At 59.8% G+C, this 913,551-nt stretch carries 850 protein-coding genes, 2 tRNA genes, 7 pseudogenes, 3 riboswitches and 1 other annotated feature (1 of these 863 only partly in view); of the genes and pseudogenes, 437 read left to right on the top strand and 422 right to left on the bottom strand.

Going from position 1 to position 913,551, the window contains the following annotated elements; genetic code table 11:
* The 3 genes from ACP39K_RS04295 to ACP39K_RS04285 form a co-directional block, all read left to right on the top strand.
* Positions 1-21: the 3' end of a hypothetical protein gene (locus tag ACP39K_RS04295; RefSeq protein WP_016927170.1), read on the top strand. It extends 180 nt beyond the left edge of the window; 21 of the gene's 201 nt are visible here — the last part of the coding sequence; the start codon falls outside the window, past its left edge; the stop codon is at positions 19-21.
* A gap of 76 nt (positions 22-97) precedes the next feature.
* Positions 98-496: a type II secretion system pilot lipoprotein GspS gene (gene gspS / locus ACP39K_RS04290; protein WP_033639944.1), complete on the top strand. Its 399-nt coding sequence runs from the start codon at positions 98-100 to the stop codon at positions 494-496.
* A gap of 114 nt (positions 497-610) precedes the next feature.
* Positions 611-2,044 carry an EmmdR/YeeO family multidrug/toxin efflux MATE transporter gene (locus ACP39K_RS04285; RefSeq protein WP_004935263.1) on the top strand — a complete coding sequence of 478 codons (1,434 nt, stop codon included), beginning with the start codon at positions 611-613 and terminating at the stop codon, positions 2,042-2,044.
* Positions 2,045-2,053: 9 nt separating this feature from the next.
* Here ACP39K_RS04285 and ACP39K_RS04280 read toward each other — a convergent pair whose 3' ends face one another.
* The 4 genes from ACP39K_RS04280 to pqqU all read right to left on the bottom strand — a co-directional run bounded on the left by ACP39K_RS04280 (position 2,054) and on the right by pqqU (position 7,290).
* Positions 2,054-2,233 (bottom strand): hypothetical protein, encoded by a 180-nt coding sequence (locus ACP39K_RS04280; protein ID WP_015378373.1) that lies wholly within the window; start codon positions 2,231-2,233, stop codon positions 2,054-2,056.
* Positions 2,230-2,415, bottom strand: a complete 186-nt coding sequence (locus ACP39K_RS04275) for a hypothetical protein (protein ID WP_346418318.1) — start codon at positions 2,413-2,415, stop codon at positions 2,230-2,232. Before ACP39K_RS04275 ends, ACP39K_RS04280 begins: the two co-directional genes overlap by 4 nt.
* A gap of 216 nt (positions 2,416-2,631) precedes the next feature.
* Complete coding sequence (locus ACP39K_RS04270; protein WP_497008314.1) at positions 2,632-5,004, bottom strand: glucose/quinate/shikimate family membrane-bound PQQ-dependent dehydrogenase; 2,373 nt, start codon at positions 5,002-5,004, stop codon at positions 2,632-2,634.
* 147 nt (positions 5,005-5,151) lie between these two features.
* Entirely contained in the window at positions 5,152-7,290 is a 2,139-nt protein-coding gene (gene pqqU, locus ACP39K_RS04265; RefSeq protein ID WP_497008313.1) for a TonB-dependent receptor PqqU, read from the bottom strand.
* Positions 7,291-7,595: 305 nt separating this feature from the next.
* Here pqqU and ACP39K_RS04260 point away from each other — a divergent pair, with 305 nt between their 5' ends.
* A complete protein-coding gene (locus tag ACP39K_RS04260) occupies positions 7,596-8,585 on the top strand; it encodes an aldo/keto reductase (RefSeq protein WP_033639947.1) in 990 nt (329 codons plus the stop codon).
* Here the strand turns inward: ACP39K_RS04260 and ACP39K_RS04255 are convergent.
* Complete coding sequence (locus ACP39K_RS04255; RefSeq protein WP_497008312.1) at positions 8,582-9,475, bottom strand: LysR family transcriptional regulator; 894 nt, start codon at positions 9,473-9,475, stop codon at positions 8,582-8,584. The genes ACP39K_RS04260 and ACP39K_RS04255 overlap by 4 nt on opposite strands.
* Positions 9,476-9,647: 172 nt before the next feature.
* Between ACP39K_RS04255 and ACP39K_RS04250 the strand changes: the two genes are divergently transcribed.
* Positions 9,648-10,043: a (R)-mandelonitrile lyase gene (locus tag ACP39K_RS04250; protein WP_089184774.1), complete on the top strand. Its 396-nt coding sequence runs from the start codon at positions 9,648-9,650 to the stop codon at positions 10,041-10,043.
* A gap of 6 nt (positions 10,044-10,049) precedes the next feature.
* Here the strand turns inward: ACP39K_RS04250 and ACP39K_RS04245 are convergent, their stop codons facing one another.
* From ACP39K_RS04245 to gabD, 3 genes are all read right to left on the bottom strand, one after another.
* Positions 10,050-10,418 carry a glyoxalase superfamily protein gene (locus ACP39K_RS04245; protein WP_497008380.1) on the bottom strand — a complete coding sequence of 123 codons (369 nt, stop codon included), beginning with the start codon at positions 10,416-10,418 and terminating at the stop codon, positions 10,050-10,052.
* 22 nt (positions 10,419-10,440) lie between these two features.
* Positions 10,441-10,854 carry a GyrI-like domain-containing protein gene (locus ACP39K_RS04240; protein WP_197833525.1) on the bottom strand — a complete coding sequence of 138 codons (414 nt, stop codon included), beginning with the start codon at positions 10,852-10,854 and terminating at the stop codon, positions 10,441-10,443.
* Positions 10,855-10,953: 99 nt separating this feature from the next.
* Complete coding sequence (gene gabD, locus ACP39K_RS04235; protein WP_033639951.1) at positions 10,954-12,429, bottom strand: NADP-dependent succinate-semialdehyde dehydrogenase; 1,476 nt, start codon at positions 12,427-12,429, stop codon at positions 10,954-10,956.
* Between the two features lie 214 nt (positions 12,430-12,643).
* Here gabD and ACP39K_RS04230 point away from each other — a divergent pair, with 214 nt between their 5' ends.
* The gene (locus tag ACP39K_RS04230; RefSeq protein ID WP_004935234.1) at positions 12,644-12,859 is read left to right on the top strand and encodes a glycogen synthase; all 216 of its coding nucleotides are present in this window, start codon (positions 12,644-12,646) and stop codon (positions 12,857-12,859) included.
* Positions 12,860-12,896: 37 nt separating this feature from the next.
* On the opposite strand, the gene ACP39K_RS04225 is transcribed toward ACP39K_RS04230, so the two are convergent.
* Positions 12,897-13,811, bottom strand: a complete 915-nt coding sequence (locus tag ACP39K_RS04225; protein WP_212562766.1) for a PNPOx family protein — start codon at positions 13,809-13,811, stop codon at positions 12,897-12,899.
* Between the two features lie 4 nt (positions 13,812-13,815).
* The gene (locus tag ACP39K_RS04220) at positions 13,816-14,442 is read right to left on the bottom strand and encodes a glutathione S-transferase family protein (RefSeq protein WP_115116837.1); all 627 of its coding nucleotides are present in this window, start codon (positions 14,440-14,442) and stop codon (positions 13,816-13,818) included.
* A gap of 98 nt (positions 14,443-14,540) precedes the next feature.
* On the opposite strand from ACP39K_RS04220, the gene ACP39K_RS04215 reads away from it, so the two are divergent.
* The 5 genes from ACP39K_RS04215 (at position 14,541) to ACP39K_RS04195 (ending at position 19,435) form a co-directional block, all read left to right on the top strand.
* A complete protein-coding gene (locus tag ACP39K_RS04215; protein ID WP_033639955.1) occupies positions 14,541-15,476 on the top strand; it encodes a LysR family transcriptional regulator in 936 nt (311 codons plus the stop codon).
* A 124-nt stretch (positions 15,477-15,600) separates the two neighbouring features.
* Complete coding sequence (locus tag ACP39K_RS04210; protein WP_048795078.1) at positions 15,601-16,398, top strand: alpha/beta hydrolase; 798 nt, start codon at positions 15,601-15,603, stop codon at positions 16,396-16,398.
* Between the two features lies 1 nt (position 16,399).
* Positions 16,400-16,771, top strand: a complete 372-nt coding sequence (locus ACP39K_RS04205; protein ID WP_033639957.1) for a RidA family protein — start codon at positions 16,400-16,402, stop codon at positions 16,769-16,771.
* Positions 16,772-16,829: 58 nt separating this feature from the next.
* Positions 16,830-18,017 (top strand): amino acid aminotransferase, encoded by a 1,188-nt coding sequence (locus tag ACP39K_RS04200; RefSeq protein WP_497008311.1) that lies wholly within the window; start codon positions 16,830-16,832, stop codon positions 18,015-18,017.
* Between the two features lie 20 nt (positions 18,018-18,037).
* Positions 18,038-19,435, top strand: coding sequence for an amino acid permease (locus tag ACP39K_RS04195; protein ID WP_048795079.1), 1,398 nt, complete (start codon positions 18,038-18,040; stop codon positions 19,433-19,435).
* Between the two features lie 39 nt (positions 19,436-19,474).
* Here ACP39K_RS04195 and paaY read toward each other — a convergent pair whose 3' ends face one another.
* From paaY to paaA, 13 genes are all read right to left on the bottom strand, one after another.
* Positions 19,475-20,071 carry a phenylacetic acid degradation protein PaaY gene (gene paaY / locus ACP39K_RS04190; RefSeq protein ID WP_016927186.1) on the bottom strand — a complete coding sequence of 199 codons (597 nt, stop codon included), beginning with the start codon at positions 20,069-20,071 and terminating at the stop codon, positions 19,475-19,477.
* Between the two features lie 12 nt (positions 20,072-20,083).
* Positions 20,084-21,022, bottom strand: a complete 939-nt coding sequence (gene paaX, locus ACP39K_RS04185) for a phenylacetic acid degradation operon negative regulatory protein PaaX (RefSeq protein WP_016927187.1) — start codon at positions 21,020-21,022, stop codon at positions 20,084-20,086.
* A gap of 79 nt (positions 21,023-21,101) precedes the next feature.
* Positions 21,102-22,409, bottom strand: coding sequence for a phenylacetate--CoA ligase PaaK (gene paaK / locus ACP39K_RS04180; RefSeq protein ID WP_016927188.1), 1,308 nt, complete (start codon positions 22,407-22,409; stop codon positions 21,102-21,104).
* Between the two features lie 15 nt (positions 22,410-22,424).
* On the bottom strand, positions 22,425-23,630 hold the full coding sequence (gene pcaF / locus ACP39K_RS04175; protein ID WP_048795614.1) for a 3-oxoadipyl-CoA thiolase: 1,206 nt from the start codon (positions 23,628-23,630) through the stop codon (positions 22,425-22,427).
* Positions 23,627-24,067: a hydroxyphenylacetyl-CoA thioesterase PaaI gene (gene paaI, locus ACP39K_RS04170; protein WP_048795615.1), complete on the bottom strand. Its 441-nt coding sequence runs from the start codon at positions 24,065-24,067 to the stop codon at positions 23,627-23,629. The genes pcaF and paaI overlap by 4 nt, the downstream gene beginning before the upstream one ends.
* The gene (locus ACP39K_RS04165) at positions 24,064-25,596 is read right to left on the bottom strand and encodes a 3-hydroxyacyl-CoA dehydrogenase (protein WP_033639966.1); all 1,533 of its coding nucleotides are present in this window, start codon (positions 25,594-25,596) and stop codon (positions 24,064-24,066) included. Before ACP39K_RS04165 ends, paaI begins: the two co-directional genes overlap by 4 nt.
* A gap of 2 nt (positions 25,597-25,598) precedes the next feature.
* Positions 25,599-26,390 (bottom strand): 2-(1,2-epoxy-1,2-dihydrophenyl)acetyl-CoA isomerase PaaG, encoded by a 792-nt coding sequence (paaG, locus tag ACP39K_RS04160; RefSeq protein ID WP_015378353.1) that lies wholly within the window; start codon positions 26,388-26,390, stop codon positions 25,599-25,601.
* Between the two features lie 3 nt (positions 26,391-26,393).
* Positions 26,394-27,167, bottom strand: coding sequence for a 2,3-dehydroadipyl-CoA hydratase PaaF (gene paaF / locus ACP39K_RS04155; protein WP_033639967.1), 774 nt, complete (start codon positions 27,165-27,167; stop codon positions 26,394-26,396).
* An 8-nt stretch (positions 27,168-27,175) separates the two neighbouring features.
* Positions 27,176-28,234, bottom strand: coding sequence for a 1,2-phenylacetyl-CoA epoxidase subunit PaaE (gene paaE, locus ACP39K_RS04150; protein ID WP_049300292.1), 1,059 nt, complete (start codon positions 28,232-28,234; stop codon positions 27,176-27,178).
* Positions 28,235-28,247: 13 nt separating this feature from the next.
* Positions 28,248-28,745 carry a 1,2-phenylacetyl-CoA epoxidase subunit PaaD gene (paaD, locus tag ACP39K_RS04145; RefSeq protein WP_033639969.1) on the bottom strand — a complete coding sequence of 166 codons (498 nt, stop codon included), beginning with the start codon at positions 28,743-28,745 and terminating at the stop codon, positions 28,248-28,250.
* A gap of 9 nt (positions 28,746-28,754) precedes the next feature.
* Complete coding sequence (paaC, locus tag ACP39K_RS04140) at positions 28,755-29,513, bottom strand: 1,2-phenylacetyl-CoA epoxidase subunit PaaC (protein WP_016927195.1); 759 nt, start codon at positions 29,511-29,513, stop codon at positions 28,755-28,757.
* A gap of 8 nt (positions 29,514-29,521) precedes the next feature.
* A complete protein-coding gene (gene paaB, locus ACP39K_RS04135; RefSeq protein WP_004935173.1) occupies positions 29,522-29,809 on the bottom strand; it encodes a 1,2-phenylacetyl-CoA epoxidase subunit PaaB in 288 nt (95 codons plus the stop codon).
* A 21-nt stretch (positions 29,810-29,830) separates the two neighbouring features.
* Positions 29,831-30,769, bottom strand: coding sequence for a 1,2-phenylacetyl-CoA epoxidase subunit PaaA (paaA, locus tag ACP39K_RS04130; RefSeq protein WP_346418313.1), 939 nt, complete (start codon positions 30,767-30,769; stop codon positions 29,831-29,833).
* 316 nt (positions 30,770-31,085) lie between these two features.
* On the opposite strand from paaA, the gene paaZ reads away from it, so the two are divergent.
* Complete coding sequence (gene paaZ / locus ACP39K_RS04125; RefSeq protein ID WP_497008310.1) at positions 31,086-33,152, top strand: phenylacetic acid degradation bifunctional protein PaaZ; 2,067 nt, start codon at positions 31,086-31,088, stop codon at positions 33,150-33,152.
* Positions 33,153-33,195: 43 nt separating this feature from the next.
* On the opposite strand, the gene kdoO is transcribed toward paaZ, so the two are convergent.
* Together kdoO and ACP39K_RS04115 are read right to left on the bottom strand one after the other, a co-directional pair.
* Positions 33,196-34,089, bottom strand: a complete 894-nt coding sequence (gene kdoO / locus ACP39K_RS04120; protein ID WP_212562770.1) for a Kdo hydroxylase KdoO — start codon at positions 34,087-34,089, stop codon at positions 33,196-33,198.
* Between the two features lie 478 nt (positions 34,090-34,567).
* Positions 34,568-36,121, bottom strand: a complete 1,554-nt coding sequence (locus ACP39K_RS04115; protein WP_161544849.1) for a sensor domain-containing diguanylate cyclase — start codon at positions 36,119-36,121, stop codon at positions 34,568-34,570.
* A gap of 160 nt (positions 36,122-36,281) precedes the next feature.
* Here ACP39K_RS04115 and ACP39K_RS04110 point away from each other — a divergent pair, with 160 nt between their 5' ends.
* Positions 36,282-36,476 carry a hypothetical protein gene (locus ACP39K_RS04110; protein WP_016927199.1) on the top strand — a complete coding sequence of 65 codons (195 nt, stop codon included), beginning with the start codon at positions 36,282-36,284 and terminating at the stop codon, positions 36,474-36,476.
* A 15-nt stretch (positions 36,477-36,491) separates the two neighbouring features.
* Here the strand turns inward: ACP39K_RS04110 and yjdN are convergent, their stop codons facing one another.
* Positions 36,492-36,911, bottom strand: a complete 420-nt coding sequence (yjdN, locus tag ACP39K_RS04105; protein WP_016927200.1) for a VOC family metalloprotein YjdN — start codon at positions 36,909-36,911, stop codon at positions 36,492-36,494.
* A 176-nt stretch (positions 36,912-37,087) separates the two neighbouring features.
* Positions 37,088-38,008: a Kdo(2)-lipid IV(A) acyltransferase gene (locus tag ACP39K_RS04100; protein ID WP_497008309.1), complete on the bottom strand. Its 921-nt coding sequence runs from the start codon at positions 38,006-38,008 to the stop codon at positions 37,088-37,090.
* Between the two features lie 628 nt (positions 38,009-38,636).
* Between ACP39K_RS04100 and ACP39K_RS04095 the strand changes: the two genes are divergently transcribed.
* The 3 genes from ACP39K_RS04095 to ACP39K_RS04085 all read left to right on the top strand — a co-directional run bounded on the left by ACP39K_RS04095 (position 38,637) and on the right by ACP39K_RS04085 (position 39,585).
* Positions 38,637-38,834 carry a glycine zipper domain-containing protein gene (locus ACP39K_RS04095; RefSeq protein WP_004935148.1) on the top strand — a complete coding sequence of 66 codons (198 nt, stop codon included), beginning with the start codon at positions 38,637-38,639 and terminating at the stop codon, positions 38,832-38,834.
* Between the two features lie 14 nt (positions 38,835-38,848).
* Positions 38,849-39,097, top strand: coding sequence for a GlsB/YeaQ/YmgE family stress response membrane protein (locus ACP39K_RS04090; protein WP_004935146.1), 249 nt, complete (start codon positions 38,849-38,851; stop codon positions 39,095-39,097).
* A gap of 95 nt (positions 39,098-39,192) precedes the next feature.
* Positions 39,193-39,585, top strand: a complete 393-nt coding sequence (locus ACP39K_RS04085; protein WP_048795622.1) for a YidB family protein — start codon at positions 39,193-39,195, stop codon at positions 39,583-39,585.
* Positions 39,586-39,588: 3 nt separating this feature from the next.
* On the opposite strand, the gene ACP39K_RS04080 is transcribed toward ACP39K_RS04085, so the two are convergent.
* On the bottom strand, positions 39,589-40,521 hold the full coding sequence (locus ACP39K_RS04080; RefSeq protein WP_497008308.1) for a LysR family transcriptional regulator: 933 nt from the start codon (positions 40,519-40,521) through the stop codon (positions 39,589-39,591).
* 110 nt (positions 40,522-40,631) lie between these two features.
* On the opposite strand from ACP39K_RS04080, the gene ACP39K_RS04075 reads away from it, so the two are divergent.
* Entirely contained in the window at positions 40,632-41,684 is a 1,053-nt protein-coding gene (locus tag ACP39K_RS04075; RefSeq protein WP_115116844.1) for an SDR family oxidoreductase, read from the top strand.
* Positions 41,685-41,728: 44 nt separating this feature from the next.
* On the opposite strand, the gene ACP39K_RS04070 is transcribed toward ACP39K_RS04075, so the two are convergent.
* The 3 genes from ACP39K_RS04070 to ACP39K_RS04060 all read right to left on the bottom strand — a co-directional run bounded on the left by ACP39K_RS04070 (position 41,729) and on the right by ACP39K_RS04060 (position 43,990).
* The gene (locus ACP39K_RS04070; protein ID WP_033639979.1) at positions 41,729-42,736 is read right to left on the bottom strand and encodes an NAD(P)H-quinone oxidoreductase; all 1,008 of its coding nucleotides are present in this window, start codon (positions 42,734-42,736) and stop codon (positions 41,729-41,731) included.
* Positions 42,737-42,889: 153 nt separating this feature from the next.
* Complete coding sequence (locus tag ACP39K_RS04065; protein ID WP_004935132.1) at positions 42,890-43,099, bottom strand: hypothetical protein; 210 nt, start codon at positions 43,097-43,099, stop codon at positions 42,890-42,892.
* Between the two features lie 513 nt (positions 43,100-43,612).
* Positions 43,613-43,990, bottom strand: coding sequence for a hypothetical protein (locus ACP39K_RS04060; RefSeq protein ID WP_060444600.1), 378 nt, complete (start codon positions 43,988-43,990; stop codon positions 43,613-43,615).
* A 377-nt stretch (positions 43,991-44,367) separates the two neighbouring features.
* Between ACP39K_RS04060 and cspE (ACP39K_RS04055) the strand changes: the two genes are divergently transcribed.
* The gene (gene cspE, locus ACP39K_RS04055; RefSeq protein ID WP_004935122.1) at positions 44,368-44,580 is read left to right on the top strand and encodes a transcription antiterminator/RNA stability regulator CspE; all 213 of its coding nucleotides are present in this window, start codon (positions 44,368-44,370) and stop codon (positions 44,578-44,580) included.
* A 320-nt stretch (positions 44,581-44,900) separates the two neighbouring features.
* Positions 44,901-45,101 (top strand): protein DsrB, encoded by a 201-nt coding sequence (dsrB, locus tag ACP39K_RS04050; protein WP_033639981.1) that lies wholly within the window; start codon positions 44,901-44,903, stop codon positions 45,099-45,101.
* Positions 45,102-45,318: 217 nt separating this feature from the next.
* Here dsrB and rcsA read toward each other — a convergent pair whose 3' ends face one another.
* Positions 45,319-45,948: a transcriptional regulator RcsA gene (rcsA, locus tag ACP39K_RS04045; protein ID WP_004935115.1), complete on the bottom strand. Its 630-nt coding sequence runs from the start codon at positions 45,946-45,948 to the stop codon at positions 45,319-45,321.
* Positions 45,949-46,745: 797 nt separating this feature from the next.
* Here rcsA and ACP39K_RS04040 point away from each other — a divergent pair.
* Positions 46,746-47,387: a GNAT family N-acetyltransferase gene (locus ACP39K_RS04040; RefSeq protein WP_265260272.1), complete on the top strand. Its 642-nt coding sequence runs from the start codon at positions 46,746-46,748 to the stop codon at positions 47,385-47,387.
* Positions 47,388-47,400: 13 nt separating this feature from the next.
* On the opposite strand, the gene ACP39K_RS04035 is transcribed toward ACP39K_RS04040, so the two are convergent.
* On the bottom strand, positions 47,401-48,816 hold the full coding sequence (locus ACP39K_RS04035; RefSeq protein WP_497008307.1) for a pyridoxal phosphate-dependent decarboxylase family protein: 1,416 nt from the start codon (positions 48,814-48,816) through the stop codon (positions 47,401-47,403).
* Between the two features lie 101 nt (positions 48,817-48,917).
* On the opposite strand from ACP39K_RS04035, the gene ACP39K_RS04030 reads away from it, so the two are divergent.
* Complete coding sequence (locus ACP39K_RS04030) at positions 48,918-49,793, top strand: LysR substrate-binding domain-containing protein (RefSeq protein WP_033639982.1); 876 nt, start codon at positions 48,918-48,920, stop codon at positions 49,791-49,793.
* Here the strand turns inward: ACP39K_RS04030 and ACP39K_RS04025 are convergent.
* Both ACP39K_RS04025 and ACP39K_RS04020 read right to left on the bottom strand, forming a co-directional pair.
* Positions 49,790-51,175, bottom strand: coding sequence for a CoA transferase (locus tag ACP39K_RS04025; protein ID WP_048795627.1), 1,386 nt, complete (start codon positions 51,173-51,175; stop codon positions 49,790-49,792). The genes ACP39K_RS04030 and ACP39K_RS04025 overlap by 4 nt on opposite strands.
* A gap of 61 nt (positions 51,176-51,236) precedes the next feature.
* On the bottom strand, positions 51,237-51,398 hold the full coding sequence (locus tag ACP39K_RS04020; RefSeq protein ID WP_162883457.1) for a hypothetical protein: 162 nt from the start codon (positions 51,396-51,398) through the stop codon (positions 51,237-51,239).
* A 433-nt stretch (positions 51,399-51,831) separates the two neighbouring features.
* On the opposite strand from ACP39K_RS04020, the gene ACP39K_RS04015 reads away from it, so the two are divergent.
* Both ACP39K_RS04015 and mgtA read left to right on the top strand, forming a co-directional pair.
* Positions 51,832-52,530 carry an MgtC family protein gene (locus tag ACP39K_RS04015; RefSeq protein WP_025303346.1) on the top strand — a complete coding sequence of 233 codons (699 nt, stop codon included), beginning with the start codon at positions 51,832-51,834 and terminating at the stop codon, positions 52,528-52,530.
* A 243-nt stretch (positions 52,531-52,773) separates the two neighbouring features.
* Positions 52,774-55,473: a magnesium-translocating P-type ATPase gene (gene mgtA, locus ACP39K_RS04010; protein ID WP_497008306.1), complete on the top strand. Its 2,700-nt coding sequence runs from the start codon at positions 52,774-52,776 to the stop codon at positions 55,471-55,473.
* 48 nt (positions 55,474-55,521) lie between these two features.
* Here mgtA and ACP39K_RS04005 read toward each other — a convergent pair whose 3' ends face one another.
* The 4 genes from ACP39K_RS04005 to ACP39K_RS03990 form a co-directional block, all read right to left on the bottom strand.
* Positions 55,522-56,295: a DUF3307 domain-containing protein gene (locus tag ACP39K_RS04005; RefSeq protein ID WP_048795628.1), complete on the bottom strand. Its 774-nt coding sequence runs from the start codon at positions 56,293-56,295 to the stop codon at positions 55,522-55,524.
* 2 nt (positions 56,296-56,297) lie between these two features.
* Entirely contained in the window at positions 56,298-56,894 is a 597-nt protein-coding gene (locus tag ACP39K_RS04000) for a hypothetical protein (protein WP_015378329.1), read from the bottom strand.
* A gap of 213 nt (positions 56,895-57,107) precedes the next feature.
* Entirely contained in the window at positions 57,108-57,287 is a 180-nt protein-coding gene (locus tag ACP39K_RS03995; RefSeq protein ID WP_004935085.1) for a hypothetical protein, read from the bottom strand.
* 95 nt (positions 57,288-57,382) lie between these two features.
* Complete coding sequence (locus ACP39K_RS03990) at positions 57,383-58,492, bottom strand: YbdK family carboxylate-amine ligase (protein WP_048795629.1); 1,110 nt, start codon at positions 58,490-58,492, stop codon at positions 57,383-57,385.
* Positions 58,493-58,643: 151 nt separating this feature from the next.
* Here ACP39K_RS03990 and ACP39K_RS03985 point away from each other — a divergent pair, with 151 nt between their 5' ends.
* The 3 genes from ACP39K_RS03985 (at position 58,644) to arsC (ending at position 60,769) form a co-directional block, all read left to right on the top strand.
* Positions 58,644-58,970, top strand: coding sequence for a metalloregulator ArsR/SmtB family transcription factor (locus ACP39K_RS03985; protein ID WP_016927219.1), 327 nt, complete (start codon positions 58,644-58,646; stop codon positions 58,968-58,970).
* A gap of 69 nt (positions 58,971-59,039) precedes the next feature.
* A complete protein-coding gene (locus tag ACP39K_RS03980) occupies positions 59,040-60,329 on the top strand; it encodes an arsenic transporter (protein WP_497008305.1) in 1,290 nt (429 codons plus the stop codon).
* Between the two features lie 14 nt (positions 60,330-60,343).
* Complete coding sequence (gene arsC, locus ACP39K_RS03975; protein WP_497008304.1) at positions 60,344-60,769, top strand: arsenate reductase (glutaredoxin); 426 nt, start codon at positions 60,344-60,346, stop codon at positions 60,767-60,769.
* A gap of 32 nt (positions 60,770-60,801) precedes the next feature.
* Here the strand turns inward: arsC and ACP39K_RS03970 are convergent, their stop codons facing one another.
* From ACP39K_RS03970 to fdhD, 3 genes are read right to left on the bottom strand one after another with little or no spacing between them, the layout of a single operon-like run.
* Positions 60,802-61,764 (bottom strand): Dyp-type peroxidase, encoded by a 963-nt coding sequence (locus tag ACP39K_RS03970; RefSeq protein ID WP_016927222.1) that lies wholly within the window; start codon positions 61,762-61,764, stop codon positions 60,802-60,804.
* Between the two features lie 34 nt (positions 61,765-61,798).
* Positions 61,799-62,716 carry a bestrophin family protein gene (locus ACP39K_RS03965; protein ID WP_016927223.1) on the bottom strand — a complete coding sequence of 306 codons (918 nt, stop codon included), beginning with the start codon at positions 62,714-62,716 and terminating at the stop codon, positions 61,799-61,801.
* 58 nt (positions 62,717-62,774) lie between these two features.
* Entirely contained in the window at positions 62,775-63,617 is an 843-nt protein-coding gene (fdhD, locus tag ACP39K_RS03960; protein ID WP_033639988.1) for a formate dehydrogenase accessory sulfurtransferase FdhD, read from the bottom strand.
* 294 nt (positions 63,618-63,911) lie between these two features.
* On the opposite strand from fdhD, the gene umuD reads away from it, so the two are divergent.
* Together umuD and umuC are read left to right on the top strand one after the other, a co-directional pair.
* Positions 63,912-64,346 (top strand): translesion error-prone DNA polymerase V autoproteolytic subunit, encoded by a 435-nt coding sequence (umuD, locus tag ACP39K_RS03955; RefSeq protein WP_033639989.1) that lies wholly within the window; start codon positions 63,912-63,914, stop codon positions 64,344-64,346.
* Between the two features lie 2 nt (positions 64,347-64,348).
* Entirely contained in the window at positions 64,349-65,665 is a 1,317-nt protein-coding gene (gene umuC, locus ACP39K_RS03950) for a translesion error-prone DNA polymerase V subunit UmuC (RefSeq protein ID WP_033639990.1), read from the top strand.
* Between the two features lie 27 nt (positions 65,666-65,692).
* Here umuC and aceE read toward each other — a convergent pair whose 3' ends face one another.
* On the bottom strand, positions 65,693-68,368 hold the full coding sequence (gene aceE, locus ACP39K_RS03945; RefSeq protein WP_330764977.1) for a pyruvate dehydrogenase (acetyl-transferring), homodimeric type: 2,676 nt from the start codon (positions 68,366-68,368) through the stop codon (positions 65,693-65,695).
* A 154-nt stretch (positions 68,369-68,522) separates the two neighbouring features.
* Between aceE and ACP39K_RS03940 the strand changes: the two genes are divergently transcribed.
* Positions 68,523-68,960 carry a MarR family winged helix-turn-helix transcriptional regulator gene (locus tag ACP39K_RS03940; RefSeq protein WP_028128123.1) on the top strand — a complete coding sequence of 146 codons (438 nt, stop codon included), beginning with the start codon at positions 68,523-68,525 and terminating at the stop codon, positions 68,958-68,960.
* Here ACP39K_RS03940 and ACP39K_RS03935 read toward each other — a convergent pair whose 3' ends face one another.
* Positions 68,961-70,040 (bottom strand): transketolase-like TK C-terminal-containing protein, encoded by a 1,080-nt coding sequence (locus ACP39K_RS03935; RefSeq protein ID WP_244757675.1) that lies wholly within the window; start codon positions 70,038-70,040, stop codon positions 68,961-68,963. It lies immediately after the preceding gene.
* 305 nt (positions 70,041-70,345) lie between these two features.
* Here ACP39K_RS03935 and ACP39K_RS03930 point away from each other — a divergent pair, with 305 nt between their 5' ends.
* Positions 70,346-71,695: a colicin-like pore-forming protein gene (locus tag ACP39K_RS03930; protein WP_342148584.1), complete on the top strand. Its 1,350-nt coding sequence runs from the start codon at positions 70,346-70,348 to the stop codon at positions 71,693-71,695.
* Between the two features lie 52 nt (positions 71,696-71,747).
* Here ACP39K_RS03930 and ACP39K_RS03925 read toward each other — a convergent pair whose 3' ends face one another.
* From ACP39K_RS03925 to ACP39K_RS03910, 4 genes are all read right to left on the bottom strand, one after another.
* Positions 71,748-72,164, bottom strand: coding sequence for an RbsD/FucU domain-containing protein (locus tag ACP39K_RS03925; protein WP_016927234.1), 417 nt, complete (start codon positions 72,162-72,164; stop codon positions 71,748-71,750).
* A gap of 49 nt (positions 72,165-72,213) precedes the next feature.
* Entirely contained in the window at positions 72,214-72,978 is a 765-nt protein-coding gene (locus ACP39K_RS03920; protein WP_497008303.1) for an SDR family NAD(P)-dependent oxidoreductase, read from the bottom strand.
* A gap of 21 nt (positions 72,979-72,999) precedes the next feature.
* Positions 73,000-74,295 carry an MFS transporter gene (locus ACP39K_RS03915; protein WP_170913135.1) on the bottom strand — a complete coding sequence of 432 codons (1,296 nt, stop codon included), beginning with the start codon at positions 74,293-74,295 and terminating at the stop codon, positions 73,000-73,002.
* Positions 74,296-74,505: 210 nt separating this feature from the next.
* Entirely contained in the window at positions 74,506-75,540 is a 1,035-nt protein-coding gene (locus ACP39K_RS03910) for a LacI family DNA-binding transcriptional regulator (protein ID WP_033639995.1), read from the bottom strand.
* Between the two features lie 295 nt (positions 75,541-75,835).
* On the opposite strand from ACP39K_RS03910, the gene kynA reads away from it, so the two are divergent.
* Positions 75,836-76,678: a tryptophan 2,3-dioxygenase gene (gene kynA / locus ACP39K_RS03905; RefSeq protein ID WP_033639996.1), complete on the top strand. Its 843-nt coding sequence runs from the start codon at positions 75,836-75,838 to the stop codon at positions 76,676-76,678.
* Positions 76,679-76,700: 22 nt separating this feature from the next.
* Positions 76,701-77,168, top strand: a complete 468-nt coding sequence (sbmC, locus tag ACP39K_RS03900) for a DNA gyrase inhibitor SbmC (protein ID WP_115116855.1) — start codon at positions 76,701-76,703, stop codon at positions 77,166-77,168.
* Between the two features lie 187 nt (positions 77,169-77,355).
* Here the strand turns inward: sbmC and ACP39K_RS03895 are convergent, their stop codons facing one another.
* The 32 genes from ACP39K_RS03895 to ACP39K_RS03740 all read right to left on the bottom strand — a co-directional run bounded on the left by ACP39K_RS03895 (position 77,356) and on the right by ACP39K_RS03740 (position 115,177).
* The gene (locus ACP39K_RS03895) at positions 77,356-79,284 is read right to left on the bottom strand and encodes a type VI secretion system Vgr family protein (RefSeq protein WP_497008302.1); all 1,929 of its coding nucleotides are present in this window, start codon (positions 79,282-79,284) and stop codon (positions 77,356-77,358) included.
* A gap of 145 nt (positions 79,285-79,429) precedes the next feature.
* Entirely contained in the window at positions 79,430-80,875 is a 1,446-nt protein-coding gene (locus tag ACP39K_RS03890) for a serine/threonine protein kinase (RefSeq protein WP_161544836.1), read from the bottom strand.
* A gap of 49 nt (positions 80,876-80,924) precedes the next feature.
* Complete coding sequence (tssH, locus tag ACP39K_RS03885) at positions 80,925-83,579, bottom strand: type VI secretion system ATPase TssH (RefSeq protein WP_147882189.1); 2,655 nt, start codon at positions 83,577-83,579, stop codon at positions 80,925-80,927.
* 56 nt (positions 83,580-83,635) lie between these two features.
* On the bottom strand, positions 83,636-84,706 hold the full coding sequence (gene tssG, locus ACP39K_RS03880; RefSeq protein ID WP_060444616.1) for a type VI secretion system baseplate subunit TssG: 1,071 nt from the start codon (positions 84,704-84,706) through the stop codon (positions 83,636-83,638).
* On the bottom strand, positions 84,703-86,589 hold the full coding sequence (tssF, locus tag ACP39K_RS03875; RefSeq protein ID WP_089184749.1) for a type VI secretion system baseplate subunit TssF: 1,887 nt from the start codon (positions 86,587-86,589) through the stop codon (positions 84,703-84,705). The genes tssG and tssF overlap by 4 nt, the downstream gene beginning before the upstream one ends.
* 4 nt (positions 86,590-86,593) lie before the next feature.
* Positions 86,594-87,169 (bottom strand): type VI secretion system baseplate subunit TssE, encoded by a 576-nt coding sequence (locus tag ACP39K_RS03870; RefSeq protein WP_016927249.1) that lies wholly within the window; start codon positions 87,167-87,169, stop codon positions 86,594-86,596.
* Between the two features lie 2 nt (positions 87,170-87,171).
* Positions 87,172-87,993, bottom strand: coding sequence for a type VI secretion system accessory protein TagJ (locus ACP39K_RS03865; protein WP_314733551.1), 822 nt, complete (start codon positions 87,991-87,993; stop codon positions 87,172-87,174).
* A gap of 15 nt (positions 87,994-88,008) precedes the next feature.
* Positions 88,009-88,995, bottom strand: coding sequence for a type VI secretion system-associated protein (locus ACP39K_RS03860; RefSeq protein WP_161544834.1), 987 nt, complete (start codon positions 88,993-88,995; stop codon positions 88,009-88,011).
* Between the two features lie 28 nt (positions 88,996-89,023).
* On the bottom strand, positions 89,024-89,797 hold the full coding sequence (locus ACP39K_RS03855) for a PP2C family protein-serine/threonine phosphatase (protein WP_015378289.1): 774 nt from the start codon (positions 89,795-89,797) through the stop codon (positions 89,024-89,026).
* A complete protein-coding gene (gene tagH, locus ACP39K_RS03850; RefSeq protein ID WP_048795130.1) occupies positions 89,797-91,527 on the bottom strand; it encodes a type VI secretion system-associated FHA domain protein TagH in 1,731 nt (576 codons plus the stop codon). The genes ACP39K_RS03855 and tagH overlap by 1 nt, the downstream gene beginning before the upstream one ends.
* A gap of 103 nt (positions 91,528-91,630) precedes the next feature.
* Positions 91,631-92,020 (bottom strand): T6SS amidase immunity protein Tai4 family protein, encoded by a 390-nt coding sequence (locus ACP39K_RS03845; RefSeq protein WP_042705409.1) that lies wholly within the window; start codon positions 92,018-92,020, stop codon positions 91,631-91,633.
* A 45-nt stretch (positions 92,021-92,065) separates the two neighbouring features.
* Positions 92,066-92,419, bottom strand: a complete 354-nt coding sequence (locus ACP39K_RS03840; protein ID WP_042705545.1) for a T6SS amidase immunity protein Tai4 family protein — start codon at positions 92,417-92,419, stop codon at positions 92,066-92,068.
* Between the two features lie 12 nt (positions 92,420-92,431).
* Positions 92,432-92,890, bottom strand: a complete 459-nt coding sequence (locus tag ACP39K_RS03835) for a T6SS amidase immunity protein Tai4 family protein (protein ID WP_016927257.1) — start codon at positions 92,888-92,890, stop codon at positions 92,432-92,434.
* Positions 92,887-93,390: a type VI secretion system amidase effector protein Tae4 gene (locus tag ACP39K_RS03830; protein ID WP_071525932.1), complete on the bottom strand. Its 504-nt coding sequence runs from the start codon at positions 93,388-93,390 to the stop codon at positions 92,887-92,889. Before ACP39K_RS03830 ends, ACP39K_RS03835 begins: the two co-directional genes overlap by 4 nt.
* Before the next feature lie 50 nt (positions 93,391-93,440).
* On the bottom strand, positions 93,441-93,923 hold the full coding sequence (locus ACP39K_RS03825; protein WP_004961372.1) for an Hcp family type VI secretion system effector: 483 nt from the start codon (positions 93,921-93,923) through the stop codon (positions 93,441-93,443).
* A 304-nt stretch (positions 93,924-94,227) separates the two neighbouring features.
* Entirely contained in the window at positions 94,228-95,733 is a 1,506-nt protein-coding gene (tssC, locus tag ACP39K_RS03820) for a type VI secretion system contractile sheath large subunit (RefSeq protein WP_016927259.1), read from the bottom strand.
* Positions 95,734-95,736: 3 nt separating this feature from the next.
* Complete coding sequence (gene tssB / locus ACP39K_RS03815) at positions 95,737-96,273, bottom strand: type VI secretion system contractile sheath small subunit (protein WP_016927260.1); 537 nt, start codon at positions 96,271-96,273, stop codon at positions 95,737-95,739.
* Positions 96,274-96,394: 121 nt separating this feature from the next.
* Positions 96,395-97,426 (bottom strand): type VI secretion system protein TssA, encoded by a 1,032-nt coding sequence (tssA, locus tag ACP39K_RS03810; protein ID WP_197788077.1) that lies wholly within the window; start codon positions 97,424-97,426, stop codon positions 96,395-96,397.
* A gap of 23 nt (positions 97,427-97,449) precedes the next feature.
* Positions 97,450-98,169, bottom strand: a complete 720-nt coding sequence (tagF, locus tag ACP39K_RS03805) for a type VI secretion system-associated protein TagF (protein ID WP_048797257.1) — start codon at positions 98,167-98,169, stop codon at positions 97,450-97,452.
* An 18-nt stretch (positions 98,170-98,187) separates the two neighbouring features.
* On the bottom strand, positions 98,188-101,823 hold the full coding sequence (gene tssM / locus ACP39K_RS03800) for a type VI secretion system membrane subunit TssM (protein WP_497008301.1): 3,636 nt from the start codon (positions 101,821-101,823) through the stop codon (positions 98,188-98,190).
* The gene (locus ACP39K_RS03795) at positions 101,823-103,025 is read right to left on the bottom strand and encodes a DotU family type VI secretion system protein (protein WP_016927264.1); all 1,203 of its coding nucleotides are present in this window, start codon (positions 103,023-103,025) and stop codon (positions 101,823-101,825) included. Before ACP39K_RS03795 ends, tssM begins: the two co-directional genes overlap by 1 nt.
* 21 nt (positions 103,026-103,046) lie before the next feature.
* A complete protein-coding gene (tssK, locus tag ACP39K_RS03790; protein WP_028128110.1) occupies positions 103,047-104,393 on the bottom strand; it encodes a type VI secretion system baseplate subunit TssK in 1,347 nt (448 codons plus the stop codon).
* A 40-nt stretch (positions 104,394-104,433) separates the two neighbouring features.
* Positions 104,434-104,964: a type VI secretion system lipoprotein TssJ gene (gene tssJ, locus ACP39K_RS03785; protein ID WP_042705419.1), complete on the bottom strand. Its 531-nt coding sequence runs from the start codon at positions 104,962-104,964 to the stop codon at positions 104,434-104,436.
* Positions 104,965-104,993: 29 nt separating this feature from the next.
* The gene (gene tagV, locus ACP39K_RS03780) at positions 104,994-105,494 is read right to left on the bottom strand and encodes a type VI secretion system accessory protein TagV (protein ID WP_033640008.1); all 501 of its coding nucleotides are present in this window, start codon (positions 105,492-105,494) and stop codon (positions 104,994-104,996) included.
* A 48-nt stretch (positions 105,495-105,542) separates the two neighbouring features.
* Entirely contained in the window at positions 105,543-105,935 is a 393-nt protein-coding gene (locus ACP39K_RS03775) for a DUF4150 domain-containing protein (protein ID WP_004934933.1), read from the bottom strand.
* Between the two features lie 16 nt (positions 105,936-105,951).
* Positions 105,952-106,587 (bottom strand): DUF3540 domain-containing protein, encoded by a 636-nt coding sequence (locus tag ACP39K_RS03770; protein ID WP_089184743.1) that lies wholly within the window; start codon positions 106,585-106,587, stop codon positions 105,952-105,954.
* Positions 106,588-106,617: 30 nt separating this feature from the next.
* Positions 106,618-107,685 carry a pentapeptide repeat-containing protein gene (locus ACP39K_RS03765; RefSeq protein WP_147827173.1) on the bottom strand — a complete coding sequence of 356 codons (1,068 nt, stop codon included), beginning with the start codon at positions 107,683-107,685 and terminating at the stop codon, positions 106,618-106,620.
* Positions 107,682-110,234 carry a DUF2169 family type VI secretion system accessory protein gene (locus ACP39K_RS03760; RefSeq protein ID WP_089184742.1) on the bottom strand — a complete coding sequence of 851 codons (2,553 nt, stop codon included), beginning with the start codon at positions 110,232-110,234 and terminating at the stop codon, positions 107,682-107,684. The genes ACP39K_RS03765 and ACP39K_RS03760 overlap by 4 nt, the downstream gene beginning before the upstream one ends.
* Positions 110,235-110,405: 171 nt before the next feature.
* The gene (locus ACP39K_RS03755) at positions 110,406-110,906 is read right to left on the bottom strand and encodes a hypothetical protein (RefSeq protein WP_033640012.1); all 501 of its coding nucleotides are present in this window, start codon (positions 110,904-110,906) and stop codon (positions 110,406-110,408) included.
* 86 nt (positions 110,907-110,992) lie between these two features.
* Positions 110,993-111,382 carry a DUF3592 domain-containing protein gene (locus ACP39K_RS03750; protein WP_016927272.1) on the bottom strand — a complete coding sequence of 130 codons (390 nt, stop codon included), beginning with the start codon at positions 111,380-111,382 and terminating at the stop codon, positions 110,993-110,995.
* A 10-nt stretch (positions 111,383-111,392) separates the two neighbouring features.
* Entirely contained in the window at positions 111,393-113,732 is a 2,340-nt protein-coding gene (locus tag ACP39K_RS03745) for a type VI secretion system Vgr family protein (protein ID WP_033640013.1), read from the bottom strand.
* Between the two features lie 512 nt (positions 113,733-114,244).
* Complete coding sequence (locus tag ACP39K_RS03740; RefSeq protein ID WP_049299114.1) at positions 114,245-115,177, bottom strand: LysR family transcriptional regulator; 933 nt, start codon at positions 115,175-115,177, stop codon at positions 114,245-114,247.
* A gap of 97 nt (positions 115,178-115,274) precedes the next feature.
* Between ACP39K_RS03740 and pcp the strand changes: the two genes are divergently transcribed.
* Positions 115,275-115,922: a pyroglutamyl-peptidase I gene (gene pcp / locus ACP39K_RS03735; RefSeq protein ID WP_033641394.1), complete on the top strand. Its 648-nt coding sequence runs from the start codon at positions 115,275-115,277 to the stop codon at positions 115,920-115,922.
* 45 nt (positions 115,923-115,967) lie between these two features.
* Here pcp and curA read toward each other — a convergent pair whose 3' ends face one another.
* The 3 genes from curA to ydgT form a co-directional block, all read right to left on the bottom strand.
* Positions 115,968-116,999 carry an NADPH-dependent curcumin/dihydrocurcumin reductase gene (curA, locus tag ACP39K_RS03730; protein ID WP_115116865.1) on the bottom strand — a complete coding sequence of 344 codons (1,032 nt, stop codon included), beginning with the start codon at positions 116,997-116,999 and terminating at the stop codon, positions 115,968-115,970.
* 84 nt (positions 117,000-117,083) lie between these two features.
* Complete coding sequence (gene uspC / locus ACP39K_RS03725) at positions 117,084-117,503, bottom strand: universal stress protein UspC (protein WP_016927278.1); 420 nt, start codon at positions 117,501-117,503, stop codon at positions 117,084-117,086.
* A 197-nt stretch (positions 117,504-117,700) separates the two neighbouring features.
* The gene (gene ydgT / locus ACP39K_RS03720; protein ID WP_004934895.1) at positions 117,701-117,916 is read right to left on the bottom strand and encodes a transcription modulator YdgT; all 216 of its coding nucleotides are present in this window, start codon (positions 117,914-117,916) and stop codon (positions 117,701-117,703) included.
* A gap of 1,344 nt (positions 117,917-119,260) precedes the next feature.
* Here ydgT and flhD point away from each other — a divergent pair.
* The 15 genes from flhD (at position 119,261) to ACP39K_RS03645 (ending at position 135,299) form a co-directional block, all read left to right on the top strand.
* Positions 119,261-119,611 carry a flagellar transcriptional regulator FlhD gene (flhD, locus tag ACP39K_RS03715; RefSeq protein ID WP_004934891.1) on the top strand — a complete coding sequence of 117 codons (351 nt, stop codon included), beginning with the start codon at positions 119,261-119,263 and terminating at the stop codon, positions 119,609-119,611.
* Positions 119,611-120,195: a flagellar transcriptional regulator FlhC gene (gene flhC / locus ACP39K_RS03710; RefSeq protein WP_016927281.1), complete on the top strand. Its 585-nt coding sequence runs from the start codon at positions 119,611-119,613 to the stop codon at positions 120,193-120,195. Before flhD ends, flhC begins: the two co-directional genes overlap by 1 nt.
* A 145-nt stretch (positions 120,196-120,340) precedes the next feature.
* On the top strand, positions 120,341-121,231 hold the full coding sequence (gene motA, locus ACP39K_RS03705) for a flagellar motor stator protein MotA (protein WP_015378266.1): 891 nt from the start codon (positions 120,341-120,343) through the stop codon (positions 121,229-121,231).
* The gene (motB, locus tag ACP39K_RS03700) at positions 121,228-122,292 is read left to right on the top strand and encodes a flagellar motor protein MotB (protein ID WP_016927283.1); all 1,065 of its coding nucleotides are present in this window, start codon (positions 121,228-121,230) and stop codon (positions 122,290-122,292) included. The genes motA and motB overlap by 4 nt, the downstream gene beginning before the upstream one ends.
* Positions 122,289-124,310, top strand: a complete 2,022-nt coding sequence (gene cheA, locus ACP39K_RS03695; RefSeq protein WP_497008300.1) for a chemotaxis protein CheA — start codon at positions 122,289-122,291, stop codon at positions 124,308-124,310. The genes motB and cheA overlap by 4 nt, the downstream gene beginning before the upstream one ends.
* A gap of 32 nt (positions 124,311-124,342) precedes the next feature.
* On the top strand, positions 124,343-124,843 hold the full coding sequence (cheW, locus tag ACP39K_RS03690) for a chemotaxis protein CheW (RefSeq protein WP_025303271.1): 501 nt from the start codon (positions 124,343-124,345) through the stop codon (positions 124,841-124,843).
* 194 nt (positions 124,844-125,037) lie between these two features.
* Positions 125,038-126,708, top strand: a complete 1,671-nt coding sequence (locus ACP39K_RS03685; protein ID WP_004934873.1) for a methyl-accepting chemotaxis protein — start codon at positions 125,038-125,040, stop codon at positions 126,706-126,708.
* Between the two features lie 76 nt (positions 126,709-126,784).
* Positions 126,785-128,401: a methyl-accepting chemotaxis protein gene (locus ACP39K_RS03680; RefSeq protein ID WP_033640017.1), complete on the top strand. Its 1,617-nt coding sequence runs from the start codon at positions 126,785-126,787 to the stop codon at positions 128,399-128,401.
* A gap of 37 nt (positions 128,402-128,438) precedes the next feature.
* Positions 128,439-129,311, top strand: coding sequence for a protein-glutamate O-methyltransferase CheR (cheR, locus tag ACP39K_RS03675; RefSeq protein WP_025159837.1), 873 nt, complete (start codon positions 128,439-128,441; stop codon positions 129,309-129,311).
* The gene (locus ACP39K_RS03670) at positions 129,311-130,360 is read left to right on the top strand and encodes a protein-glutamate methylesterase/protein-glutamine glutaminase (protein ID WP_015378262.1); all 1,050 of its coding nucleotides are present in this window, start codon (positions 129,311-129,313) and stop codon (positions 130,358-130,360) included. The genes cheR and ACP39K_RS03670 overlap by 1 nt, the downstream gene beginning before the upstream one ends.
* A gap of 102 nt (positions 130,361-130,462) precedes the next feature.
* Entirely contained in the window at positions 130,463-130,852 is a 390-nt protein-coding gene (cheY, locus tag ACP39K_RS03665) for a chemotaxis response regulator CheY (RefSeq protein ID WP_004934862.1), read from the top strand.
* Between the two features lie 10 nt (positions 130,853-130,862).
* Positions 130,863-131,507 carry a protein phosphatase CheZ gene (gene cheZ, locus ACP39K_RS03660; RefSeq protein WP_004934858.1) on the top strand — a complete coding sequence of 215 codons (645 nt, stop codon included), beginning with the start codon at positions 130,863-130,865 and terminating at the stop codon, positions 131,505-131,507.
* A 165-nt stretch (positions 131,508-131,672) separates the two neighbouring features.
* Complete coding sequence (gene flhB, locus ACP39K_RS03655; RefSeq protein ID WP_033640021.1) at positions 131,673-132,824, top strand: flagellar biosynthesis protein FlhB; 1,152 nt, start codon at positions 131,673-131,675, stop codon at positions 132,822-132,824.
* Entirely contained in the window at positions 132,817-134,895 is a 2,079-nt protein-coding gene (flhA, locus tag ACP39K_RS03650) for a flagellar biosynthesis protein FlhA (RefSeq protein ID WP_016927291.1), read from the top strand. Before flhB ends, flhA begins: the two co-directional genes overlap by 8 nt.
* Positions 134,895-135,299 (top strand): flagellar protein FlhE, encoded by a 405-nt coding sequence (locus ACP39K_RS03645; RefSeq protein WP_243810301.1) that lies wholly within the window; start codon positions 134,895-134,897, stop codon positions 135,297-135,299. The genes flhA and ACP39K_RS03645 overlap by 1 nt, the downstream gene beginning before the upstream one ends.
* A gap of 2 nt (positions 135,300-135,301) precedes the next feature.
* On the opposite strand, the gene ACP39K_RS03640 is transcribed toward ACP39K_RS03645, so the two are convergent.
* The 5 genes from ACP39K_RS03640 to flgA all read right to left on the bottom strand — a co-directional run bounded on the left by ACP39K_RS03640 (position 135,302) and on the right by flgA (position 137,770).
* Complete coding sequence (locus ACP39K_RS03640) at positions 135,302-135,604, bottom strand: helix-turn-helix domain-containing protein (RefSeq protein ID WP_212562495.1); 303 nt, start codon at positions 135,602-135,604, stop codon at positions 135,302-135,304.
* Positions 135,597-135,971 (bottom strand): type II toxin-antitoxin system RelE/ParE family toxin, encoded by a 375-nt coding sequence (locus ACP39K_RS03635; protein ID WP_033640023.1) that lies wholly within the window; start codon positions 135,969-135,971, stop codon positions 135,597-135,599. Before ACP39K_RS03635 ends, ACP39K_RS03640 begins: the two co-directional genes overlap by 8 nt.
* 230 nt (positions 135,972-136,201) lie before the next feature.
* Positions 136,202-136,636, bottom strand: a complete 435-nt coding sequence (locus ACP39K_RS03630) for a flagella synthesis protein FlgN (protein WP_016927294.1) — start codon at positions 136,634-136,636, stop codon at positions 136,202-136,204.
* A gap of 39 nt (positions 136,637-136,675) precedes the next feature.
* Positions 136,676-136,987, bottom strand: a complete 312-nt coding sequence (gene flgM, locus ACP39K_RS03625) for a flagellar biosynthesis anti-sigma factor FlgM (protein WP_016927295.1) — start codon at positions 136,985-136,987, stop codon at positions 136,676-136,678.
* Positions 136,988-137,116: 129 nt separating this feature from the next.
* Positions 137,117-137,770, bottom strand: coding sequence for a flagellar basal body P-ring formation chaperone FlgA (gene flgA, locus ACP39K_RS03620; protein ID WP_048795391.1), 654 nt, complete (start codon positions 137,768-137,770; stop codon positions 137,117-137,119).
* Positions 137,771-137,930: 160 nt separating this feature from the next.
* Here flgA and flgB point away from each other — a divergent pair, with 160 nt between their 5' ends.
* The 11 genes from flgB to flgL all read left to right on the top strand — a co-directional run bounded on the left by flgB (position 137,931) and on the right by flgL (position 148,086).
* The gene (gene flgB / locus ACP39K_RS03615) at positions 137,931-138,344 is read left to right on the top strand and encodes a flagellar basal body rod protein FlgB (RefSeq protein WP_015378256.1); all 414 of its coding nucleotides are present in this window, start codon (positions 137,931-137,933) and stop codon (positions 138,342-138,344) included.
* Between the two features lie 5 nt (positions 138,345-138,349).
* Positions 138,350-138,754 carry a flagellar basal body rod protein FlgC gene (flgC, locus tag ACP39K_RS03610; RefSeq protein ID WP_004934826.1) on the top strand — a complete coding sequence of 135 codons (405 nt, stop codon included), beginning with the start codon at positions 138,350-138,352 and terminating at the stop codon, positions 138,752-138,754.
* A 12-nt stretch (positions 138,755-138,766) separates the two neighbouring features.
* Positions 138,767-139,444, top strand: a complete 678-nt coding sequence (gene flgD / locus ACP39K_RS03605; protein ID WP_016927297.1) for a flagellar hook assembly protein FlgD — start codon at positions 138,767-138,769, stop codon at positions 139,442-139,444.
* A gap of 54 nt (positions 139,445-139,498) precedes the next feature.
* A complete protein-coding gene (gene flgE / locus ACP39K_RS03600; RefSeq protein WP_016927298.1) occupies positions 139,499-140,722 on the top strand; it encodes a flagellar hook protein FlgE in 1,224 nt (407 codons plus the stop codon).
* A gap of 12 nt (positions 140,723-140,734) precedes the next feature.
* Positions 140,735-141,490, top strand: coding sequence for a flagellar basal body rod protein FlgF (locus ACP39K_RS03595; RefSeq protein WP_448175123.1), 756 nt, complete (start codon positions 140,735-140,737; stop codon positions 141,488-141,490).
* Positions 141,491-141,508: 18 nt separating this feature from the next.
* The gene (gene flgG, locus ACP39K_RS03590) at positions 141,509-142,291 is read left to right on the top strand and encodes a flagellar basal-body rod protein FlgG (RefSeq protein WP_004934819.1); all 783 of its coding nucleotides are present in this window, start codon (positions 141,509-141,511) and stop codon (positions 142,289-142,291) included.
* Positions 142,292-142,374: 83 nt separating this feature from the next.
* On the top strand, positions 142,375-143,076 hold the full coding sequence (gene flgH / locus ACP39K_RS03585; protein WP_004934817.1) for a flagellar basal body L-ring protein FlgH: 702 nt from the start codon (positions 142,375-142,377) through the stop codon (positions 143,074-143,076).
* Positions 143,077-143,086: 10 nt separating this feature from the next.
* Entirely contained in the window at positions 143,087-144,187 is a 1,101-nt protein-coding gene (locus ACP39K_RS03580) for a flagellar basal body P-ring protein FlgI (protein WP_004934816.1), read from the top strand.
* On the top strand, positions 144,187-145,131 hold the full coding sequence (gene flgJ / locus ACP39K_RS03575) for a flagellar assembly peptidoglycan hydrolase FlgJ (protein WP_049299127.1): 945 nt from the start codon (positions 144,187-144,189) through the stop codon (positions 145,129-145,131). The genes ACP39K_RS03580 and flgJ overlap by 1 nt, the downstream gene beginning before the upstream one ends.
* A gap of 286 nt (positions 145,132-145,417) precedes the next feature.
* Positions 145,418-147,067: a flagellar hook-associated protein FlgK gene (gene flgK, locus ACP39K_RS03570; protein WP_016927301.1), complete on the top strand. Its 1,650-nt coding sequence runs from the start codon at positions 145,418-145,420 to the stop codon at positions 147,065-147,067.
* A 59-nt stretch (positions 147,068-147,126) separates the two neighbouring features.
* Positions 147,127-148,086, top strand: coding sequence for a flagellar hook-associated protein FlgL (flgL, locus tag ACP39K_RS03565; protein WP_016927302.1), 960 nt, complete (start codon positions 147,127-147,129; stop codon positions 148,084-148,086).
* Between the two features lie 272 nt (positions 148,087-148,358).
* Here flgL and sra read toward each other — a convergent pair whose 3' ends face one another.
* The 14 genes from sra to fliF all read right to left on the bottom strand — a co-directional run bounded on the left by sra (position 148,359) and on the right by fliF (position 159,589).
* Positions 148,359-148,493, bottom strand: a complete 135-nt coding sequence (gene sra / locus ACP39K_RS03560) for a stationary-phase-induced ribosome-associated protein (RefSeq protein WP_087763075.1) — start codon at positions 148,491-148,493, stop codon at positions 148,359-148,361.
* Positions 148,494-148,845: 352 nt separating this feature from the next.
* A complete protein-coding gene (gene fliR / locus ACP39K_RS03555; protein WP_033640028.1) occupies positions 148,846-149,628 on the bottom strand; it encodes a flagellar biosynthetic protein FliR in 783 nt (260 codons plus the stop codon).
* 2 nt (positions 149,629-149,630) lie between these two features.
* On the bottom strand, positions 149,631-149,900 hold the full coding sequence (fliQ, locus tag ACP39K_RS03550) for a flagellar biosynthesis protein FliQ (RefSeq protein WP_004934803.1): 270 nt from the start codon (positions 149,898-149,900) through the stop codon (positions 149,631-149,633).
* 21 nt (positions 149,901-149,921) lie between these two features.
* Positions 149,922-150,683, bottom strand: coding sequence for a flagellar type III secretion system pore protein FliP (gene fliP / locus ACP39K_RS03545; RefSeq protein WP_004934802.1), 762 nt, complete (start codon positions 150,681-150,683; stop codon positions 149,922-149,924).
* On the bottom strand, positions 150,680-151,084 hold the full coding sequence (gene fliO, locus ACP39K_RS03540) for a flagellar biosynthetic protein FliO (RefSeq protein WP_033640029.1): 405 nt from the start codon (positions 151,082-151,084) through the stop codon (positions 150,680-150,682). Before fliO ends, fliP begins: the two co-directional genes overlap by 4 nt.
* Entirely contained in the window at positions 151,084-151,500 is a 417-nt protein-coding gene (gene fliN / locus ACP39K_RS03535) for a flagellar motor switch protein FliN (protein WP_004934799.1), read from the bottom strand. Before fliN ends, fliO begins: the two co-directional genes overlap by 1 nt.
* Complete coding sequence (gene fliM, locus ACP39K_RS03530) at positions 151,493-152,497, bottom strand: flagellar motor switch protein FliM (RefSeq protein WP_004934798.1); 1,005 nt, start codon at positions 152,495-152,497, stop codon at positions 151,493-151,495. The genes fliN and fliM overlap by 8 nt, the downstream gene beginning before the upstream one ends.
* Before the next feature lie 5 nt (positions 152,498-152,502).
* Positions 152,503-152,988 carry a flagellar basal body-associated protein FliL gene (gene fliL, locus ACP39K_RS03525; RefSeq protein ID WP_016927307.1) on the bottom strand — a complete coding sequence of 162 codons (486 nt, stop codon included), beginning with the start codon at positions 152,986-152,988 and terminating at the stop codon, positions 152,503-152,505.
* A 165-nt stretch (positions 152,989-153,153) separates the two neighbouring features.
* Positions 153,154-154,383 carry a flagellar hook-length control protein FliK gene (locus tag ACP39K_RS03520; protein ID WP_060444637.1) on the bottom strand — a complete coding sequence of 410 codons (1,230 nt, stop codon included), beginning with the start codon at positions 154,381-154,383 and terminating at the stop codon, positions 153,154-153,156.
* Positions 154,380-154,826, bottom strand: a complete 447-nt coding sequence (gene fliJ / locus ACP39K_RS03515; RefSeq protein WP_016927309.1) for a flagellar export protein FliJ — start codon at positions 154,824-154,826, stop codon at positions 154,380-154,382. The genes ACP39K_RS03520 and fliJ overlap by 4 nt, the downstream gene beginning before the upstream one ends.
* A gap of 21 nt (positions 154,827-154,847) precedes the next feature.
* Entirely contained in the window at positions 154,848-156,209 is a 1,362-nt protein-coding gene (gene fliI, locus ACP39K_RS03510) for a flagellar protein export ATPase FliI (protein WP_004934781.1), read from the bottom strand.
* Positions 156,209-156,913: a flagellar assembly protein FliH gene (gene fliH, locus ACP39K_RS03505; RefSeq protein WP_016927310.1), complete on the bottom strand. Its 705-nt coding sequence runs from the start codon at positions 156,911-156,913 to the stop codon at positions 156,209-156,211. The genes fliI and fliH overlap by 1 nt, the downstream gene beginning before the upstream one ends.
* Entirely contained in the window at positions 156,906-157,898 is a 993-nt protein-coding gene (gene fliG / locus ACP39K_RS03500) for a flagellar motor switch protein FliG (protein WP_004934775.1), read from the bottom strand. Before fliG ends, fliH begins: the two co-directional genes overlap by 8 nt.
* Positions 157,895-159,589 (bottom strand): flagellar basal-body MS-ring/collar protein FliF, encoded by a 1,695-nt coding sequence (gene fliF, locus ACP39K_RS03495; RefSeq protein WP_197788088.1) that lies wholly within the window; start codon positions 159,587-159,589, stop codon positions 157,895-157,897. The genes fliG and fliF overlap by 4 nt, the downstream gene beginning before the upstream one ends.
* A 315-nt stretch (positions 159,590-159,904) precedes the next feature.
* Between fliF and fliE the strand changes: the two genes are divergently transcribed.
* Together fliE and ACP39K_RS03485 are read left to right on the top strand one after the other, a co-directional pair.
* Complete coding sequence (gene fliE, locus ACP39K_RS03490; RefSeq protein WP_234722537.1) at positions 159,905-160,219, top strand: flagellar hook-basal body complex protein FliE; 315 nt, start codon at positions 159,905-159,907, stop codon at positions 160,217-160,219.
* Between the two features lie 316 nt (positions 160,220-160,535).
* Positions 160,536-162,554, top strand: a complete 2,019-nt coding sequence (locus ACP39K_RS03485) for a glycosyl hydrolase family 28-related protein (RefSeq protein ID WP_145957358.1) — start codon at positions 160,536-160,538, stop codon at positions 162,552-162,554.
* Between the two features lie 50 nt (positions 162,555-162,604).
* On the opposite strand, the gene ACP39K_RS03480 is transcribed toward ACP39K_RS03485, so the two are convergent.
* Positions 162,605-163,204, bottom strand: coding sequence for an FMN-dependent NADH-azoreductase (locus tag ACP39K_RS03480; RefSeq protein ID WP_089184733.1), 600 nt, complete (start codon positions 163,202-163,204; stop codon positions 162,605-162,607).
* A gap of 128 nt (positions 163,205-163,332) precedes the next feature.
* Here ACP39K_RS03480 and ACP39K_RS03475 point away from each other — a divergent pair, with 128 nt between their 5' ends.
* A complete protein-coding gene (locus ACP39K_RS03475) occupies positions 163,333-164,250 on the top strand; it encodes a LysR family transcriptional regulator (protein ID WP_089184732.1) in 918 nt (305 codons plus the stop codon).
* 43 nt (positions 164,251-164,293) lie between these two features.
* Here ACP39K_RS03475 and ACP39K_RS03470 read toward each other — a convergent pair whose 3' ends face one another.
* The 5 genes from ACP39K_RS03470 to fliD all read right to left on the bottom strand — a co-directional run bounded on the left by ACP39K_RS03470 (position 164,294) and on the right by fliD (position 169,659).
* Positions 164,294-165,589 (bottom strand): hypothetical protein, encoded by a 1,296-nt coding sequence (locus tag ACP39K_RS03470; protein ID WP_049299135.1) that lies wholly within the window; start codon positions 165,587-165,589, stop codon positions 164,294-164,296.
* 707 nt (positions 165,590-166,296) lie between these two features.
* Positions 166,297-167,145: a helix-turn-helix transcriptional regulator gene (locus tag ACP39K_RS03465; protein WP_243810299.1), complete on the bottom strand. Its 849-nt coding sequence runs from the start codon at positions 167,143-167,145 to the stop codon at positions 166,297-166,299.
* Between the two features lie 308 nt (positions 167,146-167,453).
* Positions 167,454-167,822 (bottom strand): flagella biosynthesis regulatory protein FliT, encoded by a 369-nt coding sequence (fliT, locus tag ACP39K_RS03460; RefSeq protein WP_016927319.1) that lies wholly within the window; start codon positions 167,820-167,822, stop codon positions 167,454-167,456.
* A complete protein-coding gene (fliS, locus tag ACP39K_RS03455; RefSeq protein WP_004934758.1) occupies positions 167,822-168,232 on the bottom strand; it encodes a flagellar export chaperone FliS in 411 nt (136 codons plus the stop codon). The genes fliT and fliS overlap by 1 nt, the downstream gene beginning before the upstream one ends.
* Before the next feature lie 26 nt (positions 168,233-168,258).
* Positions 168,259-169,659 carry a flagellar filament capping protein FliD gene (gene fliD / locus ACP39K_RS03450; RefSeq protein ID WP_015378237.1) on the bottom strand — a complete coding sequence of 467 codons (1,401 nt, stop codon included), beginning with the start codon at positions 169,657-169,659 and terminating at the stop codon, positions 168,259-168,261.
* 281 nt (positions 169,660-169,940) lie between these two features.
* On the opposite strand from fliD, the gene ACP39K_RS03445 reads away from it, so the two are divergent.
* The 7 genes from ACP39K_RS03445 (at position 169,941) to tcyN (ending at position 175,945) form a co-directional block, all read left to right on the top strand.
* Positions 169,941-171,023: a flagellin FliC gene (locus ACP39K_RS03445; protein ID WP_021504080.1), complete on the top strand. Its 1,083-nt coding sequence runs from the start codon at positions 169,941-169,943 to the stop codon at positions 171,021-171,023.
* 183 nt (positions 171,024-171,206) lie between these two features.
* On the top strand, positions 171,207-171,929 hold the full coding sequence (locus ACP39K_RS03440; RefSeq protein ID WP_016927322.1) for an RNA polymerase sigma factor FliA: 723 nt from the start codon (positions 171,207-171,209) through the stop codon (positions 171,927-171,929).
* 54 nt (positions 171,930-171,983) lie between these two features.
* Positions 171,984-172,493, top strand: coding sequence for a flagella biosynthesis regulatory protein FliZ (fliZ, locus tag ACP39K_RS03435; RefSeq protein ID WP_004934751.1), 510 nt, complete (start codon positions 171,984-171,986; stop codon positions 172,491-172,493).
* A gap of 125 nt (positions 172,494-172,618) precedes the next feature.
* Entirely contained in the window at positions 172,619-173,611 is a 993-nt protein-coding gene (locus ACP39K_RS03430; RefSeq protein ID WP_016927324.1) for a D-cysteine desulfhydrase, read from the top strand.
* Between the two features lie 115 nt (positions 173,612-173,726).
* Positions 173,727-174,527 carry a cystine ABC transporter substrate-binding protein gene (gene tcyJ / locus ACP39K_RS03425; RefSeq protein ID WP_016927325.1) on the top strand — a complete coding sequence of 267 codons (801 nt, stop codon included), beginning with the start codon at positions 173,727-173,729 and terminating at the stop codon, positions 174,525-174,527.
* Positions 174,527-175,189, top strand: a complete 663-nt coding sequence (gene tcyL / locus ACP39K_RS03420; protein ID WP_016927326.1) for a cystine ABC transporter permease — start codon at positions 174,527-174,529, stop codon at positions 175,187-175,189. The genes tcyJ and tcyL overlap by 1 nt, the downstream gene beginning before the upstream one ends.
* Before the next feature lie 3 nt (positions 175,190-175,192).
* Complete coding sequence (gene tcyN / locus ACP39K_RS03415) at positions 175,193-175,945, top strand: L-cystine ABC transporter ATP-binding protein TcyN (protein WP_060444642.1); 753 nt, start codon at positions 175,193-175,195, stop codon at positions 175,943-175,945.
* Between the two features lie 29 nt (positions 175,946-175,974).
* Here the strand turns inward: tcyN and ACP39K_RS03410 are convergent.
* A pseudogene (locus tag ACP39K_RS03410) lies at positions 175,975-176,073 on the bottom strand (type II toxin-antitoxin system HicB family antitoxin); the annotation flags it as partial.
* A 197-nt stretch (positions 176,074-176,270) separates the two neighbouring features.
* The gene (gene putA / locus ACP39K_RS03405; RefSeq protein WP_161544828.1) at positions 176,271-180,242 is read right to left on the bottom strand and encodes a trifunctional transcriptional regulator/proline dehydrogenase/L-glutamate gamma-semialdehyde dehydrogenase; all 3,972 of its coding nucleotides are present in this window, start codon (positions 180,240-180,242) and stop codon (positions 176,271-176,273) included.
* A gap of 570 nt (positions 180,243-180,812) precedes the next feature.
* Here putA and putP point away from each other — a divergent pair.
* The 6 genes and pseudogenes from putP to ACP39K_RS03375 form a co-directional block, all read left to right on the top strand.
* Positions 180,813-182,297 carry a sodium/proline symporter PutP gene (gene putP / locus ACP39K_RS03400; protein ID WP_015378228.1) on the top strand — a complete coding sequence of 495 codons (1,485 nt, stop codon included), beginning with the start codon at positions 180,813-180,815 and terminating at the stop codon, positions 182,295-182,297.
* A 243-nt stretch (positions 182,298-182,540) separates the two neighbouring features.
* On the top strand, positions 182,541-183,386 hold the full coding sequence (gene efeU, locus ACP39K_RS03395; protein WP_016927330.1) for an iron uptake transporter permease EfeU: 846 nt from the start codon (positions 182,541-182,543) through the stop codon (positions 183,384-183,386).
* 20 nt (positions 183,387-183,406) lie between these two features.
* The gene (efeO, locus tag ACP39K_RS03390) at positions 183,407-184,543 is read left to right on the top strand and encodes an iron uptake system protein EfeO (RefSeq protein WP_497008299.1); all 1,137 of its coding nucleotides are present in this window, start codon (positions 183,407-183,409) and stop codon (positions 184,541-184,543) included.
* A gap of 11 nt (positions 184,544-184,554) precedes the next feature.
* Positions 184,555-185,859, top strand: a complete 1,305-nt coding sequence (gene efeB / locus ACP39K_RS03385) for an iron uptake transporter deferrochelatase/peroxidase subunit (protein ID WP_497008298.1) — start codon at positions 184,555-184,557, stop codon at positions 185,857-185,859.
* A 717-nt stretch (positions 185,860-186,576) separates the two neighbouring features.
* Positions 186,577-187,365 carry a phosphate starvation-inducible protein PhoH gene (phoH, locus tag ACP39K_RS03380; protein ID WP_015378226.1) on the top strand — a complete coding sequence of 263 codons (789 nt, stop codon included), beginning with the start codon at positions 186,577-186,579 and terminating at the stop codon, positions 187,363-187,365.
* Between the two features lie 44 nt (positions 187,366-187,409).
* Positions 187,410-188,582: pseudogene (locus ACP39K_RS03375) on the top strand (replication endonuclease); the annotation flags it as partial.
* Positions 188,583-188,846: 264 nt separating this feature from the next.
* On the opposite strand, the gene ACP39K_RS03370 reads toward ACP39K_RS03375, so the two are convergent.
* On the bottom strand, positions 188,847-191,330 hold the full coding sequence (locus ACP39K_RS03370) for a DEAD/DEAH box helicase family protein (protein ID WP_497008297.1): 2,484 nt from the start codon (positions 191,328-191,330) through the stop codon (positions 188,847-188,849).
* Between the two features lie 370 nt (positions 191,331-191,700).
* Positions 191,701-192,669, bottom strand: a complete 969-nt coding sequence (locus tag ACP39K_RS03365; RefSeq protein WP_015378220.1) for a phage portal protein — start codon at positions 192,667-192,669, stop codon at positions 191,701-191,703.
* A 292-nt stretch (positions 192,670-192,961) separates the two neighbouring features.
* Between ACP39K_RS03365 and lpxO the strand changes: the two genes are divergently transcribed.
* Complete coding sequence (gene lpxO, locus ACP39K_RS03360; protein ID WP_015378219.1) at positions 192,962-193,864, top strand: lipid A hydroxylase LpxO; 903 nt, start codon at positions 192,962-192,964, stop codon at positions 193,862-193,864.
* Positions 193,865-193,900: 36 nt separating this feature from the next.
* Here the strand turns inward: lpxO and chaA are convergent, their stop codons facing one another.
* Positions 193,901-195,004: a sodium-potassium/proton antiporter ChaA gene (chaA, locus tag ACP39K_RS03355; RefSeq protein WP_004934723.1), complete on the bottom strand. Its 1,104-nt coding sequence runs from the start codon at positions 195,002-195,004 to the stop codon at positions 193,901-193,903.
* Between the two features lie 294 nt (positions 195,005-195,298).
* Positions 195,299-196,117, bottom strand: a complete 819-nt coding sequence (locus ACP39K_RS03350) for a siderophore-interacting protein (protein ID WP_497008296.1) — start codon at positions 196,115-196,117, stop codon at positions 195,299-195,301.
* Positions 196,118-196,247: 130 nt separating this feature from the next.
* On the opposite strand from ACP39K_RS03350, the gene chaB reads away from it, so the two are divergent.
* The 10 genes from chaB to ACP39K_RS03300 all read left to right on the top strand — a co-directional run bounded on the left by chaB (position 196,248) and on the right by ACP39K_RS03300 (position 207,390).
* On the top strand, positions 196,248-196,475 hold the full coding sequence (gene chaB, locus ACP39K_RS03345) for a putative cation transport regulator ChaB (protein ID WP_016927335.1): 228 nt from the start codon (positions 196,248-196,250) through the stop codon (positions 196,473-196,475).
* Between the two features lie 252 nt (positions 196,476-196,727).
* The gene (locus tag ACP39K_RS03340; RefSeq protein WP_016927336.1) at positions 196,728-197,423 is read left to right on the top strand and encodes a gamma-glutamylcyclotransferase; all 696 of its coding nucleotides are present in this window, start codon (positions 196,728-196,730) and stop codon (positions 197,421-197,423) included.
* A 300-nt stretch (positions 197,424-197,723) separates the two neighbouring features.
* On the top strand, positions 197,724-198,677 hold the full coding sequence (gene cbl, locus ACP39K_RS03335) for an HTH-type transcriptional regulator Cbl (RefSeq protein WP_004934716.1): 954 nt from the start codon (positions 197,724-197,726) through the stop codon (positions 198,675-198,677).
* A gap of 174 nt (positions 198,678-198,851) precedes the next feature.
* Positions 198,852-200,420 (top strand): ABC transporter substrate-binding protein, encoded by a 1,569-nt coding sequence (locus ACP39K_RS03330; protein ID WP_060444646.1) that lies wholly within the window; start codon positions 198,852-198,854, stop codon positions 200,418-200,420.
* Entirely contained in the window at positions 200,420-201,475 is a 1,056-nt protein-coding gene (locus ACP39K_RS03325; protein ID WP_033640041.1) for an ABC transporter permease, read from the top strand. Before ACP39K_RS03330 ends, ACP39K_RS03325 begins: the two co-directional genes overlap by 1 nt.
* Positions 201,472-202,341: an ABC transporter permease gene (locus ACP39K_RS03320; RefSeq protein ID WP_033640042.1), complete on the top strand. Its 870-nt coding sequence runs from the start codon at positions 201,472-201,474 to the stop codon at positions 202,339-202,341. Before ACP39K_RS03325 ends, ACP39K_RS03320 begins: the two co-directional genes overlap by 4 nt.
* A complete protein-coding gene (locus ACP39K_RS03315; protein ID WP_016927340.1) occupies positions 202,331-203,173 on the top strand; it encodes an ABC transporter ATP-binding protein in 843 nt (280 codons plus the stop codon). The genes ACP39K_RS03320 and ACP39K_RS03315 overlap by 11 nt, the downstream gene beginning before the upstream one ends.
* Positions 203,170-203,841 carry an ABC transporter ATP-binding protein gene (locus ACP39K_RS03310; protein WP_033640043.1) on the top strand — a complete coding sequence of 224 codons (672 nt, stop codon included), beginning with the start codon at positions 203,170-203,172 and terminating at the stop codon, positions 203,839-203,841. Before ACP39K_RS03315 ends, ACP39K_RS03310 begins: the two co-directional genes overlap by 4 nt.
* 132 nt (positions 203,842-203,973) lie before the next feature.
* Positions 203,974-205,548 carry an ABC transporter substrate-binding protein gene (locus tag ACP39K_RS03305; RefSeq protein WP_497008295.1) on the top strand — a complete coding sequence of 525 codons (1,575 nt, stop codon included), beginning with the start codon at positions 203,974-203,976 and terminating at the stop codon, positions 205,546-205,548.
* 231 nt (positions 205,549-205,779) lie between these two features.
* On the top strand, positions 205,780-207,390 hold the full coding sequence (locus tag ACP39K_RS03300; RefSeq protein WP_497008294.1) for a hypothetical protein: 1,611 nt from the start codon (positions 205,780-205,782) through the stop codon (positions 207,388-207,390).
* On the opposite strand, the gene ACP39K_RS03295 is transcribed toward ACP39K_RS03300, so the two are convergent.
* Entirely contained in the window at positions 207,387-208,055 is a 669-nt protein-coding gene (locus ACP39K_RS03295) for a prepilin peptidase (protein WP_033640046.1), read from the bottom strand. The two genes, ACP39K_RS03300 and ACP39K_RS03295, sit on opposite strands and share 4 nt — an antisense overlap.
* Before the next feature lie 429 nt (positions 208,056-208,484).
* On the opposite strand from ACP39K_RS03295, the gene ACP39K_RS03290 reads away from it, so the two are divergent.
* Entirely contained in the window at positions 208,485-209,996 is a 1,512-nt protein-coding gene (locus tag ACP39K_RS03290) for a YchO/YchP family invasin (protein WP_048795323.1), read from the top strand.
* On the opposite strand, the gene narL is transcribed toward ACP39K_RS03290, so the two are convergent.
* Positions 209,993-210,643: a two-component system response regulator NarL gene (narL, locus tag ACP39K_RS03285; protein WP_016927346.1), complete on the bottom strand. Its 651-nt coding sequence runs from the start codon at positions 210,641-210,643 to the stop codon at positions 209,993-209,995. The two genes, ACP39K_RS03290 and narL, sit on opposite strands and share 4 nt — an antisense overlap.
* Before the next feature lie 10 nt (positions 210,644-210,653).
* Entirely contained in the window at positions 210,654-212,438 is a 1,785-nt protein-coding gene (narX, locus tag ACP39K_RS03280) for a nitrate/nitrite two-component system sensor histidine kinase NarX (protein ID WP_060444650.1), read from the bottom strand.
* Between the two features lie 349 nt (positions 212,439-212,787).
* On the opposite strand from narX, the gene ACP39K_RS03275 reads away from it, so the two are divergent.
* From ACP39K_RS03275 to ACP39K_RS03145, 27 genes are all read left to right on the top strand, one after another.
* Positions 212,788-214,182, top strand: coding sequence for a NarK family nitrate/nitrite MFS transporter (locus ACP39K_RS03275; RefSeq protein ID WP_033640048.1), 1,395 nt, complete (start codon positions 212,788-212,790; stop codon positions 214,180-214,182).
* Positions 214,183-214,953: 771 nt separating this feature from the next.
* Complete coding sequence (locus ACP39K_RS03270) at positions 214,954-215,853, top strand: winged helix-turn-helix domain-containing protein (RefSeq protein ID WP_033640049.1); 900 nt, start codon at positions 214,954-214,956, stop codon at positions 215,851-215,853.
* Positions 215,854-216,032: 179 nt separating this feature from the next.
* Positions 216,033-216,995: an NAD-dependent epimerase/dehydratase family protein gene (locus tag ACP39K_RS03265; RefSeq protein ID WP_016927350.1), complete on the top strand. Its 963-nt coding sequence runs from the start codon at positions 216,033-216,035 to the stop codon at positions 216,993-216,995.
* 174 nt (positions 216,996-217,169) lie between these two features.
* Positions 217,170-218,219, top strand: a complete 1,050-nt coding sequence (gene wecA, locus ACP39K_RS03260; RefSeq protein WP_033640050.1) for a UDP-N-acetylglucosamine--undecaprenyl-phosphate N-acetylglucosaminephosphotransferase — start codon at positions 217,170-217,172, stop codon at positions 218,217-218,219.
* 45 nt (positions 218,220-218,264) lie between these two features.
* Entirely contained in the window at positions 218,265-219,398 is a 1,134-nt protein-coding gene (locus tag ACP39K_RS03255) for a polysaccharide export protein (RefSeq protein ID WP_028127497.1), read from the top strand.
* Between the two features lie 27 nt (positions 219,399-219,425).
* The gene (locus tag ACP39K_RS03250; protein WP_016927353.1) at positions 219,426-221,606 is read left to right on the top strand and encodes a polysaccharide biosynthesis tyrosine autokinase; all 2,181 of its coding nucleotides are present in this window, start codon (positions 219,426-219,428) and stop codon (positions 221,604-221,606) included.
* Positions 221,607-221,610: 4 nt separating this feature from the next.
* Positions 221,611-222,909, top strand: a complete 1,299-nt coding sequence (locus tag ACP39K_RS03245) for a flippase (protein ID WP_497008293.1) — start codon at positions 221,611-221,613, stop codon at positions 222,907-222,909.
* Positions 222,890-223,738, top strand: coding sequence for an ATP-grasp fold amidoligase family protein (locus ACP39K_RS03240; protein ID WP_028127496.1), 849 nt, complete (start codon positions 222,890-222,892; stop codon positions 223,736-223,738). Before ACP39K_RS03245 ends, ACP39K_RS03240 begins: the two co-directional genes overlap by 20 nt.
* 6 nt (positions 223,739-223,744) lie before the next feature.
* Entirely contained in the window at positions 223,745-224,899 is a 1,155-nt protein-coding gene (locus tag ACP39K_RS03235; RefSeq protein WP_161544824.1) for a hypothetical protein, read from the top strand.
* Between the two features lie 3 nt (positions 224,900-224,902).
* Positions 224,903-225,808, top strand: coding sequence for a glycosyltransferase family 2 protein (locus ACP39K_RS03230; RefSeq protein WP_033640053.1), 906 nt, complete (start codon positions 224,903-224,905; stop codon positions 225,806-225,808).
* A 1-nt stretch (position 225,809) separates the two neighbouring features.
* Positions 225,810-226,865: a glycosyltransferase family 4 protein gene (locus ACP39K_RS03225; protein WP_033640054.1), complete on the top strand. Its 1,056-nt coding sequence runs from the start codon at positions 225,810-225,812 to the stop codon at positions 226,863-226,865.
* A 7-nt stretch (positions 226,866-226,872) separates the two neighbouring features.
* Positions 226,873-227,616, top strand: coding sequence for a glycosyltransferase family 2 protein (locus tag ACP39K_RS03220; protein ID WP_015378195.1), 744 nt, complete (start codon positions 226,873-226,875; stop codon positions 227,614-227,616).
* 11 nt (positions 227,617-227,627) lie between these two features.
* The gene (locus tag ACP39K_RS03215; RefSeq protein WP_497008379.1) at positions 227,628-229,487 is read left to right on the top strand and encodes a carbohydrate binding domain-containing protein; all 1,860 of its coding nucleotides are present in this window, start codon (positions 227,628-227,630) and stop codon (positions 229,485-229,487) included.
* Positions 229,488-229,779: 292 nt separating this feature from the next.
* The gene (locus tag ACP39K_RS03210) at positions 229,780-233,541 is read left to right on the top strand and encodes a nitrate reductase subunit alpha (RefSeq protein WP_497008292.1); all 3,762 of its coding nucleotides are present in this window, start codon (positions 229,780-229,782) and stop codon (positions 233,539-233,541) included.
* Positions 233,538-235,082, top strand: a complete 1,545-nt coding sequence (gene narH / locus ACP39K_RS03205; RefSeq protein WP_049295806.1) for a nitrate reductase subunit beta — start codon at positions 233,538-233,540, stop codon at positions 235,080-235,082. Before ACP39K_RS03210 ends, narH begins: the two co-directional genes overlap by 4 nt.
* On the top strand, positions 235,079-235,801 hold the full coding sequence (narJ, locus tag ACP39K_RS03200) for a nitrate reductase molybdenum cofactor assembly chaperone (RefSeq protein ID WP_016927362.1): 723 nt from the start codon (positions 235,079-235,081) through the stop codon (positions 235,799-235,801). The genes narH and narJ overlap by 4 nt, the downstream gene beginning before the upstream one ends.
* A gap of 2 nt (positions 235,802-235,803) precedes the next feature.
* The gene (gene narI, locus ACP39K_RS03195; protein ID WP_033640058.1) at positions 235,804-236,481 is read left to right on the top strand and encodes a respiratory nitrate reductase subunit gamma; all 678 of its coding nucleotides are present in this window, start codon (positions 235,804-235,806) and stop codon (positions 236,479-236,481) included.
* Between the two features lie 273 nt (positions 236,482-236,754).
* Positions 236,755-237,762 (top strand): 3-oxoacyl-[acyl-carrier-protein] synthase III C-terminal domain-containing protein, encoded by a 1,008-nt coding sequence (locus tag ACP39K_RS03190; protein ID WP_060444655.1) that lies wholly within the window; start codon positions 236,755-236,757, stop codon positions 237,760-237,762.
* Positions 237,759-238,775, top strand: a complete 1,017-nt coding sequence (locus ACP39K_RS03185) for an NAD-dependent epimerase/dehydratase family protein (RefSeq protein WP_033640060.1) — start codon at positions 237,759-237,761, stop codon at positions 238,773-238,775. The genes ACP39K_RS03190 and ACP39K_RS03185 overlap by 4 nt, the downstream gene beginning before the upstream one ends.
* The gene (locus ACP39K_RS03180; RefSeq protein ID WP_016927366.1) at positions 238,768-239,574 is read left to right on the top strand and encodes an MBL fold metallo-hydrolase; all 807 of its coding nucleotides are present in this window, start codon (positions 238,768-238,770) and stop codon (positions 239,572-239,574) included. The genes ACP39K_RS03185 and ACP39K_RS03180 overlap by 8 nt, the downstream gene beginning before the upstream one ends.
* On the top strand, positions 239,571-240,857 hold the full coding sequence (locus tag ACP39K_RS03175; protein WP_212562509.1) for a F390 synthetase-related protein: 1,287 nt from the start codon (positions 239,571-239,573) through the stop codon (positions 240,855-240,857). Before ACP39K_RS03180 ends, ACP39K_RS03175 begins: the two co-directional genes overlap by 4 nt.
* The gene (locus ACP39K_RS03170) at positions 240,854-241,471 is read left to right on the top strand and encodes a phosphatase PAP2 family protein (RefSeq protein WP_497008291.1); all 618 of its coding nucleotides are present in this window, start codon (positions 240,854-240,856) and stop codon (positions 241,469-241,471) included. The genes ACP39K_RS03175 and ACP39K_RS03170 overlap by 4 nt, the downstream gene beginning before the upstream one ends.
* Positions 241,468-242,601, top strand: coding sequence for a sterol desaturase family protein (locus tag ACP39K_RS03165; RefSeq protein ID WP_048794872.1), 1,134 nt, complete (start codon positions 241,468-241,470; stop codon positions 242,599-242,601). Before ACP39K_RS03170 ends, ACP39K_RS03165 begins: the two co-directional genes overlap by 4 nt.
* Positions 242,594-243,676 (top strand): fatty acid desaturase family protein, encoded by a 1,083-nt coding sequence (locus tag ACP39K_RS03160; RefSeq protein WP_048794873.1) that lies wholly within the window; start codon positions 242,594-242,596, stop codon positions 243,674-243,676. Before ACP39K_RS03165 ends, ACP39K_RS03160 begins: the two co-directional genes overlap by 8 nt.
* Positions 243,673-244,758 carry an acyl-CoA desaturase gene (locus ACP39K_RS03155; protein WP_497008290.1) on the top strand — a complete coding sequence of 362 codons (1,086 nt, stop codon included), beginning with the start codon at positions 243,673-243,675 and terminating at the stop codon, positions 244,756-244,758. Before ACP39K_RS03160 ends, ACP39K_RS03155 begins: the two co-directional genes overlap by 4 nt.
* A 106-nt stretch (positions 244,759-244,864) precedes the next feature.
* Complete coding sequence (locus ACP39K_RS03150; protein ID WP_079449823.1) at positions 244,865-245,089, top strand: hypothetical protein; 225 nt, start codon at positions 244,865-244,867, stop codon at positions 245,087-245,089.
* Entirely contained in the window at positions 245,086-245,352 is a 267-nt protein-coding gene (locus ACP39K_RS03145; protein WP_079451498.1) for a hypothetical protein, read from the top strand. Before ACP39K_RS03150 ends, ACP39K_RS03145 begins: the two co-directional genes overlap by 4 nt.
* A gap of 9 nt (positions 245,353-245,361) precedes the next feature.
* Here the strand turns inward: ACP39K_RS03145 and ACP39K_RS03140 are convergent, their stop codons facing one another.
* Genes ACP39K_RS03140 through ACP39K_RS03130 form a run of 3 tightly spaced genes read right to left on the bottom strand, consistent with a single transcriptional unit; the run spans position 245,362 to position 247,939 of the window.
* Complete coding sequence (locus ACP39K_RS03140) at positions 245,362-245,514, bottom strand: DUF2474 domain-containing protein (protein WP_004934619.1); 153 nt, start codon at positions 245,512-245,514, stop codon at positions 245,362-245,364.
* Between the two features lie 14 nt (positions 245,515-245,528).
* Positions 245,529-246,536, bottom strand: a complete 1,008-nt coding sequence (gene cydB, locus ACP39K_RS03135) for a cytochrome d ubiquinol oxidase subunit II (RefSeq protein ID WP_016927375.1) — start codon at positions 246,534-246,536, stop codon at positions 245,529-245,531.
* Between the two features lie 2 nt (positions 246,537-246,538).
* Positions 246,539-247,939: a cytochrome ubiquinol oxidase subunit I gene (locus ACP39K_RS03130; RefSeq protein WP_016927376.1), complete on the bottom strand. Its 1,401-nt coding sequence runs from the start codon at positions 247,937-247,939 to the stop codon at positions 246,539-246,541.
* A gap of 144 nt (positions 247,940-248,083) precedes the next feature.
* Here ACP39K_RS03130 and ACP39K_RS03125 point away from each other — a divergent pair, with 144 nt between their 5' ends.
* From ACP39K_RS03125 to ACP39K_RS03100, 6 genes are all read left to right on the top strand, one after another.
* Positions 248,084-249,502, top strand: a complete 1,419-nt coding sequence (locus ACP39K_RS03125; protein WP_004934613.1) for an aminotransferase-like domain-containing protein — start codon at positions 248,084-248,086, stop codon at positions 249,500-249,502.
* A 187-nt stretch (positions 249,503-249,689) separates the two neighbouring features.
* Positions 249,690-251,345 (top strand): ABC transporter substrate-binding protein, encoded by a 1,656-nt coding sequence (locus ACP39K_RS03120; protein WP_079449821.1) that lies wholly within the window; start codon positions 249,690-249,692, stop codon positions 251,343-251,345.
* A gap of 48 nt (positions 251,346-251,393) precedes the next feature.
* The gene (locus ACP39K_RS03115) at positions 251,394-252,350 is read left to right on the top strand and encodes an ABC transporter permease (RefSeq protein ID WP_004934604.1); all 957 of its coding nucleotides are present in this window, start codon (positions 251,394-251,396) and stop codon (positions 252,348-252,350) included.
* Between the two features lie 4 nt (positions 252,351-252,354).
* Positions 252,355-253,302, top strand: a complete 948-nt coding sequence (gene opp4C / locus ACP39K_RS03110; protein WP_497008289.1) for an oligopeptide ABC transporter permease — start codon at positions 252,355-252,357, stop codon at positions 253,300-253,302.
* On the top strand, positions 253,302-254,288 hold the full coding sequence (locus ACP39K_RS03105; RefSeq protein WP_497008378.1) for an ABC transporter ATP-binding protein: 987 nt from the start codon (positions 253,302-253,304) through the stop codon (positions 254,286-254,288). Before opp4C ends, ACP39K_RS03105 begins: the two co-directional genes overlap by 1 nt.
* A complete protein-coding gene (locus tag ACP39K_RS03100) occupies positions 254,278-255,246 on the top strand; it encodes an ABC transporter ATP-binding protein (protein WP_048796591.1) in 969 nt (322 codons plus the stop codon). Before ACP39K_RS03105 ends, ACP39K_RS03100 begins: the two co-directional genes overlap by 11 nt.
* Before the next feature lie 2 nt (positions 255,247-255,248).
* Here ACP39K_RS03100 and ACP39K_RS03095 read toward each other — a convergent pair whose 3' ends face one another.
* Positions 255,249-256,223, bottom strand: coding sequence for an alpha/beta hydrolase (locus tag ACP39K_RS03095; RefSeq protein WP_497008288.1), 975 nt, complete (start codon positions 256,221-256,223; stop codon positions 255,249-255,251).
* Between the two features lie 658 nt (positions 256,224-256,881).
* On the opposite strand from ACP39K_RS03095, the gene ACP39K_RS03090 reads away from it, so the two are divergent.
* From ACP39K_RS03090 to ompC, 6 genes are all read left to right on the top strand, one after another.
* Positions 256,882-258,096 (top strand): aspartate aminotransferase family protein, encoded by a 1,215-nt coding sequence (locus ACP39K_RS03090; RefSeq protein ID WP_015378175.1) that lies wholly within the window; start codon positions 256,882-256,884, stop codon positions 258,094-258,096.
* A 52-nt stretch (positions 258,097-258,148) separates the two neighbouring features.
* On the top strand, positions 258,149-259,183 hold the full coding sequence (astA, locus tag ACP39K_RS03085) for an arginine N-succinyltransferase (RefSeq protein ID WP_004934585.1): 1,035 nt from the start codon (positions 258,149-258,151) through the stop codon (positions 259,181-259,183).
* On the top strand, positions 259,183-260,655 hold the full coding sequence (gene astD, locus ACP39K_RS03080) for a succinylglutamate-semialdehyde dehydrogenase (protein WP_497008377.1): 1,473 nt from the start codon (positions 259,183-259,185) through the stop codon (positions 260,653-260,655). Before astA ends, astD begins: the two co-directional genes overlap by 1 nt.
* Positions 260,656-260,707: 52 nt before the next feature.
* On the top strand, positions 260,708-262,048 hold the full coding sequence (gene astB, locus ACP39K_RS03075) for an N-succinylarginine dihydrolase (RefSeq protein ID WP_049299161.1): 1,341 nt from the start codon (positions 260,708-260,710) through the stop codon (positions 262,046-262,048).
* A 10-nt stretch (positions 262,049-262,058) separates the two neighbouring features.
* Positions 262,059-263,042 (top strand): succinylglutamate desuccinylase, encoded by a 984-nt coding sequence (gene astE / locus ACP39K_RS03070; protein WP_048796589.1) that lies wholly within the window; start codon positions 262,059-262,061, stop codon positions 263,040-263,042.
* A 568-nt stretch (positions 263,043-263,610) separates the two neighbouring features.
* Complete coding sequence (ompC, locus tag ACP39K_RS03065; RefSeq protein ID WP_016927387.1) at positions 263,611-264,693, top strand: porin OmpC; 1,083 nt, start codon at positions 263,611-263,613, stop codon at positions 264,691-264,693.
* 82 nt (positions 264,694-264,775) lie between these two features.
* Here the strand turns inward: ompC and ACP39K_RS03060 are convergent, their stop codons facing one another.
* A complete protein-coding gene (locus tag ACP39K_RS03060) occupies positions 264,776-265,000 on the bottom strand; it encodes a biofilm development regulator YmgB/AriR family protein (RefSeq protein WP_497008287.1) in 225 nt (74 codons plus the stop codon).
* 123 nt (positions 265,001-265,123) lie between these two features.
* Positions 265,124-265,315, bottom strand: coding sequence for a YdfD/YebW family protein (locus ACP39K_RS03055; RefSeq protein ID WP_004934567.1), 192 nt, complete (start codon positions 265,313-265,315; stop codon positions 265,124-265,126).
* Between the two features lie 228 nt (positions 265,316-265,543).
* Here ACP39K_RS03055 and lysM point away from each other — a divergent pair, with 228 nt between their 5' ends.
* From lysM to ACP39K_RS03030, 5 genes are all read left to right on the top strand, one after another.
* Positions 265,544-265,990 (top strand): peptidoglycan-binding protein LysM, encoded by a 447-nt coding sequence (lysM, locus tag ACP39K_RS03050; RefSeq protein ID WP_016927389.1) that lies wholly within the window; start codon positions 265,544-265,546, stop codon positions 265,988-265,990.
* A gap of 265 nt (positions 265,991-266,255) precedes the next feature.
* Positions 266,256-266,411, top strand: coding sequence for a hypothetical protein (locus tag ACP39K_RS03045; protein ID WP_016927390.1), 156 nt, complete (start codon positions 266,256-266,258; stop codon positions 266,409-266,411).
* 23 nt (positions 266,412-266,434) lie between these two features.
* Complete coding sequence (locus tag ACP39K_RS03040; protein WP_004934557.1) at positions 266,435-266,599, top strand: hypothetical protein; 165 nt, start codon at positions 266,435-266,437, stop codon at positions 266,597-266,599.
* Positions 266,600-266,704: 105 nt separating this feature from the next.
* The gene (locus tag ACP39K_RS03035; protein ID WP_497008286.1) at positions 266,705-267,646 is read left to right on the top strand and encodes a pirin family protein; all 942 of its coding nucleotides are present in this window, start codon (positions 266,705-266,707) and stop codon (positions 267,644-267,646) included.
* A 427-nt stretch (positions 267,647-268,073) separates the two neighbouring features.
* On the top strand, positions 268,074-268,427 hold the full coding sequence (locus tag ACP39K_RS03030) for a DUF1304 domain-containing protein (RefSeq protein ID WP_033640074.1): 354 nt from the start codon (positions 268,074-268,076) through the stop codon (positions 268,425-268,427).
* Positions 268,428-268,448: 21 nt separating this feature from the next.
* Here the strand turns inward: ACP39K_RS03030 and ACP39K_RS03025 are convergent, their stop codons facing one another.
* The gene (locus ACP39K_RS03025) at positions 268,449-268,835 is read right to left on the bottom strand and encodes a helix-turn-helix domain-containing protein (RefSeq protein WP_004927697.1); all 387 of its coding nucleotides are present in this window, start codon (positions 268,833-268,835) and stop codon (positions 268,449-268,451) included.
* Positions 268,836-269,281: 446 nt separating this feature from the next.
* Positions 269,282-269,494, bottom strand: coding sequence for a YccJ family protein (locus tag ACP39K_RS03020; RefSeq protein ID WP_004927694.1), 213 nt, complete (start codon positions 269,492-269,494; stop codon positions 269,282-269,284).
* 184 nt (positions 269,495-269,678) lie between these two features.
* Here ACP39K_RS03020 and ACP39K_RS03015 point away from each other — a divergent pair, with 184 nt between their 5' ends.
* The gene (locus ACP39K_RS03015; RefSeq protein ID WP_004927692.1) at positions 269,679-269,918 is read left to right on the top strand and encodes a DUF2766 family protein; all 240 of its coding nucleotides are present in this window, start codon (positions 269,679-269,681) and stop codon (positions 269,916-269,918) included.
* A 40-nt stretch (positions 269,919-269,958) separates the two neighbouring features.
* Here ACP39K_RS03015 and ACP39K_RS03010 read toward each other — a convergent pair whose 3' ends face one another.
* Positions 269,959-270,192 carry a YobH family protein gene (locus ACP39K_RS03010; RefSeq protein ID WP_004927690.1) on the bottom strand — a complete coding sequence of 78 codons (234 nt, stop codon included), beginning with the start codon at positions 270,190-270,192 and terminating at the stop codon, positions 269,959-269,961.
* 176 nt (positions 270,193-270,368) lie between these two features.
* Here ACP39K_RS03010 and mgrB point away from each other — a divergent pair, with 176 nt between their 5' ends.
* Both mgrB and ACP39K_RS03000 read left to right on the top strand, forming a co-directional pair.
* Positions 270,369-270,512: a PhoP/PhoQ regulatory lipoprotein MgrB gene (mgrB, locus tag ACP39K_RS03005; protein WP_016927395.1), complete on the top strand. Its 144-nt coding sequence runs from the start codon at positions 270,369-270,371 to the stop codon at positions 270,510-270,512.
* Positions 270,513-270,593: 81 nt separating this feature from the next.
* Positions 270,594-270,869, top strand: coding sequence for a YebO family protein (locus tag ACP39K_RS03000; RefSeq protein WP_497008285.1), 276 nt, complete (start codon positions 270,594-270,596; stop codon positions 270,867-270,869).
* Between the two features lie 39 nt (positions 270,870-270,908).
* Here the strand turns inward: ACP39K_RS03000 and fos are convergent, their stop codons facing one another.
* Positions 270,909-271,316, bottom strand: coding sequence for a fosfomycin resistance glutathione transferase (gene fos, locus ACP39K_RS02995; protein ID WP_015378164.1), 408 nt, complete (start codon positions 271,314-271,316; stop codon positions 270,909-270,911).
* Positions 271,317-271,486: 170 nt separating this feature from the next.
* Here fos and ACP39K_RS02990 point away from each other — a divergent pair, with 170 nt between their 5' ends.
* The 3 genes from ACP39K_RS02990 (at position 271,487) to ACP39K_RS02980 (ending at position 273,637) form a co-directional block, all read left to right on the top strand.
* Positions 271,487-271,789, top strand: a complete 303-nt coding sequence (locus tag ACP39K_RS02990) for a phage protein NinX family protein (protein WP_016927397.1) — start codon at positions 271,487-271,489, stop codon at positions 271,787-271,789.
* 74 nt (positions 271,790-271,863) lie between these two features.
* On the top strand, positions 271,864-272,100 hold the full coding sequence (locus ACP39K_RS02985) for a DUF4060 family protein (RefSeq protein WP_004927680.1): 237 nt from the start codon (positions 271,864-271,866) through the stop codon (positions 272,098-272,100).
* A gap of 175 nt (positions 272,101-272,275) precedes the next feature.
* Positions 272,276-273,637 carry an amino acid permease gene (locus ACP39K_RS02980; RefSeq protein WP_016927398.1) on the top strand — a complete coding sequence of 454 codons (1,362 nt, stop codon included), beginning with the start codon at positions 272,276-272,278 and terminating at the stop codon, positions 273,635-273,637.
* 46 nt (positions 273,638-273,683) lie between these two features.
* On the opposite strand, the gene ACP39K_RS02975 is transcribed toward ACP39K_RS02980, so the two are convergent.
* On the bottom strand, positions 273,684-273,974 hold the full coding sequence (locus ACP39K_RS02975; RefSeq protein ID WP_033640076.1) for a hypothetical protein: 291 nt from the start codon (positions 273,972-273,974) through the stop codon (positions 273,684-273,686).
* Positions 273,975-274,194: 220 nt separating this feature from the next.
* Between ACP39K_RS02975 and ACP39K_RS02970 the strand changes: the two genes are divergently transcribed.
* The 3 genes from ACP39K_RS02970 (at position 274,195) to cspE (ACP39K_RS02960) (ending at position 276,279) form a co-directional block, all read left to right on the top strand.
* Complete coding sequence (locus ACP39K_RS02970; protein ID WP_497008284.1) at positions 274,195-275,229, top strand: MBL fold metallo-hydrolase; 1,035 nt, start codon at positions 274,195-274,197, stop codon at positions 275,227-275,229.
* A 682-nt stretch (positions 275,230-275,911) separates the two neighbouring features.
* The gene (locus ACP39K_RS02965) at positions 275,912-276,028 is read left to right on the top strand and encodes a DUF2627 domain-containing protein (protein WP_002211058.1); all 117 of its coding nucleotides are present in this window, start codon (positions 275,912-275,914) and stop codon (positions 276,026-276,028) included.
* A 41-nt stretch (positions 276,029-276,069) separates the two neighbouring features.
* On the top strand, positions 276,070-276,279 hold the full coding sequence (gene cspE / locus ACP39K_RS02960; protein ID WP_002221949.1) for a transcription antiterminator/RNA stability regulator CspE: 210 nt from the start codon (positions 276,070-276,072) through the stop codon (positions 276,277-276,279).
* Between the two features lie 52 nt (positions 276,280-276,331).
* Here cspE (ACP39K_RS02960) and pgeF read toward each other — a convergent pair whose 3' ends face one another.
* A complete protein-coding gene (gene pgeF, locus ACP39K_RS02955) occupies positions 276,332-277,048 on the bottom strand; it encodes a peptidoglycan editing factor PgeF (RefSeq protein WP_033640077.1) in 717 nt (238 codons plus the stop codon).
* A gap of 161 nt (positions 277,049-277,209) precedes the next feature.
* On the opposite strand from pgeF, the gene rlmA reads away from it, so the two are divergent.
* Entirely contained in the window at positions 277,210-278,028 is an 819-nt protein-coding gene (rlmA, locus tag ACP39K_RS02950; protein WP_033640078.1) for a 23S rRNA (guanine(745)-N(1))-methyltransferase, read from the top strand.
* 62 nt (positions 278,029-278,090) lie between these two features.
* Here rlmA and mntP read toward each other — a convergent pair whose 3' ends face one another.
* From mntP to manX, 5 genes are all read right to left on the bottom strand, one after another.
* Positions 278,091-278,660 (bottom strand): manganese efflux pump MntP, encoded by a 570-nt coding sequence (mntP, locus tag ACP39K_RS02945; protein ID WP_025159822.1) that lies wholly within the window; start codon positions 278,658-278,660, stop codon positions 278,091-278,093.
* Between the two features lie 11 nt (positions 278,661-278,671).
* Positions 278,672-278,854, bottom strand: a riboswitch (yybP-ykoY riboswitch).
* A gap of 218 nt (positions 278,855-279,072) precedes the next feature.
* A complete protein-coding gene (locus ACP39K_RS02940; RefSeq protein WP_016927403.1) occupies positions 279,073-279,531 on the bottom strand; it encodes a DUF986 family protein in 459 nt (152 codons plus the stop codon).
* 54 nt (positions 279,532-279,585) lie between these two features.
* Positions 279,586-280,428, bottom strand: a complete 843-nt coding sequence (locus ACP39K_RS02935; protein ID WP_015378157.1) for a PTS mannose transporter subunit IID — start codon at positions 280,426-280,428, stop codon at positions 279,586-279,588.
* 15 nt (positions 280,429-280,443) lie between these two features.
* Positions 280,444-281,244: a PTS mannose/fructose/sorbose transporter subunit IIC gene (locus ACP39K_RS02930; RefSeq protein ID WP_015378156.1), complete on the bottom strand. Its 801-nt coding sequence runs from the start codon at positions 281,242-281,244 to the stop codon at positions 280,444-280,446.
* 56 nt (positions 281,245-281,300) lie between these two features.
* Positions 281,301-282,260 carry a PTS mannose transporter subunit IIAB gene (gene manX, locus ACP39K_RS02925; RefSeq protein ID WP_004927601.1) on the bottom strand — a complete coding sequence of 320 codons (960 nt, stop codon included), beginning with the start codon at positions 282,258-282,260 and terminating at the stop codon, positions 281,301-281,303.
* A gap of 562 nt (positions 282,261-282,822) precedes the next feature.
* Here manX and ACP39K_RS02920 point away from each other — a divergent pair.
* On the top strand, positions 282,823-284,367 hold the full coding sequence (locus ACP39K_RS02920; protein ID WP_016927405.1) for a TerC family protein: 1,545 nt from the start codon (positions 282,823-282,825) through the stop codon (positions 284,365-284,367).
* A gap of 16 nt (positions 284,368-284,383) precedes the next feature.
* On the opposite strand, the gene ACP39K_RS02915 is transcribed toward ACP39K_RS02920, so the two are convergent.
* From ACP39K_RS02915 to pabB, 4 genes are all read right to left on the bottom strand, one after another.
* Positions 284,384-285,970, bottom strand: a complete 1,587-nt coding sequence (locus ACP39K_RS02915) for an EAL domain-containing protein (protein ID WP_048796580.1) — start codon at positions 285,968-285,970, stop codon at positions 284,384-284,386.
* A gap of 268 nt (positions 285,971-286,238) precedes the next feature.
* A complete protein-coding gene (gene sdaA / locus ACP39K_RS02910) occupies positions 286,239-287,603 on the bottom strand; it encodes an L-serine ammonia-lyase (protein ID WP_004927589.1) in 1,365 nt (454 codons plus the stop codon).
* 446 nt (positions 287,604-288,049) lie between these two features.
* Positions 288,050-288,628, bottom strand: a complete 579-nt coding sequence (locus ACP39K_RS02905; protein WP_497008283.1) for a CoA pyrophosphatase — start codon at positions 288,626-288,628, stop codon at positions 288,050-288,052.
* On the bottom strand, positions 288,625-289,998 hold the full coding sequence (gene pabB, locus ACP39K_RS02900) for an aminodeoxychorismate synthase component 1 (RefSeq protein WP_497008282.1): 1,374 nt from the start codon (positions 289,996-289,998) through the stop codon (positions 288,625-288,627). Before pabB ends, ACP39K_RS02905 begins: the two co-directional genes overlap by 4 nt.
* 522 nt (positions 289,999-290,520) lie before the next feature.
* On the opposite strand from pabB, the gene ACP39K_RS02895 reads away from it, so the two are divergent.
* Positions 290,521-291,522: a glycosyltransferase gene (locus ACP39K_RS02895; protein ID WP_028127489.1), complete on the top strand. Its 1,002-nt coding sequence runs from the start codon at positions 290,521-290,523 to the stop codon at positions 291,520-291,522.
* Positions 291,523-291,592: 70 nt separating this feature from the next.
* The gene (locus tag ACP39K_RS02890; protein ID WP_033640082.1) at positions 291,593-291,832 is read left to right on the top strand and encodes a YoaH family protein; all 240 of its coding nucleotides are present in this window, start codon (positions 291,593-291,595) and stop codon (positions 291,830-291,832) included.
* Positions 291,833-291,866: 34 nt separating this feature from the next.
* Here the strand turns inward: ACP39K_RS02890 and purT are convergent, their stop codons facing one another.
* Entirely contained in the window at positions 291,867-293,045 is a 1,179-nt protein-coding gene (gene purT / locus ACP39K_RS02885) for a formate-dependent phosphoribosylglycinamide formyltransferase (RefSeq protein WP_049299172.1), read from the bottom strand.
* A 246-nt stretch (positions 293,046-293,291) separates the two neighbouring features.
* Between purT and cspE (ACP39K_RS02880) the strand changes: the two genes are divergently transcribed.
* The 5 genes from cspE (ACP39K_RS02880) (at position 293,292) to yebF (ending at position 296,221) form a co-directional block, all read left to right on the top strand.
* Positions 293,292-293,501 carry a transcription antiterminator/RNA stability regulator CspE gene (gene cspE / locus ACP39K_RS02880; protein ID WP_004927572.1) on the top strand — a complete coding sequence of 70 codons (210 nt, stop codon included), beginning with the start codon at positions 293,292-293,294 and terminating at the stop codon, positions 293,499-293,501.
* 147 nt (positions 293,502-293,648) lie between these two features.
* The gene (gene dbpA / locus ACP39K_RS02875) at positions 293,649-295,031 is read left to right on the top strand and encodes an ATP-dependent RNA helicase DbpA (protein ID WP_028127486.1); all 1,383 of its coding nucleotides are present in this window, start codon (positions 293,649-293,651) and stop codon (positions 295,029-295,031) included.
* A gap of 88 nt (positions 295,032-295,119) precedes the next feature.
* Positions 295,120-295,443, top strand: a complete 324-nt coding sequence (locus tag ACP39K_RS02870; RefSeq protein ID WP_033640085.1) for a YebG family protein — start codon at positions 295,120-295,122, stop codon at positions 295,441-295,443.
* Between the two features lie 39 nt (positions 295,444-295,482).
* Positions 295,483-295,791 (top strand): N(4)-acetylcytidine aminohydrolase, encoded by a 309-nt coding sequence (gene yqfB, locus ACP39K_RS02865; RefSeq protein ID WP_004927562.1) that lies wholly within the window; start codon positions 295,483-295,485, stop codon positions 295,789-295,791.
* 70 nt (positions 295,792-295,861) lie between these two features.
* Positions 295,862-296,221 (top strand): protein YebF, encoded by a 360-nt coding sequence (gene yebF / locus ACP39K_RS02860; RefSeq protein WP_016927415.1) that lies wholly within the window; start codon positions 295,862-295,864, stop codon positions 296,219-296,221.
* A 57-nt stretch (positions 296,222-296,278) separates the two neighbouring features.
* On the opposite strand, the gene ACP39K_RS02855 is transcribed toward yebF, so the two are convergent.
* The 5 genes from ACP39K_RS02855 to mdtH all read right to left on the bottom strand — a co-directional run bounded on the left by ACP39K_RS02855 (position 296,279) and on the right by mdtH (position 300,970).
* Positions 296,279-296,842 carry a lipoprotein gene (locus tag ACP39K_RS02855; protein ID WP_016927416.1) on the bottom strand — a complete coding sequence of 188 codons (564 nt, stop codon included), beginning with the start codon at positions 296,840-296,842 and terminating at the stop codon, positions 296,279-296,281.
* 152 nt (positions 296,843-296,994) lie between these two features.
* Positions 296,995-298,635, bottom strand: a complete 1,641-nt coding sequence (locus ACP39K_RS02850; RefSeq protein WP_197788290.1) for an ABC1 kinase family protein — start codon at positions 298,633-298,635, stop codon at positions 296,995-296,997.
* Positions 298,636-298,667: 32 nt separating this feature from the next.
* Entirely contained in the window at positions 298,668-299,315 is a 648-nt protein-coding gene (gene grxB / locus ACP39K_RS02845) for a glutaredoxin 2 (RefSeq protein ID WP_048794910.1), read from the bottom strand.
* A 127-nt stretch (positions 299,316-299,442) separates the two neighbouring features.
* Positions 299,443-299,691, bottom strand: a complete 249-nt coding sequence (locus ACP39K_RS02840) for a hypothetical protein (RefSeq protein WP_016927419.1) — start codon at positions 299,689-299,691, stop codon at positions 299,443-299,445.
* A gap of 73 nt (positions 299,692-299,764) precedes the next feature.
* Entirely contained in the window at positions 299,765-300,970 is a 1,206-nt protein-coding gene (gene mdtH, locus ACP39K_RS02835; RefSeq protein WP_033640091.1) for a multidrug efflux MFS transporter MdtH, read from the bottom strand.
* A gap of 346 nt (positions 300,971-301,316) precedes the next feature.
* Here mdtH and rimJ point away from each other — a divergent pair, with 346 nt between their 5' ends.
* The 4 genes from rimJ to murJ all read left to right on the top strand — a co-directional run bounded on the left by rimJ (position 301,317) and on the right by murJ (position 305,113).
* Complete coding sequence (gene rimJ / locus ACP39K_RS02830) at positions 301,317-301,901, top strand: ribosomal protein S5-alanine N-acetyltransferase (protein WP_028127485.1); 585 nt, start codon at positions 301,317-301,319, stop codon at positions 301,899-301,901.
* Between the two features lie 9 nt (positions 301,902-301,910).
* Positions 301,911-302,558 carry a YceH family protein gene (locus ACP39K_RS02825; protein WP_049190758.1) on the top strand — a complete coding sequence of 216 codons (648 nt, stop codon included), beginning with the start codon at positions 301,911-301,913 and terminating at the stop codon, positions 302,556-302,558.
* Entirely contained in the window at positions 302,551-303,471 is a 921-nt protein-coding gene (locus ACP39K_RS02820) for a Gfo/Idh/MocA family protein (protein WP_033640093.1), read from the top strand. Before ACP39K_RS02825 ends, ACP39K_RS02820 begins: the two co-directional genes overlap by 8 nt.
* 106 nt (positions 303,472-303,577) lie before the next feature.
* Positions 303,578-305,113, top strand: coding sequence for a murein biosynthesis integral membrane protein MurJ (gene murJ / locus ACP39K_RS02815; protein WP_033640094.1), 1,536 nt, complete (start codon positions 303,578-303,580; stop codon positions 305,111-305,113).
* A 62-nt stretch (positions 305,114-305,175) separates the two neighbouring features.
* Here murJ and argS read toward each other — a convergent pair whose 3' ends face one another.
* Entirely contained in the window at positions 305,176-306,906 is a 1,731-nt protein-coding gene (gene argS, locus ACP39K_RS02810; RefSeq protein ID WP_016927425.1) for an arginine--tRNA ligase, read from the bottom strand.
* A gap of 829 nt (positions 306,907-307,735) precedes the next feature.
* Here argS and ACP39K_RS02805 point away from each other — a divergent pair.
* Positions 307,736-308,302, top strand: a complete 567-nt coding sequence (locus ACP39K_RS02805) for a VOC family protein (RefSeq protein WP_033640096.1) — start codon at positions 307,736-307,738, stop codon at positions 308,300-308,302.
* Here ACP39K_RS02805 and ACP39K_RS02800 read toward each other — a convergent pair.
* The gene (locus ACP39K_RS02800) at positions 308,299-309,447 is read right to left on the bottom strand and encodes a MalY/PatB family protein (protein WP_497008281.1); all 1,149 of its coding nucleotides are present in this window, start codon (positions 309,445-309,447) and stop codon (positions 308,299-308,301) included. The two genes, ACP39K_RS02805 and ACP39K_RS02800, sit on opposite strands and share 4 nt — an antisense overlap.
* Positions 309,448-309,548: 101 nt before the next feature.
* On the opposite strand from ACP39K_RS02800, the gene cutC reads away from it, so the two are divergent.
* The 3 genes from cutC to ACP39K_RS02785 all read left to right on the top strand — a co-directional run bounded on the left by cutC (position 309,549) and on the right by ACP39K_RS02785 (position 312,983).
* Positions 309,549-310,307 carry a copper homeostasis protein CutC gene (cutC, locus tag ACP39K_RS02795; RefSeq protein ID WP_004932400.1) on the top strand — a complete coding sequence of 253 codons (759 nt, stop codon included), beginning with the start codon at positions 309,549-309,551 and terminating at the stop codon, positions 310,305-310,307.
* A 430-nt stretch (positions 310,308-310,737) separates the two neighbouring features.
* Positions 310,738-311,142: a YuaE family lipoprotein gene (locus ACP39K_RS02790; RefSeq protein ID WP_033640098.1), complete on the top strand. Its 405-nt coding sequence runs from the start codon at positions 310,738-310,740 to the stop codon at positions 311,140-311,142.
* On the top strand, positions 311,139-312,983 hold the full coding sequence (locus ACP39K_RS02785; protein ID WP_497008280.1) for an FKBP-type peptidyl-prolyl cis-trans isomerase N-terminal domain-containing protein: 1,845 nt from the start codon (positions 311,139-311,141) through the stop codon (positions 312,981-312,983). Before ACP39K_RS02790 ends, ACP39K_RS02785 begins: the two co-directional genes overlap by 4 nt.
* Before the next feature lie 36 nt (positions 312,984-313,019).
* On the opposite strand, the gene cmoB is transcribed toward ACP39K_RS02785, so the two are convergent.
* From cmoB to ACP39K_RS02760, 5 genes are all read right to left on the bottom strand, one after another.
* Positions 313,020-313,991, bottom strand: coding sequence for a tRNA 5-methoxyuridine(34)/uridine 5-oxyacetic acid(34) synthase CmoB (gene cmoB / locus ACP39K_RS02780; RefSeq protein ID WP_033640100.1), 972 nt, complete (start codon positions 313,989-313,991; stop codon positions 313,020-313,022).
* Entirely contained in the window at positions 313,988-314,731 is a 744-nt protein-coding gene (gene cmoA, locus ACP39K_RS02775; RefSeq protein WP_033640101.1) for a carboxy-S-adenosyl-L-methionine synthase CmoA, read from the bottom strand. Before cmoA ends, cmoB begins: the two co-directional genes overlap by 4 nt.
* Before the next feature lie 102 nt (positions 314,732-314,833).
* Positions 314,834-315,229, bottom strand: coding sequence for an MAPEG family protein (locus tag ACP39K_RS02770; RefSeq protein ID WP_004932387.1), 396 nt, complete (start codon positions 315,227-315,229; stop codon positions 314,834-314,836).
* A 102-nt stretch (positions 315,230-315,331) separates the two neighbouring features.
* A complete protein-coding gene (locus ACP39K_RS02765; RefSeq protein ID WP_497008376.1) occupies positions 315,332-316,147 on the bottom strand; it encodes a DUF72 domain-containing protein in 816 nt (271 codons plus the stop codon).
* Between the two features lie 53 nt (positions 316,148-316,200).
* A complete protein-coding gene (locus ACP39K_RS02760; RefSeq protein ID WP_497008279.1) occupies positions 316,201-316,779 on the bottom strand; it encodes a hydrolase in 579 nt (192 codons plus the stop codon).
* A gap of 215 nt (positions 316,780-316,994) precedes the next feature.
* On the opposite strand from ACP39K_RS02760, the gene ACP39K_RS02755 reads away from it, so the two are divergent.
* From ACP39K_RS02755 to ruvB, 7 genes are all read left to right on the top strand, one after another.
* On the top strand, positions 316,995-317,225 hold the full coding sequence (locus ACP39K_RS02755) for an FmdB family zinc ribbon protein (protein WP_320204121.1): 231 nt from the start codon (positions 316,995-316,997) through the stop codon (positions 317,223-317,225).
* Between the two features lie 74 nt (positions 317,226-317,299).
* On the top strand, positions 317,300-319,084 hold the full coding sequence (gene aspS, locus ACP39K_RS02750; protein ID WP_147827250.1) for an aspartate--tRNA ligase: 1,785 nt from the start codon (positions 317,300-317,302) through the stop codon (positions 319,082-319,084).
* Positions 319,084-319,530, top strand: a complete 447-nt coding sequence (gene nudB, locus ACP39K_RS02745) for a dihydroneopterin triphosphate diphosphatase (protein WP_004932373.1) — start codon at positions 319,084-319,086, stop codon at positions 319,528-319,530. Before aspS ends, nudB begins: the two co-directional genes overlap by 1 nt.
* Positions 319,531-319,549: 19 nt before the next feature.
* Positions 319,550-320,293, top strand: a complete 744-nt coding sequence (locus ACP39K_RS02740) for a YebC/PmpR family DNA-binding transcriptional regulator (RefSeq protein WP_115116912.1) — start codon at positions 319,550-319,552, stop codon at positions 320,291-320,293.
* Between the two features lie 57 nt (positions 320,294-320,350).
* Positions 320,351-320,872, top strand: coding sequence for a crossover junction endodeoxyribonuclease RuvC (ruvC, locus tag ACP39K_RS02735; protein WP_004932367.1), 522 nt, complete (start codon positions 320,351-320,353; stop codon positions 320,870-320,872).
* Between the two features lie 112 nt (positions 320,873-320,984).
* Positions 320,985-321,599: a Holliday junction branch migration protein RuvA gene (gene ruvA / locus ACP39K_RS02730; RefSeq protein ID WP_016927436.1), complete on the top strand. Its 615-nt coding sequence runs from the start codon at positions 320,985-320,987 to the stop codon at positions 321,597-321,599.
* Positions 321,600-321,618: 19 nt separating this feature from the next.
* Positions 321,619-322,623, top strand: a complete 1,005-nt coding sequence (gene ruvB, locus ACP39K_RS02725; protein WP_016927437.1) for a Holliday junction branch migration DNA helicase RuvB — start codon at positions 321,619-321,621, stop codon at positions 322,621-322,623.
* A 61-nt stretch (positions 322,624-322,684) separates the two neighbouring features.
* Here the strand turns inward: ruvB and znuB are convergent, their stop codons facing one another.
* Positions 322,685-323,470: a zinc ABC transporter permease subunit ZnuB gene (gene znuB / locus ACP39K_RS02720; RefSeq protein ID WP_016927438.1), complete on the bottom strand. Its 786-nt coding sequence runs from the start codon at positions 323,468-323,470 to the stop codon at positions 322,685-322,687.
* Positions 323,467-324,225 (bottom strand): zinc ABC transporter ATP-binding protein ZnuC, encoded by a 759-nt coding sequence (gene znuC, locus ACP39K_RS02715; protein WP_004932357.1) that lies wholly within the window; start codon positions 324,223-324,225, stop codon positions 323,467-323,469. The genes znuB and znuC overlap by 4 nt, the downstream gene beginning before the upstream one ends.
* A 78-nt stretch (positions 324,226-324,303) precedes the next feature.
* Between znuC and znuA the strand changes: the two genes are divergently transcribed.
* The 3 genes from znuA (at position 324,304) to lpxM (ending at position 327,712) form a co-directional block, all read left to right on the top strand.
* On the top strand, positions 324,304-325,248 hold the full coding sequence (gene znuA, locus ACP39K_RS02710; RefSeq protein ID WP_028127478.1) for a zinc ABC transporter substrate-binding protein ZnuA: 945 nt from the start codon (positions 324,304-324,306) through the stop codon (positions 325,246-325,248).
* A gap of 21 nt (positions 325,249-325,269) precedes the next feature.
* Positions 325,270-326,592 carry a murein DD-endopeptidase MepM gene (gene mepM, locus ACP39K_RS02705; RefSeq protein ID WP_028127477.1) on the top strand — a complete coding sequence of 441 codons (1,323 nt, stop codon included), beginning with the start codon at positions 325,270-325,272 and terminating at the stop codon, positions 326,590-326,592.
* A gap of 151 nt (positions 326,593-326,743) precedes the next feature.
* The gene (gene lpxM / locus ACP39K_RS02700) at positions 326,744-327,712 is read left to right on the top strand and encodes a lauroyl-Kdo(2)-lipid IV(A) myristoyltransferase (protein ID WP_016927441.1); all 969 of its coding nucleotides are present in this window, start codon (positions 326,744-326,746) and stop codon (positions 327,710-327,712) included.
* A gap of 49 nt (positions 327,713-327,761) precedes the next feature.
* Here lpxM and ACP39K_RS02695 read toward each other — a convergent pair whose 3' ends face one another.
* From ACP39K_RS02695 to ACP39K_RS02685, 3 genes are all read right to left on the bottom strand, one after another.
* Positions 327,762-328,643: a leucine-rich repeat domain-containing protein gene (locus tag ACP39K_RS02695; protein WP_016927442.1), complete on the bottom strand. Its 882-nt coding sequence runs from the start codon at positions 328,641-328,643 to the stop codon at positions 327,762-327,764.
* A gap of 85 nt (positions 328,644-328,728) precedes the next feature.
* The gene (pyk, locus tag ACP39K_RS02690; protein WP_004932339.1) at positions 328,729-330,171 is read right to left on the bottom strand and encodes a pyruvate kinase; all 1,443 of its coding nucleotides are present in this window, start codon (positions 330,169-330,171) and stop codon (positions 328,729-328,731) included.
* 189 nt (positions 330,172-330,360) lie between these two features.
* Positions 330,361-331,233 (bottom strand): MurR/RpiR family transcriptional regulator, encoded by an 873-nt coding sequence (locus ACP39K_RS02685; protein WP_016927443.1) that lies wholly within the window; start codon positions 331,231-331,233, stop codon positions 330,361-330,363.
* Positions 331,234-331,680: 447 nt separating this feature from the next.
* On the opposite strand from ACP39K_RS02685, the gene zwf reads away from it, so the two are divergent.
* From zwf to mdtI, 4 genes are all read left to right on the top strand, one after another.
* Entirely contained in the window at positions 331,681-333,156 is a 1,476-nt protein-coding gene (gene zwf / locus ACP39K_RS02680; protein WP_028127476.1) for a glucose-6-phosphate dehydrogenase, read from the top strand.
* A gap of 150 nt (positions 333,157-333,306) precedes the next feature.
* Positions 333,307-333,948 carry a bifunctional 4-hydroxy-2-oxoglutarate aldolase/2-dehydro-3-deoxy-phosphogluconate aldolase gene (locus ACP39K_RS02675; protein WP_033640104.1) on the top strand — a complete coding sequence of 214 codons (642 nt, stop codon included), beginning with the start codon at positions 333,307-333,309 and terminating at the stop codon, positions 333,946-333,948.
* Positions 333,949-334,500: 552 nt separating this feature from the next.
* Positions 334,501-334,869, top strand: a complete 369-nt coding sequence (gene mdtJ, locus ACP39K_RS02670; RefSeq protein ID WP_025303118.1) for a multidrug/spermidine efflux SMR transporter subunit MdtJ — start codon at positions 334,501-334,503, stop codon at positions 334,867-334,869.
* Positions 334,856-335,185: a multidrug/spermidine efflux SMR transporter subunit MdtI gene (gene mdtI / locus ACP39K_RS02665; protein ID WP_016927446.1), complete on the top strand. Its 330-nt coding sequence runs from the start codon at positions 334,856-334,858 to the stop codon at positions 335,183-335,185. The genes mdtJ and mdtI overlap by 14 nt, the downstream gene beginning before the upstream one ends.
* Positions 335,186-335,246: 61 nt before the next feature.
* On the opposite strand, the gene ACP39K_RS02660 is transcribed toward mdtI, so the two are convergent.
* A complete protein-coding gene (locus ACP39K_RS02660) occupies positions 335,247-335,591 on the bottom strand; it encodes a RidA family protein (RefSeq protein ID WP_015378124.1) in 345 nt (114 codons plus the stop codon).
* Between the two features lie 133 nt (positions 335,592-335,724).
* On the opposite strand from ACP39K_RS02660, the gene yoaA reads away from it, so the two are divergent.
* The 5 genes from yoaA (at position 335,725) to rnd (ending at position 342,214) form a co-directional block, all read left to right on the top strand.
* Entirely contained in the window at positions 335,725-337,641 is a 1,917-nt protein-coding gene (gene yoaA, locus ACP39K_RS02655) for a DNA repair helicase YoaA (protein ID WP_028127475.1), read from the top strand.
* Between the two features lie 79 nt (positions 337,642-337,720).
* Positions 337,721-338,422: a tRNA (adenosine(37)-N6)-threonylcarbamoyltransferase complex dimerization subunit type 1 TsaB gene (gene tsaB / locus ACP39K_RS02650; protein WP_497008278.1), complete on the top strand. Its 702-nt coding sequence runs from the start codon at positions 337,721-337,723 to the stop codon at positions 338,420-338,422.
* Positions 338,423-338,522: 100 nt separating this feature from the next.
* Positions 338,523-339,113, top strand: a complete 591-nt coding sequence (locus ACP39K_RS02645; RefSeq protein WP_021503867.1) for a Slp family lipoprotein — start codon at positions 338,523-338,525, stop codon at positions 339,111-339,113.
* A 209-nt stretch (positions 339,114-339,322) separates the two neighbouring features.
* Positions 339,323-341,011 carry a long-chain-fatty-acid--CoA ligase FadD gene (gene fadD / locus ACP39K_RS02640; RefSeq protein WP_089184702.1) on the top strand — a complete coding sequence of 563 codons (1,689 nt, stop codon included), beginning with the start codon at positions 339,323-339,325 and terminating at the stop codon, positions 341,009-341,011.
* Between the two features lie 81 nt (positions 341,012-341,092).
* A complete protein-coding gene (gene rnd / locus ACP39K_RS02635) occupies positions 341,093-342,214 on the top strand; it encodes a ribonuclease D (RefSeq protein ID WP_497008277.1) in 1,122 nt (373 codons plus the stop codon).
* 237 nt (positions 342,215-342,451) lie between these two features.
* On the opposite strand, the gene minE is transcribed toward rnd, so the two are convergent.
* The 3 genes from minE to minC are packed head-to-tail and all read right to left on the bottom strand — an operon-like array spanning position 342,452 to position 344,258.
* Positions 342,452-342,721 carry a cell division topological specificity factor MinE gene (minE, locus tag ACP39K_RS02630; RefSeq protein WP_004932303.1) on the bottom strand — a complete coding sequence of 90 codons (270 nt, stop codon included), beginning with the start codon at positions 342,719-342,721 and terminating at the stop codon, positions 342,452-342,454.
* A 3-nt stretch (positions 342,722-342,724) separates the two neighbouring features.
* Positions 342,725-343,537 (bottom strand): septum site-determining protein MinD, encoded by an 813-nt coding sequence (gene minD, locus ACP39K_RS02625; protein WP_016927452.1) that lies wholly within the window; start codon positions 343,535-343,537, stop codon positions 342,725-342,727.
* 25 nt (positions 343,538-343,562) lie between these two features.
* Entirely contained in the window at positions 343,563-344,258 is a 696-nt protein-coding gene (minC, locus tag ACP39K_RS02620; protein ID WP_497008276.1) for a septum site-determining protein MinC, read from the bottom strand.
* Between the two features lie 136 nt (positions 344,259-344,394).
* Between minC and ACP39K_RS02615 the strand changes: the two genes are divergently transcribed.
* From ACP39K_RS02615 to ycgN, 4 genes are all read left to right on the top strand, one after another.
* A complete protein-coding gene (locus ACP39K_RS02615; protein ID WP_004932294.1) occupies positions 344,395-344,667 on the top strand; it encodes a YcgL domain-containing protein in 273 nt (90 codons plus the stop codon).
* A gap of 28 nt (positions 344,668-344,695) precedes the next feature.
* Positions 344,696-345,718 (top strand): lytic murein transglycosylase, encoded by a 1,023-nt coding sequence (locus ACP39K_RS02610; RefSeq protein ID WP_060444672.1) that lies wholly within the window; start codon positions 344,696-344,698, stop codon positions 345,716-345,718.
* A gap of 58 nt (positions 345,719-345,776) precedes the next feature.
* Positions 345,777-346,433, top strand: a complete 657-nt coding sequence (locus ACP39K_RS02605; protein ID WP_016927455.1) for a fumarylacetoacetate hydrolase family protein — start codon at positions 345,777-345,779, stop codon at positions 346,431-346,433.
* A 122-nt stretch (positions 346,434-346,555) separates the two neighbouring features.
* Positions 346,556-347,002, top strand: coding sequence for a cysteine cluster protein YcgN (ycgN, locus tag ACP39K_RS02600; RefSeq protein ID WP_004932284.1), 447 nt, complete (start codon positions 346,556-346,558; stop codon positions 347,000-347,002).
* A 113-nt stretch (positions 347,003-347,115) separates the two neighbouring features.
* Here ycgN and ACP39K_RS02595 read toward each other — a convergent pair whose 3' ends face one another.
* The 3 genes from ACP39K_RS02595 to nhaB form a co-directional block, all read right to left on the bottom strand.
* Positions 347,116-347,877 carry an aspartyl/asparaginyl beta-hydroxylase domain-containing protein gene (locus ACP39K_RS02595; RefSeq protein WP_197818087.1) on the bottom strand — a complete coding sequence of 254 codons (762 nt, stop codon included), beginning with the start codon at positions 347,875-347,877 and terminating at the stop codon, positions 347,116-347,118.
* Between the two features lie 701 nt (positions 347,878-348,578).
* Entirely contained in the window at positions 348,579-349,109 is a 531-nt protein-coding gene (dsbB, locus tag ACP39K_RS02590) for a disulfide bond formation protein DsbB (protein WP_033640107.1), read from the bottom strand.
* A 119-nt stretch (positions 349,110-349,228) separates the two neighbouring features.
* Positions 349,229-350,794 carry a sodium/proton antiporter NhaB gene (nhaB, locus tag ACP39K_RS02585; protein WP_016927458.1) on the bottom strand — a complete coding sequence of 522 codons (1,566 nt, stop codon included), beginning with the start codon at positions 350,792-350,794 and terminating at the stop codon, positions 349,229-349,231.
* 243 nt (positions 350,795-351,037) lie between these two features.
* Between nhaB and fadR the strand changes: the two genes are divergently transcribed.
* Positions 351,038-351,757: a fatty acid metabolism transcriptional regulator FadR gene (gene fadR, locus ACP39K_RS02580; RefSeq protein WP_025303107.1), complete on the top strand. Its 720-nt coding sequence runs from the start codon at positions 351,038-351,040 to the stop codon at positions 351,755-351,757.
* 58 nt (positions 351,758-351,815) lie between these two features.
* Here fadR and ACP39K_RS02575 read toward each other — a convergent pair whose 3' ends face one another.
* Positions 351,816-353,351, bottom strand: coding sequence for a SpoVR family protein (locus ACP39K_RS02575; RefSeq protein WP_016927460.1), 1,536 nt, complete (start codon positions 353,349-353,351; stop codon positions 351,816-351,818).
* Between the two features lie 297 nt (positions 353,352-353,648).
* On the opposite strand from ACP39K_RS02575, the gene zinT reads away from it, so the two are divergent.
* On the top strand, positions 353,649-354,299 hold the full coding sequence (gene zinT / locus ACP39K_RS02570; protein WP_016927461.1) for a metal-binding protein ZinT: 651 nt from the start codon (positions 353,649-353,651) through the stop codon (positions 354,297-354,299).
* A gap of 46 nt (positions 354,300-354,345) precedes the next feature.
* Here the strand turns inward: zinT and ACP39K_RS02565 are convergent, their stop codons facing one another.
* Positions 354,346-354,663: an antibiotic biosynthesis monooxygenase family protein gene (locus tag ACP39K_RS02565; RefSeq protein ID WP_016927462.1), complete on the bottom strand. Its 318-nt coding sequence runs from the start codon at positions 354,661-354,663 to the stop codon at positions 354,346-354,348.
* 539 nt (positions 354,664-355,202) lie between these two features.
* Between ACP39K_RS02565 and ACP39K_RS02560 the strand changes: the two genes are divergently transcribed.
* Positions 355,203-356,507 carry a D-amino acid dehydrogenase gene (locus tag ACP39K_RS02560; protein WP_028127472.1) on the top strand — a complete coding sequence of 435 codons (1,305 nt, stop codon included), beginning with the start codon at positions 355,203-355,205 and terminating at the stop codon, positions 356,505-356,507.
* Between the two features lie 76 nt (positions 356,508-356,583).
* Positions 356,584-357,657 carry a catabolic alanine racemase DadX gene (gene dadX, locus ACP39K_RS02555; protein WP_497008275.1) on the top strand — a complete coding sequence of 358 codons (1,074 nt, stop codon included), beginning with the start codon at positions 356,584-356,586 and terminating at the stop codon, positions 357,655-357,657.
* Between the two features lie 8 nt (positions 357,658-357,665).
* Here dadX and ACP39K_RS02550 read toward each other — a convergent pair whose 3' ends face one another.
* From ACP39K_RS02550 to ACP39K_RS02540, 3 genes are all read right to left on the bottom strand, one after another.
* Entirely contained in the window at positions 357,666-358,859 is a 1,194-nt protein-coding gene (locus ACP39K_RS02550; protein ID WP_016927465.1) for a multidrug effflux MFS transporter, read from the bottom strand.
* Positions 358,860-358,936: 77 nt separating this feature from the next.
* Positions 358,937-359,497, bottom strand: a complete 561-nt coding sequence (locus tag ACP39K_RS02545; protein ID WP_004932251.1) for a 3'-5' exonuclease — start codon at positions 359,495-359,497, stop codon at positions 358,937-358,939.
* Between the two features lie 305 nt (positions 359,498-359,802).
* Complete coding sequence (locus ACP39K_RS02540; RefSeq protein WP_033640110.1) at positions 359,803-360,285, bottom strand: hypothetical protein; 483 nt, start codon at positions 360,283-360,285, stop codon at positions 359,803-359,805.
* Positions 360,286-360,510: 225 nt separating this feature from the next.
* Between ACP39K_RS02540 and ACP39K_RS02535 the strand changes: the two genes are divergently transcribed.
* Complete coding sequence (locus ACP39K_RS02535) at positions 360,511-360,804, top strand: hypothetical protein (protein ID WP_016927468.1); 294 nt, start codon at positions 360,511-360,513, stop codon at positions 360,802-360,804.
* 265 nt (positions 360,805-361,069) lie between these two features.
* Here ACP39K_RS02535 and ACP39K_RS02530 read toward each other — a convergent pair whose 3' ends face one another.
* A complete protein-coding gene (locus ACP39K_RS02530) occupies positions 361,070-361,246 on the bottom strand; it encodes a GhoT/OrtT family toxin (protein ID WP_015378105.1) in 177 nt (58 codons plus the stop codon).
* Between the two features lie 828 nt (positions 361,247-362,074).
* Between ACP39K_RS02530 and ACP39K_RS02525 the strand changes: the two genes are divergently transcribed.
* A complete protein-coding gene (locus tag ACP39K_RS02525; RefSeq protein WP_497008274.1) occupies positions 362,075-362,467 on the top strand; it encodes an alpha/beta fold hydrolase in 393 nt (130 codons plus the stop codon).
* Between the two features lie 91 nt (positions 362,468-362,558).
* Here ACP39K_RS02525 and ACP39K_RS02520 read toward each other — a convergent pair whose 3' ends face one another.
* The 3 genes from ACP39K_RS02520 to yeaG all read right to left on the bottom strand — a co-directional run bounded on the left by ACP39K_RS02520 (position 362,559) and on the right by yeaG (position 366,462).
* Entirely contained in the window at positions 362,559-362,789 is a 231-nt protein-coding gene (locus tag ACP39K_RS02520) for a biofilm development regulator YmgB/AriR family protein (RefSeq protein WP_004932237.1), read from the bottom strand.
* Positions 362,790-363,126: 337 nt separating this feature from the next.
* Positions 363,127-364,395, bottom strand: a complete 1,269-nt coding sequence (locus ACP39K_RS02515) for a YeaH/YhbH family protein (protein ID WP_016927471.1) — start codon at positions 364,393-364,395, stop codon at positions 363,127-363,129.
* A gap of 132 nt (positions 364,396-364,527) precedes the next feature.
* Positions 364,528-366,462 (bottom strand): protein kinase YeaG, encoded by a 1,935-nt coding sequence (yeaG, locus tag ACP39K_RS02510; RefSeq protein ID WP_016927472.1) that lies wholly within the window; start codon positions 366,460-366,462, stop codon positions 364,528-364,530.
* A 42-nt stretch (positions 366,463-366,504) separates the two neighbouring features.
* On the opposite strand from yeaG, the gene ACP39K_RS02505 reads away from it, so the two are divergent.
* Positions 366,505-366,780, top strand: coding sequence for a hypothetical protein (locus tag ACP39K_RS02505; RefSeq protein WP_153297016.1), 276 nt, complete (start codon positions 366,505-366,507; stop codon positions 366,778-366,780).
* A 108-nt stretch (positions 366,781-366,888) separates the two neighbouring features.
* The gene (locus ACP39K_RS02500; RefSeq protein WP_015378103.1) at positions 366,889-367,653 is read left to right on the top strand and encodes a MipA/OmpV family protein; all 765 of its coding nucleotides are present in this window, start codon (positions 366,889-366,891) and stop codon (positions 367,651-367,653) included.
* Positions 367,654-367,747: 94 nt separating this feature from the next.
* On the opposite strand, the gene ACP39K_RS02495 is transcribed toward ACP39K_RS02500, so the two are convergent.
* The gene (locus ACP39K_RS02495) at positions 367,748-368,623 is read right to left on the bottom strand and encodes a D-hexose-6-phosphate mutarotase (RefSeq protein WP_016927473.1); all 876 of its coding nucleotides are present in this window, start codon (positions 368,621-368,623) and stop codon (positions 367,748-367,750) included.
* Between the two features lie 206 nt (positions 368,624-368,829).
* Positions 368,830-369,825, bottom strand: a complete 996-nt coding sequence (gene gapA / locus ACP39K_RS02490; protein WP_016927474.1) for a glyceraldehyde-3-phosphate dehydrogenase — start codon at positions 369,823-369,825, stop codon at positions 368,830-368,832.
* 348 nt (positions 369,826-370,173) lie between these two features.
* Between gapA and msrB the strand changes: the two genes are divergently transcribed.
* Both msrB and ACP39K_RS02480 read left to right on the top strand, forming a co-directional pair.
* Positions 370,174-370,587 carry a peptide-methionine (R)-S-oxide reductase MsrB gene (gene msrB, locus ACP39K_RS02485; protein ID WP_004932219.1) on the top strand — a complete coding sequence of 138 codons (414 nt, stop codon included), beginning with the start codon at positions 370,174-370,176 and terminating at the stop codon, positions 370,585-370,587.
* A 63-nt stretch (positions 370,588-370,650) separates the two neighbouring features.
* Complete coding sequence (locus ACP39K_RS02480) at positions 370,651-370,923, top strand: YeaC family protein (protein ID WP_004932218.1); 273 nt, start codon at positions 370,651-370,653, stop codon at positions 370,921-370,923.
* 45 nt (positions 370,924-370,968) lie between these two features.
* On the opposite strand, the gene chiD is transcribed toward ACP39K_RS02480, so the two are convergent.
* From chiD to sppA, 4 genes are all read right to left on the bottom strand, one after another.
* A complete protein-coding gene (gene chiD / locus ACP39K_RS02475; protein WP_048794922.1) occupies positions 370,969-372,246 on the bottom strand; it encodes a chitinase ChiD in 1,278 nt (425 codons plus the stop codon).
* A gap of 233 nt (positions 372,247-372,479) precedes the next feature.
* Positions 372,480-373,112, bottom strand: a complete 633-nt coding sequence (pncA, locus tag ACP39K_RS02470; RefSeq protein WP_060444678.1) for a bifunctional nicotinamidase/pyrazinamidase — start codon at positions 373,110-373,112, stop codon at positions 372,480-372,482.
* 22 nt (positions 373,113-373,134) lie between these two features.
* Positions 373,135-374,151, bottom strand: a complete 1,017-nt coding sequence (gene ansA / locus ACP39K_RS02465; protein WP_016927477.1) for an asparaginase — start codon at positions 374,149-374,151, stop codon at positions 373,135-373,137.
* Positions 374,152-374,244: 93 nt separating this feature from the next.
* The gene (sppA, locus tag ACP39K_RS02460; RefSeq protein ID WP_048794924.1) at positions 374,245-376,101 is read right to left on the bottom strand and encodes a signal peptide peptidase SppA; all 1,857 of its coding nucleotides are present in this window, start codon (positions 376,099-376,101) and stop codon (positions 374,245-374,247) included.
* 160 nt (positions 376,102-376,261) lie between these two features.
* Here sppA and ACP39K_RS02455 point away from each other — a divergent pair, with 160 nt between their 5' ends.
* From ACP39K_RS02455 to ACP39K_RS02435, 5 genes are all read left to right on the top strand, one after another.
* Positions 376,262-376,813 (top strand): NAD(P)H nitroreductase, encoded by a 552-nt coding sequence (locus ACP39K_RS02455; protein ID WP_004932204.1) that lies wholly within the window; start codon positions 376,262-376,264, stop codon positions 376,811-376,813.
* Between the two features lie 157 nt (positions 376,814-376,970).
* Positions 376,971-378,014: a selenide, water dikinase SelD gene (gene selD / locus ACP39K_RS02450; protein ID WP_049191625.1), complete on the top strand. Its 1,044-nt coding sequence runs from the start codon at positions 376,971-376,973 to the stop codon at positions 378,012-378,014.
* 8 nt (positions 378,015-378,022) lie between these two features.
* Complete coding sequence (gene mnmH, locus ACP39K_RS02445; RefSeq protein ID WP_048794888.1) at positions 378,023-379,132, top strand: tRNA 2-selenouridine(34) synthase MnmH; 1,110 nt, start codon at positions 378,023-378,025, stop codon at positions 379,130-379,132.
* The gene (locus ACP39K_RS02440; protein ID WP_016927481.1) at positions 379,132-381,057 is read left to right on the top strand and encodes a DNA topoisomerase III; all 1,926 of its coding nucleotides are present in this window, start codon (positions 379,132-379,134) and stop codon (positions 381,055-381,057) included. Before mnmH ends, ACP39K_RS02440 begins: the two co-directional genes overlap by 1 nt.
* A complete protein-coding gene (locus ACP39K_RS02435; protein WP_033640115.1) occupies positions 381,054-381,350 on the top strand; it encodes a YnjH family protein in 297 nt (98 codons plus the stop codon). The genes ACP39K_RS02440 and ACP39K_RS02435 overlap by 4 nt, the downstream gene beginning before the upstream one ends.
* A 21-nt stretch (positions 381,351-381,371) precedes the next feature.
* On the opposite strand, the gene ACP39K_RS02430 is transcribed toward ACP39K_RS02435, so the two are convergent.
* From ACP39K_RS02430 to ACP39K_RS02400, 7 genes are all read right to left on the bottom strand, one after another.
* On the bottom strand, positions 381,372-381,773 hold the full coding sequence (locus tag ACP39K_RS02430; protein WP_033640116.1) for a pyrimidine (deoxy)nucleoside triphosphate diphosphatase: 402 nt from the start codon (positions 381,771-381,773) through the stop codon (positions 381,372-381,374).
* Positions 381,774-381,817: 44 nt separating this feature from the next.
* Complete coding sequence (gene xthA, locus ACP39K_RS02425; RefSeq protein WP_004932192.1) at positions 381,818-382,624, bottom strand: exodeoxyribonuclease III; 807 nt, start codon at positions 382,622-382,624, stop codon at positions 381,818-381,820.
* 101 nt (positions 382,625-382,725) lie between these two features.
* A complete protein-coding gene (locus tag ACP39K_RS02420) occupies positions 382,726-383,298 on the bottom strand; it encodes an LOG family protein (protein WP_004932190.1) in 573 nt (190 codons plus the stop codon).
* Between the two features lie 195 nt (positions 383,299-383,493).
* Positions 383,494-383,578 (bottom strand) — tRNA-Tyr (locus ACP39K_RS02415).
* 213 nt (positions 383,579-383,791) lie between these two features.
* Positions 383,792-383,876 (bottom strand) — tRNA-Tyr (locus tag ACP39K_RS02410).
* A 175-nt stretch (positions 383,877-384,051) separates the two neighbouring features.
* Positions 384,052-384,900, bottom strand: a complete 849-nt coding sequence (purU, locus tag ACP39K_RS02405) for a formyltetrahydrofolate deformylase (RefSeq protein WP_016927485.1) — start codon at positions 384,898-384,900, stop codon at positions 384,052-384,054.
* 68 nt (positions 384,901-384,968) lie between these two features.
* Entirely contained in the window at positions 384,969-385,433 is a 465-nt protein-coding gene (locus ACP39K_RS02400; protein ID WP_048794771.1) for a YchJ family protein, read from the bottom strand.
* A 118-nt stretch (positions 385,434-385,551) separates the two neighbouring features.
* On the opposite strand from ACP39K_RS02400, the gene rssA reads away from it, so the two are divergent.
* The 5 genes from rssA (at position 385,552) to ACP39K_RS02375 (ending at position 391,106) form a co-directional block, all read left to right on the top strand.
* Positions 385,552-386,454, top strand: coding sequence for a patatin-like phospholipase RssA (rssA, locus tag ACP39K_RS02395; RefSeq protein ID WP_016927487.1), 903 nt, complete (start codon positions 385,552-385,554; stop codon positions 386,452-386,454).
* A gap of 103 nt (positions 386,455-386,557) precedes the next feature.
* The gene (gene rssB, locus ACP39K_RS02390; RefSeq protein WP_261267370.1) at positions 386,558-387,571 is read left to right on the top strand and encodes a two-component system response regulator RssB; all 1,014 of its coding nucleotides are present in this window, start codon (positions 386,558-386,560) and stop codon (positions 387,569-387,571) included.
* Positions 387,572-387,784: 213 nt separating this feature from the next.
* Positions 387,785-388,702, top strand: coding sequence for a UTP--glucose-1-phosphate uridylyltransferase GalU (gene galU, locus ACP39K_RS02385; protein WP_015378094.1), 918 nt, complete (start codon positions 387,785-387,787; stop codon positions 388,700-388,702).
* A gap of 40 nt (positions 388,703-388,742) precedes the next feature.
* Positions 388,743-390,086 (top strand): UDP-glucose dehydrogenase family protein, encoded by a 1,344-nt coding sequence (locus tag ACP39K_RS02380; RefSeq protein WP_028127468.1) that lies wholly within the window; start codon positions 388,743-388,745, stop codon positions 390,084-390,086.
* 9 nt (positions 390,087-390,095) lie between these two features.
* Positions 390,096-391,106 (top strand): NAD-dependent epimerase, encoded by a 1,011-nt coding sequence (locus ACP39K_RS02375; RefSeq protein ID WP_197788957.1) that lies wholly within the window; start codon positions 390,096-390,098, stop codon positions 391,104-391,106.
* 186 nt (positions 391,107-391,292) lie between these two features.
* Here the strand turns inward: ACP39K_RS02375 and hns are convergent, their stop codons facing one another.
* Positions 391,293-391,700: a histone-like nucleoid-structuring protein H-NS gene (hns, locus tag ACP39K_RS02370; protein WP_004932170.1), complete on the bottom strand. Its 408-nt coding sequence runs from the start codon at positions 391,698-391,700 to the stop codon at positions 391,293-391,295.
* 699 nt (positions 391,701-392,399) lie between these two features.
* On the opposite strand from hns, the gene ACP39K_RS02365 reads away from it, so the two are divergent.
* Positions 392,400-392,984 carry a thymidine kinase gene (locus tag ACP39K_RS02365; RefSeq protein ID WP_015378091.1) on the top strand — a complete coding sequence of 195 codons (585 nt, stop codon included), beginning with the start codon at positions 392,400-392,402 and terminating at the stop codon, positions 392,982-392,984.
* A gap of 119 nt (positions 392,985-393,103) precedes the next feature.
* Here ACP39K_RS02365 and adhE read toward each other — a convergent pair whose 3' ends face one another.
* Complete coding sequence (adhE, locus tag ACP39K_RS02360; RefSeq protein ID WP_016927492.1) at positions 393,104-395,776, bottom strand: bifunctional acetaldehyde-CoA/alcohol dehydrogenase; 2,673 nt, start codon at positions 395,774-395,776, stop codon at positions 393,104-393,106.
* Between the two features lie 531 nt (positions 395,777-396,307).
* On the opposite strand from adhE, the gene ACP39K_RS02355 reads away from it, so the two are divergent.
* The 7 genes from ACP39K_RS02355 to oppF all read left to right on the top strand — a co-directional run bounded on the left by ACP39K_RS02355 (position 396,308) and on the right by oppF (position 405,024).
* Positions 396,308-396,952 carry a YchE family NAAT transporter gene (locus ACP39K_RS02355; RefSeq protein WP_015378089.1) on the top strand — a complete coding sequence of 215 codons (645 nt, stop codon included), beginning with the start codon at positions 396,308-396,310 and terminating at the stop codon, positions 396,950-396,952.
* Positions 396,953-397,648: 696 nt separating this feature from the next.
* A complete protein-coding gene (locus tag ACP39K_RS02350) occupies positions 397,649-399,286 on the top strand; it encodes an ABC transporter substrate-binding protein (RefSeq protein WP_016927493.1) in 1,638 nt (545 codons plus the stop codon).
* A 147-nt stretch (positions 399,287-399,433) separates the two neighbouring features.
* A complete protein-coding gene (gene oppA, locus ACP39K_RS02345; protein WP_016927494.1) occupies positions 399,434-401,071 on the top strand; it encodes an oligopeptide ABC transporter substrate-binding protein OppA in 1,638 nt (545 codons plus the stop codon).
* 83 nt (positions 401,072-401,154) lie between these two features.
* Positions 401,155-402,075 (top strand): oligopeptide ABC transporter permease OppB, encoded by a 921-nt coding sequence (oppB, locus tag ACP39K_RS02340; protein WP_089184696.1) that lies wholly within the window; start codon positions 401,155-401,157, stop codon positions 402,073-402,075.
* A 14-nt stretch (positions 402,076-402,089) separates the two neighbouring features.
* The gene (gene oppC, locus ACP39K_RS02335; protein WP_004932149.1) at positions 402,090-402,998 is read left to right on the top strand and encodes an oligopeptide ABC transporter permease OppC; all 909 of its coding nucleotides are present in this window, start codon (positions 402,090-402,092) and stop codon (positions 402,996-402,998) included.
* Positions 402,999-403,009: 11 nt separating this feature from the next.
* Positions 403,010-404,026: an ABC transporter ATP-binding protein gene (locus ACP39K_RS02330; protein ID WP_016927496.1), complete on the top strand. Its 1,017-nt coding sequence runs from the start codon at positions 403,010-403,012 to the stop codon at positions 404,024-404,026.
* A complete protein-coding gene (gene oppF / locus ACP39K_RS02325; RefSeq protein ID WP_004932143.1) occupies positions 404,023-405,024 on the top strand; it encodes a murein tripeptide/oligopeptide ABC transporter ATP binding protein OppF in 1,002 nt (333 codons plus the stop codon). Before ACP39K_RS02330 ends, oppF begins: the two co-directional genes overlap by 4 nt.
* A gap of 73 nt (positions 405,025-405,097) precedes the next feature.
* Here oppF and ACP39K_RS02320 read toward each other — a convergent pair whose 3' ends face one another.
* Both ACP39K_RS02320 and cls read right to left on the bottom strand, forming a co-directional pair.
* Positions 405,098-405,421 (bottom strand): HI1450 family dsDNA-mimic protein, encoded by a 324-nt coding sequence (locus tag ACP39K_RS02320; RefSeq protein ID WP_004932139.1) that lies wholly within the window; start codon positions 405,419-405,421, stop codon positions 405,098-405,100.
* Positions 405,422-405,477: 56 nt separating this feature from the next.
* Positions 405,478-406,938 carry a cardiolipin synthase gene (gene cls / locus ACP39K_RS02315; RefSeq protein WP_004932137.1) on the bottom strand — a complete coding sequence of 487 codons (1,461 nt, stop codon included), beginning with the start codon at positions 406,936-406,938 and terminating at the stop codon, positions 405,478-405,480.
* A gap of 242 nt (positions 406,939-407,180) precedes the next feature.
* On the opposite strand from cls, the gene ACP39K_RS02310 reads away from it, so the two are divergent.
* Positions 407,181-407,357 (top strand): YciY family protein, encoded by a 177-nt coding sequence (locus ACP39K_RS02310; RefSeq protein ID WP_025159792.1) that lies wholly within the window; start codon positions 407,181-407,183, stop codon positions 407,355-407,357.
* A gap of 45 nt (positions 407,358-407,402) precedes the next feature.
* Here the strand turns inward: ACP39K_RS02310 and ACP39K_RS02305 are convergent, their stop codons facing one another.
* Entirely contained in the window at positions 407,403-407,894 is a 492-nt protein-coding gene (locus tag ACP39K_RS02305) for a Dps family protein (protein ID WP_004932132.1), read from the bottom strand.
* Between the two features lie 200 nt (positions 407,895-408,094).
* The gene (gene smfY / locus ACP39K_RS02300) at positions 408,095-409,567 is read right to left on the bottom strand and encodes a multidrug efflux MFS transporter SmfY (protein WP_497008273.1); all 1,473 of its coding nucleotides are present in this window, start codon (positions 409,565-409,567) and stop codon (positions 408,095-408,097) included.
* Positions 409,568-409,694: 127 nt separating this feature from the next.
* Here smfY and ACP39K_RS02295 point away from each other — a divergent pair, with 127 nt between their 5' ends.
* Positions 409,695-410,258: a TetR/AcrR family transcriptional regulator gene (locus ACP39K_RS02295; RefSeq protein WP_016927499.1), complete on the top strand. Its 564-nt coding sequence runs from the start codon at positions 409,695-409,697 to the stop codon at positions 410,256-410,258.
* A gap of 142 nt (positions 410,259-410,400) precedes the next feature.
* Here the strand turns inward: ACP39K_RS02295 and ACP39K_RS02290 are convergent, their stop codons facing one another.
* The 5 genes from ACP39K_RS02290 to ACP39K_RS02270 form a co-directional block, all read right to left on the bottom strand.
* Positions 410,401-411,408 carry a substrate-binding domain-containing protein gene (locus tag ACP39K_RS02290; protein WP_033640121.1) on the bottom strand — a complete coding sequence of 336 codons (1,008 nt, stop codon included), beginning with the start codon at positions 411,406-411,408 and terminating at the stop codon, positions 410,401-410,403.
* Positions 411,409-411,441: 33 nt separating this feature from the next.
* A complete protein-coding gene (locus tag ACP39K_RS02285) occupies positions 411,442-412,419 on the bottom strand; it encodes an ABC transporter permease (protein ID WP_016927501.1) in 978 nt (325 codons plus the stop codon).
* A gap of 76 nt (positions 412,420-412,495) precedes the next feature.
* On the bottom strand, positions 412,496-414,001 hold the full coding sequence (locus ACP39K_RS02280) for a sugar ABC transporter ATP-binding protein (RefSeq protein ID WP_016927502.1): 1,506 nt from the start codon (positions 413,999-414,001) through the stop codon (positions 412,496-412,498).
* Positions 413,998-415,515, bottom strand: coding sequence for a xylulokinase (xylB, locus tag ACP39K_RS02275; RefSeq protein ID WP_197829048.1), 1,518 nt, complete (start codon positions 415,513-415,515; stop codon positions 413,998-414,000). Before xylB ends, ACP39K_RS02280 begins: the two co-directional genes overlap by 4 nt.
* 4 nt (positions 415,516-415,519) lie before the next feature.
* Positions 415,520-416,554 (bottom strand): NAD(P)-dependent alcohol dehydrogenase, encoded by a 1,035-nt coding sequence (locus ACP39K_RS02270; protein WP_004932112.1) that lies wholly within the window; start codon positions 416,552-416,554, stop codon positions 415,520-415,522.
* Between the two features lie 228 nt (positions 416,555-416,782).
* Here ACP39K_RS02270 and ACP39K_RS02265 point away from each other — a divergent pair, with 228 nt between their 5' ends.
* Together ACP39K_RS02265 and ACP39K_RS02260 are read left to right on the top strand one after the other, a co-directional pair.
* Positions 416,783-417,337 carry a D-lyxose/D-mannose family sugar isomerase gene (locus ACP39K_RS02265; protein ID WP_028127467.1) on the top strand — a complete coding sequence of 185 codons (555 nt, stop codon included), beginning with the start codon at positions 416,783-416,785 and terminating at the stop codon, positions 417,335-417,337.
* A 71-nt stretch (positions 417,338-417,408) separates the two neighbouring features.
* Positions 417,409-418,410: a LacI family DNA-binding transcriptional regulator gene (locus tag ACP39K_RS02260; protein WP_028127466.1), complete on the top strand. Its 1,002-nt coding sequence runs from the start codon at positions 417,409-417,411 to the stop codon at positions 418,408-418,410.
* Between the two features lie 23 nt (positions 418,411-418,433).
* Here the strand turns inward: ACP39K_RS02260 and ACP39K_RS02255 are convergent, their stop codons facing one another.
* Entirely contained in the window at positions 418,434-419,390 is a 957-nt protein-coding gene (locus tag ACP39K_RS02255) for a DMT family transporter (RefSeq protein WP_033640123.1), read from the bottom strand.
* 91 nt (positions 419,391-419,481) lie between these two features.
* Between ACP39K_RS02255 and ACP39K_RS02250 the strand changes: the two genes are divergently transcribed.
* On the top strand, positions 419,482-420,336 hold the full coding sequence (locus tag ACP39K_RS02250) for a LysR substrate-binding domain-containing protein (RefSeq protein WP_048796454.1): 855 nt from the start codon (positions 419,482-419,484) through the stop codon (positions 420,334-420,336).
* A 109-nt stretch (positions 420,337-420,445) separates the two neighbouring features.
* On the opposite strand, the gene ACP39K_RS02245 is transcribed toward ACP39K_RS02250, so the two are convergent.
* Complete coding sequence (locus tag ACP39K_RS02245; protein WP_016927508.1) at positions 420,446-420,742, bottom strand: YciI family protein; 297 nt, start codon at positions 420,740-420,742, stop codon at positions 420,446-420,448.
* Between the two features lie 175 nt (positions 420,743-420,917).
* Between ACP39K_RS02245 and ACP39K_RS02240 the strand changes: the two genes are divergently transcribed.
* Together ACP39K_RS02240 and tonB are read left to right on the top strand one after the other, a co-directional pair.
* Positions 420,918-421,571, top strand: coding sequence for an epoxyqueuosine reductase QueH (locus ACP39K_RS02240; RefSeq protein ID WP_015378073.1), 654 nt, complete (start codon positions 420,918-420,920; stop codon positions 421,569-421,571).
* Between the two features lie 236 nt (positions 421,572-421,807).
* Positions 421,808-422,557 carry a TonB system transport protein TonB gene (tonB, locus tag ACP39K_RS02235; RefSeq protein WP_060421040.1) on the top strand — a complete coding sequence of 250 codons (750 nt, stop codon included), beginning with the start codon at positions 421,808-421,810 and terminating at the stop codon, positions 422,555-422,557.
* A gap of 68 nt (positions 422,558-422,625) precedes the next feature.
* On the opposite strand, the gene yciA is transcribed toward tonB, so the two are convergent.
* Together yciA and ACP39K_RS02225 are read right to left on the bottom strand one after the other, a co-directional pair.
* Positions 422,626-423,054, bottom strand: a complete 429-nt coding sequence (yciA, locus tag ACP39K_RS02230) for an acyl-CoA thioester hydrolase YciA (protein WP_004932085.1) — start codon at positions 423,052-423,054, stop codon at positions 422,626-422,628.
* Positions 423,055-423,130: 76 nt separating this feature from the next.
* Positions 423,131-423,670 (bottom strand): septation protein A, encoded by a 540-nt coding sequence (locus tag ACP39K_RS02225; RefSeq protein ID WP_033640129.1) that lies wholly within the window; start codon positions 423,668-423,670, stop codon positions 423,131-423,133.
* A gap of 221 nt (positions 423,671-423,891) precedes the next feature.
* On the opposite strand from ACP39K_RS02225, the gene ACP39K_RS02220 reads away from it, so the two are divergent.
* The gene (locus tag ACP39K_RS02220; RefSeq protein ID WP_147827264.1) at positions 423,892-425,595 is read left to right on the top strand and encodes a SulP family inorganic anion transporter; all 1,704 of its coding nucleotides are present in this window, start codon (positions 423,892-423,894) and stop codon (positions 425,593-425,595) included.
* 53 nt (positions 425,596-425,648) lie between these two features.
* Here ACP39K_RS02220 and ACP39K_RS02215 read toward each other — a convergent pair whose 3' ends face one another.
* Both ACP39K_RS02215 and ACP39K_RS02210 read right to left on the bottom strand, forming a co-directional pair.
* Positions 425,649-426,401, bottom strand: a complete 753-nt coding sequence (locus ACP39K_RS02215) for a YciC family protein (protein WP_115436143.1) — start codon at positions 426,399-426,401, stop codon at positions 425,649-425,651.
* Positions 426,402-426,435: 34 nt separating this feature from the next.
* Complete coding sequence (locus tag ACP39K_RS02210; RefSeq protein WP_028127465.1) at positions 426,436-426,876, bottom strand: YkgJ family cysteine cluster protein; 441 nt, start codon at positions 426,874-426,876, stop codon at positions 426,436-426,438.
* Between the two features lie 286 nt (positions 426,877-427,162).
* On the opposite strand from ACP39K_RS02210, the gene ompW reads away from it, so the two are divergent.
* On the top strand, positions 427,163-427,795 hold the full coding sequence (gene ompW / locus ACP39K_RS02205) for an outer membrane protein OmpW (protein ID WP_016927514.1): 633 nt from the start codon (positions 427,163-427,165) through the stop codon (positions 427,793-427,795).
* A gap of 44 nt (positions 427,796-427,839) precedes the next feature.
* On the opposite strand, the gene ACP39K_RS02200 is transcribed toward ompW, so the two are convergent.
* The 6 genes and pseudogenes from ACP39K_RS02200 to ACP39K_RS02175 form a co-directional block, all read right to left on the bottom strand.
* Entirely contained in the window at positions 427,840-428,154 is a 315-nt protein-coding gene (locus ACP39K_RS02200; protein WP_016927515.1) for a BON domain-containing protein, read from the bottom strand.
* Between the two features lie 217 nt (positions 428,155-428,371).
* Positions 428,372-429,178 carry a tryptophan synthase subunit alpha gene (gene trpA / locus ACP39K_RS02195; protein WP_089184689.1) on the bottom strand — a complete coding sequence of 269 codons (807 nt, stop codon included), beginning with the start codon at positions 429,176-429,178 and terminating at the stop codon, positions 428,372-428,374.
* Positions 429,178-430,368, bottom strand: a complete 1,191-nt coding sequence (gene trpB, locus ACP39K_RS02190) for a tryptophan synthase subunit beta (protein WP_033640132.1) — start codon at positions 430,366-430,368, stop codon at positions 429,178-429,180. Before trpB ends, trpA begins: the two co-directional genes overlap by 1 nt.
* Positions 430,369-430,409: 41 nt before the next feature.
* Positions 430,410-431,771, bottom strand: coding sequence for a bifunctional indole-3-glycerol-phosphate synthase TrpC/phosphoribosylanthranilate isomerase TrpF (gene trpCF / locus ACP39K_RS02185; RefSeq protein WP_497008375.1), 1,362 nt, complete (start codon positions 431,769-431,771; stop codon positions 430,410-430,412).
* Between the two features lie 3 nt (positions 431,772-431,774).
* Positions 431,775-433,371 (bottom strand): annotated as a pseudogene (gene trpD / locus ACP39K_RS02180) (bifunctional anthranilate synthase glutamate amidotransferase component TrpG/anthranilate phosphoribosyltransferase TrpD).
* Positions 433,371-434,933 (bottom strand): anthranilate synthase component 1, encoded by a 1,563-nt coding sequence (locus ACP39K_RS02175; RefSeq protein ID WP_497008272.1) that lies wholly within the window; start codon positions 434,931-434,933, stop codon positions 433,371-433,373. The pseudogene trpD and the gene ACP39K_RS02175 overlap by 1 nt, the downstream one beginning before the upstream one ends.
* A gap of 24 nt (positions 434,934-434,957) precedes the next feature.
* Positions 434,958-435,061 (bottom strand) — a sequence feature (Trp leader region).
* A gap of 239 nt (positions 435,062-435,300) precedes the next feature.
* On the opposite strand from ACP39K_RS02175, the gene rnm reads away from it, so the two are divergent.
* The 5 genes from rnm (at position 435,301) to rluB (ending at position 439,331) form a co-directional block, all read left to right on the top strand.
* Positions 435,301-436,182, top strand: a complete 882-nt coding sequence (gene rnm / locus ACP39K_RS02170) for an RNase RNM (protein WP_497008271.1) — start codon at positions 435,301-435,303, stop codon at positions 436,180-436,182.
* Between the two features lie 47 nt (positions 436,183-436,229).
* Entirely contained in the window at positions 436,230-436,850 is a 621-nt protein-coding gene (locus ACP39K_RS02165; protein WP_016927522.1) for an L-threonylcarbamoyladenylate synthase, read from the top strand.
* Positions 436,851-436,965: 115 nt separating this feature from the next.
* A complete protein-coding gene (locus ACP39K_RS02160; RefSeq protein WP_016927523.1) occupies positions 436,966-437,325 on the top strand; it encodes a Rap1a/Tai family immunity protein in 360 nt (119 codons plus the stop codon).
* A 149-nt stretch (positions 437,326-437,474) separates the two neighbouring features.
* Positions 437,475-438,272: an alpha/beta fold hydrolase gene (locus tag ACP39K_RS02155; protein WP_033640137.1), complete on the top strand. Its 798-nt coding sequence runs from the start codon at positions 437,475-437,477 to the stop codon at positions 438,270-438,272.
* Between the two features lie 162 nt (positions 438,273-438,434).
* Positions 438,435-439,331: a 23S rRNA pseudouridine(2605) synthase RluB gene (gene rluB, locus ACP39K_RS02150; protein ID WP_015378049.1), complete on the top strand. Its 897-nt coding sequence runs from the start codon at positions 438,435-438,437 to the stop codon at positions 439,329-439,331.
* Positions 439,332-439,370: 39 nt separating this feature from the next.
* Here rluB and cobO read toward each other — a convergent pair whose 3' ends face one another.
* Together cobO and ACP39K_RS02140 are read right to left on the bottom strand one after the other, a co-directional pair.
* Entirely contained in the window at positions 439,371-439,961 is a 591-nt protein-coding gene (cobO, locus tag ACP39K_RS02145; protein ID WP_016927525.1) for a cob(I)yrinic acid a,c-diamide adenosyltransferase, read from the bottom strand.
* Between the two features lie 13 nt (positions 439,962-439,974).
* Positions 439,975-440,736: a YciK family oxidoreductase gene (locus ACP39K_RS02140; protein ID WP_016927526.1), complete on the bottom strand. Its 762-nt coding sequence runs from the start codon at positions 440,734-440,736 to the stop codon at positions 439,975-439,977.
* Positions 440,737-441,095: 359 nt separating this feature from the next.
* Here ACP39K_RS02140 and sohB point away from each other — a divergent pair, with 359 nt between their 5' ends.
* Positions 441,096-442,142 (top strand): protease SohB, encoded by a 1,047-nt coding sequence (sohB, locus tag ACP39K_RS02135; protein ID WP_016927527.1) that lies wholly within the window; start codon positions 441,096-441,098, stop codon positions 442,140-442,142.
* Between the two features lie 51 nt (positions 442,143-442,193).
* Here sohB and ACP39K_RS02130 read toward each other — a convergent pair whose 3' ends face one another.
* Complete coding sequence (locus ACP39K_RS02130) at positions 442,194-442,445, bottom strand: YciN family protein (protein WP_004930700.1); 252 nt, start codon at positions 442,443-442,445, stop codon at positions 442,194-442,196.
* Between the two features lie 427 nt (positions 442,446-442,872).
* Between ACP39K_RS02130 and topA the strand changes: the two genes are divergently transcribed.
* From topA to cysB, 3 genes are all read left to right on the top strand, one after another.
* Entirely contained in the window at positions 442,873-445,470 is a 2,598-nt protein-coding gene (gene topA / locus ACP39K_RS02125) for a type I DNA topoisomerase (RefSeq protein WP_004930691.1), read from the top strand.
* A 5-nt stretch (positions 445,471-445,475) separates the two neighbouring features.
* The gene (locus ACP39K_RS02120) at positions 445,476-445,610 is read left to right on the top strand and encodes a hypothetical protein (protein ID WP_255253503.1); all 135 of its coding nucleotides are present in this window, start codon (positions 445,476-445,478) and stop codon (positions 445,608-445,610) included.
* 221 nt (positions 445,611-445,831) lie between these two features.
* Positions 445,832-446,806, top strand: coding sequence for an HTH-type transcriptional regulator CysB (gene cysB, locus ACP39K_RS02115; protein WP_004930690.1), 975 nt, complete (start codon positions 445,832-445,834; stop codon positions 446,804-446,806).
* Between the two features lie 65 nt (positions 446,807-446,871).
* Here the strand turns inward: cysB and ACP39K_RS02110 are convergent, their stop codons facing one another.
* Entirely contained in the window at positions 446,872-447,729 is an 858-nt protein-coding gene (locus tag ACP39K_RS02110; protein WP_147882138.1) for a DUF6216 family protein, read from the bottom strand.
* A gap of 301 nt (positions 447,730-448,030) precedes the next feature.
* On the opposite strand from ACP39K_RS02110, the gene acnA reads away from it, so the two are divergent.
* A complete protein-coding gene (gene acnA / locus ACP39K_RS02105) occupies positions 448,031-450,703 on the top strand; it encodes an aconitate hydratase AcnA (protein WP_033640140.1) in 2,673 nt (890 codons plus the stop codon).
* A 56-nt stretch (positions 450,704-450,759) separates the two neighbouring features.
* Here the strand turns inward: acnA and ribA are convergent, their stop codons facing one another.
* Positions 450,760-451,353, bottom strand: coding sequence for a GTP cyclohydrolase II (ribA, locus tag ACP39K_RS02100; RefSeq protein WP_004930678.1), 594 nt, complete (start codon positions 451,351-451,353; stop codon positions 450,760-450,762).
* Between the two features lie 279 nt (positions 451,354-451,632).
* Between ribA and pgpB the strand changes: the two genes are divergently transcribed.
* The 3 genes from pgpB (at position 451,633) to lapB (ending at position 454,177) form a co-directional block, all read left to right on the top strand.
* Positions 451,633-452,397, top strand: coding sequence for a phosphatidylglycerophosphatase B (gene pgpB / locus ACP39K_RS02095; protein WP_016927531.1), 765 nt, complete (start codon positions 451,633-451,635; stop codon positions 452,395-452,397).
* Between the two features lie 298 nt (positions 452,398-452,695).
* A complete protein-coding gene (locus tag ACP39K_RS02090) occupies positions 452,696-452,998 on the top strand; it encodes a LapA family protein (RefSeq protein ID WP_004930650.1) in 303 nt (100 codons plus the stop codon).
* A gap of 6 nt (positions 452,999-453,004) precedes the next feature.
* On the top strand, positions 453,005-454,177 hold the full coding sequence (lapB, locus tag ACP39K_RS02085) for a lipopolysaccharide assembly protein LapB (RefSeq protein ID WP_016927532.1): 1,173 nt from the start codon (positions 453,005-453,007) through the stop codon (positions 454,175-454,177).
* A gap of 76 nt (positions 454,178-454,253) precedes the next feature.
* Here lapB and ACP39K_RS02080 read toward each other — a convergent pair whose 3' ends face one another.
* Positions 454,254-454,553, bottom strand: a complete 300-nt coding sequence (locus tag ACP39K_RS02080) for an Arc family DNA-binding protein (protein ID WP_004930644.1) — start codon at positions 454,551-454,553, stop codon at positions 454,254-454,256.
* 174 nt (positions 454,554-454,727) lie between these two features.
* Complete coding sequence (gene bhsA / locus ACP39K_RS02075; RefSeq protein ID WP_016927533.1) at positions 454,728-454,988, bottom strand: multiple stress resistance protein BhsA; 261 nt, start codon at positions 454,986-454,988, stop codon at positions 454,728-454,730.
* Positions 454,989-455,317: 329 nt separating this feature from the next.
* Between bhsA and pyrF the strand changes: the two genes are divergently transcribed.
* Together pyrF and yciH are read left to right on the top strand one after the other, a co-directional pair.
* Complete coding sequence (pyrF, locus tag ACP39K_RS02070; RefSeq protein WP_004930640.1) at positions 455,318-456,046, top strand: orotidine-5'-phosphate decarboxylase; 729 nt, start codon at positions 455,318-455,320, stop codon at positions 456,044-456,046.
* Positions 456,047-456,056: 10 nt separating this feature from the next.
* Positions 456,057-456,383 (top strand): stress response translation initiation inhibitor YciH, encoded by a 327-nt coding sequence (gene yciH, locus ACP39K_RS02065; protein ID WP_016927535.1) that lies wholly within the window; start codon positions 456,057-456,059, stop codon positions 456,381-456,383.
* A gap of 188 nt (positions 456,384-456,571) precedes the next feature.
* Here yciH and osmB (ACP39K_RS02060) read toward each other — a convergent pair whose 3' ends face one another.
* From osmB (ACP39K_RS02060) to ACP39K_RS02045, 4 genes are all read right to left on the bottom strand, one after another.
* A complete protein-coding gene (osmB, locus tag ACP39K_RS02060; RefSeq protein ID WP_004945176.1) occupies positions 456,572-456,790 on the bottom strand; it encodes an osmotically-inducible lipoprotein OsmB in 219 nt (72 codons plus the stop codon).
* Between the two features lie 271 nt (positions 456,791-457,061).
* Positions 457,062-457,808 (bottom strand): DeoR/GlpR family DNA-binding transcription regulator, encoded by a 747-nt coding sequence (locus tag ACP39K_RS02055; protein ID WP_004930631.1) that lies wholly within the window; start codon positions 457,806-457,808, stop codon positions 457,062-457,064.
* 50 nt (positions 457,809-457,858) lie between these two features.
* Positions 457,859-460,291: a formate C-acetyltransferase/glycerol dehydratase family glycyl radical enzyme gene (locus tag ACP39K_RS02050; protein WP_060444699.1), complete on the bottom strand. Its 2,433-nt coding sequence runs from the start codon at positions 460,289-460,291 to the stop codon at positions 457,859-457,861.
* A gap of 4 nt (positions 460,292-460,295) precedes the next feature.
* Positions 460,296-461,195 (bottom strand): glycyl-radical enzyme activating protein, encoded by a 900-nt coding sequence (locus tag ACP39K_RS02045; RefSeq protein WP_497008270.1) that lies wholly within the window; start codon positions 461,193-461,195, stop codon positions 460,296-460,298.
* 149 nt (positions 461,196-461,344) lie between these two features.
* Between ACP39K_RS02045 and fsa the strand changes: the two genes are divergently transcribed.
* Positions 461,345-462,010, top strand: a complete 666-nt coding sequence (gene fsa / locus ACP39K_RS02040) for a fructose-6-phosphate aldolase (protein WP_015378028.1) — start codon at positions 461,345-461,347, stop codon at positions 462,008-462,010.
* Between the two features lie 48 nt (positions 462,011-462,058).
* Here fsa and ACP39K_RS02035 read toward each other — a convergent pair whose 3' ends face one another.
* On the bottom strand, positions 462,059-464,125 hold the full coding sequence (locus ACP39K_RS02035; protein ID WP_048796266.1) for a carbon starvation CstA family protein: 2,067 nt from the start codon (positions 464,123-464,125) through the stop codon (positions 462,059-462,061).
* Between the two features lie 385 nt (positions 464,126-464,510).
* Here ACP39K_RS02035 and ACP39K_RS02030 point away from each other — a divergent pair, with 385 nt between their 5' ends.
* Both ACP39K_RS02030 and ACP39K_RS02025 read left to right on the top strand, forming a co-directional pair.
* A complete protein-coding gene (locus ACP39K_RS02030; RefSeq protein WP_497008269.1) occupies positions 464,511-465,674 on the top strand; it encodes a M20 aminoacylase family protein in 1,164 nt (387 codons plus the stop codon).
* 30 nt (positions 465,675-465,704) lie between these two features.
* Positions 465,705-467,015, top strand: a complete 1,311-nt coding sequence (locus ACP39K_RS02025) for an MFS transporter (protein WP_033640153.1) — start codon at positions 465,705-465,707, stop codon at positions 467,013-467,015.
* Positions 467,016-467,089: 74 nt separating this feature from the next.
* On the opposite strand, the gene ACP39K_RS02020 is transcribed toward ACP39K_RS02025, so the two are convergent.
* Both ACP39K_RS02020 and gloA read right to left on the bottom strand, forming a co-directional pair.
* Positions 467,090-469,024, bottom strand: coding sequence for an exoribonuclease II (locus ACP39K_RS02020; protein WP_048796268.1), 1,935 nt, complete (start codon positions 469,022-469,024; stop codon positions 467,090-467,092).
* 187 nt (positions 469,025-469,211) lie between these two features.
* A complete protein-coding gene (gloA, locus tag ACP39K_RS02015) occupies positions 469,212-469,739 on the bottom strand; it encodes a lactoylglutathione lyase (protein WP_016927543.1) in 528 nt (175 codons plus the stop codon).
* Between the two features lie 99 nt (positions 469,740-469,838).
* Between gloA and ACP39K_RS02010 the strand changes: the two genes are divergently transcribed.
* A complete protein-coding gene (locus ACP39K_RS02010; RefSeq protein WP_033640155.1) occupies positions 469,839-470,693 on the top strand; it encodes a LysR family transcriptional regulator in 855 nt (284 codons plus the stop codon).
* Positions 470,694-470,708: 15 nt separating this feature from the next.
* Here the strand turns inward: ACP39K_RS02010 and ACP39K_RS02005 are convergent, their stop codons facing one another.
* Positions 470,709-473,015 carry an FdhF/YdeP family oxidoreductase gene (locus tag ACP39K_RS02005; protein ID WP_016927545.1) on the bottom strand — a complete coding sequence of 769 codons (2,307 nt, stop codon included), beginning with the start codon at positions 473,013-473,015 and terminating at the stop codon, positions 470,709-470,711.
* Between the two features lie 282 nt (positions 473,016-473,297).
* Between ACP39K_RS02005 and dacD the strand changes: the two genes are divergently transcribed.
* Both dacD and ACP39K_RS01995 read left to right on the top strand, forming a co-directional pair.
* Positions 473,298-474,467: a serine-type D-Ala-D-Ala carboxypeptidase DacD gene (gene dacD, locus ACP39K_RS02000; RefSeq protein WP_079449779.1), complete on the top strand. Its 1,170-nt coding sequence runs from the start codon at positions 473,298-473,300 to the stop codon at positions 474,465-474,467.
* A gap of 65 nt (positions 474,468-474,532) precedes the next feature.
* Positions 474,533-475,438, top strand: a complete 906-nt coding sequence (locus ACP39K_RS01995; RefSeq protein WP_016927547.1) for a LysR family transcriptional regulator — start codon at positions 474,533-474,535, stop codon at positions 475,436-475,438.
* A gap of 88 nt (positions 475,439-475,526) precedes the next feature.
* On the opposite strand, the gene ACP39K_RS01990 is transcribed toward ACP39K_RS01995, so the two are convergent.
* Both ACP39K_RS01990 and ACP39K_RS01985 read right to left on the bottom strand, forming a co-directional pair.
* Positions 475,527-476,075 carry an inclusion body family protein gene (locus ACP39K_RS01990; RefSeq protein ID WP_015378018.1) on the bottom strand — a complete coding sequence of 183 codons (549 nt, stop codon included), beginning with the start codon at positions 476,073-476,075 and terminating at the stop codon, positions 475,527-475,529.
* Positions 476,076-476,537: 462 nt separating this feature from the next.
* Positions 476,538-477,722, bottom strand: a complete 1,185-nt coding sequence (locus tag ACP39K_RS01985) for a CMD domain-containing protein (protein WP_497008268.1) — start codon at positions 477,720-477,722, stop codon at positions 476,538-476,540.
* Between the two features lie 17 nt (positions 477,723-477,739).
* On the opposite strand from ACP39K_RS01985, the gene ACP39K_RS01980 reads away from it, so the two are divergent.
* A complete protein-coding gene (locus tag ACP39K_RS01980; RefSeq protein ID WP_033640157.1) occupies positions 477,740-477,997 on the top strand; it encodes a hypothetical protein in 258 nt (85 codons plus the stop codon).
* Between the two features lie 146 nt (positions 477,998-478,143).
* On the opposite strand, the gene sapF is transcribed toward ACP39K_RS01980, so the two are convergent.
* The 5 genes from sapF to sapA are packed head-to-tail and all read right to left on the bottom strand — an operon-like array spanning position 478,144 to position 483,441.
* Complete coding sequence (gene sapF, locus ACP39K_RS01975; RefSeq protein WP_004930589.1) at positions 478,144-478,956, bottom strand: putrescine export ABC transporter ATP-binding protein SapF; 813 nt, start codon at positions 478,954-478,956, stop codon at positions 478,144-478,146.
* 1 nt (position 478,957) lies between these two features.
* Positions 478,958-479,950 (bottom strand): putrescine export ABC transporter ATP-binding protein SapD, encoded by a 993-nt coding sequence (gene sapD / locus ACP39K_RS01970; RefSeq protein WP_016927551.1) that lies wholly within the window; start codon positions 479,948-479,950, stop codon positions 478,958-478,960.
* Positions 479,950-480,840: a putrescine export ABC transporter permease SapC gene (gene sapC, locus ACP39K_RS01965; RefSeq protein ID WP_004930580.1), complete on the bottom strand. Its 891-nt coding sequence runs from the start codon at positions 480,838-480,840 to the stop codon at positions 479,950-479,952. Before sapC ends, sapD begins: the two co-directional genes overlap by 1 nt.
* Positions 480,827-481,792 (bottom strand): putrescine export ABC transporter permease SapB, encoded by a 966-nt coding sequence (gene sapB / locus ACP39K_RS01960; RefSeq protein ID WP_016927552.1) that lies wholly within the window; start codon positions 481,790-481,792, stop codon positions 480,827-480,829. The genes sapC and sapB overlap by 14 nt, the downstream gene beginning before the upstream one ends.
* The gene (sapA, locus tag ACP39K_RS01955) at positions 481,789-483,441 is read right to left on the bottom strand and encodes an ABC transporter substrate-binding protein SapA (protein ID WP_033640158.1); all 1,653 of its coding nucleotides are present in this window, start codon (positions 483,439-483,441) and stop codon (positions 481,789-481,791) included. Before sapA ends, sapB begins: the two co-directional genes overlap by 4 nt.
* 204 nt (positions 483,442-483,645) lie before the next feature.
* Between sapA and folE2 the strand changes: the two genes are divergently transcribed.
* From folE2 to zigA, 3 genes are read left to right on the top strand one after another with little or no spacing between them, the layout of a single operon-like run.
* A complete protein-coding gene (gene folE2, locus ACP39K_RS01950) occupies positions 483,646-484,572 on the top strand; it encodes a GTP cyclohydrolase FolE2 (protein WP_497008267.1) in 927 nt (308 codons plus the stop codon).
* Positions 484,562-485,122 (top strand): LbetaH domain-containing protein, encoded by a 561-nt coding sequence (locus tag ACP39K_RS01945; RefSeq protein WP_016927555.1) that lies wholly within the window; start codon positions 484,562-484,564, stop codon positions 485,120-485,122. Before folE2 ends, ACP39K_RS01945 begins: the two co-directional genes overlap by 11 nt.
* 10 nt (positions 485,123-485,132) lie before the next feature.
* Entirely contained in the window at positions 485,133-486,320 is a 1,188-nt protein-coding gene (gene zigA, locus ACP39K_RS01940; RefSeq protein ID WP_060444709.1) for a zinc metallochaperone GTPase ZigA, read from the top strand.
* A 194-nt stretch (positions 486,321-486,514) separates the two neighbouring features.
* Here the strand turns inward: zigA and pspF are convergent, their stop codons facing one another.
* On the bottom strand, positions 486,515-487,522 hold the full coding sequence (gene pspF, locus ACP39K_RS01935) for a phage shock protein operon transcriptional activator (RefSeq protein ID WP_049299379.1): 1,008 nt from the start codon (positions 487,520-487,522) through the stop codon (positions 486,515-486,517).
* 184 nt (positions 487,523-487,706) lie between these two features.
* Here pspF and pspA point away from each other — a divergent pair, with 184 nt between their 5' ends.
* The 7 genes from pspA to tyrR all read left to right on the top strand — a co-directional run bounded on the left by pspA (position 487,707) and on the right by tyrR (position 493,704).
* Complete coding sequence (gene pspA, locus ACP39K_RS01930) at positions 487,707-488,372, top strand: phage shock protein PspA (RefSeq protein ID WP_004930555.1); 666 nt, start codon at positions 487,707-487,709, stop codon at positions 488,370-488,372.
* A 63-nt stretch (positions 488,373-488,435) separates the two neighbouring features.
* Positions 488,436-488,663: an envelope stress response membrane protein PspB gene (gene pspB / locus ACP39K_RS01925; protein WP_004930553.1), complete on the top strand. Its 228-nt coding sequence runs from the start codon at positions 488,436-488,438 to the stop codon at positions 488,661-488,663.
* On the top strand, positions 488,663-489,022 hold the full coding sequence (pspC, locus tag ACP39K_RS01920; RefSeq protein ID WP_015378011.1) for an envelope stress response membrane protein PspC: 360 nt from the start codon (positions 488,663-488,665) through the stop codon (positions 489,020-489,022). The genes pspB and pspC overlap by 1 nt, the downstream gene beginning before the upstream one ends.
* A 94-nt stretch (positions 489,023-489,116) precedes the next feature.
* The gene (gene pspD / locus ACP39K_RS01915; RefSeq protein ID WP_173890227.1) at positions 489,117-489,383 is read left to right on the top strand and encodes a phage shock protein PspD; all 267 of its coding nucleotides are present in this window, start codon (positions 489,117-489,119) and stop codon (positions 489,381-489,383) included.
* Positions 489,364-490,761, top strand: coding sequence for a YcjX family GTP-binding protein (locus tag ACP39K_RS01910; RefSeq protein ID WP_049188991.1), 1,398 nt, complete (start codon positions 489,364-489,366; stop codon positions 490,759-490,761). Before pspD ends, ACP39K_RS01910 begins: the two co-directional genes overlap by 20 nt.
* On the top strand, positions 490,758-491,819 hold the full coding sequence (locus tag ACP39K_RS01905) for a YcjF family protein (protein WP_004930545.1): 1,062 nt from the start codon (positions 490,758-490,760) through the stop codon (positions 491,817-491,819). The genes ACP39K_RS01910 and ACP39K_RS01905 overlap by 4 nt, the downstream gene beginning before the upstream one ends.
* Before the next feature lie 313 nt (positions 491,820-492,132).
* On the top strand, positions 492,133-493,704 hold the full coding sequence (tyrR, locus tag ACP39K_RS01900) for a transcriptional regulator TyrR (protein ID WP_033634193.1): 1,572 nt from the start codon (positions 492,133-492,135) through the stop codon (positions 493,702-493,704).
* Between the two features lie 57 nt (positions 493,705-493,761).
* Here the strand turns inward: tyrR and tpx are convergent, their stop codons facing one another.
* A complete protein-coding gene (gene tpx, locus ACP39K_RS01895; protein ID WP_016927561.1) occupies positions 493,762-494,265 on the bottom strand; it encodes a thiol peroxidase in 504 nt (167 codons plus the stop codon).
* A 225-nt stretch (positions 494,266-494,490) separates the two neighbouring features.
* Here tpx and ycjG point away from each other — a divergent pair, with 225 nt between their 5' ends.
* The gene (ycjG, locus tag ACP39K_RS01890; protein ID WP_033640164.1) at positions 494,491-495,465 is read left to right on the top strand and encodes an L-Ala-D/L-Glu epimerase; all 975 of its coding nucleotides are present in this window, start codon (positions 494,491-494,493) and stop codon (positions 495,463-495,465) included.
* Positions 495,466-495,468: 3 nt separating this feature from the next.
* Here ycjG and mpaA read toward each other — a convergent pair whose 3' ends face one another.
* A complete protein-coding gene (gene mpaA / locus ACP39K_RS01885; RefSeq protein WP_028128339.1) occupies positions 495,469-496,176 on the bottom strand; it encodes a murein tripeptide amidase MpaA in 708 nt (235 codons plus the stop codon).
* A 206-nt stretch (positions 496,177-496,382) separates the two neighbouring features.
* On the opposite strand from mpaA, the gene ACP39K_RS01880 reads away from it, so the two are divergent.
* Positions 496,383-496,733 (top strand): hypothetical protein, encoded by a 351-nt coding sequence (locus ACP39K_RS01880; protein ID WP_015378006.1) that lies wholly within the window; start codon positions 496,383-496,385, stop codon positions 496,731-496,733.
* A 157-nt stretch (positions 496,734-496,890) separates the two neighbouring features.
* Complete coding sequence (locus ACP39K_RS01875) at positions 496,891-498,525, top strand: peptide ABC transporter substrate-binding protein (protein ID WP_033640165.1); 1,635 nt, start codon at positions 496,891-496,893, stop codon at positions 498,523-498,525.
* 159 nt (positions 498,526-498,684) lie between these two features.
* Here ACP39K_RS01875 and ACP39K_RS01870 read toward each other — a convergent pair whose 3' ends face one another.
* The 3 genes from ACP39K_RS01870 to ACP39K_RS01860 form a co-directional block, all read right to left on the bottom strand.
* Entirely contained in the window at positions 498,685-498,933 is a 249-nt protein-coding gene (locus ACP39K_RS01870) for a hypothetical protein (RefSeq protein WP_004930507.1), read from the bottom strand.
* A gap of 194 nt (positions 498,934-499,127) precedes the next feature.
* Positions 499,128-500,219, bottom strand: coding sequence for an alpha/beta hydrolase family protein (locus tag ACP39K_RS01865; RefSeq protein WP_147827280.1), 1,092 nt, complete (start codon positions 500,217-500,219; stop codon positions 499,128-499,130).
* Positions 500,171-500,869: a hypothetical protein gene (locus ACP39K_RS01860; protein WP_497008266.1), complete on the bottom strand. Its 699-nt coding sequence runs from the start codon at positions 500,867-500,869 to the stop codon at positions 500,171-500,173. Before ACP39K_RS01860 ends, ACP39K_RS01865 begins: the two co-directional genes overlap by 49 nt.
* A 155-nt stretch (positions 500,870-501,024) precedes the next feature.
* Here ACP39K_RS01860 and zntB point away from each other — a divergent pair, with 155 nt between their 5' ends.
* Positions 501,025-502,008: a zinc transporter ZntB gene (gene zntB, locus ACP39K_RS01855; protein WP_016927567.1), complete on the top strand. Its 984-nt coding sequence runs from the start codon at positions 501,025-501,027 to the stop codon at positions 502,006-502,008.
* Between the two features lie 218 nt (positions 502,009-502,226).
* Here zntB and ACP39K_RS01850 read toward each other — a convergent pair whose 3' ends face one another.
* From ACP39K_RS01850 to nifJ, 3 genes are all read right to left on the bottom strand, one after another.
* On the bottom strand, positions 502,227-502,625 hold the full coding sequence (locus ACP39K_RS01850; RefSeq protein ID WP_004930496.1) for a VOC family protein: 399 nt from the start codon (positions 502,623-502,625) through the stop codon (positions 502,227-502,229).
* 146 nt (positions 502,626-502,771) lie between these two features.
* The gene (ttcA, locus tag ACP39K_RS01845; protein ID WP_004930494.1) at positions 502,772-503,710 is read right to left on the bottom strand and encodes a tRNA 2-thiocytidine(32) synthetase TtcA; all 939 of its coding nucleotides are present in this window, start codon (positions 503,708-503,710) and stop codon (positions 502,772-502,774) included.
* A gap of 232 nt (positions 503,711-503,942) precedes the next feature.
* Positions 503,943-507,476, bottom strand: coding sequence for a pyruvate:ferredoxin (flavodoxin) oxidoreductase (gene nifJ, locus ACP39K_RS01840; RefSeq protein WP_261267360.1), 3,534 nt, complete (start codon positions 507,474-507,476; stop codon positions 503,943-503,945).
* A gap of 237 nt (positions 507,477-507,713) precedes the next feature.
* Between nifJ and ssmE the strand changes: the two genes are divergently transcribed.
* Positions 507,714-508,046 (top strand): multidrug efflux SMR transporter SsmE, encoded by a 333-nt coding sequence (gene ssmE, locus ACP39K_RS01835; RefSeq protein WP_497008265.1) that lies wholly within the window; start codon positions 507,714-507,716, stop codon positions 508,044-508,046.
* 477 nt (positions 508,047-508,523) lie between these two features.
* Entirely contained in the window at positions 508,524-508,778 is a 255-nt protein-coding gene (locus ACP39K_RS01830) for a DUF333 domain-containing protein (protein WP_016927569.1), read from the top strand.
* Between the two features lie 23 nt (positions 508,779-508,801).
* Here ACP39K_RS01830 and hslJ read toward each other — a convergent pair whose 3' ends face one another.
* The 3 genes from hslJ to ACP39K_RS01815 all read right to left on the bottom strand — a co-directional run bounded on the left by hslJ (position 508,802) and on the right by ACP39K_RS01815 (position 510,706).
* Entirely contained in the window at positions 508,802-509,230 is a 429-nt protein-coding gene (hslJ, locus tag ACP39K_RS01825) for a heat shock protein HslJ (protein WP_497008264.1), read from the bottom strand.
* Between the two features lie 50 nt (positions 509,231-509,280).
* A complete protein-coding gene (locus tag ACP39K_RS01820) occupies positions 509,281-510,273 on the bottom strand; it encodes a 2-hydroxyacid dehydrogenase (RefSeq protein WP_016927571.1) in 993 nt (330 codons plus the stop codon).
* A gap of 142 nt (positions 510,274-510,415) precedes the next feature.
* A complete protein-coding gene (locus ACP39K_RS01815; RefSeq protein ID WP_016927572.1) occupies positions 510,416-510,706 on the bottom strand; it encodes a putative quinol monooxygenase in 291 nt (96 codons plus the stop codon).
* Positions 510,707-510,845: 139 nt separating this feature from the next.
* On the opposite strand from ACP39K_RS01815, the gene ACP39K_RS01810 reads away from it, so the two are divergent.
* From ACP39K_RS01810 to ACP39K_RS01795, 4 genes are all read left to right on the top strand, one after another.
* Positions 510,846-511,670 (top strand): LysR family transcriptional regulator, encoded by an 825-nt coding sequence (locus ACP39K_RS01810; protein ID WP_197754945.1) that lies wholly within the window; start codon positions 510,846-510,848, stop codon positions 511,668-511,670.
* A 324-nt stretch (positions 511,671-511,994) separates the two neighbouring features.
* Positions 511,995-514,607: a YdbH family protein gene (locus ACP39K_RS01805; protein ID WP_244757602.1), complete on the top strand. Its 2,613-nt coding sequence runs from the start codon at positions 511,995-511,997 to the stop codon at positions 514,605-514,607.
* Positions 514,604-514,801, top strand: a complete 198-nt coding sequence (locus ACP39K_RS01800) for a YnbE family lipoprotein (RefSeq protein WP_004930472.1) — start codon at positions 514,604-514,606, stop codon at positions 514,799-514,801. Before ACP39K_RS01805 ends, ACP39K_RS01800 begins: the two co-directional genes overlap by 4 nt.
* A gap of 8 nt (positions 514,802-514,809) precedes the next feature.
* A complete protein-coding gene (locus tag ACP39K_RS01795; RefSeq protein WP_048796882.1) occupies positions 514,810-515,133 on the top strand; it encodes a YdbL family probable chaperone protein in 324 nt (107 codons plus the stop codon).
* A 119-nt stretch (positions 515,134-515,252) separates the two neighbouring features.
* Here the strand turns inward: ACP39K_RS01795 and azoR are convergent, their stop codons facing one another.
* Complete coding sequence (gene azoR / locus ACP39K_RS01790; protein ID WP_016927576.1) at positions 515,253-515,858, bottom strand: FMN-dependent NADH-azoreductase; 606 nt, start codon at positions 515,856-515,858, stop codon at positions 515,253-515,255.
* A 269-nt stretch (positions 515,859-516,127) separates the two neighbouring features.
* Between azoR and hrpA the strand changes: the two genes are divergently transcribed.
* Complete coding sequence (hrpA, locus tag ACP39K_RS01785) at positions 516,128-520,015, top strand: ATP-dependent RNA helicase HrpA (RefSeq protein ID WP_497008263.1); 3,888 nt, start codon at positions 516,128-516,130, stop codon at positions 520,013-520,015.
* Here the strand turns inward: hrpA and ACP39K_RS01780 are convergent.
* On the bottom strand, positions 519,993-521,150 hold the full coding sequence (locus tag ACP39K_RS01780; RefSeq protein WP_497008262.1) for an MFS transporter: 1,158 nt from the start codon (positions 521,148-521,150) through the stop codon (positions 519,993-519,995). The genes hrpA and ACP39K_RS01780 overlap by 23 nt on opposite strands.
* Before the next feature lie 101 nt (positions 521,151-521,251).
* Between ACP39K_RS01780 and ACP39K_RS01775 the strand changes: the two genes are divergently transcribed.
* A complete protein-coding gene (locus ACP39K_RS01775; protein WP_330764912.1) occupies positions 521,252-522,028 on the top strand; it encodes an AraC family transcriptional regulator in 777 nt (258 codons plus the stop codon).
* Positions 522,029-522,066: 38 nt separating this feature from the next.
* Here ACP39K_RS01775 and ACP39K_RS01770 read toward each other — a convergent pair whose 3' ends face one another.
* From ACP39K_RS01770 to asr, 3 genes are all read right to left on the bottom strand, one after another.
* Complete coding sequence (locus ACP39K_RS01770; protein WP_016927580.1) at positions 522,067-522,879, bottom strand: trypsin-like serine peptidase; 813 nt, start codon at positions 522,877-522,879, stop codon at positions 522,067-522,069.
* A 127-nt stretch (positions 522,880-523,006) separates the two neighbouring features.
* Complete coding sequence (gene ydgU, locus ACP39K_RS01765) at positions 523,007-523,138, bottom strand: small membrane protein YdgU (RefSeq protein ID WP_016927581.1); 132 nt, start codon at positions 523,136-523,138, stop codon at positions 523,007-523,009.
* A 35-nt stretch (positions 523,139-523,173) separates the two neighbouring features.
* The gene (asr, locus tag ACP39K_RS01760; protein ID WP_033640174.1) at positions 523,174-523,449 is read right to left on the bottom strand and encodes an acid resistance repetitive basic protein Asr; all 276 of its coding nucleotides are present in this window, start codon (positions 523,447-523,449) and stop codon (positions 523,174-523,176) included.
* A gap of 184 nt (positions 523,450-523,633) precedes the next feature.
* Between asr and ACP39K_RS01755 the strand changes: the two genes are divergently transcribed.
* The gene (locus ACP39K_RS01755) at positions 523,634-524,539 is read left to right on the top strand and encodes an alpha/beta fold hydrolase (RefSeq protein ID WP_049299368.1); all 906 of its coding nucleotides are present in this window, start codon (positions 523,634-523,636) and stop codon (positions 524,537-524,539) included.
* 168 nt (positions 524,540-524,707) lie between these two features.
* Here the strand turns inward: ACP39K_RS01755 and ACP39K_RS01750 are convergent, their stop codons facing one another.
* The 4 genes from ACP39K_RS01750 to folM all read right to left on the bottom strand — a co-directional run bounded on the left by ACP39K_RS01750 (position 524,708) and on the right by folM (position 529,066).
* Positions 524,708-526,207 (bottom strand): carboxypeptidase M32, encoded by a 1,500-nt coding sequence (locus ACP39K_RS01750; protein WP_033640176.1) that lies wholly within the window; start codon positions 526,205-526,207, stop codon positions 524,708-524,710.
* 34 nt (positions 526,208-526,241) lie between these two features.
* Positions 526,242-527,546, bottom strand: coding sequence for a two-component system sensor histidine kinase RstB (gene rstB / locus ACP39K_RS01745; protein ID WP_033640178.1), 1,305 nt, complete (start codon positions 527,544-527,546; stop codon positions 526,242-526,244).
* Positions 527,543-528,268, bottom strand: coding sequence for a two-component system response regulator RstA (gene rstA / locus ACP39K_RS01740; protein ID WP_048795003.1), 726 nt, complete (start codon positions 528,266-528,268; stop codon positions 527,543-527,545). Before rstA ends, rstB begins: the two co-directional genes overlap by 4 nt.
* Positions 528,269-528,343: 75 nt before the next feature.
* Positions 528,344-529,066, bottom strand: a complete 723-nt coding sequence (gene folM / locus ACP39K_RS01735) for a dihydromonapterin reductase (protein ID WP_016927586.1) — start codon at positions 529,064-529,066, stop codon at positions 528,344-528,346.
* A gap of 184 nt (positions 529,067-529,250) precedes the next feature.
* Here folM and ACP39K_RS01730 point away from each other — a divergent pair, with 184 nt between their 5' ends.
* Complete coding sequence (locus tag ACP39K_RS01730; protein ID WP_161544781.1) at positions 529,251-529,661, top strand: hypothetical protein; 411 nt, start codon at positions 529,251-529,253, stop codon at positions 529,659-529,661.
* Between the two features lie 168 nt (positions 529,662-529,829).
* Here ACP39K_RS01730 and ACP39K_RS01725 read toward each other — a convergent pair whose 3' ends face one another.
* From ACP39K_RS01725 to ydgH, 3 genes are all read right to left on the bottom strand, one after another.
* Positions 529,830-530,315 (bottom strand): DUF2753 family protein, encoded by a 486-nt coding sequence (locus ACP39K_RS01725; RefSeq protein WP_497008261.1) that lies wholly within the window; start codon positions 530,313-530,315, stop codon positions 529,830-529,832.
* Between the two features lie 215 nt (positions 530,316-530,530).
* The gene (locus ACP39K_RS01720) at positions 530,531-531,922 is read right to left on the bottom strand and encodes an amino acid permease (RefSeq protein ID WP_033640180.1); all 1,392 of its coding nucleotides are present in this window, start codon (positions 531,920-531,922) and stop codon (positions 530,531-530,533) included.
* A gap of 244 nt (positions 531,923-532,166) precedes the next feature.
* The gene (gene ydgH, locus ACP39K_RS01715) at positions 532,167-533,117 is read right to left on the bottom strand and encodes a DUF1471 family protein YdgH (protein WP_004938291.1); all 951 of its coding nucleotides are present in this window, start codon (positions 533,115-533,117) and stop codon (positions 532,167-532,169) included.
* 537 nt (positions 533,118-533,654) lie between these two features.
* On the opposite strand from ydgH, the gene pntA reads away from it, so the two are divergent.
* Together pntA and pntB are read left to right on the top strand one after the other, a co-directional pair.
* Complete coding sequence (gene pntA / locus ACP39K_RS01710; protein ID WP_028128335.1) at positions 533,655-535,184, top strand: Re/Si-specific NAD(P)(+) transhydrogenase subunit alpha; 1,530 nt, start codon at positions 533,655-533,657, stop codon at positions 535,182-535,184.
* Between the two features lie 10 nt (positions 535,185-535,194).
* Entirely contained in the window at positions 535,195-536,589 is a 1,395-nt protein-coding gene (gene pntB, locus ACP39K_RS01705; RefSeq protein WP_033640182.1) for a Re/Si-specific NAD(P)(+) transhydrogenase subunit beta, read from the top strand.
* Between the two features lie 55 nt (positions 536,590-536,644).
* On the opposite strand, the gene uspE is transcribed toward pntB, so the two are convergent.
* From uspE to ACP39K_RS01640, 13 genes are all read right to left on the bottom strand, one after another.
* A complete protein-coding gene (gene uspE / locus ACP39K_RS01700) occupies positions 536,645-537,607 on the bottom strand; it encodes a universal stress protein UspE (RefSeq protein ID WP_004938281.1) in 963 nt (320 codons plus the stop codon).
* Positions 537,608-537,733: 126 nt separating this feature from the next.
* Positions 537,734-538,498, bottom strand: a complete 765-nt coding sequence (gene fnr / locus ACP39K_RS01695) for a fumarate/nitrate reduction transcriptional regulator Fnr (protein ID WP_004938278.1) — start codon at positions 538,496-538,498, stop codon at positions 537,734-537,736.
* A 280-nt stretch (positions 538,499-538,778) separates the two neighbouring features.
* On the bottom strand, positions 538,779-539,303 hold the full coding sequence (gene ogt / locus ACP39K_RS01690; protein WP_004938274.1) for a methylated-DNA--[protein]-cysteine S-methyltransferase: 525 nt from the start codon (positions 539,301-539,303) through the stop codon (positions 538,779-538,781).
* A 219-nt stretch (positions 539,304-539,522) separates the two neighbouring features.
* The gene (locus ACP39K_RS01685; protein ID WP_016927593.1) at positions 539,523-539,834 is read right to left on the bottom strand and encodes a YmdA family protein; all 312 of its coding nucleotides are present in this window, start codon (positions 539,832-539,834) and stop codon (positions 539,523-539,525) included.
* Between the two features lie 305 nt (positions 539,835-540,139).
* The gene (locus ACP39K_RS01680) at positions 540,140-540,994 is read right to left on the bottom strand and encodes a tagatose bisphosphate family class II aldolase (protein WP_048795608.1); all 855 of its coding nucleotides are present in this window, start codon (positions 540,992-540,994) and stop codon (positions 540,140-540,142) included.
* A 9-nt stretch (positions 540,995-541,003) separates the two neighbouring features.
* Positions 541,004-542,170 carry an SIS domain-containing protein gene (locus tag ACP39K_RS01675; RefSeq protein ID WP_497008260.1) on the bottom strand — a complete coding sequence of 389 codons (1,167 nt, stop codon included), beginning with the start codon at positions 542,168-542,170 and terminating at the stop codon, positions 541,004-541,006.
* A gap of 26 nt (positions 542,171-542,196) precedes the next feature.
* Positions 542,197-542,967, bottom strand: coding sequence for a transcriptional repressor AgaR (agaR, locus tag ACP39K_RS01670; protein ID WP_016927596.1), 771 nt, complete (start codon positions 542,965-542,967; stop codon positions 542,197-542,199).
* A 332-nt stretch (positions 542,968-543,299) separates the two neighbouring features.
* Positions 543,300-544,205 (bottom strand): ROK family protein, encoded by a 906-nt coding sequence (locus ACP39K_RS01665; protein ID WP_497008374.1) that lies wholly within the window; start codon positions 544,203-544,205, stop codon positions 543,300-543,302.
* 18 nt (positions 544,206-544,223) lie between these two features.
* The gene (locus ACP39K_RS01660) at positions 544,224-545,507 is read right to left on the bottom strand and encodes a Gfo/Idh/MocA family protein (protein WP_497008259.1); all 1,284 of its coding nucleotides are present in this window, start codon (positions 545,505-545,507) and stop codon (positions 544,224-544,226) included.
* Between the two features lie 20 nt (positions 545,508-545,527).
* On the bottom strand, positions 545,528-546,640 hold the full coding sequence (locus ACP39K_RS01655) for an ABC transporter ATP-binding protein (protein WP_016927599.1): 1,113 nt from the start codon (positions 546,638-546,640) through the stop codon (positions 545,528-545,530).
* Between the two features lie 21 nt (positions 546,641-546,661).
* Positions 546,662-547,480, bottom strand: coding sequence for a carbohydrate ABC transporter permease (locus tag ACP39K_RS01650; protein WP_016927600.1), 819 nt, complete (start codon positions 547,478-547,480; stop codon positions 546,662-546,664).
* A 10-nt stretch (positions 547,481-547,490) separates the two neighbouring features.
* The gene (locus ACP39K_RS01645) at positions 547,491-548,432 is read right to left on the bottom strand and encodes a carbohydrate ABC transporter permease (protein ID WP_015377976.1); all 942 of its coding nucleotides are present in this window, start codon (positions 548,430-548,432) and stop codon (positions 547,491-547,493) included.
* A 78-nt stretch (positions 548,433-548,510) separates the two neighbouring features.
* Positions 548,511-549,764 (bottom strand): ABC transporter substrate-binding protein, encoded by a 1,254-nt coding sequence (locus ACP39K_RS01640; RefSeq protein WP_497008258.1) that lies wholly within the window; start codon positions 549,762-549,764, stop codon positions 548,511-548,513.
* 465 nt (positions 549,765-550,229) lie between these two features.
* Between ACP39K_RS01640 and ACP39K_RS01635 the strand changes: the two genes are divergently transcribed.
* From ACP39K_RS01635 to ACP39K_RS01620, 4 genes are all read left to right on the top strand, one after another.
* The gene (locus tag ACP39K_RS01635; protein WP_497008257.1) at positions 550,230-551,900 is read left to right on the top strand and encodes a DUF4091 domain-containing protein; all 1,671 of its coding nucleotides are present in this window, start codon (positions 550,230-550,232) and stop codon (positions 551,898-551,900) included.
* 155 nt (positions 551,901-552,055) lie between these two features.
* On the top strand, positions 552,056-553,777 hold the full coding sequence (gene olsF, locus ACP39K_RS01630) for an ornithine lipid synthase OlsF (RefSeq protein ID WP_048794990.1): 1,722 nt from the start codon (positions 552,056-552,058) through the stop codon (positions 553,775-553,777).
* Between the two features lie 101 nt (positions 553,778-553,878).
* Entirely contained in the window at positions 553,879-554,661 is a 783-nt protein-coding gene (locus ACP39K_RS01625; RefSeq protein WP_016927605.1) for an N-formylglutamate amidohydrolase, read from the top strand.
* Positions 554,662-554,737: 76 nt separating this feature from the next.
* Positions 554,738-555,451: a flagellar brake protein gene (locus ACP39K_RS01620; protein WP_097101956.1), complete on the top strand. Its 714-nt coding sequence runs from the start codon at positions 554,738-554,740 to the stop codon at positions 555,449-555,451.
* A 43-nt stretch (positions 555,452-555,494) separates the two neighbouring features.
* On the opposite strand, the gene ACP39K_RS01615 is transcribed toward ACP39K_RS01620, so the two are convergent.
* Genes ACP39K_RS01615 through ACP39K_RS01605 form a run of 3 tightly spaced genes read right to left on the bottom strand, consistent with a single transcriptional unit; the run spans position 555,495 to position 557,308 of the window.
* Complete coding sequence (locus ACP39K_RS01615) at positions 555,495-556,337, bottom strand: PfkB family carbohydrate kinase (protein WP_147827294.1); 843 nt, start codon at positions 556,335-556,337, stop codon at positions 555,495-555,497.
* Positions 556,338-556,340: 3 nt separating this feature from the next.
* Complete coding sequence (locus tag ACP39K_RS01610; RefSeq protein WP_497008256.1) at positions 556,341-557,057, bottom strand: glutamine amidotransferase; 717 nt, start codon at positions 557,055-557,057, stop codon at positions 556,341-556,343.
* Positions 557,054-557,308, bottom strand: coding sequence for a hypothetical protein (locus ACP39K_RS01605; RefSeq protein ID WP_016927608.1), 255 nt, complete (start codon positions 557,306-557,308; stop codon positions 557,054-557,056). The genes ACP39K_RS01610 and ACP39K_RS01605 overlap by 4 nt, the downstream gene beginning before the upstream one ends.
* Before the next feature lie 66 nt (positions 557,309-557,374).
* Between ACP39K_RS01605 and ACP39K_RS01600 the strand changes: the two genes are divergently transcribed.
* On the top strand, positions 557,375-558,679 hold the full coding sequence (locus ACP39K_RS01600; RefSeq protein ID WP_497008255.1) for an aminotransferase class I/II-fold pyridoxal phosphate-dependent enzyme: 1,305 nt from the start codon (positions 557,375-557,377) through the stop codon (positions 558,677-558,679).
* Positions 558,680-558,934: 255 nt separating this feature from the next.
* Here the strand turns inward: ACP39K_RS01600 and pbpG are convergent, their stop codons facing one another.
* From pbpG to ACP39K_RS01570, 6 genes are all read right to left on the bottom strand, one after another.
* A complete protein-coding gene (gene pbpG, locus ACP39K_RS01595) occupies positions 558,935-559,771 on the bottom strand; it encodes a D-alanyl-D-alanine endopeptidase (RefSeq protein WP_089184661.1) in 837 nt (278 codons plus the stop codon).
* A 232-nt stretch (positions 559,772-560,003) separates the two neighbouring features.
* The gene (locus ACP39K_RS01590) at positions 560,004-560,990 is read right to left on the bottom strand and encodes an MsnO8 family LLM class oxidoreductase (protein ID WP_497008254.1); all 987 of its coding nucleotides are present in this window, start codon (positions 560,988-560,990) and stop codon (positions 560,004-560,006) included.
* Between the two features lie 265 nt (positions 560,991-561,255).
* Positions 561,256-562,341, bottom strand: a complete 1,086-nt coding sequence (locus ACP39K_RS01585; RefSeq protein ID WP_048795462.1) for an acyltransferase family protein — start codon at positions 562,339-562,341, stop codon at positions 561,256-561,258.
* 163 nt (positions 562,342-562,504) lie between these two features.
* On the bottom strand, positions 562,505-562,930 hold the full coding sequence (gene nudI / locus ACP39K_RS01580; RefSeq protein ID WP_115116971.1) for a nucleoside triphosphatase NudI: 426 nt from the start codon (positions 562,928-562,930) through the stop codon (positions 562,505-562,507).
* Between the two features lie 120 nt (positions 562,931-563,050).
* Entirely contained in the window at positions 563,051-563,965 is a 915-nt protein-coding gene (ppk2, locus tag ACP39K_RS01575; RefSeq protein WP_016927613.1) for a polyphosphate kinase 2, read from the bottom strand.
* A 26-nt stretch (positions 563,966-563,991) separates the two neighbouring features.
* Entirely contained in the window at positions 563,992-565,602 is a 1,611-nt protein-coding gene (locus ACP39K_RS01570; RefSeq protein WP_016927614.1) for an inorganic phosphate transporter, read from the bottom strand.
* A gap of 186 nt (positions 565,603-565,788) precedes the next feature.
* Between ACP39K_RS01570 and ACP39K_RS01565 the strand changes: the two genes are divergently transcribed.
* Positions 565,789-566,817: a transporter gene (locus tag ACP39K_RS01565; RefSeq protein WP_016927615.1), complete on the top strand. Its 1,029-nt coding sequence runs from the start codon at positions 565,789-565,791 to the stop codon at positions 566,815-566,817.
* Here ACP39K_RS01565 and ACP39K_RS01560 read toward each other — a convergent pair whose 3' ends face one another.
* The 9 genes from ACP39K_RS01560 to ACP39K_RS01520 all read right to left on the bottom strand — a co-directional run bounded on the left by ACP39K_RS01560 (position 566,818) and on the right by ACP39K_RS01520 (position 574,251).
* Positions 566,818-567,351 (bottom strand): SRPBCC family protein, encoded by a 534-nt coding sequence (locus ACP39K_RS01560; protein WP_016927616.1) that lies wholly within the window; start codon positions 567,349-567,351, stop codon positions 566,818-566,820.
* 3 nt (positions 567,352-567,354) lie between these two features.
* Positions 567,355-567,702 (bottom strand): ArsR/SmtB family transcription factor, encoded by a 348-nt coding sequence (locus ACP39K_RS01555; protein WP_004938187.1) that lies wholly within the window; start codon positions 567,700-567,702, stop codon positions 567,355-567,357.
* Positions 567,703-567,785: 83 nt separating this feature from the next.
* Complete coding sequence (locus ACP39K_RS01550; protein WP_197787716.1) at positions 567,786-569,012, bottom strand: Zn-dependent hydrolase; 1,227 nt, start codon at positions 569,010-569,012, stop codon at positions 567,786-567,788.
* Positions 569,009-569,500, bottom strand: a complete 492-nt coding sequence (locus tag ACP39K_RS01545; RefSeq protein WP_033640201.1) for an L-2-amino-thiazoline-4-carboxylic acid hydrolase — start codon at positions 569,498-569,500, stop codon at positions 569,009-569,011. The genes ACP39K_RS01550 and ACP39K_RS01545 overlap by 4 nt, the downstream gene beginning before the upstream one ends.
* 18 nt (positions 569,501-569,518) lie before the next feature.
* On the bottom strand, positions 569,519-570,628 hold the full coding sequence (locus tag ACP39K_RS01540) for a branched-chain amino acid ABC transporter substrate-binding protein (RefSeq protein WP_370531000.1): 1,110 nt from the start codon (positions 570,626-570,628) through the stop codon (positions 569,519-569,521).
* Between the two features lie 76 nt (positions 570,629-570,704).
* A complete protein-coding gene (locus tag ACP39K_RS01535) occupies positions 570,705-571,418 on the bottom strand; it encodes an ABC transporter ATP-binding protein (RefSeq protein WP_016927620.1) in 714 nt (237 codons plus the stop codon).
* Complete coding sequence (locus ACP39K_RS01530; protein ID WP_033640204.1) at positions 571,411-572,181, bottom strand: ABC transporter ATP-binding protein; 771 nt, start codon at positions 572,179-572,181, stop codon at positions 571,411-571,413. Before ACP39K_RS01530 ends, ACP39K_RS01535 begins: the two co-directional genes overlap by 8 nt.
* Complete coding sequence (locus ACP39K_RS01525; RefSeq protein ID WP_033640205.1) at positions 572,178-573,290, bottom strand: branched-chain amino acid ABC transporter permease; 1,113 nt, start codon at positions 573,288-573,290, stop codon at positions 572,178-572,180. Before ACP39K_RS01525 ends, ACP39K_RS01530 begins: the two co-directional genes overlap by 4 nt.
* A 10-nt stretch (positions 573,291-573,300) precedes the next feature.
* Complete coding sequence (locus ACP39K_RS01520) at positions 573,301-574,251, bottom strand: branched-chain amino acid ABC transporter permease (RefSeq protein WP_060444732.1); 951 nt, start codon at positions 574,249-574,251, stop codon at positions 573,301-573,303.
* 169 nt (positions 574,252-574,420) lie between these two features.
* Here ACP39K_RS01520 and ACP39K_RS01515 point away from each other — a divergent pair, with 169 nt between their 5' ends.
* Both ACP39K_RS01515 and ACP39K_RS01510 read left to right on the top strand, forming a co-directional pair.
* Positions 574,421-575,353, top strand: coding sequence for a LysR substrate-binding domain-containing protein (locus ACP39K_RS01515; RefSeq protein ID WP_033640207.1), 933 nt, complete (start codon positions 574,421-574,423; stop codon positions 575,351-575,353).
* A gap of 78 nt (positions 575,354-575,431) precedes the next feature.
* A complete protein-coding gene (locus ACP39K_RS01510; protein ID WP_060444733.1) occupies positions 575,432-575,734 on the top strand; it encodes a cupin domain-containing protein in 303 nt (100 codons plus the stop codon).
* Here the strand turns inward: ACP39K_RS01510 and ACP39K_RS01505 are convergent.
* Positions 575,731-576,321 carry a TetR/AcrR family transcriptional regulator gene (locus ACP39K_RS01505; protein WP_016927626.1) on the bottom strand — a complete coding sequence of 197 codons (591 nt, stop codon included), beginning with the start codon at positions 576,319-576,321 and terminating at the stop codon, positions 575,731-575,733. The two genes, ACP39K_RS01510 and ACP39K_RS01505, sit on opposite strands and share 4 nt — an antisense overlap.
* Before the next feature lie 140 nt (positions 576,322-576,461).
* Here ACP39K_RS01505 and ACP39K_RS01500 point away from each other — a divergent pair, with 140 nt between their 5' ends.
* From ACP39K_RS01500 to ACP39K_RS01490, 3 genes are read left to right on the top strand one after another with little or no spacing between them, the layout of a single operon-like run.
* Positions 576,462-577,517, top strand: a complete 1,056-nt coding sequence (locus tag ACP39K_RS01500; RefSeq protein ID WP_089184653.1) for a sugar phosphate isomerase/epimerase family protein — start codon at positions 576,462-576,464, stop codon at positions 577,515-577,517.
* A 26-nt stretch (positions 577,518-577,543) separates the two neighbouring features.
* The gene (locus ACP39K_RS01495) at positions 577,544-578,437 is read left to right on the top strand and encodes an alpha/beta fold hydrolase (protein WP_497008253.1); all 894 of its coding nucleotides are present in this window, start codon (positions 577,544-577,546) and stop codon (positions 578,435-578,437) included.
* Positions 578,427-579,329 (top strand): alpha/beta hydrolase, encoded by a 903-nt coding sequence (locus tag ACP39K_RS01490; protein WP_497008252.1) that lies wholly within the window; start codon positions 578,427-578,429, stop codon positions 579,327-579,329. The genes ACP39K_RS01495 and ACP39K_RS01490 overlap by 11 nt, the downstream gene beginning before the upstream one ends.
* Before the next feature lie 48 nt (positions 579,330-579,377).
* On the opposite strand, the gene ACP39K_RS01485 is transcribed toward ACP39K_RS01490, so the two are convergent.
* Positions 579,378-580,811: an NAD-dependent succinate-semialdehyde dehydrogenase gene (locus ACP39K_RS01485; RefSeq protein ID WP_016927630.1), complete on the bottom strand. Its 1,434-nt coding sequence runs from the start codon at positions 580,809-580,811 to the stop codon at positions 579,378-579,380.
* 197 nt (positions 580,812-581,008) lie between these two features.
* On the opposite strand from ACP39K_RS01485, the gene ACP39K_RS01480 reads away from it, so the two are divergent.
* On the top strand, positions 581,009-581,836 hold the full coding sequence (locus tag ACP39K_RS01480; protein WP_016927631.1) for an AraC family transcriptional regulator: 828 nt from the start codon (positions 581,009-581,011) through the stop codon (positions 581,834-581,836).
* 98 nt (positions 581,837-581,934) lie between these two features.
* The gene (locus ACP39K_RS01475; protein ID WP_497008251.1) at positions 581,935-582,903 is read left to right on the top strand and encodes a DMT family transporter; all 969 of its coding nucleotides are present in this window, start codon (positions 581,935-581,937) and stop codon (positions 582,901-582,903) included.
* Positions 582,904-582,930: 27 nt separating this feature from the next.
* On the opposite strand, the gene fusA is transcribed toward ACP39K_RS01475, so the two are convergent.
* Together fusA and ACP39K_RS01465 are read right to left on the bottom strand one after the other, a co-directional pair.
* Positions 582,931-585,036: an elongation factor G gene (gene fusA, locus ACP39K_RS01470; protein ID WP_089184651.1), complete on the bottom strand. Its 2,106-nt coding sequence runs from the start codon at positions 585,034-585,036 to the stop codon at positions 582,931-582,933.
* Positions 585,037-585,273: 237 nt separating this feature from the next.
* Positions 585,274-585,522, bottom strand: coding sequence for a CsbD family protein (locus ACP39K_RS01465; protein ID WP_016927634.1), 249 nt, complete (start codon positions 585,520-585,522; stop codon positions 585,274-585,276).
* Positions 585,523-585,743: 221 nt separating this feature from the next.
* On the opposite strand from ACP39K_RS01465, the gene ACP39K_RS01460 reads away from it, so the two are divergent.
* Positions 585,744-587,240, top strand: a complete 1,497-nt coding sequence (locus ACP39K_RS01460; protein ID WP_115116978.1) for an alpha/beta hydrolase — start codon at positions 585,744-585,746, stop codon at positions 587,238-587,240.
* Between the two features lie 32 nt (positions 587,241-587,272).
* Here the strand turns inward: ACP39K_RS01460 and ACP39K_RS01455 are convergent, their stop codons facing one another.
* The 3 genes from ACP39K_RS01455 to ACP39K_RS01445 are packed head-to-tail and all read right to left on the bottom strand — an operon-like array spanning position 587,273 to position 590,940.
* Positions 587,273-588,310 carry an ABC transporter ATP-binding protein gene (locus ACP39K_RS01455; protein ID WP_060445117.1) on the bottom strand — a complete coding sequence of 346 codons (1,038 nt, stop codon included), beginning with the start codon at positions 588,308-588,310 and terminating at the stop codon, positions 587,273-587,275.
* Entirely contained in the window at positions 588,307-589,890 is a 1,584-nt protein-coding gene (locus tag ACP39K_RS01450) for an ABC transporter permease (RefSeq protein WP_033640216.1), read from the bottom strand. Before ACP39K_RS01450 ends, ACP39K_RS01455 begins: the two co-directional genes overlap by 4 nt.
* Positions 589,891-589,923: 33 nt before the next feature.
* The gene (locus tag ACP39K_RS01445) at positions 589,924-590,940 is read right to left on the bottom strand and encodes an iron ABC transporter substrate-binding protein (RefSeq protein ID WP_016927639.1); all 1,017 of its coding nucleotides are present in this window, start codon (positions 590,938-590,940) and stop codon (positions 589,924-589,926) included.
* A gap of 411 nt (positions 590,941-591,351) precedes the next feature.
* On the opposite strand from ACP39K_RS01445, the gene ACP39K_RS01440 reads away from it, so the two are divergent.
* The 5 genes from ACP39K_RS01440 (at position 591,352) to ACP39K_RS01420 (ending at position 596,296) form a co-directional block, all read left to right on the top strand.
* Positions 591,352-592,971 (top strand): ABC transporter substrate-binding protein, encoded by a 1,620-nt coding sequence (locus tag ACP39K_RS01440; RefSeq protein ID WP_243810246.1) that lies wholly within the window; start codon positions 591,352-591,354, stop codon positions 592,969-592,971.
* Between the two features lie 141 nt (positions 592,972-593,112).
* Positions 593,113-593,286: riboswitch (M-box (ykoK) riboswitch) on the top strand.
* Between the two features lie 75 nt (positions 593,287-593,361).
* Complete coding sequence (locus tag ACP39K_RS01435; RefSeq protein WP_033640218.1) at positions 593,362-594,384, top strand: magnesium transporter; 1,023 nt, start codon at positions 593,362-593,364, stop codon at positions 594,382-594,384.
* A 129-nt stretch (positions 594,385-594,513) separates the two neighbouring features.
* Positions 594,514-594,606, top strand: coding sequence for a protein MgtS (gene mgtS, locus ACP39K_RS01430; RefSeq protein ID WP_004938109.1), 93 nt, complete (start codon positions 594,514-594,516; stop codon positions 594,604-594,606).
* A 107-nt stretch (positions 594,607-594,713) separates the two neighbouring features.
* Positions 594,714-594,893, top strand: a complete 180-nt coding sequence (locus ACP39K_RS01425; RefSeq protein WP_004938106.1) for a hypothetical protein — start codon at positions 594,714-594,716, stop codon at positions 594,891-594,893.
* A 26-nt stretch (positions 594,894-594,919) separates the two neighbouring features.
* Positions 594,920-596,296 (top strand): cation diffusion facilitator family transporter, encoded by a 1,377-nt coding sequence (locus tag ACP39K_RS01420; protein WP_079452096.1) that lies wholly within the window; start codon positions 594,920-594,922, stop codon positions 596,294-596,296.
* Here the strand turns inward: ACP39K_RS01420 and ACP39K_RS01415 are convergent.
* Entirely contained in the window at positions 596,239-597,084 is an 846-nt protein-coding gene (locus tag ACP39K_RS01415) for an inositol monophosphatase family protein (protein ID WP_497008250.1), read from the bottom strand. The two genes, ACP39K_RS01420 and ACP39K_RS01415, sit on opposite strands and share 58 nt — an antisense overlap.
* A gap of 179 nt (positions 597,085-597,263) precedes the next feature.
* Between ACP39K_RS01415 and ACP39K_RS01410 the strand changes: the two genes are divergently transcribed.
* Together ACP39K_RS01410 and ACP39K_RS01405 are read left to right on the top strand one after the other, a co-directional pair.
* A complete protein-coding gene (locus ACP39K_RS01410; protein ID WP_497008249.1) occupies positions 597,264-600,368 on the top strand; it encodes an efflux RND transporter permease subunit in 3,105 nt (1,034 codons plus the stop codon).
* A 22-nt stretch (positions 600,369-600,390) separates the two neighbouring features.
* A complete protein-coding gene (locus ACP39K_RS01405; RefSeq protein WP_028127437.1) occupies positions 600,391-601,023 on the top strand; it encodes a TetR/AcrR family transcriptional regulator in 633 nt (210 codons plus the stop codon).
* Here the strand turns inward: ACP39K_RS01405 and ACP39K_RS01400 are convergent.
* Both ACP39K_RS01400 and ACP39K_RS01395 read right to left on the bottom strand, forming a co-directional pair.
* Positions 601,013-601,438, bottom strand: a complete 426-nt coding sequence (locus ACP39K_RS01400; RefSeq protein WP_497008248.1) for a GNAT family N-acetyltransferase — start codon at positions 601,436-601,438, stop codon at positions 601,013-601,015. The two genes, ACP39K_RS01405 and ACP39K_RS01400, sit on opposite strands and share 11 nt — an antisense overlap.
* Before the next feature lie 47 nt (positions 601,439-601,485).
* The gene (locus tag ACP39K_RS01395) at positions 601,486-603,216 is read right to left on the bottom strand and encodes an ABC-F family ATP-binding cassette domain-containing protein (RefSeq protein ID WP_048794566.1); all 1,731 of its coding nucleotides are present in this window, start codon (positions 603,214-603,216) and stop codon (positions 601,486-601,488) included.
* Positions 603,217-603,664: 448 nt separating this feature from the next.
* On the opposite strand from ACP39K_RS01395, the gene ACP39K_RS01390 reads away from it, so the two are divergent.
* Positions 603,665-606,094, top strand: a complete 2,430-nt coding sequence (locus ACP39K_RS01390; RefSeq protein WP_042706499.1) for a DUF3772 domain-containing protein — start codon at positions 603,665-603,667, stop codon at positions 606,092-606,094.
* 48 nt (positions 606,095-606,142) lie between these two features.
* On the opposite strand, the gene ACP39K_RS01385 is transcribed toward ACP39K_RS01390, so the two are convergent.
* Positions 606,143-606,310, bottom strand: a complete 168-nt coding sequence (locus ACP39K_RS01385; protein WP_227944600.1) for a hypothetical protein — start codon at positions 606,308-606,310, stop codon at positions 606,143-606,145.
* A gap of 129 nt (positions 606,311-606,439) precedes the next feature.
* Here ACP39K_RS01385 and ACP39K_RS01380 point away from each other — a divergent pair, with 129 nt between their 5' ends.
* A complete protein-coding gene (locus ACP39K_RS01380) occupies positions 606,440-607,288 on the top strand; it encodes an alpha/beta fold hydrolase (RefSeq protein ID WP_497008247.1) in 849 nt (282 codons plus the stop codon).
* A 4-nt stretch (positions 607,289-607,292) separates the two neighbouring features.
* On the opposite strand, the pseudogene ACP39K_RS01375 reads toward ACP39K_RS01380, so the two are convergent.
* A pseudogene (locus ACP39K_RS01375) lies at positions 607,293-609,343 on the bottom strand (TonB-dependent siderophore receptor).
* Between the two features lie 474 nt (positions 609,344-609,817).
* Between ACP39K_RS01375 and ACP39K_RS01370 the strand changes: the two are divergent.
* The 5 genes from ACP39K_RS01370 to dsdA all read left to right on the top strand — a co-directional run bounded on the left by ACP39K_RS01370 (position 609,818) and on the right by dsdA (position 614,363).
* A complete protein-coding gene (locus tag ACP39K_RS01370) occupies positions 609,818-611,260 on the top strand; it encodes a GGDEF domain-containing protein (protein ID WP_161544757.1) in 1,443 nt (480 codons plus the stop codon).
* A 104-nt stretch (positions 611,261-611,364) separates the two neighbouring features.
* Positions 611,365-611,715, top strand: coding sequence for a DUF1428 domain-containing protein (locus ACP39K_RS01365; protein ID WP_016927653.1), 351 nt, complete (start codon positions 611,365-611,367; stop codon positions 611,713-611,715).
* 11 nt (positions 611,716-611,726) lie between these two features.
* Positions 611,727-612,200, top strand: a complete 474-nt coding sequence (locus tag ACP39K_RS01360) for a VOC family protein (RefSeq protein ID WP_015377932.1) — start codon at positions 611,727-611,729, stop codon at positions 612,198-612,200.
* Positions 612,201-612,226: 26 nt separating this feature from the next.
* Complete coding sequence (locus tag ACP39K_RS01355; RefSeq protein WP_033640227.1) at positions 612,227-612,916, top strand: VIT1/CCC1 transporter family protein; 690 nt, start codon at positions 612,227-612,229, stop codon at positions 612,914-612,916.
* 109 nt (positions 612,917-613,025) lie between these two features.
* On the top strand, positions 613,026-614,363 hold the full coding sequence (dsdA, locus tag ACP39K_RS01350) for a D-serine ammonia-lyase (protein ID WP_048795058.1): 1,338 nt from the start codon (positions 613,026-613,028) through the stop codon (positions 614,361-614,363).
* 48 nt (positions 614,364-614,411) lie between these two features.
* Here the strand turns inward: dsdA and ACP39K_RS01345 are convergent, their stop codons facing one another.
* The 4 genes from ACP39K_RS01345 to tet(41) all read right to left on the bottom strand — a co-directional run bounded on the left by ACP39K_RS01345 (position 614,412) and on the right by tet(41) (position 619,302).
* On the bottom strand, positions 614,412-615,848 hold the full coding sequence (locus ACP39K_RS01345; protein ID WP_497008246.1) for a 6-phospho-beta-glucosidase: 1,437 nt from the start codon (positions 615,846-615,848) through the stop codon (positions 614,412-614,414).
* A 128-nt stretch (positions 615,849-615,976) separates the two neighbouring features.
* On the bottom strand, positions 615,977-616,711 hold the full coding sequence (locus ACP39K_RS01340) for a MurR/RpiR family transcriptional regulator (protein ID WP_016927659.1): 735 nt from the start codon (positions 616,709-616,711) through the stop codon (positions 615,977-615,979).
* Positions 616,712-616,970: 259 nt separating this feature from the next.
* Positions 616,971-617,927, bottom strand: coding sequence for a sulfonate ABC transporter substrate-binding protein (locus tag ACP39K_RS01335; protein ID WP_016927660.1), 957 nt, complete (start codon positions 617,925-617,927; stop codon positions 616,971-616,973).
* A 196-nt stretch (positions 617,928-618,123) separates the two neighbouring features.
* A complete protein-coding gene (gene tet(41), locus ACP39K_RS01330; protein WP_497008245.1) occupies positions 618,124-619,302 on the bottom strand; it encodes a tetracycline efflux MFS transporter Tet(41) in 1,179 nt (392 codons plus the stop codon).
* A 64-nt stretch (positions 619,303-619,366) separates the two neighbouring features.
* Between tet(41) and tetR the strand changes: the two genes are divergently transcribed.
* The 5 genes from tetR (at position 619,367) to ACP39K_RS01305 (ending at position 624,914) form a co-directional block, all read left to right on the top strand.
* Positions 619,367-620,008 carry a tetracycline resistance transcriptional repressor TetR gene (gene tetR, locus ACP39K_RS01325; RefSeq protein WP_033640232.1) on the top strand — a complete coding sequence of 214 codons (642 nt, stop codon included), beginning with the start codon at positions 619,367-619,369 and terminating at the stop codon, positions 620,006-620,008.
* Between the two features lie 175 nt (positions 620,009-620,183).
* Entirely contained in the window at positions 620,184-620,657 is a 474-nt protein-coding gene (locus tag ACP39K_RS01320) for a (2Fe-2S)-binding protein (protein WP_033640233.1), read from the top strand.
* Complete coding sequence (locus ACP39K_RS01315) at positions 620,654-622,912, top strand: xanthine dehydrogenase family protein molybdopterin-binding subunit (protein ID WP_497008244.1); 2,259 nt, start codon at positions 620,654-620,656, stop codon at positions 622,910-622,912. Before ACP39K_RS01320 ends, ACP39K_RS01315 begins: the two co-directional genes overlap by 4 nt.
* A 28-nt stretch (positions 622,913-622,940) precedes the next feature.
* On the top strand, positions 622,941-624,239 hold the full coding sequence (locus ACP39K_RS01310) for a c-type cytochrome (RefSeq protein ID WP_497008243.1): 1,299 nt from the start codon (positions 622,941-622,943) through the stop codon (positions 624,237-624,239).
* 69 nt (positions 624,240-624,308) lie between these two features.
* A complete protein-coding gene (locus ACP39K_RS01305; RefSeq protein ID WP_033640238.1) occupies positions 624,309-624,914 on the top strand; it encodes a nitroreductase family protein in 606 nt (201 codons plus the stop codon).
* A 210-nt stretch (positions 624,915-625,124) separates the two neighbouring features.
* Here the strand turns inward: ACP39K_RS01305 and ACP39K_RS01300 are convergent, their stop codons facing one another.
* Complete coding sequence (locus ACP39K_RS01300; RefSeq protein ID WP_497008242.1) at positions 625,125-626,021, bottom strand: DMT family transporter; 897 nt, start codon at positions 626,019-626,021, stop codon at positions 625,125-625,127.
* 129 nt (positions 626,022-626,150) lie between these two features.
* Between ACP39K_RS01300 and ACP39K_RS01295 the strand changes: the two genes are divergently transcribed.
* Both ACP39K_RS01295 and ACP39K_RS01290 read left to right on the top strand, forming a co-directional pair.
* Complete coding sequence (locus tag ACP39K_RS01295) at positions 626,151-626,720, top strand: helix-turn-helix domain-containing protein (RefSeq protein ID WP_033640241.1); 570 nt, start codon at positions 626,151-626,153, stop codon at positions 626,718-626,720.
* A 122-nt stretch (positions 626,721-626,842) separates the two neighbouring features.
* The gene (locus ACP39K_RS01290; protein ID WP_033640243.1) at positions 626,843-628,768 is read left to right on the top strand and encodes a DUF3857 domain-containing protein; all 1,926 of its coding nucleotides are present in this window, start codon (positions 626,843-626,845) and stop codon (positions 628,766-628,768) included.
* A gap of 67 nt (positions 628,769-628,835) precedes the next feature.
* Here the strand turns inward: ACP39K_RS01290 and ACP39K_RS01285 are convergent, their stop codons facing one another.
* From ACP39K_RS01285 to ACP39K_RS01275, 3 genes are all read right to left on the bottom strand, one after another.
* Entirely contained in the window at positions 628,836-631,130 is a 2,295-nt protein-coding gene (locus tag ACP39K_RS01285; protein WP_497008241.1) for an FdhF/YdeP family oxidoreductase, read from the bottom strand.
* 205 nt (positions 631,131-631,335) lie between these two features.
* Positions 631,336-633,009, bottom strand: a complete 1,674-nt coding sequence (gene ggt, locus ACP39K_RS01280) for a gamma-glutamyltransferase (protein WP_033640258.1) — start codon at positions 633,007-633,009, stop codon at positions 631,336-631,338.
* Between the two features lie 161 nt (positions 633,010-633,170).
* A complete protein-coding gene (locus tag ACP39K_RS01275; protein ID WP_033640260.1) occupies positions 633,171-634,034 on the bottom strand; it encodes a LysR substrate-binding domain-containing protein in 864 nt (287 codons plus the stop codon).
* A gap of 143 nt (positions 634,035-634,177) precedes the next feature.
* Here ACP39K_RS01275 and ACP39K_RS01270 point away from each other — a divergent pair, with 143 nt between their 5' ends.
* Both ACP39K_RS01270 and ACP39K_RS01265 read left to right on the top strand, forming a co-directional pair.
* Positions 634,178-635,317 carry an agmatine deiminase family protein gene (locus tag ACP39K_RS01270; RefSeq protein WP_060445130.1) on the top strand — a complete coding sequence of 380 codons (1,140 nt, stop codon included), beginning with the start codon at positions 634,178-634,180 and terminating at the stop codon, positions 635,315-635,317.
* Positions 635,318-635,393: 76 nt separating this feature from the next.
* The gene (locus tag ACP39K_RS01265; RefSeq protein ID WP_048797238.1) at positions 635,394-636,089 is read left to right on the top strand and encodes a class I SAM-dependent methyltransferase; all 696 of its coding nucleotides are present in this window, start codon (positions 635,394-635,396) and stop codon (positions 636,087-636,089) included.
* On the opposite strand, the gene ACP39K_RS01260 is transcribed toward ACP39K_RS01265, so the two are convergent.
* Entirely contained in the window at positions 636,086-636,754 is a 669-nt protein-coding gene (locus tag ACP39K_RS01260; RefSeq protein ID WP_261280419.1) for a TetR/AcrR family transcriptional regulator, read from the bottom strand. The genes ACP39K_RS01265 and ACP39K_RS01260 overlap by 4 nt on opposite strands.
* Before the next feature lie 82 nt (positions 636,755-636,836).
* Here ACP39K_RS01260 and ACP39K_RS01255 point away from each other — a divergent pair, with 82 nt between their 5' ends.
* The 5 genes from ACP39K_RS01255 to ACP39K_RS01235 all read left to right on the top strand — a co-directional run bounded on the left by ACP39K_RS01255 (position 636,837) and on the right by ACP39K_RS01235 (position 644,707).
* A complete protein-coding gene (locus ACP39K_RS01255; protein ID WP_497008240.1) occupies positions 636,837-638,351 on the top strand; it encodes an MDR family MFS transporter in 1,515 nt (504 codons plus the stop codon).
* A gap of 120 nt (positions 638,352-638,471) precedes the next feature.
* Positions 638,472-639,614: an efflux RND transporter periplasmic adaptor subunit gene (locus ACP39K_RS01250; protein WP_048797236.1), complete on the top strand. Its 1,143-nt coding sequence runs from the start codon at positions 638,472-638,474 to the stop codon at positions 639,612-639,614.
* 1 nt (position 639,615) lies between these two features.
* The gene (locus tag ACP39K_RS01245; RefSeq protein ID WP_497008239.1) at positions 639,616-642,753 is read left to right on the top strand and encodes an efflux RND transporter permease subunit; all 3,138 of its coding nucleotides are present in this window, start codon (positions 639,616-639,618) and stop codon (positions 642,751-642,753) included.
* Position 642,754: 1 nt separating this feature from the next.
* Entirely contained in the window at positions 642,755-644,197 is a 1,443-nt protein-coding gene (locus ACP39K_RS01240) for an efflux transporter outer membrane subunit (RefSeq protein WP_289526236.1), read from the top strand.
* 156 nt (positions 644,198-644,353) lie between these two features.
* Positions 644,354-644,707, top strand: coding sequence for a DUF1493 family protein (locus ACP39K_RS01235; protein ID WP_033640270.1), 354 nt, complete (start codon positions 644,354-644,356; stop codon positions 644,705-644,707).
* A gap of 6 nt (positions 644,708-644,713) precedes the next feature.
* Here ACP39K_RS01235 and ACP39K_RS01230 read toward each other — a convergent pair whose 3' ends face one another.
* The gene (locus tag ACP39K_RS01230; protein WP_004937978.1) at positions 644,714-645,283 is read right to left on the bottom strand and encodes a DJ-1/PfpI family protein; all 570 of its coding nucleotides are present in this window, start codon (positions 645,281-645,283) and stop codon (positions 644,714-644,716) included.
* A gap of 336 nt (positions 645,284-645,619) precedes the next feature.
* On the opposite strand from ACP39K_RS01230, the gene ACP39K_RS01225 reads away from it, so the two are divergent.
* Positions 645,620-646,609 (top strand): ankyrin repeat domain-containing protein, encoded by a 990-nt coding sequence (locus tag ACP39K_RS01225; protein WP_413712653.1) that lies wholly within the window; start codon positions 645,620-645,622, stop codon positions 646,607-646,609.
* A gap of 67 nt (positions 646,610-646,676) precedes the next feature.
* Here ACP39K_RS01225 and ACP39K_RS01220 read toward each other — a convergent pair whose 3' ends face one another.
* Positions 646,677-647,951, bottom strand: coding sequence for a Glu/Leu/Phe/Val family dehydrogenase (locus ACP39K_RS01220; protein WP_025302877.1), 1,275 nt, complete (start codon positions 647,949-647,951; stop codon positions 646,677-646,679).
* Positions 647,952-648,568: 617 nt separating this feature from the next.
* On the opposite strand from ACP39K_RS01220, the gene ACP39K_RS01215 reads away from it, so the two are divergent.
* Both ACP39K_RS01215 and ACP39K_RS01210 read left to right on the top strand, forming a co-directional pair.
* Entirely contained in the window at positions 648,569-650,026 is a 1,458-nt protein-coding gene (locus ACP39K_RS01215) for an amino acid permease (protein WP_033640271.1), read from the top strand.
* Between the two features lie 111 nt (positions 650,027-650,137).
* Positions 650,138-650,758 (top strand): helix-turn-helix transcriptional regulator, encoded by a 621-nt coding sequence (locus ACP39K_RS01210; protein ID WP_048797232.1) that lies wholly within the window; start codon positions 650,138-650,140, stop codon positions 650,756-650,758.
* 67 nt (positions 650,759-650,825) lie between these two features.
* Here the strand turns inward: ACP39K_RS01210 and ACP39K_RS01205 are convergent, their stop codons facing one another.
* Positions 650,826-651,740, bottom strand: coding sequence for a LysR substrate-binding domain-containing protein (locus ACP39K_RS01205; RefSeq protein ID WP_033641411.1), 915 nt, complete (start codon positions 651,738-651,740; stop codon positions 650,826-650,828).
* Between the two features lie 175 nt (positions 651,741-651,915).
* On the opposite strand from ACP39K_RS01205, the gene ACP39K_RS01200 reads away from it, so the two are divergent.
* Positions 651,916-652,692 carry an SDR family NAD(P)-dependent oxidoreductase gene (locus ACP39K_RS01200; RefSeq protein WP_033640272.1) on the top strand — a complete coding sequence of 259 codons (777 nt, stop codon included), beginning with the start codon at positions 651,916-651,918 and terminating at the stop codon, positions 652,690-652,692.
* 176 nt (positions 652,693-652,868) lie between these two features.
* Here ACP39K_RS01200 and ACP39K_RS01195 read toward each other — a convergent pair whose 3' ends face one another.
* Positions 652,869-655,058 carry a TonB-dependent siderophore receptor gene (locus ACP39K_RS01195; protein ID WP_161544737.1) on the bottom strand — a complete coding sequence of 730 codons (2,190 nt, stop codon included), beginning with the start codon at positions 655,056-655,058 and terminating at the stop codon, positions 652,869-652,871.
* A 201-nt stretch (positions 655,059-655,259) separates the two neighbouring features.
* Between ACP39K_RS01195 and fes the strand changes: the two genes are divergently transcribed.
* Genes fes through entS form a run of 4 tightly spaced genes read left to right on the top strand, consistent with a single transcriptional unit; the run spans position 655,260 to position 666,726 of the window.
* A complete protein-coding gene (gene fes / locus ACP39K_RS01190; protein ID WP_497008238.1) occupies positions 655,260-656,567 on the top strand; it encodes an enterochelin esterase in 1,308 nt (435 codons plus the stop codon).
* 30 nt (positions 656,568-656,597) lie between these two features.
* Positions 656,598-656,822, top strand: coding sequence for an MbtH family protein (locus tag ACP39K_RS01185; RefSeq protein WP_004937955.1), 225 nt, complete (start codon positions 656,598-656,600; stop codon positions 656,820-656,822).
* 51 nt (positions 656,823-656,873) lie between these two features.
* Positions 656,874-665,384: an amino acid adenylation domain-containing protein gene (locus ACP39K_RS01180; RefSeq protein WP_497008237.1), complete on the top strand. Its 8,511-nt coding sequence runs from the start codon at positions 656,874-656,876 to the stop codon at positions 665,382-665,384.
* Positions 665,385-665,442: 58 nt separating this feature from the next.
* Positions 665,443-666,726, top strand: coding sequence for an enterobactin transporter EntS (entS, locus tag ACP39K_RS01175; RefSeq protein ID WP_086579855.1), 1,284 nt, complete (start codon positions 665,443-665,445; stop codon positions 666,724-666,726).
* A 4-nt stretch (positions 666,727-666,730) separates the two neighbouring features.
* Here entS and ACP39K_RS01170 read toward each other — a convergent pair whose 3' ends face one another.
* Positions 666,731-667,090, bottom strand: coding sequence for a winged helix-turn-helix transcriptional regulator (locus ACP39K_RS01170; protein ID WP_060445139.1), 360 nt, complete (start codon positions 667,088-667,090; stop codon positions 666,731-666,733).
* A gap of 101 nt (positions 667,091-667,191) precedes the next feature.
* Between ACP39K_RS01170 and ACP39K_RS01165 the strand changes: the two genes are divergently transcribed.
* Positions 667,192-667,746, top strand: a complete 555-nt coding sequence (locus ACP39K_RS01165; protein ID WP_115117001.1) for an NAD(P)H-dependent oxidoreductase — start codon at positions 667,192-667,194, stop codon at positions 667,744-667,746.
* 91 nt (positions 667,747-667,837) lie between these two features.
* Positions 667,838-668,488 carry a LysE family translocator gene (locus tag ACP39K_RS01160; RefSeq protein WP_028127429.1) on the top strand — a complete coding sequence of 217 codons (651 nt, stop codon included), beginning with the start codon at positions 667,838-667,840 and terminating at the stop codon, positions 668,486-668,488.
* Positions 668,489-668,503: 15 nt separating this feature from the next.
* Here ACP39K_RS01160 and ACP39K_RS01155 read toward each other — a convergent pair whose 3' ends face one another.
* Positions 668,504-669,280, bottom strand: coding sequence for an NAD(P)H-dependent oxidoreductase (locus ACP39K_RS01155; protein ID WP_161544734.1), 777 nt, complete (start codon positions 669,278-669,280; stop codon positions 668,504-668,506).
* An 84-nt stretch (positions 669,281-669,364) separates the two neighbouring features.
* Here ACP39K_RS01155 and ACP39K_RS01150 point away from each other — a divergent pair, with 84 nt between their 5' ends.
* The gene (locus tag ACP39K_RS01150; RefSeq protein WP_497008236.1) at positions 669,365-670,258 is read left to right on the top strand and encodes a LysR family transcriptional regulator; all 894 of its coding nucleotides are present in this window, start codon (positions 669,365-669,367) and stop codon (positions 670,256-670,258) included.
* Positions 670,259-670,285: 27 nt separating this feature from the next.
* Here the strand turns inward: ACP39K_RS01150 and ACP39K_RS01145 are convergent, their stop codons facing one another.
* The 3 genes from ACP39K_RS01145 to ACP39K_RS01135 form a co-directional block, all read right to left on the bottom strand.
* Positions 670,286-670,447 (bottom strand): hypothetical protein, encoded by a 162-nt coding sequence (locus tag ACP39K_RS01145; protein WP_016927696.1) that lies wholly within the window; start codon positions 670,445-670,447, stop codon positions 670,286-670,288.
* Between the two features lie 141 nt (positions 670,448-670,588).
* On the bottom strand, positions 670,589-672,655 hold the full coding sequence (locus ACP39K_RS01140) for a TonB-dependent copper receptor (RefSeq protein ID WP_476659515.1): 2,067 nt from the start codon (positions 672,653-672,655) through the stop codon (positions 670,589-670,591).
* Positions 672,656-672,816: 161 nt separating this feature from the next.
* The gene (locus ACP39K_RS01135; RefSeq protein ID WP_497008235.1) at positions 672,817-673,281 is read right to left on the bottom strand and encodes a DUF2946 domain-containing protein; all 465 of its coding nucleotides are present in this window, start codon (positions 673,279-673,281) and stop codon (positions 672,817-672,819) included.
* Between the two features lie 229 nt (positions 673,282-673,510).
* On the opposite strand from ACP39K_RS01135, the gene ACP39K_RS01130 reads away from it, so the two are divergent.
* Positions 673,511-674,119 (top strand): class I SAM-dependent DNA methyltransferase, encoded by a 609-nt coding sequence (locus ACP39K_RS01130; RefSeq protein WP_497008234.1) that lies wholly within the window; start codon positions 673,511-673,513, stop codon positions 674,117-674,119.
* Positions 674,120-674,159: 40 nt separating this feature from the next.
* On the opposite strand, the gene ACP39K_RS01125 is transcribed toward ACP39K_RS01130, so the two are convergent.
* Both ACP39K_RS01125 and ACP39K_RS01120 read right to left on the bottom strand, forming a co-directional pair.
* The gene (locus ACP39K_RS01125; protein ID WP_033640286.1) at positions 674,160-675,461 is read right to left on the bottom strand and encodes a PQQ-dependent sugar dehydrogenase; all 1,302 of its coding nucleotides are present in this window, start codon (positions 675,459-675,461) and stop codon (positions 674,160-674,162) included.
* Between the two features lie 10 nt (positions 675,462-675,471).
* Positions 675,472-675,897 (bottom strand): DUF2231 domain-containing protein, encoded by a 426-nt coding sequence (locus tag ACP39K_RS01120; RefSeq protein ID WP_033640288.1) that lies wholly within the window; start codon positions 675,895-675,897, stop codon positions 675,472-675,474.
* Positions 675,898-676,066: 169 nt separating this feature from the next.
* Between ACP39K_RS01120 and ACP39K_RS01115 the strand changes: the two genes are divergently transcribed.
* A complete protein-coding gene (locus ACP39K_RS01115) occupies positions 676,067-676,525 on the top strand; it encodes a YbaK/EbsC family protein (protein WP_033640290.1) in 459 nt (152 codons plus the stop codon).
* A 68-nt stretch (positions 676,526-676,593) separates the two neighbouring features.
* Here the strand turns inward: ACP39K_RS01115 and ACP39K_RS01110 are convergent, their stop codons facing one another.
* The 3 genes from ACP39K_RS01110 to pdxR form a co-directional block, all read right to left on the bottom strand.
* Entirely contained in the window at positions 676,594-676,983 is a 390-nt protein-coding gene (locus ACP39K_RS01110; RefSeq protein WP_147827331.1) for a hypothetical protein, read from the bottom strand.
* Positions 676,984-677,044: 61 nt separating this feature from the next.
* Positions 677,045-677,959: an NAD-dependent epimerase/dehydratase family protein gene (locus tag ACP39K_RS01105; RefSeq protein WP_497008233.1), complete on the bottom strand. Its 915-nt coding sequence runs from the start codon at positions 677,957-677,959 to the stop codon at positions 677,045-677,047.
* 177 nt (positions 677,960-678,136) lie between these two features.
* Complete coding sequence (gene pdxR, locus ACP39K_RS01100) at positions 678,137-679,546, bottom strand: MocR-like pyridoxine biosynthesis transcription factor PdxR (protein ID WP_033640294.1); 1,410 nt, start codon at positions 679,544-679,546, stop codon at positions 678,137-678,139.
* 170 nt (positions 679,547-679,716) lie between these two features.
* Between pdxR and ACP39K_RS01095 the strand changes: the two genes are divergently transcribed.
* The 3 genes from ACP39K_RS01095 (at position 679,717) to ACP39K_RS01085 (ending at position 681,150) form a co-directional block, all read left to right on the top strand.
* Positions 679,717-680,172 carry a carboxymuconolactone decarboxylase family protein gene (locus ACP39K_RS01095; protein WP_033640296.1) on the top strand — a complete coding sequence of 152 codons (456 nt, stop codon included), beginning with the start codon at positions 679,717-679,719 and terminating at the stop codon, positions 680,170-680,172.
* Between the two features lie 75 nt (positions 680,173-680,247).
* On the top strand, positions 680,248-680,685 hold the full coding sequence (locus ACP39K_RS01090; RefSeq protein ID WP_065426207.1) for a cupin domain-containing protein: 438 nt from the start codon (positions 680,248-680,250) through the stop codon (positions 680,683-680,685).
* A gap of 3 nt (positions 680,686-680,688) precedes the next feature.
* A complete protein-coding gene (locus ACP39K_RS01085) occupies positions 680,689-681,150 on the top strand; it encodes a carboxymuconolactone decarboxylase family protein (RefSeq protein WP_497008232.1) in 462 nt (153 codons plus the stop codon).
* A 14-nt stretch (positions 681,151-681,164) separates the two neighbouring features.
* Here ACP39K_RS01085 and ACP39K_RS01080 read toward each other — a convergent pair whose 3' ends face one another.
* Positions 681,165-681,962 carry an SDR family NAD(P)-dependent oxidoreductase gene (locus tag ACP39K_RS01080; protein ID WP_016927707.1) on the bottom strand — a complete coding sequence of 266 codons (798 nt, stop codon included), beginning with the start codon at positions 681,960-681,962 and terminating at the stop codon, positions 681,165-681,167.
* A 113-nt stretch (positions 681,963-682,075) separates the two neighbouring features.
* On the opposite strand from ACP39K_RS01080, the gene ACP39K_RS01075 reads away from it, so the two are divergent.
* A complete protein-coding gene (locus tag ACP39K_RS01075; RefSeq protein ID WP_033640301.1) occupies positions 682,076-683,011 on the top strand; it encodes a GlxA family transcriptional regulator in 936 nt (311 codons plus the stop codon).
* A 220-nt stretch (positions 683,012-683,231) separates the two neighbouring features.
* Here the strand turns inward: ACP39K_RS01075 and ACP39K_RS01070 are convergent, their stop codons facing one another.
* The gene (locus tag ACP39K_RS01070) at positions 683,232-683,609 is read right to left on the bottom strand and encodes a VOC family protein (RefSeq protein WP_016927710.1); all 378 of its coding nucleotides are present in this window, start codon (positions 683,607-683,609) and stop codon (positions 683,232-683,234) included.
* 204 nt (positions 683,610-683,813) lie between these two features.
* On the opposite strand from ACP39K_RS01070, the gene ACP39K_RS01065 reads away from it, so the two are divergent.
* Positions 683,814-684,194 (top strand): nuclear transport factor 2 family protein, encoded by a 381-nt coding sequence (locus ACP39K_RS01065; protein WP_497008373.1) that lies wholly within the window; start codon positions 683,814-683,816, stop codon positions 684,192-684,194.
* Between the two features lie 150 nt (positions 684,195-684,344).
* Here ACP39K_RS01065 and ACP39K_RS01060 read toward each other — a convergent pair whose 3' ends face one another.
* Positions 684,345-684,731 carry a GrpB family protein gene (locus ACP39K_RS01060; RefSeq protein WP_497008231.1) on the bottom strand — a complete coding sequence of 129 codons (387 nt, stop codon included), beginning with the start codon at positions 684,729-684,731 and terminating at the stop codon, positions 684,345-684,347.
* Between the two features lie 310 nt (positions 684,732-685,041).
* Here ACP39K_RS01060 and ACP39K_RS01055 point away from each other — a divergent pair, with 310 nt between their 5' ends.
* A complete protein-coding gene (locus ACP39K_RS01055) occupies positions 685,042-685,704 on the top strand; it encodes a hypothetical protein (RefSeq protein ID WP_161544727.1) in 663 nt (220 codons plus the stop codon).
* Positions 685,705-685,738: 34 nt separating this feature from the next.
* Here the strand turns inward: ACP39K_RS01055 and ACP39K_RS01050 are convergent, their stop codons facing one another.
* Entirely contained in the window at positions 685,739-686,761 is a 1,023-nt protein-coding gene (locus tag ACP39K_RS01050) for a LacI family DNA-binding transcriptional regulator (RefSeq protein ID WP_497008230.1), read from the bottom strand.
* 317 nt (positions 686,762-687,078) lie between these two features.
* Here ACP39K_RS01050 and ACP39K_RS01045 point away from each other — a divergent pair, with 317 nt between their 5' ends.
* The 3 genes from ACP39K_RS01045 to ACP39K_RS01035 all read left to right on the top strand — a co-directional run bounded on the left by ACP39K_RS01045 (position 687,079) and on the right by ACP39K_RS01035 (position 690,197).
* Complete coding sequence (locus ACP39K_RS01045) at positions 687,079-688,002, top strand: substrate-binding domain-containing protein (protein WP_033640306.1); 924 nt, start codon at positions 687,079-687,081, stop codon at positions 688,000-688,002.
* A gap of 67 nt (positions 688,003-688,069) precedes the next feature.
* Positions 688,070-689,245: a Gfo/Idh/MocA family protein gene (locus ACP39K_RS01040; RefSeq protein ID WP_147827337.1), complete on the top strand. Its 1,176-nt coding sequence runs from the start codon at positions 688,070-688,072 to the stop codon at positions 689,243-689,245.
* Positions 689,246-689,255: 10 nt separating this feature from the next.
* Positions 689,256-690,197 (top strand): sugar phosphate isomerase/epimerase family protein, encoded by a 942-nt coding sequence (locus ACP39K_RS01035; protein WP_048795022.1) that lies wholly within the window; start codon positions 689,256-689,258, stop codon positions 690,195-690,197.
* 43 nt (positions 690,198-690,240) lie between these two features.
* Here the strand turns inward: ACP39K_RS01035 and ACP39K_RS01030 are convergent, their stop codons facing one another.
* On the bottom strand, positions 690,241-691,326 hold the full coding sequence (locus ACP39K_RS01030; RefSeq protein ID WP_497008229.1) for an NAD(P)-dependent alcohol dehydrogenase: 1,086 nt from the start codon (positions 691,324-691,326) through the stop codon (positions 690,241-690,243).
* Between the two features lie 293 nt (positions 691,327-691,619).
* Between ACP39K_RS01030 and ACP39K_RS01025 the strand changes: the two genes are divergently transcribed.
* Positions 691,620-692,033, top strand: coding sequence for an energy transducer TonB (locus ACP39K_RS01025; RefSeq protein ID WP_072009664.1), 414 nt, complete (start codon positions 691,620-691,622; stop codon positions 692,031-692,033).
* A 30-nt stretch (positions 692,034-692,063) separates the two neighbouring features.
* On the opposite strand, the gene ACP39K_RS01020 is transcribed toward ACP39K_RS01025, so the two are convergent.
* The gene (locus ACP39K_RS01020) at positions 692,064-692,378 is read right to left on the bottom strand and encodes an ArsR/SmtB family transcription factor (protein WP_089184616.1); all 315 of its coding nucleotides are present in this window, start codon (positions 692,376-692,378) and stop codon (positions 692,064-692,066) included.
* Positions 692,379-692,569: 191 nt separating this feature from the next.
* On the opposite strand from ACP39K_RS01020, the gene ACP39K_RS01015 reads away from it, so the two are divergent.
* Positions 692,570-692,986 carry an MAPEG family protein gene (locus ACP39K_RS01015; RefSeq protein WP_232065837.1) on the top strand — a complete coding sequence of 139 codons (417 nt, stop codon included), beginning with the start codon at positions 692,570-692,572 and terminating at the stop codon, positions 692,984-692,986.
* The gene (locus ACP39K_RS01010; protein ID WP_042706934.1) at positions 692,983-693,360 is read left to right on the top strand and encodes a thioredoxin family protein; all 378 of its coding nucleotides are present in this window, start codon (positions 692,983-692,985) and stop codon (positions 693,358-693,360) included. Before ACP39K_RS01015 ends, ACP39K_RS01010 begins: the two co-directional genes overlap by 4 nt.
* Here ACP39K_RS01010 and ACP39K_RS01005 read toward each other — a convergent pair.
* The 5 genes from ACP39K_RS01005 to ACP39K_RS00985 all read right to left on the bottom strand — a co-directional run bounded on the left by ACP39K_RS01005 (position 693,320) and on the right by ACP39K_RS00985 (position 700,126).
* Positions 693,320-694,855, bottom strand: a complete 1,536-nt coding sequence (locus ACP39K_RS01005) for a phospholipase D family protein (protein WP_033640323.1) — start codon at positions 694,853-694,855, stop codon at positions 693,320-693,322. The two genes, ACP39K_RS01010 and ACP39K_RS01005, sit on opposite strands and share 41 nt — an antisense overlap.
* A gap of 177 nt (positions 694,856-695,032) precedes the next feature.
* Complete coding sequence (locus ACP39K_RS01000; RefSeq protein ID WP_197787743.1) at positions 695,033-695,227, bottom strand: Rossmann-fold NAD(P)-binding domain-containing protein; 195 nt, start codon at positions 695,225-695,227, stop codon at positions 695,033-695,035.
* Positions 695,220-698,330, bottom strand: coding sequence for an efflux RND transporter permease subunit (locus ACP39K_RS00995; RefSeq protein WP_497008228.1), 3,111 nt, complete (start codon positions 698,328-698,330; stop codon positions 695,220-695,222). The genes ACP39K_RS01000 and ACP39K_RS00995 overlap by 8 nt, the downstream gene beginning before the upstream one ends.
* Positions 698,327-699,436 (bottom strand): efflux RND transporter periplasmic adaptor subunit, encoded by a 1,110-nt coding sequence (locus tag ACP39K_RS00990; protein WP_060445156.1) that lies wholly within the window; start codon positions 699,434-699,436, stop codon positions 698,327-698,329. Before ACP39K_RS00990 ends, ACP39K_RS00995 begins: the two co-directional genes overlap by 4 nt.
* Positions 699,437-699,511: 75 nt before the next feature.
* Positions 699,512-700,126, bottom strand: a complete 615-nt coding sequence (locus tag ACP39K_RS00985) for a TetR/AcrR family transcriptional regulator (protein ID WP_033640327.1) — start codon at positions 700,124-700,126, stop codon at positions 699,512-699,514.
* A 156-nt stretch (positions 700,127-700,282) separates the two neighbouring features.
* Between ACP39K_RS00985 and ACP39K_RS00980 the strand changes: the two genes are divergently transcribed.
* Positions 700,283-701,179, top strand: a complete 897-nt coding sequence (locus ACP39K_RS00980) for an NAD(P)/FAD-dependent oxidoreductase (protein WP_060445157.1) — start codon at positions 700,283-700,285, stop codon at positions 701,177-701,179.
* A 41-nt stretch (positions 701,180-701,220) separates the two neighbouring features.
* Here the strand turns inward: ACP39K_RS00980 and ACP39K_RS00975 are convergent, their stop codons facing one another.
* From ACP39K_RS00975 to ACP39K_RS00960, 4 genes are all read right to left on the bottom strand, one after another.
* Entirely contained in the window at positions 701,221-702,012 is a 792-nt protein-coding gene (locus ACP39K_RS00975; protein ID WP_033640329.1) for an AraC family transcriptional regulator, read from the bottom strand.
* Positions 702,013-702,369: 357 nt separating this feature from the next.
* On the bottom strand, positions 702,370-702,687 hold the full coding sequence (locus ACP39K_RS00970; RefSeq protein ID WP_015377878.1) for a cupin domain-containing protein: 318 nt from the start codon (positions 702,685-702,687) through the stop codon (positions 702,370-702,372).
* 315 nt (positions 702,688-703,002) lie between these two features.
* Entirely contained in the window at positions 703,003-704,049 is a 1,047-nt protein-coding gene (locus tag ACP39K_RS00965) for an NAD(P)/FAD-dependent oxidoreductase (protein ID WP_049299221.1), read from the bottom strand.
* Between the two features lie 17 nt (positions 704,050-704,066).
* The gene (locus tag ACP39K_RS00960) at positions 704,067-705,239 is read right to left on the bottom strand and encodes an MFS transporter (RefSeq protein ID WP_227944603.1); all 1,173 of its coding nucleotides are present in this window, start codon (positions 705,237-705,239) and stop codon (positions 704,067-704,069) included.
* Positions 705,240-705,420: 181 nt separating this feature from the next.
* On the opposite strand from ACP39K_RS00960, the gene ACP39K_RS00955 reads away from it, so the two are divergent.
* A complete protein-coding gene (locus ACP39K_RS00955) occupies positions 705,421-706,284 on the top strand; it encodes a LysR substrate-binding domain-containing protein (RefSeq protein ID WP_497008227.1) in 864 nt (287 codons plus the stop codon).
* A gap of 49 nt (positions 706,285-706,333) precedes the next feature.
* Here ACP39K_RS00955 and ACP39K_RS00950 read toward each other — a convergent pair whose 3' ends face one another.
* The 3 genes from ACP39K_RS00950 to ACP39K_RS00940 form a co-directional block, all read right to left on the bottom strand.
* Positions 706,334-706,741 carry a DUF2000 family protein gene (locus ACP39K_RS00950; protein ID WP_016927731.1) on the bottom strand — a complete coding sequence of 136 codons (408 nt, stop codon included), beginning with the start codon at positions 706,739-706,741 and terminating at the stop codon, positions 706,334-706,336.
* 53 nt (positions 706,742-706,794) lie between these two features.
* Positions 706,795-707,643, bottom strand: coding sequence for an AraC family transcriptional regulator (locus ACP39K_RS00945; RefSeq protein WP_033640332.1), 849 nt, complete (start codon positions 707,641-707,643; stop codon positions 706,795-706,797).
* A gap of 71 nt (positions 707,644-707,714) precedes the next feature.
* Positions 707,715-709,595 carry a diguanylate cyclase domain-containing protein gene (locus ACP39K_RS00940; protein WP_016927733.1) on the bottom strand — a complete coding sequence of 627 codons (1,881 nt, stop codon included), beginning with the start codon at positions 709,593-709,595 and terminating at the stop codon, positions 707,715-707,717.
* Positions 709,596-709,771: 176 nt separating this feature from the next.
* Positions 709,772-709,847: riboswitch (Fluoride riboswitch) on the top strand.
* Between the two features lie 40 nt (positions 709,848-709,887).
* On the opposite strand from ACP39K_RS00940, the gene ACP39K_RS00935 reads away from it, so the two are divergent.
* From ACP39K_RS00935 to eno, 3 genes are read left to right on the top strand one after another with little or no spacing between them, the layout of a single operon-like run.
* Entirely contained in the window at positions 709,888-710,853 is a 966-nt protein-coding gene (locus ACP39K_RS00935) for a DHHA2 domain-containing protein (RefSeq protein WP_147827343.1), read from the top strand.
* A gap of 3 nt (positions 710,854-710,856) precedes the next feature.
* Entirely contained in the window at positions 710,857-711,285 is a 429-nt protein-coding gene (locus ACP39K_RS00930; RefSeq protein WP_048795432.1) for an adenine nucleotide alpha hydrolase family protein, read from the top strand.
* A gap of 16 nt (positions 711,286-711,301) precedes the next feature.
* Positions 711,302-712,585 carry a phosphopyruvate hydratase gene (gene eno, locus ACP39K_RS00925; RefSeq protein WP_497008226.1) on the top strand — a complete coding sequence of 428 codons (1,284 nt, stop codon included), beginning with the start codon at positions 711,302-711,304 and terminating at the stop codon, positions 712,583-712,585.
* Here eno and ACP39K_RS00920 read toward each other — a convergent pair.
* Positions 712,582-712,989: a MerR family transcriptional regulator gene (locus ACP39K_RS00920; protein WP_033640336.1), complete on the bottom strand. Its 408-nt coding sequence runs from the start codon at positions 712,987-712,989 to the stop codon at positions 712,582-712,584. The two genes, eno and ACP39K_RS00920, sit on opposite strands and share 4 nt — an antisense overlap.
* Before the next feature lie 70 nt (positions 712,990-713,059).
* Between ACP39K_RS00920 and ACP39K_RS00915 the strand changes: the two genes are divergently transcribed.
* The 3 genes from ACP39K_RS00915 (at position 713,060) to ACP39K_RS00905 (ending at position 717,656) form a co-directional block, all read left to right on the top strand.
* Entirely contained in the window at positions 713,060-714,280 is a 1,221-nt protein-coding gene (locus ACP39K_RS00915) for an NADH:flavin oxidoreductase/NADH oxidase family protein (RefSeq protein WP_033640337.1), read from the top strand.
* Positions 714,281-714,785: 505 nt separating this feature from the next.
* Entirely contained in the window at positions 714,786-716,168 is a 1,383-nt protein-coding gene (locus ACP39K_RS00910) for a diaminobutyrate--2-oxoglutarate transaminase (RefSeq protein WP_004937838.1), read from the top strand.
* A gap of 18 nt (positions 716,169-716,186) precedes the next feature.
* Positions 716,187-717,656: a pyridoxal phosphate-dependent decarboxylase family protein gene (locus ACP39K_RS00905; RefSeq protein ID WP_033641419.1), complete on the top strand. Its 1,470-nt coding sequence runs from the start codon at positions 716,187-716,189 to the stop codon at positions 717,654-717,656.
* A 70-nt stretch (positions 717,657-717,726) separates the two neighbouring features.
* Here the strand turns inward: ACP39K_RS00905 and ACP39K_RS00900 are convergent, their stop codons facing one another.
* Together ACP39K_RS00900 and ACP39K_RS00895 are read right to left on the bottom strand one after the other, a co-directional pair.
* Complete coding sequence (locus ACP39K_RS00900) at positions 717,727-718,254, bottom strand: carboxymuconolactone decarboxylase family protein (protein ID WP_033640338.1); 528 nt, start codon at positions 718,252-718,254, stop codon at positions 717,727-717,729.
* Between the two features lie 3 nt (positions 718,255-718,257).
* Entirely contained in the window at positions 718,258-719,046 is a 789-nt protein-coding gene (locus ACP39K_RS00895) for a cyclase family protein (protein ID WP_033640340.1), read from the bottom strand.
* 127 nt (positions 719,047-719,173) lie between these two features.
* Between ACP39K_RS00895 and ACP39K_RS00890 the strand changes: the two genes are divergently transcribed.
* Both ACP39K_RS00890 and ACP39K_RS00885 read left to right on the top strand, forming a co-directional pair.
* Complete coding sequence (locus ACP39K_RS00890) at positions 719,174-719,980, top strand: helix-turn-helix domain-containing protein (RefSeq protein WP_227944604.1); 807 nt, start codon at positions 719,174-719,176, stop codon at positions 719,978-719,980.
* 69 nt (positions 719,981-720,049) lie between these two features.
* Complete coding sequence (locus ACP39K_RS00885) at positions 720,050-720,982, top strand: LysR family transcriptional regulator (protein WP_251683962.1); 933 nt, start codon at positions 720,050-720,052, stop codon at positions 720,980-720,982.
* 7 nt (positions 720,983-720,989) lie between these two features.
* On the opposite strand, the gene ACP39K_RS00880 is transcribed toward ACP39K_RS00885, so the two are convergent.
* The gene (locus tag ACP39K_RS00880; protein ID WP_161544715.1) at positions 720,990-721,631 is read right to left on the bottom strand and encodes a TetR/AcrR family transcriptional regulator; all 642 of its coding nucleotides are present in this window, start codon (positions 721,629-721,631) and stop codon (positions 720,990-720,992) included.
* Between the two features lie 93 nt (positions 721,632-721,724).
* On the opposite strand from ACP39K_RS00880, the gene ACP39K_RS00875 reads away from it, so the two are divergent.
* The 8 genes from ACP39K_RS00875 to pqqF all read left to right on the top strand — a co-directional run bounded on the left by ACP39K_RS00875 (position 721,725) and on the right by pqqF (position 729,173).
* Positions 721,725-722,387: an O-methyltransferase gene (locus ACP39K_RS00875; RefSeq protein ID WP_033640344.1), complete on the top strand. Its 663-nt coding sequence runs from the start codon at positions 721,725-721,727 to the stop codon at positions 722,385-722,387.
* Between the two features lie 81 nt (positions 722,388-722,468).
* Entirely contained in the window at positions 722,469-723,518 is a 1,050-nt protein-coding gene (locus ACP39K_RS00870; protein ID WP_161544714.1) for a dipeptidase, read from the top strand.
* Positions 723,519-723,635: 117 nt separating this feature from the next.
* The gene (gene pqqA / locus ACP39K_RS00865; protein ID WP_004937827.1) at positions 723,636-723,713 is read left to right on the top strand and encodes a pyrroloquinoline quinone precursor peptide PqqA; all 78 of its coding nucleotides are present in this window, start codon (positions 723,636-723,638) and stop codon (positions 723,711-723,713) included.
* A gap of 58 nt (positions 723,714-723,771) precedes the next feature.
* Positions 723,772-724,683, top strand: coding sequence for a pyrroloquinoline quinone biosynthesis protein PqqB (gene pqqB, locus ACP39K_RS00860; RefSeq protein ID WP_033640348.1), 912 nt, complete (start codon positions 723,772-723,774; stop codon positions 724,681-724,683).
* Positions 724,684-724,692: 9 nt separating this feature from the next.
* Positions 724,693-725,448, top strand: coding sequence for a pyrroloquinoline-quinone synthase PqqC (gene pqqC / locus ACP39K_RS00855; protein ID WP_015376769.1), 756 nt, complete (start codon positions 724,693-724,695; stop codon positions 725,446-725,448).
* Positions 725,448-725,726 (top strand): pyrroloquinoline quinone biosynthesis peptide chaperone PqqD, encoded by a 279-nt coding sequence (pqqD, locus tag ACP39K_RS00850; RefSeq protein WP_016927749.1) that lies wholly within the window; start codon positions 725,448-725,450, stop codon positions 725,724-725,726. The genes pqqC and pqqD overlap by 1 nt, the downstream gene beginning before the upstream one ends.
* On the top strand, positions 725,719-726,855 hold the full coding sequence (pqqE, locus tag ACP39K_RS00845) for a pyrroloquinoline quinone biosynthesis protein PqqE (protein WP_033640350.1): 1,137 nt from the start codon (positions 725,719-725,721) through the stop codon (positions 726,853-726,855). The genes pqqD and pqqE overlap by 8 nt, the downstream gene beginning before the upstream one ends.
* Before the next feature lie 2 nt (positions 726,856-726,857).
* Positions 726,858-729,173: a pyrroloquinoline quinone biosynthesis protein PqqF gene (gene pqqF, locus ACP39K_RS00840; protein WP_497008225.1), complete on the top strand. Its 2,316-nt coding sequence runs from the start codon at positions 726,858-726,860 to the stop codon at positions 729,171-729,173.
* A 139-nt stretch (positions 729,174-729,312) separates the two neighbouring features.
* Here pqqF and ACP39K_RS00835 read toward each other — a convergent pair whose 3' ends face one another.
* Positions 729,313-732,348: an autotransporter domain-containing protein gene (locus tag ACP39K_RS00835; protein ID WP_072009665.1), complete on the bottom strand. Its 3,036-nt coding sequence runs from the start codon at positions 732,346-732,348 to the stop codon at positions 729,313-729,315.
* A 907-nt stretch (positions 732,349-733,255) separates the two neighbouring features.
* On the opposite strand from ACP39K_RS00835, the gene ACP39K_RS00830 reads away from it, so the two are divergent.
* Positions 733,256-735,349, top strand: a complete 2,094-nt coding sequence (locus ACP39K_RS00830) for a putative bifunctional diguanylate cyclase/phosphodiesterase (protein WP_497008224.1) — start codon at positions 733,256-733,258, stop codon at positions 735,347-735,349.
* Here the strand turns inward: ACP39K_RS00830 and ACP39K_RS00825 are convergent.
* Entirely contained in the window at positions 735,346-736,542 is a 1,197-nt protein-coding gene (locus tag ACP39K_RS00825) for an MFS transporter (protein ID WP_033640357.1), read from the bottom strand. The two genes, ACP39K_RS00830 and ACP39K_RS00825, sit on opposite strands and share 4 nt — an antisense overlap.
* A 149-nt stretch (positions 736,543-736,691) precedes the next feature.
* On the opposite strand from ACP39K_RS00825, the gene ACP39K_RS00820 reads away from it, so the two are divergent.
* The gene (locus tag ACP39K_RS00820; protein ID WP_197818158.1) at positions 736,692-737,609 is read left to right on the top strand and encodes an ABC transporter substrate-binding protein; all 918 of its coding nucleotides are present in this window, start codon (positions 736,692-736,694) and stop codon (positions 737,607-737,609) included.
* Between the two features lie 55 nt (positions 737,610-737,664).
* On the opposite strand, the gene ACP39K_RS00815 is transcribed toward ACP39K_RS00820, so the two are convergent.
* Positions 737,665-739,440 carry a sigma-54-dependent Fis family transcriptional regulator gene (locus tag ACP39K_RS00815; RefSeq protein ID WP_261280432.1) on the bottom strand — a complete coding sequence of 592 codons (1,776 nt, stop codon included), beginning with the start codon at positions 739,438-739,440 and terminating at the stop codon, positions 737,665-737,667.
* Between the two features lie 275 nt (positions 739,441-739,715).
* Here ACP39K_RS00815 and exaC point away from each other — a divergent pair, with 275 nt between their 5' ends.
* Complete coding sequence (exaC, locus tag ACP39K_RS00810) at positions 739,716-741,236, top strand: acetaldehyde dehydrogenase ExaC (RefSeq protein ID WP_497008223.1); 1,521 nt, start codon at positions 739,716-739,718, stop codon at positions 741,234-741,236.
* A gap of 55 nt (positions 741,237-741,291) precedes the next feature.
* On the opposite strand, the gene adhP is transcribed toward exaC, so the two are convergent.
* The 3 genes from adhP to ACP39K_RS00795 form a co-directional block, all read right to left on the bottom strand.
* A complete protein-coding gene (gene adhP / locus ACP39K_RS00805) occupies positions 741,292-742,308 on the bottom strand; it encodes an alcohol dehydrogenase AdhP (protein ID WP_016927758.1) in 1,017 nt (338 codons plus the stop codon).
* A gap of 197 nt (positions 742,309-742,505) precedes the next feature.
* Positions 742,506-743,795, bottom strand: coding sequence for a bifunctional sulfur transferase/dioxygenase Blh (gene blh, locus ACP39K_RS00800; RefSeq protein ID WP_033640361.1), 1,290 nt, complete (start codon positions 743,793-743,795; stop codon positions 742,506-742,508).
* 16 nt (positions 743,796-743,811) lie between these two features.
* Positions 743,812-744,723, bottom strand: a complete 912-nt coding sequence (locus ACP39K_RS00795) for a sulfite exporter TauE/SafE family protein (protein WP_227944605.1) — start codon at positions 744,721-744,723, stop codon at positions 743,812-743,814.
* A gap of 65 nt (positions 744,724-744,788) precedes the next feature.
* On the opposite strand from ACP39K_RS00795, the gene ACP39K_RS00790 reads away from it, so the two are divergent.
* Both ACP39K_RS00790 and ACP39K_RS00785 read left to right on the top strand, forming a co-directional pair.
* Positions 744,789-746,027, top strand: a complete 1,239-nt coding sequence (locus tag ACP39K_RS00790) for an NAD(P)/FAD-dependent oxidoreductase (protein WP_497008222.1) — start codon at positions 744,789-744,791, stop codon at positions 746,025-746,027.
* A 127-nt stretch (positions 746,028-746,154) separates the two neighbouring features.
* Positions 746,155-746,448, top strand: a complete 294-nt coding sequence (locus tag ACP39K_RS00785; protein ID WP_004928553.1) for an Rdx family protein — start codon at positions 746,155-746,157, stop codon at positions 746,446-746,448.
* A 6-nt stretch (positions 746,449-746,454) separates the two neighbouring features.
* Here the strand turns inward: ACP39K_RS00785 and ACP39K_RS00780 are convergent, their stop codons facing one another.
* Positions 746,455-747,396 carry a LysR family transcriptional regulator gene (locus tag ACP39K_RS00780; RefSeq protein WP_161544709.1) on the bottom strand — a complete coding sequence of 314 codons (942 nt, stop codon included), beginning with the start codon at positions 747,394-747,396 and terminating at the stop codon, positions 746,455-746,457.
* A 97-nt stretch (positions 747,397-747,493) separates the two neighbouring features.
* Here ACP39K_RS00780 and ACP39K_RS00775 point away from each other — a divergent pair, with 97 nt between their 5' ends.
* The 7 genes from ACP39K_RS00775 (at position 747,494) to ACP39K_RS00745 (ending at position 752,104) form a co-directional block, all read left to right on the top strand.
* The gene (locus ACP39K_RS00775; RefSeq protein ID WP_161544708.1) at positions 747,494-748,693 is read left to right on the top strand and encodes an MFS transporter; all 1,200 of its coding nucleotides are present in this window, start codon (positions 747,494-747,496) and stop codon (positions 748,691-748,693) included.
* 94 nt (positions 748,694-748,787) lie between these two features.
* The gene (locus ACP39K_RS00770; RefSeq protein ID WP_025302805.1) at positions 748,788-749,282 is read left to right on the top strand and encodes a TIGR00645 family protein; all 495 of its coding nucleotides are present in this window, start codon (positions 748,788-748,790) and stop codon (positions 749,280-749,282) included.
* Positions 749,283-749,470: 188 nt separating this feature from the next.
* Positions 749,471-749,926, top strand: coding sequence for a 3-hydroxyacyl-ACP dehydratase FabZ (gene fabZ, locus ACP39K_RS00765; protein WP_004928563.1), 456 nt, complete (start codon positions 749,471-749,473; stop codon positions 749,924-749,926).
* Between the two features lie 30 nt (positions 749,927-749,956).
* Positions 749,957-750,745, top strand: a complete 789-nt coding sequence (locus ACP39K_RS00760) for a spermidine synthase (RefSeq protein ID WP_016927766.1) — start codon at positions 749,957-749,959, stop codon at positions 750,743-750,745.
* An 80-nt stretch (positions 750,746-750,825) separates the two neighbouring features.
* The gene (locus ACP39K_RS00755; protein ID WP_004928567.1) at positions 750,826-751,020 is read left to right on the top strand and encodes a ribbon-helix-helix protein; all 195 of its coding nucleotides are present in this window, start codon (positions 750,826-750,828) and stop codon (positions 751,018-751,020) included.
* 146 nt (positions 751,021-751,166) lie between these two features.
* Positions 751,167-751,568, top strand: a complete 402-nt coding sequence (locus ACP39K_RS00750) for a VOC family protein (protein WP_015377846.1) — start codon at positions 751,167-751,169, stop codon at positions 751,566-751,568.
* The gene (locus tag ACP39K_RS00745) at positions 751,568-752,104 is read left to right on the top strand and encodes a dihydrofolate reductase family protein (protein ID WP_187181758.1); all 537 of its coding nucleotides are present in this window, start codon (positions 751,568-751,570) and stop codon (positions 752,102-752,104) included. Before ACP39K_RS00750 ends, ACP39K_RS00745 begins: the two co-directional genes overlap by 1 nt.
* Here the strand turns inward: ACP39K_RS00745 and ACP39K_RS00740 are convergent.
* The 3 genes from ACP39K_RS00740 to ACP39K_RS00730 all read right to left on the bottom strand — a co-directional run bounded on the left by ACP39K_RS00740 (position 752,089) and on the right by ACP39K_RS00730 (position 755,426).
* Positions 752,089-753,483, bottom strand: coding sequence for an MFS transporter (locus ACP39K_RS00740; RefSeq protein WP_497008221.1), 1,395 nt, complete (start codon positions 753,481-753,483; stop codon positions 752,089-752,091). The two genes, ACP39K_RS00745 and ACP39K_RS00740, sit on opposite strands and share 16 nt — an antisense overlap.
* Positions 753,484-753,596: 113 nt before the next feature.
* Positions 753,597-754,664, bottom strand: coding sequence for an oxidoreductase (locus ACP39K_RS00735; RefSeq protein WP_016927769.1), 1,068 nt, complete (start codon positions 754,662-754,664; stop codon positions 753,597-753,599).
* Between the two features lie 12 nt (positions 754,665-754,676).
* On the bottom strand, positions 754,677-755,426 hold the full coding sequence (locus tag ACP39K_RS00730; protein WP_016927770.1) for a DeoR/GlpR family DNA-binding transcription regulator: 750 nt from the start codon (positions 755,424-755,426) through the stop codon (positions 754,677-754,679).
* A 149-nt stretch (positions 755,427-755,575) separates the two neighbouring features.
* On the opposite strand from ACP39K_RS00730, the gene ACP39K_RS00725 reads away from it, so the two are divergent.
* Positions 755,576-756,451, top strand: a complete 876-nt coding sequence (locus ACP39K_RS00725) for an alpha/beta hydrolase (protein WP_060445231.1) — start codon at positions 755,576-755,578, stop codon at positions 756,449-756,451.
* On the opposite strand, the gene ACP39K_RS00720 is transcribed toward ACP39K_RS00725, so the two are convergent.
* Positions 756,378-757,595, bottom strand: a complete 1,218-nt coding sequence (locus ACP39K_RS00720; protein WP_497008220.1) for an MFS transporter — start codon at positions 757,593-757,595, stop codon at positions 756,378-756,380. The genes ACP39K_RS00725 and ACP39K_RS00720 overlap by 74 nt on opposite strands.
* Positions 757,586-758,752: a serine hydrolase domain-containing protein gene (locus ACP39K_RS00715; protein WP_497008219.1), complete on the bottom strand. Its 1,167-nt coding sequence runs from the start codon at positions 758,750-758,752 to the stop codon at positions 757,586-757,588. Before ACP39K_RS00715 ends, ACP39K_RS00720 begins: the two co-directional genes overlap by 10 nt.
* Before the next feature lie 121 nt (positions 758,753-758,873).
* Here ACP39K_RS00715 and ACP39K_RS00710 point away from each other — a divergent pair, with 121 nt between their 5' ends.
* From ACP39K_RS00710 to ACP39K_RS00685, 6 genes are all read left to right on the top strand, one after another.
* Positions 758,874-759,761: a LysR family transcriptional regulator gene (locus tag ACP39K_RS00710; protein WP_060445175.1), complete on the top strand. Its 888-nt coding sequence runs from the start codon at positions 758,874-758,876 to the stop codon at positions 759,759-759,761.
* Positions 759,762-759,986: 225 nt separating this feature from the next.
* Complete coding sequence (locus ACP39K_RS00705; protein ID WP_497008218.1) at positions 759,987-761,291, top strand: MmgE/PrpD family protein; 1,305 nt, start codon at positions 759,987-759,989, stop codon at positions 761,289-761,291.
* Between the two features lie 19 nt (positions 761,292-761,310).
* A complete protein-coding gene (locus tag ACP39K_RS00700; protein ID WP_048795820.1) occupies positions 761,311-762,648 on the top strand; it encodes an LLM class flavin-dependent oxidoreductase in 1,338 nt (445 codons plus the stop codon).
* Between the two features lie 17 nt (positions 762,649-762,665).
* Positions 762,666-763,580 (top strand): ABC transporter substrate-binding protein, encoded by a 915-nt coding sequence (locus ACP39K_RS00695; RefSeq protein WP_497008372.1) that lies wholly within the window; start codon positions 762,666-762,668, stop codon positions 763,578-763,580.
* The gene (locus ACP39K_RS00690) at positions 763,577-764,482 is read left to right on the top strand and encodes an amino acid ABC transporter permease (RefSeq protein ID WP_033640380.1); all 906 of its coding nucleotides are present in this window, start codon (positions 763,577-763,579) and stop codon (positions 764,480-764,482) included. The genes ACP39K_RS00695 and ACP39K_RS00690 overlap by 4 nt, the downstream gene beginning before the upstream one ends.
* Positions 764,479-765,240, top strand: a complete 762-nt coding sequence (locus ACP39K_RS00685) for an amino acid ABC transporter ATP-binding protein (protein WP_060445177.1) — start codon at positions 764,479-764,481, stop codon at positions 765,238-765,240. Before ACP39K_RS00690 ends, ACP39K_RS00685 begins: the two co-directional genes overlap by 4 nt.
* 39 nt (positions 765,241-765,279) lie before the next feature.
* Here ACP39K_RS00685 and ACP39K_RS00680 read toward each other — a convergent pair whose 3' ends face one another.
* The 3 genes from ACP39K_RS00680 to ACP39K_RS00670 all read right to left on the bottom strand — a co-directional run bounded on the left by ACP39K_RS00680 (position 765,280) and on the right by ACP39K_RS00670 (position 766,608).
* Entirely contained in the window at positions 765,280-765,417 is a 138-nt protein-coding gene (locus tag ACP39K_RS00680; RefSeq protein WP_016927779.1) for an AcrZ family multidrug efflux pump-associated protein, read from the bottom strand.
* A gap of 193 nt (positions 765,418-765,610) precedes the next feature.
* Positions 765,611-766,081 (bottom strand): Rrf2 family transcriptional regulator, encoded by a 471-nt coding sequence (locus tag ACP39K_RS00675; RefSeq protein WP_016927780.1) that lies wholly within the window; start codon positions 766,079-766,081, stop codon positions 765,611-765,613.
* 131 nt (positions 766,082-766,212) lie between these two features.
* Positions 766,213-766,608: a DUF427 domain-containing protein gene (locus ACP39K_RS00670; protein ID WP_048795822.1), complete on the bottom strand. Its 396-nt coding sequence runs from the start codon at positions 766,606-766,608 to the stop codon at positions 766,213-766,215.
* A 230-nt stretch (positions 766,609-766,838) separates the two neighbouring features.
* Between ACP39K_RS00670 and osmB (ACP39K_RS00665) the strand changes: the two genes are divergently transcribed.
* A complete protein-coding gene (gene osmB / locus ACP39K_RS00665; protein WP_004940700.1) occupies positions 766,839-767,051 on the top strand; it encodes an osmotically-inducible lipoprotein OsmB in 213 nt (70 codons plus the stop codon).
* A 154-nt stretch (positions 767,052-767,205) separates the two neighbouring features.
* Here osmB (ACP39K_RS00665) and ACP39K_RS00660 read toward each other — a convergent pair whose 3' ends face one another.
* Positions 767,206-768,831 (bottom strand): methyl-accepting chemotaxis protein, encoded by a 1,626-nt coding sequence (locus ACP39K_RS00660; RefSeq protein ID WP_392391985.1) that lies wholly within the window; start codon positions 768,829-768,831, stop codon positions 767,206-767,208.
* A gap of 338 nt (positions 768,832-769,169) precedes the next feature.
* On the opposite strand from ACP39K_RS00660, the gene ACP39K_RS00655 reads away from it, so the two are divergent.
* Positions 769,170-770,408, top strand: coding sequence for a hypothetical protein (locus ACP39K_RS00655; RefSeq protein WP_103086402.1), 1,239 nt, complete (start codon positions 769,170-769,172; stop codon positions 770,406-770,408).
* Between the two features lie 46 nt (positions 770,409-770,454).
* Complete coding sequence (locus tag ACP39K_RS00650; protein ID WP_033640386.1) at positions 770,455-770,853, top strand: SRPBCC family protein; 399 nt, start codon at positions 770,455-770,457, stop codon at positions 770,851-770,853.
* Positions 770,854-770,859: 6 nt separating this feature from the next.
* On the opposite strand, the gene ACP39K_RS00645 is transcribed toward ACP39K_RS00650, so the two are convergent.
* Together ACP39K_RS00645 and mrdA are read right to left on the bottom strand one after the other, a co-directional pair.
* Positions 770,860-772,578 carry a penicillin-binding transpeptidase domain-containing protein gene (locus ACP39K_RS00645; RefSeq protein WP_016927785.1) on the bottom strand — a complete coding sequence of 573 codons (1,719 nt, stop codon included), beginning with the start codon at positions 772,576-772,578 and terminating at the stop codon, positions 770,860-770,862.
* Between the two features lie 107 nt (positions 772,579-772,685).
* Positions 772,686-774,611 carry a penicillin-binding protein 2 gene (gene mrdA, locus ACP39K_RS00640; protein WP_497008217.1) on the bottom strand — a complete coding sequence of 642 codons (1,926 nt, stop codon included), beginning with the start codon at positions 774,609-774,611 and terminating at the stop codon, positions 772,686-772,688.
* 294 nt (positions 774,612-774,905) lie between these two features.
* Here mrdA and ACP39K_RS00635 point away from each other — a divergent pair, with 294 nt between their 5' ends.
* Positions 774,906-775,187 carry a YjcB family protein gene (locus ACP39K_RS00635; RefSeq protein WP_033640391.1) on the top strand — a complete coding sequence of 94 codons (282 nt, stop codon included), beginning with the start codon at positions 774,906-774,908 and terminating at the stop codon, positions 775,185-775,187.
* A gap of 36 nt (positions 775,188-775,223) precedes the next feature.
* Here ACP39K_RS00635 and ACP39K_RS00630 read toward each other — a convergent pair whose 3' ends face one another.
* Complete coding sequence (locus ACP39K_RS00630) at positions 775,224-775,670, bottom strand: MarR family winged helix-turn-helix transcriptional regulator (protein WP_033640393.1); 447 nt, start codon at positions 775,668-775,670, stop codon at positions 775,224-775,226.
* Positions 775,671-775,921: 251 nt separating this feature from the next.
* Here ACP39K_RS00630 and ACP39K_RS00625 point away from each other — a divergent pair, with 251 nt between their 5' ends.
* The gene (locus tag ACP39K_RS00625; RefSeq protein ID WP_004940721.1) at positions 775,922-777,121 is read left to right on the top strand and encodes a multidrug efflux MFS transporter; all 1,200 of its coding nucleotides are present in this window, start codon (positions 775,922-775,924) and stop codon (positions 777,119-777,121) included.
* Positions 777,122-777,292: 171 nt separating this feature from the next.
* Here ACP39K_RS00625 and ACP39K_RS00620 read toward each other — a convergent pair whose 3' ends face one another.
* The 4 genes from ACP39K_RS00620 to ACP39K_RS00605 all read right to left on the bottom strand — a co-directional run bounded on the left by ACP39K_RS00620 (position 777,293) and on the right by ACP39K_RS00605 (position 779,878).
* On the bottom strand, positions 777,293-777,784 hold the full coding sequence (locus tag ACP39K_RS00620; RefSeq protein WP_033640394.1) for a nuclear transport factor 2 family protein: 492 nt from the start codon (positions 777,782-777,784) through the stop codon (positions 777,293-777,295).
* Between the two features lie 9 nt (positions 777,785-777,793).
* Entirely contained in the window at positions 777,794-778,246 is a 453-nt protein-coding gene (locus tag ACP39K_RS00615) for a MoaF-related domain-containing protein (RefSeq protein WP_028127408.1), read from the bottom strand.
* Between the two features lie 310 nt (positions 778,247-778,556).
* Positions 778,557-778,991, bottom strand: coding sequence for a VOC family protein (locus tag ACP39K_RS00610; protein WP_016927791.1), 435 nt, complete (start codon positions 778,989-778,991; stop codon positions 778,557-778,559).
* Between the two features lie 17 nt (positions 778,992-779,008).
* Positions 779,009-779,878 carry a helix-turn-helix domain-containing protein gene (locus ACP39K_RS00605; RefSeq protein ID WP_147882031.1) on the bottom strand — a complete coding sequence of 290 codons (870 nt, stop codon included), beginning with the start codon at positions 779,876-779,878 and terminating at the stop codon, positions 779,009-779,011.
* 181 nt (positions 779,879-780,059) lie between these two features.
* Here ACP39K_RS00605 and ACP39K_RS00600 point away from each other — a divergent pair, with 181 nt between their 5' ends.
* Positions 780,060-780,977, top strand: a complete 918-nt coding sequence (locus ACP39K_RS00600) for a DMT family transporter (RefSeq protein ID WP_108680696.1) — start codon at positions 780,060-780,062, stop codon at positions 780,975-780,977.
* Between the two features lie 54 nt (positions 780,978-781,031).
* On the top strand, positions 781,032-781,928 hold the full coding sequence (locus tag ACP39K_RS00595; protein ID WP_048797249.1) for a PhzF family phenazine biosynthesis protein: 897 nt from the start codon (positions 781,032-781,034) through the stop codon (positions 781,926-781,928).
* A 193-nt stretch (positions 781,929-782,121) separates the two neighbouring features.
* Here ACP39K_RS00595 and ACP39K_RS00590 read toward each other — a convergent pair.
* The 6 genes and pseudogenes from ACP39K_RS00590 to ACP39K_RS00565 form a co-directional block, all read right to left on the bottom strand.
* A pseudogene (locus ACP39K_RS00590) lies at positions 782,122-782,372 on the bottom strand (RHS repeat-associated core domain-containing protein); the annotation flags it as partial.
* A gap of 134 nt (positions 782,373-782,506) precedes the next feature.
* Positions 782,507-782,830, bottom strand: a complete 324-nt coding sequence (locus tag ACP39K_RS00585) for a hypothetical protein (protein ID WP_497008216.1) — start codon at positions 782,828-782,830, stop codon at positions 782,507-782,509.
* A gap of 70 nt (positions 782,831-782,900) precedes the next feature.
* Positions 782,901-783,713: pseudogene (locus ACP39K_RS00580) on the bottom strand (RHS repeat-associated core domain-containing protein); the annotation flags it as partial.
* 44 nt (positions 783,714-783,757) lie between these two features.
* A complete protein-coding gene (locus tag ACP39K_RS00575) occupies positions 783,758-784,369 on the bottom strand; it encodes a hypothetical protein (RefSeq protein WP_145957351.1) in 612 nt (203 codons plus the stop codon).
* Between the two features lie 10 nt (positions 784,370-784,379).
* Positions 784,380-788,645, bottom strand: coding sequence for an RHS repeat-associated core domain-containing protein (locus tag ACP39K_RS00570; protein WP_497008215.1), 4,266 nt, complete (start codon positions 788,643-788,645; stop codon positions 784,380-784,382).
* A gap of 31 nt (positions 788,646-788,676) precedes the next feature.
* The gene (locus ACP39K_RS00565) at positions 788,677-789,108 is read right to left on the bottom strand and encodes a DcrB-related protein (protein ID WP_016927810.1); all 432 of its coding nucleotides are present in this window, start codon (positions 789,106-789,108) and stop codon (positions 788,677-788,679) included.
* A 234-nt stretch (positions 789,109-789,342) separates the two neighbouring features.
* Here ACP39K_RS00565 and ACP39K_RS00560 point away from each other — a divergent pair, with 234 nt between their 5' ends.
* Both ACP39K_RS00560 and ACP39K_RS00555 read left to right on the top strand, forming a co-directional pair.
* A complete protein-coding gene (locus tag ACP39K_RS00560) occupies positions 789,343-790,347 on the top strand; it encodes an alpha/beta fold hydrolase (protein WP_048796981.1) in 1,005 nt (334 codons plus the stop codon).
* Between the two features lie 69 nt (positions 790,348-790,416).
* On the top strand, positions 790,417-791,067 hold the full coding sequence (locus ACP39K_RS00555) for a dihydrofolate reductase family protein (protein WP_212562383.1): 651 nt from the start codon (positions 790,417-790,419) through the stop codon (positions 791,065-791,067).
* A gap of 42 nt (positions 791,068-791,109) precedes the next feature.
* Here ACP39K_RS00555 and ACP39K_RS00550 read toward each other — a convergent pair whose 3' ends face one another.
* Positions 791,110-792,726 (bottom strand): serralysin family metalloprotease, encoded by a 1,617-nt coding sequence (locus tag ACP39K_RS00550; RefSeq protein WP_016927813.1) that lies wholly within the window; start codon positions 792,724-792,726, stop codon positions 791,110-791,112.
* Positions 792,727-793,137: 411 nt separating this feature from the next.
* Here ACP39K_RS00550 and ACP39K_RS00545 point away from each other — a divergent pair, with 411 nt between their 5' ends.
* Complete coding sequence (locus tag ACP39K_RS00545) at positions 793,138-793,491, top strand: protease inhibitor Inh/omp19 family protein (protein ID WP_016927814.1); 354 nt, start codon at positions 793,138-793,140, stop codon at positions 793,489-793,491.
* Positions 793,492-793,495: 4 nt separating this feature from the next.
* Here the strand turns inward: ACP39K_RS00545 and ACP39K_RS00540 are convergent, their stop codons facing one another.
* Positions 793,496-794,017 (bottom strand): chromate transporter, encoded by a 522-nt coding sequence (locus ACP39K_RS00540; RefSeq protein ID WP_028127817.1) that lies wholly within the window; start codon positions 794,015-794,017, stop codon positions 793,496-793,498.
* On the bottom strand, positions 794,014-794,580 hold the full coding sequence (locus ACP39K_RS00535) for a chromate transporter (RefSeq protein ID WP_016927816.1): 567 nt from the start codon (positions 794,578-794,580) through the stop codon (positions 794,014-794,016). The genes ACP39K_RS00540 and ACP39K_RS00535 overlap by 4 nt, the downstream gene beginning before the upstream one ends.
* A 103-nt stretch (positions 794,581-794,683) precedes the next feature.
* Here ACP39K_RS00535 and ACP39K_RS00530 point away from each other — a divergent pair, with 103 nt between their 5' ends.
* Positions 794,684-795,598: a LysR family transcriptional regulator gene (locus ACP39K_RS00530; RefSeq protein ID WP_244758200.1), complete on the top strand. Its 915-nt coding sequence runs from the start codon at positions 794,684-794,686 to the stop codon at positions 795,596-795,598.
* Here the strand turns inward: ACP39K_RS00530 and licT are convergent.
* The 3 genes from licT to ACP39K_RS00515 are packed head-to-tail and all read right to left on the bottom strand — an operon-like array spanning position 795,583 to position 799,714.
* A complete protein-coding gene (gene licT, locus ACP39K_RS00525; RefSeq protein ID WP_089184583.1) occupies positions 795,583-796,425 on the bottom strand; it encodes a BglG family transcription antiterminator LicT in 843 nt (280 codons plus the stop codon). The two genes, ACP39K_RS00530 and licT, sit on opposite strands and share 16 nt — an antisense overlap.
* A 20-nt stretch (positions 796,426-796,445) precedes the next feature.
* Positions 796,446-797,861: a glycoside hydrolase family 1 protein gene (locus tag ACP39K_RS00520; RefSeq protein WP_048796985.1), complete on the bottom strand. Its 1,416-nt coding sequence runs from the start codon at positions 797,859-797,861 to the stop codon at positions 796,446-796,448.
* Complete coding sequence (locus tag ACP39K_RS00515; protein WP_016927820.1) at positions 797,858-799,714, bottom strand: beta-glucoside-specific PTS transporter subunit IIABC; 1,857 nt, start codon at positions 799,712-799,714, stop codon at positions 797,858-797,860. The genes ACP39K_RS00520 and ACP39K_RS00515 overlap by 4 nt, the downstream gene beginning before the upstream one ends.
* Positions 799,715-800,275: 561 nt before the next feature.
* On the opposite strand from ACP39K_RS00515, the gene ACP39K_RS00510 reads away from it, so the two are divergent.
* Positions 800,276-801,445 (top strand): cupin domain-containing protein, encoded by a 1,170-nt coding sequence (locus tag ACP39K_RS00510; RefSeq protein WP_033640408.1) that lies wholly within the window; start codon positions 800,276-800,278, stop codon positions 801,443-801,445.
* A 37-nt stretch (positions 801,446-801,482) separates the two neighbouring features.
* On the opposite strand, the gene ACP39K_RS00505 is transcribed toward ACP39K_RS00510, so the two are convergent.
* From ACP39K_RS00505 to ACP39K_RS00465, 9 genes and pseudogenes are all read right to left on the bottom strand, one after another.
* Entirely contained in the window at positions 801,483-802,787 is a 1,305-nt protein-coding gene (locus tag ACP39K_RS00505) for a c-type cytochrome (RefSeq protein ID WP_497008214.1), read from the bottom strand.
* A gap of 11 nt (positions 802,788-802,798) precedes the next feature.
* Entirely contained in the window at positions 802,799-803,257 is a 459-nt protein-coding gene (locus ACP39K_RS00500; RefSeq protein ID WP_497008213.1) for a (2Fe-2S)-binding protein, read from the bottom strand.
* On the bottom strand, positions 803,257-805,479 hold the full coding sequence (locus ACP39K_RS00495) for a xanthine dehydrogenase family protein molybdopterin-binding subunit (protein ID WP_497008212.1): 2,223 nt from the start codon (positions 805,477-805,479) through the stop codon (positions 803,257-803,259). Before ACP39K_RS00495 ends, ACP39K_RS00500 begins: the two co-directional genes overlap by 1 nt.
* A gap of 200 nt (positions 805,480-805,679) precedes the next feature.
* The gene (locus ACP39K_RS00490) at positions 805,680-806,504 is read right to left on the bottom strand and encodes a M55 family metallopeptidase (protein ID WP_161544687.1); all 825 of its coding nucleotides are present in this window, start codon (positions 806,502-806,504) and stop codon (positions 805,680-805,682) included.
* 16 nt (positions 806,505-806,520) lie between these two features.
* On the bottom strand, positions 806,521-807,576 hold the full coding sequence (locus ACP39K_RS00485; protein ID WP_033640413.1) for a P1 family peptidase: 1,056 nt from the start codon (positions 807,574-807,576) through the stop codon (positions 806,521-806,523).
* Positions 807,577-807,899: 323 nt separating this feature from the next.
* Entirely contained in the window at positions 807,900-809,999 is a 2,100-nt protein-coding gene (locus ACP39K_RS00480) for a peptidase domain-containing ABC transporter (RefSeq protein WP_048795306.1), read from the bottom strand.
* Complete coding sequence (locus ACP39K_RS00475) at positions 809,992-811,266, bottom strand: HlyD family secretion protein (protein ID WP_497008211.1); 1,275 nt, start codon at positions 811,264-811,266, stop codon at positions 809,992-809,994. Before ACP39K_RS00475 ends, ACP39K_RS00480 begins: the two co-directional genes overlap by 8 nt.
* A gap of 261 nt (positions 811,267-811,527) precedes the next feature.
* Positions 811,528-811,805, bottom strand: a pseudogene (locus ACP39K_RS00470) (hypothetical protein).
* Between the two features lie 314 nt (positions 811,806-812,119).
* A complete protein-coding gene (locus ACP39K_RS00465) occupies positions 812,120-812,863 on the bottom strand; it encodes a sulfite exporter TauE/SafE family protein (RefSeq protein ID WP_048796054.1) in 744 nt (247 codons plus the stop codon).
* Between the two features lie 107 nt (positions 812,864-812,970).
* Between ACP39K_RS00465 and ACP39K_RS00460 the strand changes: the two genes are divergently transcribed.
* Complete coding sequence (locus tag ACP39K_RS00460; RefSeq protein WP_261280445.1) at positions 812,971-813,852, top strand: LysR family transcriptional regulator; 882 nt, start codon at positions 812,971-812,973, stop codon at positions 813,850-813,852.
* Between the two features lie 6 nt (positions 813,853-813,858).
* Here ACP39K_RS00460 and ACP39K_RS00455 read toward each other — a convergent pair whose 3' ends face one another.
* From ACP39K_RS00455 to ACP39K_RS00440, 4 genes are all read right to left on the bottom strand, one after another.
* A complete protein-coding gene (locus tag ACP39K_RS00455) occupies positions 813,859-817,428 on the bottom strand; it encodes a molybdopterin cofactor-binding domain-containing protein (RefSeq protein WP_497008210.1) in 3,570 nt (1,189 codons plus the stop codon).
* The gene (locus ACP39K_RS00450; RefSeq protein ID WP_033640422.1) at positions 817,421-817,963 is read right to left on the bottom strand and encodes a (2Fe-2S)-binding protein; all 543 of its coding nucleotides are present in this window, start codon (positions 817,961-817,963) and stop codon (positions 817,421-817,423) included. The genes ACP39K_RS00455 and ACP39K_RS00450 overlap by 8 nt, the downstream gene beginning before the upstream one ends.
* 85 nt (positions 817,964-818,048) lie before the next feature.
* Positions 818,049-818,522: a MarR family winged helix-turn-helix transcriptional regulator gene (locus ACP39K_RS00445; protein WP_028128198.1), complete on the bottom strand. Its 474-nt coding sequence runs from the start codon at positions 818,520-818,522 to the stop codon at positions 818,049-818,051.
* Positions 818,523-818,588: 66 nt separating this feature from the next.
* Entirely contained in the window at positions 818,589-819,647 is a 1,059-nt protein-coding gene (locus tag ACP39K_RS00440; protein WP_025302742.1) for a 2,5-dihydroxypyridine 5,6-dioxygenase, read from the bottom strand.
* Positions 819,648-819,973: 326 nt separating this feature from the next.
* Here ACP39K_RS00440 and ACP39K_RS00435 point away from each other — a divergent pair, with 326 nt between their 5' ends.
* The 5 genes from ACP39K_RS00435 (at position 819,974) to ACP39K_RS00415 (ending at position 824,776) form a co-directional block, all read left to right on the top strand.
* Entirely contained in the window at positions 819,974-821,125 is a 1,152-nt protein-coding gene (locus tag ACP39K_RS00435; protein WP_033634195.1) for an FAD-dependent monooxygenase, read from the top strand.
* Positions 821,122-821,916, top strand: coding sequence for an alpha/beta hydrolase (locus ACP39K_RS00430; protein WP_033640424.1), 795 nt, complete (start codon positions 821,122-821,124; stop codon positions 821,914-821,916). The genes ACP39K_RS00435 and ACP39K_RS00430 overlap by 4 nt, the downstream gene beginning before the upstream one ends.
* Before the next feature lie 15 nt (positions 821,917-821,931).
* A complete protein-coding gene (locus ACP39K_RS00425) occupies positions 821,932-822,684 on the top strand; it encodes a maleate cis-trans isomerase family protein (RefSeq protein WP_016927838.1) in 753 nt (250 codons plus the stop codon).
* 9 nt (positions 822,685-822,693) lie between these two features.
* Positions 822,694-823,323: an N-carbamoylsarcosine amidohydrolase gene (locus ACP39K_RS00420; protein WP_033634448.1), complete on the top strand. Its 630-nt coding sequence runs from the start codon at positions 822,694-822,696 to the stop codon at positions 823,321-823,323.
* 142 nt (positions 823,324-823,465) lie between these two features.
* Positions 823,466-824,776 carry an MFS transporter gene (locus ACP39K_RS00415; protein ID WP_016927840.1) on the top strand — a complete coding sequence of 437 codons (1,311 nt, stop codon included), beginning with the start codon at positions 823,466-823,468 and terminating at the stop codon, positions 824,774-824,776.
* A 125-nt stretch (positions 824,777-824,901) separates the two neighbouring features.
* Here ACP39K_RS00415 and ACP39K_RS00410 read toward each other — a convergent pair whose 3' ends face one another.
* Positions 824,902-826,317, bottom strand: coding sequence for an aldehyde dehydrogenase family protein (locus tag ACP39K_RS00410; protein WP_497008209.1), 1,416 nt, complete (start codon positions 826,315-826,317; stop codon positions 824,902-824,904).
* A 105-nt stretch (positions 826,318-826,422) separates the two neighbouring features.
* On the opposite strand from ACP39K_RS00410, the gene ACP39K_RS00405 reads away from it, so the two are divergent.
* Positions 826,423-827,319 carry a LysR family transcriptional regulator gene (locus ACP39K_RS00405; protein WP_244758194.1) on the top strand — a complete coding sequence of 299 codons (897 nt, stop codon included), beginning with the start codon at positions 826,423-826,425 and terminating at the stop codon, positions 827,317-827,319.
* A 108-nt stretch (positions 827,320-827,427) separates the two neighbouring features.
* Here the strand turns inward: ACP39K_RS00405 and dcp are convergent, their stop codons facing one another.
* Entirely contained in the window at positions 827,428-829,629 is a 2,202-nt protein-coding gene (dcp, locus tag ACP39K_RS00400; RefSeq protein ID WP_033640427.1) for a peptidyl-dipeptidase Dcp, read from the bottom strand.
* 315 nt (positions 829,630-829,944) lie between these two features.
* Between dcp and ACP39K_RS00395 the strand changes: the two genes are divergently transcribed.
* The 9 genes from ACP39K_RS00395 (at position 829,945) to ACP39K_RS00355 (ending at position 841,572) form a co-directional block, all read left to right on the top strand.
* Positions 829,945-830,220, top strand: coding sequence for a hypothetical protein (locus ACP39K_RS00395; protein WP_126186697.1), 276 nt, complete (start codon positions 829,945-829,947; stop codon positions 830,218-830,220).
* Complete coding sequence (locus ACP39K_RS00390; protein WP_125460888.1) at positions 830,217-830,504, top strand: E492 group microcin; 288 nt, start codon at positions 830,217-830,219, stop codon at positions 830,502-830,504. The genes ACP39K_RS00395 and ACP39K_RS00390 overlap by 4 nt, the downstream gene beginning before the upstream one ends.
* A 77-nt stretch (positions 830,505-830,581) precedes the next feature.
* The gene (locus tag ACP39K_RS00385) at positions 830,582-832,108 is read left to right on the top strand and encodes a hypothetical protein (RefSeq protein WP_050072187.1); all 1,527 of its coding nucleotides are present in this window, start codon (positions 830,582-830,584) and stop codon (positions 832,106-832,108) included.
* An 18-nt stretch (positions 832,109-832,126) separates the two neighbouring features.
* A complete protein-coding gene (locus ACP39K_RS00380) occupies positions 832,127-832,576 on the top strand; it encodes a toxin-activating lysine-acyltransferase (protein ID WP_025302733.1) in 450 nt (149 codons plus the stop codon).
* Positions 832,577-832,593: 17 nt separating this feature from the next.
* Positions 832,594-836,400 (top strand): AMP-binding protein, encoded by a 3,807-nt coding sequence (locus ACP39K_RS00375; RefSeq protein WP_089184574.1) that lies wholly within the window; start codon positions 832,594-832,596, stop codon positions 836,398-836,400.
* Positions 836,400-840,545, top strand: coding sequence for a non-ribosomal peptide synthetase (locus ACP39K_RS00370; RefSeq protein WP_497008208.1), 4,146 nt, complete (start codon positions 836,400-836,402; stop codon positions 840,543-840,545). Before ACP39K_RS00375 ends, ACP39K_RS00370 begins: the two co-directional genes overlap by 1 nt.
* Positions 840,546-840,789: 244 nt before the next feature.
* Complete coding sequence (locus ACP39K_RS00365) at positions 840,790-841,050, top strand: hypothetical protein (protein ID WP_016927848.1); 261 nt, start codon at positions 840,790-840,792, stop codon at positions 841,048-841,050.
* 24 nt (positions 841,051-841,074) lie between these two features.
* The gene (locus ACP39K_RS00360; RefSeq protein WP_016927849.1) at positions 841,075-841,242 is read left to right on the top strand and encodes a hypothetical protein; all 168 of its coding nucleotides are present in this window, start codon (positions 841,075-841,077) and stop codon (positions 841,240-841,242) included.
* Between the two features lie 42 nt (positions 841,243-841,284).
* Positions 841,285-841,572 carry a hypothetical protein gene (locus tag ACP39K_RS00355; protein WP_025302730.1) on the top strand — a complete coding sequence of 96 codons (288 nt, stop codon included), beginning with the start codon at positions 841,285-841,287 and terminating at the stop codon, positions 841,570-841,572.
* A 186-nt stretch (positions 841,573-841,758) separates the two neighbouring features.
* On the opposite strand, the gene ACP39K_RS00350 is transcribed toward ACP39K_RS00355, so the two are convergent.
* The 3 genes from ACP39K_RS00350 to ACP39K_RS00340 all read right to left on the bottom strand — a co-directional run bounded on the left by ACP39K_RS00350 (position 841,759) and on the right by ACP39K_RS00340 (position 846,489).
* Complete coding sequence (locus ACP39K_RS00350) at positions 841,759-843,858, bottom strand: peptidase domain-containing ABC transporter (RefSeq protein ID WP_089184572.1); 2,100 nt, start codon at positions 843,856-843,858, stop codon at positions 841,759-841,761.
* A complete protein-coding gene (locus ACP39K_RS00345; RefSeq protein WP_016927851.1) occupies positions 843,851-845,137 on the bottom strand; it encodes an HlyD family secretion protein in 1,287 nt (428 codons plus the stop codon). Before ACP39K_RS00345 ends, ACP39K_RS00350 begins: the two co-directional genes overlap by 8 nt.
* A 437-nt stretch (positions 845,138-845,574) precedes the next feature.
* On the bottom strand, positions 845,575-846,489 hold the full coding sequence (locus ACP39K_RS00340) for a LysR family transcriptional regulator (protein WP_089184571.1): 915 nt from the start codon (positions 846,487-846,489) through the stop codon (positions 845,575-845,577).
* 103 nt (positions 846,490-846,592) lie between these two features.
* On the opposite strand from ACP39K_RS00340, the gene ACP39K_RS00335 reads away from it, so the two are divergent.
* Positions 846,593-847,759: an MFS transporter gene (locus tag ACP39K_RS00335; RefSeq protein WP_089184570.1), complete on the top strand. Its 1,167-nt coding sequence runs from the start codon at positions 846,593-846,595 to the stop codon at positions 847,757-847,759.
* On the opposite strand, the gene guaD is transcribed toward ACP39K_RS00335, so the two are convergent.
* Entirely contained in the window at positions 847,741-849,057 is a 1,317-nt protein-coding gene (gene guaD / locus ACP39K_RS00330; protein ID WP_197788535.1) for a guanine deaminase, read from the bottom strand. The genes ACP39K_RS00335 and guaD overlap by 19 nt on opposite strands.
* A 428-nt stretch (positions 849,058-849,485) precedes the next feature.
* On the opposite strand from guaD, the gene fecI reads away from it, so the two are divergent.
* From fecI to ydfG, 5 genes are all read left to right on the top strand, one after another.
* Entirely contained in the window at positions 849,486-850,010 is a 525-nt protein-coding gene (gene fecI, locus ACP39K_RS00325; RefSeq protein ID WP_033640439.1) for a ferric citrate uptake sigma factor FecI, read from the top strand.
* On the top strand, positions 850,007-850,963 hold the full coding sequence (fecR, locus tag ACP39K_RS00320) for a ferric citrate uptake sigma factor regulator FecR (RefSeq protein ID WP_161544678.1): 957 nt from the start codon (positions 850,007-850,009) through the stop codon (positions 850,961-850,963). The genes fecI and fecR overlap by 4 nt, the downstream gene beginning before the upstream one ends.
* A 114-nt stretch (positions 850,964-851,077) precedes the next feature.
* Entirely contained in the window at positions 851,078-853,429 is a 2,352-nt protein-coding gene (gene fecA / locus ACP39K_RS00315) for a TonB-dependent Fe(3+) dicitrate receptor FecA (RefSeq protein ID WP_497008207.1), read from the top strand.
* A gap of 199 nt (positions 853,430-853,628) precedes the next feature.
* The gene (locus ACP39K_RS00310) at positions 853,629-854,150 is read left to right on the top strand and encodes a GNAT family N-acetyltransferase (RefSeq protein WP_004938571.1); all 522 of its coding nucleotides are present in this window, start codon (positions 853,629-853,631) and stop codon (positions 854,148-854,150) included.
* A 125-nt stretch (positions 854,151-854,275) separates the two neighbouring features.
* Positions 854,276-855,025: a bifunctional NADP-dependent 3-hydroxy acid dehydrogenase/3-hydroxypropionate dehydrogenase YdfG gene (gene ydfG, locus ACP39K_RS00305; protein ID WP_033640443.1), complete on the top strand. Its 750-nt coding sequence runs from the start codon at positions 854,276-854,278 to the stop codon at positions 855,023-855,025.
* A 36-nt stretch (positions 855,026-855,061) separates the two neighbouring features.
* Here ydfG and ACP39K_RS00300 read toward each other — a convergent pair whose 3' ends face one another.
* Positions 855,062-855,388, bottom strand: a complete 327-nt coding sequence (locus tag ACP39K_RS00300) for a YnfA family protein (protein WP_048796260.1) — start codon at positions 855,386-855,388, stop codon at positions 855,062-855,064.
* Between the two features lie 148 nt (positions 855,389-855,536).
* Between ACP39K_RS00300 and ACP39K_RS00295 the strand changes: the two genes are divergently transcribed.
* The gene (locus ACP39K_RS00295; RefSeq protein WP_004938560.1) at positions 855,537-855,905 is read left to right on the top strand and encodes a DUF1283 family protein; all 369 of its coding nucleotides are present in this window, start codon (positions 855,537-855,539) and stop codon (positions 855,903-855,905) included.
* Positions 855,906-855,994: 89 nt separating this feature from the next.
* Positions 855,995-856,294 (top strand): DUF1161 domain-containing protein, encoded by a 300-nt coding sequence (locus ACP39K_RS00290; RefSeq protein WP_004938557.1) that lies wholly within the window; start codon positions 855,995-855,997, stop codon positions 856,292-856,294.
* A 56-nt stretch (positions 856,295-856,350) separates the two neighbouring features.
* On the opposite strand, the gene ACP39K_RS00285 is transcribed toward ACP39K_RS00290, so the two are convergent.
* Positions 856,351-857,838 (bottom strand): MDR family MFS transporter, encoded by a 1,488-nt coding sequence (locus ACP39K_RS00285; RefSeq protein WP_497008206.1) that lies wholly within the window; start codon positions 857,836-857,838, stop codon positions 856,351-856,353.
* A 508-nt stretch (positions 857,839-858,346) separates the two neighbouring features.
* Here ACP39K_RS00285 and ACP39K_RS00280 point away from each other — a divergent pair.
* From ACP39K_RS00280 to clcB, 5 genes are all read left to right on the top strand, one after another.
* A complete protein-coding gene (locus ACP39K_RS00280) occupies positions 858,347-859,063 on the top strand; it encodes an ABC transporter permease (protein ID WP_004938551.1) in 717 nt (238 codons plus the stop codon).
* A gap of 64 nt (positions 859,064-859,127) precedes the next feature.
* On the top strand, positions 859,128-859,985 hold the full coding sequence (locus ACP39K_RS00275; RefSeq protein WP_227944616.1) for a glycine betaine ABC transporter substrate-binding protein: 858 nt from the start codon (positions 859,128-859,130) through the stop codon (positions 859,983-859,985).
* A gap of 8 nt (positions 859,986-859,993) precedes the next feature.
* A complete protein-coding gene (gene osmW / locus ACP39K_RS00270; RefSeq protein WP_004938544.1) occupies positions 859,994-860,644 on the top strand; it encodes an osmoprotectant ABC transporter permease OsmW in 651 nt (216 codons plus the stop codon).
* Positions 860,641-861,780 carry an osmoprotectant ABC transporter ATP-binding protein OsmV gene (osmV, locus tag ACP39K_RS00265; protein ID WP_497008205.1) on the top strand — a complete coding sequence of 380 codons (1,140 nt, stop codon included), beginning with the start codon at positions 860,641-860,643 and terminating at the stop codon, positions 861,778-861,780. Before osmW ends, osmV begins: the two co-directional genes overlap by 4 nt.
* A 125-nt stretch (positions 861,781-861,905) precedes the next feature.
* Positions 861,906-863,207 (top strand): voltage-gated ClC-type chloride channel ClcB, encoded by a 1,302-nt coding sequence (clcB, locus tag ACP39K_RS00260; RefSeq protein ID WP_016927862.1) that lies wholly within the window; start codon positions 861,906-861,908, stop codon positions 863,205-863,207.
* Here the strand turns inward: clcB and ACP39K_RS00255 are convergent.
* Positions 863,204-863,596 carry a helix-turn-helix domain-containing protein gene (locus ACP39K_RS00255; protein WP_089184565.1) on the bottom strand — a complete coding sequence of 131 codons (393 nt, stop codon included), beginning with the start codon at positions 863,594-863,596 and terminating at the stop codon, positions 863,204-863,206. The genes clcB and ACP39K_RS00255 overlap by 4 nt on opposite strands.
* Before the next feature lie 69 nt (positions 863,597-863,665).
* Here ACP39K_RS00255 and ACP39K_RS00250 point away from each other — a divergent pair, with 69 nt between their 5' ends.
* Positions 863,666-864,160, top strand: a complete 495-nt coding sequence (locus ACP39K_RS00250) for a DUF2938 family protein (RefSeq protein WP_089184564.1) — start codon at positions 863,666-863,668, stop codon at positions 864,158-864,160.
* A gap of 6 nt (positions 864,161-864,166) precedes the next feature.
* On the opposite strand, the gene bioD is transcribed toward ACP39K_RS00250, so the two are convergent.
* From bioD to ACP39K_RS00235, 3 genes are all read right to left on the bottom strand, one after another.
* A complete protein-coding gene (gene bioD, locus ACP39K_RS00245; protein ID WP_033640451.1) occupies positions 864,167-864,832 on the bottom strand; it encodes a dethiobiotin synthase in 666 nt (221 codons plus the stop codon).
* Positions 864,833-864,976: 144 nt separating this feature from the next.
* Complete coding sequence (mlc, locus tag ACP39K_RS00240; RefSeq protein ID WP_016927865.1) at positions 864,977-866,194, bottom strand: sugar metabolism global transcriptional regulator Mlc; 1,218 nt, start codon at positions 866,192-866,194, stop codon at positions 864,977-864,979.
* A 159-nt stretch (positions 866,195-866,353) separates the two neighbouring features.
* On the bottom strand, positions 866,354-867,244 hold the full coding sequence (locus ACP39K_RS00235) for a LysR family transcriptional regulator (protein WP_049298953.1): 891 nt from the start codon (positions 867,242-867,244) through the stop codon (positions 866,354-866,356).
* 147 nt (positions 867,245-867,391) lie between these two features.
* Between ACP39K_RS00235 and ACP39K_RS00230 the strand changes: the two genes are divergently transcribed.
* Positions 867,392-868,660, top strand: a complete 1,269-nt coding sequence (locus ACP39K_RS00230) for an MFS transporter (protein WP_031300458.1) — start codon at positions 867,392-867,394, stop codon at positions 868,658-868,660.
* A gap of 51 nt (positions 868,661-868,711) precedes the next feature.
* Here the strand turns inward: ACP39K_RS00230 and ACP39K_RS00225 are convergent, their stop codons facing one another.
* On the bottom strand, positions 868,712-869,998 hold the full coding sequence (locus ACP39K_RS00225; RefSeq protein WP_199559162.1) for a glycoside hydrolase family 10-like protein: 1,287 nt from the start codon (positions 869,996-869,998) through the stop codon (positions 868,712-868,714).
* Between the two features lie 126 nt (positions 869,999-870,124).
* Entirely contained in the window at positions 870,125-871,921 is a 1,797-nt protein-coding gene (locus ACP39K_RS00220) for a glycoside hydrolase family 3 protein (RefSeq protein WP_089184562.1), read from the bottom strand.
* Between the two features lie 277 nt (positions 871,922-872,198).
* Here ACP39K_RS00220 and tus point away from each other — a divergent pair, with 277 nt between their 5' ends.
* Positions 872,199-873,137, top strand: coding sequence for a DNA replication terminus site-binding protein (gene tus, locus ACP39K_RS00215; RefSeq protein ID WP_497008204.1), 939 nt, complete (start codon positions 872,199-872,201; stop codon positions 873,135-873,137).
* On the opposite strand, the gene ACP39K_RS00210 is transcribed toward tus, so the two are convergent.
* The 4 genes from ACP39K_RS00210 to ACP39K_RS00195 all read right to left on the bottom strand — a co-directional run bounded on the left by ACP39K_RS00210 (position 873,127) and on the right by ACP39K_RS00195 (position 876,432).
* Positions 873,127-873,495, bottom strand: a complete 369-nt coding sequence (locus ACP39K_RS00210) for a VOC family protein (RefSeq protein WP_033640462.1) — start codon at positions 873,493-873,495, stop codon at positions 873,127-873,129. The genes tus and ACP39K_RS00210 overlap by 11 nt on opposite strands.
* A 90-nt stretch (positions 873,496-873,585) precedes the next feature.
* Entirely contained in the window at positions 873,586-874,275 is a 690-nt protein-coding gene (locus ACP39K_RS00205; RefSeq protein ID WP_089184560.1) for a helix-turn-helix transcriptional regulator, read from the bottom strand.
* 61 nt (positions 874,276-874,336) lie between these two features.
* Positions 874,337-875,734 (bottom strand): class II fumarate hydratase, encoded by a 1,398-nt coding sequence (fumC, locus tag ACP39K_RS00200; RefSeq protein ID WP_016927873.1) that lies wholly within the window; start codon positions 875,732-875,734, stop codon positions 874,337-874,339.
* Between the two features lie 230 nt (positions 875,735-875,964).
* Positions 875,965-876,432, bottom strand: a complete 468-nt coding sequence (locus tag ACP39K_RS00195; RefSeq protein WP_497008203.1) for a hypothetical protein — start codon at positions 876,430-876,432, stop codon at positions 875,965-875,967.
* Between the two features lie 322 nt (positions 876,433-876,754).
* On the opposite strand from ACP39K_RS00195, the gene manA reads away from it, so the two are divergent.
* Entirely contained in the window at positions 876,755-877,933 is a 1,179-nt protein-coding gene (manA, locus tag ACP39K_RS00190; protein WP_147882011.1) for a mannose-6-phosphate isomerase, read from the top strand.
* A 140-nt stretch (positions 877,934-878,073) separates the two neighbouring features.
* The gene (locus tag ACP39K_RS00185; RefSeq protein WP_089184558.1) at positions 878,074-879,606 is read left to right on the top strand and encodes a YdgA family protein; all 1,533 of its coding nucleotides are present in this window, start codon (positions 878,074-878,076) and stop codon (positions 879,604-879,606) included.
* A gap of 45 nt (positions 879,607-879,651) precedes the next feature.
* Here ACP39K_RS00185 and ACP39K_RS00180 read toward each other — a convergent pair whose 3' ends face one another.
* On the bottom strand, positions 879,652-880,806 hold the full coding sequence (locus ACP39K_RS00180) for a serine hydrolase domain-containing protein (protein ID WP_497008202.1): 1,155 nt from the start codon (positions 880,804-880,806) through the stop codon (positions 879,652-879,654).
* A gap of 102 nt (positions 880,807-880,908) precedes the next feature.
* On the opposite strand from ACP39K_RS00180, the gene ACP39K_RS00175 reads away from it, so the two are divergent.
* A complete protein-coding gene (locus ACP39K_RS00175) occupies positions 880,909-881,814 on the top strand; it encodes a LysR family transcriptional regulator (protein WP_197821824.1) in 906 nt (301 codons plus the stop codon).
* Between the two features lie 29 nt (positions 881,815-881,843).
* Here the strand turns inward: ACP39K_RS00175 and blaSRT are convergent, their stop codons facing one another.
* On the bottom strand, positions 881,844-882,980 hold the full coding sequence (gene blaSRT / locus ACP39K_RS00170; RefSeq protein ID WP_033640466.1) for an SRT/SST family class C beta-lactamase: 1,137 nt from the start codon (positions 882,978-882,980) through the stop codon (positions 881,844-881,846).
* 206 nt (positions 882,981-883,186) lie between these two features.
* Here blaSRT and ACP39K_RS00165 point away from each other — a divergent pair, with 206 nt between their 5' ends.
* Positions 883,187-884,068 carry a LysR substrate-binding domain-containing protein gene (locus tag ACP39K_RS00165; protein ID WP_497008201.1) on the top strand — a complete coding sequence of 294 codons (882 nt, stop codon included), beginning with the start codon at positions 883,187-883,189 and terminating at the stop codon, positions 884,066-884,068.
* Here the strand turns inward: ACP39K_RS00165 and ACP39K_RS00160 are convergent.
* Positions 884,065-885,096, bottom strand: coding sequence for a Mal regulon transcriptional regulator MalI (locus ACP39K_RS00160; RefSeq protein ID WP_033640467.1), 1,032 nt, complete (start codon positions 885,094-885,096; stop codon positions 884,065-884,067). The genes ACP39K_RS00165 and ACP39K_RS00160 overlap by 4 nt on opposite strands.
* Before the next feature lie 223 nt (positions 885,097-885,319).
* Between ACP39K_RS00160 and malX the strand changes: the two genes are divergently transcribed.
* Positions 885,320-886,939 (top strand): maltose/glucose-specific PTS transporter subunit IIBC, encoded by a 1,620-nt coding sequence (gene malX, locus ACP39K_RS00155; RefSeq protein WP_033640468.1) that lies wholly within the window; start codon positions 885,320-885,322, stop codon positions 886,937-886,939.
* Positions 886,932-888,113, top strand: coding sequence for a MalY/PatB family protein (locus ACP39K_RS00150; RefSeq protein WP_197821822.1), 1,182 nt, complete (start codon positions 886,932-886,934; stop codon positions 888,111-888,113). The genes malX and ACP39K_RS00150 overlap by 8 nt, the downstream gene beginning before the upstream one ends.
* Positions 888,114-888,144: 31 nt before the next feature.
* On the opposite strand, the gene ACP39K_RS00145 is transcribed toward ACP39K_RS00150, so the two are convergent.
* Both ACP39K_RS00145 and ACP39K_RS00140 read right to left on the bottom strand, forming a co-directional pair.
* A complete protein-coding gene (locus ACP39K_RS00145; RefSeq protein WP_015377760.1) occupies positions 888,145-888,513 on the bottom strand; it encodes a hypothetical protein in 369 nt (122 codons plus the stop codon).
* Entirely contained in the window at positions 888,510-889,106 is a 597-nt protein-coding gene (locus ACP39K_RS00140) for an NUDIX domain-containing protein (RefSeq protein WP_497008200.1), read from the bottom strand. The genes ACP39K_RS00145 and ACP39K_RS00140 overlap by 4 nt, the downstream gene beginning before the upstream one ends.
* A 96-nt stretch (positions 889,107-889,202) precedes the next feature.
* On the opposite strand from ACP39K_RS00140, the gene ACP39K_RS00135 reads away from it, so the two are divergent.
* The 3 genes from ACP39K_RS00135 to ACP39K_RS00125 all read left to right on the top strand — a co-directional run bounded on the left by ACP39K_RS00135 (position 889,203) and on the right by ACP39K_RS00125 (position 891,747).
* Positions 889,203-889,958 (top strand): DeoR/GlpR family DNA-binding transcription regulator, encoded by a 756-nt coding sequence (locus ACP39K_RS00135; protein ID WP_033640472.1) that lies wholly within the window; start codon positions 889,203-889,205, stop codon positions 889,956-889,958.
* A 136-nt stretch (positions 889,959-890,094) separates the two neighbouring features.
* Positions 890,095-891,093 (top strand): adenosine deaminase, encoded by a 999-nt coding sequence (gene add, locus ACP39K_RS00130; RefSeq protein WP_016927887.1) that lies wholly within the window; start codon positions 890,095-890,097, stop codon positions 891,091-891,093.
* A 108-nt stretch (positions 891,094-891,201) separates the two neighbouring features.
* The gene (locus ACP39K_RS00125) at positions 891,202-891,747 is read left to right on the top strand and encodes an AAA family ATPase (protein WP_033640473.1); all 546 of its coding nucleotides are present in this window, start codon (positions 891,202-891,204) and stop codon (positions 891,745-891,747) included.
* Between the two features lie 11 nt (positions 891,748-891,758).
* On the opposite strand, the gene ACP39K_RS00120 is transcribed toward ACP39K_RS00125, so the two are convergent.
* Positions 891,759-892,763 (bottom strand): bile acid:sodium symporter family protein, encoded by a 1,005-nt coding sequence (locus ACP39K_RS00120; RefSeq protein ID WP_016927889.1) that lies wholly within the window; start codon positions 892,761-892,763, stop codon positions 891,759-891,761.
* Between the two features lie 72 nt (positions 892,764-892,835).
* Positions 892,836-893,876 carry an oxidoreductase gene (locus ACP39K_RS00115; protein WP_033640475.1) on the bottom strand — a complete coding sequence of 347 codons (1,041 nt, stop codon included), beginning with the start codon at positions 893,874-893,876 and terminating at the stop codon, positions 892,836-892,838.
* A gap of 222 nt (positions 893,877-894,098) precedes the next feature.
* On the opposite strand from ACP39K_RS00115, the gene ACP39K_RS00110 reads away from it, so the two are divergent.
* The 4 genes from ACP39K_RS00110 (at position 894,099) to rsxC (ending at position 898,250) form a co-directional block, all read left to right on the top strand.
* Complete coding sequence (locus tag ACP39K_RS00110) at positions 894,099-894,539, top strand: DUF2569 domain-containing protein (protein ID WP_016927891.1); 441 nt, start codon at positions 894,099-894,101, stop codon at positions 894,537-894,539.
* A 135-nt stretch (positions 894,540-894,674) separates the two neighbouring features.
* The gene (gene rsxA / locus ACP39K_RS00105) at positions 894,675-895,256 is read left to right on the top strand and encodes an electron transport complex subunit RsxA (protein ID WP_004938443.1); all 582 of its coding nucleotides are present in this window, start codon (positions 894,675-894,677) and stop codon (positions 895,254-895,256) included.
* A complete protein-coding gene (gene rsxB / locus ACP39K_RS00100; RefSeq protein ID WP_004938428.1) occupies positions 895,256-895,828 on the top strand; it encodes an electron transport complex subunit RsxB in 573 nt (190 codons plus the stop codon). The genes rsxA and rsxB overlap by 1 nt, the downstream gene beginning before the upstream one ends.
* Positions 895,821-898,250 carry an electron transport complex subunit RsxC gene (rsxC, locus tag ACP39K_RS00095; RefSeq protein WP_497008199.1) on the top strand — a complete coding sequence of 810 codons (2,430 nt, stop codon included), beginning with the start codon at positions 895,821-895,823 and terminating at the stop codon, positions 898,248-898,250. Before rsxB ends, rsxC begins: the two co-directional genes overlap by 8 nt.
* A 33-nt stretch (positions 898,251-898,283) precedes the next feature.
* Here rsxC and ACP39K_RS00090 read toward each other — a convergent pair whose 3' ends face one another.
* Positions 898,284-899,177: a helix-turn-helix domain-containing protein gene (locus ACP39K_RS00090; protein ID WP_497008198.1), complete on the bottom strand. Its 894-nt coding sequence runs from the start codon at positions 899,175-899,177 to the stop codon at positions 898,284-898,286.
* A gap of 365 nt (positions 899,178-899,542) precedes the next feature.
* On the opposite strand from ACP39K_RS00090, the gene rsxD reads away from it, so the two are divergent.
* The 5 genes from rsxD (at position 899,543) to dtpA (ending at position 904,722) form a co-directional block, all read left to right on the top strand.
* Positions 899,543-900,628 carry an electron transport complex subunit RsxD gene (gene rsxD / locus ACP39K_RS00085; protein WP_033640478.1) on the top strand — a complete coding sequence of 362 codons (1,086 nt, stop codon included), beginning with the start codon at positions 899,543-899,545 and terminating at the stop codon, positions 900,626-900,628.
* Between the two features lie 9 nt (positions 900,629-900,637).
* Entirely contained in the window at positions 900,638-901,267 is a 630-nt protein-coding gene (gene rsxG, locus ACP39K_RS00080; protein WP_004938412.1) for an electron transport complex subunit RsxG, read from the top strand.
* Positions 901,264-901,962, top strand: a complete 699-nt coding sequence (locus ACP39K_RS00075) for an electron transport complex subunit E (RefSeq protein ID WP_004938409.1) — start codon at positions 901,264-901,266, stop codon at positions 901,960-901,962. Before rsxG ends, ACP39K_RS00075 begins: the two co-directional genes overlap by 4 nt.
* Entirely contained in the window at positions 901,962-902,603 is a 642-nt protein-coding gene (gene nth, locus ACP39K_RS00070) for an endonuclease III (protein WP_004938407.1), read from the top strand. The genes ACP39K_RS00075 and nth overlap by 1 nt, the downstream gene beginning before the upstream one ends.
* A gap of 604 nt (positions 902,604-903,207) precedes the next feature.
* Positions 903,208-904,722, top strand: coding sequence for a dipeptide/tripeptide permease DtpA (dtpA, locus tag ACP39K_RS00065; protein ID WP_033640480.1), 1,515 nt, complete (start codon positions 903,208-903,210; stop codon positions 904,720-904,722).
* Between the two features lie 75 nt (positions 904,723-904,797).
* On the opposite strand, the gene ACP39K_RS00060 is transcribed toward dtpA, so the two are convergent.
* Together ACP39K_RS00060 and ACP39K_RS00055 are read right to left on the bottom strand one after the other, a co-directional pair.
* Positions 904,798-906,891 (bottom strand): prolyl oligopeptidase family serine peptidase, encoded by a 2,094-nt coding sequence (locus ACP39K_RS00060; protein ID WP_497008197.1) that lies wholly within the window; start codon positions 906,889-906,891, stop codon positions 904,798-904,800.
* 194 nt (positions 906,892-907,085) lie between these two features.
* Positions 907,086-907,649 (bottom strand): helix-turn-helix domain-containing protein, encoded by a 564-nt coding sequence (locus ACP39K_RS00055; protein ID WP_033640484.1) that lies wholly within the window; start codon positions 907,647-907,649, stop codon positions 907,086-907,088.
* 115 nt (positions 907,650-907,764) lie between these two features.
* On the opposite strand from ACP39K_RS00055, the gene ACP39K_RS00050 reads away from it, so the two are divergent.
* A complete protein-coding gene (locus tag ACP39K_RS00050; protein ID WP_497008196.1) occupies positions 907,765-908,952 on the top strand; it encodes a benzoate/H(+) symporter BenE family transporter in 1,188 nt (395 codons plus the stop codon).
* 100 nt (positions 908,953-909,052) lie between these two features.
* Positions 909,053-909,556: a cupin domain-containing protein gene (locus tag ACP39K_RS00045; protein ID WP_004938395.1), complete on the top strand. Its 504-nt coding sequence runs from the start codon at positions 909,053-909,055 to the stop codon at positions 909,554-909,556.
* Here the strand turns inward: ACP39K_RS00045 and ACP39K_RS00040 are convergent.
* Positions 909,521-910,366, bottom strand: coding sequence for an aminoglycoside phosphotransferase family protein (locus ACP39K_RS00040; protein WP_370446670.1), 846 nt, complete (start codon positions 910,364-910,366; stop codon positions 909,521-909,523). The two genes, ACP39K_RS00045 and ACP39K_RS00040, sit on opposite strands and share 36 nt — an antisense overlap.
* A 187-nt stretch (positions 910,367-910,553) precedes the next feature.
* On the opposite strand from ACP39K_RS00040, the gene ACP39K_RS00035 reads away from it, so the two are divergent.
* Positions 910,554-910,934 (top strand): RidA family protein, encoded by a 381-nt coding sequence (locus ACP39K_RS00035; protein ID WP_028128181.1) that lies wholly within the window; start codon positions 910,554-910,556, stop codon positions 910,932-910,934.
* A 7-nt stretch (positions 910,935-910,941) separates the two neighbouring features.
* On the opposite strand, the gene ACP39K_RS00030 is transcribed toward ACP39K_RS00035, so the two are convergent.
* Both ACP39K_RS00030 and ACP39K_RS00025 read right to left on the bottom strand, forming a co-directional pair.
* Complete coding sequence (locus tag ACP39K_RS00030; RefSeq protein ID WP_497008195.1) at positions 910,942-911,106, bottom strand: hypothetical protein; 165 nt, start codon at positions 911,104-911,106, stop codon at positions 910,942-910,944.
* Positions 911,107-911,139: 33 nt separating this feature from the next.
* Positions 911,140-911,322 (bottom strand): nuclear transport factor 2 family protein, encoded by a 183-nt coding sequence (locus ACP39K_RS00025; RefSeq protein ID WP_497008194.1) that lies wholly within the window; start codon positions 911,320-911,322, stop codon positions 911,140-911,142.
* Positions 911,323-911,598: 276 nt separating this feature from the next.
* Between ACP39K_RS00025 and ACP39K_RS00020 the strand changes: the two genes are divergently transcribed.
* A complete protein-coding gene (locus ACP39K_RS00020) occupies positions 911,599-911,868 on the top strand; it encodes a hypothetical protein (RefSeq protein ID WP_004938382.1) in 270 nt (89 codons plus the stop codon).
* Here the strand turns inward: ACP39K_RS00020 and ACP39K_RS00015 are convergent.
* Positions 911,865-912,257: a nuclear transport factor 2 family protein gene (locus tag ACP39K_RS00015; protein ID WP_497008193.1), complete on the bottom strand. Its 393-nt coding sequence runs from the start codon at positions 912,255-912,257 to the stop codon at positions 911,865-911,867. The genes ACP39K_RS00020 and ACP39K_RS00015 overlap by 4 nt on opposite strands.
* A 202-nt stretch (positions 912,258-912,459) precedes the next feature.
* On the opposite strand from ACP39K_RS00015, the gene ACP39K_RS00010 reads away from it, so the two are divergent.
* A complete protein-coding gene (locus tag ACP39K_RS00010) occupies positions 912,460-913,155 on the top strand; it encodes an HD domain-containing protein (protein WP_016927902.1) in 696 nt (231 codons plus the stop codon).
* Between the two features lie 95 nt (positions 913,156-913,250).
* Complete coding sequence (locus tag ACP39K_RS00005; RefSeq protein WP_004938373.1) at positions 913,251-913,514, top strand: YjbD family protein; 264 nt, start codon at positions 913,251-913,253, stop codon at positions 913,512-913,514.
* The last annotated feature ends 37 nt before the right edge of the window (positions 913,515-913,551 follow it).

The following is a 913,551-nucleotide window of genomic DNA, read 5'->3' as shown; positions in this document are numbered from 1 at the left end:
GTCAGCAGCGGCCGGCGCTAAGCGCGCTGCCCGCCTTGCCGCCCGGCATCCGCTCACCTAAGATCATTGCATCACCCACAGGTTTCCGGGAGCGTCCATGTCTACTCTGTTTCGCACGTCTCTTTGCGGCGCGGCGGCGTTGCTGCTGCTTGCGGGTTGTCAGCAGACGGCGCATCGACCGGCGCCGCCGCTGCAGGCGCAATTGGATCACATCGCTCTGATGCTGGCCGGCGGGCATTTCCTGCGCGTGGACTGCGGGCGCAGCGACGTGCCGGACGACGTGAAATTGCAACGCACTGCGATGCGTGCAGCGCAGCACCGCGGCTGGGATACGCATGCGGCAGGGTATCGGCAGTTGCCGGCGCTCACCCAGGCGCGTTACCTGACTCTGCAACAGGATAATCAGCTGCTGACGGACAAATGCGCCACGCTCAGCCGCAGCACCGCGCGCTTTATCGCGGCGGCGCAGGCCGATCAGGAAGACTACATGGAGTAGCGCTACGGTGTGCCTGTCGGGCGCTCGCCACGGGCGCCCAAAAATTCTTTGCAGGATAACGATTTATCGATCATCATTTGAAATGATGTTTCACTTTTATCCATCGAGCCCACCTTGAACCTGTATGCCGCACTGCGTCAGCGCGTGGAAAATACGCCTTGGTACGCCAAACGGAAAAGCTACCGCGTGCTGTTCTGGCGCGAAATCACGCCGCTGGCGGTGCCGATCTTTCTGGAGAACGCCTGCGTTCTGTTGATGGGGGTGCTGAGCACCTTTCTGGTGAGTTGGCTCGGCAAAGAGGCGATGGCCGGGGTGGGGCTGGCGGACAGCTTCAACATGGTGATCATCGCCTTTTTCGCCGCGGTGGATCTCGGCACCACCGTGGTGGTGGCCTTCAGCCTCGGCAAGCGGGATCGCCGGCGCGCGCGGGCGGCGGCGCGTCAGTCGCTGGTCCTGATGACCGGTGTGGCGTTGCTGTTGGCGGCGGGCATTCATCTGGCGGGTGAGCCTATCATTGATGTGATCGCCGGTGCGGCCTCGCCGGAAGTGAAAGCGCTGGCGCTCTCTTACCTGCAAACCACGGTGTGGAGCTACCCGGCGGCGGCGATTGCGCTGATTGGCAGCGGCGCGTTGCGCGGCGCGGGCAACACCAAGATCCCGCTGCTGATCAACGGCGGCATGAATATCCTCAATATCATCATCAGCAGCATCCTGATTTACGGCATGCTGGGCTGGCACGGGCTGGGCTTCGTCGGCGCCGGGCTGGGGCTGACGATTTCCCGCTATATCGGCGCCATCGCCATCCTCTATGTGCTGGCGATCGGTTTTAATCCGGCGCTGCACATCACGCTGAAAAGCTATTTCACGCCGCTGAAGATGAGCATCCTGTGGGAAGTGCTGGGGATCGGCATTCCCGCCAGCGTCGAATCGGTGCTGTTCAACGGCGGCAAACTGTTGACGCAGATGTTCGTCGCCGGCATGGGCACCAACGTGATCGCCGGTAACTTCATCGCCTTCTCCATCGCTTCCTTGATCAACTTGCCGGGCAACGCGCTGGGCTCGGCTTCGACCATCATCGTCGGCCGGCGGCTCGGCAAAGGCGAGATCGGTCAGGCGGAACGGCAGCTGCGCCATATTTTCTGGCTGTCTACCCTTGGGTTGACCGCTATCGCCTGGGGCACGGCGCCGTTGGCCGGGGTATTCGCCGCGTTTTATACCTCGCAGGATGACGTGAAAACGGTGGTGAAAACCCTGATTTGGCTCAACGCCGCCTTTATGCCGATCTGGGCCGCTTCCTGGGTGTTGCCCGCCGGGCTGAAAGGCGCGCGCGACGCCCGCTTTGCCATGTGGGTGACGATGCTCGGCATGTGGGGCTGCCGCGTGGTGGCGGGCTACGCGCTGGGTATCGAACTGGGCATGGGCGTGGTGGGGGTCTGGTTGGGGATGTTCCTCGATTGGGCGGTGCGCGGCGCCTTGTTCTACTGGCGCATGGTCAGCGGACGCTGGCTGTGGAAATATCCGCGGGCCAAACGCCGGGAGGCCGGGTAACCGGCCGCCTCAGTATAAAAGCGTCATCGCGCTGAAGAACAACAGCGTCAAGGCGATGATGATGAGGTTTTGCGTGGCTTTGCGCACCAGTTTACTGGCGCTCAGGCGGCTGTCGATGACGTAGAGCAGCGGCACCATCAGCAGCACGTAGGCGAACATCAGCATGGCGGTAAAGGGTTGCAGGTTCATTCTCGCCCCTCCTGTGCGCCATCATGGCCGACCAGGTGCACCAGCACGGCCTTCGGCTGATGGGGCAACGCAATAAAGGGCGGGGTGGCTGGGGAGTCCGCCGCGAACGGCAGACCGGCGCGCTGCGTCCTCACCGCCGCTTGCAGAATTTTCTTTCGATGTTTCCGAGTATGGTCGACCATGCGCCTCCGAATAAGGCCGCCGGCAGGCGGCCGATCGCTGTATTGCAAGGATTACAGGCCGCTGCCGGGGCCATGCATTCATAATATTGCGAATGATAACCATTATCAATGGTGGGGGGTGAAAAAATTAAGGGTATTGCAAGAGGGCATCGGGCGGTGGCGTAAAAAGAAAAAGCACGCCTTGCGGCGTGCTTTGCGGGGTACTAACGGCGGTGGTTACTTCTGATCGGGCAGAGCGTAAGCGACCACGTAGTCGCCCAGCTTGGTGCCGAAGGAACCGTGGCCGCCGGCGTAGATCAGCACGTACTGCTTGCCGTTGACCTCATAGGTCATCGGCGTCGCCTGGCCGCCGGCCGGCAAGCGCGCTTCCCACAGTTTTTCACCGTTGGTCACGCTGAAGGCGCGCAGGTAGTTGTCTGCGGTGGCGCCGATGAAGAACACGTTACCGGCGGTGGTCACCGGGCCGCCCAGCATCGGCATGCCCATTTTGAACGGCAGCGGCAACGGTGAGCTGTCGCGCACGGTGCCGATGCGTTTTTTCCACACGATGTCGTTGGTTTTCAGATCCACGGCGGAAATGTAACCCCAGGCCGGCTGTTTGCATGGCAGACCAAACGGTGACAGGAACGGGTTCAGGGTGACGCCGAACGGCACGCCATACTGCGGCTGTACGCCGGATTCGGTGCCGCTGCCGCCTTTGTCGCCTTCCGGCGGCTCAATCGGGTTGCCTGGGCCGCGCGGGATCAGTTTGGAGACGAACGGCAGCGCGATCGGGTTGGCGATGGCGATTTCGCGATCGGTATCGACGGCCAGGCCGCCCCACTCGAACATGCCCAGGTTGCCCGGGAACACCAGCGTACCCTGCTCGGATGGCGGGGTGAAGGTGCCTTCGTAGCGCAGGCTGTGGAACATCACGCGGCAGACCAGCTGATCATAGATGGTCGCGCCCCACATGTCGGCGCCGGTCAGTTTCTTCTCAGGACGGAAGGTCAGCTCGGAGAACGGCTGGGTCGGTGACAGGCGATCGCCTTTGGCCGGGCCCTGCGGTACCGGTTTCTCCGGCGCCGGCACCACCAGTTCGCCGTTGGTGCGGTTCAGTACGAAGATGTTGCCGGTTTTGGTCGGCACGTAGATGACCGGCACTTTTTTACCGCTCTTGTCGGTAATGTCCGCCAGGGTCGGCTGCGCCGGCACGTCCATATCCCACAGGTCGTGGTGGACGGTCTGATAGAACCAGGCCAGTTTGCCGGTGGAGGCGTTCAGCGCCAGCAGGCCGCTGGCGTAGCGCTCCATTTCCGGGGTGCGGTTGCCGCCCCAGATGTCCGGCGTGGCGACGCCCATCGGCAGATAGACGATATCCAGCTTGGCGTCATAGGCGGCCGGCGCCCAGGAGTTCGGCGAGTTCGGCACGAAGTGATGCTCATCCGCCGGGATGGCGTTCGGATCTTTCGCGCCCGGATCGAAGGCCCACAGCAGCTTGCCGCTGTTGACATCGAAGCCGCGGATCACGCCGGAAGGCTCACGGTTGGAGTAGTTGTCGGTCACGGCGCCGGCGACGACGATCACGTTATCGGTGATCACCGGCGGCGAAGTCGGCTCGTAGTGGCCCGGTGTGGCATACGGCATGTTGCTCTGCAGGTTCAGCTCGCCGTTGTTGGCGAAGTCCGGGCACGGTTTGCCGGTTTCGGCGTCCAGCGCAAACAGGCGGCCGTCGTTGACCGGCAGAATGATGCGGCGTGCGCACATCACCGGTGCGGCATCGCCGGCGGCGCCCGCGGCTGCAGCGGTTTCGTGGTAAGACACGCCGCGGCAGGTGATGTGCTGGAAGGTCGGGTTGTACTTCAGCTGCGGATCAAATTTCCACTTTTCTTTACCGGTGGCGGCATCCAGCGCAAACAGCTTCTGGTGCGGCGTACACATGTAAAGGGTATCGCGGATTTTGATCGGCGTGACTTCGTTGGTGATCTCACCCGGATCGTTGGCGGTCTTCAGATCGCCGGTCTGGAAGCGCCAGGCTTCTTGCAACTGGCCAACGTTTTTGTCGTTGATCTGGCTCAGCGGCGAGTAACGGGTGCCTTCCTGGGTGCGGCCATAGGCCGGCCAGTCGGACCCGGTGGCGTCTTTCGGCTGTACCTGAGCGGCGTCGAGCGTGCCGTTGATCTCTTGCGGATCGTTGAATACGGCATAGGCCAGCGCGATGACGGTGATCGCCAGCGCCGCGCTCAGCGCGCCGTAGGCGAACTTGCCGTTGGCCACCAGCTTACGGTAGATAAACGGCAGCACCAGCCACAGACCGAAGAAGAAGGTGACGTCCAGGCGCGGCGTCAGCGCCCAGAAGTCCGGGCCCACTTCCCACAGGGCCCAAATGGTGGTGCCCAGCAGGAATACCGCGTACAGCAGCAGCGCGGTGGCGCGGCGGCGGAACAGCAGCCAGGAGGTCGCCAGCAGCACCAGCCCGGCGATGATGTAATACAGCGAACCGCCCAACTTGGCCAGCCAGATGCCGCCGCCGAGCAGATAAAGCCCGCTCAGCGCGGCAAACAGCGCCGTTATGACGATAAGCGGCGATAGTGACGCTTTATTTTGCATAGCAATACCCTTACCAAAAATGAAAGTCCCCGATTTAGAGATTAAGCCAAATCGGAAAAAACACGCGGTTTCTCCCTACTATTTCAGCGAGAAGCCGCTAGGGTGACGTAAAACCCATCCCGTTTTTTAACCTTAAGGTGCTTTGCCTTATTCAAAGCGATAAGACAAGGTGGCGCCGCCACCCCAGTTGCGCCCCGGCGCCGGCTCGAAATAGCGGCCGTTGCCTTCGTTGACGATCACCGAACCGACGTATCGGCGATCGAAAACATTGTCCACCCGGCTGAACACGTCCAGTGCCCAGCGGTCCCAGGTAAAGCGATAGCCGGCGTTTACGCCGGCCACGGTGTAAGCGGGGGCCTGCGCGCTGTTGGCGTCATTGGCCTGAATGTCGCTCATGTAGCGCAGTTCCGCGCCGGCGTGCCAGCCTTCCGGCGGCGCAAACGCCAGCGAGGCGTAGCCCATGTTGCGGGCGATGCCCGGCAGGCGATTGCCGGCGGGGGTGCAGCCGGCTTTGCCGCACATTTCGCTGCGGTAGGTGGCGTCCAGCAGCGTCCAGGCCATATGCAGCCGCCAGTCCAGCGCAAACTCCTGATCCAGCGCCAGCTCCAGGCCGCGCCGCCGGGTTTTGCCGGCGTTGGCGTAGGTAGTATTTGTGTATTGGCTTTTCGCCACCACCAGCTCGTTGTCGGTATTGGTCTGGAACAGCGCGGCGCTCACCAGGCCGTTGCCGAGGCGCAGTTTGCTGCCCAGTTCAACGGTATCGCTGGTGGACGGCTGCAGGCCGAGATTGAGGCCTGGCTGGCCGTCGGGGCGGTAGGAGAGTTCGGTGGTGGTGGGGGTTTCAAAGCCGCGGCCGGCGGAGAGATAAACGTTCCACGCCGAGTTGATCTTGTAGTTGAGCGAACCCATAGGCAGCCACTGGTGGTAGCGTTTGCTGCCGCTGTCGTCGCCGTTGCGCGGCGTGATGTAGTAATCGGTCGAGTCGAAGCTGACCGTGCTGTAGCGCAGGCCGGCGTCCAGCGTCCAGTGTGGCGTCAGTTGCCAGGAGGTTTGCAGGTAAGGATCCAGGTTCCAGATGCGGTTCTTCTCGTTGCGCCGCTGGTCGCCTTTCTCGCCGTAGTCCACTGTGCCGTCTCGCAGAATAAAGTTTTCGAACCCCTGGCGGCGTTCGGTCATGGTTTCATAATCCAGACCGCCGATCAGTGTTACCGGTAACGATGCGAGAGTATCCTCATGCTTCCAGCGAGTGTCAATGCCCTGATATTTTCTTTCCAGCACGATCACCCCGCCGGCGTGGGTGGGGTTGAGCTGCGGCCCCATCGGGATCGATTGGTACTGCGTGGTGTGGCGTTCGCCGTGGTAAGCGGTCAGCGTCAGTTCGTCGCGCTCGCTCATCTGGCGCTGATAGCGCAGGCCGGCCTGGGTTTGATCGAGCGATTTGCGGGTGTTGTATTGATCCGCGCGCGGCGCCTGGCGCGGGTTTTCCTTCCATTCCGCTTCGGTCAGGCCGCCCGGATCGCCGGCGTCAATCGAGACGCTGTTGAACATCAGCGTCAGGGTGCTGACGTCGTCCAGCCGCACGCCGAGCTTGCCGTTGCCGAGGTTTTTCCGCGCGGCGCTGTGATCGCGGTAGCCCTGAGTGGTGAAGCGGGTGCCCGAAATGGCGTAGTTGACGTCGCCGGCCTGGGTGCCGTCGCCGGTGGCGCCGGTCGCTTTCACCCCGTAGCGCCAGGTGTTGTCGCTGCCGAAATAGCCGCCGGCCTCCAGCGTCGGCGGCTGGGTGCCGGTAATCGTATCAACATTGATCACCCCGCCCGAGGCGTTGCCGTACAGCGCGGAATAGGGGCCGCGCAGCACCTCGATGCGTTCGACGGAATTGATGTCGATATTGGAGGTTTGTCCCTGGCCGTCGGGCATGGTGGCGGGAATGCCGTCGACGTACATGCGCACGCCGCGCACGCCGAACATCGAACGGCTGCCGAACCCGCGTATCGACAGCTGCAGATCCTGCGCATAGTTTTGCCGGTTTTGAAGCTGCAGGCCCGGCACGCTGCCGAGGTTTTCCGACAGGTTAATCTGCGGGGCGGCGTTGCGCAGGTCCTGGCCGTCGATCACGCTGACGGACACCGGCGATCCCAGCTCGGTCAATCCGGTGGGTTGCGCCATCACCACCAGGGTGTCGCTTTTCTCTTCATTATTTTCTGCCGCCAGCGCCTGGCTGGCAAACATGGGATGTAGCAATAGCATTGCCGCCGGGGTCAGCACGGCGCTTTTCTTATTGGTCATGGAATAAATCTGCCACTGGTATTGAAAGGGAATCGCAGGTCGATTCAGAGTTAGCCATCTGTCGCTCCATCTACATGACGCTAAACGAAAAGGGTAAGGCATCCTGACATCAGTATAGAGTATCTCGGGCAGGAACGTTCCCGCAAAAACTCCGCTCCCAGCGACGGTTAACGGATTCATGAGCCTGGCTCATAAGCCCAAGCGTATTTCGCCCCATAGTCATGGCGGCAGTCGCGTTTTACAGTCACCACACCGGAGCGGCTCCGCGTCAGGCGGGGCCGGTATCAATCAGCGGGAGAATGAAGATGCAAACACGCAAGTTGGGGCGCGAAGGACTGGAAGTCTCGGCGTTGGGGTTGGGCTGCATGGGGCTGAGCTTTGGCTACGGCCCGGCCACCGACAAACGGCAGGCGATCGATCTGATCCGTGCTGCGGTCGACGAAGGCGTGACGTTCTTCGATACCGCGGAGATTTACGGCCCGTTCACGAACGAGGAGCTGCTGGGCGAAGCGCTGGCACCGGTGCGTGATAGGGTCGTCATCGCCACCAAATTCGGTTTCGATCTGCCGCAGCCGGCGGGGCAGCAGGTGTTGAACAGCCGTCCGGAGCATATTCGCCGGGCGGTGGAAGGCTCGTTGAAGCGCCTGCGGATAGAGACGATCGATTTGCTGTATCAGCACCGCGTCGATCCTGAGGTGCCTATCGAGGAGGTGGCCGGTACGGTGCAGCAACTGATTCGCGAAGGGAAAGTGAAGTATTTCGGTCTGTCGGAAGCCGGCGCGCAAACCATTCGGCGAGCTCACGCGGTACAGCCGGTCACGGCGCTGCAAAGCGAATATTCGCTGTGGTGGCGCGAGCCGGAGCGTGAAATCTTGCCGACGCTGGCAGAACTGGGCATCGGCCTGGTGCCGTTCAGCCCGCTCGGCAAGGGCTTTCTCACCGGTGCCATCACCGAGGACACCACCTTTGACAGCGGCGATTTTCGCAACCTGGTGCCGCGCTTCAGCGCCGAAGCGCGCCGGGCCAATCAGGCGCTGGTGAGCGTGCTGGGGCAGATAGCGCAGCGCAAGTGCGTGACGCCGGCGCAGATCGCCCTGGCCTGGTTGCTGGCGCAGCAGCCGTGGATCGTGCCGATCCCGGGAACCACCAAGCGTCACCGGCTGGAAGAAAACCTTGCGGCGGAGTCGGTGGTGTTGGCGGCGGACGAACTGGGCGAGATTGAGCGTGCGCTCTGCGCTATCGACGTGATCGGCGAGCGCTACCCGGCGTATCTGCAGAAGAACGTCGGGCGCTAAGCCCCGCGTCGCAGCGCCTCAATCAGCAGCGCAAAGGCGGTGGTGTGCTGCCTGCGGCTTGGATAATAGAGGTAATAGCCGGGAAACGGCGGGCACCAGTCCTCCAGCGCCATCTGCAACCGCCCGTCGGCCAGCGGCTCGGCGACGGTATCTTCCGGCACAAAGGCGATGCCGAGGCCGAGCTGCGCGGCGTCGATCCGCTGGCGCAGGCTGTTGAAGGTCAGTTGCCCCTCCACCCGCACTTTAATCTCCCGGCCATCGCGGGCAAATTCCCAGGCGTACAGCCCGCCGAGGGTGGGCAGGCGCATGTTGATGCAGCGATGGTTTTGCAGTGATTGCGGTGTGGCGGGGCGGCCGCAACGGGCGAAATAGGCCGGGGAGGCGACCGGCACCATGCGCATATCCGGCCCGATGCGCACCGCAACCATGTCCTTCGCCACCTGTTCCCCCAGCCGGATGCCGGCGTCGAATCGCCCGGCGACGATGTCGGTCAGGCTGTTGTCGACGGTGATTTCCACGTTGATATCCGGGTAATCGACGAGAAAAGTGCGCAGCACCGGCCACAGCACCGCATCCACCGCGTGTTCGCCGGCGGTGATGCGGATGTTGCCGGCGGGCCGATCGCGCATTTCACCCAGCGCGTTCAGCTCGTTTTCTATCTCCGCCAAGCGTGGACCGATGTTGTTGAGCAGCCGTTCACCGGCCTCGGTGGGGGCGACGCTGCGGGTGGTGCGCGTGAGCAAACGCAGCGCCAGGCGTTCTTCCAGGCCGCGAATGGCGTGGCTGAGCGCCGATTGGGAAACGCCAAGCTGCGCCGCCGCTTTGGTGAAGCTGCGTTCCCTGGCGACCATCAGGAAAGCGATCAGGTCGTTAACGTTTTCTTTCAACATACCGGCACCGGAGAGCTAGGTTGGGGCGCTGCCGCGCGTAGATTTATGAATTGAGCTCATAGCTCCTTGCGCATTTTACCCGCTAGTCGCCGGAAAAACACGGCGCTATCTTGGCATCACTGACTCATAACTATCAGCGTCGGTTGGAAAGCCGACGTGGAGGACACGACAGATGAAAATACAACGCAGCGGTTCTATCCCATCACAGCGCGGTTCGGCGGATTACTTTACCGGGCAGGTACGCATTGACGCACCCTTCGCCGGTGACGCGCCGGCCAGAGTGGGCGGCGCGACCGTCACCTTCGAACCCGGCGCCCGCACGGCCTGGCATACCCATCCGCTCGGCCAGACGCTGATCGTCACTCAGGGGCGCGGGTGGATCCAGATGTGGGGCGAGGCCACGCAGGAAATGCATCCCGGCGATATCGTCTGGATCCCGGCAGGCGTCAAACACTGGCACGGCGCGACGCCGGACACCGCCATGACTCATATCGCCATCGCCGAAGCGCTGGACGGCACTCCGGTGACCTGGCTGGAGCCGGTCAGCGAGGCGGAGTACCGGCAATAACGGCGCTCAGGACCTGCGGTTCTGTTCGCAGAACCGCAGGCGGTTGCCGAACGGATCGGTGAGGTTCAGTTCCTTGCCCCAATCGACAATCTCCAGGCCCGGCCGTGCATAGCGGTAGTTTTTGGCCGTGAGCTCCCGGTGCAGCGCATCGATGTCCTGCATCGGAATGAAAATGGCGGCGCCGGGCGTGCTGTCGCCGTAGTGTTCGCTCAGGTGCAGCGTCAACCCGGCGCGGGCAATCTGCATGTACAGCGGCAGGTCTTCGCTGAAACGGTGCTCCCATTCCAGCGTGAAACCGAGAAAATCCAGATAAAACTCTTTGGCCTTGTCGACTGAAAAGATACGCAGAATCGGAATGGCGGGGGAGAGCGTCATCATTGTTGACCTCACTGTCGCGTTAGCGGCAGCCGATATGGATATCGACCGCGTCGGGGCCGGTATAGGCTTCGAAGTCGGTCAGGAAGCGACGTTCGATTTCCGGGTGTTGCTCGAAGTAGGTCCAGATGGCTTGCCAGCCTTCGATGACCGCCGCCGGCATGGCGCCTCGGGCCTGGAACACCAGATAGCGGCCAGGTTGGATGTGCAAACCGCTCTGTGCCTCACTGCCAGCGGTGACATCAAACGGCCCGCTGGCATCGGAGGCGTAGTTGGAGTAGACCCCGTAAACCGGCATGGCGGGCGAGGTGGCGAAAAAGTCTGACCACAACGCCGGGATTTTAGCCGTCTCGGGCCGGGTTTCGTCCTGATTGGTGGTTCTGATTGTCTGGCCGGCGACGTAAAAACCGGGCAGGTGTACCGAGAGGGGCTGCATAGAGGCATTTCCTTTTAACCGGTGAAAAGATGCCTAAAGGTAGCAAAGGCTCCCCAAAACCGCCAGACAGGGCCCCCGCAGGCGCGGAGGCCCCTCACATCAGGCGCCCAAACCGCCAAGGCACAGGTATTTGATCTCGAGATAGTCTTCGATGCCGTATTTTGAGCCTTCGCGGCCCAAACCGGAGTGCTTCATGCCGCCGAACGGCGCCACCTCGGTGGAAATCAGCCCTTCGTTGATGCCGACAATGCCGTACTCCAGCGCTTCGGCCACGCGCATCACCCGGCCGATGTCGCGGCTGTAGAAGTAAGCGGCCAGGCCGAATGGCGTGTCGTTGGCCATCTCGACGGCGTCGGCTTCCTGGCTGAAGCGGATCAGGGGCGCCACCGGGCCGAAGGTTTCCTCGCGGAAGATTTTTGCCGTGCGCGGCACGTCGGTCAGGATGGTCGGGGTGAAGAAATTGCCGCCCAGCGCGTCAGGCTTGCCGCCCAGCAGCACCGAGGCGCCGTGCTCGACGGCGTCGGCGATATGCTCGCGCACTTTCTCCACCGCGTCCGGGTTAATCAACGGGCCGATGGTGACGCCGTCATCCAGGCCGTTGCCGACTTTCAGCTTGGCGACGGCGGCTTTCAGTTTGGCGGCGAAGGCCTCGTACACGCCGTCCTGCACCAGAAAACGGTTGGTGCAGACGCAGGTCTGGCCGGCATTGCGGTATTTCGAGGCGACCGCGCCGGCCACGGCGGCGTCCAGATCGGCGTCGTCGAACACGATAAACGGCGCGTTGCCGCCCAGCTCCATGCTGGTTTTCTTGATGGTGGGCGCACACTGTGCCAGCAGCTGCGCACCGACTTCGGTGCTGCCGGTGAAGGAGAGTTTGCGCACGTCTGGGTTGGCGGTGAGTTCGCCGCCGATGCCTTTGCTGGGGCCTGTTATCACGTTGCATACCCCGGCGGGCAGCCCGGCGCGCTCCGCCAGCACGGCGATCGCCAGCGCCGAGAACGGGGTCTGGCTGGCGGGGCGGATCACCCCGGTGCAGCCTGCGGCCCAGCCGGGGCCGGCTTTGCGGGTGATCATCGCCGCCGGGAAGTTCCACGGGGTGATGGCGGCGAACACGCCGATCGGCTCTTTTTGCACGATGATGCGGCGACCGGCCTGGGGCTGTGGAATGGTGTCGCCATACACCCGTTTGCCTTCCTCGGCGAACCATTCGATAAAGGAGGCGGCATAGGCGATTTCACCGCGGCTTTCGGCCAGCGGTTTGCCCTGTTCCGCCGTCATGATGCGCGCCAGATCTTCCTGATTTTCCATCATCAATTCAAACAGCCGCCGCAGCTTGCCGGCGCGCTCTTTGGCGGTCAGCGCGCGCCAGGCGGGCAGCGCTTTTTTGGCGGCGGCGATGGCGCGTGCGGTTTCTTCGGCGCCGAAGGCCGGCACATGGCCAACCAGCTCGCCGTTGGCGGGGTTATGAATGGCGATCGAACGGCCTTCCTGGGCCGGCAACCATTGCCCGTCGATGTAGTTGGCCTCGCGGAACAGCGCGGGATCCTTGAGGGTAGCGCAGATGCTGGTGCTCATGAGTCTCTTCCTTCTTTGCTGAGTTCAACAGAGTGGTCTATCCCATACGGCTACCCTTTACCCTAGCAAATTTTGCCGCCGCCGTTTGCCCGCGCGGCAACAAGATGATCGTTTTCTTTATGCGCACCTTCTGTACAAAAAATATCCTCCGCCGGGACGATACTGAAAGAGCAGGCATATGACCCTTTTCGATGTAATTAAAAGGAGTGTGCGAATGATGAAATCAGTGGACAGACATCTCGCGGCCTACGGCAGCGAAATGGATTTTTTGGCGTCGAGCATCGCTCTGATGGAATGGCAAGGGCGGCAGATTGACGCCGGGCAGGTGGCCGGCAATATGTCGGAGCAGCAAAGCCGCCTGTTCTTTGCGCGGTTGAATTATTTTCGTCAGCTTTATCAGGCCGCATCGGCGGCCGAACACAGCCTGTAATTTCCGATCCAGCCCCGCCGCAGCGGGGCTTTTCATTTCAGCGCTGCCACACCCCGGTCGCCAGCGTCGCCGGCGAATACTCCAGATTGCGCCCCCGCCACGGCAACGCCGCCTTAAAACGCCAGGCGCGGCGAACGTCAAACCGCCAATAGCGTTCCGCGCCTTCAACGGCGGGATGCCCCTCCGCTTGCCAGAGGATCTGCGTTTCCCCCTGCAGATGCAGCACGTCGCCGCGTTCAAAATCGATGAACAGCAGCGCCGCCCGCGGTTCGGCCAGCAGATTGCCCAGCGTGTTCATATAGCGGTTGCCGCGAAAGTCCGGCATCCACAGCGTGTCACCTTCCAAGTGGATAAAGCCGGGGCGGCCGCCGCGATGAGAAATATCGACGCCGCCCTGCGCCAGTGCCAGGTGCGCGCAGCTGGCAACGAAGCTGGTATCCGCGGCGCGGATCAGCGCCTGCGCCGCCGCATCCAGCGAGGCTAAATGCTCAACCGGCTGTGGCCGGCTGTCCACCGGGTAGAGTTCGCGGCGCTGAATGTACTGCGGGCAGTTACCGAAGCTTTGTTGAACGACGATCTCCACCCGGTTTTTGTCGGTGCGGCCGACGGTGCCGTTGGCGCGGTTGCGCCGCCGGTTGCTGAAGTCGAGCCCGAGCGCGCCGATCGGTTTGCCGGGCAGCAACAGCGCCTGGGCGGGATCGTCGCTGCGACGCGGCGCGCTGATGCGTAAATGCGTGTCGTCCGGCGCGCGTAAAAATCCGGGCGGGCCGGTGAACAGGGTGGCGATCGGCCAGCCTTGTTCATCCAGCGTGGCGACGAACAGGTAGGGCAGCGCGGCGAAAAACGCGCGGTGCTGATCCGGCATCGCGGGATAGATACCGCCGCCTACGCCGCCAAACCCGGCCAGCGTCTGCGCGCGCAGCTCGTCGGGATGGAACAGTTGCGGGATCATGGCTTCAGCTCCCCGCCGGTGCCGCCGGTGCCGGCAGGGCCGGCATGGCGAAGAAGCCGGGAAGCGCCGCGATGCGCGCCGTCCAGCGGCGTATCGCAGGGTAAGGCGCCAGCGAAATGCCGCCTTCGGCCGCGACCGCCACGTAGCTGTGGCAGGCCAGATCGGCGATGGTCGGGTGTTCGGTGGCCAGGTAGTCGCGCTCGCTCAGGTGCTGTTCCATCTGCGGCAGGAAACGATCGCTGACCGCCCGCGCCGCCTGATAATCCTCCGGCACGGCGAATTGGGCGATCAGTCGGCAAGAGGCCGGGCCGTAGCGAACTTCACCGGCGGCTTTGGAAAGCCAGGCTTGCACTCGCGCCGCCGCGGCCGGCTGTTCCGGCAGCCAGTGGCTGTCCGGCGCATAGCGCTTCACCAGATAGACCAGAATGGCGTTGCTGTCGGCCAGCGTCAGATCGCCGTCCTGCAAGACCGGGATCTGGCCTAACGGGTTGAGCCGGCGAAAGGCTGCGCTCTGCCGCACCTCTGCCGAGGCTTCTACCCATTCATAGGGCAGCGCCAGCATGCGCAGCAGCAACGCTACGCGGTGAACGTGGCCGGAAAGCGGGGTGCCGTAGAGAGTGATGGCGGACATGGCGTTTCTCCTCAGTGCTTTTTGTCAGCATACTCTTGCGCTGAGTGAGCGGAATACGGCAATGTGGAAATTGATAATTTCACTTTTCGGAAGAATTTATGGATCGGCTAGACGAGTTGGCCATCTTCGTGGCGGTGGTGCAGCAGGGCAGCCTGGCGGCGGCCGGGCGCAAACTGCGGCGTTCGGCGCCGGCGATCACCCGGGCGATCGCCGCGCTGGAACAGCGTTTTGGCACCCGGCTGGTGGAGCGCACCACCCGACGGCTGGCCCCCACCGAAGCGGGTATGCGGCTGTTGGAACGCGCGCAACAGCTGCTGCAGGATTATCAGGCGGTGGTGCAGGATACCGCAGAAGCGCAGCTGAGCGGCTTGCTGCGCGTTACTTCGCCGGTGCAGTTCGGCCGCCGCTACGTGGCGCCGGTGGTGATGGCGTTTCTCGATGACTACCCGCAGATGCAGATCGAAATGGTGTTGAACGATCGCAATCTCGATCTGATTGACGAAGGGTTGGATATCGCGGTGCGCATCGGTCATCTGCAGGACTCTTCCCGCGTGGCGCGGCGGCTGGGGCAGGTCAGCCGGATGACGGTCGCCAGCCCGGATTACCTGGCGCGCTGCGGCGAGCCGCGCTCGCCGGCGCAGCTGGCGGAGCATGCCACCATCGTCGGCACCCAGCGGCCGTCGCTGCGCGAATGGCGCTTCGGCCCGCAGGAAAACGGCGAACGGGTGCGATTGGCTCCCCGGCTGTTGCTGAATGATGTGGAAGCGCAGCTGCTGGCGGTGCGCGCCGGCAAGGGCATCGCCCGGTTGCTCTCTTATCAGGTGGCGGACGATTTGGCCGCCGGTACGCTGGTGCGGCTGCTGGCGGATCATGAGCCGCTGCCGATGCCGGTGCAGCTGGTGGCGCAGCAGGCGCAACGCATGCCGCTGAAGGTGCGCGCCTTCTGGGATTATGCGTTTGAACGGCTCAGCGCATTGCCGCAAATTCAGCCGGACGGAAGGGGGGAAATAAGCGCAAAAAGTTTCATTGGTTAAACTTTTTCATTATTCTTCAGGTTTTATTTTACCGGGCGCGCATTGCTGATGCGCCCGTCTTGACAATAATTTTGTCGGTGTTAATAGTTAACTCATATTTTAAATAATAAACGAAGTTTAATATATGAGACATCTTGCGGGAAGCTATGATAACGGCGCTGCGGTGGATAATGAAGAGGCTGTTTTGACTTCATTTCAAACCCGCAGTGCAGATATTTATCATCAGGCAAAGCATGAAAAGAATATTGCGTATGGCGACAGCGAACGCGAAACATTTGATTGGCTCTATTCTGCAAAGCAGCACCAGGGGACGTTAATTTTTATTCACGGCGGCTATTGGCAATTCTGCGATAAGGCGGATTTTGCCTTTATCGCCGCCGAACCGTTGGCGTTGGGTTTTGACGTGGTGCTGGTGGAATATGCGCTCGCGCCGGCGGTGGATCTTGACGAAATATGCCGACAGATCGGGGTGGCGTTGAATGCCATTCAGCGCCGCCTGCCGCCGCACTATGCCCATCCGGTTTATCTGTGCGGCCATTCCGCCGGCGGGCATCTGGCGGCGTTCTGGCAGCAGCATGCGTTGGTGGATGCTGTCTTTCCCATCAGCGGCCTGTTCGAGCTGGCGCCGCTGCAACAAAGCTATGTCAATCGGGCGCTGCAGCTGAGCGCGCGGCAAATTGAAACGCTCAGCCCGGCGCGCCGCCTGCCGACGCGCGGCAAGCCGCTTACGCTGTATTACGGCGCATTGGAGCTGCCGGAACTGAGAGGTCAGTCGCAACACTATCATGCGGCGCTGCGCCAACGCGGGTTGCCGGCCGACCTGGTCGCGGTGCCCGGCGCCAATCATTTTACCATTCTGGATGCGTTGTTCGCCGCCGACGGCGCGCTGCTTCGCCAACTTAACCACCACGGGAACCACTGACATGCGCGAGATCGTAGAAACCGGGCTGCCGGAGATCGGCCAGCCTTTTTCCTGGGCCACCCGGGGCGGCGGCATGCTGTTTACCGCTCACGGCCCGGTGCGGGCGGACGGCAGCATCGACACCGGCGCGCCGGAGCGACAGATTACGCTGACCTTCGATAATCTGGCGCAGACGCTGAAGGCGGCGGGCAGCCACAGCGATAAGGTTCTGCAGGTGATCGTGTATCTCACCGACGTCAATGACGTTAAATTACTCGATGATATTTACCGGAAATACTTTAATTATCCTTATCCCAATCGCTCCACGGTCATTGTCGAAAAATTGGTAGTGCCGGGAATGAAAATAGAAATTACCGTCAGCGCCATCGCCTGATTTAATTTCTTCTTAAGTCAGTCTTAATATTAATTCAATAACGAGTTAAGGATGAGTCATGTTTAAACAGATTACACCTTCCGCCGCCGATCCTATTATGTCGCTCATGGAGGCCTATTTGCAGGATCCCAATCCGAAAAAAGTGAATTTAGGCATTGGGCTGTATTACGACCGACAGGGGAATATTCCGCTGATGCAGGCGGTTGAGGCCGCCGAGCAGCGGTTGCTGGCGCTGCGTCGCTCACACGGTTATCCGCCGATCGAAGGTTCGCCTCAGTTCGCTCGCCAGGTGCAGACGCTGCTGTTCGGTGAGCAACAGGCGGCCGAGATCGCCACGGTGCAGACCGTCGGCGGCTCCGGCGCGTTGAAGCTGGCGGCGGATTTTTTGCGCCACTTTCTGGCGCGCGGTGAAATTTGGGTGTCCGATCCCACCTGGGCCAATCACTGGGCGATTTTCGAAGGCGCCGGGCTGCGGGTGAATACCTATCCCTACTTTGATGAAGCGGCGGGCGGCCTGCGTTTCGCCGCCATGCTCGACGCGTTGGACAGCCTGCCGCCCGGCAGCGTGGTCCTGTTGCATCCTTGTTGCCATAACCCGACCGGCACCGATCTGACGGCGGAGCAGTGGCGCGCCACGCTCGCGGTGCTGCAGCGGCGTAACCTGCTGCCGCTGTTCGATATCGCCTATCAGGGCTTCGGCGATGGGCTGGAGGAGGACTGCTTTGCGTTGCGCGAAGCGCTGAAAACCGAGCTGCCGTTTTTAGTCTGCAACTCGTTTTCCAAAAACGTCGCGCTGTATGGCCAGCGTCTGGGCGCACTGTCGGTGCGTTGCGCCGATGCGGAAAACGCCGTCAACGTCAAAGGGGCGTTAAAAACGCTGATCCGCCGCAGCTACTCCTGCCCGCCAACGCACGGCAGCCAGATCGTGGAAGCCCTGCTCGGTGACGCCGAACTCGGCCGGCTTTGGCGCAATGAGCTGGCGGAAATGCGCGTGCGCATCAAGCAGATGCGTGAACAACTGGCCGCCGGCCTGGCGCAGGGCGGTTCTTCGCTGGATCATCGGCGCATACGCGATCAGCGCGGCATGTTCAGCTATACCGGCCTGAACGAAGCGCAGCTGCAGACTCTGCGACAGCGCTACGCCATCTATCTGGTCTCACCCGGCCGCATGTGCTTGCCGGGGCTCAATCCCGGCAACATTGACTACGTGACCGCCGCCATTCTCGACGTCACCCGTACCGCCTAACTCCGCCCGGGAGCACAGCCATGCCACAGATGAATGATTTTGAGCATATCGCCCGCCGTCAGGGCGGGTTGAACAAGCATCTTACCGCCGGACAGATGTCGATGCTGGCGATCGGCGGCGCCATCGGCACCGGGCTGTTTCTCGGCAGCGCCTACGCCATTCAGATGGCGGGGCCGTCGGTATTGTTGAGCTACCTGATCGGCGGCGTCATTGCGCTGCTGCTGATGGGGAGCCTGGCGGAAATGACCTCCGAACACCCGACGCCCGGCTCGTTCGGCGATTACGCTGAATTCTATCTCGGCCCGCTGTTCGGTTTTCTGGTGCGTTATTCTTACTGGTCCTGCGTGGTGTTGGCGGTGGGCACCGAAGTCACCGCCATCGGCATGTACATGCAGTTCTGGTTCCCGGCGACGCCGACCTGGTCGTGGGTGCTGCTGTTCTCGGCGGCGGTGATCGTCGTCAACGTGATCGGCGTGAAGTCGTTCGGTCAGGTGGAATACGCGCTGTCCACCGTCAAAGTGACGGCGATCGTGGCGTTTATTTTGATCGGCATCGGCATTTTGGCATTCTCGGGCAACCCGGCCTACGGCCTGCGCAACCTGACCGCCGGCGGCTTCATGCCGTTTGGCGTCAAGGGCATGTGGTTCGCTGTGATCGTGTCCATCTTCAGCTACCTGAGCATTGAAATGATCGCGGTGGCCGCCGGCGAGGCCAAGAATCCGGTGATTGCGGTGAAGGCGGCGTTCAAGGGCACCATCGTGCGGTTGTTCATCTTCTACATGCTGTCGATCGCCCTGATGCTGGCTATTGTGCCCTGGCGCCAATCCGGCACCGGCGAAAGCCCGTTCCTGATGGCGATGAACGTGATCCATCTGCCCGCCGCCGCCGGTATTTTCAACTTTATCGTGCTGGTGGCGGCGCTGTCGGCGATGAACAGCCAACTGTATATCACCACCCGCATGATGTTCTCGCTGTCGCGCGCCGGGCAAGCGCCGGCGGCGTTGGGGCGCGTCAGCCGGCGCGGCATTCCGGTCAATGCGTTGGCGATGTCGTGCATCGGTATCGTAGTGTCTATCGTGCTGAGCCTGGTGGCGCCGGAGACTTCGTTTGCCGCCATGATGTCTATTTCGGTGTATGGCGCCTGCTTTACCTGGCTGATGATTTTTGTCACCCACCTGTTTTTCCGCCGCCGGCATCGGCTGACTCACCTGAAGTTCCGCATGTGGGGGTTCCCCTATACCACCTTGCTGGGCGCCGGGCTGATGGCGGCGCTGATGATCTCGACCGCGTTTACCGAATTTTTCCGCATGACGTTGTGGTTCGGTATTCCGTTCACCCTGTTGCTGGTGGTGGCTTATCACTTCCAGAGCCGCCGCGCGGCTGCGCCGTCGCCGCTCAAGGCGCCGGAAGTGAAGTAATGCGGGGGAGGGGCTGAGGCGCGCCTTCAGCCCTTGCGACTACAGCTGGCTTTTCGGGATCAGGTGGTCGCCGAAACTCAGGCGTTGGCGGCCCGGTTCGATTTCAGCCAGCGGCGCCACTTCGTGCAGCGAGGATTTGCAGCGCTGCACCAGATCCTGATACTCGCGGGTGCCGGCGATCTTCCAGGCCAGCTCCTGTTCGGTCAGATCGCGCAGCACGCGCGCCGGGCTGCCGACCACCAGCTTGTTGGCTTCGATCACCGCCGCGGCTTTGACGAACGCCATCGCGCCGACGATGGTGTTCTCGCCGATCTCCGCACCGTCCATCACCACCGCGTTCATGCCCACCATCGCGTTGCGGCGAATGCGGCAGCCGTGCAGGATGGCGCCGTGGCCGATATGGCCGTCTTCTTCCACCACCGTGTCCTGCTGCGGGAAGCCGTGCATCACGCAGTTGTCCTGAATGTTGGCGCCGTCGCAGATCACCAGGCGGCCAAAATCGCCGCGCAGGCTGGCGTTCGGGCCGATATACACGTGCTTGCCGACGATCACGTCGCCGATCAGCACCGCGGTCGGGTGCACGTAACTGCTGGGGTCAACGACCGGCGTCAGGCCGTCAATCTGATACACAGGCATAGCGTGAGTTCCTTAATATGTAGGGTCGCGCGGCAGGCCGCCGAAGCGCCGATAGTAGCCGGCGGCCGGCGCGGGCAGGGCGCCGATGGTGGTCTCCGCCAGCGCGCTGACGTATTCCGTCGCGGCGCGATCGACCTGCTGATAGAGATTGATGCACAGGTTGCGGGCGATCTGGCCCTCCCACTGCGCGGGCAGCAGCGCGTCCGGCAGCAACGGATCTTTCAACACCACGCGACGGAAGAAGTGAATCAATAATAGCTTAATCTGGAAGCAGCGCAGCGGCGTCAGCGCCGCCGGGTCGACTTCGCGCAGCAGCGCCATCAGCGGCCGGAATGAGACGATAAACTCGTGATAACCGGCCGCCACGTCGCTGAGCGACCAACAGTCGGCCACCAATTTCTGCAGGGTTTGCTCGGAGCGGTTATAGGGGTAATCGGCGCGAAAGTAGATCACCTGCTCGCTGGCGTTCAGTTCGCCGAGCAGCGCCGTCACGTCGGTCTGCGCATGGGTGGGGGCGGCCATCAGATTGTTGGCGATTTGCCCGAACCCGAGCCAGCCCAGCTCTTTTTTCAGCCGCGCGCGCGCGTTTTTTTCGGCGCATTCCAGCAGCAACAACTCCCACTTGCCGTCCCAAGCGGGCTGCTCGCGCAGATAGATCTTCGATTCGGCGTGGCGGAACTGGCGCATTCCCTGCTCGGTCACGCGGTAGAAGCTGCGGCGGCCGATTTTCTCCACCGCCAGCCAACCTTCTTTTTGCAGGCGGAACACCGAGGTGCGCACGAAACGATCGCCGAAACCGAAGGCCTCCAGCAGCGCGCTCAGGCTGCCGAGCCACACTTCGCCGCCGCGGTGGCTGAGCGCGTCGCCGTACAGCGAAATGATCAGCGAGGTGCCGCTGATCGGCTGCGCGTCGACGGCATGGCGAATGAACTCATCCAGTTTATGTTCCATATTTTTCCATGGGTTAGCCTTCGATGAGCCACAACATTACGCCTAATTTGGGGCGGCGTCATCCGTGACGCCGCGCGCCTCAGCGCGGCCGCAGATCGACCACGCGCTGCGCCTTGCCTTCCGAGCGAGGAATATCGCCGCAGTTGGCGATGCTGACGTCGGTGCTGACGCCCACGATCGATTTAATGTGATGGCGCAGCTGGTGGCAGATATCGCAACGCTGTTGATGGCTGAGGCTGAGCGCCGATTCTTTCAGTTCGACGCGCACCGCCAGCGTGTCCAGATGCCCGCTGCGGCTGACCTGCAGCTGATAGTGCGGCGACAGCTGCTCGAACTGCATGATCTGCTCTTCCACCTGCGACGGGAAGACGTTGACGCCGCGAATGATCAGCATGTCGTCGGAGCGGCCGGTGATCTTGCCCATGCGGCGCATCTGGCGCGCGTCGCCCGGCAGCAGCCGGGTGAGATCGCGGGTGCGGTAGCGGATCACCGGCAGCGCCTCTTTGGTCAGGGTGGTGAACACCAGTTCGCCGTGTTCGCCGTCCGGCAGGGCGATGCCGGTCTCCGGACAGATGATCTCCGGCAGGAAGTGGTCTTCCCAGATGGTGGGGCCGCCGCCGCTTTCCAGACACTCCATCGCCACGCCCGGCCCCATCACTTCCGACAGGCCGTAAATATCCAGCGCCTTGATGCCCATGCGGGTTTCGATTTCGTGGCGCAGGGCTTCGGTCCAGGGTTCGGCGCCGAACACGCCGAGCCGCAGCGAGCAGCCGCGTGCGTCGCCGCCCATTTTGCGTTCCAGTTCGTCGATCAGCGTCAGGCAATAGGACGGCGTCACCATGATGATGTCGGGTTTGAAGTCGAGGATCAGCTGCGCCTGGCGTTCCGTCTGGCCGCCGGACATCGGGATCACCGTCGCGCCGAGCCGCTCCGCGCCGTAGTGCGCGCCCAGGCCGCCGGTGAACAGGCCGTAGCCGTAGGCGACGTGCACCTTGTCTTTGGCGGTGGCGCCGCCGGCGCGCAGGCAGCGGGCGACGATATCGGCCCAATTATCGATGTCGCGCTGGGTGTAACCGACCACCGTCGGGCGGCCGGTGGTACCCGAGGAGGCGTGGATGCGCACCACCTGCTCCATCGGCACTGCGAAGGTGTCGAATGGGTAGTTGTCGCGCAGATCCTGCTTGGTGGTGTAGGGGAAGCGTGCCAGATCGCTCAGCTGTTTGAGATCGTCGGGGTGTACGCCGGCCTGGTCGAATTTGCGTTTGTACATCGGCACATTGTCGTAGGCGTGGTGCAGCGTCCACTTCAGACGCGCCAACTGCAACGCTTCAATCTCATCGCGCGAGGCGAATTCGATCGTTTCGAGGGGCTGTGGATTTATTGTCATGGTTAGCCTCAGGGGTCAGACACGCTCAATGATCATGGCGATGCCTTGGCCGACGCCGATGCACATGGTGCAAAGCGCATAGCGGCCGGCTCGCCGTTCCAGTTCAAACAGGGCGGCCAGCGCCAGGCGCGCGCCGCTCATGCCCAGCGGGTGCCCCAGAGCGATCGCGCCGCCGTTGGGGTTAACCTGCGGGGCATCGTCCGGCAGGCCAAGCTGGCGCATCACCGCCAACGCCTGGGCGGCGAACGCTTCGTTCAGTTCGATGACGTCCATCTGCGCCAGGCTCAGCCCGGCGATCTCCAGCACCTTGCGGGTGGCCGGCAGCGGGCCGATGCCCATTAGGCGCGGCTCCACGCCGCAGGTGGCGGTGGCGACGATGCGCGCGCGCGGCGTCAGCCCCTGGCGCGCCGCCATCGCTTCGGAGGCGACGATCAACGCCGCCGCGCCGTCGTTCAGTCCCGAGGCGTTGCCGGCGGTGACGCTGCCGGGCTGACGGAACGGGGTTTTCAGCGCCTGCAACTGCTCGAAGGTGGTGTCGGCGCGCGGGTGTTCATCCTGGCTGAACAGGGTGACCGCGCCTTTTTTACCGGTGAGGCTGACCGGGGCTATCTCCTGCGCCAGGTGGCCCAGCGCCTGCGCCCGGGCGGCGCGCTGCTGGCTGCGCAGCGCAAAGGCGTCCTGATCGGCGCGGCTGATATTGAACTGCGCCGCGACGTTTTCGGCGGTCTCCGGCATCGAATCGGTGCCGAACTCGGCCTGCATCCGCGGATTGACGAAGCGCCAGCCGAGGGTGGTGTCGTACAGCTGCGCCTGGCGGCTGAAGGCGCTGTCGGCCTTGCCCATCACCAGCGGCGCGCGGGTCATCGATTCCGCGCCGCCGGCCAGCAGCAGCCCGGCGTCGCCGGCCTTGATGCTGCGCGCCGCCATCGCCAGCGCATCCAGGCCCGAACCGCACAGGCGGTTCACCGTAGTGCCGGAAACGCCGACCGGCAATCCGGCCAGCAGCAGCGCCATGCGCGCCAGATTGCGGTTGTCTTCCCCGGCCTGGTTGGCGCAGCCGAGGATCACGTCGTCCAGCTGCGCCCAATCCACCTGCGGATGGCGCTCCAGCAGCACGCGCAGCGGCAGGGCGGCGAGGTCGTCGGCGCGCACCTGGGCCAGCGCGCCGCCATAGCGGCCGATCGGGGTGCGCACGCCGTCGCAGATAAATGCCTGATTCATGCCTGATCTCCTAAAATGCTGTGACCGAGGCGGTGCGCGCGGCCACGGAACCAGGCGACGGTTTTGCCCAGCTGGTTAACGATCTCGACGTCGTACAGCCCGGTGGCTTTGCCCTGGTGGCGCACCGCCGCGCTGGCGGTGAGGCGATCGCCGGCCAGCGCCGGGCGGACGAAGTCGATGCTGCAGCCGGAGGCCACCGCCGCCAACCCCTGGCTGTTGCAGGCGTAGGCGAAGGCGGTGTCCGCCAGGCTGAACAGCTGGCCGCCGTGGCAGGTCCGGTGGCCATTGAGCATCTGCGGGCCGACGGTCATGCTGACCTGAGCGTACCCGGCGTCGACGGCGTCGATATGCATCCCCATCGCCTGAGCGCAGGTATCTTGCTGGAACATCTGTTCGGCGCAGCGCTGAGCCAGCGCGCGCGGCGTATTGGCGTTCATCGTTCGGCTCCTGAGAAAGAGGCGGGGGAAGCGTAGCGGCGCAGCAGCGGCATCGGGCGATAGCGCGCTTCGCCGTAATAGCGTTGCAGGTTTTCCAGCGTCGTCAGAATGTGGCGCCAGCCGAGTGCGGCGCCCCAGGCCAGCGGGCCGCGCGGATAGTTGACGCCGCGCAGCATCGCCAGATCGGTATCTTCGGCGCCGGCGACGCCTTTGTTCACCACGTCGAGCGCTTCGTTGGCCAGCATGGCCAGAGTGCGCATCGTCAGCAGGCCGGGATAATCCGGCAGTTGAATGACCTGCTTGCCGAGGGACTGCAGCAGGCGAATCGCGTTGGCATTGTGTTGCGCGCCGTTTTGCGCCGCGCAGCTGATGGCGATGGCGGAGGCATGCGCATAGTCGGCACAGAGATCGAACAGCACCACGGGCGTTCCACGTTCGTCGGCCAGTTGGCCGGCGGTTTTACCATTGGTTAACATCAGTGTAACGTCGTCGATCGTGAGGTACGGGCTGGTCTGGCCAGGTTGTTTGATCGCCCCCGCATTTTCGATCAACAGTTCCGCCAAATCGGCCAGCGAAGACCAGTCGCCGTGCAGCGTGACGCGTTGCGGCGGCGCGGCCTGCGCCGGCGGCGCAAAGGCGATCATCTCTGCGGCGGGGCGTTGCGCGTCGTAGCGGTAGAAGCCGCGGCCGGATTTGCGGCCGAGATGTCCGGCGGCCACCAGCTCCTGCTGCACCAGTGAGGGGGTGAAGCGCGGATCCTGGTAGAAGGCCTGATACACCGAGTCGGTCACGGCGTAATTGACGTCCTGGCCGATCAGATCGGTCAACTGCAGCGGGCCCATGGCGAAGCCGCCGGCATCGCGCATGACTGCATCCAGGGTGGCGGCGTCGGCCACCCGTTCCTCCAGCGCGCGCAGGGTTTCGGCGTAGAATGGCCGCGCCACGCGGTTGACGATGAATCCCGGCGTTGAGCGGCATACGACGCTCTGCTTACCCCAGCGCTGCGCCAGGGCCTGCAGCGCGGCGAGGGTCTCGGCCCCGGTCTCCAGACCGCTGACGATCTCCACCAGCTTCATCAGCGGCGCCGGGTTGAAGAAGTGCAGCCCGGCCATGCGCGCCGGGTGTTGCAAGGCGCCGGCGATGGCGGTGATTGACAGCGAGGAGGTATTGCTGGCGAACAGCGCCGTGGGCGAGCAGACCGCTTCCAGATCGCGGAACAGGCTCTGCTTGATCGCCAGATTTTCCGCCACCGCTTCAATCACCAGCGCGCAGTCGGCCAGTTGCTCGAGCGAGTCGGCGCGTTCGAGGCGCGCCAGCAGCGCCTCGGTGGCGTTTGCGTCGGCCTTGCCGCCGTCGACCCGCTGCCGCAGGCGGCGAGCGAGTTCGTCGATCGCGCGCTGGGCGGCGGCGGGCGCGATATCGAACAGCCGTACCGGGTGGCCGGCGGCGGCGGCCACCTGGGCGATGCCGATGCCCATGGTGCCGGCACCGATCACCGCCACCTGGCCATTAAGAAGGGGCGCGTTCATGGCTATTTCCCGCTGAAATTTGGCGTGCGTTTGGCGAAGAACGCGCTGACGCCTTCGCGATAGTCGTCGCTGCGGCCCCCCAATCGCTGCAGATCGCGTTCCAGATCGAGCTGTTGATCGAGGCTGTTGGTGGCCGAGCTGTAGATGGCTTTCTTGATTAGCCCCAAACCGTAGGTCGGCTGGGTGGCCAGATGGCGCGCCAGCGTTTGCGTGCGGTCGGCCAATTCATCCGCCGGCACCACCTGCCAGATCATGCCCCACTCCAGCGCCTGTTGAGCGCTGATTTTGTCACCCAGCAAGGCCATGCCCATCGCGCGGGCGTGGCCGGCCAGCCGCGGCAGGAACCAACTGCCGCCGGAATCAGGCACCAACCCCAGACGGCAGAACGACTGAATAAAGCCGGCGTTGTCGGCGGCGATGACGATATCGCACGCCAGGGCCAGCGCGGCGCCGGCGCCGGCCGCCACGCCGTTGACTGCGCATACCACCGGTTTCGGCAGGGCGGTCAGGCGGCGGATCAGGGGGTTGTAGAAACGTTCGACCGACAGGCCGAGATCCGGCGCCTGTTGATCGGCGCTGACGTTGCGATCGTTGAGATCCTGCCCGGCGCAGAAACCGCGCCCGGCGCCGGCGATCAGCAGGCAGCGCACGCTGTCGTCGCGCTCGGCTTGCGTCAGCGCTTCGCTCAGCTGGCGATGCATCTCGTCGTTAAAGCTGTTGAGCCGATCCGGCCGGTTGAGGGTCAGCGTCAACACGCCGGCGTCGAGATGGCTGAGAATCAATGCGTTATCCATAAATCAGCGCCCCTGATAGTTTGGCGTACGTTTTTCGAAAAAGGCGGCGATGCCTTCGCGGCGATCGTCGGTGGCGGCCAGGGTGACAAATTGCTGACGCTCCATCGCCAGCCCCTGGCTAAGGCCGATTTCCTCGGCCTGTTTCAGCGCCTGTTTGGCGGCGCGCAGCGCCAGCGGCGCCTGACGGCTGATGCGATCGGCAATCTGCTGCGTGCGCTCCAGCGTCAGGGCATCGACACATACTTCGCTGATCAGGCCGGCCTGCAGCGCGGTGCGGGCGTCGATGGCTTCGCCGGTCAGCACCATCTGGCTGGCGCGCGCCTTGCCGACGCAGCGGATCAGGCGCTGGGTGCCCCCGGCGCCCGGCATCAGGCCGAGGGTGATCTCCGGCAGGCCGAAGCGGGCGCTTTCGCCGCCGATGACGATGTCGCAGGCCAGCGCCAGCTCGCAGCCGGCGCCCAGGGCATAACCGTTCACCGCCGCCAGCAGCGGTTTGCTGAACTGCGCCAGCCGCTGCCACAGCTGCGGACGGCGATCCGCCAGCGTGGCCGGCAGATCCTGCTGTTGCAATTCGCGCAGATCGGCGCCGGCGGCGAAGAAGCGCGCCGCGCCGGCGATCACCACGGCGCCCACGCCGCTGTCGGCGTCGGCCTGCTCCAGCCGGGCAACCAGCTGTTCCAGACACGGCGTGCTCAGGGCGTTACGCGCCTCCGGGCGATGCAGCGTCAGCGTGACCACGCGGTGTTGCTGCTGATGCAAAATAAAGGGGGTGTCCATCGCGGCTCCTAGACGTCGAAGTCCAACACCACGCCGTCGCCTTTCGGCCACGACTGGCAGCTCAATACATAGCCCGCCGCCAACTGATCCGGCTCCAGGCTGTAGTTGACGCCCATCTCCACCTGGCCGGCCTTGAGACGGCATTTGCAGGTGGCGCACACGCCGCCTTTGCAGGCGTAGGGCAGATCGGCGCCCTGGCGCAGCGCGGCATCGAGAATGCTGTCGTCCTGTTCGCCGACCTCGATATCCAACCGGCGGCCGTCGAGCAGGATCGCCACCCGGGTGGCGTTGCGATCGCCGCTGTGGCGCGGGCGGGTGACCAGGCCGCTGGTGTTGAAGCGTTCGCTGTGGATGTGATTGGCCGGTACGCCGGCCTGCTCCAGCACGGTCTGCGCGTCGTCCATCATCGATTCCGGCCCGCAGATAAAGGCGTGGTCATAGTCGCGGAAATCCAGCAGCGCGCCGCCGATCGCCGCCAGGCGTTCACGGTCGATGCGGCCGCTGAGCAGCGGGCTGTCGAGGCTTTCCTGGCTGAACAGGTACAGCGGCTGAAAACGTTGCGGATAGCGGTTTTTCAGATCCGACAGCGCCTCTTTGAACATCATCGAACGGCTGTTGCGGTTGCCGTAGATCAGGGTGAAACTGCTGCCCGGTTCGAACTGCAGCGTCGCCTTGATGATCGACAGCATCGGCGTGATGCCGGAGCCGGCGGCGATCGCCAGGTAGTTGCCGTGGCGCTCCGCCTGCGGCTGATAGCCGAAGCGCCCCTGCGGCACCATCACTTCCAGCGCATCGCCGACTTTCAGCATGCGGTTGACGAAGCCGGAGAAACGACCCTGATCAATCGCTTTTACGCCGATCTGCAGCAGGCCTTCCTGCGGCGAACTGCAGATGGAATAGCAACGCCGCAGTTCTTCGCCGTTGACTAGCGCCTTGAGCGTCAGGTGCTGGCCGGGGGTATAGCGGTATTGGTTTTGCAGCTCTTCGGGCACCCGCAGGGTGATGGCTACGGCGTCCGGCGTTTCGCGCTCGATGGCGGCGACGCTCAGGCGATGAAAGACCGTCATGGTGTCAGCGCTCCTATATGCATTTGAAATAGTCGAACGGTTCCCGGCAGTCGCAACAGCGGTACAACGCTTTACAGGCGGTGGAGCCGAACTCGCTGATCTTCTCGCTGTGGGTGCTGCCGCAGCGCGGGCAGGCTACCGGGCCGTGGGCATGCTGCCGATCGCAGGTGTGGCCCTGCGGCGGCGCTACGCCGTATTGCCGCAGCCGTTCGCGGGCGTCGGCGTTCATCCAATCAGTGGTCCAGGCCGGGCTGAGACGGATGTCCACCTGCACCGGGCTGAAGCCGGCGGCCGTCAGCCGCTGCTCAATGGCGTTGAGCAGAAATTCGGTGGCCGGGCAGCCGGAATAGGTTGGGGTGAAGGTCACGCGCCAGCCGCTGCCGTCGCGGGCCACGTCGCGCACCATGCCCAAATCGGTGATCGACAGCACCGGCAGTTCGGGATCGCTGATCTGTTGCAGACAGTGCCAAATCTGCGGGATTTCAGCGGGTTGCAAACGAGTGACGTTCATCGCAGCCTCCTACCATTGGCCGTTTGGATAGGCGCGTTGCAGGAACTGCATCTCCGCCAGCAGCGGGCCGAGGTGTTCACTGTGTCGGCCTTGTTTGCCGCCGTGCCGGAACGCCTGCTCGGCGGGCAGCGTCAACGTCGCCTGGCGCAGCGTCTCCTCCACCTGCGCTTGCCAGGGAGCCTGCAGCTGGCGCGGATCGACGGCGATGCCCTGTTCCGCCAGCTCAAGCTCCAGCGCGTCGGCGTGGAACAGCTCGGCGGTGAAGCGCCACAGGTTATCCAGCGACTGCTGGATCTTGCGGTGGCTGATGTCGTTGCCGTCGCCGAGGCGGATCATCCAGCCGCGGCTGAAGCGCAGGTGGTAATCGGCCTCCTTCAATGACTTGGCGGCGATGGCGGCGATCTGCGCATCGCCGCTGCGGCTCAACGCCTGATGCAGCTGCACGTGGTAGACGTCGAGCAGGAACTGGCGCACCAACGTGTCGTTGAAACCGCCGTTCGGCTGTTCCGCCAGCAACAGGTTATGAAACTGGCGTTCGTCGCGGCCGAAGGCCAGGCTGTCTTCGCTGCAGGGCGGCCCGGCCAGTTCGGCGGCGTAGCTCAGGAAGTTGCGCGCCTGGCCGAGCAGATCGAGCCCGATGTTGGCCAACGCCAGATCGATTTCCAGCTCGGGCGCGTGGCCGCACCAGGCGCACAGACGCTGGGCGAGGATCAAAGGCGTGTCGCCCTGGCGGAGCAAATAGCTGATGCGCGGATCGTTAACCGTCATGGTCGCCTCTACATGTTCTTGATGCCGTCGGGAATGGTGTAAAACGTCGGATGACGGTAGATCTTGTCTTCGGACGGATCGAAGAAGGCGCCGCGGTCTTCCGGCTGCGAGGCGATCAGATGGCGGGATTGCACCACCCAAATTGAGCAGCCTTCATTACGGCGCGTGTAGGCGTCGCGGGCGTTTTCCAGCGCCATTTGGTCGTCGGCGGCGTGCAGGCTGCCGACGTGGCGATGCGCCAGCCCTTGTTTGCTGCGGATAAACACTTCATACAGCGGCCATTCAACGTGGCTCATGATCTCGGTTCCTTATGTTGGCTATGCGGCGGAAGCGGCGTTTTTCGCGGCGTGGGCCATGGCGCCGTCACGCACCCAAGCGCCGTCTTCCCAGGCGCGGCGTTTGGCCTGCAGGCGTTCGTGGTTGCATTGGCCACGCCCTTTGATCACCTCATGCAGCTCGCTCCAGTCGATCTCGCCGAAGCGATAGTGGCCGGCGGCGGCATCCCAGTGCAGATCCGGATCCGGCGCCGTCATGCCCAGCGCTTCCAGCTGCGGTACGGTGTTGTCGACGAACTTCTGCCGCAGCTCATCGTTGCTGTGGCGTTTGATCTTCCACGCCATGCTCTGGGCGCTGTGGGGGGAGTCGGCGTCGCTCGGGCCGAACATCATCAGCACCGGCCACCAGAAGCGATCGATGGCGTCCTGCAGCATGGCGCGCTGCGCATCGCTGCCGTTGGCCATCGCCATTACCGCCTCGTAGCCCTGGCGCTGGTGGAAGCTTTCCTCTTTGCAGATCTTCACCATCGCCCGCGCATAGGGGCCGTAGGACGCGCGGCACAGCGCCACCTGGTTGACGATGGCGGCTCCGTCGACCAGCCAGCCGATCACGCCGATATCCGCCCAGTTGAGCGTGGGGTAATTGAAGATGGAGGAGTACTTCATCTTGCCGTCGAGCATCTTTTGGTAGATGTCCTGGCGCGAACAGCCGAGGGTCTCGGCGGCGCTGTAGAGATACAGACCGTGGCCGGCCTCATCCTGCACTTTGGCCAGCAGCACCGCCTTGCGGCGCAGCGTGGGGGCGCGCGTCAGCCAGTTGGCTTCCGGCAGCATGCCGATGACTTCCGAGTGGGCGTGTTGGCCGATTTGCCGAATCAGGTTCTGACGATAGGCGTCCGGCATCCAGTCCTTGGCCTCAATGGCGATATCCGCCGCGATCTTGTCGTCGAAATGCTGCTGATACTGTGCGTCAGTTGTCATGCTTGCCTCTTGGTGATTCGTATTTTTCACATTAAATATAAAAATGTGAATCACTTTAACTAACCATAAGGCTACAAACTGATAACAAAAAGATCAAACGAGATTTATGTGGTTTTGCGAGCTCACTCACAAGTGTTTGTATTAACTTTTTGATTATATTTAATAAATAAAAGCAATGACTCCGTGTTAACGCCGGGAAATCGGCTTGAAAGCGCTTCTTGTTCTCTTTTTGTTAAAATTGAGTTTGGCGTCGACTGGCATTTATGTGATACGTAATTAAGCTGTATGGTGAAAATTTATGAATTCCGGAGGGCACATGCAGCAGTTACACAGTTATCTTTCTGGCGCCTGGGTGTACGGGCAGGGAGAGGCGCGCGAGATCCGTCACGCCGTGACCGGCGAAGCGCTGTACCAGGTCTGCTCCGACGGCCTGCCGTTAGCGGCGAGCCTGAGCTATGCGCGCAGCCACGGCGGCCCGGCGCTGGCGCACATGACATTCCAGCAGCGCGCCCAGATGCTGAAAGCGGTGGCGAAACACCTGCTGGCGCATAAAGAGGCGCTGTATCAGATTTCCTATCAAACCGGCGCGACGCGCGGCGACGGCTGGGTCGATATCGAAGGCGGCATCGCCACGCTGTTCGCCTATGCCGGCATGGCCGGCCGCGATCTGCCGGATGATACGCTGTGGCCGGAAGATGAGCTGATCCCGCTGTCGAAGCAGGCGCAGTTCGCCGCCCGCCACGTATTGACCTCGCGCCCCGGCGTGGCGCTGCATATCAATGCCTTCAACTTCCCTTGCTGGGGCATGCTGGAAAAACTGGCGCCGACCTGGCTGGCGGGCATGCCGGCCATCATCAAGCCGGCCACCGCCACCGCGCAACTGACGCAGGCGATGGTCAGGCTGATCGTCGACAGCGGGCTGGTGCCGGAAGGGGCGCTGCAGTTGGTATGCGGCGGCGTCGGCGACATGTTTGCGCACCTGGATTACCAGGATGCGGTGACCTTTACCGGCTCGGCGCAGACCGGGCAGCGGCTGCGGGCGCATCCGCGCCTGTTGGAAAAATCGATCGCGTTCACCATGGAGGCGGATTCGCTCAACTGCTGCGTGCTGGCGGAAGACGTGACGCCGGAGATGCCGGAATTTGCGCTGTTTATCAAAGAAGTGTGCCGTGAAATGACCGCCAAGGCGGGGCAGAAATGCACCGCGATCCGCCGCATCATCGTGCCGGCGGCGCAGGTGGCGACGGTACGTCAGGCCTTGTTGCAGCGTCTGGCGGGAGTGACGGTGGGCGACCCGCAGTTGGAGCAGGTGCGCATGGGGGCGCTGGTCAGCCACGAGCAGCGTGATGATGTGCAAAGCAAGGTGGAGTTCCTGCTGCGCAACGGCTGCGAACCGCTGTGCGGCGCGTCGCTGGATAAGCTGGAAGTCATGGGCGACGGCGCGCGCGGCGGGGCGTTTTATCCGCCGACCCTGCTGTATTGCGCCGATCCGCTCACCCATCAGGCGGTGCACGGCACTGAGGCCTTCGGCCCGGTGGCGACGCTGATGCCGTATGCGGATACCGAGCAGGCGATCGCGTTGGCGTTGCTGGGGCAGGGCAGCCTGGCGGGATCGCTGGTGACCGCCGATCCGGCATTGGCCAAGCGATTCATTCGCGCGGCGGCGTGCGCCCATGGCCGCATGTTGATTTTGGATGAACAGGCGGCGGCGGAGTCCACCGGCCACGGTTCGCCGCTGCCGATGCTGGTGCACGGCGGCCCGGGGCGCGCCGGCGGCGGTGAAGAGCTGGGTGGACTGCGCGCGGTGAAGCACTATATGCAGCGCACGGCGATCCAGGGCAGCCCGGCGATGCTGGCGGCCATCGGCGGCGAATGGGTGCGCGGCGCGCCGGTCGCCGAACACCCGGTGCACCCGTTCCGGAAATACTTCGAGCAGCTGCAGCTGGGCGACAGCCTGTTGACCGCGCGCCGCACCGTGACCGAAGCGGATATCGTCAACTTCGCCTGCCTGAGCGGCGACCACTTTTACGCGCACATGGACAAGATCGGCGCTGCCGATTCGCTGTTCGGCGAGCGGGTGGCGCACGGTTACTTTGTGGTGTCCGCCGCGGCTGGGCTGTTTGTCGACGCCGCCGTCGGGCCGGTGATCGCCAACTATGGCATGGAGAATCTGCGCTTTATCGAACCGGTGAAGATCGGCGACACCATTCAGGTGCGGCTGACTTGCAAAAAGAAAATCCGCAAGCCGCAAAAAACCGCCGAAGATCGGCCGCACGGCGTGGTGGTGTGGGATGTTCAGGTGTTGAATCAGGAACAGCAACCGGTGGCGCTGTACAGCATCCTGACGCTGGTGGCGCGCCAGCAAGGGGACTTCGAGGCATAATGCGCGTTTCGCCGCCGCCGGCATCCCGGCGGCGGCGAGTCATTCAGATCAGCGGCTGCCCGCGCAGCTGTTCCAACACTTTCAGCGGCGAACGCTGCGGATCCTGCATCTTGTTCACCGGCAACAGGAAGGTCTGTTCCAACATAAACTGGCCGCCCATCGCGGCGTGCGGCGTTTGATCCGAGAAGCAAATCCAGCTGCTGCCCGGCGGGAATTCCAGCGCCAGCTGCGGACCCCGTTGCTGATAATCACCGTCGGCCTTCATGGCGTCATGCAACTGCAGCATCAGGTGGTCATAATGGCTGCGCCGGGTTTTGGTGATGCGCACCTGGTGCTGCAGCCAGCTGCTGAAGGCGGAATAGCGAGCGAGGCGCGGCATAAAGCGTTGCGCAAGTTCAGGGAACGGCTCGCCGACGCGCCATTGGCGATGCTCGCCGTGCGGGTTGATGTTGGTGAAAATGCGCAGAATGCGTTCGCCGTAGTTCGGGCGCGACGGGAAAGCGTCAACGTGCAGGCGGCTGTCGTCTTTGCGCCAGGAACTGGTCGCCCGCCAGGTGGAAACCGGGTGCAAACGCAGGCTGCCGGTGGGGTGGTGCAGCGCCTCCTGATACTCGGGCAACAGCCCGGCGATCAGCTGGCGGCAAGATTGATAATAGCGCTCCAGCAGTTGCTGAACCTGTTGCCGGCGTTCCGCGACGGCCACGCCGCTCAGTTTGCCGGACAGCGGTTGATAGCTGATGTTTTTGCGCTTCGGATCGACCAACGTTGGATCCAGCAGCGGCATTTCCTGCTCAGATAGAGTGAAGGCCAGCTCGGGCAGAAACAGCACCTTGCCCTGTTCCAGTTCGCTGACCGCGCTGGATGCTTCCGCTGCCGCCCATTGTCGCAACGGCAGCGTCAGGACGGCCTGTTCACGCATAATATCGCCAGTAGGCATGAGATCTCCTCGCAAATCTATATCGCTTTATTCCCGCTTTCAGGTTGCCGCGTGGTTGGCTGCACTGGCTTGCGCCGTGGCTGGCTGGAGCGGCGTCAACAGGCCGCCCAATTGCAACGTGAAATTTGTGGGTTCTATTATGGATGTATCAGCAGGGCGCAGTGCGCCGAAGCGTGCGATGGCTTCCTGATATAGAGAATAGTCCTGATAAGAGTATCACCGGCAATACCAATGAAAAGTAAACGAGGGCTAAACGGAGCTGCGTGTAGGCACGAATAATCAAAAATGGCACGAATTGTCTGCGGAATGGCGAGTTTTTATCTCATTGAATTTTAATAGAAATAAATATTGCGCTTATTATTGGCGTTATTTTATCCAGAGCGCAGGGTAAACCGGGGAAATAATGTTGCGGAGGGGAATTATTTCATTTGGGTTGGTAATAAATCGGGCCGCCAAATTTTGGTGGCCCGATTAATGATTAAGCGCCGTAAATGCAGTTTTTGCCTTTTTTCTTGGCCTGATACAACGCGCTGTCCGCCTCATTGATAAAGCTGATCGGCGTATCGTTATACATATGCGGCACTTTGGCGCAGATACCGATGCTGATGGTGACGATGCCGTGCGGATTACCCTGATGCGGAATTTTCAGATCGCGCACCGCGTTGATGACGCGTTCAGCGAAAATCAGTGCGCCCTGGACGTCGGTATCCGGCAGGATAATCCCCATCTCTTCGCCGCCGTAACGCGCCAGAACGTCGTTGCTGCGGCACGCCAACCCTTTGAGCGTTTGGCCGATCTGCTGCAGGCATTGGTCACCGGCGACGTGGCCATAGCTGTCGTTGTACTGTTTGAAATAGTCGATATCCAGCATCAGCAGCGCCACGCTGCGGTAGTTGCGCGAAGCCCGCGCCAACTCGTTCTTCAGCGCGATATCAAACTGGCGGCGGTTGGCCAGCCCGGTCAGGCCGTCCAGCAGCGCCAGCTCTTCGAGCATCTGGTTGATGCTGGTCAACTGATCGCGGGTACGCATCAGCTCAGCTTCGGTTTGCATGCTGTGCTTGATTTGCCGCAGCAGCACCATGCCCATCGCCAACAGGATCACCAGCAGCGAGAGGCCGCCGGCGGCGAACAGCCCGGCGTCGGTGCGCCAGTCCGCCAGCGCGTCGCGTTTCGACAGCCCGGCGGCGATCACCAGCGGAAAGCGGTTGACCCGCGAATAACCGTAGATGCGCTCTACTTTATCGTACAGCGAGGTGATGGTGGCGTTACCGAATTCCGAATGCGGCAAAATTTCGCTGAACAGCACGCCCTTGGCGATGTTTTTACCGATCGACGCCGCCGAGTAAGGGCGGCGGTAAAGGATGGTGCCGTCCGCCAGCAGCAGGTTCAGTGAGGCGTCGGTGTTGAGGGCGAAGCTGTCGTAAAACTGGCGGAAATAATCGATGTACAGCGTCGCCAACACCACGCCGCCAAAGCTGCCGTCCGGGTTGTTGAAACGCCGCGAAACGGGAATGATCAGATCGCCGGTGGTGCGGCTGCGGATCACCTTGCCGATGTACAGGCCGCCGTCGTCGCGGTTTTGATGGTATATGAAGTAATCGCGATCGGCATTGTTGGCGTTCTTGATGAATTTGCCCGAGGAGGTCGCCAGCCAGCGGCCGTGCGCATCGTAGAGAAACAGCCCATGCAGCTGCGGCAGGTTGCCGACCTGCGTTTGCATCACCCGCTGCAGCCGGGTCAATTGCGAGGGCCCCAATCCGTCGTTCTGGAGACGTTCGGTCAGATCGAGCAGATTGCCGTCCACCTGCATGAAAGTATCGTCGGCATGCTGCGCCAGCGAGCGGGCGAGGTTGGCGGATTCATGCTCGGCGCTGCGCAGATCGCGCTGGTGTGCGTTCCAGATTTGCCAGCTGTTAAAGAGGATCAGCGTGGCGGCAACGATGATGACAAACACGCCGGCCTGAAATAATAATGGGGAGCTTTTAACGCTGCGCGCCGGCACGGCATCCTGTATGGGTTGCTGCTGAGTCATGTCACCCTTGTTGTGTGATTACTATTCAGTTTGAGTTAAGAGCAATCTTATATTTTATGCATAAATGCGCCAGACCTCTAGCCTTTAACGAGGCGATAAGGCGAAAGGTCGATCGCAGCCCGCATCAGCGGCGGTGTGAGCACCTCGGAGTGAAAGAGCAATGTCTGATTACATCATTATCGCTTTACTGACGCTGGCGGTGTATTACCCCCTTACGCTGGGAACGCTGGCGGTGATGATGTATTTCGCTTGGCGCCGCCGCCGGTCGCCCTATTGGCGGTTGGGATTGGCGCTGTTGGCGCTGCTGTTCGCGCTGTTCGCCAAAGCGGCGTATGACTGGCACCGCTACAGCTAGCGGCGCCATGCGGGGTTATTCGACGTTGATCATCCAGTTGACGCCGAATTTGTCGGTCAGCATGCCAAAACCTTTGGCCCAGAAGGTAGCTTGGTAAGGCATCGTCACCTGGCCGCCCTGCGCCAGATTGTCGAACAGTTTGCGTCCTTGTTCCGCATCGCTGGGGTTCAGCGACAGCGAGAAACCTTTGTGGGAAGCACCGCCGCTGTCATCTTGCGGACAGCCGTCGGAGGCCATCAGTACGCCGTCGCCGATCAGCAGGCGCGCATGCATGATCGCTTCAGGGTTGACGTCCTCCGGCCCGCCTTGGCGGGCTTCTTCGGGCATGTCTTTGAAGCGCATGACCATTTCAATTTTGGCATTCAACTGCTGTACATAGAAGTTAATCGCTTGCTCACAGTTGCCGCTGAAGAACAAATAGGGTTGTACCAGCATGACATTGACCTCGGTTGTGGCCCGACAGGCAACGACCGGCCCTCGGGCGGGAAGAAATGATTGCTGGCGGCAATAATTGCCGTCGGTGACTTATTAGTGTAGTCCCCCTGACGTAGAATGCTCGTGCGAGGTGAACGCCTTCGCCGCCGGTAGGACGGGCAAAGGCGCGAACGCGGTTAATACAGCGACGGCTCACCGGGTGGGCGGGTTTTAAAGCGGCGGTGCAACCACATGTATTGATCGGGCGCCAGCAGCACCTGTTCTTCCACCACGCGGTTCATCATGGCCGCCGCACGCGTTTCATCATCCAGCGGGAAGTCCGTCAACGGCGGCTGCACGATCAGCTCATAGCCCTGAGCGTTTGGCAGGCGGCGCGGCACGAAAGGCACGATCGACGGCCGCCCCATGCGCGCCAGGATAAAGGTGCCGGTGGTCGTGGCGGCATTTTCCACGGCGAAGAACGGTGTGAATACGCTACTTTGCGGCCCATAATCGTGATCCGGCGCGTACCACAGGATTTCGCCCTGTTTCAGGTTGCGGATCATGCCTTTGATATCTTTACGATCGATCATGAATTTATTCGAGCGCAGCCGGCCGCGGGTCTGTACCCATTCCATCAGCTTGTTGTTGTGCGGGCGATGCACGCCGATGCCGGGGTTTTGCATGCCGAAAATGCGCGCGCCCAGTTCCAGCGTCAGGAAATGCAGACCGATCAGCAGAACGCCTTTGCCGTCCTGACGCGCCAACCGCATGTTTTCCATGCCGCTCACCTTGAACCAACGGGCGATGCGCCAGTCGGGCCAGAACCAGGCCATGCCGACTTCGAACAGCCCCATGCCGACGGACTCAAAATTTTTGACGATCAGCGCCTCGCGCTCGGCGGCGGGCATCGCGGGGAAGCAGAGTTCTAAATTGCGGCGCGCTATTTTTACCCGGCGTTTCATTAGGCGCATGGCTATTCTGCCAAGGCCGTGTCCGAGCCGATAAATGAGCGGGTAGGGCAGTAATACCAAGAGATAGAGTATTCCCAGTCCTATCCACAACAACCAATAACGAGGGCGCAAGAATTCGCGCTCAAAGAGTTGGTTAGAAAGCATTTTTCCTGTTATTCCTTTTCTTTCCCAATGGGACCTTAACCCAAATTTCCATAAGGAAGATGATAGAATATTTTGTGCTAAACAGGATTTTCCATTAATGCTTTTTTTACGCTTTATTTAAACGCAGGCGAAAAACGAAGCGAAATAGGATTTTTACCGAGGAAGGAGGGGATATTTTCCGCTATTTCAACCGGCTGGCGAAATTGAAAAATAAAGACACAATTAAGCGCATCGCAAAAGTGACAACGGCTATGTAACCTCAATGAAACAGTAACGCCGCGGAACCGTCCCAAGCGGCGGCCAGTGCGTACAGTAGCGCGAGGATCAGGACAACGGGGGCATTGAACATTGGCGTTTCCTCCAGGAAGATGTGTTTAAAGTTTAGCCTTGCAAGATGACAGCGGGATGAAATCAGATCGTTTTTTGTATGGTGAAATTCAGACGGACGGAAATGGGTAAACCGCTGATTTTTTACTATAGTCATAGTGTGAAGTTGTGCGTTTGCCGCCGGACGCCTCCGCATTGAGCGGCAGCGGGCAGATTGCCCAGAGCAAGATCGCGGAGCGGACGGCGCCTGGCGCGAAACATGTGACGAAATTCTCAGAGAGTTGGTCTGTAAGGGTTTGACATGTCATATGAAAATGACGATCTAAACGGTGTTGAGCAACCGAGCGACTACGTGAAAACCACCGCCTGCGAAGTGAGCAGCGGTGTAAAAGCAGCGCTCGAGCAATCATGTGCCTGCCTTAAGGATAACCCTTGGGCGGGGATAGGCGCCGGCGCCGTCGTGGGCCTGGTAATAGGATTTCTGTTAGGCAAAAGGTAATAGGGAGAGTAAAGATGGGCATCATTTCCTGGATCATTTTTGGTTTAATCGCCGGTATCCTGGCCAAGTGGATTATGCCGGGCAAAGACGGCGGCGGCTTTATTGTGACCGTTATATTGGGGATCGTGGGCGCCGTCGTCGGCGGCTATATCAGCACCTTCTTCGGTATGGGCCGCGTTGACGGTTTTAACCTGGGCAGCTTTGTGGTGGCGGTAATCGGTGCTCTGGTGGTGCTTTTTGTCTACAGGAAGATCAAAGGCTAAGCAGCCGTTGCTCAACAGGGTCGCCGCGGCGGCCCTTTTTCGTGAAATCAATCCGGCGGTGCGGCGCGGGCCGTACCCGCTGAAAGGGGAATATCATGGGTCTGTTCGATAGCGTATTGGGTAACATTCTGGGCGGCGGCGCCAACGGTGGTAAAGGTATCGACTACATCGCCATTATGCAGTGGATCGAGCAACAAGGCGGCCTGCAGGCCATTTTGGACAAGTTCCGTCAGGGGCAGTTCGGCGATATCGTCGGTTCCTGGCTCGGCAATGGCGAAAATCAGTCGATTACCGGCGACCATGTGCAGCAGGCGTTGGGTAGCGACGCCATCAACCAACTGGCTGAAAAGCTGGGCATCGATCCGGCACAGGCGTCCAGCACCATTGCGCAGTTCTTGCCAACGGTCGCGGATGCCGCCTCACCAAACGGTGAAGTTCAGCAAGACAGCAACGAGCTGGGCGATATGGTCGGTAAACTGTTCAAATAATGATTAGGCTCCCGGCGCCTGGCCGGGAGCCTTCACTCCGCTAATTCCCTCGATCGCCGTCAACGCCTGCTGCAGATGCGCCACCCAGGCGCGCACTTTCTCCGGAATAAAACGTAAGGCGGGATAGACCGCGTGCAGCGCCATGGGCGGGTAGCGGTATTCCGGCAAAACGGGCACCAGCGCCCCCGTCGCCAGCTGCTCGGCGATTAACGGCCGTTGGGCGCCGCCGATACCGGCTCCAGCCTCAATGGCGGCCAGCAGCGATAGCGTATTGTTGGCGCGGAACGTGGGCCGCACAGTAACCATCTCGGGGCCGTGCGGCCCGAACAGAGTGAGCGTATCGCCGTCGTTCAAACCGCTGTAACGAATGTGCGCATGTTTAGCCAGCTCCGCCGGCGAACGGGGCGTGCCATGTTTGTCCAGATAGGCCGGTGACGCCACCAGCAGGCGTTGCAGCTCGCCCAAACGTTTCGCCACCATGCCGGGCGCATGCAGTTCACCGAAACGCAGCGCTACGTCGATGCCTTCGCCGATCACGTCGGCGCGACGATCGTCCAGCAGCAGCTCGATGGCGAGGCTCGGATAACGTTGCTGGAAAGCGATGGCCAGCGGCGTGACGTGCAACTGCCCGAACCCGGTCGGGGCATGAATGCGCAGATTGCCCTGTAACTGGTGGCGCTGGCCGCGCAGCGCTTCTTCCGCTTCGTCGACCGCCGCCAGAATCGGTTTGAGGCGCTGATAATAACTGCTGCCGGCATCGGTCAGGGTGACCGCCCGGGTGCTGCGAAACAGCAGTTGGGCCCCGAGTTGCTGCTCCAGGCCGGCGATTTGCTGACTGACCGCCGGCTGCGTCAAACGCAGATCGCGAGCGGCGGCCGACAGGCTGCCCAGCTCCGCCACCCGCATAAAGGTTTTCATGGCGTTCAGCTTATCCATGTCGATCTTGCCTCTAGATTTTTCTTATAAGTGTTAGTGGAAAGTCTCTTCTACCGCAAGCATTGCTAATCAATGACACTCAGGGCATCGATAACCCGAGGAGTGACAAGATGAATGCAAAGCGGCAGGCATTGGTGATCGGCGCCAATGGCGTGATTGGGCGCCGATTGATTGAGGAACTGGCCGGACAGGGCTGGCAAGTGGTGGGGGTCTCGCGGCGGGGTGGGCAACCGGCGCCGGGGGTGCGCCACCTTCAGGTTGATCTGCTGGATGCAGCGGCGACGCGCGACGCGCTGCGGCCGCTGAGCGCGATTAGCCACGTTTTCTATGCCGCCTATCAGGATGCGCCGGACTGGGCGGGGCTGGTGGCGCCGAACCTGCAGATGCTGCAACACGTCGTCGAGGAGCTGGAGCCGGTCGCGCCGGCGTTGGAACATATCAGCCTGATGCAGGGCTATAAGGTGTATGGCGCGCATTTGGGGCCGTTTAAAACGCCGGCGCGCGAAAGCGACGCCGGGCATATGCCGCCGGAGTTTAACGTGGCGCAGCAGCAGTATCTGGCGCAGCGGCAGGCCGGCAAGCGCTGGCGTTGGAGCGCCATCCGTCCAAGCGTGGTGGGGGGCTTCTCCCTCGGCAATCCGATGAATCTGGCGTTAAGCATCGCGGTTTACGCCTCGATCAGCAAAGCGCTCGGGCTGCCGTTGCGCTTCCCGGGTAAACCGGGCGCTTACCACAGCCTGCTGGAAATGACCGACGCCGGGCTGTTGGCGCGCGCCACGCTGTGGGCGGCGACCGAGCCGGCGGCGGCCAATCAGGCGTTTAATATCAACAACGGCGATCTGTTTCGCTGGAGCGAGATGTGGCCGAAAATCGCCGCTTACTTTGGGCTGGAATGTGCGCCGCCGCTGCCGATGCCGCTGGAGAGCATGATGCCGGACAAAGCGTCGCTGTGGCGGGAGTTGGCGCAGCGGCACCAATTGGCCGAACCGGACTATCGCGCGGTGGCCGGCTGGCGTTTCGCCGATTTCGTTTTTTCCTGGGACTATGACATGTTCGCGGATGGCAGCAAGGCGCGGCGCTTCGGTTTCCACCAGTTTGTCGAAACCGAAGCCATGTTTTTCTCGCTGTTCGATGAGTTCCGCCGCCGCCGCATCATTCCCTGAGTGCGGCATCGGTTTCCCCGCAGCACCGGCCGCGGGGAATAGGCTCAGAACGTCAGCATGATCTTGCCGATGTGCTCGCTGGACTCCATCAGCGTATGCGCGGCGGCGGCCTGCTCAAGCGGGAAGGTTTTGAAAATTTGCGGTTTCAGCACGCCGCGCTCCAGCAGCGGCCAAACCTTTTCGCGCAGATCGGCGGCAATCTGCGCTTTGTCCGCCACGCTGCGCGAGCGCAACGTCGACCCGGTATGGGTCAGGCGTTTCAGCAGCAGCGGCATCAGATTGAGCTCTTTCACCACGCCGTTTTGCGTGCCGATTTGCACGATGCGGCCTTCCATCGCTGCGGCCTGATAGTTTTTGGCGACATAATCGCCGGCGATCAGGTCGACGATGACGTCGGCGCCTTTACCGTTGGTGGCGTCTTTGGTGCGTGCGACAAAGTCTTCGCTGCGGTAATTAATCGCCACGTCGGCGCCCAGCGCCAGGCTGGCCTGACGTTTCTCTTCGGAGCCGACGGTGGTGATCACCTGGGCGCAGAAGGCCTTCGCCAGCATGGTGGCGACCGTGCCGATGCCGGAGGTGCCGCCATGGATCAACACGGTTTCGCCGGCTTTGAGATGACCGCGCTGGAACACGTTGACCCAGACGGTGAAGAAGGTTTCCGGCAGCGCGGCGGCCTCGGTCAGGCTCAGCCCCGCCGGCACCGGCAACGCATTGCTTTCATGCACGGTGCAGTATTCCGCATAGCCGCCGCCGGCGATAAGGGCGCAAACCCGATCGCCGAGCGCGAAGTGGGTCACGCCTTCACCGATGGCCACCACTTCGCCGGCAATTTCCAGGCCGGGGATATCCGAGGCGCCGGGCGGCGGGGCATAGTTCCCCTGGCGCTGCAGCACGTCGGGGCGGTTAACGCCGGCGGCGGCGATTTTCACCAGCAGTTCGCCCGCTTGCGGAACGGGCACCGGGCGTTCGGTAACGACCAGAACGTCGGGAGCGCCCGGTTGGCTGATTTCAATCGCTTTCATCGTGCCGGGCAGCGCTGCATTTGTTGACATGGTTACTCTCCTCATCGTGGCGGACGTGATTATCAGGCGAAACGTCCGCAATAAAGTCTGCTGTTAGCTTAGCGAAATCGAATGAGGCGCGTGTGGTTGAATAGAGCGGTTTTGCGAGGAAGGGGCGAAGCCGCCGCGATGGGCGGCTGGGCATTAATCGTTAGGCGGGATGCGGAACCCTTTCAACGAGACGATGAAGTGTTCTTTTCCTTTGGAGATTTTGGCGCCTTTATCGCACCACAGGCTGGCAAGCTGGAAGAAGTCGTCGCTGCCGATATCGTAGGCCAGTTCGATTTTCTTGGCGGTGCCGGCGCGGATGAGTTTTTCTGCTTCCTGATGGTTTGCAGCTTTAATTATGGTCATGGGCGAAATCCTTGGTGTTAAGCCAGAGCGGATAAACGCGAATCATCATATGGCCATAATGTGACAATTTTGTGATGAAAGCATGACAGCCCGCGAAGGCGCGGCGTGCGATGTGCCGGGCCTTCGCGGTGAAAGCGCGTTGTCGGTTACCGATCGTGCGGGCGGACGAGTGTGCTTTTTTTCTGAGATTTTAAATGCTTGTAGAGGGCGAAGCCCGCAATGCCGGCCAAGACGGCCAGGAGGGCAAGGGATCCTGTGGCCATGAACGTTACCTCCGAATAAGAATGGCAAGGAGGCGTATTTGTGACATTCATCACTTTGTGGGGCAATGAGAGCAATCTGTAATCGGAAGACGCTTTGAGGGATAGGCCCCAAAAAAAAAGCGCCTATAGGGAGGCGCATAAAGATTTGCAACACAGCTTGTTGTGTTCAACACCAGGAGGAGTGGTGAACTGAGGCATATTCTATGCAGCGGCAAAGGAGGCTGATATAGGCATTACTCCGAAAGCGCCACTACCACTCATAGCCCAACTGAATGTTGTAATCGGGATCCTGATTGGTGGAATAAGGATCAGACTGGCGGCGGCGATCGGTTTTCTTCACCGGGCCTTCATACGCGGGATAAGGTTTGGCGCGCGGTTTGCTGCAGCCAGGATGATCGCACTCAATATCGACGCGAAAACCGCTTTTATCTCTCGCCTCTGTCCAAGCGATCGGCGGTTTTCCCGTTTTGGTGGCCGGCTCAGAGGGGGCAGGCGGCTTGGGCGCGGGAGCCATGCTGGGGTCGGGGGCTTGATAATTGAGCTCCAGTGCACTCTGCGGAGCGCTGTAAGCGGCAAAGGCCAGCAGGGCGGCGGTACTGACAGCCGGTAATGTAAGCCATCTCGGCATGGTGAATCTCCCTGAATGATTTCGTCAGGCAACTATAAAACAGCAGAACGAGAATTACTATCATTTGCCTTGGGCGTTACGGGCGAGTCAGGCGGCGGCCCTATCGGCAGACAGGGTCAAATCCTGTGCGTTTAGCCGAGATTAGCGCCCCATTGCGGCGAAAAAGGTTGCTATTGCCGCTCGCTCATGAGTTAATGATGTCGGCCTGTGGTACAGACCTATTTATGCACGACATTTTGAGTAAAGTAGTTCAAATTTAAAGCGTTATCCCGGATAGCCCTTCTCTGACGAATTTCCTTTCCAGTGCCTCCATAAGTAACTGATGACCGGCTACCTCGCCCATGGCGGCTTACATTTATTATTGAAGGAAATTAGACATGTCTAACATGATCAAAGGTCAAGTGAAGTGGTTCAACGAAGCTAAAGGTTTTGGTTTCATCACCCCAGCAGACGGCAGCAAAGACGTATTCGTACACTTCTCTGCTATCCAGGATCAAGGCTTCAAGACCCTGGCTGAAGGCCAGAACGTACAGTTCTCTATCGAGAACGGTGCGAAAGGTCCATCTGCGGCTAACGTTACCGCTATCTAATTGGCGCCTGGCGCTGATTGAGAAAAACCCGCTGCGGCGGGTTTTTTTATGCCTGCAATTCAGCGGTGCGCAAAAAAAAGCCCGCAAGTCTGCGGGCAAAAGTTCCTTGTTACTTCTTCATTTGCGAGCGCTTCTCTGGGGGGGAAACGCCTGAAGACAGGCTACGCGAGACCGGCTTAAGATTCTGCGGCCAAACCGTTAAGAAAGTGAAAATCCAGGCGGCTGCTACGCTGATAGCAGAGGCCGGCAGGGCTGGAGCGGTGTCCATCGCCTCCGGTTTTGTAATACACTGACGGCAATCGCAAATAATGGAGAAGGGTATGCAGGTTAACGATCGAGTGACGGTAAAAACAGACGGCGGCCCGCGGCGTGAAGGCGTCATTCTGGCCGTAGAGGTGTTCAACGAAGGCACCATGTACCTGGTTTCTCTTGACGACTACCCGGCGGGCGTCTGGTTTTTTAATGAAATCGACAGCCGTGACGGCACGTTTGTGGAGCCCTGTCGCGAGCACGGGCACTAACTTAGGCTAATCTCATTAATTTGCTAATGAAATTGTCCATTTTGAGATTATTTCATTGCGGTAAGATTTTTTTTATCGACGGCAAAAAAATACCCGTTGCGCTAGCGGGGGATAACGCAGCAGGTATTTTTTTGTGGTTCCAGCGGCTGCTATCCAGATGACATTATCACCGGGTATTTAACGGCTGGTAAAACAGAGCGGGGGCGTTCTCTGTGGTTCAGCGGCTATTGACGAATATTCCACTGGTCAATGTATCGGTCAAACGAACAACGTGATAAATGATCTGCTTGTTGTGCGTTTTTATTTTCCGCTTGATGTTTCCCTTGTGGGAAGAGACCGTTTTGGCCTTTATTTGCATCTGGTCTGATATCTGGATGGTGCCTTGACCGGACATCCACATGCGTAACATGTTTGATTCAGTCTGGCTCAGCGTTACCGGCGTTTGATCCAGAGAGGATTTCTCCGTACGCAGAGACGTTCTCTCGAGATAGTGACTAAGTAGCTGATTCATAGTCTCTGGCTTGATGGATTTTGACGATATGATGACGTTCTTGCGAACATATAAATAATCGTCGAAATGTACGTTGGTAATGGCCATGAAGATGAAGAATAACGTATCCGGGTGCAGTGAAATGACCCGTTTTATTCGCTCGGTGGCGTTTGCTTCGTGGATGAAGCAGTCCTCGTTAATAAACACCAGGCTCGGATTCAACTTGCTGCATTTTTCATGCAGGCTGTCAATGTCCTCGATGGCATTAATATGGCGCTTCTTCACGCCATGCGAAGTCAGATAGTCGGTTAACCCCAATCTGGTATAGCTACATGAATCCATGATAATCGTTGGCATATCGCACCCCCACTTAAATCCGTTTTACTGCGGTAATATGAGAAAAAGCCTAAAAAGCCGAAAGGCAAAATGGAGCAATAATTCAGTGTAGCGAGTGTTCTATCAATAAACACGGCGTCACTCAATGATATTTTCATACTAAACTTATTAATTGCATGAATCTATAAGTTTGGCTTAAGTCAGAGCGATCTGCTGCTCGTCCAGCTTCGGCATGTTGAGCCTGATCTGCGCTTGGCGCCCGTGCCTGTCTGCATTGCTTGCCGCGAATCTGTTCATCATGTCACGAAACAAAATTTTAGTTTGCTAGGAAAAGTCTTAAAAAAAATTCATGTGTCGTTTTTTTGACGTCTTTCAGCGCATTTTTTGAGTGGACAAAAAACGCTCTCTCTGATGTTTTTCGTTTTTTTTATTTAAATATCATTAAGTTATGGTGTTTTTCCGCTTTCCATGCTAATGATTAGCACTTCTTTTTTTATCATAACGGCAAACGAAAGTTAACATTATGGCCGGAATGTGTAGCTTATTTGTTGCTATAAATCACCGTTTTACAATGAGTTATCTGGATATTTATTTTACATGAAATAGTTTTCGTGAATGTTTAACGGTGATTCAGTGATTTCTCTAAACTATCATCCTGCGGCCCGATCCGCAGGGGAGGAATGGCAGGTCGGAGTTGTCTCTGGCTCGCGTTGGTTTTAACTTGCCTCTCCACCTTTCAAAAACAGGATGTCGCGGTGAGACGGAATCAGTATGGGCAGCCGATTGGCGAAGCCCTCCCTCATTGGCAGCCGGCAGGCATGCCCGGGCACTCGCCGCTGCAAGGGCGGTTTTGCCGCCTCGAACCGCTTAACCTCGCGCGCTGGGGGGAGGCGCTTTATCAGGCTTATCAATCCGCCGAGGACGATCGCGACTGGACTTATCTGTTTTGGGAACGGCCGCAGTCGCGCGCAGATTTCCAGCGTTATCTTGAGGCTCAGGCGTCCAGCGCTGACAGAAACACGATGGTAGTGATCGATCAGTCAAACGGGTGCGCGGTGGGAAGCTGCGCTTTTTTGCGCATCGATCCTGCCAACGGCGTGGCCGAACTGGGCACCATCAACTGGTCGCCGCTGATGAAGCGCAGCGCGCTGGGCAGCGAGGCGATTTTCCTGATGCTGCGGCATCTGTTCGACGATCTTGGCTACCGGCGCTGCGAATGGAAATGCGATAGCCTCAATCTGCCTTCACGCCAGGCCGCCGAGCGCTTGGGTTTCCGCTATGAAGGCACGTTCCGCCAGGCCATCGTCGTCAAAGGACGCACGCGCGACACCGACTGGCTGTCGATCGTCGACGGGGAATGGCCGGCGCGGCGCGCGGCGTTTGCCGCCTGGCTGTCGCCGGATAACATCGGCGATGACGGGCGGCAAGAACGGCGTTTGCAGGCCTTCCAACTCGGGTAATACGCCGCGCGCGCTAGGCCGTTTCCGCCAGGCAATGGCGCAGCGAGTCCAACGCCAGCCGGATGTCCTGTTCCTCCGTCATCCAGTTGACCAGCGCGGCGCGGATCCCCGGCTGACCGTTATAACGCGTAGGGGTGCAGCGCACCACGCCGTGCCGGCTCAGGCGCTCGAGAAAGCGATCGCGCGCCGCCTCGCTGTCGCCCTGTGGATGGCTGAGTGCGAAGCACACCACGTTCAAATTCACCGGCGCCAGCAGCTGGAAACCGTCATCGGCTGCCAGCGCCGCCCCCAGCGCCTGCGCCAATCGGACGTTGCGCTCGACGATATCCCGTATGCCGCTGCGGCCATAGGCTTTCAGCGTCAGCCAAAGCGGCAGGGCGCGGAAGCGGCGCGAATTTTCCGGCGTCAGATGCAGATAGTTGTCTGGCCGCAATGTCGGTGCTTCCAGGTAGGCCGAATGGTTCTGAAATACCTGCATTTGCAGATCCAAATGGCGGGTAAATTGGATCGCGCTGTCATAAGGCACGTTCAGCCATTTGTGCGCGTCGACAGTGATGGAATCGGCATGCTGCCAGCCCTCAAGTCTTGGAGCGTAGAGCGGCGAGCAGGCCGCCACGCCGCCAAATGCCGCATCGACATGCAGCCAAAACGGATAACGCTCCCGCAGCGCCAGCAGACGCGGCAGGTCGTCGAAAGCGACGGTGTTGACCGTACCGGCGCTGGCCAGTACCAACGTTGGCTGGCCGGCGCCGGCGGCGAGCTGCCGTTCCAGTGCTTCCATATCCATGGCTTCAGACTCCGGCAGGCTGGCGACGCTCGTCAGCGCCTCGCGGCCGATACCGAGCATGCTGAGCGCCTTCACGCTGCTGGAATGTGGATTGGCCGACAATACCCGGATGGAACCCAGCGCCGCCAGGCCCTGTTGGGCGATATCCACGCCGTGCTGTTGTCCCAGCCACTGCCGGCCAATGGCCAGCCCGGTGAAATTGGCCATGGTCGCGCCGCTGACCAGGCTGCCGCTGAACGTTTCCGGCAGGCCCAGCAGGGATTTCAACTGCGTCACGGCCGCCAGCTCGATCGTGGCTGCGATGGTATCATGGCTGAGCAAGCTATTTTGGTCTGTCACGCTAACCAGCCAGTCCGCTGCGACCGCCGCCGGGGTGCCGCCGCCGGTGACGAAGCCGAAATAACGCGGGCCGGCGCTGGCGGAAATGCCGGCCTGATAACGTTGCCAAAAGCGCTCCAGCGCTGCCAGGGCGCCTTCGCCGTTTTCATCTAGTCGATCGTCGCCCGGTTGCAGCTGCTGATGCTCGAGCGGCGGGCAGACCGAGCGTTGCTGCAGCCCGGTCAGGAAATCTTCCGCCAACTGGCGGGTGTGGTCGAGGATCTGCGGAAACTGCGCGAGATCCTGTTGTAAACATGGGTGCATGGTGGCTCCGAAAACGTCAGGGATGATGGGGTAAACATAGAACATTTGCCTGCTGGTCAAAATCGATGAAAAATAACCTTTTTGGATAGCCTGGTTAACCAATGATGAATGAACGCATTCCCCTGCATGTCTTGCCGACCTTTGCGATCGCCGCCAGGTTGGAAAATTTGCGCGCTACGGCGGAACAGGTGCATTTGACGCACGGTGCGGTCAGCCAGCAAATTCAGCTGCTGGAGCAGGCGGTCGGCTATCCGCTGTTTGAACGGCGCGGGCGCGGCGTGCGCCTGAATGCCGCCGGGCGAGAGTTGCTGGCGGCGGTAGAGCCGGCGCTGCAGGCGCTGCAGCAGGGCGTCGCCCGCGCCCGGCGTGCGGCGACAAGCCAGACGCTGCGCATCAGCGTGTTACCGTCTTTTGCCCATTATTGGCTGTTGCCGCGTCTGCCTGCTTTTCATGAGGCCTGCGCCGATATTGCGCTGGATATCGATGCGTCGCTGGCGCTGCAGGATCTGTCGCAGCGAGGGTTCGATGCGGCGATCCGCATCGGCAGCGGTCAATGGGCGGGGCTGCAGGCGCAGCGCATCGCGTCGGGTGACGTGCTGCCTGTCGCTTCGCCGGATATGGCGCGAGAATGGGGGGCGGCGTTCGAGAACGGTGGCGATATTCCGTTGCTCGAGCACGACGTCAGTCCCTGGCGCGACTGGTTCAACGCGCAGGGGCGGCCGTTATGCGGGCGGCAACAGGCGTTGTTCAACGATGCCGGGTTGTTGATTCGCGCGGCGGAGCAAGGGTTTGGCATCGCGTTGGCGAAAAAGCTGCTGGTCCAGGATGCTCTCGACGCGGGGAGACTGGTGGCGTTGGCCGCGCCCCGTCGTCTGAGCGATGACGACGTTTATCTGGTGTGGCCGCAGACCGCCGGGTTGACGCCGGCGGTCACCCGCTTGCTGCAGTGGCTGCAGCAACAGTTGGCGGCGATTTAGCGGCGTAGCCATTCCGGTTGCGAGGTGCCGAGCGTAGTCGCCGGCAGCGCCCACTGCAGCGCCGTGCCCTGCAGGCTTAACGGGGCGCGCAGGCGTTGCGCGGCCCCCCAGTAAGTCAATTCCGTTTCCGGATTCTCGTCGGCGGTTCCGGCTGGCGCCAGCGGTTCCGGCCGATAGTCTGCCGAACAGGGATGCGCCAGCAGCAACTGCGCCGTGCGCGCCAGCGACAGCCGCGCGTGGTAGCCGGTGCCGCGGCTCAGGCGCTGCGCCATACCGGTCAGCACCGCCGCCGCCATCAAATAGCCGGTGGCGTGATCCAGCGCCTGTACCGGCAACGGCACCGGCAAACTGGCGCTGCGCCAAACCATGCCCGCCTCCGCCAACCCGCAGCTCATCTGTACCAGGCTGTCGAAACCGCGCCGGGTGCGCCACGGCCCGCTCCAGCCGTAGGCATTCAGGCAGACGTCTATCAGGCCCGGCGCCAGCGCGCGTCTTTCCTCCGCGCCATAGCCCAACTTCTCCAGCGCACCGGCACGGTAGCCGTGCACGATCACGTCGGTGTTTCTCAGCAGATGTTCAAACGTATGGCGATCGTGCGCATTGGTCAGGTTGAGGCGCGCGCTGCGTTTGCCCAGCATGACTTCATGTTCAACGCCGGGCTCATCCCAACCGTAGGGATCGATGCGCAGCACGTCGGCGCCCAAACCGGCAAGAAAACGCGTGGCGATCGGCCCGGCGAGAATGCGCGTCAGGTCCAGCACCCGCACGCCGTGCAGCGGCCGGGCGACGGGTAGCGCCCAGCCCGGCGGTGGCGCTTCCGGCTGCAGCGAGGCGTGGATTAGCGGTTCGAGCGCCACGCTTTTGCCCTGAATATGTTGTCGCCACGCGGCCGCCGAGCGCATTTGGGCCGCGCAGCCGCCGGCCTCGATCACCGCTTCCTCCAGCTCGCTTTTTTTCCAGCCCAGCACGCGTTCCGCCAGCGTGCCTTTATCCGATGCCGAACCCAGCACCTGCTCCACCGCTCGCCGATGGTGCGGCGCATTGGTATGCAGGCGTATCCAGCCATCCGCCGTCGCATAGTCGCCGGCCAGTGCATCCCAGGCCGCAGGCAGCGTCCACCCCAGCGGACGCAGCGTCCAGCCGAACCAGAGCGAGGCCAGGCGTTGATCGATCCAGACCTGCGGCGCGTCGGCCGCCTCGCGGCGAAGCAACTCGGCGCAGGCCAAACCGGCGGCGCCCCAGGCGGCGGTAGCCAATTCGGTCACGGGAAACGCCGAAGGCAATGCGCCGGTGCCGCTTACGGTTAGCCGGTCGGCGGGGGCGGGGCGCTGCCCCAGGCTTTGCCAAATTTCGTCGAGCAGAGTGTGGATCAGAGGCGTCATCGGCCACTCCTTGCGGGTCGTCGGAAATATAGCCTAGCGTAGCCCACCGCCGGCGACCTTGCTAAGGCGCAACGTCGAACGTGCGGCCGTCGGCCAGTGTGGCGCGCAGGCTGTGGGCCGCGATGCCGGCGAAAGGCTGCGCGCTGAAATTGGCGGTCAGCGCTTTGTCCCACAGGGCCTGATGCAGCGGCCGGAAGGCGGCGTCGGCGCCCAATGTCGCCATCTTCTATTCGTGACATCGAAATATCATCGCCGTATTCCAGTTTATTTTTCGTTTAATAAATTAGCCTTTACTTCATTATCCGACGTCACTATACTCAGCCAAAATTTCGGTGGAGAAACCCAATTGGACAGTTGTAGTTGTAATAAAACAAATAAGGCAAGCTGACCAATTCTCTTCTGATTTGTTGCTTGCCGTTATCGGCGGGCAGCACCCCTCTCCAGTTATTTCTGAGCTGTGCATACCCGAGTAATAAACGTTTCCTGATGCCTGACGGTTTCAGGTGAATCGAGTTGGACGTTATTATGGTATTTTACAGCCACAGCCTTTTCCCTCCAGGCACGACACGCTGATTCGCTGATTTATTTTCAGCGCGCTTTCGCGTGTGCTAAACAGCACATGATTTTATCTCCTGCGGTTAATTAAGGGGACAGTCATGGCGATGACTCCTTTCGTTTTAAATTTATTGCTGGCGATGTGCCTGGGCGCGGTAATTGGCGCTGAGCGCCAGTGGCGCCAGCGCATGGCCGGCCTGCGCACCAATGCGCTGGTGGCGACCGGTGCGGCGGTCTTTATTCTCAGCTCCATGTCCACCGATCCGGCCAGCGCCGGCCGGGTGGCCGCGCAGATCGTATCCGGTATTGGTTTCCTCGGCGCCGGCGTTATCATGCGTGAAGGGCTGAACATTCGCGGCCTCAACACCGCCGCCACGCTGTGGTGTTCGGCGGGGATTGGCGTCCTGTGCGGCCTGGGCCAGCATTGGGATGCGGTGGTCGCTACGCTGGTGATCCTGTGCGCCAATATCCTGCTGCGCGAAGCCGCGCAGCGCATCAATCTGCAGCCGCATCAGCAGGCGACCGATCTGGAACTGTGCTACCGCATTCAGGTGACCTGCGGCGAGCAGGACGAAATTCTGGTGCGCACCCTGATCCTGCAGGCGCTGAACGGCGTCGCCTTGCGGCTGCAATCCTTGCGCAGCGCCGATATTTCCAGTCCGGGGCAATTGGAAGTGTGCGCGGAAATTACCGCCACCCCGGCCGCGCAAAAAGAAATCGAAGGTATTGTTTGCCGCGTCAGTCTGGAAAAAAGCGTGAGTGCCGTTCGCTGGCGCGTCGCGTCCGAATTACCGGTCTGAATAATAATATAAATATTGATTAACTTGATTATATGTTCGGTTTTATTCATGAGCACCTTGAATAACGTGGGGCATTAAGGAGGCGTTATGGACGATGACCCCGGAAGGGAAATGATTCTTGCGTGGCTGACAGGGTAATTCCGCCATTTAGTCACGCTAATTAAAAATTCCACTCTGCGCAGAATCACCTGTTTATCGGGCGGGATATCCCTGTGCGTAGAACGAAAATAAGAGAATAGCGTTATGACTCAGATTAATGAAAGAATGCGTCGCCGTGATAAAGATGCGGCGGCCTACGCCATTGCGCAAGAGGCGACCAACAGCATCGCCCAAACGCTGGCGAACCTGAAGTGCAACCGCAACGGCTTGACTCAGGACGACGCCGATGAGCGGCTGGAGCAGTTCGGCGCCAATCAGGTCGCCCATGACAAGGCGCCGCATGCCCTGATCCAGCTGATCAAGGCCTTCAACAACCCGTTTATCTTCGTACTGATGGTGCTGGCTGCGATCAGTTTCTTTACCGACTATTGGCTGCCGCGCCAGAACGGTGAAGAAACTGAACTCACCGGCGTCATTATCATTCTGACCATGGTCACGCTGAGCGGGCTGCTGCGTTTTTGGCAGGAATACCGGACCAACAAAGCGGCGGAAGCGTTGAAGTCGATGGTGCGCACCACCGCTACTGTGCTGCGCCGCAGCAGCTACAGCGCGCATCCGCTGACGCTGGAAGTGCCGATCCGCGAACTGGTGCCGGGGGATATCATTCAGCTCTCCGCCGGTGACATGGTGCCGGCCGACGTGCGTCTTATCGCCTCGCGCGATCTGTTCATCAGCCAGGCGATTTTGACCGGCGAAGCGATCCCGATCGAGAAATACGATGCCATGGGCAACGTGGCGCAGAAGTCGAGTGAAGGGGAAGTGTCCAGCGAGAACGCGCTGCTTGAGCTGTCCAATATCTGCCTGATGGGCACCAACGTCGCCAGCGGCACCGCCACGGCGGTGGTGGTGGCAACCGGCGGGCGCACTTACTTCGGCTCGCTGGCCAAGTCGATCGTCGGTTCGCGGGCGCAAACCGCGTTCGATCGCGGGGTGAACAGCGTCAGCTGGCTGCTGATTCGCTTCATGCTGGTGATGGTGCCGGTGGTGTTGCTGATCAACGGCTTCACCAAAGGCGACTGGAGCGAGGCGGCGCTGTTCGCACTGGCGGTGGCGGTCGGCCTGACGCCGGAAATGCTGCCGATGATCGTCAGCTCCAACCTGGCGAAAGGGGCGATCGCCATGTCACGCCGCAAGGTGGTGGTGAAGCGCCTGAACGCCATTCAGAACTTCGGTGCCATGGACGTGCTCTGCACCGACAAGACCGGCACCCTGACCCAGGATCGCATCATTCTCGAGCACCACATCGACGTCACTGGCGCCAGGGATAACGAGGTGTTGCACCTGGCCTGGCTGAACAGCTTCCATCAGAGCGGCATGAAGAACCTGATGGACCAGGCGGTGATCCGTTTCGGGCGCGGCAAACCGGGAATCGAAGCCCTGGGCCGTTTCAGCAAGGTGGATGAGCTGCCGTTCGATTTCGTGCGCCGCCGTTTGTCGATCGTGGTGGCGGACGAAAATGGCAAGCAGCAGCTGATCTGTAAGGGCGCGGTAGAGGAGATGCTCGAGATCGCCACCCACGTGCGTGAAGGCGACAAAACGCTGGAACTGGACGACGCGCGCCGTGCGGCGCTGCAGGCGCTGGCCCGCGAGTATAACGAAGACGGTTTCCGCGTGCTGGTGCTGGCGACGCGCGAGCTGGATGCGAAGCGCCCAACCGAACCGTTGAGCGTGGCCGACGAGCGCGACATGGTGGTGCAAGGGCTGCTGACTTTCCTCGATCCGCCAAAGGAGAGCGCGCAGCAGGCGATCGCCGCACTGCAGGAAAACGGCGTGACGGTGAAGGTGCTGACCGGCGACAACCCGGTGATCACCTGCAAGATTTGCCGCGATGTCGGGCTGGAGCCGGGTGAGCCGCTCTCCGGGCTGCAGATTGAACAGATGGATGACGAAGAGCTGGCGCGCGAAGTGGAACAACGCACGGTCTTCACCAAGCTGACGCCGCTGCAAAAATCGCGGGTGCTGAAAATGCTGCAGGCCAACGGCCATACCGTCGGCTTCCTCGGCGACGGCATCAACGATGCGCCGGCGCTGCGCGACGCCGACGTCGGCATCTCGGTCGACACCGGCACCGACATCGCCAAGGAATCGGCGGACATCATCCTGTTGGAAAAGAACCTGATGGTGCTGGAAGAGGGGGTGATCAAAGGGCGCGAAACCTTCGGCAATATCATCAAGTACCTGAACATGACCGCCAGCTCCAACTTCGGCAACGTGTTCTCGGTGCTGGTGGCGAGCGCTTTCATCCCGTTCCTGCCGATGCTGGCGATCCACCTGTTGATTCAAAACCTGATGTACGACATTTCCCAGCTGTCGCTGCCGTGGGACAAGATGGACAAAGAGTTCCTGCGCAAGCCGCGCAAGTGGGATTCCAAAAACATCGGGCGCTTTATGCTGTGGATTGGGCCGACCTCGTCGATCTTCGATATTACGACCTATGCGCTGATGTGGTACGTCTTCGCCGCCAACAGCGTAGAACACCAGGCGCTGTTCCAGTCCGGCTGGTTCATTGAGGGGCTGCTGTCGCAAACGCTGGTGGTGCATATGCTGCGTACCCAGAAGATCCCGTTCATTCAGAGCACCGCGGCGCTGCCGGTGTTGCTGACCACCGGGTTGGTGATGGCGCTCGGCATCTACATTCCGTTCTCGCCGCTCGGCGCCCTGGTTGGCCTGCAGCCGCTGCCGTGGGAATACTTCCCGTGGTTGGCCGCTACGCTGGTCAGCTACTGCGTGGTCGCCCAGTTGATGAAGCGTTTCTATATCCGCCGCTTCGGCGAGTGGCTGTAAGCCGCCTCGGCGTTCACTCCAGGGGCGAAATTCTTCGCCCCTGCACCGCTACAGCAGTTTGTTGACCAGCAGGCCGAGCATGATGGTCAGCGTGAAGGAAAACAACGTGCCGAGCAGCACATACTCGGTACGCATCTTATCATCGCTCTGGCGCAGATCGCCGAAACGGAAGATAGATTTGGCCGCCAGCAAAAAGCCGATCGCCGGGATTTGCCCCAGCAGCACAAAGGTCAGGATCAGCGTTCTCTCCAGATAGCCAATCTGTTTGCCCGCGCGCAGCAGCGAGTCGTTGTCGGCCTTGGCCGAAGGCGGCATTTGCGGCGTCCAGTGCGCCAGCAGTTGCCCGATCAGCAGGCTCATCGGCAGATAAATCAGGCTGTAGGCCACCAGCACCAGCCCGGTTTGCCAACGCCCCAGCTGCCGCCCCAGCGCGGCGAGCAGTTCACCGGCGTTCGGCGTTAGCCCCAGCCACAGCAAGGCGATCACCGCCAGATGCAATCCCTGATCGAGCAGGAAACTGCGGGCCGGGCTCAGGCGGTTCATCGCGGTGACTTTCAGCAAATCGATCAGGTAGTGGCTGACGGCGATGGCCAGCAGGCTGGCCAGCACCTGCAGTGAAGAAAGCCCGCCATGCAGCAGGCCGAAACCGGCCACCGCCCAGGCGGCCAGCACCCCGTGCAGCAACGCGTGCAACACCAGAAAACGCGAACGCGCGCGATGCCGAATTTTATCTTCCACCCAACTCAGCGGCTGCAGCGGAAAATCCGCCAGCAGATGGACGAGCAACAGCCAGGCCAGCAAAGGCGCATAGGTCAGATCCATGGTCAGACGATCCTGTTAATGGCGTGAATAAACCGCATGATTTCCTCGTAGGCCGCGCGTTTCAGCGCGGCGGAGACCGTGGAGGCGGCTTTTTGCAGCTGGTCCGCCACGGCGGCGCCGCTGTCGGCGAACATTCTCGCCTGAACGATGCGCGCTTCGGCCTGTGACAGGCGGCCAATCACATGATCTAACATCGGCAGCAGATCGCTGACAATGGCGTTTGTCCGATCGTTGTCGGTTTTCAGAGCCAGCCGGCAATTTTTTGCCATGGCGTCCAGCGCGCTGCCGGAGTTGATAAAGGCGCTGCCGTAACCGGCGGCGTCGGGCCGTTGGCTGCCCAGCCCGACGGCGATGCGCGCATCCCAGTGCGCGGCGCCCATCGCTCGCAGCGCGAGGCGAATGTACACCGCCAGCAACAGCCCGTCCTCCGGGGCGGCCTGCGCCTGGAAGGCATCGCCGCGAAAGATTTCCACCTGATGCAGCCGCCCGTCACGCCGCAGTCGATCGAGCAGGTTATGCAGCCCATTGAGGTAGTTGACGGTGTCTGATCGGCGGGAATCCACCAGATCGCCGCTGATTACGCTGATTGGCGTCGGCATGGCGCGTTCCATTGTTTGTGGAGAGATAACTATAAATTCGCACCTGGATACGAATATGTCAATAATTCGCCTATGAGTGCGAATTTATGGGGTTTTCGCCTGTGGGGACGAAATGAGGCAGGATGAGGAACGGGGAATGAACGGCCGGGAATGCGCGGGCCTGTCAGGCTCGCCACCGGCGGCGTAGAGGGAAAATGGCCGGCAACCGGCTGTTCAGAAGCTTTTAACCAGCACGTCACGCGGCATTTCGCTGCCGTGTTTCAGCAGATGCTCAAACGATCGCTCGCTGCTTTTCAGCTGCTGCAAAAATTCCTGCGGCGACAGATCGTGTTTTTTGCCGCTCATGTAAGCCAGCGCCAGTTCTTTTGCCTGATAGCGGGAGAAGTTGTACATGGTGTCCTCGATACGGTGAATGTCAGTGCTCACGATTGTAGCGAAAGAGCACATAATGAACAGCGGCTTTGGCGTATGGAATCGATAGCCGAAACTTAACTTGCCGGTTGCAACAGCTCATCGCACAGGCGCTTGATCACCTGAGCTTGCGGCAGGCCGTTGTGCAACATCTGGCGGATATGCTCCGAATCGCTGATGCCCTGGCGGACATGGCGCTCGACGGCCTGCAGCAGGGCACGATCCTCCCGTCGCTCGGCAAAACCGCTCAGCGCTTCGAGAGTGTGCAGGATGTGGGCGGTCAGGCTGCTGCGGCGCAGCGTCGCGGGATCGACGTATTCGGCGGCAAAGCCGCTGCGATAGGCGTTGATCTTGTTGTAATTGGTGAAGGCATCGTATTCCGGCGCGATCGGCGAACGGCGCTGCAACAGAAAATCGGCCAGCAGGCGGCAGTAACCGACCAGCAGCACGGCGTGGGTGAGGCGCAGCGGCGTATCGCAGATGCGGATCTCCACCGTGCCCAGCTCCGGTTTTGGCCGCGCATCCCAGTAAATATCCTTGACGCTTTCAATCACGCCGGCGGCATTCAACCGTTCGTAGTAGGCGTTGAATTCATGCCAGCTGTAGATGTGTTCCAGGCATCCGTAGTTGGGGAAGGAGTTCTGAGCGCTGAAGCGGGAACTGGCAAAGCGCGTGTCGACGCCCTGATACAGCGGCGACGAGGCGCTGAGCGCGATCAGCTGCGGAAAGTAGGGCGTCAGCGCATGGCACAGGTACATCGCCTCGTCCCCGTCGTTAACGCCGAGGTGAATGTGTTGGCCGAACACGCAGGCCAGCTTGGAGAGATAGCCAAAACGGCTGGCCAACTGCCTGTAGCGCGCGTTGTCGCTGATGACCTGCTTGCGCCAGTCGTTGCTCAGGTGACGGCCACCGCCGCAGACGTCACAGCCCAGGCGCTGCGCGCAGCGCCGGACGGTATGGGTCAGGGCGCGCAGCTCGGTGTGCAGCTCATCGAGATCGCGGTGCACCGAGCTGTTCAGCTCCACCATCGATTTGGTGAGCTCATGCTTGACGCGCCGGCGGTCGCCGACCGCGCTGACCACCCGATCGGCTCGATCCGTAAGATCGTAGTGCTCGGCATCGACCAGCTGTAACTCTATTTCGGTGCCGATGGAGAGCCTTTCCGAACGTTTGAATGTGAGCGGCATGGTACCTCCTTCCTGCAAGAACGGCATAAAGATAAGTATATGTCTCGGTGAGGAGGGCAACGTTTTGCATTTTATATTTGTTTTTTCGAATGTGAAGCTGGTATCTTCACGAGCGAGCTGTGATGAAGAGAAAGGTTAACGGGAGTGTGACATGCCGTCATTGACGCCGCTGAAGCTGTTTAAAAACCTGTCTGACGAGACGCGCCTGACCTTGGTGCTGCTGTTGCGCCACGCCGGTGAACTGTGCGTGTGCGAGCTGTCGGGCGCACTGGCGCTGCCGCAACCCAAGATTTCAAGGCATCTGGCGATGCTGCGTGAAAGCGGGCTGCTGCTCGATCGGCGCGATGGCAAATGGATACATTATCGCCTGTCGCCGCATATGCCGGCCTGGGCGGCGGCGATTATTGAGCAGGCTTATCAGTGCCGGCCAGAACAGATGTCGGAGTTAGCGCAACGCGTGGCGAAAGGTTGTCCGTAACGGTAAAAAATTTACGCAAACACATATGAAAAATCGAATATGTAAACTTAAAAGGGCGGAAGGGCAGCAATGATAGTGGCAGGGGCGATCTTTATTCTGACGTTGATCTTGGTCATCTGGCAACCGAAAGGGCTGGGTATTGGCTGGAGTGCGTCGATCGGGGCGGGATTGGCATTATTGAGCGGCGTGGTGCACGTCGGCGACATCCCCGTGGTATGGCAGATAGTCTGGAATGCGACTGCGACCTTTATCGCCGTCATCATCATCAGCCTGTTGCTGGATGAAAGCGGCTTTTTCGCCTGGGCCGCCTTGCACGTCGCGCGCTGGGGCAACGGCAGGGGCCGCTGGCTGTTTACCTATATGCTCCTGTTGGGCGCGGCTGTGGCGGCGCTGTTCGCCAATGATGGCGCCGCGTTAATCCTCACGCCGATCGTGATCGCCATGCTGTCGGCGCTCGGTTTTCGTCCTGCTGCGGTGCTGGCTTTCGTCATGGCGGCGGGCTTTATCGCCGATACCGCCAGCCTGCCGCTGGTGGTGTCCAACCTGGTGAATATCGTTTCGGCGGATTTCTTTCACTTGGGCTTTACGGAGTATGCGGCGGTGATGGTGCCGGTCAACCTCGTCGCCGTGGCGGCGACGCTGGTGATGTTGCATCTGTTCTTCCGCAAGGATATTCCGCCGGGCTATGCGCTGACGCGTTTACCGGCGCCGCGGGAAGCGATTCGCGATCGCGCGACGTTTCGAGCCGGTTGGGCGGTATTGGCGCTGTTGCTGATTGGCTTTTTCGCCCTGGAACCGCTCGGCGTGCCGGTGAGTTTGGTCGCCGCCAGCGGCGCGCTGGTGCTGCTGGCGGTTGCGAAACGCGGGCGGGCGATCGATACCGGTAAATTGCTGCGCGGGGCGCCCTGGCAGATCGTGATTTTCTCGCTGGGCATGTATCTGGTGGTCTATGGGCTGCGCAATGCCGGCTTGACCGATCTGCTGTCCGGCGTGCTGGATGCGCTGGCGCGGCAGGGGCTGTGGGCGGCGACGCTCGGCACCGGCTTCCTGAGTGCGTTTCTCTCTTCCGTCATGAATAACATGCCGACGGTGCTGGTGGGGGCGCTGTCGATCGACGGCAGCGGCGCGGAAGGCGTCATCAGGCAGGCGATGATTTACGCTAACGTCATCGGCAGCGATCTCGGCCCTAAAATCACCCCGATCGGCAGCCTGGCCACGTTGCTGTGGCTGCATGTGTTGGCAAGGAAAAACATCGTCATTACCTGGGGCTATTATTTCCGCGCAGGACTGGTGATGACGCTGCCAATTCTGTTCGTCACCCTGGCAGCGCTGGCGCTGCGGCTGTCCGTTTTATCCTAACCGGAGAAACCGTCATGAGCAGTATCAAGATTTATCACAACCCGGCCTGCGGCACGTCGCGCAATACGTTGGCGCTGATCCGCAACAGCGGCGTTGAGCCGGAGGTGATTCTGTATCTGGAAACGCCTCCCAGCCGCGAACGGTTGATTGCGTTGCTGGCCGACATGAACATGCCGCCGCGCGCGTTGTTGCGAAAAAACGTCGAGCCTTACGCCGAGCTGCAGCTGGACGACAGCGCCTGGAGCGACGAACAACTGATCGACGTCATGGTGCAACAGCCGATCCTGATCAATCGCCCCATCGTGGTGACGCCGCTTGGCACGCGCCTATGCCGTCCGTCGGAGGCGGTGTTGGAGATTGTGCCGGATCCGCAGCGCGGCGCCTTCAGCAAAGAAGACGGCGAGCCGGTGATCGACGCGCAGGGCCGCAGGATCACCTAAGGCTGATCGCTGCGGCCCCGCATTTCGGCCAATCAGTGCAGTTCGGCGCCGCTGCGATCGGCCAGCGCTTCCAGCAGCGGGGCGGAAGGCACGAAGAACAGGGTGCCGGTCACCGCGCGGCTAAAATCGAGCAGCCGATCGTAGTTGCCGGCCGGGCGGCCGATAAACATGTTTTCCAGCATCTGCTCGATCGGCTGCGGGGAGCGCGCATAGCCGATAAAGTAGGTGCCGAACTCGCGCAGGCCGGGGCGGCCGAACGGCATGTTGTCGCGCAGAATTTTCACCTCGTTGCCTTGCTCGTCGGTGATGGTGGTCAGCGAACTGTGCGACGACGACGGTTTGACCGCTTCATCCAGCTCGATGTTGGACTGCTTATGGCGGCCGATGATCTTCTCCTGCGTTTCCACGCTGAGCGAATTCCAGCCCTGCATGTCGTGCAGGTATTTCTGCACCAGCACATAGCTGCCGCCGCTGAACGCCGCGTCTTCGTCGCCGATCACCGTGTAGTCGAAGGCTTCGTGCCCTTCCGGGTTCTCCGTGCCGTCGACGAAGCCGATCATGGCGCGCTGATCGAAGTAACGGAAGCCGTGCACCTCCTCGATCACCGTCACGGCGTCGCCGAGCTTGGCGGTCAACTGAGAGGCCAGTTCAAAACACAGATCCATTTCATCGGCGCGGATATGCAGCAGGATGTCGCCAGGCGTGGCGACGGCGACGCGTTCCCCGCTGCCGATCGGGCTGAACGGATGCAGCTGGCGAGGGCGCGGCGCGCCGAACAGCGTATCCCAGGCCTCGGAGCCGAAGCCGCAGACGCAGGTGAGGTTGCCCGCCGGCGCGCGTTTGCCGACCGAACGCACCACGGCGGCGATGTCGCCGCACCAGGCGCGCACCGCCGCCAGATGGGCGGGAACGGGCGACAGGGTGGCGACGATAAAGATGGCATGGCGCGTCACCGGCGTGAATACGGCTTGCGGCAGGGGGGTATTTGCATTCATTGCATTCGGCTCCAGTGTGTTCGGGTGAAATAGATCAGATCAAATTAAAGTGCTCGTCGGGTTTCATCGGCGGTGGCAGCGGGCTTTGGTCATTCATTTCCAGCAGGTTGCGCTCGATGGTGTTGCAGATGGCGTTTAACGGCAGATGGTTGGCCGACACGCCAAACGGATCCTCCAGCTCTTCGGCCAGTGAGTCCCAGGATAAGAAGGTATAGGAAATGAACACCGAAACAAACGGTGTCATGTAATGCAGGTCGGTCACCAGGGCAAAAGGCAACAGGCTGCAGAACAGGTAAACGGTGCGCTGCAGGATCAGGGTATAGGCGAACGGCACCGGCGTGCTGGCGAGCCGTTCGCAGCCGCCGAGGGCGTGGGACAGTTCGCTCAGCTTGTTGTCGAGCAGCTCGAAAGTGATGTCGCTCAGCAGCCCCTGTCGGCGCAGCTTGCCGATCTCCTGGCCCAGCATCAGCAGGATGCGGTTGGTCGGCATCGGGCTGGCGATCACCTCGGCCAGCTCTTTGCTGCTGAGATTGTGGTACAGATCGGCGGTGGGATCGGTGGCGCGCAGTTGATGCTTCAGGCTCCAGCTGAAGGCGATCAGCAGCTTGGCGACCTTTTGCTGCACCGCCGGTTCGTCCGGCAGCAGGCTTTTGATCTGTCGCAGCAGGGATCGCTCGGTAATCAGCAACGAGCCCCACAGGTTGCGCGCTTCGACAAAGCGGCTGTAGCCGGCATTATTGCGAAAGCCGAGAAAAATCGCGATGGCGATGCCCAGCAGGCTGAACGGCGCGATGGTTAAATGCACGCCGAGCTGTTCGTACCATTGGTAGCTGATCACCGCCACTATCGACATCAGCACGTTCAGCGACAGACGAAAGGTGATCTTTGACAGCACGGAACCGTGCCAGGCGAACAGGCGAAAAAACCAGTTCTGGTGCGGGCGAATTATCATGACGTGGATGCTTCCTGGTGTCCTGCTATTGAGAATAGTCGATTCTTATCCGGCGGCGTTAGGCCGCCGTTGTCGATTGCCAGAGCCGCTGCGGGTGCGTATAGACGGTGGCGCGCCCCGGCTTGCTGAAGCCCACCAGCGTCAGGTTGCTGCGCTCGGCCACCTCCACCGCCAGGCGGGTGGCGGCGGAAACGGCGAACAGGATCTCGACGCCGCACATGGCGGATTTTTGCACCATTTCATAGCTGGCGCGGCTCGACACGAGCGCCGCACCCTGCAGCCACGCCTGTTGGCTGCGGTAGCCCAGCAGCTTGTCGAGCGCCACGTGGCGGCCGACGTCTTCACATCCGCCGCTGAGCGCGCCGTCCGGCTGGATCCAGGCCGCCGCGTGGGTGCAGCCGGTCAGTTTCCCCACCGTTTGCACGTCCTGCAGCTGCGCCAACGCCCGGTCGAGCAGCGCCAAATCGAAACGTTGCGTGAAAGGCAGCGGCGCGATGGGCTGAGCAACCTCCTGCAGCTGTTCCACCCCGCAGACGCCGCAGCCGGTGCGGCCGGCCAGGCTGCGGCGCTTCTCTTTCAGCTGCATAAAGCGGCGGCTCGAGAGTTCCACATGCACTTCAATGCCGTTGCAGGCCGGTTGCTGGCGGATGTCGTAGATGTCGTCGGGGGAGGCGATGATGCCTTCGGACAGCGAAAAACCGATGGCGAAGGCCGCCAGATCTTTCGGCGTCGCCATCATCACCACGTGGGAAATGCCGTTGTACACCAGGGCGACCGGCACTTCTTCCGCCAGCCAATCCTGATGCGCCTGTGCCAGATCGTTGCGCTGCCAGACCGCGTGGCGCGACAGGCATTCCTGTTTGATATCGTCGGTTTCTGCGAGGAGTAGGTGCTTGTTCATAACGTTCTCGTGACCGTCGGTGACGAGGCGCCGACGAGGATGAATTCTTATTAGCAGGTGTGGGGATTATACAGGATTCTGATCCCGCTCGCGTAGGGAATCACGCCCTGCAGGTTATCCACAGTTTTGGTGGATAACGTGTGTGCAAGGGGCAGTGAAACACTTAGCAGGCGTAAAAAAAAATCGCTCAGAAAATTATTATATTACGCGACAAAGCGCGATCCGCAGGGGGATAGGGGGTTGCACGCGTTCGCGTTTTGTTTATGCTTTACTGTATAAATATACAGTTTGGTTATGATTATGCTGAGCAATTCAAGGTTGTATGCTTTTTCACCAGGTGAGCCCCTAACGTTACCGCTGTTTGCCGATCGCGTGGCCTGCGGTTTTCCTTCCCCGGCGCAGGACTACGTCGAAGGGCGGCTGGATATCGGCAGGCTGCTGGTGCGGCACCCCAACGCCACCTATTTCGTGCGCGCCAGCGGCGAATCGATGATCGACGGCAATATCCGGGATGGCGATTTGCTGATTGTCGACAGCGCCCTGACGCCGGAGCACGGCAATATCGTGATCGCCGCGGTGGACGGCGAATTCACCGTCAAAAAACTGCAGCGCCACCCCGATGTGCGGCTGTTGCCGATGAACCCCGCCTACGCGCCGATCGTGTTCGACGACGAAGCGCAGCTGGAGATTTTCGGCGTGGTGACCTTTATCGTCTACGCGGCGCGGTAGCCATGTTCGCCCTGGTAGACGTCAACAGTTTCTATGCTTCCTGCGAGACCATCTTTCGGCCCGACCTGCGGGGGCGACCGGTGATTGTGCTGTCCAACAACGACGGCTGCGTGATCGCCCGCAGCGCCGAGGCGAAGGCGTTGGGCGTGCCGATGGGCGCGCCTTATTTCAAAATCAAAGCGGAGATGCGCCGTCGCAACGTTGCGGTGTTCTCCTCCAACTACGCGCTGTACGCCGATATGTCCCGCCGGGTGATGGACACGCTGGAGGAGATGGCGCCGGCGGTGGAGATTTATTCGCTGGACGAAGCCTTTCTGCGGCTGGACGGCGTGGCCCACTGCGAGGCGCTGGAGCCGTTCGGCCAGCGGGTGCGCGATCGCATCCGGCGCGAGCTGCATTTGACGGTCGGGGTCGGCATTGCGCCGAGCAAAACGCTGGCCAAGCTGGCCAACTTCGCCGCCAAGAAATGGCGCGGCACCGGCGGCGTGGTGGATTTATCCGATCCGGTGCGCCAGCGTAAATTGCTGGCGTTGCTTCCGGTGGAAGAGGTGTGGGGCGTGGGGCGCCGCCTGACTCGCCAGCTGCAGGCGATGGGTATTCACACCGCGCTACAGCTGGCGGACTGCGATACCCGGCTGGCGCGTAAAACCTTCAGCGTAGTGCTGGAACGCACGATACGCGAGCTGCGCGGCGAGTCATGCCTGCAGTGGGAAGATGAGGCGGCGGCGAAAGAGCAGATCATCTGTTCCCGTTCGTTCGGCCAGCGGTTGACGCATTATCCGCACATGCGCGAGGCGATTTGCAGCTACGCCGAACGCGCCGCCGAAAAGCTGCGGCAGGAAAAGCGCTACTGCCGCAACGTCTCGGTGTTTATCAAAACCAGCCCGCATTCGGCGGGCGAAGGGTATTACAGCAATATGGGCACCGCCCGGCTGCAAACCCCGAGCAACGACAGCCGCGACATCATCGCCATGGCGGTGCGCGCGCTGGAGAGCATCTGGCAGGAGGGGCGACGTTACCTGAAGGGCGGCGTGGTGCTGGGGGATTTCAGCGCCGCCGCCATGGCGCAGATCGACCTGTTCGACGACTGCCCGCCGCGCCGCAACAGCGAACGGCTGATGGCGACTCTCGATCGCCTGAATCAGGAAGGGCGCGGGCGCGTATGGTTCGCCGGGCAGGGGATCGTCAAGCCGTGGCAAATGAAGCGCGACATGCTGTCGCCGGCCTACACCACCCGGCTGGCGGATATCCCGGTGGCGCGGCTGGGGGAGCGGGCGCCGCGCACCGCTGAATCGAAGGAAGAAAAACGCCGCGGGTGACAACCGGCGGCGTGGGTAGGCCGAGTGTTACTTCACCGTCGCCGGATCCGGCTTATCGGGGGCGATGCCATACAGTACCATGGCGCGGTTGACCTCGCTGCGGGCGATACGGCCTTCGTCAGCCAGCAGCTTCAACGCGGCGAGCGCGATGAAATGGCGGTTGACCTCGAAGAACTCACGCAGCGCCTCGCGGGTGTCCGAGCGACCAAAGCCGTCGGTGCCCAAGGCGATAAAAGTACGGTCGGGCAAGAACGGTTTGATCTGATCGCCGACGATCTTCATATAGTCCGTTACCACCACCACCGGGCCGGGATGCGCCGCCAGCAGGCTCTGAATATAAGGAACTTTCGGCGGATCTTCCGGATGCAGCAGGTTCCAGCGTTCGGCCGCCATGCCGTTGCGGCGCAGCTCGCTCAGGCTGGTGGCGCTCCAGATATCGCTGGCGACGCCAAAGTCCGCCGCCAACAGCTCCGCCGCCGCCAGCGCCTCGCGCATGATGGCGCCGCTGGCGACCAGTTGAGCGCGCGGGCTCTCTTGGTTTGCCGCTTCGTTCCGTTTGAGCAAATAGGCGCCCTGGATAATCCCGTCCTCCACGCCCGCCGGCATCGACGGCTGCGGGTAGCCCTCGTTGAGCAAGGTGATGTAGTAGTAAATATCCTCTTGTTCAACGAACATTCTGCGCATGCCGCTCTGGACGATCACCGCGAGTTCATAGGCATAGGTCGGATCGTAGGAGACGCAGCTGGGGATCACCGAAGACAGCACGTGGCTGTGGCCGTCGTCATGCTGCAAGCCTTCGCCCATCAGGGTGGTTCTGCCGGAGGTGGCGCCGAGCAGGAAACCCTTGGTGCGCGCGTCGGCCGCCGCCCAGGCGAGATCGCCCACCCGCTGCAGCCCGAACATGGAGTAGAAGATATAGAACGGGATCGTCGCGACATCGTGGTTGCTGTAGGCGGTGCCGGCGGCGATCCAGGTCGATATTGCGCCGGATTCGTTGATGCCTTCCTGCAAAATCTGGCCGTCTTTGGCCTCTTTGTAGTAGCTGAGCTGCCCGGCGTCTTGCGGGGTATACAGCTGGCCGAGCCAGGAATGGATGCCAATCTGGCGGAACAGGCCTTCCATGCCGAACGTGCGCGACTCGTCCGGCACGATGGGCACGATCAGTTTGCCGATGTTGGCGTCTTTGAGCAGCGTGCCGAGGATATTGACGAAAGCCATGGTGGTCGACATGTTGCGTTCGCCGCTGCCTTTCAGGAGGCCCTCGAAGCGCGATAGTTCCGGTATCGCCAGCGGAGCGGATTGGCCGAAGCGGGCAGGAATGTAGCCGCCCAGCGCAGTGCGCGTCGCGGTGATGTACTTCGCCGCCGCGCTGTCGGGTTCGGGCTTCAGGTAAGGGATTTCTGCCAGTTGGGCGTCGGAGATGGTCAGCCCTAATCGGTCGCGGAAGGCTTTCACCGCATCCTGGCTCATTTTTTTCAGCTGGTGGTTGATGTTCTGCCCTTCACCGGCTTCCCCCATGCCAAACCCTTTGACGGTTTTGGCCAGCACCACCGTCGGTCTGCCCGTGGTATGCACCGCCTGATGGTAGGCGGCGTACACCTTTTGCGGATCGTGGCCGCCGCGGTGCAGCGCCCAGATCTCATCGTCGCTCAGGTCGGCGACCAGCTCGAGCAATTCCGGGTACTTGCCGAAGAAATGCTCCCGCACATAGGCGCCGCTTTGCGACTTGAAGGTTTGGTAATCGCCGTCGACGCACTCCATCATGCGCTGCATCAGCAATCCGGAGCGGTCTTTTTGCAGCAGTTTGTCCCAGCCGCTGCCCCAAATTACTTTGATCACCTGCCAGCCGGCGGCTTTGAAGGTGCCTTCCAGCTCCTGAATAATCTTGCCGTTGCCGCGCACGGGGCCATCCAGCCGTTGCAGGTTGCAGTTCACGACGAAGATCAGGTTATCGAGTTTTTCTCGCCCACCCAGCGCAATCGCCGCCAGCGATTCCGGCTGATCCATCTCGCCGTCGCCGAGAAACGCCCACACCTTTCTCCCCTGGTGCGGTTTCAGTTCGCGGTATTCCAGATAGCGCATGTAGCGCGCCTGGTAGGCGGCGGTCAGCGGCCCCAGCCCCATCGAAACGGTGGGATATTGCCAGAAATCCGGCATCAGCCGCGGGTGCGGGTAGGAGGAGAGGCCGCGGCGTGTGGATTCGCGGCGAAAGTTGTCGAGCAGTTCCTCGTCGATGCGGCCTTCGAGATAGGCGCGGCCATAAATGCCGGGGGCGGAATGCCCCTGGATATACACCATGTCGCCGGCGAAATCATCGGTGCGCCCACGGAAGAAATGCGTGAATCCCACATCGTAAAGCACTGCGGCCGACTGGTAGGTGGCGATATGCCCGCCGACGTTGGAATGTTTGCCGGCGCGCAGCACCATCGCCATGGCGTTCCAGCGAATAAACGCATTGATGCGCGCTTCAGCGGCCAGATCGCCGGGATACGTCGGTTGCTTATAGGCCGGGATCGTATTCACGTAGGGCGTGGTGACCAGGCTGAAGAAATCACCGTGCTTGCGCTGATCGGCCTCGGCCATTCTTTCCAACAAAAAATGCGCGCGTTCACGGCCGTCGATGTCAGTGACACCTTCAAATGCCTCAAGCCATTCAGCCGTCTCCTGTGGGTCAAGATCTGCTTTTACCGCGGGTTGGTTCATAAAGGCTCCAAATGTACTTACCTGATAAGGCGCTGAGCGATACAGGGGTTTAGTAAGTTGCAAGTGCAAGAATTGCAAATGCAACAATAGCGAAAGCCACTCTATCCCTTTACAATTGCAATTGCAACTCACCGGTTTTGACGAGAAAAATGACATGACAGATAAACAACCCGACCTGTGGTTCTCCTTTGTGCGCGCGCATCGGGCGATGATCAGAAAGATAGAGGCGAAGTTGTCGGAAGCGGGGCTGCCGGTTTACGCCTGGTATGACGTGTTATGGGGATTGGAAAGCGGGGAAAACGGCACACGCCGCATGCATGAGCTGGCGGACGTGTTGGTGATTGAGCGTTACAACCTGACCCGCCTGATGGATCGCCTGGAAAAAGAGCGGTTGGTCACGCGTTTTCGATCGGATGACGATCGCCGGGCCTCCTTCGCGACTATCACAGAGGAAGGCAAGGCCCTGCGGAAAAAGATGTGGGAGATCTACCGTTCGGTGGTCAACACCCACTTTCTCAACCAGTTCAGCGAAGAAGAGATCGCACGCTTCTCCGACGCGTTGAACAATGCGATGCAGCTGGCCAGAGAATGATCAGGCATCGGGCGTGATGTGCAGAACGCGCAGCGCATCGGCGATCAGCGCCGAAGGGATTTTCTGCTCGTCGGCCAGCAGTTTGAGGGCGCAGAGCGCAATCCATTCCGCCTGCGGGTAGTGGATTTCGCTGCGCACCCGTGAATCTGAGCCCACCGCGGCAAAGCGTGCGGGAATGAATCGCTTGAGCTGATTGGCAATCAGGTGCGAGTAGTCGGTGACGGCGACGACGGGGGCATTCCCGGCACCCAGGCACGTTTTCAGATGGCATTCGCCGCCGGTGTCCTGGCGTTGCATGTCGGCGAGTTCGGCGTCCTGCGCCAACCGCGTGTAGCTGGGGCAGCTCCAGATTTCAGACGCAATCCCCCAGTTTTTCAACACCTCGGCCGCTTGCTGAACGCGGGCGAGCGCACGGCCGGCGCCGCACAGACGAACCTGCAACGGCGAGTCCGCCGCGGCGGCAACGCGATACATTCCCCTGAACGCCTGTTCTGCGACAAACGGCTCCCCTGAAGAGAGGGGGCCATTGTCTGCGTTGGTCGCGAGATACACCATCTTCCTCGTTCCCTCCAGATAGAGCGCGCGCAGGGCGTGATGGAGTATCGCGCCGGTTTCTCTGGCATTGGCCGGATCGAAAGGCAACCAGCCCGGCATGGCCGTGAGCTGAAGCGGGAACCAGGCCTGAACGCCTTTCGGCAAATCGGCACTGCCGGTATCTGCATCGCTGATGAAAATCCCCTTGCGATTGGTTTCCGGCTCAAGCCCGCGGAGCATGTCCACCGAGGGCGTGTTGACGAAGTAAAACAACGGCTTCTCATAACGCTCCGATTGATGGCCAAACCAGAGCGGCCAGGCGGTGGCGTAGCGGGAGCTTGGCGGCTCGGCGCGCCTTCTGCCGTCGATAAGCCAGATGTCGCCGCTGGCGTTGAGTTCGCCCAGCGTTTGCGCCGTCCAGGCGCTGGAGGAAGGGCGCGAAGCGCCGGCTTTTTGGCAGACGGAGGTCATCTTGCGGATACAGGTTTCGGCCAGGGTTCTGGTCCTGGCCGAGGCGGCGGGCAGTGTTATACGTTGAGGCGACATGCGGAGCATTCCCTTTAAGTTGCAAGTGCGATGATTGTAATTGCAATTCATGGCGTGTGCCAATGACTTCTGAACAAGTCGCAGCCATCCAGGCGTGACCCGCGGCGATATATTCAGGTTCTGCAGACGCGATCCTATTTGTTTCACCGACCAGACAGCCGCCATCCGTTGTCCTTATTTCTGCGGTTTTTTATAAATGACGGGCAGCTAAAAACGGTTTGCCGATAGGGATAATGCGCGTGTCAATCCGCGTTAAACGAGAATATCGGCATCTTAAAAATAAAACGAAATAAGGATGAAAGCATATGCCTGGATTTAATTATGGCGGTAAAGGAGATGGGACTAACTGGAGTTCTGAACGCGGTACGGGCCCTGAGCCGGGGGGCGGCGATAAAGGCCATTCCGGCGATCGCGATCGCGGCGGCGCCGGCGCCGGCAACAGCCCGGAACAGCAACAGATAGCGGCGATCCAAAACGATCCGGCGCTGCGCATGAAGCTGGAGGCGGTGATTAAGGCGGCGCGCAGAATTAACCCGGATGCGAAATTGCATATTGAAAGCGTCAGCCCATCCGGCACGCTGAGCCTTTCCGCCACCGGTTTGACGGCCGATCAGGCGAAGCACATTGGCCTGGGAGGGCTGGTGATGGGGGTCAACGCCAAGGGGGTGACAGTGGCGATCGGGGATATCGAAACCGGCCATGCGCGCAAGCCCTCACCCCCTGGCAAAGGCGGCAACAATGGCCTGAATGCCGGGCAGATCGGCGCCTCTTCGTTAGGCAGTTTCGTGACAGACTCGCATCGCGATCGGCCCGTCAGCGGTTGGCATGGCAACGGCAAAACCGGCGAATTCTCGACGACCCGCACGACCGGGAGTTACTACGGTTTTCATCATTTAAAGGTGGAAAAGCAAGACGGAGTGGCGACCTACAACCTCTACTATAAGGCCAATAAGAACCGGCCCGCGTTTATCGCCGTGGTGAGAGGGGATAACCTGAATGCCATGGAGGTGAAATATGCCAACGGCAAGCCGGTAAAATCGCCCGGCTCGGTAAAAACGATCGTTAAGGAATTCGTCGAATATCAAAATGCGGAATTAAAAGCCATCAAGGATGGCGTCAGCCTGGCCGCAGGTATCAATAAAGATATCGCGGAAAAGATCGGCGTGAAATACGCCAAACTCGCCAAAGATTTGGAGGCGGGAATTCAAGGAAAATATATCCGCAACGTGCAAGATGCGGAGAAAACCTACGAGCAATTGACGAAGGGCCTGAACAAAAAGCTCAAGGCGCAGGACAAAGCGGCGATTGTCGCCTGGCTGAAAATGATCGATGCGGAACAGTATGCCCGCAATGCGCGGGTATTGGGCAAGGTCTTCACCGGGGTGGACTGGGCGATCAAGGGCGCGGATCTGGTAAACGCCGCGATTGAAGGTTTCTCAACCGGCAACTGGAAAGCGTTCCGCAACCAGCTCGAAGCGCTCGGGTTGTCGATCGGCGCAGGGTATACGCTTTCCGCTATCGCCGCGTTTTTCGCGCCGACGCTGGTGTCGTCGACGGTGGGCATTTTCGCCTTCGCTTACCTGTTTGGCTGGGCCACCAGCTATATCGATGCGGAACGTGCGGGGGAGCTGGAGAAGTGGGTCGCTGACCTGTAACGGCATGAGGGGGCTGGCCCCCTCATTTTACCCCTCACACCCTCTACCTCTTTCACACCACCGGCGCCACCGTCAGCAGCAGGTTGGCGAAACGGCGTTGTTCGCCGGAGGCGATCACCAGCAGCGTCCGATCCGATTTAACCGCGGCGTAAAACGCCTCGCGCGGCAGGTATTCGATCGGGCAATGCTCTGGCAGCAGCTGCCGGTATTCGGCTTCGATGGTGTTGGTGAAGTCCGGCGGGCAGGCCATCAGCGCCGCGCTTTCCACGTTGATGCAGGCCAGCAGTTTTTCCAGGATCGGCGGGGCGGCGAGCGTGCCGGGCGCCAGGTTCAGATAGACCACGGTGGCGTCTTTCGGCGCGTGGGTCACGCAGGCGTAGTTGCCGTCGGCGATCAATACCTGGGTTTTATGCCCGCATTGCGCCAGCGCGGCAAGCAGCGGCGGGTGAGTGATGGCGGATTTGATCATAAAGCGATTCCTGAATGGGCGGGCGGCAAGCGCGCCGCCCGCAGCTGAATTACATGCGGTAGACGCCGCCGTTGATGTCGAGAGTCGCGCCGGAGATGAAGCCGTCGTATTCCGCCGCCAGGAAGGCGATGGCGCGCGCCACGTCGTCCGGTGCGCCTGCGCGGCCCAGCGGGATGGCGCGAACGGTTTCCTCCGCCGATGCCTGGGTAGTGTGGCGATTGTGGAAACGGGTGCCGAGGATCAGGCCGGGCGCGACCGCATTCACCCGGATGCCGTGCTCGCCCAGCTCCGCCGCCAGCGAGCGCGTCCAGGTGAGTACCGCGCCCTTGGTGGCGGAATAGACCAGCGAGCCGGAGTGCCCGCCGGCGCGGCCCGCCTGTGAGGCCAGGTTAACGATGCTGGCGCCGTCCGGCGCCGCTTTCAGATGCGGCAGCGCGCTCTGGGTGACGTTCAGCATGGTGGTCATGTTCACGTCGATCACGGTTTGCCAGAAGGCGCGGTCGATCTCGCCCAGCCATTTGCGCCCGACGATGCCGCCGACGTTATTGATCAGGATATCGATGCCGCCGAGAAACTCGGCGCCGGCCGAGACGCAGCGCTGCGTTTCGTCGGTATCGATGAGATCGGCGTAGCCGTAAGCGGCCTTTTGCCCCAATGAATGGGCCAGCGCCACCAGCGCTTTGGGGCCGCTTTCGTCGCTGTGATAGTGAAAATAGATGTCGCAACCGGCCTTGATCAGCCGCTCCGCGGTGGCGCGGCCGATGCCCTGTTCCGCCCCGGTGATAAAGACCTTTTTGCCCGCAAGATCGCCCATGATTGACTCCTTATTGGTTCGTTAAGAATTGATGACGCCTTCACGCTGTTTGGCGCAGTAGAAAATGCAGATCAGCCCGGTGGCCAGCAGGCACGAGGCCAGGAAAAACAGCCCCGGCGCGCTGCTGCCGGTCAGATCGTTCAGCACGCCCACCGCATAGGGTGCGACGAAACCGCCGATATTGCCGATGCAGCTGACCACCGCCAGCCCGGCGGCCGCGGCCGCGCCGGTGGAGATATTGGCGGGCATGGATAAAAACGGCGGCACGGCGGTGTAGATGCCGATGGCGGCGATGCACAGGAACGACAGCGCGACGAGCGGGTCGTATTTAAAAAACGTCACCGCCCCCATCAGGCCGATGGCGGCGACCACCATGCTGAGGCCGGCAAACACGCCGAGTTTTTTGGTTTTGCTGGCCCACAGGCTCCACGGATACACCAACAGCGCGGCCAGGCCGTAGGGAATGAGCGCCAGCAGGCTGACGCGGAAGATATCGCCGCCGGAGAGGGCGCTGATGATCGACGGCAGCCAGGTGCCGAAGCCGTAAATGCCGCACACCATGCCGAAGTTGAGCAGCGCGTAGAGCAGGTATTTCTTGTTTTTAATCCCCTTGAGGAAGTCGGCCAGCGTGATTTTAGAGCCGGATTTGGAGCGGCCGGCGTTGCTCATCAGCCAGGCCTTTTCCTCCACGTTCAGATAGCCGACATCCTTGGGCGAGTTCTTGATCAGGAACGGGATCAGCAGGCCGATGACGATCGGCGGCAACCCTTCGAGGATGAACAGCAACTGCCAGGGGGCGAAGCCGAACCAGTCATGCTGAATATTGAGAATAAAGCCGGAAATCGGCGAGCCGACCGCGTTGGACAGCGGCTGGACGATGATGAACATGCCGAGAATTTTAGTGCGGTACTTTTCCGGGAAGAAGACCGTGAAGTAATACACCACCGAGGGAAAGAAACCGGCTTCGCACACGCCCAGCATAAAACGGCAAATATACAGCTCCAGCGGCGTGCGCACAAAACCGAGCAGGGTCGCGAAGATGCCCCAGGAAATTAATATTCTGGCGAACCAGATGCGCGGGCCAAATTTAATGGTGCCGGCGTTGCTGGGTATTTCAAACAGGAAATAGCCGATAAAGAAAATTCCGGAGGCGAAGCCGAAAGCCGAGGCGGTCAATCCCAAATTATCTTCCAGCGCTTTGGCGGCGTAGGCCATATTGTTGCGGTCGAGAAAGGCCAGGAAATACAACAAGATCATGAGGGGCACAATATGCAGCGTCAATTTCCTGATGGCGCTGCGTTCAATATCCTTTGGCATTGTTTTTTTCATCATGGTTTTTCCCATGTGGTTAATCGGAATAATAGCGTCCCGGCCCAAAGCCATGAGCGGAGAGCTGAATAACAACGTTGCGTGCATAAAAGCGTCGCGCCGTTTATTTATTGCGACGATTCTATTTTTTCTGATTTTGGCTGCGGCGAGCCGGACGATGCTATCTGCGCATCGTCTGGGTAAGCCGTTTGTACCGTATTAACCGGCGGCTTTGACCGAGCGCCGGCTGATGACCGTCGGCGGAAAGAGAAACTCGCCGGGCGGTTGTGAATCATTGTTGATGCGGCCGATCAGGCGTTCGACCATCAGCTGCGCCATCTCCGCCAGCGGCGGGCCAATCGACGTCAACCCCGGTTCGGCCAGGCCGGCCAGCGCGATATTGTCGATGCCGATCACCGAGATGTCTGCGGGCACCTGGACGCCGGCGGCGCGCAGCCCCACCATCAGCCCGATGCCCAGCGCATCGTTAATCGCCACGATGCCGTCCGGGCGCGGCGCCAACGCGAGAACGCGCGGCGCCAGCGTCAGCCCCAATTCGAACATTTCCGTGTCGCCGTAGGCGCTGGTGGCTTTGCCTTCGATCACCCGTTGGCGTTCGCTTAGGCTGTGCCCCAGCGCGCTCAGAAAACCGTCGATCTTGTGGCTGCGCCCGACGGTCAGCGTCGCTTCGGTGGCGAACACGATGTGTCGGCAGCCGCGCTCGAGCAGGTGCTGCGCGGCCAGGCGCCCGGCGGCGATATTGTCCATCGACACGCTGTCGAACAGTCGGGTATCGGTGGCCATCGGCTCGGCGAACGGGCTGTCGTAGCTGACAATCTTCATGCCTCGCTCGGCGGCCCGAACAAAATGAGTCTGGCGAATGTCGCTCGCCGCTACGATGATGCCGCGCACGCCGTGCAGGAACATATCGTCGATAAACGCGGCTTCTTCCTGTTCCTGGCGGTAGGCGTTGCCGAGCAAGACGCGGTAACGGTGAGTCCGCGCCGCGCCGTCGACCGCATGCGCCAGCGCCGAAAAGCTCGGGTTGACGATCGACGGCAGCAGCAGTCCGATGATCTTCGCCTGCGGCGCGGGCGCCGCCGCTCGGGCCGGCCGGTATCCCAGGGTTTCCATCGCCCGTTCGATGCGCTCACGGGTCTGCGCGCTCATCTGGTGGCTGCGATTGTTCAGCAGGTTCGACACGCTGCTGATGGACACGCCGGCCAACCGCGCCACATCACGAATATTTGCCATTTGCCGATACCTTGCTGCCTGCCGTTAGCCTGCAATCTATAAGGGAAGCCGGCCGCAGGCAAGCCGCAACCGGGGCGCCGCGCGCATGGGATCGCGCATTTGTGAGAGTCGTCAGGCGGCAGCCGTGTTGTTTACTAAACAACAAAGGGGCAGGGGGCATGTGTTAACGCAGATGAGTGAGATCTGCGAAGCACCTCTCGTTTATCGTCCTTCGGGGCGGCGGGTTCTGTACTATTGTTTTCTCTTTGCGGCACATTCCAGGCCGATGGGGCGCTGGGCGCAACGGAGATCACAGATGAACAAACGGGACTTAGAAAGCGCGATTGTCACCGATTTTTCCAAACGCATGAGCTATGGCGACTACCTGTGCCTGGACTCGCTGCTGGACTGCCAGCACCCGCTCTCCAACCCGCCGCATCATGACGAAATGCTGTTCGTGATACAGCACCAAACCTCCGAACTGTGGATGAAGCTGATGCTGCACGAGCTGCAGGCGGCGTTGCGGCTGGTGCAGCAGGACAAACTCAGCCACTGTTTCAAAATCCTCGCGCGCGTCAAACAGATCCAGCGGCTGCTGTTCGAGCAGTGGGCGGTGCTGGAAACGCTGACGCCGTCGGAGTACGTCGAGTTTCGCGACGTGCTGGGCAGCTCATCGGGCTTCCAGTCGCACCAATACCGGTCGATCGAGTTTCTGCTCGGTAACAAGAATGCGGCGATGCTGGCGGTGTTCAGCAACGACGCGGAAAAGCACGCCGCGCTGAAGGCGATCCTCGAAGCGCCGAGCCTGTACGACGAATACTTGCTGTACCTGGCGCGCCACGGCCTGCCGATCCCGCAGGAGTGTCTCGAGCGCGACTGGACGCAGCCCTACCAGCGCAATCCGGATCTGCTGCCGGCGTTTAAAGTGATCTACGACAACCCGCAAACCTACTGGGAAGCCTATGAAATGGCGGAGAAGCTGGTGGATATCGAGGAGAGTTTTCACCTGTGGCGTTTCCGCCATATGAAAACGGTGGAGCGGATCATCGGCTTTAAGTCGGGCACCGGCGGTTCCAGCGGCGTCAGCTTCCTGAAAAAGGCGTTGGATCTGACCTTTTTCCCCGAACTGCTGGACGTGCGCACCGAAATCGGCGCCTGAGACATTGTGAGGGGGAAGGGCGATGAGCGTGAGGATTATCGATAAGGCGGCGGAGAAGGTGGTGGGGGTCAGAGTCGTGGGGCCGTATCCGCAGACCATCCCGCAGGGCTCGCAGCAACTGCTGGCATGGCGGCAGCGCCACGGCGTGCCGTTTGGCAAATGGCTGGTGCTGTATTGGGACGATCCGGCGGAAGTGGCGCCGGAAAAGCTGCGCGCCGACGTGGTGATGAGCGTGGCGGACGATTTCGCGCTGCCGGCGGGCAGCGAGGGCGTCACCGTGCAGACGCTGCCCGCCGGGCAGTACGCGGTCTACCACGTGCGCATCAGCGATGGCGATTTCGAGCGGGTGTGGGGCGAGTTCTATCAGAAGCTGCTGCCGGCCAGCGGCTACCAGCCGGTTGAGGGGGTGAGCTATGAGCACTATCTCAACGACTGCGAAGCCGACGGCTATTTCGACCTCGAGATTTACCAGACGGTGAAGAAGTGGTGAAGGGGAAATGATAAAGAAGGCTGAATCGATGGGCGGTACAGATTCAGCCCGTTGTGTTGGCTTAACGTCAGTAATTTTGCCGCCAGCCTATTCATCTCCTTGCCAAAAGGGGTTACAGCGGACGGCGTTTTGCCGGTACTGCCGCCCGAGGGGCGGCGTTAACCGGCTTTCCCGGCGTACTAATTACCTACTCTTTAGGGAACAGCTGATCGACGGCGCTCTGGATCGCCGCCTGATGGCCGCCGCCCGGTGCGGCGGTGCGCGCGGCGCCGCCGGGCTGGTTGAGATCCAACTGGCCGCCGGTGTTGATCGCCCCATCCTCTTTCACCGTGATATTGAAACTGGTGCCGGTGATGTTGATTTGGCCGTTCGCCAGTAGCTCGATCACGCTTTCGCCGCACTCCAGCCGCAGCGATTCGCCGGAGCCGAGGGTAAAGGCGTTGACTACGGCGTCGCTGCGCGTTTTGCCGGTCAGCGCGGAGGATTCACCTTTGACACCGGTCGCCTGATTGAGCACCACCCGTTTGATCTGGTTGCCGCCCACCAGGTGGGTGTGGTCATTATCGATGGTGTGGCTCTCATCGTTTTTCACCTGGGTGTCCATGTTGCGTTCCGCCTGGATCCACACCTGTTCGGCGCCGGCCTTGTCTTCGAAACGCAGGGCGTTGGCGTTGTCGGCTGTGCCGTCTTTGGTGCGGCTCATAAAGCCCATCTGGGTGGCGGCGGCCGGCAGCGCCCACGGCGGCATGCTGGCTTCGTTATAGACGCGCCCGGTGACGATCGGTCGATCCGGATCGCCGTTGATAAAGTCCACCACCACTTCGTCGTTGACGCGTGGGATCTGCACGCCGCCATAGCCCTGGCCGGCCCAGGCGCTGGAGACGCGCACCCAGCAGGAGCTGCCGTCGTCTTTTGGCCCGAAGCGATCCCAGTGGAATTTCACCTTGATGCGGCCGTATTTGTCGGTCCAAATCGATTCGCCGGCCGGGCCGACCACCCGTGCGGTCTGCGGCCCGTGGGTTTTCGGCCAGGTGGCCTGCTGCGGCGGGTGCCAGGGCACGTCCGCCGGCAGCACGATGAAGTCGATACGGTGTTCGCTGCTCTGATCGTCGCCGCTGGCATAGCGGTTCTCTTTCAGATGGTAGTTGGCCTGCAGCGTCAGGTACTCGCGATTGTCGTCGGCGTGCGGGGCGTTATACAACGTAAAGGTGCTGCCGGGAGCGATGCCCAACGCGGTGGCGGTACCGCGGATCTGCTGATGCTCGGCCTGCCAGGCCTCCTGGCGCACGCGGGCGTAGAACTCCCCCTGCTGATGCTCGGTGTAGCGGCCTGGCCAGTCGTAAAAGTCGATCTGCCCCGGCGTCGGCGAGACCGGATTTTGCCGCGCCTGGAACAGCCAGGCGTTTGGTTTGCGAAAATCGTAGTCGTCCAGGCTGTAGATGCCCGGCGTGACGCGATCGGATAACGTCCACTGGCTGATGCCTTCCTCGCTGGTGCTGCCGCCGGATGGCGTCAGGTGGTAGGGGATCATCTCGTAGCCGGGATAGGGCTGGTGATGGTGGGGGGCGTCCCCGAGCACCAGCGTGTGTTTGCCCATTTCGTGTTTGAAATAGTAATAGATGCCCTCCTGCTCCATCAGGCGGCTGATGAAGTTGAAGCTGCTTTCGTTGTACTGCACGCAGTAGCCCCACAGGCGATAGTCGCCGGTCAGCTGATCTTCCAGCTGCACGTTGTGCTCCGCCAGCAGGGTCTTGACGATCTGCGGCACCGTCTGTTCCTGGAAGATGCGGAAGTTGCGGTCTTTGGTCATCGGCCACAGATCCGGCTGCACGTGCAGGTTATACACCGCGTAGCGCGTGCCGCCGATCTCTTCGCTGCTGACGGCGATGGCGGTGATCTTGCCGTTCAGGTAGCGCGGGGCGCTGAGAAAGCCCTGGGTCGGGATCTCCAGCGTCAGCGGTTGGCCGAGCAGCGCTTTGCGATCGAGCCGCGCATCGGTGCTCAGCAATTCAATAGAGAAGTCGAAAGGAGTGGAAAGCGCTTCGATGCCGTCCAGCGAGCGGAACAGCAGTTGCTCCTGGCCCAGCGGCGTGTGCGCAATAATGCGATCCAACATGAGAACGTCCTCTGTGATTGACGTCATGCCCTGCATACTCCGGCGTTGCAGCGGCTTTGTGCCGTGCGGCCAATGAGGATGGGCAGTGGTGCGCCAGTCTCATGAAATAGGGAAAACCCCGCCGCGGCGGCGTTTCAGAACGGGATTAACCGGCGGTGGCCGGGTTGACCAGCCAGGTTCCGGCGGTGTCGATGCTGAGCTGTTGGCGGCGCAGCCGATCGTTGTGGCGGATCTCCAACTGATAACGGCCCGGCGCCAGGTTCAGGCTGGCAAAGCCATTTTCGCCCGCAGTGACCTGCTGCGGCTTGCCGTCGAGGCTGACCTGCTCACCCGGTTGCAGTTTGAAGTACACCAGCGCCACCGGCTGCGGTGGCGGCGCCGCTTTTTCAGGTTCCGCCGCGGCAGGCTGCGCGGCTTGCGGCGCGCTCGGCTGCTCCGTCAGGGTTTTCTGCGCCGGTGACGCCACGGTGTTTTGGGCGACGGTCTGGGCGTCGTCCTTGCCGCCGCTCAGCCAGGCGACGGCGCCGATCACCAGCAGCGCGGCGACGCCTGCGCCGGCCATCATCGGGCGCGAGAATTGGGTGCCGCGCGCGGTAACGGCGCCGGCGGCAGCCGCAGCGGCGGCCGGGTTGGCGGCGACCAACAAGTTCTCCGGCGCGGCGGCCGGGGTGCTGATGATTTCGTTTTCATCGGCGATCGGCAGATGCAACAGCTCGGCCATTTCATCGATGGTCTGCGGGCGGTCTTCCGGCTTCAGCGCCAGCGCGCGATCGACGGTGCGCAACAGCTCCGGCGAGTAGCCGGCGGGACGGCGCTCGGCCAGCGGCTGGTAGCTGTCTTCGATGCTGCGCACCACGCTGACCGGCGGCGGCGAACCGACGATCAGCGTGTGCAGCACGGCGCCCAGCGCATAGATATCGGTCCACGGCCCCTGTTCGCCGTCGCTGTTCTCGGTGTACTGCTCGATCGGCGCGAAGCCCGGTTTGAGCATGATCTCCGTTTCGTCCGACAGGTTGCCGATCTCTTTGCGCGCCGATCCAAAGTCCAGCAGCACCGGCAGCTGGCTCTCCTGGATCTGGATGTTATCCAGCGAAATGTCGCGGTGCAGATAGCCTTCCTGATGGATGGTGTTGATGGCGCTGAACAGCGGCGGCAGCAGCCGCCGGATCCACGCCTCGTCGATTTTCTCCGGCTGCTGCGCCTGCAGGTTTTTCAGCGTGGTGCCGCTGTAAAACTGGGTGCCCATGTAGGCGGTGCCGTTCTCTTCCCAGAAGCGCAACACGTGCAGCAGGCCGGGATGCGAGAAGCGGGCCAGCAGGCGCGCCTCCTGAATAAAGCTGTTCAGCCCGGCCTGGAAGGTTTTGCCGAAGCGCTCGCCGCGCAGCCCGATGCTGAGATCGTCGTTGCGTTTCGCCAGCGAGGTCGGCATGTACTCCTTGATGGCGATGGTGCGTTCCAGTTGGTGATCGTAGGCGCGGTAGACGATGCCGAAGCCGCCTTCGCCGATCGCTTCCTGGATCTCGAATTCGTTGAATCGATAGCCGCTCGGCAGGCTGTTCGAATTCGGTTTGGTTATCCCGGTTCCCGACATAGTGATGACTCTCTGTATTCAAAGGGCCGCCGTTTCGGCGGCCGCGGCGTTATGCCTGAAATTGACAAATGAATTCGTGGTTCTGCAGCGCGATGTGCAGCTGGCGATAGCGCTGGTCGTTGGCGCTGCCGGTCAGCAGGGTGTGGCTGATCTGTGGCAGCAGGGTGTTGGTCAGGATGGCGTCGACCATGCGGCCGCCGGACTCCACTTCGGTGCAGCGGCTGACGATCTGCTCGATGACCGCGTCGTCGAAGGTGCAGACGATGTCGTGATTCTCCGCCAGGCGACGCTGGATGCGCCCCAGCTGCAGGCGCACGATGTTGCCCAGCGTGGCGTCGGTCAGCGGGTAATACGGCACCACCAGCAGGCGGCCGAGCAAGGCGGCCGGGAACACCGACAACAGCGGCTGGCGCAGCGCGCCGCTCAGCGCTTCCGGCTCCGGCAGCAGCTCCGGATCGCTGCACAACCCGGCGATCAGATCGGTGCCGACGTTGGAGGTCAGGATGATGATGGTGTTGCGGAAATCGATATGGCGGCCTTCGCCGTCCTCCATCCAGCCCTTGTCGAACACCTGGAAGAAGATTTCATGCACGTCCGGGTGCGCCTTCTCGATCTCGTCCAACAGCACCACGCTGTATGGACGGCGGCGCACCGCCTCGGTCAGCACGCCGCCTTCGCCGTAGCCGACATAGCCGGGGGGCGCGCCTTTCAGCGTCGAAACGGTGTGCGACTCCTGGAATTCGCTCATGTTGATGGTGATGACGTTCTGCTCGCCGCCGTACAGGGTTTCCGCCAGCGCCAGCGCGGTTTCGGTTTTGCCGACGCCGGACGGCCCGGCCAGCAGGAACACCCCGACCGGCTTGTTCGGATCGTCCAGCCGCGCCCGCGAAGTGCGCACCCGGCGGGCGATCAGATCCAGCGCATGGCGTTGGCCGATCACGCGCTGGTTCAGGGTGTCGGAGAGCTGCAGCACCGCTTCAATCTCGTTTTTCACCATGCGGCCCAGCGGGATGCCGGTCCAGTCGGCCACCACCGCCGCCACGATGTTGGCGTCGACGGCGGCGAAGATCAGCGGCGCTTCGCCCTGCAGCGCGCTCAGCTGCTGCTGCAGTTCGCCCAGCTGGGTGCGCAGCGCGTCGGCGTCAGGGGCTGCCTCCGTTTCTTCGCCGGCAGGCTCCGCTTCCTGCTGGTGCAACTGCGCGCGCAGCGTGATGATCTCTTGGATCAGCGCCAGCTCCTGCTGCCAGCGGTCGGTCAGCTGTTCCAACTCCTGGCGCAGCGCGGTCAGCTGGGTTTCAATCTCCTGCGGGCGCAGGGGATCGCCAATGCCGACCTTGGCCTCGCGGCGGGCGATATCCAATTCGATCTGCAGCGCATCGATGCGGTGGCGGCAGTCTTCGACCTGGGCGGGCTCGGCGTGTTGGCTGACCGCCACGCGCGCACAGGCGGTATCCAGCAGCGCTACCGCCTTGTCCGGCAACTGGCGGGCTGGAATATAGCGATGGGACAGCCGCACCGCGGCGTCCACCGCTTCATCCAGCAGCAGCACGCGGTGGTGTTGCTCCAGCGGGCTGACGGTGCTGCGCAGCATCAGCAGCGCTTTGTCTTCGCTCGGTTCGTGCACCTGCACCACCTGGAAACGGCGGGTGAGCGCCGGGTCTTTCTCGATGTATTTCTTGTATTCCGACCAGGTGGTGGCGCCAATGGTGCGCAGTTGGCCGCGCGCCAGCGCCGGTTTCAGCAGGTTGGCCGCGTCGCCGGTGCCCTGGGCGCCGCCGGCGCCGATCAGGGTGTGAATTTCGTCGATAAACAGGATGATTGGCGTCGGGCTGGACTGCACTTCGTCGATCACCGCCTGCAGCCGTTTTTCAAACTCGCCCTTAACGCCGGCGCCGGCCTGCAGCATGCCGATGTCCAGCAGGCACAGCTTCACGTCGCGCAGCTGCGGCGGCACGTCGCCGGCCACGATGCGCAGCGCCAGGCCTTCCACCACCGCGGTTTTGCCGACGCCGGCCTCGCCGGTCAGCAGCGGGTTGTTCTGGCGGCGGCGCATCAGGATATCAATGATTTGCCGGATCTCCTCATCGCGGCCGGCCACCGGGTCGATTTCGCCGTCGCGCGCTCTGGCGGTCAGATCCTGGGCATACTGCGCCAGCACGCTTTCACCGCTGCGCGCCGCGCCGGATGCGTTCTCGGCGCGGCTTTCCGCCGGCGCATCCTGGGCGTTTTCCGCCGAGTGAGCGGTAATGGCGGCGAACTGCTCCATCAACAGATCGGCGTTGATGCGCTCGAACTGCGGGGAAATGGCCTTCAGCAGATGGCGCAGGCTGTAGGTTTTCAGAATGCCGAGCAGCAGGTGGCCGCCGCGGATGCGCGATGCGCCGAATTTCAATGAGCCATAGACCCAGGCGCGTTCTACCGCGCTGTCGATGTGCTCGGACAGATCGGAGATGGCGCTGGCGCCGCGCGGCAGGCGATCGAGCGCCTCGACGATGTCGCGCGCCAGCTGCGCTTCGTCCAGCGTGAAGTGGCGAACGATCTGCTGCAGATCGCCGTCCGGCGATTGCATCAGCTGATGCAGCCAGTGCGCCAATTCGACGTAGGGGTTACCGCGCAGCTTGCAAAACGCCGTCGCACTTTCCAGAGAGGTGAATAACAGGCTATCCAGTTTGCCAAATAATACCGAGCGGCTGATTTCAGACATGGTTTTCCTCAGGTCTCAGGGTGGCCTGACGCCGCGGGGCGTCGGCCGAAATAGGGTCAGAACGGATTTTCCAGCGGTTCAGGGCTGAAGATCAGATCGTCGAGATCGCGCTGTCGCCGATGGTTGGCCAGCCAACTGCTCAGGCCCAATCGCTGCGCGCCGCCGAGCTGGGTGCCGTGCGCCTGTTCCTTCGCCAGGATCAGGCGCACTTCCCAGACGAACTCGATGCCCAGATATTGGCGCACCCAGTCGCGCAGTTGCCGGCACAGGTCTGCGCCCGGCAAGAAACGGTCATAGTCCTGCTGCGGCATCGGCCCCAGCTCGATGCGGAATTTGTGCTGAATATCGCGCACCGCGATGCCGAGAAAGGCCGACTCGCCGAGCCGCGGCGCACCGCGCCCGGCCTTGAGCCGCGCCTGCTCGCGCGGCTCCACCCGCAGCCAGTGCGGCACGTTTTCGACGATGCGCACCGGCACCTTGAAATACTGCTGCAAAATTTTGCTCAGGCCTTCCGGATCGCGGCTGTGGCGAATCAGATGACCGGCCATAAAATGCTTGGCGTGGGCGTTGATGCTGTCGCGTTCCTGCTGCGCCGGCTGGCCGATGCCGATCAGGCTCGACAGGTAATCGTCGAAGCGCCGGTTGTCCGGGCGATCCAGCGATACCGTCGGCTGCGCGTCGGCCCAGGCACGGTAAAACAGCAGCGTCAGGCGGTGATGGAACAGGTTGGTAAACGCCAGCAGGGTGGTGTCCTGATGGTGATACACCCGTTCGCGCACGTATTCGGTCAGGTGCAGCGGCAGCGGCCCGTTGGGGCCGAACAGGCCGAAACTGAAGATCGAAACGTCGTGCAGCGGGCCGTTGGCGCGCGGCGTCACCTGCGCCAGCGTGGAGGGCGCGAACGACAGCGACGGCTCCTGGCCCAGGCGCAGCATCTCGTGGCGCGGCAGCGGCGCGCGCCCCAGCAGGTAGGGCTGGCCGCCCTGGGCGTCGATGCGCCGCAGCAGCTGAAACAGATCGTGCTTGTAAGGCGCGCTGCGCAGCCGCGGCCAGAAGTCGTCCGGCAGGCGATACAGCGCGTTGATCTGCGGCGGCGCCAGTTCGGTGGCGATCATCTCCGCGCTCATATCAGCGTCCTTTTGCCCATGCGCGCCTGCCAGTGGGCGATCTCGCCGCGCTGCTGGCTGGAGAGCGTCATCTCGGTGAAGGTGTTCATCGCCACCAGGCGCGAGAACAGGCGCTCCAGCACGCTGCCGAGCAGGTAAGGGCTGTTGCCGGAGAACGCCTGCTCATCGACCGTCAGATCGATGGCGATGCCGCGCGCGAATACGATGGGGCCGGGTTCAGGCACTCGCCGATAGACCGGCCGCAGGTTGCAGTGGCGCACGCCCTGGATCTGTTTGGCGATCGCCGGCTCGCTCAGGTTGCCGTACAGTCCCAGCAGCTGGCGCAGGCTGGCGGCGCCCTGTTCCGGATCGCCGTCCATCATGCTGAGGTAATTCAGCTGCAGCTGACTGATCAACCGCCAGGTGATCATCCCTTCGGCCAGCGCCGGGCGTGGCGGGGTGGGGCCTTTGCGCAGCGAGACCTGCTTGATCGGGATCGAATCGGGCATCACGAAGTTGCCCTGATCTTGCTGCAGCAACATCAACGGCAGGTCGCGGCTGGTGCACAGCACGTCGGCGGTGAGGTATTTCAGATCGCTGTGCCACGGCGATTGCCGCTCGTCTACCAGCGACACGAACACTTCCGAACCGGCGTAGCCGGTGCGAGTGCCGTAGCGGCGGGCGTGCTCCGACAGCGTGCGCTGTTCACGCCGCAGCGAGAAGTAGGCGCCATAGTTGCCGTCGTCCGCGCTCAGGGTGCTGTAAAACGGCCGAAACTCTTGCTCGTAGCGTTTTTCGCTAGCGCTGCCGCCGAGCCGCTGCACTGAAAACACTTCGTAATCCAGCGGCCGGATATTGTCGACCACCAGATGGTATTCGTGGTTTTTTTCGTTGATCGCGATGCGTTCGGCGACCTTCGGAAACAGGTTGATCACCGGCGTGCAGTGCAGCGCCAAATGGGCGGCGTCGACCACCCGTTCCAGCGCGGCGTCATGCCGATCCAGCAGCACCACGATCTCGAACTGGCGCAGCCCCTTTTTCCCTTCGCGCACGCTCTGCAGCAGCGGACGCAGGCCGTTGACGCTGAAAAACTGGAAGCGCGCCGGGAAAGCGAAATACTCCTGCAGCAGCCGGTAGCCTTCAAAGTTGCGCAGGTCGTTGGGCAGCAGCGCCTGCTCGGCGGCGAAGCCCTCCTGCCGCAGCCCGTCCAACGCCAGCGCCCGCCGCTGCGGTTGCGGTTCCACCGTTTGGCAGATCAACCCGACGCTGTGCTGCATCAGCAGTTCCAGCAGCTGCTGCGCCTGCATGTCCGGCCCGGCCAGGTAAAACATTAGCTGATCCAGCTGCAGGTTGTTGAGCGTCACGCTTTCGTAGCACTCGAGACGAATGCGCAGCGCGCTGACGCAGCCGCTGTGCTGCAGCCCCAGCGAGGCCAGCGGGATATCAGCCGGAATGCCGCCCAGCTCGACGCCGGCGATGCGCACCGGCTGCAGCGTGACGTCATGCGCCGTGGTGTAACTGCAGGTGATACCGCTTTTCTTCAGCGTCTGGCTGTCCATCATGGTGCCGCGCGGCACCACGAAGCCGTTGCTGATGTCGCCTTTGCTGCTGTCCGGCTGCAGCTCGGCGATCGCCATCGACGGCGTCGGTGACAGGTAGTTGGGGTAGATGATCTCCAGCAAGCGCTGAGAGAAACGCGGGAATTCGGCGTCCATTTTCAGCTGCACGCGCGAGGTGAGGAAGGCGAAGCCCTCCATCAGGCGCTCGATATAAGGGTCCGCCACGTCGATGCCGCGCATGCCGAGGCGGCCCGCAACCTTCGGGTACTGTTCGGCGAACTCGGCGCCCATCTCACGCAGATAGGCCAGTTCGCGGTTGTAATAATCTAACAGTTTACTGTCCATCGCCTTACCCTATGTCTTTCAGATCGAAGTGGCCGTTTTCCAGATCCACGTCGGTACGGAACAGAAACTCCAGCGGATAGGGCACGCACCACAGACGGCCCTTGATTTCGATCGACAGCACATTATGCAGCTCCAACGAGCCGGTATCCGAGATGCAGCGCACCTGTAGCCCCTCGGGCAAAATGCGCGGCTCGAAATGGAGAATGGATTCGGTCAGCGCGCGCTGAATGTCGAGCCATTCGATGTCCGACATGCGCTTGCCCGCCAGCGAGGCGATGCCGTAATTCAGGGTGGAGCGCCGCACCTGCGGAAAATCGCCGAGATCCAGATTGGATTCGCTGTTGACGCAGTTGAACAGCCACTGCAGATCGCGCAATACCCGGCGGCGCAGCTCGCTGTGCGACACCAGGTTGCGCGCCTGCGCCTCCTGCTTTTTCTGCGGTTCGTCGTCGGTCAGCATATCGAGCAGCACCGGCTGCATTTTGTCGCGCGAGGTCAGGCGTTCGCTGTCCTGACGATAGCGATAGCCCTGGTGGCGCAGATCGCCGCCGTCGTAGTGGGGTGGGCGCTTATCGTTCATGGTCAGGCGCTCGCGTCGAAGCTCAGCTGCCGCAGGCTGTGCAGTGGGAATTCATCGCTTTCGCTGAGCCAGGTTTTCAGGCCCAGCCCCGCATAGTGGGTGCCATCGCCCAGCGGTTGCCATTCGGTGCGCTTGCCCAGCAGCAGCGCGTCGTCGCTGCCCTCTGCCAGCGGATAACGGGCGGGCAGTTGGCACACCTGTTCGCGGCCATCGGTCAGGCGCACCAGCGCATGGCTCCACACCAGGTCGATGGCGCTCTGCGGCGCCTGGAACTGGATCGCGGCGATGTCGGCAAACGGCAGCCAGTAGTAAACGCCGTTCAGCGCCAGTTCGCATACCGGCCCGAGGCGGCCGTCACCGTCGGTCAGCCAGTCGAAACGCAGCTGCCGTTCTTGGTCGTCTTCGGCCAGCGTTAACCGCCCTGCGCCGGCCGGGGCGGCCTCCAGCGCTTCATCGCGCAGCGCCTGGGCCTGTTCGGCCGCCCCTTGCGCATCCAGATGCAGCGCCTGCACCATCAGTTTCAGCCAAGGCTGATCCTGCCGCAGCAGCGCCGGTGCGGCCGTGCCGGCAAACACCGCCTGGCGTTGCAGCTCGGCGTCGACCGACTGCATCAGCAGCAGCGTGGTCGGTTGGGCGATCGGTTTCAGCGCCTGCCAGGATTTCAGCTGCGCGTTGGCGCGCGTCCAGTTGCCGCTCAGACACAGCAGTTGCACCAGCGCGGCGCGCAGGTCGGCATCCGCCGGTTTCGCCTTGATATCGTTTTCGACGGTGGTGATGGCCGCGCCGATCGACTGGCCTTGCAGCATGCTTGCTAATGATTTCACAGGCTTTCCTTATAATCAGTGAGGGGCGCCGTTAACCGACAGGTAGCTGCCGCTGGCGGGATCAACGCGGTCTGCGGCCAGCTTTTCCACCAGCTTGAAAGTCAGCGGGGCGGGGGCGCTCAGCAGCGGCTGCCAAGCGGTTTGCGCCTGCTGCACGCGCTGTTTGATCTTGTTCTCATCGGCGGCGTCGACGCGCGGCATTTCAACGATCGCTTCACCGTTGAACGCCCAAGCGTGCAGCTTCGGTTCGAAGCTCAGCAGCAGGAAGCTGCCCGGCGCCTGCGGGTTGCCGCCCAGAACCAGCCGTTGGGCGTTGGCGCTGACGACGGTCAGCGCGCGATCGCCGCCGTTAACCTGCGCCAGCGGGTAACCTTGCAGGAACCACAGCGTCGGCGAGAGGGTTTGGCCGCCTTGTTGCAACGTGACCGCGCCGCGGCCCTGCAGCCAGCCGTCCTCGCCGCAGCGCAGCGCCGCGCCGGCGGGAATGAACAGCGCGCTGCCGTTGGCCTCGTCACTCCAGTAGGTGCGGAAGTGGCAGCCCTGCGGCAGGCTGAAACGCTGAGCCGGCGCGCTGTCCGCCTGCGGAGACGTCACGGCCACCGCCGCAGGGATCGCCGGTTGCGGTGGGGTTTCCGGCGGCTCGGAGGCCTCTTGTTTGACCACCGGTTTCCAGCCGCGCGCTTTGGCGGCTTCGCCGCTGGCCAGTTTCTCTCCACGCTTGTCGGTCAGCGTCCAGGGCAGGTGGCCGGCTTTCGGGCACTGCTTTTCCAACAGATTGCCGACGCGCGGCAGAAAGTCGTTCAGTACCGCCGGATCCTGGCTTTGCGCCGAGACGATGCGCAGCGGGATGCTCTTGCCGCACCAGCTTGCCGGATTGCTGTTTTTGACGTCATCGATAAACACTTCCAGCTTCTGGCTGGGGGAGTAAACCAGGCGATAGTTCATCGCCTGCGCGGTCGGTACCGCCATCAGGGCGACGAGCCCCGGCATCCAATATTTCATAGTGAACCTTGCTGTGAATGTGCGCTGCTCAGTCGCGGCTCAGAAACCGCTCCGCATCCGCCAGCGAATGCAGCAGGGTGGTTTCCTGCGGTGAGCCAATCCAGACGGCGATAGCGCTGTAGTTATCGCTGTTATTGTTTTTCTTCCATGCCTGCTGCATCAGGGCGATCCACTCGCTGGGGGAGTTGACCATGTGCAGCGACTGTTCCAGTTCGGCCTGGCTGAAGCTGTGCCAGAAGCCGTCGGTGCACAGCAGGAAAACGTCGCCGTCTTCCAGCTGCAGCACGTCGCTGTAGGTGGCGTCGCGCTCTTCGTTGAGCCCCAACGCGAAATACAGCAGGTTGCTGTTGATGCCGTTGGTCTGATAGCCGGCGTCCTGCATCTGTTGGATCAGGCTGTGGTCGGTGGTGACGGCATGCAGGTAGCCGCGGCGGAACAGGTACAGGCGGCTGTCGCCGGCGTGCGCCCAGTAGGCCAGCTGGTAATCGCGATCGATAAACAGACTGACCAGCGTGGTGCCCATCTTGCTGTATTCGTCCGACTGCCGCTGCTGCTGGTGGATGGCGGCGTTGGCGCGCGTGATGTGCTGACGAATGCTCTGGGCGTTCAGGTGCTTTTCGCCGTCAAAGTTTTGCAAAATGGTGTCGCGCGCCAGTTTGGCGGCGATATCGCCGCCCGGAAAACCGGCGATGCCGTCGCACACCACGAAGCAGGCGGCGCGGTTGCCGAGCACCTCGCCGGTCTGATCCTGGTTGGAGGCGCGGCCGCCCTGGTTGGAAGTAGAGGCTATGGTGATATTCATTACGCGTCCGGTTTGGTCTGTGAGTCTTTGTATTGATTCACTTCAACGTCATAGGCGTGCAGGAAGGCTTCGCCAAACAGGGTGTGGAAATCGTCCTCGATCTCGCCGGAGGTTTGCTGATAGTTCTTCACGAAGTAGTCCCACAGCGCAGCCTTGCGGTTGGCGGGCAGCGATAGGCGCGGCGCCACGCCTTCCTTGCGCGCCTCCTCTTCGAGGCGCTCCGGGTTGAACGACTGCAGCATGGCGGCGATGATGGCGCGAATACCGGCGATCATCCCCAACTGGTGCGCCTGCAGGTCGATCAGCGCGTCGCGCACCGCTTGCTCCGGCGGCATAAAGCCCGGCATCTGGCTGCCGAACATCTGCATCAGCACCGTTTTTCCCGAAGGCAGCAGCTTGAACGGGTTGTTGGCTTCGTCGAGGATCATGGTCATCTCGGCTTTCACGCCGCGCTTGAGGATCGAGCGGGATGAGAGCAGGGCGACGGTGCCTTGCGAGAACAGGCTCAGCAGGCGACCGGCCAGGCGGATCTGCTGTTCGTCAAAGTGCGGCTGCGGTTGCAGATCGTCGAGACCGATGCCTTGCAGCAGCGCCGCCAGCAACGGCCCCTCCAATGCGTCGCCACTCGGCGCGGCGGCGTGCTGCCGCTGGGCGGACTGGTAGGCGACCGGATCGATGCCCAGGCGGTTGCCCTGGCGCGGGCGCGGAGGTTGCGCAGGCGGTTCCTGCTGGCTGAACTGCGGTGCAGGTTGGGGCTGTGGCTCAGGCGTCTGCACGGGTGGCGGCGTCGGCTGCGGGCGCGGCGCTTGTGGTTGTGCGGCCATCGGTGGCGGAGACGGCGGCGCGGGCGGCTGTACCGGCTCCTCCGGCTGGGCCAGTGGCACGGCGCCGCCCATCAGCAGCCCCAGCGGATCGTTGCTGTTTAACGTCTCTGGCGAAGCGGGCGCGGATGAACCGCCGAACAGCGCCAGCGGATCCAACTCCTGCTCCGGTTGCTGCGCATTCCGGGCCGGAGTTGCCGGACGCGGCGGCGCAGCCTGCTCCGCCAGCAGCGCGCTGGGGGTGGTATCGGCCAGAATGTGTTCGCGTTCAAAAGTGGTGTCGGTGTTGAACAGCGCCGCCGGATCGGTTTGTTGCTGTTGCAGCTGGCGCAGATCGACCTCGCCCGCCAGCTGCGCCAGCGGATCGGCTGGGTTCAGCTCGCGAGCGGGGGTGTCCAACAGCGGATGGCTGTCTGGATTGGCGGCCGGCGGCGGCGTGACGGCGGCCGGCGCATTCGGCGTAAATTCTTCCACCAGGCTGTCCCAGATTTCGTTGGGGATTGGCGCGGCGGATTTTTCTTTGGCGGCGGCGGCAGGGGGCGCAGCAGCGGCAACAGCCTTGGCCACCGGTTGAGCCTGTGGCGCGGCGTGCTGGTGCAGCGCGCTGACTTCAATCTGGTAATCGTCGATGCCGAGTACGTCGCCGTCCTGCAGTTCAACCTGGCGGCCACGTTCCAGCGGAATGTCATTCAGCAGCACGCGGGTAACGTTGCCGCGGTTGGTGATGCGGCATTCGCCGTCAGCGGAAATATGCACGATCGCCTGCAGGCGGGAAATGGCGCGCTCTTCGTCCGGCAGCACCAGGTTGTTGTCCACGCTGCGGCCGATGGTGCCGCCCGGCGGCAGAAAATCGCAACTGCTCTGCGGCGGAACCTGGCCGCTTTTATTTTTTACAATGGAAAATCGCATAAGGCATTCCTGCTGATTAGGAGGTAGTGCAATAATTAATGATTCGATCTTTGGCTTGCCAAAATTGGCGGGTATTTTGGCAAGCCGTAAAGTGATTTTGTGACTAAGGTTTATTGTTTTCTTTCGCTGCGTGAATTGCTTTATTCTTGATGAAGATTTTATGAGCGTCTTTTGATTGGGATAAAGCGAGGCATTCAAGCGTATGATAACTATCAGTGGTAGCCGCTTGACGCTCTTGTGTTAAATAACTCTCCACCAGCTTCTCACCCTCTTCAAACGCGGAAAGGGGCAGCTTGCTAAATTCCAGATAAGCGCTGGCGCTTCTAAACGCGTCTTTCCTAGTGTTTTCTGAATCTGTAAACTTTCCCAAACAACGACTGATTAACCAATTTTTATACAATGTTTCTTGCGGTAGAGAGTCAACAGAGGTTTCAGCAAAGGCCATCTGACTTGCGAGCAGTAGAAACACCAGAAAGTTATTGTGTTTTCTCATCCAAGATCACCTTTAAGAAAATCCCTCGTTTAATAACCCCGGATATCAATTATCGTCTTTTCCATGATATTTTTTGATGATGGCTTGCAGTGCTTGGCTATGTACAAGATCGATGCACTTTGCCATCGTCATCGGCTCCCCAGACATGCTGTCATAGTGCTTTGCCAGAAATTCTTTTGCCAGCGTCCTGACAGCGGTATGCGCTTCCAGAGAATAATCGCCGAACTCCATGTAACCCCTGGCGGTGGCGGTGGCATCGTTTTTGACTTCTTTTGCTGAGTACCCCTCGGCGATACAAACGCTAAGCGCGTAGTTTTTGAGGTACTCGGCAGGGGAATAGTCAATTTCTGTCGCTGCATTGACGTTCAACGTTGCGGCGATGGCCACAGTCAGTGAGATTTTTTTCACTGATTATTTCCGAGGAGGGTTTTCATTTACTCTGTCCGGATTGTCTTTCACCCAATTATCATTAGGGCGCTGTACATAATCTTTCGCAAGTTTATCAAGCTCTTCACTGTGGTACATATCCATGCACTTCATTAAGTCTAAGCGGCTTTTCCCATCCTTAGCATTGTAATTCTTTTGCAAATACTGCTTTGTCAGCTTGATGATAGGGGATTCTTCATCACGAATTGCATAGTATGACCAAGCATCGATACCATTCGATGAGGCAATTGCATCTTTGCTAGCCTCTGGTGATGTCTTATAAGCGACGGAAATGCAGTAGGTCAGAGCAATATCCTTGTAGTTTTGCAAATAGTTTCGGTACGCCGCTTGCGGTGGCCACTTTTCAATGGGTTCTTCTTGGTTTTTCTGTGCTATAGCACAAGTAGCATATATACAAAGAAAAGAGATAAGGATTTTTTTCATCTCAATACCCAAAAGTTAGCGTAATTTGTTGTATAGCGAGCTTCTGGTTCATTGAAATAACAATGATCATAACAATCGCCGTTCCCATTCCAAAGCGTAGCATGTCCTCCAGCATCGCTCCAACCTGCAATTTCAAACAGTATGATCCCTTTCTTTCCGGCTAATTCACCACCACCTGGAGGAGGGAATTTGACTCGAAGGTCGGGTTTGCCCCAGATCTTTGTCAGATAAGCGATAAGATCTTTAACTCTAAAAAAATACCATTGACGATCGGCGCCTGATACGGTCTGATCTTTTACATAAGGAATGGGGAAGCCAGATTTATTCAAGATGTAGCTCATACGCACAGCGCAGGTGTTTTCCCACTTTCCATTGGGCGCAATATTCATGGCGACACGCCCGCCGATAATCTTGGCAACATTTTGAGCTGAATATTGCGCGTTATATATTTTAGTGCTTGCAGCCCATGCTGCTGAAAAAATGGGGCGATTATTATTCATTGTTATTTCCCTATATTAATCCCCCCGGCCGTAACCGGGGGGAATGCAGATTAAGCTTCGCGGTTTTCCTTGATGTTCCAACCTGCGCTGCTTTCGGCGCCTTTGCCGCCTTTATCGCTCTGCTCCCAGTACTGCTGTTTCACTTTCGCCGCCTGGAAGGAGTAGGTGACGCCCACGGTGTCTTCGCCGCCTGCACCAGTGTACTGCACGGCGGTGACCAGCACGTCGTCCAGGGTGATTTTAACGTACTCAACCTGAGTACCGCCCGCCTTGCAGACAGACAACTCAACCTTGGTCAGGTGCTTACCGCTGGAGCAGTGCTTCAGCAGCGCCGGGGTTGACTTGTCGACCAGCGCGTTGACGTGCAGATCGTTGAAGCACACTTTACCGGCGCCACCGCCGCCGCCAACGCCCATATTGCCCGGTTGAGAAGCGCCCCAGGAGAAAGAAGTAATGTCGGTCCAGCCTTTGTGATTCGAATCTTTAGATTCGCCGCTGGCACCTTCAACTTTCAGGAACATATCAATAGCCATAGTTTCTTCACTCTTTATTAAGGGTTAACAGTAGTATTAACGTTACGTTGAAAAACTCAGGTAATAGCAGCAGGAATTGCAAGTGTGGTAATGCATTACCAATTTATATCCTTGTGCCATGCACCTTCTTAAATACCGAAAACTATCGGTACGGGTTACCGAGCCACTATTAAGTGCTAATGGCTCAATGCTTAATTATTTCGCGTTATCTTGGTTCCACATGCGATCCGGGTTTTCTGCGATAGGCTGACGATGAGGTTGATGTATCAGCCAGGCCGCACTACCGCGGCCTGACTTCAGCCCATCAGGACGCGTCGTTTTGTTTCAGCGAAGGCAGCTTCGACACCAGGCGCAGGGAGACGGTCAGACCTTCCAGCTGGTAGTGCGGGCGCAGGAAGAACTTGGCGCTGTAATAGCCTGGGTTGTCTTCGATCTCTTCCACCTGCACTTCCGCCGCGGCCAGCGGTTTGCGCGACTTGGTTTCCTGCGAGGAGTTGGCCGGATCGCCGTCCACGTAGTTCATGATCCAGTCGTTCAGCCAGCGCTCCATGTCGTCGCGCTCGCGGAAGGAACCAATTTTGTCGCGCACGATGCACTTCAGGTAATGCGCGAAGCGGCAGCAGGCGAACAGATACGGCAGGCGCGCGGAAAGCTGGGCGTTGGCGGAGGCGTCGGCGTCGTAGTATTCCGCCGGCTTCTGCAGCGACTGCGCGCCGATAAAGGCGGCGAAGTCGGAGTTTTTGCGGTGCACCAGCGGCATAAAGCCGTTTTTGGCCAGCTCGGCTTCGCGGCGGTCGCTGATGGCGATCTCGGTCGGGCACTTCATGTCCACGCCGCCGTCGTCGCTCGGGAAGGTGTGGCACGGCAGGTTTTCCACCGCGCCGCCGGACTCCACCCCGCGAATGGCGGTGCACCAGCCGAACTCTTTGAACGAACGGTTGATGTTGGCGGCCATGGCGTAGGCGGCGTTGGTCCAGGTGTAGTTGCCGTGGGTCGCGCCGTCGGTGTCTTCTTCGAAGTCAAACTCGTCCACCGGGTTGGTGCGGATGCCGTACGGCAGGCGCGCCAGGAAGCGCGGCATCACCAGCCCCAGGTAGCGCGCGTCTTCCGACTCACGCAGGCTGCGCCAGGCGGCGTACTCGGTGTTCTGGAAAATCTTGGTCAGATCGCGCGGGTTGGAGAGCTCCTGCCAGGACTCCATCTGCATCACGCTCGGCGCGGTGCCGGCGATGAACGGGCAGTGCGAGGCGGCGCCGATCTTGGCCATTTCGCCCAGCAGCTCCACGTCCTGCGGGCTGTGATCGAAGTAGTAGTCGCCCACCAGGCAGCCGAACGGTTCGCCGCCGAACTGGCCATACTCTTCTTCGTAGACTTTCTTGAAGATCGGGCTCTGATCCCAGCCCACGCCTTTATAGCGCTTCAGCGTGCGGCCCAGCTCCTGCTTGGAAATGCTCATGAAGCGGATCTTCAGCATCTCGTCGGTTTCAGAGTTGTTGACCAGGTAGTGCAGGCCGTGCCACGCGCCTTCCAGCTTCTGGAAATCGTCGTGGTGAATGATCTGGTTGATCTGCTGCGACAGCTTTTCGTCGATTTCCGCGATCAGCGCCTGGATGGTGCGGTAGGCGTCGGAAGAAACGGTGACGGTATTTTCCAGCGCCTGCTGCGCCAGGGTTTTCACCGCGTTCTCGACGGCTTCTTTGGCCTGGTCGGTCTTTGGCCGGAACTCTTTGTTCAACAGCGCGCTGAATTCATCGCTGGAAAAAGTCTCGGTGGTTTGCAACGCATTCTGTTGCTGAGGCGAGTTGCTCATCGATTAATCCTCACGCTCGTTGTTGTCATCGTTAACCGCCGGCTTCGGCGCGTCGGTCAGGGATTGCAGCAGCGCCGGGTTTTGCAGGATCTTGGAGATCAGCTCTTCGGCGCCGTTCTTGCCGTCCATGTAGGACAGCAGGTTGGAAAGCTGGGTGCGGGCGTCCAGCAGATTGTCCAGCGCGTCGACCTTGCGGGCGATAGCGGCGGGGGAGAAGTCTTCCATGCTTTCGAAGGTCAGATCGATGTTCAGCTTGCCTTCGCCGGTCAGGGTGTTGTCAACCTGGTAAGCGACGCGCGGTTTCAGCGACTTCATACGCTCGTCGAAGTTGTCGACGTCGATTTCCATGAATTTGCGTTCTTCCACGCTGGCTTGCGGATCGACCGCTTTCCCCACCAGATCCGCCATCACGCCCATCACGAACGGCAGCTGGATTTTGCGCTCTGCGCCATAAATTTCGACATCGTATTCAATCTGTACGCGCGGCGCGCGGTTGCGGGCGATGAATTTCTGCCCGCTGCGGGATTTCGAGTTTGACATGATTTACTCCATCTAATGGCGATTGGGAACGCGCCTCATCCGGCTGGGAGAGTCAGGTTCTGATTCGGGTCTGCGCAGGGGCAGACGGTATCGGATGCGTCAAGAGAACAAAGGTCGGCGGCTAGCTGTTCTCCTCGTTGTCGGGGCGACCGAGAATGGTCTCCAGTTGGTTAAGCCCATCGGGCGCCAAATCGCGGACGATTTGCATAAAGTCCAGCGTAATCAACCGCTGGACCCGATCGATCATCAGCGGCGCCGGGTGGCTCGGCTCATGAAGACGGAAATAATTTTTCACCTTATCCAGCATCAACTGGGCATCGTCGCGCGACTGGATCTGCGCGCTGCGCCAGTTGAGCGGGGCAGTGGCGCTCTGTACGGAGGCCGGTTGCTGCATGGCCGCCGTTTCAGGCGTCGCGTCCGCTTCGGCGGCGGCGGGCGCCTCGCTCTGGCCGGCGAGCGCCACCAGAGAAAACACCTTGGTCAGCGCGCTCATTTCCGGCAGCGCGCTTTCCCCCAGATGGCGGGTCACTTCGCTGCGGATGGCGCTCAGGGTGTTGGCGATGCGCGTCACCAAGGCGCCCTCGGGGCGATCCTGCTGCGCCAGTTCATCCTGCAGCCGCGCGCGGCCACCGGGAAAGTTGGGGCACTCCTGCTTGCTGCCGTCGAGCAGGGCGCCGGCATCGCGCAGCGAGATTTCTCCGGCGGCGCTTTTCAGCAGCGGGGCGGCGCGCACGCTGGCGGCCAGCGCGGCCTTGTCGCCAAGGTCGGCCAGCGCGTTGATGCGAAACAGCGGGTCGGCTTCCCCATCGAACTCCAGCGGCGGCTGCAGGGTGTCCCAGTAACGGGTCATCGACTGGTGGACCAGCGTCAGCCCGTCGGCGTAGCCCGGCAACCCGCGCAGCTGGGTCCAGGCGCGGGTGAGATACAGCATGACGCGCAGGTCTTTGGTGCGCGTCAGCAGCGAGGTCGCGAGGCGCTCGACCTGCACCCAGTCCGGCGCTTCTTCCGGAATGATGGTGCTGCCGAACTGTTGTTCGGCCTTGCCGGTGGCGGCTTGTTCCATCGCCAGAAAGTCGGCGTCGTATTCCAGGTTGTCGCCGCAGGGATTGTCCGCGCCAACCGGGGCCAGCAGGGTATCGGTATCGATAGCCATAAAATTTCCTTCAACGAACGATGTTAATCAAACATTTGCGGGTACTGGCCGCCACGGCCAGGGCGCGCCCAGCCGTTGGGCTCGAACAGCAGTGAAAACAGCTGCACGGTGAGGTTGCCGCTGTGCACGTGGGTGTAGAGCGGGTGTCCGTCTGCCTGATTGGTCCACCAGAAGCTGGTGTACTGCGCCGGATCGAAGCAGTCGGCGGCCTGTTGCCAGCCGAGGCCCGGCACGTCCGGATGCTGGAAACCGATAATCGACAATATTTCGGAATCCGCTTCCGCCGGCGGGCTGGGCAGCACCGGGATCGCCTGCAGCGCGCGGTCGATCTGCTCGGCGGAGAAACCGTTGCGCACGCCGTTCAGCAGGGTATGACCGAGCTGTTGGTACCAACTCGCCGCCATGTTCAACTGTTGCGATCGCCAATCCTGCTGGCTGAACAGGCGCAGCGCGCAGATCGGGTAGCGCCGCCCGACGCGGTCGCGCGCCGGCAACAGGCAGCCCATCTGCACGTACTGGCTGCCGAGCGTGGCGGGGATCACGAAGTTCCACACCGGCGCGTTGCTGAATGGGTGATCGTTAGGCCCTTGCGCATCGCGCTGCAAATTCACCAGCCCGTTATGGAACCAGTGGGCCCAGTTGTTGACCACCGGATCGGGCAAGCGGCGTTGCAGGAAATCGCCGGCGGAGGGGAGTTTGCCGTACCAGCCAATGCTCGTCGGGGCGCTTGAATCAGTGCTCATGGTCATGTCCTTTCGGGGCTACGGGCACGAGAAGGCCGGCAGTTGGAACGGATTGCGGATGCTGTTGGGCGTAAACTCCAGCGTGACGCGGTGGCCGTCGAGATTGAAGGTCGCCTGGCGGCCGAGGCCGGCGGTGCCCGACGATTGCGCCATGTCCACCAGACGGTTCAGCGCCCACGGCCCGCTGGTCACCAGACTGGCCGTGGTGCCGTTGGCCAGCGCCAGCTGCAGATGCACCTGGTTGGTATTGCGGGTGCCCGGCCAACTGACCACCAGCGGCACCTGTGGGCCGTGGCTGTATTTGAACAGCTGCCCGTCGATATCCAGCGTCAGGTTGAGGATGTCGTTATCCATCCGCACCGGCCGCACGGTCACGCGGTAAGAGGGCGTCGCGGTGCCGTTGGCGAAAAAGGCGTCGCGGATGCGCTGCGCCTGCTGGAACGAGCGCAGGATGCCTTCGCCGCCGGGCAGCGTCTTGCCGTCCACGCCGGGGGTGAAACGCCAGTTGGCGCGGGTGGTGTCGACCTTGCCCTGCAGGTTGTCGCGGAAGAAGCTGTCCATCAGCCCGCTGTTCGGTGCGAACATGCGCGCCAGATCGTCCGGCGTCACTTCCTGGCGCGCCCGGGTCACCAGCGGATAACGCCCGGCGATCGCCTGGCGGCAGAAGCTGCCGACCTCGAAGCTGATGCGTTTTTTCACGTTCTCCATCTCTTTGCGCTGGGTGTCGCTGCTGGCGCCGATCGCCAGCGACAGCAGCATCTGTTTGAACGGCACCGGCAAGCGGCCGGACTCGGCCTGCAGGCGCGGGATGATGTCGCTCGGCGGCGCCGACATGCCGCTGTTGGCCGCGCCCTGAACCGCCGTCAGATAGCTGTACAGCTCATCGACCTGCTTCAGCACGCTGTCGAAAGGGATCGCCTTATTGCCTTCGCCCTGGCTTTGCGCCAGCTCCAGCAGCGGCGCGAAGTGCGCCATCACCAGCTGCTCCGGCTGGGCCGACACGTCGCCGTCGGCGTTGGCCGGCCGGTTGGTGAACAGCGCCTCCAGCGTGCGGTTGGCGTTTTGGTTCAGCCTGTCTTCGGTTTTGGCCAGCAGCGAGCGGGAGTCGGCGTCGCTTTTCTCGTCGCGCAGGGTGACGTTTTTGCTGACGTTGACCAGCAGGTTGCGCATCGGCGACGGATTGCCGGACAACAGGCGCGCGCTGCTGATGCGCTGGGTCAGGTTGCCGATGTTGGCCAGTTGGATATCCCCCAGCAGCTCATCCCAGGCGCTGATGAAGTCCTGCATGTACAGCTGGCGGATGGTCTTGGTCAAATCGGCGCTCTTCTGCTCCGGCGTCTGGCTGTTCAACACCCAGACGTCTTCCTTGCGCAGGGTGTCGGTCACCGGGTCGATGTTGTCGTTGAACGCTTTCCAGTACCCTTGTGAGGTGAACAGGCCCGGCACGCCGTCGGTGACCGGTTTGCCGCTTTTGCGGCTGAACGCCAGCTCGGTTTGCGGGCCGGCCAAATCGACCAGGCTGACCGGCTTGATGTCGGTCTGTTTCAGCAACAGGCGCTTGAGGCGGCCATAGACGCGCTGCGACAGCGGTGCCCGGTTGATGGCGGCCTGCGCCTGCGCCACCAGCTGTTCGTCTTTGGCGTAGGGCGAGGCCTGGATCTGCGCATCCAGCAGTTGGCTCAGGTGCCATTCGATCTGTTGCAGCTGTTTTTGGGTGCTGCCCTGCGGCAGGTTGCGCTGCAGGTTGAGCATCACCCAGGCGCGCAGGAATTTGCCGTCGTACTGCTTCGGCAGATACAGCATCTGGTAGGCCTTCAATGCTTCATAGCTGAAGTCCGCGTCGCCGTGGTTGTCGTTGCGCAGCGTGGTGGCGATCTGTTGCGCCACCTGCGGCAGCAGCAGCTCTTTCAGCGCTTTTTGGTACAGGGCATTGCCGGCGTCACCGACCTGATCGCCGCGGAACAGCCCCATGCGGTAGGTGAACGGCGGATCGTCCAGCGAAAAGTTCTGGCTGTCCGGCAGGTGCAGCAGGCTGTTGAGGAACGGCAGCAGCGAGAACATGTCGCCGTTGCCCACCTGCGTCAGGTTTTGTCCCTGGCGCTCGACGCCGGGCACCTTGGCGGCCACTTCCGCCAGATAGGCCTTGTTGTTGCCGTAGCTGGTGAACCAGAGCATCGCCAGCACCGCCAGGACCACCGCCAGCGCGATGTACCCCGCCCAGTGCAGGGCGCGGTTGCGGTATTCCCACCAACGGTTGCTGCCCGCCAGCCCGGACTCCTGGAAGACCACCGATTCCAGCGTCTCTTTCAGGAAGAAGCTCTGGCCCTTGGCCGCCGGGATTGGCGTTTCCTGGCCCACGCTGTCCCAGGCGGTGTTGGCCTGCGCCCCTGAGTTTGCCGTTGGCAGCTGCAGGTAGCGGTTCAGCTCGCCCATCACTCGGTCGAACGGCAGGCCTTCCTGGGTGCCGCTGGTGAAATAGATGCCGCGCGGGGTAAAGCGGGTTTCAAAACTGGAGGTGGCGAACACCTGATCCAGATAGTGGCTCAGCAGCGGGCGCAGCGCGGCGAATTCCTGCGGGAACAGGTAGCTTTCGGCGCGCTGGCGCGCGTCGTGTTCCATCAGCAGCGTATCCGGCAGCGCCGCGTCCAACCGCTGTTGCAACAGGGCGTAGTGCTGTTCGAAGGCGGCGTTCAGGTTGAAGTCCGGCTGCCGCGAGCGCTCGTAAGGGAAGGTGAACCCCCAGATCTGGTCGCGCTGCGCTTTGTCGAAGCTGCCGAAATAGGCCATAAAGCCGTTGAGCAGGTCGGTTTTGGTCACCAGCACATAGACCGGGAAGTGAATGCCCAGCTGTTCATGCAGTTCGATCAGGCGTTTGCGCAGCGCGCTGGCCTGGGCGGCGCGCGCTTCGGCGCTGTCGCTCAGCAGATCGGCGACGCTGATGGTGACCATCACGCCGTTGATTGGCTGGCGGGTGCGATATTTTTTCAGCAGCGCGACGAAGCTTTGCCATTCGCCGGCGTCTTCTTCGCGCTGGCTTTCCTGGGTGGTGTAGCGGCCGGCGGTGTCGAGCAGCACGGCGTCGTTGGTAAACCACCAGTCGCAGTTGCGGGTGCCGCCCACGCCGCGCAGCGCGGATTTGCCGAAGCGATCCGCCAGCGGGAAGTGCAGGCCGGAATTGACCAGCGCGGTGGTTTTGCCGGCGCCGGGCGCGCCGATGATCACATACCACGGCAGCTGGTAGAGGTATTGGCGGCTAAAGCGGGTCATCCAGCGGTGTTTGCCGTCGCCCTGGCCCGGTGCGAAGCGCGCCTTTTTCAGCAGCTGCGCCGCTTCATCGAAGCGCTGCGCCAGCTGATCGTCTTGTTTAACCTCGGGCTTGCCGTCTTCCGCCGGCACCGTTTCGGCGGCGCGCAGGTTGCTCAGCAGGCGGCTGTTGAACCAGGCGCTGTAGAGGCGCGGGATCAGGCGGCACAGGAACCAGATCAGGTAGATGACGCCAATGGCGATCTGGCGGTTGAGTTCCGGCTCCAGCGGGCGATAGTCGCCGATGGCCACCAGCGGGCCGATCATCCAGATGATGAACGCCAGCGCGGTAATGCCGACAAAGCCCCACAGCAGGCGGCTGGTGATGATGGAGAATAACGTACTGAGCATTACTTTCCGGTTCCTTGCGGCAAGCCGTTGATTTCCGCCTGGGTGTTTTCCGGGGCGACCAACAGCGTAATTTCTACCCGGCGGTTCAACGCGCGGTTCACTTTGTTATCGTTCGGCGCGACGGGGTTGCTCTCGCCGCGGCCCTCGGCCTTGACCCGCTGCGGGTTGGCGAGGTGTTTTTGCAAGCGGGCGCTGACCGCTTCGGCGCGCGCCAGCGACAGCTCCCAGTTGGAGGCGAAACGGGCGCTGCGGATCGGCACGTTGTCGCTGTAGCCGGTGACCAGGATCTTGCCGCTGACGCCGTTCATGGCGGCGGCGATGCGGTCGATGACCGGGATATAGTTGGCGCGCACCGTGGTGGCAGCGGAGTCGAACAGCCCGTCGCCTTTCAGGATCACCACGCTTTGCTGCGCTTCGTCGCGCACCACCACCAACCCTTCGGCGATCTCTTTGCGCAGGAAGCTTTTCAGGCTCAGCGTCGGCGGCGCGGCCGGCGCCGGGTTACCGATCGCCACCTGCGGCAGATTGGTTTGGTAAATCGCCGCCAGCACCGGGCTGGTGTTGTCGCCCAGCCGCCAGTTGAGGGCGATAAACAGCAGCGAAGCCAGGAAGCCGGTCAGCGCCACGCAGGCCCACAGCGGCACCAGCGGGCGCCACAGTTTTTGCTGTACCGGCAGATCCAGCGCATGAGGCGACAGGGGAGGGGCGTAGCCGCCGCGCACCGTCCGGATCAGCTGCAGCAGACGCTGTTTCATGGTTTCCAGCTGAGAACGGCCGTTTTCCATGACCCGATAGCGGCCTTCAAAGCCCAGCAGCAGGCAATAATTGATCAGCTCCAGCAGGTTGATGTGCTCACGCGGGCTCTGCGACAGCTTGGCCAGCAGCTGGAAAAACTTTTCGCCGCCCCAGGTTTCGTTATGGAAGGTCACCAGCAGCCCGCTGCCGGACCACACGCTGTTGCTGCCCCACGGGGTCAGCGCCGCCGCTTCATCCAGCGCGGTGCACAGGCAATAACGCGCGCCGATGATCACTTCGTACGGCAGATTGGCGCGTTGGCCGCGGATCTCGAAGCGGCGCATTTCGTCGATCAGCTGTTGGCGCAGCTGCGCCGGGTTGGCGTGCGTAGCCGACTGGCGGATCTGCGAAATGGCGTTCAGCAGCGGGTTGGCGGCGTCCACCAGCGGATTGGCCGCCGGCGCCATGCTATTTTCCTGAGTCATAGGTTACCGGTCCGTATGGCTGCGAATCGCCCAAAATTCCATGTCCAGCCCCGGGAACTCGCCGGCCAGGTGCAGGGCGAAGGCGCTGGATTTTTCCATCTGTTTCCACAGGTCGCCGCCTTTTTCCAGCTCGAAATAGGTGTAGCCGGCGTGATAGGGGATCTGACGCGGCGCGGCGGGCATGGTGCGCAGGCCGATGCCCGGCAGCTGTAGCTGCACCAGATCGCGGATGCGCGTGACCGGGGCGATCTTCATCTGCGCCGGGAAGTGGGTCAGCAACACCTCGGCGGCCACGTCGGCGCGCACCGCCAACACGAAGCCGAAGTCGCGCATCATTTTGGCGTCCTGCACGGTGGCGACGTTCAGCCCGTGGGATCGTTCGACCAGCGTCAGCTGAATGGCGTTGTCTTCCAGCACCACCGACAATCCTTGACGCAGCAACAGCATCAGCTTGCCGAAGCACAGCGCCAGGTTGTCGTGGTCGTACACCGGCAGGCGGCCTTCCGGGGTGCGCTGCGCCGAGAAGCTGGCGAGCTCGGTGGCGAACTGCAGCCAGTCGGCGAACAGGCGCTCCGGGTGCAGATGGTCGAGGTGATAGGCGTGACTCACCTGGCCAAGATGGCGGTTGATCAGCTGCAGCAGCATGAAATCGACCATTTCGGAACTGCCGCCGCGCCCCGGCTGCAGCAGGCGCTGGCTCATCTGCTGGCTGCGCTGCTGCAGCAGGCCCTGCAGATCGTTGATGAAGGTTTTCAGTACCGGGTTGCCCTGGCAGTTCAGCATCGGCGGGATTTGCGCCGTATCAAGACGCAGGCTGTTGTCGCCGCGTTTTTCCAGCACGCGGGTAACGCCGAGCGCCGTCCATTCGGCGTTGAGTTCACTCTCCAGCATCAGCCGCAGGCGCAGGCGGCCAAATTGCAGCGCCGCGCTGCCCACCGAGACGGCATTGAGATCGTCGACTTCGTTCTCGTAAGCCAGATAGCGCGCCAGCGCCTCCGGGCTTTCCTGAAAGATCACGTCTTCACGCCCTGCGCGGTAAGTCGGCAGGGCCAGCACCACGTTTTCACCGGTCTTGTTTTCGGCGATGCTCAGCGGCGCGGGCGCCTGCTGGGCGCCGGCAAAGCGAAACGGCGTGCCGTCCGGCATGATGCCGCTGGCGGCGTTGAGCGCAATCTTGCCCTGGCGCAGTAGCGTTTGGTCCAGATCCAGGGTGAGGAACCCCCAGAAACAGCCGCTGTGGGCCTGACCCCAGTTGCGCATATAGCCTTCGAGATAGTTTTCCGCCTGCTGGAAATGGTGAGGGCGCAAAAACATCCCCTCAGTCCAGACAACCTTATGAGCATCTTTCATCATCACACCTATAGTTACTTCGCTTCAGCGCAGCGGTAGGTCAGTCGACCTTTTTTACGGGACGCAGGCCATTCACGCCCGCGACGATATGCGCTTCCAGCTCATCCGGCGAGAATTGCCATACCTTGTAGAAATTGGTTTCGGTGGGCTCCGGCAGCGGCAGCGAAATGCGCCAGGTCTTGCCGTCCAGGTTTTGATACTCGGCGATTACGCCGATGTAACGTGCGTCCAACGCGCTTTGCCCGCCGAGCGTCTTGCCGGTCTGGCCCGGCGTCAGGAAGAACTGATCGCTGTCCAGCAGGCTATTGCCGAGCACGCTTTTGGCGTCGTTTTGCAGACTGAAGAAGTCGGCATCCATGAATTCCGCATCCGAACGCAGCAGCAGCACGCGAATTTTTATCGGCGCCGGTTGCGCGCCGGCGGCGGCGTTGACCTGGCGATCGGCATCGAACACCAGGCTGTAGCGCGACGGCACGCTTTTGGCGGAAGACATGCAACCGCCGAGCGCCAACGCGCCCAGCAGCAGAAACAGCATCCCGCACCAGCGGGAAGCGATAGGGGTCGTCATCATGGGAATCTCGTCGCCCGCAGGCGTACTGACTACTGGAGGATCCAGGTGGCTGAGCCGGCGTTTTTACACGCCTTGCTGTCGCCGCCGACTTTGACGCAGTCCTGTTTGGCGGCGCGCGCGCGGCGCGGCAGATCTTTGCGCAGCGTCGATTTGTAGCGCGCTTCCGGCACGCCGGCGTTGGCCTGGATATAACCCACCAGATCGCCGCCGCGGATGGCGGAGATCGCCAGCCAATTGTTTTCCACTTCGCCCAGCGCGTAGAACGCGGCGGCGTTGTCCAGGCTGCCGACGGCGGTGCCGGTATAATCGGGGCTGCTCATGATGCTGGCGGCGTACAGGCTGCGGTATTCCTCACCGATCGGTTTGAACTGTTTCGGCGTGCTCACCGCGGCGCGGTGCTTTAGCGTGACGCCATTGACTTCACTGCTGACGATGGCGTCGTTATTGAGCGCCGGCGGCGGTGGCGGAGGGGTGGAGCAACCGGCAAGCGTCAGGGCGGTCAGCAGCGTCAGGGTAATCCGTGTTTTCACAATATCCTCTTCTTCTTGATTGAATGGCTGTGTAATAAGGCGCCGTCATCAGGGCGCAAGCAGCAACACTTTTAATTGGCTCGGCACGATGCGCATGCCGAGCGCGTTGGTGGAATTCTGCAGGCTGAGGCTGGTCAGCCGGGTGGCCGGGGTGCCTTTGAGCAGCACGGTAAAGGCGCCGGTCAGGTGGCGGGACGGCCCCATCACCGTCCCGGAAGCGACCCCGGTGGCCACGCCGGGGTTGTCGCCGTTGGTCAGCGGCGTCACCGTCGCCATGTTGTGCGCCGGGGTGCCGACGAACAGAATATTGAATGCGTTCGGGATGGCGGTCGGCGCGAGGGCGATATCCGGGTAGGGCACGGGCACCGGCGCCGGGCTTGGCGTCAGACAGACGTCGGGAAACGCCAGGTCCACGCCGATCATTTGGCTGTTGGCAAACATAAAAGGCCTCCGCAGGTTATCCGACGTGGATTTGTTCCGAATCCAGCTTGGTGATGTCTTTCGAGGTAATCAGCGTGTTGCGGGCATGAATGCGGGCGTAATCTTCCGCCTGGTAATCCAGCTGCCCGGCGCGCACGTGCTCGGTTTGGCGCACTTTGCGGAACAGCGAATGGCTGATCTGGCTGACTGAATGCCACAGCGACTCGCAGCGTTTGCCGACCAGACGGCTGAGGCTGACGAAGGCCGACAGCTCTTCGCCGCTGTATTTCATCTTGTCGACGTGGCAGTCGCCGCTGTTCGCCTGCAGCGTCATGGCGTCGCCGCTCAGGTTCAGCGCCTGCGCGCCGTGCAGCGACAGCGAACCGTTCGGCGTTTCAATGTGCAGATCGCCTGCGACGCAGAGCCGCGCCGCGCTTTGCGGTTCCGCACGTTCGAGGACGGCGATCGCCCACAGCTGGTGGCCGCAGCCGGCGACCAGCACGTTATCGCCGAGGGCCGGCGTCAGCAGGCAGCTCGCCGCCCGGCGGCAATGCCAGCCGCGGCCTTCGCACTCCACCACCAGGCTGCCGTCCGGCAACAGGTTGACGACCTGGCCGGCGGCCTGCTGGGGCGGCGCGATGTTGACGGCGCGAGTAGTGTTGACAACGCTCATGGTGATCCCCTCGTGAAGTGGTCAATGCATTCAGATTCGGCTCTGGCGCTGTGCGCTCCAGGTTTCAGCGGCGTACAGCTCTTCGTCGCGCTCGAGAATGCCGCTGCGATCGCCCCAGCGCGTTTGCTGCTGGTGGGCGCGGTGCATGCGGGTGCGCATAAAACGCGCGCGCCGGAAATCGGCGGCGCCGATGTCGGCGTAACAGAAGTCGGCGTAGGTCAGGTCGCTGTCGCTGAAATCACAGCGCGCCGCGCGGCTGCGCTGGAACACGCATTGATACAGGCGCGCCTGGCTAAAGTTGGCGGCGTCCAGCGTCGCTTCGCTGAAGATCGCCTGATCGAACTGCCCGCTGCGGCACTGCGCGTGGGTCAGATTGGCCTCCAGCCACAGTGACTGCTGCGCTTGCACACCCGTCAGGTTGGCGCGCCGCAGCGAAGCGCCCTTGAAGTTGCTTTGGCGCAACGTCGCCTGGCTGAAATCGACGTCGTCCAGTTGGTTATCGGTAAACTGGCAGGCGATGAGACGCTGCCCGGCGTAACTTTTGCCGCGGTGGTCACATTCGAAAAACGTGACGCGGTCGAAATCAACCCCTTCAAACCTTGTTTCACAGAGATTTAATCGAAAGAATGTGACAAGTGACAGCCTCGTATGGCTTAAATCTGCGCCGTCGAGCGGGCTTTCGTAAAAGGTGGTGCGATCGTGCTGAGTGGCGGAAAAATTCGCGCCGGCCAATTGGCATGACATCCAGTGGCTTTGGTTGAGCGACAGCCGGCTGAAGTCGCTCTGTTCAAGCCGGCAGTCGTTGAACATCGTCAGTTCGATATGGCTCTCGCTGAAGCGGCCGCCCGCCATGACGCACTGATTGAAGGCCGTTTGCTTCAGGTTCGCCCGCGCAAATTGAGCGTGTTCGAGCCGGCAATCGCTGAAGACGCTGTCGCGCAGATCGCAATCGGAGAAGTTCACGCCGTTCAGGTTCAGTTCGTTGAACATGCCGCCGGCCAAATCCATACCGGCGAATGACAGGCCGTGCAAATCCTCACCGGCAATCAGCTCGCCGCGTTTCACGCGCTGGCGTATCTGCTCAGGTTTTGACGTCATACTTCCTTCCCGTTATGGCGAGGCAATGTTTTCACCCTGGCGGTATAGGCACCGTCGAGCCGGGTCGCCTGATCCACTTGCGACTGCGACAAATCGGCCCGGAACAGATTGGCGCCCTGCAGGTCGGCGCCTGACAGCACGCATTTTTGCAGGATCGCCGCGATGAAATTGGCGTCGCGCAGGTTGGCCTGGGACAGATCGCAGCGAATGAACAGGCTGCCGCTGCCGTTGGCCTGACGGAAATCGGCCTCGTTCAGCCGGGCTTCCGACAGGTCGCAGTTGTCGAGGCGCGCGCGGTTGAAATTCGCCCGCTGCAACGGCATCTGGCGCAAATTGCACTGGTTCAGCGTCGCGTCGCTGAAATCCGCCTGCGGCAACAGCGTCTTGGCCGCGAAGGCGCAGGCGGTGAGGCGTGCGGCGCGGAAGCTGAGGCTTTGCGTCTCGGTATCAACCCAGGCGCAGCTCTCTAGCCGCGCCCGATCGAAGTTCACCGCCAGCAGCCGGCATTTGACGAAGCTGACTTTGTCGAGCCGGGCGTGGCTGAATGTCAGCTGCTCCAGTTGCAGCTCCATCAGCGTAATGTTGGCCAGCGTGGCGCGGTTGAAGTCACACTGCCCGAGCAGGGTTTCGTATCCCAGCAAGTCGCGTAACGACGCCATCGTGAAATCGCAGCGTTGAAACAACGTTTGCTGAATGTTGGTTTCGTGCAACCGCGCGCCGCCGAAATCCGTCGCTTCGCATTTCGCCAGGGCCAAGGAGGCGTGGCTCAAATCGGCCTGCTGTAAGACGGCGCCGCTGAGATCGGCGCGCGCCAACATCGCCTCGCGAAGATCGCAACCCACCAATTGGGTTTGGCGCAGATCGGCGTTTTCCAGCAAAGCGCCGCGCAAGTTAGCCTGGCAGAGATCCATGCCGGACAGATCGGCGCCGGTGAGATCAAGACCGCTGAGATCCTTATCGCGCAGCATGGCGGCGGCGACTCGTTGGCGAATGATTTGCGCCAGATCGCCACGCAAACGCAGTGCAGGGCTTTGCGCCTGCGCCGACATTAAATACATTTGATGCAGCGCGCGCTCGCTTTCCCCACGCTGTTTAGCGCTAAACGCGTCGGGATGGCGGCGCGCCTCCTGGAACAGCAGATCGCGTTGCTGCTGGTAGCTTTCCGCACCGGATGGCGGCACGTGATCCCCACCGGGGTTGAGCGGATCGATGCCCTCGGCTTGCGTCAGCTTGAGCATGTCCTGATACTGCGCCTCGGCCTGGTTTTCCAGGCGCTCGACGAATTCGGCGAGCTGGTCAAGCTTCGGCGGCGCCTCTTGCGACGGGCGCGGGAAAAGTTCATCGATGTCTTGCCCCTCGCGCAGCAGACGCTGGCGATGCTCTTCGCGTTGCTGGTGCTCGTAGGCGGCGATATTTTCCGCCATCGGGCTTTGCTGCGTCGGCGTTTCCGTATCCAGCCAGGCGCCGATGCACGCCTCCGGCAGCAACTCTTGTTCACGAAAAGCGTGCAGAGCACCCCGTTCTTTATCCAGCCGCTGGGCCAACACCTGCCGATAATGCGCGGTGGAGCGGGGCTCGCCTTCGGTTTCCAGGGCCGGCATCAGCTGCATCACGTCGGCGGCATCGTCTTCATTGATGCGTGTGCTGCCCTGATAAATCAGCAGCATCTGTTCCCGATGTGGGAAGAACCAGACGGTGGTGTGGCGCATCGCGATCTCTTCGAAATGCGTTTCGCCGCCGCGCAGCCGGTTGATGAAACAGCGCGCGCGCCACGGCGGCAAATGCCCTTGCTGCACCGGTTCTGAAGGGTGCATGTTCCAAATCCGATAGGCGGCCCGGGGCGGCAAGCTGTCGCGTTGAGGAAACTGCTGATCGCTTTCCGCCATGTTGAACAGGCGCCAGTCGATATCGTTGGCGAAGCCGGGAAAGCCGTTTTTCAACCAGTCTGCGTCGTAGTTTTTGCCGATGCGGGAGAAGCGGCGCGGCCAGGTGATATCCAACGCGTCAAAGCTTGCCGGTTGCGCGCTTTGCCGAGAAGACGCAAGGCGCCCCTGCAGGGGTTCAACATTGGGTAGGCGATGGATGCGGCCTTGCGGAAATGTTTCTGGGGTGGCGCCGATGCCGTGCGGATTATCGGCGAACTGTGCGCCGCCGTAAGCCCGGCGCCAGTCCAGACGCATCTCTGCAAAAGGGAGGGGAGTAGAGGGGCGATCGTTGATCCAATGGCGATCGCCGAAAACCACCAGCGTTTTTTCCAGCGAATCAAGCTGGATCTTCACGGCGCAAGCGGTTTTGTCTTGTTGATGATGGGTGTAGGCGTTGCCGGTGGCGAGAAACTCCGCGCAGGCTTTTGGGATAGCCAAATCGAGCACGCCGCCGCTCAACGTGAGTTCGTCGGCGGCCAACTGCCACAACTCCGGTTCGGGACGCAGGCGCGGGGCTGCCCCCATGTCGGCCAAGGCCAAAACGGAAACGCCCAGATGGTTTTGCCCTTGCCAAGAGAAGGGTCGATGAAGCGCGCTGAGGCGCAGAGGTTTTACGACTTTCATTGTGTGTGTAAAGCTTCCTGTGGATATCAGCCGGCAGCCAGGCTGCTTGCTCAAAAACAATCCGTTTTTCGGTTTAATAGATATCAGGCTATGTCACAACAGATGAAGAAAACGATGCGGCGTTCAGAGCCGATCGCCAATGCGGGGAGCGCCCCGCTTCGAAATGGATGATCAAGAGGACAGTGCGTTGTCCTTTCCGCTTATTCCACGAGCCAGCAGGACAGCCGCCACGGACAACGCCGCGGCGATCGCCTTGGCGAGCAATTGGCCGGCGCTCTCCAGGTGATAGGGCGCAAAGAAGCCGACGTCGGCGGTGCCCAGGATCAGCAGCGCGGCGAGCGCCGCAAAACAGGGCAGCTCTATCGCCAGCGCCAGGCGGCCGGTGGGCGCCGTACCCAGGTAACTCATCAAAAAGCCGGGAAAAATCAGCAATCCGATCAGTTCTGCGGGGGCATTCACCGCAGACATCACCTGCTGGTTGTATTTCAGGAGCGCCAGCATCAGCGCGACAAAGATCAGCAGCCGCAAAGGCAACGTGGCCGCTCGGTTGGCCGACAAAAAGGTTTTGCCGATCGCAGCGAGCAATACGCAGCCAACCAGGATGCCAAAGAAGGTAAACAGGATTTGTCCCCAGAGGCTGTCCTGCGTCGAAAAGGCAATGAACGTGCCCATCGTGACACTTCCTTATGCAAGGTGATTTCGCGAACTGATGAACGATAAGCCGTTTCGGATCGCGTGATTGAAGGGATGCTTTTCGCTCAAAGCCGGGAAAGCTCTTCGATCACCGCTTTTTTGGGATTCTTCGGATCGTACTTTATCGCGATGAAATGGCCCGGCTGATAACGCGGCAGATCCACGACGCTGATCGGGCCTTTCGCCACGGCCGTACGGTTTTTCCCGTCTTGGGCGATGTACTTGACTTCGACTTCGCAGACCGGCCGATTCCCGTCCCACAGGTTGGTCTGGCGAATGCTGACGATTTGCCCTGAGGCGGAAATACCGTTCTCCATCACGCTGAGGGAAGAACCGATATGTTTGAAATAACCCCAGATATCGACCGTGATGAATTTGAAAAAGCCCACCAGGCTGAGAATGGGAGCCAATAAAATCAAACCGATAACGGTGAAAACATTTTTGGCCTTCGACATGGGTGTCCCTTTACAAGAAGATCGCCAGCGCCTTGGTGCTCAATCGTAAGGCACCGTTGGTCACCAGCGCGCCAAGCTGCGTGAACGTCATGGGATCATTACTGAGCTTGAAATTGGTTTTGCTGATCGACAGCGGGTTGTGCGAGATATCGAGCATCGTGTGTTTCAGGCTGGCCCCTGTCAACGCAAGATTTGAACCGTAAAAGGCGAAGTTGGCCCCGGTCGCCACCCATTTCAAGCCATGGCAGTTGTCTTTCCAGCTCGGTGTTTGCACCGATACGCCGTCGCTGCTGGTGATATTGATCGTTTTCGCTTTGATGGTCAGGGTACCGGTGATCGTTGTGCTCTGATCGTTTTTGTAGGTCTCGGTGACATTCCCGGTTACGGTGGCGGTTTGGCCGCCGCCTTTAATCGTCAATTCCTGCCCGCCGGCGGAGATGGTGGTGTGCTGCCCGCCGGAAGTGATGTTGACCGTTTGCCCTTGTTTGATGGTGCTGGTTTGTTGCCCCTCGGTAATGTCGAGGGTCTGGTTGCCTTTGACCGTGACATGCTGGGTTTGCGTAATGTTTTGCGTCTGCGCGCCGTCGAGCTTGAAGGACTGATTGCCGGTGATGTCGATTTTATCGCCGCCGTCGATAATCGTCAGGTCGCGGCCGCCTTTGATGTTCACCGTCTGATGAGCGTTCAGGTTGGCGGTTTCCAGCCCATTGACCGTCGTGGTGCGTTTCGCTTTGTACAGGAACGTGGCGTCGCCGGTGACGGTGTCGTCCTGCTGGCGACCGATGATGGTGGTGCGACTGCCGTCAATATTGACGTTCTTGTCGTTTTCCACCGTCATGTTCATGTTGCGTTCGGCGTGCATATCGAAAGATTCGTTGCCGGGCGAGTCTTCCAGGAACAGGAAGCTGGCGTTGTCGACGCCGCCGCCTTTGCTGCGGCTCATAAAGCCCATTTTGGTGGCGTCGCCGGGCAGATCCCAAGGCGGCATGCTGTCTTCGTTGTAAACGCGGCCGGTGATGATGGGGCGATCCGGATCGCCATTGATAAAGTCGACCACCACTTCCTCACCGACGCGCGGGATCTGGATCCCGCCGTATTTCCAGCCGGCCCAGGCGCTGGAGACGCGCACCCAGCAGGAGCTGGTTTCGTTGCCGCTGCCGTGGCGATCCCAACGGAACTTGAGTTTCACCCGGCCATATTTATCGGTCCAGATGCTTTCGCCTTCCGGGCCCACCACTTCGGCAGTTTGCGGGCCATGGGTTTTCGGCCAGGGCGTGGTGCGCGCCGGGCGCCAATTGATGTCCGCCGGAACGACCTGAAATTCGGTTCGCTGCTCGCCGACGTCGTTATCGTTGCTGGCGTAGCTGTTTTCCTGCATGAAGTAATGCGCGCTGACCACCAGGTAGGCGCGGTTGTCTTCCATACGCGGCGCCTGGGTCAGTTGAAAACGGTAGCCGGGCGCAATGCCCTGCGAATTGCCTTCGCCGCTCATCTGCTCATGCTGCGCTTCGAACTCCTGTTGGCGAACCTTGACGTAAAACTGGCCATGGGCGTGATCGGTATAACGGCCGGGCCAGTCGAACACCTCGGCTTTGTCCTGCGCGAACGAGGCGGGATTTTGCCGGGCTTCCAGCAACCGCGCGCGCGGCTTGCGAAAATCGTAGTCATCCAGGCTATACAGGCTGGGCGTGATGGCGTCAGAAACGCTCCAGCTATTGATGCTGTCTTTGTTTTCCACCAGGCCGCCTTCCGCGAGCTGATAGGGAATGCTGGCGTAGCCGGCGAGTTCCTGATGCGCCGCCGGCGCGTCAGCCAGCACCAGCGTATGGCCGTCTTGCTGGTGCGTGAAATAGTAATAGATGCCTTCGTGTTCCATCAGACGGCTGATGAAATCGAAATCGCTCTCCTGGTACTGCACGCAGTACCCCCAGATGCGGTAGTCGTAACTCAGGCGGTTATCGATTTTCACCTGATACTGCCCCAGCACCTGAGTCAGGATGTCGGGAACGGTCTTTTCCTGGTAGATGCGAAAATCGCGGTTTTGCGTCAGATACCACAGCGTGGGGCGCAGCACGGCGCGGTAGATATAGTAACGGTTGCCGCCGGCTTCTCGCCCGGAGAGGGTCATGCGCGTGATATTGCCGTTGAGATAACGCGGCGCCAACGGATTGCCCCGCAGCTCCAGCGTGATTTTTTGTCCCAGCAGCGCTTTCAGATCGAGCCGATTGTCGGGGCTGAGCAGCTCGACGTCGAATTCGAACAGGCCGGCCAGTTTTTCCTCACCGGAAAGGCTTCTGAACAACAGCTGATGGGCGGGCAAAGGCGTGTGCGCAATGATAAGACGATCCATACTATTCCCCGGTTTAGGCATAGCTACCGCACGAGAATTGACGCGCGATCCCGATGGCGTATCTGTCACGAATGGAGACAGGAACTGACGAAAGATTTAACAAAGTTTACACAAAGGCACGATTTGTGCAGTCTACAATAGAGCACTGCATTTGCAAAATAGCCTTGTGGATCAATGCTCAATTCGTTAACTTGCTCACGATCTTGTTTTTTATCATTTAAAACATATGGATGCGGGTAGATCATTTTTTATCTCAAATTATTGGGCAATTGGTAATACCAAAAAATAAATGTGTAACACATAAGTCAACGTGCTTATAAAACAACTCTTTTTTTACGTAAAAAAAGTCACTGACTGTTTTTTATCCTTACCATTTGCCAGTTAAAGATGATCAAATATATAAATTTGGCGAATGTTAATTCGGATGATTCCTATTTGGTGGGCGTCCCAGGGCCCGCCGACGGGCCTGGGAACATGCGTTTGAACGGTTGAAAATGCAGCGAATGCCGCCGTTAGCGTGGAGAGGAGGCGAAGGAGAGTTGACCGATCAGCTCGCAGAGCCAGATTAAAGCCGGGTCGCGTTGCGCCTGCCGGCCGGCGATCAGCTCAATGGGGAAAGGCGCGATGGCCAACTCGTCAGGCAGCGGGAGAATGCGTACGCGTTGCGGATCGGAAAAATGCCGGGCCGCGCTGGCGGCCAGCGTGGCGATCAGATCGCTGTCGGCGACCACGGCCGGCAGAGCGGCAATGTGTGAAAAGGTCACGGCAACGCGCCGTTGGCCGCCGATTTCCGCCAGACGCCGGTCGACCAACCCTCTGGCAGAGCCGTCGTCTGCCGGTGCGTACAGCCCATGCGGCAGGCTGAGGTAGCGCGCCAGATCCCAGCGGCCGTCCGCCAGCTGTGGGTGTGAACGGCTGGCGATACACACCAGATGTTCTTCAAACAACGTGCGCACATAGTGGCTTTCCGCACCGGAAAGGTGCCCTCCCAGCGCGATATCCACCTCACCGCGATCCAGCTGCCGGTAAATATTGTGGCGATCCAGGCGCGAAACGCGAATATCGATGCCGGGGGCAGTCTGACGCAACCGGCTGATGATGGCGGGCAGCAGCAAGATATCGGCATAGTCGCCGGCCGCCAGCGTAAAACGCCGCTGCCCGGCGGTGGCCGGGTCGAAACGGGCAGGGGGCGCCAACGCCAGATGGATCTGTTCAAGCACCCGCTGTATTTGCGGCATCAACTGGTGGGCGCGCGGCGTGGGCGCCATGGCGCCGCCGCTGCGAATAAACAGCGGATCGTTCAGAAGAATGCGCAGCCGCGCCAATGCATTGCTGACGGAAGGTTGCGCGCGGTTAAGACGCCGGCCTGCGGCGGTGACGTTGCGCGTCTGATACAACGCCTCAAACACCACCAGCAAGTTGAGATCGACGCTGGATAAATTCATTTCATGAATACCCTATATAAAGATAATCCATTTCCAGAATCATACTGCGTTCTTTAGGCTGGAAGTACACGAATTTAGCCTTCAATCAGGGGAAATGATGAACAAAGTCTTGATCACCGGCATTGAGCCGTTCGATGGTGATGCGGTGAATCCTTCCTGGCAGATTGCGCAGGCGTTGGCCGGTGAACATATTGCCGGCGCGGAGATCGTGGTGCTCGAGCTGCCCTGCGTATTGGGCGTGGCCAATCAGCAGTTGATCGCGGCGATTGAGGCATTGCAACCGCTGGCGGTGATTTGTCTGGGGCTGGCCGGCGGCCGGGCCGAGATATCCCTGGAACGGGTGGCCATCAATCTGATCGATGCCCGCATTCCCGACAATGCCGGTAAACAGCCGATTGACGTGCCGGTGGTGGCCGGCGGGCCGGTGGGCTATTTCAGTACGCTGCCCGTCAAGGCCGCGGTGCAGCAACTGCGCCGGCAGGGGATCCCCGCGGCGGTCTCTTATACGGCAGGCACCTACAACTGCAACCATATTTTTTATGGTCTGCGTCACTATCTGGAGACGCATCACTCGCGGGTTAGGGGCGGGTTCGTGCATATTCCGTACAGCCATGAACTGGCGGCAGCGCACCCAGGCAAGCCGAGCATGGCGCTGGCGACGATGGTGGAAGCGGTGCGCACTGTCGTGCAGGTGACGCTGACGGTAGAGGAAGATGTGCGATTCGGCGATGGCGCCGTACATTAGCCGTACATTAAAAGCAGGGCGTGGCGTACCACGCCCTGCTGCGGGTTATTCGTCGGCGACGCGGATCACCAGTTTACCGAAATTTTTGCCCTGCAGCAGGCCGATAAACGCCTGCGGCGCCTGCTCCAGCCCGTCGACGATGTCTTCGCGGAACTTGATTTTCCCCTGTTCGACCCAACTGCTCATTTGTTGCAAGAACTCGTCAAAGCGAGCGCCGTAGTCGTCAAAGATGATAAAGCCCTGCATGCGGATGCGTTTGCGCAGGATCAGCCCCTCCAGCAGCGGCAAGCGGTCCGGCCCCGCGGGTAATCCGGTGGCATTGTAATGGGCGATGATGCCGCATACCGGAATGCGCGCTTTGGTGTTCAACAGCGGCAGTACGGCGTCGAACACCGCCCCGCCGACATTCTCGTAATAGATGTCGATACCCTGTGGGCAGACAGCGGCCAACCGTTCGGCAAAGTCTGGGGCGCGGTGATCGATACAGGCGTCGAAACCCAACTCTTCCACCACATAGCGGCATTTTTCCGCACCGCCGGCGACGCCGACGACGCGGCAGCCTTTCAGTTTGCCGATTTGGCCGACCACCGAACCAACCGCACCGCTGGCGGCGGCCACCACCAGCGTTTCACCCGCCTGCGGTTGGCCGATGTCGAGCAGCCCCATGTATGCGGTAAATCCCGGCATGCCGAGCACGCCCAGCAGGCGGGAAGGGTGCGGCAAATGCGGGCCGAGGTTGCGCAGGCCGCTGCCGTCGGACAGCGCATATTCCTGCCAGCCGTCATATCCCAACACCCAATCGCCGACGTTGAAATCGGGATGCTGTGAGGCCGCCACGCGCGATACCGTACCGCCCACCATCACCTGGCCGATCTCCACCGGCGGCGCATAGGAGGGGGCATCGCTCATGCGTCCGCGCATATAAGGATCCAACGACAGATAGACGGTGCGCAGCAGCAGTTGGCCGGCACCGGGTTGCGGTGCGGGGGCGGTATCGAGACGGAAGTTCGCCGCCGTCGGTTCGCCGTGCGGACGCGAGGCCAGCAGGAAGCGGCGGTTCTGTTGAGAAGGGGACATCGAAAGCTCCTTTGTGTTGCGGCAAACAAGGTCCGTTAAGCCTAGTCCAGGGGCGCTAAGGGGACGTGACCGAATGTGCTTAGCTCAGAGCGGAACGATCAGCACGTCGATATGACTGATATTGATAAAGCGGGCGGCGGAACAGGAGACTTTGTTCATCATGCTGTCTCGGTGATTGCCGCAGAGCAGCAGGTCAAACGGTTGACGGCGGCTGGCGAATGCCAGGCTGTCACCCAGTTCGCCATGCACGATCAGCGTATCGGCGATAGGGTAGCCGGCGCGTTGGCGCAGTTCTTCCATAAACAGCCGGGTTTCCTCTTCCATCAGCGAGCGCAAATCGCCCAGCATCGGCCCGGCGAAATTATTGTACATTTCCGGATTGGCGAGGGTGCTTAACAGGGTGATGCTGCCGCCGTAAGGGCGAACGATGGAGACGGCCTTTTCCACCAGGCGGTGGCTGTCAGGGGCAACGGCGACGGTGACCAGAACGTTTTGATACCCCATATCCGACTCCTTGTTGTATCCATCGTGTTTCAGGCTGCCGCATCGGCGGCCTTGGTGGAAGCACTGCGTCGGATAAAGGGTAGAACCTGGTGAGCCTAATAAATGTGTTTCATATCACGCGCGGCAATAAAAGCTGAATTTACCCCGGTTATATAGCAATAAAAGATAAAACCGTTGCCGCACGTAATTTCACTGAATTAAAGCACCTGTGCCCACAGCGTTTTCGGCACCTTGCCCAGATCGAACAATTTACCGGCAACCAGCTCGGCGCGACGGTGGTCGGCGGCACGGTACATATTGCTCATTTCCGTATCGTTTTCAATGGAGTAGTTCAGTTTGTCGTACACCTTCTCCAGGCTGTCCAAAGAGGAGCATTTACGAAATGTCAGCAGATATTCGAGCGTATCGGTCATGATTAAAATATAGCCTGTTAATAGTTAAAGCCGGGTGAATAACACATGGCGACTCACGGCGACGCCGTCGAGGCAGCGATGTACGACCTGACAAAAATCATTTCAATTAGATAAATTGCACTGGGTAATGATGTCACGCCGCCCGTAGCGGCGCTTTGATAAATCATAATATGCCAGTGCGCCGTCAGCAATCTCAGCCTGCTGATTAATGGAGAAATAGGGAAAGTCTCAGGGCGGTTGACGGCCGACGCGTCGTCATTCGTGCTGTGCACCAGCGCGCGGTGCCGTGCCGGGCCTCTTTTGCGGTGATTTTTTCACCCGGCCGTGGCGCCGTCGCGGCATTGGGCGGTGTTTGTCGCCGCTGCTTGCGTTGAAAAACCGTTTTTTCGATGACGAAATATCAACAGTAAAACAAAACTGCGTTTTATTTTATGACAATGAAGTGATGAAAGCCAAAGCCATGTAAATAATCTCTGGGGTGATGGGGAATTATCTCGGCGTCAAAAAAAGAAATAAAAAGCATTAAAGTTTTATGAATTGCCGCCGATATAACGTTTTGGGGAAATTTAACTCAAAAAAAGCATTCTTGCATCGTGCTAATACGGAAACATATCGTTACGTCTGTTAGCTTGTTCACTACGCCTGCGAATCATTGATAAGCCATAATCACCTGATGTTGAAAATTAGAACAGCCTCAGGCGGAGGGCTTAAGTCAAATCCGATAGCTAATAACCTTATAGTTTACATTGGTTATTTTTCAGCTTGGATATTTTTTAGTAACTCAAATGGTTATTTATACTGAGTTTGTTGCCTATATGCAGATTTTTGTTCTGTTATTTTGGTTTGGTGATGCTTTTGTTCGAATTGATCTAAAAAAGATAATTTTTTGGCGGATAAACATTGTTTTTAAGACGTTTTTTTACCTATGGCTGTTTTATGAGCAAATTGGCGGTCAATAAATGAACGTATTTGGGTGTATTTGGCTTAATTATTTTTTATTTTTGTGATCTATGTCACATTGTATTTAAAATTGCCTCTCACTTACATTGTGTGTGCTAATGGTTCGGGGGTAGAGTTGCGCTGCTTTAGGAATAATCTTATTAAATTTGTAAAAATAGTTTCATGGTGACTAAACACTATCGAAGCAGAATGCTGTACATCCATACACGTTGGTTTACGCTCGTAGCAAATACTGAACAGTGGTCGAATTTAGCGATTGTCGAAAATTATAGCAGTCGTTTTTGAGAGATTAATTTGCCAACTTTGGGAAACAACCCAAGTCACGGGCGATAAAATTTATCACCCAGCGTATGTTTTTAAACATAGTCTGTCGGGATGGGGAATATGGGTACGTCTGAATTACTTAAGCATATTTATGACATCAATCTGTCATATTTACTTTTAGCACAGCGTTTGATCAACGATGAAAAAGCGTCCGCAATGTTTCGCCTGGGTATTGATGAAACCATGGCCGATGCGCTGGCGCAGCTGACTTTGCCGCAAATGGTTAAACTGGCCGAGACCAACCAGCTGGTTTGCCACTTCCGCTTTAACGAAAGCCAGACCATCGAGCGCCTGACCAAAGAGTCTCGCGTCGACGATCTGCAACAAATCCATACCGGCATTTTGCTATCAAGCCATTTACTGCAAGAGCTATCGAGTAAAGACGCTAGCCCGACGAAGAAAAGAGCCTGATGATGGTTGAGAAAAGTATCGTTCAAGAAGCCAAGGACATTCAGCTCGCCATGGAGCTGATTTCGCTGGGAGCCCGATTGCAGATGCTGGAGAGTGAAACCCAGCTCAGCCGCGGGCGCTTGATTAAACTTTACAAGGAGTTACGCGGCAGCCCGCCGCCAAAAGGAATGTTACCGTTCTCAACCGACTGGTTTATGACCTGGGAACAAAATATTCACTCGTCGATGTTTTACAACGCTTACCTGTTTTTGATGAAAAGCGGGCAGTGCAGCGGGGTGGAGGCGGTGATCAAAGCCTATCGCCTCTATCTCGAGCAGTGTCCGCAGCAGGCCGGCGAGGCGCCGTTGCTGGCGCTGACCCGCGCCTGGACGCTGGTGCGCTTCGTCGATAGCGGCATGTTGCAGCTTTCCGCCTGCAGCTGCTGCGGCGGCGCATTTATCACCCACGCGCACCAGCCGCTGAATGGTTTCATCTGCAGTTTATGCCAACCCCCATCCCGCGCCGTAAAAAGACGTAAACTTTCGCCGCAACTGGCCGATATTATTCCTCAACTGCTGGACGAGCAGGTCAAACGCGCCATTTGAGCCGCCACATTGCCGGCTCTCGGCAATGAATACCGACGTGTGATACGCAGGGGCGGCATGCCGCCCCCAGACATGCAGCCTGGTCTGTCGCGCCAGGGCGCGTTTGCCCCACCTTCCATCCACATTGTTAATTTAAGGAATGCGTGTGCTAGTTATTTTGGGTTATCTCGTGGTATTGGGCGCGGTGTTTGGCGGCTACCTGATCGTGGGCGGTCATCTCGGTGCGCTATATCAGCCGGCGGAGTTTCTGATTATCGGCGGGGCGGGGGTCGGCGCTTTCATCGTCGGCAACAACGGCAAAGCGATCAAAGCCACGCTGCGCGCCCTGCCGCGCCTGATGCGCCGTTCCAAATACAACAAAGATCTGTATATGGATCTGATGGCGTTGCTGTTCCGTCTGCTGGCCAAATCGCGTCAGCAGGGCATGCTGTCGCTCGAGTTCGATATCGATAATCCGCAAGAAAGTGAAATTTTCTCTAATTATCCGCGCATCCTTGCCGATAACACCCTGGTGGAGTTCATTACCGACTATTTACGGCTGATGGTGAGCGGCAATATGAATGCGTTCGAGATCGAAGCGCTGATGGACGAAGAGATCGAAACCTACGAGCAGGAAAGCGAAGTGCCCGCCGGCAGTCTGGCGATGGTGGGCGACTCCTTGCCGGCGTTCGGCATCGTCGCGGCGGTGATGGGGGTGGTGCACGCCCTGGCTTCGGCTGACCGTCCGGCCGCTGAACTGGGCGCGCTGATCGCTAACGCCATGGTCGGTACTTTCCTCGGCATTTTGTTGGCCTACGGCTTCATCTCGCCGCTGGCGACGTTGCTGCGCCAGAAGAGCGCCGAAAACGTCAAGATGATGCAATGCATCAAGGTCACGCTGTTGTCGAGTCTGAACGGTTACGCGCCGCAGATCGCAGTCGAGTTTGGCCGCAAAACGCTGTATACCACCGAACGTCCTTCTTTCGTTGAGCTGGAAGAACACGTGCGCCGCGTGAAAGCGCCGGCGCAGCAGGCGACGGAAGAAGAAGAAGCATGAAACAGAATCATCCGGTCGTTCTGGTCAGAAAGCGCAAATCGCATCATGCCGCTCATCACGGCGGCTCCTGGAAGATCGCTTATGCCGACTTTATGACGGCGATGATGGCGTTCTTCCTGGTGATGTGGCTGCTGGCGATCGCCAGCCCGCAGGAGCTGACGCAAATCGCCGAATATTTCCGTACGCCGCTCAAGGTCGCCCTGACCAGCGGCGACAAGAGCAGCTCCGAGAGCAGCCCAATCCCTGGCGGCGGCGACGATCCCACGCAGCAGCACGGCCTGGTGAGAAAACAGGTCGATTCGCCGGACGCGCGCGCCGAAGAGCTGCGCCTGAACAAGCTGCGCGAAAAGCTGGATGAGTTGATTGAGTCCGATCCGCGCCTGAAGGCGCTGCGCCCGCATCTGCTGATTAACATGATGGACGAGGGGTTGCGTATTCAGATTATCGATAGCCAAAACCGGCCGATGTTCAAAACCGGCAGCGCGCAGGTCGAGAGCTACATGCGCGATATTCTGCGGGCGATAGCGCCGATCCTCAACGACTTGCCGAACAAGATCAGCCTGTCCGGCCACACCGATGATATCCCTTACGCCACCGGCGAGCGCGGCTACAGCAACTGGGAATTGTCGGCCGATCGCGCCAACGCCTCCCGACGTGAGCTGATCGCCGGCGGCCTGGCGGAAGGCAAGGTGCTGCGGGTGGTGGGCATGGCGGCCACCATGAGCCTGAAACAGCATGGCGCCGATGACGCGATTAACCGACGCATCACCGTGTTGGTGCTGAACAAGCAAACGCAAGAGGGCATCGAGCACGAAAATGCCGAAAGCAACGCGCTGGATATCGCCCAACCGGACAGTCTGAAGCAGCTGGCGCCGTCGGCGACCGCGCCGGCCAGCCAAACGCCGGAACCCTCGGCGACAGCCCCGGAACCGGTGGCGCCAACGCCAAGCGCTCCACCGCAGGCATCCCCGGCGATAGCACCGGCCGATCAGGCGCCGGAACAACCGGCTTCCGCACCCGCACCGACTAACCGCGACTCACAGCCAGAGGTGACCCCGTGAGCATGGACATTAGCGATTTTTATCAGACCTTCTTTGATGAGGCAGACGAGTTGCTGGCCGACATGGAGCAACACCTGCTGGAGCTGGATCCGCTGGCCCCCGATATCGAGCCGTTGAACGCCATCTTCCGCGCGGCGCATTCGATCAAGGGCGGCGCGGCGACCTTTGGTTTTTCGGTGCTGCAGGAAACCACCCACCTGCTGGAGAACCTGCTGGACGGTGCAAGACGCCAGGAAATGAGCCTGAGCACCGAGATTATCAACCTGTTTCTGGAAACCAAAGACATTATGCAGGAGCAACTGGACGCCTATAAAACCTCGCAACAGCCTGACGCTGAAAGCTTTGAATACATTTGTCAGGCGCTGCGCCAGCTGGCGTTGGAAGCGCAACAGCAGCAGGAGGCGCCTGCGGCTCAACCGGCCGTTCAGCAGTCTGTCGTTAAGCCATCGGCCGCGCCGGCGGCGATCGAGGGCGGCATGCGCATCAGCCTGAACGGGCTGAAAGCCAGTGAAATCCCCTTGATGTTGGAAGAGCTGGGCAACCTCGGCGAGGTTAAAGACCCGCATCAGACGGAACACAGTCTGGACGTGACGTTGCTCACCTCCGCCAGCGAAGATGACATCAGCGCCGTGCTGTGCTTCGTGCTGGAACCGGAACAAATCAGCTTCTCGACGCCGCCTCAGAGCGAACCGGCCATCGCAGAAGCGGGCTTACCGGAAGCGGTCGCCGTGCCGGAGCCTGCGCCTGCGGCGGTCGCGAACGCCGCGCCGCCTGCCGCCAAACCGGCCGCGGCAGCGGCCGAAGCGCCAAAAGCGCGCGCCAAGGCGAGCGAGTCCACCAGCATTCGCGTGGCGGTGGAAAAGGTGGATCAGCTGATCAACCTGGTGGGCGAGTTGGTGATCACCCAGTCGATGCTGGCGCAACGCTCCGGCACGCTCGATCCGGTGAACCACGGCGATCTGCTGAACAGCATGAGCCAGCTGGAGCGTAACGCGCGCGATCTGCAGGAGTCGGTGATGTCGATCCGCATGATGCCGATGGAATATGTCTTCAGCCGCTACCCGCGCCTGGTGCGCGATCTGGCCGGCAAGCTGAACAAACAGGTGGAACTGACGCTGCAGGGCAGCTCCACCGAACTGGACAAGAGCCTGATCGAACGCATTATCGATCCGTTGACGCACCTGGTGCGCAACAGCCTCGATCACGGCATCGAAGAGCCGGCCACCCGCATCGCCGCCGGCAAGTCGGCGGTGGGCAATCTGGTGCTGTCGGCCGAACACCAGGGCGGCAACATCTGTATTGAGGTCATCGACGACGGCGCCGGCCTGAACCGCGAAAAAATTCTCGCCAAGGCGGCTTCGCAAGGGCTGGCGGTCAGCGACAGCATGAGCGACGAAGAGGTCGGCATGCTGATCTTTGCGCCGGGCTTCTCCACCGCCGAACAGGTGACCGACGTTTCCGGCCGCGGCGTCGGCATGGACGTGGTGAAAAGGAATATTCAGGAGATGGGGGGCCACGTCGAGATCCGTTCGCAGGCCGGTAAAGGCACCACCATCCGCATCCTGTTGCCGCTGACGCTGGCGATTCTCGACGGCATGTCGGTCAAGGTGAACGACGAAGTCTTTATCCTGCCGCTGAACGCGGTGATGGAATCGCTGCAGCCGCAGGCGGAAGATCTGCATCCGTTGGCCGGGGGCGAACGCGTGCTGCAGGTGCGCGGCGAATACCTGCCGCTGGTGGAGCTGTATCGGGTATTCGAAGTGGACGGCGCCAAAACCGACGCCACGCAGGGCATCGTGGTGATCCTGCAAAGCGCCGGCCGCCGCTATGCGTTGCTGGTAGATCAACTGATTGGCCAGCATCAGGTGGTGGTGAAGAATCTGGAAAGCAACTACCGCAAAGTGCCGGGCATCTCCGCCGCGACCATTCTGGGCGACGGCAGCGTGGCCTTGATCGTTGATGTCTCGGCGTTGCAAACCTTGAACCGTGAAAAGCGTCTGACGGACGCCGCCGCATAATAATGAGTTTATTGATTTAAAAGGTGAATGATATGGCAGGATTGGCAGCCGTCAGCAAATTGGCTGGCGAAACGGTAGGGCAAGAGTTTCTGATTTTTACCCTGGGCAACGAGGAGTATGGCATCGATATCCTCAAGGTGCAGGAAATTCGCGGCTACGATCAGGTGACCCGCATCGCCAACACCCCGGCGTTCATCAAGGGCGTCACCAACCTGCGCGGCGTGATTGTTCCCATCATCGATCTGCGGGTGAAGTTTTCGCAGCAGAGTGTTTCCTACGATGAGAACACCGTGGTGATCGTGTTGAACTTTGGCCAGCGCGTGGTGGGCATCGTGGTTGATGGCGTCTCCGACGTGCTGTCGCTCACCGCCGAACAGATCCGTCCGGCGCCGGAGTTCGCGGTGACGCTGGCGACCGAATACCTCACCGGCCTCGGTTCGCTGGGCGAGCGCATGCTGATCCTGGTGGATATCGAAAAGCTGCTGAGCAGCGAAGAGATGTCGCTGGTCGACAGCGTGGCGAAAAGCGTCTGATTTCAGACTCAAGGGGCGGGGCGCCGCCCCCTTTAACCTTCACTTTCCCTGATCTGTCGCGATGGCCTCAGCCGCGCCCGGAACCCCCACTAAAAATAGTTACTTTCCCGCATAAAGTTTTGCCGCACGACGCCGATAACTCTCACATTCAACGTCATCAGAGCCTGTCTGCGCGGGCTTCAACAAGGGAAATCATGTTAAATCGTATGAAGGTGGTCACCAGCCTGTTGCTGGTGTTGGTGCTGTTTGGCGCCTTGCAGTTGATTTCGGGCGGACTCTTTTTCTCCTCGCTGAAAAGCGATAAGGAAAACTTTACCGTCCTGCAAACGATCCGCCAGCAGCAGCTGCAGCTGAGTGAAAGCCGCGTTGACCTGCTGCAGGCGCGTAACTCCCTGAACCGCGCCGGTATTCGCTACATGATGGATACCAACAAGATCGGCAGCGGCGCCACCATTGATGAACTGCTGGCCAAAGCGAAGGAAGAGCTGGGTGAAGCGGAAAGACACTACGCCGCGTACGAGAAAATTCCTCAGGACCCGCGCCAGGATCCTCAGTCGGCGGAACGCCTCAAGCAGCAGTACGATGTGCTGTACGGTGCGCTCTCCGAGCTGATCCAACTGCTGGGCGAAGGCAAAATCAACGCTTTCTTCGATCAGCCTACGCAGAGTTACCAGGACAACTTTGAGCAGAGCTACAACGTTTATCTGGAGCAAAACGGCAAGCTGTACCAAATCGCGGTCGACGGCAGCAACAGCTCCTACAACTCGGCCATTTGGACGCTGATCGTGGTGCTGGTGGTGGTGCTGGCGGTGATCGTACTGGTCTGGACCGGTATCCATCACATCCTGGTGCGCCCGCTGAACCGCATGATCGACCACATCAAACAGATCGCCGCCGGCGACCTGACTCAGCAGATCGTCGTCAACAGCCGCAACGAAATGGGCGTGTTGGCGGCCAGCCTGAAACACATGCAAAGCGAACTGATCGAAACCGTCAGCGGCGTGCGTCAGGGCGCGGACGCCATCTACAGCGGCGCGTCAGAAATCGCCGCGGGCAACAACGATCTCTCCTCCCGCACCGAGCAGCAGGCCGCGTCGCTGGAAGAGACCGCCGCCAGCATGGAACAGCTGACCGCGACGGTGAAACAGAACGCCGAAAACGCCCGTCAGGCTTCACAGCTGGCGCTGAGCGCCTCCGAAACCGCGCAGAAAGGCGGTAAGGTGGTGGCCAACGTGGTGCAGACCATGCACGACATCGCCGGCAGTTCGCAGAAGATCGCCGATATTACCGGCGTGATCGACGGCATCGCCTTCCAGACCAACATCCTGGCGTTGAACGCCGCAGTGGAAGCGGCGCGCGCCGGCGAACAGGGCCGCGGCTTCGCGGTGGTGGCCGGTGAAGTGCGCAACCTGGCGCAGCGCAGCGCGCAGGCGGCGAAAGAGATCAAAGGCTTGATCGAAGACTCGGTCAGCCGCGTCGATATGGGCTCCGTGCTGGTGGAAAGCGCCGGGGAAACCATGGGCGACATCGTCAACGCCGTCACCCGCGTGACCGACATCATGGGCGAAATCGCCTCGGCTTCGGACGAGCAGAGCCGCGGCATCGATCAGGTTGGCCAGGCGGTAGCGGAAATGGACCGCGTCACCCAGCAGAACGCCTCGTTGGTGGAAGAATCCGCCTCGGCGGCGGCGGCGCTGGAAGAACAGGCCAGCATGCTGACCCAGTCTGTAGCGGTATTCCGCTTGAGGTCGGAAGGCCAGGAAGAGTTTAAGGCGCCTGTCACCAGCAAGGCGCCGGTAACACCGGTAATCAATCATAAGAAAATGAACGCCAGCGATCTGCAGGATAACTGGGAAACGTTCTGACCGGTATCGGGCCTCTCTCGCAGAGGCCCTTTTCCCTACGTAGGCCGGTCGCCGGCCGGCTGCAAGGAGGTTCACAGTGTTTAACCGAATCCGTATCTCTACCAGCTTGTTCCTGTTGTTGATGACCTTCTGCGTTCTGCAGTTGGCCAGCAGCGGCCTGTCGTATTCCGCGTTTCGCTCCGATAACCACAACCTCGACATCATCACCCTCGGCAGCCAGCAGCGCGATTCGCTCAGCCTGAGCTGGGTGTCGCTGTTGCAGGCCCGCAATACGCTGAACCGCGCCGGCACCCGCGCGGCGCTGAAACTGCCGCAGGAGCAGGTGAACGAATTGATGAGCAGCGCCCGCAGTTCGCTGCAGAAGGCCGACCTCTATTTCAATCAGTTCATGGCGGTTGAACGCAGCAGTGAACAGCAGAACCAGCAGACGGCCACCACCAAGGCCAGCTACGAGCGGCTGCGCGGCGCGCTGCGTGAACTGATCGGTTTCCTGGAAAAGGGCGAGCTGCAGGCGTTTATGGATCAGCCGACGCAGAAAACCCAGGACCTGTTTGAGGCTGACTTCGTGCAGTATTTGCAGTTGGTCAACGGCGACATCAGCGAGGCTCGAGACGCCAACCAATTCTCCTTCACGCTGGCGGGCCTGATGCTGGCGGGGGCGGTCTTGATGCTGATCGTGGTGACCGGCAGCGCCATGTGGTGGTTGCGCACCATGTTGGTACAGCCGCTGAACCAAATCCGCAGCCACTTTGAACGCATCGCCGCCGGCGATTTGGCGACGCCGATTCAAGTGTATGGCCGCAATGAAATCAGCATGTTGTTCGCCAGCCTGCAACGCACGCAGCAGTCGCTGATCGGCACCGTCGGCGCGGTGCGCGACGGTGCGGAGTCGATTCTGATCGGCCTGCAGGAGATCGCCGAAGGCAATAACGATCTCTCTTCCCGCACCGAGCAGCAGGCCGCTTCGCTGGAAGAAACCGCCGCCAGCATGGAACAGCTGACCGCGACGGTGAAACAGAACGCCGACAATGCGCGGCAGGCCTCTCAGCTGGCGCGCGACGCTTCGGCCACCGCGGCCAAGGGCGGCGAACTGGCCGGGGACGTGGTCACCACCATGCACGATATCGCCAACAGTTCGCAGAAAATCGGCGCCATCACCAGCGTGATCGACGGCATCGCCTTCCAGACCAACATTCTGGCGCTCAATGCGGCGGTGGAAGCGGCGCGCGCCGGCGAACAGGGGCGGGGTTTCGCCGTGGTCGCCGGCGAGGTGCGCAACCTGGCGAGCCGCAGCGCGCAGGCGGCGAAAGAGATCAAGGTGCTGATCGACGAATCGGTCAGCCGCGTCAAACACGGCTCGGTGCTGGTGGAAAATTCCGGCGCCACCATGCAGGACATCGTGCGTTCGGTGACGCGCGTAACCGACATCATGGGCGAGATCGCCTCGGCATCGGATGAACAGAGCCGCGGCATCGAGCAGGTGACGCAGGCGGTGACCCAGATGGATCAGGTCACCCAGCAGAACGCCGCGCTGGTGGAAGAATCCGCTTCTGCCGCCACCGCGCTGGAAGAGCAGGCCATTACCCTGGCCGACGCAGTCGCGGTATTCCGTCTGGCGGACGATAACTTCGTCGCGTCAGGTAACAGCAGCAACGCAGTTTCACCCGTGGTAAAGGAAGCCCAAGATTGTTAAACCGCATAAGCAGCACGTTTTTCTCCGGTGAGGCGGCATGAAACAGGCGCCGTCAACTTCTAACCGGGATACAGCGTCGATGTTGACGCAAATGGTGCAGCGTCTGCCGCTGTCGGACGTGCATTTTCGCCGTATCAGCCAGTTGATTTATCAACGCGCCGGCATCGTGCTGGCGGAGCATAAGCGCGAGATGGTTTACAACCGCCTGGTGCGCCGGCTGCGGCTGTTGGGATTGCACGATTTCGGCGACTACCTGGCGCTGCTGGAAAGCGATCCTAACAGCGCGGAATGGCAGGCGTTCATCAACGCGCTGACCACCAACCTGACGGCCTTTTTCCGCGAGGCGCATCACTTCCCGATCCTGGCGGAACATGCGCGCTCGCGGCCGAACGGCTACAGCGTCTGGAGCACCGCGGCCTCGACCGGCGAAGAGCCGTATTCGATCGCCATCACGCTGAGCGATGCATTGGGTCAGCGGGCCGGCAGTTGCCAGGTCTGGGCCAGCGACATCGATACGCAGGTGCTGGAAAAAGCGGAGGCGGGCGTTTACCGCCAGGAAGATCTGCGCACCCTGACGCCGACCCAAATGCAGCGCTATTTTCTGCGCGGCACCGGGCCGCATCAGGGGTTGGTGCGCGTGCGGCCGGAGTTGGCGGCGCGAGTGAACTTTCAGCCGCTGAATCTGCTGGCGCCGGAGTGGGCGCTGCCGGGGCAATTCGACGCCATTTTTTGCCGCAACGTCATGATCTATTTCGATAAGGCGACGCAGGAGCGCATCCTGCGCCGCTTCGTTCCCTTGCTTAAGCCGGGGGGGCTGATGTTCGCCGGCCACTCCGAGAATTTCAGCCAGATCAGCCGGGATTTCTACTTGCGTGGGCAGACCGTGTATGGGCTGACCAAGGAGAGGTAATGAGTAAAATCAGAGTGTTATGCGTAGACGATTCGGCACTGATGCGCCAGCTGATGACGGAAATCGTGAACGGCCATGCCGACATGGAAATGGTGGCGACCGCGCCGGATCCGCTGGTGGCGCGCGATCTGATCAAAAAATTTAATCCTCAGGTGCTGACGCTGGACGTCGAGATGCCGCGCATGGACGGGCTGGATTTCCTCGAGAAGCTGATGCGCCTGCGGCCGATGCCGGTGGTGATGGTCTCTTCGCTGACCGGAAAAGGCTCTGAAATCACGCTGCGCGCGCTGGAGCTGGGCGCGGTGGACTTCGTCACCAAACCGCAGCTCGGCATTCGCGAGGGCATGTTGGCCTACAGCGAGCTGATTGCCGAGAAGATCCGCACCGCCGCCAGAGCGCGCCTGCCGCAGCGCTCCAGCAGCCCGGCGCCGGCGATCCTCAGCCATGCGCCGCTGTTGAGCAGTGAAAAACTGATCGCCATCGGCGCTTCCACCGGCGGCACCGAAGCGATTCGCCAGGTGCTGCAGCCGCTGCCGGCCACCAGCCCGGCGCTGCTGATCACTCAACACATGCCGCCGGGATTCACCCGTTCGTTCGCCGAGCGGCTGAACAAGCTGTGCCAGATCACGGTGAAAGAAGCGGAGGACGGCGAGCGCGTGCTGCCGGGCCACGCCTACATCGCACCGGGGGATCGCCACCTGGAGCTGACGCGCAGCGGCGCCAACTATCAGGTGAAGCTGCATGACGGCCCGGCGGTCAACCGCCATCGCCCGTCGGTCGACGTGCTGTTCCGCTCGGTGGCGCAATACGCCGGCCGCAATGCGGTGGGGGTGATCCTCACCGGCATGGGCAACGACGGGGCGGCGGGGATGCTGGAGATGCACCGCGCCGGGGCTTATACCCTGGCGCAGAACGAGGCGAGCTGCGTGGTGTTCGGCATGCCGCGCGAGGCGATCGCCAGCGGCGGCGTCAGCGAAGTGGTCGAGCTGGACAGAATGAGCCAGCGCATGCTGGCGCAGATCGCCGGCGGCCAGGCATTGCGCATTTGATTTTAGTCCGCAGGGCCTACCCGGCGGCGATATGACCCAGGTTCGCCGCGCGGCGGCCTGCGGTGTTGCATCATTAAACGGTTAACTATTTCAGGAGTAACAATGGCAGACAAAAACCTCAGATTTCTGGTTGTGGACGACTTCTCCACCATGCGCCGCATCGTCAGAAATCTGCTCAAAGAGTTGGGCTTCAACAATGTCGAAGAGGCTGAAGACGGCGCGGATGCGCTGAACAAGCTGCGCGCCGGCGGTTTCGACTTCGTGGTGTCCGATTGGAACATGCCGAACATGGACGGACTCGAGCTGTTGCAAACCATCCGCGCCGACAGCGCGCTGGCCGCGATGCCGGTACTGATGGTGACGGCGGAAGCCAAGAAAGAAAATATCATCGCGGCGGCGCAGGCCGGCGCCAGCGGTTATGTAGTGAAACCATTTACGGCGGCGACGCTGGAAGAAAAGCTCAACAAGATTTTTGAAAAATTGGGCATGTAAGGAGAGGGCGATGAGAGACATTCCAATGCCTGCCAGCGATGCAGCGACCGCGGGAGAGATCATATCCCGCATCGGCCAACTGACCCGAATGCTGCGCGACAGCATGCGCGAACTGGGGCTCGATCAGGCGATCGCCCAGGCGGCAGAGGCGATCCCGGATGCGCGCGACCGTCTTGACTATGTCGTAACCATGACGGCGCAGGCGGCGGAACGGGCGTTGAACTGCGTGGAGGCGGCGCAACCGCGCCAGGCGGAGCTGGAATCCGGCGCCAACGCGTTGAAAGGGCGCTGGGACGAGTGGTTCGCCAATCCCATCGAACTGGACGACGCGCGTTCTCTGGTCAACGACACGCGTCAGTATCTGGATCAGGTGCCGGGCCATACGGCCTTTACCAACGCCCAGTTGCTGGAAATCATGATGGCGCAGGACTTCCAGGATCTGACCGGTCAGGTGATCAAGCGCATGATGGACGTGGTGCAGGAGATCGAAAAGCAGCTGCTGATGGTGCTGATGGAAAACATGCCGGAGCAGCCGGTGAAGGAAAAACGGCCGAACGACAGCCTGCTGAACGGCCCGCAGCTCGACCAGAACGGCGTCGGCGTGATCGCCAACCAGGCGCAGGTCGACGATCTGCTCGACAGCCTCGGTTTCTGAGGCTTTTCGGGGCGCGCGACGGCGCGCCCCGACAACAAGCCACGCAGTTTTCGTCTCATCCCCTAAATAACCCGCCTTTTTCCCCGTTGTTCCGCCAATGACATCGCCAATTTTTTGGCATGCTGACCGCCATTCTTTACCCTCCCGATACAGGAACGGCGTTTCGTGGCTGAAGACAGCGATCTGGAAAAAAGCGAGGCCCCCACGCCCCACAGGCTGGAGAAGGCGCGTGAAGACGGCCAGATCCCGCGCTCCCGCGAGCTGACCTCGGTGCTGATGCTGCTCTCCGGCCTGGCGATTATCCTGATGTCCGGCAGCAACATGGCGCAACAGCTGGCGGCGATGCTCACGCAAGGTCTGAACTTTGACCACGGCATGGTCAGTAACGACAAGCAGATGCTTCGCCAGCTCGGCATGCTGTTGCGACAGGCGGTGCTGGCGCTGCTGCCGATCATGGCGGGATTGGTGCTGGTGGCGCTCGCCGCGCCAATGCTGTTGGGGGGCATTCTGTTCAGCGGCAAGTCGATTAAATTCGACATGAAGCGGCTAAACCCCCTGTCCGGGTTGAAGCGCATTTTTTCCAGCCAGGTGTTGGCCGAGCTGCTGAAAGGGATCCTGAAAGCGACGTTGGTCGGTTGGGTCACCGGTCTTTATCTGTGGCACAACTGGGCGGCGATGCTGCATCTGATGACTCAGCAGCCGCTCGATGCGCTGGGCAATGCGCTGCAGATGATCCTGTTCTGCGGTTTTCTGGTGGTGCTGGGGCTGACGCCGATGGTGGCGTTTGACGTGTTCTACCAGCTGTGGAGCCACTTCAAAAAGCTGAAGATGACCAAGCAGGATATTCGCGACGAATTCAAAGACCAGGAAGGGGACCCGCACGTCAAGGGGCGCATTCGTCAGCAGCAGCGGGCGATCGCCCGGCGCCGCATGATGGCCGATGTGCCCAAGGCGGACGTGATCGTCACCAACCCGACGCACTACGCCGTCGCGTTGCAGTACAACGACAAAAAAATGAGTGCGCCGAAAGTGCTGGCCAAAGGGGCCGGTGAAATCGCGCTGCGCATTCGCGAGCTCGGTGCGGAGCACCGCATCCCGATGCTGGAAGCGCCGCCGCTGGCGCGTGCGCTGTATCGGCACAGCGAGATCGGCCAGCATATTCCGGCCACCCTGTATGCCGCGGTCGCCGAAGTGTTGGCCTGGGTATACCAACTGCGCCGCTGGCGGCGCGAGGGCGGCCTGATCCCGAAAAAACCTGAACGTTTACCGGTGCCGGAAGCACTGGATTTTGCAAGAGAGAGTGACTCTGATGGCTAATTTGGCCTCCCTGCTTCGTTTGCCGGGCAATTTTAAAGATACGCAGTGGCAGGTGCTGGCCGGCCCGGTGCTGATCCTGCTGATTCTGTCGATGATGGTGTTGCCGTTGCCGGCGTTTATCCTCGACCTGCTGTTTACCTTCAACATTGCGCTGTCGATCATGGTGCTGCTGGTGGCGATGTTCACCCAGCGCACGCTCGAATTCGCCGCTTTCCCGACCATCCTGCTGTTCTCCACGTTGCTGCGTTTGTCGCTCAACGTCGCGTCGACGCGCATCATCTTGCTGGAGGGACATACCGGTTCCGCCGCCGCCGGCCGCGTGGTGGAAGCCTTCGGCCACTTCCTGGTGGGCGGCAACTTCGCCATCGGCATCGTGGTGTTCATCATCCTGGTGTTAATCAACTTCATGGTGATCACCAAGGGGGCGGGGCGTATCGCCGAAGTGGGCGCGCGTTTCGTCCTGGACGGCATGCCGGGTAAACAGATGGCGATCGACGCCGATCTGAACGCCGGCCTGATCGGTGAAGACGAAGCGAAGAAACGCCGCGCCGAAGTGACCCAGGAGGCCGACTTCTACGGCTCGATGGACGGCGCCAGTAAATTCGTGCGCGGCGACGCCATCGCCGGCCTGATGATCATGGTGCTGAACGTGGTTGGCGGCCTGTTGGTCGGCGTGGTGCAACACGGCATGGAACTGGGGGCGGCGGCGGAAAGCTATACGCTGCTGACCATCGGTGACGGCCTGGTGGCGCAGATCCCGGCGTTGGTGATCTCCACCGCCGCCGGCGTTATCGTCACCCGCGTCGCGACCGATCAGGATGTCGGCGAGCAGATGGTGGGCCAGCTGTTCAACAATCCGCGCGTGATGCTGCTGAGCGCCGGGGTGCTGGGCCTGCTGGGCCTGGTGCCGGGCATGCCGAACCTGGTGTTCCTGCTGTTTACCGCGGCTCTGCTGGGCCTCGCCTGGTGGCTGCGCGGCCGTGAACAACAGGCGCCGAAAACGGTGGAAGATCCGGTGATGCCGGAGAATCCGCAGGCCGCCGAGGCCAGCTGGGCCGACGTGCAGTTGGAAGATCCGCTGGGGATGGAAGTGGGCTACCGGTTGATTCCGATGGTCGACTTTCAACAGAACGGCGAGCTGCTTGGGCGTATCCGCGGGATCCGCAAGAAATTTGCCCAGGACATGGGGTATCTGCCGCCGGTGGTGCACATTCGCGACAACCTGGAACTGCCGCCAGCCAGCTACCGCATCCTGATGAAAGGCGTCGAGATCGGCAGCGGTGAAGCGCAGCCGGGCCGTTGGCTGGCGATCAACCCCGGCAATGCCGTTGGGGAGCTGGCGGGAGACAAAACCGTCGATCCGGCCTTTGGGCTCGAGGCGGTGTGGATCGACAGCGCCTTGCGCGAGCAGGCGCAGATCCAGGGCTTTACCGTGGTGGAAGCCAGCACCGTGGTGGCGACACACCTCAATCACCTGATCGGCCAGTTTGCCAGCGAGCTGTTCGGCCGCCAGGAGACCCAGCAGTTGCTGGATCGCGTGTCGCAGGAGATGCCTAAACTGACCGAAGACTTCGTGCCGGGCGTGGTGTCGCTGACGACGTTGCACAAGGTGCTGCAAAACCTGCTGGCCGAACGCGTCTCTATCCGCGATATGCGCACCATCGTCGAAACGCTGGCGGAACATGCCCCGGCGCAGAGCGATCCTTATGAGCTGACGACCGTGGTGCGGGTGGCGCTGGGCCGGGCGATCACGCAGCAGTGGTTCCCGGGCAACGGCGAGATTCAGGTTATCGGGCTGGATACCCAGCTGGAGCGCTTGTTGTTGCAGGCGTTGCAGGGCGGCGGCGGCCTGGAGCCGGGGCTGGCCGATCGCTTGCTGGATCAGGCGCGCCAGGCGCTGCAGCGGCAAGAGATGCTCAGCGCGCCGCCGGTGCTGTTGGTTAACCATGCGCTGCGTCCTTTACTGGCGCGCTTCCTGCGTCGCAGCCTGCCGCAGCTCGTGGTGCTGTCCAACCTGGAGATTAACGACGATCGCCAGATTCGCATGACCTCGACCATTGGAGCCGCCTGATGAAACGCTGTTTGTTCGTATTTTGTTTGCTGGCGCCGCTCGCCGCCTATGCGGTGTCCGGCTCCTGGGTGGCCGAAGGGGCGGGCGTGACGCTGGAACAGGGCGGCATGCGTGATGAATCCGCCGCTTTGCGGCCGCCGAACGCGCTGCCGGATGCCCATGCGCGCATCACCCGCGTTAGCTGGCACTACCGTTTGCTGGGGCCGGAGCCAGTGGGGCTGCAGGCGCAGCTGTGTACGGTGAACCGCTGCATTCCACTGGGCGGCGGCAGCGGCAGCAGTGACGGTCTGCAGGGCGAGCCGGCCAATGCGGAATTGCGCTTTATCTATTACGTGCAGTCGCAAGGCGGGTTGAACCCGCCGCTGCGGGTGATTGGCAATCAGGTGATCGTCAATTATCAGTAACATCAGGCCAGAATTTGCAGGCCGTTGCGTTCCACCAGCGTCAGCAGTTTCATCGCGGCGGAGTTCGGTTGCGCTTCGCCGCGCTCCCATTTCTGCACCGCTTTTTTGCTGACGTTGAGATACAGCGCAAATACCGGCTGACTGACGTTTTCCCGTTCGCGCAGCGCGCGGATCTCGGCCGCCCCGAACTGCTTCACCGGCCGCAGGCACAGCATGTCGAAGGTGCGCATGGTCACGTCGTCGACGAAACCGGTGCGGTGCAGCCCCTGAACTTCCTGGTGGATCTCGGCAAGAATTTTACTCATCGCTTAGCCTCCGTAACTCCCTGTTGTTGACCAGCTGGTAGAGTCTGAATGGCGAATAATCCAGATACAGCGCAGCCAGATGTTTCAATCCCTGTAACTCATCCGTACTGATGTTTTCTCTCTCACTTTTGGCAAAGCCGCGCATAAAAAACAGGCGTTCTTCATCGCGAAAAACGATCAGTACCCGATAGCCGCCACGTTTGCCCGCACCAGCCCGAGCGATGCGCTTTTTGTATACGCAACCGCCAAGATTGGCGTCGTACAGCTGATGTTGCATCTCTCGCGCCGCTTTCACTATCGTGGCATCACTGATGCGCTCGCGTGCGGCAAAACCCTGAAAGGTTTTGGTGAGATAAATGTCGACCATTCGCTCTCCCTGCGAATCTATACCCGTTAAGGGTATATTTCAAGTGGTTTAAAAATAACCACAGGGTGACAAGCGGCCAAAGGGAAAGAAACAGCCAAATTCACGCCATGCGCAGCCTGGCGCAAAGTCTTAAGTGAATTCAAAGAGTGATAGGGAGAAAATGCGAGGGGATGCGCTGAAGCCGGTTAACGCGCGCCCGGTGATAGGCTCACCGGGCGAAATGAGTCAGGTCAGACGCCGATTTTTCTGCCGAGCAGACTGCCGGCGTGCGACTGGCCATCTGGGCCATACAGCGATTTGTTGTTTTTGCTGAGGATGGCCAGCGCCTGCGCGTTATGGTCGATCTGCTGATTGAGCAGCAGACCGTTGTGCTGGTTCTTTTCGCGCAGCGTTTGGCTCAGCAACTGAACGCGCTGCCAACGATCGGCCAGGGGCGCTTGGCTGGCATAGGGGGCGCGTTGCCCGCAGGTTTTTTCCTGCCCCAGGCGCTGTTGCTCGAGGTAAGCGACCGTCGCCAGCAGTTGGCTTTTGGCATCGGTGACGCGCTGCAAGGCCACGCCCGGCAACTGGCCGGAGCACAGCAAGTCGTGCTCTTCCTCCAGCACGCCGTTGAGCGCCTGCAGCGTTTCCAACAGTTTGTCCAGCAGTTGTGCCAGGTTTTCCATAGTAATGACTTATCCTTTACCGCTACTCGCCGCGCGCTGTCAGTCGCGTCCGGCGATCCATTGAACATCGCTCTGCGCGTCTTGCAGCAGCGCATCGGCGATTTTGCCGGCGTCCATCTTCAGTTCGCCGTTGCGGATCGCCTGCTTGATGGCCTCGACCCGACCCATATCGATATCCTGGGTGCCCGGCTGCATCAGGCGCGCCTGCGCCTCGCTCAGTTTGACCTGCGTGCCGCTGACGGCGGTTTCCGCCACGGCGGCCTTGCGCGATTGGAGCGGGTTGTCGGCCGGGGTTTCTCGCGGTTGCACAGTGGAAACCGGCTGTAACCGCTGGGTGCGATCGATACTCATGGTCCATCTCCGTTTACGCCGTGACCGCTCGCGGGCGACGACGCTGCAATGAAAGTTTTGCGGCCCTGGTGGCCAATAAAATGCTGCTTGATTTGTCTTATCGGCAAGGTTTGCGGAACCTTTACTTTTTTATAACGTAATGCGGATCGCGCCGTCGTCCCCGACCACGCCGCTGACGATCTGCCCGGAGGCCATGCGCACCCGCACGCTGTCTTCGGCGGCGGCGTTGTTCATCGCCTTGCCCGCACCGCTGATGCTGAATCCTTCGCCCTGTGCGTTGACCTGCACCGGTTGCCCTGCCTTGATAATCCAGGCGCGGCGCAGCATGGCGAGGGTCAGCGGCTGACCGGGGCTGATGTTGCGCAGGCTGACGGCGCCCAACGCTTTGCCCGCTTCGGTCAGCGCGCGCGGCGGCAGGGTATCGAGCCGGCCTGCTTTCAACGCCAGATCCGCCGCCGTCAACCGGCTGCCGGCGCTGATGCCGCGCGCCGAAACGAGATAGCGGCCGAACACCTGCACCTGCGTCTGGATAAAACGCCGCTCCTGGCCACAGCGCGCCGAAATGCTGACGTTGCCGCCGATCCGCGCGTTGGGCGGCAGCGACAGCTGCGGCAGTTCGCAAGCGGGCCATTGGTTCGGCGGCGTGCGCACCCGCACTTTTACCTGTACCGGTTCACCGCTGAACTTGCCCTGGATGAAGCTTTCGATTTGCGTCGCCAGATCGTCGGCGCGCGCGTTCAGACTGCACAGCAGGCCGATAAGCAGCAGCATTTTACCTTTCATCGTCATCTTCTCAAGCTTCATCGGGATACGCGTAAGTGTACCCGCAGCGCGCGCAGGCTAAGCAGATAAATAGCGCCCCATTTTGCGTTTATTCCCGCGATAGGGTGGCGCAGGGGGCGTTTATGCTGTCGACTCCAAATTCTAACCTCGCGGAGGGAGCATGCTCGACAAACTGGACGCGGCTCTGCGCTTTGGCCAAGAGGCGCTGAACTTGCGCGCCCAGCGGCAGGAAATTCTGGCCGCCAACATCGCCAACGCAGACACGCCGGGTTATCAGGCGCGGGATATCGATTTCGCCAGCCAATTGAACAAGGTGCTGGAGCAGGGGCGCGTCAGCGGCAACGGCATGGCGCTCAACCTGACGGCGGCGCGCCACATCCCGGCGCAGACCCTGCAGCCGCCACAGCTCGATCTGCTGTTCCGAGTGCCGGACCAGCCGTCGATGGACGGCAACACGGTGGACATGGATCGCGAACGCACCAACTTTGCCGATAACAGCCTGAAATATCAGACCGACCTGACGCTGCTCAATGGGCAGATCAAAGGGATGATGTCCGTGCTGCAACAAGGATAAGGCGCATGTCTTTACTGAATATTTTTGATATCTCCGGCTCGGCGTTATCGGCGCAATCCCAGCGCATGAACGTCAGCGCCAGCAACATGGCCAATGCCGACAGCGTGACCGGCCCGGACGGCGAACCTTACCGCGCCAAGCAGGTGGTGTTCCAGGTCGCGGCGGCGCCGGGGCAACCGACCGGCGGCGTGCGCGTCGCCCAGGTGGTGGACGATCCGGCGCCCGAGCGTCTGGTGTATCAGCCGGGCAACCCGCTGGCGGACGCCAAGGGGTATGTGCGCATGCCGAATGTCGACGTGGTAGGGGAAATGGTCAACACCATCTCCGCTTCCCGCAGCTACCAGGCCAACGTCGAGGTGCTCAACACCACCAAGTCGATGATGATGAAGACCCTGACGCTGGGTCAGTAACCGGAGCTTCCCATGGCTATTGCCGCAACCACCAACGAGTCGTTGGATAACACCGTCATCGGTAACAACAGCAAAAATACCAACAGCCAGGATCTGCACAACAGCTTCCTGACGCTGCTGGTGGCGCAGTTGAAAAACCAGGATCCGACCAATCCGATGCAGAACAACGAGCTGACGTCGCAGCTGGCGCAGATCAACACCGTTCAGGGTATCGAAAAGCTTAACACCACGCTGGGGTCGATCTCCGGCCAGATCAACAGCAACCAGTCGCTGCAAGCCACCGCGCTGATCGGTCACGGCGTGATGGTGCCAGGCAACAACATTCTGGTCGGCAGCAAGGATGGCAAGGTCAGCACCACGCCGTTCGGCGTGGAACTGGAGCGCGCCGCCGATCAGGTGACCGCCACCATCACCAACGCCAGCGGGCAGGTGGTGCGCACCATTGAAATCGGCGGCCTGACCGCCGGCGTGCACGCCTTCACCTGGGACGGCTCGCTGGATGACGGCTCCACCGCGCCCGACGGCGCCTACAAAGTGGCGATTAACGCCAAAGGCAACGGCGAGCAACTGGTGGCGCGCAGCCTGCACTTCGGGCTGGTGAACGGCGTGATCCGCGACGGCAACGGTGCCAAGCTGGATCTCGGCCTGGCGGGCAACGCCACCCTGGAAGACGTGCGACAGATCTTATAACCCCAAGCATCAGGCTCAATCGGACGATAGCCTGACCACTATTCGGAGAATAACATGGCCTTTTCTCAGGCAGTCAGCGGCTTGAACGCGGCAGCAACCAACCTGGACGTGATCGGTAACAACATCGCCAACTCCGCGACTGCGGGCTTCAAATCCGGCAGCGTCTCCTTCGCCGACATGTTCGCCGGTTCGCAGGTCGGGCTGGGCGTCAAAGTGTCCGGCATCACCCAGAACTTCAAGGGCGGCACCACCACCGGCACCAGCCGCGCGCTGGATGTGGCCATCAACGGCAACGGCTTTTTCCGCATGCAGGATAAAGATGGCGGCATCTTCTATACCCGCAACGGCCAGTTCAAGCTGGACGAGAACCGCAACCTGACCAACATGCAGGGTCTGCAGCTGACCGGCTACCCGGCGGCCGGCTCTCCGCCGACCATCCAGCAGGGCGCCAACCCGGTGCCGCTGAGCATTCCTGAAGGCATGATGAACGCCAAGGCGTCCACCTCCGGCGAGATGGTAGCCAACCTGAAGTCCACCCATAAAGTGCCGGAGAACAAGACCTTCGATCCGACCAAACAGGACAGCTACAACTACGTCAACACCATCACCGCCTACGACTCACTGGGCAACGCGCACAACATCAACGCCTACTTTGTGAAGACCGAAGACAACAAGTGGCAGGTCTACACCCAGGACGGCAGCGCGGCTCCGGTGGATGCCGGCACCATGGAGTTCAGCACCAGCGGCAACCTGGTCAAAACCACCAGCACCAACGGCGCGCCGGGCGAGTTCAGCATGGTGATCCCGATGGCCGCCAAAGACGGCGCGCCGGCGCAAAACTTCACCCTGAGCTTCGCCGGCAGCATGCAGCAGAACGTGGGCAGCGACTCGGTGAGCAAAGTGGCGCAGGACGGCTATGCCGCCGGTGAATACACCAACTTCCAGATCAACAACGACGGCACAGTGGTGGGCATCTATTCCAACCAGCAGACTCAAGTGCTGGGCCAGATCGTCATGGCCAACTTCTCCAACCCGGAAGGGCTGGCGTCGCAGGGCGATAACGTGTGGCAGGAAACCGGCGCGTCCGGTCAGCCGCGCGTCGGTCTGTCGGGCGGCGGCGGCTTCGGTAAGCTGACCAGCGGCGCGCTGGAGTCTTCCAACGTCGATCTGAGCCAGGAGCTGGTGAACATGATCGTCGCACAGCGTAACTACCAGTCCAACGCCCAGACCATCAAGACGCAGGACTCCATCCTGCAGACGCTGGTTAGCCTGCGCTAATAGGGCCGAGTTATGGATCACGCGATTTATACCGCGATGGGCGCGGCGCGCCAAACGCTGGAACAGCAGTCCATTACCGCCAACAACCTGGCCAATGCGTCGACGCCGGGCTTTCGCGCCCAGCTCGCCGCATTGCGCGCGGTGCCGGTCGACGGGCCGAGCCTGGCGACCCGCACATTGGTAACCGCGTCGACGCCGGGCGCCGACATGAGCCAGGGGGGGCTGAACTACACGGCGCGCCCGTTGGACGTGGCGCTGCAGCAGGACGGTTTCCTGGCGGTGAGCCTGCCGGGCGGCGGTGAGGCCTATACCCGCAACGGCAACATTCAGATTTCCTCCACCGGGCAGTTGACGGTGCAGGGGATGCCGGTGATGGGCGACGGCGGCCCAATCGAGGTGCCGCCGTCGGCGGAGATCACCATCGCGGCCGACGGCACCATTTCGGCGCTGAACGCCGGCGATCCGCCGAACACCATCGCGCAGATCGGCCGCCTGAAGCTGGTGAAGGCCGATGCACGCGAAGTGATGCGCGGTGACGACGGGCTGTTCCGCCTGACGCCGGAAACCCAACAGCAGCGCGGCAATCAGTTGCAAAACGATCCGCAGGTGCGGGTGATGCCCGGGGTGCTGGAAGGCAGCAACGTCAAGCCGATGGAGACCATGGTCGACATGATCGCCAACGCCCGCCGTTTTGAAATGCAAATGAAGGTCATCCACAGCGTGGATGAAAACGAACAGCGTGCCAACTCACTGCTCTCAGTGAGCTAAGCAGCAAGGAAATAACCGATGATTCCATCCTTATGGATTGCCAAAACCGGTCTGGACGCGCAGCAGACCAACATGGACGTGATCGCCAACAACCTGGCGAACGTCAGCACTAACGGCTTCAAGCGCCAGCGTGCGGTATTTGAAGATCTGCTGTACCAGACCATGCGTCAGCCGGGCGCGCAGTCCTCCGAGCAGACTACGCTGCCTTCCGGTCTGCAGATCGGCACCGGCGTGCGTCCGGTGGCGACCGAGCGTCTGCACAGCCAGGGCAACCTGTCGCAGACCAACAACAGCAAAGACGTCGCCATCAAGGGACAGGGTTTCTTCCAGGTGATGCTGCCGGATGGCACCCAGGCCTACACCCGCGACGGGTCGTTCCAGATCGATCAGAACGGCCAGTTGGTCACCTCCAGCGGTTTCCAGGTGCAGCCGGCGATCACCATTCCGGCGAACGCGCTGTCCATCACCGTCGGCCGCGACGGCATCGTCAGCGTCACCCAGCAGGGGCAAACCGCCGCCCAGCAGGTGGGCCAACTGACGCTGACGACCTTTGTCAACGACAGCGGTCTGGAGAGCGTGGGCGAGAATCTGTATCAGGAAACCGAAAGCTCGGGCGCGCCGAACGAGAGCACGCCGGGGCTGAACGGCGCCGGTCTGCTGTATCAGGGCTACGTGGAAACCTCCAACGTCAACGTGGCGGAGGAGCTGGTCAACATGATCCAGACTCAGCGCGCTTACGAGATCAACAGCAAAGCGGTATCGACCTCCGATCAGATGCTGCAAAAGCTGACGCAACTGTAATCTGTCCTTGACGGGCCCGGCATGCCGCGCCCGTCATTCTCTTTCGTGAAACAAAGGCGATACCCGTGGTAACCACATATTCGATGGCAATCCTGCCGCGGCAGGGACAACGCTGGCTGGCGGGAATGGTGATGCTGACGCTGAGCGGCTGCGCTTATATTCCGCACAAACCGCTGGTGGACGGCGCGACCACGGCGCAACCCGCGCCGGCCAGCGCGCCGATGCCGAACGGCTCGATCTTCCAGACGGTGCAGCCGATGAACTACGGCTATCAGCCGCTGTTCGAAGACCGCCGGCCGCGCAACGTCGGCGACACCCTGACCATCGTGCTGCAGGAAAACGTCAGCGCCAGCAAAAGCTCCTCCGCCAACGCCAGCCGCAACGGCGCCAGCAAGTTCGGCGTCGCCACCTCGCCGCGTTACCTCGACGGCCTGTTGGGCAATGCGCGCGCCGATATGGACATTTCCGGCGACAGCACCTTCGGCGGCAAGGGCGGCGCCAACGCCAACAACACCTTCAACGGCACCATCACGGTGACGGTCAACCAGGTGCTGGCCAACGGCAACCTGCACGTGGTGGGGGAAAAGCAGATCGCCATCAACCAGGGCACCGAATTCATCCGCTTCTCCGGCGTCGTCAACCCGCGCACCATCAGCGGCAACAACTCGGTGACCTCGACGCAGGTGGCGGACGCGCGTATCGAATACGTCGGCAATGGCTATATCAACGAAGCGCAGACCATGGGCTGGCTGCAGCGCTTCTTCTTAAATGTTTCACCGTTCTAAGGATTGACTGATGCTGAAAAAATGGTTTATCGCGCTGTGCGTCGGGCTGGTGTGCTTGCCGGCGGCGGCGGAGCGCATCCGCGATCTGGTGACGGTGCAGGGCGTGCGAGACAACGCCCTGATCGGCTACGGCCTGGTGGTGGGGCTGGACGGCTCCGGCGACCAGACCATGCAGACGCCGTTCACCACCCAAAGCTTGAGCAACATGCTGTCGCAGCTGGGCATCACCGTGCCGCCGGGCACCAACATGCAGTTGAAAAACGTGGCGGCGGTGATGGTGACCGCCAAACTGCCGCCGTTCTCACGCGCTGGGCAGAACATCGACGTGGTGGTTTCTTCGATGGGCAACGCCAAGAGCCTGCGTGGCGGCACCTTGCTGATGACGCCGCTCAAAGGCGTGGATAATCAGGTCTATGCGCTGGCGCAGGGCAACGTGCTGGTCGGCGGCGCGGGCGCGGCGGCCGGCGGCAGCAGCGTGCAGGTCAACCAGCTGGCGGGCGGGCGCATCAGCAACGGCGCTACCATCGAGCGCGAGTTGCCGACCACCTTCGGCAGCGGCGGCGTTCTCAACCTTCAGCTGAACGACGAGGATTTCACGCTGGCGCAGCAGATCAGCGACGCCATCAACCGCCAACGCGGCGGCGGCACCGCGACGCCGCTCGACGCCCGCACGATCCAGGTGCTGGTGCCGCAGGGCAACAGCTCTCAGGTGCGCTTCCTGGCGGAGATTCAAAACATCACCGTCAACGTCGGGGCGATGGACGCCAAAGTGATCATCAACTCGCGCACCGGTTCGGTCGTGATGAACCGCGATGTGATCCTCGATTCTTGCGCCGTCGCCCAGGGCAACCTGTCGGTGGTGGTCGATCGGCAGAACACCGTCAGCCAACCGACGACACCGTTCGGCGGCGGCCAGACGGTGGTGACGCCTAACACCCAGATCTCGGTGCAACAGCAGGGCGGATCGCTGCAGAAAGTGAACGCCAGCGCCAACCTGAACAACGTGATCCGGGCGCTGAACGCGCTGGGCGCCACGCCGATCGATCTGATGTCGATCCTGCAGGCGATGCAGAGCGCCGGCTGCCTGCGCGCCAAGCTGGAAATCATCTGATGGCCGGCGATCTGATGGCGATGTCGGGCGCGGCCTATGACGCCCAGGCGCTGAACGGCCTGAAGCGCGACGCGGCGGCCGACCCGCAGGGCAACCTCAAGCAGGTGGCGCAGCAGGTAGAAGGCATGTTCGTGCAGATGATGCTGAAAAGCATGCGTTCCGCCTTGCCGCAGGACGGGGTGTTGAGCAGCGACCAAACGCGGCTGTATACCTCGATGTACGACCAGCAAATCGCCCAGCAGATGTCGCAAAAAGGGCTGGGGCTGGCCGACATGATGGTCAAGCAGATGAGCAACGCCAACGCGGTGCCGAGCGAAACGGCGGGCCTGTCGCCGATGGCGCTGGACAACGAGGTGCTGCAAACGCTGCCGAACCAGGCGCTGGAGCAGATGGTGCGCCGCGCGATGCCGAAAGCCCCGCCGGCCGCCGCGCCGCTGTCACTCAACAACGGCAACTTCGTCGCTCGCCTGTCGATCCCGGCGAAGGTCGCCAGCCAGCAGAGCGGCATTCCCCATCAGCTGATCGTCGCGCAGGCGGCGTTGGAGTCCGGCTGGGGGCAGCGCGAGATCCCGACCTCAGACGGCACGCCGAGCTACAACCTGTTCGGCATCAAGGCCGGCGGCAGCTGGAGCGGACCGGTGACGGAGATCACCACCACCGAGTTCGAACAGGGTGCGGCGAAGAAGGTGAAGGCGAAGTTCCGCGTCTACGGTTCCTATGTGGAAGCGATCGCCGATTACGTCAAGCTGTTGACCAACAACCCGCGCTACGCCGATGTGGCCGCTGCGCGCAGCCCGGAGCAGGCGGCGCATGCGCTGCAACGCGCCGGGTACGCCACCGACCCGCAGTACGCCAGCAAACTGGTCAGCGTGATTCAGCAGATGAAGAACGCGGGGGAGCAGGCGGTGAAAGCCTATACCCACGATCTGAACGATTTGTTCTAAATCCCCCGTCATTCTTGACGCTGCAGCGGCGTTGATTGCACAAGCTCGCCCCGGTCACTTGGCTTAACCAAGCTCCCGGGGTCTCCCTTGCTTGTCGTCTTGCTGCGGCGCCAATTATTTAGGGGATAGGCGGTAATGGAGGCTCGCTGGATGCTGACCGCATTGCCGCTTTTTTTCCTCAAGTTCTTCTCATTTTTGCCGATAACCGAAACAGGCTGAGCGAACAGGCTCAGCAGCTCAATTAAGAACCCTGTGGGCCACCGGCGCCGCAGCATAAGGAATTCCGATGTCCAATAGCTTAATCAATACCGCGATGAGCGGGCTGAATGCGGCTCAGGTGGCGCTCAGTACCGTCAGCAACAACATCTCTAACTACAACGTGGCGGGCTACAACCGCCAGACCGCGATCCTGGCGCAGAATGGCGGCATGGCCACCATGAGCGGCTTTATCGGCAACGGCGTGACCGTCACCAGCGTCAACCGCGAATACAACCAGTTCATCACCAACCAGCTGCGCGGCGCACAAAGCGCGTTCGGGGCGCAAAACGCCTATTACGAGAAGATTTCACAGATCGACAACCTGTTGGCGAGCAAGACCAACCCGCTGTCGACCAACATGCAGGACTTCTTTACCAACCTGCAGAACCTGGTGAGCAACGCCGGTGACGACGCCGCGCGCCAGACGGTGCTGGGCAAGGCTAACGGCCTGGTGAACCAGTTCAACAATACCGATAAATTCCTGCGCGACATGGATAACGGCGTTAATCAGCAGATCAGCGATACGGCGCAGCAGATCAACAGCTACGGCCAACAGATCGCCAAGCTGAACGACGAGATCACCCGTTTGCGCGGCAGCGCCGCCGGCGAGCCGAATGCGTTGCTGGATCAGCGCGATCAGCTGGTCACCGAATTGAACCAGCTGGTGGGCGTACAGGTCACGCAACAGGACGGCGACGCCTATACTGTCTCCTTCGCCAACGGCTTGACGCTGGTGCAGGGCAGCAACACCTATCAGGTGGAAGCCGTGCCTTCCAGCAGCGATCCTTCCCGTCTGACCATCGGCTATAACCGCGGCAACGGCGCCAGCGAAGTGCCGGAAGGCCAGATCACCAGCGGCACGCTGAGCGGCGTGCTGAAATTCCGCAGCGAAACGCTGGACGGCGTGCGCAATCAACTGGGCCAGTTGGCGCTGGCGATGGCGGACAGCTTTAACCAACAGCATCGCGCCGGCTTCGATCTGAACGGCGATGCGGGCGGCGACTTCTTCAGCTTCAGCGGCGGCCGGGTGGTGGATAACACCCGCAACACCGGCGACGCGTCGCTGTCGGTCGCTTACACCGATACCGGCAAGGTGAAGGCCAACGATTATCGCGTCGAGTTCGACGGCAGCAACTGGCAGGTCAGCCGCCTGCCGGACAACGTGAAAGTCAACGCGACGCCGGGCACCAGCGCCGACGGCAAACCGACGCTGAACTTCGACGGGTTGGAAGTGAGCATCGACGGCAATGCGCAAGCCAAAGACAGCTTCACCGTGAAACCGGTCAGCGACGTGGCGGGCAACCTGAAAGTGGCCATCACCGATTCGTCCAAGATCGCCGCCGCCGGTAAAGACGACAGCGGGCGCGGCGATAACGAAAACGCCAAGAAGCTGCTGGATCTGCAGACCAAAAACCTGGTGGACGGCAAGGCGACCCTGAGCGGCGCTTACGCCGGCATCGTCAGCGGCGTCGGCAACCAGACCGCTGCCGCCAAGGCCATCGCCACGTCGCAGGCCAAGATCGTCACGCAACTGGGCGCGCAACAGCAGTCGATGTCCGGCGTCAACCTTGACGAAGAGTATGGCGAGCTGCTGCGTTTCCAGCAGTACTACATGGCCAACGCGCAGGTGATTCAGACCGCCAGCTCGCTGTTCGACGCGCTGCTGAATATTCGTTGATTTCATTGTTAATCGGCGCCGATAACGGCGCCGGTCGCTCAGAGTAAGGAACCCACAGCATGCGCATGAGCACCAGCATGATGTACCAACAGAACATGAACGGCATCACGGGCAACCAGTCGCTGTTCATGAAGGCGGCCGAGCAGCTTTCTTCGGGCAAGCGGGTGATCAACCCGTCCGACGATCCGCTGGCGGCGTCACGCGCGGTGATGTTGTCGCAATCGCAGGCGGAAAACAGCCAGTACACGCTGGCGCGCACCTTCGCTCGTCAGAACGTGTCGATGGAAGAAACGGTATTGGCCGGCGCGACCTCCACCATCGCGGACATGAAGGCGCTGATCGTCAACGCCGGCGGCACCGAAAGCGATAACGATCGCCAGTCGCTGGCCACCCAGCTGCAGGGGCTGAAAGATCAGCTGCTGAATCAGGCCAACAGCACCGACGGCAACGGCCGCTATATGTTCGGCGGATACGTGAACGACAAGGCGCCGTTCGTCGATAACGGCGGCACCGTCAGCTATCAGGGCGGCGACAAGACGGTTCAGCAGAAAGTGGACGCCAACCGCACCATGACCATCGGCCATACCGGCAACGCGGTGTTCATGTCGTTGACCAGCAACCCTAAGCCCGAGCCGGACGGCAGCGCGCCGGTCAGCAACGTATTCGAGAGCATCGATATCGCGCTGAACGCGCTGAAAACCCCGCTGCAGGGCGCCGACGAGGCCACCAAGCAGCAGGTGAACGATGCGCTGGCGAAAGCCAACCGCGGCCTGGACAACTCCTACAACAACGTGCTGAGCGTGCGCGCCGAGCTGGGCAGCCAGCTGCAGGAGATGGATCAACTGGACAGCATCGGTAAAGAGCGTGACATGACCAACCAGATCCAGATGAGCGCGTTGACGGATGCCGACCTGGCCGAGTCTATCTCGTCTTATTTCATGCAGCAGGCGGCGCTGCAGGCGTCGTATAAAACCTTCAGCGATATGCAGGGTATGTCGCTGTTCCAGATGAATCGTTAAGAGCAATACCCCGTTGCCTGACCGCGACGGGTTTCCCTTTAGTGCGCTTAGAAAACGCCTTCTCCGCCCCGCGGGGAGGGAGGCTTCTTGAAACCGGGCGCACTCGTTTGGCGCGTCACTCGTTCTCCCACTACTGACTGAGTGACGCGCCGTTTTTTCATCAGGAAAGTAATAATAAGATTGTCACCGCTGTTTAATGCGTAACGGCATTATTGAAATCAGCGGTGGAAAAATCGCGATAGATATTATTTTCCTGACGATAAATAGCGCTGCTATTTCTTTTTCTTCTCCACTTTCCATTTTCCGCCGTCGGCCGTCTCGGTAAACGAAACTCTAAACTTGTTGCTTTTCCAGTGGGTCAAACCGAATAACCGGCGTGCTTTGCGGTTGCTTTTCGCTTTAATCATGAACTCGCTCCTGTGGTTAGCAAAGGTCGATGCTGCGCCCTGCAGCCGGCGGGCGCCGGACGCATTTATTCAGGGTGTAAGTTATCTGTCGCGCATTTAACCCTGCGTGACTGCGTTATTTTTTATTTTCACTTGGGAGTCAACGTTTTTATCGCCGCTGATGGCTAGCGTGGTACAAGCGATATTTCTGTTGCCGGGTCTATTCTAGGTCGGGGTTTTATTTATTCAAGCCGCCGGAGACATTTGAACCTTAATCCGGATAAAAGCCGTTTCTCAGGCTTTTGTCCCAAGAAAGCGTTTTTATTGCCATTTTGTCTTAGGCGGAAGAGGGGGAAGGAAGGGGCCGCCGGATTCAGAAGGTCATGCCGCCGATCACCGCCGCCAATCGATCGAACACTTCGCCGAACAGGTGTTCGCAGAACGGCGCCAGCATCGGCATCATCATGCCCAGCGTCATGATGCCGAAGGTCATGGTGACCGGGAAGCCGATCACGAAGACCGACAGCTGCGGCGTCATGCGGTTGAGCAGGCCGAGCGCCATGTTGAGCGTCAGCAGCAGGCAGATCAGCGGCAGCGCCAGCATCATGCCGTTGATGAAGATCAGCGAGCCGACCTGAGTCAGCACCAGGAAGCCGTTGCCGTTCAGCGGCTGCGTTTGGACAGGCAGGGTGTGGAAGCTGTCCGCCAGCAGCGAAATCAGCCACAGATGGCCGTCAAAGCTGAGGAACAGCAGCATCGCCAGCAGGTTGAGCAGGCGCGCCAGCACCGGCATGTTTGGGCCGCCGCTGGGATCGAAGAAGGTGGCGAATGACAGGCCCATCTGCATGCCGATCACTTCGCCCGCCAGGCGCACCGCCGCGAAGGCGAACTGCATGGTCAATCCCAGCGCCACGCCGATCAGAATCTGTTGGATCGCCAGCCACAGGCCGGCGGCGGAGAAGATCGGGATATTGCTGGCGGGCAGCGTCGGCGCGATCAGGATGACGATCAGTCCGCCAAGGCCGATTTTGACCTTTTTGCTGATCTGCTTTTCGCTGAATATCGGCGCGGTACCGATCAGCGCCAGAATGCGCAGCAGCGGCCAAAAATAGTGGCTGAGCCAAACGGTGAGTTGGGCGCTGTCGAAGGCGAGCACGGTCAGCCGATCAGGGTAGGCAGGTTGCTGAACAGGGTGCGCATGTAGTCCAGCAGCAGGTTCAACATCCAGGGGCCGGCGATGATGATGGTGGCCACCACCGCCAGAATTTTAGGGATGAACGACAGCGTCATTTCGTTGATCTGGGTGGCGGCCTGCAGCAGGCTGACGACCAGGCCGCTGATCAGCGCCGCCAGCAGCAGCGGGGCGGCCAGCGCCAGCGCGACTTTCATCGCCTCGGTGCCGAGCGCCATAACCGATTCAGGTGTCATCTCGCGTTCTCCGGTCAGGGGTTACGAATAGAAGCTCTGCGCCAGCGAGCCGAGCAGCAGCTGCCAGCCATCGACCAGCACGAACAGCATCAGCTTGAACGGCAGCGAGATAGTGGCCGGCGGCACCATCATCATCCCCAGCGCCATCAGCACGCTGGCGACCACCAGGTCGATGATCAAGAACGGAATAAACACCGTAAAGCCGATCTGGAAGGCGGTTTTCAGTTCACTGGTGACGTAGGCGGGCAGCAGGATGCGCATCGGCACCGCTTCCGGGCCGGCCAGCGGCGGCTGATTGGCCAGTCTGGCGTACAGCGCCAGGTCGGTTTCGCGCGTTTGCCGCAGCATGAATTCGCGCAGCGGCTGCGCGCCTTTATCCAGCGCGACCTCCAGCCCGATCTTGTCCTGGCTGAACGGCAGATAGGCGTCCTGATAAACCTTGTCGAACACCGGCGACATGATGAAGAAGGTCAGGAACAGCGCCAGCCCCAGCATCACCTGGTTCGGCGGCGCCGACGGCGTGCCCAGCGCGTTGCGCAGCAGGCCGAGCACGATGATGATGCGGGTGAAGCTGGTCATCATCAGCAGCATGGCCGGCAGGAAGGTCAGTGAAGTCAACAGCACCAGCGTCTGCACCGGCAGCGACCAGCTTTGGCCGCCATTGGCCAGCGGCTGGCTGATCAGCCCCGGCAGTTGTGCAAAAGCCGCCGGGCTGATCAGCAGCAGGGCGGCGGGGAGCCAAACCGCCGGGCGGCGGACGAGGGTATGAAGAGTCGAGGTCATGCCGATTTTTCCGGGCGTTTCAGAACTTTTTGCATCAGTTGACGGAAGTCCGCCGGTGTCGCCGCGTCGGCCGCGCCCTCGTCTTTCGGCGGGGCGGGCAGGGTGTGCAGCGGGGTGATCTGCTGGGCGGTGACGCCCAATACCAGCAAGGTGTCGTCGACTTCCACCACCACCACGCGTTCGCGCTGCCCGACCTGGCAACTGGCGCGCAGGTTGAGCAGTTTGTTGTTGCGCGCCTGCGGGGCGAAACCCAGCCGACGGAACAGCCAACCGGCCAGCAGGATCAGCAGCAGAATGCCGCCGAGCGCGCTGCTGACCTGCATCAACACCGAACCGGCCGGCAAGGCCGGCGCGGCGGGGTGTTGGGTGCTTTGGACGGTAACGGGCGCCGCGGCGGTCATCAGCGGCTCAGTCGACGCATGCGTTCGGAGGGGGTGATGATGTCGGTGATGCGCACGCCGAACTTGTCGGCCACCACCACCACTTCACCTTGTGCGATCAGGTAACCGTTGATCAGGATATCCAGCGGTTCGCCGGCCAGGCCGTCCAGCGCCACCACTGAGCCTTGCGACAGGCGCAACAGCTCTTTGATGGTCATCTTGGTGCGCCCCAGTTCCACGGTCAGCTTGACCGGAATATCCAGGATCAGGTCGATATCCTGCAGGCTGCCGAGCGCATCCTGAGCTTCCAGCGACTTGAACACCCCTTCGGTGCTCGCGCCGGATTTCTCTGAAGACTGCTGCTCGTTAAACGCATCAGCCCACAGATCGTCTACGGATTCCTTTCCTTCGCCAGACGGTTGCTTAGGATCACTCATTGGGCTGTTCCTCACTCAGAGCATTCAAAATAGGGTTAATCAAATGTTCAACACGCAGGGCGTATTGCCCGTTCAACGTGCCGTATTGGCTGGTCAGAACCGGTACGCCGTCCACATGGGCGATCAGGCGTTCCGGCTTGTCTATCGGTAATACATCGCCCGGTTGCAGCTTCAGGACTTTCGACAGCCGCATCGGGATATCGACGAAGTTGGCGATCAGTTCCAGTTCGGAATGCTGCACCTGCTTCACCAGGGTTTCGCGCCAGTGGCTGTCTTCCTGCCGCGAGTTTTCCAGCGGCGGGTTGGTCAACAGCTCGCGCAGCGGTTCGATCATCGCGAACGGAATGCAGATGTTGAACTCGCCGGTCAGCGCGCCGATCTCCACCTGGAACGGCGTGGTGACCACGATGTCGTTCGGCGAGGTGGTGATGTTGGTGAACTTCACCTGCATTTCGGCGCGCACGTATTCCACGTCGATTTTGTAGATGGCGCTCCAGGCGTCGCCATAGGCGTCCAGCGCCAGGCGCAGCATGCGTTTGATCACCCGCTGTTCGGTCGGAGTGAATTCGCGGCCTTCGACCTTGGTCGGGAAGCGGCCGTCGCCGCCGAACAGGTTGTCGACGGCGATGAACACCAGACTCGGCGCGAACACGAACAGGGCAGTGCCGCGCAGCGGATTCAGATGCACCAGGTTCAGGTTGGTCGGCACCGGCAGGTTGCGGGCGAACTCGTGATACGGCTGGATTTTGATCGGGCCGACGGTAATGTCCGGGCTGCGGCGCAGCAGGTTGAACAACCCCATGCGGAACTGCCGGGCAAAACGTTCGTTGATGATTTCCAGCGCGTGCAGACGCTCGCGCACCACGCGGCGCTGGGTGTTCGGATCGTAAGGCTTGACCTCGCTCTCTTTGCCGACCACCGCCTCGGGTTCATCACCCGCGCTGTCGCCGTTGAGCAAGGCGTCGATCTCTGCCTGTGAAAGAATGCTATCGCCCATAGTGATTACCGCAGTATGAAGGCGGTGAACAGCACGTCGCTGACCACCTGCTTCGGTTGTCCCTTAACCAGCGGCGGGCTGAGCACGTCCTTAATCTGCGCCACCAGCTGTTGCTTCCCTTGTTCATTGGCCAACTGGCTCGCTTCCTGGCGGGAGAGCAGCATCAGCAAGCGGCTGCGCACTTCCGGCAGAAAATCGTTCAGCTGACGGCGGGTACTTTCGTCCGGCAGACGCAGCGTGAGGCCGATGTACAGCACGCGATCCGGGTTGTTGTCCGGCGTCACCAGGTTGACGGTAAAGGTGTCGAGCGGCATGAACACCGGCGCGGCCGGCGGTTGCTGTTTGGCGGCGGCCGGTTCGGCGCCGTTTTTATGCTGTTGCAGCAGCCACCAGCTGTAGCCCGCGGCGCCACAGGCGACGACGCTGATCAACACCAGCAGGATGACCAGAAGGGAGCGTTTCGGTGCTGCCGGAAGGGTGTTCTGAGACATAGCCAAATCTAATTCCTGTTGTTCCACCCGCGGCCGGCGAGGCGGCGGGCATGGCGCGCGGCAAAGCCGCACGCATGACATGTAAAGGTATTATCGCGTCTATCGCGGCGTGCAATAGCCTGAATAGACGCGCAAATGGGTGCCAGCTTGGGCGTTTGCGGCGGCTCAGGCGAAAATATCGACGCCGTTGACCGCGCTGGCCATGCGCTGCAGCGCCATCGGCGCGCTGACGCCGTCGGCGGCCGCAGCCTCATCGCCAGGGTGTTCAGCATAGCTGGAACGCCCCTGGCTGTTGGAGGCCTGCTGCTGCGCCTGTTGCCATTGTGGCGTGGACTCGCCGCCCACGCTGCTCTGCCCCAGGTTGATGCCGCTCTCCGCCAGCGCGTGGCGCAGCTGCGGCATCGCCGCTTCCACCGCCGCGCGCACCTGGCCGTGAGCGGAGGCGATGTGCAGTTGCGCCTGCTGATCGTCCAGTTTCAACGTGATCTGCAAGGCGCCCAGCTCCTGCGGATGCAGACGCAGCTCGGCGCTTTGCTGGCCGTTGCGATGGAACATCAGCACCTGTTGGTTCAGCGCCTGCTGCCATTCCGGGCTACCCAACTGCGCGTTTAACTGCGGCGTAGGCGGCGCCGTCACCAGTGAGCCGGCCGGGGCGGCCGTTTGCGTTGGGCTGGCGGCGGCCAGGGCGACGGCGTGATTGAGCGTCGGCTGCTGCTGGGTATCGCCCGCCGGCAGCGGCTGTGCGGCACTTGCGCGCTCGCCGCTGGTCGATTGCGGGAGCGCCGCCGTGGCGTTATCGCCATCGGCTGCAGGCGTTTTCGTGCCTGTTCCTGTCGGAGCAGGGGATGCCGATGAACGCGCGGCGGTGTTATCACCGGCCGCCGCAATGTTCAGCAGGCCATTGCCGGTCTGCAGCGCGGCCGCATCGTCAGCGTTTTCCACCGGCAGCGGCCGTTGGCCATCGGCTGGCTGAGGCTGGGCGACGATCGCGGCCGGCAGCATGGCATACAGCGCCTGCAGCGTCGCGGCATCCAGCTCTTTGGCGGCGGCGATCGGCGGCTGCGCCGGTTTATCGCCGGCCACGAGCGTCTCGCTCTCGGTGCCTTCAGGTGAAAGCGCGTCGGCTGGGGTTGCCAGACCCGGCAGCAGGCCGCCGCGCTCGCCGAAGGTGGCCAGCAGTTGATTGAGCTGATTGCGGCTCAGGGCCGGGGCGCGTTCATCGTCCGCGCTCAGCGCGACCGGCGGCTGTTTGCCGTCGGCGGCGGGCGCGAAACGTGCGCCGAGCAGTTGGGCGAAAGCGGATGACAGCTGGCTCTCATCCAGCGCCGACGTCAGTTCGGCCAGACCGCCGGCATCGCCGGGTAAGGCCAGGCCGGGCAGGGCGTTCAGATTCATGGGTTGATATTCCTTTGTGCACTGCGTTGAGCGAACTCATCCATCAGTTTTTGATCCCGTTTATTCTCCTGCTGCTGCTCCGCATTTATGGCGCGGGTATGCAGAGTCTCGAAAGCGTTCAGCCGCTGTTGTTTGTCTTGCCATTGCTTCACCGCATGATCCACTTTCTGCCCCCACTGCAGCAGCTGCTGGCGGTGCTGGTCGATGGCCTGTTCCAGCGTGCCGATAAACTGCTGGTAGTTTTGCCAGCGAGAGCTGTCCATGCCGTCGCAAAGCGTATGATTCAGCTTCTGGCGATATTCGTCCTGATAGTTGAGCAGCATCGACAGCTGTTGCTCCGCCGCCTGCTGCGCCTGCCGCACCTGGCCAAGCTGTTGCGCGGCCTGTTCCACCGCATCCTGCGCCAGATCGCGCAGGGTAATCAGGGGGGATTGTGATTTCATCGCTGTGCGCCTCTGGTGACGTTAAACAATCAACTGCTGCAGCTGTTGACAGGCTTCATCGTAGCCGCTGCGTTCAAAGATGCCCTGTTGCAGGTACGCTTCCATCTGCGGGTACAGCGTCATCGCTTTGTCCAGCAACGGATCGCTGCCCGCCGCGTAGGCGCCGACGCTGATCAGATCGCGGTTGCGCTGATAGCTGGCCAGCATCTGCTTGAAGGTGCGTACCCGGCGGTAATGCTCTTCGTCGATCAGCGACGTCATGGCGCGGCTGATTGACGCTTCGATGTCGATCGCCGGGTAGTGGCCGGCTTCCGCCAGGCGCCGGGACAGCACCACGTGGCCGTCGAGGATGGCGCGCGCCGAGTCGGCGATCGGATCTTGCTGATCGTCCCCTTCGGTCAACACGGTGTAGAAGGCGGTGATGGAGCCGCCGCCGCTGATGCCGTTGCCCGCGCGTTCCACCAGCGCAGGCAGCTTGGCGAAGACCGAAGGCGGATAGCCTTTGGTCGCCGGCGGTTCGCCGATGGCCAGGGCGATCTCACGCTGCGCCATGGCGTAGCGGGTAAGGGAGTCCATGATCAGCAACACGTGCTGCCCGCGATCGCGGAAATCTTCGGCGATGCGGGTGGCGTAGGCCGCCCCCTGCATGCGCAGCAGCGGCGACACGTCCGCCGGCGCAGCGATCACCACCGAGCGCGCCCGGCCTTCGGCGCCGAGAATGTTCTCGATAAAGTCTTTGACCTCGCGGCCGCGCTCGCCGATCAGGCCAACGACGATCACATCCGCCTGGGTATAACGGGCCATCATGCCGAGCAACACGCTCTTGCCGACGCCGGAGCCGGCGAACAGGCCCATGCGCTGGCCGCGACCGACGGTCAGCAGACCGTTGATGGTGCGCACCCCCACGTCCAGCACCTGCTCGATCGGCGTGCGCTGCAAGGGGTTGAACGGCGCGGTGATCAGCGGCGCGCGGTAACCGGTTTCCGGCGAAGGCAGGCCGTCGAGCGGTTTAGCGCTGCCGTCCAGCACGCGCCCCAGCAGCGCCGGGCCGAGCGGCAGCTGTTTGCCGGCGCTTTGGCCTTCCGGCGCGATGCGGGCGTAAACCCGCGCGCCCGGCACGATGCCTTCGACCTCTTCCAGCGGCATCAGGAACAGCCGTTGGCCGTTGAAGCCGACCACTTCGCTTTCCACTTCCTGCACCTCACCGGCGTCGTGCCGTTCGATGAGGCAGGTCGCCCCGAGCGGCAGCTGCAGGCCGGTAGCCTCCAGCACCAACCCGGTGGCGCGGGTCAGGCGACCGTAGCGGCGCACCGTCGGCGCGCGGGCGATGCGTTTTTCCAGCGTATCCAGAGAACTCAGCCAGCGGCCGAGACGCGCGGTCATCAGACTTCTCCCGGTGCCGCCAGGCGGCACAGTTCATGCCAGCGCGTCGCCAGGCTGGCGTCGAGATCGCCTTCCTCGGCGCTGACCTTGCAGCCGCCCGGATGCAGTTCGCCGTCCGCCAACAGGCGCCAGCCGTGCAGGCTGAGGGTAACCCCCAACTGCTGCTCGACGCGTGGATAGTCGTCCGGGTGGACCCGCAGCTGCGGCTTGCCGTTGAACATCGGCTCCTGTTGAATCAGCTGTTGGATCTGCGCGAGCAGGGCGGTGCCGTCGCACACCGGCGGCTGGCCCAGCACCTGTTTGGCGGCGGTCAACGCCAGTTGCATCAGCCGCGAAGCGATCACGCTGTCGAGCGCGTCCAGCGTGTGCTGGAATTCGGTAACCAACTGCTGCCAGTGGGCGGTCAGCGGCTGTTGCTGCTGCTGCGCTTCCAGCAGCCCTTGCTGACGGCCTTCTTCCAGACCGGACTGAAAACCGGCTTCATAGCCTTTTTGCTGGCCGTCGGCATAGCCCAACTGCTGGCCCTGTTGCTCGGCCTGCAGCCGCAGCGTCGCCAACTGCTGCTGCAATTCGGCCTGCGCGTCCGGCGACGGATCGCTTTGTTCGAGATCAGGCAGCGGCGGCAGTTCGAACGCCGGTTTCTGTTCGCCCAAATCGTTGAGCGACCAGGGCTGCCAGGGCAGGGTGTTAATGCGATCAGACATAGGTGTCCTCGCCGCCGCCGATGATCATTTCGCCGGTTTCCGCCAGGCGTCTTACCACCAACAGGATGGCTTTCTGCTCGTTCTCCACCTGCGACATGCGCACCGGCCCACGGTTGGCCAGATCGTCGCGCAGGATGTCGGCGGCGCGTTGCGACATGTTCTTGAGGAACTTCTCGCGCAGCGGCTGTTCGGCACCTTTCAACGCGATCAGCAGCGACTCGCCTTCCACTTCCTGCAGCAGGCGCTGGATGCTGCGATCGTCGACTTCCACCAGGTTTTCGAACAGGAACATCTCGTCGATGATCTTCTGCGCCAGCTCGCCGTCGTATTCGCGCATCGCGTCGATGACCGCTTCTTCCTGCTGGGTTTTCATCAGGTTGATGATCTCGGCGGCGGTGCGCACACCGCCCATTTTGCTGCGCTTGAGGTTCTGGCCGTCGAGCAGGTTGTTCAGCACTTCGGTCAGCTCCGCCAACGCCGCCGGCTGCACGCCGCCGAAGGTGGCGATACGCAGCATCACGTCGTTGCGCAGGCGTTCGTCGAACAGGGCCAGGATGTCCGCCGCCTGGCCGCGTTTGAGGTGCACCAAAATAGTGGCGATGATCTGCGGGTGTTCGTCGCGGATCAGATCGGCGGCGCTCTGCGGCTCCATAAAGTTGAGCGTTTCCATGCCGGTGGTGGTCTCGCGCGATTCGAGAATGTCTTCCAGCAGGCTGGCGGCGCGCTCTTCGCCCAGCGCCTTGACCAGCACCGAGCGCAGGTAGTCGCTGGCGTTGACGCTCAGCGCCGCGTATTGCTCGGCGTCGTCTTCAAACTCGGTCAGTATTTCGCCGAGCTGTTTGTGTGAAACCTGGCTCATGCCGGCCATGGTGCCGCTCAGCAGCTGTACTTCGCGCGAGGAGAGGTGTTTGAACACCTCCGCCGCGCGATCTTCACCCAGCGTCATCAGCAAGATGGCGCTTTTGTCGGTTCCGGTCAGGCTCATATCTCGTTACTCATCCATTGGCGGATTACCAGAGCGACCACGCGCGGGTCTTTGTCAGCCAGATCGCGGATCCGCTGGCTCTGGACTTCTGCGCTGACGCGCTGCTGCGATTTGCGACGCTGCGCCAGCTCCTCGTTGCTCGGTTTGTTGCTGTCGACCGCTTTGGCGGCAGGGGCGTTGGCGGCGGCGATGGCGGCCTGTTGCGCGGCCTGGCGCTGTTGCAGCTGCGGCCGCACCAGTTTGCGCCACAGCAGCCAGGCCACCAGCAGCACCAGCAGATAGCGGCCCGCGTCGATCAGGCGATCGATAAACGACTGGCTTTGCCAGAACGGCAGTTCGCCACCGGTCACCTGAGTGTCGGTAAACGGCGTATTGACCACGTTCAGGGTATCGCCACGGCTGCTGGAGTAGCCCATCGCTTCACGCACCAGCGCTTCGATCTGCGCCAACTGCTCTTTGCCCATCGGCTGCGGTTTGCCGTCTTTACCGGTGCCCAGGTAGTTGACCACCACGGCGACCGACAGACGCTGCACGGTGCCGGCTTTGTGCTGGGTATGGCGGATGGTGCGATCGAGCTCGTAGTTGGTGGTCGCGTCGCGTCGGGTATTTTGCGGCACGCCGCTGGCCGCCGCGTTGCGGGTGGTTGCGGCGTTTTGCGCGGTGGCGTTGGCATTGTTGCCTGCCGCGGGCTTGGCGGTTTCAATCGGCGCGGTGGCCGGCGCGCTCGGTTGGTTGGACAGCGCGCCTGGCACGCCACCCACCTGCGGCCCGCCGATCTGTTCGCTCAGGCTGGTTTGCTGGGAGCGGATAGCGGCTTTGTCCGGCTGCTGGTTCGGCTGGTATTGTTCATCGGTTTGCTCGCGCGTGGCGAAGTCGATCTGCGCTGTGACCTGCGCACGCACGTTGGCGCTGCCGACCACCGGGGCGAGGATCGCTTCGATGCGGCGCTGGAAGCCGTTTTCCACTTCGTTGGCGTATTTCAGCTGCGAAGCGTTGAGATCGCGCCCGGTGCCGTCGGACTGGGTCAGCAGGCGGCCGGCCTGATCGACCACGGTCACGTTGCCCGGCGGCAGGCCGGCGACGCTGCTCGACACCATATAAACGATGGCGTTGATCTGGCCGTCGTCCAGCGCACGGCCGGGTTGCAGGGTGAGCGTTACCGAGGCGGAAGGGGATTTCTGTTCGCGCACGAACAGCGAAGGTTTAGGCAGCGCCAGGTGAACGCGGGCGTTTTGCACCGGCCCCAGCGATTCGATGGTGCGCGACAGCTCGCCCTCGAGGGCGCGCTGATAGTTAATCTGCTCGCTGAACTGGCTGATGCCGAATTTTTCCTGATCCAGCAGTTCGAAGCCGACGGCGCCGCCTTTCGGCAGCCCTTGCTGCGCCAGACGCAGACGGGTTTCATGCACCTTTTCCGCCGGGATCAGCAGCGCCGCGCCATTCTCGGCAAAGCGGTAAGGGATGTTCATCTGCGTCAGTTGGGTGACGATGGCGCCGCCGTCGCGGTCGTTCAGATTGCTGTACAGCACGCGGTAGTCGGGGCTTTTCACCCACAACAGCAGCGCGACGACGATCGCGATCGCGGCGGAAGCGGCGACCAGCAACGGAATTTTCGGGTTGGCGCGCAGACGGTTCCAGATGGCCTGCAGGCCGTTGTCGCGGCTTTCGCCGGCGGTTATCGAAGCACTCATTTTAGGTCTCGTCCTTCAATGGCGCTCACGATCCCGTACGGGCCGCTGAGCAGCTCCCTGCCAGGCTGATGAACGGTATGGTTAGCGTTGTGTGACAAAACAGACTCCCTGATACACATATCTTCTAAATAGCGGCGCTCCCATTTCTGGGCAGGCCATTATTCGCCTTATCAGACAATTCCGATTGCCCGATAAGCCGGGTTTTTTGCAGTTAATTAACCGCTTTAGGTCCGAAAACGCTGTGCTAGGGTGTGCATCATTGGAGAAGTGCAGGGTGAAAACGTCACCCGGCGAGACGAGATGATTGAGGACCAGATGGCGATTCAGGGCATTGAAGGGGTGCTGCAGCAGATGCAGACCATGGCGGTTCAGGCCGGCAAGATGGGGCAGAATGCGGCGCCGCAGGGCGTCAGCTTCGCCAGCGAACTGACCGCGGCGCTCGGCAAGATCAGCGATACCCAGCAAACGGCGCGCAAGCAGGCGCAGGATTTCGAGCTGGGCGCGCCAGGCATCAGCCTGAACGATGTGATGGTCGATCTGCAGAAATCGTCGGTGTCTTTGCAGCTGGGCGTGCAGGTGCGCAACAAGCTGGTGGCGGCCTACCAGGATATTATGAATATGCCGGTGTGATACTACGCGACATCAGCGTGGTTTCACCTGCTGAGAGCGGCCTGACTGGGAGGTGGTAGGCCGCTTTATGGCTTTAACCCTTTCTTATCTGTGCTTACACCTCTCTGTATATAGCGATATAGCGCTCCCCATTTTTATCGTAAACACCCATTATTCGGTCAATAGCGGATTTCCCCGTTTGGCAGCGGTCCTGTAGTACCTGAAACAGCGGTTCTAACTCTGTGACTCTGAGAATTCTTGATACGTTCATTATACGGCACGCTGCCGTAGTCTGCGCTCGTTATTTCCATTCTTCTGAATATACACCGAGGTGTTTATGAATAATTTAAGTGCCACTGCCACCGTAATTAATGATACTGATGTAACTTCGCAATTAGGCAGCATTAATAATGGCTATACCAATGTGCATGCGCAACTTGGCGTGACGCTATCGCGATTCGGAGCCGATCCTACGGGCAATACCGATTGTCGTGAAATATTTCAGCAGGCATTGGATTATGCGGCGACAACGCAGCATAAAACCGTCTGGATCGATGGAACCTTTCTTATTACCGGCGATGTTTCGTTAAAAGTACCTGTTGGGGTCACCGTCAGAGGTTATCGAACTGGGCGAAATCAAAGCATAATGACAGCTGGTTTTAATCCTAAAGCTGAACCTTCGGTGTTGTTAGTGCGTACAAAACCAGCAACACAGGGGGAACCAGGAACTAATCTATTCGAATGTACAATCAGTCCTTCATTTGATGGCTTCGTGATCTATTACGATGAACAGCCAAAGAATATCACCGATCCGGCAATGTTTATTCAGTATGGTTATACTTTTCACACCGTAGGGCGTTCATGTTCAGTTACCAACATCCTATATGCTGGTGCCTGGAATTTTTTCTCGCAGCAAGGTGAGGCGCCGTTCTGCCAAAACATTTATGGTTTTGCTTATGGCATCGATTTTCATGTGGAGAAGTGCGCCGATGTAGGGGTTTTTGATAATATACATTGCAATCCGAATGTTGTTCGGCCTAATTTTAGTACTATCACCGCGGCGGCTAAGCTGGAAACAAGCATTATGTTTGATTTTTCAGAGCATGACGGCATGATGCTGAGCAATATTCATGGTTTTGGTAAAGGAGTTGTGTTCAATAATGATCAAAAAGGGACCACGCGGCTAATGACCCTGTCAGGTAGCAATTTTCTTTTTGATAAATGTGGCACTCTCGTGAATTCGAATGCTTCTGGTGCAAGAATTGTGGACTTCTTTGGCGGAACATTCATTCATGACTATGCACGCTTAAAGGGCATGATGACGCTAAGTAACTCGACCCAAACACAGATAGCGCAATATTATCTCAATGGATGGAAATTCCAACTGGGTTCTCCCTTACTGGGGGATAGCACTGACACCTTCTTTTACTTTGCTGACCCTGCGGGTTGCAGTTTGATTCTGAACTCAGCGATTTTGCCATCAAAGGGAACATTAGAATTAAATAACCCATTAAAAAGCAATATGATGAATGGTGACATTACCATCGGAAGTCGGCGGATTAATCTTGAAAGAACCTATGGTAGTTATATTCCCAATTCCCGTTTGCTGACTGTTGACCAGAATAACGGGATGCCTATGGGTTTTAATATTTCCGGTAACGGTGTTAAGGTTGTTGCGCAAGAGGTGACCAGCAGTAATACTGCGACGTCCTATTATTCCGGATTATTAAATAGGACCTTTGATGTCAACCAGACCGGTACGATGACCGTTATGGCTTATGCAACTGCTATCGGCGATTCTCCGGGTATCCGGGTGACGGCAACCGATGATAACTATACTGAGGCGACAAAAATAGAGAAGAAAATTCCGTGGACGATTGAAGGTGGCTATTATGTGGCGCGTATTACCATTGAAAGCACCCCTCTTTATTCTATTTGGGATATCTGCTGTGCAGCGCCATCGATATCGGGCGGCGCATTGCGGATGCATAGTGTGTCGTTGATACCTTCACCGGTATTTAACTACTCGTCTGAATTGAGAGAGCCGCCTTTATTAAAGTCACAGGTGGGTAGTATGGCAACAACGATGTTGCTTCAAGCGAACACGCCTACGATGCTTCAACGTTCAGTGTGGGGGAAAACAAGTGGAGTAGCCAGAGTTTATTTAAAAACTGACACCACGGTTGCGATATTTACATTATATAAATTGAAAGATAGTGAACCTGTCACTGTCGTTAAAGATGTTTACTATCAAGATGGTGATGATGTTTTAAATCTTACGTGGCCCACTGGCGGCCGCTTAACACTTTCAAGCAGCGCCGGTGGGAATATACAAATACGCATTGATGGCGCTTAGGAAAATAAATTAGGCAATGGACTGCCTTTCCTTCTATTGATATTTTTGCGTCAGCCCACTAACTCCACGATCCGCTGGTGGGCATTCGCCAGCCCCTGCGCGAGGCCGTGCGGTCTCATATCCAGCCCTTCGGCATAGATAAATTGCACGTCGCCGATCCCCATCAACCCCAGCACCGAACGCAGGTAGGGCGTTACGGCATCGGTCGGGTGCCCGGCGTGCATGCCGCCGCGTGAACTGAATACCAGCGCATTGACGCCTTCCACCAGCCCCACCGGGTAGGTGGCGGTATAGTTGAAGGTCATCCGGGCGCGGGCCACCAGATCGAACCAGTTTTTCAGCTGGGTCGGGACGTTGAGGTTGTACATTGGCGCGCCGAGCAGCAGCAGATCGCTCTCTTTCAGTTCGGCAATCAGCCGGTCGGAGAGCGCCACCGCCGCTTTGGCGCGTGGGCTGATGTTTTCCGCGCCGCGCAGCGCACCGAACAGCTCGCCGTCCAATACCGGCAGATCCAACGCCGTCAGATCGTGTTCGACGATCCGATCTTCGTGTCCTTTCGCCTTACGCGCCGCCAGATAGCGGTCAATCAGGTTATTGGTCTGCGAGTCATTTCCCATAATGCTGGATTTGAGTACCAGTATTTTTTTCATGCTGTTGTCCTCTGACGGTCATCTGTGGTTTTCACCGGGGATTCGGAATGACTGCAGGTTATCATTGCTTGATGTTCACCAGTGGTGATAGGTTTTCACCAAATTGATTCCAATTTGGAAGCATTAAGATGAAAAGCGATCTCAGCGCACTGCCGGCGTTTGTCGCCGTGGCGGAAGGCGGCAGTTTCGCCGCCGCCGCAGAGAAACTGCATCTGACGCGCTCTGCGGTCAGCAAAATCGTATCGCGTCTCGAGGCTCGGCTTGGCGTGATGTTGTTTATGCGCACCACGCGCAGCCTGAGCCTGACGGATGAAGGGGCGCTGTATTATGAGCACTGCCGGCAGGCGTTGGCAAACGTTCAGGCGGCGGAAAACCAGCTCGACAGCGGCAAGATGCAGGTCAGCGGCCGGCTCAGAGTCTCGGTGCCGGTGCTGTTCGGCCATTTGTGCATTGCGCCCGTGTTGACGGCGCTGGCGAATGAACATCCCTTGCTGACGCTTGAAATTTCATTCAGCGACCGCAGGATCGATCTGATCGACGAGGGGTTCGATCTGGCGGTTCGCATTGGCGAGCTGGCGGACAGCGGCAGCCTGGTTGCCCGGCGCTTGGGCGAACACGGCATGCTGCTGTGCGCCTCGCCCGATTATCTGCAGCGCTGCGGCGAGCCGAGAACGGTAGAGGCGTTAAGCCGACATCAGGCGGTGGGGTATCTGCACGCCGGCGCCGTGCTGCCCTGGCAGCTTCGCGGCGAAAACGGCGAGCTGCGGCCGTTCAGGCCACCGGCCAAGATGATGATGGATGACATGCAGGGGATTGTCGATGCGGTGTCCGCCGGCGCCGGTATTGCCTGGCTGCCGGAGTGGCTGGTGCGCGAGCGCTTGATGGCGGGGACGTTGGTGGAGATCATGCGCGGTGGGTCCAGCCTCAGTTTCCCGGTGAACGTCGTGTGGCCCTATATGCCTTACCAGCCGCTCAAGGTGCGGCTGGCGGTAGACAAACTGGTGGCGGAGCTGCCTGGCAGGCTGACGCGGTTCGCGTCGGCCTGAGCGTGTATGTGGTGGCAAGCGGTCCAAGGGACGCTTGCCGATGTCAGAGCGCGCGCTGTTGCGTTGATCGTGGCAGTGACGGCTGTGTTTTCCCTGTCAACAGGCAACTGAAAATAAGAACCCAAATGAACCCGTAAGAGTAATCGGGGTTGGCGGCGCAGGAGCCCAAAAATGCGGAGAAAAGCATAAATTTAAGCATGGAATGGGCTTCGTTGCCGGCGACGTTATATTGCGAACGAATAAGCTTGGATACGATAAAACCGACTAACAGTATCGTCCCCAATATTCCGAAGTTAGCAAGTAGGGACAGAGGCAGAGAAGATATTCTTGCGCTACCGATACCGACGCCCAAGCCAAAGGTATTATACATAATTTCAAGGGCATTGTAGTTGGAGGCGGAGCGCACGAGGTGAGAGATCGTTTGCGCTTTTTTATCCGCGTAATCGGTTATTTTCTCCAGGAAAAAGATAAATGTGAGCTTTGATACGATGACCAAAGCCAGAGAAAATAGAGCTTTCTGTATCAGGCTAAAACGCGTACTGAAAATGAATGTGCCGCACAGCGACGTAAGCAGGGTAAAATAGCCCGATGTAGAGCCGTTTTTAACCAAGAGCAGCACCATCAATAGGGCCACTAGCTTCAGTCGCAACCCCTTGGCAACCAAAAGAGGCACGATGGTTGCGCCAATAAAGATACCGGCGAATGACGGTTCACCGAAGGTACCGCTCAGTCTGGATTCAAAAATGGCATTGGCGTTATGCATGCTGTTATACATCAAAATCTGAATCGCATTCGCCAGCGGCCTGGCAAGGAGCCAAATCAGACAGTAAGCGGAGAAAACCAGCGTCGTGAAAATGATGGTTTTCAGTGCATATTCAGGCGTGATTTCACGCCGCTTGACGTAAATGACATACAGCGTTATCAGGTTCAGCGTGATTAGAATCAGTTGCTTGATGTTGTTATTGCCCCACACAAGCGAGATACCTTTTTTGGCGTAATTATTTTCAAAGCTATAAGCCGGTGAATAAACTCTTACCCCTTCAAATAGGTGGGTTAACGCATAGGTAAAGAACCAAAAAAGAACAATTATTACCAGCGATTGCAGAAATACCCGGTGTTTTAAGTTCCAGACGGATGTGCTGTTTTTTGAAGTGAAAAAAAACCGGGTTATTAAAACCAGCTCGATAAAGTAAAATATAGGTAGGCTATTACTCCCTGTGTTAATAATAGCGCTTGATTGAAAGATGGATGCGAGAATCAACAGGGCGAAAATGGTTCTGTGGTGTAGGAAAAAAGTGGCGAAAGCGAGAGCTAGCCAAACAAAACTTAATATATTCACATTATATTCCCTAAGTTACTTATCCTATATGGCATCGTCTGGCTTCAGATTAAAGTAGTTATAAAAAACCAGCGCATTTCCGCGCGCTATCATACAATAAGAAGGTGGGATGGTCTAGCTGCAAGGGTAGTATATTCATGGGGTTATAGAATTAGACTGCAAGTATATGCTATTCTTATAATTAACGAGCTAATTAAGTCGCGCGGGTTTTGCGTTTGGGATAGTGACGATTGGCCCTCGGAATTTGCCGTGGCAGCAGGAAACAGGCCACCGGTGCAATTAATTCAGCAATAAAATAAATAAATAAAATTAATTAAAAATCACCGAGGAGCAACGACCATTGCAATGCGTAATAAAGCAGCAACAAGAGACAGCTGGCAAGCACCAGCTTTTCACCAGCTTGCTTAAGCTTGGCTTTAACGTTGTTTCTTTGCCGCATTTTTACGTTCTCGCTTTAGACAGTCAGATAGAAAAGCAGTATAGCAAGCAAATTTTAGGCGTCGGTCAAAATAGGAAAATACTTAATGCTTTGGTGGAGAACCGAGCAGTGGGTTGTGCGGGATAAATAGCCAGCGGCAGGAAGAGAACAACCAGGAAAAGGTGCCAGCGGTCGCTGGCGGATACGTCAAGATAGGTTGCTCGGCACGCCCACATCATTGCGATGCCATCGTTTATCCGGGCTAAATTGCAGTGTTTGCCGCCATTGATTAGCCGGAACCGTAATGCTGGTCAAAGGCAGGTTCCATTATTCTCTGATGACCGCGAATGGCGGTAGGGGCGAAACCGAAGCGTTTGCGAAAACGTTCGGCGAAACGCGAGGCGCTTTCATAACCCACATGTTGCGCGATGGCGGAGATCGGCCAGTCGGTCGACTGCAGCAGGGCCAGTGCGCTGCTCATGCGCACGTCAATCATCAGGTTGCGCAACGCGGTGTTTTCCATCGACAGTTTGCGGCGCAACATCACTTCACTCATCGACAGGCTCTCCGCGACTTTGGCCGCCGTCCAAATGCTGTGCGGATCGGTCGCCAGGCAGCGGCGCACGCGCTGCGTCAGATCCTTGGCTTCGTTGTGAATAAAGCGAATGCCGAATTGGGCCAGCCACAACAGAATTTCCAGCATTTTGTGCCGCACGATGATGGTGGGAAAGCGTTGCCGCAGCGTCAGCGCCAGGCCGGTGGTTTCAAAACTGTGCTTTAGGGCGCAGGGCAGGTTGCGCAGCGCCAGGACGGCATCGAACGGCATCGGCGCCGGCGTTTCCTCGGCCGGAGGTTGGACGGTGAGCAACAGGGGATCGCAGGTTAGCAGTTGGCAACTGAATACGCCGTCTTCGGACGGGCCGTTAATAATGTCCACCGTTTGCCCGCCGTCGATAATCAACAGCTCGCCGGGATGAGCGACCACTTCGTGTTGTTGCCAGCGTACGCGCTTATGGCCTTGTTGTATCAGATACAGATGTGGTTGCTCAAAATAGACTGAAGGGAATAATAATTCAGTATACTGAATGATGTGCGCTGAGGCGCCAATTCCAGGACAGAGATTAATTGTACGTTCCATCGATATTCATTTCGCAGCCATTATCTGGGAATATCTTTACGCTTTGATCCGCGCTGGAGCAACATTTTTCCATGGGCCGTGAAACACAGCGGCGAGTTTTATCTATCAAAAATCAATTTCCTGCTGAACAGAAAACGTCCGTGTCGGGATGATGTTTATCCATTAAAGTGAGAGCCAGGCTCGAAGCGCGCATTTTACCAATTACCCATAAGCTGAATAATTCAAATGCCATAGATTAATATCCTAACGTAACCCGAGAGTAATAGCGCATAGTGCTATTTAATCCATTTTCGTCAGTATTGTCGATCTTATCGGACCTGTGGTTCCCCCAGCAACAGCGCACGATCATGAAACTGGCCGTAGGCATTGTTGACCACGTTCTGGCGCGTGGACTGTTCGATCAACATTTTCAGCTCATCCATACGCTGCTGTAACAGACGTTTGAGTTCGGTTTCGTTGTCGAGGATCTGTTGCAGCTTATTGCGCAACATCTCCTGCAGCGCCATGGACGGGCCGGCTTGCCCGGTAAAGGCGGCGGTTTTTTCCACCGCCGTCACGTAAGCGAATTCGAGCTCGACGAGCTCCTCCCAGCGCCCGGTTTGCGCCAGCGCGATCATCTGGCTGCTCAGGCTGTAAATTTGTTGATAAGCGGCTAACAGCTGCTGTTGACGTTCCATTACACGGCGTCCTGCGAAGGTTGGTAGTTAGGGCCGATCTGGCGCCAGGCGTCGGCGATGTTTTCCAGCAGTTTAACCACTTCGGCGATCGCCGCTTCGTCGTTGTGTAGATTGGCCTGCATCAGCCGACGCTTCATGTAGTCGTACAATGCCGCCAGATTTTCGGCGATCTCGCCGCCCTGTTGAGGGTCGAGGCCGCTTTTCAGGCCGTTGTCGATGATATTGATGGCTTTGGACAGCGCCATGCCTTTGCCGGCGATATCGCCCTGGTTCATCAGGATGCGTGCGCGAAGCAGGGCGCTGAGCGCCCCGTCGAACAACATCACGATTAACTGGTGCGGGCTGGCGCTCATGGCGCCGCTTTCCAGACTGACCTGTGCATAGGCCTGAGTGCCGCTACGGTTATACATGCTGTTTTCTTTACCTTGTTAAAGGGTTACTTGAACTGTTGAGCCAAATAGTTACTGGTGCCGTTCATTTTCGACATCATGGTATCCAGCTGAACGAACTGTTGTTTATAACGATCGATAGTGTTCTGAATGCTGGCGGTGACCGTCGTGATCTGGCTGTTCAGGCGATCGAGGTTGGTGTTGATGCTTTTGGTCGAGTTTTCGATGATGCCGCCGGATTTGATGTAGCTCTGGATCTCGTTGTGGATCTCGGTGGCCATGCCGGTGTCTTTGCCGTTACCGACGAAGAAGTTGCTGACTTGATCCGGCTTCTCATCCATCGCTTTCTTCAGCTTGGCGCTGTCGATTTCCAACTTGCCGGTTTTGGTGTTGGTGGAAATGCCGAGGTTGCCCAGGCCTTTCAACTCCGGGTTGTCCTGGGCTGCGCTCAGCGCGCTTTTGATCGACGACTGAATGCCGCGCAGGGTGTTGTCGCCCAGCAGCGGGCCGTTGGTTGGGTTTGGCGCTTCGCCGGTTTTCACCGGGGTGAACTTGGACAATGCGTTGAAGGTGTCCAGCAGGGAGTTATAGCTGTCGACCCACTCTTTGATCTTGTCGGTGGTGCCGGCGGTGTTGGTGCTGATCACCAGGTGTTGCGGTTCATCGGTTTTGGTTTTGGTTTTCAGATCGATGGTGACGCCCTGCAGGGCATCGCTGATCGAGTTGGTGCTGCGCTTGATAGCGGTGCCGTTCACCGTCAGCTCCGCATCCTGCGGCGCGACCGTCTGCTTCATGGCGGTGCCGGTGCCGCGGGTGGCGTTGTAGTTCAGGATATCGCCCAGTTGGTCGTCGTTATCGACCTGCAGAGAAATCTTGTTGTTTTCGCCGGTGGTGGAAGAGCTGACCGCCAACTGATAGTCGTTGTCGCCAACGCGCATGATGCTGGCGGTGACGCCGGCTTTGGCGCCGTTGATGGCGTCACGCAGCTCAACCAGCGAGGTTTGATCGTCGCTGAGCGGGATTTTGGTTTCTTTCGGCGGGTTGCCGGCGGTGATGGTCAGGGAGCGGTCGGTGACGCCTTCAGCGCCTAATTTAGCGCCTTGATCGCTGACTTTCGCCTGCGTGGTCAGCGTTTGCGCCTGCGCCAGTTTGTTCACTTCCACCACGTAGTTGCCCGGCACCGCCTTGGCGTTGGTGGTGATCTTGAAGGCGTCGTGTTCGGTGGCGGTGGTGGCCTTGAAGAAATCTTCTTTCGCCATCTCTTTGCTGAGATTGTCGAATTTTTCCAGTGCGCCTTTCAACGTGCCGTAACCGGTCAGCTGGGCGTTGTAGCTGGATTGCTTGGTGGTGTAAGGGGTCAGACGCTGTTGTTCCGCTTTGGTCAGCTTATCCAGCAAGCCATTGAGGTCGAGCCCTGAGCCGAGACCTAATGAACTGATCGTTGCCATGAGTAATTCTCCTTGATGATGACTTTATTCGCTTTACGCGTTATCGGCCCAGTGGTGAAAAAGTTTACCGAAAAAAACAAAAAAACGATGGCGCAATAGAGGAGGGAAAAACCGCGTTATTTCCGCCATTGCAGCGGGCGCAAAAAATTTTAAAAAATTGCTAAAGGTTGTTAGGGGAGGGCCGATACCTGAGGGGACGGTGGTTGACGCCGTGGGCAAACAAGCCCGAACCTTTTAACCGTGTTGCGAAGAACGCAACTGACTCGTAAGGAAAGCAAACAATGGCACAAGTAATCAACACTAACAGCCTGTCTCTGATGGCGCAGAACAACCTGAACAAATCTCAGTCTTCTCTGGGCACTGCGATTGAGCGTCTGTCTTCCGGTCTGCGTATCAACAGCGCGAAAGACGATGCTGCGGGTCAGGCGATCTCCAACCGTTTCACCGCTAACATCAAAGGCCTGACTCAGGCTTCCCGCAACGCCAACGACGGTATCTCTCTGGCGCAGACCACTGAAGGCGCACTGAACGAAGTTAACGACAACCTGCAGAACATCCGTCGTCTGACCGTACAGGCGCAGAACGGTTCCAACTCCACCAGCGACCTGAAATCCATCCAGGACGAAATCACTCAGCGTCTGTCTGAAATCAACCGTATCTCCGAGCAGACTGACTTCAACGGCGTGAAAGTGCTGAGCAGCGATCAGAAACTGACCATCCAGGTTGGCGCTAACGACGGTGAAACCATCGATATCGATCTGAAAAAGATCGACGCTAAAGAGCTGGGTCTGGATACCTTTAATGTGACGACCAAAGGCAACAAAGTTGGTTCTCAGATCGCTGATGGCGCAACTATCAAGTATGACAACGCAGGTACCGTTGGCGATGCTAAAGTTGACGCATCTGGTCTGAAGGCGAATGAGAAGCTGGTATCAGGTTCTGATAAAGATGGCAAAACCATCTACATGGTCGAAACCACTGCCACCGACGGTAAAAAATCTTACGTTTCAGCGACTCCAACCTTCACTGCAGGTACTGGCGGTGCAGCTGATACCGTGAAATTTGCTGCAAGCACCACTGCAGTGGACATTCCTGATCCGCTGGCTACCCTGGACAAAGCGCTGTCTCAGGTTGACGGCCTGCGTTCTTCCCTGGGTGCGGTACAGAACCGTTTCGATTCTGTTATCAACAACCTGAACAGCACCGTGAACAACCTGTCCGCTTCTCAGTCCCGTATCCAGGATGCTGACTACGCGACCGAAGTGTCCAACATGAGCCGCGCCAACATCCTGCAACAGGCTGGCACCTCTGTTCTGGCACAGGCTAACCAGTCTACTCAGAACGTTCTGTCCCTGCTGCGTTAATCGTCTCTCCCGATTAACTGTCGCAAAGAAACCCCGCTTCGGCGGGGTTTTTTTTATGCTCGCGCCCCGCGCGGTTATTACATGGCGCAAATAAAGCCTGTTTTGTGCGACTGTTCTGCCGATTGGCATTTCGCCCCCTACGCATAATAGCGCTGACTCTCTTATCCGCAGGTTTAAGACATAGTGAGCGATCTGTATACCGCCGAAGGCGTGATGGACAAAAATTCTCTCTGGTTGCGCTACGTGCCGTTAGTGCGCCACGAGGCGTTGCGCCTGCAGGTCAGGCTGCCCGCCAGCGTGGAGCTTGACGACCTGCTGCAGGCCGGGGGAATCGGGCTATTAAACGCCGTTGAGCGTTATGACGCCCTACAGGGAACCGCCTTTACCACCTATGCGGTGCAGCGCATTCGCGGCGCGATGCTCGACGAGTTGCGCAGCCGCGACTGGGTGCCGCGCAGCGTGCGGCGCCACGCGCGCGAGGTCGCGCAGGTGATGCGGCAACTGGAACAGCGTTACGGCCGCCCGGCGAGCGAAACGGAAGTGGCGCAGACGCTGAACATCTCGCTGGATGAGTACCGTCAAATTCTGTTGGACACCAATAACAGCCAGCTTTTCTCCTACGACGAATGGCGCGAGGAGCATGGCGAGAGCGCGGAACCGATGCTGGAAGGGCATGAGGAGGCCAACCCGCTGCATCACCTGTTGGAAGGCAGCCTGCGCCAGCGGGTGATCGACGCCATCGAGGCGTTGCCGGAGCGCGAAAAAATGGTGCTGACGCTGTATTACCAGGAAGAGTTGAATCTCAAAGAGATCGGCGCCGTGCTGGACGTCGGGGAATCCCGCGTCAGCCAACTGCACAGTCAGGCGATCAAACGGCTGCGTGCGCGGCTGGCGAACGATACCTGACGGCGGAGCGCCGCCCCCAACTCGATGACTCATGCGACAATCGGACTGCCCCTTATGCCAGGAATACTGTTGAAGAAACGGCCGCTTAGCCGTTACCTGAAAGATTACAAGCACAGCCAGACCCATTGCTCCCAGTGCGGCAAACTGTTGGACCGCATGGCGCTGGTGTTTCGCGGCAAGATAATCAATAAAGAAGCCATCGCGCGCATGGATCAGCCGATCGACGATGCGGTCTGGCAAAACGTGCAGCACGAGCTGACCGCGCTGTGCCGCTTTTGCAGCGAGATTTCCTGCAACAGCCACCCGAGTTATTTCGACATTATGGCGTTCAAGCAGTATCTGTTCGAACAGACCGAGATGAGCCACAGCACCATTCGCGAGTATGTGGTGCGGTTGCGCCGTCTGGACGAAATGCTGGTGGCGCGGAATTACCCGGCGGACAAATTCGCCAACAGCGCCAGTCATCAGCGCATCATCGACGATCTGCCTACCGCGGCGCACAACAACTACCGCATTGCGCTGCGCAAGTACGATCAGTATCTCGCCTGGCAGCGCAGCTACTGAGACTTTCCCCGGCCGCTGGGCCGGGGTCTGCCGTATCCCCCCGTGATAAAGGATGATTATTCAGTTCACATCTGCTAAATCTATCGGTTATCAGATGTTGATATTCGATTCCCTGGGGGGAAGTAGTGAACCTGCAACAACAACTGGCGCAATTTCCGCGTCTGGATCTGGTTGGCGTCGCCACACCGCTCGAAAAGCTGTCCCGTCTCTCCGATTACCTCGGCCGCGAAATCTACCTTAAACGTGACGATGTCACGCCTATGGCCATGGGCGGCAACAAGCTGAGAAAGCTTGAGTTTTTGGCCGCCGACGCGCTGCGACAAGGCGCCGATACGCTGGTCACCGCCGGCGCCATTCAATCCAACCACGTGCGCCAGACGGCGGCGGTGGCGGCGAAACTGGGCCTGCACTGCGTCGCGCTGCTGGAAAACCCCATCGATACCCGTGCGGAAAACTACCTGACCAACGGCAACCGCCTGTTGCTCGGCCTGTTCAACGCCGAGGTGGTGATGTGCGAAGCGCTGCACGATCCGCAGCAGCAACTGGCGGAACTGGCGACGCGCCTCGAGGCGCAGGGCTTCCGGCCTTACGTGGTGCCGGTGGGCGGCTCCAATGCCCTGGGCGCGCTGGGATACGTGCAGTGCGCATTGGAAATCGCCGAACAGAGCCGGCGCAGCAACGTGGCGTTCAGTTCGGTGGTGGTGGCGTCCGGCAGCGCCGGCACTCACGCTGGGCTGGCGGTGGGGCTGCAACAGCTGCTGCCTGAAACTGAGCTGATTGGCGTGACGGTCTCGCGCACCGTGATCGATCAACTGCCGAAGGTGGAGCAGATCCAGAAAGCCCTGGCCTGTTCGCTGAATATCGACGAACTGGCGCCGATAGCGCTGTGGGACGATTATTTCGCGCCGCAGTACGGCATGCCGAACGAAGAGGGCATGGCGGCGGTGCAGCTGCTGGCGCAGCAGGAGGGCGTGTTGCTGGATCCGGTATACACCGGCAAAGCGATGGCCGGTTTGATCGACGGCATTGCCCAGCGGCGTTTCCGCGACGAAGGGCCCATCCTGTTCGTTCACACCGGCGGTGCGCCGGCGCTGTTCGCCTACCATCCGCAGGTGTAAATACCGCTTGTTATTCCATTTTGAACTATATTTATAAGGTTATATTCCTTTATGCGGGCGGTTGCACTGTTAAAGTGCTGATATCAAAAAAGATAAACAACATACAGGGGTGTTTATGATGTTTGCAAAAGTTCGTCGCCAATGGTTATTGGGCGTGGTGGGCGTTGCGTTGGCCGCCGGTTTGACGACTCAAACCTACGCCGCCGACAATCTGCTGCAGCAGGTGAAGCAGCGCGGCACGCTGATCGTCGGGCTGGAAGGCACCTATCCGCCGTTCAGCTTCCAGGGGGAAGACGGCAAGTTGACCGGTTTTGAAGTGGATTTCGCCAACGCGCTGGCGGAACATCTGGGCGTGAAAGCCAAGCTGAACCCGACCAAGTGGGACGGTATGCTGGCTTCACTGGATTCGAAGCGCATCGACGTGGTCATCAATCAGGTGACGCTCTCCGATGAGCGCAAGAAGAAATATGACTTCTCCACCCCTTACACCGTTTCCGGTATTCAGGCGCTGGTGAAAAAAGGCAACGAAGGCACCATTACCAAGCCGGAAGACCTGAAGGGCAAAAAGGTCGGCGTTGGCCTGGGCACCAACTATGAGCAATGGCTGCGCGAGAATGTGCAGGGCGTGGACGTGCGTACCTACGACGACGACCCGACCAAGTATCAGGATCTGCGCGTCGGCCGCATCAACGCCATCCTGGTGGATCGCCTGGCGGCGTTGGATCTGGTGAAGAAAACCGGCGATACGCTGGCGGTGGCCGGCCCGGCATTCTCCCGCCAGGAGTCCGGTGTGGCGCTGCGCAAAAATAACCCAGAGCTGCTGGCCGCGATTGACCAGGCGATCGCCGAGATGCAAAAAGACGGCACGCTGGCGAAGATCTCCGAAAAATGGTTTGGCGCGGACGTAACTAAATAATGCACGAAAGTATTCAACTGGCGCTGGATTCAGCGCCATTTTTATTGAAGGGCGCCATACTGACGCTGCAGCTGAGCCTGGGCGGTATGGCGCTAGGCTTGTTGCTCGGTTTTCTGTTGGCGCTGATGCGCCTTTCGCCGCTGTGGCCGCTGTCGTGGCTGTCGCGCATTTACGTGTCGCTGTTCCGCGGCACGCCGTTGATCGCCCAGCTGTTTATGATCTATTACGGTCTGCCGCAGTTCGGCGTTGAATTCGATCCCTTCCCGGCGGCGCTGATTGGCCTGTCGCTCAATACCGCCGCCTACACCTCAGAAACGCTGCGCGCGGCGATTTCGTCGATCGACAAAGGGCAGTGGGAAGCCGCCGCCAGCATCGGCATGACCCGTTGGCAAACCCTGCGCCGGGTGATCCTGCCGCAGGCGGCGCGCACCGCCTTGCCGCCGCTGGGCAACAGTTTTATCGGCCTGGTGAAGGACACCTCGCTGGCCGCCACCATTCAGGTGCCGGAACTGTTCCGCCAGGCGCAGCTCATCACCTCGCGCACGCTGGAAGTGTTCACCATGTACCTGGCGGCATCGTTGATTTACTGGGTGATGGCGACCCTGCTTTCCGCACTGCAAAACCGTCTGGAAGCCCACGTTAATCGCCAGGATCAGGAGTAACGCATGAGTGCCATTGAAGTTAAGCAATTGACCAAGCAGTTCAAAGGTCAGACGGTGCTGCATGGGATCGATCTGGCGGTGGACGCCGGTGAGGTGGTGGCGATCATCGGCCCGAGCGGCTCAGGGAAAACCACCTTGTTGCGCTGCATCAACCTGCTGGAGGAGCCGGATTCCGGCACCATTCGCGTCGGCAATATCCTGATCGACGGCAGCAAGCCGCTGAGCAAACAGAAAAATCAGGTGCGCGCGCTGCGCCAGCAGGTCGGTTTCGTGTTCCAGAACTTCAACCTGTTTCCGCACCGTTCGGTGCTGGAAAACATCATCGAAGGGCCGGTTATCGTTAAAGGCGAGGCGAAAGCCAGCGCCGAACAGCGCGCTCGTGCGTTGCTGGCCAAGGTGGGGCTGAGCGGCAAAGAGGCGGCTTATCCGCGTCGGCTGTCCGGCGGGCAGCAGCAGCGGGTGGCAATCGCGCGCGCGCTGGCGATGCAGCCGGAGGTGATTTTGTTCGATGAGCCGACGTCGGCGCTCGATCCCGAGCTGGTGGGGGAAGTGCTCAATACCATGCGTTCACTGGCGGAAGAGAAACGCACCATGGTGATCGTCACCCATGAAATGAGCTTCGCCCGCGACGTGGCCGATCGGGTTATCTTTATGGATCACGGCCGCATCGTCGAACAGGGCCCGGCCAAAGCGCTGTTCGCCAATCCGCAGCATCAGCGTACCCAGCAATTCCTCGATAAGTTCCGGAATCAATAAGGCGTCGGGGGCGTTTCCCCCGACCGCATTCACTCCGCTTTCAACCATTCATTGCGCGCGGCGGCGGCGAGAAATCCGCTGCGGCTGCCGTATCCCGGATGTTGCCGAACCAGAGAGTCAATGCGTCTCGTAGCGCTCTGATGCGGCTTTCAAGCAGAGTAATCCGTCTATGTTGTGATCGTCCATGAGCGACGCCCCACCCTGTAAGGATAACAAGGCGCTAACGGCCGATCGGGCTGCGGACAATAAAAAACCCTGCACGAGCGCAGGGTTTGCGTAGCGGCGAGCAAATCAGGCGGCAATGGATTGCCGCCTTGAGGATGCGTTAACCGATGGTCATCAGGCTGGCGTTACCGCCGGCGGCGGCGGTGTTGACGCTCAGCGAACGTTCGATCAGCAGGCGTTCCAACAGAATGTTGGTTTCACCGTGGGCGAAGCCCTGCACCGAGACGATGGCGCCGCCGCGCTGCGCGATCTGCTCGCACAGGGTGCGCAACTGGTCGGCATCGCCGTGGTAGATGGCGGCATCGAACTCGATCTTGTCCTGCTGCCAGTCTTTGCTGAAGGCGATGCGCGCCTGCACATCGTTTGGCAAGCGGCGGAACAGATTGCGTTGCAGTTCCGCTTCCGGCCACAGCGCGCAGCTGCCAACCGCCAGCACGGCGGCCAGCTGGATCAGCGCGTCGGCTTCGTTATCCGCCAGGCACAGCACGCGTTCACGCGGCAGCAGGGCATAGGTGTTGCGCTCGCCGGTCGGGCCCGGCAGCGGACGTACGGTGCCGCCCTGGCCCAGTTCCGCATAACGTTGCGCCAATGCCGCCAGTTCGCCGTGCTGGCTGGTGACCGCCCATTTCTCCAGCGATTGCAGCGCCCCCAACAGTTGCGGCCGCGCGGTGGCTTCCATCGGACGCTCTTCGTCCTGACGGTGCAGCGTACGTTGCAGCGCGTCGTCCGGACGGTTGGCCAGCAGACGGTACAGGTACAGCGGGCCGCCGGCTTTCGGGCCGGTGCCCGACAGGCCTTCGCCGCCGAACGGCTGCACGCCGACCACTGCGCCGACCATGTTGCGGTTGACGTACAGGTTGCCGACCTTGGCGCGTTCGGTCACCCGGGCGATGGTTTCATCGATACGGGTGTGAATGCCCAGCGTCAGGCCATAACCGGCGGCGTTGATCTGATCGACCAGCGCGTCCAGATTGTTGCGCTGGAAGCGCACCACGTGCAGCACCGGGCCGAAGATCTCTTTCTGCAGCTCGTCGAAGCTGTCGAGTTCGATCAGCGTCGGCTTGATGAAGGTGCCGCGCGCCCACTCTTTCTCATCCTGCGCGCTGCCTTTGGCGGCCTGGTACACCTTGCGGCCTTTGGCGCGCATCGCCTGGATGTGGCGTTCGATGCCGGTTTTGGCTTCGGCGTCAATCACCGGGCCCACGTCGGTGGACAGGCGCTCCGGGTTGCCCATGCGGCATTCGGCCATCGCGCCGCGCAGCATTTGCAGCGTGTGCTCGGCCACGTCTTCCTGAATGCACAGGATACGCAGCGCGGAGCAGCGCTGGCCGGCGCTGTCGAAGGCGGAGGCCACCACGTCGGTCACCACCTGCTCGGTCAGGGCGGAAGAGTCGACGATCATGGCGTTCAGGCCGCCGGTTTCGGCGATCAGCGGCGTCGGCCGGCCTTGCGGATCGAGACGACCGGCGATGCTGCGCTGCAGAATGCCGGCGACGTCGGTGGAGCCGGTGAACATCACGCCGCGGACGCGGGCGTCGTTGACCAGCGTCGAGCCGACGGTTTCACCCTGGCCCGGCAGCAGCTGCAGCACGCCTTGCGGAATGCCGGCCTCCAGCAGGATGCGCACCGCCTGCGCGGCCACCAGCGGCGTTTGCTCGGCCGGTTTGGCCAGCACGCTGTTGCCCGCCGCCAGCGCGGCGGCGATTTGGCCGGTGAAGATCGCCAGCGGGAAGTTCCACGGGCTGATGCAGACCACCGGGCCCAGCGGGCGGTGGCTGTCGTTGGCGAAGTCGTCGCGCACCTGGCCGGCGTAGTAGTGCAGGAAATCGACCGCTTCACGCACTTCGGCGATGGCGTTGTTGAAGGTTTTACCCGCTTCACGCACCAGAATGCCCAGCAGGCTTTGCAGCTGGCTTTCCATCAGTTCGGCGGCGCGTTCGAGGATCGCGGCGCGTTCCGTCGGCGGCGTAGCGAACCAAATTGGGCCGGCGGCCGCGGCGGCGTCGAGCGCGCGGCTGACTTCGCCTTCGGTGGCTTCACGCACGTAGCCGACCACATCGCCCGGCTCGGCCGGGTTGATCACCGGCTGCTCCACGCCCTGATCCAATTCGGCGTCGATAATCGGTTCCGCGCGCCACGGATGGCTGGCGCTGGTGAGCAGGGCGCTGGAGAGCGAGGCCAGACGCTGTTCGTTGGACAGATCCAGACCGCTGGAGTTAACGCGTTTCTCGCCGTACAGCTCGCGCGGCAGCGGGATGCGCGGATGCGGCAGGCCAATCTGACCTTCGTTGGCCGCCAGCGCTTCCACGGCGCTGACCGGATCGGCCACCAGTTCGTCGAGCGGCAGGGTGGCGTCGGCGATGCGGTTGACGAACGAGGTGTTGGCGCCGTTTTCCAGCAGGCGGCGCACCAGGTAAGCCAGCAGCGTTTCATGGGTGCCGACCGGTGCGTAGATGCGGCAAGGGCGGTTCAGTTTGCCGTCGGCCACTTTACCCACCACCTGTTCGTACAGCGGCTCACCCATGCCGTGCAGGCACTGGAATTCATACTGGCCAGGGTAGTAGTTGTTGCCGGCCAGGTGATAGATGGCGCTCAGGGTATGGGCGTTGTGGGTCGCGAACTGCGGATAGATCAGGTTCGGCACCGACAGCAGCTTGCGGGCGCAGGCCAGGTAGGAAACGTCGGTGTACACCTTGCGAGTGTATACCGGGTAGCCTTCCAGGCCGTCCATCTGGGCGCGTTTGATTTCGCTGTCCCAGTAGGCGCCTTTCACCAGACGGATCATCAGGCGGCGGCGGCTGCGTTGCGCCATGTCGATCACCGCGTCGATGGCGAACGGGCAACGTTTCTGATAGGCCTGGATCACGAAGCCGATACCGTTCCAGCCGGCCAACTGCGGCTCGAAGCACAGCTTCTCCAGCAGATCGAGCGAGATTTCCAGGCGGTCGGCCTCTTCGGCGTCGATGTTGATGCCGATATCATACTGGCGCGCTTGCAGGGTCAGCGACAGCAGGCGCGGATAAAGCTCTTCCATCACGCGTTCGTACTGCGCGCGGCTGTAGCGCGGGTGCAGGGCGGACAGCTTGATGGAGATGCCGGGGCCTTCATAGATGCCGCGGCCGTTGGAGGCTTTGCCGATGGCGTGGATCGCCTGCTGGTAGGAAACCAGGTAGGCCTGCGCGTCGGCTTCGGTCAGGGCGGCTTCGCCCAGCATGTCGTAGGAATAGCGGAAACCTTTTTCTTCCAGCTTGCGCGCGTTGGCCAGCGCTTCGGCGATGGTTTCGCCGGTCACGAACTGCTCGCCCATCAGGCGCATCGCCATGTCCACGCCTTTGCGGATCAGCGGTTCGCCGCTCTTGCTGATAATGCGGTTCAGCGAACGGGACAGATTGGCTTCGTTATGCGTGGACACCAGCTTGCCGGTGAACAGCAGGCCCCAGGTCGCGGCGTTGACGAACAGCGACGGGCTGCGCCCCAGGTGCGAGTGCCAGTTGCCGTTGCTGATCTTGTCGCGGATCAGGGCATCGCGGGTCGGTTTGTCCGGAATGCGCAGCAGCGCTTCCGCCAGGCACATCAGCGCCACGCCTTCCTGCGAGGAGAGGGAGAACTCTTGCAGCAGGCCTTGCACCATGCCGGCGCGGCCGTTTGCACTTTTTTGGTTACGCAACTTCTCGGCGATGCCATAGGCCATTTTGTGAGTGGCCTGTGCAAGATCGGCGGGTAATCGCGCCTGTTCGAGCAACATCGGCACCGCTTCGGTCTCTGGGCGGCGATAGGCGGCGGTGATGGCGGCGCGGGTCACCGACTGAGGCAGAATTTGTTCGGCAAAATCGAGGAATGGCTGGTGTGACTCTTCCTGCGCTTGCGGCATAATGTCGTCCGCTTCAGGCTGGCCCGCTGCGGCCAGCGCTGGAATTTCAGGAATATCGGTACCGCTCTCGAGACGCTCGAGGTAATTAAAGATGGCCTGCTTGATGAGCCAGTGCGGCGTGCGATCGATGCGCTGCGCGGCGCTCTTGATCCGGTCGCGTGTTGCCTCGTCGAGTTTCACGCCCATTGTGGTAGTGCCCATGCCTGTCCAACTCCTGTGTTTAGAACCTATCCCATCAGGCTAGACAAACAGCAGGCCGGAAAGCCTGTTGGGATAGGTTCGTGAGATGTGTGGGTTAAGAATGCAGACAATATCCTGCATGTTGCAACTTTGTGCAACCTTGTTAAATCAGGCTGATGAGCGAAGTGTGAGTTTCATCGATTTTTTAACACGGGCAGTTGGCATGAATGTTGCGTTATTGAGCGAATGCGGCAGGGTTTATTACGCCGCAGGCGCTTTACCTTGCGGTATATAAGGGTAATAGCAAGGTGCAACTCATTTTGCTTGTCGTGAGTGCAACCTTTGAGCCCGGTAAATGTGACGCAGGGTAAACTTTGTGTAACTTTGTTGTTAAATATCTTGTTGGTTGATGAAAGGCTCATCTAGGATAACCGACGGTCAACAATTACGGGCAGAAACTATTTTACCTGCACTCGCTAGCAGGCTGCGCCACGTTCCGGCGCGGCGGCCAGTGAAATGCATTGCGCGTGGGTTTACCGGCGCCGGCATGGCCGGAGCGAAACGCGAATAATAATGAAAGTGGAGAATTAAATGACAATGAGCACACCTATGCTGGTGACCTTCCTGGTGTACATTTTCGGGATGGTGCTGATCGGCCTGCTTGCCTACCGGGCAACCAATAACTTTGATGACTATATTCTCGGCGGCCGCAGTTTGGGCAGCGTGGTGACCGCGCTGTCCGCCGGCGCTTCCGACATGAGCGGCTGGTTGCTGATGGGCCTTCCGGGCGCCATCTTCCTCTCCGGCATCTCTGAAAGCTGGATCGCCATCGGCCTGACCATCGGCGCTTACCTGAACTGGAAGCTGGTGGCAGGAAGGCTGCGCGTGCATACCGAAGCCAACAATAACGCCCTGACGCTGCCGGACTATTTCACCAGCCGTTTTGAAGACAACAGCAAGCTGCTGCGGGTGATCTCGGCCATCGTCATTCTGGTGTTCTTCACCATTTACTGCGCCTCCGGCATCGTGGCCGGCGCGCGCCTGTTCGAAAGCACCTTCGGCATGAGCTACGAAACCGCCCTGTGGGCCGGCGCCGCGGCGACCATCCTGTATACCTTTATCGGCGGTTTCCTGGCGGTGAGCTGGACCGACACCGTACAGGCCAGCCTGATGATTTTCGCGCTGATCCTGACGCCGGTGATCGTGATCTTCGCCGTCGGCGGCATCGATACGTCGATGCTGGTGATCCAGGCGAAGAACCCGGCCAACCTCGACATGCTGAAGGGGCTGAACTTCGTCGCCATCCTGTCGCTGCTGGGTTGGGGCCTGGGCTACTTCGGCCAGCCGCACATCCTGGCGCGTTTCATGGCGGCGGATTCTCACCGCACCATCCGCAGCGCGCGCCGCATCAGCATGACCTGGATGATCCTGTGTCTGGCCGGGACCATCGCCGTCGGTTTCTTCGGCATCGCTTACTTCGCCAATAACCCGGATCAGGCCGGCAACGTGTCGCAGAATGGCGAACGCGTGTTCATCGAACTGGCGATGTTGCTGTTCAACCCATGGGTGGCGGGCGTGCTGCTGTCGGCGATTCTGGCGGCGGTCATGAGCACCCTGAGCTGCCAACTGCTGGTGTGCTCCAGCGCGATCACCGAAGACCTGTACAAGGCGTTTCTGCGCAAGGGCGCCAGCCAGCGTGAGCTGGTATGGGTCGGCCGCGTGATGGTGCTGGTGGTGGCGCTGATCGCCATCGCATTGGCGGCTAACCCGGAGAACCGCGTACTGGGCCTGGTGAGCTATGCCTGGGCCGGTTTCGGCGCCGCCTTCGGCCCGGTTGTGCTGATCTCGGTAATGTGGTCGCGCATGACCCGCAACGGCGCGTTGGCCGGTATGCTGGTCGGTGCGGTGACGGTGATCGTCTGGAAACAGTACGAATGGTTGGGCCTGTACGAAATCATCCCTGGCTTCATCCTGGGTTGCCTGGCCATCGTGGTGGTGAGCCTGATGGGCCGCCAGCCATCCTCAACCATGACCGAACGTTTCGATCAGGCGGAAGCCGAATACAAAACGGTATAACGCCGTTCGATGTCAGTCGGCAAGGGGCGCGCAGAGCGCCCCTTCTTTTTGCCTGTTTGCCCGTCATTCGGCTGTAACACCTGGCGACATTTGATTAGAAAAAATCACGCTTGCGCCTCTTGTATTTCTTTTTGCCAGAATGATAATCACTCTCGTTGTATTTTACGTTTCTTTACATACTCGCCGCGGCTCATTTCGAGCCGGTTTGCTCTGCCGCCGCGGTCTTTTCAGGGGTGATTAGTTATGTTCGTTCCCTTTCTTATCATGTTCCGTGAGGGGCTGGAGGCCGCGCTGATCGTCAGCCTGATCGCCAGCTACCTGAAGCGCACGCAGCGCAGCCAATGGCTGGGCGCGGTGTGGATCGGCGTAATTGTCGCCGCGGCGCTGTGTCTGGCGCTCGGTATCTTCATCAATGAAACCACCGGCGAGTTCCCGCAGAAGCAGCAGGAGCTGTTCGAAGGCATCGTGGCGGTGGTGGCGGTGCTGATCCTCACCTATATGGTGTTCTGGATGCGTAAGGTGTCCAAATCGGTCAAGGTGCATCTGGAAGGGGCTATCGATCAGGCGCTCAGCGCCGGTAAAGGGCAGGGATGGGCGCTGGTGGCGATGGTGTTCTTCGCCGTGGCGCGCGAAGGGCTGGAGTCGGTGTTCTTCCTGCTGGCGGCGTTTCAGCAAGACGTGGGTGCCGCGGCGCCGATCGGCGCGGTGCTCGGCCTGGTGGCCGCCATCGTGCTGGGCATGATGATTTACTGGGGCGGGGTGAAGCTGCACCTGGCCAAATTCTTCAAATGGACCAGCCTGTTTATTCTGTTCGTCGCCGCCGGCCTGGCCGCCGGGGCGATCCGCGCCTTCCACGAAGCCGGTCTATGGAACCACTTCCAGGATATCGCCTTCGATTTCAGCAGCACCCTGTCGACCCATTCGCTGTTCGGCACCCTGCTGGAAGGCATTCTCGGTTACCAGGAAGCGCCGACGGTCAGCGAAGTGGCGGTCTACTTCCTGTATCTGATCCCGGCGCTGATTTTCTTTTTCCTGCCGCAGCGCGCGGAGCCGGCAGCGGCCCCGGCGCAACGTAAAATCAATCATTAATGTTTAATAGGGAATCTCGTATGTCTACTCCGTTATTTCGCCGCAAGGCGTTGCACGCAGCATTACTGGCTATCCCGGCGTTTGCGCTGAGCCTCGACACCTTGGCGGCGGACGTGCCGCAGGTCAAGGTTACGGTTAACGACAAGCAGTGCGAACCGATGCAGCTGACTGTCCCGGCCGGCAAGACGCAGTTTGTGGTGCACAACACCAGCCAGAAAAACGTCGAATGGGAAATCCTGAAAGGGGTGATGGTGGTGGAAGAGCGCGAGAACATCGCGCCGGGCTTTACCCAGAAAATGACCGCCACGCTGGAAGCGGGCGAATATGACATGACCTGCGGGCTGCTGAGCAATCCGAAAGGCAAACTGATCGTCACCGCAGCGGCCAACGGCGCCACCGACGGCAAGCCGAACGCACTGGACTTGGTTGGCCCGATCGCTGAATACAAGGTTTACGTCACCAAAGAAGTCGATGGGTTGGTGAAACAGACCAAGCTGTTTACCGACGCGGTGAAGGCCGGCAACGTGGAGCAGGCGCGCAAGCTGTATGCGCCGACCCGCCAGCACTATGAGCGCATCGAGCCGATCGCCGAGTTGTTCTCCGATCTGGACGGCAGCATCGACGCCCGCGAAGACGACTACGAGAAGAAAGCGGCGGACCCGAACTTCACCGGCTTCCACCGTCTGGAGAAGGCGCTGTTTGCCGACAACTCGACCAAAGACATGGGCAAATATGCCGATCGTCTGTATCACGACACCGTTGAGCTGCAAAAACGCGTGAGTGAACTGACCTTCCCGCCGAGCAAGGTGGTGGGCGGCGCAGCCGGGCTGATCGAAGAAGTGGCGGCCAGCAAGATCAGCGGTGAAGAAGACCGTTACAGCCGCACCGATTTGTGGGACTTCCAGGCCAACGTCGACGGCGCGCAAAAGATAGTCAATCTGCTGCGCCCGCTGCTGGTTAAGGCCAATAAGCCACTGCTGGACAAGATCGACGCCAACTTCAAAACCGTGGACACCATTTTGGCGAAGTACCAAACCAAAGAGGGTTATGAGTCCTATGAGAAGCTGACCGATGCCGATCGCAATGCGTTGAAAGGGCCGATCACCACGCTGGCGGAAGATCTTTCCCAGCTGCGCGGCGTATTGGGTCTGGACTGAGGCATACGGTTATGAGCAACAAGGCAGGCCCGCATAACGGGCCGCATCCGCAATCGCAGGGGGCGGCATCGCCTTCGCGACGCCGTTTGCTGCAAGGGCTGGGGCTGGGGCTGGGCGCGCTGGCGCTGGGCGGCAGCCGCCTGGCTCAAGCGGCGGGCAACGCGGCGGAGCCGTTGGCGACGCCGCAGGATGAGCGCTGGCAGAAACAGCCGTTTTATGGCCGCCATCAGGCTGGGGTGCTGACGCCGCAACAGGCGGCGATGATGCTGGTGGCGTTCGATGTGCTGGCGACCGACAAAGCGGGGCTGGAGCGCCTGTTCCGGCTGCTGACCGATCGCATCGCCTTCCTGACTCACGGCGGCAAGGCGCCGGAGGTGGACGCCAAGCTGCCGCCGCTCGATTCCGGCATCATGGGGCCGGAGATTTACCCGGACAACCTGACCATCACCGTCTCGGTCGGCGCATCGCTGTTTGATGAACGCTTTGGTCTGCAGGCGCAAAAACCGCTGCGGTTGCAGAAAATGACCCGCTTCCCCAACGATGCGTTGGACGCCGCGCTTTGCCACGGCGACCTGCTGCTGCAGATCTGCGCCAACACCAACGAAACGGTGATTCACGCGCTGCGCGACATCATTAAGCATTCGCCGGATCTGCTCAGCGTGCGCTGGAAGCGGGAGGGGTTCATCTCCGCGCACGCGGCGCGCAGCAAAGGCAAAGAGACGCCGATCAACCTGTTGGGGTTCAAAGACGGCACTGCGAACCCGAAAACCGACGACAAACCGCTGATGGATAAGGTGGTGTGGGTCGGCGACAACGTCGGTGAGCCGGCGTGGACGGCGGGCGGCAGCTATCAGGCGGCGCGCATTATTCGTTTTCGCGTCGAGTTTTGGGATCGCACGCCGCTGCAGGAGCAGGAAACCATCTTCGGCCGCGAGAAGCACAGCGGGGCGCCGCTGGGCATGAAGCATGAACATGACGAGCCGGACTACGCGAACGATCCCGACGGCAAGGTGATCCCGATGGATGCGCACATCCGGCTGGCTAACCCTCGCACGCCGGAAAGCCAAAGCAACCTGATGCTGCGGCGCGGCTACAGTTATTCCCTTGGCGTCTCCAATGCCGGGCAGCTGGAAATGGGGCTGCTGTTCGTCTGCTATCAGGCCGATCTGGAGAAAGGCTTCCTGACGGTGCAAAAAAGGCTGAACGGCGAAGCGCTGGAGGAATACATCAAGCCGATTGGCGGCGGGTATTTCTTCGTGTTGCCGGGCGTGAAAGAGGGCGGCGATTATCTGGCCAGCGGCCTGCTCAAGGCCTGAAGCCGGAATGACGAGGCGGGATCTTCCGCCTCGTTTTACGTTTGTCTTACCCGCTGCAGGGGGGCAGTGAACGATGAAGCGCAATTCAATGCTTTGCCGGCAGATTAAAAAACACGCAGTCATGCTGTTTTTGATTGCGCAAAATTTAATCGGGAAACCAAAGTGTCATTCGCGGGTTTTAATTGTAATGCATTGATATTTATTGATTATAATTTTCTATGGAATGACGTCTTGGGCGTGATATAGTGTTTTTGCGTTAACTGAAAACAAAAAATATTAAATTTTTTTACATTTTAGTAACGCCGTGGGATTGAATGTCATTATACTGTAATCATCTGGCGGTAGTTTTCACACGGTGCACAGCTGAAGCTGTAAATATCACTGCGGGGATCGCTAATGGTAAAGTCCTTGGTTGGGCTGGAAAGAAAAAATAACACATCTCCCCTGATTTCTCGTTGTAACGAGGGTTCTCTCTCCGACTCTCTTTTACCGGCAACTCCGCACTCTTATCGCTACAGAATCTCATCGCTTTTTACTCCACGTTTATTGATGCAGTCCGCGTTGTCCCGTGAAGACACGGCGCTTAAGCGTTGCCGTCGATTCACTTTGTCCCTTGGCTCTTATTGGCTCGGAGGAGGCCAAAACCTAATACGTGTGTGAAACATAATCGCGCGGCCTGGCCGTTGCGGTAGGTGAAACAAACTGTAAGGTGCCACTATGGGTAGACAGAAAGCAGTGATCAAAGCACGTCGTGAAGCGAAACGCGTTATTCGTCGTGACGCTCGTAGTCATCGCCAGCTGGAAGAAGAGTCTGTGACCTCGCTGGTGCAAATGGGGGGAGTCGAGTCTATCGGCATGGCGCGAGACAAGCGCGATAGCTCACCCATCGAGGCTAGAACCGAAGCTCAGGGTCATTACTTATCAGCCATAGAGAATAAGCAGCTGATCTTCGCCACCGGCGAAGCCGGCTGCGGCAAAACATTTATCAGCGCCGCCAAGGCGGCGGAGGCGCTGATCCATAAAGAGGTGGATCGGATTATCGTTACCCGTCCTGTTTTGCAGGCGGATGAAGACCTCGGTTTCTTGCCGGGGGATATCTCCGAGAAGTTCGCGCCTTATTTCCGCCCGGTGTATGACATTCTGGTACGCCGTTTAGGATCTTCCTTTATGCAGTACTGCCTGCGCCCGGAAATCGGCAAGGTGGAGATTGCGCCGTTCGCTTATATGCGTGGGCGCACCTTCGAAAATGCGGTCGTTATCCTGGATGAAGCCCAGAACGTGACCGCCAGCCAGATGAAAATGTTCCTGACCCGCCTGGGGGAAAACGTGACGGTTATCGTTAACGGCGACGTGACCCAGTGCGACCTGCCGCGCGGCGTGAAATCCGGCCTCAGCGATGCCCTGGAACGCTTCGAAGAGGACGAGATGATCGGCGTTATCCGCTTTGAAAAACAGGACTGCGTGCGTTCCGCTCTGTGCCAGCGCACGCTCAACGCTTACAGTTAACCTACCCGCTACTGAAAAGGCCGCTTCGGCGGCCTTTTTCTTGCCCGTCTAAATATCACCCGACGCGCGTTGTTGGCAAAGAAGGGGCTGAAAAAGTCCAGTTTAACCACAATTGGGATGCAGAGGCTTTCTCCCCAAAAGACGGCCAGCGTTATCTGGTGCGCATCTGGAGCAAAATGCGCACCGCGTTTAAAAACAACGGCCTGAGCGTTTACGGTATGCGTGTCGTTGAACCTCACCATTACGGTACGCCGCACTGGCATATGATGCTGTTCTGCGAGCGTAAACAACGTCAGGACGTCATCGACATCATGCGTCGGTATGCGCTGAAGGAAGACGGTGACGAGCGCGGTGCAGCAAAGAATCGGTTTGAAGCCAAGCACATGAATAAAGGCGGCGCTGCGGGGTACATCGCTAAATACATCGCTAAAAATATCGACGGTTATGCGCTCGACGGCCAAATTGACCACGATACCGGCAAACCGTTACGCGATATGGCTGCGGCGGTGACCTCATGGGCGTCAACATGGCGTATCCCTCAGTTTAAGACTATCGGAATCCCTACCATGGGAGCTTATCGAGAATGCCGGGCCGCCTGTTTACGCCACATCAGCCTTGCTGAAACTTTTGATGAGCGTGTCGAGGCTGTGCGCGCGGCTGCCAGCGCTGGAAATTTTGCCGCCTATATGGCTGGACAGGGAGGCGCAAACGTCCCGCGCGACGTGCAGACCGTTCGAGTCGCGCGCAAGGTGGCTGATGAGCTGAACGCTTATGACGAAGAGGTGCAAAAGGTTGTCGGCATCTTTGCACCGCACCTTGGCGCGGGTCATATCCACGAAACCCGAACAACAGAATGGCGCATTGTCCGCAAGGCCATTGACCTTGATGTTGATCCTTTGACTTTAAAAAGCGCCTCTGGCGCGCCTCGGAGTCCTGTCAATAACTGTGGGGAGGTTCAGCGAGAACCTGAGCCAGATATGCAGGTAGCAACGCCTGAGTATGTCACTGCGGTGATGAATTTGATTGAGAGCGGGGATGTTAGCTGGAATGACGCGGACGTCGCCAAGACGCTTAGAGACGCAATAAGGGGGCAGTCACCGAAGGATAATCACCAAGAAATCGCCCAGAACCGGAATAAATCTCGAAATGATGCGCCGTCGGCGCGGCTGACTTCGGCAGAACGGGGGATAGTTCCGCGAACTCGGATTGAACTCTAACGCTATGTATTAATTTAGGTTTATTGTAATCCATAGAGTTAGCTTGGGGCAGTGATGGCTTATAACGGGTAACCAATAATATATCCGTTTGTTGATAGGTTAATTATTGGTGCCTCGTGCTATGTGGGTTTTATTGATTAAATTAAAATATAATTACCCATTGGTGTTATATTGAGGTGGCGGTTGTTGAATGTAATGGTGTTGATATTGCATGTGAGTAGGTAAAATAAATGCCATCACCTAAAAGTGATGGCATTTAACCGGTTATCTAAAATTCCTAGTGTAATTTTCGACTATATCAGATGAGCGGAGTTTGCAAGATATCAATCGCTCTCGTATAAAGATCTCATCATGCTTTTTGTCGCTAGAGCAAATGGCAGTTATAAAACTAAGGATCGATGTCTTTAGATTATCTAGATCCCTTATCGTCATTATTCTAGAGCCTTGATTCAAAGTTGCTGCATGTTCTGGGAAGATAGAGTGGTGTATCATTACTGGATGAAATGTTGCAGTTTGGTCATACATGCTTTTAAACCAAGCGCCAGAACCATTCAACTGATTGCAGTCATGTTTGCTAATTTTCTCAGCAGTTGCACCATTCTTGCATTCAATTACAAGATAATGATTGTCTCCTAAGGACCATAGGTTATCAGGTCCTTTACCTGTATCATTTTCAGGGCGATGGCTTCTAAATCCAATTAAATTCGCGATTTTATCAATGGCGTTCTCAAATGGATTGGATGTTCCTTCTGAAAACACAAGGCTTTCTAAAATTGAATTGGTATATACAATAATTTCATTTGAACTTTTAAATGCACTCCTTAAATAAGTGCTGCATTCTTTTGCTTGTTCTAGAGCTGCACCATTAAGTCTATTGTAAGTTACGCCAATTAATGGTTTCAATACACGATAGTTATCATTTGAGGCAGATTGAAGTAAAACTTGAGCCTCTGTTTCATCATAAAGGTTAATGTATTCGGCAGCGTGCTCTTTCAAAAAACCCTTATAAATTTTATCTTCAGTATTACTATCATCAACTAAAATTCTAGCAGCTTGTGGCATCATGTTCCTGGACGCCAAGTCATACGCTCGTCTTTTATTTATTGTATGTGGGTTGACCTTGGTCTCTGCTGTAGTTAAACCTGCTAATACGCCTTTACTCATGGATGTCCAATCCTGTTTCCGTAATAGACAATAGTCAAGTGCTCCTTTAATCGAGTTTATTGTTAAATCAGGAAGTATTTGAACCAGTTGCTGGGAAAGTTGGATTTGCGCTTTGGTTGCTGGTGAGAATTTTTCTAAAGAAGAACCAAGGAAAACAGCTCCATTTAATGCCTTGCCAAGTAGAATTACGCCGCAGAAATCATCACTGGAGCGTACGCCGCGCCCCATCCCTTGTTCTATTTTTTGAATTATCTCATCCTTTGTTCTTTCACTACCTAATAGCATGCTTTGCGTTATTTTATCTGTTAGTCTGCGGACGTCAGGGAGACCATCTATGACTAGCAACCGACACGCAGTATTAGGTAAATCTATTCCATCGTATCTATTTATTAATACAACCAAGCCTACATGTTGAGATCTTAATTCTTGAACTCCGCGGTATATCGTATCTTTGTCTAATATTCTATCTGCTACATCCTGCCAAAATTTAGCTCTGTAATCTGATGGGACTATTACCACGACGTTATGGTGAGTGGATATCTCTTTACACATGGCTTTGATATCTAAATCAGTAAGGTCAGGGTTAATGACCTGAGGCATGAGGATCATCCGATCCCCGATATCACCAATTGCTTTAGGAGTTATTGGGCTGGACAATGATTCATCTGTAATTCCAAAGTGGCTTGCTAGAATAGACTCATCAACAAGAGTAGCAGTCATGAATATTTTTCTTCTAGCATTTGAAAGGCTTGGTATCATTTGTATGGGTATGCAGTGGGGGGATATTTCAATTTTTTTTGCGCTAACCACGCATTTTGATAATACTAAATTCTCCTTGATTAAAGGCCATTTAAAACTTAAGTCATCATGGTCTTTGTTTTGAAGTAAGGTTTTTGTTATGTCATTTATGTTTTTCTGCCAGTTCCAAAATGGAACTCTAACATAGGCATTTTTATCACCATCTTTTATTTCTAGTGTCTTGGCGCTTGCTTGTGTTATTAGGGAATTTTCAAATATTCTAAACAAGTCATTATATGCGTGGTTATTGTTGTTGATGCTGACAGTGAATTGATCCTCAATAGATGAAAGGCAAGCATGGGCATCGTCGATAATCAAAGACCCGATAGATATTTTCTCTCCTTCATCACCAACCCCAAATACTGACCTTCCGTTAACAAGTTTGAATATATTTGTGACGAGAATCTCTTTTCCAGCGATGAATTTTTGAGATTTTTCATCTTGGGTTACAGGTATTCCGAGCTGTTTTGCTTCGGACATGACCTGTTCAACCAAGTAGTTGTCAGGAACTATATATACTGCTGGTCCAACCCCTTCGTTTATGCAGCTTTTTAAAATTATTAACCCAACCGATGTTTTTCCACTGCCAGTGTTCATTTTTATAATAGTGGTCTGGTTATTTCTTGCGTCATACCACTTTTCCCAAACCTCAGATTGGACGTCTCTTGGGTATTGGTATTTTGTGTCTTTGTTTGGTAGTGCTGTAAATATATCCCGAGGAGGGATTGCTGAGTCACTATTTATACCTGCAGATAGTTTAGTTAAGTCAAGGGAAAATCCAGACATTTCCAATCTCCTCATTAAATATTATCATTGCTGTTTGCGAAGACTGATCAATATCATAAGTTGCATTTTGTTGCATCATATTGCATTCATAAATGTAACTGGCTTACAGGGCACTAGAGTTGGTAGGGCGTGGCTGTGCAGCTCTGCAACAGTGCATTAAAAGCGACCCATGAAGCGGGCAGGCGTGGCGGGGATAGTATTGCGCGCAGGCATGTATTTAATTATCAAAATTGACGGCGTCAGCGCGTCGTGGTGACGTTCTGTTGCGCTGGTTTGATTCGCGGGCATGTACGAGCGAGAGGGCTGTGGTGGGCGTGAGAGGGCGTTTGGTGGCGGGTGTAAAAAAGCCGCCAATCTGGCGGCCGGTTTATCATTCGTCGTCGTTTTCGAGGTTGTACTTTTTAAACCGGATGACCTCGACGCCGACCCAGTCGTTCACTTCTTTGATGCGCTGCTGGAGCGGTGTTAGCTCATTGCGGACAAACACCTTTGCGGCCTTTTCCACGTCACCTACTGACCCGACGTTCTCCGGCTTGCCGCCCATCAGCTGGTAGGGGATGCGGTGGGCGTCCAGCAGGTCGGCGGCGCTGACCTTTTTGATGTTGAAGAAATCATCCTTCGTTGCCACTTCGCTGAGTGGCACAATCTTGATACCGTCGGGCTTCCCGTTCGGCGCGTAGAAGAACAGGTTTTTAAAGTTCCCCATGCCTTTAGAGTCGCTCATCGCTTCGCGCAACGCCTCAACATCGGTATTGTTCTGCGCTGCGTCGGTCACATACATGATATAGCCCGCGTGTGCGCCGTTCTGGTAATACTTGCGGCGGAACAGCGTGGCGGACTCGTTCAGCCACGCGGAATTGAGCGCCGACAGATATTCTGGCATCCCATACAGCTCTTGATTGATATCCGGCTCCAGCAGGTGAAAAACGCTGTCGGGCGCGAACGGATGCGGCTCAGCGAACGATTGCACGAACCAGTAAACGCTCGGGTCAACGCCGCGCCGGGTATATTTGGCCGGTGAGGTCTCCAGCTTCAACAGCTTGCCGGTCACGCTGAAACGCTTTTCTAAAAAGGCGTTGCCGAACACCAGATAATCCAGCACAAACCGGCTGAAATCCTGCTGTGACAGCAGCGGGTGCGGGATGTAGGTGCTCGCCAAAATATTGCGCTTCACGTAAATGGGTGAGCTGTGGTGCACGGCGGCGCGCAGGCTTTTTGCCAGCCCGGAAAAGCTGACGGGCGGCTCAATCCATTTACCGTTACCGACGCATTCCGTGTAATCCAGAATGTCACGGCGATCCAACACGGCCGACGGCTCACCAAAGGTGAACGCCTGCATTTTCTGGTTGTGAGGCCGGCGTTAGCTCACACATTAGGGTCTGCAAAGCATGCTGATGTAACCGAACGAAAAACTACCGGAAATCCAGGGCCTTTTTTATCTCCGCAATTTCCCCTCTCGTTTAACCTTTGTGTAAATTATTGTGGTTTTCTGTATAGATTTTCGTTGAGTTAGCGTTAATGATTAATGGGTTCCAGATTGGCGCGCAATTTGCCTGTGCCGCCAAAAGGACATTATCTGGGGTGTGCGCCGCGCGGCGCATAGCGTGTGGGTTCCTTGATGCGATTCAAACATGAAATACATCATTCTGCTTTTGCTTATTTTATGCGTCGTCTATGTGCATTACCGCGGGCGGGTGCGCTACAACGTGTGGCGTCAGCTGTCTGACCATTCCACCTTTACCGCACCGCTGAACGTCTTCATGTATCTGTTTTCCCGTGTGCCGACCACGCCGTACCTGAAGCCGGAGCAGTTTCCTGAGCTGGCGGTACTGCGGGAGAACTGGGAAACCATCCGCGACGAAGGACAGAAGCTGATGGAGATCCAGCAGATCAAGGCGTCCGATCAATTCAACGACGCCGGCTTCAACTCGTTTTTCAAGACCGGTTGGAAACGCTTTTATCTGAAATGGTATGAGGACAGCCATCCGTCCGCCATGACCCTGTGCCCGCAGACCACGGAACTGCTGCGCAGCTTGCCTTCGGTCAAGGCGGCGATGTTCGCCGAACTGCCGGACGGCAGCCGGTTGCCGCGCCACCGTGACCCTTACGCCGGTTCGCTGCGTTATCACCTGGGGCTGATTACCCCCAATGATGACCGCTGCTTTATTGAGGTGGACGGTGAACGCTACAGCTGGCGCGACGGTGAAGGCGTGATGTTCGATGAAACCTATCTGCACTACGCGGAAAATCAGAGCGGGCAGAATCGTCTGATCCTGTTCTGCGACATCGAACGGCCGATGCGCTACCGCTGGGCGCAGGCGGTTAACCACTGGCTGGGGCGCAATCTGATGAGCGCCGCCACCGCGCCGAATGAAGAGGGCGATCGTACCGGCGGCGTCAACAAGATGTTCAAATACATCTATGCGATACGCCGGGTGGGGAAACGCCTGAAGGCCTGGAACCGTACCGGTTATTACATCATCAAGTGGATTTTGTTCGGGGGGATCGCCGCGGCGATATTCTTCTCGGTATAACGAAGGCAGGGGCGCACAGAGTGCGCCCCTTTTTGATCAGGCGAAGATCGTCATCATGTAGGCGGCGAACAGCGCCAGGTGGGCGGTGCCGTTCAGCACGTTGGTGCGGCCGGTCGAGAACGACAGCTGGCACAGCAGCAACACCGTCAGCATCACCACGATATGCGGCGTTTGCAGGCCGAAGATCAGCGTCTGCCCGGTCAGGGTGGCGATGATGGTGACCGCCGGCACGGTCAGGGAGATGGTCGCCAGCACCGAACCGAAGAACAGGTTCATGGCGCGTTGCACCTGGTTGTTCAACACGGCGCGCAGCGCGCCCAGGCCTTCCGGCGACAGGATCAACAGCGCCACCAGGAAGCCGGTGAACTGCGCCGGCGCATTCATCTTGGTCAGCAGGCCTTCGAGCGGATTGGCGTTGAACTTGGTGACGGCGATAACCGCGATCAGGTGCACGATGAGCCAGGCGGCGTGCCAGGCGCTGCTGTGCGAAGAAGGCTTGCCGTGATGCGGATCGCCATCGTCGTCTTCATGCTCGTACACGAACAGGCTTTGGTGGGTTTTGGTCTGGATCACCAGGAACACGCCATACATGGCGGCGGAAATCAGTGCCACCAGCAGCGCTTGCCCGGTGCTGAAGTTGCCGCCCGGCAGCGCGCTCGGGAATACCAGCACAATCACCGCCAGCGGGAAAATCGCCATCAGATACTGCTTTATGCCGCCGAGGTTGACGTACTGGGTGGCGAACTTGCGCCCGCCGAGCAGCAGCGCAAAGCCGACCAGGCCGGCGGAAACGATCATGATGATGGAATACAGCGTGTCGCGCATCAGCGCCGGCGCGGCGTCGCCGGTGGCCATCAGCGCGGAAATCAGGCTGACTTCGAGGATCACCACGGACAGGCTGAGGATCAGCGAGCCGTAGGGTTCGCCCAATCGGTGGGCCAGCACGTCGGCGTGGCGCACCACGCTGAAGGCGCTGCTGAGGATCCCCACCAGCGCGAGAATATTGATGCCGACAATCAGCGGAAAGTTAGCGGTGCTGCCCCATAAATTCAACACCACCAGCGCGGCGATGGGGAAGATCAGCGAGTATTCGGTGTGGCGAGACTTGGTGGATCGGCCAGGATCGTGTTGCGACTTCATGAGGGTGGCACTCCTTCTCAAACAGCGTAGCCCGTCAGCGCCGGTCGCCGTGATGCGGCAACTCTGCGTTTCCAGTAGGTATTTTATATTAGGATACACCCGCGGCGCCGGTGTGATGTTGTTTTTATCTGAGAAAGCAATTGCTTGCTTTATGTGATCAGGGTAACAAAAAAACCGCACGGGGTGCGGTTTTATTTACTTACTTTTACGCAATAACGCTAATTTTTAACGTTAGATTTGAGAAAAGTCGTGTTTACTTGTTTACTGCTCGGTTAATCAAGGAGAATGGGACGGTCAGTCGTCAATATTATCCATGATTTCATGCCGTTTATTGTGGTAACCCTCTTCATTTAGCCCCTCACGCCAGTAAGGCACGGCATAAAGACGATTACGATCGCATTGACGTTCGCGCCGCAGGTAACGGCGCAACTCTACTACCAGGCGATCTTCACCGGCGAGCCAGAAGTGCGCTTCACCCTGCGGCACGGACTGCGCGCGGAACCGAGCGACCAATTCGTCGGTTTTCTCTGTGCCGCCGACGACCCAATTCACCTCAACGCCGGTAGGCTTTTTCAGGTCAATCACGTCGGCAGTGCTATCGACGCGGACGAAAGCGCGCCCGGCGCCGTGCGGCGGCAGGTTTTCCAGCAGCGCGGCCAACGCCGGCAGGGAGGAAGGATCGCCCGCCAGGCAGTAGAAGTCGGCGGCCGGCAGCATCGGTTTGGGGCCGCCTGGATTGCTGATGCCGATTTTATCGCCAATTTTCGCCTGGCGCGCAAAGTCGACCGCCGGTCCCTGGTGATCGTGAATGGCGAATTCGATGTCCACTTCCGCCTGTTCCGGGCGCACGGCGCGAATGGAATAGGTGCGCACGATCGGGCGCACGGCATCGGCAGCCCAGCGCGGGCCGTTTTCAGTCAGCGTCGGCAGATCCGGCTGCGTTTGGCCGGCGAGCGGCAAAAAGACCTTGATGTGCGCGGCGGCGGCGTTGGCCGGGTAGTAGCGCAGATCGGGCGCGGTAAAGGTGATGCGGCGCAGGTGCGGCGTAATGTCCTGTACGGCGCTGACGGCGATCAGGTAGGGGGCGCGTGAGCGAGGGGATTCGGTAGTCACGGGGATCTCCTTATAGGTCGTTTGGCGGTGAGTATACCATGCCGTTTGATAATGAGAATTGTTTGCTCATTGAGGCGTAACCGCGTGTGGGCTAGGCTTAAGGTTCACGCAATACGCACGGGAGGATGTGATGCCATACCAAGACACGAACGACTTGCCGGACAATGTGAAGCATGTGCTGCCGGAACATGCGCAGGCGATCTATAAAGAAGCGTTTAACAGCGCCTGGCAACAATACCGGGATCCCGACGATCGGCGCGGTGACGACAGCCGGGAGGAGACGGCGCATAAAGTAGCCTGGGCGGCGGTCAAGCAAAGCTATCGCAAGGGCGACGACGAACGCTGGCATAAAAAGTAACGCCTCTATGCCCCGGTAAGAATCGCGCAGACGTTATGCTGACCTCGGCAATTAATATTGTTGCTGCTCAGTACAAATACTTTTCCACGTTAACGCCGCTTTGCAACTTGATTGCGCGGCGGGAAAAGAATATGGTCATTATTAATCGGCGCGGTTATTGAATTAATAAAATTCCGCACCAAAAAATAAAATTGCAAAGGTTCAGTAGTGGCGAGGGAGGACGAGAAATCGTATTCCCGGGAGGTTGTAACAGTGTTAACGCGAGATTTTCTGCAAAAAGCGGATTGCAAAACCGCCTTTGGCGCTATTGAGGAGTCGCTGTTGCTGACGCCTGAACAGCGCGCAGCCTCGTTGGAATGCACGCTATCGCGCCGGCCGGATCACAGCCCGGTATGGGTATTCGGTTACGGTTCGCTGATGTGGAATCCGGTTTTCGAATCTGAAGAAGTGCGGCCCGCCATGCTGCAGGGCTGGCATCGGGCGTTCTGCATGCGTTTGACCGCCGGGCGCGGCACGCTGCACCAGCCGGGGCGCATGCTGGCGCTGAAAGAGGGCGGCCAGACCACCGGATTGGCGTTTCGTCTGCCGGAAGGCAAGCTGCGTGAAGAGCTGGAGCTGCTTTGGAAGCGCGAAATGGTGACCGATTGCTACGTGCCGACCTGGTGTGAACTGCAGTTGGATGGCGGAGAGACCGTCACGGCGCTGGTGTTCGTGATGAACGCGCAGCACCCGCTGTTTGAAGCAGACACCAGCCACCAGGTGATCGCGCCATTGATCGCCAGCGCCAGCGGCCCGCTGGGCACCAACGCGCAATACCTGTTTGCGCTGGATAACGAGCTGAAGCACCACGGCATGCAGGATGATTGCATCGGCGATCTGGTGCGCTATGTACAGCAATGGTTGCAGCAGAACCGCACCGGCGGCATCGGCAGCGAGGCCACCGCCTGAGGCTGCTGCGGGAATGCGAACGGTGAGGGGCTCAGCATGCTGGGCCCTTTTTTATATCTAATGCCTCTATTTAATAACTTTATTCTGCATGATGACTTAAGTCGCTTTATTTGTGTGGTTATTTATCTCTTTATTTTTAAAGCCATTCATCATTTTCCCCCGTCCTCATCCCCCGAGAGCCACGATAAATAATTCACTTAGTATTAAATTGCATAAGTAAAGGTTATTTCTTATTTGTTCAGCCCCGCAGGACTCCGTATCAATATGGCAGACGCTACTGCAAGAAACAGGGAGACGGGGATGAACTTTCAACAATTAAAAATTATTCGCGAATCGGCGCGCTGCAACTACAACCTGACCGAGGTCGCCAATACCTTATTTACTTCGCAGTCCGGCGTTAGCCGGCATATTCGCGAGTTGGAAGAAGAGCTGGGCATCGAAATATTCATTCGCCGCGGCAAACGGCTGCTGGGCATGACCGAGCCCGGCAAAGAGCTGCTGGTGGTGGCGGAGCGCATTCTTAACGACGCGAACAACATCCGTCGCCTGGCGGATGTCTTCAGCAGCAATGATTCGGGGCAGCTGCATATCGCGACGACGCACACCCAGGCGCGCTATAGCCTGCCGGGGGTGATCAAAGAGTTTCGCGCGCTTTACCCACGGGTGCGGGTGGTGCTCAATCAGGGCAGCCCGGAGGAGATCGTCTCGATGCTGGCCGCCGGTGAAGCCGACATCGGCATTGCCAGCGAACGGCTGATGAGCGACGAGTCGCTGGCGGCGTTCCCTTACTACCGCTGGCATCACACCATTCTGGTGCCGGAAGGGCACGAGTTGACGCGGCAGCCGCAGGTGACGCTGGAGATGCTCAGCACCTTGCCGCTGATCACTTACCGCCAGGGCATTACCGGCCGCGCGAAGCTGGATGCGGCGTTCAAATCGGCGGGCCTGACGCCGGACATCGCGCTCAGCGCGCAAGATTCCGACGTGATTAAAACCTATGTCGAGCTGGGGTTGGGCGTGGGCGTGCTGGCGGACATGTCGTATGAAAAAGAGCGCGATCGCGGGTTGGTCAGCCTCAACGCCGAGCATTTGTTTGAACCCAATACGGTCTGGCTGGGCCTGAAACGCAGCCAGCTGCAGCGCAACTATGCCTGGCGCTTTATTCAGCTGTGCAACCCGACGTTGTCGCTGACCGAAATCAAAGACAAGGTCTTCTCGTCGCAGCTGGATGCGGTGATTGACTACCAGATTTAATCGATAGCGGCAGGCAATGCCTGCCGCACATGCTGCATCGCCTGCCTAATAATCAAAATCCCATCTATATACATAAAAAGAATATCTATAGTGATTTAAGTACCTTCAGCTGCCGATCGTGCTCGCATACACTCGCAAAATTATTATAAATTCCATCCGCTTGGAGAGTTTCAGATGAAAGCGCTCGTTCCTTCTTTGCTGTTTTTGGCCGTGGCGGCCAGCGTAAACGCACAGGCGGCGACGCCGGCCAACACGCTGGTGATCGCGCAATCTATCGATGACGTGGTCAGCTTTGACCCGGCCCAGGGATTTGAGTTAACCACGGTGCAGTCGTTCAACAGCCTGTATCAACGTCTGATCCAGTCAGATCCGCACAATCCCATCGATCTTAAACCAACCCTGGCCAGCAGCTGGAAGGCCGGCGCCGACGACCGCAGCCTGACTTTCAGCCTGCGCCCGGACGCCACGTTCGCCAGCGGCAATCCGCTGCGGCCGGAAGACGTGATCTTCTCGCTTTCACGGGTGGTTAAACTCAATCTCGAACCGTCGTTTATCCTGACGCAGCTGGGCTGGAACGCGAAGAACGTGGAGCAACACCTGAGCAAGGTGGACGAACATACGGTAAAAATCAGCTGGAGTGAGAACGTCAGCCCGGCCTTCGTGCTCAGCCTGCTGTCGGCGCCGGTATCCTCGATCGTTGACGCCAAAGAGGCGCTGGCGCACCAGCAGGGCGACGATCTGGGGCATCAATGGTTGAACAGCCACTCCGCTGGCAGCGGCCCTTACAAAATCCGCACCTATGTGCCGCATGAAGTGGTAGTGCTGGACGCCAATCCCGGCTCGCCGGAAGGGGCGCCGACGCTGAAAACCATCCTGATCAAAAACGTGCCCGATCCGGCGGCGCGCCGTTTGCTGATCGAACAGGGCGATGCCGATATCGCCCGCAACCTGGGGGCGGACCAGATGGCGGCCCTGAAGGGTAAGCCGGGCGTCAAACCGTTGGCCATTCCTTACGCCTCGCTTTATTTCCTGCAGTTCAACGCCAAGGCGTCGCCGGCGCTCGGCAATCCGGCGTTCTGGGAGGCGGCGCGCTGGCTGTTCGATTACCAAGGCATCGCCGACGATCTGCTGAAAGGGCAATTCCAGAGCCATCAGGCATTCCTGCCGGACGGTTATCTGGGCGCGCTCAAGGATCAGCCGTACAGCTTCAATCCGCAGAAAGCCAAAGAAATACTGGCCAAAGCGGGGCTGAGCAACGTCAGTTTCCGCCTGGACGTCAACAACCAGCCGCCGTATCTGGATATCGCCCAGGCGCTGCAGGCCAGTTTTGCCCAGGGCGGCGTGAAGGTCGAACTGGTGCCGGGCATCAGTTCGCAGGTCTCCACCAAGGTGAAAGCGCTTAACTACGATGCGACGCTGACCTCCTGGGGGCCGGATTACTTCGACCCTAACACCAACGCCGCCGCCTTCGCCTACAACCCGGAAGACGGCAGCAAGACGCTGGCCTGGCGCGCCAACTGGCAGATCCCGGCGCTGAGCAAGCTGACGCTGGCCGCCACCGCGGAAAATGACACCGCCAAACGGGTGGCAGACTACCAGCAACTGCAAAAACAGGTGCAGCAAAGCTCGCCGTTTGTCATCGGCCTGCAGGCGCGCAGCCTGATTGCGGTGCGTGACAACCTCAAGGGCTATGTGCAGGGCATCAACCCTGACATGGTGTTCTACAGCAAGGTCAGCAAGTAATGGCCGCTGACCTGTCCGCCGGCGCCGGGGCGGCCCGGCGGTATTGGCGCTGGGGCGGGCGGCTGCTCGGCGGCGCGCTGTCTCTGGCGCTGACGTTGCTTGGCCTGCTGCTGTTCACCTTCATGCTGTCGCACCTGGCGCCGATCGATCCGGCGCTGCAGGTGGCGGGCGATCACGCCAGCGAAGCCACCTATGCGCAGGTGCGGCACGAGCTGGGGTTGGATCAGCCGCTGCCGGTGCAATTTTGGCGTTACCTGGTGCACCTGGCGCACGGCGATTTGGGCATTTCGCGTATTACCGCGCAGCCGGTGTTGAGCGATCTGTTGCGCACCTTCCCGGCGACGGTGGAGCTGGCCACCTGCGCCATTATCCTCGGCGCCCTCGGCGGCATTACGCTGGCGTTTCTGGCGGTGCTCAAACCGGGCAGTTGGCTGGATAACGCGGCGCGTCTGCTGTCGCTGATCGGTTATTCGGTGCCGATTTTCTGGCTGAGCCTGCTTGGGCTGTTGCTGTTCTACGCCACGCTGCATTGGTCGGCGGGGCCGGGGCGGCTGGACGACATTTACTTGTACAGCATGGAGCCGCGCAGCGGTTTCGTGTTGATCGACAGCTGGCTGTCCGGCGATCGTGAAATGTTCTACAACGCCATCGGCCACCTGTGGCTGCCGGTGGTGGCGTTGGCGCTGCTGTCGATGGCGGGCATCACCCGGCTGCTGCGGGCGGCGATGCTGGAAGAGTGCAACAAGGAATACGTGACGCTGGCGCGTTCCAAGGGCGCCGGCCGCCTGCGCATTCTGCTGCGCCATGTGTTCCCCAACGTGCTGGGCACGCTGATCACCGTACTGTCTCTCTCCTACGCCAGCCTGCTGGAGGGCGCGGTATTGACCGAAACGGTGTTCGCCTGGCCCGGCGTCGGGCGTTACCTGACCTCGGCGCTGTTTGCCGCCGACACGCCGGCGATCCTCGGCGCCACGCTGCTGATCGGCGCCTGTTTCGTGCTGTTGAATGCGCTGGCCGACGCCTTGACCTATTTAGTGGATCCGCGAACCCGATGAGCCAATATCTCTCTGAACACGAACCGCAAAGCGAGCCGGTCGTCGGTTACCGCCGCGGTCGACGTCTGACCACGCTGACGCTGGGCGCGGCGCTGGTGGCGATCCTGATCGTCACCGCGCTGCTGGCTCCGTGGCTGGCGCCTTTCGATCCCAATCTGCAGCATATCGAGCTGCGGTTACTGCCGCCTTCCGCCGCACATTGGCTGGGCACCGACGGCTTTGGCCGCGATTTGCTATCCCGCGTGATTTACGGCGCGCGGCCGACGCTGATCCTGGTGTCGCTGATTCTGGTGTTGACCATTCCCATCGGCCTGCTGGTCGGCATTTGCGCCGGTTACCTCGGCGGCTGGGTCGAGCGCATTTTGATGCGTCTGACCGACATTTTCCTGTCGCTGCCGAGTCTGGTGATCGCGCTGGCGTTCGTGGCGGTCATGGGACCGGGGCTGATGAACGGCGCGCTGGCGCTGGCATTGACCAGTTGGCCGGCCTTTGCCCGCCAGGCGCGGGCCGAAACCCTGGCGCTGCGCCGCAGTGACTACCTGGCGGCGGCGCGCATGCAGGGCATCAACGGGTTGCGGCTGATGGTCGGCCACATTTTGCCTTTATGCCTGCCGAGTGCGGTGGTGCGTGCGGCGCTGAGCCTGGGCGGCATCATCCTGTCCGCCGCCGGTCTGGGGTTCCTCGGCATGGGCGTCGCGCCGCCGACCGCCGAATGGGGGTCGATGGTGGCCGAAGGCAGTAAAGTGATTTTCGACCAATGGTGGGTCGCCGCCGCGCCAGGCGGGGCGATCCTGTTCGCCAGCCTGGCGTTTAACCTGCTGGGCGATGGCCTGCGCGACAAAATGGATCCTCGTCATGGGCACTGATAACACGTTATTGACCGTTGAACGGCTGGCGATCGGCGTGCCGGGGCCGCAGCCGGCGGCGCTGGTGAAGAATATCTCGTTCAGCATGGGGCGGGAGCGGCTGGCGCTGGTCGGCGAGTCCGGTTCCGGCAAATCGTTGACCGCGCGTGCGCTGATGGGGCTATTGCCGCCGCCGTTGCAGCTGCAGGCGCAGCGCCTGACGCTGGGCGACGAAGACTTGACGCGCCTGAGCGAGCGCCAGTGGAGCCGCCTGCGCGGCGACCGGGTGGCGATGGTGATGCAAGATCCCAAGCATGCGTTGAATCCCAATCAGCCGATCGGCCGTCAGGTGGAGGAACCGCTGGTGTTGCATGCCAAGCTGAGCCGCGCCGAGCGGCGTGAAAAAGTGCTGGAGATGCTGGCGGCGGTGGGATTGCCCGATCCGGCGGCGCTGTGCGGCCGTTATCCGCATCAGCTCTCCGGCGGCATGGGGCAGCGGGTGATGCTGGCCATTGCGTTGATCAACGATCCGCAGCTGTTGATTGCCGATGAACCGACTTCGGCGCTGGATCACCAGATGCGCGATCAGGTGCTGCAACTGATAGACAATCTGGTGGCGCAACGCAACATGGGGCTGATCCTGATCAGCCACGATTTGCAGCAGGTGGCGCACCACTGCGAGCGGGTGCTGGTGATGTACAAAGGCGAGCTGTTGGATCAACTGCCGGCAGCAGAGCTGGCGCAGGCCACGCATCCTTATACTCGCACGCTGTGGGCGTGCCGGCCGAGCCGCGAGACGCGCGGCAAACCGCTGCCAGTGCTGGACCGCGCGCTGTTGGAGACGTTGAAATGAGCGTAATTGCACTGGAGAACCTGAGCGTCAGTCACCGCCAGGGCTACGAGCTGCGCACCGTGGTGCATGAGGTTAACCTGCACATCGAACCGGGTGAGTGTTTCGGGCTGGTGGGGCCTTCCGGCTGCGGCAAGTCCTCGTTGCTGTGGGTGCTGGCCGGGCTGAATGGCAACTGGCAGGGCGGTTTTGAGCTGCTGGGGCGGCGGCTGCAACCGGGGCAGGCATTTACCGGCGAACTGCGGCGCGAGGTGCAGATGGTGTTTCAGGATCCCTATGCTTCGCTACACCCCAAGCACCGGCTGTTGCGTACGCTGTCGGAACCGCTCAAATTGATGCAGGAAAGCGACATCGAACGCAAGATCAGCGCGGGCTTTCGCCAGGTGGGGTTGGATCCGCGCCTGCTGGATCGCTACCCGCATCAGCTGTCGGGCGGCCAGCGGCAGCGCGTGGCGATCGTGCGCGCATTGTTGCTGCGGCCGAAGTTGCTGCTGCTGGATGAACCGACTTCGGCGTTGGACATGTCGGTGCAGGCGGAGATCCTCAATCTGCTCAACGAGCTGAAACAGGCGGGCGATCTGACTATGGTGCTGGTCAGCCACGATGCGGACGTGATTGACCACATGTGCGATCGTTCGGTGGCAATGGCGCACGGCCGCATCATCGTTTGACCCAATGCCCGCCAATGCGGCGGGCATATCCATCTTGGTAATAAATAAAGCAATTTATCGTCGTTCTTCTGTTAATTCTTACCCCCTACACTCGAAAAACAACGCAACCGCGTGATTGTGGAGAGTGTATCGATGAAACGGTTAATCCCAACCTTATTGTATGGCGCGCTGGCGGCCGCTTTCGGTGTGCAGGCTGCCACCCCGCAGGATACCTTGGTGGTGGTCAGTTCGTTGGAGGGCATTATCAGCCTCGATCCGGCGGAGAGCTTTGAAACCGTCAGCTCGGCCAATCTGGTCAACCTCTATCAGCGCCTGGTGGCGCCGGATCGCGCCGCGCCGCAAAAGCTGGTGCCGGACGCCGCAGGCAGTTGGCAAGCGGGCGCCGATGGCCGCAGCCTGACCTTTACCCTGAAACCGCAGCAGCGTTTCGCTTCCGGCAATCCGCTGCGGCCAGAAGATGTGATTTTTTCGCTGGTTCGCGCGGTGAAGCTGAACAAGGCGCCGTCGTTTATTCTCGGCGAGTTTGGCTGGACGCCGGATAACGTTGAGCAGCAGCTGAAGAAGGTGGGAGATAACCAGGTGCAACTCAGTTGGCCCGCCAACATCGGCAGCGAATTGGCGCTGCGGCTGCTGACGGCGAATGTGGCTTCGATCGTGGATGAAAAGCTGTTGAACGAGCACGCGCAGCAGGGGGACTACGGTAACGCCTGGCTGCGCAGCCATTCCGCCGGCGGCGGCCCGTATCGAGTGAATAACTATGTGCCGCATGAAGCGCTGCTGTTTGGCCGCAATGAGTACGCCCCGTCGCCGGCAAGGTTGAAAACGGTGTTGTTCAAGAACGTCAGCGACGCCGGCACCCGCCGTTTGCTGTTGCTGAAAGGGGATGCCGACGTGGCCTACGATCTGGGCGCCGACCAGTTCGACTCACTGCGCAACGCGTCTGGCGTGCGCATCGAGCAGGCCGATGCGCCCCGGATCTATTACCTCGGTTTCAACACCGGCAGCAAAGACAATCCGGCGCTGGGCAATCCGGCGTTGTGGCAGGCGGCGCGCTGGCTGGTCGATTATCAGAGCATCGCCGAGCAACTGCTGAAAGGGCAATATCGCGTGCATCAGGCCTTCTTGCCGCAGGGATTGGACGGGGCACTCGACGATCGGCCGTTTAAGCTCGACGTGGACAAAGCCAAACAGATCCTGCGCGATGCCGGCATCGCTGAAGGTACGCGCATCGATCTTATCGTCATCAACCAACCGCCGTATACCGACATCGCGCAGGCGCTGCAGGCCAGTTTTGCGCAGGCCGGGCTGCGGTTGGATATCCATCCGGTGGTAGAAAGCGATCTGTGGGGCAAGATGCGCGGCCGCGATTTTCAGGCGATCTTCACCTACTGGGGCGCCGACTACCTGGATCCGAACACCAACGCCAGCGCCTTTGCCTATAACGTGCCCGGTGGGCCGAAAACCCTGGCCTGGCGCACCCAGTGGGGCATTCCCGCCATCAGCGCGGAAACGCGCGCCGCGGCTGCGGAGGGGAACAGCGCCGCGCGCAGCGCACGTTACGTCACGTTGCAACGGGAATTGCAGGCCAGCTCGCCCTATGTGGTGGCGCTGCAGGGGCAAACGCTGGTGGCATTGCGGGACAACGTCGAAGGTGCCCGGCTGGATATCGCCAACAGCATGCTGTATCTGGATCGGGTCAGCAAGTAGCGGCAACGCCGCGCGCCTGGCCGAGCTTTCTGTCGCACCAAAGGCCAACAGCGAGTGAAATCGCTTGCTGTTGCCACCTCGAATCGCGAGATGTTGTGTCAGGGTGAAATAAAATGAAATTTCATAACGCGCTCATATGACGGTGATAGATTGGCACTGAAAGGCGGCGTTGTTTACGCCTTTCACCGCGGTCGTCCGCAATGATGCGGACACATCACGTCAGGAGATATTATGGACAATAACGAAAACGCTTCAGGAGCGCGCGCAGCAAGCTTGCTCGCCGCCGGTGAGGTTGTTACGCCGGAACAGTTTTATCAGGACAGCGACGGAAGCAACTGGGGGCCGGCGATCAACAAAGCGGCGGCGGCGGCGCTGCAAGCCGGCGGTACGCTGTCCCTGGGGAAGCGGGTGTATACGGTCGCTGGACATGTACTCATTCAGACGACAACGGACATCTACGGCGGCATCGGTTTGCGGGTGGTCGGATTGGGGCGGGCGACCAAAATTGTCAAGACTGCGGACAGCAGTTACACCAACGAACAGGGCGAAACGAAGAAAGCGGTGATCGTGGTGAAAGGCTTCGCCAATCTGACGCTGCACGGCTTGACGCTGCGGGATGATACCGGCGTAGATGACACCCACGGCGTGTGGTTCAGCGATCGCAACATGACGAAGTTTGATATTCGCGACATCTACACCAAGGTCGGCGGTTATTCGCTGTTTGTCTCGGGCGACATGTTCATTAACTGGCTGGTGAACGTGCAGATGGAGGCAAATGCCAATCGCCCGGGCGATGGGGTGCTGTGGATGGACAAGTCCGGCACCACCAATTTTATAGACGGCCTCTACGCCGCTCGCGCCAAGGGGACTGCGTTCAGAATTTCAGGGTTTTACTCTACTATCGGCTCGTTGGCTGCGGATGACTGCATCGGCGATATCTACTCTTTCAAAGATTTTAACGGCACGATCAATTCGTTGGGTTGCGAGAACCGCAATACGCAGCGCGCCGCCAATGTCAGCGTGTTGTCCACCAACTTTGCCCAGGGCACGATAGGCAATATCAATATCCAGGACGCGCAGAATGTGGAGAGTAGGGGCGTGTTGTGCCGATTCATCAACGAATCTCGTTGGGATATCGGTCAGTTGACTCTTTACAGCGGTTCTAAGACGCCTTTCCCGGCGGCGATCGCCGCCTGCAGCAACAATACCGAGGTAACCTTCAGTAACGTATACAACGGCGGCGTCCCGGTGGCCGGCAAAAGCACCGTCGATGTGACATCGTTTTTAAGCGGGGTCGAAGCGATGTACAGTCTGGGCGAGCGGGGAATTGCCCCTTCCGCCACCAGCAACCATTTGCCGCGCAATATCTCGAAACAGCAATCGTGGACTTTTTTAGGCACCCTGACCGCGCCGGATCGGCAACCTACAACGCGCATTACTCTTCAACAGGGCGTAAGCACCAAGGTGCTGGCGTGCGATTTATATATCACGTTCGATCTGTCTTCGCAGGCGACCGCCTTTGTCGTCAATAAAGGCAGCTATAGCGCGAAAGGCGCCTTTATGTTGCGGCGCACCGGGCCGTTGAGCTGCGAAATATATTACCGCGTCGAGAAAGATTTCGGCTTTGGCAGTTATCAGGTGCAGACTACGCGCGGCAGTTACTGGCGGCCGGACGGCGTTTCATTGAGCACGCCCCCCTCCGATGCGTTGGAAATCCGCAGCGATGAGGTGTTATCCACGACCAGGCTCGCGGTGATCCAGCCACTGGCCAATCCGACAACGGCCAGCACGGCGGAAGTGGCCGGATTGCTCAATCGGCTGATCGAGACACTGAAGAACTAACCGAATAACGCCGGCGCGTTCTGGCCGGCGTCCATCAAGAGCAACAGCCAGCCGGCGGCCGCCAAGGCGATGCCGAAAGGTTGCCGCGTTCGCCAGGCGCGGCGGTTGCGTCGGCCGCGGGTCAATGCCATGCCTAATCCGAACATGGCCGCCAGACAGACCAACAGCGGCAGCATCGTCCAACCGAGCCAGGCGCCCAGCGCCGCCAGCAGTTTGAAATCACCCTGGCCGATGCCGTCACGCCGCCGCACTTGCCGATAAAGCGCGTTGAGTAGCCACAACCCCCCGTAGCCGGCGGCGGCGCCGATAACCGCGTCGCTCAGCGTCGCCCAGCGAGCGTCAAGATTGCACAGCATCCCGCCCCACAGCAGCGGCTGGGTCAACCGGTCCGGCAGCCACCGGTGGCGCCCGTCTAGCCAGGCCAGGGCGATCAGCAGCGCCGCGGCCGGGGGCAACCACAGCCGGTGCGCTGCCGGCAGGTCGAAGGGCAGCGCCGTCAACGCCAAACCGAAGGCCGTCAGCAGCAGGCTGCGGCGGCGCAATCTCGGTGGGCTGGCGCGCACGGCCACCGTTCGCTCCAACCGGGTGATGAGCGCGAAGGCGACCATACCTGCCGACAGCAGCGCGGTGAAAAACAGCGCGGGCCACAGTAAGGAAAGAAACATCGAGACTCCGTCAGTCGTGAAATAGATGTTTAAAATAACGGCAAAATGCGTATTTCATCGGGGTGAAATGCGGTGAGTGGCGAGGAATGCGCAGTCGTACGCATCGCCACTTCACGTATTGCAGAGTGATGCAATGTCATGCGCGGAGGCGCGCAGCAGTGGGGTGTTGCGTTGTTTATCGGCAAAATCGGCGCTGAAATAGTGTGAATTCACCTGGCGGCCGGAATGGATCGGTAAATGGCGTAAGTGACGGCGTCACTGGGGAGCAATTGGGGTTTATCCTATTGTTTCTGTTCGTCAAGCCGTTAGGCTTTAAGGGAGAGGCGCCCCGGCCTTGATGGGGCGTAGGGTATCCAGATCTGCCGCGGGAAAGGCGACAGCAAAGCAGTGGGTTGGCACGCTCCAGGAGGGAGGGTGGCCAACGGTGCCATGAAAGACGAAATTCAGGCGGGACTCATCAAAACCAAAAAACGACTCTGGCACAGCCGCCAGACGGTGTGGCTGACCGGGACGCTGGTGTGGCTGGCCGGCGCGGCGCCCGCATGCGCCGAATCCCCGCCGGCGCCGGCGAGCGTTGTCTCTTCCGAACCGGCCGCCGCAGATCCGGTCGCGAATTTGCCCGAACTGGGCGGCGCGCCCGATGACGCCGCGCGCGAGAAGCAGTGGGCCGAGATGGCCAAGCAGTTCGGCGAAAAAGATCTGAATAACGTTTCCCGTCAGCAGATGCGCAGCCGCGCCGAGGATTATCTGCTGGGCCAGGCGACCGGCGCGCTGCAACAGCAGGCGCAGGCGCTGTTGTCGCCGCTGGGCACCGCCCGGTTATCGCTGAAGATGACCGGTGAGGGGGACTTTACCGGCAGCAACGGGCAGTTATTCAGCCCGCTGTACGACGTCGACGGATTGCTGACCTATAGCCAGATCGGCTGGTTGCAGCAAAGCGCCGGGGCGCTCGGTAATTTCGCGCTGGGGCAGCGCTGGATCGCCGGTGACTGGCTGCTGGGGTACAACACGGCGCTCGACAGCGATTTCGCCCGGCAGCGCAATCGCGGCAGCGTCGGCGCGGAGGCCTGGGGAGACTACCTGCGTTTCTCCACCAACTATTACTACCCGCTGTCGGCGCTGGCGCAACAGCCTGGCGATGGCGTGTTTTTCAGCCGCCCGGCGCGCGGTTACGACATCACGACGCAAGGCTATCTGCCGTTTTATCGCCAGATCGGCGGTTCGCTCAGCTATGAACAGTATCTCGGCGATAATGTCGATCTGTTCGGCAGCGGCAAAAAACAAAACGATCCGCGCGCGATGCAGCTGGGGCTCAATTACACCCCGGTGCCGCTGGTGACGATGAAGGCGCTGCATAAGATTGGCGCGGGCGGGCAGAGCCAGGATCAGGTCGAGCTGGCGCTGAGCTATCGGCTCGGGGTGCCGTTGGTGAAGCAGATTTCGCCGGAGTATGTGGCGCAGGCCAAGTCGCTGCGCGGCAGCCGCTACGATCCTATCGAACGCAAGAACGTGCCGGTGCTGGAGTTCCGCCAGCGCAAAACGCTGCAGGTGTTCCTGGCCACGCCGCCGTGGAGCCTGCAGGCGGGGGAAACCGTGCCGCTGGTGTTGGAAATCAAGGCGCTGAACGGCATCGCTCACGTCAGTTGGCAGGGGGATACGCAGGCGCTGAGCCTGACGCCGCCGCACAACGCCAACGATCCGCAGGGCTGGACGGCGATCGTGCCGCCGTGGGACGACGCGCCGGGCGCCGCCAACAGCTACCGGCTATCGGTCACGCTGGAGGACGATAAACAGCAGCGCGTGACGTCCAACTGGATAGAGCTGAAAGTGGCGCCGCCGCTGACGGCGACCGCCGGTGATGAAGCGGGCCTGCCGCCGATCAAAACCCTGACGCCGCCGCCGATCCCGGCGCAAACCGGGCCGCTGTACGGCGGCGATTAACCGTTTTTACCCTGCAGCACCCACACGGCGGCCTCGACGCGGGATTTGAGCTTCATCTTTTTCAGCAGGTGTTTGACGTGCACCTTGACGGTGCTTTCGGTGATGGTGAGGCGGCGGGCGATCAGCTTGTTCGGCAGCCCCTGGGCGATCAGCTTCAGGATATCCCGTTCGCGCGGCGTCAATTGCTGAATATCGCGATCGGCGCTGGGGCGGTTTTCCCGCAGGCTGGCGGCGAGGATCGGCGTCAGCGTTTCGCTGAGCACCATCTGCCCGGCCGCCGCCTGATGCAGCGCCTTCAGCAGATCCTCCGGCTCCATGTCTTTCAACAGATAGCCGTCGGCGCCGCGTTTGAGCGCGCTGACGACGTCGTCTTCATGGTTGGACACGCTGAACACCACAACGCGCCCCGACAGGTCGGTCTGGCGCAGGCGATCCAGCGTTTCCAGCCCGTTGATGCCGGGCATGTTGAGGTCGAGCAGGATCAGATCCGGATCGTGCTGCTCCGCCAGCGTGACCCCTTGTTCTCCGTTGCTGGCTTCGGCGATGACCTGCAGGCGAGCGTCCATGCCAATCAGCTGTTTTACGCCGTTGCGCAGCATCGGGTGGTCGTCGATCAGTAAGATTGTGGCGGCGGTTTCTGTCGTCATGGTGTCTCCGTTAGTCGATGGCGTGGTTATCCGGCGTGAAGCTGACCCGCACCTCGGTGCCGCCGCCGCTGCGCGGTAAAATGTCGCAACGGCCGTGCAGGCTCTTGGCGCGATCGCGCATGATGATCAAGCCGTAATGGTCGGGGCGAGACGTCTCGGCCGGCAGGCCGCGTCCGTTGTCGCATACGCTCAGGGTCACTTCGCCCCGTTTATTGATGACCTGAATGCTCACCTCGCTGGCGGCGGCATGCTTAAGGATGTTGCTGAGCGCCTCGCGGGCGATCTGCAGGAGGTGAATGGCTTGATAGGCGGGCACCGTGCGCGGCCCCAGTTGGTAATCGAGGCTGATGTTCAGGCCCAGTTTGGGATTGAACTCCGCTACCGTCGATTGCAGCGCCGCCAGCAGGCCCGGCTCGGTCAGCTGCAGGCGGAAGGTGGTCAGCAGCTCGCGCAGCTGGCGATAGGCGCCGTTCAGCTCTTCGCGCATCTGCTGCACCAGCGCCTGGCTGGCGGGCGAGAGCGTTTCGCCCTGCATCTGCAGGCAGGCGATCTGCATTTTCAGGCAGGAGAGCGATTGGGCGATGGAGTCGTGCAGCTCGCGGGCGATCGCCGCCCGTTCTTCCATCAACATCAGCTGCTGCTGGTGGTCTACCTGACGTTCGATGGCCAGCACGCTGGTCAGTTGCTCCACCAAAGTGTTGACCAGCTGGCGGTGCTCATCGTTCAGCGGCTGTTGCGGCGCATGTTGCGCCACGATCACGCCGTAGTCGCCAAGCTTGTCGCTCAGGCTCCAGCTCAGCGACGGGCTGTCGGGATGCTGGCGGTCGCTGTCGTGCAGGCAGGCGCTGCACACCGGATTATGGCAATGCTCCGGCCGCAACGGCTGGTTGCCGCTCAGCTGCAGCAGCGGCTCCCGGCTGTCGTTTTCATACAGCCGCACCTGAATGGCGCGCAGCGGCGTCAGGATTTGCAGTTGGTTGAGCAGCGGCGTCAGGCGGCTGCACAGCGGCTCGCTGGCGTGCAGCAGGCGGCTGGCGCGATAGAGAAAGCTCAGCATCTGATTTTTTTGCTGCAGGTCCGCGGTCTTCTCGGCCACGCGCTGCTCCAGCCCGCTGTAGGTGGCCGACAGTTCGTCGGACATGGTGTTCAACGCGCCGCCGAGCGACGCCATTTCATCCTGATGGCCGCGCTGCGCGAAGCGGCGGCTAAAATCACCGCGGCCCACCGCCAACGCCATTTCCACCAGCTGTCGCCACGGATGCAGCAACCGGCGGCGCAGGTAGCAGGTGGTGCCGATCAGCAGCAGCAGGGTCAGCGCGATAAAGCCGGCCTGCACCAGCGTCACCATCAGCAGGCGGCGCTCGGTTTGCCTGTCGATATCCGACACCAGCTTATCCAACAGCTGCACGAAGTGCGCCACCTGCGGCGCGGCGTCGGCCGGGCGCTGCGCGCTGCGCAGGCGAGGTTGCAGGGTCTGTTGCCAGTAGTCGCGCAAGGCGTCGAAAGGTTGCGTCAACCCTTCCTGTTCCACCGAACGCTGCAGGTCGGGGCTGTTTTCGTCGCGCTCCAGTTCGCGGATCAACGCTTCATGCCGTTCATCCAGCGGCACCTGCGCCAGCAGACGGTAGCTTTGCATACGCAGCGAGCCGGCCTTGTTGATGGCATGCGCGTTGCCCTGAATGCTTTGCGACATCCAGGCGGAAATCCCCATGCCGGCCACGCCCAGAATGCCCGACAGCAACATCAGCAGGGCGACCTGATTCACGATCGAAAGCGGGGCCAACAGGCGTTTCATAAGCGCGGGTTCCTGGCATTTGGCGCCGCTGAAGCTCAGGGGCGAAGGCGGCGACGGGGTAAACAAGTAACGATTCAGCCGTATTTTTGATTATCCCTGAGCATAACCCCATACCTCGAATGAAGTACCCATTAGTTTCCAGGGGGGCGGCGAAGCGGTGAGGATGACGAAGTGCTTCATTCTAATTTATTGATTGTAAATGATTTAATTTTTATCCGGAACGTACCCCTAAGGGGATGAAGGCGCTATTTGTGCCGCCAACTACTTGCATTCGGGTTGATATACATCAACTTTGCCGCCGGGGCCGCCCCCTAGGGTGTCGGAATAATCCCCCGTGTCTGAGGTTTTTATGTCGCAACTTGCAACGCCTTCATCAAAGAAAACCGGTGCGCTGATTCAGGATTGGCATCCTGAAGACAGCGCCTTTTGGCTGCAGCGTGGCCATCGCATCGCCACCCGCAACCTGTGGATTTCCATTCCCTGTCTGCTGCTGGCCTTCTGCGTCTGGATGCTGTTCAGCGCCGTGGCGGTCAACCTGAACAAGGTTGGCTTCAACTTTTCCACTGACCAATTGTTCCTGTTGACAGCGCTGCCGTCGGTCTCGGGCGCTATTTTACGCGTGCCGTATTCCTTCGTGATCCCGCTGTTTGGCGGCCGTCGCTGGACCGCTATCAGCACCTGCTTCCTGCTGGTGCCGTGCCTGTGGCTGGGATTCGCGGTGCAGGACAGCAGCACGCCGTACAGTGTATTCGTCATCATTTCCCTGCTGTGCGGTTTTGCGGGCGCCAACTTTGCCTCCAGCATGGCCAATATCAGCTTCTTCTTCCCGAAAGCGCGTCAGGGTGGCGCGTTGGGTCTCAACGGCGGGTTGGGGAATCTGGGCGTCAGCGTCATGCAACTGGTCGCGCCGTTGGCGATCTCTTTCAGCCTGTTTGGTCTGTTTGGCGGCACGGCGCAAGATCAGGCAGAAGGGGGGCAGCTGTGGCTGGAAAATGCCGCCTGGATCTGGGTACCGTTCCTGCTGGTCGCCACCTTGGCGGCCTGGTTCGGCATGAACGATCTGGCGGCTGCCAAGGCATCGCTGCGCCAGCAACTGCCAGTGCTCAAACGTGGGCATTTGTGGATGCTGAGTTTGCTGTACCTCGCGACCTTCGGTTCTTTCATCGGTTTCTCCGCCGGTTTCGCCATGCTGTCGAAGACGCAATTTCCGGAGGTCGTGATCCTGCATTACGCTTTCTTCGGGCCGTTCCTCGGTGCGCTGGCACGGCCGGTCGGCGGCGCGCTGTCTGACCGTTTCGGCGGCGTGCGGGTGACGTTGATCAACTTTGTGGTGATGGCCGTGTTCGCCGCGCTGTTGTTCCTGACCTTGCCGACAGCGGGCGAGGGCGGTTCGTTTATCGCCTTCTACGGCATCTTTATGGTGTTGTTCCTCACGGCGGGGCTGGGCAGCGGATCGACTTTCCAAATGATCGCCGTCATTTTCCGTAAAATCACTGTCGATCGCGTGAAAGCGGCCGGCGGCAGTGACGAGAGCGCACAGCGTGAAGCGGTGACGGACTCCGCCGCCGCATTGGGCTTTATCTCAGCGATCGGCGCCGCAGGCGGTTTCTTTATTCCCCAGGCATTCGGCACCTCGCTGGCGCTGACCGGTTCGCCGGCGGGGGCAATGAAAGTATTCCTGGTGTTCTATATCTTGTGTGTGGTCATCACCTGGGCGGTGTATGGCCGCAAGAAAAAGGCCTGAGTATCAAACCGCTTTCTCAATCCCTCCCGACAGGGGAGGGATATTTCTCTCATTCCGAGTCATCTCTCCTCGCCTCCTCAGTGAAATTTTCTGCCTTTAGGTAAAATTCTCATCTTCGCTTGCCGTTTTTTTCTTTTTTTATAGCACTATCTCTCAATGTGGGAATATTTTCGCCAAAACGGATTATATTATTTGCACGTTTTTTTCGTTTTATTGAGAGTATTCTTACATTAAGGCGTTAATGTCTTTTCGCAGATTAAATGAAATTTCCGGGAGGGGAAGGCATAATTAGTGCGATTGTTATAAAATCAGTAATAGGGTTTTGTCTTAGATGCTGCACACGCCGAGTGGAATGTGTGACGGGGTTAAATCAGATAACTCTCATTCTGTTTTTTTCGGCTTTTTGTAGTCTATCTGACAATCAGATTAGGTGGGAAAACACAATGAATTCACGGATAAGAATGAAATTTCACAATTTCATTCGATTAACAATCGAACAACATGGTTAGTTTTTCCTTTTTAAATCAATGAGGTGTTCATTTGAATTTTACGGTGACCATGAAAGAAATCCATGTTGCCAACAGGGAAAAAGAGTCATTTGGATAAACGGAACATCCTTAATATGGCCTAATGTAAAAAATGAAATCAGAAAATTTTTATAAAGGCCAATATCCGATGAATGCAACCTGTTGAGTTTACATTTAATTTCTTGAACATTTTTTGATATTTCTATACAAAGTGTGCAGGACAGGCACGCTAAGGAAATTAAAAGTGAATCTTGATAAAAGAATAAAGATTAGGAATCTCGATGTTCTGACTCCTGCCGGGGAGAAATTTCGTCTGCGTTGGAAGGAGTATCAAATTCTTTCGCTGCTTGTCGCCAGATCACCAGAACTGGTTACCCGAACGGAAATTATAGAAAATATCTGGAAAGGAACCTATTGCTCAGATTCAACGATAAATCAAACAATTAAATCTATTCGCCAAAAGATTAGCGACACGGAACACACGCTTATCAGAACCATTCCTCGTTTGGGTTACAAGGTGGAAAATCAAGCGGCTTTTCACTTTATATCCGAGGATGAAGACTACGCTGATGATGATATATTAAATGGCGGTGAAGATATTGGTGTTGATATTCAAGCGGAACTTTCTGAAAGTGAAAGTGAGTCGTCTGAAACAAACGATGAAAAAATAGATAAGCTGCATAAATCGACGCTGGTTGCTGCGCCTGTTGCAACGGTGGAGTCATCCAAAGAACCGGTGCGTGAAAAAAAGTCGGCGGCGGTGCGTCGCTTTTTCAGCATACCCGCCAGCCGTGTAGTGAAATACCTGACGGTATTCGCCTCTTTGCTGGTTATTTCACATTTTTCATATGTGCTCGGCAACCAAACCCGCCCCCCGGTGATCAATGATATTCAGAACAACACGCGCGTGGTGTTGACGCTGACGCTGAATAACCCCCATACCAACAGCCCGCAAACTCTGCTCTGCCTTTACCAGGGAGAGAACATGGATCAAGCCACCATCGAATGTGTCGATCCTAAGCAAGGGCAGCTTAAATTGCCGGTAAAATATGAGACCTCTTCGACGCCGGGCAAAGGTCGGATTAATCTCATATTGCCGAATAAAACCTTGCAATATCAAGTTGCTTACGATGTTAAAAATTAGCGCTGAATGAGGTTTTATCTTTAGCGATAATTTTACATTTGATGAAATCTTTTATTTCATTATTTGTTATTTGAAAGCCAGGTTCGATTTGTCCAGTCTGGAACTCATTACCTAACGCGTATTAGCGTCCTGTCCCAATGGTGCGACAGGAATAATGAGAACCTGCTGAGTGACAAATTATGGATAAGCGTAAAGTAGCTATTATCGGGGGTTCCGGTTTTATCGGAACACGCCTGGCGAAACGTCTCAGTGCGCGCGATGATCTGACGTTGGTCATCGTGGATAAGCAACCCAGCGCACATTTTCCCGCGCTCTATCAGTATGGCGATGTGACGCAACCTCAGACTTTGCAAGAACCGCTGACGGGCTGCGACGCCATCATTAATCTGGCGGCGGAACATCAGGACAACGTCGATCCCATTTCGCTCTATTATCAGGTCAATGTCGAAGGCGCGCGGCATGTCTGCATGACAGCCTCCGCCCTGAATATCCGCCAAATCATTTTCACCTCCTCCGTCGCTGTTTACGGCTTCGTCAAACAGGAAACCGGCGAAGAAGGAAGTTTCGAGCCTTTCAACCATTACGGCAAGTCCAAGCTCGAGGCGGAATACGTTTATGAAGCCTGGCGCAAGGCCGATGTGGAAAATCGGTTGACTATCATCCGTCCAACGGTGGTATTCGGCGAAGGCAACCGCGGCAACGTGTATAACCTGTTCCGTCAGATCGCCAGCGGACGTTTCGTGATGATTGGCAGCGGCAATAATATGAAGTCGATGGCCTACGTTGAAAATATTGCCGCGCGGCTGGAACATGCGCTGGATCAACAGTCAAGTTATCAGGTCAGCAACTACGTCGATAAACCGGACTTTACGATGAATCAATTGGTCGACGTAATTTCCTCTTCATTGGGGAGAAAAAATAAGACAATTCGCATTCCTTATGCCGTAGGCATATGCGGCGCAACCGCATTGGATGTTGTGAGTAAAATAAGTCGAAAGAAATTCCCAATAAGCCGCGTCAGAGTACAGAAATTCTGCGCCAGAACGCAGTTTAAAAGTAATGTGCAAAATAATTTCGTGGCGCCTGTTGAACTTGATTCGGCAATCGAAAGAACCATTAAACATGAGTTTTCTGATAGATAACTTAACCGCGCGCTGACGTTATTTACTTATTTCCGCCGACAAGCGGATAAATCTGTATTTTTCAGGATTAATTCATGCTGACTTATATCCTGGCAGGATCAATTTTGTTTTTGTTAATAGCGCATTGGGAGCTGTAACTCAAGGGCGGTAGCGTGCTTATTCGCTGGAGGAACGATGTTATATCAACTGAGCGTGATATTTGTGCTGGCGGTCGCGTGGATCCTTATTGCCCGCCGGGTCGCCTTGACGGTGGGATTAGTGGATAAGCCCAATGCGCGCAAGCAACATCTGGGACATATTCCGTTGGTCGGCGGCATCGCCGTGTACCTGACGCTGATGCTGATGGCGCTGTGGCAACCCGCCTGGCTGCCCGACAGCACCGTCTATCTGCTGTGCATTACGGCGCTGGTGGTGTTGGGCGTGCTGGATGACCGCTTTGATCTGCCCGTGGCGCCGCGCGTCATGGTGCAGGGAGGGATCGCGCTGGCGATGATGCTGGCGGCAGGGATGCAGCTTTCCTCATTGGGCCATGCCTGGGGCCATCAGGAAGTGATGCTCGGTTATGGCGCGTTGCTGCTCACGCCGCTGGCGGTATGGGGAGCGATCAACGCCTACAACATGGTGGATGGCATCGACGGGCAACTGGGCGCCTTATCCTGCGTGACCTTCATTGCGCTGGCCATCGTGTTCGGACTGGGTGGCCGGGGAGATCTGGCGCTGTGGTGCCTGGGCATGATCGTCGCGCTGGCGGCTTATCTGCTGTTCAACCTGAGCCTGTTCGGCGCGCGTAACAAAATCTTTATGGGGGACGCCGGCAGCATGGTGATCGGCTTCAGCGTGCTGTGGCTGGTGTTGCTGGCGACGCAGGGGCAGCAGGCGGTAATGCGCCCGGTCACCGCGCTGTGGCTGATCGCCATTCCGCTGATGGACATGGTGACCGTGATGGTGCGCCGCCTGTTGCGCCGCCAAAGCCCCTTCAAAGCGGGCCGCGATCATTTGCACCATATTCTGATGCGTCGCGGACTCAATGCGCGTCAGGCGCTGGCAATGAGCACCATGCTGGCGGTGACGCTGGCCTGCATCGGCATTTGCAGTGAAGTGTTGCAACTGCAGGAAAGCCTGATGCTGGTGGCGTTTCTGTTCTGTTTTTGCGGTTATTTCGCCATGTTGCGCGAACCGCGTCAGGCGACGATGCTCAGCGATAATCCAACCGTCGGGCGTTAATCCTCTCACGGGCTGCGGCAGCAGCCCGTTTATCACGGTACTTCCATGAATTTTCATTTGCCTCTTTTGATGCCGTTGGCCTTCACCTCCGCGTTATTGAGCGGTTGTACGGTGGTTCCCGGCTCACATTTACCGACCAGCGGAAAAGCCATCGTCGTGCAACAAGACGACGATTTCGATTTGAACAGCCAGGTACAGGTCTACCGCATGTCACCGATGCTGCTGCAGAAAATGCGGCGCGTTGAACCGGTCGCCCAGCCGAATCCGGCGCTGGACCAGCGGTTGCAGAGCTACCAATACCGTATCGGCGTCGGCGACGTGTTGAACGTCACCGTCTGGGATCACCCCGAGTTGACCACGCCGGCCGGGCAATATCGCAGCGCCAGCGACACCGGTAACTGGGTGCATGCGGATGGCACGATCTTTTACCCCTATATCGGGCGCGTGGCGGTGGTGGGTAAAACCGTCACCGAAGTGCGCAGCCTGATCGCCGGCCGTCTGGCGCAGTATGTGGAAAGCCCGCAGGTGGATGTCAGCATCGCCGCGTTCCGCTCGCAGAAGGCTTATGTGACCGGTGAGGTGAAAACCTCCGGTCAGCAGGCGATCACCAACGTGCCGCTGACCATTCTGGATGCGATCAACGCCGCCGGCGGCCTGACGGACAATGCCGACTGGCGCAACGTGGTGCTGACGCATCAGGGCAAAGAGCGGGCCATCTCGCTGCAGGCGCTGATGCAGCGTGGCGACATCAGCCAGAACGCGCTGCTGCAGCCGGGCGACATCCTCTACATTCCGCGCAATGACAACTTGAAAGTGTTCGTGATGGGCGAGGTGGGCAAGCAAACGACGCTGAAGATGGATCGCAGCGGCATGACCCTGACCGAAGCCCTCGGATCTTCCGAAGGGATCAGCCAGACGGTGGCGGATGCGACCGGGGTGTTCGTGATCCGGCCGAGCGGCGGCAACCCCCCGCAGCGGCTGGCGACGCTGTATCAGTTCGATCTCTCCGACGCCAGCGCGCTGGCGATGGGCGCTGAATTTCAGCTGCACCCTTACGACGTCGTGTACGTCACCGCGGCGCCTATCGCGCGCTGGAACCGTTTGATCAGCCAGCTGGTGCCGACCATCAGCAGTTTTAACGATCTCAGCGAGGCTACCTTGCGCGTGCGCAACTGGTAACTCCGCAGGGTGAATAAGGAACAGAAGATGAAAAACAATGCGCTGTCCGTGATGGTGGCCGAACAAGATGAAAAGCTGGAGTGGGAGCGTCTGGTAGGGCCGCTGTGGGATAACCGCTGGCGGATCGCCGTCGTGACCGGCGTGGCCGGTGCGCTGGGCGTCGCCTACGCCCTGTTGGCTACCCCGGTGTATCAGGCCACGGCGGTGGTGCAGGTGGAGAATCAGCTGTCCGGCGATTCGCTGCTGCGTGAAACGCTGGACAGTTCGCTGGGGCAAAATTCGACGACGCAGGATGAGGTGACGCTGGTCAAGTCGCGCTACGTGCTCGGCAAAACGGTGGATGCCCTCGGCCTGACGGTGCGCGTCGAACCGGACTATTTCCCGGTATTCGGTAAAGGTTTCGCCCGACTGAGCGGTGAAAAGACGCCGGTATTGGACATCGGTACGCTGACAACGCCGGCGGACATGCAGGGCGAAGCGCTGACGCTGACGGTGCGCGATGGGCAACATTACGAGCTGAGCCATGACGGCGCCAAATTGTTCAGCGGCGTGGTTGGGCAACCGGTGGCGCAGGGCGAGTGGAGCATGACCGTTTCGGCGCTGGATGCGGCGCCGGGCACCAGTTTCACCGTGGTTAAAGTCGCGCGTCAAGAAGCGGTGGACGATCTGCGTAAATACCTGGGCGTAGTGCCGAGCGGCAAGGACAGCGGCATCATGACGTTTACGCTGCCGAGCGAAGATCCGCAGCGTGCCGAGGCGGTGCTGAAGAACATCACCGATAACTACCTGCAGCAGAACGTGGATCGCAAAACGGAAGAGGCGCAGAGAATGCTGGCCTTCCTGCAGGAGCAGCTGCCGCAAACGCAAACCTCGTTGAACAACGCCGAAAACCAGCTCAACCAGTTCCGCCAGCAAAACGATTCGGTGGATCTGTCGCTGGAAGCCAAGTCGGTGCTGGACACTCAGGTGCAGCTCGAAGCCCAGCTCAACGAGCTGACCTTCAAGGAGGCGGAGATTTCCAAGCTTTATACCCGCGTGCACCCGGCTTACCGGGCGCTGATGGAAAAGCGCGCCACGCTGGAGGCGGAAAAGGCGCGGCTCGGCAAACAGGTACAGACGCTGCCGAAAATGCAGCAGGAGATCCTGCGTCTCACCCGCGACGTGCAGGTGGATCAGCAGGTTTACATGCAACTGATGAACAAACAGCAGGAGCTGAGCATCAGCAAGGCCGGCACGGTGGGCAATATTCGCATCGTCGACGAGGCGGAAACCGCTATCCGACCGATTCAGCCGCAAAAGATGCTAATCGTGTTGTTGGCGTTGATACTGGGCGCTGCGGGCACCGCGGCCGTGGTGCTGCTGCGCACCGCCTTCCATCGCGGCATCAATGATATCGATACGCTGGAGAAGCGAGGCATCAACGTCTACGCCACCGTGCCGCTGTCGCCATGGCAGGCGAAACGCAATCGCGAACAACGCCTGCTGTTGCCCAAATCCGGCGGTCGTCGCCTGCCGATCCTGGCGGCGGTTGAGCCGGCGGATCTGTCGGTGGAGGCCATTCGCAGCCTGCGCACCAGCCTGCATTTCGCCATGCTGGAGGCCAAAAACAACATTTTGATGGTCTCCGGCGCCAGTCCGGAAAGCGGCAAGAGTTTTACCAGCACCAACCTGGCGGTGGTGGTGGCGCAGGCCGGGCAGCGGGTGCTGTTGATCGATGCGGATATGCGTAAAGGATTTTTGCATCGTTGGTTATCGGACGACGCTCATCAAGGGCTGTCCGACATGCTGGTGGGCAAAGTGATGACGGAACAGGCGGTGCGGAAAACCGCCATCGCCAATCTGGACTTCGTGCCACGTGGTCAGGTGCCGCCGAACCCGTCCGAGCTGCTGATGCATCGCCGTTTCGCCGATTTCCTGCGCTGGGCCGGGCAAAACTACGATCTGGTGCTGATCGATACGCCGCCGATTCTGGCGGTGACGGACGCGGCCATCGTCGGCAATCACGCCGGTACGTCACTGTTGGTGGTGCGTTTTGAGGTGAACACCGTCAAGCAGATCGAAACCAGCATGCGCCGTTTCGAACAGAATGGCGTGGCGATCAGAGGCGTAATCCTCAACGGCATCGTGAAAAGGGCGGCGACCGACATGAGCTATTACAACTTCGCCTATCCAAGCCATCGGGAAGATCAGCGGCAGGCAGAGGAATAAGCGGGTGAAGGCCATTATCACCAATGCCCTGTGGCTGATGCTGGAACGCGTTTCGCTCAGCCTGTCCGGCATCTTCGTCTCCATTTACGTTGCGCGCTATCTGGGGCCCGCCCAGTTTGGCGCTCTCAACTATCTGTTGGCGACGATCGCCATTGTGGTGCCGCTGGTGCAGCTGGGCGCCGACAGCATCATTTTCAACCGCGTCGCCCGCCGCCCGCCGAGCGGCATTCGCCTGATGTTGGCTTCGATGCGTTTGCGCCGCCGGCTGTTCCTGGTGGTGGCGCTGCCGATGCTGATATGGAGCTATTTCAGCCAGCTGCCAGCCGGTCAACTGATGACGCTGTTGCTGCTTATCAGTGCCTATTTCTCGATTCAGGACGTGTACAAAATTTATTACGATGCCCGCCTGCAGTCGAAACGCAATACGCTGATCAACAACCTGGCGCTGCTGTTGTCGATCGGACTGCGGCTGGCGCTGGTGAGCGCCGCGCTGCCGCTGGTGTGGTTCGCGGTACCCTACATCCTCAGCAGCGCCGTACCTTATCTGGTGCGCCTCTGGCTATTTCGTGGGGAAGCTGCGGCCTCGCCGCGGGTTACGCCGCGCCAGGCCGGGCGCTATGGCCGTTATTTGCTGAAAGTGGGCCTGCCGTTGGCCATCTCCAGTCTGGCGATAGTGATTTATACCCGCATCGATCAAATCATGCTGGGCAATCTGGTCGGCGAGCAGGCGGTGGGCTGGTTCAGCGCCGCGACCACCCTCAGTCAGGGGTGGGTTTTTGTGCCGATGGCGCTGATCACCTCGTTGATGCCGGGTATTGCCAACTGTCGCGACCCGTTGGAGCAAGAGTACCGCATCCGGGTGCTTTATCTGGTGGTATTGGGCCTGTCGTTGCCGGTGCTGCTGGGTCTGTGGTGGTTCGCCCACCCGGCTATTGCGCTGCTGTATGGCGCCGCTTTTCAACCGGCCGCCGACATCCTGGCTATTTGTACGCTGACCTCGCTGTTCTCAGTGATGGGGACGGTTTCGTATCGCAGCATCGTGCTGTTCGCCGGTTATCGCTTTATCGCCATCAAGATGCCGTTGGTGGCTCTGCTGAACGTGGCGATGAATCTGCTGCTGATCCCGCGTTACGGCCTGACCGGCGCTGCGGTGTCTACGCTACTGGCGGAATTCATTTCGTTCTTCGTTCTGAACAGTTTATTCCGTGGCGGGAAAATTACCCGACTGCAGCTGACCTGTTTTTACTGCCTGCCGCGTCTTGTCAGCAAATTAAGGAGAGAGCATGTTAAACACCCTGGTTAAAAGCATTTCCAAGCGCCTGCCCGATGCCTGGCACCATCAGGTTAAATACGCGCTCTATTTCAAAAAATTGCCGCACCTGTCAAAACCGACCGGCTTCAGCGAAAAGATCATGCGCCGCAAAATTTATCCGCGCAGCATCTACACCACCTTGTCGGACAAATACAAGGTCCGCGAATTTATTGCCGGCCTGTGGGGCGAAGAGTATCTGGTGGAGCTGTATGCGCATGGCACTGAACTCAGCTACGACACGTTCAGGCAGTTGCCAGACGCCTTCGTGCTGAAGGCCAACCATGGCAGCGGCTATAACCGGTTGGTGTTCGACAAGCAACAGGTTAGCTACGCGGAATTGTACGATCTCAGCAGTTCGTGGATGCGCAGCAACTTTTACGAGCAGAGTCGCGAAAAGCATTATCTGGACATCGAACCCTGCATCATGGTGGAACGCATGTTGCTGGATGGTGAGCAGGTGCCGAACGATATCAAATTTCATTGTTTCAACGACAACCATGAAATTCGCATGTTTATCCAGGTGGATTACCAGCGTTTCGGCACCCATCGGCGCGATATTTTTGATCTCGACTGGAACCGCACCGAAATCCGCATCAACTTGCCGAATGCCGACGAACCGATGCCGCGACCTACGCGGCTGGAAGAAATGACGCGTTTGGCTCGCCAGGTTGCGCAGCAGTTCTCTTATGTCCGCGTGGATTTCTACCAGGTCGGTGAGAAGGTCTATTTCGGTGAATTGACGTTTACGCCTGGTGCGGGATTAAGCAAGCTTAAGCCGGAAAACATCGAGCAGGAATGGGGCAGTTATTTTACTGAGTAAACGCTTATGCAGAGAGTCGCCTCCAATTTTCACATGCATGCCAATGTTGGTTATAATCAGTCGCGGGATTTGGTCAATCAATCAATCATATTGACCTTCCTGTTGATCTTTTTCGTGAAAACTTTCCTGACCTCGGGATCGTTCAACAGCGAGCTGATTAATAAAACCGTGATGGGGCTCAATGCCCTGATGTTGCTCTATGTCGGCTATGCATTTTTCATCGCTACGATGGCGGAAAAAGCGGTTGCGGGTTTTTTGGTTCTGCTGTTTCTGGTTAATATCGCCACCGGACATGGCGATTACCTTTTTGGCGCGGTATTCAGCTCTGCGGTGATAATTTTATTCCGCCGCATCGAGATGGTGCGCGGCGCTGAAATGTTCGCTATCGCTTTTGTGGTTGCCGGGCTGTTGATGGTTATCCCTTATACCTTTTACACCAATGGATTTGTTTACCTTGATGAGCGCTATGGCAACAGATTAACGCTGGGTTTCGATAACCCGAATACCTTGGCGTATTATTCTTTTGCCTTGTTCGCCATGCTGCTGTGCCTGATCGACCATGCGAAATTAACGCGTGGAATGAAAAATATCGCCTCACTGGCGGTGTCGGCGTTAATTATCCCGGTGCTGATGTATTCCTATTCCCGCACCTGTTTTATGTTGGCACTGTTGATGTTGTTACTGTTCTGGTTGGCGCCGCTGTTGCGTTTTACCCCCAATAGAAAAGTCTGCATTGCGCTGACGTTGGTCATCGTAGGCTTCCAGTTCGCCAGCGTTATACGCTGGGGGAGCAATCCGGCATTGGATGCGCTGTTGAATCAGGCGTTGACCGGGCGCATCTGGTTCTCCTGGCAGATGTTTCAGGCGGTGGGGCTACCCAATCCGCTGTTCGGCATGAATATCGAACCCTATAAGCCGGTCGATTTCTTCTTCATCGCCATGTTTTATTCGGCTGGTGGGATCGCCTCTGTTGTCATGCTTTTTTGTTATTTTCACCTGTTGGGTAATATGCGCAGGCTGAGTCGATTCATGCGCTGGGTGGTGGTTGTCTTCCTGCTGACAACTTTAACGGAAACCTATTTTTTGGTCCCGGTATTTAACGTGTCATTATTGCTGCTTTGCCGTGGAAAAGAAATGATAAATTCTAAGTTGGAGGGTTAAGAAATGGATTTCTCGATCGTGATCCCTATTTATAATAGTGCGCGTTACCTGCCTAAAACTCTGAAGCGGATTTTCAGCGCTTGCCAAGGGTTCGACTATCAGGTGATTTTGGTTGATGATTGCTCTGACGAGGATGATATCAAATATATTCGCCAGATAGCGGCGACTAATAGCAACGTGATGCTACATGAGAAAAAACAGAAGAGCAATGCGGCGGTATCGCGCAACCTGGGCGCCAATTTAGCGCAATCGGAGATCGTGTTTTTTCTCGATTCGGATGATTACTTTACTACCAACTATATTATTCGCCGCATGAAGAAGCATGAAGATCGCCATATTGATATTATCTTCGGTAATTATGCAGAGGTGAGCGGCGATTCGGTACGTGACTTCAACTTTCACTACAAATCCGGTTCTTCCGGCGAGGATTTTCTTTTTCTGGAAATGGGCGATATTCGATCATCCACCATCAGCATGCGTAAAAAAAGCGATCGCCGCTTTTTATTTCCCGAGTTTCTCAACAAGCATCAGGATTGGGGCTTTCTGGTCAACGCCACCAATTTGGGCGCGCAAGTGGCGTATGACGCCGGTGGCGGGGTGTTTCTCGACGTGGGGCGTTACGGACGCATGACGGCGAAGCTTAATCTGGAGGCCAGCGACCGCTTTATCAATACCTTCCTCAGTCCCAGCGATCGCCATATCAGCGGATTCGCCTGCAAGCACCTGCTGGCCTCGCTGTATTCGGAAAACGCCCAGGCGTTCAATTATTACTCGTCGCGCATCGTGCGGCACAGCCTGAGCGGCAAGTTCAAGATGATCAAATGGTATGGCGATTGTCTGACGCGGCTGGGGTTGTTCTCGGTTGGCGGCCGGCTGTTGCGCAATGTGCGCCAGGGATTCAGGAGATGATATGCAAGCACGCAAGGTAATCATCGTCATCGAAAATATGGCGGGCAAGGGCGGCACTGAACGGGTCGCCAGCGGTTTGGCCAATGCGCTGGCGCGTCTGCCGAATTACGAGGTGGCGGTGTTTTCGCTGTGTGGCGAGCGGAGCTTCTTTCCGCTGGCGAGCGACGTCCGGCTACGCTGTGGCGGCGGCGATTCGCTGTTCTGGCCATGGCGGCTGGCGTTGGCACTGCGGCGCGAACGCGCGGACGCGATCATTACCGTTTCCATGGGAAAACTGTCGGTGGTGATGACGCCTTTTCTACGTTTGTTCTGTGCCCGCAGCCGGCTGTTATTGAGCGAGCACGTCAGCTTTCACCAGTATCCGCGCGTATTTAAATGGCTGAAGTTGTTGGTTTACCGGTTGGGCGATCGCGTGATTTTCCTGACGCGGCAAGATCGCGACGCCATCGCTCGCTGGGTGGGCGCCGGGAAATGCCGGGTGATCGAGAACGTTTCGCCGTTCGGCGCACAGGCGCCGACGCCGGCGCTGCAGGAAAAGGTGGCGCTGGCGGTGGGGCGGTTGAGCAATCAGAAAGGCTTCGATCGTCTGATCGCGCTGTGGCGCGGGGTGGCGGCGCAAATGCCGGATTGGCGGCTGTTGATTATTGGCGACGGCCCTGAGCGTGACGCACTGCGGCGGCAGATTGAAGGCGCCGGGCTGGAGCGGCAGGTGAGCCTGCTGCCGGCCACCGCCGACGTGGCGGCCTATTATCGCCAGGCCAGTCTGTATTTGATGACGTCGCGCTATGAGGGGTTGCCGATGGTGCTGATCGAAGCCATGAGTTTCGGCCTGCCGTTGGTGGCCTACGATTGCAAGACCGGCCCGGCCGAGCTGATAGACAACGGCGTCAACGGCTATCTGGTGCCCGATGACGATGCCGCCGCCTTCAGCGAAGGCGTGCTCGAACTGATGCGCGACCCGGACCTGCGCGATCGCTTTTCTGTCGCCGCGCTAGATAAGTCTCGCCGTTTTTCTCCCGAACGTATTTATCCCCAGTGGCAACAGCTCATTGAGTGAGGACAGAATGGAAAAGATATCCGTGATAATGCCCGCCTACAACGCGGCAAACTCTATCAAAGAATCGATCCTTGGCGTGCTGAACCAGCAATTTACCGACTATCACCTGTATGTGATCGATGATGCGTCCACCGACAACACCGCCGAGGTGGTGCGGCCGTTTATCCACGATCGCCTCACCTATATACGCAATGAGCATAACCAGGGCGTGGCGGAAACGCGCAACATCGGCATTGAGGCGGCGAGCGGGGACTATATCGCCTTCTGCGACAGTGATGACGTATGGCTCCCCAACAAGCTGTCGCGCCAGGCGAGCATTTTGCAAACCCGCCGCTATGACGTGGTGTGTTCCCATTATTACACCTTCGAAGACGACCTGAAATTGATCAAAAACACCCGTGGTGCGGATGAGCTTATCGGCTATCAGGACATGTTGAAAAGCAACTGGATCGGCAATCTCACCGGCATCTATAACCAGAAGCGCATCGGTAAGGTGTATCAGCAAAAAGTGGGGCATGAGGACTACTTGATGTGGCTGGCGGTGCTGCAGAAGGCGCGTAACGGCCTGGCCTACTGCATTCCCGAACCGCTGGCCTGTTACCGGTTGTCTACCCATTCGCTGTCGGGCAACAAAATCCGCGCTGCGGACTGGCAATGGCGGATTTACCGTCAGCATTTGGGGCTGTCTTACCAGAAATCCTGCTATTTGTTCGCCACCTATCTGTTCAATGCCGTGGTGAAAAGGAAATGACCATGAGGGGGATGTATCAGCGGGCGGCTCTGGGCTGTTGCGCCTTGTGGGGCGCAGCGGCTCTGGCGCAGAACTGCCAACCCAATCTGTTGACCAACCCCGGCTTTGAGCAAGGGCTCAGCGGCTGGCGAGCGCAGGGCGCGCAGGCCGACGGCGATACGCACAGTGGCAGGGGGAGTCTGCGTTATGACAATGCAGATATCGCGCGATACCGTACCTTCAACCAGGCGCTGCAGGTTGAGCCCGGACAGACGATAGATTTCGGCGTCTGGCTCAAGACCCGCGGCGTGCGCGGGCAAAGCCGCGACGGCGGGGCTGGGGTTTATCTGCAGAGCTTTGATGCGCAGGGGCGCTTTCTGGAAGGCAGTTATCCGGCTGGGGTGACCGGCGACAGCGGCTGGCGGCACGTGAACGCCAGCTATACCGTGCCGCCGCAGGCGGCGCGAATCACTTTTGGCGTTTATCTGCGTAAGGGGAGCACCGGTACCGCCTGGTTTGACGACGCCTATGCGTGTGCTCGCGCGTCTATGCCGGCGTTGTATCAGCTCGGCGCGTCGGCGCAGGGAAAGGTCGACACGCTGGTCGTCACTGCGCAGCCGCAGCATTTGCAGGTCGACAGCGAATTGCTCAATGCCGAGGGGCAGGTTGTTCACCGTAGCCGCGACCGTTATCAGGTTGAAGGGCAGCGCCGTATCGAATACCAACCGCCGGCCGGCCTGGCCCAGGGGGAATACCGCCTGCGTCAGCAGGTCACCGGTCAGCAATCCCAGCCGGCACAGGGCAGCGAGCTGTCTTTTCGCGTCGGGCAGCCTGCGGCCAAAGTCGCGATCGACAGCGAAGGCTTTACCCTGCGCGATGGTCAACGGCTTTTCCCGTTGGGCATTTACGCCAACGTGGCTACCGATGAGCATTTGGCGCGCATCGCCTCGGCGGGATTCAACACGGTGCTGAATTATGATTATGGGGAAAAGAAAGATCCTTACGCCTTTTTCCGCAACGCAGGCAAGCGCGGGCTGCTGGTCATTTACTCCGTCAAAGATCAGTACCGCGGCAGCCGCTTCGCGCCGGCCGCGCGCGGTGGCGACTACGCGGCGATGACGGCCTGGTACGTGCAGCGCTTGCGCTCTCAGCCCAACCTGCTCGCCTGGTACATCAACGATGAACTGGGGCCGGAATATCTCGATAAGATCGAGGAAAAAAACCTGCAAATAAAGCGGCTTGACGGCGATCATCCCACCTTCCAGGTGTTGAACAAAACCGGGGAGTTGGACGCCTACTTTAACAGCAGCGACATTTTGGCGACCGACCCTTACCCAGTGGGGAACGATCGCGATCTGACGCGCACGACGCGTTATACCGAACTGACGGTGCAGGCCGCCCGCCAGGCACGCGGGGCCTGGGTGGTGATGCAAATCATGGATCACGCCGCTTATGACGCCCGCCGCAAGCCACATCCGCCGTCAGAGGCGGAAATTCGCAATCAGGCCTGGCAGGCGCTGATCGGCGGCGCCAAGGGGCTGTTGTTTTATTCTTATACCGATCTGTTTTATAAGCGTAAAACCGGCCGCTTCGACCAACGGGAGTTTGACGCCACCTGGCGTGGCGTGGCTGCCGTGTCGCAGCAAATCGCCGCCTTCACCCCTTATCTGCTGACGGGAAAATCGACGCCGCTGGCGGGAAGCGACCCGCAAATGCCGGCGCGGATGTTTATTCTGGGCGATCGCGCCTTGCTGCTGGTAGCCAATCCTTACTATCGAGAGGGGAGCACCCGCTTGCGCCTTCCGGCGGGTTGGCGGCAGCAGGGAGAGGGCACGGAGGTCAAGCTGACGTTGCCCGCCGTGGGTACCGCGACGCTGTGGCTTCAACGCTGAAAGCGACGAGTCAGCATCACGCGGGAGGTTTCTCCCGCGTCCTACCCCCAAATACCCCGCCTTGCCTCCCAGCTGTCCCCCTTCATCTTGATATTCTCCTTTATTCATTTTAATTCAATTAATTAACCTCATTTATCGCACCTATACTTTGGTGGTATTTCACCCCTGACGCGCGCGTCGCCTCCCGCTTTCTCTTGATCGCAATCAATTTGCCGCCGGTTGGCCGTCAGTAGGCTGGCGGCAGATTGAGCATGTCTTCTTATAACGACAAGAGCCTTCAGGAGCATTCCGGATGAGCAAATTTTTAGACCGTTTCCGCTATTTCAAGCAGTTGGCGGAGCCTTTTTCTGGCGAGCACGGCCAGACCTTGAACACTAACCGCGACTGGGAAGACGGCTACCGCAGCCGTTGGCAGCACGACAAAGTGGTGCGTTCCACCCACGGCGTGAACTGCACCGGTTCCTGCAGTTGGAAAATCTACGTGAAGAATGGTCTGGTGACCTGGGAAACCCAGCAAACCGACTATCCGCGCACCCGTCCCGATCTGCCCAACCATGAACCGCGCGGCTGCCCGCGCGGCGCCAGTTACTCCTGGTACCTGTACAGCGCCAACCGGCTGAAATACCCGCTGATGCGCAAGCGTCTGCTCAAACTGTGGCGCGAAGCGAAAGCGCAGCACAGCGATCCGGTCGCGGCCTGGGGCTCTATCGTCGGCGATGCGGAAAAAGCCAAAAGCTACAAGGTGGCGCGCGGCCGCGGCGGTTTCGTCCGTTCCAGCTGGCAAGAGGTCAATGAACTGATCGCCGCCGCCAACGTCTATACCGCCAAAACCTTCGGCCCAGACCGCATTATCGGCTTCTCGCCGATCCCGGCGATGTCGATGGTGTCCTACGCCGCCGGCGCCCGCTACCTGTCGCTGATCGGCGGCGCCTGCCTGAGCTTCTACGACTGGTATTGCGATCTGCCGCCGGCCTCGCCGATGACCTGGGGCGAGCAGACCGACGTGCCGGAATCCGCCGACTGGTACAACTCCTCCTACATTATCGCCTGGGGCTCCAACGTGCCGCAGACGCGCACCCCGGACGCCCACTTCTTTACCGAAGTGCGCTACAAGGGCACCAAAACCGTGGCGGTGACGCCGGACTATGCCGAAGTCGCCAAGCTGTGCGACCACTGGCTGAATCCGAAGCAGGGCACCGACAGCGCGATGGCGCTGGCGATGGGCCACGTAATGCTGAAAGAGTTCCATCTCGATCGCGAAGTCGGCTACTTCCGCGACTACGTGCGCCGCTATACCGACATGCCGATGCTGGTGCTGCTGGAGCCGCGTGAAGGCGGCCACTACGCCGCCGGCCGCCTGCTGCGCGCCGCCGATCTGGTGGACGGATTGGGCCAGGAAAACAATCCCGAGTGGAAAACTGTCGCTATCGACAGCCGCAGCGGCGATCTGGTGGCGCCGCAGGGCTCCATCGGCTTCCGCTGGGGCGAGAAGGGCAAGTGGAACCTGGAACAGCGCGAAGGCAAATCGCAACAGGAAGTCGAGCTGCAGCTCAGCCTGTTGGGCATGCATGACGACGTCGCCGAGGTGGGTTTCCCGTACTTCGGCGGCGCCGACAGCGAGCATTTCAACAGCGTGGCGCTGGACGAGATCCTGCTGCACAAGCTGCCGGTGAAACGCCTGCGGCTGGCGGACGGCAGCGAAGCGCTGGTGACCAGCGTGTACGATCTGACGCTGGCCAATTACGGCCTGGAGCGCGGGTTGGGCGACGCCAACTGCGCCGCCGACTATGACGAGGTCAAGGCTTACAGCCCGGCCTGGGCCGAGCAGATCACCGGCGTGTCGCGCCACAACATCATCCGCATTGCCCGCGAGTTCGCGGAAAACGCCGAGAAGACCCACGGCCGTTCGATGATCATCGTCGGCGCCGGCGTCAACCACTGGTATCACATGGACATGACCTACCGCGGCCTGATCAACATGCTGATCTTCTGCGGTTGCGTCGGCCAGAGCGGCGGCGGCTGGGCGCACTACGTCGGCCAGGAAAAACTGCGGCCGCAAACCGGCTGGCTGCCGCTGGCGTTCGGCCTCGACTGGCAGCGCCCGCCGCGCCACATGAACAGCACCTCGTTCTTCTACAACCATTCCAGTCAATGGCGCTATGAAACCGTCGGCACCGACGAGCTGCTGTCGCCGCTGGCGGACAAATCGCGCTTCGGCGGCAGCCTAATCGACTTTAACGTGCGCGCCGAACGCATGGGCTGGCTGCCGTCGGCGCCGCAGCTGGGCGCTAACCCGCTGCGCCTGGCGGAGCAGGCACGCGCGGCCGGCCAATCGCCGGTCGAATTTACCGTCGACAGCCTGAAGAACGGCTCGCTGGGCTTCGCCGCCGAGCAGCCGGACAATCCGCAGAACTTCCCGCGTAACCTGTTCGTCTGGCGATCCAACCTGCTGGGCTCCTCCGGCAAGGGCCATGAGTACATGCTCAAATACCTGTTGGGCACCGAAAATGGCATCCAGGGGAAAGATCTCGGCCAGCAGGGCGGCGTGATGCCGCAGGAAGTGGAATGGCGCGAGCAGGGCGGCGAAGGCAAGCTGGATCTGGTGGTGACGCTCGATTTCCGCATGTCGAGCACCTGCCTGTACTCCGACGTGGTGCTGCCGACCGCCACCTGGTACGAAAAAGACGACATGAACACCTCCGACATGCACCCGTTCATTCATCCGCTGTCGGCGGCGGTCGATCCGGCCTGGGATTCGAAGAGCGACTGGGAAATCTACAAGGGCATCGCCAAGGCCTTCTCCGAGGTGTGCGTCGGCCATCTGGGCCAGGAAACCGACGTGGTGACCCTGCCTATCCAGCACGACTCCGCCGCCGAGCTGGCGCAGCCTTACGGCGTACAGGACTGGAAGAAGGGCGAATGCGATCTGATCCCCGGTAAAACCGCGCCGCACATCATCGCGGTGGAGCGTGATTACCCGGCCACCTACGAGCGCTTTACCTCACTGGGGCCGCTGCTGGACAAACTGGGCAACGGCGGCAAGGGCATCAGTTGGAACACCCAAACCGAGGTCGACTTCCTCAAGCAGCTTAACTACGTCAAGGCCGACGGCCCGGCGGCGGGGCGGCCGAAGATCGAGAGCGCGATAGACGCGGCGGAAGTGATCCTGTCGCTGGCGCCGGAAACCAACGGCCAGGTGGCGGTGAAAGCCTGGGAAGCCCTGAGCAACGTCACCGGCCGCGATCATCGGCACCTGGCGCTGAACAAGGAAGACGAGAAAATTCGCTTCCGCGACATTCAGGCGCAGCCGCGCAAAATCATCTCCAGCCCGACCTGGTCCGGTCTGGAGGACGAACACGTTTCCTATAACGCCTGCTACACCAACGTGCACGAGCTGATCCCGTGGCGCACCCTCAGCGGCCGTCAGCAGCTGTATCAGGACCATGAGTGGATGCGCGCCTTCGGTGAAAGCCTGCTGGTATACCGGCCGCCGATCGACACCCGCGCCGCGCAGCCGCTGCTGAACAGCAAGCCGAACGGCAACAAGGAGAAGGCGCTGAACTTCCTGACGCCGCACCAGAAGTGGGGCATTCACTCCACCTACAGCGACAACCTGCTGATGCTGACGCTGTCGCGCGGCGGGCCGATCGTCTGGCTGAGCGAAGACGACGCCAACGATCTGGGCATTGCGGACAACGACTGGATCGAGGCCTTCAACGCCAACGGCGCGCTGACGGCGCGCGCGGTGGTGAGCCAGCGTATCCCGGCCGGCATGACCATGATGTACCACGCACAGGAGCGCATCGTGAATCTGCCGGGCTCGGAGATCACTCGCCAACGCGGCGGCATCCACAACTCGGTGACCCGCGCCTGTCCGAAGCCGACCCATATGATCGGCGGCTATGCGCAGTTGGCCTACGGCTTCAACTACTACGGCACCGTCGGTTCCAACCGCGACGAGTTCGTGGTGGTGCGCAAGATGAACCGCATTGATTGGTTGGACGACGAAGGCAACGACTACGCGCAGGGCAGTCAGCAGGAGAACAGCAAATGAAAATTCGTTCGCAAGTCGGCATGGTGCTGAATCTGGACAAGTGCATCGGTTGCCACACCTGTTCGGTCACCTGCAAAAACGTCTGGACCAGCCGCGAGGGTATGGAGTACGCCTGGTTCAATAACGTGGAAAGCAAGCCGGGCGTCGGGTATCCGCACGCCTGGGAAGATCAGGAAAAATGGAAGGGCGGTTGGATCCGCAAAATCAACGGCAAGCTGGAACCGCGCATGGGCAGCCGCGTCGGCGTGCTGGCGAAAATCTTCGCCAACCCGGATGTGCCGGCGCTGGACGACTACTACGAGCCGTTCGATTACGACTACCAGCATCTGCACACCGCCAAACAGGGCAAGCACCAGCCGGTGGCGCGCCCGCGCTCGCTGATCACCGGGCAGCGCATGAACAAGATCGAAAGCGGCCCGAACTGGGAAGAGATCCTCGGCGGGGAGTTCGAAAAACGTTCGCAGGACAAGAACTTCGACAACCTGCAGAAGGCGATGTACGGCCAGTTCGAAAACACCTTCATGATGTATCTGCCGCGCCTGTGCGAGCACTGCCTCAACCCGGCCTGCGTCGCCACCTGCCCGAGCGGGGCGATCTACAAGCGCGGCGAAGACGGCATCGTGCTGATCGACCAGGACAAGTGCCGCGGCTGGCGCATGTGCCTGACCGGCTGCCCGTACAAGAAAATCTACTTCAACTGGAAGAGCGGCAAGTCCGAGAAGTGCATCTTCTGTTACCCGCGTATCGAAGCCGGGCAGCCGACGGTCTGTTCGGAGACCTGCGTGGGCCGCATCCGCTACCTCGGCGTGCTGCTGTACGACGCCGATCGCATCGAGCAGGCGGCGGCGGTGGAGAACGACAAGGATCTGTACCAGAGTCAGCTCGATATTTTCCTCGATCCGCATGATCCGAAGGTGATTGCTCAGGCGCTGGCGGACGGCGTGCCGCAGGGCGTCATTGAAGCCGCTCAGCAGTCGCCGGTGTACAAAATGGCGATGGACTGGAAGCTGGCGCTGCCGCTGCACCCGGAATACCGCACGTTGCCGATGGTGTGGTACGTGCCGCCGTTGTCACCGATTCAATCGGCCGCCGACGCCGGCGAGCTGGCGCACAGCGGCGTATTGCCGGACGTCGAGAGCCTGCGCATCCCGGTGCAGTATCTGGCGAACCTGTTGACCGCCGGCGATACCGAGCCGGTGCTGCTGGCGCTGAAACGCATGCTGGCGATGCGCCACTACAAGCGGGCGGAAACCGTCGACGGCGTGGTGGACACCAGCGCGCTGGAGCAGGTCGGTCTGAGTGAAGCGCAGGCGCAGGAGATGTATCGCTACCTGGCGATCGCCAACTATGAAGATCGCTTCGTGGTGCCGTCGAGCCACCGCGAGCTGGCGCGCGAAGCCTTCCCGGAAAGCAAGGGGTGCGGCTTCAGCTTCGGCGACGGCTGCCACGGCAGCGACGGCAAGTTCAATCTGTTCAACAGCCGCCGTATCGATGCCATCGACGTGACCGCGAAAACCGCGCGGCCGGAGGATGCCTCATGATCAGCCTGAAAGTGATCGCCCGCCTGCTGGATTACCCGGAGCAGGCGCTGTTTGACCATCAGCAGGCGCTGATCGAAGCGCTGGAGCCGGCCAGCGAGCTGGATCTGCACCACAGCGCGCAGCTGATTCTGTTTATCCGCCGCCTGTGCGCGCGCCCGTTGCTGGACGCGCAGGCTGACTATTGCGAACTGTTCGATCGCGGCCGCGCCACCTCGCTGCTGCTGTTTGAGCATGTGCACGGCGAGTCGCGCGATCGCGGCCAGGCGATGGTTGACCTGATGGCGCAGTACCGCGCCGCCGGGCTGGAGATCGACAGCCGTGAGCTGCCGGACTTCCTGCCGCTGTACCTGGAGTATTTGGCCAGCCGCAGCGCGGCGCAGGCGCGGGAAGGGCTGCGGGACATCGCGCCGATCCTGGCGCTGCTGGGCGCGCGTCTGCAGCAGCGCGAAAGCCCGTACGCGGTGCTGTTTGATCTGCTGCTGGCGCTGTCCGGTAGCGAGGTGCAGGCCCAGGCGCTGGAGACGCAGGTGGCGCAAGAGGCGCGCGACGATACGCCGCAGGCGCTGGATGCGGTGTGGGAAGAGGAGCAGATCAAGTTTCTCGGCGAACAAGGCTGCGCCTCCGCCCAGCAGACGGCGCACCAGCGGCGCTTCGCCGGCGCGGTAGCGCCACAGTATCTGGACCTGACGGATGCGTTAACCGGAACCAAAGGACGCTAATCATGCAATTTTTGAATCAGTTCTTCTTCGATATCTACCCTTATCTGGCCGGCGCGGTGTTCCTGATCGGCAGCTGGCTGCGTTACGACTACGGGCAGTACAGCTGGCGCGCCGGCTCCAGCCAGATGCTGGATAAAAAGGGCATGCGGCTGGCGTCCAACCTGTTCCACATCGGCATTATCGGCATCTTCGCGGGCCACTTCCTCGGCATGCTGACGCCGCACTGGATGTATGAGGCCTTCCTGCCGATCGACGTGAAGCAGAAGCTGGCGATGATCGCCGGCGGCGCCTGCGGCCTGATGACGCTGATCGGCGGCGCGCTGTTGCTGAAGCGCCGGTTGACCAACCCGCGGGTACGCGCCACCAGCAGCTTCGCCGACATCATGATCCTGACGTTGTTGGTGGTGCAGGTGTGTCTGGGGCTGCTGACCATTCCGTTCTCCGCCCAGCATATGGACGGCAGCGAAATGATGAAGCTGGTGGCCTGGGCGCAGGCGGTAGTGACCTTCCACGCCGGCGCCTCTGCGCACCTGGCAGGGGTGGCGATTATCTTCAAACTGCACATGGTGCTGGGCATGACGCTGTTCGTGCTGTTCCCGTTCTGCCGCCTGGTGCATATCTGGAGCGCGCCGGTAGAGTACCTGACCCGCCGTTATCAACTGGTGCGCAACCGCCGCTGAGCCTGACCTCGCCGCCGCCGATCGCCAGCGGCGGCGCTATTCCGATAATTCCCCCGCCGTCTGCCCATTCTCGCCGCCTTGTCGTAAACTAATTATCTCAGTCATGTTACGCTTATGCTTCCGCCGACGGACGTCGGCCCGTGGTAGCCGATAACAAGAGATACCGCCTTGATGAAAGGCTTTTTGGGACATAAAAACCGGGGATGATCCGCGTGGCCTTCGTGCCGTGCGGGAGAATCGCTTTATGGATAGTCAGGTTAATCAATAACAATAATGACCACACAATGTCGCTCACCCGAGCTGTTGCCTCTGAAGATCATCGCCACCGGGGCCGCATTGCCGCCCAACCGCGTGGCCTCCTCTACGCTCGACGCTCGCCTGGGGAAACCGGCCGGTTACGTTGAAAAACGCTCGGGCATCGTTTATCGCTATTACGCCGCCGACGACGCCAGCCAGGCCGAGCTCGCCGCCGCTGCGCTGCAAGATGCGCTGGCTCGCCGCGCCATTCCGGCAGACTCGATCGATCTGCTGATCTCCGCCTCGGCGATTTCGGTGCAGGCATTGCCGTGCACCGCCGCGCATATTCTCAAGGTGGCGGGGCTGGCGGCGGGCACGCCGGGCTTCGACATCAACAGCAGCTGCGTCAGCTTTATCTCTGCGCTGCAGGTGGCGGCGGGGCTGCTGAACGCCGGAACGTATCGGCGTATCGCCATCGTCTCAGCGGATCTCGCTTCACGCGGCATCGACTGGCAGCATGAAGAGTCGTCGCTGATCTTCGGCGACGGCGCCGCCTGCGCCATCGTAGAGCGCGGCGACGGCGCCAGCGGCATCCTCGCCAGCCTGGTGGAAACCTACCCCGCCGGCAGCGAACTTTGCGAGATCCGCGCCGGCGGCACGCGCCGCAACCCGCGCGCCGGCATGTGCGAACAAGACTTCCTGTTTCATATGCAGGGCAAGCCGCTGTTCCGTCAGGCGTCGGCGCTGATTGAGGGCTACCTCGATCGGCTGCTGAGCGCCAGTGGCTTGACCCTGGCGCAGATCGCCACCGTGGTGCCACACCAGGCCAGCCATTTGTCGCTCGAACACATGCGCAAGCGGCTGCACGTTTCGAGCGAGGCGCTGGTAGATATCTACCGCCACCACGGCAACCAGGTGGCGGCGTCCATCCCGACGGCGCTGCATGCCGCCGTGGCCACCGGGCGCTTCAACCCCGGCCAGCCGGTGATGCTGATCGGCACCGCCGCCGGGCTGGCGTTGGCCGGCATGGTGTTGCTGCCATGAGGGTGCTGGTCACCGGGGCGACCAGCGGGCTGGGGCGCAACGCGGCGCAGTGGCTGCTGGAGGCCGGACATCAGGTGCGCGCCACCGGCCGCGATGAACGGGCCGGCGAAGCGTTGCGTCAGCTGGGCGCCGAGTTTTGCGCGCTCGATCTGGCGCAGGCGACGCCGCAGCAGTGCCGGCAGCTGGTGACCGACTGCGAGTGGGTGTGGCACTGCGCGGCCAAGTCTTCCCCCTGGGGCGGCAAAGCGGAGTTTCACCGCATCAACGCCGCGGCGACGGAGAAGCTGGCGGAGGCGGCGGGGCGCTGCGGCGTGCGGCGCTTCGTGCATATCTCCACGCCGGCAATCTACTTCGATTTTCAGCCGCATTACGATCTTGACGAGGGTTACCGTGCCCGGCGCTTCGCCAATCACTATGCCGCCAGCAAGCACGCCGCCGAACAACGCCTGTTGGCGCAGGCGAAGATCTATCCGCAAACCACCTACATTATGCTGCGGCCACGCGGCCTGTTTGGCCCGCACGATCGGGTGATCGTGCCGCGGCTGTTGCAGCAGCTCGAACGCGATCGCGGCGTATTGCGATTGCCCGGCGGCGGACAAGCGCTGCTGGATCTGACCTTTGCCCCCAACGTGGTGCACGCGATGGATCTGGCCAGTCGGCAGCGCGGATTGCCGTCCGGCGCCGTGTACAACATCACCAACCACCAACCGCAGCGGCTGGCGGAGATGCTGGATGCGCTGCTGCGTCAGGAACTGGGGCTGAGTTACCGGCTGCAGGCCGTGCCCTATCCGCTGCTGCATACGCTGGCCGGCGGCATGGAGCTGTGGGCGACGCTGAGCGGCAAGGAACCGCTGCTGACGCGCTACAGCGTGGCGGCGGTGCATTTTGACATGACGCTGAACCAGACCCGTGCGATCGAAGAGTTGGGCTATCGGCCGCGTTATTCGATGGAACAGGGCATTCGTCTGACCGGCGAGTGGCTGCGGCGGCAAGAAGGCGGACAGCATGGCTAAGGTCACCGTTTTTGAAGTGGGTTATTGCACGCATATCGGCTGCATGGCGCTGCGCGGCGCCGGGTTCCGGGTATGCAAATTCCCGGCGCGCGCCTATCTGCTGGAGGTGGGGGAGCGCCGCTGGCTGTGGGATACCGGCTACGCGCGTTATTTTCAGCAGCACACGCAGTCGGGGGTGTTCAGCCTTTATCGCCGCATGACGCCGGTCTATTTCGATCCCGCCGAGTCGTTGGCGCACCAACTGCGCGAAGCCGGTTACGCCGAGGGCGATATTCAGGCGCTGATCGTCTCGCATTTTCACGCGGACCACATCGCCGGGCTGCAGGATTTCAGCCAACTCGACTTTATTTGCTCCGGCGAAGGCTGGCGGCAAACCCGTGGATTGCGCGGTTTCGCGGCGCTGAAGCGCGCCTTTATTCCCGGCCTGATCCCGGCGGATTTCGAGAGCCGCCTGCAGTTTATGGAGGCTTTTCCCTCGGTGGCGTTGCCCGCGCTGTTGGCGCCGTTCGATCGCGGTTACGCGCTGCCGGGCAGCGAAGGGCAGATCGTGCTGGTGCCGCTGCCGGGGCATGCGGCCGGCCATATCGGCGCCTTTATTCTCACCGACGCCGGCTGGACGCTGCTGGCCAGCGACGCCGCCTGGTCGCCGCAGAGTTACCAGACGCTGCGCGGGCCTTCGCGCCTGGCCAATCTGGTGATGGACGATGCGGCGGCGTACACCCGCACGCTGGAGCGGCTCAACCAGCTGTGGGCGGGCGGGCAGGTCAACATTTTGCTGTGCCACGAGGGGGATCTGTGATCCCTTTCATGACCCTTTGGCACTATTTCCGCGCCAGGCGCCTGCGCTTTGGCGATCGTGCAGCGCTGGAGGCGCATCAGGCCCGGCAGCTTGAGAGCTTTGCCCGCCGGGTGCTGAGCAAGAGCCCCTATTTTCAGCGTTTCAGCCGCCGGCCGTTCGCCGAATGGCCGCAGATGGACAAGGCGTTGATGATGGCGCAGTTCGACCGGATGAACACCGCCGGGCTGCAGCGCGATGCGGTGCTGGCCTGCGCGCAGCGCAGCGAGGCGGATCGCGATTTCACGCCGAAGATCGGGCGCTACAGCGTCGGATTATCGTCCGGCACCTCCGGGCAGCGCGGCGTGTTTGTCGTCAGCCCGCGCGAGCAGCAGGTGTGGGCCGGCGGCATGCTGGCGAAGATGCTGCCGGACGGGCTGTTGGCCGGCGAGCGCGTTGCGCTGTTTCTGCGGGCGGACAATAATCTCTATCACAGCGTGAACAACCGTTGGCTGAGCCTGGCGTTTTACGATCTGCTTGCGCCGTTCAGCGAGCATTTGCCCGCCTTGGAACGGCAGGCGCCCAGCATCATCGTGGCCCCGGCGCAGGTGCTGCGCGCCTTGGCGCTGGCGGTGCTGGCCGGGCAGGTGAGATTGCCGGTCAAAAAAGCGATCTCGGTGGCCGAGGTGTTGGAAGAGCAGGACCGCCGCCTGCTGCTGCAGGTATTTCCGGCGGTCGGCGAAGTGTATCAGGCCACCGAAGGATTTCTTGCCGCGACCTGCGCGCACGGTACGCTGCATCTGAACGAAGAGTTTTTGCATATCGAACCGCAGTGGATCGACGAACGGCGTTTTACGCCGTTGATCACCGACTTTACCCGCAGCACGCAGCCGATCGTGCGTTATCGGCTGGACGATGTACTGGTGCTGCGCAAGGAACCCTGCCCGTGCGGGCAACCGACGCGGGCGATCGCCCGTATCGAGGGGCGGCGCGACGATCAGCTGATGCTGCCCGATGCGCAGCGGCAACCGCAGGCGGTGTTCGCCGATGCCTGCAGCCGAACGATCGCCAATGCGCTGCCGCTGACCAGCGATTACCGCCTGATCCAGCGCGGCGAACGGCGGTTGGAATTGATTGCCGATTGCAGCCCGGCGGCGTTGGCGCATTGTCAGGCGCAGCTGATCGCGCTGTTCGCTCGCCAGGGCATCGCCACCGAGCGCCTCGAATGGCGGCTGACGGCGCAGACGGTACTGCCGCAGTTCGATCGCAAGCGGCGGCGCATCGTTCGCCAGGCGGAGGAAACATGAAAAATACGCTGTTCAGACTAGGGCACATGTTGCTCGGCTGGGGCACGGTCGGGGTGGTGTATAGCCTGACCGATCGCTTGCAGGGAGCGGGAACCTTGCTGCCGTCGTCGGCGCTTGACCGGGCGATCCCGTTCAGCCCCACGGCCATCTGGCTCTATCTCTCTTTCTTCCTCATCGTTCCGGCGGGTTATCTGCTGGCGCCGCTGCAGCGGGTCACATGGCTGACGCGGGCGATGCAGCTCACCGCGCTGGGCGCCGGGGCGGTTTATCTGCTGTGGCCGACCACCATGGCTTATCCGCAGAACGATGGCGTCGGGATCAGCGCGCAACTGCTGGCGGCGTTAACCCAGGTGGACTCGCCGCAGAACTGCCTGCCTTCGCTGCATATGGCGCTGACGGTGCTGGCGGTGTGGGCGCTGAGCGACGGCGAGCGCAAAGTGCGCACGGCGCTGTGGATGCTGTGGGGCGTGGCGATCGCGTTCTCGATTCTGCAACTGCGCCGGCATTTGTTTGTCGATTTGGCCGGCGGCGCGCTGCTGGCGCTGTTCGCCGGCTGGCTGGCCCTGCGCATGAACACCCTGCGCCGGCGCGCGGTTAAAGGAGAAGTGGGATGAGCGATCTGGCATTGCCGATAGTGTTCATGCTGTTCATCGTGGTGGCCGAGGCGGTGGCGCTGCAGTGGGGGCGTCGCGAGCCGGTCAACTGGCACGATCTGGTGTTCAACCTGAACTCCGGCCATATCATGCTGTGGCTGTTCCGCGGGCTGGAGATCACCTGCTACGGCTACGTGGCCGCGCATTTCAGCCTGGGGCTGCTGGACGCCTGGCCGCCGCTGTTGATGTGGCTGTTTGCTTTGCTGGCGTGGGACTTCGGTTTTTACTGGCTGCACCGTCTGCATCATCGTTTCCGCCTGCTGTGGGCGGTGCATGTGGTGCACCATCAGGGCGAGCATTTCAATCTGTCGCTGGGGGTGCGCAACTCCTGGTATTCGTCACTGACGTCCATCCCGTTCTTTTTGCTGCTGGCGCTGGCGGGCGTGCCATTGCCGGTGTTCGTCGCGGTCTCGATTTTTCACTACAGCATTCAGCTGTTCAATCACAACGCGCTGACGCCGAAGCTTGGCGTGCTGGAAAAAATTCTGGTCACGCCGGCGCACCACCGAGTGCATCACGTCAAGGACATGGCCTATTCCAATAAGAATTTCGGCGGCAGCTTTATCTTCTGGGACAAGCTGTTCGGCACCTTCTGCCCGGCGTTGCCGACCACGCCGTTCAGCTATGGCGTCAGCGGCGACAGGCCATCCGCCAACCCGTTCTGGGCGAGCAATCTGCCGTTCCTGCGCTATTTCCGTCTGGCATGGCGCCCGGCGCCGGGCCGGCCACGCGACCGCCGTTCGGCGCTCAGCGTATTCAGCGGCGCCATGCTGCTGTTCTCGCTGGTGGTCGGTTACGTCTACCAATACGGTTACGGCTACGGCGACATCAGCTGGCCGCAAATGGCGCTGCTGGTGCTGCTGGCGTTGGGCTCGGTGGCGCTGGGCGGCATGACGGAAGGGCGATCTTGGGCGAGCGCCGTCTGGTTGCTGGTCGCGTTGGGCATGCCGCTGCTGTTTATCGGCTATCTTGGCTGGCCGCAGCGCTATTGGCATATCGCCATGGCCGCCGTGGCGTTGCATGCTCTGTGCGTCGCGCTGGGCTGGGGACGGGGGGCCGCATCGGCCGCCGTGGAGGAACCGCATGGCTGAGTCATTGCCGCCGCTGCGTTTTCCCGCCGATGGCGAGCAGGCGTTTCATCGCGATCTCAAGCGCGCGGCGCACGCCTGCCTGGCGGGCGATCATCGCTATGCCGATGCCGCGCGGCTGGTCAAGGCCGCGCTGTTGTTGGCGCTGTGCGCCGGGTTTTACGCGCTCAGCCTGATGCAGCATCAGCCCTGGGCGTTTTTCCTCTGCTATTTCCTGTTCGTGACCATGGGCATGCTGCTCAACGTCAACGTCAACCACGATGCTTCGCATAACGCCTTCCTGCGTGCGCCCTGGGCGAATCGCCTGGTGGGGCGACTGGTGACGCTGCCGCTGGGCGTCGATCCGGACTACTGGCGCACACGGCATGTGGATTACCACCACGTTTACGCCAACGTCGAACACTACGATCTGGATACCGAAGAGAACGGGTTTTTCCGCCAGACGCCGTTCCAGCGCTGGCGGCCCCATATGCGCTATCAGCATCTGTACTGGCCGCTGATCGCCGCGCTTTCCTTGCCCTATATCGCCTGGATTTTCGATTGGTCCGATCGGCTCGATAAAACGCCGCTGCGGGAAAAATGCGTGCTGGCGGGGCGCGGCGGTTGGGCGCTGTTTGTGCTGTGCAAGCTCGCGCATCTGGCGCTGGTGCTGGTGGTGCCGCTGATCGTGGGCCACCTGCACGGCATCGGCTGGGGCTGGGTGCTGTTGGCTTACGCGCTCAGCCAGATGTTTGCCTCGCTGCTGGTGGTGTTCCTGCTGCTGGGCACCCACTGGGCGCAGGCCGAGTTTTACCCGGCGCCGACGGGCGACAGCATGCCGCAAGGCTGGTACCGGCACAATTTCGCCACCGCCTGCGACTGGCAGCCCGAACCGCGCTGGCTGGAGCACCTGACCGGCGGGCTGAACTATCACCTGACCCATCACCTGTTTCCCGGCTGGAATCACCGCCACTATCCGGCGCTGGCCGCCGCGGTGGCGGAGATCGCGCAGCGGCACGGCATGGCATACCGCTGCATCGGCTATCGCGAACTGCTGGCGCAACAACAGCGCTTCTTGCGCCGGATGGGGCAGCCATGAAACCGCTGCGTCCGTTAGCCTATCGGCGCGACGACAGCGGGTTGCACCGCGCGCTGATGCAGGCCGCCCAGCACTATCTGGCGGCCAACGGCGATCACCGTTTCGCCGACGGGGGCATGCTGGCGAAGGTGGCGCTGTTGTTGGCGCTGTGCGGCTTGTGTTATGGGCTGAGCCTGCAGCAGCAAAACGGCTGGGCGTTTTTCGCCTGCTATTTCGGCTTTATCTTTATCGGCATGTTCCTGACGGTGAACGTGGTGCACGACGCCTCGCACAACGCGTTTTTCCGTCGGCCCTGGGCCAACCGTTGGCTGAACGCCCTGGTGAGTGTGCCGCTGGGACTGGACCCCGACTGCTGGCGCGTGCGCCACGTGCTGTTCCATCATGCCCATAACAATATCGAACATTACGATCCCGACATCGACGCCAACGGCGTGCTGCGGCAAACGCCGTTCCAGCGCTGGCGGCCCTTTATGCGCGCCCAGCGTTACTATTGGCCGCTGGTGGCGGCGTTGACGTTCCCGTACTACATCTGGCTGTTCGATTGGCTGGACCGAGCGGGCCGCACCCGCGTGGCGGCGCGCATGGCGCAGCAGGGCACGCGCGGCTGGTGCGGGTTTCTGGCGGGCAAGGCGGCGCACCTGCTGCTGGCGCTGGCGATCCCGTGCTGGCTGCTGCCGCCGGCCATCGGCATCGGGCAAATTCTGCTGGTCTACTTGCTGAGCCAGATGCTTTCTTCATTGCTGTTCGTGATGTTGATCATCGGCACCCACTGGGCCAAAGCCAACTTTTATCAGGCGCCGGCGCAGGGGGCGATGCCGCACGGCTGGTATCACCACGTGTTCGCCACCACCTTCGACTGGCTGACCCGGCCGCGCTGGCTGGGATACTGGCTCGGCGGGGCGAACCTGCATTTGACGCATCATCTGTTCCCGCACTGGAGCCACCGCCATTACCCGGCGCTGAGCCGCATCATCGGCGAGGTGGCGCCGCGTTTCGGCATCGACTACCGCCTGCTGGAACTGGAGGAGCTGCTGCGCCTGCAGCAACGTTTCCTCAGCGCGATGGGGCGCAAGCCGCAATAGCGTTGCATGCGGATTGTGCGAGGCGTTACGCAGTTCACTAATTGAACGATATTTGCCCTTCCAGTAGACTTTCACTCGGTGAATCAACGACCACAGGAGGTGGAGTATGCGCAGCTTGCCGATTCGGTTATCCAATGAAATCGACGACAGTCTGAACGATATCGCCCGGCGTCACGGGATGGCCAAAACCGACGTCATTCGCCTGGCATTTTCTTTAATGACGATTGCTGATCGGGAGTGGATGAAACAGGATGGCTCCCGCCTCGGTATCGTACGTGAAAGCGAAGAGGGACTGGAGGCGGTCGCCGTGGTGGTGGGGATTTTTCCATGAAGCCGTACAATGAGCGCCCACAGGTTGATGCTGAAACGTTGTATTTGGATCCTTCGCTGGTCTTCGACGAAATGGAGCGGCTGCGCCTGGCGCGCCAGGTGCTGTGCGGGATATTCGCGGTCAGCGTGGGCGTATTCGCCGCCCACGCGTATTGGGAGAAAAACGAAGCGCTCGGACAAGTTTTCGAACTGGTGAAGATCGGCGCCTTGCCGCTGGTCACGCTGGTGGTCTCTTTTTACTTTCCCAACAGCGCGTCCAGATAAGGCGCCGCGTCAATGCGACTTCATGCCCGCCGCGGTCATCAGCAGGCGGAACAGCGAGGCGACCACGAACAGCCCCAGCACGCTGGCGCTCCAGATGATCACCAGCCAACCGATGCGTTTCCACCAGGGCGCCGGAGCGGCTGCTGCCGTTTTATCTTGCATAGCGTCCTCCCTCCTCAGTGATAGCCGTGTTCATGGCTGATCTTGCCGCGGAACACGTAGTAGCTCCAGAAGGTGTAGACCAGAATGATCGGGATGATGAACAGCGCGCCCACCAGCATAAAACCGAGGCTCTGCGGCGGCGCGGCGGCGTCCCACAGGCTGATGGCCGGCGGGATCAGGTGCGGCCAGATGCTGATGCCAAGCCCGCTCAGGCCGAGGAACACCAGCAGCAGCGTCAGCATGAACGGCGAGTAGTGCGCGCCGCGTTTCACCCCGCGGTGAATGCCCCAGGCGCTGAGCAGCACCAGCAGCGGCACCGGCAGCAGCCAGAACAGGTTAGGCAGCGTAAACCAGCGGGCGGCGATTTCCGGATGGGCGATCGGCGTCCAGACACTGACCGCAGCCAGCACCAGCAACAGGATCGCCAGCAGCGGCGTCGCCAGGTGATACATGCGCGCCTGCAGATCACCGGCGGTTTTCATCACCAGCCAGGTGCAACCGAGCAGGGCGTAGGTCACCACCAGCCCCAGCCCGCAGAACAGCGCGAACGGTGTCAGCCAGTCCAGTGCGCCGCCGGCGTAGGTGCGGCCTTCGACCGGGAAGCCGTTGATCACGGCGCCCACCACCACACCCTGGCTGAAGGTGGCGAACAGTGAGCCCCAGATAAACGCCTTGTCCCAGATATGTCGCTTCTCCGGCGTTGCTTTGAAGCGAAACTCGAAGGCCACGCCGCGGAAAATCAGCCCAATCAGCATCAACGTCAGCGGGATCGCCAGCGCGTCGAGGATCACCGAATAGGCCAGCGGGAAGGCGCCGAACAGCGCCGCGCCGCCCAGCACCAGCCAGGTCTCATTGCCGTCCCACACCGGGGCGACGGTGTTCATCATCAGATCGCGGTCGCCGCTCTCTTTCACCCACGGAAACAGGATGCCGATGCCCAGGTCGAAACCGTCCATCACCACGTACATCATGGTGCTGAACACGATGATGACAAACCAAATCAGCGGAAGATCGATACCCATGTTCAGCTCCTGTCGTCCAGAGTGTCGTTGACCGCGGACAGCGGACGCGCCGGGCGGCCCTCGGTATTGTCTTCTTGGTGTTCATGCGGCTGCGGCCCTTTGCGGATCAGGCGCATCATGTAGGAATACCCCACGCCGAACACCGAGCAGTAGACGATAATGAACGCCAGCAGGCTGATGCTCATGTGCAGATCGCCGTGCGCGGAGACCGCATCCTTGGTGCGCAGCAGGCCATACACCACCCACGGCTGGCGGCCTATCTCGGTGGTGAACCAGCCCGCCAGCAGCGCCAGCAGCCCGGAAGGGCCCATCCACAGAATGAAGTACAGGAACGGACGCGACTGATACAGCCCGCCGCGCCAGCGCAGCCACAGGCTCCACACCCCGGCCAGAATCATCAGCATGCCCAGCCCGACCATGATGCGGAACGACCAGAACACCACGGTGGAGTTGGGGCGGTCCTCCGGCGGGAAGGATTTGAGCGCCGGCACCTGCTCGGTCAGGCTGTGCGTCAGGATCAGGCTGCCGAGATAGGGCACCTCCAGCTTGAAGCGGGTCTCTTCACGCTGCATGTCCGGCCAACCGACCAGGATCAGCGGCGTGGCTTCGCCCGGCGGGTTTTCCCAGTGGCCTTCGATGGCGGCGATCTTCGCCGGCTGATGTTTCAGCGTATTCAGGCCGTGCGCATCGCCGATCATCGCCTGCACCGGCGCGACGATCAGCGCCATCCACATCGCCATCGACAGCATTTTGCGCATCGCCGGGGTATCGCGGCCACGCAGCAGGTGCCAGGCGGCGGAGGCGCCGACGAAGAACGCCGAGGAGAGGAAGGCGGCGGTGGACATGTGCAACAGGCGGTACGGGAAGGACGGGTTGAAGATCACCTTCAGCCAGTCGACCGGCACCACCTGGCCATTGATGATTTCATGCCCCTGCGGCGTCTGCATCCAGCTGTTGGAGGCCAGGATCCAGAAGGTGGAGATCAGTGTGCCGAGCGCGACCATGCAGGTGGCGAAGAAGTGCAGCCCTGGGCCGACGCGGTTCCAGCCGAACAACATCACGCCGAGGAAACCGGCTTCGAGGAAGAAGGCGGTCAGCACTTCATAAGTCAGCAGCGGCCCGGTAATGCTGCCGGCAAACTCGGAGAAGAAGCTCCAGTTGGTGCCGAACTGATAGGCCATCACCAGCCCGGACACCACGCCCATGCCGAAGTTAACGGCGAAAATCTTTGACCAGAAATGGTAAAGCTCACGGTAGGCTTCATTGTGCGTTTTCAACCATAATCCTTCCAGCACCGCCAGATAGCTGGCTAAACCGATGGTGATGGCGGGGAAGATGATATGGAAAGACACGGTGAAGGCGAACTGTATTCTGGCGAGTTCCAGTGCATCAAGACCCAGCATGGCGCCTCCTAGGGTTGAACATAAATTAACCTCTTGAGTATAGCTGTCATTTTTATGTGAAAAGCTTGGCGTTAAGTTAATCACGAAGTACAGTGACTATAATAGTGACAGTTATTTTACTTTTTCATATAACAGTTAATGGTTATGACCCGATACGAGCAGCTTGCGCAGCAGATTAGAGAACAGATCCAGAACCGGGTGTGGCGGGCGGGCGACAAGCTGCCTTCGCTGCGCGAGAGCGGCAAACGCGCCGGATTAAGCCTGATGACGGTGGTGCAGTCTTACCAACTGCTGGAGAGCCAGGGGTGGATCGTCGCCCGGCCGCAGTCGGGTTACTACGTGGCGGCGCGTCCGCAGCCGCTGCCTCAGCCTTCGCGCGGCGAGAAACTGTTGCTGAGCGAGCAGGTGGACATCAACGCCTTTATTTTTGACGTGCTGCAGGCCTGCAAGGATCCGGACATCGTGCCTTTCGGTTCGGCGTTTCCCGACGCCACGCTGTTCGCCCAGCCGAAGCTGGCGCGGGCGCTGAGCAGCGTAGCGCGCAAGTTCACGCCGCACAGTTCGCTGGCCAACCTGCCGCCGGGCAACGACGCGCTGCGGCGGCACATTGCCCAACGTTATGCGCTGAGCGGCATGCAGGTTGCGCCGGACGAAATCGTCATCACCGCCGGGGCGATGGAGTCGCTCAGCCTCAGCCTGCAGGCGGTGACCCAACCGGGCGACTATGTGGCGATCGAGTCGCCGGCGTTTTACGGCGCGTTGCAGGCGCTGGAACGGCTGCGGTTGAAGGCGGTGGCGATCGCCACCCATCCGCAGGACGGCATCGATCTGGACGCGCTGCAGCAGGCGGTGGAACAGTATCCGATCAAAGCCTGCTGGTTGATGACCCACTTCCAGAACCCGCAGGGCGCCACCCTGCCGGAAGCCAACAAACAGCGTCTGGTGGCGCTGCTGCGCGAACGTCAGATCTCGCTGATCGAAGACGATGTCTACGGCGAGCTGTACTTCAGCGCCGAACGGCCGTTGCCGGCCAAGGCGCTCGACAGCGGCGGCCAAATCCTGCATTGTTCGTCGTTTTCCAAATGCCTGGCGCCGGGCTTTCGCGTCGGCTGGGTGGCGGCGGGGCGTTATGCGCAGCAGATCCAGCGTTTGCAGCTGATGAGCACCGTTTCCACCAGCGTGCCGACCCAGATGGCGCTGGCGGATTATCTGCTGCATGGCGGCTACGACACCCACCTGCGGCGGTTGCGCCGCCTGCTGGCCCAGCGCCAAAGCGCGATGCGTCAGGCGATCGCCCACCATTTCCCGCCGACGGTGAAGGTCAGCCAGCCCGACGGCGGTTACTTCCTGTGGCTGGAGCTCGATCCGGCGCTGTCGTCGATGGAGCTGTACCGGCGGGCCCTTTCCCGGGGCATCAGCATCGCGCCGGGGCGCATGTTCACCACCGGCGACCATTTCAACCACTGCTTCCGTCTCAACGCCTCTTTTGAATGGAATGACCGCTTTGAAGAGGCGATAAAAACCTTAGCCAAACTTATCCGGGGGCTGGCGGCGGCCGGCTGAATCGCATTTTTCCCGCCGCTTCGCCCCAGAAAAATTCATAATGCTTTTTTCGGCAATGGAATGCCGGTTTCGTTGTTAGACAGCCCTCCAGCCGCCCATTACTCTGCGATAAATTTTGTCACATTTTTATCAACGGGTAGACGAGGGGCAGTGGGTGAGTAGAATAAAAAACAAGCTAAACAAACTGTTGCGTTATCGGTTGACGCCGCTGGCGTTGATCTGCGCGCTGGGATTGAGCGCCGGCGCGCAGGCGGAAACGCTGGCCGAAGGCATCACGCCGGCCAGCGACATCAGCCGGGTGCCGGCAGCCGCCAAGCTGCGCAAAGACACCGTGGTGGCGGGCATCTCGGAACCGCAGGGGATTTTCAACCCGTATCTGTTCACCAACGGCTGGGACGAGAACGTGACCGACGTGATCTTCAGCCGCCTGATCGGCCTGGACAGCCAGGGCAAGCCGGAAGGGCGTCTGGCGGAATCCTGGCAGGTCAGCCCCGATAATCTGACCTATACCATCAGGCTGCGGCCGAATCTGGTCTACAGCGACGGCTCGCCGCTGAAAGCCGACGATATCGCCTTTACCCTGACGCTGCTGCACGATCCGGCCTATGACGGCGACACCGATATCACGCCGGCGCACATCCAGGGCGGCGCCGAGTATAAAAACGGTACCGCCGCCGGCATCAGCGGGCTGAAGGTGATCGACGATCGCACCATTCAGATCGTCACCACCCAACCGGGCGCGACCACGTTGCAACTGATTGGCGGGCCGGTATTGTCGCGGGCTTACTACGGCAAAGACTATCAGCGCGGCAAGCTCGACAGCGTGCGCGCCTTGAACGGCAAGCCGCTCGGCAACGGCCCCTATATTTACGACAAGTACGTGCCGGGGCAGGAGATCCGCTTCCACGCCAATCCGAACTTCTACCTCGGCCCGCCGCCGATGGCGCGCTTTATCTACCGCGTCACCAACCCGGCCACCAACTTCCAGCTGTTCCAGACCGGTGAGACCGACTACGACGCCTTTACCGCCAAGCCGGACGATATCGAACAGCTCAAGCTGCTCGGCTTCGCCAATATCAACCTTTACAGCTCAAGCGATTACAGCCGCGTTGATTTCAACCTCAGACGCCCGGCGCTGCAGGACAAGCGGGTGCGTCAGGCGCTGATTTACGGCCTGGATCGGCAAAAACTGATCGCCGTGGTGTACCAAGGGTATGGCAAGGTCGCCAACCAGCCGATTTCGCCGATCTCCTGGGCTTACGACGCCAACGGCATCAATCCTTACGCTTACGATCTCGATAAGGCCAAAAAGTTGTTGGACGAGGCTGGCTGGCAGGTGGGTGCTGACGGTATCCGGCAGAAAGACGGTAAAAAGCTGGAGTTGACGCTGCTGGTGACCAAAAAGCTGATCAACGACGCGCTGGTGCCGATCGCCAAGGATAACTACCGCCGGCTCGGCGTGGTGCTGAAACCGCAGGTATTGGATTTCAACGCGCTGCTGGCGCAGCGCAAGGCGGGCAATTACGACCTGGCGTCCCTCAGTACCAGCACGCTGAACGATCCGCACGACGGCGTGCGCGATTTCATCAGCCGCGAGAGCGAGACCGGCTACCACAACCCGCAGGTGGATGCGCTGATCGCCAGGGCCAACGCCACGCTGGATATCGCCCAGCGCAAGCCGCTGTACCACCAGCTGTATCAGGCGCTGTCGGACGATCCGCCGGTGATCCTGCTCGGCAACCGCGAGATTTTGAGCGCCAGCAGCGCGCGCGTCACCGGCTTTAAACCGGATATCTACAACGGATTGGTCGGCAGCCTGCCGAACGTCAAACCGGCGCCGTAACGCCCTGACGCCGCCGCGCCATTCCGGGCGGCGGCGATGGAACCCGCGATGAGAAACTTTATCTTGCGCCGTCTGTTGCAGACTATCCCGATGCTGTTGTTGGCTTCCTTGCTGATTTTTTGCATTTTCGCCCTGGCGCCCGGCGACTTTATCGACGGCAACATCAACCTGACCGCGCAACGCGCCGCCGAGCTGCGGGCGCTGTACGGGCTGGATCAGCCGTTGTTCAGCCGCTATCTGCACTGGCTTGGCCGGCTGCTGCAGGGCGACCTCGGCTTTTCACTGCAGTACCAGATCCCTGTCAGCACGTTGCTGAACCAATACATCTGGAACTCGTTCCTGCTGGCGGCGGTGGCGATGGTGTTGTATTGGGGCATCGCGCTGGCGGTAGGGGTGATCTCGGCGATGAAACCCTATTCGCTGTTCGATCATCTGATCACCGTGGCGGTGTTCGCCGCCATGTCGTTTCCGACGTTCTTCCTGTGCCTGTTGCTGATCAAATGGTTCGCCGTCGATCTGCACTGGCTGCCGGCGGGCGGCATGCTGCGCACCGGCAGCGAGGCGAGCGGGCTGGCCTGGGCGCTGGAGGTGGCGGCGCACCTGCTGTTGCCGGTGCTGGCGCTGGTGATGCTGCAGGCCGGCAGCCTGACGCGCTATTTCCGCGCCAGCATGCTGGAGGTGATCCGCATGGACTATATTCGCACCGCGCGCGCCAAAGGGCTCAGGGAGAAAACGGTGATCCTCAAACACGCGCTGCGCAATGCGCTGTTGCCGATCATCACCCTGCTGGGGTTCGAGCTGCCGGGATTGTTCTCCGGCGCGCTGATCACCGAAAAAATCTTCAACTGGCCGGGCGCCGGACATATCCATATCGATTCGCTGGCGGCGCGTGATTACCCGGTATTGATGGGGTTCACGCTGTTTCTGGCCGCCTTGACCATTCTCGGCAATCTGCTGGCGGACATTCTGTACGCCTACGCCGATCCACGCATTCGCTTGAGGTAACACGATGTTGGCTACGTTGTTTTTCGGCCGCCGTCGCCGCTGGCGCCAGGCGCAACTGCCGGCGCTGGCGCAACTGTCGCCACCGCCCGCGGCGCAGGCCTGGCGACGGCTGCGCCGCCACCGGCCGGCGATGATTTCGCTGGCGTTGCTGGTGCTGTTGGCGTTGCTGTGCCTGATTGGGCCGTCGTTGTCGCCGTGGCGCGACGATGCCGGCGATGTGCTGAATATCAATCAGGCGCCCAGCGGCGCGCACTGGTTGGGCACCGACTTTCTCGGCCGCGATATCTGCACCCGGCTGCTGCTGGCGGGGCGGATATCGCTGACCATCGGCCTGGTGTCGATGCTGCTGTCGGTGACGCTGGGCTACGTGCTGGGGGCGCTTTCCGGTTATCTGGGCGGCGTGGCGGACCGGCTGATCATGCGCTTCGCCGATCTGCTGATGACCATTCCCGGCCTGCCGCTGTTGATCATCATGGGCGCGATGCTGACCGAACTCGACGTGTCGCCGGACTACCGCATCTACATGGTGATGATCATGCTGAGCCTGCTGGGCTGGCCGTCGCTGGCGCGGCTGGTGCGCGGCCAGATCCTGTCGCTGCGCGAGCGGGATTTCATGTTGGCCACCGAAGTGCTGGGGCTCTCCACCCGGCGGCGCCTCTTCGGCCATCTGTTGCCCAATACCGTGCCGATTTTGGTGGTGGTCGCCACCATGGCGGTGGCCAACGCCATCCTCAGCGAGTCGGCGTTGAGCTACCTTGGGCTGGGCGTGGTGCCGCCGACGCCGTCGTGGGGCAACATGATGGACGCCGCCAACAGCCTGATCGACTTTCAGCGCCGCCCTTGGCTGTGGATGCCGCCGGGGCTGGCGATCTTCGTCACCGTGGTGGCGATCAATATCTTGGGCGACGGCCTGCGGGACGCGCTCGATCCGAAAATGAGCGGGGTAAAATGATGAGTCAACCGCTGGTGGCGTTCGACCGACTGTCGGTGTCGTTTCAGGGCGAGCAGGGGCCGGTGCGGGCGGTGCAGCAGGTCAGCCTGGAACTGCAGGCCGGGCAAACGCTGGGGATCGTCGGCGAATCGGGCTGCGGCAAAAGCGTGACCGCCATGACGCTGATGGGGCTGTTGCCGCAGCCGCTGGCGCAGGTAGACGGCGGTGAGATTCGCTTTGAAGGGCAAAACCTGCTGTCGCTGCGGGCATCCAAGATGGCGGATCTGCGCGGCAACCGGCTGGCGATGATCTTTCAAGAGCCGATGAGCGCGCTTAATCCGGTGCTGACGCTCGGCGAACAACTGGTGGAGCCGCTGATCAGGCACTTGCTTCTGTCGCCGAAAGCGGCCTGGCGTCAGGCGGTGCAACGGCTGGAGGAGGTGGGGTTGGCGCGCGCGGAGGCGCTGATGCGCTGCTACCCGCACCAGCTTTCCGGCGGCATGCTGCAGCGCGTGATGATCGCCATGGCGATAGGGTGCCGGCCGGCGCTGCTGATCGCCGATGAACCGACCACGGCGCTCGACGTCACGGTACAGGCGCAAATCCTGGCGTTGCTGCGCGAGCAGAGCCGGCGACACAATATGGCGATGATCTTGATCACCCACGATCTTGGGGTGATCGCACAAATGGCGGATCGGCTGGCGGTGATGTACGCCGGGCGCGTCGTCGAGCAGGGCACGACGCGGGAAGTGCTGGCCGAACCGCGGCACCCTTATACTCAGGGGCTGATCGCCTCGCGGCCGGTGCCGGGACAGCGGCGTCGCCGTTTGTACTCCATTCCCGGCCAGGTGCCGGATCTGGCGCGGCTGCCTGAACACTGCGCGTTTGCCGAGCGCTGCGCGCAGGCCACCGCGCGCTGCCGCGATGGCATTCCGCCGCTGTACGGGACTCAGCAGCGCCAATCCGCCTGCTTCCTCAACGCCGGAGGGCGCCCGCATGTCGACTGAACCCTTGGTGGAAGTGAAAGGATTAAAGAAATATTTCCCGCTGCGCGACGGGCTGTTCGGGCGCACCACCGGCCAACTGAAGGCGGTGGACGACGTCAGCTTCAGCATCCGCAAGGGCCGCGTTTTCGGACTGGTGGGCGAGTCCGGCAGCGGCAAAACCACCGTCGGCCGCACGCTGCTCGGCCTGCACGATAAAACCGCCGGCGAGGTGCTGTTCAAAGGGCAGGCGCTGGATAGTCTCAACAAAGACGCGCTGCGCGCCCTGCGGCCGAAAATGCAGTTGGTGTTTCAGGATCCGTACAGCTCGCTGAACCCACGTCTGCGCGTGGGCGACGCCATCGGCGAAGCGCTGTTGCAGCACGGCCTGGCGAGCAAGGCGGAACTGCGCGAACGGGTGCTCGATACCCTGGCGATCTGCGGGCTGTCGCCGCAGCATTACGGGCGGTTTCCACATGAGTTTTCCGGCGGCCAGCGGCAGCGCATCGGCATCGCGCGCGCGCTGATCCTGCAACCGGAATTTATCGTCGCCGATGAACCGATATCGGCGCTCGACGTGTCGATCCAGGCGCAGATCATCAATCTGTTTTCCGATTTGCAGGAGCGGCAGGGGGTGACGCTGCTGTTTATTTCGCACGATCTCGGCGTGGTGGAGCATCTGTGCCAGGACGTGGCGGTGATGTATCTGGGGCAGATCGTCGAGAGCGCCGACCGCGATTCGCTGTTTCGCCAACCGCTGCATCCCTACACGCAGGCCTTGTTGGCGGCGGTGCCGACGTTGGATGTGCAACGTTCGCCGGCGTGGGCGGCCGGCGGCGAGCCGCCGAACCCCGCCAACCCGCCGCGCGGCTGCCGTTTCCATCCCCGCTGCCCGCTGGCCACGGCGCAATGCCGTGAACAGGCGCCGCATCTGCGCAGCGTGGCGCCCGGCCATCAGGTGGCTTGCCACGTGGTTGGCTAGCGTCAGGACAGATAGTGCTTCAATGCGCGCCCGGCCTGGTGTATCGCCGAATGCACCGCCGGGACGTGGGCGAGCGGATTCAACAGGCCGTAATCGTGGATCAGGCCGTTGTAGCGGGTGGCGGTGACCTCGACGCCGGCGGCGTCAAGCAGACGCGCGTAAGCTTCCCCTTCATCGCGCAACACGTCCAGCTCGGCGGTTTGCACCAGCGCCGGCGGCAAGCCCCGCAGCTGTTCCGACGTGGCGTTGAGCGGCGAGGCGTAGATGTTTTTGCGCTGCGCCTTATCGGGCGCATAGCTGTCCCAAAACCACTTCATCATGTTGCGGGTCAGGAAATGGCCTTCGGCGAACTGATGATAGGAATCGGTATCAAAATGGGCGTGCGTGACGGGCCACAGCAGGATCTGGCAACGCAGCGCCGGTATGCCTTTCTCTTTGGCCATCAGGCTGACCACCGCCGCCATATTGCCGCCGACGCTGTTGCCGACCACCGCCAGCCGTGACCCATCGACGTTGATTTTTTCGCCGTACTCGGCCACCCATTCCGTGGCGGCATAGGCCAGATTGATCGCCTGAGGGTAGTGCGCTTCCGGGGAACGGGGGTAGTTGACGAACACCGCCGCCGCGCCGGAGCTGTAAACCAGATCGCGCACCAGCCGTTCATGGGTGGGGAAATCGCCCAGCACCCAGCCGCCGCCGTGAAAGAACATGAATACCGGCAACGCCTCCTTGACCCTGGCCGGTCGCACCAGATGCAGCAGAATATCCTGGCCCTCAACGTGGATGGTTTTCTCGCTGATTTCCACCTCGCGCAGCGGCACCTCGACGCTGCGTTGCGCGCCCTCCAAAACCCTGCGCGCCTCTTTGGGCTTCATCTGCTCCATGGGTTTACCGCCGGCGGCATTCAGCGCGTCGAGAAACGCGCGGATGTCGTGTTGGGCGTGCGGCTGGCTGAGATCGACGGTTTTCTTGGGCATGGTGGCTCCTTGTGCGCAGAAGAGAAGGGGCGGTCAGGATCACAGTGTAGTCGCTGGCGTACAAAGCAGGAACCGTGGTCAACGCGGCTCCTTTTGCGCGAGCATAGCGGGTGGCGTCGCTGCCGCGTTGCACCATGCTGGCGCGCCGCCGCACCCGATGGGGGCAAAAAGTGTGATAGCGAGCAAATTGGGTGAAATTATTTTTGCGAGCCCGATCAGAAATCCTGAAGTTTTTCGTAATTGAATAGGATTTCGCACGCAATGATGATTTTAGGCCTTATTTTTTAATTTATGCATTACCAATGCATAGAAAATGAATAAATATTCATTATAAGCCGTTGTTTTAACGTAAAAAATAGCAAAATCCGGCAAAAATCCCGTTTTGGCACGATAGCTGCTCTACACTCTTTATCAAACGACATGTATTTTAACTGCTCGTTAACATTTACTCCCCGCTCAGGGACCGGATATACGCCATAAATAGTGAAAAACCGATTTTATGTAACAGATTTGTTTCTAAATCAGCGGTGAGGGGCAGCATTTTCTCCGCCGCGAAAGTCGGTTTTGAATAACGGTTTTTTTGCATCGTGGCGGTCTAACCGGGCTTGAGCGGCCCTTACAGTCAAAATTCAGCCTTTGCTGAGATTATGAGGTCACTATGGAACAGCCAATCGCAGTTACCCGCCAGTCTTTCGATGACTGGATGGTCCCGGTTTATGCCCCTGCCGATTTTATTCTGGTGCGTGGCGAAGGATCGCAGGTGTGGGATCAGCAGGGTAAGTCTTACATCGATTTCGCCGGCGGCATCGCGGTTAACGCGTTGGGCCATGCGCACCCGGCGGTCAAGGCGGCGCTGGTGGAGCAGGCGGGCAAACTGTGGCATCTGGGCAATGGTTATACCAACGAACCGGTACTGCGTCTGGCCAAAAAACTGATCGACGCCACGTTCGCCGACAAGGTGTTTTTCTGTAATTCGGGTGCAGAAGCCAACGAAGCGGCGCTGAAACTGGCGCGCAAGCATGCGCACGACCAACACGGCGCCGGTAAAGATCAGATTGTGGCGTTCAACAACGCGTTCCACGGCCGTACGCTGTTCACCGTTTCCGCCGGCGGCCAGCCGAAATATTCGCAGGATTTTGCGCCGCTGCCGGGCGGCATCACCCATACGCCGTATAACGATCTGGCCGCAGCGGCCGAGCTTATCAACGATCGCACCTGCGCGGTGATCGTCGAGCCGATCCAGGGCGAGGGCGGCGTGCTGCCGGCGGAGGCCAGTTTCCTGCAGGGGCTGCGTGAACTGTGCGATCGCCATAACGCGCTGCTGATCTTCGACGAAGTGCAGACCGGCGTCGGCCGCACCGGCCACCTGTATGCCTACATGCAGTACGGCGTGGTGCCGGACGTGCTGACGACCGCCAAAGCGCTGGGCGGCGGCTTCCCGATCGGCGCGATGCTGACCACCGATGCGCTGGCGAAAACGCTGGGCGTCGGCACCCACGGCACCACCTACGGCGGCAACCCGCTGGCGACGGCGGTGGCGGGGGAAGTGTTCTCCATCATCAACACGCCGGAAGTGCTGGAAGGCGTCAAGCAACGTCACCAGTGGTTCATCGACGGGTTGAACGACATCAACCGCCAGTACCCGATCTTCGCCGAGATCCGCGGGGGCGGTTTGCTGATCGGCTGCCAATTGAAGAAAGATTATGCCGGCAAAGCGAAGCAGATCACCCAACTGGCCAACGAAGAAGGCGTTATCGCGCTGATCGCCGGCCCGGACGTGGTGCGTTTCACGCCGTCGCTGATCATCCCTGAGCAGGATGTGAAAGAGGGGCTGGCGCGATTCGCGCGCGCCGTGGCGCGCATTTGCAGCTAATCAGCGGGCTGCGCCTTCACCGGCGCAGCCTGATTCAGAAGAGGTTCGCATTATGATGATTATTCGCCCTATAGAGCGTCGCGATCTGGCGGATTTACTGACGCTTGCCGGTAAATCCGGCATCGGTCTCACTTCACTGCCGCAGAATGAAGATACCTTGTCGGCACGCATTGAGCGGGCGTTAAAAACCTGGCAAGGCGAACTTCCGCAAAGTGACCAGTGTTATTTGTTCGTGTTGGAAGACAGCGAGCGCCGGCAGGCGGTGGGGGTCTGCGCGATCGAAGTGGCCGTCGGCCTGGCGGAACCCTGGTACAGCTTCCGCGTCGGCACGCAGGTGCACGCTTCCAAACAGCTGAACGTCTATAAATCGGTGCCGACGCTGTTCCTCAGCAACGACCATACCGGGCATTCGGAACTGTGCACGCTGTTCCTCGATCCGGATTATCGCCACGGCGAGAACGGCAAACTGCTGTCGAAGGTGCGTTTCCTGTTTATCGCCGCGTTCCGTGAACGCTTCTCCCGCCGTCTGATCGCCGAGATGCGCGGTTTCTCCGATGAAAACGGCCGTTCGCCGTTCTGGGAGAGCGTCGGCCACCGTTTCTTCTCCATCGAGTTCGCCAAGGCGGACTACCTGAGCGGCACCGGGCAAAAGGCGTTTATCGCCGAGCTGATGCCGAAACACCCGTTGTATGTCGATTTCCTGGCCGAAGATGCGCAGAAAGTGATTGGCGAAGTGCACCCGCAAACCCTGCCGGCGCGCCGGTTGCTGGAGGCGGAAGGCCTGAGCTATCAGGGCTACGTCGATATCTTCGACGGCGGTCCGACGCTGGAAGCGGAGATCGACCATATCCGCGCGGTCAAGCAGAGCCGCCTGGTGAAAGTGGTGCTGGATGACACGCCGATGCGCGCCGATGCGCCGGTGCATCTGGTGGCCAACGACAACTATCAGAATTACCGCGCACTGTTGGTCAATGCCGATCTGTATGACGACCGCCTGCATATCAACGCCGCCACCGCTGCGGCGCTGGGCGTCGAACAGGGCAGCCCGGTGCGGGTGCTCCCCCTTATTGCACAGGAGAAAGCATGATGTCCCATCCTGCTCTGTTGATTAACGGCGTCTGGCGGCAGGGCCGCGGCGCCGAGTTCGGCAAGGCCGATCCGGTCGGCAACCAGCCGCTGTGGCGCGCTAACGCCGCCGACGCCGACGACGTCGCCGCCGCCTGCGAAGCCGCGCGCGCCGCGTTCCCCGCTTGGGCGCGCACGCCGTTCGAGCAGCGCGAACAGCTGGTGAAACGCTTCGCCGCCTTGCTGGAAGAACACAAGCAGTCGCTGGCGGAAACCATCAGCCGCGAGACAGGCAAGCCGCGTTGGGAAACGCTGACTGAAATTCAGGCGATGATCGGCAAAGTGGGCATTTCGCTGCAGGCCTATCAGACGCGCACCGGTTTTAGCCAGACGGCGATGGCCGACGGCGCTTCGGTGCTGCGCCACCGTCCGCACGGCGTGCTGGCGGTGTTTGGGCCTTACAATTTCCCCGGCCATCTGCCGAACGGCCATATCGTGCCGGCGCTGTTGGCCGGTAACTGCGTGGTATTCAAACCGAGCGAGCTGACGCCGTTGACCGCCGAGGAGACCCTGAAACTGTGGCTGCGGGCCGGTCTGCCGGACGGGGTGATCAATCTGGTGCAAGGCGGCCGCGAAACCGGCGAAGCGTTGGCGGCCAGTGCGGATATCGACGGTCTGCTGTTCACCGGCAGCGCCGGCACCGGCTATCACCTGCATCGCCAATTGGCGGGGCAGCCGGAGAAGATCCTGGCGCTGGAGATGGGCGGCAACAATGCGCTGATCGTCGACGGCTTCGAGGATCGGGACGCGGCGGTCAACCTGGCTATCCAGTCGGCGTTTATCTCCGCCGGCCAACGCTGCACCTGTTCGCGTCGCATTCTGGTGAAGCAAGGGGCGGAAGGCGACGCATTTATCGCGCGTTTGGTTCAGGTGGCGGGCGAACTGCGCGTCGGCCGTTGGGATGCCGAACCGCAGCCTTTCATGGGCGGGGTGGTGTCGGCGGCCGCGGCGGAAAACATGCTGAAAGCGCAGCAACGCTTGCTGGCGCTGGGCGGCAAATCGCTGCTGAGCATGCGTTTGCTGGAGCCGGGCAGTTCGCTGCTCAGCCCGGGCATCGTCGATCTGACCGGCGTGGCCGGCGTACCGGACGAAGAGTATTTCGGGCCGTTGACCACCATCGTGCGTTATCGCGATTTTGACGAGGCGCTGCAGCTCGTCAACCGGACGCGCTACGGCCTGTCGGTGGGGCTGGTATCGCCGCAGCGCGAGCTGTTCGAGCGGCTGTTGCTGGAAGCGCGCGCCGGCATCGTCAACTGGAACAAGCCGCTGACCGGGGCCTCCAGCGCGGCGCCGTTCGGTGGCGTGGGGGCCTCCGGCAACCATCGCCCAAGCGCCTTCTATGCGGCGGACTATTGCGCCTGGCCGATGGCTTCGCTGGAAAGCGAAAGCCTGTCGCTGCCGGCCACGCTCTCGCCGGGCTTGTCGTTCCGTTAATCGTCTGCGGCGGCGCGATGGCGCTGCCGCACGCTATCCCCAGGGGATAAACATGTCAGGATATGAAGTCAATTTCGACGGTTTGGTGGGGCCGACGCACCACTATGCCGGGCTGTCGTTCGGCAACGAGGCGTCAACGCTGCATCAAAACAGCGTATCGAACCCGAAGCTGGCGGCGAAACAAGGTTTGCTGAAAATGAAGGCGCTGGCCGATCTCGGTTTCCAGCAAGGGGTCTTGCCGCCGCAGGAGCGGCCGCATTTGCCGATGCTGCGGCGCCTGGGTTTCAGCGGCAGCGATGAGGCGGTGCTGGCGCAGGCGATGCGTCAGTCGCCGCGCTTGCTGTCGGCGCTCAGCTCGGCGTCGTGCATGTGGACCGCCAATGCGGCCACCGTGTCGCCTTCGGCGGACAGCGCCGACGGCAAGGTGCACTTCACCGCCGCCAACCTGAACAACAAATTCCACCGCGCCATCGAAGCGGAAACCACCACCGCCGTATTGCGGGCGATGTTCAGCGACGATCGGCATTTCGCCCACCACGAGGCGCTGCCGCAGGTGGCGTTGTTCGGCGACGAAGGGGCGGCCAACCATAACCGTTTGGGCGGTGATTACGCCAAGCGCAGCGTGCAGGTGTTCGTCTATGGTCGTCAGGAATTCGGCGGCGAAACGGCGCCGGCGCGTTATCCGGCGCGCCAGACGCGCGAAGCCGGCGAGGCGATCGCTCGCCTGCACCAGTTGGATGAACAGCATACGGTCTTCGTGCAGCAAAACCCGGCGGTGATCGATCAGGGCGTGTTCCATAACGACGTGATTGCGGTCAGCAACCAGAACGTGCTGTTCCATCATCAGCAGGCGTTCTACCGCCAGCAACAGGCGTTGGATGAAGTGCGCCGCAAGATGGCGACGCTGGACAGCGAGCTGGTGGCGATCGAAGTGCCGACAGAGCGCGTCTCGGTAGCGGACGCGGTGGCGACCTATCTGTTCAACAGCCAAATTCTTACCAAACCGAACGGCAAGATGATGATCGTCGTGCCGGAGGAATCGCGTCAGCACGCCGGCGTGTGGCGTTACCTCAACGACATGGTCGGCAGCGGCGGCCCGATCGATGAAATCCGCGTGTTCGACCTGCGTGAAAGCATGCGCAACGGCGGCGGCCCTGCCTGCCTGCGGTTGCGGGTGGCGCTCAACGAACAAGAGCTGAGAGCGGTCAATCCGCGCGTGATGATGAACGATCGGCTGTTCGCAACGTTAAACGAGTGGGTCGATCGTCATTACCGCGACCGCCTGACGCAGGATGACCTGGCCGATCCGCTGCTGCTGCGCGAAGGGCGCGAGGCGCTGGATGCGTTGACGTCGATCCTCGGTCTCGGCGCCATTTATCCGTTCCAACGCTAAGGGAGGCTGCATGATCGATCTACTGCCCCTGACGCTGGAAGGGAACGAACCCGTCGAATGGCAAGGTGAAACACCGCAGCTGCGGTGGCGCTGGCAGGGGGAAGGGGTGCTGGAGCTTACGCCACGACAGCCTTACCGCCAGGCGATGGTGATGTCGGCGGGCGTGCACGGCAATGAAACCGCGCCGATTGAGCTGCTCAATCAGCTGGTCGGCGATCTCCTTGCCGGCCGGTTGCCGCTGACGGCGCGACTGTTGGTGGTGTTGGGCAACCCGGCGGCGATGCGGGCCGGCAAGCGTTATCTGCACAGCGATATGAACCGCATGTTCGGCGGCCGCTACCGCAACTTCGCCGCCAGCGGCGAAACCGTGCGCGCGCAACAGTTGGAGCGTGCGCTCGCCGCCTTTTTCGATGGGGAGCAGGCGGCGCGTTTCCATTACGATTTGCACACCGCCATCCGCGAATCGCGTTTGCCGCGTTTCGGTATTCTGCCCTTTCAGAAACGCCCGTACAGTGAGCCGATGTTGAAGCTGCTGGATGCCGCCGATCTGGATGCGTTGGTGGTACACAGTGCGCCGGGCGGGACGTTTAGCCATTACTCCAGCGAACATCTCAATGCGGCGAGCTGTACGCTCGAGCTGGGCAAGGCGCGGCCGTTCGGCAGCAACGATCTGCAGCAGTTCGCCGCCATCGATCGCGCTCTGCGGGCGGCGGTCAGCGAAGGGGCGCTGCCGGCGCGTGCGGGCGCCGAGATTCGGGTTTTCCGTGTGATGCACTCGTTGATCAAGCACAGCGAAGATTTCAAACTGCATCTGGACGATGACACGGCCAACTTCACTGAGCTGGAACCGGGTATGTTGCTGTGCGAGCAGCCGCAGGAGGACTATCGCGTCGGCCAGGAGGGGGCGTGGATACTGTTCCCTAACCCCAGCGTGGCGTTGGGCCTGCGTGCCGGCATGTTGTTGAGCGAAGTTTCCCGCTCTACGCTGTATTGATTTATCCACGGTGGCGCCGTCAGCGCGCCGCCGTTATTCCTTTCATTATTTTAATCTGCTATTTCCCGCTATTTTTATTCCCGTAAGGCGAGTTTTATTCGTCACGAATCCGTGTCTTTATGCGAATGAATAGAAGGCAGTGTCAGATCGTTATCTGAAAGCCTTAATTGCCTGGTGAGTTTGTTAAGATAAAAATGTGAAATAAGTAACGTTTTTAATAACCATGCTAATTTTGTTGTTACTTTTGAATCGCGCAGAAAGCACGCAAAACGAAACTGAATTGCACCATAATGGTGCATTGCACCGTTTTGGTTATAACTTATGTGATAAAAAATTCTTATATTCAATGAGTTGAGTGATTTCTTTTTTGTAATATTTGGTTACACATAAACATGCTTTCTCCTCGTTGTTTCATGAACTTTTTGATTTTAAGTTTTGATTCATGATGCTAATGTCACATCACCCCAGCATTAGGGGATCTCATAAAATACCAAAAGATAAAATCACAGCCCAAATTATAAATTGGGCGTGACGGGCAGGGTTCTAATTATAATATCTAGGAAAATAAATGATGAAACGCAGTGTATTAGCCTTAGCTGTCGCCCTCGGGGCGATCACCTCCTTTGCCAACGCGGCTGAAATCTACAATAAGGATGGCAATAAACTCGACCTGTACGGCCGCGTTAACGCCAAGCATTATTTCAGCGACAGTAAGTCCAACGACGGTGATATGACCTATGTTCGCCTGGGCTTCAAAGGCGAAACGCAAATCAATGACCAGTTGACCGGCTACGGCCAGTGGGAATACAACGTCCAGGCCAATCACGACGAAGCGCAGGGCACCGCTGGCACCAAAACGCGTCTGGGCTTCGCGGGGCTGAAATTCGGCAACTACGGTTCTTTCGACTACGGCCGTAACTACGGCGTGGTGTATGACGCCGAGGCATACACCGACATGCTGCCGGAATTCGGCGGCGACTCCTATAGCTATACGGATAACTTTATGACCGCCCGTTCCAACGGTTTGGCCACCTACCGCAACCGTGATTTCTTCGGTTTGGTGGAAGGCCTGAACCTGGCGGTGCAGTATCAGGGTAAAAACGACGGTGACGGCCGCAGCGTGACCAAGCAAAACGGCGACGGTTACGGCCTGTCTCTGGACTATCAGGACATCGGCGGCACCGGCATCGGCGTAGCGGCGGCGTTCTCTGATTCCAACCGCACCAGCAAGCAAAAAGAGCTGCAGTATGGCAAGGGTGACAGCGCCACCGCCTGGACCACCGCAGTGAAATACGACGCCAACCAGGTTTACCTGGCCGCGATGTATGCCGAAACCCGTAACATGACGCCGATCAGCGTCAACGGCACTTCCGGCTTCGCCAATAAAACGCAAAACTTCGAAGTGGTGGCTCAGTATCAATTCGAGAACGGCCTGCGTCCTTCCGTGGCTTACGTGCAGTCCAAAGGCAAGGATATCGAAGGGATCGGTGATGCCGACCTGGTGAAATACGTGGAAGTGGGGGCGACTTACTACTTCAACAAAAATATGTACACCTACGTCGATTATCAAATCAACCAGCTGAGCGACGATAACAAACTGAAACTGGCCAACGATGATATCGTTGCCGTCAGCCTGACGTATCGTTTCTAATTCTGCAATTTCATTACCTTCATCCTGTGTCGGGATTGGTAATCAGGCAGGGCGCAAGCCCTGCCTTTGTTTTATCGGGAGCTCAGCCTTTAGGCGCCAACCCGACCAGCTCAATGGCGGAACGCAGCGCGGCGAAACGTTGCTGATCCTGCTCCCGCTCTATTTCGGTCACCAGCTGTGAAAGAATATTGCCGCCGGATACCTTTTTATGGTTTTTGATTAACTGCAACACTGCGTCGCCTAACGCCAGGCTGACGTCGCGCAGCAGAGTTTCATGTTGCTCGTTGGAATGAGCCGATGCTGGCATGACCTTTCTCTGTCTCTCTCTTCTTCGGGAGCCGCAATTTAGCAAAACAGCGGCCTTATGCCTCGGAGGAAGACGAAGTTTCCGATGAAATCAGAAATTCCTCAGCATCGCGCGGGGAGGAGGTTAAAAATCGGAATATTCGCTGGCTGGCAACCAGAAGCCGTCGATAAACTCTTCCATGGGATAACAGCCGGCGTGTCGCAAGTTCTGTTCCTTCATCGCGACCAGGCATTGCGGCTCGTCGCGCAATATATCGACCACCATTTCACTGCAGCCGCCATCCAGATAACAGACAAACATCACCAATGCGTACATCGTTGCACGCCTCCTTCGTCGAGTTGCCTTGTCTGCAACAGTGTAGGTAGAAAAGCGCGATTTTTCAGCATCATTGCGCGATTAATCGCCATGGAAACGCCGCTGACGACACTTTCGGAATACTCTACCCGTTTCTGACGCCGTAAGCGGATGGCATATCCTTTTGTCGATGCTAAGCTTAACAAGCCTTACTTAAACGCATTACTGCAACCATCAAAAGGAGTGAATATGGGCTTGTTTAACTTCGTCAAAGAAGCGGGCGAAAAACTGTGGGATACAGTCACCGGCAATGCCTCCGCCGAAGATCAAAGCGCCAAACTCAAGGAACATCTCGATAAGAGCGGCCTGCCGGGCACCGACAAAGTTGATGTGCAGGTGGTCGATGGTAAAGCCGTAGTGACCGGCGACGCCGTCAGCCAGGAGTTAAAAGAGAAGATCCTGGTGGCTATCGGCAACGTGGCGGGGATCAGCGGCGTGGAAGACAAGGTGGCGGTAGCGCAATCCGACGCCGAGAGCCGCTTCTATACCGTGAAGAAGGGCGATACGCTGAGCGCGATCTCTAAAGAGATGTACGGCAACGCCAATCTGTACAACAAGATTTTCGAAGCCAACAAGCCGATGCTGTCGAGCCCGGACAAGATTTATCCGGGGCAGGTGTTGCGTATCCCGCAATAACGCATCGCTCTACCCAGGCCCGGTTATGTACCGGGCTTTTTTTTGTCCTCTGCAATAGGCGTCTCTTATTTTCCTGCGATCTCCATTCCAGTTACATCTCCCCTGTGTACTTGCTCGCTCGCCGGCGGGCGCGGTGTTGACCCTGATGGGGAAAATTGATAGCGTCATCCCCCGGTTGAGGCCGGAGCGACCAAGTCAGCGACGTTGGCGCCTTATTCTGAGGGGATGTTTTGCCCCGTCAAACAGCAATGCAGCAGTTGAACGAGTGAAAACCGATTTAGTGAAACAACAGCGTAACGCCTCAACGGATAAAAATTATCGAGAAACCTTGGGTGATGCGCAATTTGCGATCGTCGTGTTGGCGGTGGCGTCCTGCTCACTGATTATCTTTACGCTGGCGGTCACGCTGTGGGTGACCTGACGCGATTAACTAGGGGAGATAAAATGGAGCCTAATCTCCATGATGAAACCAAACTGCTGGCGATCATCGGCCTGTTGGTGTCCGTGCTGCTGGTGGTATCAATTCTCTTTGGCGTGACCTATTTCTCCGATCTCAGGCACGCGCATGACGATATAGACATCAAGAGCTGCTATATCAAAGCACCCTGAACCGCGCGGACGTGCCTGCACGTCGTCGCTCTGCGGGGGAGCTGTCCTGTGTTAAGCTTGGGCGGTTACCCTTGGCGAATCGGCGCCATTCAGGAGGTCTTTGCGATGAGTCAGCCACGTCCTACGCTCTCTTCACCTTCACGCGAGTGCCCCGTCGTTGACGGCGTGCGCCAGATACAACGTATTGCCGTGCGTAACGCCGAAGTGGGGGGCATTCCGATCAACCGTGCGTTGCCAACCCGGGAGCGGCGCACCGTCGGCGCCTGGTGTTTTCTCGATCACGCCGGGCCGACGGTGTTCAACGGCACTTCGCCCGGCATGGATGTGGGGCCGCATCCGCACACCGGGCTGCAAACGTTCACTTGGATGATAGAGGGGGAGGTGCTGCACCGAGACAGCCTCGGCAGTGAGCAGGTGATTCGCCCGGGGCAGGTTAACCTGATGACCGCGGGGCACGGCATTGCGCATACGGAACAGTCGGTGGGCGAGCAGCGGCGGTTGCATGCTGCGCAATTATGGATCGCGCTGCCGGCCGAACATGCCGACATGGCGCCACGCTTCGATCATTATCCTGACTTGCCGCAATGGCAGAGTAACGGCGTGAATCATCGTTTGTTGGTCGGGGAATTTGGCGCTTATCGTTCACCGGTGTTTACTCTTTCGCCATTAATCGCCATTGATCTGGAATGGGAAGAAGCGGCAAGAATCGAATTGCCGTTGCGCGATGATTATGAAATCGGCTTTTTGCCCCTTATTGGTGCATTTGAACTTAATGGTGAAATCTTTTCACCTGATGAATTCGCCTATTTGGGCATGAAGAATAACTCTATTGGGTTAAATGCACAGAAGGGGAGCCGGGGATTACTTATCGGTGGGGCGCCATTAAACGAAGAGATCCTTATCTGGTGGAATTTCGTTGGCCATACCAAGGCTGAAATTACTCGGGCTCAGCATGATTGGGAACAAGGCGCGCCGCGTTTCCCGACGGTTAGCGGTTATTCTGGTGAGCGCATGACCGCACCACGCCTGCCTTGGAACGATGTTTGATAGCGTTAGGATATAATCGCCGCGATTATTCGGCTTATTTCGCTCTAATAAGGCGTAATTAATGTGATCGCGGCTCCAGCTTTACGACAATATAAGGGTTCTCGGCGGAAAAGTGATCTGGCGCATATAACGACAGGGAGAAGAAGTTTAGGATAATCCTCAGGAAGTCAGGTTGTCTCCCGTTAGTCAGATGTCAGTGAGGTCATTATGAGCCAGGTACTTTATCGTGCAAGATTGTCCCATGTCGTGGTTGCCACGGCGCTGTTTTGGGTCTCTGTCGCGGCATTGTTGGTCGCCGTATTAAACTAACCTCAAAAAATGACTCCTGCATAAACCCGCTTCGGCGGGTTTTTTTATCTCCGCCGATAGGGTGGTGAGCGAAGGAGTTTATAATTGATGACATCTTCAATAAACGACTGGAACCACCATGAAGTTCTTTGCCGATATTTTGCTGCTGCTCATCGCAGCGCTCCATCTTTATATCCTGGTGTTGGAAATGTTCCTGTGGCGTACGCCACTCGGCAGGCGCGCATTCGGCACAACGGCGGAGTTCGCCGCAGCCACGCGGGTGTTGGCCGCCAATCAGGGGCTGTACAACGGCTTTCTGGCCTTGGGGTTGGCATGGAGCTACTGGCGTGAGGATATGGCACTGCAGCTGTTCTTTCTCGGGTGTGTGCTGGCGGCCGGGGTGTTCGGCGGGTTGAGCGCCAGCCGCAAAATTCTGTGGGTGCAGGCGCTGCCGGCCGCGATCGCGATGCTGGCGGTCTGGGGGGCGCGTTAACCCGCCGATTTGCGGCGGGCTTCAGGCGGATTTTTGGTGAATGACGTGCAGCGGCGGATCGATGTGCAGATCAACGCTCAAATCCTGGCGGAAATCATAGGGTGTGATATTAAAACGCTTTCTGAACATGTAGGTGAAGTGGGACTGAGAACCGAAGCCAAAGTCCAGGGCGATGTCGAAGATCGACGCTTCACTGCTGCGCAGTTGATAGACCGCGCCGGCCAGACGGCGTTCGCGAATGTATTTACCGAGCGAAATCCCTGTCGCTTCTTTGAACAGCTTCTGCATGTGCCACAGCGAGTAGCCGGAGTACTCGGCCAGCTCTTCGAGATGGATCACTCGTCCGAGGTGAGTTTCGACCCATTTGCTGAGGGCGCAGACCAACGAGAGGTGGTGTTCTTGTATCATCAGTGCGTCAGTGTGAGACCTACATAGCGGTGAAGTATACACAACTTGCCGCCGTGGACAAAAATGCCGCCGGTGACGGGGGGCAATTATTCGGAAAAACCGTTTGACCGCTGCTTGTCAGCCGAAAGGAAAAACGGCTAATCTGGGACTGTCGCCGCCGCGGTGGGGGACGCAAAGAAAGCCGCAGCAAGAACCGCCAAAACAGAGTCAGCCGTAACAACTCAACGTTGATGGGGTGATCGCATGTTAATGACAGTGATTATTACTCTGGTTGTAATCGTGGGCGTCGGCGCTTTTATGGCGACGCCGGTGATGAGCATGAAAAATGCGGAAGGTGTGGGAGGTGAAGAACCGTGAGAGCAAGAAGACAGGCACGCCGCTGAGCGGGGCGAGCGCTAATCGGGAAAGCCTGGGTCAGAAACCCGGGCTTTTTGTTGCGTAACCGCTCAAACGTTTTTCCGCTCGACGGTTTCCTCTCCCCAATAAAGCTGGTCGGCGGTGGTTTTGGCAAAGGCCTTCTCCAGCGCCTCATCACTGCCTTCTTCCCAGATTTTCTGCGCCAACACTTCATCGTTCCCTGCCAGCTCAAAAATGGCTTCGGCGATTTCCACCGAAGTTTCACGCACTGTCGCCCAGGATTTCACATTGTGATTCGCCATAACTTTCTCCTGTTGGTTGTGGCTTGCGGGTGGTTTTTACCACCGCCATGCAGCAAGTATAGGCCAATCCGCCGCAGGCTTTTGCCCGCCGGTGCGCAGAATGGGGAAAAAGACGGGGAGAGCGGGCAATGGCGCGGACGCCATGCTATTCTGTGCGGCGTTTGAATCAAGAAGGAAATTTATTATGTCTGACATGCTGAGCAACGAGCAGGAACTGGCTTCCGATCTGGTCGCTTGCCAACTGGTCATCAAACAGATTCTGGACGTTATCGACGTGATTGCGCCGACCGAAGTGCGCGACAAGATGGCGGGTCAGCTCAAAAGCATCGATTTCTCCACGCATCCTGCCGGCGCCGATCCGGTGACCCGCCGAGCGATTGACAAGGCGATTGCGCTGATCGAGATGAAGTTTACCCGCAACTGAGGCGGGGCCGCCGCAGAGCGGCGGCGTCGGGCGGTGGCGGTTAATCCACCACCGTTTCGATTTTCTTGAACAGCGGGCAGTCGGCTACGCCGATGAAACCGTTGTCGCCATTCACGTACTGGGCGATCGCCACGTTGCGCGCCGTCAGGTATTTGCACTGCAATCCCAACCCGCCAACGTTTTTGTTGCTGCCGATCAGCACGCCGTAGCCCGAGATCAAAAAGCCGCCGTAAATGACCGCCAACACCAATACCCACTTAATCAATTTGCTCATCGTATTTCCTCGTTATCCCTGAGGGTTCATCTAGCCACGGCGCCTATGCGAGGGCAAGGGTAACAGTCTGAAAACCGGGCGATAGCCAGAAATCTAAACGGAAAGTTAAACTTCGTTTAACTTCGCTGTGATAACATGCGCGATAGATTACCAAGATAACAATGAGGCTGCTAAATTTGTTGCGAAAAAAAATCCTCGTGATAATGACGGCCGTCGCTGCCTGCCTGTTTTTCTACCTGCTGGCGCTGGACAGCTATTGCGACGATGGTGGAAATTTTGCGTTGGGCATCTGTTCGGTGACCCGCTTCGTGCCCTGGTAAGCAATTTTTGGCAGGGATGTTCGCACGGCCGCCGCGAGTGTTAAGATGGCGGCCTGAATTTCGCAGTAGATAGGGTTGTCCATGTACGATTTAGGTTTTGGCCAGAACGGCCTGTTGTCGCTGGCCCTCGCCGCCGTGGCGTTGCTGGCCGGGCTGTGGGTCTGGTTCCTGGTGAACCGCGCCAGCGTGCGCGCCAACGAGCAGATTCGCCTGCTGCAGGAGATTGCCGAGCAACAACGCCAGCAAACGGCGCTGTTGAAGCGTATGGCGCACCGCCCCGGCGCAGACGGCGCCGCTGCTGCTGACGACGATCTCAACCCCGCGCTGGATTTCAAAGGTTTCATCCCCGAACGTTGAGCATGATGCCCCGGCCGACGGCTGCGTCGCCGGGGCGCCTCAGTAAAACACCATGCCCTGATACGGCTTTTCCCGGCATGCCGCCAGGCGGCTGGCCAAATCGCCGGCATGGATCTCCAATTGATGCCCATCGGGATCGAGAAAATAGAGTGATTCGCCTTCGCTGCGATTGCTTTTCCACTCTTCGACGCCGGCCTGGCGCAACCGCTCGCTGACCTGCTCAATGTGTTCCGGCGCAACGCTGAAGGCGTAATGGGTGTAATCGCGCTCGCGTTGTTGCATGCGCGTTTCATCCAGCGACAGGCATAGCCACAACGGCCCTAACGAAAGATAGGCGCCGCCTTGCCAGCGGGCGTGCGGGATAAATCCCAACAGATGACGATAAAAATCGAAGCTGCGATCGAGATTGCTGACGGCGAGCGTCAGATGGTTAAGGCCTGTCAACATACATGCGTTCTCTGGGCGCTGAACAGGGCGAAAAGTTTACGCAGGCGCTAAGGAAAGATAAAGGGGACAAAGCATTAGTAGAGATAATGTGAAAACCGGCGGCGCTGTCATAAAACTGTCGTACAGACATCGTAATGTAGCGCGAACCTTACGAAAGATGGATGAAGCCGATGATTAAATGGTACGAAGAAAGCGATGCCGAAGTGAACCGCAGCATTGCGCTGCTGACCGGAGAGAACCCGGACAAGTGGTATCCCTACGGTGGTGTGAAAGGTAAAGATTACTGCAAGAATCCCTCCGATGCCTGGCCGATCATTTGCGCCAACAAAATCAGTCTGAACCCCGACAACCAAAGCGACAGCCCGCAGTGGCAGGCGCGCATGAGCACTCAGGGCGGTGAATGGCAGGCGGACAGCGCCAGCCCGCTGCGCGCGGCGATGATCTGCTTCCTGATGAGCCGACAGGTTAACTGAGTCGAACAATACCGGTGATTGGTAAGAGTTTCTCCTTTTTCTAATAACAGAGCTGTCGTTGGCGGAGGCTGTTTATGAAGCGCATTATCAAAGGTGATAAAAACTTGTCTCATCTGGTGATTGCCCATGCGGCGATCGATCGCCATGCCGAAAGCTTCGGCCAGCGCCGTCAGGGCTGGCCCTCGACCTACCTGATAAAATATCAAAACGATCGCGTGGCGGTGGAAGTGGTCACGCGTAGCCAATCTTATGTCGCCACGCTGATGATCGGCGCGCGCAATCTGACCAAACTGTGCGGTATGCCTGGCTGAACGCTGCCGTTATCCGCTTTCTCGCGGTAAAAAAATCGCGCTCCGGCCTGCCGTCTCGGGGCGCTTCTCCTTGATGCTCACGGGGTTAAGTGTTAAAAAGCCGCCCGCAGATACATTTATTGATTGGTGAAATCTTGGCCGATAGCGGCAAGGGTATACGCCATATGAGGATAAGATGGGCGGTCAGCATCAGGATACTCCGCTAAAACGCGGTTTAAAAAACAGACACATACAGCTTATTGCCCTCGGGGGCGCCATCGGCACCGGTTTATTTCTCGGCATTGCGCAAACCATTAAAATGGCCGGCCCCGCCGTGCTGCTGGGCTACGCCATCGGCGGTTTTATCGCATTTTTGATCATGCGCCAGCTGGGCGAAATGGTGGTGGAGGAGCCGGTCGCCGGCTCTTTCAGTCACTTTGCCTATAAATACTGGGGCGATTTCGCCGGCTTCCTTTCCGGCTGGAACTACTGGGCAATGTTCATTCTGGTCGGCATGGCGGAATTGACCGCCGTCGGCATCTACATTCAGTACTGGTGGCCGGAGATCCCCACCTGGGCCTCCGCCGCGCTGTTTTTCGTGCTGATCAATCTGATTAACCTGGTGAACGTGCGCCTGTACGGCGAAACCGAGTTCTGGTTCGCCATCATCAAGGTGGTGGCGATTGTCGGCATGATCGTCTTCGGCGCCTGGCTGTTGGCCAGCGGTAACGGCGGGCCGCAGGCCAGCATCACCAACCTGTGGCAGCAGGGCGGCTTTATGCCGCACGGCTTCTCGGGGCTGGTGATGGCGATGGCGGTGATCATGTTCTCGTTTGGCGGCCTGGAAATGGTCGGCATCACCGCGGCGGAAGCCGCCGATCCGCGTCGCAGCATTCCCAAAGCCACCAATCAGGTGGTGTACCGCATCCTGATCTTCTATATCGGCTCGCTGACCGTGCTGCTGTCGCTCTATCCGTGGGGGCAAGTGGTGGAGGGCGGCAGCCCGTTCGTGCTGATCTTCCATGCGCTGAACAGCAATCTGGTGGCAACGGTGCTCAACGTAGTGGTATTGACCGCCGCGCTGTCGGTCTACAACAGCGGCGTTTATGCCAACAGCCGCATGCTGTTCGGGCTGGCCAGCCAGGGCAATGCGCCGAAGGCGCTGACGCGCGTGAATAAACGCGGCGTGCCGGTGTTGTCCATCGCGCTGTCGGCGTTGATTACTTCGATCGGCGTGCTGATCAACTACCTGATGCCCGGCAAGGCGTTTGAGCTGCTGATGGCGCTGGTGGTCTCAACGTTGGTGATCAACTGGGTGATGATCTGCCTGGCGCACCTGAAATTCCGCGCCGCCAAGAACCGCCAGGGCGTCATTCCCAGCTTTAAGGCGCTGTGGTATCCGTTCGGCAACTACCTGTGTCTGGCGTTCCTCGGCCTGATTCTGGTGATCATGTATTTCAGCGAAGGGATCCGCATTTCGGTGTTGCTGATGCCGGTGTGGGTTGCGGTGCTGTGGTGCGGGTTTATGCTGACGCGCCGCAAAGGCGGCAAGCGTTAATCCGTGTGCTGCGGAGGCGTATGGCGCGCCTCCGCTCCTTTTCTCGTTAGCCGCGCGGCATAAAGGCGCGGCCCTCACCGTGACCCCGCCCCAGCAGTTTCCGACACAGCAGCAGCAGAGTGCTGATCACGTCGATGGCGACTACGCTGAGCATCAGCAGAGTCAACATGAAGAATCCAAGCAGCGAACCGCCCAGCAGCACCAACGGTGCAGGCACGCGCAGCCGGCGCAACTTCATGGCGAAATACATTTTCCAGTATTGCTTCTGCGCCAGCAGCGCGCTGCGAATACGGCGCCCCAGGCTTGAGCCTGATTTGCGGGATGTAGAACGACTCATAACTTCTCCTTTTCTGTATGCCCTACAAGTCAATCACAAAGATCTTAAGAGAGTCTTAACGGGCTCTTGGCGGCCCTGGCTGTCTCACCGGAGTGAGACAACAGCATACGGCAAAAGGTCCCGAGATGCAGCGCACGGCTGACAAAGTGCGAGCTTCATCGGGTTTGTTACACTGAAAGTCATGCCCGTGCAGGGCGCAGTGGTCGGGAGAAAAGGCTGGATGAAAATAATCAACCGTTATTACGACGCGGCCAAGGCGCATCATACGCCGGAGGGATTTCGCAACCTGGAACCTTCGCGGCGTCAGGAGGGCGATCTTCAGCGTTGGCAAGATGAACGCAAGCGGCAGGGGCTGCCCAGACCGCCGCAGCAGGGCTACGCACAATTTACCGAACGCTGGTGGCAACCTGCCGATCTCAGCGGCAGCGACGACTGCGTTTGGTGGTTGGGGCATGCCTCGATGCTGCTGCGGTTGAGCGGGCGCTATATCCTGATCGATCCGGTGTTGTCCGAACGCGCATCGCCACTGAGCTTTTACGGCCCGAAGCGCAGAACGCCGCCGCCGCTGACGGTGGAGCAGCTGCCGGCGGTGGATGCGGTGCTGATCTCCCATAACCATTATGACCACCTTGACAGGCGCACGGTGCGGCAATTGGCGCGGCGTTTCCCTCAGGCCGAGTTCATCGTGCCGCTTGGCTTGAAGCGCTGGTTCCGCCGTTATCGGCTGAAGGCGCATGAGCTGGACTGGTGGCAGAGTCTGCCGTTGGGCGAGCTGACGGTCTACGCCACGCCGGCGCGGCACTGGAGCATGCGCACGCTGTGGGATCGCAATCGTTCGCTGTGGTGCGGGTGGGTGATCCACCATCCGGCGCTGCGGTTTTATTTTTCCGGCGACAGCGGTTATTCGGAACGGCTGGCGGAGATCGGTCAACGGCTGGGGCCGTTCGACGTGGCTGCGCTGCCGATTGGCGCCTATGCGCCGCGCTGGTTTATGCAGGAGCAGCATATGGATCCGCAGCAGTCGGTGGCGCTGTATCGCGAGCTGAATCAGCCGCGCGCCATTCCCATCCATTGGGGGGTATTCGAACTGGCGGATGAATCGCTGGACGAACCGCCGCAGCAGTTGAACCTGGCCCTGAGCGAGGCGGGGTTGGAGCAGCATCAATTCCTCCCGCTGAAGATTGGCGAGCGCATCGCGTTGCAGGATGCTCAGCAAGCGTTGTCTCTTCGCCCTGCGGTACAGAGGAAAGAATAAGAGCAACGGTTTGAAAGCGCGGCAGTAATTAGCAAAATTGATAAGATCGGGGGGTGATTCAAATAACCACCCGATCTTCAGGATTTAATTCAACGCCACACTTTTGCTATTCATAAGATTATTCCGGCTATTGGGGATAATGACCTTCGGATTATTTATGATGGAACCACAGGCAAGCGGGAGAGGCGTCTGGACGTTGCATGCTTATGCAACCGTTGTGCAGGACGGTAACATCATCGCCCGCCTGTGTGCTGCTCCTGCTCGCGCGGTGTGGCGGCAGGGCTGAAAGCCGATGATGAATGGGCTTTCCGGCGGTAAATGGTCGGAGGAGCGATGAATAAATTGGCCCCCGTTCATCGATATTCAGATGTTGCATATCAAATTCCATAAAGATTCAAATTTTTTAACGCTATAAGCGGCAAAAAAGCGGAAATGATGAGACGGAAAAGCGTCAATACGATGAAAGTTTTGTTAAAACTCCAGCAGAATGCGGGGTCTGGCGCAGTGATTTTGGCAAGCAGAAAATAGCCGATGCTTCAACATCTTTTGGCCTATTTAAGCAAATGTGGCGCTCGACCGTTTCAAATATGTGCGACATGTCGTTCAGTGATTAAAAATGGCTTGCCATCGCATACAGAGTATGTGATAACGCATCTGGGTAAAACGAGGTACAGTTCTGTATATGTGTGGCATTTTCAGTAAAGAAGTTCTGAGTAAAGACGTTAGCGTTGAATACCGCTTCTCTGCCGATCCTTATCTTAGTGCCTCAAGCAGTAACGACTCTAGTTTGTCTATGTAACGCCCTCGGGCGGTTTAAACAATCCAAAGGAAATACTCAAGATGGCAAAGATCAAAGGTCAAGTTAAGTGGTTCAACGAGTCTAAAGGTTTCGGTTTCATCACCCCGGCTGACGGCAGCAAAGACGTGTTCGTACACTTCTCTGCAATCCAGGGTAACGGCTTCAAAACCCTGGCTGAAGGCCAGAACGTTGAGTTCGAAATCCAAGATGGCCAGAAAGGCCCATCTGCAGTAAACGTTACTGCTATCTAATCAGCGTCAGCTGTACAAAAAGCCCGCCTTCGCGCGGGCTTTTTCGTTTCCGTTATCCGGCGGCGATGATGATGCCGGCGTACTGGTTGCGGCCTTTGATCCCCGGATGCGTCGGATCCTGCGCGCGCCGGTGGCTGTTGCGGCGATAGCTGGTGTATTTGAAGCGCTGCGGCCGCTGCGGGTCGACGTCCGGCGTGCAGATGGTGCAACTGCCGGCGCGGTCAACGGCGGCGAAGCCGAGCGCCGCCAGCTTGTATTCGGCAATTGCGGCCAGATCCAGATGCCGGTAATGCGGGCTGATCAGCGTGGCGGGCAGCGGCAGGCGCTGTTTAAAACTTTCCACCAGCGCTTCATCGACTTCGTAGCAGCACGGGCCGGCGGCAGGGCCGATGGAGACGACCCAATCGGCGGTGCCGCCGTCCTGGCGAATGCGCGCTGCCATCTGTTCCAGAATGCCGTCAAGCAGTCCGCGCCAGCCGGCGTGAACCGCTGCGATGGCGCCGCCGTCACGGCGGCTGAACAGCACCGGCAGGCAATCCGCCGTCAGTACGCTGAGCAGAATGCCGGGCTGGCGAGTGTAGAAACCATCGGCTTCACCGCACGCCTGCGCCGGCTGCAGCACGTCGACGATGCGGGTGCCGTGCACCTGCTTCTTTTCCGGCAATGTGGCGCTGTAGGGCAGCAGGTGCCCGGGTAGCAGCGCGAGTTTGCTGCCGAAGCCGTGCTGAATATGGGGCACCGCATCGAGCAGCGCGGAACGATCGCTCATAAGTTATGTTCACCTGCGTGAGAAAACAGACTCTCAGTGTAGCCAGCTTTTTCCCCGCTTGGCCAGGTGTTGTTGGCGGCGAAAGCGAGCGGGGATGCGCCTTGCATCAAGCCGACGCCTTCTTTAGACTAGCCGCGCCCTGTCTTTCTGGAAGCCCATTCATGTCTTATCAATGCCCTCTGTGTCATCAACCGCTGTATTTTTCATCACAACACTGGCGTTGTGACGGCAATCATCAGTTCGATCAAGCCAAAGAAGGCTACGTGAATCTGCTGCCGGTGCAGCACAAACGATCGAAGCAGCCGGGAGACAGCGCGGAAATGATGCAGGCGCGGCGAGCGTTTCTCGACGGTGGATATTATCAGCCGTTGCAAGCGCAGGTGGCCGAGTGGCTGGATTTGGCGCTGGCGGCCGATGCAGGCACGTTATTGGATATCGGCTGTGGGGAAGGGTATTACACCGCCGCCGTGGCCGCCAGGCTGGCGCAGGAGCGCACTATGGCGGTCTATGGGCTGGATGTCGCCAAGGTGGCGATCCGCTATGCCGCTAAACGTTATCCGGCGGTCTCGTTCTGCGTTGCCTCCAGTCACCGTTTGCCGTTCGCCGACGGGGCGCTGGATGCGGTCTTGCGCATTTATGCACCCTGCAAGGCGGAGGAGCTGGCGCGAGTAGTGAAGCCGGGCGGCGTGGTGCTGACGGTGTCGCCGGGCCCGCGTCATCTGTACCAGCTGAAAGAGCAGGTGTACCAGCAGGTGCAGCTGCATGCCGAACAGGATGAACAGTTCGACGGATTCGACTGCGAGCGCAAAGAGGCGCTGGCCTATACGATGACCCTACCGGGCGCGCAGGCCGCCAATCTGCTGCAGATGACGCCGTTCGCCTGGCGCGCTACGCCGGAGGTGCAACAGCGGTTGGCCGAGGGCGGCGAGTTTGTGTGCGAGACGGATTTCGTGCTGGCGTTGTACCGACGTCGCGCTTAAGGGGCCTTGAACTCAGAAACAAAAAAACCTGCCGCGGCAGGTTTTTTTGCAGTTCAGTCACCTCAGGCCAGGTAGCCGAGGTGCTCCAGCAGGATGTTGACGCCGATACCGATCAACACCACGCCGCCGAGGATTTCGGCGCGTTTGCCCAGCAGCGGGCCGATAAAGCGGCCGATCATCATGCCCAGGGTCGCCATGATCATGGTGGCGCAGCCGATGGCCATCGCGGTGTGCACGATGTTCACCTGCAGGAAGGCCAGACCGACGCCGATCGCCATGGCGTCGAGGCTGGTGGCGATGGCGGTGGCCACCAGCAACCAGAAACCATGACGTTTGACCTTCTCTTCTTCGTCGGGCCTGTTGCGCACCCCTTCGACGATCATGCGCATGCCGAGAATAAACAGCAGCGAGAAGGCGACCCAGTGATCCCATTCCATGATGTATTGGCTGGCGAACAGGCCGATGGCCCAACCGATGAGCGGGGTGATCGCTTCGACCACGCCGAAGATCAGGCCGGTGCGGATCGCTTCGCGAAAGCGCGGTTGATGCAGACTGGCACCTTTGCCGATCGAAGCGGCGAAAGCATCCATGGACATGCCGAAAGCGAGAATAAGCGTTGCTGAAAGGTTCATGTGAAATAGCCTCGGCCGGGTGGCTCCATATACACGTAACCCACCCCCAACCAAACGACGGAGTTACGTGTCTATGGTCTCGCCAACCTTACCTGGCTGCCCGCACCACGTTTCATACGGCGAAACGAGTATGTTGATACGGGCGTTTCTGGTTTTTATTCTCCAGAAACCGGCTACTCCCCAATGACGGCGCAACCATACCATATTATTTCCGGTGCCGACAACTTTATTCTGGCGTGGTTTTTGTTCTTAATTGAGACTCGTTTTCATTAATCTGAGTTCATGGGGGAATATAATGTAGACGCGGGTAACAATGTTGCGGAAATAATAGTCAGAAAGGAAATGGCGCTGCCGATTAATTATCCACAAGCAGCGCAAGGTTTGAGCGAAAGTAAAATGAGTTTTTCTTTATTTATTGATTATCAATGAAAAAGTGGTAAATCTTCTCCAGGTCGTCCAAGTGCGTCACCTGAACCAACAGCCGGCGCTGTTCCAGGTCGACGGCCAGAATGCCGTCCTCCGATAAATTCATGGCTTTAATGCGGTTATATTCGACAAACACATTGGCGAAGAAAAATCCGTGCGCTTTAAACACCATCTTGGGCGCGCGAATATAAGAAACATAGATAGCGAGCAGCGCCAAAGAAATAAGCAGATAGGTGGTTAATACCGCGCCGTTGTCGGTGACATTGCGGTAAATCAGAATGGCGATCAGGCCGACGAAAATCAGGCTGTCGAGGCGGTTACGGCGTTTGAGCGGCACTTTGAGCCGCGTTTTGCCTTTCAGCAGATCCATGCCGAATTCGTCATACAGCGAATACAGCAACAGCAGGGCGATAAACAGCATCAGTACGGCGTCGGTCAGTGACATCTCTTGCTCCACACATAAAAAAGCCGGGGGTTGCCCCCCGGCCGTTTCGAACGATTACAGGCCCAGCAGGCCAATCCAATAGCCAAAGATGCCAATGACGAAGAAGCCGATAATGATCCACAGCGCGTTGACTTTCTTGCGCAGCAGCCACATACAGGCGAAGGTCAGCAGCAACGGCACCAGGCCCGGCATCAACTGATCGAGGATGGTCTGCACCGTGGTGACGTTGGTATGCCCGGTCTGGTCGGTTATCTTGGACACCACCAGCGGGATATTCACGTGCGTCCACTTGTTGACCAGCGCCCCCATGACAAACAGGCCGAGAATGGACGCTCCTTCCGTCAGTTTCTGCAGGAAGCCGCCGCCCATGTCGTTGACGATATCGACCCCTTTGCGGTAACCGTAGGCCACGCCGTAGTAGCGGGTCAGCAGGCGCACCAGGTTGAACAGCACGAAGAACAGGATCGGTCCAAGCAGGCTGCCGCTCATGGCGATGCCCGCCCCAAGCGCGGCGAATACCGGCCGCACGGTGCCCCAGAAGATCGGGTCACCGACGCCCGCTAGAGGCCCCATCAAACCGACCTTGATGCCGTTGATTGCGGCGTCGTCGATCGGCGCGCCGTTGGCGCGTTGCTCTTCCATCGCCATGGTCACGCCGAGCACCGGCGCCGCCACGTAAGGGTGGGTGTTGAAGAACTCCAGGTGACGCTTGATCGCCTGTTTGCGATCGTCATTGTTTTCCGGATACAGGCGACGGATCACCGGCACCATCGAGAAACAAAAACCCAGCGCCTGCATGCGTTCGAAGTTCCATGAACCCTGGAACAGGTTCGAACGCAGGAATACGCCGCGAATATCGGCCGGCGTGAGTTTCTTTTGAGCAGTCGTATCAACCATTTCTCTCACCTATTCCTAGTCGAGTTCGTTATCGAGATCGTTCGCGTTAGCCGGGCCGGCCTGGACAACCTGAGACTTGTTGTATTTCGGGCTGAGCTGGATATACAGCACGGCCATCACCACGCCGATGACGCCGAGCGCCACCAGGTTGAAGTTGGTGAAGGCGGCGGTAACGAAACCGAGATAGAAGAACGGCATCAGGTAGCCGGCGCGCATCATGTTAATCACCATTGCGTAACCGACCACCACGATCATGCCACCGGCGATGTTCAGGCCGCTGGTGACCACTTCCGGGATCGAGTTGAGCAGGGCGTGCACCCCAGCGGTGCCCACCGAGATGGCGACGATGACCGCCGGGATGGCGATACGCATCGCCTGCAGCAGCAGGGCACCGACATGGATCCAGCTAATGGCGCGCAGGCTGCCGCGCTCCGCCGCGCTGTCCGCTGCGTGCTGGAAGGCCACGGTGAGGGTTCGCACGATGATGGTTAACACCTGGCCGGCCGCCGCCAGCGGAATGGCCAGGGCGATACCGGCGCCGACGCTTTGCCCACCGGCAATGACCAGGATGGTCGAGATGATGGACGCCAGGGCGGCATCCGGCGCGACCGCCGCGCCGATGTTCATCCAGCCGAGCGCGATCATTTCCAGCGTACCGCCGATGATGATGCCGGTTTTCATATCGCCGAGAATGAAGCCGATCAGGGTACAGGCGACCAGCGGACGGTGGAACTGGAACTCGTCGAGGACGGAACCCATCCCGGCGATACAGGCAACGATAAATATCAGCACAATCTGAAGAGTGGTGATCTCCATTGCACTTCTCCTATGACCAAAAAAGCTCTGAGTAAAATAATCAGCGGCTGGCGCCACTAATTGAGTTTGTTAATCAGGTCCATCATTTTTAGCCGGCTGTCGGACGAGACCTTACGCACCTCCAGCTCGATACCGCGATCGTTCAGTTTCTTAAACGCTTCGATATCTTTTTCATCGACGGAAACGGCGTTGTTCACCTGGGTTTTCCCCTGGCGGAACGCCATGCCGCCGATATTGACGGATTGAATATCCACGCCGCCCTCCACCAGACGCCAGACGTCGGTCGGATTGGTAAACAACAGCATCACGCGGTCGTTGGCGTATTTGGGGTTGTTCCAGACGCGGATAGCCTTCGCCACGTCCACCACGTGGGCAGTGACGCCCGGCGGGGCAACCTGAGTCAGCAGGGTTTTGCGCACATGGTCGGCGGCGACTTCATCGCTGACGACGATAATACGGCTGACGTTGGTCTCTTTGGTCCAGCGGGTAGCGACCTGGCCGTGGATTAAGCGATCATCGATGCGCGCCAGGCCGATTTTCATGTGGTCGTTCGGCCCCAACGGCGCCTGAGGGGCAGCGGCTTTGGCGACGGGAGCTGCGGGTTTTGCGGGTTCTTCCTGCGGTTTTTTCAGCGCTTTCACGCCTTCTCGGCCGGTTTCCAACGCCAGCGCCACCAGTTCATCGAAAGCGGGGTTGTCGTCCCGCGCCATGAAGGTTTCCACCAGCATCGGGATGTTGACCCCGGTGACGACCTCATAGTTTTCTTTGTCGACCGCAATGCGGCTGGCGGCGTTGAACGGGCTGCCGCCCCAGGTATCCACCAGGAACAGCACGCCGCCGCTGGTATCCAATCCACTGATTTTCTCGTTGTACTTGACGATTAACGTTTCGGCATTCTCACCGGGAACGAAGTCTATAAAGGCGACGTTGTCCTGCTCGCCCAATAGCATCTCCGCCGTTTTCAGCAGTTGTTCCGCTGCAGCCCCGTGTGTGCCGATGATAATAGCTATTGCCACTCGCTACCTCCTCGTTGAACTCCAGACGCGGTTTGTGTCGTTTCTCCGCGCCGTCTTGGCAGTCACTTCCGCGGTTCAGATACATTATGGTAGAAAAAAAGAAACGCACGCCTAACATTTCTCACGCAGTTTCAAATGCCTGTGCGTGATACTTCACGAACGCGAGATTTATTTTAGTGAGTGAAAAAATATTTTTTGTGACGCTGCTCCGCTATTGAATGCTCGGAGAAATCTTAGCTGTCGCAGACGATATGGCGTGGCGTCACCCTAAACCGCCGTTGAAAAAGCCGCTTTGTCCCCCAGAAAAATCCTGATACAGTAATTTCCTCTTTCATCACTAAGGAGTGAAGGGCCTCAGCCCTCCCTATGGACTGTCACCGAAGTAACTGTTTTTCCAGGTTTCACCCGCCACCTGCTGGCGTTGCATATGCTGTTCGGCCCTTCGGCCATCTCCCGGTAATCCCATCCCGTCACTTTGCTATTGTCGACTGCGCCCATGCAGCGGCGGCATCGTCACGTTTGAGCGGCGTGCGCTCATTCCCACTTTTCTCTGGAGTCTGATATGGAATTTTTAATGGACCCCTCTATTTGGGCGGGGTTGCTTACGCTGGTGGTGCTGGAAATCGTGTTGGGCATCGACAACCTGGTGTTCATCGCCATTTTGGCCGACAAACTGCCGCCTAAGCAGCGCGATAAGGCGCGCGTCATCGGTCTGTCGCTGGCGTTGCTGATGCGTTTGGGCCTGCTGTCGGTGATCTCCTGGATGGTAACCCTGACCACGCCGCTGTTCAGCGTCGGCGATTTCAGCTTCTCCGGCCGCGATCTTATCCTGCTGTTCGGCGGGGTATTCCTGCTGTTCAAGGCCACCATGGAGCTGCATGAACGGCTGGAAGGGCAGACGCACCAGGATGGCGCCAACCGCGGTTACGCCAAGTTCTGGGCGGTGGTGGTGCAAATCGTGATCCTGGACGCGGTGTTTTCGCTCGATGCGGTGATTACCGCCGTAGGCATGGTGAACGATCTGCCGGTGATGATGGCGGCGGTGGTGATCGCGATGGCGGTGATGCTGCTGGCGTCCAAACCGTTGACCAACTTCGTCAACGCGCACCCGACTATTGTGGTGCTGTGCCTGAGCTTCCTGTTGATGATCGGTCTGAGCCTGATCGCCGAAGGCTTCGGCTTGCATATTCCTAAAGGCTATCTGTACGCCGCGATCGGCTTCTCGATCCTGATTGAATTGTTCAATCAGATCGCGCGTCGCAACTTCATCAAGCATCAGGCGCGTCGCCCGATGCGCGAGCGCACCGCGGAAGCGATCATGCGCCTGATGGGGCAGCAGCGCGCGCAGCAGGCGGACGATGAGGTCGCCTTGCCGCGGGATGAAACCTTTGCGGCGGAAGAGCGTTATATGATCAGCGGCGTGCTGACGCTGGCCTCGCGCTCATTGCGCAGCGTGATGACGCCGCGCACGGATATCTCCTGGGTCGACTGCGAGCGCTCCCGTGAGGAGGTGCGCGCACAGTTGCTGGATACGCCGCACAGCCTGTTCCCGGTGTGTCGCGACTCGGTGGATGAGATCGTCGGCGTGGTACGCGCCAAGGATCTGCTGGTGGCGCTGGAGCAAGGGGAAGATATCGCCGAGTTTGCCGCGCGCACGCCGCCGATCGTGGTGCCGGAAACCATGGATGTCATCAAGCTGCTGGCGGTGCTGCGCCGCGCCAAAGGGCGCCTGGTGGTGGTCACCAACGAGTTCGGCGTGGTGCAGGGGCTGGTGACGCCGCTGGACGTGCTGGAAGCGATCGCCGGCGAGTTTCCGGACGAAGATGAAACGCCGGACATCGTGGCGGAAGGCGACGGCTGGCTGGTCAAGGGCGGGACCGACCTGCACTCGCTGGAACAGGCGCTGGCCTGTGACGACCTGGTCAGCCCAACCGCAGACTACGCCACTCTGGCGGGGCTGCTGTTAGCCCACTACGGCCAGATGCCGGTGGTGGGGGACACCATTGAACTGAACCACCTGCGTTTCGATATTGTCGAGGTCTCCGACTATCGCATCGAGTTGGTGCGTGTCACCCGCGCCGTCTTCGACGAACCGGCGCATTCGTAACCCACCCGTCGGAGGCTTAGGCCTCCGGCGGATGCTCTTCCGTTTTCCTCACGCGCGATTCGTACTGCTGCAACCACAGCGGGAAAACGTGGATCGGCATCGGCTTGGCAAAATAATACCCCTGCAGGGCATTGACCTCGCGTGAGCGCAGATAGTCGGCCTGTTCCGCCGTTTCTACCCCCTCAGCCACCAGCTTCAGTTTCAGCCGCTGCGCCAGCGTAATGATGGTATCGGTCACCGTGGCGTTGACCGCGTCGGTGCCGATGGCCGCGGTAAACCCGCGGTCGATCTTTAACACGTCGGGGCTAAGGTTCTTCAGGTAGCTCAGCGAGCTGTGGCCGGTGCCGAAATCGTCGATGGCCAGCATGATCCCCATGTCTTTCAGCGTCCGGATCTGGTCATGCTGGATCGCCGACAGCGCGGTGCGCTCGGTCAGCTCCAGCATCAGTGACGGCATCGGATGCGCCGGCAGCCAAATCCGGCGGATATCGTCGATGATGTTGAGCGTTTTAAAGTGTTCGGCGGCGACGTTGATGCTGATGTAGAACGACGGTCGCGGCGGGAACAGCTGCAGATTTTCCGTCACGGTGTTCATCAGATAACGGGTCAGCGGAATGATCAGCTCATGCTGCTCGGCCAGCGGAATAAACACGTCGGGGGAGATCCACCCTTGACGCTTCTTTTTCCAGCGCAGCAGCATTTCGACGCCGGCGCAGCGCCCGGTGTCGCTATGAATGATGGGCTGGCAATAGACGCGGAACTCACGATGGGTGATGGCATGGCCGATGTGATAAGACAGGCTCATGCGGTTAGCGGTGAGCAGATAGACCACATAGGCGGCCAACAGGCTGATCAGCAGCGCCAGCGGGATATGGCGCGGCAGTGCGGAAAGCGCCAGCATGCCGATCTGCGGGCCGAACAGCGAAATCGAGAACGGGTATAGCGCAGAGCCGGCGGTGTAGCGCAGATCGTTGGTCAGGGTGTCGCGGCTCAGGATTTCGCGTCGGCCGTATTCCAGGCTGCTGTCAGCCACGTTCAGCACCACGCGCTGAACGTAAGGTTCCTGCGGCTCGAGTAAAAAGTTGGACAGCAGCTCGATATTAAACACGTGCAGCACGCCACTGGTTTTATCGCGGGGGGATGGCGTCCACATCACCAGCGTGGGCAGGCCTTTGCTCACCGCCAGCGAGGGGCGCAGCGCCAGCCTGGCGTTGCTGTTGACGAAGGTCGGCATGACCGCGGCCAGCTGATAATGACGGGAACCAAACAGGCTGGAGCAGTAAATAATGCCGTTTTTTACCAGCAACATGGCGCGTAGCGCCTGATTCTGCGCGGCGCGAAAGCGCAGGGTCGACGAAACGTTCTCGCAGGGCTGGTCCAGCATGTCCATGCTGCGCTCTGCCTGCAGCTGAGCCGGTGTCAGCAACTGGTTGAGCTTGCCGACGGTGCGGGTGGCCAATGTCTGTTGGCTCAGCTCGATACTTTTGACCTCTTGATAATAACGGGTATACAGCGATACCAACAGAATAGCCGCGCCCACCGCTCCGGCCAGCAGCCAACGGTAATAACGATATCGGGACGCGGCGAGGTGGGTCATCAACATCCGGTAAATCCTTGTTCGGTAATCCAGCCCCGAGTCACGGTCAGGTCATAGATCCTTAAGTTGCGCTCGGCTAATTCTAGCCTGAGGTTATACAAGATTGATGGTAACTCAGTAAATTATTTCGATTTGGCAAAACAGAAGGTCAATTTGCAGGCTAACCGCCGGATCGATGAGAGAAATGCAGGATTTTTTCTGGTGACATTGTCACAAAAAGCGGCCAATGAATTGATTACCCATAAAAAACCCCGCCGGATGGCGGGGTTGTCTGTCAGTCGCATTGCACCTTGATTGCCAGGCCGCCGCGTGACGTTTCGCGGTACTTGGCGTTCATGTCTTTGCCGGTTTCGTACATGGTCTCGATCACCTTATCCAGCGAAACGCGCGGCTCGCTGGTGCGGCGCAGGGCCATGCGGGCGGCGTTGATCGCCTTGACCGAGGCGATGGCGTTGCGCTCGATGCACGGCACCTGCACCTGGCCGGCGACCGGGTCACAGGTCAGACCCAGGTTGTGTTCCATGCCGATTTCCGCCGCCACACAGACCTGCTCAGGGCTGCCGCCCAGCAGTTCGGCCAGACCGGCCGCCGCCATGGAGCAGGCAACGCCGACTTCACCCTGGCAACCGACTTCGGCGCCGGAAATGGAGGCGTTCATCTTGTACAACGCGCCGATGGCACCCGCCGCCATAAAGTAGCGGATGTAGATATCCGGGCTGACGGACTCGATGAAGTGATCGTAGTAAGCCAGCACCGCAGGCACGATGCCGCAGGCGCCGTTGGTCGGCGCAGTGACCACGCGGCCGCCGGCGGCGTTTTCTTCGTTAACCGCCAGCGCGAACATATTGACCCAGTCGATCACGTTCATCGGATCGCTGGACAGTTTGTCCGACGCCACCAGCATGCGGCGCAGCGCGGAGGCACGGCGCGGTACGCGCAGCGGCCCCGGCAGTACGCCTTCGGTGTTCAGACCGCGATCGATACAGGCGCGCATGGTTTGCCATACGTTGCCGAAGTAGGTCTCGATCTCTTGCTTGCTGTGCAGCGCCAGTTCGTTCTGCATCACCATGCCGGACAGCGACAGGCCGGTCTCGCGGCAGTGGTCGAGCATTTCGCGCGCGGAGTTGAACGGATATGGCATTTGCAGTTCTTGCTCGGCGGCCTTGCCGAAATTCTCCTCGTCGACGATGAAACCGCCGCCGATAGAGTAATAGGTCTTGCTGTACACTTCTTTATCGCCGGCGAAGGCGTGGATCTGCATGCCGTTTTCGTGCAGCGGCAGGTTGTCGCTGCGGAAGACCATGCCGCCGTCGCGAGGGAAATCGACTTCATGCAGGCCGTTGGCCAGCATCAGGCGTTGACGTTGTTCTACATCGCGAATAAAACCCGGAATGCTATCGATATCGACGGTGTCCGGCATGTTGCCGGCAAGGCCGAGAATGATGGCGATATCGGTATGGTGACCTTTGCCGGTCAATGAGAGTGAGCCGTAAACGTCTACGGCAACACGCGTGATAGAAGGCATCAGGCCTTTATTTACCAGATCGTCGACAAACTGTTTGCCGGCTTTCATCGGTCCAACCGTATGAGAGCTGGACGGGCCGATGCCGATCTTAAACATGTCGAAAACGCTAATCACGCTAAAACTCCTTAAAGAGACGTATTGTTATGGCTGCGGCGGTCAAAAACCGCGCAGGGAACAGCGATATTGTAAAAGGGCCGTGCGGGTTCGGCTGCCTTTTTCGCATGAAATTAAATAATCCGTGGTGTCGCTTTTTTTACTGATTACCCGGGGCGAACCCTTGTGCGGGGTATCCGCTTTCGCCCAAGCTCCATTAGCGGTAATCGCGCCAGCTTTCCGTGCTGAACGCCGCCGGCTTAATCCCTGTTTCTACAGTGGTTTATCTCGGACGGTGGTATTTTACAGGTATTTCGTAAGGTTTAAGAGAGGGTTTACAGTTTTTTTAAAACCATTCAAACGGAACGGTAGTTGAAAAAGCGATCAAATGAAGTGATAGCGATCGCTTTACCCGCCGAGGAGGCCGGCAACCGTGCCAGATTGCGAGTCAGATCACGTAATGTGGGCTAAATACTGACCTGTTGCGCCAGGCGCCGAATGATGGCGGCGGTCAGCCCCCAGATAAACTGGCTGTGATACCAGGAGAGGTAGATGCGGTGGGTATGGCCGGCGCGATGAATATCCAGCGGATAGTAACGCGACAGGGTCAGCGCTTCCCACAGGGGCATCTCGAACACGTCCGCCACTTCGCCTTCATTGGCGTGGAACTGCACGTCCGGCGGGATGAGGCCGACGATAGGGGTAACCTGAAATCCAGTGCTGCTGTCGAGCGGCGCCATTTGGCCGAGGACAGTCACCGCTTGCGGCGGTATCGCCACTTCTTCCTGCGCTTCTCGCAGCGCCGTGACGATCGCCGATCCGTCTTCGGCGTCGGTTTTTCCGCCGGGGAAGGCCACTTGACCAGCATGTTTGCGCAGCGAGTCGGCACGGCGGGTCAACAGCAGCGTCGGCTCGGCGCGGCAGACGATCGGGATCAGCACCGCCGCCGGGCGCACATTGTGCGAAATCTGCGTCGCCTGCGGCAACTGCAGTTGAAAGCGGCTGATAAAGGCGTGCAGTGAGGCCGGTGAGTTCGATGGGATCACGACAGGGCATACTCCCCTAGCTGCGGCAAAATGCGGCCAACCTTGTCGAAGGTCTCCTGGTATTCCGCCTGCTCCTGGCTGTCCGCCACGATGCCGCCGCCGGCGGAGCAGTGGATGCGACCGTTTTCGGTGACGAGCGTGCGAATGGTGATATTGGTGTCCATGGTGCCGCAGGCGCTCAGGTAACCGATGCTGCCGCAATAGGCATTGCGGCGCTGCGGCTCCAGCTCTTCGATGATTTCCATCGCTCGCACCTTGGGCGCGCCGGTGATCGAACCGCCGGGGAAGCAGGCGCGCAGCAGTTCGGCCGCCGAGGTATGATTTGGCAGGGTCGCGGTGATGGTGCTCACCAGGTGATGCACAGCGGGGAACGGCTCCACGGCGAACAGTTCCGGCACCCGTACGCTGCCTGGTTGGGCGACGCGGCCGATATCGTTGCGCAGCAGATCGACGATCATCAGATTTTCAGCGCGATCCTTGGGTGAATCGGCCAAACGGCGAGCCTGCGCGGCGTCCTGTTCCGCGTCCGCCAACCGCGGCAGCGTGCCCTTGATCGGGCGGGTTTGGATGCGTTGCTGCTCCAGCCACAGGAAGCGCTCGGGAGAGACGCTCAGTACGCTGTTGTGCGGCAAGCGCAGGAAGGCCGAGAATGGCGCGCGGTTGCAGGCGCTCAGGCGGCGGAACGCCTGCCATTCATCCCCCAGATAGTCGGCGGAGAACCGTTGTGCCAGATTAATTTGGTAACAGTCGCCGCTGCGCAGGTAGTGCTGAATACGTTGGAACTTCTCGCCGTATTGCCGCCGGCTCATATTGGCGCGCCAGTCGCTCAGCAGCGTGAAAGGGCGTTCTGTAGGCGCAGTTTGGCTATTGAGCCAGCGCCAGCGCTGTTCGACATCGCCATAGCTGAGCAGCGTCAGGGTTTGCAATTGGTGGTCGGCGATCACTGCCCAGTCATAAATGCCGACTGCCATATCCGGCAAGGCGAGGTCGGCTTCGGCCAACTGCGGCAGGGTTTCCACCCGGCGCCCGAGATCGTAGCCGAACAGCCCCAGAGCTCCGCCCTGAAACGGCAGGTCCGGATTAAACGCCGGCTGCCAGCCTTGCGCCGCCAGTTGCTGCTGCAGCAGGGAGAACGGATCTTCCTGCGACTGAATGGTGACGCTGTCACTTTCAATTGTCGTGCCGGCACCGTGGGTGGTGAGTGTAACGCGCGGTTGTGCGACCAGGATATCGAAACGGTTATGCGAATGGTCGGCGAAGCCCGAATGCAGCAGCATCGCCCAAGGTTGCGATGAAAGCGGGGCGAAAAGCGTCATCAGGGCACGGCGGCTGTAGGGCAAAGATTTTATGTTTGGGGCGGTTATGCTCATGAACGTCAATAAACCTGGCTGTGAGGACGGCGATATCTGGCGGCTAGTGTGCCATAGACGGTCACGTCATGCATGTTTTGCCATGCGCGACATGCAGCACAGTTCACATAAACGGCAGTTCAATAAACCTGAAATAAGGCATTTTTTGCGCCATTGATTATACTTCGATATGTTAAAAATTTAACATCAAATGCACTGGAAGCCTATTTATCGAGGGCGCAATACCCGAGAAATATAAAAAAAGATTCGTTAATTTCATAAATTTATTATTTCTGCTTGTTATTAGAAGCGGGAGAGATGTTGTTATGCCCGATTTTAGCCAACGTCGCCGCCCTTTGGAATTAATGGCTTAATTACTCAGCGCTTTTCTGGCGCTGGTTTGAGAAAGAAAGGCCGGTTCGGTCCCATTAGTCACCGCGGGAATTTGCAGGTTTCACGCCTATCCCAAGCGTACGCTGACCGAATGAGCCTTTTAGAAAAATAAAATTATTATTTTGTTACATTATCATTGAAGAGCTGACTATGTCGTTAATGCTGAGCGTGATCGTCCCGATGCACAATGCGGGGGAGTTATTGGAGCCTTTCCTGGCCTCGCTGCTGGCCCAGCGTGAGCAACGGTTGGAGGTGATCATCGTCAATGATGGTTCCACTGACGGTTCAGGAGAGATCGCACATCGTTACGCGGCGGTTCATCCGCATATTCGTGTGATCGATCAGGCCAATGCCGGTGTTTCTAACGCGCGTAATGCCGGGCTTGCCGTTGCCCAAGGCAAATATGTGGCGTTTCCCGATGCCGACGACTTGCTGGCGCCGGAGATGTATTCCACGCTGCTGGAACAGGCGGAACAACATCAATTAGACGTGATGCAATGTAATGGCGAACGCTATTTTACCAGCCAAGATGAATTGCAGCTGATTTTTCCTGAGGCGCGTTTGCGCACCACCGACGTTATCACCGGCGTGCAGTGGTTTGAACGTGCGCTGAAATCGCGAAAGTTTATTCACGTTGTATGGCTGGCAATATATCGCCTCGACTTTATTCGCCAGCATCGGCTTTATTTCGAGCCGGGATTACATCACCAGGATATTCCCTGGACGACGGAAGTCATGTTTAATGCCAAACGGGTCAAATATTTAAGTACGCCGCTGTACCGTCAACGGGTGCACGACAAGTCGATCAGTAACCGTCGCCGCATCGGTAAGGCGAACGTGGAGTATCAACGCCACTATATGAAAATCGTCGAAATGCTGGAGCGGCTCAATCAGCGCTATGCGGGCACTGTCGCCATTCGTCCGGCTTTCCATTGGCAAATCACCCGCGAAGCGCTGGGCATTTGCCACAGCATTCGTCGTGAGCCGGAACCGGCCGCTCAGAGTCAGATCACCGAAGAATTCTATCAGCGCGGCATCGACAGAGCGATGTTCGCCAATGCGCGCGGCCTGAAGCAGGGGTGGCATGTCATGCTGTGGCGGCATCGCCTGAAGCAGTGGCGCAACGATAACGGCTGTTCGCAACCGGCCTGAGGCACCAGACGTTGGGATCCGCCGCGTTAGCGCGTATACTCCTTCTCCCTTTTGCCGGAGAGAACGACACATGCATGCAGGTATGCCATTACTGAATCACGCGGAGCAGCAGGAAGCGGCGGATCGCATCCATCAACTGATGGAGCAGGGCATGAGCAGCGGTGAGGCCATTGCTCGCGTTGCGCAGGAAATTCGCGAGAAGCATCAGGGCGCTCAGGTTGCGGTACTGTTCGATGATGAAGACGAGCAGCATGAGGCCGCACCGGAGGCGTCGCCGGATGACGATGCTGAAGAAGACGAAGACTATTGACGTTATCGGGGCCGCGCAAGCGGCCCCGTGAGTATCAGCCGTTGACCGCCACGGCGGCGGCGGCTTGTTTCGCTTGCTCCACCGCCAGTTCCGTCGTGCTCGCCGTCGCCAGCGCCACGCCCAGGCGACGCTGCCCGGCGATCTCCGGTTTGCCGAACAGACGCAGCTGGTTGTGCCCGCGCAGCGCATTTTCCAGGCTGCTGAAACGCACATCGCTACTGGTGAGCTGCGGCAGGATCACCGCTGAAGCGGAAGGGCCGAACTGGCGGATGGCGCCAATCGGCAACCCGAGAAACGCGCGAACGTGCAGGGCGAACTCGGACAGGTCCTGTGAGATCAACGTAACCATGCCGGTATCGTGCGGCCGCGGAGATACTTCGCTGAAGATCACGTCGTCGCCGCAGACGAACAGCTCCACGCCGAACAGTCCGAACCCGCCCAGGGCTTTCACCACCTTCTCCGCGATAGCCTGAGCACGGCTCAACGCCGTGGCTGACATGCGCTGCGGTTGCCAGGATTCGCGATAATCTCCGTCTTCCTGACGATGGCCGATCGGCTCGCAGAAATGTACGCCGTCCACGGCGCTGATGGTCAGCAACGTAATTTCAAAATCAAATCTTACCAACCCTTCGACGATCACCCGGCCGCCGCCGGCGCGTCCGCCCTGTTGCGCGTAATCCCAGGCGCTTTGCAGCTGCTCAGGCGTGCGGATCAGGCTTTGTCCTTTGCCGGAAGAACTCATCACCGGTTTGACGATGCACGGGTAGCCGATGTGCTCGACCGCTTGCCGGAAAGTCGCTTCGCTGTCGGCAAAGCGGTAGCTGGAGGTGGGCAGGCCAAGTTCTTCCGCCGCCAGACGGCGGATGCCTTCGCGGTTCATGGTCAGGCGCGTGGCTTCGGCGCAGGGCACCACGCGGTGGCCCTGACGTTCAAGTTCGACCAGCATGGCGGTGGCGATCGCTTCGATTTCGGGAACGATATAGTCCGGCCGCTCTTGTTCGATAACGGCTTTCAGCGCGTCGCCGTCCAGCATATTGATGACGTGACTGCGGTGCGCCACATGCATGGCGGGGGCGTCGGCATAGCGATCGACGGCGATCACTTCCAGGCCGAGGCGCTGGCATTCAATGGCGACTTCTTTACCCAGCTCCCCGGAGCCGAGCAACATGACGCGGGTGGCGGAAGGGCGCAGGGCGGTTCCAATCGTTAACATAGTTTCGTACCTGGATCGGTGAAAGTAAGCGGATTGATGATCGGCGGGCAGTATATACGAAAACGATTGCGTTCACAGCCGCCACGCCAGGTTTGTTGCTAACTTACTGTTTTTATAACAAGCAGAAATATTTGCCCTGCTTGGGCGATTGTGCGTTAATAAGCGACGGCGAAAGAAGGCCTATATATAGCAAGGTTTTCGCGTCTCGTGCCGTCAAGGCAGGTTTATCAAGTAAAGGAAACACAAATGAGCAAGATCACTGGTCACGTTAAATGGTTCAACGAAAGCAAAGGCTTCGGCTTCATCACGCCTGCCGACGGTTCTAAAGACGTTTTCGTTCATTTTTCCGCTATCGTTAGCGATGGTTTCAAGACCCTGGCTGAAGGCCAGCAGGTTGAATTCTCCATCCAGGACAGCCAACGTGGCCCTGCCGCAGCCAACGTCGTTGCGATTTAACGACTGCGTTGCCAAGAAACCCGCCGCCGGCGGGTTTTTTTATGCCCGCAGCCCGTAACGCCGCCCATCTCTGTTATCATTTACCGCTGATTCGGCGCCAACCTGCGGGCGCGCCGCCATTCCATTCGTCATATAAGAGTTATCGCCGTGAGCACAGTTTCTTTTTCTTCCCTGCCGCTGCCAGCCGAACAGTTGGCCAACCTCAACGAACTGGGGTACGCCGAAATGACGCCGGTGCAGGCCGCCGCGTTGCCCGCTATCCTGCAAGGGCGAGACGTGCGCGCCAAGGCGAAAACCGGCAGCGGCAAAACGGCGGCATTTGGCATTGGCTTGCTGAATAACATCGTCGTTACGCAGGTTGCCACACAGGCGCTGGTGCTCTGTCCCACCCGCGAGTTGGCCGATCAGGTGAGCAAAGAGCTGCGTCGCTTGGCGCGTTTCACGCAAAACATCAAAATTCTGACGCTGTGCGGCGGCCAACCGATGGGGCCGCAGCTCGATTCGCTGGTGCATGCGCCGCACATCGTGGTGGGGACGCCGGGCCGTATCCAGGAACACCTGCGCAAGAAAACGCTGCAGCTGGACGAGCTGAAGGTGCTGGTGCTGGATGAGGCCGATCGCATGCTGGACATGGGGTTCGCCGACGACATTGACGATGTGATCAGCTATACGCCGCCGCAACGTCAGACGTTGCTGTTTTCCGCCACGTACCCGGCAGGCATCGAGCGCATCAGCGCGCGCGTTCAACGCCAGCCGCTAAGCGTCGAGGTGGACGATGGCGAAGCGCAGACCTCCATCGAACAACGCTTTTATGAGACTACGCGCGATCAGCGCCCAGCGCTGCTGGTGTCGGCCATTCGCTATCATCAACCTGCGTCCTGCGTGGTGTTCTGCAATACCAAACGCGACTGTCAGACGGTGCTTGAGGCCCTGGAGGCCCGCGGCATCAGCGCGCTGGCGCTGCATGGCGATCTGGAACAGCGCGACCGCGACCAGGTGTTGGTGCGTTTCGCCAACCGCAGTTGCCGGGTATTGGTGGCGACCGACGTCGCCGCACGCGGGCTGGATATTAAAGAGCTGGAGCTGGTGGTCAACTACGAACTGGCGTTCGATCCCGAAGTGCATGTGCACCGTATCGGCCGCACCGGCCGCGCCGGCATGAGCGGGCTGGCGATCAGCCTGTGCACGCCGCAGGAAATGGCGCGTGCGCACGCGATTGAAGACTATCTGCAGATGAGCGTCGACTGGTCGCCGGTGTCCGAGCTGAGCGGGGCGGCCAACGGCTCGCTGGAGGCGGAAATGGTGACGCTGTGCATCGACGGCGGCCGCAAGGCGAAGATTCGTCCCGGCGATATCCTTGGCGCGCTGACCGGCGACGCCGGGCTGACGGCGGCGGAAGTGGGCAAGATAGACATGTTCCCGGTGCATGCCTACGTCGCGATCCGCAAAGCCAGCGCGCGCAAGGCGCTGCAACAGTTGCAGCAGGGCAAAATCAAAGGCAAAAGCTGCAAGGTGCGGCTGCTGAAATAAGCCGAAGGCGGGCGGCGGTTTGCCTTCCCGCCACGATCTATTTATACTGTATATAATTACAGTAATTTGAGTATTTGAGGACGCACGCATGGCGGTTGAAGTTAAATATGTGGTGGTGAGAAACGGTGAGGAAAAAATGACTTTCGCGAGCAAGAAAGAAGCCGACGCCTACGACAAAATGCTGGATCTGGCGGACAACCTTGGGGAGTGGCTGCTGCAGGCGCCGCTGAACCTGGATGACGAGCAGCGCGAAGGGCTGAGCTTCTTCCTGGCGGAAAATAAAGATGCGCTGGGTCTGATTCTGCGCGGCGCATCGCCGGCGGAAACCCTCAAGACACCGGCGGAAAGCAAAGCGAAAAAAGCGGCCTCTAACCCAAAAGAGGGATCTGCGTCAGAAAAGCAGGCGGCATAATGACTTATGTTGCGGTGTTGTGATGAAAAAGGATCTAAAATGAGCCGTGAAATAACTTTCTTCAGCCGCTTTGAGCAAGACATTCTGGCCGGGCGCAAAACCATCACCATTCGGGATGCCAGTGAGTCGCATTTCGAACCGGGCGAGGTATTGCGCGTCAGTCGCAATGAGGACGGCGTATTTTTCTGCTTTATCGAAGTGCTGTCGGTAACGCCGGTGCGTCTGGATGCGCTGACCGAACGCCACGCGCAGCAGGAGAACATGTCGCTCGGCGAACTGAAGCAGGTGATCAAGGAAATCTATCCGGGCCTGGATGCGCTGTTTGTCATTGAGTTCGTCAAACGGTAACCCTTTGCCGACGCCCTGTTGTGAGCCAGGGATGGGCGCCCGGATAGCGCTAATCACAACGGGAGGACATATGAAAAAAACGGGTTTGGCTATCGCCTTGTTGGCCATGATGGGAGCATCGACGGCGGTGTGGGCGCAGGATCACGAACAGCGCGCCGCCAAGGTAGGCCAGTGTGCGGGTCTGCAACCGGCGGATATCGCCGCCCAGGTCAAGCGCGACTTCTTGCAGAACCGCATTACGCGCTGGGAGTCGGACAAAAAGCTGCTGGGCACCGCAACGCCGATCGCCTGGGTTAGCCCGGATGCCATCAGCGGCAAGGATCAGATATGGCAGGTGCCGTTGACGGTGCGTGGCACCAAGGCAGATAAAACCTACAACGTGACGCTCAACTGCAATACCGGTGAAATCGCCTACAGCGCCCCGCAGTAACGCTTTCCCGGCAATAAAAAGCCCGCCGAGCGGCGGGCTTGATGTCCTCAGACTGCGTCAGTCGCTGAATGGGATCACCAATTCACCCGGTTTCACTTCCAACCCTTTCGCCAGTTTTTTCGCCAGCGCTTCGGTTTTGCTGTTGTCAGGATTCAGCACATAAGCCGGCTTTTGGTCGAAGTAGGATTTCAGCGACTGGTTCAGATACGGCGTCAGCGCTTTCATTACCGTCTGCATTTTTTCCGGCTGCACGCTGTAATCGGTCAGCTCCATGTCCTTCAGGAAAATGGCGCCCTGCGCCCGGTCGTAGACCGGCTGCGCCTTCAGCGTCAGCTTCAGATCCGCGGTCTGCGGGCCGAGAATCGACGTGATGTTGACCTTGGCGTCGCCGGAAAGGGTGACTTTACCCGGTTCGCTGCGGCCGATTTGGCTTTGCAACTGAGTCAGCACGATGTTGGCGTCCAGCAGGCCGGGCACGCCGATCTGCTTCTGGTAGTCGTTATGTTTCTGCAGGTAATCATTCACTTCCTGCTCGCTCAGGGTGTACTGGGTCAGTTGATTGCAACCGGCCAATACGCCGGCGAACAGCAGGGCGGCTGCGCCCATCAGGATCTTCTTCATTAATGCCTCATTGCGACTGCTGGCGAAAAGTGCTGCAGATAATTGATTAATCATTATAAACGTTCCGCCTGCGCGTGAAAACGGCAGGCGGCGATGTGCAGAGGATAGTGCGCGCAAAAGCGGGCGACACCTATCGGATAACGCCGAAAGCGTCAGCGCCGCAATCGCAGCGCCAAGAGGATCACGCCGGCCAGGCAGGCCGCGCCCCCCAACAGCGGGAACAGCGGAATGCCCCACAGCTGCAGTGAGGAGTGCATCAGATAAGGCGCTAGGCCCAGGGCAAAAGCGGCGGTGACAATGGCGATAGCCAGGGTGACGGCGGCGCGTTCCAACGCCTTGCTCAACTGGCCGAGATTACTGACGTTGATATCGGCATTGAGCTGCCCGCGTTTTAGGCGGCGCACTAACAGCCGCAGGGTTTGCGGCAGTTCTTCCCCGGCGTCGAGCGCTTCCCCGCCCAGGGCCAACAACCGCTGGCGCACGGCGTCAGGGGCATAGCGTTGCAGCACCGTTTGTTGCAGCATCGGTTTGAGGGTGGCGACGATGTCGAAGGCCGGATCCAATCGGTGCAGCACGCCGTCGGCGGTGATTAACGCCTTGAACAGCAGCACCAGATCGGGCGGCAGCGCCAACTGGTGTTCACGCGCCATCACCAGCAGGTCGGTCAGAGCCTTGCCCAACGTCAGGGTGGCGGCGGCCTGTTTGTCGAGAAAGTTTTGCGCCGCCAGCTCCAGATCCATCAGATCCAGCGGCTCGCTGTCCGACCAGGCGATCAGCGTGTTGACGATGCCTTCGGACTGACGATCGGCAATGGCCTGCAGCAGCAGGAGCAGCTGGTTGCGCCGCCGTTCGGACAGCTGGCCCACCATGCCGAAGTCGATGAAGCCGACGCGGTCGCCGCTCAGCGCCATCACGTTGCCGGGGTGCGGATCGGCGTGATACAGCCGGTGCTCCAGCACCATGCTCATAAAGGCGCGGGCGCCGCGCTGCGCCAGCAGCGGGCCGTCAAAGCCCGCTTCCGCCAACTGCCGGGGGTTCTCCGGCGCGGTGCCGGGCAAGTACTCCTGCACTAACAGACGCGGGGAAGACCATTGCCAATAGATTTTTGGCACGACCACGTCGGGTTCACGCGCGAACATGCCGGCGACGCGATCGCAGTTATGCCCTTCATGGGTCAAATCCAGTTCATGATTGAGCGCCGTCGCTAGCGCTCTGACCATCTGCCGTGGTCGATAGCGCGCCAGCGCCTGACTCTGCTGCTCTACGGTTTCCGCCAGCGAGGCCAGCAGCCGCAAATCGGCATGAATGGTTTTCGCCAGGCCGGGCCGCAGCACTTTCACCACCACTTGTTCGCCGCTGTGCAGGCGCGCGCGGTAGATTTGCGCCATCGACGCCGCCGCCAGCGGTGTGCGATCGAATTCGGCAAACAGTTGCTCGGGATCATCGCCGAGATCGGCAACGATCTGCGGCGCCAGCGTTTCCCATGGCAGCACCGCCGCCTGGCTGTGCAGGCGATCCAGTTCGTCGGTCCAGGCCGGATCCAACAGGTCAGAACGCGTGGCCAGGATCTGGCCGAATTTGACGAAGGTTGGGCCTAGCGCCTCGAGCGCTTCGCGCAGCCGCTCGGGCAGGGTTTGGGCGTCCAATTGGGCGGGTTCAGCGCGGGCGCCGCGCAGCAAAGCCCCCAGGCCCAGCAGACGCAGAACGTCTTGCAGGCCGTAACGAATCAGAACGGAGGTAATTTCCTTCAGCCGCGCCCGATCGCGAGCGGTGGCGAGCACCATTTTCAGCATCAGTACGCCATATCCTTTGGGTTATTCAAACGTTATTGTTCCATGTCCAGCAGCAACGGCACTTCGCTGCGTTGCGCCATGCGGTTGCGGTAGGTTTCCACGTTGTCCGGCAGCGCAACCCCGGCGACGATCGACAACGAGCGCAGCAGCGGGAACAGGTGGATATCGTCCTCGGACAGCTCGCCGTTTACCGCTTCGGCGGAGACGATCAGCGGTGACAGGGTTTGCAGATCGGCCTCCAACTGGGCGATCAGATCGGCGCTGTTGGCGAGATGCTCGGCGAAATCACCGATTGACGCCTGCTTTTTATCGATAAAATAACGGCGGGCGCTGTCGGTGGCGAACTCTTCGAAATCGGCATGCGCAATACGCGGCAACAGCAATTTTGCGCTGTACTCGCCGACCCGCTGCAGCCACTCGGCAATGGCGGGGTTGGTGCGGCCGGTCAGCACCGGCTTGCCGTCCAGATTATCGACATAGCGTACGATATCCAGGCTTTCCGGCATCGCTTCGCCGTCGTCTTTGACCAGGATAGGCACCATTTTTTTGCCGATCAGGTTGAGCGGGGTCGTCTCATCGTCGTTGAGCAACGTGACCAGGCGAATCGGCAGACGTTTCAGGCCGAAAATCATGCGGGCTTTAACGCAGAATGGGCAATGATCGTAAATGAACAGTTTCATGCTTGCTCCGGGTTGTCAGGTTTTAACAGCAATAGTTACCACAGCTTATCGAGGCTGTCTTGACGTGCGTGTGTTGGATGGTGCGTTATTGCGATATCGCCCGCGCACCGGCGCGGGCTAGGGGGCGTTATTTCTTGGCCGGTACCGAGTTGAGCACATCGATCAGGTGAATGCGAGCTTCTTCCAAGTCGATTTTGTCACGTTCGTTGGTGGCGGTGACGACCTGCAGCTGTTTGATAATATCGTTTTTCAGGCCGGCGTCGCTGGCGAGGATATGGGCCAGGGCCTTTTCCACCAGGGTGGAACGCGCATAAATCATGCGCAAGTTCAGTATCATATGTTCGAGTAGTTGCGGTAATTTTGCTTCTTCGTTCATGCCGACGGGCTCCTGTGGGTGTTTTTACTAACAGGATAGCAGCTGTTGCCGATTCGGCCGGATTTCTATGGCGTTAACCGCCGCGCAGCATCATCGATGCACTGCGCCGCGGGCTGAACTGCCAGTACAGCGCCAGCAACGTAGCGAAGCCCACGGCTCCAAGCAGCAACCAGGGTAACTCCGGCATGTTCATCGTCCGTCCGGTATCGTACATCCAGCCGCCGCCGGTGTAACCTAACGCGCCACCCAGCGCCAGACCAAGGCGGCTGAAGCCCATATAGCTGCCACGCGCACGTGGATCGGCCAGCGAAGCGCTCAGCGTCTCGCGCGCCGGTTCGGCGATGATCGATCCCAGATAGAAGCAGCAGATCAGCGTGAACACGCCCTGCAAGCTGGTGGCGAGACCGATCGGCAACAGGCTGAGCGTCATCAGCAACAGGCCCGCCATCAGGCGCTGCTCAAGCCGGAAGTGTTTCTCTCCCCAACGCGCCAGCGGATAGAGCAGCGACAACGACAGCGCCGCTTCAATCGCATACATCCATTTCACCGCCGCCGGTGAGCCGGCGATTTCGTTAACCACGATCGGCATCATCAGCATCACCTGTACCGCCAACATGTAATAACCGGTCAGCGTCAGGACATAGGTGAGGAAGCGGCGATCGCGCACGACCCGCAGCATGCCTTCCTTCATCGGTATACGCACGGTAGAGATGCGGTAAGCCGGCAGTAGCCAGGCGTTCCAGCCAGCGGCGAGCACGAAGATCGCCGCCCCCACCCAGCAGACAAAGTGGAAATCGTACTGCAGCAGCCAACTGCCGATCAGCGCGCCGACCACTGCACCTGCGCTGTCCTGCATCATCAGCAGCGAGAAAAAACGGCCGCGTTCATGCGGACGGGTCAGTTTGATCACCAAAGCGGTGCGCGGCGGATCGAATAACGTGCCGCCCAGGGCGGACAGCGCGCAGGAGAACCACAGGATCCAAGGCTCATCCGCCATCGCCATGGTAGCGAAACCGGCGGCGCGCAGCAGCATGCCGGTGACGATCATCGGCTTGGCGCCGAAGCGATCGGCGATGGCGCCGCCAAAGATGCCGAGCCCTTGTTGCAGCAGCTGGCGCAAACCCAGCGCGATGCCGACGATCAGCGCCGCCCATCCTAATTGATCGACAAAGCGGATCGAAATAAGCGGGAACACGACAAAGAAGCCTAAAACCACCAGCAGGTTGTCGAGCAACAGAAAATATTTACCCAAGCTGCGCGCTTGCGACACCAGAGACATGCATCACCATGAGCAATTAAGAGAGAGGGGGAAGGCAACTCCACCATTCTCTACCCAATTGTCGGACGGCGACAGGGGCGGAGTAGATAATATTTTTTTATCGTCAAGGTGTTACCTGCGCTGCAAAATGGGCGGAAAAACGCCGTAAAACGCGTATTCGGTGATTTACTGAGCGACCGGGATTTTACCTCGAGGGCGGGCTACGGTTATATTGAATGCAGGGAAGTGCGGTTCTGAGGCGCTATTGGCTAAATAAAGTCATGGCATTAGATCGGCGCCGGATAATTAACCATGCGACTTCCCAATAAATACTTCTTATCGAACCGTTTTGACTGCGGGGGAAATGATGTTCGGCTACCGCTCTGCATCGCCAAAAGTACGTCTTACTACCGACCGGATGGTGGTCCGTTTAGTGCATGAACGGGACGCCTATCGTCTGGCGGATTATTATGCCGAGAACCGAGCCTTTCTCAAACCCTGGGAGCCGGTGCGCGACGAAAGCCACTGTTATCCTTCCGGCTGGCAGGCGCGTCTGGGCATGATCGCTGAAATGCAAAAGCAGGGCAGCGCCTACTATTTTATCCTGCTCGATCCGCAAGAGCAGGAAGTGCGAGGCGTGGCGAACTTCAGCAACGTGCTGCGCGGTTCGTTTCACGCCTGTTTCCTCGGTTATTCGCTGGGGGAGAAATGGCAGGGACAGGGGCTGATGTTCGAAGCCTTGCAGTCCGCCATCCGCTATATGCTGCGCCAACAGCGCATGCACCGCATCATGGCCAACTATATGCCGCACAACCAGCGCAGCGGCGCATTGCTGACGCGTCTGGGATTCGAACGCGAAGGTTACGCCAAGGATTACCTGCTGATCGACGGCCAGTGGCAAGACCACGTTTTGACGGCATACACCAATAAAGAGTGGCTCCCCCCACGTTGAGGCCAAACGATGAAATATGAATTGAACGCCAGAGAGGCTCGGGTTATCGGCTGCCTGTTGGAAAAACAGGTCACGACCCCGGATCAATACCCGCTTTCGCTGAATGCCATTACGCTGGCATGTAACCAAAAAACCAACCGTGAACCGGTGATGGATCTGAGCGAAAGCGAAGTGCAGCAGCTCCTCGATCTGTTGCTGCGCAAACATTTCCTGCGCACCCTCAGCGGGTTCGGCAACCGGGTAGTGAAGTACGAACAGCGGTTTTGCAACTCCGAGTTCGGCCAACTGAAACTTTCGCCCGCCGAACTGGCGGTGATCGCCACTTTACTGCTGCGCGGCGCGCAAACGCCCGGCGAGCTGCGCACCCGTACCAATCGGATGCACGAGTTCAGCGATGTCAGCGAGGTCGAACAGGTGTTGCAACAGCTGGCCACGCGAGAAGATGGCCCGTTCGTGGTGCGCCTGGCGCGTGAGCCGGGCAAGCGCGAAAGCCGATTCATGCATCTGTTCAGCGGCCAGATTGATGAAGCGCCGCCCGCGGCGTTCGAATCCGAGGACGACGGCGAACTGAGCGCCAGGGTTAGCGCATTGGAAAGCGAAGTGGCGGAACTGAAACGGCAGTTGCAACACCTGTTGGTGAGGGATGCGAATGACTAAATTGCGTGTAGGCGTGGTGGGATTGGGCAGTATCGCGCAGAAGGCTTACCTGCCAATCCTCGGTCAGGCGGCGGATTGGACTCTGGTGGGCGGTTTTTCGCCCAATCAGCAAAAAGCGCAGCCGCTGTGCGACAGCTACCGCATGGCCTGTTTCTCCCGGCTGGACAGCCTGGCCGAACAGTGCGACGCGGTCTTTGTTCACAGCAGCACCGCCAGCCATTTTTCGGTCATTGGCGAGCTGCTGAACCGCGGCGTGCACGTTTACGTCGATAAACCGCTGGCGGAGACGCTGGAGCAGGGCGAGCAGTTGCTTGAGTTGGCCGAGCGGCGGGGCAAAACGCTGATGGTGGGGTTCAACCGCCGTTTCGCACCGCTTTACCGGCAGCTCAAGCAGCAAATGAATCAGCCGGCCTCCATTCGCATGGATAAACATCGAGCGGACAGCGTCGGCCCGCACGATCTGCGTTTTACCCTATTGGATGATTACCTGCACGTGGTGGACACGGCGCTGTGGCTGGCGGGCGGAGGCGAGCAACTGCTGAGCGGCAGCGTGCGCGCCAACGCCGCAGGCGAAATGCTGTACGCCGAGCACCACTTCGCCTGCGGCGACACGCAGGTGACGACCAGTATGCATCGCCGCGGCGGCAGCCAGCGCGAAAGCGTGCAGGCGGTGACCGACGGCGCGCTGTATCAGTTGACCGATATGCGCCACTGGCTGCGTGAAGATGCGCAGGGCGAGTTGGAACAACCGGTGCCGGGCTGGCAAAGTACGCTGGTGCAACGCGGCTTCGACGGTGCGGTGCGGCATTTCCTTGATGCCGTCGCCAATCAGAGCGCGCCGGAAACCGGCGGCGAACAGGCGCTGCTTGCCCAGCGGGTGGTCGAGCGTTTGCTACGGGATAACTCTATGTAACATATGGCGGTAGCTATTCTTTTCCGGATGCGTAAACTGAGCCGATTGTTTCACTGACGCCTGCTGTTGCAGGCGTTGATATTTACGGTACCTATCAGACAACCACATGAACCTACTCAAATCCTTGGCTGCCGTCAGCTCGATGACGATGTTTTCGCGGGTGTTGGGCTTTGCCCGCGATGCGATCGTCGCGCGGGTGTTCGGGGCCGGCATGGCAACGGACGCCTTCTTCGTGGCGTTCAAACTCCCGAATCTGTTACGCCGTATCTTTGCCGAAGGCGCGTTTTCGCAGGCCTTCGTGCCGATCTTGGCCGAATACAAGAGCCAGCAGGGTGAAGAAGCGACGCGCACCTTTATCGCCTATGTCTCCGGGCTGCTGACGCTGGTGCTGGCGGTGGTGACGGTACTGGGGATGTTGGCCGCGCCCTGGGTTATCTATCTCACCGCGCCGGGCTTTACCGATACGCCCGACAAGTTTGCCCTGACGTCGGCGCTGCTGCGCATCACATTCCCCTATATTCTGTTGATCTCGCTGGCGTCGCTGGTGGGGGCGATCCTCAATACCTGGAACCGCTTCTCGATCCCGGCCTTTGCGCCAACGCTGCTTAACGTCAGCATGATTGGCTTCGCGCTGTTCGCCGCGCCGTATTTCCACCCGCCGGTGCTGGCGCTGGCCTGGGCGGTGGTGGTAGGCGGCGTGCTGCAACTGGGCTACCAGCTGCCGCACCTGCGCAAGATCGGCATGCTGGTGCTGCCGCGCCTCAAATTGGGCGATGCCGGAGTCTGGCGGGTAATGCGTCAGATGGGGCCGGCGATCCTTGGGGTGTCGGTCAGCCAAATCTCGCTGATCATCAACACTATCTTCGCATCGTTCCTGGTATCCGGCTCGGTGTCCTGGATGTACTACGCCGACCGCCTGATGGAATTTCCTTCCGGCGTGTTGGGTGTGGCATTAGGCACCATCCTGCTGCCGTCGCTGGCCAAAAGCTTCTCAAGCGGCAACCACGACGAGTATTCGCGCCTGATGGATTGGGGGCTGCGCCTGTGTTTCCTGCTGGCGCTGCCGAGCGCCATCGCGCTGGGCATTTTGGCCAAACCGTTGACCGTCTCGCTGTTCCAGTACGGCAAGTTCAGCGCCTTTGACGCGGCGATGACGCAACGCGCGCTGGTGGCTTACTCGGTGGGGCTGATGGGGCTGATCGTGGTTAAAGTGCTGGCGCCGGGCTTCTATTCGCGGCAGGACATCAAAACGCCGGTCAAGATCGCTATCATCACGCTGATCATGACGCAGGTGATGAACCTGGCGTTTATTGGTCCGTTGAAGCATGCCGGCCTGGCGCTGTCGATCGGCTTGGCGGCTTGCCTGAACGCCTCGCTGCTGTATTGGCAGCTGCGCAAGCAGAAGATTTTCCAGCCACAGCCGGGTTGGGCGCTGTTCCTCACTAAGCTGGTGATCGCCGTGCTGGCGATGTCGGCGGTGCTGATTGGCGTGATGTGGCTGATGCCGGCTTGGGATCAGGGCAATATGCTGGAACGTTTGCTGCGTTTGGCTGCGGTGGTGGTGGCCGGTGTGGTGGCCTACTTTGGCGTGCTGGCCGGGTTGGGCTTCCGCCCGCGTGATTTTGCGCGCCGCGTCGCCTGAGCCGAATGCAAGAACAAAAAAAGGTCGCCTTGGCGACCTTTTTACTTTCCGCGCGGTGCGGCTTACATGCGTTCGACGGTTTCGATGCCCAGCGTGTCCAGGCCGGTTTTCAGCGTTTTAGAGGTCAGCAGCGCCAGCTTCAGGCGGCTCTGACGGGTTTCTTCGCTGTCGGCGTTCAGGATCTGGCAGTGCTCGTAGAAGCTGGAGAACAAGCCGGCCAGATCATACAGGTAGCTGCACATGACGTGAGGCGTGCCTTCACGTGCAACGGTGGTGAGCACCTCTTCGAACTGCAGCAAACGGGTAGCCAGCGCAATTTCACGCTCTTCGGTCAGCGTCAGCGGCAGTGTCAGGCTGCTTTCGTCGATCCCGGCGCGCTTGAATACCGATGCCACACGGGTATAGGCGTATTGCATATAAGGCGCGGTATTGCCCTCGAAGGCCAGCATGTTGTCCCAGTCGAAGACATAGTCGGTGGTGCGGCTTTTCGACAGATCGGCGTATTTCACCGCGCCGATGCCGACCACGCGGGCCACGGTCTTCATTTCATCTTGCGGCATGTCCGGGTTTTTGCCGGCGATCAGCTGTTCGGCGCGTTCGATGGCTTCATCTAGCAGATCGGAGAGCTTCACCGTGCCGCCCGAGCGGGTTTTGAATGGCTTGCCGTCTTTGCCCAGCATCATGCCGAACATGTGGTGCTCCAGCGAGACGGACTCCGGCACGTAACCGGCCTTGCGCACGATGGTCCAGGCCTGCATCAGGTGCTGATGCTGGCGGGAGTCGATGTAATACAGAACGCGGTTGGCGCCCAGAGTTTCGTAGCGATACTTGGCGCAGGCGATATCGGTGGTGGTGTAGAGGTAGCCGCCATCCTTTTTCTGGATGATGACGCCCATCGGGTCGCCGTCCTTGTTCTGGTATTCATCGAGGAACACCACGGTGGCGCCTTCGCTTTCCACCGCCAGCCCTTTGGCTTTCAGATCGGCGACGATGCCCGGCAGCATCGCGTTATACAGGCTTTCGCCCATCACGTCGTCTTCGGTCAGCGTGACGTTCAGGCGGTTATAGGTCAGCTGGTTTTGCGCCATGGTGATGTCGACCAGCTTGCGCCACATTTTCAGGCAGTACTGATCGCCGCCCTGCAGCTTCACGACGTAAGCGCGCGCGCGCTCGGCGAACTCGGCGTCTTCGTCGTAGTGTTTCTTGGCTTCGCGATAGAACTGTTCCAAATCGGACAGGCCCATATCGCTGGCGTTTTCGTTCTGCATTTTTTCCAGGTAGGCAATCAACATGCCGAACTGAGTGCCCCAGTCGCCGACATGGTTGGCGCGGATCACTTTATGGCCCAAAAACTCCTGGGTACGCGCCGCGGCGTCGCCGATGATGGTGGAGCGCAGGTGGCCGACGTGCATCTCTTTCGCCACGTTCGGCGCGGAGTAGTCGATAACAATGGTTTGCGGTTCAACCGGCGCAATGCCCAATTTCGGTGCGTTCAGCACCTGATCGGCCTGGCGGGCGACCCAGTCGCTGTTCAGGAAAATGTTGATAAAGCCGGGACCGGCGATTTCCACTTTACCGGCGACGTCGCCGAGATCCAGCAGTTGCACCACTTTTTCCGCCAGCTGACGGGGCGGCATGCCCAGCTTTTTGGCGACTGACATCACGCCGTTGGCCTGGTAATCGCCAAACTGCGCCTTGGCGGAAGGGCGGACCTGCGCTTCGCAATCGGCTGGCGCGCCAGCGGCGATCAGCGCCTGGCTGACTTTATCTGAAAGAAGAACCTGAATATTCACCGGGTTACCTTAATGACGAACGAGGGGCTGAAGCCAGCCCCTGCGGGATTCAACGGTGGCGGGCGCGATGGGCGACCGCCACAAAACAGCCTGTAATTGTAACCGATCTGACGAAGCCCGTCAGCAGTTGGCGCGGCCGCTGCGATGAAACAGTTGTCGGGTGCGGCGCGTTGATTGCCGGAAGGTGAAAGCAGAATGACCTGAACAGAATGTACGAAGGGGAGAGTTGCGAAGCTAGCGTTTTTTATTGCGGCGACCAGCATCAAGCGTGTTGACGCTGCGTGATTTGAAATGACGGTAGATGGCGTATACGGCGATAATTATCAACACCAAGGATATCGTCAGCAATAACATAATGATCATCTCGAATTTAAATTTCCTCCAAAGTAGCGGAGTTGTCTTGGTGAATCAATTGTCTGGGGGTAAATTAAGATAATCCTTAGCTTCCCATCAATTAATGGGGTTTATTTTCTTTTTTTACAATAGGTTGTGCTTATGGTTTTATGTGGCTTCGATAAGTGAATCAGGTTTGATTAAACCAGACTATTCAATCGACTTGGCCAATGGAGTGCAGAGGGTTTTGTGCAAAATAACTTAAATCATAACGTCATGAAGAGAAGGTATAATGGCTTGCGAAAAATCTTATTTTTTATTTTTCTGTTGCTTTAATAAGCTGTCATCTTAATAAGAAACTGGTTTTTATTCTCCCCGTCCGCAACCAAAAAATCATTCTGAACCGCCGCCGAAAAACGTCGCCACGGTGGCGAGCGCTGCCGCCACCGTGTAAATTACGGCGTTTAACTTTGCGCTCCGTTGTTTTGAGGTTTCTATGACCACTCCCTTGCAGGCCGTTGCCGAGCTTGACGATCTGACGCTCGATTTGCCGCGTTTCGAGCAGGCGCTGCATCAATTTGCCGCCAAATTGCGGCTTGATCTGGCCGCGTTTACCGCCGATCACATCTCCCTGCGCTGTCACCAGAATGCCACCGCTGAACGTTGGCGCCAGGGGCTGATGCAGTGCGGGACACTGCTATCCGAATCGATGATCAACGGGCGGCCTATCTGCCTGTTCGATTTGTCTCAGCCGCTGGCCGTAGGGCCGTGGCGGATAGACTGCATCGAACTGCCGTATCCAGGGGAGAAACGCTATCCGCACGAAGGCTGGGAACACGTCGAATTAGTGCTCAGTGGCGATCCTCAGACGCTGTACGCTCGGGCGTTGAGCCACCTTGCCGATGAAGCATTGTTGGCGCCAGGGATCAAGCTGAAGCAAAGCTCGCCAAAAGGTGAGGGCGAGCGGCTACCGAACCCGACGCTGGCCATCACCGACGGAACGGTCACGATCAAGTTTCATCCGTATTCCATTCGAGACATCGTCGCCAGCGAACAAGGTTAGCCAGGCAGCGCCGCACAGGCTCGCGCCATGCGATCGAGCGCTTCATCGAGCAGGGCCCATCGGCAACCAAAGTTAAGCCGCACAAAGCGTCGATCGCCGAAATCCAAACCGGCGCTTAATCCAACGCCCGCGCGCTCGAAGAACTGATGCGGATTGTCCACCGGCAACGTGCCGCAGTCGATCCAGGCCAAATAGGTGGCTTCAATCGGCAACAACTTCAATCCCGGCATGGCGTTGATGCGTGCTGTCACCCGATCGCGATTGGCGCGCAGATAAATCAACTGCTCGTCCAGCCAGGGTTGCCCGTATTGATAGGCCGCCTGGGCGGCGACCAGTGCCAGCAGATTGACCTCCGGCACGATGCCGCTGCGCGCGCGTTTCAGCTTTTGTCGCAGCGCTTCGTTGGGGACGATCGCCATCGAGGCGCCGAGCCCGGCGAGATTAAACGTCTTTGACGGTGACATCAGCGTCACGCTGCGTTGGGCCGCGTCTTCATTCAGGGTGGCGAAGGGGATATGGCGCGCGCCGGGCTCAAGCAGCAGTTCGCAGTGAATTTCATCCGAACAGACGATTAAATCGTGTTCGCGAGCGAACCGGTGGTGCTGCAACAGCTCCTCTCGGCGATACACGGTGCCACCGGGGTTCTGCGGGTTGCACAGCAACAGGAGTTTTTCGTTGCCGTTGAGCCGATCATGCATCGAGGAAAAATCCAGCCCCCAACGCTGGTTGACCGCTGTTAGCGATACCGAAAGGTGTTTACGCCCGGCGAATTTGGCCGCTTTGCGAAACGGCGGATAAATGAGCGAGGGAGCCAGCGTGCTCTGATGTTCTTCGGTGCAGGCTCGCACGCACAGGTTCAGGCCGCACACCAGGCCAGGCAGGAAAATGATCCATTCAGGCTTGATGTGCCAATCGTAGCGCTCTACCATGCGGCGGGTAAAAACCTCAATAAGATCAGGGGATGGGTGGGTGTAGCCGAATACGCCGTGTGCTATGCGGCGCTGCAAGGCTTCGATCACCGCCGGCGGTGAGGTGAAATCGCTGTCGGCGACCCAAAGCGGGATGATGTCGCTGCCGCGATATTTATCCCACTTAACGCTGTCACTGTGACTGCGGTCTACCCATTGATCAAAATTGAATGCCATAGTGATAACCCTGAGCCGGTTTATGCCTATGCATGAGCCTACGTGAGAAATGAAGAAATGAACAATTGCCGCCGTATGTTGGCCGTTATCTGGGGGTGACAATGATAAAACTGGAAGTTTGTTGCTTTAGCGTCGACTGTGCGCTGACGGCCGAACGGGCGGGCGCCGATCGCATCGAGTTGTGCGCCAGCCAGAGCGAAGGGGGATTGACGCCGAGCTATGGCACGCTGCGTCTGGCGCGTGAGCGGGTTTCGATCCCGGTGCATCCGATCGTTCGCCCGCGCGGTGGCGATTTCTGCTACGGCGCGGTGGATTTCGAAGTGATCAAACAAGATATCCGCCAAATTCGCGAGATGGGGTTCCCCGGCGTGGTGGTTGGTATGCTGGACGACGAAGGGCACATCGATCTGCCGCGCATGCGCGAAGTGATGAGGCTGTGCGAAGGCATGGCGGTGACGTTCCATCGCGCGTTCGATATGTGCCAGAATCCGATGGTGGCGCTGGAGCAACTGACCGAGCTGGGTGTGGCGCGCATTCTGACCTCCGGCCAGCAGCAGAGCGCCGAACTTGGCCTGCCGTTGCTGCGCGATTTGCGCCAGGCCAGCCAAGGCCCGGTGATCATGGCGGGTGCCGGCGTGCGCCTCAGCAATCTGCATAAGTTTGTCGATATCGGCCTGCATGAACTGCACAGCTCTTCCGGCCATCTGGTGCCGTCGACCATGCGTTATCGCAAGGCGGGCGTCACCATGTGCTCCGATAACGAGTTTGACGAATTTAGCCATTATTGCGTGGATGGCGAAATGGTGGAGGCGATGAAAAACGCGCTGGCCTTGGTTGATCCTCTGGCGCAAAGCGCATAAACACGCAGTTAGCCGCGTTTGACAACCGGTTTCCGGGCCGTAAGACCCCTTTGCGTGTCACTGAGCCCTCGGCGATCACGCAAGTACCAGGCCCCGGCGTTTTGCCGGGGCTTTTTTTATGTTTTGTTAAGACCATTAGCCCGTTTCAACGCGGTATCTCGGTCGACCAACCCCCCATCTCTTCTTGCGATCGTCATGCCCTGCTGATAAGTTTGTGAATTAAAATCCTTTAAATATCATAATATTAAATGATTTTTTGATATGCATTGATGCAGTGAATTGTTGGCGCCATGCCTCTCAATGCTGCGTCTGCATTTTCATGTCCGAACACGGCTTGGCTGATGGCCGGAACATCACAGCATCAATGAGGAGAGCCGTCAGCTCGACTGCAGAGCGCGTTGGCGGCGGACTTAACAAGGAGATAATGATAATGACCCGAACGGCACACAGTTGGACCGCTGCGCTTTTACTGACGTTGGCCCTGACCGGCTGCCAGACCGCCAAGCGGCCCGTTTCTACATTGAGTAAGCCGCCCAGCGCAGAAGAAGTTGCGGAGCAGGATAAGCGGCAGCGTGAGGCCGAGCGCATGCAGCAGTGCCAACGCGAACTGGATGCCATGCGCGGCATGGATAACGAGAAATATCAGAAATTCAAACGCGAGTTCGATACCTTGATGAGCGGTGCGGCGCAGTATGCCGGCGTGCGCCAGCGGATCAATACGGGCACGCAGGAAACCGTCGATGCGCTGTATCGTTATCGCACCAGCCGTCTCTGCGCTGACATCAGTTCTGCCATGATGACCGGTCTGGCTGAGCGCGGAGAACGCGCCCAATGATCCCTCGTGCGAGAAAGGCACTGCTGAGCCTGATGATATCGCTGGCGCTTGCGCCAACGCTGGCCGTGGCGGATGACGATGTGCCTGCATTATTGCAGTTTGCCGAGCGCTACCAGCAACAGGATGCACCGGCGGCTGACGCCGCGGTTACCCCGCCCCGGGAAATCCAAAAGCCGGCGTCCCGGCCGGTTCAACTTCGTGAAACGGCTGCGCAGAGAAAGCAACTGACGCAGTTGCAAAAGGCGCTGCGTGAGAAAGAGACTCGATTGGAACAACAGCAAGCCGCTATTCAATCACTGCAGCAGGAGCTGACCGCGCTGCGCGTTGCGTCATCCCTGACGGCTGCCGATAAACCGGCACCGGCTCCCGATCTGAGCGCGTTGAGCGACTTCGCCAGCGGCGTGCGACAGGCGCTGAACCTGACGCCGCAGGAGCGCAAGGCTCAGGCGCAGATCGCCGAGGTGCAAGCCGCGTTAGCGCGGCAAAAGCAACAAACCGCGGAGCGAGATCGGCGCATTGCCTTGCTGGAACAGCGGCTGGCGGCCTTGCCCAAACAGGCGGAAAACGTTCGGCAGCAGGTTTGGGAGGAGAAGCTGGCGGTGGCGCAAACCGCCAATGATAAAGCGCGTCAGCGTTATGAGCAGGACAAAAAAGCGGCCGCCGCTGAGCTGGAACGACAAAAGGTCGAGGCCGCCAAGTTGACGGATGAACTGCAGCGGCAGCTGGCGCAGCTGCAGAAAGAACAGGGCGTCCAACGACAGCAGGAGGGGCAACAAGAGAAAAGCCTGAAGACGGCGCTGGAACAACAAAAAGCCGAAGCCGCCAAGGCGGTGGGCGAGCTTCAACAGCAGCTGGCGCAGCTGCAGAAAGAGCGTGATGACCAACGTCGGCAGGCCGAGCAACAAGAGAAAAGCCTGCAGGCGTCGTTGGCAAAGCAGGCGATAGAAGCCGCCAAAGCGACGGAGGAACTGCAGCGGCAGTTGGCGCAACTGCAGGAAAAAAACAAAGCGCAAACCGAGCAGGCCAAAATGCTGGAACAACGTCTGGCGGCGGTGACGGCGGAAAGCGCGCAGGCAGCGCAGAAGAGGGATGAAGCGACGCAACGGGCGGATAAAACGGCAGCGGAGCTGGCTGCCGCCCATCAGGCTCAGCAAGCTTTGCAAGACGAACTGAGCGGGCTGAGATCGCGGGCCAAATGGTTGCCGGAAGTGAAAACGCTGAAGAAAAAACCGGAGCAACAGAGCTATGCTGCCGGCGTCGCCTTGGGGCGCGATATCCAAACGATGCTGGCTGAGCGTAAAAATTGGGGCATCACACCCGATAAAACCATGTTGCTGGCCGGCGTGATCGATACCTTCAACGGCCATTACCAGTTGAGCGATGCGCAGCTGACCCGCGCGCTGGCGGAGTCGGAAAAAGCGGTGAGTGACGCCAGAAACCAGGCGGCGAAGACGCAGACCAGCAAGGGTGAGGCGTTCGTTGCCGAGTTCAAAAAGAAGAAGGGCACGCAGAAATCGCCTTCCGGCTTCTGGTATCGCATCGATTATGCGGGTGATGAAACCATTGCGGAAAACGCGCGGGTAGACATCGTGGTGAAAGAGAGCTTAACCGACGGCAGCGTGATTCAGGATATGGATCGCAGTGGAAAGGTGATGTCTCAGCCGCTCTCCGCCTATCCGCCGTTGTTCCGCGAGGCGATCGGTCATCTGAAAAATCACGGTTCGCTGACGATGGTGGTGCCGCCGGCGTTGGCGTACGGTGAAACGGGCTATGCGCCGCAGATCCCGCCGAACGCGACGATGGTGTATGAGCTGCGGATTGTCGATGCCAGCAACGGGTAAGTAGGGGCCGGCGCAGGCCGGCCCGATTAGCGAGCGCTAGGGTTTTTTTGCAGTCAGCACGGCGCGCAGGGGCGCCGGATAGCCTTCCACCGTTTTGCTGCGATCGTTCGGATCGAGGAATTCGGCCAGTGATTCGCTGGTCATCCAGTCGGTGCGGCGCTGCTCTTCGAGACTGGTGACGCACATATCGGCAATCTTCACGTCGACGAAACCGCACTTCTCCAGCCAGCATTTCAGCGCCTCGGCGGAAGGGATGAAATACACGTTGCGCATCTGCGCATATCGATCGCCCGGCACCAGCACCTGGTGGCGATCGCCTTCCACCACCAACGTTTCCAGCACCAGTTCGCCTTCAGCTACCAGCTGATTTTTCAGTTGATACAGATGATCGAGCGGCGAGCGGCGGTGATACAGCACCCCCATTGAGAACACGGTGTCGAACGCCGCCAAATCCGGCAATTGCTCGATGCCGAGCGGCAGCAGGTGGGCGCGCTGATCGCCGCCCAACAGCTTGCGCACCGCTTCGAACTGGCACAGGAACAGTTGCATCGGATCGATGCCTACGGCGAGATGTGCGCCGGCGCCGATCATGCGCCACAGGTGATAACCGCTGCCGCAGCCGACATCGAGAATGGTGCGTCCGGCCAGCGGAGAAATGTGCGGCAGCACGCGATCCCATTTCCAGTCGGAATGCCATTCGGTATCGATATCGATGCCATACAGCGAGAACGGCCCTTTACGCCACGGCATCAGGGTGCGCAGCATTTTCTCGACGCCTTCAAGCTGGCCCGGCGACAGGCCGGGCTCCATCTCAGCGCGCACGCCGTGCAGCAGATCGAGACGGGTGGGGGTCAGCGTCGGCAAATGTTCCACCGAGTTGAACCACTGCTTGAATTTGCCGTGCAGCGATTCGCGTTGCCAGGCGCTCAGCTGTGCGGGCAGCGTATCCAGCCAGTGGCTGAGAGGGCTCTTGGCAATGCGCTGATAGAAATCACCGAATTCGATCATTGCGCATCCCCCGCTTTCAGAGCGATCAGCGAACCGAAGTTGAAGCACTGGAACCACACCTCAGCATGCTCGAATCCGGCCTGTTGCAGACGCGCTTTGTGCGCTTCCACTGAATCGGTCAGCATCACGTTTTCCAGCATGCTGCGTTTTTGGCTGATCTCCAGCTCGCTGTATCCGTTGGCGCGTTTGAAATCGTGGTGCATGTTGAACAGCAGCTCGCCGACTTCGGCGTCTTCAAAGCTGAATTTTTCCGACAACACCAGCGCACCGCCCGGGCGCAGGCCACGATAGATTTTCTCCAGCAGGCGCAGGCGATCGGCCGGCTCGAGGAACTGCAGCGTAAAGTTCAGTACCACCATCGAGGCGTCTTCGATGTCGATGTCGCGAATGTCGGCTTCGATGACATCAACCGGCGTGTCGGCGCGGAAGGCGTCAATATGGCGGCGGCAACGTTCCACCATCGCCGGCGAATTATCGACGGCGATGATAGTGCAGCCGGGCACCTTGATATTTCGCCGCATTGACAGCGTCGCTGCGCCCAGCGAGCAGCCCAGGTCATACACTCGGCTGTCGGGGTGCACAAAGCGTTCGGCCAGCATGCCGATCATCGAGATGATGTTGGAATAGCCGGGAACCGAGCGTTGGATCATGTCGGGGAACACTTCGGCGACGCGTTCGTCGAAGGTCCAGTCGCCCAATTTGGCGATGGGAGCGGAGAAAAGGGTATCGCGGTTTGGCATAGCGGCAAATCAGTTCAGAATTCGAAGCTGCGTAGTCTAACAGAAAAGCGCAAAAAAGCGGAGCGGAAGCAGGCGGCGCGGCCGCCTGATGATAAAACGGGATCAGTGCAGGCTGAAAATCAGATCCCAAGGCAGATAGAAGATATTTGCCAGAACCATCAACAACAAAGAGATATAGGTCGCGGCCATGCCGGAACGGCGCCAGCGAACCTCACGGTTGCGTAAACCGTAGTAATGCACCAGCCGCCCGGCCATCAGCATCAGGCCGCAGAGGTGAATCATCCAGATTTCCGCGCCGTTCATTTCCATGATCACCAGCAATACGGCAGCGATAGGAATGTATTCAACGGCGTTGCCATGCACGCGTATGGCGGTCTGCAATTCGTAGAAACCGCCGTCGCCGTAGGCTACGCGGTACTGCATCCTTAATCTGACTACGTCATAAGAGAGTTTGATCAACAACAATGCGCCGAGCACCACATAAAGCGCGCTTACCATTTTTAACTCCGTTCCCTAACCAAAACTGGCAGTCAGCATCATAGCCGTCATTGTATTCACTGTCGCGGGGAAATATTTGATGTTATTGGTCAGATTAATAGGTCAAAACAGTGCATCTTGTTCTGGCCAGTCTGGCGGCGCAGGCAAATCAGGGATCGCCAGGCGCAACTGCTGCCAAATTTTTTGCGCCTGCTGGGGCGAATCGCCGTTGTCCGGCGTATGAATAAACAGATAGGGCTGATGCTGTTGCTGCCACTGCGGCAGTTTTTGCTGCCAGGCTTCGAACCAGCGCAGGTTATCGGCCAACTGGCCACCGCCGATAAAGCGCACTAACGGTTGGTCGGCGGTGACCAGCGCGTGTACCGGCAGCTTCGGTTTTTTCTGCTGGGCATCGCGTACGGCAGCGGTGTTGGGGGCGGCGTGATGCACCGGGCGGCTGTCGAGGATCACCCGATTGATGCCGCGCTGGTGCAACCCCTGATTCAACGCGCGCTCTTCCTCGCCCTTGGCGAAAAACGCCGGATGACGCACTTCTACGCCGTAGGTGAATTCCTGCGGCAGGCTTTCGAAGAACTGCCACATGCGCGGCAGCTCATCGGGGCCGAAGGCGGCGGGCAGCTGCAGCCACAACTGGCCGATGCGCTGATGCACCGGGCTCAGACAGTGGTAAAACGCCTGCAGCTCGGCGGCGCAGTTGCGCAGGGCGGCCTTGTGGCTGATGTCCGACGGGAATTTGAAGCAGAAGCGAAAATCGTCGCCGGTCATGTCGCGCCAGCGCTGCACGATGTCCAGTTTCGGCAGCGCGTAGAAGGTGGTGTTGCCTTCCACGCAGTTGAAGTAGCGGCTGTAATCCGCCAAATCACGCAGCCCGATACGGTTCCAGGCTGCATGTTGCCACTGCGGCAGTCCGATGTAGATCACGGCGTCGTCTTCCTTTACTTGTGCTTGGATTATCAGGCTACAACTTAACGTTACCGGTCGAGCGCGGCAAGAATTTCGCCGGTGTCGCGCACCCGCGCCAAACGCGGGAAGATGTGTTCGAACGCGAAACGGTGCATTTCCGCGTTCTGCGCGCTGCAGACGTCTTCGGCGATCACCAGCTCATAGCCGTGTTCCCAGGCGGCGCGGGCGGTGGACTCCACGCCGATATTGGTGGATATGCCGCCCAAGACTACGGATTTGATGCCGCGACGGCGCAGCTGCAAGTCCAGATCGGTGCCGTAGAAGGCGCCCCATTGGCGCTTGGTGATCAAAATATCGTTGTCGCAGACCGCCAGCGGCGCGGGGAACTCCCACCAGGTGGCCGGCAAACCGCCGGCGGGCGCGGGAGCCGGTTTATCCACCGGTTGTTTCAGCGCCTCGGCGAAGGAGTCTGACCAACCGACGCGCACCAACAGCACCGGCGCGCCCAGCATGCGAAAACGCGCGGCCAGCAGGGCGGCGTTCGCCATCACCTGGTCGGCGCCGTGCGGGCCGCCGGCGTAGGGCAGAATGCCGTTTTGCAAATCGATCAGCACCAGAGCGGTGGTTTGGGCGTCAAGTTTCAGCATGGATTTCATCTCGTTGCGAAGTGGATAAAAACTGTTCGGCGCGTCGGACGAGCTGCGTTCGGCGCAAAACCGGGGGAGAATCAGGCTACGTGAAAAAACTGTCGCAGGTTAATGGGAAATTTGTTAACCGATGTGTTGATTCGGACAAAAACGCGCCATTTAGTGCAGTAACAATGCTGTGTTCGCACTTATCGGGCGGATGAATTTCCTTTATAATGACTCCCTTTTTTCAACACTCTTTAATCCAACGACCTATGCCGATTTATGAATATGCATGTGGTGCTTGCAACCATCGGTTAGAGAAATTGCAAAAATTTTCCGATGCGCCGCTGGCAGACTGCCCGGCGTGTGGGCAGCCCGCGTTGACCAAGTTGATCTCATCCTCCGGCTTCCAGCTTAAGGGCACCGGCTGGTATGCGACGGATTTTAAACCGGGTAACAAGTAGAATTTATCAGATAACAGCCGCGCGACAGGGGCGCAGTAGCCCGGCGCGGCATCGGCTGTGTAAAAGGATAGCGTATGCGTACTGAATATTGCGGGCAGTTGAATCTGTCCCACGTGGGCCAGGAAGTCACTCTGTGTGGTTGGGTCAATCGTCGTCGCGATCTGGGCGGCCTGATCTTTATTGATATGCGCGACCGCGAAGGCATCGTGCAGGTGTTCTTCGATCCGGACCAGAAAGTGGCGTTCGACAAGGCCTATGACCTGCGCAATGAATTCTGCATCCAGATCGTCGGCACCGTGCGTGCGCGTCCGGACAGCCAGATCAATAAAGATATGGCCACCGGCGAAGTGGAAGTGTTCGCCCACGCGCTCGAGATCATCAACCGATCCGAGCCGCTGCCGCTGGACTCCAACCAGGTCAACAGCGAAGAAGCGCGCCTGAAATACCGTTACCTCGATCTGCGTCGTCCGGAAATGGCCGAGCGTCTGAAGACTCGCGCCAAAATCACCAGCTTCGTGCGCCGCTTCATGGACAGCCACGGCTTCCTCGACATCGAAACGCCGATGCTGACCAAGGCGACGCCGGAAGGCGCCCGCGATTACCTGGTGCCGAGCCGCGTGCACAAGGGCAAATTCTACGCGCTGCCGCAGTCTCCGCAGCTTTTTAAACAGCTGCTGATGATGTCCGGCTTCGATCGTTACTACCAGATCGTCAAATGCTTCCGCGATGAAGATCTGCGTGCGGATCGTCAGCCTGAATTCACCCAGATCGACGTCGAAACCTCCTTCATGACCGCCGAGCAGGTGCGTGAAGTGATGGAGAAACTGGCGCGTGAACTGTGGCTGGACGTGAAGGGCGTGGAACTGGGCGATTTCCCGGTCATGACCTTCGCCGAAGCGATGCGTCGCTTTGGTTCCGACAAGCCGGACCTGCGTAACCCGCTGGAGCTGGTGGACGTGGCCGACCTGGTCAAGGACGTCGAGTTCAAAGTGTTCTCCGGCCCGGCCAACGACGTCAAAGGCCGCGTGGCAGCGATCCGCGTACCGGGCGGCGCACAGCTGACCCGCAAGCAGATCGATGAGTACGGCGCTTTCGTCAACATCTACGGCGCCAAAGGCCTGGCCTGGCTGAAGGTCAACGACCGCGCCGCCGGCATGGAAGGCGTGCAGAGCCCGATCGCCAAATTCCTCAGCGCGGAAGTGCTGGAAGCTGTCCTGGCGCGCACCGACGCGCAGACCGGCGACATCCTGTTCTTCGGCGCAGACAGTTTCAAGATTGTCACCGATGCGATGGGCGCGCTGCGCCTGAAGCTGGGACGCGATCTGGGGCTGACCCAACTCGACAGCTGGGCGCCGCTGTGGGTGGTCGACTTCCCGATGTTCGAAGAAGACGAAGAGGGCGGCCTGGCGGCGATGCACCACCCGTTCACCTCGCCGCGCGACATGAGCCCGGAAGAGCTGGCCGCCGCGCCGGTCAACGCTATCGCCAACGCCTATGACATGGTCATCAACGGTTACGAAGTGGGCGGCGGTTCGGTGCGTATTCACCGCAGCGAAATGCAGCAGACGGTATTCAGCATTCTGGGCATCGACGAACATGAACAGCGCGAGAAGTTCGGCTTCCTGCTGGACGCGCTGAAGTACGGTACGCCGCCGCACGCCGGCCTGGCCTTCGGCCTGGACCGTCTGGTGATGCTGCTGACCGGCACCGACAACATCCGCGACGTCATCGCCTTCCCGAAAACCACCGCGGCGGCCTGTCTGATGACCGACGCACCGAGCTTCGCCAACCCGGCGTCGCTGCAGGAGCTGGCGATCAGTGTGGTAAAGAAAGCCGGTGCGGAACAAGAGAGCGAGTGATGAGTTACAAGCGCCCTGAATCTATCCTGGTAGTGATTTACGCGAAATCCAGTGGTCGGGTGCTGATGTTACAGCGGCGCGACGATACCGAGTTCTGGCAGTCGGTCACCGGCAGCCTGGAACAGGATGAGTCGCCGCCGCATGCCGCACGGCGTGAGGTCATGGAAGAAGTGGGCATCGATATCGAAGCAGAGCACCTGCCGTTGTTCGATTGCCAGCGCTGCGTGGAGTTTGAACTCTTTGTCCATTTGCGACATCGCTATGCGCCGGGAACCACGCGCAATAAAGAGCACTGGTTCTGTCTGGCGTTGCCCGAGGAGCGCGATCCGGTAATTACCGAGCATCACGCTTACCAATGGCTTGAGGCGGCCGAGGCCGTGAAGTTGACCAAGTCGTGGAGCAATCAGCAGGCGATTGAAGAGTTCGTGATCAATTCAGTCCAGTAGTTTTTTTCGGAGATTTTTTATGGCAGGTCATAGTAAGTGGGCCAACACAAAGCACCGTAAAGCGGCGCAGGACGCCAAGCGCGGTAAAATTTTCACCAAGATTATTCGTGAGCTGGTCACCGCCGCGAAGCTGGGCGGCGGCGATCCGGATTCCAACCCGCGTCTGCGCGCGGCGATGGACAAGGCGCTGTCGAACAACATGACGCGCGACACCATGAACCGCGCGATCGCGCGCGGCGTGGGCGGCGATGATGATACCAATATGGAAACCATCATCTATGAAGGTTACGGCCCTGGCGGCACCGCCGTCATGATCGAATGCCTGAGCGACAACCGCAACCGCACCGTGGCGGAAGTGCGTCACGCCTTTACCAAATGCGGCGGCAACCTCGGCACCGACGGTTCTGTGGCTTATCTGTTCACCAAGAAGGGCGTAATCACTTACGCACCGGGCCTGGATGAAGACAGCGTAATGGAAGCGGCGCTGGAAGCCGGTGCGGAAGACATCGTGACCTATGACGATGGCGCCATCGACGTGTTCACCGCCTGGGAAAGCCTGGGCGCGGTGAAAGACGCGCTGACCGTGGCGGGCTTCGAAGCTGAAGCGGCGGAAGTGTCGATGATCCCATCGACCAAGGCCGACATGGACGCGGAAACCGCGCCTAAGCTGCTGCGCCTGATCGATATGCTGGAAGACTGCGACGACGTGCAGGAAGTTTACCATAACGGTGAAATCTCCGACGAAGTGGCGGCGACGCTGTAATCCGGTAAAACGGGCGCCGCCGTTCGGCGGCGCCGTGCATGCAAGGTGGATGTAGATATGGCGATCATACTCGGTATCGATCCCGGCTCGCGCGTCACCGGCTATGGCCTTATCCGCCAGCAGGGGCGTCAGTTGAGCTATATCGCCAGCGGCTGCATCCGCACGGTGGTGGACGACATGCCGACGCGGCTGAAGCTGATTTACGCCGGCGTCAGCGAGATCATCACCCAGTTTCAGCCCGATTTCTTCGCCATCGAACAGGTATTTATGGCCAAGAACCCGGATTCGGCGCTCAAGCTCGGTCAGGCGCGCGGCGTTGCGATTGTCGCGGCGGTGAATCAGAATCTGGAAGTGTTCGAATATGCGGCGCGGCAAGTCAAACAAACCGTGGTCGGCACCGGCGCAGCCGAAAAGGCGCAGGTGCAGCACATGGTGCGTTCGCTGCTCAAACTCTCGGCCAACCCGCAGGCGGATGCCGCGGATGCCTTGGCCATCGCCATCACCCATTGTCATCTCAGCCAGAACGTGCTGCGGATGAGCGAAGGGCGGTTGAACCTGGCGCGCGGGCGTTTGCGCTGACGCGAAGCGATGATTGCTCAGGCTGGATATTCATCCAGCCTTTTTTATGTTATAAGCTTTACCAGCAACGGCATGGCAGGGCGCCATGCCCGGTCATTCCGCAGGAGGGTAAATGATAGGTCGTCTCAGAGGAAATATTCTGGAAAAGCAGCCGCCGCTGGTGTTACTGGAGGCGAACGGTGTGGGTTATGAAGTGCACATGCCGATGACCTGCTTTTACGAGCTGCCGGAACTGGGGCAAGAGGCCATCGTGTTTACCCACTTCGTGGTGCGTGAAGATGCGCAGCTGCTGTACGGTTTCAACGACAAGCAGGAGCGCGCGCTGTTCCGCGAGCTGATCAAGGTCAACGGCGTCGGGCCGAAACTGGCGCTCGCCATCCTGTCAGGCATGTCCGCGCAGCAGTTCGTCAGCGCGGTGGAGCGCGAAGAAATCACCGCGCTGGTCAAGCTGCCGGGCGTAGGCAAGAAAACCGCCGAGCGCCTGGTGGTAGAGATGAAAGACCGCTTCAAAGGGCTGAACGGCGATCTGTTCAACAGCAGCAGCGAGATCAGCCTGCCGTCCGCCGCGGAGAAAGCGCCTGAGGCTGACGCGGAGGCCGAAGCGGTCTCGGCGCTGGTAGCGCTGGGCTATAAGCCGCAGGAAGCCAGCCGCATGGTCAGCAAAATTGCCAAGCCGGGTGCCGACTGCGAGACCCTGATCCGTGACGCGTTGCGCGCTGCTTTGTAAGGCCGCTAAGAGGTAGATAATGATTGAAGCCGATCGCCTGATCTCCGCCGAACCGATCAATGAGGAAGAAGTCCTCGATCGCGCCATTCGTCCCAAGCTGCTGACCGAATACGTGGGTCAGCCGCACGTACGCGAGCAGATGGAGATCTTCATCCAGGCGGCCAAGCAGCGCGGCGACGCGCTCGACCACCTGCTGATCTTCGGTCCGCCGGGGCTGGGGAAAACCACCCTGGCCAATATCGTGGCCAACGAAATGGGCGTGAATCTGCGCACCACTTCCGGCCCGGTGCTGGAGAAGGCGGGCGATCTGGCGGCGATGCTGACCAACCTCGAACCGCACGACGTGTTGTTCATCGACGAAATTCACCGTTTGTCACCGGTGGTGGAAGAAGTATTGTATCCGGCGATGGAAGACTATCAGCTGGATATCATGATCGGCGAAGGGCCGGCGGCGCGTTCGATTAAGCTCGATCTGCCGCCGTTCACGTTGGTGGGAGCCACCACCCGCGCCGGTTCGCTGACCTCGCCGTTGCGCGATCGCTTCGGCATTGTCCAGCGGCTGGAGTTTTATCAGGTGGCGGATCTGCAGCACATCGTCTCGCGCAGCGCCGGGTGCCTGGGGTTGGAGCTGTCCGACGAGGGAGCCCATGAAGTGGCCCGCCGCGCGCGCGGCACGCCGCGTATCGCCAACCGCCTGTTGCGCCGGGTGCGTGATTTCGCTGAAGTGCGCGCCAACGGCGTGATCAGCGGTTCGGTGGCGGCGCAGGCGCTTGATATGCTCAACGTCGATGCCGAAGGCTTCGACTATATGGATCGCAAACTGCTGCTGGCGATTATCGACAAGTTTACCGGCGGCCCGGTCGGGTTGGACAACCTGGCGGCGGCGATCGGTGAAGAGCGCGAAACCATCGAAGACGTGATTGAACCGTTCCTGATCCAGCAGGGCTTTATCCAGCGCACGCCGCGCGGCCGCCTGGCGACGCAGCATGCCTACCGGCACTTTGGTCTCGAACGCGAAGAGTAAATTTTTAATCCGCCAATAAGAAAGGGCCGCAGATGCGGCCCTTGTCATATCCCGGCTTTAATCAAGCCTGCTGTTTTTTGAACAGACTCAGCGTGAACAGTACGGCGGCGCTCAGCACCACCGAAGGGCCGGCCGGCGTATCGTAAAACGCCGAGAAGGTCAGGCCGCCGGTGACGGCCACCATCCCGAGCAGCACCGCGACGCCGGCCATCTGTTCCGGCGTGCGCGCGAAGCGGCGGGCGGTGGCTGCAGGGATGATCAGCAGCGAGGTGATGATCAGCGCGCCGACGAATTTCATCGCCAGGCCGATGGTCAACGCGGTGACCAGCATCAACACGGTGCGCGCCCGCGCCAAATTGACGCCATCGACGTGCGCCAGCTCCGGGCTGATGGTCATCGACAGCAGATCGCGCCATTGCCACCACAGCACCAACAGCACCACGGCGACGCCGCCGGCGATCATCACGATGTCGCTCAGCGTGACCGACAGCAGATCGCCGAACAGGTAGGCCATCAGATCGACCCGCACGTTGGACATCAACGCCACCACCACCAGCCCCAGCGACAGGGCGCTGTGGGCCAGAATGCCGAGCAGCGTATCCACCGAAAGCTGCGGGCGGCGTTCCAGCCACACCAGGGCCAAAGCCAACAGCAGCGTAATGGCGATCACCGCATAGAAGGGATTGATGTCGAGCAGCAGACCAAAGGCGACGCCGAGCAGCGAGGCGTGCGCCAGGGTGTCGCCGAAGTAGGACATGCGGCGCCAGACCACGAAGGAACCCAGCGGCCCGGCGGCGCTAGCCAACAACACGCCGGCCAGCCAGCCGGGAAGTAACAGTTCAATCATGCTTCGCGGCTCCCGGTTTTCTTCAAGACAATTCTTCCCTGCAGATCGTGGCGGTGATTGTGATGGTGGCGATACACCGCCAGCTGCTCTGCGCCGCGGTTGCCGAACATGGCGATGAATTCAGGATGCATCGACACCACCTCCGGCGCGCCGGAGCAGCAGATGTGCTGATTGAGGCACAGTACCTCGTCGGTTTTCGCCATCACCAGATGCAGATCGTGCGACACCATCAGCACGGCGCAGCCCAGCTCTTTACGCAGCTGATCGATCAGATCGTACAGCGCCAGTTGACCGTTGACGTCCACCCCTTGCGTGGGTTCGTCCAGCACCAGCAGCTGCGGTTTGTTCAGCAGCGCTCGCGCCAGCAGCACGCGCTGGTTTTCACCGCCGGAGAGCTTTTGCATCGGCTGGTCGAGCAGGTGGGCGGCGTGCACGCGCTTGAGCGCCGGCAGAATGTCGGCTTTCTTTACGCCAGGTTTAAGACGCATAAAACGGCTGACGGTCAGCGGCAGGGTGGCGTCGAGGTGCAGCTTTTGCGGCACATAGCCGATGCGCAGATCGGGCTCACGCTCCAGCGTGCCGGCGGTCGGTTTGACCAATCCCAGCACCACGCGCACCAGCGTGGATTTGCCCGCGCCGTTCGGGCCAAGCAGCGTGAGAATACGGCCGGGTTGCAGGCTGAGGGAAATGTTCGACAGCACCTTGCGGCTGCCGAAGGCGACGGAGATATTTTTTAGCGTTATCAGTGTAGACATCTCGAGATTACAGGTTGCAGAACGAAGCGAATGTTATAATATCACGCCTTGTTGATGAAAACGATGGGATTACTGATGATGGCAAAGAAAAATAAATGGCTGCAGCGTACGCTGTTGGCCAGCGCACTGTTGATGGCCGGCCCGCTGAGCAGCGCTTCCGCTGCGGTGGTGACCTCGATTCGCCCATTAGGCTTTATCGCTTCGGCCATCGCCGACGGCGTGACGCCGACCGAAGTGTTGCTGCCGGACGGCGCTTCGCCGCACGATTTTGCGTTGCGTCCTTCGGATATCCAACGCTTGCGTTCCGCTGATCTGGTGTTGTGGGTCGGTCCGGACATGGAAGCGTTCCTGAACAAGGCGCTGGTGCCTATCTCGGCGACCCGAAAGCTGGCTGTCAGCGAACTGCCGGCGGTGAAGCCGTTGCTGATGAAAGGCGAAGAGGACGACGATCATGATCATGCAGGCGAAGCGCATAACCATGCCGATGACGATCATGGGCATCATCACGGCGAGTACAATATGCACGTTTGGTTGTCGCCGGAGATAGCAAAAGTGACCGCGATCGCGATTCACGACAGATTGTTGGAACTTATGCCGCAAAATAAGGACAAATTAGACGCAAACCTGCGCCAGTTCGAGAATCTGCTGACGCAAACTGACAAAAATGTTGGTAACATGCTTACGCCTGTGCAAGGTAAGGGTTATTTTGTTTTTCATGATGCTTACGGCTACTTTGAGAAACACTACGGTTTGAGTCCGCTGGGCCATTTCACCGTCAATCCCGAAATTCAGCCTGGAGCACAGCGCCTACACCAAATTCGAACACAGTTGGTTGAGCAGAAAGCGGTATGCGTTTTTGCTGAGCCACAATTCAGGCCGGCCGTAATCAATGCCGTCGCCAAGGGTACCAAAGTGCGTTCCGGAACGCTGGACCCGCTGGGCACCGGCATCGCGCTGGGGAAGGACAGCTACGGGAAATTCCTGGCTCAGCTGTCAAACCAGTACGTGAGCTGCCTGAAGTAAAGCTTATGAGGATAATATCGAGTGCAGCAGATAGTCCGAACTATCGCTCTGGCGTATAACAACCTGCCACGGCCCCACCGCGTCATGCTGGGGTCGCTGACAGTCGTCACATTGGCCGTCGCTGTTTGGCGGCCTTTTGTTTACCACCCAGAACACAATCCCATCGCCAAGAGCGTCGAGTTAGAATCCAGCCAGATGCGGTCATTGCTCCCCGAAGCCAGTGAACCGATAGATGCCGACCAACCCACCCCCGATGACGAAATCCCGCAGGATGAGCTGGATCAGAAAGATGCCGGCGACGACGGCGTGCATGAATATGTGGTTTCCACCGGTGACACCCTTGGCAGCATTCTGACGCAGTACGGCATCGATATGTCGGATGTCACCTTGCTGGCTTCGCAAAACCGCGATCTGCGTAATCTGAAGATCGGCCAACAGCTGTCGTGGACCGTGAACGATGCGGGCGATCTGCAGCAGTTGACCTGGGAAGTTTCGCGCCGCGAAACCCGCACCTATGACCGCGTCGGCAATAGCTTCAAAGAGTCTAAAGAGGCGCAGCAGGGCGAATGGCGCAACAATGTGATCAGCGGCCGGGTCAACGGCAGCTTCGTCAGCAGCGCCGGCGACGCCGGGCTGAGCCGTAACGAAATCAATGCGGTGATCAAGGCGTTGCAGTGGCAGCTCGATTTCCGCAAGCTGCGCAAAGGCGACCAGTTCTCCGTGCTGATGTCGCGTGAGCATTTCGACGGTAAGAAATCGCAAAGCCAGCTGTTGGGCGTGCGTCTGCGCACCGGCGGCAAGGATTACTATGCGATCCGCGCCGAAGACGGCAAATTCTACGATCGCCAGGGCTCTGGCCTGGCGCGCGGCTTCATGCGTTTCCCGACCATGAAGCAGTTCCGCATCTCCTCCAACTTCAACCCGCGCCGCGTGAACCCGGTGACCGGCCGCGTGGCGCCGCACAAGGGCGTCGATTTCGCCATGCCGGTCGGCACGCCGGTGCTGGCGGTCGGCGACGGTGAAGTGGTGATCGCCAAGCGCAGCGGCGCAGCGGGCAACTATGTGGCGATCCGCCACGGCCGCCAGTACACCACGCGTTATATGCACCTGAAAAAACTGCTGGTGAAACCAGGGCAGAAGGTGAAACGCGGCGATCGCATTGCGCTCTCCGGCAACACCGGCCGCTCCACCGGGCCGCACCTGCACTTTGAACTGTGGACCGGCCAACAGGCGGTGAACCCGCTGACGGCCAAACTGCCGCGTTCCGAAGGGCTGGGCGGCAAAGACCGCAGCGATTATCTGGCGCAGGTGAAGGAAGTGGTTCCTCAGCTGCAGTTGGATTAACGTCCCCCTTTTTTCCGGCGCTCCGGCGCCGTTAATTTCATCGGCCTGATTGCGGGCCGATGCTGTTTTATCTGGGCGGTTCGCGGTTGTTAATTGCAAAATTGGTGATGGCAATTATGATTAGCCGAATCGCTAAGCGAAGAGCACGTGCATGCAAAACGAGAAGAAATCGAACGTAGAGTTCATCCCGCAGTTTCAAAAAGCCTTTTTATACCCGCGCTACTGGGGCGTGTGGTTGGGAACCGGCCTGATGGCCGGCGTTTCGCTGGTGCCTGCGCGTCTGCGCGATCCGGTGCTGGGGGCGGTCGGCAAACTGGCCGGCAAGCTGGCGAAAGGCGCGCGCCGTCGTGCCCGCATCAACCTGCTGTATTGCTTGCCGGAATTGCCGGAAAGCGACCGTGAGCACATCATCGACCAGATGTTTGCCTGCGCGCCGCAGTCGATGGTGCTGATGGCGGAATTGGCCTGCACCAAGCCCGAGAAAGTGCTCAAGCGCGTGCGTTGGCACGGTGAAGAGGTGTTGGACAAGATCCGGGCGGAAGGGCGCAACGTGATTTTTCTGGTGCCTCATGGCTGGGCGGTAGATGTGCCGGCGATGTTGATGGCCGCGCGCGGCCAACCGATGGCGGCGATGTTCCACAACCAGCGCAATCAGCTGATCGACTACCTGTGGAATGCCGTGCGTCGTAAATTCGGCGGCCGCATGCACGCGCGCAATGACGGCATCAAACCGTTTATCAGTTCAGTTCGCCAGGGGTATTGGGGTTATTATCTGCCCGATCAGGATCACGGCGCTGAGCACAGCGAGTTTGTCGACTTCTTTGCCACCTATAAGGCGACCTTGCCGGCGGTCGGGCGGCTGATGAAGGTATGCCGTGCGGCGATCGTGCCGTTGTTCCCGGTGTACGATGGCAAAACCAGCATGCTGGATATCTATATTCGCGAGCCGATGGACGATCTGGCCGACGCTGATGACCCACGGATTGCCCGCCGTATGAATGAAGAAGTGGAAAACCTGGTGGGCCCGAATCCGGAGCAGTACACCTGGATCCTCAAACTGCTGAAGACGCGCAAGGAAGGGGAGATTGAACCCTACTCGCGCGACGATCTGTATCGTTAATCCTTTCTACCGCTAACGCCGGTCGGGCTACACCCCGGCCGGCGTCACTTCAGATGTGCACCATACAGCCGCGAGCCCGCAGGATGTCGACGATTTTAGGCGTGTGGGTGAAATCATTCCAGCGCAGATCCAGCTTGCGCAGCCGGCTCAGTTCGCCGAGGCTTTCCGGCAGGTCGCTCAGGCGGTTGGCGCGCAGATCCAGGCTTCTCAGCGCCGTCAGCTCACCGATATTTTTCGGCAGGCGCGTCAGCTGATTGAAACGCAGGTTCAGCTCGCTCAACCGCGGCAGCCGGCAGAAGGCTTCCGGCAGTTCGGCGATGGCGTTGTTGGCCGCGTCGAGTATCTCCAGCTCACCGAGCTGTGCCATTTCCGCCGGCAGCGCGGTCAGGGCATTTTTCATGATATGCAGTTCGCGCAGCGCGCGCAGTTGCCCGATTTCGCCGGGTAGATTGCCGATGCGGTTGTTGTATAAACGCAGCTCCTGCAATGCCGCAAGCCTCGGTATCGCCAGAGGCAAAACGGCCAGGCGGTTGTCGGTCGCATTGAGGTAAACCAGCTGCTGTAGCTGCGCCAGCGAGTGCGGCAGATCGCTAAAGCCGTTGTCGCTCAGATAGAGGTATTTCAACCGGTGCAACTGCCCCAGTTCCTCGGGGAGTTCGCTTGCGCGATTGTGGCCAAAGTCGAACATCTCAAGCTGTTGCAACTGGCCAATTTCCGGCGGCAGGCGGTCGAGCTGATTGCAGGAGATGTTCAGCACCTGTAGATTGCGGTGCCGGAAGAGGGGGGCGGGGATGGCCGCCAACTGATTGTCGTACAGGCTTACCTTGCGCAGCGCGTGGCCGGCTAACTGTGACGCGTCGAGCTGCGTCAGGCCGTGGCCATCGAGATCGAGCTCATCACCGCTCGCTGCGGGATTGCGTTGGTGGAGCATGGTGTTCTCCGTCGTTTATGGCGGTACCGGGGCAAAAAAAATGCCGGCCAACGTGAGCCGGCCGGCATGTCGTCTGCGGTGTGGATTACTCGACGCGCAGAATACGGCTGGTATTGGTGGTGCCGACGGTTTCCATCACGTCGCCCTGGGTGACGATCACCAGATCGCCGGAGACCAGGAAGCCTTTGTCGCGCAGGCGATTGACCGCTTCATTGGCGGCGATCACGCCGTCTTTGTGGCTGTCGAAATACACTGGTGTCACGCCGCGATACAGCGCAGTCAGGTTCAGCGTGTGCTCATGGCGCGACATGGCGAAGATCGGCAGGCCGGAGCTGATGCGCGACATCATCAGCGCAGTGCGGCCGGATTCGGTCATGGCGATCAGCGCGGTGACGCCTTTCAGGTGGTTGGCGGCATACATCGAAGACATGGCGATCGCCTCTTCGATGTTGTCGAACTGTACGTCCAGGCGGTGTTTGGAAACGTTGATGCTCGGGATCTTCTCGGCGCCCAGACAAACGCGCGCCATCGCCGCCACGGTTTCCGCCGGGTATTGGCCAGCGGCGGTTTCCGCCGACAGCATGACGGCGTCGGTGCCATCCAGCACGGCGTTCGCCACGTCCATGACTTCGGCGCGGGTCGGCATCGGGTTGGTGATCATCGACTCCATCATCTGGGTCGCGGTGATCACCGCGCGGTTCAGAGTGCGGGCGCGGCGGATCAGTTTCTTCTGAATGCCGACCAGTTCCGGATCGCCGATTTCGACGCCCAGGTCGCCACGGGCAACCATCACCACGTCGGAGGCCAGAATAATGTCGTCCATCGCTTCGTCGGTGCAAACCGCTTCGGCGCGCTCAACCTTGGACACGATCTTGGCGTTGCAGCCCGCATCGCGCGCCAGGCGGCGGGCATAGTTCAGGTCTTCACCGGTACGCGGGAAGGAGACCGCCAGGTAGTCGACGCCAATCTTGGCGGCGGTCACGATGTCAGCCTTGTCTTTTTCGGTCAGCGCTTCGGCCGACAGGCCACCGCCGAGTTTGTTGATGCCCTTGTTGTTGGACAGCGGGCCGCCGACGGTCACTTCGGTAAACACTTTCATGCCCTGAACTTCGAGCACTTTCAGCTGAACGCGGCCGTCATCGAGCAGCAGGACGTCGCCCGGCACCACGTCGGCTGGCAGGCCTTTATAGTCGATACCGACTTTTTCTTTATCGCCTTCGCCTTTTGACAGGTTGGCGTCCAGCAGGAATTTATCGCCCACGTTGAGGAAGATTTTGCCTTCCTTGAAGGTGGAGACGCGAATTTTCGGCCCTTGCAGATCGCCGAGGATAGCGACGTGACGCCCCAGTTTGGCAGCGATTTCTCGCACTTTGTCAGCGCGAGCCTGGTGATCTTCCGGGCTGCCGTGGGAGAAGTTAAGCCGAACTACGTTGGCGCCGGCGGCAATGATCTTTTCCAGATTATTGTCGCGGTCTGTAGCCGGACCCAGGGTGGTAACGATTTTGGTTCTTCTGAGCCGTCTGGACATGTATTACTCCGTTGACTGGTGAAGCAAATATTGGTGTTGCGATAACGTCGGATAACGAAACCAGGCGTGAAATGTAATTTTACAACACTGATATTTCACCCGGGTTACCCGCATGAGCATGTTAACAGGGTACCGCCTCTGATGCCGTCATTCAAATGTCTGTTGAACGGCGATTTTTTCTTCGTCGGGTCACGAATCAAAACTGTTGGGAATGACCACGCCTTTATCAAAGCGCGATTCTTTGAGCGCTTCTTTGACCCGCTTCAAGTTATCTCTGAATTTAGCCCCTCGGCGCAAGGTAAATCCGGTGGCGAGCACGTCAATGAGCGTTAATTGCGCGATCCGCGACACCATCGGCATGTAAACGTCGGTGTCTTCGGGCACGTCGAGCAGCAGGGCCAGGGTCGCCGCCTGGGCGAGCGGGGTGTCGCGCGAGGTGATAGCCAGTACTGTGGCGTCGTTCTCTCGCGCCAGGTGGGCCATCTCCACCAGATTCTTGGTGCGGCCGGTGTGTGAGATCAGCACCACCACGTCGCCTTCGCCGGAGTTCATGCAGCTCATGCGCTGCATGACGATGTCATCGAAGTAGACCACCGGAATGTTGAAGCGGAAAAATTTGTTCATCGCATCGTGCGCCACTGCCGCGGAGGCGCCCAGCCCGAAGAAAGAGATCTTTTTTGCCTGGGTGAGCAGGTCAACCGCACGATTGATTGCGGCAATATCCAAATTTGCCTTTACTGTATCCAGGCTGGCCATTACCGATTCGAAGATCTTGCTGGTATAGGAATCGACGCTGTCATCTTCCTCAACGTTACGGTTTACGTAGGGCGTGCCGTTAGCCAGGCTTTGGGCGAGATGCAGTTTGAAATCGGGAAAGCCTTTGGTATCAAGGCGGCGGCAAAAGCGGTTGACGGTAGGTTCGCTGACGTCGGCCATGCGCGCCAGCGTGGCGATGCTGGAGTGAATGGCGGTCTGCGGGGAGGCCAGGATCACCTCGGCGACTTTCCTTTCAGATTTGCTCAGGCGTTCCAGATGGCTCTGGATTTTGTCCAGCGTATTCATATAACGAGAGTCACTCATGGTTTTATCCCTGTGGCTTTCAAGCAACAGCGTCGAATTTCGCCCGTGTTCGCCGTGCAAGCAGACGCCAAACGAGCGGCTGTAACCTGGAATCGATAGGGTATGTCGATTTCAAACAAAGGAGAAATCAATGCCGGTTTAGTGAAAATATACTACGTGCTGGTAACCGTTGGCAGTCTCGACACGGCGTATGCAGGGTTTTTTCACCAGAATATGACCTGTGTCTAACTTTCATAATGGTAACAGAGCGTCAAAAAAGACGAAAAATTACAGTTTTGCCCGTGGTGAGGGCGTTGGCGTAGATTGGCGCTTTCCACTGGAATCTTGAGGCCTTTTTTTCTGCTTTGCTCCGGGTTTGCTGGCCGTAGTCAAACAGAGTACATTAGTAATGTAAGAAAATTACAAATATCCTGCAACGAGGAGATGAACATGGCGGTAACCTCTACAGCCCAGGCGTGTGACCTGGTTATTTTCGGCGCGAAAGGTGATTTGGCGCGCCGTAAGCTGCTGCCTTCCCTGTACCAGTTAGAGAAAGCCGGACACATCCACCCGGATACGCGGATCATCGGCGTCGGCCGCGCGGAGTGGGATAAACAAGCCTATACCGAAGTGGTCAAGGAAGCGCTTGGCACCTTCATGAAGGAAAAACTGGATGATGAACTCTGGGCCACGCTAAGCGCGCGCCTGGACTTCTGCAACCTGGACGTCAACGACAGCAAGAACTTTACCAAACTGGGTAAAATGCTGGATCAGAAGCACCGCACCACCATCAACTACTTCGCCATGCCGCCAAGCACCTTTGGCGCCATCTGCAAAGGGTTGGGCGAAGCCAAGCTGAACCATGAGCCGGCGCGCGTGGTGATGGAGAAACCTCTGGGCACCGATCTGGCGTCCTCCCGCGTGATCAACGATCAGGTGGCGGAGTTCTTCAATGAGTCCCAGGTCTACCGCATCGACCACTACCTCGGCAAAGAGACGGTGCTGAACCTGTTGGCGCTGCGTTTCGCCAACTCGCTGTTCGCATCCAACTGGGATAACCGCACCATCGATTCGGTGCAGATCACCGTGGCGGAAGAGGTGGGCATTGAAGGGCGCTGGGGCTATTTCGACCAGGCCGGCCAGATGCGCGACATGATCCAGAACCACCTGCTGCAGATCCTGACCATGATCGCCATGTCGCCGCCGGCGGATCTGACGACCGACCGCATCCGCGACGAGAAGGTCAAGGTGCTGCGCTCACTGCGCCGCATCGATCAGACCAATGTCCGGGAAACCACCGTGCGCGGTCAGTACACCGCCGGCTTCGTCCAGGGCAAGAAAGTGCCGGGTTATCTGGAAGAGGAAGGGGCGAACAAGAGCAGCAGCACCGAAACCTTCGTCTCTATCCGCGTGGATATCGACAACTGGCAGTGGGCCGGAGTGCCGTTCTACCTGCGTACCGGTAAACGTCTGCCGACCAAATGTTCGGAAGTGGTGGTGTACTTCAAAAACCCGCCGCTGAACCTGTTCAGCGATTCTTACCAGCAGCTGCCGCAGAACAAGCTGACCATCCGCCTGCAGCCGGACGAAGGCATCGAAATTCAGGTGCTGAACAAGGTGCCGGGGCTGGATCACAAGCACCGTCTGCAGACCACCAAGCTGGACCTGAGCTTCTCGGAAACCTTCAACCAGGAGCACGTGGCGGACGCCTACGAGCGCCTGCTGCTGGAGACCATGCGCGGCATTCAGGCGCTGTTCGTGCGCCGCGATGAAGTGGAAGAGGCCTGGAAGTGGGTCGACTCCATCATGGATGCATGGAAAGCCGACAACGAGGCGCCTAAGCCTTACCAGGCGGGCACCTGGGGGCCGGTGGCCTCGGTGGCGATGATCACCCGTGACGGCCGCTCCTGGAACGAGTTCGAATAATGCGTAATGCCGGCGGCCTGTCTGCCGGCTTTTTTTTGCCTGCGATCTGCGCGTGGGCCACATCACTTACGGTACGGCCGGACGTCCGCGCATGCGGAGCCCTGTGGCAGGGGCGTGCCATTGTTAACCGCGAGTAATGGAGAAATAACGATGAAAAACTGGAAAACCAGCGCCGAGCAGATCCTGACGGCGGGGCCGGTGGTGCCTGTTATCGTGATCAACAAGCTGGAGCAGGCGGTGCCGCTGGCGAAAGCGTTGGTTGCCGGCGGCGTGCGGGTATTGGAGGTTACGCTGCGCACCGCCTGCGGGCTGGAGGCTATCCGCGCTATCGCCAAAGAGGTGCCGGAGGCGATCATCGGCGCCGGTACGGTGATCAACCCGCAGCAACTGCGGCAGGTGACCGAAGCGGGGGCGCAGTTCGCCATCAGCCCAGGGCTGACCGAAGCCTTGCTGCAGGCGGCGACGGCGGGAACCATCCCGCTGATCCCGGGCATCAGCACCGTGTCTGAACTGATGCAAGGCATGGATCACGGCCTGCGCGAATTCAAGTTCTTCCCGGCGGAAGCCAACGGCGGCGTGAAGGCGCTGCAGGCGATCGGCGGCCCGTTCCCGCAGGTGCGTTTTTGCCCGACCGGCGGCATTACGCCGAACAACTACCGCGATTATCTGGCGCTGAAAAGCGTGCTTTGCATCGGCGGTTCCTGGCTGGTGCCGGCGGACGCGCTCGAAAAAGGCGACTATGCGCGCATCACTGAACTGGCGCGCAGCGCCGTCAGCGGTGCCGCGTTGTAACCCGCACCAGGCCTGGGGTTGGCGCTTATTTGCTCACCCGCGGATCTCGCAAGGCTCAACGCTCCGTTGGGCCTTTTTTAATTTTTATCGCGATTAACTTTCTTATTTTTAACCCGTTTTTTTCTGCTTTTTCATGAAAACGGCGGTTTGCTTTCTTATTTTGGCTGTGGTAAAAATATCTCAGTTGAAAATTTTACTTTTATGAGGATATTGGGCAAATCGCACGGTGTGCGGCTGATAATAGAGAACTATTATGATGACTATTAACGGAACTACCCTCAGAACCTCTACGTGCCAACTCTTCCTGTCTGCAATCCTTGCCAGTGAGCATCACTGGTGCAGCGAACTATAGCGTCTTTCTCCCTTAACCGGTGCTGGTAGCGGGCTTAGGCCTTCGCGTCACCGTTCAGCCGGGCAAACATTCTTTTTGCGTTTGGGTCAATTTATCCCCAGGGATCTCTGCGTCTTGCGCGCCGCATGGCGGCCGTTCGACGAGATAAATCGGGATAAATATGCCTTGGCGCGCATTATTCGCCGTTTGGGAGAAAAATTATGATTTATTGGATCTTTTTAGGTTTGGCCATCATGACCGAAATCATCGGCACCTTGTCGATGAAATACGCCAGCGTCAATGGCGGCATGATCGGGCATATCGTGATGTACGTGATGATCACCGCGTCTTATGTATTGTTGTCGGTAGCGATAAAACGCGTGGCGTTGGGCGTGGCTTATGCGCTGTGGGAAGGTATCGGCATCCTGTTCATCACCCTGTTCAGCGTGCTGTGGTTCGACGAGCCAATCTCGGCGCTGAAAGTACTGGGCCTGGCTACGCTGATCGCCGGCATCATGCTGGTGAAATCCGGCACTCGCAAAGAGCGAAAACAGGTCAGCCCGCGAGGTGACAACCATGCAACAGTTTGAGTTGTACCACATTGGGTTCCTGGGGCTGGCCATCGTGCTGGAAATCATCGCCAACATCTTCCTGAAGATGTCGGACGGCTTCCGTAAAATTTGGCTGGGATTGCTGTCGCTGCTGTCGGTACTCGGTGCGTTCAGCGCCCTGGCGCAGGCGGTAAAGGGCATCGATCTGTCAATCGCTTACGCGTTGTGGGGCGGTTTCGGTATCGCCGCCACCATCGCCGCAGGCTGGATCATGTTCGGCCAGCGGTTGAACGCCAAAGGCTGGATTGGCCTGGCGCTGCTGTTGACGGGGATGGTGATCCTCAAACTGTCCTGATAGCGGGCAATAAAAAACCGCAGACGGCAACGCCTGCGGTTTTTTTCGTCTGCGCTCAGGCTTACAGCGCGGCGATGATTTTAATTTCCACTTTATACTTCGGATTCATCAGCTGCGCCTGCACGGTGCAGCGTACCGGCGCGCTGCCGGCAACCACCCAGGCGTCCCAGGCGGCGTTCATCGCGGCGAAGTCGGCGGTATTGGCCAGGAAAATGGTGGCATCCAGAATACGGCTTTTGTCCGAGCCTACGCGCGCCAGCAGCACGTCGATGGCGGCGAGGGCGTTGGCGGTCTGCGCGGTCGCGTCATCATCCAGGTTCTCCGGCACGCTGGTGTAGTAAACGGTTTCGTTGTGCACCACGGCTTCGGACCAGCGCTGATCGGGATCAATTCTTTCGATATTCATTTGCTTATCTCCATATCATAGTCCCGCTAAGGGTAGCACAGCCGGTGATGAAAAAGCGCGGCGATAAAGTGGGTGGTAGCCGGGCGGCAGGCTTGGCATAATCACCGCTGAATGACACCGGCAGAGAGACAGCGTGACAGACGATTTTGCAACAGACGGCGCATTGGCGCAGGCTATCAAGGGATTCAAACCGCGTGAGCCGCAGCGGCAGATGGCGCAAGCCGTTACCGAGGCGATCAATTTCAAGCAGGAGCTGGTGGTGGAAGCCGGCACCGGCACCGGCAAAACCTTCGCTTATCTGGCGCCGGCGCTGCGTGCCGATCGCAAAGTGATCATCTCCACCGGTTCGAAAGCGCTGCAGGATCAGCTGTATGCGCGCGATCTGCCCACCGTCGCCAAGGCGTTGAAGTACAAAGGCAAGCTGGCGCTGCTGAAGGGGCGCTCCAACTACCTGTGCCTGGAGCGGCTGGAGCAGCAGTCGATGGCCGGCGGCGAACTGGCGGGGCAGACGCTGATCGATTTGGTGCAGTTGCGCAAGTGGTCGTCACAGACCAAAGAAGGCGACATCAGCACCTGCAGCGAAGTGGCGGAAGACAGTTTCGTTTGGCCATTGGTGACCAGCACCAATGACAACTGCCTGGGCAGCGATTGCCCGCTGTATCAGGATTGCTTCGTGGTCAAGGCGCGCCGCCGCGCGATGGATGCGGATGTGGTGGTGGTGAACCATCACCTGTTCCTGGCGGATATGGTGGTGAAAGAGGGCGGTTTCGCCGAGCTGATCCCGGAAGCCGAGGTGATGATTTTCGACGAGGCGCACCAAATCCCCGACATCGCCAGCCAGTATTTCGGCCAGCAGCTCACCAGCCGCCAGCTGTTGGATCTGGCGAAGGATATCACCATCGCCTACCGCACCGAGGTGCGCGATGCCGCTCAACTGCAAAAAAGCGCCGACCGTCTCAGCCTGAGCACGCAAGATTTTCGCCTGAATCTGGGAGAGCCGGGGTTCCGCGGCAATCTGCGTGACGTGCTCGGCGAACCCAACGTGCAGCGCGCTCTGTTGCTGCTCGATGACGCGCTGGAGCTGTGTTATGACGTGATGAAGCTGTCGCTGGGGCGTTCGGCGCTGTTGGACGCCGCCTTTGAACGCGCCACGCTGTACCGCGCGCGCCTCAAACGCCTCAAGGCGGTGACGGAACCGGGCTACAGCTATTGGTATGAGTGCAATTCGCGCCACTTCGTGCTGGCGCTGACGCCGTTGACGGTGGCCGACCGTTTCCGTGAAATGCTGGACGAGAAGCCGGGCAGCTGGATCTTTACCTCGGCCACGCTGTCGGTCAACGATCAGCTGGGCCACTTCACCGAACGGCTGGGGCTGACCAAGGCCAAAACGTTGCTGCTGCCGAGCCCATTCGACTATGCCAAACAGGCGTTGCTGTGCGTGCCGCGCTTTTTGCCTTCGCCGAATCAGCCCGGCGGGGCGCGCCAGCTGGCGCGCATGCTGCGGCCATTAATCGAAGCCAACAACGGCCGCTGCTTCTTCTTATGCACCTCGCACCAGATGATGCGCGAGTTGGCGGAAGAGTTCCGCGCCACGATGACGCTGCCGGTGCTGTTGCAAGGGGAAACCAGCAAAGGGCAACTGCTCGCGCAGTTCGTCGCCGCCGGTAACGCGCTGCTGGTGGCGACCAGCAGCTTCTGGGAAGGGGTGGACGTGCGCGGCGATGCGCTGTCCTGCGTCATCATCGATAAACTGCCGTTCACTTCACCGGACGATCCGCTGCTGAAGGCGCGCATTGAAGATTGCCGCCTGCGCGGCGGCGACCCGTTCAATGACGTGCAGTTGCCGGATGCGGTCATCACCCTGAAACAGGGCGTCGGCCGTTTGATCCGCGATACCGACGATCGCGGCGTGCTGGTGATTTGCGATAACCGTCTGGTGATGCGTCCTTACGGCGAGGTGTTCCTCAATAGCCTGCCGCCCACGCCGCGTACCCGCGATCTGAAGCAGGCCATCGCCTTCCTGCAGGCCGCCGATGCGTCGGCCACGTGAAAGATGAAGGGCTTACGGGGCTGTGCTACAATGCGCGCCCTGTATGAAAAACCCAGTTTTATTCCCGCCAGAGGTTGGCATGTCCACGCGAATTTTAGCGATCGATACCGCGACGGAAGCCTGTTCCGTCGCCGTCTGGAATCAAGGCGAAACCCACGCCCTGTTTGAGCTGTGCCCACGTGAGCATACGCAACGAATTTTACCTATGGTGCAGCAGGTGCTGGCGGAATCCGGTCTGGCGCTCAACCAGCTCGATGCGCTGGCCTTCGGTCGCGGCCCCGGCAGCTTTACCGGGGTGCGCATCGGTATCGGCATCGCTCAAGGCCTGGCGCTGGGCGCCGATCTGCCGATGATAGGCGTTTCCACGCTGCAAACCATGGCGCAGGGCGCCTGGCGCGTCAGCGGCGCGGAGCGCGTGCTGGCGGCGATCGATGCGCGCATGGGTGAAGTTTACTGGGGGCAGTTCGAGCGCCAGGCGGACGGCAGCTGGTTGGAAAGCGAAGGCGAGGCCGTGCTGTCGCCCGCGCAGGCGCTGGAGCGTGCGCAGCGCCTGCAGGGCGAATGGGCCCACGTCGGCACCGGCTGGCAAACCTACCCCGATCTGGTCAATGGTTCTACGCTGAGCGTGCGTGACGGCCAAATGCTGCTGCCGCAGGCGCAAGACATGCTGCCGCTGGCGCTGCACGCCTGGCAACAGGGGTTGGCGGTGGCGGTGGAAAACGCCGAGCCGACCTATCTTCGCAATGAAGTCACCTGGAAAAAACTGCCGGGCCGCGAGTAATCGCGGCGTATTGTGCTGTTGTTGATGCCGGGCGATGAAGGCCTGCAACTTGAACGACGAAACGCGGTCAAAGTTACAGGCATTTCAGGAGATTGCGACCATGTTAATCCGCACTGCAAGTAAAAAGCTGTCGCTGCTGGCCGTCGCCTGCGGCGCGCTGGTTCTGACCGGGTGCGTCACCGTACCGGATGCGATCAAAGGCTCCAGCCCTTCGCCGGTGACTCAGCTTTCCTCGGTACAAAATGCACCGAACCTGTTTACTGGCGCGGAAGCCCGCTTCGGCGGCACCGTGGTGAATGTCGCCAACGAACAAGGGCGTACGCTGCTGGAGATCGCGGCGGTGCCGCTCGACAGCGGTGCGCGGCCGATACTGGGTGAACCGTCGAACGGCCGCTTGCTGGCTACGGTGAACGGCTTCCTCGAACCGGTCGATTTCAAAGGCCAACTGGTGACCGTCGTCGGCCCTATCACCGGCCTGAAAGAGGGGCGGATCGGCATGACGCCATATCGTTTCGTGACGATGAACGTGACCGGTTTCAAGCGCTGGCATCTGGTGCAGCAGGTGGTGATGCCGCCTGCGCCGATGGGCCCTTGGGGCTGGCGCGGTGGTCCGTGGGGGCCCGGCTGGGGCGCAGGCTATGGCTGGTACAACCCCGGTCCGGCACAGGTGCAAACCATCGTAACCGAGTAGCATACGCTTGATGTGAACATATTTGACAGGGCGGCTCAGGCCGCCCTTTTGCTTTTTGGGATAGGGAATATCCGACAATTAGTGACGTACATCGCAACCTGAATAATGTTTAAAACCCGAACTGGTCTGCTGAGTTAAAATATTGTTATGGTTAGGCTGCGAGTTTGAGGGCTGCGATGATAATTAGTAATGATTTCAGGAGTAATACCTTGGATAAGGTCTGGTTAAAACGGTATCCGGCAGATGTGCCCGCAGAGATTGATGCCGATCGCTATTCGTCGTTGATCGAAATGTTTGAGCATGCCGTGCAGCGCTATGCCGATCAGCCCGCCTTTATCAATATGGGCGAGGTGATGACCTTCCGCAAACTGGAAGAACGCAGCCGGGCTTTCGCGGCTTATCTACAAAATGAACTGGGCCTGAAGAAGGGCGACCGCGTCGCGCTGATGATGCCTAACCTGTTGCAATACCCCATCGCCCTGTTCGGCATTCTGCGCGCCGGCATGGTGGTGGTCAACGTCAACCCGTTGTATACCCCGCGAGAGCTGGAACACCAGTTGAACGACAGCGGCGCCAGCGCCATCGTCATCGTCTCCAACTTTGCCCATACGCTGGAAAAAGTGGTGTTCAACACTCAGGTCAAGCACGTGATCCTGACGCGCATGGGCGATCAGCTGTCAGCCGCCAAAGGCACGCTGGTCAACTTCGTGGTCAAATACGTCAAGCGCCTGGTGCCCAAATACAACCTGCCGGATGCCATTTCATTCCGCAGCGCGCTGCAGCGCGGCCGCCGCCTGCAATATGTAAAACCGGACATCATTAATGCCGATCTGGCCTTCCTGCAATACACGGGCGGCACCACCGGGGTGGCGAAGGGCGCGATGCTGACGCACCGCAATATGCAGGCCAACCTCGAGCAGGCCAAAGCCGCCTATTCGCCGCTGTTCCGCGAAGGGCAGGAACTGGTGGTGACGGCGTTGCCGCTGTATCACATTTTCGCGCTGACGGTGAACTGCCTGCTGTTTATCGATCTGGGCGGGCGCAATTTGCTGATCACCAACCCGCGCGATATTCCGGGGCTGGTGAAGGAGTTGGGTAAATACCCGTTCACCGCCATGAGCGGGGTGAATACCTTGTTCAATGCGTTGCTGAACAATGAAGAGTTCCACAAGCTCGATTTCTCTACGCTGCGTTTCTCGGTCGGCGGCGGCATGTCGGTGCAAAAAGCGGTGGCCGAGAAGTGGGAAAAAACTACCGGTAAACACCTGCTGGAAGGCTATGGCCTGACGGAGTGCGCGCCGCTGGTGGCCGGTAACCCTTACGATCTGAAACACTACAGCGGCAGCATCGGCCTGCCGGTGCCGTCGACGGACATTCGGTTGGTGGACGACAATGGCCACGATGTGCCGCCGGGCGAACCGGGCGAACTGTGGGTCAAAGGGCCGCAAGTTATGTTAGGCTATTGGCAGCGCCCGGAAGCCACCGACGAAGTGCTGAAAGACGGCTGGCTGGCGACCGGTGATGTGGTGACCGTGGACGAGCAGGGGTTTGTGCGCATCGTCGATCGCAAGAAAGACATGATCCTGGTCTCCGGTTTCAACGTTTACCCGAACGAGATCGAGGATGTGGTCAGCCAGCATCCGAAAGTGCTGGAATGTGCGGCGATCGGCGTGCCCAGCGAGGCCTCTGGCGAAACGGTGAAGATCTGCGTGGTGAAGAAAGACGCCTCGCTGACCAAGGATGAGCTGTTGACCCATTGCCGTCGGCACCTGACCGGGTATAAAGTGCCTAAAATTGTTGAGTTCCGCGATGAACTGCCGAAGTCTAACGTCGGCAAGATTTTGCGGCGAGAACTGCGCGATGAGCTAAAAACGCCGAAGCCGGCCGATGCCGCCTAGCTTTCGCTCTCGCGCCTGACTATCAACAACGCCGGTGAATGCCGGCGTTGTTGTGTTTGAATCCTACAAGAGAATGATGTTTTGAATTATCAGTTGATCACTACCGATGCCGGATTGCAGCAGGTCTGCGAGCAGGCGAGAAAGCATGCCCAGATTGCGCTGGACACCGAGTTTGTCAGAACGCGCACCTACTATCCGCAGTTGGGCCTGATCCAGCTCTACGACGGTGAACAACTCTCCCTTATCGATCCTCTGCCGATCAAGCAATGGCAGCCGTTTGTCGACCTGCTGGCCGACACCGCCGTGGTGAAGTTCCTGCATGCCGGCAGTGAAGATCTCGAAGTGTTTCTCAACGCCTTTAAAACGCTGCCGACGCCGATGGTCGATACCCAGATCCTGGCGGCCTTCACCGGCCGGCCGCTCTCCTGCGGCTTCGCGACGCTGGTGGCGGAGTACATGAAGGTTGAGCTGGACAAGAGCGAGTCGCGCACCGACTGGCTGGCGCGCCCGCTGACCGAAAGGCAATGTGTGTACGCGGCCGCCGACGTGTTCTATCTGTTGCCGATGGCTAAACAGCTGGTGCAGGAGACCGAAGAGGCCGGTTGGACCGCGGCGGCCAATAACGAGTGCCTGCTGCTGTGTCAACGCCGTAGCGAGGCGCTGGCGCCGGAAGTCGCCTACCGCGAAATCAGCAATGCCTGGCAGCTGCGCCCGCGTCAGCTCGGTTGTTTGCAGAAGTTGGCGGAATGGCGCCTGCGCCAGGCGCGTGAGCGCGATCTGGCGGTGAACTTCGTGGTGCGTGAGGAGAATCTGTGGCAGGTGGCGCGCTATATGCCGTCTTCGCTGGGAGAACTGGATTCTCTGGGGCTGAGCGGGCCGGAGATCCGTTATCACGGCAAAACGCTGCTGGCACTGGTGGCGGAGGCCGAAGCGCTGGAAGAGTCCGAGTTGCCGGCGCCGTTGGCCAACCTTATCGATCAGCCGGGCTACAAGAAGGTGTTCAAAGACATCAAGGCGGCGATCGCTACCGTCAGCGAGCAAAGCGGGTTGAGCAGCGAGCTGTTGGCATCCCGTCGCCAAATTAACCAATTGCTGAACTGGCATTGGAAACTGAAGGACAGCGAAAGTCGCCCTGAATTAATCAGCGGCTGGCGCGGCGATTTATTAATGGCGCCGTTGCAGGACATCCTGAAAGATTATTAATCGCTGATTATCACCTGGGCAGGGTAGGGAAACTCTGCTCGGGTGAATATAGGCAGGAAATAATGCGTTGAAGGTAAATCTGGCCAGAATTTACTTTAAACGAGGCGGCGGCAAAGTTAATTGGGAATAGTCCCAAAGGGAAAAATCGATTTTTTGCTACCGATAAAGCTTAATAACTGGATGCACATACAGTTACCCCCTGCATAAAATATACAGGGGGTAATTAATGCGTCGCAATCATTTAGCTGCTTCTTCCGATTCCGGCAATGTCACGTTAAGTTCAAGTACCGAAATATCGTCCCCTTTCTGCTCGAACTGCACGTGCAGCATTTCAGGATCGATCTGAATGTATTTGCAAATAACCGCCAGAATATCGCGTTTCAGATCAGGCAGATACGGGGGCTCACTGTCCCCGCGGCGACGCTCTGCGACGATAATCTGCAGCCGTTCCTTGGCTATATTGGCTGTCTGTTTTTTGCGGGACAGAAAGAAGTCTAATAAGGCCATGGTTTATCCCCCAAAAAGGCGTTTCAGGAAACCCTTCTTCTCTTCTTCAATGAAGCGGAATGGGCGTTCTTCCCCCAACAAGCGGCAAACGGTATCGTCATACGCCTTACCGGCGTCTGACTCGGCATCCAGAATGACAGGCTCACCCTGGTTGGAAGCGCGCAGCACGGACTGGTCTTCCGGGATCACGCCCACCAGCGGAATGCGCAGGATTTCCAGCACGTCTTCCATGCTCAGCATGTCGCCACGGCTGACGCGGCCCGGGTTATAACGGGTCAGCAGCAGGTGTTCCTTGATAGGCGATTCGCCTTTCTCGGCGCGGCGTGATTTGGAAGAGAGAATGCCCAGGATACGGTCGGAGTCGCGTACCGAAGACACTTCCGGGTTGGTGGTGATGATAGCTTCGTCGGCGAAATACAGCGCCATCAGCGCACCGGTTTCGATACCGGCCGGTGAGTCGCAGACCACGAAGTCAAAATCCATCTCGCCGAGATCGTTGAGGATTTTTTCAACGCCTTCGCGGGTCAACGCGTCTTTGTCGCGTGTCTGCGAAGCCGGCAGGATATAGAGGTTTTCAGTGCGTTTGTCTTTGATCAACGCCTGATTCAGCGTGGCATCGCCCTGAATCACGTTCACGAAATCATAAACTACCCGACGTTCGCAGCCCATGATCAGGTCAAGATTACGCAGACCGATATCGAAATCGATCACGACGGTTTTCTTGCCTTTCTGGGCCAGGCCGGTAGCGATGGCCGCGCTCGAAGTGGTCTTGCCAACGCCCCCTTTACCCGATGTAACAACAATAATGCGTGCCATGAAATGGATTCCTTGTCAAAAGGGCTTAATTTAAAGGTTGTATGGTTAAAGCGTTATCCAACAGGCTGAGTCGTACGGCCTGCCCGACGTAATCGGACGGGATTTGGTCGCTCAACCAGTACTGCCCTGCGATAGAGACTAGCTCAGCCGCCAGGTGGGTGCAAAAAATCTGACATTGCGTGTCGCCTGACGCGCCTGCCAGTGCGCGACCGCGCATCATGCCGTAGACATGAATATTGCCGTCGGCAATCAGTTCGGCGCCGGCGCTGACGCTGCTGGTCACGATAAGATCGCTGTTGCGGGCGTAAATCTGTTGGCCGGAACGGACAGGCGTACTGATGATGCGCGTTTTGGCGGGGGCGTTATCCGCCACCACGGGCGCTGGCGCTGGCGCCGGCTCCGCCATTTTCTGGCCTTTGCCTTCGCTCAGCAGCGGCAGCCCGGCGCGGGCTATCGCGCGCTTTTGACGCTCATCTCTGCAACCGCTGATACCCACAACGCGCAGACCTGCCGCCGCGACAGCCTGTTGAAGTTCTTTCCAGTTCGCATCGCCTTCCAGCGTTGCGACGTTGATAACAACAGGAGCGTTTTTCAGAAAAGCGGGCGCTTGCTCAACTTTTTCCTGTAACGCCTGGCGTATTACCTCGGGCTGCGAATTATGCAAATGAACAACCGATAGGGTAAAACTGCTGCCTTTTAGCTCAATTGGCGATTGTGACATCTATCCTGACTCAGTCTCAGCAACTTTAAATCCCCGGAATACCACTCGGGGTGCGATATTCCGATGTACTATAAGCATGTTATAGTCAGAGTTATATCCAGGCAAGACGCTCCCTCAATTAAATAGAGTTAAAAAAATGCTTTGTGTGATCTATAGAAGCCCGAAACGCGATCAAACTTATCTTTATGTCGAAAAAAAAGACGATTTCTCTCGTGTGCCGGAAGAGCTGATGAAAAGTTTCGGCGTGCCGCAATTCGCCATGATGCTGTCGCTCGATGAGCGCAAGAAATTGGCCTCGGCGGATATCGAAAAGGTGAAGCAGGCGTTGAAAGACGAAGGCTATTATCTGCAGTTCCCGCCGCCGGTTGAAAACCTGCTCAATCAGCATCTGGCGGGCGATAAGGCCTGAGACAGTCGCCACGGCCAGGGGAGGCGCGATGACACGTTCGGCGAGAAAGACCGTATTGGCCGCCTGGTTGGCGCTGGGCGGAGTGCTGATGCCCGGCGCATCGCAGGCGGCGCAGGAGACGACGCTGGCGGCGAGCGGCCGCGATCCGGCGCAGTTCCCGGCGTATGTCGATCAACTTAAGCGCCGGGCGCGGGAACAGGGCATCAGTCAGGCGACTCTTGATCGCGCGTTTGCGCAAATCCACTTCGTCGATCGAGTGATCAAGGCCGATCGCAATCAGCCGGAGCAGAAGATCACCCTGGACGATTACCTGCGGCGGGTGATGTCGCCCGCCAAGGTGCGCCAGGGGCGAGAACGGTATCGGCAGCGCCATGCGCAATGGTTGCGGGCCAGCGAGCGCTATCGGGTGCCAGGGCGTTATATCATCGCGCTGTGGGGGATGGAGAGCGCCTACGGCAAGATTCAGGGGCGGGAAGACGTGGTGTCTGCGCTGGCGACCTTGGCGTTTGAAGGGCGCCGTGAAGCTTTTTTCAGCCAGGAACTGATGGCGGCGCTGCGGATAGTCGAGCAGGGGCACGTCGGCGATACGCCGCTGAAAGGCTCCTGGGCCGGCGCGATGGGGCAATGCCAGTTTATGCCGAGCTCCTTCTTGCGCTACGCGGCGGATGGCGACGGCGACGGGCGCATCGATATCTGGAACAACATTGACGACGTTTTCGCGTCTACAGCCAGCTATCTGTCCAAAGAGGGCTGGCAGCCCGGCATCGGTTGGGGGCGCGAGGTCAAACTGCCCGCCGGCTTCAATCCGACCGAACTGGGCCTGAAAGACGCGCAGGCGCGCAGCGTCAACGACTGGCAGAAACGCGGCGTGCGCCGTGCGGATGGCAGTGCGTTGCCGCATGCCGTGCAGCGCGGTTGGATTATCGCGCCGGATGATCTGCAGGGGCGGACGTTCCTGGTCTATGATAATTTCCGCACCCTCATGCACTGGAATCGCTCTTACTATTTCGCCCTCGCCGTGGGTATGATGGCAGACGCGATCGGGCATTGATCCGGCACACCAATAATCGGCTTGGCGCGCCAAGCCTCTACAGTTTGGGAGAAGCGGTATGTATCAACATAGAGACTGGCAGGGTTCGCTGCTCGATTTCCCGGTGAACAAGGTGGTCTGCGTCGGCAGCAATTACGCCGATCACATCAAGGAAATGGGCAGCGCGGCGTCCGTCGAACCGGTGGTGTTTATCAAACCGGAAACGGCGTTGTGCGATATTCGCCAGCCGGTGGCCATCCCCAAAGAGTTCGGTGCGGTGCATCATGAAGTGGAGCTGGCGGTATTGATCGGCACACCGTTGAAACAGGCCAACGAAGATCGCGTTGCGCGGGCGATCGCCGGTTATGGCGTGGCGCTCGATCTGACGCTGCGCGATCTGCAAGCGGGCTTTAAAAAGGCCGGCCAGCCGTGGGAAAAGGCCAAGGCCTTCGACGGTTCCTGCCCGATGTCGGGATTTATCCCGGTGGCGGAATTCGGCGATCCGCAAAACGCCGAGCTGTCGTTGACCGTCAACGATCAATTGCGCCAGCAGGGCAATACGCGCGACATGATCACGCCAATCCTGCCGCTTATCAGCTACATGAGCCGCTTCTTCACGCTGCGCGCCGGTGACATCATCCTGACCGGCACGCCGCAGGGTGTGGGCCCGATGGCCTCCGGCGACATGTTGAAAATCAGCCTGAACGGCAAAACGCTCAGCACCCGGGTGATCTGACCTCTCTTCGCCGCCGGCATCGTCGGCGGCAAAGCTTGCATCTTGTGGCTAATATGTCTATATAGTCCCCCCTCGAACCTGTGCGCAGGTGACTTATCCATTTACCGAAACCGGACGCTAACATGTCACAACTCGCTTTTTGGCAACAGAAAACGCTGGCGGAAATGTCAGAACAAGAGTGGGAATCGCTGTGCGACGGGTGCGGGCAATGCTGTTTGAATAAGCTGATCGACGAAGATACCGACGAGATTTATTTTACCAACGTAGCCTGCAACCAGCTCAACATCAAATCCTGCCAATGCCGTAACTATGAGCGGCGCTTCGAGCTGGAAGAAGACTGCATCAAACTGACGCGCGAGAACCTCACTACCTTCGATTGGCTGCCGCCGACCTGCGCCTATCGCCTGATCGGCGAAGGCAAGCCGCTGTTTCCCTGGCACCCGCTGATCAGCGGCTCCAAAGCGGCGATGCACGGCGAGCGCATCACGGTGCGGCATATTGCGGTGCGCGAGAGCGAAGTGGTGGACTGGCAGGATCATATCCTCAACAAGCCGGACTGGGCCAGATAACGCGGATGCCTTGACAGATGTTGCTCGGCAACACGAGTTTTAATGCCAGAGGGCGGCGTGTTAAGACATCCCGCCCTCTTGGCTATTGAGCTCACGCGCATGAGACTCTTGCTTCACGCTTTTTTGGCGCGGCGATGCCAGTTGGCCAGATTTTTCAACGGCTGCTTCACATACGGGCTGGCTTTGATCAGGCTGAACAGCAGTTTATTCACCGCCGTGCCCACTTTGTCCATTGGCCGGTCGACATCGAGAAACAGCACAGCGCGCAACTCGTCGGTATCATTGCGAACCTCGTGTTCGTAGGAATCATCAAACAAAATCACCTTGCCTTCATCCCAGTGCAGAATTTGGTCGTCAACGCGGATCCAGAGCTTGTCCCGATCCTTTGGCACGATCAATCCCAGATGCGCACGCACGACGGCTCGAGTCGGGCCTTTGTGAGGCACGATGTGATAGTGCGGTTTAAGAATCGAAAACATGGCGGTGCGCATGCCGGGGATCTCGCTGACCGCCTCTGCTGTGCGCGGGCAGATGGCGCAGTTTTCATCAACCCGTTGCCCGTAGACAAACAGCCCGAAGGTTTTCCAGTTATCGCCTTTAGAGATGCGTTTCTGATCCGGTGATATTTGGTGGAACGCTGGGATATCCTCCGGGTGTTCCAGCAACCGATCCAACTCCTCGCGAATGGCCGGCCAACGGGCTTCCAGCGCCGTCACCCAATTAAATTCATGATTGCCGATCCGCGGCGTGGTGGAGATGAGCGAATGGCGAGTCTGAAATTCGCCGTTCCAGCGCAGGAATTTTTTCCCGGCTTTGAGCAGCATGCGCCGCAGGAAGGGGGGCTGAGACGAAGGCGGCAATGTGGTATCCGGCATAGTATCGTGTCCTTGATGTCATATGATGTGCTGTAGTCAGCCAAAACCTGGCTCACAGGAAGAAAGGGCGAAAGTCAACACGTCATTCAGCATAGGGAAAGCATCGCGAACGATTTTAATCTTTAGTGCGCGAATGGCGTTGATGCTTGGTGCCGGATAGAGAGAAATTCCAACAATTTATTTAACGATGGTAAGGGCTTGCGTGAGGGGGGAAGAGGGAAAAAAGCCCCTGCAAAGATGAGGGGCAAGACACACAACAACACCAGGGAAATCGGTAGTACTCACTTTGCCGATACTATAAGGATTTTATGGGTAAACTTCACCAAAATATTGTGCTCTGAATGTGACAAAGGCGCAGTCGTTCATAAGTAACGGTAATTTATTGATGCTCGAAGGCTGAAAGGAATGCGCCAGAGCGGCCCGCTTTTAGTCGCCGATATGGCAGAAGTTTAATGTTATGTAAATTACGCCCTTAGCCGTGCCGGGATGCTTCTTTTTAAACGATAAGTTGGGTAATTTGGCCGCTCTCCCGCAAGTTCGAGAGTATAACAATGAAAATGATCCGCCTGTTTGCCGTAGCTGGAGCGCTGATCGTGCTCGTTTACTTCCTTACACATACCTGAGGTGGCTTTATCTCGGAATGTGACAGCAATACCTAAAAAAACGGCGCCTTCCGGCGCCGTTTTTTGTTTGTCTGCCGATCAGCGGCCGAACAGGTCGCGGCGGCGTGGGCGAACAAACTGCGCGACCAGCACAATCAGCGCCACCAACAGATAGGCACCGAAGATGCCGACCAACCATTGCGGCATTTCCAACGTCAGGAATTGCCATTGACGCACGGAGCAGTCACCGGAAGCGTGAAACACCGCCGGCAGCCATTTGTCCAGCGGCAGCCAGGACGGGAAGCTGACGAAGAAATCGCAGGTATTGAACGGCGAAGGATGCAACTGGATCATGGTGTGCTTCCACGCCAGCTGTACGCCTTCCCAGGCGCTGTAGATCCACAGCAAGATCGCCGCGTAGCGCAGCGGAGTTTTCGGCGCGATGGCGCCCACCAGCGAGGCGCCGAGGATGCCGAACAGCGCGCAACGCTCGTAAATGCACATCACGCACGGCTGCAGCAGCATAACGTGCTGGAAATAGAGCGCGACCAGTTCCAACACCAACGCTGTCAGGGCCATCAGCAGCCAGGCGCCGCGTCCTTGTGAACAGCGGTTAAAGAATTGCAACATATCTAGATTCTTCCATGCAGTAAGCAATTGAACCGGCAGTGTAAACCAATTCCTCTTCGCTGCCAGCCACCTGGGCCGGATTCAGCGTAAAAATAGTCGGTCACCCTGCCGGCGCCGTCTCAGTGGCCGACGGCGTCGATGGACGGCAGCGTCAGCCAATGCCACTGCGTCAACAGCTCGGTCGCCGGTTCCAAGGTGAACTGGACGCACAGCAGGCCAACCACCGTCAGCACCACCGTATAAGGCAGGGCCATCCATACCATGCGGCCATACGACAAACGCACCAGCGGCGCCAATGCCGACGTCAGCAGGAACAGAAACGCCGCCTGTCCGTTAGGGGTGGCGACCGAGGGCAGGTTGGTACCGGTATTGATGGCGACCGCCAGCAGCTCGAACTGCTTCAGCCCGATCGCGCCGGTTTCCAGCGCGGTGCGCGCCTCGTTGATGTAAACCGTGCCGACGAACACGTTGTCGGAAACCGACGACAGCAGGCCGTTGAACAGGTAGAACAGCGAAAGCTGAGAGGCGGGCTCGGCGCGCAGCACAAACTGGATCACCGGGCTGAACAGGTGCTGCTCGATGATGACCGCGACCACGGTGAAAAACACCGTCAGCAGCGCGGTGAACGGCAGCGCTTCCTGGAACGCTTTGCCGATGGCGTGCTCGTCGTTCACGCCGCACAGGGAGGTGGCGAGGACGATCACCGACAGGCCAATCAGCCCCACTTCAGCCAGGTGGAAGGCCAGCGCCAGCACCAGCCAAACGCCGATCAGCGCCTGCATCACCAGTTTGAGCCGTTCTTGTTTGCTACGGCCCGCAGTGGCCTTGCGGTCATACTCTTTCAGCACGTCGCGCACCGCTTCCGGTAGCTGCGCGCCGTAGCCAAACAGGTGAAAACGTTCTACCAGCCAACACACCAGCAGGCCGCACACCAACACCGGCAGCGTGACCGGCGCCATACGCAGGAAGAAATCGATAAAACCCCAGCCCGCGTTTTTGGCGATGATCAGGTTTTGCGGCTCGCCCACCATGGTCATGACCCCGCCGAGCGCGGTGCCGACGCCGGCGTGCATCAGCAGGCTGCGCAGAAAGGCGCGGAATTGCTCCAGCGTCTGTTTACGCTCTTCGCCGGTAAAATCGCTGTCATCGCCAATGTCGCCGTCAGGGCGGTTTGACGTCACGTTGTGATAGATGGAATAGAAGCCGGTGGCCACGCTGATCACTACCGCCACGACCGTCAGCGCGTCGAGGAAGGCGGAAAGGAAGGCGGCGGCCAGGCAGAACGCCAGCGACAGCAACGTTTTCGAACGGATGTTGAGCAGCAGCTTGGTGAACACGAACAGCAGCAGCTGCTTCATAAAGTAGATGCCGGCCACCATAAAGATCAGCAGCAGCAACACGTCCAGATTATGTTCGATTTCCTGCGAAACCTGCGCCGGGCTGGTCATGCCGATGGCCACGGCCTCAAGCGCCAGCAGGCCGCCCGGCAGCAGCGGGTAGCATTTCAGCGCCATCGCGAGGGTAAAGATGAACTCGGCCACCAGCAGCCAACCCGCGATAAACGGGCTGGCGAAAAAGAACACCAGAGGGTTGATCGCCAGAAAAATGAGAATGGTCAGTTTGTACCAGTCGGGAGATTGCCCCAGAAAATTTTTGAGCAGGGCGCTACGCAGGGTTGTTTCCATTGTGCTCTATGCATCCTTCAATCAGTCGTAGCACGTACCCTAACAATGCGGTGGGGGCGTGCGCAACCTGAGCTTGTTTTACCATGGGAAAATTCCACCGACCGGTATTTTTGCTCGTTTTTTGCCACGTTATGCACACTTTCGTTTATTGTTTTTCGCTCACGCTATGTCATGTCAGCACGATCTGGTATGATGAGCTGATTACTTTTACTGATTTTATCGTCGCAACGGAACGTCAAACACATGGTCATAAAGGCGCAGAGTCCTGCCGGTTTCGCGGAAGAGTACATTATTGAGAGTATTTGGAATAATCGCTTCCCCCCTGGCTCTATTTTGCCCGCGGAGCGTGAGCTTTCGGAGTTGATTGGCGTCACGCGCACCACGTTACGTGAAGTGTTGCAACGTCTGGCCCGCGATGGCTGGTTGACCATTCAGCATGGCAAACCGACCAAAGTGAACAATTTTTGGGAAACGTCCGGCCTCAATATCCTTGAGACGGTGGCCCGTCTCGATCACAAAAGCGTCCCTCAGCTGATCGATAACCTGCTGTCCGTGCGCACCAATATCGCGTCGATCTTTATTCGCGCCGCGGTGCGCAATCATCCGGAGCAGGCCCAGGAAGTGTTGGCGAAGGCCGCCGAGGTTGAAGATCAGGCGGACGCTTTCAATCTGCTCGATTACGAGATCTTCCGCGGTCTGGCGTTCGCTTCCGGCAACCCGATCTACGGCCTGATCTTCAACGGTCTGAAAGGGCTGTACACCCGCGTGGGCCGTTACTACTTCTCCAACCCGGAAGCGCGCAAGCTGGCGCTGACCTTCTACAGCAAGCTGTCCACGCTGTGCCATGAGAAGCTGTACGACCAGGTGATGGACACCGTGCGCAACTACGGTAAGGACAGCGGGGCGATTTGGCAGAGCATGCAGGGCACCATGCCGAGCGATCTGACCGAAGCGCGCCGTTAATCGCGAGTCAATGAAAAAGAAAGGGCGCCATTTTGGCGCCCTTTGTCGTTATGGCGGATTACAGCGGCGTTGGTCGCGGCGGGCAGCGATCGAGCAGCTCCACGCTGCCGTCTTCGTTTTGCTGTTCTAGGATCACGTCGAAGCCCCACAGGCGATGCAGGTGCTTCAACACGTCGCGACGGCTTTTATCCAACGGTGCACGCTCCTGTGGAATATAACGCAATGTTAGCGAACGGTCGCCGCGCAGGTCCACGTTCCAGATCTGAATGTTCGGCTCGTGATTGCTCAGGTTGTATTGTGCAGACAGCTCCTGACGGATCGCCCGGTAGCCGGCCTCGTTGTGGATCGCGGCAATCTCCAGATAGTTGTTGCGATCGTCGTCCAGCACGGTGAACAACCGGAAATCACGCATCACTTTGGGTGACAGGAACTGGCTGATAAAGCTCTCGTCCTTGAAGTCGCGCATGGCGAAGTGCAATGTCTCCAGCCAGTCTTTTCCGGCGATGTCCGGGAACCAGTAGCGGTCTTCTTCGGTCGGCGATTGGCAGATGCGCTTGATGTCCTGGAACATGGCGAAGCCCAGCGCATAAGGGTTGATGCCGTTATAGTACGGGCTGTTGTACGGCGGCTGATACACCACGTTGGTGTGGCTGTGCAAAAACTCCAGCATAAACCGCTCGGTCACTCGGCCCTCGTCGTACAGATGGTTGAGGATGGTGTAATGCCAGAAGGTGGCCCAACCCTCGTTCATCACCTGAGTCTGCTTTTGCGGGTAGAAATACTGGCTGACTTTGCGCACGATGCGCAACACCTCACGCTGCCAGGGTTCCAGCAGCGGTGCATTCTTTTCGATAAAATAGAGGATATTTTCCTGCGGTTCGCTCGGATACCGGCGCGCCTGCTCCGGCGACTCTTCACGTTCGACGCGCGGCAAGGTCTTCCATAACGTATTCACCTGGCTTTGCAGATACTCTTCGCGGCTTTTCTGGCGCGCTTTCTCTTCCACCAGGGAGATTTTCTGCGGGCGCTTGTACCTGTCGACTCCATAGTTCATCAGCGCGTGGCAGGAGTCCAGTAGTCGCTCCACTTCATCGACGCCGTAGCGCTCTTCGCATTGGCTGATGTAGTGGCGGGCGAACAGCAGATAATCGACGATGGAGCTGGCGTCGGTCCAGCTGCGGAACAGATAGTTATTCTTGAAGAACGAGTTGTGGCCATAGCAGGCGTGCGCCATCACCAGCGCCTGCATGGTGATGGTGTTTTCCTCCATCAGGTAGGCGATGCAGGGATTGGAGTTGATGACGATTTCATACGCCAGCCCTTGCTGGCCCTGTTTGTAGCGCTGTTCGGTTTCGATGAACTTCTTGCCGAAGGACCAATGGGTATAGTTGATCGGCATGCCGACGCTCGAATAGGCGTCCATCATCTGCTCGGAGGTGATCACCTCGATCTGATGGGGGTAGGTGTCGAGTCGGTAATGCTTGGCGACGCGGTCGATCTGCTCCAAATACACCTGCAGCAGTTCGAACGTCCAGTCCGGTCCATCGCTCAGACGTTTATCATCCTTAACCTTTTCATGTGTTGAAGTAGTCATCAGCGCACCCTCATTATTCACGGGTCTTGCTCAAACGGCAGACCCTGTAACAAGCATAGTTCAAGTCATAATTAACCATTGCAAATCAGTGAAATAAAAATGCCGGTACGCAAAGGAGCGAACGGCGGTCGATCCGGCGCCCGTCCCGGCAGAAGGCGGCGCGGCACCGCACTCCCTCTTCGAGTATAACCCTGCGGCAGGGGGGCGCAACACAATGCCTGTTGCACGACAAGGATTGAAAATTGTTATGTTATATTGTAACTTTTAATTTTCATGGTAACGGACAAGGAGCGCATTTTGGCGAGGCATTTTGGCAAACTGGCGGTGGCGCTGGCCGCGTTGTTTATCAGCGGGCAGGCGTGCGCACACGGGCATCATTCACACGGCAAGCCGCTGACGGAGGTGGAAAAAAAGGCGGAGGCGGGTGTATTCGACGATAAGGACGTCAAAGATCGCAACCTGGCGGATTGGGAGGGGGTGTGGCAATCCGTGTATCCCTATCTGCTCAATGGGGATCTTGACCCGGTGTTCAAGAAGAAAGCGGCACAGGACAAGCGCAAGACCTTCGCCGAAGTGAAGGCGTATTACCGCAAAGGGTACGCCACCGATGTAGATACCATCGGCATTGAAAATGGCGTCATGGAATTTCACCGCGGTGACCAATCCAGCGCCTGTCAGTATAAGTACGCCGGGCATAAGATCCTGACGTATGTTTCCGGTAAAAAGGGCGTGCGTTATCTGTTTGAATGCCAGGATGCCGGCAGCCTGGCGCCGAAATTCGTGCAGTTCAGCGATCACATTATCGGCCCGCGCAAATCGGCGCATTTCCATATCTTTATGGGCAACACGTCGCAGGAAGCGTTGCTGAAAGAGATGGATAACTGGCCGACTTACTACCCATTCCAACTGCAAACCAAAGAAGTCGTGGATGAGATGCTGCATCATTGATGCCGCTCGCTCCCGCAACCACAAGCCCGCCTGTGTGGGCTTGTGCTCAGTCAAACGGTCTGATTTGCAGGTAATCGTCCGTCACTTCCATTTCAAATAGCGTTTTATCTGCCAACAAGGTCGCACGCATTCGTTCCCGGGCTTGCCGGTAGCGTTCATCCAATTGAATATCACCGGCGCTTTCCCATGCGACTCGGCTTGGCCATTGCGCATAGCCGATAAACTGCCCGCCCATATCCCGATGCAGGCGCGAGCCGAGGCTGCCGCGCTGCAGATAGATGCCTTGGGTCAACGCTAGCCAAGCCTGGCGAAAGGCGTGTTCGTGTCCGGGTTTGACTGAAAACTGGTAAATGGCGATGAACATAAGGCGTTCTCCACAATAGCGACAGTGTGAACTTTAGGCGCTGCTTCTGGCTTTAACGTTCATATCGTGCTGCAGCGTTCAACATAAGCGGGCGGGCTAAGGGCTCGGGTGTTTTATTCCAGTAGTGAAAGCAAGGTTAACGGCAGCTGAAATTTTGCGCGATTTTTCTGCTGCGGAGGGAGGAGGCTCTCTTTGTTTGTTATGTTGGTATTTTTTATTTTATTGGATTTTTATTCTGCTTAATTGTTGGCTGGTATTTTTATATTCTGTTAAATCAATGTTACTTATCACGCCTTTTTTGAGTGCTATCATTGATAGCGTTGATATCAATTCAGTGGCGGTATGACGCTATAATCCCCTCTAAACCGCATCTTATCGCTATTTGCAGACGGCTATTGCAAATGCATGGCTCATCGACGATAAATTAATTGTGAATATTGTCACGTTTGATGACGAAGTTGTTGGACGGATTTTTTCACTGAGTTAATTTCCTGTAAGCAGAAGATTATGCTTTGTGAAGCCTTGAGCTGGAGTCAGCGATGCGAGTGGTAATTTTAGGTAGTGGAGTGGTGGGCGTAGCCAGTGCCTGGTATTTGGCGAAGGCGGGGCATGAGGTGACGGTGATCGATCGTCAGCCAGGCCCCGCACTGGAAACCAGCGCGGCGAACGCCGGGCAGATTTCACCGGGCTATGCCGCACCTTGGGCGGCGCCGGGCGTGCCGCTGAAGGCCATCAAGTGGATGTTCCAGCGCCATGCGCCGTTGGCCATCCGCCTCGACGGCAGCAGCTTCCAACTGAGCTGGATGTGGCAGATGTTGAAGAACTGCAACACCGAACACTACATGACCAACAAAGGCCGCATGGTGCGTCTGGCGGAATACAGCCGCGATTGTATCAAGGCGCTGCGTCAGGAAACCGGCATCCAGTACGAAGGTCGCCAGGGCGGCACGCTGCAGCTGTTCCGCACTCAACAACAGTTCGAAAACGCCGCGAAAGACATTGCGGTATTGGAAGATGCCGGCGTGCCTTACAGATTGCTGGAAGCCGGCCAACTCGGCAGCGTCGAGCCGGCGCTGGCGCAGGTGGCGCACAAGCTGACCGGCGGCCTGCAGTTGCCGAATGACGAAACCGGCGATTGCCAGCTGTTTACGCAACAGTTGGCGAAGATGGCAGAGCAGGCGGGCGTCACCTTCCTGTTCAACCGCAGCGTCGATCGTCTGCTGGTGGAGGGCGACAAGATCGCCGGCGTGCAGTGCGGCGAGGAAGTGTTCAAGGCCGACAGCTATGTGGTGGCGTTCGGCTCGTACTCCACGGCGCTGCTGCGCGGCCTGGTGTCCATTCCGGTTTACCCGCTGAAGGGCTATTCGTTGACCATTCCTATCACCGACGAAGCGGCGGCGCCGTTCTCTACGGTATTGGATGAGACGTATAAAATCGCCATCACACGCTTCGACCAGCGCATTCGCGTTGGCGGCATGGCGGAGATCGTCGGTTTCAATACGCAGCTGGAGCAAAAACGGCGCGAAACGCTGGAAATGGTGGTGCGCGATCTCTACCCGAACGGCGGCCGAGTGGAAGAGGCGACGTTCTGGACCGGCCTGCGGCCGATGACGCCGGACGGCACGCCAATTGTCGGCCGCACCTCGCTGAAGAACCTGTATCTCAATACCGGACATGGCACGTTGGGCTGGACGATGGCCTGTGGCTCCGGGCAGTTGTTGTCCGATCTGATGTCCGGCATTACGCCGGCGATCCCTTCCGATGACCTGGCGGTGGCGCGTTACAGCGCCGGGTTTCGTCAGCAACACGCGGTTCCGCTGAACGACGTGCATCCCGCACGTTAATCGTCGACGCTGTCATAGACTTTCCCGGCCACGCGCAGGCGCGCGTGGCCGCCGTACGCTGCCCCAAGGAGAAGCGATGCCCCGTCCCATAACCGCCACGATGCATCTCGGCGCGATTGAAAATAACCTGCAGGTGGTGCGCCGTTTCGCCCCCGGCGCCAAAGTCTGGGCGGTGGTCAAGGCTAACGCCTATGGCCACGGCATCAAACACGTTTGGCGCAGCATGGCGCAAACCGACGGCTTCGCCATGCTGGATCTGGCCGAAGCGGTGCTGCTGCGCGAGTCGGGTTGGCAAGGGCCTATCCTGTTGTTGGAAGGCTTCTTCCAGCCGCAGGATCTGGCGTTGCTCGACCGTTATCGCCTGACGACGGCGGTGCACAGCGACTGGCAGCTGGCGGCGATCGCCGACGCCACGCTGAACGCGCCGCTCAATGTCTATCTGAAAGTGAACAGTGGCATGAATCGGCTGGGGTTCGCACCCGAGCGGCTGCATGAGGTGTGGCGCAGGGCGCAGGCGGTAGCCAACATTGCCGAGCTTACGCTGATGAGCCACTTCGCCACCGCCGACGGCCCTGAAGGCGTGACCCGGCAAATGGCCACCATCGAGACGGCGGCTACCGATATACCGCTGCCGCGCTGCCTGGCCAACTCGGCCGCCACGCTGTGGCACCCTTCGACCCACGGCAGCTGGGTCCGTCCTGGGATCGTTCTCTATGGCGCTTCGCCGAGCGGTTGCTGGAATGACGTTGCGGCGACGGGGCTGCAGCCGGCGATGACGCTGAGCAGTGAAATCATCGGCATTCAGCAGCTGAAGTCTGGCGATCGTGTGGGTTACGGTGGCCGTTACAGCGCCGCAGGCGCACAGCGTATCGGTGTGGTGGCCTGCGGTTACGCCGACGGCTATCCGCGTCATGCGCCGACCGGTACGCCGGTATGGGTTGACGGCGTGCTGACGCGCACCCTGGGAACGGTATCAATGGATATGCTGGCGGTGGATCTGACGCCCTGTCCGCAAGTCGAACTGGGCGCCGAAGTGGAGCTGTGGGGGAAACGTCTGCCGGTGGATGAGGTGGCCACGGCGGCAGGGACGTTAGGCTATGAGCTGCTGTCGGCGTTAGCGGCGCGAGTGCCGGTCGCCACCGAAGCCTGAGCCGGGGCTCAGGCGACTTTTCTGATCTGCCCTTTAATCTGCTTGCTGAGCCGCCGCGCGTGCAGCGCCAGCAGGCAGCCCGCCAGCATCACCAGCGCCAGCGACAGCTTGGGTTGCAGCGGCAACGCCATCGCCACCAGACCCAGCGCGGCGCCGCCCGCCATCTGCACGAAACCGACCAGCGCGGACGCGACGCCGGCCTCATTGGAGTAGGGTTCCAACGCGTAGCTGGTGGCCGGGCCCATCACGAATGCCAATCCGGCGCAGGCGCTGGCGACTGGCAGCATATACGCCAGCCAGTGCGCTTGCGCCGTCGCGGGCAGCAGCATGACGCCCAGCAGCAGACCCAGACAGCCCAGCCCCATCAAAATGCCGCCGGTCGCCAGACAAACCGGGCGGCCGACCTTGTGGATGATGCGGTTGGCGAAGAAGCTGACCAGCATGATCCAGAAACCGTTGGCGCCGAACACCAGCGAGAATTGCAGCGGTGTCAGGCCAGCGGTGCCCATCAGCACGTTCGGTGCCAGAGAAACGTAGGTCAGCGCCATGCCCATCGCCCCGGAGTTCACCACCGCAAAGGAGAGAAAACGCCGTTCGCTGAGGATGCGCGCGTATTGACGCACCGGCAACCCCTTGACCGGCACGGTGTCGGCAGGGCGAGTTTCCGGCAGGCGCAGCGCGATGAGCGCCAACACCAGCAGCGCGTAGCCGACCAGGAACCAGAAGGGAGCGCGCCAGCCGAAGGCTTCGGCGAGCAGGCCGCCGAGCAGCGGCGCCAGCGCCGGGATGATGTTCAGCGTGCCGTTAAGAAAGCCGAAAGCGCGGGCGGCGTCGTCGCCATTCAGGCGATCGCGCACGCCGCTGAAGGCGACGACGGCGGTGCAGCAAACCGCCACCCCTTGCAGCAGACGCGAAGCGATGAAAATCGTCGGGCTGGTGGCCAGCGCCGCCATCGCGGCGCCGATCATGTAGAGGATAATGCCGGCCAGCGCCACCGGTTTGCGGCCATAGTTGTCCACCAGCGGCCCGGCAATGACCTGGCCGAGGCCAAGCACCAGAATAAATAGCGATATGGTGGATTGGATCAGCGCTTCGCTGCTGCCCAGACCGACGGCAATAGCGGGAATAGTCGGCAGATAAAGATCGATGCCTAATGGGCCGAGCAGCACCAGGCTGAGAAGCATAAACAGAAACTTTTGCATAACAGGAAAGGCACGTCCGAGTGACAAAGAGGGCTAGAGTAGAGACTCTGGCGGCAAATGAAAAGGGGCAAAGCGGGTCAGCGCTGCGCCCCCTGGCGGTAATAGAGCGCCGAGACGGTATCGGCCACATAACGGGCCTGGTGGCGAGCATCATCCAGCGCCCGATGCGGCATACCTTCGAACGGGCGGGCCTTTTTCGGGTTAAAGCCGTGCAGCTCCGCCAACGTGATCACCGTGCGCACGTCCTGGGTATCCCAGAATTTCCACGGGCAGGGCATTTCCAGCTGCTGGAAGGCGTGTTCGAGGATCGCGCAGTCGAACTCTTTGCCGTTGCCCCAGACTTTCACCGTGTCGGTGCTGTTCATATGGATGAAGCGGCTAAGGCTGCTCAGCACACGCTTCAGGCTCTCGGTGCCGCCGAAGGCCTGCTTGCGCGCTTCATCGGACTGTTTCGCCCACCAGGCGACCGTGTCAAGGCTGATGGTTCGGCCCGGTTGGTCTTTCTGGCTGCTGACGGCGGCTTCGAATTCGGCGCCCAGTTCCCCGGTTCGGGGATCGAAAAACACCGCTGCAACCACCAGAATGACGGCGCTGGGTTTTATATCCAGGGTTTCAATGTCTAACATCAGATGGTGCATCGGCGTTTCCGGTGGTGGGCGTGGTGGCTTAATGTTACTACAGAACGTGTGCCGATGCGGCCGGTGCGCACATGAAATCCTTTTAAAGCGCCTCGTTCAGGTTATGATGCTCGTGATACTCTTGTCAGGTTGGTCGCTATCGGTGAGAACGCTTATCTTTATTCTGTGCATGGCCGGCTACTTGCTGTTGCTGGGCTACCTTAGCATGTTCGTCACGGACAAGATCTGTGAGAAGGCGGGTAACTACACCAAAATATGCCGTGTCGTAGACATTTCCGAACCTCATATTCCCAAATAGCCCCAGTTTATCCCAGATAGTCGGTGGTAATCAGCGGCGTCAGGATGGCCGCCAGCGCCGTGAGCGCCCCCCATTGCCGCCAGCCCAGCCGCGCCAGCCAGTCATGCCGCTGCGGCGGCGTGGCCAGTTGCCCGACGGCCACGGCGCCGGTCAGCAGCAGCGTCAGAATCAGCAGCACCAGGCAACGGCTCACCAGCGTGAACTCAACATGCAGCACATTGGCGTAATACAGGCGCATCAGAATAAAATAGCTCAGCAAGATCCAGGCGAAAACGACGTTCTTCTTGAGCACCTGCTGCAGCATCAACGCGAGAAACAGGCTGTGAAACAGCGACAACAGCGGAGCCTCGATCGGGTGCCGAACGCAGACGTTGTAGACCGCCATATAAATATTGAAAACCAGCAGGATATAGATCACATAAATGTACCAGCCGTAGATGACCTTGAGCTTTTTCGGGTTCGGCGGCAGGGAGAGTGCGTCCGGTTTCATTAATGCCTCCTGATGATGCCATGCAAACGCTGTGGTTGAAGACGGCGCGGCGACATCGTAATTTAAAATCCACAGGGTATATATCACCCGAGCGCTAAATGACAATTAAACGCGGGATCGGCTTTATTTCCGCGTTGGCCTGGAACTCTTTAGCGCCCGCGGGGTCGATTGGCGTACGAATGCCTGGCGGTTTTTGCACTATGATGATAGATATAATTTATTGATATGAAAGATTATAAAAACACTTCGGGCACAAAAATCCTGCTGCTGTTCAGCCTGGCGTTTTATACGCTGTTGCCACCGTTGCTGACAGCGGCCGTGTTCAACCGTTTCAATCTTAATCCGTTCGCGATCGTCAAATTTTTTCACTTCAACCCGTTTTTGGCCGATCGGGGCATACCCGGTTATCAGACTTTCTTCTACTTGCTGATGCTGTGGTTGGGGTTGAATGCTTTGCTCTGGCTGCTGGTGTGGGGGGCGGGGCGATTGTATCAGCGCTGGCGATCGCCGCGCGGCTGATAGTTTCCCAAAGAGGAACAGTTGCGTAGGGAAATGACTTTACATTCAATAATGAGACGTATTATCATTTGATTCGCCGGTGAGGGGAAAAGGGTTGTCTCCTTCTGTGCCCCCCGATCCGGCGCGACATTGCTCACATTGCTTCCAATTTTCATGCCAGCCTTGCGCTGGCACTTTTTTATCCCACGCCAAAAACCATGACGCCGGTGGTCAGCCTCTTTTCATTAACATGACTGTTTAAAAGCCACCGCGCGATATTGGGGCGTTAGAACAGCGAAAACAGTAACACCACCGGCAGGCTCAACGGCCAGGTTAACCCGATGGTCAGTGCGCTGATGCAGCGAATTTTGACGGTGTCCCGGCTAACCAGGTAGGTGAAAACCATAGAAACTAACAGACCAATAAAATAACAGTATTGCGTTGCAACCCACAGCGGCGACATGAAACCCGATCCCAGTTGTATTTTTACGCGCGAATTCTAGGAGCTTGGCGGGGGATAATCAATGACCAAAGGCCCTTTATTCAAACCTTTATCCATAAGTATGCATAATTTATTTCTATAAAGAACGTAGGGTTATTAACGGCTTTACGTTTATTGCCAAAAGAAATCAACAGCATAGTTACCGGTAACATTTTGCGTCAGGCAAGTCTTCCTTCTGGGGTGAACTCCGCTGAGCAGTAAAAGCGTCGGTGAAGGGGGGAAACGCGGTGGGGTTATGACTCATAAAAACTAATGATGTATTTGCGGACAGCAAGTCTAAGGTGAGGCGGCGTCGGGTTTTGACGGTACGTGACCCCTTCAGGTGCCGGTTTTAGCGCATCAGTCGCGATGCGCCGCTTGCCCGCCAGGGAGGGGGATGGTTGTCGTTACGGGGTTAATGAATGTTAAGACCGTAGACGAACAGCCACGAAAACAGCAGCGCCAGCAGGCATGCCATAAAAACGATGGAGATCATTTCCTTCACAACTTCATTCCTTTTCCCGGTGGACCAAATTTACTTCTCTTTGTTTTTGCGCGAAATTTTAGATCGGTATGGGTAAAAATCCTAGTTTTAATCCTTTTTTTTCCCGGCCTTGCGGCGTAAGCCGCTTCGATAAGCCGTGGCGGCGGTGGAAAATCGGGGGCGTTAACTCGTCGTCGCTATTGCTGAACGCCATGAGGCTGACTATATAAAATAGGGACCGCGTGGCGTCGAAGGCAGCCAGGTCCGCCCCTTAAGGGGCCGTTCATCTGCCTGCGGCGCTTTCCTATGAGATGAAGGAGTCGGCAATGAGCACAAAACCAACTATCGTGCTGGTACACGGATTCTGGGGCGGCGCCGCGCACTGGAGTAAGGTCATCATTGAGTTGTCGCGCAGGGGATATACGGCGATTCATGCGGTGGAAATGCCGTTGACGTCGCTGGCTGAGGATGCGGAACGTACGCGCAAGATGGTCGCGCAGCAAGCGGGGCCGGTATTGTTGGTCGGGCACTCTTACGGCGGTGCCGTGATCACGGAAATGGGCAACCAGCCTAACGTGGTTGGCCTGGTCTACATCGCCGCATTTGCGCCGGATGCCGGTGAAAGTGCCGGCGGTATTACGCAAGCGCATCCTCCTGCGGCAGATTATCCCTTCGCTGCCTATTACGCCGGACGAAAGCGCCGGCGTAATAGGCGCTAATTAGGGATAGGCGCTGATGTCGCTATAACAGCATCATCAACACGACGGCGGCGGCAATAATGGCGTAGAGGTCTGCCTTACGCATATCGCCTTAGCGCCCGTTAACGCCGATCATTTCTATCGCCGCGCGATGCAGCCGCTGAAAATAATCATCGGGCTGCTTTTCTATCTCCTGGATAAGGCTGGCGAGCAGGTTCTGTTTGGTTATCGGCTTGTTGGCGGTCAACACCAGCAGCACGTTTTTGCCGAGCAGGCAACATATTTGCTTATGGTATTCATCAACATCGTGCTTGTTGAGGCCATAGAGGGTGTAGTCGATCATGATGTCTAACCTGCTGACAGGTAAATGCCCGCCGCAGCGGGCTGAGAAGCCATAGAAAAATAAAATGAGGCAAATTTCGCTTAGGAAGAGACTTAAGCGATGGGGTAACGATAACTGAATGGGAATATTCCTATCAAGCCGTGCGGGGGCAGAGGCGGATGTTTAGGAATAACCTCAGAAGAACAAATAATAGAGAGGACCGTTCTGGGGAATCTGACTTATTATTGTTGTTGTCATTGTTTGAAAAATAAACATGGATTTTGCAAATATATAATGCGAAAAAGAAACAGCCGGAAAATGGCGCTTTCCGGCTGTGGTGACATTCACGCGGCGTTATTCACACGGTCTGCTTACGGAACAGTTCGCGGAATACCGGATAGATATCGTCCGGTTCGCGGATATGCTGCATGGCGAAGTTGTCGAATTTCGCCTGCAGATCCTCGTATTCGCGCCACAGCGTTTGGTGAGCGCGGCGAGTGATTTCTATGTAGCTGTAATAACGCACCATCGGCAGGATCTTTTTCGCCAACAGCTCATGACACAGCGGTGAATCGTCGGCCCAGTTGTCGCCGTCCGACGCTTGCGCGGCATAGATATTCCATTGCGCCGGGTCATAACGCTCTTCGACTACGTCATTCATTAACTTCAGCGCGCTGGAAACGATGGTGCCACCGGTCTCCTGCGAATAGAAGAACTCCTGTTCGTCCACCTCTTTCGCCTGGGTGTGATGGCGAATGTAGACCACCTCGACGTTTTTGTAGGTTCGGCTCAGGAACAAATAGAGCAGAATGTAAAAACGCTTGGCCATGTCTTTGGTTGCCTGGTCCATCGAGCCGGACACGTCCATCAGGCAGAACATCACCGCCTGGCTGGAGGGCTCCGGCCGGCGCTCATAGTTTTTGTAGCGCAGGTCGAAGGTATCGATAAACGGCACGCTTTCGATTTTCTTGCGCAGTTCGGCAATTTCCTTGCGCAGCCGCTCCTCTTCCAGCAATTGCACCGGCTCGGTATTTTCCAACTGGTTCAGCGCATCTTCCAGCTCGTGCAACGCGCGTCTTTTACCGGCGGTCATGGCGGTACGTCGCGCCAGCGAGTTCTGCAGCGAACGCACGACGCTGATGTTGGCCGGCACGCCATTGGCGGTATAGCCGGCACGATGGGTTTTGAACTCGGTCAACTGCTTGTACTGATTCTTTTTCAGATTGGGCAGGGCGAGATCCTCGAACAAAAGATCGAGGTACTCGTCTTTGGAGATTTGGAAGACGAATTCATCCTGGCCTTCACCATCCTGGCTGGCGTTGCCCTGGCCGCCGCCACCGCCTGCGCCGCCCTGAGGCCGCTCAACGCGATCGTTCTGCACGAAGTGGTCATTGCCAGGGTGAACGCGATGGCGTGTGCCGCCGCGCCCCTGATGAAACATCGGTTCGTTGATATCGTCAGTGGGGATGGAAACCGACTCCCCGCTGTCTACGTCGGTGACCGAACGCTTGTTGATGGCTTCGGCAATCGACTGTTTGATTTGCGACTTGTAACGGCGCAAGAAGCGCTGGCGGTTCACCATGCTCTTGTTTTTGCCGTTCAGCCGCCGGTCAATGAAATAGGCCATACTTCCCCCAAACGACGTTGCCAACTCTTCATGTCCCGGTCGCGACAGCGCAATGTGTTAGCCCCTCCTTGGGCTGCGCTGCAACGTCCATGACTGTGGACATGGCCCTGATAATGCCGCTTACCTGAGGCGTTATGAGGATTTTCTGACCCGCAGATACCATTCACACAACAGGCGCACCTGCTTGCGGGTATAGCCTTTTTCCATCATGCGGTCGACGAAGTCGTCGTGTTTTTTCTGCTCGTCCGTCGACGTTTTGGCGTTAAACGAAATCACCGGCAACAGCTCTTCGGTATTGGAGAACATTTTCTTCTCGATCACGGTGCGCAGCTTCTCGTAGCTGGTCCAGTTCGGATTGCGGCCGTTGTTGTTGGCGCGGGCACGCAGCACGAAGTTCACGATTTCGTTACGGAAATCTTTCGGGTTGCTGATACCGGCCGGTTTTTCAATTTTCTCCAGTTCGGCGTTCAAAGACTCGCGGTCGAACAGCTGACCGGTGTCGGGGTCGCGATACTCCTGATCCTGGATCCAGAAGTCCGCGTAGGTCACGTAACGGTCAAAAATGTTCTGTCCGTATTCCGAGTAGGATTCCAGATAGGCGGTCTGGATCTCTTTGCCGATAAACTCGGCGTATTTCGGAATCAGATAGCCTTTCAGATGTTCGAGGTATTTCTCGGCCAAATCCTGCGGGAACTGTTCGCGCTCGATCTGTTGCTCCAGCACATAGAACAGGTGTACCGGGTTGGCCGCCACCTCGGCGTGATCGAAGTTGAATACCCGCGAGAGGATTTTAAAGGCGAAACGGGTGGAGAGGCCGTTCATGCCTTCGTCAACCCCGGCGTAGTCGCGGTACTCTTGATAGGACTTGGCTTTCGGATCGGTATCCTTGAGGCTTTCGCCGTCATACACGCGCATTTTCGAGTAAATGCTCGAGTTTTCCGGCTCTTTCAGCCGCGACAGCACGCTAAAGCGCGCCAGCGTTTCGAGGGTGCCCGGCGCGCAGGGCGCGTGAGTCAGCTCGCTGTGGTCCAGCAGCTTGTCGTAAATCTTGATCTCTTCCGACACGCGCAGGCAGTAAGGCACCTTGACGATGTACACGCGGTCGAGGAATGCTTCGTTGTTCTTGTTGTTGCGGAAGGTCACCCACTCGGATTCGTTGGAGTGCGCCAGAATAATGCCGCTGAACGGCAGGGCGGAGATGCCTTCGGTGCCGTTGTAGTTGCCTTCCTGGGTTGCGGTCAGCAGCGGATGCAGCACCTTGATCGGCGCTTTGAACATCTCGACGAATTCCATAATCCCCTGGTTGGCGCGGCACAGGGCGCCGGAATAACCGTAGGCGTCCGGGTCGTTCTGCGCGTGGTTCTCCAGTTTACGGATGTCCACTTTACCGACCAGCGCGGAGATGTCTTGGTTGTTCTCATCGCCCGGCTCGGTTTTGGCGATGGCGATCTGTTCCAGAATGGAAGGGCGCACTTTCACGACTTTAAACTTGGTGATGTCGCCGCCGAACTCATGCAGGCGCTTCGCCGCCCACGGCGACATGATGGTGCCGAGATAGCGACTTGGGATGTTGAACTCTTTTTCCAGGATCGTGGCATCTTCCTGCGGATTAAACAGGCACAGCGGATGGTCGTTGACCGGGCTGCGTTCGCCGTTGGCGCTGAGGGTGTAGATGGGCACGCGCTGCATCAACGCTTTAAGGCGTTCTGCCAGCGAGGACTTGCCGCCGCCCACCGGGCCCAGCAGGTAAAGGATCTGTTTCTTCTCTTCCAGACCCTGCGCGGCGTGTTTCAGGTAAGAGACGATCTGTTCGATGGCCTCTTCCATGCCGTAGAATTCTTCGAAGGCCGGATAGCGTGCGATCACGCGGTTGGAGAACAGGCGCGACAGGCGTGATTCTAGCGCAGTGTCGACCATCACAGGTTCACCGATAGCCATCAGCAGACGTTCGGCCGCGTTGGCATAGGCACTGCGATCTTGCCGGCAAATGGTAAGAAATTCCTGCAGTGTGAACTCTTCGTCCTTGGCAGCTTCGTAGCGCTGGCGATAGTGGTCAAATATGTTCATGATGCCCGTCCTTTCGTTATTAGCACAGGTTAAAGAGAGCGTGTGATAGTGTTCTGGCTCCCGAAAGATGAGAATACGCCTGAGTACAGCAACCCGTATGCCAACTTGGTGCGCTTATTATCGCGAGTTGCGCTGTATGCCACTGGGCCCAGGATAAATTCACCTTCTGATTTAAGCTTAGTTTGCTTGCCGGAAAATTTCCTGCCGCAGAAAAAGCTTTTTTTAAGTCATATCAATGACTCAGTTATTACCGTGGAAGCCAAATGCCTTGTCTGGCGCGGCCTGCGGGATAAAACGTCATCGTTCCGCCATGATTAATTCATAATTCCGCTATAAGTTATTCGATCTTGGTCGTTTTCCTTTGTAAAGATTAGGCACGCAACTAAATTTTCACATAAACTATCGCGGCTATTAACCCTGTAATTTATGGAAAAAGAACCAGTGAAGATTTCAAAACTCAAAACGCTAGCAATTATCGCTTCCGCAATGGTTTGTGCGCAAAGTGCTCAGGCGGGGACCTGGTCACTCGGTGCTGCCGCGCTGGTTAGTCCGGACGCGTATCGCGGTTATCAGGACCGCGTTTATCCGGTGCCCGTCATCGACTATGAAGGTGACGACTTCTACTTCCGTACTCTGACCGCCGGTTACTACCTGTGGAAAGATCAAGAAAACCAGCTGAGCATCATGGGTTACTACACGCCATGGGGCTACCGTCCGGGCGACAGCGACGACGATCGCATGAAGCGCCTCGACAAGCGTCGCGGCACGCTGATGGCCGGCCTGGCCTATTCGCACAATGCGGAATGGGGCACCCTTCGTACCACTTTCACCGGCGACACGCTGAACAACAGCAACGGGCTGGTGGGCGATGTCGCTTATCTGTACAAGTTTGATCTGGACGCGCTGACGCTGGTCCCGGGCGTGGGCGTGATGTGGAACAGCAAGAACCAGAACAAATATTACTACGGCGTCAGCGCCAATGAATCACGCCGCAGCGGCCTGGACAGCTACACGCCTGGCGATAGCTGGGCCCCGTATCTCGAATTGAGCGCCAATTATCAGATCAACAAAAGCTGGAACGCCTTCTTCGTCGGCCGCTATGTGAAGTTGTCGGATGAAGTGAAAGACAGCCCGATGGTGGATAAATCTTACACCGGTTTGTTGATGACGGGTGTGAGCTACACCTTCTAATTACGCATTGCACGGTTATCGTGCATGGCGTGCATCAAAAAGGGGCGCTGGCGCCCCTTTTGCACATCAGTGGTGCGCTTCCGCGCACGGTTCCTCAGGCCTTCTTACGGCTGCGGAAGGTGACTCCCAAACGGGCGGGTTGCTCGCCGGCAGCGACCAGCGGTTTGCTGACGCGCCCTGTCTCGATGCAGACCATGGTCTTGTAACCGTCGTTCGGCATATCCCCCATGCTGCAGGAGAGTTCCACGCCGGGGTTCCAGGCGATGACGTCGCTCATATGATGGTGGTGAACCTCGATGGTGCGAGCGAGCGCCGGATCGCGGATCTGGCTGAAAGCTTCCGGGCGGGTATAGACGCGGTCGGTTTGGCCGACGAAGGTCACTTCGCCCGTCTGGTGCGCCTCTGCGCCGCCTGCCACCTTGTCGATATAAGGCTCGCCCAGACCCGCCACGCTGACCCGATCGATGTCGCCGACCTGGAAGTAACTGTGCAGCGCCGCCGTGGCTTGATAATCGCCGTGCGATTCCAGCTCGATTTCGCACTCTTCACCCAGCTTGAAGCGAGCAATCAGCGTGAAGGCGTGCGGCCACAGTTTGCGGGTCTGCTCATTGTCTTTCAGCGTGAAGGTCAGGATGACGCCGTTGTCATCTTCATCGTGCGCCGTCAGACTCCAGGGCTGGTTGCGGGCAAAGCCGTGGGAGGGTTGCGCCACCGGGCCGAACCACGGCCAGCAGATCGGCACGCCGCCACGGATGGCCTTGCCTTTGGCGAAAGGCGTATTGTTGCTGAGCCAAATCACCGGCTGCTCCCCGCTAGGTTGCCAGGCCAGCAAATGCGCGCCTTGCAGCGCGACCGCCGCGCGCACTTTCGGGTGCGACACCACAACCACGCCCAACTCATCGAGTTGCCGCTGGCTGATATAAGGAGAAATCTGTTCGGAAACGGGCAGGGTGAAAATTTTCTCGTTCATTTCATGACCTATTGTTTGCCGGAGATACAAAGAAACCTATAGCTTTCGGGTCACGGCCAGGCGGCAAGCACAGGAACCCTCAGGAGCTTACCGAAGTAAGTGGCTGGGGTGAGCGTGTGCAGCCAACAACGCGGTGACTCGAAAGATGACGGGTAAAAAAAGGGCGACAAAAATGTCGCCCTCATTATCAGCTTAACATCATGCCATTACTTGGAGATGTGAGCGATCAGATCCAGAACCTTGTTGGAATAGCCGGTTTCGTTGTCGTACCAGGAAACCAGTTTCACGAAGTTGTCGTTCAGTGCGATACCGGCTTTGGCATCGAACACGGAAGTCAGCACTTCGCCGTTGAAATCGGTGGAAACCACGTCGTCTTCAACATAGCCCAGAACGCCTTTCATAGAGCCTTCAGCGGCGTCTTTGATGGCTTTCTTGATTTCTTCGTAGGTAGCCGGTTTTTCCAGACGCACGGTCAGGTCAACAACGGACACGTTAGGCGTCGGTACGCGGAACGCCATGCCGGTCAGTTTGCCTTTCAGCTCTGGCAGAACCACGCCAACCGCTTTCGCTGCGCCGGTAGAAGAAGGGATGATGTTCTGGGATGCGCCGCGGCCGCCGCGCCAGTCTTTGTGAGACGGGCCATCAACGGTTTTCTGAGTCGCGGTGGTGGCGTGAACGGTGGTCATCAGGCCTTCAACGATACCGAAGTTGTCGTTGATGACTTTAGCCAGTGGCGCCAGGCAGTTGGTGGTGCAAGAGGCGTTGGACACGATGTCCTGGCCGGCATATTTGTCAAAGTTGGCGCCGCGAACGAACATTGGGGTCGCATCTTTGGATGGGCCAGTCAGAACCACTTTTTTAGCGCCGGCGGTGATGTGTTTACGTGCGGTTTCGTCGGTCAGGAAGATACCGGTCGCTTCAGCAACCACATCAACGCCCACTTCGTTCCACTTCAGGTTAGCCGGGTCTTTCTCTGCGGTAACACGGATGGTTTTGCCGTTAACAACCAGGTGGCCGTCTTTAACTTCTACCGTACCGTTGAAACGGCCGTGAGTAGAGTCATACTTCAGCATGTAAGCCATGTACTCTGCGTCCAACAGGTCGTTGATTGCAACGATCTCGATGTCAGAACGCTCTTGAGCAGCACGGAAAACAATGCGACCGATACGGCCAAAACCGTTGATACCTACTTTGATAGTCATATATTCCACCAGCTATTTGTTAGTGAATAAAAGGTTGGTTGTAAAATTACAAAAACCTTACCCAGCGTCAAGCGGAATCGTGTCAATACTTGCGGCAAGTCAAACCGGAGGGGTGGTTTTGCACGCTTATTGCACAGTCCATTTGCGCTCGGCCTCATCCGTTATATGGGGACAAGCCGCCAAGTATAAAGTCAGCATACGCAAGATGTGTGATCGTTATCACATATCATCGTGACGTGGCCTTTATGGGCTACAGTTTAGGCCAAAAACCCCTGCAGCGGTGTTAATTTTTTGTTATTATTAATCATTGTTTTCGTTGACATTATCCACATTCAGAGATAAGCACAAATGGCTAAAGAGACAACCCCCGGTCATCCGGTCACGGAACTGAATGAAATCCAACGTTATGTGACGCAACAGCGTGGCACCGAAGCGCCGTTCAGCGGCAAATTGCTGCACAACAAGCGCGAGGGCGTGTACCATTGCCTGTGCTGTAACCAGCCGCTGTTCTATTCCGAAACCAAATACGATTCAGGCTGCGGCTGGCCGAGCTTTTATGAGCCGGTTTCCGCCGATGCAATCCGTTATCTTGATGATAATTCACATAATATGCATCGTGTTGAAATCCGCTGCGGCCACTGCGACGCGCACCTGGGGCACGTTTTCCCCGATGGCCCGCAGCCGACTGGCGACCGCTACTGCGTCAACTCCGCCTCGCTGAGTTTCACCGATGGCGAAAATGGCGACCAAACGGCCGGTTAAGTGGTAATTTAACTAACAAAATCGATTCAGCTAATTATTCATCCGTAAGCGAGAAAGGCTCTGATGGACGTGAAAGATCTGATTGCGGCGATGACGCCCGAGATATACCAGCGCCTGGTACAGGCGGTTGAGCTGGGCAAATGGCCGGATGGCGTGGCGCTGACGCCGGAGCAGAAAGAAAACAGCCTGCAGGCGGTGATGCTGTGGCAGTCGATGAACAATGTCGATCCGCAGCACATGAGCATCGGCACCGACGGGCAGATCGTGATGAAGAGCAAGCAAGAGCTGAAACAGCAGTTCGTTGCCGAGCCGCTGGTCAAACTCAAACCGCAGTAAAGCTCCTCCCCTAAAGCGGGGCGATGTCGCCATCGCCCCGTCGATTTACCGTTTCTCGCCCTTTATGTTCAGCGATTCCGCCAACTGCTGCGCCAGCCGGTTGTTGTCGTCCGCGCCGTATTCCCAGAACATCGCACCGCCCAATCCCTGGCTTTTGATGTACTCGGCCTTGATGGCCACCGAACGCGGGTTCTCGTAGGAGATAGCGAACAGCGGTTTGCCTTCGGCGGATTGCAGCGTCAGGTATGGCACTTTGGCATCGTCATCCCAGTGCTCGCGGAAACGCTGCTGCGGATCGTTGAGCAATTTGTTGACGATATCGTGGTATTTAAAATAAGTGTCTTTGCTGAGATCCAATCCCAGCGTACGGAACAGGGCGATTTCTCGCGCGCTGAAGTCAGGCCGCGTCACCGGATGCTTGGCGGCATCCGGTTTGTCCCAGTCGATGCCCGCTTCGGTCGCCCGTTTCGGTACCCGGCCGTAGAAACCGATACCCAGGTTCATCTGCGCCGGTTTCAATCCGGCTGCCAGATAATTCTTTACCACGAAATCGGCGCTGTAGCGGTCGGCGGCCGCCACGGTTGGCCAACGCGTTGAATCGTACAGGTTGGCATTGAAGTACTGTGTGCCGTAAGCCATGTCGTAGGTCATCAGGTTGATGTAGTCGAGGTAAGGGGCAATATTTTTCACATCGACCCATTCCTGTGCGCTTTTGACGTTGGCCCCGACGGCGATGGTTAACAGCTTGCCTTTACCCAGCGCCTGATGAAGCTCTTTCAGCAGCAGGGTGAAGTTGTCGCGGTCTGCCGGTTGGCTTTCCACCAAGCCCCAGGCGCCGTTCACCGGGTATTCCCAGTCCAGATCGATCCCATCCAGCCGGTACTGTGCGATCACCTGCAGCGCGGAGCGGATGAATATCGCCCGGTTTTCCGCGGTGGCGGCGGCGCCGGAGAAACCGCGTGCACCCCAGCCGCCGACCGACAACAGCACTTTCAGCTCGGGGTTCTGCTTACGCAGCACCGGCAGCCGTTGCAAATCGGCCGTGACTTTCGGCGACAGGTAGATCTGGTGGCGGCGAGCGGGGTCTTTCAGCGCCGCATTGGTTTCGTCTTTCTCGTCGTTGTAAATCAGGCCGAACGAATAGTTGAGGTGGGTGATTTGCGTCACGTCCAGCTTGTCGATGTCGCCACCGGGGCCGGCGGTGATGTCGCCGCCGCCGTTGAAGTAGCCGACGGAGAGATAGGCCGCCTGGGCCGTGCTTGCGCCGGCCATAGCCAATTGCACCGCCGCCAGCAAAGGCAGCAGTTTTCGGGTTATTTTCATGTCAGTCTCCTTGTGGTCGGCAAGGCCGACCGTACCGCCAGGGGCGGGCACAATAAAGCCGGGCTCAGCGGGCCCCGGATGCGTATAACCGATTGACGCCAAAAGCGTCGCAGTCATAACAGCAAAAGCGCCTGCCGGTCACAAGCCGTTGGGGAAGAAGAAAGGCGGTATTGTGAGCAGCGTCGATAATTTCGCCGCCGCGCAGAGAGGGCGCCGGTGGCGCCCGAGCGGATTTAGTTGGCGAGAAACTGTGACAGGGTAACTAGCTGCGCGCCGGCGCGCGCCATGTCCTGCAGCGCTCGCTCACTGTCGTCCGGTTGCAGATTCACGCCGCGGCAGCCGTCGACGATCACCTGCGTCGGATAGCCGGCAGCCAGTGCATCCAGCACGCTGAACTTCACGCAGTAGTCGGTCGCCAGGCCCATGATCGCCAGCCGCTGGACGCCCTGCGATTGCAGCCAGCCGTGGAGTTCGGTTTGCGCACGGTGGCCGTTATCGAAGAACGCGCTGTAGCTGTCGATGTTCGTATCTTGCCCTTTGCGAAAGACGGCATTGATGTGTTGCCGCTGTAACTGGGGATGAAAATCGGCGCCGTGGCTCCCTTGCACGCAGTGCACCGGCCACCACACCTGCGGCAGGCCTTCCAGCTCACCGAGGGTGCCGACCTGCGCATCGGAGTTCACCGCAAAGCTGCGGTGATTGGCGGGATGCCAGTCCTGGCTGGCCACCACCGGCTCGCCCCGCGCCAGGCAGGCGGCGATCGCCTGATTGGCGACCGGGATGACGGCGTCGCCCTCCGTGACCGCCAGCGCGCCGCCGGGGCAGAAGTCGTTTTGCAGATCGATCAACAACAGGGCCGTTTTCATCGCCACTCCAGAGTTCGGTAGGTTAACCGTTGATGCTCAGCTCGCCGCGCAGATCTTGCTGCATCAGGGCGCGGATTTGTTCCGGCGTCAGCGGCTGGCTCAACAGATAGTGCAGCTTGGTCAGGGCGGCTTCCACCGTCATGTCGAAACCGCTGATCACCCCGGCGTGCGCCAGCGCGTTGCCGGTGGCGTAGCCTTCCATATTGACGCGCCCGGAGATGCACTGCGTCAGGTTGACCACCACGATGCCGCGTTCAGAGGCCGCACGCAACTCGTCGATCAGTTCGGCCTTTTGCGGCGCGTTGCCGACGCCGTAGGAGCGCAGGATCAGCGCCTTGACCGGCTGCAGCAGGAAATTGCGCACCACCGCGCCGGAAATGCCCGGATAGATGGTGACCACGCCGATCGGCTGCGGCGTGATGTCATGCACCTGCAACGCGCCGTTGCAAGCCGGGCTGTCGATGCCTTGCTGGCGGCGAATGTGGATGCCGGCTTCCAGCAGCGGCGGCAAATTCGGGGAGGCGAAGGCGTCGAAGCCGTCGGCGTGCGCTTTGGTGGTGCGGTTGCCGCGGAACAGCTTGTTGTTGAAGAACAGGCTGACTTCGTTCACCGGATGGTTGGCCGCCAGATACAGCGCGTTGAGTAGGTTGGTTTGGCCATCGGAGCGCAGCTCCGCCAGCGGAATCTGCGAGCCGGTAACGATCACCGGTTTGGCCAGGTTTTCCAGCATGAAGGAAAGCGCAGAGGCGGTGAACGCCATGGTGTCGGTGCCATGCAGGATCACGAAGCCGTCGTAGCGATCGTAGTTCTGCTTGATGTCGTCGGCGATGTGCTGCCAGTCTTCCGGCGTCATGTCTGAAGAGTCAATCAATGGCGCGTATTCATGAATGGTGAAATCCGGCATCTCCGGCCGATGGAATTCGGGCATCAGCGCCAGCTGGCGCTGCAGGTGGCCGGAAACCGGGATGTAGCCATGATCTGAGCGCTGCATGCCGATGGTGCCGCCGGTGTAGGCGACGTAAATGGATTTCTTTTGCATGGTTATGATTTTAACAAAGATAAGATGGGCTGAATTATAGGGACATGGCGGCAGAAAAAAAGCCCGGCGGTGGCCGGGCTGCAGAATTATTTGTTAGCGGACATCTCCGCAGGTGAGACAGATCGCATAACGGTTTTGCGGATCGTTCAGGTTATTGAACAAGCCCGGTTGTTCTTTCACCGCGTTGGCGACCGAGGCCAGCGGGGCGGGCAGCATGGCCTGAATCGCGGCCGGCAGCATGGCGTGAATGGAAACGCCGAACTGGCTGAGCACCATATCGCTCAGGCTTGGGGTATCGACGAACCAGTCGAGCTGCCACTGCTGCAGCTTTGCCAGCTCGGCGGCTTTCTTCACCGCGTCGTCGAAATCGCCCAGTTGATCGACCAGGCCGTTGGCCTTGGCGTCGCTGCCGAGCCACACGTGGCCCTGCGCGATTTGGTCAACCTGCTGCGGGGTCATCTTGCGTGATTTGGCGACCAGATCGAGGAAGTTCTTATACCCGTTTTCGATGTTCAGCTGCATCATCTGCGAGAACTCCTGCGGCAGCGCCTTGGTGACCGCGATATCGGCCAGCGGCGAGGTCGCCACGCCGTCGGTGTGCACACCCAGCGTATCCAGAGTTTTCTCGTAGGTATTGATGATGCCGAAAATGCCGATCGAACCGGTCAGGGTGCTCGGGCTGGCGATGATATAGTCGGCCGGCGTCGAGACCCAGTAGCCGCCCGACGCGGCCATGCCGCCCATCGACACCACCACCGGTTTGCCGGCGGCGCGCACGGCGGCCAGCTCGGAACGGATCACTTCGGACGCGCTGACGCTGCCGCCTGGGCTGTTGACGCGGAACACCACGGCCTTGACGGCCGGATCCAGACGCGCCTGGCGCAGCTCGGCGGCGGTGGTGTCACCCCCGACGTTGCCCGGCGTCTGCGGGCCGTCCATGATGGCGCCGTTGGCGAACACCACGGCGATCTTGCCGCCCTGGTTGGCGTCCGGCTTCGGCTGATAGTCATAGATGCTGATGGCGTTGAAATCGTTCACCTGTTTGTCCCAGCCGAAGGTCTTGACCAGCTGATTTTCGATCGCGGTGCGCGACGCCAGCTCATCCACCAGCTTATTGTCCAGCGCATAGCGGGCGGTGTCGCCACCGGCCGCCTGCAGGCCGCTCAGCACGCCGGCGGCGCCCGGGAACAGCTGCTGCGGCGTCAGTTGGCGGTTGGCGGCCACGGTCTCCAGGTAGTTCTGCCACAGGCCGCCGATCCAACGGCTGTCCGCTTCGCGCGCCGCCGGGGACATATCGTCGCGGATCAGCGGTTCGACCGCCGATTTATAGGTGCCGACGCGGAAGATATTGGTGGTGACCTTGAGCATGTCCAGCAACGACTTGTAGTACAGGTTGTTGGTGGCGAAACCGTGCAGATCGACCGCGCCCTGCGGTGACAGGAAGACCTTGTTGGCGTAGCTGGCCAGGTAGTATTGCGTTTGGTTGTAGCTGTCGCCGATGGCGAAGATCGGTTTGCCGCTGTCGCGGAACTCGCGCAGCGCTTTGCCGATATAGCGCAGCGACGGCTGATCGGCGCCGACGAAATCATTCAGCTGCAACACCATGCCGGTAATGTTTTTGTCGTCTTTGGCCTTGCGGATGCTGTCGACTACGTCGAACAGCGAGTTCTCCTGCAGGCGGCTGCTGGAGGCGCCCAACAGTTCACGGCCCCATTGCCGCACCCGGTTGTTTACCGAAGGCTGATCGACCACCACGCCGCTTAAATCGACCAGCAGCGCGCCGCGCGCCGGGGCCGTCGAGGTGGAGGAACTTTGGAAGGACAGATAGATGCCAACCCCAACCAGGATCAGCAGGACCAGGAACAGGTTAAGGATCAGTTCCCTGATAAAATTCAGCAGACGCCATGTCCACCGGAAAATGCCGGCAATAATTTGCCACAATGTGCGCATGTGCTCTCCAACAAGAGTCGAGAATGTTCCGCTATCCTAATGAGCGGCCGGGTAAATGTCAGCTTTAAATCGTGGCACACAGACGCTATCGCCGAGGCTGTAACTCGTCGTTTAGCTATGTTAACGTGGCCGGAATGAAAATTGTTATCAGGAGTTTACGATGGATGCTCTGGATCTTTTATTGAATCGCCGCTCGGCTTCACGCCTGGCGGAACCGGCGCCGGCGGGGGAAGTGCGCCAAAATATCATCAACGCGGGACTGCGTGCGCCCGATCACGGCGCGCTGCAGCCATGGCGTTTCGTGATGATCGAAAATCAGGGCCTGGAGCGTTTCAGCCAACTGCTGCAGGCGGCGGCGAAGCAGGATCAACTGGACGAAGCGGCGATTGAAAAAGCCACCAAGGCGCCGTTCCGCGCGCCGCTGATCATCACCGTCATCGCGCATTGCACTGAAGAAACCAAGGTGCCGCGCTGGGAGCAGGTGGTTTCCGCCGGTTGCGCCGTGCAGGCGATGCAGATGGCGGCGTTGGCGCAGGGTTTTAACGGCATCTGGCGCACCGGCGCCTGGACCGAACATGCGCTGGTGCGCGAAGCCTTCGGCTGCCGCGAGCAGGATGAGATCGTCGGTTTCCTGTACCTGGGCACGCCGCAGTTGAAGGCCGCCACCAAAGTGACGCCGCCAGACAGCACGCCTTTCGTCAGCTATTTCTAAGTTTTTTCCAACGGGGCGCGGCGAAAATGCGCCAAACCCCGCAAAATTGCATGGTTTCTGAGCAGGCCGCTCGCTTATCCGCGGCGCGCTCTTATCAATCCCCTCGGCAAGCGCTACCCTATGTTATCTTGAGTGCCGTTACCGAAGGGAGTGGACTATGACATCGCCAGCGATCCGTTTAACCCAGTACAGCCATGGCGCTGGCTGCGGCTGCAAAATCTCACCGAAAGTTCTCGAAACCATCTTGCACAGCGAGCGGGAAAAATTTGTCGATCCGCGTCTGTTGGTCGGCAATGAAACCCGCGACGACGCGGCGGTGTATGACATCGGCAACGGCGTCGGCATCATCAGCACTACCGACTTCTTCATGCCGATCGTCGACGATCCGTTCGATTTCGGCCGCATCGCCGCCGCTAACGCCATCAGCGACGTCTACGCCATGGGCGGCAAACCGATCATGGCGATCGCCATTCTCGGCTGGCCAATCGCCAAACTGCCGCCGGAGGTGGCGCAGCAGGTGATCGACGGCGGGCGTTTTGCCTGCCAACAGGCAGGGATCGCGCTGGCCGGCGGCCATTCCATCGACGCGCCGGAACCTATCTTCGGCCTGGCGGTCACCGGCGTGGTCAATACCGAGCGAGTGAAAAAGAACAGCGCCGCACGGGCCGGCGCGCAACTCTATCTGACCAAGCCGCTGGGCATTGGCGTGCTGACGACAGCCGAGAAGCAAAGCAAGCTGCGTCCTGAGCATCAAGGGCTGGCGACGGACGTGATGTGCCGCCTTAACAAGCCGGGCGCCGACTTTGCCGAGGTGGCGGGCGTCACGGCGATGACCGATATCACCGGCTTTGGCTTGCTGGGTCACTTGAGCGAGGTATGCCAGGGTTCCGGTCTGCAGGCGACGGTCTGGTTCGATCGGGTGCCGAAGCTGCCGCACGTCGAGGCGTATATCGCCGAGGGCTGCGTGCCGGGCGGCACCGGGCGCAACTTCGACAGCTATGGCCATCTGGTGGGCGAGATGAGCGATTTGCAGCGCCAACTGCTGTGCGATCCGCAAACCTCCGGCGGTTTGCTGTTGGCGGTATTGCCGGAGGCGCAGGCGCAGGTGCTGGCGATTGCCGAGCAGCACGGCATCACGCTCAATCCTATCGGTGAGCTGCATGCCGCACAGGCAGGTAAACCGCTGATCGAGGTTGTGTAGTGTCCAAGATGCAAGGCAGGCCGGACAGCGCCGATTATCAACGCATTTTTCTGCAGGACGTGCCGCTGATTGACGTGCGCGCGCCGATCGAGTTTCAGCAAGGCGCCTTCGCTCAGGCGGTGAACCTGCCGCTGATGGTCGACAGCGAGCGGCAGGCGGTGGGCACCTGCTATAAGCAGCATGGTCAGCAAGCGGCGATCGCGCTCGGCCACAGCCTGGTGAACGGCAAACTGCGCGAACAGCGCACCGCCGCCTGGCTGGCGGCCTGTGCGCAGCGACCCGAAGGCTATATTTACTGCTTCCGCGGCGGGTTGCGCTCGCAGTTGGTGCAGCAATGGCTGCATGAGGCCGGCGTCGAGTACCCGCGTATCACTGGCGGTTATAAGGCGCTGCGCAATTATCTGCTGGGCGTGTTGGCGCAAAGCGCGGCATTGCCGATGGCCCTGGTGGGCGGCAATACCGGCAGCGGCAAGACGTTGCTGGTCAACGAACTGGCCGACGGCGTCGATCTGGAAGGCGCGGCGCGCCATCGCGGTTCATCTTTTGGCCGAACGCTGGCGGGGCAAAGCTCACAGATCGATTTTGAGAATCGTCTGGCTGTGTTATTGCTGAAAAAACAGCATGGTGGCAGCCGCCGTTGGGTGTTGGAAGACGAAGGGCGGATCATCGGCAGCAACAATCTGCCGTTGCCGTTGTTCAACGGCATGCAGCAGGCGCCGGTGGCGGTGATCGACGATCCGTTCGATATTCGTCTGGCGCGCCTGCAGGCCGAATATATCGACGGGATGCGCGAACAGTTCGAACAGGCCTATGGCATGGAAGAGGGCTGGCGACAGTACGACGACTATCTGCACCACGGCCTGTTCGCCATACGCCGCCGCCTGGGCCTGGAGCGCTTCCAGCAACTGACGCAGCGGCTGGAAGCGGCGCTGCGGGCACAGCGGCTCAGCGGCCAGGGCGAGGCGCACCGTGAGTGGTTGGCGCCCCTGTTGCAGCAGTACTACGATCCGATGTATTGCTATCAGTTGGAAAAGAAAGCCCAGCGGATTGTCTTCCGCGGGAACTATGCAGAAGTAAGAGAATTCTTGATGACGTTCAGCCAGAAAAACGGTGATTAATGCGACTGTTCATAGCCGAGAAACCGAGTTTGGCGCGCGCCATTGCCGACGTCTTGCCCAAGCCGCATCGCCGCGGCGACGGGTATATCGCCTGCGGCAACAACGACGTGGTGACCTGGTGCGTCGGCCACCTGTTGGAACAGGCTCAGCCTGACGCTTATGACAGCCGCTATGCGCGCTGGTCGTTGGCGGATCTGCCGATCATCCCCGAAAAATGGCGCTTGCAGCCGCGGCCGTCGGTCAGCAAACAGCTTAACGCCATCAAAAAGTTGCTGCTTGAAGCCGATGAAGTGGTTCACGCCGGCGACCCGGATCGCGAAGGGCAACTGCTGGTGGATGAGGTGCTGGACTACCTGGATTTGACGGCGGAAAAGCGCCAGAAGGTGCGCCGCTGTCTGATCAACGATCTCAACCCGCAGGCGGTGGAGCGCGCGGTTGAACGCCTGCGCGACAACCGTGATTTCATTCCGTTGTGCGTGTCTGCGCTGGCGCGTTCGCGCGCCGACTGGCTGTACGGCATCAATATGACCCGCGCCTACACGCTGCTGGGCCGCAACGCCGGTTACGACGGCGTGCTGTCGGTAGGCAGGGTGCAGACGCCGGTGCTCGGATTGGTGGTACGGCGTGATGAAGAGATCGAAAACTTCGTGCCAAAAGACTTCTTTGAGGTCAAGGCGCACATCGTCACGCCGAAAGAAGAACGCTTCGTGGCGCTGTGGCAGCCCAGTGAGTCCTGTGAGCCTTATCAGGACGAAGAGGGGCGTTTGCTGCACCGGCCGTTGGCGGAGCATGTGGTCAAGCGCATCGAAGGCCAGCCGGCGCTGGTCACGTCTTATAACGATAAACGGGAATCCGATACTGCGCCGCTGCCGTTTTCGCTCTCCACGCTGCAAATCGAAGCGGCCCGGCGTTATAACCTCAGCGCGCAACAGGTGCTGGACGTTTGCCAGCGGCTGTACGAAACCCACAAGTTGATTACCTATCCGCGTTCCGACTGTCGCTACCTGCCGGAAGAGCATTTCGCCGGCCGCCACGCGGTGCTGAACGCCATCAGCGTGCACCAGCCTGAGCTGTATCCGCAGCCGGTGATCGACAGCGATCGCCGCAACCGTTGCTGGGACGATAAGAAGGTCGATGCGCACCACGCCATCATTCCCACCGCCCGCGCCGGCAAGATTAATCTGACGCAGGATGAACGGAACGTGTATGGGCTGGTGGCGCGCCAGTATCTGATGCAGTTCTGTCCGGATGCGGTATTCCGCAAATGCGTGATCGAGCTGGATATCGCCGGCGGCAAATTTATCGCCAAGGCGCGATTCCTGGCGGAAGCCGGCTGGCGTACGCTGCTGGGCAGTAAGGAGCGCGACGAGGAAAACGAAGGTGCCCCGCTGCCGGTGGTGGCTAAAGATGATGAGCTGCTGTGTGAGCGCGGTGAAGTGGTGGAGCGCCAGACGCAGCCGCCGCGGCCGTTTACTGACGCCAGCCTGTTGTCGGCCATGACCGGCATCGCGCGGTTCGTACAAGATAAAGCGCTAAAGAAAATCCTGCGGGCGACCGATGGTTTAGGAACGGAAGCGACGCGAGCGGGGATCATCGAATTGCTGTTCAAACGGGCGTTTCTGTACAAGAAGGGACGCTATATTCACTCCAGCGAAACCGGGCGCGCGTTGATTCACTCGCTGCCGGATCTTGCTGCGCGTCCTGATATGACGGCCAACTGGGAAGCCACGCTGACGCAAATCAGCGAGAAATCCTGCCGTTATCAGGACTTTATGCAGCCGTTGGTCGGCACGCTGCAAGAGCTGATTTATCAGGCTAAGCAGAGCCGGGCGAGCATGGCGTTTCGTGGGTTGCCGCCGCCGCCTTCCAGCGGAGGCAAAAAACGCAGGAAAAGCGCCGGCAAGGCGCAGGAGAAGAGTGAATGAAACGCGGACTCAATGGGGTGCTGGCTGCCGCTGCCCTGATGTTTTCCGGCCTGGCCGCCGCCAACCGGGGCGATGTGGACGTGGTGTTGCCGGTTTCGCCGGAGATTTGGGGGACGGCGAAAAACGGCGCCAATTCGCCACCGGCGCAGCCCTGCAACCGCTGTTGCGTCTACCAGAATCAAAACTATTCCGAAGGCGCGGTGCTCAAAGTCGAAGGCGAAGTGCTGCAGTGTGTGCGTGAGCCTAACACTATCGGCACCAACCCCTTGATTTGGGTGCGATTAAAGAAGTGACCATGTAACCTATCGCCGCGCTCAGCGTGAATCGCCTTGCGCGGCGATATACTCCGCCAGCAGTGGAACGTCAGCGGGTGCCAGAGCGTATTCCTGCGCCTGTTGCGGCGTGACCCAGACCAGCGCCGAGTGGCAGCGCTGTTGCAGTTCACCGGAGAACTCTGCGACTTGCCAGGCGTGCAGCCGGATGAGGCGTTCGCCTTGCTGCCACTGATTGCTGCCCACATAGTTGCCGATACGGGCGCAAATCCCCAATTCTTCATCCAGCTCGCGCGCCAGCGCCTCTGGCTGGTTTTCGCCGGCTTCAACCTTGCCGCCGGGAAACTCCCACAGACCGGCCTGATCGCTGCCTGCGCCGCGCTGGGCCAGCAAAATGCGGCCATTTTGTTCCAGAATGGCGGCTACCACGTCGATAATTTTCATTGGCTTCACAGAGTAAAACCCCGGCGAGCGCCGGGGTGATGGGGTTACAGCGTAAATTCCGCCCAGACCGGCGCATGGTCGGAAGGTTTCTCCATGCCGCGGGTTTGGTAATCGATGCCGGTGGCGATGCAGCGCGAAGCCAGCGGGGTGCTGGCCAGCAGCAGATCGATACGCAGGCCGCGGTTGTCATCGAACCCTTTGGAGCGGTAGTCGAACCATGAGAACTCGTCGTTGCGCCCCGGGTTGGCGTGGCGGTAGGTATCGACCAGGCCCCAGTTCAGCAGGCGATCCATCCATTCGCGCTCTTCCGGCAGGAAGGAGCATTTACCGGTGCGCAGCCAGCGTTTGCGGTTGTCTTCGCCGATGCCGATATCGTAATCGCTGGGGCTGATATTCATGTCGCCCATGATCAGCACCGGGGATTCCGCCGATAGCTGCTGCTCCAGGTAGTTTTGCAGATCCTGATAAAAGCGTGTTTTAGCCGGGAATTTGATCGGGTGGTCGCGGCTTTCACCTTGCGGGAAGTAGCCGTTGATCACCGTCAGCGTGCCCTGCGGCGTAGCCAGATCGGCCATGATGATGCGACGCTGCGCGTCTTCTTCATCGGTTGGGAAACCGCGGCGCACGGCCAGGGGCTCCGCTTTGGTCAGCAGCGCCACGCCGTAATGGCCTTTTTGCCCGTGATAGAACACGTGATAGCCGTGCTGGCTGACTTCTTCCAATGGGAACATGTCATCGTGAACTTTGGTTTCCTGCAGACCGATCACGTCGGGCTGGTGCTGTTCGATAATTGCCGCCAGCTGATGCGGACGCGCGCGCAGTCCATTGATATTAAAAGAGACAAACTTCATGAGCGGTGCCGTTTTCACGAGAAAAATGTGCTGTGATAGTAGCAGAGTTTGGCGGGAAATGTAACGCAGACAGCGGCGGGACCGCTGACTGCGCAGCGGGTTTATTTCGCCCAGCGGTCGTAATTTTTAGGTTGATAGTCGTCAAACTGTTGCAGCAGCGTCTGTGCCGATTCGCTGATGTGCAGGGTGCCGAGATAGTCGTGACGCATAAAGCCCTGATCGGCGACGTGCTCGAGGAACTGGCTCAGTGGGCGGTAGAATCCGTTGACGTTCAGCAGGCCGACCGGCTTGTTGTGATAGCCGATTTGCCCCCAGGTCCAGATTTCAAACAGCTCTTCCAGCGTGCCGATGCCGCCGGGCAGGGCGATAAAACTGTCCGCCAGCGCCGCCATACGGGCTTTGCGCGTATGCATGTCTGGCACCACTTCCAGTTCAGTCAGGCCACGATGCGCCGTTTCCGCTTCAACCAGGCGCTCGGGGATAATGCCGACCGCTTCACCGCCTGCGGCCAACACCGCGTCCGCCACGATCCCCATCAATCCTTTTTTGCCGCCGCCGTAGATTAAACGGCGCCCCTGTGCGGCCAGCAGTTGCCCCAGTTGACGAGCCTGCTCGGCATAAGCGGGATTGACGCCTTCGCTGGCGCCACAAAAAACGCAAATATTGTTTCGCATCCACCTGTTCCTTACTGCACTAAAGAAGCCAGTGGTATAGCGAATTGTCGGCCGGAGTTCAAGTTACGGCTGGGAGAGAGGAACAAAACGGCTGGATGAAAGCGGTTAATAAGGGAAGATCACTTGAGTTTTATTGAGGCTAGGACATTGGTTGCAATGTGCTTGTAATTCGGTTGGGGGATTTTCTGCAAGAGATGGTGGTGGGGGAAGGATTCGAACCTTCGAAGTCTGTGACGGCAGATTTACAGTCTGCTCCCTTTGGCCGCTCGGGAACCCCACCATGGTATTCATGGATTTACAAATTGTTGTTCCGGTTTCATCCGGAAGAAACCTGGCCGGTTTCTTTACTGCGTCTTCGCTCCTGGCGGAGAAAAGATGGTGGTGGGGGAAGGATTATTCGTCACTTCGTTCCTCACCCTTCGGGCCGCGCTAAAGCACGTTATCCTTCCCTTTCTGATTCGCTTTAACCCAATGCGTATCAGCAAAGAAAAGATGGTGGTGGGGGAAGGATTCGAACCTTCGAAGTCAGTGACGGCAGATTTACAGTCTGCTCCCTTTGGCCGCTCGGGAACCCCACCATATACATGGCTATTTAACTGGCCTTGCTTGCGAGAGCGCTGTCTCGGTAAGCGGGGCGCATCATATCAAATGAAGCGGATGTGTAAAGTATTGAAATGCAGAAAATGAATCGTTTGCCGTTTTTTTATTCTTGGCGGTGCATCCCTGAACGAAATGCACCGATTTATTGAACGATTACAGAATAACGGTGCGGTTGCCGTAGACGAAGACGCGCTGCGCCAGCACCTGATACAGGGCGCGGCTGAGCACATTTTTCTCCACGTCGCGGCCGGCGCGCATCATATCCTCGGCGGAATAGGTGTGATCGACGTGGATCACGTCCTGCATGATGATCGGGCCTTCGTCGAGATTGTCGTTAACGTAGTGGGCGGTGGCGCCGATGATTTTTACCCCGCGTTCGTAGGCCTGGTGATAAGGCCGCGCGCCGATAAACGCCGGCAGGAACGAATGGTGAATGTTGATTACCTGATTCGGATAATGTTGCACGAAGGCCGGAGTCAGCACGCGCATATATTTGGCCAGCACCACGTAATCCGGCTGATATTGATCGATCTTGGCCGTCATTTCGCGGTCGTGCTGTTCGCGCGTCAAGCCTTCGTGGCTCACCAGATGGAAAGGAATATCGAAACGCTCCACCAGCGATTGCAGCGTGTCGTGGTTGCCGATTACGGCGGCGATCTCAACGTCGAGGCCGCCATAGGCGCTTTTCATCAACAGATCGCCCAGGCAGTGCGCCTCTTTGGTGACCAGCACCACGATGCGCCGGCGCCCGGTGCTGTGCAGTTCACGCAGCGAACCTTCCGGCAGGGCGCTGTCCAGATCGGCCAGCAGCGTGTTGTCGTTGAAAATGCCTTCCAGCTCGGTGCGCATGAAGAAGCGCCCGGTGCGGTGATCGACGAACTCATTGTTCTGGACGATATTGAGTTCGTGCTTGTAACAGATGTTGGTGATCTTGGCGATCAGCCCTTTGGCGTCCGGGCAGATGGTGCGTAACACTTTCCGTTGTACATTTTGGTGCGGCATGGGTTTGAGGATCCTGTCTGATACTGAACGGCCTGTCTGCGCAGGCGTAAACGTGAAGCGCCGGCCGGCTAGCGCCCGCAGCACTTCTTGTATTTTTTCCCTGAGCCACAGGGACACATCGCATTTCGGCCGGGCTGGGGTTTGGTGCCGTCGATATAATACCAACGTTGATCGTGACGAAGGAAGCGCGAACGCTCATGCATCGCCTGCGGTTCGCCGCTTTCGCCATCGGTGAAACGGGCGATGAATTCGACGAAGCCTTCATCCGGCTCATGACCAGCTTTCTCTTCCACGATGGTCAGGCCCAGCCACTCGGTATTCTTAAAGCTGTCGACGATTGCATTGCGCCACGCTTCGGCGCCACAGTCGGGGTGCCAGGTGGCGATCAAATAGTCGACGTTATGATTCACGTAGGCGGTGAAGCGTGAACGCATCAGTTGGCCGGGCGTCGGAGCCGGCTGACTGCCGCTGATAAAAGGGGCGCAGCACGCGTTATACGCCAGTCCGCTGCCGCATGGGCATGATTCGGGCAAAATGACTCCTGATAAAACGAGGCTGAAAATGAATTTAGCGCATATGTTACCTAACAATATTCGTCAGTGACAATCTACCCTGAAAGCAGGGAACACCGTTTACCGAGAGGATGGCGCTATGCGGCAAATCAAGATCGGACTGGCGCTGGGAGCGGGCTCGGCTAAAGGCTGGGCGCATATCGGCGTGATCAATGCGTTAAAGAAGCTGGGGATTGAGGTCGATATCGTTGCCGGCTGCTCTGTCGGCGCGTTGGTGGGCGCCGCGTTCGCCAGCCATCGCCTGCCGGCGATGGAGCAGTGGGTGCGATCGTTCAGCTATTGGGACGTGATTCGCCTGATGGATTTTTCCTGGCAGCGCGGCGGCCTATTGCGCGGCGAGCGGGTGTTTAACGCCGTCGGACAGCTGCTGAAGATCAATGATATCGCCGATTGTGCGTTGAAGTTCGGTGCCGTGACGACCAATCTCAGCACCGGGCGTGAGCTGTGGCTGACCGAAGGCGATATTCATCAGGCGATACGCGCCTCCTGCAGCATGCCAGGCCTGTTGGCGCCGGTATGGGCCGACGGCTATTGGCTGGTGGATGGCGCGGTGGTCAATCCGGTGCCGGTGTCGCTTTGCCGCGCCATGGGCGCCGATATCGTCATTGCGGTCGATCTGCAGCATGACGCGCACCTGATGCAGCAGGACCTGTTCTCGATACGTATCGAGGAAGAAAGCCCGAACGATGCGCCTGCGGCTACCTGGCGCGGGCGTCTGCGGGAGCGCGTCGGCAGAATGCGTAAGCGCAAACCGGCGACGGCGCCGACGGCGATGGAGATTATGAGCACATCGATTCAAATGCTGGAAAATCGCCTGAAGCGCAACCGGATGGCGAGCGATCCGCCGGATGTCTTGATCCAGCCTTTTTGCCCGCAAATCTCAACGCTGGATTTCCACCGCGCCGATGAAGCGATCGAGGCGGGGTTGCTGGCGGTTGAAAAACAACTGGATCGGTTGTTGCCGTTGATAAAAAATAGATAATTCTCGGTTCTTGGTTGGCAATGCGCAGTTGGTCTGTTTCAGACGAGCATAAGTGACCTTTTTGAGCCACTATTACACTATGGAAAGGGACGAGGCTCGGCTGATGGCATTACCACTCACTCACAAGCGCATCTTGATCGTTGAGGACGAACAGGTTTTTCGTTCCGTGCTGGTCGGTTATCTGACCTCGCTGGGCGCTGAAACCGGCGAGGCGACCAACGGTTTACAGGCGCTGAGTGCCGTCGATGACTTCAAGCCGGATCTGATTCTGTGCGATCTCGCGATGCCGGAAATGGGCGGTATCGAATTTGTTGAACATCTTCGTTTCCAGGGGCTGCAGATCCCGGTGCTGGTGATCTCGGCCACCGACAAGATGGCCGACATCGCCAAGGTGCTGCGGTTGGGCGTGCAGGATGTGCTGCTCAAGCCGCTGACCGATCTCAATCGCCTGCGTGAAGCGGTGCTGGCGTGCTTATACCCCAATATGTTCACCTCCCAGGCGATTGAAGAGGTTGAACTGTTTCAGGACTGGGATGCGTTGAGCAAAAATCCTTCCGAAGCCGTCAAACTGCTTAAGCAACTGCAGCCGCCGGTACAGCAGACCATTGCGCATTGCCGGATCAACTATCGGCAGTTAACCACCGGCGAAAATCCCGGCCTGGTGCTGGATATCGCCGCCTTGTCAGAAAAGGATCTGGCATTCTATTGTCTGGACGTCACGCGCGCTGGCGATAATGGCGTATTGGCGGCATTGCTGTTGCGCGCATTATTTAATGGGCTGCTGCAGGACCATCTGGCTAATCAACAGCATCGTTTGCCGCAAATGTCGGCATTGTTAAAGCAGGTTAATCAATTATTGCGGCAGGGGAAATTAGACGGTCAATTCCCTCTGTTGTTGGGATATTATCACGCCGAAAATAAAAACCTGATTCTGGTTTCCGCCGGGCTGCATGCCAACGTCAATACCGGTGACAATCAAATCCAGTTGAGCAACGGCGTGCCGCTGGGGACGCTGGGGGCTACCTACATGAATCAGATCAGCCAGCGTTGTACCGCCTGGCAATGTCAGGTATGGGGCAGCGGTGGCCGATTGCGACTGATGCTCAGCGCTGAATAGCAGGCAGCGATCGGCGCGATCTTAAGCTATTTACTTATCTGTAATTAAACCGTTTATTTATTCTCCGGATTATCCGAACGGGTAATAGTCCTAAATGTTTTCTATTTGTGTTCTGGTTAATGCTCGGCGCGCATAAGCTGGTATACTCCGAAGGTTTTTTTATATCGAGCCCAAGCTCATAAAATGAGCGCTTTAGCTTTAAGAGAGGAAATAATGCCTGCTGTAAATCGCAAAGTCAGAAAAGCCGTGATCCCGGTTGCAGGCTTGGGTACGCGGATGTTGCCGGCCACCAAAGCCATTCCGAAAGAAATGCTGCCGCTGGTTGATAAACCTCTGATCCAATACGTCGTCAATGAGTGCATTGCGGCGGGGATTAACGAGATTGTGCTGGTCACCCACTCCTCCAAGAACTCGATCGAAAACCATTTTGATACCAGTTTCGAACTCGAAGCGATGCTGGAAAAACGCGTCAAGCGCCAATTGCTGGATGAAGTGCAGTCGATCTGCCCGAAAGGCGTTACCGTGATGCAGGTTCGTCAGGGTAATGCCAAAGGCCTGGGGCACGCGATTATGTGTGCCTACCCGATGGTGGGCGATGAACCGGTCGCGGTGGTGCTTCCGGATGTGATCCTCGACGAATACAGCGCCGATCCGAAAAAAGACAATCTGCACGAAATGCTGCAGCGCTTCGAAGCCACCGGCGTCAGCCAGATCATGGTTGAACCCGTGCCGCATAAGGATGTCGGAAACTACGGCGTAGCTGACTGTAAGGGCGTTGATTTGCAACCGGGCGAAAGCGCGCCGATGGTCAGCGTGGTTGAGAAACCGTCGCCGGATAAAGCCCCTTCCAACCTGGCGATTGTCGGTCGTTACGTGTTGTCCGCCGATATTTGGCCGCTGTTGGCGAAAACGCCTCCAGGCGCCGGCGATGAAATTCAGCTGACTGACAGCATCGAAATGCTGATGCAGCAGGAAACGGTGGAAGCGTATCACCTGAAAGGCGTGAGCCATGACTGTGGTAACAAACTGGGTTACATGCAGGCCTTCGTGGAGTACGGCATGCGTCATGCCAGCCTGGGCAAAGAGTTTTCTCAGTGGCTGCAGCAGGTTGTTGCCGCTGACAAGAAGTGATTTGATCTTTCGTCTTAATTTGAAAAACTAGGATTTTCACATGAAAGTAACAGTTTTTGGTATTGGTTATGTGGGGCTGGTACAGGCCGCCGTGCTGGCTGAAGTTGGCCATGACGTTATGTGCATCGATGTTGACGAGCGAAAAGTCGAGAACCTGAAAAAAGGGAATATCCCGATTTTTGAACCGGGCCTGACGCCGCTGGTGCAGCAAAACTATGAGGCTGGGCGCCTGCATTTCACCACCGATGCCAAAGCGGGCGTGGCGCACGGGAATATCCAGTTTATCGCCGTCGGTACGCCGCCGGATGAAGACGGTTCCGCCGATCTGAAATATGTCACCGCGGTGGCGCGCACCATCGCCGAGCACATGACCGATCGCAAAGTGGTGATCGACAAATCTACCGTGCCGGTCGGCACGGCGGACAAAGTGCGTCAGGTGATGGCGGAAACGCTGGCAAAACGCGGCAGCAACGTGCCGTTCGACGTGGTGTCCAACCCTGAATTCCTGAAGGAAGGTGCTGCGGTGGCTGACTGCATGCGCCCTGAGCGCATCGTGATCGGTACCGATAATAAAGAGGTGATCGAGCCTATTCGCGAGCTGTACGAGCCGTTTAACCGCAATCACGATCGTATGATCATGATGGATATCCGCAGCGCGGAGCTGACCAAATATGCCGCCAACTGCATGCTGGCGACCAAAATCAGCTTTATGAACGAAATGTCCAACCTGGCGGAAATGTTGGGCGCGGACATCGAGAAAGTGCGTCAGGGCATCGGTTCCGATTCACGCATCGGTTATCACTTCATCTACCCTGGTTGTGGCTACGGCGGTTCTTGCTTCCCGAAAGATGTTCAGGCGCTGATCCGCACGGCGGAGCAGATCGGTTACCAACCGAAGCTGTTGCAGGCGGTAGAGCAGGTCAACTACCAACAAAAAGACAAGCTGAACAGCTTTATCAAAGACTATTTCGGCAGCGATTTGAAGGGCAAAACCTTCGCACTGTGGGGCCTGGCGTTCAAGCCGAATACCGATGACATGCGTGAAGCGTCCAGCCGTGTGCTGATGGAGCAGCTGTGGGCTGCCGGCGCCACCGTCCAGGCCTACGATCCGGAAGCGATGAACGAAGTTCAGCGCATCTATGGCCAGCGCGACGACCTGAAGCTGATGGGTACCAAAGAGGCTGCGTTGCATGGCGCCGATGCTCTGGTGATCTGCACCGAATGGCAGAATTTCCGCGCGCCGGACTTCGATGTGATCAAGAGTGCGTTGAAACAGCCGGTGATCTTCGATGGACGTAACCTGTACGATCCTGAGCGTTTGGCGAATCGCGGCTTTACCTACTATGCGATTGGCCGCGGTGCCTCGATTAAACCGGTTATTTAAGGAGTGGGCATGAAATTCCTGGTTACAGGCGCCGCAGGGTTTATTGGTTATCACGTTGCAGAGCGTTTGTTGACCGCCGGGCATCAGGTTGTCGGCATCGATAACCTGAATGACTATTATGACGTGGGCCTGAAAATGGCCCGTCTGGACAGGCTGGCGGATAAGCCGGGATTCCGCTTCATCAAGCTGGATTTGGCCGATCGTGAGGGCATGGCGGCATTGTTCGCCGAGCATCAGTTCCAACGAGTCATTCATTTGGGTGCCCAAGCCGGCGTGCGTTATTCGCTGGTCAACCCGTTGGCTTATGCGGACGCTAACCTGATCGGTCATTTGAACGTTCTGGAAGGCTGCCGTCATAATAAGGTCGAGCATTTACTTTACGCTTCCTCCAGCTCTGTTTATGGCCTCAATCGCAAGTTGCCGTTTGCTACCGAAGATTCTGTCGACCACCCTGTGTCACTGTATGCGGCAACCAAAAAAGCCAATGAGCTGATGTCACACAGTTACGCTCATTTATACGGTCTCCCGACGACGGGGCTACGCTTCTTTACCGTATATGGTCCCTGGGGGCGTCCGGATATGGCGCTGTTCAAGTTTACCAAGGCCATATTGGCGGGGGAGAGCATCGATGTATATAACCACGGTGAAATGCACCGTGACTTTACTTACATTGATGATATCACCGAGGCGATTGTGCGGCTGCAGGCGGTTATTCCGCAGGCAGATCCGTCATGGACCGTTGAACAGGGATCGCCGGCGACCAGTTCCGCGCCGTATCATGTTTATAATATCGGCAATAACACCCCCGTTAAACTGATGGAATATATCACGGCGTTGGAGCAGGCTTTGGGGGTAACTGCCCGCAAGAATATGCTGCCAATGCAACCTGGCGACGTGATGGATACCAGCGCGGATACCGCAGCGCTTTATCGTGACATTGGTTTTAAGCCGGAAACCAGCGTTGAAGAGGGTGTGAAGCGCTTTGTTGATTGGTATAAGGCATTCTACCAGGTTCAATAATTGAACGAGGGTATATGCGAAAAAGGGGCCTTAGGGCCCTTTTTTTACGCTGGAACCTCATGCAAGGAACAAAATGCGAATTAGGATATTTACTAAAAGGAAAGGGATGAGGCAGGATCACGTCGATAAGCTTTAAAATGAAAAGGCCCCCCGCAGGGAGCCTTTCAGATACGGGCCGAATCGCTATTACAGCAGGAAATCGTCCAGAGATTTACCTTGCTCTTCGATAGCTTTCTTAATCACCGCAGGAGTACGGCCTTGGCCGGTCCAGGTTTTCAATTCGCCGTTTTCGTCTTTATATTGGTATTTAGCAGGACGTGCTGCGCGTTTTGCTTTACCGGCAGCCTTGTTGGCAGCCATGGTTTGCAGCAGTTCATTCGGATCGATACCGTCAGCAATCAGCATTTCGCGGTATTGCTGCAGTTTACGGGTGCGTTCTTCGATTTCTGCTTGAGCCTGGCTGTCTTCTTCGCGACGTTCGTTCACAACAACTTCCAGTTTCTCGAGCATTTCTTCCAGCGTTTCCAGTGTGCATTCTCTTGCCTGGGCGCGCAGAGTGCGGATGTTGTTCAAAATCTTTAATGCTTCGCTCATTGTCCTAGTCTCAAATTATATTGGTGGGGGGCGTCTCGATAATAATAGAGCGCTATTTTCTTTTCTGCAATAGCCAAATTGACTTGAATACTCAAATTTACCTTTTAAAAAACCGTTAATCGGATCTGTCCGACTAATATAGGAAGGGCTGTTAACTATTACCCTTGTCGCACTTAAGTCAAAATTTCAACAGGCATGCTTTAAAAGGCGCGTGTCGCAAGGCTTTCATCGATAAGTTATCGCCGTAATTTATATCAATATTACAATGGGTTCTGTGGGCTTAATCACGTCATGGCTAGGCAGACATTGTAAACAATAGGGGTATATAGGTAAAGATTGCGTCAGGAAACGTCGGGGACAGCGAAGGTGATTAAATGCCCTGTATTGGCCCCGAGTATAATAGACTGGCGCGCCGTTGCGGTTGCGGCACCCGCCGCGGTGAAACCGTGATTATGCATTAATGGGCAAATGATCGCGGTTAACCATTAGCAAGAATTAATAGTGATGACAGGCATACATTATCCTGTAAATAGCTGTAAAAGGAACGGGCCGACAGAACGATATGTTTCGCTTGAAAGCGCATTATTACGGCGAACGCAATATTCGTTCGCTTTGGGCTGAGCCTGGGGGCGGCTTATGGTACACTTACCGTCCTAATCGACATTTGAATATTTCTTATACCATCGGAGTTGCGGGGCCATGGCTCAACTTTATTTTTATTACTCTGCGATGAATGCCGGCAAGTCCACCGCGCTGCTACAGTCTTCATATAACTATCAAGAACGTGGTATGCGCACGCTGGTGTTCACTGCGGAGATCGATCACCGCTTTGGCGTAGGTAAGGTCAGCTCGCGCATCGGTTTATCCTCGCAGGCCCAGCTCTATAACAACGACTCGATGCTGTACGCCATGATTCAGCAAGAGCATCAACAGCAGCCGGTGCATTGTGTGCTGCTGGATGAAAGCCAGTTCCTGACCAAGGCGCAGGTTGAGCAATTGTGCGATGTGGTGGACCAACTGGACATTCCCGTATTGTGTTACGGCCTACGTACCGATTTTCTCGGTGAGCTGTTTACCGGCAGCCAATATTTGCTGGCCTGGGCCGATAAGCTGGTGGAATTGAAAACCATCTGTCACTGTGGGCGCAAAGCCAATATGGTGTTGCGTTTGGATGAAAACGGCCAGGCGATGCACGCCGGTGAGCAGGTGGTGATTGGCGGTAACGAGAGCTATGTCTCCGTCTGCCGCAAGCATTATAAAGAGGCGATTCACTCCCTGGAATAGGGGAGAAAACGCCGCCAAAGCCCGCTGAGGCGTTTTGGCGGCGTGAGTCGAAATGCAGCGCCTCCGGCGCAATAAAAAACCCGCCGTTTGGCGGGTTTTTTTATCGGTTTACAAAACCGTTATTTCTTGGGCTTCTTTACCGCAGCTTTGGCTGCAGCCGGAGCTGCCGCTTCCTCGTCGACCGCTTCGCTGAATTCGCGGCCGTAGAAGGTATCCAGCATGATTTGCTTCAGTTCGGCAATCAGCGGATAGCGCGGGTTGGCGCCGGTGCATTGGTCGTCGAACGCGTCTTCCGACAGCTTGTCGACTTTCGCCAGGAAGTCCGCCTCCTGCACACCCGCCTCGCGGATGGAAGTCGGGATGCCCAACTCGGTTTTCAACTCGTCCAGCCAGGCCAGCAGTTTCTCAATCTTCTGCGCGGTGCGGTCGCCCGGCGCGCTCAGGCCGAGATGGTCGGCGATTTCAGCGTAGCGGCGGCGCGCCTGAGGGCGATCGTACTGGCTGAAGGCCGTCTGCTTGGTCGGGTTGTCGTTCGCATTGTAGCGAATGACGTTGGAAATCAGCATCGCGTTGGCCAGGCCGTGCGGAATGTGGAACTCCGAACCCAGCTTGTGCGCCATGGAGTGGCAAACCCCGAGGAAGGCGTTGGCGAAAGCGATACCGGCGATGGTGGCGGCGTTGTGCACGCGTTCACGGGCAACCGGGTTTTTCGCGCCTTCTTTATAGCTGGCCGGCAGATACTCTTTCAACAGTTTCAACGCCTGCAGCGCCTGGCCGTCGGAGTATTCGTTCGCCAGCACCGAGACGTAGGCTTCCAGCGCGTGGGTGACCGCATCCAGACCGCCGAAGGCGCACAGGGATTTCGGCATGTTCATCACCAGGTTGGCGTCGACAATCGCCATGTCCGGAGTCAGCGCATAGTCGGCCAGCGGGTATTTCTGCCCGGTAGTGTCGTCGGTGACGACGGCGAACGGCGTGACTTCCGAACCGGTGCCTGAGGTGGTGGTGATGGCGATCATTTTCGCTTTCACGCCCATTTTCGGGAACTTGTAGATACGCTTGCGGATGTCCATGAAGCGCAGCGCCAGATCCTCGAAGTGGGTTTCAGGATGTTCGTACAGCACCCACATGATTTTCGCGGCGTCCATCGGCGAACCGCCGCCCAGCGCGATGATGACGTCCGGTTTGAAGGAGTTCATCTGCTCGGCGCCTTTGCGCACGATGCTCAGCGTCGGATCGGCTTCCACTTCAAAGAACACTTCGGTTTCGATGCCGTGAGACTTCAGAACCTTGGTGATCTGGTCGGCATAGCCGTTGTTGAACAGGAAACGGTCGGTCACGATGAAGGCGCGTTTCGCCCCGTCGGTCGCCACTTCTTCCAGCGCGATAGGCAGCGAGCCACGGCGGAAGTAGATCGATTTCGGAAGTTTATGCCACAACATGTTTTCTGCTCGCTTCGCTACAGTTTTCTTGTTGATCAGGTGTTTAGGTCCGACGTTTTCAGAGATGGAGTTACCACCCCAGGAACCGCAACCCAGCGTCAGCGAAGGCGCGAGTTTGAAGTTGTACAGATCGCCGATACCGCCCTGAGAAGCCGGGGTATTGATCAGAATGCGAGCCGTTTTCATTTTATCGCCGAAGTAGGCGATGCGAGCCGTTTGGTTATCCTGGTCGGTGTACAGGCAGGACGTGTGGCCGATACCGCCCATGGCGACCAGTTTTTCGGCTTTGGCGACGGCGTCTTCGAAGTCTTTGGCGCGGTACATCGCCAGGGTAGGCGACAGTTTTTCATGTGCGAAAGGTTCGGACTCGTCGACCAGCTTCACTTCACCGATCAGCACTTTGGTGTTGGCCGGCACTTTGATGCCTGCCATTTCGGCGATTTTCGGTGCGGATTGCCCGACGATGGCCGCGTTCAGGCCGCCGTTTTTCAGGATGATGTCCTGCACCGCTTTCAGTTCTTTGCCCTGCAGCAGATAGCCGCCGTGGGAAGCGAAGCGTTCGCGTACCGCATCATAGATAGCGTCAACGACGATGACCGACTGTTCGGAAGCACAGATAACGCCGCTGTCGAAGGTTTTGGACATCAGGATAGAGGCGACCACGCGTTTGATATCTGCGGTTTCGTCTACCACGACCGGCGTATTGCCGGCGCCGACGCCGATGGCCGGTTTGCCGGAGCTGTAGGCGGCTTTCACCATGCCCGGGCCACCGGTGGCGAGGATCAGGTTGATGTCAGGGTGGTGCATCAGCTGGTTGGACAGCTCGACGGTAGGCTGGTCGATCCAACCGATGATGTCTTTTGGCGCGCCGGCGGCGATAGCGGCTTGCAGCACGATATCGGCGGCTTTGTTGGTGGCATTCTTCGCACGCGGGTGCGGCGAGAAGATGATGCCGTTACGGGTTTTCAGGCTGATCAGCGCTTTGAAGATCGCGGTAGAAGTTGGGTTGGTGGTAGGAACGATACCGCAAATCAGGCCGATAGGTTCGGCGATGGTGATGGTACCGAAAGTGTCATCTTCAGACAGGATGCCACAGGTTTTTTCATCTTTATAGGCGTTGTAGATGTACTCGGAAGCGAAGTGGTTTTTGATCACTTTGTCTTCGACGATACCCATTCCGGATTCTTCCACGGCCATTTTGGCCAACGGGATACGGGCATCAGCAGCGGCGAGGGCGGCAGCGCGGAAGATTTTATCCACTTGCTCTTGAGTGAAGTTGGCATATTCGCGCTGGGCTTTTTTGACACGTGCGACAAGCTCGTTCAGTTCAGCGACATTCGTTACAGCCATAATGCTCTCCTGATAATGTTAAACTCTTTCAGTAAATAAGCCGTGCGAGCCACTAGTATAGTCATAACGGGAATAAACGGTGATTCGAATACCGGGGCTTTCCCGCGTTATTTCTTCGCATGCTGCTGATTTGCTTAAAGAGCTTTACCCTACGCCAACCGGAGGGGCAGGCAGTGAAGAGAACGGAACCGGCTGGATTGCCACCGACTTTGTTCTACTCCCTGACTACGACTAAGAGCTTACCCACTGTTGGGTAGTTGATTTGTGATCTAAATCATGAAAAGTGCAAGCTGACACCTTTCAGCTTGGCGATGTTGAGAGTGATTATCAATAACTGTGATCGATGACTCTTTTTTCAACATAAAAAATCAAAAGGCCATACATCACTTTAACAAAGGGCATTTGTTTTGTTGCCTAACTTGCTGGTAGTCAAAAATGCTGCTCTGGCCGGATGGATTACCCGCGGCAATTCCATTACATTAGCGCGCATAGGCAGCACACCTTTTTATAGCACTTAACGCGGAGCCATCTGTGGGCCAATCTCTGTTGGATCTTTCCGGCTTTATCAAGTTCTTTGTCGGTCTGTTTGCGCTGGTCAACCCGGTGGGCATCTTGCCGGTGTTTATCAGCATGACGAGCTACCAGGCGGAAGCAGGGCGCAATAAAACCAACCTGACCGCCAACCTGTCGGTCGCCATTATTCTGTGGACATCGCTGTTCCTGGGCGAAGGGATCTTGCGGATGTTCGGCATCTCCATCGATTCGTTCCGCATCGCCGGCGGTATTCTGGTGGTGACCATCGCCATGTCGATGATCAGCGGCAAGCTGGGAGAAGACAAACAGAACAAACAGGAAAAATCGGAGAGCGCGATCCGCGAGAGCATCGGCGTGGTGCCGTTAGCGCTGCCGCTGATGGCGGGGCCGGGGGCGATCAGCTCCACCATCGTGTGGAGTTCCCGTTATCACAACTGGCAAAGCCTGCTCGGTTTTACGGTCGCGATCGCCTTGTTCGCCTTTTGCTGCTGGTTGTTGTTCCGCGCCGCGCCGCTGTTGGTGCGTTTGCTTGGGCAGACCGGCATCAACGTGATCACCCGTATCATGGGTCTGTTGCTGATGGCGCTCGGGATCGAGTTTATCGTTACCGGCATTAAGGCGATATTCCCCGGCCTGTTGTAATACCCTTTGTTTAGCCGCGCACCTTTCGCCTTGGCGCGGCTAAAATTAATTTTAAAGTTTAAATTATTTATTGGTTCGCATTATTATAGTGCACAGGATGAATAAAATTTATGCGGTTGCACTCTTATGTTGCATAAATCTCATGTTGCTGTGCAAAAAAAACGCTAAGCGTTATTTCAGACACTTTTCCTCCCCCATTTCCGCGCGTTTTGCCCCCGCTCAACGGTAAAGCTGTTGTTAAATTAATCACATCATTCTGTGGGGCTTGTCTCACTTTCATCCAGGTGTTATTAGTGATTAACCGACCATAGGCAGGTGTTTGTTCTTTGAATGTCCGGATTGTTAACTGAATGTTTCTTTGTGCGGTAATGAGATTGCGTTGATGGTTTCAAATGAAATGATTTCGTCTTTTTTTTCTTTAAAATCATAGCGATGATTTTGTTTCTCCGCGTCCCCGAGCTTGGGGGCCGGATCGGGCTTCGTGCGATAAAAGAGAATTGCTTAACATTTTCGTAAAATTTATTGGCTATGGAATTTGGCTTCTGCTAATTTCCGAGCAACTTTCCCGTGGTCAATTAACTGAAATGCGCCATAAAAACGGGAATGATTTTTGCTGGTATCCGTTTATTTAGAATTCTTATAAACACTTCACAAACTTCGATAAGCGATGCTTGTCGGTGAAAAGGAGCCTCGATTATGCAGCAAACCCTGAAGCGCACTTCTTTGACCTTGTTGATTAGCGGCGCGCTGAGCGTCGGCGCCATAAATAGCAGTTTGGCGGCGGAAGTGCCGGCCGGCGTTCAGTTGGCGCAGCAGCAGAATATTGTGATCAACAACGGCAGCGAAGTGGCTTCATTGGATCCGCATAAGGTCGAGGGCGTACCGGAAAGCAATATCATTCTTAACCTGCTGGAAGGGCTGGTGAGCACCGACGCCAACGGGCATGTGGTGCCGGCGGCGGCGGCGAGCTGGGAAAACCAGAATTATCAGCAATGGACCTTCCACTTGCGCCCCGGCGCGGTGTGGAGCGATGGCAGTCCGGTGACCGCGCAAGACTTCGTCTACAGCTGGCAGCGTCTGGCCGATCCGAAAATCGCCTCGCCCTATGCCAGCTACCTGCAATACACCAAAGTCGACAACATCGACGACATCCTGACCGGCAAGAAGCCTCCGCAGACCCTCGGCGTCAAGGCGCTGGACGACCAGACGCTGCAGGTGACGCTGAGCGAGCCGGTGCCGTATTTCATCAGCATGTTGAGCCACACGTCGCTCAAACCGGTGAAACGCGCGGTAGTGGAGAAATTCGGCGATAAATGGACGCTGCCCGCCAACTACGTCGGCAACGGCGCTTACCGCCTGAAAGAGTGGGTGGTGAACGAGCGCATCGTACTGGAGCGCAGCCCGAGCTACTGGAACAACAAGCAGACGGTGATCAATCAGGCGACCTTCTTGCCGATCGCTTCCGAAGTCAGCGACGTCAACCGCTTCCGCAGCGGCGAGATCGATATCACCAACAGCGCGATCCCGCCGTACCTGTACGTCAAAATGAAGCGCGAAGTGCCCGAGCAACTGCACGTTAACCCATATCTGTGCACTTTCTATTACGAACTCAATAACCAGCGGGCGCCGTTCACCGATCCGCGGGTGCGTGCGGCGGTGAAGATGACGCTGGATCGCGACATCATCGCCAACAAGATCATGGGCCAGGGGCAGATCCCGGCCTACAGCTTCACGCCGACCTTTACGGAAGGCGCCAACTTTACGCCGCCCGCGTGGGCCGGCTGGAGCCAGGAACAGCGCAACGCCGAAGCCAAGAAACTGCTGGCGGAAGCGGGTTACAGCGACGCCAAGCCGCTGAAGTTCTCGCTGCTGTACAACACCTCCGATCAAAACAAACAGCAGGCGATCGCCGCCGCGTCGATGTGGAAAAAGAACCTCGGCGCCGACGTCACGCTGCGCAATCAGGAGTGGAAGACCTCGCTGGAAAGCCGCCATCAGGGGCAATACGACGTGGCGCGCGCCACCTGGTGCGGGGATTACAACGAGCCCAGCGCGTTCCTGAACCTGGTGCTGTCCAACAGCAGCATCAATACCGTGTTTTATAAGAGCCCGGCGTTCGACGCCATCATGGCCGCCACGCTGAAGGCGCCGGATGAGGCCGCGCGCGCCGCGCTTTATCAGCAGGCAGAAGCGCAGTTGGATAAAGACTCCGCGTTGATCCCGGTGTATTACCGCGTCAGCGCGCGGTTGATTAAGCCGACGGTAGGCGGGTTCACCGGCAAAGATCCGCTGGACTATACCGACGTTAAAAATCTGTACATTATCAAGCAGTAAAAGGGGTATTCCTCTCGCTAGCTCGCGGAGGAATATAGGGAAGGCCGGCCGCCGCATTCGTTCCGCGGCGGCGGGAAACAGAGTCCGCTTACGGGCAACGCAGGTTCCACGAAGAGCCTGTGATAATAAAAACTGGAGTCGATAAGTATGACCAACATCACGAAGAAAACGCTCATTGCCGCCGGCGTCATCGCCGCGCTGGGCATCACAGCAACCACCTCCGCCTTTGCCGCCGACGTTCCTGCAGGCGTGCAACTGGCCGACAAGCAAGAAATCGTCAAAAACAACGGTTCCGAAGTGCAGTCGCTTGACCCGCATAAAATCGAGGGCGTGCCGGAAAACAACGTGACCCGCGATCTGATGGAAGGCCTGGCGAACAACAGCCCGGACGGTTCCATCGTGCCGGGCGTCGCGGAAAGCTGGGATAACAAGGATTTCAAAGTCTGGACCTTCCACCTGCGCAAAGACGCCAAATGGTCCAACGGCAAGCCGGTGACGGCGCAAGATTTCGTCTACAGCTGGCAGCGCGTAGTGGATCCGAAAACCGCGTCGCCTTACGCCAGCTACCTGCAGTACGCCCATGTGGAAAACGTTGATGACATCATCGCCGGCAAAAAAGACAAGTCGACGCTGGGCGTGAAGGCCATCGACGACCACACCTTCCAGGTGACCCTGAGCGAGCCGGTGCCTTATCTGGTTGAAATGACCCCGCACTACGCCATGAAGCCGGTTTACAAAGACGCGGTGGAGAAATTCGGCGAGAAGTGGACGCTGCCGGCCAACTACGTCAGCAACGGCGCTTACAAACTGAAAGACTGGATTGTCAACGAACGCATCGTACTGGAACGCAACCCGGAATATTGGGATAACGCCAAAACCATCATCAATAAAGTGACGTTCCTGCCTATTTCGTCGGAAGTGACCGACGTTAACCGCTACCGCACCGGTGAAATCGACATGACCTACAACAACATGCCGATCGAACTGTTCCAGAAGCTGAAGAAAGAGATCCCGAAAGAGGTGCACGTCGATCCTTATCTGTGCACCTATTACTACGAAATCAACAACCAGAAGGCGCCGTTCACCGATGCGCGCGTGCGTGAAGCGCTGAAGCTGGGCATGGATCGCGACATCATCGTCAACAAGGTGAAAAATCAGGGCGATCTGCCGGCCTACAGCTTTACGCCGCCATACACCGACGGCGCCAAGCTGACCGCGCCGGAGTGGTTCGGCTGGACGCAGGAAAAACGCAACGAAGTGGCGAAGAAACTGCTGGCCGACGCCGGCTACGGCCCGGGTAAACCGCTGACCTTCTCCCTGTTGTACAACACGTCAGATCTGCACAAGAAGCTGGCGATCGCCGCCGCCTCCATCTGGAAGAAAAATCTGGGCGTGGACGTGAAGCTGGTGAACCAGGAGTGGAAAACCTTCCTGGATACCCGCCATCAGGGCACCTATGACGTGGCGCGCGCCGGCTGGTGCGCCGACTACAACGAACCGAGTTCGTTCCTGAACATGATGCTGTCCGACAGCAGCAGTAACACCCCGCACTACAAGAGCGCCGAGTTCGACAAGCTGATGGCCAACGTGTTGACCGCGAAGAGCAAAGACGAGCGCGCCGAGCTGTATCAGAAAGCGGAAGTTCAGCTGGATAAAGATTCCGCCATCGTTCCGCTGTATTACTACGTGAACGCCCGTTTGGTGAAACCTTACGTCGGTGGCTACACCGGCAAAGACCCGCTTGATAACGTGTACGACAAAAACCTGTACATCATCAAGCATTGATACGGTAAGAGCCGGCGGCGCAGGCCGCCGGCCCATGTTGAGAATAATAAGCCGTCATCAGGCTGTCGCACAGGGTTAGGGCAATGCTTAAATTTATACTTCGTCGCTTATTGGAAGCGATCCCGACACTATTTATCCTTATTACCATCTCATTCTTCATGATGCGCCTGGCGCCCGGCAGTCCATTTACCGGGGAACGCGCATTGCCGCCGGAAGTCATGGCGAATATCGAAGCCAAATATCATTTGAACGACCCGATCTGGAAACAGTACGGTCATTATCTGGCGCAGCTTGCGCAGGGAGACTTCGGCCCGTCCTTTAAATACAAGGATTATTCGGTCAACGATTTGGTGGCCAGCTCTTTCCCGGTCTCCGCCAAACTCGGTCTGGCCGCGTTTTTGCTGGCGGTGGTGCTGGGCGTGAGCGCCGGCGTGATCGCCGCGCTGAACCAGAACACCAAATGGGACTACACGGTGATGGGGTTCGCCATGACCGGGGTGGTGATACCCAGTTTCGTGGTGGCGCCGCTGTTGGTGCTGATCTTCGCCATCACGTTGAAATGGCTGCCGGGCGGCGGCTGGAACGGCGGCGCGCCTAGGTTCATCATCTTGCCGATGGTGGCGTTGTCGCTGGCCTATATCGCCAGCATCGCCCGTATCACGCGCGGCTCGATGATTGAAGTGCTGCACTCCAACTTCATCCGCACCGCGCGCGCCAAAGGCTTGCCGATGCGTCGCATCATTTTCCGCCACGCGCTGAAGCCGGCGCTGTTGCCGGTGCTGTCCTACATGGGCCCGGCGTTCGTCGGGATCATCACCGGTTCGATGGTGATCGAAACCATCTACGGTCTGCCGGGGATCGGCCAGCTGTTCGTTAACGGCGCGCTGAACCGCGACTACTCCCTGGTGTTGAGCCTGACCATTCTGGTGGGCGCTCTGACCATTCTGTTCAACGCGATCGTCGATGTGCTGTATGCGGTCATCGATCCGAAAATCCGTTATTAATCTGGAGCACGCGAATGATGTTGACTAAAAAGAACAGCGAAGCTCTGGAACACTTCAGCGAGAAGCTGGAAGTGGAAGGGCGCAGCCTGTGGCAAGACGCGCGTCGGCGTTTTATGCACAACCGCGCGGCGGTCAGCAGCCTGTTCATCCTGGCGCTGATCACGCTGTTTGTGGTGCTGGCGCCGATGCTGTCGCAATTCGCCTACGACGATACCGATTGGGCGATGATGTCCGCCGCCCCCAGCGTTGAATCGGGGCACTATTTCGGCACCGATTCCTCCGGGCGCGATCTGCTGGTGCGCGTGGCGATTGGCGGGCGCATCTCGCTGATGGTCGGCGTGGCGGCGGCGCTGGTGGCGGTGATCGTCGGCACCCTGTACGGCGCGATGTCCGGCTATCTGGGCGGCAAGATCGACTCGGTGATGATGCGCCTGCTGGAGATCCTCAACTCCTTCCCGTTCATGTTCTTCGTGATCCTGCTGGTGACCTTCTTCGGCCAGAATATCCTGCTTATCTTCGTGGCGATCGGCATGGTGTCGTGGCTGGACATGGCGCGTATCGTGCGCGGCCAAACTCTCGGTCTGAAGCGCAAGGAGTTCATCGAAGCGGCGCTGGTGTGCGGCGTCTCCACGCGCAACATCGTGCTGCGGCATATCGTGCCGAACGTGCTCGGCGTGGTGGTGGTGTATGCCTCGTTGCTGGTGCCGAGCATGATCCTGTTCGAATCCTTCCTCAGCTTCCTGGGGCTGGGCACGCAGGAGCCGCTGAGCAGCTGGGGCGCATTGCTCAGCGACGGCGCTAACTCAATGGAAGTTTCACCGTGGTTGCTGCTGTTCCCGGCGGGTTTCCTGGTAGTCACTCTGTTCTGTTTCAACTTTATCGGCGATGGCTTGCGTGACGCCCTCGACCCGAAAGATCGTTAAGGAGTGCCGCCATGAGCACCATTGAACATCCACAACTGCAAACCGCCGTCGGCGTTAAAGCGTCGCCGCTGCTGGACGTGAAAGATCTGCGCGTCACGTTCTCCACCCCGGACGGCGACGTGACGGCGGTGAACGATCTGAACTTCGATCTGCGCGCCGGTGAAACGCTGGGCATCGTCGGCGAATCCGGCTCCGGCAAATCGCAGACCGCGTTCGCCCTGATGGGGTTGCTGGCCAGCAATGGCCGCATCGGCGGTTCGGCCAAATTCAACGGCCGCGAAATCCTCAACCTGCCGGAAAACCAGCTCAACAAGCTGCGGGCCGAAGAGATCTCGATGATCTTCCAGGACCCGATGACCTCGCTCAACCCGTATATGCGCGTTGGCGAACAGCTGATGGAAGTGCTGATGCTGCATAAGAAAATGAGCAAAAGCGAAGCCTTTGAAGAGTCGGTACGCATGCTTGACGCGGTGAAAATGCCGGAAGCGCGCAAGCGCATGCGCATGTATCCGCACGAGTTTTCCGGCGGTATGCGCCAGCGCGTGATGATCGCCATGGCGCTGCTGTGCCGGCCGAAGCTGCTGATCGCCGACGAGCCGACTACTGCGCTGGACGTGACCGTTCAGGCGCAGATCATGACGCTGCTCAACGAGCTCAAGCGTGAGTTCAACACCGCCATCATCATGATCACCCACGATCTGGGCGTGGTGGCCGGCATCTGCAACAAGGTGCTGGTGATGTACGCCGGCCGCACCATGGAATACGGCAGCGCGCGCGAGGTGTTCTACCAGCCGAGCCACCCGTACTCCATCGGTCTGTTGAACGCGGTGCCGCGCCTCGACGCCGAAGGCGAAGCGTTGCTGACCATTCCCGGCAACCCGCCGAACCTGCTGCGGCTGCCGAAAGGCTGCCCGTTCCAGCCGCGCTGCCCGTACGCCATGGAACAGTGCGCGAGCGCTCCGCCATTGGAGCAATTTGGGGAAGGGCGCCTGCGCGCCTGCTTTAAACCGGTGGAGGCGTTGGTATGACAGCGGTAACCGACAAGAAAGTGCTGCTCGAAGTGGCCGATCTGAAAGTGCACTTCGACATTCATGACGACAAGCAGTGGTTCTGGCAGCCGCCGAAAACCCTGAAGGCGGTCGATGGCGTTACGCTGCGGCTGTTCGAGGGGGAAACCCTGGGCGTGGTCGGCGAATCCGGCTGCGGCAAATCCACCTTCGCGCGCGCCATCATCGGCCTGGTGAAGGCCACCAGCGGGCGCGTCGCCTGGCTGGGTAAAGATCTGCTGGGCATGAACGACGCCGACTGGCGCAAAACCCGCAGCGATATCCAGATGATCTTCCAGGATCCGCTGGCCTCGCTCAACCCGCGCATGACCATCGGCGAAATCATCGCCGAGCCGCTGCGCACCTACTACCCGAAAATGCCGCGTCAGGAAGTGAAGGACAAGGTCAAGGCGATGATGCTGAAGGTCGGCCTGCTGCCTAACCTGATCAACCGTTATCCGCACGAGTTCTCCGGCGGCCAATGCCAGCGCATCGGCATCGCGCGCGCGCTGATCCTCGAACCGAAGCTGGTGATCTGCGACGAGCCGGTTTCCGCGTTGGACGTGTCGATTCAGGCGCAGGTGGTAAACCTGTTGCAGCAGCTGCAGCGCGAAATGGGGCTGTCATTGATCTTTATCGCCCACGATTTGGCGGTGGTGAAGCACATTTCCGATCGCGTGCTGGTGATGTACCTGGGCCATGCGGTAGAGCTGGGCACCTATGACGAGGTGTACCACAATCCGCAGCACCCATACACCAAGGCGCTGATGTCGGCGGTGCCGATCCCGGATCCGGACAAGGAGAAGGAAAAGCAGATCCAGCTGTTGGAAGGGGAGCTGCCTTCGCCGATCAATCCGCCGTCCGGCTGCGTGTTCCGCACTCGCTGCCCGATTGCCGGGCCGGAGTGCGCCAAGACGCGTCCGCTGCTGGAGGGCAGTTTCCGCCATGCGGTTTCGTGCCTGAAGGTCGATCCGCTGTAATGCGCCGCTAGCCGGCAACAAAAAGCCCCGCTGAATAAGCGGGGCTTTTTTTATCCGATGCGCTGGCGGCGAATCACTCTTTCCACAGAATGTGGCACAGCTTGTGGTCTTTCTCGCGGCAGATCAGCACGCGGGCGAACACGTCGTTGATCGGCTCGCCGTCGCTGTCCGCCAGACCGATCACCACTTCGGCGAAGAAGTCCGGGTTCAGGTCGTAATCCACGTGCTCGCTCCAGTCTTCGGAGGGGTCGTACAGTTCTGCGCCGCCGCGCTCTTCAAACTGCAGATTGAACAGCAGAATATCCGCCGGATCCAGATTGTCGCCGGCCAATTCGAGGAAAATATCGTAGGCCTGTTCCAGCGTTTCGTCTTCGGTAAGGCGGTTATTCAAATCCATAAAAAAATCCTGATAACAAATGATTTGGCGCTATTAAAGCACGCTCGCCGCGGCTTTTACAGCAACGGGCTGAAAAAGTAGAACAGGCGTTCGACCAGGCGATGCCAGAACGGCCGCTTCAGCCACTCTTTGGCGTTTAACAGTTTGGAACGGGCGATATAGTCTTCCTGCACGCACGCCAGATCGCTGCCGAAGCCGTCGTCGTCGATCACCAGGGTGATCTCGAAATTCAGCCACAGGCTGCGCATATCCAGATTGACGGTGCCGACCAGGCTGAGCTGGCCGTCGACCAGCACGCTCTTGGTATGCAGCAGACCGCCTTCGAACTGATAGATTTTCACCCCGGCTTCCAGCAGCTCGGAGAAAAACGCGCGGCTGGCCCAGCGCACCATCATCGAATCGTTGTCGCGCGGCACGATGATGCTGACCTCAACGCCGCGCAGAGCGGCGGTGCAGATGGCGTGCAGCAGATCGTCGCTCGGCACGAAGTACGGCGTGGTCATGATCAGCTGCTCGCGCGCGGAATAAACGGCGGTCAGCAGCGCCTGGTGGATCATTTCTTCGGGGAAACCGGGGCCGGAGGCGATCACTTGAATGGTGTGGCCGCTTTCCTGCTCGAACGGCATGATGTTGACGTCCGGCGGCGGCGGCAGAATGCGCTTGCCGGTTTCAATCTCCCAGTCGCAGGCATAGACGATGCCCATCGTAGTAGCCACCGGGCCTTCCATGCGCGCCATCAGATCGATCCATTGGCCGACGCCTGCATCCTGCTTGAAGTAGCGCGGATCGACCATGTTCATGCTGCCGGTATAGGCGATGTAGTTGTCGATCAGCACCACCTTGCGGTGCTGGCGCAGATCCATACGGCGCAGGAATACGCGCAGCAGGTTAACCTTCAGCGCTTCGACTACTTCGATGCCTGCGTTGCGCATCATCGCCGGGTAGGGGCTGCGGAAAAATGGCAGGCTGCCGGCGGAGTCCAGCATCAGGCGGCAGTGCACGCCGCGCCGCGCGGCGGCCATCAGCGATTCGGCCACCTGATCGACCAGGCCGCCGGGCTGCCAGATATAGAACACCATTTCGATGTTGTGGCGCGCCAGCTCGATGTCGCGGATCAGCGCTTTCAACGTGTCGTCGGTAGTGGTGAGCAACTGCAGCTGGTTGCCCTTGACGCCGTCGATGCCCTGGCGGCGGTTGCACAGCTGGAACAGCGGTTCAGCGACTTCGCTGTATTCGGTGGCGAAGATGCGGCGGCTCTCTTTCAATTCCTTCAGCCAGCGCGCGGTCGACGGCCACATGGCCTTGGCGCGCTCGGCCCGGCGCTTGCCCAAGTGCAGTTCGCCGAACGATAAATAGGCGACGATGCCGAACAGCGGCAGAATATAGATAACCAGCAGCCAGGCCATGGCAGAGGGAACCGCACGGCGTTTCATCAAAATGCGCATCGTCACGCCGGCGATCAGCAGCCAGTAGCCGAACACCATGAGCCAACTGATTACGGTATAAAATGTTGTCATAAAGGCGAAAAATCCCGTTCGCAAACCACCAATGATGAGTGTACGCACAGATCGGGCAAGGCGAAACCTTTTATCGGCGCTTATGTTACATAAATATGATGAAGTTAAGGCACTTGCCGAAATTGAAAGGGCGGCTTTTGCCCGCGTGGCGTTCGCTGTGCCGCCGATAACGGCGGCTTGGATCGCGGGCGGAAAGGGCTATAATGCCCGCGGTTGGCATTAGACGAACGAGTGACGGAATTATGAGACGCAGTAGAAATGAAGTGGGCCGCTGGCGCATGTTGCGGCAGAGCCAACGTCGGCGGCATCGCTGGCTGGAACGCCAGTCGTGCAGCAATCGCCATATTATCCGGGTGCGGCGGCGCCTGGACGATCAGCATCGGCGCGCGCTGCTGTTTGCGGTATCCTGCGAGTGGTAAAACGAAAACAGTCCCGTGAGGGACTGTTTTGTTATGGCGTCTGAGTTATTTGCCCAAATAGGCGTTGAGCATCCAGACCTGTTTTTCCTGCTCTTTGATGTAATCGCTCATCAACGACGCGGTGCCTTCGTCGCCGGCGTCTGCCGCCACCGTCAGCAGCTCACGCTGCTGTTGCAGCAAGATTGAATACCCTTCCAACAGGCCGCGCAGCGTACCCTTATCATCGGTCACGTTGGTGTGTTCCTTGATGTCGGCGGTTTTCAGATAATCGCTGAAAGCGTGACGCGGCTGCGAGCCCAACGTCAGAATACGTTCCGCCAGCTCATCCACCTTGGTCAGCAGATCGTTATATGTCTCTTCGAATTTCGCGTGCAGTTCAAAGAACTGCGGGCCGGTAATGTTCCAATGATAGCCGCGCACGTTCATATACAGCACCTGATAGTTTGCCAACAGCGCATTCAACGCTTCGGCGAGTTTTGCTGATTGTTTACTGTCAAGGCCGATATGGGTTTTCGCTGCTTTCTTTGCCGTTGCCATAATAATCTTCTCCTGATTATTTGTTCCGATAGTAGACAGAATCAATTTCCATAGCTGTTACAGTAACCGGATTTATCGCAGGGTTAAATACGATAACAGGCATTATTGCCATCGCTCAAACCGATGACGATAAATCCGTCGAGCAAATTGCCGAATCAGTTTACGCAGGTTCCGCAGGCGAAAAAAGTCGCTTTTCTCGGTTACTTGCGCAGCGCCAGTTTTACCACACCTGCGCCCAGCGCCATTAACAGCGCGGCGGCGATCAGTACCGAAATAAAGGCGCGATCAAAGGCCAGACGCGCCAGCTGCGTCAACTGCTGCGCGCGATCGGCCGCCATTCCTGCCGCCAGGCGCAACGCTTCGTCGATGCTGTCGTAGGCTAAATCGCTGACCGGCAGCGCCGCCGGCAGCGCCAGGCTGTGACTGTAGACCGCCGTCATCAGCCCGCCGAGCAACGTCACGCCCAGCACGCCGCCCAGCTCGTAGGAGACGTCTTCGATAGATGCCGCCATGCCGGATTTCTCCTCCGGCGCGTTCAACATGATGGCGGTGGAAGCGGCGGTGATCACGCCGCCGAGGCCGAAGCCCACCAACGCCAGGCTCGCCAGCTGCGGCGCTATGCCGCTCTGATAGAACAGGGCGAGGCCGGCGATGCCGAAGGCGGTCAGGGCGAAACCGCCGAGAATGATGCTGCGCTCACCGTAGCGCGGCAGCAGCAAACCGGCCATTGGCCCCGCCAGCGCCGAGGCCAGCGGGATCGGCAAGATGAACAGCGCTGCCTGCAGCGGACTGAGGCCGAGCACCAGTTGCAAGCGTTGGCTGAGCACCAGCTCGACGCCGATCAGCGCCACCATCGACAGCAATGCCACGCCGATGCCGCCGGCGAACAACCGGTTGCGGAACAGGGAGAAATCGATCATCGGGTGGGCGCTGCGCTGCTGACGACGCACGAACAGCGCCAGGAACAGGATGCCGATCAGGGCCGCTGCGAGCAAGGCGCTGACGTCAGGCGCCGGCTTGCTCAATTCCTTCAGCGCATAGATAGCGCCGACCAGGCCTATCATGATCTGCACCGAGCCGATGATATCGGCGGGGCGCGGGGTATCGCCGCCGCAGCGCGGGATCAGTTTCCATGCCAGCGGCCAGACCAGCAACACCACCGGCACATTGATCAGGAACACCGAGCCCCACCAGAAATACTCCAACAGCAGGCCGCCGACCACCGGGCCGATGGCCGCGCCGCCGGAGGCCACCGACGCCCAGATGCCGATCGCCAGCGCGCGTTCGCGTTCGTCGGTAAAGACGTGGCGTACGATGGACAGCGTGGCGGGCATCATCATTGCCGCGCCAACGGCGAGGAATACCCGCGCGGCGATCAGCCACTCGGCGGTAGGCGAGAAAGCGGCGCACAGCGACGCGACGGCAAACACCGGCAGCCCGGCGAGAAACAGCCGTTTATGGCCGATGCGATCGCTCAGCATGCCGGCGCCAGGCAACAGACCGGCCACCACCAATGGGTAGGCGTTGACGATCCAGAGTTTTTGCGAGGCGCTGGCATCCAGCGCCTGGGTTAAACGCGGCAGGGCGGTATATAACACCGTCATATCGATGACGATCAGGAACAGGGCGCTGGCGACCATTGTCAGGATTAACCAGCGGTTCTTGGCGTACATAAGTCATAATCCAGTTAACGTGGGCGGCGCGAAGGCGCCGCCATTGTGGTAACCCTCCGGCGATGCCGGGTGGTATACTGGCGATAATATATATCCATACGTTCGTATTGAAAAGAAGGGTTTCTTAATGGGACGTCAACGCAGCATCGATCGCGACAAGGTTTTGGACACCGCCGAAGAGATCGTCGCCACCCAGGGCGCCGCCGGCTTGACCATCGACGCCGTCGCCAAAGCGATGGGGATCTCCAAGGGCGGGGTGCAGTACTGTTTCGGCAGCAAAGACGCCCTGATTGACGCCATGTTCGATCGCTGGGGCAGTGCCTACGAGACGCTGTTCGCCGCTATCGCCGGTGACGATCCTTCGCCGCAGACCGGCGTGCGCGCGCATATGCTGGCGACGCAAAGCTCGGATCAGACCGCCAGCGCCAAGGCCGCCGGGCTGATGGCGACGCTGATTCAAACGCCGGAGCATCTGGCGAGCACGCGCGAATGGTATCGCAGCCGCATCGCCGGTTTGGATTTGACGACGGAAGGAGGCAAGCGCGCGCGCCTGGCGTTTCTCGCCACCGAAGGCGCCTTTATGCTGCGTTACTTTGGTTTGATGGATATCGATCAGGCGGAATGGGAAACGATGTTCACCGATATGCAGGCGTTGATTTTAACTGAGGGTGCCTATCGCACTGATAGCTAGTAAAGCCCGCAGTGAAAGGCGTATGTTTATCGCACAAGATATTCCCTCGAAGAACTTTTTAGCCAGCCACTCCGTGCTGGCTTTTTTTTTGTTCGCAGGCAAGCGCCCCTGCGGGGCCCCCTGAAGGCAGGGGGCGGGGGAATTATTTACGGGCGTCCAACAGCGATTGGGCGTTCTCTGCGGTAACGACGGTCCACGGAATGTAGTAATGCTTCTGCGTGCCGCCCTCCCATTTCAGATCCTTGGCGTACTGCTTCCAGATGTCCGACTGCGGTTGATAGCTTTCACCTTTCACGGCGCGCAGCGCGACGTCGATGGAACCCTGCATCTGGCCTTTGGCATCTTGCAGAATAGAGACCATTTCACCGGCCTGCACCGCATGAATCGCGTCAGAGACGCCGTCAACGCCGGCAATCGCGAAGTCCTTCACATTCAGGCCGGCGCCTTTGATCGCTTCGATAGCGCCCAGCGCCATCTCGTCGTTCTGGCCAATCACGCCGTTGATTTTACCCCGGTGTTTCTGCAGCCAGTTTTCCATCAGCGGCTGCGCTTCCGCGCGTGACCAGTTGGCCGTTTTGCGCTCAAGTACCGTGACCTGGCCGGCGCCGCACTCGGCAATCGCTTTATCATTGCCTTTGCCGCGCTGGATCTCGCCGCTGCCGCCTTTCGGGCCTTCGATAATCACCACGTTCACCTTCCGGTTCTTGCAGTCGAGTTTGTCCAGGACGGCTTTGGCTTCCAGATACCCGCCCAACTCGTCATTAGACACCACTTCAGACGTCATCGCGTCCGTGTTCAGGCGCGCGTTGGTGACCACCACCGGGATTTTGGCTTCGTTGGCATTGGTAACGATATCGATATTGGCCTCAAAATCCATCGGGTTGACGATAATGGCATCGGCGCGCGTCTGGATAGCGGTGGCGGCCTGATCGTTTTGCACCGATGCATCATAACGCCCATCGTAGAAAGTCAGTACGGCTTCGCCGCTTTTCACCGCCGGGTGTTCCTTGCCGAACCTTTCCATCAATTGCACGAACTCGGCTTTGTTGCCGTACATCAATACCGCGATTTTTACCGGGGCGGCCTGAGCCGCCGACAGGCTACCGAGCATCATGGCAGAGGCAAACAACGCTATCTTGGTCTTATTCATGGTTTTCTCCTGGTAGAGTTGGGTCTGATGTTATTAATCGCGCTGTTGCTTACGCGATGGGTCGAGCAATACGGCAAGAACGATCAATGCGCCTTTGATAATTTGTTGGTAATACGATTGCACGCCGAGCAGATCGAGGCCGTTATTCATCACCCCGATAATCAGCACGCCGAAGAAAGTGCCGACCAGCGTACCGACGCCGCCGGCCATGCTGGTGCCGCCGATCACCACCGCCGCGATGGCGTCCAGCTCATACCCTGCGCCGGCGTTGGTCTGCGCCGAACCGGTGCGCGCCGTAAGGATCAGGCCGGCGATGCCGGCCAGCGCGCCGCACAGCGTATACACCAGTATTTTGATGCGGGTGACGTTAATCCCCGAGGTGCGCGCGCTTTTCGGGTTGCCGCCGACGGCGTAGATGTAACGCCCGAAGAGGGTTTTATTCAGCACCAGCCAGGCGAGGGCGAACAGCACGATGAAGATGATGACGGGCACCGGAACGCCGCCGACATAGCCATTGCCTAACCAGCGGAAATCGCTGTTCAATTGCGATACCGGATTGCCGTTGGTGGTCAACATGGTTAACCCGCGCGCCGCGGAGAGCATGCCCATGGTGACGATAAACGGCTGCAACCGGTAACGAGCCAACACGGTGCCGTTCACCAGGCCGCAGACGATGCCGATGCCCAGCGCCACGATCAGCGGCGCCATGACGGCGGTCGCGGTGTCGCCGATAGCCAATCCGCTGTTGTTGGTGGCGAAACGGGCGGCGACGATCCCGCTTAACGCCAGCACCGAGCCCACGGAGAGATCGACGCCGGCCGTAATGATGACGAAGGTCATGCCGATCGCCAGAATACCGTTGATCGAGACCTGACGCAGGACGATCAGGGTGTTTTCATTGCTGAGAAAATAATTGCTGCTCCAGGCCCCCTGGGCGACCTGATATTCGCCAATCAGCGCCACGATCAGGCACAGCGCGAAAAAGGCGATGATAATGCCGTATTTGTGCATACGGCGTTTATTGCGGGTGAAAAATGAAATTCCTGGTGATAAGGAGTGGGCGCTGCTCATTTTTTTTCTCTCTCTGTTAAACCGCAAGTTTCATCAGTGCTGCCTGGCTCGCATCGGCCGCCGAAAGCTCGCCGGCCAACTGCCCGTCACGAAATACCAATATGCGATCGCTCATGCCGATAATTTCCGAAAGCTCGGAGGAAACCATGATGATCCCCTTGTTTTGCAAGGCGAACTCCGACATAAATCGGTAGATCTCTTTCTTGGCGCCGACGTCGATGCCGCGCGTCGGCTCGTCGAGCAACAACACCTCCGGATCCAGCAGCGCCCAGCGGCCCAGCACCACTTTTTGCTGGTTGCCGCCGCTCAGGTTGCCCACGGGCTGTTCGCCATCGTGGGTTTTAACGTTGAAGCGCTGGATCATGTCGCGGGTTCGCGCTTGCTCCCGTTTTTCGCTGACGAACCCCATTCGGCTGATGCCGGCAAAAGAGGCGATATTGATGTTTTCACTGACGGAACGGCACAGCACCAGGCCGGTTTCCTTGCGATCTTCCGTCACGTAGGCAATGCCGCTGTCGATGGCCTCTCGCGGGGAATGGCGGTTAAGCGTCTTGTCGCCCAAGCGGATCGTGCCGCTGTCGGCATGCTGAATGCCGAAGATAAGATCGAGAAACTCGCTGCGGCCCGATCCCACCAGGCCGTAGATGCCCAGGATCTCACCGTGCTTCAGTTGCAGGCTGATATCCTTTATCTTGCTGCGCCAACACAGGCCGTTGACCTCCAGCAAGACCTCCTCGCCAGGCTGGTTGAATTTGGCGAACTCGCTGTCGTACTCGCCGCCGATAATGTGTTCGATCAGCTGCTCACGGGTAATGTCAGCGATATAGCCTTCATGGATATAGGCGCCGTCGCGGAAAATGGTGTAGCTGTCCGCGATTTGGAATATCTCTGACAAACGGTGAGAGACGTAAATAATGCCTTTACCTTTCGCCGCCAGTTGCTGAAGCGTCTGAAAGATTTTTTGCGCATCCTCCTCGCCAATCGCCGAGGTGGGTTCATCCATGATGATGATGTCGGCATTGGCATGCGACAGCGCTTTGGCGATCTCGACCAGTTGCTGCTCGGCGACGCTCAGGTTGCGCATTTTTTCTCGGGCGTCGATCTTGAAATCGAGTTCTTTGAGCAGGCTGGTGGTGCGCTGGTTGAGCGTCGCGAAGTCGACGAACCCCAGGCGTCTCGGCTCGCGGCCCAGCCAAATGTTTTCGGCCACCGTCAGATCCGGGATCGCGCTCAGTTCCTGCTGCACGATGGCGATGCCGGCGTTGAGGGCTTCCCGGGGATGATGAAATTCACAGCGTTGGCCATTGATAAAAATGTCGCCGCCATCGGGTTGAATAAAGCCCATCAGAATGCTGAGAAAGGTGGATTTACCCGCGCCGTTGCCGCCGCACAGGGCATGGATGGATCCACGCCGCAGGCAAAACTCCGCATTCTTGAGGGCCACGACCGGGCCAAAAGCTTTCCTGACGCCGCTGACCTCCAGCAGGTAGGCGGGCGCTTGCGTCTGGGGATCTCGCGTCACAGTTGCACCTCCGGATAGGTCTGCTGCAAGCGTTGCAGGTACCGTTGATAAAGCGTCTCGTATTGCGCCTGTCTGCCGGCATGCGGCCGTGCGCGCGTGGTCTCATCCAGCGCAACGAAACGCCGGCACAGTTCGGCCAGCAACGCGCCGGCGTTCCGCTGCGGATCGTCGGCCAACGTCGTCGCCCACATCGCCTGAATGGCGCCGCCCAGCGCGGCGGTCTCTTTGGCTTTCAGACAGACTACCGGGCACCCCATCACGTCCGCGACGATTTGTCGCCAGGCGGCGCTGCGGGCGCCGCCGCCGGTGAGGCGGATCTCGCGCGCTTCAATGCCCTGACGGCGAAACAGCTCGATGCCATAGCGCAAGCCATAGGTGGCGCTTTCGACCACCGCCAGGCAGAGATTGGCGCGGGTAAAATTGTCACTATCGAGGTTATGCAGGCTGGCGCGCGCGTGGGGCAACGGCGGAACGCGTTCGCCATTGAAGAACGGCAGCATCTCGACACCGCCTGCGCCGGGCGAGGCCTGCGCCAATAAACCGTTAAAGCCGGCAAGGTCTTCGTCCAGCAGCGTTTGTACTGCAGTGGTGGCCGAGGTGACATTCATGGTGCAAATCAATGGCAGCCACCCATTGGTGCTGGAGCAGAAGCCGGCAATCATGTCCGATTCCGCCGTGACGGGGGCGGCAGACCAGGCGAATAGCGTGCCGGAGGTGCCCAGGCTCAGGGTGAGGGTGCCGGCCTCGATGTTGCCGGAACCGATGGCCGCCATCATGTTGTCGCCGCCGCCGGTCGATACTCGCACCGTTGGGCCGAGGCCGAGTTTTTCCGCGGCGGCGGAGCGCACCGTGCCGATGCAGCATTCCGCGCTTTTGAGCGGCGGCAGGGCCTGCCACAGGCGGCCGCTGTCGTCGATGAGATCGACCGCGGATTTGCTCCAACGACGGGTGCGCACATCGAACAATCCGGTGCCGGAAGCGTCGCCATATTCCGCTACGCGCTCCCCGGTCAGCCAGAAATTCAAGTAGTCATGGGGCAACAACACGGTGTGCAGTTTTGCCCAGAGCGCCGGATGGTGTGTCTTGAACCAAAGGATTTTTGACGCGGTATAACCGGTGGCGATCCGCAGGCCGAGTGTTTCCAGCGAGCCGTTGGCCCCGCCGAGCTGCTGCAGGAGCCGTTCGTTTTCCTCTGCGGTTTCGGTATCGCACCACAGCTTGACGCTGTGCAGCACGTTGCCGTCTGCGTCCAGCGGCACAAACCCATGTTGTTGGCCAGAGACCCCCAGAGCATGAATCTCCCGTGCATCAACGTCGGCGTTAGTCACGGCTTGGCGAAAAGCGATGACCAGCGCCTCAATCCACCAGTCGGCCTCCTGTTCGCGCCGGCCATTGGCTTGGCTGATGAGACGGTGAGGGGCGTTGCCCTCACCGAGGATCACGCCCTGTGTGCTGTCGACAATCACGACTTTCGTGCCTTGCGTACCGCAGTCTATGCCAGCATAGAGCGCCATAGGATCACTCCATTTCCAGCATGATTTTGATGTCCGAGGCATGTCCCGCCGCCGCGCGCTCGAAGGCGGCCACGCTGTCGGAGAACTTGTAGGTTTGGCTTATCAACGGCTGGACGCGCAATTTGCCGCTGCTCAACAGCCGCAGCGTGCGCGGGTACATGTTGGCGTAGCGGAAAATGGTCTTGAAGGTGATTTCCTTGGCCTGCGCGGCGACGATATCCATCGGCGCGGCATCGATCGGCATGCCGACCAGCACGGCGGTCGCTCCTGGCGCCGCATGTTCGGCCAGCGTAGCGATGGCCGGTTTGGCGCCGCTGCATTCAAACACGACATCGGCGCCATTGCCGCTGGTGAGCGCGGCCACTTTCCCCGCCAGGTCGCCGGTTTTGATATTGACGGCGTGCAGCCCCTCATAACTGGCCGCCACGGCGAGTTTTTCGTCAAACAGGTCGCAGATAATGACGTCCGAGCAGCCGCCCGCCAGCGCCGCGAGGGCGGTGACCACGCCGATCGGCCCGGCGCCGATCACCAGCGCGATATCGCCGGGTTTGATCCCGGCTTTGGTGGCCGCTTGCATGCCGATGGCTAAGGGTTCCACCATGGCGCCCTCAGCGAAACTGACGTTGTCCGGCAATTTGAACGTGAAGGCGGCGGGGTGGATGACGGTTTCGCGCAGGCAGCCGTGCACCGGCGGCGTCGCCCAGAAGCGCACGGCCGGATCAAGGTTGTAAATGCCGGCGCGCGTCTGGGCCGAGTTGAGATCCGGAATGCCGGGCTCCATGCAAACGCGATCGCCGATGCTGAGGTGAGTGACGTTTTTACCTGTCGCGAGCACTACGCCGGAGGCCTCATGGCCGAGCACCATCGGGGCGTTAACCACGAACGGGCCAATGCGGCCATGTTGGTAATAGTGCACATCACTGCCGCAGATGCCCACGGAATGAATTTTTATCTGCACATCATCGGGCCCCAGCGTTTCGGCAAGCTGGACGTCCTCGATAGCGATTTCCCCCGCTTTGGCCAACACTAATGCTTTCATATTGCCTCCTGGTGAATCATTTTTATGGTAACGATATCATTTCAATGCGGCGATAGTGGGCTAAAGCGGGGGGTTAAACTGTGATCGATGTTGGAATTACTCGACGGGAGTTAATTTTGCTGGTGGGTTGTTATTCAATATGGGGATGAAGATCACAAAATCGGCGATGCAATGACGGTTTTAATATCAGCATGCTGATATCGATACCGTTACTTTGCAGGGGAAATGATGAGCAAACAACAACGTGCCATAGCCGCTACGCTGGAATACTTGCGCGAGGCGGACATTGTTCTGACCGAAGAAGAGCAGCAACGTATTGAAATTGCGACGTTTGGCTTGGCTGACTATCCCGTCTCAGGGCTGCAGCTGCTGACCTATGTCAACTCACCTCGGTATTGTGCGAAAGAGTTGGTGCTGTTTCCTGAGCAGACTTGCCCAGAGCATTTGCATCCTCCTTTCGCCGGCACGCCCGGCAAACAAGAGACGTTCCGTTGCCGTTGGGGCGAGGTGTTTCTGTTTGTCGATGACGAAAACCTGACGCTTAATGATGCCGGCGGCGAACCGGTATGCCGGGTGCCGGAGGGCGCAGAGCCTTGGTACACCTGCAATCGCTATATCCTCTTGCGGCCTGGCGAACAATACACCATCGCGCCCAATACCCGGCACTGGTTTCAGGCGGGGAAGCGGGGCGCGGTGGTGTCCGAGTTTTCTTCCGAGAGCCGTGACGAGCTGGATATCTTTACCGATCCCCGGATTAACCGCCTGGCAGGCGTAAACCATTAGCGCGACGATGAAAGTTCTGTCATGATGTTGTTAATGGTACAAAATGATAACCTTAAGCTAAGGAGCTGCATTTGGCGGTGGGGCGAGGACGGAAAGCGACGCTGGCTAGCGTGGCCGCACAGGCAAACGTCAGTAAAATCACCGCGTCGCGGGCATTTTCACAGCCGGACAAGGTTCATCCGGAAACGCTGCGCCGCATTCGGGAGACCGCTGCCGAACTCGGTTATGTGGTCAATGCTGCGGCGCGCAATCTGCGGGCGAAAAGCAGCAGAACCATCGGCATCGTCAACCCTGATATGGCCAACCCGTTCTTTGGCGGCCTGACGCGGTTGATGACGCTTGAAGCGCAAAAAATGGGATATGACACTCTGGTGTTCGATTCCTATGAGTCACAGGAAAGCGAAGACAGAATCATCGACAAACTGATTGGCTACAACGTCGATGCGATCATTCTCTCGGTCATTTCCAACGATCATCTGTACCAGCCTTCCTATCTAAAGCGGTTGGAAACATTGAATATCCCGGTGGTATTGATCGACCGTGAGCTGGACAATCGCCACTGCAGCGGAGTGTATATCGATAACCTGGACTGCGGCCTTCAGGCGGGCCGCTGGCTTCTGGAACAGAAAGCGCAGCGGGTGGTGGTGGTGTCCGGGCCGGAGAACTCCAACGTTGCACGGGACAGGGTTACAGGGCTGCAGGCGGCGCTGCAAGGGAAAGTGGCGTCGTTTGAAGTGCTGTATGCCGATTTCTTTATGGATGTCGCCTGGCAAGAGACGAGCCGTTGGCTGGCCAATAACCGCGCCCCGGACTTTTTCGTTGGCTGCAATAACCAGATCTCCCTGGGCATTATCAAAGCCTGCATCGAACATCGGCTGCCGTTGATGCAGGACGTGTCGTTGTTCAGCATCGATGAGGTTTCACATGCCGAGATCTACGGTTTTCATTTCCCGTGCGTGTCACACGACTTGCAAGAGATCGCCTGGCAAGCGTTGAATCTGGCGATCCGTCGCATTGCCGACCCCGAGATCAAGCCGGGCAAGGTGGTGGTACGGGGGAAACTCGTCGCGTAACGGCGCCGCCATTCGCTTATCCGTCATTTTTCAGCGTGTTGCGCTGTTTTGGGCTCATCACGCCCGGCGGGACGGATGAGCAGCCACAAACCGCTTCCTGCCGCCGCCGCGCCTAGCAACATGGGCCAGGAAAGAGGTTCATTGAACATTAACCCTGCCCAGCAGAAGGTGACGAAGGGACTGAGAAACAGCAGGCTCGTCACGCGCAGCGCAGAAGTGCGCCTTAGACAAAACCAGTACAGACCGTAGCCGGCCAGGGTCGCCAGTAGCGCGGTCCAAAGCACGCCGATCACAAACCCCGTCGTTACCGTTGGCAGCAGCGGGCCTTCCGCGCCGGCCATGGCGGCGAAAGCCAGCGCGGAAACCGCGCTTTGTACCCCCAGCGCGGCTGGCAAACTCATTGCTTGCGTTCGCGGCAGCCGTTCCTGCCACAGCGTTGCCAGCGCCAGCGACAGCATCCCCGCCAGCGGCAACAGGTAGCTCCACAATGGGGCGTCTCCCCATGAGATGGCGCTGCCGGTCGCCAGCGTTACCCCGCTAACCCCCAAGGCTAACCCGGACCAAACGCGGCCATCGGGCAAGCGGCGTTGCAACAGCATGCTCAGCAGCGCGGTGCCGAGCGGGAGCAAATCGGCGATGAGCGCGGCCAACCCGGCCGGCACGCCATATTCGATGCCTTTGCTGACGCCGGTCAGGTAACCGGTCATGGCGAGCAACCCAATCCCGGCGTGAACAGCTATTGTCAGCGGAGATGCGCGCCTGATGGCGCGCAGACTAAGCGGCAGCAACACGAACGCGACCACCACGCAGCGCCAGAACGCCACCAGCAACACCGGCGCGTAATCGGCGGCGAAGCGGATGCCGACGAAGCCGGAGCTCCAGGCCACGATCAGCAGGATCTCGGCCGCAGCCAGCCAGAGGGCGGCTCTGCCGCGATGTTTGCCGCAGCGGGAAGAGGGGCGAAATGGTGCCAGGGACATGATGGTCACCTCCTTTCCGCCCGATGGTAGTGAGTGGCTATAATTTAATAAATCGAATAATTTTCGCCCAGTTGTTTAATGAGGTTAAATCATGCGGCCGACATTGGATATCGATCTCTTACGCACTTTTCACGCTATTGCGCGTTTGGGGCAATTTCGCGCGGCGGCGGCATTTGTCAATCGCAGCCCCGCCGCCGTGAGCGTGCATATCCGGCGCCTGGAACAGGTGGCGGGCGGCCGCCTGCTGGAGCGTGACAATCAGTCCGTGGCGTTGACGCCATTGGGAAACAAGCTGCTGGCCTCGACGCTCGGGCTGCTGAGCGCCCATGACAATATTCTGCGGGAACTGCAGGGCGCGCCGCTAAGCGGTCATATCAAATTGGGCTTGCCTGATGAGTACGCTTCTCATGTGATACGCCATATTTTGCCGCGTTTTGCCGACAGTTTTCCCGCGGTGGAGCTGGAGGTCTCTACCGCTGCCAGTCAGGCGCTGGCGGAACAAGTTGGCCGTAATCGGCTGCATCTCGCGCTGGTGGTTCAACCTTCGGGGAAACAGTGCCAGACACCGCTCGCGGTGACTGCGCCAGTGTGGGCCGGAGGCCGTTCGCTGGCGCTGCAGGCTAACCGGCCACTGCCGCTGGCGTTGCATGCCGCCGATTGCCCTTATCGTGAGGCTATGATCGATGCATTGACCAGGGCGGGAAGGCACTGGCGGGTGGTTGTGAGCAGCCCTTCGGCCAGCGTGGTGGCGGCTGCCATCGAGGCGGGATTGGCCGTCACGCTGCTTGACCGCGCACGGGTTTCGGCGGCGATGCGGATACTCGACGAATTGCCGTCGGTCGCACCACATGAAGTGCAACTGCTCCGTTCTGCCACGGCCGCCAGCCAACCGGCGGTGGCGATGCTGGAAAGCGTCATCGGTGAGTATTTACGGGGGGGAACATGAATATCGGCCGCGTGGGGAAGACGAATCGAGCACGACGGTGACGGAGAGATGTGGCTAGCGCCGGGAACGCTGTATCGCGGGGCGTTCCCGGTATTCGGAGGGCTGGAGATCAGAACACCTGTTTGAACGGTTTCACCGTCACGTCGGCATAGACGCCGGCGGCGACGTACGGATCCTGCTGCGCCCAGGCCTGGGCTTCCGCCAGCGAGGCGAATTCGGCGATCACCGTCGAACCGGTAAAGCCGGCGGCGCCGGGATCGTTGCTGTCGATGGCCGGGTTAGGGCCGGCGACCACCAGGCGGCCGGCGTCGCGCAGCGCCTGCAGGCGCGCCAGGTGCGCCGGGCGCACCGCCAGACGGTTTTCCAGCGAGTTGGGGACGTCTTGCGCGTAGATCAGATAAAGCATGTTTCACCTTTAAAATCATGGCTATAAAACGGTGCTACCAAGGTAGCGCAAAAGGCGCGGCAGGGGAACGGCATCGGGCGAATTTCCCCGCGGATTGGCGCTTATGCCTTGAAGCCGCTACTTTTTATTCGTATAGTGCGGCGCGCTTAAACTGATATGCCATTGAGGTGAGGACATGACGGAACTGGTAAGGGAAAAACTCGATTTGCCGGCGGGCAAAAACAAACTGCTGCTGCATTCATGCTGCGCGCCCTGTTCCGGCGAGGTGATGGAAGCGATTCAGGCCTCCGGGATCGAGTATGCCATTTTCTTCTATAACCCCAACATTCACCCGCAAAAAGAGTATCTGCTGCGCAAGGAAGAGAACATCCGTTTCGCCGAGCAGCACGGAGTGCCGATTATCGATGCCGATTACGACACCGACAACTGGTTCGCCCGCGCCAAGGGGATGGAGAATGAGCCGGAGCGCGGCATTCGTTGCACCATGTGTTTTGACATGCGTTTCGAGCGCACGGCGCTGTATGCGCATGAGCATGGTTACGACACTATCTCCAGCTCGCTGGGCATCTCGCGTTGGAAGAACATGCAGCAGATCACCGACTGCGGCATCCGCGCGGCGGAAAAGTATCCCGATCTGGTGTACTGGGATTACAACTGGCGCAAGAAGGGCGGTTCGTCGCGCATGATAGAGATCAGCAAGCGCGAACGCTTCTATCAGCAGGAATACTGCGGCTGCGTCTATTCGCTGCGCGACACCAACCTGCACCGTAAGGCGCAAGGGCGGCCGCTGATCAAGCTGGGCGTGCTTTACTATGGCGATGAAGAATAACGCTGACTCACCGCAATTAACCCGCTCCGGCGGGTTTTTTACTTTTTGACGCCTGGCCAAACGTTAATGAAGCGTGTCGCTCCGGCGGTAAAAAAGCAACGGCCAGGTTAATATCCTTATGAGTTTGCTGGTTTTAGCCGCGCATACTGACGATTAAAGCGATAGTTTGCCTTTCGTTATTGAATATGATTGCTATTTGCATTTAAACTTGGCGAACCAGAGGAAACAGAATCATTATGCCGCTAAAAAAGATGTTCCTTAATCGCCGTATATCCGTGCCTTTCGTCTTATCCGTAGGCCTGCACAGCGCCCTGGTGGCGGGATTGCTTTACGCTTCGGTAAAAGAAGTGGTGGAGCTGCCGAAGCCAGAGGACGCGCCGATCAGCGTCATGATGGTCAACACCGCCGCGATGGCCGAACCGCCACCGCCGGCGCCGGCCGAGCCGGAACCGCCGCAGGTCGAACCTGAGCCGGAGCCAGAACCGGAACCGGAACCTATCGTGGAGCCGCCGCCGAAGGCGATCGTGAAGCCGGAGCCGGTCAAGCCGAAACCAAAACCTAAGCCGAAGCCGAAGGTCGAAAAACAGGTCAAACCGGAGCCGAAAAAAGTCGAGCCGCGCGAACCGTCGCCGTTCAACAACGATTCGCCGGCCAAGCCGATCGACAAAGCGCCGGTGAAACAGGCGCCTGCCGCGCCGGTGCAGGGCAACTCGCGCGAGGTCGGGCCGAGGCCGATCAGCCGCGCCAATCCGCTCTATCCACCGCGGGCTCAGGCTTTGCAGATCGAAGGCAACGTGCGGGTACAGTTCGATATCGACAGCGACGGGCGCGTCAGCAACGTGCGTATCTTGTCGGCCGAACCGCGCAATATGTTCGAGCGTGAAGTGAAGCAGGCGATGCGTAAATGGCGCTATGAAGCCAAAGAAGCGAAAGATCGCACCGTCACTATCCGCTTCAAGCTGAACGGCACCACCGAATTGAACTGAGTTCGGTCACACCAAAAAGAAAGGGTCGCCTCGGCGACCCTTTTTGCATTTGCGGCGCAGCCGCAGGCTTACTCTTCGAAGCCGACGCGGAAGTTCATTTTGCCCTCGGGCAGCGCGCGCGAGTTGCCTTCCGCATCGACCGCCACATAGGTGAACACCGCTTCGGTCGCCCGGTAACGCTGGCCGATCGGGGCGGAAGAAACTTTCTTTACCCACACTTCGATATTGATGGTGATCGAGCTGCGCCCGGTGCGGATACAGTGCGCATAGCAGCAAACCACGTCGCCTACCGCCACCGGTTTCAGGAAGGTCATGCCGTCTACGCGCACCGTCACCACGCGCCCTTCGGCGATCTCTTTGGCCTGGATGGCGCCGCCGATATCCATTTGCGACATCAGCCAGCCGCCGAAGATATCACCGTTGGCATTGGTATCGGCCGGCATCGCCAGCGTGCGCAGCACCAGCTCGCCGCTGGGTAAAGGTCGTTGTTGTGTCATAGCAGTCTGCTTTTAAAAGGAGGGAATAACATCATACTGCCCGCGGCAAGCGCCGCAGGCATTAACAATTTTGTAACTATTTTTTCTGTTCTTCCGGCATGTGCCGGTAAATATAGATACCGCTGAGGAGGGTGAAGACCAGCGTCAGCACCGTCAGGCCAAAGACTTTGAAATTGACCCAGACGCTTTGCGGCAGCCAGAAGGCGACATAGATGTTCGCCAGGCCGCAGGCCAGGAAGAAGACCGCCCAGGCCAGGTTGAGGTTGCTCCACACTTTGTCCGGCAGCGTCAACTCTTTGCCCAGCATGCGCTGAACCAGCGGTTTTTTGAGCACCCATTGGCTGATCAGCAGCGCCAGCGCGAACAGCGCGTAAATCACCGTGACCTTCCATTTGATGAACAAATCGTTGTGGAACACCAGCGTCAGGGTACCGAACACCAGCACCATCAGGAAGGTGATCAGCGTCATCTTCTCGATCTTGCGGTATTTCACCCAGGTGAACACCAGCGCCAGCGCGGTGGCGACAATTAACGCGCCGGAAGCAACGTAAATGTCGTACAGCTTATAAAAAGCGAAAAAGACAATTAGCGGGAGGAAATCAAGAAACTGCTTCATAAATCAATCCATCATCTGTTCATCGGCCGACTATACCGGATTCGGCGAGCTCTGTGTACCGCCGGGCGTTGCCGATTATCGGCGTTTGGCCGGCGGATTTCTGCCGCGAAAGCAGGAATTTGCATAAACTTACGCAAGAAAGCGCCGGCAGATTGCCAGCGCGGGCCGCAGGCCGCATAGTAAGCGTCATAATAACCAGATAATTTACCGCGGAAAACAACATGCAGTGGAAATCTCTCCAGGCCCTGACGCCTGGTTTGACGCATTTATTGGGCTATCAACGCAGCTGGCTCAAGCCGGATATTCGCGCCGGCCTTTCCGTCGCCGCCGTCGCCCTCCCGGTGGCTATCGCCTACGCCGAACTGGCCGGGGTCAGCCCGGTAGTGGGGCTCTACTCCTGTATCTTGCCGATGATGGCCTACGCGCTGTTCGGCTCGTCGCGCCAGCTGATCGTCGGGCCCGACGCCGCCACCTGCGCGGTGATCGCCGCAGTGGTGACGCCGCTGGCAGCGGGCAATATGGAACGCCATTGGCAACTGACCATTATGATGACCGCCATGATGGGCGGCTGGTGCCTGCTGGCCAGCCGGTTCAAGCTGGGGGCGCTGGCGGATTTGCTGTCGCGGCCGATCCTCAGCGGGCTGCTGAACGGGGTGGCGATCACCATTATTGTCGATCAGATCGGCAAGGTGTTGGGGTTCACGGTGCGCCCGGCACAGCTGATCGAGCGCATCTACGCGCTGCCCGGTAACTTGCTGCACAGCGACTGGCTGACGATGGCGGTGTCGTTGCTGACGCTGGTGACGCTGCTTGGATTTAAAAAATGGCGGCCTAACTGGCCGGCGCCACTGTTCGCTATCGTGCTGGCGGCGTTCGTGACCTGGGCGGGCGACCTGCAGCAGCATGGCGTGGTGACGGTGGGCGGTTTCAGCGGCGTGCTGCCGATCGTCCAGTGGCCGGACTTCCAGCCCGGTTTGCTGCGCGACATGGTGATCCCGGCGCTTAACCTGGCGGTGGTGAGCTTTGTCAGCATGATGCTCACCGCCCGCAGCTTCGCCGCCAAAAACGGTTATGAGGTGAACGCCGACGCCGAGTTTCGCGCGCTGGGGCTGGTGAATATCGTCTCTGCGCTGTCGCAAGGTTTCGCCATCAGCGGCGCGGATTCGCGCACCGCGGTGAATGATGCCAACGGCGGCAAGAGCCAACTGGTGTCGATCATCGCCGCCGCGGTCATCGCCTTTGTCTTGCTGTTTCTGATGGCGCCGCTGCAGTTTATTCCGGTGGCGGGATTGGGTGTGGTGCTGATGTATGCGGCCTGGTCGCTGCTGGACATCCGTGGCATCTGGATCTTGCGCCGTCGCAACGCGCAGGCGTTTCGCCTGGCGCTATTTACCTTCCTTAGCGTGCTGTTGGTGGGGGTGATCAGCGGCATCGGGCTGGCGGTGTTGCTGGGGCTGATGCAGTTTCTGCGCACCGTCTTCCGGCCGACGGAACAGCTGCTGGGCGTCAACGATGAAGGCATGATCCATTCCATGGGCAATAACAATGGGGTGAAGGCGGTACCTGGCGTCATGATGTATCGCTTCAATTCGCCGCTGACCTATTTCAACGTGGCGTATTTTAAACGCCGTATCCTCAATTTGGTGGACGGCACGCCGTTCCAGCCACGTTGGGTGGTGGTGGATGCGGTGGCCAGTTTCACCCATGCCGATATCAGCGTGCTGGCGGCCATCGACGAACTGAAACGCGACCTGTTACAGCGTAACGTAAAGCTGGTGCTGGCGGGGCGCCGCACCGAGCTGACGCGTTGGTTCCGCATCAACCGCTTAGGGCGCGATAAAGAGTTGATTTTGGTGCCGGATCTGTATCTGGCGCTGAAGCTGATTCAGAGTAAGGAGCAGGCGGAAGCCGCCGTGGTGGGGTAAACAAAAAAAGGGGCGCGCCGAAGCGCGCCCCTTGGTTTTTGCTGACGCCGGCGTTAGCCGCGCAGCAGCATATACAGCCGGAACAGGTAGATCAGCAGCAGAGCGGAGACCAGATTGCTCAACGCGGTCAGCACCACGCTGGCGACGTTCGGCGTCAGCACCGACAGATGGCTCACCAGGAACAGCACCAGCAGCTTGGCCGCCAGCCACAGCATCATCGCCGGCACCAGCACGCGCGCATTGGCGAAGGCCAATTTGCTGCTCAGCTTGAGCGAAGCGAACACGCCTTTTTTATCGACGGAGGCGATCACCGGCGCCAGCGCGAAGGCGATCGCCATCAGCACGCCCGGCACCACAAACAGCGTCAGGCCGAGCTGGATCAGCAGGGTGCAGATAAACAGCAGCAGCAGCAGGCGCGGCAAGTCGGGCGCCGAGGCGCCGAGCGCGCGCAGGGCGCTGGTGCGTTGCCCTTGCGACACCAGACGGATCAGCGTCAGCATCCCGCCGACCAGCAGCACGTTGCCGACCAGCGCAGAGAAGGTGGCGGCCGCCGACACTTTCAGCAACACCATCTGCTGTTCCGGCGTCATCTGCTGGATCACGTCCTGAATGCCCATGCCGGTAGACGAAGCAAAATCGCTGGTGGTGGCAGCGAGCGTCGCCAACTGTTCGGCATCAGGGCTGAAGGCCTGATTCAGCAGCACGGAGATAAACGCCGTCAACAAAGCCAGCATCAGGATGCTGGCCAGTTGGTTGCGTAAAAAGTTAAAACTGTCACGGTACAAAGCGTTGGCCGTGATAGGCATGCAGACTCCTTGGCGTCGGGAAAACAGAGATAAATCAGTGGGTGATTGTACCCTGTTCCACGCCGCTGTGGCACCCCGCGAATTGCACTACGCCTATTTCTTCAACGATCGTCGCGTCAGACAGCGATAGCGGCAAGGGCACCGGCAAGGGCGGCAGGCCGTAGCGTTCCCGGGCGCGATCGCAGGCTTCGTTGCGCAGGCCGTTTTCACCGGACTGATCGAACTCCCTGCACGGGCTGGGCCGATTAAGGTAGATCGAGCAGGAAACGGCTTTACCTATTTCACCGTCCAGCGCGGTACAGCGGGGGGACTTGCTGTTGGTCCCCTGCATGCAGCGCAGGAATGGGGTCAAAGGCTCTGTTAAGGAAAGGGGAACGGTGCCGCCGCCGTCTTCGGCTTCGGCCCAATAGAATGACACTCGAAAATAACCGCAGCATGCGCCGCAGCTGACACAGGGATTAAGGATTTCGCTCATCTTGATTGCCCACCGACTCCTCACGGCACCAACCAAAACCAACACGGAAAATGAAATTACCTCAGCCGCATTTTTCTCCGCAACAGAAATTTGAACATGTAGATAATTTGCAACAAAATCGTTTTTTTGATGCAGATCAATCCTTGATTTATTAGACGGTTAGGTAACCTTGTTTTTAGTGGGATTTTAAATTTTTACACATAAGATGTGATCTCGATGGGATCACAAATACCCGAAAGTAGGTATATTCCCCCTCGAGTGATTAACCACACAAATGGAATGGATAATGAAAAAGACAACTCTGATGGTATTGGCGACGATGATGGCGCCTATGTTGGCAAGTGCGCATCAGGCCGGTGATTTCCTGTTCCGCGCGGGCACCGCGACGGTGCGTCCAAATGCAGGTTCGGACAACGTACTGGGGTTAGGTTCGCTGGATGCGAAAAACAACACTCAGCTCGGTCTGACCTTCGGTTACATGGTGACGGACAACATCGGCGTTGAGTTGTTGGCCGCAACGCCATTCCGCCACAAGGTGACGCTGGGCGGCACTGATTTGGCGACCGTTCACCAACTGCCGCCTACGCTGATGGCGCAATACTATTTCGGCGACAAGCAGGACAAACTGCGTCCTTACCTGGGCGTTGGCGTTAACTACACCACCTTCTTCGACGAGAAGTTCAACGACTACGGCAAAAGCGCCGGGTTGAGCGACCTCGATCTGAAAGATTCCTGGGGCGTGGCGGCGCAGGCCGGCCTGGATTACAACCTGGATGAGCACTGGATGCTGAACATGTCGGTGTGGTGGATGAACATCGAAACCAAAACTCGCTTCAACGATGCGAACGGTGGGCACCACAGCTTCGATACGCGTCTGGATCCGTGGGTGTTCATGTTCGGGGCGGGTTACCGCTTCTGATGAAGGCCGCAAGCAGGGAGGCGTTGCGCCTCCCTGTGTCGGTATTATTTAACCTGCATCACGTTTTCAACCGATTTCACGCCGGCCACGCCGCGTGTGACCTGCACCGCACGGTTGGCGTCATCGCTGGAGGTCACGAAGCCGCTCAGCTGTACGCGCCCTTTAAAGGTTTCTACGCTGATCTCGCGTGACTTGATGTTTTTATCCGCCAGCAACGCCGATTTCACTTTGGTGGTGACCACGGTGTCATCGATATAACCGCCTGTTCCCTCTGATTTTGCCGTCGGCGCGCAAGCGCTCACCGCGACCGCCACAACGGCTGCCATGCACAAGGCTGAAAGGGTTTTAAACAGCTTCATAAATTACTCTCCATGCAATGTTATGGTTGAAATTCGCTACGGTTTTTCGCCGCAGCGAGCGCATTCCCCAAATCAAACGAAGAAATGCATAGCGAACAACGTTCATTGTGAGACAAGACCTGGGTTTGTTCAAATTTTTGATGTAAATAAATGGAACAAACTTTGAGGGGAAACAAGCTGTTAAAGCGAGCGCCGGCAGGGCGCTCGCTAAAGAGGATCACGCCCGGGTGGCGCGCTTCATATTGCTGACGAAGGCCGCCAGCCTGGTCAGCATCTCCGCCGGGTCGGCATGGTGCTGTTCGATGATTTTGACGATTGCCGAGCCGGAGATCGCGCCGGCGGCGCCGGCCTGCAGCGCCGCCTTCACCTGCTCGGGTTCGGAGATGCCGAAGCCCTGCAGCGGCGGCGCGGCGTGATACTCGCGCAGCTTGTTCACCAGGTGATGCAACGGCAACTGCGCCCGGCTTTCGGTGCCGGTCACCCCGGCGCGCGACAGCAGGTAGGTGTAACCGCGGCCGTGCGACGCGATTTCACGCAGCAGATCGTCATCGGCGTTCGGCGGGCAGATGAAGATCGGTGCGATACCGTGGCGAGCGGCGGCGGCGCGGAACGGCGCAGACTCTTCAAACGGCACGTCGGCGACCAGCACCGAATCCACGCCCACTTCGGCGCAGCGTTGGTAAAACGCATCGATGCCTTTATGGAACACCAGATTGGCGTACATCAGCAGGCCGATGGGAATGGTCGGGTGCTTCTGGCGGATGGCCGCCAGCATCTCGAAGCACTGGGTCGGCGTGACGCCGGCGGCGAAAGCGCGCAGCGTCGCGCTCTGGATGGTTGGGCCATCCGCCAGCGGATCGGAGAAGGGGATGCCCAGCTCCAGCGCGTCCGCGCCGGCTTCGATCAGGGTATCGATAATCTGCAGCGACAGCGTCGGATTAGGATCGCCCAGCGTCACGAACGGGACGAAGGCGCCTTCCTTGTTGCTTTCCAGGCGTTTGAACAGTTGCTGATAACGTTCCATCAGATTTCTCCCCGTGCTTTCAAAATGTCGTGAACGGTAAATATGTCTTTGTCGCCGCGGCCGGACAGGTTGACCACCAGGATCTGTTCTTTCTGCGGCGTTTCACGGATCATTTTCAGCGCGTGCGCCAGGGCGTGCGAGGATTCCAGCGCCGGGATGATGCCTTCATGGCGCGACAGCGCCTTAAACGCTTCCAGCGCTTCGTCGTCGGTGATCGACACGTATTCGGCGCGGCCGATGCTGTTCAGGAAGGCGTGTTGCGGCCCGACGGACGGGAAGTCCAACCCGGCGGAGATTGAATAGGATTCTTCAATCTGGCCTTCGGCGGTCTGCATCATCGGCGCTTTCATACCGAAGTAGATGCCGACGTGGCCGTGCTTCAGCGGCGCGCCGTGCTGGCCGGTCTCGATGCCCAGACCGGCGGGTTCCACGCCGATCAGCCCGACGTCGGCATCATCGATAAAGTCGGCGAACATGCCGATGGCGTTGGAGCCGCCGCCGACGCAGGCGATGACCGCATCCGGCAGACGGCCTTCGCGCTCCAGCACCTGCGCTTTGGTTTCTTCGCCGATCATGCGCTGGAATTCACGCACGATAGTCGGGTACGGATGCGGGCCGGCGGCGGTGCCGAGCATATAGTGCGCGGTTTCATAGCTGCCGGACCAGTCGCGCAAGGCTTCGTTGCAGGCGTCTTTCAGGGTGGCGGAGCCGCTGTGCACCGGGATCACTTCCGCACCCATCAGCCGCATGCGGAACACGTTCGGCGACTGGCGCTCGACGTCTTTGGCGCCCATATAGATACGGCATTTGAGGCCGAGCAGCGCGCAGGCCAGCGCCGACGCGACGCCGTGTTGGCCAGCGCCGGTTTCCGCGATGATCTCGGTTTTGCCCATGCGCTTGGCCAGCAACGCCTGGCCCAGCACCTGGTTGGTCTTGTGCGCGCCGCCGTGCAGCAGATCTTCACGCTTCAGATAAAGCTTGGTGTTGCTGCCGGCGGTGAGGTTTTTGCACAGCGTCAGCGCCGTCGGGCGGCCCGCGTAGTTCTTCAACAGATCGATAAATTCCGCCTGAAATTCCGGATCGCGCTGGGCGCTGACAAAGGCTTCTTCCAGTTGTTTCAGGGCCGGCATCAGAATTTGCGGCACGTATTGGCCACCAAATTCGCCGAAGTAGGGGTTAAGCAGCGTCATGAGAGTTCCCGTTATTATCCGTTATTAATATAGAGCCGTATTCAGTAGGCGCGCAGGGTCTGGAAGACCGAGACCAGGCGCGCGGGATCTTTGATGCCCGGTTCGCTTTCCACGCCGGAGTTGAAGTCCAGCCCGGCGCAGCCGAGCTTGGCCGCTTCGACGCAGTTGTCGGCGCGCAGGCCGCCCGCCAGCATCACGTTAGTCAGATCTTCGCCTTGCAATACCGACCAGTCGAAGCGTTGGCCGGTGCCGCCGGCGCCGTTGTCGAGCAGGTAGCGATCGACATGCTGCAGATCGCGCGCCGGCACCCGATCTTTCACGCTCAGCGCTTTCCAGATGCGGCAATTGGCCGGCAAGCGGGCGCGCAGGGCGCTGATATAGGCCTGGTCTTCCGCGCCGTGCAGTTGCACCGCGTGCAGACCGAGGCGCTCAACGGTCAACGCCACGGTCTCGACCTGGGCGTCGCAGAATACGCCGACGTACTTCAGCGGCGCGCCGGAAATCACTTCGCGGGCGCGGGTGATGTCCACATAGCGCGGCGAACGGCCGACGAAAATCAGCCCGCCGTAGATGGCGCCGGCCTGATACGCGGCGGCGGCGTCCTGCGGACGGGTCAGGCCGCACACTTTGTTGTCGCCCAGGATCACGCGGCGCACGGCGGCGCGCAGATCGGGTTCAGACATCAGCGCGCTGCCGATCAGGAAACCGTTGGCGTAATGGCTCAGCTCGCGGATCTGCCCATAGTTGTTGATGCCTGACTCGCTGATCACCGTCACGCCATGCGGCACGCGCGGCGCCAGTTGGCGAGTGCGGTCCAGATCGATGCTCAGATCGCGCAGATCGCGATTATTGATGCCGACCACGCGCGCTTCCAGCGCGATCGCGCGCTGCAGCTCTTCTTCACTGATCACTTCGGTCAGCACGCCCATATTCAGGCTGTGGGCCACCGCCGCCAGCTGGCGATACTGGTCGTCGGTCAACACCGACAGCATCAGCAGGATGGCATCGGCCTGATAGTAGCGCGCCAGGTAAATCTGATACGGATCGATGATAAAGTCTTTGCACAACACCGGTTGGCTGACGGTTTTACTGACCAGCGGCAGGAAATCGAAGCTGCCCTGGAAGTATTTCTCGTCGGTCAGCACCGAGATCGCCGAGGCGAAATCTTTATACACCGTGGCGATCTCCACCGGATCAAAGTTTTCGCGAATCAGCCCTTTGGAAGGCGAGGCCTTCTTGCATTCGAGAATGAAAGCCGTCCGGGTGCCTTGCAGCGCGTGATAAAAGCTGCGTTCGCTCGGTACGATGTCGTTCTGAAAGCCGGCCAGGGGCTGTTGCTGTTGTCGCGCCGCGATCCATTGCGCTTTGTCGCGGACAATCTTGTGTAGCACGGTTTCCTGCATCATTTATCCTCTTGCCGCCAGTGCGATGACACGCTCATAGGCCTGCCCGCTGTTGATCATATCCAGTGCCTGCCGCGCATTTTGGCGCAGGTCTTCATGTCCGAATAACTTCAGAAGCAACGCGACGTTGGCCGCGACCGCCGCGGCGTGCGCCGGCTCGCCTTTACCTTGTAACAGCCGCGCCAAAATGTCACGGTTTTCTTCCGGCGTGCCGCCCAGCAAGGCTTCCAGCGGATAGGTTTCCAATCCGAAGGACTGCGGCGTGAGCTGGTAGCTGCTGATTTCGCCGTTGTTCAATTCCGCTACGTGCGTCGGAGCGTGGATCGCCACCTCGTCCATGCCGCCGCCGTGAACCACCGCCGCACGCTGATAACCCAGCACGCGCAGGGTTTCGGCAATCGGCAGCACCAGTTCCGGGCTGTAAACGCCGATCAGCGCCAGCGGCGGGCGCGCCGGGTTGATCAGCGGGCCCAGCACGTTGAACAGCGTGCGGGTCTTCAACTGCTGGCGCACCGGCATGGCGTGACGAAAGCCGGTATGGTACTGCGGCGCGAACAGGAAACACACGCCGAGATCGTCCAGCGCCTTGCGCGCTTCTTCCGCCGGCAGATCCAGGCGGATGCCGAACGCCGCCAGCAGATCCGAAGAGCCGGAACGGCTGGAAACGCTGCGGTTGCCGTGTTTGGCGATCTTCGCGCCGCACGCCGCCGCCACGAAGGCGCTGGCGGTGGAAATATTGATGCTGTTGGTGCCGTCGCCGCCGGTGCCGACGATATCGGCGAACAGATAGTCAGGGCGCGGGAACGGCTGAGCGTCGTCCAGCAACGCTTTGGCGGCGCCGGCGATCTCTTCCGGGCGCTCGCCGCGGACTTTCATGCTGATCAACGCCGCCGCCAGTTGGCTCGGCTCCAGTTCGCCGCGCACGATGGCGCTGAACAGCTGTTGGCTTTCCTGCTGGCTCATCGACTCGGCGCGGTACAGTTTCTCAAGAATAGGTTGCATCGTCGTGTTCCTTATATTACTTCGCCAGCGCCCAGGCGAGGGTCTGCTCGAGCAGGCGCGCGCCGTGGGTGGTCAGAATCGATTCCGGGTGGAACTGGAAGCCGCACACGCGGCGGCGGTCGTCGCGCACCGCCATCACCATTTCGCCGAAGCGGGCGTTGACGGTGAGATCGGCCGGGATGTTGCTGCCGACCAGCGAGTGGTAGCGCGCCACCGGCAGCGGGTTGGCCATGCCGGCGAACATGCCTTCGCCATCGTGAGCGATCGCCGAGGCTTTGCCGTGCAGGATCTCGCCCGCCTGGCCGACCTGGCCGCCATAGGCTTCGACGATCGCCTGGTGCCCGAGGCAGATGCCGATGATCGGCAGCCGGCCGCGCAGGCGTTGCAGCAGTTCCGGCATGCAGCCCGCTTCGGACGGCGTGCCGGGGCCGGGCGACAGCATCAGCACCGGCTGGGTCATGTGCTCCAGGCGTTCGATGATCACCTCGGCGGAGATCTGGTTACGGTAAATCACCACCTGGTGGCCGCTGGCGCGCAGCTGATCGACCAGGTTGTAGGTAAAGGAATCGACGTTGTCGAGCAGCAGGATATCGGCCATCAGAACACCTCCTTGGCATGGTGCTCAGTGGCGATGGCGCGCAGCACGGCACGGGCTTTATTACGGGTTTCGTCGGCTTCCGCCTGCGGGACGGAATCCAGCACCACGCCGGCACCGGCTTGCACGGTGGCGATGCCGTCTTCAACGTAGGCGGAGCGAATGACGATGCAGGTATCCAGATCGCCGGTGGCGGTGAAGTAGCCCACCGCGCCGCCGTAGCTGCCGCGGCGCGTGCCTTCGGAGGCGGCGATCAGCTGCATCGCCCGCACTTTCGGCGCGCCGCTGAGGGTGCCCATGTTCATGCAGGCCTGGTAGGCGTGCAGCACGTCGAGATCGGCGCGCAGGGTGCCCACCACCCGGGAAACCAGGTGCATGACGAATGAATAGCGGTCCACCTTGGTCAGGTCGGCCACATAGCGGCTGCCGGCCTGGCAGATACGCGCCAGATCGTTGCGCGCCAGATCGACCAGCATCAGGTGCTCGGCCAGCTCTTTGTGGTCGGTGCGCATTTCCAGCTCAATTCGGCTGTCGAGATCCAGATCCAGCGAACCATCGGCGCGGCGGCCGCGCGGGCGAGTGCCAGCGATCGGGTAGATTTCGATTTGGCGATTGCCCGCGTCGTATTTCAGCGCGCTCTCCGGCGAAGCGCCGAACAGGGTGAACTCGTCATCTTGCATGAAGAACATGTACGGGCTGGGGTTGTTGTCTTTTAAGGTTTGGTAGGCCGCCAGCGGCGCCGGGCACGGCAGGGTGAAGCGGCGCGACGGCACCACCTGGAAAATCTCGCCCTGGCGGATCGCTTCCTGCAGCTCGCTGACCACCGCGCCGTACTCTTCGTCGCTCTGGTTACAGCTCAGCTGCATGTTTTCCAGCGTTTGGTGCGGGATCGGCTGCGGGGGTTGTTGCAACTCAGCCTGCAGCTGTTCCAGGCGATGCTGCAAACGCTGCGCTTCACTCGCCTGCTCACTGAAGACGCTGGCCTGCAGACGGGCCGAGCCGCGTTGATGATCCAGCACCAGCAGGGTTTCCGCCAGATAGAAGCAGAAGTCCGGGCAGCGTTGATCCTGGCGCAGTGCCGGCAGGTCCTCGAACCCGGCGACCAAATCGTAGGCGAACAGGCCGCCCAGCATCACGGCTTCGCGCTCGTCCGCCGGGGAATCCACCAGGGTCAGCAGCGTGCGCAGCGCGTCGAACACCGACAGTGAACGCAGGCGGGCGTCTTCGTCCTGCACCGCGTCGATCGCCGGGAAGGTCAGTTCGCGGCCATTGGGGCGCGCCTGATTGCGGACTTCAGGTGGCAGCGCTTCGTCCAGCAGCGGCAGCAGCGCCGCGCCGTTGGCGGTCAACGCCTGCACGCTGACGGTGTGGCCCAGTGCGGTAATGCGCAGCGCGCTGTCGATGACCAGCAGGCTCTGCAGATTCTGTTTGCTGTTGATTTCCGCCGACTCCAGCAGCAGGGTGGCCGGACGGGCGCCGCACAGCTGGTGGAAAAGGGTGGTGGGATCGCCCCGGTAGCTGGCTTGCGCCTTCAGCAATGTCAGTTGTGGTTTGGTGTTCATCATCGGTGGTTCCAGTGAATTCTGTCCATAAAAAAGCCCGCATCAGGTGCGGGCTCAGGAAATCTGCATTGTCAGATGACAGCTATGCGTGATTACACCGCCCGCAAGAGGGAGGTACGCCACCAACCGTGAAGAGAAATGTATGTGTTCATTTGCAGACTCTCTTTGTTAACTTTCATCCGACACGGCCGTTGCCGTGAACTTGTGTACTAGTTAACTGGTTCGTGAGGGCAAAGTCAACCCTCTTTTTGCACAATGTTTTAGCGGTCAGCGTGAATTCTATTCATCGTCTGCCTGGCGCAGAATAGATTTCCGTCCGGCCGCCGATCGCGGGTATGATAGAAAACCAAGCCATTGCCGGATAGCCGTTTTGACAGACAGTAACCCCCCATCCATCGCTTTTACTCTGTACGACCTCCACAGCCACACGACCGCCTCCGACGGCTACCTGACGCCGACGCAGTTGGTGCTGCGGGCGGTAGAGATGCGCGTGGGCGTGCTGGCGATCACCGATCACGACACCACCGCAGGCTTGGCTGAGGCCGCCGCCGCTATTGCGGAGCAGGCGTTGCCGCTGCGGCTGGTCAACGGGGTGGAGATCTCGACGCTATGGGAAAATCATGAAATTCATATCGTTGGGTTGGGTGTGGACGTCGCGCACCCGGCGCTGGTGGCGCTATTGGCGGAACAAACCGAACGTCGCCATCGGCGCGCGCAGGAGATCGGCGTACGTCTGGGTAAAGCGCGCATTCCCGACGCCTATGCCGGCGCCCAGCGGTTGGCGGGGGCCGGTGCGGTGACCCGCGGCCATTTCGCCCGTTACCTGGTGGAGATTGGCGTGGCGGACAACATGGCGCAGGTGTTCAAGAAATATCTGGCCAAAGGCAAAACCGGCTACGTGCCGCCGCAGTGGTGTACAATAGAACAAGCCATTGATGCGATTCATCAATCGGGCGGCCAGGCGGTGATAGCGCACCCCGGCCGTTATGATCTGACCGCGAAGTGGTTGAAACGTTTGCTGGCGCATTTCGCCGAACACGGCGGCGACGCCATGGAAGTGGCGCAGTGTCAGCAGGCGCCGCATGAGCGCGCGCAGCTGGCGAAATACGCGCAGGACTACCACCTGTTGGCCTCGCAAGGCTCTGATTTCCATCAACCTTGTTCGTGGATCGAACTGGGGCGCAAGCTGTGGCTGCCGGGCGGCGTCGAGCCAGTGTGGCGCGATTGGCCGCAACCGGGCCAGGCGGTCTGATTTTACGCGCGTGGCAACGCGCGCGGGCATTATTTTAGGAGCAAGTCATGAGTCAGCTTTTTTATATTCATCCGGACAACCCACAGCCGCGTTTGATTAACCAGGCGGTCGAGGTGCTGCGCAAGGGCGGAGTGATCGTTTATCCCACCGATTCCGGCTACGCGCTGGGTTGCATGCTGGAAGAGAAGGCGGCGATGGAACGCATTTGCCGCATCCGTCAACTGGATGGCAACCACAACTTTACCCTGATGTGCCGCGATCTGTCCGAATTGTCGACCTATGCGCACGTCGATAATACGGCCTTCCGCCTGATCAAAAACAATACGCCGGGCCACTACACGTTCATTCTGAAAGCGACCAAAGAAGTGCCGCGCCGCCTGATGAATGAAAAGCGCAAAACCATCGGTCTGCGCGTGCCGTCGAACCCGATCGCATTGGCGCTGCTGGAGGCGCTGAACGAACCGATGATGTCCACCACCCTGATGCTGCCGGGCAATGATTTTGCCGAGTCCGATCCGGAAGAGATCAGCGATCATTTGGGCAAGGTGGTCGATCTGGTGATCCACGGCGGCTTTCTCGGCCAACAGCCGACTACGGTTATCGATCTGACCGAATCCACGCCGGAAGTGGTGCGCGAAGGGGCGGGCGACGCGGCGCCTTTCCGCTGATGTAAAAGGTTGCCACCCTGCCCATTGTCTGAAAATCGGCTGAAGCGAGGCTATTTCGCGTGAAAGCCGCTATTCTTGACTACTTCAGAATTGATAATGGGCAGGATGCGCAGCAATGATTAAACAGGTTTCTTTTTTAGCGGCCTTATTATTTTCCTCAATGGCAAATGCGGGGTTTTATTCAGGCAGCGGTTTGCTGGCGGAATCCGGCGGTTACGTAAAAAATAAAAGCGGTGAAGCCACCGTGGCCGAAGCGCTGAATGGCGGCATGTTCATGGGATACGTCGCCGGCGTATTCGATACTTATTCCATGCAGGGCAATCGCAATATCTGCCCGGAAGCCGGGATGAGCATCGGCGTAGCCGCCGACGCGGTGATGCAGTATTTGAACGAGCATCCTGAGCAACTGCATTATTCCGCACCGTCGGTGATCATGCTGGCGTTAAGCGCCGCCTATCCCTGCGTGCGCCATTAAGTTCCCATTCCAATTAGTGCGCATTTTTTCATAAGGTGCGGCCAGGGGACTTTCCGCACGAACTTCAATAGATCAATACCTGCTGCGCTGTCACCTTATCCCCGTCGGTATTCCCCGAACGGGTCGGGGAGAGACGCGCAGGAGGTAATATGACCGCATTTCACAGTGCCAACATGATGCTCGACTATCAGGATATCGGCTCAGGGCCGCTCACGTTGGTGTTGCTGCCCGGCTGGTGCGAACCGAAAACCGTGTTTGAGCCGTTCATCGCTCTGGCGGCCGAACGCTATCGGGTGATCAGCATCGACTGGCGCGGCCATGGCCTGTCGTCAAAAGCCACGGAGATGTCGCTGACGGCGGACGACTTGCTGGAGGATGTGCGCCAACTGCTGACGGCGCTGCGTTTGGATAACGCGGTCACCCTGTCGGTGGCGCACGCCAGCTGGCTGGCGGTGGCGTTGGCCGAAGCGTTGCCGCAGCGGGTGCGGGGCATGGTGTTTCTCGACTGGATCATGACGCAGCCGGAGCCGGCGTTCTTTACGGCGGTGAGCCGCATGCAGCAGCCGCAGCAGTGGCTGGCGGCGCGCGACGCCTTGTTCGACTTCTGGCAGGGCGGCATCCGCCACGATCGGGTCAAACGCCATCTGGAGGTCGAGATGGCGCAGGAAGATTACCGGCTCTGGCGTGCCGCCGGCGTGGCCATCGAACAGGCCTATCGGCAATACGGCTCGCCGCTGCAACGCCTGGCGGGCATGAGCGCGCCGCCGCCGTGCCGGCACATCTACTCGTTGGATCGCCGCGACGACTACCTGCGGCAACAGCAGGCGTTTGCCGCCGAGCAGCCGTTTTTCTCCGTGGTGCGTTTAGGGGAGGCCCGCACGCACCTCGGCATTCTGGAACGGCCTGACGCGGTGCTGTGGGCGGTGGAGGATTTTTTGGCGCCGTGAACGCAGTCTGAAGGGGGCCACCGCCGATAAAGTGGGTTTCAACACCTTAGAAAGCCTGTATAATGCGCGGTTCGATCCTGATAAGCGTATTATGACCGTTGTGGCGGTTGGCCGCGGCGGTATCCCCCCGACGCCTGTGAAGGCGACATTAGAGGTTGCTCAATGAGCGAAAAGTTACAGAAAGTTTTAGCGCGCGCCGGGCATGGCTCGCGTCGTGAAATCGAAACCATGATTGAAGCCGGGCGCGTCAGCGTCGACGGCAAGGTCGCCAAGCTCGGCGATCGCGTTGAAGTGACGCCGGCGATGAAAATTCGTCTGGATGGCCATGTCCTGTCGATCAAAGAGTCCGAAGAGGTGGTTTGCCGGGTGCTGGCTTACTACAAACCGGAAGGCGAGCTGTGTACCCGCAGCGATCCTGAAGGCCGCCCGACGGTGTTCGATCGCCTGCCGAAGCTGCGCGGTTCGCGCTGGGTGGCGGTAGGGCGCCTGGACGTCAACACCTCCGGTCTGCTGCTGTTCACCACCGATGGCGAACTGGCCAACCGTCTGATGCACCCGAGCCGTGAAGTGGAGCGCGAGTACGCGGTGCGCGTGTTCGGCCAGGTTGACGATGCGAAAGTGAAGCAACTGAGCAAAGGCGTGCAATTGGAAGACGGCCCGGCCGCCTTCCGCACCATCAGCTTCCAGGGCGGTGAAGGCCTCAACCAGTGGTACAACGTGACCCTGACCGAAGGCCGCAACCGTGAAGTGCGTCGCCTGTGGGAAGCGGTGGGCGTGCAGGTGAGCCGCCTGATCCGCGTGCGTTACGGCGACATCGATCTGCCGAAAGGCCTGCCGCGCGGCGGCTGGGCCGAACTGGATCTGCCGGCGATCAACTACCTGCGCGAGCTGGTTGAGTTGAAACCGGAAACGGTCAGCAAAATGCCGGTGGAGCGTGAGCGCCGCCGCGTGAAGGCCAACCAGATCCGCCGTGCGGTCAAGCGCCACTCGCAGGTGGCCGGCAGCGGCCGCCGCAGTGCGCCAGGCAGCAAACCGGGCAAGCCAAGCAAACGCAGCTAATCCCGCCATTCTGGCCCCGTTCGGGGCCAGAACGTTTTGTTACCAATCTATCCCCTGTTGCGCCTTCACGCCCGCGTCGAATGCGTGTTTCACCGGCCGCATCTCCGTGACCGTATCCGCCAGTTCCAGCAGATCGCGATGGCAGCCGCGCCCGGTCAGGATCACCGTTTGATGCGCAGGGCGTTGCAGGAGCGCTTCCTTCAGCTCTTCCAGTTCCAGATAGCCGTAGGTCAGCATGTAGGTCACTTCATCCAGCAGCACCAGATCCAGGCCGCTGTCGGCCAGCATGCGTTTGCCGTGCTGCCATACCGCCTGGCAGGCGGCGGTGTCGCCGGCCTTGTTTTGCGTTTCCCAGGTGAAACCGGTGGCCATCACCTGAAATTCAACGCCGTGTTGCTGCAGCAGATTCTTTTCGCCATTGGGCCATTCGCCCTTGATGAACTGGATCACCCCGGCGCGCATGCCGTGGCCGACCGCGCGGGTGACGGTGCCGAAGGCGGCGGTGGTTTTACCTTTGCCGTTGCCGGTAAACACCAGCAGCAGGCCGCGGGTGTCCTGCGCCGCGGCGATGCGCGCATCGACCTGTTCTTTCAGGCGCTGCTGGCGCTGTTGATGACGATCTTCCGCCATGAAACGCTCCTGATTATTCGGCTGCGCCGGGTTTGCGGTTCGGCTGCGCGTCGAAGCTCATGCCGGTTTTGCGGCGACTGTCTTCGCCCATCAAATACAGATACAGCGGCATGATATCGGCCGGGGTTTTCAGCTTGTTCTTGTCTTCGTGCGGGAAGGCGGATGCGCGCATTTTGGTGCGGGTGCCGCCCGGATTGATGCAATTCACCCGCAGATTGCGGTTTTTGTACTCGTCGGCCAACACCTGCATCATGCCCTCGGTGGCGAACTTCGACACTGCATAGGCACCCCAGTCTGCGCGGCCGGTACGCCCGACGCTGGAGCTGGTGAACACCAGTGAACCGGCGTGGGATTTCAGCAGCAGCGGCAGCAGCGCCTGAGTCAGCATAAAGGTGGCGTTGACGTTAACCTGCATCACTTCTTGCCACATGGTTATCGACAGGTCGGCCATCGGCGCGATGTCGCCGAGCAGGCCGGCGTTGTGCAACACGCCGTCAAGGCGGGGGATCTGGCGCGCCAGATCGTCGGCTATCTGCCGGCATTGCTCCTGAGTGGCGTGCAGCAAGTCCAGCGTGACCACCAGGGCCGGGGCGCCGCCCAGGGCTGCGATCTCTTGTTGTACCGCCAGCAGTTTGCTCTCGGTGCGCCCCAGCAGCACCAACTGGGCGCCGAAGCGCGCGTAGGTCAGCGCCGCTTCACGGCCGATGCCGTCGCCGGCGCCGGTGACCAAAATGATACGTTGTTCGAGCAGATCTTGTTTGGGTTGGTAATGCACGATAAATCCTCGCCTGGGTGGCTGTTCTCCCGCGGATATCGGGGAGCAAGGGTGAAACGCGCGGCCGGGGCGGGAGCGAAGGCTCGACCGCCTGCGGGCCGCGCAGCGAATCCGTCTCATCATATTGATGAATAATGGGTGTTATATGCCTTAATCCGCAGGCATTTTCAATGCGTAGCAGGCTGAAATGGCATTCTTTTGTAACAAAAGCGCGGCGGTGGCGGCTTGGTTCGGCCGTAAATCGTCCCCATAGTGATGCTCTGTGCGCAATGAATTTTCATTTAGCCGCGACAGCAGCCGCTGCGGTTGGCTAAAATGGAAATAAGCATACTAACAACCTGTAAATAAAGGCGGAATCTGTGGAGTTTATATCTGTTTATGGCCTGTTTCTGGCCAAGGTCGCCACGGTGGTGCTCGCCATCGCCGCGTTGGCCATCCTGGCGGTCAGTTTGGGGCAACGCAAGAGCCGCCAGAAAGGGGAGCTGCAGCTGACCGATCTCGGCGAACAGTATCGCGAGATGCAGCGCGATATGCGCCTGGCGCGCATGGATGCCGCCGAGCAGAAGGTTTGGCTGAAACAGTTCAAGAAGCAGACCAAATCTGATGACAAATTGAAGAAGCAGCGCGCTAAGTCCGGCGCGGTGGAAGTGGCCAAGCCGTGCCTGTATGTGCTGGATTTCAAGGGCAGCATGGACGCGCACGAGGTCACCTCGCTGCGCGAAGAGATCTCGGCGGTGTTGGCGGTGGCGTCGGCGCAGGATGAAGTTCTGTTGCGCCTGGAAAGCCCTGGCGGGGTGGTGCACGGCTACGGCTTGGCGGCTTCGCAGTTGGAGCGCCTGCGCAAAGGCGGCATTCGCCTGACGGTAGCGGTGGATAAAGTGGCGGCCAGCGGCGGCTACATGATGGCCTGCGTCGCGGATCGCATCGTGGCGGCGCCGTTCGCCATCATCGGCTCCATCGGCGTGGTGGCGCAGATCCCGAACTTCCACCGTCTGCTGAAGAAGAACGACATCGACGTGGAGTTGCACACCGCCGGGCAGTTTAAACGCACGCTGACACTGTTCGGTGAAAACACCGAACAGGGGCGCGAGAAGTTCCGCGAAGATTTGAACGAAACCCACGAACTGTTCAAGCGCTTCGTGCATGAGCAGCGCCCGTCGCTCGATATCGACAGCGTCGCCACCGGTGAGCACTGGTTCGGTTCACAGGCGAAAGAGAAGGGCCTGGTCGACGCCATCGGCACCAGCGATGATTTACTGATCGCCGAGCTGGATAACCACGAAGTGATCGCCGTGCGCTATACGCGCCGCAAACGCCTGATGGATCGCTTCACCGGCAGTGCGGCGGAAAGCGTCGATCGTTTGCTGCTGCGCTGGTGGCAGCGTGGGGAAAAGCCGTTGTTGTAACGGCAACGAGAGCGTGAATCAACGGGGGCCAGGCGCCCCCGTTTTCTTGTCTTAATCGACCAGGTGGTATTTTTCCGAAAGCAGGTGAGCCAAATGTTTAAACATATTAAATACCGCGGTGGTTTTGGCGGTGGGCAATCCATCGGCATCCAAAAAGTATTCGCCGCGAAAAACTAAAACGCCGCTTTTTTGTTCAACGTCGGTGGCGATCATGCCGTGCAGATAATCTTCGTGTTGGCGGATGATGTTATTTGCTTCCGCCAGCAGGGCCTCGCGGCCGATAGGTGCAGTATTCGTGCGCATTTATTAGACTCCAAACTAAAAACTCTGCGCATATTCTAACGCCGGTTCGCTTTTATCCGCAAACCGACTAAGGTTTATTTGCCGTCTGGATGGCCATGGGCGGCCGCCGGTTGGCGAAATCGGACTTTCCATGCTAATTAGGTTGCGTGACGCTTTTTATCAGGTACAGTGTGGGATTTTGCGGCGTCGGGTGGAAGGTTTTGTTTACGCCATGAATAAAACTCACACAGCCATACTTCTGGGGCATGGGTGAATAGCAGGCAGGATCAACAACTTGCGTTCAGGTTGAGCAGTTGGGCAACCAAAAGAAAAAAATCTGTTGATCTCTTGCCAGACTGCCGCAATATAAAAAAAGAGACACGAATTGCCGCGGCACGGCGAGATAAAAGACTTCTTTTTAGAAGAAATAAATTAGGTAAAGGTAAATATGGGTAAAGCTCTCGTAATAGTTGAGTCCCCGGCAAAAGCCAAAACTATTAATAAATATTTAGGAAGTGACTACGTGGTGAAGTCCAGCGTCGGTCACATCCGTGATTTGCCGACCAGTGGCTCAGCCAGCAAAAAGAGCGCTGACTCAACCGAAGACAAAGCCAAGAAAAAAGTTAAAAAAGATGAGAAGGCGGCGCTGGTAAATCGCATGGGCGTCGACCCTTACCACGGCTGGAAAGCGCATTATGAAATCCTGCCGGGTAAAGAAAAAGTGGTCGCCGAGTTAAAATCGTTGGCGGAAAACGCCGACCACATTTATCTCGCAACCGACCTTGACCGCGAAGGGGAAGCCATCGCCTGGCACCTGCGGGAAGTGATCGGTGGCGATGACAAACGCTTTAGCCGCGTGGTCTTTAACGAAATCACCAAAAACGCGATCCAGCAGGCGTTCAAACAGCCGGGCGAGCTGAACATTGATCGCGTCAACGCGCAGCAGGCGCGCCGGTTTATGGACCGCGTGGTGGGCTATATGGTCTCGCCGCTGCTGTGGAAGAAAATCGCACGCGGCCTGTCCGCCGGCCGTGTGCAGTCGGTGGCGGTGCGTCTGGTGGTTGAGCGCGAACGCGACATCAAGGCGTTCGTGCCGGAAGAGTACTGGGAACTGCATGCCGATCTGCTGGCGAAGGGTGAAACCGCGCTGCAGATGGAAGTGACCCACGCGCACGACAAACCGTTCAAGCCGGTCAACCGCGAGCAGACTCACGCCGCGGTCAAGTTGCTGGAAAAAGCCCGCTACACGGTGCTGGATCGCGAAGACAAACCGACCAGCAGCAAGCCGGGCGCGCCTTTCATTACCTCCACGCTGCAACAGGCCGCCAGCACCCGCCTGAGCTTCGGCGTGAAGAAAACCATGATGATGGCGCAACGGTTGTATGAAGCCGGCCACATCACCTATATGCGTACCGATTCCACCAACCTGAGCCAGGATGCGCTCAACATGGTGCGTGGCTATATCGGCGACAACTTCGGCGATAAATACCTGCCGAAGGCGCCGAATCAGTACAGCAGCAAAGAGAATTCGCAGGAAGCGCACGAAGCGATCCGTCCTTCGGACGTGAACGTGCTCGCCGAGCAGTTGAAAGACATGGAAGCGGACGCGCAGAAGCTGTATCAGCTGATCTGGCGCCAGTTCGTCGCCTGCCAGATGACGCCGGCGCAGTACGATTCCACCACGCTGACGGTGAAAGCCGGCGATTATCAGCTGCGCGCCAAGGGCCGTACGCTGCGCTTTGACGGCTGGACCAAGGTGATGCCGGCGTTGCGCAAGGGCGATGAAGATCGCACCCTGCCATACGTCGAAATCGGCAGCGAGCTGGATCTGCAGAAACTGATCCCGAGCCAGCACTTCACCAAGCCGCCGGCGCGCTACAGCGAAGCCTCGCTGGTGAAAGAGCTGGAAAAACGCGGCATTGGCCGCCCGTCCACCTACGCCTCCATTATCTCGACCATTCAGGATCGCGGTTATGTGCGGGTGGAAAGCCGCCGCTTCTATGCCGAGAAAATGGGTGAGATCGTCACCGATCGTCTGGAAGAGAACTTCCGCGAGCTGATGAACTATGACTTCACCGCGCGCATGGAAGACGGCCTCGATGAGGTGGCCAACAACCAGGCTGAATGGAAAGCGGTGCTGGACGAGTTCTTCGTCGACTTCAGCGAGCAGCTGGAAACGGCGGAGAAGGATCCGGAAGAAGGCGGCATGCGGCCTAACCAGATGGTGATGACCAGCATCGACTGCCCGACCTGCGGCCGCAAGATGGGCATCCGTACCGCCAGCACCGGCGTGTTCCTCGGCTGTTCCGGCTACGCGCTGCCGCCGAAGGAGCGTTGCAAAACCACCATCAACCTGGTGCCTGAAGCGGAAGTGCTCAACATCCTCGAAGGCGACGACGCGGAAACCAACGCGCTGCGCGCCCGCCGCCGCTGCCAGAAATGCGGTACGGCGATGGACAGCTATCTGATCGACAACCAGCGCAAGCTGCACGTCTGCGGCAACAACCCGGCGTGTGACGGCTATGAGATCGAAGAGGGCGAGTTCCGCCTGAAAGGTTATGACGGCCCGGTGGTGGAGTGCGACAAGTGCGGTTCGGAAATGCACCTGAAAATGGGGCGTTTCGGCAAGTACATGGGCTGCACCAACGAGAACTGCAAAAATACCCGCAAGATCCTGCGTAACGGCGATGTGGCGCCGCCGAAGGAAGATCCGGTGCCGTTGCCGGAGCTGCCGTGCGAGAAGTCCGACGCCTATTTCGTGCTGCGTGACGGCGCTGCCGGCGTGTTCCTGGCGGCCAACACCTTCCCTAAATCGCGCGAGACCCGCGCGCCGTTGGTGGAGGAGCTGGCTCGCTTCAAGGATCGTCTGCCGGAGAAACTGCGCTACCTGGCCGATGCGCCTGTGGCGGATGCCGAAGGCAACAAAACGCTGGTGCGTTTCAGCCGTAAAACCAAGCAGCAGTACGTCTCCTCTGAAAAAGACGGCAAGGCGACCGGTTGGTCCGCGTTCTACGTGGACGGCAAGTGGGTCGAAGGCAAGAAGTAAGGGCGATGTCCTGCCTGCAAGATGAAAAACCAGCCCTGGCGGCTGGTTTTTTTATTGGTGAAAAGGGGCAAACGGATCTATCCTTTGCTGTTTTTATCCCTCCGACACCGCCGTTTCACGTTGATACCAATGCAAAATAATCGTTATCATAGTGTGACGCGGATCTATACTTGAAGCTGCATCGTGGTATAGTGGTTATATAAAAAGTTTTTTTATTATTAAAGCTTATTAACAACGGCGTTTTCTTCACCATCAGGGTAGAACACGGGGTTTATGGCTTGTGAGTTTCAGCATACCGGGGCGACACCGATATACCTGGCTGCGGGTAAGCCGCAGTGTTTAACCTAGGATGGTATAAGATATGAAATTGCAGCAGCTTCGTTACATTGTGGAAGTGGTTAACCACAACCTGAATGTCTCCTCGACGGCAGAAGGGCTCTATACCTCTCAACCCGGCATCAGTAAACAGGTGCGCATGCTCGAAGATGAGCTGGGCATCCAGATTTTCGCCCGCAGCGGCAAGCACCTGACCCAGGTCACCCCCGCCGGCCAGGAAATCATTCGCATCGCGCGTGAAGTGTTGTCCAAAGTGGACGCCATCAAAGCCGTTGCCGGTGAACACACCTACCCGGACAAAGGCTCGCTGTACGTCGCCACCACGCATACGCAGGCTCGCTACGCCTTGCCAAACGTGATCAAGGGCTTTATCGAGCGTTACCCGCGCGTCTCGCTGCACATGCATCAGGGCTCGCCGACGCAGATCGCCGAAGCGGTCTCCAAGGGCACCGCCGATTTTGCCATCGCCACCGAGGCGCTGCACTTGTACGACGATCTCATCATGTTGCCGTGCTACCACTGGAACCGTGCGGTGGTGGTGAAGCCCGATCATCCTTTAGCGGGCAAAAGCAGCATCAGCATTGAAGAGCTGGCGGCTTACCCGATCGTCACTTACACCTTCGGCTTTACCGGCCGCTCGGAGCTGGACACCGCCTTCAACCGCGCCGGTCTGACGCCGCGCATCGTCTTTACCGCCACCGACGCCGACGTGATCAAAACCTATGTGCGGCTGGGACTGGGGGTAGGGGTGATCGCCAGCATGGCGGTGGATCCGGTGCAGGATCCGGATCTGGTGACGGTGGATGCGCGCGACATCTTCACCTACAGCACCACCAAAATCGGCTTCCGCCGCAGCACCTTCCTGCGCAGCTACATGTATGACTTCATTCAGCGCTTCGCGCCGCACCTGACGCGCGACGTGGTCGACAGCGCGGTGGCGCTGCGCTCCAACGAAGAGATCGAAGCGATGTTCAAGGACATCAAGCTGCCGATTAAGTAAGTTCAGGTTGGCGGCGCGTCGGCCAAAACAGGAGGGGGTGTCCCTCCTGTTTTGTATGCTGCCGCTTACGGCGCATCTTGGTTATTCGTCGGGGGTTGAGACTGAGGTAAAGCGTTAGCGTCTTGATTGATACGCTTATCCAACGTTTTGGCCCGTTTGGCGGCGACGATCGTTATAACAGCCAGGTAAAGGAGATAAAGGCTTGATGCCAAAAGCGTCCATCCTATTCTCTTTTGTATTTTTACATCGGCGCGCCGTTCACTGTCATCACCGTTGGTGAGTTTATAACAGATTGATTGTACCTCACTTTCCAATAGACCGACCTCGGCGGCGCGTTGAAAAGCATCACGGGCGCCGCATTGCTCTCGTGTCAGTTCCCATTTTTTGTCTGATATAAACGGAATAAACAGATCTGAGTTTTTCGCATAGTCTTTGCCCAACAGAAAACTGTGCGTGGTCTGTTTGAACTCATACCAGGCTTCATTGGTGATTGTGAGTTTCGTTGCGGCAATGGTAATGAAGTACAAAAGCACGATAGATACAGCAAGGATGGCAAACTCCATCGCGCTTGCCAGCCTAATTTTCTGATCTTTAGGGGTAAATCTGTCCTTTATGCGCCGCAACTCATGCATTGCGACGTCTTTGTTCTTCATCCAACGCAGCGTTGCCTCAATTTCCGTGAGGTTTCTTACCTTGATGCCGTAATGGTAAATAAAGCGATGCACCTCATACTGTTCACTGTCGAATGTTTTGATGCTCTCATACTGGCTGCCCTTACCGCGCAGAACTTTATCCCACAAGAATTTGAGCAGAATATAACCAGATCGCGTACGGTAGATAATAATGATAAACAAAATCAACGGTATGAGTGATGTAGCCACGACCATTAGATTTTGGAAGGTTGGATCGATGGTGATATTCAAAATGTGCTCCATGCGCGTGCTTTATTGTCAGAATGTTCAATATCGCTGATGTATCGGGAAATGCCGATTGAAATTATCGCGCATGTTCGATGAAACCGTTTCATGCGGCTTTGGCATTTCAGGCAAGGAGCGGCGGTTAAGGTAACTCGCTGACACTCTTCACATTAACTTCTGTGATTGTTCCCGCCTATCGTTGTGATCAAATCGTGTTGTTATCAAAACGTTAACTTGTCTTTGTGGTATCTTTAAACAAGACCTCACTGATTACCCTGTTTTAGTCACAATAAGAAATGGAGGAGCTATGTCGTCCGATCTTCGTGAAACAAGTCTGGATAAGCTGGTTGCGCTGAATAGCGAATATTACTACTACAGTCTGCCGCTGGCGGCGAAGCAGCTGGGTGCTATCGACCGGTTGCCGAAATCGATGAAAGTGCTGTTGGAGAACCTGCTGCGTCATGTGGATGGCGATACCGTGCAGGTTGACGACCTCAAGGCCATCGTCGCCTGGTTGCAAACCGGCCATGCTGACCGTGAGATCGCCTACCGTCCGGCGCGCGTGCTGATGCAGGATTTTACCGGCGTCCCGGCGGTGGTGGATCTGGCGGCGATGCGCGAAGCGGTACGGCGACTGGGCGGCAATGTCGAGCAGGTGAATCCGCTGTCGCCGGTGGATCTGGTGATTGACCACTCGGTTACCGTCGATGAATTTGGCGATAACAACGCCTTCGAAGACAATGTGCGTATCGAAATGCAGCGCAACCACGAGCGCTACACCTTCCTGCGCTGGGGGCAGAAAGCTTTTAACCGCTTCCGCGTGGTGCCGCCGGGCACCGGCATCTGTCACCAGGTCAACCTCGAATACCTCGGCCAAACGGTCTGGCACAGCGACGAAAGCGGCCGCCGTGTGGCTTATCCCGATACGCTGGTGGGCACCGATTCCCACACCACCATGATCAACGGCCTGGGCATCCTCGGCTGGGGCGTGGGCGGCATCGAAGCGGAAGCGGCGATGTTGGGCCAGCCGGTGTCGATGCTGATCCCGGATGTGGTCGGCTTCAAGCTGACCGGCAAGCTCCGCGAGGGCATTACCGCCACCGATCTGGTGCTGACCGTCACCCAAATGCTGCGCAAACACGGCGTTGTCGGCAAGTTCGTCGAGTTTTACGGCGACGGCCTGGCCGATCTGCCGCTGGCGGACCGGGCGACCATCGCCAACATGTCGCCGGAGTTCGGCGCCACCTGCGGCTTCTTCCCGGTGGATGACGTTACGCTCGGCTATATGAAGCTCAGCGGCCGCAGCGCCGAACAAATCGCGCTGGTGGAAGCCTACGCCAAAGCGCAGGGCATGTGGCGCAATCCGGGGGATGAGCCGGTCTTCACCAGCTCGCTGGCGCTGGACATGTCGACGGTGGAGGCGAGCCTCGCCGGGCCGAAACGCCCGCAAGATCGCGTCGCGCTGCCGAATGTGCCGCAGGCGTTCAAGGCCGCGACCGAGCTGGATATCGGCGGCCACAAGGCCAAGACAGACGGCAAAACCTTTACGTTGGACGGGCAGCAGCACGAACTGCGCGACGGCGCGGTGGTGATCGCGGCGATCACCTCCTGCACCAATACCTCCAACCCGAGCGTGATGATGGCGGCCGGCCTGCTGGCGAAAAACGCCGTCAAGAAAGGTCTGCGCAGCAAACCCTGGGTAAAAACCTCGCTGGCGCCGGGTTCCAAAGTGGTGACCGACTACTTCGACAGCGCCAAACTCACCGCCTATCTGGAAGAGCTGGGGTTCAACCTGGTGGGATATGGCTGTACCACCTGTATCGGCAACTCCGGGCCGCTGCCGGATCCTATCGAGCAGGCGATCAAAGAGGGCGATCTGACCGTTGGCGCGGTGCTGTCGGGCAACCGTAATTTCGAAGGGCGCATCCACCCGCTGGTGAAAACCAACTGGCTGGCCTCGCCGCCGCTGGTGGTGGCTTATGCGCTGGCGGGGAGCATGAAGATCGATCTGACCAAAGAGCCGCTGGGCGAGGGTAATGACGGTCAGCCGGTCTATTTGAAGGACATCTGGCCGAGCAGCCAGGACATCGCTCAGGCGGTGGAAGAAGTGCGCACCGAGATGTTCCACAAGGAATACGGCGAAGTGTTCGACGGCGACGCCAACTGGCAGGCGATCCAGGTGACCGGTTCGGCGACCTATCAGTGGCAGGAGGATTCTACCTATATCCGCCATCCGCCGTTCTTCAGCACCATGCAGGTGAAGCCGGATCCGGTGCAGGACATCAAAGACGCGCGCATTCTGGCGATTCTGGCCGACTCGGTGACCACCGACCACATCTCGCCGGCGGGTAACATCAAGCGCGACAGCCCGGCGGGGCGTTACCTGAGCGAGCATGGCGTAGCGCCGCAGGATTTCAACTCCTACGGTTCACGCCGCGGCAACCACGAAGTGATGATGCGCGGCACCTTCGCCAACATTCGCATCCGCAACGAAATGGTGCCGGGCGTGGAGGGCGGCTATACCCGCCATATTCCGTCACAACAGCAGCTGTCTATCTACGACGCCGCCATGCAGTACCAGCAGGAGAAAGTGCCGCTGGCGGTGATCGCCGGTAAAGAGTACGGTTCCGGCTCCAGCCGCGACTGGGCGGCGAAGGGGCCGCGCCTGCTGGGCGTGCGGGTGGTGATTGCCGAATCCTTCGAGCGTATTCACCGCTCTAACCTGATCGGCATGGGGATTTTGCCGCTGGAGTTCCCGCAGGGGGTGACGCGCAAAACCCTGGGGCTGACCGGGGATGAGCAGATCAGCGTTGGCGGCCTGCAACAGCTGCAGCCGGGCCAGACGGTGCCGGTGCACATCACCTATGCCGACGGGCGCAAGGAAGTGGTCGACACCCGGTGCCGCATCGATACCGGCAATGAGCTGACTTACTACGAAAACGACGGCATCCTGCACTATGTGATCAGGAAAATGCTGTAATTAATCAATAAAAAGGGCGCCGTAAGGCGCCCTGATTGTTTCCGCGGCGGTGGCGATCACTTCTGGTCGAGCAAATGGCCCATTTTGGCGGCCTTGGTGGCCAGATAGCGTTCGTTCTTCGGGTTGCGACCGACGATCAACGGCACGCGTTCGCTGATGTTGATACCGGCTTCGGTCAGGATCTCGACCTTTTTCGGGTTGTTGGTCAGCAAACGCACCGCGTCGACGCCCAACAGTTTGAACATGTCGGCACACAGGGTGAAGTCGCGCTCGTCGGCGGCGAAGCCGAGCTGGTGATTGGCTTCCACGGTGTCTGCGCCCTTGTCCTGTAGGGCGTAGGCGCGGATCTTGTTCAACAGGCCGATATTGCGGCCCTCCTGGCGATGATAAAGCAGGATGCCGCGGCCTTCTTCCGCAATCTGCTCCAGTGCGGCTTCCAGTTGAAAACCGCAGTCGCAGCGCAGGCTGAACAACGCATCGCCGGTCAGGCATTCGGAATGCACGCGTGCGAGCACCGGCGCTTCGCCGGAAATATCACCGAATACCAGTGCCAGATGGTCATGTCCGGTCGCCAGTTCTTCGAATCCTACCATCAGGAAATCGCCCCAAGGTGTCGGCAGTTTAGCCTCTGCCACCCGTTTCAGCTGCATGTCACTCTCCACAAAAACCTACGATTCAATCATTGTCGCGCATCCTAAGTCCGGTTCAGTAAATTGACCAAGACTAAAACGTGCTACGCCGATCTCTATTTCGTTAATTATCGGCTATTTTGCCACAACTTCTTGCCGGGCGGTGCTCAGCAAACCAGCAGATGGCGTTTTCTAGCCACCTATTATTGCGATAGGTTTCCTATCTGTTTAATTTTTCGCGTGTTATCAATATTGCACTCTTGTTACACTGCAGCCTGATTCACGCAGAGGAAAACGGGAATGTATGAGATAGCAAAACGCACGGCGGGCGGCGCGCTGCTGCTGCTGTTGATGCCGCTGGTCGTATGGGCATCCGGCTGGCATTGGCAACCCGGCGGCAATGATCGGCTGCTCAAAGCGCTGTTCTGGGTAACCGAAACCGTGACCTCGCCGTGGGGCATTCTGACCAGCGCTATCCTTTGCGGTTGGTTTTTGTGGTGCCTGCGCTTTCGGCTGAAAGCGGCCATCGGTCTGGCGATCCTGCTTTCCGCCGCGTTGGTGATTGGGCAGGGGGTCAAGTCGTTGATCAAGGATCGGGTGCAAGAACCGCGGCCGTTTGTGGTATGGCTCGAGCAAACCCACGGCGTGGACGGAAAATATTTCTATTCGCTGCATCGTAAAGAGCGCAGCGCGTTGGTGCGCGAGCAACTGCAAGACCAGACGCTGGTGCCGAACTGGCTGCGCAAGCACTGGCAGTTTGAAACCGGCTTCGCTTTCCCGTCGGGGCATACGATGTTCGCCGCCACTTGGGCGCTGCTGGGCGTAGGATTGCTGTGGCCGCGCCGCCATTATAAAACCGTCGCGCTGCTGATGGTGTGGGCAACGGGGGTGATGGGCAGCCGTCTGCTGCTGGGCATGCACTGGCCGCGCGATCTGGCGATGGCTACGCTGATCAGTTGGCTGCTGGTGGTGATCACCTGCTGGCTGGCGCAGCGTTGGTTCGGCCCGTTGACGCCACCGCCAAAAGAGCAGCAGGAAATCGCGGCGCGCAAGCCGGAGATATGATCGATATGTGACCATGTCACAAAATAGGCGGCATCGGACCGGTGCCGCATTAACCGCTTACATTTTCCCGCCATTGCAATTCGCCCGGTTGCCCCCATATCCTTATAAATTCGACGTTTTGAGAAGCTTTCTCATCAATTTGTTCGCTAAGACCGTTTACTGCCGAATATGCCAGCAGATATGTGGTTTTATCGTGCGGCAGGGTTTCCCTGCCGCAGCGGGAAATGCTAACTTAAGGGTTAGGGACGCCACATTTTGGCATCGTTCATCCGATTCACTCGGCATCGCGGGAAAGAATGTGAAATATTTGCTGATTTTTTTGTTGGTTCTGGTGATCTTCGTGATTTCCGTCACCTTGGGTGCGCATAACGATCAGGTGGTCAATTTTAACTATCTGGTTGCGCAGGGGGATTATCGCGTATCGACCCTGTTGGCCACGCTGTTTGGCGCCGGTTTCGTTCTCGGCTGGATCATTTGCGGCCTGTTCTACCTGCGCACGCGTATTGCGCTGGGTCGCGCCGAGCGCAAAATCAAAAGGCTGGAGCTGCAGCTTGAGCAGCCCGCTGAACCGGCGGCTCAGCCTGTTGTCAGCAAGGAATAATCCTCTATGTTAGAACTGCTGTTTCTGTTGCTGCCCGTGGCTGCCGCGTACGGTTGGTACATGGGGCGCAGAAGCGCTCAGCAGGATAAACAGCAAGAAGCCAACCGCCTGTCGCGCGAATATGTGGCAGGGGTGAACTTTCTGCTTTCCAACCAGCAGGACAAGGCGGTTGATCTGTTCCTCGACATGTTGAAAGAGGACAGCAACACCGTTGAAGCCCACCTGACCTTGGGTAACCTGTTCCGCTCGCGCGGCGAAGTCGACCGCGCCATCCGCATCCATCAGGCCTTGATGGAAAGCGCCTCTCTGACCTTCGAACAGCGCCTGCTGGCGGTCCAGCAACTGGGCCGAGACTATATGGCGGCCGGGCTGTACGATCGCGCGGAAGACATGTTCAGCCAGTTGACTGACGAAGCGGATTTTCGCGTCTCGGCGCTGCAGCAGCTGCTGGTGATCCATCAGGCGACCAGCGACTGGCAGAAAGCGATCGACGTGGCGGAAAAGCTGGTCAAGCTGGGCAAAGAGAAGCAACGCGTCGAGATCGCGCACTTTTACTGTGAGTTGGCGCTGCAGGCGATGGGCAGCGACGATCTCGATCGGGCGATGAGCCTGCTCAAACGGGCGGCCGCCGCCGATAAACAGTGTGCGCGCGTGTCCATCATGTTCGGGCGCATCTATATGGCGCAAAACGACTACGCCAAAGCGGCAGAGTCGCTACAACGCGTTCTGAGCCAGGATAAAGAGTTGGTCAGCGAAACGCTGCCGATGCTGCAGGAATGCTACACGCATCTGCCGGAACAACAGCACAACTGGGCTGAATTCCTGAAGCGCTGCGTGGAAGAGAACACCGGCGCCACCGCCGATCTGATGCTGGCCGAGATTATCGAGCAGCACGAAGGGCGCGACGTGGTGCAGGTCTATATCAACCGCCAGCTGCAACGCCATCCGACCATGCGGGTGTTTTACCGGCTGATGGATTATCACCTGGCGGACGCCGAAGACGGCCGGGCGAAAGAGAGTCTGCTGCTGTTGCGCGATATGGTCGGCGAGCAAATTCGCACCAAGCCGCGTTACCGCTGCCACAAATGCGGCTTCACCGCGCACTCGCTCTATTGGCATTGCCCGTCGTGCCGCGCCTGGTCATCGGTTAAACCGATCCGCGGTCTGGACGGCCAATAATGCGGCGGGGCGACAAAACAAAACGGGGCGATTTATCGCCCCGTTTTTTATGTTCGTCTGTTCGTCTGTTCGTCGCTTATTTTTTCTTGCCGCCTTTGGCGCCGGTTTTCAACAGCTGGCGGAGTTTCTTCAGCTCTTTCTGGCTCAGCGGCTGTTCAATTTCTTCTTCGGTGCTTTGATTGTCGATCTCGCCGTGGTGCAGGTCATCCGCCTTTTTGGCCGGTTTTTCTGCTTTGGTGGCGGGCGCGCTGAAACTGCTTTCCAGGCGCTGGCACACTTCCACGCTCAACGAAAATTCGTTTTCAGCGGCGGCGGCGCGGATTTTTTCCTTGAGTTCCAGAGGAATTTTAATGGTAAGTGTCGATATCTCGCTCATTTTGAAAGCCTTTCTGCAGGAAGATGCCTTCAAGCTAAGCCACTGGCGATCGGGTGTCTAGTGTGTAATAAAAATTTAATATTTATGTAACAAATGAGGGCGGGGCAAACGCGGTTTTTTTTTAGGTGAGAAACAGAGGCAGGGCCCGAGCGTGCGGGCCCTGTACCGGAAACATTATTTGTAGATGATCGCGGTGCCGCTCAGCATGTTGTTACCGCCGGCGGAGATGATGCGGTAGCTGCTGGCGCCCTGAGCGTCGGCTTTAGCGGCCAGCTTTTTTTCCAGGCTGCTGAGGGTGGTCGCGTGGCCTGCGGAAACGATGCCGGTGGCGGTCAGGTTATCGGCCTGCTGGCTGTTGATCGGTTCAGCGGCGAAAGTGGCGAAAGAGGTCAGTGCGATAGCGGCAGCGGTTGCAAAATATTTGATGGTTTTCATAGGTGACTCCAGTCTGTTTATTTAGGAAGGAAGCCATTCGCTTCCGATGGGTTGAATAATAAAGCATCTACGTCGATTGAAAATCTGATAATGCTGAGTAACTCATTCAAAATATCTGATCAACAATTTACGCATCTTTACGGCGTTTTACGCTGCGTGGTTTATCGCTAACGCGCTTTCGTTGACGCGCCATGACAAAGGTGAGCGGTAACATGACAGAGCGCCGGTGCGCGCTGCGGCTGGGATTTCTGGCCCCCGACATGTAGAATGCGGCGGTCAGTTTCGCGGGTGAGTCCCTGATTATGTCTATTTTACAGAAGGTAGAAGAAATGAAGTCTGAAAATAACGCTAATAACAATGACTTAAAATCATCTCCAATCGTTGTGGCGTTAGATTACGCCGATAAGAACGCCGCGCTGGCGTTCGCCGACCGTATCGATCCGCAAGACTGCCGGCTGAAAGTGGGCAAAGAAATGTTCACGCTGTTTGGGCCGCAACTGGTGCGCGATCTGCATGGGCGCGGCTTCGACGTATTTCTCGACCTGAAATTCCACGATATTCCCAATACCACCGCGCATGCGGTCGCGGCGGCGGCCGAACTGGGCGTTTGGATGGTCAACGTCCATGCCAGCGGCGGCGCGCGCATGATGACCGCCGCTAAAGAAGCGCTGGCGTCATTCGGGACGGATGCGCCGCTGTTGATTGCCGTGACGGTGTTGACCAGCATGGAAGCGGAAGACCTGCGCGGCATCGGCATTGAGGCCAGCCCGGCGGAACACGCCGAGCGCTTGGCGCGCCTGACCCGCGACTGCGGGCTGGACGGCGTGGTGTGTTCGGCACACGAAGCGCAGCGGCTGAAGGCGGCCTGCGGGCAGGCTTTCCAACTGGTTACGCCGGGGATCCGCCCAGAAGGCAGCGCGGCGGGCGATCAGCGCCGTATTATGACGCCGGTGCAGGCGCAGGCCGCCGGCGTGGACTACATGGTGATTGGGCGTCCGATCACCCAATCTGCCGATCCGGCCGCGACGCTGCGCGCGATCCGCGCCTCTTTGGCCTGAGGAACCGCCGATGAATGACGATAACAGCCGCCTGGTGTATTCCACGGACACCGGCCGCATCAAGCAGGAAGAGGTTAAACCGCAACGCGCCAAGGGCGACGGCATCGTGCGCATCCAGCGTCAGACCAGCGGCCGCAAGGGGAAGGGCGTATGCCTGATCGCCGGCGTCGATCTGGATGATGCTGCGCTCGACAAACTGGCGGCCGAGCTGAAAAAGAAATGCGGCTGCGGCGGTTCGGTGAAAGACGGGGTCATCGAGATCCAGGGCGATAAACGCGATCTGCTCAAGCAACTGCTGGAAGCCAAAGGCATGAAGGTCAAACTGGCGGGCGGTTGAGGTGAATCGCCATGCCGCGGTGCAATGCCGTGGCATGGCTTGAGGTTGTTGCTGCCGGGGATTAGCCCGTTAACGGCAAAAGAACCATAGACTTAAAGTAAAACAGACCTGAAATCATCGTTATTGGTTAATACGTCAAAGCGCCGAAGCGCTTTTGCCAGCCTGTCGGCCGAGGGCGCTCGGTCAGGTTATTTACCGACCTGGTGACCGATAATGCCCCCTACCGCAGCCCCGCCCAGCGTACCCAACGCGCTGCCGTCTGTCAGCACTGCGCCGCCGACTGCACCTGCGCCGGCACCGATAGCGGTGTTGCGATCGCGTTTGGACATGTTGGAACAGGCACTAAGTGAAAACGCCAGAGTCAGTGCCAGAGCGGCGGTGGCGAAACGTTTATTGATAATCATCATAATGACTTCTCCTTAGCATTGGCTATATGGAAGTGCCCTATAAGTATAGGCGTTAACCATAAATCAGGCCTGCTGTTGATTCCCGGACAGTATCGATATAAAAAATGGCATTTTTTGTTAACGGCCGAATAATTAGCAGGTTACGGCCCAAAAGTCGCCGAAACTGAGTATAGGTTTCTCGGGAAGGATAAACAGGTAAATAGTCTTAAAATCCTGCGGTGCAAGGGGAAAGACGCGCGGCGTGGCCCGCGCGGTGCGGCGGTGATCTGCGTTATTCGTTGACCAATTCCACCTGTACGCCCTGGCGTTTCAGCTGATGCTGATACTCCAGCGCCAAACGCGAATCGGTGATTACCCGGCTGATCTGCCCCGGCTGCGCCAGCGGATTGGGCTGGATCTGGCCGAATTTGCTGGAGTCCGTCAGCACGATATTCTCCACGCCCTTGGCCAGTACCGCGCTGACCACGTCGGCGCGCATCATGTCGCGGCCGGTAAAGCCGGTTTCGGCCTGAAAGCCGTCAATGCCGATAAACGCCTTGTTGAAATGCACCTGCTGAATGCACAGCCGCGTGAGCGGGCCGACTACGGTCTCGCTTTTCTTCTGGTACATGCCGCCCAGCACAATCACGTCGCAGTCGGTTTCTTTCAGCAGGTTGGCGATGTAGTGGCTGACGGTGATCAGCGTAATGCGCTTGCGTTCGGCGATGTAGCGCGCCAGGAGGGCGTTGGCGCTGCCGCTCTCAATAAAGATCGTCTCGCCGTCGTTGACCTGCGCGGCGGCGTATTGCGCCAGCCGCTGCTTGAGGGTGAAATTGGACATCATGCGGGCGTCGACGTCATCACTCTCCAAGGCCACGGCGGAGCCGTGCACCCGCTTCAGATAACTGCGCTTTTCCAGCAGGTTGAGATCCTGCCGGATGGTGACTTCCGAGACGCCTGAGGCGCGCGCCAGCTCATTGACGCTGATCCGCCGGCGATCGTTAACCAACTGCAATATGGTCTGTTGTCGTAAATTCATATCGGCCTGATGATGCGGCCGCCAAGGCGCGGCCGCTAAGAGTCAAAGGTTTAAAGAGTATGTTCTGTGCGCGCAATAATATCATCCTGCGCCTCAGGGGATAATGCGGTAAAGAAGGCGGAATAGCCAGCTACGCGAACCACTAAATCACGATATTGGTCAGGGTGTTGCTTCGCCGCCAGCAGCGTTTCGCGCGACACGATGTTGTACTGCACATGCCAGCCGCGATAGCTCTCGAAGAAGGTGCGCAACATCAGCATCAGCTTTTCCCGATCGCGCGGGTTGTCCAGCGTCGCCGGGTTCAGCTTTTGGTTGAGCAGCACGCCGCCGAGGATCGCCTCGGTCGGCAACTTGGCGAGCGAATTGAACACCGCCGTCGGCCCCAGGTGGTCGGTGCCGGACGCCGGACTGGCGCCTTCCGCCAGTGGCGTGTGCGCCTTACGTCCATCGGGCGTGGCCAGAGTGGCGGCGCCGAAGGGCACGTTGGCCGAAATCGACGAGGTGCCGGCGTAGTAACCGCCGCCGATCGGCCCGCGGCCGAAGCGGGTGTTGCGATACTGCTTCAGTTCTTCGATATAGGTTTGGTAGGCGCGCACCAGCAGCCGATCGACCTCGTCCACATCGTTGCCGTATTTGGGCGCGGCGTTGAGCAGTCGCTGGCGCAGCTGCTCGCCATCCAGCCCGGCGAAGTCGTCGGCCAGCGCGGTCGCTAGCTGCTGCTGGCCGATCGCCCCCTGGTCGAACACCAGTTTGCGCACCGCCGCCAGGCTGTTGCCCAGGTTGGCGATGCCGACCTGCAGGCCGGAAACCCAATCGTATTTGGCGCCGCCTTGCTTGATGCTTTTACCGCGTTCGATGCAGTCATCCACCAGCGCGGAACAGAGGATATCGTGGGCATTCTCTTCCAGCACGCTGTCCACCACGCATTCGATCTCGATCGACTTGCGTGTGTAGTAGCGGATTTGCCGATCCCAGGCGGCTAAGATCTGCTCGAAATCGACGAAGTTTCCTTTGGACAGCGCTTGTTCCTGCGGCAGGAATATTTGCCCGGAGGTGGCGTCGCGGCCCTGTTCCAGCGCCGCCAGCAGCACGCGGGCGAAGTTGATGAAGCTCATGCCGGTGCAGCGATAACCCCATTTGCCGCCGACGGCGGTCTCGATGCAGCCGATGGCGGCGTAGTCGTAGGCGTCTTGCGGCTCAACCCCCAGCTTGATGAATTCGGGAATGACGATTTCGTCGTTGTTGAACGCCGGCATGCCGAAACCGCAGCGGATCACCTGCACGCAGGCGTCGAGGAAGTCGGCGCTCATCCCGGCATGGTAACGCACGCTGAGGTTGGGTTGGGTGGAGCGCAGACGGCCGCAAGACTCGAGAATGGCGTAGGACAGCGGGTTGACCGCATCGCATGGCCGGCCGTCGATCAGCTTCTGTCCGCCGATGGTGACGTTTTGGTACAGCGGGCTGCCGGCGGAAGCTTTGGAATGCGAGCCGGAGCGGATCTTGTTGACCTCCAGCAGCTTCAGCCAGCAGCAGTGCAACAGCTCGATGGCGTCTTCCCGCGCCAGCTTTTGCTCCAGCTCCACCTCACGTCGATACCAGGGATAGAGGTATTGATCGAGGCGGCCGAAGGAAACCGAATGGCCGTTGGATTCGATCTGCAACGTCAGTTGGATGAAATAGCACAGCTGCAGGGCTTGCCAGAAGGTGTGCGGCGGGCGATGGGCGATCCGGTCGCAGTTGCCTGCGATGGCCAGCAGTTCGGCGCGCCGCCAGTCGCGCGGTTCGTTTTGCGCCATGTCGCGCGCCAGGCGGGCGAAGCGCAGGATGTGCTCGCTCAGCGCCGCCAGCGCGATGTCGATGGCGTTGAGAAACTGCGCTTTGTGCAGATCTTCCCACTCGGTCAGGCGCAGGCGGCCGCGGCGCGCGTTCACTTTTTCACGCAGGCCGTCGAGACCGTTCTCCAGCAGCAGCGGGAAGTTAACCGCCAGGTGGGCGTCGCCGGAGGTCATGTTGCCCTCGGCCTTGATGATGCCGGTGGCCAGCAGCGCCTTTTGTTCGTCGGTGAACATGCCGTAGCAGCGATCCTGCACCGTTTGGCCGCGCCACCAGGGGCACAGGCGATGCAAAATCGCCTTGTTCTCTTCGCTGACCGAAAAACCGGCGCCCGGCCGGTCGGCCAATTGGTCTATTTCGTTTTCTATCCAGCCGACGGTGTATTCGGGAAAGATCGGCGCGGCGCGCAGCTCGCTGGCCTGGTTGCCGACGATCAGCTCGTCGTTGGCGATCCAGATGGTGCGCTTCGCCAGATGGTTAGCCAGCGCCAGCGCGCGGCGCACCGGCAGCGGCCGATCCTGATGCTGTTGATAGGCCTCGGTATAGTGCTGCGCGCGTTCGGTGCACACCGGCGGTTTGACGATGTGAATCAGCGCGTTCTTATGCGCCTGAATGCGGGCGCTGAGGGTGGTCAAATCCAACGTGGTCATGGCGTTATCCTCGCAAAATGGCGGTCAGGCCTTTGGCGCTGGCATAGTCTTCGGCGAAGGCCAGCAGATCGGGCGCGTCCAGCGGCGTGCGGGCGGCGCGGTAGGGCTCGCCGAGCAGGTGGTACTTGTTGATGCCCAGCGTGTGGTACGGCAGAAAGTGGATCTCCGACACGCCGATCTCGTCGGCGGCGAAGTCGACGATCGCACGGACAGAGCGACGATCGGCGTTGAAATCGGGGATCAGCGGCACGCGCACGGTCATTGGCACGCCGTGCGCCGCCAGCCGGCGGAAATTGTTCATCACCCGGCGGGCGGAGCCGCCGGTCCAGGCTCTAAAGCGCGCTTCGTCGGTGTGTTTGATATCGGCCAACAGCAGATCCAGCCACGGCAGCGAAGGCGCGATGTAACGCCACGGAACGTGCAGGCAGGATTCGACGGCGGTGTGGATGCCGGCTTCGCGGCCGCGTCGCAGCAGTTCCGCTGCAACCTCCGGCTGCATAAAGGGTTCGCCGCCGGACAGCGTTAAACCGCCGCCGCTGCGCAGGTAGAAAGGCTTATCCCGCATCACCTCGGCCATGATATCGTCGGGGTTGACCGGGCTGCCGCACAGGCTGAGCGCGCCGGTCGGGCAGGCGGCGGCCAGCGCCGCGTAGTCGTTTGCGCTGATGACTTCACGCCGCAGCGTCAACGCCTCTTCGTCACGCTGCAGGCCTTGCGGGCAGCGCTCGGCGCACAGCGTGCAGCCGCTCAGGCACAGGCGTTCGTCAAACAGCAGGTCTGCATGGCGCGAGCGGCTTTCCGGGTTCTGACACCAGCGGCAGCTCAGCGGGCAGCCTTTTAAAAAGACCACGCTGCGGATGCCGGGGCCGTCATGGGTCGAGTAGCGCTGCAGATTGAAGAACATGAGTCACCCGTTTGGCGTTGCTGAATCTTTCGCCATTAAAGGTGTTTCGAATGAAAGTTGAATTGATTTTGATCAAAAGTTAGCGCGGTTTTTGCCCTATGATGATCAGAGTTTGAATCCGCCCACAGAACATGACACAGGAGTCCGTGATGGAGCTTTATCTCGATACCGCCGATGTGACCGCGGTAAAACGCCTGGCGCGCATTCTGCCGCTGCACGGCGTCACCACCAACCCGAGCATCGTGGCGAAGGAAGGCAAGCCGATCTGGGAAGTGCTGCCCGCGCTGCGCGACGCCCTCGGCGGCACCGGCAAGCTGTTCGCGCAGGTGATGGCGGCCGATGCGGAGCGCATGGTGGCGGAGGCGGCGCTGCTCAGTCAGCGCGTCCCGGGGCTGGTGGTCAAGATCCCGGCGACCGCCGAAGGGCTGGCGGCGATCAAGAAACTCAAAACGATGTCCATCCCGACGCTGGGGACGGCGGTGTACGGCGCCGGGCAGGGGCTGTTGGCGGCCTTGGCCGGAGCGGAATATGTGGCCCCTTACGTCAATCGGGTGGACGCGCAGGGCGGCGACGGCATCGAAATGGTGCACGAGCTGCAGCAGTTGTTGAGCCTGCATGCGCCGTCGGCGCAGGTGCTGGCCGCCAGTTTCAAGACGCCGCGCCAGGCGCTGGAGTGCCTGTTGGCCGGCTGCCAGGCCATCACGCTGCCGGTGGACGTCGCGGAGCAGTTCCTGAACGCGCCGGCAGTGCAGGCCGCGGTCGAGAAATTCGAGCAGGATTGGCAGGGGGCGTTCGGCTCGACGCTCTTAGGCTAAAGCCAGTAAAAAGGGCGCCGCGGCGCCCTTGCTTGATGCTCGGTTCGCTTAGCCGCGGCCGGTCTCCTCTCGCAGTGCGGCGCTGACCTCGTGCACCGTCGGTTGTTCGGAACGCAGCGCCCGGCGGATGGCGAAGAAAGCGGCGATCAGCATGGTCACCGCCACCAGCATAAAGAACCCGCACAGCGCGGCGTTGATCTGGTTGCTGAACACGATGGTTTCCATGTCTTTCAGCGATTTGGCCGGTGCAATAATCGTGCCTTGCTCGATGCCGGTGGAGAATTTCTTCGCCTGCGCCAGGAAGCCGATGCTCGGTTTTTCGTGGAAGATCTTCTGCCAGCCGGCGGTCATGGAGGTCACGAACAGCCAGGCGGTCGGCAGAATTGTCACCCAGGCGTAGCGCTGCTTTTTCATCTTGAACAGCACCACGGTGCCGAGGATCAGCGCCATCGACGCCAGCATCTGGTTGCCGATGCCGAACAGCGGCCACAGGGTATTGATGCCGCCGAGCGGATCGACCACCCCCTGATACACGAAGAAGCCCCAGCCGGCGACCGCCACCGTGGTGCCCGCCAGGTTGCCGAACCAGGAGCGGTTGTTGGCCAGCTGCGGCACCGCCACGCCCACCAGATCCTGCACCATAAAGCGGCAGGCGCGGGTGCCGGCGTCGACGGCGGTCAGGATGAACAGCGCTTCGAACAGAATGGCGAAGTGATACCAGAACGCCATCATCGCCCGGCTGTTGAACACCTCACTGATGATGTGCGCCATGCCCACGGCGAAGGTCGGGGCGCCGCCGGCGCGCGACAGAATGGAGTTCTCACCCACCTCTTTGGCGATCAGCGCCAGCGTTTCCGGCGTGATGATAAAGCCCCAACTGTTGATGACCTGCGAAGCATTTTCCACCGTGGTGCCGATCAGCGCCGCCGGCGAGTTCATGGCGAAGTAAACGCCCGGATCCAGCACCGAGGCGCAGATCAACGCCATGATGGCGACGAAAGATTCCATCAGCATGGCGCCGTAACCGATAAAGCGCATGTGGCTTTCGCGCTCCACCAGCTTCGGCGTGGTGCCGCTGGAAACCAGCGCGTGGAAGCCGGAAATGGCGCCGCAGGCGATGGTGATGAAAAGGAACGGGAACAGGGCGCCGGCGAACACCGGGCCGCTGCCGTCGATAAAGCGTGAAACCGCCGGCATTTTCATCTCCGGCATGGCGAAGACGATGCCGATGGCCAGGCCGATGATGACGCCGATTTTCATAAAGGTGGAAAGGTAGTCGCGCGGCGCCAGCAGCAGCCACACCGGCAGCACCGAGGCGACGAAGCCATAGATCACCAGCACCCAGGTCAGGGTGGTGCCGTGCAGCGTGAAGAATGGCCCCCAGTAGGGATCTTGCGCCACGTTGCCGCCGTAAACGATCGCCAGCAGCATCAGCACGAAGCCAATCACCGAAATTTCGGCGATCTTGCCCGGCCGGATAAAACGCATGTAGATGCCCATGAACAGCGCGATCGGGATGGTGGCGGCGATGGTGAACAGCCCCCACGGGCTGTCGGCCAACGCTTTTACCACCACCAGCGCCAGCGCCGACAGGATGATGATCATGACGCCCAACGCGCCGAGCATGGTGATCACCCCGGCGAACGCGCCCAGTTCTTGCTTGGCCATTTCCCCCAGTGAACGCCCGTCGCGGCGGGTGGAGATGAACAGCACCAGGAAATCCTGCACCGCGCCGGCCAGCATGACGCCGACCAGGATCCAGATGGTCCCCGGCAGGAAGCCCATCTGCGCGGCCAGGATCGGCCCCACCAGCGGCCCGGCGCCGGCGATCGCGGCGAAGTGGTGGCCGAACAGCACCCATTTGTTGGTGGGCACGTAGTCCAGGCCGTCGTTATGGCGTTCCGCCGGGGTCAGACGACGGTCATCCAGCTCAAAGACCTTGTCGGCGATGAACCGGCTGTAGAAGCGGTAGGCGATGCTGTAGCAGGCGACGGCGGCGACCACCAGCCAGACGGCGTTGACGTGCTCGCCGCGGCTCAGCGCCAGCATGGCGAAAGCGAAGGCGCCGACCAACGCCACCAGCAGCCAGATAAGTCCGGACCTGATGTTTTTCATGAAACAACTCCTTGGCGTGCAGAGGTAAAAATCAACGTTGTTATTAGGAATGACGTTTTAACAGTAGAAGTTTTGCCGCCGAACCGCGGCAGGTCGGATGAGAAATGTGAAGCAGGTGGGGTTTTAGTGTAAAAACAACGTGATGAAACAGCGTTGGCGCAGGCTGTCGCCCACATAATCCTGAGCAGTTATTCATTCGGCATTTTCACGGCGCGTACAGCGAATTATCGTCGTTTTTTATCTGGGCACGGTGTCTGGCGGATTATTATTTTATCTGTCGAGGTGTGCCGAAATAAAATTATTCATGCTGTGTTATACCTTTATTTTCACCCACGGGCTTAATTATTCATCAAATAAATAATAAAGCTACGAAAGGAATTTAATTATGATAAATAAAATCATCGAAGGGTATTTACCTCAGCTCACGGCCATTCGGCACGATATTCATCAGCACCCTGAATTGGGTTTCGAAGAGTTCCGCACCAGCGATCTGGTGGCGGATTATCTGAGTTCGTGGGGCTATGAGGTGCACCGCGGATTGGCGGGCACCGGCGTGGTGGGTACGTTGCGGGTGGGCGACGGCGTTAAACGCCTCGGATTGCGCGCCGATATGGACGCCTTGCCGATCGAGGAAAACAACGGCAAGCCCTGGAGCAGCAGCGTGGCCAACCGCATGCATGCCTGCGGCCATGACGGCCATACCACCATGCTGCTCGGCGCCGCCCGCTACCTGGCGCAAACGCGCAACTTCAAGGGCACGCTGCACCTGATTTTCCAACCGGCGGAAGAGATGCTGAACGGCGGCGCGCGCATGGTGGAGCAGGGGCTGTTCGAACGCTTCCCCTGCGACGCCATCTTCGCCATGCACAACATGCCGGGGATGGCGCTCGGCGAGTTCTTCTTCCAACACGGCCCGTTTATGGCCTCGATGGATCAATTCAACGTGCGGGTGCAGGGGCGCGGCGGCCACGGCGCCATCCCGCAGCTGGCGGTCGATCCGGTGCTGGTGGCCTCGCATATCACCGTCGCCCTGCAGAGCATCGTTTCGCGCAATATCGATCCGCTGGAGGCGGCGGTGATCACCGTTGGCAGCGTCAAGGCCGGCGAGGCGGCCAACGTGATCCCGGACAGCGCGGAGATGAAGCTCAGCGTGCGCTCGCTGGATCGCCAGGCGCGCGCTACGCTGCTGGCGCGCATTCCGGCGCTGATCGAGGCGCAGGCGGCAAGCTTCGGCGCCCACGCGACGGTGGAACACGTTAACGGCACGCCGGTGTTGGTCAACGACGAAGCGATGACCCGTTTCGCCCACCGCGTGGCGGAGCAGCAGTTCGGCGCCGCCCGCGCGCACTACGGCGCCAGGCCGCTGATGGGCAGCGAAGACTTCGCCTTTATGCTCGATGCGCATCCGCAGGGCTGTTACCTGATCGTTGGCAACGGCGACGGCGAAGGCAGCTGCATGGTGCACAATCCGGGATATGACTTCAACGACGGCTGCCTGGCGGCCGGCAGCCAGTATTGGGGGGCATTGGCTGAAGCCTATTTAAAATAAACGCGAAAAATAATAGCAGGGAAGATAATGATGAGTGAAAATACGGCTGAAACCCAAACGGAAATAATATCGGCCCCGAAGGTCGGTGGCAAAAAGGTCATCTTCGCCGCCTCCTTCGGCAATGCGCTGGAATTTTTCGATTTCGGTATTTATAACTTCTTCGTCATTTATATTAGTGTGCTGTTCTTTCCGCCGTCGAGCGATCCTAATTTGGCGTTGCTGTTGGCGTTCGCCACGTTTGGCGTCAGTTTTTTCATGCGGCCGCTGGGCGGCATTTTGATCGGCGCCTATGCCGATCGCCATGGCCGCAAGCCGGCGATGATCCTGACGATTTCACTGATGAGCCTGGGCACGGCGATGATCGGTTTTGCGCCGACTTACGCCAGCGCCGGCTATTGGGGAACCGTCACCCTGGTGGCGGCGCGTTTGATCCAGGGCGTGGCGGCGGGCGGCGAGGTGGGGGCATCGATGTCGTTGCTGGTGGAGTCGGCGCCACCTAACCGGCGAGGCTTCTATTCCAGCTGGTCGCTGGCGACGCAGGGCATCGCCACCGTGGTCGGCGGCGTCACCGCGCTGGCGCTCAGCGCGGCCTTGCCGGTGCTTTCCGGCGAGCCGAACGCCATGGCCGAGTGGGGATGGCGCATTCCGTTCTTTATCGGCGTGGCGCTGGCGCCGCTCGGTTGTTGGCTGCGTCTCGGATTGGAAAGCGACCGGCCGCCGGTGTCGCGGGCCCATGAACCGCCGGCGCAGCTGCGACGGCACTCGCGGGCGGTGGTGCTTGGCGTGATGCTGACCATTGGCGCTACCGTCGCCACTTACATCTCGATGTATTATCTCGGCACTTACGCGGTGAAATACTTAGGCATGCCGCAAGCCTACGGCTATGCCGCGATGCTGCTGGCGGGGCTGGTGACCTTCGGCGGTAGCCTGTTGGTCGGGCACTGGTGCGATCGCTATGGCCGTTTGCCGCTGATCCGGGGCTCGCGCATCGCTATCTTGATCGTGGCCTTGCCGGCGTTTTGGTGGCTGAGCGCAGCGCCGCATCCGGCGGTGCTGCTGCTGATTGTCGCGATATTGGTCGGATTGACCACGCTCGGCTCGGTGCCGACCATGCTGATGATTTCGGAGCTGTTTCCGCAGCGCATTCGCGCATTGGGGTTTGCGTTGGTCTATAGCCTCGGCGTGGCGATTTTCGGCGGCTTCGCCCAATATATCGCCTCGCAGTCGATCGCGTTGAGCGGCTCGCTGCTGGCGCCCGCCGTCTACCTGATGCTGGCGACGCTGGCTTCGCTGGCGGTGCTGCCCTTGCTGCGTGAAACCGGCGGCGATCCATTGCGCTAGCGAGCGCGGGCGAAAAAAAGCGCCGGCGGTTCTCACCGCCGGCGCTTTGCGTCGCTACCGTTTCAGGCTGGCGTTCAGGCCGCCGGGCGGGCGATCACGCTGCGGGTTTCCATGCGCACTTCGGCGATGGTGACCTGCAAGGTATCGCTCTGGCGGTAAACCACTTCGCCTTTAATCTGCACGGTGCCGGTTTCCTGGCTGCACTGCATCTCGTCACGCACCGCGTGAATGAACGGTGCCGGGATGAAGGCAACCGCGCCGTTGTCCAGCAGGCGCACACGCAGGCCGCCACGGGTCACGTCGATGATCTCGGCGTTGAAGCGGGTATCGGTGCCGGCCTTGTCCTGCAGGAAGCGGGCGTACAGCCAGTCGCCGACGTCGCGTTCCGCCATGCGGTTCAGGCGGCGGCGCTCCGCCAGCTGCACCGTCACGTCATCCTGCGGTTTTTCCGCCGTCTGCTGGTTGATGATCGCCTTCAGCAGGCGGTGGTTGACCATATCGCCGTATTTACGGATCGGCGATGTCCAGGTGGCGTAAGCCTCCAGACCCAGACCAAAGTGTGGCCCCGGCGTAGTGCTGATCTCGGCGAAGGTCTGGAAGCGGCGGATGCGGCTGTCGAGGAACTGGGTCGGCTGCGCGTCCAGGTGGCGGCGCAATTCGCAGAAACCGTCGAGGGTCAGCAGCTTCTCGGCTTCGGCTTCGACGCCGTTGGCCTGCAGTACGGTGACCGCTTGCTCAACCAGCGCAGGATCGAAACCGGTGTGCACGTTGTACACGCCGAAGCCCAGGCGATCGCGCAGCACGATGGCGGCGCAGACGTTGGCGGCGATCATGCACTCTTCAACGATACGGTTGGCGCTGCGGCGCTGCTCGGTAACGATCTCCAGCACGTCGCCTTTTTCACCCAACACGAAGCGGTAGTCCGGGCGATCTTTGAATACCAGCGCATGCTGGTGGCGCCAGGCATTGCGCGCATCGCAAACGCGCTTCAGCAGGGTGATCTGTTGCGCGATAGCGTCGCTCGGCGGTTGCCAGCCGGCAATGCCGTCCAGCCAGTCGGAGACTTCGTCGTACACCAGTTTGGCTTTGGATTCGATCTCGGCGGCGAAGAACTGAATATCTTCGCCCAGCGCGCCGTCGGCGGCGATGGTCACGCGGCAAGCCAGCACCTGACGGCGCTCGTTAGGGCGCAGCGAGCACAGGTTGTCCGACAGATCGCGCGGCAGCATCGGGATGTTGAAGCCCGGCAGATAGTTGGTGAAGGCGCGCACGCGGGCGATATCGTCCAGCTTGCTGCCTTGTTCGACATAAGCGGTCGGATCGGCGATGGCGATGGTCAACTGCAGCGAACCGTCACCGTTGTCGGTCACGTACAGCGCATCGTCCATGTCTTCGGTGCTGGCGCTGTCGATGGTGACGAATTCGAGCGCGGTCAGATCTTCACGCACCAGCGCAGCGTCCGGCTCGCTGAGCGCCTGCATCTCCGGCGCCTCTTTTTCCAGATTGTGACGCGCCAGCGTCACCCACCACGGGGCGAAATGGTCTTCACCGTCGGTGATAAACTGGGTCAGGTCGGCGTTGAAGCCGCGATCGCCTTTCAGCGGATGACGGCGCATTTCCGCCACCGCCCAGTCGCCGGCCTGGAAGTTGTGGGTCAGTTCACGCACCGGGCGGCACGGAATCGCCTCTTTCAGCAACGGATGATCGGGCACGATGGACAGGCGATCGTCGCGCTTTTGCACGCGGCCGACGAAGCGCGACAGGAACGGCTCGACCAGGGTTTCCGGCTCGGCGATTTCGCGCTCTTTCTCGGTGTGCAGGGTGGCGATAATGCGATCCCCGTGCATGACTTTCTTCATGTACGGCGGTGGAATGAAGTAGCTTTTTTGACCGTCTACTTCAAGAAAGCCAAAGCCTTTCTCAGTCCCTTTCACGACGCCTTCAACGCGCGGGGTCTGAGAGTGAAGTTGCTGTTTAAGCTGCGCCAGCAGCGGGTTATCTTGAAACATATCGTCCAGTGAATGGGTTGTGAGTGGCAAGATTTGCGGCTGACAGTTTTACGCGAATCACCCGCTGCGAGCAAGCCTAACGTCACGGAACCCCGCGTTGCCGCGCGATTTTGCGCAAGAATGGTCAATCGAAGGGCGAACGATGAAAAACCCCGGCGCGCAGGCCGGGGTGAAGGGCGTGGGACAATCAGTCCCGCAGCGGCGTCGGCTGCAGGATTTCAATCCAGTAATCGTCCGGATCGCGAATGAACGCCACGTAGTTCATGCGGCCTTCATGCAGGCGTTTCTGGAAGGTGACGCCCAGGCGCTCAAACCGCTCGCAGGCGGCGCGCACGTCCGGCACCGTGACGCACAGGTGGCCAAAGCCGCGCGGCTCGCCGTTGCCGTTGTGGTAATGGAAATCCGCCTGATTTTCGGTGCCGTGGTTATGGGTCAGCTCGAGAATGCCCGGCTGGCTCAGCGCCCAGCGTTTGCGTTCGTCGTCATCCTGCGGGATCTGCTCGCGCGGGCTGCGCGTCAGGTAGCAGATGGTGAAGGCAGCTTCTTTGAACTCTTCCAGATAGACCGGGGTAAAGCCCAGCACGCGCGTATAGAAATCCAACGCTTTGGTCAGGTCTTTCACGCGGATCATGGTGTGGTTGAACACGTAACCGTCGGTTACCGTATCCGGTTGGGCCGCCACGCCGGGCAGCGTCAGTAAGTCATTCAGTGGCATCAGTGATCCTCCTCAGGGTGTCGACAGACTGTAGGTGAAATCGATGCTAATCTAAAGTGATTGTTTTTAACTAAAACACTAACTAAAAGTGAATGATAGATGAAGCTGAGCCAGCTGAAGTTTTTCTGCACCGTGGTGGAACACAAAACCATCGCCGCCGCCGCCCGTGAGCTGCACTGCGTGCCTTCCAACGTTACGCTGCGGCTGCGCGAGCTGGAAGAGTCGCTGGGCGGCGAGCTGTTTTTCCGCGACAAGAACCGGCTGTACGTGAATCCCAAAGGCCGGCTGTTCTACCAGCAGGCGCGCGACATCGTGGCGCAGGCCGAGCGCAGCAAACAGCTGTTCGCCGGCGAGCAACAGCATGGGCTGCTGAACCTCGGGGCGCTGGATTTTTCGCTGGTCAGTCACTTGCCGGCGCGCATCGCCCGGCTGCGCCGTTTACAGCCCCATTTGCACATCAACGTGCTGAGCCGCGACTCGCTGGTGCTGGAACGCATGTTGATCGACAGCGATCTCGATCTGGCGATCACCGACGGCCCGATTGAGCATCCGCTGCTGGCCAGCCAAAAGGCGTTTGACGAACGGCTGGTGCTGCTGATGCCGGCGGATGTCGGGCAACCCGACGCCGCCACGCTGGCGCCGCTGGAATTTTACACGTTCAGCCGCGAGTGCTCGTTCCGGCTGAAGGTCGATCACTGGCTGGCCTCGCGCGGGCTGAAACCGCGCATGACGCTGGAAATGGAATCTTATGCCGCGATGGCAGCCTGCGTGAAGGATGGTTGCGGCGTCGCCTGCGTGCCCGGCTCGTTGCTGCCGCTGATCTTGCCGGCGCCGGGGCTGAAGGTGGTGGAAATGGGCGAGGAGGGCGTGAGCGATCTCTATTTCGTCTGGCGGCGGCATCAGCTGTCCGAGGAATTGCAGACTATCCTGGAAATATTGGCGCGCCCGGCGTGAACCGGGCGCGCGTTTTCAGGCGATGCGCAGCGACGGTTGCTGCTCGCTGCGGCGAATCGCCACCGGGATCGACTTCGACGTCGGGGTGCCGGTGCCGTCGCCGAAGCTGGCCAGCGGCACCAGCGGGTTGGTTTCCGGGTAGTAGGCCGCCAGGTTGCCACGCGGAATGTCGTAACTCACCAGCTTGAATCCATCCACCTTACGCACCACGCCGTCGTTCCACAGGGTTTCTATCTCTACCCGTTCGCCATCCTGCAGGCCCAGCGCCGCCAGATCTTCCGGATGGATGAACAGCACTTCGCGCTGACCGTAAACGCCGCGGTAGCGGTCATCCAGACCATAGATGGTGGTGTTGTACTGATCGTGCGAGCGCAGCGTCTGCAGGGTAAACGGCGCTTGCTCGCCGCCCAACTGCGGGAACAGGGTGGTCGGCAGCGCGGCGTCGCTGAATTCCGCCTTGCCGCTTGGCGTGGCGAAGCGCAGTTCGGCGGCGGCATTGCCCAGGTAGAAGCCGCCGGGTTGCTCGCAGCGCCGGTTGAAATCCTCGAAGCCGGGAATGGTGGCGGCGATGTGATCGCGGATCAGCGAGTAGTCGTCGGCCAATTCCAGCCAGTCCAGCTGTTGCGTACCCAGCACGGCGTCGGCGATGCCGCAGACGATCGCCGTCTCCGAACGTTGAGTGTCCGCCAGTGGTTTGCCGATGCCTTCCGAGGCGTGCACCATGCTGAACGAGTCCTCGACCGTGATGTACTGTGAGCCGCTGGCCTGCATGTCCAGTTCGGTGCGGCCGAGCGTCGGCAGGATCAGCGCGTCTTTGCCGGTCACCAGGTGGCTGCGGTTAAGCTTGGTGCTGATATGCACCGTCAAATCGCAGTTGCGCAGGGCGCGGGCGGTGCGCTCGGTGTCCGGCGCCGCGGCGGCCAGGTTGCCGCCCAGCGCGATCAGCACTTTCACTTCGCCGCGCAGCATCGCTTCGATCGCTTCCACCGTGTTGTGGCCCAGCGCGCGATTGGCGGTGAAGTTAAAGTGGCGTTCCAGGCTGTCGAGCAGCGCCTTCGGCGACTTCTCATCGATCCCCATGGTGCGGTTGCCCTGGACGTTGCTGTGGCCGCGTACCGGGCACAGACCGGCGCCCGGTTTGCCCAGTTGCCCGAACAACAACTGCAGGTTGGTGATTTCACGCACCGTTGCAATAGAGTGCTTATGCTGAGTCACGCCCATCGCCCAGGTGCAGATCACCCGTTCGGCGCCCTGGTAGGTGGCCGCCGCCTGGCGCAATTGCGCTTCGCTCAGGCCCGATTGCGCGGTAATGGTCCGCCATTCAGTGGCGTCCACCTGCGCCAGATAAGCCTCTACGCCGACGCTGTGCCGTTCGATAAACGCCAGGTCAAACAGGGCGGGTTCACCGGCGGCGAGGCGCTGACGGTGGGTTTCCAGCAGGGCTTTCACCATGCCGCGCACCGCCGCCATATCGCCGCCCAGATTCGGCTGGTAATAGGAAGAGCTGATCGGCGAGGATTTTGGCGTCAGCATCTGCACCGGATCCTGCGGATCGGCGAACCTTTCCAGCCCGCGCTCGCGCAGGGTGTTAAAGCTGACGATGCGCGCGCCGCGTCGGGCGGCGTTTTTCAGGCTGTGCAGCATGCGCGGGTGGTTGGTGCCGGGATTTTGACCGAACACGAAGATGGCGTCGGCCTTTTCGAAGTCATCGATGCGGATGGTGCCTTTGCCGACGCCGATGCTCTGCTTCAGCCCAACGCCGCTCGCTTCGTGGCACATATTGGAACAGTCGGGGAAGTTGCTGGTGCCGAGCATGCGGCCAAACAGCTGATAAAGGTACGACGCTTCGTTGCTGGCGCGGCCCGAGGTATACAGCTCGATCTGGTTCGGGTTGTCCATGCCGTTGATGTGTTTGGCGATCAGCGCCAGCGCGTCCGGCCAATGGATAGGCTCATAGTGGTCGGTTTCGGCGTTGTAGCGCATCGGATGGGTGAGGCGCCCTTGATACTCGAGGAAATAGTCGCTCTGCTGCTGCAGGGTGCTGACGCTGTGGGCGGCGAAGAACTCAGGCTCCACGGCGCTGCGCGTCGCTTCCCAACTGACCGCTTTGGCGCCGTTTTCGCAAAAGCTGAAGGTGCTGTGATTGTCGTCGCCCCAGGCGCAACCGGGGCAGTCGAAGCCGCGCGCCTTGTTGACGCGCATCAGGTTGCGCATGTTTTTTAGCGTTTGTTTACTGTCGAGGACAAAGCGGGTGGTGGCTTCAAGCGAACCCCAGCCGCCCGCCGGGCCGGTATAAGGCTTGATTGACGGTTTGAATTTCATGGTGACACTTCGCAGGTGGTTGTAGCTAAAAAGTAAACGCTTTTTTATGCGTTTTGCGTATTTATGTCACAAGTTTAGGAGCGCGGCAGGCGGGCGTCTAATCGAATGGTGCAATGGCGGCATAGAGCATATCTATCGCAGGCGGACGCTGACCTAAACAAATGGTTGCATAAAGACACCCGCTGCAAAAGAGTAATGGTTTCGCCTGAAAGTGAATTCATGCAGTCTATCTCGCGGATTATATTGGCATTTTATTTAGCCTGCGGGCCTGAGGAACACAGCGTGAAGCGTTCAGTATCAGTGGTGATCGGCGGTATGTTACTGCCTTTAGCGGCGCAGGCGGCGGAAACGACGCCCCATTTTCCCACCATGACCCCACCGGCGATAGACGCCGCCTCTTACGTTTTGATGGATTACACCACCGGCCAGGTGCTGGCCGCCGGCAATGCCGACGAGCGGCGCAATCCGGCCAGCCTGACCAAACTGATGACCGGGTTGGTGATCGACCACGCGCTCGACCAGCATAAGATTGGCCTCGACGATGTCGTCACCGTGGGGAAAGACGCCTGGGCGCAGGGCAACCCGGTGTTCAAAGGCTCCTCGCTAATGTTCCTGAAGCCTGGTGACAGGGTCACGGTACGCGATCTCAGCCGCGGCATCATCATCGATTCCGGCAACGACGCCTGCGTGGCGATGGCCGATTATGTGGCGGGCAGCCAGGCCAACTTCGTCAAGCTGATGAACGAGAAGAGCGCGCAGCTGGGCCTGCAGAACACCCATTTCGAAACGGTACACGGGCTGGATGCGCCGGGGCAGTTCACCACCGCCGGCGATCTGGCGGTGATTGCGCGCGCCATCATCATGAGCGAGCCGGCGGAATACCATATGTACAGCGAGAAATCGCTGACCTGGAACGGCATCACGCAGCAGAACCGCAACGGCCTGCTGTGGGACAAGACCCTGCACGTCGACGGCCTGAAAACCGGGCACACCGCCTCGGCCGGCTTCAACATCATCGCCTCCGCCACCGAAGGAGATCGCCGCCTGATCGCCGTGGTGATGGGCGGCAAAAGTTCCAAAGGCCGCGAGGAACAGGCGCGTAAGCTGTTGACGTGGGGGCTGCGCGACTTTACCACGGTGCACCTGTTCAGCGCCGGCCAGAGCCTGGGGGACGAACCGGTCTGGTACGGCGAAAGCCACCGCTTGCCGGTCGGCAGCGCGCAAGAACAGTCGCTCAGCCTGCCGAAAAGCGAGGCGGACAAACTGAAGGCGCAGTACGTGATCAATGCCGCGCGGCTGGAAGCGCCGATCAACAAAGGACAAACCGTTGGCGAGATCCGCATCAGCGATAATGGCCAGGTGGTGAAAACCCTGCCGCTGGTGGCGCTGCAGGCGGTGCCGCAGGGCGGCGTGTTCTCGCGCCTGATGGATTACATGAAGCTGAAGCTCTGACTCACCGGGCGAGCGACGACGCCCGGTGGTATACTGAGCGCGAATGCCGATCATTGAGCCGCGCTATGGATATTAAACAACTGATTTATTTGTGTAATTTAGAACGGGAACGCCACTTCGGTCGAGCGGCGGAGGCCAGCTTCGTCAGCCAGCCGACGCTGTCCATGCGATTGAAAAACCTGGAAAAAGAGCTGGGCGTTTCGCTGATTAACCGCGGCAACCATTTCGGCGGTTTTACTGCCGAAGGCGAGCGGGTGCTGGCGTGGGCGCGTGAGATTGTCTCGGTTTACCAGGGACTGAAGCTGGAGGTGGAGTCGCTCAAGCACGGTTTGCACGGCACGTTGCGCCTTGGCGTGGTGCCGCAGTGCAGCATCTCGGTGGCGGAAATGCTCAAGGCGGTCAGCGAGCGTTATCCGCATCTTGATTACCGGCTGGCGGTGCTGAGCGCCGATCAACTGCTGGAGGCGCTGACGGCGCATACCGTCGACATCGGCATCGGCTTTTTCGAGCTGTCGACGCTGAAGGAACTGCATTTTCAATCGCAACCGCTGGTGGAAACCGGCGTCGAGCTGGTATTTCATCCGCAACACTTCCCTAAGCTGGTGGGCGACACGCCGTTGCCGCTGGAGGCGGTGGCCGCCTTGCCGCTGTGCCTGGCCGAACCGACGCGGTATTTCCGCCGCTATCTCGATCAGCATTTCCGCGACGCCGGGTTGACGCTGCACACGCGGCTCGAGACCGCGTCGATCTTCCAACTGCTGGAGGGGATTTTCGTCGGCCTGGGCTGCGGGCTGTTCCCGCGTGGCCAACTGCAATCGCCGCTGATGCCCGAGCTGCAGCGGCGCCCGGTGGCCATCGGCGCCATGCCGCGTCATGCGGCGGTGGTGGTCGATATGGCGGAGCGCGCTACGCCGTTGGCGCAAAAATTCTTCGATGCCGCCAGCGAGTGGCTGCGTCGGCAAAAGGAATAGAGACGTTTATGTTTATCCGACGTTCCAGCCATGATGATGGCCCCGTGGGGCCATCATCATGTTTGCGCTAACGGCCGATGAAATTATGTTAATTGCTGATGGTAATGGTCGGATCCCAATAGAAATAACCCAGTAATTTCTGATCGCCGCCGTTTGGCCGATAATAAAGGCCAAATTGAATGCAATAGTTTTCCGTACCGGTATTGGTAATGTCTGCCTGTATAAACCAATAGGTTTGGTTGGTGAAGCTGACGGGGAATACGGTATTTTGCGCCGGCATCATCGAGCTGCGGGTGTACATTTTGAAGGTCGGGTTGGAGAAAACCTGGGTGCCGCTGCCGAACTGCGGCAGCCCGTAGATCAGCACGCTGGCGTCGAAATTGGCGGATTCTGAGGTGCCGGTCCAGCGAATGACGTCGCCGACATTGGCCTTAAAGTTCAGGTCCGCCGTGCCGGAGCCGCCGATCACCTGTTCGGAGGTGACGACCATATAGGCGTATTGATGACCAATGCCCGTCGGGTTGCCGGCGTCCTGGCTGGGATTGTTATTCTCGAATGCTTCTATCAGGGCATCGGTATCGATGACGACAATCACGTTAACGATACTGTTGCTGGATTTAAGTTCTTGTTCAGACATAGGGTTACCTCACAATATTTTTTGCTGTGATAGAAAATTGAAAATAATGAGAATAACGGCGAGCTTTTATCTTTGTTGAATATTTAAAATGGGTCATCACAACGCCGCTATCGGCTTAATCATAGAAACTAAATAGCAAGACGACTACTGCTGAAAGGTTAGGGGTTTTAATGAGTCCATCTATTAATTAGCAGGGTTAAAACCTTGTTTTACTGCTTCTGCGATGAGAACGGTTACAGAATTGAGCGATGGCGCAATCTGCCTATTGCTTTGTTTGCAGACATAATTTTGACGAACCCTGTGTTTCGCCGGTGGCAGAATAAAACGAATCATAATCCTGATAAATGAAGTGTGTTTGGATTTTTGCTTTATCAATTTATATTTTGGTGAAGTTTTTCGCCAAAACAGAGAGGGGGGGAGTTAACGGCGAAGAACGTTAGCCGTCAACTCAGTGATGACAGATCACAGCGCCGGTTGTACCGGTTCCGCATCGCCCAACGTTTGGCGCAGGCGATTTTCCCAAGCGTAGAGCGCGGCGGTGAGGATCACTTCCAGCGCCTGCGCCTGATTCAGGCCGCTGTTGAACAACGGCTGCACGCTCTGCGGGGTAAATTTCTCCGGTGCGCGCGTCAGCTCGGCGGCGGTGTGGATCACCGCGCGTTTGACGGCATCCTCGGTAAATGCCAGCCCCTGAGGCAGCCCGGCGAACAGCGCCTGGGCCAGTCCGTCGTCCTGGAGCTCTTGCGTCACCGTGGCCGCGCAATAATGGCTGCCGTTGATGCGCGAAACCGCCAGCGTCGCCAGCGCCTTCAGGCGGCTCGATAACCCATATCCTTCGGCATTGATGCCGTTGAACACCCCGTTACGCTCGCGCAATGCGGCGGCATCGTGCGCCAACAGCAGATAATAAGATTCGGCGCGCGCCTGCGGGTGACTCTGATCCAGCACGTCAAGCTGTTCGGCGGCGGCGGCTTCCGTGTCGATCGGCGGCAGACGCGCGGTCCAGCTTAACTCTTCGGCACTGAAAGCGACGCCAACGGCGTCTTCGACGTTAGGGAAGCCGGGCACCACCGCCGCCGGCCGGCCGGCCAACGCCGCGACGCCCGCGACCACGCGCGCTTGATAGCTGACAAAACCGATGATTTGCGAAAAGGTGACGATATCCGCCGGGCTCAGCCCGACGTCGGCGAGCTGTTGCAGCGCCTTGCGGCAAATCAGCGTGGGTTGGCTGGCAAGCTGGCGGGCATATTGGGTGATCTGAGCGAGGCGGATATTGCTTTCCCGGGAGGCGTCCGGGCTGTGCAGCGGGGCGAGGCGGGCGGCATAGTGGCTACAAAGCGACTGCACGCCCGTCACCTGAGCGACGGTCAACGCGGTGCTGAGGCGATCATATGGTGACATTGTCACGTATCGTGATAATGGCACCTGATCGGGAAACAGCGCGTGGTAGCCGGCCAATGAGGCGTTGAACACCCCGGCGCGAGCGCTGAGCGCATTGTTTAAGGCTTCATCGGCGAAGGCGCCCAGCCCCAGCAGAAAGCGATCGCGAAGGGTGGCCGCCTGAGGCTCCAGCGGCGCATCGCCCCGCACGCTGCTTTGGGTTTCGTGATACCACTGGGCATTATGTTGTCGACGGAGTCGTTCCATAGGGTCAATCCTTAATCATGATCAACAGCCAACGCGGCGTACGGCAGCGGCGGCTGGACAAAGAGGCAACATGCCCCCAGGCGGGGCGAAAGGCGGATTTAGCGCAGCTCATCGCAGCACAGCGCGTGGCCATAAACAGAGAAACCGGCGGCCAGGGTGAGCAGAAGCTGCGTGAGGCGGCGATGGCGAAGGCTGTTCATCAGTGCGATATCCTGTCGTATGAGAGACTCAACGTAGGGGATATCCTCACCGATCGCCCTGGCGAGATAAAATAATGTTACGGACTAATCAATAACTGAAAGGAATAAAATATAAGGATATATAACAAGAATGTAATTTGCATGTGCGTTTTCTTGCTAAGCGGCAGGCGCGTACCGCAATAAAAAACCCGCCGTAGCGGGTTTGTAGGTGAAGGCGTGACTCAGAAGCGGCCGCCGTCGCGCCGCCAGGCATCGGCGGTCAGCGCCTCGCCGAAGTGGCTGGCGATAAGACGCTTGGTCAATTCGTGCAGCGGCGCCGCCAACACCTCGGCGGTGCTGCCGCGTTCGACGATTTCCCCTTCATGCATCACCAGCACCTGGTCGCTGATATGCTTCATCATGCCGAGATGTTGGGTGACATAAATATAGGAAATACCGTGTTTTTCCTGCAGCTCCAGCATCAGGTTGATGATTTGCGAGCGCATCGACATGTCCAGCGAGGCCAGCGCCTCATCGGCGACGATCACCTTCGGCTGCAGGATCAGCGCACGCGCCAGCGCGACGCGCTGTTTTTGCCCGGAGGCCAGCATGTGCGGATAGTAGTAGGCGTGATCCGGCAGCATGCCGACCTGGCGCAGCGTCTGGTTGATGCGCTGCTCGCGCTCGGCGGGTTCCAGATCGGTGTTCAGCCGCAGCGGCGCATCCAGCAACTGGCCGATGCGTTGGCGCGGATTGAGCGAGGTGCTCGGATCCTGAAAAATCATGCGAATGCGCTGGCTGCGGTAGCGATAGTCGCCGAATTCCAGCGGATGATCGTCGATCAACAGTTCGCCGGCGGTCGGCTCCACCATGCCGGAGAGCATCTTCGCCAGCGTGGATTTGCCGGAGCCGTTCTCGCCGATCACCGCCAGCGTCTGGCCTTCGCGCAGGGTAAAGCTGACCGATTTCACCGCCTCGACGTGCTGGCGGCGGAACAGCCCGGTGCGATAGCGGTAGGTTTTGCTCAGGTTGCGCACTTCCAACAGCGTTTCCATGTTATTGCTCCTCCATGTTCAGCGGGAAGTGGCAGGCGAAGAAGTGGTTTTTGACCGGGCGCAGGCGCGGCGTTTCGATGCACTTCTTCTGTGCGTAAGGGCAGCGCGGCCCCAGGCGGCAGCCGATCGGCAGGTGTTCCAGCGAAGGAATGGCGCCCGGCAGCGTGTTTAAACGGCTCTTGTGCGGCAGCGAGCGGCCGAAGTCCGGCATGGCGCGGATCAGCGCCTGGGTGTAAGGGTGGTGCGGCGCCGCCAGCAGTTCTTCGCACTGGGCGCTTTCCACCGTTTGCCCGCAGTACAAGACGTTCACCCGATCGGCCCACTTGCTCATCATCTGCAGGTCGTGGCTGATCAGCAGAATGGTGGTGTTGTTGTTCTGGTTGAGGCGCGCCAACAGGCGGAAAATCTGCGCCTGCGTGGTCGGTTCCATGGCGTTGGTCGGCTCATCGGCGATCAGCAGGCGCGGTTGGTTGGCCAGCGCGATGGCGATCATCACTTTCTGGCACTCGCCTTCCGTCAGCTCGTACGGGAAGCTGCCCATGATGTCGTCATGATCCTTGATGCCGACGCGGTGCAGCAACTCGATGGCGCGGCGTTTGCGCCAGTTGAAGCGCTGCCACCAGTGGCCCTTGTAGGTCCAGCCTGGGATGGCCTGCGCCAGCTGGCGGCCGATGCTCTCGGAAGGGTCGAGACAGGACTGCGGCTCCTGGAAGATCATTGAGACGTTGTGGCCCACCAGCTTGCGCCGCTCGCGCGGGCTCAGCTGCAGCAGATCGATGTCGTCGAAGCGGAAACGATCGGCGGTGACGCGCCAGTTGTCTTTGGTCACGCCGCAAATGGCTTTGGCGATCAGACTCTTGCCGGAGCCCGATTCGCCCACCAGGCCGCGCACCTCGCCCTCGGTCAGCGTCATGCTGACGCGATCGACCGCCTTGACCGGCCCTTCGGCGGTCATAAATTCAATCGTCAGATTGCGGATATCGAGTAACGGCATTATTCCACCCCGGCATTGATTGCGCGGCGCATACCGTCGCCCAACAGGTTAACCAGCAGCACGCTGACGAGGATGGCCGCGCCGGGCAGCATCACCGTCCAGGGCGCGACGTACACCAGCTCGAGCGAATCGCCGAGCATCGCTCCCCATTCAGGAGAAGGCAACTGCGCGCCGAGATCGAGGAAGCCGAGCGCGGCGATATCCAAAATAGCCATCGACAGCGCGCGGGTGAATTCGGTCACCAGCACCGCCGCGATGTTCGGCATGACCGCATACCACAGGATCTGCAGCGTGGAAGCGCCGTCAAGCCGCGCCGCCACCACGTACTCTTTCTCCAGTTCATCGTGCACCGCGCTGTAGATGGTGCGCACCATGCGCGGCAGCAGAGCCAGCCACACCGCCAGCATGGCGTGTTCCAGTTTGGGGCCGATAAACGCCACCACCACGATCGCCAGCAGCAGCGACGGAATCGACAGCAGGGTATCGAGAATGTGGTTAAGCACCGCCGAGCGCAGCCCGTGGGTGACGCCGGCGAACACGCCGAGGATCACCCCGCAGAATGCCGCGGCCAGCGTCACCGCCAGCGCGGAACCGAAGGTGGCGGCGGTGCCGGTCAACAGGCGGCTGAGGATGTCGCGCCCGAGATCGTCGGTGCCGAGAAAGAACGACACGTTGCCGTAGCGCGACCAGGACGGCGGCAGCAGTTGATAGCCGAGGAACTGCTGATCCAGCGCATAGGGCGCCAGCAGGCTGCCGAACAGCGACAGCAGCAGCAGGGCGATCACGCCGTAAAAACCGATCATCGCCAGCGCATCGCCGTAGAAAATCCGCCAGGTGTAGCGCAGCGGACTCGGCATCTTTTTCTCGCGGTATACGTTATCGAAGGGCATACCATTCCTTATGTTTCAGCGGGTTGGTTGCCGCACCCAGAATGTCGGCCAGAACGTTAATGGTGATCACCAGCGTGCCGACCACCATCACGCCGGCGGAGATCGCCGCATAGTCCTGCTGGCGAATGGCGTTGATCAGCCACCGGCCGAGGCCCGGCCAGCTGAATACCACTTCGGTGATCATCGCCAGCGTAAGCATGGTGGAGAACTGCAGCCCCAGTTTGGGCACGATCGGCGGCAGCGCGTTGTGCAACACGTGGCGACGGATGATGGTGAAGCGCGACAGGCCGCGGGTGGCGGCGGCCTTGATGTAGTTTTGGCTCAGCACGTCGTCGGTGCTGATGCGCATCAGCCGCACCACTTCGGTGGTGGGCGCCACCGCCAGCGCGGCGATCGGCAGGATCATGTGGCGCAGCGCGCTGCCGATCATCTCGGCGCGGTACGGCGAGTCCGACAGCCAGGCGTCGATCAGCGCGAAACCGGTGATGGGTTTCACCTGATACAGCAGATCGAAACGGCCGGAAACCGGCAGCCAGCCCAGATGCAACGAGAAGAACAGCATCAGCAGCAGCGCCAGCCAAAACACCGGCATCGAGAAGCCCAGCAGCGCGAAGGTGCTGATGGCGGTGTCCTGCCACTTGCCGCGCAGCACGCCGGCGATGATGCCCAGCGGAATGCCGATGAACAGCGCCATAGCGAAGGCCAGCAGGCACAGTTCCATGGTAGCCGGGAACACTTCGCGCAGCTGTTCGCTGATCGCTTGGCCGTTGATGCTGGAGACGCCGAAGTCCCAGTGCAGCAGGCTGACGAAGTAGAACTGATAGGCGTCCAGCAGGGCGGCGCCGTTCAGCGGCGCGCGCGGCGTGAAATAGCTCAGGCTGAAGCTGACCAGCGTCAGGAAGAACAGCGTGATCAGCAGCAGCAGAATGCGGCGCAGGGTAAAGATAATCACTTTTTCACCTCCGGCGCGGATTCACGGTACACCCCGGCGAACGAGGCGTTGCCGAACGGGCTCAGCACCAATCCCTTGATGTCGTAACGATAGGCCTGCAGGCGCAGGGAAGACGCCAGCGGCAGCACCGGCAATTGCTGCTCGAGGATTTTCTGCGCCTTGCGGTAGTTGTCGATGCGCTGAGACAGCTGCTGCGACAGCAGCGCGTTCTGCAGCACTTCGTCAAAGCCCGGATCACACCAGTGAGCATAGTTGGTTTGCGAACGGATTGCCGCGCAGCTCAGCAGCGGCCGGAAGAAGCTGTCCGGATCGTTGCTGTCGGTGGCCCAGCCGGTCAGGGTCAGATCGTGGTTCATCTCCATCAGGCGCGCTTCCTGGAAACGGCCCTCCACCGGCACGATGGTGACGTTGATGCCCACCTGGCCGAGATCGGCCTGGATCAGTTCGGCGGTTTTCAGCGGGCTCGGGTTGTAAGACTGCGAGGCGGTCGGCACCCACAGCTTCAGGTTCAGCTGGCTGACGCCGGCCTGCCGCAGCATCTCGCGCGATTTGGCCGGATCGTATTCGGTGACGTGCGCGTCGTTGTCGTAGGCCCAGGAGGCGCGCGGCAGGATCGAGGCGGCGGTTTCCGCCGTGCCGTAATAGATCGACTGCATCAACCGCTGGTTGTTGATCGCCAGCGAGATCGCCTGGCGCACGTTGAGGTTGTCGAGCGGCGGTTTGCGGGTGTTGAACGCCAGATAGGCGATGTTCATCCCCGGGCGCAGCGTCAGGCGCAGGCGCGGATCGTCGCGCAGAATCGACAGCTGGCTGGCCGCCGGATAGGCCAGTACGTCGCACTCGCCGGTCAGCAGCTTGGAGAGGCGGCCCGTGCCGCCGGCGCCCAGATCGATCACCACCTGCGGCATGCGCGGCAGGCCCTTCCAGTAGGCGGCGTTGCGCGCCAGGCGAATATATTGCCCCGAGCGGTATTCGTTGAGCAGGAACGGGCCGCTGCCGACCGGCTCGCGATCGATCAGCTCCTGATGGCCTTCGCGCGTCAGCGCGTCGGCGTATTCGGCGGACAACACCGGCGCATAATGAGTCGCCAGGTGCCACAGGAACGAGGCGTCGGGCGACTGCAGGCGAATTTCCACCGTGTAGTCGTCGAGCTTTCTCACGCTCTGCACCGAGTCGCCGAACTGCAGGCTGTCGAAATAGGGGTATTCACCGCCGTTCACGTCGTGATACGGATGTTTCTGATCGAATACGCGGGCAAAGCTGAACACCACGTCGTCGGCATTCATCTTGCGGGTGGGCGTGAACCATGCGGTGGTCTGGAACGGCACGTCCTTGCGCAAATGGAAGCGGTAGGTGGCGCCGTTATCCAGCACTTCCCAGCTTTGCGCCAGCTCGGGGATCAGGCGATAGGTGTAGGGATCGACGTCCAGCAGGCGATCGTACAGCTGGGCGGCCAGGGTATCCACCGTCAGGCCGCTGCTGGCCATTTGCGGGTTGAAGGTATTCAGTATGCCGCTGACGCAATAGACAAAGCCGCTCTGGCGAATGTCCGGCAGCGGCGCCGCGGCGGCGGGCGCGGGCGGTGTTGTCGCGGCCAGGGCAGAGCCCGTCAGGCACAACGACAGTATCCAAAAGGGTAAACCACGCATAGAGGCTCATGGGTTAATCAGCAATAGCGTTAGTGTATCGCACTCTGACCGGCAGCCCAATCCATTGAGCAAAATCGCTGAGTTTTCTGCGACTTGATTAATCAGGCCGTTCAGCGGCAAGAAAAAAGTTTTTTATGTTATGTTATAATATAACAAAAACATGTTACCGTTCCCCGGCAAAGTCACAACAACGCAAGGGGATGTATGAACGAAGTTGCACTTCCACCACGCCGTTCGCTGCCGGACGCTCAGGCAGGGCGCGGCGAAATGAGTGATGTCGGGCTCGATTGGGTCGGGATGCAAGGGATCGCGCTGCCGCTGGAGCTGGCCGGCAAGCCATTGATGGCGAAGGTCGACGCCGGTATCAACCTGCGCGCCGAGGCGGCGGGGGAACGCGGCATTCACATGTCGCGGCTGTATCTGGCGCTGGACGAATTGACGCAGGGAGAGCTGACGCCGCAGCGCATCGGTCGGACGCTGCAGGCTTTTCTGGATTCGCAGCCGGAACACAGCGATCGCGCCAGCCTGACGCTCAGCGGCGAGCTGTTGCTGTCACGCCCGGCGCTGCTGTCGCCGCAGCGCGGCTGGAAAGCCTATCCGCTGCGCATCGAGGCCACCCTGGCAGGCACGCTGACGCTGGCGTTGACCGTCGGCGTGCCTTATTCCTCTACCTGCCCGAGTTCGGCGGCGCTCAGCCGCCAGCTGGCGCAGCAACAGTTTCAGTTTGATTTTGAACAGGCGGCGGAGCGCGTCAGCCAGCGACAGGTGAGCGAGTGGCTGCTGGAGCAAGGGATGCCGGCCACCCCCCACAGCCAGCGCAGCTGGGCCTGGATCACCGTAACGCCCGAGAATGAAAAGGCGTTCGAACCGGTGAAACTGATTGACCGCATCGAACACGCATTGGGCACGCCGGTGCAAACGCTGGTGAAACGCCGCGACGAGCAGGCCTTCGCGCTGGCCAACGGTCAGAACCTGATGTTTTGCGAGGACGCGGCGCGGCGTCTGTATCGCATGCTGCGCAGCCAGTGCGACTACCGCGCCTTCTCGCTGCGCGTCGAGCATCAGGAGAGTTTGCATGCCCACAATGCGGTGGCGAAGCTGAGCTGGCGGGGAGAACACCATGCTGCGTAAAAATCCCAGCGGCCATCTGCCGCAGGTTTCGCCGCTGGCCTACATCGATCCCACCGCCATTATTTGCGGCCGGGTGATCGTCGAAGATTTCGTCTACGTCGGCCCGTATGCGGTGATCCGCGCCGACGAGTTGAACGCAACCGGCGACATGGAGCCGATCGTCATCGGCTCGCACTCCAATATTCAGGACGGCGTGGTGATCCATTCCAAGAGCGGGGCGGCGGTCACCATCGGCCGTTACAGCTCGATCGCCCACCGCGCCATCGTGCACGGCCCGTGTCGCATCGACGATCGGGTGTTTATCGGTTTCAACAGCGTGCTGTTCAACTGCCACGTTCAGTCCGGCTGCGTGGTGCGCTACAACGCGGTGGTGGACGGCGTGACGCTGCCGGAAAACCGCTATATTCCCTCGACCGAGCGCGTGGGGCCGGACAGCGATTTGTCGCGTTATCGCCAGGTCGATCGCGGCGCGCTGCAGTTTTCGGAAGAAGTGGCCGCCACCAACGTCGAACTGGTGCGCGGTTATCAGGCATTACGCAATGAATTTTAATGAGGTTTCCATGAAACAACTTCCCGTGACCGTGCTTTCCGGCTTTCTCGGCGCCGGCAAGACCACGGTGCTGAACCATATCCTGAACAACCGGCAGGGCATGCGCGTGGCGGTGATTGTCAACGACATGAGCGAAGTGAACATTGACGCCGCGCTGGTAGAGAATGAAGTGCATCTCGATCGCCAGGAAGAGAAGCTGGTGGAGATGAGCAACGGGTGCATCTGCTGCACGCTGCGCGAAGATCTGCTGGTGTCGGTGCGCGAACTGGCGCAGGAGGGGCGTTTCGATTACCTGTTGATCGAATCGAGCGGCATCTCGGAGCCGCTGCCGGTGGCGGAAACCTTTACCTTTGAGGATGAAGCGGGCGAAAGCCTGTCCCAATTCGCCCGGCTGGATACGCTGGTGACGGTGGTCGACGGGGTGAATTTCATTCAGCAATACCAACAGGCGCAAAGCCTGCAGGAGGCCGGCCAAAGCCTGGGCGAGGACGATCTGCGCAGCGTGGCGGACCTGTTGATTGAGCAAATTGAATTTTGCGACGTGATCCTGGTCAGCAAGACCGATCTGTTGACGCCAACGCAGCAGGGCGAAGTGATGGCGCTGCTGGCCAGCCTGAATCCCGACGCCCGCATTGTGCCGATCGCGCCGGGCAAACTGCCGCTGGGGGCGGTGCTGAATACCGGCAGCTTCAGCTTTGAAAAGGCGCAGCAGGCGCCCGGCTGGCTGAAAGAGCTGCGCGGCGAACACGTGCCGGAAACGGAAAGCTACGGCATCAGCAGTTTTGTCTATCAAGCGCGGCGGCCGTTTGCGCCGGACAAGTTCTACCGTGTGATCAACGGCGACTGGGGCGGCGGCAAGCTGCTGCGTTCGAAAGGCTTCTTCTGGCTGGCGACGCGTCCGCGACAGGCCGGACAGTGGAGCCAGGCCGGCGGCATCGCCCATTACGGCCTGGCGGGCACCTTTTGGCGCGCTATCCCGCAAGATAATTGGCCGCAGGATCCGGAAACGCGGGCGCATATTCAGGAGAAATGGGTGGAGCCGTTCGGCGACATGCGCCAGGAGTTGGTGTTTATCGGCCAGCACTTGCAACAGGCGGCGATCGTGCGTTTGCTGGATGACTGCCTGCTGAGCGACGATGAAATGGCCGCCGGCGTGGACTATTGGCTGGATATGGCGGACCCGTTCCCTGAGTGGTAATTGCGCAATCTTCGTGTGGTAATGAGAAAAATTCTCAACAAAGTGCTTTACAGACGATACTGATAACTATTATCATCGCCTGGCAGTTCACGGAAGGCCGCGGTTTGCGGCTCTGATGTGGAAGGCACGACATTGCTCACATTGCTTCCAGTGTTTTTTAAGCCAGCTCGGGTGCTGGCTTTTTTTTTTGCCCGCTATTCCTCGTCCGCTTCGCCGTTTTGCAGCAGCGCATGTTTTTTCAGCATGCCGCGTAGCTGATGGTAGGTGAGCCCCAGCAGCTGCGCCGCCTTGCGCTGATTGAACCGGCCTTGCTGCAGCGCCGCTTCGAGAAGCGCCTTCTCCTGCTCGAGCTGCCAGTGTTTCAAATCCAACGGCAGCGGCGGCAACGCGGCGGCGTCTTCAGGAATGGGCGCGACCGGCGTGGCCTCGCGCGGCGCAAACGGGTTGATGACGATCTCATCCAGCGGGCTGTCGCTGTCGCCGTGACGATAGACCGAACGTTCCACCACGTTTTTCAGTTCGCGCACGTTGCCCGGCCAGCCATATTCGAGCAACGTCTGCCTGGCGCGTTCGGTAAAGCCGGGAAACAGCGGCAGCCCTAGCTCGCGGCACATTTGGATGGCGAAGTGCTCGGCCAGCAACATGATATCGGGCCGGCGTTGGCGCAGCGGCGGCAGCTGCACCACGTCGAACGCCAGCCGATCCAGCAGATCGGCGCGAAACTTGCCCGCCGCCGCCAGCGCCGGCAGATCGTCGTTGGTGGCGCACACCAACCGCACATCCACCCGCAGCGGCTGGCTGCCGCCCACGCGTTCCAGCTGGCCGTATTCGATCACCCGCAGCAATTTCTCCTGCACCAGCATCGGCGCGGTCGCCAGCTCATCGAGGAACAGCGTGCCGCCGTCGGCGCGCTCGAAGCGGCCCAGATGACGTTTCTGCGCGCCGGTAAAGGCGCCGGCCTCGTGGCCGAACAGCTCGGAGTCCAGCAGGTTTTCATTCAGCGCCGCGCAGTTGAGCGAGATGAACGGCCCTTGCCAACGGTTTGAGAGGTAGTGCAGACGATGGGCGATCAGCTCTTTGCCGGTGCCGCGCTCGCCGATCACCAGCACCGGTTTGTTCAGCTTTGCCACCTGGGAGACTTGCTCCAATACGTCGACAAAGGCGTTTGCTTCGCCCAACAAATTTTCTGGCTGTTCGTTCATGATGAAATTCGCCAATGTTTGGTGAAAATAATCACTCTACAGCAAGCGCGCAGAGAGTCAAAAATAAAGAGTTGTTGTTTTTCAATAATATAAAAGTTGGCACGGGTTTTGATTATCTCTTTGGGCAAGCTGTACGACTTAACGCGGCGCTTCAGACGCCATCATAACCAAGAGGAAGTGAATTATGGGTATTTTTTCTCGTTTTGCCGACATCGTGAACGCCAACATCAACACCCTGCTGGACAAGGCGGAAGATCCGCAGAAGCTGGTGCGGTTGATGATCCAAGAGATGGAAGACACGCTGGTTGAAGTCCGTTCTACGTCGGCGCGCGCGCTGGCGGAGAAAAAGCAGTTGCTGCGTCGCATCGAGCAGGGCGAAAGCCAGGTAAGCGACTGGCAGGAAAAAGCCGAACTGGCGCTGCGCAAAGATAAAGAAGACTTGGCCCGCGCGGCGCTGATCGAAAAACAAAAGGTTGCCGACCTGATCGCCACGCTGACGCAGGAAGTGGCGACCGTAGAAGAAACGCTGGCGCGCATGAAGAGCGAAATCGGCGAGCTGGAAAACAAGCTGACCGAAACCCGCGCGCGGCAGCAGGCGCTGGCGCTGCGTCATCAGGCCGCCTCTTCTTCCCGTGAAGTACGTCGCCAGCTCGACAGCGGTAAGCTGGACGAGGCGATGGCGCGTTTCGAACAGTTCGAACGCCGCATCGACCACATGGAAGCCGAAGCGGAAAGCATCAGCATCGGTAAAAAGAAGTCGCTGGACCAGGAGTTTGCCGAGCTGAAAGCCGACGACGCCATCAGTGAGCAGCTGGCGGCGCTGAAAGCCAAGATGAACCGCTCAGAGTAAGGCGAACCGCGGCCACACACCGGAGGTGGCCGCCAATCCAGGACCCGATAAGAAGGAATAACAATGAGTGCTTTATTACTTGCCATTCCGCTGACAATTTTCGTGCTGTTTGTCGCGCCGATTTGGCTTTGGCTGCATTACAGCAATCGGCAACAGACCGGCATCCAGCTGAGTCAGCAAGAAATGCAGCGCCTGGCGCAGCTGGCGGAAGACGCCAAACGCATGCGTGAACGCATTCAGGCGCTGGAAGAGATCCTTGATGCGGAACACCCGAACTGGAGACAGTCCTGATGAGTAATACGCTGGGCAGTAAAAAGCTTTATCGCGTACCCGAAGAAGGCATGGTGAAAGGCGTCTGCGCCGGTTTGGCCCACTATTTCGACGTGCCGGTGCGCCTGATCCGCGTGATGGTGGTGCTGTCGCTGTTCTTTGGGCTGTTCTTCTTCACGCTGGTGGCCTATATCGCGCTAGTGTTCGTGTTGGACGAGGCGCCGGCCAGCCGCTTCGAAGGCGAGCATCAGAAGACGCCGCGCCAGCTGCTCGATCAGCTGGAGTATGAGCTGGGCAGCGGCGAGCAGCAGCTGCGTCAGGTCGAGCGCTACGTGACGTCCGATACCTTCGGCGTACAGAGCCGTTTCCGCAAGCTGTAACCCTTCTTGCGATACCCGGCCTGCGCAGGCCGGGCATCTTCGCCGCCGTTATCCCGTGAATAACCTTAATCATCTAGTGCCGGAGGGCATTGTCATGAATAAAATCGATGTCGCAAACACCGCCAGAACGGGTGGATTTAAATCAGGAGCGGCGGCAATGTTGAAGACATTGGCTAAAGTCATCATCATAGCGTTATTGAACTATGGCCCGGCGGGCGCTGCCGGCTGGCTGTTGAAAACCGTCGGCCGCAAACCGGTGCGCTTCGTGCTGGCGCTGGTGCTGGAACCGCTGTTCCGTAAAGGCCTGAACAAGGCTTTCGGGCGTTACGTCAAGGAGAGCAATGAAACGACTGCAAAATGAGTTAACCTCGCTGGTCAACCGCGGAATGGATCGCCATCTGCGCCTGGCGGTGACCGGCCTGAGCCGCAGCGGCAAAACCGCCTTTATCACCGCTTTCGTTAACCAACTGCTGCATGTGCACAGCGGCGCGCGCATGCCGTTGTTTTCACCGGTGCGCGAAGAACGCCTGTTGGGCGTTAAACGCATCCCGCAGCGCGATCTCGGCATCCAGCGTTTCACCTATGACGAAGGGCTGGCGCAGCTGTACGGCACGCCGCCGGCCTGGCCGACGCCGACGCGCGGCGTCAGCGAAATTCGTCTGGCGTTGCGCTACCGCTCCAACGACTCGCTGCTGCGCCACTTTAAAGACACCTCCACGCTGTACCTGGAAATCGTCGATTATCCCGGCGAATGGTTGCTGGATCTGCCGATGCTCGAACAGGATTACCTGGCCTGGTCGCGCCAGATGACCGGGCTGCTGCAGGGCGAACGCGCCGAATGGGCTAAGCCCTGGCTTGAGCTGTGCAAAACCTGCGATCCGCTGGCGCCGGCCGATGAAAACCGCCTGGCGGCGATCGCCCAGGCCTACACCGATTATCTGCTGCGCTGCAAAAGCGAAGGGCTGCACTTCATTCAGCCAGGGCGTTTCGTGCTGCCGGGCGACATGGCCGGCGCGCCGGCGCTGCAGTTTTTCCCGTGGCCCGACGTGGCCGCGATCGGCGAGTCGAAGCTGGCGCAGGCCGACAAACACACTAACATCGGCATGTTGCGCGCTCGCTTCAATTACTACTGCCAGTCGATCGTCAAGAACTTCTACAAAGAGCATTTCGTCCGTTTCGATCGGCAAATCGTGCTGGTCGACTGCCTGCAGCCGCTCAACAGCGGCCCGCAGGCGTTCAACGACATGCGTCTGGCGTTGACCCAACTGATGCAGAGCTTCCATTACGGCAAGCGCACGCTGTTTCGCCGCTTGTTCTCGCCGACCATCGACAAACTGATGTTCGCCGCCACCAAGGCGGACCATATCACCGCCGATCAGCACGCCAATCTGGTGTCCTTGCTGCAACAGCTGGTGCAAGAGGCGTGGCAGAACGCGGCGTTCGAGGGCATCAGCATGGATTGCGTCGGCCTGGCCTCGGTGCAGGCGACCGAGAGCGGCATCGTCGATCATCAGGGGCAGCGCATTCCGGCATTGAAGGGCAACCGCCTGAGCGACGGCGCGCCGCTGACGGTGTTCCCCGGCGAAGTGCCCGCCCGTCTGCCGGGGCCGGCGTTCTGGCAGAGCCAGGGGTTCCACTTCGATGAGTTTCGTCCGCGCGCCATGAGCGTGGACAGCCCGTTGCCGCACATCCGTCTGGATGCGGTGATGGAGTTTTTATTGGGAGACAAATTGCGATGAGCGAGCCGATCAAACCGCGTATCGATTTTGACGAGCCGCTGCAGCCGCCGCAGGAGCCGGCGTTGCGCGCCGGCGTCGCTTTCGATGCCGAACAGGCGGAAAGCTTTTTCCCGGCGGCGCCGGAGCTGCAGCAGGAAGAGGAAGAAGGGCGCGCCGAAGGCATCATCAACGCCGCGCTGAAACCTAAACGCAGCCTGTGGCGCAAAATGGTCACCGCTGGCCTGGCGCTGTTCGGCGTCAGCGTGGTGGCGCAGGGCGTGCAGTGGGTGCATACCGCCTGGGTGCAGCAGGACTGGATCGCCATGGGCGGCGGCGTGGCCGGCGGCCTGATCGTGTTCGCCGGCGTCGGTTCGGTGGTCACCGAGTGGCGGCGTTTGTATCGGCTGCGCCAGCGCGCGGAAGAGCGCGACGTGGCGCGCGAGCTGTTGCACAGCCACGGGCTGGGGCAAGGGCGCGAATTCTGCGAGAAGCTGGCGCGCCAGGCCGGTCTGGATCAGGGGCATCCGGCGCTGCAGCGCTGGCAGGCGTCGCTGCATGAAACGCAAAACGATCGTGAAGTGGTGGAGCTGTACGCCAAACTGGTGCAGCCGGTGCTCGACAACCAGGCGCGGCGCGAAATCAGCCGCTCCGCCGCCGAGTCGACGCTGATGATCGCCGTCAGCCCGTTGGCGCTGGTGGATATGGCGTTTATTGCCTGGCGCAACATCCGTTTGATTAACCGCATCGCCGCGCTGTACGGCATCGAGTTGGGCTACTTCAGCCGCATTCGTCTGTTCCGGCTGGTGCTGCTCAACATCGCCTTCGCCGGCGCCTCCGAACTGGTGCGCGAAGTGGGCATGGACTGGATGTCGCAGGATCTGGCAGCGCGGCTGTCGGCGCGCGCGGCGCAGGGCATTGGCGCCGGGTTGTTGACCGCGCGGTTGGGCATCAAGGCGATGGAACTGTGCCGCCCGCTGCCGTGGCTGGAAGGGGAAAAACCGAAGCTTGGCGATTTCCGCAGCCAGCTGATCGGCCAGTTGAAAGATACGCTGAAAAAGAGCGACGGCAAGGCCAAATAACCCCGCGACGGCGCTCTCAGGAGCGCCGTTTTCTCAACGGCGCCGACGCCGGACGTAATCGAGACTTGACGACAGTCGATCCCCCTGTGATTGCGTGATAAATCTCTGCAAAATTAATTCTGGTTGTGATAACTCTCTGTTTGTAGGCTAAAATGACGCCGATGCTGTTATCCGCTTGCGTTTAAAATCAGCAACCACGGCAATAAATCAGAGTTCTGTCAACTTTTGCTGACAGATCGCTTCTACCGCCCGGTGCGAGGGAGTATCATCATCGTCAACGATCCCCGCACCTGCAGAGATAAGGCCAACACTGATGCGTTTGGAAGTATTTTGCGAAGACCGCCTCGGTCTCACTCGAGAATTACTCGATCTTTTGGTATCGCGCAGCATTGACTTACGTGGCATCGAAATCGATCCCATCGGCCGCATTTACCTCAATTTCTCCCAGCTGGATTTCGATACTTTCCGCGCGTTGATGGCGGAGATCCGCCGCATCGCCGGCGTAACCGACGTGCGCACCGTCAGCTTTATGCCTTCCGAACGCGAGCATCGCGCGCTGCGTGCGCTGCTGGAGTCGATGCCGGAACCGGTGTTCTCGATCGACATGAAAGGCAAGGTCGAGCTGGCCAACCCGGCGGCGCAGGCGCTGTTCAGCCTGAGCGAAGACAAGATCCGCAACCAGACCGCCGGGGCGCTGATCGGCGGCTATAACTTCAGCCGTTGGCTGGAGAGCGAGCATACGGCGCCGCACGCCGAGCGGGTGGTGATCCGCAGCCAGGACTTCCTGATGGACATCACGCCGATTTATCTGGAAGACCAACAGCAGCAGCCGGCCGCGGTTGGCGCGGTGGTGATGCTGAAGTCCACCGCGCGCATGGGCCGCCAACTGCAAAATCTGTCGGTGAACGACGATACCGAATTCGACCACATCGTCGCGGTGAGCGCCAAGATGCGTCATGTGCTGGAGCAGGCGCGCAAGCTGGCGATGCTCGATGCGCCGCTGCTGATCGTCGGCGATACCGGCACCGGCAAGGATATTCTGGCCCGCGCCTGCCATTTACGCAGCCCGCGCGGCAAACAGCCGTTCCTGGCGCTGAACTGCGCCGCGCTGCCGGATGACGTGGTGGAGAGCGAGCTGTTCGGCCATGCGCCGGGCGCTTATCCCAACGCACTGGAAGGCAAGAAAGGCTTCTTCGAGCAGGCCAACGGCGGTTCGGTGCTGCTGGATGAGATCGGCGAAATGTCGCCGCGCATGCAGACCAAACTGCTGCGTTTCCTCAACGACGGCACGTTCCGTCGCGTCGGTGAGGAGCATGAGGTGCACGTCGACGTGCGCGTGATCTGCGCCACCCAGAAAAACCTCACCGAGCTGGTGCAGCGCGGCGAATTCCGCGAAGACCTCTATTATCGCCTCAACGTGCTGACCATCACCATCCCGCCGCTGCGCGAACGTCCGCAGGACATCATGCCGCTGACCGAACTGTTCGTGGCGCGCTTCGCCGATGAACAGGGCGTAGCGCGGCCCAAGCTGGCGAGCGATCTGGGCGGCTTCCTCAGCAAATACGGCTGGCCGGGCAACGTGCGTCAGCTGAAAAACGCCATCTACCGCGCGCTGACGCAAACCGAAGGCTACGAGCTGCGGCCGCAGGACATCGTGTTGCCGGAGTTCGAGGTGGAGATGTCGTTGGGCGACGAGGTGCTGGACGGCTCGCTGGACGACATCAGCAAGCGTTTCGAGCGCTCGGTGCTGACGCGCCTGTATCGCACCTATCCCAGCACCCGCAAGCTGGCGAAGCGACTGGGCGTTTCCCATACCGCCATCGCCAACAAGCTGCGCGAGTATGGCCTGAGCAGCCGTAAAGGCGGCGCCGAGGGCGAAGAATAAGAAAGGCGCCTTGCGGCGCCTTTAGCGTGTTTCCAAAGCCGGCGTTCGCCGGCTTTGTTATTTCAGCGCAGCCAGCGCCGCGTCGTAGTCCGGCTCGGTGGTGATTTCGTTCACCAGCTCGCTGTACAGTACGTTGTCCTGGCCATCCAGCACCACGACCGCGCGTGCGGTCAGGCCCGCCAATGGGCCTTCGGTGATTTCGACGCCGTACGCCTGCTTGAACTCGGCGCCGCGCAGGGTGGACAGGGTAACCACGTTGCTCAGGCCTTCCGCGCCGCAGAAACGAGACTGCGCGAACGGGAGGTCGGCGGAGATGCACAGCACCACGGTGTTATCCAGGCCGCTGGCCAGCTGGTTGAATTTACGCACCGACGTCGCGCAGACGCCGGTATCGATGCTTGGGAAGATGTTCAGGACTTTGCGTTTACCCGCGAAGCTGCTCAGCGCCACGTCTGACAGGTCTTTGGCAACCAGCGAGAAGGCCTTGGCCTGTTCGCCCTGCTGTGGCAGCTTGCCCGCTACGCCGACCGGATTGCCTTGAAAATGTACTGTCTGAGTCATTGCTAGATTCCTTTTACAGGTGTTTATACAAAGGGTATGAACCTGATGAAACGGCGCGCCGACAACGGCAGTTAACATCAGGTTCACACCCTGGCGCCAGTTTATGACAACCGGGACGGATTGGATATCAAAGTTTGCTAAATAGTTGTATATATTAGACTGTTCTATAAAACATCACCGGCGCATCAGCCTGGCTGAATGCGCAGTTTTCGCTCAGGAGCCGTTATGAGAGACATGCGTTTTTACCCGGAAGCCTGGCCGCTGCATACCGCCTTCGTGATTGCGCGCGGCAGCCGCACCGAAGCCCGGGTGGTGGTGGTCGAAATCGAACAGCAGGGCGTGCGCGGCACCGGTGAATGCACGCCGTATCCGCGTTACGGCGAGAGCGAGGAATCGGTGATGGCGCAGCTGGCAGAGATGGCGCCGGCGATCGCGCGGGGCATCACCCGCGAGCAGCTGCTGACGCAGATGCCGGCGGGCGCGGCCCGCAACGCGCTGGATTCGGCGCTGTGGGATCTGGAGTGCAGGCTGCACGGGCAGAGCCTGTGGCAGCGCAGCGGCGTGACGGCGCCGGCGCAGATCCGCATGGCGCAGACCGTCAGCATTGGCACGCCGGAAGCGATGGCCTTCGCCGCGCGCGAGCTGGAGCGGCAGGGCGCCACACTGCTGAAAATCAAACTCGACGATCACTATATCAGCGAGCGGCTGGTGGCGATCCGCGCCGCGGTGCCGCAGACGACGCTGATCGTCGACGCCAATGAGTCCTGGCAGGCGGAAGGGCTTGCGGCGCGCTGCCAGCTGCTGGCCGATCTCGGCGTGGCGATGCTGGAGCAACCGTTGCCGGCCGGTGACGACGCCGCGTTGGAGCACTTTATTCATCCGCTGCCGATCTGCGCCGATGAAAGCTGCCACACCCGCGCCGATCTGCCGCAGTTGGCGCAGCGCTATCAGATGGTCAACATCAAATTGGACAAAACCGGCGGCTTGACCGAGGCGTTGGCGCTGGCGCAGGCCGCGCGCGAACAAGGGTTCGCCATCATGCTTGGCTGCATGTTGTGTACGTCGCGGGCGATATCCGCTGCCTTGCCGCTGGCGCCGGCGGCGCGCTTCGTCGATCTGGACGGCCCTACCTGGCTGGCGCGGGACGCCGAACCGGGCCTGGCGTTCGAATGTGGGGCGATCGTCGATATCGCCCCGTAGGGATTAATTCGGGTAGGTCAACAGCTCGGTCATCGCGTCGATGTAACGCTCGCTGGCGGCATCGGCGGAGATCGGCGGGAATTCGGCGGTGATGCACGGCAGCGACAGATCCGCGCACCAGCTGCCGAACGAGCCGGGCGTTTCATAACCGACGCTGGTCACCAGCGGCAGCTCGAACTTGTGCGACAGCCAAACGCCGAGCCGCGAACTGGCGGGATCTTCGATGCAGGCCAGCGGCTCGTGGAACGACACCACCCAGTGCGGCTTCAGGCGATGGATCAGGTGACACAGCGCCTGGGTTTCCGGTTCGGAACCGGGGCGCCCGCCGGTGGAGAGCTTGACGTCGCGCACCGGCGCCGCGCTGTTCCAACGGTAGACGGTGTCGCCGGAACGCCAGTTGGCGGCCGGGAAGTTGCGGTTCAGATCGACGCCGTTGGCATTGGCGCGCAGCCCCAGCTGGCAGCCGTCGGGGTTGACCGCCAGCACCACGTGATGGCGCAACTGCTCGGGGGCGATGCTGCGCAGCGCGCAGGACAGGGTCACGATGGCGGCGCTCTCATCGCCGTGGGTGCCGGCGATGATCAGCCCGGTCTGCGGGCCGCCGTTCGCCGCCGGGAAATAGAGCAGCGGCGCGCCCAGCAGCGAGCTGCCGTAGTTCTCTCCTGCGATGGCCAACTGGCCACGTTCACTGCGTGGTCGATGTTCGGTCATGGTGTTGTCCCTGGATGAAAGGTCGAGAGTCATTGTCATTTTATTCAGTGTATTACGCTTTGAGACATCTTTCCCATCGCAATTGTGCGGCGTTTGCGCGATCTGTGAGGCCGCTGCGGTGAAAACGCCAATTAAACCGCACCTGGCCTGACGCTATTGTTATACTAACGGCAGTGCTAAGCCAATCACCCGCAAGAGGATTTAACATGCCAGTAGCCAGAATCATCGCCAGCTATAGCGAAAATGAAAATGACACCATCACGCTGCTGTGCGGCGTGGACGCTGAAAACCAGATCCGCCAGGGGGAATGGTTCGGCGTGGTGAAAAACGACGACGGGCGCGGTGACGAATCGAACTATCCGTTCACCCTGCATATCGATTATCAGAAAGATGCCTTCTACCTCGACTACGGTTATGACGACGCCGACGCGCGCCAGCTGCAAAAAACCGATATCTCGGCACGTCCGCTGGCTGAGAAAGGCTTTTTCACCGTGTTCGATGAAGAAGAGGGCGAAGAGTTCAGCTACCGCATCAACAGCATCCACCTGTACGACTGACGGTCGCCGCTGCAAACACCGCCCGTGCCGCCCTGCGCCGCACGGGTTTTTTATCGCCTGAATCGCACTTTTTGCAACTTCTCGACCGCGGGCTCTAGGCCGGATGGATCTTGTGCTATATGATAAAAAATTCAGATGGTTAACGGGGGAAATCATAATGACGGGAAGAAGAATGCAACGGGGTTTTCGTTTGGCGCTTTGCGCGGCGGCGATCGGCGCCTGTATGAGCAGCGCTATGGCGGCGCAGGTTCCCCCGGGCACCGCGTTGGCGGCCAAACAGGAAATCGTGCGCCACATTAAAGACGAACCGGCCTCGCTCGATCCGATCAAAGCGGTAGGCTTGCCGGAGGCTCAGCTGGCGCGCGATCTGTTCGAAGGGCTGGTCAATCAGGACGCCAGCGGTAAAGTGATCCCCGGCGTCGCCACGCGTTGGCAGACCAGCGACAACCAGACTTATATCTTCCATCTGCGCAAAGACGCGCGGTGGTCAAACGGTGACCCTGTCACGGCTAAGGATTTCGTTTACAGCTGGCAGCGGCTGGTAGAGCCGAAAAACCTGTCGCCGTTCGCCTGGTTCGCGCAGCTGGCGGGGATCCAGAACGCCGAGCAGATCATCAGCGGCAAATTGCCGGCCGATCGTTTAGGCGTGTCGGCGCCGGACGACTACACGCTTAAAGTGCAGCTGGACAAACCGGTGCCGTACTTCGTCAGCCTGACGGCCAACTTCAGCCTGTTCCCGGTCAATAAGACGGTGGTGGAAAAATACGGCAATGATTGGACCAAGGTCGGCAATCTGGTGGGCAACGGCGCGTTCAAACTGCAGGAGCGGGTGGTGAACGAGAAGCTGGTGCTGACGCCTAACGACCATTACTGGGATCATGCGCGTACCGTGCTGACTAAAGTGACCTTCGTGCCGATCAACCAGGAATCCAACGCCACCAAGCGTTACCTGGCGGGTGACATCGACATCACCGAATCCTTCCCGAAAAACATGTATCAGAAGCTGCTGAAAGACATTCCGGGGCAGGTGTACACGCCGGATCAGCTCGGCACCTATTACTACGCGTTTAACACCCAGCGCGCGCCAACCAACGACGTGCGGGTGCGCCAGGCTTTGTCCTACGCCATCGATCGCAAGATTATCGCGGAAAAAGTGCTGGGCACCGGCGAAAAACCGGCCTATCACTTCACGCCGGATGTGACCGCCGGGTTCAAACCGGAAGCGAGCTTGCTGCAACAGCAATCCCAGGCGGAGTTGGATGCACAGGCCAAGGCGTTGCTGCAGGCGGCCGGTTACGGCCCGAACAACCCGCTGAAGCTGACGCTGCTGTATAACACCTCGGAAAGCCACCAGAAGATCGCCATCGCCGTGGCCTCGATGTGGAAGAAAAAGCTCGGTATTGACGTCAAGCTGCAGAATCAGGAGTGGAAAACCTATATCGACAGCCGCAACACCGGCAATTTCGATGTGATCCGCGCCTCCTGGGTGGGTGACTATAACGAGGCGTCGACCTTCCTGTCGCTGCTGACCTCCACCCACAGCGGCAACATCGCCAAGTTCAAGAACGCGGACTACGACAAGCTGCTGGCGCAGGCGGGGCGGGAAACCAATCCGGCGGCGGTGACCGCCGATTACAACAAAATGGAACAGATCATTGCCGATCAGGCGCCGATCGCGCCGATTTACCAATACACCAACGGCCGCCTGATCAAACCGTGGGTAAAAGGCTACCCGATCACCAATCCGGAAGACGTGGCCTATAGTCAAACGATGTATATCATCAAACACTGAGTCGATTTATTGATCGCCCCCGTCTAATGCGGGGGCTTTATTTTCTCGACGCTGCAACAACGAAGGTAATTAATTTTTCCACGCGATAAACCCCGTTTAATAATAAACAGGGTTGCCATCATCACATTATTGTTTCGCTATTTCAGCGAGTGGTTACGCTTATAGACAGTCCCGCATGGCATCCACCACCACACGGCCACTCATGTCGGTTTGGGTGATGCGGTAGCTGGTGGGGTAAGAGCGACGAGTGCTGAAACGATCGTGGACGGAGACCTTGCCAATCTGCAGGCCGGCGGCGTTTTTCACCACGAACTCACTGATCTCTTCCTGGCCCTGGTTTTGCAAATGGATATTGCTGATTTTTTCCAGCGTATCGCTGGCGTTTATTTTTAAATGGTCGCGTAACATAACTACCTCCTCGTAGTGAGAAAAGTATATGCCCCTAAAATTTGCGCTGAAACAGCTTTGTGTTGATTTATTATTATCATTTTGAATTAAAATTGATAGCAATATGTTAAGTCATAATAATAACGCTATTGCCAGCGCTTTATCGGCGATATTGTCCGATTTATCGGCAAGGGTTTATTTCATTGCCGTTATTATTAGTCTGCATTAATGGGGAAAAGCGCCTGCCTGGCCGTCGGGGCGGGAAAGACGCAGGCGACATTGTGCCCGCAGCCGGGAACGATCGTTAACCGATGCGGCTTCTGGGGCGCCAGGTAACGCCGATCGTAGTCGGCGTAGGCCAGGGCGCGCTGCAATCGATAGGGGCCCTGCAGCTGGGCGGCGCAGGATTTGTCGAGTATCCGATAGTAGGCGCCCGGCGCGGTGCCGGTATCATCGGCGGCGGCCAGATAGGTGATATCGGCCGCAGCATAGCGCCGGCGAGCCGCGTCTGCGGCGCGCTGCAGGTGAGCGGGAAGCGCTTCCAGACCGAATTTCCAGCGATTGGCCTGCGGACAGCGGCCGGCGTCCAGCGTTTGCCAGCGGAAGCGGCAGGTTTTCTCACTGCCGCAGCTTCCCCAGCTTGTGGGCAGAGGGCGCAGGCGATCAAAATAGAGCCAGCTGCCGGGATCGGCCACCACATAGCGCAGACGCACTCCGCTTGGCGGTTGAGCAAAGCCGACATAATGTTGCACGAACTGGGCGCCGGCGGAAAAACCGGCCACGGTTATCGACTGCAGCGACGGCCAACGCCGTTTCAGATCGGCCAGCAGGTTATCCATGGCGTTGAACGAGCCGGTTTTCCCGCCATTATCCAAACCGCCTGCGATCCACGAGCCGCAGCGCCAGAGAGCGTCACCGTCTTGCGGCTGGGGCAGACCGGCGGAATGGCAGTGGACGGCGAGTTTTACCGGCACCTGGAACAGCGGGGCGACCAGCAAGCCGTTGTCTCCCGCTCCCTGCGCGGCATCGATCGCCGCTTGCAACGTCTTGGCGGCGTCGCGTGGATGCCCGTGCATCACCACCAGCGCGGTACGCGGCTGGGGGTGGTGCTCATGGGCGACATAGTAAGAAAAATCGCCCGCCGCCGTCGCTACGCGAAACGGAACGGCGATGCGCTCCAGCGTCGGCTGCGCATAGACCGTTTGCCCGGCGAACAGCAGCGTCGCTATCGCGCGGCGAAACAAGCGGCGCATCCCCATCAGGTACGGCACAGAACATCGCGCATTTGTCTTAGGAGTTCCCGACATCGTTGTTCCTCACGCGCCTGTTGATAGTAATGATAAAAGGCGCTTTCCGAGCTGAGATTGCCCGCCAGCATCAACTGTCTGAAAATCATGAATACCAGGCTAAGCATAGTGATAGTAAACAATAAGCCGAGGAACAGCAGTTGCCAGCCGTCGCCGATGCTCGCGCCGGGCAGATAGGTGATCGACGTGGTGGTGATTTCTACCCCACGCAGCCCCCATTGCGCCAGTGCCAGCAATAGCACCAGCAGCATGACGAACAGCAGGTACAGCAAGAAATAACGGCCGGAAAGCAAAAAACGTTTGAACTTGCTATCGGCGTTTGGCCGCAAAACGAAGCCTGCGGACGTGGCGCGCAGGATTTGCTGGCGGCCACCGGTGAAGCGATAACGTTCCAGCGCCGCTACGCTATCCGGCAATGCCAGCAGCAGCTGCAGCGCAGCAAGGCCGGCGCTGCGGTTGCCGATATAGTCGCGAAACCGCAACAGACGTATGGGGGCGCTTTGGGGTTTCTCGACAGACTCGAGCAGTTTGAGCAGCTTATCGTGTTTTTCCCGCCGAATGCGAAAAGGGGTTTTGACCACGGCGATAAACAGCGTAATGACGGTCGGTAAGACGACTTTCAAGATATCTGCGGTGCTGATTGGTAACATGCGAGTCTCCTCTCGGGCTGTCTGGCGTTCCTTGCGGCAGAAGTATAGAACACGTTTATGGGACAACGAGAAAACTGGCGTTACAGCTTGGCCTTTGATCTCCAAGACGTTAACGCTAGACTCAGCAACATAAGCAAGACTGAGGGGATAAATGAATGGATGTGATTGAGGGGAGCGAGCTGCAGGTCGCCGATGCGGTTTACGCCTACCAGCTCGACGGCAAGGGGGGCGTCACGCCGATCGAACAGGATGACAAGATCACCTGCGACGCGCCGTGCTGGCTGCATCTTGATTACGCGCACCCGGCCAGCGCTGAATGGCTGAGTACCACGCCGCTGCTGCCGGACTCGGTGCGCGAAGCGCTCTCCGGCGAAAGCTCACGGCCGCGCGTCAGCCGCCAGGGCGAAGGCACCATGATCACCCTGCGCAGCATCAACTTTAACGCTAATTCCCGGCCGGATCAGCTGGTCACCATCCGCGTATATATCACCGACAAGCTGATTATCTCCACACGGCACCGCAAAGTGTATTCCATCGATCAGGTGGTCAACGATTTGCAAAGCGGCGCTGGGCCGACCAACAGCGGCAGCTGGCTGGTGGAAATTTCCGATGCGTTGACCGATCACACCAGCGAATTTATCGAGGATCTGCACGACAAGATTATCGATCTGGAGGACGCCTTGCTGGAGCAGCAGGTGCCGGAGCGCGGCCAGCTGGCGCTGATCCGTAAACAGCTGATCGTGCTGCGCCGTTACATGGCGCCGCAGCGCGACGTTTTCGCGCGGCTGGCCAGCGACCGCCTGCCGTGGATGAGCGACGACGATCGCCGCCGCATGCAGGATATCGCCGATCGCCTGGGACGGGGATTGGACGATTTGGACGGCAGCATTGCGCGCACCGCCATCTTGTCCGACGAAATCACCACGGTGATGGCCGACGCGATGAACCGCCGCACTTACACCATGTCATTGTTGGCGATGGTATTTCTGCCCACCACTTTCCTGACCGGGCTGTTCGGGGTCAACCTTGGCGGTATTCCGGGTGGCGGTAATCCTTTCGGTTTCGCGGCATTTTGCCTGATGCTGGTCGGATTGGTGCTTGGCGTCGCCTGGTGGTTGAAGCGCAGCCGCTGGCTGTAGGCAAAAATGACGAAAACCCGGTTAACATTGAGCAATATCAACATTTAGCCGGGGGAAATGGGGCATGATCTCTCTCGCAGGTGAATGCAACGTCAAGCGATGGGCGTTGCGCTCCATAATTGTCTTACTTTCTTATTTTTGAATTACTGCATAGCACATTTGATTCGTACAATGCCGGTTTAATCACCGGCATTTTTTTATTCGGCTTCCTTTCTTCTTCAGGCCGCGCTTTCATCCCAGAAGCTGGCTTCAATCTTGTGTCCATCCAAATCCCGAACAAAGCAGCCGTAGTAAGCCTCGCCGTAATGCGGCCGCGAACCGGGCGCGCCTTCATCGACGGCGCCGGCCAGCAGCGCCTGGCGATGGAATTCATCCACCTGTTGCTTGCTGGTGGCGAAAAAACCGACGTGCGTGCCGTTGCCGGGTGAGGCCGGCCGGCCGTCGATCGGCACCTGTAGCCAAAACTCCGGGTAGTCGCGGCCGTAACCAATGGCGCCGGGATGCTCCAGCACCCGTCGGCAACCCAAAGCGGCCAGCGCACGATCGTAAAAGGCGGCGGCGGCCTCGAAATCGTTGGAGCCCAGCGAGACGTGGGACAGGCAGGGGGTGATATTCATTGCGCGATCTCCATATGACTGTATAAATAAACAGTATAGGGTAAAAACGGCACTGCCCAGCAAATTTTGCGCAAACTGTGAACAGGATCGAGATCGTCGGGAAAGGGAAATGTCGCCGCTCGCAGGATGGCAAGCGGCGAGGGGGATTATTTGATTTCCAGCACGTTCAAACGCTCTGGCGCAGGCGCCGCGTCGTCCGAGTCTTCCGGCTGCCAGCCGACCGGCTGCATCGGGATGTCTTCGCGATCGAAGGCCAAATCGCCGCCGTCCACCACGGCGCTGCCGTGGTGAATGCCTTTGAAATCGAACAGGTTGATATCGCTCAGGTGCGAAGGCACCACGTTCTGCATGGCGCTGAACATGGTTTCCAACCGGCCTGGGTAACGCTTGTCCCAGTCGCGCAGCATGTCGCCGATCACCTGGCGCTGCAAATTAGGCTGCGAGCCGCACAGGTTGCATGGAATGATCGGGAACGCTTTGGCGATCGAGAAACGCTCGATGTCTTTCTCGCGGCAATAGGCCAGCGGGCGGATGACCACGTGTTTGCCGTCGTCGCTCATCAGCTTGGGCGGCATGCCTTTCATCTTGCCGCCGTAGAACATGTTGAGGAACAGCGTCTGCAGAATGTCGTCGCGGTGGTGGCCCAGTGCGATCTTGGTGGCGCCCAGTTCGGTGGCGGTGCGGTACAGAATGCCGCGGCGCAGGCGCGAACACAGTGAACAAGTGGTTTTCCCTTCCGGGATCTTGTCTTTAACGATGCTGTAGGTGTTTTCTTCGACGATCTTGTATTCCACCCCCAGACTTTCCAGATAGGCGGGCAGAATATGCTCCGGGAAGCCGGGCTGTTTCTGATCGAGGTTCACCGCCACCAGCGAGAAGTTGACCGGCGCGCTTTGCTGCAGATTGCGCAGGATCTCCAGCATGGTGTAGCTGTCTTTGCCGCCGGACAGACAGACCATGATGCGGTCGCCTTCTTCAATCATATTGAAATCGGCGATCGCTTCGCCCACGTTGCGGCGCAGGCGCTTTTGCAATTTGTTCAGGTTGTACTGCTCTTTTTGGCTAACGGATTGCTTTTCTGACATTTAAATCGTGCTCATTCTCAATGGGGGGCACTAGGGGCATGGGGTTGTAGACCGCGAGTTTACCATTCAACCGGCCGATTTTGATCATTATTCATCATCCAGCCGCCACGCACCCGACGCGAGGTCTGTATGGTACGGATTGCGCGCAGGAATGCCAGCAGGTTTTGTTGCTGCGATTTACGCCGGCGGTAGTAAAAGAACAGGGCGCGAATTGCTCGCGCCCTGACAGGGGTTACTCAGCGGCGGACTTTTCCGCCTTGCCGGCCAGCAGGCTGAGGAAATCGTATTTCTCCTTCAGCTCTTTCTCGGCGGCCTGATACAGTGCGCTGGCCACCTCCGGCTGCTGCGCGTTCAGGCGTCGGAAACGCTGCTCGTTCAGCAGCGTTTCAGCCAGGCTGCTGTTCGGCGGCCGCGAATCCAGCGCCAATGCGGCCTTGCCCTCGGCGCTGCGGCGCGGATCGAAGCGGTACAGCGGCCAGAAGCCGGTGGCGGTCAGCTGTTTCATCTGATCGTGGCTGAGCGCCAGATCGTAGCCGTGCTCTTCGCACGGGCTGTAGGCGATGATCAGCGACGGCCCCGGATAGGCCTCGGCTTCCTGAATCGCTTTCACCGTCTGGTTAAGCTGCGCCCCCAGCGAGATCTGCGCGACGTAGACATGCCCGTACATCATCATGCTGACGCCCAGATCCTTGCGCGCCTTGCGCTTGCCGTGCTCGCCGAACTTTGTCACCGCGCCCAGCGGCGTGGCTTTCGACTGCTGGCCGCCGGTGTTGGAGTAGCACTGAGTGTCGAGCACCAGCACGTTGACGTTCTCCGTCAGGCTGAGCACATGATCCAAACCGCCGAAGCCGATGTCGTAGGCCCAACCGTCCCCGCCGATCAGCCAGATGGATTTATCCACCAGGTAATCGGCGTCGGCCGCCAGCTGGCGCGCATCTTCACCTTCAATACTCGCCAGCAGCGCGCGCAGTTCGGCGATTTGCTTGCGGCGCGGCTCCGGCGCCACGTCTTCCATCTGCAGGGCATTGACCAACTGCTCCGGCAGCTGCGGCGCCAGCGAGTTCAGCAGGCGCAGCACCCGCGCGCGATGTTGATCGACCGTCAGACGGAAGCCCAGGCCGAATTCGGCGTTGTCTTCGAACAGCGAGTTGGCCCACGCCGGCCCGCGCCCTTCGGCGTTGGTGGTGTAAGGCGTGGTCGGCAGATTGCCGCCGTAGATCGAGGAACAGCCGGTGGCGTTGGCGATCAGCAAACGGTCGCCATAGAGCTGGGTCAGCAGCTTGATGTACGGCGTTTCGCCGCAGCCGGAGCAGGCGCCGGAGTATTCGAACAGCGGCGTGATCAGCTGCGAGGTGCGAATGTCGATGCGCTCCAGCTGCGCCGGATCGATTTCCGGCAGCTGCAGGAAGAAGTCGTAGTTGTCTTTTTCCGCCGTCAGATTATCGAGGCGCGACGCCATGTTGATGGCTTTGATCTCCGGGTTCTGGCGATCTTTCGCCGGGCAGACCTCGACGCACAGGTTACAGCCGGTGCAATCTTCCGGCGCCACTTGCAGTACGTATTTCTGGCCGCGCATATCGCGCGCTTTGACATCCAGCGACTGCAGAGAGGCGGGGGCGTGTTCCATCTCCGCCGGCTGAACCACTTTGGCGCGAATGGCGGAGTGCGGGCAGGCGGCGACGCAGTGGTTGCACTGGGTGCACAGGTCGGGCTGCCAGATCGGGATCGCTTCGGCGATGTTGCGCTTTTCCCACTGGGTGGTGCCCACCGGCCAGGTGCCGTCCGGCGGGAAGGCGGAAACAGGCAGCGCATCACCCAGCCCGGCCAGCATCGCGGCGGTAACGGTTTTGACGAAGTCCGGCGCGGCGTCCGAGACCACCGGCGGGCGCATCGGGCTGCTGTCGTCGACCGGCTGCAGCGGAATTTCAATCAGTGCACCGCGGGTGGCGCCCAGCGCCTGCCAGTTGCGCTCGACGATCTCTTGGCCCTTGCTGCTGTAGCTGCGGGCGATGGCGTCCTGCAGCTGTTGCAGCGCCACGTCGCTCGGCAGGATCTGCGTCAGGTGGAAGAACGCCATCTGCATCACGGTGTTGATGCGCGCGCCGAGCCGGCATTCGCGCGCCAGCTTGGCGGCGTTGATGATATAGAAACGCGCCTGGCGTTGGTGCAACAACGCCTGAACCTCCTGCGGCAGGCGCGACCAGACCTCATCGGCGCCGTAAGGGGTATTGAGCAGGAAGGTACCGCCGGGTTTGAGACGCTCAACCATCTGGTACTTATCGATAAACTGCAGTTGGTGGCAGCCGACGAAATCCGCCTGGCTGACCAGATAGGCCGAATTGATCGGCTGCTCGCTGACGCGCAGATGCGACACCGTCAGGCCGCCGGCCTTTTTGGAGTCGTAGACGAAATAGCCCTGCGCATACAGCGGCGTGGCGTTGCCGATGATTTTGATGTTGTTCTTGGTGGCCGAGACCGAACCGTCGCTGCCCAAACCGTAGAACAGCGCTTCCAGCGAGGCGCGCTGCGGCAGGATTTCGTCGCTCAGCGGCAGTGATAGCCCGGTGACATCATCGAAGATGCCGACGGTAAAGCGCGGGCGCGGCTGCGGCTGGGCCAGCTCACGGAACACCGCCAGCGCACAGTCTGGGCCGAACTCTTTCGACGACAGGCCGTAACGGCCGCCGATCACCCGCGGCAGCGTGGCGCGCTCGCCTCGGCTGTAGGCTTCCGCCAGCGCGGTCATCACGTCCAGATACAGCGGCTCGGCCAGTGCGCCCGGTTCTTTGGTGCGATCGAGCACCGCGACGCTGCGCACGCTGTCCGGCAGCGCGCCGAGCAGGTGTTTGGCGGAGAATGGCCGGAACAGCCGCACTTTCAGCACGCCGACTTTCTCGCCGCGGGTCAGCAGGGTGTCGATCACTTCTTCGCAGGTGCCGGCGGCGGAGCCCATCACCACCACCACGCGTTCGGCCTGCGGGTGGCCGTAATAGTCGAACGGCCGATAGTGGCGGCCGGTGAGGGCGGCGAAGGCTTCCATGGCGTCGATCACGTGTTGGCCGGTGGCGTCATACCACGGGTTGGTGGCTTCGCGCGACTGGAAATAGGTGTCCGGGTTGGCGGAAGTGCCGCGCACCACCGGATGATCCGGCGACAGCGCCCGGCTGCGGTGGGCGTCGATCGCCGCCTGCGGCAGCATTTGCCGCAGCGTATCGTCGCTGAGAGGCACAATCTTGTTGATCTCGTGCGAGGTGCGGAAACCGTCGAAGAAATGGATAAACGGCACGCGCGCGTTGAGGGTGGCGGTCTGTGAGATCAGCGCGAAGTCCTGCGCCTCCTGCACGCTGCCGGCGCACAGCATGGCGCAGCCGGTTTGGCGCACCGCCATCACGTCCGAATGGTCGCCGAAGATGGACAGCGCATGCGTGGCCACGGTGCGCGCGGCGACGTGCAGCACGAACGGCGTCAGCTCGCCGGCCAGTTTGTACAGCGTGGGGATCATCAGCAGCAGACCCTGCGATGAAGTGAACGAGGTCGACAGCGCGCCGGTTTGCAAGGCGCCGTGCACGGTGGCGATCGCGCCGCCTTCCGACTGCATTTCCACCACCCGGGGGATATCGCCCCAGATGTTTTGCCGGCCATCGCCGGACCAGGCGTCCGCCTGCTCCGCCATGGTGGAGCTTGGCGTGATAGGGTAGATGGCAATCACTTCGTTGGTGCGATAGGCCACGGAAGCGACTGCATTATTACCATCTGTAGTTATCATCGGCGTTACCTTTTCATTGCTCACAAAGCCGCGAAAGCGCACTTTCGCAGTAATGGAAAAAAGTCTAACAGAGGGGGCGAACGTGGCTTTATCGTGTTTGTGTGGCGGGTGATAAATCGTCAAAGGCGTATTTCCTCGCCGATTAGGGGCCGGGGCAATAAATTGTTTTCACCGTTTAAAGACAATTTATTTCCGGCGCGTCATAATTGCGCATCGGCAAATTGACAGAAGAAAACCATGAACGCATTTATGTATTTGACGATGGCGATAGTCGCGGAAGTGATCGCCACCACCATGTTGAAAGCCTCTGAGGGCTTTACCCGCCTGTGGCCGTCGCTGCTGGTGGTGCTGGGCTATGGCGTGGCGTTTTGGGGGCTGTCGATGGTGGTCAAAAGCATGCCGCTGGGCATCGTGTATGCGATTTGGTCGGGCATGGGCATCGTGCTGGTGTCGGTCGCCGCAGTGTTCATTTATCAGCAAAAATTGGATTGGCCGGCGATCGTCGGCATGGGATTAATTATTGCCGGCGTGCTGGTGATTAATTTACTGTCGAAAGCCTCGGTGCACTGAGTGTTATTTTAATGTAAAAAAAGGCCGGCGTGACAGCAAGTCGCGCCGGTTGAAGAATTCAGTCATCATTCACTGAAAATAGTGGAATGCTAATTACTTAGCGCCGCCAGCATAGACGCAAATATCGTTCTCTCCGGTAGCAAAAAATGCGCCGCCGCAATGAAAGCACGCGAAGATAATTAATACCAATGTCGCGGGAAAAACTTCCTCGATGGCAGCGGTGACGTTATCACTTTTTGCGTGCGGCCAGCGCCTGGCAGCGAGTGGCGCCGTCACGGAAATATTCTGCAAACAAAATAAATGTCCGGCCGGCGCAAAAAAACGACAAATAATGGCTGGAATATATTTTCATTATTTATATATCGAGCTAGATTAAACAAGTTTGCATCAAAGATAGCGAAACGTGTCCGCCAAGTGACGCGCGTTATCAGCAATGGCGATTTTACACAGCGCAGTTCCGGGTTCAGGAGTGGGATAATGACGACATCAAAATGGCTGCTTGCCAGCGCCGTGCTGCTTTTAGCCGCCTGCAGCAGCAATAACGAAGAGCCAGTACAGCAGGGCAACAGTGCCAGAATCAATACGTTGCAGACCAGCACCGGTTGCGCGGCGGTCGGTGGCGTTACCACCATCGCGCACAATTTGAATGGTGAAGCGCTGCGCATGTGCCAGATGCCGAACGGCAAGCAGTGCGAAGAGCGCACGCTGGCCCTGGGCAGCTGCGCCGGGTAAGCCCCGGCGCCTGGCCTGCAGGATCAATACACCCAATCGCGCAGGGTATAAATAAGCGTGTGGCCGCTGCCGGTGAGCGTCAGCTGCTGTGCGTTTAGCGTCACTTCGGCGCCGTTTTCCAGCACGGTGCCGATCACCCGCTCCCAGCGGTTTCGCTGCTCATCAGGGCACAGCTTGCGCGTCGTGGCCAGCGATTTCACCGTCAGCACGCCGTCGCGTAATTGCCCCTGACCGAAAAAGCGGTTGCACATCGTGCCGGAGACATGCAGGTTCTCGCCGAACTCCAGATTGAGCAGCCCGCCGCCCGCCGGTGATTTTGCCGTGTCGCCATCCACGCTTTGCAACACGAAGTTGTGATGCAGCAGATCGCCTGGCGTGACGGCCGTGTGTGGTTTCATGCTGCACCCCGCTAAGGCCAGCGCCGCAAGGGCGGCCACCGTGGTTTTTCTCATCGCGTTCTCTCAAATAAACAGGGCGCCGCAAGGGCGCCCCGAGGTTACGCTCAGGCGTTCAACTGGTTCGGGCAGGCTTCGCCGCGATCCAACTGGCTGATGTTCTGCAGCGTGGTTTGGGAAATGCTGGTCAACGCCTCTTCGGTCAGGAAAGCCTGATGGCCGGTGAACAGCACGTTGTGGCAGGCCGACAGGCGGCGGAACACGTCATCCTGAATCACGTCGTTAGACTTGTCCTCAAAGAACAGATCGCGTTCGTTCTCGTAGACGTCCATCCCGAGGGCGCCGATTTTTTGCTGCTTCAGCGCATCGATGGCGGCGGTGGAGTCGATGAGCGCGCCGCGGCTGGTGTTGATCACCATTACGCCGTTTTTCATCATCGCGAAGGCGTCGGCATTCAGCAAATGGTGGTTCTCCGGCGTCAGCGGGCAGTGCAGGGTGATCACGTCGGATTGCGCGTACAGCGTCTTCAGATCGACATACTCCGCGCCCAGTTCCAGCGCCTGTTCGCTCGGGAACGGATCGTAGGCCAGCAGCTTCATGCCGAAGCCTTTCAGAATGCGCATTGTCGCCACGCCGATTTTACCGGTGCCGATCACGCCGGCGGTGCGATTGTGCATGTTAAAACCGATCAGCCCTTCCAGCGAGAAGTTGGCGTCACGGGTACGCTGATAAGCGCGGTGAATACGGCGGTTCAGGCACATCATCATGCCTACCGCGTGTTCCGCCACGGCCTCCGGCGAGTAGGCCGGCACGCGCACCACCTTGATGCCCAGTTCTTTGGCGGCGTCCAGATCGACGTTATTAAAACCGGCGCAGCGCAGGGCGAGAATTTCGACGCCCAGCGCCGCCAGTTCTTCGAGCACTTCACGGCTGCCGTCGTCGTTGACGAAGATACACACCGCCTTGCAACCGGCGGCCGTTTTGGCGGTTTTTTTACTGAGTAAAAAGTCGAAGAATTCCAGCTCATAGCCAAACTGCTGGTTCACCAGTTCGAGGTATTTACGGTCATACTGTTTGGTACTGTATATCGCCAATTTCATCGTGGTTTCTCCACCGTGATTTTGTGATCAATTTAACAGATTTTAGTAAATTCGACAATTGGTTAGCGGTTTGTCCTGCACGGGGTTTGTCCGATGAAACAGGGGGATGAAACCGGCCCGCATTGGGCCGGTTCACGCGATGTTAGCGAGCGATTTCCGTGTAATGGTGCTCATCGTAATCATGGGTCAAATACCCGTTGACGGCATCGTTAAAGGCGATCCAATGCGGCGTTTTCTGGTGTGCCGAAAGCGCCGCCTTATCGTCCCAGTTTTCGATCAGCGCATAGCTGTTTTCATCGTTCTGGCATTGCCAAAGCTGGTAAAAAGAGCAGCCGGTTTCTTTATTGGATTCCTGCACCATAGTGTTGAGCAGACTGAGAAAAGCTGGGCGTTTGGCCGGGTTGACCTGAAAAAAGACGTTGAGCGTGATCATGGTTTATTTCCTCTGTCGATAATGAAACTGGAATTTCCAGGAGGCAGCAATGTGCTGACTGCGAGGATTCTATGGGCTTGATGGTTGATTAAAAGTGAAATAAAGTTCGGTTATCATTCATTTTTGGTGAAGGCTTGCGGTGTTGAAACGTGCTCAGTTGGTCACCTTTTGCATGGTGGTGGAGTCGGAGAGTCTCACGGCTGCGGCGGAGCGGCTGTTTTGCGTGCCCTCTAACGTGACCAAGAAATTAAAAGAGTTGGAAACGGCGTGTGGCGTTACGCTATTTGATCGTGAGCGCAATCGGCTGTCGCTCACACCGGAAGGCCGGGCGCTTTACCATAAGGCCAAGCGCTTTTTGGCTATCGAAGAGCGGGCGCGAGCGCAGCTTGAACAGGATCCGGTACAGGGTGAATTGAAGCTTGGCGCGCTGGATATCGCCTTGAGTCATCATCTGCCGCAAAAGTTGGCGCATTACCGTGCGCAGAACCGCCGCGTTCAGTTGAGTGTGGTGCAAGGCTATTCGCTGGATCTGGAGTTTCAATTGCAAAAAGGGACTCTGGACGTGGTGTTTTCAGATGGGCCGATAGAACATCCGCAGCTGCAGAGCCGGCGTGCTTTTCAGGAGCGTTTGGTCTTCATTGGCGGGGCGTATCAGCCAGCGTTGCTGGCAAAAAGCGATCTCTATGTTTATTCGCGTCAATGCCACTATCGCCATCTGGTGGACGCCTGGCTGCAAAAGCAGCAAATCATCCCCGCCGCGCTGCTGGAGGTGGAATGCTACGACGTGATATTCGCCTGCGTAACAGCGGGGTTGGGGTATGCGTTTGTCCCTGAAAGCCTCGCGCGACAGCGGGAGGTGGCGTATATCGAGTGCGGGAATGAAATGCGCAGCGATATTTATGCTATCTGGCGTAAAGCGAGCGACAGCCGCATAGTACAGGCTTTTATTGAGGCCGTGATTTGAAATTAACGGCAAAAAAATCCCCACGGGGGTGTGGGGAATGGCTTCTCTAGTACACAGTTAGCTAGCAGCTAAACTTTTATTAGAATGGTTGCAAGACTATTAATCATCAACGGTAACAACAATAACAAAAGTCTGAAAACTGTCCTGTTTATGTGATGTAGTTGTAACGAAAATCTACAACTCCGCACACGTTTGCGCCAAAAAGGTGCAAATCGCTTCTGCGAGCCCGCTCGGCTTCACCCTATGTCAAATTCGTGCCATCATTATTGTCAATTCAGGCATAGACTTAACCAATGCCTAACTCAGGAACGAAGCAATCATTTAATGACCAGGCGATTGAAAGTATTCATAGGGACGGTGGCGGGCTGCGCAATCCTGGTGCTGGCGTTGTGGCAAACCTTGCCGCGCTGGCTGCCGGGGGTGTTATCGCATTGGTTGCCGGCGGGGAGCCGCCTGGAATTGCAGGGCAAATTGCACTGGCGCCAGGGCGGCCTGGCATTGGCGGGGGCGCGTTTCACTGCGCAAGATTGCCTGTTGGCCAACGTCGGGCCGACGCGGCTGGCTTACCGCCAGGGCCGCTGGCAGCTGTCGAGCGATAAGGTCAGCGTCGATAGCGCCTGTTTGTCAAAACTGCCGAGCGGCGACGCCAACAGCGCGCCGCTGGCGCTCGATCAGCTGCAGCAACAGCTGCCGCCGCTGGATCTCACCATTAATGACCTGACGCTCATTCCCTGGCAGCGCTATGCCGGCAAGCTGCAGCTTTCCTCCGGCCCCGACGGGCAACGTCTGCATTATCGGGGGCCGAATCTCAGCGCCGAGGCGCAGCTGGATGAAAAACAGCAGCTGACGTTGCAGAGCCTGACCGTGGTTCCGCCCAACAGCGCGCAACCGCTGCACCTCGCCGGCAAGATAACCATTCCGTTGGATCTGGCTAGCCTGCCGACGCAGGGCGCGTTGCAGGGGGAAATGCAGACCGCCTATCTGGAAAAACCGGTATTGCTGGACATGCGCTGGCAACAGCAGCAGGGCGTGTTGACGGTAAGCGAAAAAGGTGACGATCGCCCGCTGGCGGTGTTGCCGTGGGAAGTCTCGCCGCAGCGGGTCAGCATTAAGCAGGGAGAGTGGCGTTGGCCGTACAGCGAGCAGCCGTTGAACGGCGGGCTCAGCATCGCGCTGCACGATTGGAGCAAAGGGCTGGATGAAACGGAGATCAGCGCGCGGCTGAACGTCATCACTGCGGGTCACAACGGCAAGGGCAATGCGGTGCTCACCCTCGGGCCGGGCAAGGTGGGGTTGACCGACAGCGATCTGCGCTTCCAACTGACCGGCCAGGCCAATCTGGCCGACTTTTCCACTACCGCGTCGATCCCGGGCGTGATCGGCGGCAGCATTCTCAACCCGACGCTGGTGCTGCAGCCGGGGTCGCTGCTGCGCCTGTGGGGCAAGGTGACGCCGGAAATGACGCTGGAAGAGGCGCGTTTGCCGCTGGCGGGCGTGAAGGTGACCGCCGCCGGCATCACCGGCCGCCTGCAGGCGATTTTGAGCGCCAGCGACAGTTACTGGGGCCGCTTCAAGCTGCACCTGGACGGCCAGGCACAGGATTTCTGGCCGGACAAGGGCAACTGGCAATGGCGTTACTGGGGCAATGGCCGCTTGCCGCCGCTGCAGGCCGCCTGGGACGTCGCCGGCAGCGGCCGTTGGCGCGACAGTGAGTTGGTGCTCGACAAACTTTCCACCGGCTTCGATAAGTTGAAGTACGGTCTGGTGACGGTCGCCGCGCCGCGCCTGAGCCTCAATCAGCCGCTGCGCTGGCGGCGTGATGAACAAAGTCCGCAGTTCAACGGCGAGTTGCAGCTGGCGGCGGATAAGGTCAGCTTCAGCGACGGCGGCTATCTGCCGGCGCCGGTGCTGGCGCTGCAGGTAAACGGCCGTTCGCCGGACAGTTTCCAACTGCAGGGCAAACTGCAGGCGCAACAGATTGGGCCGATCGCGCTGCGCGGCCGTTGGGACGGCGAACGTCTGCGCGGCGAAGCCTGGTGGCCGAAACAGTCGCTGAAGGTGTTCCAACCGCTGCTGGCGCCGGATCTCAATCTCACGCTGCGCGACGGCGAGTTTTACGCGCAGTCGGCGTTTTCCGCCGCGCGCGAACAGGGGTTCGAGGCCGGTGGCCACTGGGTGGTGAAAAACGGCGGCATGTGGCTGAAGGACGGCGAGATGAGCGGCCTGGATTTTATCCTGTCGTACCGGTTCAAGCAGCATCAGTGGCAATTGGGGGCCAAACAGCCGGTGTCGCTGCGCATCAAGTCTTTCAGCAACCTGTTCGAGATGCAGAACATTTCCGCCGATCTGCAGGGCACCTATCCTTATAGCGAAAGGCAGCCGCTGACGTTGAGCAACGTCGGCGTGGACATGCTCAACGGGCATATCAGCCTGTCGGCGCTGCGGTTGCCGCAGCATGACGCCGCGGTGCTGAAGCTGGACAAGGTCGATCTCAGCGCGCTGTTCACCGCTCTGAAACCGAAGCAGTTCGCCATGTCCGGCCGGGTCGACGGCGAGCTGCCGCTGTTCCTGAATCACCCGAAATGGTTGGTGCAAAACGGCTGGATCGCCAACGCCGGCACATTGACGCTGCGCCTGGACAAAGACATGGCCGACGCCATCGGCAGCAACAACCTGGCGACCGGCGCGGCGATCGACTGGCTGCGCTACATGGAAATCAACCGTTCGCACGCCCGGGTCGATCTCGACAACCTGGGCGAGCTGACACTGAGCGCGCGCATCGACGGTATCAACCCGCAGAAAAGCGCCAAGCGCGAGGTGATCCTGAACTATCGCCATCAGGAAAACGTGTTTCAGCTGTGGCGCAGTTTGCGCTTCGGCGACAATTTACAGGAGTGGCTGGAGCAGGCCCTCTCACAACCTGGGGAGCAACAATGAAAATCATGAGTGTGTCGGCGCTGGCAGCGGTGCTGTGCGTTTCGCTGCTGAGCGGCTGCGTGCCGCGCATCGAGGTGGCGACGCCGAAGGATCCGATCACCATCAATATGAACGTCAAGATCGAGCATGAAATTCATATCAAGGTGGATAAGGACGTCGAAAACCTGCTGAAAACCCAAAGCGGTCTGTTCTAGGAGCCGACATGAAAAAACGTTATTTGTGGCTGGCCGGCGCCGCCTGGTTGTTCAGCGGCATGGCGATGGCGTTGACGCTGGATGAGGCGAAGCAGCAAGGTCGGGTGGGGGAAACCCTGAGCGGTTATATCGCGCCGGTGAAGCAGGACGCGGAAACCCTGGCGCTGGTGAAACGCATCAACGCCGGCCGCGCCGAGAAGTATCAGGAAGTGGCGGACGGCAACCATATCGCCGTCGACGAAGTGGCGCGCATGGCCGGGCAAAAGCTGGTGACGCGCGCGCAAAGCGGCGAGTATGTGCGCGGCATCAACGGGCAGTGGCTGAAGAAATAAAAAAAAGCGCGCCGTCTGGCGCGCCAAAAGATACGGATAGATGATTATTATGAGGGTAGTGCAGGTTTGACAGGACTTGCCTCTTGTCCGGCAGGGGCACGGCGCCCCTGCGCAGGGTCTTAGGCAGCAACCACCTGAGACAGAGCCGCCTTGGCGTCTTCCTGTGCTTTGGTCGCCACTTCCGGGCCATAGGCGATGCCTTCCGCGAAGACGAACTCCACGTCGGTGATGCCGATGAAGCCCAGGAACAGACGCAGGTAAGGTTCTACCAGGTCGGTCGGGGTGCCTTTATGGATGCCGCCGCGGCTGGTCAGGATCACGGCGCGTTTGTTTTTCACCAGGCCTTCCGGACCGTTTTCGGTGTAACGGAAGGTCACGCCGGCGCGGGCAACCAGGTCGAAATAGTTTTTCAGCTGGGTCGGGATGTTGAAGTTGTACATCGGTGCGGCAATCACGATGACGTCATTGGCCTGCAGCTCGGCGATCAGCTCGTCCGACAGCGCCAGCGCTTCTTGTTGACGCGGGGTCAACGGAGCATCGGAAGGACGCAGCGCGCCGACCAGTTCGCCGTCCAGCACCGGGATTGGCTGTGCGGCCAGATCGCGCACGGTGATGGTGTCGCCGCCATGGGCGTTGCTCCATTGCTCTACGAAGAAATCGGCCAGTTGGTTAGACTGAGAGTAGGTCGCCAGGATGCTTGATTTCAGAACCAATACGTTGCTCATCGATAATTCCTTACGTTGTGACAGTGACATCAGGACTCAGCGTCCCTTGCATGAAGTACATGCTATTCACATTCCACCCACAGTGATAGCGCAATATTTCGAGATCTTCGTTCGATTTTATTGAATAACATGCCGAGGCTTTACTCGCGAAAGTAGGGGGAAAAAGCCGTTTGTGATAGGCTGTGCGGCTAAAGCAAAAAAATCGCTAAAAAAACATTAAACCGTTGCCAAGCCTGGTCTTGGCCACGATGAAACAAGGAACACCGAACGTGAAATCTCCGCTCGAGGCACTGCCGGCCCAACTGGGCGAGCTGATGCTCCGCGATCAACAACGCCTGCGTCGTCGCCTGCAGGGCGCACGAAAAATCAAAAATCCCGATGCCCAGCTGGCGGTCGCCGCCGAAGTGGAAAGCGACATCGCGGCGGCGCGGCAAAAAGTGCAGGCGCGCGCCGCGTCTTGCCCGCGCATTACCTATCCGGAAAGCCTGCCGGTCAGCCAGAAAAAGCAGGACATTTTAAACGCTGTCCGCGATCACCAGGTGGTGATCGTCGCCGGGGAGACCGGTTCGGGGAAAACCACCCAGTTGCCGAAGATCTGTCTGGAGCTGGGGCGTGGCGTGAAAGGGCTGATCGGCCATACCCAGCCGCGCCGCCTGGCGGCGCGCACCGTCGCCAACCGCATCGCCGACGAGCTGGAAACCCCGCTCGGCGGCAGCGTGGGCTACAAGGTGCGCTTCAACGATCAGGTGGGGGAAAACACCCTGGTCAAGCTGATGACCGACGGTATCTTGCTGGCGGAGATTCAGCAGGATCGCCTGCTGATGCAGTACGACACGCTGATCATCGATGAAGCGCACGAGCGCAGCCTCAACATCGACTTTATTCTCGGCTACCTGCGCGAACTGTTGCCGAAGCGCCCGGATCTCAAGGTGATCATCACCTCGGCGACCATCGATCCGCAGCGCTTCTCGCGCCACTTCAACAATGCGCCGATCATCGAGGTTTCCGGACGCACTTACCCGGTGGAGGTGCGTTACCGCCCGGTGGTCGACGACGGCGACGATACCGATCGCGACCAGCTGCAGGCGATTTTCGATGCGGTGGACGAGCTTGGACGCGAAGGGCCGGGCGACATTCTGATCTTCATGAGCGGCGAGCGCGAGATCCGCGACACCGCCGACGCCCTGAACCGCCTCAATCTGCCGCACACCGAAGTGCTGCCGCTGTATGCGCGTCTGTCGAACAGCGAGCAGAATCGGGTGTTCCAGTCGCACCACGGCCGCCGTATCGTGCTGGCCACCAACGTGGCGGAAACCTCGCTGACGGTGCCGGGCATCAAATACGTCATCGATCCGGGCACCGCGCGCATCAGCCGCTACAGCTTCCGCACCAAGGTGCAGCGCCTGCCGATCGAGCCGGTGTCGCAGGCCTCCGCCAACCAGCGTAAAGGGCGTTGCGGCCGCGTGTCGGAAGGGGTGTGCATTCGTCTGTACTCCGAACAGGATTTCCTGTCGCGGCCGGCGTTTACCGATCCGGAAATTCTGCGCACCAACCTGGCGTCGGTCATTCTGCAGATGACCTCGCTGGGGCTGGGCGACATCGCCGCGTTTCCGTTCGTCGAAGCGCCGGATAAACGCAACATTCAGGATGGCGTGCGCCTGCTGGAAGAGCTGGGGGCGATCGCCACCGCCGACAACGGCCACTATCAGCTGACGCCGCAAGGCCGCCAACTGGCGCAGTTGCCGATCGACCCGCGTCTGGCGCGCATGGTGCTGGAAGCGCAGAAGAGCGGCAGCGTGCGCGAGGTGATGATCATCACCGCCGCGCTGTCGATTCAGGATCCGCGTGAGCGCCCGATGGACAAGCAGCAGGCCTCGGACGAAAAACACCGCCGCTTCGCCGACAAAGACTCGGATTTCCTGGCGTTCGTCAACCTGTGGGATTATCTGCAGGAGCAGCAAAAGGCGAACTCTTCCAGCCAGTTCCGCCGGCTGTGCCGCAACGATTTCCTCAATTACCTGCGGGTGCGCGAGTGGCAGGATATCTATACCCAACTGCGCCAGGTGGTGAAAGAGCTGGGGCTGCCGATCAACAGCACGCCTTCCGACTACCGCAGCGTGCACACCGCGCTGCTGACCGGCTTGCTGTCGCACGTTGGCCAGAAGGATGCGGACAAGCAGGAATTTACCGGCGCGCGCAACGCCCGCTTTTCGATCTTCCCCGGCTCCGGCCTGTTCAAGAAGCCGCCGAAGTGGACCATGGTGGCCGAACTGGTGGAAACCAGCCGCCTGTGGGGGCGCATCGCCGCGCGCATCGAACCGGAATGGATCGAGCCGCTGGCTCAGCATCTGGTGAAACACAGCTACAGCGAGCCGCATTGGTCGAAGTCGCAGGGGGCGGTGATGGCCAGCGAAAAGGTCACGCTGTTCGGTTTGCCGATCGTCGCGGCGCGCCAGGTCAATTACGGCGCCATCGATCCATTGCTGTGCCGCGAGCTGTTTATCCGCCATGCGCTGGTGGAGGGGGACTGGCAGACGCGCCACGCCTTCTTCCGCGACAACCAAAAGCTGCGCGCCGAAGTGGAAGAGCTGGAGCATAAATCGCGCCGCCGCGATATTCTGGTGGACGACGAAACGCTGTTCGGCTTCTACGATCGCCGGATCCCCAACGACGTGGTGTCCGGCCGTCATTTCGACAGCTGGTGGAAGAACGCGGCCAAACAGCAGCCGGATCTGCTGAACTTCGAAAAAGAGATGCTGATCAAAGACGGCGCCAACAAGATCAGCGCGCTCGACTACCCGAACTTCTGGCATCAGGGCAATCTCAAGCTGCGGCTGAGCTATCAGTTCGAACCGGGCACCGACGCCGACGGCGTGACGGTGCATATTCCGCTGCCGATCCTCAATCAGGTGGAGGAGCAGGGCTTCGAGTGGCAAATCCCCGGCATCCGCCGTGAGCTGGTGATTGCGCTGATCAAGTCGCTGCCGAAACCAGTGCGTCGCAACTTCGTGCCGGCGCCGAACTACGCCGAGGCGTTCCTGGGCCGCGTAACGGCGCTGGAATTGCCGCTGCTGGACGCGCTGGAGCGCGAGCTGCGGCGCATGACTGGTGTGACCGTGTCACGTGATGACTGGCAGTGGGATCAGGTGCCCGATCACCTGAAGATGACTTTCCGCGTGGTGGGAGAGAAAAACCAGACGCTGCGCGAAGGCAAAGACCTGGCCGCGTTGCGCCTGCAGCTGAAAGAGAAGGTGCAGGAGACGCTGTCGGCGGTGGCCGACGACGGGCTGGAGCAGAGCAATCTGCATGTCTGGAGCTTTGGCCAACTGCCGGCGTTTTACGAGCAGAAGCGCGGCGGCTATTCGATGAAGGCTTACCCGGCGCTGGTGGATGAAAAGGACAGCGTGGCGATCCGCCTGTTCGACAGCGAAATCGAGCAGCAACAGGCGATGTGGCAGGGCACGCGCCGCCTGCTGTTGCTGAATATTCCTTCGCCGATCAAATACCTGCATGAAAAGCTGCCGAACAAGGCCAAGCTGGGGCTCTATTTCAACCCGTACGGCAAGGTGCTGGAGCTGATCGACGACTGCATTTCGTGCGGCATCGACAAGCTGATCGCCGAACACGGCGGCCCGGTCTGGCAAGAAGAAGGCTTTGCGCGCCTGCAGGAGCAGATCCGCGCCGAGCTGAACGACACGGTCGTCGAGGTGGCCAAGCAGGTTGAACAGATCCTGACGGCGGTCTTCAACATCAACAAACGGCTGAAGGGCCGGGTGGACATGTCGTTGGCGCTGGCGCTGTCGGACATCAAGACCCAGCTCGGCGGGCTGGTCTACCGCGGCTTCGTGACCGGCAACGGGTGGAAACGCCTGCCGGATACGCTGCGTTACCTGCAGGCGATCGAGCGCCGATTGGAAAAATTGGCTATCGATCCGCACCGCGACCGCGCGCAGATGTTGCGGGTGGAGCAGGTGCAGCAGGCGTGGCAGCAGTGGTTGAAAAAGCTGCCGCCGAAGCGACAGCAGGAGGAAGAGGTGAAGGCGGTGCGCTGGATGATCGAAGAGCTGCGCGTCAGCCTGTTCGCGCAGCAGTTGGGCACGCCTTACCCTATTTCCGACAAGCGCATTTTGCAAACTATCGAGCAGCTTTCGGGTTAAGCTCGGGCGCACCGGCCGGCAAGCGGCCGGCGCACCACAGGCTCAACAGGCCGCACAGCAGCAGCGTGGCGGCCAAGTCCTGCCCGCGCGCCGCGATCGTCAGCCCCAGGCCGATCAACAGATAGTACAGCAGCCCGAATAACGCGCCGGCGGTGCCGAGTTGCTGCCGGTAGCGGCTCAGCGCCTGGCTCAGCACATTCGGGATAGCCAACCCGAACGCCAGCATCACCAGCGCGCAGGGGAGCAGCATCCACAGGCTGTGTTGCCACCAGAACAATGCCACGCCGCTGGCCGCCGCCAGCAAACCGCCCAGCAGGATCTGATGTTTGGCGCTGACGCCGCGCGCCAGCAGGTGGCGGTTCAACAGCGCCCCCGCCAGGCTGCCCAAAGCCAGCATCACGCCCGAGTAGCCAAATTGTTGGCTGTTCAACCCCAGCCTTTCAAACATGAACGGCGCCAGGCTGAAGTAGCTGAACACCATGATATTGAAGCTGGCGACCAGCAGCGCCGAGCACCAGATGTGCCGATCGCGCAGTATTGCCGTCAGGGCAATGCCCGGCGCGGCAGCCGTTGCGGTTTGCCGCCGCCGCGTTTCCGGCAATGTGCCGTAGCTCCACAGCAGCAGCGCCAGCGCCCAGGCCGCCTGTGCGTTGAAAATCGCCGCGCTGCCGCCCCAGGCGACCAGCGCGCCGCCGGCGAACATCCCCAGCAGCGGGCTGATGGAGAGCGCGATGCCGACCAGCGCGAACATGCGCCCCAGCGCGGGGCCTTGATAGACATCACGCAGCATGGTTTGCGTGACGATTGAGCCGACCGCGGCGCCGAAGGCGATCAGCGCACGGGCGGCCAGCAACAGCGTGAAACTGCCGCTCAGCAGCGCGAGGCCGGCGCCGACCAGATAGAGCGCCAGGCCGGCCAGCATCGCCGGACGGCGGCCGAACCGATCGCAGAAGGCTCCCCAAAAGGCGACGCCGAGGGCGAAGGCGAAGAAATAGATGGATAACGTCTGCCCGGCCTGCGCGGCGCTGACGCCGAAGTCGCTGCGGATGGCGGTGAGCGCCGGGCTGTACAGCGTTTCCAGGAGCTGCGGCGTCATGATGGCGGTGACGAGCAGCGGCAAAGATAAGCGTTGCATGATGCACATTCTCCCTAAAAGTTAAGGCGGCCAGTATAGGGAGCGGCGTTTTGTTCGATTACAATCATCCGGACAAAAAACAACAGGTATAGGACAGTCTGATGGCGCTGATTCAACAGCATCACCCGTTCGACCCGGATCGGCTGCCGGCACCGGCTCTCGGCATCGCGGCGGCACTGGCGGATCACGACTCCGGGCTGCATTGGCATCAGCGTTCGCAGCTGCTGTATGCGCCGCAGGGGTGCATGACGGTCACGTTGGCGCAGCAGTGGCTGATTCTGCCGCCGACGCGCAGCGTCTGGATACCGGGCGGCATTGCGCATCGGGTGCAGCTGCGCGGCCGCGTCGCGTATCGCTCGCTGTATTTCGATCCGGCGCTGACGGCCGCCATGCCGCCACAGGCAACGGTGCTGGCGGTAAACCCGCTGTTGGCGGCGATCGTCGAGCGCATCGCGCACTGGCCGCTGGACTATGCGTTGGCACAGCCCCACGCGCGCGATTTGCTGGCGGTGCTGATCAATGAGTTGGGCGAGGCGCAGCGCGAGAATACCCAGTTGCGGCTGCCGCAGGATAAGCGTCTTGCCGCCTGGCTGGCGACGCTGTCGGAGAGCGACGAGTTGCCGGCGTTGGCGGCGTTGGCGCAGCGCTTGCACCTGCACGCCAAAACGCTGACGCGGCTATTTCAGCGGGAAACCGGCCTGAGCTATCAGCAGTGGTGCCAGCAGTGGCGGCTGATGCGCGCGATCGAACTGCTGGCGTCGTTGCCGTCGGTCAGCGCGGTGGCGCAGCGGTTGGGGTTTTCCAGCGACAGTGCGTTTATCGCGTTTTTCCGTCAGTTCACCGGCACCACGCCGCGGCGCTATATGCAAGGAGGCTGAAAAAGCACAACGGCGCATAATGCGCCGTTGTGAGAGGATTATTTGCCTGCCGCCAGGGCGTCCAGCGCTTCGCGGATGCCGGGCACTGCCAGGGCGCGGTTATCGGCGCGATAGCGATCTTTCGCCGCCGGCGCCGAGCTTTGGATGGCGATCAGCTGCCAGCCGTCGGCGGTTTTCAACAGCAGCGGTGAGCCGCTGTCGCCGGGCAGGGTATCACATTGGTGCGACAGTACGCCTTGCTGGGCCCAGCCGGTGACCTTGCAGTTTTGGTGGCTGTAGAGGTCATCCAGGTGGTCTTCCGGGTAACCCGCCTGAGTTATTAGCCGCTTGGCCTGTTTTAGGGCCTGGGTCAACGCCTTGCTGTCGCCTTGCCACAGCGGCAACGGCGCGATCGGCAGCGGCTTTTTGTCTTTCAGACGGATCAGCGCAAAGTCATAAGCGGCCGCCGCGGGCGGGACGATCCAGCCATCACCGTCCGGCTTCAGCTTTTTGCCCAGCTTGCTGTCGACCAGGGTCTCGATATCGCCGGTTTGATACCGCCAGGATTTATCGCCCGCCACGAAGCGCAGGGCGATGGCTTTATCCAGTTGCCCGGGCGGCGCCAGAACGCAATGGCCGGCGGTCAACGCCAGGTGCGGAGAGATCAGCGTGGCGGTACACAGATTGCCGCTGGCGGTTTCGACCTGGCCGATGGCTTGCCACGGCTGGGCGGCGGTATCCGTGACCTTGATTCGTTCATCTTTGCCGAAAAACAGACGCGTTTGCTCGGCCTTGGACGGGCCGTCGGCGCGTGCCGCCTGAGCAGCGATAAGCGGGAGTGAGCACAGCAACAGTAAAACGGATATGCGCATAGATCTCTTGCCTGACAAATACGGATCATCCATAAACACACTGAATGCTAACTATAGACTGATTTAGCAGCCATGTGGATGGGCAATAATTGATTTTTCAATAATTTCCCGCCGGCAACGCGGCAGGCTACAGGTAAAAAAAGACGGCGATCAGTCCGCAAAGGATCAGGGCGGTCAGAACGATCTCGAACAGGTAGCGGCGCAGCATCAATGAGAACCCCCCGATGAAAAAACACCCGGCGAACCGGGTGTCGTACACGTCAAGCCTGAAGCGGTGAGGGGACCCTCACGTCATTACGCTTTTTTGTGGCTGGCTTTCTTGTGGTGCTTTTTAGCCGCCTGTGCCTTTTGAGCCGGGGATTTCTTCGCGGCTTTTTTGTGATGCTTCTTAGCCGCCTGCGCTTTCTGTACCGGTGCTTTTTTGCCGTGGTGTTTCACCTGAGCTTTAGCCGGCGCAGCGGTGGCGGTGGTTGCGGTAGCCGCAGGTGCGGTGGTGGCAGCCTCGGCAGCGAAAGCCACGGAAGACAGACCCATTGCAGCGGCAACAACCAGAGCTAATACTTTTTTCATCGTAGAATCCTCAACATGACTTTTGGGTATCAACCCCACTGCGGGGCCGTTGAAATGATAGTAGGCAAACGGCGCCCGGCTTTCCGTGAGTGATTGGTTTCGGCATGTAACCTAATGTACAGGGCGGCGGCGGCGAGGGGATTGCTGCTATAATGACCGCCAGGCACGGTAAAAGAGATTTAAAATGAACGAGATAGTGATTCGTTGTGGCGTGACCGAACAGGGCGAGGTGCCGCTGGCCTATGAGGACTGGGGCGATGAGGCGCACCCGCCGCTGCTGCTCATCATGGGCATCGGCGCGCAGCTTCTGTTGTGGCCTGACGACTTCTGCCGCGCCCTGGTGGCCCAGGGATTTCGGGTGATCCGTTATGACAACCGCGACGTCGGCCTTTCCGGCAAAACGCAGGCGCAGCGCACGCAGCCGTTGTGGCTGCTGATGCTGCGCGCTCAGCTCGGCTGGCAAACGCCGGTGCCTTATACCCTGGCGGACATGGCGACAGACGCGGCGCATCTGCTCGATCATTTACGCATCCCGCAGGCTCACGTACTGGGCGCTTCGATGGGAGGGATGATCGCCCAGGTGCTGGCCGCCGAATACCCGCAGCGCGTCGCCTCGTTATGCATCTTGTTCTCCAGCACCAATCAGCCGCTGTTGCCACCGCCGGCGCCTTCGCTGTTGTGGCTGTTGGCGCGCCGGCCGGCGGCCGATTTGACGCTGCAGCAGCGCCACGAGGGAATGAAGGCCTTCCTGCGCGCGCTCGGTACCCGGTTTTACCCGCCGGAGGAGGCGGAACTGGATGCATTGGTGAATCGGCTATTGAAGCGGGGCGTGGATCCCGAAGGCGTGCAGCGGCAACTTTCCGCGTTGCTCGGCAGCGGCGATCTGCGTCGCTACAGCCGGCGCATAGCCGCGCCGACGCTGGTCATTCACGGCGATCGCGATCGGCTGGTGCGCAAGGCCGGCGGGGTGGCGATCGCTCGGGCTGTCGTCAACGCCAAATTGCATATTATGCCGGGCATGGGGCATGACCTGCCTGCGCCGTTGAGGCCGCAGCTGGCGGCGATGATCGCCCGTCATGCGCTGGGATGAGAAGCCGGGACGCCGGCGTTTTTTGCCATTTTAGTTACAACATACTAATGATGAGTAGCCACCCGCCACTCTGCGGCCAAGGCGTTGTCGGCAGGGAACGTGCGCTATGAAACATTATCCGGTCATGCAGACGGAAAAAGGGCGCGGCTGGGGCCGCGCCAGGAGAGATTACAGGTAGCGGTTTTCCAAATGCTGGCGGAAGTAGCGTGGGTTGAGCGCTTCGCCGGTCGCATTGACGATCAGCGTCTCGGTCGGGAAACGGCTGCCGTGGCGCCAGATGTTGTGCTGCAACCAGTGGAACAGCGGCTGCAGGTTGCCGGCGGCGATATCTTCGCTCAGCGAAGGCAGGGCCTGGCGCACGCTGTGGAACAGCTGCGCGGCGTACATCGCGCCGAGGGTGTAAGTCGGGAAGTAGCCGAAGGCGCCGTCGGTCCAGTGAATATCCTGCATGCAGCCATTGCGGTAGTTGCCGATGGTGTCGAGGCCGAGGTAAGCACTCATCTTCTCATTCCACAGCGCCGGAATGTCTTCCACTTCGATATCGCCTTCGATCAGCGCTTTTTCAATTTCGTAGCGCAGGATGACGTGAGCAGGATAGCTCACCTCGTCGGCGTCGACGCGGATCAGGCCCGGTTTAACGCGCTGGTTGAGGCGAATGAAGTTGGCTTCTTCCAGCGCCGGCTGTTCGCCAAACTGTGCGGTGACTAACGGACGCAATATTTTCAGGAATTCATTGCCGCGCGCCAGCTGCATTTCGAACAGCAGGCTCTGCGATTCGTGGATAGCGGTGGAACGGGCCAGGGCGACCGGCTGGCCGAGCAGATCGCGCGGCAGGTTTTGCTCGTAGCGGGCGTGGCCGGTCTCGTGCACGATGCCGAGCAGCGCGGTCAAAAACTCTTTCTCGTTGTAACGCGTGGTGATGCGTACATCTTCCGGCACGCCGCCGCAGAACGGGTGGGCGCTGACGTCGACGCGGCCGTTGTCGAAGTTGAAACCGAGCAGTTTCATCACGCTCAGGCTCAGCTGACGCTGGGTGTCCACATTGAATGGACCTTGTGGCGCCTGGCAGGGCTCATTAGCCTGTTTGGCCACCACGCGTTGCAACAGATCCGGCAGCCAGGTTTTCAGATCGCCGAAGATGCGGTCGAGATCGCTGCTGCGCATGCCCGGTTCATACAGGTTAAGCAGGGCGTCGTAACGGCTGGTGCCGGCCGCCTGCGCGCGGATCTGCGCCTCTTCCCGACTGAGCTTGACCACCTCGCGCAGATTCTCGGCGAAGCCGTCCCAGTCGTTGGCCGGGCGTTGGGCGCGCCAGGCGTGTTCGCAGCGCGCGCCGGCCAGCGACTTGGCTTCGACCAGCGAGGCCGGCAGCAGCACGGCGTCTTCATACTGGCGGCGCATTTCGCGCAGGTTGGCGCGGTCGATCTCGTCCAGCGTCTCTTGCTGCGCGCGATCCAACAGCGCGCCGGTGCTTTCCGCCGTTAAAATCTGGTGCTGCAGCACGCTCAGCTCAGCCAGCGCCTCGGAACGTGCCTTGCTGCCGCCCGGCGGCATCATGGTTTGCATGTCCCAACCGGCGATGGCGGACAGGTGGCCGAAACGCGACAACCGGCTGAACAGGGCGCGCAGGTGATCGTAAGCAGACGTGTTGGAATGTGCAGATGTCATTATTATTCGGCTCCAATGAGAAGGTCTGGCGGCATTACGCCAGATCGGCTTTTAAACTGAATGTCGGCTTTACCGGCCAGCAGAAACGGAAACTGGCGCCGCCGAGCGAACTGCCTTCGACGAACACCTGCCCCTGGTAGGCGACGGCGATGGAATGGACGATGGCCAGGCCCAACCCGCAGCCGCCGGTAGCGCGATCGCGGCTGGGGTCGAGACGGACGAAAGGTTCAAACACCCGCTCGCGCTCTTCCGGCGGGATGCCCGGCCCGTCATCCTCGACCTGCAAGCAGGCGAGGTCGCCGTCAAACCACAGGCCGACGCGCAGACGCTGTTCGGAATAGCGCAGCGCGTTGTTGACCAGGTTGTCGAGCACGCGCTCCATCAGGCGCAGATCGACGCCGCCGAAGTCGCCGACGTGCGGGATATCGAGCTGGATGTCGCGTTCCTGATGAATAAGACGGATATCATCGACCTTGTCCTCAAGCCATTTTGGCAGATCGATGGGTTCAATGTTTAACGCAACCTGCGGGCGATCCAAACGGGCATAGGTCAGCAGCTCGTCGATCAGCGACTCCAGCTGGCCGATATCGCGGTTCAACGCCTGCTGCTCGCTTTCGGACAGGTTATCGCTCATTTCGAGCCGGTAACGCAGGCGCACCAGCGGCGTGCGCAGCTCGTGCGCGATGCCGTCGATCAGCTGTTTCTTGCTGGCGATCAGGGTGTTGACGCTGTCGGCCATCTGGTTGAACGCCACGCCGAGCCGGCTCAGGCTGGAGGTGGGATCGAAGTGGGTGCGTTCATCCAGGTGCCCGGCGCCGAGTCGCTGGGCGGCGTTTTCCAGCTTCAGCAGATCTTGCCAGTGCGGCCGCATCCACAGAAACACCGGCAGCGCCAGCGACATGCCGATAAACACCAGCAATACCAGATCCAGCAGGCGCATCTGGTGCAGATAGAACAGATAAGGAATGGGGCCGACCACCAACACGTAGTGGCTGCGCGGAATGCGCTGCATAAAGGTGTACTGATCGTCGAGGGCGATGATTTCCCCCAGCCGCAGCCGTTTTTTCAGATCCTCGCTCAGCTCCTGTTTGCCGAGCGGTTCGATATGCAGTTTGAACGACAGGTTGAGATCCAGCGTGGCGATGGTCTTGTTCCAGTCCTTCAGCGGGATTTCGCGCAGCTCGCTGCGCATCAGGTACAGCGAACTTTTCATCAGATCGTCCATCGACTGGCGGCCGGCGCGCTCGGCGGTCACCTTGTACACCAGGCCAACCAGCATCGCCATCACCAGAAAACAGACGAACAGCAACAGGAAGAACTGGACGAAAAGTTTTCTCATTGTTGCACCGATGCCCAGGCATTAGGGGCGAACAGATAACCTTTATTGCGCACGGTCTTGATGCGGAACGGCTCCAGCGCGTTGTCGTACAGCTTGCGGCGCAGGCGGGAGATCGCCACGTCGATACTGCGGTCCATACCGTCGTAGCTCACGCCGCGCAGGTTTTGCAGCAACGCTTCGCGATCCATGATCTGCCCGGCGTGGGTCGCCAGTTCCCACAACAAATCGAAATCCGAGGTGGACAGGGTGATCGTCTCTTCGCCCAGCGTGACCTGCCGGTTGACCGGATCGATGCACAATAGCCCAAAATGCAGCGCGTTATGCTGGGTGAGCGGCTGAACCGACTCTTCTTTTGGCTGCTGGTTGTGTTGGCGCAGGTGCAAACGCAGGCGGGCCAGCAACACCGCCGGCGGCGTGGTTTTCAGGATATAGTCGTTGGCGCCCATCTCCAGCGACAGAATATGGTTCATGTCGCTGTCGAGCGAGGTGAGCAGCACGATCGGGCCGGGGAAGGTAGGGCGCAGATCGCGGCACAGCGTCATGCCGTCTTTGCCGGGCAGCATGATGTCCAGCAGCACCAAATCGGGTTGCTCGCGCTCGATGCGCGCCTGCGCGCTGTCGCCGCGCGGTTCGATCAGCACCTCGATGTCGTGTTTGCCCAGATAGGCGGCGATCAGTTTGCCGACTTCAGGATCGTCTTCCACAAAAACAATTTTATGCATATGCCCGTGTTTTAATAAGAAAAGCGGATTTCAGCATAGCGCGGCCCACAGCGAAGCGCCATGCGGATCTTTGCCTCAGCGCAGCGGCCGCCCGCCGTCGACGCCGTGGGTGCGGCCGGTCACGTAACGGCTCTCCAGCAGGTAGTTCACCAGATTGACCACTTCGCTTTCGCCCGGCGCGACCTTCATCAGCGATTTCGCCAGCGCTTGTTGGCGGTAGGCTTCATCGTCGCCCGGATTGAAGATGATCAGCGCCGGCGCGATGGCGTTGACCTTCACCTCCGGCGCCAGCTTGCGGGCGAACGAGCGGGTCATATTGTCCAGCGCGGCCTTGCTGGCGGCGTAGGCGATATGTTTGTCGCTGCCTTTTTCCACCACGTAGTCGGTCAGATGGATAATGTCCGCGCCTGCCTGGCCCTGGCCGGTCAGGCAAGATTCGAGCAGTTGGTTGAGCAAATAGGGCGTATAGACGTGAATTTGCAGCATCGCCGCCATCACTTGCTCCGGCGGCACTTCCGCCGACTCGGCCTGCCAGGCGCTGGCGTTGTGGATCACTGCGCGCAATTTGGGCGCCACCTGCCGCACCTGGTCGGCGAAACGGTAGATGCCTTCGTGCGTGGAAAAATCGCCCTGAATGCAACTGGCGCCCAAGGCTTTCAACTCGGTCATCGCCGGATATTCGCTGCGATAGGCAATGATGACGGGAACGCCGCGCTGGAGAAACGCTCTGGCGAGCGCCAGCCCGATGCGCCGCGCGCCGCCGGTAATCAGCACCGGGGCAGAGTTGGGGTGTTCCATTGATTAAAGCTCCTGGACAGACTGGCAAACAATAGGGGAATTATGCCATCATACGGCGGAAAGTCGTTAAAGCTTCGCATGATTATCCATTTCTGGATGTAAGATCCCCAATGCGTTTCAGGTTGCCGCCCGGCGGCGGCTTGAAAGACCACGGGTTAACACTGGCCATGAGAGGAATGAGGGGATGAACAGCAATCACCTTGCATCCATCGCGCGCAGTGAGAAAATCTGTTTTGACTATATGGATTTTCTGTCCGCATCGTGCAGGAAGCACTGGCGCTTTGTTGATGCTATTTATGGTGTGATGCCGATCTTCGGCATGGTGTTGAAATCGCGCGTGACCACGTCACAAACGCGCAAAGAGCAGTTGAAAGAGCTGGCGCTGCAAGTGGTGTCGACACAGGTCAGCGATGAAACCAATATCGTGCGCCTGATTGACCTGGCGCAGCAGCAGGGCCTGACGGTGTTTGATATTCAGTTGCCCTATGCGCTGGAAGCGCAACAGCTGGCGGCCATTCAAAAAGAGTGCGAGGAAGGCATTGCGATCGCCCTGGTGGGTGAGCGCATGTCCATCACCATTCCCCCTAAAAGCTGACCGGGTGTATCGACCCGGCCGCCCGTTCATGGTTAGGCAATTGACTTACCGCGATGGCCTAACCATGAATGTGAAATTTCGCGCCGCGTCACGGTCGGCGTCTAACCTTCATCCCATCATTCAATTCATTCATTGGCGGATTACCCTCCTCAGGGCGTTGTGTCGTTTTTAATGCACGGTGGCGGAATGGTTGCCAGCAGGCGCGCAGATACCGGTTTCCGGCAGCCGATGTTCGCGCAGCACCTGCAGCGTTTCTATTCTAAAGCGCAGCAGGTGCCGCTCGGCGGCCTGCTGCATTTGTTCGCACAGCGAGGTATCGTCCATCACCTGTTCGATGGCGAGCCGAGCCTGATGCACATGCGGCTCAATGCCGCGGAGGGGCGTTTGCCGCAGGCGCAGATGAGTAATGTTGTTGAATGTGACGATCAACGCGGCCAGGGCAGACTCGAAAATATTCAGTGCGTTAACTCTGGCGGCATATTCCACATTCAGCCAGGGTTTCTCGGCGATGATCGCCTGAGCGACGCCCAGCGCCTGCTGATAGTGCATCATCGCCAGGCGATCGCGCCGCTGATTGAATGCCGTGTTGCCCTTGGCGATCAGTGCTTCCCAAGCGGCAAACAAGGGTAATGCGTGCAGCAGTTTTTCAGCCATGAAATGCCTTCCATTTTCAGCCTGTCCAAACCCGCCTCCTGACGCCTCTCGGCGGGGGCACTCGTGTCTTACCGTTAATGCTTGGATGATAATGATAATTAATTGCATTTGAAATCGCAAGCGGAGCCACTGACGGATCAATAACGGGGAGCGGGGTAAGAGGAAGGGCGAGGAAACGAAATGCGGCTGACGGGCAGCCGCATGGGCAGGCGATTTTAGTGCAACATAAACCAGCCGGCAGGCAGCGTGGCCACCAGCAGCAAGAAGATGCTGCTTTTTTCCAGGCGATTGAGCAGATTGATATCCCGATGGCCGCGGCGGGCATACATGAACACCAACAGCCCTGGCGCATACAGCAGCACCGACATCAGCAGGTGCATCAGCCCGGAAGCATACAGCAGCCACAGGCCATAGACGCAGGCGCCGGTGGCGGCGAAGATCAGGCGTTTGTCGCGGCGGCGGTAAGCCACCTTGAACAGAAATGCGCCGACCAGGAAGTAAGGCACCAGGATCATTTCCGAAGCGATGGTCAACAGCGAGTTGTAGTTGCTGCCGGTCAGCCAGATCAGCACCAGCGCCAGCTGCACCGCGATGTTGGTCAGCCACAGCGAAGAGGACGGGGCGTGATGGCGGTTCTGCTTGCCGAACACGCGCGGAAACGCGCCGTGCTGCGCGGCCAGCAGCGGCACTTCCGCCGCCATGATGGTCCAGCTCAGGTAGGCGCCGCACACGGAAACGATCAGGCCGGCGGCGATGAGCACGTCTCCCCACGGGCCGATCAGTTCTACCATCAGCACCGCCATCGACGGATTGCGCATCTCGGCCAGTTCGCTGCGCGGCACCACGCCCAGCGACAGCAGCGTGACCATCAGATACACCGCCAGCGCCGACAGCACCGCCAGCATAGTGGCGCGGCCCACGTCTTTCTTATTGCGGGCGCGAGCGGAAACCACCACCGCGCCCTCCACGCCGATAAACACCCATAGGGTGATCAGCATGGTGTCCTTGACCTGTTCCCACACCGGTTTACCGAGGGCGACGCCGTTGAAATCCAGTGTGAACACGTCCATTTTAAAGGCGATCGCCGCCAGAACGGCGAACATTCCCAGCGGCAACAGCTTGGCGAGGGTGGCCGCCAGATTGATGCTGGCGGCGGTTTGCACGCCGCGCAGCACCAGCGCGTGCACGATCCACAGCAGGGCGGATTCGGCGATCAGCGCCTGCCAGGTATTGCCGTCACCGAGGATAACGTTGCCGCCGCGATCGGTGAAAATGCTCAGCGCCGCGAACACGATCACCAGATACGAGACGTTGGCGATCACGGCGCACAGCCAGTAACCCCAGGCGGAGCAGAAGCCCACCAGTTCGCCGAATCCTTCTTTGGCGTAGGTGAAGATGCCGCCGTCCAGATCCGGACGCAAACGCGTAAGCAACAGCATGGCGAATGCTAAAAACAGAATGCCGACGCCGGTGATCCCCCAACCCAGCAGCAGCGCGGCGGGGCTGGCGACCTGCGCCATGTTTTGCGGCAGACTGAACACGCCGGCGCCCAGCATCGAGCTGAGCACCAAAGCGGTTAGCGCGGTAAGACCGAGTTTTTTTTCCAATGACGGATCCTGAACGCAGAATAAACAACTGGAAGGGAACTGCTTGGCTGCAACAATGTATTAACAACCACTGCGCGAATAGACAATAGCCCTAAAAATTGGCGCAAATTCTACGGAGGGATGATTAGAGATGCAATGATTGAATATGCGGAATTTACAAAAAACTATTCAACGCGCGATGGAAAAAGCGGCAATAAAAACGGGCAGCTCAAGGGCTGCCCGATGGTAAACCTAAAAACGGGTTTTATTTGAACAGATCGGCGCTGACGGTCAGGTTGCCGCCGCTCTTGTTCTGCCACTGGCGGGTGACGTGGTAGTACTTGGCGCCTTTCTCAGCCGCGCGTTTCGCCACTTCGGTGGAGACATCGGTCATGCTGTTGAAGTGGCCGGTGAAGGTGACGGAATCGAACGGCACCATCTGCGCGGCGGTCACGTTGTTCACTTCCTGGATCTTGGTGCCGTTAGGCAGCGTGACGGTATAGCGTTGGCCGGTAGAGGACTGGGTTTCGAAGAAACGGCCCACTTCGCGGCTTGGCGAACCGGAGGATGCGACGCCAGGGATTTCGACTTTCGCGGCTGCGGCGCCGCCGGCGGCCAGCGCGGCGCGGCCGGCGTCAGAATCGGCCGGAATGGCGTCCGGGCTCTGCACGCGGCGTTTCGGCGCATCGGCCTTATAGATATAGGCGGTGACGAACTGGTTGCCGCCGGAGTTGGCGTCAACCTGGCGCACGATGAAGAAGGATGCAGCGCCTTTTTTCTTCGCTTCTTTGGAGATGGCGTCGTTGATGTCCGGCTGGCTGCGGTAGAAGCCGCTGACGCTCACGGTATCGTAAGGCTCCAGCAGGTAGGCTTCCTCTTTAGGCAGTTCATTCACGCCGTTAAATACGCGGTATTTTGGTGTTTTGCTCACTTCTGGCGCATCTTTATGATAAAGGTCTGCGGTGACGCGCCAGTTGCCGCCGTTGTTGCTGTTGTTGCTGTCCTGGATATAGAAGGAATCGGCACCCAGTTTGTCTGCACGGCGGGATACGGCGTCGACGGCTTCATTGATGGCATTGAAGCGGCCGGTAATCGTGATGCGATCAAACGGCTTCAGCGCCGCTGCTTTCTCAGGAGTTAACTCTTGCGCCGCATGAGCAGACAGCGCTGTGAGTGATAACAAGGCTGACGCGATGATCGTGGTCTTCAGCTTCATAAAAAATCCTTTCGCCTAGCGCATTAACGTTTATAACGTACTGAACTGTTTAAGTGTAATTCAGCCGTCGATTATTACATGTAATTCTGAAAACTGTCTCAGCATTTTATGTTATCCCGTGCGACAAATCGGTGACGGTGACGCGGGTCGCACGGATGGCGCCATCATCATAAGTTTCCATAATAACGGCTTGGGTGTCATTAATGTTAATTATTCACAAAATGATAACTTTTATGCTTTTACGCCGCACGTGGCCATCAATCGTTACGCCGGGCGTAAACCTCTTGCCACGCAGAATGCGCTGTTCTGTATGGATTTTTTCACAGTAAATTGCGATTTGTCATATCACGCGCGGCGTTTTTATGTAAAAACAGGGCTGAATGCGTAAGCAATTATGGATCATCGACCTTATTTTCAGTAGGTTATAGTTGGCGTCTGAAATCAGTGCGGGCAAGTTAACGCTTCGCCCGCCGGCGGCGCCGTGCTATGGGCAGGAAAATAATAAACATCATCCAAGACAGGTGAGAAGGGAACATTATGCGTATTGGTGTACCAAGAGAGCGGTTGGCCAATGAAGCCCGGGTCGCAGCCACGCCGAAAACGGTGGAACAACTGCTGAAGCTGGGTTTTACCGTCGCGATTGAACGCGGGGCGGGCAAACTGGCCAGTTTTGAGGACGTCGCCTACGAAGCCGCCGGCGCGGCGCTGGTCGACGAAAACGAAGTGTGGCAGTCGGATCTGATCCTGAAAGTCAACGCGCCGCAAGACGACGAGATCGCCTTGATGCGCGAAGGCAGCACGCTGGTCAGCTTTATCTGGCCGGCGCAAAACCCCGAATTGATGGCCAAGCTGGCGGCGCGCAACGTCACCGCGCTGGCGATGGACTCGGTGCCGCGCATCTCGCGCGCCCAGTCGATGGACGCGCTGAGCTCGATGGCCAACATCGCCGGCTACCGCGCGATCGTCGAAGCGGCGCATGAGTTCGGCCGCTTCTTCACCGGCCAGATCACCGCCGCCGGCAAAGTGCCGCCGGCCAAAGTGATGATCATCGGCGCCGGCGTGGCCGGCCTGGCGGCGATCGGCGCTGCGGGCAGCCTCGGCGCCATCGTGCGCGCCTTCGACACCCGCCCGGAGGTGAAAGAGCAGGTGCAGAGCATGGGCGCGGAATTCCTCGAGCTGGATTTTGAAGAGGAAGCGGGCAGCGGCGACGGCTACGCCAAAGTGATGTCCGAAGCCTTTATCAAGGCCGAGATGGCGCTGTTCGCCGCACAGGCGGCGGAGGTCGATATCATCGTCACCACCGCGCTGATCCCGGGCAAACCGGCGCCGAAGCTCATTACCAAAGAGATGGTGGCGTCGATGAAGCCGGGCAGCGTGATCGTCGATCTGGCGGCGCAAACCGGCGGCAACTGCGAACTGACCGTGGCCGACACCATTACCGTGACCGACAACGGCGTGAAAATCATCGGCTATACCGATCTGCCGAGCCGCTTGCCGACCCAATCTTCGCAGCTGTACGGCACCAACCTGGTCAACCTGTTGAAGCTGCTGTCGAAAGAGAAAAACGGCGAGATTGATATCGATTTCGACGATACGGTGATCCGCGGCGTTACCGTGGTGCGCAGCGGTGAAATCACCTGGCCGGCGCCGCCGATCCAGGTCTCCGCCCAGCCGAAAGCGGCGCCCGCCGCCGCACCGGCCGCCAAACCCGAAGCCAAACCGACCTCGCCGTGGCTGAAGTATGGCCTGATGGCTCTGGCGATCCTGCTATTCGGCTGGCTGGCGGACGCGGCGCCGAAAGAGTTCCTGTCGCACTTTACCGTGTTCGCGCTGGCCTGCGTGGTCGGTTACTACGTGGTCTGGAACGTCAGCCATGCGCTGCATACCCCGTTGATGTCGGTCACCAACGCGATCTCAGGGATTATCGTGGTCGGTGCGCTGCTGCAGATCGGTCATGGCGGCTGGGTGAGTTTCCTCTCCTTTATCGCCGTGCTGATCGCCAGCATCAACATTTTTGGTGGATTCACCGTCACTCAGCGCATGCTGAAGATGTTCCGCAAGAACTAAGGGGTAACAAATGTCTGGAGGATTGGTTACAGCTGCATACATTGTTGCCGCTATTTTGTTTATTTTCAGCCTGGCGGGCCTGTCGCGTCATGAAACGTCGAAGCAGGGCAACCTGTTCGGCGTCGCCGGCATGGCGATCGCGCTGATCGCCACCATCTTGGGGCCGGATTCCGGCAACGTCGGCTGGATCATCATCGCCATGATCATCGGCGGCTCGATCGGCGTCTATCTGGCCAAGAAGGTCGAGATGACCGAAATGCCGGAGCTGGTGGCGGTGCTGCACAGTTTCGTTGGCCTGGCGGCGGTGCTGGTCGGCTTCAACAGCTACCTGGATCACGGCGCGCCGATGGAGCCGGTGATGGCGAATATCCATCTGACCGAAGTGTTCCTCGGCGTCTTTATCGGTGCGGTGACCTTCACCGGGTCGATCGTCGCCTTCGGCAAGCTGCGCGGCATCATTTCTTCCAAACCGCTGATGTTGCCGAATCGCCACAAGCTGAACCTGGCGGCGCTGGTGATCTCGTTCCTGTTGCTGGTGGCGTTCGTGCGCACCGACAGCGTGGGCTGGCAGGTGGTAACGCTGCTGCTGATGACGGCGATCGCGCTGGCGTTCGGCTGGCATCTGGTCGCCTCGATCGGCGGCGCCGACATGCCGGTGGTGGTGTCGATGCTCAACTCTTACTCGGGGTGGGCGGCGGCCGCGGCGGGCTTCATGCTGAGCAACGATCTGCTGATCGTCACCGGCGCGCTGGTGGGCTCTTCGGGGGCGATACTGTCTTACATCATGTGCAAGGCGATGAACCGTTCGTTTATCAGCGTGATCGCCGGCGGTTTCGGCAGCGACGGATCTTCCACCGGCGACGCCGAAGAGATGGGCGAATACCGTGAAACCACGGCGGAAGAGGTGGCCGAGCAGTTGAAGAACTCCACGTCGGTGATCATCACCCCGGGCTACGGCATGGCGGTGGCGCAGGCGCAGTATCCGGTGGCGGAAATCACCGAAAAACTGCGGGCGCGCGGCGTGAAGGTGCGTTTCGGCATTCACCCGGTCGCGGGGCGCTTGCCGGGCCACATGAACGTGCTGCTGGCGGAGGCGAAGGTGCCGTACGACGTGGTGCTGGAGATGGATGAAATCAACGACGATTTCCCGGATACCGACACCGTGCTGGTGATCGGCGCCAACGACACGGTGAACCCGGCGGCGCTGGAAGATCCGCGCAGCCCGATCGCCGGCATGCCGGTATTGGAAGTGTGGAAAGCGCAGAACGTAATCGCGTTCAAACGCTCGATGAACACCGGCTATGCCGGCGTGCAGAACCCGCTGTTCTTCAAGGAGAACACCCAGATGCTGTTCGGCGACGCCAAAGACAGCGTGGAGGCGATTCTGCGGGCGCTGCAGAAGTAAAATTGGGCAACCAAAAAAACGGGCCGCTTAGCGGCCCGTTTTTTATGCGCGAAGGTTAATCTTCGTCGTCATGCTCGTCATCTTCATCCGCCTCGATCGGGCAGTTGAAGTTTTCCGGTTTAATCACCAGCAGGTCACATTTCAGATGATCGATCACATGTTCCGCGGTGTTGCCGATAAAGGCGGCTGAAATGCCGGTGCGGCCCAGGGTGCCCAGCACCACCACGCCGGCCTGCAGGTGTTCGGCCAGATCGGGTATCACCTCTTCCGGCAGGCCTTTTTCCACGTGGGTGAACTCTTCCTTAATGCAGAATTTTTGCCGCAGCGCCTTCATGGCGATCAGATGCTGGCCGCGAATGGCGTCGTTGTAGACGCTCGGGTCGAAGTCGGGCAATTCGATGGCGATGTTGATCGGGGTAACGGGATAGGCGCCGACCAGGTGAACCTCGGTCTGGTTGACGTTTTGCGCCAGTTCGACGGTTTCTTGCACCAGTTTGATATTGAGCGGGTCGTGATAGGGTTCTTCGCTGGCCAGATTGACCGCCACCAGCGCCTTGCCGCCTTCCGGCCAGGGCTGGTCTTTCACCATCCACACCGGGCAAGGGCATTTGCGCAGCAGGTGCCAGTCGGTGGGGGTAAAGATCACCGACTCCAACCGGTCGTGTTGGTGCGCCATTTTCAGCAGCAGGTCATGTTGGCCGGAAAGCACTTCCTGAATGATGGCTTCGAAGGGACGGTTATGCCAGACCACTTTGATTTCGATCGGCACGCCGTCGTTGAGATAGAAACGGCACTGCTCGTTGATCCAGGCGGCGCGTTGGCTGATCACACCTTGCCGCATCGCCGTTCTTTCATCCGGGGAGAGCAGGGTCGTCATTTCGTAAGAGAAGTCGTAGATGGGCAGGAAGGCCTTGATGCGCCCGCCGTTCCGTTTTACCAGGTACACGGCGCGGCGCAATGCCGGCTGATCGTCCTGATTGGGGTCAATAGCCACCAGAAGATTCTGATACTTCGCCATAGGGCCTCCTTACAGCTGAAATCAACAGTCTGTTAATTTACAGAGTAACCCAACATTGAAAAACAGAACAACAACAGAAGCGTGCCGGATCAACAATTTCGGTGAAATGGTGATCCGGCGGGGGAATCAGGCGTTGACGGTCACGTTGATGCGCGGCGTACCGGCCAGCACCGACAGCGCGTCGGCGTTTTCGATGGTGATGTATTTGCCTTTCACGCTGAGGATTTCGCTTTTCTGGAAGCGGCCCAGCAGGCGGCTGATGGTTTCCACCGTCAGCCCAAGGTAGTTGCCGATGTCGCCGCGGGTCATGGTCAAACGAAACTCGCGCGGTGAGAAGCCGCGCTCCGCAAAGCGGCGCGACAGGTTGTAAACGAACGCCGCCAGGCGCTCTTCGGCGTTTTTCTTCGACAGCAGCAGGATCATGTCCTGGTCGCCTTTGATCTCGCCGCTCATCAACCGCATGATCTGCTGACGCAGGTTCGGCATTTTGCCGGACAGATCGTCGAGGGTCTCGAATGGGATCTCGCACACCATCGAGGTTTCCAGCGCCTGCGCGAAGCTCGGGTGCTTCAGGCCACCGATGGCGTCGAAGCCTACCAGGTCGCCCGCCAGGTGGAAGCCGGTGATCTGCTCATCGCCTTGCTCGGTGATGGTGTAGCTTTTAATGGTCCCGGAACGGATCGCGTACAGCGATTTCAGCTCGTCGCCGGCCTTGAACAAGGTCTGGCCTTTCTGGATGGGCTTCTTCCTCTCGATAATGTTGTCGAGCTGGTCCAGCTCGTGAGCATTGAGGGTGAAAGGAATGCACAGCTGGCTGATGCTGCAGTCCTGGCAATGGATCGCACAACCACCAGACTGGATACGACGAATCACGCGTTTTTCCGGGATCATAGATTACGCTCATTCAATAATTGATATGAGTCAATTTTAACATCTTTTGCTGCAGCTGATAAGGGTGGCATTAGCATGAATAGGGGTATTGTGTGCGAATTTTGCGCACACATGCCGCCGATTATTCTGTATCGGACTGAAGTTATGAGTATTATTTGTGACTTATGCGTTTTATTCACACAGGTTATTAATAGTGCCCAGCGGGCACGAGCGCGGCGTTGGGCAATGTGCTTTATTAAGCAGCGCCAAACAATGGCGCTGCTTAAGCCGATCGCAGCGGCTACAGCAAACTTTTCGGCAGGTAGCCTTCATGCTGCAGCAGCCATTGCTTGCGCTGTACGCCGCCGGCATAGCCGGTCAGCGCGCCCTGCGAACCGATCACTCGGTGACAGGGCACCACGATGCTGATCGGATTTGAACCGTTGGCCATGCCGACCGCGCGCGAGGCGGTCGGACGGCCGATACGTTGCGCCAACTGGCCGTAGGTCAGGATCTCGCCGCAGGGGATTTGGCGCAGCTGTTGCCACACGGTGCGCTGGAACTCGGTGCCGGCGGTCATCACCGGCAACCGATCGATAATGCTCAGTTCCCCGGCGAAATAGCGTTGCATGGCGTCGGTCAGCCCGCTGGGATCGCGCTGCTCGCGCAGGGTGAAGCGATCGGCGCGGTAGTGGGTGTTCAGCAGCTTCATCAGGCGAGCTTCGTGATCGGTCCAGTCGATCGCCCGCAGGCGCCCCTGTTCATCGGCAATCAGCACCAGTTCACCCACCGGCGTCGCGGTACGATCAATCAAAAAAGTCTGCATCTGGATCACTCCTCGGTTTAGTGTGGCGATTATCGCATGAAACGGAAGGAGGCGATGGCGGATTTCGGACATGCTGATGGGCAACCGCAGGGTTGCCCGAATAGCCGGCTTACGGTAAGGCGGGGAGTTATTGTGCGATAAATTTATAAAATAAATTTATAATTCATCAAGGCGAGTTGTGCCTTGTTTATTATTTAAGCAGGCAGTGCCGCTTTGCGGTTACTTATAGCTGATAGTCACGCGCTTTAAATGGGGATCGTTATTCACCATCTCACTGCTGACGGCAGAAACTAATTCTTTTGGCATCTCTGTTAACGAAGAGGATATATACCCGTTCTGATATTCCGTCACTTTACCGAAGCAGCTGGAGATAAGCTTTTCATCCTGATGTTTGACGGTGCAGGCCGGCGTGGTAATGGCGCCGGTGAAGCGCACGACGCCGGAGGCGACCTGACTGCCGGAAAGCGGTTTTGCTTGCAGAGCGAAGGGCAGAATGACCAATGCGCTTAATACGGCTAAGTAATGGTTCATATGCTGTTCCTTTCAGAGTAAAAACACTGCCAATTAAAAAACAAGCGCGCTTGTTTTCATCAAATAAGCCATTTCGCCTGGCGAAATAAAAACGAATGGGCAAAAATCCTACTGCCCGCATTCAATGAATTTGATAATAGGGAGGTAGGATGAGTAAAACCATGATTTGGATCATAGTGAAGGCCAGTTAATGATTTGAGGCGCGGGCGGGATAGCAGGCTGTGATCGTTCTCTCAGGAAAGTCGGGCAATGGCGGCCGTTTTCGCCCCCGTTGCGCGGCCGCAGCAACGGGGGCGAGAGCGGGGTTACAGCATGCCGCTGCTGCCGCAGATGCGGATCTTTTCCGCCACCACTTCTTTCATCGCCAGCTTGCCGGGGACGATGTATTTGCGCGGATCGTTGGCGTCCGGGTGCTGCGAAAAATAGCTTTTTACCGCATCGGCGAAGGCGATTTTCAATTCGGTGGCGACGTTGACCTTGCAAACGCCGAGCGAGATCGCGCGCTTGACCATCGCTTCCGGAATGCCGGAGGCGCCGTGCAGCACCAGGGGCACGTCCACCTGTTCGCGGATCAGCGCCAGGCGCTCGAAGTCCAGCTTCGGTTCGCCGTGATACAGGCCGTGGGCGGAACCGATCGCCACCGCCAGCGAATCGATGCCGGTGGCGGCGACAAACTCGCGTGCCGCGGCCGGATCGGTATAAAAGCTGTCCGCCGTATCGACGATCAGATCGTCCTCCTGCCCGCCCAGGCGGCCCAGCTCCGCCTCCACGCTGGCGCCGTAGCGGTGGCACAGGGCCACTGCGGCGGCCACCTTGGCGATATTCTGCTCGAACGGCAAATGGGAGCCGTCGATCATCACCGAGCGGATGCCGCTTTTCACCTTATACTCGATGTCGTCCAGCGCTTCGTGATGATCCAGATGCAGCGCCAGCGGCAGATCGTAGCGGTGCGCGGCCGATTGGCAAATGCCGATCAGGTAGTCGGTGCCGGCATAGCTGAAGGTGCCGGGCGTGCCGGCCATGATCACCGGCGAGCGCAGCTCGGCGGCGGTCTCCGCCACCACCTGCACGGTTTCCAGATTGTGGACGTTAAACGCCGGAACGGCGTAACCCTGGCGCTGCGCCTTGAGCAGCATGTCTCGGTTGGCTATCAGATACATGGGATCTCCTTACAGCTCGGGGGAAGGAAAACGGTAAATCGTCACGCCTTTCACCACCCGGTTGACCTCGCCGGTCGGGCAGGGGTTATCCGGGGTCAGCCCCAGCGCCAGCGAACTCTCGAAGGCCAGCATCTGGCTGAACAGCAGATACGGGAATAGCAGCCAGATATCGTCAGCCGCATCGTGCATATGCAGCAGGGCATCGGACAGAGGTTGGCGTTCGCCGGTCAACCCGACCAGTTGCATCGCCTGCCCATCGCGCTGCAGCTCGTTCCACAGATCGCGGTCATACTGGCGGGCATAGTCGTTGTGGGAGAACATCAGCACCACCAACGTCTGGCCATCGACCATGAATTTCGGGCCATGGCGCAGGCCGAGCGGCGAGTCGTAGCGCGTAACGATGCGGCCGGCGGTCAACTCCAGCATCTTGAGCGAGGCCTCTTCGGCGAGGCCGGTAAAACAGCTGCCGCCGAGGGTGATATAGCGGCGGAAACCGCTGGCGGCCAGCGCCTTCACCTGCGGCTGCAGCGTTTCGCGCAGTGCGCGGCAGCGCTGCACCATGGCGTTCAACGGCGCCTGGGCGGCCTCGAGCGAAGCCGGGCCGAGCAGCAGCGCGGCGCTCAGCATCATGCAGCTGAAGCTGGAGGTCATGGCGAAGCTCTGATCGTTGGCGCCTTGCGGTATCACCAGCGAACAGACGTTGCCACGCTGATGCGCGTACTGCGCCAGCCGGCTGTCCGGGTTGCACACCAGCATCAGGTGATAGCTTTCCGGCAGCAATTGATCGGCCAGCTCCACCGTCGCCAGGCTTTCCGGGCTGTTGCCCGAACGGGCGAAGGAAACCAGCAGCGTCGGCCGGTCAGGGTCAAGATACTGCAGCGGGTTGGCGACGATATCGGTGGTGCCGTAAGCCACCACGTCGCGGCCGGTGCGTTCGCGCAGCCAGGGGGCCAGGGCGCGGCCGGCAAATGCCGAGCTGCCGGCGCCGCACAAGACGATTTGCAGGCGCGGATTAGCCAGCAACGGCGCCAGGAACGGTTGCCACTGCGCCTGTTGATCCTGCAGTTGGCGGTGCAGCGCCGCCCACAAATCCGGCTGTTGCCAAATTTCTGCGGCGGTATGCCAGGCGTTGCGCTGCTTCAGCCAATTCGCCTCGTAAGAGAAATACGCGTTCATGATGACAGCTCCTTAAAAAGCCTCGGTTAACGGTCGGCGATAATCACGTCGATCCCTAAATGGTGCAGCGCCTGCAGATAGTGTTCCGGAATGCGGCTGTCGGTGACCAGGCGGTGGATCTGGCCGATGTCGCGGATCATGCAAAAGCTGGTGCGGCCGAATTTGCTGGCGTCGGCGAGGGCGATCACTTCGCGCGCCACCTCGCACATCACCCGGTTCAGCTGCGCTTCGCCCGGATCCGGCGTGGTGATGCCGCTCGCGAGATCGAAGCCGTCGACGCCGAGAAAAAGCTTGTCGAACCGATACTGGCGCAGCTGCTGTTCGGCGGCGGGGCCGTACAGCGACCAGGCTTTGCGGCGCACGCTGCCGCCGACCACCATCAGGTCGATCTCCTCGTTGTTGGCCAGTTCGAAGGCGATGTTGAGCGCGTTGGTCATCACCACCAGATCCTTTTTCCCCGCCAGCTGCGGCGCCATTTGGCTGGTGGTGGAGCCGGAGTCGAGGATGACGGCGTCGCCGTCTTCAATCAGCGCCGCGGCCGCGCAGGCGATGGCGTGTTTGACGTCGCGATTGATGCGGCCCTTGTCCTGCAACGGGCGGTCGAAGGCGAACTGTTTGTTCAACATGGCGCCGCCGTAGGCGCGCACCGCGCAGCCGTGTTTTTCCAGCTGGCGCAGATCGCTGCGGATGGTGACGCTGGACACCGAAAACTGCTGGCTGAGCTGCTCCACGCGCACCGTGCCCTCGCGACACAGCTGGTCGATAATTAATTCCCGGCGTTTTGCGGTATTGATCATTAACGCAGACTCCTGATTTACCTGTAGCCGTGCCCGACCGCGGCTTAATAAGCCGCAGCGATACCGACCGGAGCGCTTTCAGTTGTTCGTGGCGAATTACAGCAAACGAAACACTGAAATGCAATCGATTAATTTTAAAATATCTATATCTATCAGTTGGTTATATTTGATTTTGCTTTCGGTTGGGCGGCAACCGAAAGCAGTGTTAACGCAAAGTGAAAACAGCAAATTCGTTATTTTTCAGTCGCCAATTCCCAGCGCTTATTCATTAAGTCCGTCGATGCCGAAAGCCGCAGCGATCGCTCGACAATCTCCGGGCTTTCACTGTTTTTTTATGCCGGCGCGCGTAAAAGCGCTGCGCCGCGCACGCCGCTGCTGTCACCGTGCACCGGCGGGAACACCGCCGCCGGCTCCATGCCCGGCAGCAGCCAATGCCGCATCGCCGGCGGCAACAGCCGGTAAAGCTCGCCGACGTTGGACAATCCACCGCCCAGCACGAAGGCATCAACGTCCAGCAGCAGCTGTAAGCCGGCCAGCGCGCTGGCCAGGATGTCGACGTAGATGGTCATCAGCCGCTGCGCGAGCGCATCACCGGCACGATAGCAGGCGACCAGCGCCGGCACGTCAGCGGCCGGATGGGCGAAATGGTGGCTCAGCGCCAGCAGCCCGCTGCCGGAGACGTAGCGTTCAAAGCAGCCGGTCAGCCCGCAGTTGCAGCCGAACAGCGGCAGATCGTAACGCTGCGCCAGCTGGGCCGAGATTGGCATATGGCCCCATTCGCCCGCCACGCCGCTGCGCCCCTTGTGCAGTTGCCGGTTCACCACCAGGCCGCCGCCGGCGCCGGTGCCGATGATGGCGCCGAACACCAGCGGCAGGTGCGCGGTTTGCGGCGTGCTGGCTTCCGACAGCGCGAAGCAGCGGCAGTCGTTCTCAATAGCGATCGGTCGCGCCAGCGCCTGCGTCAAATCATCCGCCAGGCAATGGCCGGTCAGGCAGGGCACGTTGACCGCCAACTGGCGGCGGCTGACGGGATCGGTGATCCCCGGCAAACCGATGCCAATGCTGCCGCGCGTGTGCAGTTCGCGATCCGCCTGCTCGACCAGCCCGGCGATGCAGGCCACGAACTCGCCGTAATCGCCGGTTGGGGTGCGCACCCGCTGGAGCAGCACCTGGTTGAGCCGGCGATCGTAAGCGGCCATTTCAATTTTGGTGCCGCCGATGTCGAAGCCGTAACGCATCTCTGTCGTGGCCATGCTTTAGGCTCCACTCAGGGCGATCACCGCCGCCTCGCGGCGGGCGCGTTCGGCGGCAAACACCATCAGGTGGCTCTCCAGCGCTTCCGCCGGGCCGGCCAGCACCTGGCTCGGATCGTTGGCGCGAATGGCCGCGATAAAGTGCTGCATCAGGAAGTAGTCGCCGCCGCCGTGGCCGGCCATGGCGTGCAGATCCTGGCCGGCGTCGGTGTCGTAATGCGTTTCGCCGTCGTCGAGGAACGAAGTGATGCGGATATGGCGGCCGTCGCCTTCCAGGCAGCCGCGGCTGCCAAAGATGCGGGTGTGACGATCTTCGTGGCGGGTAAAGGCCGTCATGGTGAACGACGCGGTGCGGCCGCCGGCGAACTGCATGTTGACCACCTGATGGTCGACCACGTTATTGTCGCAGCGGTAGACGCAGCGGCCGTAAGGCCCGTCGCGCAGCGCCGCCCGCAGCGTCGTCTGGTCGGGTTCCGGCGTCAGCACGCGCAGAAAACCGGGCGTGGCCTTGTGATCGTCGCCCAGATAGATGCGTTTGGCGGAATAGGGGCAGTTTGCCTCTACCGCGCAATCCAGGCAGTTGTCCGCCGCGCCCGCCGGTTGGTTTTCCTGGCGGAAGTGGCGCAGGTTGCCGAAGGAGCTGACCTGTTCGCAGGGTTGCTCCATCACGTAGCGGATCCAGTCGATGTCGTGGCAGGATTTCTGCAGCAGCATAAAGGCGGCCTGCCGATCGTTGCGCCAGTTGCCGCGCACGAAGGAGTGCGCCTGATGCCAGTAGCCGACCGGTTCCAAATGTTGCAGGCTGACGATGTCGCCGATCGCGCCGTCGCGCAGCAACTGTTTGAGCTTTTGGGTATAGCGGGTGTAACGCAGCACGTGGCCGACCGAGAAGATCAGCCGTTGGCGCGTCACTTCGGCGACGATGGCGCGGCACTCGTCGGCGTCCGGCGACAGCGGTTTTTCCAGCAGCATGGCGTAGCCCTGGCGGGCGAAGGCCAGCGCCGGTTCCAGGTGCATCTGATCCTGGGTGCAGATCAGCACCGCGTCGGCCAGCTTGCCGGCGTCGGCGGCCTGACGCCAGTCGGTGAAGATGTGTTCCGGCGCGATGGCATGCTGCGCCACGAACGGCTCGCGGTAGGCGTCACGCGGTTCCGCTACCGCCACCACCTGCATCAAATCGGGATGCGCCAGCGCATAGCGCGAGTAGATTTCACCGCGCGCCCCGGCGCCGACCACCAGCACCCGCACCGGGCGATGGGCAAAGCTGTTGGGTTGTGTTGACGACATTGCTGGATACTCCGCTGTTGTTATTTGAGGTTTTGGCCGCTGAGCTCGTCGAACAAATGCGCGCGCGTCAGATCGAATGCCAGATGAATGCTTTCGCCGAGGCGCGGCTCCCAGTCCGGCAGCGACGCCATGCGCAGCACGAAGCGCAGATCGGCCAGTTCGCAGTGCAGCAGCTCTTCGTTGCCCATGCGCTCGATAGTGACGATCTGCGCCGGGAAACAGTTGGCGCTGCCGGGCGCGCACAGCCGCAAAGACTCCGGCCGGATGCCGAGACACACCCGCGCATGCGGGTAGTCCGCCAATTGCCGTTGCAGCGCCGGCGGGAGATCGAGCAGGTGCTGCAGGCCGATGCGCAGCCGCACCGTTTGGCCGTCGCGCACGATCGCCAGATCGTGCAAATTCATCGACGGGCTGCCGATAAACTCGGCGACGAAACGGTTGGCGGGGTGGTGATACAGATTGATTGGTTTATCCACCTGCATGATGGCGCCGCGGTTCATCACGCAAATGCGATCGCCCATGGTCATCGCTTCGACCTGATCGTGGGTGACGTACACCATGGTGGCGGCGGCGCCTTCCTGCTTCAGCTGGTTGTGCAGTTCGATCAGCTGTACGCGCATCGACACCCGCAGCTTGGCGTCGAGGTTGGACAGCGGCTCATCGAACAGGAACACCTTGGGCTTGCGCACGATGGCGCGGCCGACCGCCACCCGCTGGCACTGGCCGCCGGAGAGCTGGCCCGGCTTGCGCTGCAGCAGATTGGTGATCTCCAGCTTTTCCGCCGCATCGCGCACCCGGCGGTCGATCTCGGCCTTGCTCTCTTTGCCGATCAGACCGAACGCCATGTTCTTGTACACTGTCATGTGCGGGTACAGCGCATAGTTCTGGAACACCATGGCGACGCCGCGATCCTTCGGCATGCTGTCGTTGACGCAGCGATCGTGGATCAGGATCTGCCCCTCGCTGACGCTCTCCAGCCCGGCGATCATCCGCAGCAGGGTGGATTTGGCGCAGCCGGACGGGCCGACGAACACCATAAATTCCCCGTCTTCAATGTCCAGATCGACGCCGTGCAGCGCGTGGAAACCGTTGGGGTACACTTTTTTAACGCTGTTTAACTGAATTCCGGCCATGTCGTTTACCTTGTCTGCGCGTTAGCCTTTCACCCCGGCGCTGGCGATGCCCTGGATGAAATAGCGTTGGAAAATAATGAACAGCATCAGCATCGGGATCACCGCCATCAGCGCCCCGGCCATCAGCAGCGGGTATTCCACCCCGGCGCGGCTGGAGAGCGAGGCCAGCCCTACCGGCAGCGTCAGCTTCTCGGTGGTGGTATTGACGATCAGCGGCCACATCAGGTTGTTCCAGCTCCACAGGCCGTTGATGATGACGCAGGCGATAATGCCCGGCCGGATCAGCGGCAGCATGATGCGCCAGAAGATGGCGAAGTAGCTGTAACCGTCGATCAGCGCCGCTTCCTCCATCTCCTTCGGCACCGCCAGGAAGAACTGGCGCAGCAGGAAGGTGGCGTAAACGCTGAAAATGCCCGGCAGCACCAACCCGGTGATGCTGTTGACCAGCCCCAGCTTCTGCACCACCAGGAATTGCGGGATCAGAAACGCCTGGCCGGGCACCATCAGGATCGACACGCATACCAGAAACACCGCATCGCGGCCGCGAAAATGCAGGCGCGAGAAGCCATAGGCGGCCAGGGTGGCGATAGCCATCTGCAGGCTGACGGTGAAGAAGGTCGCCAGCAGCGAGTTGAGATAAAAACCGGCGAACGGGATTTCGTGCATCACCCGGCCGTAGGCCTGCAGGCTGGGATGCGCCGGCAGCAGCGTCAGCGGGATCTGGATGCTCTCGGCCTGGGTTTTCAGCGAGGTCACCAGCATCCAGATAAAGGGCACCACCGAGGCCAGCGCCGCCAGCCCCATAAACAGGTACACCAGCGTTTTCTTGCTTGCGTTCATGTGCAGCTCCTCAGCTGACTTTCAGGCGCTTGCCGATCGCCATTTGAATCAGGGTGATCACCAGCGTGACGGCGAACAGCACCACGGTGATGGCGGAGGCGTAACCTTTTTCCTGCAGGTAAAACGCGTACTTGTAGAACAGGTTGGTGACGGTCATCACGTCGTTTTCCACCAGCGCGCGGTCGAACATCAGGAACACCACGTCAAAGACTTGCAGGATCTCGATAAAGCTCATCACCGACACGAAGAACAGCGTCGGCACCATCATCGGCAGCGTGATGCAGAAGAAGCGCCGCAGGGTGCCGATGCCGTCGATATCCGCCGCTTCGTACAACTGGCGTGGAATGCTCTGCAGCCCGGCCAGCAAAATGATGATCTTCAGCGCCAGCGACGACCAGATGATGATGATGGATACGCTGATGCGCACCACGTCCGGATCGGACAGCCAGGCGACCGGCGCAATGTGCAGCAGGCCCAGCGCCTGGTTGATCAGGCCGAAGTCCTTGTTGAACAGCCATTGCCACACCATGGCCACCGCCGCGGGCATGGTGACTGCCGGCAGGAACAGCAGGGTGCGCAGCAGGCCTTTGCCGCGGATATTCTGGTTGAGGCCGATCGCCAGCAGCAGCGACAGGCTCAGGCTGATCGGCACGCAGACCACCACGTAGAACAGGGTGTTGGCGGCGGCGGTGTAAAAGTCGTCGTCTTCGAACAGGTTGAGATAGTTATCGACGCTGATGCTGCTCCAGCGCATGAATTGGTTGAGATCGGTAAAGCTGTAAAAGATGTTTTGCAAGAAGGGGATCAGGTAAAACACCGTCACCCCCAAAAGCAGCGGCAGGATCATCACCCAGCCCCAGAAGCGCTCGGCGCGTTCGAGCCGATTGAGCGCGGGACGGGCGGTGCGCCGGGGGTGTTTCAGGGTGACCGTAGCCGTTTCTGCCAGCGACATGTTGCCATTCCTCACCTATGACGTTCAGCGTGGTTCCCCCGCGGCGCGCGCTCGGGGCTGCGCGCCGCGGCGGGGTGATTACTGCTCCATGACGCGCGCGATCTTCTTGACCGATTTGTCCATTTCCTGCTTAGCGTCCGCGCCCATAAAGATCTTTTTCAGGCTGGCGATCCACATGTTTTGCCACTTCGGCGTATTGGTGCCGGCGGTGGGGTAAGCCTGGGTCACTTCAAGGGTCTGGATATAAGGTGTGACGTCAACCTTTTGGATCTGCTGCGCCCAGACCTTGGCCGCCGTCTTGTTGGCCGGGATCACCACCTTGGCCAGCTCCGCCTGCGAGGCTTCGCTGCTCATGAAGGCGATATATTTCCAGGCGGCCTGCTTGTGGGCGCTTTTGGCCGACATGGCGAAGGCCAGACTGTGCGCCACGCCGGACTGGCGTTCAATTTTGGGCATCATCACCACGCCGATGTGGTCGTTGATCAGCGGGTTATTGGCGAACGGCGCCGCCAGCCAGGAGCCGGCATAGACCATCGCGGCGCGGTTGGACTGGAAGATATTCTCGGTTTTGACTTCGCTCATCTGCTGGGCGCTTGGCATCAGGCCGTCTTTCATCATGCCCTGCAGCTGTTGGTAGACCCAGAGGGATCTGTCGTTGGCGATGTCGGTGGGCTGGCCGTCTTTCGGCACGATGTGGTTGCCGTTTTGGAACAGCAGGTTCATGTAACTGTCCTGACCGTCGATGCTGAGATCCATCACCAGCGGGAAGGCGGCGCCTTTCAGCCCGTTTTTCAGCGCGGCGGCCTTGCTCTTCAGATCGTCCCAGCTCCAGTCGTTGGTAGGGTAGTTGACGCCGGCCTGATCGAACAGCTTTTTGTTGTACCACACGGCGATGGAATCGACGTCGCGCGGAATGGCCATCTGCTGACCGTCATACTGATAGGCTTTCACCGAGCTGGCGACCACGTCGTCCAGCTTAAGGCCGCTGTCTTTAATATAGGGTGCCAACGGCTCCATAATGCCGTTTTTGGCGTACTGCACAAAATAAGGCATATTGATCCAGAATATATCTGGCGCTACGCCGCCGGCGGCGGCGGAATCTAATTTAACGAAATATTGCGCTGAGGGGGTTAATTCTATTTCTATTTTTATATCCGGATTGGCCTGTTCAAAGCGCTTGGCAATCTCCTGTTCGGCGGGTAATTGATTTCTGTCCCAAACGGCATAGCGCAAAGTTATTTTATCTGCGGCATGGAGCAGCGTGGGTAATAATAATGCGCTGGCAAGAATAGAATGCGCCAGCAAGCGGCCGGTATTTTTTATCGGTGACATTGCTTTCCCCTCGGTGAGCGACGAATAGCGTTTTTTGCAACGTAAATTCTTTCTATCCCTTAACTTTCAATGTGTCAATACACCCCCAAACGCCCAAAAATGGGGCGTCAATGTTTCGTTGTTGTTAAAATCGAAAGGCTTTGACGGCCAAGTGAAAGGTGTGTTTATTCACAATTCGTTAACCTTTTGACGGGTTTTTTCCCCGGTGGCGCGGCATTTAGCGGCCTTCGCAGGCATAGGAATAACTGATAACCCTTGCACCATAATGGGGATTAAAAACATTTTTATTGTGCAAGCTTCTTCTTCTTTCATTTTTGTGATGCAAATAAACAAAAAAATCTTGCTGTGGCTGTCAGAGGAGGGTGCAGGAACGTTTTTTATTGCCGGCTATTGTCTGTGGCGATAAAAGACGTTAGCCTGAATTTCACAATATTGACTTATCCAAAATAAAGAGGGCCGATTATCATGCGCCTGTCTCTGGTATTTACGCATTGCCTGGAGAAAGTATTTCATTGCCAAAATATGCCGCCCGTTTCCGTAGAAAATCGGCTGAGCGGGTTAAATAACGAGGTGCTTTCCTGGCAGGCGGTGTACTGTTTGCAAACCCCGGGCAACGAGACTCGCCATGAGCTCAGTTATCAACTTGACGGACCGCTGGCGGCGTATATCAGCGTGCGCCAGGTGCAATCGGTACCGAGCGGTTTTCCCTGTTATCGCGAGACCGATGAGAATTACCTGACGACTGAGCCGGGCTTATTTCCCGATCCGCTGATACCGCTGCCGCAACGGCGTTTTTTTGCCGCCTGCCGCTATTATGGCAGCCTGTGGTTGACCCTGACGCCGCCGGCCGACGCGCAACTGGCCGGCGACTTTCCGTTGACCCTGCGGCTGCTGGATGCCCAGAGCGGCGAGGCGCTGGCCGAGGCCACGCTGATGCTGCATCTGGTGCCGGCGGCGTTGCCGCCGCAAACGCTGTTGCACACCGAGTGGCTGCACACCGACTGCCTGGCGGATTACTACCGTCTGGCGGTGTTCAGCCCGGATTACTGGCGCGCGGTGCGCAACTTTGTGCGCTGCGCGGTGCATAGCGGGGTCAATATGCTGCTGACGCCGCTGTTTACGCCGCCGCTGGATACCGCCGTCGGCGGTGAACGCACCACGGTGCAGTTGGTGAGGGTGTCGCGTTCCGCGCAGGGGTATCGCTTCGATTTCAGCCGCTTGGCGCAGTGGGTGGCGTTGGCGCAGGAAGAGGGCATCGAGCACTTCGAAATCGCGCCGTTGTTTACCCAATGGGGCGCGGCGCATGCGCCGAAGATCGTGGTGGAGGAGCAGGGCGAGGCGCGACCGCTGTTCGGCTGGCACACCGATGCGCAGGGCGAAGCGTACCAGCGTTTTCTGCAGGCGCTGCTGCCGGCGTTGACCGCCTGGTTCCGCGAACGGGGGCTGGAACGGCAGGTGTGGTTCCATGTTTCCGATGAGCCGACGCTGGACAACCTGGCGGCCTACCGGCGCGCCAGCGCCGCGCTGCTGCCGCTACTGGATGGCTTTCGCACTTTCGATGCGCTGTCGGATTTCGCTTTCTATCAGCGAGGCCTGGTGGAAATCCCGGTCGCCGCCACCGATCATATTGAGCCCTTTATCGAACACCGGGTGCCTGGCCTGTGGGCCTATTACTGCTGCGTGCAGAAGACCGAGGTCGCCAACCGGTTCTTCGCCCAGCCTTCGGCGCGCAACCGCATATTGGGCGTGCAGCTCTATCTGTACCGCATCGCCGGCTTTCTGCATTGGGGATTCAACTTCTATAACAGCGCCCATTCGCTCGAACGTATCAATCCTTATGCCGTGACCGACAGCGGCCATGCGTTTCCCTCCGGCGATCCGTTCGTGGTCTATCCGGGCGATGATCTGCAGCCGGTGGAGTCGCTGCGCCTGCGGGTGCTGTATCAGGGGCTGCAAGACATGCGCGCGCTGCAACTGCTGGAGAGTCTGACCGACCGGCCGACGGTTGAGGCGCTGATCGAACGCGAGCTGGGCATGCGCATCACCTTCAAGCGTTATCCGCACCAGGCCGGGCCGCTGCTGCGCCTGCGCGACGCGGTAAACCGCCGCATTGAAGCGTTGCTGGCGCCGATGTGAAGGCAAGTGGGGGCGAAAATGCGTCTTTCGCTCCCAATTCGCCATTACTTTGCTATACCTGATAGTCGATGGATTCACTTTATTGTCATGTAACTGACACGTCAGAGTCACGGCTCTGGCTTAAGTTTGCAGCGACTACGTCAGGAGATAACGCGATGTTCAGCCTGGATTCTCTGTTGCAAGATGCATTTCCACACCGCAATACCCCTGCCTGGCAGCGCAGCCTGCTAAGAACCCTTCTCTTCGAAAAAGAATTCAAGCAGTTCGCCGCCGATTATCCCCACCTGAAAGGGCTCGATCTGATCGAGCAGGTGGTGGACTACTTTAACCTCAGCTGCGAGCTGGTGGACGGCGATCTGGAAAACATCCCGAGCCAGGGGCCGGTGGTGCTCGTGGCCAATCACCCGATCGGTTCGCTCGACGGCCTGGTGCTGCTGCGCGCCGTCGCGGCGGTGCGCCCGGACGTGAAAGTGGTGGCCAGCCAACTGCTGACCTACATTGAACCGCTGCGCAGCCTGTTCGTGCCGGTGGATAACGTCGCTTATAAAACCAGCCGCAAACAGATTGAAGGCATGCAGCAACAACTGGACAATCAGGGCGCGCTAATCCTGTTCCCGGCCGGCGAAGTGTCGCGCATGAGCCCGAAAGGCATCCGCGACGGCCACTGGCATACCGGTTTTCTGCGCCTGGCCGCCAAAGCGCGCGCGCCGATCGTGCCAATCCACATCAGCGCGCGCAACAGCAACCTGTTCTACTTTACCTCACTGGTCTACCGGCCGCTGTCGACGTTGCTGCTGGTGCGCGAAATGTTCCAGCAGCGGGGCGGGCGCATCAAGATCCGCGTGGGCGGCCGCGTGCCGTTCGCCAACTGGCACGACGGCCACACCAGCGCCAAGGATCTGGCGGAGCGTTTTCGCCGCCACGTCTATCGCCTGGGCCAGGGCAAGCCGGGGCTGTTCGCCAGCGAGTCGCCGATCGCGCTGCCGGAAGATCGTCTTGAGCTGAAAAAGGCGCTGGCGAACTGCGAACGGTTGGGGGTAACGCCGGACGGTAAAACCATCTATCTCTACCGTCGCCATGACGAAGCGCGTACGCCGATCCTGCGCGAGCTGGGGCGCCTGCGCGAGATCGCCTTCCGCGCGGTGGGGGAAGGATCCGGCCGCCGCCGCGATCTGGACAGCTACGACGACGATTACTACCACCTGGTGCTGTGGGATGAGGAGGAGTTGGAGATCGTCGGCGCCTATCGCTTTATCCCTACCGCCGAACAAATCGCGCGCAAAGGGCTGGAAAGCATCTACAGCAACAGCCTGTTCCACTATGACCGCGATATGGAACCGATCCTGGCGCAGGGCATCGAACTGGGGCGCAGCTTCATTCAACCGGCCTATTGGGGCAAGCGCGGGCTGGACTATTTGTGGCTGGGCATTGGCGCCTATCTGTCGAAATACCCGCAATATCGCTATCTGTTCGGCCCGGTGTCGATCTCCGGCGGCATGCCGCTGGCGGCGCGCGATTTGCTGATCGCCTTCTACCGGCTCTATTTCTCGCCGGATCACGCCTTCGCGCAGTCGCGCCGGCCTTATCCGGCGTCGCTGCCGCAGGTGCTGGCGCAGTTTGCCGGAGACAACTATCAGGAAGATCTGGTGCGGCTGAAGAGCCTGCTCAGCAACATCGGCTGCTCGATCCCGACGCTGTACAAGCAATACACCGAGCTGTGCGAACCGGGTGGGGTGCAGTTCATCGACTTCGGCACCGACCCGGCGTTCAACAACTGTATCGACGGACTGGTGCTGGTGGATACCACGCGGCTCAAGCCGTCGCGCTATCAGCGTTATATCGCGGTGCACCAGCCGCAGCCGGCCGAGACGGCATGACTATAGTCTGACTCATGCCTTTTTGATCTAAGCACGACCTTGGGGCCGGCGGCGGGATAGCGCTACGATAAACGTTTTGCTTTCCACCGCCGGAGCCTGTCATGCCTCATTCGTTTATCCCGCCGTTATTGTCCGCCGATGAACCGCCCGCAGCTGCCGTTGAAATCCCGCGCGGCAAAGCGCCCTTTTTGCTGCTGTGCGATCACGCCGGCAAGGCGATACCGCAATCTCTTGGCGATCTCGGTTTGCCGCCGGGGGAGATTGAACGCCACATCGGCTGGGATATCGGCGCGCTGAGCGTGTCGCGCCATCTGAGCCGCCAACTGGACGCCACCCTGATCCACCAGCGTTACTCACGGCTAGTGATCGACTGCAACCGGGCGCCCGGCATCGCCAGCTCGATCCCGCATTTGTCCGAACTGACGCCGATACCCGGCAATATCGGCATCGACGCCGAGCACGCGCTGGCGCGCGAGCGTGAGGTGTTTTTGCCGTATCACCACGCCATCGACGATCATTTGGGGCAACGTCAGCTGCGCGAACTGCCGACGGCGGTGATCGCCATGCACAGCTTCACGCCGGTGTTCAAAGGGGAATCGCGCCCCTGGCAGGTGGGGCTGCTGTTTAATCGCTACCCGGAATTTGCGCTGCTGCTGGCCGAACTGCTGCGCGAAGAGGGGGATTTGCAGGTGGGGATCAACGAGCCCTATGCAATGACCGACGCCACCGACTACACGTTGCCGGTGCATGCGGAACGGCGCGGTTTGCCTTATGTCGGCATCGAAATCCGCCAGGATCTGATCGCCGATGAACGCGGGCAGCAGGCGTGGGCGAAACGTTTCGCACGCCTGCTGCCGCAGGCCTGGCAGCGTTGGCAAATTTGACTTTAGGAATATTCCCAGAGATGATAACCGTAAGGAATACGTAATACGTCATTAGAAAAAAAGTCAGGAGAGACGTGTGGAGCACAGCGATAACGGACTGTTTATCAAACGGGAGCGTTTTGAAGTTCTGGCGATTCTGCGTGAAATTTGCAAACAACGCACGCCGCTGCGCGTAGAAAATCAGCAGCACCGGTTTCAAAGTCTGTTATTGAGCGTCGGGCCGGACAATATCGTGTTTAGCGGTGAGGAAGCGGAAAACGCCATCGACGGCGCCTGCACCATCGTGATTGAAAGCCACGACGCCAAAATCGAGTTTTCCGTCGGCCAGGCGGAATTGACCGAACATCAGGGCGTCCAGGCCTGCTCGACCCGACTGCCGCAGGAGTTGGTTTACATCCAGCGCCGCCGTCAGTTCCGCATCACCACGCCGCACTGGCGCCAATTCTTCTGTACCGGCGAATACCCGGACGGCACGCCGTACGAGCTGCGGATCCACGATCTGTCCGCCGGCGGCGTCGGTTTGCGCTTCGACGGCCCGCTGCCGGATTTCTTCCAGCCGGGCCTGCAGTTCAAGAAAGCGGAGTTGGATCTGGGCAGCTACGGCAGCTTCAAGGTCAACATGGAGCTGGTGGTGGTCAACGACGATCAGGAAACCGACGATAACGATCGGGTGGTGCACTTCTCGCGCCTGTCGTGCCGTTTCCTCAAGCTGGGGCTGGCGATGGAACGCAAAATTCAGAGCGCGGTGTTCGCCTTCGAGCTGGATTTCAACAAAAAGAAAAAACGCTGATAGTTATCAGGGGCGGCACGCTGCCCCTGACTCTCCACCGGCCTTACGGCTTTAACGCCCGCAGGCTGCCGATTTCTTCCCAACCGAAATGCGCCGCTTCGGCCAGCACGTCGCACACTTCACCCCCGGCGGCGACCACGGCCGCGTCGAGCGCAGCGCCGCGCAGCAGATGGCTGACCAGCAATGCGGTGAACAGATCGCCGGTGCCTTTGACCGCCGATTTAACCTTCGGATGGGTAAAGCACTGTGTTTCCTGCCGGGTGACCAGCATCAATCCCACCTCGTCTTCGCGCTGCGCGACGCCCGGCGCGCTGGTGACCAGCACCCATTCGGTGGTGTCGTTCAACAGCGCCTGCGCGGCGTGCTGCGTCTGCTCCCGGCTGCTCAGAGAGCGGCCGCACAGCTGCTCCAGTTCGAAACCGTTCGGCGTCAGGCCGTTGGCCAGCCGCAGGAACGGCGAGCGATAGCAGTTGACGATGCGCTCATCCACGTAGATCCCTTCACCGTAATCGCCCATCACCGGATCGATATAGATTTTTATCTGAGGATTGAGCGAGCGCACCCGCTGCAGCCAGTTGGCCAGAATGTGGCACTGCATCACATCGCCCAGGTAGCCGACGATCACCGCCCGGGTGCGCTTCATCACGCCGCGGGCAATCAGATCGTCGAGAAAGCCGCCGAACCACTCGCCGGAGATGACGCCGCCGTGCGGCTTGCCGTAATAGGGCGGGCAGCCGAACAGCACGCTCGGCACCTGCAGCGCTTCCAGCCCCTTTTTCAGCAGGGCGCGGTAGGCGATGCCGTTGCCGACGCTGCCGTAGACCACCTGAGATTGAATGCTGATCACGTCGATGGACGGTGACCGCAAGGGTGAAGACTGTTGCATGAGTTACATCCTTGGTTCGTTATTATCCAGCCAGCGGGCGAACACCTGCCGCGCGCGTTGTTCCAGCTGCGCGCCGTGGCGCGCCGCCTGTTCGCGCAGGCTCTGGGGCGCAACGCCGGCCAGTTCCAGCTCGCAGGCATGGCCAATCAGCCAGCGTTCGATATCGCGGTGATCCGCCTCCAGATGGAACTGCAGGCCGAGCGCGAACCCCTGATAGTCGAAAGCCTGATGCGGGCAAATCGCCGTGCCGGCCAGGCAGCGGGCGCCGTCCGGGATCATGAACATATCGCCGTGCCAATGCAGCACCGGCGTATCGGCCAGCGGCGCCAGCACCGAGTCGTCTTCCGCCGCGAGCGTAGTCAGCGGGGCGAAGCCGATCTCTTTGACGCCGAGCGAGATCACGTCGGCGCCCAGCGCCTGGGCGATCACCTGCGCGCCGAGACACACTCCGAGGGTCGGTCGCCGCTGCGCCAGGCGCTGTTTGACCAGCGCCAATTCATGGTCGAGAAAATCGTAGCGCTGCTCACCGGAAAAGTGCTGGGCGGCGCTGATCGGCCCGCCGAGCACCACCAACAGATCGGTCTCTTCATTATTGATAGCACGAATATCATCGCGGCCGGCATCGTAATAATCGATCTGATAGCCACGCAGTGAGAGCAGGGAACCGAGGATACCCAGGTTTTCAAAATTGACGTGTCGAATGGCGACGGCTTTTTTCATTGTTTAACCTCGCTAGCGTGGGTGAACGGCGTCAGCGCCAGCGACTCGCCCAGCACCGTGATGCCTTGCGCGCCGCTCTGGTAGACGATGCGGCGTTCGCTGACCTGGCTGAGCTGCACCTGATAACCCTGCGCGGCCGGGAACAGCGCGCACGCCTGTTCCAGCTGATCGGCTGCCCAGGGGGTGAACATCTGCAGGCGGGCAAAGGCTTTTCCTGCATACTGAATGTCGAGCACGTAATGTTTATCCATGGAACCCCTTACTTTTGGCCGCGGAAACGGGTAATATTATTTGAACTAGTACAAAAGGATTTACGTATGACTTCATTGTATGCAAAAGGCGGCGGCGCTGTCCAGATTGCCGAGCAGATCGCCACACGCATCAAAGACGGCGCGCTGCGGCCGGGTGAGCTGTTGCCGCCGGTACGCCAACTGGCGGCAGAGCTGGAGGTCAATCCGAATACCGTCGCCAGCGCTTACGCCCGATTGCGCGACGCCGGTCTGGTGGCGACGCGCGGGCGGGCGGGAACGGTGGTGCTGGAACCGCCGCTGGCGGCGGTGAGTGCGGCCTATGTGCCGCGTCAGGTGCCGGCGGGGATGTGCGATCTGGCCAGCGGTAACCTGGATGCCGCATTGTTGCCGGTGCTGGCGCTTGGCGCGGCGGAGGCGTTCCCGCAGCAAAACGGCTATGACATCAGCGGTGATCTGCCGATATTGACCGGTCTGGGGCGCGAGTGGCTCGGCCGCCAGGGCGTGGCCCTGGGGGAACCGGCGGTGTTTTCCGGCGCGCTGGACGCGATGGAAAAGGCGCTGCGCTGCCATGTCCAGCCTGGGGCGGCGGTGTGGGTGGAAGATCCCTGCTGGCCGCCGCTATTGACGCTGTTGCGCCACCTGCGTCTGCGGCCGCTGCCGCTGGCGGTAGATGAACAGGGCTGTCGGTTGCCGGAAAGCGGGGCGGCCGGTGCGGTGATCCTGACGCCGCGCGCCCACAATCCGACCGGGGCCTCGCTTTCAGCGCAACGTGCGCAGCAGTGGCGGCGTTTTCTGCGCGACAACCCGCAGTGTCTGGCGATCGTCGACGATTTCTGGGGGCCGTTGTCGCAGCAGCCGCTGCATCTGCCGTTCGACGGCGATCGCGGCCTGTATGTGCTGTCGCTGAGCAAGTTTCTCAGCCCGGATCTGCGCATCGCGCTGGCCTGCGGTGACCCGACGTTGCTGCAGGCGATGCGCGCCGATCAGTACATCAGCGAACGCTGGGTCAGCCATATCTTGCAGCAGATCGCCGCCAGGCTGTGGAGACAGACCTTGCAGGAAGGGCAACTGCAGCGGGCGCAACAGGCATATCAGGCCAGAAGGGATGAACTGGTGCAGCGGCTCAATGCATTGAATCACACGGCGCTGGCGGTGGGTGAAGGGCTGCATCTGTGGTTGCCGGTGCGGTCGGAAACCGCCGCCGCGCAGCTGATGGCGCAGCGGGGGTGGTTGGTGCAGGGCGGTGAACCTTTCCGCCTGAAGGGCGGCCCGGCGCTCCGCGTCAGCCTGGCTAACGTCACGCCGGCGCAGTTGGCGCCACTGGCGCAGGATCTGACCGACGCCATGCGGGCCGGGGCGGCGATCAACTAGGCCGGCGTCAAACTCTCCTCCGCCAGCAGCTATAGCGAGGTGAGCCGGGCGCTCGGTTCGGCGATCGGCGTGCCGATTTCCCCGTCGGCGCTCGGACTTTTTTCCAATATGCTCAAGGCATAAGCCATTTTCCCGCTCCTTTCATCATCAGACATGCCTGACAAATACCCTGCGGGCGGCGAGTGGCTTAATACTGGTTGGCGATAGGGTATTCCATTGATCCAAAACGGCGCAGGACGGCAAAACACCGCGCTGTTACCCCTCCAGCCAGGCCTTCAGACGAATGGCGTCACGGTAATGGCCGTAGCGCGGCTGTGCGCCGAGCAGGATCATCACCACCGGCTGCCCCTTGATGGTGGTGCGCATCACCAGGCAGTGACCGGCCTCGTCGGTAAAGCCGGTTTTCTGCAGCTGGATCTTCCAGGCCGGGTTATTGATTAAGCCATTGGAGCTGCGGTAGACCAGTTGGCCGCGGCCAGGGCGTACGATCTGCTGCTTGTCGGTGCTGAAGCGGCGAATCGACTGATAGCGATAGGCGTGATTGACCATCTTCAGCAGATCGTTGGCGCTCGCCACATTGCGCGGCGTCAGCCCGGTCGGATCGTAGAAGCGGGCGCGTTTCATGCCGATGGCGCGCGCTTTCTGATTCATTTTCGCCACAAAGGCCTTGCGTCCGCCGGGATAATTGCGGCTCAGCGCGGCGGCGGCGCGGTTCTCCGAAGACATCAGGGCGATGTGCAGCATGTCGCGGCGGCTGAGCACCGAGCCGATGGTCAGGCGCGAATGGGTTTTCTTCAGCAGATCGCGATCGGCGGCGGTGACTTTGAGCTTGCTGGCCATCGGGCGTTTGCTGTCCAGGGCGACCATGGCGGTCATCAGCTTGGTGAGTGAGGCGATCGGCAGCACGCGATTCGGCTGCTTCTGATAGAGGGTCTTTCCGGTGCGTTGATTGACGACCAGCACCGATTTGGCATTCAGCACCAGCGGCGGCGCAGCAGCATGCGCGGGCGCCAAAACGAACAGCAGGCTGAACAGGAGGGCGGCGCCGAAGCGCCGGACAGGCAGACGGAGAAAAACGTGAGATAAAAGCATAACGGCGGCAATAGTGACCCTAAGTGATTAAAAAATATCAAAAGAGTCTGCCCGGCAAATGTGAAGAAAATAGGGCGATAATCGCTCAAACTGTTACAACAATCCTTTTTGTCGCAGCGTGAGCGGATGGCCTCGTTCAAATCGTAGTCCGCGAGACGCTCTCGCGGCGCCCAGCTTTTGCCATGCCGGCGCAGGATCTGTCTGACGCCATGCGGGCCAGCGCGGCGATCAACTAGGCCAGCGTCAGGCTCTCCTCCGCCAGCAGCTGTAGCGAGGTGAGCCGGGCGCTCGGTTCGCCGATCGGCGTGTCGATGATGAACTCGTCCACGCCGTACTGCTGCTGCAGCAGCGCCAGTTGCTGATGTACCTGCGGCGCGGTACCGAGCAGGATATGGCTTTCCCGCGGCTCGATGCGGTAGTCGGTGGCGCCGGCCTGCTGCACGAAACTCTCTGCCTGCGCCAGGCTGCCGACGGTCACGCTCTGCTCACCGGCGACGTGCACGCGGTATTGCCGAATGTCCGCCGCCAGTGCCGCGGCTTGTTCTGCACTTGGCGCCACGATCGCCGCTACCGCCAGCAGCGCCTTGCGGCCGCCGCTGTGTGCGGCGTAGCGCGCCAGCGCTTCGTGAATGTCTTGCGGATTGCTGTTCAGATGCGCGGCGAACACGAAAATCCAGCCGGACTCGGCCGCCAGCGTCGCGCTCTCTTTGCTGGCACCGAGCAGAAAGCGCTGAGCGCCGTGCGGCGGCAACGGCGTGGCGCTCAGGCCGGGTTCGGCGTCGTCGTTCAGGTAGGCGGTCAGCTGCGACAACTGCTGTGAGAAGGCTGGTTTATTTTGCCGGTCATGGGCGGCCTGCAGCGCCTGGGTGGCAAGCGGCAAACCACCGGGCGCTTTGCCTACCCCGAGATCGACGCGCCCCGGCGCCAGCGCCGCCAGCAGGTTGAAGTTTTCGGCCACTTTGTAGGCGCTGTAGTGTTGCAGCATCACGCCGCCGGAGCCGATACGGATGCGCGACGTCTGGCCGAGCAGGTAACCGATCAGCACCTCCGGCGACGGGCAGGCAAGCTGCGGCGTGTTGTGGTGCTCCGCCAGCCAGAAACGCCGATACCCCCAGCGTTCCGCCTGTTGCGCCAGATGCAGCGTGCGCGCCAGCGCCTGCGCGGCACTTTCCCCGTCGGCGATCGGACTTTTTTCCAATATGCTCAAGGCATAAGCCATTTTCCCGCTCCTTTCATCATCAGATATGCCTGACAAATACCATGCGGGCGGCGCGAGGCTTAATACTGATTGGAGATAGAATATTCCATTGATCCAAAACGGATTTAGATATGCGCAGGACGGCAAAACGGTTCAAATAACGAAGCGTTGAGCGTCGTTCGGTGTAAACGACCCCGGGTATTTTAGAGGCGTGTTTGAGGTTAACATTTCTAAAATACCCGTTCGGAAAAACCTGCTTCTTTAATAAGCTGACAGGTACAGTTTTTTAAACGCGATCGCTTTGCAGTGATACGTAATTTTTCTGCAGCCTTTTGTTGATTTTCATTGCCGGACTTTCTATCCATTTGAAACTCAAATAGGCAAAAATACTTGAGGCTATCATTGATATCGACATGTTAATGTATGGCGAGGCCACAAATATGGATGCGATGACTTGCTGTATTGGAAATGCCCAAAGATAAATGCCGTAGGAGATGTCATTTTTTATCCTCAACCTTTTCATATAGGGCGTCGATGCGCAGTATAACAAGAGAATGGAAGAGAATACATAAAATAGCGCGGTCTTGCCGATCTCATCGTCGACGATAAAGAAAGCGAGGAGTGCGATAATGGCTGTCGCCAACAGGTCGCGAGTAGTTGCCCGATCTTTCAGTATTGCCAGAAGGCAACCTATTGCAAAAAAAGGATAAAGTAAATAGATGCTTGGACTATCTGATTTCACGATCAGATGACCTTTTAACGGAGTAAAAGGCTCAACGAGTATAACGATGGATATGAATGCGATAAATAGCTTCTTGTAGGGGCCAAAGATAAGACTGACCAAGTATATTAAGAGCAGGTAAGAATATGCCTTCACTTCCATAGGGATAGTCCAAAGCGAGCCGTTTACGGCGTTGGAGGCATTGCTGCTAAAGACACCAGGGAGGTGGTACTGAACATCGAGTTTTAATGTTTTAACGACATAAGACCAAACGTCACTTGATGTGAAATAATCGGAAGGACTTAATGTGCTTAACCAAGGGCTAATAATGAGTGCTGATATGATGACCGTTAGCGCATAAGCCGGAAAAACCCTGAGAAAGCGTGAGCTAACATAATTTATTATTCTGCCATTGGCAAGGAGACTATTGGTAACGAGTAGGCCACTGATTAGGAAAAAGGTTTTTACGGCTAAGCCACCGAATGAAATATGCCCCAGCAAGGTTATTTTGTATAAGATGTCATTACTTCCCTCGGATGGAGATAAGACAAAAGCGTGGGCATAGATAACAAAATAAGCACACAGAATTCTAACTAAATCAAGGTTGTTGTTTTCTCTTTTTATAAATTGATCAATGGTAATAGCTTTCATTAATAAACCACATTATTAAAATTTATCTGTCAGTATATTAACATTGTCAATGCAGGACAGGAAGGTAATTGCTCTGGCGTTCGTTTCCCTCAGAATGGGGCGGGCTCGTTCTGTCATCACTCCCCGTTACAGAACGATACCCGTTGTACCCTTGCTGTAATGACTACAACAGCCCGCGTTGCCGAAGGGTGAAGCGGGTGGCCTCGTTCAAATCGTAGTCCGCGAGACGCTCGCGCGGCACCCAGGCGTAGTCGTCGAACTCGTCGTTGATCGTCACGTCGCGGTTGGCGGCATGGCAGTCGAAAATCAGGTAAATCATGTAGATTTGCTCCTGGCTGCCGTCGGCGTAGGTTTTCATGCGCACGTCATCGCGGAAGGTCCAGGGCGTGATGTTGTCGAGGATCAGCGCGGCGCCCAACTCTTCGCGCACTTCGCGCCGCAGCGCCTGTTCTATCTGTTCACCCGGCTCGACGCCGCCGCCGGACAGCGCCCACTGACCGGGAAACACGCCTTTGTGCGCCGCCATCTTGCACAGCAGAAAGGCGTTATCGTTTTCAATCAGCGGGCAGACAATGATGCGTTGGCGCATGGAAGACTCCTGTCAAAATGGAAAGCAGCCACTTTAACATGGGGTTTGGCCCCTTAGCGTGAGAGAAATCAAAGCGTTGCATTTGCGCAGAGCTGCGGCAACCGCCTCTCTGCGCTACGGTCAGTAGATTTCCGGCACCACCATGTTGTCCGGCACCGGGTTACGGTGGTACTCCGGGCTGCGTTTGCGCTGCGGCAGCGTGATGACGTTGCCTTCGGCTTCCTCATAAGGCACCTGCTGCAGCAGGTGGGTGATGCAGTTCAAGCGGGCCTTTTTCTTGTCGACGCCCTGAACCACCCACCAGGGCGCCTCGGCAATGTTAGTGCGCGCTAACATGATTTCTTTGGCCTCGGTGTAGTCTTCCCAGCGGCGGCGGCTTTCCAGATCCATCGGGCTGAGCTTCCACTGCTTGAGCGGATCGTGAATGCGGCTGAGGAAACGCAGCTCCTGCTCCTCATCGGTGATCGAAAACCAGTATTTGACGATTTGGATGCCGCTGCGCGTCAGCATTTTTTCGAATTCCGGCACGCTGCGGAAAAACTCCTCGTACTCTTCGTCGTTGCAAAAGCCCATCACGCGTTCCACGCCGGCGCGGTTATACCAGCTGCGGTCGAACAGCACCATTTCACCGGCGGCGGGCAGATGCGCGATATAGCGCTGAAAATACCACTGGGTGCGTTCGCGGTCGTTCGGCGCCGGCAGCGCCGCCACGCGGCAGGTGCGCGGGTTGAGACGCTGGGTGATGCGTTTGATCACGCCGCCCTTGCCGGCGGCGTCGCGGCCTTCGAAGAGGATCACCAGCCGGTGGCCGGTGCGCATCACCCAATCCTGCAGCTTCACCAGTTCGCCCTGCAGGCGTAGCAGTTCGCGGAAGTATTGTTTGCGCCAGGCTTTCTTCGCGTCGCTGTCGACTTCTGCCGCGTCGAAGCGCAGGTCGTCCAGCTCCATTTCCAGCTCTTCATCGTAGCTGTCGTAAAATTCTTGCAGCAGGCGCTGGTTGAAACCGTCATCGCGGTTGAATTCATGCATGGTCATCAGATTTTCTCCGTGTCAGCCCGGTGTTAGAAATGGTTGAAGATCCAGTACAGCACCGCCGACAGCAGTACCGAGGCCGGCAGCGTCAGCACCCAGGCCATCAGCAGATTGCGCAGGGTGGCCATCTGCAGGCCGGAGCGGTTGGCGGCCATGGTGCCGGCGATGCCGGACGAAAGTACGTGCGTGGTCGAAACCGGCAAACCGAAGGCGTCGGCCGCGCCGATGGTGGTCATCGCCACCAGTTCGGCGCTGGCGCCCTGGGCGTAGGTCAGGTGCGATTTACCGATCTTTTCGCCCACCGTCACCACGATGCGGCGCCAGCCAACCATGGTGCCGAGCCCCAGCGCAATCGCCACCACCACTTTCACCCAAAAGGGAATGAAGCGGGTGGCGTTGTCGAGTTCGCCTTTCAACGCGTCGAGGTTGCGCTGCGCATCGGGATTGATCTGCAACTGACGCTCTGCCTTCAGGTGCTTGATGGTCTCGGACGCCAGGTACATGTCATTACGGGTGTTCGACACCGCCTGCGCCGGGATCTTGTCGACCGAGCCGTACTGACGGATTTGATCGCCGATCGCGCCGGCCAGCTGCGCCAGCGCCGGCACCACCTCCGGCGTCAGTTCGCTGGTGCGCACATAGCCGGTCAGCACCTCGCGCGGCGGCGTTTGGCCGCCTGCCGGGAACTGGCGCAGCAGCTCGTTTTTGGTCACTTCCGCCAGCGCCGCCACCCGGGGGATCTGCTCCGGCGGCATCGAACGGTTCAGGGCGTAGGCGATCGGCATGGTGCCCACCAGGATCAGCATGATAAGGCCCATGCCTTTCTGCCCGTCGTTGGAGCCGTGGGCAAAGGAAACGCCGGTACAGGTGAGGATCAGCAATCCGCGGATCCACAGCGGCGGCGGGCTATTGTCTTTAGGCGCGCTGTACAGCTGGCGGTTCTTGACGAACAGCTTCAGCGCCAGCAGCAGCAGGCCGGCGAACACGAAGCCGATCACCGGCGACAGCAGCAGCGCGTAGCCCACCTTGATCGCCTGGCCCCAGTCCACGCCGCTGGTGCCGGTGCGGCCGTGGATCAGAGCGTTGGCCACGCCGACGCCGATAATCGAGCCGATCAGCGTATGCGACGACGAGGCGGGCAGCCCGAGCCACCAGGTGCCGAGGTTCCAGATGATGGCCGAGAACAGCAGGGCGTACACCATGGCGAAACCGTTGCCGGTGCCGGCCTGCAGGATCAGCTCAACCGGCAGCAGCGAAATGATGCCGAAGGCCACCACGCCGCTGGAGAGCAACACGCCGAGAAAGTTGAAGAAACCGGACCACACCACGGCGACCATCGGCGACAGCGAGTGGGTGTAAATCACCGTCGCGACCGCATTGGCGGTATCGTGGAAGCCGTTGACGAATTCAAAGCCCAGCGCGATCAGCAGCGCCAGCCCCAATAATAAAAACGGAATGTAACTGGTATAGACGGCGCCGGCGTCGCTGACGTCGTTAAATAAGTTCACCCCGGCAAACGCGATCCCCAGAATTAATAAGAACACAAAAAAAAGAACAGTGAGTCGACTGTTCTTTTGATGCAGCTTGGGCAGGCTGGATGCGGCCGGCACACCCGTTTGAACGGCGCTGTTATCGCTCATAATGACCTTCCTGAAAGGATTGAATGCGGTAGCTGTCGCCTGAAAAGTATTCTGAATGAATGTGGCCTTTTTATGACGAAAATATTAATCATCGGGAACGGCGAAAATCATTAACGCCGATAAATAAAGATTGTTATAACAGCGGGGACGGTCTTGGGTTAACGGCAACAGGCAGGATAAGGCGTTATGGTGCAACGGTTAGCGGAAAAGATGCACAAGCTTGATTTCGATGATGAAGTGACCGGGCTGATCTACGGCCATGTGTTTCGTTCCGGTGAGCCGCCGGCGCGCCTGAACTCGCAACAGGTCTGCCAGGCTTACCAGGCTTTGCCGTCCGGCGACGGCTTTGTCTGGCTGCACCTCAATCTCAACCACGCGGCGGCGGAGAAGTGGCTGAAAAACCATTTCGCCATTTCCGATTTTTTCTTCCATGAAATTCGGCATGGTTCCCACACGACGCGCATCGAGCGCCAGGGCGACGATCTGTTCGCGGTGCTCAACGACGTGATTTTCCACCCTGAGGACAGCAACCCGGAAACGGCGACGCTGTGGCTCTATTGCTGCCGTGGGCTGGTGGTCACCGTGCGTCACAAACCGGTGCGATTGATTGAACGGCTGCTTGGTCGCCTGACGGCGCTGGAGCTGGCGTCGTCTACCGAGCTGCTGGCGCACCTGCTGGAAGAGCAGGAGGACGTGCTGGAACAGGTGGTGCGGCAGGCTAACCAGTATGTTGATGCCATCGAGGATCGCTTGCTGACCCGCCGCGTCAAACGCAATCGCGCCGAGCTGGGGCGCATGCGCCGCATGTTATTGCGCTTTCAGCGCCTGTTGGCGCCGGAACCGGCCGCGCTGTTTCGGCTGTTGAACCGGCCGCCGGCCTGGCTGAGCCGCGAGGTGGTGCAAGATCTGCGGCAGTTTACCGAAGAGTTCACCGTGGTGTTGAACGATCTCGCCAGCCTGACCGAACGCATCCGGCTATTGCAGGAAGAGCTGGGCGCCAAGCTGATGGAGCAGAATAACCGCACGCTCTACACCCTGACGGTGATCACCGTGCTGGCGTTGCCGATCAACATCGTCGCCGGTTTCTTCGGCATGAACGTCGGGGGGATACCGCTGGCCAGCAATCACCACGGTTTTATCCTGCTGGTGTTGCTGGTCGGCAGTTTTACGCTGATCGCCGGTTATCTGGCGTTCAGGCGCCGGGACGAGTCGTAATTACAGGCGGGCGCGGTACTCTTCTTCCAGCCGGGCATGGGTGCTCCAGAACGGCTGCGGCGCCCGATCGTGCAGACGATCCAGCAGGATATCCAGATGGGTGTGCCAGCCGCCGGCGACGCTGAGCATCTCGTCGCGGTTGGCCAAGCGCCGGTGGGTGACCGTCAGCAGCACCGCGTTTCCCTGTTCCGTCAGTTCGAAGGTCACTTCGGAAGGGCGCCCCTGATCCTGTTCGGCCCAGGTAAAGCTCAGCAGGCGCGGCGGGAACAGGCAGGTGATGTGGCCGCGGTTGCTGACGCAGCCGCCGTGCTGTTTGTACTTGGCCGGCGGTTGCTCGTGCTCGCCCGCCAGATCGGAGTTGCGAAACTCCAGCTCCAGCGGCGCGCCGTTTTCCAACTTCATGGCGCCGGCCGCCAGCCAGGTGGCGCGCTTGTCGGATTCGGTCAGGTAAGCCCACACCCGCTCGATGGGGCCGGGCAGCAGCCGCTGGATGCGCAGCGTGCCGGGTTCGATAATCATGCCGTAATCATTCATGGTTCACTCCTTGGGAGGAAGCTGTTCGGGCTGCAGCAGCGCCTGTTCGAGCGCATCCAGCCGTTCAGTCCAGAAATGTTCATAGGTTTGCAGCCAGTGCATGGCCTGCGCCATAGGCTCGGGTTCGAGCCGGCAGATATGGTTTCTTCCTTGCACGGTGCGTTGCACCAGGCCCGCATGTTCCAGTGCTTTCACGTGCTTGGAGGCGCCGGCGAACGACATCTGCAACGGCGCGGCCAGTTCGCCGATGCTGCGCTCACCGCCGGCCAGCGCGCGTAACATCGAACGGCGGGTCGGGTCGGCCAGCGCATGAAAAATGGCGTCCAGCTGTGAGGAAGATAATTCAACCATATGGTTGAATATAGAACAGGCGGGCTAATATTCAACCGTTTTGTTGAATATTTTTTTGCCCCGGCGAGAAACCGGGGCGACGATCAGGCGCCGGCGTGCGCCAGCAGCGCGTTCAGCAATACGTCAGCGCCGGCGGCGGCCCAGGCGGGGGTGATATCTTCCCGCTCGTTGTGGCTGATGCCGTCCACGCAGGGAATGAAAATCATGGCGGTCGGGGCGACGCGGTTAAGGTAACAGGCATCGTGGCCGGCGCCGGAAATCATGTCGCGATGGCGATAGCCCAACGCTTGCGCGGCTTGACGTACGCTGTCGATGCAGCCCCGATCAAAAGCGATCGGGGGATACTGGAAGATGCGCTCGGCGCGCGCGGTCAGGCCGCCGCCGTTGACGGCGTTCACCGCCGCCAGCAGGCGCTGCTCCATCTGCTCCAGAATTGACTCCTCTGGATGGCGGAATTCGACGCTGAAAAAGACGCGCCCCGGCACCACGTTGCGTGAATTGGGGGTAATTTGCGCCATGCCCACCGTGGCGCGCGCGTCGGGCGCGAAATCCCAACCGATGCGGTTGACCGCCGTGACCAGCGCCGCAAAGCCCAGCAGGGCGTCGCGGCGGCGGTCCATCGGCGTGGTGCCGGCATGGGCGCTGAAGCCGACGACCTCCAGTTCATACCAGCGCTGCCCTTGTGCGGCGGTCACCACGCCGATGTCGAGATGCTCCGCTTCCAGAATCGGCCCCTGTTCGATGTGCAACTCGAAGGCGGCATGGATCGGCGTGCCGCCCACCGGATACTCGCCGGCGTAGCCGATGCGCTCCAGCGCCTCGCCGAGGCTGACGCCGTGCTCGTCGCGGCGCGTCAGACCGTATTCCAGGTCGAATACCCCGGCGAATACGCCGGAGGCGATCATCGCCGGCGCAAAGCGGGCGCCTTCTTCGTTGGTCCAGTTGATCACTTCAATCGCGCGTTCGGTGACGATCTGCCGATCGTTAAGGCTGCGAATAACCTCCAATCCGGCCAGCACGCCGTAGATGCCGTCGAAACGGCCGCCGCGGGGTTGCGAGTCGCCGTGAGAACCGGTGACAACCGGCGCCAGCTCGGGGCGCGCGCCTTCACGCCGCAGGAACATGTTGCCCATCCGATCGACGCGCACGCTGCAACCGGCCTCCAGCGCCCACCGGCGCAGCTGGTCGCGCGCCTGACGATCCTCTTCGCTGAGCGCCAGGCGGGTGACGCCGTTGTCAGCGATGGCGCCGAACTGCGCCATCGCCTGCAGGCTTTGCCACAGGCGCTCGCCGTTGACCCGATGCGTCATTGCTTTTCTCCCGGCGTTTTGGCTGCGTAACGGAAATCGCAGCAGGGAGCGCCGGACATGATGGTCTGGGTGCGCTGCAGTTCAACGTCAGGCGCATAGCCGACGATAAACTGGCTGTCGCGAGCGCAGGAGAGCAGGTGGCCGATGTCTCCCAACCCCATCTCATGATACATCTCGGCGTAGCGGCAGCGGGTGACGTTATAGTCGAAGTGCTGTTCGTCCTGATTGATCACCTCGACGCGCAACGCATCGTCTTTTTCCCACAGGTACTGCAAGGCGGCGAAGCTGCGCAGATCCGCGCCGTTCGGTTCCTGAGCGGCGAACTGTTTGCCCGCCGCGATGGCGGCATTCTCGATGGCTTCGCCGATCACCGCCTGAGCGCGCGTCTTGCCGATTTCACGCACCAGAATCTGGTAGATCGGTTTGATGATTTCCGCCTCGATCTTTCTGCGGGCCAGAATGCCCAATTCGTTATTTGCACAGCTCATCGCCTTGCTCCTCTTGATTTATTGTGGTTTGGCGCCGCCCAACACGGTTTGCGGCTGCCATTTGCCGTCGACTACCCGGTACAGGGTGAAGCTCGGCTGTTGCAGGTTGCCCTGCGCATCGAAGGCAATGGCGCCGGTCACGCCCTGATAATGTATGGCGCGCAGTTTTGGCAGATAATCGGCCGGGTTGGCCGAGCCGGCCTGTTCGATGGCGGCGATCAGCACACGGGTGGCGTCGTAGGCGAAGGGCGCATGCAGTTCGATGTGAGTGTGGTAACGATCGCGGTAGGCTTGCTCAAACGCCTTGCCGCCCGGCATCTGTTCCAGCGGCAGCCCCGGCTCCAACGCGACGACGCCTTCGCCTTCTTGCTGCGCCAGCGTCAGGAAGGTTTGGCTGACAAAGCCGCCGGCGCCCATCAGCTGCGCGTTCATGCCCAGCTGCTTCAGTTTGCGCGCCAGCGGCGCCGCCTGGGAATCTACGCCGCCGAAGAAGATCAGATCGGCGTTTTTGCTGCGCACGGTGGTCAGTACGGCGCTGAAATCGACGGTCTTGTCATCCACATACTCGCGGGCGACCGGCTGCACGCCCTGGGCCTGCAGCGATTTGATGAACTCGTCCGCCAGCCCCTGGCCGAAAGCGGTGCGATCGTCGATCACCGCGATGCGCTGGGCTTTCAGCGTTTTCACCGCATATTGCCCGGCATAGTTGCCGCCGTCGTCGTCGTGGCCCATCACGCGAAAGCTGGTGTCAAAACCCTGTTGCGTATAGCCGTGACCGGTGGCGACCGGCGCCACCTGGGCGATGCCGGCGTCGTGATAGATGCGCGCCGCCGGGATGCTGGTGCCGGTGTTCCAGTGGCCGACCACGCCGGCGACGCCTTCGTCGACCAAACGCTGCGCCACGGCCACGGCGGTGCGCGGGTCGGACTGGTCGTCCTCGGACACCAGTTTGAAGGTGACCGGTTTGCCGTTCAGCGTCGGTTTCTGCGCGTTAGCGTCGGCGATCGCCAGTTGCGCGCCGTTTTCGAGATCTTTGCCGATGCGCGCGGAAGGGCCGGTCAGCGGCCCGGCCAGGCCGATCAGCACGGTGTCGGCCGCCAGCGCCGGGAGGCTAAGAATCATTGTCATGGCGGCCAGCGCCAACGGTTTGATGCGAATGCTCTGTTGCATGTCATACTCCTGGTGCGGTTAAAAGAAACAACGGTTATTCACCCAAATAGATCTGTTTGATTTTTTCATCGTCCAGCATCTCGGCGGAACGGCCGCTGTGGCTCAGGCTGCCGCTGTCCAACACGTAGGCGCGATCGGTGGACTCCAGCGCCAGGCGCGCGTTCTGCTCGACCAATAGCAGCGTGACGCCGTCACGGGCTAACTGCTTGATGACCGTGAAAATGGCTTCCACCACAATCGGCGCCAGCCCCATCGAGGGTTCGTCCAATATCAGCAGCCGCGGGCGGCTGAGCAGCGCGCGGCCCATCGCCACCATCTGCTGTTCACCGCCCGAAAGCAGCCCGGCCGGTTGGTGCAGGCGCTCGCTCAGCCGCGGGAAGGTGGCGCACACCCGTTCGAAATCTTGCCGCACCGCCGATTTGTCACGCCGCGCATAGGCGCCGAGCTGCAGATTTTCCCGCACCGTCAAACGGGTGAAAATGCCGCGTCCCTCAGGCACCATCACCAGCCCCCGTTGCAGCAACCGGTGCGGCGGCGCGCCGCGAATCGAGCAACCGTCGAACAGGATGTCGCCTTCGAACGGCTGCAGGCCGGTCAGCGCTCGCAGGCTGGAGGTCTTGCCCGCGCCATTGGCGCCGATCAGCGTCACCTGTTCGCCGGCGTTCACCGTGAAATCGATGCCTTTGACCGCATGAATGCCGCCATAAGACACTTTGAGACGTTTAACGCTCAGCAGGGCTTCAGACATGCGCGCCGCCTCCCAGATAGGCCTGAATGACCGCCGGTTCGCGCCGCACCTGCGCCGGTTCGCCTTCGGCGATCGCTTTGCCGTAGTCCAGCACCGTCAGGCGATCGCACAGGCCCATCACCAGCTTGACGTCGTGTTCGATCAGCAGCAGCGTTTTGCCGCTGTCGCGGATGCGCAGCAGCAGCTCGCGCAGCGCTACTTTTTCACCGGCGTTCATGCCGGCCGCCGGCTCGTCCAGCGCCAGCAACCGGGGTTCGGTCGCCAGCGCGCGGGCAATCTCCAGGCGGCGTTGGTGGCCATAGGCGAGATCGCCGGCGCGGTAATGGGCGAATTGGCTGATGCCGACGTACTCCAGCAGCGCATGGGATTTATCGCGCACCGCCTGTTCCTCTGCCTTGGCGCGCCGGTGGCGAGCGATCGCCGCCCACAGGCCGTTGCGGGTGCGCACGTGGCAGCCGACCATCACATTTTCCAGCACGCTCATTTCGTTGAACAACCGCAGGTTCTGGAAGGTGCGGGCAATGCCGGCCTGCGCCACTTTGTCGATCGCCTGGGGTTTATAGCGCTGGCCCAACAGGCTGAACTCGCCTTCATCGGCGCGATACAGGCCGGTGATCAGGTTGAAGCAGGTGGTTTTGCCGGCGCCGTTCGGCCCGATCAGGCCGTAGATTTCCCCTTGGCGGATGCTCATGCTGACGTCATCCACCGCCGTCAGGCCGCCGAAGCGTTTGCTGACGTGATTTAAAGCAAGCAGCGGCGTCATGCGGCGGTCCTCCCGGCATGGCGAGCCGGCCACAGGCCCGCCGGGCGATACAGCATCACCAGGATCAGCGCCAGGCCGTAAAACAGTTGGCGGATGATTTCCGGATCGATCAGCACCTGGCCGAACAGCGCCTGCTGCAGCGGTCCCATGCTGCTGCGCAGCAGCTCCGGCAGGGCGGCCAGCAGCAGCGCGCCCAGGATCACGCCGGGGATGTGCCCCATGCCGCCGAGCACCACCATCGCCAGTACGGCGATCGATTCCTGCAGGGTGAACGATTCCGGCGACACGAAGCCCTGAAACGCGGCGAACAACGCGCCGGCCACGCCGCCGAAGGTGGCGCCGATAGCGAAGGCCAGCAGCTTGAAGTTGCGGGTGTTGATGCCCATCGCCCGCGCGGCGTCCTCATCTTCGCGGATCGCTGTCCACGCACGGCCGATGCGCGAGTTTTGCAACCGCAGGCTGATGAACAGGATCGCCAGCAGCAGCGCGGCGAACAGATAGTAATAGAGGTACAGGCCGGAAAAACGCACGCCGAACCACTCGTGCATGCCGGAAAACCTCAGGCCGAACAGGCTGACCGGGTCAATGCCAGAAATGCCTTTGGGGCCGTTGGTGAGATTGACCGGACGATCGAGGTTGCGCATCAAAATGCGCACGATCTCGCCGAATCCCAACGTGACGATCGCCAGATAGTCGCCGCGCAGCCGCAGCGTCGGCGCGCCGAGCAGGATGCCGCATACCGCCGCCAGCAGCGCCGCCAGCGGGATCAGCCACAGCATCGGCAGATGCAGCCCGTCGGGGAACCACTGCAGCAGCAGCGGGAACTGTTGCGTCAGATGCGGTGACGACAGCAGCGCGGCGAGATAGGCGCCGACCGCGTAAAAGGCGATAAAGCCCATGTCCAGCAACCCGGTCATGCCCACCACGATGTTCAGCCCGAGCGCCAGCATCAGATACAGCAGGGCGAAGTCGACGACCCGCACCCAGTAGTTGCCGCCGGCGGCGCCCGCCACCCAAGGCGCCAGCAGCAGGGCGAGAATGAACAGCGTCAGCCCCAGCCCGGCGCGACGCGGCGTGGTCAGAGGAACGGGGGGAGTCAAAACGGTCATCGTGATGTCCTTATGCGCGCGTGGCGATGCGTTCGCCCAACAGCCCGGAGGGGCGGAAGACCAGCACGGCGATCAGCACCAGAAACGCGAACACGTCCTGGTAGTTGCTGCCGAACACGCCGCCGGTCAGCTCGCCGAGATAGCCGGTGCCCAGCGATTCGAACAGACCCAGCAGCAAACCGCCAAGCATCGCGCCGCGCAGGTTGCCGATGCCGCCGAGCACGGCGGCGGTAAACGCCTTGATGCCCGGCAGAAAGCCCATCGAGAAACCGGCGTTGCCGTAGTTGCTGGCCATCATGATGCCGGCCACCGCCGCCAACGCGCCGCCGAGCGCGAAGGTCAGAACGATGATGCGGTCAGGACTGATGCCCATCAGGCCGGCGACCTGCGGGTTTTCCGCCGTGGCGCGCATGGCGCGGCCGAAACGGCTGTGTTCGACCAGCAGCCAGAGGCCGGCCATCACCGCCACGGCCACCGCCAGCGTGACGATCGCCGTGCCGGTGATCACCGCCGGCGCATGTTCGGCGCTGCCTGCGGTCAGGGCAATGGGCGCCATCGGCAACAGCTGCGGAAACATCAGGGGATTGCGTGACCAGATCAGCATCGCCAGGGTTTGCAGCAGCAGTGACACGCCGATGCCGCTGATCAGCGGGGCCAGGCGCGGCGCATTACGCAGCCGGCGATAGGCCAGGCGCTCGATCGCCATCGAGGTGATGGCGCAGATAGCCATGGCGAACAGGGCCGCCAGCAGCAGCGTGGCGTAGGGCGGTAAAGCGGAAAAGTGGTGCTGCAACACCCCGATCGCCGACAGCGCGCTCAGCGCCCCGACCATCAGCACGTCGCCGTGCGCGAAGTTGATGATGCGCAGGATGCCGTACACCATGGTGTAGCCGAGCGCGATCAGCGCATAAATGCTGCCGAGCATCAAACCGTTGACGGTTTGCTGTACCAGCGTATCCATAAGGAGAGTCCGGAGATAATGAGTCAGAGGCTCACAGTAGAGAATTTAAAAAAATTGTAAAATACGGAAAAATACTTTCTTATATAAAAAACGAGTGTGTTTAATACATTGATTTTTATGTATATTAAATCCATTCCTTCAGTGTCCATTTCCCAAAAACAGTCAATATATGAAAAAAACAGAACAGTATGATGAGCCGTTGCCGATGCTGCCGAACGATCCGCCGCTGCGCGCCGTGCGGGCGTTCGAGGCCATCGCGCGCCTGGGGGGGATCAGCGCGGCGGCTAACGAGCTGATGATTTCGCCTTCGGCGGTCAGTCATCAACTCAAAACGCTGGAGGCATTTTTGCAGATGCCGTTGACCGAACGGCAGGGGCGTAACCTGGTGTTGCGCAGCGAGGGGCGGGAGTACTACCGTTCGATTCGCTCGGCGTTCAACGTGCTGCGCCAGGCGACCGAACACGTGCGTGAACAATCCGCGTCGCGGCAGGTGACCATCAGTCTGATCCCGCTGTTCGGCATGGGGTGGTTCATTCCGCGGCTGCGCGGCTTTCTGCGTGAAAATCCGGATATCGACATCAATGTGGTCTACGCCAACCACCGCAATTACCTGAGCGACGCCGCCGATCTGTCGATCCGCTTCGGGGTCGGGCAGTGGACCGGCTATCGCAGCGAGAAGCTGATGTCCGGCAAAATGGTGCCGGTGTGCAGCCGGGCATTTAGTAAACTGCACGGTTTGCTCGATACGCCGGATCAACTGGCGACGCTGCCGCTGCTGCACGACGAGGAACGCAATACCTGGATGCAATGGTTTCAGCAGGCCGGGGTCAAGCGCCCGCCGCGCAGTATCGGCCCGATGTTCGAGGATGGATTGTTGACGTTGGCGGCGGTACAGGCGGGATTAGGGTGCGCGTTGATGCGTGAACCGTTAATCGCCCAGTACCTTGAGAGCGGTGAGTTGATCAAAATGTTCGATCTGCCGATCGATGACGGCCGCGATTATTACCTGTGCGCTCGGCTGGATAGTGAGCTGTCGCAGGAGGGCGAAAATCTGCGGCAGTGGCTGCGCCGTGAGGCGGCGGCTCAGAACGCCGGGGCATAATCTACAACCAACGCGTCTTTCAGCAGGTGACGGCTTTGCAGTAGAGTGCCGGTTCCTCTGTAGCGATAAGGTATGACGATGCTGTTCGATTTAAACCAGCAGGCGGCCGAACTGCCCGAGGCTTGGCGTTCCTCCGTGCTGGGCCGCGTCGGTGCGGCCAACATCAAAGTGCTGCGTATGGATGCGCGCAGCATTGCGGATGAAGTGCATGATTACAGCGAAGGGTTGCTGGTGATCAGCGGCCACCTGCGGCTGCAGGTGGCGGGGGAAGAGGTGGTGGTGCGGGCCGGCCAGCTGTATCAGGCCGAGGCCGGCGTACCGCACCGCGTATTGCCGGGCAGCGAAGGCACGCTGGTGATTGTCGATCTGCCGGAGGATTAAGCGTCGCCCAGTACCGTCAGCGCCACCTTTACCGCATCCAATAGTCGCGTTTCAGTGACGCCGTCACGCGCCTGAATCGACAGCCCGTGCAGGAAGACGGCGAAGTAGTCCCCCAGGCTGTCAGCGTCGGTGTCGGCGGGCAATTCACCGGTTTGCACCGCCTGCCGCAGCCGTTCGACGATCTGCTGCGTACGTTGCAACCGATGCTCTGCCAGCCAGGTTTTGAGCCCATCGTTTTCCGCACTGACGCTGGCGGCGGCGGAGACCACCATGCAGCCCTGCGGCAGATCCGGCCGACTGTAGAGGCGCACGGCATCTTCCAGCATACGTTGGATCGCCGGGCGAATGCCGCTTTCCTGTGCGAAGGCGCGATCGGCGAAGCCGCCTTCCTCGGCTTCGTAACTGGCGATCGCCTCGCGGAACAGCTGTTCTTTGGAGCCGAACGCCTTGTAGATGCGCGCGGAAGCAATGCCCAATTCCGCCACCAGATCCGACATCGAGGTGCCTTCGTAACCTTGCCGCCAGAATAAGTTTCGCGCCTTCAAGAGCGCCTGTTCGCGATCGAACTCACGCGGTCTGCCTGCCATTCGCTGCTCCAATTTACCTGTCATTCAGCGACATAGGATCGCTTAAATCGACGGGAATACCAATGTCTTTATAAATTTCGCTTGCGGTCAATTCGCTTTGCTCCTATTGTTTGTCAATCGACAACCAATAGGAGTTTACGATGAAAACCCTCAAAGGTCCAAGCCTGCATCTCGCGCAGTTCAGCGATGAGACAGCGCCGTTCAACAGCCTGCCGGCCATCGCCGAGTGGGCGGCGCAAACCGGGTTTACCGCCTTGCAGATCCCGGCCTGGGATCGGCGTTTATTCGACGTGGCCACCGCCGCGGAAAGCCAAACTTACTGCGACGATCTGACCGGGATGTTGGCGGAGCAGGGGTTGGTGGTCAGTGAATTGACCAGCCATATCTTCGGCCAGCTGATGGCGGTACACCCGGCTTACGATGCGCTGTTTGACAGCTTCGCGCCGCCGGCGCTGCAGGGCAATCCGCAGGCGCGCGGCGAGTGGGCGCGGCAGCAAATGCTGCTGGCGGTGAAGGCGTCGGCGCGGCTCGGGCTCAGCGAGCTGGGCACCTTTTCCGGTTCGCTGGCCTGGCCCTATCTGTTCCCGTTCCCACAGCGCCCGGAAGGATTGATCGACACCGCGTTCGACGAACTCGCCAAACGCTGGCTGCCGGTGCTCGATGCCTGCGAAGAACAGGGCATCAACCTGTGTTATGAAATTCACCCGAGTGAGGATCTGCACGACGGCGTGACGTTCGAGAGGTTTCTTGAGCGCGTCGGCAACCACCCGCGTTGCCGGGTGCTGTTCGATCCGAGCCATATGGTGCTGCAGCAGCTTAACTATCTGGAATTTATCGATATCTATAAGGATGTTATCGGCATGTTCCACGTCAAGGACGCCGAGTTCAATCCGACCGGTCGCCAGGGCATTTACGGCGGCTATCAATCCTGGGTCGATCGTGCCGGCCGTTTCCGCTCGTTGGGCGACGGCCAGGTCGATTTCAACGGCATCTTTTCGCGCCTGACGCAGTACGGCTATTTGGGCTGGGCGACGCTGGAGTGGGAATGTTGCCTGAAAAATCCGCAGGACGGCGCGCGCGAAGGCGCGGCCTTCATTCGCGATCGCATTATCCGCGTCACCGACAAAGTGTTCGACGACTTCGCCGGCGCGCCGGTCAACCCACAACAGATCAATGCCTTGCTCGGCATTCGCTGAGCCTTAACCTTTCAGGGAGTCACCCCATGCAATATCGACAGAACGAGATCCCGTTGGCGGATCTCGCGGCGGAACACGTCTATCTCCAGGTCAACGGCCGGCGCATTCACTGCGTGGTGGCCGGTGAAGGGCGGCCGGTACTGCTGATCCCCGGCTGGCCGCAAACCTGGTACACCTGGCGCCATGTGATGCAAGCGCTGGCGGCGGCCGGTTTTCAGGCGATCGCCGTCGATCCGCCGGGCATCGGCGATTCTGACAAGCCCGCTGGCGGCTACGACACCGGCAGCATCGGCGCGGCGCTGCACGCGATGATGTTGCTGCTGGGCCATGAGCGTTACCAACTGGTCGGCCACGACATCGGCATGTGGATCGGTTACGCCATGGCGAGCGACTTCCCGCAGGCGGTGGAGCGTCTGGTGCTGACGGAGGCGGTGATCCCCGGGCTGGCGCCGCCGCCGCCGATTTTCGTCGCGCCGGAGGAGAATATCTTCCTGTGGCATTTCATGTTCAACCAGCTGACGGATTTGCCGGAGGCCCTGACCCAGGGGCGCGAGCGGGAGTATCTTGGCTATATCTTCAACCGCTGGTCCTATCGGCGCGATCGGATAGCGGCGCAGGTGTATATCGCCGCCTATTCGGCGCCGGGCGGCCTGCGCGCCGGATTCGACTATTACCGAGCGATCCCGGAAACCGTTCGCCAGAACCGGCTGCGCGCCGCTACGCCCTTGACGATGCCGGTGTTGACGGTGGGAGCGGAGCACGCCACCGGCGATGCGCCGCTGACCACGCTTCGGGGCAATGCGCACGATCTGCGAGGCGAAACGGTCGCCGGCTGCGGGCATTTCATCACCGAGGAGTGTCATGAGGCGTTTATCGCGCTGATTACGCCGTTCCTGGCGGGAGAGCAGCATGCCGCTTGATGAACGCATCGCCGCCTTTTTGACGGCGTCGGCCGCCGTGCCGCCGCCCGCTTCGCTGGCGGCAATGCGCGCGGCCACGGAAACCGGTTTACGCCAGCTGCAGGGCGAGGCGGAACCGAGCGGCGGCGTCAGGGACTATACGGTGGTCACCGCCGATGGACACCGGATGACGCTGCGCGCCTATCTACCGGCGGGGGAAAACGGCGCGAACGCGCAGCCGGCGATGCTGTTCGCCCACGGCGGCGGCTGGTGCCTCGGCTCACTGGCGTTGTACGATCGGCCCTGTCAGGCGTTGGCTAACGCCACCGGCCGGGTGATCCTGTCGGTTGACTATCGTCTGGCGCCGGAATACCCGTTTCCACAGCCGCTGGAAGATGTCTATCAGGCGCTCTGCTGGGTGGCGCAACGGGCGCCGCAGTTGGGGATTGACGCGAAGCGCCTGGCGGTGGGCGGTGATAGCGCCGGGGGCAATCTGGCGGCGGCGGTCGCACTGTTGGCGCGGGATCGCGGCGGCCCGTACATTGAACGTCAACTGCTGTTGTACCCGGCGCTCAGCCGCGAAATGGCGACGAAGAGCTATCGCGAGTTTGCCGAGGAGCACTTTCTGACGCGCGACGCGATGGTGTTCTGTTGGCAGCAGTATCTGGGCCAGCGGCGCGATCCCGGCGCGGAACCGTTGCATGCCGCCACGCTGCGCGGATTGCCGCCGGCCGCCATCCTGAGCTGCGAATATGATCCGCTGCGCGATGAGGCCGAACAGTATGCACAGCGGCTGCGTGAGGCGGGGGTGACCGTGCGCTGCGAACGGTTGCCGGGCATGGTGCATGCCTGCATTCACATGCTGGGGCTGACCCCGGCGGCGCGGCGGCTGTTCGAACTGGCTCGCGAGTAAAAAAAAGCCCCGCATTGCGGGGCTTCTGGCTATTCATCCGCCGGGCGATTATCGGCCGGCGACGGTGACAAAGCGCGTTTCCAGGTAGGACTCGATCGCTTCGCTGCCGCCTTCGGTGCCGTGACCGGAGTCTTTCACGCCGCCAAACGGCGTTTCCGGCAGGCCGAAACCGATGTGGTTGATGCTCAGCATGCCGCTCTCCACGTCGCGCCCCAGCGCATTGACGGTGGCGATGTTGCGGCTGTAAGCGTAGGCGGCCAGGCCGTACGGCAGGCGGTTGGCTTCGGCGATCGCCTCGTCATAAGTGGCGAACGGGCGCAGCAGGGCGACCGGGCCAAACGGCTCTTCCGACATGGCGCGTGCGCTCAGCGGCACATCACGCAGCACCGTCGGTTCGAAGAAGTTGCCTTTGCCCGCCACGCGTTTGCCGCCGGTGCTGGCCTTCGCCCCATGGGCGATAGCGTCCTGCACCAGCGCCTCGATATTGTCGACGCTGCGGCTCAGCACCATCGGCCCCATCGTCACGCCGTCTTCCAGCCCGTTGCCGAGCTTGAGCTCACGCACGGCGGCGGTAAATTTCTCCACGAAGGCCTCGTAAACGCCTTGCTGGATCAGGAAGCGGGTCGGGGCGATACAGACCTGGCCGGCGTTGCGGAACTTGGACTGCGCCAGCTCTTTGGCCGCCGCGTCGAGATCGGCGTCGTCGAAGATCAGCACCGGCGCGTGGCCGCCCAGCTCCATGGTGGCCTTTTTCATATGCTGGCCGGCCAGCGCCGCCAGATGCTTGCCCACGCGGGTGGAGCCGGTGAAGGAGATCTTGCGAATGGTCGGATGCGGGATCAGGTATTCCGAGATTTCCGCCGGGGTGCCGTACACCAGCGCGATCACCCCGGCTGGGATACCGGCGTCGGCGAAGGCTTTGATCAGCTCTGCCGGTGAGGCCGGCGTTTCTTCCGGGCCTTTGACGATGATGGAACAGCCCGCCGCCAGCGCGGCGGACAGCTTGCGCACGATCTGGTTAATCGGGAAGTTCCACGGCGTGAAGGCGGCTACCGGGCCGACCGGCAGTTTCAGGGTTTGCTGCTGCACGTCGCGAGCGCGGGACGGAATAATCTGCCCGTAGGTACGGGTGGCTTCGCCGGCGAACCAGTCGATAACGTCGGCGGCGTTGAGAATCTCGATTTTGGCCTGCGCCACCGGCTTACCCTGTTCCTGCGTCATGATGGCGGCGATGGCGTCGGCGCGTTCGCGCAGCAGCGCAGCGGCTTTACGCATCAGGTTGGCGCGCTGGTGCGCGGCGGTGTCGCGCCAGACGTTAAACCCGCGCGCGGTGGCGGCCAACGCCAGATCGAGATCCTCTGTGGCGGCGTGCGCCACCTGACCGATTACCTCGTCGCTGGCGGGGTTGGTGACAGGCAGGGTTTTCCCGGCCAGCGCATTGCGCCATTGTCCATCGATATACAGTTGAGTATCCGGATACATTGTTGCCTCTTGTTTGCGGAGTGGTCAGGGGCCGCTGAGTTTCGCGATGCGGCGCGCCTGAATGGGACAGGGACCTTAACCCTACGCCGAATGGCGGCGATCGTCCAGGCGAGGGGCACGAAAGGACCAGAGCGGCTACTCAATCGGCGATGTTTTGGCTATGCTGAGCAGATTGTCAGCACGGATGAGGAGGTCGGGTGCAAGGGGTACCACAACAGTTTCCGTTCGAAAAGGATTGCGCGCAGTTCCGGCATTTGTCGCATCTGCCCGGCGTCGAACTCTATCAGGCGCATATCGAACGCTATGCCTTCGAGCCGCATACCCATGACGCCTTCGCCATCGGCACCGTGGATGCCGGGGCGGAGCGTTTTCGCTATCGCGGGGCGCAGCACCTGGCTGCGCCGGGCGCGCTGGTGCTGATGAATCCTGATGAGCTGCATACCGGCGAAGCCGAAACGCCGGGCGGTTGGTGTTACCGCATGCTCTATCTGGCGCCCGAGGCGCTGGAGCAGCTGTCCGGCGATCGGAGCCAGTGGTTTACCGAGGCGGTGCGCCACGATCCGCGGGCGGCGCAGCGCCTGTCCGCCATTCTCGCCACGCTGTGGCAAACTGACGATCCGCTCACGCTCGATGGCCTGCTGCTGGAGGCCGTCGAGCTGTTGCACCCGCACATCCGCACCGGGCAGCGGGAAAAAGCCGAGGCGGCGCACCGTTTCGAGGTGGTGAAAAGCTATCTGCGCGATAACTTCGCCGAGGCCGTGACCCTTAACCAACTGGCCGAGCTGGTGTCGCTCAGCCCGTACCATTTCCTGCGCAAGTTCAAGGCCGAATACCACGTCTCGCCGCAGCAGATGCTGATGGCGATCCGGCTGTCGCAGGCCAAACGCATGCTGGAGCGCGGCATGCCCGCCGCACAGGTGGCGGCGGCGGCGGGGTTGACCGATCAGGCGCACCTGACGCGCGCCTTCGCCAATCGTTACGGTGTCACGCCGGTGCGTTTCCAGAAACAGGTGAAATTGGGCTAAAACAGCAACCTGCTACAATAATTCCTCCCCGCGTTTTCGCTACTCTGCCGCTGTCTTGTCGGGCGGGTTGGCCGCGCCGGCCGTTTGTCGGAGTCGTTATGTTCATTGGCGTTGTGTTTGCCCTGGCCGCCGGGCTGATGTGGGGACTGATTTTCGTCGGCCCGCTGCTGGTGCCGGACTATCCCGCCGCGCTGCAGTCCACCGGGCGCTATCTGGCCTTTGGGCTGATTACCTTGCCGCTGGCGTGGTTTGATCGTCGCCGTCTGCGCAAGCTGCGGCGTCAGGATTGGCTGGAAGCGCTCAAGCTGACGGCCATCGGCAATCTGCTGTACTACCTGTGCCTGGCCAGCGCCATTCAGCGCACCGGGGCGCCGGTGTCGACCATGATCATCGGCACCTTGCCGGTGGTGATCGCCATTTGCGCCAATCTGTTTTACGGCCGGCATGACGGGCGCCTGGCCTGGGGCCAGCTGGCGCCGGCGCTGCTGCTGATCGTCTGCGGGTTAGCGTGCGTGAACGTCGCCGAGCTGCGCGGCAATGCGGTGCCGATCGACGGCTGGCGCTATCTCAGCGGTCTTGGGCTGGCCGTGTTGGCGGTGGCGTGCTGGACCTGGTTCCCGCTGCGCAATTCACGCTGGCTGCGGGAGAATCCGACGCAGCGGCCGGGCACCTGGGCCACGGCGCAAGGGCTGGTGACGCTGCCGCTGGCGCTGCTGGGCTATCTGGCGGTCTGCGGCCAATTGGCGCTGAGCGAACCGGCGTTCGCCTTGCCGTTCGGCCCGCGCCCCGAGGTGTTTATCCCGCTGATGCTGGTTATTGGCGTGTTCTGCTCCTGGCTGGGGGCGCTGTGCTGGAACGAAGCCAGCCAGCGGCTGCCGACGGTGTTGGTGGGGCCGCTCATCGTGTTCGAAATTCTGGCGGGGTTGGCCTATACCTTTCTGCTGCGCCAGGCCTGGCCGCCGCTGCTGACGCTGGCCGGCATCGTCTGTCTGATCGCCGGCGTGGTGTACGCCATGCGCATCAAGCCGCAGCCGGTGGTGGTGGCGCTGGAAGACAAACCGAGATAACGCCCGCCGTGGCGGCGGGCGTGAGGGTTAACGCTTGCTGTGGTGAATGATCTCTTCGGCCACGTTGCGCGGCGCTTCGGCGTAGTGACTGAATTCCATGGTGTAGGTGGCGCGGCCCTGCGACATCGAACGCAGGGTGGTCGAGTAACCGAACATCTCGGACAGCGGCACCTTGGCGCGAATCTCCTTGCCGCCGCCGCCCGGGATCTCTTCCATGCCCTGCACCAGACCGCGGCGTGAGGAGAGGTCGCCCATCACGTTGCCGGCGTAATCTTCCGGCGTTTCCACTTCCACCGACATGATCGGCTCAAGGATCACCGGATCCGCCAGACGGCAGGCGTCCTTGAAGCCGAAGATCGCCGCCATGCGGAACGCCTGTTCCGACGAGTCGACGTCATGGTAAGAACCGAAGGTCAGGTGCACCTTGACGTCCACCACCTGATAACCGGCCAGCACGCCGTTGTTCAGCGCCTCGGCCACGCCTTTTTTCACCGCCGGGATAAACTCGCCGGGAATGACGCCGCCCTTGATTTCATCGAAGAACTCGAAGCCTTTGCCGGGTTCGTTCGGCTCGACGGTCAGCACCACGTGGCCGTATTGCCCTTTACCGCCGGACTGGCGCACGAACTTGCCTTCCACGTCGGCCACCCGTTTGCGGATGGTTTCGCGGTACGACACCTGCGGCTTGCCGGTGGTGGTTTCCACCCCGAACTCGCGGCGCATGCGATCGACGATGATCTCCAGGTGCAGCTCGCCCATGCCGTAGATAAGGGTCTGGCCGGATTCTTCATCGGTACGCACGCGGAACGACGGATCTTCCGAAGAGAGCCGCTGCAGCGCGATGCCCATTTTCTCCTGATCGCCCTTGGTTTTCGGCTCGATCGCCTGGGCGATCACCGGTTCGGGGAAGGTCATGCGCTCCAGCGTAATGATGGCGCCAGGGTCGCACAGCGTATCGCCGGTGGTGACGTCCTTCAGGCCGACGCAGGCGGCGATGTCGCCGGCGTGCAGCTCGTCGATGTCCTTACGATCGTTGGCATGCATTTGCACGATGCGGCCGATGCGTTCCTTTTTGCCCTTGATCGGGTTGTAAACGCTGCTGCCTTTGGCCAGCACCCCGGAGTAGACGCGCACGAAGGTGAGTTGGCCGACGAACGGATCGGTCATCAGCTTGAACGCCAGCGCCGAGAATTTTTCATTATCGTCGGCTTTGCGGGTGATGATTTCATCGTGTTCGCCGTGGCCTTCCATCGGCGGCACGTCGAGCGGCGAGGGCATCAGCTCGATCACCGCGTCCAGCATGCGCTGCACCCCCTTGTTGCGGAACGCCGACCCGCACAGCATCGGCTGAATTTCGCCGGCGACGGTGCGCACCCGCAGCCCGTGAACGATCTCCTCTTCGCTCAGCGGCACCTGGTTAAGGTATTTCTCCATCAGTTCTTCCGAGGCTTCGGCGGCGGCCTCAATCATATTTTCACGCCACTCCTGCGCCGAGTCGCGCAGCTCTGCCGGGATCTCTTCGAAGCTGAAGTTCATGCCCTGCGAGGCTTCGTCCCACAGAATGGCTTTCATCCGCACCAGATCCACCACGCCGCTGAAATGGTCTTCGGCGCCGATAGGAATAACGATCGGCACCGGATTGGCTTTGAGGCGCTCGATCATCATTTTGCGTACGCGGAAAAAGTCCGCGCCGATGCGGTCCATCTTGTTGACGAACGCCAGCCGCGGCACCTTGTACTTGTTGGCCTGCCGCCAGACGGTTTCCGACTGCGGCTGCACGCCGCCCACCGAGTCATAGACCATCACGGCGCCGTCCAGCACGCGCATCGAGCGCTCCACTTCAATGGTGAAATCGACGTGCCCGGGGGTGTCGATGATATTGATGCGGTGCTGCGGATAATTATGCTGCATGCCGTTCCAGAAGCAGGTGGTGGCCGCCGAGGTGATGGTGATGCCGCGCTCCTGTTCCTGCGCCATCCAGTCCATGGTCGCCGCGCCGTCATGCACTTCACCCAGCTTGTGGCTGACCCCGGTGTAAAACAGAATCCGCTCGGTGGTGGTGGTCTTGCCGGCATCGATATGCGCGGAGATGCCGATATTGCGGTAACGTTCGATAGGGGTGGTGCGAGCCATAATCAACCTTTCTTAGCCGCGTGAAGGAGAGCGGCTTAAACAGCATGGATAATGGTGATAATCCTCATAGGGTTATCCGCCGGATCGCAGAGCCTCGCTCTGGTCACAAACTAATCGTAGTTGAAGGCGTTGGTTTTTTTAAGCGATGGCTGTGATAGATGAAAGTTTGCACGCAGGCGAAGAAAGGGCGAAAAAAAGGCCCGTAACGGGCCTGTTGTCGAGCGGCGCGTTCGCCGCTTATTTGCGTCCCAGCAAGAAGCCGAAAACGATGCCGACCGCCGCCGCAACGGCTACGCCGGCCAGCGGGTTGGCTTCCACCTGGGTTCTTACGCTATCCGCCGCGTCTCGGGCGGCATAGCTGGCCTGGGAGGCGTATTTGCGCGCCGCGCCGCGCACCTGATGCTCCGGCGAATCAACGGCTTTGCCGAACGCTTCTTGTACCGCGCCTGCGGCTTCATTGGCTTTGTCTTCCGCTTTTCCAAACATGCTGCTCTCCTGTTCCTTGTGGGTTAACGAACCCTAAGCCTAGCAGGTGAATGGCATTTTTTGCAGCATTCTGTGCGTTATAAGATCAATCTGAGCAAAGAAAAGTCTTTCCATACGCGCGGCGTCGGCTTCACCCGCGCGTTTTTTTATGTTCTATTGGCTAGCGGTTTAACCGAGAATCTTTACCCTTTGACCGATTCGTTGAGTTGAAAGGACTCCCCATGTCAGTACTGCGTATTCTGGCGCTGCTCGCCGCGACCGCCGCCGCGTTGCCCGCCCTGGCCAAGCCGGCGGCTCACGGCACGGCGGTCGAGAACGGCATTCGTTGGCAATCTTGTCTCAACAGCGGTTTTCAGCGCTGGTTCGATGAGGCGCCGCCGCCGGGGCTGCGCTGCGGTTACCTCGAGGTGCCGTTAGCCTACGCCACGCCGCCCGCCCATGCGGCGCAGGCGGGCGAACAGACCGTGCGTCTGGCGCTGACCCTGCAGCCCGCCACCGGGCCGAAAAAGGGCAGCGTAGTAATGATCAGCGGTGGACCGGGCCTGCCGGGCATCAACCCCTATCTGGGCAACGACGCCCATGTCGCCAAGCTGCGAAAATCCTACGACATCATCGGTTACGATCCGCGCGGCGTCGGTCAGTCGACGCCGAAAATCTCCTGCCAGCTGGCCGAAGGCGACGAAACCCCGACGCCGGACGACAACGACGTGGCCGGTGCGGAGAATCAGACGCGCGCCCTGATTGCCGCCTGCATCAAACAAACCGGCGCGGACGTGTTGCAACACATCGGCACCGACGAGGCGGTCAACGATCTGAACGCAATCCGCCACGCGCTGGGCGAACCGGGGCTGACGGCGGTGGCGTACTCTTACGGCACCAAGGTGGCGGCGCTGTATGCCGAACGTTTTCCGAAGAAAACGCGCGCGCTGGTGTTGGACGGGGTGGTGGATCTGGCGGAGGACGATTTCACCCAGCGGCTGAACCAGGAACGGGGGTTTCAGCAAAGCTTCCTGCGCTTCGCCGCCTACTGCGGCAAAACCGACAGCTGCCAGCTGGGCGGCGGCGCCAATCAGGCGCTGCAGCGCTACCATGCCTTACTGCGCAAGCTGCACGATCAACCGTTCGTTACCGCCGCGGGGTATGAAATCTCCGCCGACGATGTGCTGACGGTCACGCGTTCGCTGCTGCTGTGGCCGGAGCGCTGGCATGAGCTGGCGACCGTGCTGCGTCAACTCGATGCCGGCATCGCCGGGCAGCAGGTTTCCGATCTGATTGACGAAAGTTATTCGCCGGATGCCGATGACGCCCTGAACGTCATCACCTGCGCCGACGTCGCCAACCCGACGGCCGATCCGCAGCAGTTGCGCAGGCAGCGGCAGGAGATCAATACCGCCGCTTTGTACGCTCACTACCTGCCGCTACACGAGTATCCGCTGGAAATGTGCGATCTATGGCCGTACCGCGGCAAAGATCGGCCGCACACCCCGGTGGCGTCCGCCGCGCTGCCGCCGCTGCTGTTCGTCGCCCAGCGCTACGATCCGACCACGCCATACCGCAACGCCCAGGTGATGGCCGCCGCCTTTAAAAGCCCGCTGATCACCCGCGAACGCGACGGACATACGCTGGCACTGAACGGTATCGACAGCTGCGTTGACGAAAGCGTGGTGGATTATCTGCTGGCGCCGAAAAAGCCGCGCCGCGACAAGATTTGCCGCTGAGAAGGCCGGGGGGCAGCCCGGCCTTAAGAGAGTCAGCCGGCGAAAATATGCGCCTGGCCCATCACGTTGAGAGTGACCTGCGCCCCGGGCCGCAAGCCTTCGCGGCTGACGGTTTTGATCTCGAGCTGCGCGCCGTCGGCGGCCATTTGCAGATTGAGGGTGGAGACGAAGCCGGCGAAATCGATGCCGGTGATCACCGCCTGGCCGCGCTGCGCCGGATCGGACAAACCGATTTGAATCTGCTCCGGGCGCAGCATGATGCGCGCCGGGCCGCTGCGTTGGCGATCGTCGACGGCGATGCGCCCCAGTGCGCAGTCGGCCCAGCCGTGCGCCAGTTCGGCGGTCAACACCAGCGTTTCGCCAAGGAAGCTGGCGGTCGGCTCATCAACCGGCCGCAGATAGAGATCCTGCGGCGCGCCCACCTGCGCCAGCCGGCCGCTGCGCATCACCGCCACCTGATCGGCGAACGAGAGCGCCTCGCTCTGATCGTGGGTGACCAGAATCGATGCCACCTTGGCCTCCGTCAGCAGTTCGGCCACCGCTTTGCGGGTGGCGGCGCGCAGGCCGGTATCCAGCGCCGAGAACGGTTCATCCAGCAGCATCAGCCGGGGTTGCTGCGACAGGGCGCGCGCCAGCGCGACCCGCTGTTGCTGCCCGCCGGACAACTCGTGCGGCCACAGCGCCGCCAGACGGCGATCCAGCGCCACCATCTCCATCAGCGCCTCGATGCGCCGCTGTTTCTCGCGCTTGCCGCCTTTGAGGCCAAAACCGATGTTGCCGGCGACGGTAAAATGCGGGAACAGCGCGCCATCCTGCGGAACGAAACCGATGCCGCGCAGATGCGCAGGCACCCAGCCGCCGCCGTTGCCCATGGCTTGTCCCTGCAGCAGGATCTGGCCGCCGTCGGGGATTTCAAAGCCGGCGATGATGCGCAGCAGAGTGGTTTTGCCGGAGCCGGAAGGGCCGACGATCGCCGTGCGGCTGCCGGCGGCAACCTGCAGGTCGATGTGTTCCAGCACTCTGATGGCGTTGTAAGATTTTCCGATACCGTGCAGTTCGAGCGTGCTCATAGTCCCGCCGTGCGTTTAGATTGAGAATAAAGAAGCCAGGTGAGCGGCAATGACAGCGCCACCATAATCAGCGCATAAGGCGCGGCGGCGACGTAGTCTATCTCGCTGGTCAGCGCCCAGAAGCCGGTGGCCAGCGTGCGGGTGCCGTTCGGCGCCAGCAGCAGCGTGGCGGTCAGTTCATTGGCGATCGCCAGGAATACCAGCGCCGCGCCCGCAGCGGCGCCCGGCGCCGCCAGCCGCAGCGTGGTGCTCCACAACGCCTGCGCCGGCGATTTGCCCAGGCTGCGCGCCACGTTTTCCAATTCCACCGGCGCCTGTGCGATACCGGCGCGCAGATTGATTAGCGCCCGCGGCATAAACATCAGCAGATACGCCAGCAGCAGAGTGATTTCGGTCTGGTAAATCGGCCTGAAGCTGTGAATGGTGATGGTCACCAGCGCCAGCGCCACCACGATGCCGGGCAGCGAGCTGGTCACGTAGTTGCAGCCTTCCAGCACCCGATACAGTCGGGCCGGATAGCGTACCGACAGCCAGGCCATCGGAATGGCGCACAGCGTGATCAGCAGCGCGCCAGCGGCGGACAGCGACAGCGTTTGCCACAGCGCGGGCCACAGCTCGGCGTTGCGCCACACCTCGAATCCACCCAGCCACAGCCAGCGGGCCAGGGTGATGAAAGGCACGCCCAACGCCAGCGCGGTCAGCGCGATCGGCAGCAGCAGCGCCAGCGCGGCGAGCGGCGGCGAAAGGCGGCGCGGCGTTTGGCTGCGGGCGCTGCCGGAACCGACGCGGGCATAGCGCGCGCGGCCGCGGCTTATCGCCTCAAGCAACAGCAGCCCCAGGCAACACAGCACCAACACGCCGGCCAGCATGTTGGCCGCCGGGCCGTTGAAGGTCGACTGGAACTGATCGAAGATCGCGGTGGTGAAGGTATCGAAACGGATCATGGCGTACAGGCCATACTCCGCCAGCAGGTGCAGCGCGATCAGCAGCGAGCCGCCCCAGACCGCCAGTTTCAATTGAGGCAATACCACGCGGAAAAACACCGCCGGCGGCCGCGAGCCGAGTGAGGTGGCGACGTCCTCGATACCGGGATCCAGGCGGCGCAGCACGGCGGCGGCCGGCAGGTAGATAAACGGGAAATAAGCGAGCACCGAGATGAAAACGCCGGCGCCCAGGCCGTGCATCGACGGCACCAGGCTGATCCAGGCATAGCTTTGCACGAAGGCCGGCACCGCCAGCGGCGCGGTCGCCAATACCGCCCAGAGACGGCGGCCCGGCAGCGTGGTGCGTTCGGTCAACCAGGCCAGGGCCACGCCCAGCACGGCGCAGATCGGCAGCGTCAACACCACCAACAACAGAGTATTCAACAGCAGTTCCGCCACGCGTGGGCGGAAAACCAGTGCTTTGACCGTTTGCCAGCCGGTTTCAAACGCCACGCCGATAACGAATCCCAGCGGCAACAGCGCCAGCAGCGACAGCAACACGGCGCTGACCACCACGATCGCCCCTGGCCGCGGGTGACGGGGGACAACAGAATAACGCCGCGCGGTCTGCGCGGCGTGGGTACTCAGGTTTGACATAACGATCAAAAACTCTCGGTTTGCCGGCGGGCCTTACAGCAGGCCGGCCTCGGTCATCAGTTCGACAACTTTTTTACTGTTCAGCTGTGCGGCGTCTACTTTTGGTGCGTCCAGATCTTTCAGCGGCACCAGTTTCGGGTTGGAGGCCGCGCCGACGCCGACGGCGTATTCGAAGGCGTTGTTGGTGCGCAGGATTTCCTGGCCCTGTTTGCCGGTGATCCACTTGATGAACGCCTGCGCCTGCTGCTGATGCTTGCTGGAAGCCAGCACGCCGCCGCCGGAGATGCTGACGAACGCGCCAGGATCCTGATGTTTGAAGTAATACAGCTTGATGTTGTTGCTGTTTTCGCCGGTTTTCGCGCCATCCACGAACGGGTAGTAGTGATAGATCACACCGCTGTCGACCTGGCCGGCATTGACCGCTTTCATTACCGTGCTGTTGCCCTTATAGGCGGTGAAGTTGGTTTTCATCGCTTTCAGCCACGCCAGCGTGGCTTTCTCGCCTTTCAGCTCCAGCAACGCGCTGACGATCGCCTGGAAATCGGCGCCCGATGGCGAAGCGGCCCAACGGCCTTTCCATTCCGGTTTGGCCAGATCCAGCAGTGACTTCGGCAACTGCGCGTCGCTGAGTTTGGCCGGGTTATAAACAAACACGGTAGAACGGGCGGCGATGCCGATCCAGCGGCCGTGGCTTGGGCGATATTGTGGTTCCACCTGGGCCAGCGTGGCGGCGTCCAGCGGGGCGAACAGCTTGGCGTTATCCACCAACACCATCGCCGGGGAGTTTTCCGTCAGGAACACGTCGGCAGGCGAGGCGCTGCCTTCCTGCACCAGCTGATTGCCCAGCTCGCTGTCGCCGCCGTTGCGCAGCGTGACTTTGATGCCGGTGTCTTTGGTAAACCCGTCGACCCAGGATTTCACCAGATTTTCATGCTGGGCGTTGTAAATAACGATGCCCTGGTCGGCGGAGGCCGCCTGAGCGCCAAAGGCCAGCATCATCGAGGAGGCGAGCAGGGCGACGGGGCCGAGAGATGAAATACGCAGCTTCATGCAGTTATCCTTTTTAGCGTTCGAATGAAGAAAACGAATATCGCCTGGCAAGCGCAAGCAGGCCGATTTTAGCCAAGAACATCAATAATGATAGTGAAAACGATTCGTATTAAATTATTTTTGACGATCGCTCACAAAATGAATTGCCCTAAGGATACGTTAAGCTTCGGCTGGAATAATCTATATTGATTGCCTGAATTTATGTCACCGCCGATTCACGGCGTTCCCGGCGGCAATGCCGGTCTCCGCGTTTATCCTCGTGTTCTTCATCGTTCCGTCGCCAGTACTTCTTTGATAATGAAAGAAATTCAACACCGCTTTTGGTTATGACTCATAGCGATTAATAATTTAATTTATTCCACTGCCTCATTGCATATTAAACGCGATAAAACACTAATCAGGGATATCGACGTGAAATATTCATTTAATGGCAAGAAACTGGCTGGTTTAATCCTCCTGGCTTTTAACGCTACGGCTGCCCATGCCGCCGAGGTGCCGGCAGGCGTTAAACTGGCGGCGGTGCAAGAGCTGGTGCGGGCCAACGGGTATGAACCGGCGACGCTGGATCCGAACCTGGCCGAGAGCAATGTGGAGTTCTATATCTTCAACGATCTGTTCGAAGGTCTGCTGCGCGTCGGAAAAGACGGCGCAGCCATCCCGGCGCTGGCGCAGAAATGGGAGCATCAGGGCAACGTCTGGACTTTCCACCTGCGGCCGCAGGCCAAATGGTCGAACGGCGACCCGGTGACCGCCGACGATTTCGTTTACAGCTGGCGGCGCCTCACCGATCCGAAAACCGCCTCGCCGTACGGCAGCTATCTGGCTTCGGCCTACGTGCTGAATGCCGCAGCGATCAACGCCGGCAGCAAACCGCCGAGCGAGCTGGGCGTCAAGGCGCTGGATGCGCACACTCTGCAGGTGACGCTGTCGGAGCCCAATTCCTATCTGCTCAAGCAACTGGTGCATTTCCCGGTTTTGCCGGTTAACCGCAAGGTGGTGGAGCAGTACGGCAAAAACTGGACGCAGCCGGCGCACTTTGTCGGCAACGGGGCGTTTCGCCTCAGCCAGTGGGTGGTGAACGAAAAGGTGGTGGTGGAACGTAACCCGCAGTATTGGGATAACGCCAATACCGTGCTCAACAAGGTAACCTTCTTGCCGATCCAGGGCTTCCCGGAAGTGGCGCGTTTTCGCGCCGGTGAGGTTGAGTTGGGGTATACCACGCCGCCGGAGCTGTATCAGCAACTGAAAAAAACGCTCGGCGAGCAACAGCTGGTGACTTATCCGCTGCTCTCCACCAGTTATTTCGCTTTCAATAATCAGCAGGCGCCGTTTAACGATGTGCGGGTGCGTCAGGCGCTGAACCTGGCGCTGGATAAAGAGATCGTCGCCGGCAAAGTGTTGGGATACGGCCAGCAGCCGGCCTGGACCTTTACCCCGACCGGCGCGGGCGGCTATCGCCTGCAGCCCGGCGCCGCTGCCGGTTTGACGCCGGAACAACGCCACGCCCAGGCGAAGCAACTGCTGGCGGAGGCCGGTTTCAACGCCGAGCATCCGCTGCGCTTTACCGTGTTGTACAGCAATGACGCCACCATCAAGAAGATCGTCATCGCCGCCGCCGCCATGTGGAAAAAGAACCTTGGCGCAGAGGCCACCTTGCAAAGCCAGGAGCGCAAAGTCACGCTGGACAATATCAACCGCGGGCAGTACAGCGTGGCCTTTACCCGCTGGCTGGCGGATTACGACGATCCTTCTACCTTCCTGAACGTGTTCCGTTCCGACAGCAGCGAGAACAGCCCCAAATACCGCAACCCGGCGTACGATCGCATTTTGCACCAGGCGACGGCGGCGCCGACACCGCAGCAGGTGCAGCAATATTTCCAGCAGGCCGAGGCGGTGCTGGCCGTCGATACGCCGGTAGCGCCGGTATACTACGAAGCCAACGCCACGCTCATCAAACCTTACGTGAAGGGGATCGACTTTACTCGTCAGGGCGCCTTATACGATAAAAACGTCTACATTCTCGCACACTGAAAAATAAAAGACGGCTGATTTATATCAGCCGTTTTTATAAATGTCCGTTTAATAACATTATCCTAAATACTCCATAAACGACGGGCAATCTTTTCTTCCCGCCGGATAAAACAACGCCTATACTGCGCCGGTAGTTTATATGCAGTATCTCGTTTGGCGAGGCTCCTATACAAACACAGGTTACTGATCTGACGACATCGAGAGATGCCCAAGGTTAAGACAGGCTTTATCGGATTAAGGTTCAGCCCAAAGTAACTTCCGAGCAACAGCTCGGATACGTTGTATAGTGCTAAAACCTGGACGCGGAGATAGGCAGTCTGCACTCCCTCTGTGGTTACGCCCCTATGCGATTCGCTGTTGAAGTTCACAACAGAAATAGGGACTGACAAAATGATCAAGTCACATCAATACTCTTCTTCTCCGGCGCTGAACGCGACTGAAACTCTCGATGAAACTTCGGTCGCCGGTTATATGAACGCCGATTTTATTACCGTTCCCGCGACGATGACGGTCAATCATGCCCGGGAATATTTACTTTCACAGCTCAAAACGGACGAAATTCCTACCCGGGTCTTTATTACCGCGGACGATTATCATCTGCGCGGCACACTGTCGGTGAAAAAACTGTTGCAGTGCGAAGAACAGGATAAAGCCGTCGGCGTGATGATGGATTACAGCTATTTCCAGGTTTCACCCGACGATGACCGCAACGACGTGGCGCATCTGCTGGGCAAAGGGGGGCTGGACGTGGTGCCGGTGGTGGCCAACAACACGCTGGTCGGCGTACTGGGCGAGCGCGAGATCGCTCGGCTGGTCGAAGATGAAAACACCGAAGACGCGCAGCGTCAGGGCGCGAGCCTGCCGCTGGACAAGCCTTATCTGGAGACCAGCCCGTGGGCGCTGTGGCGCAAACGCTCGGTGTGGTTGCTGATGTTGTTCGTCGCCGAAGCTTACACCGGCAACGTGCTGAAAGCGTTTGAAGATCAGCTCGAAGCGGCGATTGCGCTGGCGTTCTTCATCCCGCTGCTGATCGGCACCGGCGGCAACAGCGGCACCCAGATCACCTCGACGCTGGTGCGCGCCATGGCGCTGGGCGAGGTCAGCCTGCGCAATCTGGGCGCGGTGATCCGCAAGGAGGTCACGACCTCGCTGCTGATCGCCGTCACCATTGGCCTGGCGGCCTGGGTGCGCGCCTGGATCATGGGCGTCGGCATGGAGGTGACGCTGGTCGTCAGCCTGTCGCTGGTGGCGATCACCGTGTGGAGCGCCATTGTTTCATCGATCATTCCGATGCTGCTGAAACGGCTCGGCATCGATCCTGCCGTGGTGTCGGCGCCGTTTATCGCCACCTTTATCGATGGCACCGGCCTGATTATTTATTTCAAAATCGCCCAGCACGTTTTGGGTATTTAAACCGCTCCGCCCGTAAAGGGCGGGAATGTGACAAACCTGAGGAGGACGTTAAAAACCATGGACGCCGACCAACCCCGATATTTAACGCAAGGGGCTTTTATCGATAACATTTAACCTGAGGACAAAATAATGGGAAACATGACTATTTTTATGGGATTCCTGGCAATGATCAGCTCGCTGGGCCTGTTGGCGGCCTATATGAGCACCAAATGGGATGATTGATGAACGCTAAAGATCCGCCTAGATGCATCCTCCCCGCGATCGCTATTTATTATGGGGAGGATTTAGCGGCGCGCTGAACGCGCAGCCTAAAACGGGAGTTGATAATAATGACGATTCTTATTCTGGGATTGCTCTACGCCATTTTAATGATCTCGGTGGGCGTTAATGAGATTTATTTTTATTCCACCGGAAAATCCAATTTTCTTACTAGCCTCATGCTGACATTCTCTGGCAGTATGCTGCTGATCGCCTTTGTCTGGCAATTATCCTCTAAAGTAAAAAAATAAATCACCGTCCGAATGTGAGCAGCATCATGCAAAATGAAAAGCAGGCCGTAGCCAGAAACTCGATGATCGCCAGCGGGTTGCTGGCTACGGGCAAATTCGTCGCCGGCATTTTCACCGGCAGTATTGGCCTGATATCCGAAGGGATCCACTCTTTTACCGATTTTATCGCCACCAGCATTACCTGGCTGGCGGTGCGCATCAGCGATAAGCCCGCCGATGACGATCACCACTTCGGCCACGGCAAGGTGGAAAACCTGGCGGCGCTGTTCGAGGTGCTGCTGTTGTTGGCTGCCGCCGGTTGGATTGTCTATGAGGCGGGCGGCAGCCTGCTCGGGCAACCGCATAAGATCGTCGCGGCGCCGGTGGTGATCGCGGTGCTGCTGATCTCCATCTGCGTCGATTTCTTCCGCGTGCGGGCGCTCAACCGCGTCGCTAAAGCGACCGACAGCGCGGCGCTGGAAGCGGATGCGCTGCATTTCTTCTCCGACATGCTTTCGTCCGGCGTGGTGCTACTGGGCATGGTGTTTGTGCTGCTGGGTTTTGGCCGTGCGGACGCCATCGCGGCGCTGATCGTCGCCGGTTTTATCTTCATCGCGGCGATTAAATTGGGTAAGCGCTCTTTCGACTCGCTGATGGACGCTGCGCCGGCCGGAACGACCGAAGACATTCGCGCCACGCTGGACAGCTTCCCGGCGGTGCTGGCTTGCGACAGCGTGCGCATTCGCAACGCCGGCGCGGTGCTGTTTGTCGAGATCACGGTGGCGGTGTGCCGCACCTTGCCGCTGGAGCGCATCGATGCGCTGAAGCGAGAGATCGTCGAACGGTTGCGGGAGCAGTACGCCAGGGCAGAATTCACCGTCATCGCGGTGCCGCAGACCCGCAGCGACGAAGACATGGCGACGCGCATTCGGGCGATCGCCGCCAACCACGGCGCGCAGGTGCAGAATGTGACCCTGCAGCAGTTGCCGACGCGTATGGCGATCGGCATGGATTTGGCGGTGCCGGCCCACGCCAGCGTGGCGCAGGCGCATGACATCGCCACGGAAATAGAAGGGATCCTGCGCCAGGCGATCGGCGAAAACACTGAAATAGAGACGCATCTGGAGCCGCAGACGCCGCATTGGCTGGCCAGCGAGGATGTCGATGCGGCGGAGCTGGCCGATATTCGGCGGATACTGCAGTCGGCGCTGGAGCAGGGGGAGATGGTGCAAGACGTCCATAACATCCGCGCGCGCAAGACCGACGGCGGCATCATCGTTAACTTCCACTGCCGGGTCTCGCCGGCGGTGACCATCGCCGCCGCGCACGATGCGGTCGATCTGATTGAACGGCGGCTGCGCGCGCTTTATCCGGCCATTACGCGTGCGATAGGGCACGTCGAGCCGATCAAGCCCGGCGTCTGAATCAGCTCGGCCAACTGCGGATAGAGCGCCGCGTTGGCCAGCAGCAGCGGGTTGCCGCGCCGCAGCCCGTCATTGTGCATAAAGTCATTCGCCATGCCGCCGGCTTCGCGCGTCAGCACCAGTCCTGGCAGGCTGTCCCAGGCGTTCATGTGCGGTTCGTAATAGCCCAGCAGCCGACCGGCGGCCACCTGGGCGGTCATCAGCGCGCCGGAGCCGCTGCGCACAAACATTCCTCCCGCCTGCAGCAGGCGACAGAGAAAGCCGCTGAATTCCTCCGCCGAAGCGCGCGGTGAAATCCCGACGCCCATCACGCCATCCGCGACGCTGCGCCCGGCATGCACGCCGATCGGTTCCCCGTTCAGGAAAGCGCCTTTGCCGCGACAGGCGCAGAACATCTCGCGGTGGTTGGGATCGTAGACCACGCCGATCGTCGGCTCGCCGTCGATCACCACGCCTATCGCGATGCACCAGGTATGCAGCCCGTTCAGGAAGCAGGCGGTGCCGTCGATCGGATCGACGACCCATACGCAGGAGGCGTTATCGTCGGTGCCGCCGCTTTCCTCGCCGAGAAAACCGTCCTGGGGAAACCGGCGATTGATCATGCGGCGGATCAGCGCTTCGACGCGGCGGTCGGCTTCGCTGACCACGTCCTGCAGGCCCTGTTTAAACTCGACGGCCAGACTTTGCCGCCGTTGATAAAAGCTGAAAGCGAGATCGGCGGCGGCGCGGGCGATCTCACGCGCGAAGCGGTAGCGCGCCTCGATGCCCCGTGGGGAAAGTGAAGTCATGGCAGGCAGTATTCCAAACAAAGTTTAGTGTGCAGGGTGCCATAGTCAGATGACAATACGGTGTCTATTCCTGCTTGATTTCAGGCTTGATTTGATTTATTTACTTTACTGTAAAGTAAATTTAATTGTTAAACGTACCATCAAAGCATCCGTCAGCAAGATAATCAGAGGGGTCAGGCATGCTAGCGCATTTTTTCATCTTTCGACCGGTGTTTGCGGCCGTGCTGGCCATCTGCATTATGGCTGCGGGTGCTCTGGCGCTCTGGACATTGCCGATTGAGCAATATCCCGACATCGCGCCACCTGGTGTCACGGTGACAGCCAATTACCCCGGTGCTTCGGCCAAAACGGTAGAGGACAGCGTGACTCAGATTATCGAACAACAAATTAAAGGCATCGATGGCCTGTTGTATTTCTCATCAACCAGCAGTTCGGCGGGCCAGGCTCGCATCAGCCTTAGCTTCGAACAACAAACCGATCCGGACATTGCTCAGGTTCAAGTGCAAAATGCGGTCAATCAAGCAACGTCGCGATTGCCGCAAGAAGTGCAGCAGCAAGGCATCACTGTGACTAAATCGCAGGGTGATAGCCTAATGGTGGTTGCCTTGTACGACACGCAAGGCCGTATGGACAGCGTTGATATCAATGATTTTCTGGTCAGTTCGCTGCAAGATCCGCTGAGCCGGGTGGATGGCGTCGGGGAGACGACGGTGTTTGGTGCCCAATATGCTATGCGCATTTGGCTCAATCCGATCAAACTGAGCGGCTATGGTTTGATGCCGTCTGACGTGCAGGTCGCCATCGAAGCGCAAAATGCCCAGGTCACCAGCGGTGAGATCGGAGCCTTGCCTACGATGGAAGGCCAGTCGTTGAACGCGACCGTGACCGCACAATCGCGGCTGGAAACGCCGGAACAGTTTGAGGATATTATTCTGCGTACCAATACCGACGGTTCGGCGGTGTATTTGCGCGATGTTGCTCGTGTTGAAATCGGGGCGGAAAACTATCAAAACCAAACGCGCCTCAATGGTCACCCGGCGGCGGGTATTTCGATTCAGTTGGCTTCCGGCGCCAATGCGCTGGAGGTGGCAGAGCGGGTACGGGCCGAAGTGAATCGCAGGGCCCCGCAGTTTCCACCGGGGTTGCAGGTGGCTTATCCACGAGACAGCACGCCGTTCGTACTGGTTTCCATTGAAGGCGTCGTACAAACGCTGTTGGAAGCGATCGCGCTAGTGATTGTGGTGATGTATCTGTTTTTGCAAAATTGGCGCGCCACGTTGATCCCCGCCATTACGGTACCCGTAGTGTTGCTCGGCACCTTCGGTGTTTTGGCGCTGTTGGATTACAGCGTAAACACCTTGACACTGTTCGCCATGGTGCTCGCGATCGGCCTGTTGGTAGATGACGCGATTGTGGTGGTTGAAAACGTTGAGCGCGTGATGGAGGAGGCGCAATTGCCACCGCGCGAGGCGACGTTGCTTTCGATGCGGGAGATCAATGGCGCTCTGATCGGCATCGCGCTGGTACTTTCGGCGGTATTTATTCCAATGGCATTTTTCGGCGGTTCAACCGGGATGATCTACCGACAGTTTTCCATCACGCTGGTCGCGGCTATGGTGCTGTCGGTTTTAGTTGCGTTGACCTTGACGCCGGCACTGTGTGCCGGTTTGCTGAAACCGCCGGTGCACCGGCCGCGCAGCCGTTTTTTTCGCGGCTTTAACCGCCTGGTGGAATACGGGCAGCGGCGTTATGGACTGGGATTGAACCATGTGATGGCGCGCAAGGGGCGTTTTTGCCTGTTGGCGCTGCTGCTGGTTAGTTTCATGATCTGGCAATATCTGCGTATGCCTACCGGTTTTCTTCCGGTTGAGGATCAGGGCTCGGTAATGGTCCAGTTTTCTCTGCCGCCAGGTGCCCCGATGGCCAGAACGCAACAGACTGCTGACGCTATCGCCGACTATTTCATGACCGCCGAGCGGGGCAACCTGAATGTAATCTTCATGGTTGTCGGGCGCAATAACGCCGGCAGTGGTCAGAATGTCGGTATGGCGTTTGCCGAACTGAAACATTGGTCGCTACGCAGCGGTGATGAAAATAACGCGCAGGCGATTATTAGCCGCGCCAATCGCCATTTCAAAAGCTATCGTGACGCGCAGATCAATGTGTTGTCGCCGCCGGCGGTGCGCGGGTTGGGGCAGTCCAGTGGATTTGAATTGTGGTTACAAGATCAAAACGGCGTCGGGCATGACGCGCTGCAAGCTGCTCAGAGGCAGGTGATCGCCGCCGCCACCGAAGATCCGTTGTTAACGGCGGTGCGCATAAACGGCCTCGAAGATAAAGCGCAATTGCAGGTCGATATCGATCAGCAAAAAGCTAGCGCACAAGGGCTGCAGCAGGCTGACATCACTAACACGCTTTCTGCCGCATGGGGAGGTGCTTATATTAACGATTTTATCGATCGCGGCCGCGTGAAGCGGGTCTACATGCAGGGGGATGCGGCCTGGCGCTCGGCGCCGGATGATATCGATAGTTGGTTTGTACGTGGTGAAAGCGGCAGCATGGCGTCCTTTGCCAGCTTCGCGACTACGCGTTGGCTCTCAGGCCCACAAATGCTTCAGCGCTTTAACGGGCTGTCGGCCACGCAGTTACAGGGGACGGCAGCCGAGGGAGAAAGCTCCGGCACCGCGATGGCGCGTATGCAGAGTATCATCGGCGATATAGACGGCTACCGCCTTGAGTGGAGTGGGCTCTCATATCAGGAGCAATTGGCCGCCGGGCAAACACTGATGGTGTATCTAGCTTCGGTGTTGTTCATTTTCCTCTGTCTTGCCGCGCTGTATGAGAGTTGGTCTATTCCGTTGTCTGTGATGCTGATCATTCCCCTCGGGATTATCGGAGCCGTTGTTGCCGCACGCCTTGCGGGGTATGAAAACGATATTTACTTCCAGGTGGGAATGTTGACGACGATTGGTCTGGCGGCGAAAAACGCGATCCTGATCGTCGAGTTTGTTGAAACACAGCTAAAAACGGGATCCGCTTTGTTGCAGGCGACATTGGAAGGGGCGCGATTGCGTCTGCGGCCCATCGTGATGACTTCATTGGCGTTTGTCGCTGGTGTAATCCCGCTGGCGCTTTCTGTCGGTGCCGGGGCCGCCAGCCGGCGCGAAATCGGTATTGCTGTGATAGGAGGCATGATTTCTGGCACACTGCTGACATTATTGTTCGTACCGCTGTTTTTTGTTCTGACTAAACAAGGGTTGGCACGACTTAAAGCGCGAAAATGAGCCTCTGGGCAGGGGAGATAATATGATCAACCGTCAACCGGGAAGGCCGATGAAGGCCAGGCCACGGATACTGGAAACCGCCAGCGTTCTGTTTTTGCAGCAGGGCTTGGACATCTCTTTGGACGAGATAGCCAACGAGGCGGGAACCACCCGTCAAACCTTATATAACCATTTCCCGAGCAAGGATGCCTTGGTGTTGGAGACGTTCAACCATCTTATCGAAAAGATGCAGCCGCCAATTGCCAGCATTCTGGCACAGGAGAGTGTGGATTTACCGCAGGTGTTGGCACGTTTCGCCTCGGTGGTTCAGGCGCATTTTTTCAGCGTTGAGAACGTGCATTTTCAGCGGTTGCTGGTGCAACTACTGTTGCAGAAACCTGAGTTGTACGCCACGTTGCGCGAACGCAATGCCGGGCGGGTGCTTCAGGCGTTAGTGAGGATATTGGAACAGGCGCGGCAGCATGGGCAAATCCAATTTGTCCATGCGCAGCCGCAGGCGATGGCATTTCTGGGCGCGGTTATGGGGTATCCGTTGCCCGCGGTTTTGCTATCCGACCAGTGGCCGACGCCGGAACAATTGCAACACATGACCGAAGCGGCTATCACCGCGTTTCTTTTGGCCTGGCAATATTCGCCGTCTGCCATTACCGAATAACGAAAGAGAACGTGAGCCTGGTGCTTTGTTGCATATGTAGAGCCTCGGCTGGTATCGCCGCCCGCCAAAACGCCAGCCCGCGCGGATTATCCTGGCTGACTGACAGCGACCAACCGCCGGGATGCCGCGCGAACAAGGCGCGGGCAGCCCGTTGCCCCATCCCGTTGCGTCGCCATTCGGGTTTGATGTAGAACTCCGCCATTTCGACGGTGGCGCTATCGAGACGCCTGACCAACGCGAACCCGGCCGTTTGCCGATCGCTCAACATCAAATAGGGGTAGCGGCCGGCCTCGCGCCAGTAGAGCGGCAAATAGGGGTAATCCCCATCGACGCCCAGCTCGCGAAGGCAATCGAAGAGCATGGCCGCCAGCAGCGGCCGCTGCGCGAGTGAGGCTTGCTCAAGGGAAAATGCCATGTCGCACTCCGTCAAAAAACAGGCCGCCGGATGGCGGCCTGTCAAGGTTAGCCCAGATTCAACCGGGCGGTGATGTCGGCAATCTCGCGGCGCCAGCGCGCCTGAAGCTCCGGTTTCTGGTGCTTCGGCTTGCGCGCCAGATCGGCCTCCAGTTTGCTTTCGAGGGCAAACAGGGCGGTCAACAGCGCTTCTTCGCCTTCCAATCGCTCGTCCGGCGTCGGAGTATCTGCATCGGCCTTGCCCGCCGTCGGCAGAGCCGGCGTTTCGCCCGCCAGGCGCTGATACACCGGCGCCAGATCGTGCCACTCCTCCAATTTTTGCTGGTCGATCAGCCAAAAGCGGTTGCAGCTCTGTTCGATCAGCATCCGATCGTGGGTGACCAGCATGACGGCGCCGGGGAACTGACGCAACGTTTCCGCCAGCTCCTCTTTGCCGGCCATATCCAGGTGGTTGGTGGGCTCGTCCAGCAGCAGCAACGAATGGTTGGCCAGCGTCAGGCCGACAAACAGCAGCCGCGAACGCTCGCCGCCGCTCAGCGAACGGATCTGCTGATGGTGGCGCAGGTAAGGGAACCCGGCGCCGATCAGCGCCATTTTCCGCTGTTCCTCGGTCAGCGGCGCGAACTGCGCCAGCGCTTCGCTCAACGTGTCTTCATCGCGCAGCTGCTGCAGGCTCTGATCGTAATAGCCGATGCGCACCCGCGGATGGAACAGCGCCGGGCGCTGCGTTTGTTGCTGATACTCGCGCCACAGCAGACGCAGCAGCGACGATTTGCCGCAGCCGTTGCGCCCAACGATGGCGATGCGATCGCCGCTTTTCACGCGCAGATGTTCGAGGTTGAACAGCACCGGCGCATCCGGCGCCGGGCGCACCGCCCAGTGCGGCAGCGCCAGCAGGCGATCGGCGTCCAGCGCTTCTCCCTGCAGCCGCAGCCGCCACGGGCTGCCGGCGGTCAGGGTGGTCTGTTCTTCCTTCAACCGATCGACGCGCTTTTCCATTTGCTTGGCCTTGCGCGCCAGATCTTCGTTGTCGTAGACCTTGCCCCAGACCGCCAGCCGTTTAGCGCTTTTTTCCACCCGGTCGATCTCTTTTTGCTCGGCGTGGCGCCGCTGTTCGTCCGCGGCGTCCTGTTCCGCCAGCGCGGTGCGCGCCGCAGAGCAGGGCAAACGGAAGAACTGCAGCGTTTTGTCGCGCAGGATCCAGGTGCAGTTGGTCACCTGATCGAGCAGATAGCGGTCGTGTGACACCAACACGAAACTGCCGTTCCAGCTTCGCAAGAACTGTTCCAGCCACAGCAGTGTGGGCAGGTCCAGGTGGTTGCTGGGTTCGTCGAGCAGCAGCAGGTCGGGCTGGCGGATCAGCGCACGCGCCAACAACAGCCGCGTATGCTGGCCGCCGCTGAGGGTGCCGGCGGTCAATGTCCAGCTCTCTGATTCAAATCCCAGCTCCGCCAGTAAGGCTTCGCAGCGCCAGCGCTCGCTGAGGTGTTGACCCGCAGGCAACTGCGCCAGCACGGCATCCAGCAGGGAGCAGGCGTGCAGTTCAGGCGGCAGGTGCTGTTCGATGCGCGCCATCAGACATTGATGTGACAATGTCACTGTTCCGGTGTGCGCAGGCAGGGCGCCGCTGAGGATTTGCAGCAGGGTGCTTTTGCCGCAGCCGTTATCGCCGATCAAACCGATGCGGTCGCCTTTTTTCAGGCTGAAGGATATCTCGCTCAGCAGGACGCCGAACGCGTTGTCGTAACCGACAGATTGTGCAGACAGTAATGTGCTCATTGCTTACTCAAGAGTTACAGGCATGGCAATGCCTATCGTCAAACATCGCTGACGACAACCCGGTAAGCCGGAGGGAAGATCCTGGATTTTAGTAAGCTTCGCTCAAGCTGGGTTATCGCAGCACGATACCGGTAATGCTTGAGCGGCGACGATTACCAAAGAAGTGTGAGTGAAAAACCAATTCACACGTCAGCATAGTAAGTCTCCTTTTATTTGTTGCAGGTTAATCGGTGGCAGGAGTATAGAGCGCTTTACGCCGCGCCGCCAGTAAAAGCGCCTGAATAATCAGCAAGCTAAGGAGAGTGCGGGCGCGTGGCACACAATGGGAATAATTACGGTATTTCGGCCGACATTAAGCAGCTATTATAATTAGCGTTTATGGTTAAGCGACGGTTCATCCGCCGCCTGTTCGTCTGTCTATCAGATAATGATGCTGAGCACTGAATTTATGTTAAAGCCTCGCCCGTTCCTCCTGTTGTTATTATTGCTGTTGGGTTTGCAGCTGACGCCGTTCGGCGCCGTCGCCGCCACTCAGGATGATCCCGCCGCTGAAAGCGCGCCCGATCCCGCTACGCAGCTGAAAACCGCGCAAAAGCAGTTGGACAGCATGAAGCAGCTGGTTTCCAAAGCGACGACCGACACCCAGCTCAGCAAGCTGCGTTTGGCGACGGACGATCTGGTCGCCAGCATGGACAAACTCGCTACCGATCTGCAGCCGCTGCAGGAAAAACTGCAGGCGCAGCTGGACGTGCTGGGGCCGGCCCCGGCGGCGGGCGCGCTGCCGGAAACCCCGGCCGTCGCCCAGCAGCGCAATGCGCTGAACAACAGCAAGAAGCAGTTGGACGATGCGGTAAAACGCGCGCAGGCCATCAAGACCAGCGCCTTCGACCTGGGCCAGCAGATCAGCGATCTGCGTCGGGTGGCGTTCAAAACCCAGCTGGCGCTGAACACCGGCAGCATTTTGGGCGTCAAATTCTGGACGCCGGTGGTGCAGCCGTCAGCGGATGATGTGCAGCGGCTGGACCAGTTCAATGCCGAGATGAAAGCGGCCTGGGACGCCAGTTGGCAGGATGAATGGCGTTACGGCACGCTGGCGCTGCTGGCGCTGGCGGTGATCGTCTGGTCCTGGGGGCGCTATTTGTCCGAGCGTTTCCTTGCCTGGGTCAGCATTCGCTTCCTGCCGGACGGGCGCCTGCGCCGCAGCTTTATGGCGATCACCACCGTGGCGGTGACGGTATTCACTACCTCGATCGCGCTGAACCTGCTGTATTACGTCTTTATCCGCGTGCAGCCGCTGCCGGTGATGCTGGAAGACTTCGCCGAAGGCTTTAACCGTCTGGGGATTTTCTGCGCGCTGATCGCTGGGTTGGGGCGTGCGGCGCTGTCGCTGAATCGTCCGTCGTGGCGTCTGGCTTCGCTGGACAATGAAGTGGCCGCCGGGCTGCGTTACTTCTCGCCGCTGCTGGCCGGTCTGGCGCTGGCGTTCGGCACCGTGGAACTGATCAACAACGTCGTCAGCGCCTCATTGGCCACCACCATCTTCGGCAATGGCCTGGTGGCGGGGCTGATTGGCATGGTGCTGCTGGCGGCGCCGCTGCGCGGCCAGCGCATTCGTCGCCGTCTGGAGCAGCAGGGCGCGCACCTGGAAAAACGCACGCTGGTCGGCGGGCTGGTGCACATCGTCACCCTGGTCTGTTCGGTGGTGATCCTGCTTTCCCTGCTCATCGGCTACATCGCCTTCGCCCGTTTCCTGACCTACCAGCTGATCTGGGTGGTGCTGGTGCTGATGGCGTTCTACTTCATGGTGCTGTTCGCCACTGACCTGTGCGCCGCGCTGTTTTCGCCGCAGACCGTCAGCGGCAAGATGCTGAAGAAAACGCTCAGCTTCAAGGACCGCCACCTGGAACAGATGTCGATCATCACCACCGCGCTGGCCAAATGTTCGCTGTTGCTGTTGATGATTGTCGCGTTGTTCAACGGTTCGTTCGGCAGCACCACGCCGGGCTCGCTGATGGAGAAAATCGTCTCGATCCTGACCGGCGAAGGGTTGCAGCGTTTCAACATCGTGCCCGGCAACCTGCTCAACGCCGTGATCTGCCTGGCGATCGGCATCTACATTCTGCGCGCGGTGCGGCGCTGGCTGGGCTCTGAGCTGTTGCCGAAAACCATTTCGGACGTCGGCATCCGCGCCTCGCTGGTGACGCTGTTCAGCAATATCGGCTATGTGCTGGTGATTCTGATCACCCTGGCGGCGCTGGGCATCCAGTGGAGCAACCTGGCGTGGATCGTCAGCGCTCTGTCGGTCGGCATCGGTTTCGGTTTACAGGAGATCGTGAAGAACTTTATTTCCGGCCTGATCCTGCTGACCGAGCGCCCGGTGAAGGTCGGGGATATGATCGGCATCGGCGGCGTGGAAGGCGACGTGCGGCGCATCAACGTGCGCGCCACCGAAATCCAGCTCAGCGACCGTTCCACCATGATCGTACCGAACTCGCAGCTGATCTCGCAGAACGTGCGCAACGCCACCATGGGCAACGCGCAAGGGGTCGTGACCATCGCGTTGACGTTCCCGACCTCCATCGATCCGGAGCAGGTGCGCAATATCTTGCTCAGCGCCTATAACGAGTACGAAACCATTCTGGATACGCCGGCGCCTTACGTGCGCTTTAGCCAACTGGGGCCAGACGGCATTATCCTGAGCGTGACCGGCTACGTGCCGAGCCCGCGCATGGTCGGCGCCACCAAGAGCGAACTGCTGTTCAATATCCTCAAGCTGCTGCGCGCGCAGGAAGTGAGCCTGTCCAGCCCGCAAGAAGTGGTGTTTATGAAACAGCAGGCGACGCGGTATCAGGCCAACGAAGAGGAACACTCCTCCTAGTCCAGCCCTGAGGAGGCGGGCCGTTAAGTGACGGCCCGCCGAACGTGGCTAGTACATCGACGGCTCCACCGATTGCGAGCAGTCGCTGTTGGCGCTGGATTTGGTGCAGGTGTAAGGTTCATTCGGCGATGCCGAAGGCGCATTCGATGGGCCGCCGCCGCCGCCGATACAACCGCTCAGCATCAACGTCAAAAACACGAGAATTATCTTCTTCATCTCACCGTCCTCCATTGCGATTCCTCCTTTAAGTATATGCAGGGAAAGCGAACGGCACCGTTCGCCGCTGCGATCTATACTCCCTTGATGCCGTGTCGATGCTCAACCTCGGCGAATGAGGGGAGAAAGATGCAAACCGACGACGATTTGACCCGCTTTGCCGCGCAGGGCGCGCCGCCGTTGCCGCCCGGTTCCTGGCAGGGTTTTGTCGAACACGACGGCGCACACATCTGGTATGCGACCTATGGCGCTGACCCGACGGTGATCCTGCTGCACGGCGGCCTGGGCCACAGCGGCAACTGGGGGTATCAACTGCCGGCGCTGCTGCCCGCCGGGTATGGCGTGCTGGTCATCGACAGCCGCGGGCACGGGCGCAGCACGCGCGACGCCCGGCCATACCGTTACGATCGCATGGCCGATGATCTGTTGGCGGTAATGGACGCGTTGCGGATCCCGCACGCCGCGCTGGCGGGCTGGAGCGATGGCGCCTGTGTTGCGCTTATCGCCGCCCACCGGGCGCCGCAGCGGGTGGACGGCGTTTTTTTCTTCGGCTGTAATATGGACGCCAGCGGCGTTAAACCGCCCGCGTCCAACCCCATCGTCGAGCGCTGTTTTGCGCGCCATGCGCAGGACTATGCCGCCTTGTCGCCGACGCCGGATGACTTCGAGGCGTTCGTCGCCGCCGTGAGCCTGATGATGAGCAGCCAGCCGGACTACCGCGCACAGGATTTGGCGGCCATTCGCGTGCCGGTGACGGTTGTTCACAGCGAACACGATGAGTTTATCCGCGCCGAACATGCCGCCTACCTGAGCGACAGCATCCCCGGCGCCCGTCTGGTGACGCTGCCGGGTGTCAGCCACTTCGCGCCGCTGCAGCGGCCGGCATTGTTCAACCGCGCGCTGTTGGATTTTCTCGCCGGTGTGATGTGCCGCGGCCGGCGCAAAGAAAACGGGCGCCAAACGGCGCCCAAGGCGTGACAGGTTAGAAATCGACCGTCGCCTGCAGGCTCAGGCTGCGCGGTTCACCCTCAATCACGCGTAAGTTACCGGCGCTGGAGGCATAGTATTCGCGGTTGAACAGGTTTTTCACATTCAGTTTCAGCTGAGTATGTTTCCCCAGCAGCTTGCTGTCCCAGGCGACAAAGGCATCCGCCACGGTATAGGCCGGCATGGTGAAACTGTTCTCCGGATCGCCGGCGCGGCGGCCGACGTAGCGCGCGCCGCCGCCAATGCGCACCTCGCCGGGCACCACCGGCAATGTCATGCGGTGGCTGAGGTACAGGCCGCCCATGTTGGTTGGGGCGTTGACCAGCCGATTGCCGACGTTGTCCGGGTTGAGGTTGTCTTCGACAATTTCGGTTTTGTCGTAGCTGTAGTTGGCGGTGAGATCCCAGTTGCGCGCCACTTCGCCGTTCAACTCCAGTTCGACGCCGGTGGAACGCGCTTTGGGGATGCTGCGGGTCACGCCGTTGAAAAGATCGACATGTTTCTTTCATCGATGCGATAGAGCGCCAGCGTGGCGTCAAACGCCGGGGTGATCTGCCATTTTCCGCCCACCTCATAGGTAGTGCCGGTTTCCGGCGTGGCGACGTCGCCATTGTCGTCGATAGCGGTGGACGGCGTGAACGAACGGCTGTAATTGCCGTACAGCGACAGACTCGGCGTCAGCTTATACACCAACCCCGCCTGCGGCAAAAACTGGTCATCTTTGTCATTGAGCGTATTTTTCGGTTTCTGGAAACCGTTGCTGTTGTTCTGATAATACGACTGATAGCGCGCGCCCAGCACCGCGATCCATTGATCGGTGAGATGAATGCTGTCCTTGGCGTACAGGGAACGGCTGAACAGCGTGGCGCGCAGGTTGCTTGACGCGTCACTGTAAGTGGTGCTGTCGGTGACCGGCGTTTCGCCATACACCGGATCGTACATGTTGAAGGTCTTCGAGACCTTGCCGCGATAGGAATAGGCTTTGTAGGTCTGATTCTTCTCGTAGTCCACGCCCAGCAGCAGGTCGTGCTGCATGCCGAACAACTGTGGCGAGCCGGTCAGATCCCAGGAGTAATAGTGGGTTTGATGATTGAAACCGCGGTTGGCGTCGGCGCGGCGCGAGACGATGCCGGTCGTGGTGTCGACCGCGGTGGCGCGCACTTCGTTGCTGTCGTAACGGCGTTGCAGCCAGGCGTAGTTGAAGCGGGTCGTCCAGATCGGATCCAGCGCGTACTCATAATGGGCGTTCAGACGTTTGTTCTTGCCCCAGGCATGGTTAGCGTAGTCATCCAAGCGGCGGTTATAGGGCACATCGACCGGCTTGCCGTCGATAAATGCGGTGCCGCGATCGTAAGGAATGTCGTACTTGTATTCGCTGTAGGCGATGTTAAAGGAAGCCTGGTCGCCGAACCAACTGAGCGAGGGGGCGATCAGCGTGTGTTCGTCGCTGCCGAAATTGCGCCAGTAATCTGCGTGCTGGCGTTCGGCGATCAGGCGAAAGGCGAAGCCGCCGCCCAGCGGGCCGGTCACATCGACGCTGCCGCTGCCGCCGCCAACACTGTTGGTGGCGCCGCTGATGCGGGTGTTCCAGTCATACTGCGGTTTTTTGCTGATCAGGTTGATGACGCCGCCGGGGCTGAGGATGCCATACAGCAGCGAAGCGGAACCTTTCAGGACCTCAACGCGATCGGTGGTGGCGTCCATGCTCAGCCCCTGGTTGCTGCGCACGCCGTCGATGAAGACCGAGCCGTCGGAGTTAACCCCGAACCCGCGTTTGACGAAGCCATCCTCCGTGCCGCCGAGCGTGTTGCCCTGGGTGACGCCGCTGACGAACTTCATCGCGTCATTGACGCTTTTGACCTGGAAGTCGTCAATGACCTGAGAGGTGACGACGCTGACCGATTGCGGCACCTCGGCGATCGGCGCGGCGGTCTTGCCGGCGGTCGAAGCGGTATCGGCGCTATAGCTGCCGATAGGTTGGGCCGTGGCGGTTACCGTAATGGATTCCTCCGTTTTCGCGCCGGTCGCGGCGGCGATCGCCAGCATGGGGAACAAACCGGCAAACAGGGGCAGCGCGTGAAGAACGTGATTTTTATTTCTTTGAGTGGGGGGGCGAAGAACTGACTGGTGCATATAATTCCGTGAAAAATAATAAATAGTAACGATTATCATTATAATTATCATTTATGCATTTTGAATAGTGGGCAATGCCTGTATCCCTTCACTGCACGATTTAATTTTGTCTTTACAGTAAAAGACGGCGATTTTGCCGGTAAAAAATCGGCTGGGTGGCAATAACGATCGTAGTGACGGGAGAGTCACGACAGTTTGTTCGCCAGATAGGTGATTGCTGTCAATATATTGATACACAAATATATTTTTCCTAGATGAATAAACAGATGTCCGGGCCGGCAAAACTGGCAATAATAGGCGAGTCGGCCGCTTATCTTCTCCTCATCGTCGACGGTTGTGACACGAACAGATTGTCACCTTACGCTAGCGGAAGTCTCTGGATCCAAGATGCAAACCACCTCGTTGTCCGATACCCGGAAAATTTGGCCCGCGCTCATCATTTTTTTGCTGGTGTTCACTCTGTGTCTGTTGGGCATCGTGAGTCGTCCCGGCAGTTTTTTGGCAATATTCTGGCCGGTGAACGCCGTACTGCTGGCCGTTTTGGTGCGGCGGCCACAGTGGGCTACGCGGGCTGGCTGGGGCATGGCGGTGCTGGGCTATCTGGCGGCGGACCTGCTGACCGGCAGTTCGCTGCAAAAGGCGCTGCTGCTGAACGCCGCCAATCTGACCGGCGTCGTGGTGGGGTATCTGTTGTTCATGCGGCTGTCGCCGCCGGCGCGCACGTTGCAGCGTGGCGCCTCCAGCATGTACCTGTTCGGCATCTGCCTGGCGGCCGCCGCCGCGACCGGCGCGGTGGGCGCCGCAACTTCGCAGTGGCTGTTCGGCAGACCGTATCTGACCTCGCTGGCGCTGTGGTTCTCGTCCGAATTCACCAACTACGTCACGCTGATGCCGTTTATTCTGGCGTTTCCCGCCGATTGGCGACGTCGCCTTGCGGCGGCCGGCGCCCTGTTCACCCAGCGCAGCCAATGGCCGCGCGCGGGACGAAAACTCACGGTATTGGCGCTGCTGTTGCTGGCGGCGGTGTGCAGCGTGCTGATCGGCGGCCCCGGGGCGGTGATCTTTCCCATGCCGGTGCTGCTGTGGCTGGCGATGTCCTTCTCATTGTTCTGCACCATGATTGCGGTGCTGATTTATGTGCTGTGGTGCCATCTGGCGATCGATTTCGGGTTGCTTAGCGCGACGCTCGACATGAAAGTGTTGCAAAACGCGGTATCGATGCGTTTGGGCATCGCGCTGTTGGCGCTGGGGCCCATCGCCGTGGCCAGCATGAACTATGCGCGTAATGCGCTGCTGCGCACGCTGGAGCACGTGGCGAATCACGATGCGTTAACGCACGTGCTGACGCGCAATGCGTTTATGCAGCGCGGCGAACGGTTGATAGACCAAAAGGGCGAGCTGGTGTGCGTCATGATGCTCGATATCGACTATTTCAAATCGATTAATGACCGTTTTGGCCATGCCGGCGGCGATCAGGCGCTGATGGCCTTTACCCGCGCGATCGCCGCCGATCTGAGCGTCGGTGACCTGTTCGGCCGCATGGGAGGCGAAGAGTTCGCCATCGTTTCGACGCTCGGCCAGCCACAGCAGGGGTTGCAGCTGGCCGAACGCCTGCGGCAACGCATCGAAACGGAGTCCATCCTCATGCCGGCGGGTCATCCGCTGCAGATCACCGTCAGCATCGGCATGGTGACCTGCCCGGGCGGTTCCGGCCACAGCCTGGCCGACCTGCTCAAACTGGCGGATCTGGCGGTATACAAAGCGAAAAACGCCGGCCGTAACCGGGTCGCCACGCCGGAATCTTACCCTCCGAACGATCCTGACCGCTGAACTTCCGATCCGGGTTGCGCGCCCGCCGTCTAAACTGGTAGGGGGCGCAGGCAACGTCGCCCGCGCTGAACCGACTGTCCTTAATCAGACAAGAGGATGCCAGGATGAAATACGTAGACGGTTTTGTGGTGGCGGTGCCGGCCGCCAACAAGGAGGCCTATCACCGGTTGGCGGCCGCAGCGGCGCCGCTGTTCAAAGAGTTTGGCGCCACGCGCATCGTGGAGTGTTGGGGCGATGACGTGCCCGACGGCAAGCTCACCGACTTTCGCGGCGCGGTGAAAGCCCAGGACGACGAAGTGGTGGTGTTCAGTTGGATAGAGTACCCCTCCAAGGCGGTGCGCGACGCCGCCAATGAGAAAATGATGAACGATCCGCGCATGAAGGCGCTGGGCGAGATGCCGTTTGACGGCAAACGCATGATCTTTGGCGGGTTCGCGCCGATCCTCGATGCGTAAAGGAGGCGCAAATGGCCAGAATTACGCAACATCTGTGGTTTGAAAAGGACATGGAAGCGGCGCTGAATTGCTATGTCGCGCTGATCCCCGGTTCGTCCGTGAACTGGTTTTCCGACCTGCCGGCGGATACGCCGAGCGGCCCGGCCGGCAGCGTGAAGCTGGCTTCCTTCACGCTGGGCGACCAGCGCTACGCGGCGATCGAAGCCGGGCCGCTGGATCCGTTTAACCACAGCTTCTCCGTGATGGTGGAATGTGACGATCAGGCGGAAGTCGACCGGCTATGGGATGCCTTGAGCGAGGGCGGCGAGGCGGAGCAGTGCGGCTGGCTGCGCGATCGCTGGGGACTGTGCTGGCAGATCGTGCCGCGGCGCCTGACGGAGTTGATGAACGATCCGGACGCCGCTCGTGTGCGGCGGGTCACGGAAGCGATGCTGCTGATGGGCAAAATCGACATCGCCGGGTTGGAAGCGGCGGCGCGGGGCTAGCGGAAAGAGAACGAGGGAGAGAAAGGATGCATCGAGAACGGCACAGTATCGAACGCATCGGCTGGCTGCGGGCGGCGGTGCTCGGCGCCAACGACGGCATCGTTTCAACGGCCAGCCTGTTGCTGGGCGTCGCGGCGGCCAGCGCCTCGCATTCCGCGCTGATGATCGCCGGCGTCGCCGGGTGGGTGGCCGGCGCAATGTCGATGGCCACCGGCGAGTATGTGTCGGTCTCGTCGCAAGCGGATACCGAAAAGGCCGCGCTGGCGGAAGAGCAGGCGGAGCTGCTTGAAGACTACCCGGGGGAGTTTCGCGAACTGACGTCAATCTACGTGCATCGCGGTCTGGATCCGGCGCTGGCCCGGCAGGTGGCGGAAAAGCTGATGGCGCATGATGCGCTGGAGGCGCACGCGCGCGACGAGCTGGGCATTTCCTCCGCCACCCGCGCCCGGCCGCTGCAGGCCGCGTTGGCGTCGGCCTTGAGTTTCTCCCTCGGCGCGCTGCTGCCGCTGCTGGTGGCGCTGTGGGCACCGGTCGCCTGGACGCGGCCGGCGCTGGTGGCCTCGGCGCTGATTTCCCTCGGCGTTCTCGGCGGCATCGCCGCGAAAACCGGCGGGGCGCCGATCTTGCCGGGCGTGGCGCGCATTCTCATCTGGAGCGCACTGGCGATGGCGGTTTCTTCCGGCGTCGGCCTGCTGTTTGGCGTGACGGCCGGCTAACGCCGCGTTTGCATCAATCTATTGCACCTCAAGCTCAGAATTTATCATTTGTCAGCCGTCGGCGTTCGCGGCAAGGTGACGGCAACGCCAACATCAGTCAGGGACACTTATGCAGAAATCACAGATCCTATCGTGGGTCGCCCAGCATCCGCTGTTGCAACGCATGGTCGCGCTAGAGCCGATCACCTGGTTCAATCCACGCGCGACAACGTTGGCCACAGGGCTGCCCCACGTTGGGCTGACCGCCGCCGACGTCGCCGACGCGGAGCAGCGCCTGGCGCGATTCGCGCCTTATCTCGCCGCGGCCTTCCCGGAAACCCAACCCACAAAGGGGATCATCGAATCCGAGCTGGTGGCGATCCCCGCCATGCAGCAGGCGTTGGATCGGCGCTATGGGCAGTCGTTGGGGGGGCGCCTGCTGTTGAAAAAGGACAGCCATCTGCCGATTTCCGGCTCAATCAAGGCGCGCGGCGGCATCTATGAGGTGCTGACGCATGCGGAGAAACTGGCGCTGGAGGCGGGGCTGCTACAGATCGGCGACGACTACGCCCGACTGTTTTCCGACGCGTTTCGTCAGTTCTTCAGCCAGTACCGCATCGCCGTCGGCTCGACCGGCAATCTGGGATTATCGATCGGCATCATCAGCGCCCGGCTGGGGTTTGACGTCAGCGTGCACATGTCGGCGGATGCGCGAGAGTGGAAAAAACAGAAGCTGCGCGACAATGGCGTGACGGTGGTGGAATACGCCGACGATTACGGCGTGGCGGTCGAACAAGGGCGCCAACAGGCGGCGAACGATCCGAATTGCTTCTTTATCGACGATGAAAATTCGCAAACCCTGTTCCTCGGCTACGCGGTGGCGGGCGGCCGTCTGAAGCGGCAGTTTGCCGAACAGGGCATTGTGGTGGACGCGCAGCATCCGCTGTTCGTGTATCTGCCGTGCGGCGTCGGCGGTGGGCCGGGCGGTGTGGCCTTTGGCCTCAAGCTGGCGTTCGGCGATCACGTTCACTGCATTTTCGCCGAACCGACCCATTCCCCCTGCATGCTGCTCGGCGTCTACAGCGGGTTGCATGACGGCATTGCGGTGCAAGATCTCGGCATCGACAACCGCACGGCGGCGGACGGGTTGGCGGTGGGGCGCGCCTCCGGCTTTGTCGGCCGGGCGATGGAGCGCCTACTGAGCGCGTTTTACACGCTGAGCGATGAAGAGATGTTTGCGCTGCTCGGGTTGTTGGACCGGCACGAGCATATCCAGCTGGAGCCATCCGCGTTGGCGGGCATGGCCGGGCCGTGGCGCGTTGCAGCCCATGCCAGGGCGCTCAGCGAGCAAGGCATCAGCGCCGAGAGTCTGGCGCAGGCGACGCATCTGGTGTGGGCGACCGGCGGCGGCATGGTGCCGGCGGCGGAAATGGCGAAGTATCTCGCCGCCGGGCAGGCGGCGGAGTAAGGCGCAGTAAAAAGGGGCGAAAATCGCCCCTGATTGTCTGTCGTGCGGTTACAGCTGTTCGCCGTTGCTGTCGATCACCCGGCGATACCAGTCGAAGCTTTTCTTGCGCGAACGTTCGAGCGTGCCGGTGCCGTCGTCGTGTTTGTCGACGTAAATGAACCCGTAGCGTTTGCTGTACTCACCGGTGGTGAACGACACGCAGTCGATGCAGCCCCACGGCGTGTAGCCGATCAGATCTACGCCGTCTTCAATCACCGCTTTCTTCATCTCTTCGATATGGGCGCGCAGATAGTCGATGCGATAGTCATCGTTGATCTGGCCGTCCGCTTCCACCTTATCGAAGGCGCCGAAGCCGTTCTCCACGATAAACAGCGGCTTCTGGTAGCGTTCATACAGCACGTTCAGCGAATAGCGCAGCCCGACCGGATCGATCTGCCAGCCCCAGTCGGAGGCCTTGACGTACGGGTTCGGCACATTGCCCGGGAAGCCGAACATGCCGTCGCTGCCTTCCACCGCGTTGACCTGCAGCGCGTTGCTCATGTAGTAGCTGAAGCCGATGTAGTCGGTGCAGCCCTCGCGCAGGATCTGCGCGTCCTGCGGCTGCATCTCGATCTTCAGCCCTTTGCGTTCCCAATCGCGCAGCAGGTAGCTGGGATAGTAGCCGCGCATTTGCACGTCGGTGTACAGATAGCGCTGGTGCATCGCTTCCACGGCGTACATCACGTCGTCCGGCTTGCAGGAGTAAGGGTAAAACGGCACGCAGGCCAGCATGCAGCCGATCTTGAATTCCGGGTTGATCTGATGACCGAGTTTGACCACCTGCGCGCTGGCGACGAACTGGTGGTGCAACACCTGGTACAGCGCCTGCTCAGGGTTGTCTTCCTGGGTGTAGTCCACGCCGGAACAGCAGTAGCCGAACAGCGGGTAGCGGTAGTTGCTCTGGTTGTTGATTTCGTTGAAGGTCATCCAGTACTTCACCTTCTCGCGGTAGCGGCGCATCACCACTTCGCTAAAGCGCACGAAGAACTCCACCACCCGTCGATTTTTCCAGCCGCCGTAGGCTTTCACCAAATGGTAAGGCATTTCGAAGTGCGACAGGGTGATCACCGGCTGGATGCTGTATTTCAGCAACTCGTCGAACAGGTCGTCGTAAAACTGCAGGCCGGCTTCGTTCGGCGTTGCTTCGTCGCCGTTCGGGAAGATGCGCGTCCAGGCGATCGAAGTGCGGAAGCATTTGAAACCCATCTCGGCGAACAGCGCCACGTCCTGCTTGTAGCGGCCGTAGAAATCCACCGCTTCATGGTTGGGGTAACGGTAGCCGTCGAGCACGCCGTCGGTCATCACGCGATCGACGCCGTGCGAACCGCCGGACAGCACGTCGGCGATGCTTGGCCCTTTGCCGCCCCGATCCCAACCGCCTTCAACCTGGTGCGCGGCGACCGCGCCTCCCCACAGAAAATCTTTCGGCAACTGTTTCATCGTCAATGTCTCATCTTATTTAATGAAGGATAATAACGTTTGCATTGCCAATAGAGTAACAAGACCGAAAGAAATGTCACGATATAACAAATCGCCGTACAAAGTGATTTGTCACAATAAAAAAACAGCCTGTTTTATTTTTCCGAATTAATATGCCCAAGCCGTTTGCCGATGGTTTCAATAATGTAAAGCACGGGGATCTGCGTGGTGATATTGTGATGCCCGCCGATCAAATGCTGCGGCACGTGGTAGGAGAGATTAAAGTCCGCCAGCCGCGCCAGCGAAGAGGTTTCGTTGTTGGTGATGCTGATGATCTTGCAGTGGTGCAGGCTGAACTGGCTCGCCAGTCGCAGGATCTCTTCGGTCTCGCCGGAGACCGACAACATGATCGCCACCGCGTTTTTATACATATCGCTGTTGACGGGATAATAAGGATCGTCGATATGGGTGCTGAATTTCCCGACGTTGGAAAAGAAACGCGCGCCATATTTCCCCAAGGCGCCAGAGGTGCTGATGCCGACGAAAATAATCCGCTCGGCGGCGGCGATATGGTGCGCCGCTTCATCGAGTAACTGATTAAATTCGTCGTTGCTGACGCTTTTAAAAAAACTGAGAATTTCGCCGATGCCGGAATCGACCGGCGGCGCATCGGTTTGCTCCAGATACAGTTTGAAACGGATGCGAAATTCTGAATAACCGTCACAACCCATTTTTTTGCAAAATCGCAGCACGGTGGTGGTGGACACGCCGGCGGCCTCGGCCAGCTCGCGGATGGTCATGTACATCACTTGATTTTTGTGTTTGCTGACGTAGTTATAAACCATCAGCTCCAGGGCGTTGAGCTCGGCGATTGCTTTATGGGTAAACATGAGTCGATCCGGCGGCTGAAAACGGGACATTTATCTGCGGGTTACCATAGCAAAATTCGCCGCTGCCGGCACTGCCGAACAAAAAGAAAAGCCGCACCATTCAGGGGCGGCCCAGGGTTCACGACGAACAAATTAAAGCAAAAACGTTCCGGAAGACATGCCATGAAAACGCGTTTCATCACACAGGGTTAGCATAGGCCAACTGATGCCGGCGGCAAAATGCCGGTTTCTGCTTTCTAAAGCCAACGCGCGGCAAAAGCTATGGCGCCTCGGGTTTATCTTCTGACCAGCGGGCGGCGTTGACATCCACCTTAACCGGCAGCAGCCCGATGGCGGTGAATTTATCCGCCAACTGTTGTTGCTGCCTGAACACCTCCGGCGACATGCGCTGGCTGCCGAACGGCATGCGAGCGATGGCTCTGGCCCAAATGGCCTGATCCAGGCCGGTGCTCTGAGCGAGGATCGCCGCCGCTTCCTGTGGATGCCCGTTGGCCCAGTCGCTCAGCGCGCCGAGCTGTTGAATCACCTGTTTGGCGCTGTCCGGGTACGTTTCGGCAAAGCGGCGGCTGGCGAGATAGAAGGTGTAGTGCGGCACCAGGCCTTCCGCGTCTTTCAGCAGGCGGGCGTTGGCACGGGTTTCCACCTCGGCGTAGTAGGGATCCCAAATCACCCAGGCGTCGACGCTGCCGCGCTGGAAGGCGGCGCGGGCATCGCTCGGCGGCAGATAGACCGGCGTGATGTCCTTGTAGCTCAAGCCGGCCTGTTCCAGCGCGCTCACCAGCAGGTAATTGACGTCAGATCCTTTGTTCAACGCCACGCGTTTGCCTTTCAAATCGGCCACGGAGCGGATCGGCGAATCCTGCGGCACCACGATGGCTTCGGTTTTCGGGCTGGGCGGCGAATGCGCCAAATAAACCAGATCGGCCTTGGCGGCTTGCGCGAAGGCCGGCGGGGCGTCGCCGGTCGCCGCCAGATCGATGCTGCCGACGTTTAATCCTTCCAGCATCTGCGGGCCGGCGGGGAATTCTATCCAGCGAACCTTGACGCCCTGCGGCTCAAGGGCTTTTTCCAGCGTGCCGCGATATTTCAGCAGCGCAAAAATGTTGGCTTTCTGGTAACCGATGGTGATTTGCTGCGGTTTCTCTTGCGCGCCGGCCGGCAGGCTAAACAGGCCGAGCAGCAGGGCGGCGATCAGCGGCGTTGTGAGTTTTCTCATCCTGATTTTCCGATAGGCAAGTGAACGATAGCGATGACGCGCTGGGCGTAACGCCATGAAACGGCATTTAAATTTTCCTGCGGCGGGATAAGGGCGATGATAATGAGCGGCGCAGTGGCGTGTAAAGCGCCCGCTTATGCTGAATAATGCCTTGTTTAGCCATAAATGAGCTTAAGCGGGAGAGGGGGGCATGACGCTATGCCGCGTCACGCTCGCGCGAACGCCCCAGCAACAGCGGCACCAGCAGATACAGGGCGGCGGCCGACGCCCAGACCAGGCCGGGCCAGACATCGCGCGTGGCGGCATACAGCGCCGTCGCCACCAGCGGCCCCGCGACGCCGATCAGGCTGCCCATGCTGGCCAGCGTCCCTTGCAGCTCGCCGTGATGGTCATCGTCCACCTTGTGCGCCATCAACGCCTGCAGCGCCGGCAGCGCCATGCCGCCCGCGGCGAAGAACGGCAGCAGCGCAAAGGGCGCCCAGCCGCGCGTGGCGATCGATAACAGCACCAGACCCAGCGCGTCGGCCGCCAGGCCGATCAGCAGCGCCTTGCGTTCGCCGAGCCGTGCGACCAGCGGGCCGATGGCGAAGGCCTGCGACAGCGCGTGGCAGGCGCCGTAACCGGCCAGCGACAGGCCCGCCACCATCATGCTCCAGCCGAAACGATCCTGACCGTATAAAATCCATAGCGTGGCCGGCGCCTGTGAAACCAGCGCCATGATCAGGTAAATGCCGGCCAGCGGCAGCAGGCCCGGTTTGCCGTGCAGCCGTCGCAATGACGAAAAGGGATTGAGGCGGATTTTCTCGGCGGCGCGGGCGCGGGGTTTGCGCGATTCCGGCAGCAGGAAAAACGCCATGATCAGGTTGAGGGCATTCATCGCCGCCGCCGCCAGGAAGGGCGCATGCAGATGCCATTCGCCCAGCGAGCCACCGAGCAGCGGGCCGACGATAAAGCCGACGCCGAACACCGCGCCCACCAGGCCAAAACGCCGCGCGCGCTGGCCGGCAGGAGTAATATCGGTAACGTAAGCGGTGGCGACCGCCATGTTGGCGCCGGTGATGCCCGCCAGCAACCGGCCCAGATAGAGCCAGGCCAGCGTCGGCGCGAACGCCATCAGCAGGTAGTCGGCCGCCGCGCCGGCGAGTGAAATCAACAGCACCGGCCGCCGGCCGAAGCGATCGCTCAACGCGCCGAGGATCGGTGAAAACAGGAATTGCATCAACGCATAGGCCGCCAGCAGGGCGCCGTAGTGCAGGCTGCCGGCCTCAAGACCGCCCAGCGAGCGCAACAGCGCCGGCAGGATCGGCATGATCAGACCGATGCCCACCGCATCCAGCAACACCGTCAACAAAATAACCCACATAGGTTTTTTCAAAATTGCGACTCTAACAGTGATAGAGTATTGAGTATTCCACAGTTACCCTATCAGTGATAGAGAGATGAGCGAAAAAAATACTGCGATGCGTTTAACGCGTGAAACCGTCCTGCGCGGGGCGCTGGCGCTGCTGAATGAGATCGGCATCGATGCGCTGAGCACCCGCCGCCTGGCGCAACACCTCGGCGTGCAATCTCCCACGCTCTATTGGCATTTCAAGAACAAAGCCGAGCTGTTGAAAGCGATGGCGGAAACCATCATGTTGGATCACCGTGAAGAGCTGCCCGCCGATATGCCCTGGCAGGATTGGGTTGTCACCAATGCCGGCAACTTTCGTCGGGCTCTGCTGGCTTACCGCGACGGCGCGCGTCTGCACGCCGGCACCCGGCCGCAGGAGTCGCAATTCGCCATTATCGAGGCCAAGGTGGCGCTGCTGTGCCGGGCGGGCTTGACGCCTGAACGCGCGGTGAATGTGCTGTTCGCCGTCGGGCGCTTCGTCGTAGGCTGGGTGCTGGAAGAGCAGCAAATGCAGCCGGACGATACGCTGAATGACGCCGATCGCCAGCGTTACCCGCTGCTGTGCGAAGGCTGGGACACTTTGCAGGATAAGGGCGCAGACGCGCTGTTCGAAGCCAGCGTGCGGCTGTTGGTCGACGGCGCCGAGGCCGGACTGGCAATCGACAATAATCACGGGCGGCAATCATAAAAGCGCGCTTATCTATCGGAAATTTATAGAAAATACCCACTTTTCGTTAAAGCCATGGCGGCTACATTCCCTTAACATCATCAAGTCTTTTGATGATAATTATTAGCATGCTGCTCAATTATTCGCCGCAGTGATGTTACGGATTAAATCCGTTTGTTTAAGGGATAGTTTCACCATGGAAATCAATGTTAATGGCCGGGTGGTTCCACTCGGCGATATCTCGCCCGAGACCCCGCTGTTGTACGTTTTACGTAACGATCTGCACTTGAATGGCCCCAAATACGGCTGCGGCCTGGGGGAGTGCGGCGCCTGCACGGTGCTTATCGACGGCGTCGCCGCTCGCTCCTGCTCAATGCCGCTGGCCGCGGTAGGAAGCAAGTCCGTCACCACGCTGGAAGGGCTGGGAACAGCGGAAACGCCGCACCCGGTGCAGCAAGGGTTTATCGATGAGCAGGCGGCGCAGTGCGGTTACTGCGCCAACGGCATGATCATGACGCTGGTCGCGTTGTTCGAACGCGAGCCGGATGCAGATGAACAGACAATCAAGAAAGAGCTGGCCTACAACCTGTGCCGCTGCGGCACCCACCTTGAGATCTTGCGCGCCGCCGAGCGTGCCCGCGATCTGCTGGCTGCGCGGAGGCAAGCATGAGCCGCCTCGAACTGACCCGCCGACAATTGTTGCAAGCCGGCGGTGTGGTAATGGTCAGCAGTCTGCTGCCCGCGCCGTTTAACGCCTTCGCCGCCGAGGCGGTTGTAGCGCCTGCCGATCTGCCGCTGGACAGGGTAGACAGCTTTATCAGCCTCACCGCCGACGGCCGGGTGACGGCCTTCAATGGCCACGTCGATCTCGGCACCGGCATTCGCACCGCGCTGGCGCAGATCGTCGCCGACGAAATTTGCGTGCCGTTCGAGCACGTCACGATGATCCTGGGCGATACGCAACGCACGCCGGATCAGGGGCCGACCATCGCCAGCGCCACCATCCAGGTCACGTCGGTGCCGCTGCGCCAGGCGGCGGCGCAGGTGCGACATATGCTGACGGCGCTGGCGGCCAAAGCCTTCGAGCTGCCGGCCGACCAACTGACGGCGGCGGCGGGACAGGTGTTTGTGACCAAGCACCCGGGGCGTTCCTTGAGCTATGCGCAGCTGGCGAGCGGGCAGAATCTGCACGTGGCGCTGGATAAAAACGTGCCGCTGAACGGTGAACAGCAGAATCGCTACGTCGGCCGCGCCGTCGCCCGAGTCGATATTCCGGCCAAAGTGAGCGGTGGGCTGACCTACGTGCACGATCTGCGTTTGCCCGGCATGCTGCATGGCCGGGTGGTGCGCCCGCCTTACGTAGGCGCCGACAGCAGCGCCCCGCTGGGCGGCGGCCTGTTGTCGGTGGATGAACGTTCGATCGCGCACCTGCCGGGCATCGTGAAACTGGTGGTGCTCAACGATTTCATCGGCATCGTGGCCGAGCGCGAAGAGCAGGCGATCGCCGCCATGCGCCAGCTGAAAACCGAGTGGAAACCCTGGGCCGGCTTGCCGGATCTGTCGGCGGAAGCGCTGCCCGCCGCGCTGGAGGCCAACCCGAAAACCGACCGCGTGCTGCGCGACGATGCGGGCACGGATGCCGCGCTGGCGGAGCTGCATACTGAAGTGCGGGCGGATTATGTCTGGCCCTACCATCAGCACGCCTCGATCGGCCCTTCCTGCGCGGTGGCGGAGGTCAAAGACGGGCGGGCGCAGGTGTGGTCCGGCACGCAAAACCCGCACGATCTGCGCAAAGACATCGCCAGGCTGCTCGAGTTGCCGTCTGAGCAGGTGCACATCACCCGCATGGAAGCCTCCGGCTGCTATGGCCGCAACTGCGCCGACGACGTCTCGGCGGACGCGGCGCTGTTGGCGCGGGCCACCGGCCGCCCGGTGCGGGTGCAGTTGATGCGCGAACAGGAGTCCGGCTGGGAGCCGAAGGGCACCGGTCAGCTGATCCGGGTGCGCGGCGGCCTCGACGCGCAAAATCGGGTGGCGGCCTACGAGCTGAAAACCAGCTATCCCTCCAACAATGCGGTGACCTTGCCGCTGGTGTTGACCGGCAAGATGGCCAACCGGGCCGACGTGCAACAGATGGGCGATCGCACCGCCATTCCGCAATACGCGTATCCGCACATGCGGGTGATTTGCCAGGACGCCGCGCCGATCGTGCGGGCGTCATGGATGCGCGGCGTTTCGGCGCTGCCCAACGTGTTCGCCCATGAGTCCTGGATCGACGAGCTGGCCTGGCGCGCCGGCGAGGACCCGATCGCGTTTCGCCTGCGTTACCTGAACGATCCGCGCGCGGTAGCCTTGATCGAGGCTCTGAAGCGCCAGGCGAACTGGCAAGACGGCCCGGCGCACCGGTCGCGCGCCGCCGGCGCCGAAGTGGTGAGCGGCCGCGGTTTCGCCTATGCGCGCTATTTCCACAGCAAATTCCCCGGCTTTGGCGCCGCCTGGGCGGCCTGGGTGTGCGATCTCAGCGTCAATCGCCTTTCCGGGCAGATCACGCTCGATAAAATCTTCGTGGCGCATGACTGCGGTCGGATAATCAACCCGGCCGGGGTGCGTCATCAGGTGCACGGCAACATTATCCAGTCCGCCAGCCGGGTGCTGAAAGAGTTTGTGACCTTCAACAGGTCGGGCGTGACGTCATTGGACTGGGGCGGCTATCCGATCCTGCGCTTTGACGAATTGCCGCAGATCGATATCCAACTGATCGACCGCCCGGACGAAGCGCCGATGGGCGCAGGAGAGTCCGCCTCGGTGCCGAGTGCGGCGGCGATCGGCAACGCGCTGTTTGACGCCCTCGGCGTGCGCCTGCGCGAGGTACCGTTCACACCGGCGCGGGTGCTCGCTGCGCTGCGCGCTCAGGCCGGCCATTAACCCCCCGTAACGAACAAGGACAGCAAAGATGAGTAAGATGAAAAAAATCGTCGGGTGGGGCGGCGTCACGGTGATCGCCGTTGTGGTCGCCGGCGTGGTCGCCAGTTGGCAGCCGGAAATCGCGCCGCTCGCCGCCGATGCGACCCACAGTTTCAGCGAGGCGCAGATCGCGCGCGGCAAAACGTTAGCCGATCTCGGCGACTGCGCCGTGTGCCACACCCGTGCGGGCGGCGAGCGCAACACCGGCGGGCTGGCGATGGAAATCCCCTTCGGCACCATTTACACCACCAACATCACGCCGGATGTGGAAACCGGCATCGGCAGCTGGAGCTACGCGGCGTTCGAGCGCGCCATGCGCCACGGCGTCGATCGCCAGGGCCGCTATCTCTATCCGGCGTTTCCCTATACCGCCTTTACCCGCACCCGCGACGACGATCTGCAGGCGCTGTACGCCTACCTGATGTCACAGCCGGCGGTCAAATACCGGCCACCGGCCACCGATTTGCACTTTCCGTTCAATATTCGCCAGGGCATCTTTGCCTGGAACCTGCTGTTCCTGACGCCGGGCGCGATGCAGGACGAGGCGGCCCAGAGCGCCGACTGGAACCGCGGCGCGTACCTGGTCGAAGGGCTGGGGCACTGCAGCGCCTGCCATTCGCCGCGCAACGTGCTGTTCGGCGAAAAAACCGGTGGCGATCATTTGGCCGGCGGCGTGGCGGAGGGATGGACGGCGCCGGCGTTGACCGGCCGCTCGCCCGCGCCGCTCGATTGGACGCAGCAGGATCTGGTCGAGTTTATGCGCACCGGCTACTCGGCCAACCACGGCGTCGCCGCCGGCCCGATGGCGCCGGTGATCGAAGAAGGGCTGTCGCGCTTGCCGCAGGCCGATCTGCAGGCGATCGCCGTCTATCTGCGCAGCTATCATCCTGAAACGGCGGCGGGCGCTACGGCGGCAACGTTAAACGCTCAGGCGGAACGGCAGCTGGAGCCTCTGAGTTCGGAAGGGGCGCGGTTGTTTTCCGGCGCCTGCATGGCGTGCCATGCGCAGGAAAAAGGCGCGCAGATGGCGGGAGTGCGGCCGTCACTGGCGCTGAACACCAACCTGTTCGCCGAGGCGCCGGACAACGCCATTCGCGTGGTGCTCGATGGCATACAGCGGCCGGCGAACGCCGAGCTGGGCTATATGCCGGGCTTTCGCCATAACCTGAATGACGCGCAGATCGCCATCCTGCTCAACTACCTGCGGCAGCACTATGCCGGTCAGGCGCCGTGGCCAGACTTGGCGGCGCAGGTCGGCCGCTTGCGCGCCGAAACCGCGCAGAAATAGCCGCCGGGGAGTGGACAGCCGCGCCGCGTTGACGACAATAGAGCTTTTAACATGGACAGAGGCAGTAAAATGAATACGTTAGACGCGATCCGCCAACGCCGCGCCACCAAGCAGTTTGATACGCAGCACGTGATGACGCTCGAAGAAAAAAAAGCGCTGTTGAACATTGCGCTGCAGGGCGCACCCAGCGCGTTTAACCTGCAGCACTGGCGCCCGCTGCTGATCGAAGATCGCGCACAGCGCGAGAAAATTCGCGAAGCGGCGTGGGGGCAGGCGCAGGTGACCGACGCATCGATGCTGGTCGTGCTGTGCGGCGATCTGTCGAGCTGGGAGTCACAGGTAAAAACCGTTTGGGCCGAGGCGGCGGAGCCGGTACAGCAGTTCATGATCCCGGCCGTCGATCAGTATTATCGTGGTAAGCCGCAGGTGCAGCGCGACGAGGTGATGCGCAGCAGCGGCATCTTCGCCCAGACGCTGATGCTGGCGGCCAAGGCGCAGGGTTACGACTCTTGCCCGATGGACGGGTTTGATTTCGACGCGGTGGGCGAGATTATCAACAAACCGGCTCACTATCAGATCGCGCTGATGGTCGCCATCGGCAAGGCGGCGGGGCAGCCTTATCCGCGCATCGGCAAACTGCCGTTCGACGAGGTGGTGAAAACCGATCGCTTCTGAGCTGAACGGTGAATGACAAAAGGGAAGGCTTGCGCCTTCCCTTATTTTTTTGTGACGCACAGTTCGTTCCAGTAGCTGAAACGGATGCGCCGTTGCAGGCGGTGATGCCACATAGAAAAACTCCTTCTACCCTACACGGTTTAAATAAATAGCACCGCGCCGGACACAAGGCGAATGCCTTATTGTGCATAGCTTGCCCATCGGGCGGGATTAACCGATTTTACCGGCTTGGTGCGCGGCGGACGCCCATCGCCAGCCGAAGTTCATGCCCGCCGCCGCGCCGAGAATGGCCAGCGTGCCCAGCAGCTGCAACAGGCTGAGACGGTGCCCGAACGCCGCCCAGTCCACCACGATCGCCACCGCCGGGTAGATGAACGACAGCGCGCCGACCAGAGCGGTGGGGATTTTCTGGATCGCGCCATAGAGCAACGTGGACATCAACCCGGTATGCACCAGGCCGAGGGTAGCCAGCAGCAGCCAGTCGGTCGGTTTCGCGGGAAGGTGGGCCAGAGCGGCGAACGGCGCCATCGCCAGCGCGCCGACGGTCAGTTGAATCAACACGATGAGCTGCGGCGGCAACGCGGCCAGCTGTTTGACGATCGCCGCCGCCAGGGCGTACATCAGGGCCGCGCCCAGCGCCAGCGCCACGCCGAGCAGATAGTCGCCTTCGCCGCCACCGCTCTGCCGGCCGGTGACGATCAACACCATCCCCGCGAACGCCAGCAGAAGCCAGCCCAGCCGGTTAGCCGTCAGTTTTTCGCCGAACAGCAGCGCCCCCAGCGCCACCAACATAAACGGCTGAACGTGGTAGGTCACGGTGGCGACAGCGATCGAAGCATGCTGATAGGCAGCAAACAATAGCGTCCAGTTGAGCACCAGCGCGATACCCCCGAGGATGGCGACAGCCAGCTGCCGCCGGTTGATCGCGCCGGGTTTCAACTGCCCAAGCGCGGCGCAGGTGGCCAGCATCGCCAGCGCGCCGAACGCGCAGCGCCAAAACACCACCGTGGCGGGCGGCTGCCCTAAAACGAGTACCGGCCAACCGACGGTGCCGGAGATCGTCATGGCGAGGATCATTTGCACTGCGCCGCGCGTTTTCGTTTTCATGTCATTTTCCTCGTTGCCTGGCCGTGCTTGTGATGAAGCCGTTTAGTCATTAAAATGAACAATCGGACATTATGATGAACATGGTTGACTCTGTTCGTCAAGTCGAACAATTGAACGGTATAATGAACAATGAGCGATAACCTGATGCAGAACATCACGCCGATCGGCCTCTTGTCGGCGGCAATCCGCCGTGAGCGGGAGCGATTGAATCTGTCGGTGACCGAGCTGGCGAAGCGCGCAGGCATCGCCAAATCCACGCTGTCGCAGCTCGAGGCCGGCAGCGGCAATCCCAGCCTGGAAACGCTGTGGGCGTTGGCGATGGCGCTGGATGTGCCGGTCAGCCGGCTGATTTCACAGCCGAGCAGGCCGGTGCAAGTGATCCGCGCCGATGAAGGAACGCCGGCGCTGTCGGAGCAGGGCAACTACGCCGCCACGCTGCTGGCCACCTGCCCGCCGGGCGCGCAGCGCGACATTTACCGGCTGCGGGTGCAACCTGGTGAAACGAAATGCTCGCGGCCGCATCCGCCGGGCACCGTCGAGCACGTGATCATCAGCAGTGGACGGGCGCGCCTTGGCCCGGCGGATCAGCCGCAGGTGCTGAGCGCCGGGGATTACATCAGTTACTCCGCCGATCGCGAGCATATTTTCGAAGCGCTGGAGCCGGAGACCACCGCCGTCATGTTGATCGAGCAGGGCTAGCGCGGCGTTGACGGTTCGTTTATTGAAAATGATTCTCAATTATATTAGTGTGCCCGCCTGTTTTGACGCCGGGACGGGCGTATGGCCCGGTGTCGCTGCTTAACGCCCTTCAAGGACCGAAGATGAAAATCGCTATTCCTTCCATACTGTTACTCGCCGGTTTGACGGCGACGCACCCGGCCACCGTGTTGGCCGCTGCACCGCCCGCCGCGGCGGATCAGGGCCAGAACGATACGGCCAACAACGATTTCAGCTTCGTGCGCTATCGTGCGGATTATCGCGTTAACGCCAACGCCACCAACGTGAAGACGGAAAGCTACGAAGTGCTGCTGAAAACCAAGGCGGCGGTCGAAAAATTCAGCCAAATCCGCCTGAGCTACAGCGAGAAAATGGAAACGCTGGAGGTGGTCGCCGCCTATACGCTGACTGCCGACGGCCAGCGCCACGATGTGGCGCCCGATCGCATCTACACCCAGGAGAGCTACTCCAGCGCCACGGCGCCGCTGTATGCCGACCGCAAAGTGCGCGTCATCGTGTTCTCCAACCTGGCGCCGGGCTCGCGCGTGGTGTACGAACTGCGCCGCACGCAGAACACCCCGTATTTCCCTGACTATTTCGGCCTGTGGGAGACCTTCAGCGTTTTCGATCAGTTCGACGACGCCGAAGTGACCCTGCAGGCGCCGGCCAAGCTGCCGATGCATATCTTCACGCGCGGCGTCGAGGGCGGGGACCAACCGCAGATCCGCAACGGCCAAGCGCACTGGCGCTGGCATTATTCGCGCAGCGCGCCAATGAAAGCGCAAAACTGGGCGGCGGACAGCTGGACCTTCAGCCCGACCATCATGGCCAGCACCTACCGCGAGTGGCCGCAGTTGGCCAAGGCCTACCAGCTGAAGGCCGGCGCGGCGGCGAAGGTGACGCCGGGCATTCAGGCGCTGGCGGACAACATCACCGCCGGCATCAGCGATCGGCGCGAGCAGGCGGAGGCCCTCTATCGCTGGGTGGCGCAAAACATTCGCTACGTGGCGGTGTACCTGGGCAACGGCGGGCTGGAGCCGAATTCGGCGCAGAGCATTCTCGATAATCACTATGGCGACTGTAAGGATCACGTGGTGATCCTGGAGGCGCTGCTCGCCGCCAAGGGCATTGAAAGCTCGCCGGTGCTGATCGGCATGGATGAAGGCCCGATACTGCCTAACGTGCCGCTGCTCGGCCGCTTTAATCACGCCATCACCTACGTGCCGGAGTTCAATTTGTACCTGGACTCCACCAATCCCTGGGCGCGGTTCGGCCAACTGCCGGAGGGCGATCTGGGGGCGCCGGTGCTGCTCACGCGCGACGCCAAACTGGCGCGCACGCCGGGCAGCGACGAGCAGCCGGTCAACAGCGCGCTGAGCGTCGATTTTGTGTTCGACAAGGCGGGCAATCTGCATGGTCAAACCGAGCGCCGGCTGAGCGAAGTGGAAGAGATTGACCTGCGGGGCTACTTCTCGCAGATCAACCGCCAGAACCGGGCGCAGGCCGAAGCGACGATCATGTCCGCCTCCGGCATCGACGGCAGCGGCGAGGTGGCGATGAACAGCGATCCGCTGGATCTCAAAAAGCAGTTCGGTTACCGCTTCCGCTTCAAGGCGGACGACTACGTCGATTTCGGCGTGGTGGGCGGCATGACGTTGCCCAACCCGCCCGGCGGCAAATCGTTCCGCACGCTGTATACCACCACGGCGGCGCCGGGCAACGAAACCCCGTTCTACTGCACCGCGCAGCGCTACGACGAAACCTACCGTCTGCAGCTGCCGGCCAACGTGCCGATTATCGCCATTCCGCAAGACAGGCAGTTCCGCAATGCGGCGGGCGACTATCGCGTGGCGTGGCGGCGTGACGGGCAGCAGGTGACCGTCAATCACCGCCTGCAGGTGAACGCCATTCGCGGCAAGGAAGCGCTGTGCCAGGCGCAGGATTACCCGGCGTTCCGCGAGCTGTTCCAGCAGGTGCGGCGCGGTTTCCGCGGCCAGGTGGTGTACGGCGAATTGGCCAACGGCAAATAAGCCGCTGCCCCGTAGTCGGATAAAAATGGCCCCCACTCAGATGCCAGTGGGGGCCGTAGCGTTCCCACTAAGCGATCTTAACCGCGCGCACCTCTTTGGATCTCAACTTCACGCGGATTGGCACCGATTTGTACGAAGGCGTGCCGCTCTCCTCATCGATGTAATGCAGCGGCACCAGCACGTTGGCTTCCGGGTAGTAGGCGCCGACCGATCCAGCTGAGATGTTGTAGGCGATCACCGTGATGCCTTCCAGGCGCTGGGTGCTGCCGGGCAGCGCCGTTTCCAGATCGACCACGTCGCCATGCTCCAGCCCCAAACGTTGCAGATCGCTGTCATTCATAAACAGCACGTCGCGCCGGCCGAAAACCCCGCGATAGCGGTCATCCAGGGCATAAATGGTGGTGTTGTACTGATCGTGGCTGCGCAGGGTGATCAGCCGCAGCGTATTTTGTTCCGCCGCAATCTGGTCTTCATGTAACCCGCTGAACACCGAAAACATCGCTTTGCCCGTCGCCGTCGGCCACTGGCGCTCGGTCGGCGGCAGCGGCATGCGGAAACCGCCGGGTTGGCGAATGCGCGCGTTGTAATCGTCGAAGCCCGGAATGGTTTTTTCGATCAGATCGCGGATCACGTCGTAATCTTCGATCAGTTCATCCCAGGGCACCTTGCTGGCGGGCATCACCGCTTTGGCCATGCCGGCCACAATGGCGGGTTCCGAACGCAACAGCTCCGACGCCGGTTTTAATTTGCCGGACGAGGCATGCACCATCGACATCGAATCCTCCACCGTCACCGATTGTCGCCCGCCGGCCTGCATGTCCAGTTCGGTGCGGCCCAGGCAGGGCAGAATGAGGGTTTCTTTCGCCACCAACAGATGGCTGCGGTTGAGTTTGGTGCCGATATGCACGCTTAACTCCAGCGCTTTCATCGCCGGGAAGCTCTGATCGGGGTCCGGCAGCGCCACGGCGAAGTTTCCGCCCAGGCAGATCAACGCCTTCGAGGCGCCGTCGATCATCGCCTGCATGCATTTCACGGCATCGTGACCGTGGGCCTTGGGCGGCGTGAAGCCAAACACCGTTTCCAACTTCGCCAAAAATTCGGCCGAGGGTTTTTCGGTGATGCCGACGGTGCGATTGCCCTGCACGTTAGAGTGGCCGCGCAGCGGGCAAATGCCGGCGCCCGGTTTGCCGATGTTGCCGCGCAGCAGCAGCAGGTCAGCGATCAGGCGCACGTTGGCCGTCCCTTTATTGTGCTGCGTAATGCCCATGCCGTAGGTCACGATGGTGGCGTTGGATTTCGCGTAAGCGGCGGCGACCTGTTCCAGATCCCGGCGCGCCAGGCCGCTCTCCGCCTCAATCGCATCCCAACCGGTGGCCTTCAGGTCGGCGGCGAAAGCCGTAAACCCTTCAGTGTGCTCGGCAATAAAGGCGTGATCCAGCGCATTGCCATGCTCATCATCCAACTGCAGCAACGCTTTGGCGATGCCTTTGAGCGCCGCGGCGTCACCGCCGGCTTTGACCTGATAGTAGGTTGAAGCGATCGGGGTCGAACTGTAGGTCGCCATTTCGATGACGTTTTGCGGATCGGTGAAACGTTCGAGCGCCCGCTCGCGCAGCGGGTTAAAGACAATGATCGGCACTTTTTTGCGCGCCAGCTCATGCAGCGTGCCCATCATGCGCGGGTGGTTGGTGCCCGGATTGTGCCCGATGGAGATAACCAGCTCCGCGCTGTCAAAGTCGTCCAGCGAGACGGTGCCTTTACCGATGCCGATCGATTGCGGCAGGCCAACGCTGGTCGGCTCATGGCACATGTTGGAGCAGTCGGGAAAGTTATTGCTGCCAAATTCACGCGCAAACAGCTGGAACAGGTAGGCCGCCTCATTGGACGCCCGGCCGGAGGTATAAAATTCCACCTGTTCCGGCGGCAGCGTCTGCAAGACGGCGGCGATGCGTTGGAACGCCTCGTCCCACGCCAGCGGGCGCAGGGTGTCCGTCCCGGCGTCATAAAACAGGGGCGTGGTCAGGCGGCCATAGTCTTCCAACTGATAATCGGTTTTTTGCAGCAGTGAGGTCACGGTATTTTGCGCCAGGAGTTCGGGCGTCACGCGCTTGCTGGTCGCTTCCCAGGTCACCGCTTTGGCGCCGTTTTCGCAAAACTGAAAGGTGGAGCGATGCTCTTTATCCGGCCATGCGCATCCCGGGCAGTCAAACCCGTCGGGCTGGTTGGTGCGCATCAGCGTCACCGGCGCTTCTAAGGTATCCATCTGCGTGCGCACGGCGATGGCCGTCGCTTTCAGCGCGCCCCAACCGCCGGCGGGCCCATCGTAGGGATGGACACCGGGTACTGCTCGTCTTTTCGCCATTGTTGATTGCCTCCGACACCGCTTACGATAAGTGCAGGTGATTGATTTAAAAATAATATTTTTGTTATCGTCTAAGAAGGAAGGCAGACGCCGCCGTCGTCAAACGCGCGCCTGTCGCTTCAGTATAGATGAGTAAGAAAGGGCGCAGCGGCAGTCAATGCGGGGAAGCAGCGGCCCGTCTAATTGAAGGCGGGCCGCCGGGGCGTTACTTTTTCACCACCAGGCCCACGCCGCGGCCACGCGGATCGGACGCGGTTTCCGGCGTGCGGCCATCGATGCGGATGACCTGAATATCCCCCATGTTCCAGCCCTGGTCTTCGAGGGTGTAACCCATGGCCTTCAGCTCGTCCGCCGGTTTGCCGGTCAGCGGCGCAAAGCTGTCATAGTAGACGGTGTCCTTCGGCAACAGCTGATGGTGCACGCGCTGGGCGGCCACCGCCTGCGCCAGCGGCAGGTGGTAATCGTAGAGGTTGTTGATCACCTGGAAGATCGAGGTGAAGATGCGTGAACCGCCCGGGGTGCCGATCACCAGGGTGACGTCGCCGTCGCGGGTGATGATGGTCGGGCTCATCGAGGAGAGCATGCGTTTGCCCGGCTCGATGGCGTTGGCGTCGCTGCCCACCACGCCGAAGGCGTTGGCGACGCCGGGTTTGGCGCTGAAGTCGTCCATCTCGTCGTTAAGCAGGAAGCCGGCGCCTTTGACCACCACGCCGCTGCCGAAGTCCCAGTTGAGCGTATAGGTGTTGCTGACCGCGTTGCCGGCGGCATCGACGATCGAAAAGTGGGTGGTTTGGTGGGTTTCCAGCCCCGGCCGCACCTTTTCGGTCGGCGAGATCGCCGTCGGGTTGATCTCGGCGGCGCGTTTTTGCAGGTAGTCGGGGGCGATCAGCTGCGCTTCCGGCACGTTAGTGAAATCCGGGTCGCCGAGGTAGTCGGCGCGATCGGCGAACACGCGTTTTTCGATTTCCGCCAGCAGGTGGATATAGCGCGCCGAGTTGAGCGGCACGCCCTTGAAGTCGGCGGCGCGATCTTCTTTTATCCCCAGCAGCTGCGCCAGCGCAATGCCGCCGGAGCTGGGCAGCGGGGCGGTATACACGGTGTTGCCGCGCCAGCTGATGCGCATCGGTTCACGCCATTTCACCCGATAGTCGGCCAAATCCGCCGCACCGATCAGCCCGTTGTCGCGCTGCATTTGCGCCACCAGCAGGCGAGCGGTTTCGCCGTGATAAAAATCGTCGGCGCCCGATTTGGCGATGCGCTCAAGGGTGGCGGCCAGCTCCGGCTGTTTGAACACCGTGCCGGGCTTCATGGCGCCGAAATAGTCGCCGAAGTTGGTTTTACCGGCGAACAGTTTGTTGGCGTCTTCACGGTATTGATACTGCTGGTCCGCCACGGTGAAACCTTGCCGGGCGTAACCTATCGCCGGCGTCAGCAGTTCGGCCCACGGCAGCTTGCCGAAACGCTTATGGGCTTCCCACAACCCTAGCACGGTGCCCGGCACACCGGCGGCGCGGCTGCCCACCAGGCTGAGATTCTCGATCACTTCGCCTTTCTCGTTCAGATACATGGTTTTGCCGGCGGCCTTGGGCGCCACTTCGCGGTAGTCGAGGAAATAGGGTTTGCCGTCGACGTACAACGTCATAAAGCCGCCGCCGCCGATATTGCCGGCTTCAGGGTAGGTAACGGCCAGGGTAAAGGCGGTGGCGACCGCCGCGTCGACCGCGTTGCCGCCGGCCTGCAGAATGTGCGCGGCGACCTTGGCGCCATACTGATCCGGGGCGGCGACCGCGCCGGCGGTCAGATCGGCGGCAAAGGCGGCGGGAACGGTGCAGGCAAGTGCCACGCTCAGAGCTATCGTTTTCAATAAACCGGCAGACATAGAAGATCCTTTTAGCGATGTTCAGTTATCAGGTGAATTCAACTAATTATTTTGAAACAGCAGGTTAGCGCGTTTTCTTCGGGTTGTTGCGACGCTTTATTGAAGGTAGCAGCGGTCAGGCGGGGCCGCCTGACCAGAGTAGCAAATCGTGACGTGGCGCGTTATGCGCCGGCGGACAGCGCCGACTGGAGCCATTGGCAGAAGTGCCGGGCGAGCGGATTGTGTTCGCTGTCGCGGTGCAGCAGCCACGCCCAGTTGGCGCCGCGCACGCGTTGCTCGGTTAGCGGTTGCAGCAGCCCGACGTCGCGCGCGTGTTGCGCCAGCAGTTGGCTGACCAACGCGATGCCGAGGCCATTGCAGGCGGCGTCCAGCAGCAGACCAGGATCGGAGAAGTTCAGCCCGCTGTCGCGTTGGCCGACGTGCGCGCCGCCCGCCACCGCCCAGTGGCTCCAGTCCATCTCACGTTCGCCGTGCAAGGTCACGCGCTGCTCCGGCGTCAACGCCAGCAGGCTGGGGTGGCAGGCGGGGTAGAGCCGGTCGGTACAGAGAACCTTGAAGGTGCAGTCCGCCTGCGCGCTGAGATCGTCGCGGATCGCCAGATCGATGCTGTCCGCCGCCATATCCGGCGGTTCAAAGCTGGTGAACAGCCACAGATCGATCTGCGGATGTCGCCGGTTGAAATCGCCCAGCCGCGGCGTCAGCCAGTGGCGGGCAAAGGCCGGGGTGGTGTTGACGATCAACTGGTTGGGTTTGCGGTACTGATCCAAACGGCGAATGCCGACGGCCAGCTGTTGCAGCATCACCTGTGCGGTGCTGAACAGATCGTGGCCGGCGTCGGTCAGCGTTACGCTGCGGCCGGTGCGGAAGAACAGCGGCTGTTCCAGAAACGCCTCGAGGCTGCGGATCTGCTGGCTGATGGCCGATTGGGTCAGGTGCAATTCTTCGGCGGCCTGATGAAAACTGCCCAGGCGCGCCGCCGCTTCGAAACCGCGCAGGGCGCTCAAAGGAGGCCAGTGTTTTAACATTATCGATAAGCCTGTCTAATCAGATATCCACTAAATATATCGTTTGTCGCGGTGGCAGGGGAAGACTAGCATGGGATTCAAGCGCCGGAGCGTAAAGAAACCGGCTAACCATTTGAATTTAAATTAATTTAAAGAGGCCGTTTATGGCAACGCGTCGCACCTTTATCAAGCAGCTTTCGGCAGTGGCCGGCGTGGGTTTGGCGGCATCGCTGGGCATTTCGTTACACGGTCACGCGAAAGCTGCGCTTAACCCGGTCTGGCGCCTCCCCGATGAAGGGGAACCGCAGCAGCGGGCGTTTCTCGCATTCGGCGCGCAGCGTGCGATTTGGGGCGGGTTCACGGCGGACGTGCAGGCCGCGCAGGGGCGCATCGCCCGCGCCATCGCCGAGTTTCAGCCGCTGACGGTATTTTGCCGCGCGCACGAACGGCAGCTGGCGGAAGCGATCTGCGGCAGCCATAACGTCAGCTATGTCGTCACCGAGTTGGATGACATCTGGGTGCGCGACATCGGCGCCAATTTCGTCGTCAACGACGCCGGTGCGCTGGGCGCGGTGGATTTCAACTTCAACGGCTGGGGCAATAAACAGCGACATGCCAAGGATGCGCGTCTGGCGGCGTTCGCCGCCAAAAAATACGGCGTCGCTCAACCGCGCCGCAGCGCGCTGGTAGGCGAAGGCGGCGGCATCGAAGTGGATGGGCACGGCACCGGCATCATGACCGAGAGCTGCTGGGTGAATGCGAACCGCAACCCGGGCTGGAGCCGGGAGCGGGTTGAGCGGGAGCTGAAAGCGATGCTCGGCCTGCGCAAAATTATCTGGCTGCCGGGCATTAAAGGCCGGGATATCACCGATGCCCACGTCGATTTTTACGCCCGTTTCGTGCGGCCGGGCGTGGTGGTGGCCAACCTGGATACCGATCCGGCCTCTTATGATCATGCGGTTACCCAGGCGCATCTGGCGATCCTCAAGACAGCGACTGACGCCGATGGCCGCACGTTGCAGGTGCATACGCTTTCGCCGCCGCTGGCGCCGCGCGACAGCCGATTCAGCCGCCGCAACCCCGATTTCGCGGCGGGCTACATCAACTACTTCGTGATCAACGGCGCGGTGATCGCCCCTGAATTTGGCGACCCGCAGGCGGATAAGGCGGCGTTTACGCTGCTGTCGGCGCTCTATCCGCAGCGCAAGGTGGTACAGTTGGAGATCGACGCCATCGCCGCCGGCGGCGGCGGCATTCACTGCGTGACCAGCCAACTGCCGGTGCATGGCAAGCCAGAGCAGTGAATGTTCAAAAAATGCGCACGCGGTTGTTTGTCGCCATAGGCTGTGGTTGGCTGAGTGGAAACATAAGGAGGCCATAATGAACGACTCCCCCTTGAGCATCCCCACTTGGTATCGCGATCCGCACGCAGAGCAGGCCATGGCGGAAGGCCATGCGCCTATCTGGCGGCATCTGCTAACTCTGGTGCCGGAACACGAACTGTCCGGCGTCAGGGTGTTGGATTTCGGCTGCAATCAAGGCGGTTTTCTGCGTCTGTTGCACCAAATCCGGCCATTTCGTGAAGGGCTCGGCGTCGATATCGCCCGCCAGTCCGTCGAACACGCCAACCGCCTGAAAGGAAACCTGCCGATCGGTTATCAAACCGACACGCGGCTGACGGGCTGGGATGACCATTTCGATATCGCCTTCAGCCATGAGGTCATCTACCTGATCGAAGATATCGCGCAGCATGCCGCCGATATGCTGCGGGCGCTGAAGCCGGGCGGCGTTTACTATGCGGTGACCGGTTGCCACACCGACAACCCGCTGTGGCCGCAATGGCGCGCAAGGGTAGCTGAACAGACGCACACCGTGGTGCAGGATCGCTCGCTGGACGACTATGCACGCATTTTCTCCGGCGCGGGGTTCCAGGTTTCTGCCCGCAGGCTGGGTTTTTCCGGCTTCGTACCCTATGAGCCGGACGGTTGGATGCCGAATATCGCGGCGGCGATCGACTACTATTGGCACACCAAAACGGTGTTTCGGCTGGTTAAATCCCCAGAACCAGTGAGTTAACGCGCCGGGCCGATGCCGTAGCGCAGCAGGGCGACGGCGTGGCGGGCGATATCTTCGGCGTTTAGCTGGCCTTTATCCCGTTCGCGCCGCCATTTGGGCGCGGTGGCCAGCGGCAGCAGCGTGATGCCGAACAGGGTGAAGAACAGCAGGGCAGGCTCGAGATCGGGATTGAGTTTACCCTGCGCCTGCCAGCGCGCGATGGCTTGCAGCGCGATCTGATGGCGTTCATTACCGAAGCGTTCATCCATGCGCTGTTTCAGCACGCCGCTTTCACTCATGACCTCCCGCAGCCACAGCGGGGCGAACCAGGGGTGTTCCAACGCGATGTCGATAAAACGTTGCGCCAGCAGGGTGAAGGTGGTGACGGGATCGTCCGCGTTGGCGTCGAATACTTCGCCGGCCATCTTGCGCACCGGCAGAAAGCGCTCCTCGATCAGCACGTCCAGCAGCTGATCGCGGTTATGAAAGTAGTAGTGCAGCATGGCCGGGGTGACGTTTGCCTCGCGCGCAATGGCGTTCAACGAGGTGTCTACGATCCCCTGGCGGGCAAACAGGTTCAGTGCGGTATCAAGCAAATGCTCGCGTTTGTCAGCCCCTTTGGGGCCGCCGCTCGGCCGGCCGGGGCGGCGAGGCTTGGCGGGAGTTTGAACGTTTCGTGCTGTCATCGCGGTGAGATCCATTGACCGGAGAAAAGGATGACTCATATATTAATTATGCGATTAATTAATTACAAGTGAACTGACTCCGATGGAGATAGAAAACCCGACAATCCAGCCCGATCACGGCGGGGCGCCAGCCAAGGCGACTTCGCTCCCGTTGCTGTTTTCCGCGTTGCTGCTGGTGATGCTGCTGGCGGCGCTGGATCAAACCATTGTCTCCACCGCGCTGCCGACCATCGTCGGCGAGTTTGGTGGGCTTGAAAAACTGTCCTGGGTGGTGACGGCCTATCTGCTGTCTTCCACTATCGTGGTGCCGCTGTACGGCAAATTCGGCGATCTTTTCGGCCGCAAGATTGTGCTGCAAATCGCTATTTTGCTGTTTTTGCTTGGGTCGGTACTGTGTGGGCTGGCGCAAAATATGACGCAGCTGATTATGATGCGCGCGCTGCAAGGGTTGGGCGGCGGCGGGCTGTTGGTGGTCACCCTGGCGGTGGTCGGCGACGTGATCCCGCCGGCGGAACGCGGCCGTTATCAGGGGCTGTTCGGCGGGGTATTCGGCCTGGCCACGGTGGTGGGGCCGCTGATCGGCGGCCTGTTGGTGCAGCATTTTTCCTGGCGCTGGATTTTCTACATCAATCTGCCGCTGGGTCTGTTCGCCCTGCTGGTGATTGGCGCAGTGTTTCAGTCGCAGGTTAATCGAGTGCGGCATGAAATCGACGTCCTGGGCGCCGGTTACCTGGCGATGGCGCTCACCTGCATCATCCTGTTCACCAGCCAGGGGGGCACGGTAATGGCCTGGTCGGACGGCCAGCTGTGGTGCATTCTGGCCTTTGGCCTGGTGTCGCTGGGCGGCTTTATCTATGAGGAACGGCTGGCCGCTGAACCGATCATTCCCCTCGGGCTGTTTCGCAACCGCACCTTCGTGCTGTGCGGCCTGATCGGCTTTATCGTCGGCATGTCGCTGTTCGGCTCCGTGACTTTCCTGCCGCTGTATCTGCAGGTGGTGAAAGGCTCGACGCCATCGCAGGCCGGAATGCAGCTGCTGCCGTTGATGGGCGGCATTATGGCCAGCTCGATCATCAGCGGGCGGATCATCAGCAAACGCGGTAAATATCGCCTGTTCCCGATCGTCGGTACCCTGTGCGCGCTGGGGGCCATGACGCTGCTCGGCACTCTGACCAATAACACGCCGGTGCAGCAACTGTATCTGTACCTTTGCCTGCTGGGATTGGGGCTGGGCATGGTGATGCAAGTGATGATTTTGGCGGCGCAAAACAGCGTGGAGCCCCGACATATCGGGGTTGCGACGTCCAGCGCCACGCTGTTCCGCTCTATCGGCGGTTCGATAGGCGTGGCGGTGTTCGGGGCGATTTTCACGCAGGTGTTGCACACCCGTTTGGCGGCGCTGTTGCCGGAAGGCGCGCAGCTGCCGCGCTCGCTCGGCGCAGAAGCGGTGCACCATTTGCCGACGGCGCTGCAGCAGGATTACCTGCAGGCTTTCGGCGGGGCGATCCATTCGGTGTATCAAATTGCCGCCGGGGTGATGGCGCTGGCTTTTGCGCTGACCTGGCTCTTGAAAGACGTGCCGCTGCGGCACAAATAATCGCGATACCGGCCGGTTCTGCCCGACGGACTTTTACCGAATCCTTACGCAACCCTTTCAGAAGCGCATCGCGGCATTCGATATATTGAGAATAGTTATTCTCAATAGGATCGTATTGCAATGCAGAGGAAAACGCTTTTAGCGCTGGGGCTGTCGCTGTCGCTGGCCGCCTGCGATGGGCAAAACGCCGGCGCGCCGACGGGCGCAGGCGGTGAACGGGAGGTCGGCGTGGTCACGCTGCGCGGCCAGTCGGTGACCCTGAGCAGCGAGCTGACCGGCCGGGTCAACGCCACCATGACCTCCGACGTGCGGCCGCAGGTCGATGGCATCATCAAGCAGCGGCTGTTTACCGAAGGGGCCGAGGTGAAAGCCGGGCAGGTATTGTATCAAATTGATCCCGCCAGCTATCAGGCCAGCTACGATCAGGCCGCCGCCCAGCTGAAAAATGCCCAGGCCACGGTGCAATCCACCCGGCTCAAATCGCAGCGCTATGCGGCGCTGGTGAAAGAAAACGGCGTTTCCAAACAGGACGCAGACGACGCCAAAGCCGCGTATCTGCAGGCCGTGGCGTCGGTGGCGCAGTATCAGGCGGCGCTGGAGACGGCGCGCATCAATCTCGGCTATACCCAGGTGCGTGCGCCCATCGCCGGGCGCATCGGCATCTCATCCGTGACGCCGGGCGCGCTGGTCACCGCCAGCCAGACCGATGCGTTGGCCACCATCCGCGCGTTGGATCCGATCTATGTCGATCTGACCCAGTCCAGCGCCCAGATGCTTAAGCTGCGACGCCAGCAGGCGGCGTTACAGCGCGGCGCGGTCACGCCGGTCGCCATCAAGCTGGAGGACGGCACGTCTTATCCCCACGCCGGCAAGCTGGAGTTGACCGAGGTGGCGGTGGATGAGGCCACCGGTTCGGTCACGCTGCGCGCTGTGTTCCCCAACCCCGAACATGAACTGTTGCCCGGCATGTATGTCCACGCCACGGTGGATAACGGCGTCGATTCTAAAGCCATTCTGGCGCCGCAGCAGGGCATCACCCGCAATGCCAAAGGGGAAGCCACCGCGTTGGTGGTGGACGAGCAAAATAAAGTGGCGCAGCGCACCGTCACCGCCGAACGGGTGGTGGGCAGCAACTGGCTGATCGGCAGCGGGCTGAACGAGGGCGATCGCCTGATCGTCGAAGGCACCAGCAAGGTGACGATCGGCGCGGCGGTGAAGCCGGTCGCCGTCTCGCTCGACAAAGCCCAACGCGGGGAGCAGTGATATGGCGCAGTTCTTTATCCGCCGCCCGGTGTTCGCCTGGGTGATCGCCATCATCATCATGCTGTGCGGCCTGATGTCGATCAATTCGTTGCCCATCTCGCAGTACCCGGACGTGTCACCGCCGCAGATTTCCATCTCCGCCACTTATCCGGGCGCGGACGCGGAAACGCTGGAAAACAGCGTCACCCAAGTGATTGAACAGCAGCTCACCGGTCTGGATGGCCTGCTGTATTTCTCTTCGACCAGCAGCTCCAGCGGCTCGGTCAGCATCGACGTCACCTTTGATCAGGGCACCGATCCGGATATCGCGCAGGTGCAGGTGCAAAACAAAGTTCAGCAGGCGGAAAGCCGCTTGCCGAGCGCGGTCACCGCCCAAGGCGTGACGGTCAAGAAATCCCAGAGCAGCTTTCTGCTGATCGTTGGGCTGTATGACGAGAACGACAAGGCGACGATGGCCGACATTTCCGACTATCTGGTCAGCAACCTGCAGGATCCGCTGTCGCGCATCGAGGGCGTGGGGGACGTGCAGGTGTTCGGTTCGGAATACGCGATGCGCATCTGGCTGGATCCGACCAGGCTGGCGAGCTATGCGCTGATGCCTTCCGACGTGCAGACGGCGATCGAGGCGCAAAACACCCAGGTGTCCGCCGGCAAGGTAGGCGATCTGCCGGCCGCCGCCGATCAACAGCTGACCGCCACGGTGAAGGCGCAGTCGCGGCTGCAAACGCCGGAACAGTTTCGCAATATCATCCTGAAAAGCAACAGCAGCGGCGCGCTGGTGCGGCTGGGCGACGTGGCGCGGGTTGAGCTGGGCAACGAAGATTACTCCGCCAGCGCGCACCTCAACGGCCACCCGGCGGCGGGGATCGCGGTCAAGCTGGCGGCGGGGGCCAACGCCCTCAACACCGCCAAGCTGGTGAAGGCCAAGGTGGCGGAATACCAAAGCGCGATGCCGCAGGGTTATAAGGTGGCCTACCCGAAAGACAGCACCGACTTCATCAACATCTCGATCGAGGAGGTGGTGAAAACGCTGTTCGAAGCGGTGGTCCTGGTGGTGGTGGTGATGTTCGTGTTCCTGCAAAACCTGCGCACCACGCTGATCCCGACCATCACCGTGCCGGTGGTGTTGCTGGGCACCTTCGGCGTGCTGGCGGCGTTCGGCTACTCGATCAATACCCTGACGCTGTTCGGCATGGTGCTTGCGATCGGGCTGTTGGTGGACGACGCCATCGTGGTGGTGGAAAACGTCGAACGCGTGATGCGTGAAGATAAACTGCCGCCGCGCGAGGCGACGGAGAAATCGATGCGCGAGATCACCGGCGCGCTGGTCGGCATCGCGCTGGTGCTGTCGGCGGTGTTTCTGCCGATGGCGTTCTTCGGCGGTTCCACCGGGGTGATCTACCGTCAGTTTTCGATTACCGTCGTCTCCTCGATGGTGCTGTCGGTCGTGCTGGCGTTGACGCTGGCGCCGGCGCTGTGCGCCACATTGCTGAAATCGACGCATGAAGAACAGACCGACAAAGGGCTGCTGGGTAAATTCAACCGCGGTTATAACCGGTTGCAGGAGAAGTACGCCGACAAGGTCGGCGGGGTGATCCACCGGCCGACGCGCTATCTGCTGCTGTACGGCCTGCTGCTGATCGCCACCGCCGTGATGTATCTGCGTTTGCCGACCGGTTTCCTGCCCAATGAGGATCAGGGTTCGGTGATGGTGCAGTACACCTTGCCGGCCGGCGCCACCAACGCCCGCACCTCGGCGGTGAGCGAGGCGGTCACCGCCTATTTCCTTGAGCAGGAAAAGGCCAACGTCAGCACCATTTTCACCATCAACGGCTTCGGTTTCAGCGGCAGCGGGCAAAACGCCGGCATGGCGTTCGTCAGCCTCAAAGACTGGAGCCAACGCGACGGCAGCGAAAACACCGCCGACGCCATCGCCAAACGCGCCATGGCGCACTTTGCCTCGCTGCGCGACGCCCAGGTGTTCTCCATGAGCCCGCCGGCGATCGACGGCTTCGGCCAGTCCGACGGCTTCACCTTCGAACTGCAGGCCAAAGGGGCGACCACCCGCGCCGAGCTGCAGGCGATGCGCGATCAGATCGTCGCCGCCGCCGCCGGCAATCCATCGCTGTTGGCGGTACGCGCCAACACCTTGCCGGACACTCCGCAGCTGCAGGTGGAGATCGACAGCGGCAAACTGCAGGCGCTCGGCCTGAGCGCCGGCGACGTCAACAGCACGCTCAGCAGCGCGTTCGGCAGCACCTACGTCAACGACTTTATCGATCGCAACCGGGTGAAAAAAGTCTATATGCAGGGCGACGTAGAGTATCGCGCCAAGCCGGAAGATCTCGACAAATGGTTTGTGCGCGGCACCAACGCGGCGGGCGACAGCAGCATGACGCCGTTCTCCGCTTTTGCTTCCTCACACTGGATCTACGGCCCGGAAAACCTGTCGCGCTATAACGGGCTGTCGTCGTTCGAGATCACCGGGCAGGGCGCCGCCGGCGTCAGTTCCGGCACGGCGATGAGCGAGATGGAGAAACTGGCGGCGAAATTCTCCGCCGGCAGCAGCTATTCCTGGAGCGGGCTCTCCTATCAGGAGCGGCTGACCAGCGGCCAGGCGTCGTCGCTGTACGCCATTTCGCTCATCGTGGTGTTCCTGTGCCTGGCGGCGCTGTATGAGAGCTGGTCGATTCCGTTTGCGGTGATGTTGGTGGTGCCGATGGGCATCGTGGGTTCGCTGTTGGCAATCACGCTGCGCGGGCTGGAGAACGATATCTACTTCCAGGTGGCGCTGCTCACCATCGTCGGTTTGTCGGCGAAAAACGCCATTCTGATCGTCGAGTTCGCCGAGGAAATGCATCAGCGCGGTGAAACGCTGATTGGCGCGGCGGTTCACGCGGCGCGCATGCGCCTGCGGCCGATCCTGATGACCTCACTGGCGTTCACCGCCGGGGTTCTGCCGCTGGCGGTATCCAGCGGCGCCGGCGCCAACAGCCGCATCGCCATCGGTACCGGCATTATCGGCGGCACCCTTACCGCCACCGCATTGGCCATCTTTTTCGTCCCGCTGTTTTATGTGCTGGTGCGCCGCGTGTTTAGCCGCCGCTCCGCCAGCCGGCCGCCACAGGCAGGAGAATAACGTGTTGCAACGAGTCATGATGTTAACTTTGCCGCTGCTGTTGGCTGGCTGTATTTCGCTGGATCCTGATTATCAGCGGCCGACGGCGCCGATAGCGGCAACGCTGCCGCAGGGCGAGGCCGCCGGCAAGCAGGCGTTGAGCTACCCGGACATCGCCTGGCGCGACTATGTGCAGGACGCCAGGTTGCGCCAGGTGGTGGCGATGGGGCTGAGCAGCAGCCGCGATCTGCGCGAGGCGATCGCCAATATCGCGTCGGCGCGCGCGCTGTACGGTGAGCAGCGCGCGGCGCTGTTGCCGACGATCAACGCCACCGCCGACGGCAGCCGCGGGCGTTCGCTGACCGGCAACGGCAATGCCACCGCCATCAGCCAGAGTTACGAAGCGCAGGCCGGCGTCAGCGCCTTTGAGCTGGATCTGTTCGGCAAAAACGCCAGCCTGTCGCGGGCGGCGTTCGAAACTTACCTGGCTAACTCGGAGGCGGCGAAAAGCACCCGTCTGACGCTGATCGCCGATATCGTCACCGACTGGGTGGCGGTGGCGGCCGAGCGCAGCAATCTGGCGGTGGCGCAGCAGACGATGGAAAGCGCCAAACGGTCGCTGGAGGTGACGCGCAAGAACCAGCAGCACGGGATTTCATCGTTGGTTGACGTGGCGTCGGCGGAGACCGTTTATCAACAGGCGCGATCGGACGCCGCCAGCTATGCGTCCAGCGCCGCGCAGGCGAAAAACGCGCTGGATTTGGCGGTGGGGCAAAGCGTGCCGGAAAACCTGCTGCCCGGCGGCATCGACGCGCTGGGCGGGATCATGCGCGACCTGCCGGCCGGGGTGTCTTCGCAGGTGCTGCTGACGCGGCCGGACGTGCTGCAGGCCGAGCATAATTTGAAATCCGCCAACGCCAATATCGGCTCGGCGCGGGCGGCGTTCTTCCCGTCGATCAGCCTGACCGCCAGCGGCGGGGTGGGCAGCGGTGAACTCTCGTCGCTGTTCAGCCACGGCGCGGGCGTGTGGTCGTTCGCACCGAGCATCAGCCTGCCGATTTTCAGCGGCGGCTATAACACGTCGCAACTGAACTACAGCAAAGCGCAGAGAGATCTGTATGTCGCCACCTATGAGAAAGCGGTGCAGACGGCATTTCAGGAAACCGCCGACGCGCTGGCGCGCAAAGCCACGCTGCAGGAACAGCTGGCGGCGCAAACCGGCTATGTGGCGGCGGCGCGGCAATATTATCGTCTGGCCGAACTGCGCTACCGCCAGGGCGTGGACAGCTATCTGACCGTGCTGGACGCGCAGCGCACGCTGTATACGGCGCAGCAGTCGCTGATCGCCGCGCAGCAGACCGCGTACGACAATCAGGCCACCCTGTATAAAGTGTTGGGCGGCGGGGTTGCCGCCGAGCGGCAGGGGGACGGCGTCATCGCCGACAAGACGACGCTCAGCCGCTAACCGTCGACCGCGCGCGCCAGAAGTGTGGCTGCGCGCGGTTTTTTATGGAAAGTGTAAAGAAACAGAAAACCCGGCCGGCATCCCGAACTCGCCGCGGCGGGCAGAGTCAGACAGATAATTGCACTCACTTTTTCTTCATATCGGCTCGAGGTCGTCATGGCAGAAGACATTCAGCAACAGGTCATCGCGCTTATCGCCGCCTTCAACGCATCAGGCCGGCTGCAGAAGGGCGTGGCCATCACCCCGGAAACCGAGATCAACACCGCGCTCAACCTGTCGTTCAGCGACTCCAACACGTTGATGCGCCGCTACTTCGATACCTTCGGCGTCGACAGCGGCAACTACAATCACGAGCTTTATTTCCAGCCGCCGAGCAATACCGGGCGCTGGTTTTCCCCCTCCGCCTGTAAAGAACACACCCGGCCGCTGTGCGTATCCATGCTGGTGCGCTCCGCGCGCGCCAAACGCTGGCTGTACGACATCCATTTCCTGATCGAGCAGCTCCGTTAGCGCGCGTTACTGCTCCAATACCTCGGCGAACTTAGCCAGCCATTGCGGATGCGCCGGCCAGGCCGGGGCGGTGACCAGATTGCCATCGACGTGCGCCTGATCGATGCCGATCTCCGCATAATGGCCGCCGCCCAGCCGCACCTCCGGCGCGCAGGCCGGGTAGGCGCTGCAGGTGCGGCCTTTCAACACCCCGGCCGCTGCCAGCAGCTGCGGGCCGTGGCAAACGGCGGCGATCGGTTTTTTCGCGGCGTCAAACGCCTGCACCAGCGCGATCACGTCGGGATTCAGGCGCAGGTATTCCGGCGCCCGACCGCCAGGGATCAAGAGCGCATCGTAGTGCTCTTCTTTGGCGGCGGCGAAGTCGGCGTTCAGGGTGAAACGGTGGCCGGGTTTCTCGCTGTAGGTCTGCGCGCCGTCAAAATCGTGGATCGCGGTCTGGATGTAGTCGCCGACGGCTTTGCCGGGGCACACGGCGTCCACCCAATGGCCGATCATCTGCAATGCCTGAAACGGCACCATGGTTTCGTAATCTTCGGCGTAGTCGCCGACCAGCATCAGGATCTTTTTCTTGCTCATGATCACAACTCCTGCAGAAAGGGGGATGCCTAAGGTATAGCCCAGCCCCCCCGGGAATGCGAACCGCAAAGTGCGGTGGAATACACGATAAAAAAGCGTAAAAATTGAGTTGACTTTCTTGGCGAGAATAAAGGCCATAATTATCCAGGCGTTCTCATCAGTAATGAATTTGATTTTCGTTTGTTTCCTATGATAGAAAAACGGCTCCCCACTAAAATGGAAAGGAAATCTGTTAGCACGCTTCATACGAATACATAAGAACTCTGTGATTATTACCATTGCGTAATAATGGAAAGCACTTGTTTAATTTTTTTATTATTTTGAAGGAACAAAAAAATGCCTATTTTAAATCGCTGTGCCACAGCCTGCGCACTGGCGCTGAGCCTGCTGGGGAGCTCGGTTGCCGCACACGCTGGCGAACAAGAGGAACTCACCCAAAAACTGGATGAGTCGGTAATGATGTATGCTTACTCTAAGAGCAGTAGCGATATGGACACCATTAATGAACTGATCAAAAATGGCGCTCACCCCACTATTCAAACGGTATGGTATGCCGCCTATTACAAACAGCCGGCGCTGCTCGATCGTTTTCTTGATATGTCGGTGAATGTGAATCAAGCCATCAGTGACAATGGAGAAACCGTATTGTTGTCAGCGTTGGGAAATACCGACAAGTCTGAATTATCCGATGATGACCTTCACATTTTACAGAGCTTGCTAAAAGCGGGTGCCAATACCAATGTCATTGCGCAAGGGGGGACTAATACACCGCTTATTGCCGCCGCCCAAAGCCAAGGAGCCGCGCCCGCGTTGGTGAAACTGTTGCTGCAATCTGGTGCGGATGCCAAGCAGGTTACCCCGCAAGGATTCTCACCGATCATGGGGGAAGGGGCGGCTAATCTGGAGGTCATCAAACTGCTGGTAGCCGCCGGTACAGATCCTTATGGCGTCAGCAAGGTAGGATCAACGCCTTTGCACTTTGTTTGCACGCGGGATTCTTCCCAGGACGGCCAGCCGGACCCGCAAGCGGCGCAGCGTATCGCCTTGTTGCATAAACCCGGAACCTCTATCGATGCTCAACCGCCCCAGCAACAGGCCTGGCCTGTTGGCACACCGCTGCTGGAAAGCCTGACCAGCAATAATCCTGACTGCGTCAAGGCGTTGTTGGCTGCGGGTGCCGATAAAGATGCGCTGGCTTTCCCGGCAGAGTATGTGGCAGCAGATCCAAGCGTAAAAGGTAAAACGGTTCGTCAGAATATACTCGGGGCGGCAGAAAAATATCCCGACCTGTATTCGCCGGAAATCGTGGCCTTGTTTCAAAAATAGGTGAAACGAAAAAGGGGGCTTTCGCCCCCTGATACAATGGCCCGCTCGCAGGCCAAATAAGCTGGCATCAACCTGGGTAGATGCCGCGCTCTTTACGTGCGGTCAGGATGCGCTCACAGGCCACGATATAAGCGGCGGTGCGCAGGCTGCACTCTTTCTCGGCGGCCTTGTTCCAGACGTGGACCATCGCGTCGGTCATGATCTTGTCCATACGCTCGTTGATCTCGGACTCGCTCCAGAAGTAGCTCGCCATGTCCTGCACCCACTCGAAGTAACTGACCGTTACGCCGCCGGCGTTACAGATAACGTCCGGAACCACGGTGATGTTACGGGAACGCAGAATGTCGTCCGCTTCCGGGAAGGTTGGGCCGTTAGCCCCTTCCAGCACCAGTTTGGCGCTGAGGATTTCGGCGCGCTGACGGGTGATCTGGCCTTCCAGCGCCGCAGGGATCAGGATGTCCATGTCGACCGACCAGAACGCTTCGCTCTCGATCTCGCTGGCGCCAGGGAAGCCGGCGATCTGCTTGTGCTTGGCCTGGTATTCGGTCAGCGCCACCAGGTCGATGCCGTCGGCGTTGAACAGGGTAGCGGAGTGGTCCTGGATGGTGACGACGCGCGCGCCGACGCCGACGAACAGACGGGCCGCTTCGCTGCCCACGTTACCGAAGCCTTGTACCGCCACTTTGGCGCCTTCGATCTGCACGCCCAGACGCTTGGCCACTTCGCTGCCGGTGACGAACACGCCGCGGCCGGTCGCTTTCTCACGGCCCAGGGAACCGCCGAGGTGGATGGGTTTGCCGGTGACCACGCCGGTGATGGTGGTGCCGTGGTTCATGGAGTAGGTGTCCATCATCCAGGCCATCACTTTGGCGTTGGTGCCGACGTCCGGCGCAGGAATGTCTTTCTGTGGCCCGATGATGAAGCCGATTTCACTGGTGTAGCGGCGGGTCAGTCGCTCCAGTTCACCTTCAGACAGTTTGAACGGGTCGACGCGGATGCCGCCCTTGGCGCCGCCGTACGGCAGGTTGACCGCGGCACACTTGATGGTCATCCAGGCGGACAGGGCCATCACTTCGTTCAGATCGACGTCAGGGTGGAAGCGGATGCCGCCTTTGCCCGGCCCGCGCGACAGGTTGTGCTGTACGCGGAAACCTTCGAAGTGACGGATGGTGCCATCGTCCATCTGCAGCGGGATATCGACAATCAAAGCGCGCTTAGGGTGACGCAGCGTATCAACCCAGCGTGACAGGTCGCCGAGGTAAGGGGCGACGCGATCGATTTGTTGCAGATATGTAGCCCAAGCGGTGGTGCTGCTGTCTGAAGCGTAGGATAGCTTTTCCATAACCAACCTTTATATATTAGAGGTATTTATTTCGTTTAACCGTGGATTAGCAAGCGCATAACACTTTGCGACGCTAAATTTACCACTAATTATGCCGGTTGTTAGCCCCCCTCTCATCGGGCCAGCGGACGGTTTTTCGCCGCCTGCAGAGCGGTAAATGAATAGTTAATTACTTTTTGTCGACGGTGAGCGATCACATGCATAATTTATGCATATAAAGCGCATAAAAACCCTTTTTATCTATTTTTCAGAAGCTTGAATGTGATCAAAAAGTTTCATTTTATTTAACTGCCATGTTGACAATGGCATTTCCCCTCGCCAGAGTTAAATTAATGTTAAAACGGCTCCGGCGTCGTTTTTTGTTGCACAAGGGAAAGTATAACCATTTGATATTGTAGTGTTTACCCACCACGCTCAGGCTTTGTACGCCAACCGTGGGCGATACGACGGCTCACGAGAGCATTTTCTTGGTACCCATTATTATTACCTCCCTGTCACAACGGGGCGGGCAGCGTTTGGTCTCAATTTTTTGCCGGTTAGAGCGCCCGCGGGCGTTTCATTCCTGCTGCAACCGCGCATCGGTTGCTTAATCGCCTTAACGACGGACAGGTAACACCATGACAAAAAACCACTGCGATCGGCTGAGCCCAGGTTCAGCCGAGGGGCCTCACTGTGCCCAAACTTTGCAGCGCGGGCTGAGCGCGCGCCACATTCAACTGATTTCGATCGGCGGCGCCATCGGCACCGGGCTGTTTATGGGCGCCGGGAAAACCCTCGCGCTATCGGGAACCTCCATCGTACTGACTTACGCCATCGTCGGCTTTTTCATGTTCATGGTCATGAGGGCGATGGGGGAACTGCTGCTCACGCGGCTCGATTACCGCTCGTTCGCCGATTTTGTCTCCGAATACCTGGGGCCGCGCGCCAGCTTTTTTCTCGGCTGGTCCTACTGGCTGAGCTGGGTAGTGACCTGCATTGCCGACGTGGTGGTGTGCGGCGGCTACGTGCAATATTGGCTGCCAGACGTCTCGCCCTGGTTGCCGGCGCTGCTGACGCTGGGGTTTCTGTGTCTGTTCAACATGCTGTCGGTCAAGATGTTCGGCGAGGCCGAATTCTGGTTCGCGATGATCAAGGTGGTGGCGATCGTCGCGTTGATCGCCACCGGCGCCTGGATGGTGTTCAGCGGCTGGACTTCGCCGGACGGCGTGACCGCTTCGCTGCATAACGTCACCGATCCCGCCATTTTCATGCCGCACGGCATCTTCGGCTTTTTCGCCGGTTTCCAGATCGCCATTTTCTCCTGCACCGGCATCGAGCTGCTGGGCACGATGTCGGCGGAGACCAAAAACCCCGAGAAGGTGCTGCCGAAGGCGATCAACGCGATCCCGGCGCGCATCATCGTCTTCTACGTGTGCTCGATGCTGACCATTATCGCCGTCACCTCATGGAGCCACATCTCGCCGGACAGCAGCCCGTTCGTGATGCTGTTCGATCGGGCGGGGCTGCCGGCCGCCGCCGCGGTGATCAACTTCGTGGTGCTGACTTCGGCGATGTCCTCGGCCAACAGCGGGGTGTATTCCAGCACCCGCATGCTGTACAGCCTGTCGATGGAAAAGCATGCCCACGGTCAGTTCCGCATTCTGTCTCGCACCACGGCCATTCCGATCCGCAGCCTGCTGTTTTCCTGCTTCTGCATGGTGGCCGGCACCTTGCTGCTGGTACTGGTGCCGAACGTCATGACGCTGTTCACCATCGTCTCTACCGTGGCGGCGATCCTGGTGGTTTACAGCTGGGGCATGATTTTGGTCGCCTACCTGGTGTATCGCCAGAAGCGGCCGGATCTGCACGCCGCTTCGCACTTCAAAATGCCGGGCGGGGTCGCGATGGCCTGGCTGACGCTGGCATTCTTCGCCTTTACGCTGGTGCTGATGGTGTTCGATAGCGATACGCTGATCGCGCTGTGCAGCATGCCGCTGTGGTTTACCACGCTCGGGCTGATCTGGCGCTATCGGGTCCGCGACAGCGTGGCGCGCGAGAGCTACGTGTTTTATCGGCGCGGCGCCGAGGCGGAATAACCGGCGAAGGATACGCCGCTTGCCGCCGCTCCACTCGGCAAGCGGCGGCAACTGCGGTATGCTAAGCAGCTGAACAGCCAACCAAACCGGGCCATACGGAGATACCCCAGCGTGCCGAACTCTACTTCTCAACTCGAACTTTTGCGCTCGGTCGCTGACGGCATCGCGGCGCTGTTTTTCCCGAATGCGGAAGTGGTGATCCACGATCTGGCCACCAACAAGATTGCCTATCTGGCGAACAACCTGTCAAAGCGTAAACCGGGCGACGACGCCGGGCTGGAAGACTTCGAGCTCGATGGCGGCGCCGGCGTGACCGGCCCCTATGAGAAGCTGAACTGGGACGGCAAAAAGATGCGTTCGGTGAGCATTGCCGCACGCGACGAGCAGGGCAAGCCCAGCTATCTGCTGTGCATCAACCTGAGCACCGCGATGTTCGAGGACGCCCGCAACGCGCTGGACATGTTCCTGTCGGTCACGCGATTGCAACCACAGCCACAAGAGCTGTTCAAAGACGACTGGCAGGAGAAGATCAACACCTTCCTGCACGATTGGCTGCGGCGCGAAAACGCCGCGCTCGGCGCGCTGAGCCGCGAACAAAAACGGCGACTGGTCAGCGATCTCTACCATCAGGGCGCGTTCAAGGCCAAAAGCGCCGCGGACTACATCGCCAACGTGCTGTCGATGGGGCGCGCCACGGTGTACAAGCACTTGCGGGAATTGAAACAGGAGTAAAGGCGGCGGGAAAGGGCACGACGCCCCAGGGCGAATGCCGAGGTAGCGCAATAGCTGCGATGATCGTTTATGAACGGTCTGAGACGACGTCCTGAAGAAGCCAGTCGTGGAAAATTTTCACTTCATCACGCATGACATTTTGCTGCGGGGTGACCAGATAGTAGGACCATCTAAGTGGCCAGCGATGGTCGGGATGGAGATGAACCAACTGCCCGGTTTCGATAAGCTGCTTTACCAGAGCGTTTCGAACGATGGCCACGCCCCTGCCGCTCAGCGCCGACAGGATCACTGCTGAAGTAGAATTGATATGCAGCCCGCTTTCCAGCGTTTCGGGCGCACCGACCGCTCTCAGCACATCACCCCATGATGGAAAATCCGCACCAGGATGCGGCGTGTCATCGTGAATGAGTTTTTGCGTGGCGAGCCATTCACTGCAGGCCATTTTCTCGGGGGGAGCCAGGCGTGGACTGCAGACCAGCACGGCTTCCTCATCCATTAGCCAGGTTTTACTCACGCCGGGCCAATCTCCCTGTCCACAGCGAATGCCGATATCCGCCTCGCCATACGACACGTCCATCAGCTTTTCCGTGACGTTAAGCCGCAGATCGATATTCTCATGCGTTTCCGCAAACCGGTTCAGGCGGTCCATCAGCCAGTTCATCATCAGTACCTGGGACGCCGTCACCACGACCACCGAGCGTGACCGGCGACCACGAAGCTTACTTAAACCGGTTTCCAGCTTATCGAGACCCTGAGTGATATCTTGTAGGGCCTCCTGCGCTTCGTCTACCAGCGTCAGTCGCTCCTTGCCGGAGCGAGTGCGGTGAAGAAGCGGGTGTCCGACCCAGTCTTCCAGCGAACGGACCAACTGACCTACGGCGGCGGGTGTGACGCCCAGCTCCTGTGCCGCGCCGGTAAAACTGCCATGCCTGGCGGTGGCTTCAAAAGCGTGCAGCCATTTAAGTCGGTTTAACGATCGCATTGTGATCATCCTGATTCATTCTTTTCCTCAGTATACGCCGGCGAGAAAGATTTTCTTTCCTGTGTCGCAATTTCTTCTCAGTCGTCAATCGGTTTTCAGGGTGGCAATCTGGTTTCACACGATGAGAAGCAAGGCTTCTTATAATGACAACCAGATGAATGTAAAGAGGTTAGCGATGAATACATCTTTTGCTGGCAAAAAACTGTTAGTGGTCGGCGGTACAAGCGGTATGGGCTTCGAAACGGCGAAGCGGGTCCTGAAAAGCGGCGGCAGCGTGGTGCTTGTTGGTCATCGTCAGGACAAAGCCGAGCAGGCCCGTCAGGCGCTGACTGCAGACGGCCAGGTTTCCGTCATCGTTGCAGACCTGATGAAAGAAGAAGGTCTGCAGCATGTAGTGAACATCATTAACAGCGAACACAAAGATATCAGTCTGCTGGTCAATGCGGCTGGCGTGTTCTTCCCGAAACCGTTTACAGAACATGAAGCGTCAGACTATGACATGTACATGAGCATTAACCGCGCCACGTTTTTTATCACCCGCGACGTAGTGCGCAATATGGTCGAGGCCGATATCAAAGGCGCTATCGTCAATATTGGCTCTATGTGGGCACGACAGGCCATCGGTGCCACACCGTCTTCAGCCTACTCAATGGCTAAAGCCGGTCTGCACGCGCTGACCAAAAACCTGGCTATTGAACTGGGTGAAAAAGGGATCCGTGTGAATGCGGTTTCTCCAGCTGTCGTTCACACGCCGATTTATGAGGGCTTCATTCCGAAAGACGACGTGAAGGATGTGATGAACAGCTTTGACAGCTTTCATCCGATCGGACGCGTGGGTTCACCGGTCGACATCGCGGAAACCGTCGCTTTCCTGCTTTCTGACAAGACTGGCTGGGTGACCGGCGCTATCTGGGATATCGATGGCGGCGTGATGGCGGGGCGTAACGCCTGATGACCATGCCGCACGAGTTAACCCGCGTGCGGCATGGGGATTGGACAAAGGCGTGGGTTGCAAGGGGCCGCATCTTACGGCCCCTTGCTCATTTTCATTTATCGCCCGAAAACGTCATCAATACCTTCAGAAAAACGCTAACTGACAAACATTACGATGTTGGCCACCCCTTTTTGTTACCAGCGGTAGTTGACCGAAGCGATGATGCTGCGGCCGCTGCCATAGAAGCAGGCGTACTCGCCGCTGCAGGATGAGACGTATTTCTTGTCCGTCAGATTCTGCACGTTGAGCTGGAGCGCCGCGCCGCGCAGCGCCGACGAAGCCTGGCCGAGGTCATATTTCACCATGGCATCGTACAGCGTGTAGTGCGGCACGTCGTACTGGCCGGTGGCGTCGGCCGGCGCATCGCCGATGTAACGCACGCCGCTGCCGACGGTCAGGCCGTTCAGCGCGCCGCTCAGGAAGCTGTAACTGCCCCAGGCGGATGCCGCGTGGCGCGGGATGCCCGCCGGGCTGTGGCCGATTTCGTCCGCCGAGTTGGAGTCTTTGGTCACGACGTCGGTGTAGGTATAGGCGGCGGTCAGCTTGATCTCCGGCGTTGGTTGGGCGTGCACTTCCGCCTCAATCCCTTTGGATTTCACCTCCCCGATCTGCTCGTAGGCGGAGGTGAGACGGTTGTAAGACGCCACATTGCGCTGGGTAATGTCGAACCAGGAGAGGGTCAGCAGGGTATTGCCGCCCGGGATCTGGTACTTCACGCCCACCTCGGTTTGTTTGCCGGTGGTCGGCTTGAGCGGATCGGCGCCCGGCGCGCTTGGGTACAGGTTAGGATCGAACGAGGTGCTGTAGCTGACATACGGCGAAATGCCGTTGTCGAAAGCGTAGAGCAGGCCCGCGCGGCCGGTGAACTGGGCATCGTTGTAGGTCTGCTCTTTGCCGCCGCTGGTGCGATCGCGGGTGTTGACCTGCGACCAGTCCTGACGGCCGGACAGCAACAGATTCCAGTTATTCCACTCCAGTTGGTCCTGCAGATACACCCCGATCTGATTCAGCGTCTTCAAGTCGCTGGAAGCCAGCGCCAGCGTGCTGCCATCGATGCTGGGGCGAACCGGGTTGGCCCAGTCGATCGGGTAATCGTTGCCGCGATCGCGATACATTTTATAATCGCTATGGCTGTAGCGGTAATCCAGCCCGCCCAGCACGGTGTGTTTCACTTCGCCGGTATCGAACAGGCCCTTCAGCTGGTTATCCACGCCAAACTCGTTGGTCATCTGCGTTTCATGCTGCGCCATGCGGGTGACGGTGTGGTCGTTGACCTTCGAGTTTACGTTATAAACCAGATACTTATAGTCTTCATCGCGGTGGGTGAAGCGTAGGTTCTGGGTAAACGACAGCGCATCGCTGAAGTTATGTTCGAAGCTGTAGCCGATCGACGCCTGCTCGCGCCGCGACTTGTTGAAGCTGGGTTCGCTGATGTTAAAGTCATAGGGCACATAGCCCGCGCTGGTCGGGAACAGCGTGCCGGCGCGCGGCAGGAAGTTGCGCGACCCGGCTTTCGGATCGTTCTGGTAGCTGGTCAGCAGCGTAAAGCTGGTGTCTTCGTTCGGCAGCCAGGTGAAGGCCGGGGCGATGGCCACCCGTTGCTGCTTGCTGTCTTTGACAAACTCGTGTTCGGTTCGGGCGATACCGTTCAGGCGGTAGAACAGGGTGTTGTCGTCGTTGAGCTTGCCGCCGAAATCGAACGCCGTTTCCGCCAGATGGCGGTTGCCGGTGCTGAATTTGACTTCGTGAATGCTCTGGGCGGTAGGGCGCTTGCTGGTCATCACCACCACGCCGCCGGGGCTGACCTGGCCGTACAGCACGCCGGCCGGGCCGTGCACCATCTCTACGCGCTCCAGCAGCCAGGGATCGATCTGCCCGGCGCCGCCGTTTTGGCTCGAAAGGCCAAAGTGCAGACCGTCGAGCAGCTTGGGCGCATAGCGGAAGCCGCGGCTGATCACTTCGTCATTACGGTTGGAGTTGCCGCGGTAGGTGGTGATCACCCCGCTGGTGTAGTTCAGCGCGTCGGCGACCGACGCCGGCTCCTGGTCATTCATCTGCTCGCGCGTGACCACCGAGATGGACTGCGGCGTCTTGCGCAGAGGGGCGGCGGTCTTGGTGCCGGCGGCGCTCTCTTTGGCGACGATCCCTTTGACCGGCGCGGTCACGCTGTTTTGCGCGTCGGCGGTCACCAAAATCGTTTCGTCCGCTGCCGCAGACGCGTGTGGCGCCAAGGGCAATAACGCCAGCGCCGATCCCAGCAACAGACGCTTGGCGGACATCGCCTCCGCATTTCCGTTTTCTATCCCTTTGTTTTTAATCTTCATTATCTCTCCTGCATACCTGCTTTTGTGTGTCATGCCACCCTGATAAACCCCGAAATGCCGACAAGCGGTCTTATCCCGTCGACGTGGAGACGTCGTGTTTGCACGACGGTAAAAATCCGACAAATAGTATTGAAAATGATAATGAGTATCAATACGATTGTCAGGTTTTGTAAAAATCACTCATGTTATGTAAGGGGCGCTATGGAGTTTTTGCCGGAAAAGAGGCCAGGAAACGACCTTGAGGGATTGGCGACGCAATGGCTGCGTGAAGAGGCGGCAGGGCAATCCGCGTGGTGGCAGAAGGTTGCCGCTCACGGCACGCCCATCGTCGAAGCGCACGATGAACAGCACGTCAAAATGACCTGGCTATGGCGCGACCCCGCCGGCGATGAACGGCACTCGCCGATATGCCGCGTTTACGCCGATATCAACGGCATTACCGATCACCACAGCACGTCCCCCAGCAGCCTGACCAGGCTCCCCGGCACCGACGTTTGGTACGGCTCGGCCGTTATCGATCGCCGCTGGCGCGGCAGCTACAGCCTGATCCCCATTACCGAGCGAGACCTCCCCCCCGTCTTCAGCGACGACGAAACGTTACGCGACCGCCAGCAGCGTGCCTGGTGGGTATCGCTGTTCCCGTTGGCGATCGCCGATCCGCTGAATCGCCTCTCTCTGGGGCCGTCTCATCGCCCGCGGCCCGTATCCCTGGCGCAAGGGCCGGATGCCGACGATCAAAGCGCCTGGCAGGCCGCCGATCGGCCGCTGGATGAGGCGCGGCTACAGCTTTTTCAGTGGCACAGCGCACGGCTGGGTAACCAGCGGCGCGTTTGGCTGTATGCCAGCGGCGAGGCGGCGGTGAAAGCGAACCGCCCGCTGGTGCTGCTGCTCGATGGCCAAAACTGGATCGAAAGGCACGCGCTGTTGCCGGTGATCGAGCACGAAACCGCAAAAGGGCGGTTGCCGCCCGCGTGCTGGTTGCTGATCGATGCGATCGATGGCGAACACCGGGAAAACGAGCTGCCTTGCAACGCCGCGTTTTGGCAGGCGGTGATCGACGAACTGCTGCCGCAGGCGCAACGGCGCGAACCGTTCAGCGAGGCAGGGGCGCGCACCGTCGTCGCCGGCCAGAGCTACGGCGGGCTGGCGGCGTTATATGCTGGTTTGCACTGGCCAGAGCGCTTCGGCCACGTGCTGAGCCAGTCCGGCTCCTTCTGGTGGCCTACGGTGCAATTCGTTACCCAATTCGAAAAACGCCACGAACTGGAGGAAGGCTGGCTGATACGCCAGGTACGGCAGCGCAGCGCGGCGACACCCAAGCTCACCGTGATCCAACAGGCCGGCGATCGGGAGGCGGACATCGAATTCGTCAATCGCCAGATGCATCAGGCGCTGACGGCGGCCGGGCACCGCGCCGAATACCGCGTGTTTTCCGGCGGGCACGATGCGCTTTGCTGGCGCGGCGGCCTGGTGGACGGCGTGCGCCGACTGCTTGCCGCGATGGAATAACCCACACATTTTGACAGACAGGTAATGAAAATGACTCAGGAACAACAAAACCCGTTCGATGACGAAAGCCTCCGATTCTCCGTGCTGGTCAACGCGCAGCAGCAGTATTCACTGTGGCCGCAGTTTGCCGATACGCCGCAGGGGTGGCGCGTGCTGATGGGGCCGGCGTCGCGTGGCGAATGCATCGACTACATCGAAACGCACTGGCAGGACATGCGGCCGGCGGCGCTGAAAGCGGCGGATGCGGCGCGTTAAGCGCCAGGCAACCACATCGATACATTCCGTTTGAGGGAAAGGACAGACACCATGTCAGAAACGCTTTCTTTACCGGATACTCAGGTCGAGTATCGGGATTATCCGCTGGTTGCGGCACAACCGGGGATCTGGATCGCCGACCAAATCGCGCTGCGCCGCAACAGCTTCGCCGTGGCGCACTACACCGAACTGCACGGCGCTATCGATCGTTCGGCGCTGAAGCGCGCGATCCGTCAGGGGCTGGCCGAAGCGGATACGGTTCAGGCGCGGTTCTTTGAGGCGCAGGACGGCCAGCCGGTGCAGCGTTTACCGCTGATAGCCGACCCGGCGCGCGTACAGGCGCCGGAGTGGTTCGATTTCAGCGCGCGGCCGGACGCCGAGCAGGCGGCGCTGGCGCTGATGAACGACGATTTGGCGCAGGATCTGCCTGCGGACGGCGAGCGGCCGCTCTATCGCCATGCGATAATCCGCGTCAGCGCCGATCGCTGGTTCTGGTACCAGCGCTTTCATCATCTGACCCTGGACGGCTTCAGTTTCGAAGCCATCACCCGCCGGATCGCCGATATCTATCGCGCGCTGCGCCACGGGCTGTCTCCGGCGGCCTCGCCGTTTACCCCGTTCGGCAAGGTGGTGGAAGAGTTTCAGCAATGGCAAACGTCGCCGGCGCGCCGGCGGGCGGCCGAATTCTGGCAACAGCATCTGCGCGATTTGCCGTCGCCGCTGTCATTATCGACGGAGAGTCGGGAGGTTGAACCGGGCGCCCGGCCGCTCAAACAGGCGCTGGTGCTGCCGGAATCGCTGTTTGACGAAGCGGTGCGCGATACGGCGCTGCAGTCGCTGCAACCGGCCGATATCGTCACGGCGGCGTTGGCGATGTATCTGGCGCGCATGAGCGGCGAAACCCGTTTTTCACTCGGCTTTCCTTTCATGCGCCGTATGGGCTCCCAGGCGCTGGCGGCGGTCGGCCCGGTGGTTAACGTGCTGCCGCTGCTGCTGAACGTGACGCCGGAGATGTCGCTGGCGGACGTCTGCCAGGCGACCGTGGCGCAAATCAAACAGGCGCGCCGCCATCAACGCTATGAAGCGGAGCAGATCAAACGCGATCTCGGCCTGGTCGGCGGTCATCAGGAACTGTACGGCCCGGTGATCAACGTCAAGGTCTACCACAGCGCCTTGTCCTTCGACGGCCAGGCGGCCGTTACCCATACGCTGGCGATGGGGCCGGTCGATGACCTGGAGTTTGAGATCGGCTTTCGCAACGGCGTGCTGACGCTGTCGTTGGTCGCCAACCCGGCCAAATACTCGCCGCGCACCTTGCATCACCACGCGGAGCGCATCGGCCATTGGCTGCAGCAGTTGGCGCGGCAGCCGCACCAGCCGAACGGTCAACTGGCGTTGATCAGCGAAGGGGAGCTAAGGCAACTCGCGGCCTGGGGGCGCGGCGCCGATCTGACGCCGCCGGCGGGCATGGTGTCAATCATGGATGCGTTCCAGCGCCAGGTTGAGCGGCAGCCCGAGGCGTTGGCGGTGGCCTGCGGCGACGAGCGCCTCAGCTACCGTCAGCTCTCCGAACGGGTGATGCAGCTGGGGCGAGTGCTGATCGAAAGCGGCATCGGCGCGGAAGACGTGGTGGCCATCGGCATTCCGCGCTCGGTGGACACGCTGGTCGCGCTGTTCGGCGTGTTGGCCAGCGGCGCGGCCTATATGCCGCTCGATCTGGATTACCCGCGTGAACGCCTGACGCTGATGTGCGACGACGCGCGGCCGGCGATGCTGCTGACCCACCGCGCGACGCAGGTCAATATGCCGGATCTGCCGCAGGTATTGTGCCTGGACGACGCAGCGTGCCTGGCGCGCTGCGCGGCCGCCGAGGCCGCGCCGATAACGGATGACGAACGGCGTGCGCCGCTGAACGAGGCGCATCTGGCCTATATGATTTACACCTCCGGTTCGACCGGCAAACCCAAGGGCGTGATGTCCACGCACCGCGGGCTGCTGAACCTGTTCCTGTCGCATCAGGCCTCTCTGTTTGGCCCGGCGATCGAAAAATTCCAGGCTCGCCACGCGCGCCGTTTGCGCGCCGGCCATACCGCTTCGTTTTCTTTCGACTCCTCCTGGGAACCGCTGTTCTGCATGATGATGGGCAGCGAACTGGTTATCTTCGATGAGGAGCTGCGCCGCGACCCCTGGGCGCTGCTGGAACAAACCCAGCAGACGCCGATCGATCTGCTGGACATCACGCCGTCGTTCTTCTCGCAACTGGTGGACTGCGGCCTGCTGAAAGGGCAGTTCCCGCTGCCGGCGTTCGTGATGATCGGCGGCGAGGCGGCGACGCCGACGCTGTGGAACCTGATGCAGCAACATCCGGAGGTGGAGATCCACAACTATTACGGCCCGTCCGAATACACCGTCGATACCCTCGGCGCGCCGGTCACGGCCGCCGAACAGCCGGTGATTGGCCGTCCTCTCGCCAATACCGAAGTCTGGCTGCTCGACGGCCGCCTGCAGCCGGTGCCGATCGGCGCGGCGGGCGAGCTGTACATTTCCGGCAAAGGCATCGCGCGCGGTTACCTGCGGCGCCCGGATCTGACGGCGGCGCGTTTTGTCGCCAATCCGTTTGTCGAGGGCGAGGTGATGTACCGCAGCGGCGATCTGATGCGCTGGAGCGCGGAGGGTCAGCTGGTGTTCATTGGCCGGACCGATCACCAAATCAAGGTGCGCGGCTTCCGCGTCGAGCTGGGTGAGGTGGAAAGCGCCTTGGCCGCCTTGCCGGACGTGGGGCGGGCGGTAGTGATCGCCGAGCCGATCGGCGCCACCTATCGCCTGATCGGTTATTGCTCGGTGCAGAATGACGCGCGGCGCGCCTCACCCACGCTGCAAAGCGAACTGCTGGGGCAACTGGCGCAGCGTCTGCCGGATTATATGGTGCCGGCGATCCTGGTGGTGATGCCGGAGCTGCCGCTTAACGTGAATGGCAAGATTGACCGCCAGGCGCTGCCCAAACCGCAGGAGACGCTGGCGCAAAGCATTCGCGAGCCGGCCACCGAGCAGGAAAGGCTGATTTGCTGCGCCATGGCGCAGCTGCTGGGGATGGATCGCGTCGGCGCCGACGACGATTTCTTCGCGCTCGGCGGCGACAGCATCTCGGCGATGGGGCTGGGTACCGCCCTGCGGCGCAAAGGGTATCTGCTGCGGCCGCGCGAGATCTTCGCGCTGCACACCCCCGCGCGTATGGCGCAGGCGATGCAGCCGCTGGCCGTTGGCTCTCAGGCCGCATGCAGCGTGCAGCAAGGCCCGATCGACGGGCTGCCGATCCTGCATTGGTTTGCCGAGACGGGCGATATGCATCGTCGCTTCGCGCACGGCGTTTTCCTGCGCGTGCCTGCCGAGCTGCAGCCGGAACAGCTGCGTTATGCCTTGGAGCAGTTGCGTGCGGCGCACCCGGCGCTGGGCGCGCGGATCCGCGACGGTCAGTTGGTGGTTGAAACCGCCGCCGCCGGTGAGCTGATGCAGGTTGATACCGTGTCCGGTGAGCTGGAATCAGCGGCGGAACAGGCGTTTGATGCCGCGCTTGACCATCTCGATCCGGCAGCCGGCGCCATGATGCAGGCGATCCTGTTGCAGCGCGACGGGCAGAGCCTGGGGCTGGTGCTGGCGATCCATCACCTGGTGGTCGACGGCGTTTCATGGCGCATCCTGCTCGACGAACTGCGGCAGGTGGCCGACAGCGCCATGCAGGGGCAGCCGATCACATTGCCGCCGGAAGAAACCTCGCTCTATGAGTGGTCTGCACGCCTACGAGCCGACGCTGAACGCCGGGAAACCGAGCTGCCGTTCTGGCGGCGGATGCTGGCGGACGGCGCACCGAGTTTGGGACGGCGAGCGTTGGATCCGCTGAACGATCGCACGGGCGACGTATCGGAAAAACGCACGCTGCTCGACAGCCGGCTGACCGCCGCGCTGCTCGGCGCATTGCCGCAGGGATACCGCGCCCAGGTTGAAGAGATCATGCTGTGCGCGCTGGCTCAGGCTTGCCGCCAGCGTTTCCAGGCCGCTTCGCTGCGTTTCTCTCTGGAGTCGCACGGCCGCGCCGAACTGGACGACGGCCTCGATCTGGCCCGCACCGTCGGCTGGCTGACGGCGGAGTATCCGCTGCGCATTGAACTGCATGACGCTGAGCACAATGAGGCCGTGCGCGCGGTGAAACGGGCGACGCGAGCGGTGACCGATCGCGGCGTCGGTTATGGCCAACTGCGTTATCTGCACCCGCGGCGTGACGAACTGGCGGCGCTGGCGCAGCGCAATGCGCCGGAGATCTTGTTCAACTACCTCGGACGTTTCAGCCAGGATGAGGGGCACTGGACGCCGCAACGCAGCCAAACCCGCTTCCGCGACGCCTTCGCCGTGGCGCAGGATGCGCAGCAGGCGCTGTCGTATGGCCTGGAAGTGAATATCTTTGTCGAGGAGCGGCGCGACGGCGCCTGCCTGGCGATCAACTGGAGCTGGCTGGAGGGGATTTTCAGCGAGAGCGACATTGCGCAGTTGCACAGCGGCATCGAACAAGCGGTGCGTTCGCTGTGCGAATTTGCCGAACGGCATCCCGATCGCGCGGCGGCGACGTTGGTGGCGGCCGAGATCGCCCAGCCGGGCGCCGACGATGAGGCGGTGCGCGCCTGGGAGCGGGAGTGCGGGCCGTTGGCCGCGGCGCTGCCGCTGTTGCCGTTGCAGCACGGCCTGCTGTTCCATGCGCAGACGGCGCAGCAGGGCGGCAGCTATAACTCGCTGACGCGCCTGAGCCTCTGCGGCGAACTGGACGAACATCAACTCCAGCAGGCGCTGAATGCGGTGATCCGCCGCCATCCGCAGCTGGCCGCCCGATTCAACCTCGAGGGCGAACCGCTGCAGCTGATACCGCAGGAAAGCCATTGGCCGCTGGACAGCCACAGGCTGCCGCCGCTGTCCGAAGAGCAAGAAATGCAGGTGCTGAATGAGCTGGAACAGAAAGAGCTGCAGCGCGATCTGTTTAATCAGCCGGGCGCGATGCTGCATGCGCTGCGGATCAAACACGGCGATAGCGAACGCTACACGCTGTTCCTTAACGCGCACCACCTGATTGTCGACGGCTGGTCGACGCCGGTGGTGCTCAACGATCTGATGCGGGCATTGCGTGAAGGCGAGCAGGCATTGCCGCCGCTGCGTTCGAACTACGCCGATATCGTGCGCCGCCTGACCGCGCGGGATGCTGAAGCTTCGCGCCGCCTCTGGCGTGAGACGCTGCAGGATGTGCGCCCGACGTTGCTGTTCGGTGAAGCGCAGGACGATCGCGTGCAGGAGTTGGAAATGACGCTGCCGCCGGCCGAGGAAAGGCGCTTGCTGACCCTGTGCCGCGAACGCGGGTTGACGCTCAATACCGTGATGCAGGGCATTTGGGCGCTGCAGCTGGCTAGCTGTTGCGGCCATCAGGACGTGGTGTTCGGCTCGCCGGTTTCCGGCCGCTTTGGCCAGATAGAAGGGGTCGAGGAACACGTTGGCCTGTTCAGCAACACGCTGCCGGTGCGGGTTCGTCTGCAGCATGAGCGTTCGTTGACGGAACAGCTGACCGAACTGCAGCACCGGCAGATTGAACTGCTGGAGCACGACGATTTGGGGTTGGGGGAGATCCAGCATCTGGCCGGGGCGGGCACGCTGTTCGATACGCTGTTGGTGGTGGAAAACTATCCGGACAACGACGCTCTGCTGGGCGGCGAAGGGTCGCTGCGCTGCGACGCTATCCGTAACAAAGGCTATACCCACTATCCGCTGACGCTGCTGGTGCTGCCGGGCGAGCGCCTGCGTCTGCTGATGGAGTACCGCGATTCGGTGCCGCAGCCTGAACGCTTCGCCGCGCGGCTGATGGCGCTGCTGCAACAATGGATTGCCCAGCCGGATCTGCCGTTGCCGCGCTGGCAATTGCAAACGCCGCAGGAGCAGGCGCTGATCGCGGCGGTCAACCGCACCGGGCAGGCGGTGGCGGACACCACTCTGCATCAGGCGATCGCCGATCAAGCGCGGCGCACGCCGGAACGCATCGCGCTGCAGGACGCCTGGCACAGCCTCAGCTACCGTGACATGCAGCGCCAGGCCGCGCTGTTGGCCGAACGGCTGACGGCGGCCGGCATTCAGCCGGGCGATATCGTCGCGGTGGCGTTGCCGCGTTCCGTGCGCCTCAGCCTGGCGCTGACGGCGATTGTGCAAACCGGCGCGGCCTGGCTGCCGTTGGATACCGGTTACCCGGACGAGCGGCTGGCCTACATGGTGGAGGACGCCAAACCGCGGCTGATTATCACCGAAAGCGCGTTGGATGCCCGCTTCGCCGCGCTGGCGCCGACGCTGCGGTTCGATGCGCTGGACGACAGCGGGCGCGAACCGGCGCCGCGCCCACCGGTGGGGAGCGGCGATCATCCCGCCTACGTGCTGTATACCTCCGGTTCGACCGGGCGGCCGAAAGGCGTGGTGGTGAACCACCGGGCGATCGTCAACCGCCTGTTCTGGATGCAGCACGAGTATGCGCTCGATGCGCAGGACGTGGTCCTGCAGAAAACGCCGTGCAGCTTCGACGTTTCCGTCTGGGAGTTCTTCTGGCCGCTGATGGTCGGCGCGCGCCTGGTGATGGCGCCGCCGGAGGCGCACCGCGATCCGCAGGCGCTGACGACCTTGATCGACGACTATGGCGTGACCACGCTGCATTTCGTTCCGTCCATGTTGGCTATCTGGGTGGAGGCCTTGAACGAGCGGGCGCCACGGCGCGCCGCTGCCAGCCTGAAACGCGTGTTCTGCAGCGGCGAAGCGCTGTCGTGCGAACTGGCTTCCCGCTATCAGGCGTTGGTCGCCGCGCCGCTGCACAACCTGTATGGCCCGACGGAGGCGGCGGTCGATGTTACCTATCAACCGGCGTCCGGCGAGGCATTGGCGGCGGTGAACGGCGCCGGCGTGCCGATCGGCAAACCGGTCTGGAACACCCAACTGAGCATTCTCGACGCCATGCTGCGGCCGGTGCCCGTCGGCTGCGCCGGCGATCTCTACCTGCGCGGCATTCAGCTGGCCGACGGCTATCTGCATCGGCCGGAGTTGACGGCGCAGCGGTTTGTCGCCGATCCCGCCGGCAACGGCGCGCGCATGTATCGCACCGGCGATATCGCTCGCTGGCTGGAGGACGGCAGCGTCGAGTATTTGGGCCGCAGCGACGATCAGCTGAAGATCCGCGGCCAGCGCATCGAGCTGGGCGAAATCGAACAGGCGCTGCTGGCGCAGCCGGGGGTAGCGCAAGCGGCGGTGCACGCCATCGAATTAAGCGAGGGCGCGACGGGGCTGGGCGGCGCCGATATGCGCCAGTTGGTCGCCTGGCTGATCGCCCAACCGGGCGTGACGCTGGATACCGGCGCGCTGCATCAGGCGCTGGAGGCGCGTTTGCCGGCGCATATGATGCCGGTCAGCTATGTCATGACCGACAGCTTCCCGCTCAGCGCCAGCGGCAAGCTGGATCGCAAGGCGTTGCCGCGGCCGCAGTTGAACCCGCAGAGCGGCCGCGCGCCGCACAGCGACAGCGAACGCCTGCTGGCGGCGCTGTTCGGGGAACTGCTGGGGCGCGAGACGGTGTATGCCGACGACGACTTCTTCGCGTTGGGCGGCCACTCGCTGCTGGCGATGCGTTTGGCGGCGGAGCTGCGGCGGCGCGTCCCGCGGCCGTTGAGCGTCGGGCAAATCATGTTCGCCCGCAGCCTGGAGAAGATGGCGCACCTGCTCGATGACGCGCAGGCCGCCAACTCGGCCGAAAGCCGCGGCGTCGGCGAGTGCCTGCAGTTGCGGGCCGGCCAAGGCCCGGCGCTGTTCTGTCTGCACCCGGCTTCCGGTTTCGCCTGGCAGTACTCGGGGCTGAGCCGTTATCTGCCGGGGAGCTACCCGATCATCGGCCTGCAGTCGCCAAGGCCGGATGGCGCCATCGCCACCTGCGAGGACATTGAGCAGATGGTCGATCGTCATCTCGCCACTCTGCGCCGCCTGCAGCCGCAGGGGCCTTATTACCTGCTGGGCTATTCGCTCGGCGGCACGCTGGCGCACTCGATGGCCGCGCGTTTGCAGCAGCAGGGCGAAGAGGTGGCGTTCCTCGGCATGCTGGATACCTATCCGCCGGAAGGCCAGGACTGGACCGGCCCCAGCGAGGAGGAGGCACAGAAGGAGGTGGCGCAGGAACAGGCCGAGTTTATGGCGGAAGATCATGGCGATCCGGCGCTGATGGCGGAGAAGGCGGCGATGTTCGACAGCATCGTCGCCAACTACCGCGACGCGGTGCGCCTTCTGTCTCAGGCGCGCAGCCGGCGTTTCCACGGCACGGCGACGCTGTTCGTCGCCGACCGGACGCTGCCGCCGGAGATGGATATCAACGCCGTGTGGGCGCCGTATCTGGATGGGCTGATCTGTCATCACCAAAGCTGCGAGCACGCGGACATTCTGTCGCCGGCCTCGCTGGAGACGCTCGGGCCGCTGTTGCATTCGCTCCTGACGCGGCAATACGGGTTGGTATAACGCAACCGGGCCGGGGCGTGCGTCCCGGCCCGCACTAAAACATGATATGCAGGACACTATGGCCAGACCTTCTTTTTTTCTTGATTTCAGTTTGCTGAGAAGCAATGCGCATTTCCGCGCGATTTTCTGCGCCCGCATGCTGTCGGTGTTTTCCCTCGGCATGCTGGCGGTGGGGGTGCCGATTCAGATCCAGGCGATGACCGGCTCCACGTTGCAGGTGGGGGTCGCGGTGGCGCTGGACGGCGTGGGCATGTTTATCGGCCTGATGTTGGGCGGGGTACTCGCCGATCGCTACGATCGCCGTAAGCTGATCCTGTTTGCGCGCGGCACCTGCGGGCTGGGGTTTGTCGCCCTGAGTCTGAACGCCTTCGCCCCGGCGCCTTCGCTATGGGCGCTCTACCTGCTGGCGGCCTGGGACGGCTTCTTCGGCGCGCTGGGCATGACGGCGCTGATGGCGGTGATCCCGCTGCTGGTCGGGCGTGAAAACCTGGCGGCGGCGGGGGCCTTGAGCATGGTGACGGTGCGCATCGGCGCGATCCTGGCGCCGGCGCTGGGCGGGATTATCATCGTGTTTGGCGGCGTCGGTCTCGCCTTCGCCGTCGCGGCGGCAGGGACGCTGGGCACCCTTGTGCCGCTGGTGCGCTTGCCGACGCTGCTGCCGCAGCAGCAGGAGCCGGAACACCCGCTGCGCGCGCTCGCCAGCGGCTTCCAGTTTGTCTGGCGCAATAAGGTGGTCGGCTCGGTGGTGCTGCTGGGGATGCTGATGAGCATCGTCGGCGCCGTCAGGGTGCTGTTCCCGGCGCTGGCGCAGGACGCTTACCACGTTGGCGCGTCCTCTATCGGCCTGATGTATTCCGCGGTGCCGCTCGGCGCGATGCTGGGCGCGCTGACCAGCGGCTGGGTGGGGCGTTTCTCTCGCCCTGGCGTGCTGATCCTGGTCGCCGCCATCGTCGCGTTCACCGCCATCGCTTCGCTGGGGCTGTTCAGCCACCTGGCGCCGGCGCTGCTGGCGCTGGTGTGCTACGGCTACGCCAACGCTATCGCCTCACTTCTGCAGTTCATGCTGATCCAGAGCAACACGCCGGATCATCTGCTGGGGCGGGTGAATAGCCTCGGCACCGCGCAGGACGTGACCGGCGATTCGATCGGCGCGCTGGGGCTCGGCGTACTGGGCAGGGTATTTACCCCGTTGATGAGCGTGCTGTCGTTTGGCGCATTCGCCGCCTTGCTGGGCGTGCTGGTGGCTTTCAGCGTGCGCACGCTGCGCCAGTGCCGGCCGGCGGACGCGCTGGTCGAGCACGATGAACCCGCGCCGGCAACCTCAGCGGCGGCGGACAACTAACCCCTCACGGCACCGGCGGCTCCGGCCGGTGCTGTTCTCCCCAGTCGCACATCATGTCGATCACCGGGATCAGCGAACGCCCGCGCTCGGACAGGCTGTACTCCACCTTGGGCGGGATCTGCGGATACTCCTTTCTCACCACCAGGCGATCTTTTTCCAGCTCTTTCAGCGTCGAACTCAGCGTTTTGTACGAAATAGTGCCGATGCAGCGCTGCAGTTCGTTGAACCGCAATACCGGCTTATACAGCGCCAGCCAGTAGAGAATAATCATTTTATATTTGCCGTTGATCACCGACAGGGTGTAGCCATAGCCGGTGTCTTCGAGGCTGATGCCCGTTGGGCTGCAGCGGGATTCGGCGGTCATTTACACTTTCTCCAGGGTAAGTATGTGTCGTGAGTGTGCGTATTTTACATTCTGTCAGCATACCCTAAGATGCGTCGAAACACCTGACTGGAGAGATCAGTATGAAAACCTTGGTGGTAGTAACACATCCCGATATGGCGAACTCGGTGGTCAACAAACGTTGGCTGGAGGAACTGCGCCGCTATCCGGCGCTGTATACCGTGCACGAATTGCATCAGGCCTATCCGGACTGGCAGATCGATGTCGCCAAAGAACAGCAGTTGATTGAAGCGCATGACAACATCGTGCTGCAGTTCCCGATTTACTGGTTCAGCAGCCCGCCGCTGCTGAAAAAATGGCTGGACGACGTGCTCACCTACGGCTGGGCCTACGGTTCCCGCAGCGGCTATAAGATGCGGAACAAGAAACTGGCGCTGGCGGTCACGGCGGGCGTGCGCGCAGAAGATTACGCGCGCGACGGGCGTTATCGCTACTCGCTGGAGGAGATCTTCCGGCCGTTTGAGGTGACCGCCGATTACGTGCGGGCCGACTATGCTTCGTTCTTTGCCTTTTACGGCAAGGAAGCCGCTTCGGACGGGACGGTGGAGCCGCTGCAATCCCACGAATTGGATCGCAGCGCGCAAGGCTATCAGGCATTTCTCGCCGCCCTGAATTAACGACACGCCCCGGATGCGTCTGATAGTGCTGTTGCGAATGTCCGGGGAGGAATATGATTGCCGTATTCTTTGACTCGCCGGTGATAACCCCATGCCTTCAGCCGAAACGTTTATTGCTTTTCTTGTTGCACTCACCCTTCTGGAACTCTCTCCCGGACCGGATATGATGCTCACGCTGGCCCGGGGTATCGGCCAAGGCCGTCGCATCGCGCTGCTCAATGTTTTCGGCATGGTTTTTGTCGCCGGTATGGTGCAGGTTTCCATGCTGGTGCTCGGCCTCGCCACGTTGCTGCATAGTTATCCGCTGGCGTTGGACGTATTGCGTTGGGTTGGGGCCGCCTATCTGGTCTGGCTGGGGATAAAAATGCTGAAGGTAAGCCGGCAGCGTTCCGATGCCGTGCTGAAACCCCGGATGATGACCGGGTGGCAGGCGGTGAAAGAAGGGGCGATTAACAGCCTGACCAACCCTAAGTCGCTGCTGTTCATGTTTGCTTTCCTCCCGCAGTTTGTTAACCCTGAAACCGGGCCGGTTTGGTTGCAATTGCTCGTTTTAGGTTCTATTCAAAAGCTGGCCGGGATCCTTTCGCTGGGCTCTGTCGCTATGGCCTCCGGCACCGTGGGGCAATGGCTCGCCCGCAATCCCCGTTTGTTGGTCTGGCAGCAGCGATTTACGGGCGTGGTCATGATGGGATTGGGCGCCAAACTCCTCCTCGGGGGCGGCGCTGTGTCAGCGCCGCGATAAGGGGAGCGGCTCGCGCTATTTCAGGTGAATGCTAAAGCCGTCTTGCCCCGGCGCCAGATGGGCTTTCAGCGTCAACTGCGGGATCAGGTAGTCTCCGGCGTTCTGCCGCCGAAACGGAATCGGCTCAGTGCGCCACAGGTTATCGAGCCGCTGTCCGAGCTGTTCGCACAGGGTGGCAAAGCGCGTCTCGTCGGTCTTACCGGCGCGATAGGCGACGAACGGCGGCAACACCTCGAACCCCGGGTAATGCAGCATGCCGTGCTGGATCGGGAACAGAATATCGTCGATCGGCCCGTTGATGCCGCGCGGGGCGTAATGGGATTCCCACCCGCCGGCGCTGACGATCAGCATCGCCCGTTTGCCCGCCAACATACCCTCGCCGTAACGGTCGCCCCAATGGGTATCGGAATGCTCACCGACGCCGTAGGCAAAACCATAGGCATAGACCCGATCGAACCAGCCTTTCAGCATCGCCGGCATCGAGAACCACCACAGCGGGAACTGCAACAGCACCGCGTCCGCCCAACGCAGCTTTTGTTGCTCCCGTTCGATGTCGGCGCTCTGCACGCCGTTGGCGAACGCGCGCCGGGAATCCAGCGAAGGATCGAAACGTGGGCCTGATGCGCCTTCCAGGCTGTCGTCGGCGTCGATCGCCGCTTTCCACTTCATGGCGTACAGGTCTGACACCTGGACCTGATGGCCGGCCTGCGTCAGGCGCTCAACGGCGAAGTTTTTCAGTGAGCCGGTCAGCGACTGCGGCTCCGGGTGGGCGTAAACAATCAGCACATTCATAACAACGCTCCTTGGTGTGAGAGCTGCAGGTTAGGGCGTCACAAGGTATATTAGAAATGAATTACCGTTATCCCAGGTATAACCATGAATAATTTAAGGCGGCTGGATCTCAATCTGCTGGTGACGCTCGACGCGCTGCTGGCGGAGCACAACGTCACGCGCGCGGCGCAGCGGCTCAATTTCTCTCAGCCGGCAGTCAGCGTGCATCTCGCCAAACTGCGGGCGATCTTTGACGATCCGCTGCTGTTGCCCGGCCCGCGCGGCATGCGTCCGACCGCCAGAGCGGAGCAACTGCGGGAACCGCTGCGCCAGGCGCTGGCGGCGCTTGAGTTGGCGGTGACGCCGGCGACGCCGTTCGATCCCGCCGTGGCGACCGATATCTGGCGTGTGGCCGCCTTCGACTACGGCGAATCCACCATCGTCCTGCCGGCGCTGAACGGTTTGCGCACGGCGGCGCCCGGCACCCGGCTGGCGGTGCTGGAAACCGCGCCGTCACGCATCGCCAAACTGGCGGAACAGGGAGAGATCGATCTGGCGTTTCACACCCGCGAAGGGGCGCCGCCCGGTCTGCGTCAGCGTACGCTATTCCGTGAACGCTATGTGCTGGTGGGCAGAGTCGGTCACCCTAAGCTGCATGAAAACCTGACGCTGGCGCAATTCTGCCTATTGGAGCAGGTGATGGTTTCGCCGGACGGCGGCGGTTTCTACGGCATCACCGACCAAGCGCTGGCGGACGTGGGGCTGACGCGGTGCGTGGTGCTTTCCGTGCCGCATTTTCTCTTCGTTATCTCGGTACTGACGCAGTCCGATTTGGTGGCGATGTTGCCGGAGCGGCTGGTGCGCAACCAACCGTTATTGCAGCAACTCAAACCGCCGTTGGCGGTGCCGGGTTTTGAAATGACTATGCTGTGGCACGAACGATCGCATCGGGATCCCGCTCACCGGTGGCTGCGCGAACATATCATGCGTTCAGTGTGAGCGGGCTAATGTAAACAGCGCGGGAAATTACATGAACAGGAAGCGGTCAGCCAGCGGAACGCCGCGTTCGAGGCGCGGTGGCAACGCGTCGTCGCGATCGTCAGGCTGGGCTGCCTGCGGCGCGGCGTCTTCGGCTTTTTCGATCATCAGCTCGCCGAGCAGGGCCAGAAAACGAGTGATCTTTTGCATATTCCCTCCGGGGCCATGATTAACCTGAGGACGATAGTAATCGCCGCCTAACCGAATGGGAAAAACTTAAAACTCATATCCTAAGAACCGGATCGCATATCGCATGACCGGGCGACGGTTGCCCATCGCCCGGTGAACGGTTTAGAAGGTGACGTTAACCTTGGCCCACAGGGTGCGGCCCGGTTCATTCACCGCGCTGTTGGCCGAATAGCCGAAGGCGCTGTTGCCCGCCAGGTTGAGGTGCTCGCTGTAGGTCTTGTTCAGGATGTTATCCAGACCGGCGCTCAGCTTGACGTTTTTATTCACCTTGTAGGCGGCGTTCGCGGAGAGCACGCCGAAGCCGGCGCTTTCGGCAAAGTCTTTGCCCACCACGTTGCCTTCGTTGATCGCCACGCGGTTTTGGCTGCTGACCAAACGCCACAGCCCGGTGCCGCTCCAGTCGCCGTACTCGTAGGTCAGCCCTAGACGCGCCTCCAGCGGCGGGATCTGCGGCAGCGGGCGGCCGTCGCTGGTATTTTTGCCCCAGGAGTAGGCCAGGCTGGCGTCGGTTTTCCAGTGCTCGCTCAACTGATAACCCATGCCCATTTCGCCGCCCATGATGTTGGCGTTGACGTTATCGGCCTGGCTGAGACGCGCATTGTGCGGATCGTATTTGAACAGGATGAAATCATCGACGCGGCCCACATAAGCGGAGACCCAGCCGTTGAAGCGCTTGCCGTTGTATTGTGCGCCGATGTCGAGCTGCGTAGTTTTCTCGCTCTTGACGCTGGAGAACGGATCCTTGCTGCCATTCGGGCCGAGCTTCGGCGAGAATAGCTCCCAGTAATCCGGGAAACGCTCAGTATAACCGACGCCGGCGTACAGCATCAGCGGCAGCTCGGCCAGCGTGTGCTCCAGGCGCATAAAACCGCTCGGCAGGGTGTCGGAACGCTCCGCGTCGCCGCCGTTGCGGAAGTTCTCCACCAGGGTGCGATCGAGACGCGCGCCGCCGATCAGTTTATCCTGCTCGCTGGTGGACCAGGTCAGCTCACTGAAGGCGCCGTAGCTGTTGAACTGGGCGTCTTTTTCCCAGCTGCCGCGGCTCATGCTGCGGTGGGTATTGGTCTGCGTGTCCAGGCCGCTTTCAAGCTTCACGTCCTGCCACTGCCAGGTGCCCATCACGCGGCCGCCGACGGTGCGGCGATCGAGCTGCATCGTCATGCCGGAAGACATCATGTGCCCGCCGTGGCCGCCCATGCCCATACCGCCATGGCCACCGTGCCCACCCATGCCGCCGCTGCCCGGTGAGCGCAGGGTGACGTTGTCCATCACGTGGTTGGCGTAGTTGTAGTAGACCTGCGCTTCCAGCTTATCCAGCACCTCGCCGATGTTGGATTTTTCCACCCGCATGCCCAGGCTTTCGCGCTTGAACTGCGAACCGTCCATGCTGCGGCCGGCATAGCGCGCTTCGCCGTTGCCGCGGCCCATGGTCACTTCCAGCAGCGTATCGTTGTCCGGCGTCCAGCCGAGCGCCAGATCGCCGTTCCACTTGTCCCAGCGCGACGGCACGCGCGTATTGGTGCCGTCCTGATAATCGTTGGAACGAGATTTGTTGGCCATCACCCGCAAGTAACCTTGCTCGGCGCCGAGGCTGGCGTCGATATTCTCGTCCCAGCGGCCGTTGGAGCCGGTCAGCACGCTGGCGTTGCCCTTGACGCCCGGCTTGTCGAAGCGTGGGCGTTCACGTTCGAAACGCACGGTGCCCGCAGACGAGCCCGGCCCCCACAACACCGTCTGCGGCCCTTTGGTGATGGTCAACAGATCGAAACTCTCCGGCGAGATGTAAGAAGTGGGCGCATCCATTCTCGATGGACAGGCGCCCAGCATTTCCGAACCGTCGGTGAGGATCTTCAACCGCGAACCGAACATGCCGCGGAACACCGGATCGCCGTTGGTGCCGCCGTTGCGGATCTGAGAAAAGCCGGGAATGGTTTTCAGGTAGTCCGAGCCATCGCTGGCCGGCACCGGCTGACGCGGAGTTTTCGGTGACGTCACAATGGTCAGCGGAGAGTAGAGCGGTGCGGTGACGGTGATCACGTCGCCATCATTAACCTGTATGTCGGCAGGGTGCTGATGCGCCTGCGCCGCGTGGCCAGCCAGCAGGAACAGCGGCATGGCGGCGGTGATGGCGCGGGTGGCGGCGTTCTTTTTATAAACGGGTTTAAACATCATCTTTCCTTAAGCTAACTTTTTCCGTTCTTGGCCGAGGGATTATTCAGGCGTGGGGCGGCCTGGCGAAAATCACCATCGGTAAATACGGGGGGTTAATTCCATCAGCGTGGAAATAACCGGATTAATAATGTCGTCTCGGTGCTTAATCGTTGGGCGAATTAATTCCGCCGGGTTGAAGCGATCAACGGCAATACAGAGAACGGCAATGGGCTTATTGTTAAATCAGAGGAAAGAGAGGGGGGCGCGCGCGGCTGTAATTCGGTGTGAACGACGTGGGCAAACAGGGGAACGAGATAGCGGATCGGCGGCGGGCGCGAAGCCAGCGACTGAGACCAGAACAGCGGGGCGTGGCTCACGTCCAGCAGCGGCGCGTGCAGCAACAGCACGCAGTAGCCGCAGGCGCTGTCGTCCATCATCATCGCCATGTTGTGGTGGCCGCCGCCGTGCTGCATCAGCGGCGGCGAGGCTTTTTCAGGTTCAGACGACGGCGAGCGCATCCCGTGATGCATCGGCATATCCATGCCGCAATCCGCCATGACGGCCGTTCCAGCACTTCCGGCGCGTACATGCTCCAGAGATCGCGAGATCACCGGCGCAATGAACAACATCAGAATGGCAAACATCCCTAACCAGGCGGCGGCCCGATTTCGCGATGCAGAGGGCTGAATTAACGACACAATCAACCTAAAAAAGGGTTAACACAGGGGAGGGAATTGTACTGGTTTATGTCGAAATGTTAAAACCTTTTATTTCTGGTCAACGGCCTGTTGATGAATATATTATCGGATAAGCGCTTTAATTCTGACCAAAGGCTATTTTTATTGCGCCACTAACGTGACGGGGACAATATTAATGACGGAAGAACTGGCGAGCACGATTATTTCGCTTTATGACGAACATGCCGCCGCCTGGGAACGCCTCAGACCCACCACGCTGTTTGAGCGGCCGTGGCTCGACCGCTTTTTGCAGCTTACCCCGGCCAACGCGCGGCTGCTGGATCTCGGCTGCGGCAATGGCGCGCCGATCGCCGCCTATTTTATCGAACAAGGGTATCGAGTCACCGGCATCGACGGCGCGCAGGCGATGATCGCGCGCTGCCGGCAGCGTTTTCCACAGCAGGAGTGGCGGCAGATGGACATGCGCCGGCTGAGTCTGGCGACAAGATTCGACGGCCTGCTGGCCTGGGACAGCTTCTTCCATCTGGCGCGCGACGATCAGCGCCGCATGTTTCTACTGTTCAGACGGCACGCCAAGCCGCATGCCGCACTGATGTTCACCAGCGGCCCTGAAGACGGCGTGGCGATCGGCAATTTCGACGGCCAGCCGCTGTTTCACGCCAGCCTGGCGCCGGAGGAGTATACGCGCCTGCTGCAGGAGAACGGCTTCCGCGTGGTCGATCATGTGGTGGAAGATCCCGCCTGCGGGGGAAGAACGGTCTGGTTGGTGCAAAGCATCAAGTGACAATGTCACGTGCAGGTTCATCGGAACCTGCACGTTAACGTTATTTAGCGCTGACGCGCCAAACGGTGTTGCCCACGTCATCCGCAATCAGCAGGGCGCCGGCCTTGTCGACCGCTAATCCAACCGGTGCGCCATAGAGTTCCTTCTCGTCGTCGGAGACAAAGCCGGTGACCACCGCTTTGAGTTTACCGACCGGCTTGCCTTGTTCGAACGCCACGTAGCTGACCCGGTAGCCGTTCAGCGGCGAGCGATCCCAACTGCCGTGCTCACTGACAAAGGCGCCGCCGCGATAGTCGGCCGGCAGAGCGCTCGCGGTGTAGAACAGCAGCCCCAGCGGCGCGACGTGCGAGCTGAGGGCGTAGTCCGGCTTGATGGCTTTCGCCACCAGATCCGGCCGCGCCGGCTGCACCCGACGATCGACGTGCTGGCCGAAATAGCTGTAAGGCCAGCCGTAGAAGCCGCCGTCCTGTACCGAGGTCAGGTAGTCCGGCACCAGATCGGCGCCGATCTCGTCACGCTCGTTGACGATGGCCCACAGCTTGCCGCTGTGCGGTTCCCACTGCAGCCCGGTCGGGTTGCGCAGGCCGCTGGCGAAGATGCGGCTGGCGCCGGAGGCGGTGTCCACTTCCAATACCGCGGCGCGCCGGTACTCTACGGCCAGACCGTTTTCGGTGATGTTGCTGTTGGATCCAACGCCGACATACAGCTTTTTACCGTCCGGGCTGGCCAGCAGGGCCTTGGTCCAATGATGGTTGATGGTGTCCGGCAGATCGGCTAGCTCTTTACCCGGATCGCTGATGCGCGTTTCGCCCGGCTGATAGGCGTACTGCATGATATTGCCGGTGTTGGCCACATACAGGGTGTTGCCAATCAGCTGAACGCCGAACGGAGAATCGAGCCCCTCGAGGAAGACATGCTTTTCCCAGCTGCCGTCGGCGGTGGGGCGCAACAGGGTGATGCGGTTACCGCCTTTTCCCCCTTTACCTGACTGACCCTTAACCAGCCCGGCGATCAGCTGCTTGGGTGTGCTGACCGCTTCGGTGCCCGGCCCGTTGGCCTCCACCACCAACACATCGCCGTTGGGCAGGGTCAGCAACTGACGCGGGTGCAGCAAACCGTCTGCCACCTTGTCGATTTTCAAGCCTTCGGCGACTTTCGGCATCTGGTTTTGCTGCCAGCCCACGCCCTTTGGCACCTGCATCGGCGGCATCAGGAAATCTTGCGCCGCCGGCAACGCCGGATCCGGCCCCATTTGTTGTTCCGGCGAAATGACGGCACTGTTATCGCAGCCGGCCAAGGTCAATACGGCGGAAAGGGTGAGCGCCAGAGATGAGAGCTTCATGAAAACCTCCTTATTTTGCGCGGGCGCCAAGGGCCAGCAGAATATTCGCCAGGCTGAGCAGCGCGACCACGATCGCAGACAGCACCAGGCCTTGCGGCACCACGGCATACGCATCCCGGCTATGCACGAAAGCGTTGATAATGGCGAGAACGATGGCCAACAGGTTCAGCCAGAAATGGAGTTTGACCGACGAACCCAGCAGCCGAGCACTGCCGAACCATACTTGCACCAGGTTAATCAGGCGAGGAATGATGGCAAAAATCAGGCCGATGGCGATTAGCCAGCTGGCGCCATTAACCCACTGAATATTGGCAGTGCAGGCATAAATGATGTCGAAAATGAGCGCCGCGGTGAAAAATCCATAAGGTATCGGGTTGAGCCATTCATAGACGGCCACTGCGGCCGCTGAGGGCCTTGCTGTCGTTTGCGTGGTCATGCAGGCATCTCCATGAAAAATGATGGGTAAAAAGGCCATTGGCCCCTTAAAGCTTTGTTCAGATCCAGCGATTTGAACAATTTTGATTCTCATTTTTAGCATGCGATGTTAAAACCGAAACCATCACTGCGGCATTATCAATGGCTTAGCAATATCAGGAGGAAGGAGCATGAGCATAGAACGCGTTCAGCGTTTTCTGGCCGAGCACGCGCCGGAAACGGCGGTGACGGTGCTGACACAGAATACCGCGACGGTAGCGCTGGCGGCGGAAGCCTTTGGCGTGGAGGGCGGGCAGATCGCCAAGACGCTGTCGTTTCGCGTGAACGATGGCGTGGTGCTGCTGGTGATGGCGGGAACCGCCAGAATCGATAACAAGAAGTACAAGCAATTCTTTGGCGTAAAGGCACGCATGCTGCCGGCGGAGGAGGTGGAGGCGCTGACCGGCTATCCGCCCGGCGGCGTTTGCCCCTTTGCCGCACCGGCAACGGTGAGAGTTTACTGCGATCGCAGCCTGTGCAGCTACAGTGAAGTGCTTCCGGCAGGCGGTAGTGATAACTCAGGCGTGAGAATTGCGCCGCAACGGCTGGCCAGCATCACCGGAGCGGAGTGGATTGACGTGACAGGGTAACTGCAAGTGTGTTATTGCAAGATTACAAAGTCACCCGATTTAGCCCGTTTGAAATGTCACTCACTTCGTCAATACGGTTCTCGCCGTACGCTTACTACGTCAGCGACGCGCCCCCGGCTTACCATCACCCCGGGGGCAAAATGATGGGTGATCTTCAGCAGCGTCTTCTCGCCATCGTCATCTACGCCCGCTCTGATGATGACAGACTCTAGTCGTGTTGCTGTCTTTGAAATTTTCCACAGAACCAACCCTAACAGTTGCATGAAGGCCTCGTACTGGCCGCTGCCTTGTTCACAGGGGACCGGGGTCAGCGGAATATCGTCTGCCGGATGGGTGATATCGACAATTTCCGAGAGGTGCGGACTATAGCTCCCGTCATGGCGAGGTGTTAAAGATGCGCGTAATAATCGATTATCACCAAGCATAAAATCAAAATACTGTTTATCCCGATGGCTCATTTCTTTTGGTACCTGTTGATGTTGTCACAGTACGGTGTGGCTGCGCCGCACCGTATCGTATTCAGGGCTGGCGGTGCCAGATCAGAGGGCGAGGTGAAAAACCGAGTTTTTCTTTCGCGGCCAGGTTGGACGCTCCGGTCAGGGCGGTGTGATAGTAGAGTCCTTCTTCACCCGCGAGCGATAGCGCGTCTGCGGCACTCAACCGCGTAGGTTCAGGCGCGCCGACCCAACGGTTAAACTCAGGAAGCCACTGATTCACCGGAAGCGGATTATCATCGACAATATTATAGGTACCAGGTTCGGATCCCAGCGCCGCAATGGTGGCGGCAATGGCATCGTCAATATGCACGAAAGACCAGACTGCATTACCTTCGCCAAAAATGACGCTTTCGCCATTGCGAGCCTGTTCGGCGATGGCGCCTTCTGGTCGATACCAGGTGCCAGGGCCATAGAAGAATCCGTAACGCAGCACCACCCCTGCGATCCCGGGAAGCATCCTGACGGCGTTTTCATAGTCAGACAATACGTTACAGCTTTCCCCGATCACCCCCGGCGCCTGGATCCGCAGGGCGGCACTTTCATTGGCCAGTTTTCCGGCCGCCGCATCAAGATAAAAGCCACGGGACTGAAGAATATAACGGCTGATGCCGCAGGCTTTCGCCGCTTCAAGTAAATGATGTCCGGCCACTTTGTGTAAAGCCGTATCCGCGGGGATCGAGCGGATAATGTCGGCAGGATTAGCCGGCAGCAATGTCAGTTGATCGATAATCGTATCAGGCTGAAACTTTTCGACAGCTTCGCGCACCGCATGTGAATCCATCGCATCCACACACAGCGCTTCGGCGCCGAGTTCATGGAGTTGGGCGATACCTTTTCCTTGACGCGTCAAGCCTGCGACTTGATGTCCAAGGGCGCAGAGCACCCTTGTCATTGGCAGCCCGATTGCCCCCGTTGCGCCTGCAATTAAAATTCTCATACTTCTCCTCCGATGCCTTATGAGTACAGCCGGACACGGTTGTGTACCCGGCAATGCTGACTGACCCCTACAGGATAGAAAGAGAGTAAGATCTTAAAAAGAACCAAAAACGAATGATTTTTGTGTACCAGAGCGAGACAAGCGGAAGAGGAAAGCGCGAGAATCGCAAGGGGGCCGTTAAGCGAGTTTACGGATCAATCGATCCAGCCGCTCGCAGGCATGGAGGAGTGATTCGCCTTCCTTGCCTGATACGCCAAGCAACAGACCGGACTTTTCCGCTACCCCTGACTGATACCAGGCTGAAAGCGGGGATGGCGCCAGGCCAAAGTTATAGGCGTAATGCGCAATGGTGCGATCCTGAGAGCCGTCTGGCAGGTTGATTAAAACGGATAAACCATGGACCTGAACGGTGTAGCCTAACGCCTTCATTATGCGGGAAAGTTCAGTACTTCTGGCATGGTAAACTCTTTTCATTTTTCGCAGATGCCGAAGAAAATGCCCCTCACTCAAAAAGGCATGCACCGCCATCTGGATCGCGGGAGTCGGAGCGGGGGAAAGCGAGGCGGCGACATCAGCAACCGTCTCGACAAGCGATGGCGGCGCCACGACAAACCCCAGGCGTAGAGCCGGGCTAATGGTTTTACTGAATGATCCAATATGGATAACCCGACCATAAATATCCTGTGACGCCAGCGCTGGCGCCGCGCGGCGATTAAGCTGCAACTCCCCCAGATAGTCATCCTCGATGATCCAGCGGCCATTTTGGTGGGCCCACTCAATTAAACGGTGGCGCCGTTCCAATGATAATGCCATCCCCAGGGGCGCTTGCTGCCCGGGGGTGACCAGCGCGATTGCCGCGTCAGGCGCGTGATGGATGCCATATTCTATATCCATCCCTTCGGAATCGACCCGCACAGGTACCGTGGCCAGGCCCGCAAGGCTCAAGGCTTTTCTTGCCGGCGGAAAGCCAGGATTTTCCACCCAGGCTTTGTGCCCGCGTAAAGACAGCGCGTGCAGTATGAGGCCAAGTCCTCCGGTGAATCCGGCAGTCACGAAAACTTGAGAAGGATGGCATTTGATTCCTCTGGAAAGGGTGAGCTGACCGGCGATTTCGCGGCGCAATTCGCTTTCCCCTCTGGGGTCGCCATAGCATTGTCTGGACTGCACGGCGTGACGGGCTGACGCCGCAAAAAGGCGTGAGAAGAGGGGGACGGGAAAGACATCGCCGGCAGGGATCCCCATCTGAAAATCGCCTGTAGGAAAGAGAAAATCCTGAAACAATTCTGAAGTGGGTACGGATTCAGGCACCTTTTTCGCCGTCCTGCCCGGCGGTAGATTATCCACGACGCAGGTTCCACGAGAGCGGGACATCACGACAAGTTGCTCATCGGATAACCGTTCATAGGCGGTCTTAACCGTGCCGCGAGAGATACCCAATTGTATGGCAAGGTCAATCCATGAAGGGAGCCTTGTGCCTGGCGCAAGAACACCGCTCTCAATGGCTTCGGTGATCCCCTGGCGGATCTGCTCGGCGATGGATATCCGTGCGTTACGGTCAATCGTCAGCGCCAGAGTGGGTCTGTTCATATATCGCTCCATTAATCAGCAGGTGTACTTGAAATAGCAGAGGCATCTCTGGTCAGCATGTTTTAGCCATCCCGGATGCGTGGTACAGCAAAATCTTCGTTTTTTGGTTCTTTTAAGTGTAAATCCAGCTGTTATGCTTGACTCAGTTTCAACGATAAAGGAAATAAAAAATGAGTCAACGCATTGATTATACTAAAACTTCTCCGGCAGGGGTTAAAGCGCTCGGTGGTGTTTATGCCTACGTCGCGCAATGTGGCCTGGAGAATACGCTCGTGGAACTGGTTAATTTGCGCGTCAGCCAAATTAACGGCTGCGCTTATTGCCTGGATATGCACACACGCGATCTCCTGAAGAAAGGTCTCAGCCCCGTCAAACTTGCTTTGGTGCAAGTTTGGGAGGAAGCCGGAGAGGTCTTTACCGCGCGTGAAAAGGCGGCGCTGTCCTGGGCCGAGACCGTCACCCGGGTTTCTGAAACGCATGTTCCGGATGAAGCCTTTGCGGCGGCATCTGCCGTTTTCGAAGATAAGGAACTGGCGGATTTGACGATGGCGATAGGCTTAATCAACGCCTATAACCGTCTGGCTATCAGTTTCCGCAATGTACCGCAGGAAGCGCAAAAACCCTGATATTGCGTGTTGTGACGTGGCGATCGCGCGGCGTCACACCTGCAAGCTTAACAACTCCAGTCAGGAGCCCGTCATATGATAAGCAGAAATCCATTTTTATCCGCAGTAGCCGCTGTCGGAATGATCTTCTCAACAACCGTTTTGGCGCAGGGCGCTGAACCACAGGGGCAAGGCGAGACGGTTAAACCGAATTTTTCGCATGCGATCCCCAACATTCCGGGTAAATCGCTTACTGCCGTCGAAGTCCTTTATCCTGCGGGCGCTGCATCGGCATCTCATACGCATGCTCCTTCTTCATTTATCTACGCCTATGTCGTGGAAGGCGAGATTATCAGTCAGGTCGAAGGTCAACCTGAACGGACTTATCGGGCAGGCGAAAGCTGGTATGAAGATCCTGGCGCGCACCATGTTGTCAGCCGTAACGCCAGCAAAACCAAACCGGCGAAACTACTGGCGGTATTTGTCGTGGACACCAAAGATACTCAGCTCACCACGCCAGACAGTAAGCCGTAGTAAATGGGCGTCCGAATTGATTACACCCGGACGTCTTCCGCTGGCGTCCAGGCATTCAGCGCCATTGACCATTACCTCTGTCATTGCGGTTTGGACGAGCGACTGCGCGATCTCATTAATTTACGCGTCAGCCAGATTAACGGCTGCGCGTATTGCACTGATTTGCATACGCGTATGTTGATGAAAGAGGGCGTCGGCGCCGAGAAACTGGCGGCGCTCCAGGGATGGGTCTGTACCGAAGGCATTTTTTCTTTAAAGGAGCGCGCGGCGTTAGCCTGGGCTGAATATATGACGCTCATTGCCCCTTCATCAAACCGGCGTGAACGCGCGCCAGATTTGCGGCGCTATTTCAGCGACGAAGAGGTATGTGACCTTACGCTGGCTATCATTCTCATCAACGCCTACAACCGCCTGGCGATAAGCTTTCGTAATATCCCTCAGGCGGTTTTGGAACATCAGACGTAATGAATGGACGTGCCTTAACGGCGATAACGCGGGGCCGGCTGCGCAGTGCTGAGATGCTGGCTCATGGTACGGCGAGCGGCCTCCCAGGCATTCCATTCTTCACCGTCCTGCAATGGCGGGATGGTCACCGTTTCACCGGCATCTAAACCTGCCAGCGCGGCATCGACCATCTCCTCGCTTTTCATGACCCATGATTGCGGCAGATTTTCATGGCCGCCTACGCCTGGCACATTCCAGAACGCGGTCGCCGTCGCGCCGGGTAAAACGGCCTGAACGCGAATCCCTTTATCCCCGAGCTCGTGCTGCAGAGAGTGGCTGAACGCCAGCACAAAGGCTTTGCTTGCGCCATAAATCCCATTCAGGGTTTCCGGGCTAATCGCGACGATAGACGCGATATTAATGATTGTTCCCGTTCCGCGAGCGAGCATTGCCGGTGCAGCCGCATAAGTTAAACGCATCAGCGCGGTGACGTTGAGGTTAATCATCGCTTCCATTTCATCAACATTCGAATCCAGAAGCGGCGTTACGGCGCCAAAACCGGCATTATTCACCAGCATAGTCAGTGACGTTTCATTACGCAGTAGCTCTTCCACATGGCGTAGTTCCTGCGGGTTACCGAGGTCCGCGCCGATAATACGGACCTGACGATGATGAGTATCGCGGATCCGTTGGGCAACCTGTTCCAGACGGTCAGTATTGCGCGCCACAAGGATCAGATCGTAGCCGCGTTTAGCGAGTCTGTCGGCATAGAGTGCGCCGATGCCGCTTGAAGCGCCGGTCACCAGGGCGGTGCCATTTGATGATGTGCTCATGTTTTTCTCCAGGGTGGTTATTTTCAATGATGAGCACAATAACACTCGCATTTTATGTCTTAAATGTCATATAAACACCTTTTTATGACATTGGATTATGATGGGTCCGCTATATGCGCAGAGTCGGTTTTATCCTCACACCCGGTTATTCGCCGATGGGCTTTGCGGTTATTACCGCGTTTGAAGTCGCCAATATGGTGTTGCCGGAACCGGTCTATGACATTCATTTGCTTTCGGAAAATGGCGGCGCGTTACGCACATCCGCGGGCTTCGATGTGGTGACGGAAGCCTTTACTGAAACGCATTACGATGTTTTGCTGTTTGGCGCCAGTATGGAAAAGGCGACACCCGATACCATCGCGTTCGTGCGCCGCGCCGCGCCATTCGCCCGTCGGGTCGCAGCAGCGTGTATTGGGACATTTTTGCTTGCGGAAGCCGGAATGCTGGACGGACATCGCGCCACCACGCACTGGATGTATGCCCGGGAACTCAAGCAGCGCTACCCGAAGATACAGGTTGAAGAAGACCGGATATTTGTTTGCGATGGTCCGTACTGGACATCAGCAGGGATGACAGCGGCTATCGACCTCGCTCTGGCGTTAATCGAAAGTGATTTGGGCCCCGATATCACCCGGTCTATAGCGCGAAAACTGGTGCTTTACCATCGCCGCACGGGTGGGCAATCGCAGTACTCGTCACTACTGGAGCTGGAACCGAAAACCGATCGCATTCAGAAGGTGCTGACCTATGCGCGCCGCAATCTGGACCGTCGTCTAAATATTGAAGAACTGGCCGACGTGGCGAATCTGTCGCCTCGTCAATTCAGCCGTATCTTTCAGGCGGAAACCGGACAGTCGCCGGCAAGGGCCGTTGAGTATCTGCGGCTGGAATCGGCGCGGGCGATGTTAGAGGAGAGCAACAGTTCGCTGGATGAGATCGCCAGGCAAACAGGATTTATCGACAGAGAACGTATGCGACGCGCTTTTATTCGTACGATTGGGCAGCCGCCGCAAGTTATTCGTCGTCAGGTACGCCATACTGAAGGCTGAGGGACTTCAGATATAAGGAGAGTAGGGAAGAGCAGCGTCAATGACATCAGCCTACAGAATATTTTACTCCGCGATGGGGCTGCCAAAGTAACGGATCGCCATCCGCTTTACTGGAAATATGAAGAATGGCGGCCAGAACAGGGTTAGCGAGCATCACAATGTTATGTTAAATAGATTGTGTGAGGTCATAACTAACAGACTGTTTTAACTAGAGAAATCATTAGTCCATCGGGTTGTGGCAAACCGCCTCGATATTGTGGCCATCCGGGGCGATCACAAATGCCGCATAGTAATGGGCATGGTAATTGGGCCGCAAACCGGGCGCGCCATTGTCTTTGCCGCCGGCGTTTAGCGCGGCGTGGTAGAACGCATCGACCTGCTCACGGCTGCTTGCGGCAAATGCCAGGTGCAGATGCGCCGGCTTTTCATCGGTCTGAAACAGGCATAATGACACATTACCCCGTTCGGGACACAACTCAATGCCATAGCCGGGGTCGCCTTCGGCAACGATTTTTACGCCCAGTGGCGCCAGCGCATTGAGGAAAAACGCTTTGCTGAGGGCAAAGTCGCTGACGCCAAATTTCACATGATCAAACATGGGGAGGCTCCTGGAGCGAGGAGGAATGTTCCCATTCAGTATAGCCAACGCCGAGGTGCGTGCCGAAAGCGATCAAACGCGCGCCAATGCGCATTTAGCGTGCAAATACTGCCTGTTTAAGTGACGCGTTTGGGTGAAATCTACAGTATCGTAGCCGCCACGTTTTATCAGATTTCACGTAGCGCGATCAAAAAGGAGGGCATGTTGACCCATTTTGCAGAGTGGCTTAGCCAAATTCAGGCGCTTGAGGTTGAACTGCACCAGCCAACGACGCGCTGCGATCCGAAACGTGTCGCGGCATTGTTGCATGAAGACTTTGAAGAGATTGGTCGTTCAGGGCTGCGCTATGACAAGCGCCAGACCGTTGCGGCGCTGGAGATGGAAACGGATTATCCGCAGATTGTCGCCGAAGCTTTTAAGCTGGCGCAAATCAGCGAAGGCGCCGTGTTGCTGACGTATAAAAGTTTTCAGCGTGACGCACAGGGCCGCGCCGTTCGTTGCACTGAGCGCTCATCGATTTGGCTCCTGAAAGATAAAGAGGGTTGGCAGATGCGATTTAATCAAGGTACGCCGACTGATAATTGATTGCGGTTGAAAGCGGCGAGTGACAGTAAGCCTGGCGGGAAAATGGAATGTCGGAATGATAACGTTGAAGGTGAGGCAAGAGATGATGTGCAGGGCTAATCCCGGTGCGTACCCAATAATGCAATTTAACATAATATACATTATGCGCACCTAAGTGATGATATGTGGATTCTGCCGTCCAGGCCTGATTCTTGGGGTTTCTCCTGCGGCCAACCAGGCCAGCGCCAACTGCTCATGCCGCTGAACAAATTCGTTTTTCAACCGGCCATAAGCCGCCGGGTTTTGCCGGCTGTCTTCTACTGCCTGACGTTTGATTGCCGCATATTGCTGAGCAACATCATGATGCTTGCGCAGATAATCTCTGAACGCCAAATGTCGGATCGCCTGTTCACTTCCTGCAGTAAATGCATGATTGCCGTTTCCCTTGATGTAGTAACGCCTGCCGGCTATGCCGTTCTCGCCGCGCGGCGTAGAACTCATATCATGCATCCTGTCATTCAAACCATCCAACGCCGCCAGGCTTTCAACTTCTAACAAGATATCAATCGCGGCAGCTCCTGCTGATGAATTGCCGTTAACATGCCGGCCAGTATGCGCTCTGTCATTTCCTGCTCCAATAATGATGACCGGGCATGGTTTCTATGGCGCCTACCTGCCGGTATTGGCCAGAAATCCCCTGCTTTTTTGATCGCGCTACGTGAAATCTGGAGACAAGAAACTCACACAGGGGTTCAGATTTAAGCGGATGTGATTCCTGTCGTAACGGTTGAAAATCAAACCGGATATTGCTTATTTTAAACCATTACTATAAATTACACGCAATATCAATTTTTTGGCGAATGGAATCATGCCCGATCGGTCATTACTCTTTTTTTATGGTTTAGTCTTTGCTGCAGTAATTTATTTCATTGTGAAATTCAGGAAGGACATAACAAAAAAAGATGGGTTGATAAATATAGCTTTATTTCTAGTTGTCGCTATTACGATAATGTTCCTTCTCAATTCAGATCTTTCTGCCACTGGCATTCTGATTACCATATTTTCTTTTCTTTCAGCAGGCTTTGTTTTTTTATGTGCTGCCATTTTTCTCAAGGATCTGTACTCAACGAAAAAGTATACATTAACTGCCATAAAGCGAATAAAAACGGAAAACACAATTAATTTCAAAGCAATGCCAGAATTTAAAAGTGGGATTTTTTGCTACCAAAAATCATGGTATGCCATCTATTCACCCTCTTTGAATTTACTTGAAATAGGCGTTAATGCGTTTGATAGCCAACCTGAGTTTGGCAAAAAATTCACCGTGCGAACGTTGTCTAAACGCGCTATTACATTCGTTCCGGAAGTAATTCCTGATGAAATCAATGATGACACTGAACTATTCGGCCAACTGGTAATATTTTGTGAAATGTCTGAAAAAAATCAGATTATGGTGGAAAATTATCTTGAGGCCATAAAAAATGGCTCTGCTACACCCTGGCTTATCTCTGTGCCAGATGAAACTCCATAATTTTAGCATGGCGGAAATATTATCCGCCATGAACTCAATCAGCGATCTGAATTCCCTCTTGCTTCACATGCGACCGCCGAACCCGCAATTCTCCGTGCCGCCAGGCGCCGTCTGCCGTGGCGCGATTGTCGATCAGGCGATTCAAGGCTTCTTCGACCAGTCGGTCGATGCGTTGGCTGTAGCTGGTCAGCGCCCAGTTGGCTGAGCCGGCCTCATCGATATCGTCGAAGCCCACCACGGCCATCGCGGACGACGGCGCCACTTGCCTGAGCGCTTCGAGCGCCCCCAGCGCCAGCACGTCGTTCTCGCAGAACAGCGCCTCAACCCGCTCGCTTTCCGGCGTTGCCTGCAGGTATTCACTCATCAGTTGGAAACCGCGCTGGCGATCGTAGTGGCCGGCGGTGAGAACCCGATCCAGCTGAAAGCCGGCGGCCATCAGTTTGTCGCGGTAGCCTTCCATGCGCAGCAAATGGCTGCTTTGCGTATCCGGCCCCTTCATGTAGCCAAAGCGCCGATGACCTTGCTCTATCAGCAGCGTGGCGATCTCTTCGCCGGCGCGGTAACCGTCTATGTTTACCACATCAATGTGTTCGCTTTCCGTATTGCGGCACACCTGCACCAGCGGGATCTGATGCAGATCTTGCGCGATCGCCGCCCACTCTTTGGTTAACACCGTCGCCAGGAACAGAATGCCATCGACCTGCAGCTGATCGGCCATCGCCATCACCGCCCGGTAGTTTTCCCCCGCGGTGATGTTCAGCAGCAGCGCCATATAACCGCGAGTTTGCAGCTGTTTGGTGACCATATCGAGCATCATCATCGAATGCGGGTTCTTCATCTCGTCGATGGCTACGCCAATGATGTGCGTGCGTTTTTGCGACAGGCTGCGCGCCAGCAGGTTTGGCCGATAGCCCAGCTCGGCGGCCGCCGCCAATACGCTTTCACGCGCGTTGTCCGAGATCGACGCACCGGGCGTAAAGGCGCGCGATACCGTCCATTTAGAGACGCCGGCCTTTTCGGCGACGTCGCTGGCGGTGGCTTTGTGGTGTTTTATCATGGTTGCGTCGATCCCTGCTTCGGTGAAGTCAAACTATACCCTGCTCGCTCAGATCCCCTAAGCGCCTGCCGGCATACCTGCTGCAATTATGTATCGTTTTTGCACCCGATTGCAATTTGTTGTGCAACCGGGTGCAAGCCGTAAAGAGTTTGTGATCGTCCGCGCTGTTTTCACCTTTCCCCTGTTGACCAAATTTTATCCATGGCCGACATTCACGGTGGCATTCAGAGACTCATCGCGGTTTTTTCTTCTGATTTGCACCCGGTTGCAAAAGAACTGTTTTTACATAACACCTCTCTTCTCAACAGGATACCGTAATGAAAAAAACCAGACTGTTGTTGATGTTAGCCTGCTCGCTGTTTGTCATGACCGCTCAGGCCAAGAGCTATCAGGTCGGCGTGGCGCTGGCCAATTTCGATCTCAACTTCGTCTCCATCCTGCGCAGCCAAATGGCGCGTGAACTGGCTGCGCAGCAGCTGCAAGGCCAGTTCGTCGATGCCAAAGGCGATGTCGCCCTGCAGGTGCAGCAGGTAGACGATCTGATTAATCAGGGCGTGGACGCCATTATCCTCAACCCGGTCGATACGCAAGGCGTCCAGCCGATGATAGCGGCCGCCAAACGCGCCGCTATCCCCCTTATCTTCGTCAACCGCAAACCCGAAGTACCGCTGAGCGGCGCGACGGCCTACGTCGGCTCCGACTCGGCGCTCAGCGGCCGCCTGCAGATGGAGGCCCTGGCGAAAAAAATGAATTACCGCGGCAACGTGGCGATCCTGATGGGCGCCCTCTCCAACGAAGAAACCCGCGAGCGCACCCGCGCGGTGGAAGCGGTGATCGCCAAACACAAAGAGCTGAAAGTGGTAGAGAAACAGACTGCGAAATGGCAACGCAATGAAGCGGTCGACGTGGTTTCCGGCTGGTTGCTGAACGGCGTACCGATCGATGCGATCGCCGCCAACAACGATGAGATGGCCATCGGCGCGATCATGGCGCTGAAGCAGGCCAAAAAGAACGGCGTACGGGTTGCCGGTATCGACGGCACGCCCGACGGCCTGCAATTTATCAAAAACGGCGACCTGGCGGTGACCATTTTCCAGGATGCCAAAGCCCAGGCGATCGGCGCGGTGCAAGTGACCCGAGCGATGTTGGATCACGCCAAAACCGAGTCTTACAACTGGGTGCCTTATGCCACCGTGACGCGAGAAAACTACCCGCAATTTGCGCAGATGAACCAGAAATAAACCGTTGCCACCCTCTTTTTTAACCCGCTTTGCACCCGAGTGCAAAACCACAGTGTCAGGAGTCAGCATGTTAAATGGTGAAAGAAGCATCCCTCGCCCGCTGCGTTGGGCGATGATCGGCGGCGGCCGCCTCAGTCAGGTGGGCTACAAGCACCGTTCCGGCGCACTGCGCGACAATACCGCCTATCGGCTGGTTGCCGGCGCTTTTGATATCGACGCGGCGCGCGGGCGTGAGTTTGGCGTCAATCTCGGCGTGCCCGCCGAACGCTGCTATGACGACTATCAGCAGTTGCTGAAACAAGAGGCCAACCGCGAAGATGGCGTTGAGGTGGTGACCATCGCCACCCCTAACGGCACCCATTATGAAATCACGCGCGCCGCGCTGAATGCCGGCCTGCATGTCATCTGCGAAAAACCGCTGTTCTTCACTACGGCGGAGGCGAGAGAAATCAAGGCGCTGGCGGCGGAGAAAGGCCTGATCGTCGGCGTAACCTATGGCTTCTCCGGGCATCCGCTGCTGATGCAGATGCGCGCCATGATCGCGAACGGCGACATCGGCGAAATACGCATGGTCGAATTGCAGTACACCCATGGCTTCAACGCCAACGAAAGCGCGGACACGTTCGAGGCGCAAAAGTGGCGCGTCGATCCGAAAATCGCCGGCCCCTCCTTTGTGCTGGGCGACATTTCCACCCACACCTTCTACATCTCACAGCTGGTCATGCCCGACATGAAAATTGCCTCCCTGCTGTGCGATCGCCAGAGCTTTATCCCTTCCCGCGCCCCGCTGGAAGACAATGCCATGGTGCTGATGCACTACGAAAACGGCGCCGTCGGGCGCATGTGGGCCTCCGCCATCAATGCGGGCGCGATGGACAGCCAAAGCATTCGCGTGGTGGGCTCACGCGCCAGCCTGCAATGGAGCGATTCCACGCCCGGCGAATTGCGCTATGAGATCCAGGGGCGGCCCAACCAAACGCTGCACCACGGCATGCCCTATCTGGACGACTGCGCGCTGGCAGAAGAGCGGCTCGGCGCGCTGCATACCGAAGGGCTAGCCGAATCCTGGGCCAATATTTACCTCAAGTTCGCCATCGCCATCAGCGCCAGTCAGCGCGGCGATCGGCAGACGCTGGCCGCGCTGATCTATCCGGATATCGATGCCGGATTGGAAGGCGTGCGCTGGATTGAAAACTGCGTTCGTTCCGCCGACAACGGCGCCACCTGGGTTAATTACCAATAAGGAAAGCACCATGAAACTTTCGTTCTGTACCGACAGCCTGGGCCATTTACCCTTCGAGCCGATGCTGGATCGGCTGCTGGAGCTGGGGGTGCGCGGCGTGGAGATGACCACCGGCGGTTGGTCCCCGGCGCCCCATCTGGATACCGAGGAACTGCTGGCCAACCCCGCCAAACGCCGGCAGCTGCAGCAAGCGCTGGCCAGCCGCGGCATGGAGATCGCCGCGCTCAATGTCTCCGGCAATCCGCTCGATCCGGGCGAGCTGGGGCAGCGCCATCTGCGCCAAACCGACAATACGCTGGAGCTGGCCGGCCTGCTGGGGGTGAAGAAAATCGTCATGATGAGCGGCCTGCCGCCGGCCAGCCCGCATGACACCATCCCCAACTGGATCACCTATACCGTCAGCTGGCCGCCGACGGTGAAAAACTGTCTGGACTATCAATGGAATGAGGTGGCGATCCCCTATTGGCAGGCGCTGGTCGCCCGAGCCAAAGCGTGCGGCGTCGAGCGCTTTGCGCTGGAAAACTTCAGCGCCATGCTGGTGTGGAACCCGGAAACGCTGTTCCGGTTGCGCGAGGCCGTTGGCCCGATGGTGGGCCTGAACCTCGATCCCAGCCATTTGATCTGGATGGGCGCGGATCCCATCGCGGTCGCTCGCGCCCTTGGCCCCGCCATTCACCATGTACACGGCAAAGACGTTCGCCTGGAACGCGGTGTCGTCGAAGTTAACGGACTGCTGGAAACCAAACCGATCGACGAGGTGGCCGGCCGCGCCTGGAACTATGTCGCCGTTGGCTGCGGCCGGGATCTGCAGTGGTGGAAGGAATTCTTCTCGGTGGTGCGCATGATGGGCTACAACGACTGGGTGTCGTTGGAAATGGAAGACTTGACCATGTCGGTCGATGCCGGCATCGTCTCTTCCGTTCAGGCGCTACAGCAGACGATCAGCCAATAACACCCTGCGCGGCGGCCACGGCCGCTGCGCAGAGTTCATCACGTTACGGGGTTATCGCCAACTTAATCACGCCATCGCGCTTTTCGGAGAACAGGTGGTAAGCCTCGGCAATATTCTCCAGTTGAAAACGATGCGTCACGAACGGCGTGAGATCCAAACCGCCATGCTGGATCACGTTCATCATTCTGCGCATCCGTTCCTTGCCGCCGGGGCACAGAGCCGACCGAATCGTATGATCGCCCAGCCCATAGGCAAACGCCTCGACAGGCAATTGAATATCGTCGCTATAGACGCCAAGGCTGGACAATGTGCCACCGGGTTTTAAGACTCGCAGCGCCTGATTAAAGGTGGCCTGCGTCCCCAAACACTCGATGCTGGCATCCACGCCGCGCCCTGCCGTAATCTTGAATATTTCATCAATCACATCGGTTTCCTTGTAATTCAACAAGACGTTTGCCCCCATTTTTCCCGCCATCATCAGCTTTTCGGGAGAGCTGCTGATGGCAATAATCAGGCTGGCGCCCTGCAGGCGAGCGCCCGCAGTGGCGCATAAACCGATCGGTCCCTGGGCGAAGATGGCCACCGTGTCACCAATGTTAATGTTGGCATTTTCCGCGCCTTTAAAACCGGTAGACATCACATCCGGGCACATCAGCACCTGTTCATCCGTCAGACCGTCGGGGATGAGCGCCAGATTAGCTTCCGCATCAGGCACCAAGACATATTCAGCCTGAGTGCCGTCGATAACGTTGCCGAAGCGCCAACCCGCCGTGGCTTTATAGCCATGGCAGCGGCATTCGGGTAAATAGGAACCGTCCTGCGCGGGAAAGCCGTCCTGACATGAATAGGAGGTAAAAGAGGGGCAAATAGCCCCAGCCAATGCCCGCTGCCCCTCTTGAAAGCCTTTAACATTGCTTCCCAACTTTTCAATAATGCCGACCGGCTCATGGCCAATGGTCAACCTACGCGGCACCGCGTACTCTCCCTTGAGGATATGAATATCCGTGCCGCAGATTGTCGTCGTGGTTATTTTGAGCAAGGCATCGTTGGGGCCAGGGGAAGGAATAGGTTTTTCAATGAGTTCTATTCGCCCCTTTTCGATAAAGGCAGCGGCTTTCATCATGCGCATGGCGGAAGATCCTTTGGTTTCTGCCGAAGTGGCTACAGAAAAGAATAATCCAATCGGTCATTTTTTCCGATTTTACCGCCTTGGGAAATAATTAAACACGCCAGTAATCTTTATCGGTAAATAATATAAAAAATATAATTCAATAAAATAACATCCAATAAAATCTGCTTTGTCACGCTGCCGAAAAACACGGTCGATTTATATCGACAGACGCTGCATCATTTCTCTTTCCAAATACTCTACGCTCAGCGAAAATATACGTTATCTGATTGATAAGTCATGCAGGAAATGCCATGTCACGACTCCCCCTCCTCCCGCTGAGCCTGGCACTTGCCGGCTGCGTGCCAATGCAGCCTGATGGCTGTGAAAAAGCCAGTGCGGTGAATGATTGCGTTTATGCCTGGCGTGCAGGCAGCGATGTTCCAACGGCAAAGCAACCGCCTAACCTGGGATGCGACGGACAAGTTTTTTATGAGCGGCCACACTATTCCGCCTCTGCGAAGGCAGAAAAACGCGAAGGCGAAGTGAGCGCAACGTTTGATGTTGATGATAAGGGTAAAGCCAGAAATATCGTGCTGACGGGCACCCCAGAGTTCTATCGCGACACCAAAAGCGCCATCGCACGCAGCTGCTGGACACCGGGCCGTGTTCATGAAACGGCGTTGTTTACTTTTAAACTCTCTGGTGATGCAGATGCCAACCGATAAGCGAATCTCGGCCGGCGATCAACGCCCTGTTCACTTCGGCGCGTAAATCTCTCTGAGCGTGGCGATCACTTTCGCCACGTTTGGGTTATCGATGCGGTAAAACAAGGTTTGCGCTTCGCGTCGGTACGTCACCAGACCTTCATTGCGCATTTTCGCCAGATGCTGCGACAGCGCCGATTGGCTGAGCGGCACCAACTGTTGTAGCTCCCCCACGGCAATCTCATCGTGTTTCAATAGCAGGCAAAGCACCAGCAAGCGGTGTTCATTGCCTATCGCTTTCAACAGCCTGGCGGCTTCAACCGCTCCGTCGATCAAAAAGGGATCCTGCTTAGCTTTTGCATTCATGGTCAATCACCGCCCCGTCATCATTCAGCCGCATTATAGCGGCTTTCAGGCGCTGGCACAGCATTACATTAGCATTTATTAAATTAGGTATTGCTAATTTATGCAATCCTAATATAACCTTGTATTCAAGCCGATTGGCTCTCCCTGAGGCCGCCGGCCTTCCCCTACACAAGTGAGAATGCGTTATGAATATGCCAACCCTGGTGCTGCTGGCGTTTGCCGGCTGGACATTATTGATTCTATTCGGCACCGTCGGCGTTTATCGCTGGTCCAGAATTTTAACCGGCCGCGCCACGGTCAGCGAATGGCAAGCGAACAAACCGCAGGGCAGCGATGGCTACCAGCGCGCCATTGCGGCGCATCGCAACTGCATTGAGAATTTGCCGGTTTATACGGCCCTCGTTGTGGCGATAGCCGTATTTCAGGTGGAAAGCACCACGCTGAATGTCTTGTCTCTGGTCCTGCTCGGCGCGCGCATGGCGCAGAGTCTGGTTCACATCGGTTTCGAGCAGACGGAAAACGTCGCCACCTGGCGCTTCGCTTTCTTTTTCACACAAATCGTCACGATGTTTTGGATGGGGATGGAGATCGTCAGGAGCCTGCCATGACGATCACGAACCTGGCGGAGCCCCATGCGGTGACCCGTTTCCTCTATGACGCAGACAAACCCGAGGGGCAGCGGGCCATCCTCTACTTTTCCGCATCCTGGTGCCGCCCCTGCCAGAATATGCAGGGGATCGTTGAACAGCTGCACCGTCACGCCAACGAGATCGCCTTCGGCAGCATTGACGTCGCGCTGGCGCCGACGCTCGCCCCTGCGTTCGGCATCAAATCCGTGCCCTCCCTCGCCCTGTTTGAGGATGCGCGCCTCATCGCAATCATCGCGGGTGAGGTTCCCTTGCAACGGTTGACTCAACGGGTGGCGGCGGCATTCGCCGCCGTTACAACATCCACTCGATCGGCAGCCAGCCGGCCACGGTGAGAACGATGCGTTTTACCCAGCCGGCGCCGGGCTCTTGTTGATGCACCTCGGTGTGGCCGTCTTCGAAGGCTTCGTTCCACACCATTTTGCCCTTGGGCGTCAATGTCGGCCGATAGGCGGCATACTCGAGCGGGCCATCAAACAGTTGACGGGTGTCGGCCGCCAACGTCGGGCTGTCGATCAAGAATCCCATTTCGCAGTTCAGGTGCGCCGAGCGCGGATCGAAATTGAACGAACCGATAAACACCCGCTTATCGTCGATGGCGAAGGTTTTCGCGTGCAGCGCCGCGCCGGACAACCCTAGCGGTTTAAGCTCCTTGCGCCCCGTCGGTTGGCCGGCGCGCAATTTCAACTCGAACAGCTCCACGCCCGCCTGCAGCAGCTCACGTCGGTATTTGGCATAGCCCGCATGCACCACCAGCACGTCGGTGGTGTTCATCGCGTTGGTCAGCACGCGGATGGACTTCCCCTGTTTGGCAAGCGATTCAAAAAAGCTTGCCCCTTCCCGGCCCGGCACGAAATAGGCGGAGACCAGATCCAATTGCTGGTTGACGCCGCCGATGATCTTGCTGAGCTGCGTCACCATCAAACGATCGCGCGAAGCCCTACCCAACCCTTTCGCCGGATCGTCGGCCACCAGCTCGACCTGAGTGAATTCCGGCTGCACGGCGCCATCGCGAAAACGCACCGCACTGGTTTCCAGCTGCACCGCCAGTTTGCGGGCCCGGTCGCTGCTTTCGGTCGCGGTGGCCTGCGTCAGGAAAGCAGAAAGATTGCCTTTGCCTCGGATAATTTGCTCAACGCCAAACACCGAAGCGCTGTTCCAGTAGCGATCGAAGACCTCGGCGGTTTCCGCCACCACGTTGCCGACGCTCAACACGTCGAGATCGAGGAAATAGTTTTCGTCGCCGACCTGGAAATACTCGTCGCCGATGTTGCGGCCGCCGATGATCGCCACAGCGCCGTCGACGATATAAGACTTGTTATGCATGCGCCGGTTCATGCGCATAAAGTCAAAGGCGTAGCCGGCCAACTTCGGCGTGCGCACGGTTGAGGGGTTGAACAGACGGATCTCGACGTTTTCCTGGGCGTTCAGCGCCGCCAGGGTCTCGTCCATGGCGACGCCGTTATCATCCAAGAGCAGCCGCACGCGCACGCCGCGCTGGGCGGCGTCATACAAGGTTTTCAGCAGGATCTGCCCGGAGGTGTCGTTATGCCAGATATAGTACTGGGCATCGATAGACCTTTCCGCCATCCGCGCCAGCGCCAGGCGGCTGGCGAACGCATCGTGGCCGCTGACCAGCGGCACCACGCCGCTCAGGCCGGGATGTGCCGCCATCTGTTCGGCGGCCCGCGCCGGCAATAGCGCGGTAGGATCCGCCGGCAACGCCGCCTGCGGCGAACGCTGCGAAATATCCGGCAAACGAAAGATGACTCTTGCCGCAATAATGGCGATCGTCACGGCGATAATCAGATACACGACAATTTTTATCACGGGAAGCGGCCTCGGAGGTTGACTGCTTTGCTTTATACGTCATTAGGTTGCTTCAATCTATAGGAGAAGCGCGCTATGCGCGAGGTCCGCTTGGAAAACGAAAAAATATCTTACGGTACTATCAAAATCATGCCAGTTGCGCCGTATTGCACAACTGGCACATCTATCGGCTTGAATTTATTCCCGCTTAGGCATGCTTCTTAAATGACGAACATCCATTTCTGTCAGCGCAACGCCATTCAACGGCGAAGCGCCATTGATATCCCTGACGGTACCAAATACCTGACAACCTATGGCTTTAAAAGCCAAGGCGGCAGCCCCGCCAATGCCTGATGAAACGCCGGTAATCAGAACGACTTTATGTTCAGACATTTTTTAATCCTTCAGACGTGGAATGGTTTTCGGTTGGCAAGGTTGCCGTTGGGCTCTTTATCCGGAACCAGATGGCATACATAGCAGGCAGGAACACCAGCGTAATAATGGTCCCACCCAGTGTCCCGCCTATCAGGGTATAGGCCAGGGTTCCCCAGAATACCGAGTGGGTTAACGGGATAAAGGCCAGAATGGCCGCCATCGCCGTCAGCAGTACAGGCCTGGAGCGCTGTACCGTTGCCTCAATGACCGCATGATAGGGTTCAAGCCCTTCCTGCTCGTTGTGATGAATCTGCCCGGTGAGGATCAGCGTGTTGCGCATCAAGATCCCTGACAGGGCAATCAAACCAACCAGCGCATTGATGCCAAAGGGCTGGTTGAAGAGCAGCAAGGTTGGCACCACACCGACCAGCCCCAGCGGTGCGGTCATAAAGACCATCACCATCGCCGACATCGAACGCACCTGAAGGATAATGATCAGCAATGTCATGGCTATCATGATAGGGAATAACGGCACCATCGCTTGGGTCGCTTTCCCTGACTCCTCAATAGAGCCAGCCTGTTCAACCCGGTATCCATTCGGAAGCGTTGCGATGATGGGCTGCAGTTGTTTGAAAATCGCAGTGGAGACATCAGGTGCCTGAAGGGATTCGGCGATATCGCCTCGCACGGTAATGGTTAGCATACGGTCGCGACGTCGCAGGACCGGGTCTTCCATGCGCACTTCGACCTCGCCAACCTGCGATAACGGAATACGCTGCCCGGCAGAACCGATCAGGGTGAAACCCTCTATTTTCGCCGGATCAAGCCTGATATCGCCGGCAGCGCGTCCCACGACCTGCACCGAACGGATATCTTCGCGCACCGCGGTGACCGGAACACCCGAAAGCAAGAACTGAAGCTGCTGGGCCACGGCATTTGACGTCAGCCCCACTGCCTGCAGGCGGTCCTGATTCAGGGTGAAATGCAGCGTTGGCACGCGTGAGCCCCAATCCGTGTTGACCGTTCTCATCAGCGGGCTGGCCTGCATCACCATTTTCACCTTGTCCGCGATGCCTCGTAATACCGTCGGATCTGATCCTGTCACACGGAAGGCAACCGGATAGGGTGAATAGGGGCCAAACACCAGTTGGGTCACGCGAACTCGCGCCTCAGGAGCCAGTCCATCAGCCGCAGCCTGGCGAAGACGGAACTTGAGCGCCTCACGGGATCCCTCACTGTCCGTCAGGATAACAATTTTCGCAAAAGAGGGATCGGGTAGCTCCGGTGCCATGGCGAGATAAAAACGTGGTGCCCCTTGCCCGATATAAGCCGTCACGATTTTTGCTTCTTTCTGGCGCTTCAGCCAGTCCTCAATTTTCGTCACGGCGGCGCTGGTCTGTTCAATGGACGTGCCATACGGCATCTGGACGTCCACAAGGACCTCTGGCCGGTCAGACGTCGGGAAAAACTGTTTTTTCACCAGCGCCATGCCGAGAACCGCAACGGTGAATACCGCGACGACAGAAGCCGCGACCCACCATTTTCGCGCGATGACCCGCGCCAGCAACTGACGAAAACGGTTGTAGCGGCGGGTGTTGTAGATAGCGGTGTGCCCCCCTTGAACCGTTTTGATATCCGGCAGCATTTTCACCCCAAGGTAAGGGGTAAACACCACTGCCACCACCCAGGAGGCAATCAATGCAATTCCCACAATCCAGAACATATTGCTGGTATATTCACCCGCCGTGGATTGTGCAAAACCGTTAGGCATAAAGCCAACGGCCGTCACCAGGGTGCCTGCCAGCATCGGCGCAGCAGTGTGGCTCCATGCATAGGCTGAGGCTTTGATTCGGTCGTACCCCTCCTCCATTTTCACCACCATCATTTCAATGGCAATGATGGCGTCATCCACCAACAACCCCAGGGCCAGGATGAGCGAGCCCAGGGTAATACGGTCGAAGTTTTTACCTGACGCCTCCATGACCACAAAGACGACAGCCAGCGTCAGGGGCACAGCAGCAGCGACCACCACACCCACACGCCAACCCATACTGAGAAAGCAGACCACCATCACGACCAGCAACGCGACGAAAAATTTGATCATGAACTCATCTACGGCGGAACTGATGTTAACTGACTGATCGGTGACTTTTACGAATGTCATGCCGAGTGGCATGTCCGCATTGATGCTGGCGGCTTCCTTATCCAGCGCTTTACCCAACTCCAGACCATTCCAGCCCTCACGCATCACGATACCCAGCAGAAGTGCAGGTTCGCCCTGATTACGCACCATAAAGGTCGCCGGATCTTCGTAGCCACGCTCGACCGTCGCCACATCGGAAAGCTTCAGCGTCCTCCCTTGCACCACAATCGGCGTTTCACGAATTTTTTCCAGTGTGTCAAAGGCCCCATCCAGACGGATAAAAACCTGCGGACCACGGGTATCTATCGAGCCCGCAGGTGTCAGCACGTTCTGGTTGTTCAGGGCTGCAAAGATATCCTGGGCAGAGACCCCCAGGGTTGCCAGACGGTCATGGGAAAATGAGACAAATATCCGCTCGGCCTGCTCACCGATAATATTGACCTTTTTTACCCCGGGAACATGTAATAAGCGCTGGCGTAATGACTCGGCATCGCGCACCAGTAGCCACTGTGGCTCTCCTTTTGCCTTCAGCGCAAAGAGCGCAAACGTGACATCCGAAAACTCATCGTTGACCATCGGTCCAGACACCCCTGCCGGCAAATTTTTAGCCTCGTCGCTGAGTTTTTTGCGTGCCTGATAGAACTCTTCCTGGACCTCTGCGGGGGGAGTGCTGTCCAGCAATGACAGCATGGTAAAAGCCAGACCGGGACGCGTGTAGGTCTCTGTGCGGTCATACCACTTGAGCTCCTGGAGACGCTTCTCCAGCGGTTCGGCCACCTGATCCTGCATTTCCTTAGCCGTTGCTCCAGGCCAGGCGGAAATGATGGTCATCTGCTTGACCGTAAAAGGCGGGTCTTCTGCGCGCCCCAGCCCAAGGAACGAGAGAATACCGGCAACGGTGATCAACAGGATAAGAAACAGCGTAACGGAGCGCTCGCGGACGGCGAGCGCGGAAAGATTGAAACGTCCGCGACTCATGGACGACTCCCGGCGACACGGATATCGCTCTGCTTCGCCAGCCGGACTGTTTCACCATCATGCAGTAGATGAGCGCCCAGCGCCACGACCTGTTCGCCAGGCTTAAGGCTGCCGGTGACGCTTGCTGCATCATCCCCGAGGCTCACGACCTGCACGGACCGCCATGTCACTCTGGCGGGATTTCCTGAAATGCTCCAGACCCCCGGGCCTTTACCCGCGTCAAAAACAGCCGCTAAAGGCACCTGCAGCAACGGCTGCGATGCTCTGTTCTGCGCAATATGGATGGTGACAGTGGCCCCCAAAGGGGCACCAGACAATGGACCGTCGAGCACGTACCTTGCTTCAAACGTGCGCGTCAGCGGATCGGCTGCATCAGAGAGTAACCGTAGCTTCGCAGAAACAGAGGGGGTATCGCTGCCGTACAGAGAGGCCTGTGCCACGCTTCCAATTACCGGGCGCAGCGTCTCAGGCAACTGGACGACCGCTTCGCGTTGTCCTGCCCTCGCCAGCCTGATAACTGGCTGTCCGGCGCTGACCACCTGACCAGGTTCGGCCAGCGTATCCATCACCACTCCGTCGGCGTCAGCGACCAGGACTGCATAGCCCATGGCGTTTTGCGCCACATTCGCCTGCGCCTTGGCGGCACTGAGGTCAGCCCTGGCCGTCTCTGCGGCAGCCTTAACCTGATCGTAAGCGGATGCCGACACAGCGCCTGTGGTGACCAGACCGCGATAACGCGATTCATCATCCGCTGTCTGTCGGGCTCGCGCTTTTGCTGCGGCGACGGCCTGCTGCTGAGCCTGAGCCTGTAGGCTCAGATCAACCGGGTCCAGACGCATTAACGGCTGACCACGTTTCACGGCCTGACCGGTATCGACGAGACGTTCCAGGATTTTTCCTTGAACCCTGAAACCAAGATCGCTCTGAATTCGTGCAACCACCACCCCCGTAAAAGCACGGGAAAAGTCGGTTGCATTGATCGCTGCGGCAGACCTGACCAGAGGTGGCAGACTGCGTGGATCGCTGCTATCGGAAGCCTCACCGCAGGCCACAAGGGCAAACGGCAACAGACAGACAGCAAAGGTGACAGGTTTAAGTCCGAGCATGGGTTCCCTTAATGAATTGAACAGGACAGGAACCCATACTTATACTTGTGACCATTATTGTCAATGGTCACAACATCAGGGTGACAAACTTCTCAGGATCAGTGATGGCAGCAATACCGCCGCTGCTTGGACGGTTTCCAAATTATATTGCAGCTGAACCGGGCTGATATAGGGACGCATGACCATAAAAATCGCATCCGCCGCCTCGTCCAGTGGCGTTTTTCTTTCAAACTCACCTGCCTGGCGCCCTTCAACAATGATCTGCTCAATGAGCTGCCGCAGGTGCTGCTCATGAGCTTGTGCTGAGGGCCATTTGTCACGCACAGCAACGGCCGCAATATCGTGCAACTTACGGTCATGAAAAAATAAATCGCAGCCAGATTCTGACAATGCCTTGAATAATCGCCTTATTTTCTCTGCGGCTGTCGGCGCATCCGCAATCGCTGCGTTGACAATGTCCCTTATGATCGCCAGCCGATTAGCGCAGATCACTTCTCCAATCGCCTGCTTGGAATCGAAAAATTTATAGATATAAGCTTTTGAAAAACCAATTGCTTTGGCGAGGTCGGAAACCGTTGTTTTTTCGTAGCCATAGTGACCGAAATGCTCAGTGGCCGCGTCAACGACCTGATCGCGGACACTGTGGTCGGAAGGTCCCCTGGAAGGAGTTTCATTCATCTGTTTAGTCATTTTCCCATCTTAGCCCAATGAAGCTCGGTTGACAACGAGTGACCAATTGGTAATATGGTCACAATCCTAAATACACTTGCGCTCTGACAGATTTTTCGCCGGATGATACAGCGACCCCGGGCACTCCACTGAATCAACAAAACGGAACATCTCACCATGAATAATGACGTCATCATCATCGGCGGCAGCTTTGCCGGTCTCGCCGCAGCCCTGCAGCTTGGCCGTGCCCGTCGCACGGTCACCGTTCTCGATACCGGCCTTCAGCGCAACCGCTTCGCTAGCCGTTCACACGGTGTGCTCGGCCACGATGACAAACCACCGTCCGACATCCTGGCCGCGGCGCGGCAGCAACTCGCGCGCTACCCTGCCATCAAGATGGTTAATGCCCGCGCGGACAGCATCTCCGGTACTATTGACAATTTCTCCGTCCTCACTGGCGATAGTGAAACCCTACGTGCGCGCCGCCTGATCCTGAGCTATGGCGTTGTTGACCAGATGCCTGACATTCCTGGCTTTGCTGAAGGCTGGGGCACATCCGTCATCCCATGCCCCTATTGCGATGGCTTCGAAGTTGCTGACCAGCATTGGGGCCTCGTCTGGTCTGGAGCGCAGTCGATGAATCAGGTCAGGCTGTTTCACGACTGGACCGACAGGTTGACTGTCTTCAGCAATGGACACGACATCTCTCCCGACATACGGACCGAACTGGCGGCCCGCCAGGTCCCTCTCGTTGATGGCCGGATCGCCGAAATCGCACGTCACGGGAGCCAGATTGCCACCATCAAGATCGATACCGGCACCGATGTCGCAGTCGATATTCTCTTCGCACATCCGCTTACCAGGCCGTCCACACGCCTTCATGACGCACTGGGCCTCGCCACGCTCAATACGCCAACCGGCATCGTCCTTAAGACCGATGAGCGCCACGAAACCAGTATGCCAGGCATCTATGCCGCCGGTGACCTTGCCAACGCCGGCATCCCCTCAGTCACCACGGCGACATGGCAAGGCGCGATGGCGGGTATCTTCGCTCAGCAGTCGATGCTCACTTGAGTGCAAGCAACAACGATCTCCAAGCGGCTCCTGCCATAAGGCTATAGCGTAAAGCGCGAAGGCGAAACGCCAAACAGTTTTTTGAACGCCACCGAATAGGCGCTGTGACTCTCGTAACCGCTTTCGAAGGCGGCGTGGATGATCGAGTTGCCGGCCAGCAGCAGCGGAATGGACGACAGCAGCCGCAGACGTTGTTTCCACTGGCCGAAGGTGATGCCGGTTTGTTGACTGAAATGGCGTTGAAAGGTCTTTACGCTGATCGACAGTGAATCGGCCCAGGCCTCAATACCGCGTTCGTCGGCCGGTGTGATGACCAACTGCCGGCAAATTTCGGCCATTCTCGCCTCTGCCGGCCAAGGCAGATGCAGCGCCAGCTGCGGCTGCAGGCTCAGTTCCTCCAGGAACAACGCTCTCAGCAGCGCATTGCGTTTGGTCTCCGCCCCTTCAGGCGCCAGCGTCGCCAACTGGGCGATCAGTTCTCGCAACAGCGGTGAAACCTGTAATACGCCGTCGCGCAGCGGCAAACGCGCGGCGGTGATTTCATCGACCAAAATCCCGTAAACGCAGATATTGCTCTGCATGACGATCTGATGTTCTACCCCCGGCCGCAACCAAACCGCGGTGGTGGGCGGCACGATCCAGCGCCCGCTGCTCGCCTCGACCGCCATAATGCCCTGTTGCGAATAGAGCAAATGACAGCGTTTATGCGAGTGGTAAGGAATGACGAAGCCCGCCGGATAGTGTTTCACCAGCCCCGTCACCTCGAACGAGGAATTTTCGTGGCTGCTGAGGTCGATGCGTTTCGTTTCGGCGTTGTCGACTTCGAATCCCATGATCGTTTGTCCCTTTTGATAACGCGAATGTCTTTTATTTGATAGAGGGACCGCATGATCCTCCATATAGTGACGTTCTCGCAAGCCACACCAGGGGCCTTATGCGAAGAAACTCACTATTTACACCAAAATTTCATCGTTCTGCGTAAAACGGAGGCGATGACGTTGCGCATGCGCTGCGCGATGGCGGCTCGTTGCGGGGGCGACGCGGCCGAAAGTGATGGAGAGGGAAAGCGCAGTGGCATAAATCAGGAGGTGTACGCATCAATCAGCAGGTAGCTCGGCCTGGGGGGCGGCTTAATGCTGAAGGGATAGGGAGAGCGCCTAGGCTCTCCTCCATCCAACGTGGTTATCTCATCAACGGGCCAACTCGGCGCCGTCCAGCTCGGAAATCGCCAGACAAATCACTTCCGTGATGGCCTGTACCGTATAAGCGGTATTGGCAGGAATGATCAACATCTCATGGGGTTGCAACGTCTGATCGTCAACCTTCAGTTCACCGCTCAGCACCATCAGTTTCACCCAGCCCGGGTGAAAACGCGCCGGTTGTCGGCTGCCCGCATCCAGCTTCAGCAACGCCGTATGGCCAGGCGTCTCCCGTTTCAAAATGTGAAAGTGTACCCCATCGTAAGGCATGTTTTCGTAATGCAGTGACGCCAGTGTTCTCTTATGCATGGTAAGTGTCCTCGTGACCGGTGAGTAGCTGCTCCGCCTTCGGTCGCCGTAAAAACGATTGGCGGCTGTCCCTACCGAAAGCACAGGCTCGCAGCCTCTTGGCGAACGGATTAACTGTCGTACTTGCAGCGGCCCGATCGGCCGCCGTTTCATGCCTAACCTGCCTCAGGCATGCTACTAAATATATAAGAGCCTCGCCGACGGCGCAAAAAACCGCTGCACGGTTGAGCGCATTACGGTGCTGATCCGTAGTCGGAAAACCTGAACGGCGAGACCAATGCGCCGTCTGCCGGAGATCGCGATGATCTCCCCCCTTCACACCCCATCATTAATAAATCGCGCCGGGCGATAAGCGTGCGGAATGGCGGGGTTAACGCCATGCAGCAGCTCGTCGCCGATCAGTCGGCCAAGCGTCGGTGCGCACATCACGGCCGGATGCATCACCGCCACATAGAGGCAGGTGGCGCCCAGCGGCCCGACGATGGGATAACCGTCGCGCGGCCGGGGGCGCATCCCCACCGCACACGCCTGCAGTTGCAAGGGCGCCGTGCCTGACAGGCGCCCTTCAATCGCCGATTGCGCTTCGCCCTCCACGCGGTTTTCATCGCCGTGCGCAGGATAATCCTCCGCCGCCAGCAGATCGCCATTTTGCGCATGACGCACTTCGATGTCGTCGCCCGCAATCAGCGTGTTCACCACCTGCGCCGCCGCGTGATAGCGTAACAAAATGGCCGGTGACGCCTCGATCGGCAGCGAGAATCCGCTGCCGTCCAGCAGCGCCGAGATCCCCGTACCGCAGGCGAGCACCACCCGATCGGCGGCAATCGCGCCTTCCTCGGTAACGATGCCGATGATCTGCCCGTCTTCACGCAAAAATCCGCTGACGGTTCGCCCCAGGAGCAACTCCCCGCCCCACGAGCGAACGCATTCGAGCAACCGCTGTGTCACGTCTTGCGGATCGACGGCGCCGTCACGCGCCGCAAAATACGCTTGGCTATCGGGCTGCCTGAGCCCCGGTTCCAGCACTGTCACCTCGGCGGAGGGCAAAAGCCGATTATCGGGGTTTTGCGTCGCCGGCGCCTGGCCATAGCTGAGCGCGCCGGACCAATTCACCCAGAGATCCGGGATCTCCTGCGCCAGGCGTATCCAGTCAGCCACGATCTCGCGCCGCAGAAACGCGTCGGGAGCGCCCTCAAGCACGCCTTCGCTGATCCAGCCGAACGAGCGGCCTGTGGCTCCCGCCGCGGGATGCGCCTGCTCAACGACGATAACGTGCTGCCCTTGGCGCGCGAGATGATAGGCGATCGATGCGCCGACAATCCCGGCGCCCACGATGACCATGCGTGATGATGTTCCATTCATTTAATGATGTCCGAACCTCATTTCACGTGTTGTCGCCAAAGCAACCCTGCCGCCAGGCAGGCTACCCCGCCGCCGCAGGCCAACACGGCATAAGACGAGCCCCAGCTCTGGGTGGTATCCATCACGACGCCAAAGGATAACGGGGCGAACGAACCGATGCCGAACCCCAGCAACGATCGCCAGCCCATCACGCTACCGAGCTGTTGCGGCGGCACGTTGTCCGCCATCGCCGCCGACAGCACGCCGGAGTCGCCGAGAATAAAGAAACTGCCGATGCTGACGAACAGCAGCGTCCAGCCTGGCCCCCAGTTCGCCGACCACCCCATCAGCAGCGATCCCAACGCGCCCGCGGCGCCCATAAACATCAACACCGATGCACGATTGAAATAGTCGGAAACGGTGCCGACAATCAGCGTGGCGATCATGCCGGCCAGGTGGATCACCGCCGCGACGATCAATCCTGCGCTGAGCGGATCCAGAGAGAAACCGCTCAATGCCTCGCTGACCAGGCTGGGCGCCCAGGCCCAGTTACCGAGCAGTTCCCAGCTGTGAGCGATATACCCGATCAGCAATAGCAGGGTCGCATAGGTGATAGCATAGCTTTCTCGTTTCGTCTTCCTTCCCAGCGTGCGCGGTTGCGGTTCCTGATAACCGACCAGGGCCAACGAACCCGCCAGCGCCCCCAGTAACGCACCGGCGGCGCACAGGGAAAACGCCACGCCGGCGCCCCAGCGCATGGCGCTCCAACCGGCGATGAAAACCGACAGAAAATACCCCAACGAACTGGCCGCCAGGATCATGCCGATGGCGTAACCGCGTCGGGCCGGGCCGTTCATCCCCATCGCTAACAGCAGCGCCGGCGTATAGGCGCCGCCCTGCGTCAGGCCGACGAAGGCCATCAACACCAGCGCACCGATATACGAATGGGCAAACACGGCGAACAGCATCAGCGCACCGGCGCCCAGCCAGGAAAACAGCAGATACACGCGACGCGCGCCCAGCGAATCACACCACCAGGAAGCCACCAGCAACGCCAGGGCGTTGGTCAGGCTGAACACCGTCTGCACCGTACCGGCGGAGGCGGCGTCGAGCTGCCACTCGCTTCTGATGGTCGGCAGCGCGCCGGCAAACATCATGGTGCCCAGGCAGAGGCCAGCCCGGCTCACGCAAAGCAAAAAGAAAGCTCGCATTTCAGCGCCGCCTCCCTGCCAACCGCAGGGTGAGGATAACGCCATTAACGCACATGACCGATAGCCAAAAGATCCGCATCATAAACTCAGCAATCAGAAGGAGATGCCTCATCATAGTGAGCAAAATCAACGGCTGACAAACGATCTTTCCTCCCTCATTTGGTTGAGCTAGACTCAACCTATGAAAAAAATCCACTCCCTGCCGCACCTGTCCGCTTTCGAAGCCGCCGCCCGTCTCGGCAGCTTCAGCGCCGCTGCGGATGAGCTGTTTCTCACCACCGGCGCGGTCAGCCGCCATATTCGCAGTCTCGAAGCACAGCTGGGGGTCACGCTGTTTTATCGCGGACACAAATCCGTGCGGCTGACGCAGGCCGGCGAGAATTTTTCCCGCACCGCATCTCGGGTGATAAGCGAACTGTATGCCGCGGAAAGCGCGCTGAAAGCGAGCGCCGGTCGGCAACGGCTGGTGGTGCACAGCCTGCCGACGTTCACCATGCACTGGCTGATGCCGAAACTGGCGGCGTTCAACGAGATTCATCCGGAGGTCGCGGTTGATATCACCACCGCCACTGGGGCCGTCGATCGCAATATGCCGTTTGATCTGGCGATCAGGCGCGACCCCGCGCACTTCTCAGGGCTGAAGGCGATCCCTTTTTTGCAGGAAGACAGCCTGTTGGTCTGCAGCCAGAGCTATTTGCGCACCATGCCGATCAGTGCGCCAGACAATCTGGCCGGGCATACAGCCATTCGCATCCGCGCCCGGGAAGATTTATGGCGCAGCTGGTTGAATACCTATCCGACGGCGCTGGACGCCTCGCCGCTGACGCTCGACCATACCTTCGCCGCCATTCAGGCGGCCGAAGACGGCCTGGGACTGGCCGTCGTGCCTTACCTGTTCTGCGCCAAACATCTGTCGTCCGGCCGGCTGGTGTCGCCCTTCCCGGCGTTGACGATTCGAACCGGCGTTTATTCCCTGCTGCTGCGCGATCGGGACGATGAGGTCGTGAGAAAGTTCGCCACCTGGCTGCAGACGTTCCAGGCGTAAGCGCCGTATTGGATCCCGCCGCAAAAGCGCACCGCGCTAACGGTATTTCTCAGGCGTGCAGCGTCAGGCCTTTTATCGCCTTATCCACCGCTTTCTTCGGCCCGCGCAGCGCCAGGCCGACCAAATCCAGGTTGTCCGCGTCTTCGGCGAGAAAAACCTGCCGGTTGGCTGCATCGTGCCCGGTCGAGAACATGGCGTGCACATAGGGGATTAGCGTCAATTCCCGTTCCAGCCCTTTGCGATGCGCATTTTGCAGGCCCGGCAGATCCGCGGCGAAAATCAGCATCGGCTGCCCGGAAATGCCGCCGTAGCGTCTGCCTTGCGCATCCACGTAACATTCGCCGATGATCTCCGGGGCGGCGGCGGCGATGCCCGTCGCCAGAAAGGCCACCACGTTCAGCCGCTGCCAGGTTTGCAGATCGTCGCGCACGATAAACGCTATCTTGGTATCAAACATGTTTCGCTCTACTCCGTTGTGCTCTTAAAAGCGCATCATCGGCGATGAGCGAGTCAGCGGTATAGAACGTTTGTGCACTGCCGTTGATAGGCCGCCGGCGATAAACGGTAGGCGCGCCGGAACCAGCGGCCCAAATGACTCTGGTCGGCAAAGCCTACCTGCATGGCGACCTGCGCCGGCTCTTCCCCCTGCGCCAGTAACAGTCGCGCGGCACGCAGCCTCAGCCGGATCAGGTAAGCATGCGGCGACTGGCCGAAAGCGCGGGTGAATTGGCGAGTCAGACGGAAACGATCCAGACCGCACTGAAGCGCAAGTTCCTCCAGACTGGGATTATCCGCCATGTGCTCGTGCAAGTAGTCCCGTAAACGATTCATCTCAATCAAAGCGTCATCGCGTTGGGACGTTGGCCTGACGCGTATATGCCGCGCCAAAAGCGTCAGCAGTTGGTCCAGGCTTTGATCGCGCGCCAGCCGGCCTTCCCTCTGATGCAACGCAAAAAAAGCCTGTTGTATCGCGGTCGCCAGCATCGGATCGTCGGTCAACGTGCTGTGGAAGGCGCCTTCCAGCACTGAAGCGTCCCCCAATCCGCGGCGCTGCATCGCGTCGGAGACCCAGCGCTGCGGCAGATAAAGCATCGCATAGGTAAACCCTTCGGCCTGCGGCGCATGGCCATCGTGCACCGCGCCCGGCTCGATCAGCATGGCGCGCCCCGGCCGGCTGGTGTGCAGCGAGCGGTGGCAATTGAAACGCTGCAAGCCCTGCTGCGTGACGCCCACCAGCATTTCATCATGATCGTGAGGATCGTAGGCATGCCCCTGAAAGTGGGCGTTGACGCTCTCAATACCCGTTTCGTCATCGCGCCGCAGTTCGAGCCAGTCTGTATGTTGATGATTGGACGCCATGCAATAAATCCGGAGTTCTGCTTACAGGAAAAGAAAAAACAGCTTACCCTGAGACCGCCACCGTTGCACGCTCACAGCTCGCAGATGGCATAAGTGCCCTTTCCGGCCGATTTCGCCTGATACATCGCGCCGTCGGCGCGGGTCAACAGCATCTCCTCCGTCACATCGCCGCGTGGAGAAATGGCCGCGCCTATGCTGGCGGAAAGCCGTACCTTCTGCGGCCCGATCTGCGTAATTTTGGCCAGTTGCGCCAACACGTTTTCGCAAAATTCGCTGACCTCGCGCCGCGGATCCGTCAACGGCCACAGGATCACCGTGAACTCGTCACCGGCCAGGCGCGAGACGCTGTGGTGCTCGCCTGCGCAGGCGCTGAGCAATGTGGCGAATGTCTTCAGGATCGCGTCGCCGAAGTCATGACCATAGCTGTCGTTAAGGGTTTTGAACCCGTCGAGATCGATAAACAACAGCGCCATCTGCCGCTGATGGCAACAGGCCTGCAACGTGCCCGACAACCGGCGCAGAAACGCGCGTCGATTGGTCAATCCGGTCAGCATGTCATGGGTTGCGTCATATTCCAGCCGCTGCTGCAGCCGCTTCAACTCGGTAATGTCCATGGACAGAATGTAAAACCCCTGCGTTTCGCACGGCACCAGCGTGGTGTGGATCATCAGCAGTCCCTTTTGGGTCTGGAGCTCATTTTCAAAGCTCACCATTTCCCCCGCCAGGGCCCTGTCTATCATCGGTTTCGCTATCTGATAAACGTTCTCCCCCATAAAATCGCGCACCGTCATTCCTCTGAGGCGGCTTTCTTCCAGGCCAAACCAGGTTTTGTAGGCGCTGTTGGCGAACAGGTAGCGTTCATTGCCGTCGATCTGGCTGATCAACGCCGGCATATTGTCGGTAATGGCGCGCAGGCGTTCCTTCTCCGCGCTGAGCTGATATTCGGCGAGCACCCGGGTTTCAATCTCTTCGTTGAGTTTCTTGACGACCACATTCAGCTCCCGCGTGCGGATTTCGACGCGTTGTTCCAGCTCGTGTTGCAGAGCGAACAGATCGGCCTCCGCCGCCTTGCGCTCGCTGATATCGACGATAACCGAGATGAAATGATCCGGTTTGCCGTTAGGCAACCGGTTTAACGCCACCGTCAGCTGCACCCAGACGATCGAGCCGTCGGCGCGGAAATAACGTTTCTCCAGCGAATAAGTGCTGATCTCGTTTCTCAGCAGTTGCTGCAGTTTTTCCAGATCGGTGTTGAGATCGAGCGGATAGGTAATGTCCTGAAAGGTGCGATCCATCAGCTCGCGCTCGGAATAGCGCAACATTTCGCAGATGCGCGGATTGACCCGCAACCAATACCCCTGCAGCGACACCAGCGCCATCCCTACCGCCGCCTGGGCGAAGGTCTGTTCGAACAGGGCTTCCGAGCGTTGCAGATTGGACTTCAGGTTTTCGGTATAGACGTGGCGTTCAATGCTCTGCAAATACTCCTCCACCACGGCGGCGAAGTCGTGCAGGTCGGCCAGTTGTTCCGGGGAAAACGGCTGCGGCTGGCTGTCGATAATGCACAGGGTGCCGAGCGGCAACCCGTCGAGCGACAGCAGCGGTTGCCCAACGTAGAAACCGATCCGCGGTCCGCCAATCACCAGCGGATTATCAAAAAAGCGCGGATCGTTGGCGGTATCGGGCACCACCAGCGCTTCGCGTTGCAAGATAGCATGGCCGCAAAATGAGATATTGCGCGGCGTTTCCCGGGCATCCAGGCCGTAACGCGATAAAAACCATTGACGATCCCGGTCGATCAATGACACCAGCGCGATGGTCACGCCGAAGTATTTCGCCGCCAGCCGCGTGATGCGATCCAGTTTCTCCACCGAGTTTGAATCCAGCACGTTCAGCGAATTCAATACCGACAGGCGTTCAGCTTCGTTTTCGGGGAAGCAGGGTTCGAGCATGTTGTCTCCCAATGTGTCACCGACGGCCCCGGCATAGCCGGCGTGAGTCCGTTCAGCGTTTTCGTCGGTTGGCGGCAAATATCCTTGTCCATCATAGACTCACTCAGTATCAATCCGATTGCGCATTCTCGCCAGCTTTGCCGGGCGTTGCGTTTGCCACCGCGCTGCGCTACAGTCGTTCACAAGGTGATGGTGTTCCACCTTTCCCAACCGCCGCGTTCGCTCGAACCGGATGATGACGCCTGATATACAACTTCGCTTTATTTTTTAGGCAGGTATGTCAGGAGTCGCTATGAATGAAATCCCACGTTTTACCCCTTTTCCGCCCCAGCCTGATCTCACCGTGCGGGAAATGCCGCTGTACGTTTTCGGCCATAAGAATCCCGACAGCGACAGCATCTGCAGCGCGCTGGTGGTCGCGGACTGGCTCAATCACCTCGGCAAACCGGCTGTCGCTTTCCGCCTTGGCGAACTGACGCCGGAAACCCGCTACATACTGGCCGCCGCCGGCGTACAAGCGCCTCCGCTGCTGAAAGACGATCTCCGTGACCGTAAAGTCTGGCTGGTCGATTTTACCGACGTCGAACAAGGGCCGGCCTCATTGCCCGACAGCGATGTGGTCGGCGTTATCGACCATCACCGGCTGGGCACGTTAATCACCCGCAACCCGCCCGATGTCTGGGTTCGCGCCGTCGGCTGTTGCGCCACCGTGATCCTGCAGATCCTGGCGGCGGAAAGGCCGATGCCGCTTTCTTCCGCCCAGGCCACGCTGCTGCTGGGCGCGATTTTGAGCGATACCGTCGCGCTGAGCGCGCCGACCACCACCGAACAGGATCGGCTGGCGGTCTCGCGGTTGCGCGCAATTTCTCACGTTGACTATGACGCCTTCACCGCCGGGCTGCTGGCCGCCAAAACCGATCTTTCGGGGCAATCCGCCGCGCAGTTGCTGCAGCGCGACGCCAAGAATTATCGCATCCATAGCGTCTCGCTGCTGCTGTCGCAGATAGAAGTGCGGGCCATGAGCGACATCGATCCGCTGTTGCCCGCGCTGCAACAGGCGCTTGAACACGCGAAGCAGGAAGCCGGGCTGGCGATGGCCGCGCTATTGGTCACCGATATCACCTGCCGTCGCTCCACCCTGTATTTCTCGCCGAACCGGGTGCTCGACATTCGTCAGGTGTCGCTGCCCGGCATGACGAGCCGGAAAAAAGAGGTTTTACCGTGGTTAACCCGCCAGATCGCTAACGCAGGGAGATAAGTCATGCCGCTCTACCAACATGCTTTACTGCTGGTGCAGGATGAACGCGACGGCCGGCTGCTGTTGCGTCATGCCGAACGCCTCAATCAGCAGATGAATACGCGCATTACCGTGGCGCACATCAGCGCCGACTATGCCGAGCTGGACTACCTCAGCGATTCGCTGACCAAAGATCGCCAGTCCAGCGAGGTGATCGCCGCCAAAGCCATGCTCAGCCGTCTGGTGGAAGACTGCTCAATCCCCCTGGAGGTGCGCGCAATTGTCAGCATCCATCGCTTCAAAGACGTCGAAGCCCTGGTTGCCCGCAAAGGGGTCGATCTGTTGCTGCTCGGCCATCAGAACCGTCCGTTCGGCGTCTTTGCCTCCTTCGGCTTCGAGTTCATTAACCATTTGTCGATCGACGTGCTGATAAAGCATGTGCCTACTCCCTAGAATGAGGTGACTACCCATGAGCTATGAGATTGAAAGCGTAACCGCCAGAGAGATCCTGGATTCGCGCGGCAACCCGACCGTCGAAGTTGAAATGACTGCGGCGGGCGTCGTGGCACGGGCTTCGGTTCCCTCCGGCGCCAGCACCGGTTCACGCGAGGCGGTGGAACACCGCGACGGCGATCCGCACCGTTACGGCGGTAAAGGCGTACTGGAGGCGGTGCACAGCGTCAAAACGGCGATCAATGAGGCGCTGCGCGGGGTGGATGTGCGCCAACAAGAGGAGATTGACCGCCGGCTGATCGCGCTGGACGGCAGCGAGAACAAGAGCCGATTGGGGGCCAACGCCCTGCTCGGCGTTTCTCTGGCCGCCGCCCGCCTCGCGGCGCAATTGTCGCAACTGCCGCTGTATCGTTATCTGGGCGGCATCGGCGCCAACCTGCTGCCGGTGCCCTGCATGAATATCATCAACGGCGGCGTGCACGCCCGTTGGCAAGGGGCGGACTTTCAGGAGTTTATGATAGCCCCGCTGGGCGCGCCGTCGCTGCGCGAAGCCGTGCGCTGGGGCAGTGAAGTCTATCAGGCGCTGCGCCAAATCCTGTTGGAACAAGGCCTGTCGGTCGGCGTCGGCGACGAAGGCGGTTTCGCGCCGGCGGTTGCCTCGAACTGGCAACCGCTGGAGCTGATCGTGCAGGCGATAGAGAAAGCCGGTTATCAACCGGGAGACGATATCGCCATTTGTATGGACCCGGCCTCAAGTGAATTCTATGCCAACGGCAAATATCGCCTGCGCAGCGAAAACGCTGAACTGGATGCCGAACAGATGACGGCCTATTACCAGCGGCTGGTGCAGGATTTTCCCATCGTGCTGATTGAAGACGGTTTGGCCGAGGACGATTGGGCCGGCTGGCGCATTCTCAGCGACACCCTGGGCGATCAAGTGGAACTGGTCGGTGACGATCTGTTCGTCACCAACGTGAAATACATCCAGCGCGGGATTGATGAACGGTTGGCCAATGCGGCGCTGATCAAATTGAACCAGATCGGCACGCTGAGCGAAACTTTCGCCGCCGTGCAGCTTTGCCAGGCAAACGGCTGGGGCGCCTTTATCTCGCACCGCAGCGGCGAAACCGTCGACAGCTTTATCGCCGATATGACGGTTGCGATGCGAGCCGGCCATTTGAAAACCGGCGCGCCGTGCCGCGGCGAGCGCATCGAAAAATACAATCAGCTGATGCGCATTGAGGAGCAATTGGGCACCGCGGCGGTATATGCCGGGCGCGCCGCCTTTAAACGCCGTTAATCTTTGCAGGCCGGCCACGCACCGGCCTGTTTTTCATTTTTTGCGCGGCATAATCCCGCCACGCCGGATTCCAACAGAATACGCCGCGTCGCCATCAACGTCTCACGCTGCTCGTTCAGCGTCGCCATCATCCGCTCGATTTCCGCCAGCCGGCTGTCGACGCCCTGTATCAACCCATCCTCATAATCGCTGCCCTGCAGCGCCAATACCCCGCGGATCGCCTGCAGCGAAAATCCCAGGTTCTGGCCGATTTGGATCAGGTGCAGCCGCTCCAGCGCGCTTTCGCTATACACCCGATATCCGTTAACGCCGCGCACCGCTTTGGGCAGCAGACCCTGCTGTTCGTAGTAACGTATCGCCGAGGCGGCCATGCCGGCGCGCTCCGCCAACTCTCCGATTTTCATGCCCTATTGACCTTAAAGTTAACTTTAAACTTAGTATAGCGCCATTCACCCTGCGACAGGAACGTACCCGATGTTTACCCCGCTGATTCTGCCCAACGGCAGCCGCTTACCCAACCGTCTGGCCAAGGCCGCGTTGGAAGAAAATCTGGCCGATGAAGGCCAACTGCCCGGCCCCGCGCTATGGCGTCTGTATCGCCACTGGGGTATCGGCGGCGCCGGCCTCATCATCACCGGCAACGTGATGATCGACGGCCGCGCCATGACCGGCCCCGGCGGCGTGGTGCTGGAACAGGATACGCCGCTCGCCCCGTTTGAAACCTGGGCCAAGGCCGCGCGCCAGGCAGGCGCGCAGGTATGGATGCAGCTCAGCCACCCGGGCCGTCAGGTGATGGCCAACATGGGCGGCAACGCCTGGGCGCCCTCCGCCATCCCAATGGCGATGGGCAAGTACAGCAAGCAGTTTGCCCCGCCGCAGGCCATGAGCGAAGCGCAGATTGCCGAGGTGATCGCCCGCTTCGCCGCCAGCGCGCATGCCGCCGAACAGGCCGGGTTTACCGGCGTGCAGATCCATGCGGCGCACGGCTACCTCATCTCCCAGTTCTTGTCGCCGTTGTCCAACCAGCGCAGCGATCGTTGGGGGGGCGAGCTGGCGAATCGCGCCCGCCTGCTGCTGGAGGTGGTGAGCGCGGTGCGCCAGCGTGTCTCGCCAGGCTTTTGCGTGGCGGTCAAACTGAACTCCGCCGATTTTCAGCGCGGCGGCTTTTCGCCGGACGAGGCCCGACAGGTATTGTTGATGCTCAACGAACTGCCGGTCGATCTGGTGGAGTTGTCGGGCGGGAGTTATGAAAGCCCGGCGATGCAGGGGGAAGCGGCGGACGACAGCACCCTGGCGCGCGAAGCCTATTTTCTGACCTTCGCCCGCGATCTCGCCGCAGTAGCCCGCATGCCGGTGATGACCACCGGCGGCATCACCCGCCCGACGGTGGCGCAACAGGTGCTGAACAGCGGCGTCGCGGTAGTCGGCATCGCCACCGCCATGGCGGAAATTCCCGATCTGCCGCACCGCTGGCAAACCGGCGAAGCCCCTCATGCACTGCCCGCTCCGGTAAAATGGCGCGACAAAACGCTGACGCTGCTCGCCCGCATGGCGCTGATCAAGCGCCGCATGCACGCCCTGAGCCGCGATCGGACGCGCAACGTGCGTTACTCCCCACTGTGGTCGCTGCTCATCGATAGATGGCGCACCCGCCGCACTCTGCGCCGCTATCACGTCTGGTTACGGCAACGTTAATGACCACGGCGCCGGCCGACTCGCCGGCGCCGCACAAAAATTCCGCTTTTTCGATCGCGCTACGTAAAATCTGCAAGAAATCACCACTCTGGATACCGCGCTTTTAACGCTCGATGACTTATATTCATCACAAATTTTGTGTATATAACCGCTATAGGACTTAAGGTGGTGAATAGATGAAAATAAGCCGCTATTTTCTATTTATGTTATTAATCGGAAATTCACCTTAATAATAAATGCATTAAAGAAGCAGCCAAAGGAAAGCAGAAAGGGATTTTTACGCAATGTTAAGGAAATGTTGTTTTCTGCCGGCAAAACCAACGGTCAACAAATCAACAACATATTGATGAGCCTAAGAAAAAACTAAACAATTCAAAACAAAATCGGCTATTGAGTCCCAGGCGAAAAAGCCATATATTGGTCGCGCTTTTCACAAGGCAGTTACTTTTCTAATTCATTAATTCAATCGTTGCGTGTTGAGACCTTCGGTTGTAGGAGAGATATGATGACGGATAAAGTCCGTATTGATACTTTAGTTGCAAACTCATTAAACGGAAACAATGAAACCTATTTGGCGCGTCAAGCCGAATTTGAGTCGAATGTTAGGAGTTATCCGCGCAAACTGCCGTTGGCAATTGCGAAAGCCCAGGGCGTTTGGATCACTGATGTTGAGAATAATCAATATCTTGATTGCCTGGCCGGGGCGGGAACGTTGGCTCTTGGACATAATCACCCCGACGTCCTGCAAAGCATCCAAAATGTCATTACCAGCGGCTTGCCGTTACATACTCTCGATCTCACGACCCCGTTGAAAGATCGTTTCTCCGATTACCTGCTCTCTCTGTTGCCTGGCGAAGGCAAAGAGTATTGCCTGCAGTTCTGCGGTCCGTCCGGCGCCGATGCGGTGGAAGCCGCGCTGAAGCTGGCGAAAAAGCACACCGGCCGTTCCGGCGTGATCAGCTTCTCCGGCGGTTATCACGGCATGACCCACGGCGCGCTGTCGGTCACCGGCAACCTGTCGCCGAAGGCGGCGATCAACGGCATGATGCCGGAAGTGCAGTTCATGCCTTACCCGCATGAATACCGCTGCCCGCTGGGCATCGGCGGCGAAGCCGGCGTCAAGGCGCTGACCTACTACTTCGACAACCTGATCAACGACGTGGAAAGCGGCGTGCGTAAACCGGCTGCGGTGATCCTGGAAGCCGTTCAGGGCGAAGGCGGGGTTAACCCGGCGCCGGCCGAGTGGCTGCAGCGCATCCGCAAAGTGACCCAGGAACACGGCATTCTGCTGATCATCGACGAAGTTCAGGCCGGTTTCGCCCGTACGGGCAAGCTGTTCGCCTTCGAACACGCGGGCATCGAGCCAGACATCATCGTGATGTCGAAAGCGGTCGGCGGCGGCTTGCCGCTCGCGGTGCTGGGCATCAAAAAAGAGTTCGACGCCTGGGAACCGGGCCACCACACCGGCACCTTCCGCGGCAACCAGCTGGCGATGGCCACCGGCCTGACCACCCTGCAGTACCTGAAAGAGCATAAGGTCGCCGACAAAGTGGCCGCTCAGGGCGAGTGGCTGAAAGGCAAGCTGGCCGAGCTGCAGAAACGTTATCCGGTGATCGGTCACGTCCGCGGTCTGGGCCTGATGATCGGCATCGAGATCGTCAAGCCGAACGAAGCGCAGGATCATATGGGCTGCTACCCGGCCGATGGCGAGCTGTCCGCGCTGCTGCAGAAGAAATGCTTCGAATCCGGTCTGATCCTGGAGCGCGGCGGGCGCAACGGCTGCGTGCTGCGCCTGCTGCCTTCCCTGCTGATCACCAATGATGAGCTGGGTATTTTCCTGGATAAATTTGAGCAGGCGCTGCTGGCCGCCGGCGTCAAGCCAGTCTGATTGGAGCGAATGACCGCGATGTCCAAGTTAAACCCGATTCTGGCTTCCTCGGCGCACAGCGCCGAGGCTTACCGCCAGGCGATCGCGCAGAGCAGTGAAGCCGTCGTGCAGTGGCTGCAACAGCCCGAGATGTATCAGGGCAAAAGCGTTGCCGAACTGCGCGAGCGCATCAAGCTCGACTTCACCCCGCAAGGCCTGGGCAACCAGGCGGCGATCGAGCGCGCCATCGAGTATTTTTTGAAAGACAGTCTGTCGGTGCACCACCCGCAATGCGTGGCGCACCTGCACTGCCCGAGCCTGGTGATTAGCCAGGCCGCCGAAGTGCTGATCAACGCCACCAACCAAAGCATGGACTCCTGGGATCAGAGCCCGTCGGCCACGCTGATCGAAATGAAATTGATTGAGTGGCTGCGCGCCCAGGTCGGTTACCCGTCCGGCGACGCCGGGGTATTCACCAGCGGCGGCACCCAGAGCAACCTGATGGGGCTGATGCTGGCGCGCGATGCGTTCTTCGCGCGTCAGGGCCACTCCGTGCAGCAGGACGGTCTGGTGGGCGATCTGCGCAAGCTGAAAGTGTTCTGTTCTGAAAACGCCCACTTCTCGGTGCAGAAGAACATGGCGCTGATGGGCCTCGGCTATCAGTCCGTCACCCTGGTGAAAACCGATCGCTTCGCCCGCATGGACGTGAACGATCTGGCGGAAAAACTGGCGCAGGCCAAGGCCAACGGCGAGCAGGTGATGGCGATTGTCGCCACCGCCGGCACCACCGACGCCGGCGCGATCGACCCGTTGCGCGATATCGCACGGCTGGCGGCGGAGCAGCAGATTTGGGTGCACGTGGATGCGGCCTGGGGCGGCGCGCTGCTGCTTTCCGAGCAGTACCGCGACTACCTGGACGGCCTGGAGCTGGTGGACTCCATCACCCTGGACTTCCATAAGCAGTTCTTCCAGACCATCAGCTGCGGCGCCTTCCTGCTGAAAGACGAGCGCCACTACGAGCTGATGCGTTATCAGGCGGCCTACCTGAACTCCGAGTTCGACGAAGCGCAAGGCGTGCCGAACCTGGTGTCCAAATCGCTGCAGACCACCCGCCGCTTCGATGCGTTGAAGCTGTGGATGGGGCTGGAAGCGCTGGGGCAGAAGCAATACGCCGAGATCATCGATCATGGCGTCACGCTGGCGCAACAGGTGGCGCGTTACATCGCCGATCAGGAAGCACTGGAACTGGTGATGCAGCCGCAGCTGGCCAGCGTGCTGTTCCGCTACCGTCCGGCGCAGCTGGCGGCGAATGGCGACGCGGCCGTCGCGCTGTTCAACCAGCGTATCGGTGACGCCTTGCTGGAATCGGGCCGCGCCAACGTCGGCGTAACCGAGTTCGATGGCGTAACCTGCCTGAAGATGACGCTGCTGAACCCGATCGTGACGCTGGAAGACATCAAGCTGTTGCTGGCGTTGGTCGAGAAAACCGCGCAGCAGTTGCCGGCGTAACCCTCCGCCACTGCGCATTAAAAGCCGATAGCCCCAGGTTATCGGCTTTTTTATCGCGCTCAGCGCGTACTCAATCCGTTGACATGTTTTCCCAGGATGTCGCTTGTAGGTCCAGATCGATTTCCAGCGTTTCCAAAAAGCGCGCCGTCATCATGTAGTGCCCAATAATTAATGACAGTTCAGCCAGTTGAACCTCATCATAATAGCGCCTGACCGCGTTAAACGTGTCGGCAGAAACCTTCACCTGCTGCACGCATTCATCGACAAAATGCAAGATGGCCGCCCCTCTGGCGTCGATGCCCACACCCTGCTCTATTTTCTCGATGTCGTCATCGCGCCACCCCGCAAGGATCGCCAACGGATAGTGTTGCATACGCTCATAAGCGCTGTGGCTTAACGCGCCAACCCTTAATATGATCATTTCCCGATCTTTATCACACAGTCGCCCGGCCGGAAAAGAAGCGCCCAGCGACAGATATCCCTGCGCCGAACGGCTGGTTTTCAACAGACCCAGCGTAAGATTGGCGGGAAAACGGGCATATTGTTGCTGTTGCTCAACCGTTAATTCACTCACTGCCGGCAGTTTTATTCTGGCCATCGTTTATTCCCCCGCGCGTTCATCGATAATTGCAACCGGCCGAGCCCAGCCGGCGGATGCCTTATAAACTTTGACCGGCAGACTGATCACGTTGAATCCGCAGGGGGGCAGCAATTCAAGATTGCACAGTTTTTCAATCTGGCAATAAGGATATTTACTGCCGGCATAGTGCCCTTCCCAAATAAGCGAAATATCGCCGCTTTGTTCAAATTTGGTGCGCGTATGGCTGAATGGCGCATCCCAGCTCCAGGCATCGGTGCCAACCACTCTGACGCCGCGTTCAGTAAGATACAGCGTCGCCTCACGGCCCATGCCGCAACCGCGATGAATAAAATCTTCACTGCCGTAGCGCCCACCGGCCGCCGTATTGACCAGAACAATATCGCCGACGGCGAGCGGATGATCAATCCTCGCTAATTCACGCTCAATATCATGTGCAGTGACCACATAACCGTCTGGAAAATGGCGAAAATCCAATTTGACGCCAGGGCCGATACACCATTCCAACGGTATTTCATCAATGGTTTTTGACGCCGAACCGTCGTCCATATGCGAATGGTAGTGATAAGGGGCGTCCATATGCGTCCCCGCATGGGTGCTCATGCGGACAAATTCCACCGCCCAGCCCTCCTGACGCGGCAGCGCCAGGGGATCCAGGCCGGGAAATGATTCCGCCAGCTGCAACGCTCCGCGCTTGTTGTCAACATACTCGATTTCCGGCAGAAACCGCTCCGGATCGGAAGCGATCCCGCTCATCAGCGGAACCGAAAGATCAATGATTTTACCGTACATATTGTTACCTTTATCCAGGGGAATGACCTGCCCAGAGTAAGCTTTCCCCATAGAATAGAAATGCCGATTATCAGACAACTTATTGTTATAATAGGAAGACGCAGCCATGAACGGACAGGAAGGCGTCATGAAACCGTCAGAATTGACCGGGGAAATCCCAATATCGATTTGGTTCAGAAATAAATCCTGGCCGGCAGGAACGCAATTCCCTTTACAGGCGTTGCCATGGGGCAAACTGATGTATTCCATGAAAGGGTTGGCGGAAATAAATATTGAGGACAATATTTATTTATCCACACCGGAATATGCCATTTGGCTCCCCGTTAATACCGAACATGAATCCGTAGCAAAGAGTGCAATTGACTATGTCATTCTTCATGTCAGCCCCCCGCTATGCCAATCCTTACCGAGCAAACCGCAAACCCTGCGGCTGAATAAGATCGTCAAAGCGGTGCTGGCCGATTTTTCAGAAAGGCGCATTGGCTATCCGCACACGCCTCAGGACCAGACGTTGGTGACCGCATTGCTTGAGCAGCTGGCGCTGTCGGAGCGTTTTGACAGCTACCTGCCGCTCGGCAGCGACGACGTGATCAAGATCATGACCGAAAAGATGAGCGCCGCGCCGCACGATTTCAACACGTTGGCGCAATGGTCGGGCATGCTGGGCTTGAGCGAGCGTACGCTCTCGCGGCGATTTCTCGCCGCCACCGGCATCTCTTTCAATGAATGGAAGCTGAGAAGCAAAACCCTCATGGCGATGACGCTGTTGCAGGAAGGGAGAGCCGTCAAATATGTCGCCTCTACCCTGGGGTATCACGATCCTTCCGCGTTTATCGCCATGTTCAGACGGCAAACGGGCCAGTCCCCCTCCGGTTTTTTAGCGGTAAGTCATGGCCCCCCGAAAACAGGCTCAGGCATAATGCATGGCGACTGATGCAGCATTCGTACGCACAAACTGCATCGAACGCCTTCCCCCCTATTCAGCACGACAGGATGCGCACGCATGACAGACCCTGATTTCAACCTGCTGATCGCGCTCGACGCGCTGCTGACGGCGGGCAGCGTTGCCGGCGCGGCGCGCCGTCTCGGTTTAAGCCCCTCGGCGATGAGCCGTACCCTCAGCCGACTGCGCGCGGCCACCGGCGATCCCCTGCTGGTGCGCGCCGGCCGTCATATGGTGCTGACGCCCTATGCCGAAACGCTGCGCGAGCGGGCGCGGCACGCGGCGTTCGAAGCCCGCGCTGTGTTGCGTCCGGCGCAGGGAGCATTGGATCCCGCCGCGCTGGATCGTACCTTCACGCTGCGCGCCAATGACGGCTTCGTTGAGGCCTTCGGCCCGGCGCTGATCGCCGCCGCCGCCGAACAGGCGCCGCGGGTGCGGTTGCGCTTTGCGCCCAAGCCGGAGAAAAGCGACCGCCCCCTGCGTGAAGGTCTGGTCGATCTGGAGATCGGCGTGTTGGGTGACATGGGCCCGGAAATCCGCCTGCAGGCGCTGTTCCGCGATCGCTTCGTTGGCGTGATGAGAACCGCACACCCGCTGGCGCAACAGCCGGAGATTGACGTCGCCGACTACGCCGCCTGCGGCCACGTGGTGGCCTCGCGCAGCGGGCGCATCCTCGGGCCGGTAGACGCCGCGCTGGCGGAGCTGGGGCTGGCACGCCATATCGCCGCCGTGGTGCCGAGCTTTCCCGCCGCGCTGGCGGTGGCGCAGGCCTCGAACCTGTTGGCGTTGCTTCCCGCCTCTTTCCTGCAGGCTCAACCTGCCGATGGCCCGCTGCGCGTCTTCGAGCTGCCGGTAAAAACGCCGCCCATCACCGTCTCGCAGATGTGGCATCCGCGCCTGGACGCCGAGGCGGATCACCGCTGGCTGCGGCAGTTGGTGCTGTCGGTTTGTCGTCGGCAGGCGCAGCCCCCGGCGAGTGACAATGTCACCTAAAAAGCGTTTACGGCCTCTGATGCCCGTTTAAATCGGCCAGATAAGCGCAGAACATGTCCGCCATCGCATCGGCATAAGCCGCGATCTCGGAATCAGTTCGCGGCGTTTCGGAGAATTGCTTGCCCGCCGCCCCCAACGTGCCGACGATCAGATCGCCCGCCAACCGGCGAGTGACCTGCGGAACATCAGGCAACGCTTCGCACATGAAAACCTGCACGATATCCTTGCCGGCTGCCTTTACCGCCTGTGCCTCCGGCGCATCGCGGTAAAGCGGCGCCGCATCATTCAACGCTACGCGCATCTGCGCCTCTTCACATTCCGAACGGATAAACGCCTGCACCAACAATCGCAAGCGCGCGAACGGCGTTTTCTCGCGGTCGGCCAAAATACGGCCCAGCATATCCGTGGTCTGCCGCCATTCGTCGCTCTGCAAACGAAACAGGATCGCCGCCTTATTAGGGAAATACTGATAAAGCGACCCGACGCTGACGCCGGCACGCTCGGCCACCCTGGCGGTGGTGAAACGCGCCGCCCCCTCCTGCGCCAAAACCTGAATAGCGGCGGTCAGAATAGCGGACACCAGTTCGGCGGAGCGCGCCTGTTGCGGTTGTTTTCTCGAGGAAATTTGCTTACTGCGGCGTTCAGTCATAGCGGGCGGCCAATGCGAATAGAGGAATGCGAATAGTTCGTCATATTATAACGGCATGCGCTAACGCGCTTCATTTACGACAGGAAATTTGCCATGAGTACCCTGACCACTGCCCCCTTAGCGCCGCTGCTAAACCGCCTGTTCCAACAGGCATCCCGCCGGTCGCCGGCGCTTGCCGCCCTGTTCCGCGACGTGCCGGACGCAGAGCAAAGCCGGCTGATGCAGAGCAAAACCGAGTACCGCGAACTCTACCACCGCCTGAAGGATTTCCCGCTGGCCGTGTCGCCGGCGACCGGGGCCTTGCTCTACATGTTGGCGCGGGGTTGCCGGGCGCAAAGCATCGTCGAATTCGGCACATCGTTCGGTATTTCGACCCTGCACCTGGCCGCCGCACTGCGCGATAACGGCGGCGGCCGATTGATTACCTGCGAGTTTGAACCGAGCAAAGCGGCGCGGGCGCGCGACAACCTGACCGAAGGCGGCGTCATCGACCTGGTGGAGATCCGCGTCGGCGACGCCCTGGAAACGCTGCGCGGCGATCTGCCGGCCACGGTCGACCTGCTGCTGCTCGACGGCGCCAAGGGACTTTATCCCGATATTCTCGACCTGCTTGAGAGCCGTCTGCGGCCCGGTGCGCTGATCGTCGCGGACAACGCCGATGACAGCCCGGATTACCTGGCTCGGGTGCGCGATCCGGCGACGGGCTATCTCTCCACGCCGTTCGCGGATGACGTCGAATTGACAATTCGGCTTTAAAATCCCCATCGAGCGAGGGTTGTTCCCCCTCGCTCGATGGGAGAACATAGCGTTCACGATGCCTGACGCAGTGAAACGCCCATGACGCTTCCCCCTCTCTGGCCGGTCTTCGACGGCCATAACGACCTGCTGCTCAATCTGTGGCTGCAGCATGACGACGATCCGGTCGCCGCCTTTTATTCCCGCGTCACGCCGGGCCACCTCGATTTCTCCCGCATGCAGCGCGGCGGATTCTGCGGTGGGCTGTTCGCGGTATTTATTCCTCCGGTCGGCTATATCGCCCAGATGCGTAATCAAACGCAGGACGAGGCGCAGGCCGCCTTCGATCCGCTGGCGATCGCCGAACGGCAAATCGGCATCCTGCAGCAGCTGGAGCAGGCTTCTCAGGGGCGGCTGCGCATCTGCCGCACCGCCGCCGAGATAGAGCAGTGCCGCCTCAACCGGCAAGTCGCCGCGGTGCTGCATATCGAAGGCGCCGGCATGATCGATGCGGAACTGACGCAGTTGGAGGCCGTCTACCGGCTGGGCGTGCGCAGCATCGGGCCATTCTGGAATCTGCCTAACGCCTTCGGCACCGGCGTCAGCGGGCCGTTCCCCGGCTCACCCGATACCGGCCCCGGCCTGACGCCGGCCGGCGAGGCGCTGATCCGCGCCTGCAACCAGCGACGCATCATGATCGACGTTTCGCACATGAACGAGAAAGCCTTCTGGCAAACCGCCGCGCTGAGCCGCGCGCCCCTGGTCGCCACCCACTCCAACGCCCACGCCCTCTGCCCGCAGCCGCGCAACCTGACCGACGCGCAGCTGGACGCCATCGCCCAGAGCGGCGGGATGGTCGGCGTCAATTTCGGCACCGCCTTCCTGCGGGCGGACGGTAAACGTGACAGTGCAACGACCGGCTTAACAGAAATTGTTAAACACGTTGAGTATTTGATCGCTAAACTTGGTGAAGATCGCGTGGGATTTGGCTCTGATTTTGACGGAGTCAACGTACCGCAACCGTTGGAGGACGCCGCAGGCCTACCGCGCCTGACGCAAGCGCTGGCGCAGGCCGGGTTCGATAACCGGCTGCTGGAGAAGCTGACCTGGCGCAACTGGCTGAACGCGCTCGCCGCCACCTGGGGTGAATAACCCGGTTACGCTTTAAAGGTTGCGATCTTCGTCACATTTCGCCAACATTGGGCCGGCCTAATGCGAAAATTTCTCATTGGGCTCGAACTATCACGATGCATGTAAAGGAGCACCGCTATGACTACCTGGACTAAACCTGAGTTTGTTGACCTGCGTCTGGGGCTGGAAGTGACGCTGTACATTTCCAACCGTTAATCGCCTGTCTGCCCGCCTTTCGCGCGGGCATTTCTTTCCCTCTTTTTCTGGTTCAGACATGCAGATAAAAGTTCTCGGCTCGGCGGCGGGCGGCGGCTTTCCCCAGTGGAATTGCAACTGCGACAACTGCCGGGGCGTTCGCAGCCACAGCATCAACGCTACGCGTCGCACGCAGTCTTCCATCGCCGTCAGCGACGACGGTAAAAACTGGGTGCTGTGCAACGTTTCACCGGATATTTGCCATCAGCTGCTGGCTTCGCCCGAATTGAACAATCCCGACGTGCTGCGCGGCACCGGCATCGGCGCGATCGTGCTGACCGACAGCCAGATCGATCACAGCGCGGGCTTGCTCAATTTGCGTGAGGGCTGCCCACACCACGTCTGGTGCACCCCTGAAGTGCATGACGATCTCAGCACCGGCTTCCCGGTGTTTCCCATGCTCTCCCATTGGAACGGCGGGTTGATTCACCACCCGGTGACGCCCGGCGAACCGTTCCGCACGGCGGTCTGCCCAAACGTGCGCTTCACCGCCATTCCGCTGCTCAGCAACGCGCCCCCCTATTCGCCGTACCGCGATCGCCCGCTGCCGGGCCACAACGTGGCGCTGTTTATCGAAGATACCGCGCGCGGGGCCGGCCTGCTGTACGCACCGGGCCTGGGTGAGCCGGACGAGGCGCTGATGCCCTGGCTGCGCCGGGCGGATTGCCTGCTGATCGACGGCACGCTGTGGCGTGACAACGAGCTGGCCAACGCCGGCGTGGGACGCAATACCGGCAAAGACATGGGGCACCTGGCGCTGGCGGAAGAGCACGGGCTGGCGGCCCTGCTCAGCACCTTGCCCGCCAAACGCAAGATCCTGATCCACATCAACAATACCAACCCGATCCTCAATGAAGACTCCGCGGAACGGCAGAGCCTGACCGCCGCCGGCATCGAAGTGAGCTGGGACGGCATGAATATCGAACTGTAGGGAATCGCCATGACGCAACCACGTCCCCTGACGCCGCAGGCATTTGAAGCGGCGCTGCGCGCCAAAGGCGCTTATTACCACATCCACCACCCGTATCACATCGCGATGCACAACGGCGAAGCGACGCGTGAGCAGATCCAGGGCTGGGTGGCCAACCGGTTCTACTACCAGACCAGCATTCCGATCAAGGATGCGGCGATCATGGCCAACTGCCCGCAGCCGGACACCCGTCGCAAGTGGGTGCAGCGCATTCTGGATCACGACGGCTACGGCGGCAGCGAAGGCGGCATCGAGGCCTGGCTGCGCCTCGGCGAGGCCGTCGGGCTGCAGCGCGACGCCCTGCTATCCGAGCAGTTGGTGCTGCCGGGCGTGCGCTTCGCGGTGGACGCCTACGTCAACTTCGCGCGCCGCGCCTGCTGGCAGGAAGCAGCCTGCAGCTCGCTGACCGAACTGTTCGCGCCGCAGATCCACCAGTCGCGTCTCGACAGCTGGCCGCAACACTACCCGTGGATCGACGCCGCCGGCTACGACTATTTCCGCAGCCGCCTCGGCCAGGCCAACCGCGACGTGGAACACGGCCTGGCGCTGGCGCTGGACTATTGCGATACCGTTGAAAAGCAGCAGCGCATGCTGGAGATCCTGCAGTTCAAGCTGGACATTCTGTGGAGCATGCTGGACGCCATGAGCATGGCCTACACCCTGAACCGCCCGCCTTACCACAGCGTGACCGCCGCGCGGGTATGGCACAACCAGAGGCTGGTGTAATGACGCTGAACCCTGAACACACTCCCGTCTTCCGCCGCGGTTACCGCCTGCAATGGGAGCAGGTGCAAAACAGCCATGTGATCCTCTACCCGGAAGGCATGGCCAAGCTGAACGACAGCGCCGCCGCCATTTTGCAACTGGTCGACGGCCACACTACGCTGAACGGCATCATCGCCCAGTTGAACGCCCGCTTCCCCGGCGCCGAAGGGTTGGCGGACGACGTGCTGGAATTTTTCCAGCGCGCCTACGAACAAAAATGGGTGACCTTCCGTGACTGAACCACGTGCGCCGGCGGTGAATCCGCCGCTCTGGCTGCTGGCGGAGCTGACCTACCGCTGCCCGCTGCAGTGTCCGTACTGCTCCAACCCGCTCGATTTTGCCGCGCAGGAAAAAGAGCTGACTACCGCACAGTGGATAGAGGTGTTCCGCCAGGCGCGGGCGATGGGCAGCGTGCAGCTCGGCTTCTCCGGCGGCGAGCCGCTAGTGCGTAAAGACCTGCCCGAGCTGATCGCCGCCGCCCGCGATCTCGGGTTTTACACCAACCTGATCACCTCCGGCATCGGCCTGACCGAGAAAAAGCTGCAGACCTTCGCCGACGCCGGGCTGGATCATATTCAGATCAGTTTTCAGGCCAGCGACGAAACGCTGAACGCCGCGCTGGCGGGCTCCGCCAAGGCATTTCAGCAGAAGCTGGCGATGGCCAAGGCGGTCAAGGCGCTCGGCTATCCGATGGTGCTCAACTTCGTGTTGCATCGCCATAATATCGGCCAGATCGACCGCATCATCGAACTGGCGATCCAGCTGGATGCCGACGACGTCGAGCTGGCGACCTGCCAGTTCTACGGCTGGGCGCACCTGAACCGTGAAGGCCTGCTGCCGACCCGCGAACAGATCGCCGAGGCAGAAGCGGTGGTGAAACGCTACCGCGAGCGCATGGCCGCCGACGGCAAACTGGCTAACCTGCTGTTCGTCACGCCGGATTACTACGAGGAGCGGCCTAAAGGCTGCATGGGCGGTTGGGGCGCCATCTTCATGAGCGTGACGCCGGAAGGCATGGCGTTACCCTGCCACAGCGCCCGTCAGTTACCGATTAAGTTTCCGTCGGTGCTGGAGCACGATCTGCAGCATATCTGGTACCACTCCTTCGGCTTTAACCGCTATCGCGGCTATGACTGGATGCCGGAGCCCTGCCGTTCCTGTTCGGAGAAAGAGCAAGACTACGGCGGCTGCCGCTGCCAGGCGTTCATGCTGACCGGCAACGCCGACAACGCCGACCCGGTGTGCGGCAAATCGCCGCATCACGGCACCATCCTGGCGGCGCGGGAAGCGGCGAACCGTTCGCAGATCGGTATCGATCAGCTGCGTTTTCGCAATCAGACCAACTCCCGTCTGATCTTCAAGGGTTGACGATGGTACCCGCCGCCGCTTCGTGGCAGCTCGATAACGGTTTGGCCGTCAAAGCGATAAGCGACCCTGCCGCCGACGCCGCCGCCGCGCTGGTGCGCATCGAAGCGGGCAGCTTTCAGGCGCCTGCCGCCTGGCCCGGCCTGGCGCATCTGCTGGAGCATATGCTGTTTCGCGGCAGCGCGAACTTCAGCGCTCAAGATGGGCTGATGGGCTGGACCCAGACGGCCGGTGGCCGGTTAAACGCCACCACCCAGGCCACGCAAACCGCGTTTTTCTTTGAGGTGGGCGCCGCCCATCTGGCGGATGGGTTGGCGCGGCTGAGCGATATGCTCGCCGCTCCGCAGCTGGCGACTGAGGCGATCGCCCAGGAGATCGAGGTCATCGACGCCGAATACCGCCTGCTGCGCGCCGATGTTGAAACCCGCTGCGAAGCGGCGCAGCGGCAGATGTTCAGCGGATTTGACGCGCTGCATCGCTTTCATATCGGCAGCCGCGCCGCTTTCGGCAGCGATATTTCCGCGTTGCAGCAGGCGTTGCGGCAGTTTCACCACCATTATTACCGCGCACCGAACATGACGCTGTGGCTGCAAGGCCCACAATCGCTTGAGCAGCTGCATGCGCTGGCACAGCGCTACGGTGGCGGCTTGCCGTCGGGCAGCGCCGCGCCGCCCGAGACATTGCCGCCGCTGGCCGCCGGGCAAGATTACACGCTGTCTCTTCCCGGCGCGCCGCAGCTGCGGCTGGTGTTTGCCCTGCCGCACTGCCGTTCACGCGGCTGGCTGCGGCGGCTTGAGCGTTTATTGCTGGACGACGCCCCTGGCGGGCTGCTGGCACGGCTGCGCGCGCACGCGTGGGGCGATGCCGTTCGGCTGGATTATGCCCGCTGCGGCGAAAACAGCGCCCTGTTGAGTTTTATTTTCACCGTCAATCACGGCTCGGCGTCTGAGGCCGCCCATATCGAAAGCGCCTTGCTGGCATGGCTGCAGGCGTTGAACGCGCTGACACCAGGCCAGCTCGAGCATTTCGGGCAACTGGCGAACCGCGATTTTCACCGTCTGGCGCCGCTCGATCAGCTGCGGGCCAGAGCGTTTGGGCTGCCGCCGACGGAACAGCATGACGACTGGACGCGGCAACTCACTATGCTGATGGCGGCGCCGCGCCGCCGCCTGGCCGTGCAGCCCGAGGGGGGCGGTGAAACGCGCGAAATCCAAGGGCTGCCGCTGACCCTTGGCCCCTTCGCCGGCGCCGCGCTGGCGCCTACAGCGGAACCTTTCCGCTTTTTCTCCGCCTCGGCGGCGCTGCCTATCCCGCCCTTGCCGCCCGGCCAGGCGCCGCTGCAGCATCTGCGTTCCGGCGAGGCGCAGCCGGTGCTGTTGCTGCGCCCATCGTCGCATGGCGCACTCAGCGAAGAACAGGCCTGTGGCTTGCAGGCGGCGCTGCGCCCTGGCGCGGCGGAGCTGGCGCATCGGGAGGGACATTTAAGCGTCGAACGCCACCAGGGCGTGTGGCTGCTGCAGCTGGCGGGCAGCCACGGGCTGATCTGCCACGGCCTGAACGTCGTGAACCGGGCTCTGGCTGCGCAGCCGCCGGCCGTCATCAACGAGGCGGCGAGAAACCTGCGCCACGCGCAGTTAAAACAACAAAACGATATCGCCATTCGCCGCCTGTTGGCCCAATTACCGGCGGCGCTGAACGTCTCTACGGCAACGGCGCCACACTGGCATGCCACCCTGGTCGGCGGCGATGGCGAGTTAAAACGGCGGCTGTCACATTTGCTGTATGACTTCCCCTACGCCATAACGGCTGAGCCGCAAACGCCGCCGCGTTTACATCCCCCTGTCACGCTGACGGAAAGCGGCGCCGAACACGCCTTGCTGCAGTTTTACCCGCTGCAAAACGATGAAGCCGAAGGCCGCTGGGCGCTGCGCGTGCTGGCCCGGCTTTACGCGCCGCGCTATTTTCAGCGGCTGCGCGTGGAACGCAACGTGGGCTACGTGGTGCAATGTGCCTTCCACCGCTGCACCCATGCCGAAGGCCTGCTGTTCGCGCTGCAATCCCCGACGTTCACCGCTGAACAGCTGCGGCAGTTAAACGACGAATTCTTGCTGCAGATGCATCATGAGCTGACGCACGTTAGCGTTGGTGAGCTGGAGCAAACGCAACAGGCGCTGCAACAAAACTTGCAAGGCCTCAGCGCCGAGCCGTTGCAACGCGCGCGGGAGATTGCGTTGGAAAATCGCGCGGCTATTGCCGCCGCTGCGCCGATCACGCTGACGCAATTGCGCTATTGGCAGCTGCGTTTGTTTTCCTCTGATTGATTAACCCGGCGGTGAACACCGGCCGGGGGAATAGGTCGCGGAGAAAGTATCGCTCATGCCGCAGAAGGCCGGCTGGCCGCGAAAAAAAAGCCCCCATCGTCACGATGAGGGCTGAATAAAGCGAAGCATGCAACCGCGATCAGAAGCGCCAGGTCAGACCGGCGTTGACGCTGTTGTCCTGGTGGTTGGACGACAGCTGCCCGCCGTAGCCAAGGGACAGGACGGCGTTTTTGTTAATCGATACATCGACGCCCGCTTTCAGAATCGCGCCATCGCGAGAAACAGGCACGCTGTTCACGTCGAACGCCGCATCGGTGCGTTTGAACATCAGCTGCGTTTTACGCTCCAGCTTGCCGTACTGATGCTGCCAACCCAGCTCGCCGCGCAGCGCGATCGCCACGCTGTCGGTTTGCCACTCGGTGTCGGCGCGCAGCCCCAACGTCGAGGCGGTGGCGGACTGACTTTGTTTGTCGCCGCGCAGCGCCGCTGCCCCGCCTTGCTCGTTGATCTCCTCGTTACGGTAATGGGTATACGCCAGGTTGGCGAACGGCTCAAGGTTGACCGCATCGCTCGTCCAATCGTAGCCGCTTTCGATGAACAGCTGACCGGTGCGCGCGTTATACTTGGCCTTCTCGCGATCCGACTGCGCGCCGTAGTTCACCGAGCGCGAGGTGTCGATGCGATGCCAAGTATAGGTGCCGCCCGCTCGCAGCGCCAACGCGCCGAAGCGTTTGTCGCCGTACAGCCCCAGATGGTAGTTGTCGCTGTGAGCATCTGACTGATAACCGCCATCCAGCGAAGTGCGGGTATACCCGGTCATCATGCCAAGCCGGCCGTCGTCAAACAGTTCGCTGTCCAGACCTAACAGCACGCCATAGGTGGAGGTCTGGTAACCGGTGGCGTTGTCGTTGCCGGAAGCATGCCCCCAGCTACCCAGCAGTTTCGCCCAGGCGCCGTTGTCATCCGCTTTAATGTCGGTAGCGGTGCGGCGGCCTTCCGCCTGGCGCAAGCGCTCGGTGGCGGTATCGCGCAGGTAACGGCTTTCGTTGATCTGGGCGGAAGCCATATCCGCGTGGATCTGGCCGGACAGTTGACGGGTCGCCTGTTGCAATTCTCTGGCCGAGGTGAAGCCGAGGAAGCTTTCATAGACCGGATGGCCCGCCACGATGCTCGCCTCTTCGCTCACGGCTTGCGCCTCGCCCCCATCGCTTTGCAGCAGGTTGGCCTCTTCGGCCGCCGGGATCGCCACGCTGCGTTTGGCCGTTTCCGTGACCGGCTCCGTCGCGTTGAGCGTCTCCACCGCACGAGCTACCGCTTTCTCGTTCTCAGTGCTGGCCAGGCTGTCAAAGCTGGCGTCGGTGCGCGTGATGCCAAGGCCGACGTCATTGCCCTGATAATCCAGCGCGACTTTAACAAACGGATACGATGGGTTGGCGTTTTCGAATCTACCGGTAACGCCGTCCGTCGTGGTCAGGATGGTGTACTTGTTGCCCAGCAGACTCTGCGCCTCATTCTGCGACAGCAGGTTTTGGCTGCGCTCCAGGCTGACATTCACACTGCCGCCGTTGAGGAAAGCGCGCCGCGCGGCGATCTTATCGCTGCGGCCATTGTCCGCCACTTCCACGTTATACTGCGAACCGCGATCAAAAATGGCATCGTGCAACACATGCAGCGTGCCGATGCCGTTGCCCGGCGCGACGCTGCCGCTCCGAGCCGCTCTGAAGGCGCCTACGGTGCCCTCACCGGACAATGTGCCGCTATTTTCGATATAGACGTTGGATGCCACCGAACCGTCGATCGCCAACACGCCCTGTTTCACCCAGGTATCACCGCGATAGGTGTTATTACCCAACAGCGCCAGCGTACCGGCGCCCGTTTTGGTCAAGCCGCCGTGCCCGCTGATGTCGTTACTCCACGAATCGAAGTCGCATTCGCTCGACGTGCAGCGCCGCTCAACAGAGGTACCGGGTTCGACGATATTTCCCAGGCCGGGGATATTCACCACGAACTGTTTTTCACTGTAGGAGCCCGGTACATAATATTCCTGCGGGATATCCTCTTGGGTAATAAACATTTTCGGGCCGTTGATCGCATCGCGTAAATTGACACGTCCCCAGCCGAACAGATTATCAATACCGGCAACACCCAAATCGGTGGCGGTGGTTTTAATTACCGCGGATATTTGATCGGCGCTCATATAAGGGAAACGTTGCATCAATACGGCGGCAACGCCGGTAACGTGCGGCGCCGCCATTGAGGTGCCGGATTTATTGCCGTAGCCGGGATTAACCGACAGCTCGCCCTTATTATAAGCTTCGCGATTCACGGCGCCGCCGGTATTGGATTCCAGCCGGCCAACGGTGCTGTAAATATCAGAACCCGGCGCGGAAACGCAGTAGCTGGCCGTTTGTCCGCAGCTGGTCGAGGAAACGCTTAACTGATTTTCGTCACTCAGGTTGGTCACAATCAGGTAATTATTCAGTACGTCCGGGAAAGCGTAAGGCAGTGACTTTTGCGCTTCCGGGATATTGTAGTTGTTGTAATTTCCTGCCGAGAAGACGATCAGCTTGCCGTGCCTGGCCGCTCGCAGCAGCGTCGACATGGCGCTGTGCCCGCCGGTGGGCACCGGTTGTTCGCTGCCCCATTCCACGCTGGATTTGCTGCGCATCATCTCGGCGATCACTTCGCTTTTTACGAATGCCACGTAGTCCGGCCTGCCGTTCGGCAACCAGATGATATCGCCTTTGGCGTCTCGCCGGATATCCGGCGCGATCCCCCAGCTGTTATTGATGACGCGAGCCGCGCTCTGAATCAGCTCTTCACGGCCGTTGCGATTACCGTAATCATTCAATTTGGTGCCGATAATATCCGCGTCGAAAGCGACGCCGTGCATGCCTGCGCCATCTCTTTTAGCCGCAGCGATACCGGCTACGTGCGTGCCGTGATCGCCGAAAGACATATTATCTTGTTTATCATACGAGAAATTATAGCTGCCGTTATCCAGGCGCGTCAGTTTACCGGAGAATTCAGAATGGGAAAGAATGGCGTTATCGATAACGCCGATGGTTATACCTTTTCCGGTATAGCCTCTGGCATAGGCGAATTCGGCGGAAATAGCCTCAAGCCCCCATTGGCGATTAAACTCCGCGGTTTTCCAACTGTCAGGCGCGCCCAATCGACCGGGGTCCTGATAAGCGGCAAGAGAAGAATGAATGGATAAGCCATAACAACCCAGAAAAACGCAATACGCTAACTTCAATCTTTTATTAAGTATCATTTTACGCTCCATGTTTATTTATACCCAGAAGAAAACTTACGTTTTAACCGCGCTGAAACCTCCTATGATCGTGAAACGACGGATAACACATGCGGACCCGACGCGGGCCGCACGAACAGACATGCTGAGAGATGCAAATGGGCGCAGACAGACAAAGGGATGCCATCGCGCCGGGCGCCTATGGCGCAGACGTCTGGAGAGGAGGCGAATGTACGCTTGCCGGCGCCGTTGCGCCGGAATGACCCGACCATCGGGACCGGGCGTAAGGATCAGGCTGTGGGTGCATTTTGCTTCATCATCCAGTTTTGCTAATGATTTTCATTCGCGAGGCTATCTTATACGTAAGCAAAGTGTCAACAGATGAAACAAAACATTTCTTGATTTGTATCATGACTTTTCTCTAAGCGCCGAGCGACGGTGCTGCGATAACCGCTGAAGAGTGCATGAAATGACGGCTATTGCCGCCATAAGTGAGATTTTTATCAGTGAATACGCATAGCGGCGACAGTGCAGACGATGGAAGAGCATGAAAACACCTGAATATTTCATCAAATAGAAACATCAGATTGATTAATTTTTATGGCAATAGCCCACTGTGGTCGGAGCACTTATTTTTCGATGCAATATAAGAGGGGCTTATAAATAACAGGAGTATTCCTAATGCGTTCTTGCGTAATCTATTTCATGCTACCAGGCCGGTTTTTAGCCGCGTCCGCTGGCTATTCCTAATTTCATTGGCAAGACTATATTGAAAGAGGCTCTGCTATAGAGCACGAATATGGGTAATTTTCCGAGGAAATACCGCATGACCCTGTTGCCCAAGCAGAGCAATAACAAAAATCCGATTGATCTCTATAGCGAAATCGTAGACGACTTGCCGGGTCTGATTTGCTTCGGCAACCGCCTTGGCGGTTACTTCAATAAGCAGTGGCGCGACTATACCGGCGCCATCGCCGGTGAGCACGGCGCCGCAGACTGGCTCGATGCCCTGCACACCGACGATCGCGATCGCCTGGCCGCGCAATGGCGCCAGGCGATCGTTGCCCTCTCCTCATTCGCCGGCGAAGCTCGTCTGCGCGAGCGCAGCGGCGCCTACCGGTGGTTCATGCTGGCGTTTAACGCCCGTCAGGACGGCATGGCGCAGGAGCCCAGCTGGTATCTCACCGCCACCGACATCCATCCGCAAATGCTGCAACGCCAGCAAAACGTTCAGGCGCTCTCTATCCAGCAAGACATGCTGGACGCCAGCGTCGATTGCATCAAAGTCATCAATCACGATGGCACGCTGCGCCACATGAATCGCTCCGGCAGCCTGGCGCTCGGTCTTGATCCGGCGCAAAAAGAGTTTGGCATGCCTTGGCTGGGGCTCCTGTCCCCCGAGATCCGTCGCCGCGGCAGCAAGGCGCTGCGCAGCGTCAGAGCCGGAAAAAATGCGCGCTTCGCGGGATTGAGCGTGACGCCGCAGGGTAAAAAACAGCACTGGGACAACATTCTCACACCGGTCAGCGACGAACACGGCGCCGTGGCCGAGATTTTGTGCGTCTCGCGCGACGTGACGTCGCAACGCGTGATGGAACAGCGCCTGTTGCTCGCCAGCGAATATGACGAATTGACCGGCCTGCCCAACCGACGCTTATTCAAGAAAAAGCTGAAGCAAGAGATGAAGCGCGCCCTGCACGGCAAAAAGTCGCTTGGGCTGATGCTGCTGGATCTTGACCACTTCAAGCTGGTGAACGACACGCTGGGCCACGCGGCGGGTGACCATCTGCTGCGGGTCTTGGGTAAAAGGCTCAGCGCCTGCATGAATGCGCATTCGTTCGTCTCCCGCCTCGGCGGCGACGAGTTCGCCGTGGTGATCAGCGACGTCGAAAACGAGCAGGATATTTTCCGCATCGCCAACAAGTTTCTGCTGCAGTTGGAGACGCCGATCACCCACGGCGGCAAGACGCTGCATTGCGGCATGAGCATCGGCGGCGCCATCTATCCCAAAGACGCTCGCGACGCTTCGGAGCTGATGAAATGCGCCGATACCGCGCTGTATGAACTGAAAGACGGCGGCCGCGGCGGCGTCTACATGTTCGATCGCAAGATGATGGACAAAGCCCGCGCCCGCGCCAGCCAGCTCAACTACGCGCGCCAGATCGTGCGCGACAACTGCATCCGCCCCAGCTACCAACCGAAGGTCTGCCTGATCGACGGCAGCATCGTCGGCTTTGAAGCGCTGCTGCGCTGGCACTGCCCGCAAAACGGCGTACAGCTGCCGGCGACGGTAAGCGAGGCGTTCAACGACTACGAATTGGCAACCAAGATCAGCGAAGCCATGCAGCTGAAAGTCTTCGCCGATATCGCCCGCTGGCGCGCGGCCGGCGTGGCGGTGCGGCCTATCTCGCTGAATGTGTCGCCGATCGAGTTTTTACGCGACAACTACGCCGAAACCTTCCTGCAACGCCTGCTGAAGTTCCGCATTCCCCATCACCTGATCGAACTGGAAGTGACCGAACACGCGTTCAACAAGCACGGTTCGAAATACGTACTGCGCGCGCTGCAAATGCTCAAAGAGATGGGTATCCGCATCGCGCTGGACGACTTCGGCACCGGCCACTCCTCGTTCAGCCATATCATGGACTACCCGCTGGACTGCATTAAGCTGGACTGCGACTTTATTCAACGCATGAACACCGAACCGGCGATCCTGGCGATCGTGGAAAGCATCGGCATTCTCGGTCAAAAGCTGTCGATCGATATCATCGCCGAAGGCGTGGAAACCGAGCAGCAGCGCCAAACGCTGTGCGAAGCCGGTTTCCATATCGGCCAGGGTTTTCTGTTCAGCCGGGCGGTCGAGTCCCAGCAGGTGCCCGAGCTGCTGCAGGCGATGCCGCAATCTATCGAGGGCCGCTAAGCGCCCTGCCGTGCGCCGAACGGCGCCAGTTTCATGCCGACCAGCGTCACCACGCAAATGACCGCCCCGGCGTAAAAGGTGGAGGCGGAACCGAACAGCTCCCACAGGGTTCCGGCCCCGAGACTCGCCAGCAGCAATGCCACGCCGCTGATCAGATTGAACATGCCGAACGCGGTGCCGCGCAGATGCGCCGGCGCGGTGTGCGCCACCATCGCCGCCAACAGCCCCTGCGTCATGCCCATGTGCACGCCCCACAGCGCCACGCCAAACAGCACGCCCGCCCAATGATCGCTCAGCGCCAATACCAGATCGGCGGCGATCAGCACCAGCAGCCCGGCTTTCAGCAATCCTTCATGACTCATGCGGTCGGACAATTTGCCGAACGGATAGGCCGAACAGGCGTAGACCAGATTCATGGCGACCATCACCAGCGGGATCAACGCCAGCGGCGTGCCGCCCTGCTGCGCCTTCAAGACCAGGAACGCTTCACTGAAACGCGCCAGCGTAAAGATCGCGCCGATGCTCACCACCCACCAATAGCTGCGCCCCAACAGCCGCAGGTTGGCGCGGGTAATCGGGTTGGTGCGCTTGTGGGTTATCGCGGCGGCCGGCTCTTTCAGACCGAAAAACAGCAGCGCAATCGCCAGCGCCGCCGGGATCGCCGCCACCCAGAAGATGGCGCGAAAATCGTTGTGCCACAGCAGCATCAGACCGACGGCTAGCAGCGGACCTAAAAAGGCGCCGACGGTATCCAGCGACTGGCGCAGCCCGAAAGCCGCGCCGCGGATCTCCGGCGGCGTCACATCGGCCACCAGGGCATCGCGCGGCGCTCCGCGGATGCCTTTGCCCACGCGATCCAGCAGGCGCGCGCTCATCACCATGCCGGACGACGACGCGATGGCGAAAAACGGTTTGCTGATGGCGCCCAGCCCGTAACCCAGCAGCGCCAACCCTTTGCGTTTGCCGAGATAATCGCTGAGCACGCCGGAGAACACCTTGACGATCAACGCCGTCGCCTCCGCCAGCCCTTCGATCAACCCGATGACGATCACGCTGGCGCCGAGCGTCGTCGCCATAAACAGCGGCAACAGGCTATGGATCATCTCCGAGGAAACGTCCATCAGCAGGCTCACGCCACCCAATACCCACACGCCGCGCGGTATGCGGCCCAACGTAGCGAAACGCGACGACATGGTTCATCCTCGATCGATTCAGCGCCGCCAGAGGCGCCTCATGATTTTTCCAAGATTGGTTAGTTGATTTTGTTCGTTCACAGATCTGCCGCCTTTAGAGATAGTGCAACGACCGTGTGACACCCATAATAATGAAGGTAATTAACATAATGATATATAGCAAAAAGATGATAGTGATTGCGGCGCTGCTGAGTTTTTCCGCCGCCGCCGCACCAGGCGTGGATCTCGTCGCCAACGAAACGCCGATCCACACGGCGAAAAGCGCCGAAGCCGTGGCCAAAATCCCCGCCGGCTTCCGGTTCGTGGAACCCGGCACGCTGACGGTCGCCATTTCTCTGCTGGGCAGCGGCCCGCCGTTCGGCCTGTACGCCCGCGACAATAAAACGGTGATTGGCAGCGAGGCGGACATCGCGCGCCTGGTGGCCGACGGTTTGGGGTTGAAACTCAAGCTGGTGCCCACCTCGTGGGAAGACTGGCCGCTGGGGGTGGCCTCCGGCAAATATGACGCCGCGGTTTACAACATCACCGTGACCAACGAACGCAAGACCAAATTCGATTTCGCCACCTATCGGCAGGATACGCTGGGTTTCTACGTCAAATCCGACAGTAAAATCACCCAGATCAAAACCGCGCCGGATATCGCCGGTAAAAAGATCATCGTCGATTCCGGCACCAATCAGGAAGCGGTGCTGCTGGCCTGGGACAAAGAGAACCGCGCCAAGGGATTAGCGCCGCTGCAACCGGTGTACGTCACCGACAAGGCCGCCTCCACGCTGGCCATTCAGTCCGGCCGCGCCGACGCCACCTTCGGGCCCAACGTTTCCGGCGCCTATCAGGCGCGGCTGACCGGCAAAACCCGGCTGGTGGGCATCGTGCCCGGCGGCTGGCCGAAGACCGCCAACATCGCCGTCACGCTGAAAAAAGGCAACGGCCTGGTGGACGCGGTGCAGGCTTCGCTCAACAGCGCCATCGCCAACGGCAGCTATCTGCAGGTGCTGGATCGCTGGGCGGAGAGCGACGAGAAGATTGCCCATTCCGAGATTAACCCGCCGGGGCTGGGGGACTAGAGCATGAACCGGCCCCGCATCGAGGGGCCGGTTATTGATGAGCAATCATGCCGCCTCATTCCGCCGCCGTTTTCTGCCTTCCCAGCTTGCGGTACAGCGTGCTGCGCGAAACGCCGAGCGCCTTCGCCGCCCGGCTGAGATTGCCGCCCGCCCTGTCGATCGCCGCCTGCAGCGCCCCCTGTTCGGTATCGGCGTTCTCTTGCCGCGGCGCCAGCACCGCGATGGACTGAGGAAGATCGTCCAGGGTAAGCACCGCATGATCGTCCGCCAGCGCCAGCAGCACCTTGAGCGTGCTCAACAGTTGCCGCACGTTGCCGGGCCACGGATAGCGCGCCAGCATCGCCAGCGCCTCCGGCAACAGACGAATGTCGCGCCGCTCGCCGCCCAGCTCTCGCCATAGCTGCAAAATGAAGGCCTCCAGCTGCGCCCGCTCTCTGAGCGGCGGGATGCGCAGGCTGTATTCCTGTATGCGGTACAGCAAATCCTCGCGAAACGCCCCCGCCTCTACCTGCCGATGCAGATCGTGGTGCGTGGCGCAGACCAGCGCGAATTCGACCGGATAAGCGCTGCGGCTGCCGAGGGGCGTGACCGTTTTTTCCTGTAACACCCGCAGCAGGCGCGTTTGCAGGCCCGCCGGCATATCGCCGATTTCATCGAGAAACAGCACGCCGCCGTCCGCCTCGCGGATCTTGCCGATGTAGCCTTTCGGATTGGCGCCGGTAAACGCCCCCGGCGCATAACCAAACAGTTCGGATTCGATCAGCGGCTCAGGCAGCGCCGCGCAGTTGATCGCCACAAAGTTGCCGTTGCGCCAGCGGCTCTCTTGAAACAGGCGGCGGCTGAAATGCTCTTTACCGCAGCCGGTTTCGCCGGTCACGCACAGCGAAAGGCCGGCGTTGAGAATACGCAGCGCTTTCTGATGCTGCTCGTCGTGCCGTTCCGCCGGCGGCGCAGAACGCAGAGCGCTGACGCGGCGCTGCGGCGCCTCAAGCAACGAATAATAGTGCTGTTGATTGCCGGCCAGCGTCTGGCGCGGTGCGCCGGAAGGCTGTCGCAACAGGTCGGGAAACAGTTGGGTGAACTCAACGGAGCCGAATGAGGCCGACGAAAGCCGGAACTCCATCATCGCCAGCCGATTGGCGGCGATCAGCACTTCGTCGTGAAACACCAGCAGCAGCTCTTGCGCGCTGCCCAGGCAGCGGGCATCGGCGTGCAGGCGCAGCGTCCAGTGGCGATCGGCGATCGCGCTTCTGACCCAGCGGTGTTCGATATGCCGCACCGCCTGCATGATCAGGCGCTGTGCATCGCGGTACGGGCGCTGCGCGGGGGCGGAGAGATCCAGTATGCCGGCAATGCGGCCATCCGGACGATAGATCGGCGCGGCGGTGCAGTTCAATCCGGCATTTTGGTTGAGAAAATGCTGGTCGCCGCGCACTTCGCAGAATGCGCCCAGTGCCAGCGCGGTGCCGATGGCGTTGGTGCCCCGCTCCGCTTCTCCCCACTGGTTGCCCGGCGCCAGCGCAAAGCGCGACGCCTTATGCAGAAAGTCGGTATTGCCGCGGGTTTCCAGCACCAGCCCGCCGGCGTCGGCGATCACCACAATGGCGGGCTGGCGCGTAATTTGCGCACCCAGCTGCTCGATCAACGGCTGTACCCGCTGCGGCACCCAATCGTTGCGGCTGCGCAGCTCTTCAAGCAATCCGGCTTTGATAAACGGGATATGTTGATCGGTGCGCGTCAAACCATAACCCTGGCTGCGTTGCCAGGATTCCGCCAACGGCTGGGTCAGCACGCTGGCGCCCTCTGCGGGCAAGCGGTCGTCAGACAACATGCGTTTCTCCCCCGTTCGCGAGTGTTGCAAATGTGTATCATAAATGTGTACCAGGCGTTGCGACACGGGACACAAAAAATCATCGGCGGCCGCGGCACCGCTCGATTACCTTACCCCTTCCAATGCCTAACATTTTAATAAATAGCCATTTTTTTACTAATGCTACGTCCATCGCTAATCTGGCACGGGGCGTGCTTCTCTGTGCTGCGGCGACAGGCCGCACTCACAGGCGCAGCGCAATAGCGCCGGTTATCATCTGCAGAGAGGTGCTTCACATGAAATATGTTCACCCCGGTTTGCCTGGCTCGCTGGTTTCGTTCCGTAAACGCTATGGCAACTACATTGGCGGCAAATTTGTCGAACCGGTATCCGGCAACTACTTCACCAACACCTCGCCGGTGACCGGCCAGCCGATCGCCGAATTCCCGCGTTCCGACGCCAAAGACATCGAGCTGGCGCTTGACGCGGCGCATGCGGCGGCGGACGCCTGGGGCAAAACCAGCGTGCAGGAGCGTTCCAACGTGCTGCTGGCGATCGCCGATCGCATCGAATCGCGGCTGGAGATGCTGGCGCTGACCGAAACCTGGGACAACGGCAAACCGATCCGCGAAACCCTGAATGCCGATCTGCCGTTGGCGGTCGACCATTTCCGTTACTTCGCCGGCTGCCTGCGCGCGCAGGAAGGCACCGCGGCGGAGATCGACCAGAACACCGTGGCTTACCATATCTATGAACCGCTGGGCGTGGTCGGCCAGATCATTCCGTGGAACTTCCCGCTGCTGATGGCCGCCTGGAAACTGGCGCCGGCGCTGGCGGGCGGTAACTGCGTGGTGCTGAAGCCGGCGGAACAAACGCCGCTCGGCATCAGCGTGCTGATAGAAGAGATCGGCGATCTGCTGCCGCCGGGCGTGCTCAACGTCGTGCAAGGTTTCGGCGGCGAGGCCGGCGAAGCGCTGGCGCGCAGCAAACGCATCGAAAAAATCGCCTTCACCGGATCCACGCCGGTCGGCCGCCACATCCTCGCCTGTGCGGCGGAGAACATCATCCCCAGCACCGTCGAGCTGGGCGGAAAATCGCCGAACATTTATTTTGAAGACATCATGCAGGCGGAACCGGAGTTTATCGACAAAGCGGTTGAGGGGCTGGTGCTCGGCTTCTTCAATCAGGGGGAGGTGTGCACCTGCCCTTCACGCGCGCTGATCCAGGAATCCATCTACCCGCAGTTTATGGAGAAAGTGCTGGCGCGTATCGCTACCATCCGCCAGGGCGATCCCTTCGACACCGAGACCATGATCGGCGCCCAGGCGTCAAAACAGCAGTACGACAAGATCCTGTCCTACATCGACATCGCTAAAAACGAGGGGGGCAAAATCGTTGCGGGCGGCGAGCCCGCCCAGCGCGGCGACGAAGTGCAAAACGGTTTCTACCTGCAGCCGACGCTGATTACCGGCAACAACAGCATGCGTTTCTTCCGCGAGGAGATCTTCGGGCCGGTGATTGGCGTCACCACCTTCAAGGATGAGGCCGAAGCCCTGGCGCTGGCCAACGACACCGAGTTCGGGCTGGGCGCCGGGCTGTGGACCCGCGACATCAACCGCGCTTACCGCATGGGCCGCGCGATCAAGGCCGGGCGCGTATGGACCAACTGCTACCACCTGTACCCGGCGCACGCCGCGTTCGGCGGCTACAAGAACTCCGGCATCGGGCGCGAGACCCACAAGGCGGCGCTGTCGCACTATCAACAGGTGAAAAACCTGCTGGTCAGCTACGACGCCAAGCCGCTGGGCCTGTTCTGAACCCGGCGTAATGACAAGAAGGCCACCCGCAGGTGGCCTTCTTTTTGCGCGTGGCCTACTTCGCCATGCCGAGATCGATCACCATGCGACCGCGAATGGTGCCCGCCTTCATCTCGTCGAAGATGGCGTTGATATCCCTCAGCGGCCGCTTGGTCACTTTCGGCGTCACCTTGCCTTCGGCGGCGAACTGGAACGCCTCCTTCAGATCTTCGCGCGTGCCCACCAGCGAACCCACCACCTGAATGCCGTCCAGCACCAGGCGCGGAATGCTCAGATCCATGCTCTCCGGCGGCAGCCCCACGGCCACCACTTTACCGCCGGCGCGCACCGCATTCACCGCCGAGTTGAAGGCGGCTTTCGCCACCGCCGTCACCACCGCCGCGTGAGCGCCGCCGGTTTGCTGTTGAATGATCTCCTCCGCGTTTTGCGTTTTGGAGTTGATGGTCAGATCGGCGCCGATCTGTTTGGCGAACTCCAACTGACCGTCGTTGACGTCGATGGCGATCACTTTGGCGTTAAACACGTTCTTGGCGTACTGCAACGCCAGGTTGCCTAGCCCGCCAAGGCCATAAATGGCGATCCACTGCCCCGGTTTGATATCGGAAATCTTCACCGCCTTGTAGGTGGTGACGCCGGCGCAGGTGATGCTGCTGGCGGCGAAAGAATCGAGCCCATCCGGCACTTTCACCGCGTAGTCCGCCACCACGATGCACTCTTCCGCCATACCGCCGTCAACGCTGTAGCCGGCGTTTTTCACCGAGCGGCACAGGGTCTCGTTGCCGCTGACGCAGTATTCGCAATGGCCGCACCCCTGGTAAAACCAGGCGACGCTGGCGCGGTCACCCACTTTTAACGAGGTGACGCCCTCACCGACGGCGGAGACCACGCCGATGCCCTCATGCCCCAACGTAATGCCCGGCACCTCGCCGAAATCGCCGTTTTTCACGTGCAAATCGGTGTGGCACACCCCGCAACACTCCATTTTCAACGCCGCTTCGCCGTGCTTCAGCGGGCGCAGCACTTTATCCTGAATGTCTACGGTATGGTTTTTCGTCACTACGGCAGCTTTCATGGTGTTTTCCTTAGCAGTGTGGGAAGTACAGTTGTTAATGTAGTGACTGTATTCGGCGAGGGCAAGCGCCGCGTGTTTTGTGTAAAAACAAATAATTAAATATGAATCAGTCTGATTATTTCATAAAAAACCATTAACAGACGGCGCGATCGCCTTGAGATTGGCAGCCGTGAACGATCGCGCTTCTCTGGCTTGATTTACCCCTTGAAGCGATTAACAGGAATTTTGAGGTAGTGCCGCCCATCATCTTCGCAATCAGGCAGTACGCCGCCGCGAATGTTGACCTGCAGCGCCATCAGCATCAATTCCGGATGCGGCAACGTGGCGTCTCGCTGCTTTCTTTGCGCGATAAATTGAGCTTTATCCATGTTGGCCACCCAGGGGTTGTTCTCGCGCTGCTCTCTCACAGTGCTTTCCCACCGGGCCTCACGCCCCGCCGGGCGGTAATCATGGCCGGTAAACAGGCGGGTATCCGCAGGCAGGCTCAAGATCCGCTGCAACGAATCCCACAGGGCTTCCGCATTTCCGCCGGGGAAATCGGCCCTTGCGGTGCCGCTGTCCGGCATGAAAAACGTATCGTGAATAAACGCCGCATCGGCAATGTGATAAGTGACGGACGCCAGCGTGTGGCCAGGAGACAGCAAGACTTCAGCGCGCAGGTTGCCGATAAAAAAGACGTCCCCATCCGCAAACAGCGCATCCCACAGGGTCTCGGCGGGAGGCAATTCTTTCAAATTATAGATGTCTTGCCACAGCCCCTGCACGGCGGTAATTTTTTCGCCTATGCCGGTAAGGGCGCCGGTTTTCTGCGCCAGCCAGGTGGCGGCAGAAAAATGGTCGGCATGCGGGTGCGTATCCAGCACCCAGGCCACTCCCCATCCTCGCTGCTGGATAAAGCTTAAAATGGTGCGGGCCTGCTGATGCGAGACCGTGCCCGATCGGCGATCAAAATCCAGCACCGGATCGATGATGGCGCAGCGACGCGCCTTGGGATCGGCGACGACATACTGCAGGCTGCCGCTTTCCGGCTCATAAAACGCATGCACTTCCGCATGAGACTGAACGGGCTGATGCCGGCGATACCAACTGAGCGCCTTATCGGCATCCGCGCCATATTCTTCGCATTGGCTGCGGAATTGCGCTTCATCGATCCGCCCTTCACGCAGCGCATACAGCAGAGTGAGGCAAGCCGAGCGCGCCCCGCTCCTGCAATGCGCCAGGGTCTTCTTGCCTTGCCGCAACAGAAACTGGAAGGTGTAAACGGTCTCCCAGGTCAGCGTATCGAACGTATAAGGGAGATAGACGTAACGCATCCCCCCTTGTTCAGCCAACGCTTTCTCTTGCTGATGGTCAAGATACTCTCCCGGCTCTTCGTCCGGCCGGTTGTTGACGATAAGCCGGTAGCCTTGTTGATGCAGGGTAGCGAAATCACTCGCTGCGGGCGCCCCCGAAAAGGAGAGCTGATGATGGTATGTACGGATGCGCATATTTTTTCCTTCTGTCTTATAAGCTTTTAAAAAGCATATAAAGGGCCAGCACCAAGAGCATGGCGGCGTAGAGCACACGGATAATGTCCTCGCGTTTCTTCAGGCGCTCGGTGAGCGCAACCCCCACGACGCCCCCCAGAACACCGCCGACGATCAGCCAGCACGTGATGACGAGCGACACCTTGCCGGACAAGGCATAGCTTGCGCTCGTCGATAAACCCATGGCAGAAACCACCACCAGCGAGGTAGCCACCGCTTCAAGCAGCGAAAAGCGGAAAAACCAGAGCAGCGCCGGCACCACTAAAAATCCGCCGCCGATCCCCAGAAAGCCGGCCACCGCGCCCAGCGCCAACACGCAGGGCCACACGATGGCGGGATGAAAGGCCGCATCAGGAGAAGCCAATCCGTTGCCGGCCCGGTGATTTTTTTTCAGCGTTAATCCGGCGACAATCAGCATCAGCAAAGCGAAAGGCAGGGTTAGATAGCGCCCGTCCGTAATTTTTCCCATTTGTGAACCTGCCAGCGTGCCGGCCACCGCGACCAGCGACACGACAATGCCGGTTCGCCACCGGACGTTTCCTTTGGCGGCGTGCGCAAAAAGGTTGAGCAGCGCGCTGACGGCGACGGACATGGCGCTGGTGCCTATCACCAAATGCGTATCCGGGATTTGCACCATATACAGCAGCAGCGGCACACAAACGATGGAGCCGCCTCCGCCTGTCAGGGCCAAGAGAAATCCGACTATTCCTCCGGTTATCACCAATAACATCAGGGTATAAAAAGTAAAATGGAAAAAATCCAATGGGTTAATTCCTGAACGGTGTTTGTGGTATTTATTAACGATCAGTTCGCATTGATTGTCAAATAACTTATTACATTTAGCTATTACATATAGCCAAATCGAATATGTGATTTTTAATATAACCATAAGTTCTATGAATTCCCTTTTAATCTGGGCATTAACCCCCTACTTTCTTATGAAAGGAGGCCTGCATGAAACCGGAAAAAATAAACACCAAGAAGAAAGTTGTTGTTATTGGCGGTGGTTCATCTGGAATAAGCGTCGTGGCAAGCATAAGGAAGCGAGTTAAAGGCATTGATATAACGGTAATTGAACCTAGCGACTGCCATTATTATCAACCGGCATGGACCCTGGTGGGCGGCGGGCTGTTTGATATCAATAAAACACGGCGTTCCATGCGCGCTGTCCTGCCCTCAGGTACCGCATGGGTACAGGATAGCGTTGTCAGGGTTGAGCCCAGTCAAAAATACATCGAGACCCGCCAAGGGCAAAAAATAAACTATGACTTTCTTATTGTTGCCTGCGGCCTCGTTTTACGCTGGGATAAAATAGAGGGCCTTGAAGAAACCCTGGGATTAAACGGCGTCACCTCTAATTATCGCTTTGACCTTGCCGAATACACCTGGAAACTGGTCCGGGAAATGAAAGGCGGCCAGGCTATATTTTCTCAACCGATGTTACCCATAAAATGCGCCGGCGCACCGCAAAAAGCCTTGTATCTGTCATGCGACCACTGGCGCCGCCAAGGCACCCTGAATAATATTAACGTCAATTTCTGCCTTGCGGGCACGGCGGTTTTCGGCATTCCGCAATTTGTCCCTCCGCTGAGCGGCTATTTGGAAAAATACCGTGCACAGGTCAACTTCAATCATAATTTAATCCGTATAGATGGCGAAAATCAGCAAGCGATATTCGCCGTGGAGGCAAATGAAGAAGAAAAACGCGAGTTAACCCTGCCCTTCGATATGCTTCACGTGGTGCCGCCACAATCAGCCCCGGCGTTTATTTCGCAAAGCGGACTCGCGGATGGCGCCGGCTGGTGCGATGTGGATAAATTGACGCTGCAACATAAGCATTGGCCGGATATTTTTGCGGTAGGCGACTGTTGCTCAACGCCAAACGCCAAAACCCTGGCGGCAGCGCGAAAGCAGGTGGTGGTGGTGGCGGAAAACGTCGCGGCACGTATTCATGGCACGCCTCTCACAGCCCATTATGATGGTTATGGTTCCTGTCCATTGACGGTCGAGAAAGGCAAAGTTGTGCTGGCGGAGTTTGGCTATGACGGTAAATTGCTGCCCACGTTTCCACTGCTCGACGCCACCCAGCCCAGCCTTATGGCCTGGTGGCTGAAAGCCTGGTTTTTGCCCCGGTTTTATTGGGCGGGCATGCTGCGCGGGGTTGAATGGTTTGCCGGAAGCAAGCGGCCGTGACGAGCACGCGGCTCCCCTTGTCGCTCTGGCCGCAGCAGGCGCTTGACTATTTGGCGATACACAGCCACCATCGCTTGCGAGCCCGCAGGCAGATTGCAAGCCGTCACCACTAACCGGTCGATCAACGATGAAAAACGCACCCGCCGTTACGATTCACTACTGTTCACAATGCAACTGGCTGCTGCGCGCCGGCTGGATGGCGCAAGAGCTGCTGAACACCTTCGGCGACGATCTCGCCTCCGTCACCCTGATGCCGGGCACCGGCGGGGTCTACCAAATCAGCGTCGATGGCGTGATGATTTGGGATCGCAAGATTGACGGCGGCTTCCCCGATGCGGCGCAGTTAAAGCAGCGGCTGCGCGATCACAGCTTCCCCGATCGTTCTCTCGGCCACAGCGACGGAAAAAAAGCCAGACACTGAAGGCCGTCAGCGCCCCGTCGGCGGCTGCGCGCCGAGAATGCGCGGCATCGTTTCTTTCATCATTTCCATGAATTTGCGTAAACGCGCGGGATAATAGCTGGCGTAGGGATACAACAGGTAAATAGGCAGTGGCTCGGCTCGCCACAGGGGTAACAGCGTCTGCAGAGCGCCTTGCGCCAATTCTTCTTTCACCACCCAAGATGACACGATCGCGACGCCCAGCCCTTCCAGCGCCGCCTTGCGCGCCGCATAAAGGCTGTCGGTGCTCAACCTCGGCGCGATGTCGAAACGCCACTGTTCACCGCTGGTCGCGTGAGTCAAGACGACCTCATTACGATAAAAACTGTTTACCGCCAACCACGGCAATGAGGCCAAATCGTCGAGATCGACGATCGCCGATCGTTCAGCCAACAGCGCCGGTGACGCCACCGTGCTGCGCGGTACCTCCGCCAGCAACACCGCCACGACCGACGGATCGGTCACCGCCCCGACGTGAATGGCGCAATCCACCCCCTCGGGAATAAAGTCCGGAGAATGATCGTTCAGCGTCCACTCAACGTAAGTTTGCGGATAGCGCCGCAAATACTCGCCCAACGGACCGATCAGCTGATCTTGACCGAATGCGTGCGGCGCCCGCACGCGCAACACGCCGACCGGTTCGTCGCGCGCGCCGCCAAGCCCTTCTTCCAGGCTTTGCCATTGTTCGATCAGCCCCCGCGCCTGGCGGTAACAGCGCTCGCCGTCGTCGGTCAGTTTCAGGGCGTGGGTCGTCCGCTGGATCAGTTTGGCGCCCAGCAGCTGTTCCAATGCCTGCAGACGCCGGCTGATTGTCGGCTGCGAGGTGCCCAGTTGCTGCGCCGCGGCCGACAAGCTGCCGCTTTCGACGATGCGCACCAGCGTATGCAGCAAAGTTATGCGGTCGCCGTTAGGTAAGTTAATTTTATTCATACGTTAAGTGTATAACAGTTTTACCTGCGAGGGGGCTACAGCGGAATGAAGCAAGCGGTAAAAATGGCCGCACATTCACCTTGCAGGAATTTTTGCCATGAGCACCGCCACCACCCACGGCGTACCGTCCGCCAACGTCGTATTTCTGCTGGCCGCCGGCGCCGGCCTTAGCGTCGCGTCAATCTATTACAGTCAGCCCATGCTTGGCATGATGGGCGCCGATTTCCACGCCGGCGTCGCCGATGCCGGCATGGTGCCGACGCTGACCCAGTTAGGTTATGCGCTGGGCATTTTACTGTTGGCGCCGCTCGGCGACCGGTACGATCGCCGGCGGATCATTCTGGTAAAAGGCGCGCTGCTGGCGCTGACGCTGTTACTCTGCGCTTTTGCCGCCTCGTTTCCGATGTTGTTGCTCAGCAGCCTGGCGATAGGCCTGACCGCCACCGTCGCGCAGGACATTATCCCCGCCGCCGCCACGCTGGCGCCAGAGGCCAGCCGCGGCAAAACCGTCGGCGCGGTGATGACCGGGCTATTGGCCGGCATTTTGCTGTCGCGCGTGTTCAGCGGCGCGCTCGCCGAGTTCGCCGGCTGGCGCAGCGTCTACGCGCTCGCGGCGCTGGGCGTTTTGCCGATCACGCTGGCGATCTGGCGCATGTTGCCGCGTCTTCGCCCCCATAACGCGCTGAGTTACCCCGCGCTGCTGCGCTCGCTGGGACATCTGTGGGCCGAGTATCCCGCGCTGCGGCGCGCGACGCTGGCGCAAGGCTTTCTGTCATTGGGCTTCAGCGCTTTCTGGTCAACGCTGGCGTTGATGCTGGCGGAGCGCTACCAGATCGGCAGCGCGGCCGCCGGCGCGTTTGGCCTGGCGGGGGCGGCGGGTGCGCTGGCGGCGCCGTTGGCGGGAAGTCTGGCCGATCGGCACGGCCCTGACGTCGTGACCCGTATCGGCGCGGGACTGGTTCTGGCCTCCTTCGCCTTGATGTTTTTGCTGCCGCTGTTGCCGCTCCCGGCGCAGCTGGCGCTCATTGCGCTGAGCGCCGTCGGATTCGATCTGGGCATCCAGGCTACGCTGATCGCGCATCAAACCATCGTTTACGGTCTCGATCCAGCAGCTCGCAGCCGATTGAACGCCCTCTTGTTCACCGGCGTATTCATCGGTATGGCGACCGGCGCCGCCCTCGGCAGCCGCATTCTGGCAAGCGCGGGCTGGCCGGGCGTCGTGGCGCTGGCGACGGCGGCGGGGGCCGTGGCGCTGTGGATCCGCAGCGGGCGCAAAACGGCACGCGTAGCGGCCTGATATCGCCCTCTACTGGCGCAAGCGGTTGATTTTACCCAGGCCTCTTGCGCTATACTGAGCGCCCTTTTTGCTACGCATTTAAAACAATTTTATGATGGAACGCTTGCTAGAAAACGCGATGTACGCCTCCCGCTGGCTGCTCGCGCCGGTTTATTTCGGCCTTTCACTGGCCCTGGTCGCCCTGTCTATCAAATTTTTTCAGGAGATCCTGCACGTCCTGCCCAATATTTTCTCCGTCGCTGAAGCCGATCTGATCCTGACCCTGTTGTCGTTGGTCGACATGGCGCTGGTTGGCGGGCTGCTGGTGATGGTGATGTTCTCCGGATACGAAAATTTCGTCTCGCAATTGGATATCACCGAAGGAAAAGAAAAACTGAGCTGGCTGGGCAAAATGGACGCCACCTCGCTGAAAAACAAGGTCGCCGCATCTATCGTCGCCATCTCCTCCATTCACCTGCTGCGGGTGTTTATGGACGCCAAGAACGTGCCCGACAACAAGCTGATGTGGTATGTGATCATCCACCTCACCTTCGTGCTCTCCGCCTTCGTGATGGGTTATTTGGACAAGGTGACCCGCTCCAAGCATTAAACGCGCCGCCACGCCCGATCGTCAGGATCGGGTGTCATCCCCTCCTTCGCTATTCCCCAACCGTCGCCGCCGTCATGTCTTTCATCTGGCACATCTGATGATAATTTTATTATAATGTCATTACACTCATTATGGACCGAACGCCGGCCACCGCACCGGATTCGCCGCAGACAGGATCACGCACCTCCATGCCATTAAACGGTCACCCCCTGCAATTCAACGATATTCAGGCGATTCTGCCTCATCGTTATCCCTGCCTGTTGGTCGATCGCGTGCTGCCCGCCGGCACCTGCATTGCCGAAGGGCGGCTGAGCGCCATCAAGAACATCACCGCCAATGAGCCGACGTTCTGGAACGGCCATGCGCACTTCGCCGGTTTTCCCGGCGTGCTGTTGGTGGAAGCGCTGGCGCAAAGCACCGGGCTGCTGGCGCACTATTATCTCGGGGCGTTGAACGAAGGGGAGCATTACTACTTCGCTTCCATTCAGCGGGCGCGGTTTTATCGCGCCGCCCGTCCCGGCGACCAGGTGTTGATGGAGGTCGCCTTTGTACGCCGGCGTGGCGCGATCGCCCGCTTCACCGGCCGCGCCAGCATCGATGGCCGGCGCATTTGCACCGCCGATTTCATGTGCGCCCGTAAATAGGCCGCTTGCCAAAGGAACCCTGCGAATACCATGTCTCTGGTTGACAGCTTACTCAGAACCCTCGATTTCTCCCCGCGCGGCCAGGTGATCGCTCGCGAAGCCGACGCCTGGGGCGAAATCATCGTTTCCGATCACAAGGACTACCGCACGCTGCGGTTTGACGGCATCTGCGAGCAAAGCAAGATGAGCCTCAGCAACCCCGCGCAGCCGATCCACAACTACATCAAAGCGATGCTGATGGCGGTGGCCTGGCAGCCGCCAAGCTCGGCGTTGATCCTGGGGTTAGGCGGCGGCAGCCTGCTGCGTGCGCTGCACGCGCTCGATCCGGCCATGCGTCTGGACGTGGTTGAACTGCGCGCCGCAGTGATCGCCGTCGCGCGCCGCTATTTTACGCTGCCGGCCACCGACACCATCAGCCTGCGTACCGCCGACGCCATGGACTTTGTGCGCCCGCCCGCCGAGACGCGTTACGATCTGATTTTCTCCGATCTCTATTCGGCGTTCGCCATGGATCCGCAGCAAGGCACCCAGACATTCCTGGAAAACTGCGCCGCGCGGCTGAACGACGGGGGCTGGCTGGTGCTCAATTACCACGATCTGCCCGATGAGAACAGCCTGCTGTACCACAGCCTGCACCGGATATTCGGCACCGTATTGTTTTGCGTCGCCCCCAGCGGCAACGTGATCATTTACGCCACGCCGGCCCAGGTGACGTTGCCGCTCAGCACGCTTCGCACGCTGGCCGCCGGCAGCGGCGAGCTGTTCAACTGCGAACTCGGCTACCTGTCACGCAAGATAGAACGGCTGCATTTCCGCTAAGAACGAGCGGCGACGCGGTCTGGCTGGCCGCTTCGTCCACATGGTATTATCATTCAGTCATCATTCTCTGGAGGATCCTGATGGAAAAGAAAACGGCGCGGCTAACGGTGCTGATTGACCCGGACAAGAAGAAAGCCCTGGAAGAGCTGTGCCTGCAGCAGGACGTCACCCCTTCCCAGGTGGTGCGTCAGCTGATCCGCGATTATCTGCACAAGCATCAGGTGGATTATCCCAGCCAGCCGACCCACGCCAATCCGCGAGTCGAGAGCAATTGAACGGCGGCCTGCCCCGCAAACCGTGAAGCGCGCTTCCCCCTGCGCGCGTCCCTAATCCGAATCCTCCACGGCGGTCTGTCCATCCTGCGATATCGCTGCTACTGTTTTAGGCGTTCATTATTCTCTCTTGGGAAAGGAAACGCGCCATGTTCAGCCATATTACCGTCGGCGTCAGCGATCTGGATGCCGCCGCCGCGTTCTACGACGCCATTCTGTTGCCATTGGGTTTACAACGGCGGGAAGTGACGCCGGACGGCGGCCCCGCCGCCCGCTGCTGGGTGATGCCAGGCCAAACGCTGCCGCGTTTTTACGCCTACCAACCCTTCGACAGACAGCCCGCCAGCGCCGGCAACGGCAGCATGCTGGCCTTTCTCGCCGCCGACGAGCTGGCGGTTAAACGCGCCTACGCCGCCGGTCTGCTGGCGGGCGGCAGCAGTGAAGGCGAACCCGGCGAGCGCGCGCACTACGGCAAAGGCTATTTCGGCGCTTACCTGCGTGATCCCGACGGCAACAAGGTGCATGTGGTTTATCGGGGAGATCTCGCCTGATGAAATGCTCGGTTTACATCGCCACCAGCGTAGACGGATTCATTGCCGGCCCGGATGGCGACATTGACTGGCTGCTGCGGCCCGAATACGCGGTTTCGCTGCTCAATGGGTTGAGTTTTGAAGCGTTTGTCGCCGACATCGACGCGCTGGTGATGGGTCGCCATACCTATGAAAAAGTCCGCGCCTTTCCCGAGTGGCCCTATGGCGCACTGCCGGTGGTGGTGCTGTCGACGCAGCCCGCACCGCACGGCGCAGAACCTGTCCGCTGGATGAGCGGCGAACCGGCCAGCATCGTGGCGCGGTTGGCCGAGGCCGGCTGCCGTCACCTGTATATCGACGGCGGCCAGACCGTGCAGCGCTTCCTGCAGGCCGGCTTAATCGACGAACTGACGATTACGCGCGTGCCGCTGCTGCTGGGCGGCGGTATCCCCTTATTCGGCGCCGACGGCCCGGAGCAGCGCCTGCGCCTGCTTGCCGTCACCTCATCGGACAACGGTTTCGTACAAGAACGCTACGCGGTTCAGCGCGCGCCGTAACGCAGCATCAGGCGGCGGCCGCCGAAGGCGATGAGCAACGCCGCCAATGCCAACAACGCCGCCACGCCGTAGGTCACCCGCATGCCGTAAGCCGCGGCGGCCGCAGTGCCCGCGACCTGCTGCGAAGCCAGATAAAACAGCGCCCCCATCGCCGACGCGCCGGTGATCGCCCCGAGATTGCGCGACAGGTTCACCATGCCGGCGATCAGCCCGCGTCGTTCAGGAAACAGATCTTTCATCAGCATGGTGTTGTTAGCCACCTGAAACAACGCATAGCCGGCGGTCAGCAGCGCGATGGGGGCGATATAGCCGAGCACGCCCCAACGGTTAAGCAGCGACAGCAGCGCCGCGCCGGCGGCCACCGCCATCAGCCCGAGCAGGGCAATGCGCTGCGATCCAAAACGATCCACCAGATAGCCGGCCGGTATGCCGGTCAGGATCGCCACCGCCGGTCCCGCCGACATCACCAGCCCCACCTGTGCGGCGCTTAACTCCAGCGCGCGTGACAGATAGAACGGCCCGACCACCAGCGTGGCGGTCATGACCGTCATCACCAGCGCGCTGGCCGCCAGCCCCGCCGTCAGGGCCGGATGACGGAACATCGACGGCGCAAGCAGCGGCGATGCGGCGCCGCGCTCCACGCGGATAAACAGCGCCCCCGCCAACAGCGCCCCCAGCATCAACGCCAGATTGAGTGCGCCGAAGTCGCCGCGCCCGAGGGTCATCGCCAGCGAATAGCAGAGCAATGCGCCGCCCAGCAGCAACGTGCCGGCGCGATCGAACGGTTCCGCGCGCGCTGCCGCGCGCGGCCCATTCGGCAAGTATCGCCAGGCGAGCCACAGCGCCAGCAGGCCCAGCGGCAGGTTGATCAGGAACATCGCCCGCCAGCCGAAACCGGCGATCAGCGCGCCGCCCAACGACGGCCCCAGCGCGGTGCCCACGGCCGACATCGTGCCGAGCAGCCCCATCGCGCGGCCGATTTTTTCCGTCCCCAGCGCCTCGCCCGCCAGCGCCATGGCGATCGACATCATGACTGCGCCCCCCAGACCCTGCGTCAGGCGCGCCGCCAGCAACAGCCACAGTTGCGGAGCCAGCGTGCAAACCAGCGAAGCGGCGGTAAACAGCGCGATGCCCGCCAGCAGCAGGCGGCGGCGATTGAGGCTGTCGCCCAAACGGCCGATGCCGATGATGCAAGTGGTGACGGCCAGCAAATAGCAGAGCAACACCCACTGCACCGCCTGGAACGAGGCATGGAACGCGGTGGCGAGCGCCGGCAGCCCGACGTTGGCAATGCTGATGCCAAGCGATGACAGCAGCATGCTCAGAGAAAGAGCGGCCAGTATGCCGCGAACGCCTTGCGGCGAAGGATGGGATAACATGATGAACACTCCTGACATAGACTGCGGGTAAGCCTATGTCAGGGGTCAGGATGGCGGAAGACGCATGGCATGCACTGTATCCATGCGCCTGACGCCTTATCTGACGCGAACCGTCACCAGGCGGCGATTTCCGCCTCGGTGAGCGGCAGAGTTTGGGTGACGCCGGTTTCCGCCGCCAGGGTGGCCGCTTCCAGCACCGCCATCACCGCCAACGCCTGCGCAGCGGTGACCGGGTTGGCGCCTGCGCCGCGCAACGCATCGCGCACCTGGAAGTAATACTGGCGCTGATCGCCATCCGGTGTCGGCAGCGTGCGCATCGGCTCCGTGCCGATAAACAGGCTCATCGCATCGTCGTCTTTGCCCCACTCCGCCGATCCCGGCGTCACGCCGGCCAGCAGTTGGCTCTCCTGCCCGTCGGCGCGCGCTTTGACCACGCTGCCTTTCTCGCCGTGCACGGTAAAGCGTGAGACGCCCCCCGCCACCAGCATGCTGCCATGCAGGATCACGCGGTGCGTCGGGTAGTTGAGCACCACGTGAGCCCAGTCGTTAATCTGCGCGTTGGGGCGCAGCGTGGCGATGTTGGCCTGCACGCTGTGCGGCAAGCCGAACAGCTGCAGCGCCTGATCGACCATGTGCGGCCCCAGATCGAACCACAGCCCGCTGCCAGGGAGGTTTTGTTCACGCCAGCGCACCCGCACTTCTGGGCGGTAACGATCGATGTGCGACTCAAAGTGCGTCACCTTGCCAATCAACCCCTGTTCGATCACCTGCTTCACGCCCAGGAAATCGCTGTCCCAGCGACGGTTCTGGAACACCGACAGCAGGCGGTCGTGCTTCTCCGCCGCCGCAATCAGCGCGCGCGCCTGCGCCAAATCCAGCGTAAACGGCTTATCCACCACCACGTGCTTGCCCGCCTCCAGCGCGGCCAGCGCCAGCGGCGCATGGGTGGCGTTCGGCGATGCGATCACCACCAAATCCACCTCCGGCCGGCGGATGGCCTCCAGCGGATCGGCGATCACCTGCGCGTGCGGCAGATCGGCATGCACCTTGGCGGCATCGCGCGAAGCCACCACGCTCAGTTCCAACCCCGGCACCGCGTTAATCAGCGGCGCGTGAAACGCCTTGCCGACAAAGCCGTAGCCAATCAGCGCCACCTGCAACGGTCGAGCGGTATCGTTCATCAGTGTTCTCCTCTAGCGGTCGTCGGCGACGACACAAAGTTCAATCAATGACTGTTCGTCCAGGTTGTCCCACGGGCGATCGGTAAACAGGCGTTGGATCTGCGCCAGATCCGCCACGTGATGCGGTTCGCAGCGATCCAGCTTCATATGGTCGGCCACCAGCCAGCGCTCGCCGCTGTTAGCCAGCATGGCGCGCTTGACCTCTGCATCGGCCTCTTCGCCGGCGCTCAGTCCCAGCTGAGGATGCACCGCGCAGGCGCCCAGCAAGGCGATATCCGCGCGGTAGCGCGCCAGCAACGCCAGCGTGGCGCTGCCGGCGAACAGCCGCTGGCGCGCATCCCACTGGCCGCCAAGCAGGATCAGGTTGATCTCCGGCCTGTCGCTCAGGCACTGCGCGATATCCAGCGAAGCGGTGATCACCGTCGCCGGGCCGCGCAACGCCTGCGCCACCGCCAACAGCGTACTGCCCGCATCCAGCATCAGGGTGCTGCCGGGCGGGATCTGCGCAGCCACCGCGCGACCGAGCCGCTGCTTGATCTGCGGCAACAGCGCCGCGCGCGCCTGACGTGGCATGCCGGAAGGTTCGAGCGCGATCGCGCCGCCGTGATGTTTCTGCGCCAACCCTTGCCGCTCGAGATCGGCCAGATCGCGGCGCACGGTATCGACCGACACGCCGATGGCGGTGGCCAGTTCCGCGACCGCCGCCTGTCCGCGTTCGCTGAGCAAATCCAGTAAATGGCGCTGCCTTGCCGCTTTGTGCATGGGCTTATTCCGCAGTAAAAAGCATAAAACAGCAATATACAGCAGATAACAGCAATGGAGAAGTCGCAATTGTGCGCACCGGCGATCAAACATCTTTTCGCCTGCGGGACGATGATGAAGGCATAACACATAACAATCCGGAGAAAGGCATGAACATCGATCTGACGTTTGAAGACCTGAGCGCACGCGCCGTGCAATACAACGCCCGCGCTTCGGTGGAGGATTTTGACGCCTGCATGGCGGAATACGCCGCGCTGGCCCAGCGAGCCAAGGCGCAGACGCCCGGCATTTACGACCTGCGCTACGGCATGAGCGCCGCTGAGCGCCTCGATCTGTTCCCGGCCAGCGCACAACCCGCCCCGCTGCTGATCTTTATTCATGGCGGCTATTGGCATTCACAGCGCAAAGAGGAAGCCTGTTCGATGGCCGCCGCGTTTGCTCGCCGCGGCGTGGCGGTCGCCACGCTGGAATACACGCTGGCGCCGGAAGCGACGCTCGCGGAAATCGTGCACGAGGTGCGCAGCGCCGTCGCCTGGCTCTATCATCACGGGGCGCCTTTCGGCATCGATCCGGCGCGCATTTTCGTCAGCGGCAGTTCGGCCGGCGGTCACCTGTGCGGCATGCTGATCGCCGACGGCTGGCAGCAACGCTATCGCCTGCCGCCCGACGCGATCAAAGGCGCGCTGGCGCTGAGCGGCCTCTACGATCTGCGCCCGCTGTGCGATATCTACATCAACGATTGGTTGCACCTGACGCCCGAGCAGGCGCAAACCCTCAGCCCGCTGTTTCTGCTGCCGGCGAAAGACCATGCGCCGCAGATCCTGCTCGACGTCGGCCAGCGGGAAACCCAAGGTTTCAAAAACCAGACGCAGGCCTATTATGACGCCTGCCTGGCGCATGGCCTCGACGTCCAGCTGCTGGCCGACCGCCACTGCAATCACTTTACGCTGGTCAACGAGCTGGCGGATGCGGAAAGCGCGATGTTCCGGCAGGTGATGGCGATGATCGACGCAACGCAACGGTAGCCTGCCGCTGCAACCGCAGCCTGGCGGCGATCGTAATCACCGCCAGCGCGGCGAACAAGGCTCCGCACAGCAGGCTGCCCTGTAGCCCCCACGCGGTGATAAACCCGCCGCCCGCCAGCGCCCCCACCGCCACGCCCAGATTGATAAAGGCGATATACAGCCCGGTGGCGAACGCCGGCGCTTGCGGGGCTTCGGCGGTCAGCCAAATCTGCGTGACAATCAAACCGCTGGTGTGCGCCGCTCCCCAATACAGGCAAAGCGCCGTCATCGAGCCAATATTCACGCGGCCATAGCGATACAGCAGCGCATAAGCCGCAATCAAGGCTAGCGGATGCAGCAGCACCGTCACCGCACGGTGGCGGCTCAGCCATCTGCCGGCCAACAGGTTGCCCGCGACGCCGCCCACACCGAACGCCACCAGAAGAAAGCCGATGACGCCGCGGCTGAGACCGATTTCGCGGCTGAGGTACTCGGCCGCGTAAGCATAGACGGCAAACATGGCGGCAAAGATCAGCACGCAGGTAGTGATATTCAGCCACAGCGTACCGCTGCGCAGGATTGCCAACTGTTTGCCATAGCTGAGGCGCTGCACGGCCGCATCAGGCAAACGCCACAGCAATCCCAGCGCCGCCAGAAGGTTCACCCAGGCACAGAACCTGAACGACGCTTCATAGCTGAACTGTCCGGCGATCCATTGCGTCAGCGGTATCCCCAGCACCATGCCCATGCTGGTGCCGATGAACGCATAGGCGGTTGCTTTGGGAGCTTGATGCGGCGGATAAAGCGCCGCGGCCGCCACCATGGCCAGTGAAAAATAGATCGGATGAAACAACGCCGGCACAATGCGCAGCAGCATGAGCATGGCGAAGCTGTCCACCTGTGCGGCCAGCGCGCTGGCCGCCGCAAACACGGTCAACGCGATCAACAACATGCGTTTGCGATTGAATTGCGACGCCAACAGCACCAACAGCGGCCCGAGCAGCGCAATGGTCAGGGCGAAGATCCCGACCAGCCAGCCGGCCTGCGCCGTGGAGATGCCATACCGTGCAATGATCAGCGGCAAAATGCCCACCACGCCGAACTCGATGCAGTAAACGCCGAACAGCCCCAGCGCGAGGAAGAAAATCGGCGGCATCAGGCGCATTGCATCGCTCCCGTCGCGGCATAGACCGCCTGACAAATCTCGCCGACAAAAGCACCGGACATCCCCTCCAGCGCCGTGTTGGTAAACACCACCACGCTGAGCTGCCGGGCAGGATCGACGAACCACGAGTGGCCATAGGTGCCGCCCATCCGCCAGCTGCCAACGGACTCCGGCGTGCGCGCGGCGACGGGATCTTTCAGCACGGTGATGCCCAGGCCAAACCCGCGCCCCGGCCAAAACGGCATCGGCAAATCGCCGATTTGGTTGCTGGTGAACGCCGTCACCCACTCGGTTGGCAGCACCGGCTCTCCTCCCTGGCGCAACGCTTCCAGCAGGCGCAGGAAATCCTCCGCCGAACCGACCATGCCGGCGCCGCCGGAGGCGTACGCCTGCGGATCCAGCGCACGCGCCGGTGACAGAAGAAAACCGGCGCTGCCATCGATGAACGGTAAACGATCCGGTTGGCGCAGGCGGCGTGGCTCACCGGGATGATCGGCGTAAGCGGCCGCCAAGCGCGCGGCGTCCACCGCCAGGAAATCGGTATCCGTCATCGCCAACGGCCCGGTCACCCATTTGTTGACCGCCTGCGCCAGCGGCAGGCCGCTCGCCTGTTCAATAACCGCGCCCAGCACATCGGTGGCGATAGAATAGCGCCACGCCGCGCCGGGCGGAGCCAGCAAAGGGGCGCAGGCAATGCGCCGCACGTTTTCCTGCAGGCTGACGGACGCGTCATCCATGCCGTCGGAGACGCCGAGCCGGGCATAGAATCCCCCTTCCGGCTGGAAAAAACGGTAGCTTAATCCGGCGGTGTGGGTCATCAAATGCCATAGCGTCAGCAACGGTTGGGTGCCGTCCGCCAGCCGCGGGCGAAAATTCGGCAGCCAACGCGTGATCGGATCGTCTAACCGCATGGCGCCTTGCGCCATCAACGCCAGCGCCGCCGTGGACACGATCGGTTTGGACACCGAGGCCAGACGAAACAGCGTATTGAGCGCCATCGGCTTGCCCGCTTCGCGATCCGCCATGCCCGCCGCGCGTCGATAAACGATCTCACCGCCCTGCGCCACCAAAACGACCGCGCCAACCAATCGTTTTTCGCGCAAGGCTTGCTCTATCGCGCCGTCAATCGCGTTGCCGGTGGATCCGTATTCATTCATCTTTATTACCTCAGATAGTCAGCCCATGCTGTCGCCACCGAGCATAGAGCGTGGCGATTAACGAAAAAACAGGCTAGATTTCCTTTCATAGCGGACACTCACGTCCGCAATGGGGCAAACAATGGATAATCTGTCTGGGGTGAGCGTCTTTGTGCAGACCGCGGAGACGCTGAGTTTCGTTGAGGCCGGGCGCGTGCTCGGCATTTCCGCTTCCGCGGTGGGGAAAAGCATCGCTCGCCTGGAAAACCGGCTGGGCACGCGCCTGTTTCACCGCAGCACGCGCAGCATGACGCTGACCGCCGAAGGCCGGCTGTTTCTGCACCGCTGCCAGCGCATTCTCGGGGAATTGGCGGCGGCGGAACGGGAAATCAGCGATACGCACAGCGCGCCGCGCGGCAAGCTGCGTGTCAGTTTGCCGCTGGTGGGCGGCCTGCTGAATCCGGTGCTGGCGGAATTTGTTCGGCGTTACCCGGAGATTGAGCTGGAAACCGATTTTTCCGACCGTCGAGTCGCGGTGATCGAAGAAGGGTTCGATGCGGTGATCCGCGTGGGCGATACCGAGGACTCTCGCTTAATGAGCCGCCAACTGGGCACGTTTCACCTACAGCTGGTGGCGGCGCCGGACTATCTGCGCCGGGCGGGAATACCCCGCCAGCCGGCAGAACTGCGCGATCACGCCTGCCTGTTATACAGATTCCCCACCACCGGCAAAGTCGAGACCTGGCCAGTGGCGGGCGGAGATAAACTGCTCGACGAAGGCCTGGGCAAGCGCACGGTATGCAATACCGTCGACACGCTGATTTACCTGGCGGAACAGGGCCTGGGCATCGCCTGCCTGCCCGATTTCGCGGTACGGGAGGCGCTGGAGCAGCAGCGGCTCCAACCCGTGCTTGGCGACCAATGCCGACACAGTGGCAGTCTCAAAATTCTCTGGCCTTCAAGCAAACATCTTACACCGCGTCTCAGGGCATTTATCGACATCATGAGCGTTCGCCTTTTCTCGGCCTAAGTCCTCTACCGAGTTAGAACAAATTCAGCTTTGCTTTGCACAAAAATAGCTAAAGCGCAGCCTGCTGCGCCTGCCAGCAGCCCTGACGGCGGCGCAGTGCCGTCGTGATATTCCATTCAGCGATATGGAAGCGCCGTTCGTTCTTTCGGGACAAAGAAAACCGCCACACAATACCTTTCACCCCGCACTCGTGCATAACCATCTATAAATTCAGGTGTTAACGCCTTGTCATTATCGATAACCGCCCAATTCGCTCATCTGATATTGAACAGCCAGCCGGATCAAACCGCCCTGTCAGCCGCTCGCCGCGGCGTGAAAGATTACTTCGCCTGCGCATTGCCGATTGCCCGCGGGGCGTTGAGCGATGCCGGTCTGGCAGCGATCGGCACGACGTTTCCGCCGAACGGCAGTGAGAACCGCGCACTGCGCTATGGCTATGTCAGCCACTCGTTGGACTTCGATGATTACCATCCTGCGCTGCGTGGCCATCCGAGCACCGTAGTGCTCTCCGCCCTGCTGGCGCTGAACGGTGAAAGTGACAATGTCACCGAACTGTTAACCGCCTATGTCATCGGCGTAGAGGCCGCTGGCCGGCTGGGATTGGCCGCTGGCACGCAACATTACGTGCTGGGTTTTCACAGCACCGCCACCCTGGGCGCGGTCGCCGCCTGCGCCGCCGTGGCGCGTTATCTGCAGCTTGACCAGCGGCAAACGCAGATTGCTCTCGGCCTGGCGGCCACGCAGGCGGCGGGCCTGCGCAGCCAGTTCGGTTCGGCGGCCAAACCGCTGCACGCCGGCCTGGCGGCACGCAACGCGGTCAACGCCGCCCTGCTGGCTCAGGCCGGTTTCATCGGCCAACCGGAAGGCGTGCTGGACAGCCTGCTGGCTTCCCACGGCGACGGCCGGCAAAAACCGGAATGCCTGACCGCCGGCTGGGGCGCGCCCTGGCGCATCCTGCAGCCGGGGCTGGAGTTCAAGCGCTACCCGACCTGCGGTGGCACTCACAGCGCGGCCGAGGCGGCGCTCGCCCTGCGCGCGCGGCTGCTGGAACAAGGCGACGCCCTTGCAGAGATCGCCCTGGTTGAGGTCAGTTTTCCGCCCGGCGCAGATACCGCGCCCTATATTCGCCAACCGGCCACCGGTGTGGAAGCGCGCTTTAGCCTCGAATACGTCATCGCCGATGCGCTATACCACGGCGAGGTCACGCTGACGCATTACGGCGAACAGCCGGTCGATGCGGCTATCGCCGCCCTGGCGGCGAAAGTTGAGCGCCATGCCGATCCCGCGGCCCCGCCGGACGCGCTCGATCCGGAGATGCGCTTCCATCGCCTGACCCTGACGCTGCAGGACGGAAGGCAAATAAGTGACATAGTCACAAGAAAGCAAACCACCGCCCGGCCGACAGACCTCGACGCCAAGCTGCGCGCCATTTTGCAGCTGCTTCCGGGCCTCGAAGGCGAGAGCGTTATCCGCGACTGCGCGCTTATGTCCCCTGGCGCGCTGCCGCGACTGATTGCATTGTTAAATTAATAATAAAACAGGAATAATTATGAGTACTTCACCTTCAACACCATCGCGCCAACTCCGTCTCGGCCTGTTCGTTCAGGCGCTGGGACACCACATCGGAGGATGGCGCGCAGAAGGCGCCAGCGGTTCACCGACCGATATCGACTGGTTCACCTGGATCGCAAAAAAAGCCGAAGAAGGCACCTTCGATATGTTCTTCGTCGGTGACGCGCTGGCGACCAGCGTGCACCGCCTGCCCTCGACGATGTCACGCCTGGAGCCGCTGACGCTGCTGGCGGCGCTGGCGGTTAACACCCGCCATATCGGGCTGGCGGCGACCGCCTCCACCACGTTCGATCAACCTTTCCACCTGGCGCGCGCCATGGCCTCCATCGACCATATCAGCCACGGCCGCGCCGCCTGGAACGTGGTGACCTCTTTCTCCAGCGATGCGGCGCGCAATTTCAGCCGTGAAGACCTGCCGTCGCACGCCGAACGCTATGAAGTGGCGCGGGAATTCCTCGAGGCCAGCTACAAACTGTGGGACGGCTGGGAAAAAGACGCCATCGTGCGCGATAAGCAAAATGGCGTATACGCCATCGACGAGAAAATCCACGCCGCCAACCATAAAGGCAAGCATTTCTCGGTGCAGGGCCCGCTGAACATTTCCCGCTCGCCGCAGGGGCGGCCAGTGATCATTGAGGCCGGCTCTTCCCCGGCCGGCCAACAGCTGGCGGCGGAAACCGCCGAAGTGGTGTTCACCGCCGCCGCCAGCCTGGAAGAAGGACAGGCTTTCTACCGCAGCCAGAAAAAATACGTGGCCGACGCCGGCCGCAACCCGGACCACCTGCTGATCCTGCCAGGTGTGATGCCGATTGTCGGCCGTACCAAAGAAGAAGCGCAGGAAACCTGGTATCAGCTGAATCAACTGGTGGATATCGATAACGGCATTGAGCAGTTATCGGCGCGCTTTGGTTTCGATTTAAGCGATTACCCGCTGGACGGCCCGGTGCCGAACGTGGGCGCCACCGAAGGCGGCCAAAGCCGCGTGAAACTGCTGACCGATCTGGCCGCGCGGGAAAACCTGACGCTGCGCGAGCTGGCGGCCGTCGCGGCCGGTTCGCGCGGCCACCGCGTGGTGGTAGGCACCGCCGAAGAGATCGCCGACGACTTCCAGCTGTGGCTGGAACAGCAAGGCGCAGACGGCTTCAACATCATGCCGGCGGTGTTGCCTAACCAGCTGGAACTGTTCGTCGAGCTGGTGATCCCGGAGCTGCGCCGCCGTGGCCTGTTCCGTGAAGAGTATCAGCATGCAACCCTGCGTGAAAACCTGGGTCTGCCGGAACCGGCAATCAACTTCGCTAACGTAAAATCGGCTTAATCCGCAGGGAAATCATGATGAAAACCACATTCAAACGCACCGTACTGTCCCTGCTGTTGGCTTCCTCCACGCTGGCGCCGTTGGCCGCAGCTCATGCCGCTGAAGGCGATGTTCCCTTCAAGGCGGCGGTGAAAGCTGCCGCCGATCCGGCGCTGCACGACAACCTGCCTGACGCTATCAAAAAGGCCGGCTATATCGTTGCCGGCACCAACCCGAACACCCCGCCGACCACCTTTTACCAGGCGGACAACAAAACGCTGGCCGGGCGTGAAATCGACGTGATGAGCGCGATTGCCGATCGCCTGGGCGTGGCGATCCACTGGAAGGACACCGGCGGTTTCGACAACATCATCCCCGGCCTGAAGTCCGGCCGTTATGACGTCGCGCTGGCCAACATTGACGCCAACAAAAAGCGCTTCCAGCAAGTGGACTTCGTCGGCTATTACAACGCTTCCAAGCTGGCCTTGATCGCCCGCAAAGACGCTGCGCTTGGCCCTTACACCGAGCTGGCCCAGCTGTGCGGCCAGACCGTCGGCGCCGGCGCAGGCACCTCGCAGATCACCCGCCTGCAGCAGGCCAGCGATCAATGCGTCGCCGCCGGCAAGCCGGCCATCACCATGCCGATCTTCCCGGATCGCCCGGCCGGGGTGCAGGCGGTGATCAGCGGCCGCGTGCCGATGTTTTTCGGCCCGTATGAAGGGTTGCGCTACCAGGCCACCCACGTTAAACCGCTGACGCTGGCCGGTGATATCAACATCGACGGCACCACGGTGGCCATCGCCCTGCCGAAAGGCTCCGAACTGGTGAAACCGGTGCAGGCGGCGCTGAATTCTCTGATCGCCGACGGCAGCTACCAGAAAATCCTCGACGGCTGGGATATCGGTTTTGGTGCCGTGAAAACTGCCGGCATCAATGAAGAGATCGCAAAATGAGTGGGCAACACCCTGTCGACGACGCGGAACTGAGCATCGTCGGCCACCGGCATTACGGGCGCTGGCTCAGCGCCCTGGTTGTGCTGCTGATCGTCGGCGTTATCATCAATTCCATGCTGCACAACCCGCGCTTTGAATGGTCGGTGGTGGCGGAAAATCTGACCGAGGCGTCCATCCTCAACGGCGTGCTCATGACGCTGAAGCTGACGGTGATTTCGGTGGTGTTCGGCTTCGCCGGCGGCGTGCTGCTGGCGCTGATGCGCCTGTCGGCCAATCCGGTATTGGTTGCGGTAAGCTGGTTCTACACCTGGTTCTTCCGTGCGGTGCCGATGCTGGTGCAGCTGTTCCTGTGGTACAACATCGCCGCGCTTTATCCGCGCATCAGCTTGTGGATCCCGTTTCTGGGCGAAGTCGCCAGCGCGCCGACCAATACCCTTATCAGCACCTTCAGCGCGGCGGTGATCGCGCTGGTGATGCATCAGTCGGCCTATGCGGCGGAGATCGTGCGCGCAGGCATCCAAAGCGTCGGCAGCGGCCAGCTGGAAGCCGCCAAAGCGCTGGGTTACCGTCGTGGGCAAATCCTGTGGCGCGTGGTATTGCCGCAGGCGATGCGCACCATCCTGCCGCCGGCGGGCAATGAGGTGATCGGGCAGTTGAAAACCACCGCGGTGGTGTCGGTGATTGCCCTGCAGGACGTGCTGTATTCGGCGCAGATCATTTACCAACGCACCTACGAGGTCATCCCGCTGCTGCTGGTCGCCACCCTGTGGTATCTGGCCATGACTTCGATTCTGTCGATTGGCCAATACTACGTGGAGCGCTATTTTGGCCGCGGCACGCAGGCAACGCGCAGCGGCGGGTTCTTCCTCAACCGCAAAGCCCCTCAGGGAGGTGAACAATGAGCGCATCCATCCACATCAACCGGGTGCGGAAATCCTTTTCCGGCACCGACGTGTTGAAAAACATCAGCCTGACCATTCCGGCGGGTTCAGTGACGGTGATCCTCGGCCCTTCCGGCTCCGGCAAATCCACCCTGTTGCGCTGCATCAACCACCTGGAAAAGCTGGACGGCGGCACCATTCGCGTTGGCGAACAGCTGATCGGTTATCGTCAAAAAGGCCGGCATCTGTACGAGCTGAAAGAAGCCGAGGTGGCCGAACAGCGTAAAAGCATCGGCATGGTATTTCAGCAGTTCAACTTGTTTGCGCACCGCACCGTGTTGCAAAACGTCAGCGACGCGCCGCAGCGGGTGAAAAAGGAAAAAAAAGCCGAGGCGCAGGAACGGGCGAAGCAGTTGCTCGCCCGCGTCGGGTTGGAACATCGCATCAACGCCTGGCCGCGTGAACTGTCCGGCGGCCAGCAGCAACGCGTCGCCATCGCCCGCGCGCTGGCGATGAACCCGCAGGTGTTGCTGTTTGATGAACCGACTTCCGCCCTCGATCCTGAATTGGTTGGCGAAGTGCTGCAGGTGATGAAAGACTTGGCGCATTCGGGCATGACGATGGTGGTGGTCACGCATGAAATCGGCTTCGCCCGCGAAGTGGCCGACCAGATTGTCTTTATGGATCAGGGAAAGGTGGTTGAAACGGGCAGCGTGCAGCAGGTTCTGGATGCGCCGGGACATGAGAGGACGCGCAACTTCCTGGCGACGGTATTGTAACCCTGCGTCAGGGGGCGTTGCGTCCCCTGACGTTCAAATTCAGCCGTTATTTTTTCGGCCGATAGCGGAAAAGACGTTGAACACCTCACCCAGACCGTAAATCGCGCCGAGCAAGACGGCCACCATTACCGGCACCAGGACCACCACGGTGGCCAAGCTTTCAATCATTTCTAACATCGTTCTCTCCTGGTTTATAAGCACAGCGAATCTGCGCCGGAAGAAAAGGTTTCCGGCCAATCGATCGATTATCGTGGGGAGGCAGTCTAAAACGTGAGCCACATCACACTTGATGTGAGCTAATGTAACTTACACAATTACATTAACGCAATGCAAAAAATGCTCTGCGGGAAGACGGAATTGGCGTGGATTTTTATTGCGTATCCGCTTGATATTGCGATGAACAAGGGACGAAAGGATAGCCGGCTTGCCGCTCGACCTGCCCGGCCATTTCGGCGATGCTGGTTTGCGCCAGGCTGGCTTCCAGCGCGTGACCAACGCGCGCAAACTCTTGCTCCAGCACTGGGGTAATAGCGTGGCCGATATAACACGCATCGTTAGGCCGGGCGCGGTGCAGCATGAAATAAGGTTGATCCTCCACCGCGCGATACACGTCCAGCAGCGAGATCGCTTCTGCCGGCCGCGCCAGCAGCGCCCCGCCGCCTTGCCCCATCTGCGAATAGGTCAGCCCGGCCTCCGCCAGCGCGCCGAGGATCCGCCGCACCACCGTCGGGTTGGTGTTGACGCTGCGCGCGATATCTTCGGAACGCACCGTCTGGCCACGACACAGCGTGATGTTGGTCAGAATATGGATGGCAACGGCAAATCGCGTAGAGGTAGACACCTTGGCACCTGCTCAGAGTTTCGTTTATGTCGGATTAAAACATAAGGAAAGCGTATCAGTTTCCAGTAATACACATAATGAGTAGGGATAAGCGGAATGTCAACCTGCCCCCGCCCGACGGCGGCGGCAGGTCAGGCTTCAGTACTGATTTCTGTCACTTTATCGGGATAAAATGCCAGATGATCCTTGATCGCCACCACGGCGTTGTAAGGCATTTCATAGCTCCAGGCCGTATTGGCCCCCTGCTCGCCGTTCAGCGCGAAGGTGAAATAACTGCAGTCGCCCTTATACGGGCAGTAGCTGACGTGCTCGTTTTTCTGCAACAGCGCCATATTCACGTCCTCACGCGGAAAGTAAAACACCGGCGGATAGGTGGCTTCCTGCAGGATGAGCGCATTGCGACTGTCGGCCAGGATTTTCCCGGCAGCACGCACCACGACTCGCGTCGGATGACGGGTCAAGGTGATGGGGTGATCCGGGCCGGGGATTTTCACCGGTTTGCCGGATGCGGAAACGAGATCGGACATGGCGGCCTCCAGAGTGTGTGCCCCGCCCCCGCGAGGCGTCTTCCCAGTATAGACCAGCGGTTTTGTCGACGGCCGCACATTCGGCGAGCAATCGCTTTTCACCGCCGCAAAATTAAGAATTTTTACCTGTTCGATTTTCTTTCTGAGGAATACATTCATCCCAACTTCTACCGGCGGGTTAATCGGATTATTTTTAATCCATTAATCAGCCAATTTACCAGGAACTCATTATGAATATTAAACGTGCCGCAGGTGTGTTGGTGGTGGTGATGGCGACGCTTTCCGTTACCGCATGTGGGCATATGTCCAATCGCGATCGCAACACGGCGATCGGCGCGGGCGTCGGCGCGGTCGGCGGCGCTGTGCTGACCGACGGCAGCACGCTGGGCACCCTCGGCGGCGCAGCGCTGGGCGGCATTATCGGCCACCAGACCAGCCGTTAATCCTCCCGTTAAAATAATTCTCTGCAGGCCGGCGCTTTTTTAATCCACAAGCGCCGGCCTGTTTTTATTTATCGAAATAACGTCCCTCAGCGCGGGGAAATAATGAATAACATTAAGCGCAGCTTTATTATTCATTAACCCGCGCCAGGGTTATTTATTGCACAGGCAGCCTGAAACGCGCCATCGCTTTTTCCAAGCGTTCCGATTCGCCCTGCAGCGACTGCGAAGCCTCGGTCACCGCGCTCACCACGTCGCCGGTTTGCTGCGCCACCTGATTCAGCGTCGCAATGCGCGCCGTCACGGCCTGAATGCTCTCCCCTTGATTGAACGACGCCAACGAGATTTCCCCCATCAGCGCGCTGCATTTGTTCACCAGATCGATAATCTGGCGCAGATTGCCCGTCAGAAGTTCGACCGCCTGCGATCCTTGATCGATTTGCAGCAGCGAACGGTTGATCAACTGTTGGATATCGCGCGTCGAATGGCTGCTTTTTTGCGCCAGCAGGCCCACCTCTTTGGCTACGATGGCAAAGCCGCGGCCGTGAACGCCGGCATGCGCGGCCTCGATCGCCGCATTCAGCGCCAGAATATGGGTCTGGAACGCCACGCTGTCGATCAGCGCGACAATGCCGCGCATCTCGGCCGATTGGTTGACGATCCCGTGCATCGAAACGTTGACGGTTTGCATCATCTGCTCACCGGCGCCGGCGCACTGCCGGGCCAATTCGGTTCGTTGGCTGGCCTGCTGGGCGTATTGGCCGTTTTCTTCCACCCGCGCCGCCAGCTGCTGCACGTGCTCGGTCGCCAACTGCAATTCCCCGTCCTGCTTCGCCGACTGCGCCGTCAACTGTCGATTGCCGCCCGCCAGCCGCTCGACGCCGTTCAGGATCCCGCTCGCCGCATCGCGCACCTCGCTTACCAGGCGCTGCAAGCCGCTTTGCATATGGCCAATGCTGGTCTGCAGCTGACGCATCTCGCGGTTCAACGCCCGCTCAGGCGGCAGCGGCCGCGAAAGATCGCCGGCGGCCAGCACGTTGAGGTGGACAATTGCCCGCTGCAGCGGTGCTATCACCCAGCGAGCGACGCCGAACCACACCCCCACGGCGATCAGCGCCAGCGCGGCCAATGCGCCAAGCGCAAAGGTTTTGGCCTGCTCCAGCGCCGCCAATTGCCGCACGTTGACGTCATCGCCACGCTGTTCGTTCAGCGCCTGATACGCGAGGTACTTTTCGTTGAAATCCGCCTGAAACGCCTGGATCGGCACGGCGAAAAACGCATCGATGCTGGCGCTGTTTTGCAACCCTTGCGCCTGTTCCTTCAGGCCGTCATAGAACAGGCGATAACTGTCTTTCAGGGCGCCCGTCGCTTCGGGCGCAGCCGCGCTCAAGCGCTCGAACCGGGCAAAGGCCTGCTTTGAAGCCGCCAACGCCGCCAACGATTCATCCAGCAGGCTATGCCAACTGCCGTCGGAGCCGGTGACTTTGTCCTGCAGATAATAGATGCCCGCGCGGTTCAGGCTGTCGCTGGCCGTCAGCAGCGACAGTCTGGCGCGATCCATTGTCGCCTGCTGGCGATGCAACCCGTCGCCCGTCACCAGGTTAACCTTGGCGTCGCGCAGAATATTGGAAATAAATACGGTGGAAAACAATTGCAGCAGAGAAAATAGCGCAATAACGCAAATTACGCCGCCTAATAAGCCCATGCTCTTGCCGATGCCAAATGCGTGCGGCAGCGCTGCCGCAGGTTTTGCCCGGCGGCCAAGTGTCAGTTTTATGTTCATGATTTTTAGTCAGTGATACCAGGATGCCGCGAGTCTAACGGGCATTGATGACACCACTATTTCAGCTTGCTTTGTGTCGCCCACCGCCAACCAGGGCGACCCAATAATCGGAATTTCTCGTCAACGCTCATTTTTATTTCTTGACTTGTTTAATACCGGATTTATAGTTTTTCCATTAAACAAGAAACAAAGTTTCATATATTAATCGACGGCGAATTTAATATATGAAACGCACATATAAAATCGTCTCAAATATAAAACTGATGAGCAAAATCACCCTATTCACAGGTGAAATTCGCTCGCCTTAATAAACCGTCTACTTTCACCAGGGGCCAGGCATGCGCAAGATCACGCTTTGTTTTTTTCTTGTTTCACCCGTGAGTTACGCGACCGCCGTCGCATTGCCCAGCGACGCCGCTGCCACCATGGCGCCGGTAAAAAAAAGCCGCCCGGCATTTCCGCATATTCATTGGCAAAGCGAGGATAATAAAAAGAATATTGATATCGGCGGCGCGCTGCGCGCCAATTATCGCTATGAAGACTGGCGCAGCAGCAATTATCGAAATCCTCCGCATTTACGCTTTGACGCCTTTCGCATTGATACCGCCGGCCAGGTCAACGACGCGTTTTTCGATAGCGGATTCTGGTTTCAGGATCGGCGCAAATACGCCATCGACCGCGCCTATATCGGCTACCGCCTGTCTGAGCGCTCCACCGTGCAACTGGGCGCGCCGTTCAAACCGTTCGGCCTGATGCCCTACCCGCAGTTCGGCTGGTCGTACGGCATTCCGTTTTACCTCGGCTTTGGCGTCAACACCGGACTCGGCGCCAAATACCAATATCAGTATGACGATTGGGCCTTCGACGCCGCCTACTACCCGCGCATGATGCCAACCGGCGTGCGTTACGCCCCCGACGTCGCCAGCTACGACGATCTGAAAAACACCAACTATGCGTCACAGCACCTGCAGCGCAACGAAAAACGCGATCAGATAAACCTGCGGCTGAGGCGCACTTTCCACCAGGGCGGCTGGGACAATGAGCTCGGCGGTTCGCTGGCGGCCTCGCGGCTCTACAACCAGGCGACCGGCGATAACGGCAGCTTCTGGGCGGCGGGCCTGCATACGCTGGTGAATAACGATCCCTGGCATCTGTCCGGCCAGCTGATCCGCTACGGTTACGACGCCAAAGGCCCGGCCGGGGCCAACAATTCGGTGATCCTGATGGGCGGCAACGGCCTGACGCCGGCCTATCTGATCCCGTCGCAGGCCACCACCGCCGCCATCAACCTGGCGCGCGACGTCGACGTACCCTGGGGGCCGGTTAAAAAGCTGCGCTTCTACAACGACTACAGCGTGCTCTGGAAGGATAAGCACGGCGGTTCCGACTCCAAAATGAATACGCTCGGGGTGCAGGTGTTCGCCATGCCGGTGATGCTGTGGGTGGATCTGACCTGGGCGCAGAATGCCAACCCGTGGGGCGGCGTGGAAAACGCCACCGGCTGGACCGGCACCCAGTCCTCCGGCAGCAATAAATGGTATTTTCGCACCAACGTAAACATCGGTTACTACTTCTAAGCGCGGCGGGATCTACACTGAAGTATCGCCGTCAACCGGAGAAATCATGATGCTGAGCGCGCAAACGCTGCATGTCGCCATCAACCGCCCCTGTGACGAGGTGTACGCCTTTCTCAGCCGCCCGGAAAACTTCCCGTTGTGGGCCAGAGGGTTAGCCAACAGCTTACGGCGGGAAGGGGAAGATTGGGTGGCAAACACCCCACAAGGGCCGATCCGCATTCGCTTCAGCGCGCCGAATGCCTTCGGCGTGCTGGATCATTGGGTGACGCTGCCGGACGGCGGCGTGGTCTACGTGCCGCTGCGCGCGCTCGCCAACCGGCGCGGCACCGAGGTGATCTTCACCCTGTTCCGCCAGCCGGAGATGGACGACGCGCTGTTCGCCCGCGACGTCGGGCTGGTGAACGCCGATCTGCAGGCGCTGAAGCGCCTGCTGGAATCGCGCTAATCCCCCTTACCCCTTGACCGACGACACCACGTTAAGCGGCTGGGCGTCCGGCAGAATATTCATGTGCTCCAGCACCTGGGCCATGATCTTGCCGAACACTGGCCCCGCCACCGAACCGCCGAAGTGCTTGCCGGCTTTCGGGTTGTTGACCATCACCACCAGCGCCACCTGCGGATCGCTGGCCGGCGCCACGCCGGCGGTGTAGTTGATGTAGCCGCCGTCGTATTTGCCGCTGGGGCCCATTTTCTCGGCGGTACCGGTTTTGATCGCCAGCCGATAGCCCGGCACCGCGGCGCTCACCCCGCTGCCGCCCGGCAAGGCGTCGCTCTCCATCATATGCACCACGGATCGTACCGTATCCGCCGGCAGAATACGTTGCCCCATTACCGGCGGCGTCACCTTGGTGATCGACAGCGGCCGATAAATGCCGAAGGAACCGATAGCGGCATATTCGCGCGCCATCTGCAGCGGCGTCACGCGCAGCCCATAGCCGAAGGAGAAGGTAGCGCGTTCGATATCGGCCCAGCGTTCGCGGTGCTGCGGCAGATAGCCGCTGCTCTCGTTGCCGATGCCGAGCTCGGTCGGCCGCCCCAGGCCAAAGCTGCGGTAGACCGCCGGCAGCACCGTGGCCGGCAGCGCCAGCGCGATATGCGATACCGCGATGTCGCTCGATTTTTGCAGCACGCCGGTGATGGTCAGTTTCGACCAGTGGCCGACGTCTTTGATCAGGTGACCGTTCACCCGATACGGCGTGGTGTCCAGCACGGTATCCGGCCGGATCAGCTTATGTTCCAACCCCACCATCACCACCACCGGTTTCACCGTCGAACCCGGTTCGAAGCTGTCGCTGCTGCACACGTTGCGGATATCTTTCGCCGGCGTGCTGCCATAGTTGTTCGGGTTGAACGACGGATAGCTGGCCATGCCGAGGATTTCGCCGGTGTCGATCTTGACCAGCACCGCACAGCCGGAGTCGGCCTGGTTAGCCACCACGCCGTCGCGGATCTGCGCATAGAGCACGTACTGGATAAATTTGTCGATGCTGAGCGTCACGTTCGGCGGCGGCACCGGATCCACGCTTTTGAGCACGCCGATCACCGCGCCGCTGCCATCCTTCTGATAGACCCGCAGGCCGTTTTTTCCCTGCAACAGCGGGTTGAACCCCAGCTCGATGCCCTCCAGCCCCTGATTGTCCTGGCCGACGATGCCGATCAGCCCGGCGGCATCCTGGCCCATCGGATAAAAGCGGCTGAAATCCTGCTCGGCGCTGACGCCGGTCAGGTGCAGTTTGCTGATGTAGGCGGCGTTGTCGTCCTCCACCTTGCGCGCCAGGTAGACAAAACGTTTGTGCGCGTTGCTCTGGATCAGATGCTGGATGTCCGCCAGCGGGATCTTCAGCACGTTGGCCATGCTCTGCCAGCGTTCGTTGCCGGTATCGGTCTGGGTATCGAGAATATGCTTCGGATCCAGCACGATGTCTTTGGACGACACGCTGACCGCCAGCGCCTCATCGTTGCGATCGGTGATCATGGCGCGGTTGGTCGGCACCACCTGGGTGCGGATCGAACGCTGGTCAGCCTGATTGGCCAACTGCTGGTGTTCCAGCAGTTGCAGGTAGCCGACCCTGAACGCCAACAGAAAAAAACAGACCAGCATGCCGGCGCAAATCCAGCCGAAACGAACTGTGGAATAGGTTTTACCGCTCTTTTTGGTCGATGGCGCCACTGTTGTGTTAACCCTGCGTTTTTATTCAGTTTATGGTGTTATTTCAGTCTACCTTGCCGGAAATGGTCAGGAGATTGCAGTTTGTAAGAAAGTAAAAACAAACCGCATCACCGTTGCACATCCGCGCTGTCGTTTAACTGCGGTTTACTTTGCGGCGTATCGCCGGGCTGTGGCGCGTTGGCCGGGTCAAAAATGTGGTCGAGGATCGCGCGCGCGGTCGGCCCCGCCACCACGCCATCGCCGCCGCCGTTTTCCAGGATCAGCGCCATCGCCACCCGGGGATTTTTGTAGGGCGCAAACAGCGTATAAAAGATGTGATCGCGCAGCCGCACCGGGATCATTTTGGCGTTGTAAGTCTGGTTTTGCTTCAGGCTGAACACTTGCGAGGTGCCGGATTTGGCGGCGATCTGATACGGCGCGGTATGGAACAGCTTGTAACCGGTGCCGTTCGGCAAGTTGGCCATGCCGTACATGCCGTTGCGCACGATGCCCCAGTAAGGCGAGTTGGGATCGCCGATCTGCGCCGCTTGCGCCGGCGGCTGGTAGCGCGTCACCCGGTTGCCCTGCTGCAGCGAATACAGCAGGTGCGGCGTTTTCACCTTGCCGTTGTTGAGCAGCGTGGTCAACGCTTTCACCATCTGGATCGGCGTCGCCACCCAATACCCCTGGCCGATGCCCACCGAGATCGTATCCCCCTGATACCAGCCCTTTTTGTGCACCTTCAGTTTCCAGTCGCGGCTCGGCAGCACGCCGCGGTACTCTTCGTTCAGATCGATGCCGGTGGACTGACCGTAGCCGAATTGGCTCAGCCAATGGTGAATGCGATCGATGCCCATCTCATACGCCACCTGATAAAAGAAGGTATCGGCGGACTCCTCAATCGCTTTGGTGACATTGAGCATGCCGTGGCCGGTTTTCAGCCAGTCGCGGTAACGGCGCTCGGTGCCGGGCAGCGTCCAGGTCGGCGCGCCGAAAAAGGTGGTAGTGGGCGTGATCACCCCGGCGAACAGCGCCGAAACGGCCATATAGGGCTTCACCGTGGAAGCCGGCGGGTACAACCCTTGGGTAACGCGGTTGATGAGCGGCAGCTCCGGATTGCTCAACAACGTTTTATAGGCCTGATAGCCGATGCCTTTGACGAAGGGATTGGGATCGTAACTGGGGCTGGAGACCATCGCCAGAATGCCGCCGTCGCGCGGATCTTCCACCACCACCGCGGCGCGTTGCCCCTTTAGCACCGATTCAATGTACTGCTGCAGCGGCAGATCCAGCGTCAGGTAAATGTTTTTGCCGGCCTGCGGCGGCTGCTCCTTCAGCAGCCGGATCACCCGCCCGTGGTTATCCACTTCCACCTCCTGATAGCCGGTGGTGCCGTGCAGCTCTGACTCGTAATAGGCTTCGATGCCCTGTTTGCCGATGTTGCGGTCGGCGGCGTAGTTTTCGCTCAGGCCGGCCTTGTCCAGGCGCTTGAGATCGCTGTCGTTGATCTTCGACACATAGCCCAGCACGTGCGCCAGCTGAGCGCCGTAAGGATATTCACGCTGTTGATAGGTATCGATTGTTACCCCGTCGAAACGGTATTGATTGACGGCAAAACGCGCCACCTCGGTGTCGCTCAGCCCGGTTTTTAGCGTCACCGGCTTGTAGCGGCTGTTGTGGTGCATATCGTCGCGAAACGCGCTGATGTCTTCCGGCGTCAGATCGACGATCGGCGTCAGCGCCTGCAGCAGCGCCGCCATGTCGGTGATTTTGCTGGGCGTGATCTCGATACGATACAGTGTCACGTTTCGCACCAGCGGCGTACCGTTGCGATCGAAGATTAACCCGCGGCTGGGAGCGAGCGGCAGCATCTTGATGTCGTTCTGGTTGGAGCGCGTCTGGTAAAAACCATGCTGGCGGATTTGCAGCCGGTAGAGATTGGCGATCAGCACGCCGAAACAGGCCACCACCAGCGCCAGCGCCACGCCCGCCCGGCGGATGAACAGCCTCTCTTCCGCGGAATGATCGCGAATTTTTTCTTTTAACAGGGCCATGCGGTGCCGGTACCTTTTGCGTCACATTTCCCCGCAAAATCAGGGAACTGAAAAGCCGGCAAGCATAGCGTTATCGGGCGCGCCGCCCCATGAAAAGGTTGCTAATGAAATGGCATAACTGTTTCAGCATATTGGAATGTTACCGGCGGCGATTTTTTCACCGCGATCCCCATTGAGCCGCCGTTCGCCTCAATGCTACAATGTGATCTAAATCACATTATTCCCGTTATTCCCCCGCATTTCCCTGTCGGCGCCCTGCCGGATGCGGCTTTTTGTTACATAGGATCGAGTTCGATGAGTACCATTGCCACCGGTTTAGTCATGATGCGCTGGGAGTTGCTGAGCGCCGTGATGATGTTCTTCGCCAGCCAGTTAAACGTCGTTTGCCGTAAAACCAGCCGCAACGGCATGGCGTTCATGTTCAGCAGCCTGGGCCTGTTTACCGCCTGCTGGTTCGTGATGGGCCTGATGGGCATCCACCTTACCCTGGAAGCCTTCACCCACTTCTGGTCATCGGCCTGGGATCGCTACGTGGACGTGGTCAGCACCATGCCGGTCGATTGGCCGATGCCGTAATCTCACCGCGGAGGCGGCGTACCGGCCGCCCAGCGATTATTCCTCGTCCGTTGGCGCCGCCGCCAGCCGCGCCATCAACGCCCCCGCCTCAATCAACAGCGCCTGCTCCCGCTCCGTTAAACAGCTCTCCATCGCCGCCAGCAGCCACGCCTCGCGCCGGCTGCGGCTTTGCTGCAGCAGGCCCAGCCCGGCGGGCGTCAGGCGCACCCGCACCCGGCGTTTGTCTTCGGCATCCGGCGTGCGCACCAGCAGCCCATCGGCTTCCAGCTCGCGCAACGCGGCCGCCAGGTTAGAAGAGCGCATGCGCTCCGATTCCGCCAGCAGCGACGGCGTCGCCTCGCCACCGTGGCGATCGATAGCCCCCAACAGCATCAGCTGGGCCCAGGATTTTTCGTCGCTGCGCGACTCGCGCCGCAAACGGCGCACCAGCGACATTAACTGCGTGCGCAGCAGCGTCACGTCTTCAGGGTGATCTTTTTTCATTGGCATCAATCTAGCGTTCAGTTTATCCCAGCTTTCACACCACCGGATCGCGCAGTGCCCTGCCTGGCTACCGCGTCGCTCTGGCTTAACCTAATTACCTATGATAATATAGCTATTAATATATAGCAAAAAAGACACTGCATCGGCAGGGTTACGTTTGCTCACGCATTTGCCCCTCGCCGATTAATTTGCAGTGTTATTATTATGTTGCTTAATAAATCCCTCCTTATTCAACGTGGTACGGTATGCCGATGGAAGCGTGGAAAGTCAATCTGATCTCGGTCTGGCTCGGGTGTTTCTTCACCGGGCTGGCGATGAGCCAAATCCTCCCTTTTCTGCCGCTGTACGTCGAACAGCTCGGCGTCAGCGATCATCAATCCCTCAGCCTGTGGTCCGGACTGGTGTTCAGCGGCACCTTTTTGGTCTCGGCGGTGGTGTCGCCGCTGTGGGGCAGCCTGGCCGACCGCAAAGGCCGCAAGCTGATGCTGTTGCGCGCCTCGCTGGGCATGGCGATCGTCATCGCGCTGCAGGGGCTGGCCACCAACGTCTGGCAGCTGTTCGCGCTGCGCGCCCTGATGGGGCTAACGTCCGGCTATATTCCCAACGCCATGGCGCTGGTCGCCTCGCAGGCGCCGCGCGATAAAAGCGGCTGGGCGCTGGGCACGCTCTCTACCGGGCAGATCTCCGGCGTCATCGCCGGCCCGCTCTTGGGCGGGCTGATGGCCGATCATCTGGGGCTGCGGGTGGTATTTTTCGTCACCGCCGGGCTGATGTTCGTCAGCTTCCTGGTGACGCTGTTCCTGATTAAAGAACGGCGCATTACGGTGAAAAAAGCGGATCAGCTGAGCGGCAAGGCGGTGTTCCGTTCACTGCCTTATCCGACGCTGATCGTCACCTTGTTCGTTTGTACCTTGATGATCCAGCTGGCCAACTCGTCCATCAGCCCGATCCTGACGCTGTTCATCCGCGAGCTGTCGGGCGATGTCAGCAATATTGCCTTTGTCAGCGGGATGATCGCCGCCGTGCCCGGCATTGCGGCGCTGATCTCCGCGCCGCGCCTCGGGCGGCTCGGCGATCGCATCGGCACCGCGCGCATCCTGATCGCCGCGCTGCTGTTCACCACCGGCCTGTTCGCCGTGATGGCCTGGGTGAATACGCCATTACAACTGGGCATTCTGCGCTTCCTACTGGGTTTTGCCGACGGCGCGCTGATGCCGGCGGTGCAGGCGCTGCTGCTGAAGTATTCCTCCGATCAGGTGACCGGGCGCATCTTCGGCTATAACCAATCCTTTATGTACCTGGGCAACGTGGTTGGCCCGCTGCTGGGATCGGGCATTTCGGCGATGATGGGGTTCCGTTGGGTGTTCGCCGTGACGGCGGTGTTGGTGCTTTGCAATGCGCTGCAGCTGCGCCATCAGTTCAAAAAAGTGGAAAATCAACGCGCGGGATAACGGGAAATGTGGGGAAACGCCTCAAGCAGTGGCGGGACAATGACGCCCATCAACCGTACCACCACTGCCAAAGGCGGCCGTAGCCTACTCGACGCGGCGGTCATTTAATATTTATGTAAGTAAATAAAGTGTTGCGGGCGCGTTGAGGGCCGCCGCAGCGGCCCTTGTGGCTCAGAACATGGTATTGTCGTTAGCCGATTTCTCCGGCACATCCTGATTGACGTCCCAATGCTCGGTGATTTTCCCCTGATCGTTCACCCGATAAATATCCACGCTGGCGGTGCCGCGATCCTGCGGATTATTTTGGTATTTGACGTGAACGTAGACCAGATCGCCGTTGACCGCGCTGCGGTATATTTTGGCGCTGTATTGCGGATTGTCTTTGAAGGTCTGGCTGAAGAAATCGAGGAACGGCTTGATGCCGTCGCCGACGAACGGGTTATGCTGCTTGTAGTTTTCCACAATCAGCCTCTGCGCCACGCCGATGTCGTGGCGGTTGAAGAAGCCCGCGTACAGATCCTCCACCACCTTCAGCTTTTGCTGGGCATGATGATAGCCGCCTTTGCCGGCCGACTTTTGCGACGCCGTCTGATCCGTTGACAACGCCGGGTAACTCGCCAGCAAGCCGCCGACGATCGCACAGGTGATCAATGCCTTTTTCATAACTGCTCCTTAGTTTCCTGAGTGACCTACGATTTTCAGCTGCCCTTTCAGATGGGTGAAGCTGCCGTCCTTGGCGGCGATGTTGGTGTACACCTCGCCGCGCTCAAAGTCCTCGATATGCGTCACGTTGTCGCCGGACTGCGGTTCGTGCCAATAGACCATGTAGACCTTCGGCCGAATCTCCACCGCGGTGTACTGCACCGTATCGGTGATGCCCTGCGACGCCTCGCCGATACCGGTGAAGGTCATGGTCTTGTCATCGGTAAAATCCAGCTTGAAGGCGAAATCGCCGAAGGTCACCTGCACCACTTTACCGACCGCAATAAACTGCCCGTGTTTTTCCGTCATCGTCGCCGCCTTACTGTTTGTCAGGGAGGGTTGCGCCGCCATAGCGGCAGGCAATGCCAGGGGGAAAGTCAGGGCTATCGCCAGCGCGATGCCCGTTCGTTTCACTGTTTTCATCGTTCCTTCTCCTTTCCGTGGTTGAAAACGAGAATCATTATTATTTCTTAAGCATTGATGGAAATATAAGAATAATCTCTATTACCATCAGGCACCTGGCAGCAAAAAAAGACGAGGGAAAATCGCCGTAAAATGGCATGGCAATAGCGCGTTCTGGCCCTTGGTTTTTACGCAATGAACGGGATTACTGCTTTCAAGGAAGGAAACAACTCGGGGATTCGATAGGTCTATAGCGCAGATCGCTTTAAGCTAATGCGTATTTGTTCTTAGGCCGCCCGCCGCTGCGAAACGGCGACGAACGGCACGGCGTCTAACGCAGCCAAGGTGTATAGGTGACGCCAACCAGCAGTCCTTCCGGGCTGAGCAACCGAGTAACGCTTTGCCCCCACGGCTCTTCGCGGTTGGCGACCAACAGCCGATAACCGCGATCGACCAGCCCCTGGGTGGCTACCGCCATGTCGGCTACGTCAAACTCGATCCACGCCTGCGGCACCGCGAGATCCGCAGGCCAGCGATCGTCGCCAAAGCAGGACTGCGCCGCTTGCGCCAGCGGCCACAGGGCAAAATGCTTCACGCCGTCCAGCGCGCCCTGCTCCGACAGCAGATAGCTCTCGTTGCCCGGCATCGGCTTGAGCGGCAGCCCCAGCGCCTCGACATAAAACGCCTTGCTCTCGTCGCTCTCACGCGTGATGGGCCCGAATCCGGCGACGAACAACACGCCCAGCCCGGCAAATTGTTGATCCATGCTGCACTCCCTTTCGGTTAGCGCCCCTGCCGCACCTGCAGCGGAGCAAATCCATAGGCCGCCTTGAAGCGGTTGCTGAAATGGCTGGCGGAACTGAAGCCGCACGCCAGCGCGATCTCGGTGATCGGCTGTTGGCTATGCCGCAACAGCTGTTCCGCCCGCTGCAGCCGGGCGCGCATCACGAACTGGTGCGGCGCCAGGCCGGTGGCGTGCTTGAACATGCGGGCGAAATGGTATTCGCTCAACCCGGCCTGCACCGCCAGATCCGCCAGCAGCAAAGGCCGATCGAGGTGGCTTGCGATATATTCCCGCACCCGCCTGGCTACCGCAGGGGCCAGGCCGCCGCGCACCGGCGGCAGCTTCCACTGCAGCTGGCTGTAGCGCTGGATCAGGTGTGACATCAGCAGGTTCGACGCGCTGCTGAGCGCCAGTAGATTGGCGCTGTCCCGCCAGTCGCAGTTGAGCAAAAACTGGCGATACAGCAACGTGATCTGCGGATCTTCGCCGAAGCTGCGTTGCTCCACGTTGATCGCCGCCGGGCTGCGATCCCAGGTTTGCTCCGCCAGTTGCCGCAGATGCCCGTCGGTGCAGTACAGATGCACGAACGACAGATCGCTGCGCACATCCCAGGTGGAGGCGAATTGGCGCGGCATGATGCAGAACCGATCCGGCCCGCCGCCGTTGCGCCAGCCGCCCGGCACCTGCTGGTAGCACTCATAGCCGTCGGCGACGTACAGGCTCAGGGTATGGTGGTCGGCGCTTTCCTGCGTGACGCGATCGTTGCAGTTGGACCAGGCCGCCAGCTCCACGCCGGTGCCCAGCAGCACGCTGCCGTGCAGCCGCGCCTTGTGCTCACGCAGTGTTTCAAACGCCTGATAGTTGGACATCGCCGGCCCCGTTGTTCGACATGCCGACAGTGTAAAGAGTGGCGCCGCGGCATGCCAGCGGCCGCCCCGCGCTTTTGGCAAAAAAAGCGCAAGAATATGCAACTGGGCGCAAAGCGCCGCAAGCGCCGCCGCGCGCCAAAGCGGATACTGCGCCATCGGTTTTTTCGGAGTAACAAATAGAATGAATGCGCTGTTGTACCTCGCCGTGGTGCTGATTTGGGGCACCACCTGGATTGCGATCACCCTGCAACAGGAAGGCCCGGTGGCCATTCCCGTGTCGATCGCTTACCGTTTCGCCATTTCCGCCGCGGTGATGTTCGCCGTGCTGTTGTTAACGCGCCGCCTGCGCCGCATCGCCCCGCGCGATCATCTGTTCTGCGTGCTGCAGGGCTGCTGCGTGTTCGGCTTCAACTTCTTCTGCTTCTACCACGCGGCGGCTTACATCAGCAGCGGGCTGGAATCGGTGATCTTCTCGATGGCAGTGCTGTTCAACGCCCTCAACAGCCTGCTGTTCTTCCGCCAGCGCCCCAGCCCCAACCTGCTGCCGGCGGCGCTGCTGGGATTGACCGGCATCGTGGCGCTGTTCTGGCAAGATCTGGCCGCCACCCGCATGGCGCCGGAGCTGCTTAAAGGCATCGGCCTGAGCGCGCTCGGCACCTACGGCTTCTCGCTGGGCAATATGATCAGCACGCGCCATCAGCGCCGCGGGCTGGATATCTTTTCCACTAACACCTACGCCATGACCTACGGCGCGATGCTGATGGCGCTGATCGCCCTGGCGCAGGGCGCATCGTTCCAGATCGAATTCAGCAGCCGCTATATCGGCTCCCTGCTGTACCTGGCTGTCTTCGGATCGGTGATCGCCTTCGCCGCCTACTTCAGCCTGCTCGGCCGCATCGGCGCCGGCGCGGCGGCTTACAGCACTCTGCTGTTCCCGCTGGTGGCGCTGACCATCTCAACGATTTACGAAGGCTACCAGTGGCACTTCAACGCCGTGCTGGGGCTGTGCCTGATTCTGCTGGGCAACCTGGTGATGTTCGCCAAGCCGGGGCTGAGATGGCGACGGGCAGGTATGCCAAAACAAAATTCAACCCTTTGAAGCCATTGGCGAATATCGTTATCATCAGGTTTTGTTGATAACGGATGATGGCCAATGCTCAGAAGTGATGATGTGACACCCCGCGCCTACAAACAGGTGGACGTTTTCACCGCCACGCCGCTGCAGGGCAATCCCGTGGCGGTGGTGCTGGAAGCCGAAGGGCTGAACGACGCGCAGATGCTAGCACTGGCCCGTTGGACCAACCTTTCGGAAACCACCTTTGTGCTTAAACCGACGCACCCGGCGGCGGATTATAAGGTGCGCATTTTCACCACCGAAAAAGAGCTGCCCTTCGCCGGCCACCCGACGCTGGGCACCGCCCACGCCCTGCTGGAAGCCGGATTGACGCCCAAACGGCCTGGAACGGTGATGCAGGAATGCGGCGTCGGCCTGGTGGCGGTCAATATCCTGCCGGACGGCACATTGGCGTTCGCCGCGCCCGAAGTTGAGTTCCGCCCAATGGCGGCCGAGGAAACCGAACGGTTGACGGCCGCTTTACGGCCTGCAGTGATTGCAGCAGGCACCCCGCCGGTGATTGCCGAGATGGGCATTCGCTGGCTGATGGTGCGCCTGCCGGACGCGCAGTCTTGCCTGGCGGTAACGCCGGATCAGGCCACGATTAAACAGCTGCAAACCGCGTGTGATGTGGATGGCGTGGTGATCTATGGCGCCTGCTCCGCAACCGAACCGGCCGATTACGAAATGCGCGCGTTTATGGTGGAATGCGGTGTTTTGATTGAAGATCCGGTAACCGGCAGCGCCAACGCCTGCCTGGCGCGCTTGCTGCAAGCCAGCCGCTTCCCCGACGGCGACCGGACCGCGCAGGGCTACCTGGTGCGCCAGGGCACCCAACTGAATCGAGATGGCCGCGTGAGCGTGCGCTTTATTGACGGCGAACCCTGGATAGGCGGGCAGTGCTGCACCCTGATTAACGGCACATTGGGTATTTAGTATGCCTCCTACCGTTTCGAACTTTTTCTGCGGCACAAAATGCCGCCATTATTCATACAATATTTTAAAACTACCTGTAACATCGAAAACATGATCATAGGTACTTAACGCAACCCTTGCTTTTCCTGAACTGTATTCCTCCAGCAAGTCAAAGCTTGACTCTGAATACTTCTCTGGAGTGTTTTTAATCTTTGTTGCCAGCCGCGTCGGCCACTTCCAGCGGCGCGCTGTTCAGATCGGTGTGATACCAGTAAATATCCGCCGAGCGGCTGTCGCCCGCCTGCTCCAACACCGCCAGCGGGTTCCACGGGCTGGCCGGATCGTAGCTCCAGCTGCGGCGGCTGCCGTCGTCGCGCTGCTCCTGCAGCGGCCCAGCGCGTCGTAATGATACTGCGCCTCGAATTCGCCCTGCGGGCCGCGGCAGTGCGCCTGCCAGTTGTCGGCGATCGGCACCAGTGGCAGGTGCGCGAGGATGTCGTTTTGCAGACTTATATAAACCAGTTCATTCTTATTTCTAAAGAACGCCTCGTTGAACCTAATTTTTTAGCGTTAAAGTATATTATTTATCCCTCTCATTCTCACAAGCCACTTGTATTTGAAATTAGATGCTTCCATTTCTCAAGATACCCCTCAAACTCATCTATACTCGAAACAATCATAGACTCCTCGGTGTACTCATTAAAAATCTCCACACCGTTAGGTTTAATAGTTATAGTATGAGAGTTCCCCGTCCCCTCCCAAAATGGCAGAACCCCAGATCTTACAAGCTTACAGGCCTCAATAAACTCATTGACACCATAGATACTTCTTTGGATATCATCCTTTAAAAAGTCAATCAGCATCCTAAAATCACCATTAGCGTCTATAGATGGATAACCGTCATCACCAATAAAAAATCTCATTCCCACCTCCATTACATTATTGGGAAAGCTGTATTAATATTCCCACCAGAATCCAAATAGCCACCAATTTTCACGCCACTCGGAGATATACCCTCCCATTTGGCATGGCCGTGCCATTATTATATGCCCCACGGACTTCGGACATTACTTTCTGCCTGTTCCATGATGTTGGGAAAAATGTAGATTCTGGCCCTTTTTGTACCCATTGCCCACTAGTAGAATCGAATATTTCCACTTTACCTTTATATACGCCATGAGCGTTTGGTGGTGTCGTGACTTGAGTTACTCTAGCTTTTCCTAGATGCCCAATGCTTCCTTCATGATGGAAACCAACAGCACGACCTCGGCGGTTAATCTCACCATGAAAAATATGTTTAGCGTTTACACTCTGACACCCAGCTAATCCCAAAGGATCAACCCACGTCAGTGGGTTCATGACATAAGCATATAAATTCAACCCGCCTTCCAACCCTATCGGATCCTGCGTGGTGAAACGCCCCACCTCGGGTTCGTAGTAGCGGAACAGGTTGTAGTGCAGGCCGCTTTCGTCGTCCTGATATTGCCCGGCGTAGCGCAGCGGCTGCTGATATTGCGCGCCCTGCCGCTTCGCCGCGCCGGCCACCGTCTGGCCCTGCAGCTTGCCGAAGGTGTCGTATTGCCCGGACCAGCACAGGTTGCCCGCCGCGTCGGTCACCTCCAGCGGCGCGCTGTTCAGATCGGTGTGATACCAGTAAATATCCGCCGAGCGGCTGTCGCCCGCCAGCTCCAGAGCCGCCAGCGGGCTCCACGGGCTGGCCGGATCGTAGCTCCAGCTCCAGCTGCGGCGGCTGCCGTCGTCGCGCTGCTCCTGCAGCAACCGGTAGCCCTGCCACAGGAAGCATGTAAATAACTAAAGTCGCCTTGTCAATTAAGAATCAACTTAATATCCTAGCGAGGATATATAACAACCTTTCCCTTATTGTTATTAAAATAAATTTCACTAATTTTACCATCATCATAAACACATGATAAAATAACATATGGTAAAGGAGAGTAATTACTTACCGTCAATATACTATCGATTCTACCATCTTTATAAAAGTAATGATAACCAGATAAATTGCCATCATCATTTGCAAAAAAAGCTTTAGACGGCTGCCCTTGAGAGTTTAAAAAAACTCTACTTATAGCCAAATAGTTGCCCTTTACATCCTGTCTTATTTCAAGAACCTCATCACCATCTCTAATGACGTAAGATGTATCCGCCACAACTCCTTTTGAGTTATAGCTGTCGATTTTATTTACAAGGCCATCATTTGAAAAATAGCAATATGCATTACTTTTGTTCTTAGGCTCTTTACTCAATATTTCTCCGGTTTTAAAGCCGGTTAACTCATTGTAAAATGGAATAATACTAAAGACATTAGTTTTAGACCACGATACAACCTTTGATTCCGTATGGCTAATAGAAGATATTTTTTCAGCTAATAGCTCTTCATTCGAAAAAAGAGACTGCACTTCATCTAAATCAGCCCTTATACCATCAGCTACTTCTTTCATTTTATCACCATTATAAAGTAGGGATTCTACCATTTGCAAGAGGAAATACCTTACCCCCCTCAAGCTCACTTTTTATTTGCTTAAGAGAAGATAAGAACTCTTTATCCGTCTGACTGTTAATAAGTTTATCATAAACATATTGTTTATATGCATTGCCATGTATCCCATTACCTTTGTGGGCAGTCGTTAAAGTACCTTCTATACGGTCAGCCCTAGTATTAGGAAGCCAAACTCCATTCTTTGAATTATTAATATCAATATCGAGATCATCCATTCGTTTTCTTAATGCAACCATTCGGGCATCAGAAGAGTTGGACATTATAATATGGTGCGCATCATATTTCCCTCCCCCCATAGGTTGTGGCCCCAGATTTCGGGCAAGCTTAGCTGCATCAGTCGAGCAACTCATCAACCCCAGCGGATCCACCCACATCAGCGGGTTCGGCGCATACTGATAAAGGTTCAACCCACCTTCCAGCCCTATCGGATCCTGCGTGGTGAAACGCCCCACCTCGGGTTCGTAGTAGCGGAACAGGTTGTAGTGCAGGCCGCTTTCGTCGTCCTGATATTGCCCGGCGTAGCGCAGCGGCTGCTGATACTGCGCGCCCTGCCGCTTCGCCGCGCCGGCCACCGTCTGGCCCTGCAGCTTGCCGAAGGTGTCGTATTGCCCGGACCAGCACAGGTTGCCCGCCGCGTCGGTCACCTCCAGCGGCGCGCTGTTCAGATCGGTGTGATACCAGTAAATATCCGCCGAGCGGCTGTCGCCCGCCTGCTCCAGCGCCGCCAGCGGGCTCCACGGGCTGGCCGGATCGTAGCTCCAGCTGCGGCGGCTGCCGTCGTCGCGCTGCTCCTGCAGCAGCCGGTAGCCCTGCCACAGGAAACGGGTCGTCTGTTCGGTTTTGCCCTTGTAGCGCACCGCCTTGCGGCTGCGGCGGCCCAGCGCGTCGTAATGATACTGCGCCTCGAATTCGCCCTGCGGGCCGCGACCGTGCGCCTGCACCAGCCGGTTGTCGGCGTCGTAGCGGTAGTGCTGTTCATACAGGCCGTTGCGCCGGCTGATGAGGTTGCCCCAGGCGTCGTAACGGTAAAACAGTTTTTGCCAGTGCGTCAGGCGGTTGTCGGCGATCGGCGCCAGCGGCAGGTGCGCGTCGATGTCGTTCTGCGGGCTGCGCTCGCCCAGCAGGTTATCCGCCAGATCGTACACCAGCCGCGCGCCCGGTTTGCCCTGATTGGGCTCGCGGTGTTGCAGCAGGCGGCCTTCGGCGTCGTAACCGTAGTGCACTTCGCCGCGCAGCGCGTCGCTCACTCCGGCCAGCTCGCCGCGGCCGGTGTAGCGATAAGCGCGCCACAGCACGCCGTCTTCCGGCCGGGTCAGTTTGTCGTGGCCGAAGGCGCTGCTCTGCCAGCTGCGGCGGCCCATGGCGTCGTAACACCGCTGCTGCTGCAGCGCACCCTGGCTGCGGCCGGTTTCCCGGTGCAGGCGATCGCGAGTGAATTCGCTCACCACCTGCTGGTTGAATTTAATGGCGCTGGCGTGGCCGGAACCGTAATACAGCCACTGCAAGCGATCGCCCTGAGGCAGCGTCAGCGCCTGCAGGTTGGCCAGCGCATCCCACTGGTATTGCAGCTCGCCGTTCACGCCCTGCTCGCCGAGCAGCCGCCCGGCGGCGTCATAGCGCATCTGCACGTTGTCCGGTTCGATGCCCAGCGCCGCGCCGCTCGCCGTCGGCAGGCGGTTCAGCTCGCGCAACCGCCCCATGGCGTCGAAGCGGTAATGCCATTCCGCGCTGGCGTTGCCGCGCCAGACCAGCTGCCCCGCCTCATCGAAGCGGAAGCGCTGTTCGCGCTGCATCAGCTCGCCCGCGCTGCCCGGCAGGCCGACCTCGCGGTGCTCCTCCAGCAGCCCGGCCGCGCCGTAGCGATAATAGTGGCGGGTGTCGTCCGGGCGCTCTTCGGCCAGCACACGGCCCACCGCATCGTAGCTGAAGCGGTAGTCGCCGCCGTTGCCGTTCTCCAGCCGCGTCAGCCAGCCCTGCGGGCTGTAGTGATAGCGCCGGGTGCGGTTGATGCGATCGGTGATGCTGACCGGCAGCCCCAGGGCGTTGTACTGCCAGCGGGTCAGGCTGCCCAGCGCGTCCTGATGTTCGGCCAGCTGGCCGTGCGCATTCCAGTTAAAACGCTCTTCACCGCCGTCCGGGTGGATCAGGGTGTGCAGGCGGCCGCCGTTATCCCACCGGTAGCGCGTCTGGTGGCCTTCGGCATCGGTCTGCGCCGTCAGTTGCCCCAGCGCATCGTAGGTATAAGCCGTCACGCTGCCGGAACAGTCGGTGTAGCGCGTCAGCTGGCCGCGGGCGTCCCACTCCAGCTTCACTTCCCCGCCCAGCGCGTCGATCACGCTGGCCGGCAGGCTCTCTTCGTCATCCGGATAGCGGTACAGCGTGGCATTGCCCAGCGCATCGACATAACGCGTCGGGCGGCCCAACGTGTCCCAATGCTGCGCCTCGCTGCTGCCGTCCGGGTACGCGACGGCGAACAGCCGCCCACTGTTGCGCGAATATTGATAGCGCGTCACGCGGCCGAGCGGATCGGTCTCCGACAGCAGGCGGCCGTAAGAGTCCCATTCGCTCTGGCGCTGCGCGCCGCCGGGCAACAGCACGCTGCACAGCTCGCCGCGTTGGTAGATAAAACCGTAGCGGCGCTGGTCGAAGTCGGTGTACTGCGCCACGTTGTCGTCGTCATCCAGCCGCCACTCCGCCCGCTTACCGTCGCCGCGCACCGCGCTGCGGCGCCCGCCGGCGAAGTCATAGCCGAACTCAAGGGATTCTCCGGCGCTGTTGCGATAGGCCGTCACGCGCGGCACGCCGTCGATCTCTTGCCATTGGTATTCGTTCAGCAGCCCGGCGGCGTCCTGGTGGCTGATCATCAGGCCGTCGCGCCAGCCAAAGCGGCGCGTCACCTCACCGGCGCGGTTGCTCACCGTCGTCAGTTGGCCCTGCTCATCGTAACCGTAGCGCGCCAGCGTCCGTTCGCCTTCGGCGGTTTGCAGCGCCACTTCACGCAGGCGGCCCTGCGCATAGCGGCACATCAGGCGCTGCCCTGCGCTGTCCACCAGTTCGCTCAGCAGCCCCTCGTCGTCGTAAAACAGCGAGGTGGCGTTGCCGATGGCGTCGGTGATCATGCTCAGCCGGCTCGGCTGCTCGCCCGCCAGCGGCGGGTAGTGGAAAATCTGTTCGCCGACGTCAAACAGCTGCCAACTGCCGTCGTCGTTGTGCATCAGCCAGCATTTTTCGGCTTCGCAGTAAGTTTTGTGGCCGCGCGGCACCATAGGGAAAGCGACGAAGTCGCCGGAAGGCGCGCGCCACACCAGGCCGTCCTGATACGGCTGCAGGCTGCTCTCCCAGAACAGGTTCCAGCCGCGGCCCAGTACGCCGTCGCCGGGGTTGCCGCTGCGCCAATAGCGCTGCCAGGCGACCGGCAGGCGCGATGGCAGCACGAAATCGAGATCGTCTTCGCCGTCGAGGAATTTCTGGCCGCTGACGATATCCACCGGCCGGGCGATAATGCCGACGGCGGCGGTCGCGGTCATCAGGGTGCCGGCGCGGCAGGCGATGCGCGCCAGTTTGTTGATGCCGGGCAGTTTACCCAGCAGTTTGCCGAGCGCCCCCAGCTTGCCGGCGGCGCCGCCCACGCCGCCCACCAGGCCGGCGAACAGCAGCGTCAGGTCAGAGACCTTGTACAGCCAATCCGGCACTTCGGGCTTGATCGGCAAGGTGGTGACGGTGCCGCCGCCGATAAACACGTTGGGCGAACCTTCCATCACCTGCGCGTCGCAGTTGGTTTTGTCCCCCACGCGCGAGGCGGGCTGGCCGTTGATGCTGACCTTGTCGGAGCCCTGCGCCATCTGCATGCTCGGGCCGTCGTCGCTGCAGGCCACCTGGCTGTTGGTGGCGAGCGCGGCGGGTTTGCCGTTAATGAAGACGTTGGGGGAGCCGGTGACGATATTGCCTTTGGGAGTCAGGCTACCGGCACCGGCGTCGGCAATGCCGTCGCGCGCCGCGGTGGCCGCCTCCCCGGTGAGATACCCCACCGCCAGGCTGGCGCCGATAAGCAGCACGCCGACGCCGATACAGGAAGCCGCCAGGCCGGCGACGAACAGCGCACCCGCCGCCAATGCGCCTGCGGCGGCGATCAGGCCGCCGACAAGGGTGCCGGCAATCATGCCGGCCAGGGCATGGGAATGCCCGATGGTATCGCCGACGCGGGCCGCTTCGGTCATCGTAAGTTCCTTTTACGCAAAGAGTTCATCGTTAGGCCGCCCGATAGCTGTTCAGCACCTGCTGCAGCAGCGCGTCATCTTGCGGCGTCAGCTTGCGCGCCATCGCCAGGGTGAACACCAGCACCCGCCCCTCCGCCAGCGCAAACACCGCCTGGTTCTGCCAGATGCGTTTGCCGTCGCGCAGGTAGCTGGCGCGCACCCACTCACCGGCGGCCAGCCCATCGCCCAGCGACGCCGGCTCGCGGCTTTTGAACGCCCAACCTTTCAGCCCCTGCGCCAGCGCATCGAGCTGGCGGGTGACGTAGCCTTCCAGGTTCTCCGCCGGCTGCAGCGCATCGCGGGAAATATTGACTGAGGGGGAAACATCATCGCCGGCCAACAGGACGTTGACCGTGCGATCGGCATAGCCTTCCGGCAAAGCGACGCTGCCTTCGCTGAAAGCGCAGCGGGATAAAGCGGACATGCGAGGATCCTTTTGCATAAATAATGCTTAAGCATCGCATAACTTAGCCTTGAAATAAAACCATCAGGCGTCGCCAATGTTGCACGACGTGACCGCGTTCACTGTGAAAAAGAGCGTTGCCGGAATCTGGCCGGGAATCAAACCGTCATATTACAGAATTATCTGAAACCACTGGCGCGCCGACGCCTTGATTGTGGCTATACTCGGCTCTCGTCCGTTTTTCAGGAGATCAGGATGCTGAGATTCACCCGTAGCGCGCTGCTGTGCGCCGCGCTGGCCGCGTTCAACGCCGGCGCCGCCGAAACGCCGACGTTCGGCCCGGAGCTGCAGGGCTTTCACTACCCCTACCCGTTGCAGCAGTTCAGCTTCACCTCGCAGGGGCAGCCGTTAAAGATGGGCTATATGGACGTGCCGCCGGAAGGCGCCGCCAACGGCCGCACCGCGCTGTTGCTGCACGGTAAAAACTTCTGCGCCGCCACCTGGCAGGACACCATCAAGGCGCTGAGCAAGGCCGGCTACCGCGTCATAGCGCCGGACCAAATCGGTTTTTGCTCCTCCAGCAAGCCGGCGCATTACCAGTACAGCTTCCAGCAGCTGGCGCAAAATACCCACGGCCTGCTGCAGAACCTGAACATCAGCAAGGCCATCGTCATCGGCCACTCCACCGGCGGCATGCTGGCCACGCGCTACAGCCTGATGTATCCGCAGGCGGTGGAACGGCTGGTGATGGTCAACCCGATCGGCCTCGAGGACTGGAAGGCGAAAGGCGTGCCGTGGCGCAGCGTCGATCAATGGTTCGCGCGCGAGCTGAACACCACCGCCGAGGGCATCCGCAATTATGAGCAGCACACCTACTACGGCGGCCGCTGGAAGCCGGAGTACGATCGCTGGGTGGATATGCTGGCCGGGTTGAACAACGGGCCGGGCCACCGCCTGGTGGCGTGGAACTCGGCGCTGATCTACGACATGATCTTCACTCAGCCGGTGTATTACGAGTTCAAGGATCTGCAGACGCCCACCACGCTGATGATCGGCACCGCCGACACCACCGCCATCGGCAGCGATATCGCCCCGCCGGCAGTCAAGGCCAAAATCGGGCATTACGCGGTGCTGGGCAAACAGGCGGCGAAACTCATCCCGCACGCCACGCTGATCGAGTTCGCCGGGCTGGGTCATGCGCCGCAAATGGAGGAACCGGCGCGCTTCCATCAGGCGTTGCTCAAGGCGCTGCAACCCTGAGCGGCCGGTTGGCGCGGCCGCCGCACGGCGGCTAAACTTTCAGCTGGCACTCAACTGCAGGAGACAGCCATGCGACAGATTATTGCCAGCGCGTTCGTCAGCCTCGACGGCGTGATGCAGGCGCCCGGCGGGCAGGACGAAGACCGCAGCGGCGGCTTTCGTTTCGGCGGCTGGACCGCGCCCTACTGGGATGACGCCGTCGCGGAAACGATGAGCGATCTTTTCTCCGCGCCTTTCGATCTGCTGCTCGGGCGGCGCACCTACGATATCTTCGCCGGCTACTGGCCGCATATCACCGACGAGGCCGACCCGTTTTCCGCCGACATCGCCCGCGTGTTCAATCAGGCCACCAAGTACGTCGCCACCCACCACGGCGAGACGCTGGCGTGGGAGCACAGCCAGTGGCTGGGGCGAGACATCCTCGCCCGGCTGCGCGAGCTGAAGCGCGCCCAGGGGCCGGTGCTGCTGGTGCAGGGCAGCAGCACGCTGATGCAACAGCTGCTGGCCAACGATCTGGTGGACGAACTGCGCTTGCTCACCTACCCGGTGTTGCTCGGCGGCGGCAAGCGGCTGTTCGATGACAACGCGGCGCCGGCGGCCTTCACGCTGGCCCACTCGGTGGTCTCGCCCGGCGGCGTCATTGTGGCTCATTACCGCCGTTCCGGCGAGGTAACGACCGGTTCCTTCGTGACGGAAGGCGCGGCGGCGGCCCAGCCGTAAAAAAAGGGCCGTTCGGCCCTTTTCTCTTTTCCCTTCATCACCTCAGGCAAACAAGATATCGCTCTGCTCGACCTGCCCGACCACGTGGATCTTGAAGTCGGCGGCATAGCTGTTGCTCTGGGTGTTCATCAGCAGATCGGTGGTGCCGTTGAAAGCGTCGAAGTTGAGCTGGATTTCGCCTTTCTGGCCGCTGAAGGCGCTGCCGCTGTCGATAAAGCGCAGCTCGCTCAGGCTGTTGTTGAAGCGCAGGCCGGAGAGATCGATCTTGTCGATGCCGTGCTCGAAGTCTTCAATCACGTCGAACGCCGCCACCGTGGACTCTTTGGCGTTGAGATAGACGAAATAGTCGGTGAAGTTATTGGCGTCTTTGCCGCCCCACAGATGATCCGCCCCCAGGCCGCCGTACAGGATATCGGAGCCGGCGTTGCCCGCCAGCAGGTTGTCCTGATCGTTGCCGATGATCACATCGCGCCCGCTGCCGCCGATGGCGTTCTCGATGATCGCCCCGCGCGCGATGGCGACGTTCTGCGTGCCGCCGCCGACGCTGGAGAACGCGCCGTCGTTCAGGTTGATCATCTGCTGCTGGCTGTAGCCGGAGAAGTCCAGCGTGTCGTTGCCGCCGGCGTCCCACACCGCGAAGTTGACCGGTTTGCCGTTGTCCGCCGTGGCGGTCAGGAAATCGCGCCCGGTGTTGGAGTTGAAGCCGTACACCGTGTCGCCGGTGCGGGTGTTCATGTTGGCGCCGTACAGCTTCTGGATCGCGGCAATGTCATCCACCATCGGGCCATAGCCGTACACCCCTTTGGTGTCGGCGCCGGTGTAACCGGCGTTGAAATAGCTCATGATCGAGTATTGCAACGAATCCTGATAATAGGCGGCATCGTTCTGGTAGCTCGGGTTGCCCAGCGACGCGTCATAAGATCCCGGGTGCGCCAGCCCCAGGGCATGCCCCAGCTCGTGGGTGAAGGTCTGGCTGCTGAAGTCACCGCTAACCGGCGCCTGATGGGTGGCGAAGTTTTTGTTGAACCACACCGTGCCCGCAAAGGCGTTATCGCTGCCCGGTTTGGAGCTCGGCGGGTAATAGGCGTACGCGTTGATGGCATTCGGGCCGCTGCCGGCGGCGGTGCTGCCGTCGGCGCGCTGGGTGAAGTACGCGAAGGTGATGTCCGCGCGGTGGTTGATATCGGTAGACGCCGCTTCGGTAAAGGTCACGTTCGCCACGTCGGCCCACGCCTGCATCGATTTCAGCGCCTGAGCCTGCGCCGCCTGGGTCAGTGGCTGCAGCCCCTTGTCTCCGTCGCCGGTCTGGCCGATGCGGTTCAGCGCGCTCTGCGTCAGGAAGGAGTAGGTCAGCGCCACCGACTGATGATACACCTGATCGCCGTTGTGCGTCAGGCCCGGCCGCGTCAGCTGATCGGCGGCGCGATCGAAGCTGAAGTTATCGCGGATTTTACCCAGGTTGTCGATGGCTGCCCCGCCGCGCTGATTGCTGTACAGGTTAGCGTTGTCCAGCGTGAACAGCGCGCCGTAACCCAATCCGTCATAAATGCTGCCGGGCTGGTGATAGTAAAACTGATAGTTATGATCGTTGGGGGATGTGGCGCTCAGGCTGGTGAACTCATCGTCATCTTGCAAAATGTCGTTGTGGCGACTGCGCATTGTATTCTCCTTTTACACAATAGGAACCCACTCGCTTTGTAAGACTATTCATCAGTCGTTCTAATCTAAGCCAAGGCTTAGGAATGACCAGTATAGTGACTCACCCCGCTGGCGCGAGCCCGCCCGGCCTGGCTTTACCGCGCCGGGCATAGAGATGGAGATACGCGTAACAATTTGTATTCTCACTATATTAATGAGAAAAATGAGCGCATTAACGGGTTAATTATTCGTCTTTTTGCGCACTTTATCGCCGATTAGATCAGAATAATCGAGGATTAAAAAACCTAATCCTTCCCTCATCATCAAGATGGGTACGTGCTAAAGTGTGAACGGACAGCCGAAAGGAGTGACCCGATGCCAACCCATTTCCTTATGCGCGCCTTGCGCCGCGCCAGCCTGACAGGAGTCGTTATGAGCATATTGTGCAGCAGTGCCCTGGGCAGTTCACTGCCGTTGCTGGAACCCGCCGCGCTGAAGGGCGACTGGCAGCTCGCCGCCATCGGCGACGGTAAAACCGTCTGCGAGGTGCAGCTGAGCGACGAAGCGGTCGCCAACACCAACGCTTTCCGTTTCAGCGCCTCCGCCCAATGCCTGCAGCCGCTGGCGCTGCACGCGTTGCCGGTCGCCTGGCGGCCGACGCCGGACGGCATGACGCTGACCGACGCCGAAGGGAGCATGGTGGCGTTTCTGGCCCTGACCGCGCCGAAGCGCTATGAGCTGATCGACCGCAACGGCCCTTCGCGCTTTGTGCTGATCCCGCGCTAACCCTTCAGGCGAACAGCAACCCGAGCAGCGCGCCGCCCGCCAGCACCCACAGCGGATGGAGGCGCTTGCTCATGCTCAACCCCGTCGCCAGCGCCACGATTGCCGCCAGCCGCCAGCTGGGCGCGGAAGCCTCGGCGATCAAGATACCGCTGGCCGCCACCAACCCCACGGTCAGCGGCACCAGTCCGGCCTGCACGATGCGGCGCCACGGGCGATCCTTAAAGCGCCGCCAGGCGCCCATCACCAATAGCGTAACGATAGAAGACGGCCCGAACTTGGCGATCGAAGACACCAGCAGCCCCGCCCAGCCGGCGACGTGCCAGCCGACCAGCGGCACGATCATCATGTTCGGCCCCGGCGCGGCCTGCGCCATGGCGAACAGCGCGCTGAACTCCTGGGCGCTCATCCACTGATGCACCTCCACCACCTGCCGCTGCATTTCCGGCAGAATGGTCATGCCGCCGCCGAACGCCAATAAAGAAAGCTCGGTGAAGATCAGCGCCAACGCCATCAACACCCCGCTCATGACGGCCACCGCCACATCAGCAGAATGCTCAGCGGCGCCAGCACCAGCATGGTCGGCAACAGCGGCAGGCGCAGCCAGGCGATGGCGATCAGCGCCAGCGCGACGATCGCCAGCGCCGGCCATTTACCGCGCAGCGGCAGCAGCATCTTGATCCCGGTCGACAGCAGCAGCCCGGCGGCGGCGGCGGCCAGCCCGGCGAACACATGCTGCACATGCGGATCGTTTTGGAAGCGGGCGTACACCACGCCCAGCCCCACCACGATCGCCGTCGGCGCGCTGATGAGGCCCAGCAAGGCGCACAGCGCGCCGCGCAGCCCGCGAAACTCCATGCCCACCGCCACCGACAGGTTGATCACATTGCCGCCGGGCAGGAACTGGCACAGACCGAGCAGCTCGGTAAACTGTTCGCTGCTCAGCCAGCGCCGGCGCTCCACCAGCATACTGCGCGCCATCGGCAGCACACCGCCGAAGCCGATAAGCCCCAGCCACAGAAAGCCCAAAAACAGCTCTGCATTACCCGGCGCTGCCGCCGGGTGCGGTTTTAACGTATTGATATCTGACATGACATTGCCGTTCCACATCGCTTGTTTTGATGTCTGGTATCATGCGCGCCGCCGTGCCATGATGTCTAATGCATTCCGGAAAAACCAAAGATACCTTTGAGGTATGGCTATGATCGAACTGCGTCGCCTGCGGGCATTCGTCACCGTGGTGGAAGAAGGCAACATCACCCGCGCCGCCGAGCGGCTGTTTATCCAACAGCCGCCGCTGACCCGCCTGCTGCAGGGGCTGGAAGACGAACTGGGCGTAATCTTGTTGCAGCGCCTGCCGCGCGGCGTGCGCGTCACCGAGGCGGGGGGCGTGCTGTTTGAAGAGGCCCGCGCCCTGCTGGCGCGCGCCGAACGCCTGCGCGAAGCGGTACAGCGCGCCGCCCGCGGCGAGCAGGGCCACATCGCCATCGGTTTCACCAGTTCCGCCGCGCTGCATCCGTTCGTGCCCAACCTGCTGCGCCGCTACCGCGACATCCTGCCGGGTATCACCACCCAGTTGGAAGAAGCCGGCAGCGGCGAACTGATGGAGGCGTTGCTGGAACAGCGCCTCGACGCCGCCTTCGTGCGCTCGCCGGCCAACGGCATTCCCGGCCTGAGCATCGAGCCGGTGCTCAGCGAGCCGATGATCGTCGCCCTGCCGCTGGGCCACCGGCTGGCGCAAGAAACGCAGCAACCGCTGCCGCTGGCCGAACTGGCCCACGAGGCGTTTATTCTCTATCGCCGCCCCGCCGGTCAGGGGTTGTACGACGCCATCCTGGCCGCCTGCCACCGCGCCGGCTTCAGCCCGCGCATCGTGCAGGAAGCGCCGCGCCTGCCGGCCACCCTCAGCCTGGTCGGCGCCGGGCTGGGGTTGTCAATCGTGCCCGGCTCGATGCGGCGGCTGGGCGGCGACGGCATTGTCTACCGCACGATCGCCGAAGAAGCGCAGCTCAGCGCCCCGCTTTACCTGGCGCTGCGCCATAGCCCGGCCTCGCCGATCGTCGAGCGCTTTCGCGAACTGGTCGCCGAGGCGGTTCAGGCCTCGGGCTGATCGGTGATGCGCGTCAGGTGGATCATCAAATACAGCAGCTCATCGTTCGACATCTCCATTTGCAGCAGATTCTTCACGTAATCGCGGATCAAGAGCGCGCCGCGATAGGCATGCGGGTACTCGGCCATCATCTGGGCAAACAGAAAGTCGGCCTTCGAGGTCATCTGTTTGCCGTCGAGCATGCGCTGGATAAAGAACTGCATATGCACTAAAAAGCGCGTGTAGTTCAGCGAATCGGTGTCGATATTGAGGCGAAAGTGATACTTGATGATATTGAAAATATCTTTCAGCATCTTCACCGCCAGCAACGTGTGCTCCATGTTTTGCACTTCGGTCTGCCCGTTGACCAGGTGAAAGGCGATATTGCCCGCTTCCTCTTCAGGCAGTTGGATATTCAGCCGCTGGTTAATGTAGGCCAAGGCTTGCAGCCCCACCGCAAACTCTCGCGGGTAGAAACGCTTCACCTCGAACAGCAGGCGGTTTTGGATGGCGATACCCTTGTGATGACGTTCGATAGCAAAACTGACGTGATCCGCCAGCGTAAAGAAAATCTGTTCATTAATGTTGCCGTTCAGTTGGCGGTTGGCCTCACTGAGGATCATCTGCACAATTTCGATATGCTCCGTCGGGGCAGTTTCAATCAGCCGCAGGTAATCCCGCCCCTTTTGCCCCTCCTGCACCACATACACTTTCTCAATGGCGGCCGGGTTGATCTCGTCTCCGGTTTTGCTGTTAAAACCAATTCCCTTGCCCATGACGATAACCTCACGGTTATCGTCGTCCGCGGTTAACACCAGACTGTTGTTGAGCACCTTAATGACTTTCATCGTCTCGGCCGTCACCTTGCTTATTTGCCCAACCGGCCATTGGCGGCGATAAGCTGCCGATACCAGTCAAAACTGCGTTTTTTGATGCGCCGCAGATCCTTAAGATCCCGTTCTCCGCGGTTCACGTAGATAAATCCATAGCGCTTTGCGTAACCTTGATGCGTGCTGACGACATCAATCGCCGCCCACGGGCAGTAACCGAGCAGCTCGACGCCATCGTTGATCGCCAGCCGCATCTGTTCGACATGCTGCCGCATGAATTCAATGCGATAGTCGTCGTCGATAGTCTCATCCGCCCGCAATTCATCCGGCGCGCCAATGCCGTTCTCCGTGATCAGTATCGGCAGGTGATAGCGCTCGAAAGTCTTGCGCAGCGTTAAGCGCAGGCCAACCGGATCGATCACCCATCCGTAGCGCGTCTTGCCGACAAACGGGTTTTCCGCCGCACGATACACACCCGGTTCGCCGAGCATAATTTGCTGATCGCCGGCACGTGCGCTCACGTCTGAACCGTCGCCGCGGCTGGCGGCGATCGTGGCGGTGGAATAGTAATTGATCGCCACATAATCCGGTCGTGCCGCCAACAGCAGCGCCGCGTCCTCCGGCTCCCTATCCGGCGACCACCCCCGATCCTCAAGGTAACGCCAGGCCAGGGCGTTGTAGCGGCCATGCACCGCCACATCGAGAAAACTCCAACAGCGCAACGTCTCCCAGTTATGAGCGGCAATGGCATCCAGCGGATGACAGGTCTCCTGATACATCGAGGTGGTATTGATCGCCGGGCCAATTTTCCCGCCGGGACAGCGCTGATGGCATAATGCCATGACTTTGGCCTGAGCGACCAACATATGATGACTCTGCTGATACAGCGTCCGTTTGTCAGGCAACGCACCGCCTTTGGGCGTGCCGATAGCGCCGGGGTGCAGGATCATGGTGTTCTGTTCATTGATGGTGAGCCAATACTTCACCCGATCGCCGAAGGCGTCGAACAGCACGCCGGCATAAGTGACAAAAGCCTCGATGGTGGCGCGATTGGACCAGCCGCCCTGCTGCTCCAGCACATAAGGCAGATCGAAATGATACAGCGTCACCACCGGCTCGATGCCGTGCGCCAGCAATTCGTCGATCAACTGCCGGTAAAACGCCAACCCCGGCGCATTGACTTCGCCGACGCCATCGGGCAACACGCGCGTCCACGCAACCGAAAACCGGTAGGCCTTTAACCCCAGTTCTGCGAACAGCTTCACATCCTCGCGAAAGCGATGATAGTGATCGCTGGCCACCGTAAAATCCGCCGTGCCTGCGGGATGTTCGAGCATATCGACGATCGACGGGCTTTTGCCGTCTTCATTCCATGCGCCCTCCACCTGATAGGCGGAAGTCGACGCGCCCCAGAGAAACCCGGCGGGAAAATCGTGCAAGCGTTGATAAATCATGCCGGCTCCTTATTGGCCTTCAGCGCCATAATCGTCTCACCGGCATGAACGCCATGCGGCTTAGGTAACACCTGAACCTGAAACGCTTCGCTGTTGACGATCAATACCGGCGTCGTCAGATCGAAGCCCAATGCGGCGATCGCGCCGATGTCAAAACGCACCAGCTCGTCGCCGGCCTTCACGCGATCGCCGATCTGCAGTCCGGAGTCAAAGTGTTGGCCACCCAGGTTTACCGTGTCGATGCCGATATGCAGCAACAGCTCCGCGCCGTTGTCCCCCTTGATGCCGACCGCATGTTTTGACGGCAGGAAAGTCACGATCTCGCCGTCCAGCGGCGCACGCAGCACGCCTTCCGACGGTATGATCGCCATGCCCTGGCCCAACAAGCCCTGGGAGAAAACGTCATCGTTGACCTGATCCAACGTCACGGCTTTGCCGGTCAGCGGGCTGAAAACCGGCGATACCTCGTCGGCCGCCGCCACCTGAGTCTCGTCGTTCGTCTCCTCGACCGGATCGTCGAAGCCAAGGATCCAGGTCAGGGCAAAGGTCACGACGATGGCAATGGCGCAAGTGATCAGCGCGTGCACGATATTCATCGGGTTCTCACCGATAAACGCCGGCAAAGCGGCCAGGCCAGGAGAAACGAAGGCATAACGCACCAACCCGCTCAACCCGGCGTAAATGCCGGCGCAGCCACCGCCGATCATCGCCGCGATCAACGGTTTGCGCAGTTTCAGCGTCACCCCGTACAGCGAGGGTTCAGTGATCCCCAACAACGCGGTAAAACCGGCGGAGGACGCCAACTGGCGCAAATTCGTGTTCTTGGTGCGGAATGCCACACAGAGCGTCGCCGCGCCTTGTGCAATATTGGACGCCAACATGCCCGGCCCGTTAATCATCTCAAAGCCATTCTTGGTCAATTGGCCGGTGGCGATCGGTGTCATCGCCCAGGCGGTGCCGGTGATCACCAAAAATGGCTGCAACCCGCCCATCAACATAGGAATCAGCCAGCTGGCCTTGCCATCGACGATCGCCGCACCGGCGGCCACCATGTCATTGAGGAAAATGCCGAACGGCCCGACCACCACCAACGCCAGTGGCGCGGTGACCAGCAGCACGATCATCGGTTTGGTGAAGAACTTGATCATCGTCGGCGAAACTTTCTCGGCAAACCGCTCGATATAGGACATCAGCCACACGGTAAAAATGATCGGTAACACCGAGCCGGCATAATCCGCCAGCCGCACCGGAATGCCGAGAAAATCAATCGCGGCGCCCGCCGCCTGCATCTGAGCCAGATTAGGGTGCAGCAACGCGCCGGCGAGGGTCATCGCCAGGATGGGATTGCACTCGAATTTTATCGCGGCACCGTAAGCCAACAGCACCGGCAGGAAGAAAAAGGCCGCATCGGCGACGGTATCCAGCAATCGATAGGTCGTGCCGGCGGGATCTATCGCCCCGGCCAGCTTGAGGATCGCCAGCAGCGCCTTGATCATCCCCGCGCCGGTAATGGCCGGGATCACCGGGGTAAAGGTCGTGGAAATCACGCTGATAATCCGTGACACCACGCCACCTTTCGGCTGCTGCTTTTGAGCGCCGGTTTGCGGCTGGCCAATCTCCTTTTGCAGCACGCGGAACGTTTGCTGCACGTTATTGCCGACCACGATCTGAAACTGGCCGCCTCGCACCACCACGCTGATAACGCCCGGCAGGGCTTCGATCGCCTTCGAATCCACTTTAGCGTCGTCGTTGAATTCCATACGCAAACGGGTCGCGCAGTGCGTCAGCTTGCTGACGTTGCCTTTACCGCCGACCCGCGCCAATATTTCTAAGCCAAGTTTTTGATAGTCCATCGTCTTCCCCGGTAAAATGCAAAAAAAAAAGACCAAAATGGAAATGCGCCTCGTCACAAGGAGAAGTGCATTCCTATTTTGGTCTTGCCTGCTTTAGCAGTAACACGCCGCAATAAAAATGGTGTGCGGTCTTCTCGACCGCGCTAAAAGTATCACCATACTCGCGAATACTCGGCAATAGCCAGACGTCAGCGTTGTGAAAGGCGTCACGATTTAGCGTAAATGCACTGCAATGTCGCCGCTGCACGCTTTTTGCGCACACCCATAGCGCAATCGTAATGAAATAACCCAAAATAATGCGTTTTATTGACACTTTGTTTATTTAATTACAGGGAAAGATTAATTCAGATCCATGACTATTGAGATTAACAATGAATAATTAAACCCGCTCTCACTTAGTAACAAACGCAAACAAATAAACGCCTACGCAATACCTTCCAGCCGCTAGGATTTAAGGGTCACAGCCTATTCCCGCCGATGACAAAAATCATTTCAATGGCGATCGCGCCTTCCCCGTCGCCTGCTTCTGCAGGCACACGGCTTTATATTGGAGAAAATGCTATGCTATCGCGTCGTGATATATTGAAAGTCTCCGCCGTCAGCGCGGCCGCCGCCGGCATGATCGGCGGCATCGCCAAAAATGCCGCTGCCGACGACCATCGCAATATCGTGCCTCCCAGCAGCTATCAGCCGCCTGCCGATGCGCAACATCTCTATAAATACAAATTCACCGACAGCAAAAAACGCAGCCTGCCCAGCGGCTGGGCGCGCGAAGCCACCGTCGAGCAATTCCCGATCTCCGAAGGCGTGGCGGGCGTCGACATGACGCTGGAGCCGGGCGGCGTGCGCGAACTGCATTGGCACGCCATCGCCGCCGAATGGGCATTCATGCTGGAAGGCCATGCGCGCATCACCATCCTCGATCCCGAGGGAAAATGTGAGGTGGCGGATTTCGGCCCCGGCGACGTCTGGTATTTCCCGAAAGGCTACGGCCATTCCATTCAGGCGCTTGCGGACGGCGCGCATTTTATTTTGGCGTTCGATAACGGCCATTTCTCCGAATTCGGCACCTTCAGCATCACCGATTGGGTGGCGCATATGCCGAAAGAGGTATTGGAAAAAAGCGTCGACATGCCGGCGGCGGTATTTTCCAAGGCCAAACAGGGCGAAGCTTATATTGTCGGCGGCGCCGTTCCGCCCACCTTGCCATTACCGAAAAGCGACGGCGGATTAAATAATGCCCCGCTGACCCACCGCTATGAATTAATGAAGCAAAAGCCGTTCTTTGAAAATGACGCCGGCAGTGTCCATTTGGTGTCGTCGAAAGAATTTCCCATTTCCACCACCATGACCGGCATCATCGAGATCGTGAAACCCGGCGCGATCCGGGAATTGCACTGGCACCCCAACGCCAACGAATGGCAATACTATATTGCCGGCAAAGGCCGCATGACGGTGTTCAGCTCGCACGGCCACGCGCAGACGGAAGAGTACGCCCCTTCGGACGTCGGTTACGTGCCGCAGGGCTTCGGCCATTACATCGAGAACATCGGCGATGAGGATTTGAAGGTACTGATCGTGATGGACAACGGCATTTATCAGGATATTTCGTTGTCCGACTGGCTGGCGAAAACCCCGGCCTACCTGCTGGCGGACAACTTCAATAATCAGGTTGAGGACTGGCAGGATAGACCGAAAGACAAACGGGTGATGTCGCGGCGCAGCCGATAACGCCGCGGCGAGGGAGAATCTCCCTCGCCGCTTTTCGTTACTGCTTGCGCTGCTCCGCCACCTGTTTGGCGGTGACGCTGCCCTGCTTATCGCCGAAGTGGCCGACCACGAAGTTGGCGACCGCCGCCACTTCCTCGTCGGAATACGCGCTGCCGAACGACGGCATCATCTCATGCCGCTCGCCGACGCTGATGCTCGTCCCCTTCAGGATAGCCTGCACCACGCTGCGCCCCTGCGGATCGTTCACCGCCGTGCTGCCCACCAGCGAAGCATACTCGCTCTGGCGGCCCGGCCCGTTCCACTGGTGGCAGCCGCTGCAGTCGTTGGCGAACATCCGCCGCCCGAGCGAGCTGTCTTGCCCGCCCGGCAGGATCGGGGTGGAAGCCCCCGCGCCCTTCGGCTGCAAGTTCACCGCCGCCGCGCTGTCGCCGGTGATGGGTTCGATGTCGCGCAGGTATTTCACCAGCGCCAGATTATCTTCCGGCGTCAGGAACTGCAGGCTGTTTTCCACCGCTTCCGCCATCGGACCGGCGGCGCTGCTGCGCCCCGGCGCATGGCCGGTGGCCAGATATTGCGACAGTTGCTGGTCGCTCCAGCCGCCGATGCCGGTCTGTTTGTCCGGCGTGATGTTGGCGGCGAACCAGCCCTGCACCACTTCACCGCTCAGGTGCTTGCTCTGGTTAAGACCGAACCCCAGATTGCGCGGCGTATGGCACTCGCCGCAGTGGCCGAGCGCCGTCGCCAGATAGGCGCCGCGATTCCACTGTTCATCCTTGTTGAGATCCGGCGCGAAACGCTGCTCCTGGAAGAACGCCAGGTTCCAGAATTTCATGCCCCAACGCTGGTTGAACGGGAACGACAGCTCGTTTTGCGGGTTGGCCTGTTTCACCGGCGGCAGACTGAACAGATAATCCTTGATCGCCAGCACGTCATCGCGGCTCAGCCCGGTGTAGGAGGTATAAGGCATCGCCGGATACAGGTTGCCCTGTGGGCCGATGCCCTCACGCACCGCGCGCACGAACTGATCGTCGCTCCAGTTGCCGATGCCGGTTTCCTTGTCGGCGGTGATGTTGGTGCCATAAATGGTGCCGAACGGCAGCTTGAAGGCGAAACCGCCCGCATAAGGCGCGCCGCCCGGCGCGGTGTGGCACGCCACGCAGTCGGCGGCGCGCGCCAGGTACTCGCCGCGCGCCAGTTTGTCGGTCATGCCGGCCGGCGCCCCGGCGATCGGCGCCGCAGGCTCAGCGCCGGTGGGCCGCAGCAGCGTATACAGCGCGTATCCTCCCGCCAACACCACCACGGCGATAATCAGCCATAACAGCCCTTTCAAGGCATTGCTCATCGCATCTCTCCCTAACCCAACGCCTTGGCGGCCTGGTGGATGGCGGCGCGAATGCGCACATAGGTGGCGCAACGGCAAACGTTGCCGCCCATCGCCGCGTCGATGTCCGCATCGCTCGGATTCTTGCTTTGCGCCAGCAGCGCGCTGGCGCTCATGATCTGGCCGGACTGGCAGTAACCGCACTGCACCACGTCCAGATCAAGCCAGGCTTCCTGCACCGCCTTGCCTTCCGGCGTAGCGCCCACAGCTTCGATGGTGGTGATTTTTTTGCCGACGGCGGCGGAGACCGGCGTCATGCACGAACGCACCGGCACGCCGTCCAGATGCACGGTACAGGCGCCGCACATGGCGATGCCGCAGCTGAATTTGGTGCCGGTCAAGCCGGCTTCGTCACGCAGAAACCACAGCAGCGGCATGTGCGGATCGCCCTCGAAAGTCAGCGGCTGATCGTTTACGGTTAAATGAATCATCAGGTTCTCTCCTTGTCAGACGCCGGATTCGCAGTGGGATTATGCAGCGGCAGGCTCAGCGAGGTGCGCGGCCGCCCAAGCAGCGCCAGCGCATTGCCGACCGCCGGGGCGATGGTCGGCACCCCCAGCTCGCCCACGCCGGTCGGTTTCTCGCTCGAGGGCACAATGATCACCTCGATCTCCGGCATCTCATCGATGCGCAGCGGGCGGAAGTTATTGAAATTGGACTGTTCGACCACGCCGTCTTTCAGCGTGATATTGCCGTACAGCGCCAGGCTCAGGCCGTAGCCGATGCCGCCCTCGATCTGCGCGCGGATCACGTCGGGATTCACCGCCACGCCGCAGTCCACCGCGCACCACACTTTATGCACTTTGGGGATGCCGCCTTCGCCGATCGACACCTCGGCCACCTGCGCCACATAGGTGTCGAACGCCTTGGCGACGCCCACGCCGCGCGCGCGTCCGTCTACCACTTTAGCGCCCTGCCAGCCGGCGGCTTTCGCTACCGCCCGCAGCACGCCCGCCGCGCGCGGCGCATCGCCCATCAGCGCCAGCCGCCCTTCGACCGGATCCTGGCCGGTTTCCTGCAACAGCTGATCGATAAAGCTCTCCACCGCGTGGCCGGTGTGGGTGCTGGCGACCGACCGCAGCGAGGTGGTCGGCACCTTGCCGGGCACGATATGCGCATCGCAGCGGAAGGCTTCGAAGGTGTATGAGACCTCGCTGGCGCCCTCGACCATCATCTGATCGAGGCCGTTGACCACCAGCGCATCCATCGCGCTGTGGCGCGTCCAGGAGTGGCCGACCACGGTATCGGTCCAGCCCACCACCTTGCCGCCCCGAATGGCGCCGCGCAGACGGTGCAGGATCATCGGGCGATACCAGCCGTTGCGGATGTCGTCCTCGCGCGTCCACACCACCTTCACGCCGTGGCCGGGGCCGATGCCCTTGGCCGCCGCCGCCATGTCGGCCGCCAGATCCGGCCCCAGCGTCGGGTTGCCTAAATCGATGCGCCGGCCGAAGCTGCCGCCCGCCAGAATGGTTTCAATCTGCACCTTGTCCGGCGGCAACTCGAACAGATCGCACAGCTGCTTATGGTCGAGCGTCTGGATTTGGCAGCCGTAGCGCGCCTTGACGCTCTCGCCGTCCCAGAACAGATAGCCGTCCAGCGGCTCCATCGGCGCGTGCGCGACGTACGGGAAGGTGTATTCGGCCTCGATCACCTTGTCGGCCTTATCGAACACCTCGTCCGGCTTGCCGTGGCTCTTCGCCACCACGCCGGTTTTCTGCGCCACCTGGCGGAATTCGGCGTAGATCTCCTCGGTGTTGCGCCGTTCGGCCTGCGCGTCGTCCCAGGTGACCCGCAGCCGTTCCCGCCCCTGGATCGCCGCCCAGGTGTTTTTGGCGTAAACCGCCACGCCGGTGGCGACCTGCTTCACCGCCACCACGCCCGGCACCGCCAGCGCCCGCTCGGCGTCGAAGGTCGCCACTTTGCCGCCGAAACGCGGCGGTTTCTTGATGGTGACGGTCAGCATGTCCGGCTCGTGGATATCCTGCGAGAACTGCGCGCTGCCGTTGGTTTTCGCCAGCGAATCGACGCGGTGCAAACCGCGCGTTTTGCCGATCAGGGTGAAATTGGCCGGATCCTTCAGCGTCAGGCTGGCGGGATCGGGCGGCGGCAGCGTGGCGGCCAGCGCGGCGAATTCGCCGAAGCCCGCTTCGCGCCCGCTGGCGGCATGGCGGATCTTGCCCGCCTGCACGGTAATTTCCTGCGCCGAGGTTTTCCAGCTCTGCGCGGCGGCCTGCACCAACAGCGCGCGCGCCATGGCGCCCATGCGCCGCATTTGCTCATAGGCATTGGCCACCGAGCTGGAACCGCCGGTGCCCTGGAATCCGAAGGCCAGGTTTTTGTAGACATTGGTGTCCACCGGCGCGGCCACGACCCGCACCTGTGCCCAGTCGGCATCGAGCTCTTCGGCGACCAGCGTCGCCATGCCGGTATAGACCCCCTGGCCCACTTCGGTGTGTTTACTGATGACGGTGACGACGCCGTCGGCGCCGATCTGAACGAAGGCGTTGGCGTCTAACGCCGCCGCGCCGGAGGCGATCGGGGCAGCCGAACGCGCCAGCGCGCCGGTGGACGGCAGATAGGCGCCGATCACCAACGCCCCGGCGCCGACGATAAACCGCCGCCGCGAAAGCGGAACTTGGGATATGCTCATTGCTCATGACTCCAAAAAAACCGAAGGCGTCACTGCCTTCGGCGAAACAAATCTTGTTATGGGAATGGCTTGTCGCGCCCGTCAGATGATATAGCGCAACAGAGCAATAATTAGCGTAGCCTATTATCCAGTAGACTTAATGTTGAAGAGGGTTTTTCTATTGGAGAATCGTGCGGTGCGGGCAGGCACCCGCACCGGGGTCAGCTCTGCGTCGCCGCCAGAGAGGAGAAGACGCTGAGCAGGTTGATTTGCGCCGCCATGTTGTCGCTGTCGAAGGCCACGGTGAGCGCGTCCTGGCGCTCCACGCCAGGCACCAGGCTGAACAGATCCGCCAGCACCGGTTTGGCCGCCATCAGCGTCAGCCGGTAAGGCGGCATAAAACGGCGCTCCACCGGCAGTCTGGCGCCCTGGCGCACCTGTTGCATCGCCCGCTCGCGGATCTCCGCCCGCGCCCGCTGTGGGCTGAGCGATTCGGCGGCGGTTTGCGAGATGGCGCGTTTTACGCAAACATAGCCGGATTGCGGATAACGTTCAGCGATCCAACGTTGCAGCTCGTCGTCACCGCTCACCAGCCACAACGGCACGTTCAACTCCGCCGCCATCGCCGCATACAGATCGCTTTCGCCTACGACCTCGCCGTTCAGGCTGACGCGATAAAAGGCCCGACCGTTGATGGTATGCGCCAGCACGCCGCGTTCGCCGGCGGCGCTGTGATAACCGATGCACATCAGGCCGTCGTAACGTTGATGCTGCAGCCCTTCCACCATCGACAACCCGCGCGGTTTGCCCTGCACCAGGCGCGCCCGCGCATCGATGCGATCGGCGCGCAGGTTCTGCATCATGGCGTGGCTGTCGGCCACCGTCACCTCGGTGGCGCCGCCAGCGAAAGCGCCGTCGATGGCGGCGTTGACCTCCTGCTCCATCAGCTCGCGCGCCGCCGCATAGTCGGCATGGCCCGGGTTGCACTGCTCCGGCCGCATCACGCCGGCAATACCCTCGATATCCGCAGAGATAAAGACTTTCACATCACACTCCCGTTATTTAATTTGCCGCCAGCCGATCGAGCAGCGGGCCCAGCGCCACGCGCGCATGCTGCTGGAAACCGCTGACGCCCTCGGCGCTCAGCAACGCATCCAGCACCGCGTATTCGGTGGCGTCCGCGGCCGCCGCAAACAGCGGCTCCAGCCGTTCGTCCGGCAGCGTGGCCCCCAGCAACCGGGTGGAGAACGCCAGCGCGATGTCGCCGGAGCCGTGCCCCCAATGGCTGCCTACCCGCCCCAGACCCGCGCCCGCGCGGCGGGCGATGCGGTTCAGTTGGCGGCTGTCCAGCGCCCGATCGCAGGCGATGATGATGATGACCGAACCGGCGTCCACCTGCGGCGGCGGGTCCGCCAACAGTTTGCCCAACGCCTGGCCGACGCGCACGCCGCTCAGCGTCAGCGAGTCGAGGGTGCCGAAATTGGCCAGCACCAGCACGCCGAGCGTGGTGCCAAGCCCCGGGCAATAGCGTGAGGCGGTGCCGATGCCGCCCTTCAAGCCGAAACTGCTCATGCCGCGCCCGGCGCCGACGCTGCCGCGCGCAAAGCGGGTGGAATGGTTATCCAGCGCGCTGAAGACGTGCTCCTCACGCACCGCCATCGCCTGAATATCGTTGAGGTAACCGTCGTTACACTCCAGCACCAGCGGGTTAATGGTGGCGCTGCCGCGGCCGATCTGCGGATAACGCAGACAGCTGCGCCGCACCATGGCGTTGAACAGCGTGCCGACGGCGAAGGTGTTGCTCAGCAGAATAGGCGTTTGCAGCACCCCCAGCTCGTTCAGCTGCACCAGCCCCAGCGGCTTGGCGAAGCCGTTGAGCACCGCGCTGCCACACGGCAGCGGCTGGTTAAACAGATCGCCCGGCGGCACGATAGCGGTAACGCCGGTCTGGCATTCGCCGTCGGCCAGCGTGTGATGCCCGACGCTGACGCCCGGCACGTCGCACAGGGTGTCGGTCGGGCCGGCCGGATAGCGCGCGCCCGGCAGGCGGCGATGGCGCCGCCAATAGCTCAGCAGATTGTCGAGGCTTTGTTGTTCAAACGCCTGGCTGTCTGTCATGGTTCCCTCATCCGCCGTCAGCCCATCAGAAAACCAGAATATCGCGCAATGCGCCGCGCCGTAAATTGAAAGCGGAAGCGGGCAGCAAAAATCGCCTTGCCCCGTCGCCGTTCATTGCCTGCACCACTTTGCGTTTGCGGCCGCCCCTCTACGTCAGCCCGCGCGCCACCGCCCAGGCTAGCGGGCACGATAATCGCCGCTTCGGTTATCGCCATGCGAGGAGAACAGCCCGATGAAAGCAATCGTCATTGGCGGCCTGAACCTATTGGGTTTTTAGGGGGAAAAACAGTGTAAATGGCCGGTGCCGCAGGTGATATCCCCCCTTATCCAAAATGTATAACTCGATCTGCCGACGCAATGGTCGTTTCACGATGGGCAATGATCAGCTTAGTGATGTTGAGTCTCTTAATTGCCTGATTCACGGCAGCTTCGCTCTCCTTATCCAGCGCGCTGGTGGCCTCGTCCAGGAACAAAATAGCCGGTTTTTTGTAGATTGCCCGGGCTATGAATAATCGTTGTTTTTGCCCGCCGGACAATCCCTCCCCCAACTCGCCGATCGGGGTTTCATACCCCATCGGCATGCGCATGATCACCTCATGCAGATAGCTGGCACGGGCACAGGCTTCCATCCAGGCATCATCCATCTCGTCCGCGAACCCGCAGATATTTTCCCGGATCGAGCCGGAGAACAGTTTGTCGTCCTGCATCACGCAGGCAATCATTTTGTGGTAGTTGTTGATGCCGAGCTGCCGGATATCGACGCCGTTCACCTCAACCCGCCCTGAATCCGGGGTAAACAGTCCGCACAGCACCTTCATCAACGTGGTTTTGCCGGCGCCGGACGGGCCCACGATGGCCACGCTTTCGCCTGGCGCAACGCTGATGTCCAGGCCATCAAAAATAGCCGGTGACTGGCTGTCGTAACGATAGCTCAGGGCATGGGTCGTCAATCCCAAAGGTTGCAGGCCCGCCGTGTAAGGGTGATCGGGCTTACGCGCCTCCCGCGGATGCAGGGCGATATCAGCGATGCGCTCGTTATGCAGGCTCATCATGCGCAGCTGCAGCAAAAATTCCGTCAGCGACCCGATGCGGTCGGAGAACTGCCCCCGAAAGGCGCCGAACGCCACGAACATGCCGAGGGTCATCTGGTTATCGATCACCAGGCTGGTTCCCAACCACAGAATGACGATCTGATCACACGCCGCTATGAAGGTGTTGATCCCGCCAAACAGCATGTCCATTCGGGTGACGCGGATACCCGTGTTGATGGTGTCGATTTCAAGGTTTAGCCAGTGAGCGATGCGGCGTTCTGCCATGCCCTGCATCTTGACGGTAGCGATACCGTACAGCGTTTCCATAAAATACGAGCCGGCCCGCGCCTCTCTCACCAGCGCCTCCTCGGACAGCTGACGGTAATATCCATAGGTAAGCAGCCGCATCAACACATAAAGCGCGGTGAAAGTGAGCACTACCCAGGTCAGCCAGCCGCCATACAGCACCATCATCACCAACACACCGATCACCATGATGCCGTCCATGATGGCGCCGACGATACTGGTGGTGAAAGTGCTGCGCAGCGTATCCAGTGAACCGAAGCGTGACTGAATGTCACCCAATTTACGACGTTCAAAGTAACCGAGCGGCAGGCGCAACAGATGGGTGAACAACCCGGCCTGCCACTGAACGTTGATAAGCGTCGCCATGACCAATCCTGACCATGCCCGCACCATGCCGATGGCAGCCCGCAACAAGATAAAGAGCATCAATCCGGCGCAGATGAGCGACAGTAACCCGCGATCGCCAGCAGGAATAGCGTGATCCATCACCAGCTGCGTGCCGATGGGCATCACCAGGTTGATGGTTTCGAACACCAGAGACAGGCAAAAGATTTTGCCGAGCGCCCCCTTGAGGCCATGCACGCTGCCGATCAGCGTGCGAAGATGAATGCGATGACGGACGCTGTCGGCGGTGAATTCGCTGCCGGGCCAGGCCTCAAGCGCTATGCCGGTGAAACTGTGCGACAGTTCCGTCAGGCTGACGGCCCGGCGCCCGCGCGCCGGATCATGCAGCACCGCGCGGTGGCCTTTGATGCTGACCAGCACCACGAAATGGTTGAATTCCCAGTGCAGAATGCAGGGCAGTTTTAGCGCACCGAGTTCGTCCAGATCCAGAGACAGAGGACGGGTGCTCAACCCCAATTGCTCGGCGATACCGGTCAGTCCAACCAGCGTTGCACCGCGGGATGACAGGTTGAACTGCCGGCGCAGCGCGATCAGGTCGATGTTTTTGCCGTAATAACCGCAGATCATCGCCAGACAGGCCAGCCCGCATTCCGACGACTCGGTCTGGTGCACCATCGGAACCCGGTGGCGCAGCCGCAGATCCAGTTGGCTGACCCGCTGTTTGAATGTGGTCCTACTCATTGACTGGCCCCGTCGCGCTGTGTTTCATGTCGTAGAACGGCGAGAGCATCCATTGATACATCTTCCTTTTTTCCAGAAACAGAGTGCTTTGCGCTTTCATGCCGTTTTCCAGGCTCAGGCGTTTACCGTCATAGGCAATGGCCTGTTTCTCCGGCATGACGATCACCTTGTAGTACGGCACGGCGGCGGTCAGCGCCGTTTTGGGCGCTCCCTGGTAGGTCAGCATTTCCTGCGGCGAAGCCGGGGCTTTGGAGATGACGGACACTGTGCCGGCGAACTGACCAAATTTCTCCGCCGGAAAGGCGTCATAGCGCACATTGATCTTATCGCCGGCGGCGATGTAGGGGATGGCGTCGTTGGGCACCCACAGTACCAGGGCATAGCGATCGATGTTTTGCGGGATAATCTGCAGCAGACTGTCGCCGACGTTGACCATTTGGCCAACCGTGACGCTCAGCGAATCGATACGGCCTCCGGCCAGCGCGCGAACGATAATATCGCCAGTGGCATCTATGTTTTGCCGCTCCTTTTGCAGCTCGTAGCGCTGCAGTTCCATCTGGTAAATCTGGTTGTCGAATTCGGCACCCTGGATATGGATCTGGCTTTCCAGCGCGGTGATCTGCAGCGCATTCTGTTCGTTCTGGCCGGACAGGCCCAGCAGGTTGTTCTGCTGCTGGTAATACAGCGCCACCTGGTTGGTAAGCTGATCCTTATTGATCAACCCCTTGGTCTGATAGTGCCGGTAGTTCTCCATGTTTTCCTTCATGATGCGTATCCCTTCCTGGGCGCGTTTGAGGATATCAGTGGAGCGGGTGAATGCAGCGGTGTATTGCGCCTTCTGTTGTTCCAGCATGATAAGCGTGGCCTGCTTGCTGCTTTCCAGTCGGCTGATGATTTGCGCAATGCGTGCCAGCTGGCCATCGATATCCCGGCGCTGGTTGTCGCTGATCACACCGCTACGGGTGCTCTTGCTGACGTCAATCTGGTAAATGGGGGCACCAACGGCAATCACCTGCCCTTCGGTGACGAATTGTTTGACCACTATCCCTTGGACGGCGGAATAGACGTTGGCGGCGCGCGGATAAGTGCTGATCTCGCCGGTCACGTTGACCCGCCGGGTATAGGTACCGGCGATCGCGAAGGTGAGAAAGGCGATTAAGAAAAACAGGCAGAGCCCTGTCGTGCCCCAAACGGGAATACCGGGTAGCAGGAGCGCCCTGCCACGCCATTTCATTCTCTGATTATCGATCGCTTCCTGGCGAAACATGATCAGCATCCCTTATTGATAGCTAACATTCAAATTCACAGGCTATTGTATTGACAATAAAACAAGCAGCAGGTCAGTTAATTTTGGCGATAGGATATGAAACTATTAAAGTAAACGCCTTTAAATCTTCTGAGTGATCCTGGCGCCAATAGATTTTTATGAACGTATGTTTCACTCAATGGCAATGTCATATCCAGGGAAAATCAGAGAAATCCAGTTCGATAAGCCTTTTTATTTCTTCAAATCCAACAGTATCTGACCCTAACTCATTTCCATCGTGGCGAAATAGACTATCGTCATAACAATAACACAAATAGAACAAAACAATAAATCACCGGAAAAATATTTCAATGAATCCAAATAATCAGTGCTGTTCTTATTTAATTTTTTAATGGCATCGCTTCCGTTATCAGCCTCCACTTCGACATGATGCTTTCTGAATCCCTTCCGCTTCATATCCTTAATAATTTCTCGTGTAACCACTTCCTTTCTTAGCACTTTTGATTCATCCCTCTTTATAAAAAAATATATCTATTCATCATATACCCCCTCTCCGTTATCAGACGATCTTTTTCCACTCCCATCGCAATCCAGCCATCCACCCGACACCGCATCGAATTGGCCACTTAAAATTTCCTTCATAAATACTCTCCTATGGGCTTACTGGTTTTACAGTCATTAAAAATAGCTGTAGTGGCAAAAGTAAAACACACTAATAACAATCCATAACCACTCTGTATTTCATAAAGAATCCAATAAGAAAATTATATTTTAAACATTGAAAACAATCATATTAAAATAAAACCCAGAATAATATACCGAACCTAATTACACGTAGGCACTATCGATTCAATTAATTGAATCGCCAAATAATCTCAACGCCCAAGATTAATAACCCAATAAAGAAGAGGCGGCGGAACAGCTGCGGGCGCCAATGACGACGCACCCTCTCCCCCAGCCACATGCCGGCAAGCGCCGGCAACAGCGCCAACAGCGAACCGCCGAGCAGCGTAGCGGGCAGCGCCTGATGCCAGGCTAATCCGGCGGCCAGCGCCAGCGTCGAGACGGTGAACGACAACCCCAGCGCCTGCACCAGATCGTCACGCGCCAGGCCCAATGCATTCAGATAGGGCACCGCCGGTATGACGAATACGCCGGTGGCGCCGGTCAACGTACCGGTCACCAGGCCACACAGCGGTCCCAGCCAAGGCTCTGCCGTGGCGGAAACGCGCCAGTCGAAACGGGTAAAACCCAGCAGCGCATAGCCGATCAGGCAAACGCCCAGCGCCAGCGGCGCCAGGCGGCCGTCGATGTCGGTGAGCGCGCCGGCGCTCAGCAACGTGCCCAGCATGACGCAGAGCATCATCGGCCAGAGCCGCCGGCACAGCGCCCCCAACCGCGGCCCGCACAGCAACTGCCACAGATTGGTGATCAACGAGGGCAACAGCAGCAGCGCGGCGGCCTGCCCCGGCGGCATCATCAGGCTGAGCAACCCCATCGATACCGTCGGCAACCCCAGACCGATCGCCCCTTTGACCGTGCCGGCCAGCGTAAAAATGCCCGTCAGGGCGATAATCTCGAGTAACGTCAGCGACATGCGTCTATCCTTATGGCGAATCAACGGCCCGATTGTGGCCGGCGCCGCGCCGCGGCACAATGCGGCAATGGCAGAGCCTGCCTGCGGCAAAGACAGAGGAAGAACGCATGCATTTTGACTTTATCGATCTGCGGCTGTTGGCGGCGGTGCTCGAAACCGGCAGCATCACCGCCGGCGCCGAGCGCGTCGGGCTGTCGCTGGCCGCCGCCAGCGCCCGCATGCGCGGGCTGGAACAACAGGCCGGCGTGGCGCTGTTGACGCGCAATCCGCGCGGCGTCCAGGCGACGCCGGCCGGTGAGCGCCTGTTGCAACACGCGCGTGTGCTGCTGCAACAGCGCGACCGGCTGCGGGGTGATATGGCCGAGTTCGCGCCAGGCCAGCGCAGCCAGCTGCGCATTGTCGCCAATACCGTCGCCGCCGACGCTTTTCTGCCGGAGCTGTTGGCGGATTTTCTGGTGCTGCACCCGCACACCGACATCGCGCTGGAGGAGTTGCCCAGCCCGGCCATCGCGCAGGCCATCGCCGAACGGGCGGCGGATATCGGCATCGTGGCGGACCACGCCGATCTGCGCGGGCTGACAAGTTACCCTTTTCGCCAGGATCGTCTGGTGCTGGCGCTGCCGCCGGGGCATGCGCTCAGCGGCCGCCGCACGCTCAGCTTTGCGGACGCCCTGCCTTTTGATTTCATCGGTCTGCCGGAAGAGAGTGCGCTGCAACAGCATCTGGAACAGCTGGCGATACGCAGCGGCGGCCCGATGCGGTTGCGGGCGCGTGCGGCTAATTTCGACGCCATCTGCCGCATGGTGCTGCGCGGCGCCGGGCTGGCGGTGGTGCCGGAAGAGAGCGCCCAACGCCATCCGGAGATCCGACACGGCGCCCTGCCGCTGACGGACGAGTGGGCGACCCGACGCCTGTCGATCGCGGTGCGTGACCTGGCGCAGCTGCCGCTGCCGGCGCAGCGGCTGGTGGCGTTCCTGCGCCAAGCCTGAGGCGGCTCAGTGCGTGCCCGGCTCTGCGCGCAGCCGCGCCACCTGAGCCTCCACGTCGCGCCAGGCCGGTTTGTCGCCGGCATAGCGTTGGCGCAGATAATTCACCAGCGCCGTCACCTGCCGATCGGAAAAGCTGTCCTTAAAGCCCGGCATAAAGCCCAATTCGGCGGTGGCCGGTTTGGGGATCCCTTGCAGGATCACCTTGATCAGGTTATCGGGGCGATCGCTGAAGATATTGGTGTTATTGGCCAGATCCGGGCTGACGCCGAACAGCTGCGGTCCGCCGGCGGCGGCGCTGTGGCAGGCCTGGCAAGCGCCCTGAAACAACCGCTCGCCCGCCAGTTGACCCGCAGGCAACGCGCGGGCCGCCAACTGCGCCTGCGGTTCCACATTCAGCGTCGCCTTGGCGCTCAGCGACATCACATAGTTGGCCATCGCCCGCAGATCGCTCTGCGGCAACGTCGCCAGTTCGCTGACCACCGGCCCCATCGGCCCGGCCGCCACGCCGTGCTCGGCGGAATGCCCGCTGCGGAAGTACTGAAACAGCTGTTCCTCGGTCCAGGGTTTGTCCGCGTTGGCCAATTGATTCAGCGCCGGCGCTTCCCACCCGTCCACCATCCCCCCCGCCAGGAAAGCCGCGCCGCCCTTTTCCGCCCCCAGCAGATTGCGCGGCGAATGGCAGGCGGCGCAGTGACCGAGCCCATTGACCAGATAGGCGCCGCGGTTCCACTGCGCGCTTTGTTGCGGATCGGGTTGATATTCCCCCTGGCGCAGGAACAGCGCGTTCCAGCCCGCCATCAGCGGCCGCAGGTTAAACGGGAAGCGCATCTGATTGGCCGGATTGCTCTGGCGCACCGCCGGTTGCGACATCAGATAAGCGTACAGCGCCTGCATGTCGCCGTCGGTCATTTTACTGAAGGCGGTGTAAGGAAATGCCGGATAGAGGTGGCGGCCGTCGCGGGCGATGCCCTGACGCATCGCCCGATCGAATGCGGTAAACGACCAGTTGCCGATGCCGGTTGCCACGTCCGGGGTAATGTTGGTGCTGTAGAGCGTGCCGAACGGCGTCGCCATCGCCAACCCGCCGGCGTTGGTCGCCCCTTCCGACGCGGTATGGCAAACCGCGCAGTCTCCGGCGGCGGCCAATTGACGGCCGCGCTCCAGCGTGGCGGCCGCCCAGGTGCCGGCGCCGGGCGTCGCCACCGGCGCGATCTCCGCCCGCCACGGCAAGGCGCTGCCGGCGATGCCCAGCACCGCGCCGAACAGCCCCGCCGCGCCGCCGAACCACCATTTGCCGCGCTTCTTTTTCTTGGGCGGCGCGGCCTGCCGCTCGGCGTCCGGCCCGTTCAGCGCCTCTCGCAGCTTGTCCGAGGTGATCGGCAGCTCGCGAAAACGAATGCCGGTGGCGTCGAACACCGCGTTGGCGATGGCCGCCGCGCTGGGCACCGACGCCGACTCCCCGGCGCCCAGCGGCGGATCGTAAGGGCGCGGCATCATCACCACGTCCACCTCCGGCACCTCCGGGAAGGTCAGGATCGGGTAAGCCCCCCACTCTTTGGCGGAGACCGTCGATTCCTCAAAGGTCACGCGCTCTTTCAATACCCGGCTGGTCGATTGCAATACGTTGCCGTGGATTTGGTGACGCACGCCGTCCGGGTTAACCATCATGCCCGCGTCGTGGCCGACCACGATGCGCGTTACCGCCACTTCGCCGCTGGCTTTGTCGATCGCCACGTCGGCCACCCAGGCGGCCCAGGCCGCGCCAAAGCCGGGAAACTTGCTGTGGATGTAACGGGCGTAGGCAAAGCCGCGCCCGCGCAGCACGCCGTCTTCCGCCGGGGTCTGCATCGGTTCGGTATGCGGCGTCCAGCCGGCGCGTTCTGCGGTGCTGCGCATCAGTTCACTGGCGCGTTCATCATGGATGTAGCGCAGCCGATACTCCAGCGGATCGACGCCGGCGGCGTGGGCCAGCTCATCGATATAAGACTCGTGGGCGAAGGTGTTGGGCAAGGCGGAAACGCCACGCATCCAGGAGGCGCGCACGATCGGCGCCATGTCCTCGATGCTGACGCGCAGCGCCGGATACTCATAAGGCGGCACCGAGGTGCGGTCGCCCATTTCATAGGCCACCGGCAGCGGCTCGACTCGGCCGGTCAGCAACAGCGCCAGCGTCGGCGCGCCGTTGGAAGGATAATAGGTGCGAAAATCGTAGGCGACCGGGTGCCCGGCGGCGTCCAGCCCGCCGTCCACCTCCATCAGCTGCGCCGTGCCCTTCGGTTCCCACACATGCTCTTGCTCGCGGGTCAGCTGCACCCGCACCGGCCGGCCCACCGCGCGCGACAGCAGCGCCGCGTCGGCGCAGACGTCATCGGCGCAATTGCGGCCATAGCAGCCGGCCGCCTCCATGCGAACGATCTCGATCTGCGCTTCCGGGTACTCCAGCAGCCAGGCCAGATCGGCGCGCAGCAGGTGCGGGTTCTGGCTGCCTGACCAGACCTGCAGACGCTCCGGCCGGTAGTCCGCCAGCGCGCAGGAAGGGCCAATCGAGGCATGAAGCTGATACGGCCACAGGTAGCTGCGGGTGAAACGCCTGTCAGCCGCCGCCAGCGCCGCGTCCACGTCGCCGGTATCGTGCACCACCCGGGTCGAATGCGGGTTGTCGCGCAGCGCCTGCGCCACGTCGGTCATCTGCGGCAAATTGCGGCGCCAGTCTTTCCAGCTGACCTGCAGCGCCTGCGCCGCCTTAATCGCCTGCTCTTCGCGCTCGGCGACAATGCCGATGAAATCGCCGATCACCACCAGTTTGACGATGCCGGGAATATGCGCGATCGAGGTTTCGTCCACCGCCAGCAGACTGGTTCCGACGAATTCGCCGCTGTCGTACCCGGCATAGGGCGGCCGCACCACCCGACCGTGCAGCATGTTCGGCAGGCGCATATCGTGTACGTAGGTGGTTTCGCCGGTCGCCTTGGCCGGAATATCGACGCGCGCGGCGCTGGTGCCCACCAGGCGATATTCTGCCTGCGGTTTCAGCGGTGCGTCGCCGGAAATCGGCAGTTCGACATGGTCGCCGGCCACCAGCTCGGCGTAGCTGAGCGCCTGCCCCTGCGGGCTGCGGATCACGCCCTCTTCCAGCGTCAGCTGTTCCACCGGCGCATCGAAGCGCTGCGCCGCCTGGCGCAACAGCCAACGGCGCGCCTCGGCGGCGGCGTTGCGCAGCGGCACGGCGGAGATCTGCAGCGTGGCGCTGGCGATGGTGGCGCCCTGATTCGGCGCGCGTTCGGTATCGCCCAACACCATTTGCACCTGATCCATGCGCAGGTACAGCTCTTCGGCGACGATCTGCCCGAGCGCGGTGCGCACGCCGGTGCCGAGATCGACATGGCCGTTAAAGGCATAGATTTCGCCGCTGCCGCACAGGGCGATAAACAGCCCCTGCTCTTTGGGCTTCAGCACCGGCGTTTGCCCCTTGGGCACCAGCCCCGGCGGCGGTTGCACGCTGTCGACGATCAGCAGCACGCCGTCGCGCTGCAGCAAGTCGGCCTGGCTCGGCGATGGGACACGGGAATCAGTCATGGGCGTGGGCGTCCTCATCGCGACAGAGAATGATGGCGCGCTGAACCGCACGCAGGATTTCGAGATGGGTGCCGCAGCGGCACAGGTTGCCGGACAGCGCCTGACGGATCTCCGCCTCGCTCGGGGCGGGATTGCGATCCAACAGGGCTTTGGTGGTCATGATCATGCCATTGAGACAGTAGCCGCATTGCGCCGCCTGCTCTTCGATAAAGGCACGCTGCACCGGGTGCGGGCGCTGGCGATCGCCAAGGCCTTCCAGGGTCACGATCGCCCGGCCGGACACGCCGAGCGCCGGGATCACGCAGGAGCGCGCCGCCACGCCGTCGATCAGCACGGTGCACGCGCCGCATTCGCCCAGGCCGCAGCCGTATTTCGGGCCGTTGAGCGCCAGATCGTTGCGCAGTACCAGCAAGAGCGGCGTATCCGCCATCACCTGCGCATGAAGCTGTTCGCCGTTCACCGACAGCATCAGCGGATGCTCCGTCAGCGTGGTTTTCGCGCCGTCCCTGGGCGATTGCACTTCAGATATCGCCATTGTTCGCGTCTCCGCCTGCACGTGATGATCTTATGGACTGGCCTCTCGCCGCCGACCACCAGGCAACCGACGTTGCGCGGGCGAATCAGCCGGTGGCAGGTTCTTCCAGCATTTTATTCAGCAGGAATATCAGCGCTATCCGTTCGGCCGGGTTCAGCGTACCGAACGTCAGTTCTGTGATTTTCGCCGCCTGCGGCACCGTTTCCGCCAGCAGCGCGCCGCCGGCGTCGGTGAGGCCGACCACCACCTTGCGCCGATCGATCGGATCCGGCGTCACCGTGATCAGATCGCGCGCCTTCAGCCGTTCGACGATGCCGCGGATGGTGGCCTGATCCACCGCCGTCACCTGCACCAGCTCGGTCAGCGAGCTCGGCCCCATATCGCGCACCGCGCACAGGGTGATGAACTGCACCGCCGTCAGTTGCGAATCGCCGACGTTTTGCTGGAAAATCGCCACGTGGCGCTGATAAACCTTGCGCAGCAGGTGCCCGACTTGCTCGGTAAAATGATAATTTTCGGGTTGGCCGCTCACGGCTGACGGGTATTCGGGGGGCGTCATTGCGTTACTCTCACCATCTATGGAATCCCCGAGAATAGTACAAACCCCCGCCGTTGGCAGCAACGATTACGCCCGGCGCACGCGCGACGCCTCCGGCGCCACCACTTCACCGTCCGCCACCACCGTTTGCCCGTCGAGGCGAATGTCGCAGCGGCGCAGCGCGATATCCATATGGCAAGGCGTTTTGCGCGTGCCGCCCACTTCGGTGTTCGGCCCGGTGGAGAACAGGAAGTTGCCGTAGAACGCGCGCGCGTCCATGCACATGCCGTCGTTCTTGTCGTGCAGGCCCATCGCCGTCCACTGGGCGCGCGGCTGCAGACCCCAGCCGATATGCGAGATGCCGTACACCTCCGGATCGTCGAAGTATTTCATGTATTCGCGCAGGTATTCCGCCTCAAAGCCGCCGTGAATGCGAGTGACGAACCCTTGTTCGATCTCCAGCGTGATGCGTTCGCGCGCATAGCTTTTGAACGGCAGCAAGATATCGCCGACCTCCAGCACCAGCACCCCTTCCGCCTGCTCCTCATTCGGCCAGGTGAACAGAAAACCGCTCGGCCAGTGATCCCAGCGCCCCGGTTCATCGGCATAGCCGTACTCGGTCACCGTCGGGTATTGCCCCAGCGGCGCGCGGAAATCGCTGCCGGCGGCGGAGGTCACCTGCATCAGCTTCGCCTGCTCCAGCACGGCGGCGGCGGCCAGCACCCGCGCCTTGTCCTCCGCGTTGGGCAACATGCGCGCCAGCACCTCCGGCGGCTCCACCGCCAGCAGGATGCGGGTGCCGGTTTTCAGGATCTGTTCCTGCTCCGGCGAATGCAGCAGCATCATGGTATCGACGATCAGGTCGGCGGCCTCCAGCGCACGCTGCGCCGCCAGATTGCCGGTCAGCGCAGTATCGCCGCAATAGGCGGTCATGTCGTTGCCCATCGCTCGCGGATGGTTGAACGCCGGCAGTTCGACGGCATACACCTTGGCGCCCAGCCGCAGCGCTGCGTCGGTCGCGGCGCGCACCGTGCGCGCATCGGAATAATGGCTTTTCAAAATCGCCACGCTCTGCGAAGCATCGACCTTCGACAGCGTAAGCACCTGCTCGAACAGCTGTACCAACTGGGTTTCATTGACCGCCATGGCCTGTCTCCTGTCTCGTCAAGGGTGACCGACGCCCGCAAGGCGGCGGTGATTTTTCAAACAATTTAAAGTGAACACACTCATTTCATCTAAGTCAAAAAAGCAAAAGAAAGCAAGCTGCGAATATCCACCATAAGAAAGTCCTATTTCATCCCGCATCAATCCTGTGATTAACATGAGTTTAACAGTAACGCGCTGTCAATTAGCGTGAGCGAGATCTGATTTAACACTTTTGCAACTTTGCGTTATCTAGCGTATACACTATAAATCGATCGTCCAGCCACGCGTTGGGCCTACGCTGAAAAAAGCCAACAGACAGGGGAAACATGATGAGCAAACAACCACGCATCGCCGTCGTCGGCGCCGGGCTGGGGGGCGCCGCCGCCGCCGGGCTGCTGCAAAAAGCCGGCTTTACCGTCGATCTGTATGAACAGAGCCCGGCGTTCTCACGCCTCGGCGCGGGCATTCACATGGGGCCGAACGTACTGAAGATTTTCCGCCGCCTCGGTATTGAGCAACGGTTGGAGCAGATGGCGTCTCATCCCGATTTCTGGTTCAGCCGCGACGCCGAAAGCGGCGACTACCTGTCGCGCATCGAACTGGGTGCCTTCGCCCGCCGGGAGTACGGCGCCGCCTATGTGACGGTGCACCGCGGCGATTTGCAGGCGTTGCAGCTCTCCGCGCTGCAGCCCGGCACCCTGCACTTCGGCAAGTGCCTGAGCAAGATTGAAGATCGCGGTGACGAGGTGGTGCTGAACTTCGTCGACGGCACCTCGGCCCACGCCGATATCGTGATCGGCGCCGATGGCATCAACTCGCGCATTCGCGAGCACCTGCTGGGCGCTGAAGCGCCGACCTACAGCGGCTGGGTGGCCCACCGCGCGCTGATCCGCGGCGAGAAGCTGGCGAAATACAACCTGACGTTCGAAGACTGCGTGAAGTGGTGGTCGGCGGACCGCCATCTGATGGTCTACTACACCACCCAACGGCGCGACGAGTATTACTACGTCAGCGGCGTGCCGCACCCGGCCTGGGATTTCCAGGGCAGCTTCATCGACAGCAGCCGCGAAGAGATGTTCGAGACCTTCGCCGGCTACCACCCGATCGTGCAGGCGCTGATCGAATCCAGCGAACAGGTCACCAAATGGCCATTGCTGAACCGCAAACCGCTGCCGCTGTGGAGCGAAGGCCGTCTGGTGCTGCTCGGCGACGCCTGCCATCCGATGAAACCGCACATGGCGCAGGGCGCGGCGATGGCGATCGAAGACGCCGCCATGCTGACCCGCTGCCTGCAGGAAACCGGCCTCAGCGACTACCGCACCGCTTTCCAGCTGTATGAAGCCAACCGCAAGGAGCGCGCATCCAGGGTGCAGGCGGTGTCCAACGCCAACACCTTCCTGCGCACCCAGGAAGATCCGGCCTGGGTTTACGGCTATGACCTGTACGCGCAAGCGCTGAAATCGGAGAACGCCGCATGAGCACCTTCCTCTACGGCGCCCACGTTCACGCCAACGACATTCGCCAACACTATCTGCGCTACGGCGGCCACGGCCCGGCGCTGATCCTGGTCCCCGGCATCACCAGCCCGGCGATCACCTGGGGCTTCGTCGCCGAGCGGCTGGGGGAAAAATACGACGTCTACGTGCTCGACGTGCGCGGCCGCGGTTTGTCGTCCAGCGGCCCGGAACTGGCTTATGACGCAGAGACCTGCGCACAGGACGTCAACGCCTTCGCTGCCGCGCTGAACCTGGACAGTTACGCCCTGCTCGGCCATTCGATGGGCGCCCGCTTCGCCCTGCGCGCCGCCGTTTTGCGGCCCGCCGGCGTGCGGCGGCTGGTGCTGGTCGATCCGCCGGTTTCCGGCCCCGGCCGCCGCGCCTATCCCGGCCAATGGCCGTGGTACGCCGACTCCATCCGGCAGTCGCTGCCGGGCATGAGCGCCGAGCAGATGCGCGCCTTTTGCCCAACCTGGAGCGAAGAACAGCGCCAGCTGCGCGCCGAGTGGCTGCATACCTGCTACGAGCCGGCGATCCAACGCGCCTACGACGATTTTCATCAGGTGGACAGCCACCGCGACTACCCGCAGCTGACCATGCCGACGCTGTTGATGGCCGCGGGCAAAGGCGGCGTCATTCAGCCCGAAGACCGGGCGGAGATCCGCGCGCTGCAGCCGGAGATCGCCATCGTCGAGGTCGAGAACGCCGGACACATGATCCCGTGGGACGATTTCGACGGCTTCTTCCGCGCCCTGGGCGATTTTCTGGATTAACTGAGGAACACCGACATGAGCAACCACTACCGCATCGGCCAGATCGTGCCCAGCTCCAACACCACGATGGAAACCGAGATCCCGGCGATGCTGGGCGCGCGCCAGCTGATACGCCCTGAGCGTTTCACCTTTCACTCCAGCCGCATGCGCATGAAACACGTCAATAAAGAAGAATTGGCGGCGATGGACGCCGAGTCCGATCGCTGCGCGCTGGAGCTGTCCGACGCGCGGGTCGACGTGCTCGGCTACGCCTGCCTGGTGGCCATCATGGCGATGGGGCTGGGTTACCACCGCGAATCGCAGGCCCGGCTGGCGCAGGTGACGAAAGACAATCAGGCCGCCGCGCCGGTCATCAGCAGCGCCGGCGCGCTGGTCAACGGCCTGAAGGTGATCGGCGCCAAACGCATCGCGCTGGTGGCGCCCTACATGAAACCGCTGACCCAACTGGTGGTGGACTACATCCAGCACGAAGGCATCGAGGTCAAGGTATGGCGCGCGCTGGAGATCCCGGACAACCTCGACGTCGGCCGGCACGATCCGGCCAGGCTGCCGGGGATCGTCGCCGAGATGGACTTACGTGAGGTCGATGCTATCGTGCTGTCCGCCTGCGTGCAGATGCCTTCGCTGCCGGCCGTCCCGACGGTGGAGGCCCAAACCGGCAAACCGGTGATCACCGCCGCCATCGCCACCACTTACGCGATGCTGACCGCGCTGGAGCTGGAGCCGATCGTCCCAGGCGCCGGCGCCCTGCTGTCCGGCGCCTATTGAGGAGGCAGAATGAACGACACCCTCAGCGACAACTATCGCGGCGTCTGGGGCCAGCGCATCGGCTTCGGCCGGCGCCCGGCGCTGCTGGCGATCGACTTTATGCAGGCCTACACCACCGAAGGCGCGCCGCTGTTCGCGCCGGGCGTAGTCAGCGCGGTCGAGGAAAGCCGCGAGCTGCTGGCCTGCGCGCGCCGAACGGGAATCCCGGTGATCCACACCCATATCCGCTATCATGCAGGCCATTTTGCCGATGGCGGCCTGTGGGTGAAGAAAGCGCCGGTGATGAAAGACATGGTGGCGGGCAACCCGCTGGCGGCGTTCTGCCCGCCGGTGGCGCCGCTGGCCGATGAGGTGGTGCTGAGCAAGCAATACGCCAGCGCCTTCTTCGGCACCGCGCTTGCGCCGCTGCTGGTGGCGCAAGGGATCGACACGCTGCTGATGATCGGCTGTTCCACCAGCGGCTGCATCCGCGCCAGCGCGGTGGATGCGGTGCAGCACGGCTTTCGCGCCATGGTGGTGCGCGAGTGCGTCGGCGATCGTCACCCCGGCCCGCACGAAGCCAACCTGTTCGACATCGACAGCAAATACGGCGATGTGGTGCACAAACGGGAGGCGCTCGACTACCTGAACCGGTTATGAGTCAACGATTCACCTGCAACGACAATAACGAAGGCGCAGACAGCGCCTCACGCGACCGCCCGAAACAGGGCTGCGCCCATGCAACGCAAACACAACAGGCGCCTCCTGCGGAGGCCAACACGCACCACCTGGAGACAACATCATGGCCATTGTCGACACCCCGCTGGCGGGGAAAGCGGACGCAGAATCGCTGCTGCTGTACCGCAAAATCACCTGGAAACTGATCCCGTTTCTTTGCCTGTGCTACCTGGCGGCCTACCTCGATCGCATCAACGTCGGGCTGGCCAAGCTGCAGATGGCCGACGCGCTGCAGCTGAGCGAAGCGGCCTTTGGTCTGGGCGCCGGGCTGTTCTTCGTCGGCTATATTCTGTTCGAGGTGCCGAGCAACCTGATCCTGCAGCGCGTCGGCGCCAAGATGTGGATCGCCCGCATCATGATCACCTGGGGGTTGCTGTCCACCGCCACCATGTTCGTCACCACGCCGACCCAGTTCTACGTCATTCGCTTTTTGCTCGGCGTGGCGGAGGCCGGTTTCCTGCCCGGCGTGCTCTTTTACCTGACGCTGTGGTTCCCGACCTATCGCCGCGGCCGCATCATCGCGCTGTTCATGATCGGCCTGCCGCTGTCCAGCGTGATCGGCGGGCCGCTCTCCGGCTGGATCATGGGCCATTTCGACATGCGCCACGGGCTGCACGGCTGGCAGTGGCTGTTTCTGCTGGAAGGCATTCCCAGCGTGCTGTTGGGCGTGTTGACCTTCTGGCTATTGCCTAACACTTATCAGCAGGCCAAGTGGCTGACGCCCGAGGAGAAACAACGCATCGCCGACGATCTGGCGCGTGACGACGCCGAGGCCGATCACGGCAAGCACAGCTTCCGCGACGGCTTCTTCAACCTGAAGGTGTGGATGCTCGGCGGCATCGACTTCGCTATTCTGCTCAGCGCCTACGCCATGGGCTTTTGGATGCCGACCTTCATCAAAACCGCCGGCGTCACCGACATCACCACCATCGGCTATCTGACGGCGATCCCCAGCGTCGCCGCCCTGCTCGGCATGCTGCTGATCGGCAGCAGTTCGGACCGGCTGCGCGAACGGCGCTGGCATATCATCGTGCCGTTTATCATCGGCGCGTTGGCGATGGCCGGCAGCACCTTCTTTACTCACAACGCGCTGGCCACGGTGCTGCTGTTCTCCATCGCCCAGGCGGCGATCATCGGCGCGGTGCCGGTGTTCTTCAGCCTGCCGGCTACTTTCCTGCGCGGCACGGCGGCGGCGACCGGCTTCGCGCTGGCCTGTTCGCTGGCCAACATCGCCGGGCTGGTGAGCAATTCGCTGATGGGGCTGGCGCTGGATCTGACCGGCAAGAGCGGCGGCGCGCTCTGGGCCTTCGCCGGCTGCCTGCTGCTCAGCTCGCTGCTGGTGGTGGCCCTGCCGGCCAAGGTGGTGAACCGCTGAGCGTTAATAGAAAGGGAAAAGGCGCAAGACAATGACAATGATGATAAGGGACCGTTGTCTGCTTTGATTCTTGCGCCGTTTTCTCCCCATAACAGGGCATGTCAATAACGACGATGGGCTCTGGGTTACCCCACCAACAACGTTTTTGCTTCCAGATAAACCTGCATCCCCCATTTGCCCATCTCGCGGCCCAGCCCGGACTGTTTGAAACCGCCAAACGGCGCTTTAGGTTCATGATCCAACGTGTTCACCAGAACACGCCCGGAGTCAATCTGCTGCGCCACCCGCACCCCGCGTTCGCGATCGCCGCTTAACACCAGCGCACTCAGCCCGTAGGCGGTGTCGTTGGCGATCGCAAGCGCTTCGGCCTCATTGTCGTAAGGGATGATCACCAGCACCGGACCAAAAATTTCTTCCCGGGCAATGCGCATCCGGTTATTGCCCGCAAATACCGTAGGCTTCACGCACCAGCCTTTATCCATACCCGATGGACGGCCAACGCCGCCAACCAACAATGTCGCCCCTTCTTCCTCGCCCAAGCGTATATAATCCTGCACCCGTTGCCACTGTTTTTGGCTCACCATCGGGCCGATTTCCGTATTTTCATCGCGCGGATCGCCCGACCGGACTTTGCCTACCGCGTCGGCGATCGCCTGTTCAAACTCCGCCTGACGGCTGCGCGGCACCAGAATTCGCGTGCCTGCAATGCAGGCCTGGCCGCTATTCATAAAACCGGCGGCAAGCGCCAAAGGCACGGCCTGCATGACATCCGCATCGTCCAGGATCAGCGTCGGCGATTTGCCCCCCAGTTCCAATGTCACCCGTTTCAGCGATTCTGCACCGCTTTCTACGATATGTTTGCCCACCGCCGTGGAACCGGTAAACGAGATCTTGGCAATATCGGGATGTCGATTAATGACCTCACCCACCACCTCGCCTCGCCCGGTGATAATGTTAAATACCCCGGCAGGAATGCCCGCGTCGTGCAACGCTTCGGTGATGACCCGCGTTTGCATCGCGCTCATTTCGCTGGGTTTGATCACCGCGGTGCACCCTGCCGCCATTGCCGTCGCCAGTTTGTTGCAGATAAATCCGGCATCGCTGTTCCAAGGCGTAATCAGCCCGGCGACGCCGACAGGCGTCATGATGACCTGCGCCTTACCCGCCTGTTCCGTAAACTCGAAATTTTCCAGCGCGTCGATCGCCTGAGCTATCGCGTCCGCCGGGTAACTGGCCATCCAGCGCCCACGAATTTTGGGCGCGCCATATTCCATCACGACAGCGTCCATCAGCGCATCTTCACGGGCCATAACCGCTTTGTGCATACGGCGCAATACGGCAAGGCGTTCCGCCTTACTGGTCTTGGACCAGTAAGGAAATGCGGCCTTGGCTGCGGCAATCGCCCGCTCGGCATCCACCTCGTCCGCCAGACGCACAGTGCCAATCACGTCTTCTGTCGCCGGGTTAAACAGCGTGAAGCGTTCTTCACCGTGGGGTGTCACGAATTCACCGTTGATATAAATGCTGTCAATTTTTTGCATGGTGTGCTCCACATGTTCCGATTAGTCAAACGAGTATAGAAACAGATGATCAATACGATAAGTGGGTCTATCCTGTACGAACTGTACCGATAATCGGGATAATCTATGCATCGCAGTGGACTGACAGAGTTGGAAGCCGTGTTGGCCGTAGCGCAGCGACAAAGCTTTCGCGCCGCAGCACGGCAATTAGGCATGTCGGCCACCGCCGTCAGCAATGCGGTGGCCGGGTTGGAAAGCCGCCTGAAAATACGTCTGTTTAACCGTTCGACCCGCAGCGTGGCGCTGACGCCGGCGGGCGCGCGTTATGTAGAACGAATCGCCCCCGCTCTGGCCGAGATTCGGCGTGCATCGGAAGAGATCGCCACCCAGCCCGACGCGCCAACCGGCACGCTGCGCATCAGCGCACCGCAGGAGTGCGTCTCCCTGCTCTACGAACCGTTGATCGAAACGTATTTGCGGCGTTACCCGCAAATGCGGCTCGATATCACCAGCGAATCAAGAATGGTGGACATTGTGGCGGAAGGTTACGACGCGGGGATCCGTTTGGCGGAGTCCGTCCCGCAGGACATGATCGCCGTGGAGCTAACGGGAGATATCCGCATGTTGGTGGTCGCTACACCAGACTATTTTGCTGAACATGGCATACCGCAATCGCCGGAGGATCTGTTACGGCACAAAAGCGTCGGGATGCGTATGTCACACGGGGGGATTTACCATTGGGAATTGGAACGCCACCAGCAGAAACTTCGAGTCAACGTACCGCCGCGCATTGTATTGAATGAAATGCGCGCCATTCATCGTGCCGCATTGAGCGGTGTGGGGATTGCCTTCGTTTCAGATTGGTTTGCCCGCGAAGACATCGCATCAGGCCGCCTTATTAGCGTACTGGACGAATGGTGCCCAGCTTTCGGCGGATTGCGTCTCTATTATCCCGGCAGACGACATGTGCCTCCGGGGCTCAAAGCATTTATCGATTTGGTGCATGAAATTCAGGCCAGGTAGCTTGTCTTCTCCCTGCCGACCAGAAAACGGCACCGCCAAACGTCGGAATGCGACCCGACATTTGGCGTGCCGTTGGTTTATTCACTCTCCTTGTTCATACCCTCGGGATTATTCGTCCTTCAGCCCGCGGTTGATCAGCATCGGTTCAATGCTCGGCTCTTTGCCGCGCCAGTCGATGTACAGCTTCTCCAGATCCTGGCTGTTGCCGCGCGACAGGATCATGTCGCGGAAACGCTGGCCGTTTTCGGCGGTCAGGCCACCGTGCTCGGTGAACCACTGGAAGGCGTCGTCCGCCAGCATTTCCGTCCACAGATAGGCGTAGTAGCCCGCGGCGTAGCCGTTACCCCAGATGTGCTGGAAGTAGCTGGAACGGTAGCGCGGCGGCACATAGCTGAGATCCACCTTGTCTTTTTGCAGCGACTCGGCCTCGAACTTGTCCACGTCCTGCTGCGGCTGATCGGCGGTCAGCATGTGCCAGTGCATGTCCAGCAGCGCGGCGGACAGCAGCTCGGTCATGCTGTAGCCCTTGTTGAACTTGTCGGCCTTCTTGATCTTGTCGACCAGTTCCTGCGGCATCGCCTCGCCGGTCTGGTAGTGCTTGGCGAAGTGGCTGAACACTTTCGGATCGCTGACCCAGTGCTCGTTGAACTGCGACGGGAACTCGACGAAATCGCGCGCGGTGTTGGTGCCCGACAGGCTCGGGTATTCCTGATCGGCGAACATGCCGTGCAGCGCGTGGCCGAACTCGTGGAACATCGTGATCACGTCGTCATACGACAGCAGCGCCGGCTGCCCCGGCGCCGGTTTGGTGAAGTTGGCGACGTTGTAGATCACCGGCTTGGTGCCGTTGAGCTTCGACTGATCGACGAAGTTGCTCATCCAGGCGCCGCCGCCCTTGTTGTCGCGCTTGAAGTAGTCGGTGTAGAACAGCGCCAGCGATTTGCCGTCCTTGTCGAACACTTCATACACCTTGACGTCCGGCTGGTAGACCGGAATGTCCTTGCGTTCTTTGAAGCTGATGCCGTACAGCAGGTTGGCGGCGTAGAACACGCCGTTGTTCAGCACGTTGTTCAGCTCGAAGTAAGGTTTGATCTGCGATTCGTCCAGATCGTACTTGGCCTTGCGCACCTGTTCAGCATAGAACTGCCAGTCCCAGGCCTGCACCTTGAAGTCGCCTTTCTGCTGATCGATCACCGCCTGAATGTCTTTGGCTTCACGCTCGGCGCGCGCGGTGGCCGCCGGCACGATGTTGCGCATAAAGCTCAGCGCGGCATCCGGCGTTTTGGCCATCTGGTTTTGCAGCTTCCAGGCGGCGTAGTTCGGGTAGCCCAGCAGTTTGGCCTGCTCGGCGCGCACCTTGGCCAGACGGGAAATGGTCTGGCGGGTATCGTTGCCGTCCCCCTTCTCCGCACGCGTCCAGGAGGCGTCGAACAGCGCTTGGCGGGTGCCGCGATCTTTCAGGCTCTGCAGCAGCGGCTGCTGGGTGGTGTTCTGCAGCACCAACAGCCACTGTTTCTCCAGCTTGCGCTCGGCGGCCGCCTGCGCTGCCGCGGCCAGCTCACCTTCGGACAGACCGTCCAGCTTCGCCGGGTCGGTTATCGCCAGCGCGCCGTTTTTGCTCGCCGCCAGCAGTTTGTTGGTGAACTGGGTGCTCAGCGTCGCCGCTTCCTGGTTCAGCGCTTTCAGTTTGGCCTTGTCGGCGTCCGACAGGTTGGCGCCCGCCAGCTCGAAGTTTTTATAGGTGACTTCCACCAGCCGACGCGACTCCGGATCCAGCTTCAGCGCATCGCGATCTTGATAGATGGCCTTGATGCGCGCGAACAGCTTGCCGTTGAGCATGATGTCGTCGTTCAGCGCCGCCAGCTTCGGCGAGGTTTCTTCATCCAGCTTCTGCAGCGCGTCGCTGGTGTTGGCCGAGGTCATGGCGCCGAACACGTTCATCACCCGCGTCAGCAGCGAACCGGCCTGCTCCAGCGCCACAAAGGTATTCTTGAAGTTGGGCTTGGCCGGGTTGTTGGCGATCTTCTCCACCTCTTCCCGCTTTTGCTTGATGCCCGCGTCGATCGCCGGCGCGTAGTCGCTTTCCTTGATCAGGTTGAACGGCGGCGCCTGGAACGGCAGGCGGCTTTGATAGAAGAACGGATTCTGAGTCTTTTGCTTGTCGTGCTGATTGGCTTCACCGGTCACGGTAGCCTCCTTCGCCTGGCCGCTGGGCAGCGCGCTATGGTCGGCGTGAGGTTGGGTTTCTGCTGCCTGTGCCTGCGAGCCCAGCGCCATGCCGATCGCCAGCACCAATGTGGATAAACGCATCAAATCGAAACTCCTCCATGTTCACGGAATAAGGTCTCGGGGAATGGCTCCCTCAGAGTCATCACCTAGCTTAGGCGCAGTTGGCAGTTTGAGCAAAAACAAGTGATTAGAAGTTAACCGCCTCGCCGACCGCGGCCAAACGCTTCTTTGACATCTTTATTTTTCATCATCGACACATAGTCACAAAAAGTAATCATTTTATGATTAATTAATTCAATACCATGATAAATAAAGAGGAATCATAAAATACCCTGTTGACTTATCAGGTTACCCAATGTAACTTGATGTAAATTTTGATTAATGGAGCTAATCAAATTGTACCTTATAACGGAAATAGTTCTTATTGTCATTTTCATCCTCATTATCAGTGCGATCTATAAAAACGCGAAGAAAAAAGGCGTGCGCACGTACCACATCGTTATGCTGTTCTTGATATTTCCCCTTGCCGTATTTTTAGACTACTGCCTGCAGCGCCAGGCGATCCTTTTGGATACGGCCGCCCTTAAAACCACGGCCAGTTATGGTTTGCCGATGGCGATTATTTTTTCGCTTGTTTTATCTATCACCTCTCGCAAGAAGGAGTTTAAATGAGAGCCTTAACGGAAGTTGAATTGTCATGTATTAACGGATCTGACGGCAACGACTCTTATAATCCGACTTCGCTCATTGTCGGTAGCCTGAGCACAATAGCGAAATTACCCACCCCCGTATCCTTAGCCGTGGGGGTCGGGACGGAAATAGCTATTCAAGCCGCACCACACATGCCGGTTAACGTTGCTATTCCACAGGTTCCTATGGGCCCAACCTGGAATGGCAGTGGCGGTGGCCGCCCTTCACCTTCGTCTTCACTTTCAACACCGGATTCATCAAATTAAAAAACAGTCTTATTATTCCTTGTGCAATAAGGCCGGGATTTAACTTACTCTGCACCAATAAAAATAACGATTAAAAAATGACAAAGCTCGCCATGCTTCACGAAAGCTTGATCCCTTTCGTCGCAAAAAAGACAGGTTCTCAATTACTCTGGCACAATGCATTAAGCCCTGCCGAACAAGACGAACTGAAAAAAGAGACCAGCTATCTCATCGAAGAAAATAATCGCCATGCTATTTTTGATGACGGCACGCCGCGCTTAAACGATGAAAAAGTCTTTTTCGCCGAACGTTATGGCGGCGGCGCTATTTCGCGCAACGGCGGCGGAGCACGCTGTGGCTTTGATGGGCGTTGGCAGGTTAAAGGTATTGGGGCTAATGCGTTAGTCGGTCAAGGGGCAAAGCATGTCGATGGCGAGTTGACGATGACCGGCGCAGTATTGGAGGCATTATGGGGGAACGTCATGGCCAAACTGCTGCCTTACGGTGCCGTGCCCAATAAGGCGATCTTGTTGACCGATAGCCCCTTAGCCGCCATCTCTCCTGAATCGGCGAGAAGTCCCCATAACCGCAAGGCGTTGCTGGTGCGTGAGCCCGTCGTGCGCCCTGCACATTTTTGCCGCGCACCCTACTATCATCCTCATGATGCGATGCAAAGGCAGCCTTCGGATATTCAGCGGGTCGAAAAGCTGATTGTCGCCGCACCGGCTTTTCTGCCTCGTCCCCCGGAGTTTGACGCCGCAAGCTGGTTGGCATTGCCCCAGGAAGAACAAGCATTCTACGGGCTCTGCGAGCTTGCCCGGCGTCTCGCGACGCAGATCGCGTACTGCCGCACCCGGCATTTGGTGATGATGACCTCACCCTCCAATTGCGATATGGCCGGCAGGCTGCTGGACTTTCATGGTGTTCGCAGTGTTTTTCCCGCAGAACGTCGCGATCCCGGACGCAGCTACATTCAACACAACAAGCTCAATGAAGACGCCCCTTTGTTGCTGAGAGGCTTGCAAGATCTCGCTTTTTATTTAGCCAAGCATCAATTCGGCCCGGCATTTCTCGCGGCAGCGCACCAAGGCATCGGTGCGGCCTTCAACATAGCCTATAAACGAGCCTGCCTGCTGGATAATCTCGGTATGGCGGGTTTTGACCCTGCATTTTTACAACGCCTGCCTCTCACCGCCGAGTGGTTCGCCTTAGGCGAACGCTTGCAAAAAATGTTCGATTTGGCTCCCGGCGTCTTTACCCGTCGACAAGGTCTTGGCCTGGGGAATGCTCATCCGGCGATTGCCCTGTTGCACCGGCTCATCGACGCGCCCGTAAGGGTTCCCGCCGAACAACAGGGTACGACCGCGGAGGAGAGATTTTCTCTGGCGTTCCGTCGGTTATACGCGCAATACCTTCAGGAAACATCAGCAGCTCAAACCTCCGCCGGATTACAACTGGCGATGAAGCAGACCGTCACCAGAAGGTTGGGTTCCCGCACGTTCATGCGCCGTGAAGTGATTTTTCAAGAAATTGCCGGCTGGCGCGGCGAAGTCAGCGAGATCACTGAACAATTGCAAACCTATCTCGACCGTTTCGAGCGCCAGGCGATCAACGTATTACAATAATAACGCTGAGGATATTTCGTGAGTTTTATCAAAGAAAACCAGCAGGGTAAAAGTAGGTTCAGTCAATACGAGAGCCTGGGCTTCGCCGTTAACTGTATGTTGATGAATAAAAATTACAGTTTGTACCATATAAAAACGTTGCAGCTATGGACTCAGGAAGCGATTAATCAAAACCAATTTAAAATATTATTCGACCATTTGGATAACCCGATAGGGTATATAACCTGGGCCTACCTGAGAGATGAGACGCTGAGTCGATTTATTAACGATCCGCAGTTTCTTCTCCATAACTCAGAATGGGATGAGGGCGGCACGCTGTGTATTTTAGATTTTTGCTGCAAGCCAGGCAGCGCGCATTTATGTTTGGAACACCTTAAAAGAGTTCACCCCATCGTAGAACGCCGCACGGTTGTGTGGCGCTCCCGCCGAACGGGCAGACTGATGACTGTAAAAAATAAAGAAAAATAATTGTCAGGGATGAGGCAATGAGCAAACATCAATTACTGGATTCACAGGCAGGATTTTACTATGGCACCAAGATCGGCGATGACAAATCGAGCTATAATATCGCGGAATATGTCGAAATAAATCACACTCTCGATATCGCAAGAATGAAACGTGCTATTCATCGTGTCGTCAGCCAAACCCCTACGCTGCACGTTCTGTTTGATGAGGATAACGGCACGCCTTATCAATATCCCGTCACCGCCAATATCTCAGTGGAATGGGTAGATCTTTCGCAGAGCGGCAACGATATGGCCACCGCTATCGAATTAATGGAAGCGGATGCTAAGCGCCCCTTCTCGCTGAACGCGGCGCCGTTATTCAGACAAAAAATCATCAGGCTGGGTGAGAAACGCTTTCTGTGGTATTTCTGCAGCCACCATCTGCTGCTTGATGGTTACGGCACTTATTTGCTGATCCATCAAGTGGCGCAGGCCTACCGAGACCAGACACAACAACCGCAAGACGTACCGGCGATCGATGCCTTGCTCAGGGCTGAATCTGAGTATAAACAGTCAGCCGCCTATCAAGCAGACCGACATTTTTGGCAAGCGGCCAGCGCCTCACTGCCAGACCCGATGACATTAGCCTGCGCCAATATTCCCTCGGGACAGACCATCCGCCATGTGACGTCGTTGCCCTATCCTGTCGAGCGCCTTGCGCTGCAAACCGAACATCCTTCTTGGCTGGCGCGCACTTTTGTAGCGGTGATGGCGTATTTGTACTTATGTACCGGCGAGAAGCAGCAAACGATCGGCGTTCCTATGATGGCGCGAACAGACGCCCTGTCGAGGCAGGCGCTAACCTGCAAGACCAACGTTGTTCCTTTGACTCTCGATATTGAAGACACCGCCTCATGCCGACAGTTGGCGCAAACCATTGAACACGCGCTCAAGCAACTCAAGAAACATCAAGCGTTTCGTTACGAAGAGATAAAAAGTCTGAGGAGCGTCGCCAGCCGCTCGCCGTTGTTCAACATCGTGGTCAATATCATTCCCTTTGAAGCGGCAGCCTCATTCTCTCCCGCTCAGCGTAGTGAAATCCGTAACTTACGCTCAGGAGGCGCGCAGGATCTGGTCTTCAACATGCGTCCCGATCTCGATAACCAAACGCTGCGGCTGGAGATCGATGCCGACTCAGGGCTTTACGATGCGGCCAGTCTGGTGCGGCACAGCCAGGGGATACAGACCTTGTGCACCTTGCTGTACGACGATCCGGAAAATCTTTCCGTCGCGGCATTGCGACAACGTTTCCCGCTCTCGCTGCTGGGTAAAACAGCCAACGACACCGTGGTCGATATCATGCAGCGTATCGATCGTGCCGCCGTTCAAGCGCCGCAACGCACGGCGATCCTCACGCCTGAACACGCTTCGTCATCGCTCAGAACGCTGTCTTATGCCGTTTTGCAGCAGCAGTGGCGTGCGCTGGCCGATGTCCTGGCTCCCGTTCGCGCCGCACATACCGTACTGTTGCTCGACTTGCCGCAAGGGCCGGAGGCCATCATCTGCATGCTTGCTGCGTTGCAATTGAAAATGCCCTTCGTCAACCTGAATGCCAAAGGGGATGGAGCGGCTTACCGTCAACTGCTTGAACAGTTTAGCGACGCTATCCTGATTACCGATCGCACGCGTCCCTCCGTTCATTCCGAGCCTGGCGCATTGGCGCATTGGCGCGCATCGACACTCAATATGCCGACGGATTTCGCACACTTCACCGTGTTTCGCCGGCAAACATCGACTGAAGCGCCGGCGTTCCCGGTCGGAACCAGCTATATCATGTTTACCTCCGGTTCGACGGGAATGCCTAAAGGCGTGATAGGCGCCCGACATGCTCTCAACGTTTTTGTCGATGCGGCGATAAAATGCTATGGCATTCAACCGCACGAACGCGTGTTGCAATTTGCGCCCTTGCATTTCGATGCCTGCATCGAAGAAATTTTCATGACGCTGGGGGCCGGCGCCCACCTGTGTATCGCCCCCGAGACCGTCAAGCACAGCTTTGCCGCTTTCTTCACATTCTGCGACGATCATCAAATCAGCCTGTTGGATCTGCCGACCGCCTACTTTAATGAAATGCTGTTCGCCTCCGGCGGTGAACAGACGCTACCGCCGGCCGTCACTACCGTTATCATCGGCGGCGAAAGCCTTTCACCGCGAGCCAAAGAACGCTGGTTCGCGCACTATCCCAAAGGCAGGAAGTTATTCAACTCCTACGGCCCAACCGAAACAACCGTGGTGGCGACGGCCGCAGAAATCAAAAACGATGGCGCCGCCGTGACGATAGGCACACCGCTGGATGGTATATATACGGCGATCGTCGGCGAGGATCTCAGGCCGTTGCCGCTCGGCTGCAGCGGCGAATTACTGATAGCCGGAGCGACCGTCGGCCTGGGATATTGGCAACAGCCAACGCTGAGCGCGGAAAAGTTCGTCACCCTTGAGGCCAACGGCCATCTCATGCCCGCCTTTCGTACCGGCGATATCGCCTGCCAGCGCCAAGATGGGCAGTTGGTGTTCCTTGGCCGCAAAATTCGTGAAGCGAAAATCGCCGGGCAGCGCGTCAATATGGGTGAGATAGAAAGCTGTCTGGCCCGCTTGCCCTCCATTGTCGAGATTGCCGTACTGGCCAAAAGCGGCGACGCGGGAACGGAACTGTACGCGCATTATCACAGCCGGCAGCCGCTCAGTGAGGCAATGCGCCGCACACTGTACGGCGAATTGCCCAATGCCCATATTCCTCAGCGCTTCGTGCATCATCCAACGCCGCTGGTCAAACTGGCTAACGGCAAGATTGATTATCGCACCCTGGAGAGACAATCCCGGATGCCTGAACCCACACGGGAGTTGCGTTCGACGACATTCAACACCCTAGTGCATGAAGTTTGGCTGGCGACGCTGGGCAGTGACGATGGCGACTTCTTCACGCTCGGCGGCGAGTCCCTGCAGGCCATAAAAATCATTAACGTGCTTAACGCCCACTGTCGGTTGGATCTGAACCTGAGCGACATTCTTGAACATCCAAGACTTGCCGATTTCTGCCGACACCTGACGCAGTTGGCCCATGCACGCTATGGTCTGGATCCGCAGCATCTGGACATCCGTTGCGCTATCGGCCGCTGTCTATCAACCGAGGCGCCGACCAGCAGCAGGCTGTTTATTCAATCTCCCGAAGGCACAGATGAACGGCTTTTATTGGCCGCCCTCGCCGACAAACGCGGTGTGGACATTCTGTCACCGCAGGCGCTGCCGTTGCCTGCTGAATGGTCGCTGAACGCGGCCATATTCAACGTACCGAACGAAGCCACTCAATATGCCAGTTGGCTTGATGCACTTTCGGCCCTGCTGCACACCCTGCCCGGTCGAGTTAACCACATGATCTTTATGCATGATACGGCCGGCGGAGCCAGACTCACGCAAGGCCTGCTACGCGATTTCCGGCATGAGCGGCTACTGTTGCTGCATAAAGTCGATGCGCGCCGCCAAGCCGTCGACGCCGGTGTTACAGAGTTGATAGCCCTCTCTGCGCGGCTGGGTTATTTCCCGCACATTCGGTTCGATACGGCCAATGAGCGATTGAACGGCTGCGTACTGAGGATCTTCGGTTTCGATGATGGCGAGAATATCGACCATCGCGCCGCCTTCACAATGGCGCAGCGGAGAAACCCGGGAGTGCAGTTGTGTAGCTTAGCGCATTGGCTGAATTTGATTTCCGCCCACAGCGACAAACGCCCGAATAAAAGCGGTCGAACAGCGAAAACTATCGACGTCAACATGGAAGGAGCGCACTGATGAGCGTCATCGGCTTGATCAATCTGATGGAAATGGCGAAACAGGGAGCAAAATTCGGCGAACTGTCGCCTCGACGCCAAACCATCGAGCATGTTGACGCCGCCGCACTCAGTGCGGTGCAGGAAGACATTACCGCATTTTTATCTGTCTGTACGCCGGACAATTCAGAGCGGCACACCGGCGAGAAGCCTTGTTACACCGTCAATCACTACGCGGGGCAATACCTGTGGCTGTATGAAAACTTCACCAAGAACAGCCCGCTGTATAACATTCCGATCGCTAAAGAGATCCTGGGGCCCTTTGAACCCGAGCGTTTGCTCGCCGCGTTGAAAAAACTGCTCAAGCGGCACGGTGCGCTTTGCGGCCGCTACCGGCTAGACGGTGAAGCCATCACCGTTGACATCGTGCATCCTGATGAAACCATTTTCGAACACAGCCTCGAGGACATCAGCAGGCTGAACAGTGAAGAGCAGCAAGAAAATATGCTGGCGGCGCTTAACGCCCAGTGTACGATTCCGTTTGACCTCGCGGCTGAGTATCCCCTGCGCTGCCGGATCTTGAGAAAGAGCGCGCAGCACCACTATCTATTCTTGACCTTCCACCATTGCGTGGTCGACGGCTGGACGGCCAATTTGCTGGTGGATGAACTGAGCCGTGACTATCAAGCGTACGAAGAGCATTGGCATTATGACAACGGCCAGGCGTTTTTCCGCTATCTTGAAGACCCTTTCCTCGCCGTCGCCAATGTCGATGACAGCATGGCGTTTTGGCGCGATGAACTGGATGGTGCGCCGGAAAAACACGCGCTTGAATACGATATCGCCATCACCGCGGCAGGCAAAACACAGAATATCGTCAGAACATCGCTGACGAACGAACTGGAGCCGGCCCTGGCCCAGTTAGCCAAACATAACGGTACGACGCTGTTTACGCTGTTGCACTCCGCCTTCGCGTTACTGATTGCCAGAGAATCGGCGACGGATCGCGTGGTCATCGGTAGCCCGATCGCCAACAGGAATGAGCCGACGTTAAACGACGCCGTTGGCAGCTTCGTCAACACGATCGCTCACCAATTTATCATCACTGGCGACGACAGTTTCACCGCGCTGCTGCAAAAGAACGCCAATAAATTTGCGCGCGCTTTCAAACATCAGGGATTGCCCTTCTCTTACCTGGTTGAACAACTCAAGCCCACGCGCGGCAAGTTCCACCCCATTTTTCAAATCATGTTCGTCTGCCAACATCGCAAAAGCAACGAGCTAAATCTTGGCGGTGCGCAGGTTAACACCCTGCCAAGAGGTTATGCGCCGCCCAAGTTTGATCTGGTTCTGGAAGTAATTTCCGGCGCAGAAGGCATTCAGTTGGAGTGGCAATACAACGCCAAGCTGTTTACGCCGGAGCGTATTAACGGATTGGCGCAAGCTTACGCATTGCTGTTGCAGCAAATTGCCTGCGATCCTTCGCGGGCCGTCGACCACTATTCGCTGGCGCCAATGGCCGATAACCGGCAATTGCGGCAGCTCTCCGTCGGGCAGGCGATGCCGGCCTGCTTGCGGCAACCTCTTTCCGATCGGCTGTTACGCGCTGCCCACCAGCATGGGGATCGCCCGGCGTTGTTCGAGGGAGATCAGGTGTGGCATTACGATCGGCTATTGCGGCACGCCGGCCTCGTGGCGCATTGGCTGAACGCCCATACCGCCCCAGGCGCGCTCATCGCCATCGATCTTCCACGCGGCGCTCATCAAGCTATTGCGGCGCTCGGCGTGATCCTCGCCGGACGCGCCTACTTGCCGTTGGCCGAAGGATTACCGGATGCCCGCGTAGCGGCCATTATGCGAATATCGGGTTGCGCCTGGGTTGTGAGCAATCGGGTTCACCATCGCGCCCGCTATCCGCAGACAACCCGCGTTCAGGATCTGGAGGCGCTGTTTTCTCCCCCTGTCACAGGCGCAGCAACCTTCCCACCAGGCGAAGCGGAAGCACTCGCCTATGTCATTTATACATCGGGGACGACAGGCACGCCAAAAGGCGTGGCGATGGAACACGGCGCCGTCACCAATACCTTGCTGACCATGAATCAACTGTTTAACGTTTCACATCGTGACAACGTATTGGCGCTCGCCGACCTGGCCTTCGATTTATCGGTCTATGACCTGTTCGGCAGTTGGCTAGCCGGCGCATCGGTAACCGTGTTATCGCCGCACGACGCTAAAGAGCCGTCAGCATGGCTACATGCGATACGCCAGCGGAAAATCAGCATCTGGAACTCGGTTCCCGCCATCTTGCAAATGCTGGTGCAATACTGCGCACAAGAAAACATCCTGTCGCTGCCTCAACTGCGGCATATCTGGCTGAGCGGCGATCGTATCTCTCCGCGGCTGATCGCCGAAGCACATCGGCTTTGCCCCAACGCCACCATCACCAGCCTTGGCGGTGCCACCGAAGGGGCAATATGGTCAATTTATCATCCGCTTACACGAGATACGCACTACAGAAACGCCATCCCCTATGGAACCGCATTGCCGAATCAAAGCATGTGGGTGTTGAATGAAAAACTCGAGCCGTGCGGTTTCGGCGTTACCGGCGACATTTATATCGGTGGCGGTGGCGTTGCCCGCGAGTATTGGCGCGATAGGCAAACCACCGCCGGCAGCTTTGTTCTTCTCCCAACCACCGGAGAACGCGTGTACCGCACCGGCGATCGTGGCCGTTGGCATCGCAGCGGTTACATCGAATTTCTCGGCCGCGAAGACCAACAGGTGAAACTGCAGGGTTTTCGCGTCGAATTGGGTGACGTCGAATTCGCGCTCAAAAGCAGCGAACTGGTCGCTGAAGCGTGCGTCGTCTGTCGCGATGAAACCCGGAACGGCACACCGTATCTGGAAGCCTATTTCACATTGACCGAGGCGGGGAAAGCCAGCGTCCAGGCGGAGCAAAGAATACGCGAGCAGGTTACGGCCGCATTGCCCGCGTATATGGCGCCATCCCACTATCATCTTATTGAACGTTTCCCGCTTTCACGCAACGGCAAATTGGATCGCACCTTGCTATCGCCAGGCACCGAACGGAGTCAGGCCAGCGATGTTGTTCCCGCCGCGTCCGCGGAACTCATGCTGCTACGTGAGTTGTTGGCGGATACGTTAGGCTGTGCTCCAGACAAGATCGACCCCTATGCCAGCTTCTTCAGCAATGGCGGCAGCTCGCTTTCCGGCATCACGTTTTTGGGTAACATCAAACGTGCCCTTAATGTGGAATTAACCCTGGCGGAAATCCTTGGCTACTCACAGCTCGATAAACTTGCCGAGCGTCTGCGCGATAACGCGCCCCTGCCGTTATCGATGTTGTCCGGCGCAGCCGATCGCCCCTCTCTGCCCACCTTGTATTTGGTGCATGGTGCCGGTGGCCAGGTGCATCAATATGCAAAGTGGACAAAACAACTTTCCGCCTGCGCCAACATCATCACCATCGCCAGCCCGGGGTTGGCCGCGCCAGGCGCAGACGACACACTCACCCTGCAGCGATTGGCCGCCTCCCATTTGGCGGCCATACCGCGTGCCAAACGCGACACTGCCGTTATCGCCGGCTGGTCATTGGGCGGCCAATTAGCTGTCCATATGGCGGCGCAGGCTACGGAACAAGGCGCGCCCTTTGCGCATGCGGTGCTTGTCGACAGCGGTTTGCCCGCCCAGCAACCTTCAGTGAATCGAGGTTTCAGCGTGGCGCAAAGTTACCTCAGCCTGTTCGACTCTCTCGGTATTGCGCGCCATTTGTGTCGGCATCAAGAAACGAATGCGATAGACAGTTTCGCCAACGAGATAAAAATGCACTATGCGCTGAATCAGAGCGTGCTTGCGGAGAAGATCACGCTGGAACATGCCGAAGCCTTTTGTTGGGCGCTGAAAAAATCCTTTGATCTGACGAATAACGCCGGCCCTCTGCCACAGATAGCGATACCGCTGACGCTTTGGCTCAGCCAGCAACGTCAGCGTAAACACCCCAATCTTGCACAACGCTGGGAGAAGCAATCCTCTCATGACGTTCAACTCAATTATTGTGCAGAAACGCATTACAGCATTTTAAACAACGCTCAACTTCTTCAAGCGCTGACGCGGATGCTGCGCGCGTTGTCCACATCATTGGAATAACGCGAGAAGATACCCCTGGCCAATCAAACCTCACGAGGCACTGATGAAATTACCCAGCAGTTGGATTTTTTTGTTCTGCTTTTACTACACATTCATGGATATTTTTTATTCGTTATTTTTTTCCGAAGACAGGAGGTTTACCAGCACAATCATTCAATCCTTTATCTTTTCAACCTTGCTAGTGGCATTTTTCTGGTATCGGAAAACTGCAAAAACCAAAAACCAATAATATAAGGAAGTCGTTATGAGAGAACTTACGATTAATGAAGTGAACTTTATCGCAGCCGCTGGGGATTTCAGCTATGCGGAACTGGGCGGGGCCGTCGCTGCCGGCGCTGTTGGTGGAGCGATGACCGGCGCCATGGCTGGCGGTGTCGGTGCCGGCCCAGGCGCTGTTGCCGGTGCCGTTATCGGTGGTGCCGCCTATACCGCTGGCAAAATGGTGGAATCCATGTTGGGTGGCAATAAACAAACATCGACGAACAATCCTGCCGACAGTAACTAATACAGGAAGATTCGTGTTCATCATATGAAAAAGTCACTTATTGTATTATTCGCCATTTTAATTGGGCTTGTTGCTGGCACGATTGCGGATTATTTCACCCTCAATCGCTTCTTGAAATACGCCCTTATCGCCGTTGCCGTTATCGGCACGCATAAATTGCTCAATAGCGATCGCGGGCAACGCTCGGCATGATAAACGTGGCTTATTTGAAAATTTAATGATTAAGGAGCAAATATGCGCAATCTTACCTCTGAAGAATGTTCAATCATTTCCGGTGCAGGAGATCGCAGCGGTACATTGACGGTTTCCGCGGAAACTGTCGGCGCAGCGATCGGCGGTGGCATCGGCTCTATCGGTGGCGTGGCGGGCGGCGTTGTCGGCACCATTGTCGGTGGTGCTGTCGGTAACTATGTCACCGGCGATCGTGCCCCCGGCTCTGTTGGCCCATCAGGCATTCCCTGGGGCGGGAGCAACGGCGGCGGTACCATGTGGGGGAACAACAACAATACCGATTCGAACTGATCGTGGCCCTGCAAGCCACACGGCTGACCTCCCCGGTTAACATTGGCTTCAGCGCCTAAAGCGTCATTTCATGCCAGGGTTATCGTTATGATAACCCTTTTTGTCATGGGCCCACCACAGGGTGAGCAACGCGGTTGGCTTAGCGAAATTGTCGAGATGAAGAAGCCAGGTGAAGCGAAGCTGACGTTACCCGAGTTGAATGACTCTATCCGCAGAGGCAATCGTCGATGGACGGTGCGCAATAATCACGCGGGTAATGTTCAGTTGTGAAATAGCGCGGTTAATATGTGTTTCATTGTCGAGATCCAGGTGGCTGGTCGCTTCGTCCATAAACAGAATGCTTGGGCGGCGATAGAGCGCACGGGCTATCAATAAACGCTGTTTCTGTCCGCCAGAAAGGCTTCCCCCCAATTCGCCGATCAATGTTTCGTAGCCCATCGGCATGTTTTGAATATCATCATGCATATTGCAACGCCGTGCGCACGCCTCAATACGTTTCAGATCCATTTCGGCGTCAAATCCTGAAATATTTTCAGCGATAGATCCCGCCAGCAGCTTGTCATCCTGCAGCACGCAAGCGATACATTGGCGATAATTATTAACGCCAATGTTGCTGATATCCATACCATCGACCAGCACGGCCCCTTCATCCGGCGACAGCAACCCACACATTAACTTCATCAATGTGGTTTTACCCACGCCGGAGGGGCCGACAATCGCCACGCTTTCTCCCGCAGCAATGCTGAGATTCAAATCCGTGATAATGGGTTTCGCCAAACGATCATACTGGTAGCGCAGATTCCGCACCTGAAGCTCTGCGGCGTTGCCTTTTGTGAAGAGCTGACGCGCGGGCATTTGCGGTTCCGGTGACGAAAGCACAATGTCCGCCACCCTTTCATTGTGCAAGCTTAACATTCGCAGCTGAAGCATCATGTCAATCAGGCTGCTGGCACGCTCCGAGAACTGCCCACGGTAGGCGTTAAACGCGATAAACATGCCGATCGTCATTTGATTGTCTATGACCAATGTCGCGCCGAGCCAAAGGATGATCACCTGATCGCAGGTGGCAATAAACGCCCCCAAACCGCCAAACATCATGTTTAACTTGGTCAGCTTGATACCCGCATTGATCGTTTCTACGTTTAGATTCAGCCAATACTGTGAACGGGTTTCAGATAATCCCAACGCCTTTAACGTACTGATGCTATATAACGTCTCCATGAAATGAGACCCGGCCCGCGCGCCCTTCACCAACTGCTCTTCCGACAGCTGCCGATAATGTTGATAAGTCGACAGCCTGAGAATGACGTATATCGCCGTAAAGCCGAGCACCACCCAAACTAACCAGCCGCCATAGAGCAGCATCATGACAAATACCCCGACAGACATGATGCCATCAATAATGCTGCTGACGATGCTGGTAGTGAAAGTCGCTCTTATCGTATCCAATGAACCAAAACGGGATTGAATATCACCCAACTTGCGCTTCTCAAAGAAGGAAAGCGGCAATTTCATCAGATGATCAAACACTCCCGCCTTCCATTGCACGTCTATCAACGCACCCATGACTATAGAGATCCACGAGCGCAACATGGATACGCCGGTGCGGAATAAAATAAAGAACAGCAATCCTATGCATATCAGCGCTAAAAGATCATGATCGCCGGCCAAAATCACATGGTCCATGACCAACTGCGTACCAACGGGCAACAGCAGATTAACCGCTTCAATCACGATCGACAGACAGAAGATCTTTAGCAAGGCTCCCTTAAGGCCGCGCACATTGCTCATCAGCTTACGAAAGCGCAATCTGCTTTGCTGTTTGATCGGCTGAAATTCACTGTCTGGCCATAGCTCAAGCGCTACGCCGGTAAAATGCCGCGACAGTTCATGCAACTCCAGCACTTTACGGCCAAAGGCAGGATCATGGATCACCGCCCGCCCTCGGCTGACACTGACAAGCACCACGAAATGCTTCATGTCCCAATGCAGAATACAGGGCATTTTCAACGCTTTAAGCTCATCGATATTCAGCGATAACGCTCTGGATTGCAGCTTGAGTGCGCTCGCGATGTCAATCAACGCGGAGAGCGTCGCCCCGCGTGAAGAAAAGCCGTAGCGGCTGCGCAGATTAAACAGATCGATTTGCAAACCATGGTAATGGCATACCATCGCTAAACTGGCCAGCCCGCATTCCGAGGCTTCAGTTTGCAGGATCTGCGGCACTTTGCGGCGCAGCGACAAATTGAGTTTGCCCTTTAGCGCGTCTAAATAAGATTCAGTCATTGATTGGCCCCATCAGGCTGTTTTTCATATCGTAGAAAGGTGAGAACATCCATTGATATAGAGGCCTTTCTTCCAGAAACAGCGTGGATTGAGCCCGCATGCCGTTAGTGAGCTGCAACGCTTTGCCCTGGTAACTGATATGCGTTTTATCCAGGGAAACGGTTACCTTGTAAAAAGATGCCGTTTGCGCGCTGGGTTGATGCACGGGAGAACTGCTGTAAGTTGACATTTCTTGAATGGAGGCCGGTACATAAGCGATGCTTTCTATTCTGCCGGGAAACTGACCGAACTTCTCATAAGGGAAAGCGTCATAGCGAATGTTAATGCCGTCCCCCGCTGAAACATAAGGCACACTGGTGTTCGGCAACCATAAAACTAGCTGATAAATCGCGCCATTACGTGGAATAATCTGTACCAAGCTGTCACCGCTATTGACCATCTGACCCGGCGTAACGCTGAGAGACTCAATGCGGCCATCGCTTGGGGCGTTCACGATCAATGCGCCGCTGGCATCGGCTTCCGCTAACTGCCGTTGCAAATCATTGCGCTGAAACTGGTACTGCGAAATTTGGTTATCGAAATCTGCCGCGCGCGTAACGATATCACTTTCCAAATTCGTAATTTGCAACGACTCCTGAATGTGTTGACTATGCAGGTTTTGGAACAGACTTTGTTGTTGATAAAATGAATAGGTTTGCCCGCTAAGCTGATCTTTGGTAATCAGACCGCGTTGCTGATATTCCTTATAGGAACGCATGTTGTCCTGAGCAAATGCCACCCCCTCTCGTGCATTATCCAACAGCTGTTTGGACTGCATATGCGCCAATTCATACTGTTTTTTTTGCGCGCGTAGATTTTCCAGCGTCATACGCTTGTTGTCTTGCAACTTTAGAATGATGCTGTCGACATGTTTTAACTGGTTTTCAAGCGCCAGGCGCGTATTGGCGCTCACTTTCCCGTTATCCGTCACTCGGCTGACATCAATCTGATAAAGACGCTGGCCTTTTTTAACCACATCCCCCACTTCGACGAAGCGTTCCGAGATAAAACCCTGTTGGGGCGCAAACACGTTGACTGAGCGGGGGAAGGTGGTGATTTCACCATAAACATTAATGCGGCGTGTATAATGACTGAATATAAGAAAAGAGAGGAAAACAAGAATAAATAAAAACGATAAAAGACCAAAGCACCAGGCAGGCAAGCCGTTTATCAATAAAGCCTTACCCGCCCATTTCGCCCGCTGATGATCCGTGGCTTCCTGTCGAAACAAATCACGCATGACATCCCTTTCCAGAAATAAAATTCAAGCCAGCCTTGGCTCGTAAAATGCGGAAGCATATCGAAAAACAGCAGCAGAGATTAAAACAGATCTGTTGTTTTTAATTAGCGATATCGTAAAGATAATTATTCTCATTATGATATCGGGCGTTCCGAATAAATGCAATGTTTTTTACGCACTTACCCAGCCACATAGCCGTATATCACTATGCATATCGATAAAAAACCAATAAAGAGCCTCCTAATCAAATAACGCTATTCATTCTATCTCTCGCCATATGTAATAGGCAGCGGCGTGACCGCCGGATCGAGCAGCAATGTGGATAAACGCATCAAATCGAAACGCCTCCATGTCCACGGAATAAGGTCTCGGGGAATGGCTCCCTCTGAGTCACCTCCTAGCTTAGGGCAGTTGGCAGTTTGAGCAAAAACAAGTGATTAGACGTGAGCCGCCTCGCCGACCTGCTGTATCAGAAAGGTCAGCAGCGCGCGCGTTTTGGCCGGCAGATAGCGGCGACCGGGGTAAACGGCATACAGCTGCAGCGGCGCCGGCGGCAGTGCCAGCGGCACCTCAACCAAACGGCCATCGGCCAGAAACGGCCGGCAGCCGAGCTCGGAGAGCATGGCGAACCCCACGCCGGCCAAGGCCGCCTTCAGCGCCATCTCCCCGCTATTGACACGATAGCGCGCATTGACCGGGACGGTAACGAACTTGCCGTCCGGGCGGACGAACTGCCACGGCATGCCCTTCAGCGCATCCACCGTGCTGATGCAGGGCAATTGCGTGAATTGTTCAATCTCCGACGACGGCGACCACTGCGCCAGCAGCGCCGGGGCGGCCACCACGATGCAGGGGAAAGACGCCAGCGGCTGCGCGACATAGTCGCTGTCGTCCAGCATGCCCCGGCTGATCATCACCGCCAGATCGACATCGTCAAGCAGCGACGTCATACCCGCCAGGTTGGTTACGCAGCTGATTTCGATCTGCGGATGCTGCAGGGCGAACGCCGCCAGCGGCTCGCCCAACAGGTATGGCCCAACTTCATTGGGCACGCACAGGCGCAGCGGCCCGCGCAGCTGTTGCTGCCGCTCGCTGAGGGTTTGCGCGGTGTGTTCCAGCGACGCCAGCAGCGGCTGGGTGCGTTCATGCAGCAACTGGCCGTTCGGCGTCAGCCGCATCGAGCGGGTGCTGCGTTCGATCAACCGCTGCCCAAGCTGGCGCTCCAACTGAGAGATATAGCGGCTGACGTTGGAGGTTGGCATCGCAAGCGCCCGCGCCGCCCCGACGAAGCTGCCTTGCTCCACCACCGCCACGAAAATGCGTAACAGGTTTAAATCCAATTTATCGCGCATGATTATCCCTGATTTGATAACAAACCATGCCATTTCTACCATCTAATCCCGATCAACGCCAAGCGCTACACTGCCGGCCTGACTCTGCAACCCATGGATGCTTATGACACCCGCGAGAAAGCTGACGGCGATAGCGCTGGTCATCGCCTTTATTCAGTTCACCAATGCCCTGGAATACATGGTATTCAACCCGATATTCATCTACATGGCCGGCGATTTTTCCGTGCCCGTCAGCTTCGCCGGCTATGTCAGCGCGGCCTATACGCTGGCGGCGGTGATTTCCGGCATCGGCGCATTTTTCTGGATCGGCGGCGTTGAGAAACGGCGCTTTCTGATGCTCAACGTCACGCTGCTGGGCGTGACCACCTTATTGATCGCCACAACCCAGCAGTTTTACTGGTTGTTGGCGCTGCGGCTGCTGGCCGGGCTGTTGGGCGGCACTACGATGGGCGTCGGGATCGGCCTGCTGCTCAACGCCGCGCCTGCCGCGCTGCACGGCCGAATGCTGGCGACAGTGATCGCGTCCTTTTCGTTGGTAAGCATTGTCGGCATGCCGGGCATGCTGTACCTGTGCGAAGTGGCAAGCTGGCGCGCCGCGCTGGCGGCTATCGGCGGGCTGTGTCTGCTGGCGGCCGTATTGGTGGCGCTGTTTGTTCCCAAGGATGCGCCGCAGCCACAGGCTGCCGCGCCCGTCACGCTCGATCGCCGGCTGTTGCTGTTCGCCTCCGCCGCCGGCCTGACACAGTTCAGCCCGATGCTGCTGATCCCGGTGCTGGCGCCGCTGCTCACCCAGCGGCTACAGGTGGCAGACGCGCATTTGTCCTGGCTGTTTCTCATCGGCGGCGTGGCCGGCTATCTGGCGACCGTGCTGGCGGGCCGCTGGCTGCAACGCGTTGGCGCCGTGACGCTGACGGTGGGCGCCACGCTGTTGCTGCTGGGCAGCCTGTGGCTGGCGGCGCGCGGTGGCGATCGCGGTGAACTGTTCATGGTCGCGTTTCTCGCGGCGGCCTATGCGCGGCTGGTGGCGATCTCTTCCCTGAGCATGCGCTGGCCGGACAATCGGCAACGCGCCGCCTTCGGCATGCTGCAAACCGCCCTGATACACCTGAGCGCCACGGTGGCCTTCTTGCTCTCCTCCACGCTGCTGAGCGGCGGCCTCACCCCGCTCAGTTTGCAACGTCTGTTATGGCTGTGTGCGCTGAGCGCCGTCGCCGTCGCGCCGCTCAGCATTTGGCTGCAGGCGCGGCTGCGTCAGCGCGACGCCTCATAAACCACCTTACCATTCACATAGGTGCGATAAATGTTACGATCGTCTCCCAGGGTCATCAGTACGAACCCTTGCTCCGCAGACGTGGCGCTGTTGGCGTAGCGCAACTGCTGCAGCGGCGTGACCGCCGGATCGAGCACCACGAAATCCGCCTCTTTGCCGACGTTGAAGTTGCCGATTTTGTCGTCCAGCGACAGCGCGCGGGCGCCGCCCAGGGTGGCGTGGTAGAACGCTTCTACGGCGGAGAGCCGGTAATGCTGCAGCTGGCCGACCTTGTACGCCTCACCCAGCGTGCGCAGCATATTGAAGGTGGTGCCGGCCCCCACATCGGTGCCGATGCCGAGCCTCACCCGCTTGCGCCAGGCCTGCTGCAGGTCAAACAGCCCGCTGCCGAGAAACAGATTGGAGGTGGGGCAAAAGGCGATTGCCGAGCGGGTCTCGCACAGGCAGTCCCACTCCTGCTCCTCCAGATGCAGGCAGTGGGCGAACACGCTTTTATCGCCGGTCATGCCGTAGCGGTGGTAAACGTCCAGATAGCTTTGGCTCTGCGGGAACAGCGCTTTTACCCAGGCCACTTCCTGCGAATTCTCGCTCAGGTGCGTCTGAAGCCAAACGTCGGGATATTCTTCACGCAGCCGCTGCACCTGCGCCAGCAGCGCCGGCGTACTGGTGGGCGCAAAGCGCGGCGTAATGGCGTAACCGAGGCGGCCTTTGCCGTGCCAACGTTCGATCAGTTCGCGCGTCTGGCGGTAACTCTGCGCCGGCGTTTCCAGCAGCGCCTCCGGCGCATGGCGATCCATCATCACCTTGCCGGCGATCAGGCGCATGTTCAGCGCTGCCGCCTGGCTGAACAGCGCATCGACCGACCGCGGATGCACGGTGCCGAACACCAGCGCGGTGGTAGTGCCGTTACTCAGCAACTCCCGCAGAAAGAAGGCCGACATCGCGTCGGCGTGCTGCCCACAGTCGTAACGGCTTTCGGTCGGGAAGGTGTAATTGTTTAACCAGTCCAGCAGTTGATCGCCATAGGCGCCAATCATTTCGGTTTGCGGATAGTGGATGTGGGTGTCGATAAACCCCGGCACGATCAGTTTGTCGCGATACTCCGTGACCGTGAAACCCGGCGGCAGCAGCGCCTCGCCCTGCCGCCAGCTGCCGAACCAGACGATGACACCGTCGTTCAGCAGCAGTAAACCGTCGGGAATATGCCGCAAGCGTTCCTCAAGCTGTTGCGGCGCCTCCACACAGGCTGAGATATCAAAAAAATTGCCACGAATAGCCGTGGTGAATTGCAGTGCCATTATTTTCTTCCTTGTCGCGACCGGCCCACCTCACCCGCGTAATAACCTGCGCCGATGAAACAATGCCTTTGTCGCCCAAACGCCAAGACCGGCTTAAGCATAGCAAGCCGCGTGCCAGCTGACGGCGTAAAATAAATTACCACTTAAAAAAACAAAGTGATATTAATTAACCAAGGGGAGTTGACCGGCAAAAAAGAATAAAGCAAACGTCGCTCTTCGCCGGCAGATCAATAGCAACCGTTTGCCTGCCAAAATAACACCGCGCCGCTGCACCTTGAATGGGCAAGCGAATATCTTCACGGCGCACGGCTTATTTTCAACACCGCGCCTGGGGGTTGAATCTCGGCCTGAGGACAACAACCAAACTTGAAACGATAACTATTCTCAATTATCATCCGCGCATCTTTTTGACCAGCAATGCGAAAATCATGTCCGCCACCGCTTCTGCCCCGCACGCCGCGCTGTCGCGCCTCTACGCCACCCATCACGCCTGGTTGCAGGGATGGCTGCGCCGGCGCTTGGGCTGCGCGTTCGATGCGGACGATGTGGCGCAGGACACCTTTATGCGCCTGCTGAAAGGCGACGCCGCGGCGACCCTGCGCGAGCCGAAAGATTTTCTGGTCACTGTCGCCAAGCGGGTGATGGTCGATCTGTTCCGCCGCAGAACGCTGGAGCGCGCCTATCTGGAGATGCTGGCGCTGATCCCGGAAGGCTACGCCCCGTCGCCGGAGCAGCGCCAGAGCCTGCTGGACAGCCTGCAGCAGATCGACGCCATGCTCGACGGCCTGGGGCCGAAGGTAAAACAGGCCTTTCTGTTGTCGCAGCTCGAAGGCCTGGGCTATGCGGACATCGCCGCGCGCCTCGGCGTTTCGGTCAGCTCGGTTAAAAAATACATGGCCAAAGCCACCGAGCATTGCCTGCTGTTCAGCCTCGAAAACGACGTTTATTCATGAGCAACGCCATCACCCCCGAGCAGCGCCAGGCGCTGAAAATGGCCGCACACTGGTATGCCCTGCTGTGCGACGAGCGCGTCACCGAACGCCAGCGCCAACAGTGGCAAGCCTGGCACCAGCAGCATGACGATCACCGCTGGGCCTGGCAGCGCGTCGAAGCGTTGCAGAGCCAGCTGCAGGGCGTGCCGGGCAAATTCAGCTATCGCGCGCTCGATCGCGCCGGCCGCCAATCCGCGATCGATCGCCGCACCCTGCTGAAAAGCCTGCTGCTGTTGCTCGGCGTGGGCGGCGGCGGCCTCCTTTACCAGTCGCCGCTCGGCCGGGAGCTGCGCGCCGACTACCGCACCGCCACCGGTGAAATCAAACCCATTGTGTTAAGCGACGGCACCCAACTGGTGCTGAACACCGCCAGCGCGGTGGACGTGCATTACGACGATCGTCAACGGCTGATCCGCCTGCACGCCGGGGAAATCAGCCTGGTTACCGGACGCGATCCCCGGCCGCTGTGGGTGCAAAGCCCGCAGGGGGCGATGCGCGCGCTCGGCACCCGTTTTTTGGTGCGCGAGAGCGACGGCGAAACGCGCCTGACAGTGCTGGAGCATGCGGTCGAGGCGCAGCTGGCGCAAAACGCGCAACAACAGCGCCGGGTGAACGCCGGTGAACAGATCAGCTTCAGCGCGACGGCCTTCGGCGACAAACACCCCGCCGTGCAGGAGGACGGCTGGCTGCGCGGCGTGCTGAGCGTCAGCCAGTGGCGGCTGGACCGGGTGATCGCCGAACTGGCGCGCTACCGGCGCGGCCATCTGAGTTGCGATCCGGCCGTTGCCGGCCTGCGCGTCAGCGGCAGTTTCCCGCTCAACGATATCGATCGCGCCCTCGCCCTGCTCAGCCAGACGCTGCCGGTTCGCCTGCAGAGCTTTACCCGCTATTGGCTGCAAATCGTCCCCGCCTGAATTTTTTAAATGAAAATGATAAAAAATCGCATTCTTGATTATCCCTTTTGCTTTGCTCATCCGACTCCCAGGAAAACACTGCAGCAATAAATAAAAAATGATTCAGGAGAAGGTATGAACAACGTTTGGGGAAAGGTCGCTCCGGCTTCGCTTTGGGGAAAACGGGCCACGCCGCTGACCGTGGCCATTGGCCTGGTCTTCGCCGCACCGCTGACGGCGAGCGCCGCCAGCGCCGCTGCCACCTATCACATTCCGGCCGGTGAGCTGGACGGCGCGCTGAACGCTTTCGCCGCTCGCGCCGGCATCGCGCTCTCGGTGGACGGCGCGTTGACCGCAGGCAAACGTTCGCCGGGCCTGAGCGGCAGCTACGGCGTCGATGACGGCCTCAACGCCCTGCTGGCCGGCAGCGGCCTGCAGGCTAAAGCGCTCGGCAATAACGGCTACACGCTGGCCAAACTGCCGCAGCCGCAGAAGGAAGAGGACATCACCGTGGTCGGCGACTGGCTGGCGGAAGGCCGCCAGATCGACGTGTTCGAACACCCCGGCGCGCGCGACGTCGTGCGCCGCGAAGAGTTCGTCAAAACCGGCACCACCACCGTGCGCGAAGCGTTGAACCGCGTGCCGGGCGTGGTGGCGCCGGAGAACAACGGCACCGGCAGCCATGACATGGCGCTGAACTTCGGCATTCGCGGCCTCAACCCGCGCCTCGCCAGCCGCTCCACCGTGTTGATGGACGGCATCCCGGTACCCTTCGCCCCTTACGGCCAGCCGCAGCTGTCGCTGGCGCCAATCTCGCTCGGCAATATGGATGCGATCGACGTGGTGCGCGGCGGCGGCGCGGTGCGCTACGGGCCACAGAGCGTCGGCGGCGTGGTTAACTTCGTCACCCGCGCCATCCCGAAAACCTTCGGCATGGAGGCCGGCATGCAGGGGCAGCTCAGCCCGACCTCGCGCCAGGATCACCCGAAAGGCACCGGCAACCTGATGATCGGCGGCACCGCCGACAACGGCCTCGGCGCGGCGCTGCTCTACTCCGGCACCCGCGGCAGCGACTGGCGCGAGCACAGTGCGACCAAAATCGACGACGTGATGCTGAAAAGCCGTTACGCGCCGAACGAGGTGCACACCTTCAACAGCCTGCTGCAATACTACGAAGGCGAAGCGGAGATGCCGGGCGGCCTGAGCCGGGCGGACTACAACGCCAACCCGTTCCAGTCGACGCGCCCGTACGACAAGTTCTGGGGCCGCCGCCAGTTGGCGAACTTCGGCTACCAGTATCAGCCGGATCGGCAGCACAAGTTCGACGTGCAGAGCTTCTACACCTATACCCTGCGCAGCGGCTATCTGGATCAGGGTAAAAACCTGACGCTGTCGCCGCGCGAATACTGGGTGCGCGGCGTGGAACCGCGCTACAGCCAGAGCTTCCGCTGGGGCGATTCGGCGCATGAGGTCGGCGTCGGCTACCGCTACGTCAGCGAATCCACCCACGAACTGCGCTACACCAGCAAAGCCAGCACCGGCAGGCTGCCGTCCACCGCCAGCCCATACGATCGCGACACCCAGTCCGGCACCGAGGCGCACGCCTTCTATATCGACGATCGCATCGACATCGGCGACTGGACCCTCACGCCGGGCATGCGCTACGAGTACATCAAGTCGTATCAGAACAACTACATCAAGAACAACCGCCTCGACGTCAGCTATAACGCGCCGCTGCCGGCGTTGAACGTGATGTATCACCTGAACGAATACTGGAACCTGTACGCCAACACCGAAGGCTCCTTCGGCACCGTGCAATACAGCCAGATGGGCAAAGCGGTCGACAGCGGCAAGATTGAACCGGAGAAGGCGCGCACCTGGGAGCTGGGCACCCGCTACGCCGGCGATGCGCTGACCGGCGAGATCGGGCTGTTCCTGATCAACTTCAACAACCAGTACGACTCCAACCAGGTGACCGACAGCGTGACCGCGCGCGGCAAAACCCGCCACACCGGGCTGGAAGGCAGCCTGCGTTACGATCTGTCGCAGCTGACGCCGAAACTGGACGACCTGACCGCCTACGCCAGCTACGCCTACGTCAACGCCACCATCCGCGAAGACGGCGGCTACAAGGGCAACCAGGTGCCGTTCTCGCCGAAGCATAAAGGCACCCTGGGGTTGGACTACACGCCGGGCAACTGGGCGTTTAATCTTAACGGCGAGTTCCAGTCCAGCCAGTTCGCCGACAACGCCAACACCGTGGCGGAAAGCGCCGACGGCAGCACCGGCCGCATTCCCGGCTATATGCTGTGGGGCGTGCGCGCCGCCTATGATTTCGGCCCGGAAATGGCCGGTCTGAATCTGGGCGTTGGCGTGAAAAATCTGTTCAACCACGCGTATTTCACCCGCGCCTATGACGACAACAACAAAGGTCTGTACATCGGCCAGCCGCGCACGATCTATCTGCAAGGTTCGGTGAAGTTCTGACCCTCCGCGGCGGGCGCGGTTAACCGTGCCCGCCGTCTTTCCCCTCAACGTGACGACGTCACATAAAGCCGTTCCTCCGCGCCGCCGCAGCGGCGAAAAAGAAGTCGCTTCTGCCGCCAATGCGCGTAATATCAACGATCCGCCCCGATTTACCGGCGCGGATTTTTTGCCGTTATGGCCTGAAAAGCGAGGGAATAAGATGAATCACAATGACCTTTCTCAGTGCCGCGTTGACACCGACCGTTTGTTGATTGCCCCCTTTACCGCAGCAGACGCCGACGATGTTTACCAGGCGATCACCCCCACTCTGACGCGCTTTATGACCTTTGAACCGGAGGCGTCGCCGGAGGATTTCGCCAACGTCTGGCAAGGCTGGCTGCCGTTGATGCGCGAAGGTGAAGAAGTGATCTTCGTCGCCCGTCGGCGCGAAGACCGGCAGTTCGTCGGGGTCGGCGGCGCGCATAATTTGCGCAGCCACACCCCGGAGCTGGGCATCTGGGTAAAAGAGAGCCTGCATGGTCAGGGCTACGGCCGCGAAATCGTGCAGGGCATCGCGCGCTGGGCCAGCGAGCGCTTTCAGCCGCCGCACTTTCTCTACCCGGTGGCCGAGCAGAATACCGCCAGCCGCCGCCTCGTCGAGTCGCTGGGCGGCGTGCTGGCCGGCCGTTGCGAGCGCATCAAGTATGACGCCGTGGTCTACCACCTGCCGCCTCAGCGCTAATCAGCATCGGGCCGCCGGCCCGGTGTGACCTTTTTTGCTTTCCGCCGTGATAACCGCTGCCACTGCCTGCGGGTTTGTGCTAATGATAGAGGCATGTAGGGTAAAAACAGTTGAGGAACAGCAACATGATTATTTTTGTTACCGGCGCCACCTCCGGTTTCGGTGAGGCTATTGCGCGCCGTTTTATCCGTGAAGGCCACCAGGTGATCGCCGCCGGGCGCCGCCTTGAGCGTCTCGAAGAGCTACAAGAAGAACTGGGCGAAGCGCTGCACATCGTGCGGCTCGACGTGCGCAACCGCGCCGCCATTCAACAGGCGATCGAGGCACTGCCGGCCGAGCTGCGTCAGATTGACGTGCTGGTGAACAACGCCGGGCTGGCGTTGGGGCTGGAGCCGGCGCACAAGGCCAACGCCGATGACTGGGAAACCATGATCGACACCAACGCCAAGGGGCTGGTGAACATGACCCGCGCGCTGTTGCCGGCCATGGTCGAGCGCAACGTCGGCCATGTGATCAACATCGGCTCCACCGCCGCCAACTGGCCTTACGCCGGCGGCAACGTGTACGGCGCCACCAAGGCATTCGTCAAACAGTTCAGCCTGGGCCTGCGCGCCGATCTGCACGGCACGCGCATTCGCGTGACCGATATCGAGCCGGGCCTGGTGGGCGGCACCGAATTCTCCAACGTGCGATTCAAGGGCGATGACGGCAAGGTCAACAAAACCTACGAAGGCGCCGATGCGCTGACGCCGGAAGACATTGCCGAGTCGGTGTTCTGGGTCGCGACGTTGCCGGCGCGCGTCAACATCAACACGCTGGAAATGATGCCGGTCAGCCAGTCCTTCGCCGGGCTGAACATCCACCGCGGCGCCTGAGCCGCGACGGCGGGAGGCGACTCCCGCCGCGTTTCCTCAGGCCGCGCGCCAGCCGGAAACGATAATCAGCATGCCCGCCAGCGCCACGCCGGCGCCGATCCAATCCAGCGCAGACAGCTTGACCCCGTCCACCACCCGCAGCCACAGCAGCGCGGTCGCCACATACACACCGCCGTAGGCCGCATAGACCCGCCCGCTGGCAGCCGGATGCAGCGTCAATAGCCAGACAAACAGCATCAGGCTCAATGCCGCCGGCAGCAGCAGCCAGGCGCCGCCCTGCTTCTTGAGCCACAGGTAAGGCAGGAAACAGCCGATAATTTCAGCCAGGGCGGTGGCGAAAAACAACAGCGTAGTTTTTAACATCGGTCGCAGTTTTCTCTCGATAAAGTAAACGAATCGGCGCTTGGCTGGTGAATTCCAGGAGCGCGGTGGTATATTTATCACCACGCCTGCGGGCGAGGTAACGCCAGTGCCGCCATCATCAGGCGCACTCACTCATAAGGATGAAACGATGAAAACATTTTCGACCCAACGACTGCTGCGCGGGATGCTGCCGGTCGCCATGCTGGCCGTCATGGGCGCCTGGCAGGCGCCGGCGCTGGCCGCCACCTGCACGCAGGGCAGCACCTGCGTCACCGTCGATGGCAAAGGCAGCGGCGCGATGAGTACCGAAGAAGCGCGCCAAAGCAAAGAGCAGTGGAATGATACCAAATCCCTGCGCCACAAGGTCAACACCCGCGTCGAGAAAGAGTTCGACAAGGCCGATCGCGCGGCGGATGACGAAGACCGCTGCAACGACAGCAACAACGTCAACGCCTACTGGGAACCGGACACCCGTAAATGCCTGGATCGCCAGACCGGGCGTCGGATTAATCCTTAATCCGCCTGCGGCGGGCGGGCATGCGTGAAACCCGGCCGCCGTTGCTGCTATCCTGTTACAGGAAGTTCATTGTCTAAAAGGATGACGTGATGAAGAAAACGCTGATATTAACCGCTGTATTGCTGGCCGGCGCCCCATTGGCGGCCCTGGCCTCCTGTGAAAGCGTGAAAGCGGACATTTCGCAAAAAATCGTCAATAACGGCGTTCCGGAGTCCGGCTTCAAACTGGAGATCGTGCCTAACGATCAGGCCGATCAAGCGGGCGGCCAGGTGGTCGGCCACTGCGAAAACGACACCCAGAAGATCGTTTATACCCGCCTGAACAATGGCGACGATAGTGGTGACGCGGCGCAGACCGGCACCAGCCAGGACACCTCCAACGCGCAGTAAGCCGCATCGGCTACCCAGGGCGCGCAACAGCCGCGCCCTTTCCTTTTCATTTTCCTTTACGCCTGCTCCGCCTCTTCCTCTTCGCCTTGCGGCCGACAACGCGCCGGGATCAGCATCGCCGCCGCCAGCGCCAGCAACGACACCAACGCCGACACCAGGAATACCCAATGCAGCGAAGCCGCCACCTGCTGGATAAGCTGCGCCAGCGCCTCGCTCCCCATGCTCTGGCGCACCGCCGGCTCCATCAGACGCTGCACCGGATCGTCAATTTCCGGCAAACGCCACTGCAGGTTGAGGTTCAGCGTGGCGCCCAAAATCGCGGTGCCGATGGCCGAACCCACCATGCGGGTAAACACCGTACAGGCGGTGGCAATGCCGCGAATGCTGTAATGCGCCGCGTTCTGCACCGACACTAAAAACGTCGTGTTGCACAATCCCATGCCGGCGCCGACCATAAACGCCGCCACCCGGCCCCACAGCAGACCGCCGTTCGGCTGCAACATCAGCAGGATCAGGCCGCCTGCCACCAACAGCAGTGCGCCCAGCAGCGCCGTGGCGCGATACGAAGTCATCAGCATCAAACGGCCGCTCAGCGTGCTGGCCAACGGCCAACCAATCGACATCAGCGCCAGCGTGGTGCCCGCCTCCAGCGGTGAGCCCCCCATCACGCCCTGAATGAAGGTCGGCAGAAAGGCGCTGATGCCCATCATCGCCGCGCCAATCACCAGCCCGCCGATGTTGCCGGCGACGATCACCCGGCTTTGCCACAGCGCCAACGGGAACAGCGGTTCGACCGCGCGCCGCTCCTGACGTATCAACAGCGCCAGCGACGCCGCCGCCAGCGCCAACAACGGCGCCACCCACCATCCGAGGCTTTCCATCTGCAACAACGCCAGCAGCAGCGCCGAAACGAACAGCGTCAGCCAGGCGGTGCCCGCCAGATCCAGCGCGTGCCGCCGCAGTTGCTGATGCGCCGGCAGATAGCGCCAGAGGAAGAACATCGCCAACAGGCCGATCGGCAGGTTGACCCAGAACACCAGCGCCCACGGCAGGTGTTGCACGATAAACGCGCCCAGCAGCGGGCCGATGATCGCCGATACGCCCCACACGCTCGACAGGTAGCCCATCACCTTCGGCCGTTCGGTGGCGCTGTAGATATCACCGATGATGGTGGACGCGATCGGCATGATGGCGCCGGCGCCCAATCCCTGCAATAAGCGGAAGCCGATCAGCCAATACATGTCGGGGGCGAAGCCGCACAGCACCGATCCCAGCAGGAACAGCGTCGTGCCGAAGAAGAACACCCGCTTGCGGCCGTAGAGATCCGCCAGCCGGCCGTAGATGGGAATGGTGATCGCCTGCGCCAGCAAATAGACCGCGAACACCCAGCCCAGCAGCGAGAAGCCGCCGAGATCGCCGATGATGGTCGGCATGGCGGTGGCGACGATGGTGGCTTCGATCGCCGACATGAACATCGCCAGCATGCAGGCGATCAGGATCAGCGGGCGATGGGCAATGGGTGCGGGTGAAACGTTATTTGTCATGGCGTTATGCAGGCTTCCTGGCGTTTTTATTTTCCCTGAGTATATCAGCAAGCGCCTGCGCCAAGTCTATCCGCCTTCACATCCCGCCGTTGCCGATAGCGAATCGCACCATTTGGACTAACTGTTACGGCGTAACGTTTTGCCGCGATTTTTTTTCACTTTACGCGCATCCCAGCGCTGACGCGGGCTGCGGCGCCAATACGGGCAAACTCAATCAGCTGATTTTGCTCATAAAACTTGGCACGGTCAACGACAGGGTGCTATACCTTCCCTAGCCGGCGCCTTTGGGCCTCGTGCTTTCTCGGGTTTAAATATCAGTATCTTATGCTGATTAACTCACGTATTGAGCCTACGTTCAGCACGCTGTGCCGAACGCACCCTTCGCTCAATGTCGCTAACCTCATGCGAAACGCCCGTTTTGTACCGCCACGCCCGCCGGGCCGTGGGCAACAATCAGAGCGGAATGCGCCGCCTATCGGCCGCTCCGCGCAACGGAGGACGCAACATCATGCACAAGTCAGCGCCATACCGGCGCCTGCTCCTCGGGAGCCTGTTGTTTATCGCCGTCATCGCGCTGCTGGTTTACGGCATCGGTTGGGAAACCCTCAAGTCGCGCCGGGAAGATTTGATCTACCTCGGCCAGCAACACATGTTCCTGGTGGTGTGTTCCATGCTGCTGTCGCTGCTGGTCGGCATTCCCAGCGGCATCCTGCTGAGCCGCCCTTTCGCCCGCCGCTGGGCGGAGCACGTGATGCAGATCTTTAACGTCGGCAACACCCTGCCGCCGCTGGCGGTGCTGGCGCTGGCGATGGTGATCATCGGCATCGGCGACCGGCCGGCGGTGGTGGCGTTGTTCCTCGCCTCGCTGCTGCCTATCGTGCGCAATACCTATGCCGGCCTGCGTTCGGTGCCGCCGGCGCTGGTCGAGGCCGCCAACGGTATTGGCATGACCGCCGGACAGCGGCTGCGCCAGGTCGAACTGCCCAACGCCCTGCCGGTGATCTTCGCCGGGGTGCGCATCGCGATGGCGATTAACGTCGGCACCGCGCCGCTGGCGTTTTTGATCGGCGCCAGCAGCTACGGCGAGCTGATCTTCCCCGGCATCTACCTGAACGACTTCCCGACGCTGATCCTCGGCGCCGCCGCCACCGCGCTGATCGCCCTGCTGCTCGATCTGGCGCTGGCCGGTCTCGGCCGCCGGCTCAGCCCGCACACCGCATCCTGATGGGAGAAACGCGATGACTCGATGGTTACAACCCCTCCGCCACGCGCTGCTGTTCTCCTTGCTGATGACCGGCGCGGCCGCCTGGGCCGCCCCGCTGACGCTGGCGAGCAAGAACTTTACCGAACAGCGCATTCTGTCGGCGATCACCGTGCAATACCTGCGGGCCAAAGGTTTTCAGGTCGAACCCAAAACCAATCTGGCTACGGTGATCACCCGCAACGCGATGATCAACAAACAGATCGACATGACCTGGGAATACACCGGCACCTCGCTGATCATCTTTAACCATATCAATAAGCGCATGTCGCCGCAGGAAACCTACGACACGGTGAAAAAGCTCGACGCCAAACTCGGCCTGGTGTGGCTGCAGCCGGCGGACATGAACAACACCTATGCCTTCGCCATGCAGCGCCGGCGCGCGGAAAAAGAGCAGATCCGCACGATGTCGCAGCTGGTGGCCAAAGTGGAACAGGTGCGTAAAACCGATCCGAAACACAACTGGCTGCTGGGGCTGGATCTGGAGTTCGCCGGCCGTTCGGACGGCCTGAAACCGATGCAGGCGCTGTACGACATGCCGCTGGATCGCCCGCAAATCCGCCAGATGGACCCCGGCCTGGTCTACAACGCCATCCGCGACGGCTTCGTCGACGCCGGGCTGGTGTACACCACCGACGGCCGGGTGAAAGGCTTCGATCTGCAGGTGCTGGAAGACGACAAAGGCTATTTCCCGAGCTATGCGGTCACGCCGGTGGTGCGCGCCGACGTGTTGCAAAACACGCCGGGGCTGGAAGCGGCGCTGAACACGCTGTCGAAACAGTTCAACAATCAGGTGATCACCGAGCTTAACGCCAAGGTGGATATCGACTACCAGACGCCGCAACAGGTCGCCGACGCGTTCCTCAAGCAGCGCGGCCTGATTTAGGAGGCATGATGAATACCTTACTTTACGCCTGGCAAAACTGGGCCTATATCGCCGGATTGACGCTGGAACACCTGCTGCTGGTCGGCATCGCCGTCGGCCTGGCGATCCTGATCGGCGTGCCGCTCGGCGTGCTGATCGTCCGCCACAAATGGCTGGCGACGCCAGTGCTGAGCCTGGCCACGCTGGTGCTGACCGTGCCCTCCATCGCCCTGTTCGGGCTGATGATCCCGCTGTTTTCCTTAATCGGCCACGGCATTGGCTACGTACCGGCGATCACCGCGGTGTTCCTCTACTCGCTGCTGCCGATCGTACGCAATACCCACACCGCGCTCGACAACCTGCCCGGCGGGCTGCGCGAAGCCGGCCGCGGCATCGGCATGACGTTCTGGCAACGCCTGCGCTGGGTGGAGATCCCGGTGGCGCTGCCGGTCATTTTCGGCGGCATTCGCACCGCCGTGGTGATGAATATCGGCGTGATGGCGATCGCCGCGGTGATCGGCGCCGGCGGCCTCGGCCTGCTGCTGCTCAACGGCATCAGCAGCAGCGACATTCGCCAGTTGATTACCGGCGCCGTGATGATCAGCCTGCTGGCGATCGTCCTCGATTGGTTATTGCACCGCTTGCAAATTGCGCTCACGCCCAAGGGGATCCGCTCATGATTAAATTGGAAAATCTGACCAAACAGTTCATGCAGAAGAACGGCACACCGTTCAACGCCGTCGACAACATCAATCTGGACGTGCCGGAAGGCGAAATCTGCGTGCTGCTCGGCCCTTCCGGCTGCGGCAAAACCACCACGCTGAAGATGATCAACCGCCTGATCGAACCCACCGGCGGCACCATTCTGATCAACGGTGAAGACACCAGCGCGCTGGATACCGTCAGCCTGCGCCGCAAAATCGGCTACGTCATCCAGCAGATCGGTCTGTTCCCCAACATGACCATCGAGGAGAACATCACCGAAGTGCCGCGCATGCTGGGCTGGGACAAAAAACGCTGCCACGATCGCGCCGAGGAGCTGATGAGCATGGTGGCGCTGGATCCCAAGCGCTTTTTGCACCGCTACCCGAAAGAGATGTCCGGCGGGCAGCAGCAACGCATCGGCGTGATCCGCGCGCTGGCGGCCGATCCGCCGGTGCTGCTGATGGATGAACCTTTCGGCGCGGTGGATCCGATCAACCGCGAAACCATCCAGAACGAGTTTCTCGACATGCAGCGCCAGCTAAAAAAGACCGTGATGCTGGTCAGCCACGACATCGACGAAGCGCTGAAGCTCGGCGATCGCATCGCGGTGTTCCGCCAGGGCAAGATCGTGCAGAACGCCAGCGCCGATGAGCTGCTGGCGCGCCCGGCGAACGACTTCGTCGCCTCCTTTGTCGGTCAGGACCGCACGCTGAAGCGCCTGCTGCTGGTGCAGGCCGGCGACGTGGCCGATCAACAGGAAACGGTGACGGTGCGGCGGGAGACGCCGCTAGTGGAGGCGTTCGGGCTGATGGACGATATCGACGCCCGCTCGGTGACGGTGGTGGACGCCGACGGCAAACCGCTGGGCTACGTCAAACGCCGTGAGGCGCGCGGCGCGCCCGGGGTGTGCGCCGACAGCCTGCACCGCTTTCGCGTCACCGCCCGCGCGGAGGAGAACCTGCGCGTAGTGCTGTCCAAGCTGTACGAACACAACACCTCCTGGATGCCGATCGTCGATGAAGACGGCCGCTACAGCGGCGAAATCTCGCAGGATTATATCGCCGACTACCTCAGTTCCGGCCGCACGCGCCGGGTGTTGACGCCGCAATAACCCCCGCCGGGGCGCTCGCCGCCCCGCCTATGCCGCAGTTTGCTAAAGATTCACTGGTCATCGGCCGGAGCGCCAAGCACAATGCGCTGATGACCCTTTGATTTTTCTCACGACGCCGCCCACGCATGAAAAGATTGGTCCACCTGCACCACTATCGCGCCCTGCTGCGCAGCCTGTTTATCGCCGTGTTTATCGGCGTCGCCGCCGCCCTGGCGGTGTGGCTGTTCCACCGTTCGATGATTGGCCTCGAGTGGCTGCTGCTCGGCAATGCCGACGGCAGCCTGGTGGCCGCCGCCGCCGCGCTGCCCGGCTGGCGACGCGCGCTGACGCCCGCCCTGGGCGGTCTGGCGGCGGGCCTGCTGCTGTATATTCACCAGCGCTACCGTCACCAGCGTCCGGCGGCGCCCACCGACTATATGGAAGCGATTGAGACCGGCAACGGCAAGCTGGATACCGGCGCCAGTCTGGTGAAGTGTCTGGCGTCGCTGCTGGTGGTGTCGAGCGGCAGCGCCATCGGCCGTGAAGGCGCGATGATCCTGCTGGCGGCGCTGGTGGGATCGCTCTTCGCCCAGCGCTTTACGCACGAGAAAGAATGGAAACTGTGGGTGGCCTGCGCCGCCGCCGCCGGGATGGCCAGCGCCTATCATGCGCCGTTGGCGGGCAGCCTGTTTATCGCCGAGATCCTGTTCGGCACCCTGATGCTGGCCTCGCTCGGCCCGGTGGTGATCGCCGCAGTGAGCGCCCTGCTGATGACCAACCTGCTCAACGGCGGCCAGGCGCCGCTCTACCTGGTGACGCCGCTCGCCGCCCCTCTGCCGACGCAATACCTGCTGATGGCGCTGGTCGGCGTGGTGGCCGGCGCCGGCGGGCCGCTGTTTTTGTGGTTGATGACCGCCACCGGCCGCGCGTTCCGATCGCTGCGGTTGAAGCCGCCGTTGCAGCTGGCGCTGGGCGGCCTGATCGTCGGGCTGCTTTCGCTGCTGTTCCCACAGGTGTGGGGCAACGGTTACAGCGTGGTGCAGGCGCTGCTGATCGCGCCGCCGGGGGTGTTGCTGCTGGGCGCGATCCTGGTATGCAAGCTGTTGGCGATCCTCGCCAGCAGCGGGTCGGGCGCGCCCGGCGGGGTCTTCACCCCGACGCTGTTCGTCGGCGCCGCGCTCGGTTCTATCATCGGTCAGCTGTTCGGCCTGTGGCCGGGCATGGATGCGGCGGTGCCGCTGCTGCTGGCGCTGACCGGCATGGCCACCCTGCTGGCCGCCACCACCCATGCGCCGATCATGGCGGCGCTGATGGTGTTTGAAATGACCGGCGAATACGCGCTGCTGCCCGGCATTCTGCTGGCCTGCGTGATCGCCACCACCGTGTCGCGCGGCCTGCGGCCGGTATCGGTATACCACACCGCGCCACCACCCAAACGCGAGGCTTAAAACTCTCCCTGCTGCAGCAGCTTCCTGAACTGCGGGCACTGCAGGTGTTCCGGTTCAGGGCAATCGACCATGTGCTGCAAACCGGCGCGCACCTGCCCCAGACGCCGCAGGGTGTGATCCAGTTCTTCAATCCGCGCCGCCAGCAGCCGGCGATCGAGGGCAATGCGTCCCCGCTCGTCAAACAGCGAGGCGATCTCGTCCAGCGTAAATCCCGCCAGCCGCCCGAGGGCGATCAGCTTCAGTTGATCCAGCACCCCAGCGGCGTATTGGCGACGTAAACCATTGCGGCCTATCGACGCGATCAGCCCTTTTTTCTCGTAATGCCGCAGCGCCGAGGGCGCAATACCGCTCAAACGCGCCACCTCGCCAATATCCAGTTCTTTTGCCATTGACTTGAAGTCGACTTTAAGTTGCACACTGTGCGCACATTATCACGTTACTGAGTTAAGGACACCCGCATGACCCTCGATATGTTAGCGCGCATTCTGTTCATCGGCGCCGGCGCCACCCTCTGCATGGATTTGTGGGCGTTGCTGCTGAAGCGACGCTTCGGCATCCCTTCCCTCGATTACGCGCTGGTGGGCCGCTGGTTTCTCGGCATGTTCGACGGCCGCTGGTTTCACGCCACCATCGTCACGGCGCCGCCGCGCCAGGGCGAGAGAAAAATCGGCTGGATATTGCACTATGCCATCGGCATCGCGTTCGCCTTTATCCCGCTCGGCTTGGCGGGCATCGAGTGGTACGCAGCGCCGACGCCGATCGTCGCGCTGTTGAGCGGCTGGCTGAGTCTGGCGGCGCCGTTTCTGGTGATGCAGCCTGCGCTGGGCTTTGGCGTGGCGGCGGCGAAAACCGCCAACCCGAGAAGAGCGCGGTTGCTCAGCCTGCTCACCCACACGGTGTATGGGCTGGGCCTGCTGATCGCCGCCCGGTTGTTGGCGGCGCTTTGCGCCTGAGCGAGCTTACAGCAGCGTGGAAATGTCGAGGTAGTGCGCCAGTTCGCGCTGCTCCGCGCGCGGCAGGTACGGAATTTCACCCAGCAGCGGCGCGGAAATGCGCTGCTGCAGCGCCGCGATGGTTTCGGCATAGTGCGCCAACCCCGGATTGATGCGGTTGGCGACCCAGCCCAACAACGGCAGGCCGTCATTGATAATCGACTGTGCGGTCAGCAACGCGTGGCTGACGCAGCCCAGCTTGATGCCCACCACCAGCACCACCGGCAGCTGTTCCTGCACCACCCACTCGGCGTAAGGCCGCAGATCGTTCATCAGCACCCGCCAACCGCCGCTGCCTTCCACCACCACCGTATCGGCTTTGGCGGACAGATCCCGCAGACCGCTGCTCATCACGCCATAGTTGATGTCCTCGGTCGCATGCGCGTGAAACACCTCATCCAGGCAGGTGATGGGGTTGATCTCCTCGTAGGACAGCGGCAGGGTTGAAGATGCCTGCAATACCAAAGCGTCTTTATTGCGGATGCCCTCGCTGGTTTCCTGGCAGCGCGCGGCGATCGGCTTGTAGCCGGCCACCGAGCGGCCTTCGGCGGCCAGCGCCTGCATCAACCCGCGGGAAACCACGGTTTTACCGACGTCGGTATCCGTGCCTGTCACAAATAAACGCTTCAACATGAATAAAATGCCCCAGAATGCCCCGTTAACAATGTATCGCCGCACCGGCGGCGAAGAAGTCTTTCGGAAAAATTCTAGGGGATGCTGCCGCGTAGGGGCTTGAGGTAGCTCAATCTTTTGCAGGATTAATAAGAAGTTCTGATGTTAGCCTTGCAGCAGTTGCACCAGCAATGAACCATTGTACAGCGCCTCTTTCACCAGCGCCGCGCCGGGCATGGTGCCCTGATTGAAGAACTGCGTGGATTCGACCTTGACCTGCTCGCTGTAGGCCGGCAGCGCCTGCTGGCGAATGCAGGAGACGATGGCCGGGTGCAGGATCTCCGCCGCGCGGTTGAGCGGCGAGCCCACCAGGATCTTCTCCGGATTGAACAGGTTGACCATGATAGCCAGAATGCGCCCCACGCTGTGACCGACGCCGAGAATGATGTCCCGCGCCAGCTGATCGCCCGCCAGCGCGGCGTCGCACAGCGATTCGACGGTCAGCGGCGCGCCGTGCAGGCTGGAGCTCATCGAGCCGCTCAGCCGCTGCTGGGCGATCTCCAGCATGTTCTCGATGCTGGCCACGGTTTCGAGACAGCCGTGGTTGCCGCAGTAGCAGCGTTTGCCGTAGGGATCGACCTGGGTGTGGCCGATCTCCACCACGCTGTGGCTGCCGGCGTGCAGCACGTGGCCGCCGGTGATCACGCCGGCGCCGACGTTGTGGTCGATCACCACCTGAATCACGTTCTGGCTGCCGCGCGAGGCGCCATATAGCGCCTCGGCCATGGTCCAGGCGCTGATGTCGTGCTGCAGGTAAACCGGCAGACCGGTGCGGGTTTCCAGCGCCGGGCCGAGCGGCATCTCCAGCACGTCGTAAAACGGCATGCGGTGCACCACGCCGGACTGCACGTCGATCATGCCCGGCAGCGTAATGGCGATCGCCGTCAGCCGCTCCAGCTTGCTTTGGTGGCGGATAAAGAATTGGTCGACTTCGGTCAGGATGCGTTTCAGCAGCGGTTCGGGGTGTTCGGCCGCCAGCGGCAGCTGCTCCTCCACCACCAGTTTACTGCTGAGATCGCGCAGCGCCAGCGTGATGCTGCCGCGGCTGATACGGGCGGACAGGTAATGCCAGGCCTCGGTGTCCAGCACCAGCCCCACCGCCGGGCGGCCCCGGCTGCCGATTTCCTGGTACTCGGTTTCCTTGACCAGATGGGCTTCCAGCAGTTCGCGCACGATCTTGGTGATGCTGGCGGGCGCCAGCTGCGCGCGTTTTGACAGTTCGATACGCGAAATCGGGCCCAGCTGATCGATTAGCCGATAAACCGCCCCCGCATTGGTCTGCTTGATTTGATCGATATGCCCAGGCTGCCCAACCGCAATCACAAACCTGCTCCTACAATTTTTCGCGCTTCTAAATAAAGACTAGGGGTTATGGTGGGGCTTTTGTCATACAGCGTCAACTATTTGATTAGTTATGTGATTTGCTGCACAAATTCCTCGCAATTTCAGCGTGAATTGATTTTTATTTGCCCAAGTTCAACGTCATTTCAGCATCAACGCCATCAGCGCCTGCGCGGCAGCGGTCAGCGGCCGGCGGCGGTGATGCACCAGCCACACTTCGGTGGTGGCGTCCGGCTCCGCCAGCGGCAAATAGCGCACGCCGTCCACCCTCACCCGGGCGAAAGACGCCGGCAGAATCGAGACGCCCAATCCGGCGGAGACCAGCCCGATGATGGTCATCGCTTCCCCCACTTCCTGGGTGATATACGGGGTAATGCCGGCTTTGCCGAGCAGCAGCAGAATTTCGTCGTACAGCGCGGTGCCCACTTCGCGCGAGAAGAACACGAACGGCTCCCGCGCCAAGTGTTGAAACCGCAGCGCGCCGCCGGGCGTTTCCGCCAGCGGATGCCCTTCCGGCACCACCGCCACCAGCGGCTCACGCAGCAGCAGCTGATAGTGCAGCGCCTCCGGCAGCCGCGTATTGCGCATCACCCCCAGATCCAGCTCACCATTCAGCAGCGGTTCGATCTGCTGTTTGGTGTTGATTTCGCGCATCTTGATGTGCACCTGCGGGGACTGCTGGCGAAAGGCGCGCAGGCTGCGCGCCACCACGCCGATAAAGGGCGCGGAAGAAGTAAAGCCGATGGTCATTTCCCCCAGTTCGCCGCGATCCAGGCGCGCCGCCTTTTCCGCCGCGCGCCCGACCTGATCGAGCACCTGATAGGCTTCTTTGAGGAACATCTCCCCGGCTTGCGTCAAGCTGACGTTGCGGTTGTTGCGCGCCAGCAAGCGCGCGCCGACCATCTCTTCCAGCGCCTGAATTTGCTGGCTGAGCGGCGGCTGGGAGATGCGCAACCGCTCGGCGGCGCGGCCAAAATGCAGCTCTTCCGCCACGGCGATAAAATAACGCAGGTGTCTCAGTTCGATATTCATATTTAAAACATCTTAATTTGAATTATTAATATATTAGACAAAAAAATCGCCGCTCCCTATCATTTTGTTATCTGCAAAGTATCTGTTTATCTCCCCGAAGTTCGGTAAGGAAACGCTGTGACAACCCCTGTGCGTTCTGCGGCCGCGATGCCGTCGACGCTGGCCGCCAACGATGACGCGGCCGCTGCGCCAAAAGTAAAACGCTCCACCCTCAACAACAAACTCCCCTATATCGAACGCGGCACGCCGCAGTTTATGCGCGTAACGCTGGCGCTGTTTTCCGCCGGGCTGGCGACCTTCGCGTTGCTTTACTGCGTGCAGCCGATCCTGCCGGTGCTGTCGCAAGATTTCGGCGTCTCGCCAGCCGAAAGCAGCCTGTCGCTCTCGGTCTCTACCGGCCTGCTGGCGATCGGCCTGATGTTCACCGGGCCGCTGTCCGACGCCATCGGCCGCAAGTCGGTGATGGTGGTAGCGCTGTTGCTGGCGGCAGTCTGCACGCTGATTTGCGCCTTTATGACCAGCTGGCACGGCATTTTGCTGATGCGCGCGCTGATCGGCCTGTCGCTGAGCGGCGTGGCGGCGGTCGGCATGACCTATCTCAGCGAAGAGATCCATCCCAGCTTCGTCGCCTTCTCGATGGGGTTGTACATCAGCGGCAACTCGATCGGCGGCATGAGCGGCCGCCTGGTGACCGGGGTGTTGACCGACTTCTTCTCCTGGCGCGTCTCGCTCGGGGTCATCGGCCTGTTCGCCCTCGCCGCCGCCTGCATGTTCTGGCGTATCCTGCCTGCCTCGCGGCATTTTCGCGCCAGCTCGCTGCGCCCCCGCACGCTGCTGATCAACTTCAAACTGCATTGGCACGATAAGGGGCTGCCGCTGCTGTTCGCGGAAGGCTTTCTGCTGATGGGCAGCTTCGTCACCCTGTTCAACTACATCGGTTATCGCCTGCTGGCGGATCCTTATCATCTGAGCCAGGCGATCGTCGGCCTGCTGTCGGTGGTGTACCTCACCGGTTCCTACAGCTCGCCCAAGGCCGGCGCGCTCACCTCGCGCTTCGGGCGCGGCCCGGTGCTGCTGGCGTCGATCGTGATTATGCTGATCGGGATCCTGATTACCGCGCTACCGCAGGTGCCGGCGATCTTTATCGGCATGATGCTGTTCACCGCCGGTTTCTTCGCCGCCCACTCGGTGGCCAGCAGCTGGATTGGCCGCCGCGCGCGCCGCGCCAAAGGCCAGGCGTCATCGCTGTATCTGTTCTGCTATTACGTCGGCTCCAGCGTGGCCGGCACCCTCGGCGGCGTGTTCTGGCACAGCTTCGGCTGGAATGGCGTGGCGGCGTTCATCAGCCTGATGCTGTTGCTGGCGCTGCTGGTGGTGCATTACCTGAAACGCCTGCCGGAAGCGGCCCGTCTCTGAAAAGAAAAAGCCGCGGCGACTTGCCGCGGCTCGTCATGCCGGAGCCTGTGATTATTGACCGGTTGTCCAGCGGGTGCGCAGGTACTTCACGGCCTTATCCGTTTGCGGCTCGGTCAGATAACGTTGCCGGAACAGGATGGTTCCCCCCATCCCCGGCAGGCTCTCGTTGAGATCCAACTGCCTTTTCAGCTCGGGAACGCCGCCGTCGACGGTCCAGGCCGGTTCGCTCGCCGATGGCGTGCCCACTTTATACAGCGCCACCCCGGCATAAAGCCGAACCGGCGTGCCTTTCACCACCTCGGCCCACCAGTTGGCCAGCACGTCGTAGCGGACAATTTCACGATCAAAAGGCCAATACAGCTGCGGTGCGATGTAGTCGAGCAGCCCCAGCTTGACCCACTGGCGCGTATCGGCATAGGCCGTATCGTACGACGGCGCGCCGGCCCGCGTCGCCGAGCCGGCAGGATCGTCCGCTTGGTTTCGCCATACGCCCGCCGGGCTGACGCCAAACGCGACCGCGGGCTTCAACGCTTTGACGGTGGCGGAAACCTGTTTTATCAATTGCAGCGTATTGTCTCTTCGCCAGGCGGCTTTGTCTGCAAACCCTTGGCCGTATTCGCGATACGTCCTTTCATCATCCAGCGGCGATTGCGGCGTTTCGTAATAGAAATAATCGTCAAACTGAATGCCGTCGACATCATAGTTTTTGACGACTTCAGCCACCACGCCGGTGATCCAGTTGCGCACGTCGGGCAGACCAGGATCGAGCACGAAGCGATCGCTGGCGGTGCGTATCCAGTCGGGATGCAGCGCATAGACGCTGGCCGGCGGCGACTGCAGCGTATGATTAAGTGCATCTATCGTTTGCTGTCGGGTATTCATGGAAACCCGATAAGGGTTCAGCCAGGCGTGGACCTTGATGCCGCGCCGGTGCGCTTCTGTCAGCATAAAGGCCAGCGGATCATAACCGGGATCCTGGCCCACGGTGCCGGTCAATACCTCCGACCAGGGCAAGATGTCAGAACGCCACAGGGCCGTTCCGTCCGGTTTAACCTGAAAATACACCGTGTTAATCCCGGTTTTCACCATGTCGTCCAGCGCGTCCGTCAGCCCCTGCTTCTGCAGGCGCACCCGCTCTTGCGGGGATTCCGCTTTCAGCGAGGCCGCCGGCGGCCAGTCCAATCCAATGACCGTGGACAGCCAGATGCCCCGCATCGGTGTAACCGGCGGTGTCGGCCGCGAGGGCTTCTCCGGTTCGGGGGGCTTGGCGCATCCGCCCACGCCCAGCATGGCGGCCATCAACAGCCATCCGCCTAATTTTGTTGCGCCTGTCGGCATCAGTATTCTCCTTCCGTGAGTGACGGTTATCCCATGTCGCGGCGTGCGGAGCAAGAAACCGCCCGCTTTCTCAACGCTAGCAAGCTGCCGGCGTCGCCCTTTCTGACGACGCCGGTACTTGTCCCATTACCAGCTCAGCCCCGTCCCGCGAGGGAACGCCACCTTGCCGGTATTGGTTTGCTCATCGTAGTCGTGCCAGGTGTTGACCGGCAGTTTTCCGTGCGGTGTGATTTTACCCGTCAGCACCTGCGCCAGCGATACCATCGAGTGACCGCGCCATACGCCGCCGTCATAGCCGTAATAGGAATAGGTAGCGACAGCTGCCTCCACCTCTGCGGCATAGTTCACGATATCGTAAGGTGCGCGCAGTGAGAGATGAACGCGCTTTTTTCCCTGCTCGGCGGCGTATTTCAGCCAGCCTGGATAAGGACTGGTATCATTAGCCGCCCCGGTTGCGGAGGTCACGACCCCATCCTGCTCGGCAGGCGTAAAGCGGGTTGAGAGGGTTCCGATCAAGAACACGTCGCAGCCGGCAATATGTTCCCTGACCTGGGCGTCGCTCAGTTCCGTTTCCTTCGCGGCCACGACGTTCTGATAGCCCTCCTGCGCCATCACGTTCGCGATGCCGTTGGCCTGCTCGCCCCACGGCGTCAGAATAAAGTAGCGCAGCGCCTTGTCCTTTAGCGGCAGCAGACATTGACGGTTGATAACCACGGTAATGGAACGATCGGCGATGCGCTTTTCCAGCCTGTGCGCTGACGACGCAACGTCGTTGGAACAAGGTTTATCGCTATGGCCCATCAGGCCATGGCGTAATTTCAGGCGCAAAATGCGCTCGACCGAGGCATCGATATCAGCCTCGCTGAGATGCCCGGTTTTCACCCGCTCCACAATGTAGCGGATAAGCTCGGGCAGCAGGCTCGCCTGCGCCGGCGAGGCGATGCTGACAGGCATCAGAGCAATATCCACCCCGGCGCTAAAGACGTTTTCAGCCGCCGCTTGCTGGCTGAAATGCTCGGCAATCGCGCCCATATCCAGCGCGTCTGAAATCGTTACGCCGGCATAACCCAGCTCATTGCGCAGGATCTGGGTCTGGATTTCGCGCGACATGGTGGCCGGCACCGTGATTTTATCACCGTTGCGGGTGTCGATCTGGCTGTTATCCAGTGCGGGGTACTGAATATGCGCAGTCATCACCATGTCCGGCGCCACGCAGCGGTCAATGGCCTGCTTGTAAGGCGCGATATCGATGGCAAAGGCCTCTTCCCGCGTACGATCGACGCGCGGCAAACCGGTATGCGAATCGGTGGAGGTGCTGCCATGGCCGGGGAAGTGTTTGTACGCGGTGATCAGCCCTTGCTGCTTCATCCCCGCCACCATTTTCTCGGCCAGGCGGGCAACGGTGTTCTTATCATCGCTGAAGGCGCGAACGTTAATCACCGGGTTGAACGGGTTGGTGTTGACGTCCACGACCGGGGCAAAGTTGGTATTGATATGCAACGCGCGCATATCCTGGGCCATCAGTTTGCCCTGTTCAACGGCGAGCTGTTTATCCGCGCCGCCCTCAATCGCCGCCGCCAGCGCCATATTGCCGGGGAATGAGGCGTAGTCGCCGCGCGGCAGCCGGAAAACGTTACCGCCTTCGTTATCCGTGCCAATAAACAAACGAACGCCGGCGTGCGTTTTCATCGCGGCATACCAGGCCGTCAGCGTTTTGATCTGCTGCTTGTCTTTCAGATTATTGGCAAACAGGATCACCCCACCTATGTGGTTATCGGTGATCAGCTTGCCAATGGCTGCATCGGGAACGGTCATATCCTGATTGCTGCTACCGTTCTGATCCCAGTAGCGAAAATCCAGCATGATTTTTTGCCCGATCTTCTCTTCCAGCGTCATGTTTTTGACTTTCTGTTTAATATCCACCGTAAACCTCCGTTTAAAGCACCCGTTAATGACAGAAGAAAAGATAACCCGAGGGGCTTATAGCGTCCTGCCATTCTGTTTGTTCCAGCGATTGGACAACGGCAAACAAGAAATGGACTAAACAAAAAATAAACGAGCGAGAGAATTCCCCCTGCTGCCCGCCCTATTTCCCCTGGCAAGCTGGGCGGGCAGTTTAGCCGAGTATTGCCCCATTGCCGATGTTGCCCCCAGTCGGCCACTCTTCTATAGTATGTTGTAACTAATATAGGGGTGAGCGATGAGCAGATACGATGTGATTGGCCGAATGAACGCCTGCTTTAACGAGCTGGAGCAGGCGCTCGGCGCGTTGCAGCAGCAGATCGCCCCGCTGCGGTTGCTGGCGGCACGGGTGTTCAGCCTGCCGGAGGTTGAAAAAGGCCAGGAACATCAGGCGATTTCGCATATCGCGGTCGAGCAGCATGTGGGGCAAGCGGCGCGCGATCTGGCGCTGGAACACTATCAGCGGCTCTTCATCCATCATAACCGGGAGAATGTCAGCAGCAAGGCCGCCGTGCGCCTGCCCGGCGTCATCTGTCTGGCGGTGGAGCAACCGGAATATCAGACGTTGCAGACGCAGTTAGCGCTGATCAACCGCCTGAAGAGCGAACTGGAGCAGATTATCACCGTCGATTCCGGTCTGGCGCCGGAGCAGCGTTTCGAGTTCGTGCACACCCATCTGCACGGGCTGATTACCCTCAGCGCCTACCGCACCCTCACCGCCCTGACCAATCCCGACTCCGTGCGTTTCGGCTGGGCCAACAAGCACATCATCAAAAACGTCAAGCGGGACGACATTCTGGCGCAGCTGGAGAAAAGCCTGAAAGCCGGCCGCGCGGTGCCGCCGCACAACCGTGAACAGTGGGCCGCCTTGGTCAGCCGCGAAATAGACGATGTCAGCCGCCTGCCGCAGCATGCGACGCTGAAAATCAAGCGGCCGGTAAAAGTGCAGCCGATCGCCCGGGTGTGGTATCAGCAGCAGCAAAAACAGGTGCAACATCCCTGCCCGCTGCCGCTGATCGCCCTGTGTCAGGTTGAAAACGGCGCTGCGGTGCCGAAGATTGGCGAGCTGCTCAACTACGACGCCGACGCGGTGAAACACCGTTACAAACCCGACGCCAGGCCGCTGCGGCTGCTGGTGCCGCGCTTGCACCTGTATGCCGACGACGCTACTCGCTGAGGGCATACACCCGCAGGCGATGGCCGTCCGGATCCCGCGCCACGAAGGTGTAACCGAATTCCATCTCGGTCGGCGTTTGCTCGATAGGCAGCCCGAGTTCGCGCCACTGGTTATAGCGCGCCTCGACCTCTTGCGGATCCTGGCACAAGAAGCCCAGCTCACCGCCGCCGCCGGTCAACGTGGCGGCGGGTTTTACCCCCTGTTTGGCCCACATCCCCAGCTTGAAGCCGTTGCTGAGTACGAACAGGGCGAAGCCGGGAGAAAGTTCCACCGGCGCCTGTCCCAGTAAACGTTGATAAAAGGCGGCGCTGTTGAGCGGGTTGTCGACGTAAAGCAGGGTCATGCTGGGAAGGGTCATCGGTCTGTCCTCTGGATGATGGGAACCGGTCGGTTCCCGATAGGCACAGACTAAGGCGCGCGACTGACAGTTTATGGCAGCAGCGTGCCGCTATTGCTCCGCAATGCCCTCGCTGAGGCGCCACTCTTTCAGCAGCCGCCGCCGGCCACGCGGATAGCGCTGTTCCAACGGCGTGGCGGCCTGGATGCGATCGAGGCGAAAATGGCGAAAGGCCTGACGCAGCTCGCACCAGGCGACCAACATCTGAAACTGCTCGAAAAAGCCCAGCGCAAAGGGCCACAGCAGGCGTTCGCTGCGCTGCCCCGCCAGATCGAGGTAGTCGATATGCAGTTTGCGCTCGCGGCGGATGGTGTCACGGATCAGCACCCGCATCTCATCCGCCACCGGCGGCGCCTGAACCGGCGCGATAAGCAGCGTATTGGCCTCCAGCTCCTCCCGCAGCGTCGGCGGCAGCACCGCGGCGATCTTGGCCAGCGCCTGGCCCGCGGCGCTCGCCAATTGGCTGTCGCCGCGGCGGCTGACCCAGCGCATCCCCAGCACCAGCGCTTCTGTCTCCGCCGGCGAGAACATCAACGGCGGCAGCATAAAGCCGGGGCGCAGCACATAGCCGACGCCCGCCTCACCGGCGATCTCCGCCCCCTGCTGCTGCAGCGTGGCGATATCGCGGTACAGGGTGCGCATGCTGATGCCCAGCGTCTGCGCCAGCGCATGGCCCGCCACCGGATAACGGTGGCTGCGCAGCAGCTGCATCAGATCGAGTAAACGTTGTGCGCGCGACATCTTAATTTCTCCATAAAAAAGGGGCTTACCTCAGTAAGCCCCCGGTTGCCTCACAGATCAATTATTTCTGCATGCTGCCGACCATCGCTTCCGGCCGCACCCACTCGTCGAACTGCGCTTCGGTCAGGTAGCCGAGCTTCAGCGCCGCGGCTTTCAGCGTCAGCCCTTCCTTGTGCGCTTTCTTGGCGATTTCCGCCGCTTTGTCATAACCGATGTGGGTGTTGAGCGCCGTCACCAGCATCAGCGATTCATTCAGCAATTGGGTGATGCGATCGCGGTTCGGTTCGATACCCACCGCGCAGTGCTCGTTGAAGCCCTGCATGCCGTCGGCCAGCAGGCGAATCGACTGCAGGTAGTTGTGGATCACCATCGGGCGGAACACGTTCAGCTCGAAGTTGCCGGAAGCGCCGCCGATGTTCACCGCCACGTCGTTGCCCAGCACCTGCGCGCACAGCATGGTCATCGCTTCGCACTGGGTCGGGTTGACCTTGCCCGGCATGATGGAACTGCCCGGCTCGTTCTCCGGGATCGAAATCTCACCGATGCCGCAGCGCGGGCCGGACGCCAGCCAACGCACGTCGTTGGCGATCTTCATCAGCGAAGCCGCCAGCCCTTTCAGCGCGCCATGCCCTTGCACCAGCGCGTCGCAGGTCGCCAGCGCTTCGAACTTGTTCGGCGCGGTGACGAACGGCTGATGGGTCAATTCCGCCAGCGCTTTAGCGACGCGCACCGCGTACTCCGGATGGGTGTTCAGGCCGGTGCCGACCGCCGTGCCGCCCAGCGCCAGCTCGGCAATGTGCGGGATACTGTCCTCGATGTGTTTCAGATTGTGCGCCAGCATCGCCGCCCAACCGGATATCTCCTGCCCCAGGGTCAGCGGCGTGGCGTCCTGCAGATGGGTGCGGCCGATTTTGACGATGTCGCGGTAGGCTTCGGCCTTGTCGCTCAGCGTCTTGTGCAGCACTTTCAGCTCGGGGATCAGGTGTTCGCGCAGCGCAATCACCGCCGCCACGTGCATCGCGGTGGGAAACACGTCGTTGGAGCTTTGGCTTTTATTGACGTCGTCGTTCGGGTGCACCTTGCGCTCTTCACCGCGCACGCCGCCCAGCAGCTCGCTGGCGCGGTTGGCCAACACTTCGTTCATGTTCATGTTGGTCTGGGTGCCGGAGCCGGTTTGCCAGATTGACAACGGGAACTGGTCGGCATGGCGATCCGCCAGCACTTCGTCGGCGGCCTTGATGATAGCGGCGCCCCGTTCGGCCGGCAGCAGCCCCAGATCCACGTTCACCTGCGCGGCGGCGCGCTTGGTCAACGCCAGCGCGTGGATCAGCGCGGTCGGCATCTTTTCGGAGGAAATACGGAAATGCGCCAACGAACGCTGGGTTTGCGCGCCCCACAGCTTGTCGGCCGGTACTTCGATGGGGCCCATAGAGTCTTTTTCGATACGAACGCCTGCCATCATGATCTCCTTAGCATAATTCCTAAAATTGTAGGGTTAGGCCGACGCGCTCCCCCCCGTCGGCATGCACTCCCAGTATAGTGACATAATAACTATTCGCATTAAGAGAGTTATCTCACAGCACGTTTCATCTCTTTTACCCATTAACGACGCGGTTATTTTCCGCCGGTTAACCCGCGGTGAAATAAACGGCCGGGAATGAGCCTGGAGAATAAAAATGTGGATAACCATTAATGCGGATGACGCGAATTAAAATTATTGATGCGTTGCGCCTGTAAATGATTGAGCTCATCGAACCGTTGCTGCTGCAGATGATTGATCTCGTCGTAGGCGTCCTGCCGTTCATTATGCCGATACGCCCCGGTCGCCGCACCGGCGGTGAGTGCCAGCGGATGCGTCACAGCCGCGACCGGCGCGGGTGTAACGACGATCGGTGCCGGCGCGATCACCACGGTGCGTGGCGCCGCGTAGGGATAGGCGACAATCACCGCCGCCTGGGTTGCGCCGGTGCAAAGCCCCAATAGCAACAACAGTTTTTTCATGCAACAGACCTCTTGTTTCGTTAAATCGACGTGTTGGCCGTTACGGTAAACGGGTCTGACGCGCAGGTTTAAGCTCAGCGTGTGATAGCCCGGCGCAGCGCGAAAATAATAATTAAGGGAATGGCTCAGACGGTAAAAAATAAATTCAGCCGACATAGTTTGACATGCTGAAAAAATAAATAATGACGCAGAATGACCAAACTATCGGCAATAATTCCGCTGGACCAAAGAATAATCGATCGGCGGGTTTTCCGGACCGCCTTGAGGCCTGCGCGCCAATTGAGACGCCGATCGTTATCACGCTATACTTTGGCCCCGTTGCCGGGCGCGACGTTATCCGGCGTTTTTTTGATCGCGCCCATGATTTTTCCTGCCGACGCGGGCGTAGGATAGGTGTCGGCACAGATTTAGTTAACCGTATAAAATCAGTAGGTTATTGTCATCCAGTACGACAATGACGTTAAGGACGTTTATCGACATGCAAAAAATGACCAACGCGGTACAGAATTACGCCTGGGGCAGCCACGATGCGCTGACCCGTCTTTACGGCATCGCCAACCCGGATAATCAGCCGATGGCCGAACTGTGGATGGGCGCCCATCCCAAGAGCCCTTCCCGCGTGCCGGGCGCCGACGGTGAACTGCGTTCGCTGCGCGATCTGATCGACGAAGACCAGCCAAAACAGCTGGGCGCCAACGTCGCCAGCCGTTTTGGCGAGTTGCCGTTCCTGTTTAAAGTGCTGTGCGCCGATCAGCCGCTGTCGATCCAGGTCCACCCGAGCAAAGCGGCGGCCGAGGTCGGCTTCGCGAAAGAGAACGCCGCAGGCATCCCGCTGAGCGCCGCCGAACGCAACTACAAAGATCCCAATCACAAGCCCGAGCTGGTGTTCGCCCTGACGCCGTTCCTGGCGATGAACGGTTTTCGTGAATTGGCCGATATCGTTTCCCTGCTGCAGCCGATCGCCGGCGCGCACCACGACATCGCCGCCTTCCTGCAGCAGCCGGACACCGCCCATCTCGCGACCCTGTTCTCTAGCCTGTTGACGATGAGCGGCGAACAAAAATCGCTGGCGCTCGGCGTGCTGAAAGCCGCGCTCAACAACCAGCAGGGGGAACCCTGGGATACCGTGCGCTTCATCGCCGGCTTCTATCCGGACGACAGCGGTCTGTTCTCACCGCTGCTGTTGAACGTGGTGCAACTCGCGCCAGGCGAGGCGATGTTCCTGTATGCCGAAACGCCGCACGCCTACCTGAAAGGCGTGGCGCTGGAGGTGATGGCCAACTCGGATAACGTGCTGCGCGCGGGCCTGACGCCGAAATTCATCGACGTGCCCGAGCTGCTGGCCAACCTGCAGTTCCGCCCGCAACCGGCTTCCGGCCTGCTGACCCAACCGGAGCAACGCGGCAACGAGCTGTTCTTCCCGATCCCGGTGGAAGATTTCGCCTTCTCACTGCACGATTTGACCGCCGCGCCGCAGGCGCTGGCACAGCGAAGCGCCGCCATCGTGTTCTGCGTCGCCGGCGAAGCGACGCTGGAGAAATCCGGGCAACGCCTGACGCTCAAACCGGGCGAATCCTGCTTTATCGGGGCGTTCGAATCCCCGGTCAACGTCAGCGGCAGCGGCCGCATCGCCCGGGTTTATAACCAACTGGCCTAACCGTTGATAAATTTCAGCAAATTGCTTGCTGAAAGCGAGAGCTGCCCCCACAATTAAACGCCTGCGGGCGTTTTTTGGCGGCCCCTATTTGCCCCTCCCACGCAACGGAGGGTGATAAGAAAAAAGGATGAAACAGAGCTATGAAAAAATCGTTAGTCGCTGTCAGCGTCATTGTCGTTCTTGGCGCAGCATGGACCGGGGCATCCTGGTACACCGGGAAACAGATCGAGCAGCACATGGGCGAAGTCGTCGACAACGCCAATGGCCAATTGAAAGCCTACCTGCCGAAAGCCGGCGTCAAGCTGAGCTATGAAAATTACCAGCGCGGCCTGTTCAGCAGCAAAGTGCGTTATGTGCTGCGTTCCGACGGCACGGATACCAGCGAAAACGCGGCGCTGAAAGCCGGTGAAGAAGTGGCGTTCCTGGAAACCATCGATCACGGTCCGTTCCCGTTCGCGCAGCTGAAAAAATTCAACCTGCTGCCGAGCATGGCGTCGGTGCATACCGAGCTGGAAAACACCCCGGCGGTGAAAGGCCTGTTTGAAACCACCAAAGGCAAATCGCTGTTTACCGCCGATTCGCGCATCTCGTACAGCGGCGATACCGCGTCCACCATCGACTTTATCCCACTGGACTACCAGAAGGATAAATCTTCGCTGAAATTCAGCGGCGCCACCATTGACGCCGACGTGTCCCGCGATCTGAAAAAATTCGCGCTGGACGCCAATAGCGACACTATCGTGTTCGCCAGCCCGAATGAATTCGGCCAAAACGAGCAGATCACCTTCCAGGGCTTCAACCTGAAAGGCAACAGCAACGAAAGCAAGTTCGGCGTGAAGCTCGGCGATCAGACGATGACCCTGAAACAGTTCAAACTGACGATCGACGGTAAAGACACCGTGGCGTTGGACGGTTTCAATCTGGTGAGCAAGTTCGGCGAGCAAGGCAGCAGCAACATCGGCGGCCAGATCGACTACACCATGGACGCGCTCAAGGTGCAGGGCAACGACTTCGGCGCCGGTAAACTGACGCTGAAAATCGACAACGTCGACGGCAAGGCGCTGAAAGACTTCTCCGACAGCTACAACCGCCAAACCATGGCGCTGCTGCAGCAGGGCGAGAACCTGGATCCGGACGTCTACGAGCAGCAGACCTCCGAGATGCTGCAAAAGAACCTGCCGATGCTGCTGAAAGGCAATCCAAGCCTCAGCATCGCCCCGCTGAGCTGGAAAAACAGCAAGGGTGAGAGCATCTTCACGCTGGATCTGGCGATGACCGATCCGAGCAAGGCCGCCTCCCCGGCACAATCGCCGGATCAAGTTATCGCTCAGGCGGTTAAAAAGCTGGATCTCAGCCTGACCATTCCGGAAGCGATGGCCACCGAAGTGACCGCGAAAACCGCCTTGTTGCAGGGCTATAATGCGGAAGACGCGCAGAAACTGGCGCAGCAGCAAGTACAGGGCCTGGCGGCCATGGGCCAGATGTTCAAACTGACCACCCAGAAAGACGGCGTGATCGCGAGCCAGTTCCATTACGCTGACAATCAGGTTGACCTGAACGGCAACAAAATGTCGCTGCAGGAGTTCATCGGCCAGTTCGCCATGCTGGGCGCCCCGGCGGAAGACGCTGAACCGGCGCAGGAAGCGGAACCCGCTCCGGCACCGGCGCAGTAATCGCCTGAAAACCAGATCAAGGGCCCCCTGCGGGGCCCTTTTTATTTACGCCGCATAAACCGCATCGCGGATCTGCTGCGGGTAGCGGCCGCACATGCCCTCAAATGCGGTATTAGTCAAGACGACTACGCTCAGCTGCGCCTGTGGATCAAAGAACCAGCTGTGGCCGTAAACGCCGCCCCAGGTCAGGGTACCGGCATGCTGCGGCGTCTGCGCCGCTTCTGCGTCCATCAGCAGCGCGCCGCCAAAGCCGAAGCCCCAGCCCGGCCCTTGCGTTTGCGCCTGCGCGCCCACGTGCGGGTGACGCAGCAACGCCACCGTCTCCGGCTGCAACATGCCCTGCCCGCCGCTGCGCAACGCTTCCACCAGCTTCAGCACATCGTCGGCATCGCCGACCATGCCCGCGCCGCCGGAAGGATAAGCCTCCGCGTTAAGCGCGCGCGCCGGCGAGAACGTCACTTCTCCCCCCGCCATGCCTTCCGGCAAGGCGATCCGCACGCCTTCCGGCATGCGCCGCGGCCCCTGCGGCGTATTGTAATACGGCGTCGCCAGGTTCACGGCGTCCGTCGCATGGAATGCGGTGTTGCCAAGCCCCAGCGGCCGCGCCACCCAGTCGACAAACAGCTGCGGCAGCGACATGCCCGTCACCCGCTCCAGCACCGCGCCAAGCACGTCGATCGCCAGTGAATAATTGAAGCGCTCTCCCGGTTCCGACAGCAACGGCGCCTGCGCCAACAGCCGCAGGTTTTGCTCCAGCGTCAGCGTCGACAGCTCCACGCCGTCCTGGATCCCCAACTGATGGTAAACGCCCGCCGGCGGTTGGTTCAGCCGATAGTCCAGACCGGCGGTATGGCTCAGCAAATGGCGGATCTTGATCGTCGGGCGGCGGCCATCCGCCAGCGCCGGGGTAAACCACGGCAGCCAATCGCTGACCGCATCGTCCAGGCTCAGTTTGCCCCGCTCAATCAGGCGCAGCGCCGCCAGCGTGGTATAGGGTTTGGAGACCGACGACAGCCGAAACTGCGTTTCCCGCCGCATCGGCCGGCGCGCTTCGCGGTCGGCATAGCCGGCCGCCCCGGCGTAACCAATCTCGCCCTGCCGCGCCACCAGCACCACGCTGCCCACGATGCGCCCTTCGGCCATCGCCTGTTGATCGATCGCCGCGATCCGTTCTGTTAACGCCTGTTGTGTTGCCGACATGATTTTCATCTCGCTGAGGGAAAGTAAAACCAGTCTAAAACGTTCGTCATAAATTAAAATAAGGCATAATTTAATGAATCATTAAGCACAGGTTATTAATAGATGAGTTCTCTCCTGCAACTGCTGCCCTATTTCGAAGCCGTGGCACGGCTGGGCAACTTTACCCGCGCGGCCAGCCAACTGGGCGTCACGCCGCCGGCGGTGTCGCAAAACATTCAGGCGCTGGAGAATCAGCTCGGAGTGAGGTTATTCCACCGCACCAGCCGCTCGGTGCGCCTCAGCGACGAGGGCCGGTTGTTCTATCAGAAGGTGTCGCCGGCCATGAGCCAGATCGACGTGGCGGCGGACGACGTGCGCGCCCTGGGCGCGCAGCCGGCGGGCCTGCTGCGCATTACGCTGCCGCAGCTGGCCGCTTCGCTGCTGGTGATGCCGCACCTGGCGGAATTTCAGCGACGCTATCCCGAAGTGCAGCTGGAGCTGTTTACCGAAGATCGCTTTTCCGATCTGGTGCTGGGCAGTTTCGATGCCGGCATTCGCATGCACGCCATGTTGCAAAAGGACATGATCGCCGTGCCAATCGACAACGGCCAGCGCCGGGTGCTGGTCGCCTCGCCCGACTATCTGGCGCGTTGCGGCGCGCCGGCCACGCCGGACGATCTGCTTGCGCACCATTGCCTGCGCTACCGTTTTCCCGGCAGCGGCAAATTGGAACCCTGGTATTTCAGTCGGCACGGCGATGAGCGGGCGCTGGACGTCATCGGCAGTTTGATCTTTAACGAAGATCGGCTGATCAAGGATGCGGCGTTGGCGGGGCTGGGTATCGCACAGCGTTTTCAGGGCACGGTGTTGCAGGAGCTGGCGCAGGGCGATCTGGTGGAAGTGCTGCCGGAGTATGCCAGCGAGGCATCGGGATTTTTCATCTACTTTCCCGCCGGCAGGCATCTGCCGCTCAAGCTGCGCGCCTTTATCGACTTCATGCGCGAGCGGCGAGATCGACAGCACCGGTAACAGGGGCGCCCCGACGGCGCCCCCCACGATCAGCGCTTATCCAACGCTTGCACGATGCGGTAAGCCGCCTCGACCCGATCGTCGTTCGGGAACCATTTGTTGGCCAGCATCACCACGGCGATATTCTTCGCCGGGATAAACACCGCGTAGGTGGAGAAACCGCCGGTAGAGCCGGTTTTGTTATACCAGCCGGCGCGCAATTCCGGCTGCGGCGGCGTGATGGCGGTAGCCGGCGTGCCGTTCATGATCATCCCGGCGTTGTTGCCCTCGATCAAACGAGACAATTTCACCGGGTACGGGTAGTTCTCCCACATCAGATCCTGCGTGAACGCGCCCGCCTTGTAATAACCGACGTGCGTCGCGGTCAGCGCCTCGCGCCACGGCTGCGCGACCTTCACCTGCTGCAGGTTGGCGTCCAGATAGCGAATCAGATCGCGAGCGTTGGACTTGATGCCGTAAGACTCGGCGTCCAGCGGGCCGGGATTGACCCGCACCGGCTTATCGTCCTTGTTGTAGCCCTGCGCATAGTTGGCCATCTGCGCCGCCGGCACCTGAACGTAGGTGTGGCGCATGCCCAACGCCGGCAGCATCCCCTGCTCCATCGCCTGGGTAAACGGCTGGTCGAGGCTCTTGGCGGCGATCATGCCCAGCATGCCGATGCCGAGGTTGGAATAGACGCGGTAGCTGCCCGCCGGATGTTTCGGCTGCCAGGCCCGGTAGTAGGCCATCAGTTGGGCGTTGTCGGTCACGTCGTCCGGCACGAACAGCGGCAGGCCGGAGGTATGCGTCGCCAGATTCAGCAGGCTGACGCCGTCGAAGGCGCTGCCGCGCAGCTCGGGCAGGTAGCGGCTGGCCGGATCGTTGAACGACAGCTTGCCCTGCTGCTGCGCATAGACCGCCAGCGTCGCAGTGAAGGTTTTGCTCAGCGAGCCCACTTCGAACAGCGTCTGCTCGGTGATCGGTTTGCCGGTCTGCTTCGAGGCGACGCCATACGGGTAAATCTGCTGTTTGCCGTCGACCGACACGGCGATCGCCATGCCCGGCACGCCATATTTTTTCATCAGCGGCTGAATAACGGCGTCGATATCCTGCTGCTGCGCGGCGTGCGCGGTCGGCAAGATCAGTGCGGCGATCAGCGCGGCCGCCAGGCGGTTCATTTTCGTCATGATAGAGGCTCTTCGGTTGCAGGGCATCGGCCGCGGCCAAAAGTTTTTATTGGCGTTATGCACGGCGCTTTCCCTGGTTGATGATGTCATTCCTTTACGGCTGCCGCGACGCTCTCAGCAGCCGCGCCAAATATCGGATTTTGCCGTCGGGTTGACAAGCGATAATAATTTCAGCCAGCATAAAGAAAAACTTATGGCTATCGACAATGCGCAACCGACTTCCCCTCAACGCCCTGCGGGCGTTCGAATCCTCCGCCCGCCACCTGAACTTCACCCGCGCCGGCCTGGAGCTGCGCGTCACCCAGGCCGCCGTCAGCCAGCAGGTGCGCATGCTGGAAGAACAGCTGGGCATTCAGCTGTTCCGCCGCCTGCCGCGCGGGTTGGATCTGACCGAAGAGGGCCAGGCGCTGCTGCCGGTGTTGAGCGACGCTTTCGACCGCATCGAGGCGGTGCTGCAGCAGTTCGAAGGCGGGCATTTCCACGAGGTGCTGACGGTGGCGGTGGTCGGCACCTTCGCCGTCGGCTGGCTGATGCCGCGGCTGGCGGCGTTCCGCGCGGCGCATCCGTTCATCGATCTGCGGGTGCTGACCCACAACAACCTGGTCAATCTGTCGGCCGACGGCATGGATTTCGCCATCCGTTTCGGCGAAGGTCTCTGGCCCGCCACCTGCAATATCAAGCTGTTCGACGCGCCGCTGACGGTGATCTGCCCGCCGGCGGTCGCCGCGCGCTTGCGCACGCCGCAGGATCTGCAGCACGAGCAGCTGATGCGCACTTACCGCAAGGATGAATGGGAACGCTGGTTCACGGCTGCGCAGGTGACGCCGTGGCGGATCAACGGACCGGTGTTCGACTCATCCCGGCTGATGGTGGAAGGCGCGATCCAGTGCGACGGCGTAGCGCTGGCACCGGTCAGCATGTTCCGCCGCGAACTGGCCGCCGGCGCGCTGCAGCGGCCATTCGCCGCCGAGGCCGCGCTCGGCGCCTACTGGCTGACCCATTTGAAATCGCGGGATCTGACGCCGGCGATGAAAACCTTTATCGGCTGGATCCGCCGGGAGGCGGAAGAGGAACAGCGGCGGGACTAGGCGGAGCCGCGCCGGATCAGCGTCGGTGGCAAAATGACGTTCTGCGCCGGCAGATCGGCGTCACCGATGCGCTGCAGCAGGCGCGCGGCGGCGCTGCGCCCCACTTCCCGCGCCGAGCTGGAGACGAAGGTCAGCGGCGGCTCGGTCAGTTCGGCCTCCGGCACGTCGCCGAAACCGATCAGCGCCACCTGCCGGCCATAGTAGGCGTCGACCCCGTCCGAGCCGATGCTGCGGCCGCTGCGCGTCAGGCCAAAATAGGCGCCGAGCGCCACCGACGCCTTGTGGCAGACGATGGCGGTAATGTTCGGGTAGTGGCGCAGCAGTTGCTCTGCCGCTTCCGCCGCCTCACGCTGCCGGCAATCGCACTCGACGATCCATTCGCTGCGAAACGGCAGGCCGTACTGCACCAGCGTGGCGCAAAAACCGCCCAACCGCTCGGCGCGCGTCAATGAGTCGCTCTGGCCGCCGAGGTAGGCGATTTGGCTGTGACCGCGTTTGATCAAAAATTCGGTGGCCAGCTTGGCGGCCTGCATATTGTCCGGGCGCACCACGTCCACCCCATCGAGACCGCTGGAGCGCGCCACGCAGACCAGCGGCACGCCCTGCTCGGCCGCCTTTTCCTTCAGCCCAGCCGCCGCGCGGATGCCGCCCGCCAGCACGATGCCGTCGACGCCCTGCGCCAGCAGCGCGTCAAACGCCCGCTGCAAGCCCTGGCCATCGCGCCCGCTCTGGGTTAAAAACAGCAGCTTGTCGTGCGCCTCCAGCGCTTCGCTCAGCCCGGCGGTCATTTCGGCATAGAAGGGTTCGCAGATGTCGCGCAGAATAAGGCCAATCACTCCGGACTCCCCGCCGCGCAGCGTCGCCGCCTGGCGATTGCGCACATAACCCAGCTGCTCTATCGCCTGATTGACCTTCTCGGCGGTGGTCGGCGAAATGCGCCCCTTGCCGCTCAACACCAGGGAAACCGTGGTGACCGACACGCCCGCCTGCTGCGCCACATCGGTGATGGTGATTTTTTTGATGCTCATAGTCTCTGCGAACCCGTTCCTGGGCAACCCGCGCCGTAATGATCAAGGGTATACCGAATCCGTTAGCTCAGTAAAACGTTTTACTGCCTGCCGCATTGTCGCCAAAAACCGGGCGGCAGATTTGTGATTGGCGGCGCATTTTTGCTAGGTAAAACGTTTTATCTTCTTTTTACCTAATCAGAAGTCCCCTTTTTGCTCGTCTTTTCGCCAGGAGAAGTCGGTTATGTCAGCAGCCAACAAACCCAAAATCACCCTCTGGGAGTTCTTCCAGAGCCTGGGCAAAACGTTCATGTTGCCCGTCGCCTTGCTCTCTTTCTGCGGCATCATGCTGGGGATCGGCAGCTCGCTGAGCAGCCGCGACGTGATCACCCTGATGCCATTTATCGGCCACCCGATCTTCCAGCTGATCTTTACCTGGATGAGCAAGGTAGGCTCCTTCGCCTTCAGCTTCCTGCCGGTGATGTTCGCCATCGCCATTCCGCTGGGCATGGCGCGCGAAAACAAAGGCGTCGCCGCCTTCTCCGGTTTCGTCGGCTTCGCCGTGCTGAATCTGGGCACCAACTTCTACCTGACCGCCGCCGGCGTGCTGCCCACCAGCGATCCGTTGGTGCTGAAAGCCAACAATATCCAGAACATTCTCGGCATTCAGTCGATCGATACCGGCATCCTCGGCGCGGTGATCGTCGGCATCATCGTCTATCGCCTGCATGAACGCTTCCACACCATCCGCCTGCCGGACGCGCTGGCGTTCTTCGGCGGCACGCGCTTCGTGCCGATCGTGACCACCGTGGTGCTGGGGCTGTGCGGCCTGGTGATCCCGCTGATCTGGCCGTGGTTCGCCGCCGGCATCACCGGGCTGGGTTGGGTGATCAACAGCGCCGGCGCCTTTGGCCCGATGCTGTTCGGCACCGGCGAACGCTTGCTGCTGCCGTTCGGCCTGCAGCACATTCTGGTGGCGCTGATCCGCTTTACCGAGGCAGGCGGCACGATGGAGGTGTGCGGCCACAGCGTCAGCGGCGCCCTGACCATCTTCCAGGCGCAGCTCTCCTGTCCGACCACCACCGGCTTCGCCGAGAGCGCCACCCGCTTCCTGTCGCAGGGTAAAATGCCGGCGTTTCTCGGCGGCCTGCCGGGCGCGGCGCTGGCGATGTACCACTGCGCCAAACCGGAGAACCGCCATAAAATCAAAGGGCTGTTGATTTCCGGCGTGGTGGCCTGCGTGGTTGGCGGCACCACCGAGCCGATCGAGTTCCTGTTCCTGTTCGTCGCGCCGTTCCTGTATCTGATCCACGCGCTGCTCACCGGGTTGGGCTTTACCGTGATGGCGCTGCTGGGCGTGACCATCGGCAACACCGACGGCAATATCATCGACTTCGTGGTGTTCGGCATTCTGCACGGCACCGCCACCAAGTGGTATCTGGTGCCGGTGGTGGCCGCCGTCTGGTTCGTCGGCTATTACGCCATTTTCCGCTTCGCCATCCAGCGCTTTAACATCAAAACGCCGGGCCGTGAGAGCGACAGCGCCGTCAGCCAAAGCGCGCCGAGCGGCGCGGTGGGCAAATCCGGCTACAATGTGCCGGCGATTTTGGCGGCGCTCGGCGGCCCGGGCAACATCATTACGCTGGACAACTGCATCACCCGCCTGCGCCTGTCGGTCAACGACATGAGCCGGGTGGACGACGCGGCGCTGAAAGCCAATCGCGCCATCGGCGTGGTGCATCTCAACGACCACAATCTGCAGGTGGTGATCGGCCCGCAGGTGCAATCGGTGAAAGATGAATTAGACTCACTGATAGCCACGGCGCAACCTGCCGCGGCGCTGCAGGGAGCCACCCATGTTTGATTTCTCCACCCCGATCGACCGCCACGGCACCTGGTGCACCCAGTGGGACTATATCGCCGATCGTTTCGGCAGCGACGACCTGCTGCCGTTCACCATCTCCGATATGGATTTCGCCACCGCGCCGTGCATTCTCGAGGCGCTGCAACAGCGCCTGCAGCACGGCGTGCTGGGCTACAGCCGCTGGCAGCACGAAGACTTTCTCGGCGCGCTGCGCCACTGGTATCAGCAACGTTTCAACGTCGCCATCGACACCGCAACGGCGGTGTACGGCCCTTCCGTTATCTACATGGCGGCGCAGCTGATCCGCCAATGGTCCTTACCGGGCGACTATGTGGTGACCCATACCCCGGCTTACGACGCCTTCTACAAGGTGATCCTCGCCAACCAACGCCAACTGCTGGCCTGCCCGCTGCACAAGGCCGGCGACGACTGGCGCTGCGACATGGCGCACCTTGAGGCGTTGCTCGCGCGGCCGCAAACCAAGATCCTGCTGCTGTGCAGCCCGCACAACCCCACCGGCAAAGTGTGGCGCCGCGACGAGCTGCAGCAAATGGCCGAACTGTGCGAGCGCCACGACGTGCGCGTCATCAGCGACGAAATCCACATGGATATGGCATGGGGTGAACACCGCCATACGCCGTGGAGCCAGGTGGCGACCGGCGCCTGGGCCTTGCTGACCTCCGGCTCCAAGAGTTTTAACATTCCGGCACTGACCGGCGCCTACGGCTTTATCAGCGACGACGCCAGCCGCGAAGCCTATTTCCAGCAGCTCAAAGCCCGCGACGGCCTCTCCTCACCGGCGGTGCTGGCGGTGGCGGCGCACGTGGCCGCCTATCGCCACGGCGCACCCTGGCTGGACGCCCTGCGCGACTATCTGCAGGATAATCTGACCTACGTCGCCGAGCGGCTGGAGCAGGCGTTTCCCGCGCTGGGCTGGCGCCCGCCGCAGGCCACCTACCTGGCCTGGATCGATCTGCGGCCGCTGGCCGTGGACGATCGGGCGCTGCAGCAGGCGCTGATCGAGCGCGAAAAGGTGGCGATCATGCCGGGCTTTACCTACGGCGAGGAAGGCCGCGGGTTCCTGCGCCTCAACGTCGGCTGCCCACGCAGCAAGCTGGAAGCCGGCATGGACAAGCTGATCGCCGGGTTGAGGTTGGTGCTGGACGAGCAATAGCGCGAGGGGGCGAGCCTCTGCCCGCCCTCCGTTACGCCTGAACAGACGGAATTTCCTCCAGATGACGATAGACCGTCAATCCCCACTCGTTAGCCAACCGCACGTCGTTATCGGCCCCCGCAGACGCCCCTTCGATGCGATACACCGCCTGACACTGCGCAATCAGTCGGTGAGCCACCGGGTAAAGAAACGCCTCGCTCACCGCATCGCCAACCTGAGTGGAACCGGCCGCCGCCGCCAAAGGCAGCGCCAGCCATTCGCCGATCACCGGCACGTGCCCCCGCAGGTAGACCGCCAGCGCCGCCTGTTCCAGGCGCGCCAGATTGGCGGCGATACGCTGCGGATCGCCATCGGTGCCGCTGCGATAGGGTCCGGCGATCAAGATTTGTTGTGCTTTCATCGTTCTTCCTCCAACGTCCGATTCAAGGCGACAAACTGCAGCAGCATGATGGTTTTGGCGTCAACGATCGTACCCTGACGAACCGCCTGCAGGGCCTGCGCCAGCGGCAGCTCGATCACCTCCAAATCTTCCCCCTCCGCCGCCAGCCCGCCGCCCTCGTTGAGGCGATCGCTCGCCTGATATTCACCGACGAAAAAGTGCAGCTTCTCGGTGACCGAGCCTGGGCTCATGTACGCCTCAAACACTTTCTCCACGTTATGCACGAAATAGCCGGTTTCCTCTTCAACTTCGGCGCGGATGCGCGCCTCCGGCGACGCGTCGTCCAACAGCCCGGCGGCGGCCTCAATCAGCATGCCGTCATGACCGTTGACGAACACCGGAAAGCGGAACTGGCGCGTCAGGATCACCGTTTTCGCCTGCCGGTTGAACAGCAAAATCACCGCGCCGTCACCGCGATCGTAAGTCTCACGGCTTTGCCGTTGCCAGACGCCGTCGCGCCGCAGAAAATCAAAGGTGGTTTTTTTCAGCAGGTACCAGTCATCGGACAACACCCGGGTTTCGACAATGCGAACCCTGTCTTTGGTGGCTATCATCGGTTTACTCCGCCAGAGGAAGGAAATTGATACTATCGTGCAGTTTCGTGTATGATCAAGATATTTCGTGCATAGGAAGTTTGAGAGGAAATGGCCATGTTGACCAGCCAACGCAAGAAGATCATTTTGGAAAAACTGGCCCAGGATGGTCAGGTCTTGGCCAAACAGCTCAGCGAGATGTTCGGGCTGTCGGAAGATACGGTCCGGCGCGATCTGCGTGAACTGGACGCCGAGGGGTTGCTGCAGCGGGTGCATGGCGGCGCCCTGCCGGTTTCTTCCGCCATCGCCAGCTTCGCCGAACGCAATCACTTGGAATCCGGCGCCAAACGCGCGATCGCCAAAGCGGCGGCGGCGCTGATCGCCCCCGGCCAGGTGGTGATCATCGACGGCGGCACCACCTCCGCAGAGCTGGTCAGGCAACTGCCGGCCAACCTCAACGCCACCATCGTCACCCACAGCCCCAGCGTCGCCGTGGGGTTGGTCGATCACCCCACCGTCGAGGTGATCCTGATCGGCGGCCGGCTGTACAAGCATTCGATCGTCAGCGTCGGCGCCGCCGCCGTAGAAGCGATGTCGCATATCCGCGCCGATATTTATTTCATGGGCGTGACCGGCGTGCACCCCACTGCAGGTCTGAGCACCGGCGATCTGGAGGAGGCCTACATCAAACGCGCGCTGGCGGCCCGCGCGGCGGAAACCGTGGTGCTGGCCTCCGCCGCCAAGCTTAACGCCGCCTCGCAGTATGCGATCGGCGATATTACGCTGGCGCACACCGTCATCGTTGAGCGGGCTACCGATGACGCACTGATCGCGCCGTTGCAGCAGGCGGGCGTCAGCGTGTTGAAAGCCTGATTCGCGACGATAATGCGATATATCGCGCATTATTTGTGATTCACATCACTTTTTTATGCAACGAGATGGCAAGTTTCATTCATTTGTTTTTATACTGTTCTGCACTTTACCTACGATAAATTAGCGAGTGCCCAGCATGATCGATCCCCGCCTACCGCTTACCGACATTCACCGCCATCTCGACGGCAACATCCGCGCGCAGACCATTCTCGACCTCGGTCGCCAGTTCAATCTCGCCCTGCCGGCCAATGATTTGGAGAGCTTGCGCCCGCACGTGCAGATCACCCATGCCGAACCGGATCTGGTCAGCTTCCTGCAGAAACTGGACTGGGGCGTGGCGGTGCTGGGCGATCTGGACGCCTGCCGCCGGGTGGCTTACGAAAACGTCGAGGACGCTGCCAACGCCGGCCTGCACTATGCCGAGCTGCGTTTCTCCCCTTACTACATGGCGATGAAGCATCAACTACCGGTCGCCGGCGTGGTGGAAGCGGTGATCGATGGGATCCGTTCGGGCTGCCGCGATCGCGACATCGACATTCGCCTGATCGGCATCATGAGCCGCACCTTCGGCGAGGCCGCCTGTCTGCAGGAACTGGAAGGATTGCTGGCGCACCGCGACGGCATTACCGCGCTGGATTTGGCGGGCGATGAGCTGGGCTTCCCCGGCAGCCTGTTCCTCAGCCACTTCAACCGCGCGCGCGACGCCGGCCTGCGCATCACCGTGCACGCGGGCGAAGCCGCCGGCCCGGAAAGCATCTGGCAGGCGATCCGCGAGCTGGGCGCCGAACGTATCGGCCACGGGGTGAAAGCGGTCGAAGATCCGGCTCTGATGGACTTCCTGGCGGAACACGGCATCGGCATCGAATCCTGCCTGACCTCCAACATCCAGACCAGCACCGTGCCGTCGCTGGCGCAGCATCCGCTGGCCACCTTCCTGCGCCACGGCGTGCTGGCGTCGATCAACACCGACGATCCGGCGGTTCAGGGCATCGAGATCGAGCATGAATACCGCGTCGCCGCGCCGCAAGCCGGGCTGACGCCGGAAGAAATCCGCACCGCGCAGGAAAACGGCCTGAAGCTGGCCTTCCTCAGCGAGCAGGAAAAACAGGCGCTGCGCGCCAAAGTTCAAGGCTAATCTCCCAAGGCGCCAAACGGCGCCTTCTTCTCATCCCCCGTTTTCTTCGCCTGCGCGTCTTTATCGCTGTTTTCACTCCATCACTCTGTTGCAAGAGAGGAATTCCGCATGTCTGACAAACTACGCCGCATCGTGCTGACCGGCGGCCCGGGTTCGGGCAAAAGCACGCTCATCGACGTTCTTCATCGCCGAGGCTTTCCGCACTCGCAGGAGGCCGGCCGGGCGATTATTCAGGATCAGGTGAGTATCGGCGGCCATGCGCTGCCGTGGGGCGATCGCCAGGCCTTCGCCGAGCGGATGCTCGATTGGGAACTGCGCTCATGGCGCGAAGCGACGGGGGAAACATGCTGGTTCTTCGATCGCGGGCTGCCGGATATCGCCGGGTATCTCACGCTGTGCGGACTGCCGATCCCCGCGCATTTGACGGCGGCGATCGGCGCCTTTCGCTATGCCGAAAGGGTGTTCATCGCCCCGCCGTGGCAAGCGATCTACGCGCAGGACAGTGAGAGAAAACAATCTTTCGCCGAAGCCGAGCTGACCTACCGGGCGATGGTGGCCGTCTATCGCCGCTATGGCTATCAGCTGCAAGAACTGCCGCGCGCCTCACCGGACGAGCGCGCCGACTTTCTGCTCGACGCGCTGAGCCACCGTTAGCGGCCTGCGGCCTATTTGGCCACCAGCGCCTCCGCCTCGGCCCGCTGTTTGGCGGTTTTACGCGCATAGCGCTGCGCCAGCACCGCGCACACCATCAGTTGAACCTGGTGGAAAATCATCAGCGGCAGCACCATGGCGCCCACCGCCGCGGCCGGGAACAGCACATTGGCCATAGGAATGCCGTTCGCCAGGCTCTTTTTCGAACCGCAGAAGACGATGGTGATCTCATCGGCGGTGTTGAAGCCCAGCCAGCGCGCCGCGTAGGTGTTGATCACCAGCACCACCGTCAGCAGCACCAGCGACATCACCAGGATGGTCAGCAGCGACCAACCGTCGATGCGGTGCCAAATCCCTTCCACCACCGCCGCGCTGAACGCGGTATACACCACCAGCAGGATCGACGAACGGTCGGTCAGGTTGATCAGCTTGCGATGACGGTCGATCCACTTGCCGATCAATGGCCGCGCCAGGTGACCGATCACGAACGGCACCATCAATTGCAGAATGATTGAACCGATGGCGTGCAACACGTCGGTATTGCCGCCCTGAGTATGCATCAACGCCCCCACCAGCAGCGGCGACAGGAACACGCCAAGAATGCTCGACGCCGAGGCGCTGCAGATCGCCGCCGCCACGTTGCCGCCTGCCGCCGAGGTAAAAGCGATGGCCGACTGCACCGTGGCCGGCAGCGCGCACAGATAGAGGAAGCCGAGATAGACCGTCGGCGTCATGATGCCCGGCACCAGCAGGTTCATCGCCAGCCCGAGCAGCGGGAACAGCGCAAAGGTGCTGAGGAACACCAGCAGATGCAGCTTCCAGTGACTCATGCCGGCGATGATCGCCTCGCGCGACAGCTTGGCGCCGTGCATAAAGAACAGCAGCGCGATGGCCGCGGTGGTCAGGTGTTCAAAGAAGGTTTTCCAGATGCCTTCGCAGGGGAACAGCGAGGCGACGATCACCACCAAAATCAGAACCAGCAAAAATTTATCAATGCGCAAACGCTGCAACCAGGACATGAAACGAATTTCCTTGCACGTAAAGTCGTAAAAAGGCCCGACGCTTCGCCGGGCACAGAGAAATGGGCAGTATCAAACCACCGGCAGCGCCTGCTGCAGCCGGGCCGATTCCAGCCCCAGTTCGATCAATGCCATCACCGCGATGGCGTCGGCGGCCGGCACCGGGTTTTCGCCTGTACCGGCGATCGCGTCGCGCACCGCCGCGTAATAAGCCGGGTAATTGCCGGGAATGTTGAGCAGCGGTTGCTCCGCCAGCAGATCGTCACGTGACAGCGTCACTACACCCTCGCGCATGTCATAGCCCCAATCGGCCTGAGGCAGACGCTCGCCGGCCTTCAGTCGGTCTTCCTGCGGATCGAGGCCGTATTTGACATAGCTGCCGCGGGTGCCGTGCACCACGTAGCGCGGGCTCTCTGCCGCCGCCAGCATGCTGGCGTGCAGCACCACACGGCGATCGCCATAGCTTAGCAGCGCGTGGAAATAGTCCACTGCCTGCGCCCCCGGCCGCAGCTCACCCAGATCGACAAACAGCCGTTCGGGTTTGCCGAAGAGTTGCAGCGCCTGATCGAGCAGATGCGGCCCCAAATCGAACCAGATGCCGCTGCCGACGCCGCCTTGTTCACGCCAGCGCTGGCGCACCTGCGGCCGGTAGCGATCGAAATGCGACTCGAAATACACCACCTCGCCCAGCGAACCGTCCTTTAACAGCGCTTTAAGGGTAAGGAAATCGCTGTCCCAGCGGCGGTTGTGGAACACCGACAGCAGTAAACCGCTCTGCTGCGCCTGCTGTTGCAGCGCCTGCGCTTGTGACAACGTCACGGTAAACGGTTTATCCACCACCACGTGCTTGCCGGCGGCCAACGCCTGCTGTGCCAGCGGGAAATGGGTATCGTTGGGGGTAGGAATGACGATCAGATCGAGGGCCGGATCGGCGAACAGCGCTTGCGCATCCCCCACCACCGTCATCGACGGCCAGTCGGCGTGCACTTTGCCGGCATCGCTGCTGGAGACGGCGGCCAACTCCAGCCCCGGCGTACCGGCAATCAGCGGCGCATGAAAGGTTTTGCCGGCGTAGCCGTAACCGACCAGCCCGACACGAATTTTCTCAGCCATGGGATTTCCTCTTGCTGGCTCACGACAGACCCTTTCGATTTGACACCATGCGGCCGGATGGAACAAGAAGTAAATGAGATGTTAATTCGAAGCGAGGCCGGAGTAGCCAAACGTGCGGCCCGGCGTCGCGATGCCGAGCTATCCGCTTGATAGAGATGACGAAGCCTATATTACCCGCTAAGCTATGCCGCCTGTGATCCCCGTTTCAATCAGGAAGCCTTTATGTCTCAAGCTGAATACACTCGTATCGGCGGTTGGTTGCTGGCCCCGCTGGCCTATCTGATCGTCACCCTGCTCAGCGCCAGCCTGATGCTGCTCCTGTACGCCATGGCGATCTTCATGCCCGAGTCGCGCGATTATCTGTTGACCAACGCCCAGGCGTTTACCCTGCAATGGTACTTTTCGGTGCTGACCACGCTTTTGATGTGGGGCTTCACCCTGTGGCTGGTGTTTCTGTTTTGCCAGCGCTCGCAGCGCTTCCCCAAACTGTTCTTGTTATGGCTGCTGATCACGGTGATCCTGGCGGTGAAAGCCTTCGCCTTTGCGCCGGTGCCGGATGAAGTGGCGGTGCGCAGCCTCGGCTGGCCGCTGCTGATGGCGGCGCTGCTGGTGCCTTATATCAAGCGCTCGCAACGGGTCAAAGGCACCTTTACCGAACGTTAATGGCGATTGCAGCACGTTTTATCGGGGTTTTTGTGTAAATTTTCGCCAAAAAAGGCAATACCCCTGCGATTCATATGTTGTCGTCCGGCCGCCGATTCCCGATAATAGGCGGCTTTTATTTTTTTAGGCATCGCAATGACCGAATACCTGCTCCTGTTTGTCGGCACCGTACTGGTGAACAACTTCGTTCTGGTGAAGTTTCTTGGCCTGTGCCCGTTCCTCGGCGTTTCCAAGAAGCTGGAAAGCGCCATCGGCATGGGAATGGCCACCACCTTCGTCATGACGCTGGCCTCCGTCAGCGCCTGGGTGATCAACACCTTTATTCTGGTTCCGCTGGATCTGGTGTATCTGCGCACGCTCTCCTTCATTCTGGTGATCGCCGTCGTCGTTCAGTTCACCGAGATGGTGGTGCGCAAGACCAGCCCGGCGCTCTACCGCCTGCTGGGCATCTTCCTGCCGCTGATCACCACCAACTGCGCGGTGCTGGGCGTGGCGTTGCTTAACGTCAACCTCGGTTATAACTTCCTGCAGTCCGCCGTTTACGGTTTCAGCGCCGCCGCCGGTTTCTCGCTGGTGATGGTGCTGTTTGCCGCCATTCGCGAACGTCTGGCGGTCGCCGACGTGCCGGCGCCGTTCCGCGGCTCCTCGATCGCGCTGATCACCGCCGGGCTGATGTCGCTGGCCTTTATGGGCTTTACCGGGCTGGTGAAATTCTAATGACTGCGTTGTGGATAGCTATCGCGGCTTTGAGCGCGCTCGGGCTGCTGTTCGGACTGGTGCTGGGCTACGCCGCGCGCCGTTTTGAGGTGGAAGAGGATCCGGTCGCCGAGCAGGTCGACGCGATCCTGCCGCAGAGCCAGTGCGGGCAGTGCGGCTACCCCGGCTGTCGCCCCTATGCCGAGGCGGTGGCCAACGGCGAGATGATCAACAAATGCGCGCCGGGCGGCGAACAGGTGATGCTGAAACTGGCGGAGCTGCTCAACGTAGAGCCGCAGCCGCTGGGCAGCGAAGCCGCCGCCGAGCCGGAGCGTAAAGTGGCCTATATCGACGAGGCCAACTGCATCGGCTGCACCAAGTGCATTCAGGCCTGCCCGGTGGACGCCATCGTCGGCGCCACCCGCGCCATGCACACCGTCATCACCGACCTCTGTACCGGCTGCGATCTGTGCGTCGCCCCTTGCCCTACCGACTGTATTGAAATGAGACCGGTCGCTACCACCACCGCCAACTGGAAGTGGGACATGAAGACGATCCCGGTGCAAGTGATCCACGTGGAGCAACATGCTTAATCTGTTCGCCGCCTTTAAAAAAGACCGGATCTGGGATTTCGACGGCGGGATCCATCCACCGGAAATGAAAACGCAGTCCAGCGGTGCGCCGCTGCGTGTCGCGCCCCTGCCCAAGACCTTTATCATTCCGCTGCAGCAGCATCTGGGGCCGGAAGGCGAACTGTGCGTCAACGCCGGCGATCGGGTGTTGAAAGGCCAACCGCTGACCGTCGGCCGCGGCCGCACCGTGCCTGTGCATGCCCCGACCTCGGGCACCGTCAGCGCCATTACCCCGCACATCACCGCTCACCCGTCCGGGCTGACGGAGCTGTGCGTGATTATCGAGGCAGACGGGGAAGACCGCTGGTGCGAGCGCGATCCGGTGGCGGACTATCGCCAATCGCCCGCCACGGAACTGATTCAACGTATTCATCAGGCCGGCATCGCCGGCCTGGGCGGCGCCGGTTTCCCGACCGCCAGCAAGCTGCAAGGCGGCATGAGCGGCGTGGAAACGCTGATCCTCAACGCCGCCGAGTGCGAGCCTTACATCACCGCCGACGATCGCCTAATGCAGGAACATGCCGATCAGATCATTGAAGGCACGCAGATCCTGCAACACATTCTGCAGCCCAAGGTCACGCTGATCGGCATCGAAGACAACAAGCCGGAGGCAATCGCGGCGCTGAAACTGGCGTTGCGCGGCCAGTCCGGCATTGCGCTGCGCGTCATCCCGACCAAATACCCGTCCGGCGGCGCCAAGCAGCTGACCAAAATTTTGACCGGCAAGGAAGTGCCGCACGGCAAGCACTCCTCCGCTATCGGCGTATTGATGCAAAACGTCGGCACCGCCTTCGCCATCAAGCGAGCGATCGTCGACGGCGAACCGCTGATTGAGCGCGTAGTAACCCTGACCGGCGAGGCGATCGAGCGCCCTGGCAACCTGTGGGCGCGCATTGGCACGCCGGTGCAACACCTGCTGGACTTCACCGGTTTCCGCCCGCAGGCGCAGCAGATGGTGGTCATGGGCGGCCCGCTGATGGGCTTCACCCTGCCCGCGCTGAACGTGCCGATCGTCAAGATCAGCAACTGCATTCTGGCGCCGACGGTGGATGAAATGACGCCGCAGGAACCGGAGCAGTCCTGCATCCGCTGCGGCCTGTGCGTAGACGCTTGCCCTGCCGGGCTGTTGCCGCAACAGCTGTACTGGTTCAGCCGTGGACAGGAGCACGACAAGGCGCGCAACCATAACCTGTTCGACTGCATCGAATGCGGCGCCTGCGCGTTCGTCTGCCCCAGCAATATCCCGCTGGTACAGTACTACCGGCAGGAAAAGGCCGAAATCAAGGCTATCGATCTGGAAGCGGCGCGCACCGCCGAGGCCAAGGCGCGTTACGAGGCCAAGCTGGCGCGTCTGGAGCGTGAAAAACTGGCGCGTGAAGAGCGACATAAAAAGGCCGCCGTCAAACTGACCGACGACGATCAGGGCGCAGTGCAGGCCGCGCTGGCGCGCGTGCGCAGCAAGAATGCCGAAGCGGCGGTTACGCCGGTCAACGGCCAGCAGCCGGACAACAGCGAGATGATCGCCGCCCGCGAAGCGCGTAAAGCGCAGGCGCGCGAACGTCGTGCCCAGCTGGCTGCCGAGGTGGAAACGGAAGCGCCACCGGCGACCGCCGGCGACGACGCGCGTAAAGCCGCCGTGGCCGCGGCGCTGGCCCGTGTGAAAGCGCGTAAAGAGGCGCCGGCCGCAGACAGCTCCGCCCCGGCGGCAACAGAGGACGATCCGCGCAAAGCGGCCGTTGCGGCCGCCCTGGCGCGCGTGAAGGCCAAAAAGGCAGAGCAGCAGGCGGATGCCCCTGCTCCAGCGGAACCGGCGCCGGTTGCAGCCGAAGAAGATCCGCGCAAGGCGGCGGTCGCGGCGGCACTGGCGCGCGTAAAAGCCAAGAAAGCGGCGCAACAGGCGGATGCCTCTGCACCGGCGGAACCGGCGCCGGCGGCAACCGAAGAAGATCCGCGCAAGGCGGCGGTCGCGGCGGCACTGGCGCGCGTAAAAGCCAAGAAAGCGGCGCAACAGGCGGATGCCTCTGCACCGGCGGAACCGGCGCCGGCGGCAGCCGAAGAAGACCCGCGCAAGGCGGCGGTCGCGGCGGCTATCGCCCGCGCCAAAGCCAAGAAAGCCGCGCAACAGACGGATGCCTCTGCACCGGCGGAACCGGCGCCGGCGGCAGCCGAAGAAGACCCGCGCAAGGCGGCGGTCGCGGCGGCTATCGCCCGCGCCAAAGCCAAGAAAGCCGCGCAACAGGCGGATGCCTCTGCACCGGCGGAACCGGCGCCGGCGGCAGCCGAAGAAGATCCGCGCAAGGCGGCGGTCGCGGCGGCTATCGCCCGCGCCAAAGCCAAAAAAGCCGCCAGGGAATCGCTGGCGGCGGAAACGGAAGACAAATGATGACAGCGGCGCCTGGCTGACGCCGGGCGCCGTTTAATCGATAGAGATCAGGTAGGTGTAATCCACTTCAATCTGGCGCAGTTTGGATTCCGGATTCCACTCTTTGGTTTGAATGATCTCCATTTCCATACTGCCGCGCACTTCATCCTTCAACCCCGGCATCACATGCGACATCAGGTAGCCGAAAAACTGCAAACACTCTTTCGCCGACCCCTTATGGTTGATAGAGATAAACTCGCGGCTCGGCAAATGGAAGGTGTCTATCTGATGGTTGGAAAGAATATCCTTTCTGTGTTCAGGATCGACCGCCATCACCAGCGTGGATGAGAGCTCGTCGCCCTCCCCGGCATGAGGGGAGTAGATGCTGTAAATCCGCCGACAGTCAACGTGCAGCCCCTTGAAGAAGTCGTTGAAAATCTCGTCCTTCATCGCCATGCAGGACGAGTACTCCAGCTCCTGTTCGGAGGCGAAATCCAGCCGGCGCGTGAAGCCGACCAACTGCATGTAGGGCAGCGTCAGCCGCTTCACTTCCGGGTAATAACCGGCGCCGTAGCTGGCTTCGAAGTTAAAGCGCGGCATCAGGTTTTTCACGTCCCAGTGCTCCATCGAGCGGTAGCGATTGGGGGTGGTGCCGAAGCGCTGCTTGAACATGCGGGTAAAAGTCTGCTGAGAGTCGAAGCCCAGCTCATCGGAGATGTCGATGATGGAGCGACGGGTGATACGCAGCGCCACCGCGGCGCGTGTCAGGATGCGCGAACGGATATAGGTGGCGAGTTGAATGCCGGTAATACGCTTGAATTTACGCTGCAGATGCCACTTGGAATAGCCCGAAATACGCGCGACTTCATCCAGGTTTGGCCGTTTCTCCAGATGTATCTCCACCCACTCAATTAGCTCTTCAATAAAAAAAATGTCTTCATTTGTCATTATTATGGATTCACTGACTCAATAATGTTCGCGATAGTAACCTACACGGATTATGTGAAAGTTGTTATTTTGTGCGGAAGTCTGGAGAAAAATGATATCTCATTCATACGCTTACCCCATTTCCCGCGGTCGATGGCGGCACAAGTTCCACTGACAATTCCTCACGTTAGCCCATTTCCCGGCCAAAAAAAAATCAAATCGCGCCGCCCCGATCGCCAGATGCGCGGAAAGCCGAATACCCCTATCATTAAGGCGTATTACCCTCGCATCGAATCAGGTAGAATGCTCGGCTATCATTTTTGCCGCGCCCGCAGTATGGCGCATCGAAACTGCCGCAGGCGCGGCGCAGAAGGTATCGTTACTCTATGAAGTTCAGGCCGGTATCACCCACAGCCGCCAAAGGCTTACACATCGCCAGCTCGCCTTTCACCCACAACCAGCAAAGCACCAGCCGCATTATGCTGTGGGTCATGTTGGCGTGCATTCCCGGCATCGCGGCGCAGATTTGGTTTTTCGGCTACGGCGTGCTGATTCAGGTGGCGCTGGCGGCGATCGTCGCGCTGGCCGCGGAAGGCGCGATCCTCAAGCTGCGCAAGCTGCCGGTGCGCAGCCGGCTGGCGGATAACTCCGCCCTGCTGACCGCGTTGCTGCTCGGCATCAGCCTGCCGCCGCTGGCGCCGTGGTGGATGATCGTCATCGGCACCTTCTTCGCCATCGTTATCGCCAAACAGCTGTATGGCGGCCTCGGGCAGAACCCGTTCAACCCGGCGATGGTCGGTTACGTAGTGCTGCTGATCTCCTTCCCGGTGCAGATGACCAGTTGGCTGCCGCCGGATGAGCTGCGCGCCACCGCGCTGTCGCTCCACGACACGCTGCTGGCCATTTTCAGCGGCCATACCGCACAGGGCGCGACGCTGCACGAACTGCAGATGGGCGTGGACGGCATCAGCCAGGCCACGCCGCTCGACGGCTTCAAAACCGGCCTGCGCAGCGGCCACAGCGTGGAACAGGTGTTGCAGCAGCCGCTGTTCGGCGGCGCGCTGGCCGGCATCGGCTGGCAGTGGGTCAACCTCGGCTTCCTGGCCGGCGGCCTGTTTATGCTGGCGCGCCGCCTGATCCATTGGCAAATCCCGTTCAGCATGTTGGCCGCCATCGCCTTCTGTTCCGGTCTGGCCTGGTGGATCGATCCGGCGCATCAGGCTTCGCCGCTGATCCACCTGTTCTCCGGCGCCAGCATGCTGGGCGCGTTCTTTATCGCCACCGATCCGGTCAGCGCCTCCACCACGCCGAAGGGCCGCTTAATCTACGGCGCGCTGATCGGCGTGCTGGTCTGGCTGATCCGCGTCTATGGCGGCTACCCTGACGGCGTGGCCTTCGCCGTGCTGCTCGCCAACATCACCGTCCCGTTAATCGACCACTACACGCAGCCGCGCGTGTACGGCCATCGCTAAGGAGCCGCCATGCTGAATTCCATGAGAAAGCACGGCACCACGCTGGCGGTGTTTGCGGCGGTCACCACCGGCCTGACCGCCGTGGTCTACGCCCTGACGAAAACCACCATCGCCCATCAGGCGGCGCTGCAGCAAAAAGCGCTGCTCGATCAGGTGGTGCCGCCGGAAAACTACGACAACATCATGCAGAACGAATGCCTGCTGGTCAGCGATCCGGCCTTGGGCGACGGCGCGCCGCACCGCTTGTACCTGGCGCGCAAAAACGGGCAGCCGACTGCCGCCGCGCTGGAAACCACCGCGCCGGACGGTTACTCCGGCGCCATCAAGCTGCTGGTCGGCGCCGATTTCAACGGCACGGTGCTCGGCACCCGGGTGATTGAACACCACGAAACGCCTGGGCTGGGTGACAAAATTGAACTGCGCATTTCCGACTGGATTTCTTTCTTCAGCGGCAAGAAAATCGAAGGCCCGGACGATAAGCGCTGGGCGGTGAAGAAAGACGGCGGCATGTTCGACCAATTCACCGGCGCGACCATCACCCCGCGGGCGGTGGTCAATGCGGTGCGCCGCACGGCGTTGTATATGGAAACGCTGCCGCCTAAACTTGAAAGCTTACCTGCGTGTGGAGCCGCCGAATGAGTGAAGCCAAAGAATTGATCGTCCAGGGGTTGTGGAAAAACAACTCCGCCCTGGTGCAGCTGCTGGGCATGTGTCCGTTGCTGGCGGTGACCTCCACCGTCACCAACGCGCTCGGCCTGGGGCTGGCCACCACGCTGGTGCTGACGCTGACCAACGCCTCCATCTCCGCGGTGCGCCGTTGGGTGCCGAGCGAAGTGCGTATTCCAATCTACGTGATGATCATCGCCGCGGTGGTGAGCATCGTGCAGATGCTGATCAACGCCTATGCCTTCGGCCTGTATCAGTCGCTCGGCATCTTTATTCCATTGATCGTAACCAACTGCATCGTGGTCGGCCGCGCCGAAGCGGTGGCCGCCAAGAAGCCGGTCGGCCTCTCGGCGCTGGACGGCATGGCCATCGGCCTCGGCGCCACCGGCGTGATGGTGACGCTGGGCTCGATGCGCGAACTGTTGGGCAACGGCACGCTGTTCGACGGCGCCGACCAACTGCTGGGCGGCTGGGCCAAATCGCTGCGCATCGAAGTGGTGCATTTCGACAGCCCATTCCTGCTGGCCATGCTGCCGCCGGGTGCCTTTATCGGCCTGGGGCTGCTGCTGGCGGTCAAATATCTGATCGACGAAAAAATGAAGGCGCGCAAAGCTCGCGCCGTGGCGGCGGAACCGCTGCTGGAACAAGGACGTGCTGAGAAGGCCTGATGAACAAGCAGAAGCGACTGGAAATTTTGACCCGGCTGCGCGACAACAACCCGCACCCGACCACCGAGCTGGTGTACACCACGCCGTTTGAACTGCTGATTGCAGTGCTGCTGTCTGCGCAGGCCACCGATGTGAGCGTCAACAAGGCGACCGCCAGGCTTTACCCGGTCGCCAACACCCCCGCCGCCATGCTGGCGCTGGGGGTTGATGGCGTCAAGGAGTACATCAAGACCATCGGCCTGTTCAACAGCAAGGCCGAAAACGTGATCAAAACCTGCCGTATGCTGCTGGAGCTGCACGGCGGCGAAGTGCCGGAAGATCGCGCCGCGCTGGAAGCGCTGCCGGGCGTCGGCCGCAAGACCGCCAACGTCGTGCTCAATACCGCCTTCGGCTGGGCGACCATCGCCGTGGACACCCACATCTTCCGGGTGTGCAACCGCACCCACTTCGCGCCAGGCAAGAACGTCGATCAGGTGGAAGAGAAGCTGCTGAAGGTGGTGCCCGCCGAATTCAAGGTCGATTGCCATCACTGGCTGATCCTGCACGGGCGCTACACCTGCATCGCGCGCAAACCGCGCTGTGGCTCCTGCATCATCGAAGACCTGTGCGAGTATAAAGAGAAGGTTTATCCAGAATCCTGAGTCTGACGGGGCGGCAAACCGCCCCCGTCGCCGCCACTCCCCCCCGCCAGCGCCTCTTTTTTATCGGAAATGTGATATCGCGCAGCAGTAACCCCGGCGTTATCACGGTTTTCAGTGAAAAACTCAGTGTCGCGTTATTTTCAAGCGAAAAATTAGTCAAAAATTGCGGTGAACGTCACGCTTTCAGGATCACAAGGCGTTCACAAATGCCAGTCCCGTTTTCCTAAATTTCTATAATTTTACAAAACGCTGCATATGCACAATATTCCAATGGATTAACAACCACACATACACTGATGCGCTAAAAAATAGCAATTCAGCAGAATATATCCCTGTTTAAAATGCGTATAGCTTTTAATCAAAACAAAAAATCGGCAAACCATTAAAACCCGAAAGTTAATACTGCATAACATTTGCAACATCGCAGCATAATCCTGCGAGCGTTAAATGTAACCGAATATGACAAACTGCTTGCCACGTTGACAAAGATAGTGAACATTAACCGCCGTCCCCATCCTATAACAACGCAAAAGGATGCCGTTCCGCATCAACTTTTGTACTTTCCCGTCCTCCAAAGACGGGCTGCGAAAAAACAGAGGTACCAGTGTCAACAGCAAACAACCAACACCCGGAGAGCGTTAGCCTTAACGCGTTCAAACAACCGAAAGCGTTCTATCTGATCTTCTCGATCGAACTGTGGGAGCGTTTCGGCTATTACGGCCTGCAGGGCATCATGGCGGTTTATCTGGTCAAGATGCTCGGCATGAGCGAAGCCGATTCCATCACCCTGTTCTCTTCCTTCAGCGCCCTGGTATACGGCTTCGTCGCCATCGGCGGCTGGCTGGGCGACAAGGTGCTGGGCGCCAAACGCGTGATCGTGCTCGGCGCGCTGGTGCTGGCCGCCGGTTACGCCATGGTGGCCTACTCCGGCCACGACATCTTCTGGGTCTACATGGGCATGGCGACCATCGCCGTGGGCAGCGGCCTGTTTAAGGCTAACCCGTCCTCCCTGCTGTCCACCTGCTATGAGAAAGATGATCCGCGCATCGACGGCGCTTTCACCATGTACTACATGTCGGTGAACATCGGTTCCTTCTTCTCCATGCTGGCCACCCCGTGGCTGGCGGCGAAATACGGCTGGAGCGTGGCGTTCTCCCTGAGCGTGGTCGGCATGCTGATCACCCTGGTCAACTTTATGATGTGCCACAAGTGGGTGAAGGAAAACGGCTCCAGACCTGACTTCAAGCCGCTGCATCTGCCGAAGCTGCTGATGGTGCTGGTCGGCATCGTGGCGTTGATCGCCGTGTCCAGCTGGCTGCTGCACAACCAGGTGATCGCGCGCTGGGCGTTGGCCCTCGTTTCCGCCGGCATCGTTCTGGTGTTCGCCAAGGAAACCTTCGCCCTGCACGGCGCTGCACGCCGCAAGATGATCGTCGCCTTCCTGCTGATGCTGGAAGCGGTGGTGTTCTTCGTGCTGTACAGCCAGATGCCAACCTCGCTGAACTTCTTCGCCATCCATAACGTGGAACACAGCATCTTCGGCGTCGCCTTCGAGCCGGAGCAGTATCAGGCGCTGAACCCGTTCTGGATCATGCTCGCCAGCCCGATTCTGGCCGCGCTGTATAACAAAATGGGCGATCGCCTGCCGATGCCGCACAAGTTCGCTTTCGGCATGATCCTCTGCTCCTGCGCCTTCCTGGTGCTGCCATGGGGCGCCAGCTTCGCCAACGAACAGGGCATCGTGTCGGTCAACTGGCTGATCCTGAGCTACGCGCTGCAGAGCATCGGCGAGCTGATGATTTCCGGCCTGGGCCTGGCGATGGTGGCACAGCTGGTGCCACAGCGTCTGATGGGCTTCATCATGGGCTCCTGGTTCCTGACTACCGCCGCCGCCGCGCTGATCGCCGGTAAGGTTGCCGGTCTGACCGCCGTGCCAAGCGACATCAACGACGCGCACGCTTCGCTGGCCATCTACAGCCATGTGTTTATGCAGATCGGCATCGTCACCGCCGTCATCGCTATCCTGATGATGCTGACCGCGCCGAAGCTGTACCGCATGACGCTGGATACCACCGAAGACGTCAATCAAAAAGCGCAGGAAGCCACCGCGGCTCGCTGACCGCCGGCGGATTGAGCGTAAATAAAAACACCGGGGTTAACGCCCCGGTGTTTTTTTATGCCGCAAGAAAAAGGCTTACGCTGACTTGGGTTTGCCGCTCAGGTTGGCCCACATGAATTCGCTTACCAGCGCGCTGTGGAACGCCGCCTGTTGCTTGTCGGCGGCGGCGCTGTGCCCGCCTTCGGTATTTTCATAGAAATAGGCCTGCTGATACCCCATCGCCTGCATGCGCGCCGCCATTTTGCGGGCGTGGGCCGGGTTGACCCGATCGTCGCTGGTCGCGGTATAGAACAGCACCGGCGGGTAGGCCGTCTGCGCCTGAATGTTGTGGTATGGCGAGAAGGTCTTGATGTAGGCCCATTCCTCCGGCTTGCTCGGGTCACCGTATTCGGCTATCCACGACGCGCCGGCGGAAAGCTGGGTATAGCGCTGCATGTCCAGCAGCGGCACTTCGCAGACGATGCAACCGAACAGCTGCGGATACAGCGTCAGCATATTGCCCACCAGCAGGCCGCCATTGCTGCCGCCGCGCGCGCCAAGATGCGGCGCCGAGGTCACCTTGCGTGCGATAAGATCTTCGGCCACGGCGGCGAAATCCTCGTAAGCGCGATGGCGGTTTTGCTTGAGCGCCGCCTGATGCCAGGCCGGGCCGTATTCGCCGCCGCCGCGAATGTTGGCCACCACGTATACTCCACCGCGTTCCAGCCAGGCCGGCGCCTTGCCGCCGAGATAGCCCGGCAACAGCGGCACTTCAAACCCGCCGTAGCCATACAGCAGCGTCGGCGTGCTGCCGTCCGCTTTGAGATCTTTGGCGGCGATCTGGAAATACGGCACGCGGGTGCCGTCCTTGGAGCGCGCGAAATGCTGGCTGACCTGATAGCCGGCGGCGTCAAAGTCCTGCGGCGCCTGTTTCAACAGCGTCGCCTCACCGCCGTCGAGATTGCCCATGTACAGCGAGGTCGGCTGCAGGAACCCGCTGACGGTCAGGAAATAGGCGTTGCTCTCTTCGTCGATGCCGCCGGCGGAAAGGGTGCTGATGGCGTCGGGGTTGCCCAGCGGGCGACGTTGCCAACTGCCGCCCTGCGGCGTCAGCACTTCGAGCCGGTTGACCACGTTATCCATGATGCTGAGGATCAGGTGATCGCGGGTGCCGCTGTAGCCGCTCAGCGCCTGCTCCGCCGTTGGGGTAAACAGCAGCTGCAGCTCGCGCTTGCCCGCCAGATAGTCATCGAAGTTGGCCGCCAGCAGCGCGCCGGACGGATAGCGCTTGCCGCCCACCTCCCAGTCGCTGCTCGGTTTGATCAGCAGCCATTCCCGATGCGTATCCAGCTCGGCGTCGGCCGGGATGTCGATTTTTTTCTGCCGGCCGTCCTGCATCAGCAAGAAATAGTCACGGCGATAGAAGTCCAGGCTGCGGCCGACGAAATCACGCTCAAAACCCGGCGTGCGATCGTGATAGGCGAAGACCGCCATATCTTCCGGCTGCGCTTCGTACAGCGTTTCGGCGGCGCTCAGCGGCGTGCCGCGCCGCCAGCGTTTGGCGATGCGCGCGTAGCCTGACTGGGTCATCGAACCGGGGCCGAAATCGGTGGCGATGAACAGCGTGTCCCGATCGACCCAGGAAACCCGGCTTTTCGCCACCGGCACGTTGAAACCGTCTTTGACAAAGCGTTTGGCCACCAGATCGAATTCACGGATTTCGGTGGCGTCACCGCCGTCCGGCGACAGCTGCATCAGGCAATAACGGTATTCCGGCGCCAGCGGTTGCGAGCCTTGATAGACCCAATCCTTGCCTTCCGCCTTGCCCAACGCATCGATATCCAGCACCGTCTCCCAGGCCGGTTTGGCCTTCCGGTACTCGTCCAGCGTGGTGCGCCGCAGCAGGCCGCGCGGGTTGGCCTGATCCTGCCAGAAGTTGTAATAGTACTCGCCGCGTTTGCTCACCCACGGGATCTGGGTGTCTTTATTGAGGATATCCAGGACTTCGCACTCAATGCGCTGAAAGTCTTCGCCCTGGCCGAAACGCGCCACGGTGCGCTGATTTTCCTGCTGCACCCATTGCAGCGCTTTTTTACCCTGCAGCTCTTCCAGCCACAGGAATTCATCGCCGGCGGCCGCGCCGCCCTCCGCCGCCATCGCCAGGCGGATACTGTTGGGTAATGAAGTCATCGCGAATACGGCTCCTGCGGTTTGTGCACTGAGTTTAATAAACTGACGTCGATTGGTGACCGGCAAAATCAAGCTCCTTTTGAGTCGGCTGCAACGCCGCCCCGTCATGGGCGACAACCTGTGAAATAAGAGTCATTTTCAACAAGGTAGGCGTTTGGCGGCGCGGAGTCAAAGCCCACGGCCGCCGCGTTGAGTCAGGATTGAGGATAGTGGATCAGATCGTGGATACGCACCGTTTGTGAACCGGCGTTGCGGTAGGCATGCGGCCGATCGGCCTGAAAGCGCATCGCCTCGCCGGCCGCCAGGCTGTGCCACTCGCCGTCTATCGCCAATTCCAACCGGCCGCTGATCACGATCACATGCTCGATCACGCCCGGCTCATGCGGCGACGATTCACTGAGCGCGCCCGGCGCGAGATCGATGACGAACATGTCGAAACCCAGTTGGCGATCGTAGGGAAACAGCGGCACCACACGCATATCGGCATTGTCCTGATCGTACACCGGCAGCTCGCCGTAGCGATGCAGCGTCGCCTGCTGCTGCGCGGGCGAGGCCTCAAGGAAGGCGGAAAACGCCACGTTGAAACCGGTGGCGATCTTCCACAGCGTCGCCACCGTCGGGCTGGACTCGCCGCGTTCAATCTGCCCGAGCATCGCCTTGCTGACGCCGGTGTATTCCGCCGCCTGCGTCAGGCTCCAACCGCGCTGTGCGCGCAACGTGCGCAGGGTGTGCGCCAAATGGCCGGCAAGTTCCTGCATCCTGTTCTCCTCTACGTATCGTGCCCGATTATACCCGCTTGTGCGCTATAACGCACGATGCTATGCTGATTTCTCGCTGTGCGTTATAACGCACAACCACCGATTGGAGCTGCCCATGCGCCCTGCCGTCACCCTGCGTCATCTGACCCTGCCCGCCGTCATGGCCGGTTTTGTCGCCGTTCTGGTCGGTTATACCAGCTCTGCCGCCATCATTTTCCAGGCCGCCGCCGCCGCGGGCGCCACGCCGGCGCAGATCGGCGGCTGGCTGAGCGCACTGGGGATCGCAATGGGCGTCACCTCGCTCGGGCTGTCGCTTTACTATCGCACCCCGATCCTCACCGCCTGGTCGACGCCCGGCGCGGCGCTGCTGGTCACCAGCCTGCCCGGCACGCCGATCAACGAGGCGATCGGCGTGTTTATCTTCGCTTCCGGTCTGATCCTGCTCTGCGGCGTCACCGGGCTGTTTGCCCGCTTGATGGACTATATTCCACAGGCGATTTCTGCGGCGATGCTGGCGGGGATCCTGCTGCGTTTCGGGCTGGACGCCTTCGCTTCGCTGCAGCTCAATTTTCCCCTCAGCGCCGGCATGGGGCTGGCCTATCTGCTCAGCCGCCGTTACCTGCCGCGCTACGCCATCGTATTGACGCTGGCGATTGGGTTGGCGATCGCCGCGCTGCAGGGCGATATCCAGCTGGCGCAACAGACGCCGGCGTTCGCCGTGCCGGAATTTATCGCGCCGCATTTCAGCTGGCCGACGCTGCTCGGCATCGGCGTGCCCTTCTTCGTGGTCACCATGGCTTCACAGAACGCCCCCGGGATCGCTACGCTGCAGGCGGCGGGCTACCGTGTCCCCACCTCACCGCTGATCGCCTGGACGGCGCTGACCGCGCTGCTGCTGGCGCCATTCGGCGGTTTCTCGGTATGCATCGCGGCCATTACCGCCGCCATCTGCATGGGGCCGGATGTGCATCCCGATCCGCAGCGGCGCTATATGGGCGCGGTGGCCGCCGGCGGCTTCTATCTGCTGGCCGGTCTGTTCGGCGGCGCCATCGGCCTGCTATTCAGCGCGTTGCCGGTCGCCTTGATCCACACCCTTGCCGGGCTGGCGTTGCTCGGCACCATTGGCGGCAGCCTGCAACGCGCGCTGCATGATGAAAAACAGCGCGACGCGGCGCTGATCGCCTTCCTCATCACCGCCTCCGGCGTCACGCTGCTCGGCATCGGTTCTGCCTTCTGGGGGATTGTCGGCGGCGCCATCGCCCATCTGCTGCTGTCGCTGCCGCAGCGAACCTCCGAGGCATAACGGGCGGTCTACATTGACAAGCGACGCCGTGGCGCCTTCACTTTCTCTGTCGTCTGACTGTCAATTCACCTAATAAGTGACGCCGTCACCAAGGAAGCTTATGACTGAGAAAGCCGCGCTGTTAGCTCAGCGCCTGATACGCAATGTCGAACAGGTAGAGATGAAACATGACCGGCGGCCGCCGCTGTATGACAGCGTCGGCGCCCGTCTCGGCACCGGCACCGCCGCCGACAAACTGGGCGCCTCTTTCGATTGCGTGGCGCCGGGCATGCGTTCCTGCCCCTACCATTTTCACTACGCTCAGGAAGAAATGTTCATCATTCTGGAAGGCAGCGGTACGCTGCGGGTGGCTGGAGAAATGCTGCCGATCGTCAGCGGGGATGTCATTTTCATTCCCCCGGGCCCGGAATACCCGCACCAGATCATCAACACTTCCGATGCGCCGCTGAAGTACCTGTCCGTCAGCACGCGCGAACAGCCGGAGCTGGTGATGTACCCGGATTCCGGCAAATACCAGGCGATGGCGCGCAGCGCAGACGGCGAGCAGGTGCGCTACCTGCAGCGCCCTTCAACCTCGCTCGATTACTGGCAGGATGAACCCTGAATCGCCGTCCGGCAACGGGATATCCAACGCGCGCGCCGCCAGTTCGGCCACGCGGAAGTCGATATCCGCCGCCTGCCCGTCTTCCATGAACCAAGCGGCGGAGAGCCCCGACCAGGCCAGGATCCATTGCAGCAAGCGCCGGCGCTCCAACCCGGCCAACCGGCACACCTGTTCCACGCGGCGCTGGAAAATGGCCGGATCGGTGGCGATACCGTAGTTGGGATTGCAGAAGATATTGGCGTAATCGAAGCCCCGTTCGCCGTACAAACGCTTGGGGTCGATCGCCAGCCAGCCGCGTTCGCCGAAGTCGAGCACATTGTCATGGTGGATGTCGCCGTGCAGCACGCTTTCTTCTCGCGGGCTGCTCAGCAATTCCGCCGCCGTTGTGGCGCTGAGGCGCAGCATGCCGCCGTGCGCCTGCGCCGCCGGCCACAGCGAGCTGAACCACTCCTGCAGCGGGATCAATTCGGGCAGCGGTGCCTCTCGCGGCGCATGCAAGGCGGCGATCGCCCGACACAGGATCTGCGTGGCCTGCTCATCGTCGCCATCACGCACCAACTGCGCCAACGAACCTTCGCCCTGCGCGCGCTCCAGCAGAATGCCGTCGTCGTGCCACGCCAGCACCAGCGCGGCGCCTTCCCCGCGCCACCAGCACATGAGCTGGCCGCCGAAGCGCTCCTCCTGCTCGCGGGCGATCTTCAGCATGGCGGCCTCGCCCCGGTAACGCACCGGCATCAGCAGACTGCTGTGGGTTTCGAAGGCTTTGCCGTCCTGTTCCAGTTGCCAGCGTTGCAGGTAGGGAGTAAAAATCGGGTTCATCGTCTCATGCGTCCTTGTGGCCGAGCTGCGCCGCACTGTCACATTCGGGTGAAGACGACGTATAAAAAGAGGGATGATACTCTCAAATATCATCGGTGCGCGGCGCCTGGCCGCCGTTTCTTCAGTATCCTAACCAAGTTTGTCGATTTTATTAACCGGTCTTGCGCGGGGTTTGACCATGACATCATTAAAACGCACGAATTATCCGCAGTTGCCGACGCCGGGCGGCCCCTATGTGCATGCGGTGCGCCACGGCGATCGCTTATACGTTTCCGGATTGACGGCTTTCGCCACCGACGCTCAGGGGTTGAGCGCGCCGGAGCAAACGCAGGAGATCCTCGAACAGCTGGCCACCATTGCCGCCAGCGAAGGCGTCAACCTCAAGGCATTGATTAAAATCAGCGTGTTCCTGACCGACATCGCCGATCTGGCGGGCGTGCGCCCGGTGCTGTTTGACTATTTCGATGGCGCGCTGCCGGCCTGTTCACTGATGGCGGTCAGCGCGTTGTTCTCACCCGCGGTGTGTGTGGAAATAGAGGCAGTGATGGCGTTGCAATAATGCGCGGCTAGAGCGCGCCCTCATCCGGCACGCAGGGGCCGATCTTGAACCAGGCTTTGGCGATCCGCCCCTGCTCCACTTCATAGATGGCGATGACATCCATTTTGCCGCGCCCCTGAGGGAAATTGCGCGTCACCACCTCCTGATCTACCACCATATTGCCTACCGCCATGCGCTTTATCCGTTCGCCATACAGACTCGGTTCCTAGAAACGCACCAGATGCCGTTCACGGATCGCCGCTTTGCCGCTGGCCAACAGCGTGTCTGGATGTTCGTAATACTGGGCGTCGTCCGCCCAGCAGGCCATAAAGGCCTCGATGTCGCGGGCGTTATAGGCGTCAAGCTGTTGTTGAACCACATCCTGCGGGCGTGCCGTTTTATCGTTCATCACATCCTCCTGCCGAAGTTAACCGCCGCATGCGTCGAACCCATCACGTTAACCGCCCCGTGCTGCAGCTTGATGACACGGTGAACTTTGAATAAAAAACCAAAAATAACGAATAAATAACCTATCACGCCCGATGAACAATTCAAGCGCCCGCGCATAAATTTTCTGCGCCGTGCCAGGGGCGGTGAAAACCGCATGGCGCCGCGCGTTAATCTTTGCGACGGTGAGGGAAATTCTGCTAATTTAGCGTGAACAGCCTGACGATAACGAAACGCTATGCAGCAAAAACCGGTGTTGGACGAAGCCAGACAGTTAAAACGACTCAACGCCGCCACGCGGCGCCAATCCCATATGTACAAATGGATCGCGCTGATTGCGGCGCTGGATGCGCTGTTGGTGTTTTGGTATGACCGGGATATGCGCAACGTCACCTTCTCGGGAGCGGTTGCGCTGGTGTGCGGCTATTTGTGGATCCGCGATCGCAACAAGGCCCGGGGTTACCGGCGCGAGTTCGACCGCAAATTCGGCAAGCGCAGCGGCGATTAAGGCTGCATCGCCTCCAGCACTTTAGCACTGTCGACGATCTGCACGAACTTCACGATTTTGCCGGCGTGCAGCGTATAAATATGCGCAAAAGAGGCGCTGAAGGATTTGCCGGTGGCCCGGTAGGTGCCGTGATAAAAACCCTGAGCGATCACGTTATCGCCGGCGTCGTAAAAGTGATCGACATCGGCGCGGTAACCTTGCCACTCGCTGCCCAGGCGCTGATGCACGTTCTTGATGATGTTCTCCGGGCCGATATAGGTACCGGCGTAAGGGAAACCGGCGGCTTCGGTCCACTCGGCATCGGGGGCCAGCGCCGCCAGCAGATTACGGCCGTTTTCTTCGGAGCTGCCTTCATAGGTTGCGCGCACTATTTCAAGAGGGGTTGGCATGTCTCTTCTCCAAATGGCTGATGAGGATATTCCGGCCATCCCCGCGGACACAGGCTCTCACCAAGCGGAGACGGCGGAATACGGCTATTCTAGGTTGCTTGTTTCGCTGCAAAAACCGCAGTTATGACAATAGTGGGTTGCACTTTAGTAAACAATAGCCATTTTTCTGTCATTTTCCCGGCATCCGACACGGCTATGCTGATTGACCGATTTTCCCCAACAGGAGCTGAACGTGTCTTTACCCTCGCTGACGCAAGAGTTGTTACAACCGTTTTCCCCCTACCAGACGCTGGCGCAAACGCTGTTGCCGCTCACCCTCGAATCGGACGACGGTTCGCATGACGTGGCGCACCTGCATCGGGTCTGGAAGAACTGCCGTCGGATCAGCAAGCTGGAAGGCGGCGACCGGCGCATTCTCTGCGCGGCGGTGCTGCTGCACGACGCTGTCGCGGTGGAAAAGAATTCGCCGCAGCGCCATCTGGCCTCGCGCATGGCGGCGGAGCAAGCCACGCTGACGCTGGCCCGGCTGGAATGGGCGCCGGCGGACATCGCGGCGGTGGCTCACGCCATTGAAGCGCACAGTTTTTCCGCCGGCATCCCGCCGCAAACGCTGGAGGCGAAGATCCTGCAGGATGCCGATCGCCTCGACGCTATCGGCCTTATCGGCGTGGCGCGCTGCTTCTATATCGGCGGCCGCATGCGCAGCGCGCTGTACGACGCCGCCGACCCGCGGGCTGAACATCGCCAATACGACGACAAGCGTTTCAGCCTGGATCACTTCGAAACCAAGCTGTTCAAACTGCAAGACGGCTTCCAGACCGCCGCCGGGCGGCAGATGGCCGAACAGCGTACCGAACGCATGCGGCGCTTTGTCGACGATCTGCTGGAAGAGGTGTAATGCCGGCCTACGGGGCATTTTCGTTATGCCCATAACATTTTCGGTCATATAACGCCGCTAAACTGTAAGTCAACTTCACCGAACGGGCGGCACAGATGAAAAAGTTGACGTTGAAAGAGATGACGGAAAGCGAACAGCGGGAAGTGAAAACCGAATTGGACAAGGCGCGTAAAAGCCACGGCAGGCCGCTGACCAATGCAGAACAGCACAAGGTCAAGGATGAAGTGGTGGCGCGCATCATGGCCGCCAGAGCGAAGCTCGCCAAGGCGGAGCGTGCAGAACGCAAAGCCAATCGCTACCGGCCGAGCGGCGACACTTTCAGTTGGTCCGCCACCATCGGCTCCCGCCCGCCGCGCTGAGCCAACTCAACCCTCCCCGCCGCGGCGGGGATTTTTA

The organism is Serratia sp. EC4 (assembly GCF_059652115.1).
Note: the sequence above shows the minus strand (reverse complement) of the source record. Positions and strands in the feature narration are given on the sequence as shown.

Bases quoted from the DNA above. Each gene is read 5' to 3' on its own strand.
- ACP39K_RS00310 (WP_004938571.1), top strand. From the start codon at position 853,629: ATGAATCACAATGACCTTTCTCAGTGCCGCGTTGACACCGACCGTTTG.
- ydgH (WP_004938291.1), bottom strand. From the start codon at position 533,117: ATGAAGCTGAAGACCACGATCATCGCGTCAGCCTTGTTATCACTCACA.
- ACP39K_RS03895 (WP_497008302.1), bottom strand. From the start codon at position 79,284: ATGTTGGATCGCATTATTGCGCACACGCCGCTGGGCCAGGAGCAACTG.
- ACP39K_RS01465 (WP_016927634.1), bottom strand. From the start codon at position 585,522: ATGTTTGGAAAAGCGGAAGACAAAGCCAATGAAGCCGCAGGCGCGGTA.
- ACP39K_RS03320 (WP_033640042.1), top strand. From the start codon at position 201,472: ATGAGCCAATATCTCTCTGAACACGAACCGCAAAGCGAGCCGGTCGTC.
- tssM (WP_497008301.1), bottom strand. From the start codon at position 101,823: ATGCTCAGTACGTTATTCTCCATCATCACCAGCCGCCTGCTGTGGGGC.
- ACP39K_RS01115 (WP_033640290.1), top strand. From the start codon at position 676,067: ATGAGCATAGAACGCGTTCAGCGTTTTCTGGCCGAGCACGCGCCGGAA.
- fumC (WP_016927873.1), bottom strand. From the start codon at position 875,734: ATGGCAGGCGTTCGTATCGAAAAAGACTCTATGGGCCCCATCGAAGTA.
- ACP39K_RS02330 (WP_016927496.1), top strand. From the start codon at position 403,010: ATGAGCACCATTGAACATCCACAACTGCAAACCGCCGTCGGCGTTAAA.
- ACP39K_RS01435 (WP_033640218.1), top strand. From the start codon at position 593,362: ATGATCAAGTCACATCAATACTCTTCTTCTCCGGCGCTGAACGCGACT.
- ACP39K_RS01290 (WP_033640243.1), top strand. From the start codon at position 626,843: ATGAAAATCGCTATTCCTTCCATACTGTTACTCGCCGGTTTGACGGCG.
- fecA (WP_497008207.1), top strand. From the start codon at position 851,078: ATGAACAACGTTTGGGGAAAGGTCGCTCCGGCTTCGCTTTGGGGAAAA.
- ACP39K_RS00350 (WP_089184572.1), bottom strand. From the start codon at position 843,858: ATGACTGAATCTTATTTAGACGCGCTAAAGGGCAAACTCAATTTGTCG.
- ACP39K_RS00615 (WP_028127408.1), bottom strand. From the start codon at position 778,246: ATGAAAACAGTGAAACGAACGGGCATCGCGCTGGCGATAGCCCTGACT.
- pgeF (WP_033640077.1), bottom strand. From the start codon at position 277,048: ATGAGCGATCGTTCCGCGCTGCTCGATGCGGTGCCCCATATTCAGCAC.
- ACP39K_RS01455 (WP_060445117.1), bottom strand. From the start codon at position 588,310: ATGAGCACGCTCGAACTGCACGGTATCGGAAAATCTTACAACGCCATC.
- ACP39K_RS01145 (WP_016927696.1), bottom strand. From the start codon at position 670,447: ATGCAAAAGATCACTCGTTTTCTGGCCCTGCTCGGCGAGCTGATGATC.
- ACP39K_RS03310 (WP_033640043.1), top strand. From the start codon at position 203,170: ATGAGCGTAATTGCACTGGAGAACCTGAGCGTCAGTCACCGCCAGGGC.
- ACP39K_RS03145 (WP_079451498.1), top strand. From the start codon at position 245,086: ATGAAGCCGTACAATGAGCGCCCACAGGTTGATGCTGAAACGTTGTAT.
- oppC (WP_004932149.1), top strand. From the start codon at position 402,090: ATGATGTTGACTAAAAAGAACAGCGAAGCTCTGGAACACTTCAGCGAG.
- ACP39K_RS01830 (WP_016927569.1), top strand. From the start codon at position 508,524: ATGACGACATCAAAATGGCTGCTTGCCAGCGCCGTGCTGCTTTTAGCC.
- ACP39K_RS03370 (WP_497008297.1), bottom strand. From the start codon at position 191,330: ATGTCTGGATTTTCCCTTGACTTAACTAAACTATCTGCAGGTATAAAT.
- ACP39K_RS02220 (WP_147827264.1), top strand. From the start codon at position 423,892: ATGCAGTGGAAATCTCTCCAGGCCCTGACGCCTGGTTTGACGCATTTA.
- ACP39K_RS02285 (WP_016927501.1), bottom strand. From the start codon at position 412,419: ATGCACAAATACGGCATTATCATCGCCTTTTTCGCGCTGTGCCTGATC.
- ACP39K_RS03105 (WP_497008378.1), top strand. From the start codon at position 253,302: ATGAGTCAACCGCTGGTGGCGTTCGACCGACTGTCGGTGTCGTTTCAG.
- dadX (WP_497008275.1), top strand. From the start codon at position 356,584: ATGCCCCGTCCCATAACCGCCACGATGCATCTCGGCGCGATTGAAAAT.
- ACP39K_RS00910 (WP_004937838.1), top strand. From the start codon at position 714,786: ATGACGGATAAAGTCCGTATTGATACTTTAGTTGCAAACTCATTAAAC.
- ACP39K_RS00985 (WP_033640327.1), bottom strand. From the start codon at position 700,126: ATGACTAAACAGATGAATGAAACTCCTTCCAGGGGACCTTCCGACCAC.
- ACP39K_RS03795 (WP_016927264.1), bottom strand. From the start codon at position 103,025: ATGGCGCCGGCGGCCAATCCGCTGGTGGACGCCGCCAACCCGCTGCTG.
- ACP39K_RS01410 (WP_497008249.1), top strand. From the start codon at position 597,264: ATGCTAGCGCATTTTTTCATCTTTCGACCGGTGTTTGCGGCCGTGCTG.
- ACP39K_RS03010 (WP_004927690.1), bottom strand. From the start codon at position 270,192: ATGAGCAAATTGATTAAGTGGGTATTGGTGTTGGCGGTCATTTACGGC.
- asr (WP_033640174.1), bottom strand. From the start codon at position 523,449: ATGAAAAAAGTATTAGCTCTGGTTGTTGCCGCTGCAATGGGTCTGTCT.
- rsxB (WP_004938428.1), top strand. From the start codon at position 895,256: ATGACTGCGTTGTGGATAGCTATCGCGGCTTTGAGCGCGCTCGGGCTG.
- ACP39K_RS00230 (WP_031300458.1), top strand. From the start codon at position 867,392: ATGCCGTCGACGCTGGCCGCCAACGATGACGCGGCCGCTGCGCCAAAA.
- ACP39K_RS02160 (WP_016927523.1), top strand. From the start codon at position 436,966: ATGATTAAACAGGTTTCTTTTTTAGCGGCCTTATTATTTTCCTCAATG.
- uspE (WP_004938281.1), bottom strand. From the start codon at position 537,607: ATGGCGAAGTATCAGAATCTTCTGGTGGCTATTGACCCCAATCAGGAC.
- ACP39K_RS00955 (WP_497008227.1), top strand. From the start codon at position 705,421: ATGAAAAAAATCCACTCCCTGCCGCACCTGTCCGCTTTCGAAGCCGCC.
- mnmH (WP_048794888.1), top strand. From the start codon at position 378,023: ATGCAAGGCAGGCCGGACAGCGCCGATTATCAACGCATTTTTCTGCAG.
- ACP39K_RS01605 (WP_016927608.1), bottom strand. From the start codon at position 557,308: ATGGATAAACATTACGTGCTCGACATTCAGTATGCAGGAAAAGCCTTT.
- ACP39K_RS01085 (WP_497008232.1), top strand. From the start codon at position 680,689: ATGGGCGTCCGAATTGATTACACCCGGACGTCTTCCGCTGGCGTCCAG.
- ACP39K_RS00990 (WP_060445156.1), bottom strand. From the start codon at position 699,436: ATGCTCGGACTTAAACCTGTCACCTTTGCTGTCTGTCTGTTGCCGTTT.
- dsrB (WP_033639981.1), top strand. From the start codon at position 44,901: ATGCAGGTTAACGATCGAGTGACGGTAAAAACAGACGGCGGCCCGCGG.
- ACP39K_RS00125 (WP_033640473.1), top strand. From the start codon at position 891,202: ATGTCTGACAAACTACGCCGCATCGTGCTGACCGGCGGCCCGGGTTCG.
- ACP39K_RS00740 (WP_497008221.1), bottom strand. From the start codon at position 753,483: ATGTTATCCCATCCTTCGCCGCAAGGCGTTCGCGGCATACTGGCCGCT.
- ACP39K_RS01160 (WP_028127429.1), top strand. From the start codon at position 667,838: ATGCCTTCAGCCGAAACGTTTATTGCTTTTCTTGTTGCACTCACCCTT.
- ACP39K_RS00050 (WP_497008196.1), top strand. From the start codon at position 907,765: ATGCGCCCTGCCGTCACCCTGCGTCATCTGACCCTGCCCGCCGTCATG.
- ACP39K_RS01420 (WP_079452096.1), top strand. From the start codon at position 594,920: ATGCAAAATGAAAAGCAGGCCGTAGCCAGAAACTCGATGATCGCCAGC.
- fadR (WP_025303107.1), top strand. From the start codon at position 351,038: ATGGTCATAAAGGCGCAGAGTCCTGCCGGTTTCGCGGAAGAGTACATT.
- fecI (WP_033640439.1), top strand. From the start codon at position 849,486: ATGTCCGCCACCGCTTCTGCCCCGCACGCCGCGCTGTCGCGCCTCTAC.
- ACP39K_RS02685 (WP_016927443.1), bottom strand. From the start codon at position 331,233: ATGAATACGCTGGACAAAATCCAGAGCCATCTGGAACGCCTGAGCAAA.
- ACP39K_RS00430 (WP_033640424.1), top strand. From the start codon at position 821,122: ATGAGCACCTTCCTCTACGGCGCCCACGTTCACGCCAACGACATTCGC.
- ACP39K_RS03090 (WP_015378175.1), top strand. From the start codon at position 256,882: ATGGAACAGCCAATCGCAGTTACCCGCCAGTCTTTCGATGACTGGATG.
- phoH (WP_015378226.1), top strand. From the start codon at position 186,577: ATGGGTAGACAGAAAGCAGTGATCAAAGCACGTCGTGAAGCGAAACGC.
- ACP39K_RS03230 (WP_033640053.1), top strand. From the start codon at position 224,903: ATGGATTTCTCGATCGTGATCCCTATTTATAATAGTGCGCGTTACCTG.
- tetR (WP_033640232.1), top strand. From the start codon at position 619,367: ATGAGCGAAAAAAATACTGCGATGCGTTTAACGCGTGAAACCGTCCTG.
- ACP39K_RS02010 (WP_033640155.1), top strand. From the start codon at position 469,839: ATGAAGCTGAGCCAGCTGAAGTTTTTCTGCACCGTGGTGGAACACAAA.
- ACP39K_RS03920 (WP_497008303.1), bottom strand. From the start codon at position 72,978: ATGGGCGATCTTGCGGGCAAAAAGGTCTTTATCACCGGGGCGGAACAG.
- ACP39K_RS00445 (WP_028128198.1), bottom strand. From the start codon at position 818,522: ATGACGCCCCCCGAATACCCGTCAGCCGTGAGCGGCCAACCCGAAAAT.
- chiD (WP_048794922.1), bottom strand. From the start codon at position 372,246: ATGAAAATAACCCGAAAACTGCTGCCTTTGCTGGCGGCGGTGCAATTG.
- rssA (WP_016927487.1), top strand. From the start codon at position 385,552: ATGCGGCAAATCAAGATCGGACTGGCGCTGGGAGCGGGCTCGGCTAAA.
- ACP39K_RS01870 (WP_004930507.1), bottom strand. From the start codon at position 498,933: ATGTTACGCGACCATTTAAAAATAAACGCCAGCGATACGCTGGAAAAA.
- sppA (WP_048794924.1), bottom strand. From the start codon at position 376,101: ATGCGCACATTGTGGCAAATTATTGCCGGCATTTTCCGGTGGACATGG.
- ACP39K_RS04095 (WP_004935148.1), top strand. From the start codon at position 38,637: ATGTCATATGAAAATGACGATCTAAACGGTGTTGAGCAACCGAGCGAC.
- pcp (WP_033641394.1), top strand. From the start codon at position 115,275: ATGAACAAAGTCTTGATCACCGGCATTGAGCCGTTCGATGGTGATGCG.
- rstB (WP_033640178.1), bottom strand. From the start codon at position 527,546: ATGAGAAAACTTTTCGTCCAGTTCTTCCTGTTGCTGTTCGTCTGTTTT.
- ACP39K_RS01500 (WP_089184653.1), top strand. From the start codon at position 576,462: ATGAAAACCCTCAAAGGTCCAAGCCTGCATCTCGCGCAGTTCAGCGAT.
- ACP39K_RS01030 (WP_497008229.1), bottom strand. From the start codon at position 691,326: ATGCGCATGATGAAAGCCGCTGCCTTTATCGAAAAGGGGCGAATAGAA.
- smfY (WP_497008273.1), bottom strand. From the start codon at position 409,567: ATGTACGCCAAGAACCGCTGGTTAATCCTGACAATGGTCGCCAGCGCC.
- flgK (WP_016927301.1), top strand. From the start codon at position 145,418: ATGTCCAATAGCTTAATCAATACCGCGATGAGCGGGCTGAATGCGGCT.
- zwf (WP_028127476.1), top strand. From the start codon at position 331,681: ATGGCGGTAACCTCTACAGCCCAGGCGTGTGACCTGGTTATTTTCGGC.
- ACP39K_RS01370 (WP_161544757.1), top strand. From the start codon at position 609,818: ATGCAAACCACCTCGTTGTCCGATACCCGGAAAATTTGGCCCGCGCTC.
- ACP39K_RS02755 (WP_320204121.1), top strand. From the start codon at position 316,995: ATGACTCCCTTTTTTCAACACTCTTTAATCCAACGACCTATGCCGATT.
- ACP39K_RS01520 (WP_060444732.1), bottom strand. From the start codon at position 574,251: ATGGATACGCTGGTACAGCAAACCGTCAACGGTTTGATGCTCGGCAGC.
- ACP39K_RS01180 (WP_497008237.1), top strand. From the start codon at position 656,874: ATGTCAGAAACGCTTTCTTTACCGGATACTCAGGTCGAGTATCGGGAT.
- ACP39K_RS01400 (WP_497008248.1), bottom strand. From the start codon at position 601,438: ATGGCATTTTCCCTTGAGCAAGCCTCACTCGCGCAGCGGCCGCTGCTG.
- ACP39K_RS01275 (WP_033640260.1), bottom strand. From the start codon at position 634,034: ATGTTAAAACACTGGCCTCCTTTGAGCGCCCTGCGCGGTTTCGAAGCG.
- ACP39K_RS03035 (WP_497008286.1), top strand. From the start codon at position 266,705: ATGAGTCAGCCACGTCCTACGCTCTCTTCACCTTCACGCGAGTGCCCC.
- folM (WP_016927586.1), bottom strand. From the start codon at position 529,066: ATGGAACACCCCAACTCTGCCCCGGTGCTGATTACCGGCGGCGCGCGG.
- ACP39K_RS04225 (WP_212562766.1), bottom strand. From the start codon at position 13,811: ATGATCCCGCAACTGTTCCATCCCGACGAGCTGCGCGCGCAGACGCTG.
- ACP39K_RS04015 (WP_025303346.1), top strand. From the start codon at position 51,832: ATGGCGATGACTCCTTTCGTTTTAAATTTATTGCTGGCGATGTGCCTG.
- ACP39K_RS01185 (WP_004937955.1), top strand. From the start codon at position 656,598: ATGACTCAGGAACAACAAAACCCGTTCGATGACGAAAGCCTCCGATTC.
- ACP39K_RS02320 (WP_004932139.1), bottom strand. From the start codon at position 405,421: ATGGATTTGAATAACCGCCTTACCGAAGACGAAACGCTGGAACAGGCC.
- selD (WP_049191625.1), top strand. From the start codon at position 376,971: ATGACATCGCCAGCGATCCGTTTAACCCAGTACAGCCATGGCGCTGGC.
- flhD (WP_004934891.1), top strand. From the start codon at position 119,261: ATGGGTACGTCTGAATTACTTAAGCATATTTATGACATCAATCTGTCA.
- ACP39K_RS00785 (WP_004928553.1), top strand. From the start codon at position 746,155: ATGAAAAACGCACCCGCCGTTACGATTCACTACTGTTCACAATGCAAC.
- cheR (WP_025159837.1), top strand. From the start codon at position 128,439: ATGAAACAGGCGCCGTCAACTTCTAACCGGGATACAGCGTCGATGTTG.
- cheY (WP_004934862.1), top strand. From the start codon at position 130,463: ATGGCAGACAAAAACCTCAGATTTCTGGTTGTGGACGACTTCTCCACC.
- ACP39K_RS01395 (WP_048794566.1), bottom strand. From the start codon at position 603,216: ATGAGCACATTACTGTCTGCACAATCTGTCGGTTACGACAACGCGTTC.
- ACP39K_RS01130 (WP_497008234.1), top strand. From the start codon at position 673,511: ATGACGGAAGAACTGGCGAGCACGATTATTTCGCTTTATGACGAACAT.
- fabZ (WP_004928563.1), top strand. From the start codon at position 749,471: ATGCCATTAAACGGTCACCCCCTGCAATTCAACGATATTCAGGCGATT.
- ACP39K_RS03645 (WP_243810301.1), top strand. From the start codon at position 134,895: ATGAAACGCTGTTTGTTCGTATTTTGTTTGCTGGCGCCGCTCGCCGCC.
- opp4C (WP_497008289.1), top strand. From the start codon at position 252,355: ATGTTGGCTACGTTGTTTTTCGGCCGCCGTCGCCGCTGGCGCCAGGCG.
- ACP39K_RS02045 (WP_497008270.1), bottom strand. From the start codon at position 461,195: ATGTTCTTCAATCTGCAGCGCTACTCGACCCATGACGGCCCCGGCATC.
- rsxG (WP_004938412.1), top strand. From the start codon at position 900,638: ATGCTGAATTCCATGAGAAAGCACGGCACCACGCTGGCGGTGTTTGCG.
- sbmC (WP_115116855.1), top strand. From the start codon at position 76,701: ATGAGCGTGAGGATTATCGATAAGGCGGCGGAGAAGGTGGTGGGGGTC.
- ACP39K_RS01550 (WP_197787716.1), bottom strand. From the start codon at position 569,012: ATGACGCATCGGGTCAACGGCGAGCGCCTGTGGCAAAGCCTGCAGGCG.
- ACP39K_RS01315 (WP_497008244.1), top strand. From the start codon at position 620,654: ATGAGCCGCCTCGAACTGACCCGCCGACAATTGTTGCAAGCCGGCGGT.
- ACP39K_RS02615 (WP_004932294.1), top strand. From the start codon at position 344,395: ATGCTTTGTGTGATCTATAGAAGCCCGAAACGCGATCAAACTTATCTT.
- fliZ (WP_004934751.1), top strand. From the start codon at position 171,984: ATGCCAGGAATACTGTTGAAGAAACGGCCGCTTAGCCGTTACCTGAAA.
- arsC (WP_497008304.1), top strand. From the start codon at position 60,344: ATGAGCAGTATCAAGATTTATCACAACCCGGCCTGCGGCACGTCGCGC.
- ACP39K_RS02525 (WP_497008274.1), top strand. From the start codon at position 362,075: ATGAGCACAAAACCAACTATCGTGCTGGTACACGGATTCTGGGGCGGC.
- ACP39K_RS03845 (WP_042705409.1), bottom strand. From the start codon at position 92,020: ATGAGAAAACACAATAACTTTCTGGTGTTTCTACTGCTCGCAAGTCAG.
- nifJ (WP_261267360.1), bottom strand. From the start codon at position 507,476: ATGATAACTACAGATGGTAATAATGCAGTCGCTTCCGTGGCCTATCGC.
- ACP39K_RS02980 (WP_016927398.1), top strand. From the start codon at position 272,276: ATGGGCGGTCAGCATCAGGATACTCCGCTAAAACGCGGTTTAAAAAAC.
- rluB (WP_015378049.1), top strand. From the start codon at position 438,435: ATGAGCGAAAAGTTACAGAAAGTTTTAGCGCGCGCCGGGCATGGCTCG.
- yciA (WP_004932085.1), bottom strand. From the start codon at position 423,054: ATGACACAACAACGACCTTTACCCAGCGGCGAGCTGGTGCTGCGCACG.
- tsaB (WP_497008278.1), top strand. From the start codon at position 337,721: ATGTCCACGCGAATTTTAGCGATCGATACCGCGACGGAAGCCTGTTCC.
- minE (WP_004932303.1), bottom strand. From the start codon at position 342,721: ATGGCCTTATTAGACTTCTTTCTGTCCCGCAAAAAACAGACAGCCAAT.
- trpA (WP_089184689.1), bottom strand. From the start codon at position 429,178: ATGGAACGTTATCAGCAACTGTTCAAACGCCTGGAAAGCAACAAGGAA.
- olsF (WP_048794990.1), top strand. From the start codon at position 552,056: ATGTTCAGCCTGGATTCTCTGTTGCAAGATGCATTTCCACACCGCAAT.
- ACP39K_RS00690 (WP_033640380.1), top strand. From the start codon at position 763,577: ATGAGTGGGCAACACCCTGTCGACGACGCGGAACTGAGCATCGTCGGC.
- astE (WP_048796589.1), top strand. From the start codon at position 262,059: ATGATCGATCTACTGCCCCTGACGCTGGAAGGGAACGAACCCGTCGAA.
- ACP39K_RS03000 (WP_497008285.1), top strand. From the start codon at position 270,594: ATGTACGATTTAGGTTTTGGCCAGAACGGCCTGTTGTCGCTGGCCCTC.
- ACP39K_RS00695 (WP_497008372.1), top strand. From the start codon at position 762,666: ATGAAAACCACATTCAAACGCACCGTACTGTCCCTGCTGTTGGCTTCC.
- ACP39K_RS00755 (WP_004928567.1), top strand. From the start codon at position 750,826: ATGGAAAAGAAAACGGCGCGGCTAACGGTGCTGATTGACCCGGACAAG.
- ACP39K_RS03855 (WP_015378289.1), bottom strand. From the start codon at position 89,797: ATGAATATCACCATAGCCTCTACTTCCAACCAGGGCGGCCGCGCCTCC.
- sapA (WP_033640158.1), bottom strand. From the start codon at position 483,441: ATGCGTGGTTTACCCTTTTGGATACTGTCGTTGTGCCTGACGGGCTCT.
- cheW (WP_025303271.1), top strand. From the start codon at position 124,343: ATGGCAGGATTGGCAGCCGTCAGCAAATTGGCTGGCGAAACGGTAGGG.
- ACP39K_RS03635 (WP_033640023.1), bottom strand. From the start codon at position 135,971: ATGGTCGACATTTATCTCACCAAAACCTTTCAGGGTTTTGCCGCACGC.
- ACP39K_RS00575 (WP_145957351.1), bottom strand. From the start codon at position 784,369: ATGAAAGAAGTAGCTGATGGTATAAGGGCTGATTTAGATGAAGTGCAG.
- pspD (WP_173890227.1), top strand. From the start codon at position 489,117: ATGAATAAAATCGATGTCGCAAACACCGCCAGAACGGGTGGATTTAAA.
- ACP39K_RS00485 (WP_033640413.1), bottom strand. From the start codon at position 807,576: ATGACAGACAGCCAGGCGTTTGAACAACAAAGCCTCGACAATCTGCTG.
- ACP39K_RS03775 (WP_004934933.1), bottom strand. From the start codon at position 105,935: ATGTTTGCCAACAGCCAAATGATCGGCGTGGACCTGGCGTTTCCCGAC.
- cysB (WP_004930690.1), top strand. From the start codon at position 445,832: ATGAAATTGCAGCAGCTTCGTTACATTGTGGAAGTGGTTAACCACAAC.
- ACP39K_RS00505 (WP_497008214.1), bottom strand. From the start codon at position 802,787: ATGAGCAATGCCTTGAAAGGGCTGTTATGGCTGATTATCGCCGTGGTG.
- umuD (WP_033639989.1), top strand. From the start codon at position 63,912: ATGATTATGCTGAGCAATTCAAGGTTGTATGCTTTTTCACCAGGTGAG.
- ACP39K_RS02240 (WP_015378073.1), top strand. From the start codon at position 420,918: ATGACGGAACTGGTAAGGGAAAAACTCGATTTGCCGGCGGGCAAAAAC.
- ACP39K_RS00995 (WP_497008228.1), bottom strand. From the start codon at position 698,330: ATGAGTCGCGGACGTTTCAATCTTTCCGCGCTCGCCGTCCGCGAGCGC.
- ACP39K_RS04215 (WP_033639955.1), top strand. From the start codon at position 14,541: ATGGATCGGCTAGACGAGTTGGCCATCTTCGTGGCGGTGGTGCAGCAG.
- fdhD (WP_033639988.1), bottom strand. From the start codon at position 63,617: ATGAACAAGCACCTACTCCTCGCAGAAACCGACGATATCAAACAGGAA.
- ACP39K_RS01385 (WP_227944600.1), bottom strand. From the start codon at position 606,310: ATGAAGAAGATAATTCTCGTGTTTTTGACGTTGATGCTGAGCGGTTGT.
- ACP39K_RS02035 (WP_048796266.1), bottom strand. From the start codon at position 464,125: ATGAAAAACATCAGGTCCGGACTTATCTGGCTGCTGGTGGCGTTGGTC.
- yeaG (WP_016927472.1), bottom strand. From the start codon at position 366,462: ATGAACATATTTGACCACTATCGCCAGCGCTACGAAGCTGCCAAGGAC.
- ttcA (WP_004930494.1), bottom strand. From the start codon at position 503,710: ATGTCAGAAAAGCAATCCGTTAGCCAAAAAGAGCAGTACAACCTGAAC.
- ACP39K_RS02545 (WP_004932251.1), bottom strand. From the start codon at position 359,497: ATGCACCATCTGATGTTAGACATTGAAACCCTGGATATAAAACCCAGC.
- ACP39K_RS00025 (WP_497008194.1), bottom strand. From the start codon at position 911,322: ATGAACGATAAAACGGCACGCCCGCAGGATGTGGTTCAACAACAGCTT.
- ACP39K_RS01120 (WP_033640288.1), bottom strand. From the start codon at position 675,897: ATGACCACGCAAACGACAGCAAGGCCCTCAGCGGCCGCAGTGGCCGTC.
- cmoA (WP_033640101.1), bottom strand. From the start codon at position 314,731: ATGCCAAACCGCGATACCCTTTTCTCCGCTCCCATCGCCAAATTGGGC.
- folE2 (WP_497008267.1), top strand. From the start codon at position 483,646: ATGAACGAAGTTGCACTTCCACCACGCCGTTCGCTGCCGGACGCTCAG.
- ACP39K_RS01285 (WP_497008241.1), bottom strand. From the start codon at position 631,130: ATGGCGAAAAGACGAGCAGTACCCGGTGTCCATCCCTACGATGGGCCC.
- ACP39K_RS00295 (WP_004938560.1), top strand. From the start codon at position 855,537: ATGAAAACATTTTCGACCCAACGACTGCTGCGCGGGATGCTGCCGGTC.
- ACP39K_RS01265 (WP_048797238.1), top strand. From the start codon at position 635,394: ATGAACGACTCCCCCTTGAGCATCCCCACTTGGTATCGCGATCCGCAC.
- ACP39K_RS02540 (WP_033640110.1), bottom strand. From the start codon at position 360,285: ATGAAACCGGACGCACTCTCCCTGCCGCCGAACCCGAAAAAGCTCAAG.
- ACP39K_RS03480 (WP_089184733.1), bottom strand. From the start codon at position 163,204: ATGAAAAAAATACTGGTACTCAAATCCAGCATTATGGGAAATGACTCG.
- znuA (WP_028127478.1), top strand. From the start codon at position 324,304: ATGGCAAAGAAAAATAAATGGCTGCAGCGTACGCTGTTGGCCAGCGCA.
- xthA (WP_004932192.1), bottom strand. From the start codon at position 382,624: ATGAAGTTTGTCTCTTTTAATATCAATGGACTGCGCGCGCGTCCGCAT.
- ACP39K_RS03750 (WP_016927272.1), bottom strand. From the start codon at position 111,382: ATGTCGAAGGCCAAAAATGTTTTCACCGTTATCGGTTTGATTTTATTG.
- ACP39K_RS02350 (WP_016927493.1), top strand. From the start codon at position 397,649: ATGCAGCAAACCCTGAAGCGCACTTCTTTGACCTTGTTGATTAGCGGC.
- tonB (WP_060421040.1), top strand. From the start codon at position 421,808: ATGCCGCTAAAAAAGATGTTCCTTAATCGCCGTATATCCGTGCCTTTC.
- ACP39K_RS01355 (WP_033640227.1), top strand. From the start codon at position 612,227: ATGCATCGAGAACGGCACAGTATCGAACGCATCGGCTGGCTGCGGGCG.
- ACP39K_RS01170 (WP_060445139.1), bottom strand. From the start codon at position 667,090: ATGACCGCCGAATCCCGCTGCAGCCCAACGGGCATCAGCCTCGAAGAC.
- mdtI (WP_016927446.1), top strand. From the start codon at position 334,856: ATGCAACAGTTTGAGTTGTACCACATTGGGTTCCTGGGGCTGGCCATC.
- ACP39K_RS02420 (WP_004932190.1), bottom strand. From the start codon at position 383,298: ATGCGAAACAATATTTGCGTTTTTTGTGGCGCCAGCGAAGGCGTCAAT.
- ACP39K_RS00255 (WP_089184565.1), bottom strand. From the start codon at position 863,596: ATGGCAAAAGAACTGGATATTGGCGAGGTGGCGCGTTTGAGCGGTATT.
- adhE (WP_016927492.1), bottom strand. From the start codon at position 395,776: ATGGCTGTAACGAATGTCGCTGAACTGAACGAGCTTGTCGCACGTGTC.
- ACP39K_RS00945 (WP_033640332.1), bottom strand. From the start codon at position 707,643: ATGGCGTCCAATCATCAACATACAGACTGGCTCGAACTGCGGCGCGAT.
- ACP39K_RS02760 (WP_497008279.1), bottom strand. From the start codon at position 316,779: ATGCTGAAACTTGACGCCCAAACCACCGCTCTGGTGCTGATCGATTTG.
- ACP39K_RS01680 (WP_048795608.1), bottom strand. From the start codon at position 540,994: ATGTATCTGATAGCCAACCGAGACATGCTGCTCAAGGCGCAGCGCCAG.
- ACP39K_RS02920 (WP_016927405.1), top strand. From the start codon at position 282,823: ATGGAATTTTTAATGGACCCCTCTATTTGGGCGGGGTTGCTTACGCTG.
- ACP39K_RS00685 (WP_060445177.1), top strand. From the start codon at position 764,479: ATGAGCGCATCCATCCACATCAACCGGGTGCGGAAATCCTTTTCCGGC.
- pqqD (WP_016927749.1), top strand. From the start codon at position 725,448: ATGACGCTGAACCCTGAACACACTCCCGTCTTCCGCCGCGGTTACCGC.
- ACP39K_RS00435 (WP_033634195.1), top strand. From the start codon at position 819,974: ATGATGAGCAAACAACCACGCATCGCCGTCGTCGGCGCCGGGCTGGGG.
- chaB (WP_016927335.1), top strand. From the start codon at position 196,248: ATGCCATACCAAGACACGAACGACTTGCCGGACAATGTGAAGCATGTG.
- ACP39K_RS01255 (WP_497008240.1), top strand. From the start codon at position 636,837: ATGGAGATAGAAAACCCGACAATCCAGCCCGATCACGGCGGGGCGCCA.
- ACP39K_RS01635 (WP_497008257.1), top strand. From the start codon at position 550,230: ATGCGCCTGTCTCTGGTATTTACGCATTGCCTGGAGAAAGTATTTCAT.
- ACP39K_RS02770 (WP_004932387.1), bottom strand. From the start codon at position 315,229: ATGGTAAGCGCGCTTTATGTGGTGCTCGGCGCATTGTTGTTGATCAAA.
- paaG (WP_015378353.1), bottom strand. From the start codon at position 26,390: ATGGATAACGCATTGATTCTCAGCCATCTCGACGCCGGCGTGTTGACG.
- ACP39K_RS03925 (WP_016927234.1), bottom strand. From the start codon at position 72,164: ATGATCAAATCCGCCATCACTCACCCGCCGCTGCTTGCCGCGCTGGCG.
- ACP39K_RS00540 (WP_028127817.1), bottom strand. From the start codon at position 794,017: ATGAGCGGGGTGTTGATGGCGTTGGCGCTGATCTTCACCGAGCTTTCT.
- ACP39K_RS01460 (WP_115116978.1), top strand. From the start codon at position 585,744: ATGTCAGTACTGCGTATTCTGGCGCTGCTCGCCGCGACCGCCGCCGCG.
- ACP39K_RS00610 (WP_016927791.1), bottom strand. From the start codon at position 778,991: ATGGATCAACAATTTGCCGGGCTGGGCGTGTTGTTCGTCGCCGGATTC.
- ACP39K_RS00870 (WP_161544714.1), top strand. From the start codon at position 722,469: ATGACGCTTCCCCCTCTCTGGCCGGTCTTCGACGGCCATAACGACCTG.
- ACP39K_RS03040 (WP_004934557.1), top strand. From the start codon at position 266,435: ATGGAGCCTAATCTCCATGATGAAACCAAACTGCTGGCGATCATCGGC.
- ppk2 (WP_016927613.1), bottom strand. From the start codon at position 563,965: ATGACCATGCATGAATTCAACCGCGATGACGGTTTCAACCAGCGCCTG.
- ACP39K_RS03255 (WP_028127497.1), top strand. From the start codon at position 218,265: ATGAATTTTCATTTGCCTCTTTTGATGCCGTTGGCCTTCACCTCCGCG.
- ACP39K_RS00185 (WP_089184558.1), top strand. From the start codon at position 878,074: ATGAAAAAATCGTTAGTCGCTGTCAGCGTCATTGTCGTTCTTGGCGCA.
- ACP39K_RS03315 (WP_016927340.1), top strand. From the start codon at position 202,331: ATGGGCACTGATAACACGTTATTGACCGTTGAACGGCTGGCGATCGGC.
- ACP39K_RS00075 (WP_004938409.1), top strand. From the start codon at position 901,264: ATGAGTGAAGCCAAAGAATTGATCGTCCAGGGGTTGTGGAAAAACAAC.
- ACP39K_RS01590 (WP_497008254.1), bottom strand. From the start codon at position 560,990: ATGGCTTATGCCTTGAGCATATTGGAAAAAAGTCCGATCGCCGACGGG.
- ACP39K_RS04000 (WP_015378329.1), bottom strand. From the start codon at position 56,894: ATGCCGACGCCAATCAGCGTAATCAGCGGCGATCTGGTGGATTCCCGC.
- ACP39K_RS01075 (WP_033640301.1), top strand. From the start codon at position 682,076: ATGCGCAGAGTCGGTTTTATCCTCACACCCGGTTATTCGCCGATGGGC.
- ACP39K_RS00830 (WP_497008224.1), top strand. From the start codon at position 733,256: ATGACCCTGTTGCCCAAGCAGAGCAATAACAAAAATCCGATTGATCTC.
- fliL (WP_016927307.1), bottom strand. From the start codon at position 152,988: ATGTCTCAGAACACCCTTCCGGCAGCACCGAAACGCTCCCTTCTGGTC.
- ACP39K_RS01040 (WP_147827337.1), top strand. From the start codon at position 688,070: ATGTTAAATGGTGAAAGAAGCATCCCTCGCCCGCTGCGTTGGGCGATG.
- ACP39K_RS01015 (WP_232065837.1), top strand. From the start codon at position 692,570: ATGCCAACCCTGGTGCTGCTGGCGTTTGCCGGCTGGACATTATTGATT.
- ACP39K_RS03165 (WP_048794872.1), top strand. From the start codon at position 241,468: ATGAGCGATCTGGCATTGCCGATAGTGTTCATGCTGTTCATCGTGGTG.
- guaD (WP_197788535.1), bottom strand. From the start codon at position 849,057: ATGGCACTGCAATTCACCACGGCTATTCGTGGCAATTTTTTTGATATC.
- ACP39K_RS03055 (WP_004934567.1), bottom strand. From the start codon at position 265,315: ATGTACGCATTGGTGATGTTTGTCTGTTATCTGGATGGCGGCTGCAGT.
- fliG (WP_004934775.1), bottom strand. From the start codon at position 157,898: ATGAGCCTGACCGGAACCGACAAAAGCGCCATCTTGCTGATGACGCTG.
- oppA (WP_016927494.1), top strand. From the start codon at position 399,434: ATGACCAACATCACGAAGAAAACGCTCATTGCCGCCGGCGTCATCGCC.
- ACP39K_RS03755 (WP_033640012.1), bottom strand. From the start codon at position 110,906: ATGGGCACGTTCATTGCCTTTTCGACGCAGGACAGCCTCTGGGGACAA.
- ACP39K_RS03365 (WP_015378220.1), bottom strand. From the start codon at position 192,669: ATGCAGGCGTTCACCTTTGGTGAGCCGTCGGCCGTGTTGGATCGCCGT.
- ACP39K_RS01640 (WP_497008258.1), bottom strand. From the start codon at position 549,764: ATGTCACCGATAAAAAATACCGGCCGCTTGCTGGCGCATTCTATTCTT.
- ACP39K_RS00900 (WP_033640338.1), bottom strand. From the start codon at position 718,254: ATGGCCAGAATAAAACTGCCGGCAGTGAGTGAATTAACGGTTGAGCAA.
- ACP39K_RS00975 (WP_033640329.1), bottom strand. From the start codon at position 702,012: ATGGGATTCGAAGTCGACAACGCCGAAACGAAACGCATCGACCTCAGC.
- ACP39K_RS01910 (WP_049188991.1), top strand. From the start codon at position 489,364: ATGAAACGACTGCAAAATGAGTTAACCTCGCTGGTCAACCGCGGAATG.
- add (WP_016927887.1), top strand. From the start codon at position 890,095: ATGATCGATCCCCGCCTACCGCTTACCGACATTCACCGCCATCTCGAC.
- ACP39K_RS03150 (WP_079449823.1), top strand. From the start codon at position 244,865: ATGCGCAGCTTGCCGATTCGGTTATCCAATGAAATCGACGACAGTCTG.
- ACP39K_RS03685 (WP_004934873.1), top strand. From the start codon at position 125,038: ATGTTAAATCGTATGAAGGTGGTCACCAGCCTGTTGCTGGTGTTGGTG.
- ACP39K_RS00530 (WP_244758200.1), top strand. From the start codon at position 794,684: ATGGCTATGATCGAACTGCGTCGCCTGCGGGCATTCGTCACCGTGGTG.
- ACP39K_RS00375 (WP_089184574.1), top strand. From the start codon at position 832,594: ATGAGCAAACATCAATTACTGGATTCACAGGCAGGATTTTACTATGGC.
- msrB (WP_004932219.1), top strand. From the start codon at position 370,174: ATGGCTAAAGAGACAACCCCCGGTCATCCGGTCACGGAACTGAATGAA.
- ACP39K_RS00250 (WP_089184564.1), top strand. From the start codon at position 863,666: ATGACCCTCGATATGTTAGCGCGCATTCTGTTCATCGGCGCCGGCGCC.
- ACP39K_RS01215 (WP_033640271.1), top strand. From the start codon at position 648,569: ATGACAAAAAACCACTGCGATCGGCTGAGCCCAGGTTCAGCCGAGGGG.
- ACP39K_RS03275 (WP_033640048.1), top strand. From the start codon at position 212,788: ATGTCGCAACTTGCAACGCCTTCATCAAAGAAAACCGGTGCGCTGATT.
- ACP39K_RS01205 (WP_033641411.1), bottom strand. From the start codon at position 651,740: ATGCGATCGTTAAACCGACTTAAATGGCTGCACGCTTTTGAAGCCACC.
- ACP39K_RS01655 (WP_016927599.1), bottom strand. From the start codon at position 546,640: ATGGCCGGAATTCAGTTAAACAGCGTTAAAAAAGTGTACCCCAACGGT.
- umuC (WP_033639990.1), top strand. From the start codon at position 64,349: ATGTTCGCCCTGGTAGACGTCAACAGTTTCTATGCTTCCTGCGAGACC.
- tssF (WP_089184749.1), bottom strand. From the start codon at position 86,589: ATGGACAGTAAACTGTTAGATTATTACAACCGCGAACTGGCCTATCTG.
- ACP39K_RS01045 (WP_033640306.1), top strand. From the start codon at position 687,079: ATGAAAAAAACCAGACTGTTGTTGATGTTAGCCTGCTCGCTGTTTGTC.
- mgtA (WP_497008306.1), top strand. From the start codon at position 52,774: ATGACTCAGATTAATGAAAGAATGCGTCGCCGTGATAAAGATGCGGCG.
- ACP39K_RS00285 (WP_497008206.1), bottom strand. From the start codon at position 857,838: ATGACAAATAACGTTTCACCCGCACCCATTGCCCATCGCCCGCTGATC.
- pdxR (WP_033640294.1), bottom strand. From the start codon at position 679,546: ATGAACAGACCCACTCTGGCGCTGACGATTGACCGTAACGCACGGATA.
- azoR (WP_016927576.1), bottom strand. From the start codon at position 515,858: ATGAGCAACGTATTGGTTCTGAAATCAAGCATCCTGGCGACCTACTCT.
- yjdN (WP_016927200.1), bottom strand. From the start codon at position 36,911: ATGCTGGTACAACCCTATTTGTTCTTCAGCGGCAACTGTGAGCAAGCG.
- fliH (WP_016927310.1), bottom strand. From the start codon at position 156,913: ATGTCTGATCGCATTAACACCCTGCCCTGGCAGCCCTGGTCGCTCAAC.
- ACP39K_RS02165 (WP_016927522.1), top strand. From the start codon at position 436,230: ATGAGTCAGCTTTTTTATATTCATCCGGACAACCCACAGCCGCGTTTG.
- ACP39K_RS03030 (WP_033640074.1), top strand. From the start codon at position 268,074: ATGAAGTTCTTTGCCGATATTTTGCTGCTGCTCATCGCAGCGCTCCAT.
- ACP39K_RS00205 (WP_089184560.1), bottom strand. From the start codon at position 874,275: ATGTCGCGCGCACAACGTTTACTCGATCTGATGCAGCTGCTGCGCAGC.
- ACP39K_RS03330 (WP_060444646.1), top strand. From the start codon at position 198,852: ATGAAAGCGCTCGTTCCTTCTTTGCTGTTTTTGGCCGTGGCGGCCAGC.
- ACP39K_RS00560 (WP_048796981.1), top strand. From the start codon at position 789,343: ATGCTGAGATTCACCCGTAGCGCGCTGCTGTGCGCCGCGCTGGCCGCG.
- ACP39K_RS00510 (WP_033640408.1), top strand. From the start codon at position 800,276: ATGCTATCGCGTCGTGATATATTGAAAGTCTCCGCCGTCAGCGCGGCC.
- ACP39K_RS02495 (WP_016927473.1), bottom strand. From the start codon at position 368,623: ATGAACGAGAAAATTTTCACCCTGCCCGTTTCCGAACAGATTTCTCCT.
- ACP39K_RS02975 (WP_033640076.1), bottom strand. From the start codon at position 273,974: ATGAGTCGTTCTACATCCCGCAAATCAGGCTCAAGCCTGGGGCGCCGT.
- ACP39K_RS04255 (WP_497008312.1), bottom strand. From the start codon at position 9,475: ATGTTGAAAGAAAACGTTAACGACCTGATCGCTTTCCTGATGGTCGCC.
- ACP39K_RS03930 (WP_342148584.1), top strand. From the start codon at position 70,346: ATGCCTGGATTTAATTATGGCGGTAAAGGAGATGGGACTAACTGGAGT.
- licT (WP_089184583.1), bottom strand. From the start codon at position 796,425: ATGAAAGTCATTAAGGTGCTCAACAACAGTCTGGTGTTAACCGCGGAC.
- ACP39K_RS01485 (WP_016927630.1), bottom strand. From the start codon at position 580,811: ATGTATCCGGATACTCAACTGTATATCGATGGACAATGGCGCAATGCG.
- ACP39K_RS00060 (WP_497008197.1), bottom strand. From the start codon at position 906,891: ATGACTTCATTACCCAACAGTATCCGCCTGGCGATGGCGGCGGAGGGC.
- bhsA (WP_016927533.1), bottom strand. From the start codon at position 454,988: ATGAAAACCATCAAATATTTTGCAACCGCTGCCGCTATCGCACTGACC.
- ACP39K_RS00775 (WP_161544708.1), top strand. From the start codon at position 747,494: ATGAGCACCGCCACCACCCACGGCGTACCGTCCGCCAACGTCGTATTT.
- clcB (WP_016927862.1), top strand. From the start codon at position 861,906: ATGAAAAGATTGGTCCACCTGCACCACTATCGCGCCCTGCTGCGCAGC.
- ACP39K_RS00875 (WP_033640344.1), top strand. From the start codon at position 721,725: ATGAGTACCCTGACCACTGCCCCCTTAGCGCCGCTGCTAAACCGCCTG.
- zntB (WP_016927567.1), top strand. From the start codon at position 501,025: ATGGATGTGATTGAGGGGAGCGAGCTGCAGGTCGCCGATGCGGTTTAC.
- ACP39K_RS02610 (WP_060444672.1), top strand. From the start codon at position 344,696: ATGACACGTTCGGCGAGAAAGACCGTATTGGCCGCCTGGTTGGCGCTG.
- ACP39K_RS00715 (WP_497008219.1), bottom strand. From the start codon at position 758,752: ATGAATGAATACGGATCCACCGGCAACGCGATTGACGGCGCGATAGAG.
- ACP39K_RS00420 (WP_033634448.1), top strand. From the start codon at position 822,694: ATGAACGACACCCTCAGCGACAACTATCGCGGCGTCTGGGGCCAGCGC.
- cydB (WP_016927375.1), bottom strand. From the start codon at position 246,536: ATGGGTATCGATCTTCCGCTGATTTGGTTTGTCATCATCGTGTTCAGC.
- ACP39K_RS04115 (WP_161544849.1), bottom strand. From the start codon at position 36,121: ATGACTCAGCAGCAACCCATACAGGATGCCGTGCCGGCGCGCAGCGTT.
- fliI (WP_004934781.1), bottom strand. From the start codon at position 156,209: ATGACCGCGCGTCTCGGCCGCTGGCTGAGTTCTCTGGATACGCTGGAA.
- ACP39K_RS00760 (WP_016927766.1), top strand. From the start codon at position 749,957: ATGTCTCTGGTTGACAGCTTACTCAGAACCCTCGATTTCTCCCCGCGC.
- flgD (WP_016927297.1), top strand. From the start codon at position 138,767: ATGGCTATTGCCGCAACCACCAACGAGTCGTTGGATAACACCGTCATC.
- ACP39K_RS02435 (WP_033640115.1), top strand. From the start codon at position 381,054: ATGAAACGCGGACTCAATGGGGTGCTGGCTGCCGCTGCCCTGATGTTT.
- ACP39K_RS01665 (WP_497008374.1), bottom strand. From the start codon at position 544,205: ATGCGTTACGGCTTCGACATCGGCGGCACCAAAATTGAAATGGCCGCT.
- ACP39K_RS00410 (WP_497008209.1), bottom strand. From the start codon at position 826,317: ATGCAAAAAATTGACAGCATTTATATCAACGGTGAATTCGTGACACCC.
- ACP39K_RS03235 (WP_161544824.1), top strand. From the start codon at position 223,745: ATGCAGAGAGTCGCCTCCAATTTTCACATGCATGCCAATGTTGGTTAT.
- agaR (WP_016927596.1), bottom strand. From the start codon at position 542,967: ATGATCAATACCGCAAAACGCCGGGAATTAATTATCGACCAGCTGTGT.
- ACP39K_RS02825 (WP_049190758.1), top strand. From the start codon at position 301,911: ATGAAATATGAATTGAACGCCAGAGAGGCTCGGGTTATCGGCTGCCTG.
- ACP39K_RS04040 (WP_265260272.1), top strand. From the start codon at position 46,746: ATGCCCGGGCACTCGCCGCTGCAAGGGCGGTTTTGCCGCCTCGAACCG.
- sapD (WP_016927551.1), bottom strand. From the start codon at position 479,950: ATGCCGTTACTCGATATCCGCAATCTGACGATTGAATTTATGACCGCC.
- pyrF (WP_004930640.1), top strand. From the start codon at position 455,318: ATGAAGTCTGAAAATAACGCTAATAACAATGACTTAAAATCATCTCCA.
- fsa (WP_015378028.1), top strand. From the start codon at position 461,345: ATGGAGCTTTATCTCGATACCGCCGATGTGACCGCGGTAAAACGCCTG.
- ACP39K_RS01125 (WP_033640286.1), bottom strand. From the start codon at position 675,461: ATGAAGCTCTCATCTCTGGCGCTCACCCTTTCCGCCGTATTGACCTTG.
- fliO (WP_033640029.1), bottom strand. From the start codon at position 151,084: ATGACCGCCGCGGCGCCCGTTACCGTCCAAAGCACCCAACACCCCGCC.
- ACP39K_RS03140 (WP_004934619.1), bottom strand. From the start codon at position 245,514: ATGCAAGATAAAACGGCAGCAGCCGCTCCGGCGCCCTGGTGGAAACGC.
- ACP39K_RS00780 (WP_161544709.1), bottom strand. From the start codon at position 747,396: ATGAATAAAATTAACTTACCTAACGGCGACCGCATAACTTTGCTGCAT.
- ACP39K_RS01220 (WP_025302877.1), bottom strand. From the start codon at position 647,951: ATGGAAAAGCTATCCTACGCTTCAGACAGCAGCACCACCGCTTGGGCT.
- ACP39K_RS01800 (WP_004930472.1), top strand. From the start codon at position 514,604: ATGAAAATCATGAGTGTGTCGGCGCTGGCAGCGGTGCTGTGCGTTTCG.
- fliJ (WP_016927309.1), bottom strand. From the start codon at position 154,826: ATGAAATCACAATCCCCCCTGATTACCCTGCGCGATCTGGCGCAGGAT.
- ACP39K_RS02155 (WP_033640137.1), top strand. From the start codon at position 437,475: ATGACCGCATTTCACAGTGCCAACATGATGCTCGACTATCAGGATATC.
- paaK (WP_016927188.1), bottom strand. From the start codon at position 22,409: ATGACAATAAATCCACAGCCCCTCGAAACGATCGAATTCGCCTCGCGC.
- kynA (WP_033639996.1), top strand. From the start codon at position 75,836: ATGAACAAACGGGACTTAGAAAGCGCGATTGTCACCGATTTTTCCAAA.
- flgH (WP_004934817.1), top strand. From the start codon at position 142,375: ATGGCAATCCTGCCGCGGCAGGGACAACGCTGGCTGGCGGGAATGGTG.
- ACP39K_RS02290 (WP_033640121.1), bottom strand. From the start codon at position 411,408: ATGAATAAGACCAAGATAGCGTTGTTTGCCTCTGCCATGATGCTCGGT.
- mdtH (WP_033640091.1), bottom strand. From the start codon at position 300,970: ATGTCTCTGGTGTCGCAAGCGCGCAGCTTGGGTAAATATTTTCTGTTG.
- ruvA (WP_016927436.1), top strand. From the start codon at position 320,985: ATGATAGGTCGTCTCAGAGGAAATATTCTGGAAAAGCAGCCGCCGCTG.
- ACP39K_RS02785 (WP_497008280.1), top strand. From the start codon at position 311,139: ATGATCCCTCGTGCGAGAAAGGCACTGCTGAGCCTGATGATATCGCTG.
- ACP39K_RS00700 (WP_048795820.1), top strand. From the start codon at position 761,311: ATGAGTACTTCACCTTCAACACCATCGCGCCAACTCCGTCTCGGCCTG.
- ACP39K_RS00405 (WP_244758194.1), top strand. From the start codon at position 826,423: ATGCATCGCAGTGGACTGACAGAGTTGGAAGCCGTGTTGGCCGTAGCG.
- ACP39K_RS01865 (WP_147827280.1), bottom strand. From the start codon at position 500,219: ATGTCGGGAACTCCTAAGACAAATGCGCGATGTTCTGTGCCGTACCTG.
- ACP39K_RS01080 (WP_016927707.1), bottom strand. From the start codon at position 681,962: ATGAGCACATCATCAAATGGCACCGCCCTGGTGACCGGCGCTTCAAGC.
- pcaF (WP_048795614.1), bottom strand. From the start codon at position 23,630: ATGAATCAGGCATTTATCTGCGACGGCGTGCGCACCCCGATCGGCCGC.
- fliS (WP_004934758.1), bottom strand. From the start codon at position 168,232: ATGTATAACCGTAGCGGCACTCAGGCCTATGCACAGGTCAGTCTGGAA.
- ACP39K_RS01310 (WP_497008243.1), top strand. From the start codon at position 622,941: ATGAGTAAGATGAAAAAAATCGTCGGGTGGGGCGGCGTCACGGTGATC.
- ACP39K_RS02500 (WP_015378103.1), top strand. From the start codon at position 366,889: ATGGAAAAAGAACCAGTGAAGATTTCAAAACTCAAAACGCTAGCAATT.
- ACP39K_RS00175 (WP_197821824.1), top strand. From the start codon at position 880,909: ATGAGTTCTCTCCTGCAACTGCTGCCCTATTTCGAAGCCGTGGCACGG.
- ACP39K_RS00460 (WP_261280445.1), top strand. From the start codon at position 812,971: ATGCATTTTGACTTTATCGATCTGCGGCTGTTGGCGGCGGTGCTCGAA.
- ACP39K_RS00670 (WP_048795822.1), bottom strand. From the start codon at position 766,608: ATGTCCGATCTCGTTTCCGCATCCGGCAAACCGGTGAAAATCCCCGGC.
- ACP39K_RS00335 (WP_089184570.1), top strand. From the start codon at position 846,593: ATGACACCCGCGAGAAAGCTGACGGCGATAGCGCTGGTCATCGCCTTT.
- ACP39K_RS01425 (WP_004938106.1), top strand. From the start codon at position 594,714: ATGACGATTCTTATTCTGGGATTGCTCTACGCCATTTTAATGATCTCG.
- astA (WP_004934585.1), top strand. From the start codon at position 258,149: ATGATGATTATTCGCCCTATAGAGCGTCGCGATCTGGCGGATTTACTG.
- ACP39K_RS01815 (WP_016927572.1), bottom strand. From the start codon at position 510,706: ATGATCACGCTCAACGTCTTTTTTCAGGTCAACCCGGCCAAACGCCCA.
- tcyL (WP_016927326.1), top strand. From the start codon at position 174,527: ATGCACGAAAGTATTCAACTGGCGCTGGATTCAGCGCCATTTTTATTG.
- ACP39K_RS00595 (WP_048797249.1), top strand. From the start codon at position 781,032: ATGCTCAGAAGTGATGATGTGACACCCCGCGCCTACAAACAGGTGGAC.
- ACP39K_RS02245 (WP_016927508.1), bottom strand. From the start codon at position 420,742: ATGCTTTATCTGATCTACGCGCAAGACGTCCCCAACTCGCTGGAAAAC.
- oppB (WP_089184696.1), top strand. From the start codon at position 401,155: ATGCTTAAATTTATACTTCGTCGCTTATTGGAAGCGATCCCGACACTA.
- ACP39K_RS00390 (WP_125460888.1), top strand. From the start codon at position 830,217: ATGAGAGCCTTAACGGAAGTTGAATTGTCATGTATTAACGGATCTGAC.
- ACP39K_RS00520 (WP_048796985.1), bottom strand. From the start codon at position 797,861: ATGATTTATCAACGCTTGCACGATTTTCCCGCCGGGTTTCTCTGGGGC.
- rimJ (WP_028127485.1), top strand. From the start codon at position 301,317: ATGTTCGGCTACCGCTCTGCATCGCCAAAAGTACGTCTTACTACCGAC.
- ACP39K_RS02050 (WP_060444699.1), bottom strand. From the start codon at position 460,291: ATGACCACGTTGGATTTGACCACCCTCAGCGCCCGCATTCAGGCGCAT.
- ACP39K_RS01525 (WP_033640205.1), bottom strand. From the start codon at position 573,290: ATGACCGTTTTGACTCCCCCCGTTCCTCTGACCACGCCGCGTCGCGCC.
- rsxC (WP_497008199.1), top strand. From the start codon at position 895,821: ATGCTTAATCTGTTCGCCGCCTTTAAAAAAGACCGGATCTGGGATTTC.
- ACP39K_RS03125 (WP_004934613.1), top strand. From the start codon at position 248,084: ATGACCCGATACGAGCAGCTTGCGCAGCAGATTAGAGAACAGATCCAG.
- ACP39K_RS01105 (WP_497008233.1), bottom strand. From the start codon at position 677,959: ATGAGAATTTTAATTGCAGGCGCAACGGGGGCAATCGGGCTGCCAATG.
- ACP39K_RS02855 (WP_016927416.1), bottom strand. From the start codon at position 296,842: ATGAAGAAGATCCTGATGGGCGCAGCCGCCCTGCTGTTCGCCGGCGTA.
- fliM (WP_004934798.1), bottom strand. From the start codon at position 152,497: ATGGGCGATAGCATTCTTTCACAGGCAGAGATCGACGCCTTGCTCAAC.
- ACP39K_RS00165 (WP_497008201.1), top strand. From the start codon at position 883,187: ATGCGCAACCGACTTCCCCTCAACGCCCTGCGGGCGTTCGAATCCTCC.
- ACP39K_RS03870 (WP_016927249.1), bottom strand. From the start codon at position 87,169: ATGAACGATAAGCGCCCACCCCACTACGACGGCGGCGATCTGCGCCAC.
- fliF (WP_197788088.1), bottom strand. From the start codon at position 159,589: ATGAGTGCTTCGATAACCGCCGGCGAAAGCCGCGACAACGGCCTGCAG.
- ACP39K_RS04110 (WP_016927199.1), top strand. From the start codon at position 36,282: ATGTCTGATTACATCATTATCGCTTTACTGACGCTGGCGGTGTATTAC.
- osmV (WP_497008205.1), top strand. From the start codon at position 860,641: ATGATTAAATTGGAAAATCTGACCAAACAGTTCATGCAGAAGAACGGC.
- ACP39K_RS01095 (WP_033640296.1), top strand. From the start codon at position 679,717: ATGAGTCAACGCATTGATTATACTAAAACTTCTCCGGCAGGGGTTAAA.
- mdtJ (WP_025303118.1), top strand. From the start codon at position 334,501: ATGATTTATTGGATCTTTTTAGGTTTGGCCATCATGACCGAAATCATC.
- ACP39K_RS02030 (WP_497008269.1), top strand. From the start codon at position 464,511: ATGATAAATAAAATCATCGAAGGGTATTTACCTCAGCTCACGGCCATT.
- ACP39K_RS02990 (WP_016927397.1), top strand. From the start codon at position 271,487: ATGATTAAATGGTACGAAGAAAGCGATGCCGAAGTGAACCGCAGCATT.
- ACP39K_RS02890 (WP_033640082.1), top strand. From the start codon at position 291,593: ATGCATGCAGGTATGCCATTACTGAATCACGCGGAGCAGCAGGAAGCG.
- ACP39K_RS00885 (WP_251683962.1), top strand. From the start codon at position 720,050: ATGACAGACCCTGATTTCAACCTGCTGATCGCGCTCGACGCGCTGCTG.
- ACP39K_RS03910 (WP_033639995.1), bottom strand. From the start codon at position 75,540: ATGGCAAATATTCGTGATGTGGCGCGGTTGGCCGGCGTGTCCATCAGC.
- ACP39K_RS00360 (WP_016927849.1), top strand. From the start codon at position 841,075: ATGAAAAAGTCACTTATTGTATTATTCGCCATTTTAATTGGGCTTGTT.
- ACP39K_RS01270 (WP_060445130.1), top strand. From the start codon at position 634,178: ATGGCAACGCGTCGCACCTTTATCAAGCAGCTTTCGGCAGTGGCCGGC.
- putP (WP_015378228.1), top strand. From the start codon at position 180,813: ATGACAATGAGCACACCTATGCTGGTGACCTTCCTGGTGTACATTTTC.
- ACP39K_RS01380 (WP_497008247.1), top strand. From the start codon at position 606,440: ATGCAAACCGACGACGATTTGACCCGCTTTGCCGCGCAGGGCGCGCCG.
- lapB (WP_016927532.1), top strand. From the start codon at position 453,005: ATGTTAGAACTGCTGTTTCTGTTGCTGCCCGTGGCTGCCGCGTACGGT.
- malX (WP_033640468.1), top strand. From the start codon at position 885,320: ATGTCAGCAGCCAACAAACCCAAAATCACCCTCTGGGAGTTCTTCCAG.
- ACP39K_RS02575 (WP_016927460.1), bottom strand. From the start codon at position 353,351: ATGACTACTTCAACACATGAAAAGGTTAAGGATGATAAACGTCTGAGC.
- zigA (WP_060444709.1), top strand. From the start codon at position 485,133: ATGAAACAACTTCCCGTGACCGTGCTTTCCGGCTTTCTCGGCGCCGGC.
- ACP39K_RS00280 (WP_004938551.1), top strand. From the start codon at position 858,347: ATGCACAAGTCAGCGCCATACCGGCGCCTGCTCCTCGGGAGCCTGTTG.
- pyk (WP_004932339.1), bottom strand. From the start codon at position 330,171: ATGTCCAGACGGCTCAGAAGAACCAAAATCGTTACCACCCTGGGTCCG.
- ACP39K_RS01650 (WP_016927600.1), bottom strand. From the start codon at position 547,480: ATGAACGCAAGCAAGAAAACGCTGGTGTACCTGTTTATGGGGCTGGCG.
- cspE (WP_004935122.1), top strand. From the start codon at position 44,368: ATGTCTAACATGATCAAAGGTCAAGTGAAGTGGTTCAACGAAGCTAAA.
- ACP39K_RS00370 (WP_497008208.1), top strand. From the start codon at position 836,400: ATGAGCGTCATCGGCTTGATCAATCTGATGGAAATGGCGAAACAGGGA.
- ACP39K_RS02200 (WP_016927515.1), bottom strand. From the start codon at position 428,154: ATGAAGCTGTTTAAAACCCTTTCAGCCTTGTGCATGGCAGCCGTTGTG.
- curA (WP_115116865.1), bottom strand. From the start codon at position 116,999: ATGTCCCCTTCTCAACAGAACCGCCGCTTCCTGCTGGCCTCGCGTCCG.
- ACP39K_RS02560 (WP_028127472.1), top strand. From the start codon at position 355,203: ATGCGAGTGGTAATTTTAGGTAGTGGAGTGGTGGGCGTAGCCAGTGCC.
- tssC (WP_016927259.1), bottom strand. From the start codon at position 95,733: ATGAGCAACTCGCCTCAGCAACAGAATGCGTTGCAAACCACCGAGACT.
- ACP39K_RS01780 (WP_497008262.1), bottom strand. From the start codon at position 521,150: ATGCAACGCTTATCTTTGCCGCTGCTCGTCACCGCCATCATGACGCCG.
- ACP39K_RS01165 (WP_115117001.1), top strand. From the start codon at position 667,192: ATGAAAACCTTGGTGGTAGTAACACATCCCGATATGGCGAACTCGGTG.
- flgB (WP_015378256.1), top strand. From the start codon at position 137,931: ATGCTCGACAAACTGGACGCGGCTCTGCGCTTTGGCCAAGAGGCGCTG.
- acnA (WP_033640140.1), top strand. From the start codon at position 448,031: ATGTCGTCCGATCTTCGTGAAACAAGTCTGGATAAGCTGGTTGCGCTG.
- ACP39K_RS03915 (WP_170913135.1), bottom strand. From the start codon at position 74,295: ATGCCAAAGGATATTGAACGCAGCGCCATCAGGAAATTGACGCTGCAT.
- ACP39K_RS03835 (WP_016927257.1), bottom strand. From the start codon at position 92,890: ATGAAAAAAATCCTTATCTCTTTTCTTTGTATATATGCTACTTGTGCT.
- ACP39K_RS00625 (WP_004940721.1), top strand. From the start codon at position 775,922: ATGGAAGCGTGGAAAGTCAATCTGATCTCGGTCTGGCTCGGGTGTTTC.
- ACP39K_RS03830 (WP_071525932.1), bottom strand. From the start codon at position 93,390: ATGAATAATAATCGCCCCATTTTTTCAGCAGCATGGGCTGCAAGCACT.
- ACP39K_RS01615 (WP_147827294.1), bottom strand. From the start codon at position 556,337: ATGCAACAGTCTTCACCCTTGCGGTCACCGTCCATCGACGTGATCAGC.
- xylB (WP_197829048.1), bottom strand. From the start codon at position 415,515: ATGGCGCTCTATGCTGGCATAGACTGCGGTACGCAAGGCACGAAAGTC.
- ACP39K_RS01340 (WP_016927659.1), bottom strand. From the start codon at position 616,711: ATGTTTACCCATAAAGCAATCGCCGAGCTCAACGCCCTGGAGCTGATG.
- paaC (WP_016927195.1), bottom strand. From the start codon at position 29,513: ATGACGGTTAACGATCCGCGCATCAGCTATTTGCTCCGCCAGGGCGAC.
- ACP39K_RS03965 (WP_016927223.1), bottom strand. From the start codon at position 62,716: ATGATAATTCGCCCGCACCAGAACTGGTTTTTTCGCCTGTTCGCCTGG.
- ACP39K_RS01570 (WP_016927614.1), bottom strand. From the start codon at position 565,602: ATGAGCGATAACAGCGCCGTTCAAACGGGTGTGCCGGCCGCATCCAGC.
- cheZ (WP_004934858.1), top strand. From the start codon at position 130,863: ATGAGAGACATTCCAATGCCTGCCAGCGATGCAGCGACCGCGGGAGAG.
- ompW (WP_016927514.1), top strand. From the start codon at position 427,163: ATGAAAAAGACAACTCTGATGGTATTGGCGACGATGATGGCGCCTATG.
- ACP39K_RS02790 (WP_033640098.1), top strand. From the start codon at position 310,738: ATGACCCGAACGGCACACAGTTGGACCGCTGCGCTTTTACTGACGTTG.
- ACP39K_RS00480 (WP_048795306.1), bottom strand. From the start codon at position 809,999: ATGAGTAGGACCACATTCAAACAGCGGGTCAGCCAACTGGATCTGCGG.
- ACP39K_RS01560 (WP_016927616.1), bottom strand. From the start codon at position 567,351: ATGAATGATTACGGCATGATTATCGAACCCGGCACGCTGCGCATCCAG.
- ACP39K_RS00905 (WP_033641419.1), top strand. From the start codon at position 716,187: ATGTCCAAGTTAAACCCGATTCTGGCTTCCTCGGCGCACAGCGCCGAG.
- galU (WP_015378094.1), top strand. From the start codon at position 387,785: ATGCCTGCTGTAAATCGCAAAGTCAGAAAAGCCGTGATCCCGGTTGCA.
- ACP39K_RS00365 (WP_016927848.1), top strand. From the start codon at position 840,790: ATGAGAGAACTTACGATTAATGAAGTGAACTTTATCGCAGCCGCTGGG.
- ACP39K_RS02930 (WP_015378156.1), bottom strand. From the start codon at position 281,244: ATGGAGATCACCACTCTTCAGATTGTGCTGATATTTATCGTTGCCTGT.
- ACP39K_RS00090 (WP_497008198.1), bottom strand. From the start codon at position 899,177: ATGACAAATGAAGACATTTTTTTTATTGAAGAGCTAATTGAGTGGGTG.
- ggt (WP_033640258.1), bottom strand. From the start codon at position 633,009: ATGTCTGCCGGTTTATTGAAAACGATAGCTCTGAGCGTGGCACTTGCC.
- flgE (WP_016927298.1), top strand. From the start codon at position 139,499: ATGGCCTTTTCTCAGGCAGTCAGCGGCTTGAACGCGGCAGCAACCAAC.
- ACP39K_RS00455 (WP_497008210.1), bottom strand. From the start codon at position 817,428: ATGACTGATTCCCGTGTCCCATCGCCGAGCCAGGCCGACTTGCTGCAG.
- pspC (WP_015378011.1), top strand. From the start codon at position 488,663: ATGAGTAATACGCTGGGCAGTAAAAAGCTTTATCGCGTACCCGAAGAA.
- ACP39K_RS01300 (WP_497008242.1), bottom strand. From the start codon at position 626,021: ATGAAAACGAAAACGCGCGGCGCAGTGCAAATGATCCTCGCCATGACG.
- ACP39K_RS03445 (WP_021504080.1), top strand. From the start codon at position 169,941: ATGGCACAAGTAATCAACACTAACAGCCTGTCTCTGATGGCGCAGAAC.
- ACP39K_RS00180 (WP_497008202.1), bottom strand. From the start codon at position 880,806: ATGTCGGCAACACAACAGGCGTTAACAGAACGGATCGCGGCGATCGAT.
- ACP39K_RS00515 (WP_016927820.1), bottom strand. From the start codon at position 799,714: ATGGACTATCAAAAACTTGGCTTAGAAATATTGGCGCGGGTCGGCGGT.
- lpxM (WP_016927441.1), top strand. From the start codon at position 326,744: ATGCAAAACGAGAAGAAATCGAACGTAGAGTTCATCCCGCAGTTTCAA.
- rlmA (WP_033640078.1), top strand. From the start codon at position 277,210: ATGTCTTATCAATGCCCTCTGTGTCATCAACCGCTGTATTTTTCATCA.
- ACP39K_RS02295 (WP_016927499.1), top strand. From the start codon at position 409,695: ATGGGACGTCAACGCAGCATCGATCGCGACAAGGTTTTGGACACCGCC.
- ACP39K_RS02225 (WP_033640129.1), bottom strand. From the start codon at position 423,670: ATGAAGCAGTTTCTTGATTTCCTCCCGCTAATTGTCTTTTTCGCTTTT.
- topA (WP_004930691.1), top strand. From the start codon at position 442,873: ATGGGTAAAGCTCTCGTAATAGTTGAGTCCCCGGCAAAAGCCAAAACT.
- ACP39K_RS00895 (WP_033640340.1), bottom strand. From the start codon at position 719,046: ATGTACGGTAAAATCATTGATCTTTCGGTTCCGCTGATGAGCGGGATC.
- pspB (WP_004930553.1), top strand. From the start codon at position 488,436: ATGAGTGCTTTATTACTTGCCATTCCGCTGACAATTTTCGTGCTGTTT.
- ACP39K_RS00660 (WP_392391985.1), bottom strand. From the start codon at position 768,831: ATGAACATAAAACTGACACTTGGCCGCCGGGCAAAACCTGCGGCAGCG.
- ACP39K_RS02440 (WP_016927481.1), top strand. From the start codon at position 379,132: ATGCGACTGTTCATAGCCGAGAAACCGAGTTTGGCGCGCGCCATTGCC.
- tpx (WP_016927561.1), bottom strand. From the start codon at position 494,265: ATGACTCAGACAGTACATTTTCAAGGCAATCCGGTCGGCGTAGCGGGC.
- mpaA (WP_028128339.1), bottom strand. From the start codon at position 496,176: ATGACCGAACATCGACCACGCAGTGAACGTGGCCAGTTGGCCATCGCA.
- ACP39K_RS03020 (WP_004927694.1), bottom strand. From the start codon at position 269,494: ATGGCGAATCACAATGTGAAATCCTGGGCGACAGTGCGTGAAACTTCG.
- fos (WP_015378164.1), bottom strand. From the start codon at position 271,316: ATGTTGACAGGCCTTAACCATCTGACGCTCGCCGTCAGCAATCTCGAT.
- ACP39K_RS01585 (WP_048795462.1), bottom strand. From the start codon at position 562,341: ATGAAAGCTATTACCATTGATCAATTTATAAAAAGAGAAAACAACAAC.
- ACP39K_RS02365 (WP_015378091.1), top strand. From the start codon at position 392,400: ATGGCTCAACTTTATTTTTATTACTCTGCGATGAATGCCGGCAAGTCC.
- ydgT (WP_004934895.1), bottom strand. From the start codon at position 117,916: ATGACCGATACGCTCGAATATCTGCTGACATTTCGTAAATGCTCCTCT.
- ACP39K_RS02130 (WP_004930700.1), bottom strand. From the start codon at position 442,445: ATGCGCACGAATACTGCACCTATCGGCCGCGAGGCCCTGCTGGCGGAA.
- ACP39K_RS02935 (WP_015378157.1), bottom strand. From the start codon at position 280,428: ATGGTTGATACGACTGCTCAAAAGAAACTCACGCCGGCCGATATTCGC.
- ACP39K_RS01010 (WP_042706934.1), top strand. From the start codon at position 692,983: ATGACGATCACGAACCTGGCGGAGCCCCATGCGGTGACCCGTTTCCTC.
- ACP39K_RS01530 (WP_033640204.1), bottom strand. From the start codon at position 572,181: ATGACGCCGCTGCTTGCTTTAAATCACGTCAGCAAACGCTTCGGCGGC.
- wecA (WP_033640050.1), top strand. From the start codon at position 217,170: ATGTTATATCAACTGAGCGTGATATTTGTGCTGGCGGTCGCGTGGATC.
- hslJ (WP_497008264.1), bottom strand. From the start codon at position 509,230: ATGAGAAAAACCACGGTGGCCGCCCTTGCGGCGCTGGCCTTAGCGGGG.
- aceE (WP_330764977.1), bottom strand. From the start codon at position 68,368: ATGAACCAACCCGCGGTAAAAGCAGATCTTGACCCACAGGAGACGGCT.
- paaX (WP_016927187.1), bottom strand. From the start codon at position 21,022: ATGGAACATAAACTGGATGAGTTCATTCGCCATGCCGTCGACGCGCAG.
- tssK (WP_028128110.1), bottom strand. From the start codon at position 104,393: ATGAAAGATGCTCATAAGGTTGTCTGGACTGAGGGGATGTTTTTGCGC.
- ACP39K_RS00160 (WP_033640467.1), bottom strand. From the start codon at position 885,096: ATGAGCATCAAAAAAATCACCATCACCGATGTGGCGCAGCAGGCGGGC.
- ACP39K_RS01730 (WP_161544781.1), top strand. From the start codon at position 529,251: ATGAACAGCAATCACCTTGCATCCATCGCGCGCAGTGAGAAAATCTGT.
- ACP39K_RS02595 (WP_197818087.1), bottom strand. From the start codon at position 347,877: ATGCCGGATACCACATTGCCGCCTTCGTCTCAGCCCCCCTTCCTGCGG.
- ACP39K_RS01875 (WP_033640165.1), top strand. From the start codon at position 496,891: ATGACGGGAAGAAGAATGCAACGGGGTTTTCGTTTGGCGCTTTGCGCG.
- ACP39K_RS02055 (WP_004930631.1), bottom strand. From the start codon at position 457,808: ATGAATTTACGACAACAGACCATATTGCAGTTGGTTAACGATCGCCGG.
- ACP39K_RS02660 (WP_015378124.1), bottom strand. From the start codon at position 335,591: ATGAATATCGAAAGAATTGATCCCGATCAGCGCTGGTCCGAAGCCGTG.
- tyrR (WP_033634193.1), top strand. From the start codon at position 492,133: ATGCGTTTGGAAGTATTTTGCGAAGACCGCCTCGGTCTCACTCGAGAA.
- pgpB (WP_016927531.1), top strand. From the start codon at position 451,633: ATGTATGAGATAGCAAAACGCACGGCGGGCGGCGCGCTGCTGCTGCTG.
- ACP39K_RS02480 (WP_004932218.1), top strand. From the start codon at position 370,651: ATGGACGTGAAAGATCTGATTGCGGCGATGACGCCCGAGATATACCAG.
- ACP39K_RS01555 (WP_004938187.1), bottom strand. From the start codon at position 567,702: ATGGTTGAATTATCTTCCTCACAGCTGGACGCCATTTTTCATGCGCTG.
- ACP39K_RS01225 (WP_413712653.1), top strand. From the start codon at position 645,620: ATGCCTATTTTAAATCGCTGTGCCACAGCCTGCGCACTGGCGCTGAGC.
- ydfG (WP_033640443.1), top strand. From the start codon at position 854,276: ATGATTATTTTTGTTACCGGCGCCACCTCCGGTTTCGGTGAGGCTATT.
- ACP39K_RS03305 (WP_497008295.1), top strand. From the start codon at position 203,974: ATGAAACGGTTAATCCCAACCTTATTGTATGGCGCGCTGGCGGCCGCT.
- ACP39K_RS03640 (WP_212562495.1), bottom strand. From the start codon at position 135,604: ATGAGTAAAATTCTTGCCGAGATCCACCAGGAAGTTCAGGGGCTGCAC.
- dsdA (WP_048795058.1), top strand. From the start codon at position 613,026: ATGCAGAAATCACAGATCCTATCGTGGGTCGCCCAGCATCCGCTGTTG.
- fnr (WP_004938278.1), bottom strand. From the start codon at position 538,498: ATGATCCCGGAAAAACGCGTGATTCGTCGTATCCAGTCTGGTGGTTGT.
- ACP39K_RS00790 (WP_497008222.1), top strand. From the start codon at position 744,789: ATGAAACCGGAAAAAATAAACACCAAGAAGAAAGTTGTTGTTATTGGC.
- pntB (WP_033640182.1), top strand. From the start codon at position 535,195: ATGTCTGGAGGATTGGTTACAGCTGCATACATTGTTGCCGCTATTTTG.
- ACP39K_RS03025 (WP_004927697.1), bottom strand. From the start codon at position 268,835: ATGATACAAGAACACCACCTCTCGTTGGTCTGCGCCCTCAGCAAATGG.
- cspE (WP_004927572.1), top strand. From the start codon at position 293,292: ATGAGCAAGATCACTGGTCACGTTAAATGGTTCAACGAAAGCAAAGGC.
- blh (WP_033640361.1), bottom strand. From the start codon at position 743,795: ATGCGCATCCGTACATACCATCATCAGCTCTCCTTTTCGGGGGCGCCC.
- ACP39K_RS03250 (WP_016927353.1), top strand. From the start codon at position 219,426: ATGAAAAACAATGCGCTGTCCGTGATGGTGGCCGAACAAGATGAAAAG.
- ACP39K_RS00005 (WP_004938373.1), top strand. From the start codon at position 913,251: ATGAAAAAGTTGACGTTGAAAGAGATGACGGAAAGCGAACAGCGGGAA.
- ACP39K_RS04250 (WP_089184774.1), top strand. From the start codon at position 9,648: ATGAAAATACAACGCAGCGGTTCTATCCCATCACAGCGCGGTTCGGCG.
- ACP39K_RS01320 (WP_033640233.1), top strand. From the start codon at position 620,184: ATGGAAATCAATGTTAATGGCCGGGTGGTTCCACTCGGCGATATCTCG.
- ACP39K_RS01475 (WP_497008251.1), top strand. From the start codon at position 581,935: ATGTTCATTGGCGTTGTGTTTGCCCTGGCCGCCGGGCTGATGTGGGGA.
- ACP39K_RS03265 (WP_016927350.1), top strand. From the start codon at position 216,033: ATGGATAAGCGTAAAGTAGCTATTATCGGGGGTTCCGGTTTTATCGGA.
- ACP39K_RS03740 (WP_049299114.1), bottom strand. From the start codon at position 115,177: ATGAATTTATCCAGCGTCGATCTCAACTTGCTGGTGGTGTTTGAGGCG.
- trpCF (WP_497008375.1), bottom strand. From the start codon at position 431,771: ATGCAGGAAACCGTGCTACACAAGATTGTCCGCGACAAAGCGCAATGG.
- ACP39K_RS00150 (WP_197821822.1), top strand. From the start codon at position 886,932: ATGTTTGATTTCTCCACCCCGATCGACCGCCACGGCACCTGGTGCACC.
- ACP39K_RS03060 (WP_497008287.1), bottom strand. From the start codon at position 265,000: ATGCCAGCATCGGCTCATTCCAACGAGCAACATGAAACTCTGCTGCGC.
- lysM (WP_016927389.1), top strand. From the start codon at position 265,544: ATGGGCTTGTTTAACTTCGTCAAAGAAGCGGGCGAAAAACTGTGGGAT.
- flgA (WP_048795391.1), bottom strand. From the start codon at position 137,770: ATGAAAGGTAAAATGCTGCTGCTTATCGGCCTGCTGTGCAGTCTGAAC.
- ACP39K_RS02175 (WP_497008272.1), bottom strand. From the start codon at position 434,933: ATGATGAACACCAAACCACAACTGACATTGCTGAAGGCGCAAGCCAGC.
- ACP39K_RS02270 (WP_004932112.1), bottom strand. From the start codon at position 416,554: ATGAAAGCATTAGTGTTGGCCAAAGCGGGGGAAATCGCTATCGAGGAC.
- ACP39K_RS00880 (WP_161544715.1), bottom strand. From the start codon at position 721,631: ATGACTGAACGCCGCAGTAAGCAAATTTCCTCGAGAAAACAACCGCAA.
- ACP39K_RS04205 (WP_033639957.1), top strand. From the start codon at position 16,400: ATGCGCGAGATCGTAGAAACCGGGCTGCCGGAGATCGGCCAGCCTTTT.
- ACP39K_RS03995 (WP_004935085.1), bottom strand. From the start codon at position 57,287: ATGTACAACTTCTCCCGCTATCAGGCAAAAGAACTGGCGCTGGCTTAC.
- ACP39K_RS00920 (WP_033640336.1), bottom strand. From the start codon at position 712,989: ATGAAAATCGGAGAGTTGGCGGAGCGCGCCGGCATGGCCGCCTCGGCG.
- ACP39K_RS01775 (WP_330764912.1), top strand. From the start codon at position 521,252: ATGGCGCTGATTCAACAGCATCACCCGTTCGACCCGGATCGGCTGCCG.
- ACP39K_RS02695 (WP_016927442.1), bottom strand. From the start codon at position 328,643: ATGCTCCACCAACGCAATCCCGCAGCGAGCGGTGATGAGCTCGATCTC.
- ACP39K_RS03295 (WP_033640046.1), bottom strand. From the start codon at position 208,055: ATGTTTCTTTCCTTACTGTGGCCCGCGCTGTTTTTCACCGCGCTGCTG.
- paaB (WP_004935173.1), bottom strand. From the start codon at position 29,809: ATGAGCCACGTTGAATGGCCGCTGTATGAAGTGTTTATCCGCAGCAAA.
- gapA (WP_016927474.1), bottom strand. From the start codon at position 369,825: ATGACTATCAAAGTAGGTATCAACGGTTTTGGCCGTATCGGTCGCATT.
- tssH (WP_147882189.1), bottom strand. From the start codon at position 83,579: ATGTCTGAAATCAGCCGCTCGGTATTATTTGGCAAACTGGATAGCCTG.
- ACP39K_RS03890 (WP_161544836.1), bottom strand. From the start codon at position 80,875: ATGTCGGGAACCGGGATAACCAAACCGAATTCGAACAGCCTGCCGAGC.
- ACP39K_RS00015 (WP_497008193.1), bottom strand. From the start codon at position 912,257: ATGCCAACCCCTCTTGAAATAGTGCGCGCAACCTATGAAGGCAGCTCC.
- ACP39K_RS01035 (WP_048795022.1), top strand. From the start codon at position 689,256: ATGAAACTTTCGTTCTGTACCGACAGCCTGGGCCATTTACCCTTCGAG.
- ACP39K_RS02870 (WP_033640085.1), top strand. From the start codon at position 295,120: ATGGCGGTTGAAGTTAAATATGTGGTGGTGAGAAACGGTGAGGAAAAA.
- ACP39K_RS00965 (WP_049299221.1), bottom strand. From the start codon at position 704,049: ATGAATGGAACATCATCACGCATGGTCATCGTGGGCGCCGGGATTGTC.
- ACP39K_RS00915 (WP_033640337.1), top strand. From the start codon at position 713,060: ATGTTTACCCCGCTGATTCTGCCCAACGGCAGCCGCTTACCCAACCGT.
- ribA (WP_004930678.1), bottom strand. From the start codon at position 451,353: ATGCAGCTGAAACGGGTGGCAGAGGCTAAACTGCCGACACCTTGGGGC.
- kdoO (WP_212562770.1), bottom strand. From the start codon at position 34,089: ATGCCTACTGGCGATATTATGCGTGAACAGGCCGTCCTGACGCTGCCG.
- ACP39K_RS01750 (WP_033640176.1), bottom strand. From the start codon at position 526,207: ATGACATCTGCACATTCCAACACGTCTGCTTACGATCACCTGCGCGCC.
- pncA (WP_060444678.1), bottom strand. From the start codon at position 373,112: ATGAAAACGGCCCTGTTGTTGATCGATCTGCAAAACGACTTCTGCCCC.
- flgC (WP_004934826.1), top strand. From the start codon at position 138,350: ATGTCTTTACTGAATATTTTTGATATCTCCGGCTCGGCGTTATCGGCG.
- ACP39K_RS00145 (WP_015377760.1), bottom strand. From the start codon at position 888,513: ATGAAAGCACAACAAATCTTGATCGCCGGACCCTATCGCAGCGGCACC.
- ACP39K_RS01645 (WP_015377976.1), bottom strand. From the start codon at position 548,432: ATGTCGCTGGCAGAAACGGCTACGGTCACCCTGAAACACCCCCGGCGC.
- ACP39K_RS03595 (WP_448175123.1), top strand. From the start codon at position 140,735: ATGGATCACGCGATTTATACCGCGATGGGCGCGGCGCGCCAAACGCTG.
- ACP39K_RS02515 (WP_016927471.1), bottom strand. From the start codon at position 364,395: ATGGCCTATTTCATTGACCGGCGGCTGAACGGCAAAAACAAGAGCATG.
- trpB (WP_033640132.1), bottom strand. From the start codon at position 430,368: ATGACGCTGCTTAACCCCTACTTCGGCGAATTTGGTGGCCAATACGTG.
- ACP39K_RS00140 (WP_497008200.1), bottom strand. From the start codon at position 889,106: ATGATAGCCACCAAAGACAGGGTTCGCATTGTCGAAACCCGGGTGTTG.
- ACP39K_RS00935 (WP_147827343.1), top strand. From the start codon at position 709,888: ATGAATGAAATCCCACGTTTTACCCCTTTTCCGCCCCAGCCTGATCTC.
- motB (WP_016927283.1), top strand. From the start codon at position 121,228: ATGAAACAGAATCATCCGGTCGTTCTGGTCAGAAAGCGCAAATCGCAT.
- ACP39K_RS00585 (WP_497008216.1), bottom strand. From the start codon at position 782,830: ATGAGATTTTTTATTGGTGATGACGGTTATCCATCTATAGACGCTAAT.
- ACP39K_RS03325 (WP_033640041.1), top strand. From the start codon at position 200,420: ATGGCCGCTGACCTGTCCGCCGGCGCCGGGGCGGCCCGGCGGTATTGG.
- ACP39K_RS00730 (WP_016927770.1), bottom strand. From the start codon at position 755,426: ATGCACAAAGCGGCAAGGCAGCGCCATTTACTGGATTTGCTCAGCGAA.
- ACP39K_RS00110 (WP_016927891.1), top strand. From the start codon at position 894,099: ATGTCTCAAGCTGAATACACTCGTATCGGCGGTTGGTTGCTGGCCCCG.
- eno (WP_497008226.1), top strand. From the start codon at position 711,302: ATGAGCTATGAGATTGAAAGCGTAACCGCCAGAGAGATCCTGGATTCG.
- pabB (WP_497008282.1), bottom strand. From the start codon at position 289,998: ATGAGCATAACCGCCCCAAACATAAAATCTTTGCCCTACAGCCGCCGT.
- ACP39K_RS01625 (WP_016927605.1), top strand. From the start codon at position 553,879: ATGCCTCATTCGTTTATCCCGCCGTTATTGTCCGCCGATGAACCGCCC.
- putA (WP_161544828.1), bottom strand. From the start codon at position 180,242: ATGGGCACTACCACAATGGGCGTGAAACTCGACGAGGCAACACGCGAC.
- ACP39K_RS01545 (WP_033640201.1), bottom strand. From the start codon at position 569,500: ATGAGCTGTGCAAATAACGAATTGGGCATTCTGGCCCGCAGAAAGATC.
- ACP39K_RS01795 (WP_048796882.1), top strand. From the start codon at position 514,810: ATGAAAAAACGTTATTTGTGGCTGGCCGGCGCCGCCTGGTTGTTCAGC.
- ogt (WP_004938274.1), bottom strand. From the start codon at position 539,303: ATGCAGACTTTTTTGATTGATCGTACCGCGACGCCGGTGGGTGAACTG.
- ACP39K_RS00570 (WP_497008215.1), bottom strand. From the start codon at position 788,645: ATGACCGAAGCGGCCCGCGTCGGCGATACCATCGGGCATTCCCATGCC.
- sra (WP_087763075.1), bottom strand. From the start codon at position 148,493: ATGATTAAAGCGAAAAGCAACCGCAAAGCACGCCGGTTATTCGGTTTG.
- ACP39K_RS02265 (WP_028127467.1), top strand. From the start codon at position 416,783: ATGAGCAAACAACAACGTGCCATAGCCGCTACGCTGGAATACTTGCGC.
- ACP39K_RS01245 (WP_497008239.1), top strand. From the start codon at position 639,616: ATGGCGCAGTTCTTTATCCGCCGCCCGGTGTTCGCCTGGGTGATCGCC.
- cutC (WP_004932400.1), top strand. From the start codon at position 309,549: ATGATAAAACTGGAAGTTTGTTGCTTTAGCGTCGACTGTGCGCTGACG.
- ACP39K_RS02210 (WP_028127465.1), bottom strand. From the start codon at position 426,876: ATGAGCGAAATCCTTAATCCCTGTGTCAGCTGCGGCGCATGCTGCGGT.
- ACP39K_RS01090 (WP_065426207.1), top strand. From the start codon at position 680,248: ATGATAAGCAGAAATCCATTTTTATCCGCAGTAGCCGCTGTCGGAATG.
- ansA (WP_016927477.1), bottom strand. From the start codon at position 374,151: ATGCAAAAGAAATCCATTTACGTCGCCTACACCGGCGGCACCATCGGC.
- ACP39K_RS00275 (WP_227944616.1), top strand. From the start codon at position 859,128: ATGACCGGCGCGGCCGCCTGGGCCGCCCCGCTGACGCTGGCGAGCAAG.
- ACP39K_RS01980 (WP_033640157.1), top strand. From the start codon at position 477,740: ATGATCAACAGCCAACGCGGCGTACGGCAGCGGCGGCTGGACAAAGAG.
- flhC (WP_016927281.1), top strand. From the start codon at position 119,611: ATGATGGTTGAGAAAAGTATCGTTCAAGAAGCCAAGGACATTCAGCTC.
- rssB (WP_261267370.1), top strand. From the start codon at position 386,558: ATGGCATTACCACTCACTCACAAGCGCATCTTGATCGTTGAGGACGAA.
- pqqA (WP_004937827.1), top strand. From the start codon at position 723,636: ATGACTACCTGGACTAAACCTGAGTTTGTTGACCTGCGTCTGGGGCTG.
- ACP39K_RS01070 (WP_016927710.1), bottom strand. From the start codon at position 683,609: ATGTTTGATCATGTGAAATTTGGCGTCAGCGACTTTGCCCTCAGCAAA.
- znuB (WP_016927438.1), bottom strand. From the start codon at position 323,470: ATGATTGAACTGTTACTTCCCGGCTGGCTGGCCGGCGTGTTGTTGGCT.
- ACP39K_RS01540 (WP_370531000.1), bottom strand. From the start codon at position 570,628: ATGACAATGATTCTTAGCCTCCCGGCGCTGGCGGCCGACACCGTGCTG.
- yebF (WP_016927415.1), top strand. From the start codon at position 295,862: ATGAAAAAAACGGGTTTGGCTATCGCCTTGTTGGCCATGATGGGAGCA.
- minC (WP_497008276.1), bottom strand. From the start codon at position 344,258: ATGTCACAATCGCCAATTGAGCTAAAAGGCAGCAGTTTTACCCTATCG.
- ACP39K_RS00415 (WP_016927840.1), top strand. From the start codon at position 823,466: ATGGCCATTGTCGACACCCCGCTGGCGGGGAAAGCGGACGCAGAATCG.
- ACP39K_RS03745 (WP_033640013.1), bottom strand. From the start codon at position 113,732: ATGGATCGTCTTATCATTGCGCACACGCCTTTGCCCGCCCATCAGCTG.
- ACP39K_RS02120 (WP_255253503.1), top strand. From the start codon at position 445,476: ATGTCCTGCCTGCAAGATGAAAAACCAGCCCTGGCGGCTGGTTTTTTT.
- ACP39K_RS02005 (WP_016927545.1), bottom strand. From the start codon at position 473,015: ATGAAATTCAAACCGTCAATCAAGCCTTATACCGGCCCGGCGGGCGGC.
- paaZ (WP_497008310.1), top strand. From the start codon at position 31,086: ATGCAGCAGTTACACAGTTATCTTTCTGGCGCCTGGGTGTACGGGCAG.
- pqqU (WP_497008313.1), bottom strand. From the start codon at position 7,290: ATGACCAATAAGAAAAGCGCCGTGCTGACCCCGGCGGCAATGCTATTG.
- ACP39K_RS01135 (WP_497008235.1), bottom strand. From the start codon at position 673,281: ATGTTTGCCATTCTGATGTTGTTCATTGCGCCGGTGATCTCGCGATCT.
- efeO (WP_497008299.1), top strand. From the start codon at position 183,407: ATGTCTACTCCGTTATTTCGCCGCAAGGCGTTGCACGCAGCATTACTG.
- purT (WP_049299172.1), bottom strand. From the start codon at position 293,045: ATGTTAACGATTGGAACCGCCCTGCGCCCTTCCGCCACCCGCGTCATG.
- ACP39K_RS03485 (WP_145957358.1), top strand. From the start codon at position 160,536: ATGAATAATTTAAGTGCCACTGCCACCGTAATTAATGATACTGATGTA.
- adhP (WP_016927758.1), bottom strand. From the start codon at position 742,308: ATGAAAGCTGCCGTAGTGACGAAAAACCATACCGTAGACATTCAGGAT.
- ACP39K_RS02965 (WP_002211058.1), top strand. From the start codon at position 275,912: ATGTGTGGCATTTTCAGTAAAGAAGTTCTGAGTAAAGACGTTAGCGTT.
- ACP39K_RS03180 (WP_016927366.1), top strand. From the start codon at position 238,768: ATGGCTAAGGTCACCGTTTTTGAAGTGGGTTATTGCACGCATATCGGC.
- ACP39K_RS00535 (WP_016927816.1), bottom strand. From the start codon at position 794,580: ATGTCAGATATCAATACGTTAAAACCGCACCCGGCGGCAGCGCCGGGT.
- ACP39K_RS00680 (WP_016927779.1), bottom strand. From the start codon at position 765,417: ATGTTAGAAATGATTGAAAGCTTGGCCACCGTGGTGGTCCTGGTGCCG.
- ACP39K_RS01850 (WP_004930496.1), bottom strand. From the start codon at position 502,625: ATGAATATCACCCCCTGCCTGTCCCACGTCTCGCTGGGCTCCAACGAT.
- ACP39K_RS02895 (WP_028127489.1), top strand. From the start codon at position 290,521: ATGTCGTTAATGCTGAGCGTGATCGTCCCGATGCACAATGCGGGGGAG.
- ACP39K_RS02310 (WP_025159792.1), top strand. From the start codon at position 407,181: ATGAGACGCAGTAGAAATGAAGTGGGCCGCTGGCGCATGTTGCGGCAG.
- tagH (WP_048795130.1), bottom strand. From the start codon at position 91,527: ATGCGATTTTCCATTGTAAAAAATAAAAGCGGCCAGGTTCCGCCGCAG.
- ACP39K_RS01755 (WP_049299368.1), top strand. From the start codon at position 523,634: ATGAACGAGATAGTGATTCGTTGTGGCGTGACCGAACAGGGCGAGGTG.
- ACP39K_RS03670 (WP_015378262.1), top strand. From the start codon at position 129,311: ATGAGTAAAATCAGAGTGTTATGCGTAGACGATTCGGCACTGATGCGC.
- osmB (WP_004940700.1), top strand. From the start codon at position 766,839: ATGAATATTAAACGTGCCGCAGGTGTGTTGGTGGTGGTGATGGCGACG.
- tssG (WP_060444616.1), bottom strand. From the start codon at position 84,706: ATGAGCGCGGAGATGATCGCCACCGAACTGGCGCCGCCGCAGATCAAC.
- fliD (WP_015378237.1), bottom strand. From the start codon at position 169,659: ATGGCAACGATCAGTTCATTAGGTCTCGGCTCAGGGCTCGACCTCAAT.
- flgL (WP_016927302.1), top strand. From the start codon at position 147,127: ATGCGCATGAGCACCAGCATGATGTACCAACAGAACATGAACGGCATC.
- paaY (WP_016927186.1), bottom strand. From the start codon at position 20,071: ATGCCTGTGTATCAGATTGACGGCCTGACGCCGGTCGTTGACCCCAGC.
- ACP39K_RS04075 (WP_115116844.1), top strand. From the start codon at position 40,632: ATGAATGCAAAGCGGCAGGCATTGGTGATCGGCGCCAATGGCGTGATT.
- ACP39K_RS02305 (WP_004932132.1), bottom strand. From the start codon at position 407,894: ATGGCAACGGCAAAGAAAGCAGCGAAAACCCATATCGGCCTTGACAGT.
- ACP39K_RS01230 (WP_004937978.1), bottom strand. From the start codon at position 645,283: ATGAGCAAGAAAAAGATCCTGATGCTGGTCGGCGACTACGCCGAAGAT.
- bioD (WP_033640451.1), bottom strand. From the start codon at position 864,832: ATGTTGAAGCGTTTATTTGTGACAGGCACGGATACCGACGTCGGTAAA.
- pqqB (WP_033640348.1), top strand. From the start codon at position 723,772: ATGCAGATAAAAGTTCTCGGCTCGGCGGCGGGCGGCGGCTTTCCCCAG.
- oppF (WP_004932143.1), top strand. From the start codon at position 404,023: ATGACAGCGGTAACCGACAAGAAAGTGCTGCTCGAAGTGGCCGATCTG.
- ACP39K_RS02020 (WP_048796268.1), bottom strand. From the start codon at position 469,024: ATGTTTCAAGATAACCCGCTGCTGGCGCAGCTTAAACAGCAACTTCAC.
- paaA (WP_346418313.1), bottom strand. From the start codon at position 30,769: ATGACAACTGACGCACAGTATCAGCAGCATTTCGACGACAAGATCGCG.
- ACP39K_RS03015 (WP_004927692.1), top strand. From the start codon at position 269,679: ATGTCTGACATGCTGAGCAACGAGCAGGAACTGGCTTCCGATCTGGTC.
- narJ (WP_016927362.1), top strand. From the start codon at position 235,079: ATGATCAGCCTGAAAGTGATCGCCCGCCTGCTGGATTACCCGGAGCAG.
- tcyN (WP_060444642.1), top strand. From the start codon at position 175,193: ATGAGTGCCATTGAAGTTAAGCAATTGACCAAGCAGTTCAAAGGTCAG.
- dcp (WP_033640427.1), bottom strand. From the start codon at position 829,629: ATGCGTTTATCCACATTGGTGCTGGCGATCGGCATGGCGCTGGGCTCG.
- tssB (WP_016927260.1), bottom strand. From the start codon at position 96,273: ATGTCAAACTCGAAATCCCGCAGCGGGCAGAAATTCATCGCCCGCAAC.
- ACP39K_RS01405 (WP_028127437.1), top strand. From the start codon at position 600,391: ATGATCAACCGTCAACCGGGAAGGCCGATGAAGGCCAGGCCACGGATA.
- astB (WP_049299161.1), top strand. From the start codon at position 260,708: ATGTCAGGATATGAAGTCAATTTCGACGGTTTGGTGGGGCCGACGCAC.
- ACP39K_RS01860 (WP_497008266.1), bottom strand. From the start codon at position 500,869: ATGTTACCAATCAGCACCGCAGATATCTTGAAAGTCGTCTTACCGACC.
- ACP39K_RS00120 (WP_016927889.1), bottom strand. From the start codon at position 892,763: ATGTCCTGGTTGCAGCGTTTGCGCATTGATAAATTTTTGCTGGTTCTG.
- fecR (WP_161544678.1), top strand. From the start codon at position 850,007: ATGAGCAACGCCATCACCCCCGAGCAGCGCCAGGCGCTGAAAATGGCC.
- gabD (WP_033639951.1), bottom strand. From the start codon at position 12,429: ATGAGCACCAGCATCTGCGCTACCCTCAAGGATCCCGCGCTGTTCCGC.
- fliT (WP_016927319.1), bottom strand. From the start codon at position 167,822: ATGGAACGTCAACAGCAGCTGTTAGCCGCTTATCAACAAATTTACAGC.
- ACP39K_RS03760 (WP_089184742.1), bottom strand. From the start codon at position 110,234: ATGAAAGTCGTAAAACCTCTGCGCCTCAGCGCGCTTCATCGACCCTTC.
- ACP39K_RS00820 (WP_197818158.1), top strand. From the start codon at position 736,692: ATGATATATAGCAAAAAGATGATAGTGATTGCGGCGCTGCTGAGTTTT.
- ACP39K_RS00795 (WP_227944605.1), bottom strand. From the start codon at position 744,723: ATGGTTATATTAAAAATCACATATTCGATTTGGCTATATGTAATAGCT.
- ACP39K_RS01055 (WP_161544727.1), top strand. From the start codon at position 685,042: ATGCCCGATCGGTCATTACTCTTTTTTTATGGTTTAGTCTTTGCTGCA.
- narI (WP_033640058.1), top strand. From the start codon at position 235,804: ATGCAATTTTTGAATCAGTTCTTCTTCGATATCTACCCTTATCTGGCC.
- ACP39K_RS00960 (WP_227944603.1), bottom strand. From the start codon at position 705,239: ATGCGAGCTTTCTTTTTGCTTTGCGTGAGCCGGGCTGGCCTCTGCCTG.
- ACP39K_RS01050 (WP_497008230.1), bottom strand. From the start codon at position 686,761: ATGATAAAACACCACAAAGCCACCGCCAGCGACGTCGCCGAAAAGGCC.
- paaD (WP_033639969.1), bottom strand. From the start codon at position 28,745: ATGAACGTCACTCGTTTGCAACCCGCTGAAATCCCGCAGATTTGGCAC.
- ACP39K_RS02850 (WP_197788290.1), bottom strand. From the start codon at position 298,635: ATGCTGAAAATGGTGCTCGCCACCGCTCGCGATCGGGCGCGGCTGAAG.
- rcsA (WP_004935115.1), bottom strand. From the start codon at position 45,948: ATGCCAACGATTATCATGGATTCATGTAGCTATACCAGATTGGGGTTA.
- ACP39K_RS00825 (WP_033640357.1), bottom strand. From the start codon at position 736,542: ATGTCGTCGCGTTTCGCTACGTTGGGCCGCATACCGCGCGGCGTGTGG.
- ACP39K_RS02535 (WP_016927468.1), top strand. From the start codon at position 360,511: ATGAAAGATTATAAAAACACTTCGGGCACAAAAATCCTGCTGCTGTTC.
- ACP39K_RS04270 (WP_497008314.1), bottom strand. From the start codon at position 5,004: ATGCAAAATAAAGCGTCACTATCGCCGCTTATCGTCATAACGGCGCTG.
- ACP39K_RS02675 (WP_033640104.1), top strand. From the start codon at position 333,307: ATGAAAAACTGGAAAACCAGCGCCGAGCAGATCCTGACGGCGGGGCCG.
- ACP39K_RS00235 (WP_049298953.1), bottom strand. From the start codon at position 867,244: ATGAATATCGAACTGAGACACCTGCGTTATTTTATCGCCGTGGCGGAA.
- lpxO (WP_015378219.1), top strand. From the start codon at position 192,962: ATGAAATACATCATTCTGCTTTTGCTTATTTTATGCGTCGTCTATGTG.
- ACP39K_RS01505 (WP_016927626.1), bottom strand. From the start codon at position 576,321: ATGGCAGGCAGACCGCGTGAGTTCGATCGCGAACAGGCGCTCTTGAAG.
- ACP39K_RS02455 (WP_004932204.1), top strand. From the start codon at position 376,262: ATGGATGCTCTGGATCTTTTATTGAATCGCCGCTCGGCTTCACGCCTG.
- osmW (WP_004938544.1), top strand. From the start codon at position 859,994: ATGAATACCTTACTTTACGCCTGGCAAAACTGGGCCTATATCGCCGGA.
- ACP39K_RS00735 (WP_016927769.1), bottom strand. From the start codon at position 754,664: ATGAACGATACCGCTCGACCGTTGCAGGTGGCGCTGATTGGCTACGGC.
- ACP39K_RS02520 (WP_004932237.1), bottom strand. From the start codon at position 362,789: ATGATCGACTACACCCTCTATGGCCTCAACAAGCACGATGTTGATGAA.
- astD (WP_497008377.1), top strand. From the start codon at position 259,183: ATGTCCCATCCTGCTCTGTTGATTAACGGCGTCTGGCGGCAGGGCCGC.
- uspC (WP_016927278.1), bottom strand. From the start codon at position 117,503: ATGGGGTATCAAAACGTTCTGGTCACCGTCGCCGTTGCCCCTGACAGC.
- ACP39K_RS03825 (WP_004961372.1), bottom strand. From the start codon at position 93,923: ATGGCTATTGATATGTTCCTGAAAGTTGAAGGTGCCAGCGGCGAATCT.
- rsxD (WP_033640478.1), top strand. From the start codon at position 899,543: ATGAAGTTCAGGCCGGTATCACCCACAGCCGCCAAAGGCTTACACATC.
- tagF (WP_048797257.1), bottom strand. From the start codon at position 98,169: ATGAGCACTGATTCAAGCGCCCCGACGAGCATTGGCTGGTACGGCAAA.
- gloA (WP_016927543.1), bottom strand. From the start codon at position 469,739: ATGCCACTGAATGACTTACTGACGCTGCCCGGCGTGGCGGCCCAACCG.
- ruvB (WP_016927437.1), top strand. From the start codon at position 321,619: ATGATTGAAGCCGATCGCCTGATCTCCGCCGAACCGATCAATGAGGAA.
- ACP39K_RS03630 (WP_016927294.1), bottom strand. From the start codon at position 136,636: ATGGAAAACCTGGCACAACTGCTGGACAAACTGTTGGAAACGCTGCAG.
- ACP39K_RS01945 (WP_016927555.1), top strand. From the start codon at position 484,562: ATGCTGCGTAAAAATCCCAGCGGCCATCTGCCGCAGGTTTCGCCGCTG.
- ACP39K_RS00650 (WP_033640386.1), top strand. From the start codon at position 770,455: ATGATGCTGAGCGCGCAAACGCTGCATGTCGCCATCAACCGCCCCTGT.
- ACP39K_RS01515 (WP_033640207.1), top strand. From the start codon at position 574,421: ATGAAAAAAACAGAACAGTATGATGAGCCGTTGCCGATGCTGCCGAAC.
- ACP39K_RS01140 (WP_476659515.1), bottom strand. From the start codon at position 672,655: ATGTTTAAACCCGTTTATAAAAAGAACGCCGCCACCCGCGCCATCACC.
- ACP39K_RS01295 (WP_033640241.1), top strand. From the start codon at position 626,151: ATGAGCGATAACCTGATGCAGAACATCACGCCGATCGGCCTCTTGTCG.
- ACP39K_RS00635 (WP_033640391.1), top strand. From the start codon at position 774,906: ATGAGTACCATTGCCACCGGTTTAGTCATGATGCGCTGGGAGTTGCTG.
- ACP39K_RS03990 (WP_048795629.1), bottom strand. From the start codon at position 58,492: ATGCCGCTCACATTCAAACGTTCGGAAAGGCTCTCCATCGGCACCGAA.
- ACP39K_RS02565 (WP_016927462.1), bottom strand. From the start codon at position 354,663: ATGTTCATCGCCATTTACCAGTTTTCAGTCAAACCCGGACACGAACAC.
- ACP39K_RS00035 (WP_028128181.1), top strand. From the start codon at position 910,554: ATGACATCATTAAAACGCACGAATTATCCGCAGTTGCCGACGCCGGGC.
- ACP39K_RS00135 (WP_033640472.1), top strand. From the start codon at position 889,203: ATGTTGACCAGCCAACGCAAGAAGATCATTTTGGAAAAACTGGCCCAG.
- fusA (WP_089184651.1), bottom strand. From the start codon at position 585,036: ATGGCTCGCACCACCCCTATCGAACGTTACCGCAATATCGGCATCTCC.
- ACP39K_RS01260 (WP_261280419.1), bottom strand. From the start codon at position 636,754: ATGACAGCACGAAACGTTCAAACTCCCGCCAAGCCTCGCCGCCCCGGC.
- ACP39K_RS03210 (WP_497008292.1), top strand. From the start codon at position 229,780: ATGAGCAAATTTTTAGACCGTTTCCGCTATTTCAAGCAGTTGGCGGAG.
- ACP39K_RS04210 (WP_048795078.1), top strand. From the start codon at position 15,601: ATGAGACATCTTGCGGGAAGCTATGATAACGGCGCTGCGGTGGATAAT.
- ACP39K_RS04245 (WP_497008380.1), bottom strand. From the start codon at position 10,418: ATGACGCTCTCCCCCGCCATTCCGATTCTGCGTATCTTTTCAGTCGAC.
- ACP39K_RS03240 (WP_028127496.1), top strand. From the start codon at position 222,890: ATGTTAAACACCCTGGTTAAAAGCATTTCCAAGCGCCTGCCCGATGCC.
- ACP39K_RS00565 (WP_016927810.1), bottom strand. From the start codon at position 789,108: ATGTCCGCTTTATCCCGCTGCGCTTTCAGCGAAGGCAGCGTCGCTTTG.
- ACP39K_RS02805 (WP_033640096.1), top strand. From the start codon at position 307,736: ATGACCACTCCCTTGCAGGCCGTTGCCGAGCTTGACGATCTGACGCTC.
- ACP39K_RS00545 (WP_016927814.1), top strand. From the start codon at position 793,138: ATGAGCATATTGTGCAGCAGTGCCCTGGGCAGTTCACTGCCGTTGCTG.
- ACP39K_RS00970 (WP_015377878.1), bottom strand. From the start codon at position 702,687: ATGCATAAGAGAACACTGGCGTCACTGCATTACGAAAACATGCCTTAC.
- ACP39K_RS01195 (WP_161544737.1), bottom strand. From the start codon at position 655,058: ATGAAGATTAAAAACAAAGGGATAGAAAACGGAAATGCGGAGGCGATG.
- ACP39K_RS01985 (WP_497008268.1), bottom strand. From the start codon at position 477,722: ATGGAACGACTCCGTCGACAACATAATGCCCAGTGGTATCACGAAACC.
- ACP39K_RS00500 (WP_497008213.1), bottom strand. From the start codon at position 803,257: ATGATTCATTTAACCGTAAACGATCAGCCGCTGACTTTCGAGGGCGAT.
- ACP39K_RS00950 (WP_016927731.1), bottom strand. From the start codon at position 706,741: ATGTTTGATACCAAGATAGCGTTTATCGTGCGCGACGATCTGCAAACC.
- ACP39K_RS00340 (WP_089184571.1), bottom strand. From the start codon at position 846,489: ATGCGCGATAAATTGGATTTAAACCTGTTACGCATTTTCGTGGCGGTG.
- rstA (WP_048795003.1), bottom strand. From the start codon at position 528,268: ATGCATAAAATTGTTTTTGTGGAAGACGATCCTGAAGTCGGCAAACTG.
- cspE (WP_002221949.1), top strand. From the start codon at position 276,070: ATGGCAAAGATCAAAGGTCAAGTTAAGTGGTTCAACGAGTCTAAAGGT.
- ACP39K_RS00055 (WP_033640484.1), bottom strand. From the start codon at position 907,649: ATGCAGGAACTTGCCGGCCATTTGGCGCACACCCTGCGCACGTTGCGC.
- ACP39K_RS00630 (WP_033640393.1), bottom strand. From the start codon at position 775,670: ATGAAAAAAGATCACCCTGAAGACGTGACGCTGCTGCGCACGCAGTTA.
- ACP39K_RS03130 (WP_016927376.1), bottom strand. From the start codon at position 247,939: ATGCTGGGTCTTGATGCACTGGAACTCGCCAGAATACAGTTCGCCTTC.
- ACP39K_RS01685 (WP_016927593.1), bottom strand. From the start codon at position 539,834: ATGAACCATTACTTAGCCGTATTAAGCGCATTGGTCATTCTGCCCTTC.
- ACP39K_RS04070 (WP_033639979.1), bottom strand. From the start codon at position 42,736: ATGTCAACAAATGCAGCGCTGCCCGGCACGATGAAAGCGATTGAAATC.
- ycjG (WP_033640164.1), top strand. From the start codon at position 494,491: ATGAGAGACATGCGTTTTTACCCGGAAGCCTGGCCGCTGCATACCGCC.
- ACP39K_RS00195 (WP_497008203.1), bottom strand. From the start codon at position 876,432: ATGTCGGCTGAATTTATTTTTTACCGTCTGAGCCATTCCCTTAATTAT.
- sapC (WP_004930580.1), bottom strand. From the start codon at position 480,840: ATGCCCTTCGATAACGTATACCGCGAGAAAAAGATGCCGAGTCCGCTG.
- ACP39K_RS00770 (WP_025302805.1), top strand. From the start codon at position 748,788: ATGGAACGCTTGCTAGAAAACGCGATGTACGCCTCCCGCTGGCTGCTC.
- yciH (WP_016927535.1), top strand. From the start codon at position 456,057: ATGAATGACGATAACAGCCGCCTGGTGTATTCCACGGACACCGGCCGC.
- ACP39K_RS03100 (WP_048796591.1), top strand. From the start codon at position 254,278: ATGTCGACTGAACCCTTGGTGGAAGTGAAAGGATTAAAGAAATATTTC.
- ACP39K_RS03160 (WP_048794873.1), top strand. From the start codon at position 242,594: ATGGCTGAGTCATTGCCGCCGCTGCGTTTTCCCGCCGATGGCGAGCAG.
- ACP39K_RS03770 (WP_089184743.1), bottom strand. From the start codon at position 106,587: ATGAGCGTTGTCAACACTACTCGCGCCGTCAACATCGCGCCGCCCCAG.
- ACP39K_RS03580 (WP_004934816.1), top strand. From the start codon at position 143,087: ATGCTGAAAAAATGGTTTATCGCGCTGTGCGTCGGGCTGGTGTGCTTG.
- ACP39K_RS00030 (WP_497008195.1), bottom strand. From the start codon at position 911,106: ATGGCGGTAGGCAATATGGTGGTAGATCAGGAGGTGGTGACGCGCAAT.
- ACP39K_RS01235 (WP_033640270.1), top strand. From the start codon at position 644,354: ATGGCAGAAGACATTCAGCAACAGGTCATCGCGCTTATCGCCGCCTTC.
- ACP39K_RS04080 (WP_497008308.1), bottom strand. From the start codon at position 40,521: ATGGATAAGCTGAACGCCATGAAAACCTTTATGCGGGTGGCGGAGCTG.
- ACP39K_RS00725 (WP_060445231.1), top strand. From the start codon at position 755,576: ATGAACATCGATCTGACGTTTGAAGACCTGAGCGCACGCGCCGTGCAA.
- ACP39K_RS04200 (WP_497008311.1), top strand. From the start codon at position 16,830: ATGTTTAAACAGATTACACCTTCCGCCGCCGATCCTATTATGTCGCTC.
- ACP39K_RS03520 (WP_060444637.1), bottom strand. From the start codon at position 154,383: ATGAATCTGAACGCCCTGCCCGGCCTGGCCTTACCCGGCGATGCCGGC.
- mrdA (WP_497008217.1), bottom strand. From the start codon at position 774,611: ATGGCCCTGTTAAAAGAAAAAATTCGCGATCATTCCGCGGAAGAGAGG.
- ACP39K_RS01200 (WP_033640272.1), top strand. From the start codon at position 651,916: ATGAATACATCTTTTGCTGGCAAAAAACTGTTAGTGGTCGGCGGTACA.
- ACP39K_RS01995 (WP_016927547.1), top strand. From the start codon at position 474,533: ATGGATATTAAACAACTGATTTATTTGTGTAATTTAGAACGGGAACGC.
- ACP39K_RS00020 (WP_004938382.1), top strand. From the start codon at position 911,599: ATGCAGCAAAAACCGGTGTTGGACGAAGCCAGACAGTTAAAACGACTC.
- pspF (WP_049299379.1), bottom strand. From the start codon at position 487,522: ATGAACGAACAGCCAGAAAATTTGTTGGGCGAAGCAAACGCCTTTGTC.
- ACP39K_RS01510 (WP_060444733.1), top strand. From the start codon at position 575,432: ATGCTGTTCGATTTAAACCAGCAGGCGGCCGAACTGCCCGAGGCTTGG.
- ACP39K_RS01000 (WP_197787743.1), bottom strand. From the start codon at position 695,227: ATGTCTGAACATAAAGTCGTTCTGATTACCGGCGTTTCATCAGGCATT.
- ACP39K_RS04220 (WP_115116837.1), bottom strand. From the start codon at position 14,442: ATGTCCGCCATCACTCTCTACGGCACCCCGCTTTCCGGCCACGTTCAC.
- ACP39K_RS02380 (WP_028127468.1), top strand. From the start codon at position 388,743: ATGAAAGTAACAGTTTTTGGTATTGGTTATGTGGGGCTGGTACAGGCC.
- hns (WP_004932170.1), bottom strand. From the start codon at position 391,700: ATGAGCGAAGCATTAAAGATTTTGAACAACATCCGCACTCTGCGCGCC.
- ACP39K_RS02080 (WP_004930644.1), bottom strand. From the start codon at position 454,553: ATGAGCGAGATATCGACACTTACCATTAAAATTCCTCTGGAACTCAAG.
- ACP39K_RS01450 (WP_033640216.1), bottom strand. From the start codon at position 589,890: ATGTCAAACCTGAGTACCCACGCCGCGCAGACCGCGCGGCGTTATTCT.
- ACP39K_RS04260 (WP_033639947.1), top strand. From the start codon at position 7,596: ATGCAAACACGCAAGTTGGGGCGCGAAGGACTGGAAGTCTCGGCGTTG.
- ACP39K_RS03475 (WP_089184732.1), top strand. From the start codon at position 163,333: ATGAAAAGCGATCTCAGCGCACTGCCGGCGTTTGTCGCCGTGGCGGAA.
- ACP39K_RS00930 (WP_048795432.1), top strand. From the start codon at position 710,857: ATGCCGCTCTACCAACATGCTTTACTGCTGGTGCAGGATGAACGCGAC.
- ACP39K_RS01880 (WP_015378006.1), top strand. From the start codon at position 496,383: ATGCCAGTAGCCAGAATCATCGCCAGCTATAGCGAAAATGAAAATGAC.
- ACP39K_RS03935 (WP_244757675.1), bottom strand. From the start codon at position 70,040: ATGTCGCCTCAACGTATAACACTGCCCGCCGCCTCGGCCAGGACCAGA.
- ACP39K_RS00045 (WP_004938395.1), top strand. From the start codon at position 909,053: ATGACTGAGAAAGCCGCGCTGTTAGCTCAGCGCCTGATACGCAATGTC.
- minD (WP_016927452.1), bottom strand. From the start codon at position 343,537: ATGGCACGCATTATTGTTGTTACATCGGGTAAAGGGGGCGTTGGCAAG.
- ACP39K_RS03215 (WP_497008379.1), top strand. From the start codon at position 227,628: ATGTATCAGCGGGCGGCTCTGGGCTGTTGCGCCTTGTGGGGCGCAGCG.
- cmoB (WP_033640100.1), bottom strand. From the start codon at position 313,991: ATGATCGAATTCGGTGATTTCTATCAGCGCATTGCCAAGAGCCCTCTC.
- tssJ (WP_042705419.1), bottom strand. From the start codon at position 104,964: ATGATGACGACCCCTATCGCTTCCCGCTGGTGCGGGATGCTGTTTCTG.
- ACP39K_RS00440 (WP_025302742.1), bottom strand. From the start codon at position 819,647: ATGGCGGTCAATGAAACCCAGTTGGTACAGCTGTTCGAGCAGGTGCTT.
- ACP39K_RS01565 (WP_016927615.1), top strand. From the start codon at position 565,789: ATGGTGCAACGGTTAGCGGAAAAGATGCACAAGCTTGATTTCGATGAT.
- ACP39K_RS00300 (WP_048796260.1), bottom strand. From the start codon at position 855,388: ATGTTAAAAACTACGCTGTTGTTTTTCGCCACCGCCCTGGCTGAAATT.
- nudB (WP_004932373.1), top strand. From the start codon at position 319,084: ATGAGTTACAAGCGCCCTGAATCTATCCTGGTAGTGATTTACGCGAAA.
- paaE (WP_049300292.1), bottom strand. From the start codon at position 28,234: ATGACGGTCTTTCATCGCCTGAGCGTCGCCGCCATCGAGCGCGAAACG.
- exaC (WP_497008223.1), top strand. From the start codon at position 739,716: ATGAAATATGTTCACCCCGGTTTGCCTGGCTCGCTGGTTTCGTTCCGT.
- ACP39K_RS03860 (WP_161544834.1), bottom strand. From the start codon at position 88,995: ATGAAATATTGGATGCCGGGGCTCGTCGCCCTGATGGCGGTACCGACC.
- ACP39K_RS04065 (WP_004935132.1), bottom strand. From the start codon at position 43,099: ATGACCATAATTAAAGCTGCAAACCATCAGGAAGCAGAAAAACTCATC.
- pqqC (WP_015376769.1), top strand. From the start codon at position 724,693: ATGACGCAACCACGTCCCCTGACGCCGCAGGCATTTGAAGCGGCGCTG.
- tcyJ (WP_016927325.1), top strand. From the start codon at position 173,727: ATGATGTTTGCAAAAGTTCGTCGCCAATGGTTATTGGGCGTGGTGGGC.
- ACP39K_RS02250 (WP_048796454.1), top strand. From the start codon at position 419,482: ATGCGGCCGACATTGGATATCGATCTCTTACGCACTTTTCACGCTATT.
- ACP39K_RS02840 (WP_016927419.1), bottom strand. From the start codon at position 299,691: ATGAACGAAGAAGCAAAATTACCGCAACTACTCGAACATATGATACTG.
- ACP39K_RS04195 (WP_048795079.1), top strand. From the start codon at position 18,038: ATGCCACAGATGAATGATTTTGAGCATATCGCCCGCCGTCAGGGCGGG.
- ACP39K_RS02430 (WP_033640116.1), bottom strand. From the start codon at position 381,773: ATGAAAATTATCGACGTGGTAGCCGCCATTCTGGAACAAAATGGCCGC.
- narL (WP_016927346.1), bottom strand. From the start codon at position 210,643: ATGACGACAGAAACCGCCGCCACAATCTTACTGATCGACGACCACCCG.
- murJ (WP_033640094.1), top strand. From the start codon at position 303,578: ATGAACCTACTCAAATCCTTGGCTGCCGTCAGCTCGATGACGATGTTT.
- ACP39K_RS00605 (WP_147882031.1), bottom strand. From the start codon at position 779,878: ATGTCCAACTATCAGGCGTTTGAAACACTGCGTGAGCACAAGGCGCGG.
- ACP39K_RS02255 (WP_033640123.1), bottom strand. From the start codon at position 419,390: ATGTCCCTGGCACCATTTCGCCCCTCTTCCCGCTGCGGCAAACATCGC.
- ACP39K_RS00890 (WP_227944604.1), top strand. From the start codon at position 719,174: ATGAAACCGTCAGAATTGACCGGGGAAATCCCAATATCGATTTGGTTC.
- efeB (WP_497008298.1), top strand. From the start codon at position 184,555: ATGAGCAACAAGGCAGGCCCGCATAACGGGCCGCATCCGCAATCGCAG.
- ACP39K_RS01600 (WP_497008255.1), top strand. From the start codon at position 557,375: ATGACTTCATTGTATGCAAAAGGCGGCGGCGCTGTCCAGATTGCCGAG.
- pqqF (WP_497008225.1), top strand. From the start codon at position 726,858: ATGGTACCCGCCGCCGCTTCGTGGCAGCTCGATAACGGTTTGGCCGTC.
- mgtS (WP_004938109.1), top strand. From the start codon at position 594,514: ATGGGAAACATGACTATTTTTATGGGATTCCTGGCAATGATCAGCTCG.
- ACP39K_RS00550 (WP_016927813.1), bottom strand. From the start codon at position 792,726: ATGCGCAGTCGCCACAACGACATTTTGCAAGATGACGATGAGTTCACC.
- ACP39K_RS03220 (WP_015378195.1), top strand. From the start codon at position 226,873: ATGGAAAAGATATCCGTGATAATGCCCGCCTACAACGCGGCAAACTCT.
- ruvC (WP_004932367.1), top strand. From the start codon at position 320,351: ATGGCGATCATACTCGGTATCGATCCCGGCTCGCGCGTCACCGGCTAT.
- osmB (WP_004945176.1), bottom strand. From the start codon at position 456,790: ATGATGATTATCAATAAACGTTTCGCCACCGCCGCTCTGGCACTGACT.
- flhA (WP_016927291.1), top strand. From the start codon at position 132,817: ATGGCTAATTTGGCCTCCCTGCTTCGTTTGCCGGGCAATTTTAAAGAT.
- ACP39K_RS03970 (WP_016927222.1), bottom strand. From the start codon at position 61,764: ATGAATGCAAATACCCCCCTGCCGCAAGCCGTATTCACGCCGGTGACG.
- sapF (WP_004930589.1), bottom strand. From the start codon at position 478,956: ATGGAAACGCTGTTGGAAGTGCGCAACCTGAGCAAAACCTACCGCTAT.
- ACP39K_RS01150 (WP_497008236.1), top strand. From the start codon at position 669,365: ATGAATAATTTAAGGCGGCTGGATCTCAATCTGCTGGTGACGCTCGAC.
- ACP39K_RS03765 (WP_147827173.1), bottom strand. From the start codon at position 107,685: ATGACGTCAAAACCTGAGCAGATACGCCAGCGCGTGAAACGCGGCGAG.
- ACP39K_RS00745 (WP_187181758.1), top strand. From the start codon at position 751,568: ATGAAATGCTCGGTTTACATCGCCACCAGCGTAGACGGATTCATTGCC.
- fliE (WP_234722537.1), top strand. From the start codon at position 159,905: ATGGCGATTCAGGGCATTGAAGGGGTGCTGCAGCAGATGCAGACCATG.
- ACP39K_RS03985 (WP_016927219.1), top strand. From the start codon at position 58,644: ATGCCGTCATTGACGCCGCTGAAGCTGTTTAAAAACCTGTCTGACGAG.
- ACP39K_RS00345 (WP_016927851.1), bottom strand. From the start codon at position 845,137: ATGCGTGATTTGTTTCGACAGGAAGCCACGGATCATCAGCGGGCGAAA.
- ACP39K_RS03980 (WP_497008305.1), top strand. From the start codon at position 59,040: ATGATAGTGGCAGGGGCGATCTTTATTCTGACGTTGATCTTGGTCATC.
- tssA (WP_197788077.1), bottom strand. From the start codon at position 97,426: ATGGCTATCGATACCGATACCCTGCTGGCCCCGGTTGGCGCGGACAAT.
- ACP39K_RS02375 (WP_197788957.1), top strand. From the start codon at position 390,096: ATGAAATTCCTGGTTACAGGCGCCGCAGGGTTTATTGGTTATCACGTT.
- nhaB (WP_016927458.1), bottom strand. From the start codon at position 350,794: ATGGAAACAACCCTGCGTAGCGCCCTGCTCAAAAATTTTCTGGGGCAA.
- ACP39K_RS04275 (WP_346418318.1), bottom strand. From the start codon at position 2,415: ATGGTCGACCATACTCGGAAACATCGAAAGAAAATTCTGCAAGCGGCG.
- ACP39K_RS02820 (WP_033640093.1), top strand. From the start codon at position 302,551: ATGACTAAATTGCGTGTAGGCGTGGTGGGATTGGGCAGTATCGCGCAG.
- fliP (WP_004934802.1), bottom strand. From the start codon at position 150,683: ATGACCTCGACTCTTCATACCCTCGTCCGCCGCCCGGCGGTTTGGCTC.
- ACP39K_RS02605 (WP_016927455.1), top strand. From the start codon at position 345,777: ATGTATCAACATAGAGACTGGCAGGGTTCGCTGCTCGATTTCCCGGTG.
- ACP39K_RS01305 (WP_033640238.1), top strand. From the start codon at position 624,309: ATGAATACGTTAGACGCGATCCGCCAACGCCGCGCCACCAAGCAGTTT.
- ACP39K_RS00710 (WP_060445175.1), top strand. From the start codon at position 758,874: ATGGATAATCTGTCTGGGGTGAGCGTCTTTGTGCAGACCGCGGAGACG.
- rsxA (WP_004938443.1), top strand. From the start codon at position 894,675: ATGACCGAATACCTGCTCCTGTTTGTCGGCACCGTACTGGTGAACAAC.
- ACP39K_RS00225 (WP_199559162.1), bottom strand. From the start codon at position 869,998: ATGCCGACAGGCGCAACAAAATTAGGCGGATGGCTGTTGATGGCCGCC.
- ACP39K_RS04090 (WP_004935146.1), top strand. From the start codon at position 38,849: ATGGGCATCATTTCCTGGATCATTTTTGGTTTAATCGCCGGTATCCTG.
- ACP39K_RS00940 (WP_016927733.1), bottom strand. From the start codon at position 709,595: ATGCTCGAACCCTGCTTCCCCGAAAACGAAGCTGAACGCCTGTCGGTA.
- ACP39K_RS01675 (WP_497008260.1), bottom strand. From the start codon at position 542,170: ATGAACGCGTATTTCTCTTACGAGGCGAATTGGCTGAAGCAGCGCAAC.
- entS (WP_086579855.1), top strand. From the start codon at position 665,443: ATGGCCAGACCTTCTTTTTTTCTTGATTTCAGTTTGCTGAGAAGCAAT.
- nth (WP_004938407.1), top strand. From the start codon at position 901,962: ATGAACAAGCAGAAGCGACTGGAAATTTTGACCCGGCTGCGCGACAAC.
- flgM (WP_016927295.1), bottom strand. From the start codon at position 136,987: ATGAGTATCGATCGCACCCAGCGGTTACAGCCGGTTTCCACTGTGCAA.
- ACP39K_RS00355 (WP_025302730.1), top strand. From the start codon at position 841,285: ATGCGCAATCTTACCTCTGAAGAATGTTCAATCATTTCCGGTGCAGGA.
- ACP39K_RS02800 (WP_497008281.1), bottom strand. From the start codon at position 309,447: ATGGCATTCAATTTTGATCAATGGGTAGACCGCAGTCACAGTGACAGC.
- cls (WP_004932137.1), bottom strand. From the start codon at position 406,938: ATGACAACATTTTATACCGTAATCAGTTGGCTCATGGTGTTCGGCTAC.
- ACP39K_RS02970 (WP_497008284.1), top strand. From the start codon at position 274,195: ATGAAAATAATCAACCGTTATTACGACGCGGCCAAGGCGCATCATACG.
- cobO (WP_016927525.1), bottom strand. From the start codon at position 439,961: ATGGCGGAAGATCGTCATCAACAGCGCCAGCAGCGCCTGAAAGAACAG.
- ACP39K_RS00385 (WP_050072187.1), top strand. From the start codon at position 830,582: ATGACAAAGCTCGCCATGCTTCACGAAAGCTTGATCCCTTTCGTCGCA.
- ACP39K_RS01155 (WP_161544734.1), bottom strand. From the start codon at position 669,280: ATGAATGTGCTGATTGTTTACGCCCACCCGGAGCCGCAGTCGCTGACC.
- ACP39K_RS02940 (WP_016927403.1), bottom strand. From the start codon at position 279,531: ATGTCACTGACCGACGCCGTACTGATGCTGTTTATCGCCCTGCTGTTG.
- ACP39K_RS03300 (WP_497008294.1), top strand. From the start codon at position 205,780: ATGGACAATAACGAAAACGCTTCAGGAGCGCGCGCAGCAAGCTTGCTC.
- ACP39K_RS04025 (WP_048795627.1), bottom strand. From the start codon at position 51,175: ATGACGCCTCTGATCCACACTCTGCTCGACGAAATTTGGCAAAGCCTG.
- paaI (WP_048795615.1), bottom strand. From the start codon at position 24,067: ATGAACGCCAATACGCCGCGCGCGCTGGCTCAGCGCTGCGCCGAACAG.
- ACP39K_RS03190 (WP_060444655.1), top strand. From the start codon at position 236,755: ATGACCACACAATGTCGCTCACCCGAGCTGTTGCCTCTGAAGATCATC.
- mntP (WP_025159822.1), bottom strand. From the start codon at position 278,660: ATGAACCTTTCAGCAACGCTTATTCTCGCTTTCGGCATGTCCATGGAT.
- ACP39K_RS01415 (WP_497008250.1), bottom strand. From the start codon at position 597,084: ATGACTTCACTTTCCCCACGGGGCATCGAGGCGCGCTACCGCTTCGCG.
- ACP39K_RS03185 (WP_033640060.1), top strand. From the start codon at position 237,759: ATGAGGGTGCTGGTCACCGGGGCGACCAGCGGGCTGGGGCGCAACGCG.
- ACP39K_RS01020 (WP_089184616.1), bottom strand. From the start codon at position 692,378: ATGAATGCAAAAGCTAAGCAGGATCCCTTTTTGATCGACGGAGCGGTT.
- ACP39K_RS01610 (WP_497008256.1), bottom strand. From the start codon at position 557,057: ATGAAAAAAGCCGTCGCCATTCGACACGTCAATTTTGAAAACCTGGGT.
- flgG (WP_004934819.1), top strand. From the start codon at position 141,509: ATGATTCCATCCTTATGGATTGCCAAAACCGGTCTGGACGCGCAGCAG.
- pbpG (WP_089184661.1), bottom strand. From the start codon at position 559,771: ATGCTTTTATCTCACGTTTTTCTCCGTCTGCCTGTCCGGCGCTTCGGC.
- grxB (WP_048794910.1), bottom strand. From the start codon at position 299,315: ATGAAACTGTTCATTTACGATCATTGCCCATTCTGCGTTAAAGCCCGC.
- ACP39K_RS00495 (WP_497008212.1), bottom strand. From the start codon at position 805,479: ATGAGCATATCCCAAGTTCCGCTTTCGCGGCGGCGGTTTATCGTCGGC.
- ACP39K_RS01770 (WP_016927580.1), bottom strand. From the start codon at position 522,879: ATGCGCATATCCGTTTTACTGTTGCTGTGCTCACTCCCGCTTATCGCT.
- ACP39K_RS01805 (WP_244757602.1), top strand. From the start codon at position 511,995: ATGACCAGGCGATTGAAAGTATTCATAGGGACGGTGGCGGGCTGCGCA.
- ACP39K_RS01725 (WP_497008261.1), bottom strand. From the start codon at position 530,315: ATGGCTGAAAAACTGCTGCACGCATTACCCTTGTTTGCCGCTTGGGAA.
- ACP39K_RS02025 (WP_033640153.1), top strand. From the start codon at position 465,705: ATGAGTGAAAATACGGCTGAAACCCAAACGGAAATAATATCGGCCCCG.
- pntA (WP_028128335.1), top strand. From the start codon at position 533,655: ATGCGTATTGGTGTACCAAGAGAGCGGTTGGCCAATGAAGCCCGGGTC.
- ACP39K_RS01660 (WP_497008259.1), bottom strand. From the start codon at position 545,507: ATGTCGTCAACACAACCCAACAGCTTTGCCCATCGCCCGGTGCGGGTG.
- gspS (WP_033639944.1), top strand. From the start codon at position 98: ATGTCTACTCTGTTTCGCACGTCTCTTTGCGGCGCGGCGGCGTTGCTG.
- ACP39K_RS04085 (WP_048795622.1), top strand. From the start codon at position 39,193: ATGGGTCTGTTCGATAGCGTATTGGGTAACATTCTGGGCGGCGGCGCC.
- ACP39K_RS04165 (WP_033639966.1), bottom strand. From the start codon at position 25,596: ATGAACGCGCCCCTTCTTAATGGCCAGGTGGCGGTGATCGGTGCCGGC.
- ACP39K_RS00720 (WP_497008220.1), bottom strand. From the start codon at position 757,595: ATGCGCCTGATGCCGCCGATTTTCTTCCTCGCGCTGGGGCTGTTCGGC.
- paaF (WP_033639967.1), bottom strand. From the start codon at position 27,167: ATGGACACCCCCTTTATTTTGCATCAGCAGCAACACCGCGTGGTCACG.
- manA (WP_147882011.1), top strand. From the start codon at position 876,755: ATGCAAAAAATGACCAACGCGGTACAGAATTACGCCTGGGGCAGCCAC.
- flgJ (WP_049299127.1), top strand. From the start codon at position 144,187: ATGGCCGGCGATCTGATGGCGATGTCGGGCGCGGCCTATGACGCCCAG.
- ACP39K_RS00425 (WP_016927838.1), top strand. From the start codon at position 821,932: ATGAGCAACCACTACCGCATCGGCCAGATCGTGCCCAGCTCCAACACC.
- purU (WP_016927485.1), bottom strand. From the start codon at position 384,900: ATGCCGCACCAAAATGTACAACGGAAAGTGTTACGCACCATCTGCCCG.
- ACP39K_RS01360 (WP_015377932.1), top strand. From the start codon at position 611,727: ATGGCCAGAATTACGCAACATCTGTGGTTTGAAAAGGACATGGAAGCG.
- ACP39K_RS01905 (WP_004930545.1), top strand. From the start codon at position 490,758: ATGAGCGAGCCGATCAAACCGCGTATCGATTTTGACGAGCCGCTGCAG.
- ACP39K_RS01335 (WP_016927660.1), bottom strand. From the start codon at position 617,927: ATGAGAAAACTCACAACGCCGCTGATCGCCGCCCTGCTGCTCGGCCTG.
- ACP39K_RS00465 (WP_048796054.1), bottom strand. From the start codon at position 812,863: ATGTCGCTGACGTTACTCGAGATTATCGCCCTGACGGGCATTTTTACG.
- znuC (WP_004932357.1), bottom strand. From the start codon at position 324,225: ATGTCTACACTGATAACGCTAAAAAATATCTCCGTCGCCTTCGGCAGC.
- ACP39K_RS01820 (WP_016927571.1), bottom strand. From the start codon at position 510,273: ATGAAATTGGCGATATACAGTACCAAACAGTATGACCGTAAATACCTC.
- ACP39K_RS02985 (WP_004927680.1), top strand. From the start codon at position 271,864: ATGAAGCGCATTATCAAAGGTGATAAAAACTTGTCTCATCTGGTGATT.
- narX (WP_060444650.1), bottom strand. From the start codon at position 212,438: ATGAAACGCCTGTTGGCCCCGCTTTCGATCGTGAATCAGGTCGCCCTG.
- ACP39K_RS04005 (WP_048795628.1), bottom strand. From the start codon at position 56,295: ATGGATCTGACCTATGCGCCTTTGCTGGCCTGGCTGTTGCTCGTCCAT.
- ACP39K_RS00815 (WP_261280432.1), bottom strand. From the start codon at position 739,440: ATGTTGTCTGACGACCGCTTGCCCGCAGAGGGCGCCAGCGTGCTGACC.
- ACP39K_RS00290 (WP_004938557.1), top strand. From the start codon at position 855,995: ATGAAGAAAACGCTGATATTAACCGCTGTATTGCTGGCCGGCGCCCCA.
- efeU (WP_016927330.1), top strand. From the start codon at position 182,541: ATGTTCGTTCCCTTTCTTATCATGTTCCGTGAGGGGCTGGAGGCCGCG.
- ACP39K_RS00655 (WP_103086402.1), top strand. From the start codon at position 769,170: ATGCGCAAGATCACGCTTTGTTTTTTTCTTGTTTCACCCGTGAGTTAC.
- ACP39K_RS04030 (WP_033639982.1), top strand. From the start codon at position 48,918: ATGATGAATGAACGCATTCCCCTGCATGTCTTGCCGACCTTTGCGATC.
- chaA (WP_004934723.1), bottom strand. From the start codon at position 195,004: ATGAAGTCGCAACACGATCCTGGCCGATCCACCAAGTCTCGCCACACC.
- nudI (WP_115116971.1), bottom strand. From the start codon at position 562,930: ATGCGCCAACGCATCATTGTCTGCCCGCTGATTGAAAACGATAACGCC.
- ACP39K_RS00750 (WP_015377846.1), top strand. From the start codon at position 751,167: ATGTTCAGCCATATTACCGTCGGCGTCAGCGATCTGGATGCCGCCGCC.
- ACP39K_RS01535 (WP_016927620.1), bottom strand. From the start codon at position 571,418: ATGTCTGAAGCCCTGCTGAGCGTTAAACGTCTCAAAGTGTCTTATGGC.
- ACP39K_RS01025 (WP_072009664.1), top strand. From the start codon at position 691,620: ATGTCACGACTCCCCCTCCTCCCGCTGAGCCTGGCACTTGCCGGCTGC.
- aspS (WP_147827250.1), top strand. From the start codon at position 317,300: ATGCGTACTGAATATTGCGGGCAGTTGAATCTGTCCCACGTGGGCCAG.
- ssmE (WP_497008265.1), top strand. From the start codon at position 507,714: ATGAACGCATTTATGTATTTGACGATGGCGATAGTCGCGGAAGTGATC.
- ACP39K_RS01250 (WP_048797236.1), top strand. From the start codon at position 638,472: ATGCAGAGGAAAACGCTTTTAGCGCTGGGGCTGTCGCTGTCGCTGGCC.
- fliN (WP_004934799.1), bottom strand. From the start codon at position 151,500: ATGAGTGATCCTAAGCAACCGTCTGGCGAAGGAAAGGAATCCGTAGAC.
- ompC (WP_016927387.1), top strand. From the start codon at position 263,611: ATGATGAAACGCAGTGTATTAGCCTTAGCTGTCGCCCTCGGGGCGATC.
- blaSRT (WP_033640466.1), bottom strand. From the start codon at position 882,980: ATGACGAAAATGAACCGCCTGGCGGCCGCGCTGATCGCCGCACTGATC.
- ACP39K_RS01990 (WP_015378018.1), bottom strand. From the start codon at position 476,075: ATGTCTGAACAAGAACTTAAATCCAGCAACAGTATCGTTAACGTGATT.
- ACP39K_RS04020 (WP_162883457.1), bottom strand. From the start codon at position 51,398: ATGGCGACATTGGGCGCCGACGCCGCCTTCCGGCCGCTGCATCAGGCC.
- ACP39K_RS03290 (WP_048795323.1), top strand. From the start codon at position 208,485: ATGAAAGACGAAATTCAGGCGGGACTCATCAAAACCAAAAAACGACTC.
- ACP39K_RS00475 (WP_497008211.1), bottom strand. From the start codon at position 811,266: ATGTTTCGCCAGGAAGCGATCGATAATCAGAGAATGAAATGGCGTGGC.
- fes (WP_497008238.1), top strand. From the start codon at position 655,260: ATGGAGTTTTTGCCGGAAAAGAGGCCAGGAAACGACCTTGAGGGATTG.
- ACP39K_RS04035 (WP_497008307.1), bottom strand. From the start codon at position 48,816: ATGCACCCATGTTTACAACAGGATCTCGCGCAGTTTCCGCAGATCCTC.
- ACP39K_RS03155 (WP_497008290.1), top strand. From the start codon at position 243,673: ATGAAACCGCTGCGTCCGTTAGCCTATCGGCGCGACGACAGCGGGTTG.
- ACP39K_RS01365 (WP_016927653.1), top strand. From the start codon at position 611,365: ATGAAATACGTAGACGGTTTTGTGGTGGCGGTGCCGGCCGCCAACAAG.
- ACP39K_RS04230 (WP_004935234.1), top strand. From the start codon at position 12,644: ATGATGAAATCAGTGGACAGACATCTCGCGGCCTACGGCAGCGAAATG.
- ACP39K_RS00980 (WP_060445157.1), top strand. From the start codon at position 700,283: ATGAATAATGACGTCATCATCATCGGCGGCAGCTTTGCCGGTCTCGCC.
- ACP39K_RS00115 (WP_033640475.1), bottom strand. From the start codon at position 893,876: ATGGCTGAGAAAATTCGTGTCGGGCTGGTCGGTTACGGCTACGCCGGC.
- ACP39K_RS01110 (WP_147827331.1), bottom strand. From the start codon at position 676,983: ATGAGCCATCGGGATAAACAGTATTTTGATTTTATGCTTGGTGATAAT.
- ACP39K_RS03170 (WP_497008291.1), top strand. From the start codon at position 240,854: ATGAAAAATACGCTGTTCAGACTAGGGCACATGTTGCTCGGCTGGGGC.
- yqfB (WP_004927562.1), top strand. From the start codon at position 295,483: ATGAGCCGTGAAATAACTTTCTTCAGCCGCTTTGAGCAAGACATTCTG.
- ACP39K_RS01445 (WP_016927639.1), bottom strand. From the start codon at position 590,940: ATGAAGCTGCGTATTTCATCTCTCGGCCCCGTCGCCCTGCTCGCCTCC.
- ACP39K_RS01495 (WP_497008253.1), top strand. From the start codon at position 577,544: ATGCAATATCGACAGAACGAGATCCCGTTGGCGGATCTCGCGGCGGAA.
- ACP39K_RS02645 (WP_021503867.1), top strand. From the start codon at position 338,523: ATGTTAATCCGCACTGCAAGTAAAAAGCTGTCGCTGCTGGCCGTCGCC.
- ACP39K_RS00620 (WP_033640394.1), bottom strand. From the start codon at position 777,784: ATGAAAAAGGCATTGATCACCTGTGCGATCGTCGGCGGCTTGCTGGCG.
- ACP39K_RS00555 (WP_212562383.1), top strand. From the start codon at position 790,417: ATGCGACAGATTATTGCCAGCGCGTTCGTCAGCCTCGACGGCGTGATG.
- ACP39K_RS02215 (WP_115436143.1), bottom strand. From the start codon at position 426,401: ATGCCTATCACGGCCAACGCTTTGTACCGTGACAGTTTTAACTTTTTA.
- ACP39K_RS04060 (WP_060444600.1), bottom strand. From the start codon at position 43,990: ATGCCGAGATGGCTTACATTACCGGCTGTCAGTACCGCCGCCCTGCTG.
- tus (WP_497008204.1), top strand. From the start codon at position 872,199: ATGAGCAGATACGATGTGATTGGCCGAATGAACGCCTGCTTTAACGAG.
- ACP39K_RS04100 (WP_497008309.1), bottom strand. From the start codon at position 38,008: ATGCTTTCTAACCAACTCTTTGAGCGCGAATTCTTGCGCCCTCGTTAT.
- ACP39K_RS00210 (WP_033640462.1), bottom strand. From the start codon at position 873,495: ATGACCCTTCCCAGCATGACCCTGCTTTACGTCGACAACCCGCTCAAC.
- ACP39K_RS01390 (WP_042706499.1), top strand. From the start codon at position 603,665: ATGTTAAAGCCTCGCCCGTTCCTCCTGTTGTTATTATTGCTGTTGGGT.
- ACP39K_RS00600 (WP_108680696.1), top strand. From the start codon at position 780,060: ATGAATGCGCTGTTGTACCTCGCCGTGGTGCTGATTTGGGGCACCACC.
- ACP39K_RS01490 (WP_497008252.1), top strand. From the start codon at position 578,427: ATGCCGCTTGATGAACGCATCGCCGCCTTTTTGACGGCGTCGGCCGCC.
- fliQ (WP_004934803.1), bottom strand. From the start codon at position 149,900: ATGACACCTGAATCGGTTATGGCGCTCGGCACCGAGGCGATGAAAGTC.
- dsbB (WP_033640107.1), bottom strand. From the start codon at position 349,109: ATGTTGCAATTCTTTAACCGCTGTTCACAAGGACGCGGCGCCTGGCTG.
- ACP39K_RS03115 (WP_004934604.1), top strand. From the start codon at position 251,394: ATGAGAAACTTTATCTTGCGCCGTCTGTTGCAGACTATCCCGATGCTG.
- ACP39K_RS03940 (WP_028128123.1), top strand. From the start codon at position 68,523: ATGACAGATAAACAACCCGACCTGTGGTTCTCCTTTGTGCGCGCGCAT.
- ACP39K_RS03095 (WP_497008288.1), bottom strand. From the start codon at position 256,223: ATGCCCAAGAAAACCGTCGATCTCAGCCAGCCGCACGCCCAACACGAC.
- pspA (WP_004930555.1), top strand. From the start codon at position 487,707: ATGGGTATTTTTTCTCGTTTTGCCGACATCGTGAACGCCAACATCAAC.
- narH (WP_049295806.1), top strand. From the start codon at position 233,538: ATGAAAATTCGTTCGCAAGTCGGCATGGTGCTGAATCTGGACAAGTGC.
- ACP39K_RS02915 (WP_048796580.1), bottom strand. From the start codon at position 285,970: ATGTTGATGACCCACCTCGCCGCGTCCCGATATCGTTATTACCGTTGG.
- ACP39K_RS03225 (WP_033640054.1), top strand. From the start codon at position 225,810: ATGCAAGCACGCAAGGTAATCATCGTCATCGAAAATATGGCGGGCAAG.
- ACP39K_RS02530 (WP_015378105.1), bottom strand. From the start codon at position 361,246: ATGTCGCCGCTGTGGGTTGCAACGCAATACTGTTATTTTATTGGTCTG.
- cbl (WP_004934716.1), top strand. From the start codon at position 197,724: ATGAACTTTCAACAATTAAAAATTATTCGCGAATCGGCGCGCTGCAAC.
- ACP39K_RS00450 (WP_033640422.1), bottom strand. From the start codon at position 817,963: ATGGCGATATCTGAAGTGCAATCGCCCAGGGACGGCGCGAAAACCACG.
- ACP39K_RS04240 (WP_197833525.1), bottom strand. From the start codon at position 10,854: ATGCAGCCCCTCTCGGTACACCTGCCCGGTTTTTACGTCGCCGGCCAG.
- ACP39K_RS02550 (WP_016927465.1), bottom strand. From the start codon at position 358,859: ATGCAAAAGTTTCTGTTTATGCTTCTCAGCCTGGTGCTGCTCGGCCCA.
- ACP39K_RS04280 (WP_015378373.1), bottom strand. From the start codon at position 2,233: ATGAACCTGCAACCCTTTACCGCCATGCTGATGTTCGCCTACGTGCTG.
- ycgN (WP_004932284.1), top strand. From the start codon at position 346,556: ATGTCACAACTCGCTTTTTGGCAACAGAAAACGCTGGCGGAAATGTCA.
- ACP39K_RS03465 (WP_243810299.1), bottom strand. From the start codon at position 167,145: ATGGAACGTACAATTAATCTCTGTCCTGGAATTGGCGCCTCAGCGCAC.
- ACP39K_RS02740 (WP_115116912.1), top strand. From the start codon at position 319,550: ATGGCAGGTCATAGTAAGTGGGCCAACACAAAGCACCGTAAAGCGGCG.